General features: G+C 64.0%; 672 protein-coding genes, 12 tRNA genes, 3 rRNA genes, 1 other RNA gene, 6 pseudogenes and 1 riboswitch (2 of these 695 running past the window's edge). Of the genes and pseudogenes, 365 read left to right on the forward strand and 329 right to left on the reverse strand.

What is annotated here, in order from left to right:
• The 4 genes from aspA to HU751_RS15120 form a co-directional block, all read left to right on the forward strand.
• Nucleotides 1–1,115: the 3' portion of an aspartate ammonia-lyase gene (aspA, locus tag HU751_RS15105; RefSeq protein ID WP_050707561.1), read on the forward strand. Its footprint begins 310 nt before the window's first position; 1,115 of the gene's 1,425 nt are visible here — the last part of the coding sequence; its start codon lies off the left edge, out of view; its stop codon occupies nucleotides 1,113–1,115.
• 180 nt (nucleotides 1,116–1,295) lie between these two features.
• Nucleotides 1,296–2,288: an AraC family transcriptional regulator gene (locus tag HU751_RS15110; protein ID WP_186732176.1), complete on the forward strand. Its 993-nt coding sequence runs from the start codon at nucleotides 1,296–1,298 to the stop codon at nucleotides 2,286–2,288.
• A 158-nt stretch (nucleotides 2,289–2,446) separates the two neighbouring features.
• A complete protein-coding gene (locus HU751_RS15115) occupies nucleotides 2,447–3,487 on the forward strand; it encodes a histone deacetylase family protein (protein ID WP_186732175.1) in 1,041 nt (346 codons plus the stop codon).
• Nucleotides 3,488–3,489: 2 nt separating this feature from the next.
• Nucleotides 3,490–4,593 (forward strand): polyamine ABC transporter substrate-binding protein, encoded by a 1,104-nt coding sequence (locus HU751_RS15120; protein ID WP_186732174.1) that lies wholly within the window; start codon nucleotides 3,490–3,492, stop codon nucleotides 4,591–4,593.
• Between the two features lie 54 nt (nucleotides 4,594–4,647).
• On the opposite strand, the gene HU751_RS15125 is transcribed toward HU751_RS15120, so the two are convergent.
• On the reverse strand, nucleotides 4,648–5,094 hold the full coding sequence (locus tag HU751_RS15125) for a hypothetical protein (protein ID WP_186732173.1): 447 nt from the start codon (nucleotides 5,092–5,094) through the stop codon (nucleotides 4,648–4,650).
• Nucleotides 5,095–5,193: 99 nt separating this feature from the next.
• Nucleotides 5,194–5,697: pseudogene (locus HU751_RS26840) on the reverse strand (MocR-like pyridoxine biosynthesis transcription factor PdxR); the annotation flags it as partial.
• Here HU751_RS26840 and HU751_RS15130 point away from each other — a divergent pair.
• A pseudogene (locus tag HU751_RS15130) lies at nucleotides 5,681–6,031 on the forward strand (extracellular solute-binding protein); the annotation flags it as partial. The pseudogenes HU751_RS26840 and HU751_RS15130 overlap by 17 nt on opposite strands.
• An 18-nt stretch (nucleotides 6,032–6,049) precedes the next feature.
• Here HU751_RS15130 and pdxR read toward each other — a convergent pair.
• On the reverse strand, nucleotides 6,050–7,588 hold the full coding sequence (gene pdxR, locus HU751_RS15135; protein ID WP_186732172.1) for a MocR-like pyridoxine biosynthesis transcription factor PdxR: 1,539 nt from the start codon (nucleotides 7,586–7,588) through the stop codon (nucleotides 6,050–6,052).
• 90 nt (nucleotides 7,589–7,678) lie between these two features.
• On the opposite strand from pdxR, the gene HU751_RS15140 reads away from it, so the two are divergent.
• From HU751_RS15140 to HU751_RS15150, 3 genes are read left to right on the forward strand one after another with little or no spacing between them, the layout of a single operon-like run.
• Nucleotides 7,679–8,308 (forward strand): FMN-binding negative transcriptional regulator, encoded by a 630-nt coding sequence (locus HU751_RS15140; RefSeq protein ID WP_186732171.1) that lies wholly within the window; start codon nucleotides 7,679–7,681, stop codon nucleotides 8,306–8,308.
• A gap of 11 nt (nucleotides 8,309–8,319) precedes the next feature.
• The gene (locus HU751_RS15145; protein ID WP_186732170.1) at nucleotides 8,320–8,766 is read left to right on the forward strand and encodes a GNAT family N-acetyltransferase; all 447 of its coding nucleotides are present in this window, start codon (nucleotides 8,320–8,322) and stop codon (nucleotides 8,764–8,766) included.
• 7 nt (nucleotides 8,767–8,773) lie between these two features.
• A complete protein-coding gene (locus HU751_RS15150; RefSeq protein ID WP_186732169.1) occupies nucleotides 8,774–9,445 on the forward strand; it encodes a GNAT family N-acetyltransferase in 672 nt (223 codons plus the stop codon).
• 120 nt (nucleotides 9,446–9,565) lie between these two features.
• Here HU751_RS15150 and HU751_RS15155 read toward each other — a convergent pair whose 3' ends face one another.
• The 4 genes from HU751_RS15155 to HU751_RS15170 all read right to left on the reverse strand — a co-directional run bounded on the left by HU751_RS15155 (nucleotide 9,566) and on the right by HU751_RS15170 (nucleotide 14,617).
• Nucleotides 9,566–9,844 carry a helix-turn-helix transcriptional regulator gene (locus HU751_RS15155; protein WP_186732168.1) on the reverse strand — a complete coding sequence of 93 codons (279 nt, stop codon included), beginning with the start codon at nucleotides 9,842–9,844 and terminating at the stop codon, nucleotides 9,566–9,568.
• Nucleotides 9,841–11,166: a type II toxin-antitoxin system HipA family toxin gene (locus HU751_RS15160; RefSeq protein ID WP_186732167.1), complete on the reverse strand. Its 1,326-nt coding sequence runs from the start codon at nucleotides 11,164–11,166 to the stop codon at nucleotides 9,841–9,843. The genes HU751_RS15155 and HU751_RS15160 overlap by 4 nt, the downstream gene beginning before the upstream one ends.
• A gap of 215 nt (nucleotides 11,167–11,381) precedes the next feature.
• Nucleotides 11,382–13,190: a sodium-extruding oxaloacetate decarboxylase subunit alpha gene (gene oadA, locus HU751_RS15165; RefSeq protein ID WP_186712269.1), complete on the reverse strand. Its 1,809-nt coding sequence runs from the start codon at nucleotides 13,188–13,190 to the stop codon at nucleotides 11,382–11,384.
• Nucleotides 13,191–13,201: 11 nt separating this feature from the next.
• A complete protein-coding gene (locus HU751_RS15170) occupies nucleotides 13,202–14,617 on the reverse strand; it encodes an acetyl-CoA carboxylase biotin carboxylase subunit (RefSeq protein ID WP_050707570.1) in 1,416 nt (471 codons plus the stop codon).
• 204 nt (nucleotides 14,618–14,821) lie between these two features.
• Between HU751_RS15170 and HU751_RS15175 the strand changes: the two genes are divergently transcribed.
• Entirely contained in the window at nucleotides 14,822–15,769 is a 948-nt protein-coding gene (locus tag HU751_RS15175; protein WP_186732166.1) for a LysR family transcriptional regulator, read from the forward strand.
• On the opposite strand, the gene HU751_RS15180 is transcribed toward HU751_RS15175, so the two are convergent.
• Nucleotides 15,711–15,929: a PA3496 family putative envelope integrity protein gene (locus HU751_RS15180; RefSeq protein WP_186732165.1), complete on the reverse strand. Its 219-nt coding sequence runs from the start codon at nucleotides 15,927–15,929 to the stop codon at nucleotides 15,711–15,713. The genes HU751_RS15175 and HU751_RS15180 overlap by 59 nt on opposite strands.
• 160 nt (nucleotides 15,930–16,089) lie before the next feature.
• Entirely contained in the window at nucleotides 16,090–16,956 is an 867-nt protein-coding gene (gene hexR / locus HU751_RS15185) for a transcriptional regulator HexR (RefSeq protein WP_023630201.1), read from the reverse strand.
• Nucleotides 16,957–17,059: 103 nt separating this feature from the next.
• Between hexR and zwf the strand changes: the two genes are divergently transcribed.
• Nucleotides 17,060–18,502 (forward strand): glucose-6-phosphate dehydrogenase, encoded by a 1,443-nt coding sequence (gene zwf / locus HU751_RS15190; protein WP_186732164.1) that lies wholly within the window; start codon nucleotides 17,060–17,062, stop codon nucleotides 18,500–18,502.
• Here zwf and HU751_RS15195 read toward each other — a convergent pair.
• A complete protein-coding gene (locus tag HU751_RS15195; protein WP_186732163.1) occupies nucleotides 18,499–21,375 on the reverse strand; it encodes a putative bifunctional diguanylate cyclase/phosphodiesterase in 2,877 nt (958 codons plus the stop codon). The two genes, zwf and HU751_RS15195, sit on opposite strands and share 4 nt — an antisense overlap.
• A 239-nt stretch (nucleotides 21,376–21,614) precedes the next feature.
• Between HU751_RS15195 and uvrD the strand changes: the two genes are divergently transcribed.
• The 3 genes from uvrD (at nucleotide 21,615) to HU751_RS15210 (ending at nucleotide 25,339) form a co-directional block, all read left to right on the forward strand.
• Nucleotides 21,615–23,798: a DNA helicase II gene (gene uvrD, locus HU751_RS15200; protein WP_050707575.1), complete on the forward strand. Its 2,184-nt coding sequence runs from the start codon at nucleotides 21,615–21,617 to the stop codon at nucleotides 23,796–23,798.
• Nucleotides 23,799–23,969: 171 nt separating this feature from the next.
• Nucleotides 23,970–24,818 carry a Tim44 domain-containing protein gene (locus tag HU751_RS15205; RefSeq protein ID WP_062360080.1) on the forward strand — a complete coding sequence of 283 codons (849 nt, stop codon included), beginning with the start codon at nucleotides 23,970–23,972 and terminating at the stop codon, nucleotides 24,816–24,818.
• A 113-nt stretch (nucleotides 24,819–24,931) separates the two neighbouring features.
• A complete protein-coding gene (locus HU751_RS15210; RefSeq protein ID WP_028689999.1) occupies nucleotides 24,932–25,339 on the forward strand; it encodes an SMI1/KNR4 family protein in 408 nt (135 codons plus the stop codon).
• 139 nt (nucleotides 25,340–25,478) lie between these two features.
• Here the strand turns inward: HU751_RS15210 and HU751_RS15215 are convergent, their stop codons facing one another.
• Complete coding sequence (locus HU751_RS15215) at nucleotides 25,479–27,239, reverse strand: cation:proton antiporter (protein WP_186712263.1); 1,761 nt, start codon at nucleotides 27,237–27,239, stop codon at nucleotides 25,479–25,481.
• A gap of 326 nt (nucleotides 27,240–27,565) precedes the next feature.
• Here HU751_RS15215 and HU751_RS15220 point away from each other — a divergent pair, with 326 nt between their 5' ends.
• On the forward strand, nucleotides 27,566–28,051 hold the full coding sequence (locus HU751_RS15220; RefSeq protein ID WP_023629682.1) for an acyl-CoA thioesterase: 486 nt from the start codon (nucleotides 27,566–27,568) through the stop codon (nucleotides 28,049–28,051).
• Here the strand turns inward: HU751_RS15220 and pdxY are convergent.
• A complete protein-coding gene (gene pdxY / locus HU751_RS15225) occupies nucleotides 28,048–28,920 on the reverse strand; it encodes a pyridoxal kinase PdxY (RefSeq protein WP_050707578.1) in 873 nt (290 codons plus the stop codon). The two genes, HU751_RS15220 and pdxY, sit on opposite strands and share 4 nt — an antisense overlap.
• Before the next feature lie 120 nt (nucleotides 28,921–29,040).
• On the opposite strand from pdxY, the gene HU751_RS15230 reads away from it, so the two are divergent.
• Complete coding sequence (locus HU751_RS15230; protein ID WP_050707579.1) at nucleotides 29,041–29,433, forward strand: DUF3301 domain-containing protein; 393 nt, start codon at nucleotides 29,041–29,043, stop codon at nucleotides 29,431–29,433.
• On the opposite strand, the gene HU751_RS15235 is transcribed toward HU751_RS15230, so the two are convergent.
• Genes HU751_RS15235 through zigA form a run of 3 tightly spaced genes read right to left on the reverse strand, consistent with a single transcriptional unit; the run spans nucleotide 29,434 to nucleotide 32,283 of the window.
• A complete protein-coding gene (locus HU751_RS15235; protein WP_186732162.1) occupies nucleotides 29,434–30,408 on the reverse strand; it encodes a CobW family GTP-binding protein in 975 nt (324 codons plus the stop codon).
• Between the two features lie 52 nt (nucleotides 30,409–30,460).
• Nucleotides 30,461–31,078 carry a DUF1826 domain-containing protein gene (locus HU751_RS15240; protein ID WP_186732161.1) on the reverse strand — a complete coding sequence of 206 codons (618 nt, stop codon included), beginning with the start codon at nucleotides 31,076–31,078 and terminating at the stop codon, nucleotides 30,461–30,463.
• Complete coding sequence (gene zigA / locus HU751_RS15245; protein ID WP_186732160.1) at nucleotides 31,075–32,283, reverse strand: zinc metallochaperone GTPase ZigA; 1,209 nt, start codon at nucleotides 32,281–32,283, stop codon at nucleotides 31,075–31,077. The genes HU751_RS15240 and zigA overlap by 4 nt, the downstream gene beginning before the upstream one ends.
• 110 nt (nucleotides 32,284–32,393) lie before the next feature.
• Here zigA and HU751_RS15250 point away from each other — a divergent pair, with 110 nt between their 5' ends.
• The gene (locus tag HU751_RS15250; RefSeq protein ID WP_186732159.1) at nucleotides 32,394–32,771 is read left to right on the forward strand and encodes a glutamine synthetase; all 378 of its coding nucleotides are present in this window, start codon (nucleotides 32,394–32,396) and stop codon (nucleotides 32,769–32,771) included.
• 24 nt (nucleotides 32,772–32,795) lie between these two features.
• Nucleotides 32,796–33,677, forward strand: a complete 882-nt coding sequence (gene folE2, locus HU751_RS15255) for a GTP cyclohydrolase FolE2 (RefSeq protein ID WP_186732158.1) — start codon at nucleotides 32,796–32,798, stop codon at nucleotides 33,675–33,677.
• Nucleotides 33,678–33,681: 4 nt separating this feature from the next.
• Here the strand turns inward: folE2 and HU751_RS15260 are convergent, their stop codons facing one another.
• Nucleotides 33,682–34,209 carry a DUF3617 domain-containing protein gene (locus HU751_RS15260; protein WP_186732157.1) on the reverse strand — a complete coding sequence of 176 codons (528 nt, stop codon included), beginning with the start codon at nucleotides 34,207–34,209 and terminating at the stop codon, nucleotides 33,682–33,684.
• Nucleotides 34,210–34,338: 129 nt separating this feature from the next.
• Between HU751_RS15260 and cls the strand changes: the two genes are divergently transcribed.
• Complete coding sequence (gene cls, locus HU751_RS15265; protein WP_186732156.1) at nucleotides 34,339–35,778, forward strand: cardiolipin synthase; 1,440 nt, start codon at nucleotides 34,339–34,341, stop codon at nucleotides 35,776–35,778.
• Between the two features lie 35 nt (nucleotides 35,779–35,813).
• On the opposite strand, the gene cfaB is transcribed toward cls, so the two are convergent.
• Nucleotides 35,814–36,998, reverse strand: coding sequence for a C17 cyclopropane fatty acid synthase CfaB (gene cfaB / locus HU751_RS15270; RefSeq protein ID WP_186712255.1), 1,185 nt, complete (start codon nucleotides 36,996–36,998; stop codon nucleotides 35,814–35,816).
• Between the two features lie 217 nt (nucleotides 36,999–37,215).
• Here cfaB and lpdA point away from each other — a divergent pair, with 217 nt between their 5' ends.
• The gene (gene lpdA, locus HU751_RS15275) at nucleotides 37,216–38,616 is read left to right on the forward strand and encodes a dihydrolipoyl dehydrogenase (protein WP_186732155.1); all 1,401 of its coding nucleotides are present in this window, start codon (nucleotides 37,216–37,218) and stop codon (nucleotides 38,614–38,616) included.
• Between the two features lie 62 nt (nucleotides 38,617–38,678).
• Here lpdA and hcnC read toward each other — a convergent pair whose 3' ends face one another.
• From hcnC to rpmH, 24 genes are all read right to left on the reverse strand, one after another.
• A complete protein-coding gene (gene hcnC / locus HU751_RS15280; RefSeq protein ID WP_096049068.1) occupies nucleotides 38,679–39,929 on the reverse strand; it encodes a cyanide-forming glycine dehydrogenase subunit HcnC in 1,251 nt (416 codons plus the stop codon).
• A gap of 2 nt (nucleotides 39,930–39,931) precedes the next feature.
• Nucleotides 39,932–41,326 carry a cyanide-forming glycine dehydrogenase subunit HcnB gene (gene hcnB / locus HU751_RS15285; protein ID WP_186732154.1) on the reverse strand — a complete coding sequence of 465 codons (1,395 nt, stop codon included), beginning with the start codon at nucleotides 41,324–41,326 and terminating at the stop codon, nucleotides 39,932–39,934.
• Nucleotides 41,323–41,637, reverse strand: a complete 315-nt coding sequence (gene hcnA / locus HU751_RS15290) for a cyanide-forming glycine dehydrogenase subunit HcnA (RefSeq protein ID WP_050707591.1) — start codon at nucleotides 41,635–41,637, stop codon at nucleotides 41,323–41,325. Before hcnA ends, hcnB begins: the two co-directional genes overlap by 4 nt.
• 243 nt (nucleotides 41,638–41,880) lie before the next feature.
• Entirely contained in the window at nucleotides 41,881–43,716 is a 1,836-nt protein-coding gene (glmS, locus tag HU751_RS15295) for a glutamine--fructose-6-phosphate transaminase (isomerizing) (RefSeq protein ID WP_186732153.1), read from the reverse strand.
• Nucleotides 43,717–43,728: 12 nt separating this feature from the next.
• Nucleotides 43,729–44,496: a DeoR/GlpR family DNA-binding transcription regulator gene (locus HU751_RS15300; protein WP_028690016.1), complete on the reverse strand. Its 768-nt coding sequence runs from the start codon at nucleotides 44,494–44,496 to the stop codon at nucleotides 43,729–43,731.
• 285 nt (nucleotides 44,497–44,781) lie between these two features.
• Nucleotides 44,782–46,149 (reverse strand): bifunctional UDP-N-acetylglucosamine diphosphorylase/glucosamine-1-phosphate N-acetyltransferase GlmU, encoded by a 1,368-nt coding sequence (gene glmU, locus HU751_RS15305; protein ID WP_186732152.1) that lies wholly within the window; start codon nucleotides 46,147–46,149, stop codon nucleotides 44,782–44,784.
• 121 nt (nucleotides 46,150–46,270) lie between these two features.
• On the reverse strand, nucleotides 46,271–46,690 hold the full coding sequence (locus HU751_RS15310) for a F0F1 ATP synthase subunit epsilon (RefSeq protein ID WP_028690018.1): 420 nt from the start codon (nucleotides 46,688–46,690) through the stop codon (nucleotides 46,271–46,273).
• A gap of 44 nt (nucleotides 46,691–46,734) precedes the next feature.
• The gene (gene atpD / locus HU751_RS15315) at nucleotides 46,735–48,111 is read right to left on the reverse strand and encodes a F0F1 ATP synthase subunit beta (RefSeq protein ID WP_028690019.1); all 1,377 of its coding nucleotides are present in this window, start codon (nucleotides 48,109–48,111) and stop codon (nucleotides 46,735–46,737) included.
• A gap of 27 nt (nucleotides 48,112–48,138) precedes the next feature.
• Nucleotides 48,139–48,999 (reverse strand): F0F1 ATP synthase subunit gamma, encoded by an 861-nt coding sequence (atpG, locus tag HU751_RS15320; protein ID WP_028690020.1) that lies wholly within the window; start codon nucleotides 48,997–48,999, stop codon nucleotides 48,139–48,141.
• A gap of 48 nt (nucleotides 49,000–49,047) precedes the next feature.
• A complete protein-coding gene (gene atpA / locus HU751_RS15325) occupies nucleotides 49,048–50,592 on the reverse strand; it encodes a F0F1 ATP synthase subunit alpha (protein WP_050707597.1) in 1,545 nt (514 codons plus the stop codon).
• Between the two features lie 21 nt (nucleotides 50,593–50,613).
• A complete protein-coding gene (locus tag HU751_RS15330; RefSeq protein WP_023628561.1) occupies nucleotides 50,614–51,150 on the reverse strand; it encodes a F0F1 ATP synthase subunit delta in 537 nt (178 codons plus the stop codon).
• A gap of 12 nt (nucleotides 51,151–51,162) precedes the next feature.
• The gene (locus HU751_RS15335; RefSeq protein ID WP_023383136.1) at nucleotides 51,163–51,633 is read right to left on the reverse strand and encodes a F0F1 ATP synthase subunit B; all 471 of its coding nucleotides are present in this window, start codon (nucleotides 51,631–51,633) and stop codon (nucleotides 51,163–51,165) included.
• Between the two features lie 57 nt (nucleotides 51,634–51,690).
• Nucleotides 51,691–51,948: a F0F1 ATP synthase subunit C gene (gene atpE, locus HU751_RS15340; protein ID WP_003097235.1), complete on the reverse strand. Its 258-nt coding sequence runs from the start codon at nucleotides 51,946–51,948 to the stop codon at nucleotides 51,691–51,693.
• A 144-nt stretch (nucleotides 51,949–52,092) separates the two neighbouring features.
• The gene (atpB, locus tag HU751_RS15345; RefSeq protein WP_046857652.1) at nucleotides 52,093–52,962 is read right to left on the reverse strand and encodes a F0F1 ATP synthase subunit A; all 870 of its coding nucleotides are present in this window, start codon (nucleotides 52,960–52,962) and stop codon (nucleotides 52,093–52,095) included.
• A gap of 16 nt (nucleotides 52,963–52,978) precedes the next feature.
• Nucleotides 52,979–53,386 carry a F0F1 ATP synthase subunit I gene (locus HU751_RS15350; RefSeq protein WP_008092225.1) on the reverse strand — a complete coding sequence of 136 codons (408 nt, stop codon included), beginning with the start codon at nucleotides 53,384–53,386 and terminating at the stop codon, nucleotides 52,979–52,981.
• Between the two features lie 149 nt (nucleotides 53,387–53,535).
• Nucleotides 53,536–54,408, reverse strand: coding sequence for a ParB/RepB/Spo0J family partition protein (locus HU751_RS15355; RefSeq protein WP_011536508.1), 873 nt, complete (start codon nucleotides 54,406–54,408; stop codon nucleotides 53,536–53,538).
• A 9-nt stretch (nucleotides 54,409–54,417) separates the two neighbouring features.
• Nucleotides 54,418–55,209, reverse strand: coding sequence for a ParA family protein (locus tag HU751_RS15360; RefSeq protein ID WP_028690024.1), 792 nt, complete (start codon nucleotides 55,207–55,209; stop codon nucleotides 54,418–54,420).
• Nucleotides 55,210–55,227: 18 nt separating this feature from the next.
• A complete protein-coding gene (rsmG, locus tag HU751_RS15365; protein WP_062360051.1) occupies nucleotides 55,228–55,878 on the reverse strand; it encodes a 16S rRNA (guanine(527)-N(7))-methyltransferase RsmG in 651 nt (216 codons plus the stop codon).
• Entirely contained in the window at nucleotides 55,875–57,767 is a 1,893-nt protein-coding gene (gene mnmG / locus HU751_RS15370; protein ID WP_186732151.1) for a tRNA uridine-5-carboxymethylaminomethyl(34) synthesis enzyme MnmG, read from the reverse strand. Before mnmG ends, rsmG begins: the two co-directional genes overlap by 4 nt.
• A 527-nt stretch (nucleotides 57,768–58,294) precedes the next feature.
• A complete protein-coding gene (gene mnmE, locus HU751_RS15375) occupies nucleotides 58,295–59,665 on the reverse strand; it encodes a tRNA uridine-5-carboxymethylaminomethyl(34) synthesis GTPase MnmE (RefSeq protein ID WP_186732150.1) in 1,371 nt (456 codons plus the stop codon).
• Between the two features lie 87 nt (nucleotides 59,666–59,752).
• Nucleotides 59,753–61,435, reverse strand: coding sequence for a membrane protein insertase YidC (gene yidC / locus HU751_RS15380; protein ID WP_186732149.1), 1,683 nt, complete (start codon nucleotides 61,433–61,435; stop codon nucleotides 59,753–59,755).
• Between the two features lie 2 nt (nucleotides 61,436–61,437).
• Nucleotides 61,438–61,683, reverse strand: a complete 246-nt coding sequence (gene yidD, locus HU751_RS15385; protein ID WP_011536514.1) for a membrane protein insertion efficiency factor YidD — start codon at nucleotides 61,681–61,683, stop codon at nucleotides 61,438–61,440.
• Nucleotides 61,676–62,077 (reverse strand): ribonuclease P protein component, encoded by a 402-nt coding sequence (gene rnpA, locus HU751_RS15390; RefSeq protein WP_011536515.1) that lies wholly within the window; start codon nucleotides 62,075–62,077, stop codon nucleotides 61,676–61,678. Before rnpA ends, yidD begins: the two co-directional genes overlap by 8 nt.
• 13 nt (nucleotides 62,078–62,090) lie before the next feature.
• Nucleotides 62,091–62,225 (reverse strand): 50S ribosomal protein L34, encoded by a 135-nt coding sequence (gene rpmH, locus HU751_RS15395; protein WP_003253163.1) that lies wholly within the window; start codon nucleotides 62,223–62,225, stop codon nucleotides 62,091–62,093.
• 581 nt (nucleotides 62,226–62,806) lie between these two features.
• Here rpmH and dnaA point away from each other — a divergent pair.
• Genes dnaA through gyrB form a run of 4 tightly spaced genes read left to right on the forward strand, consistent with a single transcriptional unit; the run spans nucleotide 62,807 to nucleotide 69,021 of the window.
• Entirely contained in the window at nucleotides 62,807–64,333 is a 1,527-nt protein-coding gene (dnaA, locus tag HU751_RS15400; RefSeq protein WP_186732148.1) for a chromosomal replication initiator protein DnaA, read from the forward strand.
• Between the two features lie 40 nt (nucleotides 64,334–64,373).
• Entirely contained in the window at nucleotides 64,374–65,477 is a 1,104-nt protein-coding gene (gene dnaN / locus HU751_RS15405; RefSeq protein ID WP_186732147.1) for a DNA polymerase III subunit beta, read from the forward strand.
• Between the two features lie 15 nt (nucleotides 65,478–65,492).
• A complete protein-coding gene (recF, locus tag HU751_RS15410; RefSeq protein WP_028690032.1) occupies nucleotides 65,493–66,596 on the forward strand; it encodes a DNA replication/repair protein RecF in 1,104 nt (367 codons plus the stop codon).
• Nucleotides 66,597–66,600: 4 nt separating this feature from the next.
• Nucleotides 66,601–69,021 carry a DNA topoisomerase (ATP-hydrolyzing) subunit B gene (gyrB, locus tag HU751_RS15415; protein WP_186712244.1) on the forward strand — a complete coding sequence of 807 codons (2,421 nt, stop codon included), beginning with the start codon at nucleotides 66,601–66,603 and terminating at the stop codon, nucleotides 69,019–69,021.
• Nucleotides 69,022–69,103: 82 nt separating this feature from the next.
• Here the strand turns inward: gyrB and HU751_RS15420 are convergent, their stop codons facing one another.
• Complete coding sequence (locus HU751_RS15420; protein WP_186732146.1) at nucleotides 69,104–69,772, reverse strand: hypothetical protein; 669 nt, start codon at nucleotides 69,770–69,772, stop codon at nucleotides 69,104–69,106.
• Between the two features lie 104 nt (nucleotides 69,773–69,876).
• The gene (locus HU751_RS15425; protein WP_186732145.1) at nucleotides 69,877–71,175 is read right to left on the reverse strand and encodes a sigma-54 interaction domain-containing protein; all 1,299 of its coding nucleotides are present in this window, start codon (nucleotides 71,173–71,175) and stop codon (nucleotides 69,877–69,879) included.
• A gap of 247 nt (nucleotides 71,176–71,422) precedes the next feature.
• On the opposite strand from HU751_RS15425, the gene HU751_RS15430 reads away from it, so the two are divergent.
• The 3 genes from HU751_RS15430 to HU751_RS15440 are packed head-to-tail and all read left to right on the forward strand — an operon-like array spanning nucleotide 71,423 to nucleotide 74,444.
• Entirely contained in the window at nucleotides 71,423–72,307 is an 885-nt protein-coding gene (locus HU751_RS15430) for an MBL fold metallo-hydrolase (protein ID WP_186732144.1), read from the forward strand.
• Between the two features lie 41 nt (nucleotides 72,308–72,348).
• Entirely contained in the window at nucleotides 72,349–73,629 is a 1,281-nt protein-coding gene (locus HU751_RS15435) for an NAD(P)/FAD-dependent oxidoreductase (protein WP_186732143.1), read from the forward strand.
• On the forward strand, nucleotides 73,626–74,444 hold the full coding sequence (locus HU751_RS15440; protein WP_186712239.1) for a TSUP family transporter: 819 nt from the start codon (nucleotides 73,626–73,628) through the stop codon (nucleotides 74,442–74,444). Before HU751_RS15435 ends, HU751_RS15440 begins: the two co-directional genes overlap by 4 nt.
• Here the strand turns inward: HU751_RS15440 and HU751_RS15445 are convergent.
• A complete protein-coding gene (locus HU751_RS15445) occupies nucleotides 74,433–75,320 on the reverse strand; it encodes a LysR family transcriptional regulator (RefSeq protein WP_050707612.1) in 888 nt (295 codons plus the stop codon). The two genes, HU751_RS15440 and HU751_RS15445, sit on opposite strands and share 12 nt — an antisense overlap.
• A 174-nt stretch (nucleotides 75,321–75,494) precedes the next feature.
• Between HU751_RS15445 and HU751_RS15450 the strand changes: the two genes are divergently transcribed.
• The gene (locus HU751_RS15450; protein ID WP_186732142.1) at nucleotides 75,495–77,144 is read left to right on the forward strand and encodes a GMC family oxidoreductase; all 1,650 of its coding nucleotides are present in this window, start codon (nucleotides 75,495–75,497) and stop codon (nucleotides 77,142–77,144) included.
• Between the two features lie 97 nt (nucleotides 77,145–77,241).
• Nucleotides 77,242–78,861, forward strand: a complete 1,620-nt coding sequence (locus tag HU751_RS15455; protein WP_186732141.1) for an MFS transporter — start codon at nucleotides 77,242–77,244, stop codon at nucleotides 78,859–78,861.
• A gap of 272 nt (nucleotides 78,862–79,133) precedes the next feature.
• Here HU751_RS15455 and HU751_RS15460 read toward each other — a convergent pair whose 3' ends face one another.
• The 4 genes from HU751_RS15460 to glyQ form a co-directional block, all read right to left on the reverse strand.
• On the reverse strand, nucleotides 79,134–79,904 hold the full coding sequence (locus tag HU751_RS15460) for a lysophospholipid acyltransferase family protein (protein WP_186732140.1): 771 nt from the start codon (nucleotides 79,902–79,904) through the stop codon (nucleotides 79,134–79,136).
• Between the two features lie 65 nt (nucleotides 79,905–79,969).
• Entirely contained in the window at nucleotides 79,970–80,497 is a 528-nt protein-coding gene (gene gmhB, locus HU751_RS15465) for a D-glycero-beta-D-manno-heptose 1,7-bisphosphate 7-phosphatase (protein ID WP_096049048.1), read from the reverse strand.
• 4 nt (nucleotides 80,498–80,501) lie between these two features.
• Nucleotides 80,502–82,556, reverse strand: coding sequence for a glycine--tRNA ligase subunit beta (gene glyS / locus HU751_RS15470; protein WP_186712236.1), 2,055 nt, complete (start codon nucleotides 82,554–82,556; stop codon nucleotides 80,502–80,504).
• Nucleotides 82,553–83,500 carry a glycine--tRNA ligase subunit alpha gene (glyQ, locus tag HU751_RS15475; protein WP_011531473.1) on the reverse strand — a complete coding sequence of 316 codons (948 nt, stop codon included), beginning with the start codon at nucleotides 83,498–83,500 and terminating at the stop codon, nucleotides 82,553–82,555. Before glyQ ends, glyS begins: the two co-directional genes overlap by 4 nt.
• An 83-nt stretch (nucleotides 83,501–83,583) precedes the next feature.
• Between glyQ and HU751_RS15480 the strand changes: the two genes are divergently transcribed.
• Both HU751_RS15480 and HU751_RS15485 read left to right on the forward strand, forming a co-directional pair.
• Nucleotides 83,584–84,135 carry a DNA-3-methyladenine glycosylase I gene (locus HU751_RS15480; protein ID WP_186732139.1) on the forward strand — a complete coding sequence of 184 codons (552 nt, stop codon included), beginning with the start codon at nucleotides 83,584–83,586 and terminating at the stop codon, nucleotides 84,133–84,135.
• A gap of 41 nt (nucleotides 84,136–84,176) precedes the next feature.
• On the forward strand, nucleotides 84,177–85,064 hold the full coding sequence (locus HU751_RS15485) for a lysophospholipid acyltransferase (protein ID WP_186732138.1): 888 nt from the start codon (nucleotides 84,177–84,179) through the stop codon (nucleotides 85,062–85,064).
• 116 nt (nucleotides 85,065–85,180) lie between these two features.
• Here the strand turns inward: HU751_RS15485 and HU751_RS15490 are convergent, their stop codons facing one another.
• From HU751_RS15490 to def, 5 genes are all read right to left on the reverse strand, one after another.
• Complete coding sequence (locus HU751_RS15490) at nucleotides 85,181–85,489, reverse strand: tetratricopeptide repeat protein (protein WP_186732137.1); 309 nt, start codon at nucleotides 85,487–85,489, stop codon at nucleotides 85,181–85,183.
• A gap of 11 nt (nucleotides 85,490–85,500) precedes the next feature.
• On the reverse strand, nucleotides 85,501–86,874 hold the full coding sequence (trkA, locus tag HU751_RS15495; RefSeq protein WP_050707620.1) for a Trk system potassium transporter TrkA: 1,374 nt from the start codon (nucleotides 86,872–86,874) through the stop codon (nucleotides 85,501–85,503).
• Between the two features lie 26 nt (nucleotides 86,875–86,900).
• The gene (rsmB, locus tag HU751_RS15500; protein ID WP_186712231.1) at nucleotides 86,901–88,211 is read right to left on the reverse strand and encodes a 16S rRNA (cytosine(967)-C(5))-methyltransferase RsmB; all 1,311 of its coding nucleotides are present in this window, start codon (nucleotides 88,209–88,211) and stop codon (nucleotides 86,901–86,903) included.
• The gene (gene fmt, locus HU751_RS15505) at nucleotides 88,208–89,140 is read right to left on the reverse strand and encodes a methionyl-tRNA formyltransferase (protein WP_186732136.1); all 933 of its coding nucleotides are present in this window, start codon (nucleotides 89,138–89,140) and stop codon (nucleotides 88,208–88,210) included. The genes rsmB and fmt overlap by 4 nt, the downstream gene beginning before the upstream one ends.
• Before the next feature lie 62 nt (nucleotides 89,141–89,202).
• Complete coding sequence (def, locus tag HU751_RS15510) at nucleotides 89,203–89,709, reverse strand: peptide deformylase (RefSeq protein WP_028690050.1); 507 nt, start codon at nucleotides 89,707–89,709, stop codon at nucleotides 89,203–89,205.
• Nucleotides 89,710–89,917: 208 nt separating this feature from the next.
• Between def and dprA the strand changes: the two genes are divergently transcribed.
• The 3 genes from dprA (at nucleotide 89,918) to HU751_RS15525 (ending at nucleotide 92,357) form a co-directional block, all read left to right on the forward strand.
• Complete coding sequence (gene dprA, locus HU751_RS15515; RefSeq protein ID WP_186732135.1) at nucleotides 89,918–91,015, forward strand: DNA-processing protein DprA; 1,098 nt, start codon at nucleotides 89,918–89,920, stop codon at nucleotides 91,013–91,015.
• Between the two features lie 39 nt (nucleotides 91,016–91,054).
• Nucleotides 91,055–91,612 carry an L-threonylcarbamoyladenylate synthase type 1 TsaC gene (gene tsaC, locus HU751_RS15520; RefSeq protein WP_028690052.1) on the forward strand — a complete coding sequence of 186 codons (558 nt, stop codon included), beginning with the start codon at nucleotides 91,055–91,057 and terminating at the stop codon, nucleotides 91,610–91,612.
• A gap of 433 nt (nucleotides 91,613–92,045) precedes the next feature.
• Nucleotides 92,046–92,357: a hypothetical protein gene (locus HU751_RS15525; protein WP_186732134.1), complete on the forward strand. Its 312-nt coding sequence runs from the start codon at nucleotides 92,046–92,048 to the stop codon at nucleotides 92,355–92,357.
• A 161-nt stretch (nucleotides 92,358–92,518) separates the two neighbouring features.
• Here HU751_RS15525 and HU751_RS15530 read toward each other — a convergent pair whose 3' ends face one another.
• On the reverse strand, nucleotides 92,519–93,496 hold the full coding sequence (locus HU751_RS15530; RefSeq protein WP_186732133.1) for an NADPH:quinone reductase: 978 nt from the start codon (nucleotides 93,494–93,496) through the stop codon (nucleotides 92,519–92,521).
• Nucleotides 93,497–93,628: 132 nt separating this feature from the next.
• Between HU751_RS15530 and hemF the strand changes: the two genes are divergently transcribed.
• Both hemF and aroE read left to right on the forward strand, forming a co-directional pair.
• Nucleotides 93,629–94,540, forward strand: a complete 912-nt coding sequence (gene hemF, locus HU751_RS15535; protein ID WP_186600082.1) for an oxygen-dependent coproporphyrinogen oxidase — start codon at nucleotides 93,629–93,631, stop codon at nucleotides 94,538–94,540.
• 25 nt (nucleotides 94,541–94,565) lie between these two features.
• On the forward strand, nucleotides 94,566–95,390 hold the full coding sequence (aroE, locus tag HU751_RS15540) for a shikimate dehydrogenase (RefSeq protein ID WP_186732132.1): 825 nt from the start codon (nucleotides 94,566–94,568) through the stop codon (nucleotides 95,388–95,390).
• 318 nt (nucleotides 95,391–95,708) lie between these two features.
• Here the strand turns inward: aroE and HU751_RS15545 are convergent, their stop codons facing one another.
• The 3 genes from HU751_RS15545 to betC form a co-directional block, all read right to left on the reverse strand.
• Complete coding sequence (locus tag HU751_RS15545; RefSeq protein WP_186732131.1) at nucleotides 95,709–97,274, reverse strand: SulP family inorganic anion transporter; 1,566 nt, start codon at nucleotides 97,272–97,274, stop codon at nucleotides 95,709–95,711.
• Nucleotides 97,275–97,407: 133 nt separating this feature from the next.
• Nucleotides 97,408–98,331 (reverse strand): choline ABC transporter substrate-binding protein, encoded by a 924-nt coding sequence (gene choX, locus HU751_RS15550; RefSeq protein WP_186732130.1) that lies wholly within the window; start codon nucleotides 98,329–98,331, stop codon nucleotides 97,408–97,410.
• Between the two features lie 14 nt (nucleotides 98,332–98,345).
• Nucleotides 98,346–99,863: a choline-sulfatase gene (gene betC, locus HU751_RS15555; protein WP_186732129.1), complete on the reverse strand. Its 1,518-nt coding sequence runs from the start codon at nucleotides 99,861–99,863 to the stop codon at nucleotides 98,346–98,348.
• A gap of 109 nt (nucleotides 99,864–99,972) precedes the next feature.
• On the opposite strand from betC, the gene HU751_RS15560 reads away from it, so the two are divergent.
• The gene (locus tag HU751_RS15560) at nucleotides 99,973–100,872 is read left to right on the forward strand and encodes a choline sulfate utilization transcriptional regulator (RefSeq protein ID WP_186732128.1); all 900 of its coding nucleotides are present in this window, start codon (nucleotides 99,973–99,975) and stop codon (nucleotides 100,870–100,872) included.
• Between the two features lie 186 nt (nucleotides 100,873–101,058).
• Nucleotides 101,059–101,391 (forward strand): DOPA 4,5-dioxygenase family protein, encoded by a 333-nt coding sequence (locus HU751_RS15565; protein ID WP_028688720.1) that lies wholly within the window; start codon nucleotides 101,059–101,061, stop codon nucleotides 101,389–101,391.
• Nucleotides 101,392–101,464: 73 nt separating this feature from the next.
• Here the strand turns inward: HU751_RS15565 and trpA are convergent, their stop codons facing one another.
• On the reverse strand, nucleotides 101,465–102,274 hold the full coding sequence (gene trpA, locus HU751_RS15570) for a tryptophan synthase subunit alpha (RefSeq protein ID WP_186732127.1): 810 nt from the start codon (nucleotides 102,272–102,274) through the stop codon (nucleotides 101,465–101,467).
• Entirely contained in the window at nucleotides 102,271–103,488 is a 1,218-nt protein-coding gene (gene trpB / locus HU751_RS15575) for a tryptophan synthase subunit beta (protein WP_011531493.1), read from the reverse strand. Before trpB ends, trpA begins: the two co-directional genes overlap by 4 nt.
• A gap of 110 nt (nucleotides 103,489–103,598) precedes the next feature.
• Between trpB and HU751_RS15580 the strand changes: the two genes are divergently transcribed.
• Nucleotides 103,599–104,495, forward strand: coding sequence for a LysR family transcriptional regulator (locus HU751_RS15580; RefSeq protein WP_186732126.1), 897 nt, complete (start codon nucleotides 103,599–103,601; stop codon nucleotides 104,493–104,495).
• On the opposite strand, the gene HU751_RS15585 is transcribed toward HU751_RS15580, so the two are convergent.
• The gene (locus HU751_RS15585) at nucleotides 104,492–104,815 is read right to left on the reverse strand and encodes an ElaB/YgaM/YqjD family protein (protein ID WP_186712219.1); all 324 of its coding nucleotides are present in this window, start codon (nucleotides 104,813–104,815) and stop codon (nucleotides 104,492–104,494) included. The genes HU751_RS15580 and HU751_RS15585 overlap by 4 nt on opposite strands.
• A 150-nt stretch (nucleotides 104,816–104,965) precedes the next feature.
• On the opposite strand from HU751_RS15585, the gene HU751_RS15590 reads away from it, so the two are divergent.
• The gene (locus tag HU751_RS15590) at nucleotides 104,966–105,181 is read left to right on the forward strand and encodes a dodecin (protein ID WP_011531496.1); all 216 of its coding nucleotides are present in this window, start codon (nucleotides 104,966–104,968) and stop codon (nucleotides 105,179–105,181) included.
• Between the two features lie 102 nt (nucleotides 105,182–105,283).
• Complete coding sequence (locus HU751_RS15595) at nucleotides 105,284–105,505, forward strand: DUF1161 domain-containing protein (RefSeq protein ID WP_110736077.1); 222 nt, start codon at nucleotides 105,284–105,286, stop codon at nucleotides 105,503–105,505.
• Nucleotides 105,506–105,577: 72 nt separating this feature from the next.
• Here HU751_RS15595 and HU751_RS15600 read toward each other — a convergent pair whose 3' ends face one another.
• Nucleotides 105,578–106,582, reverse strand: coding sequence for an LLM class flavin-dependent oxidoreductase (locus tag HU751_RS15600; RefSeq protein WP_186732125.1), 1,005 nt, complete (start codon nucleotides 106,580–106,582; stop codon nucleotides 105,578–105,580).
• A gap of 166 nt (nucleotides 106,583–106,748) precedes the next feature.
• On the opposite strand from HU751_RS15600, the gene HU751_RS15605 reads away from it, so the two are divergent.
• Nucleotides 106,749–106,982: a DUF1161 domain-containing protein gene (locus tag HU751_RS15605; protein WP_186712217.1), complete on the forward strand. Its 234-nt coding sequence runs from the start codon at nucleotides 106,749–106,751 to the stop codon at nucleotides 106,980–106,982.
• Nucleotides 106,983–107,022: 40 nt separating this feature from the next.
• Here the strand turns inward: HU751_RS15605 and HU751_RS15610 are convergent, their stop codons facing one another.
• Together HU751_RS15610 and HU751_RS15615 are read right to left on the reverse strand one after the other, a co-directional pair.
• Entirely contained in the window at nucleotides 107,023–107,436 is a 414-nt protein-coding gene (locus HU751_RS15610; RefSeq protein WP_028688711.1) for a PA0061/PA0062 family lipoprotein, read from the reverse strand.
• A gap of 55 nt (nucleotides 107,437–107,491) precedes the next feature.
• Nucleotides 107,492–107,911: a PA0061/PA0062 family lipoprotein gene (locus tag HU751_RS15615; protein ID WP_186732124.1), complete on the reverse strand. Its 420-nt coding sequence runs from the start codon at nucleotides 107,909–107,911 to the stop codon at nucleotides 107,492–107,494.
• Nucleotides 107,912–107,999: 88 nt separating this feature from the next.
• On the opposite strand from HU751_RS15615, the gene HU751_RS15620 reads away from it, so the two are divergent.
• Entirely contained in the window at nucleotides 108,000–109,070 is a 1,071-nt protein-coding gene (locus tag HU751_RS15620) for an aminopeptidase (RefSeq protein ID WP_186732123.1), read from the forward strand.
• Nucleotides 109,071–109,200: 130 nt separating this feature from the next.
• Here HU751_RS15620 and HU751_RS15625 read toward each other — a convergent pair whose 3' ends face one another.
• Together HU751_RS15625 and HU751_RS15630 are read right to left on the reverse strand one after the other, a co-directional pair.
• The gene (locus tag HU751_RS15625) at nucleotides 109,201–109,848 is read right to left on the reverse strand and encodes an HAD family hydrolase (RefSeq protein ID WP_186732215.1); all 648 of its coding nucleotides are present in this window, start codon (nucleotides 109,846–109,848) and stop codon (nucleotides 109,201–109,203) included.
• A gap of 82 nt (nucleotides 109,849–109,930) precedes the next feature.
• Nucleotides 109,931–110,479 carry a gamma carbonic anhydrase family protein gene (locus HU751_RS15630; protein ID WP_011531504.1) on the reverse strand — a complete coding sequence of 183 codons (549 nt, stop codon included), beginning with the start codon at nucleotides 110,477–110,479 and terminating at the stop codon, nucleotides 109,931–109,933.
• Between the two features lie 102 nt (nucleotides 110,480–110,581).
• Between HU751_RS15630 and prlC the strand changes: the two genes are divergently transcribed.
• The 5 genes from prlC (at nucleotide 110,582) to HU751_RS15655 (ending at nucleotide 116,816) form a co-directional block, all read left to right on the forward strand.
• Nucleotides 110,582–112,630, forward strand: coding sequence for an oligopeptidase A (gene prlC / locus HU751_RS15635; RefSeq protein ID WP_367616961.1), 2,049 nt, complete (start codon nucleotides 110,582–110,584; stop codon nucleotides 112,628–112,630).
• Complete coding sequence (locus HU751_RS15640; RefSeq protein WP_050703177.1) at nucleotides 112,627–112,908, forward strand: YheV family putative zinc ribbon protein; 282 nt, start codon at nucleotides 112,627–112,629, stop codon at nucleotides 112,906–112,908. The genes prlC and HU751_RS15640 overlap by 4 nt, the downstream gene beginning before the upstream one ends.
• 111 nt (nucleotides 112,909–113,019) lie before the next feature.
• A complete protein-coding gene (locus HU751_RS15645; RefSeq protein WP_189657258.1) occupies nucleotides 113,020–114,075 on the forward strand; it encodes a PA0069 family radical SAM protein in 1,056 nt (351 codons plus the stop codon).
• 297 nt (nucleotides 114,076–114,372) lie between these two features.
• Entirely contained in the window at nucleotides 114,373–115,092 is a 720-nt protein-coding gene (locus tag HU751_RS15650; protein WP_050703179.1) for a carbonic anhydrase, read from the forward strand.
• 188 nt (nucleotides 115,093–115,280) lie between these two features.
• Nucleotides 115,281–116,816: a SulP family inorganic anion transporter gene (locus tag HU751_RS15655; RefSeq protein WP_189657257.1), complete on the forward strand. Its 1,536-nt coding sequence runs from the start codon at nucleotides 115,281–115,283 to the stop codon at nucleotides 116,814–116,816.
• A gap of 157 nt (nucleotides 116,817–116,973) precedes the next feature.
• Here HU751_RS15655 and HU751_RS15660 read toward each other — a convergent pair whose 3' ends face one another.
• Nucleotides 116,974–117,615 (reverse strand): hypothetical protein, encoded by a 642-nt coding sequence (locus HU751_RS15660; protein WP_186732120.1) that lies wholly within the window; start codon nucleotides 117,613–117,615, stop codon nucleotides 116,974–116,976.
• A 381-nt stretch (nucleotides 117,616–117,996) separates the two neighbouring features.
• On the opposite strand from HU751_RS15660, the gene coxB reads away from it, so the two are divergent.
• Genes coxB through HU751_RS15680 form a run of 4 tightly spaced genes read left to right on the forward strand, consistent with a single transcriptional unit; the run spans nucleotide 117,997 to nucleotide 122,229 of the window.
• Nucleotides 117,997–119,124 carry a cytochrome c oxidase subunit II gene (coxB, locus tag HU751_RS15665; protein WP_186732119.1) on the forward strand — a complete coding sequence of 376 codons (1,128 nt, stop codon included), beginning with the start codon at nucleotides 117,997–117,999 and terminating at the stop codon, nucleotides 119,122–119,124.
• Between the two features lie 43 nt (nucleotides 119,125–119,167).
• Entirely contained in the window at nucleotides 119,168–120,757 is a 1,590-nt protein-coding gene (gene ctaD / locus HU751_RS15670; RefSeq protein WP_050703182.1) for a cytochrome c oxidase subunit I, read from the forward strand.
• 10 nt (nucleotides 120,758–120,767) lie between these two features.
• The gene (locus HU751_RS15675) at nucleotides 120,768–121,325 is read left to right on the forward strand and encodes a cytochrome c oxidase assembly protein (protein WP_050703183.1); all 558 of its coding nucleotides are present in this window, start codon (nucleotides 120,768–120,770) and stop codon (nucleotides 121,323–121,325) included.
• 16 nt (nucleotides 121,326–121,341) lie between these two features.
• Nucleotides 121,342–122,229 (forward strand): cytochrome c oxidase subunit 3, encoded by an 888-nt coding sequence (locus tag HU751_RS15680; RefSeq protein ID WP_050703184.1) that lies wholly within the window; start codon nucleotides 121,342–121,344, stop codon nucleotides 122,227–122,229.
• A gap of 84 nt (nucleotides 122,230–122,313) precedes the next feature.
• On the opposite strand, the gene HU751_RS15685 is transcribed toward HU751_RS15680, so the two are convergent.
• The gene (locus HU751_RS15685) at nucleotides 122,314–122,517 is read right to left on the reverse strand and encodes a twin transmembrane helix small protein (protein ID WP_023628968.1); all 204 of its coding nucleotides are present in this window, start codon (nucleotides 122,515–122,517) and stop codon (nucleotides 122,314–122,316) included.
• Nucleotides 122,518–122,580: 63 nt separating this feature from the next.
• On the opposite strand from HU751_RS15685, the gene HU751_RS15690 reads away from it, so the two are divergent.
• The 5 genes from HU751_RS15690 to HU751_RS15710 are packed head-to-tail and all read left to right on the forward strand — an operon-like array spanning nucleotide 122,581 to nucleotide 126,464.
• Nucleotides 122,581–123,324 (forward strand): SURF1 family protein, encoded by a 744-nt coding sequence (locus HU751_RS15690; protein ID WP_186732118.1) that lies wholly within the window; start codon nucleotides 122,581–122,583, stop codon nucleotides 123,322–123,324.
• Complete coding sequence (locus tag HU751_RS15695; RefSeq protein WP_186732117.1) at nucleotides 123,290–123,868, forward strand: PA_0111/PP_0108 family redox-active disulfide protein; 579 nt, start codon at nucleotides 123,290–123,292, stop codon at nucleotides 123,866–123,868. Before HU751_RS15690 ends, HU751_RS15695 begins: the two co-directional genes overlap by 35 nt.
• 9 nt (nucleotides 123,869–123,877) lie before the next feature.
• Complete coding sequence (locus HU751_RS15700) at nucleotides 123,878–124,951, forward strand: COX15/CtaA family protein (protein ID WP_186732116.1); 1,074 nt, start codon at nucleotides 123,878–123,880, stop codon at nucleotides 124,949–124,951.
• Nucleotides 124,936–125,835 carry a heme o synthase gene (gene cyoE, locus HU751_RS15705; protein ID WP_186732115.1) on the forward strand — a complete coding sequence of 300 codons (900 nt, stop codon included), beginning with the start codon at nucleotides 124,936–124,938 and terminating at the stop codon, nucleotides 125,833–125,835. The genes HU751_RS15700 and cyoE overlap by 16 nt, the downstream gene beginning before the upstream one ends.
• Entirely contained in the window at nucleotides 125,832–126,464 is a 633-nt protein-coding gene (locus tag HU751_RS15710; protein ID WP_028688687.1) for an SCO family protein, read from the forward strand. Before cyoE ends, HU751_RS15710 begins: the two co-directional genes overlap by 4 nt.
• A 108-nt stretch (nucleotides 126,465–126,572) precedes the next feature.
• Here HU751_RS15710 and HU751_RS15715 read toward each other — a convergent pair whose 3' ends face one another.
• From HU751_RS15715 to HU751_RS15725, 3 genes are all read right to left on the reverse strand, one after another.
• On the reverse strand, nucleotides 126,573–127,343 hold the full coding sequence (locus HU751_RS15715) for a MetQ/NlpA family ABC transporter substrate-binding protein (RefSeq protein WP_050703189.1): 771 nt from the start codon (nucleotides 127,341–127,343) through the stop codon (nucleotides 126,573–126,575).
• Between the two features lie 64 nt (nucleotides 127,344–127,407).
• On the reverse strand, nucleotides 127,408–128,079 hold the full coding sequence (locus HU751_RS15720) for a methionine ABC transporter permease (protein ID WP_050703190.1): 672 nt from the start codon (nucleotides 128,077–128,079) through the stop codon (nucleotides 127,408–127,410).
• Nucleotides 128,079–129,086 carry a methionine ABC transporter ATP-binding protein gene (locus tag HU751_RS15725; protein WP_050703191.1) on the reverse strand — a complete coding sequence of 336 codons (1,008 nt, stop codon included), beginning with the start codon at nucleotides 129,084–129,086 and terminating at the stop codon, nucleotides 128,079–128,081. The genes HU751_RS15720 and HU751_RS15725 overlap by 1 nt, the downstream gene beginning before the upstream one ends.
• A 211-nt stretch (nucleotides 129,087–129,297) precedes the next feature.
• On the opposite strand from HU751_RS15725, the gene katE reads away from it, so the two are divergent.
• Entirely contained in the window at nucleotides 129,298–131,442 is a 2,145-nt protein-coding gene (katE, locus tag HU751_RS15730; protein ID WP_186732213.1) for a catalase HPII, read from the forward strand.
• 137 nt (nucleotides 131,443–131,579) lie between these two features.
• On the opposite strand, the gene HU751_RS15735 is transcribed toward katE, so the two are convergent.
• From HU751_RS15735 to zur, 4 genes are all read right to left on the reverse strand, one after another.
• The gene (locus HU751_RS15735; RefSeq protein ID WP_186732114.1) at nucleotides 131,580–132,287 is read right to left on the reverse strand and encodes a PA5502 family lipoprotein; all 708 of its coding nucleotides are present in this window, start codon (nucleotides 132,285–132,287) and stop codon (nucleotides 131,580–131,582) included.
• Between the two features lie 129 nt (nucleotides 132,288–132,416).
• Complete coding sequence (znuB, locus tag HU751_RS15740) at nucleotides 132,417–133,199, reverse strand: zinc ABC transporter permease subunit ZnuB (protein WP_050703194.1); 783 nt, start codon at nucleotides 133,197–133,199, stop codon at nucleotides 132,417–132,419.
• Entirely contained in the window at nucleotides 133,192–133,965 is a 774-nt protein-coding gene (gene znuC / locus HU751_RS15745; RefSeq protein ID WP_186732113.1) for a zinc ABC transporter ATP-binding protein ZnuC, read from the reverse strand. Before znuC ends, znuB begins: the two co-directional genes overlap by 8 nt.
• The gene (gene zur / locus HU751_RS15750; protein ID WP_050703196.1) at nucleotides 133,962–134,447 is read right to left on the reverse strand and encodes a zinc uptake transcriptional repressor Zur; all 486 of its coding nucleotides are present in this window, start codon (nucleotides 134,445–134,447) and stop codon (nucleotides 133,962–133,964) included. The genes znuC and zur overlap by 4 nt, the downstream gene beginning before the upstream one ends.
• A gap of 18 nt (nucleotides 134,448–134,465) precedes the next feature.
• On the opposite strand from zur, the gene HU751_RS15755 reads away from it, so the two are divergent.
• Nucleotides 134,466–135,422 carry a zinc ABC transporter substrate-binding protein gene (locus tag HU751_RS15755; RefSeq protein WP_186732112.1) on the forward strand — a complete coding sequence of 319 codons (957 nt, stop codon included), beginning with the start codon at nucleotides 134,466–134,468 and terminating at the stop codon, nucleotides 135,420–135,422.
• A 104-nt stretch (nucleotides 135,423–135,526) separates the two neighbouring features.
• Here the strand turns inward: HU751_RS15755 and HU751_RS15760 are convergent, their stop codons facing one another.
• Entirely contained in the window at nucleotides 135,527–136,477 is a 951-nt protein-coding gene (locus HU751_RS15760) for a homoserine kinase (RefSeq protein WP_186732111.1), read from the reverse strand.
• A gap of 71 nt (nucleotides 136,478–136,548) precedes the next feature.
• A complete protein-coding gene (locus HU751_RS15765) occupies nucleotides 136,549–136,836 on the reverse strand; it encodes a DUF2782 domain-containing protein (RefSeq protein WP_050703199.1) in 288 nt (95 codons plus the stop codon).
• A 74-nt stretch (nucleotides 136,837–136,910) separates the two neighbouring features.
• Between HU751_RS15765 and polA the strand changes: the two genes are divergently transcribed.
• On the forward strand, nucleotides 136,911–139,661 hold the full coding sequence (gene polA, locus HU751_RS15770) for a DNA polymerase I (protein WP_186732110.1): 2,751 nt from the start codon (nucleotides 136,911–136,913) through the stop codon (nucleotides 139,659–139,661).
• Between the two features lie 382 nt (nucleotides 139,662–140,043).
• Here the strand turns inward: polA and yihA are convergent, their stop codons facing one another.
• The gene (gene yihA / locus HU751_RS15775) at nucleotides 140,044–140,676 is read right to left on the reverse strand and encodes a ribosome biogenesis GTP-binding protein YihA/YsxC (protein ID WP_028688674.1); all 633 of its coding nucleotides are present in this window, start codon (nucleotides 140,674–140,676) and stop codon (nucleotides 140,044–140,046) included.
• A 208-nt stretch (nucleotides 140,677–140,884) separates the two neighbouring features.
• On the opposite strand from yihA, the gene HU751_RS15780 reads away from it, so the two are divergent.
• From HU751_RS15780 to HU751_RS15810, 7 genes are all read left to right on the forward strand, one after another.
• Nucleotides 140,885–141,187 (forward strand): c-type cytochrome, encoded by a 303-nt coding sequence (locus tag HU751_RS15780; RefSeq protein ID WP_186732109.1) that lies wholly within the window; start codon nucleotides 140,885–140,887, stop codon nucleotides 141,185–141,187.
• A gap of 31 nt (nucleotides 141,188–141,218) precedes the next feature.
• Entirely contained in the window at nucleotides 141,219–141,836 is a 618-nt protein-coding gene (locus HU751_RS15785; protein WP_186712198.1) for a c-type cytochrome, read from the forward strand.
• 165 nt (nucleotides 141,837–142,001) lie between these two features.
• Nucleotides 142,002–142,637 carry a thiol:disulfide interchange protein DsbA gene (gene dsbA, locus HU751_RS15790; RefSeq protein WP_186732108.1) on the forward strand — a complete coding sequence of 212 codons (636 nt, stop codon included), beginning with the start codon at nucleotides 142,002–142,004 and terminating at the stop codon, nucleotides 142,635–142,637.
• Between the two features lie 12 nt (nucleotides 142,638–142,649).
• Complete coding sequence (locus HU751_RS15795) at nucleotides 142,650–143,501, forward strand: endonuclease/exonuclease/phosphatase family protein (protein ID WP_028688670.1); 852 nt, start codon at nucleotides 142,650–142,652, stop codon at nucleotides 143,499–143,501.
• Between the two features lie 96 nt (nucleotides 143,502–143,597).
• Nucleotides 143,598–145,595, forward strand: a complete 1,998-nt coding sequence (locus HU751_RS15800; protein ID WP_186732107.1) for a GGDEF domain-containing protein — start codon at nucleotides 143,598–143,600, stop codon at nucleotides 145,593–145,595.
• Nucleotides 145,596–145,675: 80 nt separating this feature from the next.
• Nucleotides 145,676–146,452, forward strand: a complete 777-nt coding sequence (locus HU751_RS15805; RefSeq protein WP_050703206.1) for an N-acetylmuramoyl-L-alanine amidase — start codon at nucleotides 145,676–145,678, stop codon at nucleotides 146,450–146,452.
• A gap of 245 nt (nucleotides 146,453–146,697) precedes the next feature.
• The gene (locus tag HU751_RS15810; RefSeq protein ID WP_050703207.1) at nucleotides 146,698–148,317 is read left to right on the forward strand and encodes an EAL domain-containing protein; all 1,620 of its coding nucleotides are present in this window, start codon (nucleotides 146,698–146,700) and stop codon (nucleotides 148,315–148,317) included.
• A 75-nt stretch (nucleotides 148,318–148,392) separates the two neighbouring features.
• Here the strand turns inward: HU751_RS15810 and HU751_RS15815 are convergent, their stop codons facing one another.
• Both HU751_RS15815 and algB read right to left on the reverse strand, forming a co-directional pair.
• Complete coding sequence (locus HU751_RS15815; protein ID WP_186732106.1) at nucleotides 148,393–150,171, reverse strand: KinB sensor domain-containing domain; 1,779 nt, start codon at nucleotides 150,169–150,171, stop codon at nucleotides 148,393–148,395.
• Nucleotides 150,168–151,514 (reverse strand): sigma-54-dependent response regulator transcription factor AlgB, encoded by a 1,347-nt coding sequence (gene algB, locus HU751_RS15820; protein ID WP_186732105.1) that lies wholly within the window; start codon nucleotides 151,512–151,514, stop codon nucleotides 150,168–150,170. Before algB ends, HU751_RS15815 begins: the two co-directional genes overlap by 4 nt.
• 391 nt (nucleotides 151,515–151,905) lie before the next feature.
• On the opposite strand from algB, the gene HU751_RS15825 reads away from it, so the two are divergent.
• The 5 genes from HU751_RS15825 to HU751_RS15845 all read left to right on the forward strand — a co-directional run bounded on the left by HU751_RS15825 (nucleotide 151,906) and on the right by HU751_RS15845 (nucleotide 156,292).
• Nucleotides 151,906–152,190 carry a hypothetical protein gene (locus HU751_RS15825; RefSeq protein ID WP_186732104.1) on the forward strand — a complete coding sequence of 95 codons (285 nt, stop codon included), beginning with the start codon at nucleotides 151,906–151,908 and terminating at the stop codon, nucleotides 152,188–152,190.
• A 39-nt stretch (nucleotides 152,191–152,229) separates the two neighbouring features.
• Nucleotides 152,230–152,391 carry a DUF1328 domain-containing protein gene (locus HU751_RS15830; protein ID WP_008092060.1) on the forward strand — a complete coding sequence of 54 codons (162 nt, stop codon included), beginning with the start codon at nucleotides 152,230–152,232 and terminating at the stop codon, nucleotides 152,389–152,391.
• A 5-nt stretch (nucleotides 152,392–152,396) separates the two neighbouring features.
• Nucleotides 152,397–152,867 (forward strand): inhibitor of vertebrate lysozyme family protein, encoded by a 471-nt coding sequence (locus tag HU751_RS15835; protein ID WP_186732103.1) that lies wholly within the window; start codon nucleotides 152,397–152,399, stop codon nucleotides 152,865–152,867.
• A gap of 730 nt (nucleotides 152,868–153,597) precedes the next feature.
• A complete protein-coding gene (gltP, locus tag HU751_RS15840; RefSeq protein ID WP_186732102.1) occupies nucleotides 153,598–154,932 on the forward strand; it encodes a glutamate/aspartate:proton symporter GltP in 1,335 nt (444 codons plus the stop codon).
• 130 nt (nucleotides 154,933–155,062) lie between these two features.
• Nucleotides 155,063–156,292 (forward strand): nucleoside recognition domain-containing protein, encoded by a 1,230-nt coding sequence (locus HU751_RS15845; protein ID WP_186732101.1) that lies wholly within the window; start codon nucleotides 155,063–155,065, stop codon nucleotides 156,290–156,292.
• On the opposite strand, the gene HU751_RS15850 is transcribed toward HU751_RS15845, so the two are convergent.
• From HU751_RS15850 to HU751_RS15890, 9 genes are all read right to left on the reverse strand, one after another.
• Nucleotides 156,274–156,888, reverse strand: a complete 615-nt coding sequence (locus tag HU751_RS15850) for an ABC-type transport auxiliary lipoprotein family protein (RefSeq protein WP_186732100.1) — start codon at nucleotides 156,886–156,888, stop codon at nucleotides 156,274–156,276. The two genes, HU751_RS15845 and HU751_RS15850, sit on opposite strands and share 19 nt — an antisense overlap.
• Nucleotides 156,885–157,823 carry an MlaD family protein gene (locus HU751_RS15855; protein WP_186732099.1) on the reverse strand — a complete coding sequence of 313 codons (939 nt, stop codon included), beginning with the start codon at nucleotides 157,821–157,823 and terminating at the stop codon, nucleotides 156,885–156,887. Before HU751_RS15855 ends, HU751_RS15850 begins: the two co-directional genes overlap by 4 nt.
• A gap of 3 nt (nucleotides 157,824–157,826) precedes the next feature.
• Entirely contained in the window at nucleotides 157,827–158,612 is a 786-nt protein-coding gene (locus HU751_RS15860) for an ABC transporter ATP-binding protein (protein ID WP_367616962.1), read from the reverse strand.
• Nucleotides 158,609–159,742 carry an ABC transporter permease gene (locus HU751_RS15865; RefSeq protein WP_186732211.1) on the reverse strand — a complete coding sequence of 378 codons (1,134 nt, stop codon included), beginning with the start codon at nucleotides 159,740–159,742 and terminating at the stop codon, nucleotides 158,609–158,611. The genes HU751_RS15860 and HU751_RS15865 overlap by 4 nt, the downstream gene beginning before the upstream one ends.
• A gap of 60 nt (nucleotides 159,743–159,802) precedes the next feature.
• Complete coding sequence (locus HU751_RS15870) at nucleotides 159,803–160,822, reverse strand: DUF5924 family protein (protein ID WP_186732098.1); 1,020 nt, start codon at nucleotides 160,820–160,822, stop codon at nucleotides 159,803–159,805.
• 122 nt (nucleotides 160,823–160,944) lie between these two features.
• The gene (locus HU751_RS15875) at nucleotides 160,945–162,351 is read right to left on the reverse strand and encodes a M16 family metallopeptidase (protein ID WP_186732097.1); all 1,407 of its coding nucleotides are present in this window, start codon (nucleotides 162,349–162,351) and stop codon (nucleotides 160,945–160,947) included.
• Nucleotides 162,352–162,382: 31 nt separating this feature from the next.
• Entirely contained in the window at nucleotides 162,383–164,041 is a 1,659-nt protein-coding gene (locus HU751_RS15880) for a Na/Pi cotransporter family protein (protein ID WP_050703220.1), read from the reverse strand.
• A gap of 338 nt (nucleotides 164,042–164,379) precedes the next feature.
• Entirely contained in the window at nucleotides 164,380–165,150 is a 771-nt protein-coding gene (locus tag HU751_RS15885) for a TerC family protein (RefSeq protein ID WP_062572391.1), read from the reverse strand.
• Nucleotides 165,151–165,222: 72 nt separating this feature from the next.
• Nucleotides 165,223–166,530: a CitMHS family transporter gene (locus tag HU751_RS15890; RefSeq protein WP_050703222.1), complete on the reverse strand. Its 1,308-nt coding sequence runs from the start codon at nucleotides 166,528–166,530 to the stop codon at nucleotides 165,223–165,225.
• Nucleotides 166,531–166,797: 267 nt separating this feature from the next.
• Here HU751_RS15890 and HU751_RS15895 point away from each other — a divergent pair, with 267 nt between their 5' ends.
• Complete coding sequence (locus HU751_RS15895) at nucleotides 166,798–167,199, forward strand: GFA family protein (protein ID WP_186732096.1); 402 nt, start codon at nucleotides 166,798–166,800, stop codon at nucleotides 167,197–167,199.
• A gap of 135 nt (nucleotides 167,200–167,334) precedes the next feature.
• On the opposite strand, the gene HU751_RS15900 is transcribed toward HU751_RS15895, so the two are convergent.
• From HU751_RS15900 to HU751_RS15925, 6 genes are all read right to left on the reverse strand, one after another.
• Nucleotides 167,335–169,293: a DUF7844 domain-containing protein gene (locus HU751_RS15900; RefSeq protein ID WP_186732095.1), complete on the reverse strand. Its 1,959-nt coding sequence runs from the start codon at nucleotides 169,291–169,293 to the stop codon at nucleotides 167,335–167,337.
• The gene (locus HU751_RS15905) at nucleotides 169,290–169,610 is read right to left on the reverse strand and encodes a DUF2388 domain-containing protein (RefSeq protein WP_011531558.1); all 321 of its coding nucleotides are present in this window, start codon (nucleotides 169,608–169,610) and stop codon (nucleotides 169,290–169,292) included. Before HU751_RS15905 ends, HU751_RS15900 begins: the two co-directional genes overlap by 4 nt.
• 36 nt (nucleotides 169,611–169,646) lie before the next feature.
• Nucleotides 169,647–169,940, reverse strand: a complete 294-nt coding sequence (locus HU751_RS15910) for a DUF2388 domain-containing protein (RefSeq protein WP_062359958.1) — start codon at nucleotides 169,938–169,940, stop codon at nucleotides 169,647–169,649.
• 81 nt (nucleotides 169,941–170,021) lie between these two features.
• A complete protein-coding gene (locus tag HU751_RS15915) occupies nucleotides 170,022–170,339 on the reverse strand; it encodes a DUF2388 domain-containing protein (protein WP_050703225.1) in 318 nt (105 codons plus the stop codon).
• 297 nt (nucleotides 170,340–170,636) lie between these two features.
• Nucleotides 170,637–170,849 (reverse strand): DUF1127 domain-containing protein, encoded by a 213-nt coding sequence (locus HU751_RS15920; RefSeq protein WP_011531561.1) that lies wholly within the window; start codon nucleotides 170,847–170,849, stop codon nucleotides 170,637–170,639.
• Nucleotides 170,850–171,473: 624 nt separating this feature from the next.
• On the reverse strand, nucleotides 171,474–172,862 hold the full coding sequence (locus tag HU751_RS15925) for a NorM family multidrug efflux MATE transporter (protein ID WP_186731896.1): 1,389 nt from the start codon (nucleotides 172,860–172,862) through the stop codon (nucleotides 171,474–171,476).
• Nucleotides 172,863–173,019: 157 nt separating this feature from the next.
• Here HU751_RS15925 and HU751_RS15930 point away from each other — a divergent pair, with 157 nt between their 5' ends.
• The 3 genes and pseudogenes from HU751_RS15930 to HU751_RS27345 all read left to right on the forward strand — a co-directional run bounded on the left by HU751_RS15930 (nucleotide 173,020) and on the right by HU751_RS27345 (nucleotide 176,142).
• Nucleotides 173,020–173,949 carry a LysR substrate-binding domain-containing protein gene (locus tag HU751_RS15930; protein ID WP_050703227.1) on the forward strand — a complete coding sequence of 310 codons (930 nt, stop codon included), beginning with the start codon at nucleotides 173,020–173,022 and terminating at the stop codon, nucleotides 173,947–173,949.
• Between the two features lie 213 nt (nucleotides 173,950–174,162).
• Nucleotides 174,163–175,275 (forward strand): annotated as a pseudogene (locus tag HU751_RS27340) (Cache 3/Cache 2 fusion domain-containing protein); the annotation flags it as partial.
• Nucleotides 175,276–175,410: 135 nt separating this feature from the next.
• The gene (locus HU751_RS27345) at nucleotides 175,411–176,142 is read left to right on the forward strand and encodes a methyl-accepting chemotaxis protein (protein ID WP_371918076.1); all 732 of its coding nucleotides are present in this window, start codon (nucleotides 175,411–175,413) and stop codon (nucleotides 176,140–176,142) included.
• Nucleotides 176,143–176,266: 124 nt separating this feature from the next.
• Here HU751_RS27345 and hglS read toward each other — a convergent pair whose 3' ends face one another.
• A complete protein-coding gene (gene hglS, locus HU751_RS15940; protein ID WP_186731894.1) occupies nucleotides 176,267–177,652 on the reverse strand; it encodes a 2-oxoadipate dioxygenase/decarboxylase HglS in 1,386 nt (461 codons plus the stop codon).
• A gap of 187 nt (nucleotides 177,653–177,839) precedes the next feature.
• Nucleotides 177,840–178,730 carry a LysR family transcriptional regulator gene (locus HU751_RS15945; protein WP_186731893.1) on the reverse strand — a complete coding sequence of 297 codons (891 nt, stop codon included), beginning with the start codon at nucleotides 178,728–178,730 and terminating at the stop codon, nucleotides 177,840–177,842.
• 135 nt (nucleotides 178,731–178,865) lie between these two features.
• On the opposite strand from HU751_RS15945, the gene amaB reads away from it, so the two are divergent.
• Nucleotides 178,866–180,356, forward strand: a complete 1,491-nt coding sequence (gene amaB, locus HU751_RS15950; protein WP_062359953.1) for an L-piperidine-6-carboxylate dehydrogenase — start codon at nucleotides 178,866–178,868, stop codon at nucleotides 180,354–180,356.
• Between the two features lie 138 nt (nucleotides 180,357–180,494).
• Entirely contained in the window at nucleotides 180,495–181,781 is a 1,287-nt protein-coding gene (gene amaA / locus HU751_RS15955; RefSeq protein WP_186731892.1) for an L-pipecolate oxidase, read from the forward strand.
• 95 nt (nucleotides 181,782–181,876) lie between these two features.
• On the opposite strand, the gene HU751_RS15960 is transcribed toward amaA, so the two are convergent.
• A complete protein-coding gene (locus HU751_RS15960; RefSeq protein ID WP_186712176.1) occupies nucleotides 181,877–183,304 on the reverse strand; it encodes a mechanosensitive ion channel family protein in 1,428 nt (475 codons plus the stop codon).
• A 303-nt stretch (nucleotides 183,305–183,607) separates the two neighbouring features.
• Here HU751_RS15960 and ycaC point away from each other — a divergent pair, with 303 nt between their 5' ends.
• The 3 genes from ycaC (at nucleotide 183,608) to HU751_RS15975 (ending at nucleotide 186,883) form a co-directional block, all read left to right on the forward strand.
• Nucleotides 183,608–184,237 (forward strand): isochorismate family cysteine hydrolase YcaC, encoded by a 630-nt coding sequence (gene ycaC / locus HU751_RS15965; protein ID WP_028688638.1) that lies wholly within the window; start codon nucleotides 183,608–183,610, stop codon nucleotides 184,235–184,237.
• 57 nt (nucleotides 184,238–184,294) lie between these two features.
• A complete protein-coding gene (locus HU751_RS15970) occupies nucleotides 184,295–184,846 on the forward strand; it encodes an antibiotic biosynthesis monooxygenase (protein WP_186731891.1) in 552 nt (183 codons plus the stop codon).
• Nucleotides 184,847–184,912: 66 nt separating this feature from the next.
• Nucleotides 184,913–186,883 (forward strand): amidohydrolase, encoded by a 1,971-nt coding sequence (locus HU751_RS15975; RefSeq protein ID WP_186731890.1) that lies wholly within the window; start codon nucleotides 184,913–184,915, stop codon nucleotides 186,881–186,883.
• A gap of 93 nt (nucleotides 186,884–186,976) precedes the next feature.
• Here HU751_RS15975 and HU751_RS15980 read toward each other — a convergent pair whose 3' ends face one another.
• The 14 genes from HU751_RS15980 to HU751_RS16045 all read right to left on the reverse strand — a co-directional run bounded on the left by HU751_RS15980 (nucleotide 186,977) and on the right by HU751_RS16045 (nucleotide 203,650).
• Nucleotides 186,977–187,888: a LysR substrate-binding domain-containing protein gene (locus tag HU751_RS15980; RefSeq protein WP_050703240.1), complete on the reverse strand. Its 912-nt coding sequence runs from the start codon at nucleotides 187,886–187,888 to the stop codon at nucleotides 186,977–186,979.
• Between the two features lie 397 nt (nucleotides 187,889–188,285).
• On the reverse strand, nucleotides 188,286–188,570 hold the full coding sequence (locus HU751_RS15985) for a DUF6124 family protein (protein WP_028688634.1): 285 nt from the start codon (nucleotides 188,568–188,570) through the stop codon (nucleotides 188,286–188,288).
• Between the two features lie 683 nt (nucleotides 188,571–189,253).
• Nucleotides 189,254–191,041: a monovalent cation:proton antiporter-2 (CPA2) family protein gene (locus tag HU751_RS15990; protein ID WP_186731889.1), complete on the reverse strand. Its 1,788-nt coding sequence runs from the start codon at nucleotides 191,039–191,041 to the stop codon at nucleotides 189,254–189,256.
• 261 nt (nucleotides 191,042–191,302) lie between these two features.
• On the reverse strand, nucleotides 191,303–192,319 hold the full coding sequence (locus HU751_RS15995) for an alpha/beta hydrolase (RefSeq protein WP_186731888.1): 1,017 nt from the start codon (nucleotides 192,317–192,319) through the stop codon (nucleotides 191,303–191,305).
• A 31-nt stretch (nucleotides 192,320–192,350) separates the two neighbouring features.
• Nucleotides 192,351–192,602, reverse strand: a complete 252-nt coding sequence (locus HU751_RS16000) for a DUF2790 domain-containing protein (protein ID WP_186731887.1) — start codon at nucleotides 192,600–192,602, stop codon at nucleotides 192,351–192,353.
• A gap of 152 nt (nucleotides 192,603–192,754) precedes the next feature.
• Nucleotides 192,755–194,242, reverse strand: a complete 1,488-nt coding sequence (locus tag HU751_RS16005; protein ID WP_186731886.1) for a YifB family Mg chelatase-like AAA ATPase — start codon at nucleotides 194,240–194,242, stop codon at nucleotides 192,755–192,757.
• 157 nt (nucleotides 194,243–194,399) lie between these two features.
• Nucleotides 194,400–196,913 carry a TonB-dependent siderophore receptor gene (locus tag HU751_RS16010; protein ID WP_186731885.1) on the reverse strand — a complete coding sequence of 838 codons (2,514 nt, stop codon included), beginning with the start codon at nucleotides 196,911–196,913 and terminating at the stop codon, nucleotides 194,400–194,402.
• An 81-nt stretch (nucleotides 196,914–196,994) separates the two neighbouring features.
• Nucleotides 196,995–197,936 carry a FecR domain-containing protein gene (locus HU751_RS16015; protein ID WP_186731884.1) on the reverse strand — a complete coding sequence of 314 codons (942 nt, stop codon included), beginning with the start codon at nucleotides 197,934–197,936 and terminating at the stop codon, nucleotides 196,995–196,997.
• Entirely contained in the window at nucleotides 197,933–198,415 is a 483-nt protein-coding gene (locus tag HU751_RS16020; RefSeq protein WP_186712326.1) for a sigma-70 family RNA polymerase sigma factor, read from the reverse strand. The genes HU751_RS16015 and HU751_RS16020 overlap by 4 nt, the downstream gene beginning before the upstream one ends.
• Nucleotides 198,416–198,676: 261 nt before the next feature.
• A complete protein-coding gene (locus HU751_RS16025) occupies nucleotides 198,677–199,036 on the reverse strand; it encodes a DUF2493 domain-containing protein (RefSeq protein ID WP_186731883.1) in 360 nt (119 codons plus the stop codon).
• A 10-nt stretch (nucleotides 199,037–199,046) separates the two neighbouring features.
• Nucleotides 199,047–201,758 carry a magnesium-translocating P-type ATPase gene (gene mgtA / locus HU751_RS16030; RefSeq protein WP_186731882.1) on the reverse strand — a complete coding sequence of 904 codons (2,712 nt, stop codon included), beginning with the start codon at nucleotides 201,756–201,758 and terminating at the stop codon, nucleotides 199,047–199,049.
• A gap of 801 nt (nucleotides 201,759–202,559) precedes the next feature.
• Entirely contained in the window at nucleotides 202,560–202,988 is a 429-nt protein-coding gene (locus tag HU751_RS16035; protein ID WP_186731881.1) for a TOBE domain-containing protein, read from the reverse strand.
• 41 nt (nucleotides 202,989–203,029) lie between these two features.
• Complete coding sequence (locus HU751_RS16040) at nucleotides 203,030–203,383, reverse strand: gamma-glutamylcyclotransferase family protein (RefSeq protein WP_186731880.1); 354 nt, start codon at nucleotides 203,381–203,383, stop codon at nucleotides 203,030–203,032.
• A gap of 3 nt (nucleotides 203,384–203,386) precedes the next feature.
• Nucleotides 203,387–203,650 carry an accessory factor UbiK family protein gene (locus tag HU751_RS16045; protein ID WP_186731879.1) on the reverse strand — a complete coding sequence of 88 codons (264 nt, stop codon included), beginning with the start codon at nucleotides 203,648–203,650 and terminating at the stop codon, nucleotides 203,387–203,389.
• Between the two features lie 406 nt (nucleotides 203,651–204,056).
• Here HU751_RS16045 and glnK point away from each other — a divergent pair, with 406 nt between their 5' ends.
• The 3 genes from glnK (at nucleotide 204,057) to sutA (ending at nucleotide 206,537) form a co-directional block, all read left to right on the forward strand.
• Nucleotides 204,057–204,395, forward strand: coding sequence for a P-II family nitrogen regulator (glnK, locus tag HU751_RS16050; protein WP_002555808.1), 339 nt, complete (start codon nucleotides 204,057–204,059; stop codon nucleotides 204,393–204,395).
• A gap of 47 nt (nucleotides 204,396–204,442) precedes the next feature.
• Entirely contained in the window at nucleotides 204,443–205,777 is a 1,335-nt protein-coding gene (locus tag HU751_RS16055; RefSeq protein WP_186731878.1) for an ammonium transporter, read from the forward strand.
• A 430-nt stretch (nucleotides 205,778–206,207) separates the two neighbouring features.
• A complete protein-coding gene (gene sutA, locus HU751_RS16060; RefSeq protein WP_186731877.1) occupies nucleotides 206,208–206,537 on the forward strand; it encodes a dormancy-specific transcriptional regulator SutA in 330 nt (109 codons plus the stop codon).
• 199 nt (nucleotides 206,538–206,736) lie between these two features.
• Here the strand turns inward: sutA and HU751_RS16065 are convergent, their stop codons facing one another.
• From HU751_RS16065 to lptM, 6 genes are read right to left on the reverse strand one after another with little or no spacing between them, the layout of a single operon-like run.
• On the reverse strand, nucleotides 206,737–207,432 hold the full coding sequence (locus tag HU751_RS16065; protein ID WP_186731876.1) for an HAD family hydrolase: 696 nt from the start codon (nucleotides 207,430–207,432) through the stop codon (nucleotides 206,737–206,739).
• The gene (gene xerC / locus HU751_RS16070) at nucleotides 207,429–208,328 is read right to left on the reverse strand and encodes a tyrosine recombinase XerC (RefSeq protein WP_186731875.1); all 900 of its coding nucleotides are present in this window, start codon (nucleotides 208,326–208,328) and stop codon (nucleotides 207,429–207,431) included. Before xerC ends, HU751_RS16065 begins: the two co-directional genes overlap by 4 nt.
• A complete protein-coding gene (locus HU751_RS16075; protein ID WP_028688619.1) occupies nucleotides 208,328–209,038 on the reverse strand; it encodes a DUF484 family protein in 711 nt (236 codons plus the stop codon). The genes xerC and HU751_RS16075 overlap by 1 nt, the downstream gene beginning before the upstream one ends.
• Nucleotides 209,039–209,051: 13 nt before the next feature.
• Nucleotides 209,052–209,882 carry a diaminopimelate epimerase gene (gene dapF, locus HU751_RS16080; RefSeq protein ID WP_050703269.1) on the reverse strand — a complete coding sequence of 277 codons (831 nt, stop codon included), beginning with the start codon at nucleotides 209,880–209,882 and terminating at the stop codon, nucleotides 209,052–209,054.
• Between the two features lie 4 nt (nucleotides 209,883–209,886).
• Nucleotides 209,887–211,134, reverse strand: coding sequence for a diaminopimelate decarboxylase (lysA, locus tag HU751_RS16085; RefSeq protein ID WP_186731874.1), 1,248 nt, complete (start codon nucleotides 211,132–211,134; stop codon nucleotides 209,887–209,889).
• A 9-nt stretch (nucleotides 211,135–211,143) separates the two neighbouring features.
• Nucleotides 211,144–211,350 carry an LPS translocon maturation chaperone LptM gene (gene lptM, locus HU751_RS16090; protein ID WP_050703271.1) on the reverse strand — a complete coding sequence of 69 codons (207 nt, stop codon included), beginning with the start codon at nucleotides 211,348–211,350 and terminating at the stop codon, nucleotides 211,144–211,146.
• Between the two features lie 207 nt (nucleotides 211,351–211,557).
• Between lptM and cyaY the strand changes: the two genes are divergently transcribed.
• From cyaY to rnk, 3 genes are all read left to right on the forward strand, one after another.
• Nucleotides 211,558–211,890, forward strand: a complete 333-nt coding sequence (gene cyaY, locus HU751_RS16095) for an iron donor protein CyaY (RefSeq protein WP_028688616.1) — start codon at nucleotides 211,558–211,560, stop codon at nucleotides 211,888–211,890.
• A 1-nt stretch (nucleotide 211,891) separates the two neighbouring features.
• Nucleotides 211,892–212,110 carry a DUF1289 domain-containing protein gene (locus HU751_RS16100; protein ID WP_050703272.1) on the forward strand — a complete coding sequence of 73 codons (219 nt, stop codon included), beginning with the start codon at nucleotides 211,892–211,894 and terminating at the stop codon, nucleotides 212,108–212,110.
• A 156-nt stretch (nucleotides 212,111–212,266) separates the two neighbouring features.
• A complete protein-coding gene (rnk, locus tag HU751_RS16105; RefSeq protein ID WP_186712156.1) occupies nucleotides 212,267–212,677 on the forward strand; it encodes a nucleoside diphosphate kinase regulator in 411 nt (136 codons plus the stop codon).
• A 45-nt stretch (nucleotides 212,678–212,722) separates the two neighbouring features.
• Here the strand turns inward: rnk and HU751_RS16110 are convergent, their stop codons facing one another.
• From HU751_RS16110 to HU751_RS16120, 3 genes are all read right to left on the reverse strand, one after another.
• Nucleotides 212,723–215,587 carry a class I adenylate cyclase gene (locus HU751_RS16110; RefSeq protein WP_186731873.1) on the reverse strand — a complete coding sequence of 955 codons (2,865 nt, stop codon included), beginning with the start codon at nucleotides 215,585–215,587 and terminating at the stop codon, nucleotides 212,723–212,725.
• 159 nt (nucleotides 215,588–215,746) lie between these two features.
• Nucleotides 215,747–215,992 carry a TIGR02647 family protein gene (locus HU751_RS16115; protein ID WP_110697049.1) on the reverse strand — a complete coding sequence of 82 codons (246 nt, stop codon included), beginning with the start codon at nucleotides 215,990–215,992 and terminating at the stop codon, nucleotides 215,747–215,749.
• Nucleotides 215,993–216,043: 51 nt separating this feature from the next.
• Nucleotides 216,044–216,346: a hypothetical protein gene (locus tag HU751_RS16120; protein WP_028688611.1), complete on the reverse strand. Its 303-nt coding sequence runs from the start codon at nucleotides 216,344–216,346 to the stop codon at nucleotides 216,044–216,046.
• Between the two features lie 146 nt (nucleotides 216,347–216,492).
• On the opposite strand from HU751_RS16120, the gene HU751_RS16125 reads away from it, so the two are divergent.
• Entirely contained in the window at nucleotides 216,493–217,152 is a 660-nt protein-coding gene (locus HU751_RS16125; protein ID WP_186731872.1) for a glutathione S-transferase, read from the forward strand.
• Nucleotides 217,153–217,251: 99 nt separating this feature from the next.
• Here HU751_RS16125 and argH read toward each other — a convergent pair whose 3' ends face one another.
• Nucleotides 217,252–218,646, reverse strand: coding sequence for an argininosuccinate lyase (argH, locus tag HU751_RS16130; RefSeq protein WP_186731871.1), 1,395 nt, complete (start codon nucleotides 218,644–218,646; stop codon nucleotides 217,252–217,254).
• A 297-nt stretch (nucleotides 218,647–218,943) separates the two neighbouring features.
• Here argH and HU751_RS16135 point away from each other — a divergent pair, with 297 nt between their 5' ends.
• From HU751_RS16135 to rsd, 7 genes are all read left to right on the forward strand, one after another.
• Nucleotides 218,944–219,693, forward strand: a complete 750-nt coding sequence (locus HU751_RS16135; protein WP_186731870.1) for a LytR/AlgR family response regulator transcription factor — start codon at nucleotides 218,944–218,946, stop codon at nucleotides 219,691–219,693.
• A 200-nt stretch (nucleotides 219,694–219,893) separates the two neighbouring features.
• On the forward strand, nucleotides 219,894–220,835 hold the full coding sequence (hemC, locus tag HU751_RS16140) for a hydroxymethylbilane synthase (protein ID WP_186731869.1): 942 nt from the start codon (nucleotides 219,894–219,896) through the stop codon (nucleotides 220,833–220,835).
• Nucleotides 220,832–221,599 (forward strand): uroporphyrinogen-III synthase, encoded by a 768-nt coding sequence (locus HU751_RS16145; protein ID WP_186731868.1) that lies wholly within the window; start codon nucleotides 220,832–220,834, stop codon nucleotides 221,597–221,599. The genes hemC and HU751_RS16145 overlap by 4 nt, the downstream gene beginning before the upstream one ends.
• Before the next feature lie 46 nt (nucleotides 221,600–221,645).
• Complete coding sequence (locus HU751_RS16150) at nucleotides 221,646–222,746, forward strand: uroporphyrinogen-III C-methyltransferase (RefSeq protein WP_186731867.1); 1,101 nt, start codon at nucleotides 221,646–221,648, stop codon at nucleotides 222,744–222,746.
• Complete coding sequence (locus tag HU751_RS16155; RefSeq protein WP_186731866.1) at nucleotides 222,743–223,981, forward strand: heme biosynthesis protein HemY; 1,239 nt, start codon at nucleotides 222,743–222,745, stop codon at nucleotides 223,979–223,981. The genes HU751_RS16150 and HU751_RS16155 overlap by 4 nt, the downstream gene beginning before the upstream one ends.
• 290 nt (nucleotides 223,982–224,271) lie before the next feature.
• Entirely contained in the window at nucleotides 224,272–224,769 is a 498-nt protein-coding gene (locus tag HU751_RS16160; protein WP_186731865.1) for a disulfide bond formation protein B, read from the forward strand.
• Between the two features lie 230 nt (nucleotides 224,770–224,999).
• On the forward strand, nucleotides 225,000–225,470 hold the full coding sequence (gene rsd / locus HU751_RS16165) for a sigma D regulator (RefSeq protein WP_186731864.1): 471 nt from the start codon (nucleotides 225,000–225,002) through the stop codon (nucleotides 225,468–225,470).
• Between the two features lies 1 nt (nucleotide 225,471).
• Here rsd and HU751_RS16170 read toward each other — a convergent pair whose 3' ends face one another.
• Entirely contained in the window at nucleotides 225,472–226,137 is a 666-nt protein-coding gene (locus tag HU751_RS16170; RefSeq protein WP_186712146.1) for an FKBP-type peptidyl-prolyl cis-trans isomerase, read from the reverse strand.
• 224 nt (nucleotides 226,138–226,361) lie between these two features.
• Between HU751_RS16170 and HU751_RS16175 the strand changes: the two genes are divergently transcribed.
• A complete protein-coding gene (locus HU751_RS16175) occupies nucleotides 226,362–227,459 on the forward strand; it encodes an AlgP family protein (protein ID WP_217862545.1) in 1,098 nt (365 codons plus the stop codon).
• On the opposite strand, the gene HU751_RS16180 is transcribed toward HU751_RS16175, so the two are convergent.
• Nucleotides 227,435–227,914 (reverse strand): TIGR02444 family protein, encoded by a 480-nt coding sequence (locus HU751_RS16180; RefSeq protein WP_186731862.1) that lies wholly within the window; start codon nucleotides 227,912–227,914, stop codon nucleotides 227,435–227,437. The two genes, HU751_RS16175 and HU751_RS16180, sit on opposite strands and share 25 nt — an antisense overlap.
• Before the next feature lie 50 nt (nucleotides 227,915–227,964).
• On the opposite strand from HU751_RS16180, the gene abc-f reads away from it, so the two are divergent.
• From abc-f to HU751_RS16195, 3 genes are all read left to right on the forward strand, one after another.
• Nucleotides 227,965–229,875, forward strand: a complete 1,911-nt coding sequence (gene abc-f, locus HU751_RS16185) for a ribosomal protection-like ABC-F family protein (RefSeq protein WP_186731861.1) — start codon at nucleotides 227,965–227,967, stop codon at nucleotides 229,873–229,875.
• Entirely contained in the window at nucleotides 229,875–230,462 is a 588-nt protein-coding gene (locus HU751_RS16190; RefSeq protein WP_186731860.1) for a mechanosensitive ion channel family protein, read from the forward strand. The genes abc-f and HU751_RS16190 overlap by 1 nt, the downstream gene beginning before the upstream one ends.
• 177 nt (nucleotides 230,463–230,639) lie before the next feature.
• Nucleotides 230,640–231,272, forward strand: a complete 633-nt coding sequence (locus HU751_RS16195; RefSeq protein ID WP_186712141.1) for a LysE family transporter — start codon at nucleotides 230,640–230,642, stop codon at nucleotides 231,270–231,272.
• 49 nt (nucleotides 231,273–231,321) lie between these two features.
• Here the strand turns inward: HU751_RS16195 and HU751_RS16200 are convergent, their stop codons facing one another.
• Nucleotides 231,322–232,071 (reverse strand): slipin family protein, encoded by a 750-nt coding sequence (locus HU751_RS16200; protein ID WP_186731859.1) that lies wholly within the window; start codon nucleotides 232,069–232,071, stop codon nucleotides 231,322–231,324.
• Between the two features lie 3 nt (nucleotides 232,072–232,074).
• Entirely contained in the window at nucleotides 232,075–233,418 is a 1,344-nt protein-coding gene (locus tag HU751_RS16205) for an NfeD family protein (RefSeq protein ID WP_186731858.1), read from the reverse strand.
• 96 nt (nucleotides 233,419–233,514) lie between these two features.
• Here HU751_RS16205 and HU751_RS16210 point away from each other — a divergent pair, with 96 nt between their 5' ends.
• The 3 genes from HU751_RS16210 (at nucleotide 233,515) to HU751_RS16220 (ending at nucleotide 234,985) form a co-directional block, all read left to right on the forward strand.
• Entirely contained in the window at nucleotides 233,515–233,973 is a 459-nt protein-coding gene (locus tag HU751_RS16210) for an aminoacyl-tRNA deacylase (protein WP_028688593.1), read from the forward strand.
• A gap of 60 nt (nucleotides 233,974–234,033) precedes the next feature.
• Complete coding sequence (locus HU751_RS16215; RefSeq protein ID WP_028688592.1) at nucleotides 234,034–234,276, forward strand: DUF2789 domain-containing protein; 243 nt, start codon at nucleotides 234,034–234,036, stop codon at nucleotides 234,274–234,276.
• A 70-nt stretch (nucleotides 234,277–234,346) separates the two neighbouring features.
• Nucleotides 234,347–234,985 (forward strand): hypothetical protein, encoded by a 639-nt coding sequence (locus tag HU751_RS16220; protein ID WP_028688591.1) that lies wholly within the window; start codon nucleotides 234,347–234,349, stop codon nucleotides 234,983–234,985.
• A gap of 6 nt (nucleotides 234,986–234,991) precedes the next feature.
• On the opposite strand, the gene HU751_RS16225 is transcribed toward HU751_RS16220, so the two are convergent.
• Together HU751_RS16225 and HU751_RS16230 are read right to left on the reverse strand one after the other, a co-directional pair.
• Complete coding sequence (locus HU751_RS16225; RefSeq protein ID WP_050703295.1) at nucleotides 234,992–235,429, reverse strand: CBS domain-containing protein; 438 nt, start codon at nucleotides 235,427–235,429, stop codon at nucleotides 234,992–234,994.
• Between the two features lie 146 nt (nucleotides 235,430–235,575).
• Complete coding sequence (locus HU751_RS16230) at nucleotides 235,576–237,306, reverse strand: dipeptidase (protein WP_186731857.1); 1,731 nt, start codon at nucleotides 237,304–237,306, stop codon at nucleotides 235,576–235,578.
• A gap of 227 nt (nucleotides 237,307–237,533) precedes the next feature.
• Here HU751_RS16230 and HU751_RS16235 point away from each other — a divergent pair, with 227 nt between their 5' ends.
• Nucleotides 237,534–239,378: a DUF3857 domain-containing transglutaminase family protein gene (locus tag HU751_RS16235; protein WP_186731856.1), complete on the forward strand. Its 1,845-nt coding sequence runs from the start codon at nucleotides 237,534–237,536 to the stop codon at nucleotides 239,376–239,378.
• 92 nt (nucleotides 239,379–239,470) lie between these two features.
• Here the strand turns inward: HU751_RS16235 and HU751_RS16240 are convergent.
• The 3 genes from HU751_RS16240 to HU751_RS16250 form a co-directional block, all read right to left on the reverse strand.
• Nucleotides 239,471–239,547: transfer RNA gene (locus HU751_RS16240), tRNA-Arg, on the reverse strand.
• 86 nt (nucleotides 239,548–239,633) lie between these two features.
• Nucleotides 239,634–240,497 carry an ABC transporter ATP-binding protein gene (locus HU751_RS16245; protein WP_186731855.1) on the reverse strand — a complete coding sequence of 288 codons (864 nt, stop codon included), beginning with the start codon at nucleotides 240,495–240,497 and terminating at the stop codon, nucleotides 239,634–239,636.
• A complete protein-coding gene (locus HU751_RS16250; protein ID WP_225933326.1) occupies nucleotides 240,494–242,077 on the reverse strand; it encodes an ABC transporter permease in 1,584 nt (527 codons plus the stop codon). Before HU751_RS16250 ends, HU751_RS16245 begins: the two co-directional genes overlap by 4 nt.
• Nucleotides 242,078–242,376: 299 nt before the next feature.
• Here HU751_RS16250 and HU751_RS16255 point away from each other — a divergent pair, with 299 nt between their 5' ends.
• Both HU751_RS16255 and HU751_RS16260 read left to right on the forward strand, forming a co-directional pair.
• Nucleotides 242,377–243,417: an ABC transporter substrate-binding protein gene (locus HU751_RS16255; protein ID WP_186731854.1), complete on the forward strand. Its 1,041-nt coding sequence runs from the start codon at nucleotides 242,377–242,379 to the stop codon at nucleotides 243,415–243,417.
• A gap of 28 nt (nucleotides 243,418–243,445) precedes the next feature.
• Complete coding sequence (locus tag HU751_RS16260) at nucleotides 243,446–244,351, forward strand: TauD/TfdA dioxygenase family protein (RefSeq protein ID WP_186731853.1); 906 nt, start codon at nucleotides 243,446–243,448, stop codon at nucleotides 244,349–244,351.
• Nucleotides 244,352–244,381: 30 nt separating this feature from the next.
• Here HU751_RS16260 and HU751_RS16265 read toward each other — a convergent pair whose 3' ends face one another.
• Nucleotides 244,382–245,287 carry a LysR family transcriptional regulator gene (locus HU751_RS16265; RefSeq protein WP_186731852.1) on the reverse strand — a complete coding sequence of 302 codons (906 nt, stop codon included), beginning with the start codon at nucleotides 245,285–245,287 and terminating at the stop codon, nucleotides 244,382–244,384.
• A 192-nt stretch (nucleotides 245,288–245,479) separates the two neighbouring features.
• Here HU751_RS16265 and HU751_RS16270 point away from each other — a divergent pair, with 192 nt between their 5' ends.
• From HU751_RS16270 to HU751_RS16290, 5 genes are all read left to right on the forward strand, one after another.
• Entirely contained in the window at nucleotides 245,480–247,816 is a 2,337-nt protein-coding gene (locus tag HU751_RS16270) for a TonB-dependent receptor (RefSeq protein WP_186731851.1), read from the forward strand.
• Between the two features lie 17 nt (nucleotides 247,817–247,833).
• Nucleotides 247,834–249,507 (forward strand): aryl-sulfate sulfotransferase, encoded by a 1,674-nt coding sequence (locus tag HU751_RS16275; RefSeq protein WP_186731850.1) that lies wholly within the window; start codon nucleotides 247,834–247,836, stop codon nucleotides 249,505–249,507.
• 291 nt (nucleotides 249,508–249,798) lie between these two features.
• Complete coding sequence (gabD, locus tag HU751_RS16280; protein WP_028688580.1) at nucleotides 249,799–251,241, forward strand: NADP-dependent succinate-semialdehyde dehydrogenase; 1,443 nt, start codon at nucleotides 249,799–249,801, stop codon at nucleotides 251,239–251,241.
• A 183-nt stretch (nucleotides 251,242–251,424) separates the two neighbouring features.
• The gene (gene gabT / locus HU751_RS16285; protein WP_050703304.1) at nucleotides 251,425–252,702 is read left to right on the forward strand and encodes a 4-aminobutyrate--2-oxoglutarate transaminase; all 1,278 of its coding nucleotides are present in this window, start codon (nucleotides 251,425–251,427) and stop codon (nucleotides 252,700–252,702) included.
• A 137-nt stretch (nucleotides 252,703–252,839) separates the two neighbouring features.
• On the forward strand, nucleotides 252,840–254,165 hold the full coding sequence (locus HU751_RS16290) for a response regulator (protein WP_225933327.1): 1,326 nt from the start codon (nucleotides 252,840–252,842) through the stop codon (nucleotides 254,163–254,165).
• 427 nt (nucleotides 254,166–254,592) lie between these two features.
• Here the strand turns inward: HU751_RS16290 and HU751_RS16300 are convergent, their stop codons facing one another.
• Entirely contained in the window at nucleotides 254,593–255,582 is a 990-nt protein-coding gene (locus HU751_RS16300) for a GGDEF domain-containing protein (protein ID WP_186731849.1), read from the reverse strand.
• Nucleotides 255,583–255,722: 140 nt separating this feature from the next.
• Nucleotides 255,723–256,907 carry a delta-9 fatty acid desaturase DesA gene (gene desA / locus HU751_RS16305; protein ID WP_050703307.1) on the reverse strand — a complete coding sequence of 395 codons (1,185 nt, stop codon included), beginning with the start codon at nucleotides 256,905–256,907 and terminating at the stop codon, nucleotides 255,723–255,725.
• A gap of 150 nt (nucleotides 256,908–257,057) precedes the next feature.
• Here desA and dibA point away from each other — a divergent pair, with 150 nt between their 5' ends.
• Nucleotides 257,058–258,953 (forward strand): phosphodiesterase DibA, encoded by a 1,896-nt coding sequence (gene dibA / locus HU751_RS16310; RefSeq protein ID WP_186731848.1) that lies wholly within the window; start codon nucleotides 257,058–257,060, stop codon nucleotides 258,951–258,953.
• Nucleotides 258,954–258,958: 5 nt separating this feature from the next.
• On the opposite strand, the gene HU751_RS16315 is transcribed toward dibA, so the two are convergent.
• The 9 genes from HU751_RS16315 to HU751_RS16355 form a co-directional block, all read right to left on the reverse strand.
• Nucleotides 258,959–260,206 carry a HipA domain-containing protein gene (locus tag HU751_RS16315; protein WP_202892788.1) on the reverse strand — a complete coding sequence of 416 codons (1,248 nt, stop codon included), beginning with the start codon at nucleotides 260,204–260,206 and terminating at the stop codon, nucleotides 258,959–258,961.
• A 2-nt stretch (nucleotides 260,207–260,208) separates the two neighbouring features.
• Nucleotides 260,209–260,436, reverse strand: coding sequence for a helix-turn-helix domain-containing protein (locus tag HU751_RS16320; protein WP_050703310.1), 228 nt, complete (start codon nucleotides 260,434–260,436; stop codon nucleotides 260,209–260,211).
• A gap of 213 nt (nucleotides 260,437–260,649) precedes the next feature.
• Nucleotides 260,650–261,294, reverse strand: coding sequence for a methionine ABC transporter permease (locus tag HU751_RS16325; RefSeq protein WP_186731846.1), 645 nt, complete (start codon nucleotides 261,292–261,294; stop codon nucleotides 260,650–260,652).
• On the reverse strand, nucleotides 261,284–262,393 hold the full coding sequence (locus tag HU751_RS16330) for a methionine ABC transporter ATP-binding protein (RefSeq protein ID WP_186731845.1): 1,110 nt from the start codon (nucleotides 262,391–262,393) through the stop codon (nucleotides 261,284–261,286). The genes HU751_RS16325 and HU751_RS16330 overlap by 11 nt, the downstream gene beginning before the upstream one ends.
• Nucleotide 262,394: 1 nt before the next feature.
• The gene (locus HU751_RS16335) at nucleotides 262,395–263,195 is read right to left on the reverse strand and encodes a MetQ/NlpA family ABC transporter substrate-binding protein (RefSeq protein ID WP_186731844.1); all 801 of its coding nucleotides are present in this window, start codon (nucleotides 263,193–263,195) and stop codon (nucleotides 262,395–262,397) included.
• The gene (locus tag HU751_RS16340) at nucleotides 263,188–264,579 is read right to left on the reverse strand and encodes an LLM class flavin-dependent oxidoreductase (protein ID WP_186712126.1); all 1,392 of its coding nucleotides are present in this window, start codon (nucleotides 264,577–264,579) and stop codon (nucleotides 263,188–263,190) included. Before HU751_RS16340 ends, HU751_RS16335 begins: the two co-directional genes overlap by 8 nt.
• Nucleotides 264,579–265,760, reverse strand: a complete 1,182-nt coding sequence (locus HU751_RS16345; protein ID WP_186731843.1) for an SfnB family sulfur acquisition oxidoreductase — start codon at nucleotides 265,758–265,760, stop codon at nucleotides 264,579–264,581. The genes HU751_RS16340 and HU751_RS16345 overlap by 1 nt, the downstream gene beginning before the upstream one ends.
• Nucleotides 265,761–265,841: 81 nt before the next feature.
• A complete protein-coding gene (locus HU751_RS16350; RefSeq protein ID WP_186731842.1) occupies nucleotides 265,842–267,083 on the reverse strand; it encodes an SfnB family sulfur acquisition oxidoreductase in 1,242 nt (413 codons plus the stop codon).
• 295 nt (nucleotides 267,084–267,378) lie between these two features.
• Nucleotides 267,379–268,359: an NADPH:quinone oxidoreductase family protein gene (locus HU751_RS16355; RefSeq protein ID WP_186731841.1), complete on the reverse strand. Its 981-nt coding sequence runs from the start codon at nucleotides 268,357–268,359 to the stop codon at nucleotides 267,379–267,381.
• 157 nt (nucleotides 268,360–268,516) lie between these two features.
• On the opposite strand from HU751_RS16355, the gene HU751_RS16360 reads away from it, so the two are divergent.
• Nucleotides 268,517–268,918: a flagellar basal body-associated protein FliL gene (locus HU751_RS16360; protein WP_186731840.1), complete on the forward strand. Its 402-nt coding sequence runs from the start codon at nucleotides 268,517–268,519 to the stop codon at nucleotides 268,916–268,918.
• Here the strand turns inward: HU751_RS16360 and HU751_RS16365 are convergent, their stop codons facing one another.
• From HU751_RS16365 to HU751_RS16380, 4 genes are all read right to left on the reverse strand, one after another.
• Nucleotides 268,919–270,028 carry an ABC transporter permease gene (locus HU751_RS16365; RefSeq protein WP_186731839.1) on the reverse strand — a complete coding sequence of 370 codons (1,110 nt, stop codon included), beginning with the start codon at nucleotides 270,026–270,028 and terminating at the stop codon, nucleotides 268,919–268,921.
• 1 nt (nucleotide 270,029) lies between these two features.
• The gene (gene rbbA, locus HU751_RS16370) at nucleotides 270,030–272,753 is read right to left on the reverse strand and encodes a ribosome-associated ATPase/putative transporter RbbA (RefSeq protein ID WP_186731838.1); all 2,724 of its coding nucleotides are present in this window, start codon (nucleotides 272,751–272,753) and stop codon (nucleotides 270,030–270,032) included.
• Nucleotides 272,750–273,709 carry an HlyD family secretion protein gene (locus HU751_RS16375; RefSeq protein ID WP_050703321.1) on the reverse strand — a complete coding sequence of 320 codons (960 nt, stop codon included), beginning with the start codon at nucleotides 273,707–273,709 and terminating at the stop codon, nucleotides 272,750–272,752. The genes rbbA and HU751_RS16375 overlap by 4 nt, the downstream gene beginning before the upstream one ends.
• A 93-nt stretch (nucleotides 273,710–273,802) precedes the next feature.
• The gene (locus HU751_RS16380; protein ID WP_186731837.1) at nucleotides 273,803–274,252 is read right to left on the reverse strand and encodes an EVE domain-containing protein; all 450 of its coding nucleotides are present in this window, start codon (nucleotides 274,250–274,252) and stop codon (nucleotides 273,803–273,805) included.
• A gap of 176 nt (nucleotides 274,253–274,428) precedes the next feature.
• On the opposite strand from HU751_RS16380, the gene HU751_RS16385 reads away from it, so the two are divergent.
• Nucleotides 274,429–274,584: a hypothetical protein gene (locus HU751_RS16385; RefSeq protein ID WP_186731836.1), complete on the forward strand. Its 156-nt coding sequence runs from the start codon at nucleotides 274,429–274,431 to the stop codon at nucleotides 274,582–274,584.
• Nucleotides 274,585–274,599: 15 nt separating this feature from the next.
• Here HU751_RS16385 and HU751_RS16390 read toward each other — a convergent pair whose 3' ends face one another.
• The 4 genes from HU751_RS16390 to HU751_RS16405 all read right to left on the reverse strand — a co-directional run bounded on the left by HU751_RS16390 (nucleotide 274,600) and on the right by HU751_RS16405 (nucleotide 275,990).
• Complete coding sequence (locus HU751_RS16390; RefSeq protein ID WP_186731835.1) at nucleotides 274,600–275,208, reverse strand: 5-formyltetrahydrofolate cyclo-ligase; 609 nt, start codon at nucleotides 275,206–275,208, stop codon at nucleotides 274,600–274,602.
• 61 nt (nucleotides 275,209–275,269) lie between these two features.
• Nucleotides 275,270–275,449: non-coding RNA, 6S RNA (gene ssrS / locus HU751_RS16395), on the reverse strand.
• Between the two features lie 17 nt (nucleotides 275,450–275,466).
• Entirely contained in the window at nucleotides 275,467–275,784 is a 318-nt protein-coding gene (locus HU751_RS16400) for a cell division protein ZapA (RefSeq protein ID WP_028688562.1), read from the reverse strand.
• Complete coding sequence (locus tag HU751_RS16405) at nucleotides 275,781–275,990, reverse strand: TIGR02449 family protein (protein ID WP_023631616.1); 210 nt, start codon at nucleotides 275,988–275,990, stop codon at nucleotides 275,781–275,783. The genes HU751_RS16400 and HU751_RS16405 overlap by 4 nt, the downstream gene beginning before the upstream one ends.
• A 146-nt stretch (nucleotides 275,991–276,136) precedes the next feature.
• On the opposite strand from HU751_RS16405, the gene HU751_RS16410 reads away from it, so the two are divergent.
• The 5 genes from HU751_RS16410 to HU751_RS16430 are packed head-to-tail and all read left to right on the forward strand — an operon-like array spanning nucleotide 276,137 to nucleotide 280,949.
• Nucleotides 276,137–276,691: a YecA/YgfB family protein gene (locus HU751_RS16410; RefSeq protein WP_050703324.1), complete on the forward strand. Its 555-nt coding sequence runs from the start codon at nucleotides 276,137–276,139 to the stop codon at nucleotides 276,689–276,691.
• A gap of 21 nt (nucleotides 276,692–276,712) precedes the next feature.
• Nucleotides 276,713–278,047 (forward strand): Xaa-Pro aminopeptidase, encoded by a 1,335-nt coding sequence (gene pepP, locus HU751_RS16415; protein WP_186731834.1) that lies wholly within the window; start codon nucleotides 276,713–276,715, stop codon nucleotides 278,045–278,047.
• The gene (gene ubiH / locus HU751_RS16420) at nucleotides 278,044–279,243 is read left to right on the forward strand and encodes a 2-octaprenyl-6-methoxyphenyl hydroxylase (protein ID WP_186731833.1); all 1,200 of its coding nucleotides are present in this window, start codon (nucleotides 278,044–278,046) and stop codon (nucleotides 279,241–279,243) included. The genes pepP and ubiH overlap by 4 nt, the downstream gene beginning before the upstream one ends.
• Complete coding sequence (locus tag HU751_RS16425; RefSeq protein ID WP_050703327.1) at nucleotides 279,240–279,722, forward strand: DUF4442 domain-containing protein; 483 nt, start codon at nucleotides 279,240–279,242, stop codon at nucleotides 279,720–279,722. The genes ubiH and HU751_RS16425 overlap by 4 nt, the downstream gene beginning before the upstream one ends.
• A gap of 9 nt (nucleotides 279,723–279,731) precedes the next feature.
• Nucleotides 279,732–280,949 (forward strand): 2-octaprenyl-3-methyl-6-methoxy-1,4-benzoquinol hydroxylase, encoded by a 1,218-nt coding sequence (locus HU751_RS16430; RefSeq protein ID WP_186731905.1) that lies wholly within the window; start codon nucleotides 279,732–279,734, stop codon nucleotides 280,947–280,949.
• A gap of 34 nt (nucleotides 280,950–280,983) precedes the next feature.
• On the opposite strand, the gene HU751_RS16435 is transcribed toward HU751_RS16430, so the two are convergent.
• Nucleotides 280,984–281,784: a phosphatase PAP2 family protein gene (locus HU751_RS16435; protein WP_186731832.1), complete on the reverse strand. Its 801-nt coding sequence runs from the start codon at nucleotides 281,782–281,784 to the stop codon at nucleotides 280,984–280,986.
• 109 nt (nucleotides 281,785–281,893) lie between these two features.
• Here HU751_RS16435 and hslO point away from each other — a divergent pair, with 109 nt between their 5' ends.
• From hslO to HU751_RS16450, 3 genes are all read left to right on the forward strand, one after another.
• On the forward strand, nucleotides 281,894–282,796 hold the full coding sequence (hslO, locus tag HU751_RS16440; RefSeq protein WP_186731831.1) for an Hsp33 family molecular chaperone HslO: 903 nt from the start codon (nucleotides 281,894–281,896) through the stop codon (nucleotides 282,794–282,796).
• A 179-nt stretch (nucleotides 282,797–282,975) separates the two neighbouring features.
• On the forward strand, nucleotides 282,976–284,517 hold the full coding sequence (locus HU751_RS16445; protein ID WP_186712112.1) for a phosphoenolpyruvate carboxykinase: 1,542 nt from the start codon (nucleotides 282,976–282,978) through the stop codon (nucleotides 284,515–284,517).
• Nucleotides 284,518–284,733: 216 nt separating this feature from the next.
• A complete protein-coding gene (locus HU751_RS16450; protein ID WP_186712110.1) occupies nucleotides 284,734–285,168 on the forward strand; it encodes an acyl-CoA thioesterase in 435 nt (144 codons plus the stop codon).
• Here the strand turns inward: HU751_RS16450 and HU751_RS16455 are convergent.
• The 5 genes from HU751_RS16455 to fdhD all read right to left on the reverse strand — a co-directional run bounded on the left by HU751_RS16455 (nucleotide 285,158) and on the right by fdhD (nucleotide 290,857).
• Nucleotides 285,158–285,814 (reverse strand): response regulator, encoded by a 657-nt coding sequence (locus tag HU751_RS16455; protein ID WP_186712109.1) that lies wholly within the window; start codon nucleotides 285,812–285,814, stop codon nucleotides 285,158–285,160. The two genes, HU751_RS16450 and HU751_RS16455, sit on opposite strands and share 11 nt — an antisense overlap.
• A 118-nt stretch (nucleotides 285,815–285,932) precedes the next feature.
• Nucleotides 285,933–286,742, reverse strand: a complete 810-nt coding sequence (locus HU751_RS16460) for a CheR family methyltransferase (protein WP_186731830.1) — start codon at nucleotides 286,740–286,742, stop codon at nucleotides 285,933–285,935.
• Between the two features lie 209 nt (nucleotides 286,743–286,951).
• The gene (locus HU751_RS16465) at nucleotides 286,952–287,431 is read right to left on the reverse strand and encodes a glycine zipper domain-containing protein (RefSeq protein WP_050703337.1); all 480 of its coding nucleotides are present in this window, start codon (nucleotides 287,429–287,431) and stop codon (nucleotides 286,952–286,954) included.
• Nucleotides 287,432–287,675: 244 nt separating this feature from the next.
• A complete protein-coding gene (locus HU751_RS16470) occupies nucleotides 287,676–290,021 on the reverse strand; it encodes an FdhF/YdeP family oxidoreductase (protein WP_186731829.1) in 2,346 nt (781 codons plus the stop codon).
• Nucleotides 290,022–290,029: 8 nt separating this feature from the next.
• On the reverse strand, nucleotides 290,030–290,857 hold the full coding sequence (gene fdhD / locus HU751_RS16475) for a formate dehydrogenase accessory sulfurtransferase FdhD (protein WP_186731828.1): 828 nt from the start codon (nucleotides 290,855–290,857) through the stop codon (nucleotides 290,030–290,032).
• A 175-nt stretch (nucleotides 290,858–291,032) separates the two neighbouring features.
• Between fdhD and lysM the strand changes: the two genes are divergently transcribed.
• Nucleotides 291,033–291,473, forward strand: coding sequence for a peptidoglycan-binding protein LysM (lysM, locus tag HU751_RS16480; protein WP_186731827.1), 441 nt, complete (start codon nucleotides 291,033–291,035; stop codon nucleotides 291,471–291,473).
• Nucleotides 291,474–291,538: 65 nt separating this feature from the next.
• Here the strand turns inward: lysM and yrfG are convergent, their stop codons facing one another.
• On the reverse strand, nucleotides 291,539–292,201 hold the full coding sequence (gene yrfG / locus HU751_RS16485) for a GMP/IMP nucleotidase (protein WP_186712104.1): 663 nt from the start codon (nucleotides 292,199–292,201) through the stop codon (nucleotides 291,539–291,541).
• Nucleotides 292,202–292,265: 64 nt separating this feature from the next.
• Between yrfG and nudE the strand changes: the two genes are divergently transcribed.
• Together nudE and cysQ are read left to right on the forward strand one after the other, a co-directional pair.
• Complete coding sequence (nudE, locus tag HU751_RS16490) at nucleotides 292,266–292,832, forward strand: ADP compounds hydrolase NudE (protein WP_050703344.1); 567 nt, start codon at nucleotides 292,266–292,268, stop codon at nucleotides 292,830–292,832.
• Complete coding sequence (cysQ, locus tag HU751_RS16495) at nucleotides 292,829–293,671, forward strand: 3'(2'),5'-bisphosphate nucleotidase CysQ (RefSeq protein ID WP_186731826.1); 843 nt, start codon at nucleotides 292,829–292,831, stop codon at nucleotides 293,669–293,671. Before nudE ends, cysQ begins: the two co-directional genes overlap by 4 nt.
• Before the next feature lie 72 nt (nucleotides 293,672–293,743).
• Here the strand turns inward: cysQ and HU751_RS16500 are convergent, their stop codons facing one another.
• The 7 genes from HU751_RS16500 to rfbB are packed head-to-tail and all read right to left on the reverse strand — an operon-like array spanning nucleotide 293,744 to nucleotide 300,806.
• On the reverse strand, nucleotides 293,744–294,199 hold the full coding sequence (locus HU751_RS16500) for a thioesterase domain-containing protein (RefSeq protein ID WP_186731825.1): 456 nt from the start codon (nucleotides 294,197–294,199) through the stop codon (nucleotides 293,744–293,746).
• Nucleotides 294,196–295,602 (reverse strand): sigma-54-dependent transcriptional regulator, encoded by a 1,407-nt coding sequence (locus tag HU751_RS16505; protein WP_186731824.1) that lies wholly within the window; start codon nucleotides 295,600–295,602, stop codon nucleotides 294,196–294,198. Before HU751_RS16505 ends, HU751_RS16500 begins: the two co-directional genes overlap by 4 nt.
• Nucleotides 295,599–297,413, reverse strand: a complete 1,815-nt coding sequence (locus HU751_RS16510) for a sensor histidine kinase (RefSeq protein WP_186731823.1) — start codon at nucleotides 297,411–297,413, stop codon at nucleotides 295,599–295,601. Before HU751_RS16510 ends, HU751_RS16505 begins: the two co-directional genes overlap by 4 nt.
• Before the next feature lie 39 nt (nucleotides 297,414–297,452).
• Nucleotides 297,453–298,313, reverse strand: coding sequence for a dTDP-4-dehydrorhamnose reductase (gene rfbD, locus HU751_RS16515; RefSeq protein ID WP_186731822.1), 861 nt, complete (start codon nucleotides 298,311–298,313; stop codon nucleotides 297,453–297,455).
• Nucleotides 298,310–298,855: a dTDP-4-dehydrorhamnose 3,5-epimerase gene (gene rfbC / locus HU751_RS16520; RefSeq protein ID WP_186731821.1), complete on the reverse strand. Its 546-nt coding sequence runs from the start codon at nucleotides 298,853–298,855 to the stop codon at nucleotides 298,310–298,312. The genes rfbD and rfbC overlap by 4 nt, the downstream gene beginning before the upstream one ends.
• Nucleotides 298,852–299,727, reverse strand: coding sequence for a glucose-1-phosphate thymidylyltransferase RfbA (rfbA, locus tag HU751_RS16525; protein WP_186731820.1), 876 nt, complete (start codon nucleotides 299,725–299,727; stop codon nucleotides 298,852–298,854). The genes rfbC and rfbA overlap by 4 nt, the downstream gene beginning before the upstream one ends.
• Nucleotides 299,724–300,806, reverse strand: a complete 1,083-nt coding sequence (rfbB, locus tag HU751_RS16530) for a dTDP-glucose 4,6-dehydratase (RefSeq protein WP_186731819.1) — start codon at nucleotides 300,804–300,806, stop codon at nucleotides 299,724–299,726. Before rfbB ends, rfbA begins: the two co-directional genes overlap by 4 nt.
• A gap of 171 nt (nucleotides 300,807–300,977) precedes the next feature.
• Here rfbB and HU751_RS16535 point away from each other — a divergent pair, with 171 nt between their 5' ends.
• Together HU751_RS16535 and aguA are read left to right on the forward strand one after the other, a co-directional pair.
• On the forward strand, nucleotides 300,978–303,878 hold the full coding sequence (locus HU751_RS16535; RefSeq protein ID WP_186731818.1) for an aminotransferase: 2,901 nt from the start codon (nucleotides 300,978–300,980) through the stop codon (nucleotides 303,876–303,878).
• A 204-nt stretch (nucleotides 303,879–304,082) separates the two neighbouring features.
• The gene (aguA, locus tag HU751_RS16540; RefSeq protein WP_186731817.1) at nucleotides 304,083–305,189 is read left to right on the forward strand and encodes an agmatine deiminase; all 1,107 of its coding nucleotides are present in this window, start codon (nucleotides 304,083–304,085) and stop codon (nucleotides 305,187–305,189) included.
• A 502-nt stretch (nucleotides 305,190–305,691) separates the two neighbouring features.
• Here aguA and HU751_RS16545 read toward each other — a convergent pair.
• The gene (locus HU751_RS16545) at nucleotides 305,692–307,782 is read right to left on the reverse strand and encodes a TonB-dependent receptor (protein ID WP_186731816.1); all 2,091 of its coding nucleotides are present in this window, start codon (nucleotides 307,780–307,782) and stop codon (nucleotides 305,692–305,694) included.
• A gap of 587 nt (nucleotides 307,783–308,369) precedes the next feature.
• Here HU751_RS16545 and HU751_RS16550 point away from each other — a divergent pair.
• On the forward strand, nucleotides 308,370–309,689 hold the full coding sequence (locus HU751_RS16550; RefSeq protein ID WP_186731815.1) for an OprD family porin: 1,320 nt from the start codon (nucleotides 308,370–308,372) through the stop codon (nucleotides 309,687–309,689).
• A gap of 30 nt (nucleotides 309,690–309,719) precedes the next feature.
• On the opposite strand, the gene HU751_RS16555 is transcribed toward HU751_RS16550, so the two are convergent.
• From HU751_RS16555 to tssA, 19 genes are all read right to left on the reverse strand, one after another.
• Complete coding sequence (locus tag HU751_RS16555) at nucleotides 309,720–311,387, reverse strand: FMN-binding glutamate synthase family protein (protein ID WP_186731814.1); 1,668 nt, start codon at nucleotides 311,385–311,387, stop codon at nucleotides 309,720–309,722.
• A gap of 283 nt (nucleotides 311,388–311,670) precedes the next feature.
• Nucleotides 311,671–312,309, reverse strand: a complete 639-nt coding sequence (locus HU751_RS16560) for a hypothetical protein (protein WP_186731813.1) — start codon at nucleotides 312,307–312,309, stop codon at nucleotides 311,671–311,673.
• 2 nt (nucleotides 312,310–312,311) lie between these two features.
• Nucleotides 312,312–313,088, reverse strand: coding sequence for a hypothetical protein (locus tag HU751_RS16565; RefSeq protein ID WP_186731812.1), 777 nt, complete (start codon nucleotides 313,086–313,088; stop codon nucleotides 312,312–312,314).
• A gap of 4 nt (nucleotides 313,089–313,092) precedes the next feature.
• On the reverse strand, nucleotides 313,093–313,878 hold the full coding sequence (locus tag HU751_RS16570) for a hypothetical protein (RefSeq protein ID WP_186731811.1): 786 nt from the start codon (nucleotides 313,876–313,878) through the stop codon (nucleotides 313,093–313,095).
• Between the two features lie 471 nt (nucleotides 313,879–314,349).
• On the reverse strand, nucleotides 314,350–315,492 hold the full coding sequence (locus HU751_RS16575; RefSeq protein WP_186731810.1) for an ankyrin repeat domain-containing protein: 1,143 nt from the start codon (nucleotides 315,490–315,492) through the stop codon (nucleotides 314,350–314,352).
• Nucleotides 315,493–315,597: 105 nt separating this feature from the next.
• A complete protein-coding gene (locus tag HU751_RS16580) occupies nucleotides 315,598–316,263 on the reverse strand; it encodes a hypothetical protein (RefSeq protein WP_186731809.1) in 666 nt (221 codons plus the stop codon).
• 2 nt (nucleotides 316,264–316,265) lie between these two features.
• Nucleotides 316,266–320,639: an RHS repeat-associated core domain-containing protein gene (locus HU751_RS16585; protein WP_186731808.1), complete on the reverse strand. Its 4,374-nt coding sequence runs from the start codon at nucleotides 320,637–320,639 to the stop codon at nucleotides 316,266–316,268.
• Between the two features lie 8 nt (nucleotides 320,640–320,647).
• Complete coding sequence (locus HU751_RS16590; protein ID WP_186731807.1) at nucleotides 320,648–321,082, reverse strand: DcrB-related protein; 435 nt, start codon at nucleotides 321,080–321,082, stop codon at nucleotides 320,648–320,650.
• A gap of 12 nt (nucleotides 321,083–321,094) precedes the next feature.
• A complete protein-coding gene (locus tag HU751_RS16595; RefSeq protein WP_186731806.1) occupies nucleotides 321,095–323,032 on the reverse strand; it encodes a type VI secretion system Vgr family protein in 1,938 nt (645 codons plus the stop codon).
• 11 nt (nucleotides 323,033–323,043) lie between these two features.
• Nucleotides 323,044–325,719, reverse strand: a complete 2,676-nt coding sequence (tssH, locus tag HU751_RS16600) for a type VI secretion system ATPase TssH (RefSeq protein ID WP_186731805.1) — start codon at nucleotides 325,717–325,719, stop codon at nucleotides 323,044–323,046.
• Nucleotides 325,712–326,761 (reverse strand): type VI secretion system baseplate subunit TssG, encoded by a 1,050-nt coding sequence (tssG, locus tag HU751_RS16605; RefSeq protein WP_186731904.1) that lies wholly within the window; start codon nucleotides 326,759–326,761, stop codon nucleotides 325,712–325,714. Before tssG ends, tssH begins: the two co-directional genes overlap by 8 nt.
• Complete coding sequence (gene tssF / locus HU751_RS16610) at nucleotides 326,725–328,587, reverse strand: type VI secretion system baseplate subunit TssF (RefSeq protein WP_186731804.1); 1,863 nt, start codon at nucleotides 328,585–328,587, stop codon at nucleotides 326,725–326,727. Before tssF ends, tssG begins: the two co-directional genes overlap by 37 nt.
• A complete protein-coding gene (tssE, locus tag HU751_RS16615) occupies nucleotides 328,584–329,099 on the reverse strand; it encodes a type VI secretion system baseplate subunit TssE (protein ID WP_038707176.1) in 516 nt (171 codons plus the stop codon). Before tssE ends, tssF begins: the two co-directional genes overlap by 4 nt.
• Entirely contained in the window at nucleotides 329,093–329,503 is a 411-nt protein-coding gene (locus HU751_RS16620) for a hypothetical protein (RefSeq protein ID WP_186731803.1), read from the reverse strand. The genes tssE and HU751_RS16620 overlap by 7 nt, the downstream gene beginning before the upstream one ends.
• Nucleotides 329,500–329,934, reverse strand: coding sequence for a type VI secretion system amidase effector protein Tae4 (locus HU751_RS16625; RefSeq protein WP_028689174.1), 435 nt, complete (start codon nucleotides 329,932–329,934; stop codon nucleotides 329,500–329,502). Before HU751_RS16625 ends, HU751_RS16620 begins: the two co-directional genes overlap by 4 nt.
• Before the next feature lie 72 nt (nucleotides 329,935–330,006).
• A complete protein-coding gene (locus HU751_RS16630; protein WP_050703365.1) occupies nucleotides 330,007–330,495 on the reverse strand; it encodes an Hcp family type VI secretion system effector in 489 nt (162 codons plus the stop codon).
• 94 nt (nucleotides 330,496–330,589) lie between these two features.
• Complete coding sequence (gene tssC, locus HU751_RS16635) at nucleotides 330,590–332,083, reverse strand: type VI secretion system contractile sheath large subunit (RefSeq protein ID WP_046857484.1); 1,494 nt, start codon at nucleotides 332,081–332,083, stop codon at nucleotides 330,590–330,592.
• Nucleotides 332,084–332,094: 11 nt separating this feature from the next.
• Complete coding sequence (gene tssB / locus HU751_RS16640; protein WP_050703367.1) at nucleotides 332,095–332,610, reverse strand: type VI secretion system contractile sheath small subunit; 516 nt, start codon at nucleotides 332,608–332,610, stop codon at nucleotides 332,095–332,097.
• Between the two features lie 73 nt (nucleotides 332,611–332,683).
• Nucleotides 332,684–333,724 carry a type VI secretion system protein TssA gene (gene tssA, locus HU751_RS16645; protein ID WP_186731802.1) on the reverse strand — a complete coding sequence of 347 codons (1,041 nt, stop codon included), beginning with the start codon at nucleotides 333,722–333,724 and terminating at the stop codon, nucleotides 332,684–332,686.
• A 397-nt stretch (nucleotides 333,725–334,121) separates the two neighbouring features.
• Between tssA and tagH the strand changes: the two genes are divergently transcribed.
• The 14 genes from tagH (at nucleotide 334,122) to HU751_RS16715 (ending at nucleotide 352,715) form a co-directional block, all read left to right on the forward strand.
• On the forward strand, nucleotides 334,122–335,486 hold the full coding sequence (gene tagH, locus HU751_RS16650; protein WP_186731801.1) for a type VI secretion system-associated FHA domain protein TagH: 1,365 nt from the start codon (nucleotides 334,122–334,124) through the stop codon (nucleotides 335,484–335,486).
• 49 nt (nucleotides 335,487–335,535) lie between these two features.
• The gene (gene tssJ, locus HU751_RS16655) at nucleotides 335,536–336,036 is read left to right on the forward strand and encodes a type VI secretion system lipoprotein TssJ (RefSeq protein ID WP_186712079.1); all 501 of its coding nucleotides are present in this window, start codon (nucleotides 335,536–335,538) and stop codon (nucleotides 336,034–336,036) included.
• 15 nt (nucleotides 336,037–336,051) lie between these two features.
• Complete coding sequence (gene tssK / locus HU751_RS16660) at nucleotides 336,052–337,386, forward strand: type VI secretion system baseplate subunit TssK (RefSeq protein ID WP_186731800.1); 1,335 nt, start codon at nucleotides 336,052–336,054, stop codon at nucleotides 337,384–337,386.
• Nucleotides 337,387–337,392: 6 nt separating this feature from the next.
• Complete coding sequence (locus HU751_RS16665; RefSeq protein ID WP_186731799.1) at nucleotides 337,393–338,706, forward strand: DotU family type VI secretion system protein; 1,314 nt, start codon at nucleotides 337,393–337,395, stop codon at nucleotides 338,704–338,706.
• Nucleotides 338,703–342,209 carry a type VI secretion system membrane subunit TssM gene (gene tssM / locus HU751_RS16670; RefSeq protein WP_186731798.1) on the forward strand — a complete coding sequence of 1,169 codons (3,507 nt, stop codon included), beginning with the start codon at nucleotides 338,703–338,705 and terminating at the stop codon, nucleotides 342,207–342,209. The genes HU751_RS16665 and tssM overlap by 4 nt, the downstream gene beginning before the upstream one ends.
• On the forward strand, nucleotides 342,206–342,862 hold the full coding sequence (gene tagF / locus HU751_RS16675) for a type VI secretion system-associated protein TagF (RefSeq protein ID WP_186731797.1): 657 nt from the start codon (nucleotides 342,206–342,208) through the stop codon (nucleotides 342,860–342,862). Before tssM ends, tagF begins: the two co-directional genes overlap by 4 nt.
• The gene (locus HU751_RS16680) at nucleotides 342,859–343,578 is read left to right on the forward strand and encodes a PP2C family protein-serine/threonine phosphatase (RefSeq protein ID WP_050703375.1); all 720 of its coding nucleotides are present in this window, start codon (nucleotides 342,859–342,861) and stop codon (nucleotides 343,576–343,578) included. Before tagF ends, HU751_RS16680 begins: the two co-directional genes overlap by 4 nt.
• Before the next feature lie 7 nt (nucleotides 343,579–343,585).
• On the forward strand, nucleotides 343,586–346,585 hold the full coding sequence (locus HU751_RS16685) for a serine/threonine-protein kinase (RefSeq protein WP_186731796.1): 3,000 nt from the start codon (nucleotides 343,586–343,588) through the stop codon (nucleotides 346,583–346,585).
• Nucleotides 346,585–347,289, forward strand: a complete 705-nt coding sequence (locus HU751_RS16690; protein ID WP_186731795.1) for an ABC transporter ATP-binding protein — start codon at nucleotides 346,585–346,587, stop codon at nucleotides 347,287–347,289. Before HU751_RS16685 ends, HU751_RS16690 begins: the two co-directional genes overlap by 1 nt.
• Nucleotides 347,289–348,491 carry an FtsX-like permease family protein gene (locus HU751_RS16695; protein WP_186731794.1) on the forward strand — a complete coding sequence of 401 codons (1,203 nt, stop codon included), beginning with the start codon at nucleotides 347,289–347,291 and terminating at the stop codon, nucleotides 348,489–348,491. The genes HU751_RS16690 and HU751_RS16695 overlap by 1 nt, the downstream gene beginning before the upstream one ends.
• The gene (locus HU751_RS16700; protein WP_186731793.1) at nucleotides 348,484–350,250 is read left to right on the forward strand and encodes a formylglycine-generating enzyme family protein; all 1,767 of its coding nucleotides are present in this window, start codon (nucleotides 348,484–348,486) and stop codon (nucleotides 350,248–350,250) included. Before HU751_RS16695 ends, HU751_RS16700 begins: the two co-directional genes overlap by 8 nt.
• Nucleotides 350,251–350,328: 78 nt before the next feature.
• Nucleotides 350,329–351,258 carry a type VI secretion system-associated lipoprotein TagQ gene (gene tagQ / locus HU751_RS16705; RefSeq protein ID WP_110735426.1) on the forward strand — a complete coding sequence of 310 codons (930 nt, stop codon included), beginning with the start codon at nucleotides 350,329–350,331 and terminating at the stop codon, nucleotides 351,256–351,258.
• 138 nt (nucleotides 351,259–351,396) lie between these two features.
• A complete protein-coding gene (ssp4, locus tag HU751_RS16710; RefSeq protein WP_110735424.1) occupies nucleotides 351,397–352,299 on the forward strand; it encodes an Ssp4 family T6SS effector in 903 nt (300 codons plus the stop codon).
• A gap of 2 nt (nucleotides 352,300–352,301) precedes the next feature.
• Nucleotides 352,302–352,715 (forward strand): hypothetical protein, encoded by a 414-nt coding sequence (locus tag HU751_RS16715; RefSeq protein WP_186731792.1) that lies wholly within the window; start codon nucleotides 352,302–352,304, stop codon nucleotides 352,713–352,715.
• A gap of 144 nt (nucleotides 352,716–352,859) precedes the next feature.
• Here HU751_RS16715 and HU751_RS16720 read toward each other — a convergent pair whose 3' ends face one another.
• Both HU751_RS16720 and HU751_RS16725 read right to left on the reverse strand, forming a co-directional pair.
• Complete coding sequence (locus HU751_RS16720) at nucleotides 352,860–354,224, reverse strand: GTPase/DUF3482 domain-containing protein (protein WP_186731791.1); 1,365 nt, start codon at nucleotides 354,222–354,224, stop codon at nucleotides 352,860–352,862.
• Complete coding sequence (locus tag HU751_RS16725) at nucleotides 354,217–355,608, reverse strand: DUF2868 domain-containing protein (RefSeq protein ID WP_186731790.1); 1,392 nt, start codon at nucleotides 355,606–355,608, stop codon at nucleotides 354,217–354,219. Before HU751_RS16725 ends, HU751_RS16720 begins: the two co-directional genes overlap by 8 nt.
• A 54-nt stretch (nucleotides 355,609–355,662) precedes the next feature.
• On the opposite strand from HU751_RS16725, the gene HU751_RS16730 reads away from it, so the two are divergent.
• The 4 genes from HU751_RS16730 (at nucleotide 355,663) to HU751_RS16745 (ending at nucleotide 360,349) form a co-directional block, all read left to right on the forward strand.
• The gene (locus HU751_RS16730) at nucleotides 355,663–356,181 is read left to right on the forward strand and encodes a dihydrofolate reductase (protein WP_186731903.1); all 519 of its coding nucleotides are present in this window, start codon (nucleotides 355,663–355,665) and stop codon (nucleotides 356,179–356,181) included.
• 147 nt (nucleotides 356,182–356,328) lie between these two features.
• Nucleotides 356,329–356,862, forward strand: a complete 534-nt coding sequence (locus tag HU751_RS16735; protein WP_186731789.1) for an RNA polymerase sigma factor — start codon at nucleotides 356,329–356,331, stop codon at nucleotides 356,860–356,862.
• Nucleotides 356,859–357,842, forward strand: coding sequence for a FecR family protein (locus tag HU751_RS16740; protein ID WP_225933329.1), 984 nt, complete (start codon nucleotides 356,859–356,861; stop codon nucleotides 357,840–357,842). Before HU751_RS16735 ends, HU751_RS16740 begins: the two co-directional genes overlap by 4 nt.
• A gap of 116 nt (nucleotides 357,843–357,958) precedes the next feature.
• The gene (locus tag HU751_RS16745) at nucleotides 357,959–360,349 is read left to right on the forward strand and encodes a TonB-dependent siderophore receptor (protein WP_437181058.1); all 2,391 of its coding nucleotides are present in this window, start codon (nucleotides 357,959–357,961) and stop codon (nucleotides 360,347–360,349) included.
• A 40-nt stretch (nucleotides 360,350–360,389) separates the two neighbouring features.
• Here HU751_RS16745 and HU751_RS16750 read toward each other — a convergent pair whose 3' ends face one another.
• Nucleotides 360,390–361,781, reverse strand: coding sequence for an L-cystine transporter (locus HU751_RS16750; RefSeq protein ID WP_186731787.1), 1,392 nt, complete (start codon nucleotides 361,779–361,781; stop codon nucleotides 360,390–360,392).
• 247 nt (nucleotides 361,782–362,028) lie between these two features.
• Between HU751_RS16750 and HU751_RS16755 the strand changes: the two genes are divergently transcribed.
• The 6 genes from HU751_RS16755 to HU751_RS16780 all read left to right on the forward strand — a co-directional run bounded on the left by HU751_RS16755 (nucleotide 362,029) and on the right by HU751_RS16780 (nucleotide 366,055).
• Nucleotides 362,029–363,084 (forward strand): HAD family hydrolase, encoded by a 1,056-nt coding sequence (locus HU751_RS16755; RefSeq protein WP_202892787.1) that lies wholly within the window; start codon nucleotides 362,029–362,031, stop codon nucleotides 363,082–363,084.
• A gap of 72 nt (nucleotides 363,085–363,156) precedes the next feature.
• Nucleotides 363,157–363,702 carry a phosphonate degradation HD-domain oxygenase gene (locus HU751_RS16760; RefSeq protein ID WP_186731785.1) on the forward strand — a complete coding sequence of 182 codons (546 nt, stop codon included), beginning with the start codon at nucleotides 363,157–363,159 and terminating at the stop codon, nucleotides 363,700–363,702.
• A gap of 176 nt (nucleotides 363,703–363,878) precedes the next feature.
• A complete protein-coding gene (locus HU751_RS16765) occupies nucleotides 363,879–364,070 on the forward strand; it encodes a type II toxin-antitoxin system HicA family toxin (RefSeq protein WP_186712060.1) in 192 nt (63 codons plus the stop codon).
• Nucleotides 364,071–364,087: 17 nt separating this feature from the next.
• On the forward strand, nucleotides 364,088–364,501 hold the full coding sequence (locus HU751_RS16770) for a type II toxin-antitoxin system HicB family antitoxin (RefSeq protein ID WP_096048930.1): 414 nt from the start codon (nucleotides 364,088–364,090) through the stop codon (nucleotides 364,499–364,501).
• Between the two features lie 112 nt (nucleotides 364,502–364,613).
• Nucleotides 364,614–364,865 carry a helix-turn-helix transcriptional regulator gene (locus tag HU751_RS16775; RefSeq protein WP_050703390.1) on the forward strand — a complete coding sequence of 84 codons (252 nt, stop codon included), beginning with the start codon at nucleotides 364,614–364,616 and terminating at the stop codon, nucleotides 364,863–364,865.
• A complete protein-coding gene (locus HU751_RS16780) occupies nucleotides 364,862–366,055 on the forward strand; it encodes a type II toxin-antitoxin system HipA family toxin (protein WP_437181054.1) in 1,194 nt (397 codons plus the stop codon). The genes HU751_RS16775 and HU751_RS16780 overlap by 4 nt, the downstream gene beginning before the upstream one ends.
• Here HU751_RS16780 and HU751_RS16785 read toward each other — a convergent pair.
• A complete protein-coding gene (locus HU751_RS16785) occupies nucleotides 366,036–366,245 on the reverse strand; it encodes a DUF3079 domain-containing protein (protein ID WP_186731784.1) in 210 nt (69 codons plus the stop codon). The two genes, HU751_RS16780 and HU751_RS16785, sit on opposite strands and share 20 nt — an antisense overlap.
• Before the next feature lie 77 nt (nucleotides 366,246–366,322).
• Nucleotides 366,323–367,468, reverse strand: a complete 1,146-nt coding sequence (gene nirK, locus HU751_RS16790) for a copper-containing nitrite reductase (protein ID WP_186731783.1) — start codon at nucleotides 367,466–367,468, stop codon at nucleotides 366,323–366,325.
• Between the two features lie 781 nt (nucleotides 367,469–368,249).
• On the opposite strand from nirK, the gene HU751_RS16795 reads away from it, so the two are divergent.
• From HU751_RS16795 to HU751_RS16815, 5 genes are read left to right on the forward strand one after another with little or no spacing between them, the layout of a single operon-like run.
• Nucleotides 368,250–369,254: a DNA adenine methylase gene (locus HU751_RS16795; protein ID WP_186731782.1), complete on the forward strand. Its 1,005-nt coding sequence runs from the start codon at nucleotides 368,250–368,252 to the stop codon at nucleotides 369,252–369,254.
• The gene (locus HU751_RS16800) at nucleotides 369,232–370,182 is read left to right on the forward strand and encodes an HAD-IIB family hydrolase (RefSeq protein ID WP_186731781.1); all 951 of its coding nucleotides are present in this window, start codon (nucleotides 369,232–369,234) and stop codon (nucleotides 370,180–370,182) included. The genes HU751_RS16795 and HU751_RS16800 overlap by 23 nt, the downstream gene beginning before the upstream one ends.
• A complete protein-coding gene (locus tag HU751_RS16805; protein ID WP_186731780.1) occupies nucleotides 370,179–372,698 on the forward strand; it encodes a diguanylate cyclase domain-containing protein in 2,520 nt (839 codons plus the stop codon). The genes HU751_RS16800 and HU751_RS16805 overlap by 4 nt, the downstream gene beginning before the upstream one ends.
• Nucleotides 372,691–373,461 carry a class I SAM-dependent methyltransferase gene (locus HU751_RS16810; RefSeq protein WP_186731779.1) on the forward strand — a complete coding sequence of 257 codons (771 nt, stop codon included), beginning with the start codon at nucleotides 372,691–372,693 and terminating at the stop codon, nucleotides 373,459–373,461. The genes HU751_RS16805 and HU751_RS16810 overlap by 8 nt, the downstream gene beginning before the upstream one ends.
• The gene (locus tag HU751_RS16815) at nucleotides 373,448–375,193 is read left to right on the forward strand and encodes a DNA adenine methylase (protein WP_186731778.1); all 1,746 of its coding nucleotides are present in this window, start codon (nucleotides 373,448–373,450) and stop codon (nucleotides 375,191–375,193) included. The genes HU751_RS16810 and HU751_RS16815 overlap by 14 nt, the downstream gene beginning before the upstream one ends.
• Before the next feature lie 56 nt (nucleotides 375,194–375,249).
• On the opposite strand, the gene HU751_RS16820 is transcribed toward HU751_RS16815, so the two are convergent.
• From HU751_RS16820 to HU751_RS16865, 10 genes are all read right to left on the reverse strand, one after another.
• Nucleotides 375,250–375,936: an SLATT domain-containing protein gene (locus tag HU751_RS16820; protein ID WP_186731777.1), complete on the reverse strand. Its 687-nt coding sequence runs from the start codon at nucleotides 375,934–375,936 to the stop codon at nucleotides 375,250–375,252.
• A 237-nt stretch (nucleotides 375,937–376,173) separates the two neighbouring features.
• A complete protein-coding gene (locus HU751_RS16825; RefSeq protein ID WP_186731776.1) occupies nucleotides 376,174–377,496 on the reverse strand; it encodes a hypothetical protein in 1,323 nt (440 codons plus the stop codon).
• A 358-nt stretch (nucleotides 377,497–377,854) separates the two neighbouring features.
• Nucleotides 377,855–378,130 carry a hypothetical protein gene (locus HU751_RS16830; RefSeq protein ID WP_186731775.1) on the reverse strand — a complete coding sequence of 92 codons (276 nt, stop codon included), beginning with the start codon at nucleotides 378,128–378,130 and terminating at the stop codon, nucleotides 377,855–377,857.
• Nucleotides 378,127–379,107 (reverse strand): integrase domain-containing protein, encoded by a 981-nt coding sequence (locus tag HU751_RS16835; protein ID WP_186731774.1) that lies wholly within the window; start codon nucleotides 379,105–379,107, stop codon nucleotides 378,127–378,129. Before HU751_RS16835 ends, HU751_RS16830 begins: the two co-directional genes overlap by 4 nt.
• A gap of 918 nt (nucleotides 379,108–380,025) precedes the next feature.
• Nucleotides 380,026–381,345, reverse strand: a complete 1,320-nt coding sequence (locus HU751_RS16840; protein ID WP_186731773.1) for a tyrosine-type recombinase/integrase — start codon at nucleotides 381,343–381,345, stop codon at nucleotides 380,026–380,028.
• Between the two features lie 162 nt (nucleotides 381,346–381,507).
• Nucleotides 381,508–381,583: transfer RNA gene (locus HU751_RS16845), tRNA-Thr, on the reverse strand.
• Between the two features lie 98 nt (nucleotides 381,584–381,681).
• A complete protein-coding gene (locus HU751_RS16850; protein WP_432214411.1) occupies nucleotides 381,682–381,933 on the reverse strand; it encodes a hypothetical protein in 252 nt (83 codons plus the stop codon).
• Nucleotides 381,934–381,955: 22 nt separating this feature from the next.
• A complete protein-coding gene (locus HU751_RS16855) occupies nucleotides 381,956–382,342 on the reverse strand; it encodes an Aq_678 family protein (RefSeq protein WP_186731772.1) in 387 nt (128 codons plus the stop codon).
• A gap of 18 nt (nucleotides 382,343–382,360) precedes the next feature.
• Nucleotides 382,361–382,567 (reverse strand): helix-turn-helix domain-containing protein, encoded by a 207-nt coding sequence (locus HU751_RS16860; protein WP_023629980.1) that lies wholly within the window; start codon nucleotides 382,565–382,567, stop codon nucleotides 382,361–382,363.
• Nucleotides 382,568–382,576: 9 nt separating this feature from the next.
• Entirely contained in the window at nucleotides 382,577–383,155 is a 579-nt protein-coding gene (locus tag HU751_RS16865) for a hypothetical protein (protein WP_186731771.1), read from the reverse strand.
• Between the two features lie 526 nt (nucleotides 383,156–383,681).
• Here HU751_RS16865 and HU751_RS16870 point away from each other — a divergent pair.
• Both HU751_RS16870 and mdtI read left to right on the forward strand, forming a co-directional pair.
• Nucleotides 383,682–384,041 carry an SMR family transporter gene (locus tag HU751_RS16870; RefSeq protein ID WP_186731770.1) on the forward strand — a complete coding sequence of 120 codons (360 nt, stop codon included), beginning with the start codon at nucleotides 383,682–383,684 and terminating at the stop codon, nucleotides 384,039–384,041.
• Nucleotides 384,035–384,352, forward strand: a complete 318-nt coding sequence (gene mdtI / locus HU751_RS16875) for a multidrug/spermidine efflux SMR transporter subunit MdtI (RefSeq protein ID WP_186731769.1) — start codon at nucleotides 384,035–384,037, stop codon at nucleotides 384,350–384,352. Before HU751_RS16870 ends, mdtI begins: the two co-directional genes overlap by 7 nt.
• Before the next feature lie 225 nt (nucleotides 384,353–384,577).
• Here mdtI and HU751_RS16880 read toward each other — a convergent pair whose 3' ends face one another.
• From HU751_RS16880 to HU751_RS16900, 5 genes are all read right to left on the reverse strand, one after another.
• Nucleotides 384,578–385,804 (reverse strand): methyltransferase, encoded by a 1,227-nt coding sequence (locus HU751_RS16880; protein WP_186731768.1) that lies wholly within the window; start codon nucleotides 385,802–385,804, stop codon nucleotides 384,578–384,580.
• Between the two features lie 94 nt (nucleotides 385,805–385,898).
• The gene (locus HU751_RS16885; RefSeq protein ID WP_186731767.1) at nucleotides 385,899–386,588 is read right to left on the reverse strand and encodes an ABC transporter permease; all 690 of its coding nucleotides are present in this window, start codon (nucleotides 386,586–386,588) and stop codon (nucleotides 385,899–385,901) included.
• On the reverse strand, nucleotides 386,589–387,281 hold the full coding sequence (locus HU751_RS16890) for an ABC transporter permease (RefSeq protein ID WP_186731766.1): 693 nt from the start codon (nucleotides 387,279–387,281) through the stop codon (nucleotides 386,589–386,591).
• A gap of 68 nt (nucleotides 387,282–387,349) precedes the next feature.
• Entirely contained in the window at nucleotides 387,350–388,111 is a 762-nt protein-coding gene (locus HU751_RS16895) for an ABC transporter substrate-binding protein (protein WP_186731765.1), read from the reverse strand.
• An 11-nt stretch (nucleotides 388,112–388,122) separates the two neighbouring features.
• Complete coding sequence (locus HU751_RS16900; protein ID WP_050703399.1) at nucleotides 388,123–388,896, reverse strand: ABC transporter ATP-binding protein; 774 nt, start codon at nucleotides 388,894–388,896, stop codon at nucleotides 388,123–388,125.
• Between the two features lie 606 nt (nucleotides 388,897–389,502).
• Here HU751_RS16900 and gabP (HU751_RS16905) point away from each other — a divergent pair.
• A complete protein-coding gene (gabP, locus tag HU751_RS16905) occupies nucleotides 389,503–390,888 on the forward strand; it encodes a GABA permease (RefSeq protein WP_186731764.1) in 1,386 nt (461 codons plus the stop codon).
• A gap of 79 nt (nucleotides 390,889–390,967) precedes the next feature.
• Here gabP (HU751_RS16905) and HU751_RS16910 read toward each other — a convergent pair whose 3' ends face one another.
• The 6 genes from HU751_RS16910 to HU751_RS16935 form a co-directional block, all read right to left on the reverse strand.
• A complete protein-coding gene (locus HU751_RS16910; RefSeq protein ID WP_050703401.1) occupies nucleotides 390,968–391,411 on the reverse strand; it encodes a hypothetical protein in 444 nt (147 codons plus the stop codon).
• Nucleotides 391,412–391,602: 191 nt separating this feature from the next.
• Nucleotides 391,603–392,613 carry a polyphosphate kinase 2 gene (gene ppk2 / locus HU751_RS16915; protein ID WP_186731763.1) on the reverse strand — a complete coding sequence of 337 codons (1,011 nt, stop codon included), beginning with the start codon at nucleotides 392,611–392,613 and terminating at the stop codon, nucleotides 391,603–391,605.
• Between the two features lie 188 nt (nucleotides 392,614–392,801).
• A tRNA-Phe gene (locus HU751_RS16920) sits at nucleotides 392,802–392,877 on the reverse strand.
• Between the two features lie 90 nt (nucleotides 392,878–392,967).
• Complete coding sequence (locus HU751_RS16925; RefSeq protein WP_011536185.1) at nucleotides 392,968–393,240, reverse strand: oxidative damage protection protein; 273 nt, start codon at nucleotides 393,238–393,240, stop codon at nucleotides 392,968–392,970.
• Nucleotides 393,237–394,304: an A/G-specific adenine glycosylase gene (gene mutY / locus HU751_RS16930; RefSeq protein ID WP_186731762.1), complete on the reverse strand. Its 1,068-nt coding sequence runs from the start codon at nucleotides 394,302–394,304 to the stop codon at nucleotides 393,237–393,239. Before mutY ends, HU751_RS16925 begins: the two co-directional genes overlap by 4 nt.
• Nucleotides 394,301–396,550, reverse strand: coding sequence for an AsmA family protein (locus HU751_RS16935; protein ID WP_186731761.1), 2,250 nt, complete (start codon nucleotides 396,548–396,550; stop codon nucleotides 394,301–394,303). The genes mutY and HU751_RS16935 overlap by 4 nt, the downstream gene beginning before the upstream one ends.
• A 416-nt stretch (nucleotides 396,551–396,966) precedes the next feature.
• On the opposite strand from HU751_RS16935, the gene HU751_RS16940 reads away from it, so the two are divergent.
• The 6 genes from HU751_RS16940 (at nucleotide 396,967) to hisF (ending at nucleotide 401,935) form a co-directional block, all read left to right on the forward strand.
• Entirely contained in the window at nucleotides 396,967–398,625 is a 1,659-nt protein-coding gene (locus HU751_RS16940; protein WP_062572540.1) for an OFA family MFS transporter, read from the forward strand.
• 271 nt (nucleotides 398,626–398,896) lie between these two features.
• Nucleotides 398,897–399,490: an imidazoleglycerol-phosphate dehydratase HisB gene (hisB, locus tag HU751_RS16945; protein WP_028688464.1), complete on the forward strand. Its 594-nt coding sequence runs from the start codon at nucleotides 398,897–398,899 to the stop codon at nucleotides 399,488–399,490.
• Entirely contained in the window at nucleotides 399,491–400,129 is a 639-nt protein-coding gene (gene hisH / locus HU751_RS16950; RefSeq protein ID WP_028688463.1) for an imidazole glycerol phosphate synthase subunit HisH, read from the forward strand.
• Nucleotides 400,130–400,390: a DUF2164 domain-containing protein gene (locus tag HU751_RS16955; RefSeq protein ID WP_186712599.1), complete on the forward strand. Its 261-nt coding sequence runs from the start codon at nucleotides 400,130–400,132 to the stop codon at nucleotides 400,388–400,390.
• 27 nt (nucleotides 400,391–400,417) lie between these two features.
• Nucleotides 400,418–401,155, forward strand: coding sequence for a 1-(5-phosphoribosyl)-5-[(5-phosphoribosylamino)methylideneamino]imidazole-4-carboxamide isomerase (gene hisA, locus HU751_RS16960; RefSeq protein ID WP_028688461.1), 738 nt, complete (start codon nucleotides 400,418–400,420; stop codon nucleotides 401,153–401,155).
• Between the two features lie 9 nt (nucleotides 401,156–401,164).
• Complete coding sequence (hisF, locus tag HU751_RS16965; RefSeq protein ID WP_186731760.1) at nucleotides 401,165–401,935, forward strand: imidazole glycerol phosphate synthase subunit HisF; 771 nt, start codon at nucleotides 401,165–401,167, stop codon at nucleotides 401,933–401,935.
• Between the two features lie 152 nt (nucleotides 401,936–402,087).
• Here the strand turns inward: hisF and choV are convergent, their stop codons facing one another.
• The 3 genes from choV to HU751_RS16980 all read right to left on the reverse strand — a co-directional run bounded on the left by choV (nucleotide 402,088) and on the right by HU751_RS16980 (nucleotide 405,140).
• Entirely contained in the window at nucleotides 402,088–403,266 is a 1,179-nt protein-coding gene (choV, locus tag HU751_RS16970; protein ID WP_050703411.1) for a choline ABC transporter ATP-binding protein, read from the reverse strand.
• On the reverse strand, nucleotides 403,263–404,111 hold the full coding sequence (gene choW / locus HU751_RS16975; protein ID WP_186731899.1) for a choline ABC transporter permease subunit: 849 nt from the start codon (nucleotides 404,109–404,111) through the stop codon (nucleotides 403,263–403,265). The genes choV and choW overlap by 4 nt, the downstream gene beginning before the upstream one ends.
• A gap of 81 nt (nucleotides 404,112–404,192) precedes the next feature.
• Nucleotides 404,193–405,140, reverse strand: a complete 948-nt coding sequence (locus tag HU751_RS16980) for a choline ABC transporter substrate-binding protein (protein WP_186731759.1) — start codon at nucleotides 405,138–405,140, stop codon at nucleotides 404,193–404,195.
• Nucleotides 405,141–405,584: 444 nt separating this feature from the next.
• On the opposite strand from HU751_RS16980, the gene HU751_RS16985 reads away from it, so the two are divergent.
• From HU751_RS16985 to HU751_RS16995, 3 genes are all read left to right on the forward strand, one after another.
• Nucleotides 405,585–406,961 (forward strand): L-serine ammonia-lyase, encoded by a 1,377-nt coding sequence (locus tag HU751_RS16985; protein ID WP_186731758.1) that lies wholly within the window; start codon nucleotides 405,585–405,587, stop codon nucleotides 406,959–406,961.
• Nucleotides 406,962–407,350: 389 nt separating this feature from the next.
• Nucleotides 407,351–408,457 carry a choline metabolism transcriptional regulator GbdR gene (gbdR, locus tag HU751_RS16990; protein WP_050703415.1) on the forward strand — a complete coding sequence of 369 codons (1,107 nt, stop codon included), beginning with the start codon at nucleotides 407,351–407,353 and terminating at the stop codon, nucleotides 408,455–408,457.
• 317 nt (nucleotides 408,458–408,774) lie between these two features.
• On the forward strand, nucleotides 408,775–409,569 hold the full coding sequence (locus HU751_RS16995; RefSeq protein ID WP_186731757.1) for a hypothetical protein: 795 nt from the start codon (nucleotides 408,775–408,777) through the stop codon (nucleotides 409,567–409,569).
• A gap of 221 nt (nucleotides 409,570–409,790) precedes the next feature.
• Here HU751_RS16995 and HU751_RS17000 read toward each other — a convergent pair whose 3' ends face one another.
• Nucleotides 409,791–410,048, reverse strand: coding sequence for a hypothetical protein (locus tag HU751_RS17000; protein ID WP_186731756.1), 258 nt, complete (start codon nucleotides 410,046–410,048; stop codon nucleotides 409,791–409,793).
• A gap of 337 nt (nucleotides 410,049–410,385) precedes the next feature.
• Here HU751_RS17000 and HU751_RS17005 point away from each other — a divergent pair, with 337 nt between their 5' ends.
• Complete coding sequence (locus HU751_RS17005; RefSeq protein WP_186731755.1) at nucleotides 410,386–411,723, forward strand: hypothetical protein; 1,338 nt, start codon at nucleotides 410,386–410,388, stop codon at nucleotides 411,721–411,723.
• A gap of 76 nt (nucleotides 411,724–411,799) precedes the next feature.
• On the opposite strand, the gene HU751_RS17010 is transcribed toward HU751_RS17005, so the two are convergent.
• The 4 genes from HU751_RS17010 to choX (HU751_RS17025) all read right to left on the reverse strand — a co-directional run bounded on the left by HU751_RS17010 (nucleotide 411,800) and on the right by choX (HU751_RS17025) (nucleotide 415,293).
• Nucleotides 411,800–412,270, reverse strand: coding sequence for a thioesterase family protein (locus tag HU751_RS17010; protein WP_186731754.1), 471 nt, complete (start codon nucleotides 412,268–412,270; stop codon nucleotides 411,800–411,802).
• Nucleotides 412,271–412,280: 10 nt separating this feature from the next.
• Nucleotides 412,281–413,246, reverse strand: coding sequence for an L-carnitine dehydrogenase (locus HU751_RS17015; protein WP_186731753.1), 966 nt, complete (start codon nucleotides 413,244–413,246; stop codon nucleotides 412,281–412,283).
• A 20-nt stretch (nucleotides 413,247–413,266) separates the two neighbouring features.
• Nucleotides 413,267–414,151 carry a 3-dehydrocarnitine:acetyl-CoA trimethylamine transferase CdhC gene (cdhC, locus tag HU751_RS17020; RefSeq protein ID WP_050703418.1) on the reverse strand — a complete coding sequence of 295 codons (885 nt, stop codon included), beginning with the start codon at nucleotides 414,149–414,151 and terminating at the stop codon, nucleotides 413,267–413,269.
• Between the two features lie 197 nt (nucleotides 414,152–414,348).
• Entirely contained in the window at nucleotides 414,349–415,293 is a 945-nt protein-coding gene (gene choX, locus HU751_RS17025; RefSeq protein WP_186731752.1) for a choline ABC transporter substrate-binding protein, read from the reverse strand.
• 142 nt (nucleotides 415,294–415,435) lie between these two features.
• Between choX (HU751_RS17025) and HU751_RS17030 the strand changes: the two genes are divergently transcribed.
• A complete protein-coding gene (locus HU751_RS17030) occupies nucleotides 415,436–416,380 on the forward strand; it encodes a GlxA family transcriptional regulator (RefSeq protein WP_186712607.1) in 945 nt (314 codons plus the stop codon).
• Between the two features lie 116 nt (nucleotides 416,381–416,496).
• Here the strand turns inward: HU751_RS17030 and HU751_RS17035 are convergent, their stop codons facing one another.
• Nucleotides 416,497–416,898 carry a lysozyme inhibitor LprI family protein gene (locus HU751_RS17035; protein ID WP_186731751.1) on the reverse strand — a complete coding sequence of 134 codons (402 nt, stop codon included), beginning with the start codon at nucleotides 416,896–416,898 and terminating at the stop codon, nucleotides 416,497–416,499.
• Nucleotides 416,899–417,173: 275 nt separating this feature from the next.
• On the opposite strand from HU751_RS17035, the gene HU751_RS17040 reads away from it, so the two are divergent.
• The 7 genes from HU751_RS17040 to HU751_RS17070 all read left to right on the forward strand — a co-directional run bounded on the left by HU751_RS17040 (nucleotide 417,174) and on the right by HU751_RS17070 (nucleotide 426,462).
• The gene (locus tag HU751_RS17040) at nucleotides 417,174–418,151 is read left to right on the forward strand and encodes a dipeptidase (protein ID WP_011536164.1); all 978 of its coding nucleotides are present in this window, start codon (nucleotides 417,174–417,176) and stop codon (nucleotides 418,149–418,151) included.
• 78 nt (nucleotides 418,152–418,229) lie between these two features.
• Nucleotides 418,230–418,760: a DUF5943 domain-containing protein gene (locus HU751_RS17045; protein ID WP_028688448.1), complete on the forward strand. Its 531-nt coding sequence runs from the start codon at nucleotides 418,230–418,232 to the stop codon at nucleotides 418,758–418,760.
• Between the two features lie 15 nt (nucleotides 418,761–418,775).
• A complete protein-coding gene (dgcA, locus tag HU751_RS17050) occupies nucleotides 418,776–420,836 on the forward strand; it encodes a dimethylglycine demethylation protein DgcA (RefSeq protein WP_186731750.1) in 2,061 nt (686 codons plus the stop codon).
• Between the two features lie 158 nt (nucleotides 420,837–420,994).
• Nucleotides 420,995–422,947 (forward strand): dimethylglycine demethylation protein DgcB, encoded by a 1,953-nt coding sequence (gene dgcB / locus HU751_RS17055; protein WP_186731749.1) that lies wholly within the window; start codon nucleotides 420,995–420,997, stop codon nucleotides 422,945–422,947.
• Nucleotides 422,947–424,179 (forward strand): electron transfer flavoprotein subunit alpha, encoded by a 1,233-nt coding sequence (gene etfA, locus HU751_RS17060; RefSeq protein ID WP_186731748.1) that lies wholly within the window; start codon nucleotides 422,947–422,949, stop codon nucleotides 424,177–424,179. The genes dgcB and etfA overlap by 1 nt, the downstream gene beginning before the upstream one ends.
• 11 nt (nucleotides 424,180–424,190) lie before the next feature.
• Nucleotides 424,191–424,961, forward strand: coding sequence for an electron transfer flavoprotein subunit beta (gene etfB / locus HU751_RS17065; protein WP_186731747.1), 771 nt, complete (start codon nucleotides 424,191–424,193; stop codon nucleotides 424,959–424,961).
• 718 nt (nucleotides 424,962–425,679) lie between these two features.
• A complete protein-coding gene (locus HU751_RS17070; RefSeq protein WP_186731746.1) occupies nucleotides 425,680–426,462 on the forward strand; it encodes an RHS repeat-associated core domain-containing protein in 783 nt (260 codons plus the stop codon).
• Between the two features lie 141 nt (nucleotides 426,463–426,603).
• On the opposite strand, the gene gbca is transcribed toward HU751_RS17070, so the two are convergent.
• A complete protein-coding gene (gbca, locus tag HU751_RS17075; protein WP_186731745.1) occupies nucleotides 426,604–427,896 on the reverse strand; it encodes a glycine betaine monooxygenase oxygenase subunit in 1,293 nt (430 codons plus the stop codon).
• A 296-nt stretch (nucleotides 427,897–428,192) separates the two neighbouring features.
• Here gbca and gbcB point away from each other — a divergent pair, with 296 nt between their 5' ends.
• Nucleotides 428,193–429,293 (forward strand): glycine betaine monooxygenase reductase subunit, encoded by a 1,101-nt coding sequence (gene gbcB, locus HU751_RS17080; RefSeq protein WP_186731744.1) that lies wholly within the window; start codon nucleotides 428,193–428,195, stop codon nucleotides 429,291–429,293.
• A 220-nt stretch (nucleotides 429,294–429,513) separates the two neighbouring features.
• The gene (locus HU751_RS17085) at nucleotides 429,514–430,278 is read left to right on the forward strand and encodes an RHS repeat-associated core domain-containing protein (RefSeq protein WP_367616964.1); all 765 of its coding nucleotides are present in this window, start codon (nucleotides 429,514–429,516) and stop codon (nucleotides 430,276–430,278) included.
• A gap of 107 nt (nucleotides 430,279–430,385) precedes the next feature.
• Here HU751_RS17085 and HU751_RS27350 read toward each other — a convergent pair whose 3' ends face one another.
• Together HU751_RS27350 and HU751_RS27355 are read right to left on the reverse strand one after the other, a co-directional pair.
• A complete protein-coding gene (locus HU751_RS27350) occupies nucleotides 430,386–431,258 on the reverse strand; it encodes a methyl-accepting chemotaxis protein (protein ID WP_371349951.1) in 873 nt (290 codons plus the stop codon).
• Nucleotides 431,241–432,050, reverse strand: a pseudogene (locus HU751_RS27355) (MCP four helix bundle domain-containing protein); the annotation flags it as partial. The gene HU751_RS27350 and the pseudogene HU751_RS27355, both read right to left, overlap by 18 nt.
• Before the next feature lie 238 nt (nucleotides 432,051–432,288).
• Between HU751_RS27355 and HU751_RS17095 the strand changes: the two are divergent.
• The 4 genes and pseudogenes from HU751_RS17095 to HU751_RS27365 all read left to right on the forward strand — a co-directional run bounded on the left by HU751_RS17095 (nucleotide 432,289) and on the right by HU751_RS27365 (nucleotide 434,892).
• Nucleotides 432,289–432,519, forward strand: a complete 231-nt coding sequence (locus HU751_RS17095; protein WP_028688440.1) for a hypothetical protein — start codon at nucleotides 432,289–432,291, stop codon at nucleotides 432,517–432,519.
• Nucleotides 432,516–432,818 (forward strand): cell division protein ZapA, encoded by a 303-nt coding sequence (locus HU751_RS17100; RefSeq protein WP_028688439.1) that lies wholly within the window; start codon nucleotides 432,516–432,518, stop codon nucleotides 432,816–432,818. The genes HU751_RS17095 and HU751_RS17100 overlap by 4 nt, the downstream gene beginning before the upstream one ends.
• Nucleotides 432,819–433,050: 232 nt before the next feature.
• Nucleotides 433,051–434,028 (forward strand): annotated as a pseudogene (locus HU751_RS27360) (HAMP domain-containing protein); the annotation flags it as partial.
• Between the two features lie 135 nt (nucleotides 434,029–434,163).
• Complete coding sequence (locus tag HU751_RS27365; protein ID WP_371263117.1) at nucleotides 434,164–434,892, forward strand: methyl-accepting chemotaxis protein; 729 nt, start codon at nucleotides 434,164–434,166, stop codon at nucleotides 434,890–434,892.
• Nucleotides 434,893–434,970: 78 nt separating this feature from the next.
• Here the strand turns inward: HU751_RS27365 and HU751_RS17110 are convergent, their stop codons facing one another.
• Complete coding sequence (locus HU751_RS17110) at nucleotides 434,971–436,011, reverse strand: threonine aldolase family protein (RefSeq protein ID WP_186731741.1); 1,041 nt, start codon at nucleotides 436,009–436,011, stop codon at nucleotides 434,971–434,973.
• 319 nt (nucleotides 436,012–436,330) lie between these two features.
• Between HU751_RS17110 and HU751_RS17115 the strand changes: the two genes are divergently transcribed.
• From HU751_RS17115 to fdhA, 7 genes are all read left to right on the forward strand, one after another.
• Nucleotides 436,331–437,584, forward strand: coding sequence for a serine hydroxymethyltransferase (locus tag HU751_RS17115; protein ID WP_186731740.1), 1,254 nt, complete (start codon nucleotides 436,331–436,333; stop codon nucleotides 437,582–437,584).
• A 15-nt stretch (nucleotides 437,585–437,599) separates the two neighbouring features.
• Nucleotides 437,600–438,850 carry a sarcosine oxidase subunit beta family protein gene (locus HU751_RS17120; protein ID WP_110735299.1) on the forward strand — a complete coding sequence of 417 codons (1,251 nt, stop codon included), beginning with the start codon at nucleotides 437,600–437,602 and terminating at the stop codon, nucleotides 438,848–438,850.
• Nucleotides 438,851–438,866: 16 nt separating this feature from the next.
• Entirely contained in the window at nucleotides 438,867–439,202 is a 336-nt protein-coding gene (locus HU751_RS17125; RefSeq protein ID WP_011536147.1) for a sarcosine oxidase subunit delta, read from the forward strand.
• Nucleotides 439,199–442,216 (forward strand): sarcosine oxidase subunit alpha, encoded by a 3,018-nt coding sequence (locus HU751_RS17130; protein ID WP_186731739.1) that lies wholly within the window; start codon nucleotides 439,199–439,201, stop codon nucleotides 442,214–442,216. The genes HU751_RS17125 and HU751_RS17130 overlap by 4 nt, the downstream gene beginning before the upstream one ends.
• Nucleotides 442,217–442,395: 179 nt before the next feature.
• The gene (locus HU751_RS17135) at nucleotides 442,396–443,028 is read left to right on the forward strand and encodes a sarcosine oxidase subunit gamma (protein WP_186731738.1); all 633 of its coding nucleotides are present in this window, start codon (nucleotides 442,396–442,398) and stop codon (nucleotides 443,026–443,028) included.
• Nucleotides 443,029–443,040: 12 nt separating this feature from the next.
• Nucleotides 443,041–443,898: a formyltetrahydrofolate deformylase gene (gene purU / locus HU751_RS17140; protein WP_186712622.1), complete on the forward strand. Its 858-nt coding sequence runs from the start codon at nucleotides 443,041–443,043 to the stop codon at nucleotides 443,896–443,898.
• A gap of 239 nt (nucleotides 443,899–444,137) precedes the next feature.
• Entirely contained in the window at nucleotides 444,138–445,337 is a 1,200-nt protein-coding gene (gene fdhA, locus HU751_RS17145; protein WP_186731737.1) for a formaldehyde dehydrogenase, glutathione-independent, read from the forward strand.
• Between the two features lie 37 nt (nucleotides 445,338–445,374).
• On the opposite strand, the gene HU751_RS27370 is transcribed toward fdhA, so the two are convergent.
• Complete coding sequence (locus HU751_RS27370; protein ID WP_186731736.1) at nucleotides 445,375–446,175, reverse strand: RHS repeat-associated core domain-containing protein; 801 nt, start codon at nucleotides 446,173–446,175, stop codon at nucleotides 445,375–445,377.
• A 285-nt stretch (nucleotides 446,176–446,460) separates the two neighbouring features.
• On the opposite strand from HU751_RS27370, the gene HU751_RS17155 reads away from it, so the two are divergent.
• Nucleotides 446,461–447,033: a DUF2780 domain-containing protein gene (locus tag HU751_RS17155; RefSeq protein WP_186731735.1), complete on the forward strand. Its 573-nt coding sequence runs from the start codon at nucleotides 446,461–446,463 to the stop codon at nucleotides 447,031–447,033.
• Between the two features lie 201 nt (nucleotides 447,034–447,234).
• Here the strand turns inward: HU751_RS17155 and yihG are convergent, their stop codons facing one another.
• Nucleotides 447,235–448,122: a 1-acylglycerol-3-phosphate O-acyltransferase, YihG family gene (yihG, locus tag HU751_RS17160; protein WP_186731734.1), complete on the reverse strand. Its 888-nt coding sequence runs from the start codon at nucleotides 448,120–448,122 to the stop codon at nucleotides 447,235–447,237.
• A gap of 182 nt (nucleotides 448,123–448,304) precedes the next feature.
• On the opposite strand from yihG, the gene rloA2 reads away from it, so the two are divergent.
• The 4 genes from rloA2 (at nucleotide 448,305) to creD (ending at nucleotide 452,627) form a co-directional block, all read left to right on the forward strand.
• Entirely contained in the window at nucleotides 448,305–448,805 is a 501-nt protein-coding gene (rloA2, locus tag HU751_RS17165) for a retropepsin-like aspartic peptidase RloA2 (RefSeq protein ID WP_186731733.1), read from the forward strand.
• Between the two features lie 177 nt (nucleotides 448,806–448,982).
• The gene (creB, locus tag HU751_RS17170; RefSeq protein ID WP_186731732.1) at nucleotides 448,983–449,663 is read left to right on the forward strand and encodes a two-component system response regulator CreB; all 681 of its coding nucleotides are present in this window, start codon (nucleotides 448,983–448,985) and stop codon (nucleotides 449,661–449,663) included.
• Nucleotides 449,663–451,096 (forward strand): two-component system sensor histidine kinase CreC, encoded by a 1,434-nt coding sequence (gene creC, locus HU751_RS17175; RefSeq protein ID WP_186731731.1) that lies wholly within the window; start codon nucleotides 449,663–449,665, stop codon nucleotides 451,094–451,096. Before creB ends, creC begins: the two co-directional genes overlap by 1 nt.
• Nucleotides 451,097–451,298: 202 nt before the next feature.
• Nucleotides 451,299–452,627, forward strand: coding sequence for a cell envelope integrity protein CreD (gene creD, locus HU751_RS17180; RefSeq protein WP_186731730.1), 1,329 nt, complete (start codon nucleotides 451,299–451,301; stop codon nucleotides 452,625–452,627).
• Between the two features lie 190 nt (nucleotides 452,628–452,817).
• On the opposite strand, the gene HU751_RS17185 is transcribed toward creD, so the two are convergent.
• From HU751_RS17185 to aceE, 5 genes are all read right to left on the reverse strand, one after another.
• On the reverse strand, nucleotides 452,818–453,432 hold the full coding sequence (locus HU751_RS17185) for a glutathione S-transferase (RefSeq protein ID WP_186731729.1): 615 nt from the start codon (nucleotides 453,430–453,432) through the stop codon (nucleotides 452,818–452,820).
• 3 nt (nucleotides 453,433–453,435) lie between these two features.
• Complete coding sequence (msrA, locus tag HU751_RS17190) at nucleotides 453,436–454,104, reverse strand: peptide-methionine (S)-S-oxide reductase MsrA (protein ID WP_050703454.1); 669 nt, start codon at nucleotides 454,102–454,104, stop codon at nucleotides 453,436–453,438.
• A 179-nt stretch (nucleotides 454,105–454,283) separates the two neighbouring features.
• The gene (locus HU751_RS17195) at nucleotides 454,284–456,977 is read right to left on the reverse strand and encodes a putative bifunctional diguanylate cyclase/phosphodiesterase (protein ID WP_186731728.1); all 2,694 of its coding nucleotides are present in this window, start codon (nucleotides 456,975–456,977) and stop codon (nucleotides 454,284–454,286) included.
• A 313-nt stretch (nucleotides 456,978–457,290) separates the two neighbouring features.
• Complete coding sequence (gene aceF, locus HU751_RS17200; RefSeq protein ID WP_186731727.1) at nucleotides 457,291–458,931, reverse strand: dihydrolipoyllysine-residue acetyltransferase; 1,641 nt, start codon at nucleotides 458,929–458,931, stop codon at nucleotides 457,291–457,293.
• Nucleotides 458,932–458,944: 13 nt separating this feature from the next.
• Nucleotides 458,945–461,590: a pyruvate dehydrogenase (acetyl-transferring), homodimeric type gene (aceE, locus tag HU751_RS17205; RefSeq protein ID WP_186712634.1), complete on the reverse strand. Its 2,646-nt coding sequence runs from the start codon at nucleotides 461,588–461,590 to the stop codon at nucleotides 458,945–458,947.
• Between the two features lie 383 nt (nucleotides 461,591–461,973).
• Between aceE and glnE the strand changes: the two genes are divergently transcribed.
• The 8 genes from glnE (at nucleotide 461,974) to HU751_RS17245 (ending at nucleotide 472,092) form a co-directional block, all read left to right on the forward strand.
• A complete protein-coding gene (gene glnE, locus HU751_RS17210; protein ID WP_186731726.1) occupies nucleotides 461,974–464,907 on the forward strand; it encodes a bifunctional [glutamate--ammonia ligase]-adenylyl-L-tyrosine phosphorylase/[glutamate--ammonia-ligase] adenylyltransferase in 2,934 nt (977 codons plus the stop codon).
• A 224-nt stretch (nucleotides 464,908–465,131) separates the two neighbouring features.
• Nucleotides 465,132–466,181, forward strand: a complete 1,050-nt coding sequence (gene waaF, locus HU751_RS17215) for a lipopolysaccharide heptosyltransferase II (protein ID WP_186712636.1) — start codon at nucleotides 465,132–465,134, stop codon at nucleotides 466,179–466,181.
• A complete protein-coding gene (gene waaC, locus HU751_RS17220; protein ID WP_028689090.1) occupies nucleotides 466,182–467,240 on the forward strand; it encodes a lipopolysaccharide heptosyltransferase I in 1,059 nt (352 codons plus the stop codon).
• Nucleotides 467,240–468,364 (forward strand): glycosyltransferase family 4 protein, encoded by a 1,125-nt coding sequence (locus HU751_RS17225; RefSeq protein WP_186731725.1) that lies wholly within the window; start codon nucleotides 467,240–467,242, stop codon nucleotides 468,362–468,364. Before waaC ends, HU751_RS17225 begins: the two co-directional genes overlap by 1 nt.
• Nucleotides 468,361–469,167 carry a lipopolysaccharide core heptose(I) kinase RfaP gene (rfaP, locus tag HU751_RS17230; protein ID WP_186731724.1) on the forward strand — a complete coding sequence of 269 codons (807 nt, stop codon included), beginning with the start codon at nucleotides 468,361–468,363 and terminating at the stop codon, nucleotides 469,165–469,167. Before HU751_RS17225 ends, rfaP begins: the two co-directional genes overlap by 4 nt.
• Nucleotides 469,167–469,901: a lipopolysaccharide kinase InaA family protein gene (locus HU751_RS17235; protein ID WP_186731723.1), complete on the forward strand. Its 735-nt coding sequence runs from the start codon at nucleotides 469,167–469,169 to the stop codon at nucleotides 469,899–469,901. The genes rfaP and HU751_RS17235 overlap by 1 nt, the downstream gene beginning before the upstream one ends.
• Nucleotides 469,898–470,650, forward strand: a complete 753-nt coding sequence (locus HU751_RS17240; protein ID WP_186731722.1) for a lipopolysaccharide kinase InaA family protein — start codon at nucleotides 469,898–469,900, stop codon at nucleotides 470,648–470,650. The genes HU751_RS17235 and HU751_RS17240 overlap by 4 nt, the downstream gene beginning before the upstream one ends.
• Nucleotides 470,650–472,092, forward strand: coding sequence for a lipopolysaccharide kinase InaA family protein (locus HU751_RS17245; RefSeq protein ID WP_186731721.1), 1,443 nt, complete (start codon nucleotides 470,650–470,652; stop codon nucleotides 472,090–472,092). The genes HU751_RS17240 and HU751_RS17245 overlap by 1 nt, the downstream gene beginning before the upstream one ends.
• Nucleotides 472,093–472,192: 100 nt before the next feature.
• Here the strand turns inward: HU751_RS17245 and HU751_RS17250 are convergent, their stop codons facing one another.
• The 7 genes from HU751_RS17250 to HU751_RS17280 form a co-directional block, all read right to left on the reverse strand.
• Nucleotides 472,193–472,369: a hypothetical protein gene (locus tag HU751_RS17250; protein ID WP_186731720.1), complete on the reverse strand. Its 177-nt coding sequence runs from the start codon at nucleotides 472,367–472,369 to the stop codon at nucleotides 472,193–472,195.
• Entirely contained in the window at nucleotides 472,366–473,478 is a 1,113-nt protein-coding gene (locus tag HU751_RS17255) for a PepSY-associated TM helix domain-containing protein (RefSeq protein WP_186731719.1), read from the reverse strand. The genes HU751_RS17250 and HU751_RS17255 overlap by 4 nt, the downstream gene beginning before the upstream one ends.
• Nucleotides 473,479–473,553: 75 nt before the next feature.
• Nucleotides 473,554–475,986, reverse strand: a complete 2,433-nt coding sequence (locus tag HU751_RS17260; protein ID WP_186731718.1) for a TonB-dependent siderophore receptor — start codon at nucleotides 475,984–475,986, stop codon at nucleotides 473,554–473,556.
• A 168-nt stretch (nucleotides 475,987–476,154) separates the two neighbouring features.
• Entirely contained in the window at nucleotides 476,155–477,099 is a 945-nt protein-coding gene (locus tag HU751_RS17265) for a FecR domain-containing protein (RefSeq protein WP_186731717.1), read from the reverse strand.
• Nucleotides 477,096–477,614, reverse strand: a complete 519-nt coding sequence (locus HU751_RS17270; RefSeq protein ID WP_186712646.1) for an RNA polymerase sigma factor — start codon at nucleotides 477,612–477,614, stop codon at nucleotides 477,096–477,098. Before HU751_RS17270 ends, HU751_RS17265 begins: the two co-directional genes overlap by 4 nt.
• A 159-nt stretch (nucleotides 477,615–477,773) precedes the next feature.
• Nucleotides 477,774–478,484, reverse strand: coding sequence for a 3'-5' exonuclease (locus HU751_RS17275; protein WP_186731716.1), 711 nt, complete (start codon nucleotides 478,482–478,484; stop codon nucleotides 477,774–477,776).
• On the reverse strand, nucleotides 478,481–480,418 hold the full coding sequence (locus tag HU751_RS17280; protein WP_186731715.1) for a DUF294 nucleotidyltransferase-like domain-containing protein: 1,938 nt from the start codon (nucleotides 480,416–480,418) through the stop codon (nucleotides 478,481–478,483). Before HU751_RS17280 ends, HU751_RS17275 begins: the two co-directional genes overlap by 4 nt.
• Before the next feature lie 225 nt (nucleotides 480,419–480,643).
• On the opposite strand from HU751_RS17280, the gene HU751_RS17285 reads away from it, so the two are divergent.
• Nucleotides 480,644–481,093: a response regulator gene (locus HU751_RS17285; RefSeq protein WP_186731714.1), complete on the forward strand. Its 450-nt coding sequence runs from the start codon at nucleotides 480,644–480,646 to the stop codon at nucleotides 481,091–481,093.
• Between the two features lie 78 nt (nucleotides 481,094–481,171).
• Here the strand turns inward: HU751_RS17285 and HU751_RS17290 are convergent, their stop codons facing one another.
• Nucleotides 481,172–483,349, reverse strand: a complete 2,178-nt coding sequence (locus HU751_RS17290) for a malate synthase G (RefSeq protein WP_186731713.1) — start codon at nucleotides 483,347–483,349, stop codon at nucleotides 481,172–481,174.
• A 460-nt stretch (nucleotides 483,350–483,809) separates the two neighbouring features.
• On the opposite strand from HU751_RS17290, the gene HU751_RS17295 reads away from it, so the two are divergent.
• Nucleotides 483,810–484,328, forward strand: coding sequence for a glycine cleavage system transcriptional repressor (locus tag HU751_RS17295; RefSeq protein WP_050703473.1), 519 nt, complete (start codon nucleotides 483,810–483,812; stop codon nucleotides 484,326–484,328).
• A gap of 248 nt (nucleotides 484,329–484,576) precedes the next feature.
• Here the strand turns inward: HU751_RS17295 and rarD are convergent, their stop codons facing one another.
• The 4 genes from rarD to HU751_RS17315 form a co-directional block, all read right to left on the reverse strand.
• The gene (rarD, locus tag HU751_RS17300; protein ID WP_186731712.1) at nucleotides 484,577–485,464 is read right to left on the reverse strand and encodes an EamA family transporter RarD; all 888 of its coding nucleotides are present in this window, start codon (nucleotides 485,462–485,464) and stop codon (nucleotides 484,577–484,579) included.
• Nucleotides 485,465–485,623: 159 nt separating this feature from the next.
• Nucleotides 485,624–486,598, reverse strand: coding sequence for a serine/threonine protein kinase (locus HU751_RS17305; RefSeq protein ID WP_186731711.1), 975 nt, complete (start codon nucleotides 486,596–486,598; stop codon nucleotides 485,624–485,626).
• Between the two features lie 90 nt (nucleotides 486,599–486,688).
• Nucleotides 486,689–487,453, reverse strand: coding sequence for a TOBE domain-containing protein (locus HU751_RS17310; RefSeq protein WP_186731710.1), 765 nt, complete (start codon nucleotides 487,451–487,453; stop codon nucleotides 486,689–486,691).
• A gap of 57 nt (nucleotides 487,454–487,510) precedes the next feature.
• Nucleotides 487,511–488,248, reverse strand: a complete 738-nt coding sequence (locus tag HU751_RS17315) for a ComFC family protein (RefSeq protein WP_186731709.1) — start codon at nucleotides 488,246–488,248, stop codon at nucleotides 487,511–487,513.
• Between the two features lie 90 nt (nucleotides 488,249–488,338).
• On the opposite strand from HU751_RS17315, the gene bioB reads away from it, so the two are divergent.
• The 9 genes from bioB (at nucleotide 488,339) to HU751_RS17360 (ending at nucleotide 498,716) form a co-directional block, all read left to right on the forward strand.
• A complete protein-coding gene (gene bioB / locus HU751_RS17320) occupies nucleotides 488,339–489,397 on the forward strand; it encodes a biotin synthase BioB (protein ID WP_050703478.1) in 1,059 nt (352 codons plus the stop codon).
• A 2-nt stretch (nucleotides 489,398–489,399) separates the two neighbouring features.
• Nucleotides 489,400–490,572: an 8-amino-7-oxononanoate synthase gene (gene bioF / locus HU751_RS17325; protein WP_186731708.1), complete on the forward strand. Its 1,173-nt coding sequence runs from the start codon at nucleotides 489,400–489,402 to the stop codon at nucleotides 490,570–490,572.
• Entirely contained in the window at nucleotides 490,565–491,296 is a 732-nt protein-coding gene (locus tag HU751_RS17330) for an alpha/beta fold hydrolase (RefSeq protein ID WP_186731707.1), read from the forward strand. The genes bioF and HU751_RS17330 overlap by 8 nt, the downstream gene beginning before the upstream one ends.
• A complete protein-coding gene (bioC, locus tag HU751_RS17335; RefSeq protein ID WP_186731706.1) occupies nucleotides 491,289–492,113 on the forward strand; it encodes a malonyl-ACP O-methyltransferase BioC in 825 nt (274 codons plus the stop codon). Before HU751_RS17330 ends, bioC begins: the two co-directional genes overlap by 8 nt.
• 1 nt (nucleotide 492,114) lies before the next feature.
• Nucleotides 492,115–492,795, forward strand: coding sequence for a dethiobiotin synthase (bioD, locus tag HU751_RS17340; RefSeq protein ID WP_186731705.1), 681 nt, complete (start codon nucleotides 492,115–492,117; stop codon nucleotides 492,793–492,795).
• 109 nt (nucleotides 492,796–492,904) lie between these two features.
• The gene (locus HU751_RS17345; protein ID WP_050703481.1) at nucleotides 492,905–493,201 is read left to right on the forward strand and encodes a hypothetical protein; all 297 of its coding nucleotides are present in this window, start codon (nucleotides 492,905–492,907) and stop codon (nucleotides 493,199–493,201) included.
• A gap of 250 nt (nucleotides 493,202–493,451) precedes the next feature.
• Nucleotides 493,452–495,257 (forward strand): phenylacyl-CoA dehydrogenase, encoded by a 1,806-nt coding sequence (locus HU751_RS17350; protein ID WP_186731704.1) that lies wholly within the window; start codon nucleotides 493,452–493,454, stop codon nucleotides 495,255–495,257.
• Between the two features lie 261 nt (nucleotides 495,258–495,518).
• Nucleotides 495,519–496,802, forward strand: coding sequence for a GGDEF domain-containing protein (locus tag HU751_RS17355; RefSeq protein ID WP_110734516.1), 1,284 nt, complete (start codon nucleotides 495,519–495,521; stop codon nucleotides 496,800–496,802).
• Nucleotides 496,803–496,937: 135 nt separating this feature from the next.
• Nucleotides 496,938–498,716: an acyl-CoA dehydrogenase C-terminal domain-containing protein gene (locus tag HU751_RS17360; protein WP_186731703.1), complete on the forward strand. Its 1,779-nt coding sequence runs from the start codon at nucleotides 496,938–496,940 to the stop codon at nucleotides 498,714–498,716.
• Nucleotides 498,717–499,101: 385 nt separating this feature from the next.
• Here the strand turns inward: HU751_RS17360 and HU751_RS17365 are convergent, their stop codons facing one another.
• Nucleotides 499,102–500,025, reverse strand: coding sequence for a LysR family transcriptional regulator (locus HU751_RS17365; RefSeq protein WP_186712661.1), 924 nt, complete (start codon nucleotides 500,023–500,025; stop codon nucleotides 499,102–499,104).
• A gap of 208 nt (nucleotides 500,026–500,233) precedes the next feature.
• On the opposite strand from HU751_RS17365, the gene HU751_RS17370 reads away from it, so the two are divergent.
• Nucleotides 500,234–501,511, forward strand: a complete 1,278-nt coding sequence (locus HU751_RS17370) for an aspartate aminotransferase family protein (RefSeq protein WP_186731702.1) — start codon at nucleotides 500,234–500,236, stop codon at nucleotides 501,509–501,511.
• A 157-nt stretch (nucleotides 501,512–501,668) separates the two neighbouring features.
• On the forward strand, nucleotides 501,669–501,827 hold the full coding sequence (locus HU751_RS17375; protein WP_009681539.1) for a YqaE/Pmp3 family membrane protein: 159 nt from the start codon (nucleotides 501,669–501,671) through the stop codon (nucleotides 501,825–501,827).
• Nucleotides 501,828–501,968: 141 nt separating this feature from the next.
• On the opposite strand, the gene HU751_RS17380 is transcribed toward HU751_RS17375, so the two are convergent.
• The 11 genes from HU751_RS17380 to HU751_RS17430 all read right to left on the reverse strand — a co-directional run bounded on the left by HU751_RS17380 (nucleotide 501,969) and on the right by HU751_RS17430 (nucleotide 512,813).
• Nucleotides 501,969–503,780, reverse strand: a complete 1,812-nt coding sequence (locus HU751_RS17380) for a S9 family peptidase (protein WP_186731701.1) — start codon at nucleotides 503,778–503,780, stop codon at nucleotides 501,969–501,971.
• Nucleotides 503,761–504,909: a pyrroloquinoline quinone biosynthesis protein PqqE gene (pqqE, locus tag HU751_RS17385; protein ID WP_186731700.1), complete on the reverse strand. Its 1,149-nt coding sequence runs from the start codon at nucleotides 504,907–504,909 to the stop codon at nucleotides 503,761–503,763. The genes HU751_RS17380 and pqqE overlap by 20 nt, the downstream gene beginning before the upstream one ends.
• Nucleotides 504,881–505,156 carry a pyrroloquinoline quinone biosynthesis peptide chaperone PqqD gene (pqqD, locus tag HU751_RS17390; RefSeq protein WP_186731699.1) on the reverse strand — a complete coding sequence of 92 codons (276 nt, stop codon included), beginning with the start codon at nucleotides 505,154–505,156 and terminating at the stop codon, nucleotides 504,881–504,883. Before pqqD ends, pqqE begins: the two co-directional genes overlap by 29 nt.
• A complete protein-coding gene (pqqC, locus tag HU751_RS17395) occupies nucleotides 505,153–505,896 on the reverse strand; it encodes a pyrroloquinoline-quinone synthase PqqC (protein ID WP_186731897.1) in 744 nt (247 codons plus the stop codon). The genes pqqD and pqqC overlap by 4 nt, the downstream gene beginning before the upstream one ends.
• Nucleotides 505,897–505,917: 21 nt before the next feature.
• Nucleotides 505,918–506,829: a pyrroloquinoline quinone biosynthesis protein PqqB gene (pqqB, locus tag HU751_RS17400; RefSeq protein ID WP_186731698.1), complete on the reverse strand. Its 912-nt coding sequence runs from the start codon at nucleotides 506,827–506,829 to the stop codon at nucleotides 505,918–505,920.
• Nucleotides 506,830–506,906: 77 nt separating this feature from the next.
• Entirely contained in the window at nucleotides 506,907–506,978 is a 72-nt protein-coding gene (gene pqqA / locus HU751_RS17405; protein ID WP_003243383.1) for a pyrroloquinoline quinone precursor peptide PqqA, read from the reverse strand.
• A gap of 170 nt (nucleotides 506,979–507,148) precedes the next feature.
• A complete protein-coding gene (gene pqqF, locus HU751_RS17410; RefSeq protein WP_186731697.1) occupies nucleotides 507,149–509,464 on the reverse strand; it encodes a pyrroloquinoline quinone biosynthesis protein PqqF in 2,316 nt (771 codons plus the stop codon).
• Nucleotides 509,465–509,516: 52 nt separating this feature from the next.
• The gene (locus HU751_RS17415) at nucleotides 509,517–510,299 is read right to left on the reverse strand and encodes a carbon-nitrogen hydrolase family protein (RefSeq protein ID WP_186731696.1); all 783 of its coding nucleotides are present in this window, start codon (nucleotides 510,297–510,299) and stop codon (nucleotides 509,517–509,519) included.
• A 16-nt stretch (nucleotides 510,300–510,315) separates the two neighbouring features.
• A complete protein-coding gene (locus HU751_RS17420) occupies nucleotides 510,316–511,998 on the reverse strand; it encodes a flavin monoamine oxidase family protein (RefSeq protein ID WP_050703494.1) in 1,683 nt (560 codons plus the stop codon).
• A 160-nt stretch (nucleotides 511,999–512,158) separates the two neighbouring features.
• Entirely contained in the window at nucleotides 512,159–512,473 is a 315-nt protein-coding gene (locus tag HU751_RS17425) for a helix-turn-helix domain-containing protein (RefSeq protein WP_096049206.1), read from the reverse strand.
• Nucleotides 512,451–512,813, reverse strand: a complete 363-nt coding sequence (locus HU751_RS17430; protein ID WP_186731695.1) for a toxin — start codon at nucleotides 512,811–512,813, stop codon at nucleotides 512,451–512,453. The genes HU751_RS17425 and HU751_RS17430 overlap by 23 nt, the downstream gene beginning before the upstream one ends.
• A 456-nt stretch (nucleotides 512,814–513,269) precedes the next feature.
• Here HU751_RS17430 and HU751_RS17435 point away from each other — a divergent pair, with 456 nt between their 5' ends.
• A complete protein-coding gene (locus tag HU751_RS17435) occupies nucleotides 513,270–513,560 on the forward strand; it encodes a DUF3077 domain-containing protein (protein ID WP_028689051.1) in 291 nt (96 codons plus the stop codon).
• Between the two features lie 16 nt (nucleotides 513,561–513,576).
• On the opposite strand, the gene HU751_RS17440 is transcribed toward HU751_RS17435, so the two are convergent.
• From HU751_RS17440 to HU751_RS17450, 3 genes are all read right to left on the reverse strand, one after another.
• A complete protein-coding gene (locus HU751_RS17440; protein WP_028689050.1) occupies nucleotides 513,577–514,038 on the reverse strand; it encodes an Lrp/AsnC family transcriptional regulator in 462 nt (153 codons plus the stop codon).
• A 160-nt stretch (nucleotides 514,039–514,198) separates the two neighbouring features.
• Nucleotides 514,199–514,573 (reverse strand): hypothetical protein, encoded by a 375-nt coding sequence (locus HU751_RS17445; protein ID WP_186731694.1) that lies wholly within the window; start codon nucleotides 514,571–514,573, stop codon nucleotides 514,199–514,201.
• A 166-nt stretch (nucleotides 514,574–514,739) separates the two neighbouring features.
• On the reverse strand, nucleotides 514,740–516,272 hold the full coding sequence (locus HU751_RS17450; protein WP_186731693.1) for a trypsin-like serine peptidase: 1,533 nt from the start codon (nucleotides 516,270–516,272) through the stop codon (nucleotides 514,740–514,742).
• Between the two features lie 485 nt (nucleotides 516,273–516,757).
• Here HU751_RS17450 and HU751_RS17455 point away from each other — a divergent pair, with 485 nt between their 5' ends.
• Together HU751_RS17455 and prfH are read left to right on the forward strand one after the other, a co-directional pair.
• Nucleotides 516,758–517,894 (forward strand): RNA ligase RtcB family protein, encoded by a 1,137-nt coding sequence (locus tag HU751_RS17455; protein ID WP_186731692.1) that lies wholly within the window; start codon nucleotides 516,758–516,760, stop codon nucleotides 517,892–517,894.
• Nucleotides 517,894–518,514, forward strand: a complete 621-nt coding sequence (gene prfH, locus HU751_RS17460) for a peptide chain release factor H (RefSeq protein WP_186731691.1) — start codon at nucleotides 517,894–517,896, stop codon at nucleotides 518,512–518,514. Before HU751_RS17455 ends, prfH begins: the two co-directional genes overlap by 1 nt.
• Nucleotides 518,515–518,594: 80 nt before the next feature.
• On the opposite strand, the gene HU751_RS17465 is transcribed toward prfH, so the two are convergent.
• The 5 genes from HU751_RS17465 to rpsU form a co-directional block, all read right to left on the reverse strand.
• Nucleotides 518,595–518,671 (reverse strand) — tRNA-Ile (locus tag HU751_RS17465).
• A gap of 17 nt (nucleotides 518,672–518,688) precedes the next feature.
• Nucleotides 518,689–522,432: an EAL domain-containing protein gene (locus tag HU751_RS17470; protein WP_186731690.1), complete on the reverse strand. Its 3,744-nt coding sequence runs from the start codon at nucleotides 522,430–522,432 to the stop codon at nucleotides 518,689–518,691.
• A gap of 120 nt (nucleotides 522,433–522,552) precedes the next feature.
• Nucleotides 522,553–524,403, reverse strand: coding sequence for an RNA polymerase sigma factor RpoD (rpoD, locus tag HU751_RS17475; protein WP_186712676.1), 1,851 nt, complete (start codon nucleotides 524,401–524,403; stop codon nucleotides 522,553–522,555).
• Nucleotides 524,404–524,470: 67 nt separating this feature from the next.
• The gene (gene dnaG / locus HU751_RS17480) at nucleotides 524,471–526,459 is read right to left on the reverse strand and encodes a DNA primase (RefSeq protein WP_186712677.1); all 1,989 of its coding nucleotides are present in this window, start codon (nucleotides 526,457–526,459) and stop codon (nucleotides 524,471–524,473) included.
• Nucleotides 526,460–526,740: 281 nt separating this feature from the next.
• A complete protein-coding gene (rpsU, locus tag HU751_RS17485) occupies nucleotides 526,741–526,956 on the reverse strand; it encodes a 30S ribosomal protein S21 (protein ID WP_003255575.1) in 216 nt (71 codons plus the stop codon).
• 205 nt (nucleotides 526,957–527,161) lie between these two features.
• Here rpsU and tsaD point away from each other — a divergent pair, with 205 nt between their 5' ends.
• Nucleotides 527,162–528,187, forward strand: a complete 1,026-nt coding sequence (gene tsaD / locus HU751_RS17490) for a tRNA (adenosine(37)-N6)-threonylcarbamoyltransferase complex transferase subunit TsaD (protein ID WP_186731689.1) — start codon at nucleotides 527,162–527,164, stop codon at nucleotides 528,185–528,187.
• Between the two features lie 25 nt (nucleotides 528,188–528,212).
• Here tsaD and plsY read toward each other — a convergent pair whose 3' ends face one another.
• Complete coding sequence (gene plsY, locus HU751_RS17495) at nucleotides 528,213–528,782, reverse strand: glycerol-3-phosphate 1-O-acyltransferase PlsY (protein ID WP_050703505.1); 570 nt, start codon at nucleotides 528,780–528,782, stop codon at nucleotides 528,213–528,215.
• Nucleotides 528,783–528,856: 74 nt separating this feature from the next.
• Between plsY and folB the strand changes: the two genes are divergently transcribed.
• A complete protein-coding gene (gene folB, locus HU751_RS17500; protein WP_050703506.1) occupies nucleotides 528,857–529,213 on the forward strand; it encodes a dihydroneopterin aldolase in 357 nt (118 codons plus the stop codon).
• Nucleotides 529,204–529,713, forward strand: a complete 510-nt coding sequence (gene folK, locus HU751_RS17505; RefSeq protein ID WP_186731688.1) for a 2-amino-4-hydroxy-6-hydroxymethyldihydropteridine diphosphokinase — start codon at nucleotides 529,204–529,206, stop codon at nucleotides 529,711–529,713. Before folB ends, folK begins: the two co-directional genes overlap by 10 nt.
• Before the next feature lie 48 nt (nucleotides 529,714–529,761).
• Here the strand turns inward: folK and HU751_RS17510 are convergent, their stop codons facing one another.
• From HU751_RS17510 to HU751_RS17560, 11 genes are all read right to left on the reverse strand, one after another.
• Nucleotides 529,762–530,859 carry a tRNA nucleotidyltransferase/poly(A) polymerase-related protein gene (locus tag HU751_RS17510; RefSeq protein WP_186731687.1) on the reverse strand — a complete coding sequence of 366 codons (1,098 nt, stop codon included), beginning with the start codon at nucleotides 530,857–530,859 and terminating at the stop codon, nucleotides 529,762–529,764.
• A gap of 57 nt (nucleotides 530,860–530,916) precedes the next feature.
• Nucleotides 530,917–532,485: a SpoVR family protein gene (locus HU751_RS17515; RefSeq protein ID WP_110734568.1), complete on the reverse strand. Its 1,569-nt coding sequence runs from the start codon at nucleotides 532,483–532,485 to the stop codon at nucleotides 530,917–530,919.
• Complete coding sequence (locus HU751_RS17520) at nucleotides 532,482–533,753, reverse strand: YeaH/YhbH family protein (RefSeq protein ID WP_050703510.1); 1,272 nt, start codon at nucleotides 533,751–533,753, stop codon at nucleotides 532,482–532,484. Before HU751_RS17520 ends, HU751_RS17515 begins: the two co-directional genes overlap by 4 nt.
• A gap of 119 nt (nucleotides 533,754–533,872) precedes the next feature.
• On the reverse strand, nucleotides 533,873–535,795 hold the full coding sequence (locus HU751_RS17525) for a PrkA family serine protein kinase (RefSeq protein WP_050703511.1): 1,923 nt from the start codon (nucleotides 535,793–535,795) through the stop codon (nucleotides 533,873–533,875).
• 282 nt (nucleotides 535,796–536,077) lie between these two features.
• On the reverse strand, nucleotides 536,078–536,407 hold the full coding sequence (gene glpE, locus HU751_RS17530) for a thiosulfate sulfurtransferase GlpE (RefSeq protein ID WP_186712682.1): 330 nt from the start codon (nucleotides 536,405–536,407) through the stop codon (nucleotides 536,078–536,080).
• Nucleotides 536,408–536,420: 13 nt separating this feature from the next.
• Nucleotides 536,421–537,278, reverse strand: coding sequence for a symmetrical bis(5'-nucleosyl)-tetraphosphatase (locus tag HU751_RS17535; RefSeq protein ID WP_186731686.1), 858 nt, complete (start codon nucleotides 537,276–537,278; stop codon nucleotides 536,421–536,423).
• Complete coding sequence (gene apaG, locus HU751_RS17540) at nucleotides 537,278–537,658, reverse strand: Co2+/Mg2+ efflux facilitator ApaG/CorD (protein ID WP_186712684.1); 381 nt, start codon at nucleotides 537,656–537,658, stop codon at nucleotides 537,278–537,280. Before apaG ends, HU751_RS17535 begins: the two co-directional genes overlap by 1 nt.
• Before the next feature lie 116 nt (nucleotides 537,659–537,774).
• On the reverse strand, nucleotides 537,775–538,575 hold the full coding sequence (gene rsmA / locus HU751_RS17545; RefSeq protein WP_186731685.1) for a 16S rRNA (adenine(1518)-N(6)/adenine(1519)-N(6))-dimethyltransferase RsmA: 801 nt from the start codon (nucleotides 538,573–538,575) through the stop codon (nucleotides 537,775–537,777).
• On the reverse strand, nucleotides 538,572–539,561 hold the full coding sequence (pdxA, locus tag HU751_RS17550) for a 4-hydroxythreonine-4-phosphate dehydrogenase PdxA (RefSeq protein ID WP_186731684.1): 990 nt from the start codon (nucleotides 539,559–539,561) through the stop codon (nucleotides 538,572–538,574). Before pdxA ends, rsmA begins: the two co-directional genes overlap by 4 nt.
• Entirely contained in the window at nucleotides 539,558–540,877 is a 1,320-nt protein-coding gene (locus HU751_RS17555; protein ID WP_186731683.1) for a peptidylprolyl isomerase, read from the reverse strand. The genes pdxA and HU751_RS17555 overlap by 4 nt, the downstream gene beginning before the upstream one ends.
• Nucleotides 540,858–543,671 (reverse strand): LPS-assembly protein LptD, encoded by a 2,814-nt coding sequence (locus HU751_RS17560; protein ID WP_186731682.1) that lies wholly within the window; start codon nucleotides 543,669–543,671, stop codon nucleotides 540,858–540,860. The genes HU751_RS17555 and HU751_RS17560 overlap by 20 nt, the downstream gene beginning before the upstream one ends.
• Before the next feature lie 132 nt (nucleotides 543,672–543,803).
• Between HU751_RS17560 and HU751_RS17565 the strand changes: the two genes are divergently transcribed.
• From HU751_RS17565 to HU751_RS17575, 3 genes are read left to right on the forward strand one after another with little or no spacing between them, the layout of a single operon-like run.
• Nucleotides 543,804–544,823 (forward strand): aminoglycoside phosphotransferase family protein, encoded by a 1,020-nt coding sequence (locus tag HU751_RS17565; RefSeq protein WP_186731681.1) that lies wholly within the window; start codon nucleotides 543,804–543,806, stop codon nucleotides 544,821–544,823.
• On the forward strand, nucleotides 544,820–545,491 hold the full coding sequence (gene murU / locus HU751_RS17570; protein WP_186731680.1) for an N-acetylmuramate alpha-1-phosphate uridylyltransferase MurU: 672 nt from the start codon (nucleotides 544,820–544,822) through the stop codon (nucleotides 545,489–545,491). The genes HU751_RS17565 and murU overlap by 4 nt, the downstream gene beginning before the upstream one ends.
• A 1-nt stretch (nucleotide 545,492) precedes the next feature.
• A complete protein-coding gene (locus HU751_RS17575; RefSeq protein WP_050703521.1) occupies nucleotides 545,493–546,257 on the forward strand; it encodes a TerB family tellurite resistance protein in 765 nt (254 codons plus the stop codon).
• 63 nt (nucleotides 546,258–546,320) lie between these two features.
• Here HU751_RS17575 and HU751_RS17580 read toward each other — a convergent pair whose 3' ends face one another.
• A complete protein-coding gene (locus tag HU751_RS17580) occupies nucleotides 546,321–547,319 on the reverse strand; it encodes an alpha/beta hydrolase family protein (RefSeq protein WP_186731679.1) in 999 nt (332 codons plus the stop codon).
• 95 nt (nucleotides 547,320–547,414) lie between these two features.
• Here HU751_RS17580 and HU751_RS17585 point away from each other — a divergent pair, with 95 nt between their 5' ends.
• The 9 genes from HU751_RS17585 (at nucleotide 547,415) to trpE (ending at nucleotide 558,263) form a co-directional block, all read left to right on the forward strand.
• Nucleotides 547,415–549,802, forward strand: a complete 2,388-nt coding sequence (locus HU751_RS17585) for a PAS domain-containing sensor histidine kinase (protein WP_186731678.1) — start codon at nucleotides 547,415–547,417, stop codon at nucleotides 549,800–549,802.
• Nucleotides 549,803–549,811: 9 nt separating this feature from the next.
• Nucleotides 549,812–550,444, forward strand: a complete 633-nt coding sequence (locus HU751_RS17590; protein WP_175406173.1) for a response regulator — start codon at nucleotides 549,812–549,814, stop codon at nucleotides 550,442–550,444.
• Between the two features lie 218 nt (nucleotides 550,445–550,662).
• Entirely contained in the window at nucleotides 550,663–551,775 is a 1,113-nt protein-coding gene (locus tag HU751_RS17595; protein WP_186712693.1) for an ABC transporter ATP-binding protein, read from the forward strand.
• A 40-nt stretch (nucleotides 551,776–551,815) separates the two neighbouring features.
• Nucleotides 551,816–552,850, forward strand: a complete 1,035-nt coding sequence (locus HU751_RS17600; RefSeq protein ID WP_186731677.1) for an ABC transporter substrate-binding protein — start codon at nucleotides 551,816–551,818, stop codon at nucleotides 552,848–552,850.
• A gap of 91 nt (nucleotides 552,851–552,941) precedes the next feature.
• On the forward strand, nucleotides 552,942–554,189 hold the full coding sequence (locus HU751_RS17605; RefSeq protein ID WP_186731676.1) for an ABC transporter permease: 1,248 nt from the start codon (nucleotides 552,942–552,944) through the stop codon (nucleotides 554,187–554,189).
• 11 nt (nucleotides 554,190–554,200) lie between these two features.
• On the forward strand, nucleotides 554,201–555,028 hold the full coding sequence (locus HU751_RS17610) for an ABC transporter permease (RefSeq protein WP_110734614.1): 828 nt from the start codon (nucleotides 554,201–554,203) through the stop codon (nucleotides 555,026–555,028).
• Nucleotides 555,029–555,223: 195 nt separating this feature from the next.
• Nucleotides 555,224–555,898 (forward strand): ribulose-phosphate 3-epimerase, encoded by a 675-nt coding sequence (rpe, locus tag HU751_RS17615; RefSeq protein ID WP_110734670.1) that lies wholly within the window; start codon nucleotides 555,224–555,226, stop codon nucleotides 555,896–555,898.
• A complete protein-coding gene (locus HU751_RS17620) occupies nucleotides 555,895–556,713 on the forward strand; it encodes a phosphoglycolate phosphatase (protein ID WP_050703527.1) in 819 nt (272 codons plus the stop codon). Before rpe ends, HU751_RS17620 begins: the two co-directional genes overlap by 4 nt.
• A gap of 71 nt (nucleotides 556,714–556,784) precedes the next feature.
• Entirely contained in the window at nucleotides 556,785–558,263 is a 1,479-nt protein-coding gene (gene trpE, locus HU751_RS17625; RefSeq protein ID WP_050703528.1) for an anthranilate synthase component I, read from the forward strand.
• 32 nt (nucleotides 558,264–558,295) lie between these two features.
• Here the strand turns inward: trpE and estP are convergent, their stop codons facing one another.
• Nucleotides 558,296–560,200, reverse strand: a complete 1,905-nt coding sequence (gene estP / locus HU751_RS17630) for an esterase EstP (protein WP_186731675.1) — start codon at nucleotides 560,198–560,200, stop codon at nucleotides 558,296–558,298.
• Between the two features lie 376 nt (nucleotides 560,201–560,576).
• On the opposite strand from estP, the gene HU751_RS17635 reads away from it, so the two are divergent.
• From HU751_RS17635 to HU751_RS17650, 4 genes are all read left to right on the forward strand, one after another.
• Entirely contained in the window at nucleotides 560,577–561,170 is a 594-nt protein-coding gene (locus HU751_RS17635; RefSeq protein ID WP_028689014.1) for an aminodeoxychorismate/anthranilate synthase component II, read from the forward strand.
• Nucleotides 561,171–561,179: 9 nt separating this feature from the next.
• Nucleotides 561,180–562,229 (forward strand): anthranilate phosphoribosyltransferase, encoded by a 1,050-nt coding sequence (trpD, locus tag HU751_RS17640; RefSeq protein ID WP_186731674.1) that lies wholly within the window; start codon nucleotides 561,180–561,182, stop codon nucleotides 562,227–562,229.
• The gene (gene trpC / locus HU751_RS17645; protein ID WP_050703531.1) at nucleotides 562,226–563,059 is read left to right on the forward strand and encodes an indole-3-glycerol phosphate synthase TrpC; all 834 of its coding nucleotides are present in this window, start codon (nucleotides 562,226–562,228) and stop codon (nucleotides 563,057–563,059) included. The genes trpD and trpC overlap by 4 nt, the downstream gene beginning before the upstream one ends.
• Nucleotides 563,060–563,186: 127 nt before the next feature.
• A complete protein-coding gene (locus HU751_RS17650; protein ID WP_186731673.1) occupies nucleotides 563,187–563,891 on the forward strand; it encodes a lipoate--protein ligase family protein in 705 nt (234 codons plus the stop codon).
• Here the strand turns inward: HU751_RS17650 and crp are convergent.
• On the reverse strand, nucleotides 563,888–564,532 hold the full coding sequence (gene crp / locus HU751_RS17655) for a cAMP-activated global transcriptional regulator CRP (protein ID WP_050703538.1): 645 nt from the start codon (nucleotides 564,530–564,532) through the stop codon (nucleotides 563,888–563,890). The two genes, HU751_RS17650 and crp, sit on opposite strands and share 4 nt — an antisense overlap.
• Nucleotides 564,533–564,721: 189 nt before the next feature.
• Between crp and HU751_RS17660 the strand changes: the two genes are divergently transcribed.
• Nucleotides 564,722–565,144 (forward strand): OsmC family protein, encoded by a 423-nt coding sequence (locus HU751_RS17660; protein WP_028689009.1) that lies wholly within the window; start codon nucleotides 564,722–564,724, stop codon nucleotides 565,142–565,144.
• Between the two features lie 20 nt (nucleotides 565,145–565,164).
• Here HU751_RS17660 and HU751_RS17665 read toward each other — a convergent pair whose 3' ends face one another.
• The 7 genes from HU751_RS17665 to hemJ form a co-directional block, all read right to left on the reverse strand.
• Nucleotides 565,165–565,590, reverse strand: a complete 426-nt coding sequence (locus HU751_RS17665; RefSeq protein WP_186731672.1) for a hypothetical protein — start codon at nucleotides 565,588–565,590, stop codon at nucleotides 565,165–565,167.
• Nucleotides 565,591–565,599: 9 nt separating this feature from the next.
• A complete protein-coding gene (locus HU751_RS17670; RefSeq protein WP_186731671.1) occupies nucleotides 565,600–566,637 on the reverse strand; it encodes a DUF2157 domain-containing protein in 1,038 nt (345 codons plus the stop codon).
• Between the two features lie 10 nt (nucleotides 566,638–566,647).
• Nucleotides 566,648–567,295, reverse strand: a complete 648-nt coding sequence (gene coq7, locus HU751_RS17675; RefSeq protein ID WP_110734634.1) for a 2-polyprenyl-3-methyl-6-methoxy-1,4-benzoquinone monooxygenase — start codon at nucleotides 567,293–567,295, stop codon at nucleotides 566,648–566,650.
• Between the two features lie 66 nt (nucleotides 567,296–567,361).
• On the reverse strand, nucleotides 567,362–567,700 hold the full coding sequence (locus HU751_RS17680; protein ID WP_110734636.1) for a histidine triad nucleotide-binding protein: 339 nt from the start codon (nucleotides 567,698–567,700) through the stop codon (nucleotides 567,362–567,364).
• Nucleotides 567,701–567,764: 64 nt separating this feature from the next.
• Nucleotides 567,765–568,547 carry an SDR family NAD(P)-dependent oxidoreductase gene (locus HU751_RS17685; RefSeq protein WP_186731670.1) on the reverse strand — a complete coding sequence of 261 codons (783 nt, stop codon included), beginning with the start codon at nucleotides 568,545–568,547 and terminating at the stop codon, nucleotides 567,765–567,767.
• Between the two features lie 51 nt (nucleotides 568,548–568,598).
• Entirely contained in the window at nucleotides 568,599–569,555 is a 957-nt protein-coding gene (locus HU751_RS17690) for an NAD(P)H-dependent flavin oxidoreductase (RefSeq protein WP_186731669.1), read from the reverse strand.
• 30 nt (nucleotides 569,556–569,585) lie between these two features.
• On the reverse strand, nucleotides 569,586–570,011 hold the full coding sequence (gene hemJ, locus HU751_RS17695) for a protoporphyrinogen oxidase HemJ (RefSeq protein ID WP_050703542.1): 426 nt from the start codon (nucleotides 570,009–570,011) through the stop codon (nucleotides 569,586–569,588).
• 140 nt (nucleotides 570,012–570,151) lie between these two features.
• Between hemJ and argC the strand changes: the two genes are divergently transcribed.
• Together argC and erpA are read left to right on the forward strand one after the other, a co-directional pair.
• A complete protein-coding gene (gene argC, locus HU751_RS17700; protein ID WP_186731668.1) occupies nucleotides 570,152–571,186 on the forward strand; it encodes an N-acetyl-gamma-glutamyl-phosphate reductase in 1,035 nt (344 codons plus the stop codon).
• Nucleotides 571,187–571,331: 145 nt separating this feature from the next.
• On the forward strand, nucleotides 571,332–571,682 hold the full coding sequence (gene erpA / locus HU751_RS17705) for an iron-sulfur cluster insertion protein ErpA (RefSeq protein WP_050703544.1): 351 nt from the start codon (nucleotides 571,332–571,334) through the stop codon (nucleotides 571,680–571,682).
• A 60-nt stretch (nucleotides 571,683–571,742) separates the two neighbouring features.
• On the opposite strand, the gene HU751_RS17710 is transcribed toward erpA, so the two are convergent.
• Together HU751_RS17710 and HU751_RS17715 are read right to left on the reverse strand one after the other, a co-directional pair.
• Complete coding sequence (locus tag HU751_RS17710; protein ID WP_186731667.1) at nucleotides 571,743–572,834, reverse strand: anhydro-N-acetylmuramic acid kinase; 1,092 nt, start codon at nucleotides 572,832–572,834, stop codon at nucleotides 571,743–571,745.
• A gap of 1 nt (nucleotide 572,835) precedes the next feature.
• Nucleotides 572,836–574,251 (reverse strand): peptidoglycan DD-metalloendopeptidase family protein, encoded by a 1,416-nt coding sequence (locus tag HU751_RS17715; protein ID WP_186731666.1) that lies wholly within the window; start codon nucleotides 574,249–574,251, stop codon nucleotides 572,836–572,838.
• 213 nt (nucleotides 574,252–574,464) lie between these two features.
• On the opposite strand from HU751_RS17715, the gene tyrS reads away from it, so the two are divergent.
• The 56 genes from tyrS to bfr all read left to right on the forward strand — a co-directional run bounded on the left by tyrS (nucleotide 574,465) and on the right by bfr (nucleotide 618,144).
• Complete coding sequence (gene tyrS, locus HU751_RS17720) at nucleotides 574,465–575,664, forward strand: tyrosine--tRNA ligase (RefSeq protein ID WP_050703547.1); 1,200 nt, start codon at nucleotides 574,465–574,467, stop codon at nucleotides 575,662–575,664.
• Nucleotides 575,665–576,280: 616 nt separating this feature from the next.
• Nucleotides 576,281–577,776 (forward strand): 16S ribosomal RNA (locus tag HU751_RS17725).
• A gap of 88 nt (nucleotides 577,777–577,864) precedes the next feature.
• Nucleotides 577,865–577,937, forward strand: a tRNA-Ile gene (locus tag HU751_RS17730).
• Nucleotides 577,938–578,274: 337 nt separating this feature from the next.
• Nucleotides 578,275–581,098: ribosomal RNA gene (locus HU751_RS17735) — 23S ribosomal RNA — on the forward strand.
• Nucleotides 581,099–581,228: 130 nt separating this feature from the next.
• Nucleotides 581,229–581,344 (forward strand): 5S ribosomal RNA (rrf, locus tag HU751_RS17740).
• Together the 16S, 23S and 5S rRNA genes with 1 tRNA gene alongside form the textbook arrangement of a ribosomal RNA operon.
• Nucleotides 581,345–581,636: 292 nt before the next feature.
• Nucleotides 581,637–582,596: a bifunctional biotin--[acetyl-CoA-carboxylase] ligase/biotin operon repressor BirA gene (gene birA / locus HU751_RS17745; protein WP_186734634.1), complete on the forward strand. Its 960-nt coding sequence runs from the start codon at nucleotides 581,637–581,639 to the stop codon at nucleotides 582,594–582,596.
• A complete protein-coding gene (locus tag HU751_RS17750; RefSeq protein ID WP_186715871.1) occupies nucleotides 582,586–583,341 on the forward strand; it encodes a pantothenate kinase in 756 nt (251 codons plus the stop codon). The genes birA and HU751_RS17750 overlap by 11 nt, the downstream gene beginning before the upstream one ends.
• A 2-nt stretch (nucleotides 583,342–583,343) precedes the next feature.
• On the forward strand, nucleotides 583,344–583,769 hold the full coding sequence (locus tag HU751_RS17755; protein ID WP_050703550.1) for a hypothetical protein: 426 nt from the start codon (nucleotides 583,344–583,346) through the stop codon (nucleotides 583,767–583,769).
• Nucleotides 583,770–583,922: 153 nt separating this feature from the next.
• Nucleotides 583,923–584,006, forward strand: a tRNA-Tyr gene (locus tag HU751_RS17760).
• A 24-nt stretch (nucleotides 584,007–584,030) separates the two neighbouring features.
• Nucleotides 584,031–584,104 (forward strand) — tRNA-Gly (locus HU751_RS17765).
• A gap of 29 nt (nucleotides 584,105–584,133) precedes the next feature.
• Nucleotides 584,134–584,209: transfer RNA gene (locus HU751_RS17770), tRNA-Thr, on the forward strand.
• 79 nt (nucleotides 584,210–584,288) lie between these two features.
• Nucleotides 584,289–585,482 carry an elongation factor Tu gene (gene tuf, locus HU751_RS17775; RefSeq protein ID WP_182323863.1) on the forward strand — a complete coding sequence of 398 codons (1,194 nt, stop codon included), beginning with the start codon at nucleotides 584,289–584,291 and terminating at the stop codon, nucleotides 585,480–585,482.
• A gap of 54 nt (nucleotides 585,483–585,536) precedes the next feature.
• A tRNA-Trp gene (locus HU751_RS17780) sits at nucleotides 585,537–585,612 on the forward strand.
• Nucleotides 585,613–585,655: 43 nt separating this feature from the next.
• Nucleotides 585,656–586,024: a preprotein translocase subunit SecE gene (secE, locus tag HU751_RS17785; protein ID WP_011531879.1), complete on the forward strand. Its 369-nt coding sequence runs from the start codon at nucleotides 585,656–585,658 to the stop codon at nucleotides 586,022–586,024.
• A gap of 9 nt (nucleotides 586,025–586,033) precedes the next feature.
• On the forward strand, nucleotides 586,034–586,567 hold the full coding sequence (gene nusG / locus HU751_RS17790) for a transcription termination/antitermination protein NusG (RefSeq protein WP_011531880.1): 534 nt from the start codon (nucleotides 586,034–586,036) through the stop codon (nucleotides 586,565–586,567).
• A 119-nt stretch (nucleotides 586,568–586,686) separates the two neighbouring features.
• On the forward strand, nucleotides 586,687–587,118 hold the full coding sequence (gene rplK / locus HU751_RS17795; protein WP_028692261.1) for a 50S ribosomal protein L11: 432 nt from the start codon (nucleotides 586,687–586,689) through the stop codon (nucleotides 587,116–587,118).
• Nucleotides 587,118–587,813, forward strand: a complete 696-nt coding sequence (gene rplA / locus HU751_RS17800; RefSeq protein ID WP_028692260.1) for a 50S ribosomal protein L1 — start codon at nucleotides 587,118–587,120, stop codon at nucleotides 587,811–587,813. The genes rplK and rplA overlap by 1 nt, the downstream gene beginning before the upstream one ends.
• A gap of 198 nt (nucleotides 587,814–588,011) precedes the next feature.
• On the forward strand, nucleotides 588,012–588,512 hold the full coding sequence (gene rplJ / locus HU751_RS17805) for a 50S ribosomal protein L10 (RefSeq protein WP_003257082.1): 501 nt from the start codon (nucleotides 588,012–588,014) through the stop codon (nucleotides 588,510–588,512).
• Nucleotides 588,513–588,590: 78 nt separating this feature from the next.
• A complete protein-coding gene (gene rplL, locus HU751_RS17810) occupies nucleotides 588,591–588,959 on the forward strand; it encodes a 50S ribosomal protein L7/L12 (protein ID WP_050703553.1) in 369 nt (122 codons plus the stop codon).
• A gap of 50 nt (nucleotides 588,960–589,009) precedes the next feature.
• Complete coding sequence (locus HU751_RS17815; RefSeq protein WP_156329573.1) at nucleotides 589,010–589,198, forward strand: hypothetical protein; 189 nt, start codon at nucleotides 589,010–589,012, stop codon at nucleotides 589,196–589,198.
• The gene (gene rpoB / locus HU751_RS17820; RefSeq protein ID WP_050703555.1) at nucleotides 589,179–593,252 is read left to right on the forward strand and encodes a DNA-directed RNA polymerase subunit beta; all 4,074 of its coding nucleotides are present in this window, start codon (nucleotides 589,179–589,181) and stop codon (nucleotides 593,250–593,252) included. Before HU751_RS17815 ends, rpoB begins: the two co-directional genes overlap by 20 nt.
• A 64-nt stretch (nucleotides 593,253–593,316) precedes the next feature.
• On the forward strand, nucleotides 593,317–597,516 hold the full coding sequence (gene rpoC, locus HU751_RS17825) for a DNA-directed RNA polymerase subunit beta' (protein WP_028692258.1): 4,200 nt from the start codon (nucleotides 593,317–593,319) through the stop codon (nucleotides 597,514–597,516).
• Between the two features lie 211 nt (nucleotides 597,517–597,727).
• Nucleotides 597,728–598,099: a 30S ribosomal protein S12 gene (gene rpsL, locus HU751_RS17830; protein WP_003255492.1), complete on the forward strand. Its 372-nt coding sequence runs from the start codon at nucleotides 597,728–597,730 to the stop codon at nucleotides 598,097–598,099.
• A 106-nt stretch (nucleotides 598,100–598,205) separates the two neighbouring features.
• The gene (rpsG, locus tag HU751_RS17835; protein WP_003246741.1) at nucleotides 598,206–598,676 is read left to right on the forward strand and encodes a 30S ribosomal protein S7; all 471 of its coding nucleotides are present in this window, start codon (nucleotides 598,206–598,208) and stop codon (nucleotides 598,674–598,676) included.
• 30 nt (nucleotides 598,677–598,706) lie between these two features.
• Nucleotides 598,707–600,854 carry an elongation factor G gene (gene fusA, locus HU751_RS17840; protein WP_050703554.1) on the forward strand — a complete coding sequence of 716 codons (2,148 nt, stop codon included), beginning with the start codon at nucleotides 598,707–598,709 and terminating at the stop codon, nucleotides 600,852–600,854.
• Nucleotides 600,855–600,881: 27 nt separating this feature from the next.
• Entirely contained in the window at nucleotides 600,882–602,075 is a 1,194-nt protein-coding gene (gene tuf, locus HU751_RS17845; protein WP_182323863.1) for an elongation factor Tu, read from the forward strand.
• Nucleotides 602,076–602,216: 141 nt separating this feature from the next.
• Nucleotides 602,217–602,528 carry a 30S ribosomal protein S10 gene (gene rpsJ / locus HU751_RS17850; protein WP_003103876.1) on the forward strand — a complete coding sequence of 104 codons (312 nt, stop codon included), beginning with the start codon at nucleotides 602,217–602,219 and terminating at the stop codon, nucleotides 602,526–602,528.
• Between the two features lie 80 nt (nucleotides 602,529–602,608).
• Nucleotides 602,609–603,244: a 50S ribosomal protein L3 gene (rplC, locus tag HU751_RS17855; RefSeq protein WP_011531887.1), complete on the forward strand. Its 636-nt coding sequence runs from the start codon at nucleotides 602,609–602,611 to the stop codon at nucleotides 603,242–603,244.
• Nucleotides 603,245–603,256: 12 nt separating this feature from the next.
• Nucleotides 603,257–603,859 (forward strand): 50S ribosomal protein L4, encoded by a 603-nt coding sequence (gene rplD, locus HU751_RS17860; protein ID WP_008089819.1) that lies wholly within the window; start codon nucleotides 603,257–603,259, stop codon nucleotides 603,857–603,859.
• Nucleotides 603,856–604,155 (forward strand): 50S ribosomal protein L23, encoded by a 300-nt coding sequence (gene rplW, locus HU751_RS17865; RefSeq protein ID WP_003255484.1) that lies wholly within the window; start codon nucleotides 603,856–603,858, stop codon nucleotides 604,153–604,155. The genes rplD and rplW overlap by 4 nt, the downstream gene beginning before the upstream one ends.
• A gap of 14 nt (nucleotides 604,156–604,169) precedes the next feature.
• The gene (gene rplB / locus HU751_RS17870; RefSeq protein WP_027915105.1) at nucleotides 604,170–604,994 is read left to right on the forward strand and encodes a 50S ribosomal protein L2; all 825 of its coding nucleotides are present in this window, start codon (nucleotides 604,170–604,172) and stop codon (nucleotides 604,992–604,994) included.
• A gap of 16 nt (nucleotides 604,995–605,010) precedes the next feature.
• Entirely contained in the window at nucleotides 605,011–605,286 is a 276-nt protein-coding gene (rpsS, locus tag HU751_RS17875) for a 30S ribosomal protein S19 (RefSeq protein WP_003255482.1), read from the forward strand.
• Nucleotides 605,287–605,297: 11 nt separating this feature from the next.
• A complete protein-coding gene (gene rplV / locus HU751_RS17880) occupies nucleotides 605,298–605,630 on the forward strand; it encodes a 50S ribosomal protein L22 (RefSeq protein ID WP_003103908.1) in 333 nt (110 codons plus the stop codon).
• A 13-nt stretch (nucleotides 605,631–605,643) separates the two neighbouring features.
• Nucleotides 605,644–606,330, forward strand: coding sequence for a 30S ribosomal protein S3 (gene rpsC / locus HU751_RS17885; RefSeq protein ID WP_011531889.1), 687 nt, complete (start codon nucleotides 605,644–605,646; stop codon nucleotides 606,328–606,330).
• A 12-nt stretch (nucleotides 606,331–606,342) separates the two neighbouring features.
• Nucleotides 606,343–606,756: a 50S ribosomal protein L16 gene (rplP, locus tag HU751_RS17890; protein WP_009397508.1), complete on the forward strand. Its 414-nt coding sequence runs from the start codon at nucleotides 606,343–606,345 to the stop codon at nucleotides 606,754–606,756.
• A complete protein-coding gene (gene rpmC, locus HU751_RS17895) occupies nucleotides 606,756–606,947 on the forward strand; it encodes a 50S ribosomal protein L29 (RefSeq protein ID WP_002555481.1) in 192 nt (63 codons plus the stop codon). Before rplP ends, rpmC begins: the two co-directional genes overlap by 1 nt.
• A gap of 2 nt (nucleotides 606,948–606,949) precedes the next feature.
• A complete protein-coding gene (rpsQ, locus tag HU751_RS17900) occupies nucleotides 606,950–607,216 on the forward strand; it encodes a 30S ribosomal protein S17 (RefSeq protein WP_003255478.1) in 267 nt (88 codons plus the stop codon).
• Between the two features lie 23 nt (nucleotides 607,217–607,239).
• On the forward strand, nucleotides 607,240–607,608 hold the full coding sequence (gene rplN, locus HU751_RS17905) for a 50S ribosomal protein L14 (RefSeq protein WP_008089810.1): 369 nt from the start codon (nucleotides 607,240–607,242) through the stop codon (nucleotides 607,606–607,608).
• 11 nt (nucleotides 607,609–607,619) lie between these two features.
• A complete protein-coding gene (rplX, locus tag HU751_RS17910; protein ID WP_016715319.1) occupies nucleotides 607,620–607,934 on the forward strand; it encodes a 50S ribosomal protein L24 in 315 nt (104 codons plus the stop codon).
• 20 nt (nucleotides 607,935–607,954) lie between these two features.
• Complete coding sequence (gene rplE / locus HU751_RS17915; protein WP_012316517.1) at nucleotides 607,955–608,494, forward strand: 50S ribosomal protein L5; 540 nt, start codon at nucleotides 607,955–607,957, stop codon at nucleotides 608,492–608,494.
• A 13-nt stretch (nucleotides 608,495–608,507) separates the two neighbouring features.
• On the forward strand, nucleotides 608,508–608,813 hold the full coding sequence (gene rpsN / locus HU751_RS17920) for a 30S ribosomal protein S14 (protein ID WP_011531890.1): 306 nt from the start codon (nucleotides 608,508–608,510) through the stop codon (nucleotides 608,811–608,813).
• 209 nt (nucleotides 608,814–609,022) lie between these two features.
• Nucleotides 609,023–609,415, forward strand: coding sequence for a 30S ribosomal protein S8 (gene rpsH, locus HU751_RS17925; protein ID WP_028690236.1), 393 nt, complete (start codon nucleotides 609,023–609,025; stop codon nucleotides 609,413–609,415).
• 12 nt (nucleotides 609,416–609,427) lie between these two features.
• Nucleotides 609,428–609,961 carry a 50S ribosomal protein L6 gene (gene rplF / locus HU751_RS17930; protein ID WP_028690237.1) on the forward strand — a complete coding sequence of 178 codons (534 nt, stop codon included), beginning with the start codon at nucleotides 609,428–609,430 and terminating at the stop codon, nucleotides 609,959–609,961.
• 10 nt (nucleotides 609,962–609,971) lie between these two features.
• Nucleotides 609,972–610,322: a 50S ribosomal protein L18 gene (rplR, locus tag HU751_RS17935; RefSeq protein WP_011531893.1), complete on the forward strand. Its 351-nt coding sequence runs from the start codon at nucleotides 609,972–609,974 to the stop codon at nucleotides 610,320–610,322.
• A gap of 3 nt (nucleotides 610,323–610,325) precedes the next feature.
• Nucleotides 610,326–610,826 (forward strand): 30S ribosomal protein S5, encoded by a 501-nt coding sequence (gene rpsE, locus HU751_RS17940; protein ID WP_011531894.1) that lies wholly within the window; start codon nucleotides 610,326–610,328, stop codon nucleotides 610,824–610,826.
• Nucleotides 610,827–610,828: 2 nt separating this feature from the next.
• Entirely contained in the window at nucleotides 610,829–611,005 is a 177-nt protein-coding gene (rpmD, locus tag HU751_RS17945) for a 50S ribosomal protein L30 (protein WP_028690238.1), read from the forward strand.
• A 3-nt stretch (nucleotides 611,006–611,008) separates the two neighbouring features.
• Nucleotides 611,009–611,443, forward strand: a complete 435-nt coding sequence (gene rplO, locus HU751_RS17950; RefSeq protein ID WP_011531896.1) for a 50S ribosomal protein L15 — start codon at nucleotides 611,009–611,011, stop codon at nucleotides 611,441–611,443.
• Nucleotides 611,444–612,775, forward strand: coding sequence for a preprotein translocase subunit SecY (gene secY / locus HU751_RS17955; RefSeq protein ID WP_003257108.1), 1,332 nt, complete (start codon nucleotides 611,444–611,446; stop codon nucleotides 612,773–612,775).
• A 30-nt stretch (nucleotides 612,776–612,805) separates the two neighbouring features.
• Entirely contained in the window at nucleotides 612,806–612,922 is a 117-nt protein-coding gene (rpmJ, locus tag HU751_RS17960) for a 50S ribosomal protein L36 (protein WP_011531897.1), read from the forward strand.
• A gap of 131 nt (nucleotides 612,923–613,053) precedes the next feature.
• Entirely contained in the window at nucleotides 613,054–613,410 is a 357-nt protein-coding gene (gene rpsM, locus HU751_RS17965) for a 30S ribosomal protein S13 (RefSeq protein WP_003255457.1), read from the forward strand.
• Nucleotides 613,411–613,428: 18 nt separating this feature from the next.
• Nucleotides 613,429–613,818, forward strand: coding sequence for a 30S ribosomal protein S11 (gene rpsK, locus HU751_RS17970; protein ID WP_003255454.1), 390 nt, complete (start codon nucleotides 613,429–613,431; stop codon nucleotides 613,816–613,818).
• A gap of 15 nt (nucleotides 613,819–613,833) precedes the next feature.
• The gene (rpsD, locus tag HU751_RS17975) at nucleotides 613,834–614,454 is read left to right on the forward strand and encodes a 30S ribosomal protein S4 (protein WP_023629185.1); all 621 of its coding nucleotides are present in this window, start codon (nucleotides 613,834–613,836) and stop codon (nucleotides 614,452–614,454) included.
• Nucleotides 614,455–614,476: 22 nt separating this feature from the next.
• A complete protein-coding gene (locus HU751_RS17980) occupies nucleotides 614,477–615,478 on the forward strand; it encodes a DNA-directed RNA polymerase subunit alpha (RefSeq protein ID WP_003255452.1) in 1,002 nt (333 codons plus the stop codon).
• A 42-nt stretch (nucleotides 615,479–615,520) separates the two neighbouring features.
• Nucleotides 615,521–615,907, forward strand: a complete 387-nt coding sequence (gene rplQ / locus HU751_RS17985) for a 50S ribosomal protein L17 (protein ID WP_003255451.1) — start codon at nucleotides 615,521–615,523, stop codon at nucleotides 615,905–615,907.
• A 170-nt stretch (nucleotides 615,908–616,077) separates the two neighbouring features.
• The gene (locus HU751_RS17990) at nucleotides 616,078–617,517 is read left to right on the forward strand and encodes a catalase (protein WP_186734633.1); all 1,440 of its coding nucleotides are present in this window, start codon (nucleotides 616,078–616,080) and stop codon (nucleotides 617,515–617,517) included.
• A 162-nt stretch (nucleotides 617,518–617,679) separates the two neighbouring features.
• On the forward strand, nucleotides 617,680–618,144 hold the full coding sequence (gene bfr, locus HU751_RS17995) for a bacterioferritin (protein ID WP_186734637.1): 465 nt from the start codon (nucleotides 617,680–617,682) through the stop codon (nucleotides 618,142–618,144).
• A gap of 132 nt (nucleotides 618,145–618,276) precedes the next feature.
• Here the strand turns inward: bfr and uvrA are convergent, their stop codons facing one another.
• Nucleotides 618,277–621,111 carry an excinuclease ABC subunit UvrA gene (gene uvrA, locus HU751_RS18000; protein WP_050703559.1) on the reverse strand — a complete coding sequence of 945 codons (2,835 nt, stop codon included), beginning with the start codon at nucleotides 621,109–621,111 and terminating at the stop codon, nucleotides 618,277–618,279.
• Between the two features lie 129 nt (nucleotides 621,112–621,240).
• On the opposite strand from uvrA, the gene HU751_RS18005 reads away from it, so the two are divergent.
• Nucleotides 621,241–622,635, forward strand: a complete 1,395-nt coding sequence (locus tag HU751_RS18005) for an MFS transporter (protein WP_186734632.1) — start codon at nucleotides 621,241–621,243, stop codon at nucleotides 622,633–622,635.
• 9 nt (nucleotides 622,636–622,644) lie between these two features.
• Nucleotides 622,645–623,190, forward strand: coding sequence for a single-stranded DNA-binding protein (locus tag HU751_RS18010; RefSeq protein WP_028690243.1), 546 nt, complete (start codon nucleotides 622,645–622,647; stop codon nucleotides 623,188–623,190).
• A gap of 126 nt (nucleotides 623,191–623,316) precedes the next feature.
• Here HU751_RS18010 and HU751_RS18015 read toward each other — a convergent pair whose 3' ends face one another.
• Nucleotides 623,317–623,811, reverse strand: a complete 495-nt coding sequence (locus HU751_RS18015; protein ID WP_225933330.1) for a GlcG/HbpS family heme-binding protein — start codon at nucleotides 623,809–623,811, stop codon at nucleotides 623,317–623,319.
• 421 nt (nucleotides 623,812–624,232) lie between these two features.
• Here HU751_RS18015 and HU751_RS18020 point away from each other — a divergent pair, with 421 nt between their 5' ends.
• From HU751_RS18020 to HU751_RS18095, 16 genes are all read left to right on the forward strand, one after another.
• Nucleotides 624,233–624,982, forward strand: a complete 750-nt coding sequence (locus tag HU751_RS18020) for a HalD/BesD family halogenase (RefSeq protein WP_186734631.1) — start codon at nucleotides 624,233–624,235, stop codon at nucleotides 624,980–624,982.
• Between the two features lie 17 nt (nucleotides 624,983–624,999).
• Nucleotides 625,000–625,458 (forward strand): VOC family protein, encoded by a 459-nt coding sequence (locus HU751_RS18025; protein WP_186734630.1) that lies wholly within the window; start codon nucleotides 625,000–625,002, stop codon nucleotides 625,456–625,458.
• Entirely contained in the window at nucleotides 625,455–625,901 is a 447-nt protein-coding gene (locus HU751_RS18030; protein ID WP_186734629.1) for a DUF3291 domain-containing protein, read from the forward strand. Before HU751_RS18025 ends, HU751_RS18030 begins: the two co-directional genes overlap by 4 nt.
• A 10-nt stretch (nucleotides 625,902–625,911) precedes the next feature.
• On the forward strand, nucleotides 625,912–626,787 hold the full coding sequence (locus tag HU751_RS18035) for an iron-containing redox enzyme family protein (protein WP_186600606.1): 876 nt from the start codon (nucleotides 625,912–625,914) through the stop codon (nucleotides 626,785–626,787).
• Nucleotides 626,784–628,019: an ATP-grasp domain-containing protein gene (locus HU751_RS18040; protein ID WP_186734628.1), complete on the forward strand. Its 1,236-nt coding sequence runs from the start codon at nucleotides 626,784–626,786 to the stop codon at nucleotides 628,017–628,019. The genes HU751_RS18035 and HU751_RS18040 overlap by 4 nt, the downstream gene beginning before the upstream one ends.
• Before the next feature lie 57 nt (nucleotides 628,020–628,076).
• Nucleotides 628,077–629,324 (forward strand): cation:proton antiporter, encoded by a 1,248-nt coding sequence (locus tag HU751_RS18045; protein ID WP_186734627.1) that lies wholly within the window; start codon nucleotides 628,077–628,079, stop codon nucleotides 629,322–629,324.
• A 66-nt stretch (nucleotides 629,325–629,390) separates the two neighbouring features.
• Nucleotides 629,391–630,260: a DMT family transporter gene (locus tag HU751_RS18050; protein ID WP_186734626.1), complete on the forward strand. Its 870-nt coding sequence runs from the start codon at nucleotides 629,391–629,393 to the stop codon at nucleotides 630,258–630,260.
• Nucleotides 630,261–630,363: 103 nt separating this feature from the next.
• Nucleotides 630,364–631,302, forward strand: a complete 939-nt coding sequence (locus HU751_RS18055) for a LysR family transcriptional regulator (protein WP_186734625.1) — start codon at nucleotides 630,364–630,366, stop codon at nucleotides 631,300–631,302.
• 51 nt (nucleotides 631,303–631,353) lie between these two features.
• Nucleotides 631,354–631,542, forward strand: a complete 189-nt coding sequence (locus HU751_RS18060) for a rubredoxin (RefSeq protein WP_186596824.1) — start codon at nucleotides 631,354–631,356, stop codon at nucleotides 631,540–631,542.
• Between the two features lie 129 nt (nucleotides 631,543–631,671).
• Entirely contained in the window at nucleotides 631,672–634,740 is a 3,069-nt protein-coding gene (fdnG, locus tag HU751_RS18065) for a formate dehydrogenase-N subunit alpha (RefSeq protein WP_186734624.1), read from the forward strand.
• Complete coding sequence (fdxH, locus tag HU751_RS18070; protein ID WP_186734623.1) at nucleotides 634,740–635,690, forward strand: formate dehydrogenase subunit beta; 951 nt, start codon at nucleotides 634,740–634,742, stop codon at nucleotides 635,688–635,690. Before fdnG ends, fdxH begins: the two co-directional genes overlap by 1 nt.
• Nucleotides 635,687–636,343, forward strand: coding sequence for a formate dehydrogenase subunit gamma (locus tag HU751_RS18075; RefSeq protein ID WP_050703565.1), 657 nt, complete (start codon nucleotides 635,687–635,689; stop codon nucleotides 636,341–636,343). The genes fdxH and HU751_RS18075 overlap by 4 nt, the downstream gene beginning before the upstream one ends.
• A 4-nt stretch (nucleotides 636,344–636,347) precedes the next feature.
• Entirely contained in the window at nucleotides 636,348–637,268 is a 921-nt protein-coding gene (gene fdhE / locus HU751_RS18080) for a formate dehydrogenase accessory protein FdhE (protein ID WP_186734622.1), read from the forward strand.
• Nucleotides 637,269–637,403: 135 nt separating this feature from the next.
• Nucleotides 637,404–638,831 carry an L-seryl-tRNA(Sec) selenium transferase gene (selA, locus tag HU751_RS18085; protein WP_186734621.1) on the forward strand — a complete coding sequence of 476 codons (1,428 nt, stop codon included), beginning with the start codon at nucleotides 637,404–637,406 and terminating at the stop codon, nucleotides 638,829–638,831.
• Entirely contained in the window at nucleotides 638,828–640,750 is a 1,923-nt protein-coding gene (gene selB, locus HU751_RS18090) for a selenocysteine-specific translation elongation factor (RefSeq protein ID WP_186734635.1), read from the forward strand. The genes selA and selB overlap by 4 nt, the downstream gene beginning before the upstream one ends.
• A 6-nt stretch (nucleotides 640,751–640,756) precedes the next feature.
• Nucleotides 640,757–640,852 (forward strand) — tRNA-Sec (locus tag HU751_RS18095).
• Nucleotides 640,853–641,453: 601 nt separating this feature from the next.
• Here HU751_RS18095 and HU751_RS18100 read toward each other — a convergent pair.
• The 3 genes from HU751_RS18100 to HU751_RS18110 all read right to left on the reverse strand — a co-directional run bounded on the left by HU751_RS18100 (nucleotide 641,454) and on the right by HU751_RS18110 (nucleotide 645,705).
• A protein-coding gene (locus tag HU751_RS18100; RefSeq protein ID WP_437181031.1) for an IS3 family transposase occupies nucleotides 641,454–642,817 on the reverse strand; the annotation gives its coding sequence in 2 pieces (ribosomal slippage) (nucleotides 641,454–642,302 and nucleotides 642,305–642,817; 1,362 coding nt in all).
• Between the two features lie 380 nt (nucleotides 642,818–643,197).
• Nucleotides 643,198–644,187, reverse strand: a complete 990-nt coding sequence (locus HU751_RS18105) for an asparaginase (RefSeq protein WP_186734248.1) — start codon at nucleotides 644,185–644,187, stop codon at nucleotides 643,198–643,200.
• Between the two features lie 75 nt (nucleotides 644,188–644,262).
• Nucleotides 644,263–645,705: an alanine/glycine:cation symporter family protein gene (locus tag HU751_RS18110; RefSeq protein WP_050703570.1), complete on the reverse strand. Its 1,443-nt coding sequence runs from the start codon at nucleotides 645,703–645,705 to the stop codon at nucleotides 644,263–644,265.
• A 181-nt stretch (nucleotides 645,706–645,886) separates the two neighbouring features.
• On the opposite strand from HU751_RS18110, the gene HU751_RS18115 reads away from it, so the two are divergent.
• The gene (locus HU751_RS18115) at nucleotides 645,887–646,699 is read left to right on the forward strand and encodes a helix-turn-helix domain-containing protein (protein WP_186714302.1); all 813 of its coding nucleotides are present in this window, start codon (nucleotides 645,887–645,889) and stop codon (nucleotides 646,697–646,699) included.
• 148 nt (nucleotides 646,700–646,847) lie between these two features.
• Here the strand turns inward: HU751_RS18115 and HU751_RS18120 are convergent, their stop codons facing one another.
• Complete coding sequence (locus HU751_RS18120) at nucleotides 646,848–647,687, reverse strand: alpha/beta hydrolase (protein ID WP_186734249.1); 840 nt, start codon at nucleotides 647,685–647,687, stop codon at nucleotides 646,848–646,850.
• 181 nt (nucleotides 647,688–647,868) lie between these two features.
• Between HU751_RS18120 and HU751_RS18125 the strand changes: the two genes are divergently transcribed.
• The gene (locus HU751_RS18125; protein WP_028690262.1) at nucleotides 647,869–648,753 is read left to right on the forward strand and encodes a sugar nucleotide-binding protein; all 885 of its coding nucleotides are present in this window, start codon (nucleotides 647,869–647,871) and stop codon (nucleotides 648,751–648,753) included.
• A complete protein-coding gene (locus HU751_RS18130) occupies nucleotides 648,746–649,678 on the forward strand; it encodes an NAD-dependent epimerase/dehydratase family protein (protein WP_186714300.1) in 933 nt (310 codons plus the stop codon). The genes HU751_RS18125 and HU751_RS18130 overlap by 8 nt, the downstream gene beginning before the upstream one ends.
• 76 nt (nucleotides 649,679–649,754) lie before the next feature.
• Here HU751_RS18130 and HU751_RS18135 read toward each other — a convergent pair whose 3' ends face one another.
• Nucleotides 649,755–650,195: a winged helix-turn-helix transcriptional regulator gene (locus HU751_RS18135; protein WP_062575347.1), complete on the reverse strand. Its 441-nt coding sequence runs from the start codon at nucleotides 650,193–650,195 to the stop codon at nucleotides 649,755–649,757.
• Between the two features lie 104 nt (nucleotides 650,196–650,299).
• Between HU751_RS18135 and HU751_RS18140 the strand changes: the two genes are divergently transcribed.
• Entirely contained in the window at nucleotides 650,300–651,520 is a 1,221-nt protein-coding gene (locus tag HU751_RS18140) for an MFS transporter (protein WP_186734250.1), read from the forward strand.
• Here the strand turns inward: HU751_RS18140 and HU751_RS18145 are convergent.
• The 5 genes from HU751_RS18145 to HU751_RS18165 form a co-directional block, all read right to left on the reverse strand.
• Entirely contained in the window at nucleotides 651,508–652,191 is a 684-nt protein-coding gene (locus tag HU751_RS18145) for an OmpW/AlkL family protein (protein ID WP_028690266.1), read from the reverse strand. The two genes, HU751_RS18140 and HU751_RS18145, sit on opposite strands and share 13 nt — an antisense overlap.
• Nucleotides 652,192–652,300: 109 nt before the next feature.
• Nucleotides 652,301–652,837, reverse strand: coding sequence for a DUF3299 domain-containing protein (locus HU751_RS18150; RefSeq protein ID WP_186734306.1), 537 nt, complete (start codon nucleotides 652,835–652,837; stop codon nucleotides 652,301–652,303).
• Nucleotides 652,838–652,966: 129 nt separating this feature from the next.
• Nucleotides 652,967–654,232 carry an ABC transporter permease gene (locus HU751_RS18155; protein WP_110738037.1) on the reverse strand — a complete coding sequence of 422 codons (1,266 nt, stop codon included), beginning with the start codon at nucleotides 654,230–654,232 and terminating at the stop codon, nucleotides 652,967–652,969.
• Complete coding sequence (locus tag HU751_RS18160; protein ID WP_186734251.1) at nucleotides 654,232–654,942, reverse strand: ABC transporter ATP-binding protein; 711 nt, start codon at nucleotides 654,940–654,942, stop codon at nucleotides 654,232–654,234. Before HU751_RS18160 ends, HU751_RS18155 begins: the two co-directional genes overlap by 1 nt.
• Nucleotides 654,943–655,518, reverse strand: coding sequence for a DUF2796 domain-containing protein (locus tag HU751_RS18165; protein ID WP_186734252.1), 576 nt, complete (start codon nucleotides 655,516–655,518; stop codon nucleotides 654,943–654,945).
• 134 nt (nucleotides 655,519–655,652) lie between these two features.
• Here HU751_RS18165 and HU751_RS18170 point away from each other — a divergent pair, with 134 nt between their 5' ends.
• Nucleotides 655,653–655,997 carry a hypothetical protein gene (locus HU751_RS18170; protein WP_186734253.1) on the forward strand — a complete coding sequence of 115 codons (345 nt, stop codon included), beginning with the start codon at nucleotides 655,653–655,655 and terminating at the stop codon, nucleotides 655,995–655,997.
• A 27-nt stretch (nucleotides 655,998–656,024) separates the two neighbouring features.
• Here HU751_RS18170 and trxA read toward each other — a convergent pair whose 3' ends face one another.
• From trxA to HU751_RS18185, 3 genes are read right to left on the reverse strand one after another with little or no spacing between them, the layout of a single operon-like run.
• A complete protein-coding gene (gene trxA / locus HU751_RS18175; RefSeq protein WP_186734254.1) occupies nucleotides 656,025–656,912 on the reverse strand; it encodes a thioredoxin in 888 nt (295 codons plus the stop codon).
• Nucleotides 656,913–656,943: 31 nt separating this feature from the next.
• Nucleotides 656,944–657,603, reverse strand: coding sequence for a class I SAM-dependent methyltransferase (locus tag HU751_RS18180; protein ID WP_186734255.1), 660 nt, complete (start codon nucleotides 657,601–657,603; stop codon nucleotides 656,944–656,946).
• Nucleotides 657,604–658,056, reverse strand: coding sequence for a hypothetical protein (locus HU751_RS18185; RefSeq protein ID WP_186734256.1), 453 nt, complete (start codon nucleotides 658,054–658,056; stop codon nucleotides 657,604–657,606).
• 105 nt (nucleotides 658,057–658,161) lie between these two features.
• On the opposite strand from HU751_RS18185, the gene nrdR reads away from it, so the two are divergent.
• The 12 genes from nrdR to HU751_RS18245 all read left to right on the forward strand — a co-directional run bounded on the left by nrdR (nucleotide 658,162) and on the right by HU751_RS18245 (nucleotide 666,856).
• Nucleotides 658,162–658,626 (forward strand): transcriptional regulator NrdR, encoded by a 465-nt coding sequence (nrdR, locus tag HU751_RS18190; protein WP_009685710.1) that lies wholly within the window; start codon nucleotides 658,162–658,164, stop codon nucleotides 658,624–658,626.
• 2 nt (nucleotides 658,627–658,628) lie between these two features.
• Nucleotides 658,629–659,756: a bifunctional diaminohydroxyphosphoribosylaminopyrimidine deaminase/5-amino-6-(5-phosphoribosylamino)uracil reductase RibD gene (gene ribD / locus HU751_RS18195; protein WP_186734257.1), complete on the forward strand. Its 1,128-nt coding sequence runs from the start codon at nucleotides 658,629–658,631 to the stop codon at nucleotides 659,754–659,756.
• A 41-nt stretch (nucleotides 659,757–659,797) separates the two neighbouring features.
• Nucleotides 659,798–660,463 carry a riboflavin synthase gene (locus tag HU751_RS18200; protein ID WP_028690276.1) on the forward strand — a complete coding sequence of 222 codons (666 nt, stop codon included), beginning with the start codon at nucleotides 659,798–659,800 and terminating at the stop codon, nucleotides 660,461–660,463.
• Nucleotides 660,464–660,481: 18 nt separating this feature from the next.
• A complete protein-coding gene (ribBA, locus tag HU751_RS18205) occupies nucleotides 660,482–661,573 on the forward strand; it encodes a bifunctional 3,4-dihydroxy-2-butanone-4-phosphate synthase/GTP cyclohydrolase II (protein WP_050703586.1) in 1,092 nt (363 codons plus the stop codon).
• A gap of 91 nt (nucleotides 661,574–661,664) precedes the next feature.
• Nucleotides 661,665–662,141, forward strand: coding sequence for a 6,7-dimethyl-8-ribityllumazine synthase (gene ribH / locus HU751_RS18210; RefSeq protein WP_003255395.1), 477 nt, complete (start codon nucleotides 661,665–661,667; stop codon nucleotides 662,139–662,141).
• Nucleotides 662,138–662,638 (forward strand): transcription antitermination factor NusB, encoded by a 501-nt coding sequence (nusB, locus tag HU751_RS18215; protein ID WP_028690278.1) that lies wholly within the window; start codon nucleotides 662,138–662,140, stop codon nucleotides 662,636–662,638. Before ribH ends, nusB begins: the two co-directional genes overlap by 4 nt.
• 18 nt (nucleotides 662,639–662,656) lie before the next feature.
• Nucleotides 662,657–663,613, forward strand: coding sequence for a thiamine-phosphate kinase (thiL, locus tag HU751_RS18220; protein WP_186734258.1), 957 nt, complete (start codon nucleotides 662,657–662,659; stop codon nucleotides 663,611–663,613).
• Nucleotides 663,610–664,113 carry a phosphatidylglycerophosphatase A family protein gene (locus tag HU751_RS18225; protein ID WP_023632630.1) on the forward strand — a complete coding sequence of 168 codons (504 nt, stop codon included), beginning with the start codon at nucleotides 663,610–663,612 and terminating at the stop codon, nucleotides 664,111–664,113. The genes thiL and HU751_RS18225 overlap by 4 nt, the downstream gene beginning before the upstream one ends.
• A gap of 16 nt (nucleotides 664,114–664,129) precedes the next feature.
• Nucleotides 664,130–664,867 (forward strand): substrate-binding periplasmic protein, encoded by a 738-nt coding sequence (locus HU751_RS18230; protein WP_186734259.1) that lies wholly within the window; start codon nucleotides 664,130–664,132, stop codon nucleotides 664,865–664,867.
• 143 nt (nucleotides 664,868–665,010) lie between these two features.
• Nucleotides 665,011–665,628, forward strand: a complete 618-nt coding sequence (ribA, locus tag HU751_RS18235) for a GTP cyclohydrolase II (RefSeq protein ID WP_011531972.1) — start codon at nucleotides 665,011–665,013, stop codon at nucleotides 665,626–665,628.
• The gene (locus HU751_RS18240) at nucleotides 665,625–666,044 is read left to right on the forward strand and encodes an MFS transporter (RefSeq protein WP_186734260.1); all 420 of its coding nucleotides are present in this window, start codon (nucleotides 665,625–665,627) and stop codon (nucleotides 666,042–666,044) included. The genes ribA and HU751_RS18240 overlap by 4 nt, the downstream gene beginning before the upstream one ends.
• Entirely contained in the window at nucleotides 666,044–666,856 is an 813-nt protein-coding gene (locus HU751_RS18245) for a cobalamin-binding protein (protein ID WP_186734261.1), read from the forward strand. Before HU751_RS18240 ends, HU751_RS18245 begins: the two co-directional genes overlap by 1 nt.
• Here the strand turns inward: HU751_RS18245 and HU751_RS18250 are convergent.
• Together HU751_RS18250 and dxs are read right to left on the reverse strand one after the other, a co-directional pair.
• Nucleotides 666,834–668,699 carry a TonB-dependent receptor domain-containing protein gene (locus tag HU751_RS18250; RefSeq protein ID WP_186734262.1) on the reverse strand — a complete coding sequence of 622 codons (1,866 nt, stop codon included), beginning with the start codon at nucleotides 668,697–668,699 and terminating at the stop codon, nucleotides 666,834–666,836. The genes HU751_RS18245 and HU751_RS18250 overlap by 23 nt on opposite strands.
• 75 nt (nucleotides 668,700–668,774) lie before the next feature.
• Nucleotides 668,775–670,670, reverse strand: coding sequence for a 1-deoxy-D-xylulose-5-phosphate synthase (gene dxs, locus HU751_RS18255; RefSeq protein WP_186735962.1), 1,896 nt, complete (start codon nucleotides 670,668–670,670; stop codon nucleotides 668,775–668,777).
• 182 nt (nucleotides 670,671–670,852) lie between these two features.
• Between dxs and HU751_RS26850 the strand changes: the two genes are divergently transcribed.
• Both HU751_RS26850 and HU751_RS18260 read left to right on the forward strand, forming a co-directional pair.
• Complete coding sequence (locus HU751_RS26850) at nucleotides 670,853–671,161, forward strand: transposase (RefSeq protein WP_062574409.1); 309 nt, start codon at nucleotides 670,853–670,855, stop codon at nucleotides 671,159–671,161.
• An 8-nt stretch (nucleotides 671,162–671,169) separates the two neighbouring features.
• Nucleotides 671,170–672,000, forward strand: coding sequence for an IS3 family transposase (locus HU751_RS18260; protein WP_264082599.1), 831 nt, complete (start codon nucleotides 671,170–671,172; stop codon nucleotides 671,998–672,000).
• A gap of 176 nt (nucleotides 672,001–672,176) precedes the next feature.
• On the opposite strand, the gene ispA is transcribed toward HU751_RS18260, so the two are convergent.
• Both ispA and HU751_RS18270 read right to left on the reverse strand, forming a co-directional pair.
• Nucleotides 672,177–673,064, reverse strand: a complete 888-nt coding sequence (ispA, locus tag HU751_RS18265; protein WP_186734513.1) for a (2E,6E)-farnesyl diphosphate synthase — start codon at nucleotides 673,062–673,064, stop codon at nucleotides 672,177–672,179.
• Entirely contained in the window at nucleotides 673,061–673,303 is a 243-nt protein-coding gene (locus tag HU751_RS18270; protein WP_028690287.1) for an exodeoxyribonuclease VII small subunit, read from the reverse strand. Before HU751_RS18270 ends, ispA begins: the two co-directional genes overlap by 4 nt.
• Nucleotides 673,304–673,523: 220 nt before the next feature.
• Here HU751_RS18270 and HU751_RS18275 point away from each other — a divergent pair, with 220 nt between their 5' ends.
• Genes HU751_RS18275 through HU751_RS18285 form a run of 3 tightly spaced genes read left to right on the forward strand, consistent with a single transcriptional unit; the run spans nucleotide 673,524 to nucleotide 677,257 of the window.
• Nucleotides 673,524–674,939 (forward strand): MBOAT family O-acyltransferase, encoded by a 1,416-nt coding sequence (locus HU751_RS18275; RefSeq protein ID WP_186734512.1) that lies wholly within the window; start codon nucleotides 673,524–673,526, stop codon nucleotides 674,937–674,939.
• Complete coding sequence (locus tag HU751_RS18280; protein WP_225933331.1) at nucleotides 674,926–676,062, forward strand: SGNH/GDSL hydrolase family protein; 1,137 nt, start codon at nucleotides 674,926–674,928, stop codon at nucleotides 676,060–676,062. Before HU751_RS18275 ends, HU751_RS18280 begins: the two co-directional genes overlap by 14 nt.
• Nucleotide 676,063: 1 nt before the next feature.
• On the forward strand, nucleotides 676,064–677,257 hold the full coding sequence (locus HU751_RS18285; protein ID WP_186734511.1) for an SGNH/GDSL hydrolase family protein: 1,194 nt from the start codon (nucleotides 676,064–676,066) through the stop codon (nucleotides 677,255–677,257).
• A 62-nt stretch (nucleotides 677,258–677,319) separates the two neighbouring features.
• Here HU751_RS18285 and ribB read toward each other — a convergent pair whose 3' ends face one another.
• Together ribB and rtcR are read right to left on the reverse strand one after the other, a co-directional pair.
• On the reverse strand, nucleotides 677,320–677,970 hold the full coding sequence (gene ribB, locus HU751_RS18290; protein WP_088851632.1) for a 3,4-dihydroxy-2-butanone-4-phosphate synthase: 651 nt from the start codon (nucleotides 677,968–677,970) through the stop codon (nucleotides 677,320–677,322).
• A gap of 80 nt (nucleotides 677,971–678,050) precedes the next feature.
• Nucleotides 678,051–678,192: riboswitch (FMN riboswitch) on the reverse strand.
• Nucleotides 678,193–678,228: 36 nt separating this feature from the next.
• Nucleotides 678,229–679,812 carry an RNA repair transcriptional activator RtcR gene (gene rtcR, locus HU751_RS18295; protein WP_186734510.1) on the reverse strand — a complete coding sequence of 528 codons (1,584 nt, stop codon included), beginning with the start codon at nucleotides 679,810–679,812 and terminating at the stop codon, nucleotides 678,229–678,231.
• A gap of 1,227 nt (nucleotides 679,813–681,039) precedes the next feature.
• Between rtcR and HU751_RS18300 the strand changes: the two are divergent.
• The 3 genes and pseudogenes from HU751_RS18300 to HU751_RS18310 all read left to right on the forward strand — a co-directional run.
• Nucleotides 681,040–681,948 (forward strand): annotated as a pseudogene (locus tag HU751_RS18300) (slipin family protein); the annotation flags it as partial.
• A 39-nt stretch (nucleotides 681,949–681,987) separates the two neighbouring features.
• Nucleotides 681,988–683,193, forward strand: coding sequence for an RtcB family protein (locus HU751_RS18305; protein WP_028690293.1), 1,206 nt, complete (start codon nucleotides 681,988–681,990; stop codon nucleotides 683,191–683,193).
• Nucleotides 683,194–683,232: 39 nt separating this feature from the next.
• The gene (locus tag HU751_RS18310; protein ID WP_186734509.1) at nucleotides 683,233–684,033 is read left to right on the forward strand and encodes a nucleotidyltransferase domain-containing protein; all 801 of its coding nucleotides are present in this window, start codon (nucleotides 683,233–683,235) and stop codon (nucleotides 684,031–684,033) included.
• A gap of 72 nt (nucleotides 684,034–684,105) precedes the next feature.
• Here the strand turns inward: HU751_RS18310 and HU751_RS18315 are convergent, their stop codons facing one another.
• The 6 genes from HU751_RS18315 to HU751_RS18340 all read right to left on the reverse strand — a co-directional run bounded on the left by HU751_RS18315 (nucleotide 684,106) and on the right by HU751_RS18340 (nucleotide 690,993).
• Complete coding sequence (locus HU751_RS18315) at nucleotides 684,106–685,002, reverse strand: alpha/beta hydrolase (protein WP_186734508.1); 897 nt, start codon at nucleotides 685,000–685,002, stop codon at nucleotides 684,106–684,108.
• A 68-nt stretch (nucleotides 685,003–685,070) separates the two neighbouring features.
• Entirely contained in the window at nucleotides 685,071–687,299 is a 2,229-nt protein-coding gene (locus tag HU751_RS18320; protein ID WP_186734507.1) for a TonB-dependent siderophore receptor, read from the reverse strand.
• 83 nt (nucleotides 687,300–687,382) lie between these two features.
• The gene (locus HU751_RS18325) at nucleotides 687,383–688,720 is read right to left on the reverse strand and encodes a HAMP domain-containing sensor histidine kinase (RefSeq protein WP_186734506.1); all 1,338 of its coding nucleotides are present in this window, start codon (nucleotides 688,718–688,720) and stop codon (nucleotides 687,383–687,385) included.
• The gene (locus HU751_RS18330) at nucleotides 688,720–689,412 is read right to left on the reverse strand and encodes a response regulator transcription factor (RefSeq protein ID WP_186734505.1); all 693 of its coding nucleotides are present in this window, start codon (nucleotides 689,410–689,412) and stop codon (nucleotides 688,720–688,722) included. The genes HU751_RS18325 and HU751_RS18330 overlap by 1 nt, the downstream gene beginning before the upstream one ends.
• 116 nt (nucleotides 689,413–689,528) lie before the next feature.
• The gene (locus HU751_RS18335) at nucleotides 689,529–690,461 is read right to left on the reverse strand and encodes a FecR family protein (protein ID WP_186734504.1); all 933 of its coding nucleotides are present in this window, start codon (nucleotides 690,459–690,461) and stop codon (nucleotides 689,529–689,531) included.
• Complete coding sequence (locus HU751_RS18340) at nucleotides 690,454–690,993, reverse strand: sigma-70 family RNA polymerase sigma factor (protein ID WP_186734503.1); 540 nt, start codon at nucleotides 690,991–690,993, stop codon at nucleotides 690,454–690,456. Before HU751_RS18340 ends, HU751_RS18335 begins: the two co-directional genes overlap by 8 nt.
• A gap of 170 nt (nucleotides 690,994–691,163) precedes the next feature.
• Here HU751_RS18340 and HU751_RS18345 point away from each other — a divergent pair, with 170 nt between their 5' ends.
• The gene (locus HU751_RS18345; RefSeq protein ID WP_186734502.1) at nucleotides 691,164–694,091 is read left to right on the forward strand and encodes a TonB-dependent receptor; all 2,928 of its coding nucleotides are present in this window, start codon (nucleotides 691,164–691,166) and stop codon (nucleotides 694,089–694,091) included.
• A gap of 248 nt (nucleotides 694,092–694,339) precedes the next feature.
• Here HU751_RS18345 and HU751_RS18350 read toward each other — a convergent pair whose 3' ends face one another.
• From HU751_RS18350 to HU751_RS18370, 5 genes are all read right to left on the reverse strand, one after another.
• Nucleotides 694,340–695,038: a LexA family transcriptional regulator gene (locus HU751_RS18350; protein WP_186734501.1), complete on the reverse strand. Its 699-nt coding sequence runs from the start codon at nucleotides 695,036–695,038 to the stop codon at nucleotides 694,340–694,342.
• A 190-nt stretch (nucleotides 695,039–695,228) separates the two neighbouring features.
• Nucleotides 695,229–696,794, reverse strand: coding sequence for an ABC transporter permease (locus tag HU751_RS18355; protein ID WP_186734500.1), 1,566 nt, complete (start codon nucleotides 696,792–696,794; stop codon nucleotides 695,229–695,231).
• Nucleotides 696,794–697,807 (reverse strand): extracellular solute-binding protein, encoded by a 1,014-nt coding sequence (locus HU751_RS18360; protein ID WP_186714258.1) that lies wholly within the window; start codon nucleotides 697,805–697,807, stop codon nucleotides 696,794–696,796. The genes HU751_RS18355 and HU751_RS18360 overlap by 1 nt, the downstream gene beginning before the upstream one ends.
• A 187-nt stretch (nucleotides 697,808–697,994) precedes the next feature.
• Nucleotides 697,995–698,081: transfer RNA gene (locus HU751_RS18365), tRNA-Leu, on the reverse strand.
• Between the two features lie 86 nt (nucleotides 698,082–698,167).
• A tRNA-Leu gene (locus HU751_RS18370) sits at nucleotides 698,168–698,254 on the reverse strand.
• A 271-nt stretch (nucleotides 698,255–698,525) separates the two neighbouring features.
• Between HU751_RS18370 and rnr the strand changes: the two genes are divergently transcribed.
• The 8 genes from rnr (at nucleotide 698,526) to HU751_RS18410 (ending at nucleotide 708,216) form a co-directional block, all read left to right on the forward strand.
• A complete protein-coding gene (gene rnr / locus HU751_RS18375; RefSeq protein WP_186734499.1) occupies nucleotides 698,526–701,099 on the forward strand; it encodes a ribonuclease R in 2,574 nt (857 codons plus the stop codon).
• A complete protein-coding gene (gene rlmB / locus HU751_RS18380) occupies nucleotides 701,096–701,842 on the forward strand; it encodes a 23S rRNA (guanosine(2251)-2'-O)-methyltransferase RlmB (RefSeq protein ID WP_186714256.1) in 747 nt (248 codons plus the stop codon). The genes rnr and rlmB overlap by 4 nt, the downstream gene beginning before the upstream one ends.
• Nucleotides 701,843–702,134: 292 nt before the next feature.
• A complete protein-coding gene (gene rpsF / locus HU751_RS18385) occupies nucleotides 702,135–702,560 on the forward strand; it encodes a 30S ribosomal protein S6 (RefSeq protein WP_011535936.1) in 426 nt (141 codons plus the stop codon).
• A gap of 28 nt (nucleotides 702,561–702,588) precedes the next feature.
• Nucleotides 702,589–702,819: a 30S ribosomal protein S18 gene (gene rpsR, locus HU751_RS18390; RefSeq protein WP_003249563.1), complete on the forward strand. Its 231-nt coding sequence runs from the start codon at nucleotides 702,589–702,591 to the stop codon at nucleotides 702,817–702,819.
• Nucleotides 702,820–702,854: 35 nt separating this feature from the next.
• Nucleotides 702,855–703,721 carry a YybS family protein gene (locus HU751_RS18395; protein ID WP_186734498.1) on the forward strand — a complete coding sequence of 289 codons (867 nt, stop codon included), beginning with the start codon at nucleotides 702,855–702,857 and terminating at the stop codon, nucleotides 703,719–703,721.
• 20 nt (nucleotides 703,722–703,741) lie between these two features.
• Complete coding sequence (gene rplI, locus HU751_RS18400) at nucleotides 703,742–704,188, forward strand: 50S ribosomal protein L9 (RefSeq protein WP_011535934.1); 447 nt, start codon at nucleotides 703,742–703,744, stop codon at nucleotides 704,186–704,188.
• A 113-nt stretch (nucleotides 704,189–704,301) separates the two neighbouring features.
• Complete coding sequence (gene dnaB, locus HU751_RS18405; protein WP_023629368.1) at nucleotides 704,302–705,699, forward strand: replicative DNA helicase; 1,398 nt, start codon at nucleotides 704,302–704,304, stop codon at nucleotides 705,697–705,699.
• A gap of 219 nt (nucleotides 705,700–705,918) precedes the next feature.
• Nucleotides 705,919–708,216, forward strand: coding sequence for a YgiQ family radical SAM protein (locus HU751_RS18410; RefSeq protein ID WP_186714254.1), 2,298 nt, complete (start codon nucleotides 705,919–705,921; stop codon nucleotides 708,214–708,216).
• 129 nt (nucleotides 708,217–708,345) lie between these two features.
• Here HU751_RS18410 and HU751_RS18415 read toward each other — a convergent pair whose 3' ends face one another.
• Nucleotides 708,346–708,933 (reverse strand): cytokinin riboside 5'-monophosphate phosphoribohydrolase, encoded by a 588-nt coding sequence (locus HU751_RS18415; protein WP_186734497.1) that lies wholly within the window; start codon nucleotides 708,931–708,933, stop codon nucleotides 708,346–708,348.
• Between the two features lie 348 nt (nucleotides 708,934–709,281).
• Between HU751_RS18415 and azu the strand changes: the two genes are divergently transcribed.
• Entirely contained in the window at nucleotides 709,282–709,728 is a 447-nt protein-coding gene (azu, locus tag HU751_RS18420; RefSeq protein ID WP_050707129.1) for an azurin, read from the forward strand.
• A 66-nt stretch (nucleotides 709,729–709,794) separates the two neighbouring features.
• Here azu and nadE read toward each other — a convergent pair whose 3' ends face one another.
• The gene (gene nadE, locus HU751_RS18425; RefSeq protein ID WP_186734496.1) at nucleotides 709,795–710,622 is read right to left on the reverse strand and encodes an NAD(+) synthase; all 828 of its coding nucleotides are present in this window, start codon (nucleotides 710,620–710,622) and stop codon (nucleotides 709,795–709,797) included.
• 3 nt (nucleotides 710,623–710,625) lie between these two features.
• A complete protein-coding gene (gene pncB / locus HU751_RS18430; RefSeq protein WP_186734495.1) occupies nucleotides 710,626–711,831 on the reverse strand; it encodes a nicotinate phosphoribosyltransferase in 1,206 nt (401 codons plus the stop codon).
• A 441-nt stretch (nucleotides 711,832–712,272) separates the two neighbouring features.
• Between pncB and HU751_RS18435 the strand changes: the two genes are divergently transcribed.
• From HU751_RS18435 to HU751_RS18465, 7 genes are all read left to right on the forward strand, one after another.
• Nucleotides 712,273–713,409, forward strand: a complete 1,137-nt coding sequence (locus HU751_RS18435) for a branched-chain amino acid ABC transporter substrate-binding protein (protein WP_186734494.1) — start codon at nucleotides 712,273–712,275, stop codon at nucleotides 713,407–713,409.
• A gap of 156 nt (nucleotides 713,410–713,565) precedes the next feature.
• A complete protein-coding gene (locus HU751_RS18440) occupies nucleotides 713,566–714,480 on the forward strand; it encodes an ABC transporter permease subunit (protein WP_028688242.1) in 915 nt (304 codons plus the stop codon).
• Nucleotides 714,481–714,482: 2 nt separating this feature from the next.
• Nucleotides 714,483–715,784: a high-affinity branched-chain amino acid ABC transporter permease LivM gene (gene livM / locus HU751_RS18445; protein ID WP_186734493.1), complete on the forward strand. Its 1,302-nt coding sequence runs from the start codon at nucleotides 714,483–714,485 to the stop codon at nucleotides 715,782–715,784.
• Nucleotides 715,781–716,656 carry an ATP-binding cassette domain-containing protein gene (locus tag HU751_RS18450; protein ID WP_050707124.1) on the forward strand — a complete coding sequence of 292 codons (876 nt, stop codon included), beginning with the start codon at nucleotides 715,781–715,783 and terminating at the stop codon, nucleotides 716,654–716,656. Before livM ends, HU751_RS18450 begins: the two co-directional genes overlap by 4 nt.
• On the forward strand, nucleotides 716,653–717,369 hold the full coding sequence (locus HU751_RS18455; protein WP_028688239.1) for an ABC transporter ATP-binding protein: 717 nt from the start codon (nucleotides 716,653–716,655) through the stop codon (nucleotides 717,367–717,369). Before HU751_RS18450 ends, HU751_RS18455 begins: the two co-directional genes overlap by 4 nt.
• Before the next feature lie 649 nt (nucleotides 717,370–718,018).
• Nucleotides 718,019–718,786: an SDR family oxidoreductase gene (locus HU751_RS18460; protein ID WP_186714248.1), complete on the forward strand. Its 768-nt coding sequence runs from the start codon at nucleotides 718,019–718,021 to the stop codon at nucleotides 718,784–718,786.
• Nucleotides 718,787–718,836: 50 nt separating this feature from the next.
• Entirely contained in the window at nucleotides 718,837–719,316 is a 480-nt protein-coding gene (locus HU751_RS18465; RefSeq protein WP_186734492.1) for an NYN domain-containing protein, read from the forward strand.
• Between the two features lie 39 nt (nucleotides 719,317–719,355).
• Here HU751_RS18465 and HU751_RS18470 read toward each other — a convergent pair whose 3' ends face one another.
• Nucleotides 719,356–719,814 (reverse strand): Lrp/AsnC family transcriptional regulator, encoded by a 459-nt coding sequence (locus tag HU751_RS18470; RefSeq protein WP_186714246.1) that lies wholly within the window; start codon nucleotides 719,812–719,814, stop codon nucleotides 719,356–719,358.
• A gap of 153 nt (nucleotides 719,815–719,967) precedes the next feature.
• Between HU751_RS18470 and yedA the strand changes: the two genes are divergently transcribed.
• Both yedA and rhlE1 read left to right on the forward strand, forming a co-directional pair.
• Nucleotides 719,968–720,888, forward strand: coding sequence for a drug/metabolite exporter YedA (yedA, locus tag HU751_RS18475; RefSeq protein WP_186734491.1), 921 nt, complete (start codon nucleotides 719,968–719,970; stop codon nucleotides 720,886–720,888).
• Between the two features lie 64 nt (nucleotides 720,889–720,952).
• Nucleotides 720,953–722,284, forward strand: a complete 1,332-nt coding sequence (rhlE1, locus tag HU751_RS18480) for an RNA helicase RhlE1 (RefSeq protein ID WP_186734490.1) — start codon at nucleotides 720,953–720,955, stop codon at nucleotides 722,282–722,284.
• A 34-nt stretch (nucleotides 722,285–722,318) separates the two neighbouring features.
• Here the strand turns inward: rhlE1 and HU751_RS18485 are convergent, their stop codons facing one another.
• The 3 genes from HU751_RS18485 to pmrG all read right to left on the reverse strand — a co-directional run bounded on the left by HU751_RS18485 (nucleotide 722,319) and on the right by pmrG (nucleotide 725,452).
• Nucleotides 722,319–723,560, reverse strand: coding sequence for a TIGR03862 family flavoprotein (locus HU751_RS18485; RefSeq protein WP_186734516.1), 1,242 nt, complete (start codon nucleotides 723,558–723,560; stop codon nucleotides 722,319–722,321).
• A 149-nt stretch (nucleotides 723,561–723,709) separates the two neighbouring features.
• Nucleotides 723,710–724,624 (reverse strand): histone deacetylase family protein, encoded by a 915-nt coding sequence (locus HU751_RS18490; RefSeq protein WP_186734515.1) that lies wholly within the window; start codon nucleotides 724,622–724,624, stop codon nucleotides 723,710–723,712.
• Nucleotides 724,625–724,765: 141 nt separating this feature from the next.
• Nucleotides 724,766–725,452: a lipopolysaccharide core heptose(II)-phosphate phosphatase PmrG gene (gene pmrG / locus HU751_RS18495; protein WP_186734489.1), complete on the reverse strand. Its 687-nt coding sequence runs from the start codon at nucleotides 725,450–725,452 to the stop codon at nucleotides 724,766–724,768.
• 166 nt (nucleotides 725,453–725,618) lie between these two features.
• Here pmrG and HU751_RS18500 point away from each other — a divergent pair, with 166 nt between their 5' ends.
• The 4 genes from HU751_RS18500 to HU751_RS18515 all read left to right on the forward strand — a co-directional run bounded on the left by HU751_RS18500 (nucleotide 725,619) and on the right by HU751_RS18515 (nucleotide 728,818).
• Nucleotides 725,619–726,188, forward strand: coding sequence for a GNAT family N-acetyltransferase (locus tag HU751_RS18500; RefSeq protein WP_186734488.1), 570 nt, complete (start codon nucleotides 725,619–725,621; stop codon nucleotides 726,186–726,188).
• 91 nt (nucleotides 726,189–726,279) lie between these two features.
• Entirely contained in the window at nucleotides 726,280–727,149 is an 870-nt protein-coding gene (tesB, locus tag HU751_RS18505) for an acyl-CoA thioesterase II (protein WP_050707021.1), read from the forward strand.
• Nucleotides 727,146–727,736, forward strand: a complete 591-nt coding sequence (locus HU751_RS18510; RefSeq protein WP_186734487.1) for an HAD family hydrolase — start codon at nucleotides 727,146–727,148, stop codon at nucleotides 727,734–727,736. Before tesB ends, HU751_RS18510 begins: the two co-directional genes overlap by 4 nt.
• Nucleotides 727,737–727,807: 71 nt before the next feature.
• Nucleotides 727,808–728,818: a zinc-dependent alcohol dehydrogenase family protein gene (locus tag HU751_RS18515; RefSeq protein WP_186734486.1), complete on the forward strand. Its 1,011-nt coding sequence runs from the start codon at nucleotides 727,808–727,810 to the stop codon at nucleotides 728,816–728,818.
• Nucleotides 728,819–728,843: 25 nt separating this feature from the next.
• On the opposite strand, the gene HU751_RS18520 is transcribed toward HU751_RS18515, so the two are convergent.
• The 4 genes from HU751_RS18520 to HU751_RS18535 form a co-directional block, all read right to left on the reverse strand.
• Nucleotides 728,844–729,737, reverse strand: a complete 894-nt coding sequence (locus HU751_RS18520) for a GNAT family N-acetyltransferase (protein WP_186734485.1) — start codon at nucleotides 729,735–729,737, stop codon at nucleotides 728,844–728,846.
• 131 nt (nucleotides 729,738–729,868) lie between these two features.
• Complete coding sequence (locus HU751_RS18525; protein WP_186734484.1) at nucleotides 729,869–730,711, reverse strand: RHS repeat-associated core domain-containing protein; 843 nt, start codon at nucleotides 730,709–730,711, stop codon at nucleotides 729,869–729,871.
• Between the two features lie 76 nt (nucleotides 730,712–730,787).
• Nucleotides 730,788–731,702, reverse strand: a complete 915-nt coding sequence (locus HU751_RS18530; protein ID WP_186734483.1) for an RHS repeat-associated core domain-containing protein — start codon at nucleotides 731,700–731,702, stop codon at nucleotides 730,788–730,790.
• A gap of 261 nt (nucleotides 731,703–731,963) precedes the next feature.
• On the reverse strand, nucleotides 731,964–733,061 hold the full coding sequence (locus HU751_RS18535; RefSeq protein ID WP_186734482.1) for a peptidase C39 family protein: 1,098 nt from the start codon (nucleotides 733,059–733,061) through the stop codon (nucleotides 731,964–731,966).
• 92 nt (nucleotides 733,062–733,153) lie between these two features.
• Here HU751_RS18535 and HU751_RS18540 point away from each other — a divergent pair, with 92 nt between their 5' ends.
• From HU751_RS18540 to gabP (HU751_RS18550), 3 genes are all read left to right on the forward strand, one after another.
• Nucleotides 733,154–734,740 (forward strand): RimK family ATP-grasp domain-containing protein, encoded by a 1,587-nt coding sequence (locus tag HU751_RS18540; RefSeq protein WP_225933333.1) that lies wholly within the window; start codon nucleotides 733,154–733,156, stop codon nucleotides 734,738–734,740.
• 12 nt (nucleotides 734,741–734,752) lie between these two features.
• Nucleotides 734,753–735,769, forward strand: a complete 1,017-nt coding sequence (locus tag HU751_RS18545) for a magnesium transporter CorA family protein (RefSeq protein WP_186734481.1) — start codon at nucleotides 734,753–734,755, stop codon at nucleotides 735,767–735,769.
• A gap of 352 nt (nucleotides 735,770–736,121) precedes the next feature.
• Nucleotides 736,122–736,770, forward strand: the start of a protein-coding gene (gene gabP / locus HU751_RS18550; protein WP_186734480.1) for a GABA permease. The gene runs 746 nt beyond the window's last position; 649 of the gene's 1,395 nt are visible here — the first part of the coding sequence; it begins with the start codon at nucleotides 736,122–736,124; its stop codon lies off the right edge, out of view.

The following is a 736,770-nucleotide window of genomic DNA, read 5'->3' on the forward strand; positions in this document are numbered from 1 at the left end:
GCACCTCCACCAACATGAACGCCAACGAAGTCATCGCCAACGTCGCGCTGGAGCACATGGGCCACCAGAAAGGTGAGTACCAGTACCTGCACCCGAACAACGACGTGAACATGGCGCAGTCGACCAACGACGCCTACCCGACCGCGATCCGTCTGGGTCTGCTGCTGGGCCACGACGCCCTGCTGGCCAGCCTCGACAGCCTGATCCAGGCCTTCGCCGCCAAGGGTAAAGAGTTCGACCACGTACTGAAGATGGGCCGCACCCAGCTGCAGGACGCCGTGCCGATGACCCTGGGCCAGGAATTCCGCGCCTTCGCCACCACCATGACCGAAGACCTGCAGCGCCTGCGCTCGCTGGCTCCGGAGCTGCTGACCGAAATCAACCTGGGCGGTACCGCCATCGGTACCGGCATCAACGCCGACCCGGGCTACCAGGCCCTGGCCGTGCAGCGCCTGGCGACCATCAGCGGCCAGCCGCTGGTCCCGGCCGCCGACCTGATCGAAGCCACCTCCGACATGGGCGCCTTCGTGCTGTTCTCCGGCATGCTCAAGCGTACCGCGGTCAAGCTGTCGAAGATCTGCAACGACCTGCGCCTGCTGTCCAGCGGCCCACGCACCGGCATCAACGAAATCAACCTGCCAGCGCGTCAGCCAGGCAGCTCGATCATGCCAGGCAAGGTCAACCCGGTGATCCCGGAAGCCGTCAACCAAGTCGCCTTCGCCATCATGGGCAACGACCTGGCCCTGACCGTCGCCGCCGAAGGTGGCCAGCTGCAGCTGAACGTGATGGAACCGCTGATCGCCTACAAGATCTTCGACTCGATCCGCCTGCTGCAACGCGCCATGGACATGCTGCGCGAGCACTGCATCGTCGGCATCACCGCCAACGAACAGCGCTGCCGTGAACTGGTCGAGCACTCGATCGGCCTGGTCACCGCCCTGAACCCGTACATCGGCTACGAAAACGCCACCCGTATCGCCCGCGTCGCCCTGGAAACCGGCCGCGGCGTGCTGGAACTGGTGCGCGAGGAGAAGCTGCTGGACGAAGAGATGCTCAACGACATCCTGCGTCCGGAAAACATGATCGCTCCCCGTCTGGTTCCGCTGAAGGCGTAACCCAGGCCGCTGCAAACAGTCTCACCAGGTCGAGGGACTAGACACCTCTCAACCTTTCAAGGGCCCGAGCGCACGCTCCGGGCCCTTTTTTTATACCTGCGCTTCAAACCCTGCGCGGTCCCTGTAGGAGCGGCATATAACTTGCTCGCTAAAGCTTCTCAGCCCAATGGGACGCCGAGCATGCTGCACAGCCACCTCACCACCCTCAACGCGGTTTCGCTGATCCTCCAGGTGTTCCAGGAGGCCGGCGTCGACCCGCGGCAGCTGCTCGCCGGCAGCGGCATAGGCCCGGCGGACATGGGCCACGCCGATGCGCGCATCACCACCCAACAGGAGCTGCAGGTGTGCGCCAACGCCGTCGCCCGGCGTGAGGACATCGGCCTGGAACTGGGCCGGCGGATGCATGTGTCGTGCTACGGGATGCTGGGTTACGCCCTGCTCTCCAGTGCCACTTTGGGTGACGCCCTGCGCCTGGCGCTGAGTTACCCGGCACTGCTGGGAACAGTCTTCCAGCTGCGCCTGGTGGATGACGGCCAGCGGGTCTGGCTCAGCGCCACCGACCATTACGACGCCCCCGGCCTTGCCGCCTTCAACGCCGAGTTCTGCCTGGTGTCGCTGAAAGTGATCTGCGATGACCTGCTCGGTCGTCCGCTGCCGCTGCTGGCGGCGCGCTTCGAACACTCGCGCCCCGGCTACCACACGCTCTACGACGGTGCATTCCAATGCCCGCTCGGCTTCGAGGCCGGCGATAACGCCTTCGCCTTCGAGCGCCGCTGGCTGGATATGCCGCTGCCGCTGGCCGACCCGATCACCCACAAGGCCATGGGCGAACGCTGCCGACGGCTGAACCTGGAGTTCACCGGGCGTCAGGCCTGGCTCGGGCGCATTCGCCAGTTGCTGGTCCAACAGCTGGATGCCGCCCCCGGGCTGGAGGGCCTGGCACGGCAGATGAACTGCTCGTCGCGCACCTTGCGCCGGCACCTGCAAGCGCTGGGCAGCAGTTATCAACAGCTGCTCGACGAGTTGCGCTTCGAGCGGGCCAAGCAACTGCTGGCCGAAGACCAGATGCCGATCTATCGCATTGCCGAATCGCTGGGGTTCAGCGAGACCGCGAGTTTCAGGCATGCCTTCCAGCGCTGGAGCGGCGTGGCGCCCAGTCATTTTCGCGGCTGACCGCACCCACGCCGATTCGTGGGAGCGGGCTTGCCCCGCGATAAGGTCGCCACAGGTGATGGCCACATCTATCCCCTTTTGGCCATTCATGCCGTTCTCCCTTCATCGGGCCACCCAGCACAATCGGCCCACGCCAGTAATGATCCGGAGAACAACAAATGCTGACGATCTATTCCGATGACCACCGCCTGCACCATGGCCGCTGCGAGCTGATCGACGGCCAGCTGATGCCCTGCTTCGAAATGCCCTCCCGTGCCGATCACGTCCTCGATCAGGTGAAGCAGCGCAACCTCGGCCCCGTGCAAGGCCCCACCGATTTTGGCCGCGCTCCGCTGCAACGCATCCACAGCACCGACTACCTGAACTTCTTCGAAGGCGCCTGGGCCCGCTGGGCGGCGCTGGGCCATGACGGCGACCTGCTGCCCTTCACCTGGCCGGCGCGCACCTTGCGCCAGGTCAAGCCCACCGGCCTGCACGGCGAACTCGGCTACTACAGCTTCGACGCTGGCGCGCCGATCACCGCCGGCACCTGGCAGGCCGCCTACAGCGCCGCGCAAGTGGCCCTGACCGCCCAGGCTGCGATCCAGCAAGGCGCCCACGCGGCCTTCGCCCTGTGCCGCCCGCCGGGACACCACGCCGCCGCCGAGGTGATGGGTGGCTACTGTTACCTGAACAACGCCGCCATCGCCGCCCAGGCCTTCCTCGACCAGGGCCGGCGCAAGGTGGCCATCCTCGATGTCGACTACCACCACGGCAACGGCACCCAGGACATCTTCTACACCCGCAACGATGTGTTCTTCGCCTCGATCCACGGCGACCCGCAGGACGAGTTCCCGTTCTTCCTGGGCTATGCCGACGAGGTCGGTGAAGGCGCGGGCGAAGGCTGCAACATCAATTACCCACTGCCCGCCGGCAGCGACTGGTCGGCCTGGAGCGCGGCACTGGAAGACGCCTGCCAGCGCATCGCCGCCTACGACGCCGAGGTGCTGGTGATCTCCCTCGGCGTGGACACCTTCAAGGACGACCCGATCTCCCAGTTCAAGCTCGACAGCCCGGACTACCTGGAGATGGGCAAGCGCATCGCCCAGCTGGGCAAGCCGACCTTGTTCGTGATGGAGGGCGGCTACGCCGTGGAGGAAATCGGCATCAACGCGGTCAATGTGCTGGAAGGCTTCCAGCGCGCCCAGCCAGGAGCCTGAACATGGTCCGACTCAAGCGTCTGCTCGCCCCACTCATCACCGTCGGCCTGCTCGCTGGCGCGCTCCAGACCCACGCCGACCAGCGCACCCTGCGGGTCTACAACTGGTTCGACTACATCACCCCGCAGACCCTCACCGACTTCCAGAAGGACAGCGGGGTGAAGCTGGTCTACGACATCTTCGACACCAACGAGGCGCTGGAGGCCAAGCTGCTGACCGGCAACTCCGGCTACGACGTGGTGGTGCCATCCAATGTGTTCCTCGCCAAGCAGATCGAGGCCGGCGTGTTCCAGCCGCTCGATCGCACCAAGCTGCCCAACTGGCAACATCTGGACCCGGCGCTGATGAAGCTGATCGAGGCCAACGATCCCGGCAACAAGTTCGCCGTACCCTACATGTACGGCACCGTGCTGATCGGCTTCAACCCGGACAAGGTCAAGGCCGTGCTTGGCGACAACGCCCCGGTAGACAGCTGGGACCTGATCTTCAAGCCGGAGAACATCGCCAAGCTCAAGCAATGCGGCGTGGCACTGCTCGACTCGCCGTCGGAGATCCTGCCGCTGGCCCTGTCGTACCTGGGCCTGGACCCCAACAGCGGCAAGCCGGCCGACTACCAGAAAGCCCAGGACCTGCTGCTGAAGATCCGCCCGCACGTCACCTACTTCCACTCCTCCAAATACATGGCCGACATCGCCAATGGCGACATCTGCGTGGCGGTGGGTTATTCGGGCAGCTTCTCCCAGGCCGCCAACCGCGCCCGCGAGGCCAAGAATGGTGTGACGGTGGACATGCGCCTGCCCAGGGAAGGGGCGCCGATCTGGTTCGACATGCTGGCGATCCCGAAGAACGCGGCCAACCCGGAGGATGCCCATGCCTTCATCAACTACCTGCTGCGGCCCGAGGTGATCGCGCCGATCAGCGATTTCGTCGGCTACCCGAACCCGAACAAGGATGCGAACGACAAAGTCAGCCCGGCGATCCGCAACAACCCGAACCTGTACCCGACAGCTGAGGCGATGGCCAAGCTGTATACCCTCAAGCCGTTGCCACGGGATGCCGAGCGGGCACGGACTCGAGCCTGGACCAGAATTAAATCTGGCACCTGATAGGTATGTGCAATGCTCCTGCCACCCGGCAGGAGCAGAACACGCCGAACCCCATCATTTGGCGGGTTTGAATGTTGCCTCGGTTATAGTTCGGTGGCGGTCGTTGGGCTCAAGTTTCACAATGAAACTGCCAGAAAACTTACCATCTTCATGCAGAATATTGGCACCTCCCAGCTCTGCCACATAATTAAGAGAGGGCTCACCTTCTTTTTCTACGCTATAGCCCGCCGTAACTTTACCGCCATCATCATATAGCTGCACCAGATGTTTTCCGTCCAAAACGTCCTCATCGATGGCAAAGTCAATAATATGATCATAGCCTTCAATCACCATGATGGCGATATATACATTAGTACCCGGATATGAAACTTTAGTCACCGCACCCTCAAAAGGCTGTCCATCGACCAGCGCGGTGAGCACGCCCTCGCTTTGCTTCTTTTTTACATTTAAGTTTCGCACATCATTAATAGCTTGCTTGACCAACGCTCGATGATGACTCATTGAAATATTCTCCCAGTAACGAAAACGCCGAACATCACGTGACGCCTCTACCGTATAAGGGTACCCACGCTTTGATCTACTAGCAGTTTTACCAGTTGACTAAAGATACCGGCTTGGTGGAGCTCCACGGCCCGTCCAAATTTTACCCAGCCGCTTTGTCGCTTCTCTAATTTTTATTTCCGGAACTGCAGCAAATCCGATAACGAGGCCTGCATGTTCTTCTTTTGGAGCACTCGATTGCGGTAACCCATAACTGCTCAGAGCACTCAGCTCAACGCCAACGGCTGCAGCGGATGCTATCAACTTGCGTTCACGTTCGACTCCACGGACACGCAGGGTCGAATGCAGCCCTGCAGCAACAGCCGGCATTACCCCCACACCCGGCATTCCTGGCGGCCATGTCTCCAGCAGGGTATCGCGACGCGTCAGCGCCGCGCGCCACATCCGTCATATGTGCCGCTGGAAGTGCCCCTTGACCATGAATTGCGCCATGACATGCTGCGTAGCCACCTCTGAATGCCGAACGTTCAAAGCCCGGGCCCAGGAAAATGACTCAATGAGCGACGGCGGGAGTACCAGATAACCAAGCCGCAAGGCGGGGAACGGCGTGGTGGTGGACATGCGCCTGCCCAGGGAAGGGGCGCCGATCTGGTTCGACATGCTGGTGATCCCGAAGAACGCCGCCAACCCGGAGGATGCCCATGCCTTCATCAACTACCTGCTGCGGCCTGAAGTGATCGCGCCGATCAGCGATTTCGTCGGCTATCCGAACCCGAACAAGGATGCAAACGACAAGGTCAGCCCGGCGATCCGCAACAACCCAAACCTGTACCCGACGGCGGAGGCGATGGCCAAGCTGTATACCCTCAAGCCGTTGCCGCAGGATGCCGAGCGGGCACGCACTCGGGCCTGGACAAAGATCAAATCGGGAACCTGAGTCGACTGCTTCGCGGGTTCACCCGCGAATAGGCCGCCAGGCCTTGCGCAGACGCATCAACGCATCCGCGATCTGCGCCTCCGGCACCGCCGCGAACCCCAGCACCAGCCCTGCCCTTTTATCCACAGGCTCTTCGCTGTCCTCCAGCCAGTAGCTGCTCAGCGGATTGACTTCCACCCCTACCGCTTCCGCCCGAACCACCAGTTCCTGTTCCCGCGCGAAGTTATCCACATCCACCTTCACATGCAGCCCCGCCGCCACCACCGGCATGGCCCCCAGCCCCGGCACGTCCTGGGGCCAGCCGGCCTTGAGCACATTGCGCCGCGCCAGCGCAGCCCGGCGCATGCGGCGGATATGCCGCTGGAAATGCCCCTGGGCCATGAACTGCGCCATCACGCACTGGGTGCCGACCTCCGAATGGCGCACCGCCAGCGCCCGACATCGGCTGAACGCCTGCACCAGACGCCCGGGAAGCACCAGGTATCCAATGCGCAGGGCCGGAAGGGCGATCTTGCCGAAGGTCCCCACGTACAGCACGCGCCCTTGGCGGTCCAGCGCGGCCAGTGGCGCCAGCGGCGCACCGCTGTAACGGTACTCGCCGTCGTAGTCGTCCTCGAGGATCCAGCCATCCTGGCGCTCGGCCCAGGCCAGCAACGACAGGCGACGGGCCAGGCTCATGGTGACGCCCGTGGGGTACTGGTGGGCAGGTGTCACGTAGGCCAGCCGGCACTCGGGCATCTCGGCCAACCTCGCACAGTCCATGCCCTCGGCATCCACCGGCACGCCCCTGAGCCTAGCCCCGGCCATCGCGAAGGCATGCCCGGCAGCCCGATACCCCGGGTTTTCCACAGCCACGCCATCGCCGGGCTGCAACAGCAGCTGTGCACAAAGGCTGATGGCCTCCTGCGCGCCACTAGTGATCACAATTTGTTCAGCCGTGCAGGAAAGCCCCCGTGAGCGTCGCAGGTAGGTGGCAATCAGTTCACGCAGTTGCCACTCACCCGCCGGGTCGCCATAGCCCAGCATCGCCGGGTCGGGATTTCGCCAGAAACCCGCTTGCAGCTTGGCCCAGACCTCGAATGGGAATAGATCGAACGCCGGCACGCCCACGCGAAAAGCCTTGGGTGCCCCACCTCTTGGCAGCGGCAGATGATGATTTTTCAGACGTTGCAGGGACTCGCTGATGACCACCTGGCTGGATAAATCCTCAGTATCCTCGGCACGAAATGTGGATAAGTCTGTTGATAAACCCAGGGATAACCCTGTTGATAATTGTGTGGATAGTTTCGGCAGCTGGCTCACATAGGTGCCATCGCCGACCCGGCTCTCGATGAAGCCTTCGGCGTACAGTTGGTCATAAGCCCGCACCACGCTGTTGCGCGACAACGTCAGCATCGCCGCCAGGTCGCGGGTGGCCGGCAACCGCGTACCGCTACCCAGGCGCCCATCCAAAACCCTGGCGCGCAAGGCATGGTAGAGCTGCTGGCTCAGCCCGCGGCGGCGGTCCAGGACGATACCCGTAGGGTCGAAAGGCAGAGGATGGCAACGTTCGATCATGGCATTGGACCTATGAAAACAGCCGTGAATGGCTCTTACCCAGAGCCAATAGCCTGCCTAGCATGGAGCCATTCAACAAGGACATCCAGCATGTACAACAACAAGCCCCACCAGGAACACGACCTCGACCGCCTGCACCGGCACATGCTGCAAACCCGCCTGGCGCTGCTGGTCAGCCAGGGTGAACAGGGCCTGCTGGCCACCCACCTGCCCGTACTGGTCGAGACCGGCGAAGGCGAGTTCGGCACGGTCTACGCCCACCTCGCCCGGGCCAATCGCCAGTGGCAGGACCTGGAGCAAGGGGGCGAGGCGCTGCTGGTGTTTCCCGGTGCCGATGCCTACGTCAGCCCGAGCTACTACCCGAGCAAGGCGGACAACCCCAAAGTCGTGCCGACCTGGAACTACCTGGCAGTACACGCTTACGGCCCGGTCGAAGTTATCCACAACGCCCAGTCGTTGCTGGACATCGTCACCCGCCTCACCGACCGCCATGAACAGGGCCGCAGCGAGCCCTGGACAGTGTCCGACGCCCCAGGCGACTACCTCGACGGCATGCTCCGCGCCATCGTCGGCATCCGCCTGCCCATCAGCCGCCTGCAAGGTGCGCGCAAGCTGAGCCAGAACCGTTCGGCGCAGGACATTGCCGGCGTGCGCGAAGGCCTTGGCGCCAGCAGTGACCACCTGGACAACCAACTCGCCGCGCACATGCGCGATCTCTGAAGGAAACGCCCATGACCCACGTTACCCTGCGCCCGGTCGGCGCCCACGATCACGCCGCCTGGCGCTCCCTGTGGCAGGCCTACCTGCGCTTCTACCAGACCGAACTGGCCGACGAGATCTACCTCAGCACCTGGCAGCGCCTGCTCGACCCCAACGAGCCCACCCATTCGACCCTGGCCTGGGTCGACGGCAAGGCGGTGGGCCTGGTCAACTTCATCTACCATCGCACCAACTGGAGCATCCAGAATTCCTGCTACCTGCAGGACCTCTACGTGGACAGCGAGCAACGCGGCCTGGGTATCGGCCGCCAGCTGATCGAGCATGTCTACGCGACGGCCAAGGCCGCCGACTGCACGAGGGTGCACTGGCTGACCCACGAGACCAATGCCACCGCCATCAGCCTGTACGAACAGATCGCCGATCGGCCGGGCTTCATTCAATTTCGCAAAGCACTGTAGGTCGAACATGAACGACGCATTGAACTGGAAGCCCGCCGGCACACCCAAGGCCGAGCCTCTCGAAGGCCGTTTCATCCGCCTGGAAAAACTCGACCCGGCCCGCCATGGCGATGACCTCTGGGAAGTACTGCAAGGCCCGGGCTCGGATCCGGTGCTGTGGGACTACCTGCCCTACGGCCCGTTTGCCGAGCGCGCCGGCTTCGACCACTGGCTGCAAGGCAACGCCGCCAGCCGCGACCCGCTGTTCTACAGCGTGATCGACCGCGCCAGCGGCCAGGTTCAAGGCATCCTCAGCTACATGTCGATCGTCCCGGAACAGGGTCGCTTCGAGATCGGCCACATCGCCTTCGGCGCCGCCATGCAACGCACGCCGAAAGGCACCGAGGCGGTATACCTGCTGGGCAAGCTGGGCTTCGAGCTGGGCAACCGCCGGCTGGAATGGAAGTGCAACGACGCCAATGCCCGCTCCAAGCGCGCGGCGGAGCGCTTCGGCTTCGTCTTCGAAGGGGTGTTTCGTCAGCACATGGTGGTCAAGGACCGCAACCGGGATACGGCGTGGTATTCGATTACCGACGGCGAATGGCCGGCGGTGGCGGCAGGGTTCGAGCGCTGGTTGAGTGTGGATAACCAGCAACCTGAAGGTCAGGCGAGGACGCTGGAGGCCTGTCGCCAGGGCTGACCTTATCGCGGGGCAAGCCCGCTCCCACGCTGGAACTCTGTTACCTGCGCGACAGCGTAGCCTGAAGGGCTGGGTGATCTCCCACGGTAATGCGTGGGAGCAGACTTGCCCCCAAGGTCCTCATCTGATCTGACGATGACGCCTGACGACGCCCATCTGCAGCCCGAACGGCTTGAAGACCGCATTCAGCGATTTGAGCGTGGGGTTGCCCTCCCCCTGTTCGATCTGGATCAACGTGCGAACCGAAACCTTGCACATCCGCGCAAACTGGGCCTGCTGCATCTTCGCGACTTCCGTACGCAAGCGCCTGACCGCTGCGCCCAGCTCCAGGCTGCCGTCGGCGATTCCCTCACGCACACCGTCAATCAACAACCCGCGGGCATCGATGGATACCGTCATGCCAACCCCCACTCGGCCATCCGCCGCTCAAGCTTGCCCAGCGCAATCGCCGGGTGATTCATGACCCTGCTTGCCAACCCCAGTTCGCTCAGGATATCGGGCAATGCCAACAACTGGCGGGCATCCTCGCGCAAACGCTGATACGCCTGCTCCGGGTCAATGACCGAGGCCAGGGCGTCGCACACCGCCATCCAGTCGATTTCACCAGCCCGCTCGATCGGCACTGGCCATTTGGTTGTCCGGGTTACCCCCTCCTGATCCATCACCATCGGCGCAAGGTCATAGATTGGCGCCAGGCGCACCGCATCGCGGGTGCGGATGATGGCGGTATTGCGTCCATGGTTGTCGGCGTTGCCCAGGATCTTGTTGATCAGGTCGCGGCGCAGGTAGTCCGCAATCAGCCCAGGCACCTGATCCGACTGCCCAACCTCACGCCATAGGGCGACAAGGGTATCGATCACTTCCAGGTGGCCCATGCGGCTGCCGGGCTCGGTCACGCCGCACAACGAGTAGACCGACTCCACCGCAAGGCGCTGCACCCCCTCTGCGGACACCTTACGATCAAAGCGCGCCATCCAGAGGCTGGGCTTGCGGCCCTCCTCCAACGCCATATGTTCACTGGCGACCGTATCAATACCTAAACGCTGCAAGGCTTTGTAGTAGAGGTGCTCGGCTCGCAGAATCTCCTGGTCATCGACCAGTGCCTGGTTTCTGGCAAATTTGATGAACCAGTGACGGCGAGCGTGTTCGTCGGCAAGCACGGCATCCGGGTACAACTGCCCGCTTTCGTCCTCGGTCATCAACAGCTTCGGCGCTTCTCCGCCAGCACCGGTCGCACCGCCAATGGCCGCTCCCTGCTCATAGGCGTACTCGAGAAAGCGCTGATCCCGGGAAACGACATCCTCGCGGCTAAAACCGATGGGGCTTGCCAGATCCAGTTGCTCGAAGGACTCCTTGATGCGCAGGTTGCCGATCGGCGCAGGGGTGGAGCGCCCAAGCAGAAACAGGTCCTCTCCCATGCCGGCCGGCTTCTCGCGGCCAATATGCTTGAGCAGGAAACGCTTGGCGGCACCAGCAGGCGCGATGTCGTAAAGGAATGCAGGGGCGTGGGGCAGGCGATGGCTGCCAAAATCCACCGGCAGCCTTGCACTCGCCGCCCGGCAGAACAGGCTGTCATAGCCATCCGGATTCGCCCTGACGTAATCGGACAGATAGCCAAACTCGCAAGGGCTGGCGAGGCTGTGCTCCGGCTGTGCGAAGGCCATCGCCAGAGCGTCCTGCCACTTGCCGTCGTCATGGAGCTGGAGCGTAAGTCTGTGCATGGGCCGCCTGTGATTGACTGCATGTGAAGGGGTCAACCATTCATTCGATATGCAGCATAGTGCAGATTTTTATAAAGACCCAACAAAAAATCTGCATTAAAATGCATAAAATTTAAAACTTTACGTCTTCTTCTGCAAAATAGTGCAGATGGAATGACAAAAAAAGGGGAGCATCCGCTCCCCAGAGGTTAACCGCTTGCAGATGAAGGCCTCTGTCAGCCTTCGATCTCGATCAGGATCTCGCCCGGGGTCACCCGGTCGCCCTTGGCCACGTGGATGGCCACGACCTTGCCGGCGATGGCCGCCTGGACTTCGGTCTCCATCTTCATCGCCTCGGTGATCAGCACTGCCTGGCCGGCCTTGACCACATCGCCTTCCTTGACCAGCACATCGACGATGTTGCCCGGCATGCTGGTGCTGACATGGCCCGGCTCGCTGGCCTGCTTGCGCTTGCTGCCGCCACCGCCGACGAACTCGTTGAGCGGCTCGAACACCACTTCTTCCGGCATGCCGTCGATGGACAGGTAGAAGTGGCGCTTGCCTTCGGCTTTGACGCCCACACCGGTGATGTCGACGCGGTAGGTCTCGCCGTGCACGTCGATGACGAACTCGGTCGGCACGCCCTCACCGCCCACCGAACCCACCGCGCCGGCTTCCGGAATCGGCAGCAGGGCTTCGGGCTTGAGGGTGCCGGCTTCGCGTTCCTCGAGGAACTTGCGGCCGATGTCGGGGAACATGGCGAAGGTCAACACGTCTTCCTCGGATTGCGCCAGGCTGCCGATATCGGCACGCAGCTTGGCCATCTCAGGCTTGAGCAGGTCAGCCGGGCGCACGTCGATCACTTCTTCGCTGCCGATCGCCTGACGGCGCAGCTGCTCGTTGACCACGCCAGGGGCCTTGCCGTAACCGCCTTGCAGGTACAGTTTCACTTCGTTGGTGATGGTCTTGTAACGCTCACCGGCCAGTACGTTGAAGAATGCCTGGGTGCCGACGATCTGCGAGGTCGGGGTCACCAGCGGCGGGAAGCCGAGGTCTTCACGAACGCGCGGGATCTCTGCCAGCACTTCGTTCATGCGGTTGAGCGCACCCTGCTCCTTGAGCTGGTTGGCCAGGTTGGAGATCATGCCGCCCGGTACCTGGTTGACCTGCACGCGGGTGTCCACGGCGGTGAACTCGCTCTCGAACTGGTGGTACTTCTTGCGCACGGCGTAGAAGTACAGGCCGATCTCCTGCAGCAGCTCCAGGTCCAGGCCGGTGTCGAACTCGCTACCCTTGAGCGCGGCGACCATCGACTCGGTACCCGGGTGGCTGGTGCCCCAGGCGAAGCTGGAGATCGCGGTGTCGATATGGTCGGCGCCGTTTTCCACAGCCTTCAGCTGGCACATTGCAGCCAGGCCGGCGGTGTCGTGGGAGTGGATGAACACCGGCAGCGACTGCTCGGCCTTCAGCGCCTTGACCAGCTCGCCGGTGGCGAACGGGGTCAGCAGGCCGGCCATGTCCTTGATCGCCACCGAGTCGCAGCCCATGGCTTCCATCTGCTTGGCCTGCTGCACGAAGGCGTCGATGGTGTGCACGGGGCTGGTGGTATACGCGATGGTGCCCTGGGCGTGCTTGCCGGCGGCCTTCACTGCCTCGATGGCCACACGCAGGTTACGCACGTCGTTCATGGCGTCGAAGATGCGGAACACGTCGATGCCGTTGACCGCCGCCTTGGCGACGAAGGCCTTGACCACGTCGTCGCTGTAGTGGCGGTAGCCCAGCAGGTTCTGCCCGCGCAGGAGCATCTGCAGGCGGGTGTTGGGCAATGCGGCGCGCAGCTTGCGCAGGCGCTCCCACGGGTCTTCTTTCAGGAAGCGCACGCAGGCGTCGAAGGTGGCGCCGCCCCAGACTTCCAGCGACCAGTAGCCGACCTTGTCGAGCTTGTCGCAGATCGGCAGCATGTCTTCGGTGCGCATGCGGGTGGCCAGCAGGGACTGGTGGGCGTCGCGCAGGATCGTGTCGGTGACAAAGATTTTCTTGGACATTGTTCGGTTCCTCACAGGCCTGCGTGCGCGGCGATGGCGGCGGCGATGGCCAGGGCCAGCTCTTCGGGTTTGCGCTTGATCGAGTAGTTGGTCAGTTCAGGGTGGCTTTCGACGAAGCTGGTGTTGAACTGGCCGCTGCGGAATTCCGGATTGCGCAGGATTTCCTGGTAGTACGCGGCGGTGGTCTTCACCCCCTGCACGCGCATGTCGTCCAGGGCCCGCAGGCCGCGGTCCATGGCTTCTTCCCAGGTCAGCGCCCAGACCACCAGTTTCAGGCACATGGAGTCGTAGAACGGCGGGATGGTGTAGCCGGTATAGATCGCCGTGTCGGTGCGCACGCCGGGGCCGCCGGGAGCGTAGTAGCGGGTGATCTTGCCGAAGCTGGGCAAGAAGTTGTTCTTCGGGTCTTCGGCATTGATGCGGAACTGCAACGCGAAGCCACGGTGCTGGATGTCTTCCTGCTTGATCGACAGCGGCAGGCCGGAGGCGATGCGAATCTGCTCGCGGACGATGTCTATGCCGGTGATTTCCTCGGTGATGGTGTGTTCCACCTGCACCCGGGTGTTCATTTCCATGAAGTACACCTCGCCATCGGCGAGCAGGAACTCCACGGTACCGGCGTTCTCGTAATCCACCGCCTTGGCCGCGCGCACCGCCAGGTCGCCGATGTAGGCGCGCTGCTCGGGGGTCAGCTGGGGGCTCGGGGCAATCTCGATCAGCTTCTGGTTGCGGCGCTGGATCGAGCAGTCGCGCTCGAACAGGTGCACCACGTTGCCGAAGCTGTCACCGAGGATCTGCGCCTCGATGTGCTTGGGGTTGACGATGCATTTTTCCAGGAACACTTCCGCCGAGCCGAACGCCTTGGTGGCCTCGGAGATGACACGGGGGAAGTTCTGCTCCAGCTCTTCACGGCTGTTGCAGCGGCGGATGCCACGCCCGCCACCACCGGAGGTGGCCTTGAGCATCACCGGGTAACCGATGCGGTCGCCTTCACGCAGGGCTTCATGGATATCGGCGACGTTGCCTTCGGTGCCGGGGGTAACCGGGACACCGGCCGCGATCATGGTGCGGCGTGCCTCGGTCTTGTCGCCCATGCGGCGGATGACATCGGCGGCCGGGCCGATGAACTTGATCCCGCGTTCGGCGCAGATCTCCGCAAGCTCGGCGTTTTCCGACAGGAAACCGTAGCCTGGATGCAGGGCATCGCAGCCGGTCTCGACAGCAAGGTTCACCAGCTTGCGCGGGTTCAGGTAGCCGGCCAGGGGCTCGGCACCGATGCTGTAGGCCTCGTCGGCGCGCTTGACGTGCAGGGCGTGACGGTCGGCGTCGGCATAGATCGCGACGGAGCGAATGCCCATCTCGGCGCAGGCACGCACGATCCGAACTGCGATCTCACCCCGGTTGGCGATCAGGATTTTTGTTATCACTGGAGTCTTCCCAAAGCCGTAGGAACAGACGATCCGGTTTTACCGGTCGGCGCGTGACCAGACGTCGCTGGCCAGTCGCATATTCACCCTAGCGCTGAAGGTCGATAAACAAAAATCAATATTTGTTAGGGGCAGTATTAGCAAAAGCTTATAGTTAGGTAACAAGGTTTTGCCGGAGCCCCGGAAAAAATGCGTAAGTCCTTGATGCGTATGACTTTGCGTCAGCTTCAGGTGTTCAACGAGGTGTGTGATCTGCGCTCCTACAGCCGGGCGGCCGAGGAGATGGCGCTGACGCAACCCGCCGTTAGTCTACAGATCCGCCAGCTCGAGGAGCTGGTCGGCCAGCCGCTGTTCGAGTACGTCGGCAAGAAGCTCTACCTGACCGAGGCGGCCGAGGCGCTGCAACGCGCCAGCCGCGATATCTTCGGGCGCCTGGAGAACCTCGACATGCAGTTGTCGGACCTGCAGGGCTCATTGCAGGGTCAGCTGAAACTGGCGATCGAATCCAGCGCCAAGTACTTCGTGCCACACCTGTTCGCCGCCTTCAAGCAGCGCCACCCGGAGGTCAACCTCACCCTCACGGTGGTCAACCGGGCCCAGGCGATCCGGCGTCTGTCGGACAACCGCGACGACCTGACCATCATGTCCATGGTGCCCCAGGACATGGGCCTGGAGTTCCTGCCCTTCCTCAACAACCCGATCGTTGCCGTGGCGCCGCCGGATCATCCGCTGTGCAAGCTCGAACAGCTGCGCCTGCAGGACCTCGAGCCTCATGCCCTGCTGGTCCGCGAACAAGGGTCGGGCACGCGCAAGGCCTGCGAGGAGTTCTTCAAGGACAAGCGCGTGCACTTCACCCAGACCCTCGAGGTGGCCTCCACGGACGCCCAGCGAGAATGCGTGGTGGCCGGCCTGGGCATCGCCCTGCTGACCCGCCACGCGGTCAACCTGGAGTTGGCCACCGGCGTGCTCAGGGAACTGCCGGTGGAAGAGCTGCCGCTATACCGCAGCTGGTGCCTGGTGCAGTCCAAAAGCAAGCGCCAGTCGCCGGTCGCCTTGGCGTTCCAGGCGTTCATCCGCGGCGAACGTGTGCAGATCAGCGGGCTTGTTGAGCGTTTCTCGGGGAAATTGCCGCCGATACCTGCCACACCGTGATGTCCTGCAGGTCGGGGTAGTCGGCCAGCTCGCGCAACAGCTGGCGCTGGTCGCAGTAGCTTTCGATCGCGCGGCGGAACTCCATGCGGCGCTGGTCCTTTTCCTGCTGCTTGCGAGCCTTGGCGTTGGGTTGGTACACACCTGCGTGATCATGTGCCATTGCCTGTCTCCCAGATAGGATGCGGGAGTTTCAGACTGGCCTCAGGGGTTTACCGTTTGGCGGTGGAATGGTGACGAAATGATGAAATCTGCGTGGGAGCGGGCTTGTCCCGCGCTTGCAATCGCGGGGCAAGCCCGCTCCCACGGAAGCTGCGCATCGCTCAGTCGTCGGTAGCCTTGATCGATTTGGGCGACAAACGCAGGCTGCGCAAGCTGCGCTTAACGCTCTTGAGGTGATTGACCAGGCTCGGCCCACGGGCCATGGCCACGCCCATGGCCAGCACGTCGATCACCACCAGGTGGGCGATACGCGAGGTCAGCGGGGTGTAGATCTCGGTGTCCTCATGCACGTCGATGGCCAGGTTGACCGTCGACAATTCGGCCAGCGGCGTCTGGCTCGGACACAGGGTGATCAGGTTGGCGCCACTTTCACGCACCAGGTTGGCGGTGATCAGCAGGTCCTTGGAACGCCCCGACTGCGAAATGCACACCGCCACATCGCCCGGCTTCAGGGTGACCGCCGACATCGCCTGCATGTGCGGGTCGGAATACGCCGCGGCGCTGAGCAGCAGGCGGAAGAACTTGTGCTGGGCATCGGCCGCGACCGCGCCGGAAGCGCCAAAGCCGTAGAACTCCACGCGCTGGGCCTGGGCCATGGCGGTCACCGCCTGCTGCAGCGCCTGCGGGTCGAGGTGCTCGCGCACCTCCATCAGCGTGTGCAGGGTGGTGTCGAAGATCTTCAGGCTGTAGTCGGCGACCGAGTCGTCTTCATGGATGGCGAACTGGCCGAAACTGGCGCCGGCGGCCAGGCTCTGCGCCAGCTTGAGCTTGAGGTCCTGGAAGCCCGAACAGCCGATCGCCCGGCAGAAACGCACGATGGTCGGTTCGCTGATCCCCACGCTGTGCGCCAGGTCGGCCATCGAACTGTGCATGACGGCAGCCGGATCGAGCAGCACATGGTCGGCCACTTTGAGTTCCGATTTGCGCAGCAGGTGCCGCGATTGGTCGATATGTTGCAACAGATTCACGGGCTGGACTCGGTTATGATCGGCGTGCCGGGATGTAGCTTTCTTGTAGTTATACTACATGCTTGCCAACCCGCCCAGCTAAACGAACGTGGAGAGTGGTGGTTTGACGATTCCTTGCGACATCCTGGTCTTCGGCGGCACGGGCGACCTGGCCCTGCACAAACTGCTCCCGGCGCTCTACCACCTGTATCGCGAGGCCCGCCTGCACAATGCCGTGCGGATCATCGCCCTGGCCCGGCGCCACCTTTCGCGCAACGACTACCTCAAGCTCGCCGAACGCCATTGCCGGGCGCAGATCGCCCGCCAGGACTTCGACGAGGACGTCTGGCAGCGCTTCTGCGCCCGCCTGGACTACTTCCCCATGGACGCCGCGCAGAGCGCCGACTTCGGTCGCCTGGCCCGTTACCTGGGCGAGCCCGGCGGGCTCACGCGGATCTTCTACCTGGCCACCGCGCCCAAGCTATTCGTGCCTATCGCCAATCACCTGCGTATCGCGGGCCTTGCCGACAGTGAGGCGCGCATCGTGCTGGAGAAGCCCATCGGCCATTCGCTGGAGTCGGCCACCGCGATCAACGAGGCCATTGGCGCGGTGTTCAGCGAACCGCAGGTGTTCCGCATCGACCACTACCTGGGCAAGGAAACCGTGCAGAACCTCATGGCCCTGCGCTTCGCCAATGCCCTGCTGGAGCCGGTGTGGCGCAACGGCCAGGTCGACCATGTACAGATCAGCGTCTGCGAGACCCTCGGCGTGGAGAACCGCGGCGCCTACTACGACCGTGCCGGCGCCACCCGCGACATGCTGCAGAACCACCTGCTGCAATTGCTTTGCCTGGTGGCCATGGAGCCGCCGGCGCAGTTCGAGGCCGAGGCGGTGCGCGACGAAAAGGTGAAGATCCTTCGCGCGCTCAAGCCCATCACCGGCCAGGACGTGCAGGACAAGACCGTGCGCGGCCAGTACGGCGCCGGCAAGATCGGCGGCCAGGAAGTGCCGGCCTACTACTTCGAGAAGGACGTGGACAACGACAGCGACACCGAGACCTTCGTCGCGGTGCAGGCGCACATCGACAACTGGCGCTGGGCCGGCGTGCCCTTCTACCTGCGCACCGGCAAGCGCATGGCGCGGCGCTCGTCGCAGATCGTCATCCAGTTCAAGCCGGTGCCCCACGAGCTGTTCAGCGGTGGCCAGGTCAACCAGTTGCTGATCCAGCTACAGCCGGACGAGCACATCAGCCTGCGCATGATGACCAAGAGCCCGGGCAAGGGCATGCGCCTGGCACCGGTCGAACTGGACCTGAACCTCGCCCAGGCCTTCGCCCAGACCCGCCGCTGGGACGCCTACGAGCGGCTGTTGCTGGATGTGCTGGAAGGCGACTCGACGCTGTTCATGCGCCGCGACGAGGTCGAGGCCGCATGGGCCTGGATCGACCCGATCCTGCAAGGCTGGGAGGAACACTTCCAGGCGCCACGCCCCTACCCCGCCGGCAGCAATGGCCCGGAACAGGCCAACAGCCTGCTGACGCGCCAGTGCCAGGCCTGGCACCTTTAGCGCAAGAGGTCGGCCGTCGAGCGATCAAGCAACGCGCGGAACGAGGTCGCGTCCACCGGCCGGCTGATCAGGTAGCCCTGCACCTCGTCGCAGCCATGCTCGCGCAGGAACTGCAACTGCTCGCGGGTTTCCACCCCTTCGGCCACCACCTTCAACCGCAGGCTCTTGGCCATGGCGATGATCGCCCGGGTGATCGCCGCGTCCTGAGTCCCTTCTAATAGACCACGGATGAACGCCTGGTCGATCTTCACGTAGTCCACCGGGAAGCGCTTGAGGTAGCTCAGCGACGAATAGCCGGTGCCGAAGTCGTCGATGGCCAGCTTCACCCCCAGCGCATGCAACTGCTCGAAGGTGGTGATGATGTGCTCGACGCTGTCCAGCAACTGGCTTTCGGTCAGTTCTAGTTCCAGCAAGTGCGGCGCCAGGCCGGACTCCTGCAGGACCTGGCGCACCAGGCTGACCAGCTTGCCCTGGCGCAGCTGGTACACAGACAGGTTGACCGAAACGCGTACCTCCAGGCCCTGGCGCAACCATTCGCACGCCTGCCAGCAGGCCTGGCGCAGCACGAACTCACCCATGGGCGCGATCAGCCCGGTCTCTTCGGCCAGGCCGATGAACTCACTGGGCGGCACCATGCCCCACTCGGGATGCTGCCAGCGCACCAGCGCCTCGGCCGCGTGCAACTGGCCGGTGCGAAGGCACAGCTTGGGCTGGTAGTAGACCAGCAGCTGGCGCTCGTCGATGGCCTTGCGCAGCTGGTTCTCCAGCTGCAGGCGTTCCAGGGTGCTGGCGCGCAGGCTCTCGGTATAGAACTGGAAACTGTCGCCGCCCAAGTGCTTGGCGTGCTGCTTGGCCATGTCGGCCTGACTGACCAGGGCATTGAGGTCCTGAGTGGCGTCGGACAACAGGCTGATGCCCACCGACGCGCTGATCACCACCTCGTGCCCACCCACGCGCTGGGGCACGCGCAGCTTGTCGAGCAGCCGGGTGGTGACGCGCACCAGGCTCGACAGGTTGGTGTAGCCGTCGAACAGCACGGCGAACTCGTCGCCGGACAGGCGCGCCACGGTGTCGGCCTCCGGCACCGCGTTGGCCAGGCGCTGGGCCATCTTCTTGAGCAACTGGTCCGCCAGTTCATGGCCCAGGCTCTCGTTGAGCAACTTGAAGCGGTCCAGGTCCACATGCAGCAGCGCCAGGCTGCGGCCGTTCAGGCGCATGCGCTGCGCCGCCTCGTGCAGGCGCAGGCGGAACAGCGCGCGGTTGGCCAGCCCGGTGAGGTCGTCGTAATGCGCCAGGTAGCGCAGGCGCTCCTCGGATTCGCGGCGCGCGGACAGGTCGGTGAAGAAGCCGACGATATTGACGATCCGTCCCCGTGGGTCATTCACGCTGTTCAGTTGCAGCCACTGCGGGTAGAGCTCGCCGTTCTTGCGCGCCTCGACCAGCTCGCCCTGCCAGCGGCCCTGCTGCTCCAACGCCTGGTCGATGGCCTGGCTGTGGCGCCGGGCATCGCGGCTGCAGGGCAGCTCCAGGGCGTTGCGGGCGATCAGCTCGGCCCGGCCGTAGCCGGTGACATCGCAGAAGGCCTGGTTCACCGCCAGCAACTGGAAGTCCGCATCGAGAATGGCGATCCCTTCGCTGGCCGCCTCGAATACCGTCGCGGCCAGGCGCTGCTGCTCTTCCTGTTCCTTCTGCGCGGTGATGTCGCGGCGGGTACCGAGCATGCGCAGAACCTTGCCCTGGCCATCGGACTCCACCGCCCGCCCACGGTCCTCGATCCAGCACCAGTGCCCCTGGGCGTGGCGTACCCGGTACTCGACCCGGTAGTCCTCGGTGCGCCCCTTGAGGTGCTCGACCAGCGTGCGCCGCAGCACGGGCAGGTCGTCGGGATGCAGCCGCGGCTTGAGGTCGGCGCGCACCGAGCGCACCTGCTCCGGATCCAGGCCGAACAGCGCATGCAACTGGGTGTGATGGACCTCGTCGGTTTCCAGGTTCCAGTCCCACAGCCCGAGTTCGCTGGCCTGCAAGGCCAGGGCCAGGCGCTGCTCGCTCTTGCTCAGGGCCTGGTTGGCCAGGTCCAGCTCATGACTGCGTTGGGCCACGCGCTGCTCGAGGCCGGCATGGGCCTTGCGCAGGTCGTCCTCGGCCCGTCGCCGTTGGGCGATCTCTGCGCTGAGCTGGCGGTTGAGGCCTTCGCCATGGCGCTGGGCGTTCTGCAGGTGCTCGATCAGCGCCTGGTTCTGGAAGCGGCGCAGCAGGCCGCGCTCGATCAGGCGATTGACCTGCCAGGCCACCACCATCAGCGCCACCAGCAGGATCAGCCCCAGCCAGCCCCAGCCGCGCTGGTGCCCGGCGTCATAGACGAAGAGAAACGCGATCGGCGGCAGCAGGCACGGCAGGGCGAAGCTGAGAAACGCCGGCAGGCTGACCGCGTAGGCGACACTGGCCGACAACGCCGCTGCGCCGAGCAGGCCGAAGACCCAGGCCTGCTGCACGAAGTTGTCCGCCGGCGCCAGGGCGATCACCGCGCTGGCCAAGGTCAGGCCGCTGAAGGCCGAGCCGAACAGGAACATGCGCCGCCAGGTCGGCTTGGCCTGGCGCGCCGGCGTCGCCGCGTCGAAGGCCGCCACCTGGATCACCCGCAGCGCCACCAATGCCAACAACCAGGCCATCCACACCCCGACCAGCAGATAGCGCGCAGGGCTCCACAGCAGCCAGGCGCAGAGCAGGCCGTTGAGCAGCATGAACAAGGTGGGCAACAACGAGCCCTGGTACAGCAGGCGAGTACGCTCGATCGACAGCTGGGTGGCGAATTGCCTGCGAACGCTCCTTGTCGTCTCCAGCGATGCTCCGATCGCCCCGCAATCCTGGGTCATATTGGCTGGTTTCTTTTGTGTTCTTGTTATGGCTGACCGCAAATGTGCAGGGAGCATACACAAGCACCGCGTCGGACCAAACTGCTCTGCGTCATGATTTCGAAAATGTCTGCTGCGTCCAGGTCTGACCGCTCAACCACGGGTGCCAGGCGAGGCCACCGATGAACGGTCGAGCGCACGCCTGGCGATTTGCACCCGGGGCGTTTGCCCCTGCCTTCGCGCGGCCATAGAATGCCCGGATGCATAATGACGACCTCTCCCTCCTGCTGAACTCCCTCAACGACGCTCAACGCCAGGCCGTGGCGGCCTCGGTGGGGCGCCAACTGGTGCTGGCCGGCGCCGGCTCGGGCAAGACCCGCGTGCTGGTGCACCGCATCGCCTGGCTGATCCAGGTCGAACAGGCCTCGCCGCACTCGATCCTGTCGGTGACCTTCACCAACAAGGCCGCGGCGGAAATGCGCCAGCGGATCGAGCAACTGCTGGGCATCAACCCGGCCGGCATGTGGGTCGGCACCTTCCACGGCCTGGCCCACCGCCTATTGCGGGCGCACTGGCAGGAGGCGGGGCTGGCGCAGAACTTCCAGATCCTCGACAGCGACGACCAGCAGCGCCTGATCAAGCGGGTGATCCGCGAGATGGGCCTGGACGAGCAGAAGTGGCCGGCGCGCCAGGTCCAGTGGTTCATCAACGGGCAGAAGGACGAAGGCCTGCGCCCACGGCATATCCAGGCCAGCGGCGACCTGTTCCTGGCCACCATGCGCGACATCTATGTGGCCTACGAGCAGGCCTGCGACCGCGCCGGGGTCATCGACTTCTCCGAGCTGCTGCTGCGCGCCCTCGACCTGTGGCGCGACCACCCGGACCTGCTCAGGCACTACCAGCGCCGTTTCCGCCACCTGCTGGTGGACGAGTTCCAGGACACCAACGCCGTGCAGTACGCCTGGTTGCGCCTGCTGGCCTCCGGGGGCGACAGCCTGATGGCGGTGGGCGACGACGACCAGTCGATCTACGGCTGGCGCGGCGCCAAGATCGAGAACATCCACCAGTACACCGCCGACTTCCCGGACGCCGAGCTGATCCGCCTGGAGCAGAACTACCGCTCCACCGGCGGCATCCTCAAGGCTGCCAACGCCCTGATCGCCAACAACAGCGGGCGCCTGGGCAAGGAGCTGTGGACCGACATGGGCGAGGGCGAACCGCTCACGCTCTATGCCGCGTACAACGAGCACGACGAAGCGCGCTATGTAGTCGAGACCATCGAAAGCCTGGTCAAGCAGGGCAACGCGCGCAGCGAGATCGCCATCCTCTATCGCTCCAACGCCCAGTCGCGGGTGCTGGAAGAGGCCCTGCTGCGCGAACGCATCCCCTACCGCATCTATGGCGGCCAGCGCTTCTTCGAACGCGCCGAGATCAAGAACGCCATGGCCTACCTGCGCCTGCTCGAAGGTCGCGGCAACGACGCGGCGCTGGAGCGGGTGATCAACGTGCCGCCACGGGGCATCGGCGAAAAGACCGTCGAAGCCATCCGCGACCACGCCCGCCACAGCCAGCTGTCGATGTGGGAAGCCATGTGCCAGCTGCTCGCCGCCAAAGCCCTCAAGGGCCGCGCCGCCAGCGCCCTGGGCGCGTTCATCGAGCTGCTCGAGAACCTCGCCGCCAAGGTGCTGGACATGCCGCTGCACCTGATGACCCAGACGGTCATCGAGCAGTCCGGGCTGATCGTCTACCACCAGGAAGAAAAAGGCGAGAAAGGCCAGGCACGGGTGGAAAACCTTGAGGAACTGGTCAGCGCGGCGCGCAACTTCGAGACCAGTGACGAAGACGCCGACCTCTCGCCGCTGTCGGCGTTCCTCGGCCACGCCTCGCTGGAGGCCGGCGACACCCAGGCCGACGAGCACGAGGACAGCATCCAGCTGATGACCCTGCACAGTGCCAAGGGCCTGGAATTCCCGTACGTGTTCCTGGTGGGCATGGAGGAAGGCCTGTTCCCGCACAAGATGAGCCTGGAAGAGCCCGGCCGCCTCGAAGAGGAGCGCCGCCTGGCCTACGTGGGCATCACCCGGGCCATGCGCCAGCTGGTCATGACCTACGCCGAGACCCGCCGCCTGTATGGCAGCGAGACCTACAACAAGGTATCGCGCTTCGTCCGGGAGATCCCGGCCGGGCTGGTGCAGGAGGTGCGCCTGTCGAACACCGTCAGCCGTCCGTTCGGCGGCGCGAAGACGCCGGCCAGCAGCCTGTTCGCCAACGCCAGCATCCCGCAGACCGCCTTCAGCCTCGGCCAGCGGGTGCAGCATGCGGTGTTCGGCGAAGGCGTGATCCTCAACTTCGAGGGCTCCGGCGCCCAGGCACGGGTGCAGGTGAACTTCTCCGAGGGCAGCAAGTGGCTGATGCTGGGCTACGCCAAGCTGGAAGCTATCTGACTGGACTGAACGACACGCACCTGTAGGAGCGGCCTTGTGCCGCTCCTACAGGTGAACGCATAAATCCGGGCAATCAGGCAAAAGCTCGAAACATCTTGTCGCTGGCTATGTCTGCCGGTTCATGTGCACCATGACGCGCGTGCAATCCACACAAACGGGAATCCCCATCTTATGCAACGTTTTCTTAGCATCGCTCTGGCGCTCTGCGTCGGCCTGACGCTGAGCCTCGACGCCAACGCCAAGCGCTTCGGTGGTGGCAAGAGCTCGGGCTCCGCGCCTATCCACCAGACCCGCCAGGCCACCCCGACCACGCCTGCCGCCGCCCCGACCGCCCCTGGCCGCGCACCCGCTGCCGCCAGCGGTGCCTCGCGCTGGCTGGGCCCACTCGCCGGCCTCGCCGCCGGTGGCCTGCTGGCCTCCATGTTCATGGGCGACGGCTTCGATGGCATGCAGATCCTCGATTTCCTGATCATGGGCCTGATCGCCTTCCTGGTCTTCCGCTTCATCGCCGCGCGCCGTCGCCAGCAGCAGCCGCAACACGCTGCCGCCGGCCACGCCCCGTACCAGCGCGAAGCCCAGCCGCAGGCCGCCCCGCAGTCGATCTTCGGCGGCTCCGCCGCGCCGGTCGCCTCGCCTGTGATCAACGCCCCGGCCTGGTTCAACGAAGCCAGCTTCCTGTCCGCCGCCCGTTCGCACTTCCAGTCGCTGCAGCAGCACTGGGACGCCAACGAGATGGACAAGATCGCCGAGTTCGTCACCCCGCAGATGCTCGAGTTCCTCAAGCGCGAGCGCGCCGAGCAGGGTGAAGGCTTCCAGTCCACCTACATCGACGACCTCGATGTGCAACTGGACGGCGTCGACGAGCGTGCCGACCAGACCGACGCCACCCTGACCTTCCGTGGCGTGTCGAAGACCTCGCGCTTCGACCAGGGCGAAGCCTTCAGCGAAAGCTGGCACATGGTTCGCGCCCATGGCGAAAACCAGCCTTGGCTGCTGGCCGGTATCCGCCAAAACGGTTAACCGTCGCACGTTGCAGAAAAAACCCCGGGCCTGTCCCGGGGTTTTTGCTTTTGCCAGAGCGGCCTACTAGGGTATAACGCGCAGCGTTGTCATAAGGTCAGAGGATGTGAACCGTGGAAGAAGTGATCGAACAACTCCGTGAAGCCAACGAGCCGGTACCGGTGCCGCTGGAACTGCCGGACGAGGATCAGCTGGTCGAGATCGAGGAAGAGCTGTTCATCAACATCCCGTTCGTGTTCAAGGAATACCTGCTGACCGTCAGTGACGTGGTATACGGCAGCCTCGAGCCGGTGACCGTGACCGATCCGCAATCCCACACCTACCTGCCGGAAGTGGCGGCCAACGCCTGGGACGCCGGTGTGCCCCGCGATCTCATTCCCATCTGCCAGGACGGTGACGACTACTACTGCGTCGAAGAGGACGGCACCGTGGTGCTGTGGTCCGGCGAGGAAGAAATCGTCACCGAGGAAAGCTGGGAATCAGTCTGGCACTGGGCACGGGATGTCTGGCTGGAAAGCTGAATGAGAAATACCCGCATAAAGTGATGGCTTATAGCTACCAATCACTCGTAGAATCGCCAGGCTTTCTGCGCCTGGCGACACTGCTACCGCTCCATCCCCTCGGACGACGGTGAAATCTTGCGCAGAAAGCGTTAACTGCTCAGTGCGAATGATCGCGGTTGTTCTCCAGCGTCTCCAGCAAGGCCACCTGCATCCGTGTATGCACTCGGATCAGCCAGCGCCACAGCAACGCCACCACTACCGCCGCCACCACGACGATGACCAGCAGCAGTTCGCTGGTCGGCAGAATGCTTGCCGACAAGGCCGACAGCAGCAGGAAGATCACCAGCAGTGACAACAGCGGAATCACCTCGGCGATCACCCGCCGTACCCGCTGGGTATGCCGCCCGGCCATCTCGGGTTTGACGCCCATCTCCGCCAGCAACATCGACAGCGCCTTGAGCTTGCGATACGCCGCGATCAGGAACGGCAGCGATAGCAGCAATGCCGCGCCCCAGATCAACGCCTTCTGCTGGCCGGCATCCGCCACCCACTCGCTCAACCAGTTACCGATGCGCCCGGCGAAGTAACCGCCACTGAAGAAGATCGCGATCACCAACGCCAGGTTGACCCCGACCTGCAGCAGAATGCGTCGGATCATCGCCGCCAGCATGGCCCCCTCGCCCTGCGGCTGGATGCTGCGCAACCATTCTCCGTACAACGACAGCACCCGTGCCACGCGGCTCGGCACCACCTTGCCCAGCCTGATCGACAACGGATCGGCGGCACGGATCAGGTACGGCGTCAGCAAGGTAGTGATGGCCGACACCGCCACTGCGACCGGATAGAGAAAGTCGCTGGTGACCTGCAAGGTCACCCCCAGGGCGGCGATGATGAAGGAGAACTCGCCGATCTGCGAAAGCCCCATCCCCACGCGCAACGAGGTGCGCCCGTCGTTGCCGGCGATGAACGCGCCCATGCCGCAGGAGAGCATCTTGCCCAGCACCACCGCCAGGGTGATGACCACGATCGGCCAGGCGTACTCGACCAGAATCGATGGATCGATCATCAAGCCGATGGCGACGAAGAAGATGGCGCTGAACAGGTCGCGAACCGGCTCGATCAGCCGTTCGATCTTCAGCAACTGGCGCGACTCGGCCATGATCGCGCCGATCAGGAAGGCGCCGAGCACCATGCTGTACTCGAGCTTGACCACCAGCAGGCAGAAGCCGAAACACAGGCCCAGCACGGTGATCAGCAGCATCTCGTTGCTTTCGAATTTCGCCACGTAGGCCAGCAGCCGCGGCACCAGCAGGATGCCGATGACCAGCGCGACGATCATGAACAGCGACAGCTTGCCCACGGTGGAAAACACCTCGCCGGAACTCACCGAGCCGCTGACGGCGATCCCCGACAGCAGCGCGATGATGCCGATGCCGAGGATGTCCTCGACGATCAGCACACCGAAGATCAGCTGGGCGAAACGCTCGTTTTTCATCTTCAGGTCGTTGAGCGCCTTGACGATGATGGTGGTCGAGGAGATCGCCAGGATCGCCCCGAGGAACAGCGAATCCATGGTGTTCCAGCCGAACCAGCGACCGATCTCGAAACCGATCCAGATCATCAGGACGATTTCCAGGAACGCCGCGATGAAAGCCGTGGCGCCGACCTTGAATAGCTTGCGCAGACTGAACTCCAGGCCCAGGCAGAACATCAGGAAGATCACCCCCAGCTCGGCCAGGGTCTTGATGGTGTCTTCGTCGTGGATCAGGCCGAACGGCGGCGTGTGTGGGCCGATGATGAAGCCGGCGACGATGTAGCCCAGCACCACCGGCTGCTTGAGGCGATGAAAGAGGATGGTGACCACCCCGGCAACCAGCATGATCACCGCCAGGTCCTGGATGAAGCTGATGGCATGCATGGCGTGATACTCCTTGTTTTCGGTACTCGGGGCGAACCGCTCCTCTGCCGGACGATCCTTCGGCGCGGAGCTGGCACATACTCTTGTGATAGACGCAAAAGCCCACGTTGCATGGGCGCCGTCAGGTTAACATCGCGCCTTGCCACAAATTGCCGATGCAATATGCAGAAACAGATCGGCCGATTCGACACCGCCGATGGCAAGATTGGCGTGACGATGGAGCGTCAGCCGACGTCCCGTACCAGGATGGGAAACCTCAACGAGGGGAAACAGAAGTGTCTGCAGATACCCGCCCCGAATCCGTGCAAATTCACCGTGAGCTCTCTATGGAACCTGGAAACGCCCAGCTGACCATGACCGTCCTGATGACACCGGACATGGCCAACTTCTCTGGCAACGTACACGGCGGCACCCTGCTCAAGTACCTGGACGAAGTCGCCTATGCCTGCGCCAGCCGCTATGCCGGCACCTATGTGGTGACCCTGTCGGTGGACCAGGTGATCTTCCGCGAACCGGTGCATGTCGGCGAGCTGGTAACCTTCCTGGCCTCGGTCAACTACACCGGCAACACCTCGATGGAGGTGGGCATCAAGGTGGTCACCGAGAACATCCGCGAGCGCTCGGTGCGCCACTCCAACAGCTGCTTCTTCACGATGGTCGCGGTGGACGACGACCGTCGCCCGGTGAAGGTGCCACCGCGCCAGCCGCAGAGCAGCGAGGAGAAGCGCCGCTTCCTGCAGGGCCAGCAGCGCCGCCAGATCCGCCAGGAGCTGGAACAGCGCTACCAGAACCTCAAGACTGATTCGATCTAGTAGAGCAAACGCTGCGCCTCGAAGCGCACCCGCGGGTGGGCGATGCGATCCTGGGCCCGCACCAGCTGCAGTTCATAGCTGGTGCAGGCCTGGGTTTCCAGCAGCACCTCATGCACGGCGGCAGCGGTGAATTCGAAAGCCTGCAACCAGTCGTCGCCCAGCAGCACGCGGGCGAGGAACAGGCCGGAGGTCAGGTCGCCCACGCCTACCGGCTGGCGTGGGAAGGCCAGCAAGGGCCGGCGCAGGTGCCAGCTGGCATCGCGGGTCACCAGCAGCATCTCGAAGGCATCATCCGCCCGCTGTGGATAATTCAGGTGCTTGACCAGCACCACCTGCGGCCCGCGCTCCAGCAACCCGCGCGCCATGCCCACGCAATCTTCCAGCGACTGCGCGCGACGGCCACAGAAACTGTCCAGCTCGAGCTGGTTCGGGCACAGGATATCGGCCTTGGCGACCGCCTCCTCGAGCAGGAACTCGCTGACTTCTGCCGGCACGATGCAGCCCTTCTCGGCATGCCCCATGACCGGGTCGCACAGGTACAGGGCCTTGGGATTGACCGCCTTGATCCGCTCGACGCCGGCCAGGATCGCCCGCCCCTGCTCGGCACTGCCCAGGTAGCCCGACAACACCGCATCGCAATGGCCCAGCTCGCCGATGTTGGAAATGCCTTCCACCAACGCGGGAATTTGCGCTGGGGCAAGCACTTCCCCGGCCCACTGTCCATACTGAGTATGGTTGGAGAACTGTACGGTGTTGAGCGGCCAGACGTTGACCCCGACCCGCTGCATGGGAAACACCGCGGCGCTGTTGCCGGCGTGTCCAAAGACCACGTGGGACTGAATGGCGAGCAGGTGCGGCGTACGTTTCATGCGGGACGATTCCGAAACTGTGTGAATAAGTGTGCGGCCCGCAGTATGAACCTGATTGCCATCTGTACGACAGGCCAGAGACGCAGTTAAGCTGGATCGACCTGTCTGGAGCTTACGCAAATGCTGACCCTGGAAAACCTCTTCGTCCTGATGCTGGTGGCGACCGCAGGCGCCTGGCTGTGGCACAACCACGGGCTGCGCGAAAAGGCCCTGGCACGGGTCAAGCAGCATTGCGCCAAGCTCGACCTGGAGCTGCTCGACGACGCCGTGGCGCTCAAGCGCATCGCCTTCGTGCGCGACGCCAACGGCAGGAAGCGCCTGGCGCGCATCTACAACTTCGAGTTCACCGTCACCGGTGAACAGCGCCACCCCGGCACCGTCACCCAGTTCGGCGCCCACACAATGCAGATCGAGCTCGCGCCCTATCCGTTCGAGATCAAGACCCCGCCACGTGCCGACAACGTCATCGAGATGCAGCAGTGGCGCCAGGAGCATAACCGCTGGCGCAATTGATCAACGGATCAGCTGGCAGCCGCCGATGGCCGCTTGCAGGGCCTGCAAGGGTTGCGGTCGATCGAAGATCAGCTCGATGCGCGAGTCCTTGCACCATTCGCTGGAGCGCCACTCCAGCGTTCCGCCTTCCAAGCCATTGAACGACTGCCAGCCTTCGGTGCTATGGACAACACCCTTCGCCCGGCGCCACGGCCATTGCTCGAGCACACCGCGCAGCACGGCCTCGTCGAAGCATTGGTCGGGATGCCAGCGCCAGCCGATACTCCAACCTCCCTCCCCCTGCTGATACTGGCAGATCGGCTGTCGTGGATCGGTCCACAGGGTGGGCAACGGCACTGCACCGTTATCCACAGGCAGGCTGCCAGGGTCGACCGTACCTGCCGCCACGGGGGTTGAAACAGGCAATGCAGCAAGCGGCAGTATCCCGTGATCCGTCCAGCGCGCCGGTATTGCGGGTAGTGATGCAGTTATCAACAAGCGTGCGGCTTCATCCACAACTCTCGCCTTGTTGAACACCAGCAACCCCGCCTTCGCCAGTGCCTGGTGCTGAGCCTCGGGCAGGACGTCGCCCCGGGACAGCGCCGCGGCATCCAGCACCATCAGCAGGGGCTGGACCGACAGCACGCCAGTCCAGCGCGCGCGCACCAGTTGCTCCAGCAACTCGACCGGGTGACCGAGGCCGGACGGTTCGATGAACAGGCGGTCCGGGCGAGCCTTGCGCAGCAAGCGGCCAAGCCCCACCTGAAATGGCGCGCCATTGACGCAGCACAGGCAGCCTCCCGCCACTTCTCCGATGGCGATGCCCGCCTCGTCGCGGCTGAGCAAGGCGGCATCGAGGCCGACCTGGCCGAACTCGTTGACCAGCACGGCCCAGCGCTCACCAGCCGGACGCTGGTCCAGCAGGTGGCGGATCAGGCTGGTCTTGCCGGCGCCGAGGGGGCCGGCGATCACATGGGTGGGGATGTTCTGCAGCATGGCTCGGTATCGGGGTGGATTGATGGCAGTCTATACCGCCGGGCCCCGGTATTCATGCCAACCAATCCAGGCTCAACAACAATCGGCGCTCCCCGGCAGGCGTCAGCGGTGACCGGTGGACCAATCCCGCGCCCTCGTTGCCCAGCCACTTCTCGCCCTTCAGCAAAGCCACCTCTCCCGCCGCCAGGCGCCGAACCTTATCCACAGGCGGCGACGACTGCTGCAAGCGCGCGCGATCGATCGCTCCCTCCGCCAGCCATTCGCTGCCCGCGCCGGCATAGGTGCTGAGCAGGCGCACCGGCACATGGTCCACATGCATGCGCGGGCACATCGCCCCGTCCAGTACCCGCACGCGCACACCGAGACGACGGGCGCCCAGCAGGCAGGTGTACGCGGCCACCAGCCAAGCCACATCCGCGACGAAACCGTCATAGCCGTGCAGATCAGCGGCCTCCCTGAGCAAACCGGGCAAGGCCGGCGGGTGGCGTTCATCCACCTCGATCACCCGCTCATCGGCCAGGGATTGGCCAAGGCTGAGCACCAGGTTGGCGAAGTCTTCCACCTGGGCCGGCAGGCGGCGCTGCCAGACCGCCAGGTTGACGCCATCCTGAAGAATGTCGGTCATCACCTGGGGCGATTCACCGAACACCTGGCGGATATCCACAGTCATGCCACCGCGTCCTCATGCCAGGCCCCGAATGGATCGGGCAGGCGCAGCCAGGCCATTGGCCCCAGTTCCATTTCGTCGTCCGTGAGCAAGCAGGCCTCCAGCGCTGTGGATAACCGCTGGAAGTCGATGTCCTGCCCGATGAACACCAGTTCCTGGCGGCAATCGCCGCTTTCCACCGACCACTGCTTGAGGATCGCCGCGGTGTTCTCTTCGTCCTGCGGCCATTGCTCGCGTGGCACGAAGCGCCACCAGCGCCCCGCCAGGCCGTGACGCATCATGCCACCGGCCTGGGACCAGCTCCCGGCCTCCTGGTATTTGCTGGCCAGCCAGAAGAAGCCCTTGGAACGCAGCAACCGTCCGTTGCTCCAGGGCGTGTGGATAAAGTCGTAGAAGCGTTGCGGGTGGAACGGTCGACGTGCCTGCCAGGTGCTGGCGGCGATGCCGTATTCCTCGGTTTCCGGCACATGCTCGCCCCGCAGTTCGCGCAGCCAGCCCGGGGCCTGGGCCGCCTGGTCGAAATCGAACAGGCCGGTATCGAGGATGCGCGACAGCGCCACCTGGCCCATCACCATCGGCACGATCTGCGCCCGGGCATTGAGGCTGCGCAGGATGGCCACCAGTTCCTCGCGGTCAGACTGGCTGATCAGGTCGATCTTGCTCAGCAACAACACGTCGGCGAACTCGACCTGCTCGATCAGCAGGTCGCTGATCGAGCGCTCGTCCTGTTCACCCAAGGTCTCGCCACGGCTGGCGAGACTCTCGGCGGCCTGGTAGTCACGCAGGAAGTTCAGCCCGTCGACCACGGTGACCATGGTGTCCAGCCGCGCCATGTCGGAGAGGCTGCGGCCCTGTTCGTCGCGAAAGGTGAAGGTCTCGGCGACCGGCAGCGGCTCGGATATGCCGGTCGATTCGATCAGCAGGTAATCGAAGCGGCCCTCACTCGCCAGCCTCGCCACCTCTTCCAGCAGGTCCTCGCGCAAGGTGCAGCAGATGCAGCCGTTGCTCATCTCCACCAGTTTTTCTTCCGCCCGGTTCAGGCTGACGTTGCGCTGGACCTCGCTGGCATCGATGTTGATTTCACTCATGTCGTTGACGATCACGGCGACGCGCAGGTTGTCGCGGTTGCGCAGGACATGGTTGAGCAGCGTGCTCTTGCCGGCGCCGAGAAAGCCGGACAGCACGGTGACAGGGAGACGGTTGGGCATGACTAACCTCATCGGGCAGGCGCATTCGAATCGATGCATTGCATAATGTTATATTATAACAATACAATTTCGCCAAGCCGTGTCGACCGAACGGTTGTCTGGAGAGCGTCATGAAATCATCCGGCCTCGCTGCCTTGCTGCTGCTCGCAGCCCCCACACAGCTTCTCGCCATGCCCCACACCGACCTCGCCCTGTGCACCCGCAGCGCGACCTTGCTCGCCTGCCAGGATGGCCAGGGCAACTACTACAGCGTGCGCACCGAAGGCAGCACCTTCTACCTGCGTGGCTACGAAGTGGCAGGCAAGCGCCTGTGGGCTCAGACCAACAGCCGCTACGGCACACTGACCTTCTTCACCGGGCTGGCCAGCGACGGTGAAGCCTGGGTGGGCTACAGCCGTCGCATCGGCTGGACCACCCTCAACCGTGTCTCCAGCTCCAGCGGTCAACGCTTCAACCTGCACTGCAGCCTTGTCGGCGGTTGCCGCTGACTGCCATCACTTCAGGATCCTTCCATGTCTAGCCTTGCCCTTCCCGACATCGCCGCACAGAGCAGCCAGCAGGCACTGCCGCTGGACTGGGTCGGCATGTGCGGTATCGCCCTGCCGCTGCTGGTCGACGGACGCAGCCTCGGCGCCCACGCCGATGCCGGCGTGAGCCTTGATGACGGCGCAGCCCGGGGCATCCACATGTCACGGTTGTACCTGGCGCTGGAAGCGCTGGAACAGCAAGACTTGAGCCCACGGCTTATTCGCCGGACGCTCGAGCATTTTCTCGCCAGCCACGAGGGCCTTTCCAACACCGCCTACCTGCGCCTGGCGTTCGATCACCTGCTCAAGCGCCCGGCGCTGGTCAGCCCGCTGGCAGGCTGGAAACGCTACCCGGTGAGCATCGAAGCCCAGCTGAAAGATGAAATGTTCCACGTGGAACTATCGGTGCACATTGCCTACTCCTCGACCTGCCCCTGCTCGGCGGCGCTGGCCAGGCAACTGATCCAGGCACAGTTCGACCGGGACTTCGCTGATCAGTCGCTGGAGCGGGAACGTGTTCGCCAATGGCTTGGCAGCAGCGACGGCATCGTTGCAACACCCCACAGCCAAAGGAGCCTGGCCAAGCTGCAGGTCCGCCTGGACGGCGACGAGTTCAGACTGACCGAGTTGATCGAGACAGCGGAGGCAGCCTTGGGCACCGCCGTACAGACGGCAGTGAAGCGCGCCGATGAGCAGGCCTTTGCCTTGGCCAACGGACAGAACCTGATGTTCTGCGAGGATGCCGCCCGCCGCCTGCATGCGGCCTTGCGAACGCTAACGGGCGTGAGCGGCTTCAGCGTACGCGTGGAACATGCAGAGAGCCTGCATGCCCATGACGCGGTGGCGGTCAGTCGTTATCGCTGGTGACAGATCAAGTACGCGGTTTGACGGTTCCACAATCATTCCCAAGCCAGACCGCCCGGGTGTTCATGCTGCCCTGCTGCTGGACCCCGGAGGCATTGAAGGTGCCGTTGACCTTGGTCAGGAACTCCCGATCGCTGAGGAAGGTGGCCTGGCCGTTACCCTGGGCCTTGGGGCAACTGAACTGGAACTTCCAGACATTGCCATTGCGCTCGGTGATCTTCTGCGTGCACCCGGACTGCGGATCCTGCAGCGGAATGTCATTGGTCTTGACCTGCTCCGCGGTCAGGCACGAGCGCACCCCCTTGCCTCCCACCGTGATGCCCTGCTTGGCCAAGGCACCCTCCATCATCGCCCGTTGCTCGGGCGGCAGGTTCTTCAACTGACCGAGCATGAATTCCATGTCCGGCAACGGCTTGCCATCGACCTGCATGTTGCTGGTGGTCAGCTCCCACAGACCGGGTTGCAGCATCTGCGCGTGAACCAGCGGGCTGCCCAGCCCCAGCACCAGGGCGAGCAGTGGCAGACGAATCTTCATGGATGAAAGCTCCTCGAAATACCGGCTCCGGCCGGACTGAGCCGTTAGACGTCAAAATCGCCTTTGGGTTGCAGGCATACCCTCGAACGTGGTCTGTTAGCAGCAGTGCTCTCGGCAAGCAGGATGCGTATGGATTTTCACAGCCCCTACTTCTTCGGTTACTTGCTCGGCCTGATTCATCTGTTCGGTCTCATCGCCGCGCTGCATGCGGTATTCACCGTGCGCACCGCCCAAGGTGCGATCGCCTGGGCCATGTCGCTGCTGTTCATCCCCTACCTCACCCTCATCCCCTACCTGGTGTTCGGCGCCCGTTCCTTCTATGCCTATATCCAGGCGCGGCGTCAGGCCAACCAGGAAATGCACGTGGCCATGGCCAACCTGAACTGGCGGCCCTGGGTGGAGGAAGCGCTGACCGCCCGCGAGTCCGACAGCTACGCCGCCCTGCGTGCCATGCCCAAGCTGGGGCGCATGCCGTGTCTGGCCAACAACGAGGTGAAGCTGCTGATCGATGGCGCCGCCACCTTCGAGGCGATCTTCTCGGCCATCCGCATGGCGCGGGACACCGTGCTGGTGCAATTTTTCATCATCCATGACGACGCCCTCGGCCGGGAGTTGCAGCAACTGCTGCTGCGCAAGGCCGCCGAAGGCGTAAGGGTGTTCGTGCTGTACGACCGCGTCGGCAGCCATGCCCTGCCGGCCAGCTACAGCCAGGTGCTGCGCGACGGCGGCGTGCAGATCGAGGCATTCGCCACCCGGCGTGGCTGGTTCAATCGTTTCCAGGTCAACTTCCGCAACCATCGCAAGATCGTCGTGGTCGATGGCGTGCAAGGCTTTCTCGGCGGGCACAACGTGGGCGACGAATACCTCGGCGCACACCCCAAGCTGTCACCGTGGCGCGACACCCATGTGCAGATCGGCGGCCCGGTGCTGGCCTGCCTGCAGGAGTCCTTCGCCGAGGACTGGTACTGGGCCACGCGCCAGCTGCCGCCGCTGATCCTGCCCGACGTCTACCCGGAGAACGGCGTGCTGTGCCAGGCCTTGGCCAGCGGGCCGGCCGATCCACAGGAAACCTGTGCGCTGTTCTTCCTCGAGGCGATTCACTCGGCCACCCGACGGGTATGGATCACCAGCCCCTATTTCATCCCCGACGAAGCCATCTTCGCCGCCCTGCGCCTGGCAGTGCTGCGGGGGGTCGACGTGCGCATCCTGATTCCCTCGCGCCCCGACCACCGCATCGTCTACGCCGCCTCCAGCCTGTTCGCCTTCGAGGCGGTGCGCGCCGGGGTGCGCATGTTCCGCTACCTGCCGGGCTTCCTGCACCAGAAGGTGGTGCTGGTGGACGATGAGGTCAGCGCCATCGGCAGCGCCAACCTCGACAACCGCTCGTTCCGGCTGAACTTCGAGATCACCCTGCTGACCGTGGACCGTGCTTTCGCCGACCAGGTCGAACAGATGCTGGAGAATGACTTCGAGCAGGCCCGGGAGATCACCGCGGAGGACAGCCGCGACACCCATCGCCTGCAACAGCTGGGGATGCGCATCGCGCGGCTGATTTCACCGATCCTGTAGCCCGGCGAGCCTTGTCGGCACGCCGGGCTACCCGATCAGCGATAGAGGTCCTCACGCGTCCATGGCAGGTCGTGGTGGCCGTCGGCGTAGGGCTTCACCGCAAGGATCTGGTGCAGGTTGATCCAGCCCTTGGTGAAGGCGTAGGCGCAACCGGCCAGGTACAGGCGCCAGATGCGCAGTGTCTTCTCCGGCACCAGCGCGGCAGCGCGGTGCAGCTGGTTCTCCAGGTTCTCGCTCCAGTGGTTGAGGGTCTTGGCGTAGTGCAGGCGCAGGCTCTCGATATCGACCACCTCCAGGCCCGCCTCGCAGATCCGCGCCGTGATCATCGAGATATGCGGCAACTCGCCGTGGGGGAACACATAGCGGTCGATGAAATCACCCGCGCCACGGCCGACCGGGCGACCATCAACGTGCTTGGCGGTGATGCCATGGTTCATCACCAGGCCACCTTCACGCACCGCGCCAAATAGCCGCTGGCAATACAGCTCGAGGTTTGCATGCCCGACGTGTTCAAACATGCCGACGCTGACCGCCTTGTCGAAGCGGCCATCCTGGGGCAGGTCGCGGTAGTCGAGGATCTGCAGGTCGACCTTGTCGGCCAGGCCCTCCTCCTTGACCCGTTGGCGACCGAGCTTCAACTGCTCCTTGCTCAGGGTGATGCCGAATACCTTGGCGCCATACTCGCGGGCGGCGAACCGCGCCAGCCCGCCCCAGCCGCAACCGACATCCAGCAGATAATCACCGGCCTGCAGGCGCAGCTTGCGGCACAGGTGATCGAACTTGTCCTGCTGGGCCTGGGCCAGGGTGTTGTCCGGCTCCTTGAAGTAGGCGCAGGAATAGACCATGTCCGGGTCGAGCCACAGTTGGTAGAAATCGTTGGACAGGTCGTAGTGGTAGGAAATGGCTTCGGCGTCGGTGCGCTTGTCATGGGACGTGCGCTCCGGCAAGAACTCGTCTTCATCCTTGAGCAAGGCTTCGCTGAGCTCGTCGCAGACCCGAATCACTTCGCCGATATCGCCTTCCAGCTCCAGCTTGCCCTCGACGAAGGCGGAGCCAAGCTCTTCCAGGTTCGGGTGGGTGAGCTGGGCGATCAGCTGGGGTTCCTTGACCAGAATGGTGACCTGCGGGCTCGGCCCCAGATCGAACTGGTTGCCGTCCCACAGCTTGACGCGCAAAGGTAAGTGCAGGCTCTGCAATGCGGGTGGAAGTTGCGCAAGCATTCATGACCCTCCCTTTCATTGATACGGGACGTCAGGCCTCAAGGTGTCGGACGTCACCGGATCAGGGTAGTTCATTCGTGCGAAGTTTCCGTTAATCGCGACCATAGTCTAGAACTATCTGGTCCGGGCCGCACAACAGATTGTATACAATTTTCATCTCTCAGACTAACCTTGTGCCCCCTCTTCGCTTCCTCACACTCTCGGAGTAACGAAACCCATGAAATCCTATGACGTGGTGATCATCGGCGGCGGCCCCGGCGGCTACAACGCAGCGATCCGTGCCGGCCAGCTGGGCCTGAGCGTGGCCTGTGTCGAGGGTCGCTCGACCCTGGGCGGCACCTGCCTGAACGTCGGCTGCATGCCTTCCAAGGCGCTGCTGCATGCGTCCGAGCTGTTCGAGGCGGCCAGCGGCGAGGAGTTCGCCCACCTGGGGATAGAGGTCAAGCCGACCCTCAACCTGGGCCAGATGATGAAGCAGAAAGACGAAAGCGTGACTGGCCTGACCAAGGGCATCGAGTACCTGTTCCGTAAGAACAAGGTCGACTGGGTCAAGGGCTGGGGCCGCCTGGACGGCGCCGGCAAGGTGGTGGTCAAAGCCGAGGACGGCAGCGAAACCACCCTGCAGGCCAAGGACATCGTCATCGCCACCGGTTCCGAACCCACGCCGCTGCCCGGCGTGACCATCGACAACCAGCGCATCATCGAGTCCACCGGCGCCCTGTCGCTGCCCCAGGTACCCAAGCACCTGATCGTGATCGGCGCCGGCGTGATCGGCCTGGAGCTGGGTTCGGTGTGGCGCCGCCTGGGTGCCGAAGTGACGGTGATCGAATACCTTGATCGCATCTGCCCGGGCACTGATGAGGAAACCGCCAAGACCCTGCAGAAGGCCCTGGCCAAGCAAGGCATGACCTTCAAGCTCGGCAGCAAGGTGACCCAGGCCACATCCAGCGCCGACGGCGTCAGCCTGACCCTGGAGCCCGCCGCCGGTGGCAATGCCGAAACCCTGCAGGCCGACTACGTGCTGGTGGCCATCGGTCGCCGTCCCTATACCAAGGGCCTGAACCTGGAAAGCGTGGGGCTGGAAACCGACAAGCGCGGCATGCTCGCCAACGACCATCACCGTAGCGCGGTCCCGGGCATCTGGGTGATCGGCGACGTCACCTCCGGCCCGATGCTGGCGCACAAGGCCGAGGACGAAGCGGTGGCGTGCATCGAGCGCATCGCCGGCAAGCCCCACGAGGTCAACTACAACCTGATCCCGGGCGTCATCTATACCCGCCCGGAACTGGCCAGTGTCGGCAAGACCGAAGAGCAGCTCAAGGCCGAAGGCCGTGCCTACAAGGTCGGCAAATTCCCCTTCTCCGCCAACAGCCGGGCCAAGATCAACCATGAGACCGAAGGCTTCGCCAAGGTCATCGCCGACGCCGTCACCGACGAGGTGCTGGGCGTGCACCTGGTGGGTCCGAGCGTGAGCGAGATGATCGGCGAGTTCTGCGTGGCCATGGAATTCTCGGCCTCGGCCGAGGACATCGCCCTCACCTGCCACCCGCACCCGACCCGCTCCGAGGCCCTGCGCCAGGCGGCGATGAATGTGGATGGGAAAGCGATGCAGATCTGAGTGAGCACCCTGTAGCAAAACGGTGTGGGAGCGGGCTTGGCCCGCTCCCACAAGTGCCAGGCCTAGCCGTGGGCCAGTTGTTTATCCACACCCTCACGGAAGCGCGACGCCAGGAATGGCGTGATATCCAGCGGCAACGCCTCATTGTGGACAACCTTGTCCAGCAACACACCGGTAATCGCCGACGTGAGGATCCCGGTACGGAAATGTCCACAGGCATTGAAATAGCCCTGCACATTATCCACAGGCCCGAGAATCGGCAGCTCGTCCGGTGATCCCGGGCGCAGGCCGGCCCAGGTGCGCTTGAGGTTCACCTGCGCCAGCTGCGGCACGCAGCGGATCGCGCCCTGCACCAGGCCGCTGATTTCCGGGAAGGTGTTGCTGACATCGAAGCCCTTCTCTTCGGTGGTGCTGCCGATCAGGATCTCGCCATTGTCCTTCTGCGCCATGTAGCAATCGCTGGTGGTGATGCAGCCATCGAGCAGCTTGGGCAGGCGCTCGGTCAGCACGATCTGGCCCTTCACCGGCTTGACCGGAATGCTCTCCCCGGTCGCCCACTCGCTCAGCTCCGCGGCCCAGGCGCCAGCGGCATTGATCAAGGTGGCGCAGTGGAACTCACCGGCCTCGGCGGTGCGCACGCCCTTGATCCGCGAGCCTTCATGCAGCACGCCGGTGATGTTCACGTTCGGGTACAGGTCGACGCCGTTCTGCCGCGCCGCCTCCATGTAGGCATCGCCCAGGCGGAACGGGCTGACCTGATGGTCGCATAGAAACTCCAGCGCGCCATTGGCCTTGAGCGTCACCGCCGGCTCCGAGGCCCGCAGCGCGTCGCGGTCGAGCCAGCGTACCTGGTCGGCCAGGTGCGGGATCTGCTTGACGATGTGCTCGGCGTACAGCTGGTCTTCCTCATCCTGGATGATGTACTTGAGCCCGGTGCGTTCGAACTTGAAGTCCATCCCGTGACGCTCGATCAGCTCCTGGTGCAGCTGTGGATAAAGCGCGTTGGACTGCAGGGCGAAGTCGAAGAAGCACTCCGGCAGGATGTGCGGCGTGCTCGAGTCGACCACCACCGCCGCGCCGTTGGCCTCACGCTTGTTGCGCGAGGACATCATGCGAAAGAAGATCACCCCGCAGCCCAGCCCCACCGACTCGCCGATGGCCCACAGGCCGCCGGCCGACGCGCGGGTGGCGTTGCCCGGGCGCTTGCAGTCGATCAGGGCGATCTTCAGGTTATGCCGCTTGGACAGCTGGTAGGCACAGGACGCGCCGATCACGCCGCCACCGGCAATGATGATGTCGTAATGCTTGTTCATGCTCAGGCCTCCGTGCCGAGTTGTTCGAATGCGGAAAACGGGATCGGGTCCACCGGGAAACGCGGCCGCAGCCAGCCTACGTCCGGGCGTCCGGTGGCGCTGCGCAGGCGGTCGCTGCAGTAGCCGACGCACATGCGCCCCTGGCAGTCGCCCATGCTTACCCGGGTACGCATCTTCAGGCTGGCCATGTCCTCCACACCCTGCTCCAGGGCCAGGTCGATCTGATCGCGGGTGACGTTTTCGCAACGGCAGATCACCGTGTCGGCCTGGGGCAGCTGGATCTGCGCCGCGCCGCGCGCGGTGTAGCGTTCCACCCCGGAGCGGAAGCGCTTGATCGCGGCCAGCTTGCCGAGGAAACGCTCACGGCGCTCGATCGCCTGCTCGGCATCGAGCTTGCCCATCTGCTGCAGCATCGACACCGCGGCGATACGCCCGGTGAGCATCGCCGCCTCGCCACCACGAATACCGGCCATGTCGCCGGCCAGGTGAATATTCGGCTGGCTGCTCTGCTGCCACACGTTGCATTCGGCGCGCAGGTAGCCGTCCTCGCTGAAACCATGGGCCAGGCCCAGTTGCTGGCTGAGCTGGGTCCGCGGAATGAACCCGTAGCCTACCGCCAGGGTGCGTACATGCTCACGCTGGATGCGGGTCATGTCCGGCTGCCAGTCCTGGGTGTAGGGGGCGACCTGGACCTCCTGCAACTCGCCATCCCCCGTGGCGCCCACCACGCCCCAGCCGTAGTGCATGGGGATACCGTTGAGTTTCATGTAGGCCAGCATGCTCAGGCCGTCGAGGAACAGCTGCGGCTTGTTCATCAACGCCAGGCTTTCCTTGGCGATACGGTTGAACGAGCAGGCCTCGTACACGCCGGCCACCTTGGCGCCGGCGGCGTGCAGCTGGCAGGCGACCAGCGGCAGCAACGGCCCGGTACCGGCAATCAGCGTGCTGCCTAGTGGCTTGACCACGCCGCTCTTGATCTGCAGCTGCAAGCCGCCGAGCAGGATCACACCGGGCAAGGTCCAGCCGGGGAACGGCACGTTGCGCTCGTGGCATCCGGCGGCCAGCAGCAGGTGCGAGTAGTCGATCTCGTGCAGCTGTTCGTCAGCGTCGAGGACCATCAGCCGTTGATCGTCCCCACCCACCACGCGATGGTTCAGGCGCAGGTCGATGCGCTCGGCGCAAGCGGCGAAATCTTCATGCAGCTTGGTCAGGGCCTTGGTGTAGCGCGGCCCCAGGTAGCCCAGGTCGACACCCGCGCGCAGCGGGCCACGATAGACCACGCCACCGGGGCGCGAGGCCTCGTCGAACAGCAGGCAATCCACGCCATGTTCGGCCAGCTCGATGGCGGCGCCCATGCCGGCCGAACCGCCACCGACGATCACAGGACGAAGGCTCATGGATGGGCCTCCTCTTGCACGCGATTGACCTCGGTCTCGATGCTCATGCCCGGCTTGACGATGGTCTGGCAGGCGCGACGCTTGGGACGCCCATCGATCTGCACCAGGCAGCAATGGCAGACGCCCATGCCGCAGTAGGCACCGCTGAGCTGGCCATGATCATTGCGCGCCAGCTGGCGCAGGCCAACGGCGTTGAGCACGCTGAGTACGGTTTCGCCGGCACTGGCGACCGCAGGCAGGCCATTGACCAGCAGGGTCATTTCAGCGCCTTCCAGTGGCTGGATATCGTGCTTTCGTTGCAGCGTCTGCATTTCCTGTCGTCCTTGATGACTGATGGGTCGGGCGACGTTAGGGCAAACAACGAGGGAAAACATTGATCCATGCCAGAGGCATGTTTAAGAAATGTCCTACAGCGACGGACGTACAAGAGTGTAGGAAGATGGCTCTGCTGAGTTCGATCGCATAGACGCTCGTCGAGCATTCTCAAACGTCAAAACAAAAACGCCCCTGGCGAACCAGGGGCGTCATACACCTTTACCTAGGCAACCTCGCTACTACTCCACCGTCACCGACTTGGCCAGGTTACGCGGCTGATCGACGTCGGTGCCCTTGAGCACGGCGACGTAGTACGACAGCAACTGCAGCGGAATGGTGTAGAGGATCGGCGCCAGCGCATCGTTGATGTGCGGCACGTTGATCACATGGGTGCCTTCGCCGTTGCTCATGCCGGCCTGCTCGTCGGCGAACACCACCAGCTCGCCGCCACGGGCGCGGACTTCCTGCAGGTTCGACTTGAGCTTCTCCAGCAGTTCGTTGTTCGGCGCCACGGTCACCACCGGCATGTCGCTGTCCACCAGCGCCAGCGGGCCATGCTTGAGCTCGCCGGCCGGGTAGGCTTCGGCGTGGATGTAGGAGATCTCCTTGAGCTTGAGCGCGCCTTCCATCGCCACCGGGTACTGGGCACCGCGGCCGAGGAACAGGGTGTGGTGCTTGTCGGCGAACAGCTCGGCGATCTTCTCGACCACGCCATCCATCGCCAGCGCTTCGCTCAGGCGGGCCGGCAGGCGGCGCAGCTCGTCCACCAGCTCGGCTTCGACACCGGCTTCGAGGCTGCCGCGCACCTGGCCGAGAGCCAGGGTCAGCAGCATCAGCGATACCAGCTGGGTGGTGAAGGCCTTGGTCGAGGCGACGCCGATCTCCGGCCCGGCCAAGGTCAGCAGGGTCAGGTCAGATTCGCGCACCAGCGAACTGATGCCCTTGTTGCAGATCGCCAGGCTGCCGAGGAAACCCAGCTCCTTGGCATTGCGCAGGGCCGCCAGGGTGTCGGCGGTTTCGCCGGACTGCGAGATGGAGACGAACAGGGTGTCCGGCTGCACCACCACCTTGCGGTAGCGGAACTCGCTGGCCACTTCCACCTGGCAAGGGATGCCGGCCAGGCTTTCCAGCCAGTAGCGGGCGACCATGCCGGCGTGGTAGCTGGTGCCGCAGGCAACGATCTGCACGTTGCGCACTTTGGCGAACAGCTCGGCGGCCTGTGGGCCGAAGGCCTGGACCATCACGTGGTCCTTGCCCAGGCGCCCTTCCAGGGTGCGCTGCACCACGGTGGGCTGCTCGTGGATTTCCTTGAGCATGAAGTGACGGTAGTTGCCCTTCTCGGCCGCTTCGGCGCCTTCGTGGTACTGCACCGTCTCGCGCTGGACCGGATGGCCGGCCTGATCCCAGATCTGCACCTGGTCACGGCGGATCTCGGCGATATCGCCTTCTTCCAGGTACATGAAGCGGTCGGTGACCTGGCGCAGGGCCAGTTGGTCCGAGGCCAGGAAGTTCTCGCCGAGGCCAAGGCCGATCACCAGCGGGCTGCCGCTGCGGGCGGCGACCAGGCGATCCGGCTGGCTGGCGCTGATCACCGCCAGGCCATAGGCGCCGTGCAGGCGCTTGACCGCGGCCTTGAGCGCGTCGGTCAGGTCGGGAATGTCCTTGAGCAGGTGGTGGATCAGGTGGACGATGACTTCGGTGTCGGTCTGCGAGACAAAGGCATAGCCCAGGCCCTTGAGCTCTTCACGCAGCTCTTCGTGGTTCTCGATGATGCCGTTGTGCACCACCGCCACGTCGTGCCCGGAGAAATGCGGGTGGGCATTGTTTTCGGTCGGCGCGCCATGGGTCGCCCAGCGAGTGTGGGCAATGCCCAGCTGGCCGGCCAGCGGGTCGGCGGTCACGGCGCCTTCCAGTTCGCTGACCTTGCCGATACGGCGGCGACGCTCGAGCGCGCCTTGCTGGTTCAGGACGGCCAGGCCGGCGCTGTCATAACCACGGTATTCCAGGCGCTTGAGGCCTTCGATGAGGATGGCTGTGATATTGCGCTCGGCAACGGCACCAACGATTCCACACATAAGATGTTGCTCCTAGCTGATAGCGGCGCAGATAAGGGTGATGCCGCGGGCTTGAATCCGGTCGCGTGCCTCGGCGGGCAGGCGATCATCTGTAATCAGGGTGTTGACGCTGCCCCAGGGCAGCTCGAGGTTGGGGATCTTGCGACCGACCTTGTCCGACTCGACCATGACGATCACCTCGCGCGCCACCTCGGCCATGACCCGGCTCAAGCCCAGCAGCTCGTTGAAGGTGGTGGTGCCACGCTCCAGGTCGATGCCGTCGGCACCGATGAACAGCTGGTCGAAGTCGTATGAGCGTAGTACCTGCTCGGCCACCTGGCCCTGGAAGGACTCCGAATGCGGGTCCCAGGTGCCACCGGTCATCAGCAGCACAGGCTCATGCTCCTGCTCGCTGATGGCGCGGGCGACGTTGAGCGAGTTGGTCATCACCACCAGGCCTGGCTGGCGCCCGAGCTGTGGAATCATCGCCGCCGTGGTGCTGCCGCTGTCGATGATGATCCGCGCATGCTCGCGGATGCGTCCGACCGCTGCCCGGGCGATGGCCTGCTTGTAAAGGGACACCGGTTGGACTGTGTCGCCCAGCAGTTCCTGGGGCATGGTCACCGCGCCACCGTAACGGCGCAGCAGCAGGCCGTTGGCCTCCAGCGCGGCGAGGTCCTTGCGGATGGTCACTTCGGAAGTTTCGAAACGCTTGGCCAGGGCATCGACGCTCACCTCGCCCTGCTCGTTGAGCAAGGCCAGGATGTTGTGGCGGCGCTGGGGGGTGTTTCGTTTCGACATGTCGGTTTAAGTTTCGATTCGAAAGATAAGTGGTGCAATCAAAACCTAAGATGAGCGATTCGTCAAGTTTCTCTCTGCACTGGCACGGTCCCTGTAGGAGCGGCCTTGTGTCGCGATGGGGCGCGCAGCGGCCCCAGGGATTTCGGGACAGAGCAGAAAATGCCGGGGCTGCTAAGCAGCCCATCGCGACACAAGGCCGCTCCTACAGGGACCGCGATACGGCACCCAATAAAAAGCCGGCTTATTCACATAAGCCGGCTTTCGATCGAAAGCGCTGTGGATAACTCAGCTCTTCTTGATCTTCTCCGGCCGCTTCCAGCCTTCGATGTTGCGCTGGCGCGCACGGGCCACGCCCAACTGCCCGGCTTCAACCGTCTGGGTGATGGTCGAACCCGCCGCGGTAGTGGCCCCCGCCTGGATTTCCACAGGTGCCACCAGCGAGTTGTTGGAGCCGATGAACACGTCTTCGCCCATCACCGTGCGGAACTTGTTGGCACCATCGTAGTTGCAGGTGATGGTGCCGGCACCGATATTGGTACGGGCACCGACCTCGGCATCGCCCAGGTAGGTCAGGTGACCGGCCTTGGCGCCCTCGCCCAGGTGCGCGTTCTTCAGCTCGACGAAGTTACCCACATGGGCGCGGGCTTCCAGGACACTGCCCGGACGCAGACGGGCGAACGGACCAGCATCGCTGCCCTCGCCCAGCACCGCGCCTTCAAGGTGGCTGTTGGCCTTGACCACCACGCCCTTGCGCAGGGTGCTGTCCTTGATCACGCAGTTGGGGCCGATCTGCACGTCGTCCTCGATCACCACCTTGCCTTCGAGAATGACGTTGATGTCGATCAGCACGTCGCGGCCGACCGTCACCTCGCCACGCACATCGAAGCGCGCCGGATCACGCAGCGTGACGCCCTGGGCCATCAGGCGGCGGCCTTCACGCAGTTGATAGTGACGCTCGAGCTCCGCCAGCTGGCGGCGGTCGTTGGCGCCCTGCACTTCCATCGGGTCATGGGGCTGCTCGGTGGCGACCACCAGACCATCGGTCACGGCCATGGCGATCACGTCGGTGAGGTAGTACTCGCCCTGGGCATTGTTGTTGGACAACCGGCCCATCCAGTCGGCCAGGCGTGCGGCAGGCATGGCGAGGATGCCGGTGTTGCCTTCCTTGATTGCCTTCTGTGCTTCGCTCGCGTCCTTGTGCTCGACGATCGCGGTGACGTTACCCGCTGCGTCTCGCACGATGCGCCCGTAACCGGTCGGGTCCTGCAAGGTCACGGTGAGCAGCCCCAGCTGCTGCTCGCTGACCTTGGCCAGCAGGCGCTGCAGGGTTTCCACCTCGATCAGCGGCACATCGCCGTAGAGCACCAGCACGGTATCGGCGGTGATCGCCGGCAACGCCTGGGCCACGGCATGGCCGGTGCCCAGTTGCTTGTCCTGCATGACGAAGTTCAGATCGTCGGCTGCCAGGCGCTCACGAACCAACTCAGCGCCATGGCCGATAACCACGTGAATACCTTTGGGCTGCAACTGGCGTGCGCTGTGGATAACGTGGCCGAGCATGGAGTTGCCGGCGACCGGGTGCAGCACCTTCGGCAGCGCGGAGCGCATGCGGGTGCCTTGGCCTGCGGCGAGAATGACGATATCGAGGGACATTGACTGGCTACCAATCCTGGGCGGTCAGGGACGTGACCAAAGGGAAATTCTGAAAAAGAAAAAGGGTAGCCGAGGCTACCCTTTAACTCAATCGCAACGGCGGTAAGCGGCCAAGGCCGGATTACTTGCCTTTGCGCAATTGCTGGACAGTACGCAGCTGAGCTGCAGCCTCGGCCAGACGTGCGGCAGCAGCGCCGTAGTCGAAGTCCGAGCCTTTAGTGTTCAGCGCGTTCTCGGCAGCCTTGAGGGCTTCCTGAGCCTGAGCTTCGTCCAGGTCGGCAGCGCGCTGCACGGTGTCGGCAAGAACCTTGACCATGTTCGGCTGCACTTCGAGGAAGCCACCGGAGATGTAGTACACCTCTTGAGTGCCACCCTGCTTGGTCAGCGTGATCGGACCAGGCTTGAGATTGGTGATCAGCGGCGCGTGGCCTGGAGCGATACCCAGATCGCCCAGGTTGCCGTGCGCTACTACCATCTCGACCAGGCCGGAGAAGATCTCTCCTTCCGCGCTGACGATGTCGCAATGGACTGTCATAGCCATCTGCTTGCCTCAACCTGATTAGCGCCCCTTGCGGGGCGCCGGGATTACAGTTTCTTGGCTTTCTCGATCGCTTCGTCGATGCTGCCGACCATGTAGAACGCTTGTTCTGGCAGGTGGTCGTAGTCACCTTTGAGGATACCGCTGAAGCCAGCGATGGTGTCCTTGAGCGAAACGTACTTGCCTGGCGAGCCGGTGAAGACTTCGGCCACGAAGAACGGCTGCGACAGGAAGCGCTGGATCTTACGAGCGCGGGCAACCAGTTGCTTGTCGGCTTCGGACAGTTCGTCCATACCCAGGATCGCGATGATGTCCTTCAGCTCTTTGTAGCGCTGCAGAACATACTGAACGCCACGAGCGGTCTCGTAGTGCTCGGTGCCGATCACGTTCGGGTCCAGCTGGCGCGAAGTCGAGTCCAGTGGGTCGACCGCTGGGTAGATACCCAGGGAAGCGATGTCACGGGACAGAACGACGGTGGCGTCCAAGTGGGCGAAGGTGGTCGCTGGCGACGGGTCGGTCAGGTCGTCCGCAGGTACGTATACGGCCTGTACGGAGGTGATCGAACCTTCTTTGGTCGAAGTGATACGCTCTTGCAGAACGCCCATCTCTTCGGCCAGGGTCGGCTGGTAACCTACTGCCGAAGGCATACGGCCCAGCAGTGCGGATACTTCGGTACCGGCCAGGGTGTAACGATAGATGTTGTCGACGAACAGCAGAACGTCGTTACCTTCGTCACGGAACTTCTCAGCCATGGTCAGGCCGGTCAGCGCTACGCGCAGACGGTTTCCTGGTGGCTCGTTCATCTGACCGTAGACCAGCGCTACCTTGTCGAGAACGTTGGAGTCCTTCATCTCGTGGTAGAAGTCGTTACCCTCACGAGTACGCTCACCCACACCAGCGAACACGGAGTAACCGCTGTGTTCCATGGCGATGTTACGGATCAGTTCCATCATGTTAACGGTCTTGCCGACGCCGGCACCACCGAACAGACCAACCTTACCACCCTTGGCGAACGGGCAGACCAGGTCGATAACCTTGATACCGGTTTCCAGCAGGTCGTTGCCGCCAGCCTGGTCAGAGAACGAAGGCGCTGGCTGGTGGATACCGCGACGCTCTTCTTCGCCGATTGGACCGGCTTCGTCGATCGGGTTGCCCAGGACGTCCATGATACGGCCCAGGGTTGCCTTGCCGACAGGTACCGAGATGGCAGCCTTGGTGTCGACGACATCCAGACCGCGCTTCAGACCTTCGGTCGAGCCCATCGCAATGGTACGAACCACGCCGTCGCCCAGCTGCTGCTGAACTTCCAGGGTGGTTTCCGCGCCTTGTACTTTCAGCGCGTTGTAAACACTCGGCACGGCATCACGTGGGAATTCCACGTCGATGACGGCGCCGATGATTTGAACGATACGTCCGCTACTCATAGCTGGATCCTCTGAATTTTTGAACCGTTAAACCGCGGCAGCGCCGCCGACGATTTCCGAGATCTCCTGGGTGATCGCAGCCTGACGCGCCTTGTTGTAGATCAACTGAAGCTCTTTGATCAAATCACCGGCGTTGTCTGTGGCGTTCTTCATGGCGATCATCCGGGCCGCTTGTTCAGCAGCGTTGTTCTCGACCACCGCCTGGTAGACCTGCGACTCCACGTAACGCACCATCAAGCCGTCCAGCAGCTCTTTTGCGTCGGGTTCGTACAGGTAGTCCCAGTGGTGCTTGAGTTCCTGATCCGGGGTTGCCACCAACGGTACCAATTGCTCGACCGTCGGTTTTTGGGTCATGGTGTTGATGAACTTGTTCGAAACCACCGAGAGGCGATCGATGCGGCCGTCCAGGTAGGCGTCCAGCATCACCTTGACGGAGCCGATCAGATCATTGATCGATGGCTCTTCGCCCAGGTGGCTGATCGCGGCTACGACGTTGCCGCCAAAGATGCGGAAGAAAGTCGCACCCTTGCTGCCGATCACGCACAGGTCGATTTCAACGCCCTGTTCGCGGTTTTCGTTCATGTCCTTGACCAGGGCCTTGAACAGGTTGGTGTTCAAGCCACCGCACAGACCACGGTCACTGCTCACCACGATATAACCGGCGCGCTTTACAGGGCGCTCGATCATGAACGGGTGGCGGTATTCCGGGTTGGCGTTGGCCAGATGACCGATCACCTGGCGGATACGCTCCGCGTAAGGACGGCTAGCAGCCATGCGCATTTGTGCCTTGCGCATTTTGCTGACCGCCACTTTCTCCATGGCGCTGGTAATTTTTTGCGTGCTTTTGATGCTCGCAATCTTACTGCGAATCTCTTTTGCGCCTGCCATGTATCACCTATCAGGTTAGCAAGCGGGGGCCGGAGCCCCCGCTGCGGCTTACCAGGTCTGGGTGGCCTTGAACTTCTCGATACCGGCTTTCATGCCAGCGTCGATTTCGTCGTTGAAGTCACCCTTCACGTTGATCTTCGCCATCAGTTCGGCGTGATCACGGTTGAAGTAGGCGATCAGAGCTTGCTCGAAGCTACCGACCTTGGCGACTTCTACGTCGGTCAGGAAACCACGCTCAGCGGCGTACAGCGACAGGGCCATGTCGGCGATCGACATTGGCGCGTACTGCTTCTGCTTCATCAGCTCGGTAACGCGCTGACCATGCTCCAGCTGCTTGCGGGTAGCCTCGTCCAGGTCCGAAGCGAACTGGGCGAAGGCCGCCAGTTCACGGTACTGGGCCAGGGCGGTACGGATACCACCGGACAGCTTCTTGATGATCTTGGTCTGGGCGGCACCACCAACACGGGATACCGACACACCGGCGTTAACGGCAGGACGGATGCCTGCGTTGAACATGGCCGATTCCAGGAAGATCTGACCGTCGGTGATCGAGATCACGTTGGTCGGAACGAACGCGGAAACGTCGCCAGCCTGGGTTTCGATGATCGGCAGAGCGGTCAGCGAGCCAGTCTTGCCGGTTACGGCACCGTTGGTGAACTTCTCGACGTACTCTTCGGAAACGCGCGATGCACGCTCCAGCAGACGGGAGTGGAGATAGAACACGTCGCCTGGGTACGCTTCACGTCCTGGTGGACGGCGCAGCAGCAGGGAGATCTGACGGTAGGCAACGGCCTGCTTGGACAGGTCATCGTAGACGATCAGGGCGTCTTCACCGCGGTCACGGAAGAACTCGCCCATGGTGCAGCCGGCGTACGGGGCCAGGAACTGCAGTGCGGCGGATTCCGAGGCGCTGGCAACGACCACGATGGTGTTGGCCAGGGCGCCAGCTTCTTCCAGCTTGCGAACGATGTTGGCAACGGTGGAACGCTTCTGGCCGACTGCAACATAAACACAGAAAATACCGGAGTCTTTCTGGTTGATGATGGCGTCGATGGCCATGGCGGTCTTGCCGATCTGACGGTCACCGATGATCAGCTCGCGCTGGCCACGGCCGACAGGGATCATGGCGTCGACGGACTTGTAGCCAGTCTGTACAGGCTGGTCTACCGACTTACGCCAGATCACGCCTGGAGCTACTTTCTCGACCGCGTCGGTCTGGGTGTTGCCCAGAGGACCTTTGCCGTCGATCGGGTTACCCAGTGCGTCGACGACGCGACCCAGCAGTTCCTTACCAACCGGAACTTCCAGGATGCGGCCGGTGCACTTGGCGCTCATGCCTTCGGCGAGGGTGTCATAGGCACCCAGGATCACTGCACCTACGGAGTCTTGCTCCAGGTTCAGGGCCATGCCGAATACGCTGCCCGGGAACTCGATCATTTCGCCGTACATGACGTCGGCCAGACCGTGGATCCGCACGATACCGTCGGAAACCGAAACGACGGTACCTTCGTTACGGGCTTGGGAGCCAACATCGAGGTTGTCGATGCGGCCCTTGATGATTTCACTAATTTCGGAAGGATTGAGTTGCTGCATTGCTCTGCTGCCCCTTCAAACTCAAGATTTCAAGGCTTCGGCCAGTTTCGCGATCTTGCCGCGAACCGAACCGTCGATTACCAGGTCGCCAGCGCGGATGACGACGCCGCCGATCAGGCTGGCATCCTCCGACGCGTGCAGGCGCACTTCCTGGCCTAACCGTGCACTGAGAACCTTGGCGAGTTTGTCTTGCTGTTCTTGGTTCAACGCAAAAGCACTGGTGACTTCCACGTCCACGGACTTCTCTTGTTCGGCCTTGTACAGGTCGAACAGAGTCGAAATCTCCGGCAGAAGCAGGAGACGTTCGTTTTCCGCGGCAACATGAATGAAATTCTGTGCCTTGGCGTCAAACTTGTCACCGCACACTTCAATGAATGCGGCGGCCTTTTCTGCGCTAGTCAGTTGCGGGGCCTTGAGCAGGCGCTGCATGGTGTCGTCTTGCGACACCGCAGCAGCCAGGCCGAGCATGGCTGACCAATTGGCCAGTTGCTGATGGGCCTGGGCATGCTCGAAGGCAGCCTTAGCGTAAGGTCGGGCCAACGTGGTCAGTTCTGCCATGATCGCCCTCGCTTAAATTTCAGCGGCCAGTTTGTTAACCAGCTCCGCATGCGCGTTTTGATCGATTGTGGCGCCAAGGATCTTTTCAGCACCGCCAACAGCCAGGGCACCCACTTGGGCACGCAGGGCGTCTTTGACGCTGTTCAGTTCCTGTTCGATCTCGGCTTGAGCCTGAGCCTTCACACGGTCAGCTTCGACGCGAGCCTGTTCACGGGCTTCCTCGACAAGCTGAGCAGCGCGTTTCTTGCTTTGCTCAATGATTTCGGCTGCCTGTGCCTTCGCTTCACGCAGTTGCTGACCCGCTTTCTCTTGGGCCAGCTCCAGGTCGCGAGCTGCGCGGTTGGCAGCGTCCAAGCCGTCGGCAATCTTCTTTTGGCGCTCTTGCAGGGCAGTGATGACCGGAGGCCATACGTACTTCATGCAGAAGAGTACAAAAATCAGAAAAGCAACGGATTGGCCAATCAGGGTTGCATTAATGTTCACGCCAACACCTCGCTCGGTCTTTGTCCATCACACCAATCAACTCGTAGGAACGAGTGATTAGCCGGCGATCTGACCAACGAAGGGGTTCGCGAAGGTGAAGAACAGAGCGATACCAACACCGATCATGGTTACGGCGTCGAGCAGACCGGCAACGATGAACATTTTGACCTGCAGCATCGGAACCATTTCTGGCTGGCGAGCAGCGCCTTCCAGGAACTTGCCGCCCAGCAGGCCGAAACCAATGGCGGTACCCAGAGCACCCAGGCCGATCAGCAGAGCAACAGCGATAGCGGTCAGACCAACTACAGTTTCCATCTTTCCTCCCGACTTTTACGTCGTATTGGTTAGGTTTTTAGTTTGAAGCGGTAAAACAAATCGTTTGGTACAGCATGCCCTTGCGGACTTTTTAAGCCCTCCCCCCAAACGGGCGGGGAAGGCTATCAGACACGCCAGGCGGTCTTAATGGTTATCTTCGTGAGCCATCGACAGGTAGACGATGGTCAGCATCATGAAGATGAAAGCTTGCAGGGTGATGATCAGGATGTGGAACACAGCCCACGCCCACTGCAGCACCACACCCAGGCCGCTCAGCCACAGCAGGCCGGAGCCGAACATCACGGCGATCAGGATGAACACCAGCTCGCCGGCGTACATGTTGCCGAACAGACGCAGTGCCAGCGAGATCGGCTTGGCGATCAGGGTGACGAACTCGAGCAGGAAGTTGACCGGGATCAGCAGGATCTGCACGAAGATGTTCTTGCTGCCGAACGGGTGCAGGGTCAGCTCACCGATGAAGCCGCCCAGGCCCTTGACCTTGATGCTGTAGAAGATGATCAGGGCGAACACGCAGAAGGCCATGGCCAGGGTCGCGTTCGGGTCGGTGGTTGGTACCGCACGGAAGACGAGGTGCGGGTCACCGGAGATCCAGGCCGCCGCTTTCGGAATCCAGTCGACCGGAACCAGGTCGATGGCGTTCATCATGAACACCCAGACGAAAATGGTCAGTGCCAGCGGGGCGATCACCGGGCTACGGCCGTGGAAGGAGTCCTTCACGCTGCCGTTGACGAAGTCGACCAGCACTTCAACGAAGTTCTGCAGACCGCCAGGTTGGCCGGAAGTCGCCTTCTTGGCCGCCATGCGGAAGATGAACAGGAAGATCAGACCCAGCGCGACGGACCAGCCCAGGGTGTCCACGTGGAACGCCCAGAAGCCCATTGCCTTGGCTTCTGCAGCCGAATGGGCGAAGCCCCAGCTGCCGTCTGGTAGTTGACCGTAGGTCAGGTTCTGCAAGTGGTGCTGGATATAACCCGAAGCGGTTTCTTCTGCCATGGTTGCCTCAAACGCCCTAAGGTCTCGAAAGTCTTTTATTCATCAGCAGGGGCGCGAACCAGCTGACCAAAAGGGTCAGCACGAAGACGCCGAATACTGCCAACGGCGCCAATGGCTTCACTCCTGCGAAGGTCAGTGCAAACAGCACTGCCGTCAAAATCATCTTGCCTGCCTCGCCCGCGTAGAACGACTTGACGATGGCCTGCGCCGCCCGGGCTCCGCTGAAGCGAAAAGCCTTCCAGGCGAAATACACATTGGGCAGCCAGGCAATCAATCCTCCGCAGAGGCCTGAATATCCACTGACCGCCCCTTTCCACTGCCACAACACCAAGGTTGCCAGCAGCAGGACGACAAATTGAGCCAGCAGTACCGGAAAAACCGCCCAGCGATGGAAAGGCAGGCGGTTTGGCGTGCGTATTTCCATCACAACTGCTCCTCGAAAGTCGACCGCCTAGTCAGCAATGACTTGGCATAATTTGTGCCGACAAAATGCGCGCAGAGTATAGGGGTGGATTAACCCCTATTCAACTCTTCGGTAGTGATTTCCGACTGCGCGCTACAACAGGAATTGTTTCAGCGGATGTGAGCAAGCACGCCCTGCAACTCGTCAAGGGAGTTGTAGCGAATAACCAACTGGCCTTTGCCCTTGTTGCCATGGCGAATTTGTACCGCCGAGCCCAGGCGCTCTGCCAGACGCTGTTCAAGACGGGCAATGTCCGGATCAGGTTTGCTCGCCTCGACCGGCTCAGGTTTGCCATTGAGCCACTGGCGCACCAGTGCCTCGGTCTGGCGCACGGTGAGCCCGCGTGCGACAACATGACGCGCCCCTTCTTCCTGGCGATCTTCCTCGAGACCGAGCAAGGCGCGGGCATGGCCCATCTCCAGGTCGCCGTGGGCAAGCATGGTCTTGATCGCCTCGGGCAGCGAGATCAGGCGCAACAGGTTGGCCACGGTCACCCGCGACTTGCCGACGGCGTCCGCCACCTGCTGCTGGGTCAGCTCGAACTCCTGCTGCAGGCGCTGCAGGGCCAGGGCCTCTTCCAACGGGTTGAGGTCCTCGCGCTGGATGTTCTCGATCAGCGCCATGGCGATGGCGGCTTCGTCGGGCACCTCGCGGACCATGGCCGGAACGGTGTCCAGGCCGGCTTGCTGGGTGGCGCGCCAGCGGCGCTCACCGGCGATGATCTCGTAGCGGTTGTCGCCGATCGGGCGCACCACGATCGGTTGCATGACGCCGTGGGTGCGGATCGAGTGCGCCAGTTCCTCCAGCGCCTCGGGATCCATGTCACGGCGCGGCTGGTACTTGCCGCGCTGGATCAGCTCGACCGGCAGCTGTTGCAGTTCCTTCTGGTCGATCTTCACTGCCTGCGCCTCGAGCGCGCTGACGGAAGGACCACTGAGCAGTGCATCCAACCCACGTCCGAGACCGCGTTTCTTGATGGCCATGCGGATTCCTTAAGTTGTTTGTGCAGTGCGTGATGGACGGCGCTGACGGCGAACCAGTTCCCCGGCCAGCGCCAGATAGGCGAGCGCGCCGCGGGATTGCTTGTCGTAGGCCAGCGCCGGCATGCCGAAGCTCGGCGCCTCGGCCAGGCGGATGTTGCGTGGGATCACCGTGTCGTACAGCTGATCGCCGAAGTGTTCCTTGAGCTGCGCCGAAACATCGTTGTTCAGGCTCAGGCGCGGGTCGTACATGGTCCGCAGCAGGCCTTCGATCTTCAGCTCCGGGTTCAGCCGGGCGGCGATGCGCTTGATGTTATCCACAAGGTCGCTGAGACCTTCCAGCGCGTAGTACTCGCACTGCATGGGGATGATCACGCCATCGGAGGCGACCAGGGCGTTGAGCGTCAGCATCGACAGCGACGGCGGGCAGTCGATGAGGATGTAGTCGTAGTTCTCGCGGATCGGCGCCAGCGCGTTGCGCAGGCGGCTCTCCTTCATCTGCATCTCGAGCAGCACGACTTCCGCGGCGGTGAGGTCGCGGTTGGCCGGCAGCAACTGGAAGTTGCCGTGCTCGGAATAGTGCATGGCCTGGGCCAGGTCGCATTCCCCGATCAGCAGGTCGTACACCGAGTGCTCGAGCTCGTGTTTATCCACACCGCTGCCCATGGTGGCGTTGCCCTGTGGATCGAGGTCGATCAGCAGCACGCGACGCTTGGTCGCGGCCAGCGATGCGGCGAGATTGATGCAGGTGGTGGTCTTGCCCACACCACCCTTCTGGTTCGCGATTGCGAATACCTTAGCCATTGTTGCGTGTGTTCCCAGTCATGCCTTGCGGCGCAGTATCAGCAGATGGCGCTGGCCCTGGCAACCTGGAACGGTCAGGGCCTGCTCGCTTTCCACTGTGAAGTCTGCGGGCAATGCTACCAGTTCGTCGGCAGGATGCAGCCCCTTCATTGCAAGCCATTGCGTGCGGGCGTCACCCAGGTGGCGGGTCCAGTTGGTGAAATTCTCCATGCTGCTGAAGGCGCGGGAAATGATCCCGCAGAACGGCTGCTCGGGCTGGACCTCTTCCACCCGGCTGTGGATAACCGTGAGGTTGTCCAGTTTCAGTTCCATCTTCACCTGGGTCAGGAAGCGGGTCTTCTTGCCGTTGCTGTCCAGCACCGTCACCTGCTTGTGCGGATGCAGGATGGCCAGCGGAATGCCCGGCATGCCGCCGCCGCTGCCGACATCCAGCCAGCGCTGGGTGTCATTGTGGATAAACGGCATGACACTCAGGCTGTCGAGCAGGTGGCGCGAGACCATCTCGTCCGGGTCGCGCACCGCGGTCAGGTTGTAGGCCTTGTTCCATTTGATCAACAGGGCCAGGTAGCCCAGCAGCGACTCGTGCTGCTGCGCGCTCAGCTCGACACCGAGCTGGCGCGCACCTGTGGACAACTCTTCGGCGTGTTGCGGGGTGACCAGGGAACTCAAGCGCTTTGCTCCAATTCGCGGCCTGCGCCGCGTTTTTTCAAGTGAATCAGCAACAGGGAAATCGCCGCCGGGGTAACACCCGGAATGCGCGAAGCCTGGCCCAGGGTCTCCGGGCGGGTCTGCCCGAGCTTGCCCTGGATCTCCTTGGACAGGCCGGAAATCGTGGTGTAGTCGATATCCACAGGCAGGCGCGTGTCCTCGCTGGCGCGCAGACGGGCGATCTCTTCCTGTTGGCGGTCGATGTAGCCGGCGTACTTGGTCTTGATCTCGACCTGTTCGGCGACCTGTGGATCGATCACTTCACCGCCGGTCGCCTCGATCAAGCCAGCGTAGTCGACTTCCGGACGGGCAAGCAGGTTGAGCAGGCTGTATTCGTGGGCCAGCGGCGTGCCGAACTTATCCACAATGGCCTGGCCCTGCGGCGTGCCCGGGCGAACCCAGGTGCTCTTCAGGCGTTGTTCTTCACGCTCGATACCTTCGCGCTTGGCGCAGAACGCAGCCCAGCGCTGGTCGTCGACCAGGCCCAATTCGCGGCCTTTCTCGGTCAGGCGCAGGTCGGCGTTGTCTTCGCGCAGGATCAGCCGGTATTCGGCGCGCGAGGTGAACATGCGATACGGCTCCTGGGTCCCCAAGGTGATCAGGTCGTCAACCAGCACGCCGATGTAGGCCTCGTCGCGGCGCGGACACCAGCTTTCACGGCCCTGGGCGCGCAGCGCGGCGTTGGTCCCGGCCAGCAGGCCCTGGGCGCCGGCCTCTTCGTAACCGGTGGTGCCGTTGATCTGGCCGGCGAAGAACAGGCCGCCGATGACCTTGGTCTCGAGGCTGTACTTCAGGTCACGCGGGTCGAAGTAGTCGTACTCGATGGCGTAGCCCGGGCGGACGATGTGGGCGTTTTCCATGCCGCGGATCGAACGGACGATCTCCAGCTGCACGTCGAACGGCAGCGAAGTGGAAATACCGTTGGGGTACAGCTCGTGGGTGGTCAGGCCTTCCGGCTCGATGAACACCTGGTGGCTTTCCTTGTCGGCGAAGCGATGGATCTTGTCCTCGATCGACGGGCAGTAGCGCGGGCCGATGCCTTCGATCACGCCGGAGTACATCGGCGAACGGTCGAGGTTCGAGGCAATGATCTCGTGGGTGCGGGCATTGGTGTGGGTGATCCAGCAGCTGACCTGGCGCGGATGCATCTGCGCATCGCCCATGAACGACATCACCGGGATCGGCGTGTCGCCCGGCTGCTCGGTCATCACCGAGAAGTCCACCGAACGGCCATCGATGCGCGGCGGCGTGCCGGTCTTCAGGCGGCCGACGCGCAGCGGCAGTTCACGCATGCGCTGGGCCAGGGCGTTGGCGGGCGGATCGCCGGCGCGACCACCGGAGTAGTTCTGCAGACCGATGTGGATAAGTCCGCCGAGGAAGGTCCCGCTGGTCAGGACCACGGAGTCGGCGAAGAAGCGCAGACCCATTTGCGTGACCACGCCCTTGACCTGGTCCTGCTCGACGATCAGGTCATCGCACGACTGCTGGAATATCCACAGGTTCGGCTGGTTTTCCAGGATTTCGCGCACCACCGCCTTGTAGATGGCGCGGTCGGCCTGCGCACGGGTGGCGCGTACGGCCGGCCCCTTGCGGTTGTTCAGGATGCGGAACTGGATGCCGCTCTTGTCGGTGGCCAACGCCATGGCGCCGCCGAGCGCATCGATTTCCTTGACCAGGTGGCTCTTGCCGATGCCGCCGATGGCCGGGTTGCAACTCATGTGACCGAGGGTTTCCACGTTGTGGGTCAGCAGCAGGGTTTTCACACCCATGCGTGCGGACGCAAGCGCAGCCTCGGTACCGGCATGGCCGCCGCCGATGACGATCACTTCAAAACGGGAAGGGAAATCCACCACGCACCTCGTGCCTGTTTTTGCGAATAGAGAAGGTAAGCGGACAAGTATAGGGACTTACCGCCCTTCAAAGAAACCTTCTGAGCAAAAAATGAGCAGGCTGTGGATGAGTGGCAGGCAAAAGAAAACAAAGAGGAAAAATTTAAAAAAGCTTTGTTTTTATGTTTATGTTTAGGCAGCTATCCACATGTGGATAAGTGATCTTAGCCCTTTCACTGCGTGGCTTTGCCGGAATCATAACCCTGTGGCGTAGTAGGCCTGGGGGTTCTGGATAACGGCGTGTAACCTGTGGATTAAAGTATAGCTTACCCACAGGCGGGTTTGTCCTCAGAAAAAAAGGCCAGTTATCAACGGAGCTGATGGCGAGTTTTCCACAGAGCTCCTGAGCCTGAAATCTCGTCTGTGGATGACGTCGTCGCAGCTGCCTTACAGATACGGCAGGCCAAGCCGGCGCTCGCACTCCCTGAATCACAGGCAAAAAAAAGCCGCTCCAGACAGGAGCGGCCTTGGTATCGAAGGGCTGTGAACTATTTGCCGATGCAGAAGCTCGAGAAAATCCTGCCAAGCAAGTCGTCCGAACTAAACGCCCCGGTGATTTCGCCCAACGCTTGCTGTGCCTGGCGCAGATCCTCTGCCAGCAGCTCTCCGGCGCCAGCCAGGGTCAGCTGTGCCCGACCATGCTCCAGGTGCTCGCTGGCCTGGCGCAGCGCTTCCAGGTGGCGGCGACGGGCGCTGAAGCTGCTCTCCGCGGTCTGTTCATACCCCATGCAGGCCTTGAGGTGGTCACGCAGCAGATCCAGCCCCATGTCGTCTTCGCGGGCACTCAGGGTAATGGTTACGTGCCCATCGTCACTCTGCTCCATGCCGACATGCTCACCGCTCAAGTCGGCCTTGTTGCGGATGAGCGTGACCTTTGCCACATCTGGCCGTTGGTCCAGGAACTCCGGCCACAGCGCAAAGGGATCACTGGCTTCCGGCGCGGTCGAGTCGACGACCAGCAGCACCCGATCGGCTTCGCCGATGGCCTTGAGCGCCCTTTCCACCCCGATCTTTTCCACATGGTCATCGGTATCGCGCAGACCGGCAGTGTCGACCACATGCAGCGGCATGCCATCGATGTGGATATGTTCGCGCAGGATGTCCCGGGTGGTGCCGGCGATATCGGTGACGATCGCGGCCTCGCGTCCGGCCAGCTGGTTGAGCAGGCTCGATTTGCCGGCGTTCGGCCGACCGGCGATGACCACCGTCATGCCGTCGCGCAACAGGGCACCCTGCCCGGCCTCACGCTGCACTGTGGACAACTCGCTGCGCACGTCATCGAGCATGCGCAACACATGACCGTCGGCGAGGAAGTCGATTTCTTCCTCGGGGAAGTCGATAGCCGCCTCGACGTAGATGCGCAAGGCAATCAGCGCCTCGGTCAGCCCATGCACGCGCTTGGAGAACGCTCCCTGCAGAGAACGCAGGGCATTACGGGCAGCTTGCGTGGAGCTGGCTTCGATCAGGTCGGCGATGGCTTCGGCCTGGGCCAGGTCGAGCTTGTCGTTGAGGAACGCACGCTCGCTGAACTCGCCCGGGCGTGCCAACCGGCAGCCCAGTTGCAGGCAACGTTGCAGCAGCATGTCCATGACCACCGGCCCCCCATGGCCCTGCAGCTCCAGCACGTCTTCGCCGGTGAACGAGTTCGGCCCGGGGAAGAACAGCGCGATGCCTTCGTCCAGGACCAGGCCTTCGGCATCGCGGAACGGGCCGTAGTGGGCATGGCGCGGGATTAGCGTGCGGCCGGTGATGGCCTGCCCGGCCTGGCTGGCCAGCGGCCCGGACAAGCGGACGATGCCGACCCCGCCGCGGCCCTGGGCGGTAGCGATGGCGGCAATGGTTTCACGCACAGTGTTCATGCTCGAAAGCCTCTACAACGAATTCGTCAGATAGCAAAAACGCCCCACTAGGGGGCGTTTTTATTCACAGGCAAACAGGCTTGCCCGTCAAGCGGCAGCTTTCTTGGTCGCTGCCTCGATGCTGCGGGTGATGTACCACTGCTGTGCGATCGACAGGCAGTTGTTCACAACCCAGTACAGCACCAGACCGGCCGGGAACCACAGGAAGAAGAAGGTGAAGATGATCGGCATCATTTTCATCACCTTGGCCTGCATCGGATCCGGCGGGGTCGGGTTCAGGCGCTGCTGGATGAACATGGTGGCGCCCATGATGATCGGCAGGATGAAGAACGGATCCTTGATCGACAGGTCGGTGATCCACAGCATCCACGGGGCCTGGCGCATCTCTACGCTTTCCAGCAGTACCCAGTACAGGGCCAGGAACACCGGCATCTGCACCAGGATCGGCAGGCAGCCGCCCAGCGGGTTGATCTTCTCTTTCTTGTACAGCTCCATCATCGCCTGGGACATCTTCTGGCGATCGTCACCGAAGCGTTCCTTGAGCTGAGCCAGTTTCGGCGCCACGGCACGCATGCGCGCCATCGAGCGGTAGCTGGCGGCCGACAGCGGGAAGAACAGGCCTTTGATCAGCATGGTCAGGACGATGATCGACCAGCCCCAGTTGCCGAGCAGGCTGTGGATATGTTGCAGCAGCCAGAAGATCGGCTGGGCGATGAACCACAGGAAGCCGTAGTCGACGGTCAGTTCCAGGCCTGGGGACAGTTCCTTGAGCTTGGACTGGATCTTCGGACCTGCATACAGCATGGCGCTGGTTTCGACCTTGCCGCCGGCAGGGACGTCAAGCGCAGGGCCGGTGAAACCGATGATGTAGTTGCCCTGGCTGTCCTTGCGGGTCTGGACGGCGTTGTTGTCCGACTTGCTCGGGATCCAGGCGGTCACGAAGTAGTGCTGCAGCCAGGCGACCCAGCCGCCGGTCACATTTTCTTTCAAATTGCCCTTGTCGATGTCTTTCATCGACACTTTCTTGTACGGCTCGGAAGCTGTCCACAGGGCGGCGCCCAGGTAGGTGGCCGTACCGGTGGCAGTGCTCGACGACGGATCGGAGCTGGCGTCGCGCTTGAGCTGGGCAAACATGTTGCCGCTCCAGGCCTGGCCGCTCTGGTTGTCGATCAGGTAGCTGACGGTCAGGTCGTACTCACCGCGCTTGAAGCTGAAGCGCTTGATGTAGTTGACGCCGTTTTCGCTGAACTTCAGGTCGACGGACAGTTGGTCCTGACCGTCGGCAAGCTGGAAGCTCTTCTGTTCGGCGGCGTACAGCGGGCGACCAGTGGCGCGGGCGTCCGGGCCGTTGGTGCCGGTCAGGCCGCTCTGGGCCAGGTATACGCGCTCGCTGCCGTTGTCGAACAGCTGGAACGGAATGTCCGGATGGTCCTGGCGACGTGGGTACTTCGGCAGGTTCAGCTGGACGATGTCACCACCGACCGGGTCGATAGCCAGGTCCAGGACATCGGTCTTGATCCGGATCAGGTCCTTGCTGACCGCGACCGGCGCCAGTTCAGCAGGGCTGGATTCAGCATTGGCGCTCGGCACATCGGCGCTTGCACCGGAGTTGCCGGCCGGCACGGTGTCCGGCAGGGCCGGGGCAGCATTGCTGGCAGCAGCATTCTGAGTCGGCAGGGCAGCCTGGCCATAGTCCTGGTTCCACTTGAGGACCATGACATAGGACACGATTGCCAGGGCGACGATCAGGATCGTGCGTTTAATATCCATGATTACTCGGCTATCGAAGAAGTTCGGGAGGAAGGAGCAGGTGGAACGGGATCGAAACCGCCATCGTTCCACGGATGACAACGCCCCAGGCGACGAACGGCCAGCCACCCACCACGCAAGAGGCCATGATTTTCGATGGCTTCATAGGCGTAACAGGAACAGCTGGGATAGAAACGACAGTGACTGGCCATCAGTGGACTGATGGCGTAACGGTAGAACTGGATCGGAACGAGGGCCAGTTTACGCATTGTGACTGTCTACCCCTGCGGAATCGGCGACCGCTGGAGAGGGCCGACTGCGGACCAGTCGCTTCCAGAGCTTGCCAAAGTGTTGGTGCAATTCTGGGTTTTCCACTTCGCCCAACCCCTTGCGTGCAACGATCACGATATCCAGCCCGGCCAGCATCTGCTGGTTCAGACGGAACGAATCGCGCATCAGGCGTTTCAGGCGATTGCGTTGAACGGCGAGCTTGACGCTCTTCTTGCCGATCACCAGGCCGAGGCGCGGATGATCGAGGCCGTTCTCGCGGGCAAGGATAAGCAGGTTTTTCCCTGGAACCTTGCCGGTTGGGGAGTCGAAGACCGCTTTGAAATGCCGGGGTGTAAGCAGTCGCTTGTCCCGACTGAAGTCCTGACTCACCACCTGTGCCGAAAAATCAAATGGCCAGACGCTTACGGCCTTTGGCACGGCGACGCGACAGAACGGCACGGCCGTTCTTGGTAGCCATACGGGCACGGAAACCGTGGGTGCGGGCGCGCTTGATGGTGCTTGGTTGGAAAGTACGTTTCATGGCGTGTTACCTGGGTTGGTCGACAACGGGCCGGAAGGGCCCCCTTTTTAAGAGATCGGCGATTCTAGAGAAAGCAAGCCGATAGGTCAATTTCCAACCAGCCTTTCCTTATGGAAGGTCGAGCCATGTCGATGGGCGTCATGTCGACCTGGCTAACCTGAAAGCGGGCAAATCAAAAAAACAGAAGAGGCATATAAAAAGCTTTTCTGAAGAACTTATAGAACTTAGGTGGATAACCTTCTGTGGATAACCTATTGAAGGCCACGATTTACGTACTGTACAGAAAATCACAACCTTGTCGGTAAGGGGTGTTCTATCTGTGTCCCGCATGAGGAAAACCTGTGTGGGAACACGCCATTTATCCACAGGTGATTTATCCACAGATCAGAACCCAGGGTTGTGCATAGCCCACAGGGGGCGTTATCCACAGGGCTTATCAACCGTGCATGGAGGGTGTTCGAGTCGTTTTTTGGCGGATTTACCCTGATAGTGGGTGGCGTCACGTGTGGATAACTGACCGTCCGCCCGGTACAATGGCGGTTTGTTTTTGCCTCATCCGGCTTTCAACTCAGGGGATATCCGTGTCAGTGGAACTTTGGCAGCAGTGCGTGGAGCTTCTGCGCGATGAGCTGCCTGCCCAGCAATTCAACACCTGGATCCGTCCGCTACAGGTCGAAGCCGAAGGCGACGAGTTGCGCGTCTATGCGCCCAACCGCTTCGTGCTCGACTGGGTCAATGAAAAGTACCTTGGCCGCCTGCTCGAACTGCTGGGTGAACAGGGCAGCGGTATTGCACCTGCCCTTTCCTTATTAATAGGCAGCCGTCGCAGTTCCGCAGCACGTGCCGCACCCAACGCCCCTGTCAGTGCCGCCGTCGCGGCAACCCTCGCGCAACAGGCGCAGGTGCAGCAGCCAGTGCCTGTACTCGAGCCTGTCAGCGCACCTGTGGTGGAGCCGGCACAGGTTGCCGAAGTCGAGGAGCCCTCTTCGCGCGACAGCTTCGATAGCATGGCCGAGATCGCGACCGCTCCGGTTGCCAGCGGTCGCACCGAACAGCGCACGGTGCAGGTCGAGGGTGCCCTGAAGCACACCAGCTACCTGAACCGCACCTTCACCTTCGAAACCTTCGTCGAAGGCAAGTCGAACCAACTGGCTCGCGCCGCGGCCTGGCAGGTTGCCGACAACCCCAAGCACGGCTACAACCCACTGTTCCTTTATGGTGGCGTCGGCCTGGGTAAGACGCACTTGATGCACGCTGTGGGTAACCACCTGCTGAAGAAGAACCCGAACGCCAAGGTGGTCTACCTGCATTCGGAGCGCTTCGTCGCTGACATGGTCAAGGCGCTGCAGCTGAACGCGATCAACGAATTCAAACGCTTCTACCGTTCGGTCGATGCGTTGCTCATCGACGATATCCAGTTCTTCGCCCGCAAGGAGCGTTCCCAGGAAGAGTTTTTTCACACCTTCAACGCCCTGCTCGAGGGCGGCCAGCAGGTGATCCTCACCAGCGACCGCTACCCGAAGGAAATCGAAGGCCTGGAAGAGCGCCTGAAGTCCCGCTTCGGCTGGGGCCTGACGGTGGCCGTCGAGCCACCGGAGCTGGAAACCCGCGTGGCGATCCTGATGAAGAAGGCCGACCAGGCCAAGGTCGAGCTGCCGCACGATGCCGCGTTCTTCATCGCCCAGCGTATCCGCTCCAACGTGCGTGAGCTCGAAGGCGCCCTGAAGCGGGTGATCGCCCACTCGCACTTCATGGGCCGCGACATCACCATCGAGCTGATCCGTGAATCGCTCAAGGATCTTTTGGCGCTGCAGGACAAGCTGGTCAGTGTGGATAACATCCAGCGCACCGTGGCCGAGTACTACAAGATCAAGATCTCCGATCTGCTGTCCAAGCGACGTTCGCGCTCCGTGGCGCGTCCGCGCCAGGTGGCCATGGCGTTGTCGAAAGAGCTGACCAACCACAGTCTGCCGGAGATCGGCGACATGTTCGGCGGCCGCGACCACACCACCGTGCTGCACGCCTGCCGCAAGATCAACGAATTGAAGGAATCCGACGCGGACATCCGCGAGGACTACAAGAACCTGCTGCGCACGCTGACGACCTGATGGCCGTCTGCGCAGCTAATTGAAGGCAAGGGACTAGACCATGCATTTCACCATTCAACGCGAAGCCCTGTTGAAACCCCTGCAACTGGTCGCAGGCGTCGTCGAGCGCCGCCAGACCTTGCCGGTCCTGTCCAACGTCCTGCTGGTCGTGCAAGGCCAGCAGCTGTCGTTGACCGGTACCGACCTGGAAGTCGAACTGGTTGGCCGCGTCCAGCTGGAAGAGCCTGCGGAGCCGGGCGAGATCACCGTTCCGGCGCGCAAGCTGATGGACATCTGCAAGAGCCTGCCCAGCGATGTGCTGATCGACATCAAGGTCGACGAGCAGAAGCTGCTGGTCAAGGCCGGCCGCAGCCGTTTCACCCTGTCCACCCTGCCGGCCAATGACTTCCCGACTGTGGAAGAAGGCCCGGGCTCGCTGACCTGCAACCTGGAACAGAGCAAGCTGCGCCGCCTGATCGAGCGCACCAGCTTCGCCATGGCCCAGCAGGATGTGCGCTACTACCTCAACGGCATGCTGCTGGAAGTGTCCACCGACACCCTGCGCGCCGTCGCCACCGATGGCCACCGTCTGGCGCTGTGCGCCATGCATGCACCGATCGGCCAGGCTGAGCGTCACCAGGTCATCGTGCCACGCAAGGGTATCCTCGAGCTGGCGCGCCTGCTCACCGATCCGGAAGGCATGGTCAGCATTGTCCTGGGCCAGCATCACATTCGCGCCACCACCGGTGAGTTCACCTTCACCTCCAAGCTGGTCGACGGCAAGTTCCCGGACTACGAGCGCGTCCTGCCCAAGGGCGGCGACAAGCTGGTGATCGGTGATCGCCAGGCGTTGCGCGAGGCGTTCAGCCGTACCGCGATCCTGTCCAACGAGAAGTACCGCGGCATCCGTCTGCAACTGGCCGCCGGCCAGCTGAAGATCCAGGCCAACAACCCGGAGCAGGAAGAAGCGGAAGAAGAGATCAGCGTCGACTACAACGGCAGCTCGCTGGAGATCGGTTTCAACGTCAGCTACCTGCTGGATGTGCTGGGCGTCATGACCACCGAACAGGTTCGCCTGATTCTGTCCGACTCCAACAGCAGCGCCCTGCTGCAGGAAGCCGGCAATGACGACTCGTCCTACGTTGTCATGCCGATGCGTCTGTAACCCATAGCAGGCGACATGTCCCTTCGACGTCTCTCGGTCACCGCGGTGCGCAACCTGCATCCGGTGACCCTCTCACCCTCCCCCCGCATCAACATCCTTTACGGCGCCAACGGCAGCGGCAAGACCAGCGTGCTCGAAGCTGTGCACCTGCTGGGGCTCGCCCGCTCGTTCCGAAGCACCCGGTTGAACCCGGTGATTCAGTACGAGCAGCCGACCTGCACCGTGTTCGGTCAGGTCGAACTGGCTGAAGGCGGTACTAGCAACCTGGGTGTTTCACGGGAGCGACAGGGTGATTTCACCATCCGTATCGACGGACAGAATGCGCGCAGCGCCGCCCAACTGGCCGAGATGCTGCCCCTGCAACTGATCAACCCGGACAGTTTCCGCCTGCTCGAAGGTGCGCCCAAGGTGCGCCGACAGTTCCTCGATTGGGGCGTGTTCCACGTGGAACCTCGTTTCATGGCGACCTGGCAGCGCCTGCAGAAGGCCCTGCGGCAGCGGAACTCATGGCTGCGGCATGGTACACTTGATGCCGTTTCGCAAGCCGCCTGGGATCGGGAGTTATGTCTCGCCAGTGCGGAAATAGATGAATACCGTCGCAACTACATCAAGGCCTTGAAGCCTGTCTTCGAGCGTACCCTGAGCGAGCTGGTCGAACTGGACGGGCTGACCCTGAGCTACTACCGAGGTTGGGACAAGGACCGGGAACTGAACGAAGTCCTCGCAACCTCTCTCCTTCGCGATCAGCAGATGGGCCATACCCAGGCCGGGCCACAACGTGCCGATCTGCGCCTGCGTTTGGGCGCGAACAACGCGGCCGACATCCTCTCGCGAGGGCAGCAGAAGCTGGTGGTCTGTGCCCTGCGCATCGCCCAGGGGCATCTGGTCAGCCAGGTTCGTCGCGGTCAGTGTATTTATCTGGTGGATGACTTGCCGTCCGAGTTGGACGAGCAGCACCGCCGCGCCCTGTGCCGCTTGCTTGAAGAATTGAACTGCCAGGTGTTCATCACCTGTGTAGACCACGAATTTCTGAGGGAAGGCTGGCAGACGGAAACGCCAGTCGCCTTGTTCCACGTGGAACAGGGCCGTATCACCCAGACCCACGACCATCGGGAGTGAAGGCATGAGCGAAAATCAAACGTACGACTCCTCCAGCATCAAGGTGCTGAAAGGGCTGGATGCCGTACGCAAGCGTCCCGGCATGTACATTGGCGACACCGATGACGGCAGCGGCCTGCACCACATGGTGTTCGAGGTGGTCGACAACTCGATCGACGAAGCCCTGGCCGGGCACTGCGATGACATCACCGTCATCATTCACCCGGACGAATCCATCAGCGTCCGTGACAATGGCCGTGGTATTCCGGTCGACGTGCATAAAGAAGAAGGCGTTTCCGCGGCCGAGGTCATCATGACCGTGCTGCACGCCGGCGGTAAGTTCGACGACAACTCCTACAAGGTATCCGGCGGTCTGCACGGCGTAGGTGTCTCGGTGGTGAACGCCCTGTCCGAGCAACTGGTGCTCACCGTTCGTCGTAGCGGCAAGATCTGGGAACAGACCTACGTCCATGGCGTGCCACAGGCGCCGATGGCGGTCGTCGGTGAAAGTGAAACCACCGGTACCCACATTCACTTCAAGCCTTCGGCTGAAACCTTCAAGAACATCCACTTCAGCTGGGACATTCTCGCCAAGCGTATCCGCGAGCTGTCGTTCCTGAACTCGGGCGTTGGCATCCTGCTGAAGGATGAGCGCAGCGGCAAGGAAGAGTTCTTCAAGTACGAAGGCGGCCTGCGTGCATTCGTTGAATACCTGAACACCAACAAGACCCCGGTCAACTCCCAGGTCTTCCACTTCAACGTCCAGCGTGACGATGGCGTGGGTGTCGAAGTCGCCCTGCAGTGGAACGACAGCTTCAACGAAAACCTGCTGTGCTTCACCAACAACATTCCCCAGCGCGACGGTGGTACCCACCTGGTCGGCTTCCGTTCCTCGCTGACCCGTAGCCTGAACAGCTACATCGAGCAGGAAGGCCTGGCGAAGAAGAACAAGGTCGCCACTACCGGTGACGATGCCCGTGAAGGTTTGACCGCGATCATCTCGGTCAAGGTGCCGGATCCGAAGTTCAGCTCGCAGACCAAGGACAAGCTGGTTTCCTCGGAGGTGAAGACCGCCGTGGAACAGGAGATGAACAAGTACTTCGCCGACTTCCTGTTGGAGAACCCCAACGAAGCCAAGGCCGTGGTCGGCAAGATGATCGACGCTGCCCGTGCCCGTGAAGCGGCGCGTAAAGCCCGTGAGATGACCCGCCGTAAAGGCGCGCTGGACATCGCTGGCCTGCCGGGCAAACTGGCCGACTGCCAGGAGAAGGACCCTGCCCTTTCCGAACTGTACCTGGTGGAGGGTGACTCCGCGGGTGGTTCGGCCAAGCAAGGCCGTAACCGTCGCACCCAGGCGATCCTGCCGCTCAAGGGCAAGATCCTCAACGTCGAGAAAGCGCGCTTCGACAAGATGATCTCTTCCCAGGAGGTCGGCACGCTGATCACCGCACTGGGTTGTGGCATCGGCCGCGAAGAGTACAACATCGACAAGCTGCGTTATCACAACATCATCATCATGACCGATGCTGACGTCGACGGTTCGCACATCCGTACCCTGCTGCTGACCTTCTTCTTCCGTCAGCTGCCGGAGCTGGTCGAGCGTGGCTACATCTATATCGCCCAGCCGCCGCTGTACAAGGTGAAGAAAGGCAAGCAGGAGCAGTACATCAAGGACGACGAGGCCATGGAAGAGTACATGACCCAGTCGGCCCTGGAAGATGCCAGCCTGCACCTTGACGAGTCCGCGCCAGCCGTTTCCGGCGTACAGCTTGAGGCGCTGGTCAACGAATTCCGCGCGGTGATGAAGACCCTCAAGCGTCTGTCGCGCCTGTACCCGGAAGAGCTGACCGAGCACTTCATCTACCTGCCAAAGGTCTCCCTCGAGCAATTGGCTGACAAGGCGCAGATGGATGGTTGGCTGAAGGCGTTCCAGCAGCGTCTGGATAATAGCCAGCGTTCTGGTCTGGCTTACAAGGCCGACCTGCACGAAGACAAGGAGCGCAACCTCTGGCTGCCTGTCGTTGAAACGACCTCCCATGGTTTGGCTAGCTATGTCACCTTCAACCGTGATTTCTTCGGTAGCAATGACTACAAGACAGTCGTTGCCCTGGGTGAAAAGCTGGGTACCTTGCTGGGCGACGGCGCCTATGTTCAGCGCGGCGAGCGTCGCAAGGCGGTTACCGAGTTCAAGGAAGCGCTCGACTGGCTGATGAACGAGAGCACCAAGCGCCACACCATCCAGCGATACAAAGGGCTGGGTGAGATGAACCCGGACCAGCTGTGGGAAACCACCATGGACCCGACCGTGCGCCGCATGCTCAAGGTGACTATCGAGGACGCCATTGCCGCCGACCAGCTGTTCAACACCCTGATGGGTGATGCGGTCGAACCGCGTCGCGACTTCATCGAAAGCAACGCGCTGTCGGTGTCCAACCTGGACTTCTGATCACTCGGGCGACGCCAACCAAAAAGCCAATACGCGAGTATTGGCTTTTTTTTGCCCGTCTGATGATGATCGGCTGTTTACGTCACGGCCCAACGGATTTGTAGAGGTAGCCTTTGTCCGGCACACAGACTCCGATTCGCACAGGCTGCGGTGTCTTGACCGGACCATTGCCAGTCAGCTCGCTGACTGAGACTTTGCAAGACGAGGACATGAAGCTTTCGTTTACGGTGATGTATCTGACTTCATAGTCCTTCCCCGCTTGTGGTACGAGGTAGACTGGTTTTGGGTAGCACCAGGCTTTTCCTTGGTCAGATACAGCGTGGTAACCCAAGCTCAGGACGATGGGTTTGCCAGCCGGGATCACATGCTCGTTGTAACCTACCCGGTCGTTCTTCAGCTCTTCTGTCGTTGTCGAAGCAGGAATACCGATAGTGCGGTTGATGTAGTCTTCTTCGACCATTCCCAACAGATCGACCCTTCTCCAAAGCATGTACTGCTTGGTAGAGGTGCGATCTTTGAACGTCACAGTGAGCGAATGGCCTTCCTTGGTTTCGAGGGGGCGGTACTGTTCACAAGTTGCATTGGCCTGATAGGACCCGGTGATCTCCGGAGACGTAAAGGCGCGAAAGCGAGCTGTAGTAGCGGGGTCGTACTTGGCCGTCTCGGCCTCGTTTAGAATGTTGGTTTTTTCATAGAAGCTGCAGCCCTGCAGAGCTGCTGCAACTAAGGCCAAGCCGATGATCTTTTTCAACGTTCTCTCCGTGACCCAGGGCAAAGCTCGCAATCTTCCTTGAGCCGCGATATCAAAACAATACTATTCAGCAGTGTTCTCGTTGAATGTTCCACGTGGAACGCTCAAAGCCCTAGTGATTTGAGACGGCGATAGAGAGTCCGCTCACTCATGCCCAGATGTGCTGCCAGCTCGTTACGTGATCCTTTGAAGGTCTCCAAGGCATGCGCCAGCTCGGCCATTTCATTGCGTCCGCGACGGCCGAAATGGCTTTGATCTGCCACTGGATGGATATCTTCGGGCAGATGTTCAGGACGAATTAAACCGTCATCGGCAAAAAGCCTGGCCCGTTCCAGAATATTCCTGAGCTCGCGAATGTTGCCTGGGAAGGTATGCAGGTTGAGGCACTCGAGTGCTTCGGCGGTAACCTTGGGTGCGTGCTTGCCGGCCATGCGTTGCAGCAGGCTCTCACAGAGCAACGGTAAATCCTCGCCTCGCTCGCGTAGTGACGGCAGGCGAATCGGGAATCCGCTGATGCGGTAATACAGGTCTTCGCGGAACGTCCCCTCGGCAGCCATCTCTTTCAATGGCTTGTGCGTGGCCGAGACCAGGCGAAAGTCCGAATGGACCGTGCGCGTGCTGCCGACCGGACGGAAGCTGCCGGATTCGATCAGGCGCAGCAGTTTCACCTGCATCGCCAGCGGTACTTCACCGATCTCATCGAGGAACAGGGTGCCACCGTGAGCGGCCTCGGCCAGGCCGATCTTGCGTTGAGTCGCGCCGGTGAAGGCGCCCTTCTCATAGCCGAACAGTTCACTCTCGAACAACGACTCGGTCAGCCCGGTGCAATCCACCACCACCAGGGGGCCATTGGCTCGGGGGCTGCCCAGGTGCAAGGCGCGGGCGAACAGCTCCTTGCCCGTGCCCGACTCGCCCTGGAGCAGTACCGGAATCTGCGCAGGGGCTGCACGTTGCAAACTGGCCACGGCGGTCTTGAAGGCTGGCGCCCGGCCAACCAGTCCTTGTTGTTGAGGTTGTGCCGATGCCAGGGTGACGCTGGTCAGGCGTTCGACGAAGGCCACCACCCTACCCTCGTCATCGAGGATCGGACGCAGCTCCACATCCACATGTTCCGGCCCTCGCGGGGTGTGATGGATGTGCAGCACACGCTCGGGCACCTTGCTGTCCAGCGACTTGCGCAGCGGGCAATGTTCCCCGGCCTGGTCGCAAGGCACGGCATAGTGGTGCGAGACCCGGTGGCATTTTTCGCCGATCGGCGCGTGCTCCTCGTTGCCGAACTGGCGACGGTACGCCGCGTTGGCAGCCAGGATGTTGTAGTCGGTATCCAGCACGATACTGGGCAGCACATCGTGTTCGAGATAGGACACCAGCGCGAGGATCGCGGGATGGGAAGCGGCTAGCATGACAGCACCAGATGAAGGACCTGGCGAGGGTAGCAAGGACTGCCAAACACTGCCATCGGCTGACAGTCGACTGCCAGGAACTGTCACCTTTGGCTGGCTGGAATGGAGCTGCTGCGCAGCCCATCGCGGCACGAGGCCGCTCCTACAAGGGGACGGCGTCCTATCTGAAAGGCTGGCATGTATCTTGATAAAGCACCCTTCACTGCCTATGCCTTCAAGGAGGCCCGGTGGATAACTGGAGAGTGCAATGATCATCGGCAACAACCTTCACGTCGAAGAATTCTTCGACAAGGCGACCTGGACCATCAGCTACCTGGTCATGGATGGCGAGACGCGCCAATGCGCGTTGATCGACAGCGTGCTGGACTACGACCCCAAGTCCGGGCGCACCTGCACCGATTCGGCGGACAAGCTGATCGCCCGCGTCGAGGCGCTGGACGCCAAGGTGCAATGGATCCTGGATACCCATGTGCACGCCGACCATCTGTCTGCGGCGGCTTACCTCAAGGAGCGGCTTGGCGGCAGTATCGCGATCGGTGCGCAGATCACCCAGGTGCAGAAAGTCTTCGGCACCCTGTTCAACGCCGAGCCGGGTTTTGCCCGCGACGGCAGCCAGTTCGACGTCCTGTTCGAAGATGAAGAGGGATTTCGCATCGGCAACCTGCATGCCCGTGCCCTGCACACCCCAGGGCATACCCCGGCGTGCATGAGCTACATGGTCGAGGACGCGGGCGAGACCGCCGTGTTCGTCGGCGACACCTTGTTCACTCCCGACTACGGCACCGCCCGTTGCGATTTCCCGGGCGCCAGCGCGCGAACCCTGTACCAGTCGATCCGTCGCCTGCTCGCCTTCCCCGACCAGACCCGGCTGTTCATGTGCCACGACTACCTGCCCGGTGGCCGTGAGCTGCGCTTCGTCACCACCGTGGCCGAGCAACGCGCCGACAACATCCATATCCATGAAGGGGTCAGCGAAGACAGCTTCGTGCAGATGCGCGAAGCCCGTGACAAGACCCTCGACATGCCCGTGCTGATCCTGCCTTCGGTGCAGATCAACATGCGCAGCGGGCAATTCCCCGAACCTGAAGCCAACGGTGTGAGCTACCTGAAGATCCCGCTGAACAAGCTGTAAGCCACGCCGTATCCATAACGAGATTTCCAAGGAACACCGCCATGCCTGCCTTGCTGTCCCCTGCCGATTCCTCCCGTGCCGATCACCACAAGGTGGTGATCGTCGGCGCCGGTGCCGCCGGTATCGCCACCGCCTCCAGCTTGATCGCCCGTGACCCGTCGCTGGACATTGCCCTGATCGACCCCGCCGACGTGCACTACTACCAGCCTGGCTGGACCATGGTCGGTGCCGGTGTTTTCAAGGCGCCGAGCACCGCCCAGACCATGGCGGCCACCCTGCCCCGTGGCGTGCGCTGGATCAAGGCACGGGTGGAGGGCTTCGACCCTCAGGGGCAACTGGTGGTGCTCGAGGACGGGCGCGCGGTCAGCTATGAACAGCTGGTGGTCTGCCCAGGATTGAAACTCGATTGGAATGCCATCGAGGGTTTGAGCGAGACGCTCGGTCGCAACGGTGTCACCTCCAACTACCGCTACGACCTGGCGCCCTACACCTGGCAACTGGTGCAGAACCTCAAGCAGGGGCGCGCCCTCTTCACCCAGCCGCCGATGCCGATCAAATGCGCCGGTGCGCCGCAGAAGGCGCTGTACCTGTCCTGCGATCACTGGTTGCGCAGCGGGCACCTGGGCAATGTCAGGGCCAGCTTCTTCAATGCCGGTGCGGTGTTGTTCGGTGTGCCGGACTATGTGCCGGCGCTGATGAGCTACATCGACAAGTACGAAGTGGACCTGAACTACCAGCATCGCCTGACGGCGGTGGATGGTCCGAACAAGCGCGCCACGTTCATTCGTACCCTCCCCGACGGCAGCACCGAGACCCGGGTCGAGGCCTTCGACATGCTGCATGTGGTGCCGCCCCAGGTGGCGCCTGACTTCATCCGCCAGAGCCCGCTGGCCGATGCGGCGGGCTGGGTGGATGTCGACCCGCATACCTTGCGTCATCGCCAGTTCGGCAATGTCCATGCGCTGGGTGACGTGGCCAATACCAGCAACGCCAAGACCGCCGCCGCTGCCCGCAAGCAGGCACCGGTGGTGGCCAACAATGTGCTGGTGGCACTCGGTCGCCTGTCGACCCTGGCCCAGTACGATGGCTACGGCTCCTGTCCATTGACGGTCGAGCGCGGCAAGATCGTCCTGGCCGAGTTCACCTATGGCGGCAAGGTGGCGCCGAGCTTCCCGCGCTGGCTGCTCGATGGCCGCAAGCCAACCCGCCTGGCCTGGTTGCTCAAGGCGCAGATCCTGCCGCCGCTGTACTGGAAGGCCATGCTCAAGGGCCGCGAATGGCTGGCCCGGCCGCAACCTCTGGTGGTCGAGGCGCAGCAGTGATCGAACACCAACTGCTGGGCGCCGGGCTCGGCGCGATCATTGGCGCGGTGCTGGCCCTGACCGGCGCCGGCGGTGGCATCCTGGCGGTGCCGCTGCTGGTGTTCGGCCTGGGTCTGAGCATGGTCGAGGCGGCGCCGATCGGCCTGCTGGCCGTGGGGCTGGCGGCGTCGGTCGGTGCGGTGCTCGGCCTGCGCCAGGGACTGGTGCGCTACCGGGCGGCCGCGTTCATCGCGGTGATCGGGATTGCCTGTGCGCCGTTCGGCCTGATGCTCGCTCATCGTTTGCCTAACACGCCATTGGCCTTGGTGTTCGCCGGGGTGCTGGTGTACGCCTGCCTGCGGATCTGGCGCAAGGCGGCGCGTGAACTGCGTGGCGAGTCGCCCTGTGGGGAGCGGGAGATCATGCCCTGCGTGCTCAACCCACTGCAGGGGCGCTTGCGCTGGACCCTGCCCTGCGCCCGGGCGCTGGCATTCACCGGGATGCTGTCGGGGTTGCTGTCAGGCCTGTTGGGCGTCGGTGGTGGATTCGTGATCATCCCGGCGCTGAACCGCTATACCAACCTGAACATGAAAAGCATCGTCGCCACCTCGCTGGCGGTGATCGCCCTGGTGTCCACCGGCAGCGTGGTCAGCGCCAGCGTGGCGGGGGTGATGCACTGGTGGGTCGGGGCGCCGTTCGCGGTGGGGGCGGTGCTGGGCCTGCTGCTGGCGCGGCCGTTGGCGAGCAAGCTGGCCGGCCCGCGCCTGCAGCAGCTGTTCGCCGTGGTGGGCTGTGGCGCCGCGGTACTGTTGGCCGGCAAGGCGCTACTCGGCTAGCAACTCGTCCTGCTCGGCGGCGCACAGCGCCAGCAGGTAGTCCCACACCACCCGCAGGCGTACCGACTTGTGCAGCTCGCGGCGGGTGCAGATCCAGTAGCTGCGCTGGATGGTCTCGCTGGGCAGCACGCGCACCAGCTTCGGATCGTGGCGGGCCATGTAGTTGGGCAGCACGGCGATGCCCAGCCCGGCCTGGGCAGCATGCTGCTGGGCGATCACGCTGGTGCTGCGAAACACCACGTTGGGCGCCCGGCAGAAACTGTTGAGGAACAGCAGCTCCTGGCTGAACAGCAGGTCGTCGACATAGCCGATCCAGCTGTGCCGGGCCAGGTCTTCGCGGCTGTGCAGCGGTGGCGCGCGGTCCAGGTAGTCCTGGCTGGCATACAGGGCCAGGCGATAGTCGGTGAGCTTGCGGGTGATCAGCAGGTCGGCGTTGGGGCGTTCCAGGTGAATGCTGATCTCGGCTTCGCGGTTGAGGATGCTGACGAAACGCGGCACCGCCACCAATTCCACTTCGAGCCCCGGGTAGCGCTGGAACAAGGCTTTCATGCGCGGGGTGAAGAACATGATGCCGATGCCTTCGGTCACCCCCAGGCGGATCTTGCCCAGTGGCGTGATGGCCTGGGTGATTTCTTCCTGCGCCAGCAGGGCGACGTTCTCCATCGCTTCGGCGTGCTTGAGCAGGGCCTGGCCGGAAGGCGTGAGCTCGTAGCCCTGGGCGTGCTGGACGAACAGCGCGGTGCCCAGGTGCTTTTCGATACTCTCGATATGCCGGGCCACGGTGCTGTGGGTGGTGTTGAGGCGCTTGGCGGCGGTAAGCAGGCGGCCGCTGCGCTGCAACTCGAGGAAAAACCGCAGATCGTTCCAGTCGAACATGGGCGTCCTTGGATGTGCTGGCTGTTGAAGCCATCGCGGGGCAAGCCCGCTCCCACAATCAGATAGTCGCTGTGCTAAAACGCACAACGGCTGCGCGAAATCTCGTGTTTCCTCGGCGAAATTAATCAATAAGATGGATCGGGACAAGAATAATAATCAGGCGCGAGGTTGCACATGCCATCAGCCGATCCTGTCTACGACTATGTGGTCGTGGGTGCCGGTCCCGCCGGTTGCCTGCTGGCCAACCGCTTGTCCGCCGACCCTTCGTGCCGCGTATTGCTGCTCGAGGCGGGTGGCCGCGACAACTATCCCTGGATTCACATCCCCGTCGGTTACCTCTACTGCATCGGCAATCCACGCACCGACTGGTGCCTGAAGACCGAGGCCCAGCCCGGCCTGAACGGTCGCAGCCTGGGTTACCCACGGGGCAAGGTGCTGGGAGGCTGCTCGTCGATCAACGGCATGATCTACATGCGTGGCCAGGCCGCCGACTACGACCGCTGGGCCGAGCAAGGCAACGACGGCTGGGCGTGGAAGGATGTGCTGCCCTTGTTCAAGGCCAGCGAAAACCACTTCGCCGGCGCCAGCGACAGCCACGGTACCGCGGGGGAGTGGCGGGTCGAGCAGCAGCGCTACAGCTGGCCGATCCTCGATGCCTTCCGCGATGCCGCCGAGCAGAGTGGCATCGCCAAGGTCGAAGACTTCAACACGGGCGACAACGCCGGCTGTGGATACTTTCAGGTCAATCAGCGCAGCGGCGTGCGCTGGAACTCGGCCAAGGCGTTTCTCAGGCCCATCCTCAAGCGCCCCAACCTGACAGTGTTGACGGGCGTGCAGGTCGACCAGGTGCTGCTCGACAACACCCGCGCGCGGGCGGTGAAGGCCTTGTGGCAAGGCGCCTGGCACGAGTTCGCCGCTCGCCGCGAGATCATCCTGTGCGCGGGCTCCGTGGGCTCGCCCGGCATTCTGCAACGCTCCGGCATCGGCCCACGCAAGCTGCTCGAAGGCTTGGGTATCGGGGTCCGCCATGAGATGCCCGGGGTCGGCGGCAACCTGCAGGATCACCTGCAACTGCGCCTGATCTACCAAGTCCGCAACACCCGCACCCTCAACCAGATGGCCAACAGTCTGTGGGGCAAGCTGGGCATGGGCCTGCGCTACGCCTACGACCGCAGTGGCCCGTTGGCCATGGCGCCGAGCCAGCTGGGCGCCTTCGCCCGTTCAGGCCCTGAGCAGGCAAGCGCCAACCTGCAGTACCACGTGCAGCCGTTGTCGCTGGACCGTTTCGGCGAACCGCTGCATCGCTTCCCGGCCTTCACCGCCTCGGTGTGCAACCTGCGCCCGGCGAGCCGTGGACGCATCGACATCCGCTCGGCGGACATGAATGCCGCGCCGGTGATCGACCCCAACTACCTGAGCGATCCCGAGGACCTGCGCGTCGCCGCCGAGGCCATTCGCCTCACCCGGCGCATCGTCCAGGCCCCTGCCCTGGCGGCCTTCGATCCTCGCGAGTATTTGCCAGGCCCCGCCTTGCAGAGCGAGGACGACCTGCACCAGGCCGCCGGCCAGATCGGCACCACCATCTTCCACCCGGTGGGCACCTGCCGCATGGGTAGCGGCGCGCTGGACGTCGTGGATAACCAGCTGCGCGTGCATGGCATTCCCGGTCTGCGCGTGGCCGACGCCTCGATCATGCCGCAGATCGTCTCCGGCAATACCTGTTCACCCACGTTGATGATTGCCGAAAAGGCGGCACAACTGATCCTCAAGGGAGCCAATACCCAGACCAACCTCAGCGACGCCAGCGCGATACCGACGCCCTGACCCGGGTGTTTGCAACAGCGGTGGCTTGTGATCGCAAGTCGCCGGCAGTGGAACAACAAGAATAATCACTGTGGCCCGCGGGCCGAGGACAGCAACGATGTCGGATTACATCCAGGAACAGGGGGCGGCGGCGAGCAGCCCAAGCCGTCGTGAAGAGCGCAAGATCATTTTCGCGTCATCCCTCGGGACGGTGTTCGAGTGGTATGACTTTTTTCTCTATGGCGCGCTGGCCGCGGTCATCAGCAAGCAGTTCTTCGCTGGCGTCAACGACACCACCGCCTTTATCTTCGCCCTGATGGCCTTTGCCGCTGGCTTCCTGGTGCGCCCGTTCGGCGCGCTGGTGTTCGGCCGGCTGGGCGACATGATCGGGCGCAAGTACACCTTCCTGGTGACCATCGTGCTGATGGGCCTGTCGACCTTCGCCGTGGGCCTGTTACCCACCTACGCCAGCATCGGCATCGCCGCGCCGATCATCCTGGTGGTGCTGCGCATGCTCCAGGGCCTGGCGCTGGGCGGTGAATACGGCGGCGCGGCTACCTATGTCGCCGAACACGCGCCACCCGGCAAGCGCGGTTTCCATACCGGCTTCATCCAGTCCACCGCCACCCTCGGCCTGCTGCTGTCGTTGCTCGTGGTCCTGGCCAGCCGCTACATCAGTGGCGACCAGTTCGAAACCTGGGGCTGGCGCCTGCCGTTCCTGCTGTCGATCGTGCTGCTGGCGATCTCTACCTGGATCCGCATGAGCATGCACGAGTCGCCGGCCTTCGTGAAAATGAAGGCCCAGGGCAAGGTCAGCAAGTCGCCGATCCGCGAGTCGTTCACCTCGTGGCCCAACCTCAAGGTGGTGCTCACGGCGCTGTTCAGCATCAATGCCGGGCAGGCGGTGACCTTCTACACCGCGCAGTTCTACGTGCTGTTCTTCATGACCCAGATGCTCAAGATGGACCCGGCCCAGGCCAACACCCTGCTGATCATCAGCGTGGTGATCGGTGCGCCGTTCTTCGTGTTCTTCGGCTGGCTGTCTGACCGGGTCGGGCGCAAGCCGATCCTGATGCTTGGCCTTTTGCTGGCGACGGTGTTGTACTTCCCGCTGTTCAAGGCCCTGAGCCATTACGCCAACCCGCAGATCGACGCCGCCAGTCGCCAGGCGCCGATCGTCGTCACCGCCGATCCCAAGGGCTGCACCTTCCAGTTCGATCCGGTGGGCAAGGCACGCTTCGACAGCCCGTGCGACAAGGTCAAGACGTTCCTGGTCAAGCAGGGCCTGCCCTACAGTTCGGTGAATGTCGCTGGCAGCGAGGTGATCGTCAGCATCGGCGCCAAGACCATCAATGGCTTCGACGAGACGGCCATGCGCAGTGCCATCGATAGCGCCGGCTACCCGGCCAAGGCGGATCCTGCGCATGTGAACCAGGTGATGGTGGTGGTGCTGATCGTTGCCATGATCCTGATCGCCACCATGACCTACGGGCCGTTGGCGGCGGTGATGGTCGAGCTGTTCCCGACGCGCATCCGCTACACCTCGATGTCGTTGCCCTACCACATCGGCAACGGCTGGTTCGGTGGCTTCCTGCCGACGGTGTCGTTCGCGTTGGTGGTGTATACGGGGGATATCTTCTATGGGCTGTGGTACCCGGTGCTGATCACCGGGGTGAGCCTGGTGGTGGGAATCTTCTGCCTGAAAGAGACCCGGGATGTGGATATCGACAAGGTGTGAGGATTGAGAGGGATACAACGTGGGAGCGGGCTTGCCCCGCGATGTCGCCAGCACTGAGGACGCCATCGCGGGGCAAGCCCGCTCCCACGACTCGATCAAAGCGATCAACCTATAAAAAAACCGGCGTAAAAGCCGGTTTTTTTATCGCGGGAAAAAACTTATGCACGATTTTCGAAAAAACGTCATACATGGAAATAAATAGCTAATTCAATAACTTAGCTATGGTTGAAGACGCTTAATCCAAAATTTGCTAACACGTTATCCACAGATCGTCAGGCAGGCTGCTGCTCGGGTTTTTCCGCCGCTGGCGGCAGCGAACCCATGGCGCGTTGGGCCGCCTCGTTCCATGCCTGGGCACGGTCGTTGAGCTCGGCAATGGCACGCGGGCCCGTCCCCTCCGGATACATCGGCGCGCCAATCACCACCTCGATGGTGCCCGGGCGCTTGCCCCAGCCTTCACGCGGCCAGAACTTGCCGGCGTTGTGGGCGATCGGCAGTACCGGCAGGCCGGCATTCACCGCCAGCGCGGTGCCGCCGCGGGAAAACTTGCCCATCTGCCCATGCGGCACGCGGGTGCCTTCGGGGAAGATCAACACCCAGGTGCCCTGCTTGAGCAGCTCGTCGCCCTGGCTGGCAACCTGGCGCAGGGCCTCCTTCGGGTTCTTCCGGTCGATGGCGATCGGTCGCAGCATGGCCATGGCCCAGCCGAAGAACGGCACGTACAGCAACTCGCGCTTGAGCACCTGGCTCAGCGGCGAGAAGTACGCCGACAGGAAGAACGTCTCCCAGGTGCTCTGGTGGTTCGACAGGATCACGCAAGGTACGTCAGGCACGTTCTCGGCGCCGGTGACCTTGTAGTCGATACGCAGGATCGTCCTCACCAGGAACAACGCACAGCGGCACCAATACACGTTGATGAACTTGTAGCGCTTGGGGAACGGCAGGAAAGGCGCGACGAAGAAGCTCAGCGAGCACCACAGCAAAGAACTGGTGCCCAACAGCAGGTAAAAAAGAAAGATTCTGATCGCCTGCAGGATCGACATAGTGGCATGTACCGTTGCGGGGCGTGCCCGCCTAATGAAAAGTGCGCCGTTCCTGGCGCACTCATTTAAATAAGTTCTCTGGCGATGGCTGCCAGATCGTCGAAAATCAGTGTAGTTTGCGGGACGCCTTTTTCCAGGGTCCTTTCGCCCTTGCCGGTTTTTACCAACACGGGTTGTGCATCGACGGCCAGGGCCGCCTCCAGGTCACCTTTGCTGTCACCGACGAACCATACGCCGGCCAGCGGCGCCTGGTAGTGCTCGGCAATGGTCCGCAGCATGCCGGGCTTGGGCTTGCGGCAGTCGCAGCCCTCGTCCGGGCCGTGCGGACAATGCACGATCAGGCCGACCTCGCCGCCCTGCTCGGCCACCAGCGCGCGCAGGCGCGCATGCATGGCCTCGAGGGTTTCCAGCGGGTAGTAGCCGCGGGCAATGCCGGACTGGTTGGTGGCAACCGCCACCGTCCAGCCCGCCTTGCTCAACTGCGCGATGGCCTCGATCGAGCCGGGAATGGGGATCCACTCCTCCAGCGACTTGATATAGGCGTCGGAGTCGTGGTTGATCACTCCGTCTCGATCAAGAATCAGCAGTTTCAACGACTCACCCCAGCAGCGAGATATCGGCTACGCCCAGGAACAGACCGCGCAGGCGGCTGAGCAGGGCATAACGGTTGGCGCGCACCTTGGCATCCTCGGCGTTGACCATCACCGCCTCGAAGAAGGCGTCGACCGGGTCACGCAGGGCAGCCAGGCGGGCCAGGGCCTCGCTGTACTGACGCGCGGCCGCCATCGGTTGCACGGCCTGGTCGGCCTGCTGGATGGCCGAGTACAGGGAGAACTCGTTGGCGTTGTCGAAGTACTTCGGCTCGACCTGGTCGGCGATGGCGCCTTCGGCCTTGCCCAGCAGGTTCGACACGCGCTTGTTCGCCGCGGCCAGGGCCTCGGCTTCCGGCAGCTTGCGGAAGGCCTGCACGGCCTGCACGCGCTGGTCGAAGTCCAGCGCCGAGCCCGGCTTCAGGGCACGCACCGACAGGTAGGTGGAGACGTCGATGCCTTCGTCCTCATAGCGCGCGCGCAGGCGGTCGAAGACGAACTCCAGCACCTGCTCGGACAGGCCGGCGGCCTTGACCTTGGCACCGAACTGCTTGACCGCGAACTCGACCGCGACGGCCAGGTCCAGGTCCAGCTGCTTCTCGATCAGGATGCGCAGCACGCCCAGGGCGGCACGACGCAGGGCGTACGGGTCCTTGCTGCCGGTGGGCAGCATGCCGATGCCGAAGATGCCGACCAGGGTGTCGAGCTTGTCGGCGATGGCCACGGCGGCACCGGTGAGGGTCTGCGGCAGCTCGGCGCCGGCGCCGCGCGGCATGTACTGCTCGTTCAGCGCCAGGGCGACGTCTTGCGGCTCGCCATCGTTGAGGGCGTAGTAGTAGCCGGCGATGCCCTGCATTTCAGGGAATTCGCCGACCATTTCCGAGGCCAGGTCGCACTTGGACAGCAGGCCGGCACGGCCGGCGTTGGCGGCGCTGCCGCCGATGTACGGGGCAATGAAGGCGGCCAGCTTGGAAACGCGCTCGGCCTTGTCGAACACGGTACCCAGCTGAGCCTGGAACACCACGTTCTTCAGGCGCTCGTTGAAGCTTTCCAGCGGCTGCTTCTTGTCCTGCTTGAAGAAGAACTCGGCGTCGGTCAGGCGCGGACGCACGACTTTCTCGTTACCTTCGACGATCTGCTTCGGATCGCGGCTCTCGACGTTGGCCACGGTGATGAAGCGCGGCAGCAGCTTGCCTTCGCTGTCCAGCAGGCAGAAGTACTTCTGGTTGTCCTGCATGGTGGTGATCAGGGCTTCCTGCGGCACCTCGAGGAAACGCTCCTCGAACGAGCACACCAGCGGCACTGGCCACTCGACCAGGGCGGTCACTTCGTCCAGCAGCGCCGGCGGCACGATGGCCGTGCCTTCCTGCTGCATGGCAAGCTCGGCGGTACGCTTGCTGATCAGCTCGCGACGCTCGGCGAAGTCGGCCAGCACGTGGGCCTTGCGCAGGTCCTCGACGTAGTTGGCCGGGGTGGTGATGAGTACGTTTTCCGGGTGGTGGAAGCGGTGGCCACGGGATTCACGGCCGGCCTTCTGGGCCAGGATGGTGCAGTCGACCACCTGATCGCCCAGCAGCATCACCAGCCACTGGGTCGGGCGCACGAACTCTTCACGGCTGGCGCCCCAGTGCATGCGCTTGGGGATCGGCAGGTCGTTGAGCGAATCCTCGACGATGGTCGGCAGCAGGCTGGCGGTGGCCTTGCCCGGAATGTGCTGGGAGAAGCGCAGCTTGGGGCCGCTCTGGTCGATGTCCGACAGCTCCACGCCGCACTTCTTGGCGAAGCCCAGGGCGGCCTGGGTCGGCTGGCCTTCGGCATTGAACGCGGCCTGCACGGGCGGGCCGTCGATGTTGATGCTGCGGTCCGGCTGCTGCACGTCCAGCTGGCGGATCAGCACGGCCAGGCGGCGTGGCGCGGCGTAGACCTGCTTGCCGGTGTAGTTCAGGCCGGCGGCCTGCAGGCCTTTCTCGATGCCGGCGAGGAACGCGTCGCCCAAGCTGGCGAGGGCCTTCGGTGGCAGCTCTTCGGTGCCCAGTTCAACCAGGAAATCTTGAGCACTCATTGTGCAGCCTCCAGCTTAGCCAACACTTCGTCACGCAGTTCAGGAGAGGCCATCGGGAAGCCCAGGCGTGCGCGGGCTTGCAGATAGCTTTGCGCCACGTCCCGGGCCAGGGTACGTACGCGCAGGATGTAGCGCTGGCGCTCGGTCACCGAGATGGCGCGGCGGGCGTCCAGCAGGTTGAAGGTGTGCGAGGCCTTCAGGACCATTTCGTAGGTCGGCAACGGCAGGTCCAGCTTGATCAGGCGGTTCGCTTCGCTTTCGTAGAAGTCGAACAGTTCGAACAGCTTCTCGACGTTGGCGTGCTCGAAGTTGTAGGTCGACTGTTCCACTTCGTTCTGGTGGAACACGTCGCCGTAGGTGACCTTGCCGAACGGGCCGTCGGCCCATACCAGGTCGTATACCGAGTCCACGCCCTGCAGGTACATGGCCAGGCGCTCCAGGCCGTAGGTGATCTCACCGGTGACCGGGTAGCACTCGATGCCGCCGACCTGCTGGAAGTAGGTGAACTGGGTCACCTCCATGCCGTTCAGCCAGATTTCCCAACCCAGGCCCCAGGCGCCGAGGGTCGGCGATTCCCAGTTGTCTTCGACGAAGCGGATGTCGTGAACCAGCGGATCCAGGCCGATGGCTTTCAGCGAGCCGAGGTACAGCTCCTGGAAGTTGGCCGGGTTCGGCTTGAGCACCACCTGGAACTGGTAGTAGTGCTGCAGGCGGTTGGGGTTTTCGCCATACCGCCCGTCGGCAGGGCGACGGCTGGGCTGCACGTAGGCGGCGTTCCAGGTCTCCGGGCCGACGGCGCGCAGGAAGGTAGCGGTGTGGAAAGTGCCGGCGCCTACTTCCATATCGTAGGGCTGAAGCACCACACAACCTTGCTCGGCCCAGTAGTTCTGCAGGGCGAGGATCAGGTCTTGGAAGGTACGCACGGCTGGCGTAGGCTGGCTCACGAAATTCACCTGTATCTGGGGATGCGGATGTAAAGAGCGGGAGTATACCCGATTCGCCTCGCCCTCTACGTTATTGGAGCCTTATGCCACGCTGCTTTTGGTGTTCCGACGATCCGTTGTACCAGGCCTATCACGACCACGAGTGGGGAACGCCGCAGCGCGATCCGGCGTTGCTCTTCGAGATGCTTTTGCTCGAAGGGTTCCAGGCGGGGCTGTCATGGATCACGGTATTGAAGAAACGCGAGCGCTATCGCCAGGTGCTGGACCGCTTCGACCCGGTGAAACTGGCGCATCTGAGCGACGAGCGCATCGAGGAGCTGATGCTGGACCCCGGCATCATCCGCAACCGCCTCAAGCTCAAGGCCGTGCGCCGCAACGCCCTGGCCTGGCTGGCTGTGGATAACCCGGCGCAGTGGCTGTGGTCGTTCGTCGGCGGCGCGCCGAAGATCAATCATTTCCAGGGGCGCGGCGACGTGCCGGCGGTCACCGACGAGGCCAAGGCCATGAGCAAGGCCCTGCAGAAGGCCGGTTTCACCTTTGTCGGACCGACCATCTGCTACGCCTTCATGCAGGCCACCGGCATGGTCATGGACCACACCACCGACTGCGATCGCTACGCCGCGCTGGTGCGCTGAAGGGGTACAATGCGCGCCTTGCTGAAATAAGGAATTCGCCTGTGGAAAAGTTCAAGGGCGCCCTGATGGTCGGGGTGCTGCGCCTGTTTGCCAAGCTGCCCTGGGGCGCTGTGCAGCGCGTCGGCGCCGGTATCGGCTGGCTGATGTGGAAAATCCCCAATGGCTCGCGCAATGTCGTGCGGATCAACCTGGCCAAGTGTTTCCCGGAGATGGACCCGGTCGAGCGCGAGCAGCTGGTTGGCCGCGCGTTGAAGGACATCGGCAAGTCGTTCGTCGAGAGCGCCTGTGCCTGGATCTGGCCGCCGCAGCGCTCGCTGGAACTGGTCAAGGAAGTGCACGGCCTGGAAGTGCTGGAGCAGGCCCTGGCCTCGGGCAAGGGTGTGGTGGGCATCACCAGCCACCTGGGTAACTGGGAAGTGCTCAACCACTTCTACTGCAACCAGTGCAAACCGATCATCTTCTACCGCCCGCCGAAGCTGAAGGCGGTGGATGACCTGCTGCGTGAGCAGCGCGTGCAGATGGGCAACCGCGTGGCGCCTTCGACCAAGGAAGGCATCCTCAGCGTGATCAAGGAAGTGCGTCGGGGTGGTCAGGTGGGGATTCCGGCCGACCCGGAGCCGGCGGAGTCGGCGGGCGTGTTCGTGCCGTTCCTCGGGACCCAGGCGCTGACCAGCAAGTTCGTGCCGAACATGCTGGCCGGCGGCAAGGCGGTCGGGGTGTTCCTGCATGCCCTGCGGCTGCCGGATGGCTCGGGTTTCAAGGTGTTCCTGGAGGCGGCGCCGGAAGAGATGTACAGCACCGATGTAACTGAATCGGCGGCGGCCATGAGCAAGGTGGTCGAGCGTTATGTGCGCGAGTATCCGAGCCAGTACATGTGGAGCATGAAGCGCTTCAAGAAGCGCCCGGCGGGCGAGGCGCGCTGGTATTGAGATTGCTGGGGGCGCTTTGCGCCCCTTTCGCCGGCAAGCCGGCTCCCACATGACGCAGCGCTCACCTGTGGGAGCCGGCTTGCCGGCGAAAGGGCTGCAAAGCAGCCCCGGCGATCTCAGATCTTGTTCAATTTCTTCAGGAAAACGGTCATCTCTTTCTCGGCCTGCTTGTCACCATGGGCCTGCGCCGCAACGATCCCCTCTTCCCAGGCCTTGCGCGCGCCGTCCAGATCCCCGCTCAACTGATACGCCTTCCCCAGCAGCTTCCACGCCGCCGAGTACTTCGGATCCTGCTTCACACAGGCAGCCAGGTGTACCACCGCTTCAGCCCCATTGCCCTCGTCCAGCCAGGCCTTGCCCAGCCCGAACCTCAGCAGTGGGTTATCCACACCCTTGGCCAGCATCTTCTCCAGCGATTCGCGCATGTCCTTCCCTCCTAGAAGAAACTCAGGCCCACGTGGAACAGCTTCTCCACGTCCCGAATATGCTTTTTATCCACAACGAACAGGATCACATGGTCGCCCGACTCGATCACCGTGTCGTCGTGGGCGATCAGCACTTCCTCGTCGCGGATGATCGCGCCAATGGTGGTGCCTGGCGGCAGCGAGATGTCCTCGATGGCCTTGCCCACCACCTTGCTCGACTTCGAGTCGCCGTGGGCCACTGCTTCGATGGCCTCGGCCGCGCCGCGGCGTAGCGAGTGCACACTGACGATATCGCCGCGGCGCACGTGGGCCAGCAAGGTGCCGATGGTGGCCAGTTGCGGGCTGATGGCGATGTCGATCTCGCCGCCTTGCACCAGGTCGACGTAGGCCGGGTTGTTGATGATGGTCATCACCTTGCGCGAGCCCAGGCGCTTGGCCAGCAGCGACGACATGATGTTGGCCTCGTCGTCGTTGGTCAGGGCCAGGAAGATGTCGGCGTCGGCGATGTTCTCTTCGAGCATCAGGTCGCGGTCGGAGGCACTGCCCTGCAGCACCACGGTGCTTTCTAGGGTGTCGGAGAGGTAGCGGCAGCGCGCCGGGTTCATCTCGATGATCTTTACCTGGTAGCGGCTCTCGATGGCCTCGGCCAGGCGTTCGCCGATCTGCCCGCCGCCGGCGATGACCACGCGCTTGTTGGTCTCGTCGATACGCCGCAGCTCGCCCATCACCGCGCGGATGTCCTTCTTCGCGGCGATGAAGAACACCTCGTCGTCGGCCTCGATCACCGTGTCGCCCTGGGGCGTGATCGGCCGGTCGCGGCGGAAGATCGCCGCCACGCGGGTGTCGACGTTGGGCATGTGGGCGCGGATCTGGCGCAGTTGCTGGCCCACCAGCGGGCCGCCGTAGTAAGCCCTTACCGCCACCAGCTGGGCCTTGCCTTCGGCGAAGTCGATCACCTGCAGCGAGCCCGGGTGTTCGATCAGGCGCTTGATGTAGTTGGTCACCACCTGTTCGGGGCTGATCAGCACGTCCACCGGAATGTGGTCGTTGTCGAACAGCTCTTCGCGGGTCAGGTAGGCCGACTCGCGCACCCGGGCGATCTTGGTCGGGGTGTGGAACAGCGAATAGGCCACCTGGCAGGCGACCATGTTGGTTTCGTCGCTGTTGGTCACCGCTACCAGCATGTCGGCGTCGTCGGCGCCGGCCTGGCGTAGCACCGTCGGCAGCGAGGCGCGGCCCTGCACGGTGCGGATGTCCAGGCGATCGCCCAGATCGCGCAGGCGCTCGCTGTCGGTGTCGACCACGGTGATGTCGTTGGCTTCGCTGGCCAGGTGCTCTGCCAGCGTACCGCCTACCTGGCCTGCGCCGAGGATGATGATCTTCATCCGCTACTCCCTACCCTTTTTGTTCTTTACCCGCGCGAGGCGGCAATCTTGATCAGCTTGGCATAGTAGAAACCGTCGTGGCCGCCTTCCTGGGCCAGCAACTGGCGGCCATGGGGCTGGCGCAGGCCGGCCTCGGTGGCCAGGTCCAGCTCGCGGGCGCCGGGGGTGCGGGCGAGGAAGGCGTCGATCACTTCGGTGTTCTCGGTCGGCAGGCTCGAGCAGGTGGCGTAGAGCAGCATGCCGCCCACTTCCAGGGTCGGCCACAGGGCGTCGAGCAGCTCGCCTTGCAGCGCGGCCAGGGCCGGGATGTCCTCGGCCTGGCGGGTCAGCTTGATGTCGGGGTGGCGGCGGATCACGCCGGTGGCCGAGCACGGCGCATCGAGCAGGATGCGCTGGAACGGCTTGCCGTCCCACCAGCTGGCGGTGTCGCGGGCGTCGCAGGCGATCAGCTCGGCATCGAGCTTGAGGCGGTCGAGGTTCTCGCGCACGCGGGCCAGGCGCTTGGCTTCCAGGTCGATGGCGACCATGTGGGCCAGGCCTGGCTCGGCTTCGAGCAGGTGGCAGGTCTTGCCGCCCGGGGCGCAGCAGGCGTCGAGCACGCGCTGGCCGGGGGCCAGTTCGAGCAGGTCGGCGGACAGCTGCGCGGCTTCGTCCTGCACGCTCACCCAGCCGTCGGCGAAGCCCGGCAGGCCGCGCACGTCGCAGGCCTCGGCCAGGACGATGCCGTCGCGGCTGTACTGGCAGGCGCTGGCCTGGATGCCGGCCTCGGCCAGCAGCGCCAGGTAGGCATCGCGGCTGTGATGGCGGCGGTTTATCCGCAGGATCATCGGCGGGTGGGCGTTGTTGGCGGCGCAGATGGCTTCCCATTGTTCCGGCCAGAAGGCCTTCAGCGACTTCTGCAGCCAGCGTGGGTGGGCGGTACGCACCACCGGGTCGCGTTCCATGCCGGCGAGCAGCTCCTCGCCTTCACGCTGGGCGCGGCGCAGCACGGCATTGAGCAGGCCCTTGGCCCACGGCTTCTTGAGCTTGTCGGCGCAACCCACGGTCTCGCCGATGGCGGCGTGGGCCGGGATGCGCGTGTAGAACAACTGGTACAGGCCGACCAGCAGCAGCGCCTGCACATCGGCGTCGGCAGCCTTGAACGGCTTCTGCAGCAGTTGCGCGGCCAGCAGGTCCAGGCGCGGTTGCCAGCGGGCGGTGCCGAAGGCCAGGTCCTGGGTCAGGCCGCGGTCGCGCTCCTCGACCTTGTCCAGTTGCGCTGGCAGCGAGCTGTTCAGCGAGGCCTTGCCACTAAGCACGGCGGCAAGGGCACGGGCGGCGGCCAGGCGTGGGTTCATTGGCCGAGCACCTTGCCACTGGCGAACTTCTCGCGGCGGCTGTTGAACAGGTCGCTGAAGGCCAGGGCCTTGCCGCCGGGCAGTTGCAGGCGGGTCAGGCTCAGGGCGCCATCACCGCAGGCGACGACCAGGCCGTCCTTGCTGGCGGAGAGGATTTCACCGGGGGCGCCCTTGCCTGTGGACAAGTTGGCGGCCAGCACCTTCACGCTTTCGCCGTCGAGGGTGCTGTGGCACACCGGCCAGGGGTTGAAGGCACGGATCAGGCGCTCCAGCTCGACGGCCGGGCGGCTCCAGTCGATGCGGGCTTCGTCCTTGTTCAGCTTGTGGGCATAAGTGGCCAGGGCATCGTCCTGCACTTCACCTTGCAGCGAACCGTCTGCCAAGCCGGCGATTGCCTGGACTACAGCAGGTGGGCCCATTTCGGCGAGGCGGTCATGCAGGGTGCCACCGGTGTCCTCGGCGCTGATCGGGGTGACCACCTTGAGCAGCATCGGGCCGGTATCCAGGCCGGCTTCCATGCGCATCACGGTCACACCGCTCTCGGCGTCGCCGGCTTCCACGGCGCGCTGGATCGGCGCCGCACCGCGCCAGCGTGGCAGCAGGGAGGCGTGGCTGTTGATGCAGCCCAGGCGCGGGATATCCAGCACTACCTGCGGCAGGATCAGGCCGTAGGCGACCACCACCATCAGGTCCGGCTTGAGCGCGGCGAGCTCGGCTTGCGCCTCGGCGTTGCGCAGGGTCTGCGGCTGGTACACCGGGATGTCATGGGCTACAGCCAGCGCCTTGACTGCGGTTGGCATGAGCTTCTGGCCACGGCCAGCCGGGCGGTCGGGCTGGGTGTAGACGGCCACGATCTCGTACGGGCTGTCGAGCAGGGCCTTGAGGTGTTCGGCGGCAAACTCTGGAGTGCCTGCGAAGACGATGCGCATGGAGTTCTCGCTTCTTCAAAAAGAAAAAGGCTTGCCGGAGCAAGCCTTCTGGAAGGTGGGGATCAGGCTTGCTGGCGGTGCTGCTTTTCCAGCTTCTTCTTGATCCGGTCGCGTTTGAGCTGGGACAGGTAGTCGACGAACAGCTTGCCGTTGAGGTGATCGAACTCGTGCTGCACGCACACGGCCAGCAGGCCTTCGCATTCCAGTTCGTAGGGCTTGCCGTCGCGGTCCTGGGCCTTGACCCGCACGCGCAGCGGGCGATCGACGTTCTCGTAGAAGCCGGGCACCGACAGGCAGCCTTCCTGGTACTGGCCCATGTCGTGGGTCAGCTCCTCGACCGTGGGGTTGATGAAAACGCGCGGTTCGCTGCGGTCTTCGCTCAGGTCCATTACCACGACCTGCTTGTGCACGTTGACCTGGGTGGCGGCCAGGCCGATGCCGGGCGCCTCGTACATGGTCTCGAACATGTCGTCGATCAGCTGGCTCAGGGCGTCGTCGAACTCCGTCACCGGTTTGGCGATGGTGCGCAGGCGCGGATCGGGGAATTCGAGAATGTTCAAAATGGCCATGGCGGTCAGGCAGTCACTGTGCGGTCGGTTGAAAACTGAGCACACATAATAAAGGGAAATGGGGCGTTCGGCACCTGTGAAGCTTGGCTAGGGTCTCTATGGGCTTGATAGCTGCCATTTCATGGACAGCTTTTCAAAGTGTTACTCACAAAGTTATCCACAGGTTGTGCCACGTATCTGGCCCCCTGTCGATCAAGGACGATCCACCATGAACCCATCCCGTTCGTCGCCTTGTCCGCCTGCGGAACTGGAGGCGCGGCTGCGTCTTCATAGCCTTCCAGAGATTGGCTTGCGTCGTTTCCATACCCTCATCGAAGCGTTCGGCAGTGCCTCGTCGGCACTTAGCGCGCCGGCCAGTGCCTGGCAGGCGTTGGGGCTGAAGGCTGCCAGTATAGACGCCCGGCGCAGCCCGCAAGTGCGCGATGGCGCATTGGCTGCAATGCTCTGGCTAGAGCGTCCGGGCCAGCATTTACTGATGTGGGACGGGCCTGGCTACCCGGCGTTGCTGGCCGAGATAGACGATCCGCCGCCGCTGTTGTTCGTCGCGGGCGACCCCGATTTGCTCGAACAACCGCAACTGGCGATCGTGGGTAGCAGGCGTGCTTCACCCCCGGCGCTGGATACCGCAGGCGCGTTTTCCCGATGCCTTTCCCAGGCTGGTTTCACCATCACCAGCGGGCTGGCGCTGGGCGTCGACGGTGCCGCTCATCGGGCCGCTTTGAAGGCCGGCGGGCACACCATCGGGGTGCTCGGCACGGGGCTGCAAAAACTTTATCCACAGCGCCATCGTGACCTGGCGCGGGCAATGCTCGACAGTGGCAGCGCGCTGGTTTCCGAGTACCCGCTGGATGCCGGGCCGCTGGCCGGCAACTTCCCGCGCCGCAACCGGATCATCAGCGGCTTGTCGCTGGGTGTGCTGGTGGTCGAGGCCAGCCTGGCCAGCGGTTCGTTGATCACCGCACGGCTTGCTGCCGAACAGGGGCGGGAGGTGTACGCGATTCCCGGGTCCATTCATCACCCCGGCGCCAAGGGCTGCCACCAGCTGATCCGCGATGGCGCCCTGCTGGTGGAAAGCGTGGAGCAGATCCTCGACAGCCTGCGCGGTTGGCAGAACCTGCCGCCTGCGGTTGTGGATAAACCCGCTCATCCATTGATCGCCCTGCTCCACGCCGCACCCCAGACCACCGAGGGCCTGGCCAGCAGCAGCGGCCTGCCACTGGCTCAGGTACTGGCCAGCCTGACCGAGCTGGAGCTTGAAGGCCGGGTGAGCAATGAAGCCGGGCGTTGGTTTGCCCGTGCCGGCTAAGTACACTGCGCGCACGGCGTTTATGCGGAGAGACGGAAAATGGTGAGCAGTTGGCGTGTGCAACAAGCCGCGCGCGAGGTGAAGGCGGGTGCGGTGATCGCCTATCCGACGGAAGCGGTCTGGGGCCTGGGCTGCGACCCGTGGAACGAGGACGCGGTGTATCGCCTGCTGGCGCTCAAGTCGCGGCCTGTGGATAAAGGGCTGATCCTGGTCGCCGACAACATTCGCCAGTTCGATTTTCTGTTCGAGGATTTCCCCCAGGACTGGATCGACCGCATGAGCGCCACCTGGCCGGGGCCGAACACCTGGCTGGTGCCGCACCAGGGCCTGCTGCCCGAGTGGGTGACCGGGCAGCATGACACCGTGGCGCTGCGGGTCAGCGATCATCCACAGGTGCGTGAGTTGTGCGCGCTGGTCGGGCCGTTGATCTCCACCTCCTGCAACCCGGCCGGGCGGCCGGCGGCGAAGAGCCGGTTGCGGGTGGAACAGTATTTCCACAACGAGCTGGACATGGTGTTGGGTGGGGCGTTGGGGGGGCGGAAGAATCCCAGCCTGATTCGCGACCTGGCGACTGGCGAGGTTGTGCGCCCGGGCTGATACCGCTGGCGAGGGCTTTGCCCTCGTTTCGCGGCACAAGGCCGCTCCTACAAGCAATCGCGATCCCCTGTAGGAGCGGCCTTGTGCCGCGAAAGGGCCGCAAAGCGGCCCCAGAATTCCCGCCGATTTTTCTGATTTGCACCCAGATGGCTGCCCATTCTGAATTCAGAGAAATATCCTACGCAGTCTGTCGACTGCCATTACCTTCTCAGTGGGAACGCTTGCCTCTAGGCTCCAAACCGTCGCCGAATAACTTGGCGATCGGGTGTGGTAGCCCGGGTATTCGATTCCCCATGTCAGTCCATGGCGGCTGTGCGTGGGAGGCTTTCGAGCCTGCCTGGTTTGGGAATCGCCCGGGTCTACCACCTCGCGTACAGTCGCCACCCAATTCGCGTGGTAGCGGGGCCGGTGGTTTTTTAAGGAGCGAATTCCCATGACTAGAAAGCTTGTTCCCGATCCACCACTCCCAAATACCACAACCCACCCCTTTGGCCGCTGCGATGCCGGCCACCCACCGCTCTTCACCGTAAATCCCAACATCGAAGCCCACGACGCCCTGGTACACGTCGCGCTCTACCTGCGCTGCGCCTACGACACTGGCATCAAGGCCCTCGATCACCTGCGCGACGAGGGGCGTGGCATGTATTGGTCGAGCCTGCATTCGCTGGAAATGGCGGAGGGGTTGGTAGAGGCGATGCTCGATGGCATCGAGTCGGCGCCTGTAGCCCAAGGCGCTGCTGACTAGTTGGCGCTATCGCGGGCAATGTTTTGAATTTGCGTTCGACTTGGGCTCGCTGGGGCCGCTGTGCGCCCCTTTCGCGACACAAGGCCGCTCCTACAGGTGACCGCGATCCTCTGTAGGAGCGGCCTTGTGCCGCGAAAGGGCTGCGCAGCAGCCCCAGAGCCTCAAGGCAGAAGCACAGTCGAGCCAACGGTCCGCCGCGCCGACAACTCCGCCTGCGCCTTGGCCGCCTCGATCAACGGATACCGCTGCTGGATATCCACAACCAGCTTGCCGCTGGCGATCATCGCGAACAGGTCATCGGCCATGGCCTGGGTGTTCTCGGCATTGTTGGCGTAGCTCGCCAGCGTCGGCCGGGTGACATACAACGACCCCTTCTGCGACAGGATCCCCAAGTTGACCCCGGTTACCGCACCGGAGGCATTGCCGAAGCTCACCATCAACCCCCGCGGCCGCAGACAATCCAGCGAAGTCAGCCAGGTATCTGCCCCCACGCCGTCATACACCACCGCGCACTTCTGACCGTCTGTCAGCTCCAGCACACGCTTGGCCACATCTTCATGGCTGTAGTCGATGGTCGCCCAGGCGCCGAGGGCCTTGGCCCGTTCGGCTTTCTCGGGAGAACTCACGGTACCGATCAGCTTCGCACCCAGCGCCTTGGCCCACTGGCACGCCAGCGACCCCACACCACCGGCGGCGGCATGGAACAGCACGAAGTCCGCCGGCTGCACGGCATAGGTCTGCTTGAGCAAATACTGCGTGGTCAGCCCCTTGAGCATCACCGCCGCCGCCTGTTCGAAGCTGATCGCCTCCGGCAGCTTCACCAGGTTGGCCTCCGGCAGCGTATGCACCTCGCTGTAGGCCCCCAGCGGCCCACCGGCATAGGCCACGCGGTCGCCGACCTTGATCCGGCTGATGCCCTCGCCCACCGCCTCGACCACGCCGGCCGCTTCGGTGCCCAGCCCGGAAGGCAGCGCAGGCGGTGCATACAGCCCGCTGCGGAAATAGGTGTCGATGAAGTTCAAGCCGATTGCATGGTTACGCACCCGCACCTGCTGCGGGCCGGGCGGTGCCGGGTCGAACTCCACCAGCTGCAGGACTTCCGGGCCGCCATGCTGGCTGAACTGGATACGCTTGGCCATCACACACTCCTGTCGTCGAGGGTCGCAAAGGCCTTCTATCGGACGCCTTTGCTTGACCGCCGTCAACTGCGACGCGGCGTCGGCCGGTGGTATGCTACGCGGCGAATTTTCCCGCTCCTTCCAGGTGACCCGATGACCAGCCGCACCGAGGCCGTAAAAGCCTACCTGCTCGACCTGCAAGACCGCATCTGCTCTGCCCTCGAAACCGAAGACGGCGGCGCCCGCTTCGTCGAGGACGCCTGGGTGCGCGATGCCGGCGGCGGCGGTCGCACGCGGGTGATCGGCGAGGGCAAGGTGATCGAGAAAGGCGGGGTGAACTTCTCCCACGTGTTCGGCGCCGGCTTGCCGCCGTCGGCCAGTGCCCACCGCCCGGAGCTGGCGGGTCGTGGCTTCGAGGCCCTGGGCGTGTCGCTGGTGATCCACCCGCACAACCCGCACGTACCGACTTCCCACGCCAACGTGCGTTTCTTCATCGCTGAAAAAGAGGGTGAAGAGGCGGTGTGGTGGTTCGGCGGCGGCTTCGACCTGACCCCGTACTACGGCTTTGATGAAGATTGCGTGCACTGGCACCGCGTCGCCGAGCAGGCCTGCGCGCCATTCGGCGCCGACGTCTACCCGCGCTACAAGGCCTGGTGCGACCGCTACTTCCACCTCAAGCACCGTGGCGAGCCGCGCGGCATTGGCGGCCTGTTCTTCGACGACCTGAACGAGTGGGACTTCGACACCTGCTTCGCCTTCATGCGCGCCATCGGCGACGCCTACGTCGACGCCTACCTGCCGATCATCCAGCGCCGCAAGGACACGCCGTATACCGCCAAGCAGCGTGAATTCCAGGAATACCGCCGTGGCCGCTACGTCGAGTTCAACCTGGTCTACGACCGTGGCACGCTGTTCGGTTTGCAGTCCGGTGGCCGCACCGAGTCGATCCTGATGTCGCTGCCGCCGCAGGTACGCTGGGGATACGATTGGAAAGCCGAGCCTGGCAGCGAGGAAGCGCGCCTGACCGACTATTTCCTGCAGGACCGCGACTGGCTCGCCCAGTAAGCCTGTGGATAACCGAGGAGCCCTCATGGACCAGTACGTCGTATTCGGCAACCCCATCGGCCACAGCAAGTCGCCGCTGATCCACCGCCTGTTCGCCGACCAGACCGGCCAGGACCTGGAGTACGCCACCCTGCTCGCGCCGCTGGACGAGTTCAGTGACTGCGCCACAGGCTTCTTCAAGCAAGGCAGCGGCGCCAACGTCACCGTGCCATTCAAGGAAGAGGCCTATCGCCTGTGCGACAGCCTCACCCCGCGCGCCCAGCGTGCCGGTGCGGTGAACACCCTCACCAAGCTGGCCGACGGCACCCTGCAGGGTGACAACACCGACGGCGCGGGGCTGGTGCGTGACCTGACGGTGAACGCCGGGGTGACCTTGGCGGGCAAGCGCATCCTTATCCTTGGCGCCGGCGGTGCTGTTCGGGGTGTGCTGGAGCCGATCCTGGCGCACAAGCCGCAATCGCTGGTGATCGCCAACCGTACCGTTGAGAAAGCCGAGCAGCTGGCGCGGGAGTTCGATGAGCTGGGGCCGGTGGTGGCCAGTGGATTCAGCTGGTTGCAGGAGCCGGTGGACGTGATCATCAATGCCACCTCGGCGAGCCTTTCCGGCGAGCTGCCGCCGATTGCCGATAGCCTGGTCGAGGCGGGGCGCACCGTGTGCTACGACATGATGTATGGCAAGGAGCCGACGCCTTTCTGCCAGTGGGCGAGCAAGCTGGGGGCGGCCAAGGTGCTGGATGGGCTGGGGATGCTGGCCGAGCAGGCAGCCGAGGCGTTCTTTATCTGGCGGGGGGTGCGTCCGGACACGGCGCCTGTGCTGGATGAACTGCGTCGGCAACTGGCGCGCAGTTGACGTCGGAGCGTTGTCGGATGAATTGGTGCTCCAGTTCGACCTGCTGACGGTAGTGAGCAAGTTTTGCTGCGGATTGCGTCATGCCAGTGTAGGGTTCGTGTGCGGTCATATCGCTTTCCAGACGGGCAATACGTGCCTGTGCATCGGCAACGCTCCAGCAGTTTTCCGCAGCGCCGCTGTTAGGCGCGGCCAGTAATGGCACCAGTGCCAGTGCGAAATAAACGCAACTACTCATGGCGTGCTCCGCAGTGAATGAGCGTTATTCACTCTTTCACTGCCTGCACGTTGCACGCAACTGACAGAAATGCCAGTTGACCGTCAGCCCTCGAAGCGTATTGGGCAGCTCGCCAGGCCTTCCAGCTTCTGCAGTTCCTCTATCACCTGCGGCCGCGCTCGCTGCAATGTCAGGCTCCCGCCATTGCGCAGCAACCGCCGCGCCTCGCGGTGCAACATATCCACACCCGAGTAATCGATGAAGTTCACCTGCCGTGCATCGATCACCACATGCGGCCCCTGGCAGCGCTGCAAGCGCACCTGCAGGTAATGCGCCGCGCCGAAGAAGATCGACCCGCCCACCCGCAACACATCCGCCTCCCCTTCCCGGCTCTGCTGCACCCGTGGCCGCGAAGTGCGCTTGAGGTAGAAGAACAGCGACGCCAGCACCCCGGCGTAGATCGCCGTCTGCAACTCCAGCAGCAGGGTCGCGGTGGCGGTCAGCGCCATCACCAGGAACTCCGAGCGGCTGACCCGGAACAGCGCACGGATGCCGCGATGGTCCACCAGCCCCCAGCAGATCAACAGGATGCTGCCCGCCATCGCCGGGATCGGCAGATGGGCGATCAGCCCGGCACCAGCGACCGCGAACAGCGCCACCCACAGCGCCGAGAACACCCCGGCCAATGGCGAGCGGGCACCTGCGTCGTAGCTGAGCCCGGAGCGGGTAAAGGAGCCGGAGGACAGGTAGCCGGAAAACAATGCCCCGACGATGTTCGACAGGCCCTGGGCGCGGATCTCCTGGTTGGCGTCGATCAGTTGCTCGGAGCGCGCGGACAGGGAGCGTGCGATGGACAGGCTGGTGACCAGCCCGAGCATGCCGACAGCCACGGCACTGGGCAGCAGGCGCAGTATCAATTCCACATCGAGTAACGGTAGTGGGCTGAGCGGTGGCAACTGGCCGACGAAGGCGGGCACGCGCGGTACATGGCCGAACACGCCGGGCAACAGCCAGGCCGCCAGGCTCACCAGCAGCAGGCTTATCAACAGGCTCGGCCAGCGTGGACGCCACAGCTTCAACACCATGCCAATCACCAGGGTGCTCAGCCCCAGAATCAGCGATGGCATGTCCACCTCGCCAACATGGCCAGCCAAATCCTGCACGGTCTTCAGAGCCGTGGCCTGGCTAGGTAGGTCCAGGCCCAGCAGGTTGGGCAGTTGCCCCAGGGCGATGACGACAGCGGCACCGAGGGTGAAGCCCAGTACCACCGAATGGGAGACGAAGTTGACCAGCGCGCCGAAGCGCAGCAGCCCCAGCAAGAGTTGGAAGATGCCGCCGAGGAAGGTCAGCAGCAGCACCAGGGTCACGTAGTCGGTGCTGCCGGCCACGGCCAGTGGGCTGATGCTGGCATAGAGGACGATGGAAATGGCGGCGGTTGGGCCGCAGATCAGGTGCCAGGACGAGCCCCACAGGCAGGCAACCAGCACTGGCACGATGGCGGCGTACAGGCCGTACTCGGCGGGCAGGCCGGCGATCAGCGCGTAGGCGATCGATTGCGGCAGGGCGAGGATAGCGCCGCTCAGGCCCACCAGCAGGTCCTGGCGCAGGCTGCGGCCCGATTGGCGGGGGAGCCAGGTAAGGAAGGGCAGCAGGAAGGTCAGGCGTGGCATGGGGGGTCCTTGATAATGCACGATCTCTGTAGGAGCGGCTTCAGCCGCGATGAAGGCAACGCGGTGTCTGGCACCCACTGTGTGGGTGATCGCGGCTGAAGCCGCTCCTACAGGTGTTGTGTCGCTTGTTAAGTCATAGTTTGGCCTTTATCGCCTCTTGTGCGTCACGGCCGGATTTCGTGGTCACTCCAGCCAGCCATCCTTCCAGCACCTGCGGATGGTCCCTTAGCCAAGCCTTGGCGGCCTCATCGAAGCCCACCTTCTTATCCACAACCTCGGCCATGATGCTGTTCTCCATATCCAGCGTGAACGTCAAGTTGGCCAGCAGCTTCGCCGCATTCGGGCACGCCTGTGGATAGCCCTTGCGGGTCAGCGTGTACACATCGCCTTTGCTGCCAAACCATTGTTCGCCACCCGTGAGGTAATGCATCTTCAACTTCACGTTCATCGGGTGCGGGGTCCAGCCCAGGAAGGTGATGAACTGCTGCTTCTTCACCGCCCGATCCACCTGGGCCAGCATCGCCTGCTCGCTGGACTCGACCAGCTTCCACTGCCCAAGCGCGAAGTCGTTCTTGTCGATGATCTCCTTCAGCGACAGGTTGGCCGGCGCGCCGGAGCCGATGCCGTAGAGCTTCTTGTCGAACTTGTCGGCGTACTTGTGCAGGTCGGCGAAGTCCTTCACGCCGGCTTCCCACACATAATCGGGCACCGCCAGGGTGAACTCGGTGCCCTCCAGGTTGCGCGCCAGCTGCTGCACGTCGCCATTGGCGATGAACTTGTCATGAAAGCCTTGCTGCGCCGGCATCCAGTTGCCGAGGAAGGCATCCACCCGGCCATCCTTCAGGCCACCATAGATGATCGGCACGGCCAGGCTGTCGATCTTCACCTGGTAGCCCAGGCTTTCCAGGAGCAGGCGGGCGACGGCGTTGGTGCTGGCGATATCGCTCCAGCCGGGGTCGGCCAGTTTCACGGTGCTGCATTGCGCGTCGCCGTCGGCGGCGTGGGCCGTGCCCAGGCTCAGCGCCAGGGCAAGCACGGTGGTGGAGAACTTCTGCATGGCGGCCTCTCTTCTCAATCCAGGGGTGCGGGCTGTGGATAACGTGCCTTGCGCTCGAGGTCGTCGAGATCGATGTGGTTGCGCATGTACTGTTGGCTGGCGTCCACCAGGGGTTGGTGGTCCCAGCTTTTCAGCGTGCCGATGGCCAGCGCCTCGGCCACCAGCCGGCGGCGGCGTTGGCTGGCCAGCACCTGCTGGCGCAGGCTGGGGATATCCCAACGCTGGCGTGCTTCATCGACAAATGCCTGCAGCAGCGCCTGGTGGTCCGGGCTGCCGGTGAGGTTCTCCCGCTCGTGCGGGTCGCGGCTCAGGTCGTAGAGTAAACAGGGGTCGTCCTCGCTGTACACGAACTTGTAGGCGCCGCGGCGGATCATCATCAGCGGGCCGACGGTACCCTCGGCCATGTATTCGCCGATCACCTCGTCATGCCCGCCCTGCCCTTGCAGGTGCCCGAGCAGCGAGCGGCCGTCCAGGTGCAGGTCTTTATCCACAGCGCCGCCGGCCAGTTCGACCAGGGTCGGCAGCAGGTCGCAGGTGGAAACGCTGGCGCTGATGCGCGCAGGTTTGAAGTGCTTGGGCGCGTAGATCAGCAGCGGTACCCGCGCCGACATCTCGAACCAGTGCATCTTGTACCAAAGCCCCCGCTCACCAAGCATGTCGCCGTGGTCGCCGGAGAAGACGATCAGGGTGTCGTCGGCCAGGCCGCAGTCCTCCAGCGTCTGCAGAAGCAGGCCGATATTGTCGTCGATATAGCTGCAGGCGCCGAAATAGGCGCGGCGGGCATCGCGGATCTTGTCCACGGGCAGCGGCTTGTCCCACAGGTCGTAGACCTTGAGCAGGCGTTGCGAGTGCGGGTCTTGCTGGCTCTGGGCGATCACGTCGCGGGGCAGCGGGATATCCACAGCCTCGTAGAGATCCCAGTAGCGTTTGGGGATGGTGTACGGGTCGTGTGGGTGGGTCATCGATACGGTCAGGCAGAAAGGCCGGCCATCGTCTTCGCGCACGTGGTCGTAGAGATACTGACGTGCCTTGAACACCACTTCCTCGTCGAAATCCAGCTGGTTGGTGCGCACGCACGGCCCGGCCTGCAGCACCGAGGACATGTTGTGGTACCAGCTCGGGCGTTGGTCTGGCGCGTCCCAGTTCACCGCCCAGCCATAGTCGGCCGGGTAGATGTCGCTGGTCAGGCGCTCTTCGTAGCCGTGCAGCTGGTCCGGGCCGCAGAAGTGCATCTTGCCCGACAGCGCGGTGCGGTAGCCGAGGCGGCGCAGGTAGTGGGCGTAGGTCGGTATGTCGGCGGGGAAGTCGGCGGCGTTGTCGTAGGCGCCGATGCGGCTGGGCAGCTGGCCACTGACCAGGGTGAAGCGCGAAGGCGCGCACAGCGGGCTGTTGCAGTAGGCGGAATCGAACACCACGGCCTGCTCGGCGAGGCGTGCCAGGTGGGGCATCTTGATCGGCGATGGGGCATAGATCGGCAACAGCGGCGCGGCCATCTGGTCGGCCATGATGAACAGGATGTTGGGTTGTTTCATGGTGCCCTTCCATCGTCGAGGGTTATGGTGAACGCTTGCAATCCAGCATGGTGCTGTGGATAACGTGGGTAAAGCCCATGCCGGGCAATGACTGGGATTAGCCAAGCTTATGTTTGAGCACCTTGACGATCTGTCCCTCGATGCCTTGCGCGTGTTCGAGTCCGCCGCGCGCTTGCGTAGCTTCACGGCTGCGGCCCTTGAGCTGGGCACAACCCAGCCGGCTGTGAGCCAGCAGGTCAAGCGCCTGGAGGCGCAACTGGGGACGCGGTTGTTCGACCGTATCTACCGGGGCATCGAGCTGACCGAAGCGGGTCAGCTGCTGTTCGAGCAGGTACATCAAGGGCTTCAGGCCATGGACGATGGTGTTGCCTTGGCCAGCGGGCGTGGTCAGCGCGAGGTGTTGCAGGTGGCCACTGACTTCGCGTTTGCCGCGTTCTGGTTGATGCCGCGTCTGCAGCGTTTCCACGAGGCTTATCCACAGGTGGATGTGAGCCTGGTGACTGGCGAGCGCAGCCAGGGGATGTTGCGTCCGGACATCGATGTGGCGGTGCTGTTTGGCGATGGGCGCTTTCATCAGGGCGAGAGTCGCTGGTTGTTCGACGAGGAGGTCTTCCCGGTCTGCAGCCCACGGCTAACTCATGGCAAACCCTTGTCAGCCGTGGCTTTGCAACGATTGCCTTTGCTTCATTTGAAGGGTGAGCAGGCCAGTCGCTGGTTCGATTGGGCGGGGGTATTTCGTGGTCTTGGCGTGGACAGCCCGCCTCCGTCCGGGCAGCTGCGGTTCGATAACTACACGCTGCTGATCCAGGCCGCGATTGCCGGGCAAGGGGTGGCGATCGGCTGGGCACACCTGGTTGATGGGCTGGTCGAGCAAGGGTTGTTGTGTCGGCCTATGGAAGGCAGTTTGCGGTCGGAGCGCGGGTATTACGTGGTGCTGCCGCCGCGCAAACGGCGCGGGGCGCTGATCCAGCGGTTCGTGGATTGGCTGGAGCAGGAGCGTGGCCGATGAACGGCGCTGTCTGTAGGAGCGGCCTTGTGTCGCGAAAGGGCTGCGCAGCAGCCCCGGCGATCGTGATCATCACGCAAATTCTGGGGCCGCTTCGCGCCCCTTTCCGACCGGTCCGATGCCTCGGCAAGGCCGCTCAGGGATGGCGTAGACTTCAAGATGTTCGCATTACCGCTATCAGGAGCCATCGTGCAAAGGATCAAAGGCTATCACGCCCACGTGTACTACGACGCATCGACCATGGAACAGGCCCGTGAGCTGTGCGAGGAAGCGACGCGGCTGTTTCCCGTGACCATGGGACGCATGCACCAGAAGCCGGTCGGGCCGCACCCGGACTGGAGCTGCCAGCTGGCCTTCGGGCCGGAGGTGGTCGGTGTGGTGCTGCCGTGGCTGGCGTTGTATCGCAAGGGGCTGGTGGTATTCCTGCACCCGGAAACCGGGGATGAGCTGGCGGATCACCGCGATCATGCGATCTGGATGGGGGCGATCAGGCCGTTGGATCTGTCGATATTTGGTGCTTGATGCAACGTGGGAGCGGGCTTGCCCCGCGATGGCTTCACTGCCGCCATCGCGGGGCAAGCCCGCTCCCACAACCTCAATTGCGGGCGGCGCGCACGCCTTCGGCCAGCGCCGAGCACAGGCTCAGCACATCCTTCACCGCCTGGCCGGCATCCTTGGCCTGGGCGATCTTGTCGACCAGCGCCGAACCGACCACCACGCCATCGGCCAGGCGGGCAATGGCAGCAGCCTGCTCCGGTGTGCGGATGCCGAAACCGACGCTGATCGGCAGATCGGTATGCCGGCGTAGGCGCGCAATGGCCTCGGTCACATGCTCGGTGGTTGCCGAACCCGCACCGGTCACACCTGCAACCGACACGTAGTAGACGAACCCGGAGCTGCGCTCCAGCACGCGCGGCAGGCGCGCATCGTCGGTGGTCGGGGTGGTCAGGCGGATGAAGTCGATGCCCGCGGCCTGGGCCGGGGTGGCCAGCTCGGCGTCGTGCTCCGGCGGCAGGTCGACGATGATCAGGCCATCGACGCCGGCCTCTTTCGCCTCGGCGACGAACTGCTCGACGCCGAAACGGTGGATCGGGTTGTAATACCCCATCAGCACGATGGGCGTGGTCTGGTTATCCACACGGAATTCGCGAACCATCTGCAGGGTCTTGGCCAGGGTCTGGCCGGCTTCCAGGGCGCGCAGGGTGGCGAGCTGGATGGCCACGCCGTCGGCCATCGGGTCGGTGAACGGCATGCCCAGCTCGATCACGTCGGCACCGGCGGCCGGCAGGCCCTTGAGGATCTGCAGCGAGGCATCGTAGCCCGGATCGCCAGCGGTGACGAAGGTGACCAGGGCGGAACGGCCTTCGGCCTTGAGTTCGGCGAAGCGTTGTTCGAGACGGCTCATGCCTGTTTCTCCTGGGCGGCCATGTGGTTCATCACGGTTTGCATGTCCTTGTCGCCGCGACCGGACAGGCAGATCACCATCAGGTGGTCCTTGGGCAGCTTCGGCGCGCGCTTGATCGCCTCGGCCAGGGCGTGGGAGCTTTCTAGCGCCGGGATGATGCCTTCCAGGCGGCAGGTGGCGTGGAAGGCGTCGAGGGCTTCGTCGTCGGTGATGCTGACGTATTCCACGCGCTTCACTTCGTGCAGGTAGGCATGCTCCGGGCCGATGCCGGGGTAGTCGAGGCCTGCGGAGATCGAGTGGGCGTCGGTGATCTGGCCGTCGTCGTCCTGCAGCAGGTAGGTGCGGTTGCCGTGCAGCACGCCCGGCACGCCGCCGTTCAGGCTGGCCGCGTGCTTGTCGGTGTGCACGCCGTGGCCGCCGGCTTCGACGCCGATGATCTGCACGCTGGCATCATCGAGGAAGTCATGGAACAGGCCCATGGCGTTGGAGCCGCCGCCGACGCAGGCGATCAGGCTGTCGGGCAGGCGCCCTTCCTTCTCCTGCAGCTGGGCGCGGGTTTCCTTGCCGATGATCGACTGGAAGTCGCGGACCATCGCCGGGTACGGGTGCGGGCCTGCCACGGTGCCGATCAGGTAGAAGGTGTCCTCGACGTTGGTGACCCAGTCGCGCAGGGCCTCGTTCATGGCGTCCTTGAGGGTGCCGGTGCCGGCGGTCACCGGGACGATCTCGGCGCCCAGCAGCTTCATGCGGAACACGTTGGCCTGCTGGCGCTCGATGTCGGTGGCACCCATGTAGATCACGCAGGGCAGGCCGAAGCGCGCGGCGACGGTGGCGGTGGCCACGCCGTGCATGCCGGCGCCGGTCTCGGCGATCAGGCGCTTCTTGCCCATGCGCTTGGCCAGCAGCACCTGGCCGATGCAGTTGTTCACCTTGTGCGCGCCAGTGTGGTTGAGCTCTTCACGCTTGAAGAAGATCTTCGCGCCGCCGCAGTGCTCGGTCAGGCGCTCGGCGAAATACAGCGGGTTGGGGCGGCCGATGTAGTCGCGCTGGAAGTAGGCCAGTTCTTCGAGGAACTTGGGGTCGGCCTTGGCGGCTTCGTATTCGCGGGCCAGGTCCAGCACCAGGGGCATCAGGGTTTCGGCCACGTAGCGGCCGCCGAACGAGCCGAACAGGCCGTTGGCATCGGGGCCGGCGCGGTATTGGGTCTGGGTCATGGGGCGCTCCAGGGCGTGATGGATGAGTGATGGGCTTTACTCTAACCACGACGCGGCCGGCTGAAAACCGATAAGATTGCGCAAACCTGTCAGGAAAACTCACAAGTAAAATGGCCCAGGACCTTCCCCCCCTCAACGCCCTGCGGGCCTTCGAGGCGACCGCCCGGCTGAACAGTGTCAGCCAGGCTGCCGAGGCGCTTCACGTTACCCATGGCGCCGTCAGCCGACAGATCAAGGTGCTCGAGGAGCATCTGGGCGTGGCCCTGTTCGCCAAGGACGGGCGTGGCGTCAAACTCACAGATGCAGGGGTGCGCCTGCGTGATGCCAGCTTCGAGGCGTTCGACCGCTTGCGCAGCGTCTGCGCCGAGCTTTCCCGCGATGCCGACGAAGCGCCCTTCGTGCTCGGCTGTTCCGGCAGCCTGCTGGCGCGCTGGTTCATCCCGCGCCTGGGGCGCTTGAAGGCCGACCTGCCGGAACTGCGCCTGCACTTGTCCGCTGGCGAAGGCGATCTCGATCCTCGCCGCCCGGGGCTGGATGCCCTGCTGGTCTATGCCGAACCGCCTTGGCCTGCGGACATGCAGGTGCATGTGCTCGCCGAAGAGCGGATCGGCCCGGTGATGAGCCCGCACTTCGAAGGCTTCGATCGTTTGAAAGCCGCGCCAGCCGTGGCTTTGCAACGAGAGGCGGTGTTGCACACGACCTCGCGGCCACAGGCCTGGCCGACCTGGGCGCAGCAGCATGGCATCGAGCCCGGCGCGCTCAGTTACGGCCAGGCATTCGAGCATTTGTACTACCTGCTGGAGGCGGCGGTGGCCGGCCTTGGCGTGGCCATCGCGCCACAGCCGCTGGTGGCGGACGACCTGAAGGCCGGGCGGCTGGCTGCGCCATGGGGCTTCTCCCCGACCCGCGCCGCGTTGGCCCTGTGGGTGCCCCGGCGCGCCGCGGATGGGCGCGCCGAGCAGCTGGCGCAATGGCTGCGCCGAGAGCTGCAGCAGCAGGTCGGTTAGTTACGCCGGCACATCAGGTAGGCGGCCAGCAGGCCGAGGGCGCCGACTGCCACGCCCGCGGTGGTCCAAGGGTGTTCCTGGGCATAGTCGCGGGTGGCGACACCAGTCTGGCGAGTGCGGGTCTTCACTTCCTCGTAGGCGTCACCGAGCAGGCTGCGCGAATGCCTGAGGGCGTTCTCGGCATTGCCGCGCAGCGCCTTCATGGTCTTGTGCGACTCCTCCGAGGCGTCGTGCTTGAGGTGCTCCAGCGTCTTGAGCAGGCTCTCGATCTCGGCTTCCATGCTTTCCAGGGAGGCTTGGCGCAGGGAATTGCGTGGCATGTTGACTCTCCTTCGCGGTATGGGCTGTAAGAAGTGCGACTGCGCGGCGGTGGGAAAGTGCAGTCGAACTTTCTCCTGCGGCGATCGCTCGCAGGTAAACCGGGCCTGCGCTGCTAGGCTCAACGGACTACCCAACCAAGGAGAGCGCTCATGTCGGATCATCACACCTACAAGAAGATCGAGCTGGTCGGATCCTCCCCCACCAGCATCGAAGAAGCGATCAACAATGCCCTGGCCGAGGCCGGCAAGAGCATCAAGCACCTGGAATGGTTCGAGGTGGTCGATACCCGCGGGCATATCCGCGACAACAAGGCCGCGCACTTCCAGGTGACGCTGAAGGTGGGCTTCCGCATCGCCAACAGCTGAAACGAAGCTGGGCTAGGCTTGCCCGGCCTGATCGGGTAATAAGGTTGCAGGGCGCGAGCTTCGCGCCCTTTTCGTCTTTGATCTGTACAAGGAAAGCGATCGATGAAGAAGTTGATTCTGGCCGTGGGGCTGATGGCGTTGGCCGGTGGCGCGCTGGCGGCGGGCAAGCCGTGCGAGGAGCTCAAGGCGGAGATTGCGGCGAAGCTCGATGCCAAGGGTGTGAAGGGCTATACGCTGGAGATCGTCAACAAGGGCGATCCGGCGGGCAAGGTGGTCGGCACCTGCGAGGGTGGGACCAAGGAGATTGTCTACCGCCGCGGTTGACTGGCCTTATCGCGGGGCAAGCCCGCTCCCACGGACCGTATCCTGTGAGAACGGTTTTGCCCCGCTATGGCCTTAATCGGCCTTCAGGGCCTGTGCCATCAGCTCATAGGACCTGATCCGGTCGGCATGCTCATACAGATCGCTGGTGAAGATCAGCTCATCTGCTCCGGTCTGCTCCAGCAGTACCTCCACCTTCGCCCGTACCTTCTGCGGGCTGCCGATCATCGCCAGGCCCAGGAAGCTGCTCACTGCATCGCGCTCATGGGGCAGCCATAGTCCATTCATGCTTTCGACCGGCGGGCGTTGCATCAGGCTCTGGCCACGGATCAGCGCGAGGATGCGCTGGTACACCGAAGTCGCCAGGTAATCGGCCTTTTCGTCGGTCTCGGCCACCACCATAGGGATGCCAAGCATCACGTAAGGCTTGTCCAGCGTGGTGGACGGCTTGAAATGGTCGCGGTAGATGCGGATGGCCTCGTGCATGTAGCGCGGCGCGAAGTGCGAGGCGAAGGCGTAGGGCATGCCGCGCATGCCGGCCAGCTGGGCGCTGAACAGGCTGGAGCCGAGCAGCCACATCGGCACCTCGGTGTCATGGCCGGGTACGGCGATCACTTTTTGATCATCGGTACGCGGGCCGAGGTAGCGCGACAGTTCCTCGACATCGTCGGGGAAGTCGTCGGCGCTGCCGGAGCGTTCACGGCGCAGGGCGCGGGCGGTCATCTGGTCGGACCCCGGGGCGCGGCCCAGGCCCAGGTCGATACGCCCCGGGTACAGGCTGGCCAGGGTGCCGAATTGCTCGGCGATCACCAGCGGCGCATGGTTGGGCAGCATCACCCCGCCGGAACCGATGCGGATGGTCGAGGTGCCACCGGCCAGGTAGCCGATCAGCACGGCGGTGGCCGAACTGGCGATGCCGTCCATGTTGTGGTGTTCGGCGACCCAGAAGCGGTTGTAGCCGAAGCGCTCGACGTGCCGGGCCAGGTCCAGCGAGTTGCGCAGCGATTGCGCCGGGCCGCCGTCGGCGCGCACGGGCACCAGGTCGAGGGTGGAAATCTTCAGGTCTCGCAGGTGCGTCATTGGAGCCTCCGCATCAGGTGGTTGGCCAAGGGCCTTTGAACCTCTGTATGGGCACTTTCGAAGGATTCAATGGGCGACGGGTTTTTGCAGGGCGGCGCAACGGCGGTGGTTTCCTGTAGTCTAAACAGCGTTGGCAGCGTGTCTGCCCTGTTTCAGGAGCCGTTCCATGATCCGCGTAGCAATGGGTGTGCTGGTTTCCCTGCTGGCCACCGCCGCACTGGCCGCGCCCAAGCCGTGCGAGGAACTGAAGGCCGAGATCGAAGCGAAGATCCAGGCGCGCGGGGTGACCTCCTACACGCTGGAAATCGTGCCCAACAGCGAAGTCCGGGACCAGAACATGGTCGTCGGCAGCTGCGAGGGCGGCACGAAGAAGATCATCTACCAGAAGAACGACAGGTAAGTCTTGATACCAGGGGCCGCCAGGCGGCCCCGTGGTGCGCTCAAGGAATGCAGGTCACATTGCTCGGCTCGTTGACCACCACCTTGCGGTTGGCGTCGTACAGCAGCACCTGCGGCTGCATTGCCGGGGCCCGGGCTTCCAGGCGATAACGCTGGCCGGCCTTGAAGTCGTTGTAGCGCACGGTGAGGTAGCAGGTTCGCTCGGTGGGGTCGGTGCTGAAACCGCCGGAATAGATCTCGTAGTCGAAGCGCACCACCAGCTCATGCTTGCCGGGCGTCACCTGGAAGTAGCGGCCGTCGTCCAGGCGCTGGCCGTCCAGACGGTCGGCCATGATGGTTCTGCCGGGGGTGATGGTGTAGAGATCGACCCAGGCCTTGCCTGGGTCTACGGGCGGCAAGGGGCTGGCGCACGCCCCCAGGGCACTGAGGGCCATCAGCATCATGGGCTGGCGCATGGTGAAACTCCCGCTCGCGGTTCACAGGTTACAAGCATAGCGCCGTTCGCGGGGTTCAGGTGCGCTGGCAGCCTGCCGGCTCGCCCTGGCCGATCAATTTCTGCTGCTGGTCGTAGAGCTTGATCCAGGGGCGGAAACCGATGCTGCCCGCCTGCATCTGGTAGCGCTGCCCGGCGGTGAAGTCCTTGTAGCTGAGATTGAGCTGGCAGTCGCGCCATAGCGGCTCGTCCACCGGGCCGATATTGCTGGGCGTCACGGCGAACTGGTAGCGCACGGTCAGCTCGTGATTGCCGGGCTGCACCTGGAAATAGCGGGTGTCGGCCCAGTCGCGCTCATCGACCTGCAGGGCATGCAGCGAGTCGTTGTCACCGGGGGCCAGGTCGATCCAGGCCTGGTTTGGGTCGGCGCGGGGCAGGAAGGAGGCACAACCGGACAACAGCACGAGCGTGCCGGCGGCAAACAGCAGAGTACGCATGGCGAAGCTTCCCCTTGGCGAGATAGTCTTGGTCGCATTCGGCCGACAAGCGAGATAGACAGCCTCGATGTTTGGACTTTTTCTTTTCATGCGCTGCAGCCGTCGGGTTCTCGACCGCAGTTTCACCCGGTTGGTTCCCGTGGCGCTGGGCGTCCTGCTGAGCGGTTGCTCCAGCGTGGGCTATTACGGCCAGTTGGCTGAAGGCCAGTGGCAGCTGTTGCGGGCGCGTCAGCCGGTGGACCGGGTGATCGAGGATCCTGCCACCAGCCCGGTGCTGCGCCAGCGCCTGTTGTTCGCCGAAAAGGCCCGGGCGTTCGCCAGCACGCAGTTGAAGTTGCCGGACAACGGCAGTTACCGGGTCTACGCCGACCTGGGTCGACCGTATGTGGTGTGGAATGTGTTCGCGACCCCTGAGCTGTCGTTGCAGCCGGTGACCCATTGCTTCCCCATCGCCGGCTGCGTGGCCTACCGCGGCTATTACCGACAGGGCGCGGCCCGCGGCGCGGCGGCGCTGATGCGCCAGGAAGGCCTGGATGTCTATGTGGGAGGTGTGGAGGCTTATTCCACCCTGGGCTGGTTCGACGACCCGATCCTGTCGACCATGGCCGGCTGGGGCGATGAGCGCCTGGCCACGGTGATCTTTCATGAGCTGGCGCACCAGCGCTTCTACGTGCAGGACGATACCGAGTTCAACGAGTCGTTCGCCTCGTTCGTCGAACAGGAGGGCACCCGGCAATGGCGTGCCGCGCGTGGGTTGGCAGCCATCGAGGAGGCTGGCGCCAGGCAGCGCGAGCAGTTCACCCGCTTGGTGCTGGCCAGTCGCGAGCGGTTGCAGGCGATCTATGTCGGGCCGCTGGATGAGGCGGGCAAGCGGGCGGCCAAGCAGGCCGAGTTCGAGCGGTTACGCCGGGAGTACCGTGAGGTACGGGATCGGGACTGGGGCGGGGATCGGCGCTTCGATGCCTGGGTCTTTGCGCCGTTGAACAATGCCAAGCTGCTGCCTTTTGGGCTTTATGACCAGTGGGTTCCGGCGTTTTCGCAGCTGTTCAAGGATGTCGGTGGGGACTGGGCACTGTTCTATGAGCGGGTCGAGGTGCTGGGGCGGATGCCGATCGAACAGCGCAAGGCGGTGCTTGGACGGTTGATGGCAGGTCAGTGAGATTTCGGGGCCGCTTTGCGGCCCATCGCTGGCAAGCCAGCTCCCACAGATATAGCGCCGGTCTTGAGCTTAGCGCAGTCGAGGTGGGAGCCGGCTTGCCGGCGATGGGCTGCGTAGCAGCCCCGATGCCCTAACGCACAAACGCCAAGTGCAACTCAGCCAGCGTCTCGAAATGGAACGCAGGCGCCTCGGCCTGCAGTTCCTCTCGGCTGCCGAACCCGTATCCCACCGCTACCGCCTGCAACCCATTGCTGCGCGCACCGATCAGGTCATGCTTGCGGTCGCCGATCATCAGGGTCTGCGCCGGGTCCAGCCCTTCTTCGTCCAGCAGATGGCGAATCAGCTCGACCTTGTCGGTGCGGGTGCCGTCCAGCTCGCTGCCGTAGATCACCTTGAAGTGGTGGTCGAACTCGAAATGCCGGGCGATCTCGCGGGCATACACCCACGGCTTGGAAGTGGCGACATACAGGGTGCGGCCTTGGCCGTTGAGCGCCTGCAGCAACTGCGGCACGCCGTCGAACACCAGGTTCTCGTACAACCCGGTGACCTTGAAGCGCTCGCGGTAGAAGTTCACCGCGTCCCAGGCCTTGGCCTCGTCGAAGCCATAGAACTGCATGAAGGCCTGCAACAGGGGGGGGCCGATGAAGTGCTCGAGGCGGGTCAGGTCCGGCTCGTCGATGCCCAGCTTGGCCAGGGCGTACTGGATCGAGCGGGTGATGCCCTCGCGTGGGTCGGTCAGGGTGCCGTCGAGGTCGAAAAGGATGTTCTGCTGGTGCATGGAGCTGTCCACTCTGCTGTTCATCTGGACGCCATCGCGGGGCATGCGACGGTCGTGGGAGCGGGCTTGCGCCGCGATGGGGTCATTCCGGTTGGTCGTAGCCTTCGGCCAGGTGCTGGTCCTTGAGCTTCACGTAGTTGCCGGCGCTGTAGGGGAAGAACGCGTGTTCCTGCTCGCTCAGCAGGCGCACCTGTTTCACCGGGCTGCCCATGTACAGGTAGCCGCTGACCAGGCGCTTGCCCGGCGGTACCAGGCTACCGGCGCCGATGATCACCTCGTCCTCGACGATGGCGCCGTCCATGATGGTACTGCCCATGCCGACCAGGATGCGGTTGCCCAGGGTACAGCCATGCAGCATGACTTTGTGACCGATGGTCACCTCGTCGCCGATGATCAGTGGAAAGCCGTCGGGGTTGAACGGCCCGGCGTGGGTGATGTGCAGCACGCTGCCGTCCTGCACGCTGGTGCGCGCGCCGATGCGGATGCGGTGCATGTCGCCGCGCACCACGGTCAGCGGCCAGATCGAGCTGTCCGCGCCGATCTCGACGTCGCCGATGACCACCGCCGAGCGGTCGACGAAGGCCCGTGCTCCCACTTTCGGCGTGTGTTGCTGGAAGGTCCGGAGGGCCATGATAGTGTTCCTCTGCAATGCCGATAGGCAGGCTGCCTGCTGCGGTCGGCGTCGATTGTAATTAAGATGGTCCCGTGTTTCTCCTGCCAAGGTACCCGAACCGTGAGTGCGAACAACCCGCTGCTGCAGTCCCATGATCTGCCGCCCTTCTCGGCAATCCGCGCCGAGCATGTGCTGCCGGCGATCGAGCAGATCCTCGCCGACAACCGCAAGGCCATCGCCGAGATCCTCGAAAAGCAGGGCAAGAACCCGACCTGGGCCGGCCTGGTGCTGGCCATGGACGAACTCAACGACCGCCTGGGCGCCGCCTGGAGCCCGGTCAGCCACCTCAATGCGGTGTGCAACAGCCAGGAACTGCGCGAGGCCTACGAGTCGTGCCTGCCTGCCCTGAGCGCCTATTCCACCGAACTGGGCCAGAACCGTGCCCTGTTCGAAGCCTATGAAGCCCTGGCCGCCAGCCCCGAGGCCGCTGGCTTCGATGTGGCGCAGAAAACCATCATCGACCACGCCCTGCGCGACTTCCGCCTGTCGGGCATCGACCTGCCCGCCGACAAGCAGCAGCGCTATGCCGAAGTGCAGAGCAAGCTCAGCGAGCTGGGCAGCCGCTTCTCCAACCAGTTGCTCGACGCCACCCAGGCCTGGACCAAGCACGTCACCGACGAGGCCGCCCTCGCCGGCCTGACCGATTCGGCCAAGGCGCAGATGGCCGCCGCCGCCCAGGCCAAGGGCCTCGACGGCTGGCTGATCACCCTGGAATTCCCCAGCTACTACGCGGTGATGACCTACGCCGACGACCGCGCCCTGCGCGAAGAGCTGTACGCCGCCTACTGCACCCGCGCCTCCGACCAGGGCCCGAACGCCGGCCAGTTCGACAACGGCCCGGTGATGGAAGAAATCCTCGACCTGCGCCAGGAGCTGGCCAAGCTGCTAGGCTACCCGAACTTCGCCGAGCTGAGCCTGGCCACCAAGATGGCTGAGTCCAGCGACCAGGTGCTGAGCTTCCTGCGTGACCTGGCCAAGCGATCCAAGCCGTTCGCCGCCCAGGACCTGGAGCAGCTCAAGGCCTACGCCGCCGAGCAGGGCACCCCTGAGCTGGCCAGCTGGGACGCCGGCTACTTCGGCGAGAAGCTGCGCGAACAGCGCTACAGCGTGTCGCAGGAAGCCCTGCGCGCCTACTTCCCGATCGACAAGGTGCTGTCCGGCCTGTTCGCCATCGTCCAGCGCCTGTACGGCATCGAGATCGCCGAGCTCAAGGGCTTCGACAGCTGGCACCCGGACGTGCGCCTGTTCGAGATCAAGGAAAACGGCCAGCACGTCGGCCGCTTCTTCTTCGACCTCTATGCCCGCGCCAACAAGCGTGGCGGCGCCTGGATGGACGGTGCCCGCGATCATCGCCGCACCGCCGCCGGCTCGCTGCAGAGCCCGGTGGCCAACCTGGTGTGCAACTTCACCCCGGCCACGCCCGGCAAGCCTGCGCTGCTGACCCACGACGAAGTCACCACCCTGTTCCATGAGTTCGGCCACGGCCTGCACCACCTGTTGACCCGCATCGAGCATGCCGGCGTGTCCGGCATCAACGGCGTGGCCTGGGACGCGGTGGAGCTGCCGAGCCAGTTCATGGAGAACTGGTGCTGGGAGCCCGAGGGCCTGGCGCTGATTTCCGGCCACTACGAGACTGGCGAACCGCTGCCGCAAGACCTGCTGGACAAGATGTTGGCGGCGAAGAACTTCCAGTCCGGCATGATGATGGTGCGCCAGCTGGAGTTCTCGCTGTTCGACTTCGAGCTGCACGCCACCCACGGCGACGGCCGCGGCGTGCTGCAGGTGCTCGAAGGCGTGCGCGACGAGGTCTCGGTGATGCGCCCGCCGGCCTACAACCGCTTCCCCAACAGCTTCGCGCACATCTTCGCCGGCGGTTACGCGGCGGGTTACTACAGCTACAAGTGGGCCGAAGTGCTGTCGGCCGATGCCTTCTCGCGCTTCGAGGAAGAAGGTGTGCTGAACGCCGAGACCGGCCGTGCCTTCCGCGAAGCCATCCTGGCCCGTGGCGGTTCCCGCGAGCCGATGGTGCTGTTCGTCGACTTCCGCGGCCGTGAGCCTTCCATCGATGCACTGTTGCGCCACAGCGGCCTCACCGAGGACGCGGCGTGAGCGAGGTAGCCGTGAGCAAGAGCAAGCGACGTTTCATCGCCGGGGCGGTATGCCCGGCGTGCAGCGAGATGGACAAGCTGATGATGTGGAACGAAGACGGCGTGCCGCACCGCGAGTGCGTGGCCTGCGGGTTCACCGATACCCTGAATGAACAGGGCCTGTCGGTACCCTCGGAGCTGGGCACCCGGGTCAACCACCTGGCGCCCAAGGCGGCGCCGGCCAAGGTGCAGACCGTGCAGTTCTTCCCCAATCCGAAGCTGAAGAAGCCGCAGGATTGAAGGTAAATCACGCGGCAAGCGTGGGAGCGGGCTTGCCCCGCGATAATCGGTTGTAGCTATCCTGCTGAACCCGGATTACTGTATGCATATACAGCAATCCGGGTTCTCATCATGAAACCAGCCCCCATTCGTGGCCGCGGCACCGCCGACAATCCCCACAACCGCTTCGCCCCGAGCATTTCAGTAGCCGAGGACGATGGCTGGTACCAGGAAGTCCCACTCACCCAGGGCACCGAGGTGCGGATCGAGACGGCCAAGACCATCATCGCCCGCAACACCTCCCCCGACCTGCCCTTCGACCGCTCCATCAACCCCTACCGCGGTTGCGAACACGGCTGCATCTACTGCTATGCCCGCCCCAGCCACGCCTACTGGGACCTCTCTCCCGGCCTCGATTTCGAAACCAGGCTGATCGCCAAGACCAATGCCGCCGAGGTACTTGAACAGCAATTGAGCAAGCCCGGCTACGTCTGCGCACCGATCAACCTGGGTTCCAACACCGACCCCTACCAGCCCATCGAGCGTGAGCACCAGCTCACCCGACGCCTGCTCGAAGTGCTGCTGCGCTACCGCCACCCGGTGACTATCGTCACCAAGGGCTCGCTGATACTGCGCGACCTTGATCTCATCTGCGAACTGGCCAGCCGACGCCTGGTGCGGGTAATGATCAGCCTCACCACCCTCGACGATGAGCTCAAGCGCACCCTCGAACCCCGCGCGGCCGCCCCCAAGGCGCGTTTGCGAGCGATCCGCGTGCTGCGCGAGGCCGGCGTTCCGGTGGGCGTGCTGTGTTCGCCGATGATCCCGATGATCAACGACAGTGAGCTGGAGCATCTGCTGGAGGCGGCAATGGAGGCCGGTGCGCAAAGCGCGGCGTACATGATGCTGCGCCTACCGCTGGAGGTCGCACCGTTGTTCGAGCAGTGGCTGCAGGATCACTACCCACAGCGGGCCGCGCATGTGCTGAGCCTGATTCGCCAGAGCCGGGGGGGCGAGTTGTATGACAGCCGTTTCGGCGCCCGGATGCGCGGCGAAGGAGTGTTCGCCGAGCTGTTGGCCCAGCGCTTTCGCAAGGCAGCCAGGCGGCTGGGGTTCGAGGGGCGTGAGGAACTGCAGCTCGATTGCACCGCCTTCTGCGTCCCGGGCGCACAGATGGCGTTGTTCTAGCAGCGTAATTTCTCGGATCAGGAGCTATAAGTACAACTAAGACAACCCAACAATTTCACTCATGAAGCTTGGCATCTGATGCTTTTTTGCTATTATCCAGCACTCCCCTCGCCCATCTAGAACGCCCGTTCTAGAGCCTGCGCAATTAAGTTTCAGTTAAGTTTCCTACGCTAGCGTGAGTCATGAGTCAGCAGTGACTGTGATTATTTACCCGTGCGCGTCATCTAAATCCCCGCGTCACCCCAATCTTTCCCCGGTAACATGGAATTCACTTTCAAACCGTCAAGAGGATGAATCATGCCCGTCAAGGACCCATCCAAGGTTGTCCCGGCCGCACCCGCCGAAAGCGCCGATGCCGCCCTCAAGCATATCGTCGACGGCTTCCTGCGGTTCCACACCGAAGTCTTCCCCGAGCAGCAAGAGCTGTTCAAGAAACTGGCCACCGCGCAGAAACCGCGCGCCATGTTCATCACCTGCGCCGACTCGCGCATCGTGCCTGAACTGATCACCCAGAGCTCGCCGGGCGACCTGTTCGTCACCCGTAACGTCGGCAACGTCGTGCCGCCGTATGGCCAGATGAACGGCGGTGTGTCGAGCGCCATCGAATACGCGGTGCTGGCCCTGGGCGTGCATCACATCATCGTTTGCGGCCACTCCGACTGCGGCGCCATGCGCGCGGTGCTCAACCCGCACTCGTTGGACAAGATGCCGACTGTCGCGGCCTGGCTGCGCCACGCCGAGGTGGCGCGTACCGTGGTCGAAGACAATTGCTCCTGCGACACCCCGCACGAAAGCATGCAGTTGGTGACCAAGGAAAACGTCATCGCCCAGCTGCACCACCTGCGCACCCACCCATCGGTGGCCTCGCGCCTGGCTGCGGGCCAGTTGCACATCCATGGCTGGCTGTATGACATCGAGACCAGCCAGATCGAAGCCTACGACGCCGCCAGCGATCGCTTCCTGCCGCTGACTGCAGGTCAGCCGATCCCCTCTGCCACACCGAGAGGCCGCTACTAAGCGACCCGAACACGCTGAAAAAGCCTTGATTGCCGGCTGCACCCGATGGGTGCGGCGCGGCCTTCGCCTGCCTTGAATCTCCCTGAATGCCTTGCCGGCAGACCCGCTGGCGGCCCGCGCCTGCGCGTCATTCAGGGTTCCCCGTGCTAGCGGCCAGCGGAATGGCCGTGAATTTAGAAAGGAGCTACATGGTGAACATGACACAGATAAAGGCGGCCCTGCCGCGCGAGTTGCTGGCTTCGGTGGTGGTCTTCCTGGTCGCCCTGCCGTTGTGCATGGGCATTGCCATCGCCTCGGGCATGCCACCGGCCAAAGGACTGATCACCGGCATCATCGGCGGTATCGTGGTGGGCTTTCTCGCCGGCTCGCCTTTGCAGGTCAGCGGCCCGGCGGCGGGGCTGGCGGTGCTGGTGTTCGAACTGGTGCGCCAGCACGGCATGGCCATGCTCGGGCCGATCCTGTTGCTGGCCGGTCTGCTGCAACTGCTGGCCGGGCGCCTGCGCCTGGGCTGTTGGTTCCGGGTCACGGCGCCGGCGGTGGTGTATGGCATGCTCGCCGGGATCGGCGTGCTGATCGTGCTGTCCCAGGTGCATGTCATGTTCGATACGGCACCACAGCCCTCGGGTGTGGACAACCTGCTGGGCTTCCCGGCGACGCTGGCTTCGGCCCTGCCGCTGGAAAGCGCGGGCAATGGTTGGCAGGCCGGCGCGCTTGGACTGGGCACCATCGCCATCATGTGGGGCTGGGAGCGCCTGCGCCCGCAACGCCTGCGCTTCATTCCCGGCGCCCTGCTCGGAGTGGCGGCGATGACCGCCGTCAGCCTGTGGCTGGCGCTGCCGGTCAACCGCGTTCAGGTGCCGGCCGATCTGTCCGAGGCCATCGACTGGTTGCGTCCGGATGACCTGCTCAAGTTGGCCGACCCGACCCTGCTGGTGGCGGCTTTCGCTCTGGCCTTCATCGCCAGTGCCGAAACCTTGCTGTCCGCCGCAGCCGTCGACCGTATGCACAGCGGCCAGCGTTCGGACTTCGACCGTGAGCTGTCGGCGCAGGGCATCGGCAACATGCTCTGCGGGGTGCTTGGTGCGCTGCCGATGACCGGGGTGATCGTGCGCAGCTCGGCCAACGTCCAGGCCGGTGCCCGGACACGGGCCTCGGCGATCTTCCATGGGCTCTGGCTGCTGGCCTTCGTGGTGGCGCTGAGCAGCGTGCTGCAGCAGATCCCTGTGGCCAGCCTGGCCGGGGTGTTGGTCTATACCGGGGTCAAGTTGGTGGACTTCAAGGCGTTCCGTGGGCTGGGCCGTTATGGGCGGATGCCGATGTTCACCTATGCGGCGACGGCACTGGCGATCATCTTTACCGACCTGTTGACCGGCGTGCTGCTGGGCTTTGCCCTGACCCTGCTGAAGCTGGCGTTGAAGGCGGCGCGGTTGAAGATCAACCTGGTGGTATTGGGTACGCCGGGGCACATGGAGTTGCGTCTGAGTGGGGCGGCGACCTTTCTCAAGGTGCCGGCGCTGACTCAGGTGCTGGATACGGTGCCGGAGGGGACCACCTTGCATGTGCCGCTGGGCAACCTGAGCTATATCGACCATTCCTGCCTGGAACTGCTGGAGGATTGGGGGCGCAGTGGCGCGGCCAAGGGTTCGCGGCTGGTGCTGGAGCAGCGGCGTCTGAAGCGGCGGGTGGAGGGAAGGTTGCGGACTACCGCGGGGGTTGGGGCTTAGTCTGATCTGAGGATCCTGGGGCTGCTGCGCAGCCCTTTCGCGACACAAGGCCGCTCCCACAGATACAGCGCAGAAATTGAATCATGCACTGAACCTGTGGGAGCGGCCTTGTGTCGCGAAAGGGCCGCAAAGCGGCCCCGGCAATTTTGAGGTTTGCTCAGGCCGATTGCCCCAGCTCCACACCAAGCTGGCGCGAAAGGCACGGCCAGCGTTTCCACGCAGCGCCAGTTTCCGGGCTCGACAGCTTGTCGCGGTAGATCTCCACCGATTCCACGGCAAAGCTTTCCTCATCGAGCATCTTGTCCACCGAATGATGCACCACCTCATCCAGCTGGTTGGCAAACGTCTCGCCGATCAGCTGATGGGCGATCAGGTTGGCGACCGTGGTATCCACCGGAATCAGCGGCTGCTGGAAATGGCGGATATACAGGTCGTTGACCTCCTCGACCAGGCGATGCGCCAGGTAGGCCTCGTCCAGCAGGCAGTCCAGCCCGACCTGCCCCGCCATCACGCTCGGCGGCTGCAGGAAATAGGCCTCGGCAATCTTCAGTACCGGTTTGATCTGCGTCTCGATGCCTGCTTCGAGCGCCACGTTGTGCGCGGCCTCGAGCAGTTCCGGAACCTCGTTGATGTAGGCGCCGACAAAGCGCGCCAAGGTACCCTGGGCATCCTGCTCAGGCAGTTGGATCGACGGATGCAGGTGTGGCAGTTGCAGTTCGAGGCGGGCTTTCAGTTGGCCTGTGCGGCTCTCATGTTGATGGGCGTTTTCGATCTGCTCGCGTACAGCAGCGATGTTCATGACAACTCCAGGGACATGGCGTTACAAACGGAAGACACTAAGTTAGCTTGCTTACGAGAATCGCTAAGACGCATTTGTTATATCGCTGAGATACGTGTAGGAAATTGGCTATATCAAAGTGCCATTATTGTGCCTCGGCCCAGTATTCATGCGGCTTTCAGCGCAAACGTTTGGTTACGTGAAGATCATTTCAAGCCCTGCGTTGCGCACCATTGGTCGGTGTCTATACTCCGGGTGAAACGTGATTCGTTGATGAGGCCCGACTGCCTTAAGCAGGGGGCTCGGTCGTCGAAGCCAGGCAGTCTTGGCCACCGTTCCCCCCTTTGTCGTAGCAGGTCGTCCACGCCTCCGGGACTACAAGAACGATAAGGGGAACCCGCAATGATGCGACATCCACATGTCTGGATGGGCCTGTTGCTGTGGTCGGTTTTCGGTCAGGCACAGGCAGCATGGACGGTGAACATGGCGCCCGGGGCGACGGAAGTCTCCCACGCAGTGTTCGACCTGCACATGACCATCTTCTGGATCTGCGTGATCATCGGTATCGTGGTGTTCGGCGCGATGTTCTGGTCGATGGTCATCCACCGCCGCTCGACCGGGCAACAAGCCGCGCACTTCCACGAGCATACCTGGGTCGAGATTCTCTGGACGGTGGTTCCCTTCCTGATCCTGGTAGTCATGGCCATCCCGGCCACCAAGACCCTGATCGACATCTACGACGCCAGCGACTCGGATATCGACATCCAGGTCACCGGCTACCAGTGGAAGTGGCACTACAAGTACCTGGGCCAGGACGTCGAGTTCTTCAGCAACCTGGCCACCCCCGCCGAGCAGATCCACAACAAATCGCCGAAGGATGAGCACTACCTGCTCGAGGTCGACCAGCCGCTGGTGCTGCCGGTGGGCGCCAAGGTGCGCTTCCTGGTGACCGCCGCCGACGTCATCCATTCCTGGTGGGTGCCGGCCTTCGCGGTCAAGCGCGACGCCATCCCCGGCTTCGTCAACGAGGCCTGGACCCGGGTCGAGAAGCCGGGCATCTACCGTGGCCAGTGCACCGAGCTGTGCGGCAAGGACCACGGCTTCATGCCGGTGGTGGTCGAGGTTAAGTCCAAGGCCGACTACGACACCTGGCTCGGCGAGCGCAAGGCCGAGGCGGCCAAGCTCAAGGAGCTGACCAGCAAGGAATGGACCCTCGAAGAGCTGGTCGCCCGCGGCGACAAGGTCTACCACACCACCTGCGTGGCCTGTCACCAGGCCGAAGGCCAGGGCCTGCCGCCGATGTTCCCGGCGCTCAAGGGCTCGAAGATCGCCACCGGGCCCAAGGAAGCCCACCTGGGCATCGTCTTCCACGGCAAGCCCGGCACCGCCATGGCGGCGTTCGGCAAGCAGCTTTCGGAAGTCGATATCGCCGCCGTGGTCACCTACGAGCGCAATGCCTGGGGCAACAACAAGGGCGACATGGTCACGCCGAAGGACGTGCTGGCGCTCAAGCAGGCCGAAGCGCAATGAGCCGGGCTAGCCGCGGCAGTCAGTGGATTGCAGGAGACAGGACATGAGTGCAGTGATCGACGACCACGCCCACGGTCATGAACACGCCCACGGCCCGGCCAAGGGCCTGATGCGCTGGGTGCTGACCACCAACCACAAGGACATCGGCACGATGTACCTGTGGTTCGCCTTCAGCATGTTCCTGCTCGGCGGCTCGTTCGCCATGGTGATCCGCGCCGAGCTGTTCCAGCCCGGCCTGCAGATAGTGGAGCCGGCGTTCTTCAACCAGATGACCACCATGCACGGGCTGATCATGGTGTTCGGCGCGGTGATGCCGGCCTTCGTCGGGCTGGCCAACTGGATGATCCCGCTGATGATCGGCGCGCCGGACATGGCCCTGCCGCGGATGAACAACTTCAGCTTCTGGCTGCTGCCGGCGGCGTTCCTGCTGCTGGTCTCGACCCTGTTCAGCCCCGGTGGCGGGCCGAACTTCGGCTGGACCTTCTATGCCCCGCTGTCGACCACCTACGCTCCGGCCAGCGTGACCTTCTTCATCTTCGCCATCCACCTGATGGGCATCAGCTCGATCATGGGCGCGATCAACGTGATCGCCACCATCCTCAACCTGCGCGCCCCGGGCATGACCCTGATGAAGATGCCGCTGTTCGTCTGGACCTGGCTGATCACCGCGTTCCTGCTGATCGCGGTGATGCCGGTGCTGGCCGGCGTGGTGACCATGATGCTGATGGACATCCACTTCGGCACCAGCTTCTTCAGCGCCGCCGGCGGTGGTGACCCGGTCTTGTTCCAGCATGTGTTCTGGTTCTTCGGCCACCCCGAGGTGTACATCATGATCCTGCCGGCCTTCGGCGCGGTCAGCTCGATCATCCCGGCGTTCTCGCGCAAGCCGCTGTTCGGCTACACCTCGATGGTCTACGCCACCGGGGCGATTGCCTTCCTGTCGTTCATTGTCTGGGCCCACCACATGTTCGTGGTCGGCATCCCGGTTGTGGGCGAGTTGTTCTTCATGTACGCGACCATGCTGATCGCCGTGCCCACCGGGGTGAAGGTGTTCAACTGGGTCAGCACCATGTGGGAAGGCTCGTTGACCTTCGAGACACCGATGCTGTTCGCCATCGCCTTCGTCATCCTGTTCACCATCGGTGGTTTCTCCGGTTTGATGCTGGCCATTGCGCCGGCGGACTTCCAGTACCACGATACCTACTTCGTGGTCGCCCACTTCCACTACGTGCTGGTGCCCGGGGCGATCTTCGGCATCTTTGCCTCGGCCTACTACTGGTTGCCGAAGTGGACCGGCCACATGTACGACGAAACCCTCGGCAAGCTGCACTTCTGGCTGTCGTTCGTCGGTATGAACCTGGCCTTCTTCCCCATGCACTTCGTCGGCCTGGCCGGCATGCCGCGACGCATCCCGGATTACAACCTGCAGTTCGCCGACTTCAACATGGTCTCGTCGGTGGGCGCGTTCATGTTCGGCGCCACGCAGATCTTCTTCCTGTTCATCGTCATCAAGTGCATCCGCGGCGGCGCGCCGGCAGCGGCCAAGCCCTGGGACGGTGCAGAAGGCCTGGAGTGGTCGGTCCCGTCGCCGGCGCCCTACCACACCTTCCAGACCCCGCCGGAAGTGAAGTAGGAGCCCGCCCATGGACGGCCTGTCGCTCAAACGCCTGGTCAGCCGCCTGCTGATGCTGACCGTGGTGATGTTCGCCTTCGGCTTCGCCCTGGTGCCGATCTACGACGTGATGTGCAAGGCCTTCGGCATTAACGGCAAGACCGGCGGGCAATACGCGGGCACCCAGGTGAGCGACCCGTCGCGCTCGGTGCGGGTGCAGTTCATGTCCACCAACGCCGGTGACATGAGCTGGGAATTTCATTCCACCGCCGACCAGATCGAAGTCAACCCGGGGGCGGTGAACCAGATGATCTTCATCGCCCGCAACCCGACCAACCAGCCGATGAGTGCCCAGGCCATCCCCAGCATCACCCCGGCGGAGGCTGCGGCGTACTTCCACAAGACCGAGTGCTTCTGCTTCACCCAGCAGGTGCTGCAGCCGGGCGAGCGCATCGAGATGCCGGTGCGTTTCATCGTCGACCGCGACCTGCCGGAGTCGGTGAAGCACCTGACCCTGGCCTACACCCTGTTCGACATCACCGCTCGCCACCCGCCGGTCGCCCATGCCGCGACCGAGGCCGCCCGTTGAGGGAAGGAGATCAAGCATGGCAAGCCACGAGCACTACTACGTCCCGGCGCAGAGCAAGTGGCCGATCATCGCCACGATCGGCATGTTCATCACCGTGTTCGGCTTGGGCACCTGGTTCAACGACCTGAAGGCCGGCCACCCGGAATCCCACGGGCCACTGATCTTCTTCGTCGGTGGGCTGTTCCTGGCGTACATGCTGTTCGGCTGGTTCGGCGCGGTGATCAAGGAGAGCCATGCCGGGCTGTACAGCGCGCAGATGGACCGCTCGTTCCGCTGGGGCATGAGCTGGTTCATCTTCTCCGAGGTGATGTTCTTCCTGGCCTTCTTCGGCGCGCTGTTCTACGTGCGGGTGCTGGCCGGGCCATGGCTGGGGGGCGATGGAGCCAAGGGCGTGGCGCACATGCTCTGGCCCAACTTCGAGTTCGTCTGGCCGCTGCTGCACACGCCGGACCCGAAACTGTTCCCGCCACCGAAGGAAGTCATCGACCCGTGGCACCTGCCGCTGATCAACACCATCCTGCTGGTTAGCTCCAGCGTGACCGTGACCATCGCCCACCATGCCCTGCGCAAAGGTCATCGTGGCCCGCTGAAACTGTGGTTGGGGCTGACCATCCTGTTGGGGCTGGGGTTCCTCGCGCTGCAGGCCTATGAGTACCACGAGGCCTATAACAAGCTGGGGCTGACCCTGGGGTCGGGGATCTATGGCGCGACGTTCTTCATGCTTACGGGCTTCCACGGCGCCCACGTGACGCTGGGGACACTGATCCTGTTCGTGATGTTCTGCCGGGTGATGCGCGGGCACTTCGAGCCGGACAAGCACTTCGGTTTCGAGGCGGCGAGCTGGTACTGGCACTTCGTGGATGTGGTGTGGGTGGGGTTGTTCATCTTTGTGTATGTGCTTTAGGGCCTTGCATCTCGTGGGAGCGGGCTTGCCCCGCGATTGCAATCGCGGGGCAAGCCCGCTCCCACGAGGAAAAGTTCAGTGATCTCAGAAGGGTGCGTGCGACACCAACTGCCCGCTGATCAGCCCCCAGGCCACCAGCGCGATGGTCAGGGTGGCGAGGGCAACACGCACGGTAAGGGCCTTGAGCAGGCGGGTCGACTGGTCGTCGTCCTTGACCAGGAACACCAGGCCACTGAACAGGCTGGCGATGGTGGCCAGCAGCATCAGGACTATCGCGGCCTTGAGCATGGCGTAACTCCAGGGGGATGCGGTGATGGGTACAAGTATAGCGCTCGACCTGACGAGGCCCCGGTGAAGCCGTTTCGCCCCGGCCTGCTGCCGACCCTGGTGGTGCTCGCGCTGCTGCCGGGGCTGATCGCGCTCGGCTGCTGGCAGTTGCGCCGCGCCGACGAAAAGCGCGACCTGCTCGCCGCTTACACCGAGCGCCAGATCGAGGCGCCGGTAGCTGTCGAACAGCTGCGCCAACTGCCAGACCCGGCGTTCTACCCGGTGCACCTGTATGGCCGTTTCGACGCCGCGCACAGCCTGTTGCTGGACAACCAGATGCGCGACGGCAAGGCCGGCGTCGAGCTGCTGCAACCCTTCCACGACCAGGCCAGCGGGCTGTGGCTGCTGGTCAACCGCGGCTGGCTGCCCTGGCCCGATCGCCGGGTGCCGGTGCGTTTCGACACCCCGGACCAGGCCCTGGCGCTGGACGCCACGGTCTACGTGGCGCCGGGCAAGACCTTCCAGCTGCACCCGGACAACCCGGACGGCCGCTGGCCGCAACTGCTGACGGCAATCGACCCGGCCGGGCTCTGGCTACAGCTGGGCCGCGAAGGCTTTGCCCAGGAACTGCGCCTGCAGCCCGGCCCGGCCGCCTATCGTTTGGACTGGCCGGTGGTCGCCATGGGCCCGGAAAAGCACCAGGGCTACGCCGTGCAGTGGTTCGCCCTGGCCACCACGCTGGTGCTGCTCTACCTGTATTTCGGCTGGCATCACAACGACAAGGAGAACCACCATGGCCGCCGCCACGAGTCCACTGGACGTGCCTGACCGCCGCAAGCCGCGGGGTCGTCTGCAACTGTTGCTGATCCTGTTCGTTGTGCTCGGGCCGATGATCCTTGCCACCTTCATGTACAAGCTCAAGTTCTGGGTGCCGGAGGGGCGCAGCTATCACGGCGTGATGATCGGCAACGGCGAGGGCCGCGCGGACATCGGCATCGATGCCCGGGACGAGCGCTGGCAGCTGCTGGTCAGCGCCCCCGAGGCCTGCGCCGAGGAGTGCCGGCAACTGGTGTACCTGGCCCGGCAGATCCAGGTCGGCCTGGGCCGCGACGCCAGCCGTGCCAGCCATGCCCTGGCGGTGGCCCAGCCACTGGCTGCCGACTACCAGGCACTGCTGGGCCGCGAATACCCGCAGTTGCAGCGCTACCCGCTGGACGCCCAGCGCTATGTGCAGAAGGTCGGCGAAGCGGGCCCGCAGCTGTGGATCGTCGACCCCCACGGCAACCTGGTGCTGCGCTACGACGCCAAGGTCAACGGCAAGCATGTACTGGACGACCTGCGCCACCTGCTCAAGCTGTCCAACATCGGCTAGGAGGCCGCCATGGCCAGACCCGGATTCCGTCTCGCTGTGTTCGCCACCCTGCTGGCGCTGCTTGTCGTGCTGCTCGGCGCCTATACCCGGCTGACCCATGCCGGTCTCGGCTGCCCCGACTGGCCGGGGTGCTACGGCTTCATCAGCGTGCCCAAGACCGATGCCCAGCTGGCCCATGCCGAGCTGCACTTCCCCGAGCACCCGGTGGAAGAAGCCAAGGGCTGGGCCGAGATGGTCCATCGCTATTTCGCCGGCACCCTGGCGCTGGTGATCGCCCTGCTCGCCTTCCAGGCCGTACGCCGGCATGCCCGCGACGGCCAGCCCTACCGCCTGCCGGTACTGCTGCTGGCTGTGGTACTGGCCCAGGCGGCGTTCGGCATGTGGACGGTTACCTTGAAGCTTTGGCCCCAGGTAGTCACCGCGCACCTGCTCGGCGGGTTCACCACGGTGAGCCTGCTTTTCCTGCTGTCCCTGCGTCTATCCCGGGCCTTTGCGCCATTGCCGAAATTGCCGCTGAGCCTGCGCCGGATCGCCGCGCTGGCGCTGTTGGTGGTCATCGGCCAGATCGCCCTGGGGGGCTGGGTCAGCGCCAACTACGCGGCGGTGGCCTGCATAGACCTGCCCACCTGCCACGGCCAGTGGTGGCCGGCGGCGGACTTCAGCAACGGCTTCCACCTGACCCAGCACGTCGGCCCCAATTACCTCGGCGGGCAACTGGACAGTGACGCGCGCACCGCGATCCATATCAGCCATCGCCTGGGCGCGATGCTGGTGATGCTGGTGTTGCTGACCCTGAGCTGGAAGCTGCACCGCCATGGTCTCGGTGGCCTGGCCCGCCTGGTGTTGCTGGCGCTGGCGCTGCAACTGGGCCTGGGCATCAGCAACGTGCTGTTCCACCTGCCCCTGGGCGTGGCCGTCGCGCACAACGCCGGCGGCGCCCTGCTGCTGCTGTGCATGGTGCTGGTCAACTACCGCATCCGCGTGGTCGACAAGGTCCGTGTGGGCCACGGCTGGCGCCTGACGCCAGTGACCGGCGTGCACCTTTCCCATCACATGAGGAACGATTCGTGGCGACGCTTCTGAGCACGGAACGCCAGCGCGCCGGATGGCGCGACTACATGGAGCTGACCAAACCGAAGGTGGTGGTGCTGATGCTGATCACCTCGCTGGTGGGCATGTTTCTCGCCACCCGCGCGGGGGTGGCCTGGAGCGTCCTGCTGTTCGGCAACCTGGGGATAGGCTTGTGCGCGGGGGCCGCGGCGGCGGTCAACCACGTGGTCGACCGCCGCGTCGATGCGCTGATGGCCCGCACCCACAAGCGCCCGCTGGCCCAGGGCCGGGTCGCGCCCCTGCCGGCGTTGCTGTTCGCCTTGCTGCTGGCCGTGGCGGGGATGGCCCTGCTGCTGGCGTTCACCAACCCCCTCACCGCCTGGCTCACGCTGGCCTCGCTGCTGGGGTACGCGGTGCTCTATACCGGCTTTCTCAAGCGTGCCACACCGCAGAACATCGTGATCGGCGGCCTGGCAGGAGCGGCCCCACCGTTGCTGGGCTGGGTGGCGGTCAGCGGGCACCTGGGGGCCGAACCACTGCTGCTGGTGCTGATCATCTTCGCCTGGACGCCACCGCACTTCTGGGCCCTGGCGATTCATCGCAAGGAGGAGTACGCAAAAGCTGATATTCCCATGCTCCCCGTTACCCACGGCGAGCACTACACGGCCCTGCACATCCTGCTCTACACCTTGATATTGCTGGCGGTGAGCCTGTTGCCCTATGCCATCCACATGAGCGGACCGCTGTACCTGGCCTGTGCCCTGGTGCTGGGCCTGCGCTTCCTGCACTGGGCCTGGGTGTTGTACCGTGGCACCCGGCCGCACGCGGCGATCAAGACGTTCAAGTACTCTATCGGCTACCTGTTCGCCCTGTTCATCGCGTTGCTCGTAGACCACTACCTGTTGCTGAACCTATGACCCGAACCCAGAAAACCGTCTTCATCCTCGTTGCCCTGGTCGCGCTGATCATGGGCCTGACCGTCAACAAGGTGCTCAACGACCGTGGTCAGTTGAACCCCACCGAGCTGATCGATGCCGGCATCATCCTGCTGCCGCAGAGCCGCACCGTGCCCGACGTGACCATGACCGACCAGAACGGCCAGCCGCTGGTGCTTGACCAGCTCAAGGGCAAGTGGTCATTGCTGTTCTTCGGCTACACCTATTGCCCGGACATCTGCCCGACCACCCTGGCCCAGCTGCGCCAGGTGAAGAGCGAGCTGCCCAAGGAGGCGCTGGAGCGTTTGCAGGTGGTGCTGGTGAGCGTCGACCCGAACCGCGACACGCCGAACCAGCTCAAGCAGTACCTGGGCTACTTCGACAAGGACTTCGTCGGGGTGGCAGGGTCGATCGAGGACACCCAGAAGCTGGCCAATGCCTTGAGCATCCCGTTCATTCCGGCCGATACCAGCAAGCCGGGTTACACCGTGGATCACAGTGGCAACCTGGCGGTGGTCGGCCCGGATGGGCGCCAGCGCGGGTTCATCCGTGCGCCGTTCAACAACCAGAAGCTGGTGGCGCAGTTGCCGGGGCTGGTCAAGCGCGACTGACCGTAGAAATGAATCGCGGGGCCAGCCCGCTCCCACACCAGAACGCAATCTGGCGTGGGAGCGGGCTGGCCCCGCGATGGGCCGCAAAGCGGCCCCGGGGATGTCAGCTTAGAACGCCGGAATCACCGCGCCCTTGTACTTCTCGGTGATGAACTGCTTCACCTCAGGCGAATGCAGGGCCGCAGCCAGCTTCTTCATGGCATCGGCGTCCTTGTTGTCCGGACGCGCCACCAGGATGTTCACGTAAGGCGAATCGCTGCCTTCGATCACCAGGGCGTCCTTCTCCGGATTCAGCTTGGCTTCCAGCGCATAGTTGGTGTTGATCAGCGCCAGGTCGACCTGGGTCAGCACGCGCGGGATGGTGGCCGCTTCCAGCTCGCGGAATTTCAGCTTCTTGTCGTTGCCGGTGATGTCCTTCACGGTCGACAGGATGTTCTTGCTGTCCTTGAGCTTGATCACGCCAGCCTTGTCCAGCAGCAGCAGGGCACGGCCGCCGTTGGTGGCGTCGTTGGGGATGACCACGGTGGCGCCGGATGGCAGTTCGTCGAGCTTCTTGTACTTGCTCGAGTAGGCGCCCAGCGGCTCCAGGTGCACGCCGGCAACGCTGACCAGCTGGGTGCCCTTGGCCTTGTTGAACTCATCCAGGTATGGCTGGTGCTGGAAGAAGTTGGCGTCCAGGCGCTTTTCCGCGACCTGCACGTTCGGCTGGATGTAATCGGTGAATTCCTTGACCTTCAGCTCCACGCCCTCTTTGGCCAGCTGCGGCTGGACGAACTTGAGGATCTCGGCGTGCGGCACCGGGGTGGCGGCGACGGTCAGGGTCTCGGCGTGGGCCGAGAAGGCCGCGACGGCGGCGACAACAGCAAGCAGCTTCTTCATTGATCACTCCTTGTGAGGGCCGCGACGGCCCCCGAACGGGTCGGCCAGGCCGACCCCATTGGGGTTACTTACGGGAAAAGTGCACGACCAGCTTGTCGCCGACGCTTTGCAGCACCTGCACCAGGATCAGCAGCAGGACCACGGTGACCACCATCACGTCGGTCTGGAAACGCTGGTAGCCGAAGCGGATGGCCAGGTCGCCCAGGCCGCCCGCGCCCACCACGCCGGCCATGGCGGTGTACGAGACCAGGGTGATGGCGGTGACGGTGATCGCCGCGAAGATGCCCGGACGGGCCTCCGGCAGCAAGGCGTTGGTGATGATCTGGCGGGTGGTGGCGCCCATCGACTGGGTGGCTTCGATGATGCCGCGATCCACCTCGCGCAGGGCGGTTTCCACCAGGCGCGCGAAGAACGGTGTGGCCCCCACCACCAGCGGAGGAATGGCCCCCGCGACACCCAGCGAGGTGCCGGTGATCAGGACCGTGATCGGGATCATCACGATCAGCAGGATGATGAACGGCAGCGAGCGCAGGATGTTCACCACCAGCGACAGCAGCGCGTAGACGCCCTTCTGCTCGAACATCTGCCGCGGCCCGCAGAGGAACAGCAGCACGCCCAGCGGCAGGCCCAGCAGCACGGTGAAGAACAGCGAGCCGAACAGCATGATCATGGTGTCGATGCTGGCCAGCCAGATTTCGGCCCAGTCGACGTTGGCGAAGAAATTCAGGGCGTCCATCAACGCAGTACCTCCATATGTACGTCAGCTGCAGTGAAGCGGGCGAATGCCGCGTCCATGTCTCCGCCGATCAGGGCGAGGGTCAGCTGGCCATAGGGAATGTCCTTGATGCGATCGATGCGTCCGGCCAGGATGCTGTAGTCGACACCGGTTTCGCGGGCCACGGTGCCCAGCAGCGGCGCGTAGGTGGCGCAGCCCTGGAACGTCAGGCGCACGATGCGGCCCGGCACATGGGCGAAGTCGTCGCGTTGCTCGTTCTCGTCGACCTGCTCGTCCTCCTGGACGAAGCGTCGGGTGGTGGCGTGCTGCGGGTGCAGGAACACGTCGGCCACCGGGCCTTGCTCGACGATCTGCCCGGCGTCCATCACTGCCACGCGGTCGCAGACCCGGCGGATCACGTCCATCTCGTGGGTGATCAGCACGATGGTCAGCTTCAGTTCGCGGTTGATCTCGGCCAGCAGTTGCAGCACCGAGGCGGTGGTCTGCGGGTCGAGGGCGCTGGTGGCCTCGTCGCACAGCAGGATCTTCGGGTTGGTGGACAGGGCGCGGGCGATGCCGACGCGCTGCTTCTGTCCGCCCGACAGTTGCGCGGGGTACTTCTTGGCGTGCTCGGACAGGCCGACGCGGGCCAGCAGCTCGGTGACGCGCTTGTCGATCTCGCCGCGCGGCAACTCCCCGGCCAGCACCAGCGGCAGGGCGACGTTGTCGGCGACGGTCTTGGACGCCAGCAGGTTGAAGTGCTGGAAGATCATCCCGACCTGCTGGCGGAAGCGGCGCAGCTGGTTGGCGTCGAAGGCGGTGACGTCCTCGCCGTCGACCACGATCTTGCCGCCGGATGGCTCCTCGAGGCGGTTGATCAGACGCAGCATGGTGCTCTTGCCGGCACCGGAGTGGCCGATCAGGCCGAACACCTGGCCATCTTCGATGGTCAGGCTGGTCGGGTTCAGGGCCGGGATATCCCTACCGGCGACGCGGTAGGTCTTGTGGACATTTTGAAACTCGATCACTGAGCGAACCTTGTGGGGCGCATGGAATTTGGGTCAGCGGTTAGCTGGGGTCGCGCATTTTAGCCTTTTCCCCTGCCTGTTCTTAGCATTAATTTCGCAATGCTCCAATCCAATCGGCATATCGCGACGGTCGGCAATCCGATTGAACGCATCCGAAGGCCTCCCAGTCATCTACTTGAACAAGCCCAAGTACTGATGAGGAGAGCCGATGATGCCCAGCAAGAAGCCCCAGGCGCCGCAGCCGAGCCCGGTCGCGGGCACCGAAACCCCCGACAAGGCCAACACCAACGCCAAGTTGCAGAGCCTGGAAGCCTTCCGCAGCGACGCCAGCGGCCAGGCGCTGCGCACCAACCAGGGCGTGAGGATCGCCGACAACCAGAACAGCCTCAAGGCCGGCGCCCGCGGGCCTTCGCTGCTCGAAGACTTCATCATGCGCGAGAAGATCACCCACTTCGACCATGAGCGCATCCCGGAACGCATCGTCCATGCCCGGGGCTGTGGCGCCCACGGCTATTTCCAGAGCTACGGTTGCCATGGCGAACTGACCAAGGCCGGTTTCCTGCAGGATCCCGAAAAGATCACCCCGGTGTTCGTGCGTTTTTCCACCGTGCAGGGGCCACGTGGCTCGGGCGACACGGTGCGTGACGTGCGGGGCTTCGCCGTGAAGTTCTACACCGACGAGGGCAACTTCGACCTGGTCGGTAACAACATGCCGGTGTTCTTCATCCAGGACGCGATCAAGTTTCCCGACTTCGTCCACGCGGTGAAACCCGAGCCGCACAACGAGATGCCCACCGGCGGCTCGGCCCACGACACCTTCTGGGACTTCGTCTCGCTGGTGCCGGAGTCGGCGCACATGGTCATGTGGGCCATGTCCGACCGCGCCATCCCGCGCAGCCTGCGGATGATGGAAGGCTTTGGCGTGCATACCTTCCGCCTGGTCAACGCCGAGGGCGTGGGAAGCTTCGTCAAGTTCCACTGGAAGCCGCGCCAGGGCGTGCATTCGGTGCTGTGGGACGAGGCGCAGAAGCTGGCGGGCAAGGATACCGACTACCACCGCCGCGACCTGTGGGAGGCCATCGAGACCGGCCATTACCCGGAGTGGGAGCTGGGCGTGCAGATCGTCCCCGAGGCCGATGAGCACAGATTCGACTTCGACCTGCTCGACCCGACCAAGCTCATCCCCGAAGAGCTGGTGCCGGTGACACCGCTGGGCAGGATGGTGCTCGACCGCAACCCCGACAACTTCTTCGCCGAGGTCGAGCAGATCGCCTTTTGCCCAGGGCATATCGTCCCGGGCATCGACTTCAGCAACGACCCGCTGCTGCAGGGCCGGCTGTTCTCCTACACCGATACCCAGATCAGCCGCCTGGGCGGGCCGAACTTCCATGAGATCCCGATCAACCGTCCTGTTGCCCCCAACCACAGCAGCCAGCGCGATGCCATGCACCGCATGACCCTCGACAAGGGGCGCGCCGCCTACGAGCCCAACTCCATCGATGGCGGCTGGCCGCAAGAGACGCCGCCCGCCGCGCGGGATGGCGGCTTCGAGAGCTATGGGGAGCGTATCGATGCCCACAAGATCCGCCAGCGCAGCGAATCGTTCGGCGATCATTTTTCCCAGGCCCGGTTGTTCTTCCAGAGCATGAGCCCGACGGAGCAGCAGCACATCATCAAGGCCTACAGCTTCGAGTTGGGCAAGGTGGAGCGCGAGGCGATTCGCGCCCGGGAAGTGAACGAGATCCTCGCCAACATCGACCTCAAGCTGGCGGCGGCGGTGGCGGCCAGACTCGGGCTGCCGGCACCCAAGTCCGGGACGGTCAAGGTAAAAGGCAGCAAGCCCGCGCAGTCAAAGGCCTTGAGCCAGATGAACCATCCCGGTGCGATCGGCATCAGTGGGCGCAAGGTCGCCATTCTGGTGGCCGATGGCGTGGATGCCGGCAGCGTCGACAAGGTTGTGAAGGCGCTGGAGGCCAAGCGCGCACGTCCCGTGCTGTTGGGCTCGACCTCGGCGCCGGTCAAGGCTGCCGATGGCACGCCACTGCCGGTGGATGCCTCCATGGAAGGCATGCCGTCGGTGATGTTCGATGGCGTGTGGGTGCCGGCGGGCAAGGTGTCGCTGGAGGCGCTGGAGAAAAGCGGCGTGGCCAGGCATTTCCTGCTGGAAGCCTATAAGCATCTCAAGCCGATTGGGGTAAGCAGTGAAGGCAAGCTGCTGCTGAACAAACTGGGGCTGAAGGAGGACGCGGGGCTGCTGCTGGGGGATGGGCAGAAGGCGTTCGATGGGTTCTTCAAGGCGCTAGAGGGGCATCGAGTGTGGGCGCGGGAGACGGCTGCCGAGGCGATACCAGCGTAAGAATCAGCCCTTTCAAGTGTCGATAGTTGGTGCTCGGCCTGGAGTTGCCTGGGCTGCTTTGCAGCCCTTTCGCGGGGCAAGCCCGCTCCTACAGGGATCGCATAACCCCTGTAGGAGCGGGCTTGCCCCGCGATTGATCACTGCTGATGAGGGATCAAGACCACCTGCGCCGGCAGCGAGCGCTGGATCTCATGCTTCTGCTCAAGCTCGAAACCACTGTCGAGCCTGCGCACGCGCTTCTCCAGCAGGGTCTTGAGCCACGGCGCGTCCTGGGTGCGCGGCACCTGGAACACCACCTCGCACTGGTAGTTCACCACGTCGGCGGCGATGTCATCCAGCTGGCGGCGCATCGCCCGGCTGTCGGTGGTCTTCAGCGCCACGACGGTGCTGGGCGCGGTCGGGTCGATGACCCGGGCCTTGGGCTTGGACTCGGCCGCCTTCAGCGCCGCCTCGGCCTTTTCCAGCTCGGCCTTGCGCGCCTGGGCCATGGCATCGCCGCCGGTCAGGGCCGGTGCCTGGGGCATCAGCGCCCGGGCGCGGGCCAGCGCGGTGGCGGCGGCATTCACATCGCCCTTTTGCAGGACGATGCGGCTGCGTTGCAGGTAGGCCTCGGCCAGCTGGCGCTGGTGCGGTTCGAGGCGCGCATCGCCCGGCACCTGGGCCTGCAGTGCGGCCAGCTGGTCCTCGGCGGTGGCCAATTCGTTGCTGGCGATGCTTTGTTCCAGCTGCTGCCAGGCATCCGGCTGGGCAGGCGCGACCGGCTGCTCGGCCGGCTTGCTGGAGCAGGCGGCCAGGAACAGGGAAAACGCGGCAACAAGCAGATAACGTGAGGCGAACGGCTTCATTCCTGCGACTCTCTATTTGCGCAAAAAGCGAGCAAGTCTACACCCAGGTGCGCACGCTCGAAAACTGGTCTTGTCAGACCTGCAAGCGATGAAAAGGTTGCAGGGCGCGTCAGCAGGCGCCCTGGAATCTCAGCGTTTCGGCAACGCCAGGCTCAGCAAGAATAGCACCGCCGCACAGACCACGATCGAAGGCCCGGCCGGGGTGTCCTTGAACCAGGACAGCGCCAGGCCGCCACAGACCGCGGTAACCCCCAGCAGGCTGGCGCCCACGGCCATCTGCTCCGGCGAGCGGGCGTGACGCTGTGCCGCGGCGGCCGGAATGATCAGCAGCGAGGTGATCAGCAGCACGCCGACGATCTTCATCGCCACCGCGATCACCACGGCGATCAGCAGCATCAGCGCCAGGCGCAGGCCGGCCACTGGCAGGCCTTCGACCATCGCTAGCTCCTCGTGCACGGTGACTGCCAGCAGCGGCCGCCAGAACATCGCCAGCAGCACCAGCACCAGCGCGCTACCGCCGAGGATCCAGGCCAGGTCGGTGGTGCTGATCGCCAGCAGGTCGCCGAACAGGTAGGCCATCAGGTCGATGCGCACATCGTGCATGAAGCTCAGCACCACCAGGCCCAGCGACAGGGTGCTGGGGGCGAGGATGCCGAGCAGGGTGTCCGAGGCCAGTGGCTGGCGCTGTTGCAGGGTCACCAGGAGGATCGCCAGCAACAGGCAGCCGACGGTCACCGCCAGCGCCGGGCTGACGTCCAGGGCGAAGCCCAGCGCCACGCCGAGCAGCGCGGCGTGGGACAGGGTGTCGCCGAAGTAGGCCATGCGCCGCCAGACCACGAAGGAGCCCAGCGGGCCGGCGACGAGCGCCAGCGACAGGCCGGCAAGCAGGGCGTAGAGAAGAAAATCAGCCATGCTTGCAGTGCTCTCCGTGGACATGGGCGCCGGGGGCGATCACCGAGCCGTGCAGGTCGTGGCTGTGATCGTGATGGTGGTGGTAGATGGCCAGGCTCGGCGCGTTCTGGCCGAACAGCTCGACGAAGGCCGGGTCGTTGCTGACCTGCTCCGGGTGGCCGGAGCAGCACACATGACGGTTGAGGCAGACCACCTGGTCGGTGGCGCTCATCACCAGGTGCAGGTCGTGGGAGACCATCAGCACGCCGCAGCCATGGCGGTCGCGCAGGCGGGTGATCAGGTTGTACAGCTCGGTCTGGCCGACTACGTCGACGCCTTGCACCGGTTCGTCCAGCACCAGCAGTTCGGGTTCGCGCAGCAGGGCGCGGGCCAGCAGCACGCGCTGCATTTCGCCGCCGGAGATGGTCTGGATCGGGTTGTCGATCACCTGCTCGGCGCCGACTTCCTGCAGCGCCGCCAAGGCTGCCGCGCGGTCTACCCCGGGCACCAGGCGCAGGAAACGCAGCACCGACAGCGGCAGCGTGGCGTCTACCTGGATCTTCTGCGGCATGTAGCCGATACGCAGTTTCGGCTTGCGCCACACCTTGCCTTGGTGCGGCTTGAGCAGGCCGAGCACGGCGCGTACCAGCGTGGTCTTGCCGGCGCCGTTGGGGCCGATCAGGGTGACGATCTGCCCGGGCGCGACGGCCAGGTCGATGCTGTCGAGCACCGCCTCGCCGCCGAAGCTGACGCCGACCTGCTCGAGGCGGATCAGGGCGTCGCTCATGCCTTGCCCCGGCAGTTGCCGCACAGGCCGACCACTTCGACCGTCTGCGTCTCGACGGCGAAGCCCACGGCCTTGGCGCTGCTGACGATGGCGTCGCTGATGCTGTTCTGCTCGAGCTCGATGGCCACATGGCATTCGCGGCAGATCAGGAACTGGCCCTGGTGCGCATGCTCGGGATGACTGCAGCCGATGAAGGCGTTGAGCGATGCGATGCGGTGCACCAGGCCGTTCTCCAGCAGGAAATCCAGCGCCCGATAGACGGTGGGCGGCGCGGCGCGGCGGCCGTCCTGCTCGCTGAGCACGGCGAGGATGTCATAGGCGCCCAGCGGCTTGTGGCTTTGCCACACCAGCTCCAGCACGCGGCGGCGCAGGGCGGTCAGGCGCAGGCCCTGACGGTTGCACAGCGCGTCGGCCTCGGCCAGCGCACTGTGGACGCAGTGGGAATGATCGTGGGGACGGTGGGCCAGCGGCGTGATGGACATGGGCAGCGACGGTTCAGGATGGAGACGTTATTATGTTACCTGTTTCTGACGACCCGAGTATCCACCGTGTCCCGATTCCTTGCCCTCTTTGTCGCTTTCATCGCTTTTTCGGCCCACGCCGATGTGCGCGTACTGACCAGCATCAAGCCCCTGCAGCAGATTGCCGCCGCCGTCCAGGACGGCGTCGGCAGCCCCGACGTGCTGCTGCCGCCGGGTGCTTCCCCGCACAACTACGCGCTGCGCCCCTCCGACGTGCGCAAGGTCGCCGATGCCGACCTGTTGTACTGGATCGGCCCGGACATGGAAGGCTTCCTGCCCCGTGTGTTGAAGAGCCGTGCCAAGTCGACCGTGGCCGTGCAGTCGCTTTCGGGCCTGCAGCTGCGCCATTTCGGCGAGGACAGCCACTCCCACGACGAGGAAGACCACGACGATCACGACCATGACCACCGTCCGGGCAGCCTTGATGCGCACCTGTGGCTGTCGTCGGTGAATGCCCGGGTGATCGCGACGAAGATGGCCGGCGACCTGGCGGCAGCGGATCCGGCCAATGCGCCGCGCTACCAGGCCAACCTCAAGCTGTTCGTCGAGCGCATGGATGCCTTGGATGGGCGGATCAAACAGCGGGTGGCGGGGATCACCGGCAAGCCGTACTTCGTGTTCCACGAGGCCTTCGACTACTTCGAGGCCGCCTATGGCCTGAAGCACGCCGGTGTGTTCAGCGTCGCCTCGGAAGTGCAGCCAGGCGCGCAACACGTCGCCGCGATGCGCAAGCGCCTGCAGGCGGTGGGCAAGACCTGTGTGTTCAGCGAGCCGCCGCTGCGCCCGCGCCTGGCCGAGACGCTGACCGCTGGTTTGCCGGTGCGCCTGGCGGAGCTGGATGCGCTGGGGGGCAGCGATGCGGTGGATGCCAGGGGCTATGAGCGCTTGCTGGAGAAGCTGGGCAGCGACCTGACCGGTTGCCTGGAACAACTCTGAGGCTGTAGGCGGATCAGGTGGGAGCGGGCTTGCCCCGCGATAGCGTTGGCAGGCCCGGCGCTATCGCGGGGCAAGCCCGCTCCCACAAATGCCGCTATTGCCTATCAGAGCGCGAACGGTAGCTTCAGCGCCACCTGCTGGCGCTGCGCCAGGCGCACCTCGAATTCGCTCGGGTCATGGATCATCACGTCCATCCCGGCGAACGCCTGCGCCGCGATCAGGCGCGACAGCCAGAAGCGCACGCAAGCCACCCGCAGCATCACCGGCCACAGCTCGGCCTCGGCGGCGGTGAACGGCCGCAGCGCCGCATAGGCGCCCAGCAGGGCCTGGGCGCGTGGCAGGTCGATACCGCCCTGCTCGTCCAGGCACCAGTCGTTCACGGTGATGGCAATGTCGTACAGCATCGGCCCGGAGCAGGCGTTGTAGAAGTCGATCAGCCCGGTCAGGTGGGTGCCTTCGAACATCACGTTGTCGCGGAACAGGTCGGCGTGCAGGTTGGCCTTGGGCAGGGCGAGGATCTGCGCCTTGTGCGCGGTGATTTCCGCCAGCGCCGGCTGCAGCAGCCCGGCCTGTTCCCGGTTCAGGCCCGGCAGTAGCTCGGCGCCCGATTCCAGCATCCAGTCCAGGCCACGGTCGGTGCGGCGCTCGATGATGTGCTCGCGGGTGGCCAGGTGGATATGCGCCAACAGCTCGCCGACCTGGGCGCAGTGCTGGTTGTTCGGCGCCTTGATGTGCTTGCCCGACAGCCGTGGCTGCAACAGCGCCGGCTTGCCGCACAGCTCGCGCAGGCCGTTGCCGTCGCGGTCGCGCAGGGCGTAGGGCACCGGCATGTCGGCAGCGTGCAGCACGTCGAGCAGCTCGATGAAGAACGGCATGTCTTCTGCCGGTCCGCGCTCGATCAGTGTGAGGACGAACTCCCCTTTTTCCAGGCTGACGAAGAAATTGCTGTTCTCGGTACCGGCGGCAATGCCCTGGAAGTCGAGCAGGCGACCCAGCTCGTACGGCGCCAGAAAGGTTTCCAGCTCAGGCCGGGACACAGGGGTGAAGACTGACATGTTGAAGAATTGCCCATGCGGGCACTTCCGCCGGAAGTGCCTGGTTGATAAGAACGATACGCGTTACTAGCTTACCACTCGAAGATCTTCCAGGACGGAATCAGCATGTCCGGCTGGTCGGAACGAATGAAATTGCCTTCGGAGCCATCGGCGCGTACCAGGAAATAAGGCTTGCCGTTCTTCGGCGTGACCTTGATCGCATACAGGAAGCCGTTTTGACGGTACTCCTGGATGGTCTTGTCGCCTTCCGTGCGAATGGTTACATCGGGATCGGCCGATGGGGCTTCGTCCGCCGCCAGGGTGACGACCGGCATGGTGGCCAGCAGACCGAGCAGTAACAGGCGAATGGGTGTGCGCATGATAACCTAGTCCTTTTGTCGTCATTGATCCGGCTATTCTAGCGCCGGACCCGTCGAAAAGGTTGATTCTCCTCATGAGCCAAGCGCCCCTCGTCCTGGTGGACGGTTCGTCCTACCTCTACCGCGCCTTTCACGCGCTGCCGCCGCTGACCACCTCCAAGGGCCTGCCCACCGGCGCGGTCAAGGGCGTGCTGAACATGCTCAAGAGCCTGCGCAAGCAGTACCCGGACAGCCTGTTCGCGGTGGTTTTCGACGCCAAGGGCGGGACCTTCCGTGACGCCATGTTCGCTGAGTACAAGGCCAACCGCCCGAGCATGCCTGACGATTTGCGGGTGCAGGTCGAGCCGCTGCACGCCAGCGTCCGCGCCCTCGGCTACCCGCTGCTGTGCGTCGAGGGCGTGGAGGCCGACGACGTTATCGGCACCTTGGCCCGCAGCGCCGCTGCTGCCGGCCGCCCGGTGATCATCTCGACTGGCGACAAGGACATGGCCCAGCTGGTGGACGGCCACGTCACCCTGGTCAACACCATGACCGGCAGCGTGCTGGATATCGCCGGCGTTCACGAGAAGTTCGGCGTAGGTCCCGAGCACATCATCGATTTTCTCGCCCTGATGGGCGACAAGGTCGACAACATCCCTGGGGTGCCGGGCGTTGGCGAGAAGACCGCGGTCGGCCTGCTGACCGGCATCGGCGGTGGCCTGCGCGACCTGTACGACAACCTCGACAAGGTGCCGGCCCTGGCCATCCGTGGCGCCAAGACCCTGCCGGCCAAGCTCGAGGAGCACCGCGACGCGGCCTTCCTGTCCTACGAGCTGGCGACCATCAAGTGCGATGTCGAACTGGATGTCGAAGTGCAAGCCCTTGTCTGCGGCGAGCCGGACCGCGAGGCGCTGCTGGCGCTGTACACCGAGATGGAGTTCAAGAGCTGGGTGGCCGAGGTCCAGCGCAGCGCGCCCAAGGCCGGTGACAGCGTTGCTGCCGACATCGAGCCTGTGGCCGAGAAGGTCGAGCCGAAGTACGAGACCATCCTCGACCAGGCGCGTTTCGACGCCTGGCTGGAGAAGCTGCGCCAGGCGCCGCTGTTCGCCTTCGACACCGAGACCACCGGCCTAGACGCACAGCAGGCGCAACTGGTCGGCCTGTCGTTCGCCGTCGAGCCCCACGAGGCCGCCTACGTGCCGCTGGCCCACGATTACGAAGGCGCCCCCGCCCAGCTCGACCGTGACGCCGTGCTGCTGGCCCTCAAGCCCCTGCTGGAAGACCCGGCCAAGGGCAAGATCGGTCAGAACGCCAAGTACGACATCAACATCCTGGCCAACGGCAGCCCGGCCATCCTGATGCGCGGCGTGGCCTACGACACCATGCTCGAGTCCTATGTGCTCGACTCCACCGCCACCCGTCACGACATGGACAGCCTGGCGCAGAAGTACCTGGACCACACCACCATCGGCTTCGAGGACATCGCCGGCAAGGGCGCCAAGCAACTGACCTTCAACCAGATCCCCCTGGAGAAGGCCGGCCCCTACGCGGCCGAGGACGCCGACATCACCCTGCGCCTGCACCACGCGTTGCAGGCGCGCCTGGCCAAGACGCCGAGCGTGCTGCCGGTGCTGATGGACATCGAGATGCCGCTGGTGCCGGTGCTGGCGAAGATCGAGCGCCAGGGCGCGTTGGTCGACGCCGCGCTGCTCGGCGTGCAGAGCGGCGAGCTGGGGGCGAAGCTGGTCGAGCTGGAGCGTGAGGCATACGCCCTGGCCGGCGAGGAATTCAACCTGGGCTCGCCCAAGCAGCTGGGCGCGATCCTCTACGACAAGCTGGGCATGCCGGTGCTGAGCAAGACCGCCAAGGGCCAGCCGTCCACCGCCGAGGCGGTCCTGGATGACCTGGCCGAGCAGGGCTACCCGCTGCCCAAGGTACTGATGCAGTACCGCAGCCTGAGCAAGCTCAAGAGCACCTACACCGACAAGCTGCCGGGGCAGATCAACCCGCGCACCGGGCGGATCCACACCTCCTACCAGCAGGCCGTGGCCGCCACCGGCCGGCTGTCGTCCAGCGACCCGAACCTGCAGAACATCCCGGTGCGCACCGCCGAAGGCCGGCGTATTCGCCAGGCCTTCGTCGCCAGCCCAGGCTACAGGCTGCTGGCGGCGGACTATTCGCAGATCGAGCTGCGCATCATGGCCCACCTGGCCAAGGACGAAGGCCTGCTGCATGCCTTCCGCAACGACCTGGACGTGCACCGCGCCACCGCCGCCGAAGTGTTCGGCGTGGCCCTGACGGACGTCACCACCGACCAGCGCCGCAGCGCCAAGGCGATCAACTTCGGCCTGATCTACGGTATGAGCGCGTTCGGCCTGGCCAAGCAGATCGGCGTCGACCGCAAGCAGTCCCAGGACTACATCGACCGCTACTTCGCCCGTTACCCCGGCGTGCTGGCCTACATGGAGCGCACCCGCGCCCAGGCCGCCGAGCAGGGCTTCGTCGAGACCCTGTTCGGCCGTCGCCTGTACCTGCCGGACATCAACGCCAAGAACCCGGCCCTGCGCAAAGGCGCCGAGCGCACCGCGATCAACGCCCCGATGCAGGGCACCGCGGCGGACATCATCAAGCGCGCCATGGTGGCGGTGGATAACTGGCTGACCGACAGCAAGCTGGATGCGCGAGTGATCCTGCAGGTGCACGACGAACTGGTGCTCGAAGTGCGCGAGGACCTGGTCGAGCAGGTGAAAGATGAAATTCGTGGCTACATGAGCGGTGCCGCGGAACTCGACGTGCCGCTGCTGGTGGAAGTGGGCGTTGGCTCGAATTGGGACGAAGCTCACTAAACGCCGCGTGAAAGCTGTGTAGGATCTGCGGCGTAGTGTCGCGGATCCGGTGCTGGCCTCGAGCCTTAGATCGGGAGTTTCATGAAACTATCGCAAATAGTTTCGAGGGGCTCGGAACTAAACCGGTGAACCGCCACTCAGAGGTACTGAATGGCTGGTGAAGCCTTTCGATGCTCCTATGTTGTGTTAAGTGTTGGCAGATATCTGGACCCCGCCCTAGCGGTCCGGACTTGGACCCCGAACTTCCCCCTCCCCATACGAAGTCCGGGGTTTTTTTTGCCCGGAATTCGGCCTGAAGCCTGGGAAATCCGTGGGAGCGGGCTTGCCCCGCGATCAACTGGTCGCGGGGCAAGCCCGCTCCCACGAAAGTATCCCTTGGCCTTCAGACAGCCGGCTTGTCTTCCAGCTCCATCCAGTCCGCCAGCACCCGGTAGGCCTCTTCCAGCCCCTGGCGCTTGGGCGCCGAGAACAGCTGGATGGTCGCCGCATCGCCCCAGCCCTTGCGGATTTCCGCCTGCACCTTGAGCAGGGTGTTCTTGCCGGCGCCATGGGTCAGCTTGTCGGCCTTGGTCAGCAGGATGTGCATGGGCATGCCGCTGGCCTTGGCCCAGTCGAGCATCATCTTGTCGAAGTCGGTCATCGGGTGGCGGGTGTCCATCATCAGGATCACCCCGCGCAGGCACTCGCGGCTGCCCAGGTAGGCTTCCAGGTGTTTCTGCCAGTGCTGCTTGAGCGGAATCGGCACTTTTGCATAACCGTAGCCCGGCAGGTCGACCAAACGCCGTTCATCGTCCAGACTGAAGAAATTCAGCAGCTGGGTGCGCCCGGGGGTCTTCGAGGTGCGTGCCAGGCTGGCGTGGGTCAGGGTGTTGAGGGCGCTGGATTTACCGGCGTTGGAACGGCCGGCGAAAGCCACCTCGTAACCCTGGTCTTCGGGGCATTGTTCGACCTTGGCGGCGCTGAGGGCGAATTTGGCTTTCTGGCAGAGGCCGAGGATGGGGTTCTTGACTTGCATGGGATTTCCGATGTGGGTGTTGCCCAGCGCTGGAGGCGTAGGACCAGGCCTGGCAAGCGGTGTCGTTTCCGTTTGGCTGGCGGAAGTATATAATGCCCCAGTTTTTGTGTGCTCATTCGCCCAGCGAAGGCAATTGAGCATGGGGTGTCGAACAATAGCTCGCGCAACAGAACGCAGCGCGGCCCCCAACCCTGTCAGGTCGTTTCGCATGGCGAAATGGCTGCTTGCTGTCGGTATGTTCCTGCCGTTTTTCAGCGCACAGGCTACACAGGATCCCGAGGTGTTGTACAACCGCACGTGCGCGGCCTGTCACGCCGGACAACTGCCCCAGGCACCCAAAAGCGGTGACCGGGCGGCCTGGGAGCCAAGGCTGGCGCGAGGCATGGAGCAACTGGTGGTGCATGTTACACAGGGTTTCAAGGCTATGCCGCCGCGTGGATTGTGCATGGACTGCAGTGCCGAGGACTACCGTTTGGTCATCCTTTGGATGAGCGGCAGTCCCGATACATAACATTTCACCCTTAGCCGTGTTGGATTAGCTGATGAACAAACTATTCGTGAGTCTGCTGTTGACCATGGGGGTCGCAGGTGCGGCAACTGCTGCGGGACCCATCAAAGGCGATGCTGCTGCCGGTCAGGCCAAAACAGCTGTCTGTGGGGCCTGCCACAACCCTGACGGCAACAGCCTGGCACCGAACTTCCCGAAACTCGCCGGCCAAGGTGAGCCCTACCTGAACAAGCAGCTGCATGACATCAAGGACGGCAAGCGTACCGTGCTGGAGATGACCGGCATGCTGGCCAACTTCAACGACCAGGACCTGGCCGATATCGCCGCCTATTTCGCCAGCCAGAAAGGCAGCGTTGGCGCCGCCGACCCGAAACTGGTCGAGCGTGGCCGTGCCCTGTTCAATGGCGGCAACCTCGAGAAAGGCATGCCCGCCTGCACCGGCTGCCACTCGCCCAACGGCGCGGGCATCGCCCTGGCGAAATTCCCGCACTTGAGCGGTCAGCACGCGCAGTACGTCGGCAAGCAGCTGACCGACTTCCGCGAAGGCAACCGCACCAACGACGGCGACGCCATGACCATGCGCACCATCGCCGGCAAATTGAGCAACAAGGACATCGAAGCGCTGTCCAGCTACATCCAGGGCCTGCACTGAAATACGCGTTAACACTCGGTTAATGCACCAGCGCTAAAGATGAAAAGGGCAGCCCAGGCTGCCCTTTTTTCTGTCCATAGCCGTTACACTACAGAACTCGAGCCCTTCCCGGCCTGTCCTACACGGGTCGCGTCGAGGCGACCAAAGACTGCTCAGGAGTAAAGCATGCGTAAACTGATTCTCAGCGCCGCGCTGGTCGCCGCCAGCGTATTCGGTATGGCCGCCGTGCAGGCCGCGGAGCCTGCAACCGCCGGCAAGGAATATATCGAGCTGAGCAACCCGGTCCCGGTTTCGGTACCCGGCAAGATCGAAGTCGTCGAGCTGTTCTGGTATGGCTGCCCGCACTGCTACCACTTCGAGCCGGTCATCAACCCTTGGGTCGACAAGCTGCCCAAGGACGTCAACTTCAAGCGCATACCGGCCATGTTCGGTGGTCCATGGGATGCCCACGGCCAGATGTTCCTGACCCTGGAAGCCATGGGTGTGGAGCACAACGTCCACAACGCGGTATTCGATGCCATCCAGAACAAGCGCATGCGCCTGACCAAGCCTGAGGAAATGGCCGACTTCCTGGCCACCCAGGGCGTGGACAAGGACAAGTTCCTCGCCACCTTCAACTCCTTCGCCATCAAGGGCCAGGTCAACCAGGCCAAGGAACTGGCCAAGAAGTACGAGATCACCGGCGTCCCGAGCATGGTCGTCAACGGCAAGTACCGCTTCGACCTGGGCACCGCCCAAGGTCCGGAAGGCGTGCTGAACGTCGCTGACCAACTGATCGCCAAGGAGCGCGCCGCTAAGTAAGCGGCGACCGCCATGCGCTTGCGTGCCACGCGAGGCATTGGCCTGCCCCAGCCGCAGGTCAACGAGCATCACCTGCGGGCCACCGGCCTGCCGGAAGATGGTCGCCTGCGGCTGCTCAGCTTCAACATCCAGGTCGGTATCAGCACCGAGCGTTATCGGCACTATGTCACCCGCAGCTGGCAGCACCTGCTGCCGCACAACGGGCGCGCCGGCAACCTGCAGAAGATCGGCGACCTGCTCGGCGACTTCGACCTGGTGGCCTTGCAGGAAGCCGACGGCGGCAGCCTGCGCTCCGGCTTCGTCAACCAGGTCGAACACCTTGCCCAGTTGGGCGCCTTCCCTTACTGGTACCAGCAGCTCAACCGCAATCTCGGGCGTTTCGCCCAGCACAGCAACGGCGTGCTCAGCCGCCTCAAGCCCCAGCACCTGGAAGACCACCCCTTGCCCGGCCCGTCCGGCCGCGGGGCGATCCTGGTGCGCTTCGGCGAGGGCGAGGATGCGCTGATCGTGGTGATGATGCACCTGGCCCTTGGCGCCAAGACCCGCGCCCGTCAGCTGGCCTACATCCGCGAGCTGATCGGTGGCTATCGCCACCAGATCCTCATGGGCGACATGAACACCCACGCCAACGACCTGATCGACCACTCGCCACTACGTGACCTGGGCCTGATCGCGCCCCAGGTCGAGGCCACCTTCCCCAGTTGGCGCCCCCAGCGCTGCCTGGACCACATCCTGCTCAGCCCAAGCCTGACGCTCGAGCGTGTCGAGGTGCTGGCGCAGCCTATTTCCGACCACCTTCCGGTTGCCGTCGAGATCCGATTGCCTGATGCCCTGACAGTGGATACGCTGCCGGTCCTGAGTTAGTCCTGTCTGGGCGAATCCTGCACTCAAGTGTTGGGCTTTTCCGCCGAAATCCAGTGATTGCAGGACTAGATGCCACTACCCGTTGCGGATCCAGGCATGACCGAAGAAGCCGAGCGCTGGAAAGAAAAATACCTCAAGAGCATCGAGCAGCAGGAAAAGCTCGAGCGGCGCTGGGAAGCCCGTCTCGACCTGCTGCGCCGTGGCCTGGTGCGCAGCACCCTGGCGGCTGAAGGTAGCGACAAGACCGTTGACCAGTGCATGAAGGAAATGCGCGAGGTCATCCGCAGCGACAATATGGACGCCGGCCTCGCCGGGCTGATTCCCCGCCTGGAAAAAGCCGTGCTCGACTCCGAGCAGCGCCGTGAGACCCGCATGAACCAGGTCAGCGAGGCGCTGACCGCGCTGGTCACCCAGCTGCAGACCCTGCCGCTGCCGGGCGAGGTGTCGCGGCCGCTGAAAAAACTGGCGAAGAAGCTCGACGGTGGGGTCAGCCAATCCCGCGAACTGCCGCCCTTGCTGGGTGAGCTCAGCGGCTTGCAGGGGCGTGCCCTGAGCGCGGTGCAAAAGCCCGAGGACGAAGCCCGCCCGGGCTTCCTGCAACGCCTGTTCGGCGGCCGTGACGAGGCCCCGGGCGAGCTGGTGCCTGCGCCCGTGGCCGTCGAAATACCTGTGCCTGCGGCGCAGGAGTCTCCCGTCATCGCGCCTGAGGCGCTGGCCAGGGATGCCGATGAACTGCATGCTCTTGCACCTGTGCCGCCTGTCACGCCTGAGCCTGCGCAGGAGCACACCGCGCCTGCCGAATTGCCCGAACCGGAACCCGAGCCGGAAGTTGAACTGCCCGGTCCAGCGTTGGTTGAAACCACGCCAGTGCCCGTTGTCGAACCGAAAGCCGAACCTCAAGCCGAGGTGGAGCGCGTTGACGTAGCGATTGCTGAGCCCGTGGCGCTTGTCGAGGACGTGCAACCCGTACCGGATGAGCTGGAACCTGCGGCAGATGAGGTTATCGGCGAAGACGGCCCTTATGCTCTCCCCGACGCGGTCGAGCCACCGTACAGCCAGGTTGCCGCCCATATCGAGCAGACCCTGATCGGCCTGCTCGATGACCTCAGCCTGCCGGAGCGCCACAAGGCCCAGGCCCTGGAGATGCGTGAGCGGGTTTCACGGGGGCTGAACTGGTACGAGCTGATTCCGGTCCTGGATGATCTGGCCGTGCTCATGCTGGCGATCACCGACAGTGGCCAGCACGAGTTCGAAGCCTACCTGCAGCAGCTCAACGAGCGCCTGGAAACCTTCCAGAGTCACCTGCACGAAGCCAGCGCCGGCCATGCCGACAACAGTTCAGCCGCCCGCGAGCTGGACAGCCAGTTGCGCGAGCAGGTCGATGGCCTGCAAAGCAGCGTGCAGGGCGCCGTCGATGTCGACAGCCTCAAGCACATCCTGGAGAACCGTCTCGAAGGCCTGCTGGTGACCATGGACGATCACCAGCATGAGCGCGACCGTCGCGAGCACGAGCTGGCCAGCCGCCTGCAAGGCCTGGCCGAGCGCGTGGCGAGCATGGAGCAGGAGGCCCTCGGTTACCGCGAGCACCTGGAGGAGCAGCGCCAGAAAGCCATGATCGATCCGCTCACCGGCCTGCCCAACCGGGCGGCCTGGAGCGAGCAGGTCGAGCGCGAGGTGCTCGACTGGCAGGAAAACGGCGGCCACCTGGCCATGGCCATCCTTGACCTCGACCATTTCAAGCGCATCAACGACGGCTATGGTCACCTGGCGGGCGACAAGGTGCTGAAGATCGTTGCCGACCAGCTGCGCAAGCGCCTGCGCGGGCGCGACTTCATCGCCCGTTTCGGCGGCGAGGAATTTGTCCTGCTGCTGCCGCAGACCTCGCCGCCCGCGGCGGCGCAGGTGGCCGAGGCGCTGCGGGCGGCCATCGAGGCCTGCCCGTTCCACTTCAAGGGCGAGCGGGTGGTCATCACCACTTCCATCGGCATCAGCGCCTTCCGCTCCGGCGAGCGCGGCGACCAGGTGCTCAAGCGCGCCGACGAGGCGTTGTACCGGGCCAAGGAGCAGGGGCGCAATCGGGTGGAGCAGGGTTAGTCGGGTTCAGGGTGAGCAATCGTGGCGGGCACGTTATACTGTAGCATTGTCGCCGCTGACTCCATGACGTGCCCTTTGCAATGAAAAGACTCTTCACCGCCCTGCTCCTGCTGGCCCTGGCAGGTTGTTCCAGTGGCCTGCGCATCGACCGCAGCCATCCTTCGGCCAACCAGGACAGTCGTATCCAGTTCGTCGTGCTGCATTACACCAATGCCTCGCTGGAGCGTTCACTCGCCCTGCTGACCCATGGCGAAGTCAGCAGCCACTACCTGATCGGTGACGGCCCGGCCACGGTGTATCAGCTGGTGGACGAGAACCGCCGCGCCTGGCATGCCGGGGACAGCCAGTGGCAGGGTCGCACCTGGCTCAACTCCAGCTCCATCGGCATTGAGATCGTCAACGAGGGGTATACCGACACGCCGACCGGGCGGGTCTGGCACCCGTACAGCGAAGCGCAGGTGCAGGCGCTGATCGCGCTGCTCAAGGATATCGTCAAGCGCAACAACATCGACCCGCGCCACATCATCGGCCACAGCGACATCGCGCCGTTGCGCAAGCTCGACCCCGGCCCGCTGTTTCCCTGGAAGCGCCTGGCCGACGCAGGCCTGGGCATCTGGCCGGACGCTGCCTCGGTGGCACGCCAGCAGGCCTATTTCGAGGTCAATCCGCCGAGCGTCACCTGGTACCAGCAGCAGCTGGCGCGCTTTGGCTACGCCATCGACCAGACCGGAGAGCTGGATGTGTCCACCCGCCATGTGATTGCTGCGTTCCAGATGCGCTTCCGCCCGCAGCGCTTCGATGGTGTGCCGGATGCGCAGACCGCGGCGATGTTGCAGGTGCTCAACCGCAAGCGCTAATACGGTTTTTTGAACGTTCAGCGTGGGAGCGGGCTTGCCCCGCGATGCGGTGCATGGCACCGGCTTCGCCGGTGATCGCGGGGCAAGCCCGCTCCCACGCTGGTAGAGCCTGCGCCTTTTCTTCCTGTGTAACAGCGCACCATAAATCGCGGGGCGATCCTCGATAGGACCGCTCCACACGCCCAGCGGCCACGCCAAGCATCGATTCAGTTGCTATACCTTTGGTATTCAACTGGATGCCACGCATGTTTGACCTCCTCGCTTCGGTGCGTCAATTTTTCCACCGACCCTGGCTGTTGGCCGCGCTCGCGGCGTTGGCCAGTGCCGTGCTGTTGCTGGCGATCAGCGTCAACGTGGCCTTGCAGCAGATGAAGCAGAGCGAAAGCGCGCAGATGAATGCCCAGGGCGAGCGTTTCCTGGAGCGCCTGGAGCAGGTATTCGGCCAGTTGCGCGAGGGCGTGGACCAGCTTCAGGCGCAGCCCCTGCGCGGCTGCGACCCGCAGATGCTGGCGCAACTGCAGCAGGTGGCGCTGAAGTCGCGATTCATCTACGAGGCGTCCTATGTGGAAGGCACGCTGGCCTGTTCGAACCGCGGCGGCGAGCGGACTATCGAACCCTTGCGCAGCCCTGACATCCAGGGCCCGACCTACAGCTACTGGCTCAACACCACCACCGAGCCCAACGAGAACCTTGCGGCGCTGATGCTGGGCCGGGGCCGCTTCGTGGTGTCCACCTCCCGTGGCCACCTTACCGACGTAGTCGACCTGCCCCCGGGCGGCAGCCTGCTGGTAGTACTGGACCGGGGCACGCGGGCCATCCCGGTGCTGGGGCCGGCGCAACCCTGGCCACCGATCGCCGATTGGCCGCCGCCGCAGGGCAAGTCGCTGATCGAGCTGCCCGACCGGCTGGTCTATCGCATGTCCACCAAGTCGCCGGACTACCAGCTGGTGCTGATCGCCCCTCGCGCCAGCCTGCCCCTGAAGCTCAACGGCCTGCTCTGGTTGCTGTTCCCCGGCAGCCTGGTGCTGGCGGCGTGCATCGGCTGGCTGGTGCTGCAACTGATCCTGCAGCGCCGCTCGATGAGTTCGGAACTGCAACAGGCCTTGCGCCGGGGTGAGCTGCAGGTGCTGTACCAGCCGATCTTCGAGCTGGACAGCCGCCGCTGCGTCGGGGCAGAGGCGCTGGTGCGCTGGCGCCGTCCGGACGGCAGCCTGACCAGCCCGGAGCTGTTCATTCCCCTGGCGGAGAACACCGGGCAGATTCGCCAGATCACCGACTTCGTCCTGCAGCGGGTACTGGAGCAGCTGGGGCAGTTGCTGCGGGCCAACCGCCAGCTGTACATCTCGGTCAACCTGGCGGCCTGCGATGTCATGGCGCCGCGCATCGGCCGGGTGGCGGCGCGGCTGCTGGCCCATCATCGGGTGGCGCCCCGGCAGATTGCCTTCGAGGTGACCGAGCGCGGGCTGATCGATGTGGTGGTGGCGCGGGACAACCTGCAGGCTTTGCGCGCCGTGGGTCACCAGGTGTTGATCGATGACTTCGGCACCGGCTACTGCAGCCTGGCCTACTTGCAGACGTTGCCGGTGGACTGCCTGAAGATCGACAAGTCGTTCATCGACGCCCTCGGCCATGACGCCGCCAGCAGCGGCGTGGCGCCGCACATCATCCGCATGGCCCACGACCTGCACCTGCGGGTGATCGCCGAGGGCATCGAGTCAGAGGACCAGGCGGAGCTGCTCAACAGCGAGGGGGTCAACTATGGCCAGGGCTGGTTGTTCGCCCATCCGTTGAACGCGCGCCAGTTTGCCGAGCTGATTACCCGGGGGCGGCGGGTGGCTGGGCGGCGGATCGATGATGAGCCTTGAGGCCGGGTTGCCTGGGCCGGCCTCATCGCGAGGCAAGTCGCATCGGCGCACCGCCGCTTCCACCAAGAAACGATGTCAGACCGGTAAGGCCATGTAGAACTGCGTGCCCTGCCCTGGTCGCGAGAACACCCCCATCCTTCCGCCATGCAGCTGGACGATCTCCTTGCACAGCGCCAGGCCCAGGCCGGCCCCGCCTTTCTTGCGCCCGACCTGCACGAACGGCTCGAAGATCCGCCCTTGCTGGCCGTAGGCGATGCCTTCGCCGTTGTCCTCGACGCTGATGATCACCCGCTCGGCGTGGCGTCGCGCGTGCAGGCGGATGCGCCCGCCGCTGCCGGTGTGGCGGATGGCGTTGTGCAGCAGGTTGTCGAGCACCCGGTCGAGTTGCGCGACGTCGGCCTGGATGCGCGGCAACGGCGGTTCCAGCTCGCGTATCAGCTCGATCTGCTTGCCCGAGGCCTGTTCGGCAAAGCGTGCCTGGGCGCGCTCGAACAGTTCGTCGAGGGCACAGGGGGCCAGTTCCAGCTTCTGCAGGCCGCTTTGATAGCGCGAGAAGTTGAGCAGGTCGTTGATCAGCTGGGTGAGGCGCTGCATCTCCTCGGCGATGGTCTCGAGCAGGTCGTTTTCCCGCGCCTCGGGCGGGAAGCTGACCCGCTCGCGCAGCAGGCCGAACGCCATGTGCATGCCGGTGACCGGCGTGCGCAACTCGTGGGAGGCACGCAGCACGAACTCGCTGCGCACCCGCTCGAAGGCGCGCTGCTCGGTGACGTCGTGCAGCACCATCACCGCGCCGAGGATCGGCCCCTCGGGGTGGCTGACCGGGGTCAGGCTGTAGGTCAGCAGGCGGGTTTCCTCATCCACCTCCAGGCTCAGGTCGTCTGGCGGCCTGTCCAGGCTGCCGCCGCGCAGCACCTGGCGCAGCTGCTTTTCCAGCTCAGGGCGCTGCAGGGCCTCGGCCAGGCTTGCGCCGAGCCGGCTCGGGTCCCAGCCGAGCTGGCGCTGGGCCACCGGGTTGAGGTGTTCCAGGCGGCCCTGGCGATCGATGATCAGCAGGCCGTCGTCGATGCTGTCGAGCACCGCCTGCAAGCGTTGCTGGCCGGCCTGTAGCTCGTCGATGTTGGTGGCCTGGTGCTTGCGCAGGGCATCGGCCATCAGGCCGAAGCGGCGGGTCAGCTGGTTGAGCTCGGTGGCCTGGGTCACCGGCAGGGTGACGTCGAAATTGCCCTGGCCGACCTGGTCGGCGGCCTTGGCCAGCGCCTCGATCGGCTGGCCGAAGCGGCGGGCGATGTTGTGCGCGGTAATGAAACCGAGTACCAGCACGGTGAGGCCCATCAGCCCCAGCAGGCCGCTGATCAGCAGGGCGCGGTCGCGTGACTTCTCCTCGCTGCGGGCGATGTGATCCAAGGCTTGGCGGTGGGAGTCCAGCAGGTCGGCGCGGACCTGGTTGAAGGCGGCGCCGAGGGGTTGGTCCACGCCCATACTGCGGGCGGGCGCTGGGCTTTGCCGGTAAGCCTGGACGAACGCCTGGTAATTGCTGGCGGCCTTGCTGAAACCCGTACGCTCGCCGCCCTGCTCCAGGCCCTGCTTGAGCAGTGCCTGGAACTGGTCCTGCAAGGTCACCAGGCTGGCCGGGGCGGTGTCCTCGTCGAGGATCAGGTTCAACTGCTCACCCAGGTTTTGCCGCAGCTTCAGGCCCAGCTCCAGGGTGTGGGTGGTGTCCTGCACCACGCGCTGCTGCAGGGCTGCCATCTGCAGCACGCTGAACAGCCCCAGCATCAGGCCTAGCAGCGCTACCGTGACCAGTGCCGAAATGCTGAGAAACAGCCGCGTGCGCAGCTTCATCGGCCATTTCATAGGTTGTACTGCTTGCGCTTGCGGTACAGGGTGGAGGCGTCGATACCCAGGGTCTTGGCCGCCTGGTCGAGGGTGTCGCTGGTGGCCAGCACCGCGCCGATATGGGCGCGTTCCAGTTCATCCAGGCTCAGCGCCGCGCCGACCCTGGGGGCGTTGCTGGCGGGTTGCTCGGCCATGCCCAGGTGGGTGATCTCCACCCGCTCCTGCGGGCAAATGATGCTGGCCCGTTCGATCACGTTGCGCAGCTCGCGGATATTGCCCGGCCAGCGGTAGTTGAGCAGCGCGGCCCGGGCTTCGTCGCTGAAGCCGCGGGCCGGGCGCGAGTACTCCTTGACGAAGCGGGCCAGGAAGCGGTCGGCCAGGGTCAGGATGTCCTCGCTGCGCTCGCGCAGCGGCGGCAGGTGCAGGGTGATGACGTTCAACCGGTACAGCAGGTCTTCACGGAAGCGGTTCTCGCGGACCATCTCGTCGAGGTTGAGGTTGGTGGCCGCGAGGATCCGCACGTCCGCCCGACGGGTGACCGGGTCGCCGACCCGCTCGTATTCCTTGTCCTGGATGAAACGCAGCAGTTTTGGCTGCAGTGTGAGGGGAAAATCGCCGATCTCGTCGAGAAACAGCGTGCCGCCATCGGCCTGGCTGACCCGCCCCAGGGTGCTTTCGCTGGCGCCGGTGAAGGCACCGCGGGTGTGGCCGAACAGCTCGCTCTCCATCAGCTCGGCATTCAGCGAGGGGCAGTTGATGGTCACGCAGGCCTTGCGCGCCCGCTTGCTCCAGCCATGGATGGCACGGGCCAGCTCGCCCTTGCCGGTGCCCGACTCGCCGAGGATGAGGATGTTGGCGTCGGTGGTCGCGACCTGGCGCGCGGTTTCCAGCACCGCCATCATCGCCGGGCTATGGGAGTCGAGGCCGTCCTTGGGTTTGCGCACCTCGCCTTCGAGGGCCTCCAGGCGCGCCGACAGTTGCCGCACCTCCAGCTGCTTGGCGGTGGCCAGGCGCAGCTGGTCGGGGCTGCAGGGCTTGACCAGGTAGTCGGCGGCGCCGGCCTGGATGGCATCCACCGCGGTGTCGATGGCCGAATGGGCGGTGACGATCACCACCCGCATCCACGGTGCCTGGATACGCATCTGCGCCAGCACGTCCAGGCCATTGTCCTCGCCCAGGCGCAGGTCGAGGAAACACAGGTCGAACACCTGGCGCTGCAACAGGGCCTCGGCCTGGGCGGCGCTGTTGGCGGTGGCCACGCTGTAGCCCTCGTCCTCGAGGCAATAACGGAATGTGCGCAGGATGGCGGACTCGTCGTCCACCAGCAGAATGCGGCCTTGGTTGTCCTGGGCTGATTCCATTTCCTGCGCTCCTTTGGGATTGATCTCAATTAGTGTCGGAAAAATCGGGCAAGTTGCATGGTCGATTCTGATTGATTCCGCTCCATGCATGCTAGCTGCATGCCCTAATGATGGCTAAGTGTCTGATAAATATGAAGTTGATCGCTGGCAATTGGCTGCTATTCCGATCCCAGGGGCTGGATTCGAGGTATCGCTATCGCCTGGACGAGGGCTGGGTCGTGCAAAACGCACGACCCGATTGCGGGGCATCGTGCAGGATACGTCCCTCTTCAAATTGGGTTAATTGCCTATCTATATGATTTAAAAGGATTTTTTGTTGTGCTTTAAGGCTGGCATGCAGGCTGCAATGACCTTTGCAGAATGGATAACAAGCACAGCAGGAGGAGCCGGCATGAATCGCCCCCAAGACAAATGTACGCAGAGCGCTGTAGTCCCCCTGCACCAGCTTTTGTTCCTCGGCATGGCCCTGCTGCTCACCTTGGCGGCGGGCCTGTTCTATCACAGCTGGCAGACCGCCCGGCTGGCCGAGCAGGTGGCGGTGCAGACCGCGCTGTTGACGCAAATGCGGGCGACCCATGCCACCACCCTGGTCAAGGCCGCCGAGCCGCTTCCCAGTACCGACAATGCGCCTGCCGTGCTAGAGCGCGTCCAGCCCGAGGAGCGTTGGGTGTTCTGACGCCATCGACCGATTTCGCACAAGAAAAGGAGAAACATCATGCTTAGTTGGGCAATCACCTTCCTGATCATCGCCATCATCGCCGCGGTTCTGGGCTTTGGCGGCATCGCTGGCGCCGCGACCGGTATCGCGAAGATCCTGTTCATTGTCTTCCTGGTGCTGTTCGTCGCCTCCTTCTTCTTCGGCCGCGGCAGAGGTTGATGACCATGAGCAGGATGCTCCCCAAGGCCCTGGTCGTCGCGCTGCTGCTGGGCAGTGGCGCGACGGCGCTGGCGGCCAATGATGGTCAGGTTCGGGCCAACCAGTTGCTCGGCTCGGACCCCGAATACCAAAAAACCTGGCAGAAGACCCTCAAGAACGAGGAACGCCTGCCCGAGTGGGTGATCAACCTGAGCGGCAGCTCGGCGCAGCAGATGTCGGCGGTGACCGAGGACGGTGACCAGTACCTGGTCGGCCCGTTGTGCGAGTCCGAGGGCAACTGCACCTACAAGCGCCTGATCGTGGCCTTCAGTTGGGACAAGGAGGACGCCTACGGCATGCTCGTGGAAGTGCCCGAAGGCCTGCCCGCCGACAAGTCGCCCACCCGCCATGCCGACTACCGCTGGCTGGGCAAGCCGGACGAGGGCATGAAGGCCTTGCTGCAGGAGCAGCTCAAGCGTGACCCGAACTGGTACTGATCAGCGGTCGCGCACTGTAACGCTATAGAAGCTGAACCTTTTTATCTTTCAGGCTTCTATGATGCGCCGCCCCGAGGAGGGGCGGCGCATGACCAAGGGGCCGGGCCGCTCTGACTGTTGCAGGGTCGCAGTGGCCTAGGGGTACAGGGAGTGCCTCCGTCATGGGCCGGGTCAGGAGAGGGTGGCATCGGAAGTTGCAGGTCGGTTGGGTCCGAACAGGACGATGTGACCGATCTGGCTTCCGAAGCGCCTGTAAGACTCCTTCCTTTAATACGAGCGACTTTTTACTTCAGACACATTTTGTCGCTACCGTATATCTAAATTTTTTTGCCTGTCCGACAGGTCAGCTCGCGTGGCATTTCAGCCATTCGGATTGTCGAACACGCCATCTCACACCTTTCTGTCCTACCGTCAAATCGGCCTAAAATTGGCACTTTGGTCTTGTTCGGAAATCCGAACGTTGAAAATCAAGGGCTTGACGATGTCCGATTTCGGCTCTCGGTCTCATGCCGATTCGGCATAGGGTAGTCGTTTCCGGCATTAGACTGCCCCTCCCCGCATCGCAATAGTTGCCGCCTTTTTCCTCGGCCCGAGCGCCAGCAATGCTCGCTCGCGGTGTCCTTACAAGTGGGTTGTCGGATTGACCAGGCGCGACCGGAATGGCTTTTAGCCGCTCTGGCATGGGCCTTTTCGGCCGCTACCCGTGACCACTACAACAAAGGGTAATGACATGAAGAAGGCAAAACTGAGCCTCGCCTGGCAGATCGTCATCGGTCTGTTGCTGGGCGTTGCAGTCGGCGCGCTACTGAATCATTTCAGTGCAGAAAAGGCATGGTGGATCAGCAACGTCCTCCAGCCGGCCGGTGACATCTTCATTCGCCTGATCAAGATGATCGTCGTCCCGATCGTGATTTCGTCGCTGATCGTGGGCATCGCCGGGGTTGGCGACGCGAAGAAACTGGGCAGCATCGGCCTGAAGACCATTATCTACTTCGAGGTGGTGACCACCATCGCCATCGTCGTCGGCCTGGTCCTGGCCAACGTGTTCCACCCGGGCGCCGGCATCGACATGAGCACCCTGGGCACCGTCGACATCTCCAAGTACCAGGCCACCGCGGCCGAGGTGCAGCATGAGCACGCGTTCATCGAGACCCTGCTCAACCTGATCCCGTCGAATATCTTCGCGGCGCTGATGCGTGGCGAGATGCTGCCGATCATCTTCTTCTCGGTGATGTTCGGCATGGGCCTGTCGAGCCTCAACGCCGACCTGCGCGAGCCGCTGGTACGCACCTTCCAGGGCGTGTCGGAGACCATGTTCAAGGTCACCCACATGATCATGAACTACGCCCCGATCGGCGTGTTCGCCCTGATCGCCGCCACCGTCGCCAACTTCGGCTTCGCTTCCCTTCTGCCGCTGGCCAAGCTGGTGCTGCTGGTGTACTTCGCCATCGCCTTCTTCGCCTTCATGGTGCTGGGCCTGGTGGCGCGCGTGTTCGGCTTCTCGATCATCAAGATCATGCGCATCATGAAGGACGAGCTGATCCTCGCCTACTCCACCTCCAGCTCCGAGACCGTGCTGCCGCGCGTGATCGAGAAGATGGAGAAGTACGGCGCGCCGAAGTCGATCTGCTCGTTCGTGGTACCGACCGGCTACTCGTTCAACCTCGACGGTTCGACCCTGTACCAGAGCATCGCGGCGATCTTTATCGCCCAGCTGTACGGCATCGACCTGTCCTGGAGCCAGCAACTGCTGCTGGTGCTGACCCTGATGGTCACCTCCAAGGGTATCGCCGGCGTGCCGGGCGTGTCCTTCGTGGTACTGCTGGCCACCCTGGGCAGCGTGGGCATTCCGCTGGAAGGCCTGGCTTTCATCGCCGGTGTCGACCGCATCATGGACATGGCCCGTACCGCGCTGAACGTGGTGGGCAACGCCCTGGCCGCGGTGGTCATCGCCAAGTGGCAGGGCATGTACGACGCCGAGAAAGGCGCGGCGTACTACCAGTCGCTGGTGCTGGACAAAGGCAAGAAAGAGGCTGTGGTGGCGGGCAAGACCGTCAACCAGTAAGCCACTGAGCTGAACGAAGAGCCCCGACTTGTCGGGGCTTTTTGTTGCCTGAATATCGCACCGTGGGAGATGGCGCCTGAGCTGTCCCGATACGCTATCATTCGGGCATTTTTCACGGGGGAACACACGGATGCTCAACGGCCTCTGGCTCGGCTTTTTCCTGGTGGCGGCCATCTCCGCCCTGGCCCAATGGCTGGTGGGCGGCAACGCCGGCATCTTCGCCGCGATGGTCGAGAGCATCTTTGCCATGGCCAAGCTGTCGGTGGAGGTCATGGTCCTGCTGTTCGGCACCCTGACCCTGTGGCTGGGCTTTCTCAAGATCGCCGAGAAGGCCGGCATCGTCGAATGGCTGGCCAAGGTCCTCGGCCCGCTGTTCTCCCGGCTGATGCCGGAAGTGCCGCCCGGCCACCCTGCCCTGGGCCTGATCACCATGAACTTCGCCGCCAACGGCCTGGGCCTGGACAACGCCGCCACGCCCATCGGCCTGAAGGCCATGCGCTCGCTGCAGGAGCTCAATCCCAGCAGCACCACGGCAAGCAACGCGCAGATCCTGTTCCTGGTGCTCAACGCCTCGTCGCTGACCCTGCTGCCGGTGACCATCTTCATGTACCGCGCCCAGCAAGGCGCGCCCGATCCGACCATGGTGTTCCTGCCGATCCTGCTGGCCACCAGCTGTTCGACCCTGGTCGGCCTGCTGTCGGTGGCGGTGATGCAGCGCCTGCGCCTGTGGGACCCGGTGGTGCTCGCCTACCTGATCCCCGGCGCCCTGCTGCTGGGCGGTTTCATGGCCTTCCTCGGCACGCTGTCGGCGGCCGCGTTGGCCAGCCTGTCGTCGATCCTCGGCAACCTGACGCTGTTCGGCGTGATCATGCTGTTCCTGGTGATCGGCGCGTTACGAAGGGTTCAGGTATACGAGGCCTTCGTCGAGGGCGCCAAAGAGGGCTTCGACGTGGCCAAGAGCCTGTTGCCCTACCTGGTTGCGATGCTGGTCGCGGTTGGCGTGCTGCGCGCCTCGGGCGCCCTGGAGCTGGCCCTGGACGGCATTCGCCACGCGGTGACCTGGATGGGCCTGGACACCCGCTTCGTCGAGGGCCTGCCCACCGCGCTGGTCAAGCCGTTCTCCGGCAGCGCGGCGCGGGCCATGCTGATCGAGACCATGCAGACCCAAGGCGTGGACAGCTTCCCGGCGCTGGTGGCGGCGACCATCCAGGGCAGCACCGAGACCACCTTCTACGTGCTGGCGGTGTACTTCGGCGCGGTGGGCATCCAGCGCGTGCGCCACGCCGTCGGCTGCGCCCTGCTGGCCGAGCTGGCCGGGGTGATCGCGGCGATCTTCGTCTGCTACTGGTTCTTCGCCTGAGCCTGGCTGACGGTCCAGTCGATCACCTGGCGCGTCAGCTGGTCGCTGGCCGCGCCGAAGCCGGCGACCACCGCCGGCACCTGCTGTTCGCCCAGCGCCTGGCGCACCTCGAAGCGTTTGCTCGCGAGGATGCGCTGGCTGCGGCCCTGTACCAGCCGCGCGTCGTAGCGGATCACCACCTCCACCGCACCGCCCGGGCGGTATTCGCTCTGGAAGGCCTGTAGCTCGCCGCCCAGCTCGTAGTCGGCCTGCAGGTTGCTGTCATCGGCGCTCAGGCGCTGCACCCGGCCATCGCGCTGGAAACCGTCGAGCAGGCGGTTGCGCAGCAGCATCGGTGTCGGGTCGCTCCAGCGTGCGCCCTTGTAACTGCTGATCACATCACCCTGGGGGATCACCGCGATACGCGGCCCGGCCAGGGCTTCGCTGGCCAGCGGCTTGTTCAGGCGCAGCGACCAGTCCAGTGGCGCGGCGGCGCGGGCCGACTGGTTCACCGGCAGGCGGTAGATATCCACAGGCTCGCTCTGCGGCAGGATCGAACAGGCCGAAACCAGGCTCAGCGTGGCGGCGGCGAAGGCCAGGCGCAGCGACGGGATCATGGCTGGAACTCCTTGTTGTTGTCGCGGCCCAGCAGGTAGCCGCTGGGGTCGGCTTCCAGGCGCCGGGAGATGCCCTTGAGCGAGTTGAGGGTCTCACGCAGTTCGCGGATCGCCGGGGCGATCTGGTTCAGGCCCTGGGCACCGTCGTCCAGGGACTGGCGGTTGTCCTGCAGCAGGCTGTTGATGGTGGCGGTGCTTTCGGCCAGCGACTGCATGGCCTGCTCGGCACTGCCGATGGCCTGCTTGCCCTGGGTGCCGAGCAGGCCGTTGGCGTTACGCATCAGCGCCTGGGTCTCGGCCAGGGTGGCGTTGGCCTGCTTGCCGACCTGGGCCAGTTGCTCGATGGCATCGGCGATGCCGCCTTTCTGGCTGGCGAAGGCGCCGGTGGTCTGCTCCAGGTTGGCCAGGGTGTTGCTCAGGCGCTCGATGTTGCTTTCGGAGAACATCAGGTTGGCGTTGTGCAGCAGCAGGTTGATGTTGGTCACCAGGTCGCTGCTGTCATTGAGCAGGCGCGAGATCGGCGACGGCGAGGCGACGATCACCGGCAGCTTGCCGTCCCTGCCCTTGAGTTCCGGACTCTGCGGGGTGCCGCCGCTAAGCTGGATGAACGCGTTGCCGGTCACCCCGGCCAGGGTCAGCTTGGCCTGGGTGTCTTCCTTGACCGGCGTGTCGCCGTTCAGGCGCACCCGTGCCAGCACCCGGCGCGGGTCTTTCGGGTCCAGGCGCAGGCTGCTGACGTCGCCGACCTTGATGCCGTTGTACTGCACCGGGCTGCCGCGGGACAGGCCCGAGACCGCCTCGTTGAACACCACTTCGTAGTCCTTGAAGGCATCGTCGACGCTGGACTTGGTCAGCCACAGGCCGAACAGCATGGCGCCGGCCACCACCAGCACGGTGACCAGGCCGATCAGGACATGATGAGCTCGGGTTTCCATCGTTCAGCGCTCCTGGCGGGCGCGCAGGGCGGCGTCTTCGGCCGCCCGGCCACGCGGGCCGTGAAAGTATTCGTGAATCCAGGGGTCGTCGGTCTGCTCGACCTCGGCCAGGGGCCCTGCCACCAGCACCCTCTTCTGCGACAGCACCGCCACCCGGTCGGTAATGGTGTAGAGGGTGTCCAGGTCGTGGGTGATGAGGAACACTGACAGCCCCAGGGCGTCGCGCAGGGTCAGGATCAACTGGTCGAAGGCGGCGGCGCCGATCGGGTCGAGGCCGGCGGTGGGCTCGTCGAGGAACAGGATGTCCGGGTCCAGGGCCAGGGCACGGGCCAGGGCGGCGCGCTTGATCATGCCGCCGGACAGCGACGCCGGGTACTTGTCGGCGGCGCTGATCGGCAGCCCGGCCAGGGCCAGCTTGACCCCGGCCAGGTGCTCGGCGTCGGCCCGTGACAGCCCGGCATGCTCGATCAGCGGCAGGGCGACGTTCTCGGTGACGGTCAGTGACGAGAACAGCGCGCCTTTCTGGAACAGCACGCCGAAGCGGCGCTCGACCAGCGAGCGCTGGGTTTCGTCGAGGGTGGCCAGGTCCTGGCCGAACACCCTGACCGTGCCTTCGTTGGGCCGGCGCAGGCCGACGATGCTGCGCAACAGCACCGACTTGCCGCTGCCCGAGCCACCGACCACGGCGAGTATCTCGCCGCGGTACAGGTCCAGGTCGAGGTTCTCGTGCACGCTCTGGCTGCCGAAGCGGTTGCACAGGCCGCGGGCTTCGATCACGGCTTCAGTCACCAGCCCATCTCCATGAAGAACAGCGCGGCCACCGCGTCCAGCACGATCACCACGAAGATCGATTGCACCACGGCCGAGGTGGTGTGGGCGCCCACCGACTCGGCGCTGCCGCTGACCTTGAAGCCTTCCAGGCAACCGATGGCGGCGATCAGGAAGGCGAAGAACGGTGCCTTGGCCAGGCCCACCAGGAAGTGCTGCACGCCGATGTCGCTTTGCAGCAGCGAGAGGAACATGGCCGGCGAGATGTCCAGGGTCAGGGCGCAGACCACCGCGCCGCCGATCATGCCGCAGAGCATGGCGACGAAGGTCAGCAGCGGCAGCGCGATCAGCAGCGCCAGCACCCGTGGCACCACCAACAGTTCGATGGGGTTCAGGCCTAGGGTACGGATGGCGTCGATCTCTTCGTTGGCCTTCATCGAGCCGATCTGCGCGGTGAACGCGCTAGCGGTGCGACCGGCCATGAGGATGGCGGTCAGCAGCACGGCGAATTCACGCAGGAAGGAGAACGCCACCAGGTCGACGGTGAAGATGGTCGCGCCGAAGTCGGCCAGCACCGTGGCGCCGAGGAAGGCCACCACCGCGCCCACCAGGAAGGTCAGCAAGGCGACGATGGGCGCGGCGTCCAGGCCGGTCTGCTCGAGGTGCGCGACCACCGGCGTGACGCGCCAGCGGTGCGGCTGGAACAGGCGCAGGAACAGGGTCTGCAGGATCAGGCCGATGAAGCCCAGCACCTGGTTGGTGTCCTGCCACAGCTGGTCGACGGCGCGACCGATGCGTGCCAGCAGCAGGAGCAGCACCGGTTGCTCCGGCTCCTTGACCGGGATGCAGTAGTCCTGCACCGAGCAGTAGACGTTCTTCAGCAGCGCGCGGCTGGCATCGGGGAGTTCGTCGGTGCAGCGCGACAGGCGTTCGGAACCCAGCAACTCGGCCAGCAGCGAGGCGCCGGCGGTGTCCAGGCGGCCCAGCTGGCTGAGATCGACCTGGGTGTCATCGCCGTACTGGCTGCCCAGGCGCTCGCACTCGCGCTTGAGGCTGGCGTAGTGGGCCAGGGTCCAGTCGCCGACGATACGCAAGCGCGAGGGCTGCTCGGTGATGTCCAGGGTGGCGCTCGGGACGGTCATAGGCTCCATGCGTCTGACTGAGGGCATAGAGGCTGATCATAGCGCAGCGGGCCGCTCCTACAGGATTATTCAGCGAGCAGTATCGTCCACCACCTTGAAGCGCAACACACCAATCACCTGCCCGTCCTCGGTCAGCACCCTCACCTGCCACTTGCCCACCGGATTGGGCGGGAAGTTCTGCTTGTGGGTCCAGGCGCGGTAGCCCTCCTTGCGCCCGCCATGGATATCCAGGGCGATACGGTCCACTTCCTTACCGTCGAGCTGCCACACATGGTAGATGCGCTCGTTCAGGCCACGGGGCGCGTTGATGGCGGTATAGGCGTACAGCCCACCGCTGCGGATGCGGCTGGCGGCCACTTCGTCCAGCGAGGCGCCCGGCTGGCGGTTGAGCACTTCGGTGCTGATCGCCACGTCGGTCATCCACAGCGTGGCCGGCGGCACCCAGGAGCGCAGCAGCCAGCCGCCGCCGCCGACCGCCAGGGTCACCAGCACCAGGGCCACGCCGCGGCGCCAGTTGTTGATCGGGAAGCTGCTGGCCAGGCTCGGGAACGACAGCACCATGGCGGCGATCAGCGCCAGCTTGAAGCTCTGCGCGGTGGTCAGGTGGAGGATGATCGGCAACGCCGTGAGCATCGCGGCGAACAGCGTCAGGGTGTGCAGCGCGAGGAACAGCCAGCGGCGTGGCGCCAGCCACTTGTGGTACAGCGGGTCGACGATCGAGATCAGCCCGGCGGCGCCGAGCAGGCCGGTGAAGATCAGTTGGCCGCTGTTCCAGGTGGTGGTGATGAAGAAGAACGGCAGGACGAAGAACAGGCTTTCCTGGTGGATCATCTGCGTCGCGAAGCGCAGCAGCGGCTGCGGGATCTCGCGCTTGAAGGTACGGGCGAACAGCTCGGTGAGGGTGTTCTCCAGCATCAGCCAGATCCAGCTGACCAGCATGACGATGGCGATCCAGCTGGCCAGGCCGGCCTGGCGGTCGACCAGGATGAAACTGCCGATCCCCGAGAGGAAACCGTAGAGCGCGATGATGCCGGGATAGCGTTTGAGCAGCTCGATGATGCGCAGGATGAAACTGGGGATCGGGGGCATGGGTTTACAACAGGAAAAGGCGTGTTCGAGGCGTCGTGGGAGCGGGCTTGCCCCGCGATGACCTCATCGCGGGGCAAGCCCGCTCCCACGCAGACGCTGTTGGCCGACAGGATACCGCCGAATCAGGGCTCCCGTGTAGCACCACTGGGGCGATTGGCCACCACGCGGCGCCGGCGGATCAGCCCCGCGGCCAGGATCAGCCCCAGCACCAGTGCCACCAGCCCATACAGTTCGTCATACCCCAGCAACGGCTTCTCGATGCGCAGGTACCCCGGCTCCTTGAGCAGTTCACGCAGCGCCGCGTCGGCCTGCTTGAGGCTGACCTGGCGCAGCTGGCGCACCGGATCGGTGAAGCGCCCGTCCTCGTAGGCGTTCAGCGCCCCCCAGTAATAGTCGGCGAGCGCCGCGTTGCCCTGGGTGGTCCAGCTTTCCCGGGCAATCGCCGCCTCCTTGATCCGGGCGAAGGTGTCCGGGTCCAGGCCGTGCTTGCGCAGGTGGTCGAACAGCTCCCCGAGCACCTTCAGCGCCTCGTCGAGGTCCTGGCGCTCGAGGTCGGCATTGAGGCTGAGCATCCCGCTGTCGCCGAAGCTCTCGCGTTGCACCGATGGGCCATAGGACAGGCCGTGACGCAGGCGCAACTGGTCGTACAGCGCCCAGTCCAGGTAACGCGAGAGCAGCTCGAGGGTCTGGTCGTGGCCCTCCTCCAGCGTCGGCTCGATGAACAGCCAGTGCAGCTTGATGTTGTCGCCCAGCCAGCCGCGGGTCAGGTCGCGGCGCTGCTCGGCCTGCTGGCTGATGCTTTCCAGGTTACGGCGCTCCCCGGGTTCGGTGGCCGGCAGCTCGCCGAAGGTACGTTCCAGGTAGGCCGGCAGCAGGCGGTCGAGGCCGCCGACGACGATCAGCGACATGTTGTTGGCCACGTACCAGTGCTCGCGCAGTTGCCGGACCTGCTCCAGGGTCATGTCGTCGAGGCTGGAGCGCTCGGGGCATTTCAGGCCCAGCTCGGTGGCCAGCTGGTCGCTGGCCGGGTGGCCGATGTCCTGGCGGTCGAGCCAGCGCTGCAGGCGGCCGTAGTGGCCGCCATCCTCGCGTTCGATGATCTTCTTCGCCGTGGCCAGCGCCTTTTCGTCGATGCGGGTGTCGCGAATGATCGCAAGTAGCAGGTCGAGCACCTTGCGCTGGTTGCGCGCCGGGGCTTCGATGACGAAGGTGGTGTCGGCGCTGCTGGTGAAGGCGTTCCACTCCCCGCCCAGGGCCTGCATGCGCTCTTCCAGGCCGCCCTCGCCCGTCTCGTCGATCCCGCTGAACAGCAGGTGCTCGAGCAGGTGCGGCAGCTCGCGCTGGTCGCAGTCGAAGTCGTCCAGGCCCACGCCGACCACCAGGCGGATCGACACATGGTCGCGCTCGTAGCCGGACTTGAGGATCACCTGCAGGCCGTTGGGCAGCAGGTAGCCCTCGACCCGCGAGCGGTCGAGGGCGAGCGTGGGCAGGCTGAGGATCAGTAGGCAGGCGAACAACAGGCAACGCATAGGCGAGCTTCGGTCTCCGGGGTGTCTGGGCTCAAGGCTGGCGGGCTTCGTCCGGCACGCTGTCGAGCATCAGCCCGCCGGTGTCGGTGCCGCCCAGTACCACATAGGCACTGCTGCAGAACAAAGAGTTCAAACGCTTCATGTCGGCAATCAGCTCCAAGTGTAGCGAACTGGTCTCGATACTCTGCACCACTTTTCGTTGCAGGCGGCTGACATGGGCATGGGCCAGGCGCCGCTCCTGGGCGCGGAAGCGGCGTTTCTCGCGTAGCAGCTGGTGCGCGCTTTGCGGGTCGGCGCTGAGGAACACCGACAGGCCCAGGCGCAGGTTGGCCAGCAGCTGCTCCTGCAGGCCGGTCAGTTCCTCCAGGCCGACCTGGGAGAACTCCCGGCGCTGCGAGGTCTTCTGCTGCTGGACCTTGCGCAGCATGCGCTCGATCAGGTCGCTGGCCAGCTTGAGGTTGATCGCCAGCTCGATGATCTCCGCCCAGCGCCGGTTGTCCTGCTCGCCAAGATCCTCGCGGGGCATCTGCGCCAGGTACAGCTTGATGGCGTTGTACAGGGCCTCGGCGTCCTCGCCCAGGGCCCGCACCTGCTGCGGCATGGCGGTCTGGGTGCCGCGCAAGGCGCCGAGCATGGCTTCGAGCAGGCTGTCGACGATATCGCCCAGGCGCAGGGTCTCGCGCACGGCGTTGGCCAGCGCCAGGCTGGGGGTGTTCAGCGCGGTCGGGTCGAGGTGGCGGGGCTGGTGGTGGCCGTTGCCGTTGTCGCGCTCGGGCAGCAGGTAGTTGCACACCCTGCCCATGGGTTTGACCGTCGGCAGCATCAGCAGGCAGCGCAAGGTGTTGTAGAGCAGGTGGAAGCCGATCACCAGCTCCTGCGGGCTGAAGCTCAGGCTGTCCATCCACTCCACCAGAGGGTGCAGGACCGGGATGATCAGCAACAGGCCGACGATCTTGTACAGCAGGCTGCCCAGCGCCACCCGGCGCCCGGCGCTGTTCTGCAGGCTGGTGGTGAGAAAGGCGAGCAGGCCGCTGCCGATGTTGGCGCCGATCACCAGGCCGATGGCCACCGGCAGGCTGATCACCTCGGCACCGGCCAGGGTGGCGGTGAGCAGCACGGCGGCCAGGCTTGAGTAGGAGATCATGGCGAACAGCGCGCCGATCAGGGCGTCGAGCAGGATGTCGCCGGTCAGCGAGGCGAACAGTACCTTGACCCCCTGGGCATGGGTGATCGGCGCGGCGGCGTGGACGATCAACTGCAGCGCCAGGATGATCAGGCCCAGGCCGATGCCGACCCGGCCCAGCTGGCCGGCGCGGGTCTGCTTGCGCGAGAGGAAGAAGATCACCCCGAGGAAGATCAGCAGCGGTGACAGCCAGGACAGGTCGAAGGTCAGCACCCGCGCCATCAGCGCGGTGCCCACATCGGCGCCGAGCATGATCGCCAGGGCCGGGGTCATGGCCATCAGGCCCTGGCCGACGAACGAGGTGACCAGCATGGCGGTGGCGTTGCTGCTCTGCACCATGGCGGTGACCAGGATCCCGGCAATGAACGCCAGCGGACGCTTGTTCATGTTCTGGCCGAGCACCCGGCGCAGGTTCGAGCCGTAGACCCGCAGGATGCCGGTCCGCACGATATGGGTGCCCCACACCAGCAGCGCCACGGCGGAGAGCAGGTTGAGCAGGGTCAGCATGGTCGGGCCCCCTTTTCTTCTATGCCCCTGTGCGGGGCCAATGGGTGCGGCGGTGAGCCTGGCCCGGGGGTGGGCTGGTTTTTTCAGTGCTCACTGAAGCTTTAGTTGTTTTGCCTGGCTGGCGCCAGCTTGGCATGGGTGAAACATATTTGAAACACGGGTGGATTTGTAGGAGCGGCCTTGTGCCGCGAAAGGACCGCAGGGCGGTCCCGACAATCTTGCATGATGTCGAGATATTGGGGCTGCTACGCAGCCCATCGCGGCACAAGGCCGCTCCTACAGGGGGGCGTGGATGCGAAAAGGGCCCCGAAGGGCCCTTTTGTACCGCGCTCCTGATCTTACTGACCCGGAATGTCCTTGCGCAGTTTCACCGGATCGTGTTCCTTGCCTTTCTTGCGCGCCAGCGCCGTGCGCATGCGGATGTTGATCGCTTCCACCGCCAGCGAGAAGGCCATGGCGAAGTAGACGTAGCCCTTCGGCACGTGAACATCGAAAGATTCGGCGATCAGCACGGTACCGACGACGATCAGGAACGAAAGTGCGAGCATCTTCAGCGACGGGTGCTTGTCGATGAAGTCGCTGATGGTGCCGGCGCAGAGCATCATCACCAGCACCGCGACGATGATCGCGGCGATCATCACCGGTACGTGGGAAACCATGCCCACCGCGGTGATCACCGAGTCCAGGGAGAACACGATGTCGATGATGGCGATCTGGATAATGGTGTAGAAGAACTTGCCGCCCGCGCCTTTCGGCTCGTCCGCACTTTCGTCCTCGCCTTCCAGGCCGTGGTAGATCTCCTGGGAGCTCTTCCACAGCAGGAACAGGCCGCCGAAGAACAGGATCAGGTCACGCCCGGAAATACCCTGGCCGAGCACATGGAACAGGTCGTCGGTCAGGCGCATGACCCAGGTGATCGACAGCAGCAGCATGATCCGCGTGACCATGGCCAGGGCAAGGCCGAAGATCCGCGTGCGCGGTTGCATGTGCTTGGGCATGCGGCTGACCAGGATCGAGATCATGATGATGTTGTCGATCCCGAGCACGATCTCAAGCGCGGTGAGGGTGAAAAAGGCAACCCAGATTTCCGGGCTGGTCAGCCATTCCATGTGTATTCCTTCGAGCGGTAAAGGCCAAGCGCCCGGATTTCGGGCGCTTGGCGGTTGGATGATGCGCTTGTGTTACAGACTGCTGAACAGCGGGAAAGTCCCCAGCGCCAGCGCGCCGGCCATTATGCACAGGCACACCAGCACTGCCCACTTGAGGGTGAAGCGCTGGTGGTCGCCGAACTCGATGCCGGCCAGGGCCACCAGCAGGTAGGTGGAGGGTACCAGCGGGCTGAGCAGGTGTACCGGCTGTCCGACGATCGACGCGCGGGCCATTTCCACCGGGGTGACGCCGTAGTGGCTGGCGAACTCCGACAGCACCGGCAGCACGCCGTAGTAGAAGGCGTCGTTGGACATGAAGAAGGTGAACGGCATGCTGACGATGGCGGTGATCACCGCCATGTACGGGCCGAACGCTTCCGGGATCACCGCCAGCAGGCTCTTGGACATGGCGTCGACCATGCCGGTGCCCGACAGGATGCCGGTGAAGATGCCGGCGGCGAAGATCAGCCCGCTGACGGCCAGCACGCTGGAGGCGTGGGCGGCGATGCGGTCCTTCTGCTGCTGCAGGCACGGGTAGTTGACGATCATGGCGATGCTGAAGGCGATCATGAACAGCACCGGCAGCGGCAGCACGCCGGCGATCAGCGCGACCATCAGCGCGGCGGTCAGGGCGCCGTTGAACCAGATCAGTTTCGGACGACGGGCCTCCGGGAACTGCGACACGCTGATCTCGCTGTGGTCGATGTCGTCGGTCGGCAGGTGCAGCTCGCCCAGGCGGGCACGCTCGCGCTTGCCGTACCAGTAGGCGATGGCCAGGATCGCCGCCACGCCGAAGGCCATGGCCGGAATCATCGGCACGAAGATGTCCGACGGATCCACGTGCAGGGCGCTGGCGGCGCGGGCGGTGGGGCCGCCCCACGGGGTCATGTTCATCACCCCGCCGGCGAGGATGATCAGGCCGGCCATGATCCGTGGGCTCATGCCCAGGCGGCTGTACAGTGGCAGCATGGCGGCGCAGCAGATCATGTAGGTGGTGGCGCCGTCACCGTCGAGGGACACCACCAGGGCCAGCACCGCGGTGCCGACCGAGACTTTCAGCGGGTCGCCCTTGACCAGCTTGAGGATCCTGCGCACGGCCGGGTCGAACAGGCCGGAGTCGATCATCAGGGCGAAATAGAGAATGGCGAACATCAGCATCACGCCGGTGGGCGCGAGCTTGCTGATGCCTTCGAGCATCATCGGGCCGATCTTGGCGGAAAAACCACCGAACAGGGCGAACAGGATCGGTACCAGGATCAGCGCGATCAAGGCCGACAGGCGCTTGGTCATGATCAGGTACATGAAGGTGATGACCATGGCGAAGCCGAGGAAGGTCAGCATGGCGGTACTCCAGGCGTGGCGCGGCGAAAGGAAGGACGATTCGGGCGGATCAGCGCGTCAGGCGCTGCGCGAGGAGCAGGCGGAGGGGTACTGCGAAAAGGCGGGCACAGGAAAACATCAGAATCACCATTGTTGTTGTTGATTGGGCCGGGCGCGGAAGTTTCCGGGTGCCCTGGCTGACCGGTCTGCTGCCGGTGGTGGCGCTATCCTATGTGGGCAAGCTTTCAGCCAGCTTTCGCCTGCGCTCAGGCGACGGGAGGTCGTTCGATGGTGGATGTCGTGGAAGGCGGGTGTCATTGCGGGGCGTTGCGCTACCGGCTGCAGGCCGATCTGGGCGATGTCGCCCATTGCCATTGCTCGATCTGCCGGCGGGTCAGCGGCGGCACGCTGGTGACCTGGGTCACCCTGCCCCTCGCGGGTTTCCAGTGGCTGACGGGCTCGCCCCAGCGCTACATGGCGCCGCAGAGCTGCAGCCGGTATTTCTGTGGCAACTGCGGGGCGCATGTGGCGCTGGTGACCGCGCATAGCCCTGAAACGATCGATGTGACGGTGGCGACGCTGGATCATCCCGAGCGGGTGCCGGCCAATCGGCACATCTGGGTGGGGAGTCGGCTGCCGTGGTTGCAAGTGGATCAAGGGTTGCCGGAGGAGGACGAGGAAAGCCCCTAGGGCTTTATCGCGGGGCAAGCCCGCTCCCACGAATGAAACCATGAGCCATCGCCGGGAAGGCCCTCTCCCACAAAGGCCATCATGAATTGTCGTGGGAGCGGGCTTGCCCCGCGATGGCGGCTGACTTGCCAGGCGCTAGGGCAGCTGCAATCCCCCGGCCGCCTTGTGCAACGCCCGCAGGTGCTCGCCCACCTGCTTGATATTGGCTTCCACGGCCTTGATCTCCCTGCCCCGCTCCGGCCCCAGCAGCGCCCTCACCTGTTGGTCCAGGTCGGTGCTCAGGCGCAACAGCTGCGCCTGGCGCTCACTGCTCACCTGTTCCAGCTGCTTGCGCTCCGCCGGCTGCGGCAGGCCATAGCCCCCTGCCCCCAGCAATTCCGCCGGGCGGCTGAGGAAGCCGCTGTTGGCCAGCATCGCCTGCAAGGTCTCGTTGGCCTTGTCGAAGCTGCCGTCCTTGAGCGCCCGGCCGTTCAGGTAGCGTTGCTTGACCTCGTCCTGGGCCAGCAGCAGCTGGCGGCGCAGGCCGGCCTGCTCGAGCAGCAGCAAGGCCGCGCTGGTGCGCAGGTCGGCGCGGTCGAACCACTGGCGGCGCTGCTCGGCGTCCAGCGCCAGCCAGTCTTCCACGCTCGTCTGCTTGATCGGCAACTGCTTGCGCAGCACTTCGAACATCGCCTGGTAGCGATCACGGTAGGAGTCGAAGCGATAACCCAGGCGCAGGGCCTCGCGCGGGTCGTCGAGCACGCGGGTATCGGCCAGTCCCCTACCCTTCAGCACCTCCAGCAAGCCGTTGGGCATGATGCTGTCGAGGTCGTTCAGGCGCGGGTTGCTGGTACCGCTGCGCAGCAGCTTGAGCGATTCCACGGCGCAGTTGTTGGACAGGAAGTAGTAGTTGCCGTCGTAGCTCCAGTGCATCTCGGCGGCCTGGCGCACCAGGTTCTCGATCTCGCCGCGGCTGAGCTTGAGCGGCACCGAGGCCAGGCTGCGCAGCTCGGTCTTGGTGTATTCGTCGATCACCTGACCCAGCGGCAGCACGAACAGCCGCGAGGGATAGGCGCCGGTCAGGCCGTCCCAGCTGGACAGCTGCACGTCGTTGACGAAGGCGCGGTACGACAGCACCAGGCTCTGGTCCAGGTCCAGGCGGCAGGCCGGACCGCGCGGGCGACCTGGGGCGCAGATCACCAGGCGCAGCATGCTGTGGCCCCAGCGGCTGACCCAGTTCTGGTTGGCTTCGGCCAGCAGGTAGTCCACCTCGTAGACCCGCTCCGGGTCGATCTCGCCCAATGGCTGGCGGGCGAAGTCGTTGCCGGCGTTGAGGAATGGCAGGCCCTTGGTGCAGGTGTCCTGTTGTGGCGCCCAGCCGAAGTGGTCGCGCAGGTACTGGTTCAGCGCCGGGCGGCGACAGCCGTAGCTCGGGTCGAGGAGGAAGTACTCCATGTTGACCGCGATGAACTCCTTCGGGCTGCTCAGCTCGTAGGGATCCGGGCTGCGCACCAGCTGGCCGTTGTGCTGCTCGCGCTCACCACGCCGGCCGACGTACTGCGGCCAGCCGGCCAAGTCCAACAGGCGCGGGTCGTCGCTCAGGGTAAAGCGGCGTTCGGCCTGGCCACGGCAGTCCTGCGGCAGCCCGACCTTGCCCAAAGCACCCTGCTGGCGCTTGCAACGGCTGATCAGCTGGCGCTCGGCGTCTGGCCAAAGGCGTGCGCGGTCATAGATATGGGTGAGCTCGTGGAGCACGGTGGCCAGCAGTTCTTCGCGGACCGTGCCGTGGGGACGGTTGGTCTTCTCGCGGGCGGCGCTGCCGTCGACCAGGCCCGGCAGCAGGCGCCGGTTGAGGTCCAGGCTGGCCACCGGAGAGGCCTGGCCGTAGGCGTCCTCGGGCATGCGCTCGGTCCAGCCGACCAGGATCTGCCGGTCCAGTTGCTGCTTGAAGCGCGGTGGCAGCTTGGCCATGGCTTCGTCGAGCAACGTCTGGGTCGCCTGCTGTTGCGCAGGGTCGAGGCCGTCGCGCTGCAGCACCAGCTGCAGGTCGGCCAGGGCGGGCGTGCCGAGCAGCGTCAGGGCGCAGCCCAGCAGCCAGGCACGCACGCGCTTCACAGGGCGAGGATGGCTTCGGCCAGCACCTGGTCGCTGGCGTCACGGGCCTCGGGAACACGGGCGCGCAGGGTGTCGAAGGCGGCTTCGAGCTGGGCGCCGCGGATGTCGCCGTTGCTGGCGACGAAGCTGGCGGCGTCGTCGTGGGCTTCACGCACCACTTTCGAGTCGCGGATCGAGGTGGTGGTGTCGGAGGTGAAATCGATCGAACGGCCAAAGGCGCGGACGATGATGTTGCTGGTGGCCACCAGGGTGTGGGCCTGGGCCAGGTCGGCGAGCAGCAGCATGCCGAGGGTGGCGGCGATCAGCGGTTTACGCATGGAGCATCTCCGGAAATACAGGGGAGTCGAATGTAGTTATTGGACGAGAATCGCTTCGGCCAGTTCACGGTCGCCGACGCAAGGCCGGGCAAGGTCCTGGTGCAGCATGTCCAGCGCCGCCTGCAGGCGCGCGCCACGGATCCGGCCGTCGCTGGCGACGAACGCGGCGGCGTCGTCACGGGCGGCGGCGACCAGCTTGCGGTCGAACGGCGCGGCGGTGACCTGGCTGGTGACGTAGCCGCTGATGACCAGGCTCTGAGTGGTGGTATCCATGGCTTGGGCGCTGCTCATGCAGGCCAGGGCGAACAGTGAAGGCAACAGGTAACGCATGGGCGGTCTGGCGATGATCTCGGGCTGCGAAGGCTACCCCGGATCCACTGGGCGGGCCAGTGAATCCGGGCAGTGCGGGGCTCAGATGGCGAGGATGGCGCGGGCCAGCTGCGCGTCGCTGGCCTGCAGGTCCGGCAGTTGCTGGCGAATGTGCACGAACGCGCTCTCCAGCTTGGCGCCGCGAATGGCGCCGTCGCTGCCGACGAAGCTGGCGGCATCGTCACGGGCGGCCTTGACGATCTTGTCGTCGCGGAACGAGGAGGAGATGTCGGAGGTGGCGTCGGTGGAGGCGGCTACCGCGCCCACCACGGCGTCGGTGGTGACGACGAAGCTGGTGGCATTGGCCGCGCCGGCGAGCGACAGCAGCAAGGCGGCGCCAAACAGGTGATAACGGGACATGGTCGGGGACTCCTGCACAGGGTCTGGATGGTTCTGCTTATCGGACGCTCGCTTGGCTCGTCACGGTACTTTTCTCTGCCAGGCGCGTAAGACAAGCGTAACACGCGCTGGTTCGGGTGTTTGGCTCGAGAAAAGATCACAAATAGTAACTGTACCTACTGATATGAGAATTTATAAAACTGTCATGATTGGCTATGCAAACGCTCTATTCCGGGCCTTGGAACAAAAAACCCGCTGCAGTTTCCTGCAACGGGTTCTTGTGAATTCGCGGTGCCGGCCTGGGCCGGCGTCCGGCGCTTAGCGCCAGAAAGGCTTGCTCAGCTCTTCGTAGCGCTGCGACTCGCTGATACCGGCGTCGGCCAGCAGGCGGGAGTCCAGGCGCGCCAGCTGGCGGCGGCTGGCCATGCGGCGCTGCCACAGTACCAGGGTGGACAGGACGCGCAGCGGCAGGGCGGCGTTGGAAGCTTGGGCGTTTTCGAAAACCAGGTCGGAACTGAGGGTACGTTCCATGATGTGTCATCCTTCCGCTTGTGGCGGCATTAGGGAGTGATTTAACTGGTGCCCATCTTCCTCTTCTCTCGTCCAGAACAGTAGGTACAGTTCAGGTGTATTGTGAGGGGGCAGTTAACTGTTGGAAGGGACTGTTGCACCAGTTATTGAGGGAACTGTACTGGTGCGCACTGGTTTGGTGCGATTTTGTGGTGTCGGTAGGGAAATGGAACGCAGGAAGTGATGTTTTAGGCGGTACAGTAGTACAGTTTTAGATGTGTTCTGGCTTGAAAGTGTATCGACGATACAGTTGCAGTGCCTATGAGATCGAGCGCCCCCCGCGCGGCGCATCGCGGATGAATCCGCTCCTACATTTGTTGCAACGTGCCGAACCTGTCAGGCCATGGTTGCCAGCCTTGGCGCAGGGTTTGAGACAGGTGGGGCGGCGGCAATGCCCGCCGAAAAATCGCGTCGAGCACACAAGGCTTACAACCATGCCTTATCAGGCATGGCCACGTTGCAACAAATGTAGGAGCGGATTCATCCGCGATGCGCCGCGCGGGCGGCGCTCGATCTCAAGGGCGCTGCAAGACCATCGCCAGGCACCTGTCCGCCATCACGCGATCCCCAGCGCCCCCAAACCCCTCAAGCCGATACCGCCGCCCCCCGCGCCCGCTCGGCCTTGCCCAGCAACCGCTTCATCCGCCACTCAAAGCCGAACGTCAGCGCAACCGCCGCGCAGGCCAGGCCCAGCGCCAGCCCCCACCAGATTCCCTGCGCGCCGCCGCCGAGGTTGAAGGCGAACAGCCACGCGCTCGGCGCCCCCACCAGCCAGTAGCACACCAGGCCGATCAGGAAGGTGGTCTTGGCGTCCTTCAAGCCACGGATCGAGCCCATGGCGATGGTCTGCACGCCATCGAACAGCTCGAACCACGCCGCCACCATCACCAACTGTACCGCCAGCATGAAGATCGCGGCGAAGGCCGGGTCGTTGCGGTCGATGAACAACCCGACCAGGGCGTCCGGCAGCAACCAGAACAGTGCGGCGAAGGCGAACATCAGCGAGGCGCCGAAACCGATCCCCACGCGCCCGGCACTGCGGGCCGCCAACAGGTTGCCAGCCCCATAGTAGAGGCCGACACGCATGGTCACCGCGTACGAAAGGCCGGTCGGCACCATGAACGCCGTCGAGACGATCTGCAGGGCGATCTGGTGCGCCGCCAGTTCCGTGCTGCCCAGCACGCCCATGCACAGAGCGGCGAAGGCGAACAGGCCCACTTCGACCATATAGGTGCCGCCGATCGGCAGGCCCAGCCGCCACAGCTCGCGCAGTGCCGGCAGGGAAGGGCGCGACAGCCCCTTGCGCAGCGGGTAGGCGGCATAGGCCTTGTGCCAGCGAATATAAAGCGCGAGGGCGATGGCCATGCCCAGGGTCACCACCGCAGTGACCAGGCCGATGCCCATCAGCCCCAATTTGGGCAGGCCGAACATGCCCTCGATCAGCGCATGGTTGAACAGGTAGTTGAATACCGTGCCCACCAGGCTGATGACCATCACCGGGGTCGAGTGACCCAGGGCGCTGGTGAAGCCGCGCAGGGCCATGAAGGTCATGTAGCCGGGGAGGGCGAGCGGCAGCAGGGTGAGCAGCTGCATCGCCGAGTCGACGTTCTCCGGCTTCTGGCCGAACAGCAGCAGCACCGGCTTGAGGTTCCACATCACCAGCGCCGATACCAGCGCCAGGCCCCAGGCCAGCCACAGGCCGCTCTGGGCCAGGCGGGTGACGCCCTCGGTGTCGTTGGCGCCCTTGCGGATCGCCACCAGCGTGCCGACCGCGGCGATCACGCCCAGGCAGAAGATCGACACGAATGAATAGCTCGCCGCGCCCAGGCCACCACCGGCCAGGGCCTGCGGGCTGATGCGGGCCATCATCAGGGTGTCGGTGAGCACCATCAGCATGTGCGCCAACTGCGAGGCGATCAGCGGCCCGGCCAGGCGCAGCAAAGCCTTGAGTTCGGTGGTAGGCGCGACATGCATGGGGGCGGTCCTTCTGGATGATTCGGGGAAGCGAGCCGTCGATTCTGAGGCCTCGGTCAGCTTTGCACAAAAGGATAAATGCGATCACTAACATGAGTCTGACTCATGGATGTATGATCCTGTGCATCCGACCTACGCCCCGTATGACAGGTGCGCCATGACCCGCCAACTGCCTCCGCTCTATGCGCTGCGCGCATTCGAAGCCGCCGCCCGGCTGAGCTCCTTCACCCGTGCCGGTGAAGAGCTGTCGATCACCCAGAGCGCGGTGAGCCGGCATATCCGCACCCTCGAGGAGCATTTCGCCTGTCGCCTGTTCGTGCGCAGCGGACGCAGCCTGCAACTGACCGAAGCCGCGCGTATGCTGCTGCCCGGTGTGCGCGACGGCTTCGCTTCGCTGGAGCGGGCCTGCGAGGCCTTGCGCGGCGAGGACGACATCCTGCGCATGAAGGCGCCCTCGACCCTGACCATGCGCTGGCTGCTGGCGCGCCTGAGCCGTTTTCGCCACCTGCAGCCGGGCAACGAGGTGCAGCTGACCAGCGCCTGGATGGATGTCGATCATGTCGACTTCAACCAGGAGCCGTTCGACTGCGCGGTGCTGCTCAGCGATGGCAGCTTCCCGGCGGACTGGGAGGTGCGTCGGCTGTTCTCCGAGCTGTTGATCCCGGTGGGCGCGCCGGACCTGCTCGACGACGCGCCGTGGGACGAGCGGCGTCTGGCGGGCATCGAGCTGCTGCACCCCACGCCGGACAAGCGCGACTGGCGTGCCTGGCTGGCGCGCATGGGGCTGACCGACAAGGTCTCGCTCAAGGGCGGGCAGGTGTTCGACACTCTGGAGCTGGGCATGATCGCCGCGGCACGGGGCTATGGGATCTCCATGGGCGACCTGCTGATGGTGGCCGAGGACGTGGCCCAGCGCCGGCTGAGCCTGCCCTGGCCGACCGCGGTGGCCAGTGGCATGGACTACTACCTGGTATGGCCGCGGACCCGGCCAGGCGGGGAGCGGTTGCGCAGGTTGAGTGTATTCCTGCAGGAGGAGGCGGCGGCGATGGACCTGCCGGCTGTGCAGGTACTGTCGGCGCAAGGCTGAGGGCCATCGCGGGGCAAGCCCGCTCCCACGCAGAGCCACAGGACACAGGGGCAAGAAAACGTTTGCGAATATCCCGGTCCCGCACTCAAGTATTTCCTACAGACGCCGATCAACTTGCACCAGCGTCCCGGAAGAGGACGCGATTCCCCGTCGATATGCAGCGGGCGGTCAGCGTGATCAGGACGATCCCGGCCTCTTGCCAGGAGCCTTGCCATGTCTCAACCGCGTGCCCGAATCGCCTCGCAGCTCGGGATCGCCCTCGCCATCGTGCTGGCGCTGGTGATCACCGGTAGCACCCTGTTCGCCCTGCGTTCGCTGGACGACGCCAACCTCACCACCCGCCAGGCGCACCTGGCCAGCGAGGCGCGGCTGCTGGCCGACCAGCTCGACACCTTCCACGGCTCGCTCAAGGACAACACCCAGCGCCTGAGCGGCCTGTTCGAGCGCCGATTCGCCTCGGGGCTGGCGCTGCACGCCGGTGAGACGGTCAACGTCGCCGGTGCCGCGACACCGGCGCTGTACCTGGGCGACCACCTGCTGAACAACGATTTCCGCCAGGTCGACGAGTTCCAGCAGATGACCGCCGGGGTCGCGACCCTGTTCGTGCGCAGCGGTGACGACTTCGTGCGCATCAGCACCAGCCTGACCAAGCAGGACGGCAGCCGCGCCATCGGCACCCAGCTCGACCGCCAGCATCCGGCCTACGCCAAGCTGATGGCCGGGCAGACCTACGTCGGCCGCGCCGTGCTGTTCGAGCGCAACTACATGACCCGCTACGTGCCGGTGCGTGACGGCGGTGGTCGGGTGATCGCGGTGCTGTTCGTCGGCTTCGACTACACCGACGCGCAGAACGCCCAGTTCGCCAACCTCAAGCGCTTCCGCATCGGCCAGACCGGTTCGCTGGCGTTGCTGGACGAGCAGGGCAAGTGGCTGGTGCCGCCGGCCGAGGTGCGTGACGGCGAGGCGGCGGCCCAGGCGGTCAAGGCGATCAAGCCGGGGGCAGGGCAGTTCTGGGCCGGTGCCGGCGAGCCGTTGTTCAGCGTCACCGAGCCGTTCGCCGAGGGCCCGTGGACCGTGGTGGCAAGCATGCCCGAGGGCGAGATCCGCGAAGTGACCTGGAGTGTCGGCCTGCGCCTGGCCATCGGCAGCGTGCTGGCGATGCTGCTGGCCGTGGCCGCCACCCTCTGGCTGCTGCGGCGCAAGCTGCGCCCGCTGGGCGACCTGGTGCGCCAGGCCGAAGCCCTCGGCGCCGGCGACCTGAATGCCCGCCTGAGCGTCACCAGCCATGACGAGATCGGCCAGCTGGCCCGTAGCTTCAACCAGATGGGCGAGGCCCTGGCGACCATGGTCGAGCATATCCGCGCCGCCTCCGACCAGGTCAGTGGCCGCGCCCGCTCGCTGTCGGGGCTGTCGTCCGGCGCCTGCGAGGGCATGGACCAGCAGTCCGGAGAGATCACCAGCATGGCCGGCGCGGTGGAGGAGTTCAGCGCTACTTCGATGAACATCGCCGACAACATGGCCGGTACCGAGCGCATGGCCCGCGACAATGCCCAGCAGACCCGCATCGGCCGCAGCGCCATGGACGAAGCCTCGGTTTCCCTGCGGCAGATCGCCGAGGCCTTGGGCGGCACCGCCAGTGTAATGGACACCCTGGGCGCCCGCTCGCAGGAGATCGGCGGGATTGTCGGCGTGATCACCTCGATCGCCGAGCAGACCAACCTGCTGGCGCTGAACGCCGCCATCGAGGCGGCGCGGGCCGGCGAGCAGGGCCGTGGATTCGCCGTGGTCGCCGACGAGGTTCGTGGCCTGGCCGCGCGCACCCGCCAGGCCACCGACGAGATCTCGGGCATGATCGCCAGCATCCAGCAGCAGACCGGCCATGCCATCAGCACGTTGGAGCAGGGCAACCAGCTGATGCAGGAAGGCCTGGCGCGCAACGACAAGGTGGCCGAGGCCCTGGCCCGGATCGACGAGCAGAGCAGGGTGGCGGGCGAGCAGTTCGCCGTGATCAGCACCGCGACCCAGGAACAGAGCAGCACCGCGACGGTGCTCAGCCGCAACCTGCAAAGCATCGCCCAGGCCAACAGCGAACAGCGCGATGTGGCCAATGAACTGGCCATGACGGCCCGCGAGCTGGAAGGGCTGGCGGGGCAGTTGCGCCAGGAAGTGGATCGGTTCCGCACTCACCGATAGTGCACTGGGGCTGCCTTGCAGCCCGTTCGCGGCACAAGGCCGCTCCTACATGGGATTGCGCTCTCCTGTAGGAGCGGCCTTGTGTCGCGAAAGGGCCGCAACGCGGCCCCGGCAGTTTCAAACCTTACAGAGTCCCCAGACCCAACGCCTGCGCACACGCCTGCAATGACCTGCGCTCGCTCTGCGCATACAGCGCCAGCTCATCCTGCACCTGCAACCCCAGCGCCTGCTCGAAGGCCTCGCGATTGGCATTGCTGCCATAGTTGGCCTGCCCGTCGTCCCCCAGGTTGGACTGGAAGATCCCCGCCGCGCTCACCGGCAGGAAATCCTCGTACACCAGCGCCTCGAAATGTACATGCCCGGCGTCGATCAGCCCCTGCAGGGTGGTCGGGCGATCCTGTTGCCCGCGCTCGGCCAGGCCTTTCTCGGTGGCGAAGTAGCGGAAGTACGCCAGCCCCTGCTCGCGCATCTGCCCCAGGTCATCCGGAAACTCGGCGAAGTGCTCCGCGAGCAGCGCCTTGTAACGCTCGGCATTGGCCTCCGCCGGCGCGCCGCCCAGGGCTGCGCGGGTCGCATCCAGCAGACGGTCGTACAGCTGGCGCCCCTTGGGCGTCAGCGCCGCGCCGCGCTGTTCGATCTCGCCGAAACGCGCCGTGTGGCTGCCTTGGGCATCGCTGAAAGCGACCTTCTCCTGCAGGGCCTTGAAGCTCGTCTGGCGCAGCAGGATCGGCTGGCGCCGGGTGGGCGGCCCCTCGACCACGGCCTTGGGCGGAATACCCTTGGCCGGCATGCCGAGCTGGATCGCGTCGATGTCCAGGGTGCGCGGGGTCAGGTGGTTGATATGCGGGCCTTTGAACGCCACCACATCGGCGATCAGCCGGTGCTGGTCGTGCAACTGCTGGTACTGCTCGGCGCTGACCGTGGCGTCCTGGTGCCAGCGGAAGGTATGCAACGCCTCCTGGACGAAGGTCTCGGCATCGCTTGCTTCCAGGCCGCCGTCGCGTTCGCATTGGGCGATCAGCTCGAGCACGCGGGGGGTGAAGATCTGCCGTTTCTCCAGGATGCCCTGGGCCAGTGCGCGCAGTTGCGGGTTGTCGATCAGCTCCAGGCGCAGCAGCGAGGTGAACACGCGGAACGGGCTGATGTGCAGCGACTGTTCGTGCACGGCGCGAAATGCGGTGGAGTGCACCGGTACGCCAGCCGAGCTCAGGTCGTAGTAGCCGACCGGCTGCATGCCCATCACCGCGAACAGGCGGGCGATGGTGGCCAGTTCCTCGGCGGTGCCCACGCGGATGGCGCCGTGGCGTTCCTGGTCAAGGCGTTCGATCTCGCCGGTCCAGCGCAGGGCCTCGGCCACCTTGGGCTGTGCGGCCATGACCTGCTGGTTGGTCTCGCTCACCAGCTCGAGCAGCGTGCCGTACAGGGGGACTTCCTGCTTGTACATGAGCGACATGGCGGCAGAGAACTGCGCGCGGATGCTGTCGGGGCTGACGAAATCATGGGCGGGCATCGCAAGCTTCCTGGGTGAGTGGAGGACACTTACATGAAAGCTGGGAATGGAGCTGGCGTACAAGCGAAAAAAAGTGCGGGTTTCATTCCTTTTTTGATCGACCTTGACGACCCTATCGCGGGGGCCAGCTCGTCCCCTGTGGGAGCCGGCTTGCCGGCGAAAGGGCCGCAAAGCGGCCCCGGCGATCTCAAGCCTGCAGTTGTTCCCGAACCCACTCCACCAACGCCCGCACCTTCGGCACTTCCGCCGCATGCTCGGCATACGCCAGGTAATGCGCGCCATTGCTCTTCATCGCATGGTCCCAGGCCAGCACCAGGCTGCCCTCGGCCAGCTCCCGGGCCACCAGGTACCGCGGCACCAGCGCCACCCCGCACCCCGCCTGCGCCGCGCTCAAGGCCATGTAGAAGGTGTCGAAGCGCGGCCCGTGGTAGCTGTTGTCGGTGTGCAGCCCTTGCTCCAGGAACCACGCGTGCCAGGCCTCCGGGCGCGAGGTGCTCTGCAGCAATACCAGCTCCGCCACCGCGCCCGCGTCAGGCAGCGTGCGGCCTTGCAGCAGCTCCGGCGCGCACACTGGCACCACTTCTTCGCCGAACAGCTCGACGCAGGTCGCCCCGGGCCAGGTGCCCTGGCCATAGAAGAACACCACGTCGGCCGACCCCTGCAGCAGGGAGAACGGCTCCATCTCGTTGCGGATATCCAGGTGGATGTTCGGGTGGCGCTTGCCGAAGCCTTTTAGGTGCGGAATCAGCCAGCGCACGCCGAAACTCGGTTGAGTGGCTACCTTCAATACTTCGGTCTGCGAGCCATAGCTCAGGACATAGCGGCTGGACATGTCCACCTGGGTGAGGATCTTGTTCACCTCGGCCAGGTACAGGCTGCCGGCGGGGGTCAGTTGCAGGCGTCGGCGGATGCGCAGGAACAAGTGGTGACGCAGCATCTCCTCGAGCTGCGCTACCTGCTTGCTCACCGCGCTCTGGGTCAGGTGCAGCTCCTCGGCGGCGCGGGTGAAGCTCAGGTGACGGGCTGCGGCCTCGAAGCACTGCAGGGCGGTCATGGACGGAACCAGGCGTTTGGACATAAGCGGTCTCGGCGGCTGAAATCATTACCTGACGGAATGATATGCGGAATAAAGGTCGTTTGTTGCACCTGTGTAATCGGATTAATACTGACCCACATCATTTTTACCCCTTCACCCGATGAAAGGAGAAGCACAATGGTTGCTGCATTGCTCGAGCGTCTTGGCGTTGCCGCCGCGGCTCACACCCAGGGCGACTACCCTGTTCACACCCCGATCGACGGCAGCCGCATCGCTTCGGTGAAGCTGCTCGGCAAGGCCGACACCATTGCCCGCATCGACCAGGCGCAACAGGCCTTCGAAACCTGGCGCAGTGTGCCGGCCCCGCGTCGTGGCGAACTGGTGCGCCTGTTCGGCGAGGTGCTGCGCGAGCACAAGGCTGACCTCGGCGAGCTGGTCTCCATCGAAGCCGGCAAGATCACCCAGGAAGGCCTGGGCGAAGTGCAGGAAATGATCGATATCTGCGACTTCGCCGTCGGCCTGTCGCGCCAGCTGTACGGCCTGACCATCGCTTCCGAGCGCCCGGGCCACCACATGCGCGAAACCTGGCACCCGCTGGGCGTGGTCGGGGTGATCAGCGCCTTCAACTTCCCGGTGGCGGTATGGGCGTGGAACACCGCGCTGGCGCTGGTGGCCGGCAACGCCGTGGTGTGGAAGCCGTCCGAGAAGACCCCGCTGACCGCCCTGGCCTGCCAGGCACTGTTCGACAAGGCCGTGAAAGCCTTCGGCGATGCGCCGGCTGGCCTGGCGCAACTGGTGATCGGTGGCCGCGAAGCCGGCGAAGCCCTGGTCGACGACCCACGCGTGCCGCTGGTCAGCGCCACCGGCAGCACGCGCATGGGCCGTGAAGTCGGCCCGCGTGTCGCGGCGCGATTCGGCCGCAGCATTCTCGAGCTGGGCGGCAACAACGCCATGATCCTGGCTCCGAGCGCCGATCTGGACCTGGCCGTGCGCGGCATCCTGTTCTCGGCAGTCGGCACCGCCGGCCAGCGCTGCACCACCCTGCGCCGTCTTATCGTTCACCGTTCGATCAAGGACGAAGTGGTCGCCCGCGTCAAAGCCGCCTACGGCAAGGTGCGCATCGGTGACCCGCGCAAGGACAACCTGGTAGGCCCGCTGATCGACAAGCAGTCGTTCGATGCCATGCAGGGCGCGCTGGCCAAGGCCCGCGACGAGGGCGGCCAGGTGTTCGGTGGCGAGCGCCAGCTGGCCGAGCAGTATCCGAACGCCTACTACGTGTCGCCGGCCATCGCCGAGATGCCGGCCCAGAGCGACGTGGTGCGCCACGAGACCTTCGCGCCGATCCTCTACGTGCTGGCCTACGACGACTTCGAAGAGGCCCTGCGCCTGAACAACGAAGTGCCGCAAGGCCTGTCGTCGTGCATCTTCACCACCGACATCCGCGAGGCCGAGCGCTTCCAGAGCGCCTCGGGCAGCGATTGCGGCATCGCCAACGTCAACATCGGCACCAGCGGTGCGGAGATCGGAGGGGCGTTCGGGGGCGAGAAGGAGACCGGCGGCGGGCGTGAGTCCGGGTCGGATGCGTGGAAGGGGTACATGCGCCGGCAGACCAATACCGTGAACTATTCGCGTGAGTTGCCGCTGGCGCAGGGCATCGTGTTCGACTGATGATCGCAGGCGGGGGCGTTGCCCCCGTTTCGCCGGCAAGCCGGCTCCCACAATTTTTTGCGTGAGCATTGTGGGAGCCGGCTTGCCGGCGATGGGCCGCCTGGCGGCCCCAACAAGAACAATAGCTGGAGCCGGGCCATGTCCGAACTGCGTCAAGAATGTCTGTGGGAACACGTCACCCAGCCGACCGTCGCCGCCCAGGCCCTGGCCGGCGAGCACAAGGCCGATGTCTGCGTGATCGGCGGCGGCATTACCGGCCTGTCGGCGGCGATCCACCTGCTGGAGCAGGGCAAGTCGGTGATCCTGCTGGAAGCCTGGAAGATCGGCCATGGCGGCTCCGGGCGCAACGTCGGCCTGGTTAACGCCGGCACCTGGATCCGCCCCGACGACGTCGAGGCCACCCTCGGCCACAAGCAGGGCAGCCGCCTGAACAAGGTACTCGGCGAGGCCCCGGGTGAAGTGTTCGCCATGATCGAACGCCTGGGCATCGACTGCCAGGCCCGGCACCAGGGCACCTTGCACATGGCGCATAACGCCACCGGCATCGCCGATCTCGAGGCCCGCCACCAGCAATGGACCCGGCGCGGCGCCGACGTCGAGCTGCTGACCGGCGCGCAATGCCAGGAATACTGCGGCACCGACAAGATCTCCGCCGCGCTGCTCGACCGCCGCGCCGGCACCATCAACCCCATGGGCTATACCCAAGGCCTGGCTGCCGCCGTGAACCGGCTGGGCGGTAAGCTGTTCCAGCAGTCCTCGGTCGAGGGCCTGGAGCGTGACGGCGACGCCTGGCGAGTGAAGACTGCACGCGGCGCGGTGCGCGCCGACAAGGTGGTGATCTCTACCGGCGCCTACACCGAAGGCGACTGGAGCAACCTGCAGAAGCACTTCTTCCGTGGCTATTACTACCAGGTCGCCTCCAAGCCCCTGCATGGCGCTGCCGCCGACAAGGTCCTGCCCCATGGCCAGGGCTCGTGGGACACCCGCACCGTGCTCAGCAGCATCCGCCGCGACGACCAGGGCCGCCTGCTGCTCGGCAGCCTCGGCCGGGTCGACAACAAGCCGGCGTGGTTCGTGCGCAGTTGGGCCGATCGTATCCAGAGCCACTACTACCCGGCGCTGGGCAAGGTCGAGTGGGAGATGCACTGGACCGGCTGCATCGACTTCACCCCGGATCACCTGATGCGCCTGTTCGAACCGGCGCCGGGGCTGGTGGCGGTGACTGGCTACAACGGGCGCGGCAACACCACCGGCACGGTGATTGGCCGGGCGTTTGCCGAGTTCCTGCTCAAGGATGACCCGGACAGCCTGCCGATTCCGTTTTCGCCGATGAGGCCGGTGAGTGCGCCGTCGTTGCGCACGGCGTTCTACGAGTCGGGGTTCTCGCTGTATCACGCGGGGCAGTGTCTGCGGGTGGTGTTGTAATCGCTATCGCGGGGCAAGCCCGCTCCCACGCTGTGCGGGCTGGATAACCCTTGGGGCAACCAGGAACGTGGGAGCGGGCTGGCCCCGCGATTGGCTCACTTATGCAACCAGCTCAGGAACCCACCTTTCTTCACCACCGCCGGTTTCTGCAGCAGCAGTGACTCGCGCTTCTGCCGGCGGAACCGCTGCAGCTTGGTCAGCGCCGACTTCACATCACCACTCTCGGCCAGGCAACCGCGCACCTGTTCCTTGTCGATGCGATAGAGCATGCAGCCGCTCAGGGCGCGGAACTCGACCGGCGACGCCTCGTCGTCCACCAGCCCCTCCAGCCCCAGCACCTCCCCAGGCCCCATGCGCCCGCCTTCGATCAACCGCTCGCCGTCGCGCACCGAGGCCAGCACCACGCCACGGCTGATCAGCAGCACATGCTCCGAGCGCTCGCCGATGCCGAGGATGACCTGGTCGGCCAGGTACTCCACCGTGGTCATGCGCTGGCTGAGGGCATCGCGCTCTTCATTGCTCAGTGAGCGGAACACCCGCACTTCCTCCAGCAGTTCGCGCTGGCGACTGCGTACGGGGGCGCCAAGCTCGGTGTTCCAGGTCACGCCGCTGGCCTCCAGGTGGCGGTGGGCCAGGTCGAACAGCTGGTTGCGCACCTCGGTCTTGCGCGACATCTCGGCGATAAAGCCGCTGGCCTCGTACTCCACCGACTCCAGGCTCGAAGCCTTCACCGTGACCTTGGGCGCCGGCTTGTCGAGCAGGATGCTGGTGCCCTGCAGGGTCTTTTCCAGCGCATCGAACACCCGCTGCGGACGCACCTTGGCCGGCACCACCACGCTGATCGACACCCCATGCACCTCGGCCGGGCGGCTGAAATTGAGGATCTTGGCCTTGGCCGCCACCGAGTTGGGGATCACCGCCAGGCTGCTGTTGCCGGTGATCAGGCGGGTGGCCCGCCAATCGATGTCGACCACCTTGCCCTCGGTGCCGTCGATCGAGATCGCGTCGCCGATCTGGTAGGGCCGCGTGGTGTTCAGCACGATGCCGGAGAACACGTCGGCCAGGGTGCTCTGCAACGCCAGGCCGATGACGATGGCCATCACCCCGGAGGTCGCCAGCAGGCCCTTGACCGGCAGTTGCATCACATAGGCCGCCGCCGCCACCGCCGCGACCAGGAAGATCAGCGCCCCGACCACATCCTGCAGCAGACGCCCGCCGTGGCTGCCCCGCGCCACCAGCAACAAGCCGAACACCACCGTCACCGTGCGTGCGCCGAACAGCCACCAGCCGATCGCCAGCACCGTGGCCATCAGGTTGCGCGAGACATCGTCGGCCCAGGGCGGGGGTTGCAGCGGGCTCATGCCCGCCGTCAGCAGCACCGTGCTGAACACCAGGAAGCACACCAGCCGCGTGGCGATACGCCAGGCCCGGTGGTGCAGCGGGATCAGCTGCCAGAGCAGCAGGTCGAGCAGGATCAGCAAGGTGCCGAGCAACAGCGGGTATGACTGGATGAACGCCAGCATGGTGGTCTCGGTGCGGGGGAGGGCTGTGGGTAGTAATAGAGCAGGTTGGGGTGGCGGGCAATGACTGTCTGCGGGTATCGCAATCGCGGGGCAAGCCCGCTCCCACGCAAGCCATGTCGCCGACGTGGAAGCGGGCTTGCCCCGCGATAAGGCCAGTACAGGCAAGGCTTATCCATCGTTCGTAAAATAGAACGCTACAGCCAAATTTCGCTATCTACCGCCACAAAGGTCCAGGTTTTAATCTTCTCCCATCAACGCGAAACACCCACCCCACTGAAGATCGAAACCCAAGGAGCACCGGCAATGAACAACTTCAAATACAACCGCCTGAACAAAGACGACGCCGCCGTACTGCTGGTCGACCACCAGGCCGGCCTGCTGTCCCTGGTCCGCGACATCGAGCCGGACCGCTTCAAGAACAACGTCCTGGCCCTGGCCGACCTTGCCAAGTACTTCAACCTGCCGACCATCCTCACCACCAGCTTCGAGCAAGGCCCCAACGGCCCGCTGGTGCCGGAACTCAAAGAACTGTTCCCGGATGCCCCGTACATCGCCCGCCCCGGCCAGATCAACGCCTGGGACAACGAAGACTTCGTCAAGGCAGTGAAGGCCACCGGCAAGAAGCAGCTGATCATCGCCGGCGTGGTGACCGAAGTGTGCGTGGCGTTCCCGGCGCTGGCGGCCCTGGAAGAGGAGTTCGAGGTGTTCGTGGTCACCGACGCTTCCGGCACCTTCAACGAAATGACCCGCGACGCCGCCCACAACCGCATGAGCCAGGCCGGCGCCCAGCTGATGACCTGGTTCGGCGTGGCCTGTGAGTTGCACCGCGACTGGCGCAACGACGTCGAAGGGCTGGCGGCGCTGTTCTCCAACCACATCCCGGACTACCGCAACCTGATCACCAGCTACAACGCCCTGACCGCCGGCAAGTAAGCCGCCCCGCCAGGCACCGCAGTGGTGCCTGGCGCCACCCCTTTCAGGTACGCCGCGATGAACGACAGCACCGTGGTCACGCTGGTCATCCAGCACAAGGTCCGCGCCGAAGCCCTGGCGCGCTACGAAACCTGGCTGCGCCACACCGTCGGCGTGGCACGTCGGCAACCGGGCCATCTGGACGTCAACGTGATCCGCCCCGACGACGGTGGCCGCCAGTTCACCACCGTGGTGCGCTTTGCCGAGGCCAGCCAGCTGCAGGCCTGGGTCGATTCCGCCGAGCGCCGAGAGCTGGTGGCCGAAGTGCTGCCGCTGCTCGAGGAGGGCGACCAGACCCAGGTGCATGACGATCCGGAATTCTGGTTCACCCCAGGCATCACCGGGGCGTCGCAGCCACCGCGCTGGAAACAGGCCGTGCTCACCTACCTGGTGATCTGCCCGCTGACCCTGCTGGTGCCGATGCTGCTGGCGCCGCTGTTCGAGCGCTTCCCGCTGCTGGGCGCGCGGCTGCCGAGCAACCTGCTGGTCAACCTCTGCGTCATCCTCCCGGTGGTGTTCTTCATCATGCCCTGGGTGACGCGCCGCTGTGCCGGCTGGTTGCGCCGCTGAGCGCCCGCCGTGATCCATTGCTAGCCTTCAACCGCCTGCCGATCACCCACCCGGACGGAGAGCACCATGAGCCAGGACCCTACCGACCAGAGCCGCCGCAAGTTCCTCGCCACCAGCACCGTGCTCGGTGCCGCCGGCGCGCTGTGGAGCGCATTGCCGTTCACCGATTCCGCCCATGCCGCCCTTTCAGGAGATCCCATGTCCGCCGACCTCATCTTGTTCAATGGCAAGTTGCACACCGTTGACCGCGAGAAGCCCACCGCCAGCGCCGTGGCCATCAAGGATGGCAAGTTCCTCGCCGTGGGCAGCGACGCCGAAGCCATGGCCCACAAAGGGACCGCCACGCAGATCATCGATCTCAAGCAGCGCACGGTGATCCCCGGCCTCAATGACTCGCACCTGCACCTGATCCGCGGTGGCCTGAACTACAACCTAGAACTGCGCTGGGAAGGCGTGCCGTCGCTGGCCGACGCCCTGCGCATGCTCAAGGACCAGGCCGAGCGCACGCCGACCCCGCAGTGGGTGCGCGTGGTCGGCGGCTGGAACGAGTTCCAGTTCGCCGAGAAACGCATGCCCACGCTGGAAGAGATCAACCAGGCCGCGCCGGACACCCCGGTGTTCCTGCTGCACCTCTACGACCGTGCGCTGCTCAACCGCGCCGCGCTCAAGGCGGTGGGCTACACCAAGGAAACCCCCAATCCGCCGGGCGGCGAGATCCAGCGCGACAAGTTCGGCAATCCCACCGGCATGCTCATCGCCCGACCCAACGCCACCATTCTCTACGCCACCCTGGCCAAGGGGCCGAAGCTGCCACTGGAGTACCAGGTCAACTCCACCCGCCAGTTCATGCGCGAGCTCAACCGCCTCGGCCTGACCAGCGCCATCGATGCCGGCGGCGGCTACCAGAACTACCCGGATGACTACCAGGTGATCCAGGAGCTGGCCAACAACGACCAGCTGACCGTGCGCATCGCCTACAACCTGTTCACCCAGAAGCCCAAGGAAGAACTGGCCGACTTCAAGAACTGGACGCAGAAGGTCAAGCCGGGCGATGGCAACGACTTCTTCCGCCACAACGGCGCCGGCGAGATGCTGGTGTTCTCCGCCGCCGACTTCGAGGACTTCCTCGAACCGCGTCCGGACCTGCCGCAGACCATGGAGCAGGAGCTGGAGCCGGTGGTGCGCCACCTGGTCGAGCAGCGCTGGCCGTTCCGCCTGCACGCCACCTACGACGAGTCGATCTCGCGCATGCTCGACGTGTTCGAGAAGGTCAACCGCGACATCCCGTTCAATGGCCTGCCATGGTTCTTCGACCATGCCGAAACCATCACCCCGCAGAACATCGAGCGGGTCCGGGCACTGGGCGGTGGCATCGCCATCCAGGACCGCATGGCCTTCCAGGGTGAGTACTTCGTCGACCGCTATGGCGCCAAGGCCGCCGAACACACCCCGCCGATCAAGCGCATGCTCGACATGGGCGTGCCGGTGGGGGCGGGTACCGATGCTACCCGGGTGTCCAGCTACAACCCGTGGACTTCGCTGTACTGGATGGTCAGCGGCAAGACCGTCGGCGGGCTGGAACTGTATCCGGAGGGCCTGAGCCGCGAGACCGCGCTGCAGCTGTTCACCCATGGCAGCGCCTGGTTTTCCAGCGAGCAGGGCAAGAAGGGGCAGATCAAGGTCGGTCAGCTGGCCGACCTGGCGGCGCTGTCGCTGGATTTCTTCAGCGTTGATGAAGAGGCGATCAAGGGCATCGAGTCGGTGCTGACCATCGTCGACGGCAAGGTGGTGTACGGCGCCGCCGAGTTCGACAAGCTGGGCCCTGCGCAGGTGCCGGTGTTGCCGGAGTGGTCGCCGGTGGCCAAGGTGCCGGGGCACTGGCGCGCCGGTGCGCCGATGGCGGTGGCGCTGCACCAGTGCGTCGGGCCGTGCGGGGTGCATGCCCACAGTCATGAGAAGGCGCGGCATTCCAGTGTGCCGGTGAGCGATTACCAGGGCTTCTGGGGTGCGCTGGGTTGTTCCTGCTTCGCGTTCTGATGGCCTGATCGCGGGGCAAGCCCGCTCCCACCGAGACTACAGGGCTTCGTGGGAGCGGCGATGCGGCGGCCCGACTTGCCCCGCGATGGCGTACTACGCCATGTCGCTGATGGCGAACTCCTCCGCCAGATGATCGATCAACGACCGCACCGACGGCAGCAACCCGCGCCGCGACGGGAAGATCGCATGCACGATGCCGCAACGCGGATGCCAGCCTGGTAGCATCTCCACCAGCCGCCCCGCCGCCAGGTCCTCGCGCACCGCCACCCTGGGCAGGTGCGCAATCCCCACGCCCGCCACCACGAAATGCCGCAGTGCGAACAGGTCGTCGGTGACCATCCGTGGTTTGTGCGGGATCACCAGGCTGCGGCTCATGTCCTCACCCTGGAACAGCTCCCACTGGTATTCACGCTGGGCGCCGCCCCAATGGACGCTGGGTAGCTCGCTGAGCTGCTGCGGATCAAAGCCTTGCGCAAGCTGTTCGAGGAACGACGGGTGGCCGACCAGGCATTGGGTGCTGTTGCTCAGCACCTTCATCACCATGTCGGTGTTCTCCAGCGGCGGGAAGCGCACCCGCAGCGCAACGTCAAAGCCCTCATGCAGCAGGTCGACGCGGCGGTTGGTGCTTTCGATGAACAGCTCCACCTGCGGGTACTTGAGCATGTAGCGGGTCAGCATCGGCCCGACCCAGGAGTTGAGCAGGGTGGTCGGGCAGCTGATGCGCACCAGCCCGCGTGGCTCACTGCGGTTGCGCTCGATGATTTCGGCGGCGCCCTCGGCCTCCACGCGCATGGCCAGGCAGCGGTTGTAGTAGGCCTGGCCGATCTCGGTCAGCGAGCAGTGCCGGCTGGTGCGGTGCAGCAGGCGCACGCCGAGGCGCTCTTCCAGATCGGCGATGCGCCGGCTGAGCTTGGACTTGGGCATGTCCAGCGCCCGCCCGGCCGGGGCGAAGCCACCGTGCTCGACCACCTGGGTGAAGTAGTAGAGGGAGTTGAGGTCTTCCAAGAGCGGTCTCCGCGACGGGGCAGGGGGTGGTTCGCAGTCTACCGGGTGGTGGGGCGGAGGTGCAGGGCGACAGCTTTGTGGCGCCTATGAGATCGAGCGCCGCCCGCGCGGCGCATCGCGGATGAATCCGCTCCTACATTTGTTGCAACGTGGCCATGCCTGATAGGCCATGGTTGTAAGCCTTGTGCGCTCGACCCGATGTTTTGGTGGGCATTGCTGCCGCCCCACCTGCCTCAAGCCTTGCGCCAAGGCTGACAACCATGGCCTGACAGGTTCGGTACGTTGCAACAGATGTAGGAGCGGATTCATCCGCGATGCGCCGCGCGGGCGGCGCTCGATCTGATAGGCGCTGCAAGGCCATCGGCAAGCGCTTGGCGGCCCTCATGCGATCTGCTTCTCAGGACGACTCGATTCCCTCCAGCATCGCTTCCGTCAGGCCTTCGGCCATCTCGATGCCATGCAGGCTGGCCCATAGCAGGCTCCTGCCGGTTTCATCCATATGCTCCAGCGCCTTGTAGCCGACGTTGTAGGCACTGCGCAGGTACTCGGCGACATGCACCAGGGCGTCGTGGGCGTTGATATTGGGGTTGACCGCGAACAGCGGTGGGTGGCCGGCGTCGCATTTGCCGAAGGGGTGGTGGCGGGTGTCGGGGAGGGGTGGGTCGGGGACGATTTTTTTCATTGCAGTGATCCTCTAAGGGTTGAACCGCAACCGTCCGTTTCCACGCAGAGGGTGGCAGTCGTACGCGGGGTGGAAACCGGTTAGAGGTCAACCCGGCAGGCCAGGCGGCCTCCCGCGCACAACTGCCATTAAAGGCAATAACCCTAACCGGATTTCCACGTCCGATCGCTGAACCGACAGCGACCCGGTCAGCCTAGAGGGCATGATTTCCCCGGACAATCAGAAGGGGATCGACAGACTTTGTAGGGTATTTCCTTGGGTGTAGGTTGCCCAGCGAGAAAATTCTTCAGGGGCTGTGGGAGTTATCTGATGATATTGAGTGCGCGCGGTTTTCACCGGTGATCTTGAGTAATGGCCACCAGGTGTAAGCCTGTAGGTCTATGGCGCCTATCAGATCGAGCGCCGCCCGCGCGGCGCATCGCGGATGAATCCGCTCCTACATTTGTTGCAACGTGGCCATGTCTGATAGGCCACGGTTGTCAGCCTTGGGGGCTCGACGCGGTTTTTCGGTGGGCATTGCTGCCGCCCCACCTGTCTCAAGCCTTGCGCCAAGGCGGGCAACCATGGCCTGACAGGTTCGGTACGTTGCAACAAATGTAGGAGCGGATTCATCCGCGATGCGCCGCGCGGGCGGCGCTCGATCTCATGGGCGAAATAATCCTCGAGACATGCACATGAGGCCCTCAATCCTCATCCGACGCAAACAACCGCTCCAGCTCCACCCGCGCCTCCTTGGCCGTCTGCATCACCTTGGCCCGGTCGTCGCGCACATGCCCCTGAGCCTCCAGCACCTGCTCGTCATGCTCGGTGAAGCGGGCGATGCGATCCGCCGCCTGCGCTTCCGTCAGCCCCAGCCCGACCAACGCCCGGCGGCTCATCTCCAGGCTGGAATGGTAAGTCTCGCGAATCGGCTCGGCGCCCACGTCCACCAGCTTGTGCACATGCTGGCGGTTGCGCGCCCGGGCGATGACCTTCAGGTGCGGGTACAGGCGCTTGACCCGCTCGGCCGTGCGGGTGGCGGCCTCGGGGTCGTCGATGGTGATGATCACGTACTCCGCATCGCCGACCTTGGCCGCATGCAGCACCTCGGTGCGCGACGGATCGCCGTAGAACACCGGCACCTGCTCGAACATGCGGGTCATCTCGATGGTGTCCACCGAGGTTTCCAGGGCGACGAAGGGGATCTTCTGCGCCCGCAGGATGCGCGCCACGATCTGGCCCATGCGGCCCATGCCGACGATCACCACCCGTGGCGTGCCGGCGTCGATCTGCGTGTACTGCTCGGGCACTTCCCGGGCGGGTTGCGGACGCTTGAGGGCGCGGGCGCAGCCGATCATCAGCAGCGGGGTGAGGGCCATCGACAGGGTGATGGTCATCAGCAGCAGGTCGTAGGTCAGGGTGTCGAACAGGCCCTGGTCCTTGCCCAGTTTGAACACCACGAAGGCAAATTCGCCACCGGCCGCCAGCACCATGCCCAGGCGCAGGGCGCTGGCGCTGTTGAGGCCCCCGGCGATGCGGCCGACGCCGATCAGCAGCAGCAGTTTCACCGCGATCAACAGCACGGTCATGCCCAGCAGCACCAGCGGCATCTCCAGCAGCAGACGCAGGTTGGCGCCCATGCCGACGCTGATGAAGAACAGCCCCAGCAGCAGGCCCTTGAACGGTTCGATCTGCGCTTCCAGCTCGTGGCGGTACTCGGAGTCGGCCAGCAACAGGCCGGCGAGGAAGGCGCCCAGGGCCATGGAAATACCGGCTTCCTCCATCAGCCAGGCAGTGCCGATCACCACCAGCAACGCGGTGGCGGTGGACACCTCCGGCAGGCCGGTGCGGGCGACGGTGCGAAACAGCGGGCGCAGCAGGTAGCGGCCGCCGACGATGACGATGGCGATGCTGGCGAACACCTTCAGGCCATGCTCGAAGCTGTCGCCTTGGCTGGTGTCCGGGCCGCTGGCGGCCAGCAGCGGCACCAGGGCGATCAGCGGGATCGCGGCGATGTCCTGGAACAGCAGGATGGCGAAGGCCAGGCGGCCGTGGGGCGCGTTGAGCTGCTTGCTCTCGGCCAGGCTCTGCAGGCCCAGGGCGGTGGACGACAGCGCCAGACCCAGGCCGAGCACGATGGCCGCCGGCAGGCTTTGACTGAAACCGAACAGGGCGATGGCGCCGAGCGCCGCGCCGGTCAGGACCACCTGCGCGGTGCCGACGCCGAACACCGACTTGCGCATCAGCCACAGGCGCCGGGGCGACAGCTCCAGGCCGATGATGAACAGCAGCAGGACAACGCCCAGCTCGGAGATGTGCGCGACGCTCTCGGTGTCGCGGATCAGCCCCAGGGCCTGCGGGCCGATGGCCACGCCGGCTAGCAAGTAGCCGAGCACGGCGCCCAGTTGCAGGCGCTTGGCCAGGGGCACGGCGACCACGGCGGCGAGGAGGAAGATGACGGCGGTTTGTAGAAGGCTGCCTTCGTGTGGCATTGCTCGGACTCCTTGAACTGCGTGCGGCAGCGTTTGATGCAACAGCTTATGTCATCGATGAAAGAGGCGGGCATTTTCGGGTGGGGAGGGAAACAGGACAATCCTGGGGTTACAGGAAGCAGCGTTCTGAAAGTAGGACCTTTGCTGAATCAATCGCGGGGCAAGTCGGACCGCCGCATCGCCGCTCCCACGAAGGTCTGACACCTTGCGTGGGAGCGGCGATGCGGCGGCCCGACTTGCCCCGCGATGGCGATCGACCACTTATTGCAGATGGGTTTTCAAGGCCTGCGCTGCCTGGTCCATGGCACTGCGCACACTGGGCACGGTGCTCAGCACGTTGAGCAGGCCGTAGTCATGGATCAGGCCGTTATAGCGTACGGCGGTCACCGGTACCCCGGCGGCGTCCAGCTTACGGGCATAGGCTTCGCCTTCGTCGCGCAGCACGTCCATCTCGGCGGTCTGCACCAGGGCCGGCGGCAGGCCTTTCAACTGCTCGAGGCTGGCGCGCAGCGGCGAGGCATGGATGTCGTCGCGCTGGCGCGGGTCGGTGGTGTAGTTGTTCCAGAACCACTGCATCATGTTGCGGGTCAGGAAATGGCCTTCGGCGAACTGGTTATACGACGCGTTGTTGAAGTTGGCGTCGGTCACCGGCCACAGCAGGGCCTGGAAGCGCACCTTCGGCGTGCCGGCCTCCTTGGCCTTCAGTGCCACCACCGCGGCCATGTTGCCGCCGACGCTGTTGCCGGCCACCGCCAGGCGGCTGCCGTCCACGCCGATCTCCTTGCCGTGCTCGGCGACCCAGCGGGTGGCGGCATAGGCCTGGTTGATCGCGGTGGGGAACCTGGCCTCCGGCGATGGCGTGTAGTCGACGTACACCGCCGCGGCGCCGGAACCCACCACCAGGTCACGGATCAGGCGTTCGTGGGTGGGGTAGTCGCCCAGCACCCAGCCGCCGCCGTGGAAGAACATGAACACTGGCAGTTCACCCGTGGTGCCTTCGGGCCGCACCACGCGGATCTCCAGCGGCTGGCCATCGGCCTGGATGGTCCGGCGTTCGACGCGGATCCCCGACACATCGACCTTCACCCCGGCCTGGGCACCGCTCAGCACCGCACGGGCATCCTTGGGCGAGAGGGTTTCAAGCGGCTTGCCGCCACCAGCGGCCAGGGCCTCGAGGAAGCCCTGGGTGGTGTGCTCGACGCCGGGGCTGCCGGCGGCGAAGGCGCTGTTCACGGCGAGGGCGAGCAGGCCGGCGGTCAGGGTGTGGGACAGTTTCATGTTCTAGCTCCTTTAGGGTTCGAGCGGTGGCTCAGTTCTGGTTGGCGAGGACGGTGGGTTGCACGTAGCTCACGGCGCGCAGCTGGCCGCTGCTGTCGCGGTAGGTCAGGGTGGCGGTGCTGGCCTGGCCTTGGGCGCTGGTGGGGGCATCGATGCTGATGACCTTGGCGATGTCCAGGTCCATGCCGTAGCGGTACGGGGTGGCTTCACTGGCGAAGCTGCTGGCGCTGGTGCCGAGGGCCAGGGTGGTGACGGTGAGGGCGAAGGCTTTGCGAAGGGTCATGATCGTTCTCCGGGTTCTGCTGAGTGGGGTTGGCGACTGCTTGCTGCTTGAGTTGAATATTGCGCGCAAATATTTAGTACGCAAAATATATTTCCGCTATGACGCTGATTGAGTGCGTCTTGGCCCGCTTCTGTGGAAGCGGGCGGGCAGCCTCAGGCGCTGGGTCGGTACTGCAACGCTTCCGCCAGGTGCGCCCTGGCGATGGATTGCGCGCCCTCCAGGTCCGCCAGCGTGCGGGCGACCTTCAGCAGCCGGTGCGCCGCCCGCAACGACAGTGTCAGCCGTTCGCAGGCCTGCTCCAGCCAGGCCTGGTCAACCGGCTCCAGCGGGCAATGCCGACGCAGCCCCTTGAGGTCGAGGAAGGCGTTGGCGCAGCCCTGCCGGCGCTGCTGCAGCGCCCGGGCCTCGGCCACCCTCTGGCCAACGCTGGCGCTGGTCTCGCCACTGGGCTGGTGGGTCAGCACGGTACTTTCCCGGGCCACCGTCAGGTGCAGGTCGATGCGGTCGAGCAATGGGCCGGAGAGCTTGTTGCGGTAGCGCTGAACCTGCTCGCTGCTGCACCGGCAGCGGCCGGTGGGGTCGCCCAGGTAGCCGCAGGGGCAGGGGTTCATGGCCGCCACCAGCTGGAAGCGCGCCGGGAAGCGCACCCGATCCTTGGCCCGGGCCACCACGATCTCACCGGACTCCAGCGGTTCGCGCAGCACCTCCAGCACCCGCCTTTCGAACTCGGGCAGCTCGTCGAGAAACAGCACGCCATGGTGCGCCAGGGTGATCTCGCCGGGTTGCGGCCGGCTGCCACCGCCGACCAGTGCGGGACCTGAGGCCGAATGGTGCGGGTGGCGGAACGGTCGCTGTGGCCAGCAGTCGAGCGGGGCGTGGCCGCTGACCGAGCGGATCGCCGCCACCTCCAGTGCCTCGCGCTCGTCCAGCGGCGGCAGCAGCCCGGGCAGGCGGCTGGCGAGCAGGGTCTTGCCGGTGCCCGGTGGACCTGTGAACAGCAGGTTGTGTGCACCGGCCGCGGCGACCAGAAGGGCGCGCTTGGCGGCGATCTGGCCCTGGACTTCGCTGAGGTCCGGATAGGGGCGTTGTTCCAGCAGCAAGCCATTGGCCGCGTAGGGAGACAGCGCGGGCTGGCCGTTCAGGTGGGCTACCAGCTCGCGCAGGTGCCCCATCGCATACACCACCAGGCCGCTGGCCAGGCTGGCTTCCTCGGCATTCTCCCGTGGCACCACCAACGCCCGGCCCGCATCCCGGGCCGCCAGTGCTGCGGGCAGCACGCCCTGCACCGGGCGCAATGCGCCCGACAGGGCCAGTTCGCCCAGGCACTCGATATCGTCGAGGGTGGCCACCGGCACCTGGCCATTGGCGGCGAGGATACCCAGGGCGATGGCCAGGTCGTAGCGGCCTCCGTCCTTGGGCAGGTCGGCGGGGGCGAGGCTCTGGGTGATGCGTCGGGCTGGGTAGTCCAGGCCGGAGTTGACGATGGCGCTGCGTACCCGGTCCTTGCTCTCCTTGACCGTGGTCTCTGGCAGGCCGACCAGGGTAAGCGTAGGCAGGCCGTTGGCCAGGTGGGTTTCGACACTGACAGCGGGGGCCTGCACGCCCACCTGGGCGCGGCTGTGGACGAGGGCAAGGGACATGGGCACTCCGTGTTTGCGTGTAAGGGGCCGCGTCCTGCGGCCCGGCAAAGCTTAGCGGTGCTCCTGGGGAGGTGTACGGGAAGAGTGCATCGAGTTTTGTCTGGCCCGCCTCCATGGCTGTCGGCACCTGCCTGGTTTCATGAGGCAGGTCGCGCACTCATTCGAACACGCCGCGCAAGGTCAGCACGAAGTTGCGCGGCTCGCCGTAGTAGTTGCCGTACTCGGACGTGCCGACGCTGGCGTAGTACTTGCGGTCGAACAGGTTGTTGCCGTTCAGGGCCAGGGTCCAGTGATCGTCGACCTTGTACTCGACCATGGCGTCGTAGACCGCGTAGCCGCTCTGGCTGAAATCGAACGGGGTTTCACCCACAGTGTTCCAGTTGGCGTCGAAGCGGTAGGCCTTGCCTTCCACGTAGCTGGCGCTCTGGGCGGTTACCCCGGCGCCGACGCGCCACGCCGACCAGTCGCCCGGCAGGGTGTAGACCGACCAGAGCTTGAACAGGTGCTTGGGCGTGACGGTGGTGTACAGCGTGTCCTCGCTCTGGTCGTCCATCAGGTTGAGGGTATAGCCGGCGATCACATCCCAGCCCGGCAGGACTTCGCCGGTGGCCTCCAGGTCGATACCCTTGCTGACCACCTTGCCCTGGCCGATGAAGCAGCAGGAGGCGCTGTAGCTGAACGGTGTGTCGGGGTAGGCGGGGTCCTTGATCGCCTGGTGTTCGCGCTTGGTATAGAACAGCGCGGCGCTGAGGTTCAGCGCGCCATCGAACAGCTCGCCCTTGATCCCGGTCTCGTAGGTCTTGCCGGTCATCGGGTCGAGGGAGGTGCCGGACTTTTCCGGGCCCTTGAGTTTCTGCGCCTGGGGTTTGTAGATCTCGGCGTAGCTGACGTAGGTCGACCACTGGTCGTCGAGCGCGTAGATCAGGCCACCGAATGGCACCAGGGTGGTCGGCTCGCGGTGCGAGACCTGGTCCTGGCGAGCCCAGTCCCCGGAGCCGTCGCGGTTGCGCGTGGCGTAGGCCTGCTCGAAGGTATAGCGCTGGGCGCGGGCGCCGATCACCAGCTTGAGCGGGTCGGTCAGCTGCAGGCGCAGGGTGGAGTAGAGGCCGTACTGCTTGCGCTTGTTGGGGTAGTAGTCGCGGTAGAAGGCATGGCTGGTGGCCTCGGTCGGCAATGGTGTCGACTGCGGGTCCCACAGGTCGATCATGCCGCCCAGGCCGACCTTGCCCTGGGCCGCGCGCCAGCGGCTGGTGACCTCCTGGTAGTCGCCACCCACCAGCAGTTCGTGTTGGCGGCCGAAGGCGTCGAAAGTGCCGGAGAGATTGACGTCGAACACCGACTGCTTGCTCCAGCTGGAGACATAGCTGCCCCACCAGTAAGGGCCGGTGTTGCTGTTCTCGTCAACGGAGCCGTAGGGGATCACGCCTTCGGTGGCGCCTTCGTTGTACGAATAGGTGTAGGAGGTGTTGAGCTTCCAGTCATCGGAGAAGCGATGGTCGAGCTTGGCGAACAGCTCGCGGGTGTAGCTGTCGTTCCAGGCGCTGTTGGTGGTGTACCAGGTGTGCCGCGGCAGTTTCAGGTCGCCGCCGGTGCTGTAGCGTGGCAGGCCGTCGCCCACGCCGTTTTCATGGACCTTGTCGTAGCTGCCGCCGAAAGTGAGCATGGTGTCGTCGCTGACGTCGGCCTCGAGCACACCATAGAAAAACGGCCGTTCGGTGCTGCGGTTGTCGAAGAAGTACTGGCGGTCCTGGTAGGCGGCCACCATCCGTCCACGCAGCTTGCCGTCGAAGGCCAGGGGACCTGTGACATCCACTTCGCTGCGGTAGTTGTCCCACGAGCCCGCCGAGGCTTCGAGCTTGAGCTGGTAGTGATCGAGCGGGCGCTTGCGCACCAGGTTGACGATGCCGCCCGGGTTGCCGGTGCCGCCGAGCAGGCCGCTGGCGCCGCGCAGCACTTCGACATGGTCATAGGCGGCCAGGTCGTACTTGCGCTGGCTGTAGAAGGTGCCCAGGCCGTTGCCGATGTCCATCGGTGCCGTGCCGTCGATCTGCAGGTTGTCGATCGCAAAGCCGCGGGAGATGAATTCCTGGGTGTTGAAATTGACGTTGCGCAGGGTGATGCCGGGGGTGAATTTCATCGCGTCGTCGAGGCTGACCATGCGCCGGTCTTCGATCAGCTGGCGGCTGACCACCGATACCGACTGCGGGGTGTCCTTCAGGCTTGTCGGGGTCTTCGAACCGACGCTCACCAGCCCGGTGGTGTAGGAGCGCGTGCCCTCGGTGGCCTGGCCCATGCCTTGACCCTGAACCTGCGTGCTGCCGAGTTCCAGGGCGTCGCCACCGCTGGCGGCGAGCTGCAGCGCCCAGTTGCCGTCGGCGGCCTGCACGGCCTTGAGCCCGGTGCCTTCGAGCATCAGGTACAACGCCATGTCGGTGGGCAACTGGCCGCGCACCGGCCTGGCCTGCTTGCCCTGCACCAGCTGCGGATCGTACGGCAGGCTGATGCCGGCCTGCTCGGCGAAGCGGTTGAGGGCTTCGGCCAGTGGCGCGGCGGGCAGGTCGTAACGGCGCAGCGGCTGTTCGGCCAGCACGGGGTGGGCCAGGCCGATGCCGACGCCAAGCAACAGGGCCTGGGCGAGCAAGGTGGGGCGGTAGCGGGACAGCAGATCCATCGGAAGCTCCTGGGAATTGGCAGGTGTTTTTCCTGTTTGTCGAAGGAGCGGAGAAAACCCGTAAACGAGAATCGATTTTCTTTACGCCGGGAGAATGCGCACCCACAACGCGGTGCGCCATTGCAGGCGCACCGGCCAGGTATGGGCCAGGCTGCGCAGGGCATTGTCGGTGTCGTCGAGCTGGAACACCCCGGAAACCCGCAGGCCGGCCACCGTCGGGTCGCAGCTGACCCAGCCTTCACGCTGACGGGCCAGGGTATCGGCCAGTTCGGCCAGGGGCATGTCGTTGGCGATCAGCAGGCCACGGGTCCAGGCCGAGCCCTGGGCCTGGGGATTGGCCAGGGGCTGCGCGCCATGGCGGTCGATGCGGTACTGCTCGCCGGCCTTGGCCAGTTGCTGGGCTCGCCCGGGCACCTGGATTGCGACCTGGCCCTGGTCGATGGCCAGGCGCGTGTTGCCGCGCGCCTGGCAGACATCGAACGCCGCGTCGAACGTCCACAGGCTGGCCTCGGCGCTGGTCACGCACAGGGGGCGTTGCCGGGTGTCGCCCTGCGCGCGGACATAGACCTGCCCTTCGAGCAGATCGACCCGGCGTTCGGTCGCGCTGAAGCGCACATTGACCGCACTGCGGCTGTTGAGCTGCAGCTCGCTGCCATCGGCCAGCTGGATACGGCGGCGCTCTGCGGTACGGGTGCTGTGATCGGCCAGGCTCACGCGCCAGGGCGAGTGTTGCAGTGCCGTGCCGCTCAGGCCCAGCCCCAGCAGGCCAAGGGTGAGCAGCTTGAGGGCGTGCCGGCGATCCGCCCGCTCGGGCGCCGTCAACGCACGCAGGGCAACGCCCCCGGGCAGCTCGCGGGCCTGGCTGAAGCAGGCCTGGGCTTCCTGTAGGGCCTGCCAGGTAGCTTCATGGCGCGGGTCGCTCTGGCGCCAGGCCAGGCAGGCGGCACACAGTGCCGGCGCATGCTGCGCCGACTCGAGCCTGACCAGCCAGCCGATGGCCTGGTCGAGCACCTCGTCGCTCATGGTTCCAGCCTTGCCAGATAGCAGTGGCGGATGGCCTTGACCATGTACTTCTCGACACTGCTCAGGCTGATCCCCAGGTGATGGGCGATTTCCTGGTAGCTCATGCCTTCCAGGCGCGACAGCAGGAAGGCCATGCGCACCTTCGCCGGCAGGCCATCGAGCATGGCGTCGATCTGCATCAGCGTCTGGAGCAGGATCAGCTGGCGCTCGGCCGAGGGCGCCTCGGGCTCTGGCAGGCTGGCCAGGGCCTGCAGATAGGCGGTCTCCAGCTTGTGCCGGCGCTGACGGTCGATCATCAATCCTTTGGCCACGCTGCTGAGCCAGGCCCGCGGTTGGCGCAGCGTCGGGATCAGCTCCGGCCGGCCGAGCAGTTGCACGAAGGTGTCGTGGGCCAGGTCGGCGGCGTTGTCGGCATGTTGCAGGCGTCGCCGCAGCCAGCCCAGCAGCCAGGCGTGGTGATCCTGGTACAGCGCATCCATGGCCTGGCGCGGCGGCGGAAGTGAGGGTGAGGGCACGACGAGCCTCTCCTGCAAAAGGAATGAGCGAGATGCAGATGGGAATCGCTCTCAATCCTACGGGGTTTGCAGGCGTGTGCTCAAGAGGTAGTCAGTCCTTTGTGGGCTTGTCCCGCGAAGCAATCACCGCGTTGCATGGCACCGGCATTGCCGGTGTTCGCGGGGCAAGCCCGCTCCCACGTGTACAGTCCTGGCCCCCAGAGCGAGAGGGTGCCGATCGTCAGGTCAGTGTGACCGTGGCTGCCTGCCGCAGATCACCGGAATCCCCGAACCCCGCGCCCGTGCCAGCAGCTCCTCGGTGTCGTCGCCGCCTGGCAGCGCCAGCACCACGTCGGGCCGGCTATCCCGCAGCATGAAGACGTTGCGCAGGCGCTCGGCCAGCTTGCCGTGCAGCTGCCAGTTGGGCGGGTAGCGCACGATGTCGGCGCCCTGCTCGCGGGCCCAGCCTTCGATCTCGCCCCCCAGGTGCTGGCTGCCGCCGTGGATCAGCACCCGGATCGGTTGCTGGCGCTGGAGGGCGTCCAGCGCCTGGCGGCAGCGTTGGCTGTCGGCGTAGTTGCGCCCTGCGCAGATCAGTACGCGCATGCCCACCCCCTCAGAACCACTGGCCGAAGCGGCGGATGTACAGGGTCTTCATGCCCTGGGCCACAAGGCAGTAGCCCAGCAGGGTGGCGGCCAGCCACGGGAAGTATTCCCACGGCAGCGGCACCAGCCCGACCATCGCCCCCAGCGGCGAGAACGGGATGTAGATGCCCAGGCACATCACCAGGCCGGTGGCCAGGATCACCGGCAGCGCTGCGGTGCTCTGGAAGAACGGCACCTTGCGGGTACGCAGCATGTGCACCACCAGCGTTTGCGACAGCAGCCCCTCGATGAACCAGCCGGACTGGAACAGTGCCTGCATTTCCACGCTGTTGGCGGCGAACACGTACCACATCAGGGCGAAGGTGGTGATGTCGAAGATCGACGAAGTGGGACCGATCCACAGCATGAAACGGCCGATGTTGCGGGCATCCCACTTGCGCGGCTCGCGCAGGAATTCCTTGTCCATGCGATCCCACGGCAGCGACAGCTGGGAAAAGTCGTACATCAGGTTCTGCAGCAGCAAGTGGATCGCCAGCATCGGCATGAACGGGATGAACGCGCTGGCCACCAGCACCGAGAACACGTTGCCGAAGTTGGAGCTGGCGGTCATGCACAGGTACTTCATGATGTTGCCGAAGGTTTCGCGGCCCTTGAGCACGCCTTCCTCCAGCACCATCAGGCTCTTTTCCAGAAGGATGATGTCGGCCGATTCCTTGGCGATGTCGGTACCGCTGTCCACCGAGATGCCCACGTCGGCATCGCGCAGCGCCGGGGCGTCGTTGATGCCGTCGCCGAGGAAGCCCACGGTGTGGCCGTTGGCCTGCAGCGCCTTGAGCACTCGCGACTTCTGCAACGGGGTGAGCTTGGCGAACACCGTGCGCTCCTCGACCAGCGCCTTGAGCTGGGTGTCGTCCAGGCGTTCGATGTCCTGGCCGAGCAACGGCTGGCCGGGTTCCAGCCCCACTTCGCGGCAGACCTTGCAGGTGACCACCGGGTTGTCGCCGGTCAGCACCTTGACCTTCACCCCCATCTCGCGCAGGGCGGCGATGGCCGGGCCGGCGGTTTCCTTGGGCGGGTCGAGGAAGGTCAGGAAGCCACGGATCACCAGCTCGCGCTCGTCATCGGTGTGGTACTGGGGCTTGCCGGCGACGGCCGGAATGTCACGGGTGCCGACCAGCAGCACGCGAAAGCCTTGCTGGTTGTAGGCGCTGGCGGTGGCCAGCAGTTGCTGGCGTCGCCCGGCATCCAGGACGACCCGCTGGCCGCCTTCTTCCACATGGGTGGCGATGGCCAGCATTTCCTCGACGGCGCCCTTGCTCACCAGCAGGTGATCGCCCAGGGCATCCTGGACGATCACCGACAGGCGCCGGCGGATGAAGTCGAAGGGCAGCTCGTCGACCTTGGCGTAGACATAGGGTGGCTGGAAGCCCTGGTCTTCGCCGGCAAAACGCAGCACGGCCTGGTCCATCAGGTTCTTCACGCCGCTCTGGTGGTGGCTGTTGAGCCAGGCCAGTTCCAGCAGGCGCGGGTCCTTGTGGCCGCTGGGGTCGACGTGGTGCTCGAGGATGATGCGGTCCTGGGTCAGGGTGCCGGTCTTGTCGGTGCACAGCACATCCATCGAGCCGAAGTTCTGGATGGCGTTCAGGCGTTTGACCACCACCTTGCGCCGGGCCATGGCCACGGCGCCCTTGGCCAGGTTGGCGCTGACGATCATCGGCAGCATTTCCGGGGTCAGGCCCACGGCCACGGCCAGGGCGAACAGGAAGGCGTCGCTCCAGTCGCCCTTGACCACGCCGTTGAGCATGAACACCACCGGCACCATCACCAGCATGAAGCGGATCAACAGACGGCTGACGCTGTTCACGCCACGGTCGAAGGCGGTCTGGCTGCGCGAGCCGACGATGGCCTTGGCCAGCGAACCGAAGTAGGTGCGCTTGCCGGTGGCCACCACCACGGCGCGGGCGCGGCCGCTGACCACGTTGGTGCCCATGAAGCCGATGTTGGGCAGATCCAGCAGGCCGCTTTCATCGTTGGCGCTGCCTCCGGCGGACTTCTGCGCGACGTGGCCGAGGGTGTCGTATTTCTCCACCGGCAGCGCTTCGCCGGTCAGCACGGCCTGACTGATGAACAGGTCGCGGGACTCGATCAGGCGGATATCGGCGGGGATCATGTCGCCAGCGGCCAGTTGCACGATATCGCCGGCCACCAGTTCGTTCATCGGCACTTCGCGCAGGCGCGCCGGCTGGTCGTGGCGCTCGCGGCGCAGCACGGTGGCGGTGGTACGGACCATGGCCTTGAGCGCATCGGCGGCCTTGCCCGAGCGGTACTCCTGCCAGAAGCGCAGCAGGCTGCTGAGGCTGACCATGGTCATGATGATGATGACCTTGGTCAGGTCCGCTTCTTCCAGGTCGCCTGCGCGTACCGGCAGCCAGTAGTCGGTGACGAAGCTGATGCCGGCGAGGGTGAGCAGCACGTAGATGAAGGGGTTGTGCAGGGCCTTGAGCAGTTGCACCAGGGCCGGTTGCGGCTTGTCATGGGCGACTTGGTTGGCGCCGTCGCGCTGCAGGCGCTTGGCGGCTTCGTGCTCGGTCAGGCCCAGCTCGCTGGCGTCGAGGTTGGCCAGGGTCACGGCCAGGCCGTTGCGTGCCTCGCGGGCGGCGCGCATGGACAGGCGGGTATCTTCGCCGGCTTTGCTGCGGGTGTTGCGGTCTTTTACGGTCATTTGGCTGTGCTCCTGCCGCAGGAGGCGGCACGACACACAGTCGACTCACGGTGGGGAAGGTGAGTGAACGTGTCCCGTGTCGCAATGATTCAAACAATGAAAAACGTGGTTTTTCCGACGTTTACGTGTTCGCTGGCGAATGCCGGAAATTAGATCGGCAGCGAACTTTCGACTGGCTGATTCCATGGTCGGTTAATCCCTTTGCTAAATGCCGGGCAATAGAACTCCAACGAACTTTAATTATTTAAAGTTCGGAAGTTTCTGACGATTTATATGGCGTCAGTTCAGCGAACGGACAGCATCGCGCGCGTCACTGCAGGCAGTAACGGGCGCGCTATCGACTGGGCGGTTCCAGGGACGAGGACAGGCCCCAGCCTAGGACAGGACAGTGCGGGGCCTTGTGCGCACAGGTGCGCAGGCGAGGGGTGGCGATATCGAGGTTCATGAGCTTGCCTCCGACCGGGCGGGCACCCGGGGCGGCAAGCTACGGCGGAGCAACAGGCTCTGGCGCGGCTTGCCCGACCTAGGGGCGGGCCCGGAGTTCCGGTTCAAGTGCCTGGCGGCCAAAGGCTGCCAGACAGCGACTAGATACTGTGTCCATTGAATTCTTCGTGAGTTGAAATAAAGGCCCGCTTTTTGGGGCGGGTGAACTTTATGCAAAGCATAGCGGGGAAGTCAACCGGGAAGGCGTAACTTAACTATGTTTCATCTGCTGGGAGGGAAATTAATGCAATACCCTGCGCAAATGTTATCGCGGGGCAAGCCCGCTCCTGCCTGGTCAAGGCAGAAGCGGGCATTCGATCAGGGCTTGGCGCCCAGGATGATGTGCGAGGCCTTGATCAGCGCGGTGGCCTTCACACCTGGCTTCAGGCCGAGCTCCTGCACCGCTTCGCGGGTGACGATGGCGTACACCTCGGTGCCGCCCGACAGCTTCAGCACCACCTCGGCATTCACCGCGCCGTCGCCGACCCGCAGCACTTCGCCTTCCAGGCTGTTGCGCGCGGATAGCTTGTAGCCGGCGGCATCGGTCATCAGCACCACCCAGGGCGCCTTGACCAGCGCCACGGCCTGCTTGCCGACATTGATGTTGAGGTTGTGCAGGCTGGCCATGGTGACCACCGCCACCAGCTTCTCGCCGCCGCCGAGGGTCAGTTCGACCTCGGCATTCACCGCGCCAGGCTGGACGGCGCTGACGGTACCTTCGAAGACATTGCGTGCACTGACTTTCATGGGGAAGCACTCCGTGTGATCAATCACCACGCCCGAGGCATTCAGGCGCGTACGTAAACCCAGGCGGTCAGCCCCGAGGCGAGGCCGACGGCGATACGCTTGTAGTCCGCCACTTCGTAGCGGTCGGCGGCGGCCAGCTCTTGTTCGCTGATCTGGAAGACCATGCCGGCGACGCTGTCTTCGGCCCGCTCGCTGGGGGAGACGATGGGGTGGTGGCTCTTGCCGCTGGTGGCCAGCACTTCAGGGTCGGTGATCTGCACCCAGTCCTGGCGATAGCCCGGCATGCGGTCGGCCTGGCCGGTCAGTTCACGGCCGAAGTTGGCCAGTTGCACGGCCTTGTCCTGCAAGGTGCCGTAGGAGAACAGCAGTACCGGGTAATCGCTGGACGGTTGCATGGCTTATTCCTGAGTAGGCGGGGCGATCCGTGTTTCCAGCTCGGCGAATTGCCGCTCGAGGGCTTCGAGGCGGGCGCGGGTACGGGCCAGCACCACCATCTGGCTGTCGAACTCCTCGCGGCTGACCAGGTCGAGCTTGCTGAAGGCACCCTGCATCAGCACCTTGAACTGGCTTTCCAGTTCGGCGCGGGGCGCGGCGGTGTCACCGCTGAACAGGCGCGAGGCCTGGTCGCTCAGGGCATCGAGGAAGGCTTTGGGCGCGAGCATGTCTGGTATCCGCTGATCACTGAAAGGGCAGCAGTGTAGCACGGGGCTCCGGGCCACTTGCGTTGCACGCTTTTCGCGCAGGGCGGCCAAAGGTCGCGCACCGATTTTGTGCGCTTTTTCCCTGCTGGCGATTGGCCAATCCCTGCCGGTTCACGCAACTATCTGTTTTCCCGTGACTTGCGCCAACTGGCAAGGTTTCTGCAAAGACCTGAGCGAGCCATGCACTGATGCAGTCCCTTGTGACCAGGCAGTGCGCAGGCGGAGCCGGAAGGTTCTTCGTCACAGCCGGATCGTGCGTCGGCGGGGAGGATGGAGCCGACGACGCGTTACAAAGCCAGGCGCTGCGCTTAGACTTGAGACGGGTTTGTTTTCCTGGGGCAAGTCCACCAAATCGGGAGAGAGTTTCATGAAGCTAGTCACTGCCATCATCAAGCCGTTCAAGCTGGACGACGTGCGCGAGTCGCTGTCGGAAATCGGCGTGCAGGGCATCACCGTGACCGAAGTCAAAGGCTTCGGCCGGCAGAAGGGTCACACCGAGCTGTATCGCGGCGCTGAATATGTGGTCGATTTCCTGCCCAAGGTGAAGATCGATGTCGCCATCGACGACAAGGACCTCGATCGGGTGATCGAAGCCATCACCAAGGCGGCCAACACCGGCAAGATCGGCGACGGCAAGATCTTCGTGGTCAATCTGGAGCAGGCGATCCGCATCCGTACCGGCGAAACCGATACCGACGCGATCTAAGCGCCAAACCAAGCCTCACCAAACCCAACGCCCCAGGAGAAAACAACATGACTCTGCGCAAGATCGCAGGGCTAGGAGCCCTATTGTCCCTCGTAATGCCAGGGCTGGCCCTGGCCGAGGAAACTGCCGCCCCCGTGCTGAACTCCGGCGACACCGCCTGGATGCTCACCTCGACGGCACTGGTCCTGTTCATGACCATCCCGGGCCTGGCCCTGTTCTACGGCGGCATGGTGCGCTCGAAGAACGTGCTGTCGGTGATGATGCAGTGTTTCGCCATTACCGGGTTGATCAGCATCCTGTGGGTCATCTACGGCTACAGCCTGGCTTTCGATACCGCCGGTATGGAAAAGGGCGTGCTCAACTTCAATTCCTTCATCGGTGGCTTCTCCAAGGCCTTCCTCAACGGCGTCACGCCGTCGGGCCTGACCTCGGCCGCCGCGCTGTTCCCCGAGGCGGTGTTCATCACCTTCCAGATGACCTTCGCCATCATCACCCCGGCGCTGATCGTCGGAGCCTTCGCCGAACGCATGAAGTTCTCGGCGATGCTGATCTTCATGGGCGTGTGGTTCACCCTGGTCTATGCGCCGATCGCGCACATGGTCTGGAGCGGTGACGGCGCGCTGATGTGGGACTGGGGCGTGCTGGACTTCGCCGGCGGCACCGTGGTGCACATCAACGCCGGTATCGCCGGCCTGGTCTGCTGCCTGGTGCTGGGCAAGCGCAAGGGCTACCCGACCACGCCGATGGCCCCGCACAACCTGGGCTACACCCTGATGGGCGCGGCCATGCTGTGGGTCGGCTGGTTCGGCTTCAACGCAGGTTCCGCTGCCGCGGCCAACGGCACCGCCGGCATGGCCATGCTGGTGACCCAGATCGCCACCGCCGCCGCCGCCCTGGGCTGGATGTTCGCCGAGTGGATCTTCCACGGCAAGCCAAGCGCCCTGGGCATTGCTTCGGGCGTGGTCGCCGGCCTGGTCGCCATCACCCCGGCCGCCGGCACCGTCGGCCCGATGGGCGCCCTGGTGATCGGCCTGGTGTCCGGCGTGGTCTGCTACTTCTGCGCCACCAGCCTCAAGCGCAAGCTGGGCTATGACGACTCCCTGGACGCCTTCGGCGTGCACGGCATCGGCGGCATCATCGGTGCACTGCTCACCGGTGTGTTCGCGGCGCCTGCCCTGGGCGGCTTCGGCGCGGTCACCGACATCGCCGCGCAGTTCTGGATCCAGGCCAAGGGCGTGATCTTCACCGTGGTCTACACCGCCATTGTCACCTACGTGATCCTCAAGGTCCTCGACCTGGTGATGGGGCTGCGGGTCAGCGAAGAAGAAGAGTCGGTCGGCCTCGACCTGGCTCAACACAACGAGCGCGGCTACAACCTGTAATCGCGATGCTGGAAAACTTGCCCGGTTCGCCGGGCATTTTTTTGCCTGTAATTTACCGTTTGGCCTGGGGCAAACGGTTTCCCTGCGCTGATCACGACCCGGGGTTAAAACTTACAAGCCATCGGGTGTTTCTGGTGCTTTGCTTTTTCTGCGAGCGCGCTAGAATGCGCGCCGAAGGAAGCTGGACGAGTAGTCCACACACTTCGCTACCCTTTGCTAGGCTTGCCAATAGCCTGTGGCCAGCAAGGGCTCAAAAATTTTGTCAGGCCTTGCCAGGAGCAGGGCCTGCAGGGTGCCGGGCCCCCCATGAGGGGGTGGACACCCAGGGCAGTGGCCAATCCACGGCCAGTTGAATTTTCACTGGTGGCTGCCGGTCTACGGCTGCACCGGTCTATAACTAACCTGCTTTTCGCAAGTCATGAGGTAGAACATGAGCGACGACGATCTGGAAAATGACGACCTCGAGGTAGGCGACGAAGACGAGGCTGATGAAGGCCTTGAGGCAGCGGCTGACGACGGCGGGGACGACTCCGGCGACGACGACAGCAGCCCGGCTCCGGCGGCCAAGGGCAAGTCCAAGGCGGCGGTCTCGGTAGACGAGATGCCGAGCATGGAAGCCAAGCAGAAAGAGCGCGATGCGCTGGCCAAGGCGATGGAAGAATTCCTGTCGCGCGGTGGCAAGGTGCAGGAAGTGGAGGCCAACGTGGTCGCCGATCCGCCCAAGAAGCCGGACAACAAGTACGGCAGCCGCCCTATCTGAGTGGCTGAACGCAAAAAAGCCCGCCGTCGCTGCGGGCTTTTTTGTGCCTGTCAGGTTGGCACGGTCTCTGTAGGAGCGGCCTTGTGCCGCGAAAGGGCCGCAAAGCGGCCCCGGGGCCGTTGTCGACACTCAAATCCTAGGGCCGCTGCGCAGCCCTTTCGCGGCACAAGGCCGCTCCTACAGGGATAGCGCAGCCCGGTCAGCGCCAGCGCGCCAGCACGTCGGGCAACTGCGACAGCCGCTGGATCTCGGCATCCGGTGCCTGCTCGCCACTCCAGGGCTTGTGCTGCGGGTTGAACCACACTGCGCGCAACCCGGCGCTCTGGGCGCCGGCGATGTCGTCGCCCGGGTGGTCGCCGACGTGCACCGCCGCCTGCGCGTCCACCTCGCCGCGCTTCAGCGCTTCGAGGAACGGTGCCGGGTCCGGTTTGCCGATGCCCAGGTCCTCGGCGCACAGGGCGAAGCGGAAGTAGTCCGCCAGCCCCAGGCGGCGCACGTCGGCATTGCCATTGGTGACCACGCCGAGGGTGTAGTGGTGGCGCAGGATCTCCAGCACCGGCTGCACCTCGGGGAACACCTCCACCTGGTGCCGGGCATGCAGGAACACCTCGAAGCCCTCGTTGGCCAGCTCCTGGGCGTGTTTCTCGCTGTAGCCGACCTCTTCCAGGGCGTGGAACAGCACCCGCCGGCGCAGGGCGCTGATGCGGTGCTTGAGGCCCGGTTCGGCCTGCACCAGGCGCTCGCGGATGGCGAACAGGTGCTCCACCGGCACGCCGCCGAGGATCGGCGCGTTGGCTTCGAGCCAGTCGCGCAGGACGACTTCGGCGCTGGCGATGACCGGCGCGGTGTCCCAGAGGGTGTCGTCCAGGTCGAAGGTGATCAGCTTGATGCTCATGAGTCCGTGTCCTTGCTGCGTTTGGCCCGAGGGTGGGCGCTGTCGTACACCGCGGCCAGGTGCTGGAAGTCCAGGTGGGTGTAGATCTGCGTGGTGCTGATGTCGGCGTGGCCGAGCATCTCCTGCACCGCGCGCAGGTCCTGGGACGATTCCAGCAGGTGGCTGGCGAAGGAATGGCGAAGCATGTGCGGGTGCAGGTGCTGGCCGAGCTCGCGCTCGCCGGCGGCCTTGACCCGCAGCTGGATGGCGCGGGGGCCGAGGCGCTTGCCCTGGCGGCTGAGGAACACCGCGCCGTCCCGTGGCCCGGCAATGCCGCGCAGCTTGAGCCACGCCTGCAGCGCCTCACGGGCCTTGCGGCCGACCGGCAGCACGCGGCTCTTGCCGCCCTTGCCGTGCACCTGCACCAGCCCGGCGGCCAGGTCCAGGTGTTCGAGGTCGAGCCCGGTCAGCTCCGACAGGCGCAGGCCGGACGAGTAGAACAGTTCGAGGATCGCCTGGTCGCGGCGGGCGATGAACTCGTCGTCGACGCCGCCATCGAGCAGTTGCAGGGCGCGGTCGGTGTCCAGCACCTTGGGCAGGCGCCGCTCACCCTTGGGCGGCGCCAGGCCGTTGGCCGGGTCGTGCTGGCAATGGCCTTCGCGGTTGAGGTAGCGGTACAGGCCGCGCACCGCTGAAAGCAGGCGCGCCAGGCTGCGCGAGGACTGGCCGTGGTGGTGCTGGCGGGCGACCAGCTGGCGCAGCTGCTGGACCTGCAGGGCGCCCCAGCCGACGATACCCTGGGTGTTGCAGAATTCGATGACTTTCTCGAGGTCGCGACGGTAGGCCAGCAGGGTGTGCTCGGACACCTGGCGCTCGTTGCGCAGGTGAGCGCAATAAGCCTCCAGCTGGCGTTCCATCAGCGCACCGAGCGCAGCGTCTGGGTGAAGCGCGGCACCACGCGGCCAAGTACTTCGGCGATGTAGCTGAGGAACAGGGTGCCGACACTGCTCTTGTAGTGCTGCGGGTCGCGGCTGCCGATCGCCAGCACGCCGTGCAGGCCCTGGTACTCGAGGGTGGCCACGGCGCTGGAACCGACTTCCTTGTGCTGGGCATCGCCGAACAGGAAGGCCAGTTCATGCTCGCGCAGGCTGCCGCTGATGGTCTTGCCGCCGCCGATCAGCCCGCCGATGGCCTGCTGCGCCTCGGCACCGGAAACCCAGCGGCCCACGGGCGCGGCGTTCTCGCCGAACAGGATCAGGCTGACGAAGGGCACCTGGAACTCCTGGCGCAGGCTGTCCTCGACCGCCATCACCACCTCTTCGAGGGTGCCGGCGTCGAGCAGGTCGAGGATCAGCCGGCGGGTCTTGTCGAACAGCCGGTCGTTGTCGCGGGCCACGTCCATCAGCTGCGACAGGCGATGGCGCATCTCGATGTTGCGGTCGCGCAGCAGCTTGAGCTGGCGCTCCACCAGCGACACGCTGTCGCCGCGCTGGTGGGGAATGCGCTGTTCGAGCAGCAGTTCGTCGTGCTCGGCGAAGAAGGTCGGGTGGGCGCGCAGGTACGCGACCACCGCTTCGGCATCGAGCTCACGGGCCTGCGGGGATGCAACGTTAGGCTGATCGGTCATGGCGGATACTCGCTTAGAGACGAACTTGTCCTTCGAACACGCGGACGGCGGGGCCGGTCATCAGCACCGGCTTGCCGGGGCCGGCCCACTCGATGCTCAGGCGGCCACCCGGCAGGTCGATGGTCACCGGCGAGTCCATCCAGCCCTGGCTGATCGCCGCCACGGCCGCGGCGCAGGCGCCGGTGCCGCAGGCCTGGGTCTCGCCGGCGCCACGCTCCCATACCCGCAGGTTGGCGCGGTGGCGGTCGACCACCTGGATGAAGCCGGCATTGACCCGCTGCGGGAAGCGCGGGTGATGCTCGATCTTCGGGCCCAGCTCATGGACCGGCGCACTGCGCACGTCATCGACGCGCAGCACCGAATGCGGGTTGCCCATGGACACAGCGGCGATCTGGTGCACCTGGCCATCGACTTCCAGCGCATAGCTGCTGGCCTGCTCGTCGGCGATGAACGGGATCTCGGCCGGGGCGAAGCGTGGCGGCCCCATGTCGACGCAGATCTGGCCGTCGTTGCGCACATCGAGTTCGATGATGCCGCCCTTGGTCTCGACGCGAATGCGCTTCTTGGCGGTCAGGCGCTTGTCCAGCACGAAGCGGGCGAAGCAGCGCGCGCCGTTGCCGCACTGCTCGACTTCGGAGCCGTCGGCGTTGAAGATCCGGTAGCGGAAGTCCACATCCGGGTTGTTCGGCGCCTCGACGATCAGCAGCTGGTCGAAGCCGATGCCGGTGTTGCGGTCGCCCCATTGCTTGGCGTGCTTGGGTTGGATGTGTGCGTGCTGGCTGACCAGGTCGAGGACCATGAAGTCGTTGCCCAGCCCGTGCATCTTGGTGAAACGCAGCAGCATGGGCTCACTCCGGCAGCAGGCTTTCGCCGGCGAACAATTCGGCGACGGTCTCGCGGCGACGCACTTCGAAGGCCTGGTCGCCATCGACCAGCACTTCGGCGCAACGGCCACGGGTGTTGTAGTTGGAGCTCATGACGAAACCATAGGCGCCCGCGGAGCGGACGGCCAGCAGGTCGCCCTCGGCCAGGTCCAGTACGCGGTCCTTGCCCAGGAAGTCGCCGGTCTCGCAGATCGGGCCGACCAGGTCGTAGGCCCGGCCTTCGCCTTCACGGGGCTTGACCGCGCTGACGTCCATCCAGGCCTGGTACAAGGCGGGACGGATCAGGTCGTTCATGGCCGCGTCGATGATGGCGAAGTCCTTGTGCTCGGTGTGCTTGAGGTATTCCACACGGGTCAGCAGCACGCCGCCGTTGGCGACGATGTAGCGGCCCGGCTCGAACACCAGGGCCAGGTCGCGCTCGCCGACGCGCTCGCGAATGGCTGCGATGTAGTCGGCCAGCAGCGGTGGCTGCTCGTCGCGGTAGCGCACGCCGACCCCGCCGCCGAGGTCCAGGTGGCGCAGGTGGATGCCGCACTCGGCCAGGCGGTCGACCAGTACCAGCAGGCGGTCGAGGGCGTCGAGGAAGGGCTCGACGGTGGTCAGCTGCGAGCCGATGTGGCAGTCGACGCCGACCACGTCCAGGTTCGGCAGCTGCGCGGCGCGCACGTAGATCGCCTCGGCGTCGGCGATGGCGATGCCGAACTTGTTCTCTTTGAGACCGGTGGAAATGTACGGGTGGGTGCCGGCGTCGACGTCCGGGTTCACACGTAGCGAAACCGGTGCCGTCTTGCCCATTTCGGCGGCAACGACCTGGAGGCGCTCGAGCTCGTCGGTGGACTCGACATTGAAGCAGTGCACGCCCACTTCCAGGGCGCGGCGCATGTCTTCACGGGTCTTGCCGACCCCGGAGAACACCACGCGATCGGCACGGCCACCGGCGGCCAGGACGCGCTCCAGTTCACCGCCGGAGACGATGTCGAAGCCTGCGCCGAGGCGCGCCAGCAGGTTCAGCACGCCCAGGTTGGAGTTGGCCTTGACCGCGAAGCAGACCAGGTGCTCGACCCCTTGCAGGGCGTCGGTGTAGCTGCGGTACTGGGCCTCGATATGGGCGCGCGAGTACACGTAGGTGGGCGTGCCGAAGCGTTCGGCGATCGCCGTCAGGGCCACCCCTTCCGCGAACAGCTCGCCGCCGCGGTAGTTGAATGCGTCCATGGGATTTCCTTACTGCGCGGGCGACTCTTCTGGCTGCTCTTGCGGCTGCACCAGCACCGGTTGCGGCTGGACAGGCTTGGCATGCTGGTGCGATTTGCGCGGGCCTTTGCCGTCCTTGCCGTCTTCAGGCAGGTACAGGGGGCCTTTCTGACCGCAGGCCGAAACGAGGCAGGCAACCGCGACCAGCGCCGCGAGGGAGGAAATCAGGCGTTTCATGGGTGAAATCCTTGGAAATATGCAGTATTGCGGCCGAGTATACCGAGCGCCCACCTGATTGCCTATGCAAGGGGCGCCCCCGCTCGGCGGGCGTGGGCGACCGAAGGACATGCGGCTTTTTCTTACAGCGATTAGCTTGTAGCTTGAGGCGTTCGCCCTTATCGTGCCCGGCTTGCGTGTGTACAGCCATTTTTCGAGGTCCCTGCAATGAGTTTGAGCGAAGCGCGTTTCCACGACCTGGTCGATGCGACCCAACAGGCCCTGGAAGACCTGTTCGATGAAAGCGGCATGGACCTGGACATGGAGAACTCCGCCGGCGTTCTCACCGTAAAGTTCGACAACGGCAGCCAGCTGATCTTCAGCCGCCAGGAGCCGCTGCGCCAGCTGTGGCTGGCGGACAAGTCCGGCGGCTTTCACTTCGACTACGACGAAGAGAGCGGCAAGTGGGTCTGCGAGAAGAGCGAAGAGCTGCTGGGCGAGATGCTCGAGCGCATCGTCTGGGAGCGCGCCGGCGAGAAGCTGGACTTCGACGAGATCTGAGATGAGCGACCTGCCCCGGCCACCCAAGCCGCTCTACAGCAACGTGAGCCCGGCGGTGCCGTCACCTTGTATCAGCATATGTCGGCTGGATGAGCACAAGGTCTGCACCGGTTGCCATCGCCATGTCGAGCATATCCGCGAGTGGCGCTCGGCCGATGACGAGCGGCGCCGGCAGATCTGCCGCGAGGCGCTGGCCCTGAAAACACGGGCATCGGCATAGGCACAACGAAGGTGTGGGCTTGAGTATTTGCCCCGCTGTGGTAGTGTCAGGGGCTGCGTCGATGACGCCACAGCCTTTCGCAAACCCCGCCCTTGGGCGGGGTTTTGCTTTATCTGCCTGTTGAAAATTGCCTGTTCAAAGGAGTCTGACTGGATCATGAGCACCAAGCCTTCCCTTACCCTCACCCGCTTGGACGTGCAGCGTCTCGAGCGCCTGCTCGACGACCTCGATGAAAGCACTCCGGGTGTGCTCGCCCTGCAGGACGAGCTGGACCGTGCCGAGCAGGTGGTCGGGCATGAGGAGGTGCCAGCCGGCGTGGTGACCATGAACTCGCGGGTGCACTGCCGCGAGATCGCCAGCGGCAAGGACTATCACCTGACCCTGGTGTATCCGAAGGATGCTGGCACCGAGGGCAACGTCTCGATCCTCGCGCCGATCGGCTGTGCCTTGCTGGGCCTGTCGGTAGGCGACCAGATCGACTGGCCGGCGCCGGGCGGCAAGACCCTCAAGCTGGAGCTGCTGGCAGTCGAGTACCAGCCGGAAGCGGCAGGGGATTTCGATCTCTGATACTGCGCTAGTTCTGTGTAGGAGCGGCCGTGAACGCAGAGGCAGTCAGGGCTCCAGCCGCGCCTGCAGCTGTTCCAGCCCATCGTTGAGCGCCTGCTCCAGCTCGCGCTTGTAGCGCAGGTACAGGCTGGTGGACCCCTGCTCGTCCTCCAGCAGCTCGGACAGGTCGAGGTCGGTGATGTAGCAGCGGTAACGGCCGCTGCTGCGGCGCTGGCCCAGGATCTGCCGGGCGACCACGGCGTACAGCTGGTCGCCATGCTCCAGTTCGGAAAACTCCTGCTGGTCGCAGTAGAGCGTGGCATGCACTCCGTCGCCGGTACCCGCCTGGAGGATCGCCTGGACCTCGTAGTAGGCCTGGTTCTGGCTGTCCATTGGCGTCTGTCGCGGCTCCAGACTGCGTGCCTTGCCGAGGCCGGAGGGCAGCAACTGGTAGTAGAGGATGTCCAGGGACACCAGCGGCAGGCTGTCCAAGGGCAGCTGGGCGTCGCGGCGCATCAGCATTGACTGCAGGAAGCGTTGCAGTGGCAGCAGCAGGTGCTGCTCGTCCTGCAGCGGCAGCCGTTGCTGCCAGAGCGCGTTGTGCTCGTCGAGCACGTACAGGTCGGCCCAGCCTTCGAACAGCCGGTAGAACACCTGGATGCAGCCGGGGCGACCCTGGGCCAGGACCAGCGGCAGGTCGTGGTCCTGCAGGGCATGGGCGTCCAGATGCAGCGGGCTGTAGCGGCTGCGCTCCTCGCCGAGGGCCGTGAGCACCGCGTCGTGGTCGGCGAGGCTGGCCAGGGTCACTTGCCCGGGCTGCAGGTCGAGGATGTGGGTGTGCTGGGCCACCTGCAGCAGGTAACGGTGATTCAGACCCTGGTCGAGCAGCAGCTGCACGGTGTCGAAGATGTCCTCGACCCGCTGGCTGATGGCCTGGGCGCGGTTGTGGCAGTAGCAGCGCACTCGCACCCGCGGGCGGTGGCTGCGCTGGCCCAGGCTGTTGAGGAAGTCGCGCAGGCAGCGCACCAGCGCATGCTCGCCGTCGTAGCGCTGCACCAGCACTTCGTTCCAGCTGTTGAGGGTGATCTGGTCGAGGGTCAGCACCAGGTTCTCGCGCACCCCGGCGTAGCTCAGCGAGTCGGTGCGCTCGGTGGTCATCAGGATATTCAGGTCGCGGTGATGGCGCAGTGGATCGACCCCGACATTCACCAGCAGCAGGATCTCATCGGCCACGCTCGGTTGCAGCAGGCGCACCTCGCTGACCGTCTCCAACGGCAGGGGGATGCTCTGCTGCAGGCTGCCGATCAGGTTGAACAGCTCGAACTCGCTCAGGTCGCTGGCGCCAGGGTGCAGGGCCAGGCGTGTGCCGCTGTCGATCACGCCGTTGCGATGGGCCCAGGTGAGCAGTTCGAGCAGCTCGCGGCAGCGCTTGATCGGGCTGAAGTGCTCCCACTCGTGCACGCCAAGGTTGCCGTTGTACAGGCCCCAGTGATGGGTACCGGGTTCCTTGCGGTTGGGCGAGTGCACCAGGGTGAGGGTGTCTTCGGCCAGGTCCGGGGCGATGCCCGGGTTGATCACCTCGATCTTGCCGGCCCGACGTTCGAAGGCGGCGTACAGGCGCCGGCCGAGGACGTTGAGGTCGCGCTGGTCGGCGCGGCTGTTGGCGTTCTGCAGGCGGGCGAACTGGGTCAGGAAGCGGTAGCTGTGGTTCAGCTCTGCCACCAGTTCGCGGCGCTCGACCGCCACCTGGCGCACTTTCCACTGGCTGCGGCTGTCGAGCAGCGCCAGCTGGCGCTCGTCCCAGCCCCATTCCTCGGTCAGGCGCCCAAGCAGCTGGCGCTGCCAGCCGCCGCTGCGGGTACGGCCCAGGTCGCTGAGCTTCTTGTTCACTTTCAGGTACAGGCTGCGCCGCACCAGTTCCAGGCGCGCCGATTCGCCGCGCTGGAGCAGGTAGCGTTCGATGCGCCGGTAGACCATGACGTAGGGGTCTAGCTCGTCCAGGTCCAGCTGGTTGGCGAACACGGCCTGCTTGTAGTCCAGGCTCAGGCAGCGCACCTGCGGGTGTTCGCTGGCGTAGGCTTCGGTGAGCAGCAGCTTGAGCAGCGACTTGTAGGGCGAGTCGATGCCCTTGAACAGCTGCCACAGCCCGGCGCCGACATACTCGCCAGGCGGTATGTGCGCCAGGTTGCCGAGGTCCAGGGCGTCGGTGATGCGGATGAAGCGCTTGGCCAGCAGGGTCTGGGTGAAGTCCCGGTAGTTATGCTCCTGGTACACCGGCACCAGCCACCACAGCGGTGTGCGCCCGGCCAGCCAGATGGCAGTGCGGTAGAACTCGTCGAGCAGCAGGTAATGCTGGGTGGTGCCGCAGTCGTCGGAGCTGAGCTGGCTGTCGCGCTCGCCCTGGACGAAGCCGCGAGGCTCGATCAGGAACAGATGCGCCTCGGCGCCCTGGCTGGCGGCCCAGGCCTCGAGCAGCTGGCATTTGCGCCGCAGGTCGGCCAGGGCCTGCTCGTCCAGGTCGGGGGCGTGGCAGACCCACAGGTCCATGTCGCTCTGCTCGGCCTGGGCCAGGGTGCCCAGGCTGCCCATCAGGAACAGGCCGTGGATCGGTTGCGGTGGCTTGCCGTGGCGCGGCTTGTAGGTGAACGAGCGGGTCAGGCGCTGGGCCTCGGCCAGCAGGTCGCTGTCGGGCTCGAAGCCGGACACGCCGGCGGGGGTGGTGCCCGAGACGTAGCCCGGCAACAGCGGGTGATTGACGTGGAAGAACAGTGGCAACAGGGTGAGGACCTGCTGCTGGCGCGTGGACAGCCCCTCCATGGCCCGTGCCAGGCGGCCCTGGTTGATCTTCAGGAAGCGCGCGCGCAGCTTGGACAGCTCCTTGCGGTCGATGCCTTGGTCAAGATCGGGGCGGATTTCATGGGGGTGGTTCATTGCGCACTCAGGCAGGCAGGGGAGCACTGGCGAGTTTAGCCTGAGTGGGGCGGTCGGATAAGGGGTTGGTGGCTTTTTGACGTCAGTTTTACAACGTTCGTCTGGGGGGTCATCGCGGGGCAAGCCCGCTCCCACGGGGTGAGGGCGGGCTTGGTGAAATCAGGCGGGCTGCGGGGTCTTGAGGATGGTCAGGAGCAGTTGGACGCTTTCGGCGGCGTCGTTGCCCAGGCTGGTGAGGTAGCCACCATCAGGCTGGTCGGTGAGCTCTTTGTCGTACAGACGCTGGGCGGCGGCGATCAGGGCCGGGGAGGCGCTGCTGCCAACCTTGATGCCTTCCTGGTGGCTGTCCAGGTTGAACAGGGCAAGCACTTCCAGTTCGGCGATCAGTTCCGGGGTGAAGGACATGGGCAACTCCTGACTTCGAGACAAGGATGGAAGTCAGGAGTGTAGACGGGCTTATTCGATGTCGCCTTGATCCGCCTCAGGTGGCAGCTCCGGCAGGGCGCGCAGGGCGGTTTCATACCATTCGGTGTTGAACGGGCGGTCTTCGTCGAGCATGGCGTCGATTTCGATGGCCAGCACGTGGGCCATGAGGTTGAGGATGTCCTCGCGCTCGTAGCCGACCAGGGTCAGCTTGTTGAAGGTGGCCTTGGCCGCCGCGGGTTCGCCGCTTTCGATCTGGTTCTCGATGGCCTGGGTGAGGGTGGCCTCGGTGAAGGCTTCTTCGTCGTTGCCGTCGATCTCGTCGTGCTCGCTCATGGCGGTACTCCTGTGGTGAAGCGCACAGTGTGCCATGTCTGCGTTGGCAATGCCCGGCCATCAGCGCCGAGCATGGCACTGGCCAAGGGACGGGCAGGGGGCTATAACAGCCGGGCCAACCCCATACGGCCTTGGAGGCTGTCTCAATGCTCAAGCTTCATGGATTCGCGGTCAGCAACTACTACAACATGGTCAAGCTGGCCTTGCTGGAGAAAGGCGTGCCCTTCGAGGAGGTGCCGTTCTTCGGCGGTCAGTTGCCTCAAGCCCTGGCCATCAGCCCTCGCGGCAAGGTGCCGGTGCTTGAGACCGAGCACGGCTTCATCAGCGAGACCGGGGTCATCCTCGACTACATCGAGCAGACCCAGTCGGGCAAGGCGCTGTTGCCGGCCGATGCCTTCGGGCAGGCCAAGGTGCGCGAGCTGCTGAGGGAAATCGAGCTGTACATCGAGCTGCCGGCGCGTACCTGCTACGCCGAGGCGTTCTTCGGCGCGGCGGTGGAGCCGCTGATCAAGGAGCGGGCGCGGGCGGACCTGCTGGCGGGCTTTGCCACCCTCAAGCGCAACGGGCGGTTCCAGCCTTACGTGGCCGGTGAGCAACTGACCATCGCCGACCTGATGTTCTGCTTCTCGGTCGACCTGGCCTGCGCGGTGGGCAAGAAGGTGCTGAACATTGACTTCCTGGCGGATTTCCCGGAAGCGAAGGCGCTGTTGCAGTTGCTGGGCGAAAACCCGCACATGACGCGGATCGTGGCGGACAAGGACGCGGCGATGCCAGCGTTCCTCGAAATGATCAAGAGCAAGCGCTGAGGCCACAAACGATCGCGGGGCACGCCCGCTCCCACGAGCCTTGTCCAGGCCTTGTGGGAGCGGCGATGCGGCGGCCCGACTTGCCCCGCGATGGCGTTATCAGCGCGAAGCCAGCAGGGCCTTGCCGCGCGCAACGGCCGCGCGCACCTGGGCCGGCGCGGTGCCGCCGATGTGGTTGCGGGCGTTGACCGAACCTTCCAGGGTCAGCACGGCGAACACGTCCTGCTCGATCTGGTCGCTGAACTGGCGCAGTTCGTCCAGGCTCATCTCGGCCAGGTCCTTGCCGGAATCGACACCGTACTTCACCGCATGGCCGACGATCTCGTGGCAATCACGGAACGGCAGGCCGCGGCGCACCAGGTAGTCGGCGAGGTCCGTGGCGGTGGAGAAGCCGCGCAGGGCCGCTTCGCGCATGATCGCGTGCTTGGGCTTGATCGCAGGGATCATGTCGGCAAAGGCGCGCAGCGAGTCGCGCAGGGTGTCGGCGGCGTCGAACAGCGGCTCTTTATCTTCCTGGTTGTCCTTGTTGTAGGCCAGCGGCTGGCCTTTCATCAGGGTCAGCAGGCCGGTCAGGGCGCCGAACACGCGGCCGCTCTTGCCACGCACCAGCTCCGGCACGTCCGGGTTCTTCTTCTGCGGCATGATCGAGCTGCCGGTGCAGAAACGATCAGGCAGGTCGACGAACTGGAACTGGGCGCTGGTCCACAGCACCAGCTCTTCGGAGAAGCGCGACAGGTGCATCATCGCGATGCTCGCCGCCGAGCAGAATTCGATGGCGAAGTCGCGGTCCGAGACGCTGTCCAGCGAGTTGCCGCCCACGGCCTCGAAGCCCAGCAGCTTGCAAGTCAGTTCGCGGTCGATCGGGTAGGTGGTGCCGGCCAGGGCGGCGCTGCCCAGGGGCATGCGGTTGGCGCGCTTGCGGCAATCCACCAGGCGCTCGTAGTCGCGGCTGAGCATCTCGAACCAGGCCAGCAGGTGGTGGCCGAAGGTCACCGGCTGCGCGGTCTGCAGGTGGGTGAAGCCGGGCATGATGGTCTCGGCCTCGCGCTCGGCCTGCTCCAGCAGGCCCTGCTGCAGGCGGGTGATCTCGGCCAGGATCAGGTCGATCTCGTCGCGCAGCCACAGGCGGATGTCGGTGGCTACCTGGTCGTTGCGGCTGCGGCCGGTGTGCAGTTTCTTGCCGGTGATGCCGATGCGGTCGGTCAGGCGTGCCTCGATGTTCATGTGCACGTCTTCGAGGTCGACGCGCCAGTCGAAGGTGCCGGCCTCGATTTCGCCCTGGATGGTCTTCAGGCCATCGATGATGGTGTCGCGCTCGGCATCGCTGAGGACGCCGACCTGCGCCAGCATGGTGGCGTGGGCGATCGAACCCATGATGTCGTGGCGGTACAGGCGCTTGTCGAAATCGACCGAGGCGGTGAAGCGGGCGACGAAGGCGTCGACGGGCTCACTGAAGCGGCCGCCCCAGGACTGATTGGTCTTGTCGGTGCTCATGGATTCACTCGTTGAAGGCGTGAACGGAAAAAGTGCGGCGATCATAGCAGGGTTGCGCCCGCCGCCGCAGGGCGCTGGTCGCGAGAATCGTCCGGTTACAAGGGGGGGCGGCATATTCAACGATTGAACGGCAGTGTTCCACGGAGCGTCTACAGTTGGACAAAGGACTGGTGCTGAATCTGCCAGACCAGTGAATCTTTGGCCTTCGCACCGGTCTGTAGCGTGACCGCGTTTCGGTCGCCCCACACTTGTCTACGCTATACCCGTGCGAGACTCACTCAGGAATCCAGCGCAATTATGAATGTCCTGATCGTTGATGATGAACCCCAGGCCCGCGAGCGCCTGAGCCGGCTGCTTGGCGAGCTGGAGGGTTACACCGTGATGGAGCCCAGCGCCACCAACGGCGAGGAGGCCCTGACCCTGATCGAAAGCCTCAAGCCCGATGTGGTACTGCTGGATATCGGCATGCCGGGCCTCGATGGCCTGCAGGTCGCCGCCCGGCTGTGCGAGCGCGAGTCGCCGCCAGCGGTGGTGTTCTGCACCGGTGACGATGAATACGGCAGCGAAGCCTTCAGGGACAGCACCCTGAGCCATGTCGACAAGCCCATCCAGCCGCAGGCCCTGCGCGATGCCCTGCGCCGGGCGGAAAAACCCAACCGTGCCCAGCTGGCGGCATTGACCCGCCCCGCTGGCGACGCCGGTGGCGGCCCGCGCAGCCATATCAGTGCCCGTACCCGCAAGGGCATCGAGTTGATCCCCATTCCCCAGGTCATCTACTTCATCGCCGACCACAAGTACGTCACCCTGCGCCATGAAGCAGGCGAGGTGCTGCTCGATGAACCGCTCAAGGCCCTGGAGGACGAGTTTGGCGAGCGTTTCGTGCGCATCCACCGCAACGCGCTGGTTGCCCGCGAGCGCATCGAACGGCTGCAGCGCACGCCGCTGGGGCATTTCCAGCTCTATCTCAAGGGCCTGGAAGGCGACGCCCTGACCGTCAGCCGCCGCCATGTGGCGGGGGTGCGCAAGATGATGCAGTCCTTGCACTGAATGGCCTCAGGGAACGTGGGAGCGGGCTTGCCCCGCGATAGCAGTGCAAGATCCGCCATCGCAATCGCGGGCCAAGCCCGCTCCCACGCAAATCGCGACCAGTATCGACTGCGCAGGGAGCGTGATTGCTGATCTGAATCTGCGGGCACACCCGGAGGAGCTGTTATCATCGACCGCATTTCTCTGGATCGGTGCGTTTCATGTCCACTCGCGAAATCCGCATTGCCACCCGTAAAAGTGCCTTGGCCCTGTGGCAGGCCGAATACGTCAAAGCCCGCCTGGAACAGGCACATCCCGGTCTGTTGGTGACCCTGGTGCCAATGGTCAGCCGCGGCGACAAGCTGCTCGACGCGCCGCTGGCGAAGATCGGCGGCAAGGGCCTGTTCGTCAAGGAGCTGGAAACCGCCCTGCTCGACAACGAGGCCGACATCGCCGTGCACTCGATGAAGGACGTCCCCATGGACTTCCCCGAGGGCCTGGGCCTGTACTGCATCTGCGAGCGTGAAGACCCGCGCGACGCCTTCGTTTCCAACACCTTCGCCAGCCTCGCGGCCTTGCCGGCCGGCAGCATCGTCGGCACCTCCAGCCTGCGCCGTCAGGCCCAACTGCTGGCGCGCCGGCCCGACCTCGAGATTCGCTTCCTGCGCGGCAACGTCAACACTCGCCTGGCCAAGCTCGATGCCGGTGAGTACGACGCCATCATCCTCGCCGCCGCCGGCCTGATCCGCCTCGGCTTCGAGGACCGCATCACTGCCTCCATCAGCGTTGACGACAGCCTGCCGGCGGGCGGCCAGGGCGCGGTGGGCATCGAATGTCGCAGCGCCGACACCGAGATCCATGCCTTGCTGGCGCCGTTGCACCATGCCGACACCGCCGACCGGGTGGTGGCCGAGCGTGCCCTGAACAAGCGCCTCAATGGCGGCTGCCAGGTGCCGATCGCCTGCTACGCGGTGCTCGAAGGCGAGCAGCTGTGGCTGCGCGGCCTGGTCGGCCAGCCCTCCGGCGGCACCTTGCTGGTGGCCGAGGCCCGGGCGCCGCGTGCCGATGCCGAGCGCCTGGGCGTGCAGGTCGCCGAAGACCTGCTCGGGCAGGGCGCCGAGGCGATCCTCAAGGAAGTCTACGGCGAGGCAGGCCATCCGTGAGCCCCTGGCGCCTGCTGCTGACCCGGCCTGAAGAGGACTGTGCGGCGCTGGCGCAGACCCTGGCCGACGCAGGCATCGCCAGCGCCAGCCTGCCGTTGCTGGTGATCGAGGCGATCGCGCCGGACGCTGCGCAGGTGCAGCGCCTGCGGGCGATCGCCGAGGCCCAGGCCATCATCGTGGTCAGCAAGCCGGCGGCCCGCCTGCTGCTGGAGCAACTCGCCCAGGCGGGGGTGACGCCGCCGCTCGCCAGCTGGTTCACGGTGGGCGAGGCGACGGCGCGGATCCTTCAGGAGCACCGGTTGCAGGTGGCCTTTCCGGTGGCCGGCGACGACAGCGAAGCCTTGCTTGCGCTGCCCGCCCTGCGCGAGGCTATCGCCGGGCCGACGGCCCGCGTCCTTATCGTTCGCGGTGTCGGAGGTCGTGAACTGCTGGCCGAGCGTCTTGCCGAGCAAGGTGCTAGTGTCGATTATCTGGAATTGTATCGCCGCTGCCTGCCGCACTATCCCGCCACGACCCTCGCCCAGCGCATAGATGGGGAACGCCTCAATGGCCTGGTGGTCAGCAGTGGGCAGGGTCTGGAACACTTGCATCGACTGGCAGGTGCGGATTGGCCGCGGTTTTCCCGCTTGCCGCTGTTCGTGCCCAGCCCCCGGGTGGCCGAGCAGGCCCGAGCGCTCGGGGCGAAAGACATTGTGGATTGCCGTGGCGCCAGCGCCGCGGCCTTGCTGGCAGCCGTGCAGCGAACCGCTGCGCCTGCCCCTTAAGGCGCTAAGCTAGAGAGCGATGCGCCACCATGCAAAGGATGGATACGTGAGCGAAACTGTCTTGTCCAACACCGAACAGCCCGCGGCGCCCGAGGCGCCGCAATCCGCCACCGCCAAGCCCGCCCGACGCTCCGGCAACGGCCTGGCGCTGCTGGCCCTGCTGCTGGGCGCCGCCGGCGTCGCGGTCGGCGGCTGGGGCGTCTGGCAGGTCCGCCAGCTGCAAGGCAGCGAGCAAGGCCAGGGCGAACACCTGCAAGCCCTCAATCAACGCGCCGACGCGCTGCAGCAGCGCGAGCAGCAGCTCAGCGCGCAGCTGGCCAGCCTGCCGGCGGCCAGTGAACTGGAAGATCGCCGGCGCCTGGTGGCGCAACTGCAGGGCGACCAGCAGCGCCTGAGCCAGCGCCTGGAGACCGTGCTCGGCGAGAGCCGCAAGGAGTGGCGCCTGGCCGAGGCCGAGCACCTGCTGCGCCTGGCCACCCTGCGCCTGTCGGCGCTGCAGGACATCACCAGCGCCAAGGCGCTGGTCGAAGGTGCCGATGAAATCCTCCGCGAGCAGAGCGACCCCGGCGCCTTCGCCGCCCGTGAACAGCTGGCCCGCAGCCTGGCAACGCTCTCCAGTACCGAGCAGCCGGATCGCACCGGGCTGTTCCTCAAGCTCGCCGCGCAGCGTGAGCTGGTGCAGCAGCTCAGTGCCCAGTCGCCGGAATTCGACAGCAAGGCCGACGCCATGGGCGCGCTGACCGCCGATGGCGACGGCGCCAGTCGCTGGTCGCAGTGGTGGGCGGAGATCTCCAAGTACTTCCAGATCGAGTTCAATGCCGACGACAACGTCCGCCCGCTGCTGTCCGGGCAGTCGCTCAACCAGCTGCGCCTGGCCCTGAGCCTGACCATCGAGCAGGCGCAGTGGGCGGCGCTCAACGGCGAGGCCAAGGTCTATGCCCAGGCCCTGGACGATGCGCGCAGCGTGTTGCTGGCCAACTTCAACCCGGACAACCCGCAAAGCAAGGCGATGCTCGACAACCTCAACCAGCTGGCCGAACAGCCGGTGTCGGTGGTCACGCCTGACCTGAGCGAGAGCCTGGCCGCGGTGCAGGCCTACATCCAGCGTCGCCACCTGCCGGCCGCCGCCGAAGGGGCCAAGCCATGAAGCGTGTCTACCTGCTGGCGGTGCTGGCGATTGTCGTCGCTGCGGCGCTGGGCATCGCGATCGCCAAGCACAGCGGCTACGTGCTGATCGCCTACGGCGGCTTCCGCTACCAGTCGGGGCTGTGGGCGGCGCTCGGCGCGCTGGTCGGCATCATTGTGCTGCTGTTGCTGCTGCGCTACCTGATCGGCCTGGTGCTGACCTCGTCCGGGGTGGTCAACCCGTGGTCGCGGCGCAACCGCAGCCGGCGCACCCGCATCGCCGTCGAACAAGGCCAGCTGGACCTGGCCGAGGGACGCTGGGCCAGTGCCCAGCGCCACTTGCAGCGGGCCGCCGAGTCCGATCGCCAGCCACTGCTCTACTACCTCGGCGCCGCTCGCGCCGCCAACGAACTGGGACGGGTCGAGGAGCGCGACAACCTGCTCGAACGCGCCCTGGAACGCCAGCCCCAGGCCGAGCTCGCCGTTGCCCTGACCCATGCCCAGTTGCAGATGGACCGGGGCGAGAGCGAGGGTGCGCTGGAGGCCCTGCAGGCGATGCAGGAGCGACATCCACACAATGCCCAGGTGCTGCGCCTGTTGCAGCGCCTGCACCTGGAACGCGGCGATTGGCCGGCGTTGATTCGCCTGCTGCCGGACCTGCGCAAGCACAAGGTGCTGCCCGCGGCGGAACTGGCCGACCTGGAACAGCGCGCCTGGGGCCAGAACCTGGGGCTGGCGGCGACCCGTGGTGAGGATCCGCAGACGGCACGCCAGGCGCTCGAGCGCGCCTGGCAGCAGCTGACCAACGCCCAGCGCCAGGAACCGCAGCTGGTGTCGGCCTACGCCGAGCAACTGCGTCAGGTCGGTGCCCAGGGCGAGGCCGAGCAGGTGCTTCGCGGCGCGCTCAAGCGCGGCTACGAAAGCCACCTGGCGCGCCTGTACGGGCTGGTGCGCGGCGACGATCCGGCGCGCCAGTTGCAGACGGCCGAAGGCTGGCTGAAGGAGCACCCGCAGGATCCTAGCCTGCTGCTCACCCTCGGCCGGCTAAGCCTGCAGAATCGCTTGTGGGGCAAGGCACGGGACTATCTGGAGAGCAGCCTGCGCATGGAGCGCAATCCGGAAACCTGCGCCGAGCTGGCACGCTTGCTGGCCAGCCTCGGCGAGACCGAGCGCAGCAATCAGTTGTTCCAGGAGGGCCTGGGGCTGCTGGATGAGCGCCTGCTGGCGTTGCCGCTGCCGGAGGGGGTTCGGGCCTGAGGCCCCCACTGGCCTCGTGGCGCGCTGTCGCGCATCATGGGCATACCTGCTTGTGCCGGTGCGATGTTTTGCCAGCGGCGCGTTGCATTATCTGATGAGCGATGACTCAAGACGCCCTCTGCGTAGAGGGCGTCGAATCGTCCTTCGTCCGCTTCGGAATATTCCCACGTTTCACGAAAATGATTCCCTAGCCATTCAGCGACTTGTCTGCACTGTAGCGCCTTGATACAAAGCGCCCCTTTCCTCTACCGTTTCAAACCACTTCCCTCATTTTCGGATCACTTCTACCCATGTCGCTGGCCTGCTTGCGCAGCTCGTTCCTTCCCGCCTTCCTGGCCGCCGTGGCGGTGCTGGTCGCATCGTTCCGTCTCGAAAACGTGGTCGGCCTGGACCCCTGCGCGTTGTGTTTCAGCCAGCGCCTGATGCTGGGCTGTTTTGCGCTGGCCAGCCTGGTTGCCACGCTCCATGCCGGCGGCCGCCGCTGGCATGCCTGGCTGGCACTGCTGTTCGCGTCGGCGGGCGCCTTGCTGGCGGGGCGGCATGTCTGGCTGCAGGCCGAGCCGCTGCCGGTCAGCGGTTGCCACCTGCCCCTGGCGCACCTGGTCGAACGCCCGTGGAGCGAGATCCTGCAGGCGTTCCTGCTGGGCAGCCCGGACTGCGTGTCGGTCAACTGGAGCTTCCTCGACCTGACCCTGCCGGAATGGAGCCTGCTGGCGTTCCTGTTGCTGGCGGCGGTGCCGTTGTCGTGGCTGGTGCTGTATCGATTGCGCCAGGACGCGGCGGGTTGATCCACGGCAATGCACCGGGTGTTGCGCGACCAGCGGTGGCCGGCAACGGGATTAAACGCTTGTATGAACTTTGTCTGCTGCGTACCTTGAAGGGCAGGTCGCGCGGGAATAATCTCCCAGCACGCTTACCGAAAATACAACTGCTCGATGCCGTTTGCTGACGTCACCTTTGTGCCACGGTGTTGTGTCGCGAGGTGCAGCGGCATCTACCCAGAAGGGAAGAGATCGCCATGCTCGATAGTTGCCAGAACGCCCAGGAACGCTGGGGCGGTGTTCACAAGCTGATCGATCGTTGGCTCAAGGAGCGCGAGGAGCTGGTACAAGCCTTCCGCGCCTTGCGCGATGCCAAGCCGGCTTTTGCGGACAAGGACAAGAACCGTGATTTTTGCGCGGTGCTGGTCGATTACGTGTCAGCCTGGCATTTCGAAGTCAGTGAGCAGTTGGTCAGCGAAGCCAAGGCCTTTGGAGATACCGGAGCCCTTGAGCTGGCTACGCAGATCAATCCACGCATTGACGACAGCACTCAGATCGCCCTGGCCTTCAACGACCACTGCGCCAAGGGTGAGTGCACCGACACCGAACGCTTCGCGGAAAAGCTGGGCAAGCTTGGCAGCCTGCTGCACGAGCGTTTCGAACTGGAAGACTGCCTGATCGAAGTGCTGCACAACGCCCACAAGCAAGAGGACGCGGTGCAGGCCTGATTCAGTCGGCCACGTCCAGCAGTTCGATCTCGAACACCAGTGGGGTATAGGGTGCGATCAGGTCACCCGCACCGTCGGCGCCGTAGGCTTGCGCCGACGGGATCACCAGCCGCCACTTCGCCCCCGCTTTCATGCGTGGCAGCGCTACCTGCCAGCCCTCGATCACCGAGTCCAGCTTGAACCATTGCGGTTGCAGGTTCTGGTCGAACACCGTGCCATCCGGCAGTTTCCCCACATAGCGCACCTGCACGCGACCGCTGGCCTTGGGTTGCGCGCCGTTGCCGCTGGCCAGTTCGCTGTAGAGGATGCCCTCGGGCAGCTCGCGTACCCCGGCCTTGGCCCGCTCGCCGGCAATGAAGCGTTTCTCCGCTTCCACCAGCTTGTCCACCTGGGCCTGTTCGGCGGCGGCGTTGGCTTGCGTCTCGTGCTGCTCGAGGATGGCCTGCATGCGTGACTTGGCAATGCGTGGCGGCTGGCCCTGGTAGGCCTGGCGCAGGCCTTCGACCAGGGCGTCGAGCTGCAGGCCGGGGACTTCCTGGCGCAGGCGCTCGCCCAGGCTGGCACCGAGGCTGTAGGCCAGGTCGCTGTCGTTGGCGGGGGCGGTTTCGGCGTTGGCCAGGGAGAGCGGCATCACCAGGCACAGGCCCAGAATCAGATAACGAGGCATGGACGGTTCCTGCGGTAAAGAGCGCAAAGTATGCCAGCGTTGTTGGGCGAAGATGTGTAAATATCGGCAGTGCACTAATGGGCAACTACACTTGTTTCCAGCTGCAAGACAACAACTTTGCCCAGGCATGCAACGCGGCGCTACTGAGACTGTCAACATGCCCTAGCGGCGGTAGCAGCAGAAGCATAGTATGAGCCGCACTCTCGTCAGCCAGGAGGTAAACCATGTCGGCCAAGAAGAAAGCAGTCAGTACGCCGTTGCACCTGCTCCAGCAACTTTCGGGTAGCTTGCTCGAACATTTGGAAGATGCCTGCTCCCAAGCGCTGGCGGATGCCGAGAAACTGTTGGCCAAGTTGGAAAAACAACGTGGCAAGGCCCAGGAGAAACTGCATAACGCTCGCCTGAAGTTGCAGGACGCCGCCAAGGCCGGTAAAGCCAAGGCTCAGGGCAAGGCGCAAAAAGCCGCGGGTGAACTTGAACACTTGCTCGATTCGCTCAAGGATCGCCAGGCCCAGACCCGAACTTACATCCAGCAACTCAAGCGTGATGCCCAGGAAAGCCTGAAACTGGCCCAGGGTGTCGGCAAGGTGCGTGAGGCGGCCGCCAAGGCCCTGGACTCGCGTACTGCGGCACCGAAAGCCGCCGCGAAACCTGCTGCCAAACCAGCGGCCAAGCCTGCTGCCGCCAAGGCACCGGCGAGGACTGCAGCCGCGAAACCTGCTGCCAAGCCAGCGGCCAAACCGGCTGCTGCCAAGGCTCCCGCGAAGACCGCTGCAGCGAAACCTGCCGCCAAGCCAGCGGCCAAGCCTGCTGCTGCCAAGGCACCGGCGAAGACCGCCGCCGCGAAACCTGCCGCCAAGCCAGCGGCCAAGCCTGCTGCTGCCAAGGCACCGGCGAAGACCGCCGCCGCGAAACCTGCCGCCAAGCCAGCGGCCAAGCCTGCTGCCGCCAAGGCACCGGCGAAGACCGCCGCCGCGAAACCTGCCGCCAAGCCAGCGGCCAAGCCTGCTACTGCCAAGGCCCCGGCGAAGACCGCCGCCGCGAAACCTGCTGCCAAGCCAGCGGCCAAACCAGCTGCTGCCAAGGCACCGGCAAAGACCGCTGCAGCGAAACCAGCAGCCAAACCAGCGGCCAAGCCTGCTGCCGCCAAGCCAGCAGCCAAGCCGGCCGCTGCGAAAGCTCCGGCCAAGCCTGTAGCCAGCAAGCCAGCCGAAAGCAAGCCAGCCACGCCGACCGCCAGCGCCACCCCGGCGCCTGCGACCAGCGCGGCCACGCCTGCGGCAACCGCCACACCGGCTCAGTCGCCGACTTCGGCGTCCTGAAGCTCACGGGCCGCGGCGCGCAGCTGATGCAGTGCGTCGTGGTCCCGGGCCTGGTCCGGCGCCAGCCGGGTCAGCCAGTCCTGCGCGGCGCCCGCTTGCGCAGGCCATTCACGTGCCAGCGCCTCCAGGCGTTCCAGCAAGGTACGTTCAGCCTGTAACTCCAGCGCCTTCACCTGCTCACGCATCACGCTCAATTGCGGGTCGGCCAGCGCCTGTTCGCGCCATTGCCGACGCAGCGCACGTAGCGGCGTCACCACGTCGCGTTGCCAGGGGGCGGCCAGGGCTCGCAGGGCAGCGATCCGCTGTTCATCGGCGGCCACGCCGCGGGCCTGCAGCCAGGTGCCGCAGAGCAGCAGGCAGACATCGCCGCCCAGTTCCTGGAGGGCCAGGCTGGCGGCTTCGACGCCTGGCCGGGCATACAAGGCCAGGGCGTGATTCCACAGGTCGGTGTGCATGGTTTCACTCGCGCCAGTGATCGGCGAAGCTGGTAGACTCCGCGACCATCATGATCAGACTATCGAACCTCACTTTACAGCGTGGTCCCCAGCGCCTGCTAGAAGGCGCCGAGATGACCCTGCACACCGGTCACAAGGCCGGCCTGATCGGCGCCAACGGCGCCGGCAAATCCAGCCTGTTCGCCCTGCTGCGCGGTGAGCTGTCGCCCGATGCCGGCGATTGCCTGCTGCCCGGCGACTGGCGCATTGCCCACATGCGCCAGGAGGTCGACACCCTCGACCGCATCGCCGTGGACTATGTGCTCGACGGCGATGCCCGCCTGCGCAAGGTCCAGGCGGATCTCGCGGCCGCCGAGCAGGCCCACGACGGCACCGCCCTGGCGCGCCTGCACAGTGAGCTGGACAGCGCCGACGGCTACACCGCCGATGCCCGCGCGCGCAAGCTGCTGGCCGGCCTGGGTTTCACCAACGAGCAGATGGACCGCCGCGTCGGCGACTTCTCCGGTGGCTGGCGGATGCGCCTCAACCTGGCCCAGGCACTGATGTGCCCGTCCGACCTGCTGCTGCTCGACGAGCCCACCAACCACCTGGACCTCGATGCCATCCTCTGGCTGGAAGAGTGGCTCAAGGGCTACCCGGGCACGCTGCTGCTGATCTCCCACGACCGCGACTTCCTCGATGCCGTGGTCGACCATGTGCTGCATGTCGAACAGCGCAAGCTCAATCTCTACAAGGGCGGCTACAGCGCCTTCGAGCGCACCCGCGCCGAACGCCTGGCGCAACAGCAGCAGGCCTACGAGAAGCAGCAGGCGCAGCGCGCGCACATGGAAAAGTACATCGCCCGCTTCAAGGCCCAGGCCACCAAGGCCCGCCAGGCGCAGAGCCGGATCAAGGCCCTGGAGCGTATGGAGGAGCTGTCGGCGGCCCACGTCGACTCGCCGTTCGACTTCGTCTTCCGCGAGTCGGAGAAGATCTCCAGCCCCTTGCTCGACCTGTCCGAAGGCCGCCTGGGCTATGGCGACAAGGCCATCCTCGAGAAGGTCAAACTGCAACTGGCGCCGGGTGCGCGGATCGGTCTGCTCGGCCCCAACGGCGCGGGCAAGTCGACCCTGATCAAGAACCTCGCCGGCGAGCTGCAGCCGTTGTCCGGGCGCCTGGTGCGCGGCGAGAACCTCGCCGTCGGCTACTTCGCCCAGCACCAGCTCGACTCGCTGGACGACAAGGCCAGCCCGCTGCTGCACCTGCAGCGCATCGCCCCGGGCGAGCGCGAGCAGACCCTGCGCGACTTCCTCGGCGGCTTCGATTTCCACGGCAACCGTGTCGACGAGCCGGTGGTGAATTTCTCCGGTGGCGAAAAGGCCCGCCTGGCCCTGGCGCTGATCGCCTGGGAACGGCCGAACCTGTTGCTGCTCGACGAACCGACCAACCACCTCGACCTTGAGATGCGCCTGGCGCTGACCATGGCCCTGCAGGAGTTCGCCGGTGCCGTGGTGGTGGTCTCCCACGACCGTCACCTGCTCAAGAGCACCACCAACGACTTCCTGCTGGTGGCCGATGGCAAGGTCGACACCTTCGACGGCGACCTGGACGACTACAGCCGCTGGCTGGTCGAGTACCGCCAGCGCAACGCGCCGGTGAGCAGCACGCCCGCGAACCCGGACAAGACCGACAAGAAGGCCCAGCGCCAGGCCGCCGCGGCCTTGCGCCAGCAGTTGGCGCCGCACAAGAAGGCGGCCGACAAGCTGGAGACCGAACTCAACCAGGTGCACCAGCAACTGGCCGAGATCGAAGCCGCGTTGGGCGACAGTGGTCTGTACGAGGGCTCGCGCAAGGATGAGCTGCGCGACTTGCTGGCCCGCCAGACCAAGCTCAAGCAACGCGAAGGCGAGCTTGAGGAAGCCTGGATGGAAGCCCTGGAAACGCTGGAAAGCATGCAGGCCGAGCTCGAGGCGCTGTCCTGATGGAGGAGCTGCGTTCGCTGCTGCCGGGGCAGTGGATGGACACGTTCTGGCTGGGGCTGCAGATCCTGCTGATCCTGATCGCCGCGTTCGTCCTGCAGCGCATGGTCGCCCGCGGCCTGCGCAGCCTGGGCGAACGCTACCCGTTGCCGCACGAGCTGATGGTGCCGGTGCGCGGTGCCCTGCGCTGGCTGATCATGGGCAGCGCGTTGCTGTTCGTGCTCGAGCGCATGGGAGTGTCCGCCACGGTGCTGTGGACGGCACTGTCGGGCTTCGTCGCGGTGGCGGCGGTGGCGTTCTTCGCCATCTGGAGCGTGCTGTCCAACCTGCTGTGCGCGGTGCTGATCTTCACCGTCGGGCCGTTTCGCATCGGCGATGTGGTCGAGCTGGTCGATACCCTCGACAAACCGGGGGTGAAAGGCCGGGTGATCGCCATCAACCTGCTGTACACCACACTGATGGAGACGCCGGAGGCGGGCGGGGCGCTGGTGCAGGTGCCGAACAGCCAGTTCTTCCAGAAAGCCGTGCGCCGTTGGCGTGGCGCCGAGGCGTCAGTGGCCCTGCACGAGGCACCTGTCGAGAGCGACTGACAGGGCGCTGCTCATTGTAATCGCGGGGCAAGCCCGCTCCCACGCCCTGGTCCTGTTGGATGGCTGGCGTGGGAGCGGGCTTGCCCCGCGATCGTTTCAAGCAGAAAAACCACTGGTTATTTTTTCGCCAACACCTTAGCTTAACGGTTTGCAAAAGCTGTTCGAGCGAGGTGTGCGATGTCGATGGAAACGTGGTTGGCCTTCTTTGCCGCGTGCTGGGTGATCAGCCTGTCGCCGGGTGCCGGGGCAATCGCCTCGATGTCCAGCGGGCTGCAGTACGGTTTCTGGCGTGGTTACTGGAACGCCCTGGGCCTGCAACTGGGCCTGATCGTGCAGATCGCCATCATCGCCGCCGGTGTCGGCGCCATCCTCGCCGCGTCGGCCACCGCCTTCCAGGTCATCAAGTGGTTCGGTGTCGCCTACCTGGTCTACCTCGCCTACAAGCAATGGCGCGCCCTGCCGATGGACATGAGCGACGAGTCCGGCGTGCGGCCGATCGGCAAGCCGCTGAGCCTGGTGTTCCGCGGCTTCCTGGTCAACGTCAGCAACCCCAAGGCGCTGGTGTTCATGCTGGCGGTGCTGCCGCAGTTCATCAACCCGCACGAGGCGCTGCTGCCGCAGTATGTGGCGATCACCGTGACCATGATCAGCGTCGACCTGCTGGTGATGGCGGGCTACACCGGGCTGGCTTCGCGGGTGCTGCGCCTGTTGCGTACACCGAAGCAGCAGAAGCGCCTGAACCGCACCTTTGCCGGGCTGTTCATTGGTGCGGCGACGTTCCTCGCCACTCTGCGCCGGGCGCCGCTCTGATCAATCGCGTGAAGCCATTCGCGGGTAAACCCGCGAATGCTGCACTGCTTTACTGCTTGTCCACCAGCCCCTTGAGCAGATCCACCGGCAACGGAAACACGATGGTCGAGCTCTTGTCCCCGGCAATCGACCCCAGCGTCTGCATGTAGCGCAGCTGCATCGCCCCCGGCTCCTTGCCTAGCATCTGCGCCGCCTGCATCAGTTTCTCCGACGCCTGCAGCTCGCCTTCGGCATGGATCACCTTGGCCCGTCGTTCGCGCTCGGCCTCGGCCTGGCGGGCGATGGCGCGGACCATCGACTCGTTGAGGTCGACATGCTTGATCTCGACGTTGGCCACCTTGATGCCCCAGGCGTCGGTCTGCGCGTCCAGTACCTCGCGGATGTCCGAGTTCAATTGCTCGCGCTCGGCCAGCAGTTCATCCAGCTCGTGCTTGCCGAGCACGGCGCGCAGGGTGGTCTGGGCCAGCTGGCTGGTGGCGGTGAGGAAGTCTTCGACCTGGATGATCGCCTTCTGTGGGTCGAGCACGCGAAAGTACAGCACGGCGTTGACCTTGACCGAGACGTTGTCGCGGGTAATCACGTCCTGGGGCGGCACGTCGAGCACCACGGTGCGCAGGTCGACGCGGACCATCTGCTGGATGCCGGGAATCAGGATGATCAGCCCCGGGCCCTTGACCTGCCAGAAGCGCCCGAGCTGAAACACCACGCCGCGCTCGTACTCGCGCAGGATGCGCAGGGCCGACAGCAGCAGTATGCCCAGCAGCACCAGCACCGCGCTGAATCCGAATTGCATGAACATCGTCTACTCTCCTTGCGCCGTGGGCGCAGTGGCGCTGACCTCCAGCGTCACGCCATGACGGGCCGTCACCCGCACGTGCTGGCCCGGCTGCAGCGGTGTCGCGCACTGCGCCTGCCACTGTTCGCCCTGGGCCTGTACCGAGCCGCAGAACGGGTTGTCCGCGCGTACCTGGGTCACCGTCGCCAGGCTGCCCACCAGCCCGGCATCGCCACTGACCAGGGCTCGCCTGCGCGCCTTCAGCGCCATGCCCAGCACGCCGCCGAGCAACAGCGCCGACAGCATCGCCAGGCTGACGATCAGCGTCAGCGGAATGCCAAAGCCAGGGGCGTCGGTGTCCATCAGGATCACCGCGCCGACCACGAAGGCGACGATGCCGCCGAAGCCGATCACCCCGAAACTGGGCAGGAACGCCTCGGCGACCATGAACGCCACCCCGAGCAGGATCAACGCCACCCCGGCGTGGCTCACCGGCAGCAATTGCAGGGCGTACAGCGCCAGCAGCAGGCAGATGCCGCCGACCACGCCGCCGACCCCGGAGCCGGGGTTCATGAACTCGAACAACAGGCCGTACACGCCGATCATGATCAGGATCAGCGCCACGCTGGGGTTGGTGATCACCGCCAGCAGGCGAGTGCGCCAGTCCGGCAGGTGCTCCACCATATTGGCGCCGGCGGTCTGCAGGGGCAGGGCCTGGCCGGCGACGGTCAGCGTCCGGCCATCGAGCTGGCGCAGCAGGTCGGGCAGGTCAGCGGCGACCAGGTCGATCACCTTCAGTCGTTGCGCTTCGCTGGCCGACAGGCTGACCGCCTCGCGCACGGCCTTTTCCGCCCAGTCGGCGTTGCGCCCGCGCAGTTGCGCCAGGCCGCGGATGTAGGCCGCGGCGTCGTTGACCTGTTTGCGGGCGAGGGTGTCCTGCTCGCTGTTCGCGGCGGGCTTTTCCTCCGTGCCGGGGACACCGATCTGTACCGGCGTCGCCGCGCCCAGGTTGGTCCCCGGGGCCATGGCCGCCACGTGGCTGGCGTAGAGGATGTAGGTGCCGGCGCTGGCCGCCCTGGCACCGCCCGGGGCGACGTAGGTGGCCACCGGCACCGTGCTTGCGAGGATGGCCTTGATGATCTGGCGCATGGCGCTGTCGAGCCCGCCGGGGGTGTCGAGGCGGATCACCACCAGCTGCGCGCCCTGGGCCTGCGCCTGGTCCAGCCCGCGCAACAGGTAGTCGGCACTGGCCGGGCCGATGGCGTCGTCGACGCTCAGCAGCCACACATTGGCGCCGGGCGCAGCCTGGCCGCCCGGGGCGAAGCCCAGGATCAGCAGCAACAGCAGCACGTGCCAGCGCCGGGCGATCACCTGTCGTCACCTCATGCGGACCTGTCCTTGAAGTTTAGCCGTGGCTGCCGGGCCACGGCCTAAACTTGAGGGTGGGGGCAAAACCGGAGGTGCATCATGCGTATGGCCAAGACCCTTCAGCAGCGCCTGGACCAGGCCAACTGCGACTACGACATCATTCCCCATCCCCATTCGGCCACCAGCCTGGAGTCGGCGCGCACGGCCGGCGTACCCGCCGAGCGGGTCGCCAAGTCGGTGATGCTCGATGACCGCCATGGCAACTACATCATGGCCGTGCTGCCGGCCAACCGGCACCTGGACATGACCGAGGTGCGCATGACCGGCGCCTGGCAGCTGACCCGCGAAAGCAACCTGCCGAGCCTGTTCGGCGATTGCGAGCGCGGCGCCATCCCGGCCCTGGGCGACGCCTACAACATTCCCATGCTGCTCGACCGGACCCTTACCCGCCAGGGTGATGTCTATCTCGAGGCAGGTGACCACGATCACCTTATCCACATGAGCATGGAGCAATACTTGAAACTGGTGCCGCACGCCGAAGTGCGCGAACTGAGCTGATGCTCGCAACCCACGCCGGGCTGGCGTCGTGGACGACCGGCCCGGCCATAGGAGTGAATCATGGAAGCGCCGATCCACAAGTTTTCCGAACTGTTCAAGCAACTGGGCCTGCCGGACGATGCGCTGGGCATCGACCAGTTCATCACCAGTCATTCGCCGCTCAAGGGGGATGTGAAGCTGGTGGATGCGCCGTTCTGGAACGAGTCCCAGCGTTCGTTCCTCAGGGACAGCATCCTTGAAGATGCCGATTGGGCGGAGCTGTTCGACCAACTCAACGAAGCGCTGCGCCGTCCCCGCCAATAAAGCGCCGAGCGGCACCTGATGGGTGATCGGGCCGTTGCTATGCTCAGGGAAAACAAGAGGGGATGGCGCAATGAAAGATCCCTACGCACCAGGTTTCTGGTGCACCGTGACGATCCTGGGCACCCTGACCGCCGGCTACTTCTACGGTATCCGGCACACCCACACGATGAACCAGGCCGTGCAGTTTCTCTATGCCGCCGCCGCCGTGACCGCGGCGGTGGCGTTGTGCGGCCTGGCGTGGATCGCCTGGCAGCAGCTGCACCTGAACAGACGCGAAGTCGCCCAGGGACGAACGTTGCTGACCATCTGGAACACCAAGGTCGCCCTGCGCCGGGTCGAGACGGTGTTCGACCGTTATTTCTGGGGCAGCTACTGGCACTCCGGGCGCACCTTCGAGGAGGTAATGGGCGAACTCAAGGGCACGCCGCTGGAGCAGAGCCTGGACGCCCTCAAGCGCCAGTGCCGGGAACTCGACCGGGAAGTGCACGACCATCACCATCACTGGCTGGCCAATGCCCGCGACCTGTCCAGCGTGGCCACGGCCATGGCCCGCGAGCGCTACCAGCTGGACCTGTGCGACGCGCCGGCCCGTGACGGCGGCAACACCGCCGTGCTCAACAGGGATCTGGAAGTGCTGGTGTACACCTGGTCGGCGCGCCTGCGCAGCTTCGACCATCAGCTGGACGAGCTGGAGCGCGCCTATCACTGAGTAGGGTCATTCACCGCGGATGTACTGCTCCAGTTGCAGGATCAGGTTGGCCTGTTCGGCAATGGTTTCCTTGACCAGGTCGCCGATCGACAGCAACCCGAGCAGCTTGCCTTCGTGAACCACCGGCAGGTGGCGCAGATGGCGGTTGGTCATCAGGTTCATGCAGTACTCGAGGTTCTGCTTGGGCTCAACCGTGACCACCGGAGAACTCATGATGTCGCGTACCGGCGTGGCCGCCGAGGAGCGACCCTTGAGCACCAGCTTGCGGGCGTAGTCGCGTTCGCTGACGATTCCCACCACCTGGTCGTTCTCCACCACCGGCAGTGCACCGACGTTCTTCTCCGCCAGCAGCCTCAAGGCATCCAGCACCGAGTCGTCAGGGTTGATGGTATAGACGGTGTGGTGCTGGGATTTGGCTTTGAGGATTTGTTCGACGTTCTTCATACGGGCCTCTGTGGGTGGAAACGCGACGTGTCGGAGTAAATAAAGCATCCGGCACGGCGCTCTGCACGGCAATGCAGGAAACGGCATCGAGGTGATTGAAAAACGTCATCGCGGCAAGGGGCCGCAACGCGGCCCCAAGTGGGTCATCAGAGCTTCGGCATCTGCCCGATCCGCGCCACCATCTCGCTGACGATCTGCAGGTCGAGCATGAACTGCTCCACGGTCTTGAACTCGTTGTCATTGTGCCCGGTGTACTTCACGTCCGGCATGGCCAGGCCGAACTGCACGCCGTTGGGCAGGTCATGCACCGAGGTGGCGCCGGCGGAGGTGCCGTACTCGTGCTTCATGCCCAGGTTCTCGCTGGCCACGGCCAGCAGGGCCTTGACCCATTCGCCTTCGGGGTTGCGGTACATCGGCGCGTCGAGGGTGTAGTCGAAGGCCACCTGGGTCTTGCTCTTGGCTTTCCAGCCATCGAGCTTGCCGGCGATCTCGCCCTTCAGGGTGTCGAGCGCCTTGCCCTTGGGAATGCGCAGGTTCACCGCCAGCTTCAGCGCCTTGTCATCCAGGCCGACGAAGGTCAGCGAGGTGGTCAGCGGGCCCATGAAGTCGTCCTTGAAGCCGACGCCGAGCTTGTTGCCCAGGTAGTCCAGCCCCCAGTTGTCGGCGGCGTAGCGGGCGGCGTCGGTAATGTGGTTGTGCTTGAGCGGCACATCCTTGCCAAGGCCGTTGAGGAAGTCGAGCATGCGCGCCACCGGGTTGACCCCGGACTCGGGCTCGGAGGAGTGCGCCGACACGCCGGTCACGGTCAGCAGCACCTGCTTGCCGTCGACCTTGGCGTCGATGCTGAAGTCGCCACCATGGCGTTTGGCGTAGGCCGCGCCGGCCTTGTTCAGCGCCTTGGCCAGGTCGGCCGGCTTGTCGCCGGTCAATGTCGCCACCGAGCTGCCGGGGATCTGGTTGGTGGCCAGGCCGCCGGTGAGGTTGATCACCTCGGCGCCTTTGCCGTCACCGGCACGCTTGGCGAAGGTGGCCATGACGGTGCCATAGCCCTTCTCGGCGATCACCACCGGGTAGCCGCCGTCCAGCGCCAGGTTGTAGTCGGGGGTGGCGTTGCGTTCGAAGTAGTAGGGGATGGCGTCGCCGGTGGTTTCCTCGGTGGTGTCCACCAGCAGCTTGAACTGGCGCGCCAGCGGCAGCTTCTCGTCCTTGGCCACCTTCAGCGCGTACAGCGCGACGACGATGCCGTTCTTGTCGTCCTCGGTGCCGCGGCCATACATGCGGTCGCCCACCAGGGTGACCTTGAACGGGTCGAGCTTGGTGCCGTCCTTGAGCTTCCAGTTTTCCGGAGTGACCGGTACCACGTCGGCGTGGGCGTGGATGCCGATCACTTCCTTGCCTTCACCGAGGGTGATCTCGTAGACGCGGTTGTCGATGTTGCGGAACGTCAGGCCGAAGCCCTCGGCCAGGGCCTTGATCTTGTCGGCGATCTTGAGAAATTCCGGGTTCTCGTGCTGCGCCACGCCCTCTTTGCGGTAGGTCGGGATCTCCACCAGCTCGCGCAGGGTTTCCTTGGCGGCCTTGCCGTACTTGATGCGGGTGTACAGGCCCAGCAGGCGGTTGATCTCGTCCTGCTGCTCGGCACTCAGCGGCTTGCCGGCCAGGTACAGCTTGAGGGTGTCATCCAGCTTGTCGGCCTTGGCCAGGTCGCTGCCGGCCAGCTTGCCGAGGAACTGCTTGAAGTCGGCCGGGTCGCTGCCGTCGTAGGCCTTGATGATGGCGGCGGACTGCTGCTGGGAGAGGTTGGCCTGGGCCGGGATCGAGAATATGGCCACGCTGGCCAGCAGGAGCGATGCGGCGGATAGCTTGGTAAATGGCATGGGGGTGCGCATTCCTTTGCAAGGGGTGGAGGGTGACCGTTTACGCAAACGGAAGATGCCCACGCTATCACCAATGACCACCGGCACGGGAGAGGTGGCAATGTGCTTTTCTGCACAAACGTGCAAGCGTTCATATACGGCGCGGTCTGCAGGTTTATGACAAAAATGCGTATCATTAGCGTTTTTTGTAATAACCCTCGCGTCACAAGAGAAGGATCCTCATGTTCATGTCTTACCTTGCACCCCTGGCCGGGGTGCTGGCATTCACCCTGGCCTGCATCGCGCCTGCCCAGGCCCGGGACGATGGCACCGACCACTCCGTCACCCTTGAAAAGGTCGTGCAGACCTTCACCGTGCAGCGCGACGGCAGTTTCCAGGTCGCGGTCGAATCGGTCTCGCGCATCAACGAAGAGCGCGCCATCCAGGCCAAGGCCCAGCAAGCACTGAGCTACAACCGTGGGTACGAGACCCTGGAGGTCGACCAGGCCTTCACCCAGAAGCCCGACGGGCGCAAGGTCATGGTCGATGCCTCGCAGATCAAGGAGCAGCAGGAGCAGGCGTCCACCTACGCGCCGATGTTCCAGGACTCCCGGGTCAAGGTGGTGATCTTCCCGGAAGTGGCCGTCGGCGACCGCCTGGTGCTGCGCTACAAGCGCCATCGCACCACCGCGCTGTTCCCCGGCCATTTCGAGGACCTCACCGCGGCGGAATTCCACCCCGTGGGGCAGTTCTCGCTGATCTACGACCTGCCGGCGGACCTGCCGCTGTATGCCGACGCCCGTGGTTTCAAGGCGTCCACGCCCAAGGCCGGCAAGGGCCGCAAGGTCTACCGCTGGGACTTCGTGCCGACCGACAGGGCCAGGATCGAGGCGAGCGCCGTGTCCTACCTGGACTATGGCCAGTACCTCGCGGTCTCGACCTTCAAGGACTACGCAGGGCTTGCCGCCAGCTACCAGGCGCGCGCCGACGTGCAAGTGACACCGGCCATTGCCGCGTTGGCCGGACAATTGACGGCGAACCTGCCCGACGCCCGGGCCAAGGCGCTCAAGCTCAGCGACTGGGTGCGTGAGAACATCCGCTACGTGGCGGTCTATGTCGGTGCCGGCGGCGTGGTTCCGCACGCGGCGCAGAGCGTGCTCGACAACCGCTATGGCGACTGCAAGGACCATGTGGCCCTGCTCGAGGCGCTGCTCAAGGCGGCGGGTATCGAGAGCTCGCCGGCGCTGATCAACCTCGGCAATGCCTACCAGTTGCCGAAGGTGCCGACACTCGGTGTGCTCAACCATGTGCTGACCTATGTGCCGAGCCTCGACCTGTACCTGGACTCGACCGACCCGTCGGTGGCCGCCGGTTACCTGCCGCTGATGGACCTGGACAAGACCACGCTGCTGACCGCCACCGGCGCGTTCGGCAAGACCCCGGCCACCCAGTTCGGCAAGCAGGTCGGTGAAATGCTGTTCAAGGTCAAGGACACGGGTGCCGCGGACTTCACCGGCGACTCGACCATCGAAGGCTGGGCCAGCGAGGTCAACCGTTATGGCGCCAAGACGATGAAACCGACGGACCTCGATCGCATCGTCGAGCAGGTGCTCAACGCCTACGGGCAACGGGGCAGCGGCAAGATCCTGATCCAGCCGTCGACGGTGCCGGAGCACTTCCGCAGCCAGGTCCAGGGCCATACCGAGAACCTGGTGAACCTGCCCGGCCCGGTGGGCGTGCCAGCCCTGAGCAGCCTGGTGGGCGGCATCGCCCAATCGGTCTATGGCTTTGCCACCGAGAACGAGCGCACCCAGGGCTTCGTCTGCATCTCCAACGAAACGCTGGAGCAGTCGCGCTTCGAGTTCCCGGCTGGCGTCACCGTCCTGGCGACGCCCAAGGCCGTTGCCGTGAAGGAAGGCAGTTTCGACTACAGCGCCCGTTACACCCGTGACGGCAACGCCGTGGTGGTCGAGCGTCGCATGCAGTTCAAGCACCCGAAGGCGGTGTGCACGCCTGAGGAGTTCAAGGCGATGAAGCCGGTCATCGAGACCATGGTCCGGGACCTGCAAGGCCAGATCATCGTGCAGGGCTGAGGCCCGGAAACGCAAAAGCCCCGCCAGAGCGATCTGAGCGGGGCTTTTGCTTGCCGGCACCGGTGAAAACACACGGGTGAAGGCTGATGTCATGGCGCACTCGGCGGGATTCGAACCCACGACCCCTGCCTTCGGAGGGCAGTACTCTATCCAGCTGAGCTACGAGTGCAACGGGCCGCATGATACCCATCTGTGTCGGTGGCGTCCATGGCCTTGATCTGTGGAGTTTTTTCCCGGGGGGACAGCGGGTGCCGGTCACAGTGCGATCAGCTCCGGCCGCAGCCCCTCCACCCGCTGTCCCGCAGGCTTGAGATATCCGCCATCCCCGGTGATCTGGTGCAGGACCTTTTCGCGCAAGCCATGCAATGCCACCCCGGTGCGCTGGCGCGGGTGCGGCAGGTCGATTTCCACCACCGCCTTGATCCGCCCCGGCCTCGGCTCCAGCACCACCACCCGGTCGGCCAGGTAGGTTGCCTCCTCGGCATCGTGGGTGACCAGCAGGATGGTGATGCCCGAGCGTTCGCGAATCGCCAGCAGTTCGTCCTGCAGCTGTTGACGGGTCAGCGCGTCGAGGGCGCCGAAGGGTTCGTCCAGCAGCAGGATCCGTGGGCTGGCCACCAGGCCACGGGCGATGGCCACGCGCTGGGCCATGCCGCCGGACAGCTGGTGTGGATAGGCCGATTCGAAGCCGACCAGGCCCACCAGTTGCACGTACTCGTGCACGCGCCGGGCGCGCTCGCCCTGGGTGAGCGTCTCGTTGACCAGCCCCAGGCCAATGTTCTGCGCCACCGTCAGCCATGGGAACAGACGGTGCTCCTGGAACACGATGCCGCGTTCGCCGCCGATGCCGTCGACCGGCTGGCCGTCGACCCGGATCGTGCCGCTGTAGTCGGTGTCCAGCCCCACCAGCAGGCGCAGCAGGGTGGACTTGCCGCAGCCGGAGGAGCCGACGATGGCGATGAACTCGCCTTCGTTGATCGACAGGTCGAAGTCGCGGATCGCCTCGAACGGCTGGCCATCGACGCTGAAGGTCTTGCCGACCCCCTCGAAACTGACCAGCGGCGGCGTGGCGTCGGGTTGGTTGGCCGCGTGCAGGGCCGGGGTGATGAAGGCGTTCATGCGGATCTCCAGCGCGTGGCGCGCGATTCGAGGCGTTGGCCGAGGTGGCCGAGCAGGGCGCCGACCAGGCCGATCAGGACCATGGCGGCCATCACCTGGTCCATGCGGAACAATTGCTGGGCGCCGATCATCAGGCTGGCGATGCCGCCGTCCGAGGGCATGAAGTACTCGGCGCCGATGGTGCCGAGCCAGGCGTAGATCAGCGCCAGGCGCAGCCCGGCGAAGATCGCCGGGGCGGCGCCGGGTAGCACCAGCAGACGCAGCCGGTGCGGCAGGTCCAGGCGCAGGGCCTGCGCCGCCTCGCCCAGCTGTGGCGCAAGGCTGGCGATGCCGCGCTGGGTGGCGATCAGCAGCGGGAAGAACGCCGCCAGCGCGACGAACACCAGCTTGGCGCCTTCACCCAGGCCGAACCAGGCGGTCAGCAGCGGCACCCAGGCGAACAGCGCCACCTGGCGCAGCGCCGACAGGCTCGGGCCGAGCAGCCGCTCGGCGTTGGCTGACAGGCCCAGCAGCAGCCCCAGCACGAAGCCCGCGCCACCGCCGAGCAGCAGACCGGCCAGGGTGCGTTGCAGGCTCAGGCGCAGGGCCTCGGGCAACGAGCCGTCGAGCAGGCCTGCGTACAGGCTGCGCAGCACCTCCAGCGGTGAGGTGAGGATGTTGGCGTCGACCCAGCCAAGGCTGTTGGCGGCCTGCCACAGCAGCAACAGCCCCGCAGGCAGCAGCAGGCTTTGCCAGCCGCGTGGCACCTGGCCGCGCAGCTGCTCGCCCGTGGCCGGTTGCGGCCAGTGCAACAGGCCGCGTTCCAGGCGCGTGAAGCCGCGATCCATCAGCGCGCCGACCAGGCCGATCAACAGGATGCAGAGGAACACCAGGTCGAGCATGAACAGTTGCCGCCCCCAGACCATCAGGTAGCCGATGCCTTCGCTGGAAGCCAGCAGCTCCACGGCCAGCAGCGAGGTCCAGCCAGTGGCCAGGGCCAGCCGCACACCGGCGAGAAACGCCGGCAGCGCGGCGGGCAGCAGCAGGCGCAGGAACAGCAGGTGAGGGGGCAGGCGCAGGACGGCGGCGGCCTCGCGCAGCTTGGGCTGGGCGTCGCGTACGCCGACCAGGGTATGCAGCGTGACCGGCACCACCACGGCCTTGACCAGCACCACCAGCTTGAGCAGCTCGCCGATGCCGAAGAACAGCATGAACAGCGGGATCCAGGCCAGGGTCGGGATCTGCGCCAGGGCGACGAAGGTGGGCAGCACCAGGGTCTGCGCCCGTCGCGATCCGCCCAGCCAGGTCCCCAGCAGCAGGCCGCTGACGATCCCTGCCAGCAGCCCCCAGGTCAGGCGCTGCAGACTTATCCACAGGTGGCCCCAGAGCTCGCCCGAGCCGAACTCCAGCGCGCTCTGCCAGACGAGTGCGGGGGCGGGCAGGATCTGTTCGCTCATCCAGTGCTCACGGCTGGCGACGACCCACAAGGCCGCCACCGCCAGTGGCACGATCCACGGCAGGCAGGAGCGACCTTGCGTCGCGAAAGGGCCACGCAACGGCCTCCATAGGCGCCGCAGACTTGCGCTCAAGACTTCGCTCATCGAGGCATCTCCCAAACCGTTCCTTGTTTATTCATTTATGGAATTAAAAATTCACATAAGTAGTATTCAAGAGATAAGAGCATGCGCCCGGTGCATGCGAAAGCCCCGTCCCGTTGCGTTTTCCTCATATTTTCCATGCGTTTCCTGCAAGCCAGCCGCAGGCCCGCATGGCGCCTGGGTTATGTCTTCTGGTTACTAAAAAATGAAGTTTTGATCTTTGTAGGTTCTAACCGGACCTGCCTAGCTTCTGGCCCATAGCGCCGGCCATCGCCGGTGGCAGCCTGCCAAGGAGCCTTGCCATGAAAACCGCCTTCCGCCATCTGCTCAGCCCGTTGCTCGCCGCCGTGTTGAGTGCCCTGCCCGTGGCAGCCCATGCCGCCCAGCCGGATGTGATCCGTATCGCCGTGCCCGACCTCAGCGCCGGCAGCAAGCCCAGCGCCGGCGGCGTGGTGGATGTGCTGCGCGACCAGCAACTGCTGGAGAAAGAGTTCGCCAAGGACGGCATCCGTATCGACTGGCGCTTCTTCAAGGGCGCCGGCCCCGTGGTCAACGAGGCCCTGGCCAACGGTCAGGCGGACTTCGCCTACCTGGGCGACCTGGCCGCGATCATCGGCAAGGCCAGCGGCCTCGACACCCGCGTGCTGTCGGCCGGGGTGCGTGGGGTGAAGAGCTACCTCGGCGTGGTGCCGGGCTCGGGCATCCACAGCCTGGAGGACCTCAAGGGCAAGCGCGTGGCGGTGTTCCGCGGTACCGCCAACCAGCTGTCTTTCGCCAGCGCCCTGGCCAGCCAGGGGCTGTCCGAACGTGAGTTGAAAGTCATCAACCTCGATTTCAACGCGGCCAACGCCGCCCTGGCCGCCAAGCAGATCGACGCCACCTGGGGCCTGTCCAACCTGCTGTCGCTGCGCGAGCGCGGGCTGGTTGAGCTGCCGGTCAACTCCCGGGACCTGAAAGGCGCCGGCAGCACCCAGGCGGTGCTGCTGGGTACCGGCGAGTTCATCCGCCAGCACCCCGACCTGGTACAGCGGGTGGTCAACGCCCAGGAGCAGGCGGTGAAGTGGCTGCGCGACGAACGCAACCGCGAGGCCTATGTGGACCTGGTGGCGAACACCGCCAACTGGCCGAAGGCGATCCTGCGTGACGACCTGGCCGAGGAGAACCTCGCCAACTACTTCGACCCACGCCTGGATGCCGGCTTCGTCGGCCTGCTGCAACAGGGCGTGGACCTGGCCGTCAAGGAGCGCCTGATCCGCCGTGGCTTCCAGGTGGCCGACTGGATCGAACCGCGTTTCATCGATGCCGCCCAGCGCCAGGACCAGGCCGTCCAGGCCGCCCGCTGACCCGACAACAACCGTGAGGAGCACGACCATGAGCAACGCCGCACTGGCCACCGCGCCGCAAACCCTCGAACTCGACATCCACCCCGTTGCCGGGCGCATCGGCGCCGAGATCCGTGGCATCAAGCTGTCCGCCGACCTCGATCCGGCCACCATCGATGCCATCCAGGCGGCATTGGTGCGCCACAAGGTGATCTTCTTCCGCGCCCAGGAGCACCTGGACGACCTGGGCCAGGAGGCCTTCGCCCAATTGCTCGGCGAGCCGATCGCCCACCCCACGGTGCCGGTGGTCGATGGCACCAGCTACCTGCTGCAGCTCGATGGCGCCGAGGGGCAGCGGGCCAACTCCTGGCACACCGACGTGACCTTCGTCGACGCCTACCCCAAGGCCTCGATCCTGCGCAGCGTGGTGGCCCCGGTCGCGGGTGGCGACACGGTGTGGGCCAACACCGCTGCGGCCTACCAGGAGCTGCCCGAGCCGCTGCGCGAACTGGCCGACAAGCTGTGGGCGGTGCACAGCAACGAATACGACTATGCCAGCGTGAAGCCGGATGTCGATCCGGCGAAGCTTGAGCGCTACCGCAAGGTGTTCACCTCGACGGTGTACGAGACCGAGCACCCGGTGGTGCGGGTGCATCCGATCAGTGGCGAGCGGGCGTTGCAACTGGGGCATTTCGTCAAGCGTATCAAGGGTTACTCGCTGGCGGACTCGCAGCATCTGTTCGCGCTGCTGCAGGGGCATGTGACACGCCTGGAAAACACCGTGCGTTGGCGCTGGCAGGCGGGGGACGTGGCGATCTGGGACAACCGCGCGACGCAGCACTATGCGGTGGATGACTACGGCACCCAGCCGCGCATCGTGCGCCGCGTGACCCTGGCTGGCGAGGTGCCGGTGGGCGTCGATGGGCAACTGAGCCGGACCACGCGCAAGGGTTGAGATCGTTGGGGCCGCTTTGCGGCCCTTTCGCTACAACTCGGTATCGCAGGCCACCAACTGCCTCACCAGCCCCTGCGCCAGCGCCGACAACCCATACCCCACCCGGCTCACCACCCCATAGCGGGTATAGAACGCCTCCTCCTGCTCCGACGCCAGATCCACCAGCTTGAGGGCCACCAGGCCGTCATATGGCCGCAAGTTCGCGCTGCAGGCGATACCGATGGTGTCCGAATGCAGCACGACATTGAGCAGCGCATAACCATGTTCACATTCCACGCTGGGTAGAAAGTCCTGCCGCCCGCTCAGGTCGCTGAGGATCTTGCGGATATTCGGCGGGCGAAACGTGGTGGCCAGCGGGTAATCGAACAGATCACGCGCCCTGACTTCGGCCAGCTCGGTCAATGGATGCCCCCGGCGGCAGCAGAAGTGCCAGCGCTGTGGCCTGAGCTTGTGCACCTGGTAGTCGGGGTCGGCCTCGAACTGGCGGGTGTCGGCGACGAAGAACTCGATCTCCTCGGCGATCAGCCGCCGGTTCAGCGCCTGCCAGTTGTCCACCTGGAAGCAGGTGCGCGCCGCCGGGTACTCGGCGACGAACCGCGCCACCGCCCGGGGCACCAGCCCGCCGGCGGGCGCCGGCCCCGAGCCGAAGCGCACCACGCCGGTGGTGGCGCCATTGAACTGGTTGATCTCGTTGACCAGGTTGTGCGCCCCATGCACCAGCCGCCGCGAATGCTCCAGCACCAGCAGGCCCTGGCGGGTCGGCGCCAGTTCCTTGCTGGCGCGGTCGACCAGGCGGCAGCCGACATTGTGTTCCAGCGTCTGGATGCTGCGGCTGAAGGCCGATTGCGAGAGGTTCACCGCCGCCGCCGCGGCGACAAAGCTGCGGTGCTCGACAAGGGCGATGAAGTGGCGGAGCTGGCGCAGGTCGATATGCATTTTCTACATGGAAACTTTCGGTGGAATGCAATTGCTGGGAAGGGTTGTGAACCTTATAAAGGGAGTCACTTATTCCACAAAATATGAAATATAAATATTTATATCTCTTAAAAGAATAAAGCCCATCTGATCGCGATTCGGTTCCGCCAACGGAAATGCTCGCCAGGGCCTGTGCCTCCAAGGAGCATCTGCATGTCCCGACTTTCCCGTTGGCCGGCGCGCGCGTCGGTATTCGCTCTGCAACCCTTGGCCGCTGGCGTGCTGCTGGCCGCCGCCGGCAACAGCTTCGCCGAAGAACCACGCCCGGCTGCGCCAGCCGTCGAGCAGGAAGCCAAGCTCGGCACCGTCACCGTCAATGCCCGGCGCCGTGAGGAGAGCGCCCAGAACGTGCCCACGCCGATCAGCGTGCTGGGCAGCGAAACCCTGGAGACCCAGCGCATCTATCGCGTGCAGGACCTGCAACAGCTGGTGCCGAGTACCAACGTCGCCTATGTGCACGCCCGGCAGTCGAGCATCTCCATCCGTGGGCTGGGTAACAACCCGGCCAGTGATGGCCTGGAAGGCAGCGTCGGCGTGTATCTGGACAACGTCTACCTGGGGCGCCCGGGCATGGCGGTGTTCGATCTGCTCGATGTCGAGCAGCTGGAGGTGCTGCGCGGGCCGCAAGGCACGCTGTTCGGCAAGAACACCACCGCCGGGGTGCTCAACATCACCACCCGCAAGCCGACCTTCCACCAGGAGGGCAGCGTGCAGTCGTCGTTGGGCGAGGATGGCTACTGGCAGACCCAGGGCAGCTTCTCCGGCCCCCTGACCGACACCCTCGCCGGGCGCATCAGCGCCTATCACACCGAGGACGACGGCTATGTGAAGAACATCTACAACGGTCACGACTTAAATGGCGGCAAGCGCCAGGGCTTTCGTACCCAGTTGCTGTTCAAGCCCAGCGAAACCTTCAACCTGCGTTGGATCGGCGAGTACAACGAAGAAGATTCCGATAACGGCATCCTCAGCCTCTACAGCACCGGCCCGACCATCAATGGCGTGAACCGCTACGAAAGCCTGGCCGCCCAGGCCGGCGCCACCCTGGTGTCGGGCAAGGACCGCAAGGTCAACTTCGACGCCGACCAGATGGTCAAGGTGTTCCAGGGCGGCACCTCGGTGGAGGCCAACTGGACCCTGCCCAACGACTTCACCCTCACCTCGATCAGCGCCTACCGCTGGTGGGATTTCACCCCGCGCAACGACGACGGTCTCAACGTGCCGGTGTTCTACAGTGCCGGGGTTTCGGTGCGGGACAAGCAGTACTCGCAGGAGATTCGGCTGGCCTCACCCACCGGCGGCTTCTTCGACTACGTACTGGGCGCGTACTACTTCAAGCAGGACCTGGACAATAAATCGTTCACTTACTACGGGCCGCAGGCCGATGTCTGGAACCTGACCCCGGCCGGCGCCCTGGCCAACGTGAACACCATCGGCAATGGCCACATCGATACCGACAGCTACGCCCTGTTCGCCCAGGGCACCTGGCACCTGACCGAACGCCTGGACTTCACCGCCGGGGTGCGTGGCACCTACGAGGAGAAAAGCGCCTGGGTTACCCGCGATGCGCCGTCCGGTGGCGCGCCCGTCACCGGTGCGGCGGCCGCCGCCCGTCAGGGCCGGGTGGGCGCCTACGATTCAGGTGACCTCAACCAGTACAGCTTCGCCCCGTCCGGGCTGCTCAGCCTGAGCTACCGCTTCACTGATGACCTGTTGGGTTATGCCAGCCTGTCCCACGGTGAGAAGTCCGGGGGTGTCAACCTGACCGTCGGTGCCGCTCCACGCTTGGGCACCGATTCGCTGCTGGTGGGTACCGAGCGGGCCAACAACGCCGAACTCGGGCTCAAGAGCACCCTGTTCGACAACCGCCTGCAACTGAACACCAACTTGTTCTGGACTGAAGTGCACGGCTACCAGGCCAACGTCTACGACGAAGCCAACCGTGTGCAGTACCTGGCCAACGCCGGCAGCGTGCGTTCTCGCGGCCTGGAGTTCGAGGCCACGGCCCTGCCGATCCGAGGCCTGACGGTGAACTTCAACGGCTCATGGAACGACGTGCGCTACACCGACTACAAGGACGCGCCGTGCCCGCCCGAGGTGAGCCTGGCCAACCCTGCGGCCACCTGCGACCTGTCTGGGCACCAGGTGGTTGGTGCTTCCAAGTACATCGCCAACCTCAACGGCCAGTACAAGTGGCAGCTCAGCGAACGCATCGAGCCCTACGTCACCGCCAGCTACGCGTTCCGCTCCAAGGCGGTCGGCACCATCGATGACTCCGACTACGGCCAGATCCCCAGCTACGGCATCGTCAACCTGTCCACCGGCGTGCGCCTGGACCAGGGCGACGGCGTGCTCGACCTGTCGCTGTGGGTGAAGAACGCCGGCGACAAGACCTACTTCACCAGCCTGTGGAACTCCGCCAACGGCGGCTATGCCGGTGTGCTGGGCACCCCGCGCACCGTGGGCGCCACCGCCCGTTACGACTTCTGAGCACAAGGAGCTTTGCCATGAATGCCAAGACCCAACCGCACGACCTGCCCGAAGGCGCCTGCCTCACCGCCAAGGTGCCTGACCGCGACGAAGCCCTGCTCGGCGATGTGGTGGTCAACCCGTACCGCCTGGCGCCGCTGACCGCGATCATCCGTGACGGCGGACGCACCCTGAGCGCCGCCCATGTGCGGGTGCTGGGCCGCGGCGAGCGCGGTGTCGATATCGTCTACGACGTGTCCGACCGCTCGCTGTGGACCTACGGCGGCATCCCGGTGTTCGGCCTGTACCCCGACCACGTCAACCAGGTCGAGGTGAGCTACAAGCTCGACGGCGAGCGTATTCGCGAGCGCTACGAAATCTACGCGCCGGCGGTGCGCCTGCCGGTGGTGGCCAAGCAGACCGCCGCGCTGCCCGAGGTGGAGCCGATCAAGGTTGCCCCCGGTTTTGAAAAGCGCCTGTACCTGTTCAACCACCTGCTGGCCGAGATCCCCGGCGGGCGCGCCTTCAAGTGGAACGGCCTGGGCGGCGCCGCCGAGTGGGACTCGGTGGGCAACAACTGGATCGCCGACAGCAACGGTGACGTGCGCTGGTACCTGGACATCGAGCAGATCCACGATTCCAACCACCGCGACGGCCTGGGTGGCACCATGGGCTTCCACCAGACCCGCGACGGCAAGCTGATCTGGGGCCAGGGCCAGACCTACTCCAAGTACGACCTGCTGGGGCGCAAGGTGTGGCAGCGCAACCTGCCGGACAAGTTCGCCGACTTCTCCCACGAGATCCGCGAGACGGTGAACGGCAGCTACCTGCTGCGGGTCGGCACCAGCGACTACCGCCGCCCGGACGGCAAGCGCGTGCGCTCGATCCGCGACCATATCATCGAAGTCAACGAAGCCGGCGACGTGCTGGACTTCTGGGACCTGAACCAGATCCTCGACCCGTACCGCGGCGAGTTGCTGGAAACCCTGGGCAAGGCCGCGATCCAGCTGCCGGACGGTGTGCAGAAACAGGACGACCGGCTGGCCAACGAATTGGCTGAAGGCGACCTGCCGTTCGGCGACACTCCCGGCGTCGGTACCGGGCGCAACTGGGCCCACGTCAATGCCATCGACTACGACGCCGATGACGACAGCATCATCGTTTCAGCACGACACCAGGGCGTGGTGAAGATCGGCCGCGACAAGCAGGTGAAGTGGATCCTCGCCGCGCCGCAAGGCTGGCCGGCACGGTTGCAGGATAAAGTGCTCAAACCTGTGGGCGAGGGCTTCGAGTGGTCCTGGACCCAGCACACCGCCTGGCTGACCGGGCGCGGCACGCTGACCGTGTTCGACAATGGCTGGGGCCGTGACTTCGGGCCGACGAAACTGAGCGGAAACTACAGCCGGGCGGTGGAATACCGAATTGACGAGGCCAAGGGCACGGTCGAGCAGGTGTGGCAGTACGGCAAGGAGCGCGGTGACGAGTGGTACAGCCCGATCACCTCGGTGGTGGCGTACCGGGCGGAGACTGATACCCAGTTCATCTACTCGGCTTCGGTGAATTTCCTGACGCCCGAGAAACTGACGACCAGCGTGCTCAATGAAGTACGTCGCGGCACCCAGGAGGTGGCGGTGGAGCTGAAAGTGCACAGTCGCCAGCCGGGCAGCGTAGGCTATCGGGCGCTGGTGATCGATCTCGACAAGGCGTTCTGATGAACTAACCTTCCAGGACCCTATCGCGGGGCAAGCCCGCTCCCACGCAGTCATTGCGTGGGAGCGGGCTTGCCCCGCGATGCATTTCCACTGATCTGAATTCCGACCATTCGTTCTTTTTTTCGAACAGCCTATTGTCCAACACCCCAACCCCCGCTTAGCATTCCGTTTGAGATTTCAAACGCTCGGCACCCAGGCGTCGAACACCCTGGTGCACGAATTTGTGACGGCCGCCCCCTTCTCGGGGGCGCCTTTTCAACAATCAATAATTCGCAGTAAAGGGAAGCCGACATGCAGCTCAAAGACGCTCAGTTGTTCCGCCAGCAGGCCTTCATCAACGGTGAATGGCTGGATGCGGACAGCGGTCAGACCATCAAGGTGACCAACCCGGCCACTGGTGAGGTGATCGGTACCGTGCCGAAGATGGGCGCCGCCGAGACCCGTCGCGCCATCGAGGCCGCCGACAAGGCCCTGCCGGCCTGGCGCGCACTGACTGCCAAAGAGCGTGCCGGCAAGCTGCGTCGCTGGTTCGAGCTGATGATCGAGCACCAGGACGACCTGGCCCGCCTGATGACCACCGAGCAGGGCAAGCCACTGGCCGAAGCCAAGGGCGAGATCGCCTATGCCGCCTCGTTCATCGAGTGGTTCGCCGAGGAAGCCAAGCGCGTGTACGGCGACGTCATCCCAGGCCACCAGCCGGACAAGCGCCTGATCGTCATCAAGCAGCCGATCGGTGTCACCGCCGCCATCACCCCATGGAACTTCCCGGCCGCGATGATCACCCGCAAAGCCGGCCCGGCCCTGGCCGCCGGTTGCACCATGGTGCTCAAGCCCGCTTCGCAGACCCCGTACTCCGCCCTGGCCCTGGTCGAGCTGGCCACCCGTGCCGGCATCCCGGCCGGCGTGCTGAGCGTGATCACCGGCAGCGCCGGCGAAGTCGGCTCCGAGCTGACCGGCAACTCCCTGGTGCGCAAGCTGTCCTTCACCGGCTCGACCGAAATCGGCCGCCAGCTGATGGAAGAATGCGCCAAGGACATCAAGAAGGTATCCCTTGAGCTGGGCGGCAACGCGCCGTTCATCGTGTTCGACGACGCCGACCTGGACAAGGCGGTCGAAGGCGCAATCATCTCCAAGTACCGCAACAACGGCCAGACCTGCGTCTGTGCCAACCGCATCTACGTGCAGGATGGCGTCTACGACGCGTTCGCCGAGAAGCTGAAGGCCGCCGTGGCCAAGCTGAAGATCGGCAACGGCCTGGAAGAAGGCACCACCACTGGCCCGCTGATCGACGGCAAGGCTGTCGCCAAGGTCCAGGAGCACATCGAGGACGCCGTCGCCAAGGGCGCCAAGGTGCTGTCCGGTGGCAAGATCATCGAAGGCAACTTCTTCGAGCCGACCATCCTGGTCGACGTGCCGAAGACCGCTGCCGTTGCCAAGGAAGAGACCTTCGGCCCGCTGGCGCCGCTGTTCCGCTTCAAGGACGAGGCCGAAGTCATCGCCATGTCCAACGACACCGAGTTCGGCCTGGCCTCGTACTTCTACGCCCGCGACATGAGCCGCGTGTTCCGCGTCGCCGAGGCCCTGGAATACGGCATGGTGGGTATCAACACCGGCCTGATCTCCAACGAAGTGGCGCCGTTCGGCGGCATCAAGGCTTCGGGCCTGGGCCGTGAAGGTTCCAAGTACGGTATCGAGGACTACCTCGAGATCAAATACCTGTGCATCAGCGTCTGATCGCCAGGTAAACGCTTTTACCTCTGCCAGCGGGGCGCGAGAGCGACGTCTCGCTGGCCTTTTTGACATAGCGGTACCTGGTGGCCAGGGCATGTGTGGCAGTCGATCAACGAATACTGTGCACGCCTGCATCCAGCCACCCCCGAATAAAAGCGCCGCAGAACCGGCGCAATTGAGGGCACTATGAGCAAGACCAACGAATCCCTGATGCAACGCCGTGTCGCCGCCGTCCCACGCGGCGTTGGCCAGATCCACCCGATCTTCGTCGATACCGCGAAGAACTCGACGGTGATCGACGTCGAAGGCCGCGAACTGATCGACTTCGCCGGCGGCATCGCGGTACTGAACACCGGCCACCTGCACCCGAAAGTGGTCGCCGCCGTGCAAGAGCAGCTGACCAAGGTCAGCCACACCTGCTTCCAGGTGCTGGCCTACGAGCCCTACGTCGAGCTGTGCGAGAAGATCAACAAGCTGGTCCCAGGCAACTTCGACAAGAAGACCCTGCTGGTCACCACCGGCTCCGAAGCCGTTGAAAACGCCGTGAAGATCGCCCGTGCCGCCACCGGCCGTGCCGGCGTGATCGCCTTCACCGGCGGCTACCACGGCCGCACCATGATGACCCTGGGCCTGACCGGCAAGGTCGTGCCGTACTCCGCCGGCATGGGCCTGATGCCAGGCGGCATCTTCCGCGCCCTGTTCCCGAGCGAACTGCACGGCATCAGCGTCGACGACGCCATCGCCTCGGTCGAGCGCATCTTCAAGAACGACGCCGAGCCGCGCGACATCGCCGCGATCATCCTCGAGCCGGTACAAGGCGAAGGCGGTTTCCTGCCGGCGCCGAAAGAGCTGATGAAGCGCCTGCGCGCCCTGTGCGACCAGCACGGCATCCTGCTGATTGCCGACGAAGTGCAGACCGGCGCCGGCCGTACCGGCACCTTCTTCGCCATGGAGCAGATGGGCGTCGCGCCTGACCTGACCACCTTCGCCAAGTCGATCGCCGGTGGCTTCCCGCTGGCCGGTGTGTGCGGCAAGGCCGAGTACATGGACGCCATCGCCCCAGGCGGCCTGGGCGGCACCTATGCCGGTTCGCCGATCGCCTGCGCCGCGGCCCTGGCCGTGATCGAAGTGTTCGAGGAAGAGAAACTGCTGGACCGCAGCAAGGCAGTCGGCGAGCGCTTGACCGCCGGTCTGCGTGAAATCCAGAAGAAGCACCCGATCATCGGCGATGTCCGTGGCCTGGGCTCGATGATCGCCGTGGAAGTCTTCGAGAAAGGCACCCACACCCCGAACGCCGCCGCCGTTGCCCAGGTGGTCGCCAAGGCTCGCGACAAGGGCCTGATCCTGCTGTCCTGCGGCACCTACGGCAACGTCCTGCGGATCCTGGTTCCGCTGACCGCCGAAGACGCGCTGCTGGACAAAGGCCTGGCCATCATCGAAGAGTGCTTCGCCGAACTGGCCTGAAAAATGTGACACGCTTCAGAAAAAAACCCGCCTCGGCGGGTTTTTTTTGTGCCGTTCGCCGGCATCAGGCGCTAAGGTTGTACGAGGATTCCGTGGAAGCTGCGATGGATCGCGCGTCATAGCCTGGAGAATAGCCCATGAGCGCTGTCGACCCCGTCCCCCCCTGCGTACTGATTGCCGAAGGCGATCCCTGGGTGCGCGACATGCTCAGCGAAATGCTGCTCAGCGTGCGTTGCGATGCCCGCCTGCAGGTCTGTGCCGATGGTTCCGAGGCGCTGAGCGCGCTGGCGGCCAAACCCGACCTGATTATCGCCGCCCGTGAACTCTCAGGGTTCGACGGCCTCGATCTGCTGCGCAAGGTACGCGCCAAGGGCGACAAGCCCGGCTTGCCGTTCATCCTCATGAGTGACCGCACCGACAGCGCCAGCGTGCGCGAGGCGCTGCCGCTGCACCCGACCGCCTACCTGAGCAAGCCGCTTGACCTGGACAACCTGCGCAAGCGTCTGGAGAACCTGCTGCTGGCAGTGGGCGAGCAGATCGCCTGCCCGGTACCGCCGCTGCAGCCCGGCGCGCAACTGCCGGCCTACCTGGAACAGCGCCGGGCCACCGCCGATGGCGGCCCGTTGTTCGCCGATGTGCAGGTGGCGGTCAAGCGGGCCCTCAATCCCCACGGCCTCAACCTCAAGGTGCTCGAGGAAGAGGTGCGCAACGACCCGCAGATCACCGGCGTGCTCATCGCCGCCGCCAACAGTGCCGCCCTGCACCGCGAAGCGCCGGTACAGACCTTGCTGCAGGCGCTGAACAAGCTCGGCAGTACCCAGAGCATGAACCTCATCCTCGGCCTCACGCTCAAGCGCAGCGCCCGTTTGAGCGACCCGCTGCTGACGCGGCACGCCACCCATTACTGGAACCTGTCGCTGCACACCGCCGAGTACGGCCGCACCCTGGCGCGCATGCTCGAGGTGGACGAAGCGCGCTGCTACTGCGCGGGGCTGCTGCACTGCCTGGGTGACCTGGCGGTGCTGCGCACCTTGCAGGAGTGGCGCCTGGCCGGTGGCGAGCTGGACGAGGACCAGGTGGAGCTGTCACTCAACGAGTTCGGCGCGCCGTTCGGCTCGGCGCTGCGCACCCGCTGGCGTCTGCCGCTGGACCTGCGCGAGCTGATCGCCGCGGTGTACCAGCTTGGCGGCGGCGTCTACTCCCGGGAGATCCTGGCGATGAACCTGGCCGGACAGCTGTCGCGGCTCAAACCCAGCGAAGGGCTGGAGAAGGTCGCCAGCAGCAAGACCGCGCGCCTGCTCAAGCTTGGGTTGCCGGAGTTGACGCGGTTGCGCAAGGTCGACCCTGAGGCGCTGGCGCGGGAGGAGGCCGAGCGTCAGGAAGCACAGGCTGCCGAAAGCGAATTGGAGGTTGTGCCAATGGCGACCGCAGCTGAAGGCGCTGGAGAGGAAAAACAGATTTGAGAGGGCAAAAAACCCAGCATGGGCTGGGTTTTTGCAGGTCCCTCAAGGGGGATAAGACGCAGAGTGCCTCTAAGGGCTACGCGACTTACGATAGGTAAAACGGTGGAATCTGTCAATTTTTGAGCAGACTTCCAGCGTTCATGACTTACACCATGGCGCGCTGAATCCGCTCGATGATCTCACGGTCCAGAACCTGATCCAGGTACCCCCGGTTCAGGGCGCGCGGTTTGAACAGGCGCTCACGACTTACCTGTGCGACTAGATCTGCTTTGGCCCAGCGCTCTTGCTGCTTGAAGTATGGAAGGTCTTGAATCAGGTCGGCAGGAAGGTGGACATGCCAACCTCGACCAGACTTGTGTATATCTTTTGGGTCCTGGGCGTTAGAAGAGAGCCTCTGTCAGGCTATTCACCGCTCGGCAGGTAAGGATCATCCGCGGACAATTTGGTTTTTGCCCTGACGCTTGGCCCGGTACATCGCCGCATCGGCCCGGGCGAACAGGCTGTCGAGGGTGTCGTCTTCGTCGGTCAGCCCGGTCAGCCCCTGGCTCACCGTCACACCGTAGGTCTGCTGCCCATGGCTGAAACTCAACCGCTGGATCTCCCGCTGCAGACGCTCGGCAATCTGCTCGGCCACCTGTGCGGTGCAGCCGGGAAACACGGCGGCAAACTCCTCGCCACCGATTCGCCCGAACTGATCGCCACGGCGCAGGACGGCCTTGCCGCTGTCGGCGATGCGCTGTAGTACCTGGTCGCCTTCCTGGTGGCCGTAGGTGTCGTTGATGTGCTTGAAATCGTCGATGTCCAGCAGCAGGAAAGCCATCGGCGTGCCTTCCTCGCGGGCGCTGTCGAAGGCCTGCTGGGCGCATTCGAAGAAGTGCCGGCGGTTGCTGCTCTGGGTGAGCACATCGGTGGTGGCCAGCCGTTGCAACTCGCCTTCGAGCTGCTTCTTTTCGGTGATGTCCTCGGCAATACCAACGATGATCACCCGCTGGTCGCCCTCGCGCTGCTGGTTGATGTAGCACTTGTCGCTGAGCCAGCGGACCTCGCCGGCGGCATTGAGGATGCGGTACTCGCGGTCCTCGACGGTGCCCTTGACCAGTACTTGGGCCAGGCTGCGCTCGGCGTACTCCAGGTCGTCCGGGTAGATGGCGTCGCGCCATTCGTTGTAGTCGGCCAGTACCAGGCTGGCCGGACGGCCGAAGATGCGCTCGTAGGCGGGGCTGACGTAGAGCACCTGGCGGGTTTCCCAGTCGAAGGCCCAGAGCACGGCGTTGACGCTGTCGAGCAGCGAGCTGTACAGCTGCTCGCGTTCGCTCAGGCGAGCCACTTCGCCTTGGGCGTGGAGCAGGGCCAGCAGGGTCTGGGCGGCTTCTGGGCGCGGAGTGCCGGCAGGTGTGGGTGGGAGGTCTTTGGCCATGAGCACGGAACGTTTCTCGACGATGGGCGTGCGGCCACGGTCCGGCCCGCCACGCGGGCGATATGCCGGGTTTGAGTCGATTTGCGCAGGGGAAGTTCCGGTCGGCACGCCCCATTGCGGGGCATGCCGATCAACGGTGCTCAGGCGCCGTTGGGGCGCAGTGAGTAGGTCTTGAGCTGGGCGGCGAAGTCACGCAGCGAGTGGATGCCACTGGCCTCGGCCTCGTGCACCCAATCCTTCATCGCGGCGAGCATATCGTGGCCGTTGGCGCTGGTGCGCGCCCAGATCTGCTGCAGCGCCAGGCGCTTTTCGTAGATGGTCTTGAGTGCCTGGCTGTGGGCCAGCATCGACTCGATGCGCACGTGGTGGCGGTCCTGCAGCAGGCTGGTTTCCCGCGAAAGCAGGCGCTTGGCACGGCGGAAACGGTGGCGCACCGAGGCGTCGACCTTGTCCAGCTCTTGCTTGACCAGCGGGCCGATCACCAGCTTGCGGTACTGGGCCATGATCTGGAAGCGGTTGTTGAGGATGGCCATGGCGGTGTCCATGTCCAGCGACGCCTTGCCCTCCACGCGATGGGCGATGGGCGCGACGCGCTGCACCTTGGCCAGGCGCAGCAGGCTCAGCAGGCGGATCCACATCCAGCCCATGTCGAATTCCCAGCGGCGCACCGAGAGCTTCGCCGAGTTGGGGTAGGTGTGGTGGTTGTTGTGCAGCTCCTCGCCGCCAATGATGATGCCCCACGGCACCAGGTTGGTGGCGGCGTCGCGGCACTCGAAGTTGCGATAGCCCACGGCATGGCCCAGGCCGTTGACCACGCCGGCGGCCCAGAACGGAATCCACATCATCTGGATCGCCCAGATGGTGATGCCGATGGTGCCGAACAGCAGCAGGTCGATGACCGCCATCAGGGCGATGCCGCCGAGCTTGTAGCGGGTGTAGAGGTTGCGCTCGATCCAGTCGTCCGGGCAGTTCTTGCCGTAGATGCGCAGCGTTTCCTCGTTGCGCGCCTCTTCACGGTACAGCTCGGCGCCCTTGCGCAGCACGGTGCCCAGGCCCTTGTGCACCGGGCTGTGGGGGTCGTCCGGGGTTTCGCACTTGGCGTGGTGCTTGCGGTGGATGGCGGTCCATTCGCGGGTGTTCTGCGCGGTGGTGAGCCACAGCCAGAAACGGAAGAAATGCTTGAGCCCCGCGTTCAGCTCCAGGGCGCGGTGCGCCGAGTAGCGGTGCAGGTAGATGGTGACGCTGACGATGGTCAGGTGGGTCATCAGCAGGGTGACGGCGACCAGTTGCCAGGCCGACAAGTCGAGTAGACCGTAGTACCACATAACGGGAAAGACCCTCGAAAACTCAGGGGAACAGCGCTCGCATTATCCCTGGGCGGGGAAATAAAACCAGTCGCCCTTTTAGATAGGAGGTCACAGGGTGTTTCAGCCCTTATAATGCCCCTTCCTTTTTCATGGGCTCCTCCACCCGACATGTCTGTTTCCGTTCGCGACGCCTTGCGCATGGCCGGGCTCTACATGGTGCTTTCGATCCTCTGGCTGGTACTGTCCGAGCTGGTTCTGCGTGGCATGACCGACGACCCGCTGGCGCTGACCGTGGGCCGGCAGATCAACGTGGTGGTCTGGGTGCTGCTCAGCGCCTTGCTGATCTTCGTTTCCCGCGCCCGCCTGCTGAACTTCATCGGCATCGGCGCCCGCCTGCGCAGTGAAGACCGCGAGCGCCTGCGCATGGCCGCGGCGGTGTTCGACAGCACCTTGGAAGGTGTCTTGGTGACTGACCGCAATGGCCTGATCGTGCACGTCAACCGGGCCTTCATGCGCATCACCGGTTACCAGCAGGAAGAAGTCATCGGCCAGCGCCCGAGCAAGTTCAAGTCCGGTCGGCATGGCGCGCCGTTCTACCAGCAGATCTACGCCGCCCTGGCGGAGCAGGGCGAGTGGAGCGGGGAGATCTGGAACCGTCGGAAAAGCGGGGAGATCTACCCGCAATGGCAGACGATCTGCGCCATTCGCGATGACAGCGGTGCGCTCAGCCATTACGTCGCGGTTTTCAGCGACATCAGCGCGATCAAGCACACCGAGGAAGAACTGGCCTATCTGGTCCATCACGACCCGCTGACCGGCCTGCCCAACCGCCTGCTGTTCAATGACCGCGCCATGCAGGCCATGGCCGCGGCCCAGGCCAACAAGCGCGGCTGTGCCCTGCTGCTGCTCGACCTCGACCATTTCCAGAGCATCAACGACGGCCTCGGCCACACCATCGGCGACCAGTTGCTCAAGCTGGTCGGCGAGCGTCTGCGCGAGGTGCTGGGCAGCGGCGTGACCCTGGCCCGGCTGGGCGGCGACGAGTTCGGTGTGCTGGCCGAGAACTGCCAGCAGGTGGGCCTGGCCGGCAAGCTGGCGCAATCGATCATCGAGCGGTTGAAGGAACCGTTCTGCTTCGAAGGCAACCGCCTGTTCATCAGTGTCAGTATCGGCATCAGCCTGTTCCCCAGTGATGCGCTGAGCGCCGAGCAGTTGCTGCGCAACGCCGACTCGGCGCTGTTCAAGGCCAAGAGCAACGGCCGAGCCTGCTATGCGCTGTACACCGAGGAGCTCACCGCCCATGCCCAGCAGCGGGTCGAAACCGCCGGCGAGTTGCGCCGGGCGCTGGAGCAGCAGGAGCTGCGGGTGTTCTTCCAGCCGGTGCACGACCTGTTCACCGCCCGGATGATCGGCGTCGAGGCACTGGTGCGCTGGCAGCATCCGCAGCGCGGCCTGGTCCCGCCCGGGGAGTTCATCCCCATCGCCGAACGCACCGGACTGATCGCCGAGATCGACGCCTGGGTGCTGCACCAGGCCTGCCGGCAGATGGTGCAGTGGCAGACCGAGGGGCGGCAGTTGGCGTTCGTCGCGGTGAACATTTCCAGCCGCCTGTTCAGCCAGCGCGACCTGTACCGGCAGGTGGCCGATGCATTGCACGACACCGGGCTGGACCCTGCGCAGCTCGAACTCGAAGTGACCGAGAGCGCGGTGATGGAAGACCCTGAGGTCGCCCTGGAGCAGCTTCACCGCCTGCGCGAGCTGGGCGTGACACTGGCCATCGACGACTTTGGCACCGGGTATTCGTCATTGCTGCGGCTCAAGCGAATGCCCGTGCAGAAGCTCAAGATCGACCAGGGTTTTGTCGCGGGCCTGCCCCATGACGAGGACGACATCGCCATCGTGCGGGTGATCATCGCCCTGGCGCGGAGCATGGGCATGCAGGTGCACGCCGAAGGGGTCGAGCAGGCGGAGCAGGCGCGGTTCCTGCTGGAGCAGCAATGCCAGCTGGGGCAGGGCTACTGGTTCGGGCGGCCGGTGCCGGCGGCGGAGCTGCACTGGGGCTGAGTCCGTCAGTAACGAAGCCTTTGCGTCATGTCGTGGATCACGCCATGCACGATCCGCCTGACGAGCCTGCTCTCACCAGCGCTCAAGCCGTCCACATGCTGATCAAGCAAAGCCTTGGCCTGGGTCTCGGTGCCCGGTACAAGCTCATCGATGATCCTTTGCCCGAGTGCTCCACGTACGCCGATGGCTTCACCAAGACTCAACACGCTGTCCCTGGTGACCTCGCCGTGGGTGCGGACTCCATCGGGTTTCCACACCAGTTCCGCGTCCAGCCAGGGGGCGGCCGAGTCACCATACACAGCGGTGCACAGCAGATCGTAGTGCGGAGCCAGGTAGCAAGCGTCCGGATGCATGAAGAACGACAGGTTCTTCAGGTGTGCATCGTTGTTCCCCACCAGGATGTTGAATACCAGCCAGCGAAACAATTGCATGCGGGTCTGTGCGACATTGCGCACCAGACCCAGGATTTTCAGTAGTGTTTCCGGTGTCGCCTGGTGGTATTTGAAGCTCTTGTCCAACGCCAGGAGCTGGCACGCATCCAGTACATGTATGCGTTCGAGCCGTTCGCCGTGACGCATGCGATCAAAGCGCTCGATCAGGTAGACGGCTTCCGGTACGCGCCGAAATGACACGTCAGGTACTGCGAGGTTCATTACCCGGGCCAGACGCATCACGAACCATTCGTTGATGGCGGTCGCATCGTACAGCTCGCGTAGCGGGTGATCGGGCTTGAGGATGTGGGTTGACGGCGTGCTGCCTTCGGGCTCGAACAGGGCATTGCCTACTATCACGACTGGCAGCTTGTGCTGCGCGCCGGCCAGCGACATGCGTTTCGGTGCTCCCGTGGTCAGTGCGCTATGCGGCAGGTTACGAATGCGTTCACTCAGTCGAGCATCGGTGAGCGGCCTGAGCCCATCGGGCTGGTCTTGCGCCAGGTCCTCCAGCAGCGTGATCGCACCGGCTGACTCCGACCCATAGTATCCGAGCAGGCCAAAGGCATCGGCGAATTCGATTCTGGCGTCGTTGGCCAGCAGGGACCTGGCGTGCTCTTCTGGCAGAAGGTTGTCGAAGAACCACTGGACCGGGCGATAGGAGGAGCTGTCGACAATCGTCTCGCGGGCTCTGGGAAGCGCGGGAGAAAGGTCATACCCCGTTGTGCTGGAGCGCCACCCCGATGTGTACGAAAGGCTCCAGACACCTCCATCGTCGCGTAGCGTGGCGACGTGATCGGCGTTTATGAGGACCTCGAGCATTCTCATCGGTCAGGTGTATCCACGTAGAGCCGTATGCCGAGCTCCTGTAGTACTTGCAGGACGCTGGCGAGAGAAACGCTGCCTTTGCCCTGCTCGATGTCCCTGAGCAGGACATGACTCTTGCCGACGATCAGCGCGAGATCGGTCTGGGTGATGTTCTGGCTTTTTCGGATGTTTCTTACCGTGTTTCCCAGCTCGGCAGGGGTGCGGATCTGTGTGAGACCGTTCATGCGAACGCGACCTGACTGAAGCGAAAGAATAGCTTCGATTATGTCGCACAACCGTCAGGTTTCAAGAAAAACTAAACCATTATTTAGTTTTCATATGTTGGATGATGTTTCTGTGGGGAAACGAAATTATAATTTCGTTCTTGTCGTGTTCAGGAGCCTCACAGCCAGAACCAAGCTTTGAGTCAGTTTTGACTGTGAGGCGGCGGCCTGTCGTCAACGTTTGTTCAAACCCTTGGCCAAACGGTCCCCGCCCAGCTGGATCAGCGCCACCAATGCCACCAGCATCACGATCACGGTCAGCATGATCTGGCTGTCGAAGCGTTGGTATCCGTACCGATAAGCGATATCCCCCAGGCCACCGGCGCCGATCGCCCCGGCCATGGCCGATGAGTTGATCAGCGTCACCAGGGTGATGGTGAAGCCGCCGACGATCCCTGGCAGGGCCTCGGGCAACAGTACGTGCCAGACGATGTGCCAGCGCCGGCAGCCCATGGCCTGGGCGGCTTCGATCAGGCCGTGGTCGACCTCGCGCAGGCTGACCTCGGCGATCCGTGCGAAGAACGGCGTGGCGGCGATGGTCAGCGGCACCACGGCCGCCCACACGCCATAGGTGGTGCCGACCACCAGGCGGGTGAAGGGGATCAGCGCGACCATCAGGATCAGGAACGGGATCGAGCGGAACAGGTTGACGATGGCGCCCAGCACCCGGTTCAGCGCCGGGGCCTCGAAGATCCCGCCCTTGTCGCTGGTGACCAGCAGCACCGCCATCGGCACCCCGACGAGCAGCGCGACCAGCGAGGACACGCCGACCATCAGCAGGGTGTCGAGCAGGCCTTGCAGCAGGCGATCAATCCACATGGCCGAGTACCTCCACATCTGCGGCCCAGCGGCGGGCGCGTTCGAGCAATTGGTGGGTGTCCAATGACGAGCCGCGCACGGACAGGATCAACTGCCCCAGGGCCTGCTCGCCGATGGTCTCGACGCCGCCCTGGAGCAGCCGCACGCGCCCGCCAAGGTCGTTGAACAGGGTGCTCAGCTCCGGCTCGCCGACCAGGTCGAGCCTGAGCACCACGGCCGCGTCGCGGCTCACCGGCTGGGCGCGCAAGCTGGCCTGCAAGGCTGCCGGCAGCTTGGTCTGCAGCGGTGCGAGCAGGGTGCGGGTGATGTCGTGGCGCGGCGCGCCGAACACCTGCCAGACCTCGCCCTGCTCGACGATCTCGCCACGTTCGAGCACCACCACGCGCTGGCAGATGTCGCGGATCACCGCCATCTCGTGGGTGATCAGCACCACGGTCAGGCCCAGGCGCCGGTTGATGTCGCGCAGCAGTTCGAGGATCGAGGCGGTGGTTTCCGGGTCCAGCGCCGAGGTGGCCTCGTCGCACAGCAGGATCTCGGGGTCATGCACCAGCGCCCGGGCGATGCCGACGCGCTGCTTCTGCCCGCCGGACAGTTGCGCCGGGTAGACCTGATGCTTTTCCGCCAGGCCAACCAGCTCCAGCAGCTCGCGCACCTTGCGCTGGCGCTCGGCCTTGGCCACCCCGGCCACCTTCAGCGGCAGCTCGACGTTCTGCCACACGGTCTTGGCCGACATCAGGTTGAAGTGCTGGAAGATCATGCCGATGCGCCGGCGCAAGGCCACCAGGCGGTCCTCGTCGAACGGCGCGATATCCACCTGGTCGATCAGCACCCGGCCCTGGCTGGGTTGCTCCAGGCGGTTGATGGTGCGCAGCAGCGAGGACTTGCCGGCGCCGCTGCGGCCGATGATGCCGAAGATCTCGCCCCGGCGGATGTTCAGGTCGATGCCTTGCAGTGCCGGCTGGCCCTGGCCCGGATAGGTCTTGCCCAGGCCGATGAAACGGATATGCGCCTGGTTCACTTCCGGGCGCAGGGCGGTTTCCTCGGCCTTGAACGGTTCGGCGGGCGGGACGGGCGCCCTGAGGGCGCTGGCCTGGGCCATGTCAGCCTTCCCAGCCGGCCTGGTAGAGCTTGCCATGGGCCTTGTCCAGGGCGGCGCGCACGGCCGGCGAGTGTTGGTAGATATCGACGAACTTGGCCAGGCGCGGGTCGTTCTTCTCCTGCGGGCGGATGACGAACTGGATCACGTACTCCTTGTTCTCCAGGCCGTCGAACAGCAGCGCCGAGGTGGCGTCGAAGCTGTTGGCCAGGCGGATGTAGGCCGGATAGCCCTGGACCAGGTCGGCGTCGTCATAGGCGCGTACCAGTTGCACGGCTTCGACCTGGAGAATCCGGATCTTCTTCGGGTTGGCGACGATGTCGTCCTCGGTGGCCTTGTAGCCCACGCCCGGCTTGAGGGTGATCAGCCCGGCCTTGGCCAGCAATTGCAGGCCACGGCCACTGTTGATCGGGTCGTTGGCGATGGCCACGCTGGCGCCCTCGGGCAGCTCGGCGAAGCTTTTGTACTTCTTCGAGTACAGGCCGACGTTGTTGATGATCCCCGGTGCGTAGGGCACCAGGTCGAAGCCGGCGGCGGCCTTGGCGTTTTCCAGGAACGGGATGTGCTGGAAGTAGTTCACGTCGATATCGCCGCTGTTGAGGCTGACGTTGGGCGCGATCCAGTCGCTGAACTCGATCAGCTTTACTTCCAGGCCTTGTTTTTGGGCCTCCTCCACCGCCGCCTCCAGGGGGATGGCGAAGGCGGCGGTGGTGCCGATCTTCAGCGGTTCGGCGGCCAAGGCGGCGGCGGACAGGCCGAGACCCAAGGCAATGGCCGCGACGGGCCGGAACAGTTTCTCAAGCATGGTGCAGGGCTCCAGTCGGGGCAGGTTCGGGGGTGTTGCGGTAGCGGGCTCCGGGGTGTCCGGCGGGCAGGCGCGGCTCGCTGCTGGCAAACAGCTTCTCGCGCAGGGTGCCCTCGGCGTAGGCGGTCTTGTAGCGACCGCGGCGTTGCAGGGCGGGGACCACCAGTTCGATGAAGTCCTCGTAGCTTTCCGGGGTGACGGTGCGGGTCAGGTTGAAACCGTCCAGGCCGGTCTCGTCGATCCAGGCAATTAGCTGCTCGGCCACCTGCTCGGCGTCGCCAACCAGGGTCACGTAGCGACCGCCCAGGGCGTGCTGCTCGAGCAGGCGGCGGCGGGTCCAGGCGCTTTCCTGCAACTGGCGGGTGGCGGACTGGATGGCGTTGCCCTTGGCGAAGCCGATGGGCTCGTCCAGTTCGTAGCGCGAGAAGTCGATACCGGTGGAACTGGCAAAGTGCGCGACCCCGGCCTCGGCGCTGGCGTAGCGCAGGTACTCGGCGTGCTTGGCCTGTGCCTGTGCCTCGGTCGGCGCGACGATCACGGTGATGCCCATGAACACCTTGACCGCCTGTGGGTCGCGTCCGGCCGCCTTGGCCGCGGCGCGCACCTTGTCGACCTGGGCGCGGGTGGCGGCCTTGTCCTGGCCGCTGATGAACACGCACTCGGCATGGTTGCCGGCGAAGGCCAGCCCGCGTGGTGAGCTGCCGGCCTGGAACAGCACCGGCGTGCGCTGCGGCGAAGGCTCGCACAGGTGGTAGCCCTCGACCTTGTAGAACTCGCCGTGGTGCTCGACCTTGCGCACCCTGTCGGGGCGGGCATAGACCCGCTGCTCGCGGTCGGCGACCACGGCATCGTCGGCCCAGCTGCCTTCGAGCAGCTTGTACAGCACCTGCAGGTACTCGTCGGCCTGGTCGTAGCGGCGGTCGTGCTCGGGTTGCTGCTCCAGGCCCATGGCCCGGGCGGCGCTGTCGAGGTAGCCGGTGACGATGTTCCAGCCGACCCGGCCATTGCTCAGGTGGTCGAGGGTGGAAAGGCGCCGGGCGAACAGGTAGGGCGCCTCGTAGGTCAGGTTGGCGGTGAGGCCGAAGCCCAGGTGCCTGGTCACCGCCGCCATGGCCGAGACCAGCAGCAGCGGGTCGTTGACCGGCAGCTGGATCGACTCCTTGAGCGTCACGTCGACCGACTGGCCATAGACGTCGTAGGTGCCGACGATATCGGCGATGAATAGCCCGTCGAACAGCCCGCGCTCGAGCAGGCGGGCCAGGTCGGTCCAGTACTCGAGGGTCTTGTAGCGCGTGGAGGTGTCCCGCGGGTGGGTCCACAGGCCGTGGTTGATGTGCCCGATGCAGTTCATGTTGAAGGCATTGAGCAGGATCTGCTTCGCCATCAGATGGTCCCCCGGCGCGGCGGCTTCTCGTCGTTGAGGTAGTAGTTGCCGATGGCGTGGTACTTCCAGCGCACCGGGTCGTGCAGGGTGTGCACCCGGGCGTTGCGCCAGTGGCGGTCGAGGTTGTGCTCGGCCAGGGTGGCCTGGCTGCCGGCCAGCTCGAACAGCGTGGTGCCGGCGGCCAGGGAGATCTCGGTGCTGATCGCCCGGGCCTCGGCCACGGCGATGGAGGCGGCGGCCAGGGTCTCGGCGTTGCTGTCGGCCTGGGCGATGTCGAGGATCTCTCCGGCGCGCTCGAGCAGCGCCTCGGTGGCATGCAGGCGGATCGCCAGGTGGCCGAAGCTCTTCAGGGTCAGCGGGTCGTCGCTGGCCTTGTCGAGGCCGGAGTCGATCCATGGCCGGCTGCGGGTGCGCACGAAGTGCAGGGCATCCTCGTAGGCGGCGCGGGCGATGCCGGTGTCGATGGCGGCATGGAGGATCTGCGCCAGCGGGCCGACCGTGGTCGGGCGCTCGAAGGCGCTCTGGAACGGCACCACGTCTTCGGCGCGGACCGCCACGTGGTTGAACACCACCGAACCGCTGCCGGTAGTGCGTTGGCCGAAGCCGCTCCAGTCGTCGATCACCTCGATGCCCTGGCTGTCGGCGGGCACGAAGGCCAGGTGCGACACGTCCTGCTCGTCGATCACCAGGGTCGGGATGCGCTGGGCGTAGATCGCGCCGGTGCAATAGAACTTGCGGCCGTCGATGCGGTAGTGGTCGCCGTCGCGGCTCAGGCGGGTGGTGCGTTCGTGGGCGTTCCTGGTGCCGAGCTCGGCCAGGGCGTTGCCGAAGCGCCGGCCAGCGAGGACCTCGGCGTAGAGGCGGCGCTGCTGCTCGGGGCTGCCGTTCACCCGCAGCACTTCCAGGGCGTAGAAGTGGTTCTGCGGGATCTGCCCGAGCGAGGCGTCGGCCTGGGCAATGCGGGCGATGACCTTGGCCAGGGTGACGTTGGACACCCCGGCGCCGCCGAAGGCCTTGGGCACGCTGATGCCCCACAGGCCGGACTGCACGAAGCGTTCGAGTTCGGCATGGGGCAGGCGGCGCTCGCGGTCGCGCAGGGCGCTGTCCTGGCGCAGGTGTTGGGCGAGTTCGTCGGCGACGGCCAGGGCCTGGGCGTCGGTGGTGATGATGGATGCAGTCATTGTGCTCTCCAGTCCCATCGCGGAGCACGCCCGCCCCCACAGGCATGTGTGGGAGCGGGCTTGCCCCGCTATGGGCCGATATCAGATCCAGGAATGGCGGGCAGGCAGGGTGCCGTTGAGGTGGTAGGCGCCGACGGCGTGGTACTTCCAGCGCACCGGGTCGTGCAGGGTGTGGACCCGGGCGTTGCGCCAGTGCCGGTCGAGGTTGAACTCGGCCAGGCTGGCGCGGCTGCCGGCCAGCTCGAACAGTTTCTCGCTGGCCTGCAGCGAGATCTCGGTGGTAAGCACCTTGGCTTCGGCCACGGCAATCGAGGCACGGGCCGCGGCGGCGGCATCGATCACCCCGGCGTTCACCTCGTCGAGCACCTTGGCGGCCTTGCGCAGCAGGGCCTCGGCGGCGTGCAGCTCGAGCTTCAGGCGACCGATGTCGGCGATCACATAGGGATCGTCGCTGTTGCGTTCGACCTTGGCCTCGATCCACGGCCGGGACTTCTCCCGAACGAACTGGATCGTGTCCTCGATGGCTGCTTCGGCGATGCCGGCGTCGATCGCCGCCTGGATCAGCTGCGAGGCGGCGCCCTGGATGCTCGGCTCCTCACGCAGGCGCCAGTTGTCCACCACCAGGTCGGCGTCCACCGGCACCTGGTCGAGCAGCACGGTGCCGCTGGCGGTGGTGCGCTGGCCGAAGCCGGACCAGTCGTCGACGATGCGCAGCCCCGGGCTACCGCGGCGGACGAATGCCAGGCGCTGGCGGCCATCGTCGTCCAGCGCCTTGACCGCCACCCAGTGGGCATACAAGGCGCCGGTGGAATAGAACTTCTCGCCGCTGATGCGATAGCCGTCGCCATCACGGGTAAGGCGCGCCTTGAGCGTCAGGGTGTCCTTGGTCCCGCGCTCGGGGCCGGCATTGCCGATGCGCCAGCCGTCGAGCACCGAGCGGAAGATCAGTTCCTGCTGGGCCTGGGTGGCGGTCAGGCGGACCAGTTGGAGGATGCCGAACTGGTTCTGCGGAATCTGCCCCAGCGCCGGGTCGGCGGCACTGATCAGGCGGAACACTTCGGCGATGGTGGCGAAGGACACCTCGGGGCCGCCGAAGGCCTTGGGCACGCTGATGCTGCCCAGGCCGCTGCGGGTGAACTGTTCGATCTCGGCCCAGGGCAGCTTGCGCTGCTGGTCACGCTTGGCGGCCTGCTGGCGGGCCACCTCGGCCAGTTCGCGGGCGGCTTGCAGGGCCTCTTCGTCGTTGCGCAACACCGTGGCCGGCAGCAGCAGCGGCGAGCTGTCGAGATCGCTGTGGAATCGGGTAGTTGGTTGGCTGGACATCAGTACCGCTCCTTGGCTGCACTCAATGCCCTGGCGTTATGCACTGGGGTGATTGTGATCCTGACCATTCCTAACCTCACAAAGTTGAAAGCGTCGCTTCAGCTGATGGCGACAGACGTTTGCTGGTCCGGTGGTCCGGTCGATATACCCTATTCGTTTAGAAAAAGTTTATGAACTACCGTTTAGGAATATGGATAGAAGAACTGCAGGGTCGGCCCTGTCGCCGGCAAGCCGGCTCCCATGAAAACGGCGCAAAACTGTGGGAGCCGGCTTGCCGGCGATGAGGCCAGAGCGGTCAGCGCGGGATCGTCACCACCAGCTTGCCCACCGCCAGGCGCTGCGCCAGGCGCTCGATTGCCGCGCCACCCTCGGCCAGTGCAAAGGTCTGCGACACCAGCGGCTTCAACTTGCCTTCGGCGTGCCAGGCGAACAGCTGGCGGAAGTTGGCCGCGTTGTCTTCCGGCTGGCGCTGGGCGAAGGCGCCCCAGAACACCCCGAGCACCGCCGCGCCCTTGAGCAGGGTCAGGTTCACCGGCAGTTGCGGGATCGTGCCGCTGGCAAAGCCCACCACCAGCAACCGCCCGTTCCACGCCAGCCCGCGCACGGCCTGGTCGAACAGCGCGCCGCCGACCGGGTCGTAGATCACGTCCACGCCCTGGCCGCCGGTCAGGCGCTTGATCTCGTCCTTGAGGCTGGCCTGGCTGTAGTCGATCAGTTCGTCGGCCCCGGCCGCCTGGGCGATCGCCAGTTTCTCGGCGCTGCTGGCCGCGGCGATCACCCGCGCGCCCAGGGCCTTGCCGATCTCCACCGCCGCCAGCCCCACGCCGCCCGAGGCGCCGAGCACCAGCAGGGTTTCGCCGGCCTTGAGCTGACCGCGCTGGGTCAGGGCGTGCATCGAGGTGCCGTAGGTCATGCCGAACGCGGCGGCGGTGGTGAAGTCCATGCCCGCCGGGATCGGCAGCACGTTGTAGAACGGCACCGCCACCTGCTCGGCGAAGGCGCCCCAGCCGGTCAGGGCCATGACCCGGTCGCCGACCTTGAACGCGCCGGCCTTCTCGCCGACCGCGGCCACCACGCCGGCCGCCTCGCCACCCGGGGCAAACGGCAGCGGCGGCTGGAACTGGTACTTGCCCTCGATGATCAGGGTGTCGGGGAAATTGACCCCGGCGGCGTGCACGTCGAGGAGGATCTCGTTCTTCTTCGGCGCGGGGCTGGCGACCTCTTCCAGGACCAGGTCCCGCGCCGGGCCCAGGGCTTTGCACAACAAGGCTTTCATCAGGGCTATTCCTTTGCGTGTGGTGGCCGATAAGTGTAGGAGGGCCGTCCCGAGGGTCAACGAGCATGGCCGGCCCTGATGAGCCGGCATAAGCCTGGGCTTGGGTTTGGCCGGCGCGCTGGGTAAGCTGGCGCCAACTGTATTGAGGAGCGAATTCGTGAAAGCGTGGATCTTGATGGTGCTGGCCCTGATGCTGCCAGTGGCGGCGATGGCCGAGGAAAAGGAAGGCGAGCCCAAGGTCGCCTACATCAGCCTCAGCCCGCCCTTCGTCGGCAACTACGCCCTTGACGGCGGCCCCAAGCTGCGCGTGTTCAAGGCCGACGTCGCCCTGCGCGTGACCGGCGATGCCGCCGCCACTGCGGTCAAGCACCACGAGCCGCTGATCCGCAACCAGCTGGTGGCGCTGTTCACCCAGCAGGGCGTGGACAACATGAGCAACGTCGAGGCCAAGGAAAAACTGCGCCAGGAAGCCCTGAAGCAGGTGCAGCAGGTGATGGAGTCCGAAGAGGGCAAGCCGATCGTCGAGGACCTGCTGTTCAACAACCTGATCGTGCAGTGATCAGGCGGCGAGGCTGCGGCGAAAGCGCGCCAGGGCCACGCCGAAGAACACCAGGCCGATCGCGGCCAGGGCCGCCACATCCGGCCACACCACGTTCAGCCCGGCGTCGCGGAACAGGATCGCCGCGCCGAGGCTGACGAAGTGGGTCGAGGGCGAGCCCTGCATGACCCACTGCAGCCACTGCGGCATGCTGTCCAGCGGCGTGCTGCCTCCCGAGAGCAGCAGCATCGGGATGATCACCGGGATCGCCAGCAGGCCGAACTGCGGCGTCGAGCGCGCCAGGGTGGCGAGGAAGATGCCAAGCGCCGTGCTGGCGAACAGGTACAGCGCTGTCACCCCGAGGAACAGTCCCATTGAGCCCGCCAGCGGCACGCCCAGGGCGCCCTTGACCACCACTTCCAGCGATATCCAGGTACAGGCCACCACCACCAGGGCGTTGCTGGCGATCTTCGCCAGCATGATTTCCAGCGCGGTCAGCGGCAGCACCAGCAGGTGATCGAGGGTGCCGTGCTCACGCTCGCGCAGCAGCGCGGTGCCGGTGAGGACGATGGCCAGGATGGTGATGTTGTTGACGATCTGGATCACCGCCAGGAACCAACCGCCTTCCAGGTTAGGGTTGAACAGCGCTTTCGGGTTGAGCAGGGCCGGGCTGCTGGTGCCGCGGCCTGCATACTCCAGCAGTTCGCGCTCGAAGATCCGGCCGATGTAGCCGGCTCCCATGAAGGCCTGGCTCATGGCCGTGGCATCGACGTTGACCTGCAGCTCCGGCGAGCGCCCGGCCAGCAGGTCGGCCTGGAAGTTCACCGGCACGTTGATCACGAAGGTGTAGCGCCCGCTGTCCATGGCCTGGTCCAGGCCATCCGCGGGCAGTGCCACGGCGGGCTGGAATTCGGGCGGCTGCAGCGACTCGGCGAGCTTGCGCGAGACGGCGCCGTGGTCTTCGTCGACCACCGCGACACTGGCGTTGTGCACGCCGATCACCGAGCCTGCGGCGGGCATGTAGATCGCCACGCTGAAGGCGTACAGCAGGAACAGCAGCAACACGCTGTCGTGGCGCAGGCTGGTGAGTTCCTTCAGGCCCAGGCGCAGGGTGTGGGAGAGGCGGCTCATCTCAGGCCTCCTGTTTTTTCAGCATGGCCAGGCTCAGCCCGGTGAAGGCGGCGAAGAAGCCCAGCAGCGCCAGGCACTGCGGCCACAGCTCGCGCAGGCCCAGGGCCTTGGTGAAGGTGCCGACGGCGATGTCGAGGAAATAGCCGGCCGGGAACAGCTGGCCCATCAGCGCCGCCGCGCCGTCCAGCGACGAGCGCGGCACGATCAGGCCGGAGAACTGGATGGTCGGCAGGCTGGTGATGATCATGGTGCCGAGGATCGCCGCGATCTGCGTGCGGGTGAACGCCGAGATCAGCAGGCCCAGGCTGGTGGTCGCCAGCAGGTAGGCCAGGCCGCCGCAGGCCAGGGCCAGCGGGCTGCCCTTGAGCGGCACGCCGAACAGCCAGCGGTTCATCGCCACCAGCAGTGCCAGGTTGACCAGGCTTACCGCGAGGTAGGGCGCCTGCTTGCCGAGCAGGAACTCCAGGCGGGTCAATGGGGTGGCGTAGAAGTTGGTGATCGAGCCCAGTTCCTTTTCCCGGACGATGCCCAGCGCGGTGAGCATGGCCGGGATGAAGGCCAGGATCAGCGCCATGACGCCGGGGCCGATGGCGTTCACGCTGACCACGTCCTGGTTGTAGCGAAAGCGTGTCTCCAGGCGTACCGGCTGCTGGCGCGCCACCGGGTGCGGGCCGAGGGCGGCCAGCTGCTCCAGGTTGGCCTGGTGCACGGCTTCGACATAGTTGCGGCTGGTCTCGGCGCGGAACGGCATGCCGCCATCGAGCCAGGCGGCCACCACCGGCTGGCGCCCGGCATGCAGGTCGCGACCGAAGCCCGGCGGGATTTCCAGGGCCAGCTTGATCTCCGAGCGTTGCAGGCGCTGGTGCAACTGGCGGGCATCGCGGATCGGCGCCTGTTCGGCGAAGTAGCGCGAGCCCCGGAAGGCCTCGAGGTAGGCGCGGCTCTGCGGGCTCTGGTCCTGGTCGTACACGGCGAAGGCGAGATCCTCCACATCCAGCGAGATGCCGTAGCCAAAGATCACCATCATGAACAGCGCGCCAAGCAGGGCGAAGGCCAGGCGTACCTTGTCGCGCAGCAGTTCCTTGCCTTCGCGGCTGGCCACCGCCAGCAGGCGGCGCAGGCTGAAGGCCTGGCGCAAGGCAGGCGCCGGGGCGGCGGCCTGTTCCAGCCCCGTGTCGGCCTGCGCCTGGACGGGCGCGTCCTGGGCCTGTTCGAGGCAGCGCACGAAGGCGTCTTCCAGGGTTTCGCCGCCGAACTGGTGCTGCAGGGCCAGCGGGGTGTCGCAGGCGAGCACCCGGCCGGCGTGCATCAGCGAGATGCGGTCGCAGCGCAGGGCCTCGTTCATGAAGTGGGTGGACAGGAAGATGGTCACGCCCTGCTCGCGGGACAACTCCACCAGCAGGCGCCAGAAATCGTCGCGGGCCGCCGGGTCGACACCCGAGGTCGGCTCGTCGAGGATCAGCACTTCCGGGCGGTGCAGCACCGCCACGGCCAGCGACAGGCGCTGGCGCAGGCCCAGGGGCAGGGCGCCGGACGGCTGGTCGGCGATGGCGCCTAAGTCGAAGCGCTCGATGAGCTCGGCGATGCGCGGCGCGCTGTCGGCCTTGGCCAGGTCGAACAGGCGGGCGTGCAGTTCGAGGTTCTGCCGGGCGCTCAGCTCACCATACAGCGAATAGCTCTGGGACATGAAGCCGACCCGCTTGCGCGTGGCCAGGTCGCCGGCATCCACCGGCCGGCCAAGCAGGCTGGCGCTGCCCTCGCTGGCCGGCATCAGGCCGGTGAGCACCTTCATGGTGGTGGTCTTGCCGCAGCCGTTGGAGCCGAGGAAACCGAAGATCTCGCCGCGGCCGATGGCGAAGCTGACCTTGTTCACTGCGGTGAAGTCGCCGAAGCGCAGGGTCAGGTCGTGGGCCTCGATGGCGATCGGCCCGTCGTCGGCCTGGCGTGGCGGAATGCGCAGGGGCTCGGGCTGTGGTCGGCCGGCGCCCTGGAAGTGGGTGAAGGCGTCGTCCAGCTTGCCGCTGGGCGTGGCCGCCGCCAGCTCGCGGCTGAGGCCGGCGGCCAGCAGGCGGCCAGCGTCGAGCATCAGGCAGTGCTCGAACTGCTCGGCTTCCTCCATGTAGGCGGTGGCCACCAGCAGGGTCAGTTGCGGGCGCTGGGCGCGCACCTGCTCGACCAGCTCCCAGAAGCGCTGCCGTGACAGCGGATCGACGCCGGTGGTCGGCTCGTCGAGGATCAGCAGGTCCGGTTCGTGGATCAGCGCGCAGCACAACCCGAGCTTCTGCTTCATGCCGCCCGAGAGCTTGCCGGCCGGGCGCTCGGCGAAGCGCTCCAGGTCGGTGGCGCGCAGCAGGCTGGTCATGCGTTGCTCGCATTCGGCGCGGCCCAGGCCGAACAGGGTGGCGAAGAAACGGATGTTCTCGCGGATCGACAGCTCCGGGTACAGGTTGTTGCCCAGGCCCTGGGGCATGAAGGCGACCTTGGGATACAGCGCGGTGCGGTGGCGGCGCTGGCGGATCGAGCCACCGAGCACCTGCAGCTCGCGCTGTTGCAGGCGCTTGACCCCGGCGATCAGCCCGAGCAGGGTCGACTTGCCGGCGCCATCCGGGCCAATCAGGCCGCAGCGGGTTCCGGCCGGCAGGCTGAACGCGAGGCTGTGCAGGGCCTGCAGGTCGCCATAGCGGTGGCTGACACCCTCGGCCCGCAGGGCGATCGCCGCGTTCATTGCAGGTTGGCCGGCCAGCCCACGTCGGCGGTGCGCACGTACCCGGCGCCGGGCATGCCCGGTTTGGCCTGGGGCACGGCACTCGGTTCGGTCAGGCGCAGCTTGACCCGGAACACCAATTTTTGCCGCTCATCACGGGTCTCGACCTGTTTCGGGGTGAACTGCGCCTTGGCCGCGACGAACGCCACCTTGGCCGGCAGGGCCTTGTCCGGCAGGGCGTCGAGCACGATCCGCGCCTGGTCGCCGACGGTCAGGCGGCCGGTGGTGGCGGCGGGCAGGTAGAGGTTCATGTACTGGTCGCTGGGGTCGATCAGCATCAGCACCCGGCCACCGGCGCCGAGCACTTCGCCGGGTTCGGCCAGGCGCAGCTGGATGATGCCGTCGATGGGCGCGCGCAGGCTGCTGTCGTCGATTTCGCTGGTGAGCTGGGCGACCTGGGCCTCGGCGGCGCCGATGGCGGCCTTGATCGCTGCCAGCTGGGCCCGGGCCGCGACCACGGCCGCGGTGGCGGTGTCGTAGCGGGCCTGCTGCTGGTCGAGCAGCTGCTGGCTGGCGAACTTGCGCTGGTAGATCTCGCGTACCCGCTTGAGCTCCTGGCTGGCCAGCAACAGTTCGCTCTGGCGCAGCTGCACGCTGGCCTGGGCGGCGGCGTAGTTCTCGCGGGCGCGCAGCACTTCGGCCTCGGCCTGGCTGCGCTGGGCTTCCATCGTGCGGGTGTCGATGCGCGCCAGCAACTGGCCGCGGGTGACCTTGTCGCCTTCGTCGACCAGCACCTCGGCCAGGCGCCCGGGGATCTTGCTGGCGATCTGCACCTCTGTGGACTCGAGGCGCCCGTTGCCCATGCTCAGGCCTTCGGGCAGGCGGTCGTGGAGGGACTTCCAGTAGCCCAGCCCGCCTGCCGCCAGCAACAGCAATACCAAGGCGGAGGCGAAGATTCTGGGGGCTTTTCGATTCATCGGTCTGCATCCTGCGGCTGGCACGCCTTATCCTGGCGCGACGCGCTTCCTTGCGCGTTGATGTTGGTCAAACCCCTGACAATAGCCGCACAATCAGCTCAGCGCGAGAATCGCGGCCCATTGCCCGGCGGTCACCGGCATCACCGACAGGCGGCTGCCTTTGTGCACCAGGGGCAGTTCCTCGAGCGCCGCCTGCTGCTTGAGCAGGCCCAGGCCGAGCACCTGGCGGAAGGTCCGCACGTGCTCGACGTCCACCGCACTCCACGGGTTCTTCTCGGCGCTGGCCTTGGCATCGTGGTAGTGACTGTGCGGATCCAGGGCGGTCGGGTCCGGGTAGGCGGCGGTGCTGATCCGGGCGATGCCGGCGATACCCGGTTGCGGGCAGCTGGAGTGGTAGAAGAAGAATTCGTCGCCTACGCTCATGGCCCGCAGGAAATTGCGCGCCTGGTAGTTGCGCACCCCGTCCCAGCGGGCGCTGCCCAGGCGTGCCAAGGCTTCGATGGAGAGCTCGTCGGGCTCGGATTTCATCAGCCAGTAGGCCATGGATGCTGCTCCTGAAAGAGTTTGAAATAACTCGTTGCATGAAACCGACAGTCGGTTGGCGTCAACGTTTGCCTGGCGACTCATGTTGTCGGAAAATGCGCCGATTTTAAGCTATACGCTCCGGCCGCCATCAAGAAAGCCGCCGAGCCTGGACAGTTGTTCTTGGGGGACGATCAATGAAACAACGTAAACCGGACCTGCTCTGGATCCTGGCCTTCATTTTCGGGCTGGGCGTGGTCACCACCGGTTACGCGCAAGGCTTGTGGGAACGCAAGCTGGATGCCGCCTTCCAGCAGGCGCCCGTCGATCCGGCGCAGCAACAGCACCGCTGATCCCCTTCGCGCACCTCACTTGGGTGCCAGGTACCAGCCACGGTCCGAGGCCGTGCCTTGCAACGGTACATCCCAGCTCGCCTGGTTGAGCCGCTCCACTTTCTGGCATTCGTGCGCCAGCCCCAGCAGCAGCGGTTTTTTCCACGCCTTGCGCCGGCCCAGATAGGCCAGGCTGCGGTCATAGAAGCCACCGCCCATGCCCAGGCGCCCCCCCATCTCGTCGAAACCGACCAGCGGCAGCAGGATCAGGTCCAGCGCCCAGATCGGCCGTTGCCGCTTGCGTTCGATCACCGGCTCCAGGATGCGAAAGCGGTTGGGGCGCAGTGCCTCGCCGGCCTCGAAGCGCTGGAACACCATGCGCGTGCGTGGCCAGGCGTGCAGCACCGGCAGGTAGACACGCTTGCCGCGCTTGTGCGCTTCGCGCAGCAGCAGGCGCGGGTCGATTTCGCCGTCATTGGGCAGGTACAGGGCGATATGCCGGGCACGGCGGAACAGCGGATCCTGCGCCAGTTGGCGATACAGACCTTCGGCGGCCTGGCGTTGCTGGGCAGGCGTGAGGGCGCGGCGGGCGTTGCGCAGGAGGCGGCGAAGCTGGGGGCGGGTAAGCGGCGCGGTGTCGGTCATGGCACGGGCGATCCCAGAAGAAACGAAAAGCCCGCCGTTGGAGGCGGGCAGTTCTGAATGCAGGCTCCCCGACAAGACCGCTATCGGTGTAGCCCTTGAACCCGAAAGTTCAAGGTGGAGATTGCAGGGGGCGTTAAGGCTTTCCGTCGGGCGGACATGCACACCTGCCCCAGCGTGCAACCCCCGTGGTTGTGCGTATCGGCTCAGGGACATAACCGACTGGCGCATCCCCCAGGGAGTGGCGCCAGTATACCAATCTCAGTCGTTTTTGCTAACCGGATCGTCGGACAGGGCCTGGTCGACCCGCTCCAGCAGGTCGCGCACCTGCTCGCGGGTGGTGCCGCCGCTGGTCACTTCGGGGCGTTCCTGGCGGTGCAGCAGCTCGTGGGTGATGTTCAGCGCGGCCATCACGGCGATGCGGTCGGCGCCGATCACCTTGCCGCTGCTGCGGATCTCGCGCATCTTGCCGTCCAGGTAACGGGCGGCGCCGACCAGGTTGTTGCGCTCCTCGGGCGGGCAGATGATCGAGTATTCCTTGTCGAGGATCTGGACGGTGACGCTATTGCTTGAACTCATGAGTCTTGCTCCAGGGCCTTGAGGCGCAGGATCATCGATTCGATCTTGCGTTTGGCGATCTCGTTCTTTTCGATCAGGTGGGCGCGCTCCTCGCGCCAGGATCGTTCCTGAGCTACTAAGAGTGCGTTTTGCCGCTTTAGTTGCTCGACCCGTTCGATCAGCAACTCGAACCGGCTCATCAGCGCTTGCAGGTCGTTCTCTTGCATGGGTTGCACTCGATTCCTTCACTCGCCTGGCGATCATGCCTGCCCCAAGGGCGCGACGGCCAGTGCCGATGGTCTTGGCGCGCCTGCCGGTGCTAGGATACAAGGTCTCCATTCTAGTCATTGCGCCGTCTGGCGCCTAGCTGCCCATGCCCAATACCCAATCGCCCTACATCGCCTTCGCCATGTTGCTTTCGAGCAATGGCCACCCTGTCACCCCCGCCGAGCTGCATGGCCTGCTGATCGGCCGCAGCTGCGCCGGCGCCGGCTTCGATGCGGATGCCTGGCTGGCCGACGCCGCCCAGTTGCTCGAGACCGAGCCCGGCGACTCGGTGCGCAACGCCCTGGTCGGCCTGCAAGAGATGGTCAAGGCCGAGCTGACCGGCGAGGACGTCGCCATCGTCCTGCTGCTGCCTTCCGATGATGCCGCACTCAGCGACCGCGCCACCGCGCTGGGCCAGTGGTGCCAGGGCTTCATCACCGGCTTCGGCCTGAACGCCGGCGGCAAGGACCTGTCCACCGATGCCAAGGAAGTGCTCCAGGACCTGGTGGCCATCTCCCAGGTCCAGGAAGCGCTGGAAGAGTCCGAGGACGGCGAGAGCGACTACATGGAGGTCATGGAGTACCTGCGCGTCGCCCCGCTGCTGCTGTACACGGAGCTGGCCAAGCCGCAAGCACCTGCGCCAAAGCCATCGCTGCACTGATCTGAACGGGGTCGTTTGCCCATGAGCCACATACCCAAGGCGGAGTACGCCCGTCGGCGCAAGGCGCTGATGGCGCAGATGGTCCCCAACAGCATCGCCATCCTGCCGGCGGCCGCGGTTGCCATCCGCAACCGCGACGTCGAGCATGTCTACCGCCAGGACAGCGATTTCCAGTACCTGAGCGGCTTCCCTGAACCCGAGGCGGTGATCGCCCTGATTCCGGGGCGCGAGCATGGCGAGTACGTATTGTTCTGCCGCGAGCGCAACCCCGAGCGCGAGCAGTGGGACGGCCTGCGCGCCGGCCAGGAAGGAGCAGTGGGCGATTTCGGCGCCGACGATGCCTTCCCCATCAGCGATATCGACGAGATCCTGCCGGGCCTGATCGAAGGGCGCGAGCGGGTCTACAGCAACATGGGCAGCAACCCCGAGTTCGACCGCCGGCTGATGGAGTGGATCAACGTGATCCGCTCCAAGGCCCGCCTCGGTGCCCAGCCGCCGAACGAGTTCGTTGCCCTGGATCATCTGCTGCACGACATGCGCCTGTATAAATCGGCGGCGGAAGTGAAGGTCATGCGCGAGGCCGCGGTGATTTCCGCCCGGGCCCACGTGCGCGCCATGCAGGCCTGCCGCGCCGGGCTGCACGAGTACAGCCTGGAAGCCGAGCTGGACTACGAGTTCCGCAAGGGCGGGGCGAAGATGCCGGCCTACGGCTCGATCGTCGCCGCCGGGCGCAATGGCTGCATCCTGCATTACCAGCAGAACGACGCGCCGCTCAAGGACGGCGACCTGGTCCTGATCGACGCCGGTTGCGAGATCGACTGCTACGCCAGCGATATCACCCGCACCTTCCCGGTCAACGGGCGGTTCTCGCCGGAACAGAAAGCCATCTACGAGCTGGTGCTCGCGGCCCAGGCCGCGGCGTTCGCCGAGATCGCCCCGGGCAAGCACTGGAACCACGCCCACGAGGCGACCGTGCGGGTGATCACCGAAGGACTGGTGGCGCTGGGGCTGCTCAAGGGCGAGGTACAGGCATTGATCGACAGCGAGGCCTACCGTGCCTTCTACATGCACCGTGCCGGACACTGGCTGGGCATGGATGTGCACGACGTGGGCGAATACAAGGTCGGTGGCCAGTGGCGCGTGCTCGAACCGGGCATGGCGCTGACCGTCGAGCCCGGCATCTACATCGCCGCCGACAACCAGGCGGTGGCGAAGAAGTGGCGCGGCATCGGGGTAAGGATCGAGGACGACGTGGTGGTGACCAGACAAGGCTGTGAAATCCTGACTTCAGGCGTGCCGCGCACGGTCGCCGAGATCGAGGCGCTGATGCACGACGCCCGCAAGGACGCCGCATGAACCGGGTCAACCTGGCGATCATCGGTGGCGGCCTGGTGGGTGCGAGCCTGGCCCTGACGCTGCAGGCCGCGGCCAAGGCCCGTGGCTGGAAGATCCTGCTGATCGAGCCGTTCGCGCCTGGCGACAGCTTTCAGCCCAGCTACGACGCACGCTCCTCGGCGCTGTCCTACGGCACCCGACAGATCTACGAGCGCCTGGGGTTGTGGCAGACCATCAGCCGCCGCGCCGAGCCGATCCGGCAGATCCAGGTGTCCGACCGCGGCCGCTTCGGCGGCACCCGCCTGGACGCCCTGGAAGAAGGCGTGCCGGCGCTCGGCTACGTGGTGGAGAACGCCTGGCTTGGCCAGTGCCTGTGGCAGGCCATCGACAACGAAGTGATCAGCTGGCGCTGCCCGGCGCAGGTGCAGGCGATGCAGGCCATCGCCGGCGGCTACCGCCTGCAGTTGGACGACGACACTTCGCTGGAATGCGACCTGGCGGTGCTGGCCGACGGCGGTCGTTCGGGCCTGCGCGAGCAACTGGGCATCCATGTGCGCAACACGCCCTATGACCAGAGCGCGCTGATCGCCAATATCACCCCGGGCGAAGCCCACGCTGGCCAGGCTTTCGAGCGCTTCACCGAGCAAGGCCCGATGGCCTTGCTGCCGCTGGCGGACAACCGCTGCGCGCTGGTCTGGACCCGCCAGGGGATGGACGCCAGGCGCCTGGCCGAGCTCGACGAGCGCAGCTTCCTGCGCGAGCTGCAGGAGGCCTTCGGCTACCGCCTCGGCGCTTTGCGCCAAGTCGGTGCCCGCCATCTCTATCCGCTGTCGCTGGTCGAGGCCGAGGAACAGGTGCGCCCGCACCTGGTGGTGCTGGGCAACGCCGCCCACAGCCTGCACCCGATCGCCGGCCAGGGCTTCAACCTGTCGCTGCGCGACGTGCAGTCGCTGGCGGACGCCTTGCTGGCCGGCCCGGCGCTGCCGGGTGAACTGGCCACGCTGCAGGCCTATCACCAGCGCCAGCGCCTCGACCAGGCCCTGACCATCGGCTTCTCCGACCAGGTCACCCGCCTATTTGGCAGCAGCCAGCCGCTGCTGGCGGCCGGGCGCAACCTCGGCCTGCTCGGCCTGGACCTGCTGCCACCGGCGAAAAGCTGGTTCGCCCGCCAGGCCATGGGCCTGGGCACCCGCCCCGACCCGCGAGGCCGGCCATGAGCGATGCGCGCAGGCTCGCACGGCGGGCGCGTATGCTGCGCTGGCTGCTGAACTTCTACCCGCCCTACCTGGGCGCCGGTATCCACATCCAGGAAATCAGCCCGGACATGCGCAGCGTCAAGGTGCGCATGAAGCTGACACGGTGGAATCGCAACTACGTCGGCACCCAGTTCGGCGGCAGCCTGTACGCGATGGTCGATCCGTTCTACATGCTGCTGCTGATCGAGCAGCTGGGGCGTGAATACATCGTCTGGGACAAGGCCGCCAGCATCGATTTCATCTCGCCGGGCAAGGGCCCGGTGTATGCCGAGTTCCACGTCGACGACGCGCTGCTGGACGAAATCCGCCAGCAGACCGCCAGCGGCAAGAAATACCTGCCCCGGCTGCAGGTGGAGATCCGCGACGGCGCCGGCGAGCTGGTGGCGCGGGTCGACAAAACCCTATACGTGCGGCTCAAGCCGCAAGCGAGGCAGGCGTAAGGCATGGAAATGCGCGCAGATCTGTTGATTGTCGGTGCCGGTATGGTCGGCAGCGCCCTGGCCCTGGCCCTGCGCCACAGTGGCCTGGAGGTGCTCCTGCTCGATGGCGGGCCGATGACGGTCAAGCCGTTTGACGGCGAGGCACCTTTCGAGCCGCGGGTCAGTGCCCTGTCGGCGGCCAGCCAGCGCATTCTCGAGCGCCTCGGGGCCTGGGACGGCATCGCCCGGCGGCGTGTCTCGCCGTACTCGGACATGCATGTCTGGGACGGCAGCGGCACCGGCGAGATCCATTTCTCGGCGGCCAGCGTGCATGCCGAGGTGCTGGGTCATATCGTCGAGAACCGTGTGGTCCAGGATGGCCTGCTGGAGCGCCTGCACGACAGCGATGTCGGGCTGCTGGCCAACGCTCGCCTGGAGCAGCTGCGCCGCTCCGGCGATGAGTGGCTGCTGACCCTGGCCGATGGCCGCAAGCTGCGCGCGCCGCTGGTGATCGCCGCCGATGGCGCCAACTCGGCGGTACGCCGCCTGGCCGGCTGCGCGACCCGCGAGTGGGATTACCTGCACCACGCCATCGTCACCAGCGTGCGCTGCAGCGAGGCGCACCGGGCCACGGCCTGGCAGCGCTTCACCGACGAAGGCCCGCTGGCATTTCTGCCGCTCAGCCGCGATGGCCGCCAGGACTGGTGTTCGATCGTCTGGTCGACCACCCCGGAGCAGGCCGAGCAGGTCATGGCGATGGATGACGCGAGCTTCCGCCAGGCACTTGAGCGGGCGTTCGAGGGGCGTCTGGGCGATGTGCTGGAGGCGGATCCGCGGGTCTGCGTGCCGCTGCGCCAGCGTCATGCCAAGCGCTACGTGGAAGAGGGACTGGCGCTGATCGGCGATGCCGCCCACACCATCCACCCGTTGGCCGGGCAGGGGGTCAACCTGGGCTTTCTCGACGCCGCGGTGCTGGCCGAGGAGCTGGTCCGCGCCTGCGAGCGTGGCGAGCGCCTGGCCGATGTGAAGGTGCTGAGCCGCTTCGAGCGGCGACGCATGCCGCACAACCTGGCGTTGATGGCGGCGATGGAGGGCTTCGAGCGCCTGTTCCAGGCCAATCCGCTGCCCCTGCGCTGGCTGCGCAACAGCGGCCTGAAGCTGGTGGAGCAGATGCCCGAGGCCAAGGCACTGTTCGTGCGCCAGGCGCTGGGGTTGTCCGGGGACCTGCCGGAGCTGGCCAGGGCGTGAGTGCCGGGGGCCGGCTGGCGGCCCCGGCAAGGGATCAGGCGGCGCGCATCACGCTCATGCGCCCGACCAACGGCAGCTTGCCGAGCAGGCCGAACAGGGGCGCCGTCCAGCGCACCAGCGCCGCGCTGGCCTTGGCCGCCAGGGGCGTGTGGCAGCTCCAGCCCAGTGCCAGCACCGCCATCAACAGGCCGCCGATGTAGTCGTCCTGCCCCCAATGGGCGCCGGCCACCAGGCGCGGCAGCATGAACAGCAAGGCCAGTGCCCAGATCACCAGGTGCTGCACCAGGCGGCGGCTGAACAGGCTCATGAACAGCGCCCAGATCAGCAGCACCGAGGCGTGGTCACCCGGGAAACTCTGGCTGGAACGGTCCTTCAGTTCCCACTTTGCTTCCATGTGTGGGTAGAAGTCGCTCAGGTGCACGGCGTTGTCGAACACCATTGACGGGCTGTTGTGTTGCCAGCCCATTGCGCTGACCCACTTGGAAAACAGCGCGCGAATCACCACTAAGAGGAGTAGGGTGACCAGGAATCCGAAAAACGCCTGGCGCGCCTGGGTGGCCTTGAATACCCAATCGCCGCGGATCAGCAGCGACAGCATGATCAGGCCGACCAGGATGTCGAACGGACGCAAGCTGCCGACCGCCCAGATCGACCGCCAGACCAGGTTGTCGGCCAGGGGCGCATTGAGGCTGTGGAACAGCCACTCGTCGAAAGTCAGGCACAGGATCTGGCCAACGGGCCACAACCAGAAACACAGTAATGCGATGGGTAGCAGGGTGCAGGCTGCCAAGGGGCCCCAGGACCACCTTGCTTGGAACAGTGGTCGATTGTCCATAAAATACCTCGATATCCAGCAGGATTTGAGCGCCTCGTAGGGCGCTCTACGACGGACCTTTCGGTCTCCTGTAATTATTTTGTAATCATTTTTAGAAAGCCAGACAACCATGAGCGACTTGCCAGATACCGATTTCACCCAACGCTTCCTGTTCGATGACCGCGACGTGCGCGGCGAAATGGTCGCGTTGGAACGCAGCTACGCCGAGGTGCTGGCCAAGCACGACTATCCGCAGCCGGTGCAGCACCTGCTGGGTGAGCTCATGGCCGCCGCCGCGCTGCTGGTCGGCACCCTGAAGTTCGACGGGTTGCTGGTGCTCCAGGCGCAGTCCCAGGGCCCGGTGCCGCTGTTGGCCATCGAGTACACCAGCGAGCACGACATCCGTGGCCTGGCGCGCTACGAGGCCGAGCAGATCAAGGCGGATGCCGGCCTTGCCGACCTGATGCCGGGCGGTCACCTGGTGCTGACCATCATTCCGGTCAACGGCCAGCGCTACCAGGGCACCGTAGAGCTGGACGGCAAGGACCTGTCGGAGTGCTTCACCAACTACTTCGTCATGTCGCAGCAGGTGAATACCTGCATCTCCCTGGCCGCCGATGGCGCCCGCGCCCGTGGCCTGCTGGTGCAGCAGCTGCCGGCCGAGATCCACAAGGACAGCGAGGAGCGCGAGGAAAGCTGGGCCCACGTCAAGGCCCTGGCCAACACCGTGAAGAGCGAGGAACTGCTCGGCCTGGACAACGAAACCGTGTTGCATCGCCTGTACCACGAGGACGCGGTTCGCCTGTTCGATATCCAGCCGCTACGCTTCCGTTGCAGCTGCTCGCGCGAGCGTTCCGGCAACGCCCTGGTCAGCCTCGGCGAGCAGGATGCCAAGGCGCTGGTGGCCGAATGCGGCGGCCAGGTCGAGATCGATTGCCAGTTCTGCAACGAGCGCTATCTCTTCGATGCAAGCGATGTGGCGCAATTGTTTGCCGGTGGCGGCACCGAGGCGCCGTCAGAAACTCAGCACTGAAACGGTTCACTACAGGATAATCTCCTGTCGAATTGCGCAAAAACGCAGTTCTGACAGGAGGGGCCTACTTTTTTTGGGCGTTTCTGGCATAATCCGGCCACTTTTTTCGCTGTAGTAGTTTTTTCGAGACGACTACAAAACGTTTGGAGCACTCGGCCTCGGGCCGGATGGGGTATCTCATGACGCAAGCCAACAACACCGTGTACACCGACCTGAGCGTCGATGAGCTGGTAAAAGAAGCGCTGTCCCGCGGTGAAGGCGTGCTGGCCGATACTGGCGCGCTGGTGGTGGAAACCGGTCACCGCACCGGCCGTTCGCCGGCTGACCGTTTCATCGTCGAAGAACCGTCCACCCAGGACCAGATTGGCTGGGGCCCGATCAACCGCAAGTTCCCGGCCGACAAGTTCGATGCCCTGTGGGACCGCGTCGAGGCGTTCAACAACGCCCAGGATCACTTCGTTTCCTACGTTCACGTAGGCGCTGCGGCCGAGCACTACCTGCCGGTCAAGATGACCACCCAGACCGCCTGGCAGAACCTGTTCGGCCGTTGCCTGTTCATCAATCCCGAGCAGTACAACCCGGCTGGCCGTGGTGAGTGGCAGATCCTCAACGTCGCCAACTTCGAGTGCGTGCCTGAGCGTGACGGCACCAACTCCGATGGCTGCGTGATCATCAACTTCGCCCAGAAGAAGGTGCTGATCGCCGGCATGCGTTACGCCGGTGAAATGAAGAAAGCCATGTTCTCGGTGCAGAACTTCCTGCTGCCGGCCGCCGACGTGCTGCCGATGCACTGCGCCGCCAACATCGGCGAAGAGGGCGATGTCACCCTGTTCTTCGGCCTGTCCGGCACCGGCAAGACCACCCTGTCGGCCGACGAAAGCCGTTACCTGATCGGTGACGACGAGCACGGCTGGGGTGAGGGCGTGGTCTTCAACATCGAAGGCGGTTGCTATGCCAAGTGCATCGACCTCTCCGAGAAGAACGAGCCGGTCATCTGGAAAGCCATCAAGCACGGCGCGGTGCTGGAAAACGTCGTGATCGACGCCAACAAGCACGCCGACTACGCCGACGTGAGCCTGACCCAGAACAGCCGTGCCGCCTATCCGCTGGCGCACGTCGAGAAGGTCTCGGCAGAGAACCTGGGCGGTGAGCCGAACGCGGTCATCTTCCTGACCTGCGACCTGACCGGCGTACTGCCTCCGGTGTCGATCCTGAACAACGAGCAGGCGGCCTACCACTTCCTGTCCGGCTACACCGCGCTGGTCGGTTCCACCGAAATGGGTTCGGGCGGCGGCATCAAGTCGACCTTCTCTACCTGCTTCGGCGCACCGTTCTTCCCGCGTCCGGCCGGTGTGTACGCCGAACTGCTGATCAAGCGTATCAAGGCGTTCGGCTCCAAGGTCTACCTGGTCAACACTGGCTGGACCGGTGGTGGCTACGGCGTTGGCAAGCGCTTCAGCATCCCGACTACCCGTGGCGTGATCGCTGCCATCCAGAGCGGCGCTCTGGTCGGTGCCGAGACCGAGCACCTGGACATCATCAACCTGGACGTGCCGAAGGCTGTTCCGGGCGTCGAGACCGAGCTGCTCAACCCACGCAACACCTGGGCTGACAAGGCTGCCTACGACGAAGCCGCCAAGGGCCTGGCCACGCTGTTCACCGAGAACTTCAAGAAGTTCGACGTTTCCGACGCCATCAAGGCCGCTGGTCCGCAGCTGTAAGCTGCAGCCGGTTCGGATGAAAAGCCGCCCTTCGGGGCGGCTTTTTCGTATCTGAAAACCTGCTTTGGGTGCTGTGTCTACTGAGGCTATCGTAAGGAAGGCCAGCTCCTACAGGCTTTACACGCCGTTCCTGAAGGTTTGTCGGATTGCTGCATCAATACAGCACGGCCAGAATCTGTTTCACTTGCAGGGCACCCACCAGAAAGCAGATGCCTCATGACAGAATCCCCCCAACGCTCCGCCTTCTCCCATTTCCACCCCATCCTTACCCGCCCGCAGGACAACGACCACAATGGTCACCTCGCTGGCGCCACCGTGCATGCCTTCTTCGAAACAGCCATCCAGGCCTTCCTGGTCGAACAGGCCGAACTGGACCTGCGCGACGGTGAGCTGGCCGGCTTCGTCGTCAGCTCGGCCGCGGACTTCTTCGCCTTGCCGGGCTTTCCCGACGTTCTCGAGGTGGGCCTGGGCGTGACACGCCTGGCAGGCAGTACCGTGGAGTTCCGCCTGGCGCTGTTCCGCCCGGGCGAGGCCGAGGCCTGCGCGGCGGGGAGTGTGGTGCAGGTGTTCATCGAGCGGGCCTCGGGCCGTCCGGTGGCGCTGCCGGAAACGCTGCAGCTGATCCTCGCCGGACTGTCGCTCAATCGTTGAGGCGAATGATCCCCTCGCGCACGGCGAACAGCACCAGGCCGGGCACGTCGTGGATCTGCAGGCGGTGCATGATCTGCGAGCGGTGAGCCTCGACGGTCTTGATGCTCAGGCCCAGGCCGTCGGCGATGGAGCGTGTGGTCTCGCCACGGGCGATCAGGCGCAGGATCTCCAGCTGGCGGGTGGTCAGCGGCGGTGTCTGGACTTGGCTGACGACGCGCTTGCGGCTGTGCTTCAGGGCCTGGCCGATGACCATCGGCAGTACCGCCGACGACAGGAACTGACCGCCACCGCGCAGGGTCTGCAGGGCCTGCTCCAGTTCGCTCACCGTGGCGTTCTTGAGCAGGAAGCCATGGGCGCCCAGCTGCAGGCAGCTCATCACATGCTCGAGCTCCGAACGTGGCGAGAACATCAGCACCCGGCAGGCGGGGGCACGGATGAACAGCTCCTGCAGGGCCTGCTGGCTGTCCAGCTCGCCGCTCATGTCGAGCACCACGATGTCCGGCTTGAGTTTTTCCGCAAGGCTCACGGCCGTCATGGCATCGCCGGTGTCGCCCACCACGACGAAGTCTTTCTTCTGTTCAAGCAGGGCGCGCAGGCCGGCGCGGAAGAGCGGCGAGTGATCGGCAAGCAGGATTCGGCAGGGCATGGATAAGGGCCTGTTTCGCAAGGGAAGGGGGGCGGCAGGCCTGCTCGATCCGAAAGCGCACTGCCGCGCGGTTGCGCGATCAGTCCTTGTCTGCCGATGGGCGCGGCAGTGCCTCTTATCATAGGCGTTCGAACACCGACGGCAGTAGTGGACGCAGGGGCAGGCCCAGGGCGTGGACGCTCTCGCTGTGACCGATGATCAACAGGCCACCGGGGCGCAGGTGTGCCAGCAGACGCTGGAGTACCTCGTTCTTGTACCGTGGCGCCAGGTTCGACAACAGGTTGCGCAACAGGATGACGTCGAAGCTGCCGAGCTGTTCGGGCAGGGGCTGGATCAGGTTGAGCGCCTCGAAGCGCACCTGCTCGCGCAGGGGCGCGGTGACCCGCAGCCGGCCAGCCATCTCGTCGACGCCGCACAGGCAGTGGCGGGCCAGCCAGCCTTCGGGGAAGTAGCGTGCCTGGGCGATGTCGTAGATGCCGGCAGCGGCGGTCTCCAGCAGTTTTGGGTCGAAGTCGCTGGCCAGCACCTGCCAGCCGGGATGGCGGGCGTTTTCGGCGGCGACCATGGCCAGGCTCCAGGCTTCCTCCCCGGTGGCGCAGGCGGCGCTCCACAGGCGTGCGGGGTGGTCGAGGTCGGCCAGCCAGCGGGCCAGGCATTCGAAGTGGCGATGCTCACGAAAGAAGTAGCTGTCACGGGCGACCAACAGGCGCAGCAGGTGCTCGTGTTCCTCCGCGCCCCGGGGGCTGTCGAGCAGGGCGAGGTAGCGCTCGAAGTCCGACAGGCCCAGGGCCTTGAGGCGCTTGTGCAGGCGCGCCGCGACCACGGCGCGGCGGTCGTCGGCCAGTTGCACGCCGGTGGCCTGTACGACCCGCTGGCGAATCGACGCAAAGCTGGCTTCGCCGAGCAGTGGCGGGCGACGACCGGGCATCCTTCAGCCTCTCCTGGCCCGGGGCAGACAGACGGGGTCGGTGATGATCGTGCGCATTCCCTGCGTCCTGTGCTTGATCGAAACAGCGATGATAACTAGTGGCTAGTGGCCTCCATATCGGGGCAGCCCCTAATCCTCTGGTGGGTATGCAAACGAAAAGGCCCTGCCGATGAGGGCAGGGCCTTAGGCCTCAGGCGTAAGCCAGGCGATCAGTCATGGCGCCAGTGGCGCTTGTGCTTGCGATGGCCGTAGTGGTGGCCGCGGTCGTAGTAGCGGCGATCGTCGTAGTCGCGACGGTAGCGACGCTCGTGGCGTTCGTCTTCGTCGGCCTTGTTGCCCATGTAGTTGCCCAGTGCGCCACCGGCGCCACCACCGGCGGCCGCGCCGATGTAGCTGCCGGTGGTGCCGCCCACGGAGCGACCCACCACGTTGCCGCCCGCGGCGCCCAGTGCGCCACCGATGGCGGCTTCGCCGCGTTGGCGCTTGTCGGCACCCAAGGCGCCGCCGGCCGCGCCGCCCAGGCCGGCACCGATGGCACCGCCGGTGCTACCGCCGATGGAGTTGCCCACCACGGAGCCGAGTACCCCACCCAATGCGCCGCCAATGCCGGCTTCGGTGGTGCCGCCTGCCATGGCAACGCCGCTGAGCAGACCAAAAGACAACAACAGAATCGAGGAGTACTTCTTCATCAAGAGAGCCTCAGAGGGATGACGAAGCGGAATTTGAGGCTCGCCGAGGCGCCTGGCAATCGGAATCCGACGAGTAGCACGAGTTGTACACAATTCTCTAAGTTATTGAATTATGTATGAAACTTTTGCGATTTTCGGTTGTCTGAGCTATTTATGACGAAGCCCTGAACCGTTGCGGAACAGGGCTTTTTTGTGGGCAATTGTCGGGATCTGCGCTTGCCCCCTGTAGGAGCGGCGCAGGGCATCAGATGATGCGCCCGTCGTCCCGTGCCCGCTCCAGCTTGATGGCGATGAACTTCGACGTCGGCGTATGGCTGCCATCGCCGATGCTTTCCAGCGGCACCAGCGGGTTTACCTCGGGGTAGTACGCCGCCGCCTGGCCGGCGGGAATGTCGAACGCCAGCAGGGTGAAACCATGCACCCGGCGCACATGCTCATCGCCCCACAGCGATACGATGTCGACCTTCTGCCCCGGCTGGAAGCCCAGGCGAACGATGTCGGCTTCGTTGACGAACAGCACGTCGCGCTGGCCGCGCACGCCGCGGTAGCGGTCGTCCATGCCATAGATGGTGGTGTTGTACTGATCGTGCGAACGCATCGACTGCATGATCAGGTCCGGCAACTGGCCGCTGGCGCGCACGCGCTCGTCGAGCAGGCTGTCGGGCAGCAGGTTGGCCTTGAAGTTGGCGCGACCGCTGGCGGTCTTCCACTGGCGGCTGCCGGCGCTGTTGCCCAGGTAGAAGCCGCCGGGCAGGCGCAGGCGTTCATTGAAGTCGGCAAAGCCGGGGATGGTGTCGGCGATCAGGTCGCGGATGCGGTCGTAGTCGGCCACCAACCAGTGCCAGTCCACCGGTTGCTTGCCCAGGGTGGCGGCGGCGATACCGGCGACCACGGCCGGCTCCGAGCGCATCTGTCGGGACAACGGCTTGAGCTGGCCGTTGGAGGCGTGGACCATGCTGAACGAGTCCTCCACCGTCACCGCCTGCGGACCTTCGTCCTGCAGGTCGATATCGGTGCGGCCCAGGCACGGCAGGATCAGCGCCTGCTTGCCGTGGACCAGGTGGCTGCGGTTGAGCTTGGTGCTGATGTGCACGGTCAGCTCGCAGTTGCGCAGCGCCTGCGCGGTGCGCTCGGTGTCCGGCGTGGCCTGAGCGAAGTTGCCGCCCAGGCCGATGAACACCTTGGCCCGGCCTTCGAGCATGGCGTGGATCGCCTCGACGGTGTTGTGGCCGTTGTGGCGCGGCACCGGGAAGCCGAAGCGCTTTTCGAGGGCGTCGAGCAGGAACACCGGCGGGCGTTCGTTGATGCCCATGGTGCGGTCGCCCTGTACGTTGCTGTGGCCGCGCACCGGGCACAGGCCGGCGCCCGGCACGCCGAGATTGCCGCGCAGCAGCATCAGGTTGACGATTTCCTGGATGGTCGGCACCGAATGGCGGTGCTGGGTGATGCCCATCGCCCAGCACATGATCACCCGCTTGCCCTTGCAGTACATGCGCGCCGACAGTTCGATATCGGCCAGGGTCAGGCCCGATTGCGCCTGGATCTGCTCCCACGAAGTGGCATCCACCACTGCCAGGTACTCGTCCACGCCATGGCCGTGCTCGGCGATGAAGGCGTGGTCGAAGATCGCCGGCTCGCCCTTGGCCTGGGCTTCGCGTTCCCACTGCAGCAGGAACTTGGCCATGCCGCGCAGCAGCGCCATGTCGCCGCCCAGGGCCGGTCGGAAGAACGCCGTGTTGGTCGGGCGGTCAGTGTTGGTCAGCATTTCCAGCGGGTTCTGCGGATGCTGGAAGCGCTCCAGGCCACGCTCCTTGAGCGGGTTGACGCAGACCACCTGGGCACCGCGCTTCACCGCGTCACGCAGCGGGTCGAGCATGCGCGGGTGGTTGGTGCCGGGGTTCTGGCCCCAGACGAAGATCGCGTCGGCGTGCTCGAAGTCGTCGTAGGTGACCGTGCCTTTGCCCACCCCCACGCTCTGCCCCAGGGCCACGCCGCTGGCCTCGTGACACATGTTCGAGCAGTCGGGGAAGTTGTTGGTGCCGTAGGCGCGCACGAACAGCTGGTACAGGTACGCCGCCTCGTTGCTGGCCCGGCCGGAGGTGTAGAACTCTGCCTGGTCAGGGCTGGACAGGTTGTTCAGATGCCGGGCGATCAGGGCGAAGGCCGCGTCCCAGTCGATCGGCCGGTAACGGTCGGTGACCGGGTCGTAGACCATCGGCTCGGTCAGGCGTCCCTGGTATTCGAGCCAGTAGTCGCTCTGCTCGAGCAGCGCGCTGACGCTGTAGCGGGCGAAGAACGCCGCATCGACGCGACGCTTGGTGGCCTCCCAGTTGACCGCCTTGGCGCCGTTCTCGCAGAACTTGACCATGCCGCTCTCTGGCGAGTCGCCCCAGGCGCAGCCGGGGCAATCGAAGCCACCGTTCTGGTTGGTCTTGAGCAGGGCGCGGATGTTCTTCAGGGCGTTGTCGCTGCCCACCCAGGCCTTGGCCACGCTGCGCAGCGCCCCCCAACCGCCGGCGGGGCCGGGGTAGGGCTTGTAGCGAGGGGTGGAGGCGGGGGCGTTGTCTGGCAGTTTTTCGTAGGAGGTCACGGCTGTTGCTACTCCGCCGCTGGGCTGAACACCCGCGGTGCGCTGTGTTTGGGCAGATGGATGAGGTTGAGGTTGTGCTTGCGCGCCCATTGCAGGGCCAGGCCCGTGGGCGCGGAGAGGCTGACCAGGGTCTGGATGCCGGCGCGCAGGACTTTCTGGATCAGTTCCAGGCTGCAGCGGCTGGTGACGATGGCCAGGCCGCCGGTGGTGTCGATGCGCTGGCGTAGCAGGGCGCCGATCAGCTTGTCCAGGGCGTTGTGCCGGCCGATGTCTTCGCGGCCCAGCAGCAACTGGCCGTCGCGGTCCATGAACAGCGCCGCGTGCACCGCGCCGCAATGCTGGCCGAGGGGCTGGAAGGCATCGATGCGCTGGCGCAGGTCTTTCAGCCAGTGCGCGGGCGGCAGCGGCGCACCGGGCAGCACGTCCAGCTCGGGCAATGCCTGCTCCAGGGCCTCGACGCCGCACAGGCCGCAGCCGCTGGTGCCGGCCAGCTGGCGGCGCTGGTTCTTCAGGTTCCAGAAGGCACGGCTGGAGATCTCCAGGTCGGCATACAGCGCCGAGCCACTGCCGGAGAGCTTCACGTCGTAGATTTCCTCGGTACCGGCGACGATACCGCTGCCCACGCTGAAACCGACGGCGAAGTCTTCCAGGTCGGTCGGGCTGACCAGCATCACCGCCTGGTTCAGGCCGTTGTAGACGATGGCCAGGGCCACTTCCTCGGCCAGCGGCGTGCTGTCGGGGGCCGTGTCGGTGAGCTGGACGTAGTCGTAGGTGTTGCTGGCGGCGGGCAGGGCAAAAGGCGTGGACGCCGCGCAGGCCGGTGGCTTGCTGTTCATCGGGGCGAATACCGGCTGGCAGTTTGACCCCACAAGCCTAGGCCCCTGTGCCGATGGCGTCTAATCGCTAGCGTCTATGTCGTGATAGAGCGCGTCGATTGGTCGCAGCAGGGCGGGATGGGTGATCCTGGCCTAGACTCCTGCTTCCATGGATTCACCATCAAAGGAGCGCCACATGAGCCTGTTCAGTTTCGTGAAGGAAGCCGGCGAGAAGTTGATCGACCTGCTGACGCCGGGCAATGCCAATGCCGAGGAACAGTTGAAGAAACACGTCCAGGACGTTGGCCTGGGCAACCCGAACATCTCGGCCACTGTAGAGGGTGACAAGGTCATTCTCAAGGGCGAGGTTGCCAGCCAGGAGGAGAAGGAGAAGATCATCCTGGCTGCCGGCAATATCGCAGGGGTGGCTTCGGTGGATGACCAGATCACTGTCACCGGGCCCATCGCCCAGGCGGCGCGGTTCGTCGAGGTCGAGAAAGGCGACACGTTGAGCGCCATCTCCAAGCGGGTCTATGGCGACGCCAACAAGTACAACAAGATCTTCGAGGCGAACAAGCCGATGCTCAAGCATCCTGACAAGATCTATCCGGGGCAGGTGCTGCGCATTCCCGACTGACGTCATCGCGAGGCCCGCTCCCACGACGAAGCACTCGTGGGAGCGGGCTTGCCCCGCGATAGGGCCTACAGCCCAGTCAACAAATCCCGATAATCCTCCACCGCCGCAAACTCCTGGGTATCCCGAGGTTCAGCCCGGCTGTCCGGCTGGCGCACCGCCAGCAGATGCCCCACCCCGAACCGCCGGGCACTGCGCAGGATCGCCAGGGTGTCATCGATGAACAGGCTGCGCGCCGGTTCGAAGCCAATATCCGCCTGCAACGCATCCCAGAACTGCGGGCTCTCTTTCGGATACCCATAGTCATGCGAGCTGATCAGCCGTTCGAAATACGGTGCCAGTTCCACCCGCTCCAGCTTCAGAGATAGCGAATCGCGGTGCGCATTGGTGATCATCACCACGCGCTTGCCCGCCTTGCGCACGGCCGCGAGAAAGGTGTCGGCATCCGGCTTGAGGGCGATGAGGTCGGCGATCTCCTGTTTCAGCTCGCGGATCGGCAGGCGCAGTTCGCGGCTCCAGAAATCCAGGCAGTACCAGTTGAGCGTGCCGGCATGCTGCTCGAACAGCGGGCGCAGCTCGAGCTCGGCCATGGCCCGGCTCACGCCATGCAGCTCGGCGTAGCGCTGGGGCAGGTGGTCCAGCCAGAAGCGGTTGTCGTAGTGCAGGTCGAGCAGGGTGCCGTCCATGTCCAGCAGGACGGTATCGATGGCGGACCAGGGAAGAACGGGCATGGGAAATTCTCGATCAGTCGGCAAGCCACGGTATAGTAACCCGTTCACGCCAAGGAGCCGCCCCATGCGCCAGAAACCCACCGTCCTCAGCCGCGAGATCGTCGCCAGCAGCCGCCTGTTCCGGGTCGAAGCCGTGCAGTTGCGCTTTTCCAACGGCACCGAGCGCACCTACGAGCGATTGGTCGGTCGTGGCAACGGTTATGGCGCGGTGATGATCGTGGCCATGCTCGATGCCGAGCACGCGGTACTGGTCGAGGAGTACTGCGGCGGCACCGATGAATACGAGCTGTCCCTGCCCAAGGGCCTGATCGAGCCGGGCGAGGACGTGCTGGCTGCCGCCGACCGGGAACTCAAGGAAGAGGCCGGGTTCGGCGCACGCCAGCTGGAACACCTGACCGAGCTGTCGCTGTCGCCCGGCTACATGAGCCAGAAGATCCAGGTGGTGCTGGCCTCGGACCTGTACGAAGAACGCCTGGAGGGCGACGAGCCCGAGCCGATGCGGGTCGACAAGGTCAACCTGCGTGAGCTGTCAGCGTTGGCCATGCACCCGCAGTTCACCGAAGGTCGGGCGCTGGCGGCGTTGTACCTGGCCCGTGACCTGTTGATCCAGCGTGGGGTGCTGAGCGTATGAATGATCGGCAATTGATGCAGGACGTGGTGGCGCTCACCCGCGCGGCCGGCGAGGCGATCCTGCCGTTCTGGCGCGCCGATGTGGCGGTGACCAGCAAGGCCGACGATTCGCCGGTGACCGCTGCCGACCTGGCGGCTCATCGAGTGATCGCGGATGGTTTGCAGGCGCTGGCACCGCAGATCCCGGTGCTGTCCGAGGAAGACTGCGAGATTCCGCTGGCCACCCGCCAAGGCTGGCAGCGCTGGTGGCTGGTCGACCCGCTGGATGGCACCAAGGAATTCATCGCCGGTAGCGAAGAGTTCACCGTCAATATCGCGCTGATCGAGAACGGCGAGGTGGTGTTCGGGGTGGTGGCGATGCCGACCAATGGCCGCTGTTATTTCGGAGGGCGCGACCTGGGTGCCTGGCGTGTGGAGCGTGATGGCGCCGCGCAGCCGATCCAGGTACGCAACGCGCCGGCGCAGGGGGCGAAGTTCACCGTCGTCGCCAGCCGTCGGCATTCCAGCCCGCAGCAGGAGGCCCTGCTGGCTGGATTGAGTGGTGCGGTGGGTGAGCTGGAGCTGGCCAATATCGGCAGTTCGCTGAAATTCTGCCTGCTGGCCGAAGGCAGTGCCGACTGTTATCCGCGCTTGGCGCCGACTTCGCAGTGGGATACGGCGGCTGCCCAGGGCGTGCTGGAAGGGGCCGGGGGCGAGGTGATCGGGCTGGATGGATTGCCGTTCCGGTATCCGGCGCGGGAGTCGTTGCTCAATCCGTTTTTCGTGGCGTTGCCGGGTTCGGCTAGCTGGCGACAGGCGCTGGTCGAATTTAGCGTAGCCACAATCAACAAAGCAGTGTAATGCTCGTGGGAGCGGGCTTGCCCCGCGATAGGGCCATCGCGGGGCAAGCCCGCTCCCACGTTGATCAGCTTCTCAACGGTGCAGCACGTACTGGCCACTGAACCTCACCGCAGGCTCGTCGTTCCCCTCGTTGCTCACCACCGTCTCCAGCGTCAGGCGCGCCCGCCCGCGACGCTGGTACATGGTCAGGAACCGCTCCCAGGTTTTCTCGTCCGGCGCCGGGCACTGTGCCACCGCCGTACCGGTGACCGGCAGCGGATAACTGATCTGCCCTTCCTGGATGACGATATGCCCGTCATCGATCCCCAGCTCGCGCAGGCGCAGATGCAGCCAGCCCCAGCCCACCAGCACCGCGCCGCAGTACAGGCTGCCGCCGAACATGGTGCTCTTGTGGTTGACGTTGGGTGCCAGCGGCAGCTTCAGGCGCAGGCAGTGCTGTTGCCAATCGAGGACTTCCATCCCCATCTCGCGGGTCAGCGGAATATCACTGTGCAATACCGATTGCAGGTACTGGCTGTCGGTGCTCATGGACGGTTGTCCTCCTGGTCGTCGTGCCCGCCACCGCCGTCGAAGCTCAGGCCGTGCTTGCGCAGCTTGTCGTGCAGGGTCTTGCGCGGGATGCCGAGGGCTTCGGCGAGGCTGCGCATCGAGTTGTGCGGTTGGCCGAGCTCGGCGGCGATCAGCGAGCGCTCGAACTGCTCGACCTGCTCGCTGAGGTTGCCGGTCGGCACGGGCACCTGGATGTCATGGGGCGCCGCGGGCACCTGGCCATCGAGGGCCAGCTCCAGGCCCAGGGCGAAGCGTTCGGCGGCGTTCTGCAGCTCGCGCACGTTGCCCGGCCAGTCGTGGCGCAGGAGCACGGCGCGCTGCGCCGGTTGCAGGCTGTGGGGCGGCAGGCCGTGGCGCTCGCTGGCGGCATCGGCGAAGTGCTGGAACAGCACGAGGATGTCGTCGCCGCGTTCGCGCAACGCGGGGATACGCAGCGGCGCGACATTCAGGCGGTAGTACAGGTCGGCGCGAAAACGGCCCTGGTCGGCGGCCTGGCGCAGGTCTTCCTTGGTCGCGGCGATGATGCGGATATCCAGCGGGATCAGCTGGTTGCCGCCCAGGCGTTCGACCACCCGCTCCTGCAGCAGGCGCAGCAGCTTGACCTGCACGTCCAGGCTCATGCTCTCGATCTCGTCGAGGAACAGCGTGCCGCCGTTGGCGAACTCGAACTTGCCGATCCGGCGTTTCTGCGCCCCGGTGAAGGCCCCGGGCTCGTGGCCGAACAGCTCGCTCTCGACCACCGACTCGGCCAGGGCGCCGGCGTTGATCGCCACGAACGGGCCGTCGCGGCGGCTCGACAAGTCGTGCAGGGCGCGGGCCACCACCTCCTTGCCGGCGCCGGTCTCGCCGAGGATCAGCACGTCGGCGCGGGTGCCGGCGAGAGCGCCGATCTGCTCGCGCAGGCGCTGCATGCCCGGCGACTGTCCGACCAGGCGCGTGGCCAGCTGCTGGCGGTCGCTCAGGGCCAGGCGCAGGCTGCGGTTGTCCAGCACCAGGCGGCGCAGGGCCAGGGCGCGACGCACGCTGTCGAGCAGGGCGTCGCTGGCGAAAGGCTTTTCGAGGAAGTCGTAGGCCCCGGCGCGCATGGCCTGCACCGCCAGCGGCACATCGCCGTGGCCGGTGATCAGCAGCACCGGCAGCTCGCTGTCGCGGGCGTGCAGTTGTTCCAGCAGTTGCAGGCCGTCGATGCCGGGCATGCGGATATCGCTGACCACCACCCCCGGCCAGTCTTCCTCGATGCGCCCGGCCAGGCCCTGGGCGTCGGCCAGGGCCACCACCTTGAGCCCGGCCAGGTCCAGGGTCTGGCTCAGGGCCTGGCGCAGGTGCGGGTCGTCGTCGACCAGGAGCACCTGGGCGCGGCTGTCGATCAGTGTCTCGGTCATGCCGAGGTGTCCTCCGAAGATTGCAGGTTGGCACCGGGCTTGGCTACGCGCAGTTTCAGCGTCAGCAGGGCACCGCCTTCCGGGTGGTTGCCCAGCAGCAGCTCGCCGCCCAGCGCATGCATCAGGCTTTCGCAGATGGCCAGCCCCAGTCCCAGGCCCTGGGTCCGTGTCTTGGTGGTGAAGAACGGCTCCTTGGCGTGCTCCAGGGCCTGACGGCTGAAGCCGGGGCCATTGTCGCGGATGTACAGGTAGACGCAGTCATCCTGGCGTTCGGCACTCAGCCACAGCCGGCGCGGGTTGGCCTTCTCGGTGAGGGCATCGAGGGCGTTGGCCAGCAGGTTGCCCAGCACCTGACGCAGGCGTGTTTCGCCCGCTTGCACCCACAGAGTGGCTTCCGGCAGGTCGCGCACCAGCTCCACGGCCATGGCCCGGCGGCGCTTGGCCAGCAGCGCGAGGGCGTCGTCCAGGGCCGGTTGCAGGGCCACGCTTTCCGGGGCGTGCTGGTCGCGGCGGGCGAAGGCGCGCAGGTGGGCGATGATCGAGGCCATGCGCCCGGTCAGCTCGCCGATCAGCTTGAGGTTGCCGCGCACGTCCTCGGTGCGCTGATGATCGAGCAGGATCTCGGCGTTCTCGGCGTAGCTGCGGATGGCCGCCAGCGGCTGGTTCAGTTCGTGGCTGATGCTCGCCGACATGGTGCCGAGCACCGACAGCTTGCCGGCCTGGACCAGCTCGTCCTGGGCGCGCACCAGCTCCTGCTGGGCGCTTTCGCGCTCGAGCACCGCGCTCTTGAGCCGGGTGTTGAGGCCTTCGAGGTCGGCGGTGCGCTCGGCCACGCGCTTTTCCAGCTCCTGACGGGCACGGGCCTCGAAGTCGATGCGGTCGATGTAGTGGCGACGGCGCTGCATCACCAGGCCGGCCAGGAGCATGGTCACCAGCAGCGCGCCGCCGCCGATGGCCATGACCGTCTGCACCGAGCGGTCGACCAGCAGGCGCGGGGCGAGGATGCTCACTTGCCAGCCGGTTTCCTTGATGTCGCGGGTCTGGATCAGCCAGGCGGCCTGGTCGAGGGTCAGCGGCTGCGGCGCCTGGGTCGGGTAGGGCTGGATGGCGACGATGGCCTGGCGCTCGGCCGCGCTCAGCTCGCGGGTGGCACGGAATCGCCAGTCCGGACGCGAGGTGAGCACCACCACGCCGTTCTGGTCGGTCAGCAGCAGTTGTTCCGGGGTGCGGCCCCAGAGAGTCTCGGTGTGGTCGAGGTCGACCTTGACCACCAGTACGCCGATCACCTTGTCGCGGTCGTGCACGGCGGCGGCGAAGAAGTAGCCGCGCTTGGCCGAGGTGGTGCCCTGGCCGAAGAAACGCCCCAGGCGGCCCTCCATCGCTTCGATGAAGTAGGGGCGGAAAGAGAAGTTGCGGCCGACGAAACTGTCCTGCTTGTCCCAGTTGGAAGCAGCCAGGGTGTTGCCGCTGACATCCATCAGGTACATCACCTCGGCGCCGGTCTGCTGGGTGATGTGCTTGAGCAGGCGGTTGGCGTTGGTCACCGCCTCGAGGCGGAACGGGTCGGCCAGCACGCCACGCAGTGCCGGCAGGTCGCCGAGGATCTGCGGCAGGGTTTCGTAACGGTGCAGGGTGCCCAGCAGGTTGGCGACGTAGAGGTCGAGGGTCTGGCGGTTCTGCGAGGCCAGTTCGTCCTGGTAGTAGCGTTCGGCCAGGTGCTGCAGCGGCCACAGCAGCGGGGCCAGGCACAGCGCCAGCAGGGCCAGGCTGCGCCAGCGGGGGCGGCGGGGGGGCGTGGGTCTTGGGATCATCGCGATAAGGGCGCCAGTAGGATCTGGCGCAATTATGCGCTACTTGAGGCAGTCGATGAGTGCATCGTGCCAGTGCGGCTGGCTGACCTGCCATTCGCGGGCCAGGCGCGAACAGTCCAGGCGCGAGTTGAGCGGTCGCCTTGCCGGTGTCGGGTAGTCGCTGGAAGGGATCGGCAGCAATTCGGCACAAGGCAGGCCACGGATCTTGAGCTGTTCGCCGATGGCCTGGGCGAAGCCGAACCAGGAGGTTTCACCCTGGGCGGTCAGGTGGTAGGTGCCCCAGGCGCCGGCCTGGCCGTTCTGCCAGCGCTCGATCAATGCACGCGTACTGGCTGCAATTGTGGCTGCCCAGGTCGGGGCGCCGATCTGGTCGTCCACCACTTTCAGTTGAGCGCGTTCCTGAAGCAGGCGCTGCATGGTCAGCAGGAAATTGCCCCCATGCAGCGAATAGACCCAGCTGGTGCGCAGGATCAGGTGTTCGGCACCTACCTTGCGGATTGCCTGCTCCCCGGACATTTTGCTTCGGCCGTAGACGCTCAGGGGATCAGGCTCGTCCTCTTCGTCGTACGGCGTGGCCTTGCGTCCATCGAACACATAGTCGGTTGAGTAGTGGATCAGCGGCGCGCCCAGGCGCTCAGCCTCCTCGGCAAGTACCCGTGGCCCTTCGGCATTGATCGCAAAGGCCAAGTCGGGCTCGTTTTCTGCCTTGTCGACAGCCGTGTAAGCGGCGGCATTGATGATCAGGTCGGGAGCATGCGTGCGCAGTTGCTCTCGCAAAAGCGCCGGCTGGGCCAGGTCGAGCCGCTCACGCCCGAGCAACTGCACGTCGCCAAGACCTTCGAGTGCGCCGTGCAGCGCACGGGCGACCTGGCCATTGCGACCACAGACGAGAATCCTCATGGCAGCAGTGCCAGTTCGGTAAATAGTTTGCCCTGCTGGTCCTTGGCGGAAAGCTGGGGATCGCCCTTGAGCTTCCAGTCTATCGCCAGTGTGGGGTCGTCCCAGCGGATGCTGTGCTCGGCGGCTGGGTTGTAGTAGTCGGTGGTCTTGTACAGAAGCTCGGCCGACTCGCTGAGTACCAGGAAACCATGGGCGAAGCCCGGAGGAATCCACAGCTGGCGACGATTCTCCGCGGACAGTTGCTGGGCGACCCACTTGCCGAAGGTCGGCGAGCTACGGCGCACGTCGACTGCCACATCCAGCACTTCGCCCTGGATCACGCGCACCAGTTTGCCTTGGATGTTGCGCTCCTGATAGTGAAGTCCTCGCAACACTCCTCTCAGTGAGCGCGAGTGATTGTCTTGAACAAAGTTCACCGGCAGCCCGATGTGTTCCTCGAAGACCTTGGCGTTGAAGCTCTCGAAGAAAAAACCTCGATCATCTCCAAACACCTTGGGTTCGATGATCAGGACGTCAGGCAGGTCTGTAGGGATAATGTTCATGCAGATTCTTCAGCCACTTTGCGCAGGTATTGGCCGTATCCGGTCTTCTTCAGTTCATCGGCCTTTACCAGCAGGCTTTCGCGGCTGATCCAGCCCTTGTTGAAGGCGATTTCTTCCAGGCAGGCCACCTTGAGTCCCTGGCGGTTCTCGATGGTCTGCACGTACTGCGAGGCTTCCAACAGGCTTTCATGGGTGCCGGTGTCGAGCCAGGCGAAGCCACGGCCGAAACGCTCGACCCGAAGGTCACCGCGCTGAAGGTAGGCATTGGTGATGTCGGTGATCTCCAGTTCGCCCCGTGCCGACGGGCGTACGCCCTTGGCGATCTCGATCACGTCGTTGTCGTAGAAGTACAGGCCGGTCACGGCATAGCTGGACTTGGGTTGCCGTGGCTTCTCCTCGATGGACAGGGCGTTGCCCTGTTCGTCGAATTCGACCACACCGAAGCGCTCGGGATCCTTGACCCAGTAGCCGAACACGGTGGCGCCGGAGGCGTGGCTGACGGCACGTTGCAGTTGCTCGGTAAAGCTCTGCCCGTGGAAGATGTTGTCGCCCAGGATCAGGCATACCGAGTCGTCGCCGATGAACGCTTCACCGATCAGGAATGCCTGGGCCAGGCCATCCGGCGAGGGCTGCTCGGCGTAGCTTATGTTGATGCCGAACTGGCTGCCGTCGCCGAACAGCTGGCGGTACTGCGGCAGGTCAAGGGGCGTGGAAATCAGCAGGATGTCGCGGATCCCGGCGAGCATCAGGACCGAGATCGGATAGTAGATCATCGGTTTGTCATAGACCGGCAGCAGTTGTTTCGACACCCCGAGGGTGATGGGGTGCAGACGGGTGCCGGAGCCTCCGGCGAGGACGATACCTTTGGTCATGCGATCAGGTCCTTGATATTGGAGGTGCCCAGGCGTTCGCCCTGGTAGCTGCCGTTCTGGACGCGGCGGCACCACTCCAGGTGTTCCAGGTACCAGCGGACGGTCTTGCGCAAACCGGTCTCGAAGGTTTCCTGCGGCACCCAACCCAGTTCGCGTTCGATCTTGCCGGCATCGATGGCGTAGCGCAGGTCATGGCCCGGGCGGTCCTGGACGAAGGTGATCAGGTCGGCATAGCGAGCCACGCCGGTTGGATGTTCGGGGGCCAGCTCTTCGAGCAGCGCGCACAAGGTATGCACCACTTCGAGGTTCTTGCGCTCGTTGTGGCCACCGATGTTGTAGGTATCACCCACTTTCCCTTCGGTCACCACCTTGAGCAGTGCCCGTGCGTGGTCTTCGACATACAGCCAGTCGCGTACCTGCTGGCCGTTGCCGTAGACAGGTAGCGGTTTGCCATCCAGGGCGTTGAGGATCATCAGCGGGATGAGTTTTTCTGGAAAATGGTACGGTCCGTAGTTGTTCGAACAGTTGGTGATCAGCACCGGCAGATCATAGGTGCGATGCCAGGCGCGGACCAGGTGGTCCGAGGCCGCCTTGCTCGCCGAGTAAGGGGAGCTGGGGGTGTAAGGGGTCGTCTCGGTAAACAGGTCGTTGACACCGTGCAGGTCGCCATATACCTCGTCAGTCGAGATGTGGTGGAAGCGGAACCGTGCGCGCCGTTCGGCTGTTAGCTGGCTCCACCAGGCGCGGGTTGCCTCGAGCAGGGCGTAGGTGCCGACGATATTGGTCTGGATGAAAGCTGCCGGGCCATCGATGGAGCGGTCGACATGGGACTCGGCGGCCAAGTGCATGATGGCGTCGGGTTGGAAGCGTTCGAGAAGCTTGCCCACCGTTGGCTGGTCGGCGATGTCGGCCTGGACGAACTCATAGCGGCTGTTGCCGGCGATTCCCTGTAACGACTCCAGGTTGCCTGCGTAGGTCAACTTGTCGAGGTTGAGCACTTCATGATCGGTATCACCGATAAGATGGCGGATCAGCGCCGAGCCGATAAAGCCGGCACCGCCGGTGACGAGAATGCGCATGAGCATGTGCCTCTACTGGAAGCCTGTGGCCTAAAGCCTGGTTTGTTTGGTTGTAGCCGCTCTTGACCGATCGCGCCGGCGCTGGAAATCCATTGCCTGATTTGATCTGCCCCTTGTATATCGGCAGCAGCAGTGGCGATATAAGTGGCAAAAAAAATGAGGTTTCCACCTATGTCCCTGAGCATCCTGACCCAACGTGCGTGCTTGCCCAGCCCATCACTCGGTGAGGCCCAGGCCAACGCCCTGCTGCAGTCGCATTATGACCTGCAAGGCCAGTTGCAGGCACTGGGTAGCCAGCAGGATCTGAATTTTCGCGTCGACAGCGACCAGGGCCGGTATGTGCTCAAGGTCTGCCATGGCAGTTATGCGCCGATCGAACTGCAGGCACAGCATGCGGCCCTGGCTTATCTGCGCGGGCAAGGCATGCCGGTGCCAGTGGTGCGTCCGGCGAACACGGGCGAGTCATTGCTGGCGCTGGACATCGATGGCCAGCCGTTGCGGGTCCGTTTGCTAGATTACATCGACGGCCAGCCTCTGACACGTCTTGGGCACTTGTCAGCGCGAGTGATGGCCGAGCTCGGCACGCTTTGCGCCGAGGTCGACAAGGCGCTGGCCGGTTTCGACCACCCGGGTCTCGAGCGTACCTTGCAGTGGGATCCACGGCACGCCCCGGTGCTGATCGAGCACCTGTTGCCGGTGTTGCAGGATGCCCGGCGTCGCGAGCAGGTGGCACAGGTCGCACGGTTGGCGGCCGCTCGCCTGCAACCGTTGGTCGAGCAGTTACCGGTCCAGGCCGTGCACCTGGACATCACCGACGACAACGTGGTCTGGGCCCGCGACGACCAGCGGCAGTGGCAGGTACAGGGCGTCATCGACTTCGGCGACCTGCTGCGCACCTGGCGCATCGCCGACCTGTCGGTGACCTGCGCGGCCCTGCTGCACCACGCCGAGGGCGACCCGTTGCGCATCCTGCCAGCGGTCAGCGCCTATCACGCGGCGAACCCGTTGCAGGAGGTTGAGTTGCGCGCCTTGTGGCCGCTGGTGCTGAACCGCGCCGCAGTGCTGGTGCTCAGTAGCGAGCAGCAGCTGGCGATCGACCCGGGCAACCAGTACACCCGCGACAACATCGCCCATGAATGGGAGATCTTCGACACTGCCTGCTCCGTCCCCGCCGCGTTGATGGAGGCGGCGATCCTGCAGGCGGCGGGCCAGGTGCCCGTGACGCCGGACATGAGCGGTTGCGCCGCGTTGCTGCCGAGTCTTGCCGGGCAGCCGGTCGCCCGGGTCGACCTGGGCGTGCTCAGCCCCCTCTGCGAAGCGGGCAATTGGGAGCAGCCCGGCTTCGACCAGCGCCTGCTCGCCGCCCAGCCGGGGCCAGCGTGCAGCCTCCATGGGCAGTACCGCCTGTCGCAAACCCATATCGATCGGCCCGAAGAGCCGGCCACCTGTGCCCTGGGCGTGGAACTGAACCTGTTGCCCGGCAGCCCGCTGCAAGCACCCGAGGCCGGTGTCTGGCAACGCACCGGAGATGGCCGTGGCTGCCTGCGGACCGCGCACTGGAACCTGTGGCTCGCTGGCCTGGAAGAGGCGCCGGCCGATGGCCAGGTGCTGCTCAAGGGGCAGGCGCTGGGGGCGACCTGTGGCTTCCTCAGCGTGCAGCTGTGCCTGGATGCCGATACCCGCCCACCGTTCTTCGCCACCCCGTCCCACGCCGCCGCCTGGCTGGCCTTGTGCCCATCACCGCAAGCCCTGCTGGGCTTCGACTGCGATGCCGAGCCACTGGCCGACCCACAGGCCCTGCTGGCCCGTCGCGATGCCAGCTTCGCCCGCTCGCAGAAGCATTACTACGCCCAGCCGCCACACATCGAGCGCGGCTGGCGCAACTACCTGATCGACATGCAGGGCCGCTCGTACCTGGACATGCTCAACAACGTCGCGGTGCTCGGCCATGGCCATCCGCGCATGGTCGCCGAGTCGGCGCGCCAGTGGTCGCTGCTCAACACCAACTCGCGCTTCCACTACGCGGCCATTGCCGAGTTCTCCGAACGCCTGCTGGACGTGGCCCCGGAAGGCTTCGACCGGGTGTTCCTGGTCAACAGCGGCACCGAGGCCAACGACCTGGCGATCCGCCTGGCCTGGGCCTACAGCGGTGGGCGCGACCTGCTCAGCGTGCTGGAGGCTTATCACGGTTGGTCGGTGGCCACCGACGCGATCTCCACCTCCATCGCCGACAACCCCCAGGCCCTGGAGACCCGCCCGGACTGGGTGCACCCGGTGGAGGCGCCGAACACCTTCCGCGGGCGCTACCGGGGCGCCGACAGCGCCGCCGACTACCTGCGCGATGTCGATGCCAAGCTGGCTGACCTCGACGCCCGTGGCCGCCAGCTGGCCGGGATGATCTGCGAGCCGGTGTACGGCAACGCCGGGGGCATCTCGTTGCCGCCGGGCTACCTGCGCGAGGCCTATGCCAAGGTGCGCCAGCGCGGCGGGGTGTGCATCGCCGACGAGGTGCAGGTCGGCTACGGGCGCCTGGGCGAGTATTTCTGGGGCTTCGAGGAGCAGGGCGTGGTGCCGGATATCATCACCATGGCCAAGGGCATGGGCAACGGCCAGCCGCTGGGCGCGGTGATCACCCGGCGCGAGATCGCCGAGGCGCTGGAGGCCGAGGGCTATTTCTTCTCCTCGGCCGGGGGCAGCCCGGTCAGTTGCCGCATCGGCATGGCGGTGCTGGATGTGATGCGCGACGAAGGGCTGTGGGACAACGCCCGTGACGTCGGCCGCCACTTCAAGGCACGCCTGCAGGCGTTGGTCGATAACTATCCGCTAGCCGGCGCCGCCCACGGTTCGGGGTTCTACCTGGGGCTGGAACTGGTGCGCGATCACCAGACCCTGGAGCCGGCGACCGAGGAGACCATGATCCTGTGCGATCGCCTGCGCGACCTGGGGATCTTCATGCAGCCTACCGGCGACTACCTGAACATCCTCAAGATCAAGCCGCCGATGTGCACCACGCGGGCCAGCGTGGATTACTTTGTCGACAGCGTGGAGCGGATCCTCGACGAAGGGCTTTGAATCACGGCATCCAGGCCTGGCAAATCGATTGTTATCGGTTTACCAGGCTTTTTTATGTCTAAATATTTTGTCTTTATCTATTTAAAGTCGATATTTATCGGTTGTAATATCGGCTCATCATCACGCTGCCTATACTGGCGAGCCTGCACCTTTCTCGATCACCGACCTGGCGCCCCTGGCACCGGGCCTTCGCAGAGGTTACCCATGAAGACCCTCAACTCGACTCCCCGCGCCGACGGTTTCCACATGCCCGCCGAATGGGCCCCGCAATCCCAGGTGTGGATGGTCTGGCCAGAGCGCCCGGACAACTGGCGCCTGGGCGGCAAGCCGGCGCAGGCCGCGCACGTGACCCTGGCCAAGGCCATCGCCCGCTTCGAGCCAGTCACCGTGGCGGTGTCCGCCGGCCAGTACGAGAACGCCCGTCGCCAGCTCGACCTGCCGAATATCCGTGTGGTCGAGATCAGCAACGACGACGCCTGGGTGCGTGATACCGGGCCGACCTTCGTCATCAACGACCACGGCGAAGTGCGTGGCGTGGACTGGGGCTTCAACGCCTGGGGCGGCTTCGACGGTGGCCTGTACGCCCCTTGGAACCGCGACGAGGAGCTGGCCGCCAAGGTCATGGAGATGGAGCGCGTGCAGCGCTACCACACCGAAGGCTTCGTGCTCGAGGGCGGTTCGATCCACGTCGACGGCGAAGGCACCCTGATCACCACCGAGGAGTGCCTGCTCAACCGCAACCGCAACCCGCACCTGAACCGCGAGCAGATCGAGGAGATCCTGCGCGAGCACCTGGCGGTAGAGACCATCGTCTGGCTACCGGACGGCCTGTACAACGACGAGACCGATGGCCACGTCGACAACTTCTGCTGTTACGTCAGCCCCGGCGAAGTGTTACTGGCCTGGACCGATGATTCCAATGACCCCAACTACGCGCGCTGCCACGCCGCCTACGAGGTGCTGAAAAACACCCGTGACGCCAAAGGGCGCGAGTTCGTGGTGCACAAGATGCCGATCCCGGGGCCGCTGTATGCCACCCAGGCAGAATGCGACGGCGTCGATCACGTGGTGGGCAGCCAGGAGCGTGACCCGTCGGTGCGTCTGGCCGGTTCCTACGTGAACTTCCTGATCGTCAACGGCGGCATTATCGCCCCGAGCTTCGACGACCCGGCCGATGCCCAGGCCAGAGCGATCCTGGCCAAGGTCTTCCCGGACCACGAAGTGGTGATGATCCCGGGGCGTGAGCTGCTGCTTGGCGGTGGCAACATCCACTGCCTGACCCAGCAGCAGCCGGCACCGGTAAAACGTTGATCGGCCAATGAATGAAAAACCCGTCGAATGGCGGGTTTTTTTATGCTCGCGATAGTCGGTCGGGCGGCATGGCACAGCAATTGTATTGATTTTTCCTCGTACTTCAGACGAATGGGCCTACGCCATTCTGTAACGCGTCTGAAGTAACTTAGCCGCTCACTCGGCCCAGGGAGTACGTGAGGAAATGAATGCAGCAAGTGAGTCGGCTTTGCCCGCAACGGCAGCCTGTCACCAATCGCTCAGAATCCTGGCTCAGTGGTTGAAACGTCATGGAGGTAATCGGGTCAGGACGACCGATCCACGCCGCCTGCTGGATGGGCGATACCCTCAAGGTCTGATCAGCGAGGAAGAGCTCGAAGCTCTGCTGGCTGTCTGGCATTGACCGGGAAGGACCCCGTCGCAGAAAAAAACGCCACCGCATTTGCGGTGGCGTTTTCGTTTGGGGGACGTTTCCCGGTCGGGATACGCATTCCCCTGTAGGAGCGCGTATGGCCTCTGGTGATCAGAAACTATACGTCCCGGTCACCACCAGGCTGCGCGGATCGCCCACCTGGATCTGCGCCGCGCTGGTGGCCGAGCTGTAGTAGGTCTTGTCGGTGATGTTGCTCAGCGCCGCGCGTACATCCCAGTCATGGGTGCGGTAGCCCGCCAGCGCGTCCCAGCGGCCATAGCCCGGCAGGATCACGGTGTTCTGGTTGTCGGCGTAGCGGTCGCCGACCAGGGTCAGGCCGGTTTCGGCGTACCAACCCAGCTCGGGCTTCCAGGTCACGAACAGGCTGGCGTTGCGCTTGGCCACATCGTTGATGCGGTTGCCTTGCTGGCCGTTGTTGTCCTTGACGATGGTCGCGTCCTGCAGGCCGATGCCGCCGCGCACATACCAGTTGCCCACGACGTTGCCGGTGGCGGTCAGCTCGATGCCGCGCGAGCGTTGCAGGCCGCTGAGCTGGATCAGGTCCGGGTTGATCGGGTCGCGGGTACGGCGGTTGTACAGTTCCAGTTCGTAGATCGCGAGGGTGGTGCTCAGACGCTCGTCGAACCACTCGCTCTTGACCCCGATCTCTTTTTGCCGGGTCTGTTCCGGGTCGGTCTGGTTGGTGTTGCCGGCAGCGCCTGGGGTGATGCCGATCAGGCCGCCACCGACCGGGGAGTAGGTCTTGCTCCAGGACGCATAGAAGGAGTGGTCCTGCCAGGGCGTGTACACCACGCCGATCCGTGGGCTGAAACTGTTGTCCTTCTGCTTTTCCGAGATGTTGCGCAGTTTGTTGGTGGTATCCACCTCGAACTGGTCGAAGCGTACGCCTGCCAGCAGCTGCCACTGGTCGTTGAGGCGGATCTGGTCCTGCAGGTAGATCCCGGTGCTCTCGACATCGGTGTGGTTGTTGCTGGATACCCGCATGGTGCCATTGTGCTGCTGGCGGGCCGTTGCGCCCTGCAGGGGAACCGAAGGCACACCAACGCCCTGGTGCAGCAGCGAGTTGCGGCGCTGCTCGCCCATTTCCAGGCCAACCAGCAGGGTGTGCTCAAGGCCGAAGGTCTCTACATGGCCTTCCAGTTCGACGGTGTTGTAGAGGTTGCGGGTGCTCAGGTCCTGCTGCCAGCGTTGGCGACCAACCAGGCCGGTCGAAGGGGTGTAGCCGGTCAGATAGGTGTTGTCGAAGTCGCTTTCCAGGGTGAACAGGCTGAGGGTATGGCGCAGTTGCCACTGGTCGTTCAGCTCGTAGTTCAGGCGCGAGCGCAGCGACTCGGCGCGGTCATTGATGTAGTCGCGCTGGGTGTCGCCGTAGGTGGTCTTGCGGCTGACGTCGGCCGGGCGTCCGGTGAGCGGGTTGCCGGGGATGCCGCGATCGGGGGTGCGGTCATAGCGGCTGTATTCGTACTGCACCAGCCAGTTCAGCTCGGGGGTGATCTGCCAGCTCATGGACGGCGCGAACAGCTGGCGGTGGTTGCCGTCGATGCCGTCGCGGAAGCTGTTCTTGTCCTCGTTGCCCAGGTTCAGGCGCAGGCTGAGGGTATCGCTGGGGTCGGCGCTGAGGTCGGCGTACAGGCTGCGCAGGTCCTGGCTGCCGCCCTGGGCCTCGATGCTCGAGCGGCGGCCGTGCTCCGGCGCCTTGCTCACCCGGTTGACGATGCCGCCCTGGCTGCCACGGCCATAGAGCACCGCCGCCGGGCCCTTGAGCACCTCGACCCGCTCGATGTTGTGCAGGTCGCGGGTGTACTGGCTATCGTCGCGGATGCCGTCCAGGTAGAAGTCGTTGCTGGCGTCGAAGCCGCGGATGCGCAGGCTGTCGAAGCGGGTGTCGGCGCCGCTGCTGACGTTGGGGATGCCTTCCAGCGCCTTGCCCAGGTTGCTGCTGCCGTAGTCCAGCACGTTGCGGGTCTTCACCGAGTCGATGGCCTGCGGCACATAGCGCGCCGGGGTCGAGGTACGGGTCGCGGTGGTCACGTCCTTGACCCGCGGGTTGTCCTCTTCGCGGGTGCTGTCGGCGGTCACCGAGGTTTCCGGCAGGGTTGTGGTGGCGGCACTGGCCAGGCCGGCGCTGAACAGCAGCGACAGGCCCAGGGTCAGGGGAGAAAGGCGGCAGGGGGCAGGCATCGAAGGCGTCCAAGGGATGGAGTGAGAAATTGGGCGCGAATGGTAATGCTTGCTATTTGCTGTTGCATCGACATTTGTAAAGGGTTGTCTTTACATATGTTTCAAAATGTTGCTATTCATTCGGATTGATTCTGAATTGTCTTGATATTCATGAGGATGCGCTTGGGGATGGCGTGTGGGAGCGGCGCACCACCACTCCTACGCCGCTCAGGGCAATTTCCGACAGGGTTTCGGGATGCCAGCAGGAGCACGGTCGTATGACGTTTTTATGGATTTCGCCCGCTTTCCACAAAAGAGACAAATTTGCGCTGACCCACGGCAGATATGCATGGAAATGCACCAGCGCTGACCTAGTTTTTGGTTATATCAACCTGCATTTCACGTTTTTTTGACATGTATAAGCAGGCAGGGCTAGGATTCGGGCTCTACGCCTGCTGGCCATGATCTGGCCATGCGGCTGCAAGGCCCGTTGCAGACCATTGGCGGGCCTTTCGGCTTGGATCCGCATAGCGTCGAACCTACGAAGGGGCGTTGGTTCCTGGCGTTCTCATGCAGAGCGTTTTTGAATACGAAATAAGGAAAATAACATGTTGAAAACCAGGATCAGCCTGGTCGCCCTGGCGATGATCGCCGCGACCCAGGCACAGGCCAATGAGCAGGCCGAAAGCAAGGGCTTCATCGAGGACAGCCACGCCAACGTCCTGCTGCGCAACGCCTTCATCAACCGTGACAAGAAGCACGGCACCAACGACCAGTCCCAGTGGGGCCAGGGCGTCATTGCCAACTTCTCCTCCGGCTTCACCCAGGGTACCGTCGGTGTCGGCGTCGACGCCTTCGGCCTGTACGCCCTGCGCCTGGATGGCGGCAAAGGTCGCAACCAGGGTGGCGGTGTCGACTTCTTCAAGCGCTCCGATCCCACTTTCGATGGTGAAAAGACCAACGCTTCGCACAACCTGGCCCGTGGTGGCGCTGCGGTGAAGTTCCGTGTCTCCAACACCGTGCTCAAGTACGGTGACCAGATGCCGGCCCTGCCGGTGCTGCAGTACGACGACGGTCGTCTGCTGCCGGAAAGCTTCACCGGCACCATGATCACCTCCAAGGAGATCAAGGGCCTGGAAATCAACGCCGGCCGCTTCACCCAGGAAGCGCGCAAGAGTGCCGAGCGTCGTGATGGCGGTGGCCTGAAGTCGATCAACGTGCTCGGCGGCAGCTACAAGTTCACCGACAACTTCACCGCGTCGCTGTACACCGCCGACAACGAAGACGTGATGAAGAAGCACTACCTGGGCCTGAACTACGTCTTCCCGATCGCCAGCGACCAGTCCCTGACCCTGGACTTCAACGGCTACAAGTCGGACATCGACAACAAGTACGTGCGTGCCGCCAAGCTCAACGGCGACTCCAACACCATCTGGAGCCTGGCCGCCACCTACGCCTACGGCCCGCACTCGTTCACCCTGGCGCACCAGCGCAGCACCGGCAGCACCGGCTACAACTACGGCTGGTACCAGAACGACGGTGGCGTGGGTGACGGTGGTTCGACCATCTACCTGGCCAACTCCTACTGGTCCGACTTCAACGCCGAGGACGAGCGCTCCTGGCAGCTGGGCTATGGCCTGGACTTTGGCGCCTTCGGCGTTCCGGGGCTGACCTACAAGTTTGCCTATGTCGTGGGTGACAACATCAACACCCGTAAAGTCGACGCCCCACAAGGCTTCGGTGAAGGTAAAGAGCGCGAGATCTTCAACCAGATCCGTTACGTGGTTCAGGAAGGCCCGGCCAAGGACCTGTCCGTCAAACTGCGTAGCTCGTTCCTGCGTACCAACACCGCAGTGCGTCAGAATGGCTACAACGACGACGGCAACGAAGTCCGTGTATTCGTCGAGTACCCGATCAGCATCTTCTGATCCTGATCTTGCGTGACCCGCAGCCCCGGCCTATGCCGGGGCTGTTTCTTTTCGGCGCATGTTGACCGCCGCCGCCACCTCGATCTCTCCCGTCTCCGGCGCAAAGCTGTCACTGCGTGCCATCCGCCACATCCGTGCATAGAACTCGCTGTCGATCGCGCCGCTGAGCAGCTCGCCCGGCTTGAGGAAAGTGTGCAGCTGGGAAAACAGGCTGATCTCGCTGGCGCTGATACGCCGAGCCAGGTGCTTGGGCTTGAGTTCAGAGGGATGGTCCAGGCCAGCGGCGGCAAGCATCTCGGCCAAGGCATGCAAGGTGTTGCGGTGGAAGCTAGCGACCCGCTCGGCCTTTTCCGGCACCACCAGCGCGCGCTGGCGCAGCGGGTCCTGGGTCGCCACCCCGGTGGGGCACCTGTTGGTGTGGCAGCTCTGCGACTGGATGCAGCCGATGGCGAACATGAAGCCCCGCGCCGAGTTCACCCAGTCCGCGCCGATGGCCAGCACGCTGGCGATGTCGAAGGCGCTGACCAGCTTGCCCGCCGCGCCGATGCGGATGCGCTCGCGCAGGTTCAGCCCCACCAGGGTGTTGTGCACGAACATCAGGCCCTCGCGCAGCGGCACGCCCATGTTGTCGGAGAACTCCCGGGGCGCCGCGCCAGTGCCACCTTCCTTGCCGTCGACGACGATGAAGTCCGGGGTGATGCCGGTGGCCAGCATGGCCTTGGCGATGCCCATGAACTCCCATGGGTGGCCCAGGCAGAACTTGAAACCCACCGGCTTGCCGCCAGACAGCTCGCGCAGGCGGGCGACGAACTGCAGCAGCTCCCGTGGCGTGCTGAAGGCACTGTGGGCGGCCGGCGAGATGCAGTCCTCGCCTTCGCGCACGCCCCGGGTGGCGGCGATCTCGGCGCTGACCTTGTGCCCCGGCAAAATCCCGCCATGGCCCGGCTTGGCGCCCTGGCTGAGCTTGATCTCGATCATCTTCACCTGAGGCGAGCGGGCCAGTTCGGCGAAGCGATCGGGGTCGAAGCGGCCGTCCTCGGTACGGCAGCCGAAATAGCCGCTGCCGATTTCCCAGATCAGGTCGCCGCCGTGTTCGCGGTGGTAGGGGCTGATGCTGCCCTCGCCGGTGTCATGGGCGAAGCGGCCCAGGCGCGCGCCCTTGTTCAGCGCGGCGATGGCGTTGGCGCTGAGGGCGCCGAAACTCATGGCCGAGATGTTGAAGATCGACGCCGAGTACGGCTGGCGGCACTGCGGGCCGCCGATGCGGATGCGGAACGAGGCCGGGTCGGGCATCGGCACCGGCAGCATCGAATGGCTGATGAACTCGAAGCCCGGCTTGTAGGCGTCGTTGAGGGTGCCGAAGGCTTTCTCGGCGCTTTCGTTCTTGGCCCGGGCGTAGACCAGTGAACGCTGGGCGCGGGAGAACGGCAGCTTGTCGTCGTCGCCCTCGATCAGGTACTGGCGGATCTCCGGGCGGATGGTCTCGATCAGGTAGCGGATGTTGCCCAGGATCGGATAGTTGCGGCGCACGGCGTGGTGGCGTTGACGCAGGTCGTTGAGGCCGACCAGGCTGAGCAGGGCGCTGATGATGGTGAAGGGCCAGAGCCAGGTGTGCGCAAGCAGGAACGGGACGCTGGCGATCGTGAAGACCAGGCACAGGAACAGGCAGGCATAGCGGCTGGGGAGCGAGTCTTTCATAAGTCCATCGCAGGCGGGATGACCCGGCCTAGGATAGGCAAAGGCTGCGAGGGGAAAACCTGGGGTTTCGGTAAAACACTCTTACCTACACGCGGGTTGAATTCGGCGTATTGCCTAAGGAGATGACCGATATCGGCTACGTCTTGAGCAACTCAGGATAGTCACTGAACCAATAGTGCAGGGCGTCCTGGTTGAGTCCATGCTCACCGCGCCAGAAGTCCATCGGGTAGCTCCAGTCCGACGAGCGCGCGCTGCGTGGCGCCAGACCGAGGTTGGTGTAGCGCTACAGCAGGCCTGGATGCTCCGGCGTTTGCAGTATCCCGCAGTGTCCAAGCAGGTCGAGGAAACCTCGGCCTTCTTCCTCGCTCATCTTGATACCGGGTAGTTTACGCAGCAGCTTGAGTAAGTCCTTGGGTTTGGTCACGGCTGGCACGTCACGGACCAGATCCAGAATCGACACCATCAGGTCCAGGTTACCCGGCCGTTCTTTCGGCCCGGCGTTATGCTCCTGCAGCTGGAATGCGATGTTGGACGGGCTGCCGAAAAGCGCTGCGCCGATCAGAAAACGCACCCTGTTGAGAGCAATGAAGTTGACTTCGCGCTCCTTGAAGAAACTGCAGACCTGACAGTTCAGTTGGTCCTGCGCCGTGAAGGCGTGTTGCGGCAGGTGTGTCGCGCAAGCATAGGCCGACAGGGCGGCGCGCAGGTATGCCTGGTTGCGCTCGACACCGGTGAGAAAGTTGGCGGCCACCTCTTCCTTCACCACGGTCTCCCGCTCCTTGAACAGCCAAGTCAGTACCTGGTCATGGCTCATTCTGCGGGTTTCGGTCGCCAGGCCTGTGGCGACCAGCGCCGAGCTCGGTGGCTCGCTGGGATGTTGGGCCTTTAGGACCTTGCATAGTTGTTCCGCAGTTGCAGTCATGTTCATTTCCCGCAGGAGCTTTTGTTGGCCTTGTGCGGCAGCTGCTTGTAATTGTCGAGCTCACTTTGAGGGGGGATCAGGGCGAACTGGAATGCTCCTAAGCAGTGCTGCTCAAGCCAGTTTTTTGCCCGTTCGCTGACGAAATAGCCGCCGTGCACATCGGCCTTGAAGAAGTCGACGCGCTCATCAGCACGGACTACCTGCAGGTAATGAGAGGGATCGTTGCTCTTTTCACTCTCGTCCATGCGCAAGGCGAGCTTGCCAGAGACGTAGGCGCACCAGAACGCCGGCATGCGTGCTGACAGTTGTGGGTCATGGGGGCGTGACTCGATGATCGATTCGGGCTCGCCATCCAGCTCCAGGTAGACGCTGATGTCCTTGGCTGAGTCCCATTGCTGCCAGTCGAGTTCGACAATATGGGTCTTTTCCAGATGCTCGAAGCGGCTGATACCTTTCAGGCCAGATTTCTCCAACGCCTCCTTTGTCGGCTCGGTCAGTACCAGCAGGCCAGAGCGGATGTAGGCGGGCGGTGTGTAGGGGCCGGTACGCTCGATGCTGTCAATGTCGGTGTCTTCGTCCCAGGCGATCATGCCGTAGGCTAGCACCTCGCCCCAATCGCCCCAGGGTGTTTGTGCGTTGCTGACAAAATAGATGTTCATATCAGGCTTCACGGCTCTTGCTGTTCTGGTCGCAACGTCTTTCATGGAGCTATTGCAATGAGGGGGCAGTGCAACAGTTGTACTGCCCATGCCGCGCCCGGCGAACAGGTTGGCTGCCAAGGGCTTAAACCTTGAGCAACTCGGGATAGTCGCTGAACCAATAGCGCAGGGCGTCCTGGTTGAGGCCATGTTCACCGCGCCAGAAGTCCATCGGGTAGCTCCAATCCGACGAGCGCGCGCTGCGTGGCGCCAGGCCGAGGTTGGTGTAGCGGTACAGCAGGCCTGGATGTTCCGGCGTCTGCAGTATCCCGCAGTGTCCCAGCAGGTCGAGGAACCCCCGGCCTTCTTCTTCGCTCATCTTGATACCGGGCAGTTTGCGCAGCAGCTTGAGCAGTTCCTTGGGTTTCGTTGGGGCCGGAACATTACGGATAAGATCGATGATAGAGACCATCAAGTCGAAGTTTTCCGGTCGTAGCTTCGGCGCAGCGTTGTGTTCTTGCAGCATGAACGCGATGTGCAGGATATCGCCACCTAATACGGCACCGACGAAAAAACGAACCCGGTTCAGTTGCATGAAGTTGACATCGATCTGCTCGAACGCGCTGCAAACCTGGCAGGTCAGTTGATCGTGCACCGTAAAGGGATGTTTGGGCAGGTGTGTGGCGCATGCGAAGGCCGACAGTGCCGCGCGCAGACTCGCTTCATTACGTTCGACACCCACAAGAAAGTTGCCAACGATCTCGCTCTTACGTGCCTTGGCTCGCTCGGTGAACAGCCAGTCAAGCACCTGGTCGTGTCCTTGATGACAGCGCCCGGTCGCCAGGCCTGTTGCAAGTAATCTCTCGCTGGGTGATTCCAGAGGGTTCTGGGCCTTCAGGGCCTTGCGTAGTTCGGCAGTGTTCTCATACATGTTCATCCTCCGCAGCTACTCGCCTTGGTCTTTGTCGATGGCGCTTGCTGGAGAGCCATTACTGTCAGTGCGATGGCCTTGTTCATGGCGCGCTTGTATCTCCAGCCATCCAACAGGGCGTCGCCCTTCAAAGACCTCGAGCCTTCTGCCGGAGTGGAGTAGATCTTTGGGCGCGTTTGGTACAAGGAACCGGACACTGCCTGCGCCTACTCGATGTCCTTTAACTGTGCGGTTGTAAGTGACCTGAAGTACCAGGCTCCAGGTAACCGGTGTCCCGTCCGGTCCGCTCAGTGGGCTGGTAGTGACATAGTAGGTCTGGTCGAGAGGCAGTCGGGCTTTCCCGCCCTCGGCTTCGTCTCGCCAGTGGATGTCGACATTGAATGCGATGGTTTCCATCAGGTCACTTCCAGACACGCGACGTTACGTGCCCACTGCTGGCTCCTGCTGCCAGCGTGGGCGAGCAGTGCTGCTTCAAGTCGGAGTCTCCAGCGCCAGGACCTTCCAGCTCGCCTTGCGTTTACGCTCGATGAGCGCGGCCAGGGCCTTGGCGGTCGGAGCACCCTTGTCGGTGAACTTCACCGGTGCCAGGGTCAGCAGGGTGACCTTCTCACTTTCGGGAATCCGCTCGCCATCACCATGCTTGTTCCAGGGCTTGTCCACCAGCAAAAGCGCATCCACCGCGCAAGGCCAGTGCAGGTCGGCAAACTGTGGATCGTCACGCTGGAACAGCATGCCCTCGGCCACAGGGCCGTGCTCGAAGGTTCTGGCGGCGAGGCGTGCCAGCATTCCTACTGGAAAACACCAGGCGTCTGGCACCGGCAATCCGGCCTGGGGCAGTGCCCAGCCACCTGGCAGGCAGAGGAACAACTCGGTCATCGGGGCAACCTGGTACAGGCCGGTGGTGAACAGCAGCTTGTAGTCGGTCTTGCTATCGATCAGGCTGACATGCAGCGTACTGCGAGGGTCTTCACTGGGAGGGCAGAACGCGGTGGGCAGGACCCACCCAGCGGTATTGTGCACGAAGGTGACAATGGCCTGTCCGGCGCCTTCGGCATCGGCGCCCTCGACATCGTTGATGCTGCGTGCGCCGTGTTCGAGCAGCAGATCGACCGTGCGCTGATGCCCCCATTCGCGCGCAGCGTCCAGTGCGCTGTCATTGGCGCGTCGGTGCAGGCGATTGACCTGTGCGCCTCGTGTCAGCAGCAGTGCAACGACCTCGATGTGGCCCGATTGGGCCGCTGCGTACAGCGGTGGGCAGACACTGAGTGGCAGGCCGTCGACCCAGGCACCGGCATCGAGCAGGCAAACGCAGGTTTCAAGGTGCCCTTCACTGGCTGCCAGTTCGAGAGCACTGGCATGGCCCTCGTCCACAAACGGTTGGTTCGGCGCCAGGCCCAGTTCCAGGAGCAGGCCACAGCTCGCTGCCTGTCCGGCTCGGGCGGCCATGTGCAGCAGCCCCTCCTCGTCGGCCTCGCCATAGCGGGGCAGCACCAGCAGCTCGGGGTTTTTCTGCGCGAACGCACGTAGCCGCTCCAGCTTGCCCTCTTCTACATCGTCATAGAGGCGGTCGAGCTTGGTCTCATGCTTTTCGTAGAGTTGTTGCCAGTCGGTCATCAGATAGCGGTTCCCCGTCCCAAGGTCTGGTTCAGGTTAGGTAAGGCCCCATTGAGCTCCACGAAAATATCACTTACCTGGGGGACCAACGCCCCAATCTTCAAGTCAGGTGAACTGGATGAAGAAGAAGCCTGCCTCATCACCCTGCTTGCCACGCCTTGCCTGCCTGTCGACATAAAGGTAACCGATACCGTCCGAAAACAATCCCACGTGTTGCGGGCTGGCTGTGGCCACATCACTGTCGAGCAGTTGCATCAGAAACAAGAAACGTTGGGGTTCGTAGATCGGGTCCTGCAGCCAGCAAGGCCTACCGACGGGCTTGCTCAGGTCGATGCCGCTGTCCTCGTCCTCCAGTTCCTGTTCTTCTTCCTCATCGGTGAAGGGTTCGAACTGGATGTAGGCACGGTCCAGCAGAAGGGCTGTGTCGGGCGGTGCGATCGACTGGTCGGCCAACTCGTGCAGGATGACCCGGGTAAAGCCATTGGCACGCTTCTCGTCGAGCTCACTCTGCTGGTTGACGGTGTAGTGGCGTTGGGTGGATCGGCTGAAGGCACCGTCATGTTGGCGCGCAGTAATGAACACCGTGATAGCCATGCCGGGTGGAATGAAAGAGACGGGTAGAAACCGTTCGGTCAATGTCACCAGCGGGGTCATCGGCTCACCTGTGTCCGGGATCTTGGGCCACAGCGAGATATCTTTGAGGTGGGCACCGCCGCCGATCTGGCCCAGCCCGTGGTCTTGCGCGCAAAGCACGATTTTTTGTGAGTTCATGGTCAATAGCACCCTTTGCCTTTGGCGAACTTGATTGCGGAGCGCCGCGCTGTTCTCAGCTGTTGCTGCGTGATTTTGCCTTTGACAACCAGCGAGTTGTAGATGGCTTGCGACATAAGCCGGATTTCTGCCCTGCCGCTCTTGAGCATCTGGTTTGGCTTGAGGCCAAGCTGCCTGCGCAGACGGTTTTCCTCCAGGTGTACCGCGTCGTGGTTCTTCGGGCTCAAAGCGATGGAGGGGTTACCTCGCATGCGCCGCCTCTTCGGCGCCAGTCCGATATCCTGGAGGTACTTGTTGCGCATCAACTCATGGGCTTCAAGCCCGTCACCGCGATGCGCCTTGGCGCCATAGCCGGCGGTTTCACCTTCCTTGAGCAACCCCCAGGGGTCGAACCAGGTGAAGGGGGTTGGCGCATATTGGTAAAGATTGAACCCACCTGCCATGCCGATGGGGTCAGGTTGGGTGAAGCGACCGACATCGGGATCGTAGAAACGGAACAGGTTGTAGTGCAAGCCTGTTTCGCGATCCAGGTATTGCCCCTGGTATCTGAGGTTCTGCTCCTCCAGCAGACTATCCACCCGTTGTTCCTGCCAGGTCCCTCCCCAGGTCAGGTGGCGCGCGACCCAAAGCGATTGACCTTGCTCATCGGTCAGCTCATCGGGCATGCCGATGAGATCATTGTGGTAATAGCGCAGTTGTTGGCTCGCTCCCTGGCCGTCCACCCGGGCCAGGGGATCATGTTCATCGTCCCCGTATAGGTACAGTGTGTGCAGGCCATTCCGCTGTTCCGTAAGCAAGCGCAGCCCGTCCCAGCTGAAACGTGTGCTGCACAGGACATGGCCATCAGTTGTCGAGACCCGCTTCTCGGTGCGGCGTCCAAGTGGGTCGTAACGCATTTCGACGATTTGCTCGCGTCCGGGTTGCAGGTTGCGGATGCGGACCAATCGGTGATCGGCGTTGTACTCGAACAACTGCGTGCCCCGTCTGCGGCTGCGTTTTTCTACCAGACGACCAAATCCATCATAGCGATAGCGCTTGTCCTCGTATGTGATCAGCCGGTTGTGTCGAACCAGGCCTGCGCCAGCTTGTGATGGGTCAAGCACGTTGGCGGCGGCATCATAGGTGAACATTTCGCGTTGGCCCGTCGGGCTGTCCTGCCGGGCAAGAATGCGGCCAGTCCGGTCGTGTTGCAGTGTCTGCAGGTATTGCGATCCTGGGCGCTGTACCTGGCGGGCGCTCAGGTTATCCGCGTCGTCCATTTCGAAGCGTTGCTGCGCTTCGGCCGGCAGGTTTTCGGGCAAGGCGCTGGTATGACGAAGTCTCGTCCTGAGGCGCCCGCTACGGTCATAAAGGTTGCGAGTGCTCAGCCGTCCTTGGGTACGCAGGGTCTCACGATGCAGGCGGTCGCGCTGGAAGTCGCAGACCACCCGGCCATCGAGGTTGAGCTGGTGCAGATGGCCACTGCCGTAGTAGAGACGGTTGATCCAGCGCCCATCGGCCAGACGAGTGCGCTCGACATTTCCTAGTGGATCGTAAAGGTGCTGCAGCGTGCCGTTCGGACCGCGCTCTTCGCGGAGCTGGCCAAGGGCATCGTAGGTGAAGTCCAGTTGCTCGCTAAAGCCCTGATCGTCGGTGAAGCGAATCGTCAGCAGCTGGTCCAGAGGATCATGGCGATAGTCAGTACGCCCCGAATCGGTACACCGGGCCACCAGTCGCCCACCGAGGTCATAGGTCATGTGGTGGACGATCGGCGTGTCGTTGCTGCCGGGCGTGGGGATGAACGTCACGTGGGTGAGGTTATCCTGGCCGTCGTACTGGTATTTCCTGGCGCTGCCGTCCACATTTTGCTCAAGGATGAGCCGGTCGCCTTCATCCCATACGTAACCGCTAGTCTCGCCATTCTCATTACGTAGCGTGAGTAGGCGCCCATGCCGATCATAGTGGTAGGTCACCTCACGCCCGAGGGGGTCAATGTGCCGCTCCAACTGGCCCCGGCTGTTTCGGTGGTATTGAGTCACATGACCTGCACTGTCGATATGGCGAGTCAGCAAGCCATTGGAATCAAGCAGGCATTCTTCTCGACGGCCGTCGGACAGCACTATGCCGACCAGGCGCCCCAAGGCATCGTGTTGATATTCGGTGCGTTCGCCCAGTGCATCTACCAGGGTATGGAGATGGCCGGAGGTGTCGTAGCTGAAGCGCGTGGTGTATCCCGAACAGTCAGTCTGTCCGACCAGCAAGCCCAGGTCGTTCCAGCGAAGCTTGCGTGACCGGCCCGCGCCATCGGTGATCTCGACCGGGTTGCCACGGGTATCGTGGATGTAGCGGGTTTGTTGACCTAGCGGATCGGTTTCTCGGATGCAGTTGCCGCGCTTGTCGTAGGCGAAGGTCCAGTGGTTGCCGGCCCGGTCGGTATGGCTGCGGGGCAGTGACCAGTGCTCAAGCCAGACGGTGGACTCTTTGTGTCCGAGAGGGTCGATGGTTTCGGCAAGGTTGCCGGACTCGTCGTAGAAGTATTGCCACTCTGCTCCCATGGGGTCGCTGGCCGCCAGCAACTGTCGCTCATCATTCCATTCGAAACGCCAGGTCTGGCCAAGGGCATCGGTGAAGGCGGTGATCTGGTACTGACTGTTCCACTGTCGCACGCTGGTGCGTCCCAGGCTGTCGGTCACCTGAGTGATGCCTGCGGCTACATCGTAGGAGAAATCGTGATTGTCTCCCGCATCGGTCCAGTGACGGGACACTCGCCAGCCATCGGCATGACGGGCCCATTCATAGAAGCAGCGCAAGCCGCTGCGAGTTCGATGCTCGACCATGCGGCGAGCCGGGTCATAAGCGAAACTGCGGACTAGCCGGCCATCCCCATCAAACACCTGGGCAAGGTCCCCCTGGCTGTCGTAACCGTAGCTAGCCAGTTTTTGGAGGCCACCATCGGCGTCTTCACGCTCCAGCAGGCTGACACGTTGTGGCCATTCATGGCTGTAGTGCAACCGGATACGCACCAGGTCGAAGTTATCGCGCAGTTGCAGGAGCCTGCCTTGCTCGTCGTAGTCTAGGTAAATGCGGTTGTCGTTGCGGTCACCGAGCTGGCTCAGGCGCAGAATGTCAGGCTGACCGGGCGTAGGTTGGAACAGACGGTACTGCCCCTCACGGCTTTCGGTCAGTAGTTCACCGTTGAGTGCGCGGCGCACGCTCAGACCTTCGCCAACGCTGAAGACCGCCTCGCCGGGCGTGATCGATCCCATGTCCACGACTCGTGCTTGCTCGTCGGTCAGCAGCAGCCGCTCACCCTGACCGGCAGTAGACTCGATGCGTACATGGACTTCGTAAGGCACGCTCCAGCCTGCGCCGAACAGTCCGTCGATACGTTCATCGTGACTGTTGTAGTAACGCTGCCAGTCCATTGGCAGCATGGCCTGCACGCTGAAGTCGAGATCGTCTTCAGAGCACAGTATCTTTGCTCCGGTCGGCGCATGCACAGGGTTGGGCGAGCCGGCGATTGCACGGGTCAGTGCGCCGGTCACCTGGCCTGTGACGACATTGCTTACACCCCCGATCAACATGCACCCAAACTTGCTATAAAACTTCCCCCCGCGCCCCCGCAACATCATCAACGCCGTAATCGCCAAGCCGATCCCCGGTGTCTTGCCACTGCGGATTTCACGCACCACGATCGGCCCGCCGCCGATGCGCACGTTGTTCGACACCAGTCCGCCATCGACGATCACCGCCTCGCAGGTGCTGCGATCGCCGCTGCGACAGGCCGGGTGGCCGTTGATCAGCACCTTGCTCGAGCCCTCGGCCAGGTACTGCGGCGGCATCGGCGGGTGCTTGGTGCACAGCACCTTGTCGTCGGGGGCTTCCTGGGTGTTGGGCGCGGGGCTGGCGACGGTAGGTCGCCACATCTGCGAGAAGAAGCCCTTGGCCATGTCGAGGAAGGTTTCTTCCTGCTCCTCGGCCTGCGCGTCACCGCCCCCGCCACTGGCCGGGGCCGAGGGGGCGGTCACCACGCCAGCCGCGCGCGCGGCGCGCATGCCGTTGGTCTTGGTGTTGGGCGAGCCACTGACGATGGTGGCCTGCACGGTCGGCGGGAACAGGGCGTTGCCGATGCCCTCGCATAATCGACTGAGCCCGGTGTCCGCGCCGGTCTTGGCCATGACCACGCCGACCACCAGGCCCACCACCGCGCCGAGCACGAAGCAGCCCAGGCCGCCGGTGACCACGGTAATGCCCAGTGCCGCGGCCACCGCGGCGGTGGCCAGGGCGCCGATGGCGACGTTGGCGGCCACTTCCAGCACGCCGCCGATGATGTCGGCCATCACCGAGGTGTGCAGCAGCGCGTCGCCCTCGCGGGCGGCCCAGAGTGCGTCGGACATCCGCTACGTCAGCCCAGGTTGTCGAAGGCGAGGGACTGCTTGAGCGTCGCCCAGTGCGTCGCCTCGGCCTCGCCCAGCGGGGTCGGCTTGACGTAGCTCAGGGCGAACATCTTCCGCGTGCCCGGCAGCACCAGCGCCAGCTGGTACTGGTAGACCTTCTCCTGGCCCTTGCTGAACTGGCTGCTCAGCTCGATCGCCTCGATCGGCTGGGCCGCGCCCACCTGGGTAGCGCGGGCCGGCTGGAACTGCAGGTCCTTGACCTGCTGCTGCAGGCGCTGCAGCTGGCTGTCGAAGTTGCTCTGCAGGGTTTCGCCCTCTTCGAGCAGGCTGCGGCTGACGATCAGCGAGGTGCCCAAGGCTTCGAAGCGCAGGATGTTGATGCTGGTGTCGCGTACCTGCGCGTCGGGCAGGGCGAAGCGGAATTCGTTGAGGCGGTAACTCATGGTTCGGTCTCGTTACTTGCCGGCGGCGGGGAAGAGGGCCTTCACCGCGCCGTCGATGGTCGATTTCACGCCCTGGTTCTTCGGGTCGGTCTGCGCGCCGCTGCCCACGTTCAGGTCCAGGGTGCCGCCGGTGTTGATCTCGGCGTCGGCGTTGGCGTGGAAGCTGAACTGCTCGCAGCTGATGTTGATCTGCCCGCTGGCGTTGAGCTCGATCACGCTCTTGCCGCAGACCAGGCGCAGGTTCTCGCCGACTTCGATCAGGTAGCTGGTGCTGACGCTGTCGGTCTTGCTGGCGCCGACCAGCAGCATGTCGTCGCGGCGCACGGCGCGGATGCGGTCCTGGCCGATGGTGATGGTCTCGAGCATGCCGACGGTCTGGTTGCGGTTGATGCCCACCGACAGCGTCTCGCTCTGCTCGACCACGGTGTCCATGTTGCGCTCGGCATGCACGTACAGCTGTTCGGCGCCCTTCTTGTCCTCCATGCGGATTTCATTGAAGTTGGCCGGGCTGCCGCCCTTGCTCGAACGGCTCTTCATGCCGCTCTGGGTGGCGCCGCCGGGCAGGTCGTAGGGCACCGTCTGTTCGGCGTTGTACACCCGCCCGGTGATGATCGGCCGGTCGGGGTCGCCTTCGAGGAAGCTGACAATGACCTCCTGGCCGATCCGCGGCACCTGGATCGAGCCCCAGTTCTTGCCTGCCGTGGCTTGCGATACGCGGATCCAGCACGAGCTGTTCTCGTTGGACTGGTCGTGGCGGTCCCAGTGGAAGTGCACCTTGACCCGACCATACTGGTCGGTCCAGATCTCCTCGCCGGACGGGCCGACCACCACGGCGGTCTGCGGCCCCTTGACGATCGGCCGCAGGGTGCTGCCCACCGGGCGGTAGCTCTGCTGCGCGTCGATGCAGCTGAGGTTGCTTTCGAACTGCGCCGCGCCGCTGCCGCCACCGCTTTCCAGGCGCTCCTGGTGCACGTAGTAGCGGGCGGCGACGATCAGGTACTCGCGGTTCTGGTCCTGGCGGCTGAAGTTGCTCAGGCTGAACAGGTGGCCGCTGCCCAGGCCCCGGGCATTGCCGCGCAGCTCGACCCGCTCGTGCAGGCTCTGCAGCGACTCCAGGCGGGTGCGGGCGTAGTGCTCGCCGTCCTGGGTCTGCTCGTAGGCACCGGGGTAGTCGTACAGCGGGTAGTCGCCGGCCTGGTGCGGGCGCGGCATGGCCGAGCGCACGTCGATGCGCGCGCTGGGGCGCTGGAAGTCATAGTCGTTGAGCTCCAGGGAGCCCGACTGGACTTCCTGGGCCAGGTGCCAGTCGTTGATATGGTCGCGCTCGCGGTGCTGGCCGTCCGGCGGGTAGTAGGGCACGGTCTCGTAGCCCGGCGCCTTCTGGTGCGCGCCGTAGGCGTCGGCCAGCACCAGTACGTGGCGTTCCTGCTCGTGGCGGAAGAAGTAGTAGATGCCTTCTTCCTCCATCAGGCGGCTGACGAAGTCGAAGCTGGTCTCGCGGTACTGCACGCAGTACTCGCGCTCGCGGTAGTTGCGGCTGAGCAGGTCCTCGAAATCCGAGAAACCCAGGTCGCGGAACACCTGCTTGATGATCTGCGGCGCGCTCAGGTGCTGGAAGATCCGGCAGTCGCTGGTGCGCGTCAGCAGCCACAGCCACGGGCGCAGGGTGACCCGGTAGGCGGCGAACTGGCCCTGGTCCACCGACTGGCTGCAACGGGCGACGATGCCGTGGAAGTGCCGCGAGCTGCCGACGCTCTGCTGCACGCTCAGGCTCATGGGCTTGCCCAGCAGCTGGTTGAGGTCGATGGCCGGATCGTCGCTGGTCAGCTGCAGCTCGTAGTCGAACAGGCGGCCGAGCTCCTCGCTGCCGCCCATCTCGGCAAGGATCAGCTTGTCCGGCCCCAGGGGGCTGTTGATCTGCGCCAGGCGCGTGAACTGCTTGAACAGCATGGTCGGTCCTGTCAGTCGGCGGCGCCGAAGTCATAGTGCAGGTCGTTGTCGCGGCGGCTGATGCTGACGCTGGCCAGCGGCTTGCCCTCGAGCAGACGGGTCAGGAACTCGCGGCTCATGTCCGGCAGCAGGCCGTTGGTGAGGATGGCGTCGATCATGCGGCCACCGCTTTCGGTCTCGGTGCAGCGCGAGACGATCAGCTCGACCACGCCGTCGTCGTAGGCGAAGCCGACCTTGTGGGTGCCTTCCACGCGCTTGCGGATGCGCTCCAGCTGCAGGCGGGTGATGGCCTTGAGCATGGCGTCGCTGAGCGGGTAGTAGGGGATGGTCACCAGGCGGCCGAGCAGCGCCGGCGGGAAGATCTCCAGCAGCGGCTTGCGCAGCGAGGTGGCCACGGCCTCAGGGTCGGGCAGGGCCTGCGGGTCCTTGCAGATGTTGGCGATCAGCTCGGTGCCGGCGTTGGTGGTGAGCAGGATCAGGGTGTTGCGAAAATCGATCTGGCGGCCTTCGCCGTCTTCCATCACGCCCTTGTCGAACACCTGGAAGAAGATCTCGTGCACGTCGGGGTGGGCTTTCTCCACCTCGTCCAGCAGCACCACGCTGTACGGGCGACGGCGCACCGCTTCGGTCAGCACGCCGCCCTCGCCGTAGCCGACGTAGCCGGGTGGCGCGCCCTTGAGGGTGGAGACGGTGTGGGCTTCCTGGAACTCGCTCATGTTGATGGTGATCAGGTTCTGCTCGCCGCCGTACATGGCCTCGGCCAGGGCCAGGGCGGTCTCGGTCTTGCCCACCCCGGAGGTGCCGGCGAGCATGAACACGCCGATCGGCTTGTTCGGGTTGTCGAGGCCGGCGCGGGAGGTCTGGATGCGCTTGGCGATCATCTTCAGCGCGTGGTCCTGGCCGATGATGCGCTTGGCCAGGTGGCTGTCGAGGTTGAGCACGGTCTCGATCTCGTTGCGTGCCATGCGGCCCACCGGGATACCGGTCCAGTCGGCGACCACCGAGGCCACCGCCTGGTAGTCCACGGTTGGCAGGATCAGCGGGCTCTCGCCCTGCAGCTGGCTCAGGCGCCGCTGCAGGTCGATGAGTGTTTCACGCAGCTCATGGCTGCCCTGTGCGTCCACTTCCCGGTCGACCACGCCGACCTGCTCGCGCAGTTGCGCGCGGGTGGCCAGCAGTTCATCGACCAGGGCCTTCTCTTCGGCCCAACGGTTTTCCAGGGCGGCCAGGCGCTCGCGCTCCTCGGCCAGCAGGCTGTCGGCCTGGGCCTGGCGCTGCCCGGTGCTGACGCCGATGGCGGCCTCACGGGCAATGATCTGCAGTTCCACCTCCAGCGCCTCGATGCGCCGACGGCTGTCGTCCACCTCGGCCGGCACCGCGTGCAGGCTGATGGCGACGCGGGCGCAGGCGGTATCGAGCAGGCTCACCGACTTGTCCGGCAGTTGGCGCGCCGGGATGTAGCGGTGCGACAGCTTCACGGCGGCTTCCAGCGCTTCGTCGAGGATCTGCACCTGGTGGTGCTTCTCCATGGTCGAGGCCACGCCGCGCATCATCAGCAGCGCCTTCGCTTCGCTCGGCTCGTCCACCTGGACCACCTGGAAGCGGCGGGTCAGGGCCGGGTCCTTCTCGATGTGTTTCTTGTACTCGGCCCAGGTGGTCGCGGCCACGGTGCGCAGGCTGCCACGGGCCAGGGCCGGCTTGAGCAGGTTGGCGGCGTCACCGGTGCCTGCTGCGCCGCCGGCACCGACCAGGGTGTGGGCCTCGTCGATGAACAGGATGATCGGCTTGGGTGAGGCCTGGACGTCCTCGATCACCTGGCGCAGGCGCTGCTCGAACTCGCCCTTCATGCTGGCGCCGGCCTGCAGCAGGCCGACGTCCAGGCTGCGCAGCTCGACGTCCTTCAGTGCCGGCGGTACGTCGCCGGCGACGATGCGCAGGGCGAAGCCTTCGACCACGGCGGTCTTGCCGACGCCGGCCTCGCCGGTGAGGATCGGGTTGTTCTGGCGGCGGCGCATGAGGATGTCGACCAGCTGGCGGATCTCCTCGTCACGGCCGACGATGGGGTCGAGCTTGCCGCTGCGGGCCTGCTCGGTGAGGTCGACGGTGAAGCGCTTGAGCGCCTCCTGCTTGCCCATCGCCGCCGGAGCCATGGCGCCGCTGGCCTCGCCCGGCGCGGCGGCGCTGAAGCCGTCGCTGGCGGCCAGGTTGTTTTCCGGCGAGTCGCCGACGTACTCGTCGAAGCGCTCGCTCAGGGCCTCGATCTTCAGCTTGGCGAACTCGCTGGACAGCCCCAGCAGCGCGTTGCGCAGGCTCGGGGTCTTGAGGATGCCGACCAGCAGGTAGCCGGTGCGCACCTGGCTTTCGCCGAACATCAGGCTGCCGTAGACCCAGCCGCGCTCGACGGCCTCTTCCACCTGGGAGGACAGGTCGGTGATCGAGGTCGAGCCTCGTGGCAGGCGGTCCAGGGCGTCGGTCAGGTCGCGGGCCAGGCGCGCCGGCTCGACGTTGAACTGGCGGATGATGCGGTGCAGGTCGCTGTCCTGCAGTTGCAACAGCTGGTGCAGCCAGTGCGCCAGCTCGACATAGGGGTTGCCCCGCAGCTTGCAGAACACCGTGGCCGCCTCGATGGCCTTGTAGGCGACGCTGTTGAGTTTGCCGAACAGCGCGGCGCGGCTGATTTCACCCATGGTCCTGACTCCTTGTGAGGGGGGCGGCGACCGGCTGGTCGGCGTAATACCGGGCCAGCTTCAGGTCGCGTGCATCGTGCGAGGGGCGGCCGAGCCAGGTGTCGAACCCCAGGCGCTGACCGGCATTGAGTTGCAGCGCGGGCACCTGGCCCTGCGCGAGGATGAGGTTGAGGTCCCAGTCCAGTTCCTGGCCCAGGTACTCGGCGACCCAGGCCGCCAGCTCGACGAACGCCTGCCCGCCGGGGAGCAGGGCGTGGTACTGGTCGAGGGTCAGCGGGCCCAGGCACAGGCGGAACTTGTGCTGGCGGTCCCAGACGTAGCGGCCCAGGCACAGGTCGACGCCCAGGCGGTTGGCGCGTACGCCGAGCTGGCTGCGCTCGGGCAGCTCCAACCACTGGCCGACGTACTCCTCGAGCTGCACCGGCACGCCGAAATAGCTCGACAGGATGCTGCACAGGCCGTCGGGGTAGCGGGTCTGCGCCGCCAGGTGGCCGGACCAGTGCAGCTTGGCGCTGTCGGCCAGTGGCCCCTGGCCTTGCAGTTCCGGCTGGCCGCGGCCGCTGAGGGCGGCCAGGCGCGCGGCCCAGTAGTCGTCGCCGGGGCGGTCGTGGCTGACGGTCGGCCGGGCCTCGGCCCAGGCACGGTAGAACAGGCTCAGCAGGCGGTGGTGGAAGATGTCGAGGAAGCGCTTGCTGGTCGGGTCGGCGTGGTTGCGCTGGCGCTCGCGCATGTACTCGGTCAGGTGCAGCGGCAGCGGGCCGTTGGGGCCACCGAGGCCGAAGAAGAACTGCTCCAGGCGCGCCGGCTGATCGTCGTTGGCCGTGACCGAGGCCAGCGTCGCCGGGGCGAAGCTGCAATCCAGGCGCTGGCCCAGGCGCACCGGCTCGTCGGCCAGGCGCAGCGAATGGCCGAAGCGCGGCAGCTCGGGGTTTTCCGCCTCGAGGCGGCGCAAGGCCTGGAAGAAGTCGTACTCCCAGGGCTGCGCCTGCATGGCCTGTAGCGTGTTCACAGGGTCGGCCTGCGCCCGGGCTTGGCGTTCCAGCGCATGATCTCGCCACGTTCGCTGGTGCGCAGCACGGTTTCGGTGAAGCTGTTGATCGACACGTAGCGGGTCAGGAAACGCTCGAACACCGCGCCCAGGAGGAACACGCCGGTGCCGCGGAAGGCGTTCTCGTCGAACGTCAGGGTGATCTCCAGGCCGCGGCCGAAGACGATTGGCCCGGGCATCGGCAGGCGTCGGGTGCAGGGCTTGCAGCTGACCTCGCGCAGACCGTCGATCTGCAGTTGCAGGGCACTGTCCTGCTGGTCGCCGTACAGGCGCAGCAGTTCGCGCAGGGCGGCGGCGCCCTGGCCCTGTTCGGCCAGGGACAGGTAGTTCAGCGACAGTTGGCTGATCAGGCGCCAGGCCCGGTTGTCGTGGGCATGGCTGGCCTTCGGTCGACTGGGGCCGGCCAGGCAGCGCACGGCGGACACCGGCGCGCTGTCGGCCAGGCTGAAGTCGCTGCGCCCGTCGCCGACGTTCATGAACAGCGGCAGGTCGCGGTTGCTGCACAGCGCGCTGATGCCCAGCTGGCGCAGGTCGTGGCGGTACGGCGCCTGGTGGCCGTCGACCAGGCTGACGAAGGTCTCGCTGCCCATGTAGCTGGAGCGCGTGCCGTTGCGTCGCTGCTCGCTGGACAGCACCCGGGGCTCGCGGCGGACGATGTAGTAGGCCTGGTCGCGGCCGTAGCGCGACGGGTCGCGCACGGCGTAGAACGGCAGGAACGCCTGGTCCGGCCCGGTGCCGTGGCCGGCGACCTGCTGCAGCGAGTGGATCTCGAAATCGGTGGGCCGGGTGCGGTCGGCGATCACATGGTGCTCGTGGACCCGATCGGTCAGGTGGATGCGGTCGACCCGGCGCGGGAACAGGTTGATCGCCGGGGTGCAGAACGGCACGAACTGCGCGCTGCCCACGCTGCTCTCCAGCGCGGCGTCGAAACGCTCGAACAGCACCAGCAGTTCCAGTTCCTGGCCATCGCAACGTTTGACCGCGCGCTCCAGACCGGCGAAATCGACGAACAGGAAACGCTGCGGCAGGGCGAAGTATTCCTGCAACAGGCGATAGCCCTGGAACGCCTGGGGGACCACCGGCAACGCCGCTTCGTGGTCGTCGAAGCCGCACGGCAGCAAGGCCTGCTCGACCGGGATGCGCTCGACCCAGTCGGCCCCGGGCTGGCGCACGAACACCGCGCAGGCGCTGCCCAGCAGTTGCTCGTACAAGCGGAATGGGGTTTCGTCGGCACCATTGAGGTACAGCGGCAGGTGCGTCAGCGGCAGGCTGTTGAAGGGGATTTCCGCGCCGCTGCGCAAGCTCAGGCGCAGGCCGGCGCGGGCCTTCGGTTCGCTGGCGGCCAGGCGCCCGAGCACGGCGCCGGGGTTGCCGAAGTATTCGGCGCGGGCCACCTGCAGCGGCCACAGGGTGACGTCCTGGGTGCTGCGGAATTCGCACGGCGTCTGCGAGTTGCGGCCAAGGTTGGCGCGCAGCACGCTGTCGCGGGGTAGCTGGAAACCGGCGGCCAGCGAGCCCTCGTCGGGGTCGGTCTGCAGTTGCACCACGGTCATCGACGGGGTCGGCGCCAGGTAGTGCGGGTAGGCGATTTCCAGCAGGTTGTGGGTGAAGGTCGGGTACTCGGCGTCGAGTTTCAGCTGCACCCGCGCGGTGAGGTAGGCGAAGCCTTCCAGCAGGCGCTCGACATAGGGATCGGCGCATTCGATCCCGGACAGCGTCAGGCGCCCGGCGATCTTCGGGTATTCCTTGGCGAACTCGGCGGCACCCTCGCGAATGTGCTGCAGTTCCTGGTTGTACAGCTCGAGCAGGCGCGGGTTCATGCGCGTCTCCGGCGGTCGGCGGGGGCCACGCGCACGTGCCCGGACTCCAGGTCCACGTCGGTCTGCAACAGCAGCGGCAGGGCCGCCGGCTGGGCCCACAGGTCGCCTTCGATCTCGAAGCTCAGGGCGTTGGCGTTCATCTCGCCCGGCGCGGCCTGGGCGCGCACCTTCAGGGTATGGGCGAGGATGCGCGGCTCGTAGGTGGCGATGGCCTGGTGGATGATGCGCTCGAGCGCGTTGAGGTCGATGTTCGACGCGCTGTTGCCGGCCAGGGCCGGCAGGCCGTAGTTGATCACCGAGGCGCCGGCCGGGGAATTCAGCGTGGCGCCGGTGTCGAGCAGCGAGGTGGTGTTGAGCAGCCAGGCCAGGTCGCGCAGCACCGAGGCCTTGAGCTGCTGCAGGCTGAGCACGCGCTTGTCGGGGGCTTCCTGCGGGTTGCCCGGGTCGTCGTCGGTCAGGCGATCCAGCAGCGAGGGCTGCAGGCGGTCGCGGGTGGCGATCTCGGCTACCACTGGAACATCCCTGTGAACATTTTCTGGTCTTCGAAACCGGTGTCGCAGGACGCGCTCGGCGCTGGCGTGGAGGCCTCCAGGCCGGCCGGGGTCAGGCGCACGGCGCGCGAGGTCTTCAGGCATTCGCCCTTGAGCGTCGGGTGTGGCTGCACATGGGTCACCAGCACGATCGGCACACCGTCGAACTGCTCGACCCGGGCCTTGCCGGCGCGGTCGGGGCTCAGGCCGCAGGGCCATGGCATGCCCAGCGCCAGACGCTGTTCGCCACGATCGAGCACGCACTGGCCGGCGTTCTCGGTCAGCTTCACGGTCTGCCCGCCCAGGTTCGCCTGGTCCAGCAGTTCGGCGTCGGCGCAGGCGCTCAGGGCCAGCAGCAGGGCGCCGGCCAAGGCCACGCGCTTCATGTCAGCTCCCAGAACCAGACCTGTTTCGACTGGTAGTTCTGATCGGAGAAGCCTTTGGTCAGGCCGCGGTTCCACAGGTCGATATGGTCGCCCGTGCGGTTTTCCTGGCTTTGCCCGGTGCGGGCGAAGCAGTCCTTGTAGAAGATGATCCCGGTCTTGGCCTTGAGCTTGTCGCGCTCCTGGGCGCTGCCGCCGATGCGCTGCGGGCGTCCCAGCTGGCGCTCCAGCCAGTTGGCCAGGGATTCGGCGCCACGGGCATGGCCATGGGCGCACTTGGGTTCGGTATAGGTCGATTTGTTGACCTTGAGGCTCATCTCTCCGTTGAGCGCGATGCTCATGCGGATGGCGCACTGGTTGTCCCACGGACCATCGCAGGGCGAGGACACTTTCGGATAGGCATTCCACAGGTTGATGAAAGAAGGCTTGGCCATGATGTTCACCGTGGGCGGGTGAGGCGTGGAGAAGGGCGCCCGCGCCGCCTGGGGCGGCACGGGCGCGGTCGGTCACATCTTGACGTTGGAGCGGATGTTCCAGCCGTACTTGATCGGGCCGCCTTCCTTGGTGCCGTCGGCCTTCTGCGGCTGGTAGTCGACGGTGACCTTGGCGAAGTTCAGGGTCACGTTCTCGGTCAGGCGGTCGTCGCTGCCCGAGCCGCCGGTGCTCAACGAGCTGACGATCACCTCTTCGAGGTTGATGATCAGGTACTCGACCTGGCTTTCACCGCCGGCCTTGCGCACGGTCAGCTTGACCTTGTCGATGTGCTTGCCGCTGGAGCAGTGGGCCATCAGGTTGGGGCTGGACTTGTCGATGTACTTGGTGATCGACAGGTCCTGGATGTTGACCTTGCCCGAACCGCCGCCGCTGCCCATGTGCATGTTGCCGGACTGGGACATGCCCCAGCTCCAGTTGAGCACGTCGATTTCGTCCTTGTGGGCCTTGTCGTGGGACTCGCCCTTGATGTCGCCGATCTTGATGAAAATATCTACAGCCATGATGTCCTCGGGATTTCGCGTCGGTTAGCGGTAGTAGTGGCTAGTCGCGGGGCACGCCCGCTCCCACCATGGGAGCGGGCTTGCCCCGCGATGATCAGGCCCCTTTGGCCGAAGGCAGCTTCGACACCAGGCGCAGCGACACGGTCAGCCCTTCGAGCTGGTAGTGCGGGCGCAGGTAGAAGCGCGAGTTGTAGTAACCCGGGTTGCCTTCGACTTCCTCGACCACCACTTCGGCGGCCGCCAGCGGGTGCTGGGCCTTGGTGGTCTCGGTGGAGTGCGCCGGGTCGCCGTCGACGTAGTTGAGGATCCAGTCCTGCAGCCAGCGCTGCATCTCGTCCTTTTCCTTGAACGAGCCGATCTTGTCGCGAACGATGCACTTCAGGTAATGGGCGAAGCGGCAGGTGGCGAACAGGTACGGCAGGCGCGCGGCCAGGTTGGCGTTGGCGGTGGCGTCCGGGTCGTCGTATTCGGCCGGCTTTTGCAGCGACTGCGCGCCGATGAAGGCGGCGAAGTCGGTGTTCTTCTTGTGCAGCAGCGGCATGAAGCCGTTCTTGGCCAGCTCCGCCTCGCGGCGATCCGAGATGGCGATCTCGGTCGGGCACTTCATGTCCACGCCACCGTCGTCGGTGGGGAAGGTGTGCGCCGGCAGGCCCTCGACTTCACCGCCGGATTCCACGCCACGGATGCGCGAGCACCAGCCGTAGTGCTTGAACGAGCGGTTGATGTTCACCGCCATGGCATAGGCGGCGTTGGCCCAGGTGTACTTGCTGCTGTCGGCGCCGTCGGTGTCTTCCTCGAAGGCGAAGGCCTCCACCGGGTCGGTCTTGGCGCCGTAGGGCAGGCGCGCCAGGAAGCGCGGCATGGTCAGACCGATGTAGCGCGAGTCTTCCGATTCACGCAGCGAGCGCCAGCCGGCGTATTCCGGGGTGGTGAAGATCTTGGTCAGGTCGCGGGGGTTGGACAGCTCCTGCCACGAGCCCATGCCCATCACCGTCGGCGAGGCGGCGGAGATGAACGGCGCGTGCATCGAGGCGCAGACCTTGGACACTTCGCCCAGCAGCTCGACATCGGGGGGCGACTGGTCGAAGTAGTAGTCGCCCACCAGGCAGCCGTAGGGCTCGCCACCGAACTGGCCGTATTCCTCTTCGTAGAGCTTCTTGAACACCGGGCTCTGGTCCCAGGCGGTGCCCTTGAACTTCTTCAGGGTCTTGTGCAGGTCGTTCTTCGAGATGTTGAGCACGCGGATCTTCAGCTGCTCGTCGCTCTCGGTGTTGTTGACCAGGTAGTGCAGGCCGCGCCAGGCGCTTTCCAGCTTCTGGAAGTCATCGTGGTGGATGATCTGGTTGACCTGGGCGGTGAGCTTGGCGTCGATGGCGGCGATGATCTGCTCGATCGAGCCGATGGCATCGTTGGAGACCAGGCTGGTCTGTGCCAGGGCCTGCTCGGCGAGGGTGCGCACGGCGCTCTCGACGGCTTCCTTGGCCCGCTCGGTCTTGGGCTTGAATTCCTGCAGCAGGAGGCTGGCGAACTCGCTCGGGTCCTGGGTGGCCGCCTGCGGGGCCTGGCTGTCGCGCAACGGATCGTTCATGGTCGGTCTCCTCAGGCCTTCGGCTCGTTGTCGGCAGGTTTCGGCGCGCTGGCCAGGGCCTGGAGCAGGGCCGGGTCCTTGATGGCCTTGAGGATGATGTCCTCGGCGCCGGTCTTGCCGTCCATGTAGGTCAGCAGGTTGGCCAGCTGGGTGCGGGCCTCGAGCAGCTGGTTCAGGGCATCGACCTTGCGCGCCACGGCGGCGGGGCTGAAGTCGTCCATGCTCTCGAAGGTGATGTCCAGGCTCAGGTTGCCTTCACCGGTCAGCTCGTTGGGCACGTTGAACGCCACGCGGGGCTTCATGGCCTTCAGGCGCGAGTCGAAGTTGTCGACGTCGATCTCCAGGAACTTGCGGTCGGCCACGGCCGGCAGCGGCTCGGCGGGCTTGCCGGCGAGGTCCGAGAGCACGCCCATGACGAAGGGCAGCTGGACCTTCTTCTCGGCGCCGTACAGCTCGACGTCATATTCGATCTGTACCCGCGGCGCACGGTTGCGCGCGATGAATTTCTGGGAGCTGTCTTTCGCCACGTTGTTCCTCCTGGTCGCCGGTACGGCGGCTCTGCTTGTTGCGGGCGTCGGTGTTTAGGCGGCCGGAGCGACGTCAGTCGTGTTCCGGGCCACGCAGGTTCTCGAATTGCGACATGCCATCGGGGATCAGGTCGCGGACGATGGTCGCGAAGTCGGCGTCGACCAGCTTCTTCGCCCGGCGCAGCAGCACCGGCAGCGGGCTGGAGGGCTCGTGGCGGGCGTAGTACTGGAGCAGGCGCTCGAGGCTCTGCAGCACGTCGTCGCGGCTGTTCACCTCGCCGGGACGCGCGGCGACACGTGGCGCGGCGACGGCGACGGCGGCGGGCTGCGGGTCGTCAGGGGCGCCGTGCGCCGTCACTTCGTCCATGCTCGCGCTGACGGGCGCCGAGCCTTCCGGGCTGTAGTCGGCCAGCACTTGCTGGACCTGGCGCAGCGGCTGGCGCAGGGTGGACAGGTCGACGCCGCTGGCCGAACCGACCTGGTCGTTGACCCGGCTCTCGATGGTGTCCAGGGCTTCGCGGGCCAGTTGCAGGGCCTGGTGGCATTGCGCGAGCTGCTCGGGGTCGGCGTCGCGCAGGGCGGCGGCCAGTTCCTCGGCGCTCAGCTGCTCGCTGGCGAAGTGCTGCACGCCCGCCGCATGCAGGGCGGCGCGCAGGGTAACCGGGCCAAAGGTGCGCGAACGCACCAGCACGGCGTCGCGCAGCAGGGCGATGTTTGTGTCGCAGGTGAGCCCGGCCAGGGCATTGACCCGCACGGTGGGGTCGTTGTCGTCGGCGGCGTCCAGCTGCGGGTGCAGGTGCAGCCAGTATTCGCCCAGCAGGTCACGGATCAGCTCGAGGCTCGCGGCCAGGCCCGGCAGTCCGTGCAGGGCCAGGTTGGCCTGGACCAGGAAGTGGGTGATGCGCAGGTCCTTGCTGCGTTGCAGCAGGCTGGTGCAGGACTGCTCGATGTCACGCCACTGCGGCGGCTCGGCCGCTTGCACGGCGTCGCCCATCACGCGCTCGGGGCGGCCCTGGGCGTCACGTTCCAGTTGCAGGAAATCGGCATCGTATTCGAGGTCGTCGCCGCACGGAAAGTCTGCGGAAACAGCGGCGAGCAGCTGCGGTGAGTTCACCAGAAATCGATCTCCATATCGGCCCTTGGTGAGGGCGTCGTTTGCGCCAAGTTGCAAATGTGAAATGGCGCACAAACTTGTCAAAGAATGCGAAGTTGATATCACTGTGATATCACTTTGGCACTCTTAAGTTGCGCATTTATGGTTTATTTCCAAATTGCTGTCAAGGTAAGCTACGCGCCGCGAAGGGTGACTGTGAACCAGTTGGCAGGTATTCGTGTCCATTGGTCAGGTGCCATCAAAGTGCCTTGCCGATAGGGTTTAATACGACCTTTCCGGGAAGCGAATTTCGGTGTGAGGCCCAGTATTTACAAGGGTTTATCCGGAAAGCGAGGTCGGGCTCGCGAATCCACTCAAATGGATGTGTGAGTGTTTCATATATATGCAAGGAGGCGTGATGGCACTTTGCCTGACCATTACCAGTTATCACAAGATCACCCCTGGGCAATGCCCGGAGAAGTTGCTGGAAAACGGTGCCATCAGCGTAGGTCGTGCGGCGGATAATGACTGGGTACTTCCCGATCCGGAACGCCTTGTTTCTTCGAAACATTGTGTGATCCAGTTCAAGGATGGCCGCTATTACTTGACCGATAACAGCACCAACGGCGTGGAACTGGTGCATGCCGGTATTCGCCTGCGTCGCGGTAACAGCGAACCGCTGATGGACGGTGAAGTTATTCGAATCGGCGATTACGAGATCCAGGCGCGCATCGATGCCGGCCTGTCGATTCCGGTCGCCGGGCAGCCGCAGGTACACAGTTTCGAAGCACTGATGGCTAACCAGGTGGCCGCTCCGAGCGCGCCCATCGTCGGCGCGCCGGCCGCGTTCCTGCAGGGGGCTTCGAGCCACGACACCCTGCCGGACCTGTTCGATTTTCTTGGACCCTCCAGCGTGCCGCCGGCCAGCCAGGCGGATCATGTCCCTGCCCAACAGCATGACTTCCGTCCACCCACGCCGGTGGCGCCGCCTCCCGCGCCGGTGCAGGCCGCCATGCCCGCCGCGCCGGGCATGATCCCCGACGACTGGAACCTGCTCGACGAAACGCCGGTCGTTGCTCCCCAGCCTGCGCCTGTCATCGCGCCACCCCTGCCAGAGCCGGTAGCGCCGGTCGTCACGCCTGCGCCGCCACCCACCGCCGTGTCGGCACCTGCGCCCGACCCGGCTGGTGCCGGCGATACCTTGCTGCAGGCCTTCCTGCGTGGCGCGGGCATCGAGCACCTGCGCATCGACGCGGCCGATGCCGCCGCGCAGATGGAGGCGGTCGGGCGCAGCTACCGCCTGATGGTCGAAGGCCTGATCGATGTGCTGCGCGCGCGCAGCAGCCTGAAGGGCGAGTTCCGCATGCAGCAGACCACCATCGCCCCGGTGCGCAATAACCCGCTGAAGTTCGCCCCCAATGCCGACGAAGCGCTGCTGTTGCTGCTGCGCGAGGGCAACCAGGCGTTCATGGCCCCGGACCAGGCGGTGCGCGACAGTTTCGACGACCTGCGCGCCCACCAGCTGGCGGTGATGGCGGGTGTCGAGGCGGCCATCAAGCACCTGCTCGAGCGCTTCGAGCCTGCCCGCCTGGAGCAGCGCCTGGCGCCCGCCGCCGGGTTGGCCAAGCTGTTTGGCGGTTCGCGCCAGGCCCACTGCTGGCAGCAGTTCACCGAGCTCTACAGCCAGATTTCCCGGGAAGCCGAAGACGACTTCCAGGACCTGTTCGGTCGCGAGTTCAGTCGCGCCTACGAGGCCCATAGCCAACGCATTCAACGCTCCTGAGGCCAACGCCCGGAGCACAGGAAGAACACAGGACGTCATGAGGACGAGGATGAGTGCAACGAGACTGATCGCAGCCCTGGCCATGGTGCTGCTCAGTGCCTGCAGCAAGGACAGCCCGGTCGAGCCCGCCGTTACCGACGCGGCGCCGGCGGCCACGGGCATCACCCTGTATTTCAGCGCCGCGGCCGGGCTCAACCCCGGCGCCGGCGGCACGCCCGCGCCGGTGCGGGTACGCATCTACGAGTTGAAGAACAGCGCCGCCTTCGCCCGCGCCGACTATTTCGCCCTGGCCGAGCGCGCCCAGGCCACCCTGGCCGCCGACCTGATCGACCAGGACGAAGTCCTGCTCCAGCCTGGCGAGCAGCTGCGCCTGGAGCGTCCGCTCGACCCGGCCACGCGCCAGGTCGGCCTGGTGGTCGGCTACCGCGAGGTCGACCAGGCCCAGTGGCGCAGCGTGCTGCCGGTGCCGCCCCGTGACTATCAGATCAGCCTCGATGTGCGCGCCGTGCGCAGCGCCGTGGCCACCCCACAACCTGAGCCTGCCCGCTAGGCAATCGGAGAACCCATGTCCTGGAACAATCGCGTGGTCTGGTCGGAAGGGATGTTCATCACCACCCAGCACTTCCAGCAGCACGACCGCTACCTGGAAAACTTCGTCGACGCCCGCAACCGGCCGCTCTGCGCCGCTGCCTGGGGTTTTTCCGAACTGCTGGTCGACCAGGGCCTGCTGGCCCAGGGCAAGCTGGCGATCCTCAGCGCCCGTGGCCTGCTGCCGGACGGCACGCCGTTCGACATCCCGCGTGACGACCTGCCGCCCGCGCCGTTGGAGATTCCCGACGACCTGCGCAACGGCGTGATCTACCTGGGCCTGCCGCTCAAGCGCGCCGGTGCCCGCGATACCGTCGACGACGGTGAAACGCCTGACGGCGCGCGCTATGTCAGCCGTATCAGCGAAGTCCGCGACGACAACGCCCCGTTCGAGAACCGCGCGCCATTGGCCCTGGGCAGCCGCGCCCTGCGCCTGCTGCGCGCCGAGGACGGCCTGAGCGACTATGCCGCGTTGGGCGTGGTGCGTATCCGGGAAAAGCGTGCCGACCGCGCCCTGGTGCTGGATGACGGTTACATCCCACCGCTGCTCGACGTGACCGCCAGCAACCTGCTGTCGGGTTTCCGTGGCGAGCTGCTTGGCCTGCTGCACCAGCGTGGCGAAGCCCTGGCCGGGCGCGTGGTGGCCTCGGCCAACGGCGGTGCCTCGGAGATCGCCGACTTCATGCTGCTGCAACTGGTCAACCGCGCCCAGCCGCTGGTCGAGCACCTCAACCAGCTGACGCCGCTGCACCCCGAGCGGCTGTACAGCGAGCTGGTGGCCCTGGCCGGCGAGTTCGCCACCTTCACCCGCGAAGGGCGCCGCCCCGAGGCATATCCGGTGTACCAGCACGACGACCTGGCGGCGACCTTTGCCCCGGTACTGGCCGCCCTGCGCGAGGCCCTGTCGATGCTGATCGACAGCAAGGCCGTGGCCATCCCGCTGGTCGAGAAGGCCTACGGCATTCATGTCGGCATGCTGGCCGACCGCAGCCTGCTCGACAGCGCCAGCTTCGTCCTGGTGGTGCGCGCCGACGTGCCCAGCGAGACCCTGCGCAGCCGCTTTGGCCAGCAGAGCAAGATCGGCGCGGTGGAGCACATCCGCGACCTGGTCAACCTGCAACTGCCGGGCATTGGCCTGCTGCCGCTGCCGGTGGCGCCGAGACAGATTCCGTTCCATGCCGGTTCCACCTACTTCGAGCTCGACCGAGGCAGCGAACACTGGAAGCAGCTGCAGCATTCCGGTGGTTTCGCCTTCTACGTCGCCGGCGAGTTCCCCGGCCTGAACCTGGCCTTCTGGGCCATTCGAGGATAAGCCGCGATGCAATCGGACGATCCGCTCGCCAATGACCGCACCCAGTTCATGCCGCGCCCTGGTGGCCGAGGCCCGCAGCCGGCCACGCCGGGACCTGCGCAGGCGGCGCCGCCGCCACTGAATGTGCCGGCCGAACCGCTGGCGCCGGGCCAGGCGTCGGGCCTGAACCCGCTGGAGCAGGCGGCCGGCCCGCTGCTGGCGTTGCTCACCCGCCTGCGCAACACCATCGCCCACCCGGCGCCGGCCAGCCTGCGTGCGCAACTGCTGGCCTACCTGCGCCAGTTCGAGGAGCGCGCCGAGGCCGCCGGGGTCGCGCGCAACGAGGTGCTGCTGGCGCGCTACGCACTGTGCACCGCGCTCGACGAGGCAGTGCTCAGCACGCCGTGGGGCAGCGCCAGCGACTGGGGCAAGCAGAGCCTGCTGATCACCGTGCACAACGAGGCCTGGGGCGGCGAGAAGGTGTTCCAGCTGATGGAGCACTGCCTGCAGAGTCCACGTGAGCGCCTGCACCTGCTGGAGCTGTTGTACCTGTGCACCAGCCTTGGCTTCGAAGGCCGCTACCGGGTGATGAACGGTGGCCGTGCCCAGCTCGAGGCCCTGCGCGAGCGCACCGCCGCGACCATCCGCAGTGCCCGTGGTGATATCGAGCGCGAGCTGTCGCCGCACTGGCGCGGCGTCACCGTGACCCGTGACCGCCTGGCGCAGTTCGTGCCGCCCTGGGTCGGCCTGGCCCTGGCCCTGGCGCTGCTGTTGCTGGTGCTGTTCGGCCTGCGCCTGAAACTGGCCGCCGACGCCGAGCCGGTGTTCCGTGGCATCCATGCCCTGGGCGAGATTCCGGTACAGGCCATGGATCGCCCGGTGGTGCAGCCCAAGCCGGTGGACCGTCCACGCCTGGCCGGTTTCCTGGCCGAAGACATCAAGGCCGGCCGGGTCGCCGTGGAGGATGCGGTGGACCGCTCGGTGGTGACCATCCGCGGCGACGAGCTGTTCGCTTCGGCCAGCGCCAGCATCAAGGGTGACTTCGAGCCGCTGATGCTGCGCATTGCCGAAGCCGTCGCCAAGGTCAAGGGCAACGTGAAGGTCACCGGCCACAGCGACAACCAGCGCATCGCCACGCTGCGCTTCCCGTCCAACTGGGCGTTGTCCCAGGCCCGTGCCGAGGAGGTGAAGAACCTGCTCGCCGCCCGCACCGGCCAGCCCGGGCGTTTCAGCGCCCAGGGCCTGAGCGACACCGAGCCGCTGGCGTCGAACGACAGCGCGCAGGGCCGGGCGAAGAATCGCCGGGTTGAAATCACCGTTCTGGCGGAGGGCGTCGAGTGAAGGCGTTTTTCAGTTTTGTCATTCGCTGGGTGGTCCCGGTGCTGGGCCTGCTCGCCCTCAGCCTGATCATCTGGTTCCTCGGTCCGCTGCTCGATGCGCTGGTGCCGGTCGCGCCACGTCTGGTGCTGATCGTCCTGCTGTTCGCGGTGTGGATCGCCTACCGCGTGTGGCGCATCGTCCAGGCCCGGCGCCAGGCGGCCAAGGTGATGCAGAGCCTGGCCGCCGAGACCGCGCCGGACCCTGCCGGTGTGGCCACCGCCGAAGAGCTGGCGACCCTGCGCCAGCGCATGGATGAGGCCCTGGTGCTGCTGAAGAAGGCGCGCCTGGGCGGTGACGAGCGACGCAACCTGTACGAGCTGCCGTGGTACGTGATCATCGGCCCGCCCGGTTCGGGCAAGACCACCGCGCTGGTCAACTCCGGCCTGCACTTCCCGTTGGCGGCGCAGCTGGGCGAGGGCGCCATTCGTGGCGTGGGCGGCACGCGCAACTGCGACTGGTGGTTCACCGACCAGGCCGTGCTGCTGGACACCGCCGGCCGCTACACCACCCAGGACAGCCATGCCCAGGTGGACAAGGCGGCCTGGCTGGGCTTCCTCGACCTGCTCAAGACCCAGCGTTCGCGCCGGCCCATCGACGGCGCCTTCATCGCCATCAGCCTGTCCGACCTGCTGCTGGGCAGCGACGCCGAGCGCGCCGCCCACGCGGCGGCGATCCGCACCCGCATCCAGGAGCTGTACAGCCAGCTGGGCGTGCGCTTCCCGATCTACCTGATGCTGACCAAGCTCGACCTGGTGCCGGGCTTCATGGAGTTCTTCGACAACCTGAGCAAGGAAGAGCGTGCCCAGGTGTGGGGCATGACCTTCCCCCTGGATGACGGCCAGCACGGCGATGGCCCGCTGGCCCAGTTCGGCAGCGAGTTCGCCTTGCTCGAGCAGCGTCTCAACGAGCGTCTGGTGGAGCGCCTGCAACAGGAACGCGACCCGGCGCGGCGCGATCTGGTCTACGGCTTCGTCCAGCAGTTCGCTGCCTTGCGCGGCAATCTCAAGACCTTCCTCGACGGCATCTTCAAGCCCAACGCCTTCGAAGCACGCGCGCTGCTGCGCGGCGTGTACTTCACCAGCGGCACCCAGGAAGGCAGCCCCATCGACCGCCTGATCGGCAGCATGGCCCAGAGCATGGGCCTGGACCGTGCCCATCTGGCGCGGCAGAACGGCACCGGGCGCAGCTACTTCATCGAGAAGCTGTTCAGTGCCGTGGCCTTCGCCGAGCGCGGCCTGGTCGGCAGCAACCCCAAGGTCGAGCAGCGGCGCAAGTGGATCGCCCGTGGCGCGCTGGCGCTGAGCGTGGCCCTGGTGCTGGTGGTCGGCACCTTGTGGACCCTGAGCTACCGCGCCAACCAGCAGTACATCGCCGAGGTCGACGGCCGTCTCAAGCCGCTGGGCAAGAGCGTCCAGGAACTGAGCCCGGCCCAGCGCAACGTGGTCGACGTGCTGCCGTTGCTCAACGGCGTGCGCCGCCTGGCCGAGGACCCGCCCGGCTGGGCCGAGGGCTTGGGGCTGTACCAGGGCGACATGCTCGAAGGGGAGTCGGACAGCGTCTACCGCAAGCTGCTGATCGCCATCTTCGCCCCGCGCCTGGTCACCCGCATCGAAGAGCAACTGTACGCCGGCGGCCCGTCCGACTACCTCTACGAGGGGCTCAAGGCCTACCTGATGCTGGCCGACGGCGAACACTACGACGCCGAGTTCATCAAGGCCTGGGTCACCCTAGACTGGGAGCGCAGTCTGCCCCGCGACCTGGCGCCGGACCTGCGCCAGGCCTTGGAGCAGCACCTGGCGGCGCTGTTCGACAAGCGCCCGCCCAATGCCCGTCTCGACCAGCGTCTGATCGACGACACCCGCCGCCAGCTGCAACAGCTGCCGGTGGCCCAGCGCGTCTACGACCGGGTCAAACGCCAGAAACTGCCGGCCGGGGTTGGCGACTTCCGGGTCAGCGACGCCGCCGGCCGCGACGCCGCGCTGGTGTTCCGCTTCAAGAACGGCAAGCCGCTGAGCGAGCCGCTGCCGGGCATCTTCACCGTCGAGGGCTACCGCAAGGCGTTCCTCGCCGCCAGCCTGGCCCACAGCGAGACCCTGGCCGAGGAACGTTGGGTGCTGGGTCGCGAGGCCAGCGAGTCGGGCGATGCCAAGCGCCTGGCCGACGATGTGCTGCAGCTGTATTACCAGGACTACATCCGCCATTGGGATGCGCTGCTGGCGGACCTGGACTTCGTGCCGATCACCAGCGTCGGCCAGGCCGCCGATGTGCTGCGGGTGCTGTCCGGGCCGACCTCGCCGATGAAGAAACTGCTGCAGGCGGTCGCCAAGGAGACCAACCTGGCGCAGCCGACCACCCTCGACAAGGTCCAGGCCAAGGCCGAGCAGGCCGGCGTCGATCAGCTGCGCCAGCGCCTCGGCGGCCTGCTTGGTGATGCGCCGCTGCCCAGCGACAACCCGGCTGCCCGTGAGGTGGACCCGGTGACTGCGCACTTCGCCGAGCTGGCCGCGCTGGTGGAAACCGGCGAAGGACAGCCTGCGGCCATCGACGGCCTGCTCACCGACCTCAACGCCCTGTACGTGCAGGTCAGCGCCATGGTCGGCGCCAGCGGTGACGCGCTGTTGGGCGAGGCCAAGAACCAGGCCCAGGCCGCCGCGCAGCGTGTCGCCCTGGGCGCCGCGCGCCAGCCCAAGGTGGTGCAGAACCTGGTGGGCTCGGTGCTCGGCTCGACCCATAACATCGTAATGGGCGGCGTGCGCAACCAGCTCAACGCCGCTTGGACCAGCGAGGTGGTGAACGTCTACCGCCAGTCCCTCAGCGGCCGCTACCCGCTGGTGGCCGGCAGCACGCGGGACGCCACCCTGGAGGACTTCGGCCTGTTCTTCGGCGTCGGCGGGGTGATGGACAACTACTTCCGCAAGTACCTGCAACCCTACGTCAATACCTCGAGCACGCCGTGGAGCTGGCAGCCGGGCGCGGCGCAGAAGCTGGGGATCAACAGCAACGTGCTGTACACCTTCCAGCGCGCGGCGAGCATCCGTGATGCGTTCTTCCGCAACAGTAACGGCGTGCAGCCGGGCGTGCGCTTCGAGCTCAAGCCGGTTGCGATGGACGCGACCATCACCCAGTTCCTGCTTGACCTCGATGGCCAGCAGGTCAGCTACGACCACGGCCCGAGCCGGCCGGTGGCGTTGCAGTGGCCGAATCCCAACAGCATCGGCGTGGTGCGCCTGTCGATCTCGCCGCCCTCGGCCACCGGCCGTTCCGGCCTGACCGTGGAAGGCCCCTGGGCCTGGTTCCGCCTGCTCGACCAGTCCGACCTGGTGGCCGGCAGCTCGCCGGAGCGCTTCAACCTGCGCCTGCGCGTCGATGGCGCCAGCGTGTCCTACGAGCTGCGCGCCAGCAGCGCCTTCAACCCGTTCCGCAGCCGAGTGCTCAGCGGTTTCAGCCTGCCGGAGCACCTGTGAACGACGTGGGTTTCTACGGAAAACTGGCCAGCCGCGGCGACTTCGTCAGTCGCGGCCTTCCAAACAGCTTCATACAGCCCTGGGACCAGTGGCTGGCGGCGGGGATGCAGGCCAGCCAACAGGCACTGGGCGAGCGTTGGCTCGAGGCCTACCTGGTCAGCCCCTTGTGGCGATTCGCCCTGGCGCCGGGGTTGTGCGGAGCCGAGGCAGTCATCGGCGTGCTGATGCCGAGCATCGACCGGGTCGGGCGGTATTTTCCGCTGACCGTGGCCCAGGTGCTGGAGCCGGGGCAGCCGTTGGCGCCTGTGGTGGCGGGGGCCGAGGAGTGGTTCGAAGCAGTCGAGGAGGTATTGCTGGCGACGCTTGAACCGGGTGCTGCCTTTGAGGAGTTCGAGGCTGCTTTGCAGCCTTTTCGCGGCGCGACGCTGCTCCTGCAGGGACCGCGTGTGACGGTGGGTGGGTTGCAGCGGTTGGACGCGACCACGCCGCAGGGACGGGCACTGGCCTTGGCCGAATGCGCCTGCGAAGGCATGAGCCTGTGGTGGGGCAGGGGTTCCGAACGTATCGCCCCGGGGTTGATGCGCTGCGCGGGCCTGCCGCGCAGCGAGGATTTCGCCGGGTTTCTCTTGGGTAGCGAGGCGCGCAGCGAATGACCGACATGCAGTACACAGCGGCCAGCTACAGCCATGTCGGCATGGTGCGCAAGATCAATGAGGACGCCTGCCTGGAGTTGACCTGGGCAGGCCTGTGGGCAGTGGCCGACGGCATGGGCGGGCATGCGGCAGGCGACTATGTCAGCAGCCTGGCCATGGACAGCCTGCGCAGCCTGCCGATGCTCGACTCGCTCGACGACTTCAGCGGCGAGGTGCGCGACGGTCTGGCCTGGGTCAATGGCATCGTGCGCGAGGAAACCGTGCGCCGTGGCGTGGCGATGATGGGCAGCACCGTGGTGGTGCTGGCGGCGCGTGGCGACCAGGCCATCGGCCTGTGGGCCGGCGACAGTCGCCTGTACCGCCTGCGCGATGGTCGCATCGAGCGCCTCAGCCACGACCACAGCTACGTCCAGGAGCTGCAGGACAGCGGCCTGCTCAACGAGGCCGAGGCGCGGGTGCATCCGCGCGGCAACATCGTCACCCGCGCCATCGGCGTCGAGGATGACCTCGACCTGCAGGCCGTGGCCCTGCAGGTGCGGCCCGGCGACACCTACCTGCTGTGCAGCGATGGCCTGAACAAGACCGCCGAGGACCACGAGATCGCCGAAGTGCTCGGCCACGCCGACCCCTACGAGGTGGTCCGCAGCCTGGTGCACCTGGGGCTGACCCGGGGCGCGCCGGACAACATCACCGCAGTGGTCGTCAAGGTGAACTGAAGACATCATGGACATGCAGATCCCCGGATTCGATATCGATCGCGAGCTTGGCCAAGGCGCCATGGCCAGCGTGTACCTCGCCACCCAGCGTTCCCTGGAACGCAAGGTGGCGCTGAAGATCATGGCGGCGAGCCTGGCCGCCGACCCGACCTTCTGCGAGCGCTTCCTGCGCGAAGGGCGCACCCTGGCGCGGCTGGCGCACCCGAACATCGCCACCATCCACGACATCGGCAATGTCGGCGAGCTGTACTACATGGCCATGGAGTACCTGCCCAGCGGCACGCTCAAGGAGCGCATCGCCGATGGACTGACGCCCGAGCAGGGCCTCGCCTACGTGCGCCAGATCGCCCAGGCGCTGGGTTATGCCCATGCCCAGGGCCTGGTGCACCGCGACGTCAAGCCGGCCAACATCCTGTTCCGCGCCGATGGCACCGCGGTGCTGTCGGACTTCGGCATCGCCAAGTCGCTGGATGACCGCACCCAGTTCACCCAGGCCGGCTTCGCCGTCGGCACGCCGAGCTACATGAGCCCGGAACAGGCGCGCGGCATGGAGATCGATGGCCGCGCCGACCTGTATGCGCTGGGCGTGGTGCTTTACGAGATCCTGGTCGGCAAGCTGCCGTACAGCGGTACCGACGCGCTGTCCACGGCGCTGGCGCACCTGACCGAGCCGCTGCCGGAACTGCCCATCGAGCATGGCCGCTACCAGGACATCCTGCGGGGCCTGCTGGCCAAGGATCCCAACGAGCGCTTCGCCGACGCGGCGGCGTTGCTGGCCGCGCTGGACCGCCTGACCGTCCAGGCGCCGGTCGAGGAAAACGACAGTACATTGGTGCGCCCGTTGCCGATCCCGCCGCCGGCCACCACCCCGCAGCCGGTGTCCATCGACATTCCGCAAGCCCTTCCTGTGGCCGAGCCCGCCCGGCGGCCCGAACCCAAGCCCGCTCCCGCCGTGAAGTCCGGATCGAACAAACCGGCCAAGGCCGTGCTGGCGGTGGCGATCGCGGCGGCGCTGGGATTGGGTGGCGCGTTCTTCTGGCTGCTCGGCGGCAGTGACGCGCCCGCGCCAGAAACACCGGTGGCGCAGACGCCCGCCGACAGCGTGGCCCCCGCCGAACCCAAGATCACACCCGTTGTCGCCTCGGACGATGGCCGCCCACTGCTGATGCCCGGCAAGAAGACCCTGTTCCAGCGTGTGCTGACCAAGCCCGAGGCCCAGCTGGTGGCCCAGCCCGGCGATGCCTCGGGCGAGAAACTGCCAGCCTTCTCCGTGCTCTACGTCTACCAGCGCAAGGACGTCGGCGGCCAGGCTTGGGTCCAGGTCGGCGCCGCCAGCGACGGCCAGCGCGATGGCTGGTTGCCGGCCGCGCAGACCAGCGACTGGAAACAGAGCCTGGTGCTCAAGTTCACCGAGCGCTCGGGCCGCTCGCCGGTGATGTTCATGCGCCAGGTGGACGACGTGCAGCACCTGCTCGACGATACCACCCAGGCCCGCGACAGCCTGCTCAAGGCGCAGAACCACCCCGACCAGGTACCGCAGGTGATGGCCCTGGAGCCGGCGGCCAGCGCCGTGCCGCAGAACCAGTTCTACCTGATGCCGATCTTCGACTACCGCGAAAGCTTCGATGCCGGCGGCCAGCCGGTGCAGCTGCTCAACATCGCCTCGATCGACCCCGGCGCCAGTGCCCGTGACAGCGCGCCCAAGGCGGCCGGCGTGGCGGCGGTCGGCGACAACAGCTTCCGCACCGGCATCGTCCTGGTGGTGGACACCTCGGTGTCCATGCAGCCCTATATCGACCGGGTGCGCCAGGTGGTCAGCGAGCTGCAGCAGCAACTGGCGGCCCGGGGCGAGCTGGACAGCGTCAGCTTCGGCCTGGTGGGTTTCCGCAACAACGTCAAGCGCACCCCGGGTCTCGAGTACTTGAGCAAAACCCTGGTCAGCCTGGAGGAGGGCCGCGATCCTGCGCGCTTCCTCAAGGCCGCCTCGCAGGTCAGGGCCACCAGCGTTTCCAGCCATTCGTTCAACGAAGACGCCTTCGCCGGGGTGATGCAGGCCGTCGAGGGCATGGACTGGTCCGGCTATGGCGGGCGCCTCATCCTGCTGGTCAGCGATGCCGGCGCACTGCGCAAGAACGACCCGTTCAGCAGCACCCAGATGAACGAGGCCGAAGTGCGCCAGGCCGCGCTGAGCAAGCAGATCAAGATCTACGCCCTGCACCTGCGCACCCCCGCCGGGGTGAAGAACCACGGCGCGGCCGAAAGCCAGTACCGCGTGCTCACCGCCGACAGCAACCCGCAGATCGGCGACCTTTACGTCGGCGTGCCGGGGGGCGAGGTCGGCGCGTTCGGCGAGCGCGTGCGCGAGATCGGCTCGACCTTCGCCGAGCTGGTGCACCAGGTACGCAACCAGCAACCACAGCCGGTGCCGCTGCTGACCTCGGCCTCGGGGCTGGCGGCCAAGTCCCAGGCCATCGGCTATGCCATGCACATGGACTTCCTCGGCCGCCATGGCGCGAGCCAGGCGCCGCAGCTGGTCAGTGCCTGGACCGCCGACCGCGACCTGACCAACCCGACGCTGCCCACCCTGCAGGTGTGCGTGATGCTCACCAAGCTGCAGCTCAACGACCTGCAGCAGTCGCTCAAGCTGATCGTCGATGCCGCGCGCAAGACCCGCAGCTCGCCGGGCGACTTCTTCAACGAGATCGCCAGCGCCAGCGCCTACATGAGCCGCGACCCTGGCGCCCTGCGCAAGGGCGCCAACCTGGCCCAGGGCGGGGTGCTCGGCGAGTACCTCGATGGCCTGCCGTACCGCAGCAAGTCCTTGAGCATGACCCAGGACCTGTGGCTGTCGCTGTCGGTGGCCGAGCAGGAGGACTTCATCGACGAGCTGGACTCGAAGATCCGCCTGTACGAGACCTTCCACAACGACATGGCCAACTGGGTGCGCTTCGGCAACGCCGAGCCGGGTGACGCCCTGTACCGTGTCCCGCTGTCGACGCTGCCGTGATGATTCGCCTGGACGGGGTGCGCAAGACGCGCGGGCAGGGTGCCCAGCGCTACAGCCTGCAGGTCGACCGGCTGCACCTGGCCGTGGGCGAACGGGTGGCGCTGGTCGGCCCCAGCGGCTGCGGCAAGAGCACCTTGCTCGACCTGCTGGCGCTGGTGCTGGCGCCGGATGTGGCAGAGGGCTTCGTCCTCGGCGGCGAGGATGTCGCCGGGCTGTGGCGCGGGCGACAGCTCGACCGCCTGGCCAGCTGGCGTAGTCGGCACCTCGGCTACGTGCTGCAGGCGGGTGGGCTGCTGGGCTTTCTCGATGTGCGCGGCAATATCCGTCTGCCACGCCAGTTGCTGGGGCTCGGCGATGACGGTAGCGTCGAGCGCCTGGCCGAAGCGCTGGATGTGCAAGACCAGCTAGGCAAGAAACCTGCCGCCCTGTCCCTCGGCCAGCGTCAGCGGGTCAGCTGCGCCCGCGCCCTGGCCCATGCCCCGACATTGCTGCTGGCCGATGAGCCGACCGCCGCGCTGGACCCGGTCAACGCCGAGCGGGTGATGCAGCTGTTGCTGCGCGAGGCCGAGGCGCGCCAGGTGACCTGCGTGGTCGCCACCCACGACGAAGGCCTGGCCCGCCAAGCCGGGTTGACGGTGCTGCGCATGGCCTGTCGGCGTGAGGTCGACGGCGGCGTCACGGCAACGCTGGAGCGGGCCGCCTGATGCGCCCGCTGCTGATCGCCGGGCTGGCCTGGCAGGACTACCGCAACGATGCGCGGCTGTCGGCGTGCGGCGTGCTGGCGCTGGTGGCGGTGATCGCGCCGCTGCTGGTGCTGTTCGGCCTGAAGTTCGGCCTGGTCGGCAGCCTGACCGAGCGCCTGCAGCGTGACCCGGGCGTGCGCGAGATCATTCCCCTGGGCGGTGGACGCTTTCGCGCTGAGTTCATCGAGGAACTGGCACAACGTCCGGGGGTGGCCTTCGCCATCCCCCGGACCCGGCAGATTGCCGCCACCGCAGAACTGCTGTTGCCCGTCCACGGGCGTGGCCTGACGGTTGAAATGCTGCCGACCGCCAAGGGTGATCCCTTGCTGGCGCAGGTCGCTCCTCCGACGGGGCTGCAACAGGTGGTGCTGAGCTTTACCGCCGCGGAAAAGCTTGGCGCCAGGGCCGGAGACGAGCTGCAGGCCAGCTTCAGCCGCCGACAGGCCGGGCAGATGCAATGGCGGCAGACGCGCCTGCAGGTCATCAGCGTGTTGCCCCTGGCGGCGTTCGAGCGCGATGGCCTGTTCGCGTCGTTGCAGTTGCTCGAAGCCGTCGAGGATTACCGCGATGGCCGCGCAGTGCCGACACTGGGTTGGCAGGGCGAGGATCAGGGAAGCGCCCAGCAGCGGGTGTACCCGGCATTTCGCCTGTATGCCCGCGAACTGACCGATGTCGAGCCTCTGCGCCAGTTCTTCGCCGAACGCAAGCTGCTGGTCTCGACCCAGGCCGCACAGATCGCCCAGGTGCAGTCGCTCAGCCGCAACCTCGACCTGGTGTTCTGGATCATCGCCAGCCTGGCCGTGGCCGGCGCCGTGGCGGCCATCGCCGCGGGCGCGGTGGCGGCGGTGGAGCGCAAGCAGCGCGAGCTGGCGGTGCTGCGTTTGCTGGGCTTCGGCACCGCTGCGCTGCTGTTGTTCGTGGTGCTCCAGGCGCTCTACAGCGGCATTTTGGCCGCCGCCGTGGCGGGGTTGTTGTACCTGTTGGCCGAACATGGCCTGAACCGACTTTTCATGCAGGTGCCCGGCGAGTTCGCCAGCCACCTGCTGCCCATGCACTACCTCGTTGCGCTGTGTGCCGTGCTGCTGGCCAGCACCGCCGCCGCCGCCCTGGGCGGCTGGCGGGTGGCGCGCATCGAAGCCTGCCAAGGAATACGTGATGTCTGATCGCCGTCTCGGGGCTGCCGCCCTGATCCTCACCGCGCTGAGCCTGGGGGCCTGTTCCCCGGCCGATGGCGACGACAAGGCCAAGCCGGCCGTGCAGTCCCAGGCCGGGGCCGACAGCAAGTTCGACAACCCCAAACCGTTGCCAGGCGATGTCAGCCTGCCGCTGCCCTGTGGCGGCGAGCTGGTGCTACGCAGTATCTACGTGCTGGCCCAAGGCAGCCTCGACGACCGCGAGGTCAACCTTGGCTACCCGTTCAGCGAAGGCGAGGCCGGCTACAAGCAGTCGTTCATTTCCGGCTATCGGCGCGACTTCATCAATGGCCAGTTCAGCCTGCAGGACCTGGCGCCGCAGTGGCAGAAGGCGGTCGGCCCGAGCCTGCCGAAGGTCGAGAAAGGCAGCCCGCTCACGCCGATGATGTACTTCATCGGCAAGTACGAAGTGACCGCCCGCCAGTACGCCCAGGTGATGGCCCAGGCGCCGTCGCTGGCCGGCGGCGACGCGGCGCCGGCCTGTGAGGCGAACAGCGACGCGGCGGGGCGCCTGCCCAAGGTCAAGCTGTCGCGCTTCGAGGCCGAACGCTTCGCCGCCGTCTACAGCGCCTGGCTGATGAAGCACCATCGCGACCTGCTGCCGGTCAGTGGCCGTGGCAGCAAGGCCGAGGACGGTGGCACCGGTTTCGTGCGCCTGCCCACCGAAGTCGAGTGGGAATTCGCCGCCCGTGGCGGTTCGGCGGTCAGCCGCCAGGAACTGGAAGGACGGCTGTTCCCGCGCAAGGTCGAAGGCGCCGACAGTGAGGGACCGCTGGCCGACTTCGCGGTGTTCAACCAGGTTGCCGGCGGCACCGGGCAGGCGGCGCGGCTGATGCCGATCGGCACCAAACAGCCCAACCCGCTGGGCTTGTTCGACGTGATCGGCAACGCCGCCGAGATGGTCCAGGAGTCGTTCCAGCTGGTCAACGCCGGGCGCCTGCAGGGCGCCTACGGTGGTTTCGTGGTCAAGGGTGGCAACTACCTCGAGGGTGAGGGCACCCTGTTTACCGGCATGCGCCGCGAGTATCCGCTGTTCGGCGCCGACGGCACCGAGCAGCGCAACGAGACCACTGGCTTTCGCGTAGCCATCGGCGCCCTGTCGGCGCCGCGCTCGCGCTACCAGGAGCTGTTCGAGCAGTGGCAGAAGGAAGGCCGACTGGCCGGTCTGACCGACGACATCGACGCCGCCCAGGACCCGACCAAGCGCCTGGACAGCATCATCGCCGCCGCCACCGACCCGCGCCAGCAGGCCGAGCTCGGCCTGGTCAACGAAGAGCTCAAGCGCAACGTCTCGCTGATCGCCCGTCAGCGTGAAGAGGCCGCCGGCAACCTGATCCAGTCCGCCGCCCTGGTGGCCGAGACCGTCAACAACTACAACATCCGCCTGACCAACCTGCAGTCCACCCAGGCCAAGGCCGAGGCCTCGGGCGACCAGACCAGCGCGCGTATGTATGGCGCTGCCATCGCCAATGGCCGCGCCGCCCTCGACGGCGCCGTGGCGATCTACATCGACAACCTGTCCAGCGGCACGCGCTACACCGACGCGGTGATCCAGGCGCAGTTCCAGCGGGTCAAGGAAGAACTCAATCGCAAGCCGGTCCTGGGCAACAGCCTGGTGACCCGCGCCACCCTGTTCGTCCGCCACGTCGGGGAGTACCGCCAGAATCGGCGGGCCGATCCGGCGACGATCCTCAAGGAGCTGCTGGCATCGGCCGCCCCGCGACCCTAAGGACAGCTTCGACAGAAAGGACTCCCGGGAGGCACGACGCCCCCGGATACCGAGAAACCCAAGAAGAGAAACCAGACCATGTTCACCCGCAAACCCCTGATCACTGCATCCCAGGCCCGTACCGCGCTGCTGCTGGCAGCCGGTTTCAGCACCGTGCTGTTGAGCGGTTGCGCCAGCTCGCCTGTGTCCAAGGTCGGCGCCACGACCAAGGTCGAGTACTACCCCAACTGCTACGAGCCGGTGCAGCACCTGCGCTCCACCGACGGTGACATGACCCGCTCGGTCGCCACCGGCGCGCTGCTCGGCGCGGTCGGCGGTGCCCTGACCGGCGCCCTGGTAGACAAGGAAAACCGCGGCCGCAATGCCGCCATCGGCGCCGCCGGTGGCGCCCTGGTCGGCGGCGCGGCCGGTTACTACACCGAGCGTCAGAAGCAGATCAGCGACGACAAGCAGCGCATCGCCTCGTACGCCACCGATATCGACAAGAGCGCCGCCGACCTGGACCGCACCACGGCCTACGCCAAGTCGTCGCAGTCCTGCTACCAGCGCGAGTTCGCCAGCCTGATCCAGAACCGCAAGTCTGGCCGCATCAACGACACCGAGGGGCGCAAGCGCCTGGCCGAGATCGTCGCCGGCCTGCAGGAGTCGAACAACCTGCTGACCACCGTCAACGGCCGCCTGGGTGAGAACCTGAACAACTACACCCAGGCCTACGAGCAGGACCTCAAGCAGGTCGGCGTCGCGCGCACCGACGTGGTCGCCGTGGCCGAGCCGCCGAAAGTGGCGACCACCGGCAAGAAGAAAGAAGTGAAGAAGGTCCAGCCGGCCAAGAAGGTGACCAAGGACGTGCCGCAGGAAGCCGTGGCCACCGAGAAGACCCTGCAGAATGCCAACGGCAAGAAAGCCGAGGCCCAGCAGGTGGCCAAGGCCGGTACCGACCAGGTCAACGCCATGTGCCGCAACCCGGACATGGGTGACTGGGCGCCGGTGCCGTGCCCGAACGTGTGATCCGTTAAGGCCGCTCGCCGACCTGTAGGAGCGGGCTTGCCCCGCGATTGCGATGGTGAATGTACCGGCGCAATCGCGGGCAAGCCCGCTCTCACAAGGCGCGCGATACAGCCGCTATTTGTGTAAGGAAACCACCCCGTGACAGATCTTCTGGTCAACTCCCTGGCCAACAACTCCCAGTTCCTCGCACGCCAGCGCATCCAGGGGCGGATCAACCTGCCGCAGATGTTCGCGGCCATCGACGCTGATCCGCGTATCGTCGGTGCTGGTGTGGTGTACATCGACGCCGACTACAACGTCGTCACCCTGCGCGAGTTCCAGCCGATCTGCAGCATCCGTCCCAAGCGCGTGATCCTGCGCGAGATCAAGAAATACCAGACCCCTGACCAGTACACCCAGCAATTGCAGCACAATCCGCGCGAGTCGCGGGTGGTCAAGGAGGCGGTCAACACGACCCTCTCTTGTGCAGGCGCGGTGATCGGCTGGTTCGTGGTGTTCAGTGGCACCATTGCCGCGCCCTTTTCCGGCGGCACCAGCCTGGTGCTGACCTACATCGGTGGCGCCGCAGCCACCGCCAGCAGCATCCAGTGCGGCATCGGTGTGATGCGCACGGTACGCGAAGTGACCAATCCGGCGGCCAACGATGCCCTCGATGAAAGCGAGTGGTACCAGGCCGCCTCGAAGGTGCTGGATGGCGTCTCGCTGCTGGGTGTCGGCGCGTCGGGCCTGAGCACGTTGAAGTATCTGCAGGTGCACAAGGCCGCGACAGGGCGTAGCTGGCTGGAGTTGTCCAGGAGTCTCAGCCGTCAGCAGCGCAAGGCGCTGACCGACGAGCTGCTGTCGATCAGGCATCCGAGCCTGACGGCCAAGCAGATCAAGTTGCGGCAGGCGGCAGGGACCATGACCAAGCGCTACACCCCGACCGAGATCAGCCACGCCACGAAGACCCTGATGCGTGACTCGCTCGGCGCTACCTTCGGCCTGGCTGGTAGTGCCACGGTACAGAGCATCGCCGTGGGGCTTTACGAGGAGGTCGAGTAACGATGAAGCCTGCAGCGTTCCAGACCTTCATGCGACGTTACTTTCCGACGTTCTTGCTGGGCTTTTTCATTTGCCTCATATCGGCGGCGTTGTCAGCGACCCTGTGGATTGACAGTCACTGGCGCAATCATCCGGACAATCCGTCGTTCACCATGATATCCAGTGCAGTGCTGATCTTGCTGCTGTGCGCCGGGCATTTCGCGATGGTCCGGGGCTTCACTTGGGCCGTATGGGTGGTGCTCCCTGTACCGATTGTGGCTTTGTTGATGGCGTTGAGCTTGCTCGGTAGTGGTGTGAATGCTGTCTTGCTGGCAATCCTGCTGGCGCTGCCATTACTCGCGCTGCTGGTGTTCAACAGCCAGCGGCACCGGGAGATGCGGCAGCGGTTGGTGGAATTGCGCAGGGTGCGGCGCTAGCTATCGCGGGGCGAGCCCGCTCCCACGCGGATGATGCTTATAACGTTGTTCCCTGCGCGACAGCGCAGCTTGAAGGGCTGGGTAATCTCCTACAAGGACGGTCCTGTACTGATCTGGTGGGAGCGGGCTGGCCCTGTGATCGGATTACAAGTCCGCCACCAGGGCTTCCAGTTGCTCCTGTCGCTCGGTTTGGCTGACTCGCGCCCCGGTATTGAGCGTGGACCACTGCGGATGCGCCCGGGCCTTGCGCAGCGCCTCGGGCAGCTTGCCCTCGCGCCAGCCCTTGTCGTCCGCAGGGGCCAGGCGAATGCTGTCCTGCGCCGCGTGCCCCCGTCCTTCCAGCGCTGTGATCAACTGCTGCTGCCGCAGCGCCAGCAGGCGCAGCACGGCATCATCCACCGTCAATTCGCGCTGGCCCTTGAGCTTGCCCATCAGGCGCGAGCCGTAGTTGCGCGCGGTCTGCAAGGCGCCGCCGGCGATGGCGCCCGCGAGCGCGGCGGCGCCCAGGGTCAGGCCGCCCACCAGCAGGTCCACGCCCGCGCCCGCCGCGGCACCGGCCGCCACGCCGCTGCCCAGGCGCACACCGAGCAGCTTCAGGGTCTCCGGGTTGAACAGGTCGTCGCCCCAGCGGCCGTCGAGCAGCGGCAGGTCACCGGCATTGGCGTCCTCGCGGCGGAACGCATACAGCTTGAGCAGCGCCTCGACACAGCGCTGTTCGCGCTGGCGCACATCCTGGCGCAGGGCTTCGACGGCCCGTGCCTCGGCGGCGGGCTCCGCCTCGACGCTGCGCCGGCAGGCGGCGCAATCGAGCAGCAGTTCGGCGACCAGGCGCTTGCCGCTGTGGCGGCGGGTCAGGCGCTGGGCCTGCTGGTCGTCGATCAGCCGTTGCAGCGCCGGGCGGGCATCTTCCAGCAGCAGCGCCAGGCTTTCGTAGAGGCGGCGCTCGCCGTCCTCGGGTGGGGCCACGCTGTCGAAGCGCACCAGCGCATGCAGGCCCAGGCGCGCCAGGGCTTCGCGCCATTCCGGTTCGCGGTGCTGGCTGCTGGCGACGAAGTTGAGCACCGGTAGCAGTGGCTTGCCGCAACCGGCCAATACTTCCAGTTCGTCGCGGTATTTGGCCAGTACCGGTTCGCGGGCGTCGATCACATACAGGCCGGCGTTGCTCGCCAGCAGCTGGCGCAGCACCTTGGCTTCCTGTTCGAAACGCTGGCGCGCCTCGCTGCCCTGGAGGAAACGCTCCAGGCGGGCGGGGCCGTCCAGGCGCTCGCCCGGGCGTTCGAGGCGCTCCAGGTAGTCGAGCAGGGCGATGGCGTCTTCCAGGCCTGGGGTGTCGTACAGCTCCAGCAACGGCTCGCCGTCCACCGACAGGCGTGCGCCTTCCACATGGCGGGTGGTGCTGGGGCGGTGTGAGACCTCGCCGAAGCCGACGTCGCGGGTCAGGGTGCGCAGCAGCGAGGTCTTGCCGACGTTGGTGTGGCCGACCACGGCCAGTTTCAGTGGCTCAGTCATGGCCATGCTCCAGCCAGGTCACGGGCGAAGTGTCGGCGTGGGCCAGGCCCAGACGGTCGAGGGCCTCGTGCCAGTCGCCCAGGCGTGCTGCGTCCAGGGCCTGGCCCGGTTGCGCCTGCAGCAGCCAGATCCGGGTGGCGCCGGCATTGCGCGCCAGCTCGGCGAGCAACGCCAGGCTGCCGCGATCCGGCGAGCGGCGCGGGTCGCAGGCGATGGCCAGGCGCGCCGGGGGGAAGCGGCTCAGTTGCTCGAGCAGCTTGTTGCGCGATTCGCGGCTGTCGAGCACGCCGGCGTGGGTGACCGACCGGGGCAGGGCGGGAGGCCATGGGCGCTGGTCGTCCAGCTCCAGGCCAACCAGCAAGGCGCCGCTACTGCCGCTCTCCAGCTGGCCGGCTTCGAAGCGCGGCAGGGTGTCGGGGGCGGGGTCCTGCACGCCGATGCGTTCGCTGCGCGGCATCAGTGCTTCGCGCAGCTGGGCGTAGCCGGGCAGCTCAAGGTCCAGCGCCAGCCGCTCGCGGCCCTGGCGCCAGCGCCACAAGCACAGCGCGGCCAGCGCCAGGCGCGGCAACAGGCCGTAGACCAGCACCACGCCGAGCAGCCAGCTGGCCCAGGCCTGGCGCGCCAGGTCGAGTGCCGGCAGGGTGTCGCCGCTGGCGCGGATCATCGCCTCGTCCGGCACGGCGAAACCGAGCAGCGAGGGCAGGGCGCCAAGGGCCTGGGTCAGGGTGATGAACGGTTCCGCGGCGAGCAGCGTGGTTTCCCAGACGAACCCGTAGCGCCGGGTCGCCAGCAGGGCCAGGAGCATGCCCAGCGCGGCGAGCATCGCCAGCAGCCACAGGCCATGCACCAGCAGGCCGAGCAACCAGCGATTCAGGCGCTGGCGCTGCAGCAGCACCAGCAGCGCCGGGGCCAGTTGTGCGGCCTTGGCGTCGCGGGCCAGGCGTTCGCTCAGCCACAGCCACAGGCGGCCCAGCGTCGCGCCTTGCTCACCGGCGAAGAAGAAGCCCACGGCCCAGCCGAAGAGCAGTATGAGGTTAAGCCCAAGCAAGCTGCCCAGGGCCCAGAATACGTTCACCGGGCGCTGCCCGTCGCCCAGGGCCGCCAGGCCCAGGCCGGCGCCGCTGAGCACGGCCAGGAGCATCAGCGCAAGCAACGCCAGGCGCGCGCCCTGCTTCCAGTGGCGCAGGGCCGTGTCCATGCCGTCGCGCTCGGCCAGCCACAGGGCGCGGGCCTCGATGCGCGTGGCCAGGTCGCCGCCTTGCTGGCGGGCGCGACGGTTGGCTTCCTGGTCCTCAAGGGGGCCGGCGTGTTCCTCGCGCAGGCGTATTGCTTCGGTTAGCCAGCGCTTGTCGAGTGGAGTCGGTGCCGTCACAAGCTCTTCCATTGCACAGGTCAGGGCGCAAGCATAACCCACGTGCCCGATGCTATCCTCGCCGGCATGAACACATCACTCCCCCTCAGCCTGATCGCGGCGCTCGCCGAGAACCGTGTGATCGGCATCGACAACTCCATGCCCTGGCACCTGCCGGGGGATTTCAAGTACTTCAAGGCCACCACCCTGGGCAAGCCGATCATCATGGGCCGCAAGACCTGGGATTCGCTGGGCCGGCCGCTGCCGGGGCGGTTGAATATCGTCGTCAGCCGTCAGCCGGGCCTGCAACTGGCCGGGGCCGAGGTGTTCGCTTCGCTGGAAGAGGCACTGGTGCGCGCCGAGCAGTGGGCGCGGGAGCAGGGCGTCGGCGAGCTGATGCTGATCGGTGGCGCGCAGTTGTATGGGCAGGCGCTGGACAAAGGGCTGGTGAGCCGGATGTACCTGACCCGAGTGGAGCTGTCGCCCGAGGGTGATGCCTGGTTCCCAGAGTTCGATCGCGGAAAGTGGCAACTGAGCGCGAGTGAGCCGCAACCTGCCGAAGGAAACGGGCCGGTTTATCACTTCGAAGTCTGGGACAAGATCTGAAAACCTGGGGCTGCTGCGCAGCCCTTCGCGGGGCAAGCCCGCTCCTACAGGTTCTGTGGAGTGTTGCAGTGCGGTCGTTACAATTGCGAACAAATATCATCTTCTGCTAGCGTTCGCTCCTCTTGAGACTCAGAGCCAGGATGTGCCGTGTCTTCGTGGAACAAGCAGATTGCCCGGTTGTTTACCGAGCACAAGAAGGCCCTCGAGGCGTTCGTCGCACGGCGCACCGGCAGCACCCAGGTGGCCGCTGACCTGACCCAGGAGTCCTTCCTGCGTCTGGCGCGGCTGCCCGCCGACAAGCAGATCGACAACCTGCCGGCCTTCCTCTTCACGATTGCCAGCAACCTGGTGCGCGATCATCAGCGCCAGGCCATTCGCCGTGAGCGGCTGGATGGCGGCGAGCCCAGCGAGGAGCTGGCCAGCGAAGCCCCCGGCGCCGACGACCAGCTGGCCGCGCAGCAGGAGCAGGCGCTGATGCAGGCGGCGATCCAGTCGCTGCCCGAGGCGACCCGGCATATCTTCCTGCTCTATCATGTTGACGGTTGCACCTACCGTGAGATCGGCGAGCGTCTGCGGGTCACGCCGCGCAGCGTCGAGTACCAGCTGCGGCGGGCGTTACTCGACTGCCGTGCCTTCATCCAGGCGCGGCTGGCCGGTGACGCGAGGGGGCAACGTCCATGAGCCGTCATCCCGAGAGTGCGACCGACCCCATGAGCGACCTGCCCGAAAGCGAGCGCTTGTTCGCCGAAGCCACGGCCTGGTACTACCGCCTGCACGCCGAGGACGTCACCCTGGCCGAACGCCAGGCGTTCGCCGTCTGGCGGGCGCAGGGGCAGGCTCATGCCAAGGCCTGGGAGGAAGTGCTCGACTTGTTGGGCGCCTTGCAAGGCCCGGCCAGGCGCCTGCGCGAGCAGCAACAGGCCGCTTGGCGCGCCCCCCGGCGGCGCATCTGGCCCAGGGTGGCGAGTGCTGCAGCGGCCGTGCTGTTGTTGGGCGTGCTGATCGGCCAGACGCCCTGGCTCGACCGCTGGCGCGCCGACTACGCCACCACCACGGGGGAAACGCGCAGCTTGCAGCTGGAGGATGGCTCGCGGATCCAACTCAACACCGACAGCGCCTTGCAGGTCGAGCTGGGCGCGGATGAGCGGCGTGTCCGACTGCTGCGCGGCGAGGCCTGGTTCGAGGTGACTCGCGACCCGTCCCGGCCGTTCGTGGTGCGTGCCGGTGATGGTTGGGTGCGGGTGATCGGCACGCGTTTCAGCGTCGCCGAGGCGCACGGGCAGATCCGCGTGCAGCTCGCCCAGGGCAAGGTCGAGGTCCGTGCCGGCACCGGCCAGGGCGTGTTCCTCGAACCCGGGCAGGCGGTGGAATACGCGGCCAGTGGCCCGGGCACTGTGCATGGCTTCGAGCCTGGCCGTGCCTTCGCCTGGCGCGAGCGGCAACTGGTGTTCAGCCAGCAGCCTTTAGGCGAGGTGGTCGCCGAGCTCAACCGTTACTGGCCCGGGCAGACCCTGGTGATGGGCGACGGCCTGCGCCAGCGCAAGGTTTCCGGGGTGTTCGACATCGACAAGCCGGACGCCGTGCTCAAGGCGCTGACCCATACCCTGGGTGTGCGCGCCGACCAGTACACGCCCTACCTGCGCATCCTGCGCGAAGGTTGAAAATTTTTTCGGGGATTTGCACCGAACCGACGTCCTTGATTTCGTAGGCGCAAATAATAAGCACTCTCAGACAGTGCCGCGCCAGTCGACGACTTGAACGATCTCGGGGAGCCCCACTGATGAAAACCACCGCCACTCGGGCCGCGCTCGGCCTGGCCATCGCGCTTGGCAGCGCCGCGCTGGCCGGTCCTGGACAGGCCCTGGCCGCCGCCCAGGCGCAGGTCTACCGTTTCGACATTCCGGCGCAGTCGCTGGACTCGGCCCTGGCGGCCTTCAGTGCGGTCACCCGGATCCAGGTCCTGGTGCCGGGCGAGTTCACCCAGGGCCTGCGCTCGGCGGGTCTGAGCGGCAGTTATCCACAGGACCAGGCGCTGGCCCGCCTGCTGCAGGGCACCGGCCTGAGCGCCGCCTACATCGACGGTGACAGCGTCACCCTGGAGCGCCGGCGCGCCGCGGGCGACAGCGCGATGCAACTGGGCGCGGTGAAGATCGACAGCAGCCAGTTGGGCGCCACCACCGAAGGCACCAATTCCTACACCACCGGGTCGCTGACCATCGGCAAGGGCGAGCAGAAGCTCAAGGACATCCCGCAGTCGGTCTCGGTGATGACCCGTCAGCGTCTGAACGACCAGAACATGAACAGCCTGCAAGACGCCATGCGCCAGGTGACCGGCACCACGATCAAGAGCTACAACACCGGCTCAAACCTCAACGACGTATACATGCGCGGCTTCCCGGTCGACATGGTGCAGGTCGATGGCGTCACCCAGCCCACCGGGCAGGGCGACATGGCCACGGCCTTCGACCTGGCGATGTACGACCGCGTCGAAGTGCTGCGCGGGCCGTCCGGCCTGTACCAGGGCGCGGGCGAGCCCGGTGGCACCATCAACCTGGTGCGCAAGCGGGCGCTGGGGCAGTTCGCCCTGTCCGGCGAGCTGTCGGCGGGCACCTATGACCGCTACCACTCCACGGTGGATGTCACCGGGCCGCTGAACAACGACGGCAGCCTGCGGGGGCGCTTTGTCACCGCCTACGAGAACAACCAGGCCTTCGTCGACCATGCCCAGAACGAGCGTCCGATGATGTACGGGCGTCTGGAATACGACCTGTCGCCGGCCACCACCCTGACCCTGGGTGGCGCCTACCAGCGCAACAAGTCGGTGCCCGCGTTCGGCCTGCCGGCCTACGACAGCGGCAAGCTGCTCGACGTCAAGCGCTCGACGTTCGTCGACGCCAAGTGGAACGAACTGGACGAGCGGGTCTGGGAAAGCTTCTTCGAGGTCGACCATGCGCTGGACGACGGTGGTCAGTTCAAGACCTCGCTGACCTACCGCGACGCCGAGACGCCGACGCGCGATTTCACCTGGACCGACGGTTCGGTGAATCCCGAGACCGGCGCCAGTTCGGCGGTGGCCTATAACTACTACACCCATATCAAGACCCTGGGCCTGGACAGCTTCGTGACGCGGCCGTTCGAGGCGTTCGGGCGAACCCATGAGCTGACGGTGGGCGTCGACTACCAGCATGTGGACAAGGATTTTCGCTACGGTGGCCGGGAGTACTTCGATATCAACGTGTTCGACCCGGGCAGTATCAACATTCCCAGGATCGACTACGTGATGGACAACGGCAACGCGTCCAAGTCGAACCAGTACGGGCTGTATGCGCGCACCAAGGTCAGCGCCAACGACTGGCTGGACGTGATCCTCGGCAGCCGAGTGATCTGGTTCGACAGCGACGGCCACAACGCCAACCCGTTCTTCAACGAATTCTCCGACCCTCACAGCAGCGTGCGGCGCAAGGTGATCCCCTACGGTGCGCTGGTCGCCAAGCTCACTCCAGAGCTGTCGGCGTATGCCAGTTACACGACCGTGTACAAGCCGCAGACGCAGATGGCCGGCGGCAACAGCACGGTGGCGCCGCGCGAGGGCAAGCAGTATGAACTGGGCCTGAAGCGGGAGTTCTTCGATGGCCGACTGAACGGCAGCGTGTCGGTGTTTCGCATCTACGACGAGAACCGCGCCCAGCAGATCGGCCAGACGCCGTTCTACGAGGCCCAGGCCAAAGTGCGCAGCCAGGGTTGGGAAACCGAGCTGTCCGGCAACCTGACCGACAACTGGAGCGTCAGCACCGGCTACGCCTTCACGCGGCTGGAGTCGGGGCGTCAGGCCGATTACCAGGGGATCAGCATCACGCCCAAGCACAACTTCAATGTGTGGACGCGCTATGCGTTCGCCGATGGGCCGTTGGAAGGGTTCAGTGTCGGTGGCGGCGTGCGGGTGGTCAGTTCCACCTACTACACGCGTAATGGCGTGGACTTCGTCCAGGGCGGCTATAGCGTGGCCACGGCGCAGGTGGGGTATCGCTTCAACAAGCATCTGTCGGCGACGCTGACCGCCAACAACCTGTTCGACCGGGTGTATTACGAGCGGGTGGACAGTGCGTGGGGCTCGAACTTCTATGGCGAGCCGCGCAACTTCACGTTGTCGTTGCGGGCGACGTACTGAGCCTGAATCGCCGGGGGCGCAAAGCGCCCCCAGCGATCTATCAGGAATGACTCAACTCAGCATGCTCATCCCCGCTCAGCACCTGCTGATCGGTCTGCTTGAGCAACTGGCTGGTAACCACCCCCGCCATCATCGAACCATTCACGTTCAGCGCCGTACGCCCCATGTCGATCAGCGGCTCCACCGAGATCAGCAAGGCCACCAGCTCCACTGGCAGGCCCATGGCCGGCAGCACGATCAGCGCGGCGAAGGTCGCGCCGCCACCCACGCCGGCCACACCGGCCGAGCTCAGGGTGACGATGGCCACCAGGGTGGCGATCCACAGCGGGTCGAAGGTATTGATGCCCACGGCCGGAGCGACCATCACCGCGAGCATCGCCGGGTACAGCCCGGCGCAGCCGTTCTGGCCGATGGTCGCGCCGAACGAGGCGCTGAAGCTGGCGATCGACTGCGGCACGCCCAGGCGCTGCGTCTGCGCCTCGATGTTCAGCGGAATGCTGGCGGCGCTGGAGCGGCTGGTGAAGGCGAAGGTCAGTACCGGCCACACCTTGCGCAGGAAGCGCAGCGGGCTGACGCCAGTCAGCGCCAGGATCACCCCGTGGACCACGAACATCAGGCCCAGGCCGATGTACGACACCACCACGAAGCTGCCCAACTTGAGGATGTCCTCGAGGTTGGAACTGGCCACCACCTTGGTCATCAAGGCCAGAACGCCATAAGGGGTGAGTTTCATCACCAGGCGCACCAGGCGCATCACCCAGGCCTGCAGCACGTCGATGGCCGACAGGGCGCGCTCGCCCTTGTCCTTGTCGTCCTTGATCAGCTGCAGCGCGGCCAGGCCCAGGAACACGGCGAAGATCACCACGCTGATGATCGAGGTCGGCTTGGCCCGGGCCAGGTCGCCCACCGGGTTGGTCGGGATGAACGACAACAGCAGCTGCGGGATGTTGAGGTCGGCGACCTTGCCCACGTAGTCGTTGTGGATGGCTTGCAGGCGGGCGCTTTCCTGGGCACCGGCCACCAGCCCTTCGGCATTGAGGCCGAACAGGTTGGTCAGGACGATGCCGATCAGCGCGGCGATGGCGGTGGTCAGCAGCAGGGCGCCAATGCTCAGCACGCTGATCCGGCTCAGGCTCGAGGCGTTGTGCAGGCGTGCCACGGCGCTGAGGATCGAGGCGAAGATCAGCGGCATGACGATCATCTGCAGCAGGCCGACATAGCCGTTACCGACCAGGTCAAGCCAGCCGAGGGTGGCCTTGAGCACCGGGTGGCCGGCGCCATAGATCGTGTGCAGGACCAGGCCGAACACCACGCCCAGTACCAGACCCAGCAGTACTTTCTTGGCCAGGCTCCAGTCGGTGCGGCGGGTTTGTGCCAGGCCCAGCAACAGGGCCAGGAACGCCAGCAGGTTGAGTGACAGCGGCAGGTTCATTGAAGCTCCAGGAAAAGGCAGAAGAGGCATCGCCTCTGTGAGCGATTACGAACGGAAATGCTAACAGCCTGAAAACAAACGAATTTATACCTAAAAGTAATTTGCATAGTCGTTTATGGAATAACGCCTGGTCGTTTTTGGCAATGAACATGGCGTTTGCGGTTGTCTCGGGGTCGCTCACGCATGCCTGTTTGTCACAATTCAGGTCTAGGGTTGAGCGGCCACGTCTTTGGGAGAACCGCACATGATGTCTGCTCCGAGAATCCTTGCCGGCGGCCTGGCCCTGTTGCTGAGCGCCAGCAGCTGGGCGGCCACCGAGCTCAAGCATTGGCCGGCCGAGGCCGCGCAGAAGCTCGACGCGATGATTGCCGCCAATGCCAACAAGGGTAATTACGCGGTGTTCGACATGGACAACACCAGCTACCGCTTCGACCTCGAGGAAGCGCTGCTGCCGTTCATGGAGAACAAGGGCCTGCTGAGCCGCGACAAGCTCGACCCCTCGCTCAAGCTGATCCCGTTCAAGGACACTGCCGAGCACAAGGAGAGCCTGTTCAGCTACTACTACCGCCTGTGCGAGCTCGACGACATGGTCTGCTACCCGTGGGTGGCCCAGGTGTTCTCGGGCTTCACTCTCAAGGAGCTGAAGCAGCAGGTCGACGAGCTGATGGCCTCGGGCAAGCCGATCCCCAGTACCTATTTCGAGGGGGATCAGGTCAAGACCATCGAGGTGCAACCGCCGAAAGTGTTCACCGGCCAGGCCGAGCTGTACAACAAGCTGATGGAGAACGGCATCGAGGTTTACGTGATTTCCGCGGCCTCCGAAGAGCTGGTGCGCATGGTCGCCTCCGATCCCAAGTACGGCTACAACGTCAAACCGCAGAACGTGATCGGCGTGAGCCTGCTGCTCAAGGACCGCGCCAGTGGCCAGCTGACCACGGCGCGCAAGCAGATCACTGCCGGGCAGTACGATCCCAAGGCCAATGAAAGCCTGGAACTGACCCCGTACCTGTGGACCCCGGCCACCTGGATGGCCGGCAAGCAGGCGGCCATCCTCACCTATATCGATGAGTGGAAGAAACCGGTGCTGGTGGGCGGCGATACCCCGACCAGCGATGGTTACATGCAGTTCCATGGCGTAGATGTGGGCAAAGGCGGCATCCACCTGTGGATAAACCGCAAGGCCAAGTACATGGATCAGCTCAACGGCATGATCGCCAAAAATGCCGCGGCCCAGGCCAGGGAAGGGTTGTCGGTTACCGCAGACAAGAACTGGGTGATCGTGACCCCGGAGCAGATTCAGTAACAAGTGGTCATGGCCCTGTCGCGGGGCTTGCCCCGCGATAGCGACAGACCAGGTCAGTCAGGATTAGGCACAATGTCCACGCCCTCCCAGATCATCAGCGACACCTTCGCCCTCTACGAGCGCCACGGCAGTGCCGATTACATCGGTGAAGCCATCACCCAGATCGAGCACATGTCCCAGGCCGCCCAGTTGGCGATGGAGGAGGGCTACGACGACGAAGTGGTCCTTGCCGCCTTCTTCCACGACATCGGCCACCTGTGCGAGGGCGAGGACATGGGCGGCTATGGCATCATCAGCCATGAACGTATCGGTGCCGAGTACCTGCGCCGCTGCGGCTTCAGCGAGCGCCTGGCGCGGTTGGTGCAGTATCACGTCGAGGCCAAGCGCTACCTGACCTTGCGCCAGCCCGGTTACTACGATCGCCTGAGCGAGGCCAGCCGGCGCACGCTGGCGTACCAGGGCGGGGTGATGAGCGACAGCGAAGCCGATGCTTTCGAGGCCGATCCTCTATTCCGGGTGAGTCTGCGCCTGCGGGAATGGGACGAGATGGCGAAGCTGACCGGGGTGCCCGTGATGGACCTGGAGGTACTGAAGAAAAAGGCGCTGGCGGTACTTTGATCGATTCATTATTCCTCATCGCAAGATCCCGCATCACTTCTCCAAGTGCTCATGCTGTGCCTCTTACCATACTTCCCTTCCTGGCAGCCCACTCGTCGCAATAGTGGGTATGGTGTTGATAAATGCCGCTCGGTGGTTATACTAACTACCGAGCGGCCGGCCCAAGGAATGGGTTCATGAACAGCCGTGAAATGATTTCAGTGATCGAGGCGGATGGTTGGTACCTGGTGCGTTCGAAAGGCAGCCATCATCACTTCAAGCATCCCGAAAAGGCAGGCCTGGTCACCATCCCGCACCCGAAGAAAGACCTGCTGCCGGCCACTGCGGCCAGCATCCTGCGCCAGGCGCGGATCGGCTATGCCAGCTGACGAGGAGACCTATCAACATGTTGTTCCCCATTGCGATTCTCCCCGGTGACGATCAACACGCCTGGGGTGTGGAAGTCCCTGACATCCCGGGTTGTTTCTCGGCCGGCGAAGACCTCGACAACGCCATCGCCATGGCCCGTGAAGCCATCGAAGGCCACCTCGAACTGCTGGCCCAGGACCAACAGGAGATTCCCAAGGCCAGCCTGGTCAGCGTACACGCAGCCAATCCGGCCTATGCCGGCTGTACCTGGGCGCTGATCGACATCGACATCACCCGTTACCTGGGCAAGGCCGAGAAGCTCAACATCACACTGCCGGCGTACCTGCTCACCCGCATCGACTCGTATGTGCAGAACCACCCGGAGCACAAGAGTCGCTCGGGTTTCCTGGCCGAGGCGGCGCTCAGGATCCTGCAGGGGGATTGCAAGTGACCAGGCAATCGCGTCCAGCGTGTTGTGGGAGAGGAATCCGCGGAGATTTGTTTGATTTTTGATCATGTCCCGTATACGTTACAAATAATATGAATTGTCTCGTATACGGAACATGACTCCTTCATTGATTATCGAGCGTCTAGGCGAGCAGATCCGAACGCGAAGGCTCAATCGTGGATTGACCCAGCAGGCGCTTGCAACCCTGTCTGGACTGACCAGGCAGAAGGTCATTGCCATGGAAAAGGGAAGCCTGTCAGTGGCTATTGGCGCCTATGCAAGGGCATTGGCTGCGGTCGATTGCGAATTGCAGGTCGTCCCGGCGGTGATGCCGACGTTGGACGAGATCGAGGGAATGTTCGAATGATGCCATTGAGCGTCATGACCCCTGAGGGTGACAGTGGAACAATACTGAGCAATGCAGGCGACTACCTGTTCCGCTATGCCCCACACGCCGACCCACGTACGGCGATCAGCCTGTTGATGCCGGTACGCGTCGAGGAGTACAGGCATCGGGACCTGCATCCAGTGTTCCAGATGAACCTGCCCGAAGGCTATGTCCTGGAGCAACTGCGCAACCGCCTGGCGAAGGTCGTTCAGGTGGATCCCATGCTTTTGCTGGCGTTGTCCGGTAGCAGCTCGCCCATTGGTCGTGTGCATGTCAGTTCGCCTGCTGTGGATGCGCTGTTGCTGCGACAGAAGTTCCCGGGCGAGCGATTGGCGGACATCCTTTCATGGGACGGGTCGCAGGACATCTTTGCCGATCTGGTTGATCGCTACATTCTGCGTGCCGGCATATCCGGCGTGCAGCCCAAGGTACTGGTCCCGGAGCAGTTCGACCCTCTGTCCCAGCGCTTCACCTCGAAAACCTCCGAACTGATCATCAAGAGTGGGCGTGACGAGTACCCGGGCCTGGCGATCAACGAATACCTGTGCATGTCAGTCGCGCTGGCTGCAGGTCTGGCGGTGCCACAGTTCTTTCTGTCCGATAACGGCAAGCTGTTCGTCATGCGGCGTTTCGATCGTAACGAACAGAACAAGGCCATCGGCTTCGAAGACATGGCTGCCTTGATGGGGCTTGCGGCCGACCAGAAGTACAGCAAGAGCTACGCGGCCATTGCCAAGGCCATTCGCTTGTTTTGTGCCCCCGAGCATCTGCGCCAGTCGCTTCGGCAGCTGTTCGAGATGGTCGCGCTCAGTTGTATCGTCGGCAACGGGGACGCCCATCTGAAGAATTTCGGCCTGCTCTACTCCGAGCCGCTTCGACGTGATGCACGCCTGGCCCCGGCTTACGATATCGTCAACACCACGGCATACATACCCGAGGACGTGCTGGCGCTATCGCTGTCCGGCAACAAATCCTTGTTCGCATCACGGCAAGGATTGCTGGATTTCGCTCCGCTGTGCGAAGTGAACAACCCGGCCGAGGTCATTCGTAACCAGCTCGAGGCCCTGGAAAAGACGCTGGCCCGAGAGTCTGCGTTGTGCGAACAGGCGCCTCAGGTCGTTGCCGCCATCAAGGCGAGTGCGGCGCCCTTCATTCAGACGTTCGGTTGACCTGGTCTTTGGCTGGGGACGTCTCCAGGAAATTGTCGAAGCGCTGCCAATCCTCACCGAACAACTCCACCGGATGCATGGTCCGGTCCGCGCCGTTGCCGCACGCCAGCGCCTTGGCCGGGCAGTAGAGGTCGCAGCCCCAGCAGATCCGCTCAGGATGGCTGGGGTTGCTGGGAAATCGCTTGGCCATGTCTCCTTCCTTGAAGTGGGTGCCTGCGCTCAGGCTATGCCGCGCACGGCCAAGGGGCTTGATCGGAGTCAATGCCGCTAGCTGATCGGCCCGGGAGCCTGCACCTGTTTCATCAGGTCGTCGTTCCAGCGGCCCTCGACCTGCACATGCGCGGCGGCGCCGAGCATCACCGCTTCGATCAGGTTGTGGTTGAGGTAGGTGTACAGCCCGGGCTGGCGGAAGGTGTACAACGCCGCGCCCGCCGCGCCGCCGGGGATGAACCAGGTCTCCAGGTTGCGCTGCGGCGGGTTGGCGAACTTGCCCGAGGCCCAGACATAGTCGCCATGGCCGCCGATCAGGTGCGGGCGGGTATCGCGGTTGGCCTGGGAATGAACGATCAGCACGGTCTCGCCGACCTTGGCGGTGAGCGCCTGCTTGCCGGTCAGGGCACCAACGCTGCCGTTGAACACCACATGGCTGGGCACCAGCCCTTTCATCAGCTGGCTCATGTCGCCGAAGCTGGCCATGGGGTTGGCGTAGCGCTTGTACTTACCGTCCTTGTCGCGGGGGATGTAGTAGTCCTGCTCGCCGATGTACCAGACCTTGTCGTAGCGCAACGGCCGGCCCTCGGGGTCTTTCAGGCCGTCGCGGGGCAGGACCATGATCGCGCCGTTCATGCCGCACACCACATGCCAGGGAATCATTGCCCCACCCGGTGCGCAGTGATACACGAACACCCCGGCCCGGTCGGCCTTGAAGCGCAGCTTCACCTGCTCGCCGGGCTTCACGTGGGTCAGCTCGCCGCCGCCGAGGGCACCGGTGGAGGCATGGAAATCGATGTTGTGCATCATGCTGTTGCTGGCCGGGTTGACCAGCGTGAGTTCCACGTAATCACCCTCGTGCACCACCATCAGCGGGCCGGGAACCGAGCCGTTGAAGGTCATGGCGTGGATGTAGGCGCCGGCGGTGTCGACGGCCAGTTCCTTCTCTTCGATGACCATGCGGAACTCGACGATCCTCGGCTTATCCTCGGCGCGCTGGGTATGGGGATGAACCTGCGGTGGCGCCACCAGCTCGACGCTGACGCGCTCCAGCTTCGCCAGGTCAACCGCCGGGGTCTGGCCCGGCACGGCGGTCGCGGCCTGGGCCAGACCGCTGCCGAGCGCCGAGGCGCCGACGCCCAGCAACACGGTACCTGCCAGCATGCCACGCCGAGTCAGGGACACGCCTTCTTGCTCATTCATGGGACTTCTCCTTAAGTCGACGAAAGCCGTCGGGCACAGGAATAGCCGCTTTGAATGTAGGGTTTATTGAGGGAGAACAAGAAGTGGAGAGGGTGGGCAATGTGTCGCAGGGGCTGAAACGAAAAAGCCCCGACATTCGTCGAGGCTTTTGAGGATGGTGCGGCACCAGGAGTCGATAAAAATTTTAACTATCTGATTTATAGCGATTTTCCATATAGGAGAAAGGCTCTCTATCTCTAAAAATATCCTCATGCGCTGGCCGAATTATCCATTAACGAAAAAAACGGGATTCATGCCTTCGACATCTGCCGTTGCGTACTTCAGGCATATAGTCATAGGCAGTATGGACATCAAAACAAATTTTTCCGTAGGGTTCACGCAAATACTTATGCATGTTGGAAAAGCGAGCATCCAATTATGTAAATTGTTGGTATAAATACTGTTGATCGTTGTCTGATCGCAGGTTAATTTGCATTTGACAGTGGGTTAGCCTCTGACGGCCGAAGCTAGCAATTGATCTCTCAGACGTTGTATGGATTACTCTGATGTTGCCTCAAGCATCGGATGGAGGCCCTATGGCTAGCCTTGGCGCGCTCCTGCTCTGGTGAGGATCGCTTAGTAACGAGCCTAAATCCACTGAGCTCCGATGGTCGTGGCCTGCGACCGGCGACCGGAGCCAGCCAACAAAAGCCTCGAGCCGGAAAGCATCCAATGGAGGCATGGGAATGATCATGTTATGATCAAAAAATTTTGTGCCCCACATGAAGGCTAAAGCTTATCAATGTTCAGATATTTCGGGTCCAAAGCCTCGACAGCACCAATAGTCGCCGACGCCACGCTAGGTGGCTACGAAGGGGCATCCATAGCAGACGCGTTTGGCGGACTCGGAAATATTGGCGCTGAGTTTAAGCTCAGAGGATGCTCAGTAACTGCATGTGATCTACTTCGTTTTCCTAATGCGTTTCAGCATGTTCGATTAGTTTGTGAAGAACTGCCTAGCTTTAGCAAAGTTAAAAAATTCCTAGGGATTAATAGCTTTGAAGGCTTGAGCGATTATCTTAATTCTAGATGTGAGCCGGATTCTTGGTTTGTATATGAGTATTCGACTATAAGACGATTTTTTAGTGGTTTAAATGCCGCGTCTATTGCTGGGGCGTGGTGCGAAATTGCCTACTGGATTAAGCTGGGTTTAGTAGACGATAATGAAATTAAGTTTCTGACCGCGTCTTTGCTTAATAGTATGGATACAGTTGCAAATACTGCCGGAACTTATTATGCGTATCTGAAAGCTTGGGATAGAAAGGCTAAAAAAGAATTTAGGTTTTGTTGGTACAATGGTCTTGTCGAGGGCCCCAAAGGGGCTGCGCTTTATGGGGATGCCCTTGACAGTTTGTCTGGGAGCTCGTTTGACGTGCTGTATCTTGACCCGCCTTATAATTCTCGTGATTACTCAAGGTACTACCATTTGCCTGAAACTCTCGCTCGATTTAAAGAAGTGGAGATAGATTCGAACAGCATGTCCGGTCAGCCCGCCGAGCGCTCTAAAACTGGAGATAATGTTCGCGCAGCAATGAAGTTGCCATATTTAAGTAGCCTGATTCGTTCGGTTGGGTGGCGGAGGTTGGTTGTACAGTATGCCGAGGGAGCTTATATCTCTCTAGAAGACCTGGCGAAAGAGCTTTCCCGTTATGGATCTATGAAGGTTCATGAGGTGTCCGCACTTGGATATCAGTCTAAAAATGGAGTAAGGAAGCAGACGCATCATGTGTTCATTGTTGATAAATGACCCGCGTCCATTACCGGGAGCACTTAGTAACCCTTCGGACCTGATTGCATTTGCCGAGGTCAAGCTAATAGCGTTCGACTTGGACGGTACGTTAATTTCTACACCATCCCAAGTGCTCGGAGAACGTGTTAAGAGCCTATTTAATCTACTGAGTGGCCCTGGTAAAAATATTCGCTTGACCTTAGCGACTGGGCGCACCTTGACTGGCGTAAAACCAACTATAACGCAGTTGGGTGGAATAAAAAAATTTCCGCTTGTACTCTATAATGGCAGTGTTGTAGTTGAGCCGGAAAGCGAAGGTGTTTTTGCTCGCGCTCTTATCGCGAATAGTTCCGTGGCCGAGATAGTAGAAATTGTGAGTCTCTTGCCTGGTGTTTCGTTGTTTCTATACGCAGTGGATGCTGATGCTAAATTAGTCAGCGATGAGTCTACAATAGAAAGCGTATTCTATTTGGGCGATTCAAATCGTATGCCTGAGAAGGACTTTAATGGCATGCCTGTTAGGCCTTATGCCGAAATTAAAATGTCAACGGATGGAGTGGTAGCAGCCCTATTAACCGCTTCATCGGCAGAGCAGCAGGTGACTCTTTTAGCTGCTCTCTCCGATATTTCGGGGATTTCGGTTACGTCAAGTGGTTCCGCCTATATTGAAATCCGGCCAGAGTTTTCTTCTAAAGCACGTGGGTTAGAGATTCTATGTAAAAGATATGGGATTTCGGCTCAAAATGTACTCGCCGTGGGTGATAACGATAACGACGTTGAGTTATTGAGCTGGGCAGGACTAAGTGTGTGTGTGAGAAACTCTTCAGCAGCGGCCCGCTCCGCAAGCAAGTTTTATTCTAATCATGGCGCTGGTAATGCTGCTATCGAAGTTCTTGAAATTGTTAGGCGAGCACAGCGACTATTTGGAAAGGCAAGGAAGGCATGATAAATAAACCGCGCGTTTCACCGATTATTAGCAAGCTTAAGTTGGATGCTGCCTCTTCGTTTGTTTCGCCATTCGATTTGGAAAAGCGACTTAAAGATTTAGCGGTTGAGCTTGGTATCGCAGACATCGGCTTCCAGGTAGCGGTGGAAGAAGCAGTACACGAATGGGGGCGCTGTGAAGGAAAGCCAATTTTAAAGGACCGGTTAGACTCAGCAAATCTTGCCCTGTTCGTAAGCGAGCAGTCAGACGCCGCAGACCTTAGCATTCAGCAACAACTTCATCATCTCATTGGTGCGCTAGCTGAGGTATGGGGGAGGAGCTATAGAAAGCATGGTGCGATAAGCATTCAAGCATCTGGTGCGGAGGAAATGCTCAATTCTGCTCTCGTGCCGATGACAAATCTTCATAACGTAACGAAGTTTTCTGTTGTTTATTTTGATCTCGATAATTTTAGACAGATTAATAATAAGGGTAGCCACGGAGAGGGTGATAAAGCACTGCGGTTTGTGTGTTCAGAAATGCACAAGCTCTGCCTAGAGTATGGTGGTTTAGCTTTTATTGCCGGCGGTGACGAGTTTTTACTTGTGCTTCCATGTGAGCAGACTATGGAGGTTAGCTACAGGCTTTGGAAGCTGAAGAATCAAATTGGCAGTGTAGGGTTCGGTGAGAATGGTGACTTCTATGTTGACTTGACTGCCGGTATTGTCAGAAGAACTGTTGATGAAATATCAGCGGGAATTCAAAAGATAAAAGAGCAGTGTGAGGCTTTAACCAAAAATTTAGAGGCGGCAAAGAGCAAGCGTAGAGGAACTATAAATTTCGAAGCTGTTGAAGTGTCTGATGAAACCGAGAGGGTAACGCCTCCATCAGACTTTATAAAGCTGGGAATTTGCCTTTCTAAGAGCAGGCAGTACTGTGTTCACGTATTCGAAGATGAAAGATTAAATTTGATCGTTCAGGAAGTTTCTTTGTTGAGCAGTGACTTTCTCAACGCTGAACTTATTAAAGTCGCTGTGGACAAGGTTCTTAAGTGGTTCGGAGCGGAAGCAATTACTCTTTGGGACGAGCGATCGTTGTTGGCACGGTCTGGCACACCTTCAGAGATATCCGATGGTGCCATCTCTGTGGCAATTGCCCATGCTATTTCGAAAACGGTGATTCTACAGGATTCGCCAGATGTTTGTGTCGATAATTTGGCAGTTTTATGGTGTGCAGCTACTGGCAAGAGTGGGGTCGTTCTGGGTGATAAATTAGTCTGGGGCTGTCCAGTCAGTAACCAGACTGAGCGCATTGAGTTTGGTAGCTATGTGGTCAACGGCACATTTGGTCAAGCAGTAGGGGTTGCCATAGGGGTTCAAATTGGGTTTGAAGAGAATCCTAAAACTCCTGGCAGACGGCGCCTCCCGAGCGATTTCCTTGTTGACCATGTTCGGGTAGACGTTAGGCCACGGACGGGCGGCGGACTTCCAGACTTCTGGCAAGCAGCTCTGGCACAGATTGTCGCAGCTTTAAATGCCAGCAACAAAGATACGAAAGTAATTATCTGGGGCGAGAAAGTAGAATCAACAGAGTTGTACTCTCGGCTTATTGATGAGAGTACTTGGGCGAAAGATGAGATTGCGAGTTTGACAGGTATCTCAACCGCTCGAGTTACTGATTTAGTAAAGGGCTTATCCAGTTCAGTGATAAGAGTTACCGGCGCGCAGCAACTTCTCGATGTTCTTTTTAAGCTTTATAGTGTCTATACAGGGCCTTCAATAGAGTTGACTGATCTACCTCGGGGAGAGGATCCGTCTCTTCAACGCCCGATGGTTCAAGCCAATCCTCTAACCCAGGAAGAGGGGATTGTCTGCACAACAGCAAGAGTAGCCTACCCTCTAATAATTGACACTCTTCGAAAAACTCAGAAGGTACGGTTAGCAGTTGATGACTCAGGTCAAGAGCAGCGCGAGCTAATCGCTTTCAAACTTAAGCTGACTGACCCTGGGCTTGATCCTATCCCGGACTATCTGATGGCTCAGAAAGCTAATCTAACAGCCTACGCTGAAAAAGTTTTGCTATCTGCCGATGGAGTTATCAGGGCGGAACTAGAACGCGACAGGCAGGTCGAGGCCTATTGCTCCCATCTCTCGCGTTATATTAATAGGCAACACGAGCCAAGGTCTACTCGACGTGCCTGTTTAGTAGTACGACATCAGCCTGATGAGCACGGCTCACCCAAGCCTCTTGGCTTGATTTCTGTGTGGTCTACGCCAAGGTTCCAAGCCGGCATAATTTATCTAGACTATGTGTTCGTTTGGCGAACAGTTGAGGCATTTATTGGTCTGCCATATAGTTTGTATGGCTCACTGCGTCTTGCTGAGCAGTTAGTGGAGCGCGTGGCATCATGTGCTGACGTTGATCCTAATCATGTTAGGCTCGGAGAGCTTAACTATATTGCCCTTAGCTTGCACTTAGGCAGCGACCAGTTTCATACGAGGGTTGCTAAGCAGATTGTTGATAAGGCAAGTGATTGAATTGAAAACTTATATTGTCTCAAAGCGTTCTGAGTCGTACTCGGAGGAAGTACTGAATGGATTTGAATTACTTCGGAATACTGAGCGGTTTTCGCTGTGGGTTAGGTTAAGCGATTGCTGCTCAGTGCAGGCTTTGGACTTTATTTCAAATAACAATTTTGTGCGCGTGTTTGAGTCGTGCTATATAACTAGCTTAGATGAGGCTGAATCAAGGGTTGAAGCTACGAGGCTGTTATTCTCAGAGCTTGCAGGCAGTAAGTATAAATCGGTAATTGAAATTGGTCGAAACTTGGGCTGTTATAATGGCTTGTATTTTGGAGCGAGGAAAAATACAAGCTTGATCTTTAAAGATGTTTTAGATTACGGCTGTGGACCAGGAACTATTATATACAGCGAATTATACACGCAGGATCACAATTTAATTGCTTATGATTTTGTAGAGGAGAATCGGGTGTATGCCGGCTCTCTTGGTTTGAGAGTGCTATCAGCTATCGAACTCAATAATTTAACTGAAGAAAGCCTTGATTTGATAGTGTGCTGCTATGTTCTTCACTATATGTCAGTTGATCAGCGAACTGTGAATTTATTAATGGCCAGCCTCCGGGTCGGAGGGGTGTTGGCAGCGAATTTTCACAAGGGCACTGGTGTTGATTGGTTCCTGAATTGCGTCAACTCTATTGAAGATATTAGGGTCGTTAGAGAAAATTCCGAGTTTGGCGATCTAGTTTTTATAGTCAAGGGCGCTAAATATGCAGAATTCTGAATGTAATAGCCTATTTTGTGAAATTCTATCTACAGAAAGACAGGAGGCGGGTAGGGCTTTGATCGCTATTTATAGCGGAATTTATCAAGAGGAGAAAATGCTGTGCGCTGATAGTCAGCGTAACAGGATAGCTAACCTGCTTTGGCAAGCAGAATGTCATCCATACTCAAATCCCCACCCAACCACGCTGTTCCCTATTAATGATGAGTTAATGCTCGGGCTTGGGACTAGTATCTCTGATGGCATGATTGACCCAGGCGAGGTTGGATCTAGTGATGAAGTGCTCTTGCAACTGCTCCCTTACTGGATCGAAACTGTACAAACTTGTGGCACAGGTCCAGCAAAAAACTGGGGGCAAGTCTTGCTGGGGAATTTTGATATAAGCTCTAATTTTCCACAATTATTGGATAGGATAAGATTGGCGAAAGAGCGAGTTGCAGGCCTATCAAATTCTAGATCTACCCAGTTCTCAAGATCTGCACACTACATGGGCTCAAAGGCATCTCTTGCTCCCTACTTGTCAGAAATAATTCATACGTTATTGCCTGATGATACAGTCGTATTTGATCTCATGTGCGGATCTGGGGCTGCAGCGGGATATTTTGCGAGAGACTGGATGACATATGCATCCGATGCTCAGGCCTTTTCAAGGCTTCTAGCGAAAGTACAAGGCGGAGGGATGGACTCTAAGAGATCACTTGATATGGCGGATGAAGTCTTGGAAGCTGCTCGCCAGCATTTCGAACACATCCCGGATTTCATATTGAACAATATTGATGTCGAAAGTGAATTTTTATCCGCAGAACTTTCAGAGGATGTGAAACACAACCTTCATCAGTGGATTTATACTTATCCAAGAATAAACACCGAAGGTGGTGCTAGGGAAAAAATATTTGATGACTTGATAAGAAGTAGAACTGAATTAAATAGCCTAGAACCATACCTTCTGTTCAGTGCCTATTACGCAAACCTTTTTTTTGGGGTGCGCCAAGCTGCTGAGATCGATAGTCTTCGCTATGCGATTGATAAAACTTTGGAAGGAGAGGAGCATGAGTGGGCTATGGGAGCGTTGGTGTGTGCTGTTAGCTCCTGTGCCTATTCCTATGGTGGGCATTTTGCGCAACCAAAATTTGATGGTACAGATAGAGAGCGCCTCGATATTCTGGCACCGGAGCTAATGGTTACCCGAGCCTATTCTGTATCTCATGAATTTTTTGTACGCCTGACAAGTCTCGGCGAGGAAAGCTCCAAGGTTAAGTTTCCTGTCCGACTGGTCTCTGGGCCGTGGGAGCAAGCGTTAGATCAAATCGAGCCGATTGTAGATCAGAATGTCTGTGTATATTTAGATCCTCCTTATACTCGTGATGAATACAGCCGTTACTACCATGTACTTGAGACACTTGTTCGCTATGACTATCCTGCCGTCCAAGACAAAGCTTCCATGCCCAAAAGAGGTCATTCTGGAAGATTTGCATCTGACTTCGCAACAAGGAACGTTACAAAGATTGAAGATCTGATTGTTGAAATTATCTCAATTTGTCTTGATAGAAAGTGGAGTTGCTTGTGGAGTTACTCAAGTACAGGAGTGGCTTCTATTAAAAACATCCTACAGCGCATAAGCTGCAATGCTACCGATGTTCATATTTTCAATATGGCGCACTCCTATAAAGGACAAGGTAGGCATAAGTCTAAATCAGTTACCGAGTACGCAATACTTATAAAGGGTGGTTAGTGTTTTGTTTTTAGTCCTGCCGCCTAAACTAATATGAGGGCAGGACTAAGAAGGCCTTACAAATTTTTAGTGTAGCTATCAAAATCATCTTCACTTATAAGCCTGACTTTGTAGGAAAGCTTAGCAAGCCTAATTTTAATTCCTCGTTTTATCAGCTCTCTCAATGTTCTTTTCTTGGGCGGGGCAGATATATTCAAAGCGGTTTCGTCTTGCTTTTTCATTTCGCCTTTGATTTTTGCCCGTGATGTTTTATTTTGATTGAGAGACTTAATTGAGTCTTTCTTTGAGGTGGGACAGGACTCGCCCTCCTTATTGATGCTCAAGTAATCTGCTAAGATGGAGTTGAATTCTTTTTTTACTTCATCCGACGGCTCGCCTTCTTGGAGGCGATTTATCAATCGTCTAGACTTTCTCGCGACCTCGATGTACATGTTTCCAACGAGTCTATGCTGGGACACTTGTTTTTCCAAACCCAGGAAGCCTAAGATTGCTGTGGAAACTCCAACCAATAGCGATACGACAGAAATGAACAGTGCTTCGTATGTGCTAATGTAAGGTACAGCTTGGAAAACTTCTTTAATCGCTTTTGACGCAATGATTGCCGTTCCAATTACGGAAAATAATCCTAATTTTATTCTTGCTGCGTTTTTTCTATCAGCTGCAATGAAGTGGCGATCTTTTCCTATTTTAGAGTCAACTTCTAGGTTGGCTAGCTCAAGTAGGAGGTATTTGTTTTTTTCCATACTGCTACTTCCATTTTATTTGCGGGGCAGGATGAGGCTTGGCAGATTCGTATCAATGGTTGCCTCCTCCTCAGTGGATATTTTAATTCAGTCTCGTGCTCGCCGTGAAGCAAAGATCGTAGCTGTATCCGGCGATGTTTGAGCGTGCGCTGGCTCAGTAGGCTTGCCCCAGGAGTGAATCGCAGGGCAAAGCTGATTTTGCGTACCTTTGTAATCATTAGGTGAAGTTGGTTGGTATTATATTACAATAGGGTTAGTGAGTTTTGCTGAGAACATTTTAATCGTACCATCTTGTGAGATTTTTACAGACAGCCCGTTTTTTGCGAGAATAGAGGCTACCGATTCGCCAGTCCCTTTTACGCCATTTATCGTCACCTTGGAAATGTCAATGACTGATCCATAGGACAGTAGGGCGCCGTCTGTATTGAAAATAGACGCGCCGTCACTGGACAAGAGTCTTACAAGTGTTTGGGTGTGCCGTTCATCAAGTAAGGAAAATGGAGCCGTTGTGAGTGAGTTTTTTGATAGCAGTAAATCGTCAAATTTTTGAGCATCCAATGGAATCCAGATTATTGAACTAAGTCTTCGGCGAGCCAAATAAAATACATAGTAGAGTAGGCTCTGAATGAAGTCTTCTTTGACGTTTAGCGTCGATCTTATCAAATTCGCAATTTGTGTAAGGCTTCGGATTCGCCACTGTCCTTCTTTGAAGTTGAATTCGATTCCTTCGGACCCGGTGATGGAGTACTCGGATTGACTGGTGACTCGAAATAGTGCGTCCCCACCCTTTATTGTTTTACTTAGAGTGTAGTCATCTACAAAAGATATTAGCGCTTGCCTACTTGAATTTGCGAGGAATGCACTTGCGATCTCCAATGATGGGTTAGCGAGGAAGTACGATGTCTGGCCATCTGCCAAATACCAGAAGCGTTTATCTATAGGGTCGATTGGAGAAAGTTTGCGAGCCTCTTTAAGTGGCAGTAATGCACCGCCTCGGGTATGATCTCGTTTGTTTGCATATGCGTAAAATGATCGTGTTAAGACAAGCCCGGTTGTAAAGTTGCGCCCCTCAAATTTTGTGTTTGCGAGCTTATGAAATAGCTCTACTAGCTGTTTGAATTTTCTATAATCATAGCGCCCCCTGCTGAAGAACTTTGATATTGTTAGCTCTAATAGTTCGTCGCCAAATTGATGAGGCTTAAGAGAAAATTTATCTTTTACGCTATGGCTTAGCGTAATAGCAAGTACCCCTTCAAATACATTCAGGAGTCTTTCAAGCCCGGTAAAAGTAGTATTGGTAATCTGCAGTGAAAATGCAGCTACTACGGTTTTCCCCTCAAGAACTCGACCTAGCACGATCGCACAAGTGCTGTTGACAATATAAACGCCTCGCCTTTCGTTTTCGAGAATATCAATTCCGTATTGGTGCTTTATTGAATTTATAGGGTTGTGGTCAAATTTTACCGACCCTCCAAAAAAGCGTCTGGTGGCGCCAAGAAGGTAGGGTAAGGCATGCTTCTTGAATTCGCCCGATCCTCGCATATTTTCGAAATCTATCATGTTGTTTCCTTGAAAATTCAGCTATATTGGTTTTTGCAAGATTCTTGTGGTATTTAAATTTGCGTTATGTATGTGTTTTAATAATTGTTTTGTTCTTAATTTCATGGTTTTAATGTATTTTGAACAACTACCAATATTTATATCCAAAATCGATCTTGGTAGTTTTCAGAAGCCATAGCTTCACACGTTAGAGGCTTGATGGCAATACGGAATCACGCTGGGCTTTCCGAAACTCTTTATCTATAACAGTGATGAATTCTTTCTGGTTTATTATGACTAGGCGTCTCTCCCTAGCTGCTCTCCGAGCAATGCGACGTAGGGATGATTGCATGAGCTTGTGTTTAGGGACCTGCCTTACTTAGAGACTGAAAGTCCATGATTTCGCTAGACGTAGAGAGAGTAGTCTTACAGTTAGCCGGTAGTAATATTGCGTCGCCTGACTGCGCTCTGCTAGATGATGATCGAGAAACCACTCGACGTGCTTTCTCTGCCAACCCCAAGGCGTTTTTCGCTGCCAGCGGTCTGCAATTTCAGCCTGAATGATTCTCGCCTGCCGCACATAGCGTTGCCGGGTTGCATACGACCCGGTCAGAACGCCAGCCAAGAACAGCTCCATATCGAATGGCTGACTCATGACGGCCCTCCAATGTAGGCAGCGAGCACGTCGATCCGGCCGTGCCCAAGCTCGTAACTGATTCGCCTCCGGGCCTCGCGATCAAGGTTCCTATTTACCTGGCAACATTTGCCACCATTAATTGGCGCGGGGTGTTGGGTGATCTGCTCGTAGCACTCACATGCGTATGCCGCTCGTAACTCATGGAAGCCTTTCAGATTGTGTGCATGCAGGATGTCCCGCGCGGGGCGAATGACTTCTTGCAGAACATTCAGATAGCTTTCGTGTAGCGCAATCAGGTTGCGGCTATCTGCAGGTGACGCTTGCCGTGCGAATCCAAGCGCACCTCGAATATGGTCGTCCACCGCAATCCAACGTGGCGCTGAAGCTCCGGCACGGCCGCCTTTGGTGCCATCCTGAATGTTAATCCTGCCTAGCTCTTTAGCCTCACGGCTCAGCCGTGGCAGGTCAGCTAGGATGGCCTCACGCAAACGCATGCCGGTGGCTCGCGCTAGCAGAACGATCGCGGCGGCGCGTTGCTGATGTTGGCGGCAAAGTGCATCGACGATCTGCGTAACCTGCTTGCGGTCCTGGCCCTGTGGCACAGACTGTCGAACCCCGGTGCGCTGCATTCCCAACGCCTTGCTCGGACTTGGCACCTTCACGCACTGATCACCGCGAAGCGCCGCCATGGTCCTGTTAACGCTGGATAGCCGGTTTTGTGCGGTGCTGACGGCGAGGTCACTGTGCCGAACCAGTTCGCGCAGACACGCCGCGTAGTCCGCCAACACTTTGCGATCAATCTGCCGCGCATCATTGATACCGGGCCCCTGCTCGGAGCGGCACCACTTCACAAATGCCTGCCACCGATCACTGTGTGCCTTCACCGTGCCGTAGTGACCGCCGCCGAACATGTCTTTCAGCGCCTGCGGTCCTGCGTAGCTCAACTGCCTGCCGTAGCCGAAATTTCGGCCATCGCGTCGACCCACCAATGCCATCTCAATCACCTCATCTGCCGTTCTCCGATCCTCGCCCCACGTCATCCCGCCAAGAATGCTGAGTGTTATCAGGGATCAAGGCCCCTGCGACCTGTGGGGAATGTCCTCTACGCGGGACCAGCGGCTCCTTACAACCGGGAGCAAGGGCATCTCATGATCTGGCCTCCTTAACACCGTTACCGGTGGGCGGGTGGAGGTAGTGCTGGCTGACGAAACCAGCGCCTGAAGATCCTGAGCCGGGTGAACGCAGCAATGCGATGACCGGGGCATGCCTGACTGTCAGTCAGGTGCAGTCCATTCCTTGGTCTGCGGCACCATCATCTACATGGCTGTTGCTGGTGACATCGGCGTTTGTCACGAGGGGAATTGCCGCAAAGCCGTGTGCGATCAGGGCTGCAGCAGTGGTAGAAGTGCCCGTCTCTTTCCAGAAGAAAGAGACGGGCACAGGTTGGCGCAGTAGTCGGCCAAGCGGATAGGTTGCTGCAGGGCAGCGAGGTACGGTGTATCTGGCGCACGAGCGCTATGTGTGTAAGAGCATCCATCACATGGGTAGTGACCGGGCGAGCTGCCGGATGCGAATCGCCCTTGGGGAGAACCACCGCCAGAGCGGCGTGACCTTTAAGGTTCGGGTCACCTGGGGTGCTGTCATCGACAGCGTTTGCAACTCCCGGTCTACGCCTGTGGACAATGTTCGTCAAGCAAAGCGATTTCAGGGATTTAGCGCCTGTGGATAAAACTGTCCCCCGGTGGACATCTGTGGTTTTCCACAGACGCAACCTGTGCCAGCAGTTTTTTTCTTAGGTATGGTCCTTTCAAACGGGGCGGCTTTGCAGCCCCGTTTGAAAGGACCCGCGCGGAGGAGCTTCATGGGGTGCTGTGGGTAACTTCACAGCGAGTTTGAGGTGGTGGTGCGGCGGGCTACTCGGTCCTCTTGGCACTGCGCAGGCGCGTGACGTTCTCTCCCGTCTGCTTGGCAAACTCGTGCGGCGTCACATGTTCCTCGCGGTTCGCCTCCAGAAACCGGCTCCACCAGGTCATGATCATCCGGCGCTCTTCGAGGAACTCGGCCTTGTGGGTGTAAGCGGCCCGTACGTTGTTGCGTTCCTTGTGACTCATCTGCCGCTCGATTGCCGTCTCCGACCACAGCCCGGACTCGACCAGCGCACTGCACGCCATGGCTCGGAACCCGTGGCCGCAGATATCCACCTTGGTGTCATAGCCCATCGTCCTCAGCGCGGCGTTCACCGTGTTCTCGGACATCGGCTTCCACGGTTTGGCATCCCCCGCAAACACCAGGTCGAACTTGCCGGTGATCGCGTGGATCTGCTCAAGCAAGGCCACTACCTGCGGCGATAAGGGTACAACGTGAATGTCCCCGGCCATCTTCGTGCCCCTTGTGGAAAAGGGCACGCCGTCCAGCGCCGGGCGGGTATCGGGGATCTCCCAGATTCCGCGCTTGAGGTCGAACTCGTTCCAACGGGCGAAGCGCAGTTCACTGGAGCGCACGAACACGTGCAGCGATAGCATTACCGTGAGGCGCGTGAGCGGGCGACCTTTGTAGCCGTCGATACGCGCCTGTAGCTCAGGCAACCGCGATAAGGGTAGTGCGGGTCGATGTGTAACCCGTGGCGTTTTGATCGAGCCATCGAGATCGTGAGCCGGGTTCGCCGTGATCAGTCGCAGCCGTTTGGCTTCGCGCATGATGCTTTGCAGGTAGTTCTTGATTCTGAGCGCCACGTCGATGGTGCCGCGCTTCGTCACAGCCTCCAGTGGCTGCATGAGGTCGTGGGTGTCCAACTCAACGATTGCCCTGGCACCTAACAAAGGGAATACGTGAGTCTTCAACCGGCTGAGCACAGTCTTAGCGTGGCCCGGCGCCCACTTCGGCACCATCCCGGCATACCAATCGAGCGCAACGCTTTCGAAGGTTCGGCCATTGATCACGGCTTGCACCTTGGCCTGCTGCTTGGACTGGATAGGGTCAATGCCGTTGGCGAGCTGCTGTTTGAGCTCGAAGCGCTTGTGGCGAGCGTCAGCCAGCCCGACCACCGGGTAATTGCCGAGTGAGGTCAGGCCCTCGCGACCATCGGGCTTCACGTACCTGAGCCGCCAGCCTTTGCGACCGTTGGGCTTCACGAGCAGGTAAAGGCCATCGCCGTCAAAAAGCTTGTACTCACGTTCGCGAGCCTTTGCAGTGCGGCAGGCGTTGTCGGTAAGGGGAGCCGTTGTGCGAGCCATAAGGGTACTTTCCAATGTCGAATTGGTAGGTATCCTTAAAAGTACCCTTATTAGCGCTGGCTACCCTCGGAATCCGACGGAACGCCAAAACGAAAAAAACCGCCAGAAGGCGGGTTTTTCGGGGGTTCCAGAGACTTTGAAAGCTTTCTATGGAACCTTGAATGGTGCCGGCACCAGGAATCGAACCCGGGACCTACTGATTACAAGTCAGTTGCTCTACCATCTGAGCTATACCGGCACAGGGGCGTCATTATAGCGATGGATTTGCCGCTGTAAACCACTTCGTTGCATCCATCGCACATTCCCCTAAGTCACCGCGCACAAAGGAGAAATTTCCTACCAGCCGCGGTGGATCGAGTTGACGCTCGGCTCGGGCTGGCCTGGGTTGAAGAACAGCTTGCCGTTGTCGCAGCCGCGCTTGCGGCAGGTGCCGTCGGCGTTGTGCAGGGGCAGGCCGCGGTCGCCGCCCAGTTGCATGCCGGGCATGTTCCAGTTCAGCGGGGCGGGCTTGCTCGATGGCGTGCCGCTGGCGCAGCCGGTCATGGCCAGGGCGAGGGTCAGCAGGGCGAAAGGCTTGGTGTGTTTCACGATGTTCGAGTCCGTTCCGGGATCAGTCTTTGTTCAGGATGCGCTGGATGGTGCCGCCGCAGGCCATGTAGCAGGAATCGTAGTCATTGCCGCAACTGTAGCTGCTCCCCGTGTAGGAGGGGTAGCTCGGGTAGTAGCAACTGTGACGCGCTTCCTTCTTGCTCTTGCCGTTCTGGCAGTACTGGTAGGCCCTCATCTCGGCCTGGTGCAGCGCACGTTCGCTGTTCTCCTGCAGGCGCGCCATCTGCTGGCAGTGGTTGCGCTGCATCGAACAGCTGTTGATGCAATTCATGCCATGCGCGCTGGGCGGTGGCGAGTATCTATAGGTGTAGCTCGGGCCGCAGCCGGCCAGGGCCAAGGCCAGGCAGGCCAGCACGAGGGCGGCCAAACTGTTGTGGAAAAGTGCCATGGGTGTTGCAGTCCTTGATCATTCGTCGCTGAACTCCAGCAGATCGCCGGGCTGGCAGTTCAGGGCGCGACACAGCTTCTCCAGGGTCTCGATCTTGAAACCCTTGATCTTGCCGTTCTTCAGCAGCGACAGGTTCGCTTCCGTGATACCGATGATTTCCGCCAGGTCCTTGGAACGCATCTTGTTCCGGGCCATGACGACGTCGAGGCGGATGATTATCGGCATAGGAAGCAGTCAGACATAACAGTTGTGTTCATCGCTGATGGTCTTGGCGTCACGCATGAGCAGCGAGAAGGCACACAGCAGGATGCCTTTCATGATCTCGTAGACAGCCTGCGATGATACACCGATCGAGAAGCTGAAGCTCCTTTCGCCGGCCGGCAGGTCGATGGCCAGGGCCAGGCCTTGCAAGGTGTAGGTCACCGGCCACAGCAACGGGGTGAAGATGCACAGCAGGCCGACCCACCACAGCAGCTTGATGTTGTCCGAGGTCCAGGTCTGGCCACGGGAGAGTCGGTGGAAGAACAGGCCGGTCAGGCTGAGGGCGATGACGGAAATCATTGTCGGGATCATGTCCACGGCCAGTACCAGGCCGATGGCCAGGGGAGATGCCATGTAGCCGGGTTCCAGCAGCAGGGGCATCTGGTCGCCATAGGCCTGCAGGTAGCCGTTGAGCATTTCAGGGAAGTCGAAGATGCAGAGCAACGGGATGGCCGCCAACTCGACGATTGCGGTCGTCCAGGCCAGGTAGGCGGCAAATGTGCCGATGGTGCGTAGGCGCGAACGCGCATAGGCCACGGATCTACTGTTCATGGGGTGCCTCCGTACAGTGATGAACGAGGCGATTATTCTTGAATAATTATCGTAAAACAATAATTAATTTTGTGATTTGGCCTGTGGCGACGCTTTGTCGCAGGACGAGGGAGTAGGCATGGCACCGGCCTTGCCGGTGATCGCGGGGCCAGCCCGCTTCCACGCTGAGGAAGCTTGCGTACGCTATAGAGCAGTCGCAGGGTCATCCCTATAGGAACGACTGTGGGGAATATAATTTACGAAGCTTTCAGCAGGCTTTAAGGGGATAAATCTGGAAGCGCGCAATTTTTCGCGAGAAACATTTAGTCTCAGCCTATCGTTTTGACTTAATCGATCACCTCAGTTAATCTTGTGTTCATTATGTTGAACAGTAAAGCTTTCAAGCTCCTCTCTTCCTCCCGCCTGGTTTCCCGTGAGCGTCACTGGACCGGCGACCTCTAGCGCCACCCTCCCTCTACAGCCATAAACGTCTCTGTCTGGTGCCGATGCCTGTGCGCTCGGCTGCTGTCGCCCATGGGAGGGCATCATGCGTTCCTGGATCTACCTGATCGTCGCCATCACCTTCGAGGTGATCGGCACGGCGTCGATGAAACTCGCCGCCACTCATTTCCCCGTGCTGGGGCATGCCGTCATGTACGTCATGATCTGTCTGTCGTATTTCTTCCTGGCCCTGGCGGTCAAGCGCGTACCGGTGGGTGTCGCCTACGCGCTGTGGGAAGGGTTCGGTATCGTGCTGATCACCTTGATCAGCGTGCTCTGGCTCGGCGAAAGCCTGGGCTGGACCAAGGCCCTGGGCTTGGCGGTGATGATCGCCGGCATCCTGCTGGTCAAGGCCGGCACCCGGGCCAAGGCCGTCGAACGTGAAGGGGAGACCGTGCCATGCTGATTCCATTTGCCTGGTTGGGCCTGGCCATCGTGCTGGAAGTCCTGGCTAACCTGCTGCTCAAGTATTCCGAGGGTTTTAGCCGCAAGGGCCTGGGCGTGGCCTCGATCCTGTGCGTGCTGGCGGCGTTTACCGCGCTGGCCCAGGCGGTCAAGGACATCGATCTGTCGCTGGCCTATGCCATCTGGGGTGGCTTCGGCATCCTTGCCACCGTGGCCATGGGTTGGGCCCTGTTCGGTCAGCGACTGGCCGGGCGCGGCTGGCTCGGCCTGGTGCTGCTGCTGGTAGGCATGAGCTTGCTCAAACTGGCTTGACAACACCCCTGCCAAAGCGCTTGGCCGAATGGTTTATGCACAATGGGCATTGGCCGCTTGCGCGAAAGGCATGCCGGCCGGCGCTACCATCGGTCTTTGCGCAAAGGCTTGTATTTATTGGCTTTGACGCCAGCCGTGGAATAAGCAAAGCAGCGCAAATAGCCTTCGGATCCAAGATTGGGTGATTTTCATCACAAGCTTGTTCACAGAGTTATCCACAGGCTGTCAACCGCGCTGCGGCGCTGTGTCGCGTTCTCCAAGCAGCAGCAGGTTGCGGGGGGTCAGCGGGTAATCGCAGAACACCCCGACACGCACCGCATAGCCCTGCTCCTGAAGGAACAGGGCGCGGTCGAGCACCAGCCACATTTCCAGGGGGCGGCGGAAGAGATTGCGAACCAGCTCGAGGTTGCGTACTTCGGCCAGGCGTCGCTGGCCGGCGGCTTCCAGGGCGGCCCAGTCGGGGCTGCCCTGGATCGTGACCTGCTTGAGTTCGGCCAGGTCGCGGCAGTACTGCTCGAAGGGCTTTGCCAGCCAGCTGACCGGCAGCGATGGCGTGGGCAGGTAGTCGTCGATGCCACGTTGCTGGCGCTGCAAGAGGTCGAAGCCCAGGCGGCGGGCCATTGAGGTGTCGCGCTGGCGCCGGGTGCGCAGGCTGGAGGTGACCGCCTCGCTCAACGGCAGGCCCAGGTCTCCCTGGGTCAACGCCAGCGCTGAAGCCCGGGCGGCGCTGGAGAGCGGCTGATAGGCCTTGCCCTGGATGCGGTTGTAGCAACAGGGCGCAACGGCGATCTGCCGGCAACCCTGCTGGCTTGCCAGCTGCATGAGCCGAACATGCAGGTCGCCGCAGGCGTGCAGGGCGACCGCGCTCTTGTCACCGTCCAGGTGGAGGGCGCTGTCGGCGGCCATGACGTCCTGGTGCACGTGGGTGGCGGGTAGCTGGTGGTGCTCGCTAAGGGCCTTGCCGGCGCCGACCAGTTCGGCGTCGTACTCCAGGCAGGTCAATTGCTGGCCGGGCTGCAACAGGCGCCGACCCAGATGGCCTTTGCCGGAGCACCAGTCGAGCCAGTGCCGGGCGGGTTGGCTGAACGCCAGGCGACGGCTGAAGGCCTCGATCTGTTGCCACTTGCGGCCGGGGACACCGACATCGAGGCGGTGGCCGGCGGGATGCAGACCGGCATCGGGCAGTTCGCCGACAGCGGACAGCTGCGCGGCTTCGCCGGCCAATTGTGGGAAGGGGGCTGGGGCCTCAGGTGTATCGTCGGGGGATTCGGCTTGCTCGAGCGTGCGTTGGCGCAGCCAATGGGACAGTTCCGGGTGTTCGTCTTCCCACGCCAGGCGCAGGTGGGTGAACGGGCGTGGGTGCCACAGGGGCTGGTGCTGTGTGAGGAAGCGGTCGAGGGCCTGGAAGCGCTCGAAGAGCTGGTCGGTTTGCAGGATGGGGGGTGTGGTCATTCGAGCACCGGGGCACTAGCGAGAGGGGCTGCTGCGCAGCCCATCGCGGCACAAGGCCGCTCCTACAGAGAAGGGGCCGCGTGCGGCCCCGGGTTCAACGCCCCTGGCAGGCATCCACGCGCAGCCAGCGCTCCAGTACCTTGAAGCCTTGCACCAGCACGAACGAGATCACCAGGTAGAACACCCCGGCGGCAAAGAAGATCTCCACCGGCAGGTAGGTCCGGGCAATGATGGTCCGCGCCATGCCGGTCAGCTCCAGCAGCGTCACGGTGCTGGCCAGGGCGCTGGCCTTGAGCATCAGGATCACTTCGTTGCTGTAGGCCGGCAGGCCGATGCGCGTGGCGCGCGGCAGCATGATGTAGAACAGCGTCTTGCCCCGCGACATGCCCAGTGCCCGGGCCGCCTCGATCTCGCCCTTGGGGATCGCCTGCAGGGCGCCGCGCAGGATCTCGGCGATATAGGCGGCGGTGTGCAGGGTCATGGTCAGCACCGTGCACCAGAACGGATCGCGCAGGTACGGCCACAGCGAACTGTTGCGCACCGCGTCGAACTGGGCCAGGCCGTAGTAGACCAGGAACAGCTGAACCAGCAGCGGCGTGCCGCGGAAGAAGAAGATGTAGCCGTAGGGCAGGGCGCGCACGTACCAGTGCCGCGAAGAGCGCGCCACCCCCAGCGGAATGGCCAGGATCAGGCCGGCGATGACGGCGATGGCCACCAGCTCCAGGGTCAGGGTCGCGCCCTGGGCCAGGCGTGGCAGCCACTTGATGATGACTTCCCAGTTCATTTACTCGGCCCTCATGAAGCCGCGAGCGGCGCGCTTTTCCAGGAAGTGCATGCCCGTCATGGCAATGACGGTGAGGCCCAGGTAGATGCAGGCGGCAACGGAGTAGAACGTGAATGCCTTATTGGTCGCGTTTACACCTATCTGCGCGTGGCGCATGATTTCTTCCAACCCGATCACCGAGACCAGCGCGGTGTCCTTCATCAGAATCATGAATAGGTTGCCCAGGCCAGGCAGGGCGATGCGCCACATCTGCGGCAGGATGATCCGCGACAGGATGCGACCCTTCGACAGGCCCAGGGCTATGCCGGCTTCACGATGCCCCTTGGGGATGGCCAGGATGGCACCGCGGAACACTTCCGTCGCATAGGCGCCGAAGCACAGGCCGAGCGCAATCACGCCCGCAGCAAATGCGCTGAGTTCCAGGCCTGGAATGCCCAGGGCATCGCCGATACGGTTCATCATGGTGACCGTACCGAGATAGATGAGCAGCACCCAAAGCAGCTCGGGTACGCCGCGCACCAATGTGGAATACGTGCCGCCAAGCCATTGCAGTGGTTTGACTTGCGAGGTCTTGGCCAGTGCGCCGAGCAGGCCCAGGGCCAGCCCCAGCAGCAAGGCGCAGAGCGCCAGTTTTACGGTCATCACAGTGCCGGCGATCAGGGCCGGACCGAATCCGTGCAGGTCGATTATCATGGGTAGGTTTGTTCAAGGGACAGGCACCGCATCAGCGGTGCCTGTCGGGGCGAATCAAGAGGTGCGAGTCAGTAAATGCTGAACGGGAAATACTTGTCGTTGATCTTTTTGTAGGTCCCGTCGGCAATGATTTCCTTCAGTGCGGCATTGAGCCTTTTACGCAGCGCGTCGTCACCTTTGCGCACGGCGATGCCGACCTTGTCATCCTCGTTGACCGGCTCACCCTTGAACTCGTAGTTCTTGCCGGCTTCGGATTTCAGCCAATCGTAGTTGGCGTACTTGTCGGCGAGGATGGCATCGAGGCGGCCGGAGGTCAGGTCGAGGTAAGCATTTTGCTGGCCGTCGTAGAGGTTGACCTTGAACTCATTGTCCATGCCGCCGTTGTCGTCCAGCCAGGTCGCAGCCTGTGTGGCGCGCTGGGTGCCGATGGTCTTGCCCTTGAGCGAAGCGCGGTCGGTCTTGAAGTCGACGTTCTTCGGCGCGATGAACTGCTGCTTGTTCGAGTAGTAGTAGTCGGTGAAGTCAACGGCCTGCTTGCGCTCGTCGGTGATCGACAGCGAGGAGATCAGGAAGTCGAACTTCTTGGCGTTCAACGCCGGGATGATGCCGTCCCAGTCGGAGGTGACCACTTCGCACTCGACCTTCATCTTGGCGCAAAGGGCGTCGCCGATGTCCTTGTCGAAGCCGACGACCTGGCCGCTGGCATCCTTGTTGTTGAACGGTGGGTAGGCGGCTTCGATACCCATGCGCAGTTTCTCGGCGGCCATGGCGTTGGCCGACATCACCAGCGTGGCAGCAGCTGCCAGGAGGAACTTCTTGTAGGTCTGCATGTAGTGCTCCGTTAGCGGTGGCTGGACATGAATTGCTTGCAACGCGCCGAGGTCGGGTTCTCGAAGACCTGCTGCGGCGATCCTTGCTCTTCGACCAGGCCCTGGTGCAGGAAGACCACTTCACTGGACACCTGGCGGGCAAAGTTCATCTCGTGCGTCACCAGCAGCATGGTACGGCCTTCTTCGGCCAATGCGCGGATGACGTTAAGCACTTCCTGGACCATTTCCGGATCGAGCGCCGAGGTCGGCTCGTCGAACAGGATGACCTTGGGCTTCATGGCCAGGGTACGGGCGATGGCGGCACGCTGTTGCTGGCCACCGGAAAGCTGGGCGGGGTAGCTGTGGCGTTTGTCGAAGATGCCGACCTTGTTCAGCAGCGCCTCGGCGTGCTCGGTGGCCTCGGCCTTGCTCTGGCCGAGCACGCGGCGCGGCGCCTCGATGATGTTGTCGAGGATCGACATGTGCGGCCACAGGTTGAAATTCTGGAAGACAAAGCCGATCTCGCTGCGCAGGCGGTTGATCTGGCGGTTGTCGGCGGCGATCAGGTCGCCGTTTTTCTGCGCCTTGAGCTTGAGGGTCTCGCCGGCGACGATGATTTCGCCCTGATGCGGGTTCTCCAGCAGGTTGATGCAGCGCAGCAGGGTGGACTTGCCAGAGCCGGACGAGCCGAGGATGGAGATCACGTCACCGTCGCGCGCGGTCAGCGAAATGCCCTTGAGAATTTCCTGCTCGCCATAGCGTTTGTGCAGGTTGCGGATTTCCAGCGCGGGCGTGGCCTGGGCCATGTGCGGTCCTCATGTGTTCGGGTGCGTTCCCAGCTGTTGGCGGCCTTCCTGGCGAGCGCCACGCTAGCATAGCGGCGCAATGGCGGCCAACCGGGTCGCGGGGAGCTCGGGTCGCTGGTGGGACAGTTTGTCGCATCGCTGCAGTGGACTGTCGCCAGGATATCCGCAATGGCGTTTTGCCCAGCACCGGAGCTTTGATGAAAAAAGGCGCGATGGTGCCAGCTTTGTTCCGGTCTGGGAAGCCGTTTTTGGCCGGGTGGCACTGTGTCGCGGGTTATGCGAGTGCGCGGTTGCGCCTTGAGGTTGCGCTTTGCCCTGCCCTGAATTTGTGCCCAGGTGTTACCGAGGGGCACCTTTGGTGCGTTTGTAAGTGGGTATTTCAGTAATCCCAACTTGGCATGGGGATTTGACGACCTTTCGGTCAAAGCTTGGCACAATGCCCTGCAAGCCGCGTCGTTATTGGTTACAGAAACATTTCAGACGAAAGCCATTCTCAGCTGGCCCGCTTATTGCCATCTCGAAACCACTGAATGCAGCGACGCCCACTCACACCTCGGCGCGCTGGCCAGTCATTCGTGTAGTCCACCTCCTTACAAAGGTAGTTTTATGAGCGGTAACAATTCCAATGACCTCGCTCAGGGGCTCAAGCAACGGCATGTGACCATGCTGTCGATTGCCGGCGTGATCGGCGCCGGCCTGTTCGTCGGCTCCGGCCATGCCATCGCTGCCGCCGGCCCTGCCGTGCTGCTGGCCTACGCCGCCGCCGGTACCCTGGTGGTGCTGGTGATGCGCATGCTCGGCGAAATGGCGGTCGCCTCGCCTGACACCGGTTCCTTCTCCACCTACGCCGACCGCGCCATTGGGCGCTGGGCCGGTTTCACCATCGGTTGGCTGTACTGGTGGTTCTGGGTCCTGGTGATCCCGCTGGAGGCCAACGCCGCCGCCGCCATCCTGCATGCCTGGTTCCCGTCGGTGGACCTGTGGGCCTTCTCCCTGATCATCACCCTGGCGCTGACCGTCACCAACCTGTTCAGCGTGAAGAACTACGGTGAGTTCGAGTTCTGGTTCGCCCTGCTCAAGGTGCTGGCGATCATCGGCTTCATCGTCGTCGGTTGCGCGGCCATGTTCGGCATGGTGCCGAGCAGCCAGGTCAGCGGCATCAGCCACTTGTTCGATACCCAGGGCTTCATGCCCAACGGCCTGGGCGCGGTGCTGGCCGCGATGCTCACCACCATGTTCTCGTTCATGGGTACCGAGATCGTCACCATCGCCGCTGCCGAGTCGAAAGACCCGGGCCGCCAGATCAGCAAGGCCACCAACTCGGTGATCTGGCGTATCTGCCTGTTCTACCTGGTGTCGATCTTCCTGGTAGTGGCCATGGTGCCGTGGAACGATCCGACCCTGGCCGAAAAAGGCTCCTACCAGACCGTCCTCAGCCTGATCGGCGTGCCGAATGCCAAGCTGATCGTCGACATCGTCGTGCTGATCGCCGTGACCAGCTGCCTGAACTCGGCGCTGTACACCTCCTCGCGCATGCTGTTCTCCCTGAGCAAGCGTGGCGACGCTCCGGCCATCGCCCAGCGCACCACCAAGGCGGGCACCCCGCACTGGGCCGTGCTGCTCTCCACTGCCGCTGCCTTCCTGTGCGTGTTCGCCAACTTCCTGGCCCCGGCCGCAGTGTTCGAGTTCCTGCTGGCCAGCTCCGGCGCCATCGCCCTGCTGGTGTACCTGGTGATCGCCGTGTCGCAACTGCGCATGCGTGCCCAGCGTGAGGCGAAGGGCGAGAAGATCTCGTTCAAGATGTGGATGTTCCCGGGCCTGACCTGGGCGACCATCGCTTTCATCATTGCCATTCTGGTGGTGATGGGCCTGCGTGAAGACCACCGTGCCGAGATCATCGCCACGGCCATCCTGAGCATTGGTGTGGTGGCGGCTGGCCTGCTGGTGCACCGCAAGCGTGGCGCTGCTGCGCGGGTGGCGCTGGATAGCTGATCCGCATGTGAAACGAAAAGGCCGCGCCCTGTGAGGGGCGCGGCCTTTTTGTTTGACTTGTGCGGGTGGCGGGAGCGACTCAGCCGAACTGTTTCTGCTGTTGCTGCTGCCTGGCCACGACTTCCGAGGCAGTGACATAGGCATCCTGGAACTCGTCGCTCTCCAGCCAGGCCATGGTTGCATCCTCGTCGGCGCCGTCGAGCCATTTTCGGTAAGCGGTGAACACCAGGACGATGTAGTCGGTGGCGTGTTCTTCCTTGTGGCCCTTGAGCACCAGCGCCAGCAGCGGGTCGACCAGGAATACCGAGATCATCGGCACCAGGCCGTTTTCCTGGGCTTCCTTCATCTTTTCGAACAGGCTGTTGTAGCTGCCCGACTCCATGGCCTTGTTGAACACCTGCTCGACGCTGGCGCTGTCGCCGGCGCTGGCCTTGACCGCCTGGCCGCTGCGTACCATGCGGTTTTGCTTGGCCTTGGTGGCGGCGCGTTTGGCGCGTTTCTGTTGTTTGGTGTTGGTGGCCATGGGGGTTGGTCCTTGGGGTGTCTGGTAAAGGCGCGTATTGAAGCGTAGTTGCCAGGGAAACCCAAGCTTTGCGACAGAGGGGCCGCTGTGCGGCCCTTTCGCCGGCAAGCCGGCTCCCACAAAGAGCGGTATGCGCTGTACCTGTGGGAGCCGGCTTGCCGGCGAAAGGGCTGCGCAGCAGCCCCAGGGGCTTAACTGGCCAGCACCACCGGCTCATCCTCCTCGAACCCCCGCGAAGCCCGCCCGACCAGCAACGGATCCGGCGCATGCGCCACGCTGTGGTCCTTGCCTGGATAATCCAGCGAATGCAGGAAGTGGCGAATGCAGTTGATCCGTGCCCGCTTCTTGTCGTCCGACTTGATCACCGTCCACGGTGCATCGGCGGTGTCGGTGTGGAAGAACATCGCTTCCTTGGCTGCGGTGTAGTCCTCCCACTTGTCCAGCGACTTGATGTCGATGGGCGACAGCTTCCAGTGCTTGAGCGGATCGTCGCGGCGAGAGATGAAGCGGCGCAACTGCTCCTCGCGGTTCACCGAAAACCAGAACTTGAACAGCAGGATGCCGCTGTTGCACAGCATGCGCTCCAGCTCCGGCGCCTGGCGCATGAACTCCAGGTACTGCAGGGGCGAGCAGAAATCCATGACCTTCTCGACCCCGGCACGGTTGTACCAGGAGCGGTCGAAGAACACCATTTCGCCGGCTGTGGGCAGGTGCTGGACATAGCGCTGGAAGTACCACTGCCCCTTCTCCTGCTCGGAGGGCTTCTCCAGCGCGACAATACGCGCGCCGCGTGGATTCAGGTGCTCCATGAAGCGCTTGATGGTGCCGCCCTTGCCGGCGGCGTCACGGCCCTCGAACAGCACGACGATGCGCTGGCCGGTTTCCTTCACCCAGTTCTGCACCTTGAGCAGCTCGATCTGCAGGTCATGCTTGGCCTTCTCGTAGTCCTGGCGGCGCATGCGCGTGCGGTAGGGGTAGTTGGCCGGCAGGCGAGCGGAGGTGCTGTCTTCGTTGCTGCCTTTGCGGGCGTTGGCCACTTCCAGGGCGGCGGGCTGCTGACTGACCTGGGTGATGGTCTCTTGCGCGGCGGTGCTGGTGGCCGGCTTGCGCTGGCGTGGGCGACGAGGGCGAGGGGCTGGCTTGGGGCTGCTGTCGGCCTCGGTGGGCGCTGGCAGGAGGAGGGTGGCGGATTCTTCGCTCATGGAGGTCCTTGCGGGGGTCGGTCGAATGTCCGCCTTCCATCCTATGCAGGAGTGAAGGTAGGCATTTTGATATCGATCAACCAGGGGCGCAGGGTTTCTGGGGTAAAACTGCAGACAACAAAAAACCCGCACTAGGCGGGTTTCTTGTGTCGCTTCGGGTAACTTTGCAACCACCAGAAGCTTGAAGGTGGTGCCCAGAGACGGAGTCGAACCGCCGACACGAGGATTTTCAATCCTCTGCTCTACCGACTGAGCTATCTGGGCGACGAGGTGCATTAAATAGATTTCCGAACCGACCGTCAACGACTTTTTTGAAAAAATTTAAATTAATTCCGTCGCTTACGGTTTTCGGGGTCAATTCGAGGGTGGCACGTAGCCTTCGGCCTGGGCGTAATCCTCACCGGCGAAGAACTTGTCCATCTCGGCCTGGATGAATTTGCGGTCCTCGGCATTCATCATGTTCAGGCGCTTCTCGTTGATCAGCATGGTCTGGTGGTCCTGCCACTCCTTCCAGGCTTTCTGCGAGATGTGCTCGAAGATGTCCTGGCCCTTGGCGCCCGGATAGGGCGGGCGGTCCAGGCCTGGGAGTTCTTCGTTGTACTTGCGGCACTTCACGGTGCGGGTCATGGCTTGTCTCCTGCAATCAGTTCGTCGGCCGCGCGTTGCAGCAGCTTCTTGACCGGGGCGGCGAGGCCCAGGCGCGGCGGGGTGGCGAGGTTATACCAGAGCCAGTCGGGCTCGGCCACGTGCGAGCCGACGGGCTCGACACGCACCAGCCAGGGCTCGATGGCCAGCTGGAAATGGCTGAAGGTATGGGTCAGGCCGTCCAGGGCCTGGCTGCCGCTCAGGCGCAGGCCGTGCTGGTAGGCGAGGTCATCGAGCTGTTCCAGGCTGTCCAGCTCCGGCAGGCTCCACAGTCCGCCCCACAGGCCGGTGGAAGGCCGGCGATAGAGCAGGATCGCGCCTTCGTGGTTGGTCAGCAGCGGCATCAGGGTCTTGCGCTGGGGCAGGGCTTTGCGCGGCTTGGGCTCGGGGTAGCGGGTTTCCTCGCCATGCAGGTGCGCCTCACAACCCCTTTGCAGCGGGCAGATCAGGCAACTGGGCTTGCTGCGGGTGCACAGCGTGGCGCCCATGTCCATCATCGCCTGGGTGAAGTGGTTCACCCGGGTCATCGGCGTGAAGCGCTCGGCGGTGGCCCAGAGCTGATTGGCCACTTTGGGTTCGCCGGGGTAGCCGGCCTGTGCGGTAAAGCGGGCCAGCACGCGCTTGACGTTGCCGTCGAGGATCGGCGCGCGGATGCCCATGCTGATGCTGGCGATGGCGCCCGCCGTGGAGCGCCCGATACCGGGCAATTCGGTGAGTTGCTCGACGCTGCGCGGGAACTCGCCGCCATGCTGCTCGACAACGATCTTCGCGGCTTTTTGCAGGTTACGGGCGCGGGTGTAGTAGCCAAGGCCCGTCCACAGGTGCAGCACTTCGTCCTCCGGCGCCTCGGCCAGGGCCTGCACGGTCGGCAGGGCCTGCATGAAGCGGTCGAAGTAGTTGAGCACGGTGCTGACTTGCGTCTGCTGCAGCATGATTTCGGAGACCCACACCCGATACGGGTTGATGCCCTGTTGCCAGGGCAGGTCGTGGCGGCCGTGCTGGTCGTACCAGTCCAGCACGGCGCTGGAGAACTGCTGGGGGCTCATCGTTTGAACAGCCCCTTGAGCGCATCCTTGAGTTCCGGGCTCACCTTGTCTCCGAGTTTTTCTTCGAGTTTTTCATCGATCTTGTCCTTCAGGCGGTTGCCGGCCAGCTTCGCGGCGACCTTGCCCAGGCCGTCCTGGTCCAGACGGCAGGCCTTGGCGCCCAGCTCCAGCGGACCACGGCAGCGCAGCGGCACTTCGACGCCGGCAAAGCGCTCGTTGACCTGGCAGGCCGGGTCGGGCATGGCGCGCTGGTCGCCCTCGACGACGATGCCGACGTTGTAGTCCATGCCCAGCACGCGCAGGTCGAGGTCGCCATGGCCGTTGACGGTCAGGCCCGGGATGCGCGCCTTGAGGTCCGGGTTGCTGGCCACGCCGTTACGCACCACCAGGCTGCCGCGCAGTTCCTGGAAGGGCGTGTCCTTGCCCCGCTGTTCGCCGCCGAGCTGCTTGCGGTTGAGGGTGGCGATGGCCTGGCACAGCTGCTGCTCCAGGTTGGCGTTGACCAGCACGCCGTCGTTGATGGTGAAGCTGGCGTTGCCGTTGAGGGTATCGACCAGGGCTTTCTGGCTGTTGCCGGTGGCGGTCAGGTCGCTGTTCAAGGTCAGCAGGCCTTTGACCGGCGGCGCCTGCTCCGGGCTTTCGCGCTTGATGAAGTGCTCCACCGGCACGCGATTGATCTTGGTGTTCACGCCGATCTGCGGCACGGCGGGGCGTACGTCGACAGTGCCCTTGGCCTCGAAGGTGCCGTTGTACAGGCCGCCGCGCAGGGTCTGCAGGGTGAGCAGGCCGGCCTGGCCGCTGGCGGTCAGCTGTGCGTCACTGATCGGCAGCTTGTCCAGGGTCAGCGCGCCGAACGACAGGTCGGCCTGCAGGTCCAGGGCGCGCAGGCGGTCGACCGGCAACAGCTTGTCGTTGCTCCAGGCCACCTGGGTCGGTGCGTCGGGCAGTGGTGTGGTGCCCGCGCCAGCGACGGCGGTGGCTTCCTGCTGCCTGACCTCGGCCTGGCGCGCCGCCGTGGCGCCCTTGGCCTCTTCGCTTTTGGCCGGCAGGTAGCGATCGGCGTCGAACGTGTCGGCTTTGAGGCGCACGCGCAATGCTTGCTTGGCGAAATCGTCCACGGCGACACGGCCGGTGAAGGTGCTGTCGTCCAGCTTCACCGCCAGGTCTTCCAGGGCCAGGCTGTTCTGCGTGCCCTGCAGGCGGGTGACCAGCTCCAGCTTCTTGAACGCCGCCGGGTCGGCGGTGGCCGGCAGCGGGTGACCGATGCCGTCAAGGAAGGTGCGCAGGTCGAACTGGGCGATGGACAGGCCGCCGCTGACCTGCGGGGCCTTGTCCAGATCACGCACGTTCAGTTCGCCCAGGGCGCGCAGCTGGTTGGCCGAGACCTTCAGGCCGCTCCAGGACGCGACATTGGCCGCCAGATCGACCAGCACCTGCCCTTGGGCAACGAAGGTCAGGGTCTTGCCGGCCAGCGGCTCGCCCGAGGTCTCGCCGGACAGGCGCATGTCCTCGAGGTTGTAGCGCTTGAGCTTGCGGTCGAAGCGCAGCTCGCCGGTCAGCTCGGTGCGTGCCTTGATGTTCGGCTGGCTGGCGCTGAGGAAGGCACTGGCCTTGAGCGCGATGTTCGCGCCTTCGTGCACGGGGCCGGTGCTCAGCTGGATGCTTTCGGCGCCGTAGGTCTGTCCGGCTTTCTCGTCGGTGTAGAGCACGCGGGCGTTATTGACGGTCAGGCTGTCGATGTCGAGCTTGACCGAGCGCTCGCTGGCTTCGGAGGTGGCTGGTGCGGCGGCTGGCGCTTCAGCCGGCGTGCTGGCCGGTGCGCCGGCGACGGTCTGCTGCGGTAGCGGCTTGCCAATGTCTTCCCAGTTGCCGTGGCCATTGGCGTCGCGGGTCAGGGTCAGGTTGAGACCCTCGACCCGCACATCGCTCATCTGCACCTCGCGGCGCAGCAGCGGCAGCACGCGCACCGACAGACCGAGCATCTGCAGGTCGGCGAACGGCACCTTGGGGTTATTCAGCGTGGCGATGCTCGCCTCGTGCAGTTCCAGGCCCAGCCAGGGGAACAGGCTCCAGCCGATGTCGCCGTTGAGGGTCAGTTCCACATGGGCCTTGTCGCGGGCCAGCTTGCGGATTTCATCTTTGTAGTCGTTGGGATCGAAGAGGTGGGTCAGGGCGAAGCCCAGCGCCACGATGATCAGCAACAACCCGAGAAGCCCCAGCCCCAGGATTTTGCCGAACGCTTTCATGGGCGAGTCCTTGTAGTCCGATTTAGAAATTCAGCGGCGAGTATAGCGCCGTGGCACTTGGCTCTGCGTATCCGACATTTCGACAGTGGGAATGATGACAGTTCATTTATCACCTGCTCGGACCTAATCGCGGGGCCGAGACCAGCGTGGTACCTGCGTGGGAGCGGGCTAGCCCCGCGATGAGGCCCGAGCAGGCGACACAACCTCACCTGAATACGCGAAATACCGATTCAGCTGAAGAAAAAAACACGATATCAGATTGCTTTCATGTCACCCCCTGCTGGTAATCTTGCGCCCGCCCGTGGAGCCCCCGCGACCCATTGTTGCGGGGTGCCAGCCCAAGCGGCCGGGCTGCCTTGCGTGCAGCCGAAGCAGAGCCGTCCATGCGCACAGCCCACCTACAAAAGGAACAATCCATGAACAGCAGTATCACGGCGGGGGCGGTGGCGAGCGCGCCGGGCTTCCTGTCGAAGGAGCGCATCATCGCCCGCCCGGGCTTCAATCGCTGGCTGGTGCCGCCGGCGGCCCTGGCGATTCACCTGTGCATCGGCATGGCCTATGGCTTCTCGGTGTTCTGGCTGCCGCTGTCCCAGGCCCTGGGAGTCAGCGCGCCAGTGGCCTGCGCCGCCGACATGGGCTTCGTCGCCCGCCTGTTCAGCGCCGAGTGCGACTGGCCGATCTCGATGCTCAGCTGGATCTACACCCTGTTCTTCGTGTTCCTCGGCTGCTCGGCCGCGGTGCTCGGCGGCTGGCTGGAACACGCCGGCCCGCGCAAGGCCGGTCTGGTATCGGCGCTGTGCTGGTGCGGCGGCCTGCTGATCTCGGCGATCGGCGTGAAGACCCACCAGCTGTGGCTGATGTGGCTGGGCTCGGGGGTGATCGGCGGGATCGGCCTGGGTCTGGGTTACATCTCGCCAGTGTCGACGCTGATCAAGTGGTTCCCGGACAAGCGCGGCATGGCCACCGGCATGGCGATCATGGGCTTTGGCGGGGGTGCCATGGTGGGCGCGCCGCTGGCCACCGCGCTGATGGGCCATTTCTCCAGCCCGACCGAAGTGGGCGTATGGCAGAGCTTCGTCGCCATGGCCGCGATCTACTTCGTGTTCATGACCGCCGGCGCCCTGGCCTACCGCGTGCCGCCGACCGGCTGGAAGCCTGAAGGCTGGACGCCGCCGGCGAAGAAGGCCAACGCCATGGTCACCGACCGTCACGTGCACGTCAGCGTGGCCTGGAAGACCCCGCAGTTCGCCCTGGTGTGGCTGGTGCTGTGCCTGAACGTGTCGGCCGGTATCGGCATCCTCGGCATGGCCTCGCCGCTGCTGCAGGAAGTGTTCGCCGGCAAGCTGCTGGGCAACGAGCTGACGTTCAGTGAGCTGAACGCCGCGCAACTGGCGCAGATTGCCGCCATCGCCGCCGGTTTCACTGGCCTGCTGAGCCTGTTCAACATCGGCGGACGCTTCTTCTGGGCGTCGTTCTCCGACTACATCGGTCGCAAGAACACCTACTTCGCCTTCTTCGCCCTGGGCGTGGGCCTGTACAGCCTGGTGCCGAACATGGGGCACATCGGCAACGTGGCGCTGTTCGTGGCGGCGTTCTGCATCATCCTGTCGATGTACGGCGGCGGCTTCGCCACCGTGCCGGCGTACCTGGCCGACCTGTTCGGCACACAGATGGTCGGCGCCATCCATGGTCGGCTGCTGACCGCCTGGGCGGCGGCCGGCGTGCTCGGCCCGGTGTTGATCACCTACCTGCGCGAAGCGCAGCTGGCGGCTGGGGTGGAGCGGGCGGCGGCCTACGACATGACCCTGTACATCCTCGCCGGCCTGCTGGTGCTGGGCTTCATCTGCAACATGCTGGTGCGGCCGGTGGCGGACAAGTACTTCATGACCGATGCCGAACTGGCTGCCGAGCGGGCGCTGAGCCATGACAAGGGTGTCGATTCGGCGCGCTCGCTGGAATGGCATGCGGCGCCGGGTAGCCTGCCATTGGTGCTGCTGGCCTGGGCGGTGGTGGTGATTCCACTGGCCTGGGGGGTGTGGATCACCCTGCAGAAGACGGCGGTGCTGTTCCATTGAGTTAGCTGGCCCTGGGGGCGCTTTGCGCCCCTTTCGCGACACAAGGCCGCTCCCACAGGCATTGCGTACCTTCAGGGTTACGCGGTTCCTGTGGGAGCGGCCTTGTGTCGCGATGGGCTGCGAAGCAGCCCCGACAGCTACTTGTATAGACCTGTAGGCCCGTCCCGCCCCCGTAATTACTCGCCCTGCCATATGTCATCCGCGTTTCAAGCCGGCGCGTTCTGGGCCTATAATGGAACCCTTTTCGCCCAATGATTTTGCGGAGCTGGTGATGGTCGAACGTAAGGCTTCCGTCGAGCGCAATACCCTGGAAACCCAGGTCAAGTGCTCGATCAACCTCGATGGCAGCGGCAAGGCCCGATTCGAAATCGGCGTGCCTTTCCTTGAACACATGCTCGACCAGATCGCCCGACATGGGCTGATCGACCTGGACATCGAGTGCAAGGGCGACCTGCATATCGACGATCACCATACCGTCGAGGACGTCGGCATCACCCTGGGCATGGCGTTCGCCCAGGCCATCGGCGACAAGAAAGGCATCTTCCGCTACGGCCATGCCTATGTGCCGCTGGACGAAGCGCTGTCGCGCGTGGTCATCGACTTCTCGGGGCGCCCGGGCCTGCAGATGCATGTTCCCTACACCCGCGCCACCGTCGGCGGCTTCGATGTCGACCTGTTCCAGGAGTTCTTCCAGGGCTTCGTCAACCACGCCCTGGTGACCCTGCACATCGACAACCTGCGTGGCCACAACACCCACCACCAGATCGAGACCGTGTTCAAGGCTTTCGGCCGCGCCCTGCGCATGGCCGTCACCCTAGACGAGCGCATGGCCGGGCAGATGCCGTCCACCAAAGGGTGCCTGTAAATGCAGACGGTAGCCGTAATCGACTATGGCATGGGCAACCTGCACTCGGTGGCCAAGGCCCTCGAACACGTAGGCGCCGGCAAGGTGCTGGTGACCAGCGACGCCGCGGTGATTCGTGAGGCCGACCGCGTGGTGTTCCCCGGCGTCGGCGCGATCCGCGACTGCATGGCCGAGATCCGCCGCCTGGGCTTCGACAGCCTGGTCCGCGAGGTCAGCCAGGACCGTCCGTTCCTTGGCATCTGCGTGGGCATGCAGGCGCTGCTCGACCACAGCGAGGAAAACGACGGCGTCGACTGCATCGGCCTGTTCCCCGGCCAGGTGCGCTTCTTCGGTAAAGACCTGAAGGAAGACGGCGAGCACCTGAAGGTGCCGCACATGGGCTGGAACGAAGTGAGCCAGACCATCGACCACCCGCTGTGGCACGACATCCCCGACCGGGCGCGCTTCTACTTCGTGCACAGCTACTACATCAACGCCGGCAAGCCGGGCCAGGTGGTCGGTCGCGGCCACTATGGCGTCGACTTCGCCGCCGCGCTGGCCGATGGCTCGCGCTTTGCCGTGCAGTTCCACCCGGAGAAGAGCCATACCCATGGCCTGCAGCTGCTGCAGAACTTCGTCGCCTGGGACGGGCGCTGGTAAATGAGCCGATCGAAGACCAAGGCCCCGATCATCACCCTGGCCCCGGAGCAGGAGCGCGACGCGCTCGACACGCTCAAGCGCTTCCTCGAAGACCGCTTCGAGCTGCAGCTGGGGTCGTTCGAGGTGGCCGAGGTCCTCGAGCTGTTCAGCAAGGAAATTGCACCCCACTACTACAACAGGGCGATTGCCGATGTTCAGCTGCACCTCAAGGAGCGGTTCGAGAGCATCGAAAGCGACCTGTGGGCGCTCGAGAAGCCCTGAACCCAACGAACAAGACAGGTTGCCAAGATGCTGATTATCCCCGCTATCGATCTCAAGGACGGTGCCTGCGTACGCCTGCGCCAAGGCCGCATGGAAGACTCCACCGTATTCTCCGACGACCCGGTGAGCATGGCCGCCAAATGGGTCGAGGGTGGCTGCCGTCGCCTGCACCTGGTCGACCTGAACGGCGCCTTCGAAGGCCAGCCGGTCAATGGTGAGGTGGTCACCGCCATCGCCAAGCGCTACCCGAACCTGCCGATCCAGATCGGCGGCGGCATCCGCTCGCTGGAAACCATCGAGCACTACGTCAAGGCCGGCGTCAGCCATGTGATCATCGGTACCAAGGCGGTCAAGCAGCCCGAGTTCGTCGCCGAAGCGTGCAAGGCCTTCCCGGGCAAGGTCATCGTCGGCCTGGATGCGAAAGACGGCTTCGTCGCCACCGACGGCTGGGCCGAAGTCAGCTCGGTGCAGGTCATCGACCTGGCCAAGCGTTTCGAGGCCGATGGCGTCTCGGCGATCGTCTACACCGACATCGCCAAGGACGGCATGATGCAGGGCTGCAACGTGCCGTTCACCAAGGCCCTGGCCGAAGCCACCTCGATCCCTGTGATCGCCTCGGGCGGTATCCACAACCTGGGCGACATCAAGGCCCTGCTGGACGCCAAGGCCCCCGGCATCATCGGCGCCATCACCGGTCGCGCGATCTACGAAGGCACCCTCGACGTCGCCGAGGCCCAGGCCTTCTGCGACAACTACCAAGGCTGAGGAACGACCATGGCACTGGCCAAGCGCATCATCCCTTGCCTGGACGTGGACAACGGCCGGGTGGTCAAGGGCGTCAAGTTCGAGAACATCCGCGATGCCGGCGACCCGGTGGAGATCGCCCGGCGCTACAACGAGCAGGGCGCGGACGAGATCACCTTCCTGGATATCACCGCCAGCGTCGATGGCCGTGACACCACCCTGCATACCGTCGAGCGCATGGCCAGCCAGGTGTTCATCCCGCTGACCGTCGGTGGCGGCGTGCGCACCGTGCAGGACATCCGCAACCTGCTCAACGCTGGTGCCGACAAGGTGTCGATCAACACCGCCGCGGTGTTCAACCCGGAGTTCGTGGGTGAGGCGGCGGACCGTTTCGGTTCGCAGTGCATCGTGGTTGCCATCGACGCCAAGAAAGTATCCGGACCGGGCGAGACGCCGCGCTGGGAGATCTTCACCCATGGCGGGCGCAAGCCGACCGGGCTGGATGCCGTCGAGTGGGCGAAGAAGATGGAAGGCCTGGGGGCCGGCGAGATCCTGCTGACCAGCATGGACCAGGATGGCATGAAGAACGGCTTCGACCTCGGGGTTACCCGGGCGATCAGCGATGCGCTGGGTATTCCGGTGATTGCCTCGGGCGGTGTGGGTAACCTGCAGCACCTGGCTGACGGCATTCTGGAAGGGCATGCCAGCGCGGTGCTGGCGGCCAGTATCTTCCACTTTGGCGAGTACACGGTGCCTGAGGCGAAGGCCTATATGGCTGCGCGTGGGATCGTCGTTCGCTGAGCCATTGCTGGGAGGGCTTTGCCCTCCTTTCCGACCGGTCCGACGCCTCGGCAAGGCCGCTCCCACAGGTACAGTACCAGCCTTAGGGGCAGCGCTGTACCTGTGGGAGCGGCCTTGTGTCGCGAAAGGGCCGCGAAGCGGCCCCAGAGGCATCACCCGTGGTTCTTGCCAAGCAAGGCATGGTAAAGCTCGGTATCCCCAAGAATCCCCACCACCTTGTCGTTATCCTGCAACACCAGCTTGTTGCCGGTCTGGTAACGAATCCGCAGTGCCTCGCGCATGCCGATATCGGCGTGCACCACGGTCGGCCTGCGCTCCAGCAGCTCCACATCCTGCCCCGGTGCCCAGTTCTGCATGTCCAGCCCGTTCTGGCCCTGGCGCGCGCGCTTGAGCGAGCCTCCTTCGCCGAGGTCCAGCCATGAGTCGATTCCCGGGTCCAGGCACACCGAGCCGTTGACCCGCTTGCACTGGTCCAGGCTGCGCATCAGGCTGCGGCCGCACAGCACGTTGAGCGGGTTGGTGTGGGCGACGAAGGTGCGCACGTACTCGTCGGCCGGGTTGAGCACGATGTCTTCCGGCTTGCTGTACTGGATGATCCGCCCGTCCTTCATGATCGCGATGCGGCTGCCCAGTTTCAGGGCTTCGTCGAGGTCGTGGCTGACGAACACGATGGTCTTGCTCAGCTTGCTCTGCAGGGCCAGCAGTTCGTCCTGCAGGCCTTGGCGGATCAGCGGGTCGAGGGCCGAGAACGGCTCGTCCATCAGCAGGATGTCGGCGTCCATCGCCAGCGCCCGGGCCAGGCCCACGCGCTGCTGCATGCCGCCGGAGAGTTCGTCCGGCTTCTTGTTGCGCCACTGGGTCAGGCCCACCAGCTCGAGCTTCTCGTCGACCAGCTTGCGCCGTTCCTTCTCCGGGCGGCCCTGCATTTCCAAGCCGAAGCTGATGTTCTCGCGTACCGTCAGCCAGGGCATCAGGGCGAACTTCTGGAACACCATGGCGATGCGCTTGGTGCGCATCATCTTAAGCTCGGCCGGGGTGCAGTGGGCGATGTCGATGTGCTTGCCTTCGTGCTCGACGAACAGCTTGCCACGGCTCACGGTGTTGAGGCCGTTGATGCAGCGCAGCAGGCTGGATTTGCCCGAGCCCGACAGGCCCATCAGTACGCAGATCTCGCCCTTGTTGATGTCCAGGTTGGCCTTCTCGACGCCGACCACAAGGCCCGTCTGCTTGAGGATCTGCTCGCGGGTCTTGCCCTGGTCGAGCAGAGAAAGCGCCTCACGCGGCTTGTTGGAGAAGATGACGTCGACGTCTTCGAAACGAATGATGCTCATGCCTCACCCCTTACCGGCAGCTCCGGTTGCTTGCAGATACGGTCGAGCATGATTGCCAGCAGCACGATCGCCAGGCCCGCTTCGAAGCCCAGGGAGATATCGGCGGTGTTCAGTGCGTTGACCACGGGTTTGCCCAGGCCGTCGGCGCCCACCAGGGCGGCGATCACCACCATCGACAGCGACAGCATGATGCACTGGGTCACGCCGGCGGCGATGCTCGGCATGGCGTGGGGCAGTTCGATGCGGGTCAGCAACTGGCGGCGCGAGCAACCGAAGGCCTTGCCGGCGTCCATCAGTTCCTGCGGCACGTCGCAGATGCCCAGATAAGTGAGGCGGATGGGCGCGGCGATGGCGAACACCACGGTGGAGATCAGCCCCGGCACCACGCCCAGGCCGAACAGGGTCAGGGTCGGGATCAGGTAGACGAAGGTGGGCACGGTCTGCATCAGGTCCAGTACCGGGCGCATGGCGGTATAGAATATCGGTTTGTGCGCGGCGGCGATGCCCAGCGGCACGCCGATGACCACGCAGACCACCGTGGCGAAGGTGACCTGCGCCAGGGTTTCCATGGTTTCCTGCCAGTAGCCCAGGTTGAGGATCAGCAGGAACGACAGGGCGACGAAGACGGTAAGGGCCCACTTGCGCTGGATCAGGTGCGCGAGGGCGGCGAACAGGGCGATGAGCACGAACGGGTTGAACCAGGTCAGGGCGCTGGTGACCCCATGGATCATGAATTCCAGGCCTGCGGCGATGGCGTCGAAATAGCTGGCGCCGTTCTGGGTCAACCATTCGACGAATGAGGCGATGTACTGCCCCAGGGGTATTTTCTGATCGATAAGCATGATAGCGAGCTTCCACCTGCAAAGATTGAAATCAGTCCGGGGCGGGCACGGTCCCGCCCCGCGGTGTTGCCATTGCGTCTTGCGTTATTGCGTCAGTTTGGCCTTGGCCGCCTCGAGGCCTGGCTTGCCGTCCACGGTGGTCACGCCGGCCAGCCAGGCATCCAGCTTGCCGGGGTTGTCCTTGAGCCACTTCTTGGCCGCTGCCTCGGGTTTCATCTTGTCGTCCAGGACGTAGCCCATCATGGTGCTTTCATCCTTGAGCTCGAACGACAGGTTCTTCAGCAGCTGGCCGACGTTGGCGCATTCCTGCGCATAGCCCTTGCGGGTGTTGGTGAGCACGGTGGCCTTGCCGAAATCGGGACCGAAATAGGCGTCCCCGCCGGTCAGGTACTGCATCTTGAAGCGGGTGTTCATCGGGTGTGGTTCCCAACCGAGGAACACGATCGCCTCGTCGCGCTTCTGCGCCCGGTCGACCTGGGCGAGCATGCCGGCCTCGCTGGACTGCACGATCTGGAAGCCGGCGTCCTTCAGGCCGAAGGCGTTGTCGTCGATCATCTTCTGGATGGTGCGGTTGCCGTCGTTGCCGGGTTCGATGCCGTAGATCTTGCCCTTGAGGTCCTGCTTGAACTTGGGCAGGTCGGCGAAATCCTTCAGGCCCTTGTCATACAGGGCCTGGGGCACGGCCAGGGTGTACTTGGCGTTCTCCAGGTTGGCGCGCACGGTCTCGACGGTGCCGGCGTCGCGGTACTGCTTGATGTCGTTCTCCATGGTCGGCATCCAGTTGCCGAGAAACACGTCAAGGTCCTTGCCGGTGGCCAGCGACTTGTAGGTCACCGGTACCGAGATCATGGTGGTGTGGGTCTTGTAGCCCAGGGCTTCGAGCACGACGCTGGTGGTCGCGGTGGTGACCGTGATGTCGGTCCAGCCGACATCCGAGAAACGCACCGTCTGACACTGCTCGGGTTCGGCGGCCTGGGCCAGCAGCGGAGCGGACAGCAACGCGACCAGCAACAGCTTGGGTGAACCTTTCATGGATGGACTCCTGTGATTTTATCTTCGGGTTCGCGTGGGTCGCCGGGCGTTCTCAGGGCTCCGGTCGACCAGGCCTGCAGAGGGCAGGATGCGAGGCCGTGCAATACGAGTCGCTTTCGATAATCCTCCAGCGTTCGGCAATCGCCTACTGGTGGCGTCGTATCCAGTACAGGACGGGTCGCATCCAGTACGGACGATGTCGCAACTGGATTTTTCCACCCCCCGGCCTCGGTTTTTACGGCGTCCCGGCGCTGGAAAACGGCGCACGCAGGGCCGGTGCAGTGGCGGCGCTGCTGGACAAAAGTACGTCGGTTGCAGACGGCGAGGGGGTGGGCAAAAGCCCGATGATGCGAGCATTCCGAGGCGGCTCGAGCTTTCAGCCTAGCAGTTGCGCAAGGCGGTGTTCGGCGCTGCGAGACAAGCCCATCAAGAGGTGATGCGACAATGGCCATCAGCGTGTTCGACCTGTTCAAGATCGGTGTCGGGCCTTCCAGCTCACACACCGTCGGCCCCATGCGCGCTGGCGCGCTGTTCGTCCAGGGGCTGCGTGAACGCGGCGAGCTGGAGCGGGTACGGCGCATCGAGGTGCGGCTGTATGGCTCGCTGTCAGCCACCGGTGTCGGCCACGGCACCGACAACGCCACGATCATGGGGCTGATGGGCGAATGGCCCGACGCCATCGACCCCAGCCAGATCACCCCGCGCATCGCCGACCTGCGCGAAACCCACGTGCTCAAGCTCGACAACCGCTTGCCCATCGAATTCGTCTGGGCCCGCGACATGCTGCTGCTGGACGAGAACCTGCCGTATCACCCCAACGCCATGACCCTGATCGCCGAAGGCGAGGGCGGCGAGCTGCATCGCGACACTTACTACTCGGTGGGCGGCGGCTTCGTGGTCGATGCCGCCCAAGCCGCCAGTGGCGTGCTGGACGCCGACCAGACCGTGCTGCCCTACGACTTCAACAGCGCCGCCGAGCTGCTGCAGCTATGCAGGCAAAACGACCTGAGCGTGTCGCAATTGATGCTGGCCAACGAGAAGGTCTGGCGTAACGAAGAAGAGATCCGCGCCGGCCTGCTCAAGCTCTGGCAGGCAATGCAGGAATGCGTGAACAACGGCCTCAAGCACGAGGGTACCCTGCCCGGCGGGTTGAATGTGCGCCGTCGCGCCGCCCGCCTGCACCGCAGCCTGCAGGAGCTGGGCAAGCCCAATGTGATCGGCTCGACCATGAGCGCCATGGAATGGGTCAACCTCTATGCCCTGGCGGTCAATGAAGAAAACGCCGCTGGCGGGCGTATGGTCACCGCGCCCACCAACGGCGCGGCCGGGATCATTCCGGCGGTGCTGCACTACTACATGCGTTTCTCCGATGTGGTGGACGAATCCAACGTGGTGGATTTCTTCCTCGGCGCGGCGGCGGTGGGCATCCTGTGCAAGAAGAACGCCTCGATCTCCGGCGCCGAGGTCGGTTGCCAGGGCGAGGTCGGTTCGGCCTGCGCCATGGCCGCGGCGGGCCTGGCCGAAGTGCTGGGCGCGACGCCCGCGCAGCTGGAGAACGCCGCCGAGATCGCCCTTGAGCACAACCTCGGGCTGACCTGCGACCCGGTCGGCGGCCTGGTCCAGGTACCGTGCATCGAGCGCAACGCCATCGCTGCAGTGAAAGCGATCAACGCCGTGCAGATGGCCCTGCGCGGCGACGGCGAGCACTTCATCTCCCTCGACCAGGTGATCCGCACCATGCGCGACACCGGCGCCGACATGCACGACAAGTACAAGGAAACCTCGCGCGGCGGCCTGGCGGTCAGCGTCATCGAGTGCTGATGCGCCGTTCTGGCCCACGCCTGACCGATGCGCCACATTCTGGCGCATCGGTTGTCATCTACCGGCCGTCGCCTGTCGTTACCAGCAGGGTCGTTGTCGGTGACACTCAAGTCTGTCGCATCTGGGCAACCTTCCCACAAGTGCTACCGAATTGCTCAGCGGTGACGCGCAGGGGCGCTGGCGCGCCCGTTTGCGTTTGACCTGACGCTCATCACCCGGCCCGCTGGAAGGCGCATGCCGACGTCGTTTTTGGGTTTTATTGGATGAGCGTTCAATTTCAGGCATGCCATTTGCGTTGAGATTGGCAAAGCCCCTGCATACGAAACGGGGCCATTACAAGAACAGTGCTCGCCTGAGGCACACCCTGCATTGTGTGAGGAGAAATCGCGATGACGTCGTACACCTCCGGGAACCCAACCCAGAACCGCACAGCACCCCAGTCCATTGGTTTTCTCCTGCTGGACAACTTCACTCTCATTTCCCTGGCCTCAGCCGTCGAACCCCTCCGTATGGCCAACCAGCTGTCCGGCCGCGAGCTGTACCGCTGGCACACGCTGACCGTCGACGGTGGCCAGGTATGGGCCAGTGATGGCCTGCAGATCACCCCGGACGCGGCGATGCACAACGCACCGCCCATGGACACGGTGATCGTCTGCGGCGGCGTGGGCATCCAGCGCACCGTCACCCGCGAGCACGTCACCTGGCTGCAGGCCCAGGCCCGCCAGTCGCGCCGCCTGGGCGCGGTGTGCACCGGCAGCTGGGCGCTGGCCTGCGCTGGGTTGCTCGACGGTTTCGACTGCAGCGTGCACTGGGAATGCCTGGCGGCGATGCAGGAAGCCTACCCGCGGGTGAACATGAGCACCCGCCTGTTCACCCTCGACCGCAACCGCTTCACCAGCTCCGGCGGCACCGCGCCGCTGGACATGATGCTGCACCTGATCAGCCGCGATCATGGCCGCGAGCTGTCGGCGGCGATCTCCGAGATGTTCGTCTACGAGCGCATCCGCAACGAGCAGGACCACCAGCGCGTGCCGCTCAAGCATATGCTCGGCACCAACCAGCCGAAGCTGCAGGAGATCGTCGCGCTGATGGAAGCCAACCTCGAGGAGCCGATCGACCTGGACGAGCTGGCGGTGTACGTGGCGGTGTCGCGGCGTCAGCTCGAGCGATTGTTCCAGAAGTACCTGCACTGCTCGCCGTCGCGCTACTACCTCAAGCTGCGCCTGATCCGTGCGCGGCAACTGCTCAAGCAGACGCCGATGTCGATCATCGAGGTGGCGTCGGTGTGCGGGTTCGTGTCCACGCCGCACTTCTCCAAGTGCTACCGCGAGTACTTCGGCATTCCGCCACGTGACGAGCGCGTGGGTTCGAACACCACCCAGCAGGTGGCGATGATGCCGATCCCGCAGGCCATGGCCCTGTCGCCGCACAGCGGGCCGATGGCGGCGCTGAGCCAGGCGCGCAACGAGTCGACCTTTGCCAGTGTGAGGCTTTGAGCGCCGGTTCTTCTTTGCGGGGTAACTGCGGGGCAGTTATAGCGTGATTGTCAGTTATCCTTGCCCGGTCGCTTACGGTGACCGGGCTTTTTATTTTTACAGACCTGGTAATTTTGCTAGTTGTCGCGTGTGGTCACTGCATGGATAAATGGTTTCGCGTGGGCATTTAGCCAGGTTTTTGAAGTTAAGCACATCCGCATCGGTGGATAAGAGCGGGACGTCGATGTTTTCGCTAGTGTGGTCGCGGTCGTAGAAGATATGGATTATTTGGTGGGTGGTTAAGGCGGATTGTAATTATCCAGTAGAGGAAGATGGATATGAATCACAAGGAAAGCATTAACAAACTGCTACTCTGCTTGCCGGTTGCAGTGATGGTATCTGTCGTGGGGTGTACACCAAAAATCTCAACTGAGAGTACGAGCGATTCAATGGTTGTTACAACCTACCGGGATCAATATTTAATAGGTGAGAGTTGTCGTACTGTGGCGGATCCAATGGTTCAAGATATATGTCGATCCAGCAGGAATCAGTCAATTCGTTCATTGAATATAGAGAATCTTTCCGATAAGGAAGGAAGGCTCTGTCTGTTAACGGCGGATTATGGTGAGTTCCTCTGTATCGAGGGCTCGAATAAAGGGTCGTCTCGGCCTTCAAGACAAATTCAAAGCACAACGCCATTGATGGCTGAAGGCCTTGAGCCCTACAAAGTTAGTTCTTTCAGGCAGTCATGGTATGACAAGGTTGTTTACTTGGAGTACATGCCTATCTTCGCCGTGTCGGTAAAAATAGGTGCCCACAGCGGCTCGACTCCTGTTTGCCGATTTGTAGTCAAGGAAGGCGATGAGGTAGACGTAAGAGATAAGTGCCCTCAAACAGATTTTTCAAGAACAGATTTAGCTGTGGAGGTGACGGACTGGGGCACAGGTAGAAAGCTGTGCTTTGAAGGAGGCTCAAGCTCAGACAGCAGTTGTTACAGCGCCGCTGTCAGTACCAGCGCCAATACCAGTACCAGGAAGTTTTCCGTCTCTGAACTGGGTGAGCCTGGCAAGGCGGGTGTTATTTGGGAAGGAAAGGGTAGCGTCAGAGGTAAGCTGCAGAAGGTGAAATACTAAGCAGGATTTGTATCTGCGCGGGCGACATGCCTGTCGGTCACTTGCATACCGCTCGATGGTAATCGGCCTTGCCCTGTGACAAGTGTTTGGTGGATATTCTATTGAGTCAATTAATAGCGGGCTTGGCCGGCGTCCCCATCTGAAGGGGCGCTGGACAAGCCACGTCTGAGAGCATATTTCAAAAGCCCCCTCATGAAAGTGGGGCTCATGCCACAATGGCTTCAAGCGCGCTTGTTGTACTGTGCCAACGCCGGCAGCAACCGTTTGTCGATGGCCTCGCGCACTGCCGGAAGAATCGTTGCGCTGCCCGTATACATCTGCTCCACCATGCCCTTGAGCGCCCGAGCATTGGGTTCGGTGAGTCCTCGCACCACCACTTCACAGGCCTGCTCTGCGCTGGCGCCGGCCGGAATGTCGAAGCCCCGTGAACGCAGGTGGCCCAGCAGGTCGTCCTGGTCAATCAGATCCGCATGCATCATGGCTGTTGTCCTTCGCTTGTCTTGATTGCCATCGATTCTGTGACGGCGGCGCCCGTGTGGCAAGAACAGAACGCCGCGATGGCCGTGTTGGCTAAGAACAGGTCGTTTACGGCTAACTCGTTCAGCTGGCAAGTCGCCATACTGAGGTCATGCACGGTACCGAGGGGTTGGTCTCCCTTGTTTCCCGCAAGGTGAATGTTGCTCGTGCGTGACCCCGGATGCTCACGGCTTTCCGGGGTTTCTTTTTTTGGGGTATACGGTACCTGGCAATTTTGTCAGTTGTTGGTTAACTGTGCTGGCTGTGTAATCGAACCTTCTCTGATACAGGAGGTGAGGCATGAAAGCCACGGCGTTTAAGTTTATTGCGAGGGTAACGTTAGCTGTAGCGTTGTCATCGTCCTCTTTGGCTAACGCGTCCACACCGGATGCGCCGCGTTTGGGCGAGCTTGTACCTTCACTAGACCGAAAGACGCTGAAGCAACAGGAGGCCGCCGGCAGGGATAAGCTGAGAGTGTTACTGGATAACCCTGCGGGCCAGGACATTCAGCTGATACGTGCCAACCCTGCGATCGTGAGCGAAGCGACAAAGTTATTCTCTGTGCCGCTGCCGGATGGGCGGCAGCCGAAGTTTCAGTTGCGCCATTACACACCGCCTGAGTCTCCCAGTGATAGCGGCGTCCCAGGAAAAAGACCCAAGTATACACCTGCCGCTTATTGGTTCGGCTACAAGGAACCTGATGAAAAGGCACCTTCTCCTATAGCGTCGAGTGACAACGTCGATGCCTCGAACTTTATCTTTCTGGCGCGTCGCGGAGACTCACTCAGGGGGCGGATGGTTGTCAATGGGCAGCTCTACTTGCTGGAGGACGTAGGTAATGGTCAGCATGGATTTATGAAGATTGACGAAGCACAGGGTTTGCCTTGCATGGTCTTGGAAAATGAGCCCAACGGGCAAGAACATGCTACTGGAGCTATTTCGCCGGTGTCGGATATTAAAGCAGAACATGAAATCGGCGTGCTCCTTGTCACGACTCAGCGGGCGAACGAGCTGACGAATCCATCGGCGGTTGATATTATGATGGACGAAATTAGATATTTCAGTGAAATGGGTAATCAAGGTTATGGCTTGTCTTTAAAGCTCAACGTGGCGTCGCCATTTGCGTCCGAGGCACAAGACAGTGCTGGGCATGCATCCAAAGATATCCTGGATGATTTTAGAAATATGAAAACACCTGCAACTCAGCACGTAGCTGAGCTTCGTGAGAGCGCTCGCGCTGACGTGGTGATTGTAGGTGCCTACAATGTTGAAGCCAAGGAAGTTACTTATCAAGAGGCCAGGAAAGACACTGCATTTTATGTGTTTAATGTAAAGGCTCCGCAATATTTCTTTCATGGCTTCGGCCATCTCATGGGTGTTCGCCACGTGTGGAAGGACGGCGATATGGACCTCGACCCTCCCTACCAGCATGGCTTTCTATCCAAAGAGTTTGAGGGGAAATGTTACGCATCGATTGGTTTTGACCCGATAGATTGCGTCGCTCCCGGCTGTGAGATCATTCATCGATGGTCTGACCCTAATTTGAATATGCGCTTCGGGCGTTTCGGCGATCCGCAGCATTCCGATGAAATTCGCTACCTGAACGAACGGGCTGCTGAGATTGAAAGTTTCTACTAGCCGGTGGGAAAATCCGTCGGCGGCCCTGGGTGCCAGCGGCATCCCAGGGATATCTTGGCGAACGGTGACGCGGTGCTCAGCCAGGCAAGCGGATGACCCGTCCTGCCAGTACCGGCGGTGGTAGATCGCGCTGCTGCTGTTCCAGCCCCTGCAGCAACATCAGGCTCCGTTCACTGAAGGAGGTCGACCTGGGGCCGGACAGATCGACATGCAGCAGCATCTGTTCACTGGCGGACAATGCTTCGTCGAACCCATTGCGATGCAGGCTGTGATACAGGTGCAGACGCTTGCCGTCGAAGCCGATGATCTGTGTCTGCACCCACACCTCGGTATCGAGTTTCACCTCGTGCAGGTAGTTGATGTGCGCCTCCAGGGTGAACAGCGAATGCCCGCTCTGGCCACGAGCATCGGCGTCCAGGCCGATGCGCTCCATCAGCGCATCGGTGGCGTAGCTGAAAATCAGCAGGTAGTAGGCATCGCGCAAGTGGCCGTTATAGTCGACCCATTCCGGCAACACCCGGGTACGGTAGGTGATCAGGGCGGGCATCGTATTCTCCTCAGTCGCCGAAGGCCATGCCATGCTTGGCTTTGCTGGATTTCACCGCCTCCAGCACTGCCAGCAGGGTGTCATCACGATAGCGCTCCAGCGCGGCGATGCTGCGTTCGCCCAGCTGCTCCGAGGTACCTTCCACCACGTCGTCGATCAGCTTGTCGGTCAGCTCCGGTGCCGGCAGGTAAGTCCAGGGCAGCTTCAGCGCTGGGCCAAACTGGGCCATGAAGTGGCGCATACCGGCGTCGCCTCCGGCCAGTGTATAGGTGAGGAAAGTGCCCATGAACGACCAGCGCAGGCCGGCGCCGAAGCGGATCGCGTCGTCGATCTCGCCGGTGCTGGCGACACCGTCGTTGACTAGGTGCAGGGCCTCGCGCCAGAGCGCTTCGAGCAGGCGGTCGGCGATAAAACCGGGGACTTCCTTGCGCACGTGTAGCGGGCGCATGCCCAGCGCGGTGTAGATGGTTCTCGCCGCTTCGATGGCGTCGGGGCTGGTATTGCGGCCACCGACGATCTCCACCAGCGGCAGCAGGTACACCGGGTTGAACGGGTGGCCGACCACGCAGCGCTCGGGGTGGCTGGCCGACTCGTAGAACTCGCTGGGCAGCAGGCCCGAGGTGCTGGAGCCGATGATCGCGTTGGGCTTGGCGGCGGCGCTGATCTTCGCGTGCAGGTCGAGCTTGAGGTCCAGGCGTTCGGGCGCGCTCTCCTGGATGAAATCGGCGTCGCGCACGCACTCCTCGATAGTGGCGACGAAGCTCAGTCGATCCTGCGATGCGCCGGGCGCCAGGCCCTGCTTCTGCAGGGCTGGCCAGGCGTTGGCGATGCGCTTGCGCAGCGCAGTCTCGGCGCCGGGTGCCGGGTCCCAGGCAACCACGTCCAGGCCATGGGCCAGGGCACGGGCGACCCAGCCGCTGCCGATCACGCCGCTACCCAGGGCGGCGAAGGTCTTGATTTCAGTGATGAATGGCATTTTTGGCTCCTACGGGGATATCAACGGCGCTTGAGGTTCATCTTTTCCCGGCCTTCTGCCGGGGTGAGCACGCGGGCACCCATGCGGGTGATGATTTCCGCCGCACGCTCCACCAACTGGCCGTTGCTGGCCAGCACGCCACGGTCCAGGTAGAGGTTGTCCTCCAACCCCACCCGCACGTTGCCGCCGAGCAGTACCGCCTGGGCGGCCATGGGCATCTGCATGCGGCCGATACCGAAACCGGCCCAGGTAACGTCGGCCGGCAGGTTGTCGACCATCGCCTTCATGGTGGTGGTATCGGCCGGCGCGCCCCAGGGGATGCCCAGGCACAGCTGGAACAGCGGGTCGTCCAGCAGGCCTTCCTTGATCATCTGTTTGGCGAACCACAGGTGCCCCGTGTCGAAGATTTCCAGTTCGGCCTTCACGCCCAGTTCGGTGATGCGTTTGGCGCCCGCGCGCAGCTGGGCCGGGGTGGAGACGTAGATGGCGTTGCCGTCGCCGAAATTGAGGGTGCCGCAGTCGAGGGTGCAGATTTCCGGCAGCAGTGCCTCGACGTGGGCCAGGCGCTCCAGCGGGCCAATCAGGTCGGTGCCTGGGCCGAATTCCATGGGCGACTCGCCCGGGCCGATCTCCAGGTCGCCGCCCATGCCGGCGGTGAGGTTGACGATGATGTCGACGTCGGCCTCGCGGATGCGCTCCATTACTTCGCGGTAGAGGTTGACGTCGCGGCTGAAGCGACCGGTTTGTGGATCGCGGACGTGGCAGTGGACCACGGTGGCGCCGGCCTTGGCGGCTTCGACGGCGGATTCGGCGATCTGTTTCGGGGTGACCGGGACCAGGTGGCTCTTGGCAACCGTGTCGCCGGCGCCGGTGAGGGCGCAGGTGATGATGACGTCGTGGTTCATGGTGGATTCCTTTTTGTGACTATGGGCCGGATCTCTGTAGGAGCGGCCTTGTGTCGCGATAGGGCCGCAAAGCGGCCCCATCAACATCTGCCTGATGCATGAATCCTGGGGGCGCTTCGCACCCCTTTCGCGACACAAGGCCGCTCCTACACTGACCGGGCAGACCTGTCAGTGGACGAGTAGGCGATGAGGTTCTGTCAGTTGGCAGTGAGCTTGAGGTTGTCCGCGGCGGGCTTGCCATCGAAGGTCGTTACCCCCTCGAGCCAGCGCGCCTTGTCCTCGGGATGATCCTTGAGCCACTGGCGGGCGGATTCCAGCGCGTCCTTGTGGTCGAGCAGCGGCTGCATCATCCGGCTCTCGTCCTCGGCGCTGAAGCTGAGGTTGGCCAGCAGGCGGTGGGCGTTGGGGCAACGTTCGGCATAGTCCGGCGCGGTCACCGTCCACACCGTGGCGCGGCCTTCGTCCGGACCCAGGGCATCCTGGCTGTCGCCGAGATAGACCATGTCGATGTTCACGTTCATCGGGTGCGGTGCCCAGCCGAAGAACACCACCGCCTCCTTGCGCCGTACCGCGCGGTCCACTGCGGCGAGCATGCCGGCCTCGCTCGACTCGACCAGCTGGAACTTGCCCAGGTCGAACTGGTTCTTGGTGATCATCGCCTTGATCTGGGTGTTGGCGCCGGAGCCCGGCTCGATGCCGTATATCTTGCCGCCCAGCTCCTTCTGGAACTTGTGGATGTCGGCGAACGTCTTCAGGCCCTTGTCGGCCAGGTATTTCGGCACGGCCAGGGTGGCGCGGGCGTCTTCCAGGCTGGGCTTGTCGAGGACCTTGACCTGGTTGGCCTGGATGAACGGGGTGATGGTCTGGGTCATGATCGGGTTCCAGTACCCGAGGAACATGTCCAGGCGCTTGTCGCGGATACCGGCGAAGATGATCTGCTGCGAGGCGCTGGTCTGCTTGGTCTGGTAACCCAGGCCATCGAGCAGCACCTGGGCCATGGCGCTGGTGGCGATCACGTCGGTCCAGTTGACCACGCCCAGGCGCACGTCCTTGCAGACGGCGGGTTCGGCGGCGAACAGGGGAGTGGCTACGGTGGTGCTGAGCGCGAGGGACAACAGGCTGCGGCGGATAAAGCGTTGCATGGTGGCTCTCCATCGGCAGTGCATATTGTTATGGGTCCGGCCTCTGCGGGCCGTGAGAACACGCTACGCTGGCGGCAGGGTGGAAAATCGCACCCTGGCGACCAACACTTGCACGGAGGCGACCACCTTCGCGGAGCATGCGATGCCGGAAACCATAGACTTCCTGTTGCTACCCGGCTTTTCCGCCATGGGTTTCATCAGTGCCATCGAGCCGCTGCGCGTGGCCAACCGCTTCCGTGGCCCGTTGTACCGCTGGCGCGTGCTGAGCCTGGACGGTGGCGCGGTAGAGGCCAGCAACGGCATGTCGGTGAATGCCGACGGCGCGCTGGGGGAGGGCGGGCATGGGCGGCTGTTGCTGCTGGTGGCCGGCTTCGAGCCACTGGCGTGCTATGGCGCGGCGCTGCAGCAGGCGCTGCGTCGTCTCGACCATGAAGGCGTGGTGCTCGGGGGTATCGACACGGGCGCGATGGTGCTGGCCGAGGCCGGGCTGCTCGACGGTCACCGGGCGACCCTGCACTGGGAGGCGCTGGAGGCGTTCAAGGAGCGCTATCCACGCCTGCAGGCGACCCAGGAGCTGTTCGAGATCGATCGCCGACGCATCACCTGCGCCGGCGGCACGGCCTCCATCGACCTGATGCTCGACCTGATCGCCCAGGCCCACGGCAGCGAGCTGGCGGTGCAGGTTTCCGAGCAGTTCGTGCTCGGGCGCATCCGTCCACGCCAGGACCATCAGCGCATGGAGATCGCCACGCGCTACGGGCTGCGCAACAAGAAGCTGGTGAAGGTGATCGGCGAGATGGAGCGCAATACCGAGCTGCCGCTCAACACCCAGGTACTGGCCGATGGCGTGCAGGTGACCCGGCGTCAGTTGGAGCGGTTGTTTCGCTTGTATCTGGACGACACGCCCAGTGGTTTCTACCTGCGGCTGCGGCTGGACAAGGCCCGCCAGCTGCTGCGCCAGACCGACATGAGCGTGCTGGAGGTGGCGGTGGCGTGCGGGTTCGAGTCGGCCTCATATTTCACCCGCTGCTATCGGGCGCGGTTCGAGCGGTGTCCGCGGGAAGACAGACGATTGGTCGTGTCATGAACAGAGCATTCGCGGGGCAAGCCCGCTCCCACGTTATCCCCGAAGGCTGGACTGGTGTCCAAGCTTTTTCACAGCGTGGGAGCGGGCTTGCCCCGCGATGGCGCCGGTACAGGCAGTCACTGCTGCCCGATTGACTGCAGATACTCCGACCGCTCGTCGCTACGCTGCGCCACGCAGGTGTTCCACGCGGCCTCGAATGCCTTGCTCCCGGGCTTCTCGGCCCAGGTCTCGACCTTGCAGTCGGCGTCGCGCAGTTGGGTCCAGAGCTTTTCGGCTGCCTCCATCTTGCCGCTCAGCACCGCGGCCTTGTCGCTTTCATCGGCGTACTGGTCGCGGATACGTTGCATCAGGTCGTCATAGGCCGCCTTCAGTTCACGCTCGGCGGTCTGCTTGTTGTAGGCCGCGCAGGCATACCCCTGCTGGTCGGTCTCGACGTTGTCGCAGGGCGTGCTTTCTTCCTCGACGGCGTGCGCGGTACCCGCGACCGCCAGCAGGACCAGCCATGCCATTGATTTCATCCGATTTCTCCTGAACAGGCTGACGAATCGCTGGATTCTCGCTCAGCGCAGGTTCGGGCGATAGCTCCCTGACGAAATGTTCATCAAAGGCCGTTATCGAGACTCGCTCTCATTGCCGAGGGCCGTGCCAGAGCGTGCCAGGTCGGTCATTGACGCTTTCGGCAAACCCCCTGTCGTTTTTGCATCGGGGCGCCTCGGGCGGCAGGCATATGCTGGCCCCAAAGCGCCGGCACGAGGTTCGGCGCATGCAGACTTCAATAAAAGGGGACAGCCTGATGAGCCCAGCCGAACTTCACGCCGACAGCATCGTCATCGACGGCCTGATCATTGCCAAATGGAACCGCGAGCTGTTCGAGGACATGCGCAAGGGCGGGCTGACCGCGGCCAACTGCACGGTCTCGGTGTGGGAGGGCTTCAAGGCCACCGTCGACAACATCGCGTCCAGCCAGAAGCTGATCCGCGAGAACAGCGACCTGGTGATGCCGGTGCGCACCACCGCCGACATCCGCAAGGCCAAGGAGCTGGGCAAGACCGGCATCCTCTTCGGCTTCCAGAACGCCCATGCGTTCGAAGACCAGATCGCCTATGTCGACGTGTTCAAGCAGCTTGGCGTAGGCATCGTGCAGATGTGCTACAACACCCAGAACCTGGTGGGTACCGGTTGCTACGAGCGTGATGGTGGCCTGTCGGGCTTCGGCCGCGAGATCGTCGCCGAGATGAACCGCGTCGGCATCATGTGCGACCTGTCCCACGTCGGCTCCAAGACCTCCGAGGAAGTCATCCTCGAATCGAAAAAGCCAGTCTGCTACTCCCACTGTCTGCCCTCGGGCCTTAAAGAACACCCGCGCAACAAGTCCGACGCAGAGCTGAAGTTCATCGCCGACCACGGCGGCTTCGTCGGCGTGACCATGTTCGCGCCGTTCCTGGCCAAGGGCATCGACTCGACGATCGACGACTATGCCGAAGCCATCGAGTACACCATGAACATCGTCGGTGAAGACGCCATCGGCATCGGCACCGACTTCACCCAGGGCCATGGCCAGGACTTCTTCGAGTACCTGACCCACGACAAGGGCTACGCCCGGCGCCTGACCAACTTCGGCAAGATCATCAACCCGCTGGGTATCCGTACCGTCGGCGAGTTCCCCAACCTGACCGAAACCCTGCTCAAGCGCGGCCACTCCGAACGCGTGGTGCGCAAGATCATGGGCGAGAACTGGGTCAACGTCCTCAAGGATGTGTGGGGCGAGTAAAGCCGCTCTCCAAGCCTGAAAGCCCCTGCCAGCAACGCCGGGGCATCCAAACAAAAAATTTTATGGAGTTGAGTTTCCATGGCCAAGATCGCCCCGCAATTGCCAATCGAAGTCGACAGCGAGACCGGTGTCTGGACCAGCGACGCCCTGCCGATGCTCTACGTGCCACGGCATTTCTTCGTCAACAACCACATGGGCATCGAGGAGGTGCTGGGCGCCGACAAGTACGCCGAGATCCTCTACAAGGCCGGCTACAAGTCCGCCTGGCACTGGTGCGAGAAAGAGGCCGAATGCCATGGACTGGAAGGCGTGGCGGTGTTCGAGCACTACATGAAGCGCCTGTCCCAGCGGGGCTGGGGCCTGTTTCAGATCCAGGACATCGACCTGGATAAAGGCACCTGCAGCGTCAAGCTCAAGCACTCCGCATTCGTGTACGTGTATGGCAAGTGCGGCCGCAAGGTCGACTACATGTTCACCGGCTGGTTCGCCGGGGCCATGGACCAGATTCTCGCTGCCCGCGGCAGCTCGATCCGCACAGTGGCCGAACAGGTCTACGGCGGTTCGGAAGAAGGCCACGAAGATGGCCTGTTCGTTACAAAGCCGTTGTAAGCCGGAGATAGCGTCATGGCCTTCGAAGCAATGTTCCAGCCGATCCAGATCGGCAAGCTGACCGTCCGCAACCGCGTGCTGAGCACCGCGCACGCCGAGGTCTACGCCACCGACGGCGGCATGACCACCGACCGCTACGTGAAGTACTACGAAGAGAAGGCCAAGGGCGGCATCGGCCTGGCCATCTGCGGCGGCTCGTCGGTGGTGGCCATCGACAGCCCGCAGGAGTGGTGGTCGTCGGTCAACCTGTCCACCGACCGCATCATCCCGCACTTCCAGAACCTCGCCGACGCCATGCACAAGCATGGCGCCAAGATCATGATCCAGATTACCCACATGGGTCGTCGCTCGCGCTGGGACGGCTTCAACTGGCCGACCCTGATGTCGCCGTCGGGCATCCGCGAACCCGTGCACCGCGCCACCTGCAAGACCATCGAGGTGGAGGAGATCTGGCGGGTGATCGGCAACTACGCGCAAGCGGCGCGTCGTGCCAAGGAGGGCGGTCTGGACGGCGTCGAGCTGTCGGCCGTGCACCAGCACATGATCGACCAGTTCTGGAGCCCACGGGTCAACAAGCGTACCGACGAGTGGGGCGGCACCTTCGAAGGTCGCATGAAGTTTGGCCTGGAAGTGCTCAAGGCCGTGCGCAAGGAAGTCGGCGACGACTTCTGCGTGGGCATGCGCATCTGCGGCGACGAGTTCCATCCCGATGGCCTCAGCCACGAGGACATGAAGCAGATCGCCGCCTACTACGACGCCACCGGCATGCTCGATTTCATCGGCGTGGTCGGCTCTGGCTGCGACACCCACAACACCCTGGCCAACGTCATCCCCAACATGAGCTATCCGCCGGAGCCGTTCCTGCACCTGGCGGCCGGCATCAAGGAAGTGGTCAAGGTCCCGGTGCTGCACGCGCAGAACATCAAGGACCCGAACCAGGCCACGCGCATCCTCGAAGGCGGTTACGTCGACATGGTCGGCATGACCCGCGCGCACATCGCCGACCCGCACCTGATCGCCAAGATCAAGATGGGCCAGGTCGACCAGATCAAGCAGTGCGTCGGTGCCAACTACTGCATCGACCGTCAGTACCAGGGCCTGGATGTGCTGTGCATCCAGAACGCCGCGACCTCCCGTGAATACATGGGCGTGCCGCACATCATCGAGAAATCCACCGGGCCGAAGCGCAAGGTGGTGGTGGTCGGCGCCGGCCCGGCCGGCATGGAGGCGGCCCGCGTCGCCGCCGAGCGTGGCCACGACGTCACCGTGTTCGAGAAGAAGGACCAGATCGGCGGGCAGATCACCATCGCCGCCAAGGCGCCGCAGCGCGACCAGATCGCCGGCATCACCCGCTGGTACCAGCTGGAGTTCGCCCGCCTGAAGGTCGACCTGCGCCTGGGTACCGCCGCGGATGTGGACACCATCCAGGACCTGCGCCCGGACATCATCGTGCTGGCGGTGGGCGGCCATTCGTTCCTCGAGCAGAACGAGCACTGGGGCGCCGCCGAAGGGCTGGTGGTGAGCAGCTGGGACGTGCTCGACGGCAAGGTCGCGCCGGGCAAGAACGTGCTGGTGTACGACACCATCTGCGAATTCACCGGCATGTCGGTGGCCGACTTCATCGCCGACAAGGGCAGCCAGGTCGAGATCGTCACCGACGACATCAAGCCGGGCGTGGCCATGGGCGGCACGACCTTCCCGACCTACTACCGCAGCATGTACCCGAAAGAAGTGATCATGACTGGCGACATGATGCTGGAAAAGGTCTACCGCGAGGGCGACAAGCTGGTGGCAGTGCTCGAGAACGAGTACACCGGCGCCAAGGAAGAGCGCGTGGTCGACCAGGTGGTGGTGGAGAACGGCGTGCGCCCTGACGAGCAGCTGTACTACGCGCTCAAGGACGGCTCGCGCAACAAGGGCCAGATCGACGTGGAGGCGCTGTTCGCCATCAAGCCGCAGCCGATCCTCAGCCAGCCGGGCGAGGGCTACCTGCTTTACCGCATCGGCGACTGCGTGGCCCAGCGCAACGTGCATGCGGCGATCTATGACGCCTTGCGCTTGTGCAAGGACTTCTGATCGCACCGCCTCTCTGTAGGAGCGGATTTATCCGCGATGGGGCCGGCCCAGGCTGATGGGTTGTCGCTGCCGGCGCTATCGCGGATGAATCCGCTCCTACAGGGCTCCGCGTCGCTCTTGGGAGCGGCGCAAGAATCCAGCTGTTGTGGGAGCCTCCCATGTTGAACACCCTCTTACCCATCCTGCTGTTCACCGCCCTCGGCCTGGCGGTGCTTGGCGCCCTGCGCCGGGTGCGCATGTGGCGGCGTGGGCGGCCTAGCAAGGTTGACCTGATCGGTGGCCTGCTGGCCATGCCACGGCGTTACCTGGTGGACCTGCACCATGTGGTCGAGCGCGACAAGTACATGTCCAAGACCCACGTCGCCACCGCTGGCGGCTTCGTGCTGTCGGCCGTGCTGGCGATCCTGGTGCACGGCTTCGGCCTGCACAGCACGATCCTTGGCTACGCCTTGCTGTTGGCCACGGTGATCATGTTCACCGGTGCGATCTTTGTCTTCAAACGCCGCCTGAACCCACCGTCGCGCCTGTCAAAGGGCCCTTGGATGCGTCTGCCCAAGAGCCTGCTGATGTTCGCGGCGAGCTTCTTCATCGCCACGCTGCCGGTTGCCGGCATCCTGCCGGAAGGGACCGGTGGCTGGGTGCTCGTCGCCTTGCTGGGCCTTGGCGTGCTGTGGGGCGTGTCCGAGCTGTTCTTCGGCATGACCTGGGGCGGCCCGATGAAGCACGCCTTCGCCGGCGCTCTGCACCTGGCATGGCACCGCCGCGCCGAGCGCTTCGGCGGTGGCCGCTCCACCGGCCTCAAGCCGCTGGACCTCGAAGACCCCAACGCACCGCTGGGCGTGGAGAAACCGGTCGATTTCACCTGGAACCAACTGCTCGGCTTCGACGCCTGCGTGCAGTGCGGCAAGTGCGAGGCCATGTGCCCGGCGTTCGCCGCCGGCCAGCCGCTGAACCCGAAAAAGCTGATCCAGGACATGGTCATCGGCCTGGCCGGTGGCACCGACGCGCAGTTCGCCGGCAGCCCCTACCCAGGCAAGCCGGTCGGCGAACATGGCGGCCATCCGCACCAGCCAATCGTCAACGGCCTGGTGGATGCCGAGACATTGTGGTCGTGCACCACCTGCCGCGCCTGCGTCGAGGAATGCCCGATGATGATCGAGCACGTCGATGCCATCGTCGACATGCGCCGCCACCTGACCCTGGAAAAGGGTGCCACGCCGAACAAGGGCGCCGAGGTGCTGGACAACCTGATCGCCACCGACAACCCCGGCGGTTTCGCCCCGGGCGGGCGGATGAACTGGGCGGCCGACCTCAACCTGAAACTGCTGTCCGAGGTGAAGCGCACCGAGGTGCTGTTCTGGGTCGGCGATGGCGCCTTCGACATGCGCAACCAACGCACCCTGCGCGCGTTCGTCAAAGTGCTCAAGGCCTCGGGCGTGGACTTCGCCGTGCTCGGCCTGGAAGAACGCGACAGCGGTGACGTGGCCCGGCGCCTGGGCGACGAGGCGACCTTCCAGCAACTGGCCAAGCGCAATATCCAGACCCTGGGCAAATACGGCTTCCAGCGCATCGTCACCTGCGATCCGCACAGCTTCCATGTGCTGAAGAACGAGTACGGCGCTCTCGGCGGCGAATACCAGGTGCAGCACCACAGCACCTACATTGCCGAGCTGATCGCCGCGAACAAGCTCAACCTCGGCCAGCACAAGGGTGGCAGCGTCACCTACCACGACCCGTGCTACCTGGGCCGTTACAACGGCGAATACGAAGCCCCGCGCGAAGTGCTCAAGGCGCTGGGTATCGAAGTGCGCGAGATGCAGCGCTCGGGCTTCCGCTCACGCTGCTGCGGTGGTGGTGGCGGTGCGCCGATCACCGATATTCCCGGCAAGCAGCGTATTCCCGACATGCGCATGGACGATATCCGCGAGACTGAGGCCGAGTTGGTGGCAGTGGGTTGTCCACAGTGCACGGCGATGCTCGAGGGCGTGGTCGAACCGCGTCCGCAGATCAAGGACCTGGCCGAGCTGGTCGCCGATGTGCTGATCGAAGACGAAGCCCCTGCAACCCCGAAGTCGCAGGCTGCCAAACGTGAACCTGCGGAGGTGCACTGATGAGCGACATCATCCGCCGCGATCCACGCGCCGAGTGGATCGCCCGTAACCGCCTGCATCCGCTGCACGCGGCGATGCAGACGCAACAGACCAGCTGGATGGGCCCGCACGGCATCATCCGCAAGAACCCGCACGCGATCGCCGCCGGCTTCATCGGCCCCAGCGGCCTCAAGCGCATCGACCGCAGCGGCGTCCAGCAGGGCACCGGTGTCGGCGGGCGCCGCAGCGCGGCGGCCGAAGTGCAGTTGCCGCTGCATCAAGTGGTTGAGCCTGCCTTCTACATCGCCGTGGTGCCGGACATGGTCGGTGGCCGCCTGGGCAGCCACGACCGCGACCTGCTGGGCCTTGCCCACAGCCTCGCCGGCAGCGACGGCGCGGTGTTGGCGGTTGTGTTCGGCGAGCACAAGGAAAACAACTTTTCCACAGCCGGCGTCGATCGCTTGCTGGTCATCGAGGGCGAGGCCTTCGAAGGTTATGCACCGGAGCAACTGGTGCAGGGCTTGCGGGCTGTGGATAACCAGTTCGCGCCGCGCCACTGGTTGTTGCCCGACAGTCGTACCGGCGGTGGGGAACTGGGGCGCCGCCTGGCCGCCGCGCTGGGCGAACGCCCGGCGACGCGGGTGTGGCAGGTCAAGGATGGCCAGTGCATCGGCCGTGCCGGTGCCGGTCATCAGGATATCCAGCGCAGCGTGCCACGCCTGATCCTGGCCGCCGCCGAATGCGCCGAGCCGGTCAGCGAGACCCGTCACGAAGCGCTGCCGGTGGAGTTGTCCACAGGCGTGGCGCGCAGCCTGTCGCGTATCGAAGACCTGGGTTCGGTGGCCGTGGACCCGGCTGCCATCGCCATGGCCGAGGCCGAGTTCATCGTCTCCGGCGGCAACGGCGTCAAGGATTGGGACCTGTACCACCAGGCCACGGCGGCCCTCGGTGCCACCGAGGGCGCGTCGCGGGTGGCGGTGGACGACGGCTTCATGCCGCGCAACCGCCAGGTCGGCGCCACCGGCACCTGGGTCACGGCGCGGGTCTACGTGGCCGTGGGTATCTCCGGCGCCATCCAGCACCTGCAGGGCATCGGCGCCTGCGACAAGGTGGTGGCGATCAACATGGACCCGGGCTGCGACATGATCAAGCGGGCCGACCTGTCGGTGATTGGCGACAGCTCGGCGATTCTCAAGGCGCTGATCGAGGCTGTGGACAACTTCCGCAGCGGCGGCCAGCGCGACGCGGCATAGGGGCAGCGAGCATGAGTACGAAAGTCATCAGCCTGGTCTCGATCGGCGCCCACCCCAGCTCCGGCCGCGCCCGCCGCGCCGAGCAGGATGCCCGCGCCGTTGAGCTGGGCTTGCAGCTGGCTGGGGATAACTTGCAGGTGGTGCATGCCGGCGATCCTCGCGAAGAGGCGCTGCGTGCCTACCTGGGCATGGGGCTGGATCACCTGGATGTGCTGGTACAGCCCGCTGGCGCCGATGTGCTGGGCGTGCTTGGCGATTATCTGCGTGACGCGGGAGCCCAGCTGGTGCTGACCGGCAGCCAGGCGGAAACCGGCGAAGGCTCGGGTATGCTGCCATTCCTGCTGGCCGAGAAGCTGGGCTGGCCGCTGGTAGTGGGGCTGGCTGAGGTCGAATCCATCGACAACGGCACCGCCCAGGTGCTGCAGGCTCTGCCACGGGGCCAACGGCGCCGCCTGAAGGTGCGCCTGCCGTTGTTGGCGACTGTGGATAACGCTGCGCCCAAGCCTCGGCAATCGGCGTTCGGCCCGGCCCGGCGTGGTGTGCTGGCGGCGCGCAACGTGGCGCTGATCGAGGATCCGCTGCTCGCCGAGGATGCGCTGCAACCGGCCAGGCCAAGGCCCAAGCGCCTCAAGGTGATCAAGGCCAAGAGCGGCGCCGACCGCATGAAGGCCGCCACGGCCAAGGCCAGTGGCGGGGGCGGCAAGGTGCTCAAGGATGTGTCTCCCCAGGAAGGCGCCGAGGCGATCCTGAAGCTTCTGCTGGAGGAAGGCGTCCTGCGCTGAGGCCATCGCTTGCTGCTCCCGTAGGCCCGCCCAGGGCCTGCATGAGACCGCGCCTCTGGTTTTGCCCACCGAATCTGTTCGCCACGTTGTGGATAAAGTGTTTGTCACTCGCTGGAGGCTACGCAGTTCAAAGCTTGCAGCGAGTTGATCAAATAACGATCAGTGCCAGTCTTTGGTGGGTGACGGTTCGTCAATCCAGCTCGGATGCATCCTATGGGCTTTTGCCCACAAATACTGTTGGCCGGTCTGTGGATAATATGTAAAGACATGCCTGGAGCTGGCGGCACTATTGGCTTGCACCCTATTGATCATAAAATGAACAAAGCCGTATTGGCGGGTGTAAAACCAGGCGTCAGTGTACTTTCAGCATGATATCCACAGGAGTCCTGGCATGCAGCGCGCTGTTGTCAACAAATGCTGTTGGCGTTTCTGTGGATAATATGTTGGATGAATGTCGCAGGCCCTGATTTCTCTGGGCTAAAGCGGGTTGAGTGTTTTTTGACCAGTTGATTGCCGGTGACGGCCCGGCGGGGTGTTGTGGATAACACTGATGCTGACCGGTCGAGCTACTCGCCATTGACCTGGCATTTTTGCCAGTTATCACAATTGCGCGTCGGTGTTAGCGTGCTTTCAGTTGGCCTGCTGCAGGGCTGTGCACGCATTCGCAGGGCAGGCATAGACCCTATCGGCTGCCATTTCCTCGTAGGAGTCGCGGTTAATGTCGAGCACACTACTGGCAGTTGACCGCCTTCACAGTCCACTTGCCCGGTTTGGTGCAAGCAATAGCATTGCCGCGTACTTGCCATACGGCCACAAGCATGGGCTGGTAGATAAGCCAAGGCTCGGTTTCACTGGCCAGCTGTGCGAGCCCGTAGTGGGTTGGTATTCCCTGGGCAATGGCTATAGGGTCTATAATCCAGTTTTGATGTGTTTTCACTCGCCAGACAGGCTAAGCCCTTTTGGTAAAGGTGGGATCAATACCTATGCATATTGTGTTCGTGACCCGATAAACAGGGCTGACCCAAGTGGAAGGTTTGGATCGCAGATGGCCACTATTTATCTCGGCGGAAAGGTCTCGCTTGACCTTATAAATATTGGGTTGAAATGGTGGCGACAGAAGTTGACCAAGTCGACTCGCCCCTGGACGGATCCTATGAAGTATGTCGAGATTACTAGTCGCGGGTTAAAGGTTTTTTCGTTGGCTACGTTTGGCACTAGCGAGATTGTTAAGAGAAGCGCTTCTGATGTAACTGATCCTGCCGATACACTCCAGATCATGGAGAGAGATAGTAAGTTAAATGATGCCGATACTGTCAGGGGCGTTGCCATGCTTGCTGCTCTTGGCTCGAATGTTCTTGATATGTGGGTGAATATTGTGGATGTAGACAGGGCGAGGCATAAGAAGGCTATAGCAGAGGATGCTGCAAACGTTCGAGGGCAGCAGGCTTCCTCCGAGGAAGCGGCTATGATTGATATTGGTGATGCAGATGGCGGAGGTTAGAAATCAGGCTCAAGTTAAGCAGTGATTAATTGTGTTGCATTTTCTACACGATATGTGATTTATGAGTCATAAGTGAATGGATGTCCTGCACTTCAGAGCCACGCCTGCTGCCAATAGGCGCAGGCATGGCTGATGCTCTTGCTACTGTGCCAGAACTTCCTTGAGATACGGCGCCGGCGCAGCCCCCAGATTGTTCAACAACCGCTGACTGTACCAATCAATAAAATTCACCACCCCAAACTCATAAGTCTTCGAATACGGCCCCGGCTGGTACGCCGTGGAATTGATCCCCCGCTGGTTCTCCTCGGCCAGCCGCCGATCCTGGTCGTTGGTGGCATCCCACACCTTGCGCATGTCCTCGGGCTTGTAGTCCACACCCTCCACCGCATCCTTGTGCACCAGCCACTTGGTGGTGACCATGGTTTCCTGCGCGCTGATCGGCCACACGGTGAACACGATCATGTGGTCGCCCATGCAGTGGTTCCACGAATGCGGAAGGTGCAGGATGCGCATCGAGCCGAGGTCCGGGTTCTTGATGCGGCCCATCAGCTTCTGGCAGGCCTGCTTGCCGTCCATGGTCATCGACACGGTGCCCTTGAGCAGCGGCATGCGCACGATGCGGTTACGCAGGCCGTGGCTCTTGTGCAGGTACGGGATCTTCTCGGCTTCCCAGGCGGCGGCCGAGGCGGCGACGTGGTCCTTGAATTCCTGGCTGGCGCGCGGGTCGTTGGTGTCGTCCCATTCCAGCAAGGTCTTCAGCAGTTCGGGGTGCGAGCCGCTGCAGTGGTAGCACTCGCGGTTGTTCTCCAGCACCAGCTTCCAGTTGGCCTTCTCCATCAAGGTGGTCTGCACCGCCACCTTGGTGTTCTCCATGTCGTAGGGTTCCATGTAGTGGTCGAGGGTGGCGAGGAACTCGTCGATGGCCGGCGGGTTCTCGGCCAGGCTGATGAAGATGTAGCCACCGGCCACCTTCACGTTCACAGGCTTGAGGCCGTACTGGTTCATGTCGAAGTCGGCGCCCATCTCGGTGCCGGCGAACAGCAGGCGGCCATCGAGTTCGTAGGTCCACTGGTGGTAGTGGCAGACCAGCTTGGCCACCTTGCCTTTGTCGCTGACGCACAGGCGCGAACCGCGGTGGCGGCAGACGTTGTGGAAGGCATGCACCTTACCCTCGGCACCGCGTATCACGATGATCGGGTTCTTGCCGATCTGCAGGGTGATGTAGTTGCCCTTGGTCGGGATCTCGCAAACCATGCCGGCGATCAGCCATTCCTTGTGGAAGATCTCCTGCATGTCGATCTGGAACAGGCGCTCGTCGCAGTAGAACGGTTGCGGCAGCGAGTAGGTGCGCTCGCGGGTCTGCAGCATCTCGGCGGTGGCCTTGCGTGCAGGTTCCAGTGGATCGCCCAGGCTCAGGGTTGCGGTGACGTCCATCGTGTGGTCCTCGGGGCCGCGTGCGGCCGGCTGAAGTGGCTAATCGTTGTTTTAGTGCCGCAAGGCTGTTGTTCGCGATAAACAGCATGTTGTTTTGCCGAGGAGTGTGCGTCCGGGCCGGGAAAGGACCATATCCACGGGCGACATGGCCGCATCGAATTCCGACGCGCCAGCCCTTGTAGCGCGGGGCTGGTCGCGATAAGCACGCCGATGTCGCGGATGGGAATGTACGGCGCGGTGCGCTTGCGCATTATCGGAGCCATAAGAAAGCCGACACTCGGCTGCTGGAGATGAACATGTCCGATACCTTCCTCAATCCGGTTACCACCCAGACCTGGGCCAATGGCCGCCACATCGTGCGTTGCGTCAAGGTCATCCAGGAAACCTGGGACGTGCGCACCTTCTGCTTCATGGCCGACCAGCCGATCATGTTCTTCTTCAAGCCCGGGCAGTTCGTCACCCTGGAGCTGGAGATCGAAGGCAAACCGGTGATGCGTTCGTACACCATCTCCAGTTCGCCGTCGGTGCCCTACAGCTTCTCCATCACCGTCAAGCGCGTGCCGGGCGGGCTGGTGTCGAACTTCCTCCACGACACCATGCACGAAGGCGCAGAGCTGCCGGTGCACGGGCCGGTGGGGTTGTTCAACGCCATCGACTTCCCGGCGGGCAAGGTGCTGTACCTCTCGGGCGGCGTCGGCATCACCCCGGTGATGTCCATGGCCCGCTGGTTCTACGACACCAACGCCAACGTCGACATGGTCTTCGTGCACAGCGCCCGCTCGCCGAAGGACATCATCTACCACCGCGAGCTGGAGCAGATGGCCTCGCGCATCCCCAATTTCAGCCTGCACATCATCTGCGAGAAGCACGGGCTGGGTGAGCCGTGGGCCGGTTATCGCGGCTACCTGAACCAGCGGCTCATGGAACTGATCGCCCCGGACTACCTGGAGCGCGTGATCTTCTGCTGCGGCCCGACGCCGTACATGAGCGCGGTCAAGCGCATGCTCGAGGCGGTCGGTTTCGACATGAAGAACTACCACGAGGAATCGTTCGGCGCGACGCCGCCGGAGGCCAAGGCCGACGCGGTGGAACATGCCGAAGCCGCGGCCGACGCGCCGGATGTGGATGTCGCCGACCTCAACCTGGTGGAGTTCGTCGGTAGCGACAAGAGCATCCGCGTGGTCCCGGGCGAGACCGTGCACGCGGCGGCGGCCAAGGTCGGGTTGATGATTCCCAAGGCCTGCGGCATGGGCATCTGCGGCACCTGCAAGGTGCTCAAGCTCGGCGGCGAGGTGGAGATGGTGCACAACGGCGGGATCACCGAAGAGGATGAGGCCGAGGGCTACATCCTGTCGTGCTGCAGCGTGCCGAAGGGGGATGTGCGGATCGAGTATTGATCTGCATTCGCAGGGGCTGCTTCGCAGGGGCTGCTTCGCAGCCCTTTCGCCGGCAAGCCGGCTCCCACAGGTATAGCGTGGGCCTTTGTGGGAGCCGGCTTGCCGGCGATGGGCCGCAACGCGGTCCTGCTGGCATAGGTACCTGATACTTTTGCCAGTTCCACTACCGCTGCATCGCTGCCAAGCTTCGGACAGAATCCTCGACGAAGGGCAGTAGACAGTGTCTACCTACCTGCTTGCCTGCGACAGACAGAACAGCCCCATCGACGGTGTTGGGTATCCCGGCCGCAGTTACACAGCCTATGGTGCGAGACCGTCACCGATCGGCCCGATGACAGGCTTCTGTGGCCAGCCACGCGATGCGCGAATGGATCGCTATCCATTGGGTAATGGGCACCGTCGGTACAACCCTGTGTTGATGCGCTTTCATGAGCCTGATGCGCTGAGCCCGTTCGGAGAGGGTGGGATCAACCCCTACGCATACTGCGGTGCGGATCCGGTAAACCGCAATGACCCGACAGGTAGGATCCCGGGAGCAGTCATGCTCGTCGCTTCAGCGATACAACACACGCTCGGAGTGACATGGACATGGAGGACCTGGCCGCAGGGCGGAAAGTTGGCTGTAGCCTCAGCGCTGTCCAAAAAAACGGGTCATGCCTTGTTGATGACTGCGCTTACTTTGAAGGTTGCCGGTACTCCGGGTGCTCAAGAACTCTCTCTTGCCGGAGTCGTTGCGTTGGGCACAGCATCAGCGTTGAAACATCGCGAGCTTACCTTGAAAAACAGGGAAAATGGGACGGTAGTGGCTCAATACCAAGGCTCGGATAGCAGGGGTCCGCTAATGGCTACGCTTCCCGTCAGTGAGCAGCCAGATGGATTGGAGCAGGTCGTCACGGAACGCCCTCCAGACCCGTTGAGCACCCCTAGTGACATGAACCAACGTGTCTACAACATGAGAGAGGCGGATGGAGTACAAGTTGTCTGATGTAACTGACCATGGCTGCCACTATTTGGCAGGCATGGTCAGCCTCACGAGGGATGCCGCTCCAGTCTCAGCTCAATCAAGCTGAGGCAGCTTCTCAGCTTCGACCATCAGGTCCTAAACCGCGCCACCAACCCATTCAGGTCCACCGCCAGCCGCGACAGCTCGGCACTCGCCGCGCTGGTCTGATGCGCCCCGGTGGCGCTCTGCACCGACAGGTCGTTGATGTTCACCAGGTTGCGGTCCACCTCGCGGGCCACCTGGGCCTGCTCTTCCGCCGCGCTGGCGATCACCAGGTTACGCTCGTTGATCTGCGCCACCGCGCCAGCGATGGTGTCCAGCGCCAGACCCGCGCCACGGGCGATGTTCAGGGTCGACTCGGCGCGTTCGGTGCTGGTGCGCATCGAGTCCACGGCCTGCTCGGTGCCGCCCTGGATGCTGCCGATCATCCGCTCGATCTCGCTGGTGGACTGCTGGGTGCGATGCGCCAGTGCGCGCACCTCGTCGGCGACCACGGCGAAGCCACGACCGGCCTCGCCGGCGCGGGCGGCCTCGATGGCGGCGTTGAGCGCCAGCAGGTTGGTCTGGTCGGCCAGGCCACGGATCACGTCGAGCACCTTGCCGATATCGCGGGACTGCTCGGCCAGGTGGGTGATCAGCTTGGCGGTGGACTGCACGTCGCCGCTCATGCGCTCGATGGCGCCCACGGTCTCCATCACCAGGTCACGGCCATCGCCGGCCGAACGGCTGGCTTCGCTGGAGGCCTCGGAGGTGCTCACCGCGTTGCGCGCCACTTCCTCGACCGCGCTGGTCATCTCGGTGACGGCGGTGGCGGCCTGCTCGATTTCGTTGTTCTGCTGCTGCAGGCCACGGGCGCTTTCGTCGGTGACGCTGTTCAGCTCTTCAGCGGCGGAGGCCAGCTGGGTGGCGGAGCCGGCGATCAGCTGCAGGGTGTCGCGCAGCTTGTCCTGCATCTTGGCCATGGCCTTGAGCAGGCGCGCGGCCTCGTCGGTGCCCTCGGCATCGATGTGGTGAGTGAGGTCGCCTTCGGCGATCTGCTCGGCGGACTTCAGCGCCTCATCGATGGGCTTGACGATGCTGCGGGTGAGCAGGAAGGCGAACAGCAGGGTCAGCACCGTGGCGGCGACCAGCAGGCCGATCACCAGGCCGAAGGCGCCGCTGTACTGGGCGGCGGCCTGGTCGTTGGTGGCGCTGGTCTGGTCGGTGTTGATGCGTACCAGGGTGTCCATGATCTTGTTGATCTGCTCGGAGTTGTCCAGCAGGTCGCGGTTGAGCAGGTCGCGCAGGGCGTCCAGATCACCGGCCTGGCTCAGTGTGCGCATGCGCGCCTCGAGCTGGCGGTACTGGTTGAGCAGCAGGCCGTACTGGTCGAAGGCGGCCTTCTCGTCGGCGGCGGTCACCAGCGGCTCGTAGGCGCGGCGGGCCTTGTCGATCTGCGCGTTGCGCTCGTCCAGCAGGCGCAGGGTGTCCTGCTGGGTGGCCGGCTCGCGGTTGAGCAGCAAGCGGTAGGACAGGGTACGCAGGCGCAGGTTGAGCGCGGTCAGCTCGTCGAGGGTCTTGATGCTGGGCACGCTGATTTCCTCGATGGTCACCCCGGCCTGGCGGATGTTGCCCATCTGGATCAGCGAGAACACGCCGAGGCCCAGCATCAGCAGACCGATCACGGCGAACCCGAGCAGTGCGCGCGGCGCGATATTCATATTGCGTAAGGACATGGAGGCAGTTCCCAAGGCAGAAGAGGTGCCGCGATCCATGCGACGAAAGAAGACCTGCCTGCCTATCGGTCGTGACCGGCCAGTCTTGAGTCCGTCATGCAAAAATTGTGAGGCAGCTAACTATTTTCCTGACCAGCGGTTGATCCAGGTCGGAACAAGGGGGCCGATCCTGGGTCAACCTGAACCAGGCAAACACCTTTTGAATCCGATATTTAATGGCGGGGGCGGCGGTTTTTCCTTATCGTGTGCGCCCTTTGCAACAACCCGAGATAGACGCATGTTGGAAACTTCCCTGAATCAACTCGAGCAACTGGTCAGCGACCTGATGCACAAGAACGCGCAACTGGCCGAGCAGAACGCCAGCCTCGGCCAGGAACTGGCCCAGGCCAAGGAAGAGAACGACAGCCTGCAGTTGTCGCTGATGGAGCAGGAAGAGAAGCACGGCGCCACCGCCGCCCGCATCCAGGCCCTGGTCGAGCGCGCCAGCGCAGGTGTCGTGAACGCATGAGACTGCAAGCGCAGCCGGTCAATGTCGTGTCGATCCTGGGCAACGACTATTCGCTCAAGGCGCCCGAAGGCCAGGAAGAAACCCTCTCCCAGGCCGTGCGCATGCTCAACGTCGCGCTGGCTGAAACCAAGCGCAACTACCCGACCCTGATCGGCGACAAGCTGCTGGTGCTGGCCGCCCTGAACCTGTGCTCCAAGCAGATCGAACTGCAGCGCGAGCATGACCGCACCCTAGAGCGCACCCAGGCGCAGATCGACGCCACGGTCGATGCCATCAGCAAGGCCGTCTCCGACGTCTGACTGACGCCATCGCGAACTTCGTGGGAGTGAGCTTGCCCCGCGATGCGGGCGAGCCATCCTGTCGCAGATCACTGGAACAACTGGATACTTAAGTGTATACACTTCCCGAAAAACAATAATTATCGGGGAGTGGGGCATGCGTATCTGGCGGCGGAGCATCCAATGGCAACTGATTGCAAGCATGGGCGCCGCCCTGCTGGCGAGCATCCTGGTGGTGGTGGTGATCTATACGATGGCGCTCAACCGCCTCACCGAGCGCTACCTGGTCGACACGGCGTTGCCCGCCAGCGTCGAGGCCATCCGCAACGATATCGAGCGCATGCTCGGCCAGCCGCTGGTGGCGGCGGCGGACATTGCCGGCAACACCCTCCTGCGCGACTGGCTGGCCGCCGGTGAAGCCCCGGCCGAGCTGCCGCGCTTCATCGAATACCTGGACGCGGCCAAGCAGCGCAACCACGCCTTCACCACCCTGTTCGCCTCGAGCGTCACCGGCCACTACTACAACGAGAAGGGGCTGGACCGCACCCTCAGCCGCGCCAACCCCAAGGACAAGTGGTTCTACGGCTACATCGACAGCGGTGCCGAGCGCCTGATCAACATCGATATCGACGGCTCCACCGGCGAGCTGGCGCTGTTCATCGATTATCGTGTCGAGAAGGACGGCCAACTGGTCGGCGTGGCTGGCATGGGCCTGCGCATGACCGAGCTGTCGAAGCTGATTCACGACTTCAGTTTCGGCGAGCACGGCAAAGTGTTCCTGGTGCGCAACGACGGCCTGATCCAGGTCCATCCTAACCAGCAGTTCAGCGGCAAGCGCCAACTTGCCGAGCAGTTGGACGTCGAGGCGGCCAAGGCCGTGCTGGTGGGCGGTGATGGCCTGCGCAGCAGCCGTTTCCAGCGTGATGGCGAGGACTACCTGGCCTTGGGCCTGCCTTTGCGAGATCTGAACTGGACCTTGGTGGCCGAGGTGCCGGAAGCCGAGATATACGCCCAGGCCCGCCAGGCCATTTGGCAGACCTGCCTGATTGGCGGCGGCGTGGCGCTGCTGTCGTTATTGCTGGTGGTGCTGCTGGCGCGTGGGCTGGTCCGGCCCATTCGCCAGGTCACCGCCGCATTGGTGCAGATCGGCGGTGGCGCGGGGGACCTCAGTCATCGCCTGGACGACTCGCGCCAGGACGAACTGGGCGACCTGGCCCGTGGCTTCAACCGCTTCCTCGACAGCCAGCGTGGCCTGATCGGTGAAGTGCTGCGCACCACCGAGCGCCTGCACCTGTCGGTGGCGCAGGTGACCCGGGTGGTGGACAACACCGCCGAGCGCTCGGGCCGCCAGCAGGAGATGACCGAGATGGTCGCCACCGCTGTGCACGAGATGGGCCTGACCGTGCAGGACATCGCCCAGAACGCCGGTTCCGCCGCCCATGCCTCGCAGTCGGCGCGCGACGAGGCGCTGCAGGCGCGGGAGGTGGTGCGCCGCTCCATCCACAATATCGAAGGCATGTCCGGGGAAATCGGCCGCGCCGCCGAGGCGGTGACGCAACTGGCCGACGAGGTTGCCTCGATCGACGAAGTGCTGGCGGTGATCCGCAGTATTTCCGAGCAGACCAACCTGCTGGCGCTGAACGCCGCCATCGAAGCGGCGCGGGCCGGCGAGATGGGCCGGGGCTTCGCCGTGGTGGCCGATGAGGTCCGGACCCTGGCGCGGCGGACCCAGGTGTCCACCGACGAGGTGCAGCAGATGATCCACCGTCTCAAGCAGGGCGCGGGCACCGCCGTGGCATCGATGCAGGCGGGGCAGCAGGCGACCGGTAACGGGGTCGAGTCGAGCCAGCGCACGGGGGCTTCACTGGGGGCGATCACCGATCAGGTCGAGCGCATCAGCGGCATGAACGAGCAGGTGGCCACGGCGACCGAGGAGCAGTCGGCGGTGACCGAGGAGATCAACCGCACGGTGCAGGGGATTTCCGACCTGGCGCGGCAGACGGCCAGTGAAGTGCAGGGGTGTCGCGAGGAATGCCAGGCGTTGCGTGGGTTGGCTGATGACCTGGCGCGGCAGATGGGTGGGTTCCGCCTCTAGCTCATCGCGGGGCAAGCCCGTTCCCACAAGTGCCTTGGAATGGGCGTGGGAGCGGGCTAGCCCCGCGATGGCGATTGATCAGGTGCCGAAGATCGCGCGGATATCCGCCGCCAGTTCACGCACCCGGGCTTCCTGGGTATCCCACGAGCACATGAACCGTGCCCCACCGCTACCAATGAAGGTATAGAACCGCCACCCCTTGTTTCGCAGCACTTCCAGCGCATGCTCCGGCATCTGCAGGAACACCCCGTTGGCTTCCACCGGGAACATCAGCTCCACCTCCGGCAAATCGCTCACCAGCGACGCCAGCAGCTGCGCGCAGTGGTTGGCATGCTTGCCATGGCGCATCCACGCGCCGTCTTCGAGCAGACCAACCCATGGCGCCGACAGGAAACGCATCTTCGATGCCAACTGCCCGGCCTGCTTGCAGCGGTAGTCAAAGTCCTCGGCCAGGTCGCGGTTGAAGAACAGGATTGCCTCGCCCACCGCCATGCCGTTCTTGGTGCCGCCGAAGCACAGCACATCGACCCCGGCCTTCCAGGTCAGTTCGGCCGGCGAACAGCCGAGGAACGCGCAGGCGTTGGTAAAGCGCGCGCCGTCCATGTGCAGGTTCAGGCCCAGCTCCTTGCAGGTGGCGCTGATCGCCTTGAGCTCGTCGGGGCGGTACACGGTGCCCACCTCGGTGGCCTGGGTGATGGTCACCACGCGGGGCTTGGGGTAGTGGATGTCCTGGCGCTTGAGCGCCACTTCGCGGATCGACTCGGGCGTCAGCTTGCCGTTGACGCTGGCGGCGGTCAGCAGCTTGGAGCCGTTGGAGAAGAACTCCGGCGCGCCGCATTCGTCGGTCTCGACGTGGGCGGTCTCGGAGCAGATCACGCTGTGGTAGCTCTGGCACAGCGAGGCCAGGGCCAGGGAGTTGGCAGCGGTGCCGTTGAAGGCGAAGAACACCTCGCAGTCGGTCTCGAACAGCTTGCGGAAGTATTCCGAGGCGCGTTCGGTCCACTGGTCGTCGCCGTAGGCGCGTTGGTGGCCCTGGTTGGCCTTTTCCATGGCGGCCCAGGCTTCGGGGCAGATGCCGGAGTAGTTGTCGCTGGCGAATTGTTGGTTGTTGTCGGTCATGACGCCTGTCCTTTTGTACGACGCAGGAACGCACTCTAAACCATCGATTTGGTGGTTGCCTATACAGGCCAACGCTATCCCTGTGGGAGCCGGCTTGCCGGCGATAGCGTCCGCTCAACCAGCGATGGTTCTGCGTCTGGCCCCATCGCCGGCAAGCCGGCTCCCACAGGGCTGTGTGGCGCTTGGGGTAGCAATGTCGTAAACGCGCCATTGCAAGGCGCGCGCAGGCATCTGTGTCCCGGTGCCCGGTCATACCATCGCTGCAAAGGGTGGGAAAACCCTCACCAGACAAGAAACGATCGCTGCCGGGAGATACACGATGTTCAGCAAGCAAGACCAGATCCAGGGTTATGACGACGCACTGCTGGCGGCGATGAATGCCGAGGAACAGCGCCAGGAAGATCACATCGAGCTGATTGCCTCGGAGAACTACACCAGCAAGCGCGTGATGCAGGCCCAGGGCAGCGGCCTGACCAACAAGTACGCCGAAGGCTATCCGGGCAAGCGCTACTACGGTGGCTGCGAGCATGTGGACAAGGTCGAAGCACTGGCCATCGAGCGCGCCAAGCAGCTGTTCGGCGCCGACTACGCCAACGTCCAGCCGCACTCCGGCTCCTCGGCCAACGGCGCCGTGTACCTGGCCCTGCTGCAGGCCGGCGACACCATCCTGGGCATGAGTCTGGCTCACGGCGGCCACTTGACCCACGGCGCCAAGGTGTCGTCCTCGGGCAAGCTGTACAACGCCGTGCAGTATGGCATTGACACCACTACCGGGCTGATCGACTACGACGAAGTCGAGCGCCTGGCCGTCGAGCACAAGCCGAAGATGATCGTCGCCGGCTTCTCGGCCTACTCGAAGACCCTCGATTTCCCGCGTTTCCGCCAGATCGCCGATAAAGTCGGCGCGCTGCTGTTCGTCGACATGGCCCACGTCGCCGGCCTGGTCGCCGCCGGCCTGTACCCGAACCCGATCCCCTTCGCCGACGTGGTCACCACCACCACCCACAAGACCCTGCGCGGTCCGCGTGGAGGCCTGATCCTGGCCAGGTCCAACGAAGAGATCGAGAAAAAGCTCAACGCCGCCGTGTTCCCCGGCGCCCAGGGCGGCCCGCTGATGCACGTGATCGCCGCCAAGGCGGTGTGCTTCAAGGAAGCACTGGAGCCTGGCTTCAAGGCCTACCAGAAGCAAGTCATCGAAAACGCCCAGGCCATGGCCCAGGTGTTCATCGACCGCGGCTACGACGTGGTCTCCGGCGGCACCGACAACCACCTGTTCCTGGTCAGCCTGATCCGCCAGGGCCTGACCGGCAAGGACGCCGACGCCGCCCTCGGTCGCGCCCATATCACCGTCAACAAGAACGCCGTGCCCAACGACCCGCAGTCGCCGTTCGTTACCTCGGGCCTGCGCATCGGCACCCCGGCCGTCACCACCCGTGGCTTCAAGGTCGCCCAGTGCGTGGCGCTGGCCGGCTGGATCTGCGATGTGCTGGACAACCTGGGCGACGCCGATGTCGAGGCCGATGTGGCCAAGAACGTCGCTGCCCTGTGCGCCGACTTCCCGGTCTACCGCTGAGTGGAGCAGAACACCATGCAACGTTATTCGGGCTTCGGCCTCTTCAAGCACTCCCTCAGCCACCACGAGAACTGGCAGCGCATGTGGCGCACGCCGACGCCGAAGAAGGTCTACGACGTGGTCATCGTCGGCGGTGGCGGCCATGGCCTGGCTACCGCCTACTACCTGGCGAAAGAGCACGGCATCACCAACGTGGCGGTGGTCGAGAAGGGCTACCTGGGCGGCGGCAACACCGCCCGCAACACCACCATCGTGCGTTCCAACTACCTGTGGGACGAGTCGGCGCACCTCTACGAACATGCCATGAAGCTGTGGGAAGGGCTGTCCCAGGACATCAACTACAACGTGATGTTCTCCCAGCGCGGCGTGTACAACCTGTGCCATACCCTGCAGGACATCCGCGACTCCGAGCGCCGGGTCAACGCCAACCGCCTCAATGGCGTGGACGGCGAGCTGATCCGCACCGAGCAGGTCGCGGCCGAGATCCCGTACCTGGACTGCTCGAAGAACACCCGCTATCCGATCCTCGGCGCCACCGTGCAGCGCCGTGGTGGCGTGGCCCGTCACGACGCCGTGGCCTGGGGCTTCGCCCGTGCCGCCGACGCCCTGGGCGTGGACCTGATCCAGCAGACCGAGGTGATCGGCTTCCGTAAAGAGAATGGCGCCGTGATCGGCGTCGAAACCAACAAGGGCTTCATCGGCGCCAAGCGCGTCGGCGTGGTCACTGCGGGTAACTCCGGCCACATGGCCAAGCTGGCGGGCTTTCGCCTGCCGCTGGAATCGCACCCGTTGCAGGCACTGGTATCGGAGCCGATCAAGCCGATCATCGACAGCGTGATCATGTCCAACGCCGTGCACGGCTACATCAGCCAGTCCGACAAGGGCGATTTGGTGATCGGCGCCGGTATCGACGGCTGGGTCGGCTACGGCCAGCGCGGCTCGTACCCGGTCATCGAGCACACCCTGCAGGCGATCGTCGAGATGTTCCCGATCCTCTCCCGCGTGCGCATGAACCGCCAGTGGGGCGGCATCGTCGACACCACCCCCGACGCCTGCCCGATCATCTCCAAGACCCCGGTGAAGAACATGTTCTTCAACTGCGGCTGGGGCACCGGCGGCTTCAAGGCCACCCCGGGCTCGGGCAACGTGTTTGCCGCGAGCCTGGCCAAGGGCGAGATGCACCCGCTGGCCGCGCCTTTCTCCATCGACCGTTTCTACAACGGCGCGCTGATCGACGAACACGGCGCCGCTGCCGTCGCCCACTGACCCGGAGACAACCGTCATGTTGCAAATCTTCTGTCCCCACTGCGGCGAGCTGCGCTCCGAGGAAGAGTTCCACGCGTCGGGCCAGGCGCACATCGCCCGCCCGCTGGACCCGAACGCCTGCTCCGACGAGGAGTGGGGCACCTACATGTTCTTCCGCGACAACCCGCGCGGCATCCACCATGAGCTGTGGGACCACGTCGCGGGCTGTCGCCAGTACTTCAACGTCACCCGCGACACCGTGACCTACGAGATCCTGGAAACCTACAAGATCGGCGAGAAGCCTCAGGTCACCGCTACTTCGAAGCAAAGCACCGCGCCAGCGACCGCCAAGGGCCAAGGGGAAAAAGTATGAGCCAGACCTATCGCCTCGCCAGCGGCGGCCGTATCGACCGCAGCAAGGTGCTGAACTTCAGCTTCAACGGCAAGACCTACCAGGGCTATGCCGGGGACACGCTGGCCGCCGCGCTGCTGGCCAACGGCGTCGACATCGTCGGGCGCAGCTTCAAGTACTCGCGCCCGCGCGGGATCATCGCCGCCGGCACCGAAGAGCCGAATGCGATCCTGCAGATCGGTTCCAGCGAAGCCACCCAGATCCCTAACGTGCGCGCCACCCAGCAGGCCCTGTATGCAGGCCTGGTGGCCACCAGCACCAACGGCTGGCCGAACGTCAACAACGACATGATGGGCATCATCGGCAAGGTCGGCGGCAACATGATGCCGCCCGGGTTCTACTACAAGACCTTCATGTACCCCAAGTCGTTCTGGATGACCTACGAGAAGTACATCCGCAAGGCGGCGGGCCTCGGCCGTGCGCCGCTGCAGAACGATCCGGACAGCTACGACTACATGAACCAGCACTGCGACGTGCTGATCGTCGGTGCCGGCCCTGCCGGCCTGGCCGCCGCGCTGGCTGCTGCCCGTAGCGGTGCCCGAGTGATCCTGGCCGACGAGCAGGAGGAGTTCGGCGGCACCTTGCTCGACAGCCGCGAAACCCTCGATGGCAAACCGGCCGCCGATTGGGTCAACGCCGTCGTTGCCGAGTTGGAGTCGCTGCCGGAAGTTACCCTGCTGCCACGCAGCACGGTCAACGGCTATCACGACCACAACTTCCTCACCATCCACGAACGCCTCACCGATCACCTCGGCGACCGTGCGCCGATTGGCCAGGTACGCCAACGCGTGCACCGTGTACGTGCCAACCGTGTAGTACTGGCCGCTGGCGCCCACGAGCGTCCGCTGGTGTATGGCAACAACGACCTGCCGGGCAACATGTTGGCTGGCGCGGTCTCGACTTATGTGCGCCGTTACGGCGTGGCTCCGGGCCGCAAGCTGGTGCTGTCGACCAACAATGACCACGCCTACCGTTGCGCGCTGGACTGGCACGATGCCGGCCTGCAAGTGGTCGCCATCGCCGATGCCCGCCACAACCCGCGTGGCTCGCTGGTCGAAGAGGCCCGCGCCAAAGGTATCCGTATCCTTACCTCCAGCGCCGTGATCGAGGCCAAGGGCAGCAAGCACGTCACCGGCGCCCGCGTGGCCGCCATCGATGTGCAGGCGCACAAGGTCACCAGCCCGGGTGAAACCCTCGAGTGCGATCTGATCGCGACTTCCGGCGGTTACAGCCCAGTGGTCCATCTGGCCTCGCACCTGGGCGGTCGCCCGGTCTGGCGTGAAGACATCCTCGGCTTCGTGCCGGGCGACGCACCGCAGAAGCGTGTGTGCGTTGGTGGCGTGAACGGAGTCTATGCCCTGGGCGATGTGATCGCCGACGGCTTCGAAGGCGGCGTGCGTGCGGCCACCGAGGCCGGTTTCAAGGCCAGCGCCGGCACCCTGCCGAAAACCCTGGCGCGCAAGGAAGAGGCCACCGTGGCGCTGTTCCAGGTGCCCCACGACAAGGGCACCGCCCGTGCGCCGAAGCAGTTCGTCGACCAGCAGAACGACGTCACCGCCGCTGCCATCGAGCTGGCCACCCGCGAGGGCTTCGAGTCGGTCGAGCACGTCAAGCGCTATACCGCGCTGGGCTTCGGCACCGACCAGGGCAAGCTGGGCAACATCAACGGCCTGGCCATCGCCGCCCGTTCGCTCGGGATAGGCATCCCGGAAATGGGCACCACCATGTTCCGCCCCAACTACACGCCGGTGACCTTCGGCGCAGTGGCGGGCCGGCACTGTGGCCACCTGTTCGAGCCGGTGCGCTTCACCGCCCTGCATGCCTGGCACATCAAGAACGGCGCCGAGTTCGAGGACGTTGGCCAGTGGAAGCGCCCGTGGTACTTCCCCAAGCCCGGCGAAGATATCCACACCGCCGTGGCCCGCGAATGCAAGGCCGTGCGTGACAGCGTCGGCCTGCTGGACGCCTCGACCCTGGGCAAGATCGACATCCAGGGCGCGGACGCCCGCGAGTTCCTCAACCGCATCTACACCAACGCCTGGACCAAGCTCGACGTGGGCAAGGCCCGCTACGGCCTGATGTGCAAGGAAGACGGCATGGTCTTCGACGACGGCGTCACCGCCTGCGTCGGCGACAACCACTTCATCATGACCACCACCACTGGCGGCGCCGCCCGCGTGCTGCAGTGGCTGGAGCTGTACCACCAGACCGAATGGCCAGAGATGAAGGTGTACTTCACCTCGGTCACCGACCACTGGGCGACCATGACCTTGTCCGGCCCCAACAGCCGCAAGCTGCTGGCCGAGGTCAGCGACATCGACCTGGACAAGGAAGGCTTCCCGTTCATGAGCTGGAAGGAAGGCCTGGTCGGCGGCGTGCCGGCGCGGGTGTTCCGCATCTCGTTCACCGGCGAGCTGTCGTATGAGATCAACGTCCAGGCCAACTACGCCATGGGCGTGCTGGAGCAGATCGTCGAGGCGGGCAAGAAGTACAACCTGACCCCGTACGGCACCGAGACCATGCACGTACTGCGCGCCGAGAAGGGCTTCATCATCGTTGGCCAGGACACCGACGGCTCGATGACCCCGGACGACCTCAACATGAGCTGGTGCGTGGGCCGCAACAAGGCCTTCTCGTGGATCGGCCTGCGCGGCATGAACCGTGAAGACACCGTGCGCGAGAACCGCAAGCAGCTGGTGGGCCTCAAGCCTGTGGACCCGAATGTGTGGCTGCCGGAAGGTGCCCAGCTGGTGTTCGATCCGAAGCAGCCGATCCCGATGGACATGGTCGGCCACGTCACCTCCAGCTACGCGGCCAACTCCCTGGGCTATTCGTTCGCCATGGGCGTGGTCAAGGGCGGTCTCAAGCGTCTGGGCGAGCGGGTGTATTCGCCCCAGGCCGACGGCAGCGTGATCGAGGCCGAGATCGTGTCTTCGGTGTTCTTCGATCCGAAGGGCGAGCGGCAGAACGTTTGATACCAGGCCCTGTGGGGGCAGGCCGGGCCTCATCGCCGGCAAGCCGGCTCCCACAGGATCGGAGCAGATTTCGGGGTTCACGCGGTCCCTGTGGGAGCTGGCTTGCCAGCGATAGGGCCGATGGATTCAGTCGAAAAGCTGCGTCTCTTCGACGAACAAGCATTCAAGGCAGGTAAGAAATGAGCGCTATCAACGTCTTCCAGCAAAACCCCGGCAGCGATGCCAAGGCCCAGTCGCCGCTGCACCACGCCGACCTGGCCAGCCTGGTCGGCAAGGGCCGCAAGAACGCAGGCGTGACCCTGCGCGAAAAGAAACTCCTCGGCCACCTGACTATCCGTGGCAATGGTCACGACCAGGCCTTCGCCGGCGGCGTGCACAAGGCCCTTGGCCTGGAGCTGCCGGTGGCCCTGACCGTGGTCGCCAACAACGAGATGTCGCTGCAATGGGTGGGCCCGGACGAATGGCTGCTGATCGTCCCCGGCGGCCAGGAGTTCGCCGTCGAGCAGAAGCTGCGCGATGCCCTCGACGGCCAGCACATCCAGGTGGTCAACGTCAGCGGCGGGCAGACCCTGCTCGAACTGCGCGGCCCCAATGTGCGCGACGTGCTGATGAAATCCACCAGCTATGATGTACACCCGAACAACTTCCCGGTGGGCAAGGCCGTCGGCACCGTGTTCGCCAAGTCGCAGCTGGTGATCCGCCGCACCGCCGAGGACACCTGGGAGCTGGTGATCCGCCGCAGCTTCTCCGACTACTGGTGGCTGTGGCTGCAGGACGCGTCGGCCGAGTACGGCCTGGCCATCGAAGCGTAAGGAGCATTACCCATGAGTCGGGCACCGGACACCTGGATTCTCACTGCTGACTGCCCGAGCATGCTCGGCACGGTCGATGTGGTGACGCGTCATCTCTACGAGCAGCGCTGCTACGTCACCGAGCACCATTCCTTCGATGACCGGCTGTCGGGGCGGTTCTTCATTCGCGTGGAGTTCCGCGTCCCGGATGGCTTCGACGAGGATGCCTTCCGTGCGGGGCTGGCCGAGCGCAGCGAGGCGTTCGGCATGGCCTTCGAGCTGGTCGCGCCGAATCACCGCCCCAAGGTGGTGATCATGGTGTCCAAGGCCGATCATTGCCTGAACGATCTGCTGTACCGCCAGCGCATCGGCCAGCTGGCCATGGATGTGGTCGCGGTGGTGTCCAACCATCCTGACCTGGAGCCGCTGGCGCACTGGCACAAGATTCCCTACTACCATTTCGCCCTCGATCCGAATGACAAGCCGGCGCAGGAGCGTAAGGTGCTGCAGGTGATCGAGGAAAGCGGCGCCGAGCTGGTCATCCTCGCCCGCTACATGCAGGTGCTGTCGCCGGAGCTGTGTCGGCGGCTGGATGGCTGGGCGATCAACATCCACCACTCGCTGCTGCCCGGGTTCAAGGGCGCCAAACCGTATCACCAAGCCTACAACAAGGGCGTGAAGATGGTTGGCGCCACGGCGCACTACATCAACAACGACCTGGACGAAGGGCCGATCATCGCCCAGGGCGTGGAGGTGGTGGACCATGCGCATTATCCCGAGGATTTGATCGCCAAGGGGCGCGATATCGAGTGCCTGACCCTGGCGCGGGCTGTTGGTTATCACATCGAAAGAAGGGTGTTTTTGAACGCCAATCGTACTGTTGTTCTCTGAGCCGATGCCATCGCGGGGCAAGCCCGCTCCCACGTATACAGCGTGGGAGCGGGCTTGCCCCGCGATGCTTTTTTACGACAGATAGTGCGCCGCAAACAGGCATCCCCCTGTCGCATCCAGTCACCGCCCCAGCGCCCATCCAGCCCACAATCCCCTTCATCCAGTAACACAGGCCGCCCACGGAAAGGCGGCGCTTTCCACCACCGCTGCATAAATACAAATCAAGCGAGGTAAGAAGCATGTCTGGTAACCGTGGAGTGGTGTATCTCGGCGCGGGCAAGGTCGAGGTGCAGAAGATCGACTACCCCAAGATGCAGGACCCGCGCGGCAAGAAGATCGAGCACGGCGTCATCCTCAAGGTGGTCTCCACCAACATCTGCGGCTCCGACCAGCACATGGTCCGCGGCCGCACCACCGCCCAGGTCGGCCTGGTCCTGGGCCACGAAATCACTGGTGAAATCGTCGAAATGGGCCGTGACGTCGAACGCCTGAAAATCGGCGACCTGGTGTCGGTACCCTTCAACGTCGCCTGCGGCCGCTGCCGCTCGTGCAAGGAGATGCACACCGGCGTCTGCCTCACCGTCAACCCGGCCCGCGCCGGCGGCGCCTACGGCTATGTCGACATGGGCGACTGGACCGGCGGCCAGGCCGAGTACGTGCTGGTGCCCTACGCCGACTTCAACCTGCTGAAACTGCCCAACCGCGACAAGGCCATGGAGAAGATCCGCGACCTGACCTGCCTGTCCGACATCCTCCCCACCGGTTACCACGGCGCGGTCACCGCCGGTGTCGGCCCGGGCAGCACCGTGTACGTCGCGGGTGCCGGCCCGGTCGGCCTGGCCGCCGCCGCTTCCGCCCGCCTGCTGGGCGCCGCCTGCGTGATCGTCGGCGACCTCAACCCGGCCCGGCTGGCCCACGCCAAGTCGCAAGGTTTCGAAGTGGTCGACCTGTCCAAGGACACCCCGCTGCACGAGCAGATCATCGATATCCTCGGTGAGCCGGAAGTGGACTGCGCCGTCGATGCCGTCGGCTTCGAGGCCCGTGGCCATGGTCATGAAGGTGCCAAGCACGAGGCCCCGGCCACCGTGCTCAACTCGCTGATGCAGGTGACCCGCGTGGCCGGCAAGATCGGTATTCCGGGCCTTTACGTGACCGAAGACCCGGGTGCGGTGGATGCCGCCGCGAAGATCGGCGCCCTGAGCATCCGCTTCGGCCTGGGCTGGGCCAAGTCACACAGCTTCCACACCGGGCAGACCCCGACCATGAAGTACAACCGCCAGCTGATGCAGGCGATCATGTGGGATCGCATCAATATCGCCGAGGTGGTGGGGGTGCAGGTGATCAGCCTGGATCAGGCGCCGGAGGGGTATGGCGAGTTTGATGCGGGGGTGCCGAAGAAGTTTGTGATTGATCCGCATAGGACGTTTAGTGCTGCTTGATAAGAACAGCCAGAGCCCCACTAAGGGGCTCTACTCTTTAGTTTGTATTGCTGCGTGTATTTGAGTTTGAGTCGACGGGCTGCATGATGTCGTCGTATATTGCATTGAACGCTGTAGTGCCAATATTTTGCTCGATAAGGTCAAGTTCGGTATTTAGCTTTCTGAAGCTATTTTGGTATTCGGTCACTTTATTTTGTAGTGCGGTGCGTGCCTTCTCAAGATCAATCATTTTACCGAGAATCTTGTCCTTGCGTTCTTCTGCTTTGGCCCTATCACTGGGATGTAGACCTGAGCGCCTATTGTGCAGGCCATAATCTTTTTTGAGACTGACCTGGATGTTTTCAAGTTTTGGACTTAGTTTTTCTTCGGCCCGTTTATTCATACTTATTTCAGATGTTGTTGACTGTATTTTTGCTTTGATCTCTAATTGCCGGCTTAGGATGCTACCGATTTGTTGTCGAGGGGACAGTTGGGTTTGTTTCGAGGCACGCTGCATGTGGCCGCTGGGGTCGATATTGTTGATTGGATCCCCTGAGCAATATGAGTAAGGATTGAGTCCTCCAGCTTCGAACGGACTTAAACTATCTGGAGAATTGAAACGCATCAATGCAGGGTTGTAGGTGCGGTAGCCGTTTCCGAGCAGGTAGCCTCCCATGGGTGTGCGGAACTCACCGTTGAAACCAAGTGATGATTTTGTCGAGAAGGGTAACTTCTCACTTCCATAGGCGGTGTATGAAAAAGCATGCACTGCTACTAAACGGTGATGCCGTAGTATTGAACCGGACATATCAGTTGATAGCAGCGTCGGTGAAGCGTGTCGTATTGACTCCCGTTTCATACGAGCTCCAAAGCAAGGAAGTGGAGTTTGACTCTGCCGGGTGGTCTGGCAACAGACAACTGGCAAAAATGCTAGGCTGCGGCCCCCCCTACCTATCCTTCAGCAGATTCCAGATCGCCTGGGGGCAGGCGTATGCGCTGGCCAGTGCGGTGGAAAACAGAGCTGGCCAGTAAATGTCCATCGCGGGCCTTGCAATGAACACCGATGGCCGGCCCGGAACAAACCCCCGGCGCTCCAGTCCAACCCCTCGTTTCCCGGCCATTCCGGCCGACGAGGTCCCTCCCGATGAAAGCATTCACCCTGGCAACCCTGATGACCCTGGCCGCAAGCCCGGTGTTCGCCTTCAACCTCAGCGACGCGGCCAATGCCGTCTCGGCCATGCAGAACCAGAATCAACAGGGCCAGGTGCAGGCCCCGGCTGGCCAGGCCAACTTGCTCAACACCTTGGGCAGCGAATTGAAGATCACCCCCGAGCAGGCCATCGGTGGCGCCGGGGCGATGCTGGGGCTGGCGCGCAACAACCTCAGCGGTGACGACTATGGGCAACTGACCAAGGCCGTGCCGGGGCTGGACCTGCTGTCGGGCACCAATGCGCTGGGTGGGTTGAGCGGGCTGGGGCAGTTGCTGGGTAATGACAAGAACAGTTCGGCGCTGAGCAACGCGCTGGGCGGTGAGGTGCAGAACCGCAACGACCTGGACACCGCCTTCAAGGCGCTGGGCATGGATACCGGGATGATCGGGCAGTTTGCGCCGTTGATCCTGCAGTACCTGGGGCAGCAGGGGATTGCCGGGTCGTTGTTGCAGAACCTGGGGAGTTTGTGGAATACACCTGCGCCGCTGAGCCAGCCATCGGTCTGAGCGCCTGACGCGGGTCCTGTAGGAGCGGCCTTGCCGAGGCGTCGGACCGGTCGGAAAGGGCTGCGTAGCAGCCCCGGCGATTGATGTGTTAACGCCGAAACCCTGGGGCCGCTGTGCGGCCCTTTCGCGACACAAGGCCGCTCTTACAAGGGACCGCGAAATCCTGTGGGCGCGGGCTTGCCCGCGATTAGGCCATTGGCTTCAACGCATCTCGGCGCGCAGTTCCTCGATCCGCTGGTCCTTCTCCAGCCACAGCTGGTTCACCCAGGCCTGCACGGTCTGGCGGAAGGCCGGATCGTTCTCGTAGTCGCCTTCACTCAGCGCCGGATCCAGTTCGCGCACGCGGATGTCGATGATCACCCGGCTGATGCTGCCGTTGAGCAGGTCCCAGAACCCCGGCGCCTTGTTGCCGGGGTAGACGATGGTGACGTCGAGCAGCGCATCCAGCTGCTCGCCCAGCGCCGCCAGCACGAAGGCTACGCCGCCAGCCTTGGGCTTAAGCAGGTGGCGGTAGGGCGACTGCTGCTGTTGACGCTTGGCCTCGGTGAAACGGGTGCCTTCGAGGTAGTTGACCACGGTCACCGGCTGGCGCTTGAACAGCTCGCAGGCGGCCTTGGTGATCTCCAGGTCCTTGCCCTTGAGTTCGGGATGCTTGTCGAGGAAGGCCTTGCTGTAGCGCTTCATGAACGGGTAATCCAGGCCCCACCAGGCCAGGCCCAGCAGTGGTACCCAGATCAGCTCCTTCTTGAGGAAGAACTTGAAGAACGGCACGCGGCGGTTGAGGCTCTCGATCAGCGCCGGGATATCGACCCAGGTCTGGTGGTTGCTGACGCACAGGTAAGAGGTGTCCTGGCGCAGGGTATCGACACCACGGATATCCCACTGGGTGGGGATGCACAGGGCAAAGATGGCCTTGTCGATTTCCGACCAGGTCTCGGCGATCCACATCACCGCGGCCGACGCGTAGTCGCGGCCACGGCCGGGCAGTACCAGCTTGAGCAGGGCGAAGACCAGCAACGGGCCGATCAGCACCAGGGTGTTGAGCAGCAGCAGGGTGAGGGTGAGGATGCCGGTCAGCAGGCGACGCATAAAGGGACTCTTGTTGTCTAAGGTGAACGGTTGGCAATGATAAGCAGGGTCTGGCCCTTAGCCAAACGTCGTACGTCCATTAACTGGGACAAATGTTTCACATTGTGTTGTTTACCCTGTTGCAGCGAACCTATCCTGCCTGCGCAGTCTAAGCACTGACCCCTCTCAAGGAAGCCTGCCCCGTGAAACCCCTGCTTGCCCTGCTGTCCCTTCTGGCGCTGCCGGTGATGGCCGCCGAGCCCACCCTGTATGGCCGCTACGAGAACATCGCCCTGCCGGAGATCGGTGAAACCCTGAAAGCCAAGATGGACACCGGTGCGTACACCGCGTCGCTGTCGGCCAAGGACATCGAGCAGTTCACCCGCGATGGCGAGGACTGGGTGCGTTTCCGCCTGGCGACCAAGGATGCCGACGGCAAGGTCTACGAACACAAGCTGGCGCGCATCAGCAAGATCAAGAACCGCGCCGACGAGGAAGACGAAGGCGATGCCCCCGAGCTGTCACGCCGCCCGGTGGTCGACCTGGAACTGTGCCTGGGCGACGTGAAGCGCACCGTGGAGGTCAACCTGGTCGACCGCAGCAGCTTCAACTACCCGCTGCTGGTGGGCGCCAAGGCCCTGCGCGAGTTCAAGGCGGCGGTGAACCCGGCGAAGAAGTTCACGGCGGGCAAGCCGGACTGCTGATTTCGCATTGGGGGCGCTTTACGCCCCTTTCGCGGCACAAGGCCGCTCCTACAGGTATTCGCATTTTCCTGTAGGAGTGGCCTTGTGCCGCGAAAGGGCCCGCGAAGACAACAAGGATTGCACTGGCTGGCGAACTTGCTTCACAGTCCAGCCTTTGCCCCAGCAAGGCCGGACGCCATGCCCCACATCCTTATCGTCGAAGACGAATCCGCCATCGCCGACACCCTGGTCTACGCCCTGCAGGCCGACGGCCACAGCACCGAGTGGGTGACCCTCGGCAGCGCCGCCGTCGAGCAGCAGCGCCAGCGTCCGGCCGACCTGGTGATCCTCGACATCGGCCTGCCCGACATCAACGGTTTCGAGACCTGCCGCCAGTTGCGCCGCTTCAGCGAGGTGCCGGTGATGTTCCTCAGCGCCCGCGACGCCGAGATCGACCGGGTGCTGGGCCTGGAGATCGGTGCCGACGACTACGTGGTCAAACCCTTCAGCCCCCGTGAGGTGGCGGCGCGGGTGAGAGCGATCCTCAAGCGCATGGCGCCCAGGTCGGACGCGGCCAGCGAAAGCACGCCGTTCCAGCTCGACACCCTGGCCATGCGCATCAGCTACCGTGGCCAGCCGCTGACGCTGACCCGCCACGAGTTCCGCCTGCTGCAGAGCCTGCTCGAGCAACCGCGCCGGGTATTCAGCCGCGAACAGCTGCTCGACGGCCTGGGCGTGGCTTCGGACGTCGGCTATGAGCGCACCATCGACAGCCATATCAAGAGCCTGCGCGCCAAGCTGCGCCAGGTCGCGCCCGACGCCGAGGCGATCCAGACCCACCGCGGCCTGGGTTACAGCTACAGTCCGGAACACGCCTGATGCGCTTGGGGATTCGTATCTTCCTGGTGTACTTTCTGTTCGTCGGCCTGGCGGGCTACTTCCTGCTCAACACGGTGCGCGAGCAGATCCGCCCGGTGGTGCGGCAATCATCGGAAGAAACCCTGGTGGACACTGCCAACCTGCTGGCCGAGATCCTTCACGATGATGTGAAGAACGGTACCCTGACCCAGAGCCGCCTGTCGCAGGTGCTCGCCTCCTATGGCGAGCGGCGCCCGAGCGCGCAGATCTGGGGGCTGGCGAAGAACCAGGTCAGCCACCGCATCTACGTGACCGACGCCAAGGGCATCGTCCTGCTCGATTCCAGCGGCCAGGACCTGGGCAAGGACTACTCGCGTTGGAACGATGTCTACCTGACCCTGCGCGGCCAGTACGGCGCCCGCTCGACCCGCAGCGACCCGGACGACGAAAGCACTTCGGTGATGCATGTGGCGGCGCCGATCCTCGACCAGGGCCAGGTCATCGGCGTGGTCACGGTGGCCAAGCCCAACAGCTCGCTGCAGCCCTACATCGACCGCTCCGAGCGGCGCCTGCTCACCCTTGGGTTGGGGTTGATCGTGCTGGGGCTGCTGGTCGGCGCGGCCTTGTCGTGGTGGCTGACCCGCTCGCTGCGCCGGCTCACCCATTACGCCCAGGCGGTCAGCGAGGGCGAGCGCGCCGCGCTGCCGCACTACAAGGGTGGCGAGCTGTTGCAGCTGGCCACGGCGGTGGAGCGCATGCGCACCCAGCTGGAGGGCAAGGCCTATGTCGAGCGCTATGTGCATACGCTCACCCATGAACTCAAGAGCCCGCTGGCGGCGATCCGCGGCGCCTCGGAGCTGCTGCAGGGCGACATGCCGCAAGAGCAGCGGGCGCGCTTCGCCGGCAATATCGAGCGTGAGAGCGAGCGCCTGCAGCAGATGATCGAGCGCCTGCTCAACCTGGCGCGGGTCGAGCAGATGCAGGCTCTGGAAGATGAACAGCAGGTCGCGGTGGCAGCGCTGATCGACGAACTGCTGCTGGCTCATGGCGCGCGGATCGACGCCGCCGGATTGCAGGTGCGCCAGCGCATCCCGGCGGGCGTCAGGTTGCTGTGCGATCCGTTTCTGATGCGCCAGGCCCTGGCCAACCTGCTGGACAACGCGCTGGATTTCACCCCCGAGCGAGGCGCGCTGGCCTTCGAGTTGGAGCGGGACGGCGAGCGAGTGGCCCTGAGCCTGTTCAACCAGGGGCAGGCGATTCCCGAATACGCCTTGGGGCGGGTCAGCGAGCGGTTCTATTCGTTGCCAAGGCCTGGGACCGGTCGCAAGAGCACCGGGCTGGGGCTGAATTTCGTGGCCGAGGTGATGCAACTGCACGGCGGGACGCTGGCGGTGGACAACGTCGAGGGTGGGGTGCGGGTGAGGTTGTGGCTGCCTGCGCGTCGACTCAGCTGAGAGGCAGGTACCCTGTGGGAGCGGGCTTGCCCCGCGATAAGGCCAGCCCAGGCAACATCACTGCCTGAGCGGGCCTTATCGCGGGGCAAGCCCGCTCCCACGGTTGCCGTCCAAGCAATCTCCACACAATCTCCACATTCCCTCCCCGAGGGCTCCACGCGGCGGGCAGACACTGCCCACATCGCAAACGGAGCCCAACCCCATGAACAAGACCCTAGGTTTCAAGCTTGGCCTGATCGCCGTGCTGATCCTGCTGCTGCTGATTCCCCTGCTGATGATCGGCGGCCTGATCGACGAGCGCCAGCAACTGCGCAACAACGTGCTGGGCGAGATCGCCGCGAGCTCCAGCTTCGACCAGCTGGTCAGCGGTCCGGTGCTGGTGGTGCCCTATCGCAAGTACGAGCGGCGCTGGATCGACAAGGACGGCACGAGCGTCCAGGAGACCACCACGATGCACGGCAACCTCTACTTCCTGCCGGAAACCTTCGCGATGGATGTGGGCGTTGATACCGAGCTGCGCGCCCGCGGCATCTACCAGGCGCGGCTGTTCCATGCCAAAAGCCAGATCAGCGGTCGTTTCAAGCTGCCTGAGCGCTGGGGAATCGAGAAGGACTACGACGACTACCGCTTCGACAAGCCGTTCCTGATGGTCGGCATCAGCGATATTCGCGGCATCGAGAACAGCCTGGAGCTGACCCTGGATGACCAGCGCCTGCCGTTCGAGGCCGGCAGCGGTGTCGACTGGCTGTCCGGTGGCGTGCATGTGGCCCTGCCGCAATTGAGCGACCAGAAAGCCCGTGAGTTCGACTACGCCTTCGACTTGGCCCTGCTGGGCACCGGCCAGCTGGCGGTGCTGCCGGTCGGCCGCAGCACCACGGTGGACATGCGCGCCAACTGGCCGCACCCGAGCTTCGTCGGCAGCTATCTGCCCAGCCGCCGAGCGATCGACGAGAAGGGCTTCAGCGCCCACTGGCAGACCTCGTTCTTCGCCACCAACCTGGAAGAGTCCATGCGCCTTTGCGCGACCGTCGGCAAGTGTGGCGAATTCAACGAGCGTGCTTTTGGCGTGAGCTTCGTCGACCCGGTGGACCAGTACCTCAAGAGCGAACGGGCGATCAAGTATGCGCTGCTGTTCATTGCCCTGACCTTTGCCGGCTTCTTCCTGTTCGAGGTGCTGAAGAACCTCAGCGTGCACCCGGTGCAGTACATCCTGGTGGGTGTGGCCCTGGCGTTCTTCTACTTGCTGTTGCTGTCGCTGTCCGAGCACCTGGGGTTTGGCCTGGCCTATGGGCTGTCGGCGTCAGGGTGCGTGCTGCTGATCGGCTTCTACCTGGTTCATGTGCTGCGCAGCCTGGGGCGTGGGATTGGCTTTGCGGCGGGGCTGGCGGCGTTGTACGCGATGCTCTACGGGCTGCTCAGTGCCGAGGACTATGCGTTGTTGATGGGCTCGCTGCTGTGCTTTGGCCTGCTGGGCGTGTTCATGGTGCTGACCCGGCGGCTGGACTGGTCGCGGGTGGGGAGGGGGGTATGAGGGAGGATAGAGAGATTGGGCGGTGGTTGGCTGCGAGGATTGGTCAGTTGTTTCCTGTGGTACCGAGGTGAATTCTGGGGCTGCTGTGCAGCCCTTTCGCGGCACAAGGCCGCTCCTACAGGGTTGAGTGGACTCCTGTAGGAGCGGCCTTGTGCCGCGAAACGAGGGCGCAGCCCTCGCCGGCGGCGTCTCAGGCTACCGGAGCGGTAGCCACCATCGACGGCCGCTGGCTCACCTCGGCATACCACGCCGCCAGCCCCGGATACAGCCCACGCCAATCGAACTCAGGCTGGCGCAGGTCCAGATACCCCAACGCACAGGCCACTCCGATCGCGGCGATATCGAACCCCGAGGCGATCTCAGCCAGGTGCTCGCGCTCCAGGCTCGCCAGGCTGCGGCGGATCTTCTCGCCCTGTGCCTGCACCCAACCGTCCCACTGCTTGTCCGCCGGGCGCAGGAAGGTCTCGTAGCGGGTGGCCACCGCCGCGTCCATGATCGCGTCGGCCTGGGAGGCCAGGGTCAGTCGCCGCCAGCGTGCCGAGCCCTCGCGGGGGATCAGTGGCATGCCGACGTGCTGGCTGTCGAGGTATTCACAGATCACCCGGCTGTCGTGCAGCACGCTGCCGTCGTCCAGGCGCAGGGCCGGGATCTTGCCGATCGGGTTGCCCTGGTTGAGCTGCGCGTCGCCGTTCACCGGGCTGATGTTCACGCCCTGCACGGTGACGCGGTCCAGCTGGCCGGTCTCGTGCAGCACGATCATCACCTTGCGCACGAACGGCGACAGCGGCGAATGGAACAGGATCATGGCTCAGTTGCCCTGCAGGCTGGGTGGCAGGCACACGCCGGTACCGCCGATACCGCAGTAGCCTTGCGGGTTCTTGGCCAGGTACTGCTGGTGGTAGGCCTCGGCAAAGTACACGGTCGGCGCCTGGGCGATCTCGGTGGTGATCTCGCCGAAGCCGGCCTTGCCCAGCTCGGCCTGGAAGGCGGCCTTGCTCGCGTTGGCTTCATCCAGCTGCTGCGGCGAGGTGCAGTAGATCGCCGAGCGGTACTGGGTACCGACATCGTTGCCCTGGCGCATGCCCTGGGTCGGGTTGTGCAGCTCCCAGAACATTGCCAGCAGCTCGCGGTAGCTGACCCGGTTCTTGTCGAACACCACCAGCACCACCTCGGTGTGGCCGGTCAGGCCCGAGCAGACTTCCTCGTAGGTGGGGTTGGGGGTGAAGCCGCCGGCGTAGCCGACCACGGTGCTGACCACGCCTTCGCGCTGCCAGAAACGGCGCTCGGCGCCCCAGAAGCAGCCCAGGCCGAAGATGGCGAAGTCGATGTCGCCTTCGAAGAACGGGCCGAGCAGCGGCGTGCCTTCGAACACGTAGTGGAACTCGGGCAGGGTCATCGGGGTTTCGCGGCCAGGCAGGGCCTGTTCCGCGGTGGGCAGGACGTTTTTGTTCACCAGGATTTCCGAACGCAGGGTCATGGCCGTTCCTCTATTTGATATTCAACAACCTGGGGCCGCTTTGCGACCCTTTCGCGGCACAAGGCCGCTCCTACAGGGGGACGCATGATCCCGGTAGGAGCGGCCTTGTGCCGCGAAAGGGCTGCAAAGCAGCCCCGGCAGGCAAGTGATGACTATAGTGCCCGAGCTTTACGCCGCTGTCAGTCCACCGGACCACGGGGATAGCGGCGCAGCTTCTCGTTCAGCTCGCGCCCCGGAATCGGCCGGTCGAACAGGTAGCCCTGGCCGACGTCGCAGCGGTGTCGGCGCAGGAACGCCAGCTGCTCGGGGGTCTCGATCCCTTCGGCGACCACCTTGAGCTTGAGGTTGTGGGCCATGGCCACCACCGCCGAGGTGATCTCCATGTCGTCCTGGTTGTCGGGGATCTCGTTGATGAAGCTGCGGTCGATCTTGATGATGTCGATCGGAAACTTCTTCAGGTAGCTCAGCGACGAATAGCCGGTGCCGAAGTCGTCCATGGCCAGGGTCAGGCCCAGGGCCTTGAGCTCGTCGAGCTGGCGGTGGGTGTCCTCGGTGGCTTCCAGCAGCAGGCCTTCGGTCAGTTCCAGCTCCAGCAGGTGCGGCGGCAGGGCTTCTTCCTTGAGGATGCTGCCGATCGAACTGACCAGCTCGGGGTCGGAGAACTGCTTGGGCGACAGGTTGATGGCCACATGCAGGTTGCCGAAGCCGGCTTCGCGCAACTGCTGGCTCATGCGGCAGGACTGGCGCACCACCCACTTGCCGATGGGGATGATCAGGCCGGTTTCCTCGGCCACGCTGATGAACTGGTCGGGGCGGATCATGCCACGCTCGGGGTGGTTCCAGCGCAGCAGCGCCTCCAGGCCGAGCAGGCGGCCGCTGCGCAGGCACAGCTTGGGCTGGTAGAACACTTCCAGTTCGTTCTGGGTCAGGGCGCGGCGCAGGTTGTTCTCGACGAACAGCTTGTAGCTGGCCTCGGCGTTGAGCACTTCGGTGAACACCTGGACCTGGTGTTTGCCGTTGGCCTTGGCCTTGTGCAGGGCCAGGCCCGCGTTCTTCATCAGGGTGGCCGGGTCGCTGCCGTGCAGCGGCGCACAGGCCAGGCCCACGGAGGCGGTGACGTTGATCAGCTGGTTGTCGACGAACATAGGTTTGTCGAGGGTGCGCAGCAGCTGGTGGGCGACGCCCTGGCCATCTTCCAGGCTGGTGTCGTCCAGCAGCACGGCGAACTCGTTGCTGGCGAAGCGCGCCAGGCTGCCGCCGTTGGCCAGGCTGTTGCGCAGGCGCCGGGCCAGGCTGATCAGCAGCTTGTCGCCGGTCTGGTGGCCGAGGCTGTCGTTGATCCGCTTGAAGTTGTCGATGTCCACCAGCAGCAGGCAGATGGGGCTGGCGCTGTCGCGGGCGAAGCGCTCGTCGAGGTTGCGGATGAACGCCGGGCGGTTGCCCAGGTTGGTCAGGTTGTCGGTGTAGGCCAGGCGCTCGATGCGCTGCTGGGCCAGCTTGCTCTGGGTGACATCCTCGTAGATGCCGATGTAGTGGGTCAGCTCGCGGTTGTCGCCGTATACCTTGGAGATCGACAGCTGGCCCCAGTACGGCTCGAGGTTCTTGCGCCGGCTCTTGAATTCGCCCTGCCAGCTGTTGCCCATGGCCAGGCTCGACGGCGAGTCGAACAGCAGCTCGCTCAGGTTTTCCAGCGCCGGCAGTTCGGCCAGGTGATGGCCCTGGACCTCTTCGGTGCTGTACTGGGTGATCGCGGTGAAGCTGGGGTTGACGTATTCCACCACGCCGTCGCGGTTGACCAGCAGGAAGGCGCTGGCGCTCTGTTCCACGGCGCGCTGGAACAGGTGCAGGGCGCTGGCGGCGGTGCGTCGGTTGTGGTTGTTGATGACCTGGGCGAACTGGTCGGCCAGCTCGCCGGCGAAGGCGATCTCGTCCGATTGCCAGGCCCGTGGCTGGCCGGTCTGCTCCAGGCACAGCACGCCGACCACCTGGCCGTCGATGCGGATACTGGCATCGAGCATGGCGTTGTCGTCGGTGCTGTACAGCGATTCGGCCATCTCGCGGGTGCGCGGGTCGTGGCTGGCGTTATGGGCGTCGATGGCGCGGCTGGCGTGCAGGGCTTCCAGGTAGTCCGGGAAGCGGCTGGCGTCGATCGCCTCGGGCATGCGGTGCTGTTGGTCGCGGCTGTACCAGGCGCTGATCGGCTCCAGGCGCTGGTCGTTCAGGTACCAGATGCTGGCGCAGTCGACCTTGTAGATCTCGCAGGCGCTGCGGGTTATCAGCTCGGCGGCCTCGAGCAGCGAGTTGCCGATGCTGTAGCGCTGGCGCGCCAGGCGCAGGATCAGGTCCTGCTGGGCGCGCACCCGGTCCAGGTGTTCGAGCTGCTCCTGCTGGGCGCGCTGGTTCAGTTGCAGGGCCAGTTGCAGGCGGTTGTTGCGCGACTCCAGGTCATTGGCGTCGAGGTCCGGGGTGTCCTGGCGGTGGTCGTCGAACACTGTCAGGTAGCCGCGCAGCAATTGACGGTTGTGCTGCTTGTAGCTCTCCCCGACCTCCAGCAGGCGCAGTGGCGCCGGGCAGGCGTGCAGGGTGTAGCGCACCCGGTAGTAGCCGCGCTGGGCCAGCTGCAGCTGGATCTCGTCGTGCAGCTTGTAGCGTGCTTCCGGCTCCATGAGGCTGGCGTAGGGCGAGCCGATCAGGGCGCAGAGCTCGGCGGCGGGCAGACCGAACTGGCGGTCGCAGGCCGGGTCGAGGTAAAGCATGGCCCAGCTGGCTTCGTTCAGCCGCTCGAAACGCAGCATGCCGAGCCGCGAGGGCACGGGAAGCTGCGTCACGACCTCGGCCGCCACACGGCTGGCGGCATCGGGTTGGCTTTTCATCGAAGACTCGCTTGAACTGGGGCGCGGCCTGGAGCACGGCGCATCGGGCAAGGTTGCATCATGTCCCGTGGGCTGGCAAGCGGCCATGGGGGATGCTGTGAACAGGTTGTCGGCTGCTCTCGCAGAATCTGTAGGACCGGCGGGCGGCAGACGATCGCATCCCCCTGTAGGAGCGGCCTTGCGCCGCGAAAAGGGGGCAAAGCCCTCCCAGCAATCCCAGGCAAAAAAAGCCCCGCCAATTGGCGGGGTTGAGGTACGAGCGTGGCAGCTCGAAAACGGTGCTGCCCCTCGAGTGAGGGGCAGCGTGCAGCTATTACAGCAGCATGGTGCGGATGTCGCCCAGCACGTCGCCCAGGCGCTTGGTGAAGCGCGCGGCGGCGGCGCCGTTGATCACACGGTGATCGTAGGACAGCGACAGCGGCAGCATCAGCTTCGGCTGGAAGGCCTTGCCGTCCCAGACCGGCTGCATGGTGGCCTTGGACACACCGAGGATCGCCACCTCAGGCGCGTTGACGATCGGCGTGAAGCCGGTGCCGCCAATGTGACCGAGGCTGGAGATGGTGAAGCAGGCGCCCTGCATCTCGTCGGCCGAAAGCTTCTTGGTGCGGGCTTTCTCGGCCAGCGCGGCAGCTTCGGCAGCCAGTTGCAGCAGGCTCTTCTGGTCGACGTTCTTGATCACCGGGACCAGCAGACCGTCCGGGGTGTCCACGGCGAAGCCGATGTGCACGTACTTCTTGCGGATGATCGCCTTGCCGCTTGGCGCCAGCGAGCTGTTGAAGTCCGGCAGTTCCTTGAGCAGGAAGGCGCAGGCCTTGAGCAGCAGCGGCAGTACGGTCAGCTTGACGCCAGCCTTTTCAGCCACGGCCTTCTGCGCGACGCGGAAGGCTTCCAGCTCGGTGATGTCGGCGGAGTCGAACTGGGTCACGTGCGGCACGTTCAGCCAGCTGCGGTGCAGGTTGGCGGCACCGACCTGCATCAGGCGGGTCAGGGCCACTTCTTCCACTTCACCGAACTTGCTGAAGTCCACGGCAGGGATCGGCGGGATGCCGGCGCCGCCGGTTGCACCAGCGGCTGCCGGTGCTTCCTTGGCCTTCTGCATCATCGCCTTGACGTAAACCTGCACGTCTTCTTTCAGGATGCGGCCGTGCGGACCGGTGGCGGCAACAGCGCCCAGGTCGACACCGAATTCACGGGCCAGCTGACGAACGGCCGGGCCAGCGTGAACCTTGGCGTTGCTGCCGGCGGCCGGCGCGGTGGCGACCGGAGCTGGAGCAGGAGCAGCAGCCGGCGCGGCGGCGGCAGGTGCAGCGGCAGGTGCAGCGGCTGGGGCAGGAGCGGCAGCCGGAGCAGCAGCGGCTGCAGCAGGGGCGGCGCCTGCGGCCTTGATCTTGAAGATCAGGTCGCCGGTGCCCACTTCGTCTTCCAGCTTGCACAGCACGGCTTCGATCACGCCGGCGCTAGGCGACGGGATCTCCATGGAGGCCTTGTCGGACTCCAGGGTGATCAGCGACTGGTCGGCTTCGACGGTGTCGCCGACCTTGACCAGCACTTCGATGATCTTGGCCTTGCCCGACGAGCCGATGTCCGGCACGTGGATGTCTTGCACGCTGGCGGCAGCCGGGGCTGCGGCAGGCGCAGGGGCGGCTTCGGCAGCCGGTGCTGGGGCGGCGGCAGCTGGAGACGGAGCGGCAGCGGCCGGAGCCTCAGGCGCCGCAGCGGCGCCCTCGACTTCCAGGACCAGCAGCTCGTCGCCTTCTTTCAGGCGGTCGCCCAGCTTGACCTTCAGTTCCTTGACCACGCCGGCCTTCGGCGCGGGGATCTCCATGGAGGCCTTGTCGGACTCCAGGGTCAGCAGGCTCTGGTCAGCCTCGATACGGTCACCGACCTTGACGAACAGCTCGATGATTTCACCTTCACCGCTGCCGATGTCAGGTACGCGAATGAGTTCGCTCACTTAAAAATACTCCTCAGCAGTCCAGTGGGTTGCGCTTGTCCGGATCGATACCGAACTTGACGATGGCGTCAGCCACAACCTTGGGTTCGATCTCGCCACGGTCAGCCAGGGCTTCCAGGGCAGCCAGCACCACGAAGTGGCGGTCGACTTCGAAGAAGTGACGCAGCTTCTTGCGGCTGTCGCTGCGACCGTAACCGTCGGTACCCAGGACCTTGAACTCTTTGCTCGGCACCCACTGGCGAATCTGCTCGGCGAACAGCTTCATGTAGTCGGTGGAGGCGATGACCGGGCCCTTGCGGCCGGCCAGGCACTCTTCGACGTAGGTCTTCTGAGGCTTCTGGCCAGGCTTGAGGCGGTTGGCGCGCTCCACGGCCAGGCCGTCGCGACGCAGTTCGTTGAAGCTGGTGACGCTCCACACGTCGGCGCCGACGTTGAACTCTTCACGCAGGATCTTCGCGGCTTCGCGGACTTCGCGCAGGATGGTGCCGGAGCCCATCAGCTGTACGTGGTGCGCGGCTTCGCGGGTGTCTTCCTCGAGCAGGTACATGCCCTTGATGATGCCGTCCTCGACACCGGCCGGCATGGCTGGCTGCTGGTACGACTCGTTCATCACGGTGATGTAGTAGAAGATGTCCTGTTGCTCTTCGGTCATCTTCTTCATGCCGTCCTGGATGATCACCGCCAGCTCGTAGCCGTAGGTCGGATCGTAGGTGCGGCAGTTCGGGATGGTGCCCGCCATCATGTGGCTGTGACCGTCTTCGTGCTGCAGGCCTTCACCGTTGAGGGTGGTACGGCCGGCGGTACCGCCGATCAGGAAACCACGGGTGCGGCTGTCGCCAGCGGCCCAGGCCAGGTCGCCGATACGCTGGAAGCCGAACATCGAGTAGAAGATGTAGAACGGCAGCATCGGCTGGTTGTGGCAGCTGTACGAGGTACCGGCAGCGATGAACGACGACATGGCGCCGGCTTCGTTGATGCCTTCCTCGAGGATCTGGCCCTTCTTGTCCTCGCGGTAGAACATCACCTGGTCTTTATCGACAGGCTCGTAGAGCTGGCCGACCGAGGAGTAGATACCCAGCTGGCGGAACATGCCTTCCATACCGAAGGTACGGGCTTCGTCCGGGATGATCGGAACGATGCGCTGGCCGATGTCCTTGTCCTTGACCAGCTGCGCCAGGATGCGCACGAAGGCCATGGTGGTGGAGATTTCGCGGTCGCCCGAGCCGTCCAGGATCGCTTTCAGCGTTTCCAGTGGCGGGGTCGGCACGCTGAAGCTCTTGGCGCGGCGCTGTGGCACGAAACCGCCCAGGGCGGCGCGGCGCTCGGCCAGGTACTTGGCTTCGGCGGAGCCTTCTTCCGGCTTGAAGAACGGCAGGTTCTCCAGATCCGCATCCTTGACCGGGATGTCGAAGCGGTCACGGAAGTGACGCAGGCTGTCGACGTCGACCTTCTTGGTGTTGTGCGCGGTGTTCTTGGCTTCGCCGGCACCGGTACCGTAACCCTTGATGGTCTTGGCCAGGATGACGGTCGGCTGCTCTTTGTGGTTCACGGCCTGGTGGTACGCCGCGTAAACCTTGTACGGGTCGTGGCCGCCACGGTTGAGCTTCCAGATCTCGTCGTCGGACAGGTCTTCGACCATGGCCTTGAGCTCTGGGGTGTTGAAGAAGTTTTCACGAACGTACGCGCCGTCTTTGGCTTTGTAGTTCTGGTACTCGCCGTCGATGACTTCGTCCATGCGGCGCTGCAGGGCGCCGTTGGTGTCCTTGGCCAGCAGTGGGTCCCAGAAACGGCCCCAGACCACCTTGTTGACGTTCCAGCCACCGCCACGGAACACGCCTTCGAGTTCCTGGATGATCTTGCCGTTGCCGCGAACCGGGCCGTCGAGGCGCTGCAGGTTGCAGTTGATGACGAAGATCAGGTTGTCCAGCTTCTCGCGGCCGGCCAGGGCGATCGCGCCCAGGGATTCCGGCTCGTCGCACTCGCCGTCGCCCATGAAGCACCAGACCTTCTGCTTGCCGGCCGGGATGAAGCCACGGGCTTCCAGGTACTTCATGAAGCGAGCCTGGTAGATGGCCTGGATCGGGCCCAGACCCATCGATACGGTCGGGAACTGCCAGAAGTCAGGCATCAGCCATGGGTGCGGGTACGAAGACAGGCCTTTGCCGTCCACTTCCTGACGGAAGTTGTTCATCTGCTCTTCGTTGATGCGGCCTTCCATGAAGGCGCGGGCGTAGACGCCTGGCGAAGCGTGGCCCTGGAAGAAGATCAGGTCGCCGCCGTGTTCGTCGGTCGGGGCCTGGAAGAAGTAGTTGAAGCCGATGTCGTACAGGGTGGCGCTGGAGGCGAAGCTGGAGATGTGTCCGCCCAGGTCCGAGTCTTTCAGGTTGGTGCGCATGACCATGGCCAGGGCGTTCCAACGCACCATCGAGCGGATGCGGCGTTCCATGAACAGGTCGCCAGGCATGCGTGCTTCGTGGGTGACAGGGATGGTGTTGCGGTACGGCGTGGTGATGGCATACGGCAGCTGGGAGCCACTACGGGTGGCCAGCTCGCCCATACGGGTCATCAGGTAATGAGCGCGGTCTTCGCCTTCTTTGTCGAGGACCGACTCCAGGGCATCCAGCCATTCCTGGGTTTCGATTGGATCGAGGTCTTGCATGGCTTGCTCCAGGGCGGAAAGGCCACCAGAATCGATGGCCTGAGTTTGCGACTGGCCTTATGGGCAGACGTCGTGAATTCTTGGATTACCGGACAGTCATCCGGCGCGGTGTAGTTTTACTACAAATGCTTTCTCATTTCATGCTTTGGCAGGTCATGAGTAGTAGTAAAACTACACAAATGCGACGTTTGGTCGCATCCCGGGTTGTGGGGAAAAACGTTCATGTTGGTTGGTGGTGTGTCGCTAGCAGGTGAATCTTGATGGGTTTTGCCAAATTTTTGATTATTTCAGCTATTTCCAACTTTTGTACGACAGTCCAACCGTGGTCCAACCCCCGTTTGACCTCTGCAACCGCTCTCTTTCACGCCGATCAAGGATAGACCATGCGCCTGCCTTTGCCGCTCGATCTGCCTGCCGCCCTCCAGCCGCTGGTCGCTCGCAACCAGCAATTCCTGCGCGATGCCCTGGCAGGTCACCCTGACCTGGACCTGGACAGCCTGAGTGCCGAGCACCGAAACCAGTTCGACCAGGTCGCCGCCGCCAGCGACTTCGTCCTGGCCCAGGCCCAGCGTGAGCCGGCGATGCTGTTCGAACTGCTGACCAGCGGCGTGATGGACCAGGCGTTCGCGCCTGACCAGCTGCGCGCGCAGATCAACGCCGTGGCCCAGGCTGCCCAGAACGAGGACGAACTGGCGCGCAACCTGCGCCGCGAGCGCAACCGCCAGCAGTTGCGCATTATCTGGCGCGACATTACCCGCCAGGCTTCGTTGCCCGAAACCTGCCGCGACCTGTCCGACCTGGCCGACGCCAGCATCGACGAAGCCTATCAATGGCTGTACCCGCGCCACTGCCAGCAGTTCGGCACGCCCATCGGCAACCGCAGCGGCCAGCCCCAGCACCTGGTGGTGCTGGGCATGGGCAAGCTGGGCGCGGTGGAGCTGAACCTGTCGTCCGACATCGACCTGATCTTCGCCTTCCCCGAGGGCGGCGAAACCGAAGGGGTCAAGCGCTCGCTGGACAACCAGGAGTTCTTCACCCGCCTGGGCCAGCGCCTGATCAAGGCGCTCGACCCGGTCACCGTCGACGGTTTCGTGTTCCGCGTCGACATGCGCCTGCGCCCCTATGGCTCGGCCGGCGCGCTGGTGCTCAGCTTCAATGCCCTGGAGCAGTACTACCAGGACCAGGGCCGCGACTGGGAGCGCTACGCCATGATCAAGGCGCGGGTGGTCGCTGGCGATCAGGTGGCCGGCGCGCAGTTGCAGGAGATGCTGCGGCCGTTCGTCTACCGGCGCTACCTGGACTTCTCCGCCATCGAGGCGCTGCGCACCATGAAGCAGCTGATCCAGCAGGAAGTGCGGCGCAAGGGCATGGCCGACAACATCAAGCTCGGTGCCGGCGGCATCCGCGAGGTGGAGTTCATCGCCCAGGCGTTCCAGCTGATCCACGGCGGGCGTGACCTGAGCCTGCAGCAGCGGCCGTTGCTCAAGGTGCTGACCACCCTGGAAGGGCAGGGCTACCTGCCGCCGGCCGTGGTCGCCGAGCTGCGCGACGGCTATGAATTCCTGCGCTACACCGAGCACGCGATCCAGGCCATCGCCGATCGCCAGACCCAGATGCTGCCGGACGATCCGACCGATCGTGAGCGCATCGCCTACATGCTCGGCTTCGCCGACTGGGACAGCTTCCACGGGCAATTGGTGCACTGGCGTGGGCGCATCGACTGGCACTTTCGTCAGGTCATCGCCGACCCGGATGAAGATGAAACCGAGGGCGAACTGGTGGTCGGCGGCGAGTGGTCGCCCCTGTGGGAGCAGGCCCAGGATGAAGACGCCGCCTCCCGCCAACTGGAGGAAGCCGGCTTCCGGCAGCCGGCCGAGGCCCTGCGCCGCCTGACCGCGCTGCGTGCCAGCCCGACCCTGCGCTCGATGCAGCGCATTGGTCGCGAGCGCCTGGACGCCTTCATTCCGCGGCTGCTGGCCCAGGCGGTCGAGCACGACAACCCCGACCTGGTGCTGGAGCGGGTGCTGCCCTTGGTCGAGGCCGTGGCGCGGCGCTCGGCCTACCTGGTGCTGCTCACCGAGAACCCCGGCGCCCTGCGCCGTCTGCTGACCCTGTGCGCCGCCAGCCCATGGATCGCCGAGCAGATGGCCCGCTACCCGCTGCTGCTCGACGAACTGCTCAACGAGGGCCGCTTGTTCAGCCCGCCGTTGGCGCCGGAGCTGGCCGCCGAGCTGCGCGAGCGCCTGACACGCATCCCCGAGGACGACCTGGAACAGCAGATGGAGGCCCTGCGCCACTTCAAGCTGGCCCACAACCTGCGCGTGGCCGCCTCGGAGATCAGCGGCAACCTGCCCTTGATGAAGGTCAGCGATTATCTGACCTGGCTGGCCGAGGCGATTCTCGACCAGGTGCTGGCCCTGGCCTGGCGCCAGACCGTGGCGCGCCATGGCCAACCCAAGCGCAGCGACGGCAGCCTGTGCGACCCGGGCTTCATCATTGTCGGCTATGGCAAGGTCGGCGGCCTGGAGCTGGGCCACGGTTCTGACCTGGACCTGGTGTTCATCCACGATGGCGATCCGAATGCCGAAACCGACGGCGCCAAGCCCATCGACAGCGCGCAGTTCTACACTCGCCTGGGCCAGCGCATCATCCACCTGCTGACCACCCAGACCAACTCCGGCCAGCTTTACGACGTGGACATGCGCCTGCGCCCTTCCGGCGCCTCGGGGCTGCTGGTCAGCTCGCTGGGCGCCTTCGAGCGCTACCAGCAGAACGAGGCCTGGACCTGGGAGCACCAGGCTTTGGTGCGGGCCCGGGTGCTGGTGGGTTGCAAGCAGGTGGCGACGGCTTTCGAGGCGGTACGGGCGCAGGTCCTCGGCCAGTCCCGCGACCTCGACAAGCTGCGCGTCGAAGTCAGCGAAATGCGCGCCAAGATGCGCGACAACCTGGGCACCAAGCTCACTGCCGCCGGCACCGCGGGCAACGCCTTCGAGGCCGGCCAGCCGTTCGATATCAAGCAGGATGCTGGCGGTATCGTGGATATCGAATTTATGGTGCAATACGCCGCTTTGGCCTGGTCCCACGACCATCCGGCCATACTGCGCTGGACCGACAACATCCGCATCCTCGAAGAGCTGGAACAGGCCGGGCTGATGCCCGCCGCCGACGCCGTGCTGCTGCGCGAGGTGTACAAGGCGTTCCGCTCGGCGTCGCACCGCCAGGCCCTGCAGAAGCAGGCCGGGGTGATCGATGCGGCGCAGTTTGTCGATGAGCGTCGTGAGGTGCGGCGGATCTGGGGTGAACTGGGTCTGACTTGAGATTGTTGGGGCCGCTGCGCGGCCCTTTCGCGGCACAAGGCCGCTCCTACAAAGGATTGCGTTCTCTGTAGGAGCGGCCTTGTGCCGCGAAAGGCTGCGTAGCAGCCCCAAAGAACGTCGTCTCACCACCGGTGGTACACTGTCCGCCACATAGCCTGAATATAAAGAGGGGAGGCCAGGTTGTAGCGCAGCCTGCAGCCTCCCCGAATGTTTCTGGATAAAGCATGAGAATACTGATCATTGGCCCCAGCTGGGTCGGCGACATGGTGATGGCGCAGACCCTGTTCCAGTGCCTCAAACAGCAGCACCCCGACTGCGTGATCGACGTCCTGGCCCCCGAGTGGAGCCGGCCGATCCTCGAGCGCATGCCCGAGGTGCGCCAGGCCTTGAGCTTCCCGCTCGGTCACGGCGCGCTGGAGCTGGCCACGCGCCGGCGCATCGGCAAGTCGCTGGCCGGCCAGTACGACCAGGCGATCCTGCTGCCCAACTCGCTCAAGTCGGCGCTGGTGCCGTATTTCGCCGGTATCCCCAAGCGCACCGGCTGGCGCGGCGAGATGCGCTACCTGTTGCTCAACGACGTGCGCAAGCTGGACAAGGCCCGCTATCCGCTGATGATCGAGCGCTTCATGGCCCTGGCCTACGCAGCGGATGCCGAGCTGCCCAAGCCTTACCCGCGCCCGAGCCTGCAGATCGAAGCCGCCAGCCGCGAAGCGGCCCTGGCCAAGTTCGGCCTGGCGCTGGACCGTCCGGTGCTGGCGCTGTGCCCGGGCGCCGAGTTCGGCGAGGCCAAGCGCTGGCCGGCCGAGCATTACGCCGAGGTGGCCGATGCGATGATCCGCCAGGGCTGGCAGGTGTGGCTGTTCGGCTCGAAGAACGATCACCCGGTGGGCGAGCAGATCCGCGACCGGCTGATCCCTGGGCTGCGCGAGGAATCCTGCAACCTGGCGGGTGAAACCTCCCTGGCCGAGGCCATCGACCTGATGTCCTGCGCCGATGCGGTGGTGTCCAACGACTCGGGCCTGATGCATGTGGCCGCCGCCCTTAACCGCCCGCTGGTGGCGGTGTACGGCTCGACCTCGCCGGGCTTCACCCCGCCGCTGGCCGACCAGGTGGAGGTGGTGCGCACCGGTATCGAGTGCAGCCCGTGCTTTGAGCGCACCTGCCGCTTCGGCCACTACAACTGCCTGCGCCTGCTGGAGCCGGCCAAGGTCATCGCCGCGCTGCAGGGCCTGGGCGGGCCGAACCTGATCGATACCGTGGCCGAGGTCGACTGAGTGCGGGTACTGATCATCAAGACATCGTCGCTGGGCGATGTCATCCACACCCTGCCGGCGCTCACCGACGCCGCCCACGCCATCCCCGGTATCCGTTTCGACTGGGTGGTGGAAGAAGGCTTCGCCGAGATTCCCAGCTGGCATCCGGCGGTCGACCGGGTGATTCCGGTGGCGATCCGCCGCTGGCGCAAGAATCTCTGGCAGACGCTCAAGAGCGGCGAATGGAAGGCGTTCAAGCAACGCCTGCGCGAACACAAGTACGACCTGGTGATCGACGCCCAGGGCCTGGTCAAGTCGGCCTGGCTGACGCGCTACGTGAAAGCGCCGGTGGCCGGCCTGGACCGTTACTCGGCCCGCGAGGGCTGGGCCAGCCGCTTCTACGACCGGCGCCTGTCGGTCGCCGTCGGCCAGCACGCCGTGGAGCGCGTGCGCCAGCTGTTCGCCCTGGCCCTGGCCTACGACCTGCCGGAAGGGCTGGGCGACTACGGCCTGGACCTCAACCGCCTGCAACTGCCGCCTGCCGCGCCCTACGTGGTGTTCCTGCACGGCACCACCTGGGCCACCAAGCACTGGCCGGAGGCCTACTGGCGCGAGCTGGCCGAGCGCATGGGGCGGCGCAAGCTGCAGGTGATGCTGCCGTGGGGCAACCCGGCTGAAAAGGCCCGCGCCGAGCGCATTGCTCAAGGCTTGAACAACTGCCAGGTGCTCCCCAAGTTGAATCTGGCTGGCGTCGCCCGCGTGCTGGCGGCGGCCAAGGCCTGCGTGGCGGTGGACACCGGCCTCGGCCACCTGGCCGCAGCCCTGGATGTGCCGACCATCTCGCTGTTCGGCCCGACCAACCCTGGTCTGACTGGCGCCTACGGACGCGCCCAGATCCACCAGGCGAGCGACTTCCCCTGCGCCCCGTGCCTGCAGAAGAAGTGCACCTACAAACCGAGCGCCGAGGACCTGCGCCGGTTCGATCTCAAACGCGAGTGGCCGCTGTGCTTCACTCGCCTGAATCCCGAGCATGTGGCGGGCCGCTTGAGCGCGCTGCTGCTGGCTGAGGATGTTCGTTGATGCAACTGGCTTTTGTGCTCTACAAGTATTTCCCCTTTGGCGGGCTGCAGCGCGACTTCATGCGCATCGCCCTCGAGTGCCAGAAGCGGGGTCACCAGATCCGCGTGTACACGCTGATCTGGGAAGGTGATGTTCCGCCGGGCTTCGAGGTGCTGGTGGCGCCGGTCAAGGCGCTGTTCAACCACCGCCGCAACGAGAAGCTCAGCGCCTGGATGGAAGCCGACCTGGCCAAGCGTCCGGTCGATCGCCTGATCGGCTTCAACAAGATGCCCGGCCTGGACGTCTACTACGCCGCCGACGGCTGTTTCGAGGACAAGGCCCAGACCCTGCGCGGCGGCCTGTACCGCCGCTGGGGCCGCTACCGCCATTTCGCCGAATACGAGCGGGCGGTATTCGCCAGGGATGCGCGCACCGAGATCCTGATGATCTCCGAGGTGCAACAGCCGCTGTTCATCAAGCACTACGGCACCCCTGAGGCACGCTTCCACCTGCTGCCGCCGGGCATTTCCCAGGACCGCCGCCGCCCGGCCGACGCCGCGACCATCCGCGCCGATTTCCGTAAGGAGTTCGGTCTGGCCGACGATGAGCTGCTGCTGGTGCAGATTGGCTCGGGCTTCAAGACCAAGGGCGTGGACCGCAGCCTCAAGGCCCTGGCGGCGTTGCCGTCGGCCCTGCGCAAGCGTACCAGGCTGATGGTCATCGGCCAGGACGACCCCAAGCTGTTCCAGGTGCAGAGCGCGGCGCTCGGCCTGGGCGAGCAGGTGCAGTTTCTCAAGGGGCGTAGTGACATTCCGCGTTTCCTGCTCGGTGCCGACCTGCTGATCCATCCGGCCTACAACGAGAACACCGGCACTGTGCTGCTCGAGGCGCTGGTCGCGGGGTTGCCGGTGCTGGTATCGAAGGTCTGCGGCTATGCCCACTACATCGCCGAGGCCGATAGCGGCCTGGTGCTGGACGAGCCGTTCGAGCAGGAGCAGCTGAACCGTTACCTGCAACGCATGCTCGAAGACGCCGGGGCCCGCGCGGCCTGGTCGGACAACGGTGTGGCCTTCGCCGAGACCGCCGACCTGTACAGCATGCCGCAGCATGCCGCCGACGTGATCCTCGGTCAGGAGACCGCATGAAGCTGATACTGGCCGAACCGTTCAAGCGCCTGTGGGCCGGGCGCGACCCCTTCGAGGCCGTCGAGGCCCTGCAGGGCGAGGTGTACCGCGAGCTGGAAGGCCGCCGCACCCTGCGCACCGAGATCGATGGCGCGGGCTTCTTCGTCAAGATCCACCGCGGCATCGGCTGGGGCGAGATCTTCAAGAACCTGTTCAGCGCCAAGCTGCCGGTGCTCGGCGCCGGCCAGGAATGGCGGGCTATCCAGCGCCTGCATGAGGCCGGTGTGCCGACCATGACCGCGGTCGCCTACGGCGAGCGTGGCAGCAACCCGGCCACCCAGCATTCGTTCATCGTCACCGAGGAACTGGCGCCGACCGTCAGCCTGGAAGACTTCAGCATCGACTGGGTGAAGCAGCCACCAGCGCCGCGCCTGAAGCGCGCGCTGATTGCCGAAGTGGCGAAGATGACCGGCGGCATGCACCGCGCCGGGGTCAACCATCGCGACTGCTACATCTGCCACTTCCTGCTGCACACCGACCGCCCGGTGACGCCGGAAGACTTCAAACTGTCGGTGATCGACCTGCACCGCGCCCAGACCCGGGCGAAGATTACCCGTCGCTGGCGCGACAAGGACCTGGCCGCCCTGTACTTCTCGGCGTTGGACATTGGCCTGACCCGCCGCGACAAGCTGCGCTTCCTGCGCGGCTATTTCCAGCGCCCGTTGCGCCAGGTGCTCAAGGACGAGGCCGCACTGCTTGCCTGGCTGGAGCGCAAGGCGCAGAAACTCTACGACCGCAAGCAACGCTATGGGGACGCACTCTGATGGCGGGTTGGACACTGGCGCCGGGCTACGAACACTTGGCGGCGGACTTTGGCAGTCTTGACGCGGTATTCGCGCTGCAAGGCGAGCACCTCACCCGCGACCCGCTCAGCGAGGTCATCCGCGTCCTGCGTGACGGCGTGTACTACTACGTCAAGCGCTATACCGGTGCCGGCAAGCACATGCGTCGCTACCTGGGGCGTCCGCGGATCAAGGCCGAGTGGCAGAACCTCAAGCAATTCGCCAAATGGGGCATCCCGACGGCAGAAGTGGTCGCCTGGGGCCTGGAACGCAATGGCCTGGCGTTCGGTCGAGGAGCGATGATTACCCGTGAGCTGCCGCAGACCGAAGACCTGTCGGCGCTGGCCGAGCGCAATGACGCCCGTCTGGCCGACCGCGCCTGGGTCGATCATCTCAGCCGTCAGCTGGCGCGCCACACCCGTGTGATGCACGAGCATCGTTTCGCCCACAATGACCTGAAGTGGCGCAACCTGCTGGTCGATGACCAGGGCACGCTATTCTTCATCGACTGCCCGACGGGCGACTTCTGGCGTGGCTTCATGTGGCGGCACCGGATGATCAAGGACCTGGCGTGCCTGGACAAGGTGGCCAAGTACCACCTGTCGGCGACCCAGCGCCTGCGCTTCTACCTGCAATACCGCGGTCGTGACCGGCTCAATGGCCGTGACAAGAAGCGCATTCGCCAGGTGCTCAGCTTTTTCGAGGGAAGGGAATGACCGATTACCTGGCCAGTGCCGACCAGGCGCTGCTGCAACGTCACGGCCTGGGCGACTTCGAGGCGCTGTGGGCCCTGCAGCTGGACGCCGTGGACGAACCCAACACCGGCCGTGGCGGCTGGAGCAGCGTGTTCCGCCTGGAGCTCGAGGGCAAGGGGTTCTACCTCAAGCGCCAGAGCGACTACTTCACCCGCAGCCTGCAGCGGCCCTTCGGCGAGCCGACCTTCGCCCGCGAGTTTCGCAACATCAGCCGCTACCAGAAGCTCGACATCCCCGCCCTGCAGGCGGTGTTCTATGGCGAGCGCAAGCAGGGTGGCCAGCACCGCGCGATCCTCATGACCCGGGCGCTGGACGAGTGGACCGACCTCGAGCAACTGCTCGCCCGCTGGGCGCAGATGGACGCGGCGCAGCGCCAGGCGATCCTCCAGGCCTGTGGGCGGCTGGCCCGCACCCTGCACGCCGCCGGGCAGATGCACGGCTGCTTCTACCCCAAGCACATCTTCCTGCGTGAGCGTCGCGAGGGCTGGCAGGCCCAGCTGATCGACCTGGAAAAGACCCGTCCGCTGCTGTTCGGCATGCGTGACCGGGTCAAGGACCTGGAGCCGCTGCTGCGCCGCGCCCGGGCCTGGGATGAAGCGGACGTGCGCGTGCTGCTGGCGGCCTACCTGGAGCAGCCGGCGGACAGCGCCCTGGTATCCACCTGGCTGCAACGCCTGACCCAACGCCGTCGCCACAAAGAGGCCCGCTGATGCGCCTGTCCGAATTGAAGGCGGCCGGGCGCAGCCCGAGCCTGCCGTTGACCGTCACCCTCGCCGACGCCGCGGGCAGCGCCGACCTGCAGCTGCTCAGCCTGTTGCGCGTGCTGCCGGGCCAGCGTTATGTCGGCGCGGGTATCTGGCGTGGCACCAAGGTGCTGGCCAAGCTGCTGGTCGGCGGCAACGCCGCCCGGCACTTCCAGCGCGAGCGCGATGGTGCCCTGCTGGTGGCCGAGCAAGGCCTGACCACCCCACGCCTGCTGGCCGATGGCCTGAAGGAAGGCGAGGGCGGCTGGCTGTTGTTCGAATACCTCGACCACGCCGAGAGCCTGGGCGATGCCTGGGCCCGGGTGGAGCAGTTGCCGATGCTGGCCGATGAGCAACATCTGGTGCTGGGCGAGGCCCTCACCGCCGTGGCGCAGATGCACGCCAAGGGCCTGTGGCAGGAAGACCTGCACCTGGACAACCTGCTGCGCCAGGATGGTCAGCTGTATCTGATCGACGGTGCCGGCATCAAGGCCGAGACCCCCGGCCAGCAGTTGTCGCGCCAGCGCGTGCTGGAGAACCTCGGGGTGTTCTTCGCCCAGCTGCCCAAGCGTCTGGAACCGTTCATCGAGGAGGCGCTGGTGCACTACGTGCTGGCCAATGCCGAGCACGCGCTGCCGCTGGAAGCGCTGCACAAGCAGGTGGACAAGGTGCGCGCCTGGCGCCTGAAGGACTACTTGGACAAGGCCGGTCGCGAATGCACGCTGTTCAGCGTCGAGCGGAGCCTGTCCGGGCTGCGGGCCATCCGCCGCAACGAGGTCGAAGCGATGCGCCCGGTGCTGGAGCAGGCCGATGCGCTGATCGACCAGGGTCACCTGTACAAGACCGGTGGCGCGGCCAGCGTGGCGCGTATCGAGGTGGCCGGGCGCACGTTGGTGCTCAAGCGCTACAACATCAAGAACACCGCCCACTGGTTCAAGCGCTTCTGGCGCCCGAGCCGGGCCTGGCATTCGTGGATCGAAGGCCACCGCCTGGCGTTTCTCGACATCGCCACGCCTCGCCCCCTGGCGGTGCTGGAGCAGCGGGTGATGGGGCTGCGCAGCACGGCCTACCTGGTGACCGAGTACGCTGACGGACCGGACCTGATCGAATGTTTCGCACCCTACGTGGAAAACGGCGAGGCGCCTGACGAGCAGGTCGAAGCCCTGGCGCGGGTGATGCAGCAGCTGATCCGCGAGCGCATCAGTCATGGCGACTTCAAGGGCCACAACCTGTTCTGGCAGGACGGTCAATGGTCGCTGATCGACCTCGATGCCATGTGCCAGCATGCCACCCAGCTCAGCTTCGCCCCGGCCTTCGCCCGAGATCGAGCGCGGCTGCTGCGCAACTGGCCGAGGGACAGCGCGCTGCATCAGCGACTGGACCAGGTGTTGCCGCGGTTGGCTGATTGAATGACCAACTGACTGCGCGGCAAGGCCGCTCCTACAGGTTGGCGTAGTACCAGTGGGAGCGGCTAAATCAATCAGTCATGCGCAGTTCCATGAGAGCTGCCTACCGCCGCCAGAACCCACTCAAGCCCAGCCCGGCTGAAAGGCCCAGTCCCACCCAGGCCAGTACATCCCAGGCCCCATCCCCGAGCAGTGCGGCAAACAGCCCGGCCGCACTGAGCACGGCGATCAACGCCGGCCAGGCGAAGATCCTGCGGGTGCTTTGCGACTTGTGGCTCATGCCCGCACCTCCCGTGGTTTGCGTTGCTTGCCCCACCACAGGTACAGGCCGCTGCCCAGCACGATGATGGTCAGCACATCGAGCACGGCCCAGAGGATCTGCATCGGCCGGCCACCGTAGTCGCCGAAGTGCAGGGGCTGCGACAGGCCCATGGCGTCCATGTACCACGGGCGTTCGCCAACGGCGGTCACCTCCAGGGTGCGCGCGTCGATCAGGATCGGCGTGAACAGGTGCGAGGTCAGGTTCGTGGCGCCATTCATGAACACCGCGTAGTGGTGCTCGCTGGAGAAGCGCGTGCCGGGGAAGGCGATGAAATCCGGGCGCATGCCGGGCGCGGCCTGTTCGGCGATCTTCAGCAACTGCGTGGCTGGAGCGCGCTCGGTGAGCGGCGGGGCGTCGCGGTAGGGCGCGACCATGGCCGCCAGGCTGTCGTTGCGCCAGGCGGCGATCACCAGGTCGGACAGGGCGCTGATCACCCCGGTGACGCCGACCACCAGGGCCCAGGTCAGGGTGACCACGCCGATCAGGTTGTGCAGGTCCAGCCAGCGCAGGCGCCGCGACTTGTCGTGACGGACCGTGGCGAAGCGCAGGCGACGCATGAACGGCGCGTAGAGCACGGTGCCGGAGACGATGGCGACAATGAACAGCACCCCCATGAACGCCAGCAGCAGCTTGCCGGGCAGCCCGGCGAACATGTCCACGTGCAGGCGCAGCATCAGCATCATGAAACCGCCGTTGGCCGCCGGCATGGCCACGGCCTCGCCGGTGCGCGCGTCGAGCATGAAGGTGTGCGAATCGTCGGGGTGGGTGCCGGCGGTGGCGGCCATGATCGCCACCACGCCGTTGGGCTCGTCTTCTTCATAGCCGAAGTACTGCATCACCTCGCCGGGGCGGTGCTGTTCGGCCTTGAGCACCAACTGCTGCAGGTCCAGGTGCGGGGTGTCGGCGGGCATCTCGCGCAGTTGCGGCGCGTCGCCGAGCAAGTGCTCCAGCTCGTGGTGGAAGATCAGCGGCAGGCCGGTGAGGGCGAGCAGCAACAGGAACAGCGTGCAGACCAGGCTGCTCCAGGTGTGGATCGCTGACCAGCGGCGGATGGTTTGGCTTTTCATCACGGCTCCTTACGCAATCGCGGGTCAAGCCCGCTCCCACGATTTGCAGGAGCGGACCTGACCCGCGATGGCCACTCAGAACTTGTAGGTGGCGCTGGCGACGACGCTGCGCTGGTCGCCGTAGTAGCAGTAGTAGCCGTCGCAGGTCGAGAGGTAGTCCTTGTTCAGCAGGTTGCTGGCGTTGATCGCCACCGAGGCGCCCTTGAGGCTGTTGTCCAGGCGGCCCAGGTCGTAGTGCACGGCGGCGTCGAACACCGTGTAGGCCTTGCTCTTGCCGAGCCAGGTGTTGGCTTCGTCACCGTAGCGGTTGCCGGTGTAGCGTGCGCCCAGGCCGATGCCGAAGCCGTCAAGCACACCGGTATGCCAGGTGTAGTCGGTCCATAGGGAGGCCTGCTGGTTGGGCATCTGTTGCAGGCGGTTGCCTTTGTACTGGCCTTTCTGGACTTCGGACTTGGCCAGGGTATAGGCGGCGATCACCTTCAGGTTGTCGGTGACGTCGGAGACAGCCTCAAGCTCCAGGCCATGGACTTTCACTTCACCGGTCTGGCTGGTGACCGGCGTGCCACCGATATTGTTGGTGACCTGGACGTTCTTCTGGGTCAGGTCGTACACCGCGGCAGAGAGCAGGGTGTTGGAGCCCGGTGGCTGGTACTTGATGCCCAGCTCCCATTGCTCGCCTTCGGTCGGCTTGAACGTCTTTTCCGGGTCTGCGTCTGCGCTGCTGGCCGGCTGGAAGGATTCCGCATAGGACAGGTAGGGCACCAGGCCGGAGTCGAAGACGTAGCTGATCGCCGCGTTGCCACTGAACTTGCTGTCGCGCTGGGTATTGGTGGCATCACCCTTGTTGAAGAACTTGGTGCCGGTGTGGACCCAGTCCTGCCGCCCGCCCAGGGTCAGGCGCCAGTTGTCGAGTGCCATCTGGTCCTGGATATAGAGGCCGGTCTGCACCGTCTTCTGGTTGTAATCATAATAGGCCGAGGAGCGAGCGGGGCGGGTGATCGGCAGGCCATGGGCCGGGTTGTTGACGTCGATCGGCGGCACGTCGAAGCCATAGATCGCCAGGTAGTCGTGATTGGTGCGCTGGTGGTCCAGGCCAATCAGTACGGTATGGCTGACGGCACCGGTGGCGAAGTCGGCCTGGAAGTTGTTGTCGACCGCGAACTGGCCGATGTTTTCCTCGGTGTTGGTGGACATGCGGTTGGCAATGCCATCATCGGTGACCGGGGGGAAGTCTTTGTTGTAGCTGCTGACCGTAATGGTCTGGAACGAAAGCTCCGACTTGGTGTAACGCAGGTTCTGGCGGAACTGCCAGACATCGTTGAAACGATGTTCGAAGGCATAACCCAGCGCGTAATAGGTGCGGTCGTAGTAGTCGTAATCCGGGTCACCCAGGTTCTTGTGGCGGGAGACCTTGCCGAACGGCATGTCGATCTTGGTGCCTTGGATCGGGTAGAACTGGCTGGTGGCACCGGTGTCGTCGCGGGTGAACTGGCTGAGGAAGGTCAGCGAGGTGTCTTCGTCGATGTTCCAGGTCAGGCTCGGGGCGATGTTGTAGCGCTTGTTATCGATATGGTCGATCTGCGTGCCGCTGTCGCGCACCACGCCGCTGACGCCATAGAGGAACTGGCCCTGCTCATCGAGCTTGCCGGTGCTGGCGAAGTTGATCTGGCGGTGGTTGTCGCTGCCGTACTGCAGCTGGATCTCGTGGCTGCGCTCGGCCTGGGGACGACGGCTGACCATGTCCAGCAGGCCGCCGGGCGGGGTCTGGCCATACACCGACGAGGCCGGGCCACGCAGCAGCGCAAGGCGGTCGAGGTTCCAGGTCTCGGCTTTCGGGTTGGCATACACGCCTCGGGGCAGGGGCAGGCCGTCGAGGAACTGGGTCGGCTCGAAGCCGCGCACGCGCATCCAGTCATAGCGGGTGTCGCTGCCGAAACTGGCCGAGACGATGCCCGGCATGTACTTCACCGCGTCATCCAGGCTTTGCACGCCGCGGTCGCTCATCTGCTGGCGGGTGGCGACGGAAATGGAGCGTGGGACCTCGACCAGCGCGGTGTCGGTCTTGGTGCCGGCGGCGGTGCGCTTGGCGGTGTAGCCTTCCACCGGGCCCCAGGCACTTTCGTAGCTGCTGTTGGCATTGATGTTGGTTTCCGGCAGCGCCAGGGTGCCTTCGCTCACCGCCACCAGACTGTAGCTGCCGGCGCTGCTCTGCTGCAGCTGCAGGCCGGTGCCGCGCAGGGCGGCCTGCAGGGCGCCGACCGCATCGTACTGGCCACTGACGGGCGCCGAGTTGCGCCCGCTGACCAGTGCCGGATCCAGCGCCAGGGCAATCCCGGCCTGGCTGGCGATCTGGTTCAGGGTGCTGGCCAGCGGCGCGCTGGGCAGGTCGTAGGCACGCGGGGCGGCCTGTTCGGCGGCGAACAGGGTGGTGCTGACCAACGGGGCGGCCAGGCCGATGGCCAGGGCCATCAGGCTGGGGCGAAGCAAAGCATCAACGGCACGGGACATGCAGCGGCTCCTCGACGAAATAGTGCTGACTGCTTCCTTGCCGAGCGAGATTTGGAAAGTGACAGGGGTCTTTTGAAAAATATCTGACAGGGTTGGTGCCAGCGACGCTCAGCGCTGAATCGCCTTGGCTTCTTCGCGGGTAAACCCGCGAAGGGCGACACACGATGCTTATCTGGCGGAGACGGTTACCCACCACGGCGTATGCCGCTCGATCTTCACCGGCAGCGCCGGCTGCAGCGAGGCCAGGGCCAGGTCGGTGTCGGTCAGTGGGAAGCTGCCGCTCACACGCAGGTCGGCGACTTCGTCGCTGACCCCCAGATGACCGCTGCGGTATTGGCCTAGCGCGGCCACCAGGTCGGCCAGGCGCACGTTGTCCACCACCAGCATGCCGCGGGTCCAGGCATCGCTGCCGACCGCCACGGAACCGATCCGGCCCAGGCCGTCGGCGCTCATCAGCACCTGCTGGCCTTCGCGCAGCACCTGCTCGTCGCCACTGTTCTGCGGCTTGGCGGCCACCGAGGCCTGCAGTACCTCCAGGCGCGTGCCGGCTTCCTCGCGCTTGACCAGGAAGCGCGTGCCCAGCGGGCGCAGACGGCCATCCTCGGTGCGCACCAGCAGCGGACGGCTGTCCTTGTGGCCGGTTTCCACCGAGATCTCGCCGCGATGCAGCACGATCAGCCGCTGCTCGCCCCGGAAGTCGATATCCACCGCGCTCTGGCTGTTCAGGCTCAGCAAGGTGCCGTCCTCCAGGCGCAGGGTGCGCAGCTCGCCGGTACCGGTGCGCTGGTCGGCCAGCCAGTAGGTCGGCGACAGGGTCGGCGCTGCGGCCCAGGCAAGCAGGCCGCCGAGCAGCAGCATGCCGGCCAGGCCGCCAAGGCGCTGGCGCAGCCCGGCCCGTGATTGCAGCAGGGTGTGGCGCACCGGGCCGGCGGCGACGCCGACGCGCTGGTCGAGCATGCCCAGTTGCAGCCAGGCGCGGGCGTGCTCCTCGTGGGCGGCGTGCCAGCGCATGAATTCGTTGCGTTCGTCCGGGGTACCGCTACCTTCGTCCAGGCACAGCTTCCAGGCGATGGCCGCCTCCAGCACCTGGCTGGAGACCGGGGCGTGGTTCATGTCGGCTCTCCGTAAAGGGCGACATAGCACTGGCGCAGGCCCTGGGCGAGGTACTGGCGCACGCGCGACACCGACACTCCGAGGCGCTCGGCGATTTCGGCGTGGCCCAGGCCGTCCAGGCGGTTGTACAGGAAGGCCGCGCGGGCCTTGCTCGACAGCTTGCCCAGCAGGCGGTCGATGGCCTTGAGGTCCTCGAGGATCAGGTGCTGCTGCTCGGGCGACGGGTGTTCGGCCTCGGGCAGCAGGGCCAGTTCCGCGAGGTAGGCCTGCTCGAGGGCGGCGCGGCGGAAGTGGTCGAACAACAGGCCCTTGGCCACGGCGACCAGGAACGCGCGGGGTTCGCGGGGGGCGTCCAGGCGCTCGCGACCGAGCAGGCGCACGAAGGTGTCCTGGCTCAGGTCTTCGGCGCGCTGACGGCAGGCGGTGCTGCGCTGCAACCAGGCCAGCAGCCAGGTGCGATGGTCGCGATACAGCGCTCCGACCAGCTCGGCATGTGGACTGTGCGCAGGCGTCAAGAAGCGATCCCCGGGAAAGAATGCGTTAACTAACGATAATTATTCGCGATTGTGGCAGAGGCGGGGGTGGTGGCGCAATTGACGCTTATCGGATTGCCAGCATGGCAGGGAGACTTCGAGGGCCTCATCGCGGGGCAAGTCGGGTCGCCGCGATAAACGTCAAAGGCTGTGATGGTGCGCCTTGCGCCGTCGCCACTGGCGTACCCGCTGCTCCAGCTGCAGCGGGCTGTCCAGTTGCTGGCGCCGAGCTTGGCTGAACAGGATCAGCGCCAGCTCCGCGGTCACCTGGGCATCGGCGCTGGCATGGTGGCGGGCCTGGACTTCGAGGCCGAAGCGGGCGATCCAGTCGTCCAGCCCGGCTTCACGCAGCACGGTGTCGGGGTTGAGCAGCGGCGCCAGTTCTGCCAGGTCGAGGAACAGATGCTGCAGGCGCAGGCCCAGGCTGTCCTTCAGCGCCCGGGCCAGCATGCGCTGGTCGAACGGGGCGTGGAACGCCAGTACCGGGCTGTCGCCAATGAAGTCCATAAGGTCGAGCAGCGCCTCGGCCGGGTCGCTGCCGGCGGCCAGGGCGCTGGGGCCCAGGCCGTGGATCAACACGCTGGCGTTGGTCTTCTGCGCGGGCCGGTGCAGGGTGCGTTCGAACGGGCGACCCAGGGCGATGGCGCCGTCCTCGATGGCCACCGCGCCGATCGACAGCACCTGGTCGCGATTGAGGTTCAGGCCGCTGGTTTCCAGGTCCAGCACCACCCAGCGCTGTTCACGCAACGAGCACACGCCCAGTGGCGCCGGCCCTGGCAGCGCGGCCAGGCGTCGGCGCAGCGGGGCGTCGAGTTCGGGGGCGGCGGGGCGCCACCAGGCAAACAGGTTCACAGCTGGTACCGCAGGGCCAGGCTGCTTTGCAGGCGCTGGGCCTGACGCAGGGACTCGCGCAGGATGCGCCGGTCCAGGTGGTTGAGGCTGTCCGGGTCGAGCCGGTTGGAGTAGGGCAGGTTCTCGCGGGTCTGGCGCTGGTGCTGCTGCATGCGGGTCTGCTGGATGAAGTGGTAGGCCTCTTCATAGGCGGCGCCGTCGAGCGGGTCGATGATGCCCTTGGCGATCAGCTGGCGCAGGCGCTCCAGGGTGTTGCAGGCGCTGATGCCATGGGCCAGGGCCAGCAGCCTGGCGCCATCGACGAACGGGGTCAGGCCCTGCACCTTGAGATCGAGGGTGGCGGCCTTGTCGTCCCCCTGGCGGGTCAGCACGAACTCGCGCAGGCGCCCGACCGGTGGCCGTTGGCGCAGGGCGTTGTCGGCCAGCATGCGCTGGAATATACGGTTGTCGGCGACCTGCTCCAGCAGGCCCTGGCGCAGCTGTTCGCAGCCTTGCTCGTCGCCCCAGACCACGCGCAGGTCGAAGTAGATGCTCGAGCCCAGCAGGTTCTCTGGGCTCGCCTCGCGCACGAAGCCGGCGAAGCGCCGTGCCCATTCGCTGCGCGACAGGCACAGCTCGGGGTTGCCGGCCATCACATTGCCCTTGCACAGGGTGAAGCCGCACTGGGCCAGGTTGTGGTTGACCTGTTGGGCCAGCGGCAGCAGCCGGGCGCGGATGGCCTCGGCCTCGACGGCGTCGCGGGCCTCGAAGAGGATGCCGTTGTCCTGGTCGGTGTGCAGCGTCTGCTCGCGGCGGCCTTCGCTGCCGAAGCACAGCCAGCTGAATGGCACGCCCGGGTCGCCGCGCTCGGCGATGGCCAGCTCGATCACCCGGCACACGGTATGGTCATTGAGCAGGGTGATGATCTGGGTGATCTGGGTCGAGGACGCGCCGTGGGCGAGCATGCGCTCGACCAGCTGGCCGATCTCGCCGCGCAGCGACACCAGGCTGTCCAGGCGTGGCGCATGGCGGATGGTGCGGGCCAGGTGCACCAGGTCGACACGCTGCAGGGAGAACAGGTCGCGTTCGGAGATCACCCCGCACAGGCGCTGGTTGTCCACCAGGCAGACGTGGGCGATGTGCCGCTCGGTCATGGCCATGGCGGCATCGAAGGCGCTGGCCTGGGGGCTCAGGTGGAACGGCCGGACGGTCATGTAGCGTTCGATCGGCGCGGTCAGTTCGGCACTGGCGTCGGCCACCACCTGGCGCAGGTCACGCAGGGTGAAGATGCCGAGGGGATGGCGCTGGCCATCGACGATGATGATGCTGCCGACCTGCTGCTCGTGCATCAGCCCCACGGCCTCGCGCAGCGGCGTGTCCGGCGCGCACACCACCGGATGGCGCAGCGCCAGTTCGCCCAGCGGGGTGTTCAGCGAGTACTGGGTGCCCAGGGTTTCCACGGCGCGCTGGCGCACCTGCTGGTTGACCTGGTCGAGCAGGCTGCTGACCCCGCGCAGGGCGAAGTCGCGGAACACCTCGGACATGGAGAACACGCGGATGAACGCGGCCTTGTCCAGTTGCAGGCAGAAGGTGTCCTCGCCGGCCAGGTGCTCGGTGCGGGTGGCCCGCTCGCCGAGCAATGCCGCCAGCGGGAAGCATTCGCCGCTGGCGATCTCGAAAGTGGTCTCGGTGCCCGGCTTGGTGACATGGTGGCGCTCGCCGACCACGCGGCCCTGCTTGACGATGTAGAAGTGCTCGACCGGGCCGTCGGCAGGCTTGATGATGCTTTCGCCGGCCGCGTGGAAACGCAGCTGGCACTGCTCCACCAGGTAGGCCAGGTGGTTGTGCTCCATCTGGTTGAACGGCGGGAAACGCTGCAGGAATTGCAGGGTGCCCTGGATGTTTTGCAGCACTGCTGTTCTGCCCGCCTGGCTGTAGGCGTCCTTTTTGCTCATGGAACCGACCGCGATAAGTATGTCTGCATATGTAGCGCAGACCTTGTTGTTCTAGGGCTCCATGGTCGGACGACGGCTCTGCGGTGCCCATTGGACGTAAGTCTATAAGGCGCGACGGACGTTTCGCTGCTTGTCCTGGGTGTCAAATAGCCGACGAAAGGCAGTTTGCATGCGGGGGCTTTGCGGTCTGAACTTGAATAACGGGGTTTTTTTGACGAGACGACCATGGCAGAGCATGACGACATCCTGAGCGACGCCGAGCGAGAGGCGTTGGCCGTGGTGAGTGCACCCGTCGCGCCCAGGCCCGTGGTGCTGGTGGTGGACGACAATTCGGTGAGCAGACAAGCATTGTGCCTGTATCTGCAGAGCCATCAGATCGACTGCATGGAGGCTGATGGAACTGAGGAGGCGCTGTTCAAACTGCATTACCAGTCGCGTATCGCACTGATGATTACCGACCTGCGCATGAAACCTCTGGATGGCCAGAAACTTATCGAGGAGGTGCATAAGACGGAACGGGCTGCTCTTCCTATCATCGTCGTCTCTGGCGACACCGATGTGAAGGAAGCGGTGGACGTGATGCATCTGGGGGTGGTGGACTTCCTGCTCAAGCCGGTGGACCTGGACAGGTTGCTGGAGTTGGTGAGGAGGGAGTTGCGAATAGGGCAGGGCTGAAAACGATCGCGGGGCAAGCCCGCTCCCACGCCAGTCCAGCGTGGGAGTGGGCTTGCCCCGCGATGCGTTGCAGGTGGCTTAAAGCCCGTTGCGCGCCTTGAACTCGCGACGACGACGGTGCAGCACCGGCTCGGTGTAGCCGTTCGGCTGCTTGGCGCCTTCGACCACCAGCTCCACGGCGGCCTGGAACGCGATGTTGTCATCGAAGTTCGGCGCCATCGGGCGGTACAGGGCGTCGCCGGCGTTCTGCTTGTCGACCACCGCGGCCATGCGCTTGAGGCTTTCCAGCACCTGCTCCTGGGTGACTACGCCATGGCGCAGCCAGTTGGCCAGCAGCTGGGCCGAGATGCGCAGGGTGGCGCGGTCTTCCATCAGGCCGACATCGTTGATGTCCGGCACTTTCGAGCAACCCACGCCCTGGTCGATCCAGCGCACCACGTAGCCGAGAATGCCCTGGGCATTGTTGTCCAGCTCGTTGCGGATCTCGTCGGCCGACCAGTTGGTGTCGGCGGCCAGCGGGATGGTCAGGATGTCGTCGACCGAGGCCGGGGTGCGCGAAGCCAGCTCGCGCTGACGCGCCTGCACATCGACCTTGTGGTAGTGCAGGGCGTGCAGGGTGGCGGCAGTCGGCGACGGTACCCAGGCGGTGTTGGCGCCGGCCAGCGGGTGGGCGATCTTCTGCTCGAGCATGGCGGCCATCAGGTCGGGCATGGCCCACATGCCCTTGCCGATCTGCGCGCGGCCCTGCAGGCCGGTGGCCAGGCCGACGTCGACGTTGTTGTTTTCGTAGGCGCCGATCCACTTCTCGTTCTTCATGGCGCCCTTGCGCACCACGGCGCCGGCTTCCATGGAGGTGTGGATCTCGTCACCGGTGCGGTCGAGGAAGCCGGTGTTGATGAACACCACGCGCTCGGCGGCGGCCTTGATGCAAGACTTGAGGTTGACCGTGGTGCGGCGCTCCTCGTCCATGATGCCGACCTTGACGGTGTTGCGCTTCATGCCCAGCAGGTCTTCGACGCGGCTGAAGATCTCGGCGGCGAAGGCCACTTCCTCCGGGCCGTGCATCTTCGGCTTGACGATGTACACGCTGCCGCTGCGGGTGTTCTTGCGGCTGGTGTTGCCGTTGAGGTTGTGCAGGGCGATCAGGTTGGTGAACAGACCGTCCTGGATGCCCTCGGGGATCTCGTTGCCCTGGGCGTCGAGGATCGCCGGGTTGGTCATCAGGTGACCGACGTTGCGCACGAACAGCAGCGAGCGACCGTGCAGGGTGACGCTGCCACCGTTGGGCGCGGCGTACTCGCGGTCCGGGTTCATGGTGCGGGTGAAGGTCTTGCCGCCCTTGTTCACGCTCTCGGCCAGGTCGCCTTTCATCAGGCCCAGCCAGTTGCGATAGACGACTACTTTGTCGTCGGCGTCGACAGCGGCGACCGAGTCTTCGCAGTCCATGATGGTGGTCAGCGCCGATTCCATCAGGATGTCCTTCACGCCGGCGGCGTCGGTGCTGCCGACCGGGGTGCTGGCGTCGACCTGGATCTCGAAGTGCAGGCCGTTGTGCTTGAGCAGCACGGCGGTCGGGGCCTTGGCATCACCATGGAAGCCGATCAGCTGGGCGTCGTCGCGCAGGCCGCTGTTGCTGCCGCCCTTGAGGGCGACAACGAGCTTGCCGCCTTCGATGCGGTAGCCGGTGGAGTCGACGTGGGAGCCGGCGGCCAGTGGCGCGGCTTCGTCGAGGAAGGCACGGGCGAAGGCGATGACCTTGTCGCCACGCAGCTTGTTGTACCCCTGGCCTTTCTCGGCGCCGCCTTCATCGCTGATGACATCGGTGCCGTAGAGGGCGTCGTACAGCGAACCCCAGCGAGCGTTGGCGGCGTTCAGGGCGAAGCGGGCGTTCATCACCGGCACCACCAGCTGCGGGCCGGCCATGACGGCGATTTCTTCATCGACGTTCTGCGTGGTGGCCTGGAAGTCCTCGGCCTGCGGCAGCAGGTAGCCGATTTCCCCGAGGAACGCCTTGTACGCCGCGGCGTCGTGGGCCTGGCCCTTGCGTGCCTGGTGCCAGGCGTCGATCTTCGCTTGCAGCTCGTCACGCTTGGCGAGCAGGGCTTTGTTCTTGGGAGCGAGGTCGTTGATGATCTTCTCGGCACCGGCCCAGAACTGCTCGGCGTTGATGCCGGTCCCCGGAATGGCTTCGTTGTTGACGAAGTCGAACAGGACCTTGGCGACCTGAAGGCCACCGACTTGAACGTATCCAGTCATTGCTTGCCTCACCTCTGCTCAGCTATTTCGCTTTCGCTCTTCTGTATTAAGCCTGTAGCGCTTCTCTAAACACGGCACCAGTGCATGCCCGCGTGCTCCGGGGGCGGCTGGGTGCGGCTCGCCAGACGGGCCGGCGGGCGGTTGGCGTATTTTCACAGGCGCCTTGGCAGACATCGAAACGACGTTTTGTAGTCCGCGTCGGCGCATACTACATGAAGCAGCAGGCAGGTGAACATCAGACTAAAAGCGTCGCTCTGCGACCGGTTGGTCGCATGGGGTCACGCTGGGAGACGCCATGTTCGCAAAAAACAGGTGGATTGTTCCAGATAAATCTTGAAACAGTACACGATTGATTGCCGTGACTGTCCTGCGGCAGGTTGCCGCGCCTTGCCTATACTGATTCGATCCCCGTATTCCGGTCGCCTGGGGCGGCCTTCGCAGACGAATGAAGGAGTGGCCCGTGGACCATCTCGTACTCACCGTGATCGCCCCGGACAAGGCCGGGCAGGTCGAACGTATCGCCCAGTGCATCGCCGATCACAATGGCAACTGGCTGGAAAGCCGCATGTCGCGCATGGCCGGGCAGTTCGCCGGGATCCTGCGGGTGGCGGTGCCGGCGGAGAACTACGCCGAGCTGGTCGAGTCGCTGCAGAAACTGGGTGACCACGGCATCCGTGTACTCATTGCCGAAAGCGGGATCGAGCCGTCCTGCACCTGGAAACCGATCGCCATGGAGCTGGTGGGCAACGACCGGCCGGGTATCGTCCGTGATATCACCCGCTTGCTGGCGGAGCAAGGGGTGAACGTGGAGCGCCTGAGCACCGAGGTGCGGCCGGCACCGATGAGCAGCGAGCCGCTGTTCCATGCCGATGCGTTGCTGGCGTTGCCGTTGACTTTGTCGCTGGACGATCTGCAGGCGCGACTGGAGAGCCTGGCGGATGATTTGATGGTGGAGTTGCGGTTGCGGCCTGAGGAGTGATTGAAGATCGCCGGGGCGCGAAGCGGCCCTGAGGTGGTTATCCCGATTTTGCGGGGAAGCCCCTGTGGATAAGCTGGGGGCGCTACGCTGGAGGCCAGTAACAGCAGGGCCTGGCGAGATTTGAGCAAAAAACGTCCACTATTCAGTAGCTTGTGCACAAACGGCGGGGACGAGGGTGTGGATAACCTTTGGAGCGCTTGCTACAGGCCACGTCCCCCGTGGCCTGTAGTAATATGATCATTTTTTGATCAGGTGCGCTTGCGCAAACTCAGCCAGGCATCGACGCTGTAGACAGCCAGCCCTGCCCAGATAAAGGCGAACGCCACCAAGGTGCTCGACGACAGGTGTTCGTCGAACAGCAGCACCGCCTGCAGCAGCACCAGGGTCGGTGCCAGGTACTGCAGGAAGCCCAGCGTGGTATAGGGCAGGTGGCGTGCAGCGGCGTTGAAGCACACCAGCGGCACCAGCGTCACCGGGCCGGCGGCGATCAGCCACAGCGCTTCGCTGCTGCTGAAGAACTCAGGGCTGGCGCTGCTGGCCGTCGGGTGCAGCAGCAACCAGCCGATGGCAATGGGCACCAGCATCCAGGTCTCGACCACCAGCCCTGGCAGCGCCGCCACCGGTGCCTGCTTGCGGATCAAGCCATAGAAGCCGAACGACAGCGCCAGCGCCAGCGACACCCAGGGCAGGCTGCCGACCTGCCACACCTGCTGCGCTACGCCCAGGGCCGCGAGGGCCACCGCCAGCCATTGCAGGCGGCGCAGGCGCTCGCCGAGCAGCAGCATGCCCAGCAGCACGTTGATCAGCGGGTTGATGTAGTAGCCCAGGCTGGCCTCGAGCATGCGCCCATTGTTCACCGCCCACACGTAGGTCAGCCAGTTGCCGGCGATCAGCGCGCCGCTGAGCGCGAGGATCGCCAGGCGCCGTGGGTTGTCGCGTAGTTCGCGCCACCAGCCGGGGTGTTTCCACACCAGCAGCAGGAGCGAGCCGAACAGCGCCGACCAGAGCACGCGGTGGACGATGATCTCCACCGCCGGAACGCTCTGGATCGCTTTGAAGTACAGGGGGAACAGGCCCCAGATGATGTAGGCGCCGAGGCCCAGGAGGTACCCGCGGCGCGGGTTGGCGGCGTGCATGCAGAATCCTTGCTTAGGTAGCTAAATAAAGCGACGCCTATTGTAGACAGAGCGCGGCCTGTAGCTAGTGCCCTTTCTCTGAAATACGTGGTCTTTTGGCAAGTGGCTTGGAGGTTCGGCCAAGGCACTTGCCTGAAGCGAGGAGCTTGTTGCCGAGACCTAGAACAATTTCAACGGTTGTTCATCGAGCGCGGCGATCTGCTCGCGCAGGGCGAGGATCTGGTCGCCCCAGTAGCGCGGCTGGCCGAACCAGGGGAAGCTCGGCGGGAACGCCGGATCGTCCCAGCGCCGCGCCAGCCAGGCGCTGTAGTGCAACTGGCGCAGGGCGCGCAGCGGCTCGATCAGGGCCAGCTCACGCGGGTCGAAGTCGTGGAATTCGTTGTAGCCGTCGATCAGTTCGGCCAGCTGGCCGAGCCGCTCTTCGCGGCTGCCGGCGAGCATCATCCACAGGTCCTGGACGGCCGGGCCCATGCGGCAGTCGTCGAGGTCGACCACGTGGTAGACGTCGTCACGGTGCATCAGGTTGCCGGGGTGCAGGTCGCCGTGCAGGCGGATCAGCTGGTGCGGGGTGCGGGCGTAGATATCCTCGACCCGCTTGAGCAGGTCGCGGGCCACCGATTCATAGGCCGGCAGCAGCTCGCGGGGCACGAAATTGCCGTCGAGCAAGGTCTTGAGCGAGGCGTGGCCAAAGTTGTCCACAGCCAGGGCTTCGCGGTGTTCGAAGGGTTTGCTCGCGCCTACCGCGTGCAGGCGCCCGAGCAGCTGCCCGAGGCGATAGAGCTGGTCGAGGTTGCCCGGCTCCGGGGCATGGCCGCCACGGCGGGGGAACAGGGTGAAGCGAAAACCCTGGTGCTCGAACAGGGAGCGATCTTCGTGCAGCAGTGGCGCCACCACGGGTACTTCGCACTCGGCCAGCTCGCGGGTGAAGGCGTGCTCCTCGAGGATCGCCGCGTCGCTCCAGCGCTCAGGGCGATAGAACTTGGCGATCAGCGGCTGCGCGTCCTCGATGCCCACCTGGTAGACGCGGTTCTCGTAGCTGTTGAGCGCCAGCACCCGTGCGTCGCTGAGAAAGCCGAGGCTTTCCACGGCGTCCAGCACGAGGTCGGGGGTGAGGGTGTCGAAGGGGTGGGACATGAAAGGCTCCGGTCGCTGGGACTGCGGCCTGCATGTTACCCCAAACCCTGGGCCAAGCCGGCCTTTGCTGGAGCAGGCTTCGCGGCCAGACTAGACCGGCACCCCCAGCAACACGAACGACGGATGAAACTGTACCCGCAGGGCGCTCCCCGGCTGGACCTGCTGCAGCTCCAGCCAGGCCGCCTCGGCGATGGCGCACAAGGTCTGGCCATTGCCCAGCGCCAGGCGCACTTCGCCCGGCCCACCCTCTTCGATCAGCACCTCCTCGACCTTGGCCTTCAGGCAGTTGCTCCCAGGCTCCGGCGTCTCATCCGCGCCCAGCAACCGTACCCAGCCGGCCTTGAGCAGCGCCACCACCGTCCCCCCCAACGCCAGCTCCAGCCGCTCGGTGCTGCCCCGGGTGATCAAGGCCTCGATCTCCAGCCCGCCGCCCAGGTCCAGGCTGATGCGATCATGCCGGCCTTCGCGGCGCAGCCCGCTGATCCGTCCCTGCAACTGGTTGCGCGCACTGGTGCGCAGCATCAGGCGGCCGAGCAGGTCGAGGTCGCTGCTGTCCTCGGCGGACTCGAGGATCTCCGCCTGCAGTGCCTGCAGGCGCTGGTACAGGCGCAGCACCCGCTCGCCTTCGGCGGAGAGCCGTGCGCCACCGCCGCCGCGGCCGCCGGTGCTGCGTTCCACCAGGGGCTGCGCCGCCAGGTTGTTGAGTTCGTCGATGGCGTCCCAGGCGGCCTTGTAGCTGATGCCGGCGGCCTTGGCGGCGCGGGTGATTGAGCCCTGTTCGGCGACATGCTGCAACAGGGCGATGCGCTGTGGACGACGGACGATGTGCTGGGTGAGCAGGGCAGGCAGGGACATGGGCGGGCATCGGGTGTGGTGTAGGTCCCGCGACGTTGCCGCCGTCACCGGGGCAAGTCAAGCCTGGCCCGGCCTGGGCGTGCGCGCCAGGCAGTAGATGTCGACCCGCCGGGCGCCGGCCTGGCGTAGCAGTCGGGCGATGGCCTGGGCGGTCGCCCCGGTGGTCAGCACGTCATCGACCAGTGCCAGGTGCACGCCATCGAGCTCGCTGCCGGGGGCAAGGGCGAAGGCCTGGCGCAGGTTGCGTTGCCGGGCCCGGGCGCCGAGGGCCTGCTGCGCCGGGGTATCGCGCACACGCTGGAGCAGGCGCTCGTCACAGGGCAGGCGCAGTTGCCTGGCGAGCCAGCGGGCGAGCATCGCCGCCTGGTTGAAGCCGCGCTGGCGCAGTCGACGCCTGGCCAGCGGCACGGGCAACAGGCGGTCGGGGCGTGGCAGGCCTTCGTCGTAGTGGTGCATCAGGCTGTGGCTGAGCAACTGCGCCAATAATCGCCCCAGCGGCCACTGGCTGTTGTGCTTGAAACGGCTGATCAGGGTGTCGATGGGAAACCCGTAATGCCAGGGCGCGATCACTCGGCTGAATGCGGGAGGGCGGCGGCTGCAACCACCGCAGAGAAGGCCGTCGATGGCCAGGGGCAGCGCGCAACGGCGGCACTGCTCGTCCAGCCAGGGCAGTGCCTGCTCGCAGGCGCTGCACAAGGGATAGGGCTGCTCGGCAAGCTCGTCGCAGAGCAAACAGCACTGATCGTTATTTGTACAGATGTAAACCAGTGTGTTCTTAATTGGTTGACAGTGCATGAGGCCTTCCGTAACTATGCGAGCTATCCGTGATGCGCTGGTGGGTTTTCCTGTCCCGGCGTCAGTCAGACCATAGATAAGGAAACGCCGATGAGCGCCAGCGCAATTGCAACCACACGTCACGATTGGTCCCTGGCCGAGGTCAAGGCCCTGTTCCAGCAGCCGTTCAACGACCTGCTGTTCCAGGCCCAGACCATGCACCGCGCGCACTTCGACCCAAATCGCGTGCAGGTTTCCACGCTGCTGTCGATCAAGACCGGCGCCTGCCCGGAAGATTGCAAATATTGTCCGCAGTCCGGTCACTACAACACCGGGCTGGAAAAACAGAAGCTGATGGAAGTGCAGAAGGTGCTGGAAGAGGCCGCCCGGGCCAAGGCCATCGGTTCGACCCGCTTCTGCATGGGCGCGGCGTGGAAGCACCCGTCGGCCAAGGACATGCCCTACGTGCTGGAGATGGTCAAAGGGGTCAAGGCCATGGGCCTGGAAACCTGCATGACCCTCGGCAAGCTCGACCAGGAGCAGACCCAGGCCCTGGCCCAGGCCGGCCTGGACTACTACAACCACAACCTCGACACCTCGCCGGAGTTCTACGGCAGCATCATCACCACCCGCACCTACAGCGAGCGCCTGCAGACCCTGGCTTACGTGCGCGATGCCGGCATGAAGATCTGCTCCGGCGGCATCCTCGGCATGGGCGAGTCGCTGGACGACCGCGCCGGCCTGTTGATCCAGCTGGCCAACCTGCCCGAGCACCCGGAATCGGTGCCGATCAACATGCTGGTCAAGGTCGCCGGCACGCCGCTGGCCGATGAAGAGGACGTCGATCCGTTCGACTTCATCCGCATGCTGGCCGTGGCCCGGATCCTCATGCCCAAGTCCCATGTGCGCCTGTCGGCCGGTCGCGAGCAGATGAACGAGCAGATGCAGGCCCTGGCGTTCATGGCCGGCGCCAACTCGATCTTCTACGGCGAGAAACTGCTGACCACCGGCAACCCGCAGGCCGACAAGGACATGCAGCTGTTCGCCCGCCTCGGTATCCAGCCGGAAGCCCGTGAAGAGCACGCCGACGAGGTGCACCAGGCCGCCATCGAGCAGGCGCTGGTCGAGCAGCGTAGCAGCGAGTTGTTCTACGACGCAGCCTCGGCCTGAGCATGGCCTTCGATCTCGCCGCGCGGCTGGCCGAACGGCGTGCCGCCGACCTGTATCGCCAGCGACCGCTGCTTGAAAGCCCGCAGGGGCCGCAGGTGGTGGTCGACGGCCAGCCGCTGCTGGCCTTCTGCAGTAACGACTACCTGGGCCTGGCCAATCACCCCGAGGTGATCAAGGCCTGGCGCGACGGCGCCGAACGCTGGGGTGTCGGCGGCGGTGCCTCGCATCTGGTGATTGGCCACAGCACCCCGCACCATGAGGTGGAGGAGGCGCTGGCCGAGCTGACGGGCCGGCCGCGTGCGCTGCTGTTCTCCACCGGCTACATGGCCAACCTCGGCGCGATCACCGCGCTGGTCGGGCAGGGCGACACGGTGCTGCAGGACCGCCTCAACCACGCTTCCCTGCTCGACGGCGGGCTGCTCAGCGGCGCCCGCTTCAGCCGCTACCTGCACAACGACCCGGCCAGCCTGGCCAGCCGCCTGGGCAAGGCCAGCGGCAACACCCTGGTGGTCACCGACGGCGTGTTCAGCATGGACGGCGACTGCGCCGACCTGCCGGCCCTGGCCAAGGAGGCCCGCGCACGCGGTGCCTGGCTGATGGTCGATGACGCTCATGGCCTGGGAACCTTGGGCGCCAACGGCGGTGGTCTGGTCGAGCATTGCGGACTGGGTGTCGAGGACGTGCCGGTGCTGATCGGCACGCTGGGCAAGGCCTGCGGTACCTCCGGCGCCTTCGTCGCCGGCAGCGAGGAGCTGATCGAGGCACTGGTGCAGTTCGCCCGGCCCTACATCTACACCACCAGCCAGCCACCGGCGCTGGCCTGCGCCACGCTCAAGGCCCTGGACTTGCTACGCCGCGAACACTGGCGGCGCGAGCACCTGGCCGCGCTGATCCGGCAGTTCCGCACGGGCGCCGAGCAGATCGGCCTGTCCCTGATGGACAGCCACACCGCGATCCAGCCGATCCTGATCGGCGATGCGGGGCGGGCGCTGGCATTGTCCCGCCTGCTGCGCGAGCGCGGGTTGCTGGTCACGGCGATTCGCCCACCCACCGTGCCCGCCGGCAGCGCCCGCCTGCGGGTGACCCTGAGCGCCGCCCACAGTGAGGCGCAGGTGCAGCTATTGTTGAATGCATTGGCCGAGTGTTATCCACAGCTGGAGTCCGCCGATGCGTAACCGAATGATCCTCCTGCCCGGCTGGGGCCTGGGCACCGCTTCACTGGAGCCGCTGGCCGCCAGCCTGCGCGCCCAGGATCCACGCCTGCAGGTCGAGTTGATGCCGCTGCCGGAACTGGCCCACAGCGATGTCCAGGCCTGGGTCGACCATCTGGACCGCAAGCTGCCGACCGACGTGTGGCTGGGCGGCTGGTCGCTCGGTGGCATGCTCGCCAGCGCCCTGGCGCACAAGCGCGGCGACCACTGCTGCGGCTTGCTCACCCTGGCCAGCAACCCCAGCTTCGTGGCCCGGCCGGACTGGCCGCACGGCATGCCCGCCGACACCTTCGGCACCTTCCTCGACGGCTGCCGCAGCCACACCCATGTCACCCTCAAGCGCTTCCGCACCCTGTGCAGCGAGGGCGCGCAGCAACCCCGCACCCTGCTGCGGCAGCTGGGCGTGGGCGTGCCCGACACCGATCCGCTGTACCTGGCCACCGGTTTGGAAGTGCTGGCCAGCCTCGATACCCGCACCGCCCTGGAGCAATACGGCGGCCCGCAGCTGCACCTGTTCGCCGGCAGTGACGCGCTGGTGCCGGTGGAAGCGGCCAAGGCCCTGAGCGACCTGCTGCCCGACGTGGAAGTCGGCCTGGTCGAAGACAGTTCCCACGCCTTCCTGCTGGAATATCCCCAGGAGCTGGCGGCGGGCATCAAGAGTTTCCTGCATGAGAGTGGCGATGACTGACCTTTCCCAGCCCACCCTGCCCGGCACCTTGCCGGACAAGCGCCAGGTGGCGGCTTCGTTTTCCCGCGCCGCGTCCAGCTACGACAGCGTCGCGGCCTTGCAGCGAGCGGTGGGCATGGCGCTGCTGGAAAAGCTGCCCAGCGACCTTGCGCCTGCGCGCTGGCTGGACATGGGCAGCGGTACCGGCCACTTCAGCCGGGTGCTGACCGAGCGCTTCGCGGATGCGGGCGGCGTGGCGGTGGATATCGCCGAAGGCATGCTGCGCCATGCCCGCGAGCAGGGCGGCGCCCGGCACCATGTGGCGGGTGACGCCGAGCGCCTGCCGTTGCGTGATGGTTGCGTCGACCTGTTGTTCAGCAGCCTGGCGGTGCAGTGGTGCGGACAGTTCGCCAGCGTGCTGGACGAGGCGCGGCGGGTGCTGCGCCCCGGCGGGGTGCTGGCCTTCAGCAGTCTGTGCGTCGGCACCCTGGATGAATTGCGTGCCAGCTGGCAGGTCGTGGATGGCATGGTGCACGTCAACCGCTTCCGGCGTTTCGAGGATTACCAGCGCCTGTGCGGCGACAGCGGGCTGGAGCTGATCGACCTGGAGCGGCGCCCCCACGTGTTGCATTATCCCGACGTGCGCAGCCTGACCCATGAACTCAAGGCTCTGGGTGCGCACAACCTCAACCCGGGGCGTCCGTCGGGGCTCACCGGTCGGGCGCGGATGCAGGGCCTGTTGCAGGCCTACGAACAGTACCGCCAGGCGCAAGGCCTGCCAGCCACCTACCAGGTGGTCTACGGCGTCCTGCGCAAGCCGTTGGACGGGGAGCAGTGACATGAGCCAGGCCTATTTCATTGCCGGCACCGACACCGATGTCGGCAAGACCACCATCGCCGCGGGTTTGCTGCATGCGGCGCGGCAACTGGGGTTGAGCACCCTGGCGGCCAAGCCGGTGGCGTCCGGGTGCGTGGTGACGGCCAAGGGGTTGCGCAACAGCGACGCCTTGGCGCTGATCGACGAAAGCTCGGTCAAGCTGTCCTATGAAGCGGTCAATCCCTTCGCCTTCGAGCCGGCCATCGCCCCGCATGTAGCGGCCCGCGAGGCCGGGGTGGCGCTGAGCGTGCCGGCGCTGCGCGATGCCATGCAGCAGGTGCTGGCGCAGCACGCCGACTTCACCTTGATCGAAGGCGCCGGTGGCTGGCGCGTGCCGCTGTCCGACCATGCCAACCTGTCGGACCTGGCCATCGCCTTGAAGCTGCCGGTGATCCTGGTGGTGGGGGTGCGCCTGGGGTGCATCAACCACGCCTTGCTCAGCGCCGAGGCCATCGCCCGGGACGGCCTGCAGCTGGCGGGATGGGTGGCGAACATCGTCGATCCGCGTACATCGCGCCTGGAAGAAAACCTGTCCAGCCTGGCCGAGCGCTTGCCCGCGCCATGCCTGGGACGGGTGCCCTGGTTGAAGCAGGCTGGCGCGGACGCGGTGGCTGCGCATTTGCAGCTGGACCTGCTGGATTAGGCCTTTGCCTATTAGCTGGCACTAGGCTATTAGGGATTTAAACGGGCCTTTTTCCCAGTCTGCTGCTTTAATAAGGCCTGTTCATCATCCAGCGTCATGGAGTCCTGACATGGAAATCAATGCGAGCTCCGCCTTCTACGCGGGCCTGGGTGCCATCCAGAACGGCCAGAACCGTGTCGACCAGGCCGCCCAGCAGATCGCCAGCGGCGCCGTCGAGCGTGGCACCAGCGGGCAGTCCACCGAATACCAGGCCGAGCGCCTGCGCGGCGTCGACCGCAGCCAGCAACTGGACCTGGCCACCAGCACCGTGCAACTGGCCCTGGGCAAGCACGAAGTCGAACTCGGTGCCAAAGTCGCCAAGGCTTCCGATGAAATGCTCGGTCGGTTCATCGACACCTACGTCTGACCCGCTGCATCACATTCGCTTACATCGCGGGGCAAGCCCGCTTCCATTCGTGGGAGCGGGCTTGCCCCGTGATGCGTTTGAGGGTGCTTGGCGTAAATGTCATATTCGGCGGCATAAATGCCATTGTTAGCCCACCTTGACAGCGAGGCCACCTAAACGTAAGTTTCAAACAACTGTTTGACCGAAAGCCGCCAAGAGCTGGTCGGTATCCGCGGTCTCCCCACCGAACTCATCACAGAGGTTCATCGCAATGCCTGATTACAAAGCCCCCTTGCGTGATATCCGCTTCGTCCGCGACGAGCTGCTCGGCTATGAGGCGCACTATCAGAGCCTGCCGGGCTGCCAGGACGCCACGCCCGACATGGTCGACGCGATCCTGGAAGAAGGCGCGAAGTTCTGTGAAGAGGTGCTGGCCCCGCTGAACCGCGTCGGCGACCTGGAAGGCTGCACCTGGAGCGAGTCGGGCGTGAAGACCCCGACCGGTTTCAAGGAAGCCTACCAGCAGTTCGTCGAAGGCGGCTGGCCGAGCCTGGCCCACGATGTCGACCACGGCGGCCAGGGCCTGCCCGAGTCGCTGGGCCTGGCCCTGAGCGAAATGGTCGGTGAGTCGAACTGGTCGTGGGGCATGTACCCGGGCCTGTCCCATGGCGCGATGAACACCATCTCCGCCCACGGCACCCCCGAGCAGCAGCACACCTACCTGACCAAGCTGGTGTCCGGCGAGTGGACCGGCACCATGTGCCTGACCGAGCCGCACTGCGGCACCGACCTGGGCATGCTGCGCACCAAGGCTGAACCTCAGGCCGACGGCAGCTACAAGGTTTCCGGCACCAAGATCTTCATCTCGGCCGGTGAGCACGACATGGCCGACAACATCGTCCACATCGTCCTGGCCCGCCTGCCCGACGCTCCGGCCGGCACCAAGGGCATCTCGCTGTTCATCGTGCCGAAGTTCCTGCCCAACGCCGAAGGCGGTGCGGGCGAGCGCAACGGCGTGAGCTGCGGCTCCCTCGAGCACAAGATGGGCATCCACGGCAACGCCACCTGCGTGATGAACTTCGACGGCGCCACCGGCTACCTGATCGGCCCGGCCAACAAGGGTCTGAACTGCATGTTCACCTTCATGAACACCGCTCGTCTGGGTACCGCGCTGCAAGGCCTGGCCCACGCCGAGGTGGCGTTCCAGGGTGGCCTGAAGTACGCCCGTGACCGCCTGCAGATGCGCTCGCTGACCGGCCCGAAAGCACCGGACAAGGCCGCTGACCCGATCATCGTCCACCCGGACGTGCGTCGCATGCTGCTGACCATGAAGGCCTTCGCCGAAGGCAACCGCGCGATGGTGTACTTCACCGCCAAACAGGTGGACATCGTCAAGTACAGCCAGGACGAGGAAGAGCGCAAGAAGGCCGACGCCCTGCTGGCCTTCCTGACCCCGATCGCCAAGGCGTTCATGACCGAAGTCGGCTTCGAGGCCGCCAACCACGGTGTGCAGATCTACGGCGGCCATGGCTTCATCGCCGAGTGGGGCATGGAGCAGAACGTGCGCGACAGCCGTATCTCCATGCTGTACGAAGGCACCACCGGCATCCAGGCCCTCGACCTGCTCGGCCGTAAAGTGCTGATGACCCAGGGCGAGGCGCTCAAGGGCTTCACCAAGATCGTCCACAAGTTCTGCCAGGGTCAGGAAGGCAATGCAGCCACCAAGGAGTTCGTCGAGCCGCTGGCCGCGATCAACAAGGAGTGGGGCGAGCTGACCATGAAGATCGGCATGGCCGCGATGAAGGACCGCGAGGAAGTGGGTGCCGCTTCGGTGGACTACCTGATGTATTCCGGCTACGCGTGCCTGGCCTACTTCTGGGCCGACATCGCCCGCCTGGCCGCCGAGAAACTGGCAGCCGGCACCAGCGAAGAGGCGTTCTACACCGCCAAGCTGCAGACTGCGCGCTTCTACTTCCAGCGCATCCTGCCGCGTACCCGCAGCCACGTCGCGGCGATCCTGTCCGGCGCCAACAACCTGATGGCGATGAAGGAAGAAGACTTCGGTCTGTCCATCTAAGCCGGTTGGTTGTACGAAAAACCGCCTGCCCTTACCGGCAGGCGGTTTTTTTTCGCCTGGATTTCAGCTGCGACTTACGCTCCCACAGGGAACGCGTAAACAGGAAAAATCCTACCGGGTGTCGCATCCAGTAACGAGAAAGTCTCAAGCTTCGCCCCTGATCTGCCGTTAAAGCGGGCATCTGTATTCATCTATTCATGTGCACTGCCGATGAAGTAGGGGCACAATGCCATTATTGATCTGCCGGGTCGGAGATTACCCTTGTTTCGTCTATCCGCTGTACGCGCGAGCCACTTCCTGCCTTCGCTGATTCTGTTGCTGGCAGGGCTTGCGGCAGCCTATGTGAGGGACCTCAGCGTCTTCTTCACATCGCTGTTCAACGTTCTACCCACCTTGGTGCTGCTGCTGGGTGGCGCCTACTGCGCCGTGTACCGCCGCCAGCGCGAGCTGTTCCTGATGGTCACGGTGTACATCGCCTATTTCCTGCTCGATACCCAGACCGATTTCTACCGCGACAACGGCCGGGTCCGCGAGGATGCGGCGGTGATCTTCCACCTGGTGTGCCTGCTGCTGCCGGCGCTGTTCGGCCTGTACGGGGCGTGGCAGGAACGCACCCACCTGGCCCAGGACCTGCTGGCGCGCTTCGCCGTGCTGTTCGCCGTGAGCAGCGTGGCGGTGGCGCTGGAGCAGAGTTTTCCCGAGGCGCTGCTGGGCTGGCTGGCCGAGATTCGCTGGCCTGCACTGCATGGCCAGTGGATGAGCCTGATCCAGCTGGCCTACCCGCTGTTCCTGGCGGTGTTCATCCTGCTGGTGGTGCAGTACCTGCGTGAGCCAAGGCCCTTGCATGCCGCGCAGATCATCGGCCTGATCGGCATCTTCTGGATGTTGCCCAAGACCTTCATCCTGCCGTTCACCCTGAACATCATGTGCAGCCAGGTGATGCTGATGATCGCCGCCGCAGTGTCCCACGAGGCCTACCAGATGGCCTTCCGCGACGAGCTGACCGGCCTGCCCGGGCGGCGCGCCCTGAACGAGCGCATGCAGCGCCTGGGGCGCAACTATGTGATCGCCATGACCGACGTCGACCACTTCAAGAAATTCAACGACACCCACGGTCACGACGTCGGTGACCAGGTGCTGCGCCTGGTCGCCAGCCGTCTGTCCAAGGTGACCGGAGGCGGTCGCGCCTACCGCTACGGTGGCGAGGAATTCGCCCTGGTGTTCGCCGCCAAGACCGCCGAAGAGTGCCTGCCGCACCTGGAGGCGGTGCGCGAGATGATCGCCAACTACGCCATCCAGTTGCGCGACCAGAACAGCCGTCCGCAGGACGATTCCACGGGTCGCCAACGCCGTGGCGGAGGGGCCAACACCACGGTGTCGGTGACCATCAGCATCGGCGTCGCCGAGCGCCAGGCCGAGCACCGCAATCCCGACGAAGTGCTCAAGTCCGCCGACCAGGCGCTGTACAGCGCCAAGGGCGCGGGGCGCAACTGTGTCATGACCTTCGGCCAGCAATCGCGGCGCGGCGCCGTGCGCATGGCGTGAACTATCGTGTGACTATACAAGACCATTCGGTCGCATGATGACCCTATGTCTCGTAAAAGTTGTTCGGTTACACTGCGGTCATCCCAGTGCCGCGGCCCCGACGGGCCGCCCCGACCCCGATAGCGAGAGGTTGTCATGGCTGAATATAAAGCGCCCCTGCGCGATATGCGCTTCGTCCTCAATGAAGTCTTCGACGTGGCCACGCTCTGGTCGCAACTGCCCGGCCTGGCCGAGGCAGTCGATGCGGACACGGCCATGGCCGTGCTGGAGGAGGCCGGCAAGGTCACCGGCAAGACCATCGCGCCGCTGAGCCGCGCCGCCGACGAAGAGGGTTGCCACTGGGACAACGGTGCGGTACGTACCCCGGCGGGCTTCATCGACGCCTACAAGACCTATGCCGAAGGAGGCTGGGTTGGCGTTGGCGGTGATCCGCTCTTCGGTGGCATGGGCATGCCCAAGGTCGTCTCGGCCCAGGTCGAGGAAATGGTCAACGCCTCGAGCCTGGCCTTCGGGCTGTACCCGATGCTGACCGCCGGCGCCTGCCTGTCGATCAACGCCCACGCCAGTGAAGCGCTCAAGGAAAAGTACCTGCCGAACATGTACGCCGGCGTCTGGGCCGGTTCCATGTGCCTCACCGAGCCCCACGCCGGTACCGACCTGGGCATCATCCGCACCAAGGCCGAACCGCAGGCCGACGGCAGCTATAAGGTCAGCGGCACCAAGATCTTCATCACCGGCGGCGAGCACGACCTCACCGAGAACATCATCCACCTGGTGCTGGCCAAGCTGCCGGATGCCCCGGCGGGTCCGAAAGGCATCTCGCTGTTCCTGGTGCCCAAGTTCCTGGTCAATGAAGATGGCAGCCTCGGCGCACGCAACCCGGCCACTTGCGGCTCGATCGAGCACAAGATGGGCATCCAGGGCTCGGCCACCTGCGTGATGAACTTCGACGAAGCGGTCGGCTACATCGTCGGCGAGCCGAACAAGGGCCTGGCGGCCATGTTCACCATGATGAACTACGAGCGCCTGGGGGTCGGTATCCAGGGCCTGGCTTCGGCCGAGCGTTCCTACCAGAACGCCGTGGAGTACGCCCGCGACCGTCTGCAGAGCCGTGCCCCGACCGGCCCTCAGGCCAAGGACAAGGTAGCCGACCCGATCATCGTCCACCCGGACGTGCGCCGCATGCTGCTGACCATGAAGGCGCTGACCGAGGGCGGTCGCGCGTTCTCCACCTATGTGGCGATGCAGCTCGACAGCGCCAAGTACAGCGAAGACGTCGCGGTCCGCAAGCGCAGCGAGGAGCTGGTGGCGCTGCTGACCCCGGTGGCCAAGGCCTTCCTCACCGACCTGGGCCTGGAGTGCACCGTGCACGGCCAGCAAGTCTTCGGCGGCCATGGCTACATCCGCGAATGGGGCCAGGAGCAGCTGGTGCGCGATGTGCGCATCACCCAGATCTACGAAGGCACCAACGGTATCCAGGCGCTGGACCTGGTAGGTCGCAAGGTGGTGGCCAGCGGCGGCGCCTACTACACGCTGTTCGCCGACGAGATCCGCCAGTTCATCGCCACCGCCGGCGGCGAGCTGGGTGAGTTCACCAAGCCGCTGGCGGCATCCCTTGAGCAACTTGACGAGCTGACCGCCTGGGTGCTGGACCAGGCCAAGGGCAACCCCAACGAAATCGGCGCGGCCTCGGTCGAGTACCTGCACGCGTTCGGCTACGTCGCCTACGCCTACATGTGGGCCCTGATGGCGCGGGCGGCCAAGGCCGGTGAAGGGGATGCCGACTTCTACGGTGCCAAGCTGGGCACGGCGCGCTTCTACTTCGCGCGCCTGCTGCCACGGGTTCACTCGTTGGTGGCATCGGTGAAGGCGGGGAGCGAGTCGCTGTACCTGCTGGACGCCGCGCAGTTCTGACCTTTGCGGGGCTGCGTTGCAGCCCGTCGCGGCCCGAGGCCGCTCCTACAGGGGGATGCAATCCGTCTGTAGGGGCGGCCTTTTGCTTTGTCAGGGCGGCGTGTTTATAAATGGACCGCTTTTGTAAGCTTTGGCTTACACAACGTGGTGACGTTTCGCCTCTTTCCTAAGATTGGATCCACGGTTACTCTTTCTTACATGGACGTAGCGCAGGACGCGCAATGGACAGAGCAGGACGCCTTACACGGAAGTAGCGCAGGAAGCGCGAAAAGATAGAACAGGGACACGAAGGATTTCCTGCCAGGACGGCGGGATGATAGGGATGTCGAAGGGAAACAGTCTGGAAAACCCCGCTTAGGCGGGGTTTTCTTTGTGCGCGTGTTTTTCAGCCGAGCACGTCCAGTGGCGAGACACCCAGCTGACGCGGGTCGGCTTCCTCTTCCAGCAAGGTCCGCAGCAGCTCCACCGAGGCTTGCTGGCGCTGGGCATCGCGGAACACCAGGCCGACCTTGAGCGGCACCCGCGGCTCGCTCAGGGGCTTCCACAGCAGTTCCTGGTCGTCCTGCGCGGCATCCTTGGCCCGGCCCGGCAGGATGGTCGCCAGCGCCGTGTGCGCCAGGCTGTCGAGGATCCCCGCCATGTTGTTCATCTCGGCCTGGACCTGGGGCCTGCGGCCCTGGCTGGCCAGCTGCGCCTTCCAGATCTGGCGGATCTGGAACTCCTCGCCGAGCATCAGCATCGGCAGCTCCGCCGCCTGGCGGATCGAGACCTTCTTGAAGTCTTTCAGCGGGTGGGTCCTGGGGATCACCAGCTGCAGTTCATCCTCGTACAGCAGCAAGCCATGCAGCCCGGGCTGGCGCGGCGGCAGGTAGCTGATGCCGATGTCCAGGCCGCCATTGAGCAGGCGCCGCTCGATCTCCGACCCCGACAGTTCATAGATCTGCACCACCAGATGCGGCTGGGCCTTGCGCACCCGCTCCAGCAACTGCGGCACCAGGCTTGGTCGCACGGTCTGTAGCACGCCGATGGCCAGGGTGCGCAGCGACTGGCCCTTGAAGTTGCCCATGGCTTCGTGGGCGCGTTGCAGGCCATCGAGCAGGGGCACTGCGTGGTTGTACAGGGTGTGGGCGGCCAGCGTGGGCAGCAGGCGCTTGTTGCTGCGTTCGAACAGGCTCAGGTCGAGGCTGTGCTCAAGTTGGCGGATCTGCTGCGACAGTGCTGGCTGTGACAGTGACAGACGCTCGGCGGCACGGCCCACATGGCCTTCCTCGTAGACCGCGACGAAGTAACGCAGTTGGCGAAAATCCATAAGTGATACTTATCGAAAAAGCTGGAAAAACGAAATGGCCGCGAATCGACCGTAAGCCTAGTCTATCGCCGTATTCCAACGGGTTACAGCGGTCATAAAGGCGATTGTTACCCCGGATGAAAAACACTTTTGATAGGCAAGGCAAAATATCCGATTCCGGCGCCAGACCGGAACCTTGACCGCCCACCCGTGATTGGCCGGAGCCCCGATGAACCTGTTCAACCTGCGCCGTTCGGCGCCCGCCGTCGCCGAGCCCAAGCGTGCTCCGGTGATCGAGCCGGCCGGCGCGCAGCTCTCCCGCGAGCGGCTGATGCCCGGCACAGAGCGTGCACCGCAGGTGTTCGTGCGTGGCCAGGGTTCCTGGTTGTGGGACAGCGAGGGGCACGCCTACCTGGACTTCACCCAGGGTTGCGCGGTCAATAGCCTCGGCCACAGCCCGAGCGTGCTGGTCAAGGCGCTGGGCAACCAGGCCCAGGCACTGATCAACCCCGGTGCGGGCTATCACAGCCGCGGCCTGCTAAGCCTGGTTGAGTTATTGTGCCAGCGCACCGGCAGCGACCAGGCCTACTTGCTCAACAGCGGTGCCGAAGCCTGCGAGGGCGCGATCAAGCTGGCGCGCAAGTGGGGCCAGCTGCACCGCAACGGCGCCTATCACATCATCACCGCCAGCCAGGGTTGCCATGGCCGCACCCTGGGGGCCTTGTCGGCTTCCGATCCGCTGCCGTGCAACCGCTGCGAGCCCGGCTTGCCGGGCTTCAGCAAGGTGCCGTTCAACGACCTGACGGCGCTGCACGCGGCGGTCGACTCGCGCACCGTGGCGATCATGCTCGAGCCGATCCAGGGTGAAGCCGGCGTGATCCCGGCCACCCGTGATTACCTCCAGGGTGTCGAGCGCCTGTGCCGTGAACTGGGGATTTTGCTGATCCTCGATGAAGTACAGACCGGTGTAGGACGCTGTGGTGCCTTATTGGCAGAAGAATCCTACGGCGTGCGGGCCGACATCATCACCCTCGGCAAGGGCCTGGGCGGTGGCGTGCCGTTGGCGGCGCTACTGGCCCGTGGCCGCGCCTGCTGCGCCGAGCCGGGCGAGCTGGAGGGCAGCCACCATGGCAACGCGCTGATGAGCGCCGCCGGGCTGGCCGTGTTGCAGACCGTGCTGGAGGCGGGCTTCTTCGAGCAGGTGCTGGACAGTGGCCGGCACCTGCGCGATGGCCTGAGCCGCCTGGCGGGTCGCTACGGCCAGGGCGAGGTGCGTGGCCAGGGGCTGCTGTGGGGCCTGCAACTGCGCGAAGACAGCGCGGCGCAACTGGTCGAGGCCGCGCTGCAGGAGGGCTTGCTGCTCAATGCGCCGCAGGCCGACGTGGTGCGGTTCTCGCCGGCGCTGACGGTGAGCAAGGGTAATATCGACGAGATGCTCCTGCGCCTGTCCCGGGCGTTCGCCCGCCTGCACGCCCAACAGCACAACCGCCGCGAAGTGCCGGCCTGACCGGTTGCCCCGGCGAACAGAATTTCAACGAACCGTCTGGCGTTCCTGCGCATCGCCCCTGGCCTGAAATACATGGCCCGGGGCGTTTTTTTTGCCCGGTGGAACCTCTGCGAAGCGAGGCTAGTCTGTGTTGATACACCCTCAAGGAGCGCAGCACATGGACTTCATCCGCATCATCATCGCCATCATCCTGCCGCCGCTGGGCGTGTTCCTCCAGGTGGGGTTCGGCGGGGCGTTCTGGCTGAATATCCTGCTGACCTTGCTGGGTTATATCCCCGGGATCGTGCATGCGGTGTACATCATCGCCAAGCGCTGAGATCAAAGACCGCTCTGCAAGCATGATCAGCGTGGGAGCGGGCTGGCCCCGCGAACACCGGCGAAGCCGGTGCCAGGCACTGCTTCGCGGGGCCAGCCCGCTCCCACGCCGTTCCGGTTGAAGCCTGGAACGACGTTTGCCCTACCGGCCTAGCAATCGGCAGTAGAACTTCCACTCTTCCTCGAGCGCATGCGCAAGGTTCGCCGCCTGGCGAAAGCCATGCCGCTCGCCCGCGTAGAAATGCCCCTCGGCCTCGATGCCATTGGCCTTGAGCGCTTCAAGCATGCTGCGGGTCTGCTCCGGCACCACCACCGCGTCCAGCTCACCCTGGAAGAAGATCACCGGCACCTTGATCTGCCCAGCATGCAGCAGGGGCGTGCGCTGGCGATAACGCTCGGCATCGCGCCGGGGGGCGCCGATCAGCCAGTCCAGGTAGTCGCCTTCGAACTTGTGGGTGGCCCGGCCCAGCGCCTCGGGGTCGCTGACGCCGTACAGGCTGGCGCCGCCACGGAAGACGTCCCGGAAGGCCAGGGCGCACAGGGTGGTGTAGCCGCCGGCGCTGCCGCCACGAATGAAGGCCTGGTCGGGGTCGATCAGGCCCAGGCCGGCAAGATGGGCGACCGCCGCGCAGGCATCTTCCACATCACTCGCTCCCCAGTTCAGGTGCAGTGCCTGGCGGTAGGCGCGACCATAGCCGCTGCTGCCCCGGTAGTTGAGGTCGGCGACGGCAAAGCCGCGTTGGGTCCAGTACTGGATGCGCGGGTCGAGTACCGGGTAGCAGGCCGAAGTCGGGCCACCGTGAATGAACACCACCAGTGGCGATGGCCCACCTGTGCTTTGCATGGCAGGGTAGAAGAACCCGTGGGCGAAGCCTTCGCCACTGGCGTAACGAATCGGCTGTGGGAGGCTGATGTCGTCGGCAGGCAGCACCTCGGCGCCACCTGCCAGCACCTGGACTTCGTGGCTGCGCCGGTCGATGGCGATCACGGCCGCTGGGCTGATCGGCGAGGCGGCTACGGCGTAGAGCTGTCCGTCATCCAGCGCCAGGCTACGGAAACGCGTATACGCACTGGCATAACGCTCCACCTCGCCATCGGCGCGGCGCAGCCCCAGTTGCCCGAAACCGTCCTCGAACCAGCTGGCCAGGTAGCTGGCGGGGCCAAGGGCCAGCCAGGTGCTGGCGCCCAGTTGCCAGGGGGCGGCGGCATGGTCGGCGGGCGCGGCGGGCAGGCGTTGCCAGTGGCCGTCGAGTTCGCCCCAGGGCTGCCAGAAGCCGTCGCGGTCGGACAGGCAATACAAGCGGCCTTGCTCATCGAAGCGAGGCTGTTGCAGCGATTCGTCCTGCCCGGCGATGCAGCGTGCCGGGCCCCAGGCGCCAGAAGGTTCGCGTTGCCGACACATCAGGCGGGTGACGGTCCAGGGTTGGGCCGGGCGGTCCCATTCGATCCAGGCCAGTCGGCAGCCGTCTGGGCTCAGTGTGGGTGAGGCGTAGAAGTCGGCCCCTTCGGCCAGGATTTGCCGATGCTCCGTCGAGAGACTCACCAGGCGATGCACGACCTGTTCGCCATGCTGCTCTTCGACGGCCAGCACCTGGCCGGCCTGCCACTGCACATCACCATAGCGGCAGTCGTCGGCGTGGGTAAGCGGGCGTGGTGGGCTGCCATCCAGGGCCTGCAGGTAGACCTGCTGGTCCTTTTCGTTGACGAACACCAGCCCGTCCCCGCCCAGGCAGAAGCTGCCGCCACCGTACTCATAGACCCGGCTGCGCACACTGAACCCGTCCGGGGTCAGGCAGCGGGCCTGCTGATCGCGCCAGTGCCAGATCCGGCAGGCGCCATCGGCGGGGCGGAACTCGTTCCAGAACACACCCTGCGCGCCGACCTTGAGCTCGGCGAAGTCGGTGCCGGCGGCCACCGCCTGGGCGGCGCTGAACTCAGCCACGGGCGATGACATGGGAATTGCGCTCGTTGCGGAAGGTCATCTGTTCGATCTCCAGCGTTGCGTGTTCGGCCTCCTCGCGGGCCTTGAGGATGATGCCATGGTCCGGCGACTTGCCGCACACCGGGTCCGCCTTGCTGGCGTCGCCGGTGAGCATGAAGGCCTGGCAGCGGCAGCCGCCGAAGTCCTTCTCCTTCTCGTCGCACGAGCGGCACGGTTCGGGCATCCAGTCATAGCCGCGGAAGCGGTTGAAACCGAACGAGTCGTACCAGATATGCCGCAGGTCGTGGTCGCGTACATTGGGGAACTGCACCGGCAATTGGCGCGCGCCATGGCAGGGCAACGCGGTGCCATCCGGGGTGATGGTCAGGAACAGACTGCCCCAGCCGTTCATGCAGGCCTTGGGGCGCTCTTCGTAGTAGTCCGGGGTGACGAAGATCAGCTTGCACGGCTTGCCTTCGGCCTTGAGCTTGTCGCGGTACTCGTTGGTGATGCGCTCGGCCCGCTCCAGCTGGGCGCGGGTCGGCAGCAGGCCCAGGCGGTTGAGGTGCGCCCAGCCGTAGAACTGGCAGGTAGCCAGTTCGACGAAGTCGGCCTCCAGGGCCAGGCACAGCTCGATGATGCGGTCGATCTTGTCGATATTGTGCCGATGGGTGACGAAGTTGAGCACCATCGGGTAGCCATGGGCCTTCACCGCCCGGGCCATCTCCAGCTTCTGCGCGAAGGCTTTCTTCGAGCCGGCCAGCAGGTTGTTCACCTGCTCGTCGCTGGCCTGGAAGCTGATCTGGATATGGTCCAGCCCGGCCTGCTTGAGCGCGGCGATCTTCTGCTCGGTCAGGCCGATGCCGGAGGTGATCAGGTTGGTGTAGTAGCCCAGGCGACGGGCTTCGCCGATCAGCTCGGCGAGGTCCTGGCGCACCAGCGGCTCGCCGCCGGAGAAGCCGATTTGCGCGGCGCCCATCTCGCGGGCTTCGGCCATCACCTTGAACCACTGCTCGGTGCTCAGCTCCTTGCCCTGCTCGGCGAAGTCCAGCGGGTTGGAGCAGTACGGGCACTGCAGCGGGCAGCGGTAGGTGAGCTCGGCCAGCAGCCACAGCGGCAGGCCCACCGGCACCTCAGGCGAAGGTGATCCAGTGTTCGGCACGGGCCACCTCCATGAATTGCTCGATGTCGTCGGCGACTTCGGGCACACCGGGGAATTGCCGCTCGAGTTCGGCGATGATCGCCGCGACATCGCGCTGGCCATCGATGAGCCCGCCGATCAGCCCGGCGCTGTCGTTGAGCTTGATCATCCCCTCGGGGTAGAGCAGCACATGGCCCTTCTGCGCCGGCTCGTACTGGAAACGGTAGCCGGGGCGCCAGGCGGGCACCTGTTGACGGTCGAAACTCATAGGGCGATCCCCTTGTGCCAGACCCGCTCACTTGTGACGCTGTGATACGGCGGGCGGTTCAGTTCATAGGCCATGCTCATGGCGTCGAGCATGCTCCACAGGATATCCAGCTTGAACTGCAGGATCTCCAGCATGCGTTCCTGCCCCTCGCGGGTGGTGTAGTGCTGCAGGGTGATCGCCAGGCCGTGCTCCACATCGCGCCGGGCCTGGCCCAGGCGGGTGCGGAAGTATTCGTAGCCGGCCGGGTCGATCCACGGATAGTGCTGCGGCCAGCTGTCCAGGCGTGACTGGTGGATCTGCGGGGCGAACAGTTCGGTCAGCGAGCTGCTGGCGGCTTCCTGCCAGCTGGCGCGGCGGGCGAAGTTGACGTAGGCGTCGACCGCGAAGCGCACGCCGGGCAGCACCAGCTCCTGGCTGCGCAGCTGGTCGGGGTCCAGGCCCACGGCCTGGCCGAGGCGCAGCCAGGCCTCGATGCCGCCGTCCTCGCCGGGCGCGCCATCGTGGTCGAGCAGGCGCTGGATCCACTCGCGACGCACTTCGCGGTCGGGGCAGTTGGCCAGGATCGCCGCATCCTTCATCGGGATGTTGACCTGGTAGTAGAAGCGGTTGGCCACCCAGCCCTGGATCTGCTCGCGGCTGGCGCGGCCTTCATACATCGCCACATGGTAGGGGTGATGGATGTGGTAGTAGGCGCCCTTGGCGCGCAGGGCCTGCTCGAACTCGGCAGGGGACATCGGCATTGCGTCGCTCAAAGGGCCTCCTTACAACTCGATGCTCATGCCATCGAAGGCGACTTCCACGCCCCGGCGCTGCACTTCGGCGCGTTCCGGCGAGTCTTCGTCGAGGATCGGGTTGGTGTTGTTGATGTGGATAAGCACCTTGCGCTGGCGCGGGAAGCCATCCAGCACCTCGAGCATGCCGCCTGCGCCGTTCTGCGCCAGGTGGCCCATCTCGCGGCCGGTGCGGGTGCCGACGCCGCGGCGCTGCATCTCATCATCCTCCCACAGGGTGCCGTCGACCAGCAGGCAGTCGGCGCCGTGCATCATCTCCAGCAGCTTGGCGTCGACCTGGCCCAGGCCCGGCGCGTAGAACAGCTTGCCGCCGGTGCGGGTGTCCTCCACCAGCAGCCCGAGGTTGTCGCCCGGGTGCGGGTCGAAACGGTGCGGGGAATAGGGCGGCGCGGCGCTGCGCAGGGGGAAGGGGGTGAAGCGCAGGTTCGGGCAGGCGTCGATGACGAAGCTGCCTTCGAGCTCGATGCGGTTCCACACCAGGCCGCCGTTCCAGTGGCTGAGCATGTTGAACAGCGGAAAACCGGTGGTCAGGTCCTGGTGGACCATGTCGGTGCACCACACCTGGTGCGGGCAGCCCTCGCGCAGGCTGAGCAGGCCGGTGGTGTGGTCGATCTGGCTGTCGAGCAGGACGATGGCGTCGATACCGGTGTCGCGCAGGGCGCGGGCCGGCTGCATCGGCGCGAACGCCTGGAGCTGGGCGCGGATGTCCGGCGAGGCATTGCACAGGATCCAGTGCTCGCCGTCGTCGGACAGGGCGATGGACGACTGGGTGCGCGCCGTGGCGCGCAGGGTACCGTCACGGTAGCCCTTGCAGTTGGCGCAGTTGCAGTTCCACTGGGGGAACCCGCCACCGGCGGCGGAACCGAGGATCTGGATGTACATGGGTACTCTCTAGTCGAAAGCCGTATCCGAAAAACGCAAACGCCCCGGCGGGCCGGGGCGTCGAGCCGCGCAGCCGCTTAACGGTTGGCGAAGTACATGGTCACTTCGAAGCCGATACGCAGGTCAGTGTATGCAGGTTTGGTCCACATGGGCTTGCTCCTTCCGGATGGGGTTTGGGGTGGTCGGCTCACTATTGGGTACTCCCCGGAGGGAGAGGTTCCATTGGCCGAGATTGCGCTATCTTACAAGAAAAATTTGTACCGAAAGGTTAATTCTTCGAAAAGCGCCATTGCATTTGCGGTAACAATCCCGCCTTTTTTCATTGCCATTCGGTGCCCGGGGCAGTGGCATTGGCCAGGCACAACCAACCGTGCCTTGCATCGAGCAACTGCTGGAGCAAAGCATCCAACTGGCCTTGTTCGACAGTGAGGATAGACCCTCGCATACGCGACAGGCCGGCATTGTGTGTCGCGATATGTGCCTGCCAGGCCCATTGCGTGACATCGGCGTTGGTCATCGCTGTCTCGTCGAACTGATCGGCCAGCTGCGCTCGCGCCGCTGGGGCCAGCGTGACGCCCGGGCGCAGCAGGTCCAGCAGATGGTCCAGGATCTGTGCGTGGCTGGCGTGCGGCGATTGCACGCCGAACAGCAGCCCGCCGTAGCCTTCGATCTGACGAAAGGCGCTGAATACTGCGTAACCCAGCTGCAGCTCGACGCGCAGGCGCTGGTAGAACGGGCCTTGCAACACCTGGGCGAGCAGTCGACCGGCGGCCTGCAGATCAGCCGGCAGCGGACAGAACAGCAACAGCGCAGGCTCGCTGCCCGAAGTCGGGACCTGCCGCCAGTGGCGTCCGAGGATCGGGCGCGCTGGCGAGGGGGCGATCGGTTGTCCCATGAGGCCTTGCAGTGCCGTGCCCAGGGCGCCCTGTTGGGCGGGGGTGAACCCCTGCGCCAATCCCTGCCAGCGCGCCTGCTGCCAGAGTGCGTCGAGCTGCGACTGGTCCAGGGTGCAGGCCGGCAGCGGTTGCTCTTCACCCTTCAGTAAGGCGTCCGGCAGTGCCTTCAGCAGCGCACGGATCGGTATCAGCGGCGCTTCGGCTGCCGCTGGCGAGTACCAATGCTCCCGGGCTGGCGCGCGCAGCAAGGTCAGGGCCTCGTGCGTGGCATTGATCACGGCCAGTGGATGCCCCGCGAGGCGCAACTGCCAGTAATCGCCAATGGCCTCGAAGCCCAGTCGCAACGCTGCCTGATCGGCACGCTCGCGCAGGGGTTGCAGACTGTGTTGCAGAACGACTTGCATGCGCTGACGCAGCGGCGAAGGAATGTGCCAACGCAGGTCGAAGCTCGCAAACTGGCGAGAGGGCGGCAGGCAGTCACCGAGACCAAGTCCAGCTGGCAACGGCGTGTTGATCATGGGAAGTTCGGTTGCCAGCAGCGCTTCATCGGGGGGCAATTGCCAGTCGCCGGCATCCGAGGAAGGCAAGTCCCACAGCAGTGCAGCGAAGGTTTCCAGACCTTGTCTCCCGAGCCCTGCGAAAGGTCGGTCGGCACTGTCGCGCTGGGCCAGTTCCAGTGCGCTGGCGGCTTGTTCATGGCGTTGCTGCAGGCGGGTGAAGCGGTCGTTCAGCAGCTTGTGGTCCTGTTGCCGCAGAAAACCCAGCCAGCCGTGCAGCAACTCCCGGGTCTTGTCCAGGCAGGCCTGGTCTGACAGCTGCAGCTGGACATGCCAGAGCAACTGCCCGGCATGGGCGTGGAGTTGTTGCGCCTTGCAGCCCTGCAGCCAGCCGCGCTGGCGCAAGGCATCCAGCCAACCGCCGGGCCGGCTGTCGGTGAGCTGGTCCAGCAGCAGTTCGAGCGCTTGCTCCGCGCCGTCCGGCAGTCCGTCATGGGCGAACAGCAGGTCGTGGCGGTTGCCCCAGGCGTCTGGTTGGTGCAATGGCGCGCCGAGCAAGGCGGGTGGCTGTACCCGGGCGACGCGTGCGCCGTTTGCGAACAGACCACCGAACTGCCTGCCCAGGTGCGCCAGTTCATCCAGCGACTGCGGGCCAGCCAGGCTCAGGGTGAGTTGTCCGCCTTGGTAGAAGTCATGGTGGAACTGCCTCAGCCCTTGCTGGAAAGCCTGGCTTTCCAGCGGCAGGCTGTGCCGGTTGCCGGCGTGAAAGCCGCTCAGCGGATGGCGTGCCGACACCGACTGCAACAGGGCGAACTGGCGCTGGGCCTCGGGGTTGCGTGACCAGGCGATGAACTCGGCATGGATCACCTCACGCTCGCGGCGCTGGCGTTCGATGGCGAAGTCCGGCTCGGCGAGCATCTGGCACAGACGCTCCAGCCCACTGGCCAGCGCCGCGGGGGGCACTTCGAAGAAGAAGTCGGTGGTGCGTTCGCGGGTGCTGGCGTTGACCTGGCCGCCCAGGCCCTGGACGTAGCGCATCAGGCCGTCGTCCAGCGGAAAACGCCTGTTGCCGAGGAAGAACAGGTGTTCGAGAAAATGCGCCAGGCCCGGCCAGCGCGCGGGTGCGTCGTGGCTGCCGGCATGCACCCGCAACGCCGCCGCCGCACGCTTGAGGCGTGGGGCGTGGCGCAGGGTCAGGTGCAGGCCGTTGGCGAGGGTGAGGTGGCGAATGGCGTCGGACATGACGCCATGCTAGCGCGCAATGCCGAGGTTGTCTGGTCTGGTCTTTTCGCTGTTAATGCAGATCCCGACGCAGGTCCGCCAGGTAAGGAAACGCCTCCCGCCCTTTCAGTACCCGCTCGCGTTGCAGGTCCGCCAGCAACAGCCTCTCTTCGTCCCCGGCCATCACCAGCACATCGCCATCCGGCCCGACGATGCTGCTCTGCCCGCAATACCGGATCTCGCCCTCGCTGCCGCAGTAGTTGGCGTACACCAGGTAACACTGGTTCTCCTGCGCCCGCGAGCGCACGGTCACCTGGCAGACGAAATCGTACGGCGCCATGTTCGCTGTCGGCACCAGGATCAGCTCGGCACCGTTCAGCGCCAGGCGCCGGGCGTTCTCCGGGAATTCGATGTCGTAGCAGATCAGCAGCCCGACCTTCCAGCCGTCCAGCTCGACCACCGGGAAGTGATCGGCGCCCGGGCTGAACATCGAGCGATCCAGCTCGCCGAACAGGTGGGTCTTGCGGTAGTTGCACAGGCTGCGGCCATGGGCATCGATCAGTTGCACGCTGTTGTGGATCGACCCGTCCTCGGCCCGTTCCGGATAGCCGTAGACGATGGCGATCCGGTGCGCCTGGGCGATCTCGACGACACTCATGGCCGAGGGGCCGTCCTCGGCCTCGGCCAGGCGTTCCACCTGGTCCAGGCCGATGTTGTAGCCGCTGAGGAACATCTCCGGGCACACCAGCAACTGCGCGCCTTGGGCGGCTGCCTGCTGGGCCTGGTGCTGCAGGCGCTCGAGATTGCCGGGCACGTCCAACGGCTTGGGCGTGCCCTGGAACAGGGCGATGCGCATGACGCTACTCCTACGCTCAGTCGGCCAGGGCGATCGGGCCGATCTCGTGGAACACATCGCCCGGGCCGGGGTTGTCCGGGTGGGTCTGGCCCCCGAAGTGGTTCATGATACCCCACACCGCATTGAGCGAAGTCTGCACCGCGCCTTCCACCCAGGCCGGGGTCCACGACACGTCGTCACCGGCGATGAAGATGCCGCGCTGTTCGGCGGGCATGTCCTGCTGCATGAAGTGCGCGTACATGCGCTGGTTGTAGCGGTAGTGGCCCGGCAGCGCGCCCTTGAAGGCGCCGAGGAAGTGCGGGTCAGCCTCCCACGAGATGGTGATCGGGTCGCCGATGATATGCCCGGCGATATCGGTCTTGGGGTAGATCTTCTTCAGTGCGTCGAGGGCCAGCTGCACGCGCTTCTCGGTCGGGTGCGGCAGCATCTTCAGGGCGTCGCTCATCCAGGCGTAGGACAGGCAGATCACCCCCGGCTTGTCGTCGCCGTTGTCGAACAGGTAGGTGCCGCGGGTCAGGCGATCGGTGAGGGTCATGCTCATCAGGTCGCGGCCGGTTTCCGGGTCCTTGTCCTTCCAGAACGGCCGGTCGACCATGACGAAGGTCTTCGACGACTGCATGTAGCGGGTGCGGTCCAGGGCCATCCACATTTTTTGCGAGAACAGCGACTCCTCGCAGTCGATCTGGGTGGTCAGCAGCCAGCTCTGGCAGGTGGTGAGCACTGCCGCATAGTGGCGCACGTCGCCGTAGTTGTCGGTGACCGCCAGGCGACCATCGCTGGCCCGGGCGATGCGCTTGACCCCGGTGCGTGGCGCGCCGCCGTGCAGGCCGCTGAGGCTGGTGCCGGCCGGCCAGTGGGCGCAACGTTCCGGCACATGGCGCCAGATGCCCTGCGGCACCTGCTCGACGCCGCCGACCACCAGGTGCTGGTGATCGTCGCAGTTGGTCATCACCACGCGGAAGATTTCCAGCATCGAGTTGGGGAAGTCCGAGTCCCAGCCGCCGGTGCCGAAACCCACCTGGCCGAACACTTCGCGGTGCTGGAAGCTCAGCTTGGCGAACGAGCGCGAGGTGGCGACGAAGTCATAGAAGGTGCGGTCGTCCCACAGCGGTACCAGCTTGTTCCACAGGTCCTTGAGGCGCGGTACGTCGCGGTCGCGAATGGCCTGCTGGATATCGCCGAACTGCGCGCCGCTCTCCAGGGCGTCGGCCCAGGCGTCGGCCACTTCGTGGAACAGCTGCGGCAGGTCGGCGGATTTCTCGGCGTAGTAGGTCTGGCCTTCCAGGTCGATGACCGTGCTGCCCGAAGCCGGGGTCAGCGGGTTGGGGAAGGGCTTGGTCTCCAGGCCGAGCTTGTCGACGTAGTGGTAGAACGCCGTGGACGACACCGGGAAGCGCATGCCGCCCAGTTCGGCGACGATACCGTCGGTGCCGTTGAACGCCTGCGAGCGCAGCCGGCCACCCAGCTTGGAGGCCTCGTACACCACGGGCTTGAGGCCCAGCTTCATCAGCTCGTAGGCCGCCACCAGCCCGGCGATGCCGCCACCGACGATCGCCACCTCTTCACCATGACGCTCCTTGGGAATGCTGCCCAGGCCGGCCGGGTGCTCCAGCCAGTCGTCGAAGGCGAACGGGAAGTCGGGGCCAAAGATAGTGATGGGTTTCTTGCCGTCGGCGGGGTGGCGGTTTTTCTTGTTCATGTAATGACCTTGCCAGGGGCTGCGCAGGGGGCGGAGCCTGAGTATAGAGAATGCCTGGTGGCCATTTTATGAAGTGGGGTGTTCGTTATTAAGGTGCAGAGTGGCGTCGTTATGTGCTTTGTTTCGTCTTAATGATTCATATTTATTCAATACTGACGAATCAGCTCAGCGATGCCAGGTGCTCGACGGTTTCAGGGTACTTCTGCACCAGTCGAATCAGCGCCACAGCCTGGGCGTTGGGTTTGGAGCGGCCTTGTTCCCAGCTCTCCAGGGTGCGGGCGTTGGTCCGCAGGTAGGCGGCAAACACCGCCCGGGACATGTTCAGGCGCTGGCGCAGTTCGGTCAGTTCGTTGGGGGCCAGCGGGGCAAGCTCCTCGAAGGTCACCTTGTGCGAGCGCAGGGTCAGTTTGCCGGCGCGCTCATCGGCGAGGGCGTCGAAGCCTTCGGTGAGTTCAGTGAAGATGTTGCGTGGCATTGGTCGTCCTCATCAGGTATTCGCGTTCAAGCAGGTTCTTCAAAACCTGGCGTTGCTGCGGTGTCAGATCATCCTGGAGTTCCTTTCCGTACAGCGTGAAAAGCCAGAATTGCAGCCCGGCCTGCCACCAGTAGTAGATGATCCGGGTGCCGCCTCGCTTGCCTTTTTGGCGCAGTGCATCGGCGAAGCGCATCTTCCTGAGGCCACCCGTGCCCTTGATAACGTCACCTGCATGGGGATGCAGAAGCAGTACGCGTTGTAGAGACCGAAAATCTTCATCGTCCAGATACTGGCTGCGAAAGCGCTCGAAAGCGGGCAATTCGACAAATAGGGCGTCCATGTTTTGTACGTGATCCACGTATAGTTTGTGATGAGGTCGCCGCTACGTCAATAGGGCGGGCTGTCATCAGCCTAAGCGTGGATTGAGGGCGTGGTGGCAGGGGAGGGTTGCCGGATATGTCATTGGGGCGGCGGGTAGGTCTTTGTTTGTCAGACCATTTCCTACAGACGGGAAATTTAACGAGACCTATCCTACAAGTCCTGTCGCTCCGGTCTGGCTGTGCGGGTAAGTCTTCGCGGTTAACTTCAGCCGGTCACCGCCTATTCGGTGATCGGGCGTGAGAACCCGGCGATCAAATTGGAGGCATGCTGTCATGGCAGCTGTGCGCGGGCAGGTTCTGCCTGGCCGGAATGTAGCCTCCAACTTCGCCGGTTCTCACCCCGCGCATGGCTGCCACCCATTCCCGTGAGAAGGTTGCGTGGTGGCCTCCTTAAGCCGGTAATGGAGGCAATACCCATGAAAAAGATCGTCCCCGACCCACCCCTCGCCCTGAACCCGACCACCGAGCAGTCCTTCTGCTCCTGCCAGTCCAGCCATCCCCCCATCTTCACCGTGCGTCCCGGCGTGGATGCCGCCGACGCCCTGGTCCACGCCAGCATGCTGGCCCGGGCCATCCAGGAAATCGCCGACGACTACGCCCAGCACCATGCCCCCGAGGCGGGGCGGGCGATGATCTGGTCGATCCTGCATTCGGCGGAAACGGTACGCGCGCTGCTGGAAGGGCTGCTCGACGCGATGGAGGCTTGATGGTCGGGGGCTGTGGTCAGCCCGGCTGGCCGCGGTCCACCTTGCTGCTGAGAATGATCGATGTGGTGGTCTTCTCCACCCCATCCAGGCTGCCGATCTGGTCGAGCAACTGGTCCAGTTGCTCTGGCGAATCACTGTTCAGCCACGCCACATAATCAAACTCGCCACTCACAGCGCACAGTTGCTGTACCTGGCCCATGGCGCCCAGGCGACGCACGATGTCCTTGCCCGAGCGCGGCTGCGCCTTGATCCCCACGTAAGCCTGCAGTCCGCCGCCCAGCAGGCGCTGGCCCAGGCGTACGCCATAGCCGGTGATGACCTTGCTCTTCTCCAGCCGCGCCAGGCGCGAGTTCACGGTGGTGCGGGCGATGCCCAGCTGGCGGGCGAGGGTGGCGACGCTTTCGCGGGCGTTGATCTGCAACAGGGCGATCAACTGGCGGTCGATTTCGTCGAGGGTGATGGCGCGGGCGTCTGGCATGGCGAGTCTCGGCATAGGGTGCACTAGCCTAGCCAGCCTGGGGGCGATGAGAAAGAGGCGGGTGGAATATTCGAAGCAGGCGTGTGGTGAAGTCACGCTATGCCAGCAGCCTTGGGCCAGACACTGAAGGTGTCTGCCCCAAGGCTGTCGGTGGGTTGCGTCAGCGTGCGGCGCTGGTCTGCGCCGTGGTGGCACAAGGCGACTTCAGGCCTGCGGTCATGCTTTCGACGTTGTCGAGCATCTGGTTGCCCTGGTTGACCTTCTGGGCGTTCTCCGCCAACTGCATGCGCTGGTCATAGGTGGCCGAGGTGCCATTCATGCTGTGCTTGGTTTCCAGCACCGAGTTGGCGATGCTCAGCAGGCTGCGGCCGGTGGAAATCAGGTTGTCGGTCGCGCTGGGCGTGCAGGGCGCATTGCCGCCGGCCATCTGGCTGGGCTGCTGGCCCTGGTTGTAGGAACCCGGCGCCACGCAACCGGCAAGTGTTACCAGCATGGGGGCAATGAGCAGGGCCCCAAGCGTTCCTTGGATGTTCATGTGACGTTCCCTCGATCACTGGGCTCCGACCCGGTGCCGAAGCGATGGAGGAATTCTAGAAACGAGGCATGGGCTGCGAAATAGAACGGGTGTGCTAAAGGCACTTTGCCGCTGCGCCGGACATCATGCACATATCGGCCTGAACCCATGAAGGCGACTCTGTTGACTAGAAATCACGGGTCACGGCGGGGCCTGCATTGCCGGCAGAGTCGACGCCGTGTGCACAGAATCTCCACGGTTCGGATTGGTTTTCCACGGGGTACCAGTGATTATTTCGATGGCGTCCGTAACCGTCTGGTGTATCGCAATCTACAACAGCGGCTGGACCGTATTTCACGCGCAGATTAGTTACTTCCCACGGGACATATTCAGGCCTCACCTCGAGTTGTCCGCCAAGCTCGCGTTCTGAAATCCTGGGCGCCATGGCGGGTGGCGTCTCATCGATCCGTCGTAATCGGACGGTCGCATTACTTGGCAATTGCCAAGTACCGTTCGCTCTTCCGCCAATGACACAGGCGGTATAGATCCCTTCCTGCCTGGGCATTGGCTGTTCGATCAGCGGCTGTTCCTCGATGGGGGTTGGCGTACTGTATCCATCGATGTCGGCGCAATTGGTCGAATTGGCCAATCCGATCTTGTAACGCACGAGGTCGAAACCATCCGTGCTGCCGACCTTCAGGTTCCATCGAGCTGGCACAAGTTCGCCGTCGACCTCTTCGGTGTTTCGTGTCGACCAGTTCGTCGTTGTTCGGGTCAACGTCACCCCAAGCCCGGAATCGAGCCTGCTCAGGTCCACCGTGCTATCGGCCTTCAGGGCCAGGGCCAAGCGTTCCACGGGGATCGCGTAGCTGCTTCCTTCACGGGGGACAGGAAGCCCCTCACTTGTCAGCTCGCAGGGGCGACCAGGGCCACACCCCACATAACCCGGTGTCGCGGTGGTGTTCAGCACCGCAATCACGTCCTTGCCATCCTGTACAAACATCGGTGAACCGGAGGTGCCGCCAGCAACACCCTGACAATCATTGGGGATGGCTTTAGACCATCGCCACGGAATATAGGCCTCGAAAATGAACTGATGCGCATTCGCTCGACACTGCGAGTACCTCAGGAATTGCTCCTCAGTCGGCACGCCTGTCACCGGAATGTGTGTCAACTCGACAGGCGTTTCCGGTGAAGTGGTCGCTGTCGCAAGGCGCAGTGGGAATACGCCGTGTAATGCCAGGTCACCGTAGGTCGCATCCAACTGCAGCACTGCCAGATCCACGTCTTTCATCGTGGCATACACCACTCGGGCAATGCCAAACGATACATGTTTTGGCTGGGTATCAATGAAAAAGGCAGGTGTAAATGACCAGGCCTTCTCTCCCGGTCGATCAACAATGACGGTATTGTCATCAGATTCTTCGACGCAATGTCCGGCCGTCAGTATCAGCGCCGGACGATCCGGAGCGGGCGTGTCCGCCCCCGCGATCAAACTTGCCGTGCAGTTGTAGCTGCCAGTACCAGTACGAAGTTTGCCAACTGGGATGAAACGCTCAGCCCCCGGATCGGTTGAGCGCAGCAAGGGCGCGTTGCTTTGAGCGGCTCCTGGCATGATGGTGGGTGGGGTTTGTGCTGGGGGGGCACAGGCGGCCATGCTCGATACCAACGCCGCTATCGCCGCCAAACGCATCCATGTTTTGCCAATTGAGTCGTCCAAGCCAGCCTCCCGATAACATTGAATAGGCGCTGAATTTCCGTCCGGTCTGGAGCACAGGTCAGGCACGAATTAACAACGTAATCGCCTGATGGTTGTAACTTTCTGTCAGCGCAATATTGCGGTGCTTCAGGTTTAACAAGTTAGGCAGCGTTGGACATCTGGCAAAAATACCAGGTGACAACAGGAAACTTGGCGGGGATGTACGCAGGCAGAAACAGCGCGGAGCGGTCAGGTTTTTCGGCTATGACGTTGTTCTCCTGGTAGAAATGTGATCAAGGTTGTTGCAAGGTGGCAATTACACACCTAAGATGCCCGCCTTCTCTCACCCGACAGCAAAGGAGGTACATCATGCAACAGTTGATCACCCTTTGCAGGTCGCGCCTGGCTTGAACGCATTCGCCGCTACTCGTTAGCGGTACCGCAACGCCCGGCCTCTGGCCTGCCAATCCGAACATCTTTTTGTTTCAACCCATCAGGATTGGACTATGGGCACTTGCATTCGCAATTTGTCCGACGGCGCCGTATTGGTCGCCGCGGACGACACCTGGATCGAAGGAAAAGCGGTCCAACAACTCGAAACCACCGCTCGCCTAGGGGGCATGCATCGGGTGGCTGGCATGCCGGACCTGCATCCGGGGCGTGGCTATCCGGTCGGCGCGGCATTCTTTTCCGTGGGGCGTTTGTACCCGGCGCTGGTCGGCAATGACATCGGCTGTGGCATGGCGCTGTGGCGCACGGACATCCCGACCGCCAAGCTGCATCTGGACAAGCTGGAGAAACGCCTTGGCAACCTCGACCTGCCGCTCGACGAGACGTGGCAGGAGGCCGTCGCCAGCTTCGGTTTGCCTGCCACGGGGCACGAGCGTTCTCTGGGCACCATTGGTGGTGGTAACCACTTCGCCGAGCTGCAGCAACTCGATGAAAGCTACGACGATGCGGCCCTGGCAGCCTTGGGCATCGAGCGCAAACACCTGCTGTTGCTGGTGCACAGCGGCTCGCGTGGTTTGGGCGAGGCGATCTTGCGTGAGCAGGTCGACCTGTTCGGTCATCACGGACTGGAGGCGGGCAGCGAGGCCAGCACTCATTACCTGGGCCGGCACGACGGCGCGCTGCGTTTTGCCGAAGCCAACCGTCAGTTGATTGCCCGGCGCATGCTCGACCGCTTGCGTGCCGATGGCGATGTACTGCTCGACATCAACCACAACCTGGTGTCGCCAGCGCAGGTCGACGGGCTCGATGGTTGGCTGCATTGCAAAGGCGCCACACCGTCGGATCAGGGGGCGGTGGTGATCCCTGGTTCGCGCGGCGACTACAGCTACTTGGTACAGCCGATCGCCGACGAGCGCAGCCTGTTGTCCCTGGCCCATGGCGCCGGACGCAAATGGATGCGCAGCGAGTGCAAGGACCGCCTCGTCTCGCGCTACAGCGTCGAGCAACTGAGTCGTACGGCACTAGGCAGCCGCGTGATCTGCGCCGACCGGGCGCTGATCTACGAGGAAGCGCCGGAGGCCTACAAGGCTATCGACTCGGTGGTGGGTGCCTTGCGTGAAGCGGGGTTGGTTCGCGTGCTGGCACGACTGAAACCGGTGCTCACCTACAAGACGCGCGGAGGGTGCTGCTGATGATCCTACTGCAACTCTCGGCGGCTCAGGGGCCGGAAGAATGTGCCCTGGCTGTGGCCAAGGCATTGCTCAGGCTGCAGGCCGAAGCGGATGCCCAGGCCGTGGCGGTACGGATACTCGAAGAAGAGCCGGGGCCGCGGCGCGGTACCTTGCGCTCGGTGTTGCTGGCACTGGATGGCGAGCAGGCCGAGCGCCTGGCGGATCACTGGACGGGCTCGCTGCAATGGACGTGCAGCAGTCCGTACCGGCCGGGGCATGCGCGCAAGAACTGGTTCTTTGGGGGCGCACGGTTTGCGCCACCGGCACCGGAATTGGCGAGCGAGATCCACTTCGAGACCTTGCGTTCGTCCGGGCCGGGTGGTCAGCATGTCAACACCACCGACTCGGCAGTGCGCGCCACGCACCTGGCCAGCGGCATCAGCGTCAAGGTACAGAGCGAGCGTAGCCAGCACGCCAACAAACGCTTGGCGCTGCTGCTCATCGGTCAACGCCTGGCGCAACAGGCAGAGCAGGTCGACAGCGAACTGCGCGCGGAGCGGCGGTTGTTCCATCACCGCATCGAGCGTGGCAATCCACGTCGGGTGTTTCGTGGCGAGCGCTTCGAGCCGGCTGACGGGTAGATTGTGTGCGAGACCATAGGACTGTATCTGAGGTGGTCCCGCCAAAAACACGAAAGCCGCGCAGTGCGCGGCTTTCAGTTTGGTGGGCCCACACGGACTCGAACCGTGGACCAAAGGATTATGAGTCCTCTGCTCTAACCGACTGAGCTATAGGCCCTCAGCAGGTGCGCAGGATTATAACGAGGGTTTCGATAGCGTGCCATCCGAAAGATCCGTTTGTGCTATGCGAAGAAAGGTCGCCGCGAACTCGTTCGGCGGCAGCGGCAGGCTGACGATGTAGCCCTGGATCTGTTCGCAGCCTTCGGCGGCGAGGAAGCGTTGCTGCGCCTGGTTTTCCACGCCTTCGGCAATGATCGTCAGCTGCATGCTGCGGCCCAGGGCGATGATGGCGCGGGCGATGGCGGCGTCGTGGGGATCGTCCGGCAGGCCGCGGATGAACGACTGGTCGATCTTGAGGATGTCCAGCGGCAAGCGCTTGAGGTAGCTGAGCGAGGAGTAGCCAGTGCCGAAGTCGTCGATGGCCAGCTGCACGCCCAGCAGCTTGAGCTGGTGCAGCACGCTCAGCGCTTCCTCGGCCTGGCTCATGATGAAGTTCTCGGTGATCTCCAGCTGCAGGTCGCCGGCCTTGAGCTGGTAGCTGCGCAGCAACTGTTCGATGCGCCGGGCCAGGCTGGGCTGGCGCAGCTGGGCGCCGGCCAGGTTGATCGAGAGCGGGCCGAAGGCGTGGTAGGCCTTCTTCCAGGCGTGCATCTGCCGGCAGGCCTGCTCCAGCACCCAGTCGCCGAGCTGCAGGATGGTGCCGTTCTCCTCGGCCAGGTGGATGAACTGCTCGGGCGGCACTTCGCCGAAAGTGGGGTGGGTCCAGCGGACCAGCGCCTCGGCGCCGACCAGGCTCTGGGTCTTGAGGCTGAACTTGGGCTGGTAGCACAGGCTCAGCTCGTTGCGTTCGATGGCGCGGCGCAGCTCGTGTTCCAGGGCGATACGCTCGCTGGCCTGGGTGGTGAGCTCGCGGGTGTAGGCCTCGACGCGGTTGCGGCCCTTGGCCTTGGAGCGGTACATCGCGGCATCGGCGTTGCGGATCAGGCTGGCGACATCGCTGCCGTCCTGCGGGTACAGGCTGATGCCGATGCTGGCGCTGGTGAAGAACTCGTGCTCGCCGGCCTGGAACGGTGCATGGAAGCCGGCCAGCAGCTTGTTGGCGATGGCGCTGGCATCGCTGGGTTTGTGCAGGCCGGGCAGGAGGATGATGAACTCGTCGCCACCGAGGCGGGCCACGGTGTCCACGTCGCGCACCTGCTCCTTGAGGCGCTGGGCGATGCCCTTGAGCAGCAGGTCGCCCACCGGGTGGCCGAGGCTGTCGTTGATGTGCTTGAAACGGTCGAGGTCGAGGAACAGCACCGCGCCCTGGCGGTTGGATACCTGGGCGCAGTTCAGTGCAGCCTGCAGGCGGCTTTCGAACAGGGCGCGATTGGGCAGGCCGGTGAGCGGGTCATGGTGAGCCTGGTAGTCGAGCTTGGCCTGGGCGTGCTTGAGGCTGGAGATGTCGGCGAACACGGCGACGAAGTGGGTGATCTCGCGCTCGTGGTTGCGCACGGCGCTGATGGTCAGCCAGCCGGGGTACAGCTCGCCGTTCTTGCGTTTGTTGAAGATCTCGCCCTGCCAGTGGCCCTCGGCGGTCAGCTGGTGCCACATGGCGGCGTAGAAAGCGCTGTCGTGCTGGCCGGAGGCGAGCAGGCGCGGGGTCTGGCCGAGGGCTTCGATCTCGCTGTAGCCGGTGATCTCGCTGAAGGCGCGGTTGACCGCGCTGATGCGCTGGTCGGTGTCGGTGATCAGCACGCCTTCGGCGGTGTTCTCGAACACCGTGGCGGCCAGCTGCAGCTTTTCCTGCATCAGGTGGCGCTCGGTGATGTCGCGGGCGATGGTCAGCATGCAGTCGACGCCGCCGATCGGCAGTGGCCGGGCGGACAGCTCGCAGAGACGGATCTGCCCGTCGCTGCGGCGGATATGGCAGCTGAAGTCGCGTACGAAACCGTCGCGCTGCAGTTGATCGACCAGGCGCTGGCGCTCGTTGAGGTCGACCCAGATGCCCAGGTCCAGCGAGGTCTGGTCGACCGTCGTGCTGATGTCATAGCCGGTCAGGCGGCAGAAACCTTCGTTGACCTCCAGCAGCAGGCCGTCGCTCTGGCGCGACAGCAGCAGGCCGTCGGGGGAGGCGTGGAAGGCCTTGGCGAACTTCTCCTCGGAGGTCTGCAACTGCTGTTGGGTTTCCTTGAGCTGGCTGATGTCGCGAATCGCCACCACCAGTGCCGGCATGTTGTCGAGTTCGAAGGTTTCGGCCGAGGTCAGGCCGGTGAACAGTTCGCCGTTGCTGCGCCGGAAGGTCATTTCCAGGTTGCGGATACCGCCGCGGTGCAGGCGTTCGAGCAGGGCCGGGCCGGTGCCGGCCACGCCCCACAGGCCGAGTTCGGTGGCGGTGCGGCCGATCACCTGGGTGGGATTCAGGCCGATCAGCTCCTCGAAGGCTTCGTTGACCTCCAGCAGGCAGCCATCGCTGTGCCGGGCAATGACCAGGATGTCCGGGCATTGCTGGAACACCGAGGCGAACTTCTGCTCCGACAGGCGCAGGGCATCCTCGGTGTGCTTGGTTTCACTGATGTCGATCATCAGCCCGCGCATCAGCGGCTTGTGGCCGTGCTCGATCATGCTGACGATGTTGCGCACCCACAGGGTATGGCCGTCGGCGCGGATCACCCGGTAGTCGAGGCTGTGGTCGCGCCCGGCCGCCGTCTCGCTGTCGCAGTAGGCCTGCGCCCACAGGGCATCCTCCGGGTGCAGGATGCTGCGCCAGAAGCCGGGCTTGAGCCATTCACCCGTGGGGTAGCCGAGCAGGTCCTCGGCGTGGGGCGAGACATAGCTGTAGCTGAAGTCGTTGGCGTCGGCTTCCCAGGCCACCGCCGACAGGCTCTCGACCAGGCCGCGATAGTGATACTCGCTGCTGCGCAGTTCCTGCTCCAGGGCGATGCGCCGGGAGATCTCCGAGCTCAGGCGTCGGTTGATGCGGATCACCACCGCCAGGATGGCCATCAGCACCAGCACCGCCGGCAGGCCATAGAGCAGGACATCGTGCCAGAAGGTCCGCTGATCGACGACGTTGCCCACCCAGCGTTGCTGGATTCGGCTGACTTCGCTGCTGCTCATATCGGCCATCACCTTGTCGAGGATGCCGACCAGCACCTTCTGCTGGCGGGGCACGGCCATGGCCAGCTGGTAGCGGTAGGGCGTTTCGCCGCTGACGTACAGGCCATCCAGTTTGAGCTGGCGCAGGCTCCAGATGCTCGAGGCGAGGTCGCCGACCACCGCGTCCACCTCGTCGGTGGCCAGGGCCTGCAGGGTCGAGCTGACGTTGGGCATGGCCACCAGGTTGAGGTCGGGGTGGTGGGTGCGCAGCAGTTCGTGGGGCGCGTAGTTCTCCACCACGGCGATCTTCAGGCCATAAAGGTCCTTGAGGTTGCGTGGTTGCGCGCCACCGGAGTGGGCGAGGATGACGATCGGGAAGTCCAGGTAGGGGCGGGTGAAGGCCAGGTAGTTCTGGCGCTCCGGGGTGGACATGATCCCGGGAAGCAAGTCGAGACGGTTGCTGCGTGCCTGTGCGAGCACTTCGGTCCAGCTGCTGGGCTCGATCGGCTTGAGGGTGATCCCCAGGCGTTCCTGGATCAGGGCGATGTAATCGGCGGCCAATCCCTGGTAGCGACCTTCCTGGTCGCGAAATTCGAACGGCGGCCATGAAGCATCGACGCCCAGGCGCAGCTGCGGGTGGGCGCTGAGCCAGGCTTGTTCCTCGTCGGTCAGGGTCAGGGCGCCGGCCGTTGTGTTCCAGGCGAGCAGGAGCAGCAACAGGAAGGCCGGCATCATGGGCATAGCGGCCTCTCGATCAGGGGGACTGATTCGAGTGTAGACGGGCATCTCGCCCGCTGGGTAGACAGTGGCAACGACCTTCTGTCACATAAGAAAAACCCCGGCCTGGGCCGGGGTTCGTCTTTACTCGTCGAGGAAGGAGCGCAGATGCTCGCTTCGCGTCGGGTGGCGCAGCTTGCGCAGCGCCTTGGCTTCGATCTGACGGATCCGCTCGCGGGTCACGTCGAACTGCTTGCCTACCTCTTCGAGGGTGTGGTCGGTGTTCATGTCGATGCCGAAACGCATGCGCAGCACCTTGGCTTCGCGCGCGGTCAGGCCCGAGAGCACGTCACGGGTCGCTTCCTTGAGGCTTTCGACCGTGGCCACGTCGATTGGGGACTGCATGGTGGAGTCCTCGATGAAGTCGCCCAGGTGCGAATCTTCGTCGTCACCGATCGGGGTCTCCATGGAGATCGGCTCCTTGGCGATCTTCAACACCTTGCGGATCTTGTCCTCAGGCATCTCCATGCGCTCGCCCAGCTCTTCCGGGGTCGGTTCGCGACCCATTTCCTGGAGCATCTGCCGGGAAATACGGTTGAGCTTGTTGATCGTCTCGATCATGTGCACCGGGATACGGATGGTGCGCGCCTGGTCGGCGATCGAGCGGGTGATCGCCTGGCGGATCCACCAGGTGGCGTAGGTCGAGAACTTGTAGCCGCGACGGTATTCGAACTTGTCCACCGCCTTCATCAGGCCGATGTTGCCTTCCTGGATCAGGTCGAGGAACTGCAGGCCGCGGTTGGTGTACTTCTTGGCGATCGAGATCACCAGGCGCAGGTTCGCCTCGACCATTTCCTTCTTGGCGCGGCGGGCCTTGGCTTCGCCGATGGACATGCGACGGTTGATGTCCTTGATCTCGGCGACGGTCAGGCCGGTCTCGGTCTCGAGGTCGATCAGTTTCTGCTGGCAGGCAACGATGGCGGCGTCCTTTTCACCCAGGGCGGCGGCCCACTTGGTGTTGCGCTTGGCCAGGTCACCGGACCAGGTCTGGTCGGTCTCGTTGCTCGGGAACAGGCGCAGGAAGTCGGCGCGCGGCATGCGGGCGTCACGCACGCACAGCTGCATGATGGCGCGTTCTTGCTGGCGCAGACGGTCAAGGGCGCCGCGTACACGCTCGACCAGTACGTCGAACTGTTTCGGTACCAGCTTGATCGGCATGAACAGGTCAGCCAGGGCCTGCATGGCGCCAATGCTTTCGGCGTGAGCGCGGCCGTGCTTCTTCAGCACCTTGAGGGTGATGACCAGCTGATCGTTGACGGCGCCGAAACGCTGGGCGGCGACGACCGGGTCCGGACCGCTTTCGGCCTCTTCCTCGTCATCGCTGCTTTCGGCGTTTTCGTCGTCTTCGTCTTCCTCTTCCTTCGCGGCAGCGGCCTTGGCACCTGGGATCGGTACTTCTTCGGTCGGCGCGGCGATGTTGTCGTCAGGGTCGATATAACCGCTGAGGACATCGGACAGGCGGCCGCCTTCGGCGGTGACGCGGTCGTATTCGCTGATGATGTAGTCGACGGTGCCCGGGAAGTGAGCGATGGCGCCCATGACTTCACGGATGCCTTCCTCGATACGCTTGGCGATTTCGATCTCGCCTTCGCGGGTCAGCAGCTCGACGGTACCCATTTCGCGCATGTACATGCGCACCGGGTCGGTCGTGCGGCCGATATCGGTCTCTACTGCCGCCAACGCTGCGGCGGCTTCTTCGGCTGCGGCTTCGTCGGTGTCGGCTTCCGCCAACAACAGGGCATCCGCATCCGGAGCACTCTCGAATACGTTGATCCCCATGTCGTTGATCATGCGGATGATGTCTTCCACCTGTTCCGGATCTGAAATATCCTCAGGCAGGTGGTCGTTGACCTCCGCGTAAGTCAGGTAGCCCTGCTCACGACCGCGGGTGATCAACTCTTTGATACGAGATTGCTGTTGCGCTTTTCCGGACATAACACCCTATCCACTGAAGGTCTTGGCGGGCAAAAAACAAGCCGAGGATTATACCCGAACCTGGACCTCACGCGCCAGATGAGGTCGGGTTTTGTGCGGGAACATTGCGGCTCAGCAGGGCGAGCAGCTGAGATTTCTCCTCTGTGCTCAGTTCACTTAGACGCGCTTTCCTGAGCAGATGTTCCAGGCTGCGCTCGCGTTGGCGAGCGGACAAACTAGTTATAGTGTCGAAAAACTGTTGTTCAAGGTTGTCGGCATCGATCAGCCATTCCTTTTCCGCCAGGGCGCGCAGCAGGCGGCCCTGTTCGGTGCCGTGCCAGCGTGCGATCAACTGCATAGAGCTTAGCTTAGGATTCTTTTGCGCGGCTTCGATCAGCGCCACCAGCAGTTGGCTGTACAGTTGTTCTTCGTCGGCGAAGTGGCTGGCGTCCTCGACCTTGCCGGCCAGCAACGGGTGGTGCAGCAGGGTGCGCAGGGCCGACAGCGTCGGCGGCTCGACCGGCGCCGGCACCCGTGGCGGGGCTTCGCCACGCTGGCCGTCGCGCTGCCAGGGCTTGCCACCTTTCTTGTCCCACGGCTTGCCGTCCCACTGCTTCTTGCCGCCGCCCTTGTTCGGTGTCCACGGGCGTTGCTCCTGCTGCTGCGGGGCATACTCGGGCTGGTAGTGCATGTCGCCGTGGTCCGGCGTGTAGCTGGCCATGGCGTCGTAGTCGTAACCGGGGTCGTAGTCCGGCACGCTGGGTGTCGGCGCGCTCTGCGCCAACTGCTCCATCTGCTGCGGGTCGAGCCCGGTGATGTCCTTCAGGCGGTTGCGCATCAGCTGGCGCAGGTTGGCGCCCGGCACTTTTTCGATCAGCGGTGCGGCCAGGGTGACCATGTGCGCCTTGCCTTCCAGCGAGCGTGGGTCGGCCTCGTTGCTCAACTGTTCGAAGAAGTAGTCGGCCAAAGGCTGGGCGTGCTGGTTGATGCGGGCCTGGAAGGCGTCGGTGCCTTCGGCGCGCACCAGGCTGTCCGGGTCTTCACCCTCGGGCAGGAACAGGAAGCGCGCACGGCGGCCGTCCTGCAGGCTCGACAAGGTCGCCTCCAGGGCGCGCCAGGCGGCCTTGCGCCCGGCCTGGTCGCCGTCGAAGCAGAACAGCACGCTGGGCACCACGCGGAACAGGCGCTTGAGGTGCTCCTCGCTGGTGGAGGTGCCGAGGGTGGCCACCGCGTTGCGCAGGCCCTGCTGGGCCAGGGCGATGACGTCCATGTAGCCCTCGACCACGATGATCTCGTCAAGGTTGCGGTTGTGCTTGCGCGCCTCGTACAGGCCGTACAGCTCCTGGCCCTTGTGGAATACCGGGGTTTCCGGGGAGTTCAGGTACTTGGGCTTGTCGTCGCCCAGCACCCGGCCACCGAAGGCGATGACCCGGCCACGGCTGTCGCGGATCGGGAACATCACCCGGTCGCGGAAGCGGTCGTAGCGCTTGCCGCTTTCGGCATTCTCGATCAAGAGGCCTGCGTCGATCATCACTTTCTGCTGCAGCGAGTCGGCGCCCAGATGCTTGAGCAGGTTGTCCCAACCCGGCGGGGCGAAGCCCAGGCCAAAGTCGCGGGCGATCTCGCCGGACAGGCCGCGACCCTTGAGGTAGTCCACCGCCGCCTTGCGGGTGGCGTGGCCGCGCAGGGCCTGGCGATAGAACTCGCTGGCCGCTTCCAGTAGCGGATACAGCGGTGAATCGGTTGGCTGGCGCGGCTTCTGTCCGCGGCGGCCTTCTTCCCGGGGTACTTCCATGCCGGCCGCGCGGGCCAGTTCCTCGACCGCCTGGGGGAAGTCCAGGTTGTCGTGGTCCATGATGAAGCCAAGCGCGTTGCCGCCGGCGCCGCAGCCAAAGCAATAGTAGAACTGCTTGTCGGGGCTGACGGTGAAGGAGGGGCTCTTTTCCTTGTGGAACGGGCAGCAGGCGGAGAGATTCTTGCCGGTCTTCTTCAGCTGGACGCGCGAACTCACCACGTCGACGATGTCGGTGCGGTTGAGAAGGTCATCGATGAAGCTTTGGGGAATCAGCCCGGCCATGGCAGTCTCGTCATCTGGCAGCTGGCAAGTCTAAACGCTTGTGCGCGGGTTTGGCGTGGGGTATCTCGCAGGAAGAGGAGTGTGCTCGTCACCAGCCCATGAAGGGCTCGTCAGAAAGGACGTGCACGCCTGGTCGGGGACCAGTTCTGACGCGTTGATGCGGGTTGCCCATGGCTTTTGCCGGGGCGCCCAAGGCGCATGGCCAAGGGTTTGAAGCGACCGCTGCCATCAGCCCGGCACGAGGCCGGGCATGGCAGAAGCTTTGCGTAGAACGGCTGTACTTAGTACAGACGAACGGCGCGGCGCTGTTCGCGCTGAACCTTCTTGGCGTGACGCTTTACAGCGGCAGCGGCTTTGCGCTTGCGCTCGGCGGTCGGCTTCTCGTAAAACTCGCGGCTACGAACTTCAGCCAGTACACCGGCTTTTTCGCAGGAGCGCTTGAAACGACGCAGAGCTACGTCGAAGGGTTCGTTCTCTTTAACTTTGACGGCTGGCATCCAGGGCTACCTTAATTCATTACCGGGGTAGACGTGCTCCTGGCAAAACATAAGGTGTGCTGGAGAACGTCGGTTTTCAAGGGTTGCGGATGTTAACCCTTAGCTGGCCGGAATGCAAAGCCTCTGATCGAAAACCGCTGGTCGGCACCGGACACGGGGACTATCATGCGCGCCTTCGAATTCAGCCTCGACAAGGCACGGACCCATGCTAGTACTGGGATTGGAAACATCCTGCGACGAAACTGGCGTCGCATTATACGACAGTGAGCGCGGCCTGCTGGCCGACGCGCTGTTCAGCCAGATCGACCTGCACCGCGTCTATGGCGGCGTGGTACCCGAGCTCGCCTCGCGCGATCACGTCAAGCGCATGCTGCCGCTGATCCGCCAGGTGCTACAAGAAGCCGACTGCGTCGCCACCGAGATCGACGCCATCGCCTACACCGCGGGTCCTGGCCTGGTGGGCGCACTGCTGGTGGGTGCTTCCTGCGCCCAGGCGCTGGCGTTCGCCTGGGATATTCCGGCGATCGGCGTGCACCATATGGAAGGCCACCTGCTGGCGCCGATGCTCGAGGAGCAGCCGCCGGAATTTCCGTTCGTCGCTTTGTTGGTGTCCGGTGGGCACACCCAGCTGGTGCGCGTCGATGGCATCGGCCAGTACGAGCTGCTGGGCGAGAGCCTGGACGACGCCGCTGGCGAAGCTTTCGACAAGACCGCCAAGCTGATCGGCCTCAATTATCCGGGCGGCCCCGAGATCGCCCGCCTGGCCGAGCAAGGCACGCCCGGGCGCTTCGTATTCCCGCGGCCGATGTGCGATCGGCCAGGCCTGCAGTTCAGTTTCAGCGGCCTCAAGACCTTCGCCCTGAACACCTGGCAGCAATGCCGAGACGCCGGGGACGACAACGAGCAAACCCGTTGCGACGTGTCGCTGGCGTTCCAGCAGGCGGTGGTGGAGACTCTGACCATCAAGTGCAAGCGTGCGCTCAAGCAGACCGGCCTCAAGCGCCTGGTCATCGCCGGTGGTGTGAGCGCCAACAAGGCCCTGCGTGTTTCGCTGGAAGAGATGCTGGCCAGCATCAAGGGCAATGTCTATTACGCACGTCCACGGTTCTGCACCGACAACGGCGCGATGATCGCCTACGCCGGTTGCCAGCGCCTGTTGGCCGGGCAGCAGCAGGACCTGGCCATCAGCGTGCAGGCGCGCTGGCCGATGGAGCAGTTGCCGGCGGTGTGAGAGGCGCCGGGCTTGTGCGCACGCTTCAGAAATGGCGTTCGCGCCCGGCGAACAGGTCGCGCAGGTTATTGCGGTGACGCCAGACGATCAGGATCGTCAACACCGTCATCGGCAGCAGTGCTTCGGGTTCGCGCCAGGCCAGCAATGGCAGCGTCAACGGCGTGGCGATCAGGGCCGCCAGCGAGCTGGTGCGAGTGAGGTAGAAGGTCAGCAGCCAGGCGCCGATGGCCAGCAGCGCGGCGGGAAAGTACAGCGCCATGAGCATGCCGGCGGCAGTGGCCACGCCCTTGCCGCCCTGGAAACGGAAGTACACCGGGAACAGGTGGCCGAGCACCGCGCAGATGCCGACCCAGGCCTGTTCCTGCTGGTCGAGCCCGGCCAGGCGGGCCAGCAGTACTGGCAACATGCCCTTGCACAGGTCGCCGAGCAGCGTCAGGATCGCCAGTTTGCGGCCGGCCAGGCGTAGCATGTTGGTCGCGCCGGCATTGCCCGAGCCGCTGGAGCGCGGGTCGGGGCTGCCGCTGAGGCGGCTCAGGACGATGGCGAAGGACAGAGAGCCGAGCAGGTAGGCAAGCAGCGCCAGTGACCAAAACATGCTAACTATTCCGGGCGAGGACGCCCTGATTCTAACGGCGCCCGTCGCCCTTGTCGTGCTGTGGAGAGAAGTGCTTGGACAGAGTGTTCATCGAAGGCCTGGAAGTCGATACCGTCATCGGTGCCTATGACTGGGAGCGGGATATTCGCCAGTGCCTGCGCCTGGACCTGAGTTTCGCCTGGGACAATCGCCCGGCGGCGGCCGGTGACGACCTGTCGCTGGCGCTGGACTACGCCAGTGTCTCGGCGCGGGTCCAGGCCTTCGCCGAGCAGGCGCGGTTCGAGCTGGTGGAGACTTTCGCCGAGCGTCTGGTGGCGGTGCTGATGGACGAATTCAACATCCCCTGGGTGCGACTGAAACTGACCAAGCCGGGTGCGGTGCCTGCGGCCCGTGGCGGTGTAGGCGTGGAGATCGAGCGCGGATGTCTTTGAGTACCGTCTATCTCGGGCTGGGCAGCAACATCGACCGCGAGCGGCACTTGTGCGCGGGGCTCGATGCGTTGGCTGGCATGCTCAGTGACATGCACTGCTCCGCAGTGTTCGAGAGCCAGGCCGTGGGAATCAAGAGCGGCCCGTTCTACAACCTGGTGGTGCGCGGACGCACCGACCTGCCACTGCTGGAACTCGACCGCCGGCTCAAGTTCATCGAGGCCGAGAACGGCCGCTACGCCCCGGATCGCAAGGGGCTGCCGCTGGATATCGATGTACTGATGTTCGATGACCTGTGTGGCACGTTCAATGGCCTGGTGCTGCCACGGGCGGAGATCGTGAAGAACGCCTTTGTACTGTGGCCGTTGTCGTTGCTGGCGCCGGAACTGGTACATCCGGGCGAGGGCAAGTCCATGGGGCAGCTGTGGCGCGAGGCGAGCATTGAACAGGTACTGGCGCCAGTGCCGTTCGAATGGCGGGGTTTGCAGCTGACCCTGATGTAAGCCATCACCGCCCTCTTCGCGGGTTTGCCCGCGAATGGCGGTGGCAGATCAAGCTGACTTGTATGCTTCGAGCGCCTTCAGTCGTTTGTCTTTTAGGGCGTCTCCCAAGGCCTTTCCGGTCAATCCTTTCTCTACCAGTGACTTCACTTCCACAGCCCGCGCTGCTTCAGCAGCTCCCCGCAGGTAAATGCCCTGAGGGTAATCCGAGTCTGGTGCAGCCATCTCGCACGCGGCGATGTACTCCTCGAAACGTTGCGGTCGTCGATACACATCGAACTTCTGCAGCAGCTCCAGCAGGCTCGACGGCTCCAGTGCCCAGGCTTCATCGGCGCATTCGGCGAACTCTCCCACCAGTACCGCCAGCTCCTGGCATTCGCGTGGGACCTTGAAGCGCTGGTTGAGTGCCTTGATCGCCGTTGGCTCCAATCCGCGCAGCAGGCATGCCCAGCGCACCGGCAGTGATTGCTGGTGCCTGGCCGCCTGGTGCAGCGCAGCCAGTGTATCGGCGCCGTGCTCCAGCTCTGGCATCAGCTCGTTCAGCGCGCCGCATCTGCGCAGCACCTCGACGAACACCTGTGGCTCGTTTTCCATCAATGCCCGTTCGATCTCCTTCCAGCTACGCTCGGCCGTCAGTGCCTGCAGCTCGCCCGACTCGGCGATCTGGCGCATGAGGGCCAGGGTTTCATCGGCAACCTCGAAACCCAGAGGTGCATAGCGCGCCGCAAAGCGGGCAACACGCAGCACTCGCAAAGGATCTTCGGCGAACGCCGGTGAAACATGGCGCAGGATCCGTTGTTCGAGATCGACCTTGCCGTGATAGGGATCGTGCAGCGCGCCGTGTTCGTCCTCGGCCATGGCATTGATGGTCAGGTCGCGACGCACCAGGTCTTCTTCGAGGGTGACTTCGGGGCTGGCATGAAAGGTGAAACCGCCATAACCACGACCGCTCTTGCGCTCGGTACGGGCCAGGGCATATTCCTCACCGGTCTTTGGGTGCAGGAACACCGGGAAATCGGCCCCGACCGGGCGGAATCCCTGGGCCTGCATCTGTTCGACGGTGGCGCCAACCACCAGCCAGTCGACGTCGCTGACCGGGCGGCCGAGCAGGCGGTCGCGCACGGCGCCGCCAACCTTGTAGATCTGCATGTGAAACCTCCATTTCTGCCGACAGGATACCTTGTCGGCAGCCATGGAGGTTGCTGGCTACAGGTGGTGCACCACGGCCAGGTCCATGCGTCCGTAGTCGCCAGCCTCGCTGTGCTCGCTGCGCGGTGGCATGTGGTGGGTCTTCATCACCTGGTCGCCCTGCACGGTCTCCAGGTGGATGTCGAAGCCCCACAGGCGGTGCAGGTGCTTGAGCACCTCGTCGGTGGAGTCACCCAGGGGTTTGCGGTTGTGCTGCTGGTGGCGCAGGGTCAGCGAGCGGTCGCCGCGCCGGTCGATGCTCCAGATCTGCACGTTGGGCTCGCGGTTGCCCAGGTTGTACTGCGCGGCCAACTGCTCACGGATGGTGCGGTAGCCGTCCTCGTCATGGATGGCCGGCACCAGCAGGTCGTCGCGCTGGTCGTCGTCGAGGATGCTGAACAGCTTGAGGTCGCGCATTACCTTGGGTGACAGGTACTGCAGGATGAAGCTTTCGTCCTTGAAGCTGCTCATGGCGAACTTGATCGTCGACAGCCAGTCGCTGCCGGCGATATCCGGGAACCAGCGGCGATCCTCCTCGGTGGGGTGCTCGCACATGCGGCGGATGTCGGTGTACATGGCAAAGCCCAGGGCATAGGGGTTGATGCCGCTGTAGTAGGGGCTGTCGAATCCAGGCTGGAACACCACACTGGTGTGCGACTGCAAAAACTCCATCATGAAGCCTTCGGTGATCAGCCCCTCGTCGTACAGGTCGTTCATCAGGGTGTAGTGCCAGAAGGTCGCCCAGCCTTCGTTCATTACCTGGGTCTGGCGCTGCGGGTAGAAATACTGGGCGATCTTGCGCACGATGCGCACCACTTCGCGCTGCCAGGGCTCCAGCAGCGGGGCGTGCTTCTCGATGAAGTAGAGGATGTTCTCCTGGGGTTCGGCCGGGAAGCGCGCGTCGTCCTTTTCGCCACCTTTTTCGGCGCCCTTGGGGATGGTGCGCCAGAGGTCGTTGATCTGCCGTTGCAGGTGTTCCTCACGCTCCTTCTGCCGGCGCCGCTCTTCCTCGGCGGAGATGGGGTAGGGACGCTTGTAGCGGTCCACGCCGTAGTTCATCAGGGCGTGGCAGGAGTCGATCAGGTCCTCGACGGCATCGATGCCGTGGCGCTCCTCGCATTGGGCGATGTACTGCTTGGCAAACACCAGGTAGTCGATGATCGAGCTGGCATCGGTCCAGGTGCGGAACAGGTAGTTGCCCTTGAAGAAGCTGTTGTGGCCGTAACAGGCGTGGGCGATCACCAGTGCCTGCATGCACATGGTGTTCTCTTCCATCAGGTAGGCGATGCACGGATCGGAGTTGATCACGATCTCGTAGGCCAGGCCCATCTGGCCACGGCTGTAGGACTTCTCGGTACTGAGGAACTGCTTGCCGTAGGACCAGTGGTGATAGCCCAGCGGCATGCCCACCGAGGCGTAGGCGTCCATCATCTGCTCGGCGGTGATCACTTCGATCTGGTTGGGGTAGGTGTCCAGGGCGTAGCGGGCGGCCAGGCGACTGATCTCGCGATCGTAGGTCTGGATCAGCTCGAACGTCCATTCGGAGCCGGTGGAAATGGGCTGGCGTCTCTGCTCTCTGGCGGTCATGTGGCTAACCTGCGCTGGAAGAGTTCACGGAAGACCGGGTAGATGTCGCCGGCCGATACCAACTGCTGCTGGGCGAAGGTGTCGGGGAACGCCTCGCCGATGCGCTCGTACTCGTACCACAGCGCCTGGTGTTCGCGTGGGGTGATCTCGACGTAAGTGTAGTACTGCACGTGCTGCATGATCTGGTTGGCGAGGATGTCACGGCAGATCGGTGAGTCGTCGTTCCAGTTGTCGCCGTCCGAGGCCTGGGCGGCGTAGATGTTCCAGTCGCTGGCCGGGTAGCGCTCGGCCATGATCTCCTGCATCAGCTTGAGCGCGCTGGAGACGATGGTGCCGCCGGTCTCGCGGGAGTAGAAGAACTCTTCCTCGTCCACTTCGCGGGCGCTGGTGTGGTGGCGGATGAACACCACCTCGATGCGGTCGTAGTTGCGCTTGAGGAACAGGTACAGCAGGATGAAGAAGCGCTTGGCGATGTCCTTGGTGGCCTGGGTCATGGAGCCGGACACGTCCATCAGGCAGAACATCACCGCCTTGGAGCTGGGGTTGGGCTGCTTGACCAGCAGGTTGTACTTCAGGTCGAAGGTGTCGAGGAACGGCAGGCGGTTGATGCGCGCCTTGAGGCGTTCGATCTCGGTCTCGGTGTCCTGGATGTCGGTGAAGTTGTCCGGTTCCTCGACCTTGAGCCGGTCCAGCTCCTTTTGCGCCTCGCGCAGCAGGGCGCGGCTGCTGCCGGTCAGGGCGATGCGCCGGGCGTGGGCCGAGCGCAGGGTGCGGACGATGTTGATGCGCGACGGGTTGCCCTCGTTGGCAATGCCTGCGCGTACGGTCTTGAAGGTGTCGGCCCCGGTCAGGTGACGCTTGACCAGGTTGGGCAGCTCCAGGTCCTCGAACATGAACTCGAGGAATTCTTCCTGGGTGATCTGGAACACGAAGTCGTCCATGCCCTCGCCGGAGTTGCCGGCCTTGCCGCGGCCACCGCCACCGCCGCCACCTTGTGGCCGGGCGATGTGTTCGCCGGCAGTGAATTCCTTGTTGCCGGGGTGGACGATGGTCTGCTTGCCGCCGCGACCGTGGTGCAGCACGGGTTCGTCGATGTCGCGACCCGGGATGCTGATCTGTTCGCCATGCTCCATGTCCATGATGGAGCGGCGGCTCACGGCCTCTTCGACGGCCTTCTTGATGTGTTCACGGTAACGCCGCAGGAAGCGCTGGCGGTTGACCGTGCTCTTGTTCTTGCCGTTCAGGCGTCGGTCGATTACGTAGCTCATGGTCCCTCCGGTAGCTGGGAACAGCTGCACGCTTCAAGCTACGAGCTGCACGTAAAAGCAGCCGCCGCCGTCCGGGCCGGCAAGGCCAGCCTCGGACGCACGGCGTGTAGCGTGTCGCCTTATTGCGATTTCCTGACCCGCAGGTACCATTCCGACAGCAGTCGAACCTGCTTGTCGGTGTAGCCACGCTCCACCATCCGGGTGACGAAGTCGTTGTGCTTCTGTTGATCCTCCTTGCTGGCCTTGGCGTTGAAGCTGATGACCGGCAGCAGGTCCTCGGTGTTGGAGAACATCTTCTTCTCGATCACCACCCGCAGCTTCTCGTAGCTGAGCCAGCTGGGGTTCTTGCCGTTGTTGTTGGCCCGGGCGCGCAGCACGAAGTTGACGATTTCGTTGCGGAAGTCCTTCGGATTGCTGATGCCGGCCGGCTTCTCGATCTTCTCCAGCTCCTCGTTGAGGGCAATGCGGTTGAGGATCTCGCCGGTTTCCGGGTCGCGGTATTCCTGGTCCTGGATCCAGAAGTCGGCGTACAGCACATAGCGGTCGAAAATGTTCTGGCCGTATTCGCTGTAGGACTCCAGGTAAGCGGTCTGGATCTCCTTGCCGATGAACTCGATGTAGCGCGGCGCCAGGTATTCCTTCAGGTAGCGCAGGTAGCGCTCGCGCACCTCGGCCGGGAACTGTTCCTGCTCGATCTGCTGCTCCAGCACATACAGCAGGTGCACCGGGTTGGCCGCCACCTCGTGAGGGTCGAAGTTGAACACTTTGGAGAGGATCTTGAAGGCGAAGCGGGTCGACAGGCCGTTCATGCCCTCGTCGACGCCCGCGGCGTCGCGGTACTCCTGGATCGACTTGGCTTTCGGGTCGGTGTCCTTGAGGTTCTCGCCGTCGTACACGCGCATCTTCGAGTAGATGTTGGAGTTCTCGGGCTCTTTCAGGCGCGAGAGCACGGTGAACTGGGCCAGCATCTTCAGTGTGTCAGGCGCGCAGTGCGCCTTGGCCAGGGAGCTGTTGATCAGCAGCTTGTCGTAGATCTTGATCTCGTCGCTGACGCGCAGGCAGTAAGGCACCTTGACGATGTAGATCCGGTCGATGAAGGCCTCGTTGTTCTTGTTGTTGCGGAAGGTATGCCATTCCGATTCGTTGGAGTGGGCCAGCAGGATCCCGGAATAGGGGATCGCGCCCAGCCCCTCGGTGCTGTTGTAGTTGCCTTCCTGGGTCGCGGTGAGCAACGGGTGCAGGACCTTGATCGGCGCCTTGAACATCTCGACGAATTCCATCAGGCCCTGGTTGGCCCGGCACAGCGCGCCCGAATAGCTGTAGGCGTCGGCGTCGTTCTGCGGGAATTCCTCGAGCTTGCGGATATCCACCTTGCCCACCAGGGCCGAGATGTCCTGGTTGTTCTCGTCGCCCGGCTCGGTCTTGGCGATGGCGATCTGGTTGAGGATGGACGGGTAGAGCTTGACCACCCTGAACTTGCTGATGTCGCCGCCGAACTCCTGCAGGCGCTTGGTGGCCCAGGGCGACATGATGGTGTTGAGGTAGCGGCGCGAGATGCCGTATTCCTCTTCGAGGATCTGGCCGTCCTCGGCGGCGTTGAACAGGCCCAGGGGCGATTCGAACACCGGCGAGCCCTTGATGGCGTAGAACGGCACCTTTTCCATCAGCTGCTTGAGTTTCTCGGCCAGCGACGATTTACCGCCGCCCACCGGGCCCAGCAGGTAGAGGATCTGTTTCTTCTCTTCCAGGCCTTGGGCGGCGTGGCGGAAGTAGGAGACGATCTGGTCGATGCACTCTTCCATGCCATGGAAGTCGGCAAAGGCCGGATAGCGGCGGATCACCTTGTTGGAGAAGATCCGCGACAGCCTGGAGTTGCTTGAGGTGTCGATCAGCTCTGGTTCGCCGATGGCCAGCAACAGCCGCTCGGCCGCCGAGGCATAGGCGCTGCGATCCTCTTTGCACAGCTCGAGGTACTCCTGCAGCGAAAGTTCTTCCTGGCGGGTGGACTCGAAACGTTGTTGGAAGTGGCTAAAAATGCTCATGACGTCACCTCGCTCGATACATGGAGACGACGCCGGATCAGTCAGCTGATGCTGGCATGCAACCGGGCTCGCCGATTGCTGTATACCCCCCAGAACACCTTGGAACGCTACCGATGACCCGCACGCCGGTGTACCGGCTCTCCCCTTTTTTGGATGGCCTGGGCTTAAGGATAGTTGGTTATACGCAAGGTCAAGGGCGGGGAGCCGAGAAGACGCCTGCGACCGTTCGTCAGGTCGGGCGCAAGCCCGCGCCAAGCGCGGGCTGGAGGAAAAATGAAAAAATTATTCGGCGCTGCCCTGTGCGGTTTCCGCCGGGTAGGTGTTGCGCCACAGCTCGAAGCCACCGTCGATGCTGTAGACGTTGGAGAAGCCCTGGCCGACCAGGTAGGCGGCGGCGCTCTGGCTGGAATTGCCGTGGTAGCAGACAACCAGTGTAGGCGCGTCCAGGTCGGCGTTGCGGATGAAATCGGCAACCGAGTGATTATCCAGATGAGTGGCGCCGGCAATATGCCCGGCGGCATAGGCCTGCGGGTCGCGAATGTCGACCACGACTGCACCTTCCGCACGCAGGGCTAGGGCTTGCTCGGGGGTAATGCGCTTGAATTCGCTCATGGGTGCGGTTCCTTCAGGGGTGTTCGTTGAGTGGGGCCGGCGGGCGCGGGGTGCCCTCGCGGGTGCAGTCGCAGCGGTGCATTTCACCACTGTCGACATTGTACAGGGTCATCGCGCCGCCCCAGACGCAGCCGGTGTCCAGGGCTATCACGCCGGGCACATCAACGCGGCCTTCGAGGGCGGCCCAGTGGCCGAAGATGATCTTCACATGGCGCGAGCGGCGGTCCGGGTGGGCAAACCACGGCTTGTAGCCCTTTGGGGCACTGTCGGCGCCTTCCTTGGTCTTGAGGTCGAGTTTGCCGGCGGCGGTGCAGAAGCGCATGCGGGTGAAGTAGTTGGTGATCACCCGCAGGCGCTCGACGCCGGCCAGGTCCTTGCTCCACTTGTTCGGCTCGTTGCCGTACATGCCGTCCAGGTACAGCTTCAGGCGACCGTCGTCGCGCAGCACTTCCTCGACCTCTGCAGCGAGCTCCAGCGCCTTGCCCAGGGTCCATTGCGGTGGAATGCCAGCATGGACCATGGCGATGCCGCGGGCCTCGTCGTAGTGCAACAGCTTCTGCTGGCGCAGCCAGTCGAACAGCTGGTCGGCGTCCGGGGCCTCGATGATTTCGCGCAGGGTGTCGCTTTTCTTCAGGCGCTCGACGTTGTGCCACGCCGCCAGCAGGTGCAGGTCGTGATTGCCCAGCACGCAGACCAGCGCATGGCGGATCGAATACAGGTAGCGCAGGGTCTCGAGGGACTCGGGGCCGCGGTTGACCAGGTCGCCCACCAGCCACAGGCGGTCGACGGCCGGGTTGAAGCGTACACGTTCGAGCAGGCACTTGAGCGGTTGCAGGCAACCTTGCAGGTCGCCGACCGCATAGGTGGCCATCAGTGCAGGGCCCCGGGCACGGCCAGGCGGAACGGGGCGATCGTGGCGTCGAAGCGCTTGCCGTCCTCGGCGAACATCTGGTAGCTGCCCTGCATGGTGCCGACGCGGGTGCTGATGACCGCGCCGCTGCTGTAGGTGTGGCTCTGGCCGGGTTCGATCAGCGGCTGTTGGCCGATCACGCCGGCGCCGCGCACTTCCTCGACCTCGCCGTCACCGTTGGTGATCAGCCAGTGGCGGGACATCAGCTTGGCCGTGACCGTGCCGTTGTTCTGCACGGTGATGGTGTAGGCGAAGGCGAAACGGCTGCTTTCGGGGTCGGATTGGTCTTTGAGGTAGCGGGTCACGACGCTGACGTCGATCTGATAGCGGGGGTCGGACATGCAAGGGCCTTGGGCGAACTGACGCAATAACGCAGTCTAGGCCATTGGCGGGGGTGGAGGCCAGTTATCCCTGATCGCGGGACAAGCCCGCTCCCACGGGGGGAGCGGGCGCTTGGTCAGCCCTGCTGTTCTGCCAGCTTGTCGGCCAGGCGCACGAAGGCGGCCAGGTCCAGCTGCTCGGGGCGCAGGCTGCCGTCGACACCGGCGGCTTCGATGGCTGCGCTGTCGAGCAGGCCTTTCAGGGTATTGCGCAGGGTCTTGCGGCGCTGGTTGAACGCCTCGCGTACCACCTGCTCCAGCAGTCGCGCATCCTTGGCCGGGTGTGGCAGCACTTCGTGCGGCACCAGGCGGACGATGGCCGAGTCCACTTTCGGCGGTGGGTTGAAGGCGCCGGGGCCAACGTTGAACAGGTGCTCGACCCGGCAGTGGTACTGCACCATGATCGACAAACGGCCCCAGTCACCGCCACCCGGGCCGGCCGCCATGCGCTCGACCACTTCCTTTTGCAGCATGAAGTGCATGTCGCGAATCAGCCCGGCATGGCTGAGCAGGTGGAAGATCAGCGGGGTGGAGATGTTGTAGGGCAGGTTGCCGACCACCTTGAGGCTGCGCTCAGGCACGCCCAACTGGTTGAAGTCGAACTTCAGGGCATCGCCCTGATGCAGGCGGAAGTTATCGCGCCCGGCGAACTTGTGTTGCAGGATCGGCACCAGGTCCTTGTCCAGCTCCACCACGTCCAGCTGTGCGCCGCTGCCCAGCAGGCCCTCGGTCAGGGCGCCCTGGCCCGGGCCGATTTCCAGCAGGTGTTCGCCGGCCTTGGCGTTGATCGCCCGCAGGATGCGATCGATGATTCCGGCGTCGTGCAGGAAGTTCTGGCCGAAGCGCTTGCGCGCCCGGTGTTGGTAGTGCTCGGTCATGGTCGGTTCTCGGCCATCTGGTAGGCGGTTTCCAATGCGACGCGCAGGCTGCCGGTGTCGATCCGGCCGGTGCCGGCCAAGTCCAGGGCGGTGCCGTGGTCGACCGAGGTACGGATGATCGGCAGGCCCAGCGTCACGTTGACCGCGGCGCCGAAGCCCTTGTACTTGAGTACGGGCAGGCCTTGGTCGTGGTACATCGCCAGCACCGCGTCGCAGTGCTCCAGATATTTGGGGGTAAACAGGGTATCGGCCGGCAGCGGACCGCGCAGGTCCATGCCTTCGGCGCGCAGGCGCTGCAGCGCCGGCTCGATGATGTCGATTTCTTCGCGGCCCAGGTGGCCGCCTTCTCCGGCATGCGGGTTGAGCCCGCAGACCAGGATGCGTGGGTTGGCGATGCCGAACTTGTCGCGCATGTCCGCATGCAGGATGCGGGTGACGCGCTCCAGGCGTTCGCCAGTGATGGCGTCGGCGATATCGCGCAGGGGCAGGTGGGTGGTCACCAGGGCCACGCGCAATCCTCGGGTGGCCAGCATCATCACCACTTGCGCGGTGTGGGTGAGGTCGGCGAGGAATTCGGTGTGCCCGGAGAAGGCGATGCCACTCTCGTTGATCACACCCTTGTGCACGGGGGCGGTGATCATCCCGGCGAACTGCCCGTCGAGGCAGCCCTGGCCGGCCCGGGTCAGTGTCTCCAACACGAACGCGGCGTTGGCCTTGTCCAGCTGTCCGGCCACCACCGGGTTGGCCAGCGGCGTGTCCCAGACATACAGGCTGCCAGCGGGGGCTGGCAGGCTGGGGAAACTGTCGGGGGTGACGGGCAGCAGGCTGACGGCCAGCCCCAGTTGCGCGGCCCGCTCGGCGAGCAGGTCACGGCTGGTGATGGCGATCAGGGGGTGGGGCTGGGCCTCGGCGGCGAGCAGCAGGCACAGGTCGGGACCTATGCCGGCCGGCTCGCCGGGCGTGACGGCGAAGCGCTGGGGCTTCACTGGGCGGCCTGGTCGGCGCCAGGCAGCTTGATTTCAACGTAGGCTTCGTCGCGGATCTGGCGCAGCCAGTTCTGCAGCTCTTCGTCGTACTTGCGGTTGCGCAGGACGTTCATCGCCTGCTGCTCGCGCGCCTGCTCGGTGCTGTCGGTGGCGCGGCGGCCCAGGACTTCCAGCACGTGCCAGCCGTACTGGGTCTTGAACGGCTTGGTCACCACGCCTTGCTGGGCGTTGGCCATCTGCTCGCGGAACTCCGGCACCAGGCTGTTCGGGTCGACCCAGTTGAGGTCGCCGCCGTTGAGCGCGGAACCCGGGTCTTCCGAGAAGCTCTTCGCCAGTTCGGCGAAGTCTTCACCGTTCTGGATCCGGTCGTACAGACGCTCGGCCAGTTGCTCGGTGGCGGCTTCGCTGCGGATCTCGCTCGGCTTGATCAGGATGTGGCGCACATGCACTTCGTCGCGCAGGATGCTCTCGCTGCCGCCACGCTTCTCCTCGACCTTGAGGATCAGGAAGCCGTTGGGGATGCGCAGTGGCTCGGTAAACTCGCCGACGGCCATGCTGCCGAGCTTGTCGGCGAGTTGGGGGGGCAGTTGACCGGCTTTACGCCAGCCCATCTCGCCGCCTTCCAGGGCGTTCTCACTGGCCGAGCGCTCAATGGCCACCTGGCCGAAGTCCTTGCCCTGCTTGAGCTGCTGGTAGGCATCACCGGCCTGGCGGGCGGCAGCCTGGATGGCTTCCGAGTTGGCGCCTTCCGGGGTCGGGATGAGGATGTTGGCCAGGCGGTACTCTTCCGACATCTGCATCTTGCCCAGGTCCGAGTTGAGGAAGTTCTTCACTTCCTGCTCGGACACCTGGATGCGCTCGGCCACGCGGCGCTGACGCACACGGCTGATGACCATCTCGCGCTTGATCTGCTCGCGGGCATCGTCGTACGACAGGCCGTCATGTGCCAGGGCGGCGCGGAACTGCTCCAGCGACATGCCATTGCGCTGGGCAATGGTGCCGACGGCCTGGTTCAGTTCTTCGTCGGTGATGCGGATGCCCGAGCGCTCGCCGATCTGCAGCTGCAGGTTCTCGACGATCAGACGCTCCAGCACCTGCTGTTGCAGGGCGGCGGCAGGTGGCACACCGCCGCCACGCTTGGCGATGGTCTGCTGCACTTCGCGCACGCGCTGGTCCAGCTGGCTCTGCATGACCACGTCATTGTCGACGGTGGCCACGATGCGGTCGATGGGTTGCACCGCGGCATGTACCGCGCCGCTCAGCATTGCGGCGCCCAGCATCAGCGGGCGCAGACGATCAATAAGCTTGCTCTTCACGTGTACGGTAACCTTGAATGCCTTTGTCCAGGAACGTTTCGACCTTGTTGCCCATCACGCCGCCGAGGCCCTTGAGCACGATCTGCAGGAAGATGCCGTGGTCGCCTTTCTCGTTTTCAGGCGTGGCCTGGCTGAAGTCGTCTTCATCAACCCAGTAGCGTTTGATCAACCTGATCTTCCAGCAGCAGCTGTCATACTCGAGGCCACCCATGGCTTCCAATGTCCGGTTGCGGTTGTAGTCGTGCTGCCAACGGCTGATAACACTCCATTGCGGCACCAGCGGCCAGATAACCGAGAAGTCGTGCTGCTGGATCTTGTAGTAGTCCTTGATGTAATTCGGGCTGCCAGGCGTACCGTAGTCACCACCGCCGACTTTCCAGGTACCCGTGATCGAGTCGTAGGTAATCAGGTCGTTACGGTAGCGATAGCCGAGGTTGACGATCTTGTTCGGATTGTCTTCAGGCTGGTAGTGGAACATCGCGCTGCCCGAGCGGGTGCTACGAGTATCGGGATCCCAGTTGAAGTCCGAGTTGAATCTCCAGTCGCGATTGAATGCATACTCGTATTCAAGCGCGTACGGCGATACGTCCGATTTGCTGTCGACACGTGTGCGCGGGTCGATGCCGGGCAGTTGTACCTTGCGGTCCTTGAAGTAGAACGCCTGGCCGATGCTGAAGCGCTGGCGCTGGAAGCCGTTTTCTTCGATCCAGCGGTTGGTCACACCCAGCGAGAGCTTGTTCTCGTCACCGATACGATCAGTGCCGCTGAATCGGTTGTCACGGAACAGCGAGGCATAGTTGAAGGTGTTTTCGCTGCTGTCGAAGATCGGAATGTCCGCCTGGTCCTTGTAGGGGACGTAGAGGTAGAACAGGCGTGGCTCGAGTGTTTGGCGATACTTCGTACCGAAGAGTTGAGTATTGCGGTCGAAGTACAGGCCGCTGTCAACGCTGAATACCGGAATGTCACGGTTCTGGCTGCTCTTGTAATCGCCAAACAGACGCTGGATTTCAGCGTCGGAAGCGGCAACATCGGATTTGCCCTTGCTGTCGAGGTCCAGGTCATACTGGGTGTAGATGTACTTCAGCTTCGGTGTGAAGAAGCCGTAGCTGGCTTCCATCGGAAGGCTGATGGCCGGAGCAACGTTCAGTCGAGTGCCGTTGGCGCGGGCAATACCATAGACGTTCTCATCAAGACGACGCCCGAGGCCACCGCCGCTGTTGTCAGGAAGACCATCCTTGTTGAGCACGAAGTCGTCCTTCAGGTCCCTGTCAAATCGTACGGCTTCGGTTTGATAGGTGAAGTCGAGTCCTGCCGGATGATACGGCAACATTCCGTTGATGTTGATTTGCGGCAGCCGATCATATGGCGTGATCTGCGAGATGGTGGCCATCTCGTAGGCATGCATATTCAGCCGGGCGTTGTAGTTGTCGCCGCGGTAGGTAAGCGTTCCACGCTGATTCACCACATCCCGCTTCTCTACACCGATCTGGTCGGACTCCAGGTCCTGGAAGTAGAACGGGTCACTGATGTCGGTGTAGTCCACCTCGGCCAACAGGCGATCATCCAGGCCACCCTTGTGCTGCCAGTTGACCATCCAGCGTTCTTTCTTGTAGTCCGACTGCAGCTCGCGGTCGTCGTCCTTGTCGTTCAGGAAACCGCCGCCGAACTGGCCTTCGCTGGACTTGGTCAGGTAGCGGAACTCACCTTCCATCAGCAGGCCACGTTTGGCCATGTAGCGCGGATACAACGTGGCGTCGTAGTTCGGCGCCAGGTTGAAGTAGTACGGCGTGACCAGCATGAAGCCGGTGTCGCTGCTGGAGCTGAACGACGGCGGCAGGAAGCCGGACTGGCGACGGTCGTCGATCGGGAAGTAGATGTACGGTGTGTAGAACACCGGGAAATCCTTGACCCGCAGCGTCACGTTGGTCGCGGTGCCGAAGCCGGTGGCCGGGTTCAGGGTGATGTTGTTGCCCTTGAGCTGCCACGCGTTGCTGCCCGGCTCACAGGTGGTATAGGTACCGTCCTTGAGGCGGATGATGGCGTTTTCAGCACGCTTGGCGTACAGCGCGTTGCCGCGGATGTGCGACTTGTGCATCACGTATTCGGCGTTGTCGACCCGGGCTTCGCCGGTGTCGAGCTGGATCTGCGCCTCGTCGCCGACCACCAGCGAGCCGTTGTCGCGGATCTTGACGTTGCCCTTGAGCTCGCCCCGGTTCTCGGCCTGGTACAGGTTGGCCTCGTCGGCCTCGGCCTGCATGCTGCCCTGGCGCATGACCACGTCACCGGCGAGGGTGGCGATCTGCTGCTCCTGCTGGTACTTGGAGACCTTGGCGTTGATGTAGGTGGGCGACTCGTCCTTGGGCGTGGAGTCGTTCATGCCCGGGCGGGTCGGCTCGATGTAGGCGCCGCCGCAGTACGGGCCGGTCTCGGCCAGCTGCGCAGCGGTGAGCTTCTCGCGCGGGACCCAGTCCAGGTGGCTGTAGTCTTCGCTGCGCGATTTCAGGCCGCGGCCCTTGGCCTCGGTGACCAGCATCGGCTTCTCGGCCTCGGTCGCGGCGACTTCGCCAGGCGCCTCGGCGCCCGAGCTGGCAGCGGCAGCGCCCGGATGTACCGGGCGCGGAGGCAGGTTGGCGGAGGTCTTGGGCTTGCAGTCCCAGCCACCGGCGGCGGACACTTGGCAGTCGAACTGCTCGGCCGCCGCCACGTACGACGTGGCCAGGGGTTGCAGGGCCAGCAGACCGCCAGTCACCAACAACGGAAACTTCCTACGAAACGCGGGGGATTTCAATGCCATCTTATTAGTCCGGGCTTCCTGCGTGCCATCTGCCCGCGTGTGGGGGCCGCACGCCTCTCGATGGTCTGAAAAAGATGCTGGATAATAAAGCATGACCCGCTTGACGGCTAGGGCCGTCGGAGAACCCTCGTAATGCCCGATCACGATGTACGCCTGCAACAACTGACCGCCTGGCTCGCCGGGCAACTGGAGAGCCTGTTCCGTAGCAACGCCTGGGGCGAGGTGCCCACTGGCAACCTGACCGCCGCCAGCAGCGATGCGAGTTTTCGCCGCTACTTCCGCTGGGAAGGCGCCGGGCACAGCTTCGTGATCATGGATGCGCCACCGCCGCAGGAAAACTGCCGTCCGTTCGTCGATATCGACCATCTGCTGGCCACGGCGGGTGTGAACGTGCCGGTCATTCATGCCCAGGATCTGGAGCGCGGTTTCCTGCTGCTGGGCGATCTGGGACGCCAGACATACCTGGACATCATTGACCCGGACAATGCCGACGCACTGTTCGCCGATGCCGTCGATGCGCTGCTGGCGTTTCAGCGCCTGCCAATGGATGCGCCACTGCCCAGCTACGACGTCGCCCTGCTGCGCCGCGAGGTGGAGCTCTTCCCTGAGTGGTACGTGGGCCGCGAGCTTGGCCTGGGTTTCACCGAAACGCAGCAGGCTACCTGGCAACGGGTCAGCCAGGTGCTGATCGACAGTGCCCTGGCCCAGCCCAAGGTGCTGGTGCACCGCGACTACATGCCGCGCAACTTGATGCAGAGCACGCCCAATCCGGGCGTTCTGGACTTCCAGGATGCCGTCTACGGCCCGGTCACCTACGATATCACCTGCCTGTTCAAGGACGCCTTCCTCAGCTGGCCGCAGCCGCGTGTGGAAGGCTGGCTGCGCGGCTACTGGGAAAAGGCCCGCGCCGCCGGCATCCCGGTGCAGCCCGATTTTGAAGCGTTCCACCGCGCCAGCGACCTGATGGGCGTGCAGCGTCACCTCAAGGTCATTGGTATCTTTGCCCGCATCTGCCACCGTGACGGCAAGCCGCGCTATCTCGCCGACGTGCCACGCTTCTTCGCCTATATAGATGAAGTGATCGCTCGCCGTCCCGAACTGGCCGAGCTGGGGCAACTGATTGCCGAGCTCAAGGGCGAGGCACGTTCATGAAGGCGATGATCCTGGCGGCAGGCAAGGGCGAGCGCATGCGCCCGCTGACCCTGCATACGCCCAAGCCGCTGGTACCCGCCGCCGGCAAGCCGCTGATCGAGTATCACCTCGAGGCGCTGGCCCGAGCCGGTATCGGTGAAGTGGTCATCAACCATGCCTGGCTCGGCCAGCAGATCGAGGACCATCTGGGCGATGGCAGCCGCTTCGGCCTGCGCATCCGCTACTCGCCGGAGGGCGAGCCACTTGAAACCGGTGGCGGGATCTTCAAGGCATTGCCGCTGCTGGGGGATGCGCCGTTCCTGCTGGTCAACGGTGACGTCTGGACCGACTACGACTTCGCTGGCCTGAATGCTCCCCTGCAAGGGCTTGCGCACCTGGTGCTGGTGGACAATCCCGGTCATCACGGCCGTGGCGACTTCCGCCTGGTGGATGGCCGGGTGAGCGATGGTGACGACGCCCCGGGAACGCTGACCTTCAGCGGTCTCTCGGTGTTGCACCCGGCGCTTTTCGAAGGCTGCCAGCCCGGAGCGTTCAAGTTGGCACCCTTGCTGCGCAAGGCCATGGCCGAAGGGCGGGTGAGTGGTGAGCACTATCGTGGCTACTGGATCGATGTCGGCACCCTCGAGCGCCTGGCCGATGTCGAGCGCCTGATCGGAGGGCGTACCTGACATGTGGTGGCCGAGCACAGTGATTGGTGCCGGTGCCGGTTTCGCCGTGGCCAGCATTCCGGGTGCATTGCTGGGGGCGTTGCTGGGACAGGCCATGGATCGGCGCCTGCGACTGCAGGGTTGGGAGGATGTGCGCGAGCGCCTGGGCGGGCGCCCGGCGCTGCGTGACGAGGAACTGTTGTTCGTCCTGCTCGGACGCCTGGCCAAGAGCGATGGCCGGGTGGTTGAGGGGCATATCCAGCAGGCACGTCAGGAAATGTCCCGGCTGGACCTGGCCGAGCCCGCGCGGATGCGGGCGATTGCCGCGTTCAATCGCGGCAAGTCGGGCAAGGGCCGGCTGGGTCACTACCTGCGCCGGATCAAGCTGCAGCCGCACGGCGCCGAGGGTACCCTGCGCGCCTGTTGGCGGATGGTCTGGGCCGATGGCAAGGCTGGTCGCCAGGAGCGTGACCTGTTGCTGGGCTGGGGGCAGCAACTGGGGCTCAGTCGCAACCAGGTGCAGGCCATGTCGCTGGAATATGAACCACGCAAATCGGCGATCGAAGGCGGCGCCATGACCTATGCGGCGGCGTTGAGGCTGCTGGGGGTGGAGCCGGATACCGAAGCGGACAAGGTCAAGCAGGCCTACCGGCGGTTACTCAGCCGACACCACCCGGACAAGCTGGTGGGCAGCGGTGCCAGTGAGGCCAAGGTGCGCGAGGCGACCGAGCATACCCGCGAGTTGCATCAGGCCTATGCCATGATTCGCAAGCGGCGCGGGCTTTAGGTTTGCCATCGCGGGGCAAGTCCGCTCCCACGTTGTTGGAGTTGGCTTGTCCCGCGATACGCCTCACTCTTCCTTGGGCTTCAGCCAGCCGCGCACCCGGCGCAGCAATTGCTCCTGCTCGGCGGCCTTGTTGCCCGGCACGACCATCAGCGACAGCTGTCGGTACTGGCTGTTTTTCTCTCGCTTGCTGGCTTGCAGGCGCTGTTGGGCGGCCAGCCGATCCTGGGTTCGGGTTGTGTAGTACAGGTCCACCGTCGGCACTTTCAGGGTCGGCGTCAGGCTCAGCAGGTCGTGCTCCACCCGCGCCGGCGTCTGTGCGGCGACCATCACCAGCTTCTGTACCTGGGGAGGCTGTTTCTCGCTGAGGTAGCGTGCGGCCCAGTACGCGCCACTGCCGTTGCCCAGCAGCACGATGCTGCGCGCTTTCTGCTGCTGGGCATAGACCACGGCGGCGTCGAGGCGGGCGAAGATGCGTTCGGCATCCTCCTCACTGGTGTGTTCGTCAGCCTCTACCGCGTCGGTGCTGTCGGCCGCGTCCACCTCGGGGGCGGTGGCCTGGGCCACGTTGGCGTTGGCATCGGCTGGCGTGTCCTTGGCCGGAGCCGACTCGCCTTCTTCCTTTTTCGGTTCGACCACCGGCTTGGCTTCAACCCGGGCCTGCGGGCGCTCTGCCAGCAGGTCGGGCAGGCTGAGGCTCAGGGTGCTCCAGCCGACATCGGGGAAACCACGGCGCAGCGGGCCGACGGTGGTTGGCCAGTCGGCACTTTCGCCGGCACCGGGAACGATGATCACCGCACCTTGCGGATCGCTGTCGTTGGCCGGTTTCCACAGCGCCAGGAAGTTCTCGCCATTGGCCTGCAAGGTCTGTTGCTCGGCCTTGGGCACCTGGCGCTCGAGGGCCAGGGCATCGTCCTGGCTACGTTCGAGCAGCGGTGGTCGGGGAGCGGGGGCGGCTGCTTCGGCGGCGGCCTGCGGTGCTTCGGCGTCGGCGGCCTGAGCGCCGAGCGGCAGGAGCGAAGCCAGGCAGAACATTGCCAGCGTCGTGCGATAAAGTGTGAACATCGATCAATCCAAGGCCAGAATCATACCGGCAGCCTAATGGTATTTGCCCGCGACGGCCACGCCAGGCGGCCGTCATTGCCAAGACGAGCGTAGAGATGAAGCGAGTGCGTTGCCTGTGGGTTATCGGCTGGTTGTGTCTACCCTTGATCGCCCTGGCAAAGCCGGAGGCGCCGCCACCCGTGGTGCTGGAACCGGCCCAGCAGCAGTGGCTGGACGAACACCGCGGCCTGCGCGTCGGCCTCGTGTTGCAGGCGCCCTATGCTCAGTTCGACCGTCGTCTGCAGCAATTCTACGGGGCCAACGTCGAACTGGTCGGCGCCTTGTCCCAGGCATTACGGTTGGACCTGACCTGGCGCGGCTTCCCGGATCAGGCCGCGCTGGAGCACGCGTTGCAGGCGGGCGAGATCGATTTCGCCCCAGGCCTGACCCAGACACCGACCAGCCTGCGGTTGTGGCTGTTCAGCGATCCTTACATGCGCGTGCCGCAATTGGTGGTAGGGATGCGCAGCGGTGCGGTGGCCGTGGATCTGGAGAAGCTGACCGCCAACGAGCGGGTGGCTGTACGCATGCCAGGTGCCCTTGCGGACTACCTGCGGAGCAATTACGGCAATCTCAACCTGCAGGGCGTGCCCAACGAGCGGGAGGCGCTGCAACTGGTGCTGGGCGGTCAGGCCAGCTTCGCCGTGCTGGATGAGGCGCAGCTCAGCCGGCTTTCCCGCGAAGGGGAGTTCGCCGACCTGGCGGTGGTGGGCGATATCGGCTTGCCGCAGTTGCTGCGGGTTGGCTCGCGGCGAGACTGGCCCGTGCTCGCCGATATCCTCGAACGCGCCTTGCAGGCCCTGCCGGCCAAGACCTTGGAGCAAATGCACCAGCGCTGGCTGCAGCCCAAGTACCCACGCTTTTCCGAGTCCGCCGGCTTCTGGCAGAACCTCGCCTTGCTGTTCGGCCTGCTGCTGCTGTGTGCCCTGGCTACCCTGGTCTGGCAGCGTCGCCAGCAGCGCGGCCTGGAACGGGGCTTGCTGGCTGCCCGCGAGAGCCTGGTGGAGCGTCAGGTGCGCGAGGAGGCGTTGCGCCTGAGCCAGTTCTCCATCGACCAGAGCACGGTGGGCATCCTCTGGGTCAACTGGGACAGCCATGTGCGCTACGCCAACCATGCCGCAGAACGCATGCTGGGCTATTCCGAGGGGGCGTTGCTGGAGCGGCCGTTGGTCGATATCGAACCGAACCTGAAGATGGATCGCTGGCTGGAGCTGTGGAAGCGCGCCCGCACCGGGGACGGCGGCGAACAGCAGTTCGAAAGCCAGTGCCGACGTGCCGACGACAGCCTGTTTCCGGTCGAGTTGTCGTTGTCGTTCCTGCGTTTTCGCGATGCGGAGTACCTGGTGGTGTTCCTCGCCGATGTCACCGAGCGCCAGCGCGACCTGGCCGCGTTGCGCGAAAGCGAGGCGCGGCTCAAGGGCATTGCCGGCAATGTGCCGGGGCTGGTGTTCCGCCTGGAGCGCGACCCGGCCGAGGGCGACCCGGAGTTCCCCTATATCAGCGAGGGTAGCGAGGCATTGGTCGGCTATACCCCGGCGGCGATCCAGCACCCGCAGATGGGGCTGCGCAACCTGGTCCACCCGCAGGACCGCGCCGACTATCACCGGGTCCAGGACCTGGCCCTGGCCAGCGACCAGGACTGGTCGTGGCAGGGCCGTATCCTCACCCGCCAGGGCGAACAGCGCTGGGCCGACATCAAGGCGACCACGCGGCGCCTGGCCGATGGGCGCATGGTGTGGGATGGTGTGGTCTGGGACATCACCCAGGGCAAGCAGGCCGAGCTGGCCCTGGCCGCCTCCCAGGAGCAGCTGCGAGAGTTGTCGGCGCATCTGGAAAGCGTGCGCGAGGAGGAAAAGGCCCGCATCGCCCGCGAGGTGCACGACGAGCTGGGGCAGATGCTCACGGTGCTCAAACTGGAAGTGTCGATGTGCGAGCTGGCATACGCCGAGCTGGATGCCGGGCTGCATGAGCGCCTGGCCAGCATGAAGCGTCTGATCGCCCAACTCTTCCAGCTGGTGCGTGATGTGGCCACCGCTTTGCGTCCGCCGATTCTCGATGCCGGGATCGCTTCGGCCATCGAGTGGCAGGCACGGCGTTTCGAGGCCCGCACGCAGATCCCCTGCCTGGTCGAGGTCCCGGAGCAGTTGCCGCCGTTGAGCGATGCAAAGGCCATCGGGCTGTTCCGCATCCTCCAGGAGGCGCTGACCAACGTCATGCGCCATGCCCGGGCGCACACCGTGCAGATTGCCCTGGTCGAGGAGGGCGGACAGTTGCGCATGACGGTCATCGACGATGGCGTGGGGTTCGCCGTCGATGCGGCCCGGCCGACTTCGTTCGGCCTGGTGGGGGTGCGTGAGCGCGTGCTGATGCTGGGCGGCGACATGACCCTGGAAAGCGAGCCCGGCGAAGGCACCAGCCTGAGCGTGGCGATTCCTTTGGCGTAGGAGAGAACGATCGTGATTCGAGTGCTGGTGGCGGAAGACCACACCATCGTCCGTGAGGGCATCAAGCAGTTGATTGGCCTGGCCAAGGACATGCAGGTCGCCGGCGAGGCGGGCAACGGCGAGCAGTTGCTGGAAACCCTGCGCCATACTCCCTGCGAGGTGGTGCTGCTGGATATCTCCATGCCGGGGGTGAACGGCCTGGAGGCCATCCCGCGGATCCTGGCATTGAACAACCCGCCGGCGATCCTGATGCTGTCGATGCACGACGAGGCGCAGATGGCCGCGCGGGCGCTGAAGGCCGGGGCGGCGGGCTATGCCACCAAGGACAGCGACCCGGCACTGTTGCTCACCGCGATTCGCCGGGTTGCCGGGGGCGGGCGCTATATCGACCCGAGCCTGGCCGACCGCATGGTCTTCGAGGTGGGGCTGACCGAAACCCGGCCGTTGCACACGCTGCTGTCCGAGCGCGAGTTCTCGGTGTTCGAGCGCCTGGCCCAGGGCGCCAACGTAAATGACATCGCCCAGCAGCTGGCGCTGTCGAACAAGACCATCAGCACGCACAAGGCGCGGTTGATGCAGAAGCTCAAGGTCAACTCGCTGGCGGAGCTGGTGAAGTATGCGATGGAGCACAAGCTGGTCTGATTGCGACATGCTGGTTTTTTGTAGGAGCGGCCTTGTGTCGCGAAAGGGCGCTCCTACAAGGGAATGTGTCTGTCCTGAAAGCGTCATCCTTGTAGGGCAATCCCTACAGCAAGTCTTCCATCCGGATGATGGCAATCTCTCAGCCCCCCCGATTTGCGGGCGCTTGCGCCTCTTCTACGCTGTGCCCACGCAGTCATTCCAACAAGAAGGTGCAGGGCATGAGCGAGGCGAATTCGAACGAGACGCTGGTCAGCTTCCGAGGTGTGCAGAAGAGCTACGACGGCGAATCGCTGATCGTCAAGGACCTCAACCTGGACATCCGCAAGGGCGAGTTCCTGACCCTGCTCGGCCCCTCCGGTTCGGGCAAGACCACCAGCCTGATGATGCTGGCCGGCTTCGAGACTCCCACCGCCGGTGAAATCCAGCTGGCCGGACGCTCGATCAACAATGTGCCGCCGCACAAGCGTGACATCGGCATGGTGTTCCAGAACTACGCGCTGTTCCCGCACATGACCGTGGCCGAGAACCTGGCCTTCCCGCTGACCGTGCGCAACCTGAGCAAGACCGACATCAGCGAACGGGTCAAGCGCGTGCTTGGCATGGTCCAGCTCGATGCCTTCGCCAAGCGCTACCCAGGCCAGCTCTCCGGGGGCCAGCAGCAGCGCGTGGCCCTGGCCCGTGCCCTGGTGTTCGAGCCGCAGCTGGTGCTGATGGACGAACCGCTCGGCGCCCTGGACAAGCAACTGCGCGAACACATGCAGATGGAGATCAAGCATATCCACCAGCGCCTGGGCGTGACCGTGGTCTACGTGACCCACGACCAGGGCGAGGCGCTGACCATGTCCGACCGGGTGGCGGTGTTCCACCAGGGCGAGATCCAGCAGATCGCCGACCCGCGCACCCTCTACGAAGAGCCGCGCAACACCTTCGTCGCCAACTTCATCGGCGAGAACAACCGCCTCAACGGCACCTTGCTGGCCAGTGACGGCAACCGTTGCCAGGTGCAGCTGGCCCGGGGCGAGCGGGTCGAGGCGCTTGCGGTGAACGTCGGCCAGGCCGGCGAGCCGGTGACCCTGTCGATCCGCCCGGAGCGCGTGCGCCTGAACGGCCACAGCGAACGCTGCGTGAACCGCTTCTCCGGCCGGGTGGCCGAGTTCATCTACCTGGGCGACCACGTGCGGGTGCGCCTGGAGGTCTGCGGCAAGGCCGATTTCTTCGTCAAGCAGCCGATCGCCGAGCTCGATCCGGCCCTGGCCGTGGGCGATGTGGTCCCACTGGGCTGGGAGGTGGAGCACGCCCGCGCGCTCGATCCGATTGCCGAAGCCCATTGATGGTTTGCTTCACCAACCCTGAACTGTGGAGAGAATAATAATGCGCAAGCAGTTGAAACTGACCGCCCTGGCCCTGGGGCTGTTCGCCGCCGGCCAGGCCCTGGCCGCGGACCTGACGGTAGTGTCGTTCGGTGGCGCCAACAAGGCGGCCCAGGTCAAGGCGTTCTACGAGCCATGGGAGAAGGCCGGCAAGGGCAAGATCGTCGCCGGGGAGTACAACGGCGAGATGGCCAAGGTCAAAGCCATGGTCGACACCAACAGCGTGTCGTGGAACCTGGTGGAGGTGGAGTCGCCGGAGCTGGCGCGTGGTTGTGACGAGGGCATGTTCGAGGAGCTTGACCCGGCCCTGTTCGGCAACGAGAGCGATTACGTGAAAGGCGCCATTCAGCCGTGCGGCGTGGGCTTCTTCGTCTGGTCCACGGTCCTGGCCTACAACGCCGACAAGCTCAAGAGCGCACCCACCAGCTGGGCCGATTTCTGGGATACGAAGAAATTCCCGGGCAAGCGCGGGCTGCGCAAGGGCGCCAAGTACACCCTCGAGTTCGCCCTGATGGCCGACGGCGTCGCGCCGAAAGAGGTGTACAAGGTGCTCGGCACCAAGGAAGGCCAGGACCGTGCCTTCAAGAAGCTCGACGAACTCAAGCCGAGCATCCAGTGGTGGGAAGCCGGTGCCCAGCCACCACAGTATCTGGCCTCGGGTGACGTGGTCATGAGTTCGGCCTACAACGGCCGTATCGCGGCGGTGCAGAAAGAAAGCAACCTCAAGGTGGTGTGGAACGGCGGCATCTACGACTTCGACGCCTGGGCCATCCCGAAAGGCGCCAAGGATGTGGAAGAGGCGAAGAAATTCATCGCCTACACCGTTCAGCCCGAACAGCAGAAGACCTACTCCGAGAACATCGCCTACGGCCCGGCCAACGCCAAGGCCGTCCCGCTGCTGGCCGATGCGGTGAAGAAGGACATGCCGACCACGCCTGAGAACATCGTCAACCAGGTGCAGATCGACGTGGCCTTCTGGGCCGACAACAGCGAACAGCTGGAGCAACGCTTCAACGCCTGGGCGGCGAAGAAGTAAATCACCTGGAGCCGCTGTGCGGCTCATCGCCGGCTTGCCGGCGATGGGCTGCGCAGCAGCCCTAATTTCAGCCTGTATCGCGGAGTTCGCCATGGCCATTGCAGTGCCCCTCAACGAAGGCGCGGGTAAAAGCCTCAAGCAGCGCCTCAAGCATGCCGAGCGGGTCAACCGCTGGAAGGCCCAGGCGTTGATCGCGCCGCTGGCGCTGTTCCTCCTGCTGGTGTTCCTGGTGCCGATCGCGGCGCTGCTGTACAAGAGCGTCGGCAACCCCGAGGTGGTCGCCGGCCTGCCGCGCACCGTCGAGGCGGTGGCGCAGTGGGACGGCAAGAGCCTGCCCGGCGAAGAGGTCTACAAGGCCCTCAGCCAGGACCTGGCCGAGTCGCGCAAGAACCAGACCCTGGGCGACCTTTCCAAGCGCCTGAACATGGAACTGGCCGGCTACCGCAGCCTGCTGGCCAAGACCGCGCGTGCGCTGCCGTTCAAGGCCGAGCCCGCGTCCTATAAAGATGCCCTGCAAGCGCTGGACGAGCGTTGGGGCGACCCGGCCTACTGGCAGGCGATCCGCCGCAACACCAGCACGGTCACCTCTTTCTACCTGCTGGCCTCCGTCGATCACCGCATCGACGACCTCGGCGAACTGGCCAAGGCCACGCCGGACCAGGCCATCTACCTGGATATCTTTGCCCGCACCCTGTGGATGGGCGTGGTGATCACCGCCATCTGCCTGGTGCTGGCCTACCCGCTGGCGTACCTGCTGGCCAACTTGCCAACCCGGCAGAGCAACCTTTTGATGATCCTGGTGCTGCTGCCGTTCTGGACCTCGATCCTGGTGCGGGTGGCGGCGTGGATCGTGCTGTTGCAGTCGGGAGGGCTGATCAACAGCGCGCTGATGGCCATCGGCATCATCGACCAACCGCTGGAGCTGGTGTTCAACCGCACCGGCGTGTACATCTCGATGGTGCACATCCTGCTGCCGTTCATGATCCTGCCGCTGTACAGCGTGATGAAGGGCATCTCGCCCAGCTACATGCGGGCGGCGATTTCCCTGGGTTGCCATCCGTTCGCCAGTTTCTGGCGGGTGTACTTCCCGCAGACCTATGCCGGTGTCGGCGCCGGCTGCCTGCTGGTGTTCATCCTGGCCATCGGCTACTACATCACCCCGGCGCTGCTGGGCAGCCCGAACGACCAGATGGTCAGCTACTTCGTTGCCTTCTACACCAACACCAGCATCAACTGGGGCATGGCCACCGCCCTGGGCGGGCTGTTGCTGCTGGCGACCGTGCTGCTGTACCTGATCTATAGCTGGCTGGTCGGCGCCAGCCGCCTGCGCCTGAGCTGAGGAGCGTTGTCATGCTGAGCCCCTACATGTCGCCCGTGGAACGGGTGTGGTTCTACAGCCTGCGCATCCTGTGCGGCCTGATCCTGCTGTTCCTGGTGCTGCCGGTGCTGGTGATCATCCCGCTGTCGTTCAACAGCGGGAGCTTCCTGGTGTACCCGCTGCAAGGTTTCTCGCTGCACTGGTACCAGGACTTCTTCGCTTCCGCCGAATGGATGCGCGCTTTAAAGAACAGCATCATCGTCGCCCCGGCGGCCACGGTGCTGGCCATGGTGTTCGGCACCCTGGCGGCCATCGGCCTGACGCGCGGCGACTTCCCCGGCAAGTCGCTGGTGATGGCGCTGGTGATCTCGCCGATGGTGGTGCCGGTGGTGATCATCGGCGTGGCCAGCTACCTGTTCTTCGCCCCATTGGGCATGGGCAACAGCTTCACCTCGCTGATCCTGGTGCACGCGGTGCTGGGTGTACCGTTCGTGATCATTACCGTGTCGGCGACGCTGCAGGGCTTCAACTACAACCTGGTGCGCGCGGCGGCTAGCCTGGGCGCCTCGCCATTGCTGGCCTTCCGTCGGGTGACCTTGCCGTTGATCGCCCCCGGGGTGATCTCCGGGGCACTGTTTGCCTTCGCCACGTCGTTCGATGAGGTGGTAGTGACCCTGTTCCTCGCAGGGCCGGAGCAGGCGACCCTGCCACGGCAGATGTTCAGCGGCATTCGCGAGAACCTGAGCCCGACCATCGCGGCGGCGGCCACCTTGCTGATCGCCTTCTCGGTGATCCTGCTGCTGACCCTGGAGTGGCTGCGCGGGCGCAGCGAGAAGCTCAGGACCCAGCAGCCGGGTTGACTCTTCGAAGCGGGTGACGTGGGAGCGGGCTTGCCCCGCGATGGCATATCGAATTCACCATCGCAATCGCGGGGCAAGCCCGCTCCGACGCCATCCGTTCAACCACCTGCCACGCCTGCGTTGATACCAATCAGCCCCGATCCGCTTCCCTGAGTTACAATGCGCGCCACCGTGATTCTGCCCAACAGGTGCGCCATGCAGCCCTACGCTATTGCCCCCTCCATTCTGTCCGCCGATTTCGCCCGCCTGGGCGAGGACGTCGACAAGGTCCTGGCCGCCGGGGCCGACATCGTCCACTTCGATGTCATGGACAACCACTACGTGCCCAACCTGACCATCGGCCCGATGGTCTGCAGCGCCCTGCGCAAGTACGGCGTGACCGCGCCGATCGACGTGCACCTGATGGTCAGCCCGGTCGACCGCATCATCGGCGACTTCATCGAGGCCGGCGCCACCTACATCACCTTCCACCCGGAAGCCAGCCAGCACGTCGACCGCTCGCTGCAACTGATCCGCGACGGCGGCTGCAAGGCCGGCCTGGTGTTCAACCCGGCCACCGGCCTGGATGCGCTGAAGTACGTGATGGACAAGGTCGACATGGTCCTGCTGATGAGCGTCAACCCAGGCTTCGGCGGGCAGAAGTTCATCCCCGGTACCCTCGACAAGCTGCGCGAAGCCCGCGCGCTGATCGACGCCAGTGGCCGTGACATCCGCCTGGAGATCGACGGCGGCGTCAACGTAGGCAATATCCGCGAGATCACCGCCGCCGGCGCTGACACCTTCGTGGCCGGCTCGGCGATCTTCAACGCCCCGGACTACAAGGAAGTCATCGACAAGATGCGTGCCGAAATGGCGCTGGCACGCGCATGAGCGGCTTCGAGCAGCTGTTCCCGGGGACACTGCCCAGGCTGGTGATGTTCGATCTGGATGGCACCCTGATCGATTCGGTACCCGACCTGGCCGCAGCCGTCGACCGTACGCTGCTCGAACTCGGACGACCGCCCGCAGGCCTGGAGGCGGTGCGCCACTGGGTCGGCAACGGCGCCCAGGTGCTGGTGCGCAGGGCCCTGGCCGGCGATATCGATCACGCCGCGGTGGACGACGAGCTGGCCGAACGCGCGCTGGCGCTGTTCATGGAAGCCTATGCCGACAATCATGAACTCACCGTGGTCTACCCCGGCGTGCGCGATACCCTGCGCTGGCTGCGCAAGCAGGGCGTGGAGATGGCGCTGATCACCAACAAGCCCGAACGCTTCGTCGCCCCCTTGCTCGACCAGATGAAGATCGGTCGCTACTTCCGCTGGATCATCGGCGGCGACACCCTGCCGCAGAAGAAGCCCGACCCGGCGGCGCTGCTGTTCGTCATGAAGATGGCCGGCGTCAGCGCCGAACAATCGCTGTTCGTCGGCGATTCGCGCAGCGACGTGCTGGCCGCCAAGGCCGCCGGCGTCCAGTGCGTCGGCCTGAGCTATGGCTACAACCATGGCCGGCCGATCGACGATGAGTCGCCCAGCCTGGTCATCGACGACCTGCGCCTGCTGCTGCCCGGTTGCTTAGTCACCGACACTGGGATAACGTTGGCGGACCTTCAAGCCCCGCAAAGCAGAGACAACAACGTGGTGGTTACCGGCAAATTCTGGATGAAAGTCATCAAGGCCCTGGCCCGCTGGCGCTGGCGCGCCTGACGCCTGCCCACCGGCGCCTGCCGGTACATCCGTTTGCCTGCTCCCCATTGCTGCTTGCCCCGAGGCTACACATGACCCGCGAAGAATTCCTGCGCCTGGCCGCTGCCGGCTACAACCGCATTCCCCTGGCCTGCGAAACCCTGGCCGACTTCGACACGCCGCTGTCGATCTACCTGAAGCTGGCCGACCAACCCAACTCCTACCTGCTCGAGTCCGTGCAGGGCGGCGAGAAGTGGGGCCGCTATTCGATGATCGGCTTGCCGTCGCGCACCGTGCTGCGTGTGCACGGGTACCACGTCAGCATCCTGCAGGATGGCGTCGAGGTGGAAAGCCACGACGTCGAGGATCCGCTGGCCTTCGTCGAGGCGTTCAAGGATCGCTACAAGGTCGCCGACATTCCTGGCTTGCCTCGTTTCAACGGTGGCCTGGTGGGCTATTTCGGCTACGACTGCGTGCGCTATGTGGAAAAACGCCTGGGTGCCAGCCCCAACCCGGACCCATTGGGGGTACCGGATATCCTGCTGATGGTCTCCGATGCCGTGGTGGTGTTCGACAACCTGGCGGGCAAGATGCACGCCATCGTGCTGGTCGACCCGGCCGAGGCGCAGGCCTTCGAGCAAGGGCAGGCCCGCCTGCAGGGGCTTCTGGATACCCTGCGCCAGCCGATCACCCCGCGCCGTGGCCTGGACCTGAGCGGGCCGATGGCCGCCGAGCCGGCGTTCCGCTCAAGCTACACACAAGCCGACTACGAAAGCGCCGTGGGCCGCATCAAGGAGTACATCCTGGCCGGCGACTGCATGCAGGTGGTGCCGTCCCAGCGCATGTCCATCGACTTCAAGGCTGCGCCCATCGACCTGTACCGGGCGCTGCGCTGCTTCAACCCGACGCCGTACATGTACTTCTTCAACTTCGGCGACTTCCATGTGGTAGGCAGTTCGCCGGAAGTGCTGGTGCGGGTCGAGGACAACCTGGTCACCGTGCGGCCGATCGCCGGTACCCGCCCGCGCGGGGCCACCGAAGAAGCCGACCGGGCGTTGGAAGACGACCTGCTGTCGGACGACAAGGAAATCGCCGAGCACCTGATGCTCATCGACCTGGGCCGCAACGACGTGGGCCGGGTGTCGGCCACCGGCAGCGTGCGCCTGACCGAGAAGATGGTGATCGAGCGTTACTCGAACGTCATGCATATCGTGTCCAACGTCACCGGCCAGCTGAATGAGGGGCTGACGGCCATGGACGCGCTGCGGGCGATCCTGCCGGCCGGTACCCTCTCCGGCGCGCCGAAGATCCGCGCCATGGAGATCATCGACGAGCTGGAGCCGGTCAAGCGCGGCGTCTACGGTGGCGCGGTGGGCTACTTTGCCTGGAACGGCAACATGGATACCGCCATCGCCATCCGCACCGCGGTGATCAAGGACGGCGAACTGCATGTGCAGGCCGGTGGCGGCATCGTCGCCGACTCGGTGCCGGCGCTGGAGTGGGAAGAAACCATCAACAAGCGCCGGGCGATGTTCCGCGCGGTGGCGCTGGCCGAGCAGACCTCCAAGTAAATGGATCGGGGCCGCAACGCGGCCCCGACAACTCAGAAGTCCAGGCTCAACGCCACGCTCACGCCCTGCTGGCGCAACTCATCACTCTTGCGCCAGTTGTAGTTCCCCCGCAGGTTCACCCCCGGCACCAGTTCATGGGTCAGCCCAAGGCTGGCGCGGGTCAGGTTGCTGTGCGGCGTATAGCCGGTCAAGGTGAAGTCGTTCGCCGGCAGGCTGGTCAGGTGCATGCGCAGGTCCTGCTGATCGTCCTCGAACTCGTGCTCGCGGGCCACCTCGGCAAACAGCCTGGTCGTCGGCAGGAGCTGCACGCTCCCCAGCAGGCCGGCCCCCAGCCGGCGTGACGTGCGCTCCTGATCGTCGAAGCCGAGCGCCGTGGAGCGGCCGCTCTTCTCGTCATACCCATCGACCTTGACCCGCGCATAGTCGGCGCTGATGAAGGGCGCCAGTTGCCAGCGGCTGCTCTCGGCCGCCAGGTTGTAGCCCACCCGGCCGGTGACGGCCCAGGCTTCGCCATCGCTGTCGCCTTTCTCGCTGCGCTCACCAACGCCCAAGGCGAAGGTGCGCTTGAGGTCGCGATAGTCCAGGTGCCCGGCGGTCAGTGCCGCGTCGGCCCACCAGCGATCCTGACGGAACTGGGCGAAGGCGCTGGCCAGGTAGCTGTCGAGCTTGTAGTCGGAATCTTCCTGGCCGGCCTCGAGCCTTTGCCGGTACACGCCCGCCGCCAGCCCCACGCGCCAGGCGTCATCCAGCCGATAGCTGCCGCCGAGGGTCAGGTTGTAGCCGCGCCCGTCGCCACTGGCGGCGCTGCGCTGGCTGCCGAAGTCCAGGTCCTGGCCACCGGTGGCGACGAACGCCTGCCATTGACCGACCGCCTGCCAGGGTGTCTGCCACTGGTTGCGCAGCTCATCCTGATGGGCGCGGAGGCTGGCGTGGGCGATTTCCGGCAGAAGGGTCAGTTCCCAGGGCGCGGCGAGGATCGAATAGGCGTAGTCGGCAATCAGTTGCTGACCGGCGATGGTCGGGTGCACCGAGTCGTTGAACAGCAGCCGGGTCGGGTCCGGCGTCGTGCCGTTCGCCCCGTAGACCGGGTTGCCCACGCAGCCGTCGCCGCTGTAGCAGGTGCCGACCAGGTTCTGGTCGGCGGCCAGGCCGAACTGGGCGGGGCTGGCCAGGGCCTCGCGCAGCAGCGCCGGGACATTCAACGGGATGATCTCGGCGTCGATCTGCCCGAGCCGGTTGACCAGCGACTGGTTGAACACGCCGGACAGCTGCGACAGCGGCCCTTGCTGGGGTGTGCCGCTGAAGTTCGGTGTCTGCCCCAGGTCCGGCAGCAGCCAGACCATGATGTAGCGCGCGCCGCCCTGTTGCAGCGCCTGGGCGCTGGCCGCCAGGCGGGCACCGGCGGCGGCCGCGTCGGTGGGGCTGTTGACCAGGCCCTGGAGGAAGTCGTTGCCGCCACCGGTCAGGTAGTACAGGGCATTGGGGTCGGCCCGCAGGCCGTTGGCCAGGTAGCCGTCACGCTCGCGCAGAACAGTGCCCGCGCCGGGGCGACCGGGTGGGATGACGGCTTGCGAGGTGTCGGTGATCGAGTCGAGGATCTGCTGCGTGGTGTAGCCGCCCACGGCCCAGTTGTTGCCATCTGGCGTGCCTTGCAGCTGGTTGGTCAGCGACGTCGAGGGCCCCAGGCTGGTCCCGGAAAAGCCCAGCCTGCCACCGAGGATCATCGGCGACACCGGCGCGTAGTTGCCGTTGGCGTCGCGGTTGGTGAAGCGCATGCCTGGCGTGCCGCCGGTCAGGTCGGGGAACTGCCCGGCGTCGCTGAGGCTGTCACCGAAGACAATGAGTGAGGAGTAGGGGGAGGGCGCGGCCATGATGGCCTGGCTGCAGGCGAGGGCGAGCATGCCGACGGTGGCGTGCAGGAAGGGGGTCTTGCGCATGCATGAATATCCTTTTCGTTGTTTTTATGAAGGCAAGCCGCATGACCATAGCAAATCGCCGGTCTTTGCCCAGCATGGCAATGGTTTCCCCGTGTTTAGGGGCATATTGCACCCGCCGCCCCGGTAGGTTACTGTCCCGGAACGTATGAACGAGACCTACCCTGTGTTGATCGTCAGCAAACTCTTGATGCGCGTTATCAAGGCCGTCGCCCGTTGGCGTTGGCGCGCCTGACTTTTTCTCCTGCCGGTTTGCCCGGCCCGTCCCCGTTTGCCTTCCCCACTTGTTCCGTCAACCGCCCCGTGCGGGTTCGGCCGCATTCATGAGCGGCAGCGGAAGGCTCGAATCAAAAGTCAGTATTCAAGAGGTTCGTTGCAGATGTTACTGATGATCGACAACTACGACTCCTTCACCTACAACGTCGTGCAGTACCTTGGCGAGCTGGGTGCCGAGGTCAAGGTCATTCGCAATGACGAAATGACCATCGCCCAGATCGAAGCCCTTAATCCCGAGCGCATCGTCGTCTCCCCGGGCCCGTGCACGCCGAGTGAAGCCGGGGTCTCTATCGAGGCCATCCTGCACTTTGCCGGCAAACTGCCGATCCTGGGCGTCTGCCTGGGCCACCAGTCCATCGGCCAGGCCTTCGGTGGCGACGTGGTGCGCGCCCGCCAGGTGATGCATGGCAAGACCAGCCCGGTGCTGCACCGTGACCTGGGCGTGTTCGCCGGCCTGAACAATCCGCTCACCGTGACCCGCTATCACTCGCTGGTGGTCAAGCGCGAAACCCTGCCCGACTGCCTGGAAGTGACCGCCTGGACCGCCCACGAAGACGGTACTGTCGACGAAATCATGGGCCTGCGTCATAAAACCCTGAACGTCGAAGGGGTACAGTTCCACCCCGAATCCATCCTCACCGAGCAGGGCCACGAGCTGTTCGCCAATTTCCTCAAGCAGACCGGCGGACGCCGTTAAGGACCGATCATGGATATCAAGACCGCTTTGAGCCGTATCGTCGGCCACCTGGATTTGTCCACCGAGGAAATGCGCGACGTCATGCGCCAGATCATGACCGGCCAGTGCAGCGAGGCGCAGATCGGCGCTTTCCTCATGGGCATGCGCATGAAGAGCGAGAGCATCGACGAGATCGTCGGCGCGGTGTCGGTGATGCGTGAGCTGGCCGACAAGGTCGAGCTGAAGACCCTCGACGGCGTGGTCGACATCGTCGGCACCGGTGGCGATGGCGCCAACATCTTCAATGTGTCGACTGCTTCGGCCTTTGTCCTGGCCGCGGCCGGCTGCACCGTGGCCAAGCATGGCAACCGTGCCGTCTCCGGCAAGAGCGGCAGCGCCGACCTGCTGGAAGCCGCCGGTATCTACCTGAACCTGACCCCGGTGCAGGTCGCCCGTTGCATCGACAGCCTCGGCATCGGCTTCATGTTCGCCCAGACCCATCACAGTGCAATGAAGCACGCCGCCGGCCCACGTCGCGACCTGGGGCTGCGTACCCTGTTCAACATGCTCGGCCCGCTTACGAATCCGGCCGGCGTGAAACACCAGGTGGTCGGGGTCTTCACCCAGGCCCTGTGCCGCCCGTTGGCCGAGGTGCTGCAGCGCCTGGGCAGCAAGCACGTGCTGGTGGTGCACTCGAAGGACGGCCTGGACGAGTTCAGCCTGGCTGCGCCGACCTTCGTCGCCGAACTGAAGAATGACCAGATCACCGAGTACTGGGTCGAGCCGGAAGACCTAGGCATGAAGAGCCAGAGCCTGCACGGTCTGGCGGTCGAGGGGCCGCAGGCTTCTCTGGAGCTGATCCGTGACGCCCTGGGGCGACGCAAGACCGAGAACGGCCAGAAGGCCGCCGAGATGATCGTGCTCAATGCCGGCGCGGCGCTGTACGCCGCCGACCACGCGATGACCCTGGCCCAGGGTGTCGAACTGGCCCACGATGTGCTGCACACCGGCCTGGCCTGGGAGAAACTGCAGGAGCTGGGCGCCTTTACCGCGGTATTCAAGGTGGAGAACGAAGCATGAGCGTACCGACGGTGCTGGAAAGGATCATCGCCCGCAAATTCCAGGAAGTGGCCGAGCGCAGCGCGCGGGTCAGCCTGGGTGAACTCGAGCGTCTGGCCAAGGCGGCCGATGCGCCCCGTGGCTTTGCCAGGGCATTGATCGAGCAGGCTGCGCGCAAGCAGCCTGCGGTGATCGCCGAGATCAAGAAGGCCTCGCCAAGCAAGGGCGTGATCCGCGAAAACTTCGTGCCGGCGGAAATTGCCGTCAGCTACGAGAAGGGTGGGGCGACTTGCCTGTCGGTGCTGACCGACGTGGACTACTTCCAGGGTGCCGACGTCTACCTGCAGCAGGCGCGAGCCGCCGTTTCGCTGCCGGTGATCCGCAAGGACTTCATGGTCGATCCGTACCAGATCGTCGAAGCCCGTGCGCTGGGCGCCGACTGCGTGCTGTTGATCGTCTCGGCGCTGGACGACGTGAAGATGGCCGAGCTGGCCGCCACCGCCAAGGACGTCGGCCTCGACGTGCTGGTCGAAGTGCATGACGGCGATGAGCTGGAGCGTGCATTGAAGACCCTCGACACACCGTTGGTCGGGGTCAACAACCGCAACCTGCATACCTTCGAAGTCAGCCTGGAGACTACCCTCGACCTGCTGCCACGCATCCCCCGCGATCGCCTGGCCATCACCGAGAGCGGCATCCTCAACCGTGCCGATGTCGAGCTGATGGAAATCAACGAGGTGTATTCGTTCCTGGTCGGCGAGGCGTTCATGCGCGCCGAGCAGCCAGGGTTGGAGCTGCAGCGGTTGTTCTTCCCCGAACAGGTGAAGAAGACCGTTCAGCAACTGGACTGATCGAACAGAGAGCCGGCATCGTTTGCCGGCTTTTTTGTATTCGAAGGCTTCATCGCGAGACAGTCCCAACGTGGGAGCGGGCTTGCCCCGCGATGAGGCCGGTGAACATCACAGCAAAGGTGGATCAATGACCGATCAACCCCTGGCCCTTACCGTCGAACAAGGCCTGCACGCCGAACAGGACCTGCTGGCCGCCGTCTGCCGCGGCGAGCGCGAATCCGGCGTGCTGTTCTGGCGCCCGACCGACCATGCCCTGGTCATGCCCCGGCGCATGAGCCGCCTGGACAATTTCGAGGCCGCCTGCGCCGAGCTGGCCATCGCCGGCTGGCCAGTGCTGCTGCGCGAAACCGGTGGCGAGCCGGTGCCGCAATCCCATGCGACCGTCAACGTGGCACTGGTCTACGTGGCCCCGCGCAGCGAGGGGGACCAGGGGCGTATCGAGAATGCCTACGAGCGTCTGTGCCTGCCGCTGTGCGATGTCCTGCGCGAATGGGGCGGTGTGGCCTCGGTGGGGGAAATCGACGGTGCTTTCTGCGATGGCCGCTACAACGTCAACCTCAATGGCCGCAAGCTGGTCGGCACGGCCCAGCGCTGGCGCCAGGGGCTGGGGGGCAAGCGCCCGGTGGTGTTGGTGCATGGCGCGTTGTTGCTGGACAACGAGCGTGAATCGATGGTCGCGGCGGTCAACCGCTTCAATGAGTGCTGCGAACTGGAGCAGCGCTGCCGTGCCGACAGCCATATCGCCCTGCACGAGGTGGCGCCTGCGGCTCCCTGGTTCGAGCGTCTGAGCCAGGCATACAGGCAAGTGCTGGCGGAGCTGCCGAAGGACTAACGGGTGCCGTAGACCACCATGGTCTTACCCTTGACCTGCACCAGGCTGCGCTCCTCGAGGTCCTTGAGGACGCGGCCGACCATCTCCCGTGAACAACCGACGATACGACCGATCTCCTGGCGGGTGATCTTGATCTGCATGCCGTCGGGGTGGGTCATGGCGTCGGGTTGCTTGCACAGGTCGAGCAGGCAGCGGGCGACCCGCCCGGTGACATCGAAGAACGCCAGGTCGCCGACCTTGCGGGTGGTGTTGCGCAGGCGCTGGGCCATCTGGCTGCCCAGAGCATAGAGGATTTCCGGCTCCAGGCGTACCAGCTCGCGGAATTTGTCGTAGCCGATCTCGGCCACTTCGCACTCGGTCTTGGCACGCACCCAGGCGCTGCGCTGATGTTCCTGGCCGGCCGGCTCGAACAGCCCCAGCTCACCGAAGAAATCACCGCTGTTGAGGTAGGCGATGATCATCTCGTGGCCGTCGTCGTCCTCGATCAGGATGGTCACCGAGCCCTTGATGATGAACGACAAGGTCTCGGCCCGGTCGCCGGCACAGATGATGTTGCTCTTGGCGGCGTAGCGACGGCGCTGGCAGTGGGCCAGCAGCTTGTCGATGTTCTTGATCTTGGGTGGCAGGGCTGAGGAGACCATCACGAAATCCTGTTCGATGCGACGCATTGGCTTTTTATAGAGGCGCCTGGCAGCACGCGCCAGTCATTTGGCGCCAGCTTATCAGACACTTCAACTTGAATCGGCACAAAAGCGACGTGGCTTGAGCTTTTCCGACAGCCTCACAAGGTCTAAGCTGACACCCTTTTACGAAATCGGGAGTCCGGATAGATGAAGGCACGCATCCAGTGGGCCGGTGAAGCGATGTTCCTCGGCGAGTCGGGGAGCGGCCATGTCGTGGTCATGGACGGTCCACCCGAAGCCGGAGGTCGCAACCTGGGCGTGCGCCCGATGGAGATGCTCCTGCTCGGCCTGGGTGGCTGCAGCAGTTTCGACGTGGTCAGCATCCTCAAGAAGTCGCGCCAGGCCGTGGAAAGCTGCGAGGCCTTCCTGGAAGCCGAACGCGCCAGTGAAGACCCGAAGGTGTTCACCAAGATCCACCTCAACTTCGTGGTCAAGGGCCGCGGCTTGAAGGAGGCGCAGGTCAAGCGTGCGGTCGAGCTGTCGGCGGAGAAGTATTGCTCGGCCTCGATCATGCTGGATCGCGCGGGCGTTGAGATCACGCACGGTTACGAAATCGTCGAACTCGGTTGATCGAAGGCAGCGCCTGCCGGTCAGGCGCTTTGCTTGTGCAGGCATTCGACACCTAGCAGCAACGCGAGCCCCGGGATCAGCGCAAGCACCAGCCAGGGCGTATTCACCCCGAGCAGGATGAGGATTTCGCTGCTGCTCCAGGTGGTGCCGAAGTGTTCGGCAAACACCTGGCACTGCAACCACGCAGCCAACGTGCCAGCGAGCACGAACGTGCCGACCAGCAGTTGGCGGCTGGCTAAAAACACGCTGAGCAGCAGGAATAGCAGCTGCGCGGGCAGTGTGCCGAGCATCAGCTCGGCGCTGCTGTTGCTGTCAGGGTCGGTAAGCGTCGGCAGTTCCAGGCTGAAAGTGCTTTGCCCGACACTGGCGACCATCAGGCAAACGAACAGATAGGCGACCGGGATCAGGCCAAGGCCCTGCAGCAGCCGGGCGAGCGATCGTCCCATGTTCAATGTTCAGCGACGCAATGCCGGCAGCAGTTGCAACAGGCGTTCGGGTAGCTGTGCCCGCAGATGCTCGCTCAATGCCTCACGTCGCTTCTGGTACAGCACGCCGAGACCGATCACGCCGAGGCCGATCAAGGTCAGTATGACCGGGAACAGCAGGGAATCGGCGAACACCTCGTAGGACAGATAGCCCAGATAGGCCGCCACCCCCATTGCCCCGAACACCATGAACACGGGGCGGCGCAGCAGGACGGCCAGGCCCATCAGCCCCAGGTTGATCAGGCAGTACAGCGCCTTGCCCCACTCGCTGCCGCTGTCCATCAGCGTCAGCCCGCCCCAGAACGCCGCCAGGCCGGCGAGATAGCCCCAGAAGGCATAGTCCCGGCGGGTGCGTCCGTCGATCACCAGGAATACCAGCAGCAGGCCCAGGCCGAACCACAGCGAGACCGTGCGCCGTTGCTCCCAGCTGAACAGGTCGCCATGGAACCACTCGCTCAGGTCCATGGACATGAACCACAGGGCCACCGCGATCGGCATGACGATGAAAGGGAAGGGAATCAGGCGCAGCATCAGCAGCCCGGCCAGTACCGTCGCCGCCTCCATCGCCAACCAGCCACCCTGCACGTAGGTGTAGTACTGGTGGTAGTCGCCCTGGGCGTCGTCCAGCGGCCACCAGCCTGCCAGGCGCTCGATGGCGAACACCGCCAGCGGCACGATGCTGACCGCCACGGCGGCCAGCACGCCGGCGGCGACAGGCTGGTTGCGTCGTTGCAGCGACAGGGCGAACAGGGTGATCCCGGCGATGTAGAGCAGGGCGATGGCCAGCAGTGCGCCGTCGCCGATGCGCATCCAGGCCTCGGTGAGCAGCCAGCCCATGGCACCCATGATCAGCAGTGCGCCGAAGTAGAACGCCACATGGGCAAGCTGGAAGCTGGCGCGGCTTTCCGGCTGCTGGCGCAGGAAGGCCAGCAAGGCCTGGTCCTGCCCCGGCTGCAGCACGCCGGCACTCACGGCGCGTGCCAGGTCCCTGGCGTCGAAACGTTCCATGGTGCGCGTCTCAGATTCGGTAGGTGCTCTTGGTCATGACCTTGGCCAGCAGGCTCATGCCGAAGCGCACGGGGGCCGGGAAACGGTAGCCGCCGGCTTCCAGCGCGGACTCGGCGTGGTGTTCCTCGTCGACGCGCATCTGTTCGAGGATGGCGCGGGACTTGCCGTCGTTCTCGGGGATCTGCTCCAGGTGTTCGTCCAGGTGCTTGCACACCTGATGCTCGGTGGCGGCGACGAAGCCCAGGCTGACCTTGTCGCTGACCAGCCCGGCGAGGGCGCCGATGCCGAACGACAGGCCGTAGAACACCGGGTTGAGCACGCTGGGGTGGCTGTTGAGCTGGCGAATGCGCTGCTCGCACCAGGCCAGGTGGTCGATTTCTTCTTCCGCCGCATGCTCCATGGCCTTGCGCACCTGGGGCAGCTTGGCGGTCAGGGCCTGGCCCTGGTACAGCGCCTGGGCGCAGACTTCGCCGGTGTGATTGATGCGCATCAGGCCGGCGATATGACGGGTCTGCTGCTCGTCGAGTTCGGCGTCCGGCTGGATGATCGCCGGGGATGGGCGGGCGGGTTGGCCGCTGAAGGGCAGCAAGGTGCGCATGGCGGTATCGGCCTGCAGCAACAAGCGGTCGAGCGGCGAGTAGTGACGTTCGGTAGCCATCGGGCACCTCCGCTGAAGTGATGCCCGACAGTCTACCTCAATACCCCTGGGCAGGCTTGCCTTGGATCAGCCCGGCGGCCAGTGCATCTGGCGCTGGCCAAGCACATGCATGTGGATGTGGTAGACGGTCTGGCCGCCCTGCTCGTTGCAGTTCATCACCACGCGGAAGCCCTCTTCGCAGCCGAGTTCCCGGGCCAGGCGCTGGGCGGTGAACAGGATGTGGCCGGCCAGGCCCTTGTCCTCTTCGGTCAGGTCGTTGAGGGTGCGGATGTGTTTCTTCGGGATGACCAGGAAATGGACCGGGGCCTGGGGGGCGATATCGTGGAAGGCCAGGACCTGGTCGTCTTCGTAGATGATCTTCGCCGGGATCTCCCGGTTGATGATTCTGAGGAATAAATCGTCCACAGCACGTGCTCCATGGTGAGTGTCGGGGCTGAGTGTACTGAGCCCGCCGCCGCTCGCCCAGTGGCTATTCCATGCCGATCGGGCAATAGCGGCGATGGATCAGCCCGGCCAGCTTGCGCGTCAGCCAGCGCGGCAGCAGGCGCGGGGCGAAGGCCAGCCAGCGGTTGCGCCGGCCGGGCAGGATCAGCGCGCGGTTGCGGTCCAGGGCGCGGACGGTGTACAGGGCGATTTCCTCGGGGCTCAGGCAGCGGCTGTTGCCGTCGAGGCGTGGGATGCGGCGCCTGGCCGAACGTACCGGCCCTGGGCACAGCACCGAGACCTTGATCCCGGTGCGCCGCAGTTCCTCGCGCAGGGCCTCGGAAAAACTCAGCACATAGGCCTTGCTCGCCGCGTAGGCAGCCATCCACGGCCCCGGTGCGACCCCGGCCAGTCCCGCGACGTTGAGGATCTGCCCGCCGCCCTGGATCGCCATCAGGTTGCCAATGGCGTGGCACAGGCGGCTCAGGGCAAGGATATTGACCTCCAGCAGGTCCTGTTCATCGGCCCATTCATGGGCCAGGAACGGCCCATAGGTGCGCTGCCCCGCGCAATTCACCAGCAGGTCGATGCGCCGCTCGCCTTCCTCCAGCTCGAGGACGAAGCCAGACAGGCGTAGAGGCTGGCTGAGATCGCAGGCACGGAACAGCACTTCCACGCCAAAGCGTTGGGTGAGCTCGATGGCCACCGGCTCCAGCGTCTCGCGCTGGCGCGCCACCAGGATCAGGTTGCGCCCGCGCCGTGCCAGGGCTTCCGCCAGGGCCAGGCCCAGGCCGCTGGAAGCTCCGGTGATCATGGCGTAACGGGTCATGCAAGGCTCCTGGGGCGTAAGGGGCGCCTAGTGTACAGCCTGGCCGATTTGCTACAAGGCGTTGCTGCGCAGCTGCTGGCTGCGCGCCAGGGCGGCCCGGTACTCGTCCTGCAGGCGCCCGATCAGCTCGCCGGCGCCGGGTAGGTCATGGATCTCGCCGACACCCTGGCCGGCCGACCAGACCGTCTTCCAGGCCTTGGCCTCGTCATCCAGGGGCTTGAGCTTGCCGGCTTCATGGCCGCTCTTGAGCGCCGTCAGGTCGTAGCCGGCCTGTTCCAGGCTCTGGCGCAGGAAGCTGGCGGGGATGCCGGACACCGCCGGGGTATGCACGATATCGGCGGCCCCGGCGCCCAGGATCATCTGCTTGTAGGCATCCTGAGCCTGGCTCTCGCGGGTGGCGATGAAGCGGGTGCCCATGTAGCCGAGGTCGGCCCCCAGCAATTGCGCGGCCAGCAGTTCATGGCCGTGGTTCAGACAACCGGCCAGCAGCAAGGTCTTGTCGAAGAACTGGCGGATCTCCGCGACCAGGGCGAACGGGCTCCAGGTTCCGGCATGGCCGCCGGCGCCGGCGGCCACGGCGATCAGCCCGTCGACGCCAGCCTCGGCGGCCTTCTCGGCGTGGCGACGGGTGGTCACGTCATGGAACACCAGGCCACCATAGCTGTGCACCGCATCGACCACCTCCTTCACCGCGCCGAGGCTGGTGATGACGATGGGCACGCGATGCTCGACGCACAGGGCCAGGTCGGCCTGCAGGCGCGGATTGGTCGGGTGCACGATCAGGTTGACCGCATAGGGCGCAGGCGCCTGCAGTTCGGCCAGCCCGGCCTCGATCTCCTCCAGCCAGGCCTTGAACCCTGCGCTGTCACGCTGGTTCAGGGCAGGGAAGCTGCCCACCACGCCATTGGCGCAGCAGGCGAGCACCAGCCGGGGATTGGAGATCAGGAACATCGGCGCCGCCACCAGGGGCAGGCGCAGGCGTTGTTCGAGCGAGGCGGGCAGGGACATGGCGAAACTCCTGTAGGCGGGTGGATATCGTCAGAACGGTTTGACCACCACGAGAATTACGACGCCCAGCAGCATCAGCACCGGTGCCTCGTTGAACCAGCGGTAGTACACATGGCTGCGGGTGTTGGTGCCGGCGGCGAAGCGTTTGCGCTGGGCGCCGCACATGTGATGGTAGACGGTGAGCAGGGCCACCAGGGTGAGCTTGGCGTGCAGCCAGCCCTGGCTCAGCCAGCCGGGGTTCAGGTACAGCATCCAGCCGCCGAACACGTAGGTGGCGATCATCGCCGGGTTCATGATGCCCCGGTACAGCTTGCGCTCCATGGTGGTGAAGCGCTCGAGGCTGATGCTGTCCTGGCTCTGGGCGTGATAGACGAACAGGCGTGGCAGGTAGAACAGGCCGGCGAACCAGCAGACCACGCTGACGATATGCAGCGCCTTGATCCATAGATAGAGCATGGGGAGTTCCTTCAGGTTTTCACGGTCGTCAGATAGTAGAGGCCAAGGGCCCGAAGGGTCATCCCAAGAGTTGTTACAGGCGCCCTTGGCCCCTATTATCGTGCGCTTTCCAGTGGTCTCGTTGATAAGGGGCAAGCGTCATGATCAAGGTCGGTATCGTCGGCGGCACGGGTTACACCGGTGTCGAACTGCTGCGTCTGCTGGCGCAGCACCCACAGGCCGAAGTGGCGGTCATCACTTCGCGATCCGAAGCGGGCGTGGCGGTTGCCGACATGTACCCGAACCTGCGCGGCCACTACGATGGCCTGGCGTTCAGCGTGCCGGACAGCAAGACCCTGGCGGCCTGCGACGTGGTGTTCTTCGCCACGCCCCACGGCGTCGCCCACGCCCTGGCGGGTGAGCTGCTGGCGGCCGGCACCAAGGTCATCGACCTGTCCGCCGACTTCCGCCTGCAGGACGCCGCCGAATGGGGCAAGTGGTACGGCCAGCCCCATGGCGCGCCCGAGCTGCTCAAGGACGCCGTCTACGGCCTGCCCGAGGTGAACCGCGAGAAGATCCGCCAGGCGCGCCTGATCGCCGTGCCGGGTTGCTACCCGACCGCCACCCAGCTGGGCTTGCTGCCGCTGCTCGAGGCCGGCCTGGCCGACCCGTCGCGGCTGATTGCCGACTGCAAGTCGGGCGTCAGTGGCGCCGGTCGTGGCGCTGCGGTAGGTTCGCTGTTCTGCGAGGCCGGGGAGAGCATGAAGGCCTACGCGGTCAAGGGCCACCGTCACCTGCCGGAGATCAGCCAGGGCCTGCGCCAGGCGGCGGGCAAGGACATCGGTCTGACCTTCGTGCCGCACCTGACCCCGATGATCCGTGGCATCCATGCCACCCTGTACGCGACGGTCGCCGATACCTCGGTCGACCTGCAGGCGCTGTTCGAGAAACGCTACGCCAACGAACCGTTCGTCGACGTGATGCCGGCCGGCAGCCATCCGGAAACCCGCAGCGTGCGCGGTGCCAACGTCTGCCGCATCGCCGTGCACCGGCCTCAGGGCGGTGACCTGGTGGTGGTGCTGTCGGTGATCGACAACCTGGTCAAGGGCGCGTCGGGCCAGGCGGTGCAGAACCTCAACATCCTGTTCGGCCTCGACGAGCGCATGGGCCTGTCCCACGCCGGGCTGCTGCCGTAAGCCGTCGGTCGTTGCCAGGGCCCGCCTCGCGCGGGCCTTTTTCATGGGGGCGACTAAAGCCGCACAATTCTTGACCGATTTTCTCGGACAAGCGGATAATACCCGCCATCGAGTTTTATGGCGGCACTGCGCCGGGAGAATCAACATGAGCGTCGAAACCTTCACCCCCACGGCTTTGGAGTTCACTCCCGGGGCTGCGCACAAGGTGAAAACCCTGGTCAGCGAAGAGGGCAACGAGCGGCTGAAGCTGCGTGTGTTCGTGACCGGCGGCGGCTGCTCGGGCTTCCAGTATGGTTTCACCTTTGATGAAGACGTGGCCGATGACGACACCATCGTCGAGCGCGAAGGTGTTGCGCTGGTCGTCGACCCGATGAGCTACCAGTACCTGGCGGGCGCCGAAGTCGACTACCAGGAAGGCCTGGAAGGTTCGCGCTTCGTGATCAAGAACCCGAACGCCACCACTACCTGCGGTTGCGGTTCGTCGTTCTCGATCTGATCCGGACCCTGCTGTGAAAACGCCGCGCAATTGCGCGGCGTTTTGCATTCTGGCGGGTGTTCAGGCGGGGTAGATCGCACCGAGGATGCGCAGGCCGCGGGCGGCGGTCACGCTGGGGCGGTTGGCCGGGATGCCCTCCAGGCAGCAATGGGCCAGCCAGGCGAAGGCCATGGCCTCGACCCAATCCGGGTCCACGCCATGTGCGGCGGTGCTTGCAACCTTGGCAGCCGGCAGCAGGGCCGCCAGGCGCGCCATCAATGCACCGTTGCGCGCACCTCCGCCACAGACCAGCAGGGCCTCGGTGCCGTCCTGGGCCTGGCGCAGCGAGTCGATGATGCTGCGCGCCGTCAGCTCCAGCAGGGTGGCCTGGACATCTTCGTCACGGTACGCCGGCAGGCGCGCCAGATGGGCGTCCAGCCAGGGCAGGTTGAAGACTTCGCGGCCAGTGCTCTTCGGGCCGCTGCCGGCGAAGAACGGATCGCTCAGCAGGGCGCTCAGCAGGTCCTGACGGACGCTGCCGCTGGCCGCCCAGGCGCCGTCGGCATCGAAGGCCTGGCCCTGCTTGCGTTCGATCCAGGCATCCAGCAGCACATTGCCCGGGCCACAGTCGAAGCCATGCACCGGCTGCTCGCGTTCGATCAGGCTCAGGTTGCTGAAGCCACCCACGTTGAGGATCGCCAGGCGCTGGCCGAGATGACCGAACAGGGCCTCGTGAAACGCCGGTACCAGGGGCGCGCCCTGGCCACCCGCCGCCACGTCGCGGCGACGGAAGTCGCCCACCACGCAGATGCCGGTGAGCTCGGCCAGCAGGGCCGGGTTGCCGATCTGCACGGTAAAGCCACGGGCCGGCTCATGGCGAACCGTCTGGCCGTGGCTGCCGATGGCACGGATGGCGTCGGGCGCCAGGCCCTGGGCGGCCAGCAGATGATTGATGCCCTGTGCCGCCAGGGTGGCCCAGCGGTTTTCCGCCAGGGCCGCACGGGCGATCTCGTCGGGGCCGCTGGCGCAGAGGCCGAGCAGGTCCTGGCGCAGGTCGACGGGCATGGGGATGTAATGGGTGGCGAGCAGCCGCAGCTGCTCGTCTTGCTCGATCAGGGCGATGTCCAGGCCATCAAGGCTGGTGCCGGACATCACCCCCAGGTAGAGCGCCATGTCAGCGCTTGTTGGCGGCGAGCAGGGTGGCCTTTTCCTGATCCATGCGGGCAATCAGGGGCTGGCTCTGCTGGTTGAAGCGCTGGCGCTCGGCCTTGGCGATCGGGTCGGCCATCGGCACCTTCTGGCTCAGCGGGTCGACGTGGACACCGTTGACCTGGAACTCGTAGTGCAGGTGCGGGCCGGTCGACAGGCCGGTGGTGCCAATGTAGCCGATGATCTGCCCCTGCTTGACGCTGGAGCCGGTCTTGATGCCCTTGGCGAAGCCCTGCATGTGGCCGTAGAGGGTCTTGTACGAATTGCCATGGGCGATGATCACGGTGTTGCCGTAGCCGCCGCGGCGGCCGGCCAGTTCGATGCGACCGTCGCCGGCGGCCTTGATCGGCGTGCCGCGTGGCGCGGCGTAGTCGACGCCCTTGTGCGCACGGATCTTGTTGAGGATCGGGTGCTTGCGCCCGGCCGAGAAGCGCGAGCTGATGCGGGCGAAGTCCACTGGGGTGCGGATGAACGCCTTGCGCAGGCTGTTGCCGTCGGCGGTGTAGTAGTTGGTGTTGCCCTGCTTGTTGGTGTAGCGCACGGCAGTGTAGGTCTTGCCGCGGTTGGTGAAGCGGGCGGAGAGGATGTTGCCGGTGCCGACCACCTTGCCGTCCATCATCTTCTGCTCGTAGACCACGTCGAATTCGTCGCCAGGGCGGATGTCCTGGGCGAAGTCGATGTCGTAGCCGAGGATGCGCGCCATGTCCATGGTCATGCTGTGGGACAGGCCGGCGCGCTGGGCGGAGGCGGACAGCGAGCTCTTGATCACGCCATGGGCGTAGGCGGTGCGGACCACCGGCTTACTGATCTCGCGCTCGAAGGCGAAGCCCTTGTCGGTCCTGTTCAGGCGGATGGTCTCGAGGTTGCTGACCTTGCTGTGCAGGCTGGTCAGCTGGCCGTCCTTGTCCAGTTCGAACTGCAGCACCTGGCCATGCTTGAGCTGGCTGAACTGCTTGGCCTGCTTGTTGCTCGCCAGCACGTCGTGGACGGCGTTGGCCGGCAGGCCGACCTTGTTGAACAGGGTGGAAAGCGTATCGCCGCGGCTGACCACCACTTCGCGGTGGCCCGGGGCCTTTTCTTCCGGCTTGGCGGCGGGGGCTGGCGCCGGTTCCGCCTTGGCGGTCTCGGGCTCCGCGCCGTCGATCTGGGCGAATGGCGAGTCGCTGCTCTGCCCGGCCTCTACCAGGGGGGCGCTGCGGGACTCGTCCTTGAGCTGTTCTGCCGGGCTCTCGAGCTCCAGGCTGAGGGTGGTTTTCTTGGCTTCCACTTCGCTGGAAGGGAAGACCAGCAAGGCCAGGCTGAGGAGGGCGGCAATGCCGCTTGCGGCCAACAGATGGCTTTTCGGATAAAGCGGGGGCGCTTTAGGCGTTTCGTTGGTCATAGGTGAGGTGACTTTGAAAAAGGTGAAATGGAAAAGATGAATGACATGATGAAGATGAAATAACTGTATAAAATATAACCAAATCCATTCTCACGCAAGGGCGCGTAGACGTTGCGGTGCGCCGTTCGGGTCACAAACCTTTGCGAAACTTGTATTTGATGGCCGATCTTGTATGGTTGGCTCCCCTTGAATCCTAGCGTTGCGGGTCTGTCTATGAAGTCGGTTGAAGAGCAGCTGGCGCTTATCAAGCGCGGTGCGGAAGAGGTACTGGTCGAATCGGAACTGGTGGAGAAGCTCAAGCGTGGCCAACCGCTGCGCATCAAGGCGGGCTTCGATCCAACCGCGCCCGACCTGCACCTGGGGCACACGGTGCTGATCAACAAGCTGCGCCAGTTCCAGGAACTGGGGCATCAGGTCATCTTCCTGATCGGCGACTTCACCGGCATGATCGGTGACCCGAGCGGCAAGAGCGCCACCCGTCCGCCGCTGACCCGCGAGCAGGTGCTAGATAACGCCGAGACCTACAAGCAGCAGGTGTTCAAGATCCTCGACCCGGCCAAGACCGAGGTGGCGTTCAACTCCACCTGGATGGACAAGCTCACGCCTGCCGACTTCATTCGCCTGGCCTCGCAGTACACCGTGGCGCGCATGCTCGAGCGCGACGACTTCGACAAGCGCTACACCACCAACCAGCCGATCGCGATCCATGAGTTCCTCTATCCGCTGGTGCAGGGTTACGACTCCGTCGCCTTGAAGGCCGATGTCGAGCTGGGTGGCACCGACCAGAAGTTCAACCTGCTGATGGGGCGCGAGCTGCAACGCGCCTACGGTCAGGAGGCACAGAACATCGTCACCATGCCGCTGCTCGAAGGGCTGGATGGCGTGAAGAAGATGTCCAAGTCGCTGGGCAATTATGTCGGCATCCAGGAAGCGCCCGGGGTGATGTACAGCAAGCTTGTGTCGATTCCCGATACCTTGATGTGGCGTTACTTCGAGCTGCTGAGCTTCCGTTCGATGGAAGAGATCGATCAGTTCCGGGCGGATGTCGAGAATGGCGCCAATCCGCGCGACATCAAGATCAAGCTGGCCGAGGAGATCGTGGCTCGCTTCCATGGTGAAGAGGCTGCGGCCAATGCGCACCGTGCCGCGGGCAACCGCATGAAGGAAGGCGAGTTGCCGGAGGACCTGCCGGAGATCGAAGTAGCTGCCGCTGAAGATCTGCCGATCGCCGCCGTGCTGAATCGGGCTGGCCTGGTGAAGAACTCGGCGCAGGCGCGGGATCTGCTCGGCGCTGGTGCGGTCAAGGTGGATGGCGCGGTGGTCGACCGTGACTTCATGTTCGTGATTGGCGCGACCCATGTGTGCCAGGCGGGCAAGAAGGCGTTTGCCCGGGTCAGCCTCAAGGCGGAGTGATCGCCTGGTGGTGTAAAGAGAAGCGGGGAGGCCGGTAGGCCTCCCCGCTTTTGTTTTGGGGCTTCTTAATATAGGTGCCAGGGTGGCAAGGCGTCGGCGAGCACCTGAAGCGATCTTTTTGATTTTTATGAAATTAACGGTTGACGCCCTCTCAGATCCCCTTATAATGCGCCCCACTTCCAGCGACATCGGAACGAAAAACTCCTTGAATATCAATGAGTTGATTGTTGAAGAGGGTTGCGGAGGTGCTTCGATCATCTGATCGGCAGCGGTGAAAAAGGCAGTTGACAGCAGGTTGTAACGCTGTATGATTCGCCTCCCGCTACGAGAGATCGCAGCGAGTCAAGTGTTTGAAGTGAAACGAGTTCTTCGTTAAAAACCTCAAAATAAACGCTTGACACGAAATGAGGAAAGCGTAGAATGCGCGCCTCGGTTGAGATGAAAAGCTCTTGGCCAAACGCTCTTTAACAAATTGAATCAAGCAATTCGTGTGGGTGCTTGTGAGTACGGACTGATAGTCGCCAAGATTATCAGCATCACAGTGGCCATGAGAAATCACATAGTTGCCTTGAGATTGCTGAGCCAAGTTTAGGGTTTCTTAAAACCCGCCAGTATTGAACTGAAGATTTTGATCATGGCTCAGATTGAACGCTGGCGGCAGGCCTAACATGCAAGTCGAGCGGATGACGGGAGCTTGCTCCTTGATTCAGCGGCGGACGGTGAGTAATGCCTAGGATTCGCCTTTGGGTAGTGGGGGACACCGTTTTCGAAAGGAACGCTACCGCATACGTCCTACGGGAGAAAGCAGGGGACCTTCGGGCCTGGCGCTATCAGATGAGCCTAGGGTCGGATTAGCTTAGTAGGTGAGGTAATGGCTCACCTAGCGACGATCCGTAACTGGTCTGGAGAGGATGATCAGTCACACTGGAACTGGTGACACGGTCCAGACTCCTACGGAGGCAGGGGGAATATTGACAATGGGCGAAAGCCTGATCCAGCCATGCCGCGTGTGTGAAGAAGGTCTTCGGATTGTGGTACACTTAAGTTGGCAGCGCAGTAAGTTATCACCTGTTGCTTCCGACGTTACCGACAGAATAAGCACCGGCTAATTTCGTGCCAGCAGCCGCGGTGTACTACAGAGTGGTGCAAGCGTTAATCGGAATTACTGGGCGCAGCGCGCGTAGGTTCGTTGCTGATGTGAAAGCCCCGGGCTCAACCTGGGAACTGTATCCAAAACTGGCGAGCTAGAGTATGGTAGAGGGTGTGGAACGGTAGCGGGTAAAATGCGTAGATATAGGAAGGAACACCAGTGGCGAAGGCGACCACCTGGACTATTACCACACTGAGGTGCGAAAGCGTGGGAGCAACAGGATTAGATACTCCTGGTAGTCCACGCTGTAAACGATGTCAACTAGCCGTTGGAATCCTTGAGATTTTAGTGTGGCAGCCAACGCATTAAGTTGACCGCTTCCGGGGAGTACGGCCGCAAGGTTAAAACTCAAACAATTGACGGGGGGCCCGGCACAAGCGGTGGAGCATGTGGTTTAATCTCGAAGCAACGCGAAGAACCTTACCAGGCCCGACATGCAGAGAACTTTCCAGAGATGGATTGGTGCCTTCGGGAAACTCTGACACAGGTGCTGCATGGCTGTCGTCAGCTCGTGTCGTGAGATGTTGTTGCTTCCGTAACGAGCGCAAACGGTCCTTAGTTACCAGCACGTTATGGTGGGCACTCTAAGGAGACTGCTGGCACAAACCGGAGTGAAGGTGGGATGACGTCAAGTCATCATGGCCCTTTACGGCCTGGGCTACACACGTGCTACAATGGTCGGTACAGAGGTTGCCAAGCCGCGAGGTGGAGCTAATCTCACAAAACCGATCGTCCGATCGCAGTCTGCAACTCGACTGCGAAGTCGGAATCGCTAGTAATCGCAAATCAGAATGTTGCGGTGAATACGTTCCCGGGCCTTGTACACACCGCCCGTCACACCATGGGAGTGGGTTGCACCAGAAGTAGCTAGTCTAACCTTCGAGGACGGTTACCACGGTGTGATTCATGACTGGGGTGGTCAAATACAGCCGGTAGGGAACCTGCGGCTGATCAATTTAATCGAAGACATCAGCCTGCTGATGAGCTCCTTGGCACACGAATTCGCTTGATTCATTGTGTAAAGACGATGCTGTAACGCGACCCTGTTATAGGTCTGTAGCCCAGTTGGTTAGAGCGCACCCTGATAAGGGCGAGGTCGGCAGTCACCCGCCCAGACCTACCAATTACTTGGTGTGGCTGGTCAAATGGGGCCATAGTCAGCTGGGAGAGCGCCTACCTTGCACGCAGGAGGTCAGCGGTTCGATCCCGCTTGCCCACCACTCTTTCAGGTTTCGCAGCACTGCTCAGAACTTAGAAATGAACATTCGTTGATGAATGTTTACTCTGACTTTTGTCAGATCGTTCTTAAAAATTCGATATGTGATAGATAGACTGAATGCCAGTTTAACGTTGGCTATTCAGGCTAAGGTAAATTTGTGAGTTCTGCTCAGCAATGAGCGAAATGCGAATTTTCGGCGAATGTCGTCTTCACAGTATAACCAGATTGCTTGGGGTTATATGGTCAAGTGAAGAAGGGCATACGGTGGATGCCTTGGCAGTCAGAGGCGATGAAAGACGTGGTAGCCTATGATAAGTTTCAGAGCTGGCAACAGATCCGTATCCAGAGACTTCGAAATTGGGAACCTAGCCAGTATAAGCTGGTTATCTTGTACTGAATATAGGTGCAAGAGGCGAACCAGGTGAACTGAAACATCTAAGTACCCGAGGAAAGAAATCAAACTGAGATTCCCTTAGTAGTGGCGAGCGAACGGGGACCAGCCCTTGCTGGTTTGAGATTATGAACGCTCTGAAAGTGCACATAGGCATAGCCCCGTACACGAAAATCTCTTGCCAGTGAAATCGAGTAGGACGGAGCACGAGAAACTTGTCTGAACATGGGGGACCATCCTCCAAGGCTAAATACTACTGACTGACCGATAGAAGTGAACCAGTACCGTGAGGGAAAGGCGAAAAGAACCCGGAGAGGGGAGGAATAGAACCTGAAACCGTATGCGTACAAGCAGTGGGAGCTCACTTGTTAGGTGACTGCGTACCTTGTATAATGGGTCAGCGACTTCTATATTCAGTGGCGAGCTTAACCGAATAGGGATGTAGCGAAAGCGAGTCTTATTAGGGCGCTTTAGTCGCTGGGTATAGACCGAAACCAACATTCATCCATGGGCAGGTTGAAGGTTAGGTAACACTGACTGGAGGACCGAACCGACTAATGTTGAAAAAGGCGGATGACCTGTGGATCGGAGGAAAGGTTAATCAAGCTCGAGATAGCTGGTTCTCCTCGAAAGTTATTTAGGTAGCGCCTCATGTATCACTGTAGGGGTAGAGCACTGTTTCGGCTAGGGTCATCCCGACTTACCAAACTGATGCAAAACCTTTAAATACCTACAAGTGCTAAGTATGGGAGACATACGGCGGGTGCCAACGTCCGTCGTGAAAAGGGAACAAACTCCAGACCGTCAGCTAAGGTCCCAAAGTCATGGTTAAGGGGAACGATGTGGGAAGGCTTAGACACAGCTAGGAGGTTACTTAGAAGCAGCCAAATTCCTTAAAGAAAGCGTAATAGCTCACTAGTCGAGTCGGCCTGCGCGAAGTATGCACGGGGCTCAAAAACCATGCACCGAAGCTACGGGTATCACCTCTGCATGCGGTAGAGGAGCGTTCTGTGCTCGTGAAGGGTGAGTTGAGAAGCTTGCTGGAGGCATCAGAAGTGGCGAATGCCATTACGAGTAACGACAATGCGAGTGAAAAACCCCGCACGCCGAAAGACTGCTTCGCGCAACGTTAATCGACGCAGTGCACGGTCCCTAAGGCGAGGCTGAAAAGGTAGTTTACGGAAACAGGTTAATATTCCTGTACTTCCAGTTATTGCGATGGAGGGATTTTATAATGGCCAGGCCAGCTTGGCGTTGGTTGTCCAAGTTTAAGGTGGTAGGCTGAGATCTGTGGCAAATCCGGGATCTTAAGGCCGAGAGCTGATGACGAGCGTTTTAGAGCGCGAAGTGTTGATGCCATGCTTCCAAGAAAGCTCCTGCTTCAGATGTGGGAACTGGGAACCTACCCCAAACCGACACAGGTTAGGTAGAGAATACCAAGGCTTGAGAGAACTCGGTGAAGGAACTAGGCAAAATGGCACCGTAACTTCGGGAGAAGGTGCGCCGGTGAGGGTGAAGCACTTGCTGCGTGCCCACGCCGGTCGAAGATACCACAGGCCGCTGCGACTGTTTATTAAAAACACAGCACTCTGCAAACACGAAAGTGGACGTATAGGTGTGACGCCTGCCCGGTGCCGGAAGGTTAATTGATGGGGTTAGCGCAAGCGAAGGCTCTTGATCGAAGCCCTGGTAAACGGCGGCCGTAACTATAACGGTCCTAAGGTAGCGAAATTCCTGTCGGGCAAGTTCCGACCCGCACGAATGGCGTAACGATGGCGGCGCTGTCTCCACCTCGAGACTCAGTGAAATTGAAACGCTGTGAAGATGCAGTGTATCCGCGGCTAGACGGAAAGACCCCGTGAACCTTACTATAGCTTTGCACTGACTTTGAGCTTGCTTGTGTAGGATAGGTGGGAGGCTGAAGTGGGACGCCAGTTCTCATGGAGCTATCCTTGAAATACCACCCTGGCAACCTTGAGGTTCTAACTCAGGTCCGTTAATCCTGATCGAGGACAGTGTATGGTAGCTGACTGGGGCGGTCTCCCAAAGAGTAACGGAGGAGTACGAAGGTGCGCTCCAGACCGGTCGGAAATCGGTCAGAGTATAAAGGCAAAAGCGCGCTTGACTGCGAGACACAGTCGAGCAGGTACGAAAGTAGGTCTTAGTGATCCGGGTGGTTCTGTATGGAAGGGGCCATCGCTCAACGGATAAAGGTACCCGGGGATAACAGGCCGATACCGCCCAAGAGTTCATATCGACGGCGGTGTTTGGCACTGATGTCGGCTCATCACATCCTGGGGCTGAAGCCGGTCCCAAGGGTATGGCTGTTCGCCATTTAAAGTGGTACGCGAGCTGGGTTTAGAAACGTCGAGACAGTTCGGTCCCTATCTGCCGTGGACGTTTGAGATTTGAGAGGGGCTGCTCCTAGTACGAGAGTGACCGGAGGGACGAACCTCTGGTGTTCCGGTTGTCACGCCATGGCATTGCCGGTAGCTATGTTCGGAAAGAGATAACCGCTGAAAGCATCTAAGGGAAACTTGCCTCAAGATGAGATCTCCACACTGAGCCTTGAGCTCCCTGAAGGGCCGTCGAAGACTACGACGTTGATAGGTTGCGTGTAAGCGCTGTGAGGCGTTGAGCTAACCAATACTAATTGCCCGTGAGGCTTGACCATATAACACCCAAGCAATTTGCAAAGCGCAGATTGCGGTGGTGAAGACGAAAGAACCGAAAGTTCGCAACATCACAAATCGCATATCCGAATTCGCTGGAGTATCCATCTGGATCTTCTGGCAACAGAATTTCTTGACGACCATAGAGCATTGGAACCACCTGATCCCATCCCGAACTCAGCAGTGAAACGATGCATCGCCGATGGTAGTGTGGGGTTTCCCCATGTGAGAGTAGGTCATCGTCAAGATTCATTTCGCAAAACCCCTATCTGCGCGAGCAGGTAGGGGTTTTGTCTTTTCCGCGTCACAGAAACCAACACCGCCCCCTGTAGGAGCGGCCTTGCGTCGCGAAAGGGCCGCAACGCGGCCCCGGCGACATCAGCGTGATGCACAAATCCTGGGGCCGCTTCGCAGCCCTTTCGCGGCACAAGGCCGCTCCTACAGAGATCGCGTCGGCTGCGGGGCCGGCGGTAGCCCTTTTCCTATGCAAGCCCTCGGGGCGTGGCTATCATGCCAGCCTTATTCCAAGTCGAGACTGGCATGCTGAAGTTGTTGAATCTCCTCAAGGATGGCCGGTTCCATTCCGGAGAAGCCCTGGGGGCCGCCCTCGGGGTAAGCCGCAGCGCCGTCTGGAAACAGCTGCAGCACCTTGAGAGCGAACTGAACCTGACTATTCACAAGGTCCGTGGCCGTGGCTATCAGCTGGCAGCGCCGCTGAACCTGCTTGAATCGCAGGCGATCGCCGGGTTTTCGGAGGGTGAGCCGTGGCCGGCCTTCATTCACGACACCATCGACTCCACCAATGCCGAGGGCTTGAGGCTTGCCGCCCAGGGACAGGTGGCGCCGTTCCTGGTGCTGGCCGAGCGGCAGAGCGCCGGGCGCGGACGCCGTGGTCGCCAATGGGTCAGTCCATTCGCCGAAAACCTCTATTACAGCCTGGTACTGCGCATCGATGGCGGCATGCGCCAGCTCGAGGGCTTGAGCCTGGTGGTTGGCCTGGCGGTCATGCGCACGCTGAAGACGTTCGGCCTGAAGGATGTCGGGCTGAAATGGCCCAATGATGTCCTGGCCAGCGGGCGCAAGATCACCGGCATCCTCCTGGAGCTGGTCGGCGATCCGGCGGATGTCTGCCATGTGGTGCTGGGTATCGGTATCAACGTGAACATGCAGGGCGGTGAACAGATCGACCAACCCTGGACCTCCATGCGCGGCGAGACCGGACAGTTGGTGGACCGTAACCGCTTGGTGGCGGAGCTCAGCCAGCAACTGCAGCACGAGCTGGCTCGTCATCGCCGCTATGGTTTCGCCGCGTTCCAGGAAGAATGGGAGCAGGCGCACCTGTGGCAGGGGCAGAAAGTCTCGCTGGTCGCCGGCACCACTCGCATCGATGGGGTGGCGTTGGGCGTGGATGGGCAGGGCGGCTTGCGCCTCGAGGTGGATGGTGTGGAAAAGAGCTTCAGCGGTGGCGAGCTCAGTCTGAGGTTGCGTGATGATTCTTGAGCTCGATTGCGGAAACAGCTTCATCAAGTGGCGCGTCATCCATGCGGCCGACGCCACCATCAACGGTGGCGGTATCGTCGATTCCGACCAGGCACTGGTTGCGGCCGTCGCGGCGCTTTCATCCCTGCGCCTGATCGGTTGCCGGATGGTCAGCGTGCGCAGTGAAGAAGAAACTTCGGCGCTGTGTGCGTTGATCCTGGCTTCGTTCGGGGTCGAAGTGAGTGTGGCCCAGCCGGTGAAGGAAATGGCCGGCGTTCGCAATGGCTACGAGGACTACCAGCGCCTGGGGATGGATCGCTGGCTCGGCGCGCTGGGCGCCTATCACCTGGCGGGTCGCGCCTGCCTGGTCATCGACTTCGGTACCGCGGCCAAGGCCGACTATGTCGCGGCCGACGGTGAGCACCTCGGTGGGTACATCTGTCCGGGCATGCCGCTGATGCGCAGCCAGTTGCGCACCCACACCCGGCGAATCCGCTATGACGATGCCTCGGCCGAGCGTGCCCTGGGCAGCCTGGCGCCGGGGCGCTCCACCGTCGAAGCGGTCGAGCGTGGTTGCGTGTTGATGCTCCAGGGCTTTGCCCGGACCCAGATCGAGCAGGCCAGGGCGCTATGGGGTGAGGATTTCACGGTCTTCCTGACCGGGGGCGATGCGCCGCTGGTGCAGGACGCCGCGCCTCAGGCGCGGATCGTGCCGGATCTGGTCTTTGTCGGCCTGGCCATGGCCTGCCCAATTGAGTCGAGGTGACTATGCGCTGGTTGTTTCTGCTGTTGGTTGTGCTCAACGTCGTTTATTACGTATGGCATCAGCAGGAAGCTCCGCTTAAGGTCAAGGAAGTCGCCCCGTTGTCGTTATACAAAGGCTCCCAGCAGGAAATACGCTTGCTGCGCGAGACCGGGGCCGCGGCACCTGCCAGGCGGCGCGACGAATGCCTGGTGGTGGGTGGGCTGGCCGCACGTGAGCAGCTCGATGCCCTGCGTCAGCGCCTGGTCAGCCTGGATATTGCCGCCCTGCCGGTGGTGGGGCAGCTGCCGGGCGCCGAGGGTTTCTGGCTCAAGGTGGCCCCTGAAAGCGAGCGTTTGCTGGACCCTGCGGTGCTCTCGACTCTTTCCAAGGATTTCAAAGACTTAAAACACAAAATTATTTTGTGCGAGGGTATTGCAACTGCTGAATAGCTTGATAGAATGGCGCCCGCTTCACAGGGAACACCACTGAGGTGGTAGAGCTGGAAGCGGTGTCAAAGCAGCTAAGTTTCAGATTTGATTGAAAAAATTTGAAAAAAACGCTTGACACTAGGACGGCAGACGAATAGAATGCCGGCCACATCTGGAGGGATTCCCGAGCGGTCAAAGGGGACGGACTGTAAATCCGTTGCGAGAGCTTCGAAGGTTCGAATCCTTCTCCCTCCACCAGTTTTAGCGAGAGCCGCAAGCTCCGCGGGTATAGTTTAGTGGTAGAACCTCAGCCTTCCAAGCTGATGATGCGGGTTCGATTCCCGCTACCCGCTCCAAGTTTGCAGGATTTTGCGCAAAGTGTTTCGCTCTTGTAGCTCAGTTGGTAGAGCACACCCTTGGTAAGGGTGAGGTCAGCGGTTCAAATCCGCTCAAGAGCTCCATATAAACAAGGCAGATATGAAAATATCTGCCTTTGTTTTATAGGCTGTATGACAATTTCTTCTGCGGAGGACTGTATCGATGGCTAAGGAAAAGTTTGATCGTTCGCTACCTCACGTTAACGTCGGCACTATCGGCCACGTTGACCACGGTAAGACTACTCTGACTGCAGCGCTGACTCGCGTCTGCTCCGAAGTTTTCGGTTCGGCCGTCGTTGAGTTCGACAAGATCGACTCGGCTCCGGAAGAAAAAGCGCGCGGTATCACCATCAACACCGCTCATGTCGAGTACAACTCGAACATTCGTCACTACGCTCACGTTGACTGCCCAGGTCACGCTGACTACGTGAAGAACATGATCACCGGTGCTGCCCAGATGGACGGCGCGATCCTGGTTTGCTCGGCCGCCGATGGTCCGATGCCGCAAACCCGTGAGCACATCCTGCTGTCCCGTCAGGTTGGCGTTCCGTACATCGTGGTCTTCCTGAACAAGGCTGACCTGGTAGACGACGCCGAGCTGCTGGAGCTGGTCGAGATGGAAGTTCGCGACCTGCTGTCCACCTACGACTTCCCAGGCGACGACACTCCGATCATCATCGGTTCCGCTCGTATGGCCCTGGAAGGCAAAGACGACAACGAAATGGGTACCAGCGCTGTCAAGAAGCTGGTTGAAACTCTGGATGCCTACATCCCTGAGCCAGTTCGTGCCATCGACCAGCCGTTCCTGATGCCGATCGAAGACGTATTCTCGATCTCGGGTCGTGGTACCGTTGTTACCGGTCGTATCGAGCGTGGTATCGTCCGCGTTCAGGATCCGCTGGAAATCGTTGGTCTGCGTGACACCACCACCACCACCTGCACCGGCGTTGAGATGTTCCGCAAGCTGCTGGACGAAGGTCGTGCTGGCGAGAACTGCGGCGTTCTGCTGCGTGGTACCAAGCGTGACGACGTTGAGCGTGGCCAGGTTCTGGTCAAGCCAGGTTCGGTCAAGCCGCACACCAAGTTCACCGCAGAAGTCTACGTCCTGTCGAAGGAAGAAGGCGGTCGTCACACTCCGTTCTTCAAAGGCTACCGTCCTCAGTTCTACTTCCGTACCACTGACGTGACCGGTAACTGCGAACTGCCGGAAGGCGTTGAGATGGTAATGCCAGGTGACAACATTCAGATGACTGTCACCCTGATCAAGACCATCGCAATGGAAGACGGTCTGCGCTTCGCCATCCGTGAAGGCGGTCGTACCGTCGGCGCCGGCGTCGTAGCGAAAATTATTGAATAAGTAGTTGATTTACTTGATCAGGCCGGTATAATGGCCGGCCTGATACAGCGTTATAGGTCAGTAGCTCAATTGGCAGAGCGACGGTCTCCAAAACCGTAGGTTGGGGGTTCGATTCCCTCCTGACCTGCCATTCACCTCGGTGTGATGGCTTTCTTCTCACAGGATCCTCCTCGATGACTCCCAAAACTGAAGCCCAAGAATCGCGTTTTGATCTGTTCAAGTGGCTCGCTGTTGTCGCATTGGTAGTCGTTGGTGTCGTGGGTAATCAGTATTACTCCGCTTCTCCGATCCTGTATCGCGTACTCGTCCTGCTTGCCCTGGCTGCTGTCGCTGGCTTCGTTGCCCTGCAGACCGCCAAAGGCAAGTCGTTCTTTGCGCTGGCGAAGGAAGCTCGTACCGAGATCCGTAAAGTCGTGTGGCCGACCCGCCAAGAAACCACTCAGACCACGCTGATTGTCGTGGCTGTAGTTCTGGTCATGGCGCTGCTGCTGTGGGGTCTTGATTCCCTGCTCGGCTGGTTGGTCTCCTTGATCGTTGGCTAAGGGTGTCTCGTGGCTAAGCGTTGGTATGTTGTGCATGCTTACTCGGGTTACGAGAAGCATGTAATGCGCTCCCTGATCGAGCGCGTCAAGCTGGCTGGCATGGAAGACGAATTCGGCGAGATCCTGGTCCCGACCGAAGAAGTCGTCGAAATGCGTAACGGCCAGAAGCGCAAGAGCGAGCGCAAGTTCTTCCCTGGCTATGTACTGGTCCAGATGGAAATGAACGAAGGGACTTGGCACCTTGTCAAGGATACCCCTCGGGTCATGGGTTTCATTGGTGGTACCGCAGACAAGCCTGCGCCGATCACCGATAAAGAAGCTGAGGCCATCCTGCGTCGCGTTGCCGACGGCAGTGACAAGCCGAAGCCGAAGACGCTGTTCGAGCCGGGTGAAGTGGTTCGCGTCATTGACGGTCCGTTCGCTGACTTCAATGGCAGTGTCGAAGAAGTTAACTACGAGAAGAGCCGCCTGCAGGTTGCAGTGCTCATTTTCGGTCGCTCCACCCCGGTGGAGCTCGAGTTCAGCCAGGTCGAAAAGGTCTAGCGGAACGCAGCATCCCATACCCCGCAGCCCTATGTGCTGCGGGGTTTTGTCGTCACTGGGATAAAACGCAAGTCATACGGGGAGCCATCAGGCGTTCGTACCCGAATTTGGAGTAGCTCATGGCTAAGAAGATTCAGGCTTACATCAAGCTGCAAGTAAAGGCCGGCCAGGCCAACCCAAGCCCACCCGTTGGTCCAGCACTGGGTCAACACGGTGTGAACATCATGGAATTCTGCAAGGCCTTCAACGCCCGTACCCAGGGTCAAGAGCCAGGCCTGCCGACTCCAGTGATCATCACTGTCTACAGTGACCGTAGCTTCACCTTCGAGACCAAGAGCACCCCTGCCTCGGTTCTGCTGAAGAAAGCTGCTGGCCTGACCAGCGGTTCGGCTCGCCCGAACACCGTCAAGGTCGGTACCGTTACCCGTGCTCAGCTGGAAGAGATCGCCAAGGCCAAGCAGGCCGATCTGACCGCTGCTGACATGGACGCTGCTGTACGCACCATCGCCGGCTCCGCCCGCAGCATGGGCCTGAACGTGGAGGGTGTGTAATGGCTAAGCTGACCAAGCGCCAAAAGGCTATCGCCGAGAAAATCGAAGCAGGCAAGGCCTACAACTTCGAAGAAGCCGCAACCCTGCTGGCTTCGCTGCCGGCCGCCAAGTTCGTCGAGTCGTACGACATCGCCGTCAACCTCGGTGTAGACCCACGTAAATCCGACCAGGTCGTTCGTAGCGCTACCGTGCTGCCACACGGCACTGGCAAGACCGTACGTGTTGCCGTCTTCACCCAGGGTCCAGCTGCTGAAGCCGCTCTGGCTGCCGGCGCTGACCGCGTAGGTATGGACGACCTGGCTGCCGAAATGAAAGGCGGCGACCTGAACTATGACGTCGTCATCGCATCGCCTGATGCCATGCGCGTTGTAGGTCAGCTGGGTCAGGTTCTGGGTCCTCGCGGCCTGATGCCTAACCCGAAAGTCGGTACCGTGACCCCAGACGTAGCCACTGCCGTGAAGAACGCCAAGGCTGGTCAGGTTCGCTACCGTACCGACAAGAACGGTATCATCCATACCTCCGTTGGCAAGATCGGCTTCGAAGCCGGCAAGCTGAAGGAAAACGTTGAAGCCCTGATCGCTGATCTGAAGCGTATCAAGCCGGCTTCCTCGAAAGGTATCTACGTCAAGCGCGTTACCCTGAGCACCACCATGGGCCCAGGTCTGATCATCGATCAGAGCTCGCTGAACGTGTAATGCTCGGCCGGTGCGGCCTTGGTCGCACCGGCTACTAAATTGGGGTCCCTGCCTGGCGGGGGCTATCCAAGACCGTAGGCGGCGCAAGCCTTAAACCTCAAGCCTACGCAGATGGTGCTCCCGATTCGTTCGCGAATCAGACACCAAAACGACATCCGGCTTCGGCCAGATGAAACGGTAGAAACCAGGAGTAAACCCGTGGCAATTAAACTCGAAGACAAGAAGGCCATCGTCGCTGAAGTCAACGAGGCTGCCAAAGTCGCTCTGTCCGCTGTCGTGGCTGATGCCCGTGGTGTGACTGTAGGCGCAATGACCGGACTCCGTAAAGAGGCCCGCGAAGCTGGCGTTTACGTACGTGTCGTACGTAACACCCTGCTCAAGCGCGCTGTTGAAGGCACCGAATTCTCGATCCTCAACGACGCGTTCAAAGGCCCGACCCTGATTGCTTTCTCCAACGAACACCCGGGCGCTGCTGCCCGTCTGTTCAAAGAGTTCGCCAAGGGTCAGGACAAGTTCGAGATCAAGGCAGCTGCGTTTGACGGCAAGTTCCTTGCCGCTAACCAGATCGACGTGCTGGCAACCCTGCCAACTCGCGACGAGGCTATCGCACAGCTGATGAGCGTAATCCAAGGTGCAACCAGCAAGCTGGCTCGTACCCTGGCAGCTCTGCGCGACCAGAAAGAAGCTGCTGCTGCCTAAGGCACGCGCAACACTTTCAAAATCATACGTTTAATTTGATGGCTGCGTAGGCTGTCACCCCAATACAGGATTTAAGTCATGTCTCTGACTAACGAGCAAATCATCGAAGCAATCGGCCAGAAAACCGTTCTGGAAATTGTTGAGCTGATCAAAGCGATGGAAGAAACCTTCGGCGTTACCGCTGCTGCCGCTGTTGCCGCTGGCCCAGCTGTTGCTGCTGCCGCTGCTGAAGAGCAGACCGAGTTCAACGTTGTTCTGGTTGAAGCCGGCGACAAGAAAGTGAACGTGATCAAAGCCGTTCGCGAGCTGACCGGTCTGGGCCTGAAAGAAGCCAAAGAGAAAGTCGATGGCGCTCCTCAGGTTGTAGCTGAAGGCGTTTCGAAAGAAGCCGCTGAAGACGCTAAGAAGAAGCTGGAAGAAGCAGGCGCCAAAGTCGAGCTGAAGTAATTTCGACTTTGCGACTCCAGTCCGAGCGTTAAGCGAAGGACTGATGGCTGGTGGCTTATGCCACCGGCCTTTTTCCGTTATTGGTGGCCGATCAGGTCGGCCCCGATAACGAGCTGCAAGACACCCAAGAGGGTGGCGCAAACCAAGGGGTTTGCACGATTTTCGGCTGCTCCCGCCGGGAGATGCCAAACAAGCAGGTGACCAAGCTGGGGAATGCTGATGGCTTACTCATACACTGAGAAAAAACGTATCCGCAAGGACTTTAGCAAGTTGCCGGACGTCATGGATGTGCCTTACCTCCTGGCCATCCAGCTGGATTCGTATCGCGAATTCCTGCAGGCGGGAGCATCCAAGGATCAGTTCCGCGACGTCGGCCTGCATGCGGCCTTCAAATCGGTATTCCCGATCATCAGCTACTCCGGCAATGCTGCCCTGGAGTACGTCGGCTATCGCCTGGGCGAGCCGGCGTTCGATGTGAAGGAATGTGTCCTGCGCGGTGTGACCTTCGCGGTCCCGCTGCGGGTGAAGGTGCGCCTGATCATCTTCGACAAGGAATCGTCGAACAAAGCGATCAAGGACATCAAAGAGCAAGAAGTCTACATGGGTGAAATCCCCCTGATGACTGAGAACGGTACCTTCGTAATCAACGGTACCGAGCGTGTGATCGTATCTCAGCTGCACCGCTCGCCGGGTGTGTTCTTCGACCACGACCGTGGCAAGACCCACAGCTCGGGCAAGCTGCTGTATTCCGCGCGCATCATCCCTTACCGCGGTTCCTGGCTGGACTTCGAGTTCGACCCGAAGGACTGCGTGTTCGTGCGTATCGACCGTCGCCGCAAACTGCCGGCCTCGGTACTGCTGCGCGCGCTGGGCTACAGCACCGAAGAAGTACTCAACACCTTCTACACCACCAACGTGTTCCACCTGTCCGGCGAAAAACTGAGCCTGGAACTGGTGCCTCAGCGTCTGCGTGGTGAAGTTGCGGTCATGGACATCCATGACGGCAGCGGCAAGGTCATCGTCGAGCAAGGCCGCCGTATCACCGCGCGCCACATCAACCAGCTGGAAAAGGCTGGCGTGAAAGAGCTGGACGTACCGCTGGAGTACGTGCTGGGTCGCACCACCGCCAAGGCGATCGTGCACCCTGCCACCGGCGAGATCATCGCCGAGTGCAACACCGAGCTGACCACCGACCTGCTGGTGAAGATCGCCAAGGCCCAGGTTGTCCGCGTCGAGACCCTGTACACCAACGACATCGACTGCGGTCCGTTCATCTCGGATACCCTGAAGATCGACACCACCAGCAACCAACTGGAAGCGCTGGTCGAGATCTACCGCATGATGCGTCCAGGCGAGCCGCCAACCAAGGATGCCGCCGAGACCCTGTTCAACAACCTGTTCTTCAGCGCCGAGCGTTACGACCTGTCGGCCGTCGGTCGCATGAAGTTCAACCGTCGTATCGGTCGCACCGAGATCGAAGGTTCGGGCGTGCTGAGCAAGGAAGACATCGTCGAGGTCCTCAAGACCCTGGTCGATATCCGTAACGGCAAGGGCATCGTCGACGACATCGACCACCTCGGCAACCGTCGCGTCCGTTGCGTCGGCGAGATGGCCGAGAACCAGTTCCGCGTTGGCCTGGTGCGCGTCGAGCGCGCGGTCAAAGAGCGTCTGTCGATGGCCGAAAGCGAAGGCCTGATGCCGCAGGACCTGATCAACGCCAAGCCGGTTGCGGCGGCGGTGAAGGAGTTCTTCGGTTCGAGCCAGCTCTCGCAGTTCATGGACCAGAACAACCCGCTCTCCGAGATCACCCACAAGCGCCGCGTCTCCGCACTCGGCCCAGGTGGTCTGACCCGTGAGCGCGCCGGCTTCGAAGTCCGTGACGTACACCCGACCCACTACGGCCGCGTGTGCCCGATCGAGACCCCTGAAGGTCCGAACATCGGTCTGATCAACTCCCTGGCGGCCTACGCCCGCACCAACCAGTACGGCTTCCTGGAAAGCCCGTACCGCGTGGTGAAGGAAGGCGTTGTCAGCGACGACATCGTGTTCCTGTCGGCCATCGAAGAAGCTGATCACGTCATCGCCCAGGCTTCGGCCGCGATGAACGAGAAGAAGCAGCTGATCGATGAGTTGGTAGCGGTTCGTCACCTGAACGAATTCACCGTCAAGGCGCCGGAAGACGTCACCCTGATGGACGTTTCGCCGAAGCAGGTAGTATCGGTCGCAGCGTCGCTGATTCCGTTCCTCGAGCACGACGACGCCAACCGTGCGTTGATGGGTTCGAACATGCAGCGTCAGGCTGTACCGACCCTGCGTGCCGACAAGCCGCTGGTAGGTACCGGCATGGAGCGCAACGTTGCCCGTGACTCCGGTGTCTGCGTGGTTGCTCGCCGCGGTGGTGTGATCGACTCGGTCGACGCCAGCCGTATCGTTGTTCGCGTGAACGATGATGAGGTCGAGACCGGCGAAGCAGGTGTGGATATCTACAACCTGACCAAGTACACCCGCTCCAACCAGAACACCTGCATCAACCAGCGTCCGCTGGTCAGCAAGGGTGACAAGGTTCAGCGCAGCGACATCATGGCCGATGGTCCGTCCACCGACATGGGTGAGCTGGCACTGGGTCAGAACATGCGCATCGCGTTCATGGCGTGGAACGGCTTCAACTTCGAAGACTCCATCTGCCTGTCCGAGCGTGTGGTCCAGGAAGACCGCTTCACCACGATCCACATCCAGGAACTGACCTGTGTGGCCCGTGACACCAAGCTTGGCCCAGAGGAAATCACCGCGGACATCCCGAACGTGGGTGAGGCTGCGCTGAACAAGCTGGACGAAGCCGGTATCGTCTACGTGGGTGCCGAAGTCGGCGCTGGCGACATCCTGGTCGGCAAGGTCACTCCGAAAGGCGAGACCCAGCTGACGCCGGAAGAAAAACTGCTGCGCGCGATCTTCGGTGAGAAGGCCAGCGACGTCAAAGACACCTCCCTGCGCGTGCCGACCGGCACCAAGGGCACCGTCATCGACGTCCAGGTCTTCACCCGTGACGGCGTCGAGCGCGACAGCCGCGCCCTGGCCATCGAGAAGATGCAGCTGGACGAGATCCGCAAGGACCTCAACGAAGAGTTCCGCATCGTCGAAGGCGCGACCTTCGAGCGTCTGCGTTCCGCCCTGAACGGCCAGGTGGTCGATGGTGGCGCGGGCCTGAAGAAAGGCACTGTGATCACCGATGACGTGCTGAACGGTCTGGAGCACGGCCAGTGGTTCAAACTGCGCATGGCCGAAGATGCACTGAACGAGCAGCTCGAGAAGGCTCAGCAGTACATCGTCGATCGCCGTCGCCTGCTGGATGACAAGTTCGAAGACAAGAAGCGCAAGCTGCAGCAGGGCGATGACCTGGCTCCAGGCGTACTGAAGATCGTCAAGGTCTACCTGGCAATCCGCCGTCGCATCCAGCCGGGTGACAAGATGGCCGGTCGTCACGGTAACAAGGGTGTCGTCTCGGTAATCATGCCGGTCGAAGACATGCCGCACGACGCCAACGGTACTCCGGTAGACGTCGTACTCAACCCACTGGGCGTACCTTCGCGTATGAACGTCGGTCAGATTCTCGAAACCCACCTGGGCCTCGCGGCCAAGGGTCTGGGCGAGAAGATCGACCGCATGATCGAAGAGCAGCGTAAAGCCGCTGAACTGCGTACCTTCCTCACCGAGATCTACAACGAGATCGGTGGTCGTCAGGAGAACCTGGAAGAGTTCACCGACGAAGAGATCCTCGCCCTGGCGAACAACCTGAAGAAAGGCGTGCCTATGGCTACTCCGGTCTTCGACGGTGCCAAGGAGCGTGAGATCAAGGCCATGCTGAAACTGGCAGACCTGCCGGAAAGCGGCCAGATGGTGCTGTTCGATGGCCGTACCGGCAACAAGTTCGAGCGTCCTGTGACCGTGGGTTACATGTACATGCTCAAGCTGAACCACTTGGTGGACGACAAGATGCACGCGCGTTCCACTGGTTCCTACAGCCTGGTTACCCAGCAGCCGCTGGGTGGTAAGGCGCAGTTCGGTGGTCAGCGTTTCGGGGAGATGGAAGTGTGGGCGCTGGAAGCATACGGCGCGGCATACACCCTGCAAGAAATGCTCACAGTGAAGTCGGACGACGTGAACGGCCGTACCAAGATGTACAAGAACATCGTGGATGGCGATCACCGTATGGAGCCGGGCATGCCCGAGTCCTTCAACGTGTTGATCAAAGAGATCCGTTCGCTCGGTATCGACATCGATCTGGAAACCGAATAACACGTGACGCGAAGGGGAGTGGGGCAGGTAATGCCCGCTCCCTGCTCCGCCAGGAGGAAAGGCCTTGAAAGACCTACTGAATTTGCTGAAAAACCAGGGTCAAGTCGAAGAGTTCGACGCCATCCGCATCGGTCTGGCGTCGCCTGAAATGATCCGTTCGTGGTCGTTCGGTGAAGTTAAGAAGCCGGAAACCATCAACTACCGTACGTTCAAGCCTGAGCGTGACGGCCTGTTCTGCGCCAAGATCTTTGGCCCAGTCAAGGACTACGAGTGCCTGTGCGGTAAGTACAAGCGCCTGAAGCACCGTGGCGTGATCTGCGAGAAGTGCGGCGTTGAAGTCGCCCTGGCCAAGGTTCGTCGTGAGCGCATGGCGCACATCGAACTGGCTTCGCCGGTTGCCCACATCTGGTTCCTGAAGTCGCTGCCGTCCCGTATCGGCCTGCTGATGGACATGACCCTGCGTGATATCGAGCGCGTGCTCTACTTCGAGAGCTATGTCGTTATCGACCCGGGCATGACCACCCTCGAGAAGGGTCAGCTGCTCAACGACGAACAGTACTTCGAAGCGCTGGAAGAGTTCGGTGACGACTTCGACGCCCGCATGGGTGCCGAGGCTGTCCGCGAGCTGCTGCACGCTATCGACCTGGAACACGAGATCGGCCGCCTGCGCGAAGAGATTCCGCAGACCAACTCGGAAACCAAGATCAAGAAGCTGTCCAAGCGCCTGAAGCTGATGGAAGCTTTCCAGGGCTCGGGCAACCTGCCTGAGTGGATGGTCCTGACCGTCCTGCCAGTGCTGCCGCCGGACCTGCGTCCGCTGGTACCGCTGGATGGCGGCCGCTTCGCGACCTCCGACCTGAACGACCTGTATCGTCGGGTGATCAACCGTAACAACCGTCTGAAGCGCCTGCTCGATCTGTCGGCGCCGGACATCATCGTGCGCAACGAAAAGCGCATGCTGCAGGAAGCGGTCGACGCCCTGCTGGACAACGGCCGTCGTGGTCGCGCCATCACCGGCTCGAACAAGCGTCCGCTGAAGTCCCTGGCCGACATGATCAAAGGTAAGCAAGGTCGCTTCCGTCAGAACTTGCTCGGTAAGCGCGTGGACTACTCCGGTCGTTCGGTAATTACCGTAGGCCCGACCCTGCGTCTGCACCAGTGCGGTCTGCCGAAGAAGATGGCCCTCGAGCTGTTCAAGCCGTTCATTTTCGGCAAGCTGGAAATGCGTGGTCTGGCGACCACCATCAAGGCCGCCAAGAAGATGGTCGAGCGCGAGCTGCCAGAGGTGTGGGACGTTCTCGCCGAAGTGATTCGCGAACACCCCGTACTGCTCAACCGTGCACCGACCCTGCACCGTCTGGGTATCCAGGCCTTTGAACCGGTTCTGATCGAAGGTAAGGCTATCCAGCTGCACCCGCTGGTCTGCGCCGCGTACAACGCCGACTTCGACGGTGACCAGATGGCCGTTCACGTGCCGCTGACCCTGGAAGCCCAGCTCGAAGCGCGCGCGCTGATGATGTCGACCAACAACATCCTGTCGCCAGCCAACGGTGAGCCGATCATCGTTCCATCGCAGGACGTTGTACTGGGTCTGTACTACATGACCCGTGAAGCCATCAACGCCAAGGGCGAAGGTCGCGTGTTCGCCGACCTGCAGGAAGTCGACCGCGTATTCCGCGCCGGCGAAGCCGCCCTGCACGCGAAAATCAAGGTCCGTATCAACGAGACCGTGAAGGAGCGCGACGGCTCCATCGTCAAGAACACCCGTATTGTCGACACCACTGTCGGCCGTGCGCTGCTGTTCCAGGTTGTGCCTGCCGGCCTGCCGTTCGACGTGGTCAACCAGTCGATGAAGAAAAAGGCGATCTCCAAGCTGATCAACCAGTGCTACCGCGTGGTTGGTCTGAAAGAGACCGTGATCTTCGCCGACCAGCTGATGTACACCGGTTTTGCTTATTCGACCATTTCCGGCGTTTCGATCGGCGTCAACGACTTCGTGATCCCGGACGAGAAAGCCCGCATCATCGGTACCGCCACCGACGAAGTGAAGGAAATCGAGAGCCAGTACGCCTCCGGTCTGGTTACCCAGGGCGAGAAGTACAACAAGGTCATCGACTTGTGGTCCAAGGCGAACGATGAAGTGTCCAAGGCGATGATGGCCAACCTCTCGAAAGAGAAGGTCGTCGACCGCGAGGGCAAGGAAGTCGAGCAAGAGTCCTTCAACTCGATGTACATGATGGCCGACTCCGGTGCGCGTGGTTCCGCCGCGCAGATCCGTCAGCTGGCCGGTATGCGTGGCCTGATGGCCAAGCCGGACGGCTCGATCATCGAGACGCCGATCACTGCGAACTTCCGTGAAGGCCTGAGCGTACTGCAGTACTTCATCTCGACCCACGGTGCTCGTAAGGGTCTGGCGGATACCGCCCTGAAGACCGCCAACTCCGGTTACCTGACTCGTCGTCTGGTAGACGTTGCCCAGGATCTGGTGGTTACCGAGATCGACTGCGGCACCGACCAGGGCCTGCTGATGACCCCGCACATCGAAGGCGGTGACGTTGTCGAGCCGCTGGGTGAGCGTGTACTGGGTCGTGTCATCGCCCGTGACGTGTTCAAGCCAGGCACCGAGGACGTCATCGTTCCGGCCGGTACCCTGGTGGATGAGCAGTGGGTCGAGTTCATCGAGCTGAACAGCATCGATGAAGTGGTCGTGCGTTCGCCGATCAACTGCGAAACCCGTTACGGCATCTGCGCCAAGTGCTACGGTCGCGACCTGGCTCGCGGTCACCAGGTGAACATCGGTGAAGCTGTCGGCGTTATCGCTGCACAGTCGATCGGTGAGCCGGGTACCCAGCTGACCATGCGTACGTTCCACATCGGTGGTGCTGCAAGCCGTACCTCGGCTGCCGACAGCGTCCAGGTGAAGAACGGCGGTATGGTGCGTCTGCACAACCTGAAGCAGGTCGAGCGTGCCGATGGCAACCTGGTTGCTGTATCGCGTTCCGGCGAGCTGGCCATTGCCGACGAATTCGGTCGTGAGCGCGAGCGTTACAAGCTGCCTTACGGTGCGGTGATTTCGGTCAAGGAAGGTGAGAAGGTCGAAGCTGGCGCCATCGTCGCCAAGTGGGACCCGCACACCCACCCGATCGTTACCGAGCTGAAAGGTACCGTGACCTTCGTGGGCATGGAAGAAAACATCACCATCAAGCGCCAGACCGACGAACTGACCGGCCTGACCAACATTGAAGTGATGGACGTCAAGGATCGCCCTGCCGCCGGCAAGGAAATCCGTCCGGCGATCAAGATGGTCGATGCCAACGGCAAGGACCTGTATCTGCCAGGCACCGACGTGCCTGCCCAGTACTTCCTGCCGGCCAACGCCCTCGTCGGTGTGGCTGACGGTGCCCAGATCGGCGTCGGTGACGTTATCGCGCGTATCCCGCAAGAAACGTCGAAGACCCGTGACATCACCGGTGGTCTGCCGCGCGTTGCCGACCTGTTCGAAGCGCGTCGTCCGAAAGAAGCCTCGATCCTGGCTGAAGTCAGCGGCACCATCGCGTTCGGTAAAGAGACCAAGGGCAAGCGTCGTCTGGTCATCACTCCGACCGACGGTAGCGATCCGTACGAAGAGCTGATTCCGAAGTGGCGCCACCTGAACGTCTTCGAAGGCGAACAGGTAAACCGCGGCGAAGTTATCTCCGACGGCCCGAGCGATCCGCACGACATCCTGCGTCTGCTGGGTGTGAGCGCGCTGGCGAAGTACATCGTCAACGAGATCCAGGACGTTTACCGTCTGCAAGGCGTGAAGATCAACGACAAGCACATCGAGACCATCCTGCGTCAGATGCTGCGCAAGGTCGAGATCTCCGAGTCGGGCGATTCCAGCTTCATCAAGGGCGACCAGATGGAACTGACCCAGGTACTGGTAGAGAACGAGCGTCTCGCTAGCGAAGACAAGTTCATCTCCAAGTTCACCCGTGTACTGCTGGGTATCACCAAGGCCTCGCTGTCCACCGAATCGTTCATCTCGGCGGCTTCCTTCCAGGAAACCACCCGCGTACTGACCGAAGCGGCGGTAACCGGCAAGCGCGACTACCTGCGCGGCCTGAAAGAGAACGTGGTCGTGGGTCGTCTGATCCCGGCCGGTACTGGTCTGGCCTACCACAGCGAGCGCAAGCGTCGCCGTGATGCCGACAAGCCGCTGCGTGTGAGCGCCAGTGAGGTGGAAGCCGCACTGACCGAAGCGCTGAACTCCAGCGGTAACTAAGTGCAGGGCAGGGCCCCGGCACCCCTCGCAAGATCGTCGGTGACATGAATTGTTGCCGATGATCGGGCGAGGAGGGCCGGGGCCTCGTCTTGACTGGGTGCAAGATCCTCTTTAGACTTTTGTACCCTTAAATTTGGTGAGGCTCCGTCTCGCCAATTTTTGGCTTTCTTGCAAGACAATAGAGTCGCAAGACAATCAGTGGAGCTAGTAGATGGCAACTATCAACCAGCTGGTACGTCAGCCGCGTAAGCGTTCGGTCGAGAAGTCCGACGTTCCTGCGCTGCAGAACTGCCCGCAGCGTCGTGGCGTGTGCACTCGTGTGTACACCACCACGCCGAAAAAACCTAACTCGGCACTGCGTAAAGTATGCCGTGTGCGTCTGACCAACGGTTTCGAGGTTTCCTCGTACATCGGTGGTGAAGGCCACAACCTGCAAGAGCACAGCGTCGTCCTGATCCGTGGCGGCCGTGTAAAAGACTTGCCAGGTGTTCGTTACCACACCGTTCGCGGCTCTCTGGATACTTCGGGCGTCAAAGGCCGTAACCAGGGTCGTTCGAAGTACGGTACCAAGCGTCCGAAGTAATCGGTCGTTTGCAGACATCCATTTTTTTGAGTCGATAAGAGTAAGGTCGGGCAGGGGTCGAAGACCCACGTCCCGGGCTAACCTGAAGACCGTTTGAGGGCTTATCATGCCAAGACGTCGTGTAGCAGCAAAACGTGAGATCCTGGACGATCCGAAGTACGGATCCCAGATTCTCGCCAAGTTCATGAACCACGTGATGGAAAGCGGCAAGAAGGCCGTAGCCGAGCGCATCGTTTACGGTGCCCTGGATACCGTCAAAGCACGCAAGAACAGCGACCCCCTGGAAATCTTCGAGAAAGCTCTCGACGCCATCGCTCCGCTGGTCGAAGTAAAGTCCCGCCGTGTCGGCGGTGCCACTTACCAGGTTCCGGTTGAAGTTCGTCCGTCCCGTCGTAACGCTCTGGCAATGCGCTGGCTCGTAGACTACGCCCGCAAGCGCGGCGAGAAGTCGATGGCTCTGCGCCTGGCAGGCGAGCTGCTGGATGCTGCTGAAGGCAAGGGTGCTGCAGTCAAGAAGCGTGAAGACGTTCACCGTATGGCTGAAGCCAACAAAGCGTTCTCGCACTACCGCTTCTAATTCAAGCATCAATCATTTTGCGAGGGCTTTATGGCTCGTACTACAGCAATTAACCGCTACCGTAACATCGGTATCTGCGCGCACGTTGACGCGGGCAAGACTACCACTACCGAGCGGATCCTGTTCTACACAGGTCTGAGCCACAAGATGGGCGAGGTGCACGACGGCGCCGCGACCACCGACTGGATGGTGCAGGAGCAGGAGCGCGGTATCACCATTACCTCCGCTGCCGTTACCACCTTCTGGAAAGGTTCCCGTGGTCAGTACGACAACTACCGCGTAAACGTCATCGATACCCCCGGCCACGTTGACTTCACCATTGAAGTAGAGCGTTCGCTGCGTGTACTCGACGGCGCGGTCGTTGTGTTCTGCGGTACCTCCGGCGTTGAGCCGCAGTCCGAAACCGTATGGCGTCAGGCCAATAAGTACGGCGTTCCACGTGTTGTCTACGTGAACAAGATGGACCGTGCCGGTGCCAACTTCCTGCGCGTCGTAGGTCAGATCAAGAACCGTCTGGGTCACACCCCGGTTCCTGTTCAGCTGGCCATCGGTTCGGAAGATAACTTCCAGGGTCAGGTCGACCTGATCAAGATGAAGGCTATCTACTGGAACGACGACGACAAGGGCACCACCTACCGTGAGGAAGAAATTCCTGCGGATATGGTCGAGCTGGCCAACGAGTGGCGCAACAACATGGTTGAAGCTGCCGCCGAAGCCACCGAAGAGCTGATGAACAAGTACCTTGAAGAAGGTGAGCTGACCGTCGAAGAGATCAAGGCAGGCCTGCGCGCGCGCACCCTGGCCAGCGAGATCGTTCCGGCTGTCTGCGGTTCGTCGTTCAAGAACAAGGGCGTTCCCCTGGTTCTCGACGCCGTCATCGACTTCCTGCCTGCTCCGACCGAGATCCCGGCGATCAAGGGTATTCACCCTGACCTGATCGACGTGCCGAAGGACGAAGTCAAGCCTGAGCAGTTCGACGAGCGTCACGCTGACGACGACGAGCCCTTCTCGGCCCTGGCCTTCAAGATCGCCACCGACCCGTTCGTGGGTACTCTGACCTTCGTTCGCGTCTACTCGGGCTTCCTGACCTCCGGTGACTCCGTCATCAACTCGGTCAAGGGCAAGAAAGAGCGCGTTGGTCGTATGGTGCAGATGCACGCCAACCAGCGTGAAGAGATCAAGGAAGTACGCGCTGGTGACATCGCTGCTCTGATCGGCATGAAGGACGTCACCACCGGTGACACCCTGTGCAACGCCGACAAGCCGATCATCCTCGAGCGTATGGACTTCCCGGAGCCTGTGATTTCGCTCTCCGTAGAGCCGAAAACCAAGCAGGACCAGGAGAAGATGGGTATCGCACTGGGCAAACTGGCTCAGGAAGACCCGTCGTTCCGCGTCAAGACCGACGAAGAGACTGGCCAGACCATCATCTCCGGTATGGGTGAGCTGCACCTGGACATCCTCGTTGACCGCATGAAACGCGAGTTCAACGTCGAAGCCAACATCGGCAAGCCGCAGGTTTCGTACCGCGAGAAGATCACCAAGTCCAACGTCGAGATCGAAGGCAAGTTCGTTCGTCAGTCGGGTGGTCGTGGTCAGTTCGGTCACTGCTGGGTTCGTTTCTCCGAGCCGGACGTGGACGACAAGGGCAACATCACCGAAGGTCTGGTGTTCTCCAACGAAGTCGTTGGTGGTGTGATTCCGAAGGAATACATCCCTGCGATCCAGAAGGGCATCGAAGAGCAGATGAAGAACGGCGTTGTCGCCGGCTATCCGCTGATCGGCCTGAAGGCTGCGGTATTCGACGGTTCGTACCACGACGTCGACTCCAACGAAATGGCGTTCAAGATCGCCGCTTCGATGGCAACCAAGCAACTGGCCCAGAAGGGCGGTGGCGTGGTCCTCGAGCCGATCATGAAAGTCGAAGTTGTAACCCCGGAAGACTACCTGGGTGACGTGATGGGTGACCTGAACCGTCGTCGTGGTCTGGTCCAGGGTATGGATGAGTCGGTCTCCGGCCGCGTCGTCCGTGCTGAAGTTCCGCTCGGAGAGATGTTCGGTTATGCGACCGACGTTCGTTCCATGTCTCAGGGTCGCGCAAGCTACTCCATGGAATTCTCCAAATACGCCGAAGCTCCGTCGAACATCGTCGAAGCACTCGTTAAAAAACAAGGCTAATCCCCTTTAGGCAAGAGGTTCACTGTCGTGGCTAAAGAAAAATTTGATCGTTCCCTTCCCCACGTTAACGTCGGCACCATCGGCCACGTTGACCACGGTAAGACCACTCTGACCGCAGCTCTGACTCGCGTCTGCTCCGAAGTTTTCGGTTCGGCCGTCGTTGAGTTCGACAAGATCGACTCGGCTCCGGAAGAAAAAGCGCGCGGTATCACCATCAACACCGCTCACGTCGAGTACAACTCGAACATTCGTCACTACGCTCACGTTGACTGCCCAGGTCACGCTGACTACGTGAAGAACATGATCACCGGTGCTGCCCAGATGGACGGCGCGATCCTGGTTTGCTCGGCCGCCGATGGTCCGATGCCACAAACCCGTGAGCACATCCTGCTGTCCCGTCAGGTTGGCGTTCCGTACATCGTGGTCTTCCTGAACAAGGCTGACCTGGTAGACGACGCCGAGCTGCTGGAACTGGTCGAGATGGAAGTTCGCGACCTGCTGTCCACCTACGACTTCCCAGGCGACGACACTCCGATCATCATCGGTTCGGCTCGTATGGCTCTGGAAGGCAAAGACGACAACGAAATGGGTACCAGCGCTGTCAAGAAGCTGGTTGAAACTCTGGATGCCTACATCCCTGAGCCAGTTCGTGCCATCGACCAGCCGTTCCTGATGCCGATCGAAGACGTATTCTCGATCTCGGGTCGTGGTACCGTTGTTACCGGCCGTATCGAGCGTGGTATCGTCCGCGTTCAGGATCCGCTGGAAATCGTTGGTCTGCGTGACACCACCACCACCACCTGCACCGGCGTTGAGATGTTCCGCAAGCTGCTGGACGAAGGTCGTGCTGGCGAGAACTGCGGCGTCCTGCTGCGTGGTACCAAGCGTGACGACGTTGAGCGTGGCCAGGTTCTGGTCAAGCCAGGTTCGGTCAAGCCGCACACCAAGTTCACCGCAGAAGTCTACGTCCTGTCGAAGGAAGAAGGCGGCCGTCACACTCCGTTCTTCAAAGGCTACCGTCCTCAGTTCTACTTCCGTACCACTGACGTGACCGGTAACTGCGAACTGCCGGAAGGCGTTGAGATGGTAATGCCAGGTGACAACATCCAGATGACTGTCACCCTGATCAAGACCATCGCAATGGAAGACGGTCTGCGCTTCGCCATCCGTGAAGGCGGTCGTACCGTCGGCGCCGGCGTCGTGGCCAAAATCATCGAGTAATCACTCGATCGGTTGAAAAAACCCCCGCTCAGCGGGGGTTTTTTTTATTGGGTTGACACTAAATTGGGGCGTCTATAGAATCACGCCTCCTTTTAACGGGCGTAGTGCGCCCGATGGGAACAGCCTGGAGTCTGAAATCCAATGCAAAATCAGCAAATCCGTATCAGGTTGAAGGCTTTCGACCATCGCCTGATCGACCAATCCACCCAGGAAATCGTGGAAACCGCGAAACGTACTGGTGCACAAGTGCGTGGTCCAATTCCACTGCCAACCCGCAAAGAGCGTTTCACCGTTCTGATCTCCCCGCACGTCAACAAAGACGCGCGTGATCAGTACGAGATTCGCACTCATAAGCGCGTTCTGGACATCGTCCAGCCAACGGATAAAACCGTTGATGCGCTGATGAAGCTTGATCTCGCGGCAGGCGTGGAAGTGCAGATCAGCCTCGGCTAAGACTTCGGTCTGGTCGTGTAACGCTCTGAAATGGGCGGCCATAGCGGGTGAAAGCCCCGTACACTCATGAGGTTTACAACATGACTATTGGTGTAGTCGGTCGAAAAGCGGGCATGACCCGTATTTTCACCGAAGAAGGTGTCTCCATTCCGGTCACGGTCATCGAGATCGAACCGAATCGCGTCACCCAGTTCAAAACTGAAGAAACCGATGGCTACCGTGCAGTGCAAGTCACTGTCGGCGAGCGTCGTGCTTCGCGTGTGACTGCCGCTCAGGCAGGCCACTTCGCCAAGGCTAACGTTGCCGCTGGTCGCGGTGTCTGGGAGTTCCGTCTTGAAGAAGGCGATTTCCAGGCTGGCGATCTGATCAAAGCTGAACTCTTCACTGCAGGCCAGCTGGTAGACGTAACCGGTCAGTCCAAAGGTAAAGGCTTCGCCGGTACCATCAAGCGTTGGAACTTCCGTGGTCAGGACAACACCCACGGTAACTCCGTATCGCACCGTGTCCCTGGCTCCATCGGCCAGTGCCAGACTCCTGGTCGTGTATTCAAGGGCAAGAAAATGTCCGGTCACATGGGCGCCGAGCGCGTGACTGTTCAGTCCCTGGAAGTAGTACGCGTAGACGCTGAACGCAACCTGCTGCTGATCAAGGGTGCCGTCCCAGGCGCTACTGGCGGCGACGTGGTCGTGCGTCCGGCTGTCAAGGCTCGCGGTTAAGGGGAAACTGACATGCAACTTAATGTAAATGACGCTCAGGCGATCGAAGTTTCCGAACTGACCTTCGGTGGCGAATTCAACGAGACGCTGGTACACCAAGCAGTCGTGGCCTACATGGCCGGCGGCCGTCAGGGCACCAAGCAGCAGAAGACCCGTTCTGACGTGGCCGGTGGCGGTAAGCGCCCATGGCGTCAGAAAGGTACTGGCCGTGCTCGTGCCGGTACTACCCGTGGTCCGATCTGGCGTGGCGGTGGTGTAACCTTCGCAGCTCGTCCTCAAGATCACTCGCAGAAGCTCAACAAGAAGATGTACCGCGCAGCCCTGCGCTCCATCCTCGCTGAGCTGGTGCGTAGCGACCGTCTGGTCGTGGTTCAGGACTTCGCTGTTGAAGCGCCGAAAACCAAGGATCTGCTGAACAAGCTGAACGGCATGGGTCTGAACGACGTTCTGATCGTTTCCGACGCTGTTGATCAGAACCTGTACCTGGCTGCTCGTAACCTGCCGCACGTCGACGTACGTGACGTTCAAGGTTCCGACCCGGTCAGTCTGATCGCATACGAGAAAGTGTTGATCACTGTCTCGGCCGTGAAGAAATTCGAGGAGCTGCTGGGATGAACCAGGAACGCGTATTCAAAGTCCTCCTTGGCCCGCACGTTTCCGAGAAGGCTACCGTTCTGGCTGAGAAAAAAGGCCAGTTCGTATTCAAGGTTGCTACCGATGCAACCAAGCTGGAAATCAAGAAAGCTGTCGAAGGCCTGTTCAACGTAAAAGTTGAAAACGTGTCGACTGTCAACGTTCTGGGTAAAACCAAGCGTACCGCACGTGGTCTGGGCAAGCGTAATGACTGGAAGAAGGCGATCGTCTCCCTTCAGCCAGGCCAAGATCTCGATTTCAGCAGCAGTGCTGAGTAAGGAAGGGGTGCATCATGGCAATCGTTAAATGCAAACCGACTTCCCCTGGCCGCCGTTTCGTGGTCAAGGTGGTCAACAAGGAGCTGCACAAAGGCGCTCCTCACGCACCGCTGCTCGAGAAGAAATCGAAGTCTGGTGGTCGTAACAACAATGGCCGCATCACCACTCGTCACGTTGGTGGTGGTCATAAGCAGCATTACCGTCTGGTTGACTTCCGTCGCAACGACAAAGATGGCATCCCAGCCACTGTCGAGCGTATCGAATACGACCCGAACCGTACTGCTCACATCGCCCTGCTGTGCTACGCAGACGGCGAGCGTCGCTACATCATCGCCCCTAAAGGCGTGAGCGCTGGCGACCAGCTGATCGCAGGTGCCCTGGCCCCAATCAAGGCCGGTAACTCCCTGCAGCTGCGCAACATCCCAGTAGGTAGCACCATTCACGGCATCGAACTGAAGCCGGGTAAAGGTGCTCAGATCGCTCGTTCCGCTGGTGCTTCGGCTCAGCTGATCGCTCGCGAAGGTGTCTACGTGACCCTGCGTCTGCGCTCTGGTGAAATGCGTAAAGTCCTGGCTGAGTGCCGTGCGACCCTGGGCGAAGTCTCGAACTCCGAGCACAGCCTGCGTTCGCTGGGTAAAGCTGGTGCCAAACGCTGGCGCGGCGTTCGCCCAACCGTTCGTGGTGTTGCCATGAACCCGGTTGACCACCCGCATGGTGGTGGTGAAGGTCGTACCTCCGGTGGTCGTCATCCGGTATCGCCATGGGGCTTCCCAACCAAGGGTGCTAAAACCCGTGGTAATAAGCGTACCGACAACATGATCGTCCGTCGTCGCAAGTAACTAGAGGGATACGACAGTGCCACGTTCTCTGAAAAAAGGTCCTTTTATCGATCTTCACCTGTTGAAGAAGGTCGAAGTGGCGGTGGAGAAGAACGATCGCAAGCCAGTTAAAACCTGGTCGCGCCGTTCGATGATCCTGCCACAAATGGTCGGTCTGACCATCGCGGTACACAACGGTCGCCAACACGTCCCAGTTCTCGTGAACGAAGACATGGTCGGCCACAAACTGGGCGAGTTCGCCGGTACCCGCACCTACCGCGGGCACGTGGCTGACAAGAAAGCCAAGCGTTAAGGGGTAAGGAAATGGAAGTAGCCGCTAAGTTGTCGGGCGCTCGCATCTCCGCCCAGAAAGCCCGCTTGGTCGCCGACCAGATCCGCGGGAAGAAGGTGGGCGAAGCGCTCAACCTGTTGGCCTTCAGCAGCAAAAAAGCCGCTGAAATCATGAAGAAAGTCCTCGAGTCGGCCGTTGCCAACGCCGAACACAACGAAGGCGCAGACGTTGATGACCTGAAGGTCTCCACCGTCTTCGTCAACGAAGGGCGTTCGCTGAAGCGCATCATGCCACGTGCCAAAGGCCGTGCTGATCGCATCGTCAAGCGGTCTTGCCATATCACTGTCAAGGTTGCGGACAAGTAACGGAGTCGATCAGATGGGTCAGAAAGTACATCCCACTGGCATTCGCCTGGGAATCGTCAAGGAGCACACCTCCGTCTGGTACGCAGACGGCGCGACTTACGCAGATTACCTGCTGAAGGATCTGCAAACTCGCGAGTACCTCCAGGACAAACTAAAAAGCGCGTCCGTAAGCCGTATCGATATTCATCGTCCGGCTCAAACTGCACGCATCACCATCCACACCGCTCGTCCCGGTATCGTTATCGGCAAGAAAGGTGAAGATGTTGAGAAGCTGCGTCAGGACCTGACCAAGCAGATGGGTGTGCCTGTGCACATCAACATCGAAGAGATCCGCAAGCCGGAACTCGACGCTATGCTGGTTGCTCAGAGCGTTGCCCAGCAGCTGGAGCGCCGCGTTATGTTCCGTCGCGCCATGAAGCGCGCCGTACAGAACGCCATGCGTATTGGTGCCAAGGGCATCAAGATCCAGGTGAGCGGTCGTCTCGGCGGTGCCGAGATCGCACGTACCGAGTGGTATCGCGAAGGTCGTGTGCCTCTGCACACCCTGCGTGCCGATATCGACTACAACACCTACGAAGCTCACACCACCTACGGTGTGATCGGTGTGAAGGTTTGGATCTTCAAAGGCGAAGTAATTGGTGGTCGCCAGGAAGAGCTGAAGCCTCAAGCACCAGCGCCTCGTAAAAAAGCTGCTAAGTAAGGGGTACGCCAAATGTTGCAACCAAAGCGTACAAAATTCCGCAAGCAGATGACCGGCCACAACCGTGGTCTGGCACTGCGCGGTAGCAAGGTCAGCTTCGGCGAGTTCGCTCTGAAAGCTGTCGCCCGCGGTCGTCTCACCGCTCGCCAGATCGAGTCGGCACGTCGTGCCCTGACCCGTCACGTAAAACGTGGCGGTAAGATCTGGATCCGTGTCTTCCCGGACAAGCCGGTTACCAAGAAGCCTCTCGAGGTTCGTATGGGTAAAGGTAAAGGTTCCGTGGAATACTGGGTTGCCCAGATTCAGCCAGGCAAAGTCCTGTACGAGATCGAGGGTGTTTCTGAAGAGCTGGCGCGCGAAGCTTTCGCTCTGGCCGCTGCAAAGCTGCCTCTCGCCACCTCCTTTGTTAAGCGGACGGTGATGTGATGAAAGCGAATGAACTTCGTGAAAAATCCGCACAGCAACTGAATGAGCAACTGCTCGGCTTGCTGCGCGACCAGTTCAATCTGCGCATGCAGAAAGCAACTGGCCAGTTGGGGCAGTCGCACCTGCTCTCGCAAGTTAAGCGTGACATCGCTCGCGTGAAAACTGTGCTCAACCAGCAGGCAGGTAAGTGATCATGGCTGAAGCTGAAAAAACCGTCCGTACGCTGACTGGCCGTGTCGTCAGCGACAAAATGGACAAGACCATCACCGTTCTGATCGAGCGTCGCGTAAAGCACCCGATCTACGGTAAATACGTTAAGCGTTCGACTAAGCTGCACGCGCACGACGAAGCCAACCAGTGCAAGATCGGCGACAAGGTTTCCATCCGTGAAACCCGTCCGCTGGCCAAGACCAAGTCCTGGGCACTGGTTGAAGTCCTCGAACGCGCTGTTGAAGTCTAAGGGCTAAGGGTCGGAGAAATTTTATGATTCAGACTCAATCCATGCTCGATGTGGCCGATAACAGCGGCGCTCGTCGCGTCATGTGCATCAAGGTGCTCGGCGGTTCCCACCGTCGTTACGCCGGTATCGGTGACATCATCAAAGTTACCGTCAAGGAAGCAATTCCTCGCGGTAAGGTCAAGAAAGGCCAGGTGATGACCGCTGTTGTCGTCCGTACCCGTCACGGTGTACGTCGCGCTGACGGTTCCATCATTCGTTTCGACGGCAACGCTGCTGTTCTGCTGAACACCAAGCAAGAGCCGATCGGTACTCGCATCTTCGGGCCAGTGACCCGTGAACTTCGTACCGAGAAGTTCATGAAGATCGTCTCGCTCGCCCCTGAAGTGCTCTAAGGAGATCCGACATGCAAAAGATTCGTCGTGACGACGAGATCATCGTGATCGCCGGCAAAGACAAAGGTAAGCGCGGTAAGGTGCTGAAGGTTCTCGCTGACGACCGTCTGGTCGTCGGTGGTGTCAACCTGGTCAAGCGCCACACCAAGCCTAACCCGATGGCGGGCGTCCAGGGCGGTATCGTCGAGAAAGAAGCGCCTCTGCACGCTTCCAACGTCGCCATCTTCAACGGTGAAACCAACAAGGCTGACCGCGTTGGTTTCAAAGTAGAAGACGGTAAAAAAATTCGTGTCTTCAAGTCGACCCAAAAAGCGGTTGATGCTTGAACACTGCTAGGTAGAAGACCATGGCACGACTGAAAGAGATTTACCGGAACGAAATCGCTCCTAAGCTTAAGGAAGAACTTAAGCTGTCGAACGTGATGGAAGTTCCGCGCGTTACCAAAATCACCCTGAACATGGGTCTGGGCGAAGCGATCGGCGACAAGAAAGTCATCGAGCACGCTGTTGCCGACCTGGAAAAGATCACTGGTCAAAAGCCGGTCGTGACTTTCGCTCGTAAATCCATCGCGGGCTTCAAAGTCCGTGAAGGCTGGCCGATCGGTGTCAAGGTGACCCTGCGTCGCGAAAAGATGTACGAGTTCCTGGACCGCCTGCTGGCGATCTCCCTGCCACGGGTTCGCGACTTCCGCGGCCTGAATGCCAAGTCCTTCGACGGTCGTGGCAACTACAGCATGGGCGTGAAAGAGCAGATCATCTTCCCGGAAATCGATTACGACAAGATCGATGCTCTGCGCGGTTTGGACATCACCCTGACCACCACTGCTCGTTCGGACGACGAAGGCCGCGCTCTGCTGCGTGCTTTCAAGTTCCCGTTCCGCAACTGATTGGAGTAGGAAAATGGCCAAGAAGAGCATGAAGAACCGCGAGCTGAAGCGTCAGCTCACGGTAGCCAAGTTCGCTAAGAAGCGCGCTGAGCTGAAAGCGACCATCGTCAACCTGAACGCCTCTCCTGAAGAGCGTTTCGCTGCCGTTGTCGCCCTGCAGAAGCAACCACGTGACGCCAGCGCCTCGCGCCTGCGTAACCGTTGCCGCCTGACCGGTCGTCCGCACGGTGTATACCGTAAGTTCGGCCTGGGCCGTAACAAGCTGCGCGAAGCCGCCATGCGCGGTGACGTGCCAGGTCTGGTCAAGGCCAGCTGGTAATCCCGGTTGGCGTGACGCCGGCGCAAGGGGAGCGATCTTCCGACCGCCGGTGACCTCGCAACGAAACAAGCCCCTATATGGGGCTTGTTTCGTTTCTGCCTTGTGTCTAGAATGACCGGCTCACCTGAGCCTGGGTTTTTTGCCCTGCCTGCTCGGGTGGTTGTGATAGCCGCAAGGCTAATAATTCTTGTATCAGGAGCATCTAGCCCATGAGTATGCAGGACCCGTTAGCGGACATGCTAACTCGCATCCGTAATGCCCAGATGGCTGAAAAGTCTGTCGTAAGCATGCCTTCTTCCACCCTGAAGGTCGCGGTTGCCAAAGTACTGAAAGACGAAGGCTACATCGCCAGCTACGAAGTGACCGGCGAAGCCAAGCCTTCCCTGTCGATCGAGCTGAAGTACTTCGAAGGCCGTCCGGTCATCGAAGAGCTGAAGCGTACCAGCCGTCCTGGTCTGCGCCAGTACAAGGCCGTTACCGAGCTGCCGAAAGTACGTGGCGGCCTGGGCGTGTCTATCGTCTCCACCAACAAAGGTGTGATGACTGACCGCGCTGCGCGCGCTGCCGGTGTCGGCGGCGAAGTTCTGTGCACAGTGTTCTAAGGGGAGATAGGCATGTCTCGCGTCGCTAAGAACCCCGTTAAGCTGCCAGCAGGCGTCGAAGTCAAATTCGCCGGCCAGCAGCTTTCGGTGAAGGGTGCCAAGGGCACTCTCGAACTGAACGTTCACTCGTCTGTTGAAGTTACCGAAGAAGCTGGTGAGCTGCGTTTCGCACCTCGCAACGGTGATCAGCAAGCTCGCGCCATGGCCGGTACCACCCGCGCCCTGGTCAACAACATGGTCCAGGGCGTAAGCCAAGGCTTCGAGCGCAAGCTCCAGCTGGTCGGTGTTGGTTACAAGGCACAGGCCAAGGGCACCGTCCTGAACCTGGCCCTGGGCTTCTCGCACCCAGTGGATTACGAACTGCCAGCCGGTATCACCGCTGAAACCCCAAGCCAGACCGACATCCTGATCAAGGGTATCGACAAGCAGCTGGTGGGTCAGGTGGCCGCTGAAGTCCGCGGTTTCCGTCCGCCAGAGCCTTACAAGGGCAAGGGTGTGCGTTACGCGGACGAAGTAGTCCGTCGTAAAGAAGCCAAGAAGAAGTAGGGCCTAGCAAATGACCGACAAAAAAGTTACTCGACTGCGTCGCGCTCGCAAAGCACGCCTGAAAATGCACGAGCTCGAAGCCGTGCGTCTGTGCGTGTTCCGCTCCTCGCAGCACATCTACGCCCAGGTCATCTCGGCCGACGGCAGCAAGGTTCTGGCAAGCGCCTCGACCTTGGACAAAGAACTGCGTGATGGCGCCACCGGCAACATCGACGCGGCCACTAAGGTTGGCAAGCTGGTAGCTGAGCGTGCGAAAGCCGCCGGTGTATCTCAAGTTGCCTTTGACCGTTCCGGCTTCAAGTACCACGGCCGCGTCAAGGCGCTGGCTGATGCTGCTCGTGAAGGCGGGCTGGAGTTCTAAGTTATGGCAAATAACGATCAAAAGCGCGACGAAGGCTACATCGAGAAGCTGGTTCAAGTTAACCGCGTAGCCAAAACCGTAAAAGGCGGCCGTATCTTCACCTTCACCGCACTGACCGTGGTTGGTGATGGCAAGGGTCGTGTTGGCTTTGGCCGTGGCAAATCGCGCGAAGTACCTGCCGCGATCCAGAAAGCCATGGAAGCTGCTCGTCGCAACATGATTCAGGTTGACCTGAAGGGCACCACCCTGCAGTACGCCACCAAGGCCGCCCACGGCGCCTCGAAGGTCTACATGCAGCCTGCCTCGGAAGGTACCGGTATCATCGCCGGTGGCGCAATGCGTGCCGTCCTGGAAGTTGCTGGCGTTCAGAACGTCCTGGCCAAGTGCTACGGCTCGACCAACCCGGTGAACGTGGTTCACGCCACCTTCAAGGGTCTGAAAGCCATGCAATCCCCTGAGTCCATTGCTGCCAAGCGCGGCAAGACTGTTGAGGAGATCTTCTGATCATGGCAACCGTAAAAGTAACGCTGATCAAAAGCACCGCCGGCCGCCTGCCTAACCACAAACTGTGCGTTAAGGGTCTGGGTCTGCGTCGCATCGGTCACACTGTAGAAGTCCAGGATACTCCCGAGAACCGCGGGATGATCAACAAGGCTTACTACATGCTGAAGGTCGAGGGTTAATCGATGAAACTCAATGATCTGAGTCCAGCGCCGGGTTCCCGTCGCGAGAAGCACCGTCCGGGCCGTGGTATCGGTAGCGGTCTGGGCAAGACCGGTGGCCGTGGTCACAAAGGTCAGACCTCCCGCTCCGGTGGCTCCATCGCTCCAGGCTTCGAAGGCGGTCAACAGCCGCTGCACCGTCGCCTGCCGAAGTTCGGCTTCGTTTCCCTGAAAGCCATGGACCGCGCCGAAGTGCGTCTGTCCGAGCTGGCCAAGGTGGAAGGCGATCTGATCACCGTTCAGTCCCTCAAGGACGCCAACGTGATCGGCCAGCACGTACAGCGCGTGAAAATCATGCTGTCGGGCGAAGTCACTCGCGCAGTCACCCTCAAGGGTATCGCCGTCACCAAAGGTGCACGTGCGGCTATCGAAGCAGCTGGCGGCAAGTTCGAGGAATAAATGGCTAAGCAAGGTGCTCTCTCTTCGCTCGGTAAGGGCGGGATGTCGGAACTCTGGGCTCGTCTGCGCTTTCTGTTCATGGCGATCATCGTCTATCGGATTGGCGCGCACATCCCAGTGCCAGGCATTAACCCGGACCGTCTCGCGGATCTGTTCCGGCAGAATGAGGGGACCATTCTTAGCTTGTTCAACATGTTTTCCGGTGGCGCGCTGGAGCGCATGAGCATCTTTGCACTGGGGATCATGCCGTACATCTCGGCATCGATCATCATGCAGCTCATGACCGCTGTCAGCCCGCAGCTGGAGCAGTTGAAGAAGGAAGGTGAAGCTGGCCGTCGCAAGATCAGCCAGTACACCCGCTACGGCACCGTTATCCTGGCGCTGGTCCAAGCCATTGGCATGTCCATTGGCCTGGCCAACCAGGGCGTGGCGTTTTCTGTGGGCCTGGGCTTCCATGTCGTCGCCGTCTCCACCTTCGTGGCAGGCGCGATGTTCATGATGTGGCTCGGCGAGCAGATTACCGAGCGCGGTGTGGGCAACGGTATCTCGATGTTGATCTTCGCAGGTATCGTTGCCGGTCTTCCGAGAGCAATCGGGCAGTCTTTCGAGTCTGCGCGCACAGGCGATATCAACATTTTCGCCCTGGTCGCTATCGGTTTGCTGGCAGTAGCGATTATCGGCTTCGTGGTGTTCATTGAGCGTGGTCAGCGTCGTATCGCCGTTCACTACGCCAAGCGTCAGCAGGGCCGCAAGGTCTTCGCTGCGCAGACCAGCCACCTGCCGCTGAAGGTGAACATGGCGGGCGTAATCCCGGCCATTTTCGCGAGCAGCATCTTGCTGTTCCCGGCTTCGCTGGGTGCCTGGTTCGGTCAGTCCGAAGGTATGGGCTGGCTGCAGGACATCTCGCAGTCGATCGCTCCTGGTCAGCCGTTGAACATTCTGCTGTTTAGTGCAGGGATCATTTTCTTCTGCTTCTTCTACACAGCGTTGATGTTCAACCCGAAAGACGTAGCGGAAAACCTGAAGAAGTCCGGTGCCTTTATTCCGGGTATCCGTCCTGGTGAGCAGTCGGCGCGCTACATTGATGGCGTCCTGACCCGTCTGACCATGTTCGGTGCTCTTTACATGATGGCCGTGTGCCTTCTGCCCCAGTTCCTGGTGGTGGCAGCAAACGTGCCGTTCTACCTTGGCGGGACCTCGTTGCTGATTGTGGTAGTGGTTGTGATGGACTTCATGTCCCAAGTACAATCGCACCTCGTTTCGCACCAGTACGAATCCCTGATGAAGAAAGCCAACCTGAAAGGCTACGGCGGCAGCGGTCTGCTGCGCTGATTTAGCCCCTTAAGGTTCGAGGAGTCGGTAATGAAAGTTCGTGCATCGGTGAAAAAGCTGTGCCGCAACTGCAAGATCATTCGTCGCGAAGGTATCGTGCGCGTGATCTGCAGCGCGGAACCGCGTCACAAGCAGCGCCAAGGCTGAGTGTGATCCGCGCTTCAAACCCAGCAGCTAGTGTGCTGCTGGGTTGATTATTCGTTTCTACAGCGATATTATCTCGCGCCCTATTTCTTGGCTTCCGGGGCGTAGGTAGCTGTCAATTGGAGTCCCACTGAATGGCCCGTATTGCAGGCGTCAACATTCCAGATAACAAGCATACTGTTATCTCGCTGACCTACATCTATGGTGTCGGTCGCACTACCGCGCAGAAAATCTGTGCGGACGCTGGTGTAAATCCAGCCGCTAAGATCAAGGATCTGAGCGACGAGCAAATCGAAACCCTGCGTGGCGAAGTCGCGAAGTTCACCACCGAAGGTGACCTGCGCCGTGACATCAACATGAAGATCAAGCGCTTGATGGACCTGGGTTGCTACCGCGGCCTGCGTCATCGTAAAGGTCTGCCGGTTCGCGGTCAGCGCACCAAGACCAACGCACGCACCCGTAAGGGCCCGCGTAAGCCGATCCGCAAGTAATCGCCCAGGAATATAGACATGGCAAAACCTGCTGCTCGTCCTCGTAAAAAAGTCAAAAAGACAGTGGTTGATGGCATCGCCCACATCCATGCGTCTTTCAACAACACCATCGTGACCATCACCGACCGTCAGGGCAACGCACTGTCCTGGGCTACTTCCGGTGGTTCGGGTTTCCGTGGTTCGCGCAAATCCACCCCGTTCGCAGCCCAGATCGCTGCTGAGCGTGCTGGTCAAGCTGCGCTGGAATATGGTCTGAAGAACCTCGACGTCAACGTCAAGGGTCCAGGTCCAGGTCGTGAATCCGCCGTTCGTGCACTGAACAGCTGCGGCTACAAGATCGCCAGCATCACCGACGTGACGCCAATCCCGCACAACGGGTGCCGTCCGCCGAAGAAGCGTCGCGTGTAATCAGGAGACAGATAAATGGCACGTTACATTGGTCCAAAATGCAAACTGTCTCGCCGTGAAGGCACTGACCTGTTCCTGAAGAGCGGCGTTCGCGCTCTGGAATCGAAGTGCAACATCGAAGCAGCCCCAGGTATCCACGGCCAGCGCCGTGGCCGTCAGTCCGACTACGGTACCCAGCTGCGCGAGAAACAAAAAGTCCGTCGTATCTACGGTGTTCTGGAGCGTCAGTTCCGCGGTTACTACCAAGCTGCTGCCTCGAAAAAAGGCGCAACCGGTGAGAACCTGCTGCAACTGCTCGAGTGCCGTCTGGATAACGTCGTCTACCGTATGGGCTTCGGCTCGACTCGTTCCGAGTCCCGTCAGCTGGTTTCGCACAAAGCGATCAGCGTCAACGGTAAGACTGTGAACATTCCATCCTACCAAGTTCGTCCGGGTGACGTGGTCTCGGTTCGCGAGAAGTCGCTGAACCAGCTGCGCATTGTTCAAGCCCTTGAACTGTGCGCCCAGCGTGGCCGCGTTGAGTGGGTTGACGTGGATGCTGCTAAAAAGTCGGGCGTTTTCAAGAACGTTCCTGCTCGCAGCGACCTGTCCGCCGACATCAACGAAAACCTGATTGTCGAGCTCTACTCCAAGTAAGGGCTAGAAAATAGGTGCATCCATGCAGATTTCGGTAAATGAGTTTCTGACACCCCGTCACATCGACGTGCAGGTTGTCAGTCCAACCCGCGCCAAGATCACGCTCGAGCCTCTCGAGCGTGGCTTCGGCCATACCCTGGGCAACGCGCTGCGCCGCATCCTGTTGTCCTCCATGCCTGGCTGTGCAGTAGTCGAGGCCGAGATCGACGGCGTACTCCATGAGTACTCCGCGATCGAAGGTGTTCAGGAAGACGTCATTGAAATCCTGTTGAACCTGAAAGGCCTGGCTATCAAACTGCACGGTCGTGACGAAGTTACGCTGACCTTGTCGAAAAAGGGTTCGGGGGTGGTTACCGCTGCCGATATTCAGCTGGATCACGATGTCGAGATCGTCAACCCCGATCACGTAATCGCGAACCTGGCGTCCAACGGCGCCCTGAACATGAAGCTCACCGTAGCTCGTGGTCGCGGTTACGAGCCGGCCGACTCCCGTCAGACCGACGAAGACGAAAGCCGCAGCATTGGCCGTCTCCAGCTGGACGCTTCGTTCAGCCCGGTGCGTCGTATCGCCTACGTGGTCGAGAACGCCCGTGTTGAACAGCGTACCAACCTGGACAAGCTGGTCATCGATCTGGAAACCAACGGTACCCTGGATCCTGAAGAGGCTATCCGTCGTGCCGCGACCATCCTGCAACAGCAGCTGGCCGCGTTCGTCGACCTCAAAGGTGACAGCGAGCCGGTTGTGGTCGAGCAGGAAGACGAGATCGATCCGATCCTGCTGCGCCCGGTTGACGACCTGGAACTGACCGTACGTTCGGCCAACTGCCTCAAGGCGGAGAACATCTACTACATCGGCGACCTGATTCAGCGTACCGAAGTAGAGCTGTTGAAGACTCCTAACCTGGGCAAGAAGTCCCTGACTGAAATCAAGGACGTCCTGGCCTCCCGTGGTCTTTCCCTCGGCATGCGCCTCGACAACTGGCCGCCTGCAAGTCTTAAGAAAGACGACAAGGCGACTGCCTGATCGTCGTAATCACCGAACGTAGTGTTTGGTAAGGAATGAATCATGCGTCATCGTAAAAGTGGACGTCACCTGAGCCGTACCAGCTCTCACCGCAAGGCTATGTTCCAGAACATGGCAGTGTCGCTGATCGAGCACGAGCTGATCAAAACCACCCTGCCGAAAGCCAAGGAACTGCGCCGCGTTGCCGAGCCGCTGATCACCCTGGCCAAGGAAGACAGCGTCGCCAACCGTCGTCTGGCCTTCGATCGTACCCGTTCGAAGTCCGCCGTTGGCAAACTGTTCAACGACCTGGGCAAGCGTTACGCCACCCGTCAGGGCGGCTACCTGCGCATCCTGAAGTGCGGTTTCCGCGCTGGCGACAACGCGCCTATGGCGTACGTCGAGCTGGTTGATCGTCCGGTCGGTGGTGCTGTAGAAGCTGCCGAGTAAGACGTTCTGTCTGCTGCAAAGAACCGGGCCTAGGCCCGGTTTTTTGTTGCCTTATGAATTGTTATTTTCTATTGATGTAAGTCAGGTAATGAATTTGTTCTTGTAACATGGGTCGACAATACTCTCTCCAAGCCGATTAGCCGGCCGTTCAAGACCGATCAGGAGAGCCCATGAGCAAGATTCTCACCACCGCAAGCGGCGCGCCCGTAGCCGACAACCAGAATTCCCGTTCCGCAGGCCCTCGCGGCCCGCTGCTGCTCGACGATTTCCACCTGGTCGAGAAACTCGCCCACTTCAACCGCGAGAACATCCCTGAGCGTCGCGTGCACGCCAAGGGCTCCGGCGCCTATGGCACCTTCACAGTCACCCGCGATATCACCGAACTCACCAGTGCCAGGCTGTTCGACAGCATCGGCAAGCAGACCGAGACGTTCCTGCGCTTCTCCACCGTGGGTGGCGAACGCGGTTCGGCGGACACCGAGCGCGACCCGCGTGGTTTCGCCGTGAAGTTCTACACCGAGGAAGGTAACTGGGACATCGTCGGCAACAACACGCCAGTGTTCTTCATCCGTGATCCGTTGAAGTTCCCCGACTTCATCCATACCCAGAAGCGCCACCCGCAGACCAATCTGAAGAACGCGCAGATGATGTGGGACTTCTGGTCGCACTCGCCCGAGGCGTTGCACCAGGTCACCATCCTGTTCTCCGACCGCGGCATCCCGGACGGTTACCGCCACATGCACGGTTTTGGCAGCCACACCTACAGCCTGATCAACGCCAAGGGTGAGCGCACCTGGGTCAAGTGGCACTTCAAGACCCAGCAGGGCATCAAGAACCTGGCGCCGGCCGAGGCTGCCCGCCTGGCCGGCAGCGACCCGGACTACGCACAGCGCGACCTGTTCCAGGCCATCGAGCGCGGTGACTTCCCACGTTGGACCGTGTGCATCCAGGTGATGAGCGAAGCCGAGGCCGCCAGCCGTGACGAGAACCCCTTCGACGTGACCAAGACCTGGTCGCAGAAGGACTACCCGTTGATCGAGGTCGGCGTGCTGGAACTCAACCGCAACCCGCTCAACTACTTCGCCGAAGTCGAGCAGGCGGCGTTCGGTCCCAGCAACATGGTGCCCGGGGTCGGCCTGTCGCCGGACCGCATGCTGCAGGGCAGGGTGTTCGCCTATGCCGATGCTCACCGCTACCGCGTGGGCACCAACCACCAGCACTTGCCGGTCAATGCGCCACGCTGCCCGGTGCACAGCTACCAGCGCGACGGTTCCATGGCCACCGGCGCCTACGGCAATGCTCCCAACTACGAGCCAAACAGCTACGCGGACGCACCGAAGCAATCGCCGCGCCATGCGGAGCCGGCGCTGGCCCTGAATGGCTTGGCGGACCGCTACGACCACCGCGAAGACAACGACTACTACAGCCATGCCGGTGCGCTGTTCCGCCTGATGAGCGATGAGCAGAAGGCACTGTTGATCGGCAACATCGCCGGCACCATGGCGGGCGTCAGCGAGGATGTCGTTCAGCGCCAACTGCAGTACTTCTTCAAGGCTGATCCAGCCTACGGAGAAGGGATTGCCAAGGCCTTGGGTGTGAATCTCGCCTAATCGAAGTGATAACAAGAACCGCCCTCGTTTGGGCGGTTTTTCAATGAATATCACTACTGTTTAGCCGATTATTTGCTTCTAATTGCGCGTTTTTCAGTGACCGCGAGCAAAACCTGGTTCACACTATGTCCCATAGACGTATTCACAGGGAGAAGCAGGGCGATGCAAGGTCACCCGGACGTAATCAACTACCTCGTCACGTTGCTGAAGGGCGAACTGGCAGCACGCGATCAGTACTTCATTCACTCGCGGATGTACGAAGACTGGGGCCTGACCAAGCTCTATGAACGTATCAACCACGAGATGGAAGAAGAGACGCAGCACGCCGACGCCCTGATGCGCCGTATCCTCATGCTCGAAGGCACCCCGGACATGCGCGCCGATGACCTGCACGTGGGCAGCACCGTGCCGGAGATGATCGAGGCCGACCTCAAGCTCGAGTACAAGGTCCGTGCCGCGCTGTGCAAGGGCATCGAGCTGTGCGAACTGCACAAGGACTACATCAGCCGCGACATCCTGCGCGCGCAGTTGGCCGATACCGAAGAAGATCACACCTACTGGCTGGAGAAGCAGCAGGGTCTGATCAAGGCCATTGGCCTGGAGAACTACCTGCAGTCGCAGATGTAAAAGCTTGGGGCTGCCTTGCAGCCCTTTCGCGGCACGAGGCCGCTCCTACAGGACCGCGCCGATCTGACGGTTTGCGCGGTCCTGTAGGAGCGGCCTCGTGCCGCGAATAGGGCGCAAAGCGCCCCCATCGCTTTATGCCCGATCCCGCTCCAGCAGCGGTTTCAGGTAATGCCCGGTATACGACTGCTTCTTCTCGGCCAGTTCCTCCGGCGTACCGCAGGCAATGATCTGCCCACCCTTGGAGCCACCCTCCGGCCCCAGGTCCACCAGCCAGTCGGCAGTCTTGATCACATCCAGGTTGTGCTCGATCACCACCACGGTGTTGCCGTGGTCACGCAGGCGGTGCAGTACGTCCAGCAATTGCTGGATATCGGCGAAGTGCAGGCCGGTGGTCGGTTCGTCGAGGATGTACAGGGTCTTGCCGGTGTCGCGCTTGGACAGCTCGCGCGACAGCTTGACCCGCTGCGCCTCGCCGCCCGAGAGGGTGGTCGCCGATTGCCCCAGTTTGATGTACGACAGGCCGACATCCATCAGCGTCTGCAGCTTACGCGCCAGGGCCGGGACCGCGTCGAAGAACTCGCGGGCATCCTCGATGGTCATCTCCAGCACCTCGTGGATGTTCTTGCCCTTGTACTTGATCTCCAGGGTTTCGCGGTTGTAGCGCTTGCTCTTGCACACATCGCAGGGCACGTAGATGTCCGGCAGGAAGTGCATTTCCACCTTGATCAGGCCATCGCCCTGGCAGGCCTCGCAGCGCCCGCCCTTGACGTTGAACGAGAAGCGTCCCGGGCCGTAGCCACGGGAACGCGACTCCGGCACGCCGGCGAACAGCTCGCGGATCGGCGTGAAGATGCCGGTGTAGGTCGCCGGGTTGGAGCGAGGCGTGCGGCCGATCGGGCTCTGGTCGATATCCACCACCTTGTCCAGGTGCTGCAGGCCATCGACGCTGGCGTGCGGCGCGGCCTCCAGGCTGCTCGCGCCGTTGAGCGCGGTGGCGGCGAGGGGGAACAGGGTGTTGTTGATCAGTGTCGACTTGCCCGAACCGGACACGCCGGTCACGCAGGTCAGCAGACCGATCGGCACTTCCAGGTCGACGTTCTGCAGGTTGTTGCCGCGCGCGCCCTTGAGCTTGAGCGACAGCTTCTTGTTGCGGGGTGTGCGCTTGGCCGGGACGACGATCTTCTTGCGCCCGGACAGGTACTTGCCGGTCAGCGAGTCGGGGTGCGCCATGACCTCTTCGGGCGAACCCTCGGCGACGATCTGGCCGCCATGCACGCCGGCACCCGGGCCGATATCCACCACGTAGTCGGCCAGGCGGATGGCGTCCTCGTCGTGCTCGACCACGATCACCGTGTTGCCCAGGTCGCGCAAGTGGTTGAGGGTGGCCAGCAGGCGGTCGTTGTCCCGTTGATGAAGGCCGATGGACGGTTCATCGAGGATGTACATCACCCCGACCAGGCCGGCGCCGATCTGGCTGGCCAGGCGGATACGCTGGGCTTCGCCGCCGGACAGGGTATCGGCGCTGCGGTCCAGCGTCAGGTAGTCGAGACCGACGTTGACCAGGAACTGCAGACGCTCGCAGATCTCCTTGAGGATCTTCGCCGCGATCTCGCCACGACGTCCGGTGAGGGTCAGCTCGCCGAAGTAGTTGCTGGCTTCGCCGATCGGCAGGTTGGTCACCGCCGGCAGGGTCTTCTCGCCGACCCACACATGGCGGGCCTCACGACGCAGGCGGGTACCGCGGCAGTCGGGGCAGGGCTGGGTGCCGAGGAACTTGGCCAGTTCTTCACGCACGGTGGCCGACTCGGTCTCGCGGTAGCGGCGTTCGAGGTTGGGCACGATGCCTTCGAAAGGATGCGAGCGCTTGACGATGTCGCCACGGTCGTTGAGGTACTTGAAATCGACGCTCTGCTTGCCGCTGCCCTGCAGGATGACCTTCTGGTGTTCGGCCGACAGCTCGCCGAACGGTTCCTCGAGGCTGAAACCGTAGTGCGCGGCGAGTGAGCCAAGCATCTGGAAGTAATAGACGTTGCGCCGGTCCCAGCCACGTATCGCGCCTTCGGCCAGGGTCAGCTCGGCGTTGACCAGGCGCTTGGTGTCGAAGAACTGCTTCACCCCCAGGCCGTCGCAGGTCGGGCAGGCACCGGCCGGGTTGTTGAAGGAGAACAGCTTGGGCTCCAGCTCGCTAATCGCATGACCACACACCGGGCAGGCAAAGCGCGCCGAGAAGATCACTTCCTCGCCGTCCTCGTCGTCCATCGGCGCAACCAGGGCGATGCCGTCGGCCAGCTTGAGCGCAGTCTCGAACGACTCGGCCAGGCGCTGCTGCAGGTCGGCGCGGACCTTGAAGCGGTCGACCACCACATCGATGCTGTGCTTCTTCTGTTTATCCAGCTTGGGCAGTTCGTCGAGCTCGTAGAGCTTGCCGTTGACCCGGGCGCGGACGAAGCCCTGGGCACGCAGCTCGTCGAACACCGCCAGGTGCTCGCCCTTGCGCTCGCGGATCACCGGGGCCAGCAGCATCAGCTTGCTGCCTTCGGGCTTTTCCAGCACCAGGTCGACCATCTGGCTGATCGTTTGCGCTTCCAGCGGGATGTCATGGTCCGGGCAGCGTGGAGTACCGACGCGGGCATAGAGCAGGCGCAGGTAGTCGTAGATCTCGGTGATGGTGCCGACGGTCGAGCGAGGGTTGTGCGAGGTCGACTTCTGCTCGATGGAGATCGCCGGCGACAGGCCTTCGATGGTGTCGACGTCGGGCTTTTCCATCATTGACAGGAACTGCCGGGCATAGGCCGACAGCGATTCGACGTAGCGGCGCTGGCCTTCGGCGTACAGCGTGTCGAACGCCAGCGAAGACTTGCCGGATCCGGACAGGCCGGTGATCACGATCAGCTTGTCCCGAGGCAGGGTCAGGTCGATGTTCTTCAGGTTGTGGGTACGCGCCCCACGGATCAGGATCTTGTCCACTACGGCCTCGCTCGGCGGGCATAAACAAAGGAGTATACGGCGCGCTGCCATTACGCGGCAAAGCGTCGCGTATATGCCGCCAAGGCGTCGGACTGATAGAATCGCCGCCGGTTCACACGAGGTTAATCCATGCACGACACCCACAACGAGCGCATGAGTGGCAGCGAAACCCGCGCCGCCAGCGGCCTGGCCCTGGTCTTCGCCTTTCGTATGCTGGGCATGTTCATGGTACTGCCGGTGCTGGCCACCTACGGCATGGACCTGGCCGGTGCCACGCCTGCGCTGATCGGTCTGGCCATCGGTGCCTACGGCCTGACCCAGGCCGTGCTGCAGATTCCGTTCGGGGTGATTTCCGATCGCATCGGCCGCCGTCCGGTGATCTACGTGGGGTTGATCATCTTCGCCCTGGGCAGCGTGCTGGCGGCCCAGGCCGATTCTATCTGGGGCGTGATCGCCGGGCGCATCCTGCAGGGCGCGGGGGCGATTTCCGCGGCGGTGATGGCGTTGCTGTCCGATTTGACCCGCGAGCAGCACCGGACCAAGGCCATGGCCATGATCGGCATGAGCATCGGCCTGTCGTTCGCCGTGGCGATGGTGGTCGGCCCGCTGTTGACCCGCGCCTTTGGCTTGTCAGGATTGTTCCTTGCCACCGCAGGACTTGCCCTGGTCGGCATCGGCCTGATCGCCTTCGTGGTGCCCAACTCGCACAGCGTGTTGACCCACCGCGAGTCCGGTGTCGCCCGTCAGGCCCTCGGTCCGACCCTGCGCAATCCGGACCTTCTGCGCCTGGATATCAGCATCTTCGTGCTGCACGCGATCCTGATGGCCAGCTTCGTGGCGCTGCCCCTGGCCTTCGTCGAGCGCGGCGGGCTGCCCAAGGAACAGCACTGGTGGGTGTACCTGACCGCGTTGCTGGTTTCATTTTTTGCAATGATCCCCTTCATCATCTACGGGGAAAAGAAGCGCAAGATGAAACGCGTGTTGCTCGGCGCGGTCAGTGTCCTGCTGCTGGTGGAGGTGTTCTTCTGGCAGTGGGCTGACAACTTGCGCGGACTGGTGGTCGGCACCGTGGTATTCTTTACTGCATTCAACCTGCTGGAGGCATCCTTGCCTTCGCTGGTCAGCAAGGTGTCGCCCGCCGGTGGCAAGGGGACGGCGATGGGGGTTTACTCCACCAGCCAGTTCCTCGGCGCCGCGTTGGGAGGCATCCTCGGTGGCTGGTTGTTCCAGCACGGTGGCTTGAGCATGGTGTTCCTCGGATGCGCCGTATTGTGCGTCCTGTGGTTGCTCACTGCGTTGCGCATGAACGAGCCACCGTACGTGACCAGCCTGCGCATGCCGCTGACGCCGGAAGCGGTCCGGGAAGCCGGGCTGACCGAGCGCCTGATGGCCGTGCCGGGTGTGACCGACGCCGTGGTGGTGGCAGAAGAAGCCGCCATCTATATCAAACTGGATACGAAAATTTTGGACCGTGCGACCCTCGAGCGTCTGGTGAACCCAGCCTCTGCGGCGTGCGAAGCCTAGGAGAACGTTATGGCCCGTGGGGTTAACAAAGTCATTCTGGTCGGTACCTGCGGTCAGGATCCCGAAGTCCGCTACCTGCCCAACGGTAACGCCGTGACCAACCTGAGCCTGGCCACCAGCGAGCAGTGGACCGACAAGCAGTCGGGTCAGAAGGTCGAGCGTACCGAGTGGCACCGTGTGTCGCTGTTCGGCAAGGTCGCCGAGATTGCCGGCGAATACCTGCGCAAGGGTTCGCAGTGCTACATCGAAGGCAAGCTGCAGACCCGCGAGTGGGAAAAGGACGGCATCAAGCGCTACACCACCGAGATCATCGTCGACATCAACGGCACCATGCAGTTGCTTGGCGGTCGTCCGCAGGGTCAGCAGGGTGGTGGTGACCAATACAACCAGGGTGGTGGTAACAACTACAACCAAGGTGGCCAGCAGCAGTACAACCAGGCTCCTCGTCAGCAGGCTCCGCGTCCGCAGCAGGCGCCACAGCGCCCGGCGCCGCAACAGCCGGCTCCGCAGCCAGCCGCTGACTTCGACAGCTTCGACGACGATATTCCGTTCTGATACTTCCAAGAGGCGTCATGGGCGCCTCCCGCGAAAACGGAGCTGAAACAAGAAACCCGCTTCATGCCTGAAGCGGGTTTCTTTTTGTGTGGAAGATCGGCGCTCCGATATAGGCACCGTTCAGGTTCAGCCTTCTTCGAGTGCCGCCCTGGCAAACTGGGCGTCCAGTTCCGGTGTCGCTCCGCTGATGCCGATGCCGCCGATGTGTTTGCCGTCCATATCCATGATCGGCAGCCCGCCTTCCAGTAGGGTGAAGCCGGGTAGCGAGGCATAGGGGTTGGCGGGCGACGCGGCGCTGCGCTCACCGAGCGAGCGGGACGACAGCGGGAAACGGGCGGATGTCTCGGCCTTGAGCTGCGCAACCTGGATGCTGCCGCTGCTGGTGCCATCCATGCGCTGGAAGTATTTCAGGTTGCCGTGGTTGTCGACGATGCTGATGACGATGGCGAAGCCTTGGGCACGGGCGGCCCGCTCGGCGGCATAGGCCATCGCCCGCGCCCGCTCGGCGGTGATCTGCGGGTGAGCGGCGGGTGGGTTGTGATCACTATTGGCGGTTGCCACCACCATCGGTTGAACAAGCACCGAGATGCCGATCAAGAGATTGCCCAAGAGATATTTCATGTCCATTCCTGTGAGCCTCATCCATGTGTGGCGCGCCAACCTAACAGGCACTGGATATGTCGGGATGTAGTCCATTTCCGTTTGTGATGTGGGACCAGGCAATTTAACGATGCAGGGTTGCTTTCAGGCGCCTTCGTTGGCTTCAGCGTCCAGGTGTGGCGGAGCTTTTCGTCTCAAGGTTTCCCATGCATCCACGGTTTTTTTCTTGCCATTAGCCTATTCAAACGAATAAATCACATGAGCAAGACTGTTCGATCTTATTAGTTATACTAATAAAGTAGCTCGGCTAATGTCCTGTGAATTACCGTGTTTGTGGAACGAATGAAAGTCTGTGCGTAGGGTATATCCATGCTGCTGGAGTGGGTAGGATTTGAATGTGTCAGCAAGTAACTCATCACGCTAACCCGCAAGGAGCATTCACATGACGGATGGTGCTGCCGTTCAAGTACGCATGGAACAAAGCCAGGATATTCTGGATTCAGATCCTTTTGCAGGACGAGACTTTTTCTGGGAACAACACCGGTTTGCCAGGGATGGTTATCTTAAGATAAATCACTTGATCGACCCCGGTGTGCGTGATCGTATTTCGGAGGATGTAAGGTATCTGCTTGCCAACTTTTCAAAGCGTCGTGATTTTCTCATCGAGTCGACGGGCAATACCCCGCGCTACTTGAGCAATGTACCGCAGGAGAGTATCGAGGTTAACGGGCGTTATATTCCGCTGGCGTATAATTCACGCTACCTCATGAGCCTTATTTCTCACATCGTCAAGGAAGAAATCATTCCCACACCGTGGAAGTGGGACAACTTTATCATCAATAGCCAGCATAAGTCCGGTGACACCCATGGCTGGCACTGGGGCGACTACCCCTACACGATCATCTGGATCGTCGAGGCGCCTGCGCTTGAGGCCGGTGGGCTGCTGGAGTGCGTACCGCATACCCACTGGGACAAGCAGAACCCGCGCGTCGAAAACCTGTTGGTCGAAAACAAGATCGACTCCTACTTCCACATGACCGGCGATGTCTATCTGCTCAAGGCGGATACCACACTGCATCGGGTCAAGCCCCTGACCCAGGATGTCACCCGGATCATTCTGAATACGACCTGGGAGCGGGCAAGGGACAAGGATCGACAAGTCGAACATGAAACGTTCGTTTTCCGTGATTGATCCCCGGGGCATTACGCATGGCCAAGGTCAAGTATTCACATACTAACCTGATCGCCACCGACTGGAAGAAAATTGCCAAGTTCTACATAGATGTATTTGGCTGCGTTCCAGTCGGCCCTGTCCGCCGGCTTTCAGGTCAATCAGTAGCAGACGGAACCGGCCTGCTCGATCCGGAAATAGAAGGTGTTCATCTTCAATTGCCCGGTTATCCAGAGGGCGGTCCGACGCTGGAGATTTTTCAATATAGTCGGGTTCGTGAAGAGTCGGAGAAGTTTGCCAATTCGCGTGGGTTCACGCACATCGCATTCGAAGTATCCGACCTGGACGAAGTTTGCGACAAGGTCATTCGTTCCGGTGGCTGGCTGCTCGGAAAGTTGGCGCGCCAGCCTGTCGAGGGGGTAGGTGTCTGTACGTTTGTGTATGTACGAGACCCTGACCGGAACATTATCGAGGTCCAAGGATGGGAGGCCGCATGAAACGCAGACTTGCTCAGTTCGACCTGGTGAAGCCCAGATTTCCCAAGGGTGACACCCGGATGGAAGGGTTCTATGCATCGACCGACTACGTCAATGGGCTGGCAGAGCAGCATCCGGGTTTTATCTGGCGTGAAACCCAGGAGAACCAACCGTTGCTCGACCGGCTATGGGGCGAAGGCTACCTCTATACGCTTTCGCTTTGGCGAGACGTCCAATCACTCAAGGACTTTCTCTACAACACCCCGCACAAAACATTCATGAAACGCGGATCGGAATGGTTCGAACCCATCTCGCGGCCTCGAGTGGTGCTGTGGTGGGTGCCTGAAGGCCATATCCCGGATCTGCACGAGGCGCACACCCGGCTCACACGGCTCTATGACGTCGGACCGTCACATGACGCGTTCGACCTGCGCTCCAGTGAACTCCCAACCGTCCTGTATTGAGGAGGGACAGATGACTCAATTGGCACGTGATACGCAACAGCAACTCGCCGACTATTACCGTTGTTTTCTGGGGGATCCGGCACAGCTCGTCAATGCGCAGAAGTCGGTCAGGCTGTCCCGCAACCTGGTGGAGTGTCTGGAGGATCAATGGAATACGGCCGAGGAGCGCCTGGTTGACCTGCGTGAGTTACCGAGCACCCGGGAGGCCTTCCTGCCCTGGTACCTGATGTGCGAGAAGAAGATAAACGAAGATATCCGCTTCTTCGTGGACTTCATGCGGCACCATGCCACTGTCGAGCAGGTGGCCTACTACATCTGCATGGAGGAAATGGTCGATGGCTCGTTCGATGACCTGATGGCGGTTGCGCAATTGGGCATGCCGATCCACTGCAAGATGGTCGCAGGCGAGAACTACTGGGATGAAATGGGCAATGGTGATTTCGCTGCCGTGCATACCACGATGTTCCGCACGTCCTCCAGCTACATGCGCGATCTGCTGGGCGAGGCCGGCATCAGTGTGGAGGTTCCCCCGCTCGAGTGCCTGATGAATGGCAACATCCTGCTGATGTGGGCAGTGCGACGCGAGTACAACATGCGCCTGATCGGCGCCATGGGGCTGGTGGAGGGTTCGGCGCCGGTACGCTTCGGCGCGACAACGGCGGCCATGGAGCGTCTGGGCCTGCCCAGGGACGTGATTGCCTACCACAAGGCCCATATCAGCATCGATACACGGCATAGCGCCGCCTGGTACGACACGGTCCTGCAACATTACGCGGCTGGTGGCGAGGATGTGGTGCGAGAGCTCTCGTTGGGCGTGATGATCCGCTACAACGTCGCGCTGCGCTATTACCACTACATGTATCAGGCCATGCGGAGTTTGCAATGAACACACGAGCGCAAACGGTAGTGGTCATCGATCCGATCAGTTCCGGGCGGCGATACGGTGAGGACATTCGTCGCAAGGGCTACCACGCGCTGGCGCTGGTGACCCGGGAGCGCTTCCCCGGGCGGTTGCAGAAGCTGCATGGGGTGGATGGTTTCGATGAGGTGCTGCACGCCGAGGGGCTGGAGCAAGCCAAGGTGAAACTGGCAGGCAGGACGGTGCTGGCGGTCATTCCCGGTTCTGACTCGGCATTGCGCATCACCGATCGGTTGGCGGCCCATCTTGGCGTGGCGGGAAATCCGGTGGCAACGCACCTGGCCCGGATGAACAAGTTGGAAATGAAGAATCGGCTGAAGGATGAGGGCGTTCCTTCCATGCCGGCCTTTCGATTGTCCATGGACGAGCTCGCCCAGGGACATGACCCTGGCATTGCTTTCCCCGTCGTGGTCAAGCCCAGCCAAGGCACGGGGGCGAGGCATGTGAAGATCTGCCAGTCCAGAAGCGATATGTACAAGGCGCTGGCCGCCATCGAGAGCAATGAAGAGCCCTGTGCCCAGGAGGAAAAGCATGCGCTGGTGGAAGCTTATGTGGAAGGCCCTGAGTTCTTTATCGTCACGGCGAACCTCGGGGCGGCGCGAGGCCGGCAGATTCTCTGTTTCGCCGAGTACGAAAAGATCCGCGTCGGCGACCACCCCAGCGTCTATCGCAACATTCGATCCATTTCGCCCGTAGGTGACAAGGCTCGTCAGGCGTTTGCCTATATCTCCCGGGTCAACTCGGCCATCGAGGCCGACATCGGCATCAACGACATCGAGTTCAAGATCAACGCCGATGGACATTTCATCATCGAGCAGAATGGCCGGTTGCCGGGGGCGAACGTACCCACCCTGATCGAGCTGTGCACGGGGCTCAATTGCTATGACCTGAACATCGATATCTACCTTGGCAATGCACCGCAGGTGCTACCTGTTCCGCACTACGACAAGCACTTCTGTATTTGCTGCCTGATCTGCGAAGCGGGCGGCACGGTCACGGGGATCGAAGGCGTGGCGCAAGTCGAGGGACTCGAGTCGTTCCATGAGCTTGGTTTTCTTGTCAGCGAGGGCGAGGTGATCGAGGCGACACGGGATTTCCTGTCGACCTGGGGGTTCGTCTACCTCATCCACCAGGATCCCGCAGTTCTGCGCAGGCATGCCGAGATCGTCCATGAGCGCCTGAGGCTGGTGCTCGCGTAAGCGGTGGGTGCCCGCTCATGGGCACCCGTCGGCAGGAATTCGGGTAAGGGAGAGCCCATGAATTGGATAATGCTGGTGTGTTTGATATTGCTCGCCTGTGCGATCTGTGGACAGCTTGCGACAATGATTGGCCAGAGCCGGGTGATCGGGGAGATCACCGCAGGTATCCTGCTGGGGCCCACAGTGCTTGGTGCCTGGTTTCCGCAGGCCTCGACTCAGTTGTTCGCGCCTGAGTCGATGCATGTCGTCAGGTCGTTGAGCGAACTGGGGCTGATTATCCTGATGGTCGAGGTGCCATGGCACGCCGCTGGCATCGGGTCCAAGGGAGAAGGGCAGCGAGTGCCCGCCTTGATCGCTACCCTGGGGATCGTGCTGTCGTTTTCCCTGGGTTGCATCGTCGGAGCCTGGTCCAAGACATCGCTTGCACCGATGCAACCCTATTGGCCTTACGTGATCTTCTGTGGGGTTGCCTTGTCCGTGACAGCCCTGCCGGTGTTGGTGCGGATTATCCAGGAGCATGCGGGTATCGATGGGCGAGCCGGACAATTGGCCCTGTCGGCGGCGGTCTACACCGATGTGTTTGCATGGTTTGCACTTGCGTTGGTGCTGACGCTACAGTTCAGTGGCACCACCGGCGTGGTCGATAGCCTACTCAGGGTCGTCGGATTGTCGGTTTATGCCGCGCTGACGTTCCTGCTGGTCCGACCCTGGCTGAGAAACCGGGCCGGTTACACCATCCTGGGCGAGCGGTCGCGGGTGGCACTTGCCTTGCTCTACTGCCTTTTTTCGGCGCAAGTGACCGCGATGCTTGGGTTCCATGAGGCAATCGGTGCAGTCTTGGCGGCCTATGTCTTTCACGACCTGTTCTCGATGGAGCAGGCCTGGCGCCGCTGGGTCGGCAGGTTCGGCCATCTGTTTCTCACACCAATCTTCTTTGCCTGTTCCGGTATCCAGGTTTCGCTCGGGGCTTTCAGCGATCCCACTCTGTGGTTGTGGTTGCTGTTGTTCCTGGTGGGGGGGATTGTCGGCAAGGTTCTGGGCTCTTATATCGGGGCCAGGCTGTCGGGGCTGACACCAAAGGTTTCATTGGAACTCGGTGTGCTGATGAATACCAAGGGACTCGTGGAATTAGTAGTACTTGGTGTAGGACTGCAGATGGGAGTGTTGTCTGAAAGTTCCTATAGTGTTCTTTTGATACTTGCACTTGTTTCAACGGCTTTAACTAATCCGTTAATTTCATTGTTAAATCGCTGGGCCCGTAAGAGTGATGCTGGCTACAGCGTCTCACCTCATACAGGTGTTTGATTTTTGAGTTCATCCCGATTACTGTCTGGAGATTAAAGGGATCAGCCAAAAATAAGGAACATTGCTGTGGACGTATTCATGGGGTTGCTGGCCGCTGCGTTCTGGGGGGCTACGGATTTTCTGGTCGGTGTGAACGCACGAGCGGTAGGGGTCAAGCGGGCGGTCTTTTTCGGGCAACTGCTGGGGCTTTTGTTAATGACAATCATTATTGTCATTTCGGCCAGCCAGTGGGAGAAGTTCCTGTCGGCTCCCGGACGCGCGGTGGTACTGGGTATTGTGGCTTCACTATGTACCGTGATCGGGGCGTTGGCGCTTTCAAAAGCGTTTGCGGTTGGCAAGACCGCTGTCGTGGCACCGTTGGTCACCTCCTATGGCGTTTTTACAACGCTGCTGGCCTGGCTCGGCGGGGACACACTGTCAGCCTGGCAGGTGAGCGGTATCTTCGTCTGCTTCTTCGGTGTACTACTGGCCAGTCGCAGTGACCATGGCGGCGATTTCGAGCGCAAGGCAAAGGGCACTGTATCCATAGGGTATGCGTTGCTGGCGGCCATGCTGTACGGCGTCAGCTTCTGGATTCAAGGCAAGTTCGCCTTGCCGGCGCTGGGGCCGGTGAACATGCTGGCGCTGGGTTATGCCGTCGGGGTGGCCTTCTTGATTCCGGAAGCCTTCAGGCTGCTGCGCGATCATGCCACGATCCGCTTGAAGACATTGGGTTCACTGTGTGGCGCAAGCCTGTTCAACCTGGGAGGGTTCTCGGCTTTTTCCTGGGGGGCGCTCAACGGTTCGGTTTCGGTCGTTACTGTCATCAGTACCTTGTCGGGTGGTATCGCGGCCATCCTCGGATACTTCTTTTATCGCGAGCGGTTGTCGGTTGTTCAAGTAGGCGGTGTGTGTCTGGTGTTGTTGGGGGCTGTGCTTTTGCATCTTTATGGATGATGTTGTCGCAAAGTTGCAAACGTTTGCGGTGAATCTTTTTGGGTCCTTGGGTCATGGGCGGAGGCTTTCGTTTATTGGCCTGTAGATATGAGTGGTCATAATAATGGAATATCGAGGCTGCCTTCCGAAAAGTCATGTTGATATGTTGCCTTGCATGGCGGCTTTTGCAGTGGTCGTCGAGACCGGAAGCTTTGTAGATGCATCGGTCAGGCTGGGGTTGACTGCCTCGGCGGTCAGCAAACAAGTGTCAAAGCTTGAAAATGCCTTGTCATTGCGTTTGCTTGAGCGCAGCACCCGGCAATTGAGAGTGAATGCCGAAGGCGCCCAGATCTACTCACACTGCAAAGAGTTGCTGGAGTCTTCGGCCAATGTGTTTCGCCTCAAGGACCGCTTCCTCGAAGCACCGCAAGGGCTTATTCGCATTGCGGTGCCACGTTCGCTGTACGCGGCGTGTAACCAGCTGGTTCCGGAGTTTTTGTACCGCTACCCCGGCGTCAATGTACAGCTCATTTCCAATGAGGGAGCACCGGACTTTATTGCCGAGGGTATCGATATTGGAATCCAGATAACGGACAGTCCTCCCCTGGGTTTGGTGGCGCGTAAGTTGTTCCCCGTCGATTTCATTGTCTGTGCCGCCGAGAGTTACCTGGAAAAGTTTGGGCGACCTGAGCATCCCTCGGTGTTGGCGGAACACAGTTGTATCCCTTTTTCCGCGGCCACCGAAATCCAGAACTGGAAGTTCATTTCAACGCATGGAATGTGCGAGGTCGGTGTTTCGGGGCGCTACTTCGCGGACAGTCCGGAGGCGGTCCTCAATGCCACGATCTCGGGCCTGGGGATTTCCTGCCTGCCGGCCGGGCTGGCGGCTGAAGCAATTTCCGCCAATGCCCTGGTGGAGTTGTTGCCCGGGTGGAGATACGCGGGGGCGATGCAAGGGATGGCCTGGGTGCTCTATCAGCCCGGCCGGCATGTGTCGCAGAAGGTCAAGGTGATGGTCGACTACCTGGTGAGTGCGTTGCGCCGGTCAGGACAGATGACCTGATGCAATGGCTGGCCTCGTGCGGCACCGGACCATGGGAAAAAGGAGCATACGATGGCTACGCAGGTTGCCGAGTACTATTGCGAGACCTGTTGGTACACCTATGACCCGACGGTAGGTGATCCGGAGCATGGCATCGCGCCGGGGACTGCATTCGAAGATATTCCACATGACTGGCTTTGCCCTGACTGCGGGCTGGGCAAGGAAGCGTTTGTACCTCGTGTCGAATCGCTCGATGCATGATCTGGGTCATCGCACTTCCCGGATTCTTGACTAGGCTTAACAGTTGGCGGTCTCTGTCCACCGCCACCGTGAAGTCCCTGAGGCGCCGGCCAAGTCCCGTGCGCCCGAGAACCTGATCAGGAGTGCACGATGGATCTCAACCGTCGGCAATTCTTCAAGGTCGCCGCCGTCGGCCTTGGAGGCTCGAGCCTCGCGGCGTTGGGCATGGCCCCGACACCCGCGTTCGCCGAGCAGGTGCGCCACTTCAAGCTGGCGCACACTAAAGAAACCCGTAACACCTGCCCTTATTGCTCGGTCGGCTGCGGCCTGATCATGTACAGCCAGGGTGACGCGGGCAAGAACGTCAAACAGAACATCATCCACATTGAGGGCGACGCGGACCATCCGGTCAACCGCGGTACCCTGTGCCCGAAAGGCGCCGGCCTGCTGGACTTTATCCACAGCCCCAGCCGCCTCAAGTACCCCGAGGTGCGCAAGCCGGGCAGCAACGAGTGGACCCGCATCGAATGGGACGAAGCCCTCGACCGCGTCGCCGACCTGATGAAACAGGACCGCGACGCCAATTTCATCGAGAAGAACGCCCAGGGCCAGACGGTCAACCGCTGGCTCACCACCGGCTTCCTCGCCGCGTCCGCCGCTTCCAGCGAAGCGGGCTACATGACGCACAAGGTGATCCGTTCGCTGGGCATGCTGGGGTTCGATAACCAGGCGCGTGTCTGACACGGCCCGACGGTGGCAAGTCTTGCCCCGACGTATGGCCGTGGCGCGATGACCAATCACTGGTCCGATATCGCCAACGCAAACCTGGTCCTGGTGATGGGCGGCAACGCTGCTGAAGCGCACCCGTGCGGCTTCAAGTGGGTGACCGAAGCCAAGGCGCACAACAAGGCGCGGCTGATCGTGGTCGACCCGCGGTTCACCCGTACCGCCTCGGTGGCCGATTACTACGCGCCGATCCGCACCGGCAGCGACATCGCCTTCATGGGCGGGCTGATCAACTACCTGCTGAGCAACGACAAGATCCAGCACGAGTACGTGCGCAACTACACCGACGTGTCGTTTATCGTCAAAGAGAACTATGGCTTCGAGGACGGGCTGTTCAGCGGCTACGACGCGGCCAAGCGCGTGTACGCCGACAAGTCCGGCTGGGGCTACGAGCTGGGCGAGGACGGTTTCGCCAAGGTCGATCCGACCCTGCAGCACCCGCGTTGTGTCTACCAGCTGATGAAGCAGCATTACAGCCGCTACACGCCGGAATTGGCGAGCATGACCTGCGGCATGCCCCAGGACCAGATGATGAAGATCTGGGAAGAGATCGCCACCTGCTCGGTGCCGGGCAAGACCATGACGATCCTCTACGCCCTGGGCTGGACCCAGCACTCCATCGGCGCGCAGATCATCCGCAGCGCGGCCATGGTGCAGTTGCTGCTGGGCAACGTCGGCATGCCGGGTGGCGGGGTCAACGCCCTGCGCGGTCACTCCAACATCCAGGGCCTGACCGACCTGGGGCTGCTGTCGAACTCGCTGCCGGGCTACCTCACCCTGGCCGGTGATGCCGAACAGGACTACGCCGCCTACATCGACAAGCGCGCCTCCAAGCCGCTGCGGCCGGGGCAGCTGTCGTACTGGCAGAACTACGGCAAGTTCCACGTCAGCCTGATGAAGGCCTGGTACGGCGCCAACGCCACCGCCGGCAACAACTGGGGCTACGACTGGCTGCCCAAGCTCGACGTGCCGGCCTACGACGTGCTGCGCATGTTCGAGATGATGGGCCAGGGCAAGGTCAACGGCTACATGTGCCAGGGCTTCAACCCGATCGCCGCGCTGCCGGACAAGAACCGCGTCACCGCGGCCCTGGCCAAGCTCAAGTGGCTGGTGATCATGGACCCGCTGGCCACCGAGACTTCCGAGTTCTGGCGCAACGCCGGCCCGTTCAACGACGTCGACACCGCCAACATCCAGACCGAGGTGATCCGCCTGCCCACCACCTGCTTCGCCGAGGAAGACGGCTCGCTGGTCAACAGCAGTCGCTGGCTGCAGTGGCACTGGAAGGGCGCCGACGGCCCGGGCGAGACCCGCACCGACGTGCACATCATGAGCGAGCTGTTCCTGCGCCTGCGCAAGCGTTATCAGGCCGAAGGCGGCGCCTACCCCGACCCGCTGCTCAACCTCAGCTGGCCGTACAAGGTCCCGGAAGAGCCTTCGCCCGAAGAGCTGGCCAAGGAGATGAACGGCTGGGCGGTCAGCGACCTCACCGACGCCACCGGTGCCACGCTCAAGGCCGGCCAGCAACTGGCCGGTTTCGCCCAGATGAAGGACGACGGCAGCACCGCGTCGGGCTGCTGGATCTTCGCCGGCTGCTGGACCGAGCAGGGCAACCAGATGGCCCGGCGCGACAACAGCGACCCGTACGGCATGCACCAGGTGCAGAACTGGGCCTGGGCTTGGCCGGCCAACCGGCGGATCCTCTACAACCGTGCCTCCAGCGACCCGCAAGGGAAGCCGTGGGACCCGGAGAAGAAACGCCTGGTGTGGTGGAACGGCAAGGCCTGGACCGGCACCGACGTGCCGGACTTCAAGGTCGATTCGCCACCGGAAGCGGGGATGAACCCGTTCATCATGAACCCCGAGGGTGTGGCGCGGTTCTTCGCCATCGACAAGATGGCCGAGGGGCCGTTCCCCGAGCACTACGAGCCGTTCGAGACGCCGATCGGCATCAACCCGCTGCATCCGCAGAACAAGAAGGCCACCAGCAACCCGGCCGGACGGATCTTCGATTCGGTGTGGGACACCCTCGGCACTCACGACGAGTTCCCCCATGCGGCGACCACCTACCGGCTGACCGAGCACTTCCACTTCTGGAGCAAGCATTGCCGGCTCAACGCCATCGCCCAGCCCGAGCAGTTCGTCGAAATCGGCGAGGTGCTGGCCAACGAGAAAGGCATCAAGGCCGGAGATCGGGTGCGGGTGTCGAGCAAGCGCGGCTATATCGACGCGGTGGCGGTGGTGACCAAGCGGATCCGTCCGCTGCAGGTCAACAACCAGACCGTGCACCAGATCGGCATCCCGTTGCACTGGGGCTTCACCGGCAGCACGCGGCACGGCTTCCTGACCAACACCCTGGTGCCGTTCCTCGGTGATGGCAACACGCAGACGCCGGAGTCCAAGTCGTTCCTCGTCAAAGTGGAGAAACTCTGATGGCCAGCCAAGACATCATCGCCCGCTCGGCCACCACCACCGTACCGCCCTCGGTACGCCAGCAGCAGGAAGTCGCCAAGCTGATCGACACCACCAAGTGCATCGGCTGCAAGGCCTGCCAGGTGGCGTGCTCGGAGTGGAACGAACTGCGTGACGAGGTCGGCCACAACCACGGCACCTACGACAACCCCCAGGACCTCAGCGCCGAGACCTGGACCCTGATGCGCTTCACCGAGCACGAGCGCGACGACGGCAACCTGGAGTGGCTGATCCGCAAGGACGGCTGCATGCACTGTGCCGAACCCGGTTGCCTGAAGGCTTGCCCGAGCCCGGGGGCGATCATCAAGCACGCCAACGGTATCGTCGACTTCAACCAGGACCACTGCATCGGTTGCGGCTACTGCATCACCGGCTGCCCGTTCAATATCCCGCGCATCTCGCAGAAAGATCACAAGGCGTACAAGTGCACCCTGTGTTCCGACCGCGTGACCGTGGGCCTGGAGCCGGCCTGCGTGAAGACCTGCCCGACCGGGGCGATCGTCTTCGGCAGCAAGGAGGAGATGAAGGTGCATGCCGACGAGCGCATCGTCGACCTGAAGTCGCGGGGATACGAGAACGCCGGGCTGTACGATCCGGATGGCGTCGGCGGCACCCATGTGATGTATGTGCTGCACCACGCCGACACGCCTCGGATCTACGCCGGCCTGCCGGACCAACCGGTGATCAGCCCGCTGGTGGGGCTGTGGAAAGGCTTCAGCAAGCCGCTGGCGCTGCTGGCCATGGGCGCGGCGGTGCTGGCCGGGTTCTTCCACTATGTGCGCGTGGGCCCGCAGCGAGTCGAGGAGGACGAACACCCGGCGCCTGTGGATAACACGGTCCACCCGGTGGACCCGGCGGTGCATGTCTATGATCCGAACCGCCCGGGCGGGCAGGGGGAGCAGCGGCCATGAACGACAACAAGCCTATCCTGCGCTACAACGCCAACGAGCGGAGCAACCACTGGGTCGTGGCGATCCTGTTCGTGCTCGCCGGCCTCTCGGGGCTGGCGCTGTTCCACCCGGCGCTGTTCTGGCTCAGCCACCTGTTCGGCGGCGGGCCGTGGACGCGGATCCTCCACCCGTTCATCGGCGTGGGCATGTTCGTGTTCTTCCTCGGGCTGGTGCTGCGTTTCTGGCGCGCCAACTTCATCACCGCCAACGACCGCCTGTGGCTGCGCCGCATCGACCGGGTGATGCTCAACAAGGAAGAGGGCGTGCCGCCGATCGGCAAGTACAACGCCGGGCAGAAGCTGCTGTTCTGGACCTTGCTGGCATGCATGCTGGTGCTGCTGGTCAGCGGCGTGGTGATCTGGCGCGCGTACTTCAGCCATTGGTTCGGCATCGACGTCATTCGCCTGTCGGCGCTGCTGCATGCCCTGGCGGCGTTCGTGCTGATCCTCAGCATCATCGTGCACATCTATGCCGGGATCTGGATCAAGGGCTCGATCGGCGCCATGCTGCATGGCTGGGTCAGCCGTGCCTGGGCGCGCAAGCACCATGAACTGTGGTACCGGGAAGTGACCGGCGACAAGACGCCGAACAACCACGGTGGAAAAGAAGGATGACCGTTTGAGCACGATTCTCGAACCGGGGCAGATTGAAGCGTCGGCGGTGATGCCGCCGTTTCTGCATCTGCCCGCCGCCAACCTCTTCGAGGTGCGCGCCGCTCGGCTTGAGCAGCTGGCCGAGGGCAATGCCCTGGGCGATTACCTGCGGTTGATGGCCCGGCTGTGCCGGATTCAGCAGCAGCTTGTGGATAACCCACCGGCCGGCCTGCCAGTGGCCGAAGAGCGACAGCGCCTGTGCATAAGTCATGGACTGCCGCCGCTGGCGGCCGACAGCCTGGTGCGAGAAGGGCCATGGCTGGTCTGGCTGCAGGCGTTGCTCGATCATTTTTCGGCGGAACCTGATGGGCCGTTGACGGACGCGCTGGCGACATTGCACGGCAGCGATGAGGCTCAACGCAAAGGCTGGGGCATTGCCCTGCTCGGCGGCCAGTACGACGCAGTGCCGGCGGCGCTGGTGCCCTTTATCGGCGCCGCGTTACAGGCTGCCTGGTCCAGCTGGCTTTTGGCCTTGCCTGCGCCTGAGCTCAAGCCCGCTGGCAGCCTGGCCCAGTGCCCGGCTTGCGGCTCGCCGGCGATGGCCGGGGTGGTACGCAATCGTGGCAAGCACAATGGCCTGCGCTACCTGGCCTGCTCGCTGTGTGCCTGCGAATGGCATGTGGTGCGGGTCAAGTGCGTGTACTGCGAGTCGAGCAAGGACTTGCGCTACAGCAACCTCGAGGATGACCGCCACGCACCGGGCAAGGCGCCGTTGCGTGCCGAGTGCTGCCCGGGGTGCGAGAGCTACCTCAAGCAGTGCTACCTGGAGAACGACGCCGCGGCCGAGCCGTTGGCCGATGACCTGGCGAGCCTGGCGCTGGACATGCGCCTGGACGAGGAGGGTTTCCATCGGCTGGCGCCTAACCTGCTGTTGGCGCCGGGGTAGTGTCTACACTGCAATCGAGTTGAACCGGATCGCGGGGCAAGCCCGCTCCCACGCAATGGATGCGATCGGCGTGGGAGCGGGCTTGCCCCGCGATTGCACCCGACCAGACAACGGATCAGTCATAGGTAGTACCGCATGTCTTCTAGCCTCGCCAACGACCCCCCACGCTTGCCCTCCATCGATACCCTGCTGCGCCACCTGGTCTGCGCGCCCTTGATCGACCGCCATGGCCGCGATGCGGTGTTGGCAACTTTGCGCCAGTTGCTCGACGACCTGCGCGAGCCAGCTCGTGCAGGCCAACTGAGTGCCACCGAACTGACCGCCGAAGTCCTCCTGGGCCGAGCCGGCGAACGCCTGGCCATCCAGCAGCGCAGCCAGGTGCGCCGGGTGTTCAACCTCACCGGCACGGTGCTGCACACCAACCTCGGCCGGGCTTTGCTGCCCGAGGAAGCGGTCGAGGCCATGCAGACCGCCGCCCGCTACCCGCTGAACCTGGAGTTCGACCTCAACACCGGCAAGCGTGGCGACCGCGACGACCTGATCGAAGGCCTGATCCGCGAACTGACCGGCGCCGAGGCCGTCACCGTGGTCAACAACAACGCCGCCGCCGTGTTGCTGGCGCTCAACAGCCTGGGCGCGCGCAAGGAGGGGATCATCTCCCGGGGCGAGCTGATCGAGATCGGCGGCGCCTTCCGCATACCCGACATCATGGCCCGTGCGGGGGTGAAGCTGCACGAGATCGGTACCACCAACCGCACCCACGCCCGCGACTACGAAGGCGCGATCAACCCGCGCACGGGCCTGCTGATGCGTGTGCACTGCAGCAACTACAGCATCCAGGGTTTCACTACCCAGGTGCCCACCGCGGAACTGGCGCGCATCGCCCATGCACATGCGTTGCCGCTGCTTGAAGACCTGGGTAGCGGCAGCCTGCTCGACCTGACCCGTTGGGGCCTGCCGGCCGAGCCGACCGTGCGCCAGGCGCTGGCTGATGGCGCCGACATCGTCACCTTCAGTGGCGACAAACTGCTCGGCGGGCCACAGGCGGGGATCATCGTCGGGCGCAAGGATCTGATCGCGAAGATCAAGAAGAACCCGCTCAAGCGTGCGCTGCGGGTGGACAAGATCACCCTTGCGGCACTCGAAGCCGTGTTGGCGGTGTACCGTAATCCGGACCGTCTGGCCGAGCGCCTGCCGAGTCTGCGCCTGCTCACCAGGCCCCAGCCCGAGATTGCTGCCCAGGCTGAGCGCCTGGCGCCTGAACTGGCCGCTAGGCTGGGTACGCAATGGACGGTCAGCGTCGAACCGGCCCTGGGCATGATCGGTAGCGGCAGCCAGCCCGTGGCGCGCCTGCCCAGCGCGGCCTTGTGCCTGCGTCCGCTGGTATCGAAGAAACTGCGTGGGCGCAGCCTGCATGTGCTGGAGCGGGCGCTGCGCGACCTACCGGTGCCAGTACTGGGCCGCATCGACGACGATGCCCTGTGGCTCGACCTGCGCCAGCTGGACGATGAGGCCCAGTGGCTGGCGCAATTGCCGGCGTTGCAGTTGGGGCCGGTGCAGTGATCGTCGGTACCGCCGGCCACATCGACCACGGCAAGACCGCGCTGCTCCAGGCCCTGACCGGCCAGGCCGGCGATACGCGCCAGGAAGAGCGTGCCCGGGGCATGACCATCGACCTCGGCTACCGCTACGCGGCGCTGGCCGAAGGTGCGCCGCTAACCGGGTTCATCGATGTGCCCGGCCATGAGCGTTTTATCCACAACATGCTTGCTGGCGCCCATGGCATCGATCTGGTGCTGCTGGTGGTCGCCGCCGACGACGGGGTGATGCCACAGACCCGCGAGCATCTGTCGATCATCGAGTTGCTGGGCATTCCCCAGGCGCTGGTGGTCATCAGCAAGTGCGATCGGGTCGAGCCGCAGCGGCTGGCCGAAGTCCAGGCGCAGGTCACGGCGTTGCTGGCGCCCGGGCCATATGCCGGGGTAGCGCAGTTCCCGGTGTCGAGCCTGAGCGGCGAGGGGGTCGACGCTTTGCGCGAAGCGTTGCTGGCCGCCGAGGCCCAGGTGCGTCGACGCAGTGTGCGGGGCGGATTCCGCCTGGCCGTGGACCGCGCCTTCGCGGTGTCCGGGGCGGGCGTGGTGGTCACCGGGACGGCTCTGGCCGGGCAGGTCAGCGCCGGTGACACGCTGTTGCTGGGCAAGGCCGGCAAGCCGGTGCGGGTGCGTGGCCTGCATGCGCAGAACCAGGCGGCGCTGGTGGCCGAGGCCGGGCAGCGGGTCGCGTTGAACATCAGCGCCGAACGGCTGGCGGCAGAGCAGGTGCACCGGGGCGACTGGCTGGTGCCGCAATGGCTGCATGCACCGAGCGTGCGGGTCGATATCGATTTCACCTTGCTGCCGGGTGAGACCCGGACGTTCGAGCATTTCAGCGCGGTGCATGTGCACCTGGGGACCCAGGATGTCACGGCCCGTGTTGCGTTGTTGGAGGGTGAACGGCTCGGCGCCGGCCAGCGCACGTTCGCCCAGTTGCTGCTCAACGCGCCGTTGCAGGCGGTGCATGGCGATCGCCTGGTACTGCGCGACCAGCGCGCCCAGCGCACACTCGGCGGTGGCCGCGTGCTCGATCCCTTTGCGCCGAGCCGACAGCGACGCAGCGAGGCGCGCCTGCGCCAGCTGCAGGTACTGCGTGATGCCACTGAACTGGAGCAGGCCTTGCCAGCGTTGCTCGAGACGGCACCGGGCGGGCTCGACCCGCAGCGGCTCGAGCGCCAGTTCAACCGTCTGCGCGAGACCTGGCAGTTGCCGGAGGATGTACAGGTAATTGCCACCCGCCAGGGCCAGTTGCTGTTCTCACGCCAGCAGTGGCATTCACTCAAGCAGCAGGTGCTGGCGAGGCTGGCGCAGTTCCACGAGCAGGAGCCCGACCAGCTCGGCCCGGACCGCGACCGCCTGCGCCGTTTTACCGCGATGCCGCTGGAGCGTCCGGCGTTTGTCAGCCTGCTGGATGAGTTGCTGGGTGAAGGGGGGATCAGCAGCAGTGGTCCGTGGCTGCATCTGCCTGGGCACAAGGTTCAGTTGAGCGAAGCCGATACCGCGCTGTGGGAGCGCTTGCTTCCGCGCTTGCTGGCGGGTGAGTTCGATCCGCCCTGGGTGCGTACGCTGGCTGCCGAGGAGCGCTGCGAGGAGGCCGAGGTGCGCCTGCTGCTGCGCAAGCTCGCCCGCCTGGGCCTGTTGCACCAGGTGGTGCGTGACCTGTTCTACCCGGAGGTGACGCTAAGGCGCATGGCAGAGCTGTTGTTGCAGCAGGCCGAGGCATCGCCGATAGTGCAGGTTGCGGCGTTTCGCGATATGTTGGGCATCGGTCGCAAGCGCAGTGTGCAGATACTCGAGTACTTCGACCGCGTTGGCCTGACCCGGCGGGTCGGTGACCAACGGCATATTCGCGTCGACAGCGCCCTGGCCCAGTCGCAACACGGGCCCTGATTTCAAGGAAGGCAATCGCGCCCGGTGGCGCGGCCGGGCTTCAAACCCGGTTGGGGACGGCAGCCGTTCCCGGGCAGGTTCGACTCCCGCTGCCTTCCGCCAATTTCTTCGTTTAAATCTTGTGGGTTACGATAACTTGCATGTAGTGGGATATCTTTCTTGTCCCATTTTAAGCACATTAGTATATCTGTCGACCTTGGAATCAATTCGTATCTCTTGATCTTGATCTTGATCTTGATCTTGATCTTGATCTTGCTCTTGCTTCTAAGTGCGCGGTAGTTCAGGCAACGCCAATTGCGACTTCAGGAGGCCGAGCGGAGTTCTTGCGAAGGGAGGTGACGGGCATGGATGCCCGTCAAGCGCTGCGCCCCAGGATGGGGCGTTCAGCGCGGTCCTCCCGGGAGCAAGAACGGAGCGAGGGAACCCCGGAGCGAAGCGTAGGGGCCGGATGAATGGAGCGAGGATTTTTTGCTTACTTTTTGATCCTTCAAAAAGTGAGCCGCCGTAAGGGCGGAAAGGTGACTATGCGTCACCATCGCAAATGAATGTGTATATAGAATTCAAAACAGACTATTTAAAAAGTCAAAGTCAAATGCGATCGGCGTGGGTTTTTACAGGTGTAAGCGCATTCATTTACTATACTGACGCATAGTCACCTTTTCGCCCTTACGTGAACTGACCCCCGAAAGTTGGACAGGGTACGCTATGGGTTCAGCGCTTGGGTCCGAAATTGTACCGGACTCAAGCCATTTAGTCTGAGACTGATGCGTTCTTGGTTGTAGTAAGCGATGTAATCCTCTAGCCCTGATGCCAGTTGTTCAACACTCTCAAACGATTCCAGATAAAAGAACTCGCTCTTGAGCGTGCCAAAAAAGCTTTCCATCGCGGCGTTGTCCAGGCAGTTTCCCTTTCGCGACATGCTCTGCTCGATATTCTTCCCGGCCAACATGTGCCGGTAAGCTGGCTGCTGATACTGCCAGCCTTGATCGGAGTGCAATATTGGTTTGTCATCTTGATTCAGCCGCTCGAAAGCTTGCTCCAGCATTGTCGAAACCATCCTGAACTCAGGGCGTCGGTTGATCTGATAAGCGAGGATCTCGCCGTTGTACAGGTCCATCACCGGCGAAAGAAATAGCTTCTGGCCCTTTACCTTGAACTCTGTCACGTCGGTTACCCATTTTTGATTAGGGGCCTGCGCCTTGAATTCACGCTTGAGCAAATCAGATGCAACAAGCCCCTCGGAGCCTCGATACGAGCGATATTTCTTCACTTTGACTAGCGATTTGAGGCCCATCAACTGCATCAGCCGCTGCACCTTCTTGTGATTGATCACCTCGGCATTGTGCCCAAGAACCGCAGTGATACGGCGGTAGCCATACCGCCCCTTATGCTGGTGATAGACCCTGTCGATGCGTTCCTTGAGGGCAGCATGCCTGTCGGTCTGCAACACTTTGCTTTGGTAGTAAAAGGTACTGCGTGCCAGGCCTGCAGCGCGCAACAGCAGAGCGAGTCGATGCTCACGCCTTAATCCTTGGACAGCTTGCGTTTTCTTGCCTGCGCAGTGCGTGGGTCCGCTTGGATCAAGGCATCGAGCTTTTTTAGATAGGCATTCTCCGCGCGCAGATATTCCAGCTCTTCGAGCATTTGCTCAGGCGTGAGCTCACGATCCGAAGGTGCAGAAGGTCCTGCGCTGGATTGCTTTGATGGCTTGCGGGGCATGTTTAACTCTCGGGCACGGTTCGGATGAAGGGCTTCTATTCCGCCTTCATCGTACAGCCTTTTCCATTGCCTGATGCTGCTCGGCCCACGGATATCAAACCTTACGCATGCTTGCTGAGCAGACAGCCCGTCTTGCTCGATGCATTGCAAAACCTTTAATTTGAACTGAGCATCGTAGTGACTGTACTTGGGAATCAAACCGGCTGCGCCGTGTTTCTCATAGCCCTTTACCCAGCGGCGCAGCAGCGAAGGGCTCAGCTCATGCTTCAGTGCCACTTCATGAACACTGCGGGCAGAAAGGCACTCTTCGATGAGTGCCTGCTTGAGCGCCAGGTTGTATTTCGTCATGGAACACCCTCCAAGGGATAAGGTGTCCAACTTTCGGGGGTCAGTTCAACGGCGAGTCACTTTTTGTCAAACGCGACAAAAAGTAACCAAAAAACGCTGCGCTCCATTCATCCGGCCCTGCGCTTCGCTCCGGGTCCCCTCACTCCGGCCTTGCTCCCGGGAGGACCGCGCTGCAGGGCCCATCCTGGGCCCCAGCGCTTGACGGGCATCCATGCCCGTCACCTCCCTCCGCAAGGCCTGCGTTCGGCCTCCTGAAGTCGCGAAGGTACGGGCGGCGCCTGGGCTGACGCAGCTGTCGCTAGTTGGCTATGGGGTTAATCTTCTGATCGCCAAAGCAAAAGCCAAAGCCAGCCCGTATGGCGTTCGGAAGATCAATGCGCTTAAGCGCGCTCACCACAAAGGTCCAGCGCGAACCAATGCTCCGCCGCCTGCACATCCAGCCCCGCGCCCAGCAGCGCAAACAGCTTGCCCAGCGCGGCCTCGCGGGTCATGCCACCGCCACTGACCAGCCCGGTGTCACGCAGCCGGCTGCCAGCGGCATAGGTGTCGAACACCACCGAACCTTCCGGGCACTGGCTGATGGCGACGATCATCACGCCACCCTGGCGGGCGTCATGCAACACATCGAGCAGCGCCTGGTCGTCGGACGGCCCGGTACCACTGCCGTAGCACTCCAGCACCAGCCCCTGGATACCGCTGTCGAACAGACCACGCAGGTGCCCGGCGGCCAGGCCCGGGAACACCGGCATGACCGCCAGCTTGACCGGCTGGCGCGGCTGGCGGTAGTCCAGGCGGGTTGGTAGCTCGGGCGCGCGTTCGCCCTCACGATGACGGGGCAACACGGTAAAGGCGTCGAACGCCTCGCTGCGCAGCTTCGAAGCGCGGCAGCCGTGCAGCAACTGGCCATGGAAGTACAACTGCACGCCGTCTTCCAGGCCGCTTTCGAACAGGTTCAGGGCGCCGACAAGGTTGGCCCAGGCATCGCTGTCCGGCGCGCCGGCCGGCAGCATCGAGCCGGTCAACAGCACCGGCGCCGGCAAACCCAGCAGCAGGAACGACAGGGCCGCAGCGCTGTAGGCCAGGGTATCGGTGCCATGCAGCACCAGCACGCCGTCGTGGCCGTCACGCTCGACCGCCTCGACGATGGCGTCGCGCATCGCCAGCCAGTTGGTCTGTTGCATGTTGGCGCTGTCGATCAGCGGGTTCAGCTCAAGCAGCGACCAGTGCACCTTCGGCGCATCGCCGCAGTTGGCGAAGTGGTCACGCATGCGCGCTTCGAAGCCACCGGCCGGCGCGAGGCCTTCGGCGGTCTGCAGCATGCCGATGGTGCCACCGGTGTAAAGGACGAGAAGATTCTTGACTGCACGCATGGGAATTTTCCGTAGCGATGTAGCGAAGGAAGAGGCAGCCGCCCACGAACGGGGCGGCTGGGGCAGGGGAGAATATCAGCGCTGAGCGTGCGCCTGAACGGCAGCTTTGTCAGTGGCTGTTTCAGCCTGCGGATTGGCCGGCCAGGCGGCACGGTCCAGGTCCAGGTCGGTGAACTTGCTGGAGTCGAACACCGGCTGCTTGATGCCGGCCTTGCGCTGAGCGTCGTAGTCGCGCATTACGCGCAGGCCGACTTTGAACAGCATGGCCAGGGCGATCAGGTTGACGAAGGCCAGGCAGGTCATGGTGATGTCGGCGAAGGCGAACACGGTCGACAGGTCCTGCGTCGAACCCCACACCACCAGCGCCAGCACCAGGCCGCGGAAGGTCATCAGCACGGCGCGGTTGCGGCTGAGGAACTGCAGGCTGTTCTCGCCCAGGTAGTAGTTGTAGAGAATGCAGGTGAAGACGAACAGCGACAGCGCGACGCTGACGAACACGCGGCCCCAGTCACCGACCACGGCGGCCAGCGAGTTCTGGGTCAGGACGATGCCGTCACCTTCGAAGCCCGGGGTGTAGAAGCCCGACAGCAGGATCAGCAGCGCGGTGCAGGTGCAGATCACGAAGGTGTCGAGGAACACGCTGAACGCCTGGACCACGCCCTGGGCGCCAGGGTGTTTCACGGCGGCCACGGCGGCGACGTTCGGCGCGCTGCCCAGGCCTGCTTCGTTGGCGAACACGCCACGCTTCACGCCCATGACGATGGCGCTGCCCAGCAGGCCAGCGAACGCAGGGTCGAGGCCGAAGGCGCTCTTGAAGATGGTTTCCAGCATGGCCGGGACGTGTTCGATCTGGGTGCCGATCACGTACAGGGTCACGCCGATGTAGGCCAGGGTCTTGACCGGTACCAGCAGGTCGGACACCGCGGCGATGCGCTTGATGCCGCCGATGAAGGTCAGGGCCAGCAGGGCTGCCAGGACGATACCGGTGTGTTTCGGATCGAAGGCAAAGGCGTTCTGCAGCGAGTGGGTCACGGTGTACGACTGCAGGCCGATGAAGGCGAAGCCGTAGGTGACCAGCAGCAGGATCGAGAACACGATCGCCATGCTTTTCAGCTTCAGACCGTGCTGGATGTAGTACGCCGGGCCGCCGCGGTACAGGCCATCGCCATCGGCGCGCTTGTAGACCTGGGCCAGGGTGCATTCGAAGAAGCTGCTGGACATGCCCACCAGTGCGGTAACCCACATCCAGAACACGGCGCCCGGACCGCCAAGGGTCACGGCGATACCGACACCGGCGATGTTACCGGCGCCGACGCGACCGGCCAGGCTCAGCATCAGGGCCTGGAACGAGCTCAGTTGGCCTGCCTGGCCGCGAAGGGATTCCTTGAAGACACCGAACATGTGGCCGAAATGGCGGAACTGGACGAACCGAGAGCGGATCGTGAAGTAACTGCCGAGACCGACAATCAGCACGATGAGAAGCTTCCCCGAAAGGAAATCGTTGAGTGCTTCGAGCATTGGAAAATGACCTCGATTCTTATTCTTCGCGTGGAAAGACCAGCGGGCGGCAGGCGCACCGCTATTCATTGGGGGCGCATGGTTGGCTATGACAACTGTGGTTACAATTTCGCGGGTTGCTCCATTTTGGTGCGACTTGATGCTAGAATGGCGTCACTCGCATCATCCGGACCCACGCATCATGGGCGATCACTTCGCTACCAACCTCAAATTGGCCTGCAGCCACTACCGCTCTATCTCCGAGGTTTGCCGGCAGCTGTCGATCAATCGCGCGCAGTTCAACAAGTACCTGAGCGGCCAGAGCCGTCCGACGGCCTACAACCTCAAGCGCATCGGCGACTTCTTCGGCGTCGAGGATTACGAGCTGGGTCTGCCGCCCGAACAGTTTGCCCGCTTGATCGGCGCACGCAGTCAGGATCAGCGGGTCGGTTCCCAGGACGACCCGATCAGCGAACTGTTCAAGCCACTGCATAAAGAAGCCGGCAACCTGTCGCGCTATTGCGGCTACTACTTCGAATACTCCAACTGCATGTCGGTGCCGGGCTCGATCCTGGTGTCGCTGGTGCACCTGTGGGAGGAGCGCGGCAGCTTTTTGTTCGAGCGCCAGGAGCGCCAGGAGCGCAGCAGCGGCCTCGACCAGCACGCCGAGGTGCGCTGTCGCTACCTGGGCGCGGCGTTCCAGTTGCAGGACCGGATGTTCCTGATCGACTACGAGTCGCTGACCCTCAACGAGATGAGCCAGACCGTCCTCATCCCCAGCTTCAAGAGCCGCATCAGCCGCCTGAACGGCCTCAAGACCGGGGTCTCCAGCGGTGACCGGCGCAATCCGGCGTGCACTCGGGTGGTGTGGGAATACCTGGGCGAGGAGATCAATCGCATCAACGCCTTCCGGCAGATCAAGCTGTACCGCCCGGATGATCCGCGTATCGATGACGACATCCGTGACCGGCTGAGCGCGGGGATGGTCAGCAACGGGTTGTTCGAGATCGAGTGAGCCATAATTGATGTCGCATTGATTGCGCATTGATGCGTGGGAGCGGGCTTGCCCCGCGATGGCGTCAGCACGACCAACGAGGTCGCCCGTCGGACGCCATCGCGGGGCAAGCCCGCTCCCACGCAAGTACAGCAGTCTTCGACCCACTTCAATCGAGAATGAACGCCGCCACCGTATCGGCCACCTGGTCCGCCACCTCCGGCCGGTCGCGCAGGTGCGCGGCGATGCCGTGGTCGCAGTCGGTCAGCATCAGGCATTCCACATGGGGCGCGGGCACCGAGCGCAGCAAGGCGTGGGTGACCTCCTCGGGAATCGGGCTGTAGCGCTCTACGCCCGCCAGCCGCCGGGTGCCGGCCGAGGTGCCGGGCCCCTGGCCGTGGACCTTGGAGTTGAGCCCGTCGTATTCACCGATCACCAGCAGCACCCGGCCCTGGAACTGGCGCAGGAAGGCATAGCTGTCGCAGTCGAGGAAGGCAAATGGCTTGCGGATGGCCTCGCTGAAGGCCGGCCCGAAGGGCGCGGCATGGGCCGCGTCGGGATAGACCGCCGGGCAGATCAGCACCAGCTTGCGCACGCTGGGGCGCTGGGCGGCCAGCTTCAGGGCGATGGCGGCGCCCAGGCTATGGCCGACCAGGGTGTCGCTGCGGGAGTCCAGATGCCGGTGAAAGCGTAGGGCCTCCTGCAGGTTGCTGGTCAGCGAGGCGTCCTTCGCCCCGGGCTCGCTGGCCAGGCTGTGCCCGGAGAGGTTGCCGGTCAGCGAGCCGATGCCCTGCTGCTGGAGGCGGTAGAGCAACGGGTTGAGGCGGGTGAAGTCGGAGCGTGCGCCGCCGACCACGAATACCGTGGGGGCACGCTCGGTGTCTGGCAGCAGCAGGCGCGCCTGCTGGCGATAGTCGTCGAAATCCTCGTCGATGAACCGCTCCGGGCCGGGCGCGGGCTCGTCGAATTGCCATCTGGCGCGTTGCGCAGTGTTCAGTTCGGCATCCATGTTGATCTCCTTGAACAGGCCAGGCGCAGTATAAGTAGCTGTCGGTAAAGGCGGAATACCGCCCCGACCGGCGCCAATCGCCACGCGGCGCGCGTCGGGCCTTGCCTGGGTTGGACTTCCCCTGCCGGAAACAGCAAAATGAACCCTTTCCTCCATCGACCAGACCGGACCTGTTGACTCTATGCGTATGCGCCTGATGCTGTTGGGTGGTGGCAATGCCCTCGGGCAAGCGCTGATTCGTCTCGGGGCCGAGGAAGACATCGCCTTCCTGGCGCCTCGCCCGCCGGAAAACGGCTGGGATCCGGCCAGCCTGACCCTGCTGCTCGACGAGCAACGTCCGCACGCCGTGGTCAACCTGGCCTATTATTTCGACTGGTTCCAGGCCGAGTCCGTCAGCGAGCAACGCCTCGCCCAGCAGGAGCGGGCGGTGGAGCGGCTCGCCGAGCTGTGCCAGCATCACGAGATGATCCTTGTGCAACCGTCCAGCTACCGTGTGTTCGATGGCTCGCGTGCCACCGCCTACAGCGAGAAGGACGAGCCGGTGCCACTCGGGCTGCGTGGCCAGGCGCTCTGGCGCATCGAGCAGAGCGTGCGTGCCACCTGCCCGCAGCATGTGCTGCTGCGCTTCGGCTGGCTGCTGGACGAAAGCATCGACGGCGCGCTCGGGCGCTTCCTGACCCGCGCCGAACAACCCCAGGAACTGCTGCTGGCCGATGACCGACGCGGCAACCCGACGCCGGTGGACGACGCGGCGCGGGTGATCCTCTCGGTGCTCAAGCAGCTCGATTGCCAGGCGCCGCTGTGGGGCACCTACCACTATGCTGGCAACGAGGCCACCACGCCGCTGGTGCTCGGCCAGGCGATCCTCACCGAGGCCACCCAGTGGCGCAAGCTGGCCGTGCAGGCGCCGACCGCCCAGGCCCACGCCGCCCGCCCGGATGCCAGCGAAGAGCCGCAGCACGCGGTGCTGGCCTGCAAGAAGATCCTTCACACTTTCGGCATCAAGCCCCGCGCCTGGCGCGCCGGCTTGCCGCCCCTACTGGACCGATTCTACCGACATGGCTGACGCCCCCATCCTGATCACCGGCGGTGCCGGCTTCATTGGCTCCCACCTGTGCGATGCGTTGCTGGAGAAAGGCTACGCGGTGCGTATCCTCGACGACCTGTCGACCGGCAAGCGCAGCAACCTGCAGCTCGGCCATCCGCGCCTTGAGCTGCTCGAAGGCGATGTCGCCGACGCCGCCCTGGTGGCCCGTGCCGCCAGTGGCTGCCAGGCGGTAGTGCACCTGGCAGCGGTGGCCTCGGTGCAGGCCTCGGTGGAAAACCCGGTGAAGACCCACCAGAGCAACTTCATCGGCACGCTCAATGTCTGCGAGGCGATGCGCCTGAACGGCATCCGTCGCGTGCTGTTCGCCTCCAGCGCGGCGGTGTACGGCAACAATGGCGAAGGCCAGTCGATTGCCGAGGACACGCCCAAGGCACCGCTGACCCCCTACGCGGTGGACAAGCTGGCCAGCGAGCAGTACCTGGACTTCTACCGTCGCCAGCATGGGCTGGAGCCGGTGGTGTTCCGCTTCTTCAATATCTTCGGGCCGCGCCAGGATCCTTCCTCGCCGTATTCGGGGGTGATCAGCATCTTCTGCGAGCGCGCCACCCGGGGTACGCCGATCACCGTGTTCGGTGATGGCGAGCAGACCCGCGACTTCCTGTTCGTCGGCGATCTGGTCCAGGTGATGGTACAGGCGCTTGAGCAGCCGGTGGTGGAGGAGGGCGCGGTGAATATCGGCCTGAACCAGGCGACTTCGCTGAACCAGCTGCTCAAGGCGCTGGAGCAGGTGGTGGGCGGTTTGCCGGCGGTCAGCTACGGCCAGGCCCGTTCGGGCGATATCCGCCATTCGCGGGCGGACAATTCGCGCTTGCTGGCACGCTTCGCGTTCCCTGAGCCGACGCCGTTCGTCGAGGGGCTGGCGCGGTTGCTCGGCAAGGTCTGAATCCCCATCGCGGGGCAAGCCCGCTCCCACGCCGCCATGGGGGGGCTGGTGGGAGCGGGCTTGCCCCGCGATGACATCACGAATGTCGGACCACCCGCCGCCGGCAATCCTCCGGCCGCACCTCCCGCCCATCCCGGGCCCGCACCTGCAGCGTCTCCAGGCCCTGGCCACGATCATCGACCAGCTGCGAGCGTGATTCCCCCGCCGTGAACAGGTAGCGCTCCCCCCACTGACGCAAGCCGATCACGATCGGAAACACCGAGCGCCCCCGTTCGGTCAGCACATATTCCTTGTAGGCACTGCCATCCGAGGCCGGCTGCTGCACCAGTAGCTCAGCCTCCACCAGCAGCTTCAAGCGCGAAGCGAGGATGTTCTTCGCCAGCCCCAGGTTCTTCTGCAATTCGCTGAAGCGGCGCAGGCCGTCAAAGGCATCGCGCAGGATCATCAGCGCCCAGCGGTCGCCGAGCACCTCCAAGGCGCGGGCCACAGGGCATTGCTGGTTGTTCTCGTCGAGCATGGCGCGATCCTTGGGTGTCTATCTGGTTGCAGAATAAAACTACCTTTGTTAAAAGGCCAGTCATGTGGTTTTAAATTGAAACCGGAATTGAAAGGGAGTCTTCGATGTCGACGCTCACCCGTGGATTGACGTTGTTGTTGGCCGCCACCTGCGCCCTGGCCGTGGCCACGGTGTATCTCGCCCAGCCGCTGCTGGAGTCGATGGCGGCGAGCCTTGGGGTGAGTAGCGCCCGCGCCGGCCTGGTAGTGGGGATGACCCAGGCCGGCTATGCCTTGGGGTTGCTGCTGATCGTGCCGCTGGGGGATCTGCTCGATCGCAAGCGGCTGATCCTCGGCCAGTTGCTGGTCTCGTCCGGCGCCTTGCTGGCCGTGGCCTTTGCCGTGAACTGGGCCGTGCTGCTGGCCGCAATGGCCCTGGTCGGCCTGGCCGCGGTGGTGGTGCAGGTGATGGTGGCGCATGCCGCCACATTGGCCACGCCCGCCGAACAAGGGCAGGCGGTGGGTACGGTGACCAGCGGCGTGGTGCTGGGCATCCTCTCGGCGCGCCTGGTATCGGGCGCGGTAGCCGACCTGCTCGGTTGGCAGGGTGTGTATGGCGTGGCGGCGGTGCTTGCACTGGCAATGGCGGGGCTGCTCGCCTGGCGCTTGCCCGCCGCCAGGCCGCAGGGGCCGGGGCAGCGCTATCGGGCGTTGCTGGCATCGGTGCTGCGGCTGTATCGACATGACCGCCTGCTGCGTCAGCGCGGTCTGTTCGCAGTGCTGGTGTTCGCGGCGTTCAGTGTGCTGTGGAGTGCGATGGTGTTGCCCTTGAGCGCCGCGCCACTGGCGCTGGATCACACGCAAGTCGGGCTGTTCGGGCTGGCCGGCGTGGCGGGGGCGCTGGCGGCAGCGCGTGCCGGGCGTCTGGCCGATAAGGGGCATGGACGGCGGGTGACTGGCTGGGCGTTGGGCCTGCTGACCCTGTCGTGGCTACCCATCGCCTGCCTTGAGCAGTCATTGCTGGCGTTGGTAATCGGGATTCTGATGCTGGACCTGGCCGTGCAGGCGGTGCACGTGACCAACCAGAGTCTGCTGCTGGTGGGGCGCGGCGAGATGGCGAGCCGGCTGATCGGCGCCTACATGTGCTGCTATTCGATCGGTAGTGGGGTGGGGGCGGTCGTGGCGACCTGGGTGTACGGACAGTGGGGATGGGTGGCGGTGAGCGGGGTCGGGGCGGGGATAAGCGCGCTAGCCTGGGGCTACTGGGGGTATCTCTGGAGTGTCGAGACGATGCATGGCGGGCCCGCTCCGGAGGGAGCAGGCCTGCCTGCGAATCAGAACTTGTAGCCGATACCGACCATGTAGACCCACGGATCGACATCGACGTCGACCTTGGTCTTGCCCACGCCCAGGGCGCTCGGGCCGTCGATGCTGGCCTTGGTGTCGATGTCGACGTACCAGACCGCGGCGTTGAGCAGCAGGTTGTCGGTGAGCATGTAGTCCATGCCCAGCTGGCCGGCGATGCCGACCGAGTCCTTCAGCTTCATGTTGCTGAAGCCCTGGGCCTTGCGGTCGCTGGTCAGGTCTTCATCGAAGAACATCGTGTAGTTGATGCCCACGCCAGCGTACGGCTGGAACTTCGAGGACGGCGCCATCGGGTAGTACTGCAGCGACAGGGTCGGCGGCAGTTGCTTGATGTCGGCCAGCTTGCCGTCCAGGCCCGGGCCGAGGCCCTTGACGCCGACTTTGTGCTGGAACGGGGTGGCGGCCAGCAGCTCGAGGCCGATGTGGTCGGTGAGCATGTAGGCGAAGGCCAGGCCCAGCTGGGTGTCGCTGTCCAGGGTCGCCTTGGTGCCCGAGACCTTGGCGCCGTCGAGCTTGATGTCGCCGCTGTTCTCGTTGGGCGCGGTGGTGATGGCGCCGGCGCGGAGGATGAAATCCCCCGCCTGGTGGGCGTGGGCGACAGGGGCTGCAAGCGCCAACGCGACGAGCGAGGCACCGAGCAAGGACTTGTTCATGGAAGCTCCCAGAGGACGTGAGTAATCGAGTAGTCCAATGGTACGAAGCTGACTAAACAGAAAGTTTGACCCAGCTCAAAGAAGCCGTGCTATCGGGGTGACGCAGTGCTCACTTCAGCTCATAAGCGTAGATTTTCTCTGCTTCCATCTGGTAACCGGCATCCGCCAGCTCGCTGCTGCTGGCCTTGACCTGCATCGTCCCCTCGATCCAGTAGGGCTGGTAAAGGTCTTCGATGCGCACGCCCATCTCGCTGAAGATATGCACGATCTGGTTCGACGGCGGTGGCGGCACATGGATGCAGGCGCCGTAGTAGGGCACCAGGAGGAACTCGGTGGTGCGGCCTTCCTCGCTGACCTCCAGCGGCACGATGTAGCCGGGGATCTTCACCTGCTGGCCGTCCAGGGTTTTCACCACCGGCGCGTTGGGCGCCTGCTGGCGGGCGGCGGGGGCGGCCTCGGCGGACAGCGCGTCGCTGATCTGCGACAGGTCGTGCAGGGGCGTCAGTTGTGGCGGGATGACCGGCGCGCCCTCGGGGATCAGGGCAGGCCAGTCCAGTTCGCGTGGGTCGGTGGCCCAGGCTGGCAGTGAGAACAGCAGCAGTGCCACGAGCAGTACCCTGGCGTGGGAGCGGGCTTGCCCCGCGATCACCGGCAGAGCCGGTGCCAGGTGTCGAGATGTCTGCTTCACGGGGCAAGCCCGCTCCCACGCAGAGACGCCGAACACGTTCTCTGGGGCTGCGAGACAGGCAGCGAGGATTCGGATCATTGGCATTTCTCAGAGATGAATCGACAAACCATCGGCCAGCGACTGCCGATAGGCGCGCCAGGCCGGCACGCTACCCATCAGCAGTGCCGCGCCGAGGATGATGGCCAGCAAGGTCCACTCGTGGGCGCTCGGCCAGGCCAGTGGCAGGTATAGCCCATAGTTGGCCTGTACATAGCCTTGGGCCAGGGCGATGCCCGCGTACAGCAACCCCAGGCCGGCGGCGATGCCCGCCAGTGCCAGGGCCAGCGCCTCGAGCACCAGCAGCCCGGCGATGTGCCAGGGACGGGCGCCCACCGAACGCAGGATGGCCATTTCCCGGCGGCGCTCGTTGAGGCTGGTGAGAATGGCCGTAAGCATGCCGATCAGGCCGGTGAGCACGACGAACAGCGACACCACGAACAAGGCCTGCTCCGCCGTGCCCATCAGGCTCCACAGCTCCTGCAGGGCCACGCCGGGCAGGATCGCCAGCAGCGGTTCGGCGCGGTACTCGTTGATTTCGCGCTGCAGGCTGAAGGTGGCGATTTTGCTGTTGAGCCCGAGCATGAAGGCGGTGATGGCGGCAGGCTGCAGATCCATGGTGCGGGCCTGCTCGGCGCTGATGCGCCCGGCGCCACGGGCCGGCACGCCGTTGTGCCAGTCGATGTGGATCGCCTCCATGCCGGCCAGGCTGATGTGCAGGGTACGGTCCACCGGAGTGCCGGTGCGCTCGAGCACGCCGACCACGGTGAACGGCTTGTCGTCATGCTTGACCAGGCTGATGGCGGCTACACCATGCGCCAGCACCAGCTTGTCGCCGAGCTTGTAGTGCAGCGCCTCGGCCACTTCGGCGCCGAGCACCACCTCGAACGGATCGTCGGCGAACGCCCGGCCCTGGTCGAGTGCCAGGTGCTGGCGGCGGCCGAACTGGTAATGGCTGAAGTAGTCGGTGGTGGTGCCCATCACCCGGTAGCCACGGTGCGAGTCGCCCAGGGAGATGGGGATCGCCCATTTCACCCGCGGGTCGCTGGCGTAGTGCTGGTAGCTGTCCCAACGGATGTTGTTGGTGGCGTTGCCGATGCGGAACACCGAGTACAGCAGCAGGTTCACCGACCCCGAGCGGGCGCCGACGATCAGGTCGGTGCCGCTGATGGTGCTGGCGAAGCTGGCGCGGGCCTCGGTGCGCACCCGCTCGACGGCCAGCAGCAGGCACACCGACAGGGCGATGGCAAAGGCGGTGAGCAGTGCGGTGAAACGGCGGTTGGCCAGGCTGGCCAGGGCAAGGCGAAGCAGGTACATCAGGCCTCCCGGGGCTTGGCGGCGCGGTTGAGCTCGGCCAGGGACAGGTGCCGGTCGAACAGCGGCGCCAGGCTCTGGTCATGGCTGACGAACAGCAGGCTGGCGCCGGCGTCGCGGCACTCGTCGAACAGCAGGCGGATGAAGGCCTCGCGGGTATCGGCGTCGAGGGCCGAGGTGGGCTCGTCGGCGATCACCAGCTCGGGCTGACCGATCAGCGCCCGTGCTGCGGCAACCCGCTGCTGCTGGCCGATCGACAGGCTGTCGGCGCGGCGGGCGAGCAGGGTCGGGTCGTCCAGGCCCAGGTGAGCGAGCAGTTGGGCAGCGGCCTGGTCGATGCTGCCATGGCGCTGGGCGGCGCGGGCCGCGCGGCTTTTCGAGAAGCGGCAGGGCAGCTCGACATTCTCCCGCACCGACAGGAACGGCAGCAGGTTGAACTGCTGGAAGATGTAGCCGGTGTGATCGACCCGGAAGCGGTCGCGCGCGCCCTGGCCCAGGCTCGCGAGGTCCTGGCCAAGCAGGCGGATGCTGCCTTGCCCAGGGCGGTTGACGCCGCCCAGCAGGCCGAGCAGGGTGGTCTTGCCGCTGCCGCTGGGGCCCTTGAGGAACAGCGCCTCGCCGGGCTCCAGGCGAAATGCAGGGATTTCCAGCAGCGGCGCCTGGCCGGGCCAGGCGAACACCAGGTCATGCAGTTCGATCAGCGGCTGGTTCATTCAGAACGCGACCACGGCCTTGGCGGGGGTGGCCTCGATGCCTTTCTGGCCGTTGGGGCCGATCAGTTGCACGTTGATCTTCTGGGTCTGCGGGAAGGTCTTGAACAGCGGGCCGAGATCGATCTGGGTGAGTTTGCCCGGGGTGGCGCAGGTCAGCTGATAGTGGGCGTTGACGTCGGCGTGGGCGTGGGCGTGACCGTGCTCATGACTGTCGCCATCCTCGTCGGTTTGGGCGGCGTCACCGAACAGCGGGCTTTCCAGCTCCTGGGCGTCTTCCTTGCAACCGGCGGCCGGGGCAACGCCAAACAGTTTCAGGGGCTGTTCGAGCTGTTGGCGGGCAGCGGTGACCTTGGCCTTGTCGGCATCGCTGCTGGCCACGTGCTCGAAGCCGACGATGTTCATCGCCGGGCTGTCCAGTTCCAGTTCGAGGGTGTTGCCGTCGAGCACCGCATTGAGCTTGGCCACGCCATGCTCGTGGGCGCCGAGGGTGCCATGGTCATGATCGTGGTCGTCGTGGGCATGGGCCACGGCCAGGGGCAGCAGGGCGAAGGGCAGGGCGAGCAACAGACGACGCATGGACGGCTCCACAGGCGGCTTGGAAAGATTTTGTGATGTTATAACAATTTTTCTTTGCCCCGCCAGCCTGCCTGGCACAGGTTTCATGTTCGTGGGAGCATGGCGGCATCGAGACTGGAGGCAGGGTACCTATCGTGAGAATTCGTGGACAGATCGGTGAATGGCCGGTGGACCTGACCGTTGAACTGGCGCCGGAAGAGTGGGCGCAGCTGGGACGTCGGCTGGAGGTGCCGGCGTCTGTCGAGGTGGTGCCGGTCACCGGCAGCCCAGCGCCTCGGCAGGATGACGGGCAATGGGCGGCGGCGCGAGAAGTGCTGCGCCAGGCGGGTCAGATGAGTGGGCCGGAGCTTCTGGAGCGCCTGGAAGGGCTGGCCGGAAGCGTGGCGGCGGGCAAGCGGCTGCTGGTGCGCTTGCGCCACAGCAGTGAGGTGAAGGTGGAAAGCGGCGTGGATGCGCCGGTGTATCGCTGGGTGGGATGAGGGGGCTGCAAAGCAGCCCCAGCAGCCTCAGAACAGCGCAGCAGAGAGCTTGCGGCGATACACACTGACCAGCGGATGAGCGTTGCCCAGCAGTTCGAACACCTGCAGCAGCGCCTTCTGCGGCAAGCCGTTCTCGTAGGCACGGTTGCGCTGGAACAGCTTCAGCAGCCCATCCATCGCGGCCTCGTACTGTTGGCGCGCCAGCTGCTGGATGCACAGCTGGTAGGCTGCCTCGTCGTCCTGCGGGTTTTGCGCCAGGCGGCTCTTCAGCTCGGCGGCTTCCGGCAGGCTGGCGGCCTGGCGCAGGAAGGTCAGCTGGGCCTTGGCGCCGGCCAGGGCGGCCTTGTGCTCGTCGGTCTTGACCGCGTCGAGTACCACCTGGGCCTCGCCCAGCTCGCCGCGCTCGGCCAGGCAGCGGGCATAGAGGATCAGTGCCTCGGCATTGCTGTTGTCTTCACCCAGCAGCACCTGCAACAGGGCTTCGGCTTCGCTGAAGCGGCTTTCGGCGAACAGCGCCTTGGCCTGCTCCAGCGGCGCGGCGGCGGGCGGCGCGGGCATCTGCACATGGGGTTCGAGCATGGCGCGGATGGCCGACTCGGGTTGCGCGCCGGCGAAACCGTCGACCGGCTGGCCGTCCTTGAACAGCACCACGGTCGGCAGGCTGCGGATGCCGAACTGGGCGACGACCTGCTGCTCGACGTCGCAGTTGATCTTGGCCAGCAGCAGTTCGCCCTGATAACCCTCGGTAATCTTCGCCAGCAGCGGCATCAGCGCCTTGCACGGCGCGCACCACTCGGCCCAGAAGTCGACCAGCACCGGCTTGTGGAAGGAGTTCTCGATGACCAGTTGCTGGAAGTTGGCATCGGTGGCATCGAAGATGTACGGCACATCTTTGTTATCAGAAGCTTGGCTCATCGCAACTCTCGCAAATCCGTGAATACCCCCACTATAAGGGCTCGCGGCTGGCATGGTACAGGCTGACCCGGCGGAATTCGTGCGGCTCGGCCAGATCCGGCAGGGTCAGCGCCTCGAGCACGCCGAGCGGGCGGTATAGCGGGTGGCTGAAATCGCGCACCCGCGAATCGGCCACCAGCGCCTGGCGACCACGGCTGAGGAATTCGTCCAGCAGCGGCAGGTTGGCGCGGTCGTAGAGCACATCGGCGACCAGGATCAGGTCGAAGCGGTCGGCCTCGGCGAAGAAATCGCTGCTGTAATTCAGCGTCACACCGTTCAGCGCGGCGTTGGCGCGACAGGCGTCCAGGGCCAGCGGATCGAGGTCGCAGGCCACCACCTCCAGCGCGCCGGCCCGGGCGGCGGCGATCCCGGCGATGCCGGAGCCGGCGCCGAAATCCAGCACGCGCTTGCCGCGCACCCACTGCGGGTGCTCGGCCAAGTAGCGCGCCATGGCCAGGCCGCTGGCCCAGCAGAAACTCCAGTAGGGCGGCTCCTCGAGAATGCGCCGGGTTTCCTCGCGGGTGAATTCGCGGTCCATGTTCTGGTCGTCGATCAACCAGAGTGTCAGGTCGCACCCGGGCAGTTCGCTGACGATCAGCCGCGCTTCGCCGATCAGGCCGCTCAGGGCCTGTTGCAGGATTGCCGGGGCCATCTAGGGTGCCTTTTCGAAACGCAGCGGGCCGGTGGCCTGGGTTTGGGCCTGGGCAATGCGAACCGGTGGCAGGTGCAGGATCAGCTGGCCGGAGCGGCTGGCGCGGCCGCGCAGTTCGACCCGGGCCCCGACGGGGAAGGCTTCGGGGTTGAAGCGCAGGCGGTAGGGCAGGGCCTGGCCGGTGCCGTTCAGGGTGCTGCTGGCCAGCAGTTGCTGTGGCCGGCCACGCTCGTCGATCACCAGCAGGGCCAGCTCCACGTCGGCACCCGCCGGGATTTCCAGCAGGGTGCCGCTCAGCTCGCGCTGGTAGGCTGGCAGCGGGCCCAGGGGTTCGGTTTTCTTCGCCACCTTGGCCGGCACCGGGGCCGGGGCCTGTTCCGGCTTGGGGCGGTCGCTGCCGCAGGCGGCGAGCAGGGCGGCGCAACACAGCACGACGAGCGCTCGAGGGTGCATGGGGTAGTCCTTCACGGGCAGATTTGCATGGATGGTAAACCCTTTGGCTTGTCTTGCCAGTGCAATGCGCTACCATGGCCCTCCCTTTTTTTGTTGCCTGCCACCATGCACTGTCCGTTTTGCGGTGCCAACGACACCAAGGTCATCGACTCGCGTCTGGTCGCCGAGGGCGAACAGGTGCGTCGCCGGCGCGAATGCGTCGCCTGCGGCGAGCGCTTCACTACCTTTGAAACCGCCGAGCTGGTCCTGCCCCGGCTGATCAAGCAGGACGGCACGCGCCAGCCCTTCGACGAAGACAAGCTGCGCGCCGGCATGCAGCGCGCGCTGGAAAAGCGCCCGGTCAGCGTCGAGCGCCTGGAAGCGGCGCTGGCGCACATCAAGAGCCGCCTGCGCGCCACCGGTGAACGCGAAGTGAAGTCGCTGGTGGTCGGTGAGATGGTGATGGCCGAGCTGCGCAAGCTCGACGAGGTGGCCTACATCCGTTTCGCCTCGGTCTACCGGCGGTTCCAGGACCTCGACGAATTCCGCGAAGAAATCGACCGCCTGGCCCGCGAGCCGGCTAAAGAGTAAGCATGTCCAGCCAAGCCATTCTCGACGCCCACTTCATGGCCCGCGCCGTGGAACTGGCCCGCAAGGGCCTGTACAGCACCCACCCCAACCCCCGCGTGGGTTGCGTGATCGTGCGTGACGGCGAGGTGGTCGGCGAAGGCTGGCATGTGCGCGCCGGCGAGCCCCACGCTGAGGTCCATGCCTTGCGCCAGGCCGGCGAGCGTGCCCGCGGCGCCTGTGCCTACGTCACCCTTGAGCCCTGCAGCCACCATGGCCGTACGCCGCCGTGCGCCGAGGCGCTGGTCAAGGCCGGGGTGGCGCGAGTGGTGGCGGCCATGCAGGACCCCAATCCGCAAGTGGCCGGCAATGGCCTGCGGCGTTTGCGCGAAGCCGGCATCGAAGTCGCCAGCGGCGTGCTCGAGGCCGAGGCCCGCGCGCTCAACCCGGGGTTCCTCAAACGCATGGAGCAGGGCCTGCCGTTCGTGCGCGCCAAGCTGGCCATGAGCCTGGACGGCCGCACTGCCATGGCCAGCGGCGAAAGCCAGTGGATCACCGGCCCTGCGGCGCGTGCCGCGGTGCAGCGCCTGCGCGCCCGTTCCAGCGTGGTACTGACCAGCGCCGAGAGTGTGCTGTTCGACCAGGCCCGCATGACCGTGCGCGGCGAGGAACTGGGCCTGGATGACGCCCTCACCGCCCTGGCCCTGTCGCGCCCGCCGTTGCGCGTGCTGGTCGACGGGCGCCTGCGCCTGCCGCTGGACGCGCCGTTCTTCCAGGCCGGCCCGGCGCTGGTGGTGACCGCCGCCGGTGAAGACCCGCGCTACGCGGCCGCCGGCCATGAACTGATCAACCTGCCCGGCAGCGAGGGTCGCGTCGACCTGCCGGCACTGCTGCGCACCCTGGCCGGGCGCGGGGTCAACGAAATCCTGCTGGAGGCCGGCGCCGGCCTGGTCGGCGCCTTCGCCCGCCAGGGCCTGGTCGACGAGTACCAGCTGTTCGTCGCCGGCACCTTCCTCGGCTCCGACGCCCGTCCGTTGCTGGACTGGCCGCTGTCGAAAATGAGCGAGGCGCCGCGACTGAAGATCACCGAAATGCGCGCGGTCGGCGATGACTGGCGAGTCACTGCCATCCCCCTGCCGCCCCCCGGCGTATAATGCCAGGCTTGCCTCGCGCAGCCCGTATCTAGGAGAACACCATGTTCACCGGCATCATCGAATCCATCGGCACCATCCGCAGCCTCACCCCCAAGGGCGGTGACGTGCGCGTCTACGTAGAGACCGGCAAGCTCGACCTGGGCGACGTCAAGCTCGGCGACAGCATCGCGGTCAACGGCGTGTGCCTGACCGCCGTCGAGCTGCCCGGCGACGGCTTCTGGGCCGACGTCAGCGTCGAGACCCTCAAACGCACCGCCATGGTCGATCTCAAGAGCGGCAGCCGGGTCAACCTGGAAAAGGCCCTGACCCCCACCACCCGCCTGGGCGGCCACCTGGTCAGCGGCCACGTCGACGGCGTCGGCGAGATCGTCTCGCGCGCCGATAACGCCCGCGCCATCCAGTTTCGCGTGCGCGCGCCCAAGGAGCTGGCCAAGTACATCGCCCACAAGGGCTCGATCACCGTCGACGGCACCAGCCTGACGGTCAACGAAGTCGATGGCGCCGAGTTCGAGCTGACCATCGTCCCGCACACCCTGTCCGAAACCATCATGGCCGACTACCGCGCAGGGCGTCGGGTGAACCTTGAGGTCGACCTGCTGGCCCGTTACCTGGAGCGTCTGCTGCTGGGCGACAAGGCCGCCGAGCCGAGCAAAGGCAGTGGCATCACCGAAAGCTTCCTGGCCGCCAACGGCTTCTTGAAATCCTGATTGAGAAGGGGGTGCCGCGTGGCGCTCAACAGCATCGAAGAACTGGTCGAAGACATCCGCCAGGGCAAAATGGTCATCCTCATGGATGACGAAGACCGCGAGAACGAAGGCGACATCATCATGGCGGCCGAGTGCTGCCTGCCCGAGCACATCAACTTCATGGCCAAGCACGCCCGTGGCCTGATCTGCATGCCGATGACCCGCGAGCGCTGCGAGACGCTCAAGCTGCCGCTGATGGCGCCGCGCAACGGCTCGGGCTTCGGCACCAAGTTCACCGTGTCGATCGAGGCCGCCGAAGGCGTCACCACCGGCATCTCCGCCGCCGACCGCGCCCGCACCGTGCAGGCCGCCGCCGCCAAGGACGCCAAGGCCGAGGACATCGTCAGCCCCGGCCACATCTTCCCGCTGATGGCCCAGCCCGGCGGTACCCTGGCCCGCGCCGGCCACACCGAGGCCGCCTGCGACCTGGCGCGCATGGCCGGCTTCGAGCCGAGCGGGGTGATCTGCGAGGTGATGAACGACGACGGCACCATGTCGCGCCGCGCCGAGCTGGAAGTGTTCGCCGCCGAGCACGGCCTGAAGATCGGCACCATCGCCGACCTGATCCACTACCGCATGATCCACGAGCGCACCGTGCAGCGCGTCTCCGAGCAGCCGATCGAGAGCGAGCTGGGCCAGTTCAACCTGGTCACCTACCGCGACGCGGTGGAAGGCGACGTGCACATGGCCCTGACCCTGGGCAAGATCTGCGCCGAAGAGCCGACCCTGGTGCGGGTGCACAACATGGACCCGCTGCGCGACCTGCTGATGGTCAAGCAGCCGGGCCGCTGGAGCCTGCGCGCGGCCATGAGCGCCGTGGCCGAGGCCGGCAGCGGCGTGGTGCTGCTGCTGGGCCACCCGCTGGACGGCGACGTGCTGCTGGCGCATATCCGCGAGAGCGCGGGCGATGCCCCGGCGAAAGCGCCGACCACCTACAGCACCGTCGGTGCCGGTTCGCAGATCCTGCGCGACCTCGGCGTGCGCAAGATGCGCCTGATGAGTTCGCCGATGAAGTTCAATGCGATATCCGGATTCGATCTGGAAGTTGTAGAATACGTGCCCTCCGAGTGACTTGAGGCGGCCTGATCGCCCATAGACTCGAGTCAAAACCCTCCCGAGGCCGCCACAGCGCGGCCTCGCTCTTGAAGATGAGAACTCCGGAATGACCCTGAAGACCATCGAAGGTACCTTCATCGCCCCCAAAGGTCGCTATGCTTTGGTGGTTGGCCGCTTCAACAGCTTCGTCGTCGAAAGCCTGGTAAGCGGTGCAGTCGATGCCCTGGTACGCCACGGCGTCAGCGAAAGCGACATCACCATCATCCGTGCCCCGGGCGCGTTCGAAATCCCGCTGGTAGCGCAGAAAGTCGCCCAGCAGGGTGCTTATGACGCGATCATCGCCCTGGGCGCAGTGATCCGTGGCGGTACCCCGCACTTCGAATACGTGGCGGGCGAGTGCACCAAGGGCCTGGCCCAGGTGTCCATGGAGTTCGGTGTTCCGGTGGCCTTCGGCGTCCTGACCGTCGACTCCATCGAGCAGGCCATCGAGCGTTCCGGCACCAAGGCCGGCAACAAAGGTGCCGAAGCTGCCCTGTCGGCCCTGGAAATGGTCAGTCTGCTGGCGCAGTTGGAGGCCAAGTGATTAGCGACGAAAGCGATCGTTTCAACCCGCGCGATCCAAAACCTGCGGATGCCGGCAAGCCCTCGAAGAGCGCCAAGCGTCGCGAAGCCCGCAAGCTCGCCACGCAAGCGCTCTACCAGTGGCACATGGCCAAGCACTCGCTGAACGAAGTGGAAGCGCAGTTCCGGGTCGATAACGATTTCTCCGATGTCGACGGTGCCTACTTCCGCGAGATCCTGCACGGGGTCCCGGCGAAGAAGGTCGAGATCGACGAGGCGCTCAAGCCTTGCCTGGACACGCCGCTGGAAGAACTCGACCCGGTCGAGCTGGCCGTGCTGCGCCTGTCCACCTGGGAGTTCATGATGCGCGTCGACGTGCCGTACCGCGTCGTCATCAACGAAGGCGTGGAACTGGCCAAAGTCTTCGGCGCCACCGACGGCCACAAGTTCGTCAACGGCGTGCTGGACAAGCTGGCTCCGCGTCTGCGTGAAGCGGAAGTCAAGGCAAACAAGCGCTGATCGCGGCGCTGACCAGCCATGGGTGAGTTCGAGCTGATCCGTCACTACTTCGCCGCCGCGCCTTGTGCGCAGGGTGGCGAGGGCGTGGCCCTGGGGATCGGCGATGACTGTGCCCTGCTGGACCTGCCCGCCGGCGAGCAGCTGGCGATCTCCACCGACACGCTGGTGGCCGCTGTGCATTTCCCTGCGGTCTGCGACCCGCTGCTGTTGGGCCAGCGTTCGCTCGCCGTGGCGGCCAGCGACCTGGCGGCAATGGGCGCCACGCCCATCGGCTTCACCCTCGCCCTGACCCTGCCCGAATTCGGCCCGGACTGGCTGGCAGCCTTCGCCGATGGCCTCGGCCGCATGGCCCACCGTTGCCGCATGACCTTGATCGGCGGTGACACCACCCGTGGGCCGCTGAGCATCACCGTGACCGTGTTCGGCCGGGTACCGGCAGGCCAAGCCCTGCGCCGCAGCGGCGCGCAGCCGGGCGACCTGCTGTGCGTCGGTGGTTTCCTGGGCAACGCAGCGGGGGCCTTGCCGCTGGTGCTGGGTGAGCGCGAGGCGGCTGCCGAGGTGGCCGGCCCGCTGCTGGAGCACTACTGGTCGCCCTTGCCCCAGTTGCCGCTGGGCGAGCGCCTGCGCGGCCTGGCCACGGCGGCACTGGATATCTCCGACGGCCTGCTGGCCGACTGCGGGCATATTGCCAAGGCGTCCGGCGTCGCGCTGGAGGTGAACCTGGCGCAGGTCCCCGTGTCTGCTCCTTTACAGGCTTTCCTTGGGCGCGAGGCGGCAGTGCAGGCGGCGCTCACTGGCGGCGACGACTACGTGCTGGCCTTCACCCTGCCGGAAAGCGCACTGACCTCCCTGGCCCGCGAGGTGCACGTCATCGGGCGTGTGCTGCAAGGCCAGGGCGTGACCCTGCGTGACCCGCAGGGCCAGGACATCACCCCCGTGCAGCGGGGCTATCAACATTTCAGGGAGACACCGTGACCGACCACCCCAACCAGGTGCCTGCGGAGTTCGTTCCGCCTTCGGTCTGGCGCAACCCGTGGCACTTCATCGCCTTTGGCTTCGGCTCCGGCACCCTGCCCAAGGCCCCCGGTACCTGGGGTTCGCTGGTGGCGCTGCCGTTCATCCCGTTGTGGCAGATGCTGCCCGACTGGGGCTACTGGCTGCTGCTGGGCATCAGCATGCTGTTCGGCGTGTGGCTGTGCGGCAAGGTGGCCAACGACTTGCGCGTGCACGATCACGAGGGCATTGTCTGGGACGAGATCGTCGGCATGTGGATCACCCTGTGGCTGGTGCCGGAAGGCTGGCAGTGGCTGCTGGCGGGGTTCCTGATGTTCCGCTTCTTCGACATCCTCAAGCCGTGGCCGATCCGCTGGGTCGATCGCCATGTGCATGGTGGGTTCGGGATCATGCTCGACGATATCCTGGCCGGCGTGTTCGCCTGGCTGGGCATGCAGGTTCTGGTGTGGGCGGTAGCCTGATACAGGGAGCGTTGCGATGGCCTTGAGGAGTGTGTTGCTGGCGTGGGTGCTGCTCTGGGCGGCACCCGGCGTCATGGCCCAGGAACAGCAGGTGCGCCTGGTCAGCGAGGAGTGGCTCGACTACACCAACGCCGATGGCAGCGGGTTGGCCTGGGACGTGCTGCGCAAGGTGTTCGAGCCGGCCGGCGTCAAGGTCAAGGTGCTGAGCGCGCCGTACAGCCGCTCGGTCGGCCTGGTGAAGCGGGGCGAGGCTGATGCCTGGGTTGGCTCCTACAAGGAAGAGAACGACGACAATCTCTATCCGCGCTGGCATTTCGACATGGACCATATCTATGCCCTGGGCCTGGCCGGCAAGCCGCAGCCCACGCTGGACACCATCGGCCAGTACCGCCTGGCCTGGGTGCGTGGCTATGACTACGCCAGCTACCTGCCCAACGTTCACAATTTCCGTGAGGTACAGCGTCGCGAAGGGATCCTGCCCATGCTCGAGCATGACCGGGTGGATTTCTACATCGATGCACAGACCGAGGTCGAGTACGTGCTCGGTCAGGCGCCCGAGCCCCAGCGTTTTCGCAGCATCCATGTCGCCGAGCTGCCGCTGTACCTGGCCTTCACCCGCAGTGCGCAGGGCGAGGCCTTGCGTGACCTGTTCGACCGGCGTATGGCGCAACTGGTGCGAAGCGGTGAGTTGAAGCCGATCTTCGAGCGCTGGAAGCAGCCGTATCCGTTTACCAGTGACAGTCAGCCTCACTGAGTAGAGGGGCGTGGGAGCGGCGCCCGCAACACCATAAGCATCGAACTTTTCGATCTTAAGCCACCATATTCCTCCTGCGCACCTGCGCCGGGCTGCTGATACAATCGGCCGATCTGAAAAATCCTACTATCCAGGAGCACAACGTGCCCGTCGTCTTTGTTGCCGCCTCTAAACTCCCGACTCCCTTTGCGATCTTCACCATGCATGGCTTCCTCGACGAAGCCACCGGCCGCGAGCACGTGGTGCTCAGCCTGGGTGACATCGCGGACGGCGAGCCGGTGCTGGGGCGCCTGCACTCCGAGTGCCTGACCGGCGATGCGCTGTTCAGCCAGCGCTGCGACTGCGGCTCGCAACTCGAAGCCGCGTTGCAGGCCATCGCTCGCGAAGGCCGTGGCGTGCTGCTGTACCTGCGACAGGAAGGCCGTGGCATCGGCCTGCTGAACAAGATCCGCGCCTATGAGTTGCAGGATGGCGGCGCCGACACCGTCGAGGCCAACGAGCGCCTGGGCTTCGCCGCCGACCAGCGCGACTACGCCATGTGCCTGCCGATGCTCGAGCACCTGGGCGTGAAATCGCTGCGCCTGATGACCAACAACCCGCGCAAGGTCAAGGCTTTGACCGACATGAGCATCAAGGTCGCCGAGCGCGTGCCGCTGCACACCGGCCACAATCCGCACAACCGCCTGTACCTGGCCACCAAGGCCGACAAGCTTGGCCACATGATGGGCAACAAGCACCAGGGCGAGGTGCCCCAGGCGTGACCCGTGGCGAGGTGAAGCGACGGCTGGCCCTGGCCTGGTGGCAGTACCTGGCCGTGGGCCTGTTGCCGTTGCCGATAATGGCCTGGGCGTTCGGCGCTGGAGAACCGCTGATCCCGGTGCTGGCCATGCCCTTGTTCATCGCCGGGGCCGCGACCATGTTCCTCAGCCTGCCGCGCTTCGGCGCCTACAAGCGGGCGTTGATCGCCACCGACAAACAGTTGGGCACGGCGGAAGAGCCCGGTGCCTGGATCGAGTTGGCGCGAGTCAGGCGCCTGGCCATGCTGTTCGCCTGCTTCCCGGCCTGGGTCGCGGCGCTGTCGGTGCTGGTCGGGCTGGAGGCGGTGCCGCAGATTCTCCTCGCCCTGTCCACCGTGGTGGTGCTGTACCTCTACCGTATTCCGCGCCAGCTCGGCTGATGCGGGCGTTTCTCGCCTCCCTCGCATTGTTGTGCCTCGGTACCCTGGCCGAGGCCGGACCGCGGGTGGTCAGCCTGGCGCCGTCGATGACCGAGATCGTCCTCGAGCTGGATGCCGGTGACCTGCTGGTGGGCCTGCTGGACGGGGGTGAGCGTCCGCCGAGTCTTCAGGACCTGCCCTCGGTCGGGCGCCATGGCCAGCTGGACATGGAGCGCCTGCTTAGTCTCAAGCCTGACCTGCTGCTGCTCTGGCCCGGTAGCGTTGCGCCGGCCCAGCGCGAACAGCTCAAGCGCCTGGGTATCGCCACGTTCAGCGGCGAGCCCGGCGACCTCGACCAGTTGATCGAGCAGATCCAAGCCATCGCCCGGCGCCTCGGGCGGGATGAGCAGGGCCGCGCCTATGCCGCCGACCTGCGTGAGCGACTGCAGGCGCTGCGGGAGCGCTATCGGCGTGACACGCCGCTGAAGGTGTTCTACCAGGTCTGGGACAAGCCGTTGTACACCCTGGGTGGGCGCCAGGTGGTCAGCGATGCCCTGCGCGTCTGCGGGGCGCGCAATGTGTTCGACGACCTGACCCAGCCCGCGCCACAGGTCAGCGTGGAGTCGGTGCTGCTACGTGATCCCGAGGTGATCCTGGCGGGTGACACGGCGCAGTTGGCCAGCTGGCGTCGCTGGCCGCAGCTGAGCGCCGTGCAGGAGGAAGGCTTGCTGGTGGTGCCGGACAAGGGCCTGGAGCGGCCCAGCGGGCAGATGATCGAGGCCACCGCCCGGCTGTGCGCGCTGCTGGAGGCTAGAGGGTCGGGGTCCAGGTAAGGCTCAGCAGCCAGGTGCGGCCTTCTTCGCGATAGCCGTAGTTAGTCCCCTGATGGTTGTACAGGGTGCGGCTGTAACGCTTGTCCAGCAGGTTGTCGAGCTTCAGGTCGACCTTCAGCTCACGGGTGGCCGCCCAGCCGCCGCGAATACCCAGCAGCCCATAGCCACCGATGGGGACGTTGTTGGTTTCGTCGTTATAGCTGTCGCTGACTGCCTGCCAACTGGCGCCGACATTGAAACGGTCGAATTGCCGATCAATATCCAGGCTCAGGGTACGCCGTGCACGACGAGCGAGTGTGTGGCCGCTTTTCTGGTCGCGCGGGTCGATCAATGCCAATCCCAGCTGCGATTTCCAGCCCCCCCATTGCTGCTCCAGCGCCATCTCGAAGCCATTGATGCGGGCTTGGGCAACGTTGCCCATGTTGTTGGCCTCTACGTCGTAACTGATGGCGTCTCGCAAGTCGGTGCGATAGAGCGAGGTTTCCAGGCGGCTGTTGTCGGTCAGTTGGCTGCGCCATTGCACTTCATAGGACTTCGAGTGCTCCGGCTTGAGGTCAGGGTTGCTGAACCCCGGGTAGTAGAGGTCGTTGAATGTCGGGGCACGGAAGCCCTCGCTGTAGGACAGCAGCAGGTCATTGCGGGCGTTCAACGGCAGCGTCAGGCTGCCGCTCCAGGTGGTCTGGCCGCCGAACTGCTGGTTCTTGTCGTGGCGCACGCCAAGCTCGGTCGAGAAGTGCTCGCCCTGGAACCGGTGCTGGGCGAAGGCTGCACGGTTCCAGCGGCTGTCCTCGTTGAAGTCGGTGCTCGCGTGTACCCGATCCTCGTACCACTCGCCACCCAGCACCAGGCTGTTGTCGTCATTCAGGGTCAGATCGTTCTGCCAGGTGGCCTGGTCGCGGTAGGTGTTGAAGGGTGAGCTCTTGTGCGTGAGCTTGTCGCGGCTGTCGTCGCGGTTCTCGCTGTGGGCCACTTCCAGTCGGGAGTGCCACTGCTCGGCCAGCTGGGCGTCAAGGTAGCTACCCAGGCTGCTGACGGCGAAGTTCGAGTAGGGCATCTGCGGGCTGGCGCCGCGAGGCTCGTCGAACTCACGACGTCCACGGCTGTCCAGCAGGTTCAGGCCCGCCTCGAAACGCTCGTTGAAGGTATGGCTCAGGCTCAGGTTGAGCGAGCGGTTGCGATAGGCGTCATGGTCGCCATCGCTGGCATACGACGGCCCGGTCGAATCGATGCCGGCGGTTTCGTCCAGGCTGGCGCCGAGGTTGAAGCGGGTCGCGCTATCGCCGCCCGACAGCCCCAGGCTGCGTTGCCAGGTCTGATTGCTGCCGGCCGCCAGGCGCAGGCGCGGTTGCAGGCCCGGGTCGCCGCCACGACGGGTGAAGATCTGGATCACCCCGCCAATGGCGTCGCTGCCGTAGATCGCTGAACGCGAGCCGCGCAGCACTTCCACACGTTCGATCTGGTCGACGTCGAGAAACTGCAGGCCACTGTCGCCAGAGGTGGCGTTGGCGATGCGCACGCCGTCGACCAGCACCAGGGTCTGGGCGGCCTTGGTGCCGCGGATGAAGATCCCGGGCAGGCTGCCGCGCCCGCCGGTGGGCGCCACCTGTACGCCGGGGACACGGGCGAGCAGGTCGGTGACGCCGGTCGGCTGCAGGCGGTCGATATCGGCACGGGTGAACACTGTGTTGGCGGCGCTGGTGGCGGTGCGCGACTCGACCTGGCGGCTGGCGCTGATCAGTACGTCGGGAAGCTTCAGGGCGTCGTCGCGGGAGGGTTCGGCGGCCAGGGCGGCGGCGGGGAGGCAGAGCAGGGGGAGGGCGCGGATCTTCATGGGCAAATCCATTGCAATCGCGGGGCAAGCCCGCTCCCACGAGACCAGTCGGGCCTCGTGGGAGCGGGCTTGCCCCGCGATGGGGTTTTACAGGCCGAGCTTGGTCATTCGGGCGGTAACGGCCGCCTGTATGCCTGCCACATCCAGCCCACATTCAGCCAGCATCTGCGCAGGCTTGGCATGCTCGACATAGATGTCCGGCAGGCCCAGGTGCAGCAGCGGCTTGACCACGCCCTCGCGGGCCAGGAACTCGCCAACGGCGGCGCCGGCGCCGCCCATGATGGCGTTCTCCTCGATGGTCACCAGTAACTCATGGCTGGCGGCCATCTCCAGCACCAGCGCCTCGTCCAGCGGCTTGACGAAACGCATGTCGACCACGGTGGCGTCGATCTGCTCGGCCACCTGCAGGGCCTCGCTCAGTTGCACGCCGAACACCAGCAGGGCGACCTTGCCGCCCTGGCGACGGACCACGCCCTTGCCGATCTCCAGCGGCTCGAGGTCGCCGCTGATCGGTGCATTCGGGCCGGTGCCGCGCGGGTAGCGCACGGCGGCCGGGCCCTTGTAGTGGTGGCCGGTGCTGAGCATCTTGCGCAGCTCGTTCTCGTCGCTGGGGGTCATCACCAGCATGCCGGGGATGCAGCGCAGGTAGGACAGGTCATAGGCGCCGGCGTGAGTCGGGCCGTCCTCGCCGACCAGGCCGGCGCGGTCGATGGCGAACAGCACATCGAGGTCCTGCACCGCCACGTCGTGGATCAGCTGGTCATAGGCGCGCTGCAGGAAGGTGGAGTAGATCGCCACCACCGGCTTGGCGCCCTCGCAGGCCATGCCTGCGGCAAAGGTCACCGCGTGCTGTTCTGCGATGGCGACGTCGAAGTAGCGCTCGGGGTAGCGTTCGCTGAAATCGATCAGGTCCGAGCCTTCCTTCATTGCCGGAGTGATGCCCACCAGGCGGTTGTCGGCGGCGGCCATGTCGCACAGCCACTGGCCGAACACCGAGGCGTACTTTGGCCCGCTGGCTTTTTTCGGCGCGACCGGCTTGTCGGCCGGCTCCAGCTTGGTGATCGCGTGGTAGCCGATCGGGTCGACCTCGGCCGGGGCGAAGCCCTTGCCCTTCTTGGTGACCACGTGCAGGAACTGCGGGCCCTTGAGGTCGCGCATGTTGCGCAGGGTGGCGATCAGGGTCGGCAGGTCGTGGCCATCGATCGGGCCGATGTAGTTCCAGCCCAGTTCCTCGAACAGGGTGCCGGGCACCAGCATGCCCTTGGCGTACTCTTCGGTGCGGCGGGCGATCTCCCAGGCCCCGGGCAGGCGCGACAGCACTTTCTTGCTGCCTTCGCGCATGCTGGCGTAGGTGCGGCTGGAGAGGATCTTGGCCAGGTAGTTGGACAGGCCGCCGACATTGCGCGAGATCGACATGTCGTTGTCGTTGAGGATGACCAGCATGTTGGCATCCACTTCCTGCGCGTGGTTCAGCGCCTCGAAGGCCATGCCGGCGGTCAGCGCGCCGTCGCCGATCACGGCGATCGACTTGCGCGGATCGTTCTGCAGGCGTGCGGCGATGGCCATGCCCAGCGCGGCGCTGATCGAGGTGCTGGAATGGCCGACGCCGAAGGTGTCGTACTCGCTCTCGCTGCGGCGCGGGAAGGCGGCGATGCCGTCCTTCTGGCGCAGGCTGAGCATGCGCTCGCGGCGGCCGGTGAGGATCTTGTGCGGGTAGGCCTGGTGGCCGACGTCCCACACCAGCCGGTCATCCGGGGTGTCGAAGACGTAGTGCAGGGCGATCGTCAGCTCGATGACGCCCAGGCCCGCACCAAAATGCCCACCGGTCTGCCCCACGGTATAGAGCAGGTCCTGGCGCAGCTCGTCGGCCAGGGTCTCCAGGTCGGCTTCGGCCAGCCGGCGCAGGCCGGCGGGCGTGTCGGCGCGGTCCAGCAATGGCGTGACCGGGCGTTCGCGGGGGATCTCTTGAAACGTCGTGGGCATCAGGCGTGTCGTTATAGGTGTGAAGACGCGGCAGTTTACCCCATTGTAGGAAAAGCTGCCCATTCGGACGGGTGTATGAGGACCGCCAGTGCGGCAGAGATCCTGTAGGAGCGGCCTTGAACTGGCCTAATGATCCCGGACACCTCTTAAGGGCGATATGATTCGCCCATTCAGGAGGTTCCATGCAAGAGCGAAAGACCTATACCCGCGAGTTCAAGCAACGTGCTGCCAGCATGGTTCTTGACGACAACTGTTCGGTTCCCGACGTCTGCGCATCGATGGACGTCGGTCCAACGGCTCTGCGCCGGTGGGTGGATCAGGTTCGTAAAGAACGCCAGAAAGGACAGCCAGTGCCAGGCACCAAGGCGATTAGTGACGAACAGCGGGAGCTCCAGCAGTTACGCGCCAAGATCAAACGCTTGGAGACCGAGGCCGAAATATTAAAAAAGGCTACCGCTCTCTTGATGTCGGATCCCGGTCGTTTTTCCTGATCGAGGAGCTGAGAGAGTCAGGCTCGTATCCGACCAGCCAGCTTTGCAGTGTTCTGGGCGTTTCCCGTAGCGCGTTTTACGACTGGCTCCATCGCCGCTCAGTACCGGATACCGAGCGCGATGCGCTCAGGGAAAAGGTTGTGCAACTGCATGCTGAAAGCAGAGAAAGTGCCGGTGCAAGAATGATCTCTCAGTACTTGAAGGCCCAGCAACTCAAAGTGGGAAGGTATCTGGCTGGAAGACTTATGGCGGAGGCAAACCTGACCAGCAGGCAGCGCCGTCGCCACCAATATCGCTCTAAAGGTGTTGAGGCATTTGTGGCCAAGAATGTCCTTGAACGTAATTTCCGGCCAGCAGCAGTCAATCAGGTTTGGTGCGGCGACGTTACCAGCCTGATGGTCGGAAAGCGCTGGTATCACTTGGCTGTGGTCATTGACCTGTTCGCCCGCCGGGTCGTTGGCTGGGCATTTTCTCTGATCAATGACGCCAACCTGGTCGCCAAAGCACTGAGAATGGCTGTGGAAGTACGAGGCAAGCATACGGGCTTGATGTTTCATTCGGATCAAGGTTGCCAATACACGAGCCAGCGCTTCCAATCCGAACTGCTTGAGCATGGCATAACCCAAAGCATGAGTCGTAGAGGCCAATGCTGGGACAACGCACCGACAGAGCGCTTGTTCGGCACGCTCAAGTCAGAGTGGGTGCCCACTAAGGGCTACACAGAGATCGAAGAAGCCAGACAGGATATGACCAGCTTCTTCATGCGTTACAACCGAGTCAGGCTCCACAGCTACAACAACTACCTGTCGCCAATAGCCATGGAGCAGCAGGCGGCTTGATCACCGTAATCGGTGTCCGGAAAAACTTGACCAGAACACCTTGTGTCGCGATAGGGGTGCGCAGCAGCCCCAGGATTTCAGCGTTGACGCAAAGATTGCCGGGGCCGCTGTGCGGCCCTTTCCGACCGGTCCGACGCCTCGGCAAGGCCGCTCCTACAGGGGGGATGTGTCAGGCCTTAGTGGCGGCGCTCGACGATGTAGCGGGCCAGCGCCCGCAACGGCTCGGCGTTATCGCCAAAGCCTTGCAGCGCGGCCAGCGCCTGGTCGCGCAGCTCCAGGGCGTAGGCCTTGGCCGCTTCCAGCCCGAGCAGAGCCGGGTAGGTCGGCTTGTCGCGGGCGATGTCGGCGCCCTGGCGCTTGCCCAGGGTGGCGGTGTCGCTCTCCACGTCGAGGATGTCGTCCTGCACCTGGAACGCCAGGCCGATGGCCTGTGCATAAGTCTGCAGGGCATCGAGCTGGGCCTGATCGGCGCGGGCGCTGGCCAGGGCGCCAAGGCGCACGCTGGCTTCGATCAGCGCGCCGGTCTTGTGCCGGTGCATGTATTCCAAGGCTTGCTGGTCGAGCTTGACGCCCACCGAGCCCAGGTCGATGGCTTGGCCGCCGACCATGCCGGCGGGGCCGGCGGCCTTGGCCAGGGCCTGGACCATCTGCAGGCGGATGGCGTCAGCCTGCGGGCTCAGGCGCGGGTCGAGCAGGGCGCTGAAGGCCATGCTCTGCAGGCCGTCGCCGGCGAGGATGGCGCAGGCTTCGTCGAACGCCTTGTGGGTGGTGGGCTGGCCGCGACGCAGGTCGTCGTCGTCCATCGCCGGCAAGTCGTCATGCACCAGCGAGTAGGCGTGGATCAGTTCCACCGCGCAGGCCGCGCCGTTGGCATGCTCGGCAGGCACACCGAAGGCTTCGCAGGCGGCATAGGCCAGCAGCGGGCGCACGCGCTTGCCGCCGTTCATCACGCTGTAGCGCATGGCGGCATAGAGGCGTTCGAGCTCCTTGGAGGGCGCCTGGAACAGCGGTTCGAGGGCGGCGTCGACCCGTGCCTGGGCGCTCTGCTGGTACTGGGCGATCATGCCTCGGGCTCCGCGTCGAACGGCTGGGCGGCCAGTTCGCCGTCACGCTCCAGCAGGATCTGCACCTTCTGCTCGGCCTGGGCCAGGGCACCCTGGCAGTCGCGGGTCAGGGCGATGCCCTGCTCGAAGGCGGCCAGCGACTCTTCCAGCGACAGTTCGCCGTTCTCCAGGCGTTCGACCAGGGCTTGCAGGTCGGCGAGGGATTGTTCGAAATCGATGGAGGTTTTTTTGCGGGCCATGGCGACTGTCTCGGTGGCATTCAGAACGGCGCGACACTAGCAGAGCGGGGCAGGGGGAGCAAATTGCATGGGCCTATCGTTCGTCGCATTTTGTTGCACTTGTTCGGTGTGAGCCATCTTGCAATCCGCGATGCAATCGAATTGTGGGGGTGACGGCCCTCTGCCATAATCCGCGCGCTCTGGCCTGCGGGTCAGGGACCTTTCTTCCCGACGTCATGTAATGGACTACGTTGTGAGCTTCCTCTCGATCGAATTCGGCCTCTGTTTCACGCTGTTCTTCATTCTTTATTGGAGCCTCTGCTGGAGCGTGCGGTTGCAGAACCTGCTGCTCCTGACCGCCAGCTACGGCCTGGTGGCGAGCTTCAGCCTGCAGTCGCTGTATATCCTGCTGGGCTACAGTGCGCTGGTGTACCTGCTCGGCCTGCTGGCGGGGCGCTATCCCGGGCGCTGGTTCAGTCGCGTGCTGCTGCTGACCCTGGTGTTGGGCTGCTTCTACCTGTTCAAGTACCAGGAGTTCTTCGTCGGCGGCGCCCAGGGTGCCCTGGCGGCGGCCGGGTTCGAGGTGTCGCTGCCGCTGCTGGAAGTGCTGGTGCCGATCGGGTTGTCGTTCTACACCTTCCATTCGGTCAGCTACCTGGTGTCGATCAACCGCCGCGAGCTGGCGCCAGCGGCGCCGCTGGACCTGGCCCTGTACCTGGCGTTCTTCCCCAGCCTGGTGGCCGGGCCGGTCAACCGCGCCCTGCACATGCTGCCGCAGATCCGCCCGCCGGCCATGCGCCAGGTGCTGGAGCCGCAGCGTGCGCTCGGGCTGATCGCCATGGCGGTGGTCAAGCTGTTCTTCCTCAGCGCCTGGCTGGGCAGCGAGTGGGTCGACCCGGTGTTCGACACTCCGGGCAGCGCCAGCCCCGAGCAGGTGCTGCTGAGCGTCTACGGCTACAGCCTGCTGATCTACTTCAACTTCAGCGGCTACACCAACCTGGTCACCGGCATCGCCCTGTTGCTGGGCTTCCGTCTGCCGGACAACTTCGACGCGCCGTATGCCGCGCACAACCTCAAGGAATTCTGGGGGCGCTGGCACATCAGCCTGTCGCGCTTCATCCGCGACTACGTGTACATCCCGCTGGGCGGCAACCGCAAGGGCGTATGGCGCGGCAACCTGAACATGCTGCTGGCGATGCTGGTGTCCGGCCTGTGGCACGGGGCGAGCGTGAACTTCATCATCTGGGGCGCCCTGCATGGCGTCGGCCTGGCCATTTCCAAGCTGTTCAGCCAGTGGTTTCCGGGCTTCGCCCGGCTGCCGGGCTGCGGCCTGCTGGCGCGCCTGATGACCTTCCATTACGTGGCCTTCGCCTGGATCTTCTTCCGCAGCCCGACGCTGGACGGCGCGCTGGAGATGCTCGGCGACATCGGCCAGTTGAGCCTGGCGGGGCTGAACAGCGCCACGGGCTTGATGCTGCTGGCCTGCGTGCTGTTCGTGGCCAGTTATCCACAGTGGCTGGTGCTGTTGCGCCAGAGTGGCGCGCTGTTCCAGCGCCTGCCGTGGCAGCTGTACCCGATCCCGCTCGGGGTCGGTGTGTCGCTGGTGATTTTCGCTTCGCAGTCGGGCGTGCCGGGGTTCATCTATGCAAGCTTCTGATAGCAAACAGCTGTTCCAGGTGCAGATGGGCGCCGCCCGTGGCTTGTATGCGATCGTGGTCACCACCGCGTTGCTGTTCTGGCTGAACCAGGACTCGATCAAGCTCTACTGCCAGCAGAAGTACCACCAGAGCTGCGAGATACCGCTGCTGGGCCAGATGCCGGCCTGGCGCATGGGGGCGCAGTTGACGGCGATGCTGGAGGCGCAACGCGATGGCCTGCTCGAGCAGTTGCTGCCCGCGCCGCAACTGGCCGAGGGGCCGGCGGTCGAGGTTTTGCCTGCACCGTTGCCGGTGGTCACGGTCGATCTTGAAACCCCGGCGGCCGTGGCCAAGCCGTTGCCACCGGTGTCGACGCCTGCGCATGTGCAGCCGACGCCTGCGCCGGTTCATGCGCCAGCCCCCGTCGTAGTCGCCCAGCCTGCGCCGCCCGCGTCTGCACCCGCATTGCTGCAGCCGGGCACCGTGGCTTCGCTGGCCGCTGGCGACGACGTGTTCCTGGTCGGCGACTCGCTGATGCAGGGCGTGGCGCCGCACCTGGCCAACAGCCTGCGCAAGCGCTACCAGATCCGTACCGTCAATCTCAGCAAGCAGAGCACCGGCCTTGCCTACCCGGGCTTCTTCAACTGGCCGAAGACCGTGGCCGACACCCTCGACCATGAACCGAACGTGCGCCTGATGGTGGTGTTCCTCGGCCCCAACGACCCCTGGGACATGCCCCAGGGCAAGGGCAAGCCGTTCCTGCGCTTCAAGTCGCCGGAGTGGGAGGTCGCCTATCGCGCCCGTATCGATTCGATTCTCGAGCAGGCCCGCACGCACAACGTGCAGGTGATCTGGGTAGGGCCGCCGAACATGGAGAAGGCGCGACTGTCCACGGCCATGGGTTACCTCAGCGGGCTCTACCAGGAGCAGACCGCGCTGTTCGGCCAGCACTACGTCTCGGCCAACCCGATCCTCGGCTACACCGACGCCAACTTCTCGTATGCGGTGCAGACACCGCAGGGCAAGCGGGTCAAGGTGCGGGTCGACGACGGCATTCATTTCACCATCACAGGCCAGAAGATGATCGCCGAACAGGTTCTGTCGCTGATCAGCTTCCCGGGCCTGACCGTTACAGGACATTGAGATGCGCCAATGGCATCACCTGCTGGGCCTGGCCCTGCTGATCAGCGCCGCGCCGGGTTGCAGTACCGGCGCCAACAGCGTGAGCGCCCAGCCCACGGCAGGGCCCGCCGCCGCGCCAGCCGCCCGCCAGGATGGCAACCTCGCCTTGCTCGCCGGCAAGCTGCGCAACGCCGGCCGGGCGCCGGTTGCCATCGTCCAGCTGGGTGACTCGCACACCGCCGCCGACCTGTTCAGCGGCGAGCTGCGCAAGCTGTTGCAGGCGCGCTACGGCGACGGCGGCATCGGCCTGGTGCCGGCCTCGCCGGTGCCGGGTATCCGCAACGACCGGGTGATCATCAAGAGCGAGAAGCGCCAGTGGGAGCTGGTGTCGGCGCGTAACCAGCAGAGCCAGCAGTTCCCGCTGGGGGGCTATCTGTCGCTGCCATTGGCCAACCGCGCCAGTGTGGGGCTGCAGGCGCGGGACGAGGACCGCCAGCGCTACAAGGTCTCGGCGCTGTACCAGTCGAGCGCCAGCGCCAGCCTCTTCGTCAATGGCGGCCAACGCCGCGTGCTGCCGGCCAGCAATGGCCAGTGGCGCTTCAGCCCGGCCTACGCCAATGTCGGCCTGCCGGTGCAGTTGAGTGTCGAGGGTGGCCGGGGTGTCGCTTTGGGGGGCTGGTACATCCAGGGGCAGAAGAATGCCGGGGTGACCTACTCGGCGCTGGGCATCAACGGTGCGCGTCTGGATGTGGTGGACAAATGGCAGGCGGGGTGGCGCGACAGCCTCAAGGCCGTGCGGCCTGACCTGGTGATCCTGGCCTACGGTACCAACGAAGCGTTCGACGACAAGCTCGACCTGGCGCTGTACCAGACGCAACTGGACGCGACCCTCACGAGCCTGCGCAAGGACCTGCCACAGGCGGCGATCCTGCTGGTCGGGCCGCCGGACTCGATCAAGCAGCGCAAGGCGCGCAGCTGTGCGGCGCGCCAGCCACAACCGCTGGCCTCGGTGATCCGTATCCAGAAGCAGATGGCGCACAAACACAAGGCGCTGTTCTGGGATTGGCAGGGCTTCATGGGCGGGCCGTGCTCGATCGCCGGCTGGCAGGCGGGTGGGCTGGCGCGGCCGGATCTGGTGCACCTGACGGCTGATGGCTATCGCAAGAGTGCGGCGGGGTTGTATGAGTTTCTGAAGGGGCCGTTGGGGTTGCGTTGAGGCCTGGCCTCATCGCGGGGCAAGCCCGCTCCCACGGTGATTGGGGCGGGCTTGCTCAGGTATCAGGCCGGCTCGGCCTGCAGCTCGACCATCGCCTCGCGATAGCGCGCCAGTTCCTCGATGGTCAGTACCGGCAGGTTGTACTGCCGCGCATACACCGCCACCTGCTCGCCGCGGGCCATGCTGCCGTCGGGGTTCATCAGTTCGCACAGCACCGCCGCCGGGCGCAGGCCGGCCAGGCGGGCCAGGTCCACCGAGCCTTCGGTGTGGCCGCGACGGGTCAGCACGCCGCCATCGCGAGCGCGTAGCGGGAACACATGACCCGGGCTGACGATATGACGTTCCTGGGCGGTCGAGCGCAGCGCGGCTTCGATGGTGGTGATGCGGTCCTGCGCCGACACGCCGGTGCTGACCCCTTCGGCGGCCTCGATGGTGACGGTGAAGCCGGTGCCATGGCGGGCCTGGTTGTTCTGCACCATCGGCGCCAGTTGCAGGGCATCGACGGTGGCTTCGTCCAGGCACAGGCAGACGATGCCGCTGCAATCGCGGATCATCATGGCCATGGTCTGCAGCGAAAGGTTCTCGGCGGCGGCGACGATGTCGGCTTCGTCCTCGCGGTCGTCGTCGTCGAGCAGCAGCACGGGGCGCCCGGCCTGGAAGGCGGCGATGGCGGCGCTGACATTGGGGAATTGCTTGTGGTGCATGGTGGACATGAAACGCTCCTCGTGAATGATCGATGAACGTCTCGGGGCGAACAAAATGCGCGCGCAGGGGCGCCCGGACGGCCCCTGCCAAACGCCTTCTTTCATCCGGACTATGACCGTCGGCCCTGGAATCTCACCAGGTCTGCTGACCCCCGGCATGGCCGGGGCGCTCGCGGGCTCATCTTTCGATTTACCGCCGGTGGGGACTTTCACCCCGCCCTGAAGACCGGCCAAGCATACAGCACTGTGCCAGCGGGCTGGCAAGCCCTACGACTTTAGTTGCTGCCAGTCCAGCCCGAAGCGCGCCAGGTACTTGCGCAGGCGGTCGGCGTCGTTGGGGTTGGCTTTCTCCTGGCGCGATACCGCGAACAGCTGACGCCCGGCTTCTGACAGGCTCGGCGCGCGGCGACAGACATCGATGACCGCCTGCAACTGCACCTGGTCGAACAGGTCGAGTGCGCGGTCGGCGAAAAGTGGCTCGCTGGCCGACTCCAGGCCCCATGCATAGCGCAGCCGGGCAATCTCTTCCTCGACCATTTCCTCATCGATACGCCCGCTGTCGGCCAGTGTCGCCATGCGCGTGATCGACGCCGACAGCTCGCGGAAGTTGCCGGCCCAGCGGGCCTCGCCGGCATGGGCGAAGGCCAGGTAGCGGCGCTTGGCCTCGAGGTTGAAGCGCACCTGGCGCCCTTGTTCGCGGGCATGGCGCTGCAGCTCGAAATCGAGGTTCGGCTCGATGTCCTCGCGGCGTGCGGCCAGGCCCGGGAGGGCGAAGGTCCACAGGTTGATGCGGGCGAACAGGTCCTCGCGGAACGAGCCGTCGGCGACCTTGGCGCGCAGGTCGCGGTGGGTGCCGGCGATCAGCTGGAAGTCGCTTTCCACTTCGCGGTCCGCGCCCAGCGGGAAGAAGCGTTTTTCCTCGATGGCCTTGAGCAGCATGGCCTGTTCGTCGGCGCCCAGTTCACCGATCTCGTCGAGGAACAGCATGCCGCCGTCGGCGGCGCGCAGCAGGCCGTCGCGGGCGTTCTGGGCGCCGGTGAAGGCGCCCTTGGCGTGGCCGAACAGGGTCGACATGGCGCCGTCGCCGCGCAGGGTGGCGCAGTTCACTTCGATGAAGCGACCGCCCAACTGATGGCGCCCGCGTTTGAGCTCATGGACGCGGCGGGCCAGGAACGACTTGCCGGCGCCGGTCGGGCCGACCAGCAGCATGGGGGCCTTCGAGCGCAGGGCGACCCGCTCGATCTGTTCGATGGTGCGGTTGAAATCCGGGTTGCGCGTGGCGATGCCGGACTTGAGCAGCGACTGTCCCTCGACCTGCTCGCGGCGAAAGCGCGAGGCGATCGGGTCGTAGCGCGACAGGTCGAGGTCGATCAGGGTGGCGATGCCGGCCGGGTCGCTGTTTTCGTCCTGCTTGCGCGAGGGCGAGGTCTGCACCAGGCGTGCCGGCAGGTAGCGCGCCTCGGTGAGCAGGAACCAGCAGATCTGCGCAACGTGGGTGCCGGTGGTGATGTGCACCAGGTAGTCCTCGTGCTCGGTGTCGAAGCTGTAGCCGCTGGCGAAGTCGTGCAGGGCGCCATAGACCTCCTCGAAGTCCCACGGGTTGCGCAGCGCCAGCGGGTGCAGGCGCACCTCGGTGCCGGGCGAGACCTGCTGGATGTCGCCGCGGATACGGTCGGCCAGGCTCTGGTCGCGCGCGCTGGGGCCGTGGATCAGTTCCAGGCGGTCCAGGGGCAGGTCGGCTTGCTGGCACAGGCCGATGGTCGGCCGCCAGCGGTTCCAGCGTGCGGCGCCCTTGCCGTTGCGGTCGAGGGTGGTGCCGAGGAAGCCGATGGCGACGAGTGGCTTGCTCATCCTTGATTATCCTTGAAGATAAATTGGTATCTGATGGTATACGAAAAACTGAATGCCCATGTGTCATTCGAACTGTGCGCGAATTAATCAGACAAAAATAAATCTATATAAAACAATTAGTTAGATAATTTTATCAGTGCCGAATGAAAACCTGGCACGCCGCTCGCAATAACCCTCTCGACCGCATCGCCAGGCAGGCCCTCGGGACAGGGGAACCCCCCGCCGGTGCACGTACCCACCTTCAGGTGTCGGTGTCGTGCATGCCGCCGCCGCAACGACCGGTCATTGCTGCGCTGGGCCCCTGGAAAGGCCGGCGCAGACGCTCGCCGGGCAAAGCCCCGGCACTACCCTCCTAAGGTAGCTGTAACCGCAACACCCGCCGGTGGGGCACAGGCAACGCAAGCAGGGCCAGGACGGCCCGTCACTGCGAAGGACGCCTGGCCCACCGCTGGCCCACCCGGCTCGCCGGCCGGGCCTGGCGCAACGATGGTGGCCGCTGGAGCAATGCTCCCGGCCCCGGACTCCGCCAGGCTTCGCTCGCGACGCCCGCTGGGTTGGCGACCACCGGCAACCAAGGACATTGAACAAAGGATGAGCAAGATGAACATGTTGAAGCGCTTTGTAGTGAAGAAGAACGAACACGGCCTGTTGCTGAACGATGGCGATTTCGAGGCGATCCTCGAGCCGGGCCAGTACAAGCGTTTCGATTGGCAGGGGCGGTTGACGCTGAAGACCTGCCCCCAGGATTCCCCGCTGCACGACTATCCCCTCGAGCGCTATCTGCGCCAACATGAGCCGGCGTTGGTCGAGCAGTATTTCCTTACCCTGGACATGGCCGATAACGAAGTGGGCCTGCGTTTCGAGGATGGCCAGTTGAAGGAGCTGCTGGCAGCGGACAGCCGCCGCCTGCAATGGAAAGGCCAGACCCGGCAGAGCCTGACGCGGATCAACCTGGCCCAGGGGCGGCGCCTGGACGCCGAACTGCTGGCACGCCTGAACAAACCGGGAATCGCCGGCATGGACAACGTGCTGCTGGTGACGGTGCCGACCTTCAGTGTCGGTGTGCTGCGCATCGACGGTGTCGTGGTCGACCTGCTGCAGGCCGGGCAGCACGGTTTCTGGCGCTGTGGCGCCCAGGTGGTGGTGGACACGGTGGACACGCGTCGTCCGGTTTCGGACGTCAACGTACGGGAGTTGCTCGCCCGGGGCATGGACCAGCACCTGGTATGCATGGACCTGAGCGAGCATGAGGTCGGGCTGCGCTTCGAGGACGGCAAGCTGGTCGAAGTGCTGCCGCCGGACAGCCGCCGCGCCTACTGGAAAGACCAGGCCAGGCACGAGCTGCAGCGTCTCGACCTGACCCACGGCCAGTGCCTGGACGCCGAGTTGGTGACCCGCCTGAACCGTCCGGGTATCGCCGGCATGGACCATGTGCTGCTGGCGCTGGTGCCGGCCTTCCATGTCGGCGTGCTGAAGATCGACGGCGTGGTGGCCGGGCTGCTCGAGCCCGGGCAGCATGGCTACTGGCGCTGCGGCAGCCAGGTGGCGGTGGAGATGGTCGACACCCGCCTGCAGGCACTGGAGGTGAGCGGCCAGGAGATTCTCACCCGCGACAAGGTCAACCTGCGCCTGAGCCTGGTGGCCAACTGGCGTTATACCGACGTGCTCGGTGCCCATGGGCAGATGAGCAAGCCGGTCGAGCACCTGTACCGTGAGCTGCAGTTCGGCTTGCGTGCTGCAGTGGGCACCCGGACCCTCGATGAGTTGCTGGAGAACAAGCAACTGATCGATGACAGCGTCACCGAGCACCTGCAGGCGCAGTTGCCGGGCAGTGGCCTGGAGGTGGGCAGCCTCGGGCTGCGCGACATCATCCTGCCGGGCGAAATGAAGACTTTGCTGGCGCAGGTGGTGGAGGCGGAAAAGGCCGCCCAGGCCAACGTGATCCGGCGCCGTGAGGAAACCCAGGCGACCCGTTCGCTGCTCAACACCGCCAAGGTGATGGAAGGCAACCCGACGGCCCTGCGCCTGAAGGAGCTGGAAACCCTGGAGCGGGTGGCCGAGCGCATCGACCGGATTTCGGTGTTCGGTGGCCTGGATCAGGTATTGAATGGAATGGTCAGCCTCAAGGCGGGTTGACCCTTTGCGACACGACGTAGCGCAACAAGGAACAAGGCAATGAACATACTCGAAGTGGCGGGCGGCAAGCCGATCAAACTGTGGACCGACGGTGTGCCGGTCGAGGACGACGCCCGCAAGCAACTGATGAACACGGCGAAGATGCCGTTCATCTTCAAGCACCTGGCGGTGATGCCGGATGTGCACCTGGGCAAGGGCTCGACCATCGGCAGCGTGATCCCCACCGTGGGCGCGATCATCCCGGCGGCGGTGGGCGTGGACATCGGCTGCGGCATGATCGCCGCGCGCACCTCGCTGCACGCCCGTGACCTGCCGGACAACCTGCACGGCCTGCGCACGGCCATCGAAAAGGCCGTGCCCCATGGCAAGACCTTCGGCCGTCGCGACCAGGGCGCCTGGGACAATGTGCCGAACCAGGCCGACCAGGTGTGGAGCGGCCTGGCCGGGCGCTTCAAGGCGATCACCGACAAGCACCCGCGGTTGGAGAAGACCAACAACCGCCAGCACCTGGGGACACTGGGGGGCGGCAACCACTTCATCGAGGTCTGCCTGGACGAGGCCGACCGGGTCTGGTTCATGCTGCACAGCGGCTCGCGTGGTGTGGGTAACGCCATCGGCAACCTGTTCATCGAACTGGCCCAGGCCGACATGCGCCAGCACATGGTCAACCTGCCGGACCGCGACCTGGCGTATTTCGAGGAAGGCAGCCGGCATTTCGCCGACTATGTCGAGGCGGTCGAGTGGGCGCAGGACTTCGCCCGGCACAACCGCGAGTTGATGATGCAGGCGGTGGTCGCCGCCACCCGCAAGGTGCTGGGCAAACCGTTCGAGGCCAGTCTCGAGGCGGTCAACTGCCACCACAACTATGTGCAGAAGGAGCAGCACTTCGGTCGTGAGGTGCTGGTGACCCGCAAGGGCGCGGTGTCGGCGCAGAAGGGCCAGCTGGGCATCATCCCCGGCTCCATGGGCGCAAAGAGCTTCATCGTCCGTGGCCTGGGCAACGAGGAGGCGTTCTGTTCGTGCAGCCACGGCGCAGGCCGGGTGATGAGCCGCACCAAGGCCAAGAGCCGCTTCACCGTCGAGGACCAGCAGCGCGCCACCGCCCATGTGGAGTGCCGCAAGGACAAGGATGTGATCGACGAGATCCCGATGGCCTACAAGGACATCGATGCGGTGATGCAGGCCCAGCGGGAATTGGTCGAAGTGGTGCATACCCTGCGCCAGGTGGTGTGCGTGAAAGGTTGAAATGGGCGCCATATGGCGCCCTGTACAAGGAGCGAAGACATGTATCAGGACGACCCCCACCCATTGCCCGAGGCCATGCGCGCCCGGGTGCTCGATGAGCTGCAACGCATCGAGCGTGAGCATGATGTGACCGTGCTCTATGCCTGCGAGTCCGGCAGCCGTGCCTGGGGCTTCGCTTCGCCGGACAGCGATTACGATGTGCGTTTCGTCTATGTGCCGCGCAACGACTGGTACCTGCGGGTGGACGAGCCTCGCGATGTGATCGAGCGGCCGCTGAGCGACGAGCTGGACATCAGCGGCTGGGAGCTGCGCAAGACCCTGCGCCTGATGCGCGGCGCCAACCCGAGCCTGCTCGAGTGGCTGGGCTCGCCGCTGGTGTACCGCGCCGACGCCGAAGCTACCGGGCGTTTGCGCGAGCTGGGCGAGGCTTTCTACTCGCCGCGCGCGGTGCGCCACCATTACCTGTCGATGGCGCGCAAGAACCTGCGCGGCTACCTGATGGGCGAGACGGTGCGCTTCAAGAAGTACCTGTATGTGCTGCGGCCGTTGCTGGCGGTGCGCTGGATCGACCAGGGCCTGGGCATGCCGCCGACGGCATTCGCCGCGTTGATGGCGCGTACCGTCGATGACCCGCGACTGCAGGCAGCGATCGACGCGTTGCTGGCTGTGAAGCGCCGCAGCGGCGAGGCCGAGCACGGACCTCGGGATGAGGTGTTGCATGGATTCATCGAGGCCGAGCTGGCGCGGGCCGATGAGGCGCGGGAGGTGCCGGTGATACGGGGTGACAGCGGCTTGCTGGATGGGTTTCTGCGGGAGACCGTGAACAAATATCCTGCATGATTGAGTAGGAGATTGCCCCACGATGTGGTGTGTGGCACCGGCTTCGCCGGTGTTCGCGGGGCAAGCCCGCTCCTACTGGCGTCCGTCATCCCCGGACATCCTGTCCATCACGAACCGCAGCGAGGCCGGCAGCATTGGCCCGTGGTCCAGGCCATCGAATGGCTGGAAGGCCACTGACAATCCCTTCACTCCGGCCAGACTGGCCACCAACGTCCGGGCAGGTCGTTGCACATCGCCCTGCAGCGGCCCCCGGGGATTGGCCGGTTCCTGCGTGCCGCGCATCAGCAGCAGGCTTGGCCGGTGGCTGCCCAGTCGCCCCTGCAACGCTTGCATCTCGGCCACGATGGCGCCGTCGTGCCACCACAACGAGGGGCTGGCCGCCGCGTAGTCGCTGAACAGCCAAGGGCGGGTGAACAGCGTGTGCAGCACCACCAGCCCGCCATAGGAGTGGCCCCAGAGCGTCTGCCGTTGCGGGTCGACGGGCGCCACAGCGGCGACCATCGGGCGCATGCGCTGTTCCAGCAGGTCGATGAACTCGTCGGCACCACCGCTGGCCTGGCCAGTCAGGGGATCACGTTGCTCGGCCAGCCCGGGCACTACGGGGGTGTAGTCGTAGGTGCGGGCGACACGCTCGATGCGTTGCTCTGTCTGGTAGCCGATGGCGACCAGCAGCGGTGCCTGGCCGCCGGCGAGCGCCTGCAGTTGCTGTGGCTCAAGGGCGCTGATGGCGGCGTTGCCGTCGAGCATCCACAGCACCGGGTAACCGCTGGCGGGGGCCGGGCGCCGGGGCTGGCCGATCCACAGGCGGTAATGGCGCTGGCCGTCGCGCGAATCCAGGTCGAGGTGGCTGAAGCGATAGGCCAGGTCCTGGCGCTGCAGCAGGGTGTCGTCCATCTTCTGCTCGGGTTGCGGCTGGGCCAGGGCCGCGCCGCTCAGCGCCAGCGTCAGGACAAGGGAGAGGATCTTCATCGGGCGTTCTCGTGAGGTCATCCATGACAAGCCGCCGCGGCATCGTCGGACGCAACGGCGGCACGGGTTCAGAAGGAGGCGGTCAGGCTGGTGTAGAGGGTGCGCCCGGGTTCGTTGTAGGTGGCCGCGCCCGCGCCCTCGATACCATTCACCGCCTGGGCGTTGCCGGCCCGGTACAGGCGCTTGTCGAACAGGTTGTCGATGCCGGCGGTAACGCTCAGGTTTTTAGTGAGTGCATAGGTGCCGCTGGCGCCGACCAGGGCGTAGGGGGCCACCTGGTCGTTGGCGGTGCCGGTGACCCGCTTGCCCTGGTAGTCATACTTCTTCGGCGTCTGCTTGCCGTACCAGGCCACGCTCAGTTGCAGCGACAGGTCGTCGCTAGCTTGCCAGTCGAGCATTGAATTGAGCGTGTAGGCCGGGGTCACCGACAGGGTCTCACCGGTGGTCTTGTTCTTCGACTGCAGCATGTAGGTGAAGTTGTTGCTCCACTTCAGCTGTTCGCTCAGCGGGATGGTCAGGGTGCCTTCAAGGCCCTCGACCAACGCCTTGGGGATGTTCTCCCACTGGTAGAGGGTGGCATTGGCGTTGGCGCCGACGCCACCGGATGCCTGGCCGATGCCGCTCAGGCCCGAGTCGATCTTGTTCTTGTAGTCGTTGCGAAAGTACGTCAGGCCGGCGACCCAGCCGTTGTCCTGGAACTCGATGCCCAGTTCCTTGTTGACGCTGGTTTCGGCCTCCAGGTGCGCGTTGCCCTGCAGGTAGCAGCTGGTGCTCTGCCCGTAGCAGCCCTGGCCACGGCTGTAGAGCAGGTAGTCGGGGTTGAGCTGGTACAGGTTTGGCGCCTTGTAGGCGCGGGCGATACCGGCCTTCAGCGTCAGGGTGTCGGTCAGCGCGTGGGACAGGTTGAGCGACGGGCTCCAGTTGTCGCCGACGATGCTGTGGTGATCGAAGCGCAGCGCCGGGGTGAGCATGGTGCCGGGCAGCAGTTCGATGTTGTCCTCGGCGAACAGCGAGAAGATCTGCGCCTGGCTGCTGGTGCTGCGGCCGCTGCTGGTCAGGCCGGGCACGCTGCCGCCTTCGCTGGTGGTCTGGGTGTTGGCGCTGGGGTCGTCCAGCTTCTGCTGGCTCCATTCGCTGCCCAGGGTCAGGGTCTGGTCGCGCCAGGCGTGCAGCGGCAGGTTGAGCTCGCCGTGGGCGGTCAGGTCGCGCAGGGTCGAGGTGTAGAAGTCGGTGTTGCTGAAGATGCCTTCGGTGCCGCCGGCCAGGCCTTCGTTGATGCGCTGGTTGCGGGTCTTCTCGTATTGCAGGAAGGCCATGCTGCTGCCGAAGTCCCAATCGCCCCGGTGGGTGATGGCGAAGTTCTCGCGGTAGAGAATGTTGGTCTCCTTGCCGAGCATGCTTTTGACGTTGGCATTGGAGTTGGTGTTCTGCGTATCCCCCGCGTACAGGTTGCCCTGGCGGCTGAAGCCGGCTTCGAGCTCCAGGGTCTGCTCCGGGGTCAGGCGCCAGCTCAGCAGGCCGTTGAGGTCCTTGTTGCGCACGCCTTCGCGGCCGGCAGGCAGGGTACCGGCCTGGGTGCCGGTGCGCGCGGACTGGTGGCCGGCGTTGATGTCCCAGTCGTCCGCGTCGGTCTTGGCCACGTTGCCGTAGACCCGGTAGCTGAGGGTGTCGGTCAGCGGGCCGTTGAGGCCGAAGCTCACGCGCTTGGTGGCGCCCTCGTCACCGTGCTGCGGGAAGTTCTGGTAGACGGTCATGTTGCCGTGGGTCTCGCCCGCCGGTTGCTTGGTGATGATGTTGATCACCCCGCCCATGGCCCCGGAACCGTAGCGCGCCGCCGCCGGACCGCGGATCACCTCGATGCGCTCGACTTGGTCGGCGGGCACCCAGTTGGTGTCGCCGCGCGAGTCGCGCTCGCCGCGCCAGCCATAGCGCACCGAGCTGCGGCTGCTGACCGGCTTGCCGTCGACCAAGATCAGGGTGTTCTCCGGCCCCATGCCGCGGATGTCGATCTGCCGGTTGTTGCCGCGCTGGCCGCTGGTGGAGTTGCCGGTCAGGTTGACCCCCGGCATGGTGCGGATGATCTGCGACAGGTCGTTGGCCGGTGGGCGTTTCTGGATGTCCTCGGCGGTGATGACCGACACACCCGGCGCCTGCTTGGTCTCCTCCAGGGCGGTGGCCACCACGTTCTGGCTTTCCAGCACGATCGGTTCTGGCTGGTTGGCGGCCTGCACGGCGCTGCTCAGCAGGCAGCTGGACAGCAGCAGGAAGGGGGCGAGAGGAAGCGGGCGGGGCGACATGTGTGATCTCCGGCACGGCGGGCTGAATTCAAGAGATCACAAATAGTAATTACTCCTATTTGAGAGTAAAGCGCATTAACTTTCTAAACACTTTCGCTGGCCGGCAACAGCAGGTGCAGGCACAGGCCGGGATGCCCATTGCTCGCCCACAGGCGCCCGCCCTGCAGCTCGATGGCGCGCCGGGCGATGGCCAGGCCCAGGCCGAAGCCGGCACCGCTGCCGGGTAGGCGGCGGTAGGGCTGGAAGATCTGTTCGAGTTCCGCGTCCGGTACTCCGGGTCCTTGGTCGCGCAGGCACAGGTGCCAGAAGGCGCCCTCGCGCCAACCGTCCAGGTTGACCCGGCCAGTGGCGGGCGAATGGCGAATGGCGTTGCGCAGCAGGTTTTCCAGGGCCTGGGCCAGGCTGTCCAGGTGCGCCTGCACCTGGCAGTCGAGCCCGAGCGAGCAGGGTAGCCGTGCGGCCGGCCAGCCGCTTTCGAAGCAGCTGTCCTGGACCAGCGCCTCCCAGACCGAGAGCACCAGTACCGGCTCGGTCGCCAGTTGCGGTCGCTCGGTGTCCAGCCAGGCCAGGTCCAGGGTGTCCTCCAGCAGTTTCTGCATGTCGTCCACCTCGCGATCAAGGCGCTGGCGCAGCAGTTCCGCCGGCAGTTCGCTGTCGTGGGCGATGCGCAGGCGCGCCAGCGGCGTGCGCAGCTCGTGGGACAGGGTACGCAGCAGCAGGCGTTGCTGGTCGAGGCTTTTGCGCAGGCGCACGGCCATGTGCTCGAAGGCCTGGGCCAGCTCGCCCAGCTCGTCGCGACGTTCCTGCAGGGGCAGGCCGGGGCTGTCCAGATCGTCGGCCCGCAGGGCGTCGGCGCGGTCGCGCAGGCGGTTGAGTGGCACGACCAGGTGGCGATAAAGCGCCAGGCCCAGCAGCAGCGCGAGCAGGGCGGGGGCCACGCCGTGGGTGACCACGTGGGTCCAGGGTGTCAGGCCGGTGGGCAGCAGGTGTTCGGGGAGCTGGATGACCAGGCGGCCGTCCTCGGGGTGCTTGGGGAACGCAATGCTCACGTACGGCAGCTCGTCCTGCAGGCGCCGACTCATCGGCCAGTCGAGCTTGCGCATGAAGGTCAGGCGGCTGGCTTCATCGGCGCTCAGCGGGGTAGTGCCTAGGCTCTGCAGATGAGGGCCGATAATCGCGACCCAGGTGTTCTCATCGGCTTCGAGCCGACGGCGCAGGCGTTCCACGCCATCGGCGCCTTCCGCGCGCCAAGCCTGCTCGGCCTGTTCGGCGAAGCCGGCGAGGAACACCCGGTCGGCGGGGGCCAGGAAGTAGGTGCTGCGTTCGACCGACAGGCCCCAGGTCCAGATCAGCCAGGTCAGCAGCAGGCAGAAGCACACCTGCAGCAGCGCCAGTTTCCACAGCAGCGGATGCCGGCGCATCAGGCGGTGCCCGTGTCGACCAGGATATAGCCCTGGCCGCGCACGGCCTGGATCTCCAGGTGTCCGGCGCCGATGGCGGCGAGCTTGCGGCGCAGGTTGCACACATGCACGTCCAGGCCGCGGTCGAGGCGGGTGTAGGCCCGGTGCAGGACGCTCTGGTACAGGAAGGCCTTGCTCAGTGCCTCGCCGGGATGGGCTTGCAGGGTCACCAGCAAGCGGTATTCGGAACCGGTCAGCCCGGCGCTCTGGCCATGCTGGACGACATCATGGTTGGCAGTATCGAAGGTCAGCGTGCAGGCGTTGCGCGGCGTCGGCGGGCGTCGGTCCAGCGCCACCCGGCGCAGCAGGGCATCGACCCGGGCATCCAGTTCGGCCAGGCTGAAGGGCTTGGGCAGGTAGTCGTCGGCGCCGCGGGTGAAGCCGCTGATGCGGTCCTGCTCGGCACCCAAGGCCGACATCAGCATCACCGGTACTGCCTGGTGCCGGCGCAGTTCATCGAGCAGGCTGAGCCCGTCGATCCCGGGGAGCATGATGTCCAGCAGCAGCAGGTCGAAGGGGGCCTGGTGCATCGCCTTCAATGCCTGGGTGCCGTTCTCGCAGGCCTGGACGCTGAAGCCGCGGCGCAGGAAATGCTGTTCCAGGTCCTGGCGCAGGCGAGGGTCGTCTTCGGCGAGGAGGAGCTTGGGGGGCACGGGCATGACCTTGATGAGAATTCGTTGCAAATACGAATCATCCCATTGGCGATGGTGCCGGGGCAATGGCCGGATACTGGCATTTCGTCGCGTGGTTGAGGCTAGTGGCCTCTGTTTCAGCGACTGATGAACATCCCGCCGGCTTCGCTGCGCACGCGCAGACCATGGCTCTCGCTCAGCATGGCCAGGGCCAGTGGCAGGTCATCGACCGGGAAGCTGCCGGATACCCGCAGCTCGGCCAGGACCGGGTCGCAGACCAGGCGCTGGTCGCTGTAGCGCATCAATTCCTGGGCCCACTGCAAGAGCGGCATGTCGTCGACCACCAGCAAGCCATTGCGCCAGGCCAGCTGGGTGTCGCGGGCGGTTTCCACCAGGCCGAGTTGGTCGCGGTCGAAGCGCACCTGCGAGCCTGCGTGGATGACGGTGCCACTGCCGGCCTCGGGGGTGACGCGCACGGCGCCTTCAAAGACCGCGAGCTGGGTCTCGCGAGGGAGTTGGCGCACGCTGAAGCGGGTGCCCAACGCTTGCATCAGGCCGTGCTCGGTCCGCACCCGCAACGGCCGCGACGGGTCCGCGGCGGTGACGATGTACGCCTCGCCACGGCGCAGGTGCAGCAGGCGCTCCTCGGCCGAATACGCCACTCGCAGCTCGCTGTGGCTGTTGAGGGTGACCTGGGTGCCATCGCTCAGCAACAGCTCGCGGCGCTCGCCCACTGCGGTCAGGTAATCGACTCCTTCCCAGGTCTGTCGCCATGCCCACCAGCCCAGCGGGGCCGCGCCGATCAGCACCAGCAGGCCACGCAGCACGGTGCGCCGGCTGCTGTCCTGCGGACGAACCAGGGTTTGCCGGGCGAGGGTCGGCGGCAGGGTGCCGAGACGGGTCAGTAGGCGCTGGGCACGCTTCCAGGCACGTTCGTGGTCCGGGTCGCGGCGCCGCCAGCGCTCCAGCTCGAGCTGTTGCGCCGGCGTCAGCGGGCCTTCCTGCATCAGCAGCAACCAGGCGGCGGCCTCGGCGAGCACCGCCTGGGCAATGGCGGGTTGGTCACTCATCGGGCATCTGGCTCAGGCAGGCCATGTAGCCCTCATGGATGTACTTCTTCACCGTCGGCAGCGCGATGTTCAAGTACTGAGCGATGTCTTTCTGCTTCATGCCGTCCAGGGTGGCCATCAGGAACGCCTGCCTGACCCGCGGACGCAGGCCGTCGAGCACCGCGTCGATTTCGTGCAGGGTCTCGAGGATGACGCTCTGCTGTTCTGGGGATGGCTGCAGCGCCTCGGGCACCAGCGCCAGCGCCTCGAGCCAGGCCTGTTCCAGCGAATGGCGTCGGCGCCAGCTGACCAGCACGCAGTTGGCGATGCGGGTCAGGTAGGCGCGTGGCTGGTGCAGGGTGTCGGGCTGGTTGCTGTCGCGGCTGGCGAGCACGCGCACGAAGATGTCCTGGGCCAGGTCGTCGGCCACGCCGCGCCCCCAGGAGCGCAACCGGTACGCCAGCCAGCCGCGCAACCAGGCGTGGTGCTCGATGTACAGCGTGGTGACGGCGCAGTGCTCGGCGGGCCGGGGCGGGGTCTTGAAAAGGGTCATGGCTGGGAGGCATCAGGGTGTAAATGCAAACAATTATCACTAAATTTGGCTAAATCACAAGATCAAGTGAAAATGCGAATCGCACGCATATACCTTTTTCGCCGTCATGCGACAGAAGGGGTGCAAGCCCGCATCGAGTGCCGGGCACTGACCTCACGAGCGAGAAAAGCATGCCCGCAATCCGTCGGCTTTCCCCTGTTTCGCGTCCTTCGCAACGCTTGTCCCCGATCAGCTTCGCCGTGCGTTGCGCGATGCTCGGTTGCCTGATGGGCACGGCTTCGACCCTGGCCCAGGCCGCCGAGTCCCCGGCCGTGGCGTCCACCCGGCTCGACGATGCCACGCCGCGCGACTACGACATTGCCCAGGGGCCGCTGGGCACCGCGCTGGGCGTGTTCGCCAGCCAATCGGGCCTGCTGCTGTCCTATGACCCCGAGCTGACTCGCGGCCGCGCGGCGCCGGCGCTCAAGGGACGCTATACCGTGCAGGAAGGGGCCCGGCGCCTGCTGGGCAACAGCGGCCTGCAACTGCTGCCGAATTCGCGGGGGGCCTATATCCTCATCCCGCAGGCCCAGACATCGACGGCGACGGAGCTGACGCCGACCATGGTCGCGGCCAGCGAGCTGCTTGACCCACAGCGCGACACCTACCGCGCGCCGCGCTCGACGGTGCACCTGTCGCGCGAGGACCTCGACCGCTTCAGCACTGTCTCGGTGGGCGACATGCTCAAGGGCGTGGCTGGCGTGCAGGTCGGCGACAGCCGCAACGGCGGCGCGCTGGACGTCAACATCCGCGGCATCCAGGGGCAGAGCCGGGTGGCGGTCAGGGTCGATGGTTCGGAGCAGGCGGTGGATGTCTACCGGGGTTACGGCGGCACCCAGCAACGCAGCTACATCGACCCCGACCTGATCAGCAGCGTCACCGTGAACAAGGGGCCCAGCACCCGTTCGGGAGCGATCGGCGGCTCGGTGGAGATGAAGACCATCGGCGTCGATGACATCCTGGTCGATGGCAAGGATGTCGGCGTGCGCCTGACAGGCAACCTGTGGAACAACGGCGTGGAGCCCGAGCACCGCAACCGCAACTCCAGGGACGAGGACCTGAGCGCGGTGCCACGCGACGAACGCGGCAGCCTGTTCGGCTCCAAGGCCGAGTCCGGCAGCGCCGCCTTCGGCTACTCCCATGAACGCTTCGACCTGGTGGCGGCCTATGCGCACCGCAGCCAGGGCAACTACTTTTCCGGCAAGAAGGGCCAGGACCGCTACCGCCTGTATGACCGCTGGGGCGACGAGCAAGCCAGCGTCGCCAACACCTACAATGCCGGCGAGGAGGTACTCAACTCGTCATCCGAGACCGACTCCTACCTGCTCAAGACCACCTGGCGGCTGGCCGACGACCATACCCTGGACCTGGGTTACCGCCGCTTCGACGGACACATGGGCGAGATCATGCCGTCGGACATCTTCCGCTACGGTACCGCCGGCATCTATCAGTACCCCACCAGCGAAATCCAGATCGACACCTACACCGCCCGCTATCACTACCTGCCCGAGGGTAATCCGTGGGTGGACCTCACCAGCAGGCTGTGGATGACCGACTCGAAGACCAGTACCTTGAGCGCGGCCTGGATGGCGCCCAAGTCGCAGCTGTACCGTACCGACCGCGCCTGGTCCCGCCAGGATAACCGCCGCATCGGCGGCGACCTGAACAACGTGTCGCGCTTCACCACCGCCCATGGCGATTTCAAGCTCGACCTGGGTGGCGCCTTCCAGCTCGAAGACCTGCAGCCGCAGAAGAGCGTGGTCTCCACCCAGCACGACATCAACGCCAACCGCATGCTGCGCGATGCTTCGCGTCAGGAGTTCAGCTTCAACGGCAACCTGGAATACAAACCCACTGAAACACTGACGCTGTGGGGCGGCGGCCGCTATGCCCACTACCAGACCAAGGACAATACCGTGCTGGCCGAGGCGCGCCGCGAGGAGCGGGAAATGCGCTGGATCACCGCCAGCAGCCCGGGGCACTGGGGCAGCATGATGTGGTTCCCCGACCAGAACGGCCAGTACACCGACGCCACCGATCCACGCCTGAACAACGGCATCGTCTTCGAGAACAGCAACGAGCCGTTCAATGGCGTGCCGTTCAACGAGTCCGGCGCGACCAACGTTCAGGTCCATCCCGAAGGCGTCAGCAACGTGGTCACCGGCTACGACTACACCCCGCAGGGCAAGAGCCGCGGCGGTGGCTTCGCACCGGCCTTCGGTATCAATTTCGAGTTCCTCCCGGACACCTTCGTCTATGCCTCCTACACCGAGGGCCTGCGCCTGCCGTCGCTGTTCGAGACCAGCCAGGGCACCCAGCAGGTCACCCCGGGCAAGCACCTCAAGCCCGAGCGTTCGCGCAGTTGGGAAGTGGGCGTGAGTGCCTTGCGCAGCGACCTGCTGACCGCAGGCGACGAGGCGTCGGCCAAGCTGGCCTGGTTCGATAACGACATCAAGAACTACATCACCCGCTACTACGACCCGAGCCCGGGCCTGTGGGGGCAGATGACCTTCAGCAACACCGACAGCTTCCACACCCGTGGCCTGGAACTGCAGTCGCACTACGATGCAGGGCGCGTGTTCGCTGACCTCTCGGCCACCTACTACCTGATGACCGAGACCTGCGACGCGGCCTTCGCCGCCAAGCTGCGCGCCAGCGCCAACCCCTACCAGCGCACCCAGGACACCCCGGACTGCACGTCGGGCAGCTACATGGGCTCGTACACCAACACCCAGAACCCGCCGCGCTTCTCGGCCAACCTGCTTGGCGGGATGCGCTTCTTCGACGAGGCACTGACCGTGGGCGGACGCATGACCTACAGCTCGGGGCCGACCGCGCAGATGGACAAGCCCTGGCAGACCGGCGCGACCACGCCGCAGATCGACTACCGCTCGGTGGCGTTATTCGACCTGTTCCTCAAGTACAAGCTGCTGGAGCACACCGAGCTGAATGTGTCGGTGCAGAACCTGACCGACCGCTACTACCTGGACCCGCTGGCACAGAGCTTCATGCCGGCACCGGGGCGGACCTGGCGGGTGGGGATGGTGGCGCGCTTCTGAGGGGGCGCCCAACTTTTCGTCAGGCATTAAAAAGCCGGCTTGTGGCCGGCTTCTCGGGGACGGTCTTGGCTCATTTTTGATAAGCCGCAAACGCCTTAAACGGTTGGCAACATGGCCTGAAAAGATGGCGGACGGCTGTGTGAGGCGTCGCCAGGCCCTCTGGAATGCGGCTTGCACCATCAGGGGGCATGATGTGCGGCGTAGCATACCCGTGTGTGTGGCACATGCCCAGCAAAAAGTGAGGTGCTTCAGCCGGGGCGTGCCGGGCGCAGGCTCGACCACCAGAACACCCAGCCAAGGATTTCCACGTTCTGCACCCGGCGCTGATAGGCCGTATAGCGTTCACTGGGATGGTTGAGGCGGTCATGGCTGTGCAGGCACAGCGTGCCGTTGTGGCCAAGGGTGAGGTGTTGCACGCGCAGGCGGCCGTTGTGCAGCAGGGCGTAGCATTCGCCTTCGACCACCCGGGTGTAGCCGCGGTCGATGGCCAGCAGGGCACCCTGGGGCAGCAGCGGGGCCATGTTGTTGCCCGGCATGCCGAGGCAGATGGCCTTTTCTGCGTTGACCTGCAGGCACTCCAGGGCTCGCCGGGGTATCGGCTGGTAGTGCCCCGGTAGCGCCTGCAGGTTGCCATCGCGCACCTGGTGCAGTGGCAGGTGGACCAGGTCCGTGTCCAGGGCCTGCAGCGGCGGCGGCAGCGCCAAGGCCGGTACCACCGATGTCGCGGTAGCCAGAGGCGTCGGATGCTTCGGTCCCTCGCCACTGCGCAGCCAGCGCCTGCGCACACAGAACAGGTCGGCGATTTCATCGAGCCGGGCCTGGGGTACGCCGCGCTTGAACCAGTTGTTGACGTGCTGCGACGAGACCTTGCGCTGGGCGGCAAAGTCGGAAGGGGTCAGGTGGCACTCCAGCAGGAGGGCTTTGAGACGGTCACCGGATGTTTTCATGGTGTCGAGTCTATAGGCCCTCGAACGGTGTGGAAATCAACCCGATGTAGAGGAATTTTGTAGGAAATGTGCTGGTTTGTAGGGATGCGCGTAGGAGCGGGTAGGAAGTTTCGTTTTGCGCGTTATCGCAGGGCAAGCCCGCCACGTGTCCGGTACACGAATACGTGCGGGCCTGTCTCGCGATAACGTCTCAGGCTTTGTTCAGATACATCCGCGTGGTCAGCAGATACACCGGCAATCCCGACACGACGATCAGCAATGCCGCATAGGGTGCCGCCGCCGCGAACTCGACGTTGGCGGTGTGTGCCCACACCTCGGTGGCCAGGGTGGTCATGCCGGTCGGGCTGAGCAGCAGGGTTGCGGTCAGCTCCTTCATCGCATCCAGGAACACCAGGGCGAACGCCGCCGCCATCGCCGGGAAGATGATCGGCAGGGTGACCCGGCAGAACGCCGCGAAACTGCTCGCACCCAAGGTGCGCGCGGCTTCCTCCAGCGTTGGCGAGGCCTTGTTCAGTGCCGTGCGCACCGGCGACTGCGCCAGGGGCAGGAACAACAGGGCATAGGCCAGGATCAGCAGCGCGGTGGTCTGGTACAGCGCCGGCACATAGTGCAGGGCGAAGAACACCAGGGTCAGGGCGATCACCAACCCGGGCAGGGCGTGCAGCAGGTACGGCAGGCGCTCGGCCCAGATCGCCAGGCGCCCTTTGTAGCGCACCACCAGGAAGCTGATCGGCAGGGCCAGCAGCACGCAGAAGCCGGCGCCGCCCAGGGATACCGACAGCGACGTGGCCAAGGCCTTGCCGATGGCCGCGACCGGGAAGGCCGCCGACGATCCGACGCTCAGCCAATAGCCGAGCATTGCCAGCGGAATGCCGCTGCCCAGCACCGCCAGGGCCAGGCAGAACAACTGCCCCAGTGGCATCCAGCCGCGCAGGCGCAGCGGCTGCGCGCGACGAGCGACGCCCTGGCCAATGCGCACATGGCGGGCCTTGCCACGTACCCGCAGTTCCAGCCACAGCATCGCCAGGCACAGCACCAGCAGCACCGCCGAGAGCATGGCCGCGTTGGCGTTGCTGAATTCCAGCTCGAACTGCTGGTAGATCGCCGTGGTGAAGGTCTGCAGGCCGAGGATCGACAGGGCGCCGAACTCCACCAGCATGTGCAGGGCGATCAGCAGCGCGCCGCCGAGCATCGATGGCCACAGCAGCGGCAGGGTGATCTTGTGGAACACGCCCCAGCGGCCGCAGCCCAGGGTGCGCGCCGACTCCTCCAGCGAGGTGTCGAGGTTGCGCAGGGTGGCGGCCACCGGCAGGAACACCAGCGGGTATTTCGATAGCGCCATCACCACAATGGCCCCACCCAAGCCCTCGAAGTCCGAACTCAGCGACACCCAGGTGAAGCTGCTGACGAACGACGGCACGGCGAACGGCAGGCACAGCACCACGCCCCACAGGCGCCGTCCCGGCAGGTCGCTGCGCTCCAGTAGCCAGGCCAGGGCCACGCCCACCACCAGGCACAGCACGGTGACGCCGACCATCAGCAGCAGGGTGTTGCGCAGCAGGCCCCAGACAAACGGACGCCAGAGCAGGCGCAGGGCTTCGTGCCAGCCGGCTTCCCAGGCCTTGAGCCCGACATAAAGCAGTGGCAACAGGCTCATCGCCACCAGGAACAACACGGGCAACACCACCCAGACGGAGGGTCGCTTGCGTTTCGGTACGAAGCGCGACAAGGCGGGCGAGGGCAGGGCGGCGGTCATCAGAGCAGGCCAACCTCACGTTCGAGCTCGATGGCTTCCTCGGCATTGCCAAGGTCCGCCGGTGAGATCTTCGGCGGACGCAGATCCTCGAACGGTTTCAGGCCACGGTCCGAGACCATGCCCTTGTGCAGTGGGTACTCGGCGGTGGTCTGGGTGATCACCCGCTGGCCTTCTTCGCTGGCCATCCAGTTGAGCAGGGCCTGGGCTTCCTTGGGGTGCTTGCTGGCCTTGACCACCGCGGCGCCGGAAATGGTGACCAGGTTGCCGGCATCGCCATCGGCCAGGTAGTACAGCTTGGAGTCGAGCTTGCCGCGCTCGCGCTCAAGGGCATACCAGTAGTAGTTGTTCACCAGTACCGCGGCCACTTCGCCTTTTTCCACGGCCTTGAGGGCCACCATGTTGTTGGTGTAGGTCTTGCCGAAGGCTTTCAGGCCGGTCAGCCATTCTTCGGTGGCTTCGCGGCCATGCATCTTCAGGATGGCCACGGCCTGTTCCTGGAAGGCGCCGCTGGTGGGGACGTAGCCGACACGCCCTTCCCACTCGGGATTGGCGAAGTCCATGACCGTGGTCGGCAGGTCTTTCTCATCGATCTTCTTTGGGTTGAACACCACGATACGCGTGCGGGCGGTGATGCCCATCCAGGTGCCATTCGCACCTACGTATTCCTTGGGCATCATGTTCGCGGTGGCGTCGTCGATCTTCGCCAGCAGGCCCAGCTCGCCCAGGTTGTTCAGGGGCGGGGATTCCTCGGTGTAGATGATGTCGGCCGGCGAGCGTGCGCCTTCCTCGATGATCTGGCTGGCCAGCTGGTTGCTGCTGCCCTTGCGGATATTGATATGGATGCCGGTCTTGGCCTCGTAGGCCTTGGCGATGGCGTCGCCGATTTCCTTGTGCTGGCCGTTGTACATCGTCAGCGTGACCGGTTCGTCTGCCAGGGCGGCCGGAGCGCCGATCACCAGGCTCAGAACTGCGGCGGCCAGGGCGCGCATCAGCGGTTGCGGGCGGATCGTCATGCGGGTACTTCCTCGCTTACGGCTACATATTTGGAAACAATGGTAAACGAAATTGTTTCTCAAATGGGCGCATGACGGGAAATTCATGGGCGCAGCCTGGGCGGTGGGGTGTTGGCTGTGGGAGCGGGTAGCCGACCAAAAAACGCAGGCAAGAAAAAACCCACTAGCAAGCTAGTGGGTTTTTGTATGGTGCCCAGGAGAAGACTCGAACTTCCACGACCGTTAAGTCACTGATACCTGAAACCAGCGCGTCTACCAATTCCGCCACCTGGGCAAAGCTTTGCATCATCTGATGAAGGCGACTATCGTTCGCTTTCACACAGTAGTAACAGATCCTTGGTCATCTGTTACTTGAAAATTTGGTGCCCAGGAGAAGACTCGAACTTCCACGGCCGTTAAGCCACTGATACCTGAAACCAGCGCGTCTACCAATTCCGCCACCTGGGCACACATTCGAGATTACAAGATGCTTTACAGCGTCGTTCATCTCTACTACAACTTCGGGGTTGTCCGTCGTTGTGGTGCGCACTATACGGACGCTCCTGATGCCTGTAAACCCCCCGAACGAAAAAAAATTCAAAAAATTCAACTTGTTGATTCCGCAGGCCTATTGCCGCACGACGGACGCACTGCCGGGGCTGTCCAAGGCTGACATTTCCGGTTTCAATACGCCTATGCCAGAATTCCACTCTATATACCCCAAGGTGAATCCTTTCTGATGGCCGATTGGCAATCCCTCGATCCCGAGGCCGCTCGCGAAGCGGAAAAATACGACAACCCCATCCCCAGCCGTGAGCTGATCCTGCAGCGCCTCGCCGACCGTGGCGAACCGGCTGCCCGCGAACAGCTGGCCGAAGAGTTCGGTCTTTATGAAGAAGACCAGATCGAAGCCCTGCGCCGCCGCCTGCGTGCCATGGAGCGCGATGGTCAGCTTATCTATACCCGGCGCGGCACCTATGCCCCGGTGGACAAGCTCGACCTGATCTGCGGCCGCGTTTCCGGTCACCGTGATGGCTTCGGTTTCCTGATCCCCGACGACGGCAGCGAGGACCTGTTCCTCAGCCCGGCGCAGATGCGCCTGGTGTTCGACGGCGACCGCGGCCTGGCCCGGGTGTCCGGCGTCGACCGCCGTGGCCGCCGCGAAGGCGTGCTGGTCGAAGTCATTTCCCGCGCCCATGAAAGCGTGGTCGGCCGCTACTTCGAAGAAGGCGGCATCGGCTACGTGACCCCGGACAACCCGAAGATCCAGCAGGAAGTGCTGGTCACCGCCGGACGCAACGGCGGCGCCAAGATCGGCCAGTTCGTCTCGATCAAGATCACCCACTGGCCAACCCCGCGCTTCCAGCCCCAGGGCGACGTGATCGAAGTGATCGGCAACTACATGGCGCCGGGCATGGAGATCGACATCGCCCTGCGCAGCTATGACATCCCGCATGTCTGGCCGCAGGACGTGATCAAGGAAGCGCGCAAGTTCCGCTCCGAAGTCGAGGAGAAGGACAAGGAGAAGCGCGTCGACCTGCGCCATCTGCCGTTCGTCACCATCGACGGCGAGGACGCCCGCGACTTCGACGACGCCGTCTATTGCGAACCGCTGGGCAAGCTGCGCCTGTTCTCCGGCGGCTGGCGCCTGTACGTGGCGATCGCCGACGTCTCCAGCTACGTGCGCCTGGGCTCGGCCCTGGACGTCGAGGCCCAGCAGCGCGGCAATTCGGTGTACTTCCCCGAGCGCGTGGTGCCGATGCTCCCTGAAGAGCTGTCCAACGGCCTGTGCTCGCTGAACCCGCACGTCGATCGCCTGGCCATGGTCTGCGAAATGACCATGAACAAGGCCGGCCAGATGGTCGACTACCAGTTCTACGAAGGGGTGATCCACTCCCACGCGCGCCTGACCTACAACAAGGTCAGCAGCATGCTCGAACATGCCCGTACCCGTGAAGGCAAGGCGCTGCGCGAGGAATACAAGGAAGTCCTGCCGGACCTGAAGAACCTGTACAACCTGTACAAGGTGCTGGTCGACGCCCGTCACACCCGTGGCGCGATCGACTTCGAAACCCAGGAAACCCGGATCATCTTCGGCGAAGACCGCAAGATCGACGAAATTCGTCCGACCGTGCGCAATGATGCCCACAAGCTGATCGAGGAATGCATGCTGGCGGCCAACGTCGCCACCGCCGAGTTCCTGCAGAAGCACAACGTGCCTGCGCTGTACCGCGTGCACGACGGTCCGCCGCCGGAGCGCCTGGAAAAACTGCGCGCCTTCCTCGGCGAGCTGGGCCTGACCCTGCACAAGGGCAAGGACCCATCGCCCAAGGACTACCAGCAACTGCTGGCGAGCATCGCCGGGCGTCCGGACTTCCACCTGATCCAGACCGTCATGCTGCGCTCGCTGAGCCAGGCGGTGTACAGCGTCGAGAACAACGGCCACTTCGGCCTGAACTACGAGGCCTACACCCACTTCACCTCGCCGATCCGTCGTTACCCGGACCTGCTGGTGCACCGTGCCATCCGCAGCGTGATCCGCTCCAAGGTCGATACCCCGCACGTCAAGCGTGCCGGCGCCATGAGCATCCCCAAGGCGCGCATCTATCCGTACGACGAGAACACCCTCGACCAGATGGGCGAACAGTGCTCGATGACCGAGCGCCGCGCCGACGAGGCCACCCGCGACGTGGTCAACTGGCTCAAGTGCGAGTACATGCGTGACCGCGTGGGCGAGACCTTCCCCGGCGTGATCACCGCAGTGACCGGTTTCGGCCTGTTCATCGAGTTGACCGACATCTATGTCGAAGGCCTGGTGCATGTCAGCGCCCTGCCGGGCGACTACTACCACTTCGACCCGGTACACCACCGTCTGTCGGGCGAGCGCAGCGGCCGCAGCTTCCGCCTCGGCGACACGGTCGAGGTCAAGGTCATGCGCGTCGATCTCGAACAGCGCAAGATCGATTTCGAGATGTCCGAGGCCACCGTCAACGCACCGGTCGGCCGCAAGTCCGCCGCGCCTGCCGGCAAGGCCGCGCCGGAGCCGGCAGCGGCGCCCGAGGCGAAGATCTCGCCCAAGCCGCGCAGCCGCAAGAGCGAGACCGCCGAGGCGTACTTCCCGAAAGACGCGGTGCAGCGCAACGCCGAGGTGCGCAAGAGCCGCGAGATGAAGAAGGCGCTGATGAGCGACGCCAAGCACAGCGCTCACGCCGGCGGCAAGGCGGAGAAGGGCGCCAAGGCGTCGGGCAAGACCAAGCATCGCAAGGGGCCGTCGAAGTCCGGCGCGCCACGTAAGGGCAAGAGCAAGTCATGAGTCAGCTGGAAAAGATCTACGGTGTGCATGCCGTGCAGGCGCTGCTGCAGCACCATCCCAAGCGGGTCAAGCAGATCTGGCTGTCCGAGGGGCGCAGCGAGCCGCGTATCCAGGCCTTGCTGGCCCTGGCCGCGGAAAACCGCGTCCAGGTCGGCCAGGCCGAGCGTCGTGAGCTCGACGCCTGGGTCGAGGGCGTGCACCAGGGCGTGGTCGCCGAGGTGAGCCCGAGCCAGGTATGGGGCGAACTGATGCTCGAGGAGTTGCTCGAGCGCACCGAAACGCCGCCGCTGATCCTGGTGCTCGATGGTGTCACCGACCCGCACAATCTTGGCGCTTGCCTGCGCACTGCCGATGCCGCCGGTGCCACCGCCGTGGTGATTCCCAAGGACAAGTCCGCGAGCCTGACCGCCGTGGTGCGCAAAGTGGCCTGCGGCGCCGCGGAAGTGATTCCGCTGGTGGCCGTTACCAACCTGTCCCGCACCCTGGAAAAACTCCAGCAACGTGGCCTGTGGGTGGTCGGCACTGCCGGCGAGGCCGAGCAGGAGATCTACCAGCAGGACCTGACCGGCCCGCTGGTGATGATCATGGGCGCCGAAGGCAAGGGCATGCGCCGCCTGACCCGCGAGCACTGCGATTTCCTGGTCAAGCTGCCGATGGCGGGCAGCGTCAGCAGCCTGAACGTCTCGGTGGCGACCGGGGTGTGCCTGTTCGAGGCCGTAAGGCAGCGTCAGATCAAGCGCTGATGGCTTGATATCGGGTGGCGTGGGAGCGGGCTTGCCCCGCGATGGTGGTTGACTCGACATCGCATCGCGGGGCAAGCCCGCTCCCACGTTCCATGGTTGCCCGCGAAATGTGTTTCCGGCTGTTCAAATATTCGCCAATCACCTTGCTTGTCCCCCCGGCCTTCTCTACAATTGCGCCCCTTGCCAGCTGGCCGGTGCGCATGCGCCTACACGCCGGGGCAAGACTTACAGTGTCATTCACTCCTTGTCTGACCAGATTCGCTGGCAGACTACTAACCCGTAAGGAGCATTCATGCGTCATTACGAAATCATCTTCCTGGTTCACCCGGACCAGAGCGAGCAAGTCGGCGGCATGGTTGAGCGTTACACCAAGCTGATCGAAGAAGACGGCGGCAAGATCCACCGTCTGGAAGACTGGGGCCGTCGTCAACTGGCCTACGCAATCAACAATGTTCACAAGGCTCACTACGTGATGCTGAACGTTGAGTGCACCGGCAAGGCCCTGGCCGAGCTGGAAGACAACTTCCGCTACAACGATGCCGTGATCCGTAACCTGGTCATCCGTCGTGACGAAGCCGTTACCGGCCCGTCCGAGATGCTCAAGGCCGAAGAGAACCGCAGCGAGCGCCGTGAGCGTCGCGAACGTCCTGAGCATGCTGATGGCGCCGAAGGCGACGACAGCAATGACAGCGACAACAGCGATAACGCTGACGAGTAATCCACGGACCTTTTGAGGAGCCAATCACATGGCACGTTTCTTCCGTCGTCGTAAATTCTGCCGCTTCACTGCTGAAGACGTGAAAGAGATCGACTTCAAAGATCTCAACACCCTGAAAGCTTACGTATCCGAAACCGGCAAGATCGTTCCAAGCCGCATCACCGGTACCAAAGCTCGTTATCAGCGTCAGCTGGCTACCGCTATCAAGCGCGCCCGCTTCCTGGCCCTGCTGCCCTACACCGACAGCCACGGCCGCTGAGACCGGGTCGTCGACTTAAGTAGCAAGGGATAAGCATGCGAGCGTTAGCTGGTTTCATCATGCGCGGTCGTGTGCAGGCCACCCTCGTGGTGGTCATCAGCGCGGTACTGCCGCTGCTGTTCTGGTTGAGTGCCGCCGCCGGGAGCCTGGTGTTCCTGCGGCGCGGGTTCAAGGACGCGTCATCGGTCATCGCCTGGGGCCTTTTGCCAGCGTTGATCCTGGCGTACTTCGGCGAACTGAGCACCTTGCTGGTGCTGTTGGGAACGCTGGGTCTGGCCGCCTTGTTGCGGGCCGGGCATTCCTGGACCCGGGTGCTGCTGTCCAGTGTCGCATTAGGCTTGTTGTACAGCCTGATCCTGGACGCGGTGATGCGCGAGACCTTCGAGGTGCTGGCCAAGGCGCTTGAAAAAGCCCTGCCGCAGATCGAGGGCCAACCGGTACTACCTGGTGAGCTGATCGGCCCTTTGCTGGTCGCTTCCAGTGCGGTAATGCTGCAGCTGTTCAGCCTGCTGGCTCTGATGCTGGCGCGCTATTGGCAGGCGGCGTTGTACAACCCTGGTGGTTTCGCCCGCGAGTTTCGCGAGCTGAGGCTGCCGCTGGTGCCAATGCTGGTGCTGGTGTCATTGATGGTGCTGGGCCCGTTTCTCGGGTCGTCGTTCATCGTCCTGGCCACCGCCTCCAGCCTGGTGCTGCTGCTTGCTGGCATCGCCCTGGTTCATGGGCTGGTGGCGCAGCGGCGACTGGCCGGTTTCTGGCTGGTGGGGATGTACGTGACGCTGCCGCTGCTCATGCAGCTGATTTATCCGTTGCTCGTGGTTTTGGCCATTGTCGACAGCCTGATTGATTTTCGCGGTCGCAAGTCCCCTTCACAGGGTGACGACTCCGCGAACGGTGAAGGTTAAAAGTTAAGAGGTTTTACCAAATGGAACTGATCCTGCTGGAAAAAGTCGCCAACCTGGGCAACCTGGGCGACAAAGTAAACGTTAAGGCTGGTTACGGCCGTAACTTCCTGCTGCCATTCGGCAAGGCCACCGTTGCCAACGCCGCCAACCTGGCTGCGTTCGAAGAGCGCCGCGCCGAGCTGGAAAAAGCTGCAGCAGACAAGAAAGCTTCGGCTGAAAGCCGCGCTGCCCAACTGGCCGAGCTGGAAGTGACCATCACTGCCACCGCTGGCGACGAAGGCAAGCTGTTCGGTTCGATCGGCACCCACGACATCGCTGATGCCCTGACCGCCTCCGGCGTTGAAGTGGCCAAGGCTGAAGTTCGTCTGCCGAACGGCACCATCCGTCAGGTTGGCGAATACGACGTAGCCGTGCACCTGCACAGCGACGTTGAAGCCACCGTACGTGTGGTCGTCGTAGCTGCCTAAGCTGCGCTGACCGGCTGGCTCCCTGTGGGTCAGACGGTTAACATCGGGCACGGTCCTGTGTTGAACAGGCCGTGCCCTTTGTCTTTTTCATCCCCCAGAATTCTTTCGTGGCCATGAACGAGATCACCACCCCCGAACAGCTCGACCTGCAAACCGCCGCCCTGAAGGTGCCGCCGCATTCCATCGAGGCCGAACAGGCCGTGCTCGGTGGCCTGATGCTGGACAACAACGCCTGGGAGCGGGTGCTGGACCAGGTGTCGGACGGCGATTTCTACCGGCATGACCACCGCCTGATCTTCCGCGCCATCCACAAGCTGGTGGACGCGAACCAGCCGTTCGACGTGGTGACCCTGCACGAGCAGCTGGACAAGGAAGGTGTTTCCACCCAGGTCGGCGGCCTGGCGTATCTGGCCGAGCTGGCCAAGAACACTCCGTCGGTGGCCAACATCAAGGCCTACGCCGCGATCATCCGCGAGCGGGCCACGTTGCGTCAGCTGATCAGCATCAGCACCGACATCGCCGACAACGCCTTCAACCCCCAGGGGCGCAACGCCGAGGAGATCCTCGACGACGCCGAACGGCAGATCTTCCAGATCGCCGAGGCGCGGCCGAAGACCGGTGGCCCGGTGGGGGTCAATGAGCTGTTGACCATGGCCATCGACCGCATCGACACGCTGTTCAACTCCGACAGCGACATCACCGGCGTGTCCACCGGTTTCACCGACCTGGACGAGAAAACCAGCGGCCTGCAGGCGGCCGACCTGATCATCGTCGCCGGCCGTCCGTCGATGGGCAAGACCACCTTCGCCATGAACCTGGTGGAAAACGCCGTGTTGCGCAGCGACAAGGTGGTGCTGGTGTTCTCCCTCGAGATGCCCGGTGAATCGCTGATCATGCGTATGCTCTCGTCGCTCGGGCGGATCGACCAGACCAAGGTGCGTTCCGGCCAGCTGGACGACGATGACTGGCCGCGCCTGACCTCGGCGGTGAACCTGCTCAACGACCGCAAGCTGTTCATCGACGATACCGCCGGTATCAGCCCCTCGGAGATGCGGGCGCGTACCCGCCGGCTGGCCCGCGAGCATGGCGAGATCGCCATGATCATGGTCGACTACCTGCAGCTGATGCAGATTCCGGGTTCGGCTGGTGATAACCGGACCAACGAGATTTCCGAGATCTCCCGCTCGCTCAAGGCGCTGGCCAAGGAATTCAACTGCCCGGTGATCGCCCTGTCGCAGCTCAACCGCTCCCTGGAGCAGCGCCCCAACAAGCGCCCGGTCAACTCCGACCTCCGTGAATCGGGTGCGATCGAGCAGGACGCCGACGTGATCATGTTCGTCTACCGCGACGAGGTGTATCACCCCGAGACCGAGCACAAGGGCGTGGCCGAGATCATCATCGGCAAGCAGCGTAACGGCCCCATCGGCTTCGTGCGCCTGGCGTTCATCGGCAAGTACACCCGCTTCGAGAACCTCGCCCCGGGCATGTACAACTTCGACGACGACGAATAAAACCATCGGGCTGGACTGGCCCCTGTGGGAGCGGATCGTGGGAGCGGGCTTGCCCCGCGATGGCGATGGTGAATTCACCGATGTCATCGCGAGGCAAGCTCGCTCCCACAGTGATATTTGTTCGCACGCTTGAATCCGACCACTACCGTCGGATTTGGTCAAAATTTGTGCTATATTCCGCGCCCGCGATTTTCCTGCACATTAGAACCGGTCACTGACATGCAAGCAGCCAAACCACTCTACGACTATCCCAAGTACTGGGCCGAATGCTTCGGACCAGCGCCTTTCCTGCCGATGAGCAGGGAGGAGATGGATCAGCTCGGCTGGGATTCCTGCGACATCATCATCGTGACCGGCGACGCCTACGTCGACCATGCGTCGTTCGGCATGGCCATCATCGGCCGCCTGCTGGAAGCCCAGGGTTTCCGCGTAGGCATCATCGCCCAGCCGAATTGGCAGTCGAAGGACGACTTCATGAAGCTCGGCGAGCCGAACCTGTTCTTCGGCGTCGCGGCGGGCAACATGGACTCGATGATCAACCGCTACACCGCGGACAAGAAGATCCGTTCCGATGACGCCTACACCCCCGGCGGCATGGCCGGCAAGCGTCCTGACCGTGCCAGCCTGGTGTACAGCCAGCGCTGCAAGGAAGCCTACAAGCACGTGCCGATCGTGCTCGGCGGCATCGAGGCTTCGCTGCGCCGCATCGCCCACTATGACTACTGGCAGGACAAGGTCCGCCACTCGATCCTGGTCGATGCCAGCGCCGACATCCTGCTGTACGGCAACGCCGAGCGGGCGATCGTCGAGGTCGCCCAGCGCCTGTCCCAGGGTGAAAGCATCGAGCACATCACCGACGTGCGCGGCACCGCGTTCATTCGCCGTGACACCCCGCAGGGCTGGTTCGAGATCGACTCCACCCGTATCGACCGTCCGGGCCGGGTCGACAAGATCATCAACCCGTACGTGAACACCCAGGACACCCAGGCCTGTGCCATCGAGCAGGCCAAGGGCGAGCAGGAAGACCCGAACGAAGCCAAGGTCGTGCAGATCCTCGACAGCCCGAGCGTCACCCGCGAGAAGTCGGTGATCCGCCTGCCATCGTTCGAGAAGGTACGCAACGACCCGGTGCTCTACGCCCACGCCAACCGCGTGCTGCACCTGGAGACCAACCCGGGCAACGCCCGCGCCCTGGTGCAGAAGCATGGTGACGTGGATGTGTGGTTCAACCCGCCACCCATTCCCATGACCACCGAAGAGATGGACTACGTGTTCGGCATGCCCTACGCGCGTATCCCGCACCCGGCCTATGGCAAGGAGCGTATCCCGGCCTACGAGATGATCCGCTTCTCGGTGAACATTATGCGTGGCTGCTTCGGTGGCTGCACGTTCTGCTCGATCACCGAACACGAAGGCCGGATCATCCAGAACCGTTCCCACGAGTCGATCCTGCACGAGATCGAGGAGATGCGTGACAAGGTGCCGGGCTTCACCGGCGTGGTCTCCGACCTCGGCGGCCCGACCGCCAACATGTACCGCATCGCCTGCAAGAGCCACGACATCGAGAAGCACTGCCGCAAGCCGTCGTGCGTGTTCCCGGGCATCTGCGAGAACCTCAACACCGACCACAGCTCGCTGATCGAGCTGTACCGCAAGGCCCGTGCCCTGCCGGGGGTGAAGAAGATCCTGATCGCCTCGGGCCTGCGCTACGACCTGGCGGTCGAGTCGCCGGAATACGTGCGCGAGCTGGTCACCCACCACGTCGGCGGCTACCTGAAGATCGCCCCGGAGCACACCGAGCGTGGTCCGCTGGACAAGATGATGAAGCCGGGCATCGGCACCTACGACCGCTTCAAGCGCATGTTCGAGAAGTTCTCGAAGGAAGCCGGCAAGGAGCAGTACCTGATCCCGTACTTCATCGCCGCGCACCCGGGCACCACCGACGAAGACATGATGAACCTGGCCCTGTGGCTCAAGGGCAACGGCTTCCGCGCCGACCAGGTGCAGGCGTTCTACCCCTCGCCGATGGCCTCGGCCACGGCCATGTACCATTCGGGCAAGAACCCGCTGCGCAAGGTCACCTACAAGAGCGAAGGGGTGGAGATCGTCAAGAGCGAGGAGCAGCGCCGGTTGCACAAGGCGTTCCTGCGCTACCACGATCCGAAGGGCTGGCCGATGCTGCGTGAAGCGCTGCAGCGCATGGGCCGCGCCGACCTGATCGGACCGGGCAAGCACCAGCTGATCCCGCTGCACCAGCCGCAGACCGACAGCTACCAGAGTGCCCGGCGCAAGAACTCGACGCCGGCCGGCAGCCACAAGGTGGGCAAGGACCAGAAGATCCTCACCCAGCACACCGGCCTGCCTCCGCGCGCCAGTGACGGCAGCAAGCCGTGGGACAAGCGCGAGAAGGCCAAGGCCGAGGCGTTCGCCCGCAACCAGCAGGCGGCCAAGGAACGCAAGGAAGCGGCCAAGGGCGGCAAGGGCAAGAAGCCGCGCCAGCCGGTCATTCCGCGCTAACTGGTCCATTTTGGGGCTGCTGCGCAGCCCTTTCGCGGCACAAGGCCGCTCCTACAGGGGATCGCATTCACTTGTAGGAGCGGCCTTGTGCCGCGAAAGGACCGCAAAGCGGTCCCGGGATATCAGCTTTCAATCAGGCTGCTTGTCGACCCACTTCGGCAGCACCGGCGATTCGAACTGATCCATCCCGTCCAGCAGCTCATCCGGCTGCTGCCCAAGCAACAGCATCGCCCGATGCTGCGGCCGCACGAAGCCCTCTTCGACGATATGGTCGAGGAACCCGCCCAGCTTTTCATAGAACCCGTTCACATCCAGCAGCCCCAGCGGCTTGGCGTGATAGCCCAGTTGCCCCCAGGTCCATACCTCGAACAGCTCCTCCAGCGTGCCCAGGCCACCCGGCAGGGCGATGAAGGCATCGCTGAGCTCGGCCATGCGCGCCTTGCGCGCGTGCATGCCGTCCACCACTTCCAGGCGGGACAGGCCCTTGTGGCCGATCTCGGCGTTCATCAGGCTTTGCGGAATGATACCGATGACTTCGCCACCGGCGGCCAGGGCGGCATCGGCGACGGTGCCCATCAGGCCGACCGCGCCACCGCCGTAGACCAGGGTCAGGCCACGGCGGGCGATGGCCTGGCCCAGGGCCACGGCGGCTTCGCGATAGGCGGGGTTGGCACCGATGCTGGCGCCGCAGAAGACACAAACGGAACGTACAGGCATTGCTTATCTCCCTTTACATGCGCGCACAGGGTAAGGCGCATGCCTGTCGCTTCCAAGGGGGAGATCACTCGGGGCGGGCGAACTCGCAGATGGCGCCACTGGCTCCGTGGGCGTAGGCGGCGAGCAGGCTGTTCATGAAGCTGGAAAGGGACATTTCATTCAACTCCTAAATGAGAGGTTGTCCCATCGTCTATCAAGAGGGCATGATGTGCACTTTGATTGGTTGTATACAATCCATTGAACAAATCTACTGTCTGGCCACTTGACACCCCTTGACCCACATCAGGTACGGGCGTCCTGTTTTCAGGCAGTCTCGCAATTGATAAAACCCTGCCAAGGAGATTCATGATGTTTGCGAAAGCTGTAGCGGTATCCCTGCTGACCCTCGCCAGCGCCTCTGTCTTTGCCGCCGACTGCAAGGTGACTGTCGACTCGACCGACCAGATGTCGTTCAACACCAAGGAATTCACCATCGACAAGAGCTGCAAGACCGTCGAGATCGAACTGACCCACGGTGGCAGCCTGCCGAAGAACGTCATGGGCCATAACCTGGTCATCAGCAAGACCGCCGACATGCAGGCCATCGCCACCGAAGGCATGTCGCAAGGCCTGGACAAGGACTACATCAAGGCCGACAACGCCGCGATCATCGGCCACACCAAGATGATCGGTGCCGGCGAGAAGGACACCATCAAGCTCGACACCTCGAAGCTGGAAGCCGGTGGCGACTACAGCTTCTTCTGCACCTTCCCGGGCCACATCTCGATGATGAAGGGCAAGGTTGTCGTCAAGTAATCAAAACCTGACGCCGTACCCTGTGGGAGCGGGGCAAGCCCGCTCCCACTTTCAACCTCATGCTATTCAGGGCGCGAACGGCAGCTCGCGCTTGTGCTGGGTCTTGCGGTAGGTGGCGACGATGATGTCGAACGCTGCCTGATCGACCGGCTGCCCATGCAGGAACGCATCGATCTGCTGGTAGGTCACGCCGTGTGACGCCTCGTCCGGCTTGCCTGGCTCGAGATCTTCCAGGTCCGCGGTCGGTACCTTCTCCACCAGCGACTCTGGCGCGCCGAAGGTGCGCGCGATGGCCCGCACCTGGTTCTTCACCAGCCCGCTCAGCGGCGCCAGGTCGCACGCTCCGTCACCGAACTTGGTAAAGAACCCCATCACCGCCTCGGCGGCGTGGTCGGTGCCGATCACCAGGCCCGCGCGGGCGCCGGCAACGGTGTACTGGGCGACCATGCGCGTGCGCGCCTTGACGTTGCCGACGACGAAGTCCACCAGGGTCGGCGAGCCATTTTTCAGCTCCTGAACTTCCGCCGCCAGGGCCTTCACCGCCGGGGCGATGTCGATGGTGTGCACTTCATCGGCCTTGATCACCTCGAGGCAAGCCTGGGCGTCATGCTCGTCATGCTGCACTTGATACGGCAGGCGCACAGCGATGAAGGTGTAGGCCGGGTCGCCGGTCTCGCTGCGCAGCTCGTTGATGGCGCGCTGGGCGAGCAGGGCGGCGGTCAGCGAGTCGACGCCGCCGCTGATGCCCAGGACCAGGGTCTTGAGCCGGGCATTGGCCAGGCAGTCCTTGATGAAGGCCACGCGCCGGGCGACTTCCCGCTCGAGCGCGGCGGCGTCTGTGAACGGCGGCTGCACCTTGAGCGCCCGGGCAATCTCTTGCTGAACGGCTTGCATGGGTTACTCCTTGCTGGGGACTTTGAATACGTGACGCAGGTAGGCGACGAAGTTCGCGTCGCGGCACTGGGTCTTGGCGGCTTCGTCGGAGATCTTCGCCACTGGCGAGCCGTTGCAGTCGGTCATTTTAAGCACGATGTTCATCGGCGCCACACCGGGGATGTCGCAGGTCAGGTTGGTACCGATACCGAAGCTGACATTGATGCGCCCGCGCAGGGCCCGGAAGATCTCCAGCGAGCGGGTCAGGTTCAGGCCGTCGGAGAACACCAGGGTCTTGGTCATCGGGTCGATCCCCAGCTTCTGGTAGTGGGCGATGGCCTTCTCGGCCCAGGCCACCGGCTCGCCCGAGTCGTGGCGCAGGCCGTCGAACAGCTTGGCGAAGTACAGATCGAAGTCCTGGAGAAAGGCATCCATGGTGATGCAGTCGGTCAGGGCGATACCGAGCAATCCACGGTATTCGCGGACCCAGCAGTCCAGGGCGGCGATCTGGCTGTCGATCAGCCGCGGGCCGAGCTGCTGGTGGGCCATGATCCACTCGTGGGCCATGGTGCCCAGGGGCTTGATATCCAGTTTCCATGCCAGGTCGACGTTGCTGGTGCCGACGAAGCGGCCCGGGAACTCATCGCGCAACACCCGCACCACCTCTTCCTGCACGCGGCTGGAGAAGCGCCGGCGGGTGCCGAAGTCGGCCACCTGCAGGTGGGCCAGTTCGTCGTCGCTGGCATGCGCGCGCAGCCAGTCGAACTTGCGGTGCAGTTGGTCGCGGGCTTCGGCGAGGCGCATGCGCGGGTGCAGGTGGCGGTTGCGCACCTCGCTGATGATCGCCAGCAACGGCACCTCGAACAGGATCACATGCAGCCAGGGGCCGCGCAGACGCAGGAACAGCTGATCGTTTTCGATACCGATGCGCACATAGCGCAGGTTGAAGCGGAACAGGCGCAGGAAGCGCAGGAAGTCCGGCTTGAGGAAGCTGATGCGCTCGAGGAAGCCCAGCTGATCGTCATCCAGGGTCAGCTCGCTGAGCAGTTCGAGCTGGTTGCGGATCTCGCCCAGGTAGGGCCGCAGGTCCTCGCCGTTGCGGCAGCGGAATTCCCATTCGACATCGGCGTCCGGGTAGTTGTGCAGGACGCCCTGCATCATCGTCAGTTTGTAGAAGTCGGTGTCGAGCAGGTTGTGCACGATGCGCTCGGCGAATGCGCTCTCGCTCATCAGGGGGAAGCTCCAAGGCGGGCAATGGCGACCATTGTGCCAGATCGCGGGGCAGGCCCGCTCCCACGCCGCCCGCAATCGCGGCCTTTGCAGGTAATTTTCCCTGCGCCAGCTAGCCTTCTAACGGTGCCGCCTGTAGCAGTCACGCACCAGCGGTGTGCAGTTCGGTGACGTCCGCTGTTACAGGTCGGTTGCACGTTAACACTCGCAAGGGTTGCAATGATGGCGCTCGAAGGTTGCTCCTTGTCTAGGCGTGTCGGTAGCGCTCGCTGCGCAGTAGACGGTTGCACGCTCAATAAAGAAAAGGCCGCCGGTCGCCTCTGTTCACCCCCTCTCGTGTGTTTTCCCGGAAGACAAAACCACTGGCACGGCCCTTGCTCGGAGCACAGGGCTGAGAAGTTGTAGTGCCAACCAAAAAAAATACTCTAGGAGCACCACCTCATGTCGCAGACGTTTTACAAGAAAGGTTTCCTGGCACTGGCCGTAGCCACGGCACTGGGTGTTTCTTCGTATGTTCAGGCCGACATCAAGATCGGCGTCGCGGGTCCCATGACCGGGGCCAACGCAGCGTTTGGCGAGCAGTACATGAAAGGTGCGCAGGCAGCGGCCGACAAGATCAACGCCGCTGGCGGGGTCAACGGCGAGAAGATTGTCCTGGTCAAGGGCGATGACGCCTGCGAGCCCAAGCAGGCCGTGGCCGTGGCCAACCGCCTGGTCGACCAGGACAAGGTGGCGGGCGTAGTTGGTCACTTCTGCTCCTCCAACACTATCCCCGCTTCCGAGGTCTACGACGAGGCCGGCGTGATCGCCATCACCCCGGGCTCCACCAACCCACAGGTGACCGAGCGTGGCCTGTCCGCGATGTTCCGCATGTGCGGCCGTGACGACCAGCAGGGCATCGTCGCCGGCAACTACATCGTCGATGTGCTCAAGGGCAAGAAGGTCGTCGTGTTGCACGACAAGGACACCTACGGCCAGGGCCTGGCCGACGCGACCAAGGCGCAGTTGATCAAGCGCGGCGTCACGCCGGTGCTGTACGAAGGCCTGACCCGTGGCGAGAAGGACTTCAGCGCCGTGGTCACCAAGATCCGCGCCGCCGGTGCCGACGTCGTCTACTTCGGCGGCCTGCACCCCGAGGCCGGTCCGCTGGTACGCCAGCTGCGCGAGCAGGGCCTGAAGGATGTGGCGTTCATGTCCGACGACGGCATCGTCACCGACGAACTGGTGGCCACCGCCGGCGGCGCCCAGTACACCAACGGCGTGTACATGACCTTCGGCGCCGACCCACGCCTGCTGCCCGACAGCAAGACCGTGGTGGAGGAGTTCCGCAAGAACGGCACCGAGCCTGAGGGTTACACCCTGTACGCCTACGCTTCGGTCCAGGCCCTGGCCGCCGCCTTCAACGGCGCCAAGTCGAACAAGGGCGAGGACGCCGCCAAGTGGCTCAAGGCCAACCCGGTCAAGACCGTCATGGGCGAGAAGAAGTGGGACAGCAAGGGCGACCTGACCGTCTCCGACTACGTGGTCTACCAGTGGGATGCCAACGGCAAGTACCACCAGCTGGAAAAACAAAAATAACAATGGCCAACGGCCCGCGTGCGTTTCGCACCGGGCCGTAGCCCCGCGGTACCTGTCATTGTCAGTAGATCTGCACAGTTCTGCGCTGCGAGGGCCGTTGCATCCGGATCCTGCGTGGTCGGCGCTCGTGCAATCTCAATCAGGTGAGATTGCGTTATGGATGGTATTTTCCTGCAGCAACTGGTCAACGGCCTGACCCTCGGGTCGGTCTACGGCCTGATCGCCATCGGCTACACAATGGTCTATGGCATCATCGGCATGATCAACTTCGCGCACGGCGAGGTGTACATGATCTCCGCGTACCTCGCGGCGATCAGCCTGGCATTGCTGGCCTACTTCGGTATCGAGTCGTTTCCGCTGCTGATGCTGGGCACCCTGTTGTTCACCATCGTCGTTACCGGCGTCTATGGCTTCACCATCGAACGCATCGCCTACAAACCCCTGCGCAACTCCACCCGCCTGGCCCCGCTGATCAGCGCCATCGGTATCTCGCTGATCCTGCAGAACTACGCGCAGATCAGCCAGGGCGCCCGCCAGCAAGGCGTGCCGACCCTGCTCGAAGGCGCCATGCGCATCGAGGTGGGCACCGGCTTCGTGCAACTGACCTACACCAAGATCTTCATCCTGGTGGCCGCCTTCGTCGGCATGGCGTTGCTCACCTACGTCATCAAGTACACCAAGCTCGGGCGCATGTGCCGGGCGACGCAGCAGGATCGCAAGATGGCCTCGATCCTGGGCATCAACACCGACCGGGTGATCTCCTACGTGTTCGTCATCGGTGCGGTGATGGCCGCGCTGGCCGGCGTGCTGATCACCATGAACTACGGCACCTTCGACTTCTACGCCGGCTTCATCATCGGCATCAAGGCGTTCACCGCCGCGGTGCTCGGCGGTATCGGCTCGCTGCCGGGGGCGATGCTCGGCGGCATCATCCTGGGGATCTCCGAGTCGTTGTTCTCCGGCCTGATCAACTCCGACTACAAGGACGTGTTCAGCTTCTCGCTGCTGGTGATGATCCTCATCTTCCGTCCCCAAGGCCTGCTGGGTCGCCCGCTCGTGGCTAAGGTGTGAACATGTCCGCTGCCAATTCTGCCTCTGTTGCCCAATCCAAGGGTTTCGACCTCAAACGCAGCCTGCTGGAGACGATCGTCGCCGGCCTGCTGGCCCTCATCGTCTTCGGTCCGGTCGTCGGCGTGGTGCTCGACGGCTACAGCTTCAACGCCGAGCCGGCCCGCGTGGCCTGGCTGGTCGGCGGCGTGATGGTCGGGCGCTTCATCCTCAGCCTGTTCCTGCAGACACCGACCGGCCAACGCATGCTCCAGGGCTTCGACAGCGGTGGCTCGGGCGTGCATGTGCTGGCGCCGGACTACAAGTCGCGGCTGCGCTACATCATCCCGGCGCTGATCGTCATCGCCATCGTGTTCCCGGTGTTCGCCAACAAGTACCTGCTGACCGTGGTCATCCTCGGCCTGATCTACGTGCTGCTGGGCCTGGGCCTGAACATCGTGGTGGGCCTGGCAGGCCTGCTCGACCTGGGCTACGTGGCGTTCTACGCCATCGGCGCCTACGGCCTGGCCCTCGGCTACCAGTACCTGGGCCTGGGCTTCTGGAGCGTGCTGCCGCTGGCGGCGATCGCTGCCGCGCTGGCCGGGTGCATCCTCGGCTTCCCGGTGTTGCGAATGCACGGCGACTACCTGGCCATCGTCACCCTGGGCTTCGGCGAGATCATTCGCCTGGTGCTGAACAACTGGCTGTCGTTCACCGGCGGCCCGAACGGCATGCCGGCGCCGTCGCCGACCTTCCTGGGGCTGGAGTTCGGCCGTCGGGCCAAGGACGGCGGAGTGCCGATCCATGAGTTCTTCGGCTTCGATTACAACCCCAACCTGAAGTTCGTGTTCATCTACGCCGTGCTGTTCCTGGTGGTGCTGGCGGTGCTGTACATCAAGCACCGGCTGACCCGCATGCCGGTCGGGCGCGCCTGGGAGGCCCTGCGCGAGGACGAGATCGCCTGCCGTTCCATGGGCCTGAACCATGTGCTGGTCAAGCTCTCGGCGTTCACCCTGGGCGCTTCCACCGCCGGTTTGGCCGGAGTGTTCTTCGCCACCTACCAGGGCTTCGTCAACCCGTCGTCGTTCACCTTCTTCGAGTCGGCGCTGATCCTGGCCATCGTCGTGCTTGGCGGCATGGGCTCGACCGTGGGCGTGGTGATCGCGGCATTCGTGCTGACCGTGGCCCCGGAGCTGCTGCGCAGCTTCTCCGAGTACCGGGTGCTGCTGTTCGGCGTGCTGATGGTGCTGATGATGATCTGGCGACCGCGGGGGCTGATCCGCATCAGCCGTACCGGCGTGGTCCCGCGTAAAGGAGTGGCGCCATGAGCGACGAAATCATTCTGTCGGTCGACAACCTGATGATGCAGTTCGGCGGCATCAAGGCGCTCAGCGATGTCAGCCTGAAGGTCAAGCGCAACCAGATCTTCGCCCTGATCGGCCCCAACGGCGCCGGCAAGACCACTGTGTTCAACTGCCTCACCGGCTTCTACAAGGCCAGCGGCGGACGTATCGAGCTGAACGTGCGCGGCAGCCACACCAACGTCATCCAGCTGCTCGGCGAGCGCTTCCAGGCGGCGGACTTCGTCTCGCCGGCGCGCTTTGCCAACCGCCTGTACTACAAGATGTTTGGCGGTACTCACCTGGTCAACCGCGCAGGTCTTGCCCGCACCTTCCAGAACATTCGCCTGTTCAAGGAAATGTCGGTCGTGGAAAACCTGCTGGTGGCCCAGCACATGTGGGTCAACCGCAACCTGCTGGCCGGCGTGCTCAACACCCCGGGCTACCGCAAGGCCGAGAGCGACGCGCTGGACCATGCGTTCTATTGGCTGGAGGTGGTCGACCTGGTCGATTGCGCCAACCGCCTGGCTGGCGAGCTGTCATACGGCCAGCAGCGGCGCCTGGAGATCGCCCGGGCCATGTGCACGCGACCGAAGATCATCTGCCTGGACGAGCCGGCCGCCGGCCTCAACCCGCAGGAGACCGAGGCCCTGAGCCGCATGATCCGCGTGCTGCGCGACGAGCACGACATCACCGTGGTGCTGATCGAGCATGACATGGGCATGGTCATGAGCATCTCCGACCATATCGTCGTGCTCGACCACGGCAACGTGATCGCCGAGGGCACGCCGCAGGACATCCGCCACAACCCGACGGTGATCGCCGCCTACCTGGGTGCAGACGAAGAGGAGCTGATATGAGTGCGCCCATTCTCGAGTTGAAGGACCTGGATGTGTTCTACGGGCCGATCCAGGCCCTGAAGAAAGTCTCGATGCACATCAACGAAGGCGAGACGGTGAGCCTGATCGGCGCCAACGGCGCGGGCAAGTCGACACTGCTGATGTCGATTTTCGGCCAGCCGCGGGCGGCCTCCGGGCAGATCGTCTATCGCGGCACCGATATCACCCGCAAGTCGTCGCACTACATTGCCTCCAACGGCATCGCCCAGTCTCCGGAAGGGCGCCGGGTGTTCCCTGACATGACCGTCGAGGAGAACCTGATGATGGGCACCATTCCGATTGGCGACAAACATGCCGGTGAGGACATGCAGCGCATGTTCGAGCTGTTCCCACGGCTCAAGGAGCGGCGCAACCAGCGCGCCATGACCATGTCCGGCGGCGAGCAGCAGATGCTCGCCATCGCCCGGGCGCTGATGAGCCGGCCCAAGCTGCTGCTGCTCGACGAGCCCTCGCTGGGGCTGGCGCCGATCGTGGTCAAGCAGATCTTCTCCACCCTGCGCGAGCTGGCGCAGACCGGCATGACCATCTTCCTCGTGGAGCAGAACGCCAACCATGCGCTGAAGCTGTCGGACCGGGCCTATGTGATGGTCAACGGGCAGATCCGCATGACCGGGACCGGGCAGGAGCTGTTGGTCAACGAGGAGGTGCGTAACGCCTATCTGGGCGGGCACTGATTTACGTTCCACAGATCGCGGGGCAAGCCCGCTTCCACAGGTGCCGGTTGGGTCTGTGGGAGCGGGCTTGCCCCGCGATGCGTTTTATGCCAGACGGCAGATGTGGACAACTTGTCGCATATCTTTCTTGAGACACTCCACAACCCCACTGCAAGCCCTTGTTTCCACAGGTGGAAAACTTTCCACGGATTATGTGGAACCGCCTGTGGAAAACATGGTGGCACCTCGCTCCAGCCCAGATAAATCAGTGCGTACAAGCATTTGGTCGTTTTTTGACCAAGTGCTGCTTGTGCATGATTTTGCATGTGTTTTGCGCAGCCAATGGATCCGCCTACAGTGTGGGGCTTTCTGTGGATAACTCTGTGGGAAAACCTTGGACAGACCGCCAGAAGCGGCATGGTTGAAAGCGTTGCGCCATCATGCAGCGATGTCCACAACCCACAGAGGTTCCCTTGACCCGACGAGTTGCCCCCAAACCGTGGGGAAAGCCTTGTGGATAAGATGCGTATAGCCCGACGCAGCCCTTCTATCATGGGCCTCAGCGGGGTTAGTACGTTTTTTGACCAGTGGCGATGACGGTTGTGGTCGGGCCCTGCGCCGGGCATGCTGCGAGGCCTGTCGACGACAATCCAACGCTGAGGAGAAGAGCATGACATCCACCGTATTCATCACCGGCGCGACGTCCGGTTTTGGCGAGGCCACCGCCCGCCGTTTCGCCGACGCCGGCTGGAAGCTGGTGCTCACCGGCCGGCGCAAGGAGCGCCTGGATGCGTTGTGCCATGAACTGTCGGCCAAGACCGAGGTGCACGGCCTGGTGGTCGACGTGCGTGACCGTCAGGCGATGGAGGCCGCCATCGCCAGCCTGCCGCCGACGTTCGACAAGCTGCAGGGCCTGGTCAACAACGCCGGGTTGGCGCTGGGCGTCGACGCCGCGCAGAACTGCAGCCTGGACGACTGGGAAACCATGGTCGACACCAACATCAAGGGGTTGATGTACACCACCCGTTTGCTGCTGCCTCGACTGATCGCCCATGGGCGCGGCGCGTCGATCCTCAACGTCGGTTCGGTGGCGGGCAATTACCCGTACCCGGGTGCGAACGTGTATGGCGGCACCAAGGCGTTCGTCGGCCAGTTCTCCCTGAGCCTGCGCTGCGACCTGCGAGGCACCGGCGTGCGGGTGAGCAATATCGAGCCGGGGCTGTGCGAGAGCGAATTCTCGCTGGTGCGTTTCGGTGGGGACCAGGCGAAGTATGATGCGACCTACGCCGGTGCCAATCCGATCCAGCCCCAGGATATCGCCGAGACCATCTTCTGGATCCTCAACCAGCCTGCGCATATCAACATCAACAGCCTGGAGCTGATGCCGGTGAGCCAGGACTGGGCTGGCTTCTCGATCGACCGATCGGCCAAGGGTTGAATCATGGTGCGGGGTTGTCAGGCAGCCCCGCAGACACGAGGTGTCCACGCTTGAAGAAAATCGCCCTGTTCGCCGATGTGCAGAACCTCTACTACACGGTTCGCCAAGGCCATGGCTGCCATTTCAACTACGCCGCGCTGTGGGCCGAGGTCAGCCGTGAAGGGCAGATCGTCGAGGCGGTGGCCTATGCCATCGACCGTGGCGACAGCAAGCAGCAGCAGTTCCAGCAGATCCTGCGCAACCTTGGGTTCGAGGTGCGCCTCAAGCCCTTCATCCAGCGCGCCGATGGCTCCGCCAAGGGCGACTGGGACGTGGGGATCACCCTCGACGTCATCGAGGCGGCGGCGCGGGTCGACCAGGTGGTGCTGGCTTCTGGTGACGGCGATTTCGACTTGTTGCTGGAGCGGGCGATGCAGCGCCATGGCGTCGAAACGGTGGTCTACGGTGTACCCGGACTGACGGCCCTGGCGCTGATCCGCGCGGCCAGCCGTTATGTGCCCATCGAAGGCAAGTTGCTGTTGCGCCACTGACCTGTTCACAGGTTCCGGGCTGGAGTGGTGCGTGGGGCTTCAGCCCTTTTTGCCATTGCCCTCCAGATGCCCCAGCGGCACCCGTCGCGCCACCGCGCTCGACAGGATGATCGACGTCTTGGTGAAGCCCAGCTGCGACACACGGTTGATCAGCGCCTCCAGCTCGCCCATCGAGGTGACGGCCGCCTGCATGATCACGCATGGGTCGCCGGTCACCCGATGGCATTCGGTGAGTTCAGGGATTTTCTCCAGGGCCTCGTAGGCCTGCTGGTTGCCATGGCTGGCCAGGCGCAACTCCATCACGCACTGGATCGGCAGCCCGATCTTCTCCAGGTCGACCTTGGCCGTGTAGCCGCTGATCACGCCGCTGGCCTCCAGCTTGGCCACCCGCTCGGCCACTGCCGGGGCCGAGAGATTGACCTGGCGCGCCAGCTGCGCGTAGGTGGCCCGCCCGTTTTCCAGCAGGGCGGCGAGGAGCATGCGGTCGTACTTGTCCATGGTGACTCCTGCTGACTTTGTAATCGATTGGAAAAGCGCTGCATAACCATGCATTACAAAGTGTTTCGGTGTTTTAAACGTGTTTTGTAACTTAAGTTTGCGCCTGGGCCTTTCTAAACTAATCCACCCGTAAACGGATTTCGAGCCCTTGCCATGTCCACTGCCCGTCGCTTCCCGTTATTGCTTGTCGGCGCCTTTCTTGCCCTGTACCTGGTCTGGGGCTCGACCTACCTGTTCATCCGCATCGGCGTGGAGTCCTGGCCGCCGATGCTGATGGCCGGGGTGCGGTTCGTGATTGCCGGCAGCCTGCTGTATGGCTTCCTGCGCTGGCGCGGCGTGCCGGCGCCGACCTGGCCCCAGTGGCGCGCGGCAGGGGCGATCGGTTTCCTGCTGCTCAGTTGTGGCAACGGCGGGGTGACCCTGGCCGAGCATGCCGGGGTCGCCTCGGGCGTGGCGGCGCTGGCGGTGGCCACGGTGCCGCTGTTCACCCTGGTGTTCGGCCTGTTCTTCGGCCATCGCAACTCGCGCCTGGAGTGGGCGGGCATCGCCCTCGGGCTGGTCGGCATCGGCATGCTCAACATGGGTTCGAACCTGCAGGCCAGCCCCATGGGCGCGGCGCTGATCCTGTTCGCCGCAGCGGCCTGGGCCTTCGGTTCGGTGTGGAGCAAGAGCCTGCCGCTGCCCCAGGGGGCGATGGCCAGTGCCGCGGAAATGCTGGTGGGCGGCGCCGCGTTGCTGATCGGCAGTGCCGTCAGCGGCGAGCGCCTGACCCAGATGCCCACCGCCGCCGGTTGGGGCGCGCTGGCCTACCTGGTGTTCTTCGGCTCGATCCTGGCGTTCAGTTCCTACATGTACCTGCTCAAGCACGTGCGCCCGGCGGCGGCCACCAGCTATGCCTACGTCAACCCGGCGGTGGCGGTGTTGCTGGGGATCGTCTTCGCCGGCGAGCAGATCGGTGCCGAGGAGTGCGTGGCCATGGCGGTGATCATCGGCGCGGTGGTGCTGATCGGCCTGCCGCAGTGGCGCAAGGCGCCGGAGTCGCCCGTGCCGCTTAAAGAAGGGGTGTGCAAGTAAATACCGGCCACCGTGGCACTGGGGTAAACTTGCCGCCTTCGCTGAACCCCCTGACGGTATTGCCATGAATTTCGCCCAACTCGGCCTGATCGAACCGCTGCTGCGCACCCTGCAGACGCTGGACTACACCACGCCCACCCCGGTCCAGGCCAAGGCCATCCCCGCCGTGCTCGCCGGCCGCGACCTGATGGCCGCCGCCCAGACCGGCACCGGCAAGACCGCTGGCTTCGCCCTGCCGGTGCTGCAGCGCCTGGCGCTGGAAGGGGAGAAGGTCGCCAGCAACTCGGTGCGCGCGCTGGTGCTGGTGCCGACCCGCGAGCTGGCCGAGCAGGTCCACGCCAATGTGCGTGAGTACGCCGAGAACCTGCCGCTGTCCACCTACGCGGTGTACGGCGGTGTCAGCATCAACCCACAGATGATGCGTCTGCGCCGCGGCGTCGACCTGCTGGTGGCGACCCCGGGCCGTCTGCTCGACCTGTTCCGCCAGAACGCCATCAAGTTCGGCCAGGTGCAGACCCTGGTGCTCGATGAAGCCGACCGCATGCTCGACCTGGGTTTCGCCGAGGAACTGCAGGCGGTGTACGCGGCGTTGCCGCGCAAGCGCCAGACACTGCTGTTCTCCGCCACCTTCTCCGACCAGATCCGCATGCTCGCAGGCCTGGCGCTGAACGACCCGTTGAGCATCGAAGTCAGCCCGCGCAATGCCGCTGCCAACACGGTCAAGCAATGGCTGGTGCCGGTGGACAAGAAGCGCAAGGCCGACCTGTTCTGCCACCTGCTGCGCAAGCAACGCTGGAAGCAGGTGCTGGTATTCGCCAAGACCCGCAATGGCGTGGATCAGCTGGTCGAGCGTCTGCTGGCCGAGGGCGTGAACGCCGACGGTATCCACGGCGACCGCCCGCAGGCCACCCGCCAGCGTGCCCTGGACACCTTCAAGGCGCGTGAAGTCCAGGTGCTGGTGGCCACCGATGTGGCCGCCCGCGGTCTGGACATCGATGACTTGCCGCTGGTGGTCAACCTCGACCTGCCGATCGTCGCCGAGGACTATGTGCACCGTATCGGTCGGACCGGTCGCGCGGGCAACAAGGGCGAGGCGATCTCGCTGGTGTGCGCCGACGAGGTTCAACTGCTGGCGTCGATCGAGACGCTGATCCGCCAGGTGCTGCCGCGCCACGAGGAGCCGGACTTCATCCCCGATCACCGGGTGCCGGTGACCGATGCCAGTGGCCAGGTGCTGAAAAAGCCGAAGAAACCCAAGAAGCCGAAAGAGAACAGCGCCAAGCGTGGCCTGGGGCGCTGGATGGACAGCGAGGAGGCGGGGGCTTCGGCGCCGGCGGTCAAGGCCGTGCGCAAGGTGCCGAGCTTTGGTGGCAAGCCGGGCAAGCGTAAGCCTTGAGATTTTTGGGGCCGCAAAGCGGTCCCAGCATTCTTCAGGCCAGGCGCGCCAGCCAATCCGCCGCCGCGCTCCCAGCCCGCAACCCACTGGCGAAACACGCCGTCAGCAGGTACCCCCCAGTCGGCGCTTCCCAATCCAGCATCTCCCCCGCGCAGAACACCCCAGGCAGGTTGCGCACCATCAGCCCCTCATCCAACCCTTCGAAGCGCACGCCACCAGCACTGCTGATCGCCTCGTCCAGCGGCCGGGTCCGTACCAGCGTGATCGGCAACGCCTTGACCGCCGCCGCCAGGCGCTCGGGGTCGGCAAAGGTCGCCTGGTCGGTCAGCTCGCGCAACAACGCCGCCTTCACCCCGTCGATCCCGAGCTGGCCGTGCAGGTGCTTGGCCATCGAGCGCGATCCCCTGGGCTTGGCCAGGGCCTGGGCAATCTTGTCCACAGACCGGTCCGGCAGCAGGTCGAGCAGCAGCGTCGCCCGCCCGTCGCGGTCGATCGCTTCACGCAGCGCCGCCGACCAGGCATACACCAGGCTGCCCTCCACCCCTTGGGCGGTGAGGATGAATTCGCCTTTGCGCGACGCGGCGCCAGGCATGCCGAGGGCAATGTTCTTCAGCGGGGCGCCGGCGAACTTGTCCTTGAGCAGATCGCTCCAGCCCTCGACCTCGAAGCCGCAGTTGCTCGCCCGCAGTGTAGAGATATCCACACCCCGTTCGGCCAGCAGCGGTACCCAGGCGCCGTCCGAGCCCAGGCGCGCCCAGCTGGCGCCACCCAGGGCCAGCACCACGGCGTCGGCCCGAACCTGCAGCTCGCCTTGTGGATAACTGATCCGCAGGGCGCCTTCGGCTGTCCAGCCCAGCCAACGGTGCCGGGTGTGGATAACCACGCCGGCTTCGCGCAGGCGCTTGAGCCAGGCGCGCAGCAGCGGCGCGGCCTTCATGTCGCGAGGGAACACGCGGCCCGAGGTACCGACGAAGGTTTCGATGCCCAGGCCGTGAATCCACTGGCGCAGGGCCTCGCCATCGAAGTCGCGCAGCAGCGTGTCGATCTCGCCCTGGCGTGCGCCGTAACGGCCGATGAAGGCGGGGTAGGGCTCGGAATGGGTGATGTTCATGCCGCCGACGCCGGCCAGCAGGAACTTGCGGCCCACCGAAGGCATGGCGTCGAACACTTCGACCGCCATCCCGCGCCGGGCCAGGGTCTCGGCGGCCATCAGGCCGGCGGGGCCGCCGCCGATCACGGCGACGAGGGGGCGGGAGGCGGGGCGTGGATCGTTCATGGCGGGCGACAGGCTGTGGAAAAGACCGCGCATTCTACCTCAGCGGGGCCTGCCACGACACTGCTCAAAAAACGATCAACTCTTTGCAGCTCAGGCAGTTAAAGGGCTGGAGCGGCTTTCCCGCAGGTTATCCACAAGCGGTTCCACAGTCATTGTGAACAACCGAGCACCCGCGCCGCGCTGTGGTGGAGGATGCCGTGGCGCCGGGCCAGGGCTTCGCGGTCCTTGCTGTAGCCGCCGCCGATCACGCCCACCACCGGGATGTCGCGGCCCAGGCACTGGCGCAACACCTGCTCGTCGCGGGCGGCCAAGCCTGCGTCGGTCAGTTGCAGGTAGCCCAGGGCGTCGTCCTTGTGCACATCGACGCCGGCGTCGTACAGCACCAGGTCGGGCTGGTACAGCGGCAGCAGGTAATTCAGCGCGTCTTCGACCACCTTGAGGTAGGCGTCGTCGTGCATGCCGCGGGGCAGGGGGATGTCCCAGTCGCTCTGGGCCTTGCGTGCCGGGAAGTTCTGCTCGCAGTGCAGCGACACGGTGATCGCCTCCGGCGTGTCGTGGAGCATGCGCGCGGTGCCATCGCCCTGGTGCACGTCGCAGTCGAAGATCAGCACCCGGTGCACGCGACCGGCCTCCAGCAGGTAGCGGCTGATCACCGCCAGGTCGTTGAAGATGCAGAAACCGGCCGGGTGATCGTAGTGGGCGTGATGGGTGCCGCCGGCCAGGTGGCAGGCGATGCCGTGTTGCAGCGCCTGCTCGGCGGTCAGCAGCGAACCGCCCACGGCGCGCACGGTGCGCCGGGCCAGGGCTTCGCTCCAGGGCAGGCCGAGGCGGCGTTGGTCCTCGCGGGACAGTTCGCCGTTCATGTAGCGCTCGATGTAGTCGCGGTCATGGGCCAGGGCGAGGATGTCGTTGGGGCAGATCTCGGGGCGCAGCAGGGCGGCGTCGGTGGTCAGGCCGCTGTCCACCAGGTGATCGCGCAACAGGCGGAACTTGTCCATCGGGAAGCGATGGTCCGGGGGGAATTCGGGGCTGTAGTCGTCGTGGTAGATCAGCGGCAGGGGCATGGTGTCGGCGTGATGGGGGCGAGTAGCGATCTTGCCAGCTTTGATGGCGTCGGTGCCAACGCAATCGCGGGGCAAGTCGGGTCGCCGCATCGCCGCTCCCACGGGGCTGCAGCGGGCTTGCCCTGCGACAGGGACATGCAGTTATTGACCTGTGGAGGCCAGCACCCTTTGCCAGTCCGGCTCGTTCATCCGCCCAAGGATTCGCGCCTTGCCGTTGCCATCCACCGACACGAACAGCGCGCTGGCATAACCGCTCTCGCGCTCGCCGCCCGGCACATGCTGCTGGCGGGCGAAGTGATCGATGCAACCGTTGTGGGTCACCAGCACCAGGTTGTGCCCGGGCCGCTTGCGGGCCATGGCCTCGGCCGGGAACGGGCGGTCGCAGCGCTCCAGCCAGTCTTCACTGGTCACGGCCTGGCCGAGGATGAAGTGCGCGGTCTGGCGGGTGCGCAGCTTCGGGCTGCTGAGCAGGTCGGCGCCGGCCAGCCCCAGTTGCTGCAGGCCCTGGCCGACCCGTTGCGCCGCCTGGCTGCCGGACAGGGTGATGCCGGTCGGATCGTCCAGGCAGGGCCCCGGGGCACTGTCGCAGCGTTCGGCGTGGCGAATCATCACGATCACCGCGCCTTCCTTCCAGTCCTGCAGCAGGCCGCTGTCGCTCAACTGTTGCTCGTTGCCAAGGTTCACGATGTGCGTCCTCGTCGCTAGCCAGGTGCTGGCCCCGGCCAGGGCCAGGAGCAGGCCGATGGCGGCGCCGACCACGGTGCGCGAGCGGCGGCGTTTGCGGGGGGATAGCAGGGCTGGGTTGTGCAGGGTGTTGCTGGGGGGCATGCGTCACTCCGATGGCAGTGCGGCGTCGACGAAGGCCGCGGTAGTGTCGGCATTGTGCGAAGTGGCCTGTCGGGGGGCGGTGAAGCCGATGTGAAAAAAGCATCGGCTGGCCGATGCGCGCGGCCTACGCTGTACACTGCCAGACCGTGATTTCGGAGCCGTGCCGATGACCCCCCTCCTCGAACTGGAAAGCCCGCGCCTGGTGTTGCGCCAATGGCAGGACGACGACCTGCGCGAGTTCGCCGCCCTGTGCGCCGACCCGCAGGTGATGCGCTATTTCCCCGCGCCGATGACCCGGGTCGAGGCGGCGGCGCTGATCGGCCGCATCCGTGGCCATTTCAACGAGTACGGCTTCGGCCTGTGGGCCCTGGAGCGCAAGGACAGCGGCGCCTTCATCGGCATGACCGGCCTGCTCAACGTCAACTTCGACGCCCCGTTCGGCCCGGCGGTGGAGATCGGCTGGCGCCTGGCCCGTCGCCACTGGGGGCTGGGCTTCGCCAGCGAGGCGGCCTGGGCCTGCCTGCGCTGTGCCTTCGCCCAGCTGCACCTGGACGAGGTGGTGTCGTTCACCACCGAGGGCAACCTGCCGTCGCAGAAGGTGATGCAGGCCATCGGCATGGTCCAGGACCTGGCGGGCAGCTTCGAGCACCCTCGCCTGCCCGTCGGCGACCCGCTGCGCCCCCATGTGCTGTACCGCATCGACCGCGACCGCTGGCAACAGAACCTGCGCGGCTGAATAGGTCGCCATTCGTACGACGGGACGAACGGCAAAACCCTGTATCATTCGCCGGTATAACCGCGCCGTATTGCCTTGCCAGGAGAATCCCATGAGCCACGTACTCGACGATCTGGTCGACTTGCTGAGCCTCGAGTCCATCGAGGAGAACCTGTTCCGCGGACGCAGCCAGGACCTGGGCTTCCGCCAGCTGTACGGTGGCCAGGTGCTCGGTCAGTCGCTGTCGGCGGCCAGCCAGACAGTCGAGGACGCGCGCCACGTGCATTCGCTGCACGGTTACTTCCTGCGTCCGGGCGATGCCAGCATGCCGGTGGTCTATTCGGTGGACCGTGTGCGCGACGGCGGCAGCTTCAGCACCCGGCGGGTCACGGCGATCCAGAAGGGCCAGCCGATCTTCACCTGCAGCGCCTCGTTCCAGTACGACGAGGACGGTTTCGAGCACCAGGCGCAGATGCCGGACGTGGTCGGCCCGGAAAACCTGCCCAGCGAAGTCGAACTGGCCAGTGCCATGGCCGACAAGCTGCCCGAGCGCATCCGCGAAAAGGTGCTGTGCGCCAAGCCTATCGAGATCCGCCCGATCACCGAGCGTGATCCGTTCGACCCCAAGCCGGGCGAGCCGATCAAGTACGCCTGGTTCCGTGCCGACGGCAACCTCCCGGACATCCCGGCGTTGCACAAGTACCTGCTGGCCTACGCCTCGGACTTCGGCCTGCTGACCACATCCTTGCTGCCCCATGGCAAGTCGGTGTGGCGCAAGGACATGCAGATCGCCAGCCTCGACCATTCGCTGTGGTTCCACCGTGACCTGCGCGCCGACGAGTGGCTGCTGTACGCCACCGACAGCCCCTGGGCCGGCAACGCCCGCGGCTTCTGCCGTGGCAGCATCTTCAACCGCGCCGGGCAGCTGGTGGCCTCGTCCACCCAGGAAGGCCTGATCCGCCATCGCAAGGACTGGGCATGAGCCTGGGGGACATTCGCCATTGGGTGTTCGACATGGATGGCACCCTGACGGTCGCCGTGCATGACTTCGCGGCCATCCGCGAGGCGCTCGACATTCCGTCCGACCACGACATCCTCACCCACCTGGCCGCCTTGCCGGCGGCGGAAGCGGCGGCCAAGCATGCCTGGCTGCTGGAACACGAGCGCGACCTGGCGATCGCCTCCAAGGCCGCGGACGGCGCGGTGGAGCTGGTGCGTGAGCTGGCCGGGCGTGAATGCCGGCTGGCCATCCTCACCCGCAATGCCCGCGAACTGGCCCATGTCACCCTCGAGGCCATCGGCCTGGCCGACTGCTTCCCGGTCGAGCACATCCTCGGGCGCGACGAGGCAGCGCCCAAGCCCAGCCCTGATGGGCTGCTGCAGATCGCCCGCGCCTGGGGCGTGAGCCCCGGTGAGATGGTGATGGTGGGTGACTACCGCTTCGACCTCGACTGCGGCCGGGCCGCAGGCACCCGCACCGTATTGGTCAATCTGCCGGACAACCCATGGCCGCATCTGGCCGACTGGCATGCGGCCGATTGCCGGGCGCTGAGGGCGTTGCTGGGCTGACGGCCCTGTCGCGGGGCAAGCCAGACCTGTCTAAGCTGCACTGCACCTTTTCCCACGATGGAGACCCACCCATGACCACCAAGGCCCTCTACGTCCTGCCCGGTGGCGGCTACGACAAGGTCCAGGTTGGAGCCTGCGAAACCGCCGCGCCCAAGGCCGGCGAGATCACCGTGCGCCTGCACGCCAGTTCCCTCAACTATCACGATTTCGCCGTTGTCAGCGGCATGTGGGGGCCGAGCGAGCGGCGCATCCCCATGGCCGACGGCGCTGGCGAAGTGATTGCGGTGGGCGCCGGTGTCAGCGAGTTCCAGGTCGGTGATGCGGTGGTCAGCACCTTCTTCCCCGACTGGCTCGATGGCCAGGCCCAGGTCGAGGGCTTTGCCAGCGTGCCGGGCGACGGCATCGACGGCTATGCCCGTGAACAGGTAACCGCCCGGGCCACCTCCTTTACCCTCGCGCCCAAGGGCTACAGCCATGCCGAGTCGGCGACCCTGACCACCGCCGGCCTCACTGCCTGGCGCGCCCTGATGAGCGATGACCACCTCAAGCCCGGCGACAGCGTGCTGGTGCAGGGCACCGGTGGCGTGTCGATCTTCGCCCTGCAATTCGCCAAGCTGGCCGGCGCCACGGTGATCGCCACCTCGTCCAGCGATGCCAAGCTGGAGCGTCTCAAGGCGCTGGGCGCGGATCACCTGATCAACTACAAGGCCACGCCCGCCTGGGGTGAAAAGGTCCGTGCACTGACCGGCGGACGCGGCGTGGACCATGTGATCGAAGTCGGTGGCCCGGCCACGCTTGAGCAGTCGATGATCGCCGCGCGTATCGGCGGGCATGTGTCGTTGATCGGCATCCTCACCGGCGTGGCCGGGCAGCTGCCGCTGGTGCAGGCACTGGTGCGGCAGATCCGCCTGCAGGGTGTGCTGGTGGGCAGCCGTGCCCAGCAGCAGGCGATGGTCCGCGCCATCGACGCCAATGGCCTGCGGCCGGTGGTGGACAAGCATTTCGAGCTGGAGCAGATGGTCGAGGCCTTCAAGTACCAGGAGAGCAACAAGCATTTTGGCAAGATTTGCCTGACCTGGTGACGTGGGAGCAGGCTTGCCCCGCGATTCAGGTATGCGAGAGCAATGGAAACATCAGCACCTGCCCATCGACACGGGTAGGTGCCGCACCCCAGACGAACAGCGCATCATCGTTATCCACAACACGCACCGCGAAGCCTTCGCAGTTCAGCGGCGCAAACCCCAGCACCACCTCCTGCGTGGTTGAGGTGACCAGTTCGGCCAGCACATCGGCCAGCGCCAGTTCGCGTTCGCAGAACACATCCACCAGCACCATCCGCTCGCCATCCTGTTCCATCACCACGTACGCCTCATGCTCCGAGGAATGGAACAAGGCCTCCCGGTAGGGCCCATCGCAATAGAACATCGTCAGCGGCACATTCGGCACCAGGCTCAATCGCGCCTGTGGACAACTCTTTTCCACCGCCTCGATGAAGCGTTGGCGTTGATCGCCATCATCCAGGTTCACCGGGTGGAAGGTTGTGGCCCGTGGTTGCGCCGACCAAGGCTGGTAGTACTCGTGTTCGACCACTCGGCGAAAACCGAACCTGGGATAGAGATCCAGCACCGTGCTGTTGGCGAACAGGTACAGCAGGTCGCAGTTACCTGCCCAGCGCTTCACCAGTACTTCCATCAGATAACGGCTGTAGCCACGGCCCTTTGCTTCGGGCGCGGTCATTACCGTACCGATCTGGACGCAACGCAGGGGCTGGCCATCCAGGGTGAAATCGAGCAGGTTGGCTGAGGCATTGGCCAGCATTTTCCCGTCGCGAATCAGCGAGCATGGCTGGTTGTCGGCTTCCCAGAAGCCGGCCTGGTACCAGGCTTCGAAGTCGAAGCCATAGGTCTGGCGGGTGAGGGTGTTGAGTTCGGCGCGCAGGTGCGGGTCGTCGCGGTAGTGCTCCACGAGTTTGAGAGTCGTGTCGTTGAGTATGACAGCCATGGCGTTCACTTAAACCTGTAAAGAAAGTGTGAACAGTAGCTGCTGTTGAAATGAAATGTTGTGAAAAACTGTAGGACGAAATGTTGGTCTGGTGCGGGGCGTCCGATGGCTGAAAGGTGATCGTTATAAGTTTAGATAGAGGTGTCTTCTAATCTGATTGTTTCTGTTTTTGTGATGTCGTAAATTATTTCGGGTGGGCTGATTTTTCTCGCGGCTTTAAGAACTTTTTCTAAGGTGTCTAGAGTATCCATTGATTTCCCTAAAGCAATAAGATTTTTACGGCTTTTGTCGATTTCAGCGGCTTGGCGTTTTTCAGCTACTTTTTGTTTTTGCATCTCGGTTAGGTCTGAAAGCGGCTTGGTTAGTTTTGAATCTTTTAATATGGGTGAGACCGTGGTGATTTCTGTGGAAAAACTGACTTTTCGTTTGTTGGAGTCGGAATGTTTTGTTCCGTCACTCGGTTTGGGCGTGAGAGCGTCGGCCCCTATGGGAAGGTTGACAGAAATTACGGGCTCGGTTGTGCTTGCCTTTGTTGGAGGGCGTATTAGCTCACGACCCTGCCCCGACTCATCCTGCCAGTTTACCGGATCACCTTCGCAATAAGCATAGGCGTTTACGCCACCTTTCCCGAATGGGCTCAACGCATCCGGGGAGTGGAAACGCATCAGCACAGGGTTATAGACACGCCGACCATTGCCAAGCAGGTAGCATCCGGTAAAGGGATCCCGGCGCTGGGCATTGAAGCCCAGTAAGGGAGGCTGTACATGACTTACGGCTGAGTCACCGAAGCAGGTATAAGTGAGCAGACGAAGCACGGAGCCGGCTTTGTCAATGGTCAGTAGCTCCGCGCTTGTCTCATCGATATTCCGCTGGACTACTGCCATCGGGCCACACGTCGCGCGTAAAACTGTTCGACTTCTGCCCTCTTCAATTGCTACTTGTAAAAAGGTCCCTTGATAGAAGTAAATGGCCATGATAATTGCTCGCGTTTATTAAGTGCTGGTCTTCAGATTTATGATTTCTGGAATTTGTGCTCTGGCTGGTCGAGGTTTATTGGAGATCATCGAGGTTGCGTGGAGAACTAGGATTGGAAGTAAAGACGCTGCTCAGGCTACCCATGATACTTCTATAAAGACCGGGTGTTGGAGGTGGGCTGTCTGATGCTTCGGATGAGGTGTCATCTAATCTGATTGATTCTGTTCGTTTGACTAATATAGCTCCTGTTGGGCGGTACGAGGGTCTATTATTTTGGCGTGAAGGGGGAGAGGGGTCATTGTCTGGATCAAGCTCGCCCTTTGCCAATCTTATGTGGTAGTCGGCTGCTGCGTCGCGGGACTGTACCAGGATCCCAAAAATGGCGGCGCCATTGGCAGTCGTAGTTCCAATGTCTTTCAATATCACTCCAGCATCGGGGGCGATAGTCCGAGAAGCGATCTCTCCTACAAGATACATAGTGCCACCCACTGCTGCAGTTTTAAGAGTATTCATATCGGTCTTTGAAAACGGTATTTTGTATGTTTTTTTCATGCGCATTACCGCTGCGAAAAGCCAAACAGGCATGGTGCCTGCTGCGAAGTTTGTTACCGTGCTGAAGGCACTGTATAGCCCGGACTCCAGAATTGAAGCCGCGATACCCTTGTTCCGACCACTACGATCGTGAAAGTTGACTGGATCGCCCTGACAGTAAGCATAACTGTTGATCCCTCCGCGCCCCCAAGGGCTCTTGCCCTGGTCCGGAGAGTGGAATCGCATCAATGCCGGGTTGTAGACCCGGTGACCGTTCCCCAGCAGGTACCAACCCTGCCCGGTTTCGCGATGTTGGCCGGTAAACCCTGTTCCTGGGGTATCAGCCTTCTCGACGCGATGGCCGTAGGGGCTGTAGATGCAGGACAGACGGTTCGCCCCGGTTTGCATCATCAACGGGCTTTTTATTTGGTCGGAGAGCAACAGCTTGCTGGCAGCCATGATAATCCCTTGTTCACTGCCCGCAGAGCACGATCGGTGATCCACAGGTATGTTTACGATCAGGTTGGCCTCAAGCTATCACCGTGTCGCAATGGGATGAACTGACAAAAATGCCAGGTCTGTGTGAGCGGCAGGAAAACATGAGGCACATCTGTTCTGGCTTGGCATGAGTCCTGCCGCAGTTAGTGCTGCAACCGGGGGCAGCAAGGCGTAGGCAGAGGCCCATGCGGCACCGCCCCGGCCCGCCGGGGCTTTTTTCGTTTACGCCGCCTTTGCGTACACCACCACCGCCGCCCGCAACTTGCGCCCGCCGAACAGGCTCATGCGCTGGAACTCCTGGTGGCTGACCGGCAGGTGCTGGCAGTCCAGGGCCTGGCGGTGGCGAGCGTGGTCGGTGTCGGGGTCGTGCAGGTAGACGAAGTCGTCGTCGCAGGCGGTGACCAACACCCAATGTGGCGCCTTGCTGCCGGTCAGCCGGTAGTTGCTGATCAGCACCAGCGCCAGGCCGCCTTCGGCCAGCACCCGGGGCAGATTGGGCGCTTGCCGCGCGATGACTATGTCGCTGTCCTGCAATTCGGCGCAGAAGTCCTCATGGACCAGGCGCATGACCTCTTTCTTGCCGGGCTGGCGCACGCCGTCGAGAAACAGCGGTCCCTCGGTATTGAGCAGCAGCCTTGTGCGAAAGCCCCGGCGCCAGGCGGCCAGCGCCAGCCCATGAGGGCTGCAGCCGCCGTGACCGGAGGTCATGAACACAGTGGTCGCCTCGCGCCACAGGCGCAGTTCCTCGCGACGGCTCGGCGGGCGCTGCGGTTGCAGCGCGGCCATGGCCATCAGCAGGCAGGCCGGGCCGCAGGTGAAGTCAGTGGTCTGGGCGTAGTAGGGGACCGGTCGCGTCTCGCCCGCCGGGTGCTGGAGGATGCGCTTCTCGTAGCGCAGGGCGCTGGTGTGGTCCTCGTAGTAGTCCTCGACCTGGGCGAAGCGCCGGTAGCCATGGCGTTCGTACAGGGCAATGGCCTTGGGATTGTCGGTGCGCACCTCAAGCCGCAGGTAGGCGCGCTCGTGCTCCAGGGCGCAGCGTTCGGCCTGTTCCAATAGGCGGGCGCCAAGGCCGTGGCCACGGGCCTGCTCGGCAATGGCGATGGAATACAGGCGGGCCAGCGAGGTGCCGCGGTGGAACAGCAGCAATGCATAGCCCATCAGCTGGCCGTCGCGTTGCGCCACCAGCAGGCTGGCATTGGCGTGGGACAGCATCCAGCGAAAGCTGCGTGGGGTCAGCCGGTCGAGGGCGAAGCACTGGTTCTCCAGCGCCAGCAGGGCCGGCAGGTCGTCAACAGTTGCCAGGCGAAATTCGATGTGCATAGGGCCGCCGTAAAAGTTGCGTAATGAAACGGGACATTCGAAAAACTTCGTGCTTAATAGAAACCGTGTCTACCCAACACAGGGCTTCAAACATGTCATCGTTTCAGGAACCCTTACCTGGCTGGCCCGGGGAAAGTTCACACTCAAGTGCAACTGGTGTTATTTATCCACTGACCCTGGATAACAAGTCAAGTCAGCTGGTGATCATCGTGGAGCGGCGTGAGGACTGGGCTTCGTACCTGCCCAGCGAGGATGTCGTGACGGCCCAGGAGTACCTGGAGGAGCCACGCGAGGCCGATAACGGCAAGCGTGTCCAGGTAATAAACCTATGTCGTAATTACAAGTATCTAGGTCATGGTTATTATTGTTCTTTGTTGGCCGAGGCACGCGGGCATAAAGTCATTCCCTCGGTCAGAAGTATCAGTGAGTTGACCCGCAAGTCGTTATACGGATTGGCCCTCGACGACATGGCGCGCAGCCTCGAAAGTGCCCTGGCCAATCACCCCTACGGCGAAACCGAAGGGTTCACCCTGACCCTGTACTTCGGCCGTACCGATCTGGAACCGCTGCAGGACATCGCCCGCCAGCTGTTCGAAAGTTTCCCGTGTCCGATCCTGCTGGTGGAGTTCCGCAAGACCAGCACCTGGCATATCGCCGGGGTCAAGGCCGGCGCGCTGCACAAGTTGCGTGAAGACCAGCAGGACCCCTTCGCCAACGCCCTCGATGGCTTCAGCCGCCGGATCTGGCGCCAGCCCCGCTCGCGGCGGGTGGCGCGCTACGACCTGGCGATCCTCCACGACCCTGATGAGGCGCTGCCGCCTTCGAACCCCAAGGCGCTGGAACATTTCATTCGCGCCGGTCGCCAGCTGGGGGTCGATGTCGAGCTGATCGGCAAGAAGGACTACGCCCGCCTGGCCGAATACGATGCGCTGCTGATCCGCGAGACCACCAGCGTCGACAACCACACCTACCGCTTCGCCAAGAAGGCCGAGAGCGAAGGGCTGGTGGTGATGGACGACCCGGCGTCGATCCTGCGCTGTACCAACAAAGTCTACCTGACCGACTTGCTGCGCAGTCATCGCCTGGCCATGCCGGCCAGCGAGATCCTTTACCGCGACAACCCCCAGGCGCTGGAAGGTATCGGCGAGCGGCTGGGCTTTCCGCTGGTGCTGAAGATTCCCGACGGCTGTTTCTCCCGGGGCGTGATCAAGGTCAAGGACCCCGCCGAACTCCAGGCCGCCACTGCCGAACTGTTCGAGCACTCGGTGCTGCTGCTGGCCCAGGAATACCTGTACACCGAATACGACTGGCGTATCGGCGTGCTCAATCGCAAGCCGATCTTCGCCTGCCAGTACTTCATGTCCAAGGGCCACTGGCAGATCTTCAACCACCAGGCCCAGCGCGACGAGGTCAACGGCGAGTGCCGCACCCTGGCCGTGCACGAGGCGCCGCGTGCGGTGGTGGAGCTGGCGGTGAAGGCCGCCAACCTGATCGGCGATGGCTTGTACGGCGTCGACCTCAAGCAGGTCGGTGATCGGGTGGTGGTGATCGAGGTCAACGACAACCCCAACCTCGACGCCGGTATCGAAGACGCCTACCTGCACGACGACCTCTACACCCTGGTGCTGGAGGAGTTCATCCGCCGCCTGGAGCAGAAGCGCCGGGGGCAAGCCTGGTAACGAGGTGCTGGCATGATCGAAAGCTACAGCCTGGCCCATGGTCAGTTGCGCAAGCGCGAGGGGCTCGATTGCGAGGTGCTGCTGTTCGTCGAACCGGACAGCGCCGAGCGTGAACTGTTGCAGGCGTGGTTCCACCTGGATGCCCACGCCCTGGCTTCGGCGCTGGACCCGGACGAGGTGTCGCGCATCGAACTGCACCGCGATGGCCTGTTCCTGATCTGGAAGCGCCCGGAGAGCTACACCGGGGGAGACAGCTTCGCCTTCCAGGTGTCTTCGTTCGGCATGCTGATGGTCGATGGCCACCTGGTGCTGATCGCCCCGGACGCCTCCCTGCTCGACGGCCTCGGGCAGCGTCATGCGCTGCACGATCCTATGGATGTGTTGTTGGCCATCCTGCTGGACAACCTGCACCACTACCTGGGGCACCTGAAGGTGATCAAGATGGTCGCCCGCGAGCTGCAGCAACGTTTCGAGCAGTCGCTGGAGAACCACCACCTGATGCAGATGTTCAACCTCAGCGAGAGCCTGATCCACTACATCAACGCCATCCACAGCAATGGCGCGGTGCTCTCGCGCCTGCGCGCCCATGGCGAGAAGCGCCATTTCAACCCCGAAGTGCTGGCGCTGATCGACGACCTGGTCATCGAGAACAACCAGTGCCACAAGCAGGCCGAGATCTACTCGACGGTGTTCGCCGGCTTGATGGATGCCCGCGGCAACCTGGCCAACAACGCGATGAACGAGACCCTGCGCAAGCTCACCCTGATCAACGTGGTGTTCCTGCCGCTGAACCTGATCGCCAGCATTGGCGGCATGTCCGAGTTCAGCATGATGACCGCGGGCGTGCCGTGGTGGCTGGCGTATGCCTTGCTGGTGCTGGCGATGCTGCTGCTGGGCGTGCTCATGGTGCTGGCGCTCAAGCGCCTGGCCCGTGGGCGTCGTCCTGTCGTGACCCCTGCGCAAACCGAGCGCCCCGTTGCGCGGCCGACCCCCTCATTCCCTGGTATCGCCAATTGGAGAACGCCATGAGCAACCTGCAGATCGGCCTGATGATCGTCACGGTGATCGTGGTGTTCGCGGTGGTGAACTTCTACTGGGACTACCTGCGTGACCGCGACTGACGCAAACAGGCATGCCGAGGGGCTTGACTGACGTGCATGGGCACGCGGTGTCGTGATCGAACAGTTGTCTGACGTTTTCGAGCATTTTGCTCGCGCCGCGCCCGGCTTAAAGTGAAGCCCGCATCCCCACGGTGCGTTGCCCGGGCGCGTGAGAAGGCCGTAACAGAGCGTGCGCAACGTACTCCGCCCTTAGCCGAGGAGACCGTTTCGCCCGCGCCTGCCCGTCCCTTCCTTGTGTCAGCAAAAAGAGAACAAGACCAATGAACACCGTGGGAACTGATGGCAACCTTGCTCAAGGTTTCAAGCCACGTCACGTAACGATGCTGTCCATCGCCGGCATCATTGGCGCGGGGCTCTTCGTCGGCTCCGGGCACGCCATCGCGGCGGCCGGTCCGGCCACCATCCTCTCCTATTTCGTGGCCGGCACCCTGGTGGTGCTGGTCATGCGCATGCTCGGCGAAATGGCCGTGGCCCACCCCGACACCGGCTCGTTTTCCACCTACGCCGACCAGGCCATCGGCCGCTGGGCCGGCTACACCATCGGCTGGCTGTACTGGTGGTTCTGGGTGCTGGTGATCCCCATCGAGGCACTGGCTGCCGGGCACGTGCTCAACGCCTGGTTCCCCCAGGTGGACAGCTGGATATTCGCTCTGGCCTCGGTACTGCTGCTGGCCTGTACCAACCTGTTCAGCGTGGCCAAGTACGGTGAATTCGAGTTCTGGTTCGCCATTCTCAAGGTCACCGCCATTCTCGGCTTCATCGGCCTGGGCTTCGCTGCGCTGGCGGGCTGGTTGCCGGAGCGCGAAGTCAGTGGGCTGAGCACGCTGGTGGACGAGCACGGCGGCTTCGCGCCCAAGGGCTGGTCCGCAGTGGTCGGCGCCTTCATCACCGTGATGTTCAGCTTCATCG

Origin of the sequence: Pseudomonas peradeniyensis (assembly GCF_014268935.2) — a bacterium.
Classification (GTDB): Bacteria; Pseudomonadota; Gammaproteobacteria; order Pseudomonadales; family Pseudomonadaceae; genus Aquipseudomonas; species Aquipseudomonas peradeniyensis.

Coding starts and splice junctions, on each gene's coding strand:
- HU751_RS15110 (WP_186732176.1), top strand. CDS start 1,296: ATGCTGCACAGCCACCTCACCACCCTCAACGCGGTTTCGCTGATCCTC.
- HU751_RS15115 (WP_186732175.1), top strand. CDS start 2,447: ATGCTGACGATCTATTCCGATGACCACCGCCTGCACCATGGCCGCTGC.
- HU751_RS15120 (WP_186732174.1), top strand. CDS start 3,490: ATGGTCCGACTCAAGCGTCTGCTCGCCCCACTCATCACCGTCGGCCTG.
- HU751_RS15125 (WP_186732173.1), bottom strand. CDS start 5,094: ATGAGTCATCATCGAGCGTTGGTCAAGCAAGCTATTAATGATGTGCGA.
- pdxR (WP_186732172.1), bottom strand. CDS start 7,588: ATGATCGAACGTTGCCATCCTCTGCCTTTCGACCCTACGGGTATCGTC.
- HU751_RS15140 (WP_186732171.1), top strand. CDS start 7,679: ATGTACAACAACAAGCCCCACCAGGAACACGACCTCGACCGCCTGCAC.
- HU751_RS15145 (WP_186732170.1), top strand. CDS start 8,320: ATGACCCACGTTACCCTGCGCCCGGTCGGCGCCCACGATCACGCCGCC.
- HU751_RS15150 (WP_186732169.1), top strand. CDS start 8,774: ATGAACGACGCATTGAACTGGAAGCCCGCCGGCACACCCAAGGCCGAG.
- HU751_RS15155 (WP_186732168.1), bottom strand. CDS start 9,844: ATGACGGTATCCATCGATGCCCGCGGGTTGTTGATTGACGGTGTGCGT.
- HU751_RS15160 (WP_186732167.1), bottom strand. CDS start 11,166: ATGCACAGACTTACGCTCCAGCTCCATGACGACGGCAAGTGGCAGGAC.
- oadA (WP_186712269.1), bottom strand. CDS start 13,190: ATGTCCAAGAAAATCTTTGTCACCGACACGATCCTGCGCGACGCCCAC.
- HU751_RS15175 (WP_186732166.1), top strand. CDS start 14,822: ATGCGTATGACTTTGCGTCAGCTTCAGGTGTTCAACGAGGTGTGTGAT.
- HU751_RS15180 (WP_186732165.1), bottom strand. CDS start 15,929: ATGGCACATGATCACGCAGGTGTGTACCAACCCAACGCCAAGGCTCGC.
- HU751_RS15195 (WP_186732163.1), bottom strand. CDS start 21,375: ATGACCCAGGATTGCGGGGCGATCGGAGCATCGCTGGAGACGACAAGG.
- uvrD (WP_050707575.1), top strand. CDS start 21,615: ATGCATAATGACGACCTCTCCCTCCTGCTGAACTCCCTCAACGACGCT.
- HU751_RS15205 (WP_062360080.1), top strand. CDS start 23,970: ATGCAACGTTTTCTTAGCATCGCTCTGGCGCTCTGCGTCGGCCTGACG.
- HU751_RS15215 (WP_186712263.1), bottom strand. CDS start 27,239: ATGCATGCCATCAGCTTCATCCAGGACCTGGCGGTGATCATGCTGGTT.
- HU751_RS15220 (WP_023629682.1), top strand. CDS start 27,566: ATGGAACCTGGAAACGCCCAGCTGACCATGACCGTCCTGATGACACCG.
- pdxY (WP_050707578.1), bottom strand. CDS start 28,920: ATGAAACGTACGCCGCACCTGCTCGCCATTCAGTCCCACGTGGTCTTT.
- HU751_RS15230 (WP_050707579.1), top strand. CDS start 29,041: ATGCTGACCCTGGAAAACCTCTTCGTCCTGATGCTGGTGGCGACCGCA.
- HU751_RS15235 (WP_186732162.1), bottom strand. CDS start 30,408: ATGCTGCAGAACATCCCCACCCATGTGATCGCCGGCCCCCTCGGCGCC.
- HU751_RS15240 (WP_186732161.1), bottom strand. CDS start 31,078: ATGACTGTGGATATCCGCCAGGTGTTCGGTGAATCGCCCCAGGTGATG.
- zigA (WP_186732160.1), bottom strand. CDS start 32,283: ATGCCCAACCGTCTCCCTGTCACCGTGCTGTCCGGCTTTCTCGGCGCC.
- HU751_RS15250 (WP_186732159.1), top strand. CDS start 32,394: ATGAAATCATCCGGCCTCGCTGCCTTGCTGCTGCTCGCAGCCCCCACA.
- folE2 (WP_186732158.1), top strand. CDS start 32,796: ATGTCTAGCCTTGCCCTTCCCGACATCGCCGCACAGAGCAGCCAGCAG.
- HU751_RS15260 (WP_186732157.1), bottom strand. CDS start 34,209: ATGAAGATTCGTCTGCCACTGCTCGCCCTGGTGCTGGGGCTGGGCAGC.
- cls (WP_186732156.1), top strand. CDS start 34,339: ATGGATTTTCACAGCCCCTACTTCTTCGGTTACTTGCTCGGCCTGATT.
- cfaB (WP_186712255.1), bottom strand. CDS start 36,998: ATGCTTGCGCAACTTCCACCCGCATTGCAGAGCCTGCACTTACCTTTG.
- lpdA (WP_186732155.1), top strand. CDS start 37,216: ATGAAATCCTATGACGTGGTGATCATCGGCGGCGGCCCCGGCGGCTAC.
- hcnC (WP_096049068.1), bottom strand. CDS start 39,929: ATGAACAAGCATTACGACATCATCATTGCCGGTGGCGGCGTGATCGGC.
- hcnB (WP_186732154.1), bottom strand. CDS start 41,326: ATGAGCCTTCGTCCTGTGATCGTCGGTGGCGGTTCGGCCGGCATGGGC.
- hcnA (WP_050707591.1), bottom strand. CDS start 41,637: ATGCAGACGCTGCAACGAAAGCACGATATCCAGCCACTGGAAGGCGCT.
- glmS (WP_186732153.1), bottom strand. CDS start 43,716: ATGTGTGGAATCGTTGGTGCCGTTGCCGAGCGCAATATCACAGCCATC.
- HU751_RS15300 (WP_028690016.1), bottom strand. CDS start 44,496: ATGTCGAAACGAAACACCCCCCAGCGCCGCCACAACATCCTGGCCTTG.
- glmU (WP_186732152.1), bottom strand. CDS start 46,149: ATGTCCCTCGATATCGTCATTCTCGCCGCAGGCCAAGGCACCCGCATG.
- HU751_RS15310 (WP_028690018.1), bottom strand. CDS start 46,690: ATGGCTATGACAGTCCATTGCGACATCGTCAGCGCGGAAGGAGAGATC.
- atpD (WP_028690019.1), bottom strand. CDS start 48,111: ATGAGTAGCGGACGTATCGTTCAAATCATCGGCGCCGTCATCGACGTG.
- atpG (WP_028690020.1), bottom strand. CDS start 48,999: ATGGCAGGCGCAAAAGAGATTCGCAGTAAGATTGCGAGCATCAAAAGC.
- atpA (WP_050707597.1), bottom strand. CDS start 50,592: ATGCAGCAACTCAATCCTTCCGAAATTAGTGAAATCATCAAGGGCCGC.
- HU751_RS15330 (WP_023628561.1), bottom strand. CDS start 51,150: ATGGCAGAACTGACCACGTTGGCCCGACCTTACGCTAAGGCTGCCTTC.
- atpE (WP_003097235.1), bottom strand. CDS start 51,948: ATGGAAACTGTAGTTGGTCTGACCGCTATCGCTGTTGCTCTGCTGATC.
- atpB (WP_046857652.1), bottom strand. CDS start 52,962: ATGGCAGAAGAAACCGCTTCGGGTTATATCCAGCACCACTTGCAGAAC.
- HU751_RS15350 (WP_008092225.1), bottom strand. CDS start 53,386: ATGGAAATACGCACGCCAAACCGCCTGCCTTTCCATCGCTGGGCGGTT.
- HU751_RS15355 (WP_011536508.1), bottom strand. CDS start 54,408: ATGGCCATCAAGAAACGCGGTCTCGGACGTGGGTTGGATGCACTGCTC.
- HU751_RS15360 (WP_028690024.1), bottom strand. CDS start 55,209: ATGGCTAAGGTATTCGCAATCGCGAACCAGAAGGGTGGTGTGGGCAAG.
- mnmE (WP_186732150.1), bottom strand. CDS start 59,665: ATGAACACTGTGCGTGAAACCATTGCCGCCATCGCTACCGCCCAGGGC.
- yidC (WP_186732149.1), bottom strand. CDS start 61,435: ATGGATATTAAACGCACGATCCTGATCGTCGCCCTGGCAATCGTGTCC.
- yidD (WP_011536514.1), bottom strand. CDS start 61,683: ATGCGTAAACTGGCCCTCGTTCCGATCCAGTTCTACCGTTACGCCATC.
- rpmH (WP_003253163.1), bottom strand. CDS start 62,225: ATGAAACGTACTTTCCAACCAAGCACCATCAAGCGCGCCCGCACCCAC.
- dnaN (WP_186732147.1), top strand. CDS start 64,374: ATGCATTTCACCATTCAACGCGAAGCCCTGTTGAAACCCCTGCAACTG.
- recF (WP_028690032.1), top strand. CDS start 65,493: ATGTCCCTTCGACGTCTCTCGGTCACCGCGGTGCGCAACCTGCATCCG.
- gyrB (WP_186712244.1), top strand. CDS start 66,601: ATGAGCGAAAATCAAACGTACGACTCCTCCAGCATCAAGGTGCTGAAA.
- HU751_RS15425 (WP_186732145.1), bottom strand. CDS start 71,175: ATGCTAGCCGCTTCCCATCCCGCGATCCTCGCGCTGGTGTCCTATCTC.
- HU751_RS15430 (WP_186732144.1), top strand. CDS start 71,423: ATGATCATCGGCAACAACCTTCACGTCGAAGAATTCTTCGACAAGGCG.
- HU751_RS15435 (WP_186732143.1), top strand. CDS start 72,349: ATGCCTGCCTTGCTGTCCCCTGCCGATTCCTCCCGTGCCGATCACCAC.
- HU751_RS15445 (WP_050707612.1), bottom strand. CDS start 75,320: ATGTTCGACTGGAACGATCTGCGGTTTTTCCTCGAGTTGCAGCGCAGC.
- HU751_RS15450 (WP_186732142.1), top strand. CDS start 75,495: ATGCCATCAGCCGATCCTGTCTACGACTATGTGGTCGTGGGTGCCGGT.
- HU751_RS15455 (WP_186732141.1), top strand. CDS start 77,242: ATGTCGGATTACATCCAGGAACAGGGGGCGGCGGCGAGCAGCCCAAGC.
- HU751_RS15460 (WP_186732140.1), bottom strand. CDS start 79,904: ATGTCGATCCTGCAGGCGATCAGAATCTTTCTTTTTTACCTGCTGTTG.
- glyS (WP_186712236.1), bottom strand. CDS start 82,556: ATGAGTGCTCAAGATTTCCTGGTTGAACTGGGCACCGAAGAGCTGCCA.
- HU751_RS15480 (WP_186732139.1), top strand. CDS start 83,584: ATGCCACGCTGCTTTTGGTGTTCCGACGATCCGTTGTACCAGGCCTAT.
- HU751_RS15490 (WP_186732137.1), bottom strand. CDS start 85,489: ATGCGCGAATCGCTGGAGAAGATGCTGGCCAAGGGTGTGGATAACCCA.
- trkA (WP_050707620.1), bottom strand. CDS start 86,874: ATGAAGATCATCATCCTCGGCGCAGGCCAGGTAGGCGGTACGCTGGCA.
- rsmB (WP_186712231.1), bottom strand. CDS start 88,211: ATGAACCCACGCCTGGCCGCCGCCCGTGCCCTTGCCGCCGTGCTTAGT.
- fmt (WP_186732136.1), bottom strand. CDS start 89,140: ATGCGCATCGTCTTCGCAGGCACTCCAGAGTTTGCCGCCGAACACCTC.
- def (WP_028690050.1), bottom strand. CDS start 89,709: ATGGCCATTTTGAACATTCTCGAATTCCCCGATCCGCGCCTGCGCACC.
- dprA (WP_186732135.1), top strand. CDS start 89,918: ATGAACCCATCCCGTTCGTCGCCTTGTCCGCCTGCGGAACTGGAGGCG.
- tsaC (WP_028690052.1), top strand. CDS start 91,055: ATGGTGAGCAGTTGGCGTGTGCAACAAGCCGCGCGCGAGGTGAAGGCG.
- HU751_RS15525 (WP_186732134.1), top strand. CDS start 92,046: ATGACTAGAAAGCTTGTTCCCGATCCACCACTCCCAAATACCACAACC.
- HU751_RS15530 (WP_186732133.1), bottom strand. CDS start 93,496: ATGGCCAAGCGTATCCAGTTCAGCCAGCATGGCGGCCCGGAAGTCCTG.
- hemF (WP_186600082.1), top strand. CDS start 93,629: ATGACCAGCCGCACCGAGGCCGTAAAAGCCTACCTGCTCGACCTGCAA.
- aroE (WP_186732132.1), top strand. CDS start 94,566: ATGGACCAGTACGTCGTATTCGGCAACCCCATCGGCCACAGCAAGTCG.
- HU751_RS15545 (WP_186732131.1), bottom strand. CDS start 97,274: ATGCCACGCCTGACCTTCCTGCTGCCCTTCCTTACCTGGCTCCCCCGC.
- choX (WP_186732130.1), bottom strand. CDS start 98,331: ATGCAGAAGTTCTCCACCACCGTGCTTGCCCTGGCGCTGAGCCTGGGC.
- betC (WP_186732129.1), bottom strand. CDS start 99,863: ATGAAACAACCCAACATCCTGTTCATCATGGCCGACCAGATGGCCGCG.
- HU751_RS15560 (WP_186732128.1), top strand. CDS start 99,973: ATGTTTGAGCACCTTGACGATCTGTCCCTCGATGCCTTGCGCGTGTTC.
- trpA (WP_186732127.1), bottom strand. CDS start 102,274: ATGAGCCGTCTCGAACAACGCTTCGCCGAACTCAAGGCCGAAGGCCGT.
- trpB (WP_011531493.1), bottom strand. CDS start 103,488: ATGACCCAGACCCAATACCGCGCCGGCCCCGATGCCAACGGCCTGTTC.
- HU751_RS15580 (WP_186732126.1), top strand. CDS start 103,599: ATGGCCCAGGACCTTCCCCCCCTCAACGCCCTGCGGGCCTTCGAGGCG.
- HU751_RS15585 (WP_186712219.1), bottom strand. CDS start 104,815: ATGCCACGCAATTCCCTGCGCCAAGCCTCCCTGGAAAGCATGGAAGCC.
- HU751_RS15590 (WP_011531496.1), top strand. CDS start 104,966: ATGTCGGATCATCACACCTACAAGAAGATCGAGCTGGTCGGATCCTCC.
- HU751_RS15595 (WP_110736077.1), top strand. CDS start 105,284: ATGAAGAAGTTGATTCTGGCCGTGGGGCTGATGGCGTTGGCCGGTGGC.
- HU751_RS15600 (WP_186732125.1), bottom strand. CDS start 106,582: ATGACGCACCTGCGAGACCTGAAGATTTCCACCCTCGACCTGGTGCCC.
- HU751_RS15605 (WP_186712217.1), top strand. CDS start 106,749: ATGATCCGCGTAGCAATGGGTGTGCTGGTTTCCCTGCTGGCCACCGCC.
- HU751_RS15610 (WP_028688711.1), bottom strand. CDS start 107,436: ATGCGCCAGCCCATGATGCTGATGGCCCTCAGTGCCCTGGGGGCGTGC.
- HU751_RS15615 (WP_186732124.1), bottom strand. CDS start 107,911: ATGCGTACTCTGCTGTTTGCCGCCGGCACGCTCGTGCTGTTGTCCGGT.
- HU751_RS15620 (WP_186732123.1), top strand. CDS start 108,000: ATGCGCTGCAGCCGTCGGGTTCTCGACCGCAGTTTCACCCGGTTGGTT.
- HU751_RS15625 (WP_186732215.1), bottom strand. CDS start 109,848: ATGCACCAGCAGAACATCCTTTTCGACCTCGACGGCACCCTGACCGAC.
- HU751_RS15630 (WP_011531504.1), bottom strand. CDS start 110,479: ATGGCCCTCCGGACCTTCCAGCAACACACGCCGAAAGTGGGAGCACGG.
- HU751_RS15645 (WP_189657258.1), top strand. CDS start 113,020: ATGAAACCAGCCCCCATTCGTGGCCGCGGCACCGCCGACAATCCCCAC.
- HU751_RS15650 (WP_050703179.1), top strand. CDS start 114,373: ATGCCCGTCAAGGACCCATCCAAGGTTGTCCCGGCCGCACCCGCCGAA.
- HU751_RS15655 (WP_189657257.1), top strand. CDS start 115,281: ATGGTGAACATGACACAGATAAAGGCGGCCCTGCCGCGCGAGTTGCTG.
- HU751_RS15660 (WP_186732120.1), bottom strand. CDS start 117,615: ATGAACATCGCTGCTGTACGCGAGCAGATCGAAAACGCCCATCAACAT.
- coxB (WP_186732119.1), top strand. CDS start 117,997: ATGATGCGACATCCACATGTCTGGATGGGCCTGTTGCTGTGGTCGGTT.
- ctaD (WP_050703182.1), top strand. CDS start 119,168: ATGAGTGCAGTGATCGACGACCACGCCCACGGTCATGAACACGCCCAC.
- HU751_RS15675 (WP_050703183.1), top strand. CDS start 120,768: ATGGACGGCCTGTCGCTCAAACGCCTGGTCAGCCGCCTGCTGATGCTG.
- HU751_RS15680 (WP_050703184.1), top strand. CDS start 121,342: ATGGCAAGCCACGAGCACTACTACGTCCCGGCGCAGAGCAAGTGGCCG.
- HU751_RS15685 (WP_023628968.1), bottom strand. CDS start 122,517: ATGCTCAAGGCCGCGATAGTCCTGATGCTGCTGGCCACCATCGCCAGC.
- HU751_RS15695 (WP_186732117.1), top strand. CDS start 123,290: ATGGCCGCCGCCACGAGTCCACTGGACGTGCCTGACCGCCGCAAGCCG.
- HU751_RS15700 (WP_186732116.1), top strand. CDS start 123,878: ATGGCCAGACCCGGATTCCGTCTCGCTGTGTTCGCCACCCTGCTGGCG.
- HU751_RS15710 (WP_028688687.1), top strand. CDS start 125,832: ATGACCCGAACCCAGAAAACCGTCTTCATCCTCGTTGCCCTGGTCGCG.
- HU751_RS15715 (WP_050703189.1), bottom strand. CDS start 127,343: ATGAAGAAGCTGCTTGCTGTTGTCGCCGCCGTCGCGGCCTTCTCGGCC.
- HU751_RS15720 (WP_050703190.1), bottom strand. CDS start 128,079: ATGGACGCCCTGAATTTCTTCGCCAACGTCGACTGGGCCGAAATCTGG.
- katE (WP_186732213.1), top strand. CDS start 129,298: ATGCCCAGCAAGAAGCCCCAGGCGCCGCAGCCGAGCCCGGTCGCGGGC.
- HU751_RS15735 (WP_186732114.1), bottom strand. CDS start 132,287: ATGAAGCCGTTCGCCTCACGTTATCTGCTTGTTGCCGCGTTTTCCCTG.
- znuB (WP_050703194.1), bottom strand. CDS start 133,199: ATGGCTGATTTTCTTCTCTACGCCCTGCTTGCCGGCCTGTCGCTGGCG.
- znuC (WP_186732113.1), bottom strand. CDS start 133,965: ATGAGCGACGCCCTGATCCGCCTCGAGCAGGTCGGCGTCAGCTTCGGC.
- zur (WP_050703196.1), bottom strand. CDS start 134,447: ATGTCCATCACGCCGCTGGCCCACCGTCCCCACGATCATTCCCACTGC.
- HU751_RS15755 (WP_186732112.1), top strand. CDS start 134,466: ATGGAGACGTTATTATGTTACCTGTTTCTGACGACCCGAGTATCCACC.
- HU751_RS15760 (WP_186732111.1), bottom strand. CDS start 136,477: ATGTCAGTCTTCACCCCTGTGTCCCGGCCTGAGCTGGAAACCTTTCTG.
- HU751_RS15765 (WP_050703199.1), bottom strand. CDS start 136,836: ATGCGCACACCCATTCGCCTGTTACTGCTCGGTCTGCTGGCCACCATG.
- polA (WP_186732110.1), top strand. CDS start 136,911: ATGAGCCAAGCGCCCCTCGTCCTGGTGGACGGTTCGTCCTACCTCTAC.
- yihA (WP_028688674.1), bottom strand. CDS start 140,676: ATGCAAGTCAAGAACCCCATCCTCGGCCTCTGCCAGAAAGCCAAATTC.
- HU751_RS15780 (WP_186732109.1), top strand. CDS start 140,885: ATGGCGAAATGGCTGCTTGCTGTCGGTATGTTCCTGCCGTTTTTCAGC.
- HU751_RS15785 (WP_186712198.1), top strand. CDS start 141,219: ATGAACAAACTATTCGTGAGTCTGCTGTTGACCATGGGGGTCGCAGGT.
- dsbA (WP_186732108.1), top strand. CDS start 142,002: ATGCGTAAACTGATTCTCAGCGCCGCGCTGGTCGCCGCCAGCGTATTC.
- HU751_RS15795 (WP_028688670.1), top strand. CDS start 142,650: ATGCGCTTGCGTGCCACGCGAGGCATTGGCCTGCCCCAGCCGCAGGTC.
- HU751_RS15800 (WP_186732107.1), top strand. CDS start 143,598: ATGACCGAAGAAGCCGAGCGCTGGAAAGAAAAATACCTCAAGAGCATC.
- HU751_RS15805 (WP_050703206.1), top strand. CDS start 145,676: ATGAAAAGACTCTTCACCGCCCTGCTCCTGCTGGCCCTGGCAGGTTGT.
- HU751_RS15810 (WP_050703207.1), top strand. CDS start 146,698: ATGTTTGACCTCCTCGCTTCGGTGCGTCAATTTTTCCACCGACCCTGG.
- HU751_RS15815 (WP_186732106.1), bottom strand. CDS start 150,171: ATGAAATGGCCGATGAAGCTGCGCACGCGGCTGTTTCTCAGCATTTCG.
- algB (WP_186732105.1), bottom strand. CDS start 151,514: ATGGAATCAGCCCAGGACAACCAAGGCCGCATTCTGCTGGTGGACGAC.
- HU751_RS15825 (WP_186732104.1), top strand. CDS start 151,906: ATGAATCGCCCCCAAGACAAATGTACGCAGAGCGCTGTAGTCCCCCTG.
- HU751_RS15830 (WP_008092060.1), top strand. CDS start 152,230: ATGCTTAGTTGGGCAATCACCTTCCTGATCATCGCCATCATCGCCGCG.
- HU751_RS15835 (WP_186732103.1), top strand. CDS start 152,397: ATGAGCAGGATGCTCCCCAAGGCCCTGGTCGTCGCGCTGCTGCTGGGC.
- gltP (WP_186732102.1), top strand. CDS start 153,598: ATGAAGAAGGCAAAACTGAGCCTCGCCTGGCAGATCGTCATCGGTCTG.
- HU751_RS15845 (WP_186732101.1), top strand. CDS start 155,063: ATGCTCAACGGCCTCTGGCTCGGCTTTTTCCTGGTGGCGGCCATCTCC.
- HU751_RS15850 (WP_186732100.1), bottom strand. CDS start 156,888: ATGATCCCGTCGCTGCGCCTGGCCTTCGCCGCCGCCACGCTGAGCCTG.
- HU751_RS15855 (WP_186732099.1), bottom strand. CDS start 157,823: ATGGAAACCCGAGCTCATCATGTCCTGATCGGCCTGGTCACCGTGCTG.
- HU751_RS15865 (WP_186732211.1), bottom strand. CDS start 159,742: ATGGAGCCTATGACCGTCCCGAGCGCCACCCTGGACATCACCGAGCAG.
- HU751_RS15870 (WP_186732098.1), bottom strand. CDS start 160,822: ATGCCCCCGATCCCCAGTTTCATCCTGCGCATCATCGAGCTGCTCAAA.
- HU751_RS15875 (WP_186732097.1), bottom strand. CDS start 162,351: ATGCGTTGCCTGTTGTTCGCCTGCCTACTGATCCTCAGCCTGCCCACG.
- HU751_RS15880 (WP_050703220.1), bottom strand. CDS start 164,041: ATGCTGACCCTGCTCAACCTGCTCTCCGCCGTGGCGCTGCTGGTGTGG.
- HU751_RS15885 (WP_062572391.1), bottom strand. CDS start 165,150: ATGGAATGGCTGACCAGCCCGGAAATCTGGGTTGCCTTTTTCACCCTC.
- HU751_RS15890 (WP_050703222.1), bottom strand. CDS start 166,530: ATGCTGACCTTCCTCGGCTTCGCCATGGTCATCACCTTCATGTACCTG.
- HU751_RS15895 (WP_186732096.1), top strand. CDS start 166,798: ATGGTGGATGTCGTGGAAGGCGGGTGTCATTGCGGGGCGTTGCGCTAC.
- HU751_RS15905 (WP_011531558.1), bottom strand. CDS start 169,610: ATGCGTAAACCGCTGATCGCCGCCACCCTCGGCATGCTGCTGCTCGCC.
- HU751_RS15910 (WP_062359958.1), bottom strand. CDS start 169,940: ATGCGTTACCTGTTGCCTTCACTGTTCGCCCTGGCCTGCATGAGCAGC.
- HU751_RS15915 (WP_050703225.1), bottom strand. CDS start 170,339: ATGTCCCGTTATCACCTGTTTGGCGCCGCCTTGCTGCTGTCGCTCGCC.
- HU751_RS15920 (WP_011531561.1), bottom strand. CDS start 170,849: ATGGAACGTACCCTCAGTTCCGACCTGGTTTTCGAAAACGCCCAAGCT.
- HU751_RS15925 (WP_186731896.1), bottom strand. CDS start 172,862: ATGCATGTCGCGCCTACCACCGAACTCAAGGCTTTGCTGCGCCTGGCC.
- HU751_RS15930 (WP_050703227.1), top strand. CDS start 173,020: ATGACCCGCCAACTGCCTCCGCTCTATGCGCTGCGCGCATTCGAAGCC.
- HU751_RS27345 (WP_371918076.1), top strand. CDS start 175,411: ATGGCCGGCGCGGTGGAGGAGTTCAGCGCTACTTCGATGAACATCGCC.
- hglS (WP_186731894.1), bottom strand. CDS start 177,652: ATGCCCGCCCATGATTTCGTCAGCCCCGACAGCATCCGCGCGCAGTTC.
- HU751_RS15945 (WP_186731893.1), bottom strand. CDS start 178,730: ATGTCCAAACGCCTGGTTCCGTCCATGACCGCCCTGCAGTGCTTCGAG.
- amaB (WP_062359953.1), top strand. CDS start 178,866: ATGGTTGCTGCATTGCTCGAGCGTCTTGGCGTTGCCGCCGCGGCTCAC.
- amaA (WP_186731892.1), top strand. CDS start 180,495: ATGTCCGAACTGCGTCAAGAATGTCTGTGGGAACACGTCACCCAGCCG.
- HU751_RS15960 (WP_186712176.1), bottom strand. CDS start 183,304: ATGCTGGCGTTCATCCAGTCATACCCGCTGTTGCTCGGCACCTTGCTG.
- ycaC (WP_028688638.1), top strand. CDS start 183,608: ATGAACAACTTCAAATACAACCGCCTGAACAAAGACGACGCCGCCGTA.
- HU751_RS15970 (WP_186731891.1), top strand. CDS start 184,295: ATGAACGACAGCACCGTGGTCACGCTGGTCATCCAGCACAAGGTCCGC.
- HU751_RS15975 (WP_186731890.1), top strand. CDS start 184,913: ATGAGCCAGGACCCTACCGACCAGAGCCGCCGCAAGTTCCTCGCCACC.
- HU751_RS15985 (WP_028688634.1), bottom strand. CDS start 188,570: ATGAAAAAAATCGTCCCCGACCCACCCCTCCCCGACACCCGCCACCAC.
- HU751_RS15990 (WP_186731889.1), bottom strand. CDS start 191,041: ATGCCACACGAAGGCAGCCTTCTACAAACCGCCGTCATCTTCCTCCTC.
- HU751_RS15995 (WP_186731888.1), bottom strand. CDS start 192,319: ATGAAACTGTCCCACACCCTGACCGCCGGCCTGCTCGCCCTCGCCGTG.
- HU751_RS16000 (WP_186731887.1), bottom strand. CDS start 192,602: ATGACCCTTCGCAAAGCCTTCGCCCTCACCGTCACCACCCTGGCCCTC.
- HU751_RS16005 (WP_186731886.1), bottom strand. CDS start 194,242: ATGTCCCTTGCCCTCGTCCACAGCCGCGCCCAGGTGGGCGTGCAGGCC.
- HU751_RS16010 (WP_186731885.1), bottom strand. CDS start 196,913: ATGGATCTGCTGTCCCGCTACCGCCCCACCTTGCTCGCCCAGGCCCTG.
- HU751_RS16015 (WP_186731884.1), bottom strand. CDS start 197,936: ATGAGCGACGAGGTGCTCGACCAGGCCATCGGCTGGCTGGTCAGGCTC.
- HU751_RS16020 (WP_186712326.1), bottom strand. CDS start 198,415: ATGGATGCGCTGTACCAGGATCACCACGCCTGGCTGCTGGGCTGGCTG.
- HU751_RS16025 (WP_186731883.1), bottom strand. CDS start 199,036: ATGCGCGTACTGATCTGCGCAGGGCGCAACTACGCCGACAGCCAACGC.
- mgtA (WP_186731882.1), bottom strand. CDS start 201,758: ATGACCGTAAAAGACCGCAACACCCGCAGCAAAGCCGGCGAAGATACC.
- HU751_RS16035 (WP_186731881.1), bottom strand. CDS start 202,988: ATGAAAGTCAGTGCACGCAATGTCTTCGAAGGTACCGTCAGCGCCGTC.
- HU751_RS16040 (WP_186731880.1), bottom strand. CDS start 203,383: ATGCAACCGTCCAGCGATTACCCGGTACTGCTGTTCTCCTACGGCACC.
- HU751_RS16045 (WP_186731879.1), bottom strand. CDS start 203,650: ATGCTCGCGCCCAAAGCCTTCCTCGATGCCCTGAGCGACCAGGCCTCG.
- glnK (WP_002555808.1), top strand. CDS start 204,057: ATGAAGCTAGTCACTGCCATCATCAAGCCGTTCAAGCTGGACGACGTG.
- HU751_RS16055 (WP_186731878.1), top strand. CDS start 204,443: ATGACTCTGCGCAAGATCGCAGGGCTAGGAGCCCTATTGTCCCTCGTA.
- sutA (WP_186731877.1), top strand. CDS start 206,208: ATGAGCGACGACGATCTGGAAAATGACGACCTCGAGGTAGGCGACGAA.
- HU751_RS16065 (WP_186731876.1), bottom strand. CDS start 207,432: ATGAGCATCAAGCTGATCACCTTCGACCTGGACGACACCCTCTGGGAC.
- xerC (WP_186731875.1), bottom strand. CDS start 208,328: ATGGAACGCCAGCTGGAGGCTTATTGCGCTCACCTGCGCAACGAGCGC.
- HU751_RS16075 (WP_028688619.1), bottom strand. CDS start 209,038: ATGACCGATCAGCCTAACGTTGCATCCCCGCAGGCCCGTGAGCTCGAT.
- dapF (WP_050703269.1), bottom strand. CDS start 209,882: ATGCTGCTGCGTTTCACCAAGATGCACGGGCTGGGCAACGACTTCATG.
- lysA (WP_186731874.1), bottom strand. CDS start 211,134: ATGGACGCATTCAACTACCGCGGCGGCGAGCTGTTCGCGGAAGGGGTG.
- lptM (WP_050703271.1), bottom strand. CDS start 211,350: ATGAAACGCCTGATTTCCTCCCTCGCGGCGCTGGTCGCGGTTGCCTGC.
- cyaY (WP_028688616.1), top strand. CDS start 211,558: ATGAGTTTGAGCGAAGCGCGTTTCCACGACCTGGTCGATGCGACCCAA.
- HU751_RS16100 (WP_050703272.1), top strand. CDS start 211,892: ATGAGCGACCTGCCCCGGCCACCCAAGCCGCTCTACAGCAACGTGAGC.
- rnk (WP_186712156.1), top strand. CDS start 212,267: ATGAGCACCAAGCCTTCCCTTACCCTCACCCGCTTGGACGTGCAGCGT.
- HU751_RS16110 (WP_186731873.1), bottom strand. CDS start 215,587: ATGAACCACCCCCATGAAATCCGCCCCGATCTTGACCAAGGCATCGAC.
- HU751_RS16115 (WP_110697049.1), bottom strand. CDS start 215,992: ATGTCCTTCACCCCGGAACTGATCGCCGAACTGGAAGTGCTTGCCCTG.
- HU751_RS16120 (WP_028688611.1), bottom strand. CDS start 216,346: ATGAGCGAGCACGACGAGATCGACGGCAACGACGAAGAAGCCTTCACC.
- HU751_RS16125 (WP_186731872.1), top strand. CDS start 216,493: ATGCTCAAGCTTCATGGATTCGCGGTCAGCAACTACTACAACATGGTC.
- argH (WP_186731871.1), bottom strand. CDS start 218,646: ATGAGCACCGACAAGACCAATCAGTCCTGGGGCGGCCGCTTCAGTGAG.
- HU751_RS16135 (WP_186731870.1), top strand. CDS start 218,944: ATGAATGTCCTGATCGTTGATGATGAACCCCAGGCCCGCGAGCGCCTG.
- hemC (WP_186731869.1), top strand. CDS start 219,894: ATGTCCACTCGCGAAATCCGCATTGCCACCCGTAAAAGTGCCTTGGCC.
- HU751_RS16155 (WP_186731866.1), top strand. CDS start 222,743: ATGAAGCGTGTCTACCTGCTGGCGGTGCTGGCGATTGTCGTCGCTGCG.
- HU751_RS16160 (WP_186731865.1), top strand. CDS start 224,272: ATGTCGCTGGCCTGCTTGCGCAGCTCGTTCCTTCCCGCCTTCCTGGCC.
- rsd (WP_186731864.1), top strand. CDS start 225,000: ATGCTCGATAGTTGCCAGAACGCCCAGGAACGCTGGGGCGGTGTTCAC.
- HU751_RS16170 (WP_186712146.1), bottom strand. CDS start 226,137: ATGCCTCGTTATCTGATTCTGGGCCTGTGCCTGGTGATGCCGCTCTCC.
- HU751_RS16175 (WP_217862545.1), top strand. CDS start 226,362: ATGTCGGCCAAGAAGAAAGCAGTCAGTACGCCGTTGCACCTGCTCCAG.
- HU751_RS16180 (WP_186731862.1), bottom strand. CDS start 227,914: ATGCACACCGACCTGTGGAATCACGCCCTGGCCTTGTATGCCCGGCCA.
- abc-f (WP_186731861.1), top strand. CDS start 227,965: ATGATCAGACTATCGAACCTCACTTTACAGCGTGGTCCCCAGCGCCTG.
- HU751_RS16190 (WP_186731860.1), top strand. CDS start 229,875: ATGGAGGAGCTGCGTTCGCTGCTGCCGGGGCAGTGGATGGACACGTTC.
- HU751_RS16195 (WP_186712141.1), top strand. CDS start 230,640: ATGTCGATGGAAACGTGGTTGGCCTTCTTTGCCGCGTGCTGGGTGATC.
- HU751_RS16200 (WP_186731859.1), bottom strand. CDS start 232,071: ATGTTCATGCAATTCGGATTCAGCGCGGTGCTGGTGCTGCTGGGCATA.
- HU751_RS16210 (WP_028688593.1), top strand. CDS start 233,515: ATGCGTATGGCCAAGACCCTTCAGCAGCGCCTGGACCAGGCCAACTGC.
- HU751_RS16215 (WP_028688592.1), top strand. CDS start 234,034: ATGGAAGCGCCGATCCACAAGTTTTCCGAACTGTTCAAGCAACTGGGC.
- HU751_RS16220 (WP_028688591.1), top strand. CDS start 234,347: ATGAAAGATCCCTACGCACCAGGTTTCTGGTGCACCGTGACGATCCTG.
- HU751_RS16225 (WP_050703295.1), bottom strand. CDS start 235,429: ATGAAGAACGTCGAACAAATCCTCAAAGCCAAATCCCAGCACCACACC.
- HU751_RS16230 (WP_186731857.1), bottom strand. CDS start 237,306: ATGCCATTTACCAAGCTATCCGCCGCATCGCTCCTGCTGGCCAGCGTG.
- HU751_RS16235 (WP_186731856.1), top strand. CDS start 237,534: ATGTCTTACCTTGCACCCCTGGCCGGGGTGCTGGCATTCACCCTGGCC.
- HU751_RS16245 (WP_186731855.1), bottom strand. CDS start 240,497: ATGAACGCCTTCATCACCCCGGCCCTGCACGCGGCCAACCAACCCGAC.
- HU751_RS16250 (WP_225933326.1), bottom strand. CDS start 242,077: ATGAGCGAAGTCTTGAGCGCAAGTCTGCGGCGCCTATGGAGGCCGTTG.
- HU751_RS16255 (WP_186731854.1), top strand. CDS start 242,377: ATGAAAACCGCCTTCCGCCATCTGCTCAGCCCGTTGCTCGCCGCCGTG.
- HU751_RS16260 (WP_186731853.1), top strand. CDS start 243,446: ATGAGCAACGCCGCACTGGCCACCGCGCCGCAAACCCTCGAACTCGAC.
- HU751_RS16265 (WP_186731852.1), bottom strand. CDS start 245,287: ATGCATATCGACCTGCGCCAGCTCCGCCACTTCATCGCCCTTGTCGAG.
- HU751_RS16270 (WP_186731851.1), top strand. CDS start 245,480: ATGTCCCGACTTTCCCGTTGGCCGGCGCGCGCGTCGGTATTCGCTCTG.
- HU751_RS16275 (WP_186731850.1), top strand. CDS start 247,834: ATGAATGCCAAGACCCAACCGCACGACCTGCCCGAAGGCGCCTGCCTC.
- gabD (WP_028688580.1), top strand. CDS start 249,799: ATGCAGCTCAAAGACGCTCAGTTGTTCCGCCAGCAGGCCTTCATCAAC.
- gabT (WP_050703304.1), top strand. CDS start 251,425: ATGAGCAAGACCAACGAATCCCTGATGCAACGCCGTGTCGCCGCCGTC.
- HU751_RS16290 (WP_225933327.1), top strand. CDS start 252,840: ATGAGCGCTGTCGACCCCGTCCCCCCCTGCGTACTGATTGCCGAAGGC.
- HU751_RS16300 (WP_186731849.1), bottom strand. CDS start 255,582: ATGGCCAAAGACCTCCCACCCACACCTGCCGGCACTCCGCGCCCAGAA.
- desA (WP_050703307.1), bottom strand. CDS start 256,907: ATGTGGTACTACGGTCTACTCGACTTGTCGGCCTGGCAACTGGTCGCC.
- dibA (WP_186731848.1), top strand. CDS start 257,058: ATGTCTGTTTCCGTTCGCGACGCCTTGCGCATGGCCGGGCTCTACATG.
- HU751_RS16315 (WP_202892788.1), bottom strand. CDS start 260,206: ATGCTCGAGGTCCTCATAAACGCCGATCACGTCGCCACGCTACGCGAC.
- HU751_RS16320 (WP_050703310.1), bottom strand. CDS start 260,436: ATGAACGGTCTCACACAGATCCGCACCCCTGCCGAGCTGGGAAACACG.
- HU751_RS16325 (WP_186731846.1), bottom strand. CDS start 261,294: ATGTGGATTGATCGCCTGCTGCAAGGCCTGCTCGACACCCTGCTGATG.
- HU751_RS16330 (WP_186731845.1), bottom strand. CDS start 262,393: ATGGCCCAGGCCAGCGCCCTCAGGGCGCCCGTCCCGCCCGCCGAACCG.
- HU751_RS16335 (WP_186731844.1), bottom strand. CDS start 263,195: ATGCTTGAGAAACTGTTCCGGCCCGTCGCGGCCATTGCCTTGGGTCTC.
- HU751_RS16340 (WP_186712126.1), bottom strand. CDS start 264,579: ATGGCGAAGCAGATCCTGCTCAATGCCTTCAACATGAACTGCATCGGG.
- HU751_RS16345 (WP_186731843.1), bottom strand. CDS start 265,760: ATGACTGCATCCATCATCACCACCGACGCCCAGGCCCTGGCCGTCGCC.
- HU751_RS16350 (WP_186731842.1), bottom strand. CDS start 267,083: ATGTCCAGCCAACCAACTACCCGATTCCACAGCGATCTCGACAGCTCG.
- HU751_RS16355 (WP_186731841.1), bottom strand. CDS start 268,359: ATGAAAGCCTTGTTGTGCAAAGCCCTGGGCCCGGCGCGGGACCTGGTC.
- HU751_RS16365 (WP_186731839.1), bottom strand. CDS start 270,028: ATGAGCCGCCTCTCCCACACCCTGCGCCTGGGCCTGAAGGAACTCACC.
- rbbA (WP_186731838.1), bottom strand. CDS start 272,753: ATGAACGCGGCGATCGCCCTGCGGGCCGAGGGTGTCAGCCACCGCTAT.
- HU751_RS16375 (WP_050703321.1), bottom strand. CDS start 273,709: ATGAATCGAAAAGCCCCCAGAATCTTCGCCTCCGCCTTGGTATTGCTG.
- HU751_RS16380 (WP_186731837.1), bottom strand. CDS start 274,252: ATGGCCTACTGGCTGATGAAATCCGAGCCCGACGAGCTCTCCATCGAA.
- HU751_RS16385 (WP_186731836.1), top strand. CDS start 274,429: ATGAAACAACGTAAACCGGACCTGCTCTGGATCCTGGCCTTCATTTTC.
- HU751_RS16390 (WP_186731835.1), bottom strand. CDS start 275,208: ATGACCGACACCGCGCCGCTTACCCGCCCCCAGCTTCGCCGCCTCCTG.
- HU751_RS16400 (WP_028688562.1), bottom strand. CDS start 275,784: ATGAGTTCAAGCAATAGCGTCACCGTCCAGATCCTCGACAAGGAATAC.
- HU751_RS16405 (WP_023631616.1), bottom strand. CDS start 275,990: ATGCAAGAGAACGACCTGCAAGCGCTGATGAGCCGGTTCGAGTTGCTG.
- HU751_RS16410 (WP_050703324.1), top strand. CDS start 276,137: ATGCCCAATACCCAATCGCCCTACATCGCCTTCGCCATGTTGCTTTCG.
- pepP (WP_186731834.1), top strand. CDS start 276,713: ATGAGCCACATACCCAAGGCGGAGTACGCCCGTCGGCGCAAGGCGCTG.
- ubiH (WP_186731833.1), top strand. CDS start 278,044: ATGAACCGGGTCAACCTGGCGATCATCGGTGGCGGCCTGGTGGGTGCG.
- HU751_RS16425 (WP_050703327.1), top strand. CDS start 279,240: ATGAGCGATGCGCGCAGGCTCGCACGGCGGGCGCGTATGCTGCGCTGG.
- HU751_RS16430 (WP_186731905.1), top strand. CDS start 279,732: ATGCGCGCAGATCTGTTGATTGTCGGTGCCGGTATGGTCGGCAGCGCC.
- HU751_RS16435 (WP_186731832.1), bottom strand. CDS start 281,784: ATGGACAATCGACCACTGTTCCAAGCAAGGTGGTCCTGGGGCCCCTTG.
- hslO (WP_186731831.1), top strand. CDS start 281,894: ATGAGCGACTTGCCAGATACCGATTTCACCCAACGCTTCCTGTTCGAT.
- HU751_RS16445 (WP_186712112.1), top strand. CDS start 282,976: ATGACGCAAGCCAACAACACCGTGTACACCGACCTGAGCGTCGATGAG.
- HU751_RS16450 (WP_186712110.1), top strand. CDS start 284,734: ATGACAGAATCCCCCCAACGCTCCGCCTTCTCCCATTTCCACCCCATC.
- HU751_RS16455 (WP_186712109.1), bottom strand. CDS start 285,814: ATGCCCTGCCGAATCCTGCTTGCCGATCACTCGCCGCTCTTCCGCGCC.
- HU751_RS16460 (WP_186731830.1), bottom strand. CDS start 286,742: ATGCCCGGTCGTCGCCCGCCACTGCTCGGCGAAGCCAGCTTTGCGTCG.
- HU751_RS16465 (WP_050703337.1), bottom strand. CDS start 287,431: ATGAAGAAGTACTCCTCGATTCTGTTGTTGTCTTTTGGTCTGCTCAGC.
- fdhD (WP_186731828.1), bottom strand. CDS start 290,857: ATGAACAGCAAGCCACCGGCCTGCGCGGCGTCCACGCCTTTTGCCCTG.
- lysM (WP_186731827.1), top strand. CDS start 291,033: ATGAGCCTGTTCAGTTTCGTGAAGGAAGCCGGCGAGAAGTTGATCGAC.
- yrfG (WP_186712104.1), bottom strand. CDS start 292,201: ATGCCCGTTCTTCCCTGGTCCGCCATCGATACCGTCCTGCTGGACATG.
- nudE (WP_050703344.1), top strand. CDS start 292,266: ATGCGCCAGAAACCCACCGTCCTCAGCCGCGAGATCGTCGCCAGCAGC.
- cysQ (WP_186731826.1), top strand. CDS start 292,829: ATGAATGATCGGCAATTGATGCAGGACGTGGTGGCGCTCACCCGCGCG.
- HU751_RS16500 (WP_186731825.1), bottom strand. CDS start 294,199: ATGAGCACCGACAGCCAGTACCTGCAATCGGTATTGCACAGTGATATT.
- HU751_RS16505 (WP_186731824.1), bottom strand. CDS start 295,602: ATGACCGAGACACTGATCGACAGCCGCGCCCAGGTGCTCCTGGTCGAC.
- HU751_RS16510 (WP_186731823.1), bottom strand. CDS start 297,413: ATGATCCCAAGACCCACGCCCCCCCGCCGCCCCCGCTGGCGCAGCCTG.
- rfbD (WP_186731822.1), bottom strand. CDS start 298,313: ATGAGGATTCTCGTCTGTGGTCGCAATGGCCAGGTCGCCCGTGCGCTG.
- rfbC (WP_186731821.1), bottom strand. CDS start 298,855: ATGAACATTATCCCTACAGACCTGCCTGACGTCCTGATCATCGAACCC.
- rfbA (WP_186731820.1), bottom strand. CDS start 299,727: ATGACCAAAGGTATCGTCCTCGCCGGAGGCTCCGGCACCCGTCTGCAC.
- rfbB (WP_186731819.1), bottom strand. CDS start 300,806: ATGCGCATTCTCGTCACCGGCGGTGCCGGCTTTATCGGCTCGGCGCTG.
- HU751_RS16535 (WP_186731818.1), top strand. CDS start 300,978: ATGTCCCTGAGCATCCTGACCCAACGTGCGTGCTTGCCCAGCCCATCA.
- aguA (WP_186731817.1), top strand. CDS start 304,083: ATGAAGACCCTCAACTCGACTCCCCGCGCCGACGGTTTCCACATGCCC.
- HU751_RS16545 (WP_186731816.1), bottom strand. CDS start 307,782: ATGCCTGCCCCCTGCCGCCTTTCTCCCCTGACCCTGGGCCTGTCGCTG.
- HU751_RS16550 (WP_186731815.1), top strand. CDS start 308,370: ATGTTGAAAACCAGGATCAGCCTGGTCGCCCTGGCGATGATCGCCGCG.
- HU751_RS16555 (WP_186731814.1), bottom strand. CDS start 311,387: ATGAAAGACTCGCTCCCCAGCCGCTATGCCTGCCTGTTCCTGTGCCTG.
- HU751_RS16560 (WP_186731813.1), bottom strand. CDS start 312,309: ATGACTGCAACTGCGGAACAACTATGCAAGGTCCTAAAGGCCCAACAT.
- HU751_RS16570 (WP_186731811.1), bottom strand. CDS start 313,878: ATGTATGAGAACACTGCCGAACTACGCAAGGCCCTGAAGGCCCAGAAC.
- HU751_RS16575 (WP_186731810.1), bottom strand. CDS start 315,492: ATGACCGACTGGCAACAACTCTACGAAAAGCATGAGACCAAGCTCGAC.
- HU751_RS16580 (WP_186731809.1), bottom strand. CDS start 316,263: ATGAACTCACAAAAAATCGTGCTTTGCGCGCAAGACCACGGGCTGGGC.
- HU751_RS16585 (WP_186731808.1), bottom strand. CDS start 320,639: ATGTCCGACGCACTCTGGGCCGCCCGCGAGGGCGACGCGCTGCTGCAC.
- HU751_RS16590 (WP_186731807.1), bottom strand. CDS start 321,082: ATGAGTTACCGCCTCAACGAATTCCGCTTCGCCCTGCCCGACGCGCAG.
- HU751_RS16595 (WP_186731806.1), bottom strand. CDS start 323,032: ATGCTGTTCAAGCAGTTCACGCGCCTGGCGCAGATCAACAGCCCCCTG.
- tssH (WP_186731805.1), bottom strand. CDS start 325,719: ATGGGTGAAATCAGCCGCGCCGCGCTGTTCGGCAAACTCAACAGCGTC.
- tssF (WP_186731804.1), bottom strand. CDS start 328,587: ATGAACCCGCGCCTGCTCGAGCTGTACAACCAGGAACTGCAGCACATT.
- HU751_RS16620 (WP_186731803.1), bottom strand. CDS start 329,503: ATGAAGCGCGTGGCCTTGGCCGGCGCCCTGCTGCTGGCCCTGAGCGCC.
- HU751_RS16625 (WP_028689174.1), bottom strand. CDS start 329,934: ATGGCCAAGCCTTCTTTCATCAACCTGTGGAATGCCTATCCGAAAGTG.
- HU751_RS16630 (WP_050703365.1), bottom strand. CDS start 330,495: ATGGCTGTAGATATTTTCATCAAGATCGGCGACATCAAGGGCGAGTCC.
- tssC (WP_046857484.1), bottom strand. CDS start 332,083: ATGAACGATCCGTTGCGCGACAGCCAGGCCCCGCAGGCGGCCACCCAG.
- tagH (WP_186731801.1), top strand. CDS start 334,122: ATGGCACTTTGCCTGACCATTACCAGTTATCACAAGATCACCCCTGGG.
- tssJ (WP_186712079.1), top strand. CDS start 335,536: ATGAGTGCAACGAGACTGATCGCAGCCCTGGCCATGGTGCTGCTCAGT.
- tssK (WP_186731800.1), top strand. CDS start 336,052: ATGTCCTGGAACAATCGCGTGGTCTGGTCGGAAGGGATGTTCATCACC.
- HU751_RS16665 (WP_186731799.1), top strand. CDS start 337,393: ATGCAATCGGACGATCCGCTCGCCAATGACCGCACCCAGTTCATGCCG.
- HU751_RS16680 (WP_050703375.1), top strand. CDS start 342,859: ATGACCGACATGCAGTACACAGCGGCCAGCTACAGCCATGTCGGCATG.
- HU751_RS16685 (WP_186731796.1), top strand. CDS start 343,586: ATGGACATGCAGATCCCCGGATTCGATATCGATCGCGAGCTTGGCCAA.
- HU751_RS16690 (WP_186731795.1), top strand. CDS start 346,585: ATGATTCGCCTGGACGGGGTGCGCAAGACGCGCGGGCAGGGTGCCCAG.
- HU751_RS16695 (WP_186731794.1), top strand. CDS start 347,289: ATGCGCCCGCTGCTGATCGCCGGGCTGGCCTGGCAGGACTACCGCAAC.
- HU751_RS16700 (WP_186731793.1), top strand. CDS start 348,484: ATGTCTGATCGCCGTCTCGGGGCTGCCGCCCTGATCCTCACCGCGCTG.
- tagQ (WP_110735426.1), top strand. CDS start 350,329: ATGTTCACCCGCAAACCCCTGATCACTGCATCCCAGGCCCGTACCGCG.
- HU751_RS16715 (WP_186731792.1), top strand. CDS start 352,302: ATGAAGCCTGCAGCGTTCCAGACCTTCATGCGACGTTACTTTCCGACG.
- HU751_RS16720 (WP_186731791.1), bottom strand. CDS start 354,224: ATGACTGAGCCACTGAAACTGGCCGTGGTCGGCCACACCAACGTCGGC.
- HU751_RS16725 (WP_186731790.1), bottom strand. CDS start 355,608: ATGGAAGAGCTTGTGACGGCACCGACTCCACTCGACAAGCGCTGGCTA.
- HU751_RS16730 (WP_186731903.1), top strand. CDS start 355,663: ATGAACACATCACTCCCCCTCAGCCTGATCGCGGCGCTCGCCGAGAAC.
- HU751_RS16740 (WP_225933329.1), top strand. CDS start 356,859: ATGAGCCGTCATCCCGAGAGTGCGACCGACCCCATGAGCGACCTGCCC.
- HU751_RS16750 (WP_186731787.1), bottom strand. CDS start 361,781: ATGAACCTGCCGCTGTCACTCAACCTGCTGGCGTTCCTGGCCCTGTTG.
- HU751_RS16755 (WP_202892787.1), top strand. CDS start 362,029: ATGTCTGCTCCGAGAATCCTTGCCGGCGGCCTGGCCCTGTTGCTGAGC.
- HU751_RS16760 (WP_186731785.1), top strand. CDS start 363,157: ATGTCCACGCCCTCCCAGATCATCAGCGACACCTTCGCCCTCTACGAG.
- HU751_RS16765 (WP_186712060.1), top strand. CDS start 363,879: ATGAACAGCCGTGAAATGATTTCAGTGATCGAGGCGGATGGTTGGTAC.
- HU751_RS16770 (WP_096048930.1), top strand. CDS start 364,088: ATGTTGTTCCCCATTGCGATTCTCCCCGGTGACGATCAACACGCCTGG.
- HU751_RS16775 (WP_050703390.1), top strand. CDS start 364,614: ATGACTCCTTCATTGATTATCGAGCGTCTAGGCGAGCAGATCCGAACG.
- HU751_RS16780 (WP_437181054.1), top strand. CDS start 364,862: ATGATGCCATTGAGCGTCATGACCCCTGAGGGTGACAGTGGAACAATA.
- HU751_RS16785 (WP_186731784.1), bottom strand. CDS start 366,245: ATGGCCAAGCGATTTCCCAGCAACCCCAGCCATCCTGAGCGGATCTGC.
- nirK (WP_186731783.1), bottom strand. CDS start 367,468: ATGAATGAGCAAGAAGGCGTGTCCCTGACTCGGCGTGGCATGCTGGCA.
- HU751_RS16795 (WP_186731782.1), top strand. CDS start 368,250: ATGTTCAGATATTTCGGGTCCAAAGCCTCGACAGCACCAATAGTCGCC.
- HU751_RS16800 (WP_186731781.1), top strand. CDS start 369,232: ATGTGTTCATTGTTGATAAATGACCCGCGTCCATTACCGGGAGCACTT.
- HU751_RS16805 (WP_186731780.1), top strand. CDS start 370,179: ATGATAAATAAACCGCGCGTTTCACCGATTATTAGCAAGCTTAAGTTG.
- HU751_RS16815 (WP_186731778.1), top strand. CDS start 373,448: ATGCAGAATTCTGAATGTAATAGCCTATTTTGTGAAATTCTATCTACA.
- HU751_RS16820 (WP_186731777.1), bottom strand. CDS start 375,936: ATGGAAAAAAACAAATACCTCCTACTTGAGCTAGCCAACCTAGAAGTT.
- HU751_RS16825 (WP_186731776.1), bottom strand. CDS start 377,496: ATGATAGATTTCGAAAATATGCGAGGATCGGGCGAATTCAAGAAGCAT.
- HU751_RS16830 (WP_186731775.1), bottom strand. CDS start 378,130: ATGAGTCAGCCATTCGATATGGAGCTGTTCTTGGCTGGCGTTCTGACC.
- HU751_RS16835 (WP_186731774.1), bottom strand. CDS start 379,107: ATGGCATTGGTGGGTCGACGCGATGGCCGAAATTTCGGCTACGGCAGG.
- HU751_RS16840 (WP_186731773.1), bottom strand. CDS start 381,345: ATGGCTCGCACAACGGCTCCCCTTACCGACAACGCCTGCCGCACTGCA.
- HU751_RS16855 (WP_186731772.1), bottom strand. CDS start 382,342: ATGGCACTTTTCCACAACAGTTTGGCCGCCCTCGTGCTGGCCTGCCTG.
- HU751_RS16860 (WP_023629980.1), bottom strand. CDS start 382,567: ATGCCGATAATCATCCGCCTCGACGTCGTCATGGCCCGGAACAAGATG.
- HU751_RS16865 (WP_186731771.1), bottom strand. CDS start 383,155: ATGAACAGTAGATCCGTGGCCTATGCGCGTTCGCGCCTACGCACCATC.
- HU751_RS16870 (WP_186731770.1), top strand. CDS start 383,682: ATGCGTTCCTGGATCTACCTGATCGTCGCCATCACCTTCGAGGTGATC.
- mdtI (WP_186731769.1), top strand. CDS start 384,035: ATGCTGATTCCATTTGCCTGGTTGGGCCTGGCCATCGTGCTGGAAGTC.
- HU751_RS16880 (WP_186731768.1), bottom strand. CDS start 385,804: ATGACCACACCCCCCATCCTGCAAACCGACCAGCTCTTCGAGCGCTTC.
- HU751_RS16885 (WP_186731767.1), bottom strand. CDS start 386,588: ATGAACTGGGAAGTCATCATCAAGTGGCTGCCACGCCTGGCCCAGGGC.
- HU751_RS16890 (WP_186731766.1), bottom strand. CDS start 387,281: ATGATAATCGACCTGCACGGATTCGGTCCGGCCCTGATCGCCGGCACT.
- HU751_RS16895 (WP_186731765.1), bottom strand. CDS start 388,111: ATGCAGACCTACAAGAAGTTCCTCCTGGCAGCTGCTGCCACGCTGGTG.
- HU751_RS16900 (WP_050703399.1), bottom strand. CDS start 388,896: ATGGCCCAGGCCACGCCCGCGCTGGAAATCCGCAACCTGCACAAACGC.
- gabP (WP_186731764.1), top strand. CDS start 389,503: ATGAGCGGTAACAATTCCAATGACCTCGCTCAGGGGCTCAAGCAACGG.
- HU751_RS16910 (WP_050703401.1), bottom strand. CDS start 391,411: ATGGCCACCAACACCAAACAACAGAAACGCGCCAAACGCGCCGCCACC.
- ppk2 (WP_186731763.1), bottom strand. CDS start 392,613: ATGAGCGAAGAATCCGCCACCCTCCTCCTGCCAGCGCCCACCGAGGCC.
- HU751_RS16925 (WP_011536185.1), bottom strand. CDS start 393,240: ATGACCCGCACCGTGAAGTGCCGCAAGTACAACGAAGAACTCCCAGGC.
- mutY (WP_186731762.1), bottom strand. CDS start 394,304: ATGAGCCCCCAGCAGTTCTCCAGCGCCGTGCTGGACTGGTACGACCAG.
- HU751_RS16935 (WP_186731761.1), bottom strand. CDS start 396,550: ATGAAAGCGTTCGGCAAAATCCTGGGGCTGGGGCTTCTCGGGTTGTTG.
- HU751_RS16940 (WP_062572540.1), top strand. CDS start 396,967: ATGAACAGCAGTATCACGGCGGGGGCGGTGGCGAGCGCGCCGGGCTTC.
- hisB (WP_028688464.1), top strand. CDS start 398,897: ATGGTCGAACGTAAGGCTTCCGTCGAGCGCAATACCCTGGAAACCCAG.
- hisH (WP_028688463.1), top strand. CDS start 399,491: ATGCAGACGGTAGCCGTAATCGACTATGGCATGGGCAACCTGCACTCG.
- HU751_RS16955 (WP_186712599.1), top strand. CDS start 400,130: ATGAGCCGATCGAAGACCAAGGCCCCGATCATCACCCTGGCCCCGGAG.
- hisA (WP_028688461.1), top strand. CDS start 400,418: ATGCTGATTATCCCCGCTATCGATCTCAAGGACGGTGCCTGCGTACGC.
- hisF (WP_186731760.1), top strand. CDS start 401,165: ATGGCACTGGCCAAGCGCATCATCCCTTGCCTGGACGTGGACAACGGC.
- choV (WP_050703411.1), bottom strand. CDS start 403,266: ATGAGCATCATTCGTTTCGAAGACGTCGACGTCATCTTCTCCAACAAG.
- HU751_RS16980 (WP_186731759.1), bottom strand. CDS start 405,140: ATGAAAGGTTCACCCAAGCTGTTGCTGGTCGCGTTGCTGTCCGCTCCG.
- HU751_RS16985 (WP_186731758.1), top strand. CDS start 405,585: ATGGCCATCAGCGTGTTCGACCTGTTCAAGATCGGTGTCGGGCCTTCC.
- gbdR (WP_050703415.1), top strand. CDS start 407,351: ATGACGTCGTACACCTCCGGGAACCCAACCCAGAACCGCACAGCACCC.
- HU751_RS16995 (WP_186731757.1), top strand. CDS start 408,775: ATGAATCACAAGGAAAGCATTAACAAACTGCTACTCTGCTTGCCGGTT.
- HU751_RS17000 (WP_186731756.1), bottom strand. CDS start 410,048: ATGATGCATGCGGATCTGATTGACCAGGACGACCTGCTGGGCCACCTG.
- HU751_RS17005 (WP_186731755.1), top strand. CDS start 410,386: ATGAAAGCCACGGCGTTTAAGTTTATTGCGAGGGTAACGTTAGCTGTA.
- HU751_RS17010 (WP_186731754.1), bottom strand. CDS start 412,270: ATGCCCGCCCTGATCACCTACCGTACCCGGGTGTTGCCGGAATGGGTC.
- HU751_RS17015 (WP_186731753.1), bottom strand. CDS start 413,246: ATGCCATTCATCACTGAAATCAAGACCTTCGCCGCCCTGGGTAGCGGC.
- cdhC (WP_050703418.1), bottom strand. CDS start 414,151: ATGAACCACGACGTCATCATCACCTGCGCCCTCACCGGCGCCGGCGAC.
- choX (WP_186731752.1), bottom strand. CDS start 415,293: ATGCAACGCTTTATCCGCCGCAGCCTGTTGTCCCTCGCGCTCAGCACC.
- HU751_RS17030 (WP_186712607.1), top strand. CDS start 415,436: ATGCCGGAAACCATAGACTTCCTGTTGCTACCCGGCTTTTCCGCCATG.
- HU751_RS17035 (WP_186731751.1), bottom strand. CDS start 416,898: ATGAAATCAATGGCATGGCTGGTCCTGCTGGCGGTCGCGGGTACCGCG.
- HU751_RS17040 (WP_011536164.1), top strand. CDS start 417,174: ATGAGCCCAGCCGAACTTCACGCCGACAGCATCGTCATCGACGGCCTG.
- HU751_RS17045 (WP_028688448.1), top strand. CDS start 418,230: ATGGCCAAGATCGCCCCGCAATTGCCAATCGAAGTCGACAGCGAGACC.
- dgcA (WP_186731750.1), top strand. CDS start 418,776: ATGGCCTTCGAAGCAATGTTCCAGCCGATCCAGATCGGCAAGCTGACC.
- dgcB (WP_186731749.1), top strand. CDS start 420,995: ATGTTGAACACCCTCTTACCCATCCTGCTGTTCACCGCCCTCGGCCTG.
- etfA (WP_186731748.1), top strand. CDS start 422,947: ATGAGCGACATCATCCGCCGCGATCCACGCGCCGAGTGGATCGCCCGT.
- etfB (WP_186731747.1), top strand. CDS start 424,191: ATGAGTACGAAAGTCATCAGCCTGGTCTCGATCGGCGCCCACCCCAGC.
- HU751_RS17070 (WP_186731746.1), top strand. CDS start 425,680: ATGTCGAGCACACTACTGGCAGTTGACCGCCTTCACAGTCCACTTGCC.
- gbca (WP_186731745.1), bottom strand. CDS start 427,896: ATGGACGTCACCGCAACCCTGAGCCTGGGCGATCCACTGGAACCTGCA.
- gbcB (WP_186731744.1), top strand. CDS start 428,193: ATGTCCGATACCTTCCTCAATCCGGTTACCACCCAGACCTGGGCCAAT.
- HU751_RS27350 (WP_371349951.1), bottom strand. CDS start 431,258: ATGGCCAAGATGCAGGACAAGCTGCGCGACACCCTGCAGCTGATCGCC.
- HU751_RS17095 (WP_028688440.1), top strand. CDS start 432,289: ATGTTGGAAACTTCCCTGAATCAACTCGAGCAACTGGTCAGCGACCTG.
- HU751_RS17100 (WP_028688439.1), top strand. CDS start 432,516: ATGAGACTGCAAGCGCAGCCGGTCAATGTCGTGTCGATCCTGGGCAAC.
- HU751_RS27365 (WP_371263117.1), top strand. CDS start 434,164: ATGGTCGCCACCGCTGTGCACGAGATGGGCCTGACCGTGCAGGACATC.
- HU751_RS17110 (WP_186731741.1), bottom strand. CDS start 436,011: ATGACCGACAACAACCAACAATTCGCCAGCGACAACTACTCCGGCATC.
- HU751_RS17115 (WP_186731740.1), top strand. CDS start 436,331: ATGTTCAGCAAGCAAGACCAGATCCAGGGTTATGACGACGCACTGCTG.
- HU751_RS17120 (WP_110735299.1), top strand. CDS start 437,600: ATGCAACGTTATTCGGGCTTCGGCCTCTTCAAGCACTCCCTCAGCCAC.
- HU751_RS17125 (WP_011536147.1), top strand. CDS start 438,867: ATGTTGCAAATCTTCTGTCCCCACTGCGGCGAGCTGCGCTCCGAGGAA.
- HU751_RS17130 (WP_186731739.1), top strand. CDS start 439,199: ATGAGCCAGACCTATCGCCTCGCCAGCGGCGGCCGTATCGACCGCAGC.
- HU751_RS17135 (WP_186731738.1), top strand. CDS start 442,396: ATGAGCGCTATCAACGTCTTCCAGCAAAACCCCGGCAGCGATGCCAAG.
- purU (WP_186712622.1), top strand. CDS start 443,041: ATGAGTCGGGCACCGGACACCTGGATTCTCACTGCTGACTGCCCGAGC.
- fdhA (WP_186731737.1), top strand. CDS start 444,138: ATGTCTGGTAACCGTGGAGTGGTGTATCTCGGCGCGGGCAAGGTCGAG.
- HU751_RS27370 (WP_186731736.1), bottom strand. CDS start 446,175: ATGAAACGGGAGTCAATACGACACGCTTCACCGACGCTGCTATCAACT.
- HU751_RS17155 (WP_186731735.1), top strand. CDS start 446,461: ATGAAAGCATTCACCCTGGCAACCCTGATGACCCTGGCCGCAAGCCCG.
- yihG (WP_186731734.1), bottom strand. CDS start 448,122: ATGCGTCGCCTGCTGACCGGCATCCTCACCCTCACCCTGCTGCTGCTC.
- creB (WP_186731732.1), top strand. CDS start 448,983: ATGCCCCACATCCTTATCGTCGAAGACGAATCCGCCATCGCCGACACC.
- creC (WP_186731731.1), top strand. CDS start 449,663: ATGCGCTTGGGGATTCGTATCTTCCTGGTGTACTTTCTGTTCGTCGGC.
- creD (WP_186731730.1), top strand. CDS start 451,299: ATGAACAAGACCCTAGGTTTCAAGCTTGGCCTGATCGCCGTGCTGATC.
- HU751_RS17185 (WP_186731729.1), bottom strand. CDS start 453,432: ATGATCCTGTTCCATTCGCCGCTGTCGCCGTTCGTGCGCAAGGTGATG.
- msrA (WP_050703454.1), bottom strand. CDS start 454,104: ATGACCCTGCGTTCGGAAATCCTGGTGAACAAAAACGTCCTGCCCACC.
- HU751_RS17195 (WP_186731728.1), bottom strand. CDS start 456,977: ATGAAAAGCCAACCCGATGCCGCCAGCCGTGTGGCGGCCGAGGTCGTG.
- aceE (WP_186712634.1), bottom strand. CDS start 461,590: ATGCAAGACCTCGATCCAATCGAAACCCAGGAATGGCTGGATGCCCTG.
- glnE (WP_186731726.1), top strand. CDS start 461,974: ATGCGCCTGCCTTTGCCGCTCGATCTGCCTGCCGCCCTCCAGCCGCTG.
- waaF (WP_186712636.1), top strand. CDS start 465,132: ATGAGAATACTGATCATTGGCCCCAGCTGGGTCGGCGACATGGTGATG.
- HU751_RS17225 (WP_186731725.1), top strand. CDS start 467,240: ATGCAACTGGCTTTTGTGCTCTACAAGTATTTCCCCTTTGGCGGGCTG.
- rfaP (WP_186731724.1), top strand. CDS start 468,361: ATGAAGCTGATACTGGCCGAACCGTTCAAGCGCCTGTGGGCCGGGCGC.
- HU751_RS17235 (WP_186731723.1), top strand. CDS start 469,167: ATGGCGGGTTGGACACTGGCGCCGGGCTACGAACACTTGGCGGCGGAC.
- HU751_RS17240 (WP_186731722.1), top strand. CDS start 469,898: ATGACCGATTACCTGGCCAGTGCCGACCAGGCGCTGCTGCAACGTCAC.
- HU751_RS17245 (WP_186731721.1), top strand. CDS start 470,650: ATGCGCCTGTCCGAATTGAAGGCGGCCGGGCGCAGCCCGAGCCTGCCG.
- HU751_RS17250 (WP_186731720.1), bottom strand. CDS start 472,369: ATGAGCCACAAGTCGCAAAGCACCCGCAGGATCTTCGCCTGGCCGGCG.
- HU751_RS17255 (WP_186731719.1), bottom strand. CDS start 473,478: ATGAAAAGCCAAACCATCCGCCGCTGGTCAGCGATCCACACCTGGAGC.
- HU751_RS17260 (WP_186731718.1), bottom strand. CDS start 475,986: ATGTCCCGTGCCGTTGATGCTTTGCTTCGCCCCAGCCTGATGGCCCTG.
- HU751_RS17265 (WP_186731717.1), bottom strand. CDS start 477,099: ATGAACCACGCCCCGGTCTCCAGCCAGGTGCTGGAGGCGGCCATCGCC.
- HU751_RS17280 (WP_186731715.1), bottom strand. CDS start 480,418: ATGAGCAAAAAGGACGCCTACAGCCAGGCGGGCAGAACAGCAGTGCTG.
- HU751_RS17285 (WP_186731714.1), top strand. CDS start 480,644: ATGGCAGAGCATGACGACATCCTGAGCGACGCCGAGCGAGAGGCGTTG.
- HU751_RS17290 (WP_186731713.1), bottom strand. CDS start 483,349: ATGACTGGATACGTTCAAGTCGGTGGCCTTCAGGTCGCCAAGGTCCTG.
- rarD (WP_186731712.1), bottom strand. CDS start 485,464: ATGCACGCCGCCAACCCGCGCCGCGGGTACCTCCTGGGCCTCGGCGCC.
- HU751_RS17305 (WP_186731711.1), bottom strand. CDS start 486,598: ATGTCCCACCCCTTCGACACCCTCACCCCCGACCTCGTGCTGGACGCC.
- HU751_RS17310 (WP_186731710.1), bottom strand. CDS start 487,453: ATGTCCCTGCCTGCCCTGCTCACCCAGCACATCGTCCGTCGTCCACAG.
- HU751_RS17315 (WP_186731709.1), bottom strand. CDS start 488,248: ATGCACTGTCAACCAATTAAGAACACACTGGTTTACATCTGTACAAAT.
- bioB (WP_050703478.1), top strand. CDS start 488,339: ATGAGCGCCAGCGCAATTGCAACCACACGTCACGATTGGTCCCTGGCC.
- bioF (WP_186731708.1), top strand. CDS start 489,400: ATGGCCTTCGATCTCGCCGCGCGGCTGGCCGAACGGCGTGCCGCCGAC.
- HU751_RS17330 (WP_186731707.1), top strand. CDS start 490,565: ATGCGTAACCGAATGATCCTCCTGCCCGGCTGGGGCCTGGGCACCGCT.
- bioC (WP_186731706.1), top strand. CDS start 491,289: ATGACTGACCTTTCCCAGCCCACCCTGCCCGGCACCTTGCCGGACAAG.
- bioD (WP_186731705.1), top strand. CDS start 492,115: ATGAGCCAGGCCTATTTCATTGCCGGCACCGACACCGATGTCGGCAAG.
- HU751_RS17345 (WP_050703481.1), top strand. CDS start 492,905: ATGGAAATCAATGCGAGCTCCGCCTTCTACGCGGGCCTGGGTGCCATC.
- HU751_RS17350 (WP_186731704.1), top strand. CDS start 493,452: ATGCCTGATTACAAAGCCCCCTTGCGTGATATCCGCTTCGTCCGCGAC.
- HU751_RS17360 (WP_186731703.1), top strand. CDS start 496,938: ATGGCTGAATATAAAGCGCCCCTGCGCGATATGCGCTTCGTCCTCAAT.
- HU751_RS17365 (WP_186712661.1), bottom strand. CDS start 500,025: ATGGATTTTCGCCAACTGCGTTACTTCGTCGCGGTCTACGAGGAAGGC.
- HU751_RS17370 (WP_186731702.1), top strand. CDS start 500,234: ATGAACCTGTTCAACCTGCGCCGTTCGGCGCCCGCCGTCGCCGAGCCC.
- HU751_RS17375 (WP_009681539.1), top strand. CDS start 501,669: ATGGACTTCATCCGCATCATCATCGCCATCATCCTGCCGCCGCTGGGC.
- HU751_RS17380 (WP_186731701.1), bottom strand. CDS start 503,780: ATGTCATCGCCCGTGGCTGAGTTCAGCGCCGCCCAGGCGGTGGCCGCC.
- pqqD (WP_186731699.1), bottom strand. CDS start 505,156: ATGAGTTTCGACCGTCAACAGGTGCCCGCCTGGCGCCCCGGCTACCGT.
- pqqC (WP_186731897.1), bottom strand. CDS start 505,896: ATGCCGATGTCCCCTGCCGAGTTCGAGCAGGCCCTGCGCGCCAAGGGC.
- pqqB (WP_186731698.1), bottom strand. CDS start 506,829: ATGTACATCCAGATCCTCGGTTCCGCCGCCGGTGGCGGGTTCCCCCAG.
- pqqF (WP_186731697.1), bottom strand. CDS start 509,464: ATGTCCGACGCCATTCGCCACCTCACCCTCGCCAACGGCCTGCACCTG.
- HU751_RS17415 (WP_186731696.1), bottom strand. CDS start 510,299: ATGCGCATCGCCCTGTTCCAGGGCACGCCCAAGCCGTTGGACGTGCCC.
- HU751_RS17420 (WP_050703494.1), bottom strand. CDS start 511,998: ATGAACAAGAAAAACCGCCACCCCGCCGACGGCAAGAAACCCATCACT.
- HU751_RS17425 (WP_096049206.1), bottom strand. CDS start 512,473: ATGCCACGCAACATCTTCACTGAACTCACCGAAGGCTTCGACGCCCTC.
- HU751_RS17430 (WP_186731695.1), bottom strand. CDS start 512,813: ATGGACGCCCTATTTGTCGAATTGCCCGCTTTCGAGCGCTTTCGCAGC.
- HU751_RS17435 (WP_028689051.1), top strand. CDS start 513,270: ATGAAAAAGATCGTCCCCGACCCACCCCTCGCCCTGAACCCGACCACC.
- HU751_RS17440 (WP_028689050.1), bottom strand. CDS start 514,038: ATGCCAGACGCCCGCGCCATCACCCTCGACGAAATCGACCGCCAGTTG.
- HU751_RS17445 (WP_186731694.1), bottom strand. CDS start 514,573: ATGAACATCCAAGGAACGCTTGGGGCCCTGCTCATTGCCCCCATGCTG.
- HU751_RS17455 (WP_186731692.1), top strand. CDS start 516,758: ATGGGCACTTGCATTCGCAATTTGTCCGACGGCGCCGTATTGGTCGCC.
- prfH (WP_186731691.1), top strand. CDS start 517,894: ATGATCCTACTGCAACTCTCGGCGGCTCAGGGGCCGGAAGAATGTGCC.
- HU751_RS17470 (WP_186731690.1), bottom strand. CDS start 522,432: ATGCCCATGATGCCGGCCTTCCTGTTGCTGCTCCTGCTCGCCTGGAAC.
- rpoD (WP_186712676.1), bottom strand. CDS start 524,403: ATGTCCGGAAAAGCGCAACAGCAATCTCGTATCAAAGAGTTGATCACC.
- dnaG (WP_186712677.1), bottom strand. CDS start 526,459: ATGGCCGGGCTGATTCCCCAAAGCTTCATCGATGACCTTCTCAACCGC.
- rpsU (WP_003255575.1), bottom strand. CDS start 526,956: ATGCCAGCCGTCAAAGTTAAAGAGAACGAACCCTTCGACGTAGCTCTG.
- tsaD (WP_186731689.1), top strand. CDS start 527,162: ATGCTAGTACTGGGATTGGAAACATCCTGCGACGAAACTGGCGTCGCA.
- plsY (WP_050703505.1), bottom strand. CDS start 528,782: ATGTTTTGGTCACTGGCGCTGCTTGCCTACCTGCTCGGCTCTCTGTCC.
- folK (WP_186731688.1), top strand. CDS start 529,204: ATGTCTTTGAGTACCGTCTATCTCGGGCTGGGCAGCAACATCGACCGC.
- HU751_RS17510 (WP_186731687.1), bottom strand. CDS start 530,859: ATGCAGATCTACAAGGTTGGCGGCGCCGTGCGCGACCGCCTGCTCGGC.
- HU751_RS17515 (WP_110734568.1), bottom strand. CDS start 532,485: ATGACCGCCAGAGAGCAGAGACGCCAGCCCATTTCCACCGGCTCCGAA.
- HU751_RS17520 (WP_050703510.1), bottom strand. CDS start 533,753: ATGAGCTACGTAATCGACCGACGCCTGAACGGCAAGAACAAGAGCACG.
- HU751_RS17525 (WP_050703511.1), bottom strand. CDS start 535,795: ATGAGCATTTTTAGCCACTTCCAACAACGTTTCGAGTCCACCCGCCAG.
- glpE (WP_186712682.1), bottom strand. CDS start 536,407: ATGAGCGAATTCAAGCGCATTACCCCCGAGCAAGCCCTAGCCCTGCGT.
- HU751_RS17535 (WP_186731686.1), bottom strand. CDS start 537,278: ATGGCCACCTATGCGGTCGGCGACCTGCAAGGTTGCCTGCAACCGCTC.
- apaG (WP_186712684.1), bottom strand. CDS start 537,658: ATGTCCGACCCCCGCTATCAGATCGACGTCAGCGTCGTGACCCGCTAC.
- rsmA (WP_186731685.1), bottom strand. CDS start 538,575: ATGACCGAGCACTACCAACACCGGGCGCGCAAGCGCTTCGGCCAGAAC.
- HU751_RS17560 (WP_186731682.1), bottom strand. CDS start 543,671: ATGGCATTGAAATCCCCCGCGTTTCGTAGGAAGTTTCCGTTGTTGGTG.
- HU751_RS17565 (WP_186731681.1), top strand. CDS start 543,804: ATGCCCGATCACGATGTACGCCTGCAACAACTGACCGCCTGGCTCGCC.
- murU (WP_186731680.1), top strand. CDS start 544,820: ATGAAGGCGATGATCCTGGCGGCAGGCAAGGGCGAGCGCATGCGCCCG.
- HU751_RS17575 (WP_050703521.1), top strand. CDS start 545,493: ATGTGGTGGCCGAGCACAGTGATTGGTGCCGGTGCCGGTTTCGCCGTG.
- HU751_RS17580 (WP_186731679.1), bottom strand. CDS start 547,319: ATGTTCACACTTTATCGCACGACGCTGGCAATGTTCTGCCTGGCTTCG.
- HU751_RS17585 (WP_186731678.1), top strand. CDS start 547,415: ATGAAGCGAGTGCGTTGCCTGTGGGTTATCGGCTGGTTGTGTCTACCC.
- HU751_RS17595 (WP_186712693.1), top strand. CDS start 550,663: ATGAGCGAGGCGAATTCGAACGAGACGCTGGTCAGCTTCCGAGGTGTG.
- HU751_RS17600 (WP_186731677.1), top strand. CDS start 551,816: ATGCGCAAGCAGTTGAAACTGACCGCCCTGGCCCTGGGGCTGTTCGCC.
- HU751_RS17605 (WP_186731676.1), top strand. CDS start 552,942: ATGGCCATTGCAGTGCCCCTCAACGAAGGCGCGGGTAAAAGCCTCAAG.
- HU751_RS17610 (WP_110734614.1), top strand. CDS start 554,201: ATGCTGAGCCCCTACATGTCGCCCGTGGAACGGGTGTGGTTCTACAGC.
- rpe (WP_110734670.1), top strand. CDS start 555,224: ATGCAGCCCTACGCTATTGCCCCCTCCATTCTGTCCGCCGATTTCGCC.
- HU751_RS17620 (WP_050703527.1), top strand. CDS start 555,895: ATGAGCGGCTTCGAGCAGCTGTTCCCGGGGACACTGCCCAGGCTGGTG.
- trpE (WP_050703528.1), top strand. CDS start 556,785: ATGACCCGCGAAGAATTCCTGCGCCTGGCCGCTGCCGGCTACAACCGC.
- estP (WP_186731675.1), bottom strand. CDS start 560,200: ATGCGCAAGACCCCCTTCCTGCACGCCACCGTCGGCATGCTCGCCCTC.
- HU751_RS17635 (WP_028689014.1), top strand. CDS start 560,577: ATGTTACTGATGATCGACAACTACGACTCCTTCACCTACAACGTCGTG.
- trpD (WP_186731674.1), top strand. CDS start 561,180: ATGGATATCAAGACCGCTTTGAGCCGTATCGTCGGCCACCTGGATTTG.
- trpC (WP_050703531.1), top strand. CDS start 562,226: ATGAGCGTACCGACGGTGCTGGAAAGGATCATCGCCCGCAAATTCCAG.
- HU751_RS17650 (WP_186731673.1), top strand. CDS start 563,187: ATGACCGATCAACCCCTGGCCCTTACCGTCGAACAAGGCCTGCACGCC.
- crp (WP_050703538.1), bottom strand. CDS start 564,532: ATGGTCTCCTCAGCCCTGCCACCCAAGATCAAGAACATCGACAAGCTG.
- HU751_RS17660 (WP_028689009.1), top strand. CDS start 564,722: ATGAAGGCACGCATCCAGTGGGCCGGTGAAGCGATGTTCCTCGGCGAG.
- HU751_RS17665 (WP_186731672.1), bottom strand. CDS start 565,590: ATGGGACGATCGCTCGCCCGGCTGCTGCAGGGCCTTGGCCTGATCCCG.
- HU751_RS17670 (WP_186731671.1), bottom strand. CDS start 566,637: ATGGAACGTTTCGACGCCAGGGACCTGGCACGCGCCGTGAGTGCCGGC.
- coq7 (WP_110734634.1), bottom strand. CDS start 567,295: ATGGCTACCGAACGTCACTACTCGCCGCTCGACCGCTTGTTGCTGCAG.
- HU751_RS17685 (WP_186731670.1), bottom strand. CDS start 568,547: ATGACCCGTTACGCCATGATCACCGGAGCTTCCAGCGGCCTGGGCCTG.
- HU751_RS17690 (WP_186731669.1), bottom strand. CDS start 569,555: ATGTCCCTGCCCGCCTCGCTCGAACAACGCCTGCGCCTGCCCCTGGTG.
- hemJ (WP_050703542.1), bottom strand. CDS start 570,011: ATGCTCTATCTATGGATCAAGGCGCTGCATATCGTCAGCGTGGTCTGC.
- argC (WP_186731668.1), top strand. CDS start 570,152: ATGATCAAGGTCGGTATCGTCGGCGGCACGGGTTACACCGGTGTCGAA.
- erpA (WP_050703544.1), top strand. CDS start 571,332: ATGAGCGTCGAAACCTTCACCCCCACGGCTTTGGAGTTCACTCCCGGG.
- HU751_RS17710 (WP_186731667.1), bottom strand. CDS start 572,834: ATGGCGCTCTACCTGGGGGTGATGTCCGGCACCAGCCTTGATGGCCTG.
- HU751_RS17715 (WP_186731666.1), bottom strand. CDS start 574,251: ATGACCAACGAAACGCCTAAAGCGCCCCCGCTTTATCCGAAAAGCCAT.
- tyrS (WP_050703547.1), top strand. CDS start 574,465: ATGAAGTCGGTTGAAGAGCAGCTGGCGCTTATCAAGCGCGGTGCGGAA.
- birA (WP_186734634.1), top strand. CDS start 581,637: ATGCTGAAGTTGTTGAATCTCCTCAAGGATGGCCGGTTCCATTCCGGA.
- HU751_RS17750 (WP_186715871.1), top strand. CDS start 582,586: ATGATTCTTGAGCTCGATTGCGGAAACAGCTTCATCAAGTGGCGCGTC.
- HU751_RS17755 (WP_050703550.1), top strand. CDS start 583,344: ATGCGCTGGTTGTTTCTGCTGTTGGTTGTGCTCAACGTCGTTTATTAC.
- tuf (WP_182323863.1), top strand. CDS start 584,289: ATGGCTAAGGAAAAGTTTGATCGTTCGCTACCTCACGTTAACGTCGGC.
- secE (WP_011531879.1), top strand. CDS start 585,656: ATGACTCCCAAAACTGAAGCCCAAGAATCGCGTTTTGATCTGTTCAAG.
- rplK (WP_028692261.1), top strand. CDS start 586,687: ATGGCTAAGAAGATTCAGGCTTACATCAAGCTGCAAGTAAAGGCCGGC.
- rplA (WP_028692260.1), top strand. CDS start 587,118: ATGGCTAAGCTGACCAAGCGCCAAAAGGCTATCGCCGAGAAAATCGAA.
- rplL (WP_050703553.1), top strand. CDS start 588,591: ATGTCTCTGACTAACGAGCAAATCATCGAAGCAATCGGCCAGAAAACC.
- rpoB (WP_050703555.1), top strand. CDS start 589,179: ATGGCTTACTCATACACTGAGAAAAAACGTATCCGCAAGGACTTTAGC.
- rpsL (WP_003255492.1), top strand. CDS start 597,728: ATGGCAACTATCAACCAGCTGGTACGTCAGCCGCGTAAGCGTTCGGTC.
- rpsG (WP_003246741.1), top strand. CDS start 598,206: ATGCCAAGACGTCGTGTAGCAGCAAAACGTGAGATCCTGGACGATCCG.
- fusA (WP_050703554.1), top strand. CDS start 598,707: ATGGCTCGTACTACAGCAATTAACCGCTACCGTAACATCGGTATCTGC.
- rpsJ (WP_003103876.1), top strand. CDS start 602,217: ATGCAAAATCAGCAAATCCGTATCAGGTTGAAGGCTTTCGACCATCGC.
- rplC (WP_011531887.1), top strand. CDS start 602,609: ATGACTATTGGTGTAGTCGGTCGAAAAGCGGGCATGACCCGTATTTTC.
- rplD (WP_008089819.1), top strand. CDS start 603,257: ATGCAACTTAATGTAAATGACGCTCAGGCGATCGAAGTTTCCGAACTG.
- rplW (WP_003255484.1), top strand. CDS start 603,856: ATGAACCAGGAACGCGTATTCAAAGTCCTCCTTGGCCCGCACGTTTCC.
- rplB (WP_027915105.1), top strand. CDS start 604,170: ATGGCAATCGTTAAATGCAAACCGACTTCCCCTGGCCGCCGTTTCGTG.
- rplV (WP_003103908.1), top strand. CDS start 605,298: ATGGAAGTAGCCGCTAAGTTGTCGGGCGCTCGCATCTCCGCCCAGAAA.
- rpsC (WP_011531889.1), top strand. CDS start 605,644: ATGGGTCAGAAAGTACATCCCACTGGCATTCGCCTGGGAATCGTCAAG.
- rplP (WP_009397508.1), top strand. CDS start 606,343: ATGTTGCAACCAAAGCGTACAAAATTCCGCAAGCAGATGACCGGCCAC.
- rpmC (WP_002555481.1), top strand. CDS start 606,756: ATGAAAGCGAATGAACTTCGTGAAAAATCCGCACAGCAACTGAATGAG.
- rpsQ (WP_003255478.1), top strand. CDS start 606,950: ATGGCTGAAGCTGAAAAAACCGTCCGTACGCTGACTGGCCGTGTCGTC.
- rplN (WP_008089810.1), top strand. CDS start 607,240: ATGATTCAGACTCAATCCATGCTCGATGTGGCCGATAACAGCGGCGCT.
- rplX (WP_016715319.1), top strand. CDS start 607,620: ATGCAAAAGATTCGTCGTGACGACGAGATCATCGTGATCGCCGGCAAA.
- rplE (WP_012316517.1), top strand. CDS start 607,955: ATGGCACGACTGAAAGAGATTTACCGGAACGAAATCGCTCCTAAGCTT.
- rpsN (WP_011531890.1), top strand. CDS start 608,508: ATGGCCAAGAAGAGCATGAAGAACCGCGAGCTGAAGCGTCAGCTCACG.
- rpsH (WP_028690236.1), top strand. CDS start 609,023: ATGAGTATGCAGGACCCGTTAGCGGACATGCTAACTCGCATCCGTAAT.
- rplF (WP_028690237.1), top strand. CDS start 609,428: ATGTCTCGCGTCGCTAAGAACCCCGTTAAGCTGCCAGCAGGCGTCGAA.
- rplR (WP_011531893.1), top strand. CDS start 609,972: ATGACCGACAAAAAAGTTACTCGACTGCGTCGCGCTCGCAAAGCACGC.
- rpsE (WP_011531894.1), top strand. CDS start 610,326: ATGGCAAATAACGATCAAAAGCGCGACGAAGGCTACATCGAGAAGCTG.
- rpmD (WP_028690238.1), top strand. CDS start 610,829: ATGGCAACCGTAAAAGTAACGCTGATCAAAAGCACCGCCGGCCGCCTG.
- rplO (WP_011531896.1), top strand. CDS start 611,009: ATGAAACTCAATGATCTGAGTCCAGCGCCGGGTTCCCGTCGCGAGAAG.
- secY (WP_003257108.1), top strand. CDS start 611,444: ATGGCTAAGCAAGGTGCTCTCTCTTCGCTCGGTAAGGGCGGGATGTCG.
- rpmJ (WP_011531897.1), top strand. CDS start 612,806: ATGAAAGTTCGTGCATCGGTGAAAAAGCTGTGCCGCAACTGCAAGATC.
- rpsM (WP_003255457.1), top strand. CDS start 613,054: ATGGCCCGTATTGCAGGCGTCAACATTCCAGATAACAAGCATACTGTT.
- rpsK (WP_003255454.1), top strand. CDS start 613,429: ATGGCAAAACCTGCTGCTCGTCCTCGTAAAAAAGTCAAAAAGACAGTG.
- rpsD (WP_023629185.1), top strand. CDS start 613,834: ATGGCACGTTACATTGGTCCAAAATGCAAACTGTCTCGCCGTGAAGGC.
- HU751_RS17980 (WP_003255452.1), top strand. CDS start 614,477: ATGCAGATTTCGGTAAATGAGTTTCTGACACCCCGTCACATCGACGTG.
- rplQ (WP_003255451.1), top strand. CDS start 615,521: ATGCGTCATCGTAAAAGTGGACGTCACCTGAGCCGTACCAGCTCTCAC.
- HU751_RS17990 (WP_186734633.1), top strand. CDS start 616,078: ATGAGCAAGATTCTCACCACCGCAAGCGGCGCGCCCGTAGCCGACAAC.
- bfr (WP_186734637.1), top strand. CDS start 617,680: ATGCAAGGTCACCCGGACGTAATCAACTACCTCGTCACGTTGCTGAAG.
- HU751_RS18005 (WP_186734632.1), top strand. CDS start 621,241: ATGCACGACACCCACAACGAGCGCATGAGTGGCAGCGAAACCCGCGCC.
- HU751_RS18010 (WP_028690243.1), top strand. CDS start 622,645: ATGGCCCGTGGGGTTAACAAAGTCATTCTGGTCGGTACCTGCGGTCAG.
- HU751_RS18015 (WP_225933330.1), bottom strand. CDS start 623,811: ATGAAATATCTCTTGGGCAATCTCTTGATCGGCATCTCGGTGCTTGTT.
- HU751_RS18020 (WP_186734631.1), top strand. CDS start 624,233: ATGACGGATGGTGCTGCCGTTCAAGTACGCATGGAACAAAGCCAGGAT.
- HU751_RS18025 (WP_186734630.1), top strand. CDS start 625,000: ATGGCCAAGGTCAAGTATTCACATACTAACCTGATCGCCACCGACTGG.
- HU751_RS18030 (WP_186734629.1), top strand. CDS start 625,455: ATGAAACGCAGACTTGCTCAGTTCGACCTGGTGAAGCCCAGATTTCCC.
- HU751_RS18035 (WP_186600606.1), top strand. CDS start 625,912: ATGACTCAATTGGCACGTGATACGCAACAGCAACTCGCCGACTATTAC.
- HU751_RS18040 (WP_186734628.1), top strand. CDS start 626,784: ATGAACACACGAGCGCAAACGGTAGTGGTCATCGATCCGATCAGTTCC.
- HU751_RS18045 (WP_186734627.1), top strand. CDS start 628,077: ATGAATTGGATAATGCTGGTGTGTTTGATATTGCTCGCCTGTGCGATC.
- HU751_RS18055 (WP_186734625.1), top strand. CDS start 630,364: ATGGAATATCGAGGCTGCCTTCCGAAAAGTCATGTTGATATGTTGCCT.
- HU751_RS18060 (WP_186596824.1), top strand. CDS start 631,354: ATGGCTACGCAGGTTGCCGAGTACTATTGCGAGACCTGTTGGTACACC.
- fdxH (WP_186734623.1), top strand. CDS start 634,740: ATGGCCAGCCAAGACATCATCGCCCGCTCGGCCACCACCACCGTACCG.
- HU751_RS18075 (WP_050703565.1), top strand. CDS start 635,687: ATGAACGACAACAAGCCTATCCTGCGCTACAACGCCAACGAGCGGAGC.
- selA (WP_186734621.1), top strand. CDS start 637,404: ATGTCTTCTAGCCTCGCCAACGACCCCCCACGCTTGCCCTCCATCGAT.
- HU751_RS18105 (WP_186734248.1), bottom strand. CDS start 644,187: ATGCGTGCAGTCAAGAATCTTCTCGTCCTTTACACCGGTGGCACCATC.
- HU751_RS18110 (WP_050703570.1), bottom strand. CDS start 645,705: ATGCTCGAAGCACTCAACGATTTCCTTTCGGGGAAGCTTCTCATCGTG.
- HU751_RS18115 (WP_186714302.1), top strand. CDS start 645,887: ATGGGCGATCACTTCGCTACCAACCTCAAATTGGCCTGCAGCCACTAC.
- HU751_RS18120 (WP_186734249.1), bottom strand. CDS start 647,687: ATGGATGCCGAACTGAACACTGCGCAACGCGCCAGATGGCAATTCGAC.
- HU751_RS18125 (WP_028690262.1), top strand. CDS start 647,869: ATGCGTATGCGCCTGATGCTGTTGGGTGGTGGCAATGCCCTCGGGCAA.
- HU751_RS18130 (WP_186714300.1), top strand. CDS start 648,746: ATGGCTGACGCCCCCATCCTGATCACCGGCGGTGCCGGCTTCATTGGC.
- HU751_RS18135 (WP_062575347.1), bottom strand. CDS start 650,195: ATGCTCGACGAGAACAACCAGCAATGCCCTGTGGCCCGCGCCTTGGAG.
- HU751_RS18140 (WP_186734250.1), top strand. CDS start 650,300: ATGTCGACGCTCACCCGTGGATTGACGTTGTTGTTGGCCGCCACCTGC.
- HU751_RS18145 (WP_028690266.1), bottom strand. CDS start 652,191: ATGAACAAGTCCTTGCTCGGTGCCTCGCTCGTCGCGTTGGCGCTTGCA.
- HU751_RS18155 (WP_110738037.1), bottom strand. CDS start 654,232: ATGTACCTGCTTCGCCTTGCCCTGGCCAGCCTGGCCAACCGCCGTTTC.
- HU751_RS18160 (WP_186734251.1), bottom strand. CDS start 654,942: ATGAACCAGCCGCTGATCGAACTGCATGACCTGGTGTTCGCCTGGCCC.
- HU751_RS18165 (WP_186734252.1), bottom strand. CDS start 655,518: ATGCGTCGTCTGTTGCTCGCCCTGCCCTTCGCCCTGCTGCCCCTGGCC.
- trxA (WP_186734254.1), bottom strand. CDS start 656,912: ATGAGCCAAGCTTCTGATAACAAAGATGTGCCGTACATCTTCGATGCC.
- HU751_RS18180 (WP_186734255.1), bottom strand. CDS start 657,603: ATGGCCCCGGCAATCCTGCAACAGGCCCTGAGCGGCCTGATCGGCGAA.
- HU751_RS18185 (WP_186734256.1), bottom strand. CDS start 658,056: ATGCACCCTCGAGCGCTCGTCGTGCTGTGTTGCGCCGCCCTGCTCGCC.
- nrdR (WP_009685710.1), top strand. CDS start 658,162: ATGCACTGTCCGTTTTGCGGTGCCAACGACACCAAGGTCATCGACTCG.
- ribD (WP_186734257.1), top strand. CDS start 658,629: ATGTCCAGCCAAGCCATTCTCGACGCCCACTTCATGGCCCGCGCCGTG.
- HU751_RS18200 (WP_028690276.1), top strand. CDS start 659,798: ATGTTCACCGGCATCATCGAATCCATCGGCACCATCCGCAGCCTCACC.
- ribH (WP_003255395.1), top strand. CDS start 661,665: ATGACCCTGAAGACCATCGAAGGTACCTTCATCGCCCCCAAAGGTCGC.
- thiL (WP_186734258.1), top strand. CDS start 662,657: ATGGGTGAGTTCGAGCTGATCCGTCACTACTTCGCCGCCGCGCCTTGT.
- HU751_RS18230 (WP_186734259.1), top strand. CDS start 664,130: ATGGCCTTGAGGAGTGTGTTGCTGGCGTGGGTGCTGCTCTGGGCGGCA.
- HU751_RS18245 (WP_186734261.1), top strand. CDS start 666,044: ATGCGGGCGTTTCTCGCCTCCCTCGCATTGTTGTGCCTCGGTACCCTG.
- HU751_RS18250 (WP_186734262.1), bottom strand. CDS start 668,699: ATGGATTTGCCCATGAAGATCCGCGCCCTCCCCCTGCTCTGCCTCCCC.
- dxs (WP_186735962.1), bottom strand. CDS start 670,670: ATGCCCACGACGTTTCAAGAGATCCCCCGCGAACGCCCGGTCACGCCA.
- HU751_RS26850 (WP_062574409.1), top strand. CDS start 670,853: ATGCAAGAGCGAAAGACCTATACCCGCGAGTTCAAGCAACGTGCTGCC.
- ispA (WP_186734513.1), bottom strand. CDS start 673,064: ATGATCGCCCAGTACCAGCAGAGCGCCCAGGCACGGGTCGACGCCGCC.
- HU751_RS18270 (WP_028690287.1), bottom strand. CDS start 673,303: ATGGCCCGCAAAAAAACCTCCATCGATTTCGAACAATCCCTCGCCGAC.
- HU751_RS18275 (WP_186734512.1), top strand. CDS start 673,524: ATGGACTACGTTGTGAGCTTCCTCTCGATCGAATTCGGCCTCTGTTTC.
- HU751_RS18280 (WP_225933331.1), top strand. CDS start 674,926: ATGCAAGCTTCTGATAGCAAACAGCTGTTCCAGGTGCAGATGGGCGCC.
- HU751_RS18285 (WP_186734511.1), top strand. CDS start 676,064: ATGCGCCAATGGCATCACCTGCTGGGCCTGGCCCTGCTGATCAGCGCC.
- ribB (WP_088851632.1), bottom strand. CDS start 677,970: ATGTCCACCATGCACCACAAGCAATTCCCCAATGTCAGCGCCGCCATC.
- rtcR (WP_186734510.1), bottom strand. CDS start 679,812: ATGAGCAAGCCACTCGTCGCCATCGGCTTCCTCGGCACCACCCTCGAC.
- HU751_RS18305 (WP_028690293.1), top strand. CDS start 681,988: ATGAACATACTCGAAGTGGCGGGCGGCAAGCCGATCAAACTGTGGACC.
- HU751_RS18310 (WP_186734509.1), top strand. CDS start 683,233: ATGTATCAGGACGACCCCCACCCATTGCCCGAGGCCATGCGCGCCCGG.
- HU751_RS18315 (WP_186734508.1), bottom strand. CDS start 685,002: ATGAAGATCCTCTCCCTTGTCCTGACGCTGGCGCTGAGCGGCGCGGCC.
- HU751_RS18320 (WP_186734507.1), bottom strand. CDS start 687,299: ATGTCGCCCCGCCCGCTTCCTCTCGCCCCCTTCCTGCTGCTGTCCAGC.
- HU751_RS18325 (WP_186734506.1), bottom strand. CDS start 688,720: ATGCGCCGGCATCCGCTGCTGTGGAAACTGGCGCTGCTGCAGGTGTGC.
- HU751_RS18335 (WP_186734504.1), bottom strand. CDS start 690,461: ATGAGTGACCAACCCGCCATTGCCCAGGCGGTGCTCGCCGAGGCCGCC.
- HU751_RS18340 (WP_186734503.1), bottom strand. CDS start 690,993: ATGACCCTTTTCAAGACCCCGCCCCGGCCCGCCGAGCACTGCGCCGTC.
- HU751_RS18345 (WP_186734502.1), top strand. CDS start 691,164: ATGCCCGCAATCCGTCGGCTTTCCCCTGTTTCGCGTCCTTCGCAACGC.
- HU751_RS18350 (WP_186734501.1), bottom strand. CDS start 695,038: ATGAAAACATCCGGTGACCGTCTCAAAGCCCTCCTGCTGGAGTGCCAC.
- HU751_RS18355 (WP_186734500.1), bottom strand. CDS start 696,794: ATGACCGCCGCCCTGCCCTCGCCCGCCTTGTCGCGCTTCGTACCGAAA.
- HU751_RS18360 (WP_186714258.1), bottom strand. CDS start 697,807: ATGACGATCCGCCCGCAACCGCTGATGCGCGCCCTGGCCGCCGCAGTT.
- rnr (WP_186734499.1), top strand. CDS start 698,526: ATGGCCGATTGGCAATCCCTCGATCCCGAGGCCGCTCGCGAAGCGGAA.
- rlmB (WP_186714256.1), top strand. CDS start 701,096: ATGAGTCAGCTGGAAAAGATCTACGGTGTGCATGCCGTGCAGGCGCTG.
- rpsF (WP_011535936.1), top strand. CDS start 702,135: ATGCGTCATTACGAAATCATCTTCCTGGTTCACCCGGACCAGAGCGAG.
- rpsR (WP_003249563.1), top strand. CDS start 702,589: ATGGCACGTTTCTTCCGTCGTCGTAAATTCTGCCGCTTCACTGCTGAA.
- HU751_RS18395 (WP_186734498.1), top strand. CDS start 702,855: ATGCGAGCGTTAGCTGGTTTCATCATGCGCGGTCGTGTGCAGGCCACC.
- rplI (WP_011535934.1), top strand. CDS start 703,742: ATGGAACTGATCCTGCTGGAAAAAGTCGCCAACCTGGGCAACCTGGGC.
- dnaB (WP_023629368.1), top strand. CDS start 704,302: ATGAACGAGATCACCACCCCCGAACAGCTCGACCTGCAAACCGCCGCC.
- HU751_RS18410 (WP_186714254.1), top strand. CDS start 705,919: ATGCAAGCAGCCAAACCACTCTACGACTATCCCAAGTACTGGGCCGAA.
- HU751_RS18415 (WP_186734497.1), bottom strand. CDS start 708,933: ATGCCTGTACGTTCCGTTTGTGTCTTCTGCGGCGCCAGCATCGGTGCC.
- azu (WP_050707129.1), top strand. CDS start 709,282: ATGTTTGCGAAAGCTGTAGCGGTATCCCTGCTGACCCTCGCCAGCGCC.
- nadE (WP_186734496.1), bottom strand. CDS start 710,622: ATGCAAGCCGTTCAGCAAGAGATTGCCCGGGCGCTCAAGGTGCAGCCG.
- pncB (WP_186734495.1), bottom strand. CDS start 711,831: ATGAGCGAGAGCGCATTCGCCGAGCGCATCGTGCACAACCTGCTCGAC.
- HU751_RS18435 (WP_186734494.1), top strand. CDS start 712,273: ATGTCGCAGACGTTTTACAAGAAAGGTTTCCTGGCACTGGCCGTAGCC.
- HU751_RS18440 (WP_028688242.1), top strand. CDS start 713,566: ATGGATGGTATTTTCCTGCAGCAACTGGTCAACGGCCTGACCCTCGGG.
- livM (WP_186734493.1), top strand. CDS start 714,483: ATGTCCGCTGCCAATTCTGCCTCTGTTGCCCAATCCAAGGGTTTCGAC.
- HU751_RS18450 (WP_050707124.1), top strand. CDS start 715,781: ATGAGCGACGAAATCATTCTGTCGGTCGACAACCTGATGATGCAGTTC.
- HU751_RS18455 (WP_028688239.1), top strand. CDS start 716,653: ATGAGTGCGCCCATTCTCGAGTTGAAGGACCTGGATGTGTTCTACGGG.
- HU751_RS18460 (WP_186714248.1), top strand. CDS start 718,019: ATGACATCCACCGTATTCATCACCGGCGCGACGTCCGGTTTTGGCGAG.
- HU751_RS18470 (WP_186714246.1), bottom strand. CDS start 719,814: ATGGACAAGTACGACCGCATGCTCCTCGCCGCCCTGCTGGAAAACGGG.
- yedA (WP_186734491.1), top strand. CDS start 719,968: ATGTCCACTGCCCGTCGCTTCCCGTTATTGCTTGTCGGCGCCTTTCTT.
- rhlE1 (WP_186734490.1), top strand. CDS start 720,953: ATGAATTTCGCCCAACTCGGCCTGATCGAACCGCTGCTGCGCACCCTG.
- HU751_RS18485 (WP_186734516.1), bottom strand. CDS start 723,560: ATGAACGATCCACGCCCCGCCTCCCGCCCCCTCGTCGCCGTGATCGGC.
- HU751_RS18490 (WP_186734515.1), bottom strand. CDS start 724,624: ATGCCCCTGCCGCTGATCTACCACGACGACTACAGCCCCGAATTCCCC.
- pmrG (WP_186734489.1), bottom strand. CDS start 725,452: ATGCCCCCCAGCAACACCCTGCACAACCCAGCCCTGCTATCCCCCCGC.
- HU751_RS18500 (WP_186734488.1), top strand. CDS start 725,619: ATGACCCCCCTCCTCGAACTGGAAAGCCCGCGCCTGGTGTTGCGCCAA.
- tesB (WP_050707021.1), top strand. CDS start 726,280: ATGAGCCACGTACTCGACGATCTGGTCGACTTGCTGAGCCTCGAGTCC.
- HU751_RS18510 (WP_186734487.1), top strand. CDS start 727,146: ATGAGCCTGGGGGACATTCGCCATTGGGTGTTCGACATGGATGGCACC.
- HU751_RS18515 (WP_186734486.1), top strand. CDS start 727,808: ATGACCACCAAGGCCCTCTACGTCCTGCCCGGTGGCGGCTACGACAAG.
- HU751_RS18520 (WP_186734485.1), bottom strand. CDS start 729,737: ATGGCTGTCATACTCAACGACACGACTCTCAAACTCGTGGAGCACTAC.
- HU751_RS18525 (WP_186734484.1), bottom strand. CDS start 730,711: ATGGCCATTTACTTCTATCAAGGGACCTTTTTACAAGTAGCAATTGAA.
- HU751_RS18530 (WP_186734483.1), bottom strand. CDS start 731,702: ATGGCTGCCAGCAAGCTGTTGCTCTCCGACCAAATAAAAAGCCCGTTG.
- HU751_RS18535 (WP_186734482.1), bottom strand. CDS start 733,061: ATGCACATCGAATTTCGCCTGGCAACTGTTGACGACCTGCCGGCCCTG.
- HU751_RS18540 (WP_225933333.1), top strand. CDS start 733,154: ATGTCATCGTTTCAGGAACCCTTACCTGGCTGGCCCGGGGAAAGTTCA.
- HU751_RS18545 (WP_186734481.1), top strand. CDS start 734,753: ATGATCGAAAGCTACAGCCTGGCCCATGGTCAGTTGCGCAAGCGCGAG.